Below are 922,746 nucleotides of genomic sequence, written 5' to 3' on the forward strand. Positions count from 1 at the left end.
ATGGATGACAGCCGTGCTGCAAAACAGGATATCCGACCGTTGAATATATTGATTTTGAATCTGATGCCCGAAAAAGAAAAAACAGAGAGACAGCTGCTGCGGCTGCTTGGCAATACGCCACTCCAGGTGAACATAACTTTTTTAAAGACCGCTACCTATGATTCAAAAAATACATCAAAATATCATCTGGATGAGTTTTATCAAACCTTCGATCAAGTAAAAGAAAAGAAATACGACGGCATGATCATAACCGGTGCACCAATCGAACTGATGGAATTTGAGGAAGTAAACTACTGGGATGAACTGAAGGAAATCCTTGACTGGACTGAACGGAATGTCACGTCCACCTTGCATATATGCTGGGGAGCACAGGCTGCTTTATATCATCACTATGGCATAAATAAATTCGTCCTTGCCAGGAAGTGCTCAGGCGTATTCACCCACAGAGTCCTTGACCATACCGAAAAGCTTCTAAGAGGGTTCGACGATGAATTCATTGCTCCTCATTCAAGGAATACTGATATTTCCAAAGAGGCATTGCAAAACCATCCACAACTTAAGCTATTGGCCTCATCAGATGAAGCAGGCGCCTTGATAATTTCCAGCAAAGACAGCAGAAGAATCATGATTACCGGCCACCTTGAATACGAAGCCACAACACTTGCGGAAGAATACTTAAGAGATAAGGAAAAAGGCATAGAAATTGTCATGCCAGAAAACTATTTCCCACAGGATAATCCTGATATAAAACCGACAAACCGCTGGAGGTCACATGCCCATCTGTTCTTTTCCAATTGGCTGAATTATTATGTATATCAGGAAACTCCATATGAGTGGGATTAGAAAAGGCATCGACAGCTCGATGCCTTTTCCTTATGTTCTATCATAATTAAAATAGGTGTAATGATGATTTTCCCAAATGATCGGCGTTTCTTTTTCAAGATACACACCTTCAAATTTAGTTCCATTTAGACAATCCAGGTTATCTTCTTTCGTAAAGAATACCATTGAGGCTTCATCAAAAAAGCATGTAAATACAAATTGCTCTTGTTCGTCCATAAGGAGAGTAGGGCCTGAGCAGAGGTATAGTTTTTGTTTCAGATCGATTTCACTGAGCAATAACTCACCATCGCCATCTAATTTATTGTATAAGACTTTTTCAGCTCCTCTTGAACCTAAAACAGCCAACATATCATCAATTAAAAGTATTGGCAATTGGTCTGGATGCGGAAAAAACATACCAGGATCAAACTTGTCATTTATTTTTTCAACTAATTCTCTCTTTTGATATAATTCTCTAACCAATCCACCATTGACATAATTTTTTACTGCCTTTGATACTTCTGAGATGCTCCTCAAGTTGCTTATAGTTTCAATTTCCTTCCAGCTCATCCTATCAGCAAACTGGTAAACTTCCTCATCGCTAGGTCCATCCGGTGAATCCCAGCCTTCAGGCATTTTAAAAAAAGGAGAAAAAATGACTGCAGCCGACTTGTATCCATCGGGCAACAGATCGATGACTGGATCCTTTTCGGGTTCTTTTCCAATAGGGTAAAAAAAATTCAAAGACATGTTCTCGCCTCCTAACTTTGAGGAGCATAATAGACTTCTTCAAAAGGCTGGACGACGACGAAGCCTTCTCCGCTGAATTTCATCTGTATGGACTCGCCGCTTCCACGGCCGAGGAATGTTTTGAATGAAATATCTGTTACGAATTCCGGCTGGAGATTACCAGACCAGGCTACGGTTGCGTTTGGGTCAGTGTATACAGGGTTATCTGGGCTTACAATCAGGGTCAGTGGCTCATAATGAGATGTGATTGCCACCATACCAGCACCCTCGAGACGGACATTGAACAACCCTCCCGAAAGCATTCCGGCAACCCGGCGCATCAACTTGATATCCCAGCTGATGGAAGACTCAAAGGCCAGCAGGTCATTTCCGTTTACAAAAATAGCTTCATTTTGCAAATGCAAGATTGATATTTTCTTTCCCTGGTCAGCCAGATAAAGCTTTCCATTGCCGTTTGCTTTCATGAGTGAAGTACCTTCACCTGTCAGTGCCTTCTTGAACATCTTGCCGATCCCGTGTTCAAGCACGCCCTCGCGTTCAAATTTGATCTGGCCGCGATAGGAAACCATCGCTCCAGCTTTCGACCATACCTGGCCATTCAAATTGATTTCCAGCATTCTCGGTGTTTCCAACTCAAATAGCCCTTCCCCTTTATCCTGCTGCTTTGTGTTGCTCACAAACTCCTCGATAGAATAACGACTCATGATTATGCCTCCTTATTTTATAACCTGGAACATGAAAACCCACATAAATGACAATGCCTGCTGAAGTTCTACTGGCAATGAACCAAGCGGAAGCTGCTCAGCCGCTTTTTTATACACTCCGAATTCACCCGCTTTTTTCCAGCCACTTTCCAGCGCCAGCCTCTCAAACTCCCATGGCATGATCGTATTACAGATTACCTCTTCTCCATAAAGTCTCCTGAAACTGTTCGCCCTTGGGCCTGCGGTTGGTCCAAGGATGCCTATGCAAACATAACCATTTGGCTTAAGGATTCTGGCGGTTTCTTTTAAAGAATCATAGGGTTTGTCCGTCCACTCTATTGAATTGATTGCCATAACGGCATCAAAATGGTTATCAGGACTTCCGCAATCTGATAGGTTAGCTTTACAGAAAGTACTTTGCTCATTCCGTGGATTCTGTCTGGCTCTCTCCAGCATCTCCTCAGACACATCAATTCCGGTCACATCATAGCCTGCTTCAACCAACTTTTCCGAACCTGTTCCATCTCCACAGCCTAAATCACAAACCATGGAACCTGTTGGCACAAACCGCTTGATGAACGGCACTATATCCTTCCTGCTTCCAGATTCCCACATTGCCCTGCTCCTGGAATTCCAAGATGCAGCCATACTGTCCCATTGCTTTTCAGATTCCACTTTCCAATCAAATGTATCCATCAGCTCACCTGCCTAGTTTTTTATTCTTATAATAGTTATTTCGTTATAAAAAAGGGAATTCCTCTTAAGTTTATTTTTACGGAAAAAGTGCAAGACTAGGTGGGTGAAAGGAGAGTTCAAATTTGGAACAAGAACAATTAGTTGCTATACATAAAAATACCGCTGGTGAGATCATCAGTTTCCAGACATCGAGCGGAAGGATAATTTCCTATCGCAAAGCCTTGCTGGAAGCCAACACAGGTACGATTTCCGGAGTCAATATCTTTGAAGGTGCAGATGGTACGACTTCTTTAATTTCAACAGATGGATCTGGATTTGAGCAATATCCAGATATATATTAAGGATTGAAAAAAGTACGAACAAAAAGCGCAAGCGCCTCGTTCAGCCCCGACAAGCGCTGGAGGGCCGCCCAATGAAGTCGTTCTTTGACTTCAATGGGCGGATCGAAGCGACTCGAGGGGCTAGGCGCTGGAGCTGGATTAAGAAAACCACATGCAGTTATCTACACCTAAATAATTTTATAATTTCTTTAACATTGAAAAAACACCTGACAGCAGTCAGGTGTTTTGATTTATTCTTCGTCATTCTGTTTTTGGATTGCTCTTAATTCTTGAACCCGTGATTTATCTTCTTCAAAGAACTGGACAAGGTCTCCAATCCTATCGATAGCATCCCAGCTTAGATGATGTTCAATACCTTCTACATCATTATAGATATTTTCATCTTTTACGCCGATCACCTTCAGTAATTGCTCAAGCAATTCATGACGGTCTACCAGCCTCTTGCCAGTTTTGTATCCTTTTGGAGTCAGTACTAGCCCACGATATTTCTCGTAAACCACGAACTGGTCTTTATCAAGCTTCTGAACCATTTTTGTTACTGAGGAGGGATGGACCGATAATGCCTCTGCGATATCCACTACTCGGGCATATCCTTTTTGTTCTATTAAAATAAATATTTGTTCTATATAATCTTCCATACTAGGTGTTGGCATCCCATGACCTCCAATGCTTAAACAATAGCCATATTAAAGTTTACTATAGAAGGACAGGGGTGACAAGGCGCTATCCACCTTGATTGACTGGCTGTCCAGCTATATCGAACTTCAGCTTATTTTCTTCTCCATCCCAATATAGCTTCGCGTTGAAGGTTTTTTCCTTGCTCTGGAACCCTTCAATCACATCCGTGCTGCCTTCTGCCAGCAGCATCTTGATATTCTTTTGCGTTACTGTCTTGCCAAGGATTTGTTTGGAGAGAGTGAAATTACATTTTGTTTTCTGATAGTTTGAACAACCATAGAATGTTCCTTTGTCTACAACCATGCCATCACACTTTTTACATTTACCAAGGTTTGTACTCCGTCTTGAACGGCCGCCCTTTTTCCCGGGCACGAAGGCGTTTGTAAGTTCTTCGGAAAAAGTCCAGCCTGAGGAGCCTTCAGAAGTTTCAGAAACTAGATGTTTAATCATTTTTGAAGTCTGCTCGATGAACTGCTTGGGCGAAGCCTCTCCCTGCCCTATTTGATGCAGCCTCTGCTCCCATTTCGCTGTCATTTCCGGTGATGCAAGGACTTGTCCACCTACGGCCGTGACGAGTATTTTTGCTTTGGCTGTCGCATATACGAGGTTTTTGCGGACTTCAATATACGCCCTGTCCTTAAGCATCGTAATGATGCCCGCTCTCGTCGCTTCAGTTCCTAGTCCTTCAGCTTTCATCAGAACCTTTTCAAGTTCCTTGTCTTCAATATGCTTTCCTGCCGTCTTCATTAAGGTAATCAACTGGCCTTCTGTCAGCCTTTTTGGCGGCTGTGTCTTGCTTTCCTTTACCTCGGACTTCAAGACAGTTCCGGTTTCACCCTGCTGGACAGCAGGCAGCTCCGGTTCTTTATCTGAGTCTTTTTGCGGGAGCACCTTCTTCCAGCCCTCATCCAGCTGGACTTTCCCCTTCGATATAAACTCAGCTCTTCCCTCCACGACTGTCTTGATCGTTGTATATTCCGCGATGTATGGTCCGTAATGGGCTGCAATCAGTGTCCTTGCCAGCAAGTCATATAATTTCAGCTCATCTCCAGACAGCCTGCTTAGATTTGGAACTTGTTCAGTCGGGATGATTGCGTAGTGATCTGTGACTTTTTTTTCATTCACATAGCGTTTATTATTTTCAATCGATGAATTTGGTAATGGAAAAAGTGGCTGATAATCAGGATTAGCCTGAAGTTTTTTCAAAATCGCAGAAAAGCCCTCTGCTTCTCCTGGCGTTACATACCTCGAGTCAGAACGCGGATAGGATACAATTCCCCTTTGATATAATCCTTGTAAGATGTCCAGCGTCTTTTTTGGCGACATTTTAAAACGGCGATTTGCTTCCGCCTGGATTGCAGAAAGATTATAAAATAGGGGCGGCATGAATTCTTTTTTCTCAGAAGTAACTTCTGCGGCTTCCGCAGTTTTCCCGTCGCAAAAAGCAGCAATTTTCTCAGCCATTTCCTTCGTTTTGATCCGTGAATCACCGTCTTTTTCCCATTTGCCACTGTATTTCTTGCCATTGATATTAAATTTTGCGAGTACTTCCCAAAATGGTACCGATACGAAATTTTCGATTTCTAGCTCTCTTTTCACAATCAAAGCAAGAGTAGGTGTCTGTACCCTTCCGACAGAAAACACATCTGAATAGCCTTTCTTCTGAAGCAGAAGCGTGTACAGTCTGGATGCATTCATGCCGACAACCCAGTCAGCACAAGCGCGGGTATATGCTTCAAAATACAAATTCTTTGTATCTGATTCATTCAAAAGGTTTTGGAAGCCCTCCTTTATCGCTTTCGGCGTCAGCGAAGAGATCCAAAGTCTTTTCATCGGCTTCATACAATTGGCAAGGCGGAGGATGTTCCTGATGATTAGTTCACCTTCACGTCCGGCATCGCCTGCATGAATGATTTCAGAGACCTGCGGATCGGTAGCAAGCTTTTTTATGATTTGGAATTGCTTTGCTTTAGATTTGACGACTTCATACTTAAAATTTTCCGGTATGATCGGCAATGTATCCAGCGACCATTTTTTCCAGCCCGGATTGTATTGCTCGGGTGCTGACAATTCTGTTAAATGGCCGATTGCCCAAGAAACGTAAGCACCTTTAGGGAATATTTCATTGGGAAGGATCTCGATAAATCCATCCCTTTTTTTCATTTTAAATACGGAGGCCAGCGTTCTGCCCTGGTCAGGCTTTTCCGCAACAATCAATTTCATATTTTCCTCCTGAAAATCTTTTATATGAGCGTACTTTTTAAACCTCGCATTCTATTTTATCTTTTTTTCGACAAAAGCGTAAAGGACTTTTATTGCTGCTTCCTGTACATTCAATAAAGGAACGGATATTAGTACCAGCCTTAAAAAAATTAAACAGGCAGCTGAATGATCAGCTGCCTTAAAGATATTAATTCTCGAATGGCTCAACGATGTTGTTGTCATTAATGTACCACCGATTCCTGTTAACGACTGCTGAAACGGTTAAGATCAGCGAAGGAACCTTTTCTATCCGGACCACGATTGCTCCGACCAGCTGCTGGAAAATCACGAAGGATTCCCCATGGCTGAATCCCGCCCACTGGGGACCCATGATGGCAATGGAACGGATAATTTCTTCCTTTTCTGTTTGCTCAAGTGAAAGATGCGGAGAAAAAATGATAATCCAATCCTCATCACCTATTGAAAAGCGGTACATGCCCTCACCCTTTTAATTCATCATCATTGACTATTAAAAGATATGAACGACGTCTGCAGATTATACCCCTACGATTGAATCATTTAGAACTCGAGAGATCCTTAACCCGCGATTCAGCCGCAAATCGACAAGAGTATCCCCGGTTTTAATCAATGCCCTTAACGGCTCGAATGGGTCAACCATCAAGATTGTCCCCTCTTCACCGTCGCTAAGGAGAACACGCCTTCCGACAAGGTTGTCCATGATCCTGTACAGGAAAACGAGTATGATTTTGGGATCAAATTTTCCGAATACATCGTTTTGCATCTGGGATATGACAATATGGAAAGGCTCTGCCTGATGATAAACCCTTGAGGATGACATGGCATGGTATACGTCTGCTATTGCGACGATCTTTGCAAGCTCGTCTATCTTTTCGCTGCGCAGGCTGAACGGATAGCCTCCACCATCCTCACGCTCATGGTGTTGGAGAGCAATCAGTGCGACTCTTTCATTTAGTTCCGGAATATCCTTTAACATCCGGTATCCGTATACTGTGTGGCGTTTCATTTCGATGTATTCTTCATGTGTCAGCCTGCCTGGCTTGTTCAGGATGTTGGCAGGGATACGAGCTTTCCCAATATCATGGAGTGTCGCTCCCAGAGTTAGATCATTTAATTCTGTTTGGTCTAGATTGAGCCATTTCCCTATCAATGTGGAGATGATGCCCACACAGACTGTGTGTCTGTAGGTATACTCATCTTGCGCCTTCAGCTCATAGAAAAGATGATAGATATGGGGAATTTCCGCCGCCTGCCTGATCACAGGCAAGATGTCATTCTTGATTTCACCAACAGGGACAACTCCTGTCTTTGCAACAACATCGAATATCTCTTCCATTTGCCTGGAGGCATCATCGATTTTCTTTGAAATATCAACAAGCTTTTTATTTACTGCTATCTGAGGTGTATGGTCCTGAATGGCATTGCCATTCCTGATTGTATCCAATAATGCATCGATTTGATGATCAGTTAAGGACGTGAACGCGGATGGAGTGGTCTTCTTCATTAGTACCCTCCTCTGAGCTTTAATAGACTTGTAGATTTAATATCTTTTTGCTCTCTATTTACGTTTCAAGCAAAATTAAATAGAGTATTAATAAGAAAATAATAACAAATTTTTCCGGAAATAGGAACAAAAGCGAAATGAATTTCAATTTATTTTAAATTAACAAAATTTTAAGATTATTTAGTTTGTAATACGCTTACATTCTTGACTGATTGAATCCCAATATTGTATATTTAAGACATCATTTAATAGAATATATTTGTCATTTCAAAATTGCAGGTGTATCGATTAGATGATAATATTCAACTTTGGCACATATTTTGTGTCGCGAAAGACATGGGAGGAAAGTTTAACATGCAAAACGGTAAAGTAAAATGGTTCAACAATGAAAAAGGTTTCGGTTTCATCGAAGTAGAAGGCGGAGACGATGTATTCGTTCACTTCTCAGCTATCCAGGGCGACGGCTTTAAGTCACTAGAAGAAGGTCAAGAAGTTTCTTTTGAAATCGTTGAAGGAAACCGTGGACCACAAGCTGCTAACGTAGTAAAACTATAATTAAAAAAAGTTGAAGGCTGGCGCCAGGCGCCAGCCTTTTTTGATTTTATGTTTTTCTCGTAAAACCATCCAGTGTTCATTGAATTGGCTTTTTGGACATTTCATTTTCCCTCATCCTCTGAAATCTCCATTAAAAGTACTTTCTTAGACATTTCGCCAAAATCCTTCCGCTGAAATGTCCATTAAATTCACTTTCTTAGACATTTTGCCTTCATCCTTCCGCTGAAATGTCCATTAAATTACGTTCATGGACTTTTCGGCTTTGAATGTCTTTAACCGTGAATCACACTAAAGTTTTTCTCCGCACTTTTTTATTTTTTCGCCAACGGTGCATTCATTTATGCAGAACCGGTGGGCAGATCTTTTTCCGTGTTCTTGCCGATGATGCTTTTTCAGGAAGCATCCATTGCAATATGTATTTAGCAATGTCTCTACCTCAGCAAGGATTTTAATACGCGTCAAGCTATTCCCGCCTTTCCCTCCTGGTTATAATATCTGCATCTTACTGTTGATCATTTTACCCTGCAATGCCTGTGTGGCCAGTTTATCCGCTTCTTTATTTTCTTTCCTGCCTACAGGATTGTATTTCGGATACAATCCAAGTTCCTTGATCTTATTCTCGATTCTGTCGAGCCAGCGGTTAAGGGTTTCTTCATAGCAAGGCCACTCCCCTTCGAGCTGCTTCAAAACAACCTGGGAATCTCCTTTGATATCGCAGGTCATGTTCCGGACACCCATTTCTTCAAGAATGGTAAGGGCAAAATATAGAGCAGCGTATTCTGCTTCATTATTCGTTTCAAGTTCATCGAAAACTTCATTGGCACGCAGTCTGTACTTCTTCTTTCCTTGTTTGAAGTAGATTATGGTCCCGAGTCCTGCTTTATGATTAAAGTTATCAAAACCACCGTCAAAAAAAACGGTAAGGTCATGAGGTTCTTCTTCTACTTCTTCTAGGAGCTTTCGCATTTCCTTTAATGTCCACGAAGTACCGATTTCATCTATGAAAGAAATTACACCAGCTCTACCCGATTTTTCTAATTCTTCACCAGCCTGCAGCGCATGCTCGCCATCAAGGAAATCAGAGCTGAATAGGATGGGATCAATGCCTTTAGCTTTGTATTCCCACTCCAATTTATATTTCATGACTTCTCCCCCGCTTTCTGATCTGTTTTTTCACTCCGCCAAATGGGTTATTTTTAGTTATCTTACCCATTTTCCGAGCACGTTACAATGAAAAAGGGACGATGATACTGAAATGGTCTTTGTATATTTTTATAAATTTCCAGTGCTATTATGATACACTAACTATTATCTGTACAAACCAACTGGGAGTGATCTTTGTTGTTCGAAGTGTATATTGATGGTGCAAGTGCTGGCAACCCTGGTCCAAGCGGTGCTGGCATTTTTATTAAAGGTGAAGGGGAAGTTTTTAGATATTCCATTCCTCTTGGTGTCATGTCCAATCATGAAGCTGAATATCATGCATTTATAAAAGCATTGGAAATCTGCCTTGCTAAAGATTTTAAAGTTGTCTCCTTCAGAACCGATTCACAGCTTGTCAATGCAGCGGTTGAGAAAGAGTTTGTGAAAAATAAACTATATGCCCACCTTTTGGAAAAAGCACTACTGCTTGCCAGTCAATTCGACCTCTTCTTCATGAAATGGATTCCATCGAGTGAAAATAAGACAGCTGACGATCTGGCAAGAAAAGCGGTAAGGGACAACAACATGAAAGGAACCGAAAACTAACATGAAAGCATCAACCTTCGCGGATTTAAGCTTACTATTCGTAGCCCTCATCTGGGGCGCAACTTTTGTTCTTGTACAAAATGCAATTTCTTTTCTAGAGCCACAAGCCTTCAATGCTGTCCGCTTCACCCTGGCAGCAATCCTATTAGGGCTTTGGCTTATGTTTTTTGAAAAAGATCAGCTAAAAAAGCTGGATCGAAAATTAATTTTATCAGGAATAATGCTGGGCTTTTTTCTGTTCATCGGCTATGCATTCCAAACATTAGGCCTGTTGTATACAACCTCATCCAAGGCAGGCTTTATTACTGGTTTAAGTGTAGTCCTGGTACCATTGCTGATCATCGGGATTTTAAAACAGCGGCCAAGCATCAACTCTATAGCGGGTGTCTCTGCAGCAACTGCAGGTCTTTATCTTTTAACAATGTCAGATGTTTCAAGTCTTAACATTGGAGACGGCTTTGTCCTCATATGCGCAGCCGGTTTTGCTTTGCATATTGTTTTTACCGGAAAATACAGCAGCAGCTATCCAACGCTCCTATTAACGACAGTCCAAATCTCAACTGTTGCTGCCCTATCTGCAGTATCTTCTGTCCTATTCGAGGATTGGAAAAGGGCATTCAACCCTGAGGTCATTTTTTCAGCGAATGTCATGATTGCCCTGTTGGTTACATCAATACTTGCAACTGCACTGGCGTTTTTCATCCAGACCAATTTCCAGAAACATACGACGGCTACTCGAGTTGCCTTAATTTTTGCAATGGAGCCAGTCTTTGCGGCCATTACGGCTTACTTCTGGGCCAATGAACGTCTAACATACAGCGCCCTGGTCGGTTGTGCGCTAATTTTTGCCGGGATGGTTTTCGCGGAATTACCCTCTGGCAAATTCGAAAGTTTTATTCGTAAGGTCTTCCCAAAAAAAGAGGCTGATTTCAAAGCTTAACGCTTTGGAACCAGCCTTTTCTTTTCTTATCTTACACAGCCAAAAGCTCGATTTTTTTAACGTACTGCAATGCTGCTTTGCGGGAATGAATTTTATTAGAAGCGAACGTCTCCAGCAACGAGATATAAAAGCTTCCATCAAAACCTTTTTGGGCCTTAAGGGTAATTTCAATGGCTGTATTGGTAAGTTCATCGGTGGAATTCGTATATTGCTGACCGAAATAAATAAAGCCGATGGCATCCTCTCGCAACTGGAACCCTTTGCTTTTCAAATGAAGCAAGTAATCTTCAACTGTCCGCACTGACTGAATCAATCCTCTCTCTTCAAGGCGTCTCTAGTAAAATTTTACCGCAATATCCGAGCTTTTTCTACCGTTTTTTCGTTAAAAGATATCCAGCAAATCCCATAGCCATGCCAAAAAGGGCTCCGCCAAGTACTTCTTTCGGCTGATGGCCAAGCATTTCCTTCAATGGATCTGGAGACTTTTCTTCAAACTCTACAGGGTCATCCTCGTGGATCTTATCAATTAATTCATCGAGGTCATTTACTTTTAAAGTGAGTTCTCCAGTTTGTCTCCTTATCCCCTGGGCATCGTACATGACAATAATGCCGTATACGAGGGACAATGCGAACTCAACTGATCGTACCCCTTTTGTAAGAGCAACATATGTCGTTAAAGATGACACACCTGCTGAATGGGAGCTGGGCATTCCGCCGCTGGCCAAAAATAGATCTGGTTTCCACTCCTGTGTCTTTGCGTAATGAAACGGTATTTTTAAGGCCTGAGCAAGGCCAATACTTGAAATAGCAATAACTGCGCCTTTATTCATTATCCGTCACCTCCATGTTATTTTGAAGAAAAATGATTGCTTTTATTCTTGCCTGTTCATAATAAGGATTAAGCTGTAATAAGCAGACAACCTATAAAGGTTATTTCTCATTTCTGAACATTTTTAAACAAAAACTTTCTGGAGGGATCACGGATAATGAGCAAAAAAGGAAACAGAGGAACAAAGGCGCCCGGGGTAAATCCGCAAGGCTACGGACAAGATGCTGAATTTGCTGAAGAGCCAAAGTCAAAGCTTGAAAATGCCGCTAAGAAGAAGAATACAAAATAACTAACCAAAGAACAAAAAGCGCAAGCGCCTTGTTCAGCCCCGACAAGCGCTGGAGGGCCTGCCAGTGAAGTCGTTCTTTGACTTCATTGGCAGGACCGAAGCGTCTCGAGGGGCTAGGCGCTGGAGCTAGATTAAGAATACTACATGTATTTATCCACAACTAAATAATTTTTATAATTTCCTACACGATAAAAAATAACGGCTGGTATAAAAACCAGCCGTTTCCTTTAAGCGTGCATCGTTTCGTATTCGAACAAACGGTGCAGCCCTTTAAGTTCAACTTCATTGAACTTATCAAGCAGCTTTTCCCGGTCAATTTTAAATCTAGCGTCGTCCATCTTGCATTCAACAGGTACATCACATTTAATCTCGGCTAGCTGTCTGCTTAAATGAAGCATTTCAAGGTCAGCTTCGATTTTGGCCCGCTGTGATTTTGTCAATAGATGGAGGTTCGCGATGACACCTTCAACATCCCTATGTTCCTGGAGCAGCTTAATAGCGGTCTTTTCACCAATCCCACGGACTCCAGTATAGTTATCACTTGGGTCTCCCATGAAGGCCTTCAAATCAATCATCTGCTCAGGCCAGATACCCTTTTCAGCATACAGGGAATTGCGATCGTGGACTAGATAATTGCCATAGCCCTTCTGTAGCAGGATGACAGAAACCCGGTCATCGATCAGCTGGAGAATATCCTTATCACCTGTCAAAATCGTAACCGAATCCACTTCCTTAACCGTCCTGGCAATCGTGCCGATACAGTCATCCGCTTCATAGCCCCGCAAGCCAATATTTGGTACATCCAGGGCTTCCACTACCTCTTTGACAAGGTCAAACTGTGGCAGCAGCTCAACAGGTGCCTCAGGTCTATTCGCTTTATAATTGTCGAACATTTCCGTACGGAAGGTTTTACTGCCCATATCCCAGCATACAGCAGTATGGGTAGGCTTGAAATTTGCAACTGCAGTCGCAAAGTGTTTGATGAAACCGTGGATCGCATTTGTAGGGACCCCTTTGGAATTTATCATGAACTGTCCGGAAACAGCTGTTGCATAGAATGCTCTGAACAACAAAGCCATCCCGTCAACTAGCATTAGAGAAGTTTTATTATTTTCCAAGTTGGTACCTCCATTTGGTAAAATTTGAGCCATTGCTCTATTTTAAAGGCTTGAAGCCTAATTTAAAAAGTCAACTTTGATATTATAACATAACTCTCGGAGTTCCCTTTTATATTCCGAAAATAACGATTCTTCAATTAGTGAACTAACGCTGTGGAAGTGCATCAAAGAGCCCGCTTTTCTTAAAACTTTATTCACTCCTTGAGACTGGATTGTCTTTGTAGGAAACCCAATCGCTGTAGCTTCCGGCATAAAGCCTGACATTCTTGAATCCAGCTTCTTTTAGAGCGATAAAATTCGGCGTAGCTGTTACTCCAGATCCGCAATAAACAATGATAGGCTGATTAGGATTAAGTTCTGCAAATCTCTTTTTCTGTTCAGCACTAGGCTTAAAAGATCCATTTTCATAGCCTTCCATCCACGGCTTATTGATCGCTGTTGGAATATGGCCTGGAACTCGATCGATTGGCTCCTCGATCCCCAGGTACCTTTTACTTTCTCGCGAATCAATAAGGACCGTACTACCCGCCCCTTTTAGTGCGATATCTTTCACCTCTTCATAGGAAGCCAGCATTTCATGATTTTCTGCAACGGTGTATTTTGCAGTCTCATAATGTGGTACGGAATGGTCAACTGGATAGCCAGACTTCTCCCATGCATCGAAGCCTCCGTTCAGGATATAGACTTTTTCATGCCCAACGTATTTAAGAAGCCACCACAACCTTGAGGCGAACGCTCCTTCCTTTCCGTCGTAAACAATAACTGTTGTATTATTATCAATCCCGGCATCTTGCAGCCTTTCTTTAAACTGAGTTGTTTCCGGGAGCGGATGTCTGCCTCCATGTTCCCTGACTGTACCGGACAGGTCTTTTTCCAGATCGAAATAAACTGCACCAGGAATATGACTGCGTTCATATAGAAGCCTGCCCTCGTCAGGACTCCCAAGCTTGAAACGGCAATCGACAACTCTTGTATTCCCGTCTCCTAGATGGTCATTAAGCCATTCAGAATCTACATGATTTTGCAAGGAAACCACTCCTCAGGTAGTTTTTTTGGACATCAAATTTTTTACGTGTTCTTTAGGGTCCCAGCAGGAAAATTTATAATGGCTCTTCGTTTCATAGCCAAGCCTGCCACAATGGTAGTTCATTTTGCCATTCAGCTTTTCAGCCTGAAAATTAACACAAGTAGCACATGCATGAAATCTATTAATCGTCATCTTTGCACTCAACCTTTATTGAAAGTTTTTAATATTTAACAGTGCCCTTTTAACGGTATCAATAGAGAAGTTATCATCAAGTGCAGACGTAATCCCTTCAAAATACTCTGTGATCTGCTCTGAAAAATCCTCCTGGACTTTTAGAAACTCCCGAACCAATTCAGGCTGATAATGATTTTTCAGCCTAGCATTCTCTTCTTCAAGATACTCACCTGCAGGTCCATGTAAAAGTTTTTCAAGTTCATCCGCCATTAATTTCTTTTCATTCTTCTCAAAGAAGGATTTAGGATTCTTAAACATACCAAGGGTTTTCCTAAACTTGGTACGATCAATGTTTTGATATGCTGTTTCAAATTCTATGCCGGCAAGTGGACCACTATCTGTTGCAGAAATGGAAACCGAAGAGTTAATTTTCAATAGTTCACTTAACAGAGCTTCCTGGAACTCTTTTAATACCCGGATAATAAACGCTTCGGTCCTTAAAGACGTTGCTCTCATCTCCTGAGCCAGGTCATATCCAATGCTTTCAATCAACTCATCGAGCGCTGCTTCAAGGGCCTTCTTCATATTGCGTCCATCATCCTTTAATAGCGCAGGATTGAATGCCTCCCTGAAAAAGTCACCGAAACGGATGAATACACGCTGACGAATGTAATAAGTCAATTCATCGGCCTCGAGGTTCAAGCGTTCCTCAAGTACTGCTGATTTCTTTTGTGATAAAATACGCAGCATTTCTTCCTTTTCAGATAGAAGTTTTCGTCGTCTATCAGCTTTCGCTGCCTTGTCTTCTTCTGCAGAGCTGATCATTTCTTCGAACGTACCCACAGCCTGGCGCCATTTTGCCTCAGCGGCCTCGACAGCCATATTCATCAGGTCATTGGCGATGAATGTATAAAACGCCTTTTCAAATTGATTAAATAGCTGTTCTCCGGCAGACTCATTTTCCAGCTTCCCATTAAGGCCCTTTAAACTGGAAACAGGAAATAGATGCGGATTCCTGATGCCGTATTGGACAAGCTGGCCCTCAACATACTCTAAAACGGCTTCCTGTTCTTCCTCCGAATTCGCTAAATCAACGGCATTGACAATGAAGAACATTTTATCAAGTTCAAAGGTATCCTTGACCCTGCCAAGCTGAATCAGGAACTCGCGATCAGCTTTTGAGAACGCATGGTTATAGTAGGTTACAAATAAAATAGCATCTGAATTCTTGATATAATCAAAAGCTACCCCAGTATGGCGGGCATTGATTGAATCAGCACCTGGTGTATCAACAAGGGTTATCCCCTCTCTCGTAAGATCACAATCATAATAAACCTCAATCCACTCAACAAAACAGGATTTCTCCTCTTCAGCAACATACCCTCGGAATGATTCAAGATCCACCAAAAGCTTTTCCCCGAAACTGTTTTTAAAATCGCTGAATCCCTTGGCAAAGGCCTGCAGGAATGAGTAATGCGTCTTTTCTGCCGCACTGTAACCGCTATCCTCGGATTTGATACTATTGATTTGATCGATCGCTCGCTCGAAATCAGATGTGTTCTTGCCGAATAATCCTAGAGATCGGTCCAGTTCTTTCAGCAATTCGTCGGAACTTTTGATTTTGACAATTACCGTTCCGTGAGGATGCTCAGTTGTGACCGGTTTAATTTTATTAATAGCAGCAGTTGTCGGATTTGGAGATACCGGCAAAATTCTCTCCCCTACCAGAGCATTCGCGAAAGAAGATTTTCCAGCACTGAATGCACCAAACAAGGCAACAGTGAATTCTCTTTCTTTTAACCGTGCAGCTTTATCCTTCAATTCACGGGCGATTTTTTTCAAGCCAGGTATAGCTTCAATCTGTTCAGATGTAAAGTTCATTTTCCCGACCAGCTGCTGTTGTTCTTCGTGAAATTGCTCTATACCATTCCCCACTTGCTCGACAGGAGCTTCTACTGATGGAACGGTTTTTTCTCTGGTGGTGTTAGCAGAAACAGAGTCACTATTTATAATCACTTCCGGCTCATCTTCGGCAACTTTAAAAATAAGGAAGTCTTCCTCTTTATATTCTGCAGGTTCGCCATAGAGAATTTCCGATACAAGTCTACGTTGCTGGGAAAGGTTTTCCTGTATTGAATCCAACGCTTTCCATGCGGACAAAAGCTTCTCGAGGTTTTCTTCTTTTTTGAGAAGTTCATTTACCTCCTCATCATCATGACCTTTTACATGGTCGATGAACTGTCCCTTAATTGGCTCAAGCCTTCTTCTTGCGAGATTCTTCAATGCCTCAGCGACATCATTTGTATAGTTGAGGACATAGTCCCCAGATAGTCTCGCACCAGGTTTAACGGCATCTGAGAGGAGCTCTTTTTGGAACTCAATCTTGAAACCATTTGCTGCTGCCTGCAGCTCTGTCTGGGAAAGATTATGCTTCTTGATCAGCTTTGATAAAAAATCCTTGATATGCCAGTCGAGCTGGGATTGTACTTTATCCTCCAGTTCCCGGTAGAAATTGTCTAATCTAGCTGAGCGTTCCTGTTCTGTTTTTTGTTTTGAAAATAACAAGCCCACTTTAAAGTCTGGCTGCCTTGACTGCAGATAAGCTTCTGCTAACTCCCTGGTCTGGAATGGCATTAGATAGGCGTTTTTTAAGATATCATTGAGTCCATCACGGAATTCCCGTTCTGGGTCCCGTTCAACCTGGATTTTTTCAATATGCTTTCTTATGTCATCAAGATCTACTGACAGCTGTTGTCGCTCACTGTCAGAGATTCCTTCCAGGATCGTCTCAAATTGATCTATTTCTTCAGCAACATTCTGATGAAGACTCGCCAAATGGTCCTCCGACAGCTTTTCTAACGACTTAAAAATTGAAACTGGCAGTATTTCTTTTCTCTTGCCCTTTCGCTCCATGATAAATGATCGAAGCTCTTGAAACTGGTTATGTGGTGATTCAGGGTATTTCAACGACGTATAAAAAATCCCTGCATGCTTTACTCCCCAGTCAGCAAAGGAATCTTCAACACTTTGCTTAAACTGATTAAAAGACAATTCTGCATCCTGATGTTTGTCAACCTGGTTGATAATCAAGTAAAGTTCTTTTCCTGCGTCCGTTAATTCCTTTGTAAAAAGGAAATTAAGTTCTGATTGAACATGGTTATAATCCATCATATAAAAAACGATGTCTGACAGATGGAGAGCAGATTCAGTCGCTATGCGGTGGGCATCATCAGTAGAATCAATTCCCGGTGTATCCATAATGACTGCCTGTTCCAGGAACTCGGCCCCAATATGGCTGATTTCAATAGCCTGGATTTGTTCACCATCCTTACAGTACGTCTTGACGGTTTCATAATCATACGGAGCCGGATACAGACGAGACCCGCCGTCTTTAAAGATGACCTTAGCATATTCAGAGCCTGATTTGATCCTCACCAGATTCGCACTGGTTGGGATTGGGCTTGACGGCAGGATGTTGTCACCGATCAATTTGTTGATCATGCTCGATTTCCCTGCAGAAAAGTGTCCGCAAAAAGCGATTGAAAATTCTTCTTCAACTGCTTTCCTACCCAATTCCTTTGCTTTTTCAACTGTATCTTCGTCGTTATTTGTATTCATTAAATTATATAAAGATAAAATCTTTCCAAGAAGCTTTTGATCTTGCTGTGTAATAGTCTGGCCCATTCCTCTAACCCCTTGTGACAAAATTGTGAATAACTTTATTTTATATGATTTTTCGGTCTTTTCCTATAATTTCATTTTCGTCCCTTAGAAAAAGTAATGAAAAGCACATTAATTGCTCCAGTAAAGCACAAACAGGGACAGAAAGAAAAAGCCCGAACCTAAGCCCGGACTTTCAATCTAAATGAGAATATAGTTTTTTAATGAGGTTTTAGTACATTGCTCAATACATATTTCATAAGTAAGGAATAAGCAGCTATAGTCGAAACAACTAACATGGAAACCATTGGTACGACACCATCCTTAAGGTTCTTTTTTAACTGAGAATTATTTTCATCTTAAGAAAAGTGTAGCACTATTGATTATCATTTTCAATGGAAGGAGATTAATTGTCACACTTATTTAACAAATTCGGGACGAAACGCCCCTGATTGGAGAATTCAGATTCATATTTTGTCAACTCTCTCAATGCCTTCTCCTCTGCAGGAATTCTGATAGATAAAATAAGGATATTCAACAAAGTAAAGACCGCCATTGTGATATAAGCATTGAACATCAATGGAATCACAATCAACTCGATCGCAACAATCAAATAGTTTGGATGCTTGATGATCTTATAAGGACCTCTTTTTACGACATTAGCCCCGGGAAGAATGATGATCTTTGTATTCCAGAACCTACCCAAAGAAGCTAGTGCCCAAATTCTCATTGCCTGTGTAAAAATAAACAGAGCAAGCAAGACAGGCCAATAATCTGAAAGGTTTTTATCCAATAGGATCACTTCCAGAATAAAAGATATGAAAAAAGCTGTATGGATCGACACCATCGCAGGATAATGCCCCTGGCCGAATTCTACGGCTCCCTGATCTTTCATCCAGGCCTCATTTTTTCTCGCGATGACCAGTTCTGTTATCCGCTGAAAGATAATCGATCCGACAAATATGAGGAACACCACGTTACTCCCACCTCATCAATAGCAATTCCGAGCTAAAACCTGGACCAAGTGCAGCACCGAGTCCAAGATCTCCTGCCTTCGCTGTCTCCATGAACCTTCTTAATACATATAGTATGGTCGCAGAAGACATATTCCCGTATTCTTTTAAGACGTCCAGGGAAGTCTCGGTCATTGTTTTAGGAAACTTCATGGCAGAAACGTAGGCTTCCAATACTTTCTTACCTCCTGGGTGCGCAATAAAATGATCAAGATCTGGAACATCAAGACCATTGGTATTTAAAAACCTTAAGACATTTGGCTGAAGCCAGTTTTCGATGATCGTCGGTATATCCTTCGAAAATACGACATACAATCCCTCATTCTTCACTTCCCATCCCATAACATCTTCAGAATCAGGCATCGTTGTGGATTGTGTACCGATAATATTAGGTGCAGCATCTTTTTTCATTATATTTTCATAGCCAGAATCATCACCACAGACCATGGCACAGGCAACCCCGTCTGCAAACAATGAAGTTCCGATCAGATTGCTCTTTGATCGATCGTTCCGCTGGAAGGTTAAACTGCATAATTCAACGGATAGCACAAGTACTTTCGCCTTCGGGTAGGCCAGGCAGTACTCATAAGCACGCGAAAGCCCGCTTGCCCCACCTGCACAGCCGAGGCCCCAAATCGGAATCCTTTTAGTGTATTGTGATGATGGCAATATATTCATTATTCTCGCATCAATGCTAGGAGTCGACACACCTGTGCTGCTGATGGTAAAAATAGCATCGATCTCTTCAAGGGGGACTTCGTCTTTTAAAAATACATCACTCTTCAGGCAATTAGAGATCGCTTTTGCCCCAAGTTCCACAGCTGCCTCGATATAGGCATTATTCTTCTCTTCAAAAGTATGGTCATTTTCGAACCAATCAAGATCTTTGGCAAAATGGCGTTTCTCGATTTGGCCGTTCTGGAAAACGGTGAGCAGCCTATTTATATCCTTAAAGGATTCCTTGAATAGCTTTTCTGCGAAATCCATTACCTTTTCTTGTTCTATTGTAAATGGCGGCAATGCTTCTGCAATGGATATGACTCTTGGCATGTTATACTCTCCTCACATCTATGTACGGTTACTTTTTCCATTTACCCAGAGAGTATACAGTCAAACTAGCTTAGACTAAAACGAAAAAAAAAGCTTTCCCCACAATCGGGGAAAGCCTAACGTTTTGAAGGAGTTGCTGTGCAAGTTCATTATACAATGCTCTCTTGCCTTATACATTATAAAATCTTTACCAGTTGACAATCGATTGATCTTCAACAAAATCATTCATGTCAGTGACCTTTTTCGGTTAAAAATAGATCCTTCCTTTAAACCGTAAAGATGCTATTCGGATTAAGAAGAGCTCCTTTGAGTAATTCTACCTTCTCTTGATCAGAATCCGTGAATCGTCATACCTCCGTCGACGAATAAAGTTTGGCCTGTCACATAGTTTCCTGCGTCAGAACTTAGGAAGACAACTGGTCCTACCAGCTCAGGCAATTCCCCAATTCTCTTCAACGGCGTTACAGCAAGGATGTCTTCAACATACGCTTCATCTGCCAATAGCTTTTCAGTCAGAGGTGTTTTGAAATACCATGGACCAATTGAATTCACATTAATACCGTATTGTCCCCATTCCATCGCGAGCACCTTTGTCATCTGCATTAGGGCTGCCTTAGTTGCCGCATAGACGACACCGGTCCTCAGGGCTACTTGCCCCGCTACAGACGCGATATTGATGATTTTGCCTCCTGATTGCTGTCCCTTCATGACTTTTCCGGCTTCCTGAGACATCATGAAGGCTGATTTTAAATTGGTATCCATGATCGTTTGCCATTCTTCATCCGTCGCCTCTAATGCCTTTGAACGGATATTCATGCCAGCATTATTGACAAGGATATCAATCTTTCCCCATTCAGTGCGTACTGCTGAAATTGATTTATGTACTTGATCCCTATTTGTTACATCTGTTGGGAGCACGAGAGTTTTAATCCCTAATTTTTCAATTACCGATGAAGTTTCCTTAAGATCCTCCTCCGTTCGTGCAAGTAAGGCAACATTTGCTCCAGCTTCAGCAAGTCCGATCGCAATCGCCCTGCCAATCCCTCTTCCCGCACCAGTCACTACTGCCGTTTTACCCTTCAAATCAAAAGATGGCAAAAACATACACATCATCCTCCTGCACTAAGTTGACTTAATTTTAACATAATACGCAGGAAAATTAGGTTTACTCGCCTGGCAAAAGAAAAAGCACCAAACCAGGTGCTCTATTTCTCGTTGGACTGATTTTGCACCTCAATCCAGATTTGTTTTTCTGCTGCTCCGCCACATTTTTTACATAATCGCACTTCATCATATATGAGGCGGCAATGTTCACAATAAAACTTTTGCATATATACCACTTCCTGAAAGATCCATTTTCTATTAGTTTATTAGCTCTGCGCAGAATGGTGATACCTGTTTTTCATAAAACCTAATGATGTTAAAAGAGGTAGCTAATTACCTTTGACCCTAGTTAGATTTGAAGTTTTTTAATTTCTGGATGATTATGGTCGCTAGTTTTAGGACTAAGCATTTAGACGTCAAAAAGAAAATTACTGTTATTTTGACAGGTTTGATGATGAAGTGGACAAAGCTGTCATGATTACTCTGTTTTTTTGACAGCTTTGATGGCGAATTGGACAAAGCTGTCATGATTCCTCTGCTTTTTTTGACAGCTTTGATGCCGAATTGGACAAAGCTGTCAAGATTACTCTGTTATTTTGACAGCTTTGCAGGTGGAGAAACCAAAGCTGTCATAATTCCTCTGCTTTTTTGACAGCTTTGATGGTGAAGTGAACAAAGCTGTCATGATTCCTCTGCTTTTTTGACAGCTTTGATGGCGAATTGGACAAAGCTGTCATGATTACTCTGCTTTTTTGACAGCTTTGCAGGTGGAGAAACCAAAGCTGTCATAATTCCTCTGTTTTTTTGACAGCTTTGATGGCGAATTGGACAAAGCTGTCAAGATTACTCTGTTATTTTGACAGCTTTGCAGGTGAAGAGACCAAAGCTGTCATGATTCCTCTGTTTTTTTGACAGGTTTGCAGATGCAGAGACCAAAGCTGTCAAGATTCCTTTGTTCTCCAATGTCAAGTCGATCTATCACATTCTAATCCGTTAATTTGTGATTTTGCTCACTTTTTCACATGGTGATTTTCACAGATTATTCACAATTACCCCTCGTACCATGTGACTTAAATCACTGTATTGACGCGTTTTCACCATTAACATAGTAAATATATCAGGTATGAACAATTTGTGAACTGTTTGAAACCGTATTTACGTTTCCAAATTGTTTTGTATTATGAGAATGTACTTATCATTTATAAACGAACATTTTATACGAAGGGAGTGGACCGGAATGGCTCAGCCTGGAATCGGGAAGAAAACCCATACGAAGGTGGAAGACCAATCTTCCTTGAAAGGAACACTTGCATCCGTTTTCTTGTTAGGATTCTTTTTAATCGTTACTTGGGTAGGCGTTTATTTCTTATTTGTTGATCGTTTTTAAGAGAGACCAAAAGGGGAGAAAGAAGCTATGCACATTCATAAATTTGAAAAAATCTGGCTGATATTCGGAATTACGACCTTGATCGTATTCCTAAGTGTAATTGGGGTCAGCGCCTTCTATTTAGGCAACCAGCCACCAAGCTGTCTTGCAACAATCAATCCTGAAAAGGTAGATACTACAGCACCTTTCGATGAGCCGGGACTGAAGAAGGTTGAAGGAAAGGAATGGGATTACGAACTTGTTTTTGTAGCATCCGCATTTGCCTACAACCCTGGACAGGTAGAAGTTCCAAAAGGAGCTAAAGTAAAAGTGATCGCGACTACGAAGGATGTCATTCACGGCTTTCAGGTTGCAGGCACTAATATCAACATGATGCTAGAGCCTGGATATATCAGTGAGTACGTTACCACGTTTGACAAAGCCGGTGATTACCTGATTGTTTGTAATGAATATTGTGGTGTCGGCCACCACATGATGTCGTCTAAAATCGAGGTGGTAGAATAATGAATACACAATCAGCAAAGACAGTTGTTGACCGCCGAGACGGCAAATTGGCAATGGCCCACTTTTATGTTGCTTTCATCGCTCTTGCAATCGGTGGTCTTGCAGGTTTGCTCCAGACCCTTGTCCGTTCTGGAAAATTCGAATTACCTTCATGGACAGGATACTACCAGATCCTGACCATCCATGGTGTCGTACTTGGACTCGTGCTTACAACATTTTTCATTATGGGATTCCAGCTCTCTCTTGTGAGCAAAACATCCGGAACATTAACTGATAAACAGCGAAAGACTGGCTGGATTGGTTTCTGGACGATGACCATCGGTACTGTAATGGCTGCTATCATGATCCTGACAAACCAGGCTTCTGTTCTTTATACATTCTATGCACCATTACAAGCACACGCACTCTTTTACTTAGGACTTACTCTTGTTATCGTCGGAAGCTGGATTGACGGTGCTGCAATCATCATGGCTTACTCTTCATGGAGAAAAGCTAATCCTGGAAAGCCTAGCCCGCTGTTGACTTTCATGTCACTCGTCAACACGCTTATGTGGATCGTAGCTACGATTGGTGTCGCTGCTACTGTATTATTCCAGCTGCTTCCTTGGTCACTTGGCCTTGTAGAGCGTGTAGATGTGTTGGTTAGCCGTACATTGTTCTGGTACTTCGGCCACCCGCTAGTATACTTCTGGCTGCTGCCTGCATATATGGCCTGGTACGCAATCGTGCCAAAGATCATTGGCGGAAAGATTTTCTCTGATTCATTGGCAAGGATGTCATTCATTCTGTTCCTGTTGTTCTCGATTCCAGTAGGTTTCCACCACCAGTTGATGGAGCCAGGTATTGATCCAGCATGGAAATTTCTTCAGGTTATTTTGACATTCCTTGTTGTCATCCCATCATTGATGACCGCATTCTCATTGTTTGCGACCTTTGAAATGTTTGGACGTTCAAAAGGATCAACCGGCTTATTTGGATGGGTGAAAAAGCTTCCTTGGGGAGATGCCCGTTTCGCAGTGCCGTTCATCGGCATGCTTGCATTCATTCCTGCTGGTGCTGGCGGACTAATCAACGCTTCCCACCAGTTGAACCAGGTAGTACACAACACCATCTGGGTTACAGGCCATTTCCATTTGACACTTGCGACTTCAGTCGTACTGACATTCTTCGGGATTTCTTATTGGCTGGTCCCTCACCTCACAGGCAGGGTACTGACAAAAGCTATGAATAAACTAGCAATCATTCAAGGTATCGTCTGGGCAATCGGAATGACATTCATGTCTGGCGCAATGCACGCAGCCGGCCTGCTTGGAGCTCCACGCCGTTCATCATTCTCAACCTATGGCGGTTCAGAGCAAGCTGCTGAGTGGATTCCTTACCAGATTGCACAGGCAGTTGGCGGATCGATCCTTTTCCTTGGAATCATCCTGATGCTTTACATTTTCATCAACCTTGCTTTCTTCGCACCTAAAGGGGAAGAAGAATTCCCTGTTGGAGAAGTTGCTGATCAAGCAGAAAAAACTCCGATGGTATTTGAAAACTGGAAACTGTGGCTAGGTATCACGGTTCTTTTAATCCTTTTCGCATACACAATACCGTTCATCGATATGATCGAAAATGCACCGATTGGATCGAAGGGATATAAGTTCTTCTAAAAAACCACTTTACGTGAATCAGTTTTAGAAATAAGTTAACCAAAACAGGGTTTGAAATTGCAAAAGATTTCAAACCCTGTTTTTGATTTATAACAGCATTTACCATAAAAAAATAGGATGCCTCGGCATCCTATTTTTCATTTTTACTACTATTTTATTAAAAGTCTGCATTTCCTGGTGTACGAGGGAATGGAATGACATCGCGGATGTTCTTCATTCCTGTTAGATACATGACAAGTCGTTCGAACCCAATTCCATAGCCAGAATGCTTTGTGCTGCCGTATTTTCTAAGCTCTAGATACCACCAGTAATCTTCTTCTGACATACCAAGTTCTTTAATTCGATTTGCAAGGACTTCTTCTCTTTCCTCACGCTGGCTGCCGCCGATTAACTCGCCAATACCGGGAACCAAAAGGTCTGTCGCGGCAACTGTCTTGCCATCCTCATTCGCGCGCATATAAAATGCCTTAATTTCTTTCGGATAGTCGGTTACGAAGACAGGACGCTTGTAAATTTCCTCGCTAAGGTAACGTTCATGTTCCGTTTGCAAATCCGTACCCCATTCAACAGGGTATTCAAATTCCTTACCTGAGTTCTTTAATAATTCAACAGCTTCGCTATAAGTAACCCTTCCGAAATCGGATTCTAATGCATTCTGCAATCTTTCAATAAGCGTTTTATCAATAAAGCTGTTAAAGAAGGCCATTTCTTCTGGTGCATGCTCAAAGACGTAATCAATGACATACTTGACCATTTCTTCTCCAAGGTCCATGATATCCGGTAATTCTGCAAAGGCAACTTCAGGCTCGACCATCCAGAATTCTGCGGCATGTCGTGCCGTATTTGAATTTTCTGCTCTGAATGTCGGACCAAAGGTATACACATTACGGAAAGCAAGAGCAAAGCTTTCCGCATTCAATTGACCGCTCACGGTTAAGTTGGTTTCTTTCCCGAAGAAATCTGCACCTTCATCCACTTTTCCGTCTTCGTTTTTTGGAAGCTGGTTCAAGTCCATTGATGTCACACGGAACATTTCCCCTGCTCCTTCAGTATCGCTTCCAGTTATAATCGGTGTATGTACATATACAAACCCTTTGTCTTGAAAGAACTTATGAAGGGCATAAGATGCAAGAGATCTTACCCTGAAAACGGCTGAGAATGCATTGGCTCTCGGACGTAAATGAGCGATGGTTCTCAAATATTCAAGGGTATGTCTCTTTTTTTGTATAGGATAATCTGTATCGGACAATCCCTCGACGACAATTTTTGTCGCTTTAATTTCAAAAGGCTGCTTCATTTCAGGAGTTGGAACAAATTCACCTTCAACTAAAACAGAAGAACTGATAGGCAACTTTGTAATTTCTTTAAAGTTATCCAGGGTATCTTCAAAAACAATTTGTACACTCTTAAAGAATGTTCCATCGTTTAACTCCATAAAGCCAATCGTTTTGGAATCACGAAGAGTACGGATCCATCCTGTAATTTGAACAGTTTTGTCTTTAAAATTTTCTTGATTTCTGTATAAATCTTTTACTACGGTCTTAATCATAATTAGCCTCCTTATGGTAATTTTTCGCAATAAAAAAAGCCTTTTATCCCCAAAAAAGGGACGAAAGGCTGAACTTCCGCGGTACCACCCAAATTGTCATAAAATGACCAACTTACTACTGCTACCCAGTCTGTAACGTGCTGGAAACGTCTAAGCCTACTCACGATATCCCTTTCGGTTAGAACTCAAAGGTGTTCTTCATTTATGCTTCATCACCAGGCTTCCACCGTCCCCGGCTCGCTATCGAATATAGCAAAAACTACTTTCCTTTTCATCGATCTAAAATATGTAGTTTTCAAAAGGATTTTTACTGTAATAATTTATCACAAAAGATAATCCTTTGTCTAGTTGCCCCATAATTTATATACATTTATCCTCAAAATATTGTGTACAATCTTAAGTGAAATAATTCACTTAAATTAAGACTCTGTTAAACTCTGCTGTAGATTTTCGTTCCATGCGCTTCTCTTCCTCGGGCTGGCGCTGAGCTTAAACTAATAACTAAAAAGTGCTTTTAGTTCGAACAGTAAAAAGGAGCCGGGGTTTGAGCCAGGCTCCTTTCTCTGAATCATACTGTGAAGTGCTCTTTTTGCTTTCTGATGGGAAATGAGATATTGATAGATATCACAGATATGATAATCAATGCGGATCCGAGCATCTGAAGACCGCCCAGCCTGTCACCATACACCAGTATTCCCAGCATGGTGGCAACGACCGGTTCCAGTGTAGCAACTACTGCAGCAGTACTGCTTTCTGTCCTTTCAAGGCCCCAGGAGTATGCAAAATAGGCGAGTACAGTCGGGAATATCCCTAAGCCTAGGGCATAAAGCCATACATCGCCATTGAAAATAGCTGTTGCCTTGCTAACTATGCCGGTCGTTGGCACAAGAGCTGCAGTTGCGACAATGAATGTATATAATGTGACAGTATAAGGGTGATAACTCCTCAAAGCAACTTTACCAAAAATACTATACAGCGCATAACCAAATCCTGCTCCAAGACCAATCAGGATACTGGTGACAGAAAATGAAGTCCCCCCCTGTCCTGTGATTCCTGCGGCAAGTGTACAACCAACCACCGTCAAGATAATCGCTATCAGTTTTTTCCGGTTAATCTTTTCCTTCAAAAAGAAAAAAGATAAGATAGCCACGAAAGCTGGAGAAGTATACAGCAGGGCGACAGCTATTGGAATGTTCATTAGATTGATGGCCGTGAAATACGCCCAGTTAAAAAAGACGATACTGAATATTCCTGTGCCGACAAAAAGATACAAATCCTTCATTCTGATCTTTAAATGGTTACGGTATGATACGATTCCTATCAGGATCAAGATGATGGCAGCAGTCATCACTCTGATTGCCACGATTTCCATCGCAGTGAATCCGGCATTGGTTAGGCCTTTAACAAAAAAGCCAATCAGCCCCCACATCGCGGCCGCAAATGCAATCATTATATAAGGTAATTTCCTGGACAATAGGTTTCACCACACAGAAAAGATGGCAGAAATACTGCCATCTTATTTTACTAAGGCTCTAAATAGTTAAAAAGATTTTTCTTAGACTAATTGATATACCTTATTGTATTTTTCGTATAGGTAATCTACCAGGTATTGGGCGTTGAGTCCCTCACCTGTTACATCTGTCAAAATTTCAAGGGGCTTTTTCATTTTTCCATGTTTATGGACGTTCTCCGTCATCCATTCTTTAACAGGCTGAAGATTTCCTTGTTCTAGTAATTCCTCATAATTCGGTAAATCTTTCAGCATGGCATTCTTGAACTGAGCGGCATACATGTAGCCTAATGCATAAGAAGGGAAATAGCCAAAGCTGCCTCCTGCCCAATGGACATCCTGCAGGACTCCCTCTGCATCATTTTCAGGCCTGATTCCGAGATACTGCTCGTATTTATCATTCCAGATCCGTGGAAGATCCTTAACTTCTATTTCATCGTTGAACAAGCCTTTTTCAATTTCATATCGCACCATTACATGCAATGGATACGTTAGCTCATCAGCCTCAATCCGGATCAAGCTTGGTTTGGACTCATTGACTGCACGATAGAAATCCTCTACTTCCACTCCGGAAAACTGACCATCTGAATACTCCTGCAGCAAGCTGTAGTTGTGCTTCCAGAAAGAGTAATTGCGCCCAACAAAGTTCTCATAGAAGAGCGACTGTGATTCATGGATTCCCATGGATGTGCCAGAACTCAAAGGAGTGCCGACTAGCTCTTCAGAAATGTTTTGTTCATAAAGAGCGTGTCCGCCTTCATGAATTGTACCGAAAACAGCTGTCCGGAAATCTGATTCATCATATTTTGTCGTAACCCTTACATCTCCAGGGTTAAGCCCCATCGCAAACGGATGGACCGTTTCATCAAGACGTCCAGCATCAAAGTCATAACCCATTTGTTTCAGGATTTCGAGGCTGAATCCACGCTGCTTGTCTTTAGGAAAGTTCTTGAACAAGAATCCTGTTTCAGGTTTAGTTGTTGAGCTGGAAATTTGCTGAACGAGTGGGACAATTTTTTCACGAAGGTCGCCAAATACCTGATCGAGAACCTCGACAGTAACACCGGGCTCATACATATCTAACAGAGTATTGTACTTATTTCCTTCATATCCCCAATAACCAATGAATTTCTTTGTCGTATTAACTAGTTTTTCAAGATAAGGTCTGAACATTTCAAAGTCGGACTCAGCCTTCGCTGCTTCCCAAACTGTTTCTGCCTTTGATTGAAGAATCACATATTCTCGATATTCATCTACAGGGATTTTCTTATTACGGTCATAATCCTTCCTGCACTCGTCCAGTGTCTTATGGGTAATTTCAGATAAACTTTGTTCATTTGAAAGTCGTGCTATGTATGATGCCATTTCTTCTGAAGTTGACATGTTAAACAGCTCGGAAGAAAGTACCCCGATCACTTCTGAACGCTGCTCTGCTCCTTTTTTCGGAGCTCCTGTCCTTAAATCCCAATAAATTAATGATAGCGCCTCACCATAGGCAGCCATTTTTTTGACATAATCCAAAAATTTCTTTTCTGTCTGCTTTACATCACTCATCATTTTCACCTCATTTTTCTCTTTCCTGTTTATCTTATCATACTTTTCTGAAATTTAGGTTTGCGAATATCAAAAAGCGAAAGCGCCTTGGTCAGCCCCGACATGTGCTGGTGTGCCGACCGGTGAAGTCGCTCTTTGACTTCACCTGAGCGGATTGAAGCGACTCGAGGGGCTATGCGCTGGAGCTGGATTAATAAGTCTTCTTGCACTATTCACAACTTAACAACTAAGAAATATTTTAAACAAAGGCTCTTTTCTCAAACTTTGTTGCTATTTGACTACAAAATAGGATTTTATGAGCATTTTTCTTGGTAAAGTTGACTCTTTTGTGAGAAAAGAGCATGCAAACTTTATTCCGAACTGCAAAATGGCCTTGTACTACGTTAAAATCGGCTTTAGGATTTTAACAACAATCTTTACGAAAACAGCCTAAACAAAAATAAAAACAACAGGCGAACCTGTTGTTTTAGAATCAGAGGATGTTTTTTTATTGGTTACTTCGTTTTTCCGATTGCCACACGCCATGTTTCTGGACCTTCTTCAAGGTACTCCCATGAAAATGCTTCTGGACGCTCCATCATGAATTGGTATTGAAGCGGTCTAGGGTCATGATCATTGACGATTTGCATAAATTCTCCCTTTTTCAGAGAATCAAAGTTTTGGAATATTGTAGGGTGTTTTTCCCGTGGTGCATAGTCAGGTACATTGATAATTACGTTAAAAGTCATTTCCCTCTCTCCTTTAATTTCTGTTTTTCTTTACATTTTGATTATAGAACTACCATTATCCATTTGTAGTGAGCGCGGTCACAGTTTGACTATGACTTCTTTCATTCAAGAGGATTAGTTAGATTTAAGTATTCATCAGGAAAAAAAGAGGAACTTACCTGATTAAAGAGAACTCTAAAATGAGGGAGGGGTTTTTTTGAAAGAGTTAGTAGGCAGCTGCGATCGTTGTGGAAAAGAGATTTTTTGCATGGATGGTTTTTTGAATGGTGTACATAAAGATGGGAAAGTACTTTGTTTTGAGTGTGAAAAAGAAGATGAAGACAAAGCATAATAAAAACCGCAAAGCGATGACGCTTTGCGGTTTTCCTATTACTCTTCATCAACAGCCAAATCTTTTACTGGCAGCTGTTCTCCTTCTTTATGTGTCACTTTACGGAGATTGAAGAGTGCTTTTACGCTAAATATTGCCAGCGCTGCAACACCAATCAAGAAAATTGTATCAGGGATTGCTCTCAGTGTCAGCAGCATTTCAACCGTTTCCTGCTGTAAGAACTGAGATGAACGTGATGCTGCATAGCCATTGAAGTATGCTTCTTTTAACTGTAGGTATCCCACTGGCAGCAAGGACAGGAATACCATGCCTGCCAAGCCTACGTTCAGCATGATGACAATGAATTTAACCCACCTGTCGCTCCATTTTTCAGGCTTTACAATATTGCGCAATGAGTAGACCAATACTGCCCCTGCGAACATACCGTACACACCCATCATAGCCGCGTGGCCATGGGCCGGTGTCAGGAACTGACCGTGCTCAAGGAAACTCACTGCAGGCAGGTTGATCAGGAAGCCGAGTACCCCTGCACCAACCAGGTTCCAGATTGCTACAGAAATCAAGAACCAGAAAGTTCCTTTATAAGGGAAATCAACTCCCCCATCTCTCATCATTTTGTACTGCTCATATGCTTCCAGAATCAGCAATGTCAATGGGATGACTTCAAGAGCAGAGAATACAGAACCGAGCGCAATCCAGACTTCGGAAGAACCATTGTAATAATAGTGGTGCCCGATACCGATGACGCCTGCTCCCATCAGCAGGATCAACTGGAAGTATAATGCCTTTATTGTTGATTTTTTCGTGACAAGCTTCATTTGGACCATCAAGAAACCAATGACAACTACTGCGAAAACTTCGAAAATCCCTTCAACCCAGAGATGGATGATCCACCAGCGCCAGTAGTCAGCAAAGGTATAGTGTGTACCTGGATTGATCATGAAAGCAAAGAAGTAAAATGCTGGAACAGCGATTGCTGAGTAGAACAATAGGTGAATCAAGCCGCCTTTATCAGATTCCCTCTTCAAACCACTCTTGATGCCACGGAATACGATGAACAGCCAGATCAGCATTCCGGTCGCAAGAATGAACTGCCATAAGCGTCCTAGTTCAAGGTATTCCCAGCCCTGGTGGCCTAGCAGGAACCAATTGTTTCCTAAGTAACCGTTAGCACCAAGCCATTGGCCAATCATGCTGCCTGCTACAAGGACAACTAATGCCCAGAAAAGAATGTCAACCAGTAATCCCTGGCGCTTTGGTTCATGTCCGCCAACCAGCGGAGCGATGAAGATACCCATCCCAAGCCACGCTGTCGCAATCCAGAAGATAGCGAGCTGCAGGTGGAAGCCTTTTGTAATGTTGAATGGCAGGATATCATGGACCCATTTCATTCCAAAGAAACTATCAGGCTCGATATAATAGTGCGCCAGCAGCGCTCCGAACATTGCCTGGACAAAGAACAGCACAGATACAATTGCAAAATATTTACCTGTCTTTATTTGTGAAGAAGTAAGCGGCAGCTTCCTCAAATCAATTTTAGGGAAGTTACCATTTGTATAAGCCTCTTGCATTCCCAGGTGATAGCGATAGAAGACAAACAGGATCAAGCCTACGAACAAGATCAATATGGTCACACTCGCCCCGCTCCACCAGATTGCCGAGAATGACATTGTGTTTCCTGCGTCCTCATAATATGGCCAGTTATTTGTATAGGTGATATCATCGTCTGGCCTTTCTGTACTTGATAGCCAAGCTGTCCAGAAAAAGAAATCAGCGATTTGTTCAATCTGGTCGCCCTTCGAAACCCAGGCGCGTTCACCGTCCGGCATATGCTTTTCCTGGATTAACCCTGGTTTTAGACCCCACTGGTCACCTTCAGTAAAAATAGTATGATAGAATTCCCTTACCTTTTCATGTCCATATATTTGCGCATCCGTCAGCACCAGCTTATCTGTATCCGGCACATAACGGTTTTCACGCATTTCCTTCATGACATTGTCCCGGATGATTGTTTGTTCATCACCCGATAACTCTTTGAAACCTTTACTATATTTTTCTTGTGCGCTGAAGTCATGCATTCCATCAGTATAAATCTTCAGTGCCTCTGCCGTATAATCAGGCCCCATATAGGATCCATGCCCTAATACAGTTCCATAATCCATCAAACCATATTTCTGGAAGACAGCCTGCCCTCCCATGATACTCTCTTTTGTTAAGATGACCTCTCCCTTTTCGCTTGTGACTTCAAGCGGCCTCGGAGCCATATCTTTAAAGATCCAGTAACCTCCTGTCAGGAGTACTGTAAAGCTAAGTAATAATGTAATGATGAGTACGGATTTCAACAGTGAGTTTCTATTTTTCTTGACCACTGCCTTCGTGGATGTCCCTTGCTGGATTTCCATCGACCATACATCCCCTTCCCTGTTTGATTTACAACCTAAGCATAAAGGGAAACAGATGTTGAGTTTGTGAAGTTCCTCATTTGTCGGGTGTGATTTTTCACACAGTGATGATAATTATTTTCATAAAAACGTCAAAATATGATTCAGGTCACTTTATGCTCCCTGATAGGTTGATAAACTTCATAGTAGATACTTAATCCATAATATTGAGGAGCAGATTGATATGCATATATCCCAAATCAGGCAGCAATTAAAAGAGGTTCCTATTTTCAAAGAATTATCACCAGAGGAGCTGGATCCGATTGTTGAAATCGCCCAGCCAAGATTCTTTAAAAATAAAATGTATGCCTTCATGCAGGGAGATCCGCTTGACCGGGTTTTCTTCATCTATTCAGGTAAGGTGAAGATTTATAAAACAGATTCATCAGGCAGGGAACAAATCGTTTCCGTCCTTGAGACTGGTGAAATGTTCCCTCACGCCGGCTTCTTCAGGAAAGGCCAATATCCAGCACACGCGGAAATAATGGAAGACACACAAATGATCATCGTACCTATCTCAAAATTTGAAGAAATCCTGGTTGCCTACCCCGAACTTTCTATTAAGTTATTCCGTGTCCTTGGCGAGAAAATTGTCGATCTGCAGGCCAGGCTTGAGGAGCAGATTCTTCATAATACGTACGAACAGATCATTATGCTGTTGCTCCGCCTATGCAAGACTAATGGAGAAAAAAGAGAACATGGGTTTAAATTGACTACCCATTTTACCAATAAAGAATTCGCCAACATGATCGGTACCTCCAGAGAGACCGTCAGCAGAACCATCAACCATTTAAAAAAGAAAGATTACTTAAGCTTGGATCCTGACGGCTTCTATTTAATAGACCATGAAAAATTGCATCAGGAATTGTTTTAGCAGGAAGCCACAGTTTCTTGCAGAAAAATTAATTTCCTGCTGTTAAGTGATGCGTATCACGGAAGAAATGAATGAAAATGATTATCATTTAATCATACCAACTATAGTATCGAGGAGCTGAACGATATGGAACACAGAACGATTGAATTGGATGTGCGTGAGGATATCAATAATAAGCTGGAGCCTTTCCAAAAAATCATGGAAGCCATTGGAGATTTGGAATTGAATGACAGACTGGTCCTCCATGCTCCTTTCAAGCCCGTCCCCTTGTATGGTGTTTTAAAAGCAAAGGGATTTGAACACGAAGTCGAAAAAATCGAGGCAAAACATTATAAAATCACTTTTACCAAAAAGGGAGGGAAATAGGATGATACTAGACAATAGAGGTCTAGAACCGCCACAGCCGATGATGAGGACGCTGGCAAAGCTTGAAGAGCTTGAGGCAGGTCAGACGCTTATCATTATCAATGACCGCCGTCCGATGTTTCTGTTCGAGCAGCTGGATGAACTTGGGTTTATATATTTGACCGAACAGCAAGAAGATGGCAGCTATCGCGTGACTATTTCCCGAAAAGCGGGGTGATTGAAGTGTTTCAGCAAAGCAGTGGTAACGAAACAAATATAAAGCTTCCTTTTTCATTCATCGGCTTCAGCATGCTGGCGTTAATACTTTCACAGCTGCTGATCCTGCTGAACGGTGACCTACTTGTTTCCGGCGTGTTCCGATTGCCGGCAATCTGGTCTGCTGCACATCTTTTCGTACTCGGCTGGGCCCTGATGGTCGCTATGGGGGCGATGTACCAGCTGGTGCCTGTCGCATTCCTGACACCGATTTGGAACGAGAAATTCGGCTTTTGGCAATTGGCGGTAACGACTGCCGGTATCGTATCTTTCGCTTCGGCACTGTATCTTCGCCCACAGGATGCCTTGATTCCAGGAATCCTGACATTGATCGGAATTTTGATGTTCATTTTTCAGATGTTCATGACTCTTAAGAGCCAGGCAAAACCAAATATCCTAACTTTGTTCGTCGGTACTGCACTTTTTTCTCTCCTGGCTACAATTACACTCGGGATCACCCTGGTCCTGAGTATGAAGACAGGATTTGCTTCGGAATATTATCAAGCTATTTTTAAGACCCACATCCTGCTGGGTACAGTTGGCTGGTTCTCATTCTTGATCTTTGGCTTTTCTTATAAGATGGTTCCGATGTTCTCACTTTCACATGGCTACTCGATGAAACCTGCACCATATGTATTCGGTGTTTATGTTGTTGGAATGATCATTTTGATCTCTTCCTTCTTAACGGGCAGCCATCTGTTTGAAGTGTTGGGAACTCTCATGCTATTTGCCGGGTTCATGATTTTCACCTGGCATGTCAAAATGATCATTGATAAGCGAGTGAAGAAGAAGCTTGACCGTCCATTCATGTTCGCCTTATTTGCGATTGGCTGCGGGGCTTTAATCCACTTTGCCGCTTTTACAGGAAGTGCCACAAATCTTCTTTCAAAAATGGCAGTGCCGATTATTTTATTATATTTAGTCGCCTGGATTGCATTCAGTATCATTGGTTATCTATATAAGATCGTACCTTTCCTGTGGTGGACTCATAAATACAGCAAGGAAATCGGTAAAAAGAAGGTTCCTGCGTTAAAAGACATGATGGATGAGAAGCTGGCACTGCCGCTTTTCATCATGTTCTCTGCAGGTACGATGCTTCTTTTACTGTCATTCATTGTCAAGCTTATGCCTGTCTTTTACATCGGCCAGGGTTTGATTGTTATCGGGGCTATCCTATTCAGCTATATTATCGCCAAAGTGGTAACTATATAAGGAGGAGTTAGAAATGACTGAATTAAAGGAAAAAATCAGAGAAAATTTAAAAACTGTGATAGATCCAGAATTGAATATTAATGTTGTGGACCTGGGCTTGATTTATGAAATCGACGTTCCAGAACCTCGAACAGCAAGAATTTTAATGACACTCACGACTCCAGGCTGCCCTCTTCATGACAGCATCGCCAGCGGCATTAAGTATTGCGTACAAGGCATGGAAGACATTGACCATGCAGACGTACAATTGACTTGGGAGCCAGCCTGGACTCCAGACCGCATGACGGAGGATGGAAAAAGACTGCTACAGGGATTTTAATTTAGACGTCCAAATGCATCAGAACTTATTAGAGTAATATATGAAGTATTCATAAACAAGGGCAAAAAAAGAAACGCTTGTAATCCAAGCGTTTCTTTGCATGTTTATTTAGCGTTTGAAAGGCCAAATGACAATGCCTGACGAAAGTTGTTTTCCGCTTCCTGCAATTCTGCCAGTTGGAGTTCATCAGCCTGGAATTCATTACGCAAAGCCTCTGTACTAGTTGAAAGAGCTTTTGAGATCCGTTGAAAGTCAATAAAAGAATAATTCATTGCCATCCCTCCATTTCATAAAAAATGCAAGTATAAATGTATTTTATTCCCCTGCATCCTTATTTATTCCAGGAAAATAATTGGTCATTGTTTTTCCAACATGTGCCTACAAACAAAAGCCTCCTGTTCAGCAGGAGGCTTTGTCTTTATTTCTCAACTCTTGGAGGGCGTTTGCCCCAGTACTGATAGTAATCGGTCCGGATGAACCCATTGAATAGCTTGCGTTTCTTAGTTGCCGGTTTTCCGTATACTTGTTCAAAGTCCTCATTGGATGTCAGGATATAGATGGACCATGTGTCAAGTGGAGCAAAGGCTTTGCCCATCTGGCTGTACATTTCTTCAACAGCCTTCTTTTCACCCAATCGCTCACCGTATGGAGGGTTGCCAACCATGACGCCATACTCTTTTTTTGTCGTAAAGTCCTGCACACGCATTTGTTTGAATGAAATCAAATCGCCAAGCCCTGCTTCAAAAGCGTTCTCTTCGGCAATCTTCACCATGCGATGGTCGATATCCATGCCGCTGATATCCAACGGCTGGTCATAATTTGCAAGGTCCTCTGCTTCCATTCTTACCTCGTCCCAAATGGAATCAGGAAAAATGGCCCAGGCTTCTGAAACAAATTCTCTGTTAAAACCCGGCGCAATATTTTGACCGATTAACGCTGCTTCGATTGGAATTGTTCCTGACCCGCAAAACGGATCAACGAATGGTTTGTCTGGATGCCAATTTGTCAGCTGGATCAGGGCAGCTGCAAGTGTCTCCTTCAAAGGAGCCTCCCCCTGGCCAGATCTATATCCGCGCTTATGCAGGCCACTTCCGCTGGTGTCGATTGTCAAAGTCACGACATCCTTTAGCAAGGCAACCTCTATTTTGAACAATGGCCCGTTCTCTTCAAACCATGTAGTCTTTTTATAAGACTTTCTCATTCGTTCAACAATAGCTTTCTTAACGATTGCCTGGCAGTCAGATACACTGAAAAGCTTGGATTTTACTGACTTACCCGAAACAGGAAATTCGGCATTTTCCGGTAAAAATTCTTCCCATGGGAGGGCCTTGGTTTTTTCAAATAATTCGTCAAATGTATAGGCTTTGAATTCGCCAATCTTGATTTTGATTCTGTCTGCCGTACGTAGCCACATATTGCTTCTGGCTATTGTCCTGGCATCACCTTTATAAGTGATCTTCCCATTTTCTACTTGGCATTCATACCCAAGGTCACGGACTTCCTTTGCGACGATTGCTTCAAGCCCCATCGCAGAGGTCGCGATTATATCAAAATTCTTCATCGTTTCACCCTTTATATCCAATATCTTATGTATTTCATTATTAAGTTGCCCAATAACACTTAATATACATAAAAAAAGCTCTCCTGGCAAAAGGAGAGCTTTAGTAAACACTCATACAAATCCATTAATAACGTTCTGTAAGCCATGTTTTGTACCTTTGTACTGCAAACGACCAAAGGTCTCGTACTCCGGTGGTAATCATCTATCTACAGATGAGAACTCATCTGTCCTTCCCTTTGTTCAGTTCCTCCAGGAAGGTGCCCCTACCATCGTTTGGGTTTCTCGCTCGTGGGGTTTACCTCGTTCCACCCTTCCGATTTCTCGGAAGGCTCCGTCACTGTGGCACTTTTATAGGTATTCATGCCATATCGTTGCCGACTTAGGCATTTTCCCGGCCGTCAGCCGCGCGTGAGCCCGACTGCCCTGGCTTATGAATTGGCCAGGCACGAACACTACAAGCATCTCAGCCTGTGCGAGCATGGACTTTCCTCTGCAGCAGAACTGCAGCGATTACCCGAACGTTATTAACAGCTACAAGAAACATTATATGAAATATAGGTTTGAAAAGCAATGGTAATACATTTCAAAAATTAGCAGATACTGGATTAATCGTAAAGTTTATCCCCGAAGACATGCTTTTCTAGATTCGAAAGCCTCTTAAGGATATCGAAGTTTGTTGTACCAGCTGCCTGTGTGCTTGGTCGGCGCGAAGCTTCATCAAGCTGCTTTTTAAGGCGCAGATTGTCCTGTTGAAGCTCTTCAATCTCCTGCTGCATAAATTCATAGTCCTTGATGATCGTATCAAGAAACTTATCAACATCTTCTGGCTTGTAACCACGCATAGCTGTTTTGAACTCTTTTTCTAAAATATCTTTAGCAGTTAACTGTATTTTATCGGATAGCATTCCATTCACCTCAATATACACCAATCGTCACATTTATTTTTTCAAAAACAAGGCGATTTGTCAATTTTTCTTTTATTAAACTTGTTTATGTGGTTCTGCAAGCAATATTCATGGTTAAAAACCCTGCTGCTTCAATTGTTCCTCTTCAACCACCATTTGTAAATCGTACAATGTAATTAATCTTATTTCATATTCGTTTGCTTCTTGATATTTTTTTGCTGTTTCATATATAAATTTTGGACTGCCTTCTTTTTCAGGATCATAAAGCAAGACCAACAGGTCGCTTTTCTCTAAAAAAAATTGATTCTTCAGCCTGAATTGCCACGGTTTTTCGTAAGGTTTTTTAGTGATGGAATCAACATGGTCAGCTCCAGCCATCACTGATTCATACCACTCCTTATTGGCTTCTTTCCAAGTTTCCTCCTGATTCAGGAAAGGAGTGAATACAGAAAGTTTTAATTCAGGATATTCTTCCTGGAGCTCGAAAACCGCCTCACCAGCCCATAATTCGACACCTAGCTGTCCGCTTATCATCACCCATTCCAGACCTTCCTCAATTAAAGGAAGCAAGCTTTTTTTTATCGCTATTTTTATGTATTCTGCTGACGGATGATCATGCTGGAATACGCCAAGTTCAAAAGGTTTATACCCAGATATCGCAGCTACTTTTACCATATAATCTCCTTTGAAACTTTTATTAAGGCTGTTTTCGTAAGGATTGTTGTTAAAATCCTAAAGCCGATTTTAACGTGATAAAAAGCCATTTTGTAGTTCGGTATTAAGTGTGCAAGCTCTTTTTTCATAATAAGTTTTATTTTTTTGAAAAGAAATATAGGTAATTCAATCCTATTTTGTAGTCAATAGCACCAAAGTTTTAGAAAAGAGCCTTTATTAATCAGAACTCCATATTGAAGGTATTCCCTTTAAGCAATAAATATTACACCTGAAATTTTCAAAAAAACAAGGGCTGCAAGAGCCCTTGTTGAAGACATTTTATCGACCAAATCCTGGACCGCCAAATCCTGGTCCACCAAATCCTGGACCGCCAAATCCCGGGCGCGGTCTAGGTCCAACTGGAGCCACTCCGCCTGGTACCGGACCAGGTCCACCATAATGATTCTGGTGTGTCACCTGATTAACTGTGGACTGTGTCTGCGGGAAATAATGGACATGATCGTAATTGATGTGGTTTACGTTTGTAGTGTGTGTTGGATGAACATGCGGAACCACATTATTTGTAAAGTTATGGTTTGTACAGCACTTTGTAGGATGAACTACTGTTGGCAATACATGTGTCGGTTTGCAGTGCATAGTGCATAACTCCTTTCATTTAGACTTATTGTTTACATTATCAGCCTATGAAGAAGTGATGCGTCTTGTACTAATGAAAACACCTATTTTTTCAAGAAAATTGCAGTGCAAGCACCTAGTGATTTGTATAAATCACCTAGTGATTTCTATAAAATCATCTAATGAAATTCTTAGAGGAATGTGTAAAAGTTGTCCTTCAACCCGCTGAAAATAACAGCAATGAGGGTGATCACAACAAAATAGAGAACTAAAACCGCTTTATACATCAAACCCGCCCCGTAAAATTATATTGTTTTTTTAACACCATACAATTTTACATTTTACAACGTCTAAACCATACATACAACAGGATATTACAGGTTTTGAAAGGATAAATGTTAAAATTTTGTTACAATTCAAGGTTACTTGACGAATCCTAGTATAAAACCAGTTTATTTTGGCGAATTTTGCGCTTGCCCGGGAAATTCTTTTCGGGAAATCCTCTGTATCCTTTTTTCGAGCTCCTGGATAAAAATCATGTCTTTTTTTGTTGTACCCTTTTCCTCCTGATGAAGCTCCTGAGCAAGACGGCAATACTCTAGAGCCAATTCAAGCTTTTTTTCACGATGTTCGAAATGCTTGGCCAGCTCGATACATGCTTCTTTACGCTGCATTTTTGTCCCTTTGGCTGCACTTTCTTCCCATAGAGCGACTGCCTTATCCCATTCTTTATTTTTTTTATGCTCAAAAGCAAGTGCATGCTTAGCTGAAACCTCTTCTTCATTTCCACCGTCCAGAAGACCAGTGAATGCTTGCTTCGCTTTATCTGACTCACCTAGGTAGGAAAACCAGCGTCCCACCTCGTAAGTTTCCCGTGGTGTTTGGGTCTTGTCCCTTCCGAGAATCTGGAAGGTTAAATGTGTATAGAGAGTCAATAATGACAGGATATCCGTTTCATTATGCTTAATGACACCCAGCAATCCTTCTGGGTTCTTCCTCTCCAGGAAGTCAAAATAAATCATTGGTGCCAAAAAGCCTGGAATGTCATCCTTCCTTTCAAGACCCAATATCTCCTGTTCCACTATGCTCAATTTCATCCGCTCGATCTTATGCTTCCATAATCTTCTCGCTGCATGATACAAATCAAAATGACCAAATGAAGGCAGCTTTGGCACATGGTCACGGACAAGGGTGTGCCTCGTTTTGACTTGTGGCCAATCGAATGCCTTGCCATTGTATGTAACCAATGTCGTGTAATCGGCATTCATCAAAAAGCTCTGGTAAAGAGCCACTTCTGCTCCCGGATTCGGCAGGATATGCTGTTTCAACTTCACTGTATCCCCTGATATGGACGCATGACCAAGCAGGAAGATGGTGTTGCCAGCCCCTCCCCCAAGACCGGTTGTTTCGGTATCAAAAAACACCAGGTCCAAAGGGGTGTGCCCGGCTGCAGAGAGCGGATGCTTAGTTCCCTCCTTGTTCCAGAGCGAAACAGCCTCGAGCAAATCGCCGAATCGGTAATGCCCATGCTGGTGATCAAGCGGATAACTTACTTCCCTGACTAGACAATATTGTCCATCAAAATAGAAGGGGGAAACCTGTTCCTGCTCCCAGACGTCAAGAAACGGGATTTCTGGAGTTTTTTCAGCTTTGACCGGTTCGGCCTTTGGCTTATCGATCCCGCTTTTTATATGGGGTTTCAACCTGTTCAGTTTATTCTTGAGACTCATATTCCCCCTCCTTTCCTAAACAGCAGCTTTAAGGAATAAATCCAGTAATTTCACAACGTCATTTTTAGAATGGATGGATGTAGTATCCGTTCCGATGCAAGACGGGCACCCATCGGAACACTGGCAATTCTTGACCATTTGTTTTGTTTGGTTCAGAATTTCTTCTATTCCTGAGTAAATTTTTTCGCTTAATCCTATCCCCCCAGGATAGCGATCATAAAAGAAAATGGTTGGCTTTTCGTTATGGGCCGCCTTGACCTGAGGGACTACATGGACGTCAGATGGGTCGCACATCACGAATAATGGCGCAATATGCTTTAGTGCCTGAGAAGTACCGATCAATCCTTCCTCAAGACGGTCATGACCAAATTCGGATAACTCTTTGTTCAGTGATATCCATGCTGAGCTTGTGTGAAGCTCCTCTTCCGGAAGATAAATCGGTCCAGAACCGATATTCTCATGGGTTTCAAACCTGATCTTCTTGAAAATCGTTGCCATTGCCCTTACGCTGACATCTCCGTAGCCGATTTCTGTTTCTTCATTGCCTCTGTGCTTGTCTTCCTCCAGCACACTGAGCTGAACGGCGAGATTGGCATCGGTAAAATAATCAACATCGACTTCACGGACAAACGCCTTCTTTTCCTCCCAATCTAGCTTTTCCACCTGGAATTGAATCCCTTGATGCAGATAAATCGCTTCTTCATGCAGCAGCGTCATGGCTGAAAAAGTATCCATTTCGCCAATCACTCTGACATTAGCTACATCTGACTGGTCGATGATCACTACATTTTCCTGTGATGCTGAACGCAGACTGATATTGTGAGCCGGGAATGCATCATTCATCCAGAACCATTTGTCTCCGTTTTGGTGAAGAATACGCTCCTCAGTCAAATATTCAAGTATCTCCTCAATTTCTGCAGCACCAAAAGTGTCGCCCTTTTTGAATGGCAATTCATAGGAAGCACACTTGATATGGTCGATTAGAATAATCAAATTATCGGGATTGATCCTTGCCGTTTCCGGACTGCGGTTGAAAAAGTAATCAGGATTCTGGATAACGTACTGATCCAGCGGACTGGAGCTGGCCACCATGATGACAACCGACTCCCCGTGGCGGCGTCCTGCCCGTCCTGCCTGCTGCCAGGCACTTGCAATCGTTCCCGGGTAACCGTTCATGATGCATACCTGAAGCTGGCCGATATCGACACCTAGTTCAAGAGCATTCGTGCTTACTACCCCATATATGTCACCTGAACGGAGGCCCTTTTCGATTTCGCGCCTTTCTGTCGGAAGGTAACCGCCCCGGTACCCCCTGATTGCTTTTGGGCCAAGCTTGTGTTTGACCAACTCCTGAAGATAAGTCAGCAGTATTTCGACCCGGACTCTGCTTCTTGCAAACACGATGGTCTGGATCCTATTTTTCAAAAATTCACCTGCGAGCCTCCTGGTTTCAAGTGTTGCACTCCTGCGGACATTAAGCGGAATATTAACAACTGGAGGATTATAAAATAAAAAGTGCTTCCTGCCTGAAGGAGCTCCATTATTATCGATCAGCACCATATCCTTTTCAGTCAGTCCCTCAGCCAGTTCCAAAGGGTTCGCAATCGTCGCTGAAGTACAGATGAAAACAGGATCGCTGCCGTAATAATTGCAGATTCTCTTCAGTCTTCTGATTACATTTGCCACATGGCTGCCGAAGACTCCCCTGTAAATATGTAATTCGTCGATGACGACATACTTCAGATTCTCAAACAGGGAAACCCACTTTGTATGGTGCGGCAGGATCGCAGAATGGAGCATGTCCGGATTTGTAATAACGATATGCCCTGCCCTCCTGACCTTCTGACGGATATTGGAAGGAGTGTCCCCGTCATATGTATAGCTATTGATAGACAGCTCCGCCTCCTGGATCAGCTCGTTGATCTCACTCTTTTGGTCCTGGGCCAGTGCTTTTGTAGGGAACATATACAGCGCTCTAGCATTCGGATCATTTATGATAGATTGAAGTACTGGCAGGTTATAGCACAGTGTCTTTCCCGATGCAGTCGGTGTGACAGCCACAATGCTCTGCCCCTTCATGATTTGATCATAAGAAGACTTTTGATGTGTATATAGGCGGGAAATTCCGCGTCTTTCTAATGCTCTTTTCAGAATCTCGCTTAATTCTTCTGGCATTTCTTCAGACTGTGCTTCTTTCTCATCAATCGTATGCCAGTGGACAATATTTCTCTTTACCGATTCACTAACCTTTAATTCTTGCAAAATCTCTTGCATGCTTTTCCGGACTTTCATAGCGTTCACCTCGTTATTCTTATTTTAGCGAATAAACGTTCGTTGCAAAAGATAAAAGTTCAATAAATCAAATTGCTATTTTTTGGCATACATCTTTTAATATCCGCAATTCAACCACCCTCGAAACAATCAGTTATGTCATTTAATACAACCTTTTGCTAAAATAGAGTGGACAGACAGCTAATTGAGGTGTTTCTTTTGGATAAAAATGAAATTAAAAGTGTCCTAGCCAGGTTTTCACTGTTCAGGGACCTTGATGACCATGAACTTGAAAAGATTGTAGATATATCAATTTCACGAGAATGGAAGAAAAACAGCCATATTTTCATGCAGGGCGACCCGCTTGAAAATGTGTATTTTATTAATGAAGGAAAAGTGAAGGTCTATAAAAGTGATGCCAATGGCCGGGAGCAAATAGTGGCTATTCTTAAAAAAGGAGAAATGTTCCCGCACGTAGGGTTTTTCAGAAAAGGCGGATATCCAGGTTATTCCGAAGTATTGGAGCAGGCAAGTCTTGTTGTCGTACCGATTTCGCAATTTGAGAAAGTTTTGGTTGATAACCCTCACTTAAGCATCAAAGTGTTCAAGGTACTTGGAGAAAAAATCGTTGACCTCCAAGAAAGGCTTGAAGCACAAATCCTGAACAACACATACGAACAGATTATAAAGCTTTTGATCAGGCTAGGTGAACTTCATGGAGAAAAACAGGAAGATGGCACGATTTTGTTAAAGGCTGATTTTACAAACAAAGACCTGGCCAATATGATTGGGACGACCAGGGAAACGGTTAGCAGAACGCTGACCAAAATGAAAAAGGACCAACTGATTACCACTGATTCAAATGGGAACATGATATTAGACCTGGACGTATTGATGGATGAGCTTGTTTAATTTTCATAGACTTTGTAGTTAACTCGAACAATCTCAAGTCATAGGTAAATCCCCCAATAGAAGTTTTTATAATCAATTCGAAAGCAAACAATAAAACGCCCGAAGCTATCTGCTTCGGGCGTTCATATTTTTATTCAGTTTTACTTAATCCCATCATTGTTTCCAAATCTTCCTGTGCAGTTGTGATCAACTTCAGGTTGAAGGTTTCCTGAAGAACTTCCATCACTCCGTCAGAAATGAATTCTGGCGGCTTAGGCCCAATGCGGATATCCTGGATTCCAAGACTGAACAATCCAAGCAGGATCGCTACAGCCTTTTGCTCGAACCAAGAAAGAACGATACTTACAGGCAGCTCATTCACATCACATTCAAACGCATCAGCTAATGCCTTCGCGATTTTTACAGTGGATACAGAGTTATTACACTGTCCAAGATCCAAATATCTAGGGATGTTCGTTCCAGGAACCACACCATAATCCACATCATTGAAACGGAATTTTCCGCATGAAGTTGTCAGGATAACAGCTTCTGGAGGAAGCGATGTTGCAAGCTCCCGGTAGTATTCTCCGCCTTTACCAGGTGCGTCGCAGCCAGCAATGACGAAGAAGCGCTTGATTTTACCAGACTTTACCGCATCAATAACTTCAGGCGCAAGCCCGATCACTGTTTCATGGTGGAAGCCTGTCACTAATGTCTCTTCAGATTCCATATTTGCTTCAGGAAGCTCCAAAGCTTTTTCAATAAGCAGAGTGAAATCATCATTTTCTATTTTTCTTACATTCTCTAGGCCTGTAACCTCATAAGTGAACATACGGTCTGCATATGAACCTTTGATTGGCATTACACAGTTTGTCGTAGCCAGGATTGCCCCTGGGAACTTTTCAAACAGGCGGCGCTGGTCGAACCATGCTTTCCCGATGTTCCCCTTAAGGTGCGGGTACTTCTTCAATGCCGGATAGCCATGGGCAGGTAGCATCTCGGAGTGAGTGTAGATGTTGATGCCTTTTCCTTCTGTTTGTTTAAGCAGCTCTTCAAGCGCGAACAGATTATGTCCTGTTACGACGATACATTTTCCTTCAATCTTATTCTGGCTGACTTTTACCGGCTGAGGGATACCAAGTCGGCTCGTATGCGCTTCATCCAGAAGCTCCATCACGCGAACCGCTGATTTTCCAACCTTCATTGCCATATCGATATGTTCTTGTACATTAAAGTTAGAGTTGGTTAATGTCATATACAATGCTTCGTGGGTTGTTGCATCAACAAATGAATCTGTGAAACCAAGCTGGTTGGCATGGGTTCTATATGCTGCGATCCCCTTTAAAGCAAAAATCATTGTGTCCTGTAGGCTTGCGATTGTTTCATCTTTTCCGCATACACCAACAACTGTACATCCTCCTGTTGGCGTTTGTTCACATTGGTAACAAAACATCTGTGTATTCCCCTCTTCTGCGTTATTTACTGTTTCAGCATACCGAGGATGAAATTCCGGATATGTGACCTAAATCACACTAAAGGCATTTTTCACAAAGTGTTCAAAAAGGTAAGGCGAAGTAATGAAGTGTCATCAAGGTAAAAGCAGCTCAATCTTGAACAGGGACATTCTTCTCAACATAACCTATTATAAGAATTTCTTCAGAGGAGGATGTGCATCGATGGCAACCAACCATCCTGACCGCCCAAAAAGACAAGAAGCCCTTGAACAATGGTTTAAATCCATGAACCAGCTGATGCAGGAAAAGCCAGTAAAAGGCATACTGCAAAGCATTGATGATTTTTTCAGACAGCCCTTTCCACATTCACACTTCAATGTTGGGGTGCATGAAACAGAAAAGGAATATATTGTGACAGCAGAATTGCCCGGAGTTAAAAGAGAACAGATTTCCATAAATATTATTAATAATTCCCTGACAATACTGGTCAATCAGACTGACGCTACTTCGGAAATCAATGATGTCGCAAAGACAGAGAGGCACATGGCTTCGGCTCGGCAATTAAGCAGAACGATTCCCTTTTCGGTTCCGGTCAATGAAAGAAAGACCCGTGCTTCCTATCGAAACGGCCTGCTTGAAGTCAAAATCGCAAAAAAGCAAGGCAAGAAGATTGATATTTTAAGTGATCAAGATTGATGTTGCGATCCCATAAAAATGAACAAAATAAACAAGCAGGCCGATTAAATTGCCTGCTTGTTTTGTTTCCTTTTGGATTCTATTTAATTAGACCTTAAATATTCCACCGAAACCTTTGACGAGCGAAGATACCTGGGTCACGGCATTCATCATCTGTCCTGCAGTATCTACCATTTTATTGACATCCAAATTGCCATCCTGGCTTTTGAAAGAGTTCATGATGGACTGCAGGCCAGAGGGCTGCTTAGGCATGAAAGCATATTGTGGATATGGGTTGAAGTTCTGATAATCTGCTTGTGGGTTATAGTACCCATAGATAGGGTCACCCTCAGGCTCAAGCGGGTTTTGGAAAAGCATCTTAGAATAGTCATTCTTGCTTCCAGCCATCGGGTTAGGCTGATTCCAATAAGGATTCCCTTGTTGCATATTTGGATTCATAGGGTTGCCCTGCTGCATATATGGATTCACCGGGTTCTCCTGCTGCGTATATTGGTTTTGCCAATTTCCTGGCATCGCATTCCAATATGGATTGTTATACTGTTGAGGGAGCGGTTGCTGCCGGTTCAAACCTTGGTTATTCCCATATAAAAAATTCGGATCGTGATTATATTGATATTCCCACCATTGTGGATGATTGGTATTGGTCTTATTCCTGCGGCCAAACATGGCGAACATCCTCCTCCAAGTTTTCATTACGATATTATATGTTATTGCCGCCCAGTTGGTGATAAGGCTGGAAGGTACTTCCGTTTTTGTCTAACGATGAAATATGTTGTCGGAAGTTTCAATTTTTGAAAAATAGAAGACCATTCCAATTTCATGATACGATTATTTCAAATGATGGAGGAGGATGAAAAATGAACGTTCACGAACTAAAAAATCTATTTGCTGAGACAAAAGAATACACTCCGGAACATGTAAATGAATTGCTCGATTTTACTAAAAAATCGTACATTCAGAATGAAATTACCATTATAGAATACCGGAATCTGGTTCGTGAGCTGGAATTGCAAGGAGCTTTCATTCCCGAGGATCAGAAAGAAATATCCATATAAAAAGATTGAAGCACCAGTTCTCTGGCGCTTCTTTACTTTCACTTCCTTGTTTTCTCGACGGCAATGATCATGCTGTTCAATATGAATTCAACTGACTGAATTTGATCAAGGAATCTTTTTTTGCTTGTTTCAGGAAAAAAAGCCTGGACAGAGATGACTTCCAAATAGTCCGCCGCTGTTTCAATTTGATTAGCATGAAGATTCTTTGGTCTATTTTCCATAATCCATTGGCCTGCTGATTCTCTCCACGCATCTGCTGCCAATTTCACCTCATCAGCGAATGGCTTAACTTCTGAATGAAAATCACCCCTTACTCCCTCTTCCTTTGAAAGTTGAAATCGTTTATGAGCCGTTTCCACATCAACCAGCAGTTTTTTGGATAATGTAAGAATGTTATTTTCTATTTCCACTTTAATCACACTTTCTTTATATCTATTTATTTTTTGTTCATGGTTATGCTCTTTCTTAATGACCTTATACAAAAAAGTAGCCTTCGTGTTAAGAAAGCTACTTTAAAGATGAATCCATTCTAATATAAATTAAAAACTCAATTCAAGTTTTAGAGAGGATTGCTCAGATTTTGCTTGTAATTCAGATTTTATCAACTTAGGCAGCTTGCCTTCCATTCTATCTAAAAAAATGCCTGTTTCTCTTAACTGTGATGAATGTGTCAGGCACATCGTTTCCCGGACTTCCATTAAAGATTCATGCAGGTTGATATCCGTCTCTTCAAGGCTATGGGCCATATCAGTCAACATCCCTAAAATCTCTTCTTTTTCAATTCCTGGTCTCATCGGTCAATCTCTCCCAACTATAGTTATTTTAAGGTCTGGCAGTATGCACCCTGCTGAACGACAACGAATCCTCTATAAGGAAATATAGGAACTTAAATTGTAAATTCTACTTCTTGCTGAAACCTCCTTCACCTTTGACAAAACTAGAAGGAATTCGCCAAACAAAGTGCTTTTCAGCATCAATCTTTACAGCCTTCGACATTCAATTGCCGAATGAAAAAACAGCAAATGAACAAACTAATCTCGGGAGGTGTTCACATGAATAAAAAACAACAGAAAACCGCGCAGCAGCCTAATAAAACCGCTGAGAAGAAAACAGGGTATGGCGACAAAAAGCTGGAAGGACCAAACCGTCCGGCAGAGTGAACCATAAAGCGGAAGAGCCTCAATCAGCCGCAGCAAGACGAAGACAAGCGACTCGAGGGGCTTTGCGCAGGAGCTGGATTAAACAAAAAGCAAGGAGATCCCTTGCTTTTTTGTTTGGATCAATTTGAAGTGAATAATTCCTTCACCGATATCATGGCATGTAATTGTTTTTGCTTTTTTTTGTACCATTCCGTCAAGTGAACAGGATGCTTATGGTTGAGTTCCTGGCTAAACCACTTTTTGTGAAAATTTCTCTCCTTATACCAGTCACCTTGTTGATGGAAATGATGCTGAATGATTGGATAGGTACAGCGAAGGAATGGCGTATCTCTTTTTTTATCGAAAGGAAAGTACTGTTCATAATCATGTCTTGAAGCAGTATGTTCTGTTTGGACTGCGAATTCCAGAAATAACGGATAATACCTGTGGTCAAATAATATTGACGCAAGTCGCTTTCCAAGGTTTATTCTTTTGCTGACGGATTTAAATCCATTTACACTCGCCCCGTAGAGTTCTCCCTCACACGTTGGAAACAGGACCGTACTGAAATGCAGATAATCTTCGAAGGAAAACATCATTGTGTTAAATACTCTCTTTTTATATACCGGATGCTTTATAACAGGATTATGGATCACATTTTGTTCATTGATGATCAAAGCTGTCATCAGCCTTTTTTTATCTCCCTGCTCCCAAAATACCTGCCATTCTTTTTCCATAAACGTTGATACATCAAGGAATTTCAGCAAGTGAAACATTGGTGTGCTTTTTTTCGTCGAATAAGAGTATAAAAGGAGCTGCGAAAAGGCATCGCGGAATATCAGCCAATTGGCTCTTTCATATGTGAGGAACAACCGCTGGCGTATAGGGAGATCCAGCATTTTGGGGAACCAATCTCCCTCAAGGTCGCACATATTATAGCCGCCATTCCTTGAAACCATGCTGGCCAGGAACGCCCAAATCATTTCGGGATAATCCAGATAAAAATCAAGATACGCTCTAGTTCTTGATATGTTGTCCAAATTTAGTTCATTAGTTTCCAGCCTTATTTTTTGTATGATCTCGGCTTCATGGTCAGACAGCAGATGAAATTGAGGATTTTGGGTTATTGACACACCTTTTCTCTTCCTTTTCTATAGGTTCTTTATAGGGTGAATTGAAATGAGGCTTTTTATTCAACCAAAAACCGTTGATATTTGGTATGATATAGAGTAGTCTGCGAGGTGGTCAGCTTGATATTCAATTATCCAAATGGTAAGAAATATACGCCAAATACAAATAAAGAGCCGGCAAAAAAAGCCAGGGTGCAAAAAAATGCAGCCTATAGTAATAGAGGAATGACATTGGAGGAGGACTTGAATGAAACAAACTCCTACTATGTTGACCGGGGCATAGCGGTCATCCATAAAAAACCGACACCCGTTCAAATCGTTAATGTGGATTATCCGCGCAGGAGTGCAGCTGTTATAAAAGAGGCATACTTTAAACAAGCTTCTACTACAGACTATAATGGAGTTTACAAGGGAAGGTACATTGATTTTGAAGCTAAAGAGACTAAGTTTTCAACATCGTTCCCATTGAAAAACTTCCATGAACATCAGATTGTCCATATGAAAGCTGTACTTGAGCAAGGAGGTATATGTTTTGTCATCCTCCGTTTCTCTTCGGAAGAAGAGATCTACATGCTGGAAGCGAGCCATTTGCTGACTTTCTGGGAAAGAATGAAGAATGGCGGCAGGAAGTCAATCACAAAGGAAGAAGTCATCGAATTCGGCCATCAGATACCCCTTGGCCTTCACCCAAGGATTGACTATATAAAAGTTATCGATTATCTTTATAAACTTAGTTAGTTTTTTTATTGCGAGAAAGGAATGAACTATAAATGGCACAAAAACCTCAAACTAGAGAGGAGCGCCGAAGACAACAGGCAGCCAAGACTAAGAAGACAAAAGGCAAGAAAGCGAATAAAGGAATGTTCAAGAAAATTTTCCTCACGCTGATTGCTCTTGGCATCATCGGCATGTTGACCGGAATCGCTACCTTCGCATTCATGATACAGGATACACCAAAACTTGATGAGTCCTTGCTCAAAGACCCTATATCTTCTAAGATCTATGATAAAGATAAAGAGCTTGTAACAGAAGTAGGCTCGCAGAACCGGGATTATGTAGCTTATGAGGATATACCAAAACTAGTTGAAAACGCCTTTTTAGCGACAGAGGATGTAAGATTCTATAAACATAATGGTATCGACGTAATCCGTCTTGGAGGAGCCGTTATAGCAAACATAACTGACGGCTTTGGATCCGAAGGTGCTTCCACCATTACGCAGCAAGTTGTCAAAAACTACTTCCTTGGCTTTGAAAAAACGGTTTCTAGAAAGGCACAAGAAGCATGGCTAGCTTACCAGCTTGAACAAAAGTATACAAAGCAGCAAATCTTTGAAATGTATGTAAATAAAATTTATATGTCAGAGAATATGCACGGTGTCCTGACTGCATCAAAGACATACTTTGGTAAAGATGACTTAAGTGAGCTTGAGCTTCATGAAGCCGCACTGCTTGCAGGAATGCCTCAGAGTCCTAATAATTACAATCCTTTTACGAACCCTGAAAAAGCGGAGAAGCGAAGGAACACTGTATTATATCTGATGCATCAGCACGGAATCATTTCACAGGAAGAGAAAGAAAATGCACAAAAGATCCCTGTTGAATCCAGCCTTGTTAAGGAAGAAAACAGAAAGAATAAGAATGAAGAACCATTCGATGCCTTTGTTGATATGGTAATCGAGGAAGTAACAGAAAAAACCGATTTTGATATTTTTTCCGATGGACTTGAAATTTATACAACACTAGATCAAAATGCACAAAAACATGTAGAGACCATCCTTAATACAGATGCTGCAGTGCAATTCCCTAATGATGAAATGCAGGCTGGCATTACGCTGCTTGATACGAAAACCGGGGAAATACGCGCAATTGGCGGCGGCAGGAAGCAGCAGGTAAAGCGAGGCCTCAATTACGCCATTGATGTAACAAGACAGCCAGGATCAACCATCAAGCCAATCCTTGACTATGGACCTGCGATCGAGCATTTGCGTTGGGGTACCTACCATATGCTTGAAGATAAGCCTATGACCTATTCAAACGGCGAACCGATTGGTAACTGGAATGACAAATACAATGGCATCATGACAATGAGATCAGCCCTGGCTAAATCAATCAACATCCCTGCCCTGCAGGCCTTCCAGGCAGTAGGTAAAGAAAAGGCAAGGGAATTCGGGGTCAAGCTTGGTTTAACACTGAATGATCCTTTTTATGAATCAGCTTCGATTGGTGCTAAAGAAATTGCTCCAATTGAAATGGCTGGTGCATATGCAGCCTTTGGTAACAATGGTTTCTTTACGGAGCCATACTCAGTCAAAAAGGTTGTACTCCGTGACAAGACAGAAATTGATCTAACACCTGAGACTGAAGTAGTCATGAAAGATTACACTGCCTTCATGATTTCCGATATGCTCAAGACGGCGATCAAGCAAGGTACAGGAGCAACTTACGCGAATATTTCCAACCTTCATGTTGCCGGAAAAACTGGAACAACGAACTATACGCCAGAAGACATCAAAAAATGGGGTATTAAAAATGGCGGTGTCCCTGATTCCTGGTTTGTAGGCTATACAACAAGATATACAGCATCCGTCTGGACTGGTTATAGCGACAGAAAGACGGCACTGTACGGTAATGAACAAAAAATATCACAGACTCTGTTCAAGAATCTGATGACCTATGTATCTAAAGACGTAGATACACCTGACTTTACTGTTCCAAAGAGTGTTGAAAGAGTTAAAATCGAAAAAGGTACGATGCCTGCAAAGCTTGCAAGTGAGTATACTCCAAAGGATGAAATCCTTTACGAGTGGGCTGTAAAGGGCAATGTTCCTAAGGAAACTTCCAAGAAGTTTGAAAAGCTTGAAACTCCTTCAAACCTTGAAGCAAAATACGATGAATCGAAAAATGAAATCATCCTGAGCTGGGAATTCAATCAGGAGAACAAAGAGGATATCCAATTCGAGGTTACCGCATCCCTTGATGAGGGTTCTGAGCAACCACTGACCACTACCGGAGAGACAGGCTTGAAAATCGCCAATGCAGTTCCAGGCGGAATTTATTCATTCAAAGTCACAGCGATACGTGGTGAACAGCGTTCTGATCCAGCCACCCTTAAAGTCGAAGTTCCAGAACCACTCCTGCCAGAACCAGAAGATGGCGAGAATGAAAATGAAGAAGATGAAAATCAAGAAGGAAATGAAGAAGGAAATGAAGATGGCCAAGGGAATGGTAATGGTAATGGTGACGGTAACGGCGACGGAAATAATAATGGGAACAACAATGGTGATGGGGATGACGATTAATCTCCCTTCCAGAACTCAATAACAACGATAAAAAACAAACGTCCTGACTCAATCAGGACGTTTGTTTTTTGCTCTATTTAAGGCCACTTGTTTAGCGGACTGCTTTTCCTGTTCAGCGAACAATTCTGCAAGTTGTTTATAAGAATGAAAAAGTTTGGGTCTTGATACGATAAAATTAAGCCTTTCCTCTACATTCACCGGCTTAATCTTACAATCTTTAATACAATACTTATCCGGACTCAGTCTATTTGAAATAATAAGAAACTGTTCAAATAATTCTATCGCCCTCATCATCAATGGCAGTGCCCTATCGCTATCTCTGTTCTTGAAGTGGATATCTAGTTCACACTTGCACTGTCCCCATTCACTGAGGACCCTCTCCACTGCTTGTACATAATCCTGAAAGGAAATATCCGTTCTTTCCATTACGATTTGGCTCTCATTCTTTTTTTACCCTCTCTGCATACATCCAGTAAAGGACATGATTCACACTTGGGATTCTGGGCTTTACAATGGTATCGTCCAAAGAAAATCATCCTGTGATGCGTAATGGACCATTCTTCCTCAGGAACCTTTCTCATCAATGTCTTCTCAACCTCAAGAACTGAATCCTTCCAGCGGCAAAAAGCCAGGCGTTTGCTGACCCGCTCCACATGTGTATCAACTGCAATGGCAGGTATCCCGAAAGCGACTGAAACTACGACATTGGCTGTTTTACGCCCAACGCCAGGAAGCTTCGTCAATTCATCCCTGTCCCGCGGAACCTCACCGCCATACTCATCAATAATCATTTGGGAAAGCTTTTGGATGTTTTTCGCTTTATTGCGATATAATCCAATTGACCGGATGTCCTCTTGCAGTTCTTCCAATGAAACACTCAAAAAATCCTCAGGACTTTTGTATTTTTGGAATAAGTTTTTAGTCACCTTATTCACCAGGGCATCAGTGCACTGAGCAGATAGTGCGACTGCAATGACCAGTTCAAAAGGATTTGAGTGAACCAGTTCGCAATGGGCATTAGGAAACATCCTTTCCATTTCATCAAGGCAAAACCGGATTTGCTGTTTATTTAACATATATCTCACCACATTTCTAAATTTACGACTTTCAATACAAATTAAGACATTACACCTCGAAAAGAACCTAAAAAAAGAGAGAATAGATGAATTCTCTCGTTACAATTACTGTTCAAGCCAGTTATAAAAGGGAACAGGATTCGCAGAAACTTTGGGTTCTTCCTTCCCTGTCTTTTGAGCACTCTGGTGCTGCCTGAATTTCCTTCCATAACTTTTGGCTTGTTCGATCGTCTTGATCCCATTCTTCTTCCATTCAAAAAGAATCCGGTCTATGTACCGAAAATTCAATTTGCCAGAAATGACAGCTTCTCTTAATGCAGCTTTAATGATGATAGGGTCATGGTGATCATCATCCATCCACATAGCCAGAGACTCACATTCAAATGGTGATAACGGCCGGCCGAATTCCCTCTCAAATGCTGTATATAAATCCGTTTCTTCCTTCTGGTTGGTCATCTCTTTTTCCTGTTTCCGTTTGAGCATAAACTGATCAAACAGCTTTTCCCATAACGGTTCCAGGGAATATTTTTCATATCTGATTCCGTCCGTAGAATTCCCGTCACTTATCGATATAAACCCTCTTTGAATCAGTGCTCGGAGCAAATCTGTACATTCGAAAGCCGATATCGTCATGCGGGCTGCAAGTTCTGTAGGCGTAGGAAATTCATTTCCTTTTTCAGAAAAATAGAATACATGAAGTAATAATGCTAATTCTTGTTCGTTCAATCTCATTTCTTTGTACTGCGTAAGCAATACAGCAGGAATCGTAACATTCCCCTCTTTCAGCCAATCTAACATATCTGCTTTTTTCATTCCGGACACCTCTTTTCATAGTATAGCATGAACAAGCCCGGCTGGTAATAAAATAGAAAAAGATTAAAAAGGGAAATAAGTCGAAAAATAGCAATAAAGAAAGCTTTACCAACAAAATAAAACAAACTTCCCTAAAATACAACAAGGCCCGCAATGTACGGGCCTTATCCTTTGGTGTGTAATTTCTAAATAATTTCAGAAATCACTCTAACTTCGATAACGGAGAATCAGCCTTGATTCTCCGTCTGATGATTTAAGCCTTGCTTTCAACAAATTGATGAATTCTGCTGATTGCTTCCTCTAGCTGATCAAGAGATGTTGCGTATGACAGGCGCATATAGTCTGGGGCTCCAAAACCAGAGCCAGGAACTACCGCAACATTCGCTTCTGTCAGCAATACTTCTGCAAACTCATCCACATCCTTGCAGCCCGTCATAAGAGCCGCTTCTTTTGCATTTGGGAAGAGGTAAAATGCTCCCTGAGGCTTTATACAGCTGATTCCCGGTATTTCATTCAGCTTGCCATGGATGATTTCAAGTCTTTCCTCAAACGCCGAACGCATTGTTTCTACAGCATCCTGGGACCCTGCGTAAGCTGCAATCGATGCATACTGGGCAGGTGTCGTTGGATTTGACGTGCTATGGCTTGCCAGGTCAGTCATTGCCTTGATAATTTTACTGTTACCAGCTGCATAACCGATTCTCCAGCCTGTCATTGAATGGGACTTGGAAACACCGTTGATGATGATCGTCTGCTTTTTAAGCTCTTCTGAGAGTTCAGCAATTGAGATATGCTCAGCATTTCCATAAATTAATTTTTCATAAATCTCATCAGAGATGATCAGGAGCCCATTCTCAAGACATACATCACCAAGAGCCTTCAATTCCTCTCTGGAATATACCATTCCGGTAGGGTTGCTCGGGGAATTAATGATGACCGCCTTTGTCTTGTCGGTGACCTTTTCCTTTAGTTGTTCAGGAGTGATTTTGAAGTTGTTCTGTTCAAGCCCTTCCACGTAGACAGGATTTCCTCCTGCAAGCTTCACCTGCTCAGGATAGCTGACCCAATAAGGAATCGGAATGATCACTTCGTCACCTTCATCAAGAAGTACTTGGAACAGGGTGTACAAGCCATGCTTAGCGCCACTTGTTACGATGATTTCATTCAACTGATATTCAAGCCCTTGATCACCTTTTAACTTCGCTGCGATTTCTTTTTTCAACTCCGGCAGACCGCCAGATGGTGTGTACTTAGTGAAACCCTCATTCATGGACTTAACAGCAGCATCAATAATATGCTGCGGCGTATTGAAGTCAGGTTCTCCCGCTCCTAGTCCTATCACGTCTTTCCCTTGCGCCTTCAATTCTTTTGCTTTTGCGGTAATTGCCAAAGTTGATGAAGGAGTGAGTGCTCCCACTCTGCTGGCTAATTGGATCTCCATCCCTTTACCTCCTATTATTTGCACGTGGCTATGATTGAATATTTAATAATATCGTATTGTCCAACATTTGATCTTGATTCAAAAATTTGCCGAATGAGAATCACAAATTATCAATGGCCCTCAGTTTTTCACCTGTATCGAAATCGACATAATAATAATTTATTGTGTCGTTGTTGTTTCGGTAAAAAATTTCCCATGCCGGCCTGTCCGTCTTTTGGATTCTGGCCATGCCGAGCCTTACTTCAATAATTTCATTCGGATCTTTTTCCTGATATAGTTTATTTAAAGCTTCTTTTTTCGTGATACCATTTTTCGCATTTCTCGTGATGACTTCGCTGTTTTTTTCATTGATCCAAACATAAACATCTTCCTGTTTGGCATTTTTTCCCGTCATCACATAATAAGTCTCTTCACCACTATACAAACTGAAGTTTGTAAAATCTGAAAGGTTAGTTTCTTCTGACGCAATTTGGACAGCCTCTTTTTCTGCTGCCTTCACTGGCTCAACCGCGTTTAAGTATACATTGACCAGAATCCCCACAATTGTAACAACAATGAGGATACTGAAAAATATCCATTTCTTCACATGTATCCCCTTCTTTATGTATGCTCAATTCACTGCTTTTACATTAATCTAGACAGCATCTTAATTAATCAAGTGCGATAAATGGTGAAAATTGCTTTTTCTTTATCATCCTGATCCAATGCAAGACCGAACATGAGGTCATCACGCTTCAAAGTCCTGTTTAGTGCATCTACAATTTTATACAAATCAGGACTATTCTGGATTTTTACTGTCGATACTACTTCAATTTTGCTTTCCATGCTCGCTTCTTCTCCTCTCACACAATTTTTGTCATCTATATATGAGCGTTCAGCTGGCAACAATACAATTAACACCACTCATTATATCAGGAGATGGTTCTCACTGCTAAGAGTATTGCTGACACACAAAAACTTTTCTAGTCTGGACATCAAAAATGGCTGCGCAAAATATGCGCAGTTTTTCTTTAGTGATTTTCGGTACCTACATCCAATTAATGATTACTCTTCACTCAAGATTGTAATGACATCATAGGTTGAATCGGTAAGCTTAATTGTAACAGTACCATGCTGCTTTGTGAAATAAACATCAATCCAGGCTTCATGCAGCATCTCCACTAAATCCGGATCAGGTTTAACTGAATTTGATTTGAAGATGACTGCTAACTGAGGGTCAAGGTGCTCAATCAGCAAATCTGAAAAAGAACCTTTTGCAGCAAAAAACGGCATTTTGACAATATTGACATTCTTCAATGGTTCTGCAAGAAATGCTTGTTCAGAAGCATGACTAGCTGAACTAACATAAAAAATTTGATGATGAAAAAATTGAAAAGAAATATCTGTGCCTTCATTCTCTTCACTGCCATCGAAAATGACTTCTGCAGTCAAACCTGGCATTAGCTTTAACAAATCTCCCTGCTTCCAGCTTTGAACTTTCACTTCAGTCGGGATTGTGGCTCCTGCCAAAACCTGATTACCAGCTTTCCCTGTAAATATCCTGCGGACATTATATTTCTGGATTATTTGATCGAGGTTTTCCTGCCCAGCATTCGCAGTCAAAATAATCGTCGATAAATCATTTACATGAAAAAGAGCAAGCAGCCGCTCAAGCTCTTTGAATGTGCCAGTGCCACCAGTATTCACTAGTATATTCTCGCCATTAGCATGCTGAATCAGTGCGGCCTCTCCATCGCTTATTGCTAAGAATGTAAAAGCCAATTCGTTTCTTTTCAGATTGACATCTACCCCTTCAACCTCAACGGGAGCAGAAGGAGATTCATAAGGGAAATAATACCAATTCATAAATGCCAGGATTGCTAATAACAGCTTCATGTACACTCCTCCAATTACTTCTAGCTTTAGAGTGCTTCATTTAGCTGAAATTATAAAAAGCTTTTAAAAAAAGGCTGTTTGTAAAGATTGTTGTTAAAATCCTAAAGCCGATTTTAACGTGATATATACCCATTTTGCAGGTCGGTATTAAGCTTGCATGCTCTTTTCTCATAAGAAGCGTCAACTCTACGAGGGAATTTAGGTTATTCACTCCAATTTTGTATTCAATAGCAACAAATTTTGAGAAAAGGGCCTAAAAAAAGAAGTTCAATATTGGTCTTCGCGCAACAGTTCTACAGCCAATCATGAATCATATCGACTATTTCTGTTATAGATCCTTTTTCAACTGGAACGCCAGGCACCGATTGTAAAAAAGCACTTCCGTATGATGTGGTAACAAGCCTTCGATCAAAGATTAGAATCAGGCCTCTATCGTTTGAGGTACGGATTAGTCTTCCAAACCCTTGTTTAAATCTTAGGACGGCTTCAGGGAGGGACAATTCAGAGAAAGGGCTACCACCGTTTTCTTTGATCAAAGCACACTTTGCAGCTGTTATTGGTTCATCTGGTGGTGTAAATGGAAGCCTCACGATTATTAAGCATGATAGATCCTCACCCGGAATATCAACACCCTCCCAGAAACTGCTGGTCCCGAATAAAATCGCTTTATCGAACCGTTTGAAGTTCCTGGTCAGTCTTGTCCTGCTGCCTGCAGTAATCCCCTGGGCAATTAAAATAAACTCTTCAAGCAGGCCGCTCTCCTTGATTAGCTCATAAGCCTTTTTCAGCATCTCATGAGAAGTGAACAAAATCAGCATCCTGCCTTTAGTTGCTTCTGCAATCGAGATGATATGTTCCGTAATGGCCGCGACATAGTCATCATTAGATACAGACTTTATATCCGGCAAGTCATCAGGCACAATGAGCTTGACCTGAGACTCATAGGAAAATGGCGATGGAATTTGCTTTTCCATCAGTGTAGTTCGCAGTCCCAATTCCTTTTTGATAAACGTGAAGGAATTATTAACAGAGAGGGTTGCTGATGTAACAACTACACTTCTTTTTTTCGTGAAAAATTGTTCTGCCAAATAATCAGATACATAAACAGGGCGGGAAAAAATTGTCGTTGAATTTTGCAAAGCCCTCATATCTGCCTCAATCCATCTCACATAACCGCTTTCGTCCATAAAAAGGGTTCTAGCCGTAATACGGATTTTTTCCAAACCTTCTGTAACCGAAACAATCTCTTCAAGGATTGATTGCTGCACGCCTGTATAGCGATGAGGGCTTTTTCCCGCCTCATCCAGCCTTCCTTCCAGAGCGGTGATTAAATCCTTTAAGTGGAAATAAAACCTTTCTGCGGTTGTTTTCAATGCAGTCCAAATCCGGTTATCTCTGTCCGGAACCATGCTTGCATTCAATTTGCTTCCATAAGATTTATTCCTCAACGCTTTTCTTGCATAAGTTCCTGCAAGCTTGAAGAGTTCTTCTGTTTCATATACCAAATCGGATATCAACTGATTGATTTCAAATGTATGAAGCCTGCTGCTTCCCAGATCGCCGTTATTATTGTTCAGCAATGACTCCAACTTATAGAACAACTGGTTTTGGTCATATAAACCAAGCTGATTAAGTACTAGCCTGACAGCCAGATAATCCAGTGACTTGCCAAAATACTTTCCTGCCGCCTTTTCGAATTGATGACCTTCATCAAGTACGGCATAGTCATAATTCGGCAGCGGACCCTTCTCTGAAACAAGGTCGGCCAGCAGCATTGAATGGTTAGTGATCAAAATATCCGCATTATGCGCTTTTTCGATTGCCCTTTTGTAAAAGTCATAATCCTCCCAGTGCTTCGTCTTGAGGAAAAGCGCGCGTTCATTTTTCACTTTACTCCAGAAGAGCATGCCCCCGCTAGACAAATTGAGTTCATCATAGTCTCCAGTTTCTGTTTGCGTAAGCCAAACAAGGATCTGCATTTTAGTAAGGGCTGTATCGTAATTCTCCTCTACCTCCCTCAGGGAGTGCTCAAACCGGGCCATGCTGATATAATTGTTCCTGCCTTTAATCAAAGATGCATTTATGGTTGTTCCCAATACCTGACCCAGTTTTGGAATGTCATTGAATAACAGCTGTTCCTGAAGCTGTGTTGTGTAGGTACTGATTACAACCGGATTATTACTCTCCAATGAAAAAATTGCTGCTGGGATCAAATAACCAAGGGACTTTCCTACACCCGTTCCCGCTTCAACCAAAGCATGGCCATTCTTTGAGAATGCTTCACGAACGCAGTCCATCATCTCGAACTGTCCATGCCTGATCTCATAGCCAGTAAATGCCTTTTGAAGTAAAGACATCTTTTCCTCCACTGATTCTGGATACGCAATAGCACTTTGGTTAACTTTGCGGATCACCGCTCTCTTTTTCAAGGCAATCCCACGGTAAACCTCGATATCTTCAGGTAAAACCTCAAGCCTGCTCTCCTTCACACTCAATACATCATCAAAAATTAAGTGGAGGTCGCTCTTAAGCCCCTCTGAAAGCTTTGCCAGCTCCTTGACTGTGACCAAAGGCAACGCTTTTATATCCTCAAGCATGATCAGAAGCAACTCTGCCGTCACTTGAGCATCACTATCGGCCTGGTGAGGGCGGTCATGGTGCAAACCTTCCCTTGCGGCCAAATCAGTCAGTTTATAACTGTCAGCAGTCGGATACAGGATTCTTGCCATTTCCACGGTATCTATAACAGGACCATAAAAACCTTCCTGTCCTGAATTTAATAATTCTTCTTGTAAAAAGGAAAGATCAAATAAGACATTATGAGCCACAAAATAAGCATCTTCAAGCATATCAGAAACCTGCGGAGCGATTTCCTCAAATAATGGAGCATCCTTCACCATTGAATCAGAAATACCGGTCAACTCTTCAATGAATGCAGGAATCTCCTGCAATGGATTGACAAGCGAGGAAAATCGGCCAGTAATTTTTCCATCCTCAATGATCACTGCTCCAAATTGTATAATACGGTCACCCTTTTTAGGGGAATTGCCCGTTGTTTCTAAATCTACAACCACAAATTTTTGGCTCATTCTTCAATACACCTCTAACATTCAGTCAAACAAAAACGTATCATAAAAAATGCGAAAGTGAAAGCGGGATAGTGTCTGTATCGTCCCATCTATTAGATTCAATACTTATAGTCCTGCTTATATTATTGCCATTTTAATAACTTTTGGATATCTTTTTGTCGTTGTTTATCCTTTTGTATACACATTCTTACACCAAAGAGCGTTCTTGAGATTTGCTCAAGAACTGTATGAAAAAACTCCCGATAGTACGGGAGTTTTCTTGTTTTATAGGAATACCGTTCTTTCAGGTTCAGCATGAAGCATTTCTACAATACGGTTGTTCTCATCCATCAACGCTACTTTTGGCTGGTGAGACGGAACCTTCTCTTCAGAGACAAGCGCATAGGAAATGATGATCACAACGTCACCTTCATGTACTAGACGGGCTGCTGCACCGTTCAGGCACACTACTCCGCTTCCTCTTTCCCCCGGAATAATATAAGTTTCGAAACGGGCGCCATTATTATTATTGACTATTTGAACCTTTTCATTAGCTACCATTCCGACTGCGTCCAGAATATCGCTGTCGATTGTGATGCTGCCGACATAATTCAAATTGGCTTCAGTTACTCTAGCTCGATGTATTTTAGCATTCATCATGGTGCGGAACATGGAATATAATCCCCCTAAAATGAGTTATTTTACCTCTAAATCTATAATGGTATTGTCAATCAGTCTTGCTTTCGAGAACTTCACCGCAAGGGCAATGATCACTTTACCCTTCAATGTTTCTAACTCTTGCAGCTCTGGATAAGAATAAATTTCAACATAATCGACTATACCTGACGTATTCTCATGGATATGATGTTTCATCATTCCAGCAATTTCATCCGGATTTCTTTCGCCTCTCTCAATGGCGAGTCTCGCCATCTCCAGGCTTCTGCTAAGTTCATTTGCCTGCTGTCTTTCTTCTTCGCTTAAATAGACATTTCTCGAACTTTTTGCAAGCCCATCTTCTTCACGTACTGTTTCAACTGGGATCAATTCTATCGGAAAATTGAAATCCTTGATCAGGCCATCGACCACTGCGACCTGCTGGGCATCCTTGAGGCCAAAATATGCCCTCGTTGGCTGGATGATATTAAACAGCTTCATTAAGACAGTTGCTACTCCGTCAAAATGCCCAGGCCTTGATTTGCCGCAAAGGACATCTGTCCGGTCAACAACAGATACTTTTACCGAAGCATTATCTGGATACATTTCTTCAGCAGAAGGATAGAAGATAAAATCTACTCCCTGTTCCTCCGCAATCTTATGGTCGCGTTCAAAATCACGTGGATAGGCATCCAGGTCCTCCGTAGGGCCAAATTGGAGCGGGTTCACGAAAATGCTCAGGACAACAACGTCATTTACCGGACGCGCCCTCTTCATCAATGATATATGGCCTTCATGCAGGAAACCCATAGTTGGCACATATCCAATGGATTTACCTTCAGATTTTAATTTTTGCATCTGTTCCTGCATCTCGGTGATTGTTCTAATGATTTTCATTCTTTTCCCCCGTACAATGCCTTCAATTCTTCTTCTTTCATGGTAAAGCTATGTTTATCTTCTGGGAAAGCCTTATGCCTTACTTCTGAAACATAGGCACTGAGCCCGGAAGAGATCAGTTCATTTACATTGGTATATTGTTTCACGAATTTTGGTACCCTGTCCACACCATAGGTGATTATATCGTGGTATACAAGTACCTGTCCGTCAACCTCCGCTCCAGCCCCGATACCTATCGTCGGGATTGTGAGGGCCTGGCTGACCTGTTCAGCAAGCTGTTTAGGGACGCATTCCAGCACAATAGCAAAGGCACCTGCCTCTTCGCATTTTTTTGCGTCATCAATTAATTTCTTTGCCGCATCAGCGCTTTTCCCCTGGACTTTATATCCACCGAGTACCCCGACAGACTGCGGAGTGAGGCCAAGATGTGCTACTACAGGAACTCCAGCCTTCGTCAGTGCGTTTATATGGTCAATGACCTCATCAGCACCTTCTAATTTCACAGCGTTTGCCCCTGTTTCCTGCATGATTCTCGCACTGTTTATAAGCGTGTCCTTAATCGACAGATGATAACTCATAAATGGCAAATCGACAACAATGAATGTATTGCCTGCTCCTCGCCTGACAGCTTTAGAATGGTGGATCATGTCCTCCATTGTCACTGGTATAGTCGAGTCATAGCCGAGCACGACCATTCCAAGGGAATCGCCTACAAGGATTAAATCAGCTTCAGCCTGTTCGGCATGCTTGGCTGAAGGATAATCATAGGCTGTCACCATAACGATCTTGTTGCCTGTTTGCTTCATTTTCAAGAAATCAGTTGTTTGTTTCATTTTCGTTCCTCCCTTTTTCTGAAGAGGAGATAAAACAATCCATCAATGCCAGACACTAAAAAAGGGCCCATCTATGCCAGAAGGACCCTTTGAAGCCTGTACTTGTTTCATCCCTCTGTCCCAGTCCGCTACCGGATCCAGGCAGAACTATTTTTTTATAAAATACATCAACAAGGTGCAGTTCTCTCGATACCGCCCAGATTGATTATAGCAAAAGACTGCTTTTTTGGCTACATTACTCAATTAACCTTCTATCTGGATATCCGCGGAGTAAATGTTATGAATTTCCCCTGCTGAATCCTCAATCAAAAGTACTCCGTCTTCAGTAATCCCGGTGGCTTTCCCTTTGATTTCCCCAGTTAGGGTCCTTGCAGTGATCTGTTTACCGATGCTTATAGCGTAGCTTTCCCACATCAGCTTTATCGGAAAAAAGCCTTTTTCGAGATAAAGTAAATACAGTTTTTCTAATTTTTCAAGTATCGTCCTGATCAACTTTTCCCTGTCTATGATTTTTTCAGATTCAATGGCGAGCGACGAAGCGATTGTTCGGATATCTTCAGGGAAATCTTCTATGCCTGTATTGACATTGATGCCGATTCCAATAATGATTGAATTAATCCGATCTGATTCAGCCTGAAGCTCGGTAAGGATTCCGGTAATTTTCTTGCCGTTAATGAGAATATCATTCGGCCATTTTATTTCAGGCAGTAAGCCTGTTACTTCCTCTATAGCCTGCACCACACCGACTGCAGTGATCAATGTCAGCTGCGGAGCCTTCGGTATAGGGATTTTCGGCCTGAGGATGATGCTCATCCATATACCTGTATATTTGGGGGAATGCCACTTACGGTCCATCCTCCCTCTGCCAGCAGTTTGCTCTTCGGCAATCACCACAGTTCCCTCTTCAGCATTATCATAAGCCAGTTTATACGCAATTTTTTGAGTGGATTCAACGCTGTCATGATAGTGCAGATTCCTTCCTAGGAATTCAGTGTTTAAACCAAGGGTTATTTTATCTGCAGACATATTGTCAGGGATTGAAATAATTTTGTATCCTTTTCTTCTGACCGCCTCAAATTCAAAGCCTTCCTTGCGAAGCTCCTCGATATGCTTCCACACCGCCGTACGTGTGCAGCCCGCAATGTCAGCCAGATGTTGGCCTGATAGATATTCAGTTTCATTCCTCGTAAAAGCATCGATCAATTTTTTTCTGATCTCAGATTGGACGCGTTCAGCCATTCCCTTATTTTCTCCTTCTCATTTGGCACGATGCCATAGATTACAGAACGTTCGATTTCCTCAAGAAACTCGCGCAGCCAGGGACCAGGCTGTTTATCCAGCCAGCCCATAACATCATTCCCAGTTACGTTCAATTCTTTTCGATGCTTGATCGGAAGCCGCTCATGCAATTCCCTGATTTTTTCGTTGCTGCCAACAATATTTTGCAGGGACGCAAACACTTTTTCAGCGCTAATTGCATCTTCCAATCCTGCGTTATAAACCAATTCCGGATTCCATTCATTTTTAAGGCGATGCAATAACAACGCATGAATATGTTTGATTCGTTTAATTTTTTGAACTGGAAGTTTCCATTCTCTCAGGAATTCTTCAATTTCTTTATCTTTCAAACCTAATTCAAACACCAGCAGGACCCAAGATTCCACCAGTTGGAAATTCTCTCTTAGATGCCTTGAAAAGCGTATTACTTCATCACGATGCCCTTTTAACCCTGGCAAATATTGAATCATGCCACTATTGGCCAGTAATTGGACTGCTTCGCTCCTGCCTGGTCCCTTAAGCAATTTTTCGAATTCAACAGTTTTGCGTTCTACCGCTATGTTCTCCAGTAGATGACAGTGATCTGTAAGCGATTCTAAAGTCTGTTTTCCAATTGAAAAAGATAATTGCGACTGGAATCTAACAGCCCTAAGCATCCTCAATGCATCTTCACCGAAACGTTCATCTGGATTGCCTACTGTCACAATTTCTTTTTTGTTTATCGCTTCTTTGCCAGCAAAAGGATCGATCATGTTCCCTTCTTTGTCCATAGCCATTGCATTCATCGTGAAGTCACGCCGCTGTAGATCCTCATTTAATGACCGAATGAAAGAAACCTTATCAGGCCTGCGGAAATCTGTGTAGTTTTCTTCGGAACGGAATGTCGTTATTTCATAATGTTCGCCTTTATAATGGACGAGAATCGTTCCATGTTCAATTCCCACATCATTGGTTTTAGGAAAAATCCGTTTTAACTCCTCAGGTAACGCAGAGGTTGCGATATCAACATCGGATATTTCGCGACCGAGGATATGATCCCTGACAGAGCCGCCGACAAAATACGCTTCATACCCAGCATTCTCTATTAACTTAAGGACAGGCACTGCCTGTATGAATGGCTGACCTATCATCGTTGATCCTGGCCAACGATATTATAGTAGATGCTTTCGTATTTAGATACGATTTGTTCAGCACTGAAGCTTTTTTCTGCCCTTTCTACCGATTTCTCAGCAAAACGCTTGTGGGTTTCAGGGTTTGAGAGTATATTAACAGCTTTTTCCGTTATTTCTTCAATATTTCCTAATTCGCATATGTAACCCGTCTCTCCGCCCACAATCACTTCCGGAATCCCTCCTACATCCGTACCGATACATGGTACACCGCAAGCCATCGCTTCTAAAGCTACCAATCCGAAGCTTTCCTTTTCTGACAGAAGAAGCATCAAATCACTTAATGAATATAGCTCCTCTACCCTCTCCTGTTTTCCAAGCAGCAGGACTTTGTCGCGAATCCCCAGCTCACTTGCAAGATTGCATACAGTTTTCATTTCTGGTCCATCTCCAACAAGCAAAAGCTTGGCCGGCATTTTTTCTGCGATGCCTGCGAATGCTTTGATCACATCCGGAACTCTTTTAACAGGGCGGAAATTGGATACATGGATGACCACTTTTTCTTCAGGAAGGATTCCATATTCCTTTCTTAGTTCTGAGGAATCTGTCCGTTTGTTGATACGAGTGTCTATGAAGTTGTACACACAGCCAATTTGTTTGTCCGGTTTGATCAAGTCATAAGTCTGCTGGATAAGCGAATTGGACACAGCAGTGACATAATCTGATTTTTCAATTCCGAAACGAATGGCATCAGTTAGAGATGGGTCATATCCAAGTACAGTAATATCCGTACCATGCAGGGTGGTGACAATCTTCAGATCACGTCCGCTCATCTGGCGGGCCAAAATGGCACAGACAGCATGGGGAATCGCATAATGGACGTGAAGAACATCTAAATTCTCCAAAACTGCGACCTCTGCAATCTTGCTGGCCAAAGCAATATCATATGGAGGGTATTGAAAGACAGAATATTGATTGACCTCAACTTCATGCGAATAAATATTTCGGTACATTTTTTTCAGGCGGAAGGGTAGGCTCGAGGAAATAAAATGAATCTCATGACCTTTCTCCGCCAGCAGCTTTCCGAGTTCTGTTGCGACAACACCAGAACCACCTACCGTCGGGTAGCAAGTGATGCCTATTTTAAGTTTCTTCATTTTCCTTCCCCTAACAAATCCTTATGGATTAACAATGGTTTTTTGGACATAAAGCCTTCGGCATAAGCGACGCCAGCTTCCTTGCCAAATAATTTCTCGCGTGCTTCGACTGATTCGATGTAGCCGTTCACAAGCGGGGTGTCAAAAGTTCCTGCCCCTTTCATGAATTGGCTTTCGTAAGCATTTAGTGCATTGATTTTTAAATGGATATAATCCGATACATCAACCAGAAAATCAGGTTTGTGGAACCCATTGATCATATAGAAATATAAAGCTTTTGCCCTGTGTGGCTTCAGCCCGTCCTCTTCATCATATTTTCTTACTGCTGCCGAAAAGACCGCCTCCTCAACAAGGCGGGCACAGCTGCCATGGTCAGGATGACGGTCATCAAAATAAGGTGCAAAAACTATGTCCGGAGTATTTCGCCTGATCACTCTAACAATTTTCCTTATGTATTCTTCCTTTAAAAATAAGCCTCTGTCAGGCAAGTCAAGTGCTTCCCTCATCTTCACTCCAAGAATGCCGGCTGCTTCTTTTGCTTCTCGGCTCCTGATCTCTACCGTTCCGTTTGAAGACATCTCTGCTTTGGTCAAATCACAAATCCCGATAGATTTTCCTTCAGCAGCATATTTTGCGATTGTACCGCCCATCCCGATTTCTACGTCATCAGCATGGGCACCAAACGCCAGTATATCAAGCTTCATTGCTTCCATGTTCATCACCAGTTTCTTCTTTCACTATATTTCGCCAATCAAGGTCTCCTCTTTCAATCCCTTTTACGAGAATCTCAGCTGTTCCCATATTGGTCGCCAACGGAACAGAATATACATCACATAACCGAACGAGGGCAGTCACGTCAGGTTCATGCGGCTGAGCAGTCAATGGATCCCTGAAAAAAAACACTGCATCCATAAGGTTATTGGCAATCCGGGCACCAATTTCCTGGTCACCGCCAAGAGGACCGGATTGAAACCTTGTCACTTCCAAACCCGTTGCTTCAATAAGCCTCAAACCAGTTGTCCCAGTTGCAAATAATGTATGCTCTTCAAAGATCTCCTTATAAGCGACAGCGAAACCCACCAGATCATCTTTCTTTTTATCATGTGCAATTAAGGCAATGTTCATGGTATCTCCCCTATTCTATGATATTCTCTAATCCGTAAACAAAAGCATCCATTTTCATGACTGTATCAACCGCAAGCTTTACTCCAGACATAAAGGAGCTTCGATTGTATGAATCATGGCGGATCGTCAATGTTTGCCCGTCAGCACCGAATAATACCTGCTGGTGGGCAATCAGTCCAGGAAGCCTTACTGAATGTATGTGCATACCTTCATAATCCGCACCGCGGGCACCTTGAATTGTTTCCTTTTCGTCAGTATGTCCCTGTGTTTTCGGTTCGCGTACATCAGCTATCATTTGTGCCGTTTTTACTGCCGTACCCGATGGCGCATCAAGCTTCTGGTCGTGGTGCAGTTCAATGATCTCAACGTCATCGAAATACTTCGCAGCCATTTGCGAGAATTTCATCATCAAAACGGCTCCGACGGCAAAGTTTGGAGCGATGATACAGCCTGTTTCCTGTTCAGCGCACAGCTGTTCAAGTTCATCAAGGTCTTCCTTACTGAACCCTGTAGTCCCTACCACTGGGCGAACTTTATATTTCAATGCGGTCTTTGTATGGAACATGCCTACCTCAGGTGTTGTCAAGTCAATAAGTACATCTGGCTCAACTTCCTGGAGACATTTCTCGAAATCTGTATAAATTAAGGCATCGCTCGCTGGAAAACCCTCGAGCTCACCAACCTTCATTCCTTTATATTTCCTGTCAACTACTCCCACGAGTTCATATGTGTCGGTCCCAAGCACCAGATTGACAGCCTCTTTACCCATTCTTCCTCTTGGTCCTGCAATAACAATCTTTACTTTTTCCATATATTTAGTCTCCTTTAGCTGTCTTTTCTCGTCCAGCGGTCTTTGTCCCTTGTATTGAACTTTTCCATAACCATGTTATGTGCTTCTTCAAGGTCTATATTTAAAGAGTTGGCAAAACAAATCATCACAAAAAGCATATCTCCCAGCTCTTCTTCAATTGTCTTTTCTTTTTCATCGTTTTTCTTTGGCTTTTCGCCATAATAGTGGTTTACCTCACGAGCCAGCTCCCCGAGCTCCTCGGTCATGCGTGCTGTCAAAGCAAGCGGACTGAAGTAGCCTTCTTTAAATTGGCTTATATATGTATCCACTTCCTGCTGGAGTTCTTTCATCGTTTTCTTTCCACTCAAGAAACTCACCCAACCTTTTTATGTATGTTTATCTATATCGATGTTAGCTCAATGGAGGTACTTTGACAAATATTTTTATTTCAAACTAATTATAGGCAATCACTGATAAAGCTTATTTCAACCAAATACTCTCATCAAAATAGAGGATATGGAACATAGAATATTGCGACTCTTTATGCCCCTCCTGTAAAAGATTGCCCTTGTTGGTTATATTTTATATAATATAAGCGCTTTATCAGGTAATTTTAGCGTACTAATTAGGAGGAATTAATCGTGCTTAACGGCTTAAAAATCAAAAACATCTTTTTCATTTTGCTTGGTGCGGCTATTTTCTCATTCGGCCTCGTTCATTTCAATATGCAAAATAACCTCGCAGAAGGTGGTTTCACTGGAATTACCCTTTTGCTTTATTTCGTATTTGGCTGGTCTCCTTCCATTACTAACCTATTATTAAACTTGCCGCTTTTTTTCATAGGCTGGAAGCTGCTTGGCCGGAATGTATTTATTTATACAATCATAGGTACAGTAGGAGTCTCCATTTTTCTGGCTATTTTTCAAAAATATCAAATCGAGATGCCATTATATGAGGACTTGTTTTTAGCGGCCCTGTTTGCGGGAGTGTTCATCGGGATCGGCCTTGGGATCATATTCCGTTATGGAGGAACTACAGGCGGAGTGGACATTATCGCAAGGCTGGCGCAAAAGTATGTTGGCTGGACAATGGGCAGGACAATGTTCATGTTTGACTTTGGTGTCATTACACTTTCTCTTATTACATATTTGAACTACAGGGAAGCCATGTATACTCTTGTGGTCGTCTTTGTAGGGGCCAGGGTGATCGATTTTATGCAGGAAGGTTCATACGCTGCCAGAGGCGCTATGATCATCTCGGAGAAAAACGAGGATATCGCAGCCAAAATCATGAAAGAAATGGATCGCGGAGTGACGAGCCTGAAAGCGGTAGGCTCTTATACTAAATCAGAAAGAGATGTTTTATACTGTGTAGTTGCCAAGAATGAAATCGTCCGATTGAAAAGTGTCATTAATTCAGTAGACCCCCACGCATTTGTATCGGTAACCGTTGTACATGATGTCCTTGGAGAAGGATTTACGCTAGATGAAAATAAACTGCCTCTTGAAAGATAAAAAATCCGGATGATTATCCGGATTTTTTTTATTCTTCACTACTAGTCATTCCTGTGTAAATCATTACTAAACGAACAAGTTCAAGTACTGCAACAGCTGCAGCAGCTACATATGTCAAAGCTGCGGCATTCAATACTTTCTTCGTTTCTCTTTCTTCATCATTCCTGATGATCCCAGCTGAAACGACCTGTTCCATTGCACGGTTCGATGCATTGAATTCAACCGGCAAAGTTACCAGTTGGAACACAACAGCAGCGGCCATGAAAAGGATACCTAGTAAAAGCAAACCGCTTAATTGAGCAAAAATCCCAATCAGAATCAGAATCCAGGAAAAGTTTGAACCTAGGCTTGCCACTGGAACAAGCGCATGGCGGAACCTTAGGAACGAATAATCCTCAGCATCCTGGATCGCATGGCCAACTTCGTGAGCAGCAATTGCAGCTGCTGCGACTGAATGGCCAAAAAAGTTATCTGAAGATAAACGTACAACCTTTGAACGCGGGTCGTAGTGATCACTTAAATAACCTCTGGTTTCTTCGACACCAACATTATATAAACCGTTATCATCGAGAATTTTACGAGCCACCTCTGCACCCGTCATTTGGGACGAAGAAGCCACCTGTGAATATTTCTTGAATGCTCCTTTTACCTTGAATTGAGCCCATAACGGGATCAAAATAATAAGCGCAAAATAGATTATTATAGACATCTAGTACCTCCCCTTACATCTCATGATGTTATCACTATTTTATAAATAGTAGAATAAGATGTCAATTCCTATGTTCTTTTTGGACATTTTTCTTTTTATCATGGTCGCCTTTATATTTTCTCCAGCCTACATAGGACAATGTTAGGATTATGATGCTTCCGGTTGAAATCATTACCCACCACAGTGATGGGTCTGCTTCATCCTCCGTCATATCATCAAAGATATTCTGCAAATCCGATTCAAGCACTTCCAGTTCTTCCTGACTTGAAGCTTCTTGCAATACCTGAGGCCGGTACTGATCGATAAAGCTGACTTTAGCATCAACTTTCTGGATTCTTTCCGGATTGATGTCAATCTTCAGGCTTGGATAAATCACATTGTATAATGACAGGAATGAATTAAGGTTCGCATGAAACTGGTCATTGTCACCCTCATATGCAGCAGTCTTCATATCATTGAAAACCGTCATGATGGGCCCTTCCATCTCTGTCCATAATGGCTGGTGAGTGGAAGCAATTGCGTCAATTACAAGCCTGAATTTTGTAACTCTGTTCATCCTTTCAGCATGTCCCAAATCAGCGTTTGCTACCGCCTCAACCGCTTCATCATGTGCCACAGTAATAATCCGCAGTTCATCCATAGTAAATGGCCGTCCATCTCCTGTTACTAGCAGGAATTCTTCTGAAAAATGATTCAACAATCTGTTAGCATCGTCATAACGGTGCAGTTTCACCATTTGCAGTGCTTGGTCTGATATATTATCCAGTTCTTCAACAGGCGACTGTGGTTCTGCGTATGCTGCAAACGGCGCAATCAATAACAAAAGCACCGAAAGGAATATAAAATATTTTGCTCTCATTCCTGTCCCCCCTCTAAATACTATTAAAATGTATGAGAGGGTGGACAAGGTTAGACCAAAATTCAAGGGTTATCTTGATCTTTTTAGTGAAAGTGTGAATCGATCTGGCCGCAGCGCGAAGTAATACCCAACGGCTATTGAGAAAATACTTAACCAAAATGTAAAGTACCCGATCTGGTCCATATACAAATCTAGTGTATGGTACCTTGGCATCATTTCAAAAACATAATCAATGATTTCATTATGAAGAAGTACAACTGCAGCTACAATCAAATGCCATGGTTTTATTCGATAAAAAGGAGCATATAAGACACCTTCCACTGCCATCGCAAAATGGGATGCCATCAGCATAAGCCCAATCCAATCAAGCTGACCAGAAACGAAGAATACCATTAAATTCATCACTACCGCCCAAAGGCCATACTTGACTAGGCTAACGATAGCCAATGCTTCCATAAGCGGCCAGTTTTTCCCCATCAGGAATGCCCCTAAAACGAAGACAAAGAACAAGCTTGCAGTCGGGCTATCCGGTACGAAAAGAAGAAATTTCGGTGGCGTATCGACAAGCTGCCACTTGTACCAATAGTACCCGTAAGCTGTCCCCAAAACATTCACCCAAAATAACAGCCATAATACAGATCTATTCCCTAGCAAAGGGTATATTTTTTTTATCATTTTGACGATCTCCAATCCAAGTTTTCTATCACTATTATTACAGTTTATAGAAAATAAGCCAAGTTATCCTTGTCTGATTTTACAAAGGTGTTATTCAAAAGTTTTTCACTTAAATGATTTTCATTTCCCTTCCCTGTGGAGTGGTTATCTGTCAAAAACACATTTGCATATGTACGTTTCAGGTCCAGCGTGTAAACTGTCTGGATAAGCATAAAAAAGAACCTGCAAGCTTTCCTTGCAGGTTCTTGGACATATTATTCGCTAAGGCCATCGATGAATTCAGCAAGCGTCTGAAGTTCTTCGTCCGATCCTTTGAAGACTGCAGGCATGCTTCCTTTACCATTCTTGGCAACATCAGCAATTTCTTCTGCACTCATTTTTGAATCTAACAGACTAGGCGCTGCAGCACCACCGGCAAGTTCTCCGCCATGGCAGGAAGTACATGTCTGAGCCTGTGCAATTTTGTATCCATCTGAGTTCTTGTCAATTTCGACATCCACAATCTGCCCCTGCTTCTTTGCCGCTTCCCAATCATGGTGATCAACTGATTCCCAAGTGAGATAGAAAACAGCAGCGATTGACAACAGCATAAAGCCTGTCGCAAGCGGACGCTTTGACGGGCGGCGCTCAGGTCCGAGGTCAATAAATGGAGCCAGCAATAGCGCTCCAAATGCAAGACCCGGGATAACTAAAGCCCCAATTACAGTATATGGGCCAGAAGCGTAAGAATACTTAAGCAATTGATATAAGAATAAGAAATACCAGTCTGGCAGCGGGATATATGCTGTATCCGTAGGATCGGCAATCCTCTCAAGCGGAGGCTGATGAGCAATTGTCAGGCTCAAGAATCCGATTAGGAAAACAGCACCAACCATCCATTCCTTTAATAGGAAGTTAGGCCAAAACGCTTCCGTTTTGCCAGGGTATTCCGAGTAATCTTTCGGAATATTAGGCTTGCGTTCTGCAGGGACACGAGAGTCTCCTACGAACTTCATACCTTTACCACGATGCATCGAGCAATCCCCTCCTTTTTCCGTATCATTGGCGAATCTCTATTCGCACAACTATTTCATTCGAATTTTACAATGGACCAGAAATACCTTGCTTACGAATCATCAAGAAGTGCGCTCCCATTAAGCCTAATAATGCAGCAGGCAGGAAGAATACGTGGATCGCGAAGAAACGAGTCAAGGTTTGTGCACCAACGATCGTTGAATGTCCGGAAAGTAATGTTTTAATATATGGCCCAATCAATGGGACAGCTTCTGCAATCTGCAATGTAACTTTTGTTGCGAATAATGCTTTCATATCCCATGGAAGCAAGTATCCTGTCAAGCCAAGAGCTAACATTACGAAGAAAATTAAAACTCCGACAACCCAGTTCAATTCACGAGGTTTCTTATAAGCGCCCTGGAAGAACACGCGAAGCGTATGTAAGAACATCATAACGATGACAAGGCTCGCTCCCCAGTGATGCATACCACGGACAATTTGTCCAAACGCTACCTGGTTTTGAAGATAATAAACAGATTCCCATGCATTCTTGATGTCCGGTACATAGTACATTGTCAGGAACATTCCGGAAAGAATCTGAATGACAGTGATGAAAAACGTCAGACCGCCAAAGCAATACACGAACGCAGAAAAGTGGTGCGCCGGGTTAACGTGCTCAGGAACCTCATGGTCTGCAATATCGCGCCACAAAGGCGTAATATCCAAACGCTCATCTACCCAATCGTAAATTTTGTTTAACAAAGATTACGCCCCCTTTCGTGGTTCGGCTTTTCCTACATAAAGGAACCCGTCTTTTTCTTTGGTTGGATATACATCCAATGGTGCCAACGGTGGTGTGCCCGGCACGTTTGTACCGTCCTTTTCATAAAGACCGTAGTGGCAAGGACAGAAGAACATATTCGGATTTTTCTTATCCGTATTCCAGTCAACAACACATCCAAGGTGTTTACATACTGGTGACAGGGCGATAATCTCTCCGCCTTCGTTCTTGAAAACCCAAGCAGTTCCAGTTTCTTCTGATTCATACCACGCATCTTTTTGTGTGAAGCTAAAGTTTACTTTTTGCGGTTCATTTGTAATATCTGCGATCTTCAATGGAGTCGCGATAAAATCTCCCGCATCTTCACCCTTAAGTACAGGATCAACGGCAAAACGAACCATTGGCATCAGCATCCCTGCAGCCATGAAACCGCCTACACCTGTTAGAGTATAGTTTAAGAATTGACGTCTTGAAACACGATGCTTACTCACGCTATTCCCCCCTCTATTCCCAAGTTAAGTCCCCAACGGACATAATTTAAACACATTTTAAAACTAGGACATAACCATGATATATCAATCTCATTACAAAATCAATATAATACTATGTTGAAAACATTTTTTGCAGTGATAAAAATAACATCAAGATTAATCCTCTTGCCATTTCTCAGTGAACAAAGATAATAGCTGATTCACCTGGTCTTCCACGATGGACACCTTTTGCTGTTCCTGCATATGCTCCAAAGACAATGACGGCAGCCACAACAGGTTACCAGTTAACTCCTTCTCTTGCTGCCTCCAGCTGCTGTCGGAGGTTACATAAAACACATGCTTGAACTGCTTGTCCAACAAAGTGTTCTCCCATTCCTTCAGGGCTTTTACGCTAGCTTCATGTCCTTTTATGTATACAAAATCAGGAAATAGGAAGATACGTCCCTTAAACTGCTTTTCCAGCTGTGTAGTAAGGATTCCTATGAACTCTGCCATCGAGGCATTTTGTTTCATGTCATCCCCGAATGAAACTGGCAATAGCGGCACGATCGCCGTGTCAACATATTCCGCCGCTTTCTGGTACATCTCAACATCTGCTGCCACCCATCTCATAAAACCAACTCCATCATTCTATTAGGCCCATGTCGTTTCTTCTTAAATGAGTTACATAAGATACTCTACGACGAAAAGCCTGCTATTCAATCCATACCTATAATATCACGATTAAAAGTCGTTTTCGAATGGTTTGTCAGGTTAGGACTTTTCCGAGGCTCGTCCATTGCGTTTTGTTTGAAGTGAGGTTTGGTTCGGACATTTCGATGGTCACTCCCTTGTGATTTTGTCCGAAGTTAGGGCAAGTTCAGACACTTCCTCGATTCTTCCTTGTAACTTTGTCCGAAGTAGGACCGGGTTCGGACATTTCAACCGCTCATTCCTTGAGTTTTGTCTGAAGTGAGGGTCGGTTCGGACATTCCAACCGCTCATTCCTTGTGTTTTGTCCGAAGTAGGATCAGGTTCGGATATTTCAATAGCGTCTCCCTTGAGTTTTGTCTGAAGTTGGATGAGGTTCAGACATTTCAACCGCTCCCACCTTGAGTTTTGTCTGAAGTTGGATCAGGTTCGGACATTTCAACTGTCTCTTCCTTAAGTTTTGTCCGAAGTAGGATCAGATTCGGACATTTCAACAGCCTCTCCCTTGAGTTTTGTCTGAAGTAGGATCAGGTTCGGACATTTCAACAGCGTCTCCCTTGAGTTTTGTCTGAAGTAGGATCAGGTTTGGACATTTCAACAGCGTCTCCCTTGAGTTTTGTCTGAAGTAGGGTCAAGTTCGGACATTTCAACTGTCTCTTCCTTGAGTTTTGTCCGAAGTAGGATCAGGTTCGGACATTTCAACAGCCTCTCCCTTGAGTTTTGTCTGAAGTAGGATCAGATTCGGACATTTCAACAGCCTCTCCCTTGAGTTTTGTCCGAAGTAGGATCAGGTTCGGACATTTCAACGGACCTTTCCTTGAGTTTTGTCTGAAGTAGGGTCAAGTTCGGACATTTCAACTGTCTCTTCCTTGTGTTTTGTCCGAAGTAGGATTAAGTTCGGACATTTCAACAGCCTCTCCCTTGAGTTTTGTCTGAAGTTGGACATGTTCGGACATTTCAACAGCGTCTCCCTTAAGTTTTGTCTGAAGTTGGATCAGGTTCGGACATTTTAACAGCCTCTCCCTTGAGTTTTGTCCGAAGTAGGGTCATGTTCGCACATTTCAACAGCCTCTCCCTTAAGTTTTGTCTGAAGTTGGACATGTTCGGACATTTCAACAGCCTCTCCCTTAAGTTTTGTCTGAAGTAGGGTCAAGTTCGGACATTTCAACTGTCTCTTCCTTGAGTTTTGTCCGAAGTTGGATCAGGTTCGGACATTTCAACAGCCTCTCCCTTAAGTTTTGTCTGAAGTAGGATCAGGTTCGGACATTTCAACAGCCTCTCCCTTAAGTTTTGTCTGAAGTAGGATCAGGTTCGGACATTTCAACAGCGTCTCCCTTGAGTTTTGTCTGAAGTAGGATCAGGTTTGGACATTTCAACAGCCTCTCCCTTGAATTTTGTCCGAAGTAGGATCAGGTTCAGACATTTCAACTGTCTCTTCCTTGAGTTTTATCCTAAGTAGGATCAGGTTTGGACATTTTCACACCAGCCCGTTCAGTTCTTGTCCAAAAGAAAATGGTTTTGGCACAGACCAGCGGCTCAATCCACAAAAACAGACAAAATAAAAAGCCTGCTATCAAAAGCAAGCTATAACGAATTGACTGCGCCCAATCTTTTTAATTGTTCTGTGAGATGTTCGAAGGCTTCCTGGTCCTGGCTGTCCAGCGCTTCATCGATCAAGGTAAGCAGTTTGTCTTTTTGGAATTTTTGAATACTCTCCTCAAGAAATCTCTCTGCTACCATCTTGTCACTTTCACTGATTTGGAGCTGGCCTGGAACATAAGGGTTTTCTTCCAGCACGGCCGCAAACTGGTGGGCTTTGTTTGAAGCGTGGAAATTCAATTGGATGTAAATTTCTTCTTCCCTGTTCAAACGAATGTCGTGAAAAGACTTTTCAGCATCTGTCGTCATCACGTTTTCTTTGAAGAAGCGGAATGGTACTTCTTCCACGCAATGGGTCGACATCACTAATCCCCTTGGACAATATTGTGCATTTTCCACAAAGTGCACCTTTTCCATCAGCTGGTCATGGCTCATCAAGTAGTTAAGGATCCAAACGCATTCCCGCCTTTTAAGCTGGTAATGGTTTAAAAACCAGCGGATAAAATCCTTTTTCTCGTTGACAGATACAGGGGTTGTCATTTTTGAATCCCTCCTCTGCATAACTCAAATTTTTTGTTAAGGTTACTGATTCTCCGTCATGCGTTCCAACAATTCACGGAATTCTTCATTGCCAGGTTCTTTTTCAACTAACTTACTAAAAATTTCGGCGGCGTCGGCCATTTTTCCTTCTTCAATTAAAAAATAACCGTAGTCTGTCAAAAATTCTTTGTTGTCTTTAAAGAAAGTATATGCGAGTTGGTATTTGTTTAATGACTGTGAAAAATCTTCAATTTGCTGGTAAGCAACCGCTTCATCCCAAAGAATTTGTGGTTCCTCTTCTTCTTCGTGGATGTCAGCTGCCCGCACAAGCTCAAGTACATCTTCATAGCGTTCCTGCTTGATCAGCAGTTTGTTCAGGACAAGGACGCCTTCCATGAATCCTGGATCAAGAGCGATTGCTTCACGAAGCAATTTTTCTGCAGCTTCTTCATCAGGAATTTTGAGTGCTAATTTGCCACCATAAAAGTATAAATCCTTATTGAACTCATCCTGCTCGATTCCCTGCTTCACTGCATTGAATGCCTCTTCGACCATTTCTTCTCGCTCATAAGCTTTGGCAAGATAGAGGTAAAGGGAATGGTATTCAGGATCAAGAGCTTTTAGTTCCTCAAACTTATCGATTGCTGTTTTATTATAGCCTGCCTGCAAGGCTGTAAAAGCAAAGCCGAACAATGTATTAATTTCCAGTTTTTGCTCAAGCGCTTTTTCATAAAAATGGAGTGCTTCCTCAAACGATCCGCCCGCACTTAACGCTTCGGCCATTCGCTGGTTGATGTTCACTCCGCCAATCTCTTCATGTGACTTAAGCACCGTTTCGTAATACTGGATGGCTTCAACCAGTTTACCCTGGGAAGCGTACAGCTCACCAAGAGCAAAATCAATGACCGGCTCATCCGGTAAAAGCCTTTTAGCTTGAAGCAGCTTCTTTTCACTCACTTCAAACAGACCTTCCATCTGGTACAGGTCAGCCAATAAAAGCAGCGCTTGAGGAAAAGAAGGGTCCTCTTCGTCAACTTTTTCAAGCGAAAGCATTGCCTCTTCCTCTTTGCCCATTTCGATCCGGGTTTCAGCGAGCAAAACATGGAGTTCGCCCTCATCCGGATAACTCTTTAATAGACTCTCGATTAAGGCCTCCGTTTCTTCCATGAAACCAAAGCGGAATAACTCCTCTGATAGGAGGAATTTTTCTTCGTCGCTGCCATTCTCGAGAATTCTTTGATAAGCAGCCATTGCTTTTTCAAGCTGTCCATTTTCGATATAATTTGTAATTTCTTCTACTGCGACCATCTCTATCATCCTATCCTTACTTTAGGCTAATCTATATTTGCCAGTTTGCATACAGCTGTCTAACCAGCAATGCCTGAAGAGTTTTTTAGTAATTGTCTGTAAAAAATCCTGGTGTCTTAATTATAACATTCTCTCCCTTTCCTGGCCGATAATAAACCTCGGAACCCGCGCGAATGACTTTTCCCTTGTCCACAGTCACCGCAAGATGCTTCGATTGAAAAAACAACCCATGCTCATCACGGTATTTTGTTTCGGGGCATCGAGTATAGAGATTATAGCTGAGTTCTCCCCCACTATGCAGATTTGATTTTTCAGGGAAGATTCCGGTCTTCTTTAAAATCGACCTTGACACAGGGCCTGGATTCGCTAAGTCTTCATAAACAGCGGGAACCTTCTCTTTTTTCATCAAATCGCTCCAGACATTGAGCTGCATCTGTCTCCCTTTTTTATGCTTACTTTCAGGAAAGATTGGAATGATTGGGCAGTTATAAGGAAACAGCGCTTCCTTGATCCATCCCCATGGCATCGTATTCAGAGTGGTCATCTCGTCGATCTCCAGAAAAATCGCTGGAACTTTCATCTTCTTACACTTCCGGATAAATCCGGGATTCAGTAACCGCGGCGGAATGCTGACCCCCAGAACAAAATCGATAGGGCTGTCTAACAAATCACATTTCGTCTGCTTAAGCTTTTCTTCGAGCTGCCGTTCAAATTGGATCTTTACTGTCGTGAATACAACAGTGCTGCCCTTTAGAATGAAATTATTCAGGTAATATTCTTTTCTCTCTTTAAAAGATTCTTTTATAGGGAGATTCGTATCAAAGAGGACATGGGTTGGGGTCATTATATAGTTGTCAGCATCCATCCTCATGTAGTTATAACGTTCAAATTTGGATGTTGTCGATATAATTCGCTGGTCCTCCACCAGCATACTTGTATCTGTGAAAGCTTGTCCCTTCAAGAGATGGACATTATCTATAATGTAAGCCATAAAACCACTCCTTTATCGGTCTTATGACAAACTATGCAGAAATTCCGAGAATATAACGACAGCAATCTTTTTTATAGTGAAGGCAACCCTTTTTAAAGACTCTTTTCTCAAACTTTGTTGCTATTGAATATAAACAGCCTTTTTAAAAGACAGAAGGCCATCCATTTATCATGATTGGCCTTCAAGACATATATTGTTTATTTTCGCACCAGTGAATACAAGTCATTAAAAAAACCAGGATAAGAAACGGCGACCGCTTCACTTTGTTCAAGTGTGACATCCCTTTTGCAGAGCAGGGCAGCGATGGACAGCATCATCCCGATCCGGTGGTCCCCATGTGCTGATACAGTCCCGCCATCAAGGCTTTGTTTCCCCTGTATAATCATGCCATCATCTGTAGCCTCAATGTTTGCTCCAAGCTTCTTGAGTTCATTCACAACAGTATCAATTCGATTTGTTTCTTTAACCTTTAATTCCCCTGCATCCTTAATGATCGTCTTTCCCTCTGCCTGCGTTGCCAGCAAAGCAATGACCGGGATTTCGTCGATTAATCGGGGAATCAAATCACCTTCGACTATTGTTCCCTTGAGTGTAGAATGCTTAATTCTTATATCCCCAGCAAGTTCAGCTGCTTCACTTTCGTATGGTTCGATAATGAAATCTGCTCCCATTGCTCTAAGGACATCGATTATTCCCGTTCTTGTCGGGTTCAAACCAACATTCCGGAGTATGATATCACTCCCAGGCACAATTGCGGCCGCCACCAGAAAAAAGGCGGCAGATGAAATGTCACCAGGTACATTTATATGTGTACCCTTTAGCATTTGTCCGCCAGTTACCTTTACAGCATCACCATCACGCTCTACTTTGCCGCCAAACTGATTGATCATGCGCTCAGTATGATCCCTTGTTTTCACTGGCTCAATAACGATTGTCTCACCTTCAGCCTGCAACCCGGCAAGAAGGATCGCCGACTTCACCTGCGCGCTTGCTACTGGCAGTTCATATGTAATTCCTTGTAATTTTTGGCCTTCCACGGTCAGCGGAGTGAATTCGCCATTATTCCTTCCCGTAATTCTTGCACCCATTTTGCCAAGAGGAAGAGTCACTCTAGTCATCGGCCTTCTGGCAATCGAATCATCACCTTCAAGGGTTGATGTAAAAGGCAATCCCGAAAGGATTCCCATCATCAGCCTGATGGTTGTTCCAGAATTCCCGACATACAGCGTATCCTCAGGCTGACTCAACCCGTCCGTACCATTTCCGGTAACTGTAACATCGCTCCCATTCTGGACAATATCGACACCAAGCTGACGGAAGCAGGAAATCGTGCTTAAACAGTCTTCTCCGGGCAGGAAGTTTTCGATACGGGTAATTCCATTGGCAATGGAGCCGAACATGACTGCTCTATGCGAAATTGATTTATCGCCAGGTACTTTAACCTGACCTTCCAAAGTGTTACTATTTGTCAAAAGTGTTTTTACGGACATATTTCTGCTCCTTCAGTCTACTTTCCAAGAGACATATCATAGTCAGTATTTTTTCCAATACATTCCTTGGCCCTGGCACGGTCTTCAGGTGTCTGGAAGCTGATCACCAGGACGCCGTATATATCTTCACGAGTTTCTATGATTCTTATATTGGTTATACTGATATTTTCAACTGCCAAGTATCCCGTGATTTCAGAAATCACCCCTGGATAGTCGGGAACATCTACGAACAGGTCATAAAAACTAGGAATAGCTCCTTTATCGCTTACAGGAAGACCATCCCGGTATTTTTTTGCCGAATCAAAGAAATCATAGATGCTGTCTCTATCATTAGTAACCAATAATTCTTTTACCCGTCCCATTTCATCCTGCCAGTCAGTTAACAGAGAAATGAGAACCTCCCGGTTTTGAAGAGAGATATCCCTCCACATCCGTGGACTACTTGAAGCGATTCGTGTGATATCCCTGAAACCGCCAGCAGCCAGGCGGTTGACAAGAGGATTTCCTTCCTCCGCCCTTGACGCCTGATGGACAAGGGAAGCAGCTATGATATGCGGAAAATGGCTGACCACCCCTGTAAGATAATCATGCTCTTCGGGTGAAACATCGAGGAACTTGGCCCTCGTGCCAGAAAGCCATGCTTTTAGTCGCTCCACCATATCATTTCTGACCATTGTATCAGGTGTGAGAAGATAAAATGCATTTTCAAAAAGAATCTTCTTCGCTGCAGCTACACCACTTTTATGAGAACCAGCCATTGGATGGCCGCCAATGAATGCAACTCCTTTTTCTCTCAAGGTGGATGCCTTCATTGAAATGTACCCCTTCGTACTGCCTGTGTCGGTAACAATGACTCCCTCTTTCAGTTGCAATGAAGCTAAGGATTCAATAATGCTTCCGGTGGTCAATACCGGAGTCGCTATAATGATTAAATCCGCCTTCGGAGCTTCCATTTCAATACTTCCAGCTGCCCGGTCAATGACACCCAGCATTATGGCCAGGTCCATTTGATCTCCGTCCGCATCATATCCGATGAGCTCTGCCCCCGGATGCTGAGATTTAATACACATCGCCAGAGAGCCGCCAATCAAACCAAGACCAATGATCAATACGCGGCCTTCCATAAGTTCCACACCCTTATTTAGATATTACAGTATCAACATTCAAATATTCTTTTATAATCTCAATTACACCTAGATTTTGTTCCTTTGAGCCAATTGTAATCCTTACACATGTAGGGAATCCGAGCGCTGTACCGGAACGAACGATATATCCTCTTTCAAGCAGGAATTGAAATACCTCCTGACCGTCCCTTTTAAAGTCAATCAAGATGAAATTCCCCTGTGACGGATAATAACTCAATGCAGCGCTATCACAAAATTGGTAAAATTGCTCTAAACCAGCTTGGTTTTCTCTTTTGCATTCTTCAACAAAATCCTGGTCATCAAGTGCTGCAATGGCCGCAGCTTGTGCCAATGAGTTTACATTGAATGGCTCCCTGACAGGCTCAAGTGCTGAAATTGTGTCCTCATGGGCAATTCCATAACCAACCCTAAAGCTGGCAAGACCATATATTTTTGAAAAAGTTCTTAGGATAATTAGGTTTTGGTATTGCTTAAGCAATCTCAAAGAATCATGAAAATCTTCCGCGGTCACATATTCGAAATAGGCTTCATCCAGCACGACAAGCACATGACTTGGCACACGTGCCATAAAAGCTGTCAATTCTTCTTCGGTTATATAAACCCCCGTTGGATTATTCGGAGAGCATAACCAGACAACTGTGGTCCGCTCATCAATAGAAGCAGCCATCCCATCCAAATCATGTGCACCATTTACCAATGGGATTTCTGTTATTTCACAGCCCTCGATAACACCATTGTGTTTATACTGAGGAAATGTTGGTGCAGCCATCACAGTTTTCGTCTCAGGTGTGAGCAGACCCCGGGCAATCATCTGGATAATTTCATCTGATCCGTTGCCAAGAATGATCTCTCCTTCTTTTACACCCAGATGGTCTGCTAGATGTGTACGAAGTTCGGTAGCATACCCATCGGGATAAACTGAAAATTTACCAGCATAGTCCACGATTTCGTTTTTTACTTTTTCTGAAGATCCAAACGGATTCTCATTTGAAGCCAATTTCACAATCTCTGATAATCCATACTGCCTTTTTACTTCGGAAATCGATTTACCAGGCTGATATGGTTTTAGCTTTAAAAGCTGCTCTTTCCATCTCATCTTATCCACCTCGACTATTCTACTCTTTAATACGCTATCTAATTAAAGCGATAAAGAACATGTATTTATCATACACTGTTTGGCGCTCAGGAAAAAGTATAAATTTATAGATCAGGTCTAAGTCCAGAAGCTCCCTCAAGATAAATGTGCTTGACCTCTTCCTGTGTTTTTTCAGTGTTGTAATGAATCATGACTCTGATACACTTCTGTAGCGAGCCGGGGACGGCTAATTCTTGCATGCACATAACTGGAACATACGTCCAGCCAGCCAAATTCCTTAATGCCCTTGCCGGAAAGGCTGCATCAACATCATCAGTTGCTGAAATGAAAATTGAAGCAACTTGATCCGGAGCGATATTATTAGAAACGATAGCTTCTTTTAAAAGCCTTTCAGTCGCAGAAATGATTTCCTGCTCATCATTCTCGTTTACTGTAATAGCTCCTCTTACTCCCCTAATCATCGTACTCCCCCTCTTCTACAAACTTCTTCAGGTTCATCATCAATACTTTTTCCTCTATTTCAATGAGTGCAGGAACTCCAATCTTCTCTAGTAAAACGAAACGAATCGTATTGTTTACAGTTTTTTTATCCTGTTTCATTCTTTCGATCAGCTGCTCATTAGCAAGTCCGGCTGGGATTGAAGTTTCGTACCCAAGATTCTTAAGCCAGATTTTGAATGCTTCTCTATTAAAATCAAGCCCAAGCAATTGTGTGCTCAACTGAAGGGAAAATAGCATACCAATGGCTACTGCTTCCCCGTGTGTCACTTTTCCATAACCTGCTTCAGCTTCAATTGCGTGGCCTAGTGTGTGCCCAAAATTCAGGAATGCACGGATTCCGGTTTCTCTTTCATCCTCTGCGATAACAGAACCTTTAACTTGGATGCCTTTTGTCAAAAACTCAAGCAACTGTGAGTCATTCATTTTATCCAAAGACTGAATTTCTTCCCTAAGCCAGTAATAGAAGTTTTCATCGCTTATCAACGAGTGCTTGATTACTTCAGCAAAGCCGGATCGTACTTCATGTTCAGGGAGGGTCTTCAGGTAATCGAGATCGTAAACAACAGCATCGGGTTGATGGAATGCTCCAATCATGTTCTTGCCTAATGGATGGTTGACCGCTACTTTTCCTCCCACCGCACTGTCATGTGCAAGAATAGTGGTCGGGACTTGTATGAAGCGAATTCCCCTCATATAAGTAGCGGCGACAAATCCTGCTAGATCTCCTACGGCCCCTCCGCCAAAAGAGATGATCAGCGATTTCCTGTCAAGTTTATTTTCAAGCGCTGTTGAAAGGCAATCTTTATATACATCGAAAGTTTTCGCCTGTTCTCCTGATGGAACGATTTTCTCAATAATCCCTTCCAGAGCAGTATGTTCGTGGAATGAATCAAGATGATGCTGTGCCACTGTTTCATCAGTAATGACCATGATAGATGTGTAACTGTCTTCAGCACCATGAATAATATCGCGTAATTGCTGAATTGCACCTTTTCCGATGTGTACTGGATAGGATTTTGTGCTTGTATGGATATTCACTTGCAGCATCTTTAAAAATCCCTCGCAGTCCTTCTTTGCTCTTCGATTGATGCCCTCAGTGTGTCAAATCGATCTGCATAAAATTGGTCGAGGATTGCAGAAGCAAGCTCCCAGGCAATAACGCTTTCCGCAACCACTGCTGCTGCAGGGACAGCACATGCATCAGAGCGTTCAATGCTCGCGGCAAAAGGTTCCTTTGACTCGATATCGACACTCATCAATGGCTTGTAAAGAGTTGGGATTGGTTTCATTACCCCACGGACAACAATTGGCATGCCCGTTGTCATCCCGCCTTCAAGCCCTCCAAGCCGGTTCGTTTTCCGGTAGTAACCCCGTCCGTCTTCCCAGGCTATCTCATCATGGACCTGGCTGCCAGGCCTGCTGGCAGCTTCAAAACCGATCCCAATCTCAACTCCTTTGAAAGCATTGATGCTCATAATGGCCGCAGCAAGCTTTCCATCAAGCTTGCGGTCATAATGAACATAACTGCCCACTCCAGCGGGCATTCCCTCTGCAATCACCTCAACAACACCGCCAATAGAGTCTCCATTTTGCTTAGCGTCATCAATTGCTGCCATCATCTTCGTTCCTGCATCTGAATCGAAGCATCTGACGGGAGAAGCTTCTGTTATTTCTTTAAGCTGTTCCAGTGATGTGAAGTCTTGCTTTTCAGCTTTAACTCCACCGATTTCAACAACATGGGCAACTAACTCGATACCCAGCAGTGACAGTAGTTTCTTTGCGGCAGCACCCGCTGCGACCCTGACAGTCGTTTCTCGGGCAGATGAACGTTCAAGAACATTTCTCATATCTCGATGTCCATATTTAATCGCGCCGTTTAAGTCTGCGTGACCGGGACGGGGACGGGAAATTATCCTTTTCACTTCATCAGCGGATTGTTCATCGAGCGGTTCCTGGCCCATAATCCCGGTCCAATGCTTCCAATCATTATTTTCAACAACCAAGGCTATCGGCGAACCTAATGTCATTCCATGCCGAATTCCTGAAGTGATCTGCACCTGATCCTTTTCGATTTGCATTCTTCTTCCGCGGCCGTAGCCTTTCTGCCGGCGCGCAAGCTCTTTGTTTATATCTTCTGCTACTAGCGGCATGCCTGCTGGCATCCCCTCTATAATGGTTGTTAGCTGCGGTCCATGTGATTCTCCCGCTGTTAAATATCTCATGCACTTTCCCCCTTCAACTCGCTAAAGGATTTGTTTTACTATATCATACAGTTCAACAGAAATAAATTAAAAATTTCGAAATATGTATTATTCCTTTTCAAGAATGAAGTCATTTTATCATGAAGCATGTTGAGTCGCAAAAAACAATCTTCCTCTTAACACTTCACATGCAGAAATTGAATCCCATTCATTCGAAAAAAAGCAAGGAGGAGCACGGAATCCCGGCTCCTCCATTTATTTTTTTCTGTAAAAAAAAGTATCTGCAGTTTCAAAATCATATGTACCAGGGTTGAAGATCTGTTCAGTGCTTCCAACAAAGAGAATTCCCCCCGGCCTTAATGCCGCGCTGAATTTATGGTAAATGCTTTCCTTGGCCTCCTCGGTAAAATAAATGAGGACATTACGGCAGACAATCAGGTCAAACGGACCTCCGAACCGATCGGCAAGCAAATTTTGCTTTTTCAACGTAACAGTCTTCTTAATGTCATCTTCCACCGTATAATAGGAACCATCCTGCCGGAAAAACTTTTTAACCATCTCCCTAGGGGCTTCATTCAATGATCTTTCTGCATAAACTCCGCGCCTCGCTTTGGCCAGGACGTTGTCATCGATATCAGTTGCCAGGACCTGGATTCTCGATAATGGCATATGTTTTGACAGCACCATCGCCAATGTATAAGGCTCTTCTCCAGTGGAGCAAGCTGCACTCCAGATTTTCGGGTTCGGGTTTCTGCTTAATAACTCAGGAATTATTGATTTATCGAGGACTTCCCACCTTTTGGCGTTTCTATAAAACTCGGATACATTGATTGTCATCCGATCCAGAAATTCGTTCATGAGCTGCTGGTCATTATCAAGGACTTGAAAGAATTCCTTGAAAGATGAGTAGCCTTTCTTTTGATAGAGTGAAGTCAACCTTCTTTTCATCTGTGCTTCTTTGTATAGAGCAAGGTTTATACCTGTCTTTTGGTGGATTCTCGAGATAAAGTGTTCATAGTCTTGCGTCATCATTTTGCTCCTTATTTTTACTAGAAAAAGTTGGACATTTTCATTATATCGAAAAATAGGATTTTGGGTGATATATTTTTTTCATATATCCGGAGAGCTATAAAAATGTCCCGAAAAAGAAAAAGGACACTTGCTTTTCACAAGTGTCCGGAGTTTATTTAATAGATTAGCCGCTTACGCTTTTCTTAGTAAACCCACTCGTTGATTAATTTGCTGTATTCAGCTAGTTCTTCTTGTTTGAAGAATAGTCCGATTTCACGCTCAGCGCTTTCTGGTGAGTCAGATCCGTGAATTACGTTCTTGCCTACAGTCACACCGAATTCTCCACGGATAGTTCCAGGAGCTGCATCCTTAGGGTTTGTAGCACCCATCATCTGGCGTGCAGTTGCAATTACATTCTCGCCCTGCCATACCATAGCGAATACTGGTCCTGAAGTGATGAAGTCTACTAATTCGCCGAAGAATGGACGCTCTTTATGTTCGCCATAATGCTCTTCAGCAAGTTCTCTTGGGATGTTCATAAGTTTTGCGCCAACTAGCTGGAAGCCTTTCTTTTCGAAACGAGCTACAACTTCACCGATCAGGTTGCGTTGTACTCCGTCAGGCTTGACCATCAAATAAGTCTTTTCCATGAGTTCCACTCCTATTTCTTATATGTATGTGAACCGCTTACAAAAGCAATCCTTAGAAATAGTATCATTTTTTTGAAAAATTCGCAACTTGCTAATACTTGCGTTTTCCAATGAATTTCGCGATATCACGCAATGACTTCTTTGCCTTATTGGACGGAAGTTCATCAAGGATTGCCAGGGCTTTATCCAGATAACGATCACTGATCTCCAGTGATTTTTCAATCGCACCTGAATCCTGTACAAGCTTCAGGATTTCATTCAGTTCTTCTCCTGGCATGCCTTCATGGACAGTCCTAATCTGGCTCTTGATGTAGTCATCCTGCATTGCGTACAGTACAGGGAGAGTGATATTACCCTGGAGAAGGTCACCGCCAGCCGGCTTACCAAGTTCCTTTTCTGTACCCGTAAAATCTAGCACATCATCAGTAATCTGGAAGGACATACCGACATAGTAGCCAAACTTATACAATTTACGATGATCCTGCTCCGGAACACCTGCCACCACTGCACCCAGCTGGCAGCTTGCGGCAATAAGAAGTGCTGTCTTCCGCTTGATTCGCAACAAGTAATTACGCAGGTTTTGATCAAAATTATATTTATCTTTTATTTGTTCAATCTCGCCAACGCTTAGTTCGACGATAGTATCTGAGAGAATCTGGTGGGCTGTTGGATTTTCAATGTCAGTCATAAGCTCCAGTGCCCTGGCAAAAATATAATCCCCTGTATACATCGCAATCCTGTTATCCCATTTCGCTTTGATTGTCGCCTGCCCTCTACGCAATTCAGCATCGTCGATGACGTCATCGTGCACAAGAGAGGCCATATGGATGAGCTCCAGGGAGACAGCGACATCCTTGATGATTTCAATATCATAATCACCGAATTTACCACCAAGGAGCACAAAAACGGGTCTGATCCGTTTCCCGCCAGCCTTAAGCAAATGAAGGCTTGCCTGTCTGAGCAGCTGGGAATCCGCCTGGATTGCTTCTTCCAGCTCTCTTTCAATCAATGTCAAATCAGAATTCAAATATGTATATAATAGCTTCATCTTCATATTTATCCACCCAGCTTTTACATCCTAGATATCCATTGATGCAACTGCAGCATTTTCCTTTCCGCAGCCTCAATGCAATCAGGAGATTTCTTATATGCTCGGAGCTTTCCATACAGCCCAGCTAATAGGTTACTTTCTTTTGGAACCAATCTATATACAGGTCACTCCGTTAATCCGGAACAAAGCGACAACACTAAATAAAACAGGCTGACCTTCCTTGCCGAGCGAAAAAGAAAAGGACAGCCATTGTTTATTGAATATAGTATCAGAATGTATATTCATCTGAAAGAATGGTCCAGCTCCAGCGCATTGCCGGCCCTCGACCTAGAAAACGGCTTCAATTATCGAGAGAAGCCACTCAAGGTGTAGTCTTTTACCAGTACGCTTGCGCTTCTCTTATTTGCGGCCGATATGTACGGCAGCTACTCCACCGCTATATGGTTTATATTCAACGCTCACGAATCCTGCTTCAGAGAACATTTTCGCTAGCTCTTTCATACCTGGGAAATCCTTTGCGGATTCCTGGAGCCAGGAATACTCATCATAGCTCTTCGCGAACAGTTTGCCGAACATCGGCATGATAAACCTGAAGTACAATCTGTAAGCCTGCTTAAAACCTGGCATTGTAGGCTGGGAAGTTTCCAGGCATACTGCCATACCGCCCGGCTTTAGGACTCTGTACATTTCACGAAGCACCTGATTGTAATCAGGGACATTCCTCAAACCAAAACCAATAGTGACATAGTCAAAGCTATTATCCTCAAATGGGAGTTCCATTGCGTTCCCATGGATTAGTGCTGCCTGATCCAAATTGCGGGCCTGCAATTTCTCCTCGCCAATCTTCAGCATATTTTTGCTGAAATCAAGTCCGACCACTTCGCCATCTCTGCCTGCTGCTTCTGCAAGCGCAATTGTCCAATCAGCGGTACCACAGCACACATCAAGTGCTTTGGCTCCTTTTGGAACATTCATCTTTTTCATTGTGTCATTACGCCATTTAATATGCTGCTGAAAACTGATGACAGAATTCATCTGGTCATAATTTTCATAGATTTTTTCAAAGACTCCATGAACACGTTGTTCTTTCGATTGCTGCATTGCATTACCCTTCTTCCGCGAAATTTTTAGACATGGTCTGGTGCTGCCCGGAGATCAGGTCTAACCGTTCTATCAGCAAGCTGTTCATCCCTGGCAGCTTCTTTAACGCTGAATTAATCTTCGTCATTGAAAATTCAATATATCGTGTGCAAATTGTTAAAAGGTATTTTTGCTGTTCAGAAGAAATTTCAGTTGTACTCTGGTCCACTTTTGGCAAAGCAATTTTTTTCAGTGCATTGAAAACCAGCGAACTACCGTTTTTAATGAACTTCGTTTCTTCAGATAGCATCCTCTTGACAAAAAGCCAGTTAGAAGCGAATTCAAACCATTCAGCCGCATCAAAATGATCAGCGACCTTGCCTAAAAGAGACGACTCGATTAATTTTACACTTTCCATTAATTTATCGATCGCTTCAGTTTCTTTTTGATACAGCGAAATTTTGTGCTCATTGACTTCTTTTACACCTGAAGCCAATCGCTTGATCATTTCTATATCATCCATATCAGCCAGCAGCTTGTAGTATAGTCCGCTGAAATAAATTCCAGCTAGAACTGTCAACTGGCGGCGCTTATGGGTTTCATCCTCTTCACCTGGTTGTGAATTATGGACATGCTCATGGGTATCAAGGGCAATTTGCAGGAGCATTGCAGTCACAGTGTAATTCTTTGCTCTATCCTGATCTACCTCCTGCTGTTCCAGCAAGGAAGTAAGCAACAAGAGCCGGTCATCATCTATAAATGGAGATTTTACATGCTCCCGCAAATAAGGATGTGAAAGTTTTTCGAGAAGAAGCTCTCTGGTGCCGTCTAATTTGTTTTGTAAATCTAGCAAATAAATCACCCTTGTTCCCCTTATTTATGTTGGATTGCCGGCGACATTGTTCAATCAGGAAAGCCAGCAATATGCAGATAGCTGGTTGTCTCTAAAACAGACATAAAAAAAGCGCCTAAATAACTAGTTTGCAGTTGTACCGAACATTCCAAGGCAGTGACAATTATATCACAAATAGTGAAAACATGAACGAGATATTATAAATTAAACCCTATTTGAGATGAATTTGAGCTTGATTTTGTAACAAAATAGTTGGTTTTTGAATTTATTACTTCTTCTCACTCACTATTTCACCAAATGGTGTGACAATTTTTGCATGTCCCCTGATTTTAATGGCTGATGTATGTTCTGTGAACTGGGCTATCATAACTTCTCCCTGATCAAGCTTCTCTGAGTGATGGAATCGAGTGTCTGTTCCTCTAGTAAGACCAATCACGTTCACACCATCCTCGATGGCCTTAATCACTACATAGTCCGTGTTAACACCTTGTTTCTTATCCATTATTATCCCCCTTACAGGAAAGAATATGTCGAGTCCGGGACGGACCCGTTAAGTCGCAGTTATGTTTGTTTATGTATAGCAAAAGGCTAAAAGAATTCCTTTCAGCCTTTTAAAACTTGAATGTTACTTTACGAAAGATTCCATTGCTAAAGGTCTTTAGCCTTTTATCAATGAGAGAATTTCAGCCCTTGCGTTTACATCCTCTGCTAGAGTTCCTCTTACAGCAGATGTAACTGTTTTCGAGCCGGGTTTCTTGACTCCTCTCATTGTCATGCACATATGTTCCGCTTCTACCACTACCATGACACCATGGGGATCCAGCTTTTCCATTATGGAATTCGCAATAGTAGAAGTGATCCTTTCCTGTAACTGAGGTCTTTTCGCTACTGCTTCCACAGCTCTTGCAAGCTTGCTGAGTCCTGTAACCTTGCCTCCACGTGGAATGTATGCGACATGTGCCTTGCCGAAGAAAGGAACCAGGTGATGTTCACACATTGAATAGAAAGGGATATCCTTGACCAAAACAAGTTCCTCATGGTCCTCACCAAAAATGGTTTCAAAATATTCTTTAGGATCCTGGTTCAACCCCGAGAAAACTTCCTCATACATCTTCGCGACCCGCTTGGGAGTATCAAGCAAACCTTCCCTGTTTGGGTCTTCACCGACTGCCTCTAATATTAAACGCACCGCATCTTCGATTTGGGCACGATTGACGTTTGACATCTGCGTTTCCTCCTATGATCCGACAATCTCATTATAATCTTGCATAGTTAAGCAACTAATTGATTATAATATTTTCATCTTAGCATAACCAATTCTCAGCAGGCAAAACTTAATATTCCATAAGAACAAAAAGCGCAAGCGCCTTGTTCAGCTCCGACAAGCGCTAGAGGGCCAGACAGTGAAGTCGCTCTTTGACTTCATTGACAGGACCGAAGCGTCTCGAGGGGCTAGGCGCTGGAGCTGGATTAAGAAAACTTCATGGAGTTATCTACAACTCAATAAGAAAAAGGCCGCGAACGGGTCGCGGCCTTTAGGGTTTAGCATACGCTCAGTGCGTCGTATGTAATTATTTCACTGCATCCTTAAGCGCTTTGCCAGGTTTGAAAGCAGGCACCTTGCTTGCAGAGATTTCGATTTCATCACCAGTTTGTGGGTTGCGTCCTTTACGGGCAGCGCGCTCACGAACTTCGAAGTTACCAAAACCGATTAATTGTACTTTGTCCCCATCTTTTAATGCATTTAAGATTGAATCAAAAACAGCGTCAACTGCTTTTGTTGCATCTTTCTTAGAAAGCTCACTAGCTTCTGCAACTGCATTGATAAGTTCTGTTTTGTTCATGCCATTCACCTCCTCCCAAAGAGATCCCATTGCTCAGAAATTAAGCATCTTACTACATTTCTAAACAAAACATATGAATTCTATACGTTGCTGGAAGATTTTATTATCATAGTTTTAAAAAAACTATGATAAAGAAACCTTAAATCGCTTGAAACCCTGTTATATAAGGCTTTGTAAGCTACAACGCTAATTCTGTTAAAAGATTATCATAATGTTTTACTCTTATCAAGATAATTTCAAGAAATAATGGGAATCTTTTCTTCTTTGAAACATAATTGTAATATGTTGACCCTAATTTATTACCCGTAACAAGCAGTATCAAACATACAATAATGAATTTTATGCCTTTTCTCCTGATTACGCAAGCAGTCAACAAGGTCTTTAATCATAATTTACTGAAAGTAAGTTATTTTAGAAGATTAATTTTGGTCCGAAGTTACTTGTAAATCAACTAGATAGAGTGAAAATCAATCTCTTCTGGCAGACAAAACAAAATGCTGTTCACGTAAAGATTGTTGTTAAAATCCTAAAGCCGATTTTAACGTAATATATACCCATTTTGCAGGTCGGTATTAAGTTTGCATGCTCTATTCTCATAAGAAGCGTCAACTTCACGAAGAAATATTGGTGATTCAATCCATTTTGTATTCAATAGCAACAAAGTTTGAGAAAAGAGCCAAACAAAAAGACTCCCAAAAGGAGTCCAAATTATAATATGATTGCTATTAATCCACCGGAACCTTCGTTGATGATTCTTTCCAGCGTCTCTTTTAATTTATAACGTGCATTTTCTGGCATCAGGCTCAATTTTGCTGAAATTCCTTCTCTGACGATTGAGCTTAAGCTTCTTCCAAAGATATCAGAATTCCAGATTGACAGCGGATCATCTTCAAAATCCTGCATCAAGTAGCGAACGAGCTCTTCACTTTGTTTCTCGGTCCCAATAATTGGCGAGAATTCAGATTCTACGTCCACCTTGATCATATGGATTGAAGGGGCTACTGCTCTTAAGCGAACACCGAAACGCGCCCCCTGGCGGATGATTTCTGGCTCTTCCAGGCTCATGTCCGTCAGTGAAGGTGAAGCGATGCCATAACCTGTCTGCTTAACCATTTTCAGCGCATCAGAAATCTGGTCAAACTCTGTTTTTGCATAGGCAAACTCCTGCATCAACTCAAGCAAGTGATCCTTGCCGCGGATCTCTACTCCTACGATTTCTTTAAGAATTTCGTCATAAAGGTCATCCGGAGCAAACAGGTCTATTTCTGCTATACCCTGGCCCATTTCAATACCCGCCAGTCCAGCCCTGTCGATGTACTCAAAATCGCTGAATTGATGTACGACCCTGTCTACATCACGCAGCCTCTTAATGTCCTTCACAGTCTCCTTGACAGCTTCCTGATAGCTCTCACGCAACCAGTGGTTTTCGCGGAGCACCATTACCCAGCTTGGCAGATTGACGTTCACTTCCAGGACAGGGAATTCGTACAGAGCTTCCCTCATCACACTGAGAACATCTGATTCCCGCATGCTTTCAACACTCATTGCAAGCACAGGAATATCATATTTATCAGCCAATTGGGAGCGAAGTGTTTCCGTATTAGGGTGATACGGCTGGGCGCTGTTGATCACCATAATGAACGGCTTGCCGACTTCCTTTAGTTCCTCAATTACTCTTTCCTCTGCCTCAATATAATCTTGTCTTGGGATTTCCCCAATTGTCCCATCCGTCGTAATTACGACACCAAGTGTAGAGTGTTCCTGAATAACCTTCCTTGTTCCAATTTCTGCTGCTTCATGGAAAGGGATTGGCTCTTCATACCAAGGCGTATTGATCATCCTCGGCCCATTCTCGTCCTCATAACCCTTTGCTCCCGGAACTGTATACCCTACGCAATCTACGAGCCTGATATTTACATCCAGACCATCATCAACGTGCACGGATGCCGCCTGGTTAGGCACGAATTTCGGTTCAGTGGTCATGATTGTTTTACCTGCTGCGCTCTGTGGCAGCTCATCAAGCGCTCTGGCCCTTTCAGCCTCGTTATTGATATTAGGTAAAACCACCAGTTCCATGAATTTTTTGATAAAAGTGGATTTTCCAGTGCGGACCGCACCTACAACCCCCAGGTAAATATCGCCGCCAGTCCTCTCGGCAATATCCTTAAAAATATCTACCTTTTCCAAGTGATCCCCTCCCGATCATAGAGTTAGTGGGAATAAATTCATCCAAATTAGTAATCTGGGACAGTATATATTTATGATGTTGTCCTATACCAATATGACAATTTTTTATTTTTTTACCCCCTTAATTTTAATTTCAAAAAAGACTCCTTCAATTCCCATTTATGAGAACAATCGTTATCTTTTTAAAGACAAAAAAACCCTACTTCTACAATATATTTTGCAGAAACAGGGTTATGACTAATTTATTAGAAATGCAGAAGCTCATTGTTCGCCCATACAAGCATCGACTTGTGAACTTCCTATTTTACCTTTACTAAAAAGACCGGTTCATTGGTCTCATTATCGATGGTATATGGCAAAGAATATGCTGGTACGAACATGGAATTATCTACGAGAATGTCTCGAATATCCTCACCCTCTGCAAACTCTTTCTTTGACGATTTAATAGCCTGGTAGAGGTCACTCCGGTAATCAACATAAATTTCGCCATCAGTTGAAATGATAAAATGCAGGTTCTGGTTTGTGAATGGGCTTATGACGACAGGCTCTTCTTTATAGCCAATCTTTTTAAAATCAAGAGTATACACATTTTCTGCGATCCGTTCCTTAAAAGGTGGATATCCAGATGCATTGATTCTCATTTTTATCTCACGGATTGTCTCTGCCATTCTTAAATCGAGCAGCTTCACAGTTGGATCTGTTTCAGCATCTACAAGGACATATTGAAACAGGCCTCCATTTTCATATGCATTTCCTGGTGCCTCAGCAATAAATCTTGGAACTATTTTTTTAAAATCTATTGGATACTTTTGATAAATCGGTGTCTCTAAATCCTTTGTCTTGATTGGCAGCAAGCCGCTATTTGCCTCCTTGTACTGGTCAACAGCAGACTGGACACTATCAAGCTGGTCCTTATAGGGAACCTGATTCTGTACAAGTTTTTCTTCCGGATACATACAGCCTGTCAATGTGAGTAATACCAGGATGACTGGCATAAAAATACGGATTTTGTTCATTGATCCCAACCCTTTAATCCTATGTATTTTATTCGCTCGTCGGACCGCTGAAAACAACAAAAAAGATTATCAGCCCTGCTAAGATCATCAGCACATAGGCTATGATCGCCGTTGCAATTTTGAAGAAGCCTTTTAACTTATAACGGCTTAAATAGATGGCAAACAAAGACAGAATCATACTGCCCATGCCAACAAAAGAAATGTACATTTTCAATAATGCGGGTGACAAAATAAACCCCTCCCTTTTCCGAGAAGTATTATATCATATACAGCAATTATGCAAGCAAAAAAGTCCCTTATGTAAGCAAAAAAAAGCTGAAGTAAAGAAGGGGCGGACAACTTTACCTCAGCCTACATGACTAAATACCCTAACACCCAGTTCAAACCACCAGTTTGCTTCGTTGCATCTTATGCAAGCGGTGCAGAAATCGCATCCTCGAATGCCTATATTGGCAATATTATTCATTAGAAAATTTTTCTAACTCAGATTTTACCTCCGAGGACGTCAGCCAGGTCTTCCATTTCGTGGGTTTTCTCTCGGGACATCAACCCATCAACAGCGTCCTTAGGATTGACGTCATTGAAAAGGATATTATATAGCGCATTTGTTATCGGCATATTGACACCATATTTTTCAGCAAGCTGATATGCCGCCTTCGTCGTCCTTACACCTTCTACGACCATCCCCATGTTCTCAAGGACCTCGTCAAGGTTCTGGCCCTTGCCAAGCAGATTTCCAGCCCGCCAGTTCCTGGAATGGACGCTCGTACAAGTGACAATCAAATCCCCTATCCCTGTCAATCCTGAAAAAGTCAACGGGCTTGCGCCTATTTTGACACCAAGACGGGCTATTTCAGCAAGCCCCCTGGTGATCAAAGCAGCCTTGGCATTATCTCCGTAGCCTAATCCATCTGAAATCCCAGCAGCAAGAGCAATAATATTCTTAAGTGCCCCGCCAATTTCCACACCGATTAAATCCGGATTTGTGTATACTCTAAAGTTATTATTGATAAACAAATCCTGGATTTTTTCAGCCGCTCCCATATTTTTCGAGGATACAGTAACCGTCGTCGGATGGCGCAGGCTCACCTCTTCGGCATGGCTTGGACCGGATAAGACTACAACGCTTTCTAATAAGCCCTCTGGCATTTCTTCTTCAATCATTTCAGAAATACGAAGTAAGGAGTCCGGTTCGATTCCCTTGCTGACGTGGACAATTACCAAGGGTTCAGAAGTAACCTCAGTCATCTTTCGGATTACTTCACGGATTGCTTTTGTAGGGACAGCCATAACCACTGTTTTGATCCCCGCCAGTGCCTCCTGAAGAGATGAATACCCAATGATGGTTGAAGGCAGAGTAATTTCAGGAAGATATTTCTTGTTGGTATGGTGATGATTGATTTCATCAATTTGCACTGGATTGTGACCCCAAAGACGAACCTCATGACCATTGTCAGCGAGGACCATAGCCAAAGCCGTTCCCCAGCTTCCAGCCCCAAGAACAGCTATTTTCTCACTCTTCCTTTCCATTTAAACCACAACCTTTATATTATTTTCTTTGTCTCGCAAAAATCTTGATTGGTGTGCCTGTGAAATCAAAGGCATCCCTGATCCTGTTCTCAAGGAATCGTTCATAAGAAAAATGCAATAATTCGGGTTCATTGACAAAGACAACAAAAGTAGGCGGCTTTACGGATACCTGTGTCGCGTAATAAACCTTTAGTCTCTTCCCTTTGTCTGTTGGAGTCGGATTCATCGCAATAGCGTCCATGATGACTTCATTCAAGATGTTGGTCTGCACCCTCATCGCATGATTTTCACTTGCCATATCAATCATCGGCATCAAAGTGTGGATCCGTTTCTTTGTTTTTGCCGACAAGAAGACAATTGGTGCATAGCTCAGGAATTGGAAGTGAGCACGGATTTTATCCTCATACTCCTTCATTGTCTTTTCGTCTTTTTCAATTGCATCCCATTTGTTCACAACAATGATAACTGCGCGGCCTGCTTCTTCGGCATAGCCGGCAATATGCTTATCCTGTTCGATAATACCTTCCTCGGCATTGATCACAACAAGGACAACATCGGAGCGCTCGATAGCCCTTAACGCCCTTAAAACACTGTATTTTTCAGTCGTTTCATACACTTTTCCTTTTTTGCGCATACCCGCGGTATCAATAATGACATACTTTTGCCCATCGTAGGTTACTTGCGAGTCAATCGCGTCTCTAGTTGTACCCGCGATATCACTGACAATTACACGGTCTTCTCCAAGAATCGCATTGACCAAAGAAGACTTCCCGACATTTGGCCGGCCAATCAATGAAAATTTGATCGCATCTTTATCATATTCGTCTTCCTTATCCTTTGGAAAATGCTTTGCCGCTTCATCAAGCAAATCACCCAAACCCAGCCCATGGGAGCCAGAAATCGGGAAAGGTTCTCCAAATCCCAGAGCATAAAAGTCGTATATCATGTCTCTCATGTCTGGGTTATCAATTTTATTGACCGCGAGGACAACTGGCTTGTTGGAGCGATAAAGGATTTTTGCTACTTCCTCATCAGCTGATGTTACTCCCTCTCTGCCGTTTACAAGAAAAATGATAACATCTGCCTCATCAATGGCAATTTCAGCCTGCTGGCGGATTTGATCCAAAAACGGCTCGTCCCCTAAATCTATCCCGCCAGTATCAATAATATTAAAATCATGTGTCAGCCATTCAGCTGAACTGTATATACGATCCCTCGTTACTCCAGGAATATCTTCAACGATCGAAATACGTTCACCAACGATTCGGTTAAAAATCGTAGACTTGCCGACATTCGGACGCCCAACGATAGCTATCACTGGTTTCGTCATGAACATCACCCTTTCAAAATTCTATTTGTGCAGGTCATGGACCCGGGCCATAACAATTTCAAACTCAAAATTATATAGTTCTCATTATTAATTTAATGCCTTGACGACACTTATAAAATAAACCCTTCTTGATATACAGAAGGGTCTGGCTTAATCAGTTTATCAAAAGATGCCTTAAACAGGCAATGAAAACATTTCTTGTCAGTGTTTTACAATAATATATAGGTCTTCCGTCAGGGAATGGGCGATTCCATCCAGGATTGCTTCGAGGTTTGCAGCGACCTTCTCCATTTCTTCCTTTGAATCACAATGAAAAACAGCGGTTCCGGATGGTATTTTTTTAGGGTTTGTTGTGATGGCGGCAAGGACGAATTTCTCAAGCATCATTGAGCCCCACTCCCTTCATTGCACTTTTTTTCAGAAGGCATCCTGATTGCGTTCTCCAGTGTTGGCACATCACCAATCACCGTTATCGCACGCTCGATATCCCTCTCCTGTGGCAGCACGAACACTCCTACTCTGCCATCGTCCAGATCCCTTTTAGCCAGCGGCACGAGTGCAGGTGTTCCTGAATCACGATAAACTCCAAGCGCAGTGGACAAATCGTGCAGCACCGCCTGTCTCTGTCCAAGGTTCGCAATTGTGGAACGAGCATTCATGTTTTTGGGCTTTAAAATAAAACCCATACCATAACGAAGTACTTCTTTCTGCCTTTCAGGAAGACCGATATTCATAATATAAATATTATCAACATAAAGGCCGGCGCCATCAAACCGTGGTTCCATGTATTCGATTTCAACGATATCCTTTAGCTTTCCGCCTGACATCAGCTTATGGGAGATAAGCACCGCAATAATCGCGGCAATGATTCCAGCCCAAATGTTAAAAATCAGATATGCGAGTGTGCTGACAAGCGAGGTGAAAATCACCAGGTAATTGCGGCTCTCAAAAGCAATCGCAATTCCCTCGATATAGGTCTTTCCCCGGGAAACGAGTTCATAGCTATCGAGTTCGGTAAGCGTATTTCGCTCCATATTCCTGACTTCCCTGAATTGTGACGCTGCCAGGGTCAAGAAGGTAATCGCCGTGAATTCCTCCTCCATGATTGCAGGACCTGCAACCGTGCCAAGTCCCGCTGCAATGAATCCGAGAGCTACATGAATGATTTTCCCATGCAAATATGTTGGATACTGACGATAATCGGTCCTTAGCATAAAAAGTCTCGATAACGTCCCTATAGCAATTCCGAATACGATTGGTAACGTGTATTCATTCATGAAGTCTTTTGTTCCTCCCCTTCAACTTGGTTTATTGTACTTCCCGACATGACCGCAATTATTGATTCAATAGCTGACCAGGCAAGAAGCAATCCTAGAGATATGAACAATATGTCCATAAAAACCATGGATGCAGCAGCATATGGAAAATTAAATTTCCACAGAATCGCAGAAAATAATATATCACCCTGCAAAAAGCCTGAAATCAAAGCTAATATACGATCATGTCGATCTTTATGTAACAGGACTGCCAGATAAAAACCTGCTGCTCCAAGCATAATTTTTCGATCGAATAACACCCAGACCGGGTCAAATAATTCGAACATTAAAAAACTCGTATAGGCAAGCATGATAATAAATGAAGTTAAGAATAAATATAAAAATGAGCCTGTCTTTTTTCGCCTGGTTTCCAAAAAAATAAAAAAGGCAATCGCAAAAGCAGATAGGTGAAGCTCAAATATAAGGACATCAACTGTAAATGGTGCCGCAAAAATGACGGCAAGCAACATAACAGTCCATTTCAACCGAAGCGGATTATCTTTATTCATGAAGAAAGTAGTCCAAATCCAACCTATCCATGCCAGCCAATAAAAGTACAACCCTTCCATTCAACCCCTCCTATCATTTCCATTATGGTAATCACTTATGTAATTTAATCTTTTTTGCATAAAGTTTTTCACCTGTTCCATGTTAAGAAAAGCAGTATATTTATTACAGCTGGAAAACTGTTCTAGATTAATGGACAAATGGACAAATCACAGGAATAGGTCTGTTTATCCGGACAAATCTCTGTAAGGCTTTTATTTTAATGACCAGGAGGTAATGATATGGGCAAAGACAGACAGGAAAAGAAACTTAAGAAGAGCGGACGAGTGGAGTCTGACCGTGACCAGGCACTGCACTACCCAGGAGCAGCCAAAATGCAGAGCCCTGAAGAAGCTCGTTCCTTAAATGACGGCAAGTATAGCTAAAAACGCGACCGATGGACAGGTTATGACCTGCTGACCATTATGTTACGTTATAATCAACCAACACGCAGAAGGGCCCCCTGCAAAAGCAAGGGGCCCTTCTGTATTTATTCTTAGATTAATTTTTTTTCCTTCTTGCAAAAGCCTTCGTATCAATACCTCTTTGTTCAAGCCAGTGATGCGTATCTCCTGATATGACCATAGGCACGTTTTTTAGTTCCTCAATCGTATGTACACCTAGTGCTGTCATAATGACAATAATTTCATCTTTTAACAGATGGATTTCCTTGATTAGATCTTCTGTTCCATTTTCCATCAAGGTCTTTAGCAAGTAGCCAGCCATTGCGGCACCATCAGCACCTAATGCAAGCGCTTTAACAATATCAAGGCTAGTCTGTATTCCTCCTGAAGCGATAACGGAAAGTTCTGGTGATGTGGATTTTGTTTCAATTATGGAGGCCGCAGTCGGAATTCCCCAATCCTCGAAAAACGTCAACAAACGGTTCCTCCGCTTATTTTCAATTTCCGCAAAATTGGTACCTCCAAATCCCCCAACATCAACATAGCGTATTCCTGAAGAAAAAAGTCTAGCTGCTGTCTCGGCACTTATGCCAAAACCAACTTCTTTCACGATTACTGGAATTCCCACACTCTGTTGGATTTCAATAATCCTCGTTAACGCACCGTCAAAGTTTCTGTCTCCCTCAGGCATGGTCAATTCCTGTACTACATTCAAATGAATTTGCAGTGCATCTGCCTGGAGCATATCGATTGCGGCTTTTGCCTGCCCGACAGTTGCCTCACTGCCCAGATTGGCAAGGATAATACCGTCAGGGTGCATTTCCCTGACTACTTCATAACTTCTTCGTTCGTCCGGATCCTTCAGTGCAGCCATTTGCGATCCAACTGCAATCGCAGATCCTGTCTCTCTTGCCGCTACAGCCAATTCACGGTTGATGCGGTAAGTTCTCTCCCCGCCGCCGCCTGTCATTGCATTTATAAAAATTGGCGAACTTAAAGAAAGTTCGCCAATTTTAGTTTCAAATTTTACTGAATCAAGATTTGATCCAGGCAAGCTTTGGTTTACAAACTTAATATCGTCAAAACCGGTTATCCGCTTCTGTCCTGTTTCGAGGGCATATTGTATATGGTCCCATTTACGTTTTGATCTTGACACTATTTATCACCATTACTGTTTAAGATTCTTTAGCTTGTCTCCGATCATATCACCTAAGCTGAAACCTTTTGTTTCTTCAGGAAGTTCATAGTCAAAAGCTTCATTACCTTCTCTTTCCTCGAACTCCTTCATGCTAAGTGATAGTCTTTGGTCTTGCTTGTTTACGTCAAGCACCTTTACTTTTACAGTCTGCCCTTCTTGAAGGACTTCATGCGGTGTGCCGATATGCTTATGAGAAATTTGCGAAATATGGACAAGTCCTTCAACCCCAGGGAATACTTCGACAAATGCACCATAAGAAACTAGACGTTTCACAGTGCCTTCTAGAGTGCTGCCCTTAGGAGCTTTCTCATCAATGTCTGCCCATGGTCCAGGCAGTGTTTCTTTGATTGAAAGCGATATACGCTCATTGTCACGATCAACGCTCAATACTTTAACTTGAACCTGCTGGCCTTCCTGAACAACATCAGATGGCTTTTCAACATGCTCATGAGACAGCTGTGAAATATGGACAAGACCATCAACTCCACCGATATCCACAAACGCACCAAAGTCGGTGATTCTTTGTACTGTACCCTCAATAACCTGTCCCGACTGGATGGCCGCAAGCAAGTCCTGTTTCTTCTTGCCTTGCTCTTCTTCCACGACAGCTCGGTGTGAAAGGATCAGGCGGTTCTTCTCCTGGTCAAGCTCTACGATTTTGAAGCTGAGCGTTTTCCCTTTGTAATCAGAGAAATCTTCCACAAAGTGGGATTCCACAAGAGATGCCGGAACAAAGCCGCGTACGCCAAGGTCAACTACCAGACCGCCCTTAACGACATCTTTTACTTCTGCCTCGAAAACTTCTTCACTTTCAAACTTGCCTTTAAGTTCTTCCCAGGCTTTCTCAGCATCTACTTTTCTCTTTGAGAGAATTAAAGCTTCTTCCTCAACTTTTTGAACTTCGAGCTCCAACTCATCCCCGACAGATACTGCATCTTCAGCTTTTTCAACATGAAGGCTTGAGAGTTCACTAATCGGGATGATGCCATCGAGCTTGCTTCCTTCGATATCTACTAAAACTTGCTTTTCTTCCACTTTCGTTACCTGGCCTTTGACACGGTCGCCAGCCTCAAAGTTTTTTACCTCGATTTGATTCATATCTTCTGACATATGTACTCCTCCTTAATCCATGACTGCTGCAAATATATGCTTTATGGCGAAAAGCCACTTAAAAAACACATTAATTAGTCACTAAGTGAAAATTCTAAAAATATCTCTTCTTAATAACTTCTTACAAACAGACATTTTTGTCAAGCAAGAAACATTACTTATATTTGTTAATAAGTTCTTGGATTTCACTCATGATCAAGTCAGTTGCCTGTTCTGCATTTAACTTTTTTTCCTTGATTGATACCATATCGATAGGCTTTCCATATACCACCTTCAATTTCTTGAATGCTTTGTATGGACCGATGATTGCGCATGGAACGACATGAGCATCAGAGCGGAGCGCAAAGAAGCCTGCTCCTGCAAGTCCCTTACCCATTTCACCTGTCTTGCTTCTTGTTCCCTCTGGAAACAATCCTAAAACCTTTCCATCCTTTAAAATTCCGAGGCCTTTCCTTAAAGCTTCCCTGTCACTCATACCTCTTTTGACAGGGAAAGCATTTAGGTGTGGAACAATTTTCCCAAGTAAAGGGACAGCGAAAAGCTCTTCCTTCGCCATGAAATGGACGGGACGGGGTGCAGTAATCCCGACTACCGGGGGATCTAGATTATCAATATGATTGGCACATAACAACACGCCGCCATCAGCAGGCATATTTTCTCTGCCAATCACCTCAATCCGATAAATTGGTTTTAATACTGTATTTACTAAAGACCTTGCAAACGAATAAACCGTCAATTTCACCCGATCCTTTCAAGCGCCAAACCCATGATTTTGTCTACCACATCTGTAATCGACAAAGATGTTGTATCAATTTCAATTGCATCATCTGCCTTTTTCAAAGGGGCTACTTCCCGCTCCGAATCAATCTTGTCACGCGCGGCAATTTCTTCTTTCAGCTTTTCCAGATCAGATGGGAATCCTTTCTGGATATTTTCTGCATGTCGGCGCTGTGCCCTTTCCTCAACACTTGCAAGTAAAAATACCTTCACCTCGGCATTCGGCAATACATGAGTGCCGATATCCCTTCCATCCATCACCACGCCGCCATCAACTGCAAACTGCTGCTGGCGTTTGACCATCTCTTTTCTGACAAGTTCATGCACAGCTACATATGATACTTGATTGGTAACTCCCGCACTCCTAATCTCATTGGTGACCTCGATCCCATCAAGCAAAACCTTTTGGCCTGATTCTCCAGGCATTAGCTCGATTGATGTATTGTTTAAGATCTCAATCAACTCTGCTTCGTTGTCCAGGCTGGCTCCTTTGTTCAAGGCCTTGTATGTAAGTGCTCTGTACATCGCACCTGTATCGATGTAAATATAAGTCAGTTTTTCGGCTGCAATTTTGGCAACCGTACTTTTTCCTGCTGCTGCAGGACCGTCTATGGCAATTGAAATTCGTCTACTCATATTTCCTCCTGGTACACTCCTTGTTGTTACTAGATATACTCTTATATTTTAACACAAAAATCTTTTAATCCTCGTCATTCAACACTTTTTTTAAGGCACTTTTCAAAACTTGTCTTGTACCCCTATCAAGAGGAATATTCCAGGCTTTTGATATTTTAAAAACTCCTTTTTTAAAAAGGCTGTTTTTCGTAAAAATTGTTGTTAAAATCCAAAAGCCGATTTTAACGTGATAAAAGGCTATTTTGTAGGTCGATATTAAGTGTGCAAGCTCTTTTCTCATAATAACTTTTAATTTTGTGAAGAAAACATAGGTCATTCAATCCTATTTTGTAGTCAATAGCAACAAAGTTTGCTAAAAGAGCCTAAAAAAAGCCTTAACATAAAAAGTAAGCAGGCTTAGCACCTGCTTACTCTTTGCTCCTGAATGAATTCAGGACTTCTGAATGATTATTGTCCGTAACACCCTCGTATTGAGTAATTTGTTTAAGTTCAGGAAAAGCATTGAATTCATGGAAAAATACTTGGGCAATAACCAAGAAAATAAATTGAATGATAGCGATCTTGATTAAGATTCTTTCAAGTGTTTTCATCTTTAATGCTCCTGTAAAAACTTTTATTCTAGTATTGGAGCATTTCCAGGTTTTTATTCCTTTTAGACAGGAAGCCCTTTTTTCTTCATTTCAAGTTGTCTTTCGAAGCAGAACCTTAGAAGCACCTGCCTGTCGGTGCCCGATGATTCAAAAAATTGAACAGAAGCTTTGTTCATATGTCCTTGTCCATCGATGATCCGGACAACCTTACCACGGAACTTCCTGTATTCAAATTCTCCATTTTGCATTGGAAGGACAAACCAGCAATCAATCTCCATCCCCTGCTTCAAACTGCTGTTTTTATCAATCAGCAATGCAGCCCCTCCTGCACTGACATCATCAGTAACTGTTGTAAACGGCGCAAATTCTCCCTTGCCAGAGTAAACAGCAACATCTACAGAGGTTTCCACCCGGACAAATTGCCTTCTCTGAATCTTGATAAGGCGCTCCCTTCCCGGATATGAAAGAATCACCATCGGAATGTTAAGTTTGATTCTTCCTTTAACCTCAGTGTCAAAATAATAATGAGAACCTGATTCGGTTACAAAATTAGCTTTCAAAGGTGTACCCTCAAGCAAGAACACTGTTCTGTTAGTATTCAAATTTACAGGATAATCAATATACAGATCGTTTCCTTTACGCTCAACCAGTTTACACTTATATTGTTCAAAACTGTCGGAATACTTATGTTCAAGGATTATGTTATCACCGATTTTTATCATAGCTAATCCACTTCCCCACTTCTGTCTATGCTGTTTTTAATTTTTGTTTTATTTGTAAACTGTTCTCTATATATAATTTCATATTTATTATGACACGTCGGGCTAAGCTGGTGCAATAGTCCTTTAATGGATTATTTTTACAAAAACCATATTAACAAATGTGTTTTTGCCTTTATATAAAAAAAAGGGAAAGCGCTTGGCTTCCCCTTAAACGACGTCTTCATATACTTGTTCAGCGTTATGAAGTTTTTCTACTTTTTCTTCTGTACCGTCTTCCGCATTGATATAAATCCTGAAGGTATCATTGCCGAGAACTCCGGTGAATTCATAGCATAACACCTCTTCATTAAGATCGTTCAGGATTATTGCTTTTTTCTCATCCATTACTTTGAGGTTTGGATTGACTTTCTTTTTTGCTTCTTCTATTTCAATACCTGCTTGCGGGATTTCTCTTGCTTTATGGGATTTCAAATAATCCTCAGCTGAGAAGCCGATCACATCACCGTTATCCAATGCAACCTTCATGTTGATTGCATCTGGATAAACCCTTACGCCGTCCTGGTTCCCTACGAATGTAAAAACTCCAATGTTGTCATATTGAGCGCTTTCGAAGAGATCAAGGTTTTCAAAATTGTGATCCTTTAAAAAGGCAATTGCCTTATTAGAAGCGTCATTGAGACTAAGCTTTTGATTCTTCACATCCCGATCCAGCAGAAACCAGATTGGATAGCCGCCCTTTTTGGTTATATCCATACTCGCTTCCAGATTTGTTTCAGGATTTTGGATCGATACACTGAAAAAACCATAATCCGACCCTTTGCCGCTTTCGGTTACTTTTACTTTTCCCCCTTTTTTGACCGGGGTATATTCTTTGGTAATCTGGACCGCTTTTTCTTTTGATATCTTTTCGCCAGGCAGCTTTTTAAAGTTTTCATCCTTTTTCTGAAGATTGATTTGTGCTGGCCCGAAATCTGTTTCCGTATAGCCTTCTACTGTTTTTTCAACAGTCTTGAACCCATCAATGATGGTATTGTCAGTTTGTCCCTTTTCAGTCGCAAGGGCTAGCTCTACATCCATCCAGCGAAGATTATTTTCCAGTACCATATGCTGGACTTGCCTTAAATCCTGCTGAATTTCACCTGATTGCTCATAAAGGGTCTTTAGCGTCGAATATTCTTTTTCTGTTAATGGTTCTTTATCCAGATCACGAATCGCTGCTTTATAACTAAAATTCCCTATATTCGCTAAAAACTCTTCCGTTTTATTGAAAGGCAAAAGTGTCAATGGAAGCTGACCGACATCATTATGGGCCTGTGAAGTGATCTTCCATACTTCCGCAAGTTGAGGCGATAATGAACTTCTTGAGTTCATCGCAAGTGTTGTACCAATTTTATCGTTCAGTAAATCAATTTGATATGTCAAGTCATGAAAGGCCCTTTGATAATTGTTTTCCGCATTGATCAGTACTGCTGTTTTTTCCCTGTGCTCTTGATAACCCCAGAATGCTGTTCCGGCAATTCCTACAACCAGGACTGCTATGGCTATTCCTCTTAGCAATTCAACTCACCCCTATTTACAAAAAATATGTTTTCCAATCTTTTTGATTTGCGGTCGTGACCAAATCCAGGCGCTGGTTGCTGTATCGGGATTAAAATAGTACATAGCATTGCCAGTAGGATCCCAGCCATTGATGGCATCAAGGACAGCTTTTTTTGCAGTCTCATTTGGCGTTAGCCAGATTTGGCCATCAGCCACTGCTGTAAATGCCCTCGGTTCGAATATTACCCCTGATATTGTATTCGGGAATGTGGCACTGTCTAGACGGTTCAAGATTACCGCCGCAACTGCTACCTGTCCGGTATACGGTTCACCCCTGGCTTCTCCATAGACCGCATTAGCCATAAGCTGAATATCATTCTGCGAGAACCCATTTGGTGTATTTGTTGCAGCTGCTGGTTTTGGTGCGGACTGGGTTTGAGTGCCACCACCTGCTGTGCCCCCGCCTGTTTTTTCGCCGCCCCAGGCAATTTTCGCATTTGGCGTCGCCTTCGCAAGCTTAAGTTTTGTTTTCCATCCTGCAACTCCATCGATTTCCAGACCGAACTCGTATTGGAAATTTCTTAGAGCCCAATAGGTTCCCCATCCGAATACTCCGTCGATTTTGCCATTATAAAAACCAATGTGCTTAAGACGTGACTGGAGTTCAATTACATCCTCTCCTGTCGAACCCTGCTGCAGCACCTGGCTCGTAAAGGCCTCAGCCCTTTGATCCACCTCGCTAAATTGTACAAAAGAGATGATCAAAGCCAACGCGGCCATCACCTTCAAGATAGACCGATAATTCTTCATTGAATGCAACCCCCAAAGATGTGAACTTAAAAGATTGCTTTTATTTTTTGTTAAGAGTTGACTTTTATTCCACAAAACAAAAAAACCCTCCATTTTTTAAGAATGAAGAGTTTTTCAGATTGGAAATTGCTTCTCAATATGCTGCAGAGTCAATGTTCTCGCTTTTTTAACTTTTCGCAGACCAAGCCACCAAAGGAATATCATAAATGGAACTATCAACACGAGCCAGTCTTCCCTGGTCATCAGGATGAAATCATACATCCCGTGCAGAAGGACAGGCACTGTTAACGAAAGCATGATCCACTTCTTTTGCACCACCGGTGAAAACTTCGCCTTACCTATATAGTAACCCATTATGACTCCAAAGAGAGCATGGCTCGAAACAGGCAACAGCGCCCTGCCAAGTGCGTCCTGAAGACCATTGGCGAGCAGATAAAAAATATTTTCAGCCGATGCGAAGCCCAGGGACACAGCCACACTGTAGATGACTCCATCATAAGGTTCATCAAAGGAAATATGCTGAAAAATCGTGTAATAAAGGATAAACCATTTAAAGAATTCTTCTAAAAGGCCAACCGTCCCGAATGCTTTTATGAAGTCATCCTGGAACAATCCCTCGGCAGAGAGTACATATTGAATGAACATAAGCGGAAATACAAGCAATGCACCGAATATAAACATTTTAAACACCAGGGATAGCGGCTCTGACCCATATTGGTCCCTTAAATAAAAATAACTTAACAGCGCAAGACCCGGAGCTACCCCGGCAGTAACTATTCCCAGCATATGCTGTCCTCTTTTCAATTTGTTTTTTTAATCGTATCATGTAATTAGAAGAAAGAAAATGGATTATTATTCTTTCTCACTGGTCTTTCGGAGGTAATAGTTTTGAAGAAGAATATTTTATTGATTCATACTGGCGGTACCATTTCCATGAGCGAGGATACAAGTGGAGCAGTAAAACCAGGGACGAATAACCCTTTGACACAGGGAACCGATCATTTATCCAGTTTGGCTGACCTTGTTGTTGAAGAGCCCTTCAATTTGCCCTCTCCACATATTACACCCAAAGAGATGATGGAGTTAAAATACATCCTGGAGGATTATGATAAAAAGGGCAACATTGACGGAGCCGTAATCACCCATGGAACAGATACACTTGAAGAGACAGCATATTTCCTGGACCTCACCTGCCTGGCCAGCTTCCCGGTCGTCGTTACTGGCGCCATGCGGTCAAGCAATGAAATCGGATCTGATGGACTCTATAATTTAATTTCGTCCATAAGCGTTGCTTCCAGCCCAGATGCAAAGGGTAAGGGTGTCCTTGTTGTCCTTAATGACGAGATCCATACGGCAGTGAACGTCACCAAAACTCATACTAGCAATATCTCAACCTTTCAAAGCCCGCAATACGGCCCGATTGGCATTGTGACAAAAAGGGGTGTTCTTTTCCACCACACTCCAACTAAACATGAAAACTATCCTGTTCAGGACATCAAAAAGAAAGTGTCACTGATAAAAGCGCACGCGGGAATGGACTCATCCCTACTCAAAGCGTTACTCGAATTAAAAGTTGACGGAGTGGTGATCGAAGCTCTTGGACAAGGCAATCTCCCACCCGCAGCGCTTGAGGGTGTAAAAGACTTCATTAAAAACAATATTCCTGTCGTCATTGTTTCCAGGAGCTTTGCCGGCATTGTCCAGGATGTTTATGGCTATGAAGGCGGAGGCAAGCACCTGAAGGAATTGGGCGTCATCTTCTCAAACGGCCTGAATGGACAGAAAGCAAGGATCAAACTCCTAGTTGCCATTGCTAAAACGGACAAAATTGATGAAATTGCTGAGATGTTCATGTTTTAAAATGAAGCAACCAAGATAAGATATGAAAAACGAGGTGCATGTATGCAGCATCGCTTATTCTTTTGATCAGGTAATGTTCCCTTATGAAAAGGAGTAATGCTGCATAAGGGTGTGATTAGATCCTAAATGTACCCTTATGTGAAGTCTAAACGCTGCATAAGGGTACGATTTGACACTAAATGTACCCTTATGTGAAGTCTAAACGCTGGATAAGGGTACGATTTGACACTAAATGTACCCTTATGTGAAGCCTAAACGCTGCATAAGGGTATGATTTGACACTAAATGCACCCTTATGTGAAACCAAAACGCTGCATAAGGGTACGATTTGACACTAAATGTATCCTTATGTGAAACCAAAACGCTGCATAAGGGTACGATTAGCTTCCAGTAGTGCCATCTATATAAACAAAACGGTGCCATATTGAATTCAGGCACCGTTTTTTTTGTTCATTCCACCTTTTTTATTCATTCTAAAGTCTTCTTGATATTGCTTCTGCAATTTGTCCGCCATGGAAGCGTCCATTTTCGATGAATATTTCGTTTGCATTATTCCCGGCAGCAATGACTCCTGCAATAAATATTCCTGATACATTCGTTTCCATTGTCTCAGGGTTAAAATACGGCCGACCTGTATCTGCCTCAATTTTCACACCCATTTTCTCAAGAAAGGCGTGGTCCGGCCGGTATCCAGTCATCGCGAATACATGGTCATTTTTCAATTTCACTATTTTCCCTTCATGTTCATAAACAATGAAGTCTTCAGTGATTTCTTTGACATCTGCACTAAATACCATATCAACAACGCCCGATTTAACTAGTGCCTCGAATTCTGGCAGCACCCACGGTTTGATGCTTGGCGAATATTCTGCTCCACGATATAGAACTGTCACTCGCGCCCCCGCCTTCTCTAGCTCTATCGCAGCATCCACGCTTGAGTTTTTTCCGCCAATGACTGCAACATCCATGTCAAAGAAAGGATGTGCCTCCTTGAAGTAGTGTGAGACCTTTTCAAGCTCTTCGCCCGGGATACCCATGAAATTAGGATTATCATAATAACCGGTGGCGATGACGATATTTTCCGAGGTGTATACCTGTTTATCGGTTTTCACCTCGAAGACGGACTCTTGTCTTTTTATTATTTCTTTTACCCTTTCATATTTGTTGATTCTAAGCTTTTCCCGCTTGACGACTTCCCGGTAATAAACCAGCGCCTGATTACGCTTTGGTTTAAGGTTCTCGGTTATGAAGGGTACATCGCCAATGGCAAGCTTTTCACTGCTGCTAAAAAAAGTCTGGTGGGTTGGATAATTATAAATCGCATTCACTATATTTCCTTTTTCGATGATAAGCGGATTCAAGCCCTTATTCTTCAAAGCAATTGCGGCAGCAAGACCACATGGGCCTCCCCCGACAATAATGACATCTTCCTTATTCATGTAGCAAAATCACTCCTTATGGATCTATATAAACCTGATTAAGGATATAAAAAAATCTCCCATCATTAAATGATAGGAGATTTCATCATAAGATTCAATGAAGAACCCTTTTCTAACGTTAAATCCAGCCTCTGAAACGGCTCGCTTCAGCCATTTTGCGGACACCGACCATATAAGCAGCAAGTCGCATGTCTACTCTGCGTGTCTGGGCTGTATCATAGATGCTGTCAAAGGATTTCACCATGACCTTTTCAAGCTTGTCTTCGACTTCTTCTTCCGTCCAATAATACCCCTGGTTGTTCTGTACCCATTCAAAGTAAGAAACGGTTACTCCACCAGCGGAGGCAAGGACGTCCGGCACAAGCAGGATGCCGCGCTCGGTAAGGATTTCTGTTGCTTCCAGCGTTGTTGGCCCGTTTGCAGCCTCAACGACGATACTAGCCCTGATATTGTGGGCATTTTCTTCGGTAATCTGATTTTCTATCGCAGCTGGAACAAGAATATCACAATCAAGTTCCAACAATTCTTTATTTGTAATTGTATTATTGAATAGTTTAGTTACTGTCCCAAAGCTGTCACGACGATCTAGCAGGTAATCGACGTCGAGTCCGTCTGGGTCATGCAGCGCCCCGTATGCATCTGAAATACCGATGATCTTCGCACCAGCATCATGCATGAACTTGGCCAAGTAGCTTCCGGCATTTCCAAATCCTTGGACAACCACTCTTGCGCCTTCAAGTTCGATTCCCTTTTTCTTTGCAGCTTCGCGGATACAAATCGTAACCCCTTTTGCTGTTGCTGATTCACGACCATGTGAACCACCGAGTACCAGCGGCTTGCCTGTAATGAATCCTGGAGAGTTAAATTCATCTATACGGCTATATTCATCCATCATCCAAGCCATAATCTGCGAGTTCGTGAAAACATCAGGTGCCGGGATGTCTTTTGTTGGTCCTACGATCTGGCTGATCGCACGGACATATCCTCGGCTCAATCTTTCCAGTTCCCTGAACGACATGTCGCGAGGATCACAAACTATCCCGCCTTTTCCGCCGCCGTACGGCAGATCGACAATGCCACATTTCAAGCTCATCCAGATTGATAAGGCTTTTACCTCTTTCTCCGTTACGTTTGGATGGAAACGTATTCCTCCCTTTGTTGGACCCACTGCATCATTGTGCTGCGCCCGGTAGCCAGTAAAGACTTTAACAGATCCGTCATCCATTCTGACAGGAATTTTCACTGTCATCATCCTGAGCGGCTCCTTTAAAAGCTCAAAAACCTCATCAGGGTATCCGAGTTTTTCCAAAGCCTTGTGAATAACAGTTTGTGTAGATCGTAAGACGTCATGTTTGTCTTCTTTATTTGGATTTTCATTACCGTTTGCGGCTACCATTGATAAACCTCCTAAATCACTTTTGCGGATGTTGTCTGCTTTCATGGATTAGTATACACCTTTGGTTATTTTATGCAAGAAGAAAAAAACAGTTTTCCGCATTTTTTGATTATTAAATGAAAACGCTACCATTCAAGCCCTTATTATTATTGACTTGATAATAAATTGACTGAATAATAAGACATTCTTAGGTGACAAGACTGTATTCTAAGGGTCAGATTCGAAGATAACTCAATAAAATTTCTCTAAAAATCCTACCTTAGCAATCAGGCATATTTTTGCCTAAAAGACCTAATTCCAATAGCCCCCGTACAACACAATATCTTCCATAAAAAAAAGCCGAAGCCCATCCATTATTTCATAAAATAATGGACAAGGCTTTCGACTGCACGTTCTTCCATAATCTCGTTCCCATATTCGAGCAGTCTGTGGATGCTCAATATTGATGGAACTCCGTATTCTGCCATTAATGACACTGTCTTATTGGTCTCATCAGGCAATATTCCATTCATGAGCAAATAATAATGGTCATTCATAAAATGCAGGCTGCCTCCGGCAATTCCGGAGTCCAAGAGTCTTTTTGCCAGCTGGATCACGTCCTCGACACTTTCGAATTCAAACAAAATGTCTTCGCTTCCATCGACCGTGACCTGCATTTCTATAATCCCATCATCAAACTGCTCCTCATCTTCATCCTGTTCGATCATTGTGACGATCATGACCATCCCCTGGGCATGCAATGAAAAAATTTCCACTGCAACTGAACCGATGATATCCAAATCGAATTCTTCGCTGGCTTCCTCGAGCATATCGTGAAAAAGCTGATGCCACTTTAACGAATCCTTCCATATATCCTCTTTGGTCAATCCCCGGTCGGATAAATCATCTATCGTAATGAATATCTTAATTTTATTGTTGGTTAATCGTTCCAAGCGCATATTCATGCCCCCTGCCATCAACAAAGCTCTTATTTTAGTTTATGAAAATATCGCAGGTTGGTGAGTTATTTAAATTGATCAATGCGCTTTTTTAACCATTTTTCCCATTCCGCTCTTGTCATGCCTACAATGTTCTCTTGATATTCTTCCTGCTGCTCTAACGGCATGGAGTCAATCGCTATACCACCGAGCCCAATGATAAGATCTGGAAAGCTTTTATTAATCTTCTCGGCAAGCTTCAAAGTTGCCTCTCTATTTTCATCAAGAGTGCAGGACAAGAAGAGGAACTTGGGTTTCACCTTTTCCACCACTACCTCAAGATCATTCTCAGCAAGGCTTGTGCCCAGGAAGACTACCTCAAATCCTTTTCGCCTTAGGTACAATGTATAGATTAATAAACCCAGTTCATGTCTTTCTCCAGGCCCGCATACAGCAATTGACTTTGGCAGAAAGGAATTGTGCGGAAATGAATTTGATAATCCATCAATTCTCGAACGTATAAATGACGAAGCAAAATGCTCATGTGCAGTCGTTATACTTCCCTCTTCCCATAAATCGCCCACCTTAATCAAAATCGGGCCCAATAAATCAATAACAGTTTTGTCAATTGTAAATATACTGAAGGCCTGGTTAATCAATTCATGAGCCTTGGAACTATTGAACTCAAGAAGTGCACTCAACAGCTTGTCTCCAATCTCATCTACCATGTCCCTTCTAGGCACTTCAGCCTTTTCTATTGATAAAGCTGAGTTTTCAAGCAAAGACACAGCCTGGCTGATGGTAAAGCCTTGATTTATTTTCGAGATCAGCCACCGCAAAATTTCTACATGCTCATCGGTATATAATCGATGACCGGATTCATTTCTGACAGGGGCAATCATCTGATATCTTCTCTCCCAAGCCCTAAGTGTCCCGGGCTGAATACCAAGCATTTTGGATACTGCTTTAATATTATATTTTCCTGCGCCGTTCCCCATCCTAAAACCTCCGTTATTACCTGTACTACCGATTATAGCCGTGCTGCTGCACCTGTGTAAAACTTCAATCTGCTGTTCTTGAATCCGCAACCAATGTAAGTAGATGGGTCTCAGCTCTGGCCCCAAGTCTAAGAGGCACAGCCGTAGTGCCATATCCATTGCTGGTAAGCAACGTTGCACCATTCTTCATTTTAATACCGCCTAATTCATAAGGACCGAACCCGAATATCCTGATCTGCCCCCCATGTGTATGCCCGCTTAAAACGAGGCTAATATTGTGTTCTGGCTTGAGACTGTTGACGATGGCGGGGTTATGGCTTACAAGAATCCGGAATCCTTCTTCATCCGCATCACGCATTGCCAGATCCAGCCTGCTTTTACCAAGACTTAAATCATCAATGCCTAAAATATACAATACATCCCCAGTACTCGATTCAAATTTCACTGCTGTGTTGTCTAGTACTTTAACACCCAAGTGATACAGAAGTGAGTCCAGTTCATGTGAGTTGAATTCATAATCATTGTTTCCCCAGACGAAGAATACTGGGGCAATCGTTTTTAATTTTTCTATGTTGGCAGACACCCTCTCCAAAGGAACGCCTTTTTCCGCGAGATCGCCTCCAATAACCACAAGGTCGGCCTTTCCTTTCACCTCGTTGATTATTGAATCTTGAATAATCCGCTTATGGATATCTGATATAAAAAAGATTTTGACAGACCCAAAGCTCTCCGGAAATTCCTTCAATCGGATTTCCTGATTCAGCACTCGGTCTGTAAAGGCCTGGCGATACATATATAGTAGAAGGAAGCTGCCGATTAGCAGCATTCCAAGTATAAAATAAATCAAATCCATTTCTGCCTCCCGCAATACTTTATCTAGCTTTCTTTTCTGCCCTCTGGTGAGCTAAATGACATCATACCATAAAGCAAGCAGAAAACGAAAAAAACTGCTGTCTGCCAAGCTCCTAAGGGTGATAGCAGAAAAAATGAGCCTAGACAGGTAATTGCTATGATAATATCAGGTACTAAGTTTTTGTTTCCCTTATATGCACTTATGACAGCAACTCCCCCATCCCTGATTAATCCTCCGATTGCATACATTCCAAATACAAGAGCCACTGCCCCGGCAAGGAACTCAAATGGATTTAAAATAAACTCGCCCAGGAACTCCTCAGATTGAAACGGAAATATAGCTGACAGCGAAAAGACAAACAGGTAACCGCAAAGCAGTCCAATGACCAGCCTAAAAACTTTCCAAAGCATACAAAAACCTCCCATACACAATGTATGAAAGGCCCTTGTCTTTATTTCCGTATAGAAAAATCAAACTTCATGAATATCAAGAATGCGGAATCCTGACTCTTCCAGCTTCTTAACAAACCTGTCAATGTTGTCTTTCTTTTCGACTTTCATGACAATCCTGCGGACGAGCTTATCTGTCTCATCAAAAGTGACCAACGAGATAATATGTTCATGGAACTGGTGAGCAATATCAGCCAGCCTTGCGATACGGCCTTCCGTTTCTACAGAAGTAAACGCAATCCTGACACCCTCTCTATGGACACCAAAAGCACTCTGGAACTGGTCCAGAGCGTCTGAACGGGTTACAGCTCCCTGGAATTTTCCATTCTCATCTATTACCGCCATTAACGGAATATCTTTCAATTTTACTAATGTTGTTTCGAAAACCTCAATGCCATGCAGGATTTGATCCTGTAGAGTCAAAATGTCCTTCGCATATTTGCTTTGCAGAAATTCATCCTTCTGTCCACCGGTATTGAAGAATTCCTGATAAATTCCATGTCTCGTGACGACGCCTACATATTTGTCACCATCCAATACTGGAACTCCATCAATCTCATTACCATCCAACTTTTCTAACACACTTTGCAATGTCTCATCCTGTTGCACAGTAATGCATTTGTACTTCGGTATCATAATACTTTTAACAAACATTCAACTCACCTCAAATTTAAAGTACTGCCATATATATATAATTCTACAGATTTATAAAAATCCCTGCCTGCCAGATAAATTTAACATGAAATGAAATTTTGCTCATAAAATGAAATGAAGTTCATTTAGAGGAGGGCTTAGTTTGTCTACACATAGAAGAGTATGGTATCCGTACGCCAGTCCCTTCGACCCTTGTCCGCCTATTAAGGCAAAAACGTACTCTACACCGCCAAATTTATTCCTGGGCTTCCAGCCGCCCAATCTAGAACAGTTCACTCCAATGCAAGCATTAAGGACAGGGACACTGTGGAAGGTTTTTTATGATCCTTGGTATTCGCCTTATGAAGCTCCAAGGGAGGATGATCACTCATGAAGCAATTGCCAAAGGAATTTTATGCTGCCATGGAAGAACTCCAGGCTGTAGATTTTGTGCTCGTGGAACTTACGCTATACTTAGACACCCATCCTGATGATTATGAAGCTATTAACCAATTCAATCAGTTCGCTAAAGAAAGGCGCCGGCTAAAAAAGGTCGTTGAAAGCATGTATGGACCTCTTCAGCAGTATGGTAACAGCTATTCGGGATATCCGTGGAATTGGAACGATGGCCCTTGGCCATGGCAGCTCTAATCTGAAATAAGGAGGGGTAAGGAACATGTGGCTTTATGAAAAAAAATTGCAATATCCCGTAAAGGTTAGCACCTGTAACCCCATGCTCGCTAAATTCCTGGTGGAGCAGTATGGGGGGGCAGACGGAGAACTAGCAGCCGCACTGCGTTATTTAAACCAGCGCTATACGATTCCTGATAAGGTAATTGGACTGCTTACTGATATCGGAACAGAGGAATTCGCCCATTTGGAAATGATTGCCACGATGATTTACAAATTAACTAAGGACGCGACACCTGAGCAAATGAAGCAGGCAGGACTAGACGCGCACTATGCGAACCATGATAGCGCCCTATTCTATCATAATGCCGCAGGTGTTCCGTGGACCGCTTCCTATATCGCTGCTAAAGGTGACCCGATAGCAGATCTATATGAAGATATCGCTGCGGAGGAAAAAGCAAGAGCCACTTATCAATGGATCATCAATATGAGCGATGACACTGACCTGAATGATGGATTGCGATATCTTAGAGAACGGGAGATCATCCACTCCCAGCGCTTTCGGGAAGCAGTGGAGATTCTCAAAGATGAACAAGGAAAGAAGAGAATATTCTAGAGTAAACTGAAGCATCCGTTTTGGATGCTTCTATTTATTTTCGTGAAACAAGTTGATATCAAACTTTTTCTTCATCATATCAAACACTATATGGCGGTTCTTCCACTCTTCTTCTTTTTTCCATAAATCCTTACTTCGGTCTACTATTTCACAACGAAGCGCCTGGTATTCTTTCTCTGCCTTTTCACGCTTCTCCTTAAACAGGATCATCAACCCGTATGTCCCGACCGTCATGATGAGGAAATATAAATTCGCGGAATTCTGGACATACACAGAAAAAATCTCAGCGAAAGAATAAGAATACGGCTTTAACACCGTAATATAAAGATAGTAGAAATAGACAGATATCAACCCAATCGTCACCCATACCGACATAAGATGCCGGGATTTATACCGGTCAAACTTTTTCTTTCGGTCAATTACATTCTGAAGCATCCTTTTAGTTGCTGGATCCGTTCGATCATCCAGGTTCTCGATTTCCAGTTCCATGGCAAGCCCTCCCCCTTTTTATAAAGCTCTTTTCTCAAACTTTGTTGCTATTGACAACAAAACAGGCTTGAATGACCTATGTTTCTTCACAAAAAATTGAAGCTTATTATGAGAAAAGAGCTTGCACACTTAATACCGTACTATCTTTTTATCACGTTAAAATCGGCTTTAGGATTTTAACAACAATCTTTTCGAAAACAGCCTTTTATAATTTTTATGAACTTGTCCATGGAGTTATGATATTGATCCAAAAATAAGACTGAAAACAAGAAAAAACCGGACCAATTCCATAAATATGGACTGAATCCAGTTTTTTCGCTTAGGTCCTCAAGAAAATCTAAAAGACAGCAAATATTAATAAGCAAGCCTCTTTTTCACTCTGGCTAATTTTTGATGGGTATTTTTAATACTTGTCCTGCCTGAATTTCATTTCCCTGAATGTTGTTTGCTTTTTTGATGATTGGGATGCCTTCCTGGGATTTATAATATGTCATCGCTACTCTGAATAATGTTTCATTCGGTTTGACTGTATGATAAACGATCTTTTCACCGCTTGCGGATTCGGCTTCACCTGTTGGTTGGGTGACTTCTGTGTCTGCTGGCTCATTCTCAGTCTCGGCAGAAGCTGGAACTGTGATTTTTCCACTTTCTTTATCTTCACTGTTACCAGGAGCTTCGGCAGTGTTTTTGTCCCCGCTGCTTGATGGAGCAGGCCCGGCTGCCACAACATCGATTTCCTCTGGATCAGCAATTTCTTCGTAGGATGGGGCCTCTTGGTCTTCTACCTGGTCCACCCCTTTTCCATCATCCCGACTTTCAACATTGATCATTTCCACTCCGGCACGTTCCAGCGACTTATTCAAAGGCATCTTTGCGCCATCCAGGTAAGAGATGATACTGAAAAAAGAGATAGGCAGCAAGATGAAAAACAGAGCCATCAACCTGATGACAGGGTATTTTACTTTGACTTTAGTTTTTTTCTGTTTTTGCCTGTGCATCTCGCTTCTTGGTGGAAGGGATTCCTTTTTTTCAACAGTATGCTCAGATTTGCGTTCTACCCTTTTTCTCAGCCGCTCCGCCTGATCCCTGATAGGTTTTTCCTTATTCACTGTCTGTACCCCCAATTGTTGCTTGAGTCCTGAATTTAATGATCAAACCTAAAATAAAATCAATGATAAAATGCATCACGATGGTTACAACAAGATTATTTGTCATCATATAAATATAGCCAATCAAGAAACTCAATAAAATAATATTAGTAAACAAAAACCAATTAAACAGATAGCGGTAATGAACGACTGCGAAAATCAGGCTAGATATGATTAACCCAGTGTTTGTCTGAATGACTCCCCTAAAAAGGATTTCCTCACTGATTGCTACCATCGCGGCAATCAGCATGATTTGGAATACACTTCTATTTCTAAATATTCTTTCGTTCAAGCCGCCATCGTCGTAGTACGACTTTGGCAGATATTTCATAAGGGTGAAGTCCAAAGCCACGACTGCCAGACCAGCAACTAACCCGATCGATAAAATGTTCCAATCGGCCCAAATAAATAATCCTTTGAATTCAGTCAAGCTATCAAACAATATCATACCTAATATAGTTGAAATCGTTAATAGTAAAATTTGCGTAGCAACTAAGTGGAAAAGCAGTTCTTTTTCAGTAAGTCCTGCCACTGTTTCCCTATATTCATCTTTCATTATATCCGCTCTCTCATCAATAAGATTGAAGCCAATTCCTGCTTCCAGTCCACCACAGTTAGCGATTGTTCACTGAATGGTTCGGTTTCTTTATAATGGTCCATATCTATTCCACAGCTGCTGCAGCAATTCCGTGGCCGTTCCTGCAATTCTTCGCCGAACATTTCCAAAATAACTTTCCTCTTACATTCCTTTGTATGAACCCAACCAAGCATCTTCTTAATTTTCGTATTTTTTACCTTCAAGCGGTTTTCAATCAATTGGAGGAGGCTTTGTTTATCTATCTTATAATCCAACGCTTCTATATTAGACAGGTAATCTTCGACAATCCTCCATTGAATCTCGGTGAAGCCGCATATCATTGATAGATCTTCGGCGCGGTCGGCAAGATCTTTATAAATAATATGGTTATCGATTAAAAATGCAAACAGTCTTTCAATCTGATATTGATCAGGGAGCTCACCTTCAGCGAGCTGATAGGCCAGTTGTTCGTCCCCTAGCGAATATATCAGGATGGCAATTGAATCGCGGCCATCTCTTGCTGCTCTTCCTATTTCCTGAAGGTAGGACTCAATTTGCATAGGCATGTGGAAATGAATCACATATCGGACATTTTCTTTATTAATTCCCATACCAAAAGCGCTGGTAGCACATACAACGTCAAGTTGACCATTGATGAATTGCTGCTGGATGAGGACCCGGCTTTCCGAATCCAGTCCCCCATGATATGCCATGGCATTCTTGATTCCTTTTTCTCTCATATGCGCTGCAGTTTGCTCAGCGACTTTTTTGCTGGAAAAATAGATGATCCCGGGTCCCTTCAAATACTTCACCAACTCAACTGTCCGGTCCAGCTTATCCTGAAAGGTAGATGCAAATTCCAAAGCTAGTGAAATAGCAGGGCGGTCTACAGAATAGACGACCTCAATCCTATCTCTTAAATGGAGCTTTTCGGCAATATCCTTTCGAACTTCCTTTGACGCTGTGGCTGTCAGCGCAAGCGTCAATGGTTGTCCAAGCTTCTCCCTGAATTCTCCAAGCTTGAGGTAGTCCGGCCTAAAATCGTATCCCCATTGAGAGATACAGTGTGCCTCATCTACAACGAACAGGGATACAGACAATTTCTTGATCCGATTCAATACAGATTCAATCCCGAGCATTTCTGGAGATATGAAAATAAACCGAAACCTTTCGAGTTCTTCCAGGGCTTTAGCCTTTTGCTGTGGTGACAAAAAGGAATTCAAGGCAATTACTCTCTTTTCACCCATTGCCATCATTTGCTCTACCTGATCCTGCATTAGTGACAGCAGCGGTGAAACAATCAAGACCGGCCCGTCCACTAGATAGCCCGGAAGTTGGTAGCACAGGGACTTTCCCGTTCCAGTTGGCAACATAGAGATCGTATGTTGCCCTTTTAAAACGGATTCAATCGTTTCTTCCTGACCTGGACGGAACTCCTCGAACTTAAAATACTTTTTTAAATATCTTTTTAACTCCATTCCACATCACCATATTTAGCCAAAACAAGCCTGATTTCAAAATAAGAAGCATCAGCCACTTGTTCCTTGATTTGCTTTAACTTTTTAGCGGAATTCCGCTGTGCTGCTTGAAGAATGCTTTCCCTTTTATTCAGAGAAACATAGTGGTCAATATTGAATTCCTTGATAGAAAGAGCAATTTCCACAACATGATCTTCAATAGTGCTTTGTTTTAGATTGCGGACAGCCGCGATCTCTTCCAAGGTATAACCCTTCTGCATTAATTTATATGTCTTATCTGTCGAAATTGTCAAAGGAACGTTACGCTCTGCCTTCTTGATCAATCCATTAAGTAATGGATAGGCATGTGAATTCTCCAGGACCTTATCAAACATTGCATGCAAGCAATTCAGGAATTCGAAATGATAGTGAGCAGGTTCCAGTCCAATCCATTCGGCAGCCTGCATAGTCGTCAATCCAATTTTCCTGTGCCCTGTCAACCTTATAACAACAAGCTCGGGCTTCGTCTTTTCATTATCCAGTGCAGATGTAAGCTCACCATACAGCCTTTCTGCCAGCTTCCATCGATCTTCATTTTGTTGCTTAATGTATTGTTTTACCCAGGTAAGGGTTTCTCGCTTATTCCTGACAGGTATAAAGGAGCGTTCATGGTTAATCAGATTTGAACTCACCTGTATAAGCAGCGTTAGCCTCTCCCAAAAAGAATCAGTCACCTGGTGATATTTCCAGCCATTTAGATAGTCAGGAAGCCTGTATTCAGATAACTTCTGTTCCAGGGCGGCTTCGCCCTTTCCTGTTAATTTTACCTTCGTATCTGCTATTTCCTCTACCAGCCCTCTATGCTGCAACCGGTTAATCATTTTTTCTAGTCCCTCTCGAGTAACTGAGGGATATGTATGAAAATATGGGGTGATCTTATATAGATGAGCGTCCTGAATCGTCTGAGAGGAACGCTTTCCCTGTAAAAGATGAAATAACGAATAGATGGTTCTTTCACCATTGATTCTTTTCAATATTGACAAAACAACTGTCTCTAAATACGTTATCCCCATAACATCACCTATGAATGAAAAATTAATCAAAGGGCACGATAATATTCGGCGCCCACTATAGCAGAAAAATAATATAACATTATTTTAACATGAAAATATCTAGTAAAATGTTTATTTTCAACGAAAAAACCATTCAATACCTTGTGTGATAAGCATTCTCAATACTTTTTTTATTGAAATGTTGGCGATACAGTTTTACAATAGATATGAGGAATACGTTTTCACTATTTTGGTGAAAACAGCATATTATTGTTAAACACTTGGGAGGAATTATATCATGGCTAAGTACACAATTGTTGACAAAGAAACTTGTATTGCATGCGGAGCTTGCGGTGCTGCTGCTCCAGATATCTACGATTACGACGATGAAGGCATCGCATTCGTAACACTTGATGAAAATGAAGGTATCGTTGAGATTCCTGATGTATTAATTGACGACATGATGGACGCATTCGAAGGCTGCCCAACTGACTCAATCAAAGTTGCAGATGAGCCATTTAACGGAGATGCTACTAAGTTCGAATAAAGAAATACATAATTCCCGCTTATAAGCGGGAATTTTTTTTGTTTATTACAGACTTTTTTATTACATAGTGTGGTGCCACGAACTACAACACTTTCTTAGGTAGCAGCAGTATTCACACGAGGAACCCATAGTTTTTAATCACCTATAAATTCAAAAAAGCAACGGTGCAGGCCGTTGCTTTTGTATAAGATCTCATAAGAGTTTATGCACTTTTGAATGTTTGCTGTCTCTCAATCCATGTTTTCATCCTTGTGAACATCAGCATGAATATGACAGACATCAGTATTCCTTTAACGAAATTGAATGGTAGAATCCCTGCAACAACCATGGCCCGCGCTTCCGGTCCAGACATTGCTGGCATGTTCAAGAACAATGTGTAGGCAGGAAGGAAAACGTAGTAGTTAAGGACACTCATCAGGATAGCCATACTTGCTGTCCCAGCCACTAATGCAAATGTCATTCCTCTATTGGATTTCATCCGTTGATAAATATAGTAAGTTGGCAGAATGAATAATACTCCTGCAACAAAGTTGGCAGCATGGCCTACTGGCACACCCGTATCACTGCCTGTCATGAAATAATCAAGCGTATTCTTTAAGAATTCTACTAAAATACCAGCTACCGGACCAAAAATCAACGCAGCAATCAATGCAGGAATATCGCTGAAATCGACCATTAAAAATTTTGGAAACGGCGGCAGCGGAAAATTCAGCAGCATCAATACATAAGAGATACTGCTCAGCATACCAATTGAAACCATTGCTTTGACACTAATTTTTTTCATATTTCCTCTCTCCTTATAGAGATCCATCTCACATAAAGAAGAAAGGTTCAGCAATCACATACCGTAACAAATAAAACCCTCAAGTTCTATGCTTGAGGGAGTTTTGTGAAGGGCATGCTTAATAAACGTTCAAAACCTGCATTTTTTGAACGTCTGCAGAACCTCCATCTTCTCCCATCCAGACTATACTGTCGGCTTTGGAATCGCACCAAATCCTGCCCATACAGGCTCGCGGGCTTAAAGAATTAATCTCATTACCGCCGATCGGGAATTTCACCCTGCCCCGAAGATAGACCATATTTAATTTAACAAGTTCATTATACTGAAAAAAAGATAATTTGTGAAGGTGTCTGCTTGTGACGATTTTTTGACAGAGATGAGTTAGATCCATTCTGTTCCTGACACATTTATGATTTTAATACTAAACTTCTGCTAAATTCGGAATAACAGAATATATTTAGTATTAATCAATAGATTTTGATTGCGCTTTCATTCTATTTATGAACAATTATACAGTTTGACAAAAGAATATTCGTCTTGTAAAATAATCAGAAAATTACTACTTTAATAAAGGGAGTGAGAATGGATGTTCCAGGTTCTAGCGGCAGATTCAATAAAGGAAGAAGGCTTACAGCCATTATTAGAACAGGATGGTATCCAGGTACATATCGGGAGTGTTGATTCTGCAAGTATAGATCTACAAAAAATCGATGCCCTTATCGTCAGGAGCGCGACGAAAGTCACCTCAGAACTGCTCGATAGAATGCCATCGTTAAAGATCGTCGGCCGGGCAGGAGTCGGAGTCGATAATATCGATATTGCTGAAGCGACAAAAAGAGGAATTATCATCGTCAATGCCCCAGATGGAAATACCATTTCAACCGCAGAACATACCTTTGCGATGATGTCCGCATTAATGAGAAACATCCCCCAGGCACACGCCTCTGTAAAAAATGGAGAATGGAAAAGAAATCAATATATTGGTAATGAGCTATACGGAAAAACATTAGGAATCGTTGGTTTGGGAAGGATTGGTTCTGAGCTCGCAAAAAGGGCCAGGGCTTTTGGGATGTCAGTTAAGGTGTACGACCCGTTTCTGACGATGGAGCGAGCAGAGGTTTTAGGCGTCCAATTATCCACCTTCGACGAGGTCCTCGCCGAAACGGATATCATCTCGGTCCACACACCTTTGACGAAAGAAACGAAAGGACTTCTTAATGAAAAGACATTGAGTCAAACTAAAAAAGGAGTTTACCTCCTCAATTGTGCGAGAGGTGGAATAATCGATGAGATCGCTCTTGCCCATTACATTGAAAAGGGCCATGTCGCCGGTGCTGCACTGGATGTATTTGAAGTTGAACCACCAGGGGACCACCCTTTGCTGAAACTTGATTCTGTCATCACCACCCCACACCTAGGAGCCTCAACAAAAGAAGCGCAATTGAATGTTGCCACCCAGGTCGCCAGAGAAATCAGTACTTTTTTTGAAAATAAACCCGTTGCTAATTCAATCAATCTCCCAGCAATGTCTAAAGAAATCTATGAGAAAATCCAGCCTTATCACCAGCTTGCGAAAGAAATGGGCAAGATTGTCTCAGAATGTCACAATAAAGGAATCAGTGAATTGACCGCCACCTATTCAGGTACTGCGGCGGAACTCGAAACGTCCTTTTTAACAAAGGCACTTCTGGCAGGATTTTTCGAAAACCGCATTGATGTGAAAGTAAACGAAGTGAATGCCATCCACATTGCAAAAGAACGCGGTATTATGGTTGGGGAAAAAGTGACTGGGAATTCATTTGGTTACGCAAATACCATTACTGTAAAAGCCAGCGGGGACGGAGAAACTTTTACAGCAAGAGGAACCTACATTGAGCATTACGGACCAAGAATTGTCAGCCTGGACGGCTTTAACATTGATTTCCATCCATCAGGGAACCTTCTGTATATCCAGCATATGGACCGTCCCGGTGTAATCGGGCATGTAGGAAAGGTCCTGGGTGACCACGGAGTGAACATCGCGACAATGCAGGTCGGCAGAAAAGAGGCTGGCGGCGAGGCCATCATGGTCCTCTCTTTTGACAGACCACTGCCAGATGAAATGGTCGATAAGCTGAAATCGCTGCAGGACATCGTTACGATCAACAGTATTATACTCTGAACAAACAGGCCTCCTTATAGTGAGGCCTGTTATTTTTTAACCCAAAGGATATGATTTTCGTTCCCCTTTGGAGAAAGTGATAATTTCTTCGTAACCCACCTGCCGGGCAAGGGTCAGAGCCTGATCAAAATCGGCACCGACATGCTCAGGTACATGTGCATCGGATGACAAGACAATCGGTATATGCTTATCAAAGCACATCTGCAATAGCCTTTTATCAGGATATAATGTCTGAGTAGGCTTCCTCAAGCCTGCAGTGCTTATTTCCACACAGGTCTTGGATTGTGCCAACGCTGTTGTTGCCCTATCATACTGTTCCAATAGGAAACTTTCATCCTCAGGGACATATTTAAAAATCTTTACAAGATCAATATGCCCGATTATATCAAACAGATCTGATTGCGCCAGCGTTACTACCTGGTCAAAATAATTTCGATAAACTTCATAAACATCTCTTCTGTCCCATTCTTTGCGATACTCGGCAAGGTCAATCCCAAAATCACCAATCCAATGGATCGATCCAATTACATAATCAAAGTCATAGCTTTTTATGAACTGTTCCATCTCCTGATGCTTGCCAGGAGTGTAGTCCATCTCGATCGACATTTTTACATCAATTTCGTTTTTCCAGGCTTCCTCAAAAAGATGGACATAATCAGCCATATCATAGTATCTTCGTTCATCCACCCAGCTGTTGCGTAAAATATCTGCAGTCTGATAGAAGTGATATGCATGCTCAGAAATCCCGAAATGCTGGATTCCCTTTTCATTGGCTGTATCAGTAAACTGTTTCAAATAATCCAGCGTCAATGTGCCTCTTTCCAGATGGTTGTGGTAATCCGTCAGCATAGTACCCATCCCCTTTGTGACCGTTTTACCTATTATACTTTCAGATAATAACCGGTACAAGGATAGATTATCGGGTAATTAATATTTGCTGAGGTCGTATCGTGTCAGATGTCAGATTGTTCAAAGCTTTTAATTTTTCAATAGAGGTGTTTGTCTTTCTTGCGATTGAATGCAGTGTATCCCCTGATGCAACGACATAACTCTTATCATCTGATTTCTCGATTATTAATATATCACCATGAGAGATATGGCTATTATTTATGTTATTTTTTTGCTTAATCGCTTCTGCCGAAGTGTTATATTGTCGTGCTATTGACCAAAGAGTCTCTCCCCTTTTGACGGTATGCTTTACCTGCTTTTCTTTTGACGGGGGGACGGCAGCCGCTGATTCTATTTTCACACTTTCAGCACTTACATTCTCACCTTGATTATTAATAAAGGTATCCTCGGTCAGACGTAGCTTCGCGATTGTTTCCAGCGACACTTCATTACTTTTTTGCTCCATAGCTACTACAGGCTGTCCCACAGCTGCTTCTCCCAAAGCCAATACAGGATCTAAGGCATTTTCTTTTTCATATGTCCATTTTTCTTCATGGATTTCAAAATGGAGATGAACTCCAGAAGAATCCCCTGTGTTTCCCATCAGGCCGATAATATCACCTTGCTTAACGACCTGTCCTTCCTTTACATTCCTTTTGTTCAAATGGGCGTATACAGTTTCCAGATTGTTATCATGCTTAATGAAAACAACATGTCCATATGAGCCCGAATAATATGACTTTGTTACAACTCCTTTATCAACACTATGTATAGGTGTTTTGAATTCACCTGCAATATCAATCCCCTTGTGGTGGCCATGGCGCGTTCCATATAAATCCGTAACGACCCCCTCAGCTGGCCAAACCCAATTTGAAGTCAATTCCTTTATATCGAGCATTTCTGCCTCAGAGTGCTTTCCGCCAAGAAATAGCAAGCTGATACAGAGTGCCATTAACCCAGCAATGAGTAAACGCTTTATGTAATCCTGCATTTTCTTCCTCCTTAACTTTTTACTCCCTTTCCATCCCTATGACAGCCTGTACGAAATTAGAACTGTATGGCCGGAAAAGCAGCAGCTAAAAAAGCACATTCGTTATAATTGGTGGGAAACTGCTTTTTTATGCAAAAGAAGGAAAATTTGTTTATGTTCCGGTATCGAGGGATCCATTTGAATCCACAAAAAAAGAAAGACCAGATGGCCTTTCTTTTAGTTAATATTTTTCTTGTTTGGAGCGAGTGGCAGCGGGAGGACTTCGTTCAGATTGAAAGGTCCAAGCTGATCGATGTTTGCATTTGTGAACTTGACACCAGAGTAATCAAATTCACGCGCTGTCATTAAGATTGCCTCAAGATTTGGCAGGAAACTTTCGTCCAGGGTTGTATTCTTGTCTAATGTAATCTCTAATATATCATCTTCAGTTTTCTTGGTTTGTGCCAGGCTGAAATCTTCTGGAAGTGATGCTGAGAGGTATCCTATTTCATCACCTTTCCACATCTGTGCGAAGGCATCTTCTATTGTTTTATGCTGTTCTTTTGTCGGTACAAGGTACGGATTTGGCATACCTTCAACTGTCAAGAACAAGTAAGCCCTTCTATTTTTTGTCTCTGCGTTGATTGGGAGCTCCTCCATTGGACCAAAGTGGCTTAATTCAATCCCAGGTTCGCCCTCTGTAGTCAGTACCATTTTGTCAATCCCTACTCCAGAGAAGTTATTTGTCATCGAATCGACAAATATAACGTTGGCAGCACTTCCATCTCGGTAAGGGTGATTTGGTTTTACATCCATGGTCAAAGTCTTAGTGGCTTCATCGAAGTTCCAGGTTGCATCCATAGGATAGTAATCGGTCAATCCCCATTCCTTTTCCATTAGCTTCGGCATCGTTTCCGTATAGCTGTCAATCCAGGACTTTCCTTCTTCTTTCGATGTTGTTACGGTAACTGGAACGATCGCCATCACCTGCTCGTCAGGAACTGCATAGGTAAGGATTTCGGATGTCTCGGTGTCTACCTCTTCTGCATATAAAGAAATCAGGCCGTCATATGGATTTGCTTTATCCATTGTTGCGAACTCTTTGCTCTTTTCTTCAACCTCACCATCTGCTGCATCCATCATGAGAGTGCTCTCCTCCTGGCTTGCACTTTCATTTGCCGTATCATCCCTTGTGGCTGTATTCATATCCATGGCTGATTTTTCTCCCGCAGCGCTGCTGTCCATGCTTTTTTCTTCTGAATAGTTGGTTCCCATCAATCCTGGTGAAAGGATGAAGGCGAGGAAGAGTACGGCTGCCAGCGCAGCACCCGGAATGACCCAGGTCGGCATTTTCTTTCTTTTTTCAACACGATGGGCGATATTTTGATAAATGTCACGAGAGTCGCGATGATCTTTTACCTTAGGCATTTGGCCGAGGATTTCTTCTAGCTGCTTATCGCTTAGCTGTGACTTTTTCACTAGTCATCCCTTCCTTTTCAATCATTTCTTCCATCAGCTTTTTCAGTGTCTTTAGAGCACGGTGCTGAGTCGTCTTTACCTTACTTTCCGTCCATGATAAAGCTTCTGCTGTTTCGCTGATCGTTAATTCATGTATATAGCGCATGATGATGACCATTCGCTGGTCAACCGTGCATTGGTCAAGGCACTTGTACATCATTTGGATCTCTTCACTTTGGAGTGCCATTTCTTCAGGAAGGGGCTGATCGTCCCTTACCTGGCGTGCAGACATATCAAAGGATTCAAGCAATCGCTGCTTCCAGCCCTTCTGTTTGCGGAAGTGATCAATCGCGACATTCTTGGCAATCGAAAACAGCCATGTCTTTTCACTGCTCTTTCCTTCAAACCGGTCGTATGCCTTCAAAACACGAATGTATACTTCCTGTACAAGGTCTTCAGCCAGCTCCCTGCTTTTAACCATATAAAATAAAAATTGAAAAACGTCATGATGATATTTTTGATACAATTCATCAAAAACGGAGTTCATAGCTCTATTCGCCTCCGTATTCATTAGATTAGTCGTAAAGTATTAATAAAAGTTTCATATTAACTATATTATTTTTAGAATGGAAATGGAAGGAATTTTCGAGGACAAAATATTTGATGAAGTTACTTAAAATTAAAGATATTTTCCAATATGAGGTAGCATATGGAGTAAATAAGTCTGAGGGAGGCGTTCTAAAGGACACTTTTCTCCTGATTCTCTTTGCGTTTGTCCGATAGAGGCGTAATGAGCACATTCAAAGTAGTCATGAATGGCAGCGAAGTCTTTTCAAAATCACTTTATCATCCTTTACTTATCAAAACACAAAAAAGTCCATCCCCAAAAATGAGATGGACTTATTAATTGTTCCTCGTGAATCAAGAATAGTCGGCAAGTTATTCAATATTTCGAGGGATGAAAAAGGAAAATGTCGTACCTTGTCCGAGTTTGCTTTTTACCGAAATATTCCCTCGATGTGCGTCGATAATATTCTTGGCAATTGCTAGTCCAAGGCCGGTACCAGATACACCGCGAGTCCTGGATTTATCGCCTTTATAAAACCTCTCGAACAAGAATGGCAAGTCTTCCTCAGGGATACCAGGCCCTTGGTCGCTCACCTCAAAATATAATCCTTTTTCATCGGTTCTTCCGCTAATGACGACGGATGCCGAATCTGGGACGTGCCTTATTGCATTATCGATCAGGTTGGTTAGGACCTGTTCGATGCGGTCTGGATCAAAACGGAAATCTCGTTCTTCTGAATCAAACTGGACAGATAACTCAATCCCCTTTTCCTTCGCCAAACCATGGAATTTACGGATAATCCGATTTACATATGGATTAATTTCGACGGATTCAACGTTCAGAAGAATATGACCTGCTTCCATACGGGCCAAGTCAAGAAGTTCATTAACAAGGCGGCCCATTCGCAGTGATTCATCGTAAATGACTTTAGCCATTTCCTTCTTTTCTTCATCCGTTTGAGCGATGTCATCGACGATTGCTTCACTATACCCTTGCATCATCGAAATAGGCGTCCTTAATTCGTGTGAAACATTGGCGATGAAATCTTCCCTCATTTTGTCGAGCTTTCGTTCCTCCGTCATATCCCGGACTACAGCAACAGCCCCCCGGATGAATCTTTTATTATACAGTGGGCTGACAATGATTACCCAGGTTCTTCCCTGGGCAGTGATCTCACCAACCTGCTCTTTCTCCGTATTGACTGCAAGCTGGAATAACTCCATGACTTCTGAAGGGACGGCATCTGTATTCCCGGAAGCAAGGCCCTGCTCATAATACCAGTATCTCAGGAATACTTCAGCAGGCGGATTCGTAATCAGGATTGTACCATCACGATTGAATGTGATAACTCCATCTGCCATGCTGCTAAGGATGCTTGTTAGTTGTTCTTTTTCCTGACTCAATGCATTCATATTAAATTTCAGCTGTCTGCCCATCTGGTTGAAGGCAGTTGCTAATTCCCCTATTTCATCATGAGTGAGGATTGGTACCTTTGTGTCAAACTTGCCTCTGGCGACTTCAAAGGCTGCCTCCCTCATTTTCCGCAATGGAGCAGTGATCCTGGTGGACAGGAAGAAGGCAAAGATTGTCGTAAGGACTATTGCGACTCCCGCTGCAAGCAAGATGAACTTGGTCGTCAGCCTGGTTGTCTCTTCCATCACTTCAAGCGACTGAAAAATGAAGACGGCTCCGTTCCCTTGTTCAAACTGGTTAAGCGGAACACCGATCATTAAATATTGAGTATCATCAACCTCGTTTGAAATGCCAGGCAGGGGAGTGATGATATCAACTATTTTGTCCTTGCTAAAAACCGCAGAAAGATCCCGATCATTCATGAAAAAAGAAATCGGTACATGTGTCGCGGCTTCTCCACCTGGTGAATAAAAATAAGTATCCTTATCTTTAATGACAGTCACTCTGGAGTCATCATCAACCATTTCCCATGCAATCTCAAGACCTAATTGTTCCTCCTGGCCAGGATGGTCTTCCAGTACCCTGGCTATTTTTTCTGCAGTATTGGTCATTCCTTTTCTGGTTTCATTAATGTGATAGTTTTCAAAGAATTCCATCAGCATGACTGTCAGGATGAACAACACAAATGAAACCAGCAAAAGGATGGTAATCCAAAGTTTACCTACTACACTGCGCCAAAACATCATTCATTGACTACCTCGAACTTGTAGCCAACCCCCCAGACTGTCACGATCATTTTCGCAGCCTGTTCAGATACTTTGTTCAGCTTCTCGCGCAATCTTTTAACATGTGTATCGACGGTTCGTAAATCACCGAAGAATTCATAGTGCCAAACTTCTTTCAATAATTGCTCACGGTCAAAAACTTTATCTGGAGCTTTCGCAAGGAAGTAAAGCAGTTCATATTCCTTAGGCGTCAGGCTGACTTCTTTGCCATCTGCCAAAACCCTATGGGCATCATTATCAATGGTTAAATGAGGGAAAACAATCACATCTTTAGCAGTCGTCTCTGTCTGCAAGTAGCTTGTGCTCGATGAACGGCGCAGCATTGCTTTGACTCTCAGGACAACTTCACGAGGGCTGAACGGTTTAACGATATAATCATCAGTACCTACCTCGAAGCCTTGTACCCTGTTCACTTCCTCGCCTTTTGCGGTTAGCATGATAACAGGTGTTGACTTCTTTTCACGAAGGTCACGGCAAACCTCGATTCCGTCCTTCCCAGGCATCATCAAATCAAGAAGGATTACGTCATAATCGTTGGCAAGCGATTTTGCCAGCGCTTCATTTCCATCTTCTGCTTCATCAATTATATAGTTCTCTCTTTCAAGATACATCTTCAATAATCGTCTAATTCTTTCTTCATCGTCCACTACTAAAATCTTCACGTCTTTTTCCATAAGGTATATCCCTCCCTGCGATTATTTTACATAAACATGCGTCTACTTGCTACGATTTTTTAAAAAAGGCCTTCACTTAAGACAGTGAAGGCAGTCATAAAATTGACACAAATTAGGAACCTGCATAAGAATGCAGACCTGCAATTACAAGGTTAACTGCTACCAGGTTGAACATAATAATGATAAAACCAATGACCGCGAGCCATGCGGATTTTTCGCCATGCCATCCTTTTGAAAGGCGCAGATGAAGGAAAGCCGCATAGAAAAGCCAGGTAATCAATGCCCATACTTCCTTAGGATCCCAGCCCCAGAAACGCGTCCAGGCAATTTGGGCCCAAATCATTGCAAAAATCAGACCGCCAAGCGTGAAGACCGGGAAGCCGATTAAAACGGAACGATAGCCAATCTCATCAACGAGATCCATATTGATATTCTTCGTCCACGGTTGTAATGCAGCAGCAACGCGCTTGCGCAGGATAGCTCTTAATAATACATATAATACTATACCCGCTGCGAGCGACCAAATAACAGTATTCAATTTCTTTGCACTGATAATGGCAGGTGTCTCGAACAATGGTTCAAAACGATCATTGTCTGTCAACTCAAACTGATGGGGCCCAACAAGAGCTGGAATTGTATATTCTTCAGTAGCAGGCTGGCCATCCTTGTTGATATAGTTAAAATTCGCTGAATAATCTGTTGCTGCGAAGAAACTTGAAACAAATACGAAGCCAAGCGTGCTAATCAAGCCAAACAAGACAACTTCAAGCCATAATGTACTTTTGGTTTTCTTCGTCTGATCAACACTTCTAACGAGATAAATCAGACCAGCAGCAAAACTGATTGCCAGGATTGCTTGTCCGATCGCTGTGGTCGTGACGTGAATATGAAGCCAGTAACTTTGAAGTGCCGGAATCAATGGTGTTACTTCTCTTGGGAACATGCTTCCATAGGCGATGATTAAAGCAGCCACAGGCAATGTGAACAGTCCCAGCAATGGAGTTTTATACATAAAATAAATGACGATAAATGCTCCTACCAACGACATGCCGAAGAATGTCGTGAATTCGAACAGGTTGCTGACCGGAGCGTGTCCGGAAGCAATCCATCTTAAAATGAAAAATATCAACTGCGAAAGAAAACCAGCAATTGTTACAACAAGCCCAATTTTCGCCCATTTGTTAGGGGTATTTTTTTTGTCAGCATGCCTTTTATCCTTAATAGCTCCCCCGAAAAACAAAATACCGACTAGATAGAGGATAAATGCTGCAAAAAGAAAGTTAGAACTCAACTCAACCATTATATTCCCTCCTTACTCCTTCTTTTCTTCTGCCACTTGGTCTTCTGGAGCAGCTATTCCTGAATTTAAAAAGACATCATCAAGCTCCCTTTTTAAGCCATGCCAGTTTTTGTTTGTATGTGCGGCAGTCCATACCTGGTTATTTACTCTTCTCAACCATACACGTCGATGGTTCCAATATGCCCCCTGGATTACACCGATCATGAATATTAATCCACCAAGCCCGATGATCCATAGGGTATGATCTTTTCTGACAGTCAGCGCGGTTACGTTTTTCGTCTCAATCCCTGCGAACGTCATCTTGTAATCATTTTCACCTAATGGCTCGAGGTTCTGCCTGATGGCTACGAAACTGACTTCACCTTCTGTATTCTCAGGAGAGAACATTTTGAAAATAAATGCAGGATTATTGGGTATTCGTGACTTCGTTGCTGGTTCCCCATCTTCATTGAACTCAAAATCCGGGAAATAGCTCATCACTTCGACTTTGTACCCATTTCCTAGGTCGTACTTCATTTTTGGGTCATATAAGTCTACAGTCACATCACCAAACTGATCCCCTGTTTCTTTATTTTCTAGTTTAAAAGCCATTTTGCTCATTTCATCAAGCTTATAATCGACCTGATACAAGGCAAAACCATCGATTTTCAGAGGCTTATTTACCTGGATAGCCTGGTCGCGAATCTTTTCAAGCTCAGGTTTTTCACCCGGGACAATTTCTCCCTGTCTCTGATATAAAGTAGCGTCAGTCTGATAGTTTTTAACTACCGTTCCTACTTTGTTAATCGCATCCTGGAAGACTTCCTCATCTTTATCTTTATCATATACTTCAAAGATAAATTGATTGTTTTCAAGATAATAGCGGCCTTCTGTGCCAGGAATTGCTTTTGTCTCGCCTTCCCTTAGCCACAGAATTTCATCGACATACATTCCAGGTACGAACCTGAGCATGCCGCCAATCAAAAAAATGATTAATCCCAGATGGTTCACATATGGGCCCCATCGTGAAAAACGATTTTTCTCCGCAAGAATATCACCATTTTCCTCACGCAGCTTATACCGTTTTTTCGTTAGATTTTCTTTGATTTTTCCTACTGCTTCATCTGTTAGTACAGCATCTGAAGTGCTGAACATTCTCTGGCGCTTCAAAAAGCTTTCATGTCTCGATACTCGCTGGTTTTTCAGGGATCTGTATAATGGAACGACCCTGTCGAGACTTGCGATAACAAGTGATATCCCAAGCGCAGCGATTAAAAGCAAGTACCACCAGGAACTGTAAAGGTTATGGAACCCGAGATCATAATAAAGTTTTCCTAACCAGCCGTATTGCTCTTCATAATATTCCCATGCGGGCATGACTGGCGGAATGTACATTTCCTGTGGGAAAATCGTTCCTAAAGAGGATGCAATCAAGAGGATGACGATCAGCCACACCCCAACTTTTACCGACGAAAAGAAATTCCAGATTTTATCGATAATTGTCTTGTTATAAGTTTGTGAACGGCGCGCGCTTCCTTCATAGCGCATATCAACTAGCTGCTTCTCTTTCTCTTTGTCTTCCAGCACTCTTCCGCAAGATTCACATAGGATCGTTCCCTGCGGATTTATATGGCCGCACTCACATTTTACTTCGTTCATAGTAAAAACTCCCTGTTCCCCTTACTTTTTTTAAGGTTTTATCTGTTCCATGAAATCACGGACTGTTTTTTCATCTAATTCCCCGGTATGACTCTTTACGACATTACCTTCTTTGTCAATCAAAAAAGTGATTGGCAGTGGGTTAATACCGTAAGCGGCCTGGACTGGTCCATCGTCAATCATGACCGGAAAAGTCATCCCTTTTCGCTCAATAAACCTATTAACAGCAAGTTCTGATTCACCGGAGTCAATTGCCAGGACCTTGACTCCCTGGTCCTTGAACTGCTGATACTGATTTTCGATATAAGGCATTTCTCGCTCACATGGCTTGCACCATGTTGCCCAAAAATTAAGGAAAACTCCTTGCCCTTTATACTCAGAAAGCCTGTGTTTATTGCCTTCCATATCAACAAGGACAAAATCAGGAGCAGGTTTTCCAATCACAATCTTCTGGTTTTTATCCTTATTCATGTTGGCGTACAAAGTATAGCCAACAGCCAGGGCCATAACCGCGAGAATAATAGTTCTAGTGATTAGACGTTTCTTTTTCATTCCTAAACCTCCCACCGTATTTCTCCCCCATTATAACATTTCAACTACGCCCATGTTAGTAAGCCTAAGACTTTTTCATTGCCAGGACACGAAGCTGCTTTACTTCATGATGTGTAAGCTCCCTGATTTCCCCAGTCCTTAAGCCATTCAGCGTCAGGAATCCGTATTTTTCTCTTTTCAGTTTCAAAACAGGGTGTCCGATCGCATCGAACATTCTCCTGACCTGTCTATTCCGTCCCTCATGGATCGTGATTTCGACAATTGCTGTATCCTTCTTTTTATCAACACTCAGCAATTTGGTCCTTGCCGGCGCTGTTTTTCCATCTTCGAGCATGACGCCTCGAGCCAGGCTAGTCAGCTTTTCCTTTGAAGGAATACCTTTTACCTTTGCCACATACATCTTATCAATTTCATTGCTTGGATGCATGAGCAAGTTTGCGAATTCTCCATCGTTCGTCAGCAAAAGCAGACCCGATGTATCGTAATCAAGGCGCCCAACTGGATAAATCCTTTGTTCGATTGTTTGGAAAAAGTCGGTAACAACCTTCCGGCCTTTATCATCATGTACACTTGAAATAACACCGCGGGGTTTATAGAACAAGAAATAGACAGGTTCTTCCCCTTCAATCTGGACTCCATCCACTTCAACTCTGTCAGATGGGGTTACCTTTCGGCCAAGTTCTTTGACAACACTTCCGTTTACCTTGACTCTTCCTTCGAGGATCATTTCCTCGGCTTTTCTTCTCGATGCTATTCCTGCATGAGCAATAACTTTTTGCAGTCTTTCCATAAGGTCACTCCTAATTAATATCAATTAACTATGGTTAATATTAATATCTAATCCATCCTTATGAATTATGACATAACTCTCGCTGTTTTCAAAGTAAGCAATGGTGTAAAAAGTGAAAAATAAATAGGGAAAGTTAATTGTTCTTTAACAAAGGCTCTTTTCGTCAACTATTTTGCTTTCACAGTCAAAAGTAAAAATCGGCTTCTGGATTTTTACGATTTCTCATGCATTGCCCGTTAAGGAGCTGCAAGAAAAGAGCCCCGAAACTGTTCAAAATGCGGATGGTAGATTATAGACGAAAAGCAAAAAACGAGGCGAGAACAGCCTCTACAAAAGTTCGTTTTGTAAACATTCTGCAATATTATTTTATACTAATAATTGATTCGTTTTCGAATACTGAGTTAATCGGTTTTTAAGATGTGTTTTCCAAAAGTTAGGACTCTGTTATCTTAACATGTTGATTTTTATTTTAAAAAAACAAAAAAATACCTCCCGATGAAATCGAGTTTGTCTACAGTTTTTTCAGTTTGGATGAGAAACGAAGCTGTTGATTTTCGTTCCAGGCGCTTCGCTTTCCGCTGGAAGAATATGAAAAAGATCAACTACCGTCTTTTTCATAAGCAATTCTTCCTCGGGGCTGGCGGTGAGCCTCCTCGGAGCAAGCTCCTGTGGGGTCTCACCTGTCTAGCTGATCCCGCAGGACATTGATTGAGCTTCCTCGAACCTGCCCACGCACGATGGAAATGCGTTAGCATTTTCGGAGGAGTCTTCGCGCCTTCCACTACAATCAACAGGGTTTAATAACAATATTGAGCTTTAACAGAGACAAAAGTTTAAAATCAGCATTCTTAAAAACGCTTGTGTTTTTTTATTAATATGTTTTCATGCCTGCCGCTTCGGATTTCACTTCGTTTTAACTGAACACTTTGATCTACAAAAAGAAGATACCTGGATGAGGTATCTTCTCAGACTACAGGCAAATTCGATGAAGACCAGCTTGCCCACATTCTTTATTTTATTTGGATGGAGGATCAAACTATTGATCAGTATGAGTGAGTCGATTCCTGGTTTGTCAGAACATGAAAGTAACGACGATTATAGCTGTTATAATTGCGACTGCGTCTGCAAGTAGTCCAACTTTGAGTGCGTCTCCCATTTTTTTAATGCCGACAGCTCCGAAATAAACGGTGAGGACATAGAACGTAGTGTCCGTACTTCCCTGAAGGGTGGCTGCAAGAGTACCGATAAAAGAGTCCGGACCATGGACACCAATCAGGTCGCTGGTAATTCCAAGTGCAGCTGTACCGGAGATTGGCCTTATTAAGGCAAGCGGAACTATTTCTGCCGGTATCCCCACCATCTCAAGTCCAGGACGGATCCAGTTCACCATGACATCAAGTGCGCCCGAGGCCCTGAATACCGCAATGGCCACCATCATCCCTACCAGGAATGGCATGATGGAAACGGCCATTTTGATACCTTCCTTACCGCCTTCTACAAAACTTTCATAAGTGGGGACTTTTTTATAGGTTCCATAAATCAGGATAAAGGCAATCATGACAGGGATGAACCATAGTGATATGGCAGATACAATTTCCATTTGGATTTACCCCTTTTTGCTTCTTCTGTAATAAAAGAAACGGTCAATTAATATTGCTGCAACTGCAGAGACAGCAGTCGCAACAAGAGTTGGTCCAACGATATCTGTTGGATTGGCTGAGTCATAATTCATCCTTATCGCGATAACCGTCGTTGGAATGAGGGTGATACTCGCTGTATTGATCGCAAGGAAAGTGATCATCGATCGGCTCGCTTCGTTCTTCCCACCATTCAGCTCTTTCAGTTCTTCCATTGCTTTGATCCCAAGAGGTGTAGCGGCGTTCCCAAGGCCGAACATGTTCGCAATCATGTTTGACAGTATATAGCCCATCGCCGGATGATTGGAAGGTACTTCAGGGAACAACTTTGAAATTAACGGTTTAAACAATGTTGAAAGCTTTGATAATAGGCCAGAATCCTCCGCGATCCTCATCATGCCAAGCCAAAATACAAGGATGCTAATTAGACCGATACTCAGGGTGATAGCTTCCTTTGCACCGCTAAAAACTGCTTCGTTCACCTCAGCCATTGTGCCATTCACCATTGCAAAGCCAAAGCCAATTAAAATCATAACCACCCAGATATAATTAACCATGATCCTTGATCCCTGCTATTGAGGTGAAGATATTCTTAAAAAGATTGAAGAAGGACTTTTTCTCTTTTGCCTCCACTTTGTAATAAACAGGCAAACTTGCAATCTGCTTATCATCCAAGTAGACATTTGCCCGACCTGCAATCGAATTTCGCATATCCTCTTCGTTTGGTGCAGCCTTTTTCAATCTATATTCTACTTTGACCATGTCTTCTTCATCTGAAGTTAGCGGGTAAACAAATGAATGGTCCAGGTAAACTTTATTCTTATAATGCGAATCCTTTATCCCTTTCACTTTACCTTCGGAAAGAATCTCTGTGACATCATAAATTGAAAATGCTTTTTCAAACATCTGGATATGGTCATTCCAATCATCAGGTGCATTAAGTGTAACTGCGACCAACTCAAAATCGTCCTTTTTAGCTGTGGAGACTAAAGTTCTCTTCGCCCGCTTTGTATAACCGGTTTTTCCACCAGTGCTATACTTATATTTCTCTGTCAGGAGCCTGTTTTTATTTTTCCATACCCTGTCCCATGTTTCTGTTGGATTAGGAGCCCTGTGTATTTTTGTACCGGAAATTTCCTTGTAAATCTCATTTTCCATTGCATAGCGTGTCAGAATTGCCATGTCATACGCTGTGGACACATGGTCTTCGTGGTCATCTAACCCGTGCGGATTTGCAAAATGAGTATTTTCCATGCCGATTTGCTGCGCTTTTTCGTTCATTAAGTAAGCAAATCCATCCAGACTGCCGCCTACATGTTCCGCGATCGCGACAGCAGCATCATTACCCGACCTCAGCATTAATCCATACACCAGATCTTCGAGCCTGATCTTTTCTCCGGGCTTCAAGTAAATTGAAGATCCTTCAGCTCGGACAGCATTGTCGCTCACTTTCACCTTTTCATCCAATTTGCCAGATTCTATCGCAAGGACGGCCGTCATGATTTTAGTAATACTGGCAATCCTGCTTACTCTGTGAGCATCTTTTTCAAATAACACCCTGCCAGATTCCTGTTCTATCAAAACAGCGCTTCTGGCACTTACCGAAACAGAAGCCTGCGCTGTTTGAGGAATGCAGTATATCAACAGAGTGGCGATTAAAAATAATTTCATCCAATTCCTTTTCATTGACAGACCCTCGTCTCCTTTGGCAGTTTGTACAAGTTTATGCAGGACAAGGAGTGTTATGACACAAAAACGTGAATGCTGCCAAGGGTGGACTTACAGAGTTCCTAAGTTACGACCATGAAAAAAGGAACAGCTGTAAATAGCTGTTCCCTGGTTTACGTTATCTTGATTGGAGCATTTTTGTACGGTAATCTGTCTCGTAATATTCCAGCTCTTCCCGGATTCTTTGAAACCCGCTTTCGAGGCTGACCATCAGTTCGTTTATTCCAGTTGACACTGGTTGTCTGAATTTGATGGCATTTTTTCCTGTATAAGCAGCCCTGCTGTCTTCATACCATGCATCACTTTTAGGAGAGAAGAATTCTTCAATGCATTGATAGTAGATTCGGTATAATGTTTTTTCAGCTGCTGGTTTGGAAAATACCTCTGCCTGAAGGATCACCTTGCAGGCATCAAATCCTTCCTCACAGTAAACAGCCAGCTTGCGGAGGCTTGAAAGAATCGTTTTATAGTATTCTTCGTCTGCCTGCTGCCCTTGTTTTAGCACTTCAAGAGTTGTTTCATTCAGGTAGTTCTCCAGCTTCACTACTGTGTCTGCAAGAAATTCCCTTACTTCCTCGATTTGTGTTTTAACTATTGTATTCCCCAAAATTGACACCCCCAATGGATTTTTACCATAACTTTTTCGATTGTTGTTGCTTTCCCATGAATTCTAGCTTACGATCCTATCCTGAAATTGGGTCTCTTGTGGGGAATTTCCCACCACCAAGAATCCAATGAAGCTGAGAAAAAGGCAACAAAGTTCACGAAAAGAGCCTTGCTCTATACCGGCTGGACAATATAATCCAGGGGAGAGCGCACTTCAAAGCTGCCTTTTTGCTCGATACCTTCAAATACTCCAGGAATCTTGCTATAATCCAGTCCCTTGAAAATATCCGCGAACTCTCTTTGTTCATTTATATATACCCTTTTACGATGGCGATATCCCGGATTTTTCAATAATGCAGCAAGTGCTACCAAATCCCTCATATATACATCCTTCGTTCCAGCCTTGAAGATTGGATCCTGTTCAAATGGAGTGATACTTCCAGCCAACTCATCAAAATACCTTACATAAAGGACATGCAGGGTCTTCTCCTTGCCATCTTCCACAAAAGTCACTTCGCTTCGGTTGAAAAAATCCTCCGAGGTGTTTGATTTTTCTTTTTCAAGTTCATAACCAATACATTGCTTTATAAGCATGGTATTCCTCCCGTTGGACATTCATTCTTAAAGACTTGTTTTCGTAAAGATTGTAGTTAAAATCCTAAAGCCGATTTTAACGTGATAAAACGCTATTTTTAGGTCGGTATTAAGTGTGCAAGCTCTTTTCTCATAATGAGCTTTAATTTTGTGAAAAAACAGAGGTCGTTCCATCCTATTTTATAGTCAATAGCAACAAAGTTTGAGAAAAGAGCCTTCTTAAATCATTATGTAGAAAGAAATGCTTTTCCAGAATATGCCAGCAGTTCGGCATCCAAATAAAAGCATTTCCCAAATAATTATTTTGATTTTATCATAAATTCCAAACTTTGTGCACAAAAGCTATTGATCTGTTTCCATTGTTTCCTGGAATTTCTCAAAGAAAAGATCCGCATCATCATGCAATTCGTCATCCTCAATATGATCCGGTAAAGGAGGCAGTTCTTTAATATTTTTCAAGCCAAAATAATCAAGAAATTCTTTTGTCGTTCCATATAAAATGGCCCGGCCCGTTCCTTCTGCTCTTCCAACTTCTTTAATCAAAGCCCTGGAAGACAGCGTATGGAGAGGCCTTTCCGTTTTCACTCCACGGATTTCTTCGACCTCTGCTCTTGTAATTGGCTGCTTATAAGCTACAATCGCCAAAGTCTCAAGTGCTGCTTGTGACAGATGCGCCGTTCCTGGTGATTCAACAAGCTTCTTTAAGTAATCAGCATGCTCTTTTTTTGTAGCCAGCTGGTATACTCCTGCCAGTTGGACGATTTTTATACCGCGGTTTTCGTCACTTTCATAATCCTGCTGAAGTTCAGTAACAATTTCATTTGCCTGAATTTCATCAACTTCAAGCACAGAGGTAATCTGCTTCAAGCTCAACCCTTCATCACCAGCTGCGAAAAGAAGGCTCTCCAATATCCCTTTCCACTTCACTATTCCCACGCTCTTACTCCTTTCTGGCTGTCATATATATTTCAGCAAAGTTTTGTTCCTGTTCGACGTCGATTTCTTTCCGTTTGATAAGCTCAAGAATTGCCAAGAAAGTAACGACAATATGCTCACGGTCAGATTCTGGAAACAAGTCATAGAATTTTTTCCTTGTGCCGCTTTTTTTCAGGAAGCTTAAGACTTCGTCCATCCTTTTTTCTATGGAAATTTCTTGACGGGCGATTTTGGTCGATATTGGTCTTTGCAACTTTTTTCTTCTTAAAAGCTTTTGAAATGCACCAAGCATGTCATACAAAGATATATCAAGATTAGTATTGTCACCTTTAATTTCATCGGCATACTCCGTGAGGTCACTTGGGGGTTTGGTATACATCAATCCCCGTTCCTCCTCAAGGGATTTCAGGTCACTGGCTGCCTCTTTGAATTTCTTATATTCAATCAACCTTTCCACGAGTTCATTTCGCGGATCTTCTTCATGATCAAACTCAAAGTCATCTTCCAGTTCTTCTTCATGCTTAGGAAGGAGCATCTTGCTTTTGATTGCTAACAGCGTCGCTGCCATTACGAGATATTCACTTGCGACATCGAGCTGTAATTCCTTCATCGCATGGATATACATTAAATATTGTTCAGTTATTTCTGCAACCGGTATATCATAAATATCAATTTCCAAAGTATTGATCAAGTGCAGAAGTAAATCCAATGGGCCCTCAAAGGCCTCGATCTTCACGTTATATTGCATTATTTCCCACCAAAATTCCTATAATGAACTGCATCATTATATAAGTATAGTAGATAAACTTCATGTTATCCATTACTAATTTATAAGTACAAATATCTAGTTCTTCCTTAAAAATACAAGCTTGCGCCCAAACCCTTCTCTTCGTTCCTGCATATGCTGAAATTGTATATTAGGCTATTTCACTAATAGGAGGTAATGTTAAATGTCAGATGGAAAAGGTTATGGACACGGAGCGGGATTCGCTTTAATCGTCGTGCTTTTCATTTTGCTCATCATCGTTGGTGCAGCCTGGTTATAAGGTATGGCAATTTATCAAGCATGACTGAATGCCCGGCACAAGCCGGGCGTTTTTAGGTTTGCTGTTTCGCATTCTCTTCTTGTTTCATCATTTTATTGAATATATGCTAAGCTAGTGGTACTTGATTGGGGGTTATTCCATGACAAAATATCCGACATCCTATATACAATATCTCGTTCATTTCCACGGAGACAGGGATTACTTTGAATGCCATGAAATTTTGGAAGAGTATTGGAAAGCAACAGATACTGGCAATAAAAAATCGATCTGGGTAGCATTAATCCTTTTGGCGGTGTCAAATTACCACCATCGCCGCAATAATTTTCCTGGAGCAATAAGGACCTTAACTAAAGCAGCGGAAATCTTTACAGATACAAAAGAAGCAACTGCCCGGTTAGGAATCGATCCTGATCTTTTAACAGAAACACTGGCTAAAAGAAAAAACAACTTACTTAACAAGGATCCATACACTAGCTATAATTTGCCTCTAAGCGATACCGAGCTCAAAAGACTTTGCTATGATGAGTGCAAACATAATGGGTTCACATGGGGAACAAGCAGTAATCTGCAAAACCCTGACTTGGTCCATCGGCACTCAACAAGGGATCGAAGCGATGTCATTTCAGACCGGCGGATGGCCCTTGAGGAAAGGAAAAGCAGGGAAAAATAAAAAGGCAGTTGGATTTAACATCCACTGCCTTCTACGCTATTGTCTTCCTCGCTGCACTTTTCAAAAAAGGAAGCCGTCTCAGCATTTGCAACTGCTGTCCATTCTGGAAACATCTCCTGCAGGGAATTGACCATCCGCCTTCCAATACCCTGATGGCGGTGTGATGGATTCACTGAGATGTGAAGAAGCTGCATCATTTTATCCTCAGTGAAGTTAACACCCAGTAGCCCGATGATATCTTCACCTTCCTTCCATAAAAACAGCTGCCAGGAATCATCTGTTTCATAATTCCTCATCGTCTGCTGAAGTTTTTTCAGATCCTTCTCATTTGGCATAAAAGATAGCAATCCCATCGCAATCTTTTCAAATGCCTTTTTATATCGAATTAACATAGATATCCCTCATTGTGGTTTGACAGTAATAATGGAATGATAACAAAACCATTTTTTCCATTTTTCATCCAACTTAAACCTTAGCTTCCCGTAAATAGAGAGCTACAAAAAATAAAATGTTAAAACATCATTTTGATAATATATGTTTTTCCGTCATTTATGGTTCTTCATTTTAATTGAATTGATAATATCATACATAATCTGTACGGATACTTCAAATCTTTTTCTGCGAGCTATTGTCCTGGTACGATAAAAAACCAGTAGTAGGCTCCCCATCCAACAGACATCAACAATAATAACACAAATAACAGCCAGTTGTTCTTTTTCAAACCGGAATCCCTCCCAATCTGTAATTCTACAATAAGACCGGGTATTTAGCCAATTTTACAAAGAAAAGCGCAAGCGCCTTGGTCAGCCCCGACAAGCGCTGGAGGACCGACCAGTGAAGTCGTTCTTTGACTTCACTGGTCGGTCCGAAATAGAAAAGCGGAGGCGACTGTTCAACTCCGACAAGCGCTGGAGGGCCTGACAGTGAAGTCGTTCTTTGACTTCATTGGCAGGAACGAAGCGTCTCGAGGAGTTAGGAGCCGCAGCTGGACAAGCGACTCGAGCTGCTCAAAGCTAACGCTTTTCGCAAGATACTCGAGGAAGCAATCTCTAGGATGGAAACTGGCTGTGCGCTGGAGCTGGACATTTCTCGAAGTGAAAAATTCACCCTCGGACACTATAAAAAAAGCTGCGGGAGAGCAGCAGCTTTAATTTTTCACCTTTTCTTTAAAAGGAAGATCCAATTTCACCATGTCTTCAAATGTTTCACGACGGACCACCAGTGTGTCCTTGGAATCCTCCAGGAAAACGACCGCAGGCCTTGGAAGGCGATTATAGTTATTGGCCATTGAATACCCGTAGGCACCCGTACAAAAAACAGCGAGAAGATCCTGGTCACCAGACTTTGGAAGCGGAAGGTCCCAAATTAGCATATCTCCCGATTCACAACACTTCCCGGCAATCGATACGGTCTCTTCAGGTTTGTCCATTACCCTGTTTGCAAGGATTGCTTCGTATTTAGCCTGGTACAATGCCGGGCGAATATTATCGCTCATTCCGCCATCGACAGCTACGTACTGGCGGACATTCGGAACATCCTTTCTCGAACCGATGCGGTAAAGGGTGGTTCCGGCATCCCCAACAAGGGAACGTCCTGGCTCGATCCAGATTTCCGGCATTTTCATCGAATAGTGAGAAGCTTGCTTTTTCACCTCAGCAATAATCTCTTCTACATACTGTGCTGCTGGAATAGGGTCATCTTCGTCTGTATAGCGAATCCCAAAACCGCCGCCAAGATTGAGGACTGCGGAGTCGAAAGACAGATCCTTTTTCCACTGATGCAGTTTTTCAAAAATTTTCTGTGCAGCGAGGATGAATCCTGTTGTTTCGAAAATCTGTGAACCTATATGGCAATGCAGTCCGAGAACATCGATATTCTTGTCATCAAGGCAAATTTTCATAGCCTCATCAGCCTGTCCATTCTGTAAATCAAATCCAAACTTCGAATCTTCCTGGCCTGTTAAAATATAATCATGTGTATGTGCTTCAATACCTGGTGTAACTCGTAATAAAACCTTGATTACCGTATTCTTCTCTTTGCAGATATCCTTCAGCATGTCGAGTTCATAAAAGTTATCGACTACGATACAACCGACATTGTTCTCAATAGCCATTACTAGTTCTTCCCGGCTTTTATTGTTGCCATGAAAATGGATTCTTTCTGTAGGGAAGCCAGCAGCTAGCGCCGTATAAAGCTCTCCGCCAGAAACGACATCAAGCGAAAGATTTTCCTCCGCAGCCAATTGCACCATCGCCACGGTCGAAAAAGCCTTACTCGCATACGCTACTTGAGCGGTAATCCCGGCATTCTCGAAAGTTCTTTTAAACGCTCTTGCTCGTTCCCTGATCAAGGCAACGTCATAAACATACAGCGGGGTTCCATATTTTTCAGCTAATTCGATTGTATCGACACCGCCAATTTCCAAATGCCCTAGTCGGTTAACCTTTGCAGTTCCATGAAATTCCATGTTGTCCCCTCATCCCTTGCCTATCATTTGATTTAAACTTGTTTTCTTATTGTTCTGTTATTTCATCATAAACTTTTACCTGCTAAACAGGACGCTTAGCAGGTAATAATAAATAAATAGACAGTTCACTTGATGAACTGTCTATTTATTTTTCGCTTTAAGTCTTTAGTAAATTAAAAACACTTTATCATAATTTGAGGGAACGCGCAATTGTAACATGGTCAGGACTTTGATGGCTGCTTGTAGCGGTTCCTTGCATGAACGATGCTTGGCCGGATTTTCGATCCTGGTACAGCCCTCCTGATCAATATCTGCATAAAAGCGACAGGCTGAAAAGGAATGAATGGCCAAAGGTAAGGAGTGTTCAGGGATTTAATATTTGCCAATAACAGCAGCCAAACGGTGGTACCTGCTACAAACCCAGGTACATGGAATATGGCTGTCGAGATTAGCAGGAATATCCTGCCTATTTTGTTCGCTATACTAAGTTCATAACTCGGTGTCGCATAAGTTCCTATTGCTGCCACAGCCACATAAAGAATGACTTCTGGCACGAACATTCCCACATCGATTGCGATTTGCCCGATCAGGACCGCAGCGATTAAACCCATTGCTGTTGAAAGCGGCGTAGGCGTATGGATGGCAGCCATTCTCAGGAACTCAATGCCCCCGTCTGCAAGGATGATTTGCAGGAAAATTGGAATATTGGAATCTTCATTTGGCCCGATGAATGAAATTTTATCAGGCAGCAGGTCTGGATTCTGCACAAATAAGTACCATAACGGCAAAAGTAATAGTGATGCAAGGACCCCAAGGAATCGCACCCACCGAACCATTGTACCGACACCAGGTGATTGCCTGTACTCTTCTGCATGCTGAAGGTGGTGGAAATAGGTCGTTGGCGTAATGATTACGCTCGGAGATGTATCCACATAAATTAGGACGTGTCCTTCAAGCAAATGGGTCGCGGCTACATCTGCCCGTTCCGTATACCTTACGAGCGGGTAAGGATTATACCCCTGTTTTACAAGGAATTCCTCAATTGTCTTATCTGCCATCGTAATACCATCTATTTTGATTGATTTGAGTTCCTTTTTGATGACCTCGATCAAGCCAGGATTCGCAATATCTTTTATATATGCAATTGCAACATCTGATTTTGACCTTTCACCTACCTTCATCATTTCGAACCGCAGGTTTTCATCCCTGATCCGCCTTCTAGTTAACGCAGTATTGACAATGATATTTTCTACAAAGCCATCACGAGATCCGCGCACAACCTTTTCGGTATCAGGCTCCTGGGGTTGTCTTCCGGGATAACTTCTTACATCGACTACCAGCCCGATTGATTCACCTTCAACCAATATGACAATAAGTCCAGAAAGAACCTGGTCGACAAGTTCATCCATCGTTTTGATCTTCTCGACGGATTGGTGGGTAATCCTATTCTCAACAATCTCCTGCAGATGGGTTGAAAGTTTTTCGTTATCATTTATATCCACTAGTTCTTCGACGATATGTACGATGAAGCTTGTATCGCACAACCCATTCACATAATAAAAATGGACATTTTTCTTCAGGATTTTCAGCTTCCTGACCCCAAGGTCAAAACTGGCTTCCAGGCCAACGTGTTCTTTCATATACTTTTCAGCTTCGTCCAATGATCGCGGGATTGGCAGCTTGTCATTCTTCTGTGGCATAGAATCCGCTCCTTTCAAGGATGATTTCCACTGCTTTCTTCGTTATTGGTGAACCTAATTTATAGTGGTCACGCCTTGCCATCTTCCCGATATCCCCGATCCCGATTATTAAGGGGATCTTAAGCGTATCCAAACAGTACACCGTATCTCCATTGATTCTCCCCATTTCAAGTTCAGGCAGTCCGTGTTTATCAACACCATAGGGGGTGAGCTCACCATCCCGGTCGATACAAAAATCAACCCGGCTCCATTCCGCCATATGTGTTTTTGAAGCCACCGCAATCGCTCCTAAAACCTCAATGTCTCCATGTTCTGCTACGTATTTAAGTGCCTTCTCTCCAGCGCCCTCTCCAAGAAAACCACTGTCATCGAACATGACCAACACCGGATCCCTGGCAGCTTTCTTGATTAACTTAACAAGATGCGGCCCAGAAAGGACAGAAGGATTGCCATGTGAAAGAGAGATACACCGCCCGCCAACATCAGCAGCAACACTCTCAACCGCGCGCCGGGCGTAATCATCACCATCTGTAATTAAGATTACCTTCCTTTTATCGGCCATTCTTTGCCGTCCTTTCTGCAGCTCATTTCTTTACTAAACCAAGTTGGTTGCTGGAATTTTTGAAGCACTCTCAAAGGCTTTTAACGTCCTACAAAGTAAATCCAATGAAATAATGATCCGAATACTTTTCCCAGCACTATTGCCATTAGCAAAGTCTCAAGTTTGTCATCCACCCTGACTCTTTTAGCGAGGATCGGAAGTACATTCAGTACCTCTGTCAACGCTGCAGCAAGCATACCCACAAATATGCCACCCGCCAACCCAAGCGGAATGGTAACCAGCGGAGAAAAACTGAGAAGTGGATCCCTTAAGCTACCGACAGTTCCCAATAGAGCCCCCAGGACAACAGACCATTCATACCAGGAAATCAATTTCATTGTCTTCGTGAGCTGTGTAAGTCTGGGTATCACTCCTAGAACGGATAAAAACGCAACAAATCCAGATCCTACCGCAAGCCCACTCGCCAGTCCCACAAGAATTATGAATAAGATACTAATCGTCATCAATATGCTTCACGCTTTCCTTGTTTTCATGCAAGATTACATATTGGTCAAGCGATTGCTGGTAGTTGAACATTTCAACTTCGAGAGGACTGGGCTCTTCATTTAATCTCTTTTTAAATACATGGTTAAAAAATAAGATCATGCCAACCCCTATTCCGATTGAATAAGGAATTTGGAATAACAGCGGCTTCTCAACTTCTTCTCCTGTCATGATGTAGTAAAGACGCTCATGGACCATTTGCATACTGACATCCTCATGAAAATTCATAATGGTCAAAGCTGCACCGAAAAATAACAGGAACCAGACGAGGATAAAAAATGGAATCGACATTCCTTTTTTCTTGTAAATCACCTCGATAATCGTCTGCGGCGGCCCAACAGCCTGAACCTCATGATCCCGGTAAATCCCGGTTATAAATTCAATGACCTTCATGACATCAACAATGTGGATATGATCCTTAGGCGTAACTTTAAGGACCTGAAGTGCTGCCAATTCTTCATAAATATCCTCATTGGCAATGATTTGCGCTATATCCTTTAACAAAAGTGATTCCTCAGGCTTGACCTGGACGCGATTTCGCATGCGGATATAAATCGTTTTTTCCATCAGATTCACTTCCAACACATTGTTTTCCTCGTATAATTAGTATGGATTCCTACAGTTTTTTCATGAAGTCCAATAATTGGTTAAGATGGGATGTGCATGAAGGGAAAACTGCTGATGAATGACTAATTTGGGTTTATTGGTGACCTCTTTTTCCAAAATCCAAGCATTCCGGGCGCCAATATCCTGAAACGAGTAGAAAAACATAAAAAAAGCCATATGGATTCATAGATCCATACGGCCTTTCATTTGCTGCAGTATTTTCTTTTCGAGGCGTGAGACCTGAACCTGGGAGATTCCCAGTCGGACCGCCACCTCGGATTGGGTTTGATCCTTATAATATCTCAAATATACGATCAGTCTTTCCCGTTCGTCCAGTTCGTTTATTGCTTCTTTTAACGCGATTTTATCGAACCAGCGGCCTTCTTCCCCGTTGTCAATTTGATCAAGAAGAGTAATTGGGTCGCCGTCGTTTTCGTACACCGTTTCATGGATTGATGCAGGACTGCGGCTTGCTTCCTGCGCCATGACCACATCTTCAGGCGAAATTTCCAGAAACTCGGCTATTTCATTGACAGTCGGGACCCTGCCCAATGTTTTGGAAAGCTCATCCTTCGCTTTCCTGATTTTATTGCCAGTTTCTTTTAGTGACCTGCTTACTTTCACGGTACCGTCATCCCTGATGAAACGCTGAATTTCACCAATGATCATTGGAACTGCATACGTCGAAAACTTCACGTCATACGAGAGGTCAAATTTATCAACTGACTTCAAGAGGCCGATGCTGCCAATCTGGAACAGGTCGTCAGGCTCATATCCCCTGTTGAGGAAGCGCTGGACGACAGACCATACGAGTCGCATGTTTTTCTGGACGATTAGGTCCCTTGCGGCCTGGTCCCCTTGCTGGCTTCTCAAAATCAGTTCTTTGACTTCATGGTCCTTAAGATACGTTTGGCTATTATCCTTTTTTACCTCCACATCCATAGGCAGAACTCCCTTAATTGCACAGCGCTTTGCTCTTTGACAGGTGCTTTTTCAAACGAATCTCTGTCCCAAAGCCGGGCTCTGATCTCACTTGTACTTCGTCCATGAAATTTTCCATAATCGTAAAGCCCATACCGGACCTTTCAAGTTCAGGCTTGGATGTATAAAGTGGCTGCATGGCTTCATCGATATCTGGAATCCCAATTCCTTCGTCTTTAATCAGCATTTCCACCGTTCCATCCTGAATCATCACAGAAATAAAGACTTTTCCATCCGGATTACTTTCGTATCCATGAATGATAGCATTCGTTACCGCTTCCGATACTACCGTCTTTATTTCGGTCAGTTCATCCATCGTTGGGTCCAGCTGTGCAATGAATGCAGCGACCGTCACGCGGGCAAAAGATTCATTTTGGCTTAATGCGCTAAAATGAAGATTCATTTCATTCTTCATGTATCAAGCAACCCCCAATCTCTCTAATGCATATTCTTCTGACGGTTCAAGACGGATAATCTTGAATAAACCCGACATGTCAAATAACCTCTTGATTGGCGGAGAAATTGCGCAAACTACCATCTCTCCATGAAGCTGCTTGATTTGTTTATACCTTCCTAAAACTACCCCTAGACCCGAACTATCCATAAAGGTGAGGTGTTCGAGGTTCAAGACAATGTGGCGGACTTCTTCGTTTTCAAGGGCTTTTGTTGCCTGCTCGCGAAGCTGGTCTGCAGTATGGTGATCTAATTCACCACTAACTCGAATCAATAAGACGTCATGCTTCACTTCAATATCAATGTTAAGACTCACTATCCAAAGCCTCCTTAATCTGGTATAGTGAGTCAAATTCTCCATTGATTCAGCCAAATCCTTCTAAAGAACAAAACTAGTGTCTATTCGCTAAAACTAGATGGAATGGCAGTGTTTTCGACAATAAAATGGGGAATTTTTCATTATTGCTGGTTTCCAGCCCTCGTAAACATCCCGAATGAGCGTTTATATAGGACCCACCAGCTCGCTTTTTCCACCTTTGCATCTGCAACAAGAGGCGTTTCCGCAAGGGTCTTGCCGTCTTTTACCAACTTCAAAGTGCCTACTCTGTCTCCTTTTTCAACTGGTGCTTTAAGACTTTTATTCAAAGTGATTTTCTGCTTTACGTCCTTGACGTCTGCTCCTTTTTTAGTTAGGAGGGAGACACTTTCAGATGTAACGGCATTTATTGTCTTCTTGTCACCTTTGCTGATCGCTGCCTTTCCTAGTGGATGACCTTTCTTGAACATAGGATGGGTCTGGTATTGACTGAACGCATAGTCCAGCATCTTCGTTACCTGTGCATTCCTGGCCTTGGAGGTAGGAGCTCCAAACACAACAGCAATCGCACGCATGCCATCCTTTTCTGCAGTAGCAGTAAGACAATATTTCGCTTCATTCGTAAAGCCTGTTTTCAGGCCATCTACTCCAGGGTAAAAACGAACGAGCTTATTCGTATTGACTAGCCAGAATTTCTTATCAGAATCCTCACGGAGATAATCTTCATATGATCCAGTAAACTTGGTTATTTTTTCGTATTTCAATAATTCTTTTGCCATCATAGCCATATCATATGCCGAGCTGTAATGGCCATCGACAGGCAATCCGGTGGTATTCTTGAATACTGTATTTTTCAGGCCAAGTTCCTTTAATTTATCATTCATCATTTTTACGAATGCTTCTTCTGAGCCGCCAATCCGTTCAGCCATTGCAACTGACGCATCGTTTCCAGATCCAATTGCTATTCCTTTCAGCAACTGTTCAACTGTCATTTCTTCTCCTGGCTCAAGGAAGATTTGAGAACCACCCATTGATGCGGCATATTCACTGGCACGGACCTTTTCGTCCATTTTTAGCCTTCCTTCATCGAGCGCTTCCATGATCAAAAGCATCGTCATGATTTTAGTCATGCTGGCTGGCGGCAGCTTTTCATGACTGTTTTTATCAAATAGTACCTGACCTGTGTCACGTTCAATCAAAATAGCTGAACTGGCATCATTGGCCAATCCTGGGTCTCCTTCATTTGCATACCCTTTTGGGGAGATAATTGCAGCGCCCATCATAAAAACAAGCAGTAAACTCGTTAACTTTTTCAGATTCATGGCCATAACCCTCCTATCTTTATAGGGTCTATTTTTTCCAATGAATCCATTTTTATACAAACGGGGTATATAAAACCGATATTTTTGTACACAAAAAAGCGAAGAGTCCCCTCTTCGCTTTTGTCTACTCTATTTATTCTGTAATTTCTTCATGAACCAAAATCGGTGCATCAACATGTTCGCTTGAAACCTTAATATTTTCATACAGCATTTCTTTCACTTCGTTTACATCCTCGAAGTTGCTGTAAATGGTTAAAAGAGAGTCGCCTTTTTCGACTTTGTCGCCGATTTTCTTGCGCAATACCAAACCTACTGCCAAATCGATTTCTGATTCCTTTGTCGCTCTTCCTGCACCAAGAAGCATTGCGGCAGTTCCCACTTCGTCAGCAACGATTTCAGCAACATAGCCTGCTTCTTTTGCTTCAAGTTCGAAGGTGTATTTTGCCTGAGGAAGCCTGCTTGGATCATCAACAACAGAAGCATCGCCACCCTGAGATTCAAGGAATACCTTGAACGTTTCAAGAGCGGAACCGTTCTTGATCACTTCTTCTAATTTGCTGCGTGCTTCTCCAAGTGACTCAGCTTTCCCAGCCAGGAATACCATGTGGCTTCCCAGCGTCAAGCAAAGTTCTGTCAGGTCTTCTGGACCTTCACCCTTCAATGTATCGATTGCTTCCTTAACCTCTAAAGCATTGCCGATTGCATATCCCAATGGTTGGCTCATGTCTGAAATAACAGCCATTGTCCTGCGACCGACATTATTTCCGATGCGCACCATTGCCTTTGCCAGTTCACGGGAATCATCGAGTGTCTTCATGAATGCACCTGCACCTGTTTTAACATCCAGGACAATCGCGTCAGCACCTGCAGCAATCTTCTTGCTCATAATTGAGCTGGCGATCAGCGGGATACTGTCAACAGTTGCGGTTACATCACGCAATGAATAAAGCTTTTTATCAGCCGGAGTTAAGTTTCCGCTTTGGCCAATTACCGCAATTTTATTTTTATTTACGAGATTGATGAATTCGTCATTGTCTATTTCGACATGGAAGCCTTCAACGGATTCCAGCTTGTCGATAGTCCCTCCCGTATGACCAAGGCCGCGCCCAGACATTTTCGCGACTGGAACACCGACAGCAGCAACTAATGGTCCTAAAACAAGAGTTGTTGTATCGCCTACACCGCCGGTAGAGTGCTTGTCGACTTTTACTCCTTCAATGGCAGAAAGGTCGATCTGGTCACCAGACTTCACCATCGCCATCGTAAGGTCAGCACGTTCTTTTTCCGTCATTCCCCGGAAGAAAATCGCCATTGTCAGCGCACTTACCTGGTAATCAGGAATTGAGCCATCTGTATATCCATCAACAAAAAATTGAATTTCTTCAGTTGATAATTCATGCCCGTCACGTTTCTTTTCAATAACGTCAACCATTCTCATCATTATCACCACTTATCATTATTTAGCCAAGAAGCTATTGATTACTTATTTCCTAACGTTTTTACAATTTCATTTACTAATAACAGGAAGCTTGATTTCACCTTTTCAGTCGTTTCGATTACCTCATCATGGCTTAATGGCTGGTCCAGGATCCCGGCTGCCATATTTGAGATGCAAGAAATGCCGAGCACTTCAAGACCTGAATGCTGCGCAACGGTAACTTCCGGTACTGTAGACATTCCGACTGCATCGCCGCCCATTATACGGATCATTCTTACTTCTGCAGGTGTTTCGTATACTGGACCCGGGTTTCCGACATATACTCCCTCTTTGATTGTGAGGTTGTTCTTGTCAGCAACTTCTTTCGCGATTCCTCTTAAATTCTTTGAATAGGCTTCACTCATATCCGGGAATCGCACACCGAAGCGTGAATCGTTTGGCCCGATAAGCGGATTTGTTCCCATATTGTTGATATGGTCTGTGATGATCATCAAGTCGCCTGGCTCAAAGCTTTCATTCACACCGCCGGCTGCGTTCGTAACGATTAGTTTATCAATTCCAAGTTCTTTCATAACACGAACCGGGAAGGTGACTTTATCCATACTGTAGCCTTCGTAATAATGGAAACGCCCTTGCATTGCAATGACTTCGACACCGCTAAGCTGTCCGCAAACCAACTGACCTGCGTGGCCTTCTACAGTGGAAACCGGGAATCCCGGGATTTCGTTATAAGGAATCTTAACCGGGTTCTCGATATCTTCAGCAAGAACACCAAGCCCAGACCCGAGAATCAATCCGATTTTCGGTTGCTGATTAAGCTTGTCATTAATAAAAGATGCTGCATTTTGAATTTGAGTGTAATCCATAAAATCCTCTCCTTATTTCAATTCCTTCAGGAAGCTTGTTCCGTGTTCAGGCATTTTCACATTAAAGTTTTCCGCAACAGTAGCACCAATGTCAGCAAATGTTTTACGGACAGGCAGTTCTTTTCCTTCATTCATTCCCTTTGAGTAAACGAGGAGCGGCACGTATTCACGTGTATGGTCTGTTCCGTAATGAACTGGATCATTTCCGTGGTCAGCCGTAATGATGAGAAGGTCATCTTCTTTCAATTTCTCGAATACTTCAGGAAGGCGGGCATCATATTCCTCGAGTGCCTTACCATAGCCTTCCGGATCGCGGCGATGTCCGAATAGAGCATCAAAATCAACAAGGTTCAGGAAGCTTAACCCTGTAAAATCCTGATCCAACGTTTGGAGCAATTTATCCATTCCGTCCATATTTGACACTGTGCGCAGAGATTCGGTCACACCTTCACCGTCATAGATATCTGAGATTTTACCGATAGCCAGTACGTCAAGGTCAGAGTCTTTCAATTCATTCATAACTGTTCTGCCAAATGGCTTCAGCGCGTAGTCATGGCGGTTGGATGTACGTTTGAAGTCACCTGATTCACCGGTAAATGGTCTTGCGATGACTCTTCCGACCATGTATTTTTCATCAAGTGTCAATTCCCTGGCAATTTTACAAATATCATAAAGCTCTTCAATTGGAACGATCTCTTCATGCGCAGCGATTTGAAGAACCGAGTCAGCAGATGTATAGACGATTAACGCCCCTGTCTTCATGTGCTCTTCGCCAAGCTCAACAAGGATTTCTGTTCCGCTTGCCGGTTTGTTGCCGATGACCTTCCTGCCAGTACGTGATTCAAGCTCAGATATCAACTCATCCGGGAATCCATCAGGGAACACCTGGAATGGCGTCTGGATATTCAAGCCCATGATCTCCCAGTGGCCCGTCATTGTATCTTTGCCATTAGAAGCTTCTTCCATCTTTGTATAAAAGGCCATTGGCTTTTCTGCAGGTGCGATTCCTTTGATTTCCTCAATATTGCTGAGGCCGAGCTTGCCCATATTAGGCATGTTCAATCCGTTCATTTTTTCTCCGATATGGCCTAATGTATGAGAACCTTTATCCCCAAACTTTTCCGCGTCTGGTGCTTCTCCAATCCCGACTGAATCCATAACGACTAAAAATACTCTTTTATATGTATTCGACATTCCTTCTCCTCCTTAAAAGTGTGAATGCGTTACAACCTTTTTTACAATTTTATGATACCCTTTTTTATTTCAGTTAATCGAATGCTTGCGTTTTCATTTGTCAGAAGTCTGACATCTCCATTGTACTAAATAAAATTAAAAACACAAGAAAAAAAGCCGACTTTTAGCCGGCCTTTTATGACAATTCTATGAAACTATTAATCTATTGCCCCAGGTGCGTAGATGCAATCAGTCGAGCTGTTATGCACGAGGATGGAACTTTGTATAAACGTCCTTTAACCTCGTCTTTGTCACATGCGTATAAATTTGGGTCGTCGAGATGTCCGCATGGCCGAGCATTTCTTGCACAGCGCGAAGGTCGGCCCCATTTTCAAGCAGATGGGTGGCAAATGAATGGCGCATTGTGTGCGGAGTCAATTCTTTCTCAATTCCCGCTTCTGTCGCAAGGCGTTTGAGAATCTTCCAAAAGCCCTGTCGTGAAAGACCTTTCCCATGGTGATTCAAAAATAAAGAGTCATCCTTATGTTTTTTGGATACCAGCTTTGGCCTGCCCTTTTCCAGGTATTGCTCGATCGCGTCAGAAGCTGTCTTGCCAATCGGGATGATCCTTTCCTTGCTGCCTTTTCCCATGCAGCGGACAAACCCCATTGTCAGATGGACATCAGATAGCGTTAGCCCAATCAGCTCGCTCACACGGATACCAGTAGCATACATCATTTCCAGCATCGCCTTATCACGATAGCCAAAATGGTCTGTCAGCTTCGGGCTGTCGAGAAGTGTCTCGACCTCTTCCATGCTCAATACCTTTGGCAAGGATCGTTCATGCTGTGGACTCTCGATGTGTACAGTTGGATCATGGTCAACTGCCTTTTCTCGAAGCAGGAAATGATGAAAAGCCCTGATCGAGGCAATATGTCTTGCCAATGTTTTTGATGATTTGCCTGTGTCTTTTAAATGACCCAGAAAATGAACAATCTGCGGACGCTGCACACCATTTAAGTCTCCAAGCTGTTCAACATTCTTCAGATATGTGATATAACTTTTCAAATCTCGTTTATAGGACACAATTGTGTTCTTTGAAAGTCCCTTTTCAACAACTAAAAAGTGGATAAAGTCGTCGAGCCTATCTTCCATGTTTATTACTCCCCATTCAGATAAAACAGTATCAGCCTTTCAAGCATACTTCCTTTTTCTTCGTCAAAAGCACCTGACACCTTTATGGCTGCTCCCTCTGGTGCGTCATATCGATGATAGCTTTCATACTCTTCGTTAATCCACATGATACCATAATAAAATAAGATTGTGCATCCAGTGAATAATATAAACACCTTAAAGGTGTGCATGACCAAACCGAACCAAGATTTCATTTTTCTTGCCTCCAACTCGACACGTAGAACAATCGATTCCGTCTTTTTTAAAGGCTCTATTAATAAACAAGGCTGTTGATTTTTAAATTAGACATTTATTAACAGCTCCATAATCAAAGTCGTCTCATGTTCTATTCGCCTTTACTTAATTACTAATCTGTATGCCAATTTGGACAAGAATTATACCTCCTACTGGAGCAATTTTAATAGAAAAATAAAAAACCCTTTCTCCATTGGAAAAAGGGTTTTGGGATCATTCAGTTTCAGCCGGTTCTTTTTCCTGGCATCTGTGGCAAATACCGTGGAAAGTCAGCCGGTGGTCCTTGATTTTAAATTTCCAGTCTCTTTCAACGATTTCTTCAACATCTTCAAGAAGGTCGTCCTGGATTTCATCCACTGCTCCGCATTCAATGCAGACCAGGTGATGGTGGAAATGGGCAGCGCCTTCCTGGCGGAGATCGTAACGGGATACACCGTCCCCGAAGTTGATTTTATCAACAATTTTCAGTTCAGTCAGCAGTTCAAGTGTCCGGTATACTGTTGCCAAACCGATCTCAGGAGATTTCTCTTTGACAAGCAAATAGACATCTTCTGCACTCAAGTGGTCTTCTTCATGTTCAAGCAACACGCGAACAGTAGCTTCACGCTGCGGCGTTAATTTATAGCTGGACGAATGCAGCTGTTTCTTGATTCTCTCAATTCTGTTTTCCATTTCGATAACTCTCACTCCCCCGCCACTATTCTTACATTATATCAGAAGGGGAATGAGATTCAAAATAAAATTATTACAAATAAGAAACAATAGTTGTTATTATTTAAAACTAATTCTAATTAATTGAATTAATGACTGCTTTCAATAGTGCAGGTGATAAATATGCCTCTACCCCTGCCGCCACAGCCAGGAAAACAAGCGCAGCGATAAATGAAAAGATATATCTAAAAAACTGCGGCATAATTGGCTGGTTGATTTTCTTCATGAATTGGTTCCTGATCATTTTCATTGAAAAAGTCACCGCCATTGCTGCTGTAATAATGAATACTGGAATAATGATGAAGTTTTGCGGCAGGATGGAAACAAAGGATAGCAGAAATCCGTCCCATTGCATTTGGTTGACAAGAAAGCCTACTGTAAAGCCAACAACCATCCCTTTCATGAAAAGCAGGATCAGTATTACGGGAAGTCCTATGATGGAAACTCCGAGAATCCAGATTAGCCCGATGAATTTTCCATTGTGTAAAAAGCTCTGCAAAAACAAATCCTTTCCATCTGCTACTTTTCCGGAAGCAGCCTGGCCAAAAAACTGCGATAAATAATAGAATAAATCCTCTTTTTGAGTGAAGCTGAGGCTGTTCACGATTACTGCCCCAAAGATGACCCCCATCAAAAACAGGACAATGACAAAAAGATAGATAGAGGAATATTCTCTTAAATGGGTTACTGCGACGTCCTGGTACCTTCGTTTCTTCATCTCTCTTCCTCCTGCATATTGGTTACTATCATCATATGCAGGGACAAGGAGTCTATGACTGCAAACCTTCTATTTCTAACTTAATAGGAGGCTGTTTTCGTAAAGATTGTTGTTAAAATCCTAAAGCCGATTTTAACGTAATATATATCCATTTTGCAGGTCGGTATTAAGTTTGCATGCTCTTTTCTCATAAGAATCGTCAACTTTACGAAGGAATATAGGTAATTCAATCCAATTGTGCATTCAATAGCAATACAGTTTGAGAAAAGAGCCTAATAGACACAAAAATCCGGCCGCATGGACCGGATTAACTTAATCTGATATTTTACCGTATTTGCCGCCCCCGCCTGCGTAAAAGGAGAGTTGGCCTTTTCTTGCTCTATCTATAGTTATAGCTGTTTTTTCAGGAATGACCTGTTTCAAAGAATCGAGAGGCACGGAATGAAGGACGGCCATTTCTGTACCGAAATGATCCATCAGCTTTTCTAGCATTTTCGGTCCAAGGCCAGGAATGAATTCGAGCGGCACCTGGTGGATATAGGGTGGCCTCCCATTTTGATTTCCATCTGAGGTTTTCAATTCCTGTATTCTGTCGGCTACACCTTTTACCTTTTTAACGGATCCGCATTCAGAACACGCTTCATCATATGTTGGATTGTAAGCCAGGCATTCTGCACAGACTGTACGATGATACTTTCCAAGCTGCGGGTCCAGACCGTAATTTGCTTTGATACCCCTGCCTTCTGATTGATTTAAAGCAAGTCCCAGTTCATGGAAAGATGGCTCAAGCATTTCAATTTTCTGGTATTCTCTCGCAATTTTTGCAAGAGAGTGGGCATCGGAATTCGTTACAAACGGAAAACAGTGAAGCTCTGCTAGCTGGTCTGCCATGTCCGTATCCGAGCTTAAGCCTAATTCAATCCCATCAATCAGGTCTGCATCAAAAACCTCTGCAAGTGAACTCTTGACTCCTTTTCCGTATAAGCTTTTGAAGGGTGTAAATACATGAGCTGGAATGAAGATACCTCCAAGTTCTTTAACCTTCTTTTGCAAAACACGTCCAGATATATAGACTCTCTGGCTGCTTAGATGAATATTTTTCAAGTGGTTCTCCAGCCAGTTTGAAAAAGTCCTCATCGTTTGCAAACTGGGAAGATAGCATAGCACATGGATGGGACCCTGGGTGCTTTCATCATTGATCTCAAGCTCTGAACCAAGAATGACACTCATCCCGCCATAATTCAAACCACCTTCAGGATGTTCCACCAACTCACCCGCATTAAGCAAATCTTCCATTTCATCAAGAACTTCAGGTGAATGGCTGTCAATGACCCCGATCATATTCAACCCTTTATAGTCCCTTGCGTGGCGAATGACATTGCTGAATGTCAGAGATTTTGCTCCGGTGATTTTTACAGCTCGGCCCGATTTCGTCCTGCCAATATGAATGTGAAGATCAACGAAGTATTCCTGCATTTACTTTTCCAATACCTCCTGCAATTGCAGATGCTGTACTGCATATGCTGTTTTTGCGTCAAAGATCTTTTGTTCTTTCACAAGCTGGATCGCCTCTTCTAGAGTAATCTCCATCAGGTTAACAAATTCGTCCTCATCCGCTGCTGCCGGGTTAGCTTTTTTAGTTAATCCTGTTGCTTTATATACATGAATGATTTCATCTGCGAAACCTGGAGACGTGTAGAAGGAAATCAGCCATTCCAAATTAGCGCATTCATAGCCTGTCTCTTCCTCAAGTTCACGGGCAGCACAAATTTCCGGCTTCTCGCCCGCCTCAAGCTTTCCTGCCGGGATTTCGACAATCGTCCTTTCTAGAGCCTTCCGATATTGTTCAACCATGATGATTTTATGATCAGCTGTGACCGGAATGACCGCGACCGCCCCTGGGTGCTTGACGATCTCCCTTTTTGACGTTTTTCCATTCGGCAATTCTACATCGTCTACCTGCAGGCTAATGACCTTACCTGTAAAAATTTTCTCCGACTTCAATGTTTTTTCTTCAAGAGATTTCATACATGTCCACTCCTGTTCTAATTACATATCAAATCCTCATACATTTTATCATACTTACCTGAAAGGAGTAGACGCATGAAAATATACGTTCATGGCCGTGGATTCACTCTTGCCGGCAAGGCGTGGGAAGTCAAGCGTATTTTAAAGGAGTATGGCAAAAAGCATGACCTTGTAAAAGATTGGGTTGAGACAGTCAATCAGCCGGTCCGCCGTCCAGAATAGTTGAATACACTTCTTTTTTTCCGTTAAGATGGAATCAACATTGGAACGGAGTGATTTTAATGAAAAGACGGAAACTGGGTACATCTGATTTGTTTGTCAGTGAAATCGGCCTTGGCTGCATGTCGCTTGGAACAGATTATTCAAAGGCACAGGCTGTGGTCGAAGCTGCCCTCGAAGAAGGGATCAACTACTTTGATACCGCTGATTTATATGACTTCGGCGAGAATGAAAAGATAGTCGGACAAGTCCTGAAGAATGTCAGGGAGGATGTCGTCATCGCTACAAAGGCTGGCAACCGTTGGACAACTGCCAAAGAAAGCTGGACATGGGATCCCTCAAAGGCTTATATCAAAGAAGCTGTCAAGCAAAGCTTGAAAAGGCTGAATACCGATTACCTTGACCTTTATCAGCTGCACGGCGGCACAATCGAAGATAATATTGATGAAACAATCGAGGCCTTTGAAGAATTAAAAAATGAAGGCTATATCAAATATTATGGAATCTCGTCCATCAGACCGAATGTCATTCGTGAATATGCGCAAAAATCAAGCATCATCTCTGTCATGATGCAATACAGCATACTTGACCGCCGTCCTGAGGAAGAAGTGCTGCCGCTCCTGCATGATAAAAATATCAGTGTAGTGACGAGAGGCACGGTCGCTAAAGGCATGCTTAGTGACCGAATGCTCGAGAAAGCAACTTCTAAAGGGTATCTAGATTACAGCTATGAAGATTTGGAAGAGGTCCTTCCTTTATTGAAAGAGAAGCTTGCTTTAACTAGATCCCTTGCAGAAGTTGCTATCCAGTTTAATTTAGCACACCCTGCAGTAGCTTCTGTTGTAGCAGGGGCAAGCACACCTGAACAAATCAGGGAAAATGCCAGAGCTGCGAGTTCCGCTTCCCTGTCTCCTGAGGAAATCGATTTAATTAAAGCAATTACGGAAGCAAATAAATACGACCAGCACAGATAAGAACAAAAGCGCAAGCGCCTCGTTCAGCCCCGACAAGCGCTGCCCGCCTAAAACGCCACGTCCTGTGGCTGGCGAGTCTAGCACATCGTGTGCCTCGGAGGGCCGACCGGTGAAGTCGTTCTTTGACTTCATTGGGCGGACCGAAATCGAAAAGCGGAGACGACTGCCCAACTCCGACAAGCGTTGGAGGGCCTGACAGTGAAGTCGCTCTTTGACTTCATTGGCAGGACAGAAACGTCTCGAGGAGTTAGGAGCCGCAGCTAGACAAGCGACTCGAGGGGCTAGGCGCTGAAGCTGGACAATTCTCAAAGTGGAATTTTACACTTTCGTATCAAGGAACGAAAAAAGGAACCCGTTCAGCATAACGGGTTCCTTTTTTCTCTTTATACTATTTACTTTATGCCAGCATCAACAAGAGTGTATAGCCTGCAAGTCCAGCGGCAAAGGCCCAAAAGTTACTCTCCCTTTCCTCCGGGAGCTCTTCTTTCATTACATTTAAAATGACGCCTCCTGCTAGCAAGGCAAAGAGCACGGCAATAATGTTTTCATTCACTTTCCAGGTGATGCCGATTGCCCATCCTTCCAATATTGCGGCTGCGAGAAGCCATCTCCCTACACGATCATACATTTCCTTATGCGCCTCCCTTAGCGCATGGTCACTGGTGATGAAGTGGACGGCCAGTGCTATAAAATAAAAGACCAGCCCCGTTACCGTTTCCTGTTCTCCATGAAGCAGCAAATATCCTATCAAACTGTTATAAAGGAAAAATGAGAAGATATGGATCCAAAACACACCCTTGGAAGCCCGATCCAGGTTATTTTCCTCTTGCTGTTTTTTCTTTGAGGTTTTTACCATCCTTTCTAGCCCATAAAAAATAGCCAAACCAATCATAGCTACAATATATGTATGGTTTTCAAAGAACTCTAGGGCACCAGATTGGATATTCCTGTCGAGGACCTCGTTATGTTTATTCAGCTCAGGGAGCAAGTGGATGAATACATATGCTACAGAAATGCCTCCTGCAGCTGAAAGCAGTCTGCTTCGAGGTAAGTTATCGAGGAAGGGTAAATATCTTGAAAATAAATGAATTGAAACGAATCCGGCAGCCAATATGAAGGTAATAAGTAACAATGCTTTGCTCCTTTGCTTTTCTTACCTAATTGCCCTTTCGCACAGGAAGCAAAACATTAGTTATTTAGGCTCTTTTCGTAAACATTGTTAATTTCTCAATGAAAAGAAAAAACCGGCTACTGGGTTTTCGAGTTTTTATACAATCTTTGTTCAGAAGTCCCTCGAAAAGAGCCCCGATACCTTTATTAATGCGGATACAAGTACATACACGATTAGCAACAATCAATGAGGAAACCTTTATTTAGCAGGCCTCCATTGCATCGCTTTTTGCTCAATCTCTTTCACAGTCGGAGATTTTTCAGCTATGTAGGAATCGATGTCGAATTCATATTTTCGGGCAGCTTTTTCTTTTACATTAGCGTATTTGCTGGCATCCTGAGGATGAGACCTTAAGTAATCACGGAATACAAGATGCCTGTATAATTGGTGGCTGTCTTTTTCAAAAGAGTGCAAATGAACTTTTCGTATCCCGTTTTCGTCATGTTTTTGAAAATAGCGCCGCCCAGGGATGCCATTCTCCCCCTTCGCCTCATAACCAGCAGCCTCTATGGCAGGTGTTGCCTTTTCAACTTGCTCAAGTCTGTCACCTGCTAACATGATGTCTATGATCGGTTTGGCGCTAAGGCCGGGGACAGATGTACTGCCGATATGGTAGACTTCAACTTCTGCCGGTAAAAAGATGGATTCAAGAAGCTGCTTCTCATATTCAAAAAGCGTTTTCCACTCAGGATTGTATGGAACTACTTCCACTCTTCTACGGGTCATTTGAATTTCTTCCAATCCATGTCGCTTTCGGTAAGTAATTCTTCAAACGATTTGTTCTTCTCCTTCAAACGCTTCTCTTCCTTCTTGCGCTCCAATTCAGCCTGCCTTTTCTTCTCTTCTTCTTCCTTTAATTGTTGTTGCTGATCTTTTAGCTTTTGCATGATATCCTGGTTCAGGAGATCGCCCAGTGTTGCTGGCTTTTCCTCCTTCTTTACTTGTTGCTGCTGGCGTTTTTGTTTCTTTTTCATTGTTGATCCCTCATTTTTACTTAGCCTTTTTTTATAAGATTATATCACGAAATCTCAGAAGTTAAATAAGTAGAGATTTAAAGAAGAAGGAACGCCCTATACCAGGCGTTCCAGTTTTATCAATATGCGTCTAAGACAACTGAGTCGTCTACCTGGAGTTCAGGTTCTGTTGATTTGATGACATCGTCGACTGTGTAGCCGGAAGCAACTTCTACAAGCTTCAGCCCGAAAGGTGTTACGTCAATGACTGCCATATCTGTGATGATGCGGTTGACAACACCTTTCCCTGTCAGTGGCAGGCTGCATTCCTTAAGGATTTTCGCATCACCGCTCTTGTTAACATGCTCCATGATGACGATGATTTTTTGTGCTCCGTGGACAAGGTCCATTGCACCGCCCATGCCTTTGATCATCTTTCCTGGAATCATCCAGTTAGCAAGATCGCCAGCTTCCGAGACTTCCATTCCGCCAAGGATGGCGATATTGATGTGTCCTCCGCGGATCATTGCAAAAGACTCAGCAGAATCAAAATACGCAGCACCTGGAATCGCCGTAACTGTTTCTTTGCCTGCGTTGATCAAATCTGGATCGACGCTGTCCTCGGCTGGATAAGGTCCAATCCCAAGCAAGCCGTTTTCAGACTGAAGGACAACCTGCTTATCGTCGGAAATGAAATTTGCAACCAATGTCGGCATCCCGATGCCAAGGTTTACGTAAAAACCGTTTTCGATTTCTTTTTCAGCCCGGCGCGCGATTTTCTCCCGGACATTCCCTTTGTTTTTAATCATATGCCTTCTCCTTTCATGATCAGCCAGAGTTAACTTCTCACTGTCAGCCTTTCAATCCGTTTTTCCTGATTGCCCTCAATCAGTGTCTGGACATAAATGCTTGGAGTATGGATACTGTTCGGATCTAATTCTCCTACTTCATATAAATTCTCGACTTCGGCAATCGTGACCCTGCCGGCCGCTGCAATCATCGGATTGAAGTTCCTTGCCGTTTTATGATAGACAAGGTTCCCCATTTTATCGCCCTTCCAGGCACGGACGATGCTAAAATCCGCAGTCAGCGACTCTTCAAGGAGATACTCTTTGCCATTGAACATGCGGGTTTCTTTTCCTTCCGCGATCGGTGTTCCCACTCCTGCTGGTGTGTAGAAAGCCGGAATTCCTGCGCCGCCTGCCCTGATTTTTTCAGCCAGGGTTCCCTGTGGAATCAATTCGACTTCGATTTCACCGGATAATACCTGTCTTTCGAACTCTTTATTTTCCCCAACATAGGAACCTACCATTTTCTTAATCTGCTTGTTCTTTAGCAGCAGTCCAAGTCCCCAATCGTCGACACCACAGTTATTTGAAATGACTGTCAGGTCTTTTACCCCTTTTTCAACAAGTGCCAGTATGGCATTTTCCGGGATCCCGCAGAGGCCAAAGCCTCCAACCATCAAGGTTGCGCCATCATGGATTTCCGCTACGGCATCTTGAAACGATGTGCAAATTGTTTTCATCATTTATCCCCCTTTGACTATAGATAGCACGAGCAAATGCCAGTGCCAGATTTCAAATAAGTTAAAAGATTACTAGGCTTAAGCGAGCTCCACAACTGTCGCGACACCCTGCCCTCCGCCTATGCATAGGGTAGCAAGGCCGGTCTTCGCGTTTCGGCGCTTCATTTCGTGGATCAGTGTAACAAGGATCCTGGCTCCGCTTGCCCCGATTGGATGACCCAGCGCAATCGCACCGCCATTCACATTGAGGATGTCCTTGTTAAAATTAAGCTCACGATCGACGGCCAGTGACTGAGCGGCAAACGCTTCATTCGCCTCGATCAGCTCCATATTTTCCATCGTCATGCCCGCTTTGTTCAATGCTTTCTTAACTGCGTCAACCGGTCCGATGCCCATGATGCTCGGATCAACACCCGCGCTCGCATTCCCTTTGATGACAACGAGCGGGTTTAGGCCAAGCTCTTCAGCCTTCGCTCGGCTCATGACAACCAATGCAGCAGCTCCATCATTGATTCCAGACGCGTTTCCCGCTGTTACGCTGCCATCCTTTTTGAATGCCGGACGAAGGCCGCCAAGCTTCTCCGCTGTTGTCCCTTTTTTCGGATACTCATCCGTATCAAAAACGACCGGATCACCTTTTCGCTGCGGAATTTCGATTGGCACGATTTCATCCTTGAACTTTCCTTCCTCAATCGCCTTTGCCGCCTTTTCCTGGCTAGCTGCTGAGAACTCGTCCTGCTCGCTACGGCCGATTTCATATTTTGAGCACAGGTTTTCAGCCGTGACACCCATGTGGTAGTCATTGAATGCACACCAAAGACCGTCTGAGATCATGCTGTCCACGAGCTTCTGGTCACCCATCTTGAATCCGTCCCGTGCATTTTTCAATAAATATGGTGCCTGGCTCATATTCTCCATTCCACCGGCAACGACGACTTCCGCATCACCTGCTATGATGGCCTGCGCTGCCAGATGTACAGCCTTCAAACCTGAGCCGCATACTTTATTGATCGTCATAGAGGAAGCGCTTTCAGGAATACCCGCCTTAATCGCTGCCTGTCTTGCAGGGTTTTGCCCCAATCCAGCCTGAAGGACATTGCCCATGATGATTTCATCCACTTGACCAGGCTCGACACCCGCCTGCTTCAATGCATCTTTAATTACCGCGGCACCTAGATCTGGTGCGGAAATATTCTTCAAACTACCATTAAAGCTGCCAATTGCTGTCCTTACAGCAGCTACGATTACTGCTTCAGTCTTGCTCAAACTGCTCACCCTTTCTCTAGTTCTCACATCTTATATTACTTCTATTGCTTTTAATAAAATTCCTTTTATTTTATCAAAATTTTATTTATTCTTGCATTTTTAAAAATATTCTATTTACAATTAAGATATCTTAAGAGGAGGGTTATATCAAATGCTGCAACTTCCCGAGAAGGTTGAAATAATTGAAGTTGGCCCGAGAGACGGGCTTCAAAATGAAAAGAATTTTGTTCCTACGGATGTTAAAAAAGCTTTTATCAGTTCCTTGAAGGATGCCGGAGTCAAAGAGATGGAACTCACTTCCTTCGTATCCCCAAAATGGGTGCCACAGATGGGCGATGCCGCAGAGATCGTTGCTGACTGCCTTGACAGCAACACAAGGAATATCGTCCTCGCTCCCAATAAAAAGGGGATTGAACGCGTCTATATGACTGACTGCAAAGCGGTCGCTGTGTTCGTCGGTGTCAGCAATACCTTTAACCAAAAAAATATCAACAAAACGACTGCCGAGAGCCTGGCGGAGGTTCTGCCATTGATCACAGAGCTTAAGTCAAAAGACTATTTTGTGCGCGCATGCATCTCAACAGCTTTTTATTGTCCATATGAAGGCAAGGTTGAAGAAGATGAGGTCCTTGCATTATGCGGTGAATTCGTTGAGGCTGGTGTCGATGAATTGAGCGTCGCCGATACAATTGGCATGGCTGCACCTCATGAGTCCTACTCTTTATTTTCCAAATTGAAGGATGCCTACCCGGATGTGCTGCTGACTGCGCACTTCCATGATACAAGAAAGCTGGCATTGTCGAATATTTTGGCCGCTCTACAGGCAGGAGTCACCCGGTTCGACACTTCTGCCGGCGGTCTTGGCGGATGCCCGTTCGCCCCAGGTGCTGCAGGCAATGCTGCTACTGAGGATGTCGTCTATATGCTTCACAGGATGGGAATCGAAACCGGCGTCGATCTTGATAAGATGCTCAAGGCCATCGAGCTGATCCAGCCTCATATCTCAAGGCCGATTGAGAGCACCTATTTCAAGCTAAATTCTGTTACAGTTTAAGTTTTTGCATAAGCTCCCGCTCTTGAATCCATCTTATTAGATGAGGTTATTTTGAAGAAGGGAGCATATTACATGAGCCAAAAACGTGACAAAGGCTACAGCCAGCAAGGCAAGCCAAACGCAGATAATGTAAAACAGCAGATTGCCGCCGAGGATCTTGAAAAAGCGATTCACCCAACAAAGCGCCAAAATTCACAGCAATAAGGAAAGCATTCTTTAATTCGTAGGTGGACCGCCTGATTCGGCGGTCTTTTTTATGTTTGTATTATCGTGGTGAATGGTAAAATAGAGAAAATGAATGAGACGGAGGGTTCAGCTTGAGAAAGGCATTCCGCGTGTTGTTTTCTTTCTTGCTTGTCCTGGCCTCGCTGGGAGTTTATATATCCAATAAAGTCATGTTCCTGAAAAAGAAAGAGGATGATGAAATCTTCAACCGGGAAAAAGATGCTGGCCACCTGGTTCCAGATGAATATGATGCACTGCCAAAAAGGGAAGTGAGCATTCCCTCATCGCTTGGGTATCCACTGAAAGCAGTCCTTGTCGAACCGCACAAGACAAATCGGTATATCATCATTGCTCATGGGGTTACCCAGAGCAAGACCAATTCGGTAAAATATATGAACCTATTCTTGAACCGGGGTTTTAATGCTGTAATCTACGACCATCGGCGCCACGGTGAATCTGGTGGAAAAACTACAAGCTATGGGTACTATGAGAAGTTCGACCTTAAATCGGTGGTGAATTGGCTAAGAGAAGAAATAGGTCCGGATTTACTTCTTGGAATCCACGGGGAGTCAATGGGAGCGGCTACCTTGCTTCTTTATGCTGGCATGATTGAAGACGGAGCTGACTTCTATGTCGCTGATTGCCCGTTCTCCGACTTCAGCGAACAGCTTGCTTACCGCATCAAGGAAGAGGTTAAGTTTTTGCCGCCAAAACTATTGCTGCCAGTCGCCAGTATGTTCGTCCGCATTCGTGATAAATATTCTTTGAGTCAGGTATCTCCGATTGCAGTTATCGAAAATATTAAAAACCCGATCCTTTTCATCCATAGCCGCAAGGACGACTTCATTTTACCATCGATGACTGAAGCTTTGTTCGAACAAAAAAAAGGAGCAAAAAAATTATTCATGGCCGAAAATGGCCTCCACGCCCAATCCTACAGCGAAAACCGGGAACAATATGAAAAGGTGCTCGATGAATTTCTTGAGGAATACGGATTCTCCCAGCAAGGGAATGCAGTTGACGATACTGTTGTTGTTGATCAGTAACGATATGTCACCAATAGACTATTGGTGACTGTTTTTATGATTCTATCGGACACTTTTTTTCTTTCCGGGCTTCGGATTGTCCATTAGAGCCCTTCTATCGGACATTTTTCTCTTTTACGGGTTCCGGTTTGTCCTATAGAGATGCTGTCACTATTCCATTTAGGCTCAATAAAAAAGAAGATTGGCTCATCCCCTGAGCCAATCCTCTTTACTGTTTTTCTCCCTGGCGATCCATTTCTTTGCCTGCGGCGTCCAGTGCCCTGACTTCTTTGTAATCGCCTATTGCGTAATAATAGCGTTCGTTTTCTTTTTCAAAGATTTCTATTTTGGTAAACTTGCCATCTGGTCCTGCAGCTTCAATGGTTTTGATATCAGGATTCACGACTTTCCCAAAAATCACGGGAATCTTCGTATCCAATGTTCCGTCTTCTTTAAAGGTTGTGAAAGTGTCGGCATACAGGATCATGAAATCATTTTTATAATAAGTCCAGTGGTTATGCCCCGCATTTTCCCAGCCTTCTTTTTCGCTGCCTTTGATATAGGCTGCTGCCAGAGCTTCGAATGTGTTTGAGCCTTCTTTTTGCTCTGTTGTGTAAAAGATGAGCCATCCATCCTCCGCCTTTTCCTTGTGGACGATTTGTTTGATGTTGAACGGAATATCGTTTTGGATTGCTTCTCCCGCAGTCTTATAGGCGCACGCTGACAGCACAAGCATGCACAAAATCAATATGGCTGACCTCCACAATTTTCCCATCTTTCTCCCCTGCCTTCGCGTCAAACTTCTATGTATTTCTACACCCCTCTCTCTTATTTAACCTTTTTTTCAATTTTTTGTAAACTTATAACTTCCTTTTATCATGGAAGCTCATTCTTGGATTCAGATATTCGTTCGGGCTCTTTAATTGGAAGCACCCTGCTGTATCCTTATAGTCAATCGTCATTTCTTCAGCAAAAAAGACTTCCTTGGCTTTTTCCATATAGATTGGAATCCCGCCTGTCTCTATCTTGTTTTCTTCCTCATAATGTTCGCTTTCAAACCAAAGGGCAGCTACCCCACTTACTGCACAGCCGCATCCATCTATATCATATTTCAATTTTACATACCCTTGCTTTCCCGAAACTTTTTCTTGCAGTTTGTTTAAAGCTGCTTCGGTGATTTTTATTTTCATGACTTCACTCCCTTTCCGATTTTTTATTTTATCATACGAAGATCATTATTTCGTTTTATAGCCATTGGAAAATTTCAAAATAGTCTTGCAATTTTCTCGTTTAGCTTTTACTATCAAAGATAATTGTGACATTTGAAAGGGGTGCTTATTTTGTCAAAAGTAACGATAAAGGTGAATGATAATGGTTCATTAAGGATTTCCGGCGATGTTGAGCTGCTGGATGGTGCCGGCAATAAATATGAAACGAAGCCTGCTTTTTCGCTTTGCCGTTGCGGCATGAGCAAAAACATGCCGTTCTGTGATGCTTCCCATAAAGGGAAATTCGAATCAGTGGTGCGCGCACCGCAAGCTGATGAAACGGAATAATTTTTTGAGGGCAATGGGCAATCCATTGCTCTTTTTTTGAGGATTTTTCCAGCGATCTTTTTTACGCAGGGTGGCTGGGATTTTTCCAGTGAATCAACTACCATTCATCCGCAAGCCTGACATCAGCAATATGTGAAATCCCGATACGATGGATTTCTTCGAATCTGTCGACAATATGGAGCTTCTGCCCAAGTTCATTCCAATAATGGATTTTCCCGATCACCAATTCATATTTTCTTTGCCTGAAATAGGTGATGCTGAGCGGGCGGTTATACTCCATCGCTTCGAGAATCGTCTCATTCAACTGCTCAAGCTGCTGTTCATCCAGTTGCTTTTCCTTTTCATATTCGTCCTCCTGTGCCCAGTCTCGCAGCATCTTGACATGCTCAGGAAGCATCATTGACGTCCATTTAATTCTTCCTCGGTCGCGAATCATCTTGCTCTCCTCCTTTTATCAACCCTTATGCCCGCCAACAAGTGCGGCGCGATGCCTTGCTGTTCCGGCTGCCGTATACGATACCGCCCTTAAGAGCGCTGACGAGCCGTAGCGGCTGCGAATCCGGTCCATTGCGTAGCCAAGCTCTTTCTTTTTCCAGCCGTTTTTTTCAAATAGATTCAATTGGAATTCGCTGTCGGTGACGAGATTCCCTAGTGAAATTGAAATGCTTCGCACCGTCTTTCCCGTGTAGTTTTCGGCAAAAAGCTCGAGGCAGACACGATACAGGTCCATCGTGATATTTGTTGGCTCCTCAATTGTCCTTGAGCGGTGGAAGCCTCCGCCGAATTCATCCTGGCTGTAGCCGATCCCGAAGCTGATGGTCCGGCCTGCTTTCCCATGGCTTCTTGCCCTGCGCGCGACTTCCTCGCTCATTTCGAGGATGACATGCTTGATTTCCTCTTCTTCCTTGTAATCGCGAAGCAGAATCTGGCTCTTCCCAAAGCTGACCTGCCCTTCCATGATCGGAGCACCGATATCCGAAAAATCGATTCCCCATGCATGCCAGTATAGCTGATTGCCCATAATGCCGAATTTTTTCTCCAGTTTCTCAAGGTCATAGCGGGCCAGCTGGCCGACGGTAAAAATCCCCATGCTGTTCAGTGTTTTCTCGACGCGTCGGCCGATTCCCCACATTTCCCTGAGCGGCGAGACGTTCCATAGCTTCGTCTGGACATCGTCATAGGTCCATTCAGCAATGCCCTTCTTTTTGGCATCAAGGTCAAGGCAGAGCTTCGACATCAGCATGTTCGGCCCAATTCCAATCGCGCATGGAAGTTGGAACTCGCGCTCAATATCATCTTTGATTTTTTTAGCGATTGAAGCAGCGTCACCCCAAAGCTTCGAAGCTCCGTCCACCTTTATAAAGCTTTCGTCGACACTGTAGGTATGGATTGCTTCCTTTGGAACGTAGCGATTGAATACACGGGAGATTTCCGTGGAGATTCGCAGGTATGTTGACATTTGCGGATCAACGACTATAATTCGCGGATCATCAGGAATTTCAAATTTTCTTGACCCAGTTTTGATGCCGAATTCTTTTTTCAAACGGGGTGAAGCTGCGAGGACGACACTCCCGGGACGATCCAGATTCCCGACGACAGCCAGATAACAGTCAAGCGGATCAAGGCCAAGCATCACGGCGGCACAGCTTGCATAAAAGCTCTTCATATCCACACATAAAATTTTATTTTGCGGCATTTCGCTGTAATCGACCATGTTTCCTTTCTCCTTTCCGCATGAGTATCAACTGATAATAAGAACATCTGTTCCGTTTCATTATACCCACTATATTAAGCGAATATGCGTTCGGTTTCAATGGTAATTTTCCGGGTGACTGACTTAATTAAGGTGTAAATGGTGAGTCATGCCAGGACTGGAGATTTTTATGGATGGGTGTTTTCAAGAAGAATTCCAAGTATAATCAAGAGTGGAGAGGTGCTTTTTTATGGATATAAAACTCATTCGCAAAATGGTCCAGAAATGCTTCGTGCAGTACCGGCATGATGATTCACTGCCATTCGGCGAGGCGGAGTTCGAAGAGATATATGAAAAGATTGTGGAACTGAAAAGTGATGAGCCTGAGGCGGATTTGCACGACATCATCAATGATGCGGTTTATGAATTTTTAGCTACATAGGTAAAGGCTGCCCTACAGGACAGCCTTTTGATTATTTTAATCTGATATTTGCTTCGCCTTTGATTGTTGCGGGATAATCATTCAACTTCAGGGTAATCGGTCCGGGTGCTGCCCCTTCTCCGAAGTAAGGAATCAAGATTTCAACCAATCCTGATTCGCCGCTCCATCTAATTGCTGATGAACCATCACCGATTTCTTTTCCATTCTGATCAACAGCCTGGTCAAATGAAACATGGTTAGGCCCTTCTTTTGAATTTCTTTCGAAAGCGAACAGCAACTGATTCTCCTCCCTGCCCATCTTCAGCAATCCCCCATTACTAGGAGCCTTCAGCACTTCCATCTCCTTGGGATCGACAATGATTTCCAGCTCTTTTTTATCAAGTGCACGCAGAGTATTGAAGCGGAGATAAAGCTCCTCTGGTTTTTTAAAAAAGTTACTTTGCAGGAAAAATTCCTTTGTAAACTCATCCATATGGCGGGCAGTAGTTCCATTATTGATAGCGGCCCATTCTTCGCCAGTTTTATCGACGAGCCTCAAATCGTTGAAAGCGAAGATTTGCTTAGAATTTTCCTTATCAAAATGGACTGTCACTCCTATTCTCGTTGGATAAATCGACACTTTCTCTACAGTAACCTTCTGCCCTTCAATTTCGACTGTTTCATTGACATCAATGATTTCCTTTTTATCCTTGAAAGCATCCTTGTCAACCGAGAATGGAAGCACCCATGTGTCAGCGAACTTATGCACAGGCTCGCCCTCTTCCGTTCTGCCCTCACTAAGCTCCATGTTCAGTTTAAGATTTTCAGGGCGGTTATTGCCATAGAATTCAAAGGTAGCTTGAAGTATCTTATCTTTATCCTGAGGATTGATTGACCACCCGTCATAAGAAAATGCTATTTCTTCGATACCTTTTCCCTCGTGATCGGTCAGCCAAAATTTATCAATCGAAACTTCTTTATGCTCCCCGGAAGTTTCCACCTTGTAAAACAGCACCATCATTTGTTCATCGACAATCGCCGAGTCCAGAGTAATCTTGATGCCGTCATGTTCATCAGATACTCCGATTTTCTGAGCGAAATCATTTTCAACGGCTGCAGTCAGCCCTTTATCATACCGGACAAGATCCACAATCTTCTCCAACCCCGGAATCGAAGTGACATACGAAGCAAATGTCTCCGAGGTCCTCAGCAACGCGGTAAAAGCAAAGATCAGGATTGCCGCTGATGCGAATGTCTTTATGAAGAAAAGGTTTTTCTTCCGCTTCCTTTTCCCTTTACTGATCCCGGCAGCAATCGCCTGATCCAGCTGGAGTTCAGGAACTTCGATATTCTCCAGTGCCGCCTGAGCCTTTGTCAGCTTATTTTCCTCGGCATTAAGCATAGCCCAATCCCCCCTTATCTTCGAGCTGTCCGCGAAGCTCTTTCAGCCCTTTGTTTAGCCAGGTCTTCACGGTACCTTCAGGGCATTCCAGTATCTCGGCAATTTCTTTAATTTTAAAATCATGCACGTATTTCAGTTCGATGACCTGCCTCGTTTTGGAATCAAGCTTGTCAATGACTTCCTCGACCTCAAGCCAGCTGGACTGGTGCTCAGCTCCCATCAGGCTGATGAGATTATCGCTGACGAGAATTTTCTTCCTCTTCTTTAATTCATCATTGCAGTAGTTTATCAGGATCCTTGTCAGCCAAGTCGTAAAATACTGCGGCTCCTTCATCTTTCGGATCGACCGAAACGCCCTGTAGGTAACCTCCTGCAGCGCTTCGACTGCATCCTCGCTATTTTTCAGATAGCTGAGGGCAATCCGGTATAGGCGTACTTTATGAAGTTGCATCAATTCGTAAAAAGCCGCTTCATCGCCTTTCTTAGCTCTCTGTACGAGTTCTTGAAGCTCCAAAATTTCTCCCCCTGACTTTGTATCTATCTATTAGACCTTAAAGCTGGAAAAAAGTTTTACTAAATTGAAAAAAACCGCCAAAAATTTACAAGGCGGTCTACGAAGGTATTCTCAGGATGTTTCTAGAGTAGATACTAAAAAATTGAATTTAATTCTAAAGGTTATTTCTGATTAAAAACTCTTTTGCCAAAAAGTTCGAATGTGCGAGGAAACAGTGTATAGATAATGCTTCCTGGACTCATCCAGCGAGGCAGATTGATTTCACGTGTTCTCGTCATCATGCGATTGACTACTTGTTCTGCCACGTATTCAGGCTGCAGCATAAAACGTTTTACATTTTTCACATAAGTTCCCTGTTTATCTGCGACCTCAAAAAAGTTGGTAGCGATTGGACCGGGATTGACTGAGGTGACTAGGATATTGTCATCAGCAACCTCCAACCGCAGGCTGTTCGTGTACCCAAGCACCGCATGCTTTGTTGCTGAATATACACTTGATTTCGGCGTGGCAATCTTGCCTGCCTGGGAAGCAATGTTGATGATGTGGCCGCTTCTTCTCTGCTTCATAGCAGGCAGTACCATCGAGGTGCATGCCATCAAGCCGACGACATTGACATCGAACATCGTTTTGATATCTTCAATTTTCGCTTCATGTGCATAATCAAAAATACCAAAGCCGGCATTGTTGACCAATATATCAACGTAGCGGATGTCAGTAAGCACTTCTGAGAAAACCCGCTTGATTGCTTCAGGGTCAGACACATCCAGCTGCTGGGCATGGACATTGATGGCATACTTTGATTGTAATTCCTTTTTTAAACTCTCAAGTTTATCGATACTCCGGGCCAGAATGACAAGGTTCGCGCCGCGTGCCGCACAAAGCTTGGCAATCTCGACTCCGATTCCCCCAGAGGCACCGGTAATAATAATATTTTTCCCTTTTAAGGATGGCATCGTCTTTCACCTCATTTTGCTGTATAAACGAAGGATGTTCCTTCTTCCCTGACCGACACTGCGTCAAGGGAATACAAATAATCCAGTTGTCCGACTGTTTCCGAGATGGTTAAGTTCAATTCACGCTCATAGACTGTCGGGAAGAGCATTTTACAAACCTCAAATACGGTCAGTTCCCTGCCCTCAAGCATTCCCCTTACCTGCATGGCCCGATCATGCTGACGTGCAAGCCTTTTTTCAATCAGGCTTTGCAATTCTGTTATCTCCGTTCCATGTCCGGTGTATACTAGTCCAACCGGGTACTGCTGCAGTTTTTTAAGTGACGAGTTATATTGAACCAATGGCTTCGGCCTGTCAGTTTCGCCTGGAAGCGGCGGCTCAAGTAATGGATTGGGCGAGATCCCAGCAAGAATAGTATCTCCGGCAATCATTGTACCGTCTTTTTCACGCAATAGCACGATATGGCTCTGGGCATGTCCCGGTGTCTCGATCACTCTCCACCCTGGCAGTGCCGGCGGAATAACATTTTCCAGAATAGTACCAGTCAATGAGCGATTACAAGAAAATACTAATGTCTTCTTCATTACTTTCATCGATGGCACAAAATATTGCTCTGGTATTGCTAGTTGTAAAAAGAATTTCTCATAAAATTCTTTATGCTCCTTCTCGAATTCCGGAGTTCTGTTGATCCACCTTTCATTCAGGTGATGGCCATATACGTCAAGACCTGGTGAAAAGTAGTCCAGCATTCCCACGTGATCAGGATGATCATGGGTCAGGATCACCTGCTCAATGTCCTCCGGCTTCAGGTTTAAATCGGCCAGCTGCGCTTTGAACGACTCCCAGGACTCCTCTGTTTTCGTTCCGGCATCAACAAGCGTCAAGCTGTCTCCTTTAATCAAATAGGCATTCACATCACCGACCGGGAAAGGCGTCGGCAAAGTCAGTTTAGCAATTCCATCTTTCCATTCAGCCATATTATCTATACACCCCAAAACATTATTTTTCTATAAGATAAACGGATTGTTAATTCTAGAAATCATTCAACTTTATAGTCCCTGGTATTTTTTCAATATAAAATTAAGTTTACCTTTAAAGCGGGCAAATGTCATTATTTTCACATTGTATTATCAGAAAAAACTAAAAATTTATCGATTTCCTCTTGACATAAGGGTTGTCTTTCTTGCATAATCACTATTAAAATTTCGTAAACTTTTTAAAAGCATTTGAGCAAGGCGAGTAGACAGGAATGGTGTCAGAGAGTGGAGTCCACCGGCTGAAAGGCTCCGCCACCCTCTTCATGTTGAACCCTACCTTGCGAGCTGCCAGGCAAACCTGGACGTATACCGGCGTTAACGGATGTTGAGCTGCACTTTTTTCGGCACTGGCTGAAGAAGTGAATGAAGGTGGTACCACGGAAGCATGGCCTTTCGTCCTTTTATGGATGAAGGGCCTTTTTGTTTTTCCGTTGACAATCGCGTAGCCAAGTACGCAATACAAATTTTATGGAGGCGAAGTTGATGAAGAAGCTTGTTTTTGTTGGCGCAGGGTCAATGGCAGAAGCGATGATTTCCGGTATAGAGGCAAGCGGGCTTCTTCCGGGAGAGCAAATTTGGGTGACAAATAAACAGGAAACTGCCAGATTGAAATCTCTGGAACAGAGATATGGAATCAATACGACATATGATTCAGGAATGCTTTTTAAAGACGCGGATGCAGTTGTCCTGGCGATGAAACCAAGAGATGCAGCATCTGCGATCGAGGAGATCAAATCTTATTTACCTGAAGGAACGCTTGTCATTTCCGTCCTCGCTGGGGTTTCGATTGAGACAATTGAGTCAGCAGCAGGAAAATCGCTGGCAGTGGCAAGGGCAATGCCAAATACCTCGGCTGCGATTGGCAAATCAGCAACTGCCCTAGCAGTCAACTCCCTGGTGAATGAAGCGCAAAAAACGCTAGTGCAGGAGCTTTTTAACACGATCGGCCTGACAACAAACGTTGAAGAATATCAGCTTGACGCAGTCACAGGCCTATCAGGAAGCGGACCAGCCTATATTTATTACCTTGTCGAAGCGATGGAGAAAAGCGCCGCTGAAATCGGTCTTGAAAAGCAAACCGCGAAACAGCTGATTATCCAGACGCTCCTGGGTGCAGCGGAAATGCTGTCGAAGTCGGATAAGGAGCCTGCCCAGCTCCGCTTTGAGGTGACCAGCCCGGGCGGGACGACTGAAGCAGGCATCAGCATTCTTGAGCAGCATGGCGTCCAAACTGCTTTCGTGTCCTGCATAAAAGAAGCCACAGCCCAATCAAAAAGGCTTGGCCAACTGCTTGGAAATGAACTTGCAGCCGCAAATCGCCCACTCTAAAATTGCATTTTGGCCTTAGGTTTCTCTACAATGGAGAAAAACAGCAGGGACGTGTGCAAGGTGCTAATCATTTTACTTTCTTTAACTTTGGTCATCTGGATTGCAGCGACGATTGACGCTTTGATTGGTTTCAGGAAATTGGACTCCCTCGAAACGGCAGAGGCTGCTGGCCAGGAACCACTCATCAGCGTGATTGTAGCCGCCAGAAATGAGGAAGAACATATCTTACAAAGCATTCGCACCCAGCTGAACCAAACCTACAAAAATACCGAGTGGATCCTTGTTAATGACCGATCCGAGGATGGGACCGGTAAAGTGATGGAGAGCTTAAAAAGGTTGGATTCAAGAATCAAAGTGATTCATATCGATAGCTTGCCAGAAGGCTGGCTCGGCAAGAACCATGCTCTCCATAAAGGCTACCAGCTCGCGTCAGGCAACCTGATCTTATTTACAGACGCTGATGTTTTGTATCATCCCGAGACTTTTTCAAAAGCGGTGGGCTATTTTCAGAAACACAGCCTTGATCATTTGACCGCGGCTCCTAACCTTAGTGCAAAGCCATTCTGGCTGAAGGCCTTCGTTGCGTTCTTCTTGTTTGGCTTTTCCTATTATAAAAGACCGTGGCTCAGCAATAATCCGCGTTCGAAGACTGGGGTCGGCATTGGTGCATTTAATATGGTCACCAGGTCGGCCTATGAAAAAGTTGGCACTCATGAATATATAAAGATGCGCCCTGATGATGATTTGCAGTTGGGAATGCTGGTAAAGCGCATGGGTCTCAAACAGCGGATGGTTACAGCGATGACGCTCATTGAAGTGGAATGGTACCAAAGCTTGAGTGATGCTTTAGCTGGCCTTGAGAAAAACACCTTCGCCGGCCTTCACTATCGGATCAGCATGGTGCTATTTTCGGTGTTCGGTGTCTTTGTGTCCCAGGTCGTGCCATTCTTCACTATATTTTCAAATAATTTTTCAGTAGCAATTCTGAGTGCTGTTAATCTCGTATTCCTGGCTTTTCTTTATGTGATGGTCACAAAGAAAATGACCCGCTTTTCACCATGGCTGTTCCTGGTTCTGCCCTTCACGGCCCTTCTGTTCATCTTCTCCATACTGAGAGCCAGCTACCTGACTTTCAAAAGAGGCGGCATCATCTGGCGCGGAACGAAGTATACACTTGCGGAATTAAGAAAAAACACGTTGCGGTGAGTACAATTTTTCCTTTCCACAGAAAGCCCTGTTATACTTGAATTATATTTTGGTAAACGAAATAAAAGGAGGCTTCTGGATTGGAAAAGAAACTATTTTCCCCTTATAAAGTTAAAGATCTTACACTAAAAAACAGGATCGTCATGGCTCCGATGTGTATGTACTCATGCGAAAATGAAGATGGGTTTGTCACGGACTTTCATATGACACACTATGTAAGCCGGGCTGTCGGGCAAGTGGGATTGGTCATTCTCGAGGCAACTTCGGTTACTCCGCAAGGACGAATCTCCCATCAGGACCTGGGAATCTGGAGCGATGAGCATGTACCCGGCCTGACAAAATTGACTCAACAAATCAAGCAAAGCGGTGCCGCAGCTGGAATCCAGCTGGCACATGCCGGCCGGAAAGCAGCGTTGCGTGATGAAATCATCGCCCCTTCTGCTATTGCTTTTGATGAAAAGTATAAAGAACCAAAGGCTATGACGGTTGAAGAAATCAAGGAAACCGTCGAGGCGTTCAGGCTGGCTGCAGAAAGATCAAAGCGTGCAGGCTTCGATGTGATCGAAATTCACGCTGCACATGGATATTTGATCAATCAGTTCCTCTCCCCTCTTACGAATAAACGTGAGGACGAATACGGCGGCACTGCCGAGAAGCGCTTCCGCTTCCTCCGTGAAGTGCTTGAAGAGGTAAAAACAGTGTGGGATGGACCTCTGTTTGTCCGGGTTTCTGCATATGACTACCATGAAGAGGGTTTGACTGTCGATGATTATGTAACGATTGGCGCATCGCTAAAAGAACTGGGAGTTGACTTGATTGATGTCAGCTCAGGTGCGGTCGTACCAGCAAGAATCCATGCATATCCAGGCTACCAGGTTAAATTTGCTGAAAAAATCAAGCATGAAGCCGATGTGGCGACTGGCGCGGTTGGATTGATCACGACAGGAATCCAGGCAGAAGAAATCCTGCAGAATGATCGCGCCGATCTAATTTTCATCGCCCGCGAACTGCTGCGAGATCCATACTGGCCAAGGACAGCAGCTAAGGAGCTTGGAACAAGCATCGAATCTCCAAAGCAATATGAACGAGGATGGATATTTTAAGCAAAAACAATCATTATTGGTAAAGAGGCTTTTCCAAAGTATAGCTTTGGAAGGCCTCTTTTTGCTTTGTACCCTTTTAACCATATTTAATATGCATGACGGACACTTTTTTGCGATTTTCATGAATTTCTGTCCGTCATAGCCTTGATGACGGACACTTTCTTGTGCTTTTCATGAATTTCTGTCCTTCATGACTTTGATGACGGACACTTTCTTGCGTTTTTCATGAATTTCTGTCCGTCATAGCCTTGATGACGGACACTTCCTTGTGCTTTTCATGAATTTCTGTCCGTCATGACCTTGATGACGGACACTTCCTTGCGTTTTTCATGAATTTCTGTCCGTCATGGCCTTGATGACGGACACTTTCTTGCGTTTTTTATGAATTTTTGTCCGTCATAGCCTTGATGACGGACACTTTCTTGCGTTTTTCATGAATTTCTGTCCGTCATGACCTTGATGACGGACACTTCCTTGCGCTTTTCATGAATTTCTGTCCGTTATGGCCTTGATGACGGACACTTCCTTGCGTTCTTCATGTGTTTCTGTCCGTAATAACCCTTAAGTTCATTTCACTAATGTATTAACACCATAGAAAAAGAGGCTGCATTCAAACAGCCTCTTCACCATATGGGTTAATCACTTTATTAGAACTTTTTTCAGCAAAATCCTGCGGTACATATTCCCGAACATGACTCCTTCATCAGAAATCAGCCTAACATTTGTCTTTTGCGTTTCGGAGATTTTCTCAAAAGATACACCGATATCCGTTCCAAGGACCTTGATCACATGCCTAATGGCCTTTTTAAAAATGGATAAACTTTTCCCCGCCTCAGCAAATTTATCGAAGACCAACACCAAGCCATCCTTGCGGCACACTCTTACCATCTCGCCAAATGCCTTTTTGCTGTCAGGAACTACTGACAATATTAAACTTCCAATAACATAATCAAAGGCACCATCAGTGAAATCGAGCTGTTGGGCATCCATTTGCAAAAAAGTAATCTTCGAGTTTCGATATTTATCCTTCGCTTTCTGAAGCATATCTTCTGAGTAATCGATCGCGGTGATTTCCAAGTTTTCATGGGGCAATCTATCGATGTCTGCACCTGTTCCGACACCAACGAACAGCACCTTATCTCCGGGCTGGAAGTGGATACCTTTAAATAGTTCATCTCTCGCCTTCGAAAAAGGGCCAGCATTGAAAATAGCATCATAAATTGGCGCCCAGCCTTTGTAGATGACCTTATTCCAAGAGTTTTTCATATTATCCACTCCAGCCCAAATAATTTTAAGTTTTTAATAAAGTTAAACCTACTTTGCTTTTGTCCTTGCTTTTTGAGGGAATGAATATCCCAATCATGGGGTAATCCTATTTATCCTTTACTCTCAAAAGCCTCAAGCCGTTTAGAGTAACAATCAGGGTTGCGCCCATGTCGGCGAAAATCGCGATCCACAGAGTGAGCCAGCCTGGAATGACCAATAGCAGTGCCAGCAATTTCACGCCAATTGAGAATGCAATGTTTTGTTTGATGATTGCGAGTGTTTTTCGGCTCAACTTAATCGTGAACGGCAGCTTTTTCAAGTCATCTGCCATCAGGGCGATATCCGCCGTTTCAAGTGCCGTATCGGTACCTGCTCCGCCCATCGCGACTCCAACTGTCGCCGCGGCCAGTGCAGGTGCATCATTAATGCCATCTCCGACCATCGCGACTTTTCCATGGTTTTTCTGCAAGTCTTTTATAAAATTAAGCTTATCTTCAGGAAGTAAATCGGATTCTATATCCGACACACCAGCCTGGCTGCCAATTGCATCTGCAGTTCCTTTATTGTCCCCTGTCAGCATGATGGTTTTTTCAATACCAAGCTCATGCAGACGGGAAACGACTCCCCTGCTCGACTCTCTTACTTCGTCGGCAACCGCGATTAAAGCAAGTACCCTAGAATCAACTCCTGCAACCATCACTGTTTTGCCATCAGACTGCAGGCGTGAAATTTCATCAGCTACCGCACCTGGAATTCCGTCTTCAACAATTTCTCCAAGGTATTTAGGACTGCCGATATAATAAACAATTCCGTCGACAGTTCCTTTTAATCCTTTACCGGTTACCGATGTGAAATCTTCTATTACAGTATCCCTGTACGGTACTGAGTCTGCTTCTGCCTTACGGACAATTGCAGAAGCAAGTGGATGCTGTGATTTATTTTCAAGGGCGGCAATTACTGCAAAAAGGACGCTTGAATTTTCGCCAGATACCATTTTGAAATTCGTAACAGCCGGCACCCCTTTTGTGAGCGTCCCAGTCTTATCAAAGGCGATTGCTTTCAGTGCACCCATTTCCTCAAGGTGGAGGCCACCCTTTACAAGCACACCATGTTTAGCGGCATTGCCAATCGCTGTCACGATTGAAACTGGCGTTGATATGACAAGTGCGCACGGACAGCCGACAACGAGGACGGCCAAGCCTTGATAAATCCACTCACTCCAACCTGCACCGAAGTAAAGTGGAGGTACAATAGCGACCATGATTGCGACAAGGATAATGATTGGTGTGTAATACTTGGCGAAGCGGTCAACGAATGCCTGCGAAGGAGCCTTTTCCGCCTGTGCCTCTTCGACAAGATGAATGATTTTCGCGATTGTGGTATCATCGACCAATTTAGTGATTTTAACCTCAATAAGACCCTCTCCATTGAGAGTACCGGCAAACACCTCATCGCCCACGTTCTTATCTGCTGGGACAGATTCGCCTGTAATCGCCGCCTGGTTGACAGCCGAGAATCCAGAGATCACTTCCCCATCCATGGCAATTTTCTCGCCCGGTTTTACAATCATGATGTCGCCGACTTCTATTTCATTTACATTTATGCTGTATTCCCTGCCTTTACGGCGGACGAGCGCTTCTTTTGGTGCAATATCCATTAACGAACGAATCGAAGCTCTTGCCTTATCCATTGAATATCTCTCAAGCACTTCACTAATCGCAAACAAAATGACAACGACGGCACCTTCGCTCCACTCGCCAATGATTGCAGCACCGATGATGGCAACAGTCATCAGTGCCCTCATGTCAAAATCGAGCTTGAGAAGATTCTTTATCCCACTATTAAATAGGGAGAAGCCACCTACAATAATTGCTCCTAAAAATAATAGAATGGCGAGCAAACTTTCTTCGCCAAAATTAAACTGGAAAAAATACGCGGCAATGATCATCACAAGGCTGATCAATACCGTAAAGTTTTCCTGCCAGAACGGTTTCTTTTTCTCAGGGATAATTTCTGCTTTATCCGGGTAAAGCCGCAGGTTCTCAAATGCACCAGCTTGCTCCAGTTCTTCAATGGAGGCTTTACCGAATACAGTCAGCTTAGAAGCGCCAAAATTAACTTTTGCATCAAAAACACCATCCAGGTGCTTTACGTTCTCTTCGAACTTTCCGGCACAGCTTGCTCAGGTGAAGCCCTGTACCCGATATATTGTTTTCTCGCCAGATTGCGCTGCCTCAGTCATTCAACTCCATCTCCTTTTGGTGTTCAAACGCCAGGTGAATCAATTGCTTTACATGGTCATCGACCAGTGAATAATAAACAAGCTTACCTTCCTTGCGGTATTTAGCGAGCCCAAGATTTTTCAACAGCCTCAAATGGTGTGAAGCAGTTGCAGTGGACGAGTTGACGACTGCAGCTACATCACAAACACAAAGCTCATTCCCTACATATAGTGAGTATGCGATTTTAATCCTAGTTTCATCTGATAAAGCTTTGAAAATTTTTGCTGCTGCAGAGGTATTTTGTTCTTTCAGTTCTGCAGACACCTGCTCCACTTTATCGTCATGGACGCAATTGACCTGGCAGACATCCTGCTCCTTCAATTTGCTCACCCCATTCATTCAAATGATCTTTTGATTATATCTTATTCAAATGACTGTTTGATTGTCAAACAAAATAAAAAAAACCAGGAGATTTCCTGGTTTTAACGGTTAGGCTATTTTCTCACCCTGGCGGTCGGCAACTTTCTTGAAGTAAAACCCTAATTTGACGAGGCCAACTGCGGTCAAGGATAGAATCATATTGAAGAAAACTGCGAATATCGCAAGATTCATTACTTCAAAGATGATGGCATATAAAAAACCAGCTGCTCCAAATAATGAAATCGTGATAAGGAAATGCATCCTTGGAAAAAGAAATGTGATGATGCCACTAAACAATAGAACAAGTGAACCCATGATAAATAGATGAAGACCGAATAATAGCAAAAACTCCAAAATAATTCCCCCAGTATTCGCGTTGTTGGTTTGATGGAAATGGTTCCACCCCTTTCCAATTCCCTCTGGGTTCCTATTTAAACTTAAAAGCCTCTATATTCGGTCATCCCATATTCGATTTAGCATCGTTTTTTCACTGGAAACGACAAGTTCGAATACATCCGGATTCGTCATTTCCATCAGGCAGTCGTATCCGAAACTTTCATTGAAATACCGCATGAGCAATGTAGTCATGTTACCATGGCTGACTAGTAAAATGTGGTCATGTTCCGAACATAATAAATCCTCAATCAGTGATTTCGCACGATTCATCGCAGCAGAATGGGATTCTCCTCCTTCAAAAACAAGCTCAAAATCCTCAAAGGTTTGCTTTAGCTTATCACGCCAGTCCTCAAAATTGACCGTACTCAGCACTCTTTCTCCGAGTCTGTCATCTTCGAGAACTCTTATCCTCCTTGAATCAGATAGAGGTTTAATTGTATCGACGGCTCTTTTAAAAGGGCTACAATAGATGATATCTATTTCTTTTCGTTTGAAAAAGTCAACTAGTGCCAGCGCCTGTTTCCTGCCCTGTTCAGTCAGTGGAGAGTCTATAGGCTGGCCAGCCGCACTTGCATGACGTACAAGATAGATTGTTTTCAATCAAAACACCCCTTTATTCAGTCATGTTCATAAGGTACGGAAATCTCCATAAAATCTTCTGAAACAACAGTGTTGGCAAACACTGTTCGTGCTTCCGCTTCAAGTCCCTTCCAGTCATTGCGGTCATACCTGGAGCTAATATGGGTCAGGCACAGTTTTTTTACACCAGCATTCAAGGCTGTTTCTGCGGCCTGCAGAGTGGTCGAATGGAAATACTCATAGGCAAGGGTACCTTCATCTGCTGAAAAAGTCGCTTCATGGACGAGAAGATCTGCATTTTGGGCAAGAAGTTGAGCACTTTTACAAACCCTTGTGTCACCCAAAACCGTGACAACCCTTCCTTTCTGCGGGGGACCGACAAATTCAGCAGGATTGATGACCGTTCCATCGTCCAATATCACTTCTTCTCCATTCTTGATTTTCCTGTAGTCAGGACCAGGGTTAACTCCTGCGGCTTGAAGCTTATTGGCGAGAAGCGTTCCTGGACGGTCCTTTTCCTTTACTCTGTACCCATATGAGGGAATTCCATGCTCCAAAAGCTTTGCTTCAACGATAAACTGCTCATCTTCGAAAATGACGCCTTCCTCTAGCTCGATGATTTCAATTGGATATTTCAAGTAGGATTTACTAATTCTCAAAGATACCTCGATATACTCTTTAATTCCGGGAGGCCCATAAACCGTAACCATCGACTCTCCTCCCTGGAAGGAACGGCTCGACAGCAACCCAGGCAGACCATATATATGGTCTCCGTGCAGGTGTGTAATGAAGATTTTTTCAATCCTCCTCGGCTTGATACTTGTATGTAAAATTTGATGCTGGGTTGCTTCTCCACAGTCAAACAGCCAGACACTTCCCCGCTCCTCAAGCAATTTCAGTGCGATTGAGGTCACATTCCTCAGCTTGGCTGGGACGCCCGCCCCTGTTCCAAGAAAAAAAACATCCATATTCCTGACATCCTCCCGTACAAAATGCCTGCAATCCTTACAGGCAGGTATTATTCCTTTCAATATATCACAACAGTCATTATTCATCTAAATCAAACGCTGGATTTAACTCATGCGGGGATAGTTCCATGCAATTGGAAGAAAACTAAGTACAGTTTAAACAGTTGCTAATTGTTCTCGAAAGGGATAAAATTTTGTATTTGTAGAGTGTTTTTTATACATACTTTTAAATTCACATAAAAGAGAGGTTCTATATTGTGGCACAAACCGAAAAACCAACAGCTTTAATCATGATCTTCGGGGCTACGGGAGACCTGGCAAACCGTAAATTGTTTCCTTCCCTCTATAATTTGTTTGAAAAAGGAAAACTGGACAAATTCGCGGTCGTCGGCGTTGCCCGCCGTTCACTTTCAAATGAAGAATTCCAGCTGAGGGTAAAAGAATCTGTGAAGGAAAATGGGGAGACAGAAGCTGACATCGACGAATTCGTGTCCAAGTTCTATTATCATTCCCATGACGTTACTGATTCAAGTTCTTATCTCGCTCTTGGAAAGCTTGCGGAAGAGTTGGACAGCCACTATGGACTTAATGGCAATAGAATTTTCTACCTGGCGATGGCACCAGAATTCTTTGGAACGATTGCTGAACATTTAAAGAAGGATAAGCTTACTGATGTATCAGGGTTCAAACGTCTTGTCATCGAAAAGCCATTCGGGCATGACCTTGAGTCTGCAAAAGTGTTGAACAAGCAAATTCGGAAAGCTTTTTCTGAAGATGAAATCTATCGGATTGACCATTATCTCGGCAAGGAAATGGTTCAAAACATTGAGGTAATCCGTTTCGCGAATGCGATGTTCGAACCACTCTGGAATAACCGGTACATTTCCAACATCCAGGTAACATCTAGCGAAACGCTTGGAGTCGAAGAACGCGGACGATATTACGAGAAAAGCGGCGCTCTAAGGGATATGGTCCAGAACCATATGCTGCAGATGGTTTCCTTGCTTGCGATGGAACCGCCGATCAAGCTGACGACTGATGAAATCCGTTCAGAAAAAGTAAGAGTGTTCCGTGCACTCCGCCCTGTAAAAGGCGAGGAAGTCAATGAATATTTTGTTCGCGGCCAATATGATAAAGGCAGCATGAATGAAACAGACGTCCCTGCATACCGCCAGGAGGAAATGGTCAATCCTGAATCCAATACGGAGACATTTGTCGCTGGTAAGCTGATGATCGATAATTTCCGCTGGGCTGGAGTTCCTTTCTATATCCGTACAGGAAAAAGAATGAAGGCTAAGTCAACTAAAATTGTAATCCAATTCAAAGATATCCCGATGGATCTGTATTATCAGCCAGAAAAAACGGTGAATCCAAATCTTCTTGTCATTCATATCCAGCCTGAAGAAGGAATCACGCTTCACTTGAACGCCAAGAAATCTGGCCAGGGTACAGACGCTACACCTGTAAAATTGAATTATGCCAATAAAGGCATTGACGGGCTGAACACACCAGAAGCATATGAAAAACTCCTATTTGATTCATTGCGCGGCGACGCCACAAACTTCACGCATTGGGATGAAGTCGCATTATCGTGGAGCTTTGTTGATAATATTTCAGCAGTCTGGGAAAACACAAAGGAACCGTCATTCCCGAACTATGCATCTGGCTCCATGGGCCCTGACGCTGCAGACAAGCTGCTAGAGCAAGATGGATTCTTCTGGTGGCCAATCACTGAAATCGATGTAGAAAAATGCTAATAGAACATGAAATCCCGTCCTGGCAACAGGCGGGATTTTTTTAGTTCATCCGAAAAACAAATCAAGGATATTAGAACCTGCAGATGCATCTTTATTGTAAAACTCCGAGTATCCGCAATTCTTGCAGTAAACGACGGTAAACTGGTTATTCTGGATATCAAACATCTTGGACAAGCCCGTTCCCGTCATTGCAACATCCTTCTGTCCTGCATCTGTGCTTCCGCATTTAATACAACCATTTCCGTTCATGTATTCCATCTCCCTTTTTCAAGCTATGTTACATTTACGATTCAGGTAAAAATTGGTTTCACTTTTCTGCTGATTTGAGGGGTTTTAGATTTGAATGTATAAAAACTTGTCTTCCTTCAATTTGTGCAAGCAGCAAAGTTTACGAAAAGAGCCTACATAAAAGAAACCTAAAAGGGATAACTTATGTTTGTTCTATTTTCAGACTAGAGGTGAAAACATGGAGTGGTTTGGTCACAGTAATCAAGACTTCAATTTCGATATGTTTTCTGCGAGTCATTATACGATATTGGTTATCTGTGTTTTGGTTAATACTTTCATTTTCGCTAACCGAAAAAAATTAAGTGATGAAAGATGGAGGAAAGCGGAGCTGGTAACAGCATTGTCCTTAATCTTGATTGAGATCACCAATCATCTTTGGATGTACAAGCATGCTGTCTGGAAATTAGGCCGGTCAATGCCCCTGGAATTATGCAATATAGGTCTTCTGCTTGCGATTGGATTATTATTGACCAGGAAGAAGATATATTTCGAGCTTTTATTTTTCATTGCTTTATTAGGGGCAACACAAGCCATCATCACACCTGCATTAACTTATGATTTTCCCCATTTCCGCTTTTTTCACTTTTTTTATGCACATCTGATGATTGTGTGGGTAACGCTTTATTTCCTATGGGCAAAAGGTTATTACCCCACATTCAGTTCTGTAATAAAAGTTGTTCTATTTATCAATCTGCTGTTGCCAGCGATCCTGTTTCTTAATAAGGTTGCTGACGGAAACTATTGGTTTTTACGCCATAAACCAAAAAGTCCTAGCTTCATGGATTTACTCGGGCCATATCCATGGTACATTTTATCTTTGGAAAGCTTATTGGTCTTTTTAAGTTTAATTGTATGGCTCTGTTTGCGAAGCTGGCTAAAAGGAGATAAAAGAACTTCTATTTCAGAGTCCTGAAACTTCTTTTTGTGACCCGTTTTTTCCTGTGACCCCTTGACCGGGCACATATCACTCAATTAAATTAATTAAACATATATCCTCGGGAACACCCAAATGCACTTTTCAAAGAACCTGAAGTATTTACGACCTTTTTAAAAAAAAGCTCGTGGAAGAAAACTTCTCCACAAGCTGTTAGACATTCACATATATTAAAGTTGTTTTTTTATGAATTCAAGCGTTTTATCAATGATCATTTGCTGGTCGTTGTCCAGGGTAGCCACGTGGTAGCTTTCTTTCATATGATAAATCTCTTTTGTTTCTGAGTTGATTAGATTGTAAATGGTTTGTGAATTATCAGGCGGGACAACATGGTCTTCGTCTGAGACAAAAATTAAGGCTGGACAAGTAACCTTCGGAAGATCTTCTTTTACTGATTTCATAAATGGCAATATTTCTTTAATGGATTGAACCGGGGTTTTTTCGTATGCAAGCTCTGTTACTCCCGGCTTCTTGATGTCAGAACCGATAGCATCAAGGAATCTTGTTCCTTCTAGCTGGAGAACTGGCTCCATTGCTGGTATTTCAATAGCCGCATTAATCAGAACTATTCCTCTGATCTCCTGATGTTTTTCAGCCATATACAAGGTCAGCGTTCCGCCCATTGACAGACCAGTCACAAAAATCGTATCACAACGCTCTTTTAACCACTGAAACCCTTCTTCTATCGATGCGACCCAATCTTGATATGTTGTTTGTTCCATGTCTTCATGATGTGTACCATGACCTTTCAATCGCGGTCCGCAAACGGTATAACCCGCAGCAGCATATGCCTCACCCAGGGGCCGCATACTCTGTGTAGAACCGGTAAAACCATGGGATACTAATACACCTACAGAATTTCCCTCAAAATAAAACGGTTCTGCTCCTTCAAGAACTGGATAACTTTCTGCCATACTCTTTCCCTCCAATCTTAAATACCACATTAAAAGGTTTCGACTGGGCCTTTTGAAAACCCTCCCTGCATGAATAAACTTTTATAATAAGAAAAGCGCAAGCGCCTTGTTCAGCCCCTACAAGCGCTGGAGGGCCGACCAGTGAAGTCGTTCTTTGACTTCATTGGGCGGACCGAAATCGAAAAGTATAGCCGACTGTCCAGAAACGCAGAAACTGGAGACTCCGACCAAAGAAGCGTTTTTTGCTTCTGCCGACGGAGTTGAAGTTTCGGAGTTTCTAGGAGGCGACACTAGACAAGCGACTCGAGGGGCTAGGCGCTGAAGCTAGACAATTCTCGAAGTGGAAATTTATTCTTTCTTATCTGGTAAAAAAACACAGCGAACGTTGAATTCGCTGTGCTGCTTTCTTATTCCATCCATTCAGTGTGGAAGATTCCTTCTTTATCGATGCGCTGATAAGTATGGGCACCGAAATAATCGCGCTGGGCCTGAATCAGGTTTGCCGGCAATGTTTCTGTTCTATAGCTGTCAAAGTATGAAAGTGCAGCAGAGAAACTCGGTACTGGAATTCCATTCATGACAGCAGCTGAGATAATTTCACGTAACGACTGCTGGTAGCTATCTGCAATTTCCTTGAAATATGGATCGAGCAGAAGGTTTTTCAGGTTCGGATCGCGGTCATATGCTTCCTTGATTTTTTGAAGGAACTGCGCTCTGATAATGCAGCCTCCACGGAAGATCATCGCGATATCGCCATAACTCAAATCCCATCCATACTCTTCGGACGCTGCTCTCATTTGCGCGAAACCCTGTGCGTAAGAACAAATTTTGCTCAAGTAAAGAGCCTTGCGGATTGATTCAATGAAGGCCTCACGGTCACCATTGAATGGCTTTGATTCTGGTCCAGAGAGTACTTTACTCGCTTCCACTCGCTCTTGCTTCATTGCAGAGATAAAGCGGGCGAAAACAGATTCTGTGATGATTGGCAGCGGCACTCCAAGATCAAGCGCACTCTGGCTTGTCCATTTTCCAGTACCCTTTTGCCCAGCAGTATCAAGAATCATGTCAACAAGTGGCTTGCCTGTCTCATCATCTTTCTTTGTAAAAATATCAGCCGTTATTTCGATCAAATAGCTGTCAAGCTCACCTTTATTCCATTCGGCAAACACTTCGTGCAGCTCGTCAGCTCTTAATCCAAGAACATGCTTCAACATGAAATAGGATTCAGAAATCAGCTGCATGTCGCCGTATTCGATTCCGTTGTGAACCATTTTCACATAATGTCCTGCTCCATCCGGACCAATGTACGTCGTGCATGCTTCACCATTAACTTTTGCAGATATATCCTGGAAAATCGGCGCAACCAGGTCATATGCATCTTTTTGTCCGCCAGGCATGATGGATGGTCCGTGAAGTGCGCCTTCCTCCCCGCCTGATACACCGGTACCGATGAAGTGAAACCCAAGCTCGCTCAATTCCTTGTTTCGGCGCTGAGTATCAGCAAAATATGTATTACCACCGTCAATGATGATATCGCCCTTTTCCAGATGAGGCTTCAATTGCTCGATTGTCGCGTCCGTCGCTGCGCCAGCTTTGACCATCAAAAGGATCTTCCGTGGTTTTTCTAGCGATTGAACAAACTCCTCAATCGTATAAGTTCCGACGATATTCTTGCCTTTCGTTTCCTCAAGCATCTCATCCGTCTTTTCCCTCGATCGATTATATACAGATACAGAATAACCTCTACTTTCGATATTCATCGCCAGGTTTTTCCCCATGACAGCGAGACCAATGACACCGATTTGCTGTTTTGACATAGTTCTGCTTCCTCCTTTATGAAACTGTTTTTTTAATCATACACATTAATTTAACAAGGTACATATGAGGTTGCAAACAATCTGGTTTGTTCCTCATTATTTTGACTTAAGCTCTTTTCTCAAACTTTGTTGCTATTGACTACAAAATTGGAGTGAATTGCCTATATTCCCTCGTAGAGTTGACGCTTCTTATGAGAAAAGAGCATGCAAACTTAATACCGACCTGCAAAATGGGTATATATTACATTAAAATCGGCTTTAGGATTTTAATAACAATCTTTACGAAAACAGCCTCGACTTAAGCTGAAGCTGATAAACCTCCATTAAAAATCCTTTTTCTCACTTTCATTACTTCTTCTGCGGTCCTGGAGGAAATCCTTATTAAAACTCGTCCCTGCCCCTGTATTCTCCTTAGTCGGAGGCTTTTTCACCTGTGAGCCAGCACTCTCAATGATATTTTTGCCGTATTTCTCACGTAACTGGCTCATCGTATTGATTAGAGGTTCCTTTTTCGCATCCTGCTCATAAGAGAATAGGTCGAGCTGCTTGACTGCTTTGTCCGCTTCAAGCAAGTCGGTGCCCGTAATCCCTAGCAGCCGGATAGGGTCTCCATTCCAGTGCTTCAGAAAAAGCGTTTTGGCTGCCGCGGCTATTTCGTCCTGCTTCGATACAGGATTCTGCAGTTTCTGGCTTCGGGTGATTGTCTTCCTGTCCTTGAATCGGATCATTACATTGATGCTGGTGGCGACCGCCTCTTTCCTCTTCATCCTTGCAGCTACTTGCTCCGACAGTCTATCCAGAACTTTCAGGAGCTCATGCTGATTCGAAATATCACGTGGCAGCGTAGTCGAATTGCCGATGCTTTTAAAATCGTACACAGAATCCGGATCCACCTGGCGGTTGTCCTGGCCATTAGCTCTTTCTTTCAATCTTAATCCGTTGATGCCTAGCAGTCCTTTAAGCTGAATTTCATTCGCTGCCGCCAATCCCCCAATTGTATCAATTCCAATACTTTTTAGTTTGTCCGCTGTTTTTGTTCCTACTCCATGCATTTCCCCAACCTCGAGCGGCCAGAGAATCTTTGGAATATCACGCTTTCTTAAAACCGTAATCCCCATTGGCTTCTTCATATCCGAAGCCGTTTTAGCCAGAAATTTATTTGGGGCAACACCTATGCTGCACGGCAAGTCCAACTGTTCAAGGATTCTTTTTTGGATGCTTTCAGCTATCTCCAGAGGCGCTCCGAGGTCGGAGCATTCCGTTATATCCATATATCCTTCATCAATGGAAACAGGTTCGACGACATCAGTGTACTGGCGCAAGAGGTCGAACATGGCGGCGGATGCTGTACGGTATCTGTCAAAATTCGGTTTTTTTATGATTAAGTCAGGGCATAGTTTTTTTGCTTCCCATAAAGGCATTGTCGTCTTAACGCCGAACTTCCTTGCTTCATAGCTGCAAGTGACAATGATTCCACGTCTTTCTTCTGGATTGCCGGCAATCGCCAGTGGCTTGCCCTTCAAATCAGAATCGTAAGCCATTTCTACTGAAGCATAGAAGCTGTTCATATCAACATGCAAAATGACTCTGCCCTTTTTTGGATACATTTCTTTCATGATCCCACTTCCCAAATATACGTTCCCTTCTAGTTTATCAAAAAAACGATCTCATTACTTATATTGAGATTCTTTTAGGGTAGAGTCGAGTTTTGAACATTATGTGAAGAAAAGCGGCAAAACGTTAAATATTTTGATTGAACACCCGATAAATAATCATAAGGATATAGAAAAGATGGGGGAATTTTTATGCAGCATTGGTCCATTGGCAGAAAGTATGCAACCGTTTTCGCGTTTATAATGGTTATTTTTCTAGGGAGCTTCATTTATTTGACGACTGTTTTATCTAACCTGCAAAATGCAATCAACCTTGCCGAGGAAAAAAGTGATTATGCCATAATGATAAGTGAAATGGGATCTTCTTTCCGCCAAAAATATATTATTATTACAGACTACATAACAGAACCAAAACCGGAGCTACTTACGGCGTATGAAAAAGAGGCTGAGCAATTTAGTGCTTCATCAAAAAAACTGCAAAAATATGTAAAATCAGAAGAAGCAAAAACTTTACTTAATGCGATTATGAAAATAGACCAGCATATGGATAAAGTGTGGGAAGAAGATATCTTGATGACTGTCTCAGAATTCCAACAGAACTTTGAACAGGTTGATATTTATACCCAGATCAGCTTGACGAACAAAGCAGAAACAATTCGTGATATGAACATCGAAAAGTTAAGTGCCATCAGGCTAACGATCCTTGATGACAGAACAAAAATCATGAAGGAAACCCATACTTCAATAGCTTCGATGATCAGAAACACTTTTATCCTTATCATATTTGCATTCATTATTTCATCTGTATCTATGTACTTTGTGTCACGCAACATCAGCAAGAACCTCAAAAATGTGGTCGCTTATTGCAAAAGACTCGCTAATGGTGAATTAAATGTTAAAGCGTTGGAAGCAAAGAGTAAGGATGAAGTTGGACAAATTATCATCGCCATGAACCAGCTATCAGGAAACCTGAAAACTTCAATTTCAAATATCCTGTCCTCATCCGACCAGGTAAATGAGATGTCCCGGAACCTAAAACTCAATGCAGAAGCTACGACTGAGGCCAACAATGAAATTACTACATCGATCATGCAGGTGGCATCTTCCTCTGACGAACAAGTTAAGATATCAGAACGAACAAATGAAGCGGTAGAAAATGTCTCTTCACAATTAATCGAAGTTACCGGATCCTTAAAAGAGACGCTTTATACAACCTCTAGCACAAAGGATAAAATTGAGGAAGGCAAACAGTATGCGTTTAACGTGACTGAACAAATGGATCAGATCAATGGAAAAGTATCCGAGTTAGCGAATGTGATCCACTCTCTGAAAAACAATTCTCAGGAAATCCATAGAATTATTGAAATCATTACCGATATTTCAAATCAAACTAACTTACTCGCTTTGAATGCAGCGATTGAAGCAGCCAGGGCCGGTGAGCACGGAAAAGGGTTTGGTGTCGTCGCCCAAGAGGTTCGCAAACTCGCTGAACAGTCAGCTGGTGCAGCAGACAGTATCCGTACCATCCTTGAGCAAACTGGCAAAGAAACAAACCAGGCTGTAAGCGTCATGGATGAAAGCCAGGCTGTAAGCGTCATGGATGAAAGCCAGGCAACCGTACTAAAAGGCAATGAGCTTGTGGAGAAAGTAGCCACAATTTTCGCGGAGATTGCCGAATCAATTGAGGAAGTAAGCCTAAAGGGCAACACGGTAAGTGATGCAGTCATCAATGCTAATGAAAAGATGGAGTCAATGGCACAGTCTGCTAATGAAGTGATTACCGCATCCTCAAGATCCGCGCTTTTCCTCGAGCAGGTAGCAGCAACAACAGAAGAACAGAATGCAACGATGCAGGAGCTTTTGGAATCATCCAGCAAACTATCAAGCATGGCCGAAGACCTGAGAAAGTCATTCTCCAGTTTTAAGTTATAGACAAAAACAAGCTGACCTAATGAGGTCAGCTTGTTTTTTAATTGGTTCCGGAAGTATTGCTCTAATTATGTAACTCTTGCTTTTGATTTTGCATATATTCCTTTATTTCTTTGATGCCTTCAAGTGATTGGATCAATGTTTCAGGGTCGATCAACATGATCATCCGTTTATCAAAATTAGCTACACCCGTAATGAAACTTGTCTTCTGATATGCGAGAAGGCCGGGCTGCTTTAGATTCTCCGCCGGAATTTCAAGAATTTCCTTCGCATCTCTCACAAGGGCACCGATTGAAATTTCCGCTGTCTCTATCACGATTAGCCTGGTTTTGTCTTCAACTTGAATATCCCGGTTGTACAGCACCTTTTCCAGGTCAATGACCGGAATCAACTCTCCCCTTACCTTTGTGATGCCTGTTACATAATCAGGCATATGTGGGATCGCTGTCATCCCTTCCATTTTTTCAATGGAAACAACATAAAGAATCGGAAATGCATATTCTTCATTCCCCGCTTGAAAAACTACCGTCTTATTGCTCTCAGCCATGTGAGTCCACATCCTTTATAAATTTCTGTCTATCACTCTATGTATGTAGATTAAATGGTTCACTGATGATTGATGTAATTGATATGCAGGTCATTCTAAGTATTATATCGGTTTCAACAAGTCCACCTTTAGGATTTTTGATTCATGAGCATGTTTTAATGGACATTTTGATTTCATGTTTCTTCCAAAATGTCTATTAAATCTCGTTTATTGGACATTTCAAGGACTCACTCTTATCAAAATGTCTATTAAACCCTGTTTATTGGACATTTCGAGGGCTCACTCTTCTTAAAATGTCTATTAAATCTCGTTTATTGGACATTTCAAGGGTTCACTCTTTTCAAAATGTCTATTAAACCCTGTTTATTGGACATTTCGAGGGCTCACTCTTCTTAAAATGTCTATTAAACCTTGTTTATTAGACATTTCGAGGCCTCACTCTTTTCAAAATGTCTATTAAACCTTGTATATTGGACATTTCGAGGGCTTCCCTTTCCGAAATGTCTATAATATCTCTTCTCTAGGATATATACATAGTACCTGTTCCAATAAACAAAGGGCTCCCCGTCAAGGAAGCCCTTCAATTCTTATTGTGCTGCTACTTCTTCAATCAACGCGATGACCATCTCGGCAAGCTTGTTGAGCTCTTCGATTGGCATTCTTTCATTCGTTGTGTGGATTTCTTCATATCCTACAGCAAGGTTGACTGTTGGTACGCCAAAGCCTGCAATGACATTTGCGTCGCTTCCGCCGCCGCTGTGCAGTAATTCTGAGCTTCTGCCGATTTTTGCGGCTGCTTTTTTAGCAAGCTCAACGACAAGGTCGCCTTCTCCGAATTTGAAGCCAGGGTACATTACCTGGACATCAACATCTGCCTTGCCGCCCATTTCCTGTGCAGCTGATTCGAATGCTTCTTTCATTTTCGCCACTTGCGCTTCCATCTTTTCAGGAATAAGAGAACGTGCTTCTGCAAGGATCTCTACATGGTCGCAAACGATATTTGTCTGTGTACCGCCCTGGAAGCGTCCGATATTCGCAGTAGTTTCCTCATCAATACGGCCAAGCGGCATTCTTGCGACAGCCTTAGCAGCAATCGTGATAGCAGAAACACCTTTTTCTGGAGCCACACCTGCGTGAGCAGTTTTACCATGGATGACAGCTGCAACTTTTGCTTGCGTTGGAGCTGCAACAATAATGTTTCCAACCTTGCCGTCACTATCAAGTGCATATCCATACTTCGCTTTTACCAAAGAAGAATCTAATGCTTTTGCGCCAACGAGACCTGATTCTTCTCCTACCGTAATAATGAATTGGATCGTTCCATGCGGAATTGATTGTTCCTTCAGGACGCGGATTGTCTCAAGCATTACCGCTAGTCCAGTCTTATCATCAGCTCCAAGGATTGTCGTTCCATCAGTGACGACATAACCATCTTTAATGGATGGCTTAACTCCTTTGGCAGGAATGACAGTATCCATATGAGAAGTAAAGTAGATTGTATCTACACCTTCTTTTGTACCTTGTAAAGTACAGATCAGGTTTCCTGCTCCGTGACCAGTTTGTGCCGTTGTATCGTCCTCGAAAACCTCTACTCCGAGGTCCTCGAATTTTTTCTTAAGGACGCGTGCGATTTCAGTTTCATACTTTGTTTCAGAGTCAATTTGGACAAGCTCTAAAAACTCATTCAATAAACGTTCGTTGTTAATCATCCTAGCCGACCTCCAATTATGTATATACTACTAGAGTATAACGCTTATTGAATCTCAACACCAAACACAATATCCTATAGCGGGATGTTGCCGTGTTTTTTGCCTGGTCTGTCTTCCTTCTTTGTCCGGAGCATTTCAAGCGACTGAATCAATTTGATTCGAGTTTCGCGCGGATCGATGACATCATCGACCATTCCCTGGCTTGCAGCGACATATGGATTCGCAAATTTCTCACGATACTCATCGATCTTCTGCTGCCTTGTCTGTTCAGGATTGTCGCTGTTCTGGATTTCCTTCGCAAAAATAATATTGGCAGCTCCCTGAGGCCCCATTACAGCAATCTCAGCATTCGGCCATGCAAAAACAAGATCGGCACCAATGGACTTGCTGTTCAAGGCAACATAGGCTCCTCCGTATGCTTTACGTAAAATAACGGTAAGCTTTGGTACAGTTGCTTCTGAATAAGCGTAAAGGATCTTCGCTCCGTGACGGATGATGCCGCCATGTTCTTGTTTAATACCAGGGAAGAACCCAGTCACGTCTTCAAATGTAATAATCGGTATATTAAATGAATCACAGAATCTAATGAAGCGTGACGCTTTATCGGAAGAATCGATATCAAGTCCCCCCGCCATTACCTTTGGCTGGTTGCAGACAAGGCCAACGACCTCTCCTTTGATCCTTGCAAGACCGATGACGATATTTTTCGCGAAATCCTTTTGTATTTCAAGGAATGAATCGGCGTCGACCACTTGCTCAATTACCTTGCGCACATCGTACGGACGGACCGCGTCGAATGGAATGGTATCCGTCAGGTCTGGACGATAGTCATCCTTATCATCCGCTTCAAGGCGCGGCGGCTTTTCTTCATAGTTTTGCGGCAGATAGCTTAATAGCAGCCTTACCTGTTCCAGAGTTTCTTCTTCTGACTGGCCATGGAAATGAGCATTGCCGCTGATCGTATTATGTACAATTGCACCGCCTAGATCTTCTGCAGAAATTTTCTCCCCGGTAACCGTTTCAATTACCTTTGGGCCGGTGATGAACATCTGGCTTGTCTTCTCAACCATGAACACAAAATCGGTAATCGCCGGTGAATAAACGGCACCGCCTGCGCATGGGCCCATGATTACGGAAATCTGCGGGATTACTCCGGAGTAAATTGAGTTGCGGTAAAAAATATGGCCGTAGCCATCGAGCGAAACAACACCTTCCTGAATCCTTGCTCCACCGGAATCATTCAACCCTACAAATGGCGCACCATTTTTGGCTGCCAGATCCATGACATTGGCGATTTTCTTTGCATGCATTTCACCTAAAGCTCCCCCGAACACGGTGAAATCCTGTGAAAACAAATAAATTGGCCTGCCGTTCACCTTACCGTAACCGGTTACAACTCCATCCCCAGGCCCCTTCTGGTTCTCTAGTCCAAAGTCTGTGCTGCGATGCTGAATGAAAGGATTCAATTCCACAAAGCTTCCAGGATCAACAAGCAACTCAATTCTTTCACGAGCAGTCAGCTTTCCTTTTTCATGTTGCTTTTCAATCCGCTCATCGCCACCGCCTAGTTCGATTTCCCTGCGGCGGTCATATAGTTCATTAATTTTTTCATAGATGTCTGGCATTCTATTCAGCCTCCCCGTTTTTCTCGCAAAGTTCGTAAAGAACGCTTCCTGTCGATTTCGGATGCATGAATGCGACAAGCGCTCCCCCGGCACCTTTCTTAGGAACATCCTGTATCATTTTGATGCCATTTTCCTTCATATCATTGATTCTTTCCTGGATTGACTCTACGCCGAGCGCGACATGGTGAATTCCTTCCCCACGCTTTTTAATAAAGGATGCGATAGCGCTTTCATCAGATAAAGGTTCCAGCAGCTCTAGCTTTGTTTCTCCGGCTTTAATGAAGGCCACTTTGACCTTCTCGCTTTCCACTTCCTCTATACCAAGCAGTGGCAGTTTCAGCACATCTGTATAAAATGGGAGGGCATGCTCAATAGATTTGACAGCAATGCCGATATGGTCGACCTTTTTAATCATGTAATTCCCTCCAAATATTATTTAAATATATTTAACTGTTTTAATATTCGACAAAAATGTCACAATTCCTTCTTATTCAATGTAGATTTAGGATTGATTTCGATATATGGATTGACATAATAACCAGAGTCAGTTTTATACTACACTAACATATTAATCGTGGATTATTGTCAAAAATGAATCTCTTAAAAGGGTTGTTGAATTCATGAAGTGGTTGTAAAATAATAGTGATAGATAGCGTAAGCTTTGGAAGGGGGATTTCTTTTATGCGTAAGCCAAATATCAGGAAGGTCGTAGTATACATCATGCTTTTTACTATGCTTGCTTCAACCCTTCTTATGGGATTATCAACTTTCCTATAATAACTATAAAATAATCAAAGGGCTGTCAATTTAATTGACAGCCCTTTTTTATTTCCTGATTGCTCCATATTCTTTGCCTAGCTCTGTAAAGTCTTTAGAAGTAGAAGTAACCAGGATTTTTGTTCCTAATGGTATGTAATCGTACAATGATTCGACCGCCTCATTTTGAAGGCGGACGCAGCCCTGGGATATTTTTTTTCCGATGCTCGAGGGGTCATTTGTGCCATGGATTCCGTATGTACGGCCATCCGTATCCTCGGCGTCGAATCCTATCCACCTGCTGCCAAGAGGATTGTTGGGGTCACCGCCCGGAATATCCTTTTTACGGTAATATGGGTCAGGAGCTTTGACAGTGACGGTAAATAAACCTTCGGGTGTCAGCTCCTCTGATTTACCAGTTGCTGCGCTGACTACCGTCTGGACTCTGTTCTCATTGATCAGTGCTACCTCATTCGTCTGTTTATTCACAATCACAAATGGATCTCCAGGCAGCGGGTTGGTTCCCAGCGGCCAAATAGGCGAAAAAATGAACGCTGCTAGAAGCATAGAAATAAACACTGGCATGTTAATCCCTCCGTGGTCTATTTCCGCTAGTTTGTCACGGCAGCTTCACTTTTATCCTCCCTTGTCTTCAATCCTTTAAATGACCGTTTCAACAAAAGGAATTGTTCCATTTCATTAACAAAATGAAGCAGTGCGGCCCTCGCTTCGAACTCTTCCCTTGTTTTAGGAAGCTCCATATTCTCAAACTCCGTTTTCATCCTCATTAATTTTTCCAGGTAAATAAGAACGGTATTACCAGGATGAATCCCTTTCGACAGCGACTCGATAAACTCAGCGACAATATTAGCCTGTTCCACATGCTTTGGAATAGAAGTGATGGAAGGAAGAACTCTTTCAATGATTTCAAATTGCTTTTCCCTGATTTTAAAATATTGATAATATAAATTTTCATCTCTTAAAAAATGATTTTCTACATCCTGGATGGCAAGTGCCTTTGCCTTCTCAATCAGCCTTGCAGTTTCGGTCAGCTCCCGGCCATCCCAGCTAGAATTCTGATTTTTAAGGTATAGGGCGATTTCACTGAAAATCTTTTTAAAATGAGCTTCAATTCCTCTCTGGTACTCTTCCAGCTTATTATCGACACTAGGCATATACAAATTCATGATCAATGCGACACCAATCCCAATCGTAATGATCCCCAGCTCGTTCAATAAAAGTTCTCCAGTAAACTTTTCAGCAGAGTAGATATGCATGATGATGACACTGCTAGAAACCACGCCTTCCTTTGCCTTAAACATGACAACGGTCGGAATGAAAAATAACAATAACAGTCCGATGACAATCGGATGGTAAGCAATCCCCTCAAAAAATACCGCCGAGAAGGCCATCGCTATTATACAGGCCAGGAACCGATGCCATGAAGCCTGCAGTGAGCGTTTCTTTGTCACCTGGATACAAAGAATCGTCAAGATACCCGCAGACACATAATTTTCAAAGCCAAGGTACTGGGCAATGATGATTGAAATCGCCGTCCCCAGCGCTGTTTTCAACGTCCGATAACCAATTCTGAATTTCACATTCTATTCTCCTATCAAAAAACTTTATATCCCAGCATATCTACAGCGAGACACTTTTGAATCTATCCATTTAGACGATTCGCAAACAAATAAAAAGATGATCATACCTTCAAGATATGATCACCCATTAGTTTATCAGATACGTCATGCTTTATAAAAGCTGCGCGTGTGTCTTATAACATTTTTTCTAAGAACTCTTTTGCCCTGCTGCTTTTTGGGCTGCTGAAGAACTCTGCTGGAGGAGCATCTTCAACAAGTACTCCTCCGTCAAGGAACAGCACGCGATCCGCAACTTCACGGGCAAAACCCATTTCGTGGGTAACGATGGCCATCGTCATGCCTGTATGTGCCAGCGACTTCATTACTTCAAGAACTTCTTTGACCATTTCAGGATCAAGGGCGGAGGTTGGCTCATCAAATAGCATGACTTCCGGGTCCATCGCAAGCGCTCTGGCAATTGCTACACGCTGTTTTTGACCGCCTGACAGTCTGTTTGGATATTCATGTGCTTTTTCGGAAAGACCGACCTTTTTAAGAAGCTCTATTCCGTGGCTTTCAGCTTCTGCCTTCGACAATCCTTTAACCTTGATTGGCGCGTATGTGATGTTTTGCAATACGGTCATATGCGGAAAGAGGTGAAAGTGCTGGAACACCATCCCGACATTTTCACGTACTTTCATGATATTGGTTTTCTTATCAGTAATCTCATCCTCATCAATCAAGACTCGCCCGCTTGTTGGCTGCTCAAGTAGATTCAAACAGCGGAGGAAAGTCGATTTCCCTGAACCGGATGGGCCGATGATGGCAACTACCTCACCAGATTCTATAGTAGTAGATATGCCTTTTAGCACCTCAAGCTTGCCAAAAGATTTGTGTAGGCCGTGTACTTTAATCACTTTGTCTCAATCTCCTTTCCACTACCTTGCCAATCATTGTCAAGGAGATGACCAATACGTAATAAATGAGTCCAGCAAAAATCAGCGGTTCAAAAAACCTGTATTGATCTCCGCCGACAATATATGACCTGCGCATAATATCATCCACCGCAATGACGGTCACAATCGCCGATTCCTTTGTAAGTGTAATAAATTCATTCATCAATGCCGGCAGGATGTTTTTCATCGCCTGAGGCAAGATGATGTCACGCATCATTCTCTCTCCAGGAACGCCCAGTGCCATTGCCGCTTCTTTTTGCCCTTTATCGACAGCTAAAATTCCTGCCCTGATGATTTCTGAAATATAGGCTGCCGAGTTTAAAGAGAATGATGCTACAGCAGCTGTATACGAAGCAATCTCGAATCCAATAAGCTGCGGCAGCCCATAATAGATGATCATCAATTGGAGGATTAACGGGGTTCCACGGAAAATCGATGTATAGGCATCCGCAAACCAATTAAGTGCTTTGGATTTACTGATTTTGAAGATTGCCAGAACAATTCCGAATGCAAAGCCTAACAGCCCTGCTACAAGTACTATTTTCAAAGTGACGCCGATTCCCTTCAGTATATATGGCAATGAAGGAAGGATGGCGGTAAAATCAAGATTCATAGTCTTAACAGCCCTCTCTATCTATTTCATGAAGGAGAAAGGCGCCCAGAAGACATAAGCATTCTGAACGCCTGTTTTACACCTTACTTTTCTCCGCCAAACCACTTAACAATCAACTTATCTACTTCTCCATTTTCCATTTTTTCTTTAAGAACCTTGTTAAACTCTTCCGTCAACTTGCTTCCTTTAGGAAAGGCGATCGCTGAACCAGCTTCTTCTTCGTTTCCTTCTTCAATCGTAAAGCCAGCAAGATCAGCATTATTCTTGAAATATCCCTCAGCTACTGTATCTTCGATAATTGCTGCATCAATACGTCCAGCTTTGATTTCCTGAACCAGTTCAGGAATTCTTGTACGTTTCTCAATCTTGATTTCCATTGTTTCAGCGATTTTTTCAGCTTCTTCTTCCTGAATAGAAGAAAGCTGGACACCAATAGTCTTTCCATTTAGATCTTCGATTGATTTAATGTTGCTGTCTTTTGCCGAAACAATCATATGATTCGCAGTATAGTAAACATCGGTGAAGTCAACGTTCTCTTTACGCTCAGGCGTTGGAGTCATGCCTGCCATGACAAAGTCAACGCGCTCAGCCTGAAGTGCACCAATAAGTCCGCTAAAATCCATATCCTTGATTTCTACTTCATAGCCTAATTCATTTGCAATCAGATTTGCTAAGTCTACGTCAAAACCAATGATTTCATCACTTGTAGCTGTTTCTACGTATTCAAATGGCGGATAATCAGCTGAAGTACCCATCTTAAGAACTTTCTTTTCCTCTCCGCCGGCGCCTGAGGTTTTTTCAGTGCTTGTCCCACATGCAGCGAGAACTCCCATTAATAAAATGCCCATCATTAAAACTGAAATTGCCTTTTTCATTTGTTGTTTTCCCCCTATAATGTCCATTCTGTAGTTTTATACAACATTATTAATATATTAGCTATAAACCTATTGAATATCTGTATATTAACTAATATTTATTAACTAAATTGTATTTTAACACATATTAATAAATATGCAATAATATTTTTAAATATAAATAACCTGAATTTTTCCCATAAAAAAAGAACCCCGGCAAACCAGGATTCTTCAGTACTTACAATTCTTCGCAATATTCTTCGAATGCATTTTGCAGTTTGTTTACGACTTGCATAGGATCGTGCCCTTCGATTTCATGGCGTTCGACCATTGTGCAAAGTTTCCCGTCCTTCAGCAATGCGAAAGATGGGGATGATGGCGGATAGCCAGTGAAATAGCTTCGTGCTTTTTCTGTCGCTTCCTTATCCTGGCCGGCGAAAACCGTCACAAGATGATCTGGACGCTTATCATAGTGAACAGCATGTGCTGCTGCAGGACGGGCAATACCTCCGGCGCAACCGCAAACTGAGTTTACCATAACAAGTGTTGTGCCTTCTTTAGCCAATGCTTGCTCTACTTCCTCACTCGTTGTTAATTCTGTATATCCAGCTGCCCCAATTTCCTGGCGAGCCTGACGGACTACATCATTCATGAAAAAATTGAAATCCATGCTCATCGATACATCTCTCCTCTGCTGTATAGTAACTAGTACATAAATATATGATACCAATTAAAATAAATTTTTCAAAGTATGTTTAACTCTTATGAATTTCGGGAAAGGTAACAATACAGCTAGATCCATACCCCTAAACTCCCTAGATGAAGGACAACGGAACATTCCGTTGTCCGCTTTTTTTGTAGAGTTTTCCAGTTCAGGAACACATCTGGAAGATTCCAAAAGGACCTTAGAATAGGAATGAAGAAAAGCTGTCCATTGCCGGACAGCTTAATTTTTATCTCCAAAAAAAGCTCTAAATAACTCCTCGACACCTGAAGCTACTGGCTTGTTTCCCGAAATGACTTCATTTTCCACCTTAGGAAGCAGGTTCTTTATTGCTGCGTGATGAAAGAAATTTGCCTGAAGCTGATCGATGATCATATCATTCAGCCACTCTTTTGTCTGAAATCTCCTTCTCTCAGAAAAGATTCCACTTTGTTTCGTAAAACTTTCAAAGTCAGAAATAGTATTCCAGATTTCATCAATTCCTTTGTTCTGTAATGCTGAACTTGTCATGGCAGCCGTCTGCCAGCCTTTTGTTGCAGGCTGCAGAAAATGGAGGATCCGATTGTACTCTTCTTTGGTCTTTTTGGCTGTTTGCTCATTTGGACCATCTGCCTTATTCACTATGACCGCATCTGCAAGCTCCATGATTCCTTTCTTCATCCCCTGAAGTTCATCGCCAGCACCTGTCAGGACAAGGAGCATGAAGAAATCGACCATATCCCTGACGATGACCTCACTCTGCCCAACACCAACCGTTTCAACCAGGATGACATCGAACCCTGCTGCTTCACATAATAGCATCGTTTCGCGTGTTTTACGGTGGACACCGCCAAGTTTTCCTCCAGAAGGTGATGGACGGATGAATGCCCTCGGATTACGCGCAAGCTTTTCCATCCTCGTCTTATCGCCAAGAATACTGCCTCCAGTCAAGCTGGAGGTAGGGTCCACCGCCAGAACTGCAACCTTATGACCCAGGTCACATAAATAGGTGCCAAAGCTCTCGATAAAAGTACTCTTGCCAGCTCCCGGCACACCAGTGATGCCAATTCTGATGGAGTGCCCAGAGTCAGTCAAAAGCCGCTGTAAAAGGGATTGGGCCGATTGAAAGTCATGCTCCGCATTGCTTTCAATCAATGTGATTCCTTTTGCCAGCGCTGTCCTGTCCCCTGCTTTGATGTCTTTAGCAAGCGAAGCTGGATCCAGTTTGCGTAAATTCTTTTTTTTAACGAAACGCCCGGCTTTTGCAGCCGGCTTTTCGGCATTTCCGCTCGACACTCCAGGCTTCACTACACTTGAAAACGAATCAGCCTTTTCGGGATCGAACCATTCCGGCTTTTTCTCATCAGCCATTAGCTAGACACTTCCTCATAGCCCAGACGCTCATAAATAGTCCGTAAAACCTTCTGTGCCGCAACAGGAATGACCGTTCCAGGCCCAAAAATCGCACTTGCTCCATTATCATACAAGAATTGATAATCCTGAGCCGGGATGACCCCGCCGACAATCACGACAATATCTTCGCGACCTAATTTTTTCAGCTCTTTCACTAGCTGTGGCAGCAATGTTTTATGCCCTGCTGCCAAAGAGCTGATCCCGATGGCATGGACATCATTTTCAACTGCCTGAATCGCTGTTTCTTCAGGCGTTTGGAAAAGTGGACCAATATCCACATCAAATCCTAAATCAGCGAAAGCGGTTGAAATGACCTTTGCTCCGCGGTCATGTCCATCCTGTCCCATTTTCGCAATCATGATGCGCGGCCTGCGTCCTTCATTTTCAAGAAACTCCTGTGTCATTTGTTGGACTTCGGCAATTTCCTCACCATTTGTGAAGGCTGTGCTGTATACTCCGCTGACTGACCGGATGACCGCTTTGTGCCTTCCAGCCGCTTTTTCGATTGCATCTGAAATTTCCCCAAGTGTCGCCCTTGCGCGAGCGGCCCTAACTGCATATTCCAGAAGGTTGCCTTCGCCTGTTTCTGCCACCCTGGCTAAATCATTTAAAGCTTCTTCAGCTTTTTCATCATCACGCTTTTCTTTCAGCTGCTTTAACCTTTCAAGCTGTTTCGCACGAACGGCTGTATTATCAATATCGAGGATTTCCAGAGGATCTTCCTGATCCAGCTTATATTTATTCACGCCGATGATCGTTTCTTTTCCAGAGTCAATCTGAGCCTGTCTCCTTGCCGCAGCTTCTTCGATGCGCATTTTTGGAAGACCGGTTTCAATTGCTTTCGCCATCCCGCCAAGACCTTCAATTTCTTCGATATGCTCCCAGGCACGCTCGATGAGTGAATTGGTCAGGCTTTCAACATAGTAACTCCCTGCCCACGGATCGATTACCTTTGTAATCCCGGTTTCTTCCTGAAGAAATAGTTGTGTATTACGGGCGATGCGCGCTGAAAAATCAGTTGGCAGCGCAATCGCTTCATCAAGTGCATTCGTGTGCAATGATTGGGTATGTCCCATGGCTGCTGCATGTGCTTCAATTAATGTGCGGATGACATTATTGTATGGATCCTGCTCAGTAAGACTCCAACCTGAGGTTTGCGAATGAGTCCTCAAGGCCATCGACTTTTCATTTTTCGGATTGAATGTTTTAATCATTTTTGCCCAGATAAAGCGGGCAGCCCTCATTTTGGCTACTTCCATGAAATAGTTCATGCCGATCGCCCAGAAGAAGCTTAAGCGTGGTGCGAATGAATCAATATCGATGCCAGCCTTTAGGCCGGTTCTCACATATTCAAGACCATCCGCGAGCGTGTACGCCAATTCGATATCCGCGGGTGCACCAGCTTCCTGCATATGATAGCCTGATATACTGATGGAGTTGAATTTTGGCATATATTTGGAAGTGTACTCAAAAATATCGGCAATGATTTTCATCGACATTTCCGGCGGGTAAATGTACGTATTCCTGACCATATACTCCTTCAGGATGTCATTTTGAATCGTCCCCGATAATTGATCCTGTGTCACACCCTGTTCCTCAGCCGTCACGATGAAAAAAGCCATGATCGGCAGGACAGCACCATTCATTGTCATGGATACAGACATTTGGTCGAGCGGGATCCCGTCGAATAAAATTTTCATATCTAAAATAGAATCAATTGCAACTCCTGCTTTCCCGACGTCTCCCTCGACGCGAGGATGATCGGAATCATAGCCCCGGTGTGTTGCCAGGTCAAAGGCAACAGACAAACCTTTTTGCCCCATTGCAAGATTTCGCCTGTAGAATGCGTTGCTTTCTTCCGCAGTAGAAAACCCTGCATATTGCCTTACCGTCCAAGGCCTGTTCACATACATCGCTGGATACGGTCCCCTTGTAAAAGGAGGGAGGCCAGGCATTCCTTCCATATGTTCCGAAGCGGTTACATCTTCTTTTGTGTACACTGGTTTAACTTTGATTTGCTCATTCGTTTCAAATAACAGATCATCGATGTTTTGCTGAATATCGTGATCCACTTTTTCCTTGCTGACTTCCTTTTCCTCAGCAAACAAACGTACTTTTGTAAAGTCAGGCTTTTGCATTTGCGCCAACCTCCATTTCCTGAAGCATAGCTGTTAGAGTCTGTATTGCATTGCTTCTTACATGCAGGAACTCAATAATTCCGGAAGTTTTCCATTCGCTTTGTTTCTCGTCTGGGAAACCTGCCAGGTAAAGCTTGAAATTGTGCTCCCTTGTAATCTCCTGCGCCAGCTCTGGCCCAAAAGAATTGTAGGCAGACTGATCGCCGCAAATAACAAACTGACGTGCTTTCGACGAGTTAATAAACTGAATCGCTGCTGAAATGGTGTCCAACTCGCCGCTTCTTTCAGCATGAATCCCACCCGCTGACAACAAGCCGGATATGAAATCTGCTCTTGCCTTATGCTTCTTCAGCTCCCCCAGGCAAATTAGGCCGACAATAGGGTCCACACCCTTTTTCTCAAGTTTCATAGCTTTGAACCTCATTTCTTCATAAGGCTCAGCTAATCTTTTTAATTTTAACGGTGTAAAGCTTGGTTTCACCTCTTTAAAATTATCTTTGAGAGAGCTCTCAGACGCAATTTTACCTATGACGGCATCAAGGGAGTCGATCATATAATCTCTTTGTATCTCTTGGATAACAGGTTCACTGATATCATCCGATAGGTTTGCATAAACGTTTGTTCCTATCATGCTCTTTTTACGTGTAGCAATCTCTTGTTCGCGATTTTCAGCAGTCTGCGCAATCTGCTCCTGAAGCCAGCCTGATTTCAGCACTTCATAAATCCCGCCCTTGCGATCCACCTCGAGGAATAGCTCCCAGGCTTTCTCTGCCAGTTCCTTTGTCAATGACTCGACATACCAGGAACCTCCTGCAGGGTCGGCTACTTTTTCAAGATGCGCTTCAGATTTAAGCACCAGTTGCGTATTTCGAGCAACCCTTTCGGAAAAAAGATTCGCAGATCCTGCTGGCTCGTCAAAGCTTCCCGTATGAAGGTACTGAATTCCACCTAAAACGGCAGCAAATGCCTCGTTTCCGGCTCTGAGCATATTCACATATGGATCAAAAATCGTTTTTGTGAACTTTGAGGTTTCAGCGGATAGGACCATTTTCCGGTCTTCCTTTTCTGCGCCGAAAGCTTCTGCAGTTCTACTCCACAAAAGCCTGGCAGCTCTAAGCTTGGCCGTTTCCATGAAGAAGTTTGATCCAATCGCAAAATGGAATACGATCTTTGATAACGCTTTCTTTAATTCCCATCCGTTGTCAAGCAACTTTTGGAGAAGATAAACTCCGGTAGAAACAGCAATAGCCAATTCCTTCACTGCATTAGCGCCGCTGTTATGGTATGGGACGGTATTGACCAGTACTGTCTTTACTTCTGGTAATTGCTGTGCTGCCTCTTCAAGTACCTTTGACCATTCTGTAAAAAATTCATTTTCCTCCATTGGGAGTCCACCAATCAAACTTGCTTCCGCAACAGGATCTGCTGCAGCAAAACCTGATAGTTCTTCAGCGCCGCCCGCTTCCTTTTTGGCGATTGCCAAAGCTGCGAGCAATGGTGTCTGGAGCAATCCAGCGTCCAAGCTTAATGGATACTTATTTTTATAGGAAGAGATGAAAGACACCAATGCACGATTATCCGAAAATAACTCCGGCTTTACATCAAAGGAAATGGCTGTTTGTCCCTTTGACAGTGCGTTATCGAGTTTCCCTTTCAGCTCTTCAACATTGCAGTAAAAGACGCGGTTTGCTATATGCCAGGACTCCGACTGATATCCAAGAGAATGGATGCCTCTTCTATAATCCGGCTGACCAGGCAGTTCTCCGGCCAGTCCATCTGGAAGATCCCCTTTTGTATAAAGTGGTTTAAGCGTTATATCCTCATATGTATTCGTATAAAGTGAATCAATTGGCTTGCCTTTTAAAGAAGCAGCAGCTTTTTCCTGCCAACCTTCAAAAGTTGCATCTTTGAACGAGGTAGCTTTCATATTTTCAATCGTCATAAACCTTACTGTCCATAGTTCAGACAGCTTTCCCCCCTTCACCAAAAATTGTAGTAAAATTCTAATTTTTATACTCTTCTATATTTTAGTATACGATTCCTTTTCTAGCAACGAAGGACGTTTTCATAAGATGGCAGATTAAAAACGAAAACGCCCAGAGATTTTCTGGACGTTTTACAGTTATTAATAAATAGATGTTGTCTCTTTTGACGTATTCTCAAGGATCTCTTTAACCCTTGCAAGGAAACGGCCACAAACCAGGCCATCCAGTACACGGTGATCAAGAGAAAGACAGAGGTTCACCATATCACGAACAGCGATCATGCCGTTGTTCATCACTACAGGGCGCTTAACGATCGATTCTACCTGGAGAATCGCTGCCTGTGGGTAATTGATGATTCCCATTGATTGAACGGAACCGAAAGAACCTGTGTTGTTGACAGTGAAGGTTCCGCCCTGCATCTCCTCGGAGCGAAGCTTGCCTGTGCGCACCTTTTGAGCAAGTTCATTGATTTCACGGCCAATGCCTTTGATTGTTTTTTCATCTGCATTCTTGATGACAGGTACGAAAAGTGCATCATCAGTCGCGACTGCTATGGAAATATTGATATCTTTTTTCTGGATGATCTTATCGCCAGCCCACATGGAATTGATTTGCGGGAATTCCTTCAATGCCTGGGCAACTGCCTTCACGAAGAAAGCAAAGAAAGTAAGATTGAAACCTTCTTTTTTCTTGAAATCATCCTTTAGTCCATTCCTGTACTCTACAAGACTCGTAACATCCACCTCTACCATCGTCCATGCGTGCGGAGCCTCATGCTTGCTGCGCAGCATGTTCGCGGCAATCGCTTTGCGAACGCCAGTCACTGGGATTTCAATGTCACCAGCAGCAACTGGGACAGACGGAGCAGGTGCTGCTGGCTTTGTTTGTGCTGCAGGCTGTGCAGGTGCAGATTGAACCTGCGCTGATTCTTTAGGTGCTTCGGTCTGTGAAGAAGCTTGAGGAATATTACCGGATTCAATCATTTGCTTAAGATCCTTACGTGTAATCCTTCCGCCAGCTCCACTTCCCTTGACCAGGGTTAAGTCGATATTATTTTCCTGAGCCAGCTTCAATACTGCAGGTGAATATCTAGCCTTGCTGCCTTCATCCGCTGAAGGTGCTTGTGCTGGAGTTGCACTTGCACTTGCATTTGATGGAGATGAAGAAGCTGCATCAGCTGCTGGTGCTTCTTCAGAAGCTCCGCCTTCGATTTCAATTGTGCAGATAATTTCCCCAACTGCCAATGTATCCCCTTCACCTGCAATCAATTCTTTGATTGTACCCGAAAATGAAGATGGTACTTCAGCATTTACTTTGTCGGTCATGACTTCTGCGAGTGGATCATACTTATTTACTTTGTCCCCAACGGAAACCAGCCACTTGCTGATTGTCCCCTCAGTTACACTCTCACCTAATTGAGGCATTTTGATTTGTTCGATTGCCACAGATTGACCCTCCTTCTCCATCATTCTATATCCAATGTGACTATGTTAAAATTCGGCAAGTTCTCTCATTGCTTTTTCAACTTTATCAGGATTGATCATGAAATATTTCTCCATTGTTGGAGCATAAGGCATTGCTGGCACATCCGGTCCTGCCAGTCTCTTGATTGGTGCGTCCAATTCAAACAGGCAATGTTCTGCGATGATTGCAGATACCTCACTCATGATGCTGCCTTCTTTGTTGTCTTCAGTCACAAGAAGGACCTTACCTGTTTTAGAAGCAGCCTCGATAATTGCTTCCTTATCCAATGGATAGACAGTACGAAGATCAAGGATATGAGCAGAAATTCCGTCTTTTGCAAGCCTTTCAGCTGCCTGCAGTGCAAAGTGGACCGCAAGACCGTAAGTGATGACGGTGATATCCTCGCCTTCACGCTTTACGTCAGCTTTGCCGATTGGAAGAACATAATCATCTTCAGGAACTTCGCCTTTGATCAATCGGTAGGCACGCTTGTGCTCAAAGAACAACACCGGATCTTCATCTCTGATTGCTGCTTTCAATAATCCTTTTACATCATAAGGAGTTGAAGGCATGACAATTTTCAAGCCGGGCTGATTCGCAAACACAGCCTCAACAGACTGGGAATGATAAAGGGCACCGTGTACACCGCCGCCATAAGGAGCGCGGATGACCATCGGACAGCTCCAGTCATTGTTTGAACGGTAACGGATTCTTGCTGCCTCAGAAATGATCTGGTTTACAGCCGGCATTATGAAATCTGCGAATTGCATTTCGGCGATTGGACGCATGCCGTACATTGCAGCACCAATTCCAACCCCTGCGATCGCTGATTCTGCAAGCGGAGCATCAATAACGCGATCTTCTCCAAACTTCTCAAACAAACCTTGTGTCGCTTTAAATACCCCGCCTTTTTTTCCAACATCTTCACCGAGGACAAAAACTCTCGGATCTCTTTCCATCTCTTCTTTGATTGCCAATGTCACTGCATCTATATAAGAAATTACCGCCATTTTCGTTCCCCCTTACTCTTCAGCATATACGTATTTCAGAGCATGTTCAGGCTCCGCATACGGTGCATTTTCAGCATAATCAGTTGCTTCATTAACCAGCTTCATGATTCGATCGTTGATTTCCTTTTCACTTTCATCATTCATGATGCCATTTTCCTTCAAATAAGCGCCGAAGGTAATGATAGGGTCCTTCGTTTTTGCCTGTGCAACTTCATCTGGCGCACGGTAGCTTCTGTCGTCATCATCTGATGAGTGTGGAGTCAGGCGGTAGGATACAGCCTCGACAAGAGTCGGCCCTTCACCACGGCGTCCTCGCTCAGCCGCTTCCTTGACCACTTTATAAACTTCTAATGGATCATTTCCATCAACAGTGACTCCTGGCATGCCATAACCGATAGCACGGTCGGAAACCTTCTCGGCTGCAACTTGCCTCTCGTAAGGAATGGAAATCGCATATTTATTGTTCTCAACCATGAAAATGACAGGAAGCTTATGGACTCCCGCAAAGTTTGCACCCTCATGAAAATCACCCTGGTTGGATGAACCTTCTCCAAACGTAACGAATGTTACTAAGTCCTTCTTCTCCATTTTACCTGCAAGAGCGATTCCAACAGCATGAGGTACCTGTGTTGTTACTGGTGAAGAACCTGTAACAATCCTATTCTTCTTTTGACCGAAGTGTCCAGGCATCTGGCGCCCACCAGAGTTCGGGTCTTCCGCTTTGGCAAAACCGGAAAGCATCAGGTCTTTTGCAGTCATGCCAAAAGTTAAGACCACTCCCATGTCACGGTAGTATGGAAGTACATAATCCTTTTCACGATCCAGAGCAAAAGCAGCTCCTACCTGTGCCGCTTCCTGTCCCTGACAGGAAATGACAAACGGAATTTTCCCGGCACGGTTCAATAGCCACATCCGCTCATCCAGCCGGCGGGCCAACAGCATTGTTTCATACATTTCCAAAACCTTTTCATCACTTAAGCCAAGTGCAGCGTGACGATTTTCTGCCATCTTTATACCTCCCAATTGTTCGTACTAGGCTCTTTTCCAGGGAAAAGAGCTCTTGTGTATAAAATAGAAATTAAGAATGGATTGCTTTGCCATCCACTGCCAGGGCAGCTTCACCAATTGCCTCGGACAAAGTCGGGTGAGGATGGATGGTATGGGCAATTTCCCATGGTGTAGCATCTAAAACCTTTGCAAGTCCCGCTTCTGAAATCATATCCGTGACATGCGGGCCGATCATATGGACACCAAGTATATCATTGGTTTCCTTGTCAGCTACGATTTTCACAAAACCATCGGATTCACCATATACAAGCGCTTTTCCGATTGCCTTGAAGGAGAATTTGCCTATCTTCACATCGTGACCTTTTTCTTTTGCTTCATCTTCAGTCAGTCCAACGCTGGCCGCCTCTGGCGAGCTGTAAATACATTTTGAGACGAGCGTATAGTCGATTGGATGTGGATTTTGATTGTCAATGTGCTCAACTGCGACAATTCCTTCATGTGATGCCACGTGCGCTAGCTGTAAACCGCCAATCACATCGCCAATTGCATAGATGTGAGATTCTTTTGTCTGGAAAAACTCGTTTGTCTTGATGAAACCTCTTTCCAGCTGAATTTCTGTATTCTCAAGGCCAATTCCTTCTACATTTGCCTGGCGCCCAACAGAGACAAGCAATTTTTCAGCAGTGAATTCTTTCGTTTCGCCTTTAACCTCTGCGCTGATCGTGACACCATTGCCTTTTTGCAGGGTCTCTGATAAGACTTTTGCGTTCGTTACGATCTTCACGCCTTTTTTCTTCATTGCGCGCTGCATTTCTCTTGAAACTTCCTTGTCCTCGGTTGGAACAATACGGTCTGCATACTCAATTACAGTGACAGCAGATCCAAAGTCAGCAAGCATGGAAGCCCATTCGATGCCAATTACACCACCGCCGACGATAATGATTGACTTAGGAAGATCCTCCATCACAAGTGCTTCATCTGACGTCATCACATATTGGCCATCTGCTTCAAGACCAGGCAATGTCCTTGGTCTTGATCCTGTTGCAACGATGACATTCTTAGGAATCAGCATTTCATTTTCCTCGCCATTGTTCATTTCAACAGAAATGGTTCCTGGCATAGGTGAGAAGATGGATGGACCCAGGATTCTTCCCAGACCTTCATAAACATCGATTTTCCCTTGTTTCATCAGGTGCTGTACACCGCGGTGCAGCTGCTCGACGATTTTTTCTTTTCTTTCCTGAACCTTTACAAAATTGACGCCAACTTCACCTGTCGTCACGCCAAATTCTTCGCTTTTCTTTGCGGTAGCATATACCTCAGCACTGCGAAGCAACGCCTTGCTTGGGATACAGCCTTTATGCAGACATGTTCCGCCAAGCTTTCCTTTTTCAACAATGGCAGTTTTCAAGCCAAGCTGAGAAGCTTTGATTGCTGCTACGTATCCGCCTGTACCGCCTCCAAGAATGACCAAATCATATTCTTGAGCCATCTGGATCCCTCCTCTATATATGGTTTAACATTATTTATTTGATTGCTGAATTCCGCACCAGCCTCTGGCTGGTCCTATTAGCACAGCCATTCTTATCTGCCCGGATATTCTTTTACTTTTTCTTCATCGCGCAGGATGCGGAGGGCGCCTTCAGCAAGAGCCTGCAGTTCGTTTTCCCCCGGATGGACAATAACGTCCGCGATCCAATTAATTCGTTCAGAGATTTCCTGGACGAACTCTTTGCCGTAAGCAAGCCCGCCAGTCAGTACAATCGCGTCCACTTTCCCAGCAAGGACCGCACTAGCTGAACCGATTTCCTTTGCTACCTGGTAAGCCATCGCTTCGTATATAAGCTTTGCCTTAGCATTTCCTTGCTTGATCATTTTTTCGACCTTAACTGCATCATTCGTCCCAAGGTATCCTACAAGGCCGCCCTGGCCGACTAGTTTTTTCATTATTTCTTCGCGGAAATAATCACCGGAAAAACATAGCTGAACTAGGTCACCCGCTGGTACAGTACCTGCACGTTCTGGACTGAATGGGCCATCGCCATGCAGACCGTTATTCACATCAACAACTCTTCCCATTTTATGGGCACCAACAGTGATACCGCCGCCAAGATGGGTAATAATCAAGTTCAGCTCTTCATACTTTTTACCCAACTCTTTCGAAACCCTGCGGGCGACTGCCTTTTGGTTCAATGCATGAAAAATGCTTTTTCGTTCAATGAGCGAGAATCCCGATACACGCGCAACCGGATCAAGTTCATCGACCACGACCGGGTCGACGATAAAGGAGGGGATATTCAAACCTGATGCAATTTCATATGCTAGAATACCTCCCAGATTTGAAGCATGCTGGCCTGAATAACCTGCTCGCAGGTCATCAAGCATCTTATTATTCACTGCATATGTTCCGCCTTCGATTGGCCGTAAAAGCCCGCCGCGCCCACAAACAGCACTCAATTTTGAAATGTTGATCCCTTCAGTATCAAGCGTTTCAAGTATCGTATTCTTCCTGAATTCGTATTGGTCGATGATGGTTTCATAGGAGTTGATGACAGCTGAATCATGACGGATCGTTTTTTCAAAAACGGAAACCTCATTGTCAAATACTCCAATTTTCGTTGATGTAGATCCTGGATTGATAACTAGAATCCGATGTTCTGTTTGTTGCACAGTTAAACCTCCAATTTGCTCGCGGAATGCAAAAATCCGCAATACGTCAGTAGCATTTAGGAAACAGCAGAGGCGCCGAAACAAATATTCAGCGCTCTCTGCGGAACCTTTTAAAGGCTGTTTTCGTATTCATTGTTGCAATTTGTATAACTCAACCCCATTATTATTGACTTCGAGGCTTTGCCCTACCCTTGATAAACATTTCTTACCATGTTTAACACCAACAATTATCTCGATATGAGCCTAAATTAACGGCGGCTAAGGATATGATGGCCGTTTTGCAGGAACTGGCTGCGGGAATTGCGCATTCTTTCAATCCGCTCTTCTGCCATACGGTCAGCCGCTTTATAAGTAGGAATTCCATCCCTTTTAGCAATTTCAATTACTTTTTCGATATTGTTGTAAATAGTTTCAACCTTTTTCATTGCTCTTTCAGCGTTATAGCCGTAAAGCTCATCAGCAACATTGATTACACCGCCAGCATTGATGACATAGTCTGGTGCGTACACAATACCCATTTCATGGATGATATCTCCATGTTTTGTATCCTTAAGCTGGTTGTTCGCTGCTCCGGCAATAACCTTCGCTTTGATCTGAGGAATTGTTTCGTCGTTGATTACAGCACCTAATGCACATGGTGCGTAAATGTCACAGTCTACGCTGTAGATTTCATCCGGCTCAACCGCTTTAGCACCGAATTCCTCAACAGCTCTTTGTACTGCTTCCTTGTTAATATCAGTAACGATCAGCTGTGCGCCTTCTTCATGGAGGTGACGGCAAAGATTATATGCCACATTGCCCACACCTTGAACTGCGATTGTTTTTCCTTCTAGAGAATCAGTGCCAAAAGCTTCCTTAGCAGCTGCCTTCATCCCTCTGTATACGCCGTAAGCCGTTACCGGGGAAGGATTTCCAGATGAACCGAATGCTGGTGAGATCCCAGTTACATAATCAGTTTCCTCATGGATTAAGTCCATATCTGCCACAGTAGTACCCACATCTTCTGCAGTGATATATCGTCCATTCAAGCCCTGGATATAGCGTCCGAAAGCACGGAACATTTCTTCATTCTTATCCTTGCGCGGGTCGCCGATAATAACTGTCTTTCCGCCGCCAAGATTCAGGCCAGCAGCAGCATTCTTGTATGTCATACCTTTAGCAAGGCGAAGTGCATCCTCGATTGCCGCTTCTTCAGATGCATAAGTCCACATACGAGTTCCGCCCAAAGCTGGTCCAAGAGTTGTATCATGAATTGCAATGATTGCTTTCAATCCTGACTGTTTATCCTGGCAAAATACAACCTGCTCATAATCGTACTGTTCTAGATACTTGAAAATTTCCATTTCTAATTCCTCCCCTGGTTTATGTAACTTATTTAGAAGCAGAGCATAACGCCAATGCAAGTGAGTATAACTTGCTCTCAGCAGTGTCCGCCCTGGATGTTAACACGATTGGTGCTTTTGCCCCGGCAATGACTGCCCCAACCTTTGCGTTGGCAAAGTAAATTAATGATTTATAAAGGACATTTCCTACCTCGATCGCTGGGACTAACAGGATATCAGCCCTGCCGGCGACCTCACTTTTTATCCCCTTATGCTCTGCGGCAAGCTGTGAAACCGCATTATCGAGGGCTAGCGGGCCATCAACGATACATCCGGGAATTTGTCCTCTTTTGTTCATCATCGTTAATGAAGCTGCATCTACCGTGGCCTGCATAGTCGGATTGATCACTTCAACCGCTGCGAGTGGCGCCACTTTTGGCAGTTCAATCCCTATAGAATGAGCTACCTTGACAGCATTCTTGATAATTTGGGCTTTTTGATCAAGATCTGGTGCAATATTCATAGCTGCATCGGTAACGATGGTAAATCGATCGTAGCCCGGCACTTCAAATACAGCCACGTGGGAAAGCACTGCGCCGGTCCTCAGACCATATTCTTTATTTAGGACAGCCTTCAAAATAGCAGCAGTCGGGATATTCCCTTTCATCACGACATTTGCTTCTTTCGCTTTGACTGCTTTTACGGCCATTTCTGCGGCAGTATTATTATTAGGCGCGGAAATGATCATAACCCCTTTGCTGTCTCTAAGTTCTGGATGCTTAGCTGCAATCATTCTTTCGATTTCTTCCTTGTTTCCGTATAGAAGAAAATCGGCAAGCTCCCGGTTTACAGCCTGAGCAACCGCCTCTAATACCTCAGCATCTTCAGCCGCAGCGACAGCAACTGTTTTCCTGTCATTTTGGGATGCCATGCTGATAAGTGAGTCTAATTTCATGACTGATTCAACCCTTTCTGTTCTTCTCGCATCACCGCTAATTATTAATGCAAGAACTGTGCCAACTTAAAACGTTGAAAACGCTTTACTTTCGCCCAAAAATATTATGCAAAAAATTGCAGAGTGTGAAAATTATTGCATGCTATCTGCTTCAATATTATATTTTTCGAGCTTATAATATAAATTTCTGACTGAAACACCTAAAACTTTGGCTGCAGCTGTTTTATTCCCTTTTACAGCCTTAAGAGTTGAGTTAATTACCTTCGCTTCGTACTTGTCCAACTGGAGCGCAAGGGGTTCAGTCGGAATTGACTGACCTATCGTATCATCACTATCCTTTAGTTGGCTGTTCTGCAATTCAGGCAAATGCTCAATACGGATGATCGTTTCACTATAGCTCAAGAAGATAATTGCGCGACCAAGGACATTTTCAAGCTCCCTTACATTTCCGGGCCAATCATAATCTATCAACTTTTTAATGGCATCCTCAGAAACACCTTCAACGTTACGTCCATAGTCTTGATTAATTTTTCGGATCAACCTTTCACATAGGAGAGGAATATCTTCTTTCCTTCTTCTGAGAGGCGGTATATGAATCGGCATTCTGTTCAAACGATAATATAAGTCTTCTCTAAAACTGCCGTTCGCAATCGCTTTTTCAAGGTTCATATTTGTGGCGGCTATAACCCTGACATTGATTGGTACGGGTTTCGTTCCACCCACCCGGACAATTTCTCTCTCCTGTAAAACCCGGAGTAATTTGGCTTGCGTATTGGCAGGCAATTCACCGATTTCATCAAGAAAAATACTGCCGTTATTGGCTTCTTCAAAAAACCCGCGTTTACCGCCCCGTTTGGCACCTGAAAACGCTCCTTCTTCGTAGCCGAAAAGTTCGCTTTCCAGCAGCGATTCAGAAATTGCCGCGCAATTGACACGTATAAACTTGTTGAACCTGCGGTCGCTGGCATTGTGAATCGCATGTGCAAATAATTCTTTCCCTGTTCCTGATTCCCCGCGAAGGAGGACAGTTGCAGGCGTTTTCGCCCCGAGCTTCGCTTGTTCAATCGGAATCGTCATTTCTTCTGATTGGCCGATAATATCCTCAAACGAGTATTTCGCTTCAAGGGTCCTGATAATCTGCCTTGCGCGTGTCAGCTCCCGATTCAAGCTCTGGATCTCCGACATATCATGGATAACCCCGACACTTCCCTTAAGCTTTCCATCTACTATGATCGGGGCTACGTTGACAACAACTTCTTTTTTATAGGGGCCGACCCTCATCGCTGTTCCCCGGACTGGCCTTCTAGTCTTAAGTACCTTCATATGCATGCTCTCGCCTTCGGATATATCAGCGGTAGCTGGCTGCCCGATTACTTCCTCTTCTTTAAGTCCGGTTATCCTGGTATAAGCAGGATTAATTAAAATTCCCCGGCCATCCTCATCTACTACAGAAATCGCTTCATCGCTGGAGTTTATGATTGCCTGAAGCATTGTTTGAATCTCTTTTAAATTTGTTATCTCTTCCGCAAGATTCACAACTTCTGTAATATCCTTAAAAACAGAGAACGCTCCGATCAGTTGGTCATTTTCATCAATGATCGGAATTCTTGTAGTGATGATTTTCGATCCATTTGGAAGCAATAATTCCTGGTTGGACTCTGTCTTCCTCGTGTTCAAAATTCTCGGAAGCTTGCTTGTTGGTATAATTTCTAAAACATGTTGTCCTTCTGCCTGTTCTCTTGTTGTTCCGATAATTTTTTCTGCACTTTTGTTAAACAAAGTTATGGTTCCTTCTGTATTAATGACAACCATGCCATCTCCAGAAGAGTTAAAAATCAAGTCATGCTCATATGTAATTTTTCTGAGAGTTTTTATTAACTCTTCCTTTTCCTCTAAAAGGGTCGCCAATAGAAATGCGACACTGCCGGGAATCAGTACAGTGTTTTTACCGCGGGCTTCCCTTAATTCCTTGAAGACTTCCTCTTCACCGGTCACTTCAATGATGATATCCAGATGATCTGACATATATTGATGCCAATCTGTTCCGGTTTGGATGCCAGCATTTTGCGCCGCGAGTATTCCGGGGGCGTCAGGATTAAGGTCAACCACAGCTATCACATCTGCAGTCTGTTTGAAAATGTTCAGGATGGCCGTTCCACCCTTACCCGCTCCTACAATCATTACTTTCTGCATAATATCCACCACATATCCGGAAAAATATTTCATAGGTCCAATTTTCTAGTCTGCAAAATCTTTCACTATTATTGTAATTCTTTTTGTATGCGCTGACAAATTTCTTTGTTTTCTAACTCTTCTGTAAGTAATGCTCTTTGAATAACTTATATTGCGGAAAAACACGGGGTTAAGTATACTTTTTAACAGAGGACAAATAACGAGGGGAAACCAAATGGTCAGGATCATAGCATTAATCATTATGTTGATACCAGGCGTCATTGCTGCTTTAGGGGTAAAACTTATGCGAGACATGGTGTTTGGAATCTTGCAGGCGCCATTTCCTTATTTGTGGGTTCAATTCCTTGCGGGACTTCTTTTTTTCCTGGCTGGACTGGGGTTCATCGCTGGTTTTATCCTGCATCGTGATCGTAAAAGAAATAAAGTTCAGGCATTTTTTCGAATACCTGATAGCAATAAAAAGCAAAACAGGCCTTGATTTATTCAGGCCTGTTTATTTTTCCCCTTATTCTTTTCGCCTTTGCAGGATCATCTGTTATGATCGCACTGCAATCAACCTTGAACAATCTTTCCAGTTCTGTCTCTTTATTTACAGTATATGGTCTCACTTCAATCCCGCTCTTCAGGGAGGCTCTGACGATTTGATCCGGTGCAGCCCGCCAGTGAGGATGAAAGCCTTTAGCTTTTATCGACTGTGCGTAAATCCAGGGCATATATAAGCCTTCGGAAAGCAAAGGTGCGATTTCAATCTCTGGCGCAAGCAAATAGCTGTGGACAATACTGTAATGATTGAAGGATGAAATGATGATCCTGTCTGATAAGTCATAAGCCCTGACCATATTTATGACCTTTTCTTCCATGCCTTCATAAGGGATGATACTATTTTTTAATTCAATATTGCAGACCATTTTGGTTGCTGATAGCCATTCCAGTACTTCATCTAAAGTAGGAATCGTTTCTTTTTTTGGTAAAGCCTCGAATTTGAAACGGGCATCCAATTTTCTTAAATCCTTTAAATTGAAGTCCTTTACCAGTCCAGAGCCATCGGTTGTTCGATCAACCTTTTCATCATGAATCACAACCAGCTCACCGTCTCTTGTCATCTGGACATCAAGCTCCAGCCCCTCAGCACCCGCTTTTTCGGCTTCTTTAAAAGCGAGCAAAGTGTTTTCAGGATATTCGGCTGCATAGCCGCGATGTGCTAAAATAAGAGTCATAAACCATCACACCCATCTTTTCAATTTGGAGGTAAATAAATAATGAGACCATTACATATTTCCGCTGAGACCGCTGTTAAGCTTTCCGAGAAACTCGGAGTGCCTATTGAACAAATCATGCACATGCCCCAACATATCCTTATTCAAAAATTAACGGAACTTGAAAATGAAAAAGAAAAATAAATCTTAACTCCTAAAGGGTGATTCAGACTGTGGACAAACTCGATGGAAATCGAGCTTGTCTACAGTCTTTTTTGTTTGGTGGAAAAACGGGGCTGTTGATTTCTAAACTTAGCGTGGAACTAAACATAAGTCTATAACGCCTAAAGGGTTTTTTTATGAAATGATTCGCTATATATACATGATAATATGCATACTCATGGTTTACCAATTTTCAGGCATATAAAAACATCTTACTTTAGTACGGTAAGACCGTGATAAAGTAAGATGTTCCATATAATATTAAGAATAAATAGCTAAATTTGTCCTAACTCTTTCAAGAAGCTTTATGCTCAAGGCGCAGCTTGTCAGCGACCATCGCGATGAATTCGGAATTTGTCGGCTTTGCCTTTGACATCGAAACAGTATAACCAAACAGCGAAGAAATGGAATCGATATTCCCTCTGCTCCACGCCACTTCAATCGCATGGCGGATAGCACGTTCTACACGGCTTGCCGTTGTATTGAATTTCTTGGCGATATCTGGATAGAGGACTTTTGTGATCGAGCCAAGTAGTTCAATATCGTTATAAACCATTGAAATGGCCTCACGCAAGTACATATACCCTTTAATATGTGCAGGGACGCCAATTTCATGAATGATGCTCGTAATGCTTGCATCAAGGTTTTTAGGCTTTTGCTCCGCATTCAATCTGCCATAATTGATTGATGACGATGGTTTTCGCGCTACTGATTTTGCCTTGCCGCTCACCTGACGAATATGGCCTGCCAGTTGCTCCATATCGAACGGCTTGAGAATGAAATATGATGCCCCAAGGTCTACTGCTTTCTTTGTTACATCTTCCTGGCCAAACGCAGTCAGCATGATTACATTTGGAATGATTCCCTTCTTCATTTCACGAAGTCTCTCCAGGACCGCCAAACCATCAAGGTGAGGCATAATAATATCTAAGAGCAAGACATCAGGATCTGTATCTTCGAGCATTTCTAAACATTCCTGGCCATTATGGGCAACTCCAACAATCTCCATATCATCCTGAGAGGAAATATATTCCTCAAGAAGACCTACTAATTCTCTGTTGTCATCAACTACGCATACTTTTATTTTGTTCACTACTTGGTTCCTCCTCAATCCAATTATGATCACAAACATTATCTTCTCTAAATTCTATTCTAAATGACTAATTCGACAATGCAACAGAAATTCCTCTTATTTTTAATTTTTTCTTAAAAAAGTAATATTTTCTTATTAATGCTTCATTTTCCTTTGTTTTTCGACTAATTTCGATAGTTGACAAAAAAGCTTCTGGTAATTTGTCGAATAATCCTGATGCGGACATAGAAGGAGTAATAAAGATCACCCTAATATGAACAGAATTAATGAGTGGATAAAGCAGGAGTACCAAGGGTTATCGTCACATAAACGGAATTATTTTCCGGATAAATTTAAGGTTGCGATGATTATCGTCACATAAATCGTATTAATGTGCGGATAAGGCTCTTTCCTTAAAATTAAACAACTCAGCACTATTTTTTTATTCCAAGAAAATCATTACATATGTTAAACGCAAAGAAAGGGCGGCTATTTGCCGCCGCCGAATTCCTGTATTAGCTTGCCTGCTCTCTTGGTTTTTCGTAAATATCGATACCTGCTTCGTTCAGCATCCATTCTATATGAACACCATAGCCACTTGTTGGGTCATTTACAAAGACGTGGGTGACTGCTCCCACTAGCTTATCTCCCTGGATGATCGGACTGCCGCTCATTCCCTGGACGATTCCACCTGTTTTTTCCAACAGTTCCGGGTCGGTTACCTTAATGACCATCCCTTTCGTTGCTGGAAATTTCTGTGGGATGGTGCTGACAATCTCTATATCGAAAAGGTTTACTTCGTCATTATTCACGACCGTCAGGATTTTCGCCGGACCTTCTTTCACTTGGTGTGAAAGTGCAATTGGCAAGGGTTTATCAAATACGCCATTTGAAATATCTTTGTTCAGTTCGCCAAAGATTCCAAAAGGACTGTTCCTTCGGATATTCCCGATTACTTCCCGGTCAGATGAAAAGCGAGCCAGCTTTTCCCCCGGATTTCCTTTACCGCCTTTTTCAATCGAAGTAACTGTAGATCTTACGATTTGCCCATCACCAACGACGATTGGCTTCTTCGTATCCATGTCGGAAATGACATGCCCCAGTGCTCCATATTTTTTTGTCTGAGGATGATAAAAAGTCATCGTCCCAATTCCTGCAGCTGAATCGCGTATATACAACCCAAGCTTATAGGTGTTTTCATTAATATCCTTTTCTGGCTGTAGTTGAGTTTTGATTTTTTCATTTTCCCTTTTTATTACAACATTCAACGGCTTGCCATCTTCACCAGCTTGCTTTACAAACGGGCCGACGTCGGCCATTTTTTCAATTTGCTGTCCATTGATTTCTGTGATGATATCGCCTTTTTTTATGCCTGCTTTTTCACCTGGTGAAACCCTTCCTTCATCAGCCTGAACCTGGTGATGCCCGACCACAAGGACACCAACCGTGTTCAGCTTTACTCCTATTGATTGACCGCCTGGCCTGACCTTGAAATCCTTTAGGACATTGACATCGACTTTTTTAACCGGAAATCCGGCTAGTTCAAGGACCATTTCATCCTTCCCATGTCTTTTCGCCTCTAGAGACAAGGTTTCACCTTTTTGGTCCACTGCGATATTTGAGTCTTTTACGGGAGCTGTAACTTGGACTGCATTCGCCTGGAAATCAAGCTTTTGCCCCTCGAATAATGTTATATCTCCTGGAATAGATAAATATTCATGTACTGGTTTTGCAAATCCTAAAGCAATTAATGAAACAAGGAGAATTCCACCAATAAATTTTCTGAGAAAATCCTTTTTCAAATCCATTCACTCTCCTCGCTTCTAGTCCAAACACATCGAAAATGGCTACATCTTTAATTTTGCCTCGACTCCCCGCATTTATAACCTGTATAAAAATAAAAAAGCTACCCATTATGGATAGCTTTTCATGTAACTGCCTTCATATTCTGGGCAAGCTTCAGCAATTCTTCAGCATGCTGTTTCGTGAGGTCCGTAACTTCAACCCCTGATATCATTCTGACGATTTCCTTTACCTTCTCAGAGGAAGAAAGTGGAGTGACGGATGTTTTTGTCCTGCCATTCTTTATGACTTTTGCGATATACAGGTGAGTATCAGCCATCGCTGCGACTTGAGGTAGATGCGAAATGCACAGAACCTGTGATCCAGTCGACACACTATAGATTTTTTCGGCAATCGATTGTGCAACCCGGCCGCTGACTCCTGTGTCCACTTCATCGAAAATGATCGAAGTAACACCCTGATGTTTTGAGAAGATACTTTTCAGTGCGAGCATGATCCGCGAAAGTTCTCCTCCTGATGCAATTTTTGACAAAGGCTTCAGTGGTTCGCCTGGATTCGTCGAGATATAAAATTCAACCTTATCTCCACCGTTTTTATGAAAATGGTCAGAATCCGCGTCGATTCTTAGGTCGAATACCGTCTTTTCCATATACAGTTCTTTAAGTTCTTTATGGATTAATTTTGTGAGTTTTTTCGCCCATTTCCTGCGAGTTTGAGTCAGGTTATTGGCCTCTATACGCAAATCCTTCTTAAGGGATGCAAGCTCCTTTTCCATCTGGCCAATATGGACTTCTTTATTTTGCAGTGTCTCAATTTCTTCTTCGATTTTCGAGGAATACTCAAGGATTTCTTCTATCGTTTTCCCATATTTACGCTTCAATTGATTGATTTCATTTAGTCTGTCCTCGATTTCAATCAAGCGCTGCGGGTCGTATTCAAGGGAATCAAGTTCATTCCTGATCGTCCTCGCTGCGTCTTCCAGCATATAGAAACTGTTCGCTACAGTGTCAGCAACATTTTTATAGTCTGGATCCAGATCAGCTGCATTCTGAAGATTATCCATTACTAAACCAATCCAGTCAAGGCCCTTTTGCTCTCCCTGCAAAGCCGAATAACTGGTCTGAATGCTCTCGTAAATCTTTTCGAAGTTGCCAAGCTTACGCTTCTCTTCAAGAAGCTCCTCATCCTCGTTCATCTTTAGGTCCGCTGAGAGGATTTCATCATGTTGGAACTGGATCAAATCAAGTCTATGGGCCATTTGCTGTTCATTTTCACTTAAGCTTTTCAGCTTTTTCTGCGTTTGTTCAAATGAACGGAAAACCTGCTGGTATTCATGAAGGGCAGGCAGGATTTCATCTGCACCAAATTGGTCAAGCAGATTAATATGCTTTGTCTCATCCATCAATTCCTGGTGCTCATGCTGACCATGAATATCAATCAAGGTCGAACCTACTTCACGCAGGGTTGCGATTGTGACAAGTTTGCCATTAATTCGGCAGACGCTTTTTCCACTCGCCGAAATATCTCTTCTTAAGACAATCATGGCATCTTCAATCTCGATGCCAAACTCAGCTGCTTTTCCATAGCTCGGATGATTTTCGCCTTCCAAATGGAACAAACCTTCAATTTCAGCTTTGTCTTCGCCGTGTCGGACGAATTCTGCTGAGCCCCGTCCGCCAACGAGCAGGTGGATGGCATCAATGATGATGGATTTCCCAGCCCCTGTTTCACCTGTGAGTACGGTAAGGCCTTTATTAAAAGAAACGGATAATGATTCAATTATTGCGAAGTTTCGTATCGATAATTCATTTAACAAGCAAACGTCACCTCATTTACAGCATATCGAGAAAACGATTTGTGACTTGCTCAGTATCCTCTGGAGTACGGCAAATAATCAAGATGGTATCGTCTCCACAAATCGTGCCAAGAATATCTTCCCAATCAAGATTATCAATCAGTGCGCCGATCGCATTGGCATTTCCCGGCAGTGTTTTCATTACTAAAAGATGGCCTGCCTGGTCAATCCGGATAAAAGCATCCATTAACGACCTTTTTAATTTTTGCAATGGATTGAAACGCTGATCTGCAGGAAGACTGTATTTGTATCTGCCATCAATCAAAGGAACCTTTACAAGATGTAGCTCCTTGATGTCACGTGAAACTGTCGCCTGTGTAACGTTAAAACCGGCAGCTTTCAATCGATCGACGAGTTCATCTTGCGTCTCGATATCTTTACTCGCGATTAATTCACGGATTTTTATATGTCGCTGTCCTTTATTCATAAATATCACCCCTGGATATATCCGAAACATTCATATACTCATATGTTAGCCGATTTCAACAGAATGTACAATCATTCGTGGACTTTCGGCAAAAGTTATCGTTGGAATTGACGAAGTGGTGAACTTCCTGCAAAGAGAAGTGGTTACGGAAATATCAAGTTGAAAATTTGGCCTCTTTTAAAATCACACAAAAAAGAACAGGCTAATTCAGCCTATTCTTCTTCGCTAGTTTGCTTTGATTTTAGTTCATTATGCGCTTCAGTTACGACTGATTCAGGCTCGGTCTTCAGCAACAGCCTGCCTTTTTCTTCTGCGGTGTTGTTCCACTGAAGATGTAGCAGGAATTCGATATTGCCATCACCGCCTGTGATCGGTGAGAAGCTTAGATCCATAACATCATAGCCCTCTTCTATCGAAAAAGAAATGATTCTGTCCAAAACTTGTTTGTGGACCTTCCTGTCACGTACGATACCTTTTTTGCCTACTTGTTCTCTTCCAGCCTCAAATTGCGGCTTGACGAGAGCGACGACATCGCCGCCTGTTACCAGCAAGGTTTTTAACACAGGCAATATCAGCCGAAGTGATATGAAAGATACATCTATGCTTGCGAAATTCGGCATCCCTTTAATAAGATCCTCCGGTTTCACATATCGGAAGTTTGTCCGCTCCATCACGACGACACGATCATCCTGACGCAGCTTCCAGGCAAGCTGGTTGTAGCCGACATCCAAGGCATAAGACATCTCAGCACCATTTTGAAGGGCGCAGTCGGTAAAACCACCAGTAGAAGCTCCAATATCCAACAGTGTTTTTCCTTGAACATCTAGGTCAAAAACCTTCAATGCCTTTTCAAGCTTCAGTCCTCCACGGCTCACATATGGCAGGACATTTCCCTTTACAGTCAGGGGAATGTCACTGCTAACCTTTTCACCAGGCTTGTCCAGTCGGTTTTCATTGGAGTAGACGAGCCCCGCCATGATTGTCCGTTTGGCCTTTTCCCTCGTTTCGGCAAGACCGCGTTCAACAAGCAGTACATCTAATCGTTCTTTTTTGATTTTCATTTGCTACGCCCTTTTTTGTTTCTGTCTCGCAAGCTTCTGCATTCGCAAGACGACATCTTCTGTTGTCATTCCAATTTCCTCAAGAAGCTTATCAACACTGCCATGCTCAATGAATTGATCTGGGATTCCCATCCTGTCGATTTCTACATGCTGATATCCCAGGTCATGCGATGTTTCGAGCACGAAGCTGCCGAATCCACCCTGAAGGACAGCCTCCTCAATCGTAAGGATCGGCATGTTATCATTCAGGATGCCTGCCAGCATCTCTTCATCCAGAGGCTTGATAAAACGGGTATTGACTACTTTTACTGATATACCCTGCTTAGCAAGAATCTCCGCTGCCTCCATAGCCATAGGTATCGTCGTTCCGAATGTCAGGATGGCTGCGTCTTCACCTTCACGAAGCACTTCCCAGGTTCCGATTGGGATTTCTTTCAACTCTTCATCCATTGGTACACCCAATCCATTGCCTCGTGGATAACGCATCGCAATCGGACCTTCATCATACTTTAAGGCCGTGTATACCATATGTTGTCCTTCATTTTCATCTTTCGGCATCATCAATACCATATTAGGCAAATGCCTTAAAAAGGCGATATCAAATACGCCCTGGTGCGTTTCTCCATCAGCGCCAACGAGTCCGGCACGGTCAATGCCAATAAAGACATTTAAGTTCTGGCGGCAAATATCATGGACCACCTGATCATAAGCCCGCTGCAAGAAGGTTGAATAGATCGCCAGGAATGGCTTCATATTTTGTGTTGCCAGTCCGGCTGCAAAAGTAGCCGCATGCTGCTCAGCAATCCCGACGTCAATCATTCTGTCAGGGAATTCGCTGGCAAAGCCCTCAAGCTTTGAACCAACAGGCATAGCAGGCGTTACAGCAACGATACGTTCGTCCGTCCTCGCGATTTTCCTTACTGTCTCACTAACCAGCTTACTCCAGGCTGGAGGTGAGAATTCTGGCTTCACAAAATCACCGGTTTCCATTTTATAAGGTCCGGTTCCATGCCAAGTGCCAATTTTATCGTTTTCAGCAGGATTATATCCCTTGCCTTTTTTCGTGATCACATGCAACAGTACAGGCCCTTCCTGCTTTTTTGCATATGCAAGGTTTTCAAACAGGTCGTCGTAATCATGACCATCTACTGGTCCAAGATAGGTGAATCCTAATTCCTCGAAAAAGATCCCTGAGACAAACAGATATTTTAAGCTGTCCTTTATCCTTTCGGCAGTCGCTGCGAGCTGACCGCCAATAGCAGGCACCTTTTTTAACAAGTATTCAAGTTCATCTTTAACCCAATGGTACTTACCTGCGGTCCGAAGGCGGCCAAGTACACTATGCAAAGCTCCCACATTAGGTGCAATCGACATTTCGTTATCATTCAAAATGACAATCAGCTTCTTCTTTTCATGCCCGATGTGATTCAAGGCCTCTAAAGCCATTCCACCTGTTAGGGCACCATCACCGATAATCGGAACGATGTGGGAATCTTCCCCCTTCAGGTCCCGGGCAATCGCCATCCCCATAGCAGCTGATAGTGAAGTTGAACTATGACCTGTTTCCCAGACATCATGCTCACTTTCAATCATCTTTGGAAAACCGCACAGTCCTTTATGCTGCCTTAACGTATCAAATTGACATCCTCTTCCGGTCAGGATTTTATGTACGTATGATTGATGGCCAACATCCCAAAGAAATTTATCCTTCGGGCTGTCAAAACACTTATGAAGGGCAATCGTTAATTCGACAACACCAAGATTAGGTCCTATGTGTCCGCCTGTAACTGATAGTTTTTCAATTAAAAACTGCCGAATCTCCCTGCTTACCTCTTCCAATTCCTTATTCGAAAGATTTTTTAAGAAGGAAGGGTCTTTTATTGATAAAAGATCCATTTCGGACCACTCACTTTCATTTCTGACTTATTATTCCGCATTGTTTATTCATATTCTGAAAAAGTTGTTAGTAATAACATATATTAAGTAATGAAAGGTTTTCAAGCACTACCTGAAAATACAGCGTCTATTTTTCTAAATTATGTAAAAAAAACTGCCAACACTACCGTGCTAACAGCCAATTATAGCACACTATTTCACTGTTCTCAACGATTGCTTTAATGGTTACGCAGTCCAATCAAATCGGTGATCTGGTCAAGAATCCCAACCTCAAGTCCGCTTTTGGCAAGTGAATCTTTCGCGCTTCGCAAATGATAATCAAGCGCTTCTTTGGCTCCTGCTAGCCCAAGCAAAGCAGGATAAGTGCTTTTTTCGTTAGCTGTATCGCTGCCAACCGGCTTGCCGATCATTTCTTCAGTACCCTCAAGGTCGAGGATATCATCACGTATCTGGAATGCAAGGCCAATATGATAAGCAAACTTGGACATTATTTCCTTTTGCTCCGCAGTTGCCCCGGCAATTTCTGCGCCAGCAATGATACTGTACTCGAGCAATTTTCCTGTTTTATTAATATGGATATATTCAAGCTGCTCAAGAGTCAGCTCTTTATTTTCCCCTTCCATATCTGCTACCTGGCCGCCCACCATACCAGGAGCACCAGCGGCAGCTGATAATCCCTTGATCAAGGCAAGCTTAACAGTTGCAGGTGCGGCATTCTCAGGAATATTTGCCAGCATGTTGAAACTCAATGTCAATAAAGCGTCACCTGCAAGGATCGCAGTCGCTTCACCGAATACTTTATGGTTCGTCGGCTTTCCTCTTCTCAAATCATCATCATCCATACTCGGCAGATCATCGTGAATAAGTGAATAGGTATGGACCATTTCGATTGCCGCGGCAGCATCAAGACCATCTTGCGGATCTTTCCCGAATGCGTCCATTACAGCGAAAACGAGTAGCGGACGGATCCTTTTCCCGCCTGCTTGCAATGAATAAAGCATTGCCTTAGCGAGATTCTCCGGTGTCTCTAGGGCACCAACAACCTCTTGTAGCCGTTCCTCTACAAGTGTCTTATATTTTTGTGTAAAAGAATCAAGTGAAACAGGATGCAATACTATTCCTCCTCATTTATGGAGAAACCTTCAGTCCGTCCATCTTCAGTAATGATCTGGGCCAATTGTTCTTCCACATTCTTTAGCTTATCATGGCAAAGCTTGGATAATTCCATTCCTTCTTTATAAAAAGAGATCGCTTCTTCCAAAGGCACGTCGCCTTCTTCAAGTTTTTCAACTATAGTTTCCAGTTGCTCCATCGCCTGTTCAAAACTTAGCTTTTTTTCATCTGCCATCATTTTCACTCTCCTTGATATCTGTCACGACACATTGAATGCTTCCATCAGAAAGCTTCACCTTTATTTTCCGTTCAGGTTTTACCTGGGTGACTGTTTTGATCAGTTCTCCATCATCTGTGTATGCAAGGCTATAGCCTCGGTCCATGATCTTTAACGGGCTTAAGGCTTCAAGCGTAGACACGATTCCATCGAACTCTTTTCGCTTTTCAGATAAGACGGCCGTCATTGCCCTATTTAAAGCCCTCGTAGTCCTTACATGCCTTTCAGCAGACACTTTCCTCAGTTCTTCTGGGTGACTTCGTTCTAATCTTCTTTTCAGTTGCAGAAGTGCATCATTTTTTGCAAAATAAAGCTTTTCAGCTCCACGAGTCAGCGATTCCGTCAGCTTGTCCACTTGTTCAAGTTTTTGTTCATAAAGCTTCCTTGGATAACGGAAGGCATATGACCTGATCAGCCGCTGATAGCGCTCCTGCTGGAAGAACACTTTCTCCCTCATCGCCCTCATCAGTCTTGTTTCCCTGTTCATTACCCTCTCAATAAGCTCCTGGATATGAGGGACAGCCAGCTCCGCAGCTCCAGTTGGAGTCGGCGCTCTCATGTCTGCGACAAAGTCAGCGATCGTGAAGTCTGTTTCATGGCCGACTGCTGAAATAATAGGAATTTTCGAGGCAAAAATTGCCCTGGCAACTGATTCCTCATTAAAATTCCATAATTCCTCTATCGATCCGCCCCCGCGGCCGATGATCAGAACATCAATATCTGTCCTTGCATTCGCCTTCTCGATTGCCCTCACTATCGATGGGCCTCCCTGGTCACCCTGAACAAGGGCTGGGAAAATCATCACCTTCGTAATAGGATATCTTCTTTTAATCGTTGTTAATATATCCCGGATTGCTGCCCCAGTTGGGGAAGTGACAATGCCCACTGCTTTTGGATATTTCGGAATAGGCTGCTTGTATTTTGGAGAAAAAAGGCCTTCTTGCTCAAGCTTCTTCTTCAGCTGCTCATAAGCAACAAATAAATCGCCAACTCCATCCGTTTTCATTTCTTTTATGTATACCTGGTACTGGCCACTGCCTTCGTACACAGAGATATCTCCTCTGACCAGAACCTTCATGCCATTCTCAGGCTTGAACTTCATGGACCTGGCGGCACCCGCGAACATGACAGCAAGTATTCGGGCTTTCTCATCCTTGAGGGTAAAATACATATGCCCGCTCGAATGCCTTTTAAAGTTGGAAATTTCCCCTTTGATATAAACGCCCTGAAGATGCGGATCGGCATCGAATTTTCGTTTTATGTATTTGGTTAACGCGTTGACGGTTAGATAACGCTGATTATCCATTGGTAAACTCCTTTTGTGGTACATATATGTATCATAAAAAACTGCCCATACCCATTATAAATTTAGAATCCCGATTCGTCACTTAACATAAGTGGATTTTCAGTTTCTAACTTATAACAGATATGGACAGAATCACGCCTTATAGATTTGAATTTTGAAGTCTATTCAAATGGTTCTTTGCGGACTTCATTGTATTGAACATCAACATGGCGATGGTCATTGGACCAACACCCCCAGGCACAGGAGTGATATATCCGGCTTTTTCTTTGACTTCATCATAAGCTACATCACCGCATAGCTTGCCTTGATCATCGCGGTTCATGCCCACATCGATGACCACAGCCCCTGGCTTGATATGGTCAGCGGTAATCAAGCCTGCTTTTCCGACTGCTGCTATGACTACATCTGCCTGTTTCGTATGTTCCTTTAAGTCTTTTGTCCTCGAATGGCAATATGTAACTGTTGCATTTTCATTCAAGAAAAGTTGGCCAGCCGGCTTTCCGACAATATTGCTCCTGCCGACCACAACTACATGCTTCCCGGCAAGATCCATCTCTATTTCCTTCATCATTACCATTACACCATATGGCGTGCACGGTAAAAAAGCATCCTGGCCCGTCATCATCCGACCAATATTGATTGGATGAAAGCCATCAACATCTTTTTCAGGGGAAATAGCTTCTATCAGATTTTTTTCATTGATGTGATCTGGAAGCGGCAGCTGAACCAAAATGCCATGAATGTCTTCATCACGATTGAGTTCGTCTATTTTAGCCAATAGTTCCTGTTCCGTAATGGAGACAGGATATTCAATCAGGACATTATGCATACCAAGTTCTCTTGCAGTTTTTTGCTTGCTGTTGACATAGGTTCTTGATGCCTGGTTATCACCGACAAGTATCACAGCCAGGCCCGGAGTTACTCCCTGGTTCTTCAACTCCTGAACCTGATCGGCGATTTCAAGTTTCTTCTTTTTAGCAATTTCTTTTCCATCAATAATACTAGCAGCCATACTTTCTCCCCCTATGTGATCAGGGAAGGTCCAACCTGCCTGCTTCCAATGGTTTTTAGGAAATGCTCTGCTTTACTTTTGACAGAACACCATTAATAAATCGGCTTGATTGGTCATCCCCATATAATTTAGCAATTTCGATCGCTTCATCAAGAACGACATTCATCGGTACATCTTCGTTGCAATACTTCAATTCGTATACGGCAAGGCGCAGAAGATTCCGGTCTACAGCTGCAAGCCTGTCGAGAGACCACTTTTCTAAGTACACCTTGATCTCCTCATCGATTTCCTGCTGATGCTGAACCGTACCGTTCACAAGCTTGTTCAGATAATCATCCCCAGCTTCTTCTTCAAGCACATGTTCAATCGCGTCTGAAACCTCTACCTTGCTTATATCAATCTGGAATAAGGCTTGTAATGCCTTTTCTCGTGCTGTTCTTCTTTTCATTGAATTCCTTAGCTCCTTTATGGCTTGTCTGATTCTAACAAAATAATAGCATATCATATCTCTTTACGCATGGTTTCCTATTATTTTTCACTTTTTAGAAAAAAGTTAATCAAAACAAGCGGAAATATCTCTTGGTGGCTAAGAATTTTATGAATTCAGCATAGAGACTAACGCCTTGAGCCAGCCCCCGTGGCAGTGTAGTGTTGTCCTTCAACAGGCTTTAGCTTATTAGTGTGGTGATTTGTCCGAACATGGGTGCACTTCGGACAAATTCTCTTCTTCATCACGTGGTTTTGTCCGAACATGGGTCTACTTCGGACAAATTTCCCTCTTCTTCACGTGATTTTGTCCGAACACGGGTGCACTTCGGACAAATTTCCCTCTTCTTCACGTGATTTTGTCCGAACATGGGTCTACTTCGGACAAATTTTCCTCTTCTTCACGTGACTTTGTCCGAACATGGGTACACTTCGGACAAATCTTCTTCTTCATCACGTGGTTTTGTCCGAACATGGGTCTACTTCGGACAAATTTTCCTCTTCATCACGTGATTTTGTCCGAACATGGGTCTACTTCGGACAAATTTTCTTCATCACGGGGTTTTGTCCGAACACGGGTGCACTTCGGACAAATTCCCCTCTTCTTCACGTGATTTTGTCCGAACATGGGTACACTTCGGACAAATTTTCTTCTTCATCACGTGGTTTTGTCCGAACATGGGTGCACTTCGGACAAATTTCCCTCTTCATCACGTGGTTTTGTCCGAACATGGGTCTACTTCGGACAAATTTTCCTCTTCATCACGTGACTTTGTCTGAACTCTAGCTAACTTCGGATTACTAAAACCTAAACATTGGAGAAAAATTTCCCGAACTACAAAAAAAACCAAAGGCATGCATAATTATGCCTTTGGTTCGGTGGTTAAACTTCTTGTTCGACTTCAGGTTCTACTTTTTGGTTTTCGAACTGGACGCCAACTACATGGATATTTACTTCAGTTGCATCGAGTGCAGTCATGTTCAATAGTGCCTGGCGGATGTTATCCTGGATTTTTTGAGCAACCACAGGAATGGAAACGCCAAACTTCATGACACAATAAACATCAACCTTGATTCCTTCTTCGGCAAGCTCGACCTTTACACCTTTGCCGTGATTTTTCTTGCCTAGTCTTTCAACCACTCCAGCCGCGAAGCTGCCGCGCATTTGCGTGACACCTTCTACTTCGGATGCAGCGATGCTTGCAATGACTTCAATTACTTCAGGTGCAATTTCCACTTTCCCTAAGCCGTTCTCATCATGGCTCATTTCAAGTAAATGTTGCTGTTCACTCATGGCTAGAACCTCCTGTTATTCTTCTTTCATAACATCATACATTTCCAAAAACTTCGTATTGAACTGCCCTTCCACGAATTTCTCATGATTCAGCAGCTTGAGATGGAACGGGATGGTTGTGTGGATGCCTTCAACCACAAACTCACCAAGCGCTCTCTTCATGCGGTCAATCGCCTCTTCCCGGCTGCTTCCATAAGTAATGACCTTCGCAATCATTGAATCATAGTAAGGCGGGATCGTATAACCAGGATATGCCGCTGAGTCTATTCTAACACCAAATCCGCCTGGAGGGAGATACATTTTGATTTTACCCGCTGATGGCATGAAGTTTTTCGCAGGATTTTCTGCGTTGATGCGGCATTCAATCGCCCATCCATTGAACTCTACGTCTTCCTGCTTAAGGTTCAGCCTTTCACCTGAGGCAATCTTGATCTGTTCTTTGATCAAGTCGACGCCTGTTACCATTTCAGTTACAGGATGTTCAACCTGTATCCGCGTATTCATCTCCATGAAATAAAATTTACGATTGCGATAATCATAAATAAATTCTACCGTGCCGGCGCCAGTATAATCAACTGCTTTTGCCGCTTTGACTGCAGCTGCGCCCATTTCAGCCCTTATCTCACCGTCAAGTGCAGGTGATGGTGTTTCTTCAAGAAGCTTTTGAAGACGCCTCTGGATTGAGCAATCACGCTCGCCGAGATGAATGGTATGGCCATAGCTGTCTGCAAGCACCTGGATTTCAACGTGGCGGAAGTCTTCGATATATTTTTCAATATAAACACCCGGGTTCCCGAATGCTGTCATCGCTTCCTGCTGGGTGATATTGATCCCTTTGATCATCTCCTGCTCCGTCCTGGCAACGCGGATTCCCTTGCCTCCGCCTCCAGCAGTCGCTTTGATGATGACAGGATATCCGATGTCGTTAGCAAGGCTGACAGCATCTTCCGTGCTCTCAATGATCCCCTGTGATCCGGGAACGATTGGAACATTCGCCTGCTTCATTGTTTCCCTTGCGACATCTTTAGTCCCCATTTTTTGAATTGCTTCAGGAGATGGTCCGACGAAAATGATGTTGCACTCTCTGCAAAGCTCAGCGAAATCTGCATTTTCAGCAAGGAAACCATATCCAGGATGGATGGCGTCACAACCAGTCAATTTCGCTACGCTGATAATATTCGTGAAATTCAAATAGCTGTCTTTTGATGCTTTCGGACCAATACAATATGCTTCATCAGCAAGCTGTACATGGAGTGATTCTTTGTCAGCCTCAGAGTATACGGCTACAGATTCGACTCCCAATTCCCTGCAGGCACGGATGACCCGGACTGCGATTTCTCCTCTATTGGCTATCAGTAATTTTTTTATCATCAATATCGCTCCTTATTCGGGCTTGACCAGGAATAAAGCTTGGCCGTATTCAACCAGCTGGCCGTCTTTAACAAGAACTTCAACAATTTCCCCATTCACTTCTGCTTCGATTTCGTTGAAGAGCTTCATTGCTTCTACTATGCATACAATTGAATCTTTGCTGACCTTTGAGCCTGCTTTTACATATGCATCTGCTTCAGGAGAAGAAGATTGATAGAAAGTCCCAACCATTGGTGAAACGATCTTATGTAAATTGGAAGTATCTTGGGTTTCTTCCTGCTTCACTTCCTGCACAGCTGCCGCTTCGACCTTAGGCTCAGTGCGTGGCGCTTCCTGAACTGCCGGTACTGGCTGTGGAGCAGGTGCTGGTGCAGCTGGCTGAACGTGCTCAACTACAGATTTGACTGCTCCATGCTTCTTCATCTTGATTTTTGATCCTTCATATTCATATGAAAATTCGTCAATGCTTGATTGGTCCACTAATTTGATTAACTCTCTGATTTCCTGTACTTTTAACATCTTTAGGCACCCCTTGTCCATTTCATAATTAAGACTAGATACTAACACTATACGATAATACCATGTAAAAATTCAATATGTAACGCTGTTTCTTGTCTTCCTTCTCTATTTTAATATTTTCTGAAAAAAAAGTGAATTCATACGACAGGAATCCCGAAATTTCTAGCGAATATAACATTAGTTTGAAATTTAGAGGAGACTACAATTGATGAAAAGTATTGAAGAAATTAAGAGAAGATGATTTGGAAAGAAAAAATTCTTTAATCGTCAAAGCCACTTTGGTGTCTGTTATTTTGGCGACAGTTGTTGATATTGCAATGCAGAAGGAACTTGCAGTAATTCTTTCCATCATAGTTGGTGGTGGAGCCGGAGTCGGAGTTGTCGCAATGCTCCACTATACCAAAAAGCTGACGAATTTCATCCCTTATCTTTCCGTTATCATAGTTTCCGCTGTACTGTTTTTAATTATGGAAACTAGCGTTTCACCTACTGCCTACACCCTTCTTTACTTTATCCTTGCTGCTGCAGCAATCTACATGGACAGGAAATTACTGATCTTAGCTTCCGGTCTCGGGTTTGTAATTATTACGGCATTCACATTGATGCATAACCACGAGCTGCCTTTGGAAACGAAAAACTATGTAACCATTTATCTATTGTATATGCTGGTCACAGTCATGCTTGGCTTCCAGTTTTCCATCTCCAAAAAGCTCGCTCAAACGATTGAGTCAGCACAGCAGGAAACAGAGAGTCTGTTGATGAAAGATTTAGAGACACGCAAAGTAATCGAAAGCAATACAAGGAGCATTGCAACGCTTATAGATGATGTCAGATTCAAGAGCAAGGAAAATTATCAATCTTCCATTGAAATGACCCAGTCCGTGACAGAAATATCTGCAGGAATCAATATTCAATCTGATTCAGTTGTCGACATTACTCAATCCCTTGAAAAAACAAATCAGGTCATCTCCAGGACATCTGAGCTTGTCAAAAAACTGCATCAGGACTCAATGGCGGCAGAAAAGGTCTCAGATAAAGGCGATGAGCTGATGTCCAGCCTTATTTCAGAATTGACAGCTTCCTATGAAAATATGCAGAATGTCAACACACACATCTTGTCTCTTTCCGCGTTGATCAAGGAAACAACCAGCTTTGCAGCGGATATCCAGGGAATTGCTTCCCAAACTAATTTGCTGGCACTGAACGCATCGATCGAGGCTGCCCGTGCAGGAGACAGCGGAAAAGGATTCGCCGTTGTTGCCGAAGAAGTAAGGAAACTCGCTGACATCACAAGTAATACAGCGACCCAAATTACCGAAAACTTAAAAAGCGTAATGAGTGATACTTCTAAAACAAAAGAAGGAGTTAACCTGACAGCTGAAAAACTTACACAAAACCTCGAATTAGCAGCAGAGACAATGGAAGCATTTGAAACAATACACCAGACTTTCAAAGTTTTGAAGAGTGATATCTCTGAGCAGGAGGGATTGACAAAAACTATCTTGGATTCATCGATGGCAATCGAAAGTTCCATTACAGGTTTCAGCTCCGTCATTCAGCAGGCAAGCGCTGCGTTGGAGGAAATTTCATCATCAGCTATTTCGCAGAGTGAACATCATGAACATTTATTTAAATCCGTTGAAGCAGCACATCAATCTTTGGGTAACCTAATTAAGCTGCAGCAAAAATAAAGGGAAGGCCATCGCCTTCCCTTTTACTTATTGTTCTTTTATTTTGGCTCTTTTCTCAAACTTTGTTGCTATTGAATACAAGATTGGATTGAATTATCTATATTCCTTCGTAAAGTTGACACTTCATAGAGAAAAGAGCATGCAAACTTCATACCGACCTGCAAAATGGGTATATATTACGTTAAAATCGGCTTTTGGATTTTAACAACAATCGTACCGCAAACAGCCTTTATTTTACAGGCTCAAATTGTACAGCGACCGGCTGTAATGACCCAAGCTCCGTGCGCACCATCTGGATGATTTCATTGGCTGCAGATGCTGAATGTTCCTGAGCTTTTACTGTAATTCTGACATTTTCTCCGTCAGCACGGACAAGGGCATCTTCATAGCCCATTGATGTAATTAATGTTTCGAGAATCTGTTCTTTTTGTGAAATAGCATCAAGTTGATTCATTTTATCAATTGCTGCGCTTCTTTCTTCCGCCGGCAAGTCAGTTGTTGCTGCTACTGTCTGCAGCTCTTCTTTTTGTTTTGTACGCTGTTCTTCAAGCTTCATGCGAAGGGCCTCAAACTTTTCATCGCTTGCAACGCCAGAGATGACTGTTTTGCCATCCTTGGATTCTGTTGCTGCCGTCTCTTTTTCTTCAGCCTTTTGCTCTTCGACACCAGCCAGGTCTGCTTTTTGCTGTTCAGGTGAAGTAATATAATACACCGACAGCACCACTACAAGACTTAACATTGTCAATAACCAAACTGTTTGCTTTTTCAATAACATCTATTATTCCCCCTTAGATTTTTTAGGCATGACTGCCACACGATGGTTCGGTACATCCAAAGCCCTTGTAACGGCCTCGATAATCCATTTTTTTACTTGTATATTTTCGGCACCCTTGGCTACGACGACGACACCTCTGATTTCCGGCTTCTTTGTCTCCAGAACGATAGGAACCTCCTTTTCACCATTGCGGATGATGACCAGCTGCTCATCCTGTGAAGCGTCCTGAACCTTGCGTTTGCCGCCTTCACGATCGGTTTCATCCGTCGTCTGTGACTGGATCACCGTGTTCTTCTCCAGAACCTTTTTCTCAGTGGCATCTACATTTACGAAGACTGTGACATCCCCAACGCCATTTATTCCTTCAAGTACTTCTGTCAGCTGAGCTTCATAAGCCTCTTCATACTCGGAAATGACGTCATTTCCTGCCGATTTCTTTTGCCCGAATACGGCCGTATCCTCTTCAGTCTCTGTATCCTTAGTGGCTTTAACTGCCATATCAGGCTTTTGATCTCCAAGAATATTGCTTATGAGCATGATTGCTGCCCCGAACAGAACGACAATCATTAAGTATTGGTATTTGCCAGATTTCTTATCTGGCGGCCCGTCCTTGCCGCTCAATTGTTTCTTAAGCCAGCTTATTGGGCCTTTCTCATTGTCCATGCTCGTCACTCCCCCCTTCTATCATTATTTGAATAGACTTTTCAGGAACATTCCATTTCTCTGACAGAAGAGAAGATATTTGATCTGTGTTCTGAGAGGTTTGTTTTGATGGAAGGGGTGCGTTCGTATCAATTTCTACTTCTCTTACTACTGCCACAGTCTCTCCCTCATCTTCGGCTTTCTTCACATGCACGATGACATACTCCAGGTTTTCAGGGAAAGGCCGCTGATCCTGATCATTTACTTCAAGCTCGATATTAGCAATCTCCATTCCTTGCTGGTCCATCAACTCCTCCTCTGCGGCTGTTTTCAATTGGACAGCCATTGTTTCTAAAATATATGCATGCTGGGATGCTTGTATTTCTTTTTTCTGAAATTCTATTGAATTTTTTATATTTTCATCCTCCACACTATTAAATTGGCCGATTGAAGCAATCGCTGATTCAAAGTCAGAAGTAAACAGTTTCATGACCGGGGACAGGATGATGGCGATTAATATCAAGCCAGTGACGATTTTCGTATATTTCTGAAAGCTGGAATTAGGCAGCAGCATGTCAAGGACAGTCGCCAGGAGGATGAAGATAATAATATTGGTAATCCACTCTTTTATAAAATCCATTTCTTCTCCCCCTTTACCTCACCATCATCGTTAGATTTCCAGCGGCAATAATGACCGTGATCGTCAGGAAAAACATCAAGGAAACAATCCCAAGCGCAGCAAATACATAGATGATACTTTTGCTGATGATATCCAGACAGGTAATGACTGGTCCGGCTCCCAATGGCTGCAGGATAGCGGCTGCGAATTTATAAATAAACGCGACCATTAGAATTTTCACTGCTGGAAAAGCAGCTATAATCAGCAAAATAGCCACACCGGCCAAACCGACCGTATTTTTAAGCAGCATCGATGCGCTGATGACAGTGTCCGTGGCATCAGTGAACACACGTCCAATAACGGGAACAAAATTGCCGGTAATGAATTTAGCCGTTTTTACAGTGACTCCATCTGTAACTGCTGAGGATGCCCCCTGGACGGAAATGACACCCAGAAATACGGTCAGTAAAATCCCCAGCAGCCCGACACTCCAGTTACGGAGCATACTGGCCAACTGTGTGACCTTGTAATGGTCAGAAAGGATGCTGACGATACTGAGCAGTGTCGAAAGAAATAAGAGCGGCAGGACGACATACTGGATGAACATGCCGCTGGTGTTCATCATAAAAAGAATGACTGGATGGAAAAAAGCTGCCGATATCAGACCGCCGGATGTTGCCATCAGGGCCAGGAGCAGCGGAATCAAAGCCAGAATGAATTGAATCATTGTACTTATCGTGTCATTTGTGTAATCAACGACAACATGGAAACTGTTGAGCGCAATTATGATGAGAACCATGAACACAATTGAATAGGCAACCTTGCTGATTGTGCTTTTTTCAAAGGAATTTTGCAGGGCTTGAAGAAACATGCTGAATACGGTGAGCAATATCAGCGAACCTAACAATTTCCCATTGACGATAAACTCATGGAATGCAAAGTTCAGTATGCCTTTGAACCATTCTTTCAGTGAAAACTTTTTTTCACCGCTGATGAAATCATATAGACTGCCTTTCTGGCTTTCTGGTAAATAGCCATCATATTTATTGATGATATCCTCCCAGAATCCTTTCAGTTCATCGATATTCAAGTCCTCAAGCTGGGCTCCGGCGATTTTATCCGGATTGATCAATGTGTTGGTTTTCTCTTCGTCACCAGCAGCTTGTACAACCGGTATGAAAAAAATTAACTGGATCAATACAATGCCAAGTATGAACTGCAATCGCTGCTTCAACTATAGTCACCTCTTCCAAGAAAAGCGTAAGCGCCTCGTTCAGCCCCGACAGGCATAAGACGGACGGCGAGGAGGCAGTTTCCCAGCCAGGCAGCTGCCCCGAAAATACTTCCTGCAGCCTTGCGACGCGGCGTAAGCCGTGGGAGCAACTAGCTTCAACGAATTTACATCAATCGCCGGCTTATGACCCGAGGGGCTAGGCGCTGGAGCTGGACAATTCTCAAATATTTAGTTTGGATCCTGCTTTATTAAAAGGCTCGCGATCAGCCCGGAATCAAGCGAATGATTGTTTCGATCATTACAGTGAGAATCGGAATGGCCATGGCAAGAATGAGAATTTTTCCGCCTAATTCTATTTTTGAAGCAATAGCGCCCTGACCTGCATCCTTTGTGATTTGGGCCGCGAATTCGGCAATATAGGCGATTCCGATGATTTTCAGGATTGTTTCGACATAAACGAGATTTACCTTTGCATTAGCCGCCAGCTTCTGGATCATAGAGATGATCTGATAGATTTGATCAACAAGAAAAAGGAAGATAGCTGAGCCTGTGAACACGATTAGCAAGAATGCAAAGTTTGGCTTTTGTTCCTTGACAATTAGGGCCAGGAAAGTCGCGATCAGTGCTACACCTGTTATTTGAAGGATTTCAATGGCAAAGCCCTCCCCTACCCTTGAAATAGGAATACTGATTTAATTTTTTGAAAAAGATCATCGACAATGGAGGCAACCATGAAAAGGATGTAAATGAACCCAAACAATGTTACCCACTGGGCATATTCCTTTTTTCCCACCTGATCGAGAATAGTGTGCAAAAATGCAACGACGATGCCTACACCTGCGATTTTAAAAATAATATCCACTTCAAGACCCATCTTGTCCTCCTCCTAAACGCTATATCAGTAAGATGATTAATAGTAAGCCAGATAAAAAGCCGATACTTTTCACCATTTTTTCGTATTTCATTTGTTTTTCGCAGGCATCTGCTTCTTCTCTTTCCAGATGGGAGATCGTCAGCAGGATTTGTTTTTGCTGTGAATGCCGGTCATGCCTGCCGAGCGTCTCGCCAAATTGCTTCATGATTTCAAACTCTCCCTGTTTAAAGGCTGTCATTTTCCAGACTTCTTTCAGGCTTTCTTCCCATGCGGCTTTCACCGTTGTATCGGATTCTGTCAGCTTTTTTGAAAAAGATTCAAAGAACCAGGATAAAGGCTTAGACATCTGGGCAGCAAGCTTTCTAGAGGCATCATGCAGCGGCGTGTGACCATACATGATCTCTGCTTCCAAAGATTGCAATGCCGACTTCAGGAGCCGAAGCTGTCTTGGGCGCTCGCTAAGGTGTCTTGATGCCTCGAAACCTGTCCAAGTCGTGGCCAGGATAATTAAAATAGCGCCAATTATTTTTATCATTTATGTCACTCTCACTTTTTGGCGAATTTCTTTGCCACTTGCTTCCCTGATCGAGGTGATTGTTCCTGGGCCAGAAATTCTTCCAAGCTCCACAAATCTATCAAAAATCCCCATCTCCAAAATCGGCTTCAAAGTTGGCCTTTTTTGGATATCCTCTAGCGAATCTCCATGTGTTGTCATGATTAATTTAATTCCCGCATTAACGGCTTCAAGAATTGCTTCTCCGTCTTCTTTGCGGCCAATCTCATCAACAATCAGAACATCAGGGCTCATTGAGCGGATCATCATCATCATCCCCTCGGCCTTAGGGCAAGAATCCAGGATATCTACTCTTGGTCCAAATGTAAGTTGGGGAACCCCTTTTACACATCCTGCTATTTCCGATCTCTCATCTACAATGCCAGCTTTTAGGGGAGGCAATTTTTTATCAGGGACCCCGCTGGAAATCATTCTCGCTATATCCCTGAGCAATGTGGTCTTTCCCGTCTGGGGCGGACCAATTATCATTGTATGCTTCCAGCCATTCTGGTAAATGTATGGAAGCAACGGCTCCGCGATCCCGATTTTTTCTCTTGCTATCCTCAGATTAAAGGAGGAGATATCCCTGATTGCTTTAACAAAGCCATTTTCAAGGATTACCTTTCCTGCGAGACCGACACGATGACCTCCAGCAATGGTGATATAGCCACGCTTTAATTCTTCCTCCAGGGTATACATAGAAAAATGCCCTAGCTTGTTCAATAGCTGGACAGCATCCTCAGGCGGAATGATATACGGCAGGAATTGAGGCTTTCCTCTTACCGTTATTTCAAGCGGCCGGTTAATCCGTATCCGCACTTCTTCCATTCCATCTTTGTCATTAGGAGGCACTGCATCCAGCAATTCCGCAATTCGTTTCGGCAAAAAAGATAAGATATCGTCCATCATCGATCCTCCTGACATACGCTTACTTAATATGTATGCCTGCTTGGCCACTTTATGACCGGCAGATTCGCGAATGGTCGATAGGGAGATTTGGTTGGGTTTTTGATTAAAGACGATAATCAGCTATTTTTAGGAAAAAGCTTTGTGCTGCATCGCCTAAAACGAAATAATATGGCTTTTAATCGAAAAGAATAGTAATGAAAGGAGTTGATAAATATGAATGAGGATCACCAGAAGTTCCAGAAAGTCCAAAGAGAAGACCGTGCTTCATACCTTGGAGGCGGCAGAAGTCCAAAGGAATCACCGATGACAGATACTAAATATAACAACAAGAATGACACTGACAAAGCGCCTGGAGCTGGCGAGTAAAACATTCAGTTCCTTTTATCCATTCCATGCTTTTTTCTATGACCGTTATTTGTTTTTCAATAACAACATAGAAATAGGTAATAGAAAAGTAGTGTGGAGGGATGATGGATGGGTAATGGAATGTATACTGGCTACCGTAGCAACAGTACTGGAAATGGAAAGAAGATCACTGTTAGCGGAGAAGGTTCTGTGTTCGCTGCGCCAAACAGGGCGACAGCTACGGTTGGCGTGCGGACAGAAAATCAAAACCTGCAAAATGCCCAGTCTGAAAATGCCGAAAAATCTAATGCAATGTTAGCAGCCTTGCAAAAGCTTGGGATTTCAAAAGATGATATTAAAACGGCCGATTTCCGGATCGATCCGATTTACACCTATGAGGACGGTAAGCAATTCTTTCAGGGATATCGTGTCACACATCTTTACAGTATCACGATAAGGAATATCGCCCAGGCAGGATTGATCATCGATACCGCTGTGGAAAATGGTGCAAACGAGATCATGAACATACAATTTTCAGTTGCAGAGCCTCAGGAATTGTACAATCGGGCACTTTCAATGGCAGTGGTTGATTCATACAACAAAGCCCAAACTGTAGCTAGGACTTTAGGAATCCAAAACGCCATTTCCCCTGTCTCTATTACCGAAGAAACACAGAAAGGTTCACCAGGTCCCTTCCTGGTTGCTTCATTAGATACAAGCAGCGGGAGCGGGACGCCGATTGAACCAGGACAACTGGAAATCAAAGCCACAGTTACAGGAACATATATTGGTTAATGGCTCTTTTCTCCAAACTTTGTTGCTATTAACTACAAAATAGGATTGAATGACCTATGTTTCTTCAAAAAAATTATTATGAGAAAAGAGCTTGCACACTTAATACCGAACGAACTACAAAGTAGCTTTTTATCACGTTAAAATCGGCTTTAGGATTTTAACAACAATCTTTACGAAACCAGCCTAGTTAATAACTCTACAAAAGTCAGGCGTATTGCCTGGCTTTTTTTGTGGTATAAAGGTATAAACTGAACATGCAAACCTCAGCTGACACAATTTGTCTATATCCACTTGAATATTTTTAAGTTAAAATACCTCTATATGTATTTATTAAGGAGAGATCATCATGAAGAAATTATTTGCGGCATTTATGTTACTATTGTTGATTACCGGCTGTTCGAGCGACGGTTCCTATACTGATGTTTCAGTCGATGAGGCAAAAGAATTGATAGATAGTGGAGAAGTTCAGGTTTTGGATGTACGTACTCCTGAGGAATTCGCAGCAGGACATATTCCAGGAGCGAAATTAGTTCCATTGCAAGTCATTGAGAGCATGCTTTCGGAGCTGGATAAAGACCAAAAATATTTAGTCGTCTGCCGCAGCGGCAACCGCTCTACGCAGGCAAGCGGAATCCTCGTGGAAAATGGCTTCAAGAATATTTACAATATGACCGGCGGTATGAATGAATGGAAATTTGAGATTGAAAAATAAGAAAAAGTAAATGCACCTTGTCAGCCGAGACAAGCGACGCATATCAATTAGCATCTCGCCAAGCATGAGATGCTTTTTTCTATATAAAAAAACCTGCTTTTCAGCAGGTTTTTTTGAGTTGGGTTTAAGCACGAGATACATAAGATGCATCTGTTGTGTTGATAATGAGTTTGTCACCCTCGTTGATGAAGAAAGGAACCTGAACTGTAAGTCCGGTTTCCAATGTCGCAGACTTAGTACCGCCAGAAGAAGTGTCACCTTTGATACCTGGCTCTGTTTCTGTCACTTCAAGTTCAACAGAGTTTGGAAGCTCGACACCAAGAGTTTCGTGGCCGAATTGCATGATGTATACTTCCATGTTTTCCTTAAGGAATTTCAGCTCATACTCAATATAAGTGGCTGGCAATTCAATTTGCTCGTAAGACTCATTGTCCATGAATACGTGCTGGTCGCCGCTCGCATACAGGTACTGCATTTTACGGTTCTCGATTTGTGCTTTCGCTACTTTCTCACCGGCGCGGAAAGTTTTTTCCTGGATCGCTCCTGTACGAAGGTTGCGAAGCTTTGAGCGTACAAAAGCCGCTCCTTTTCCTGGCTTTACGTGTTGGAAATCAAGGACACGCCAAATGCCATTGTCCACTTCGATTGTTAATCCTGTACGGAAATCGTTAACTGAAATCATTATTTGTCCTCCTAATGTGTCTTATAATATGATGAGTTCCTTAGTAGAATGTGTCAGTGACTCATTATGGTCTTTCGTAATAACAGTATCATCCTCTATCCTTACTCCGCCAAGTCCGGCAATATAGATTCCTGGCTCAACTGTCACAACCATACCAGTTTCAAGGACGGTATCGGATCTGAAAGAAAGACCAGGTCCTTCATGTACTTCTAGTCCGATTCCATGGCCTGTAGAATGGCCAAAATACTCTCCATATCCTTTTTCCGTGATAAAGTTGCGTGTAAGGGCATCAGCTTCCTTGCCTGTCATTCCAGGTTTGATGCCTGCCATACCCCGAAGCTGTGCTTCAAGTACAATATCATAGATTTCCTTTAGCTTGTCTGAAGGGCTGCCTACTGCTAATGTACGGGTAATATCAGATACATATCCATTAAAATATGCACCATAATCCAGGGTTACAAAGTCCCCTGCTTCAATCACTTTGTCACTTGCTACTCCGTGTGGAAGTGCTGAACGGTAGCCTGAAGCTACAATAATATCGAATGAAGAGGATGTTGCTCCTTGTTTTCTCATGAAGAATTCCAGTTCATTTGATACTTCCAGCTCTGTCCTGCCCGGACGAATAAACTCAAGTATATGTGTAAACGCAGCATCTGCGATGGCTGCTGCTTCCTTTAATATCTTAATCTCTGAATCAGTCTTAATCAAGCGTAACTTTTCGATTTCCCCTGATACGGGCACTAATTCAGCTTCCACGCCCTTATCGAAAGTTTTATAAGCTGAATATGTAACATGGTTTTCTTCGAAGCCGAGTTTTTTGATCCCCAGGTTTTTCGCTTGTGCCGCCACTTCATCCTGAATCAGTCCTTTATGCAGGACCACCTCGTAACCTTCGCATTGTTTTGCAGCCTGCTCGGTGTATCTGAAATCCGTAATGAATAATGCTTTATCTGCACTGATCAGCACCATACCGGCAGAACCAGTGAATCCAGTCATATATCTGCGGTTGTAATCACTTGTGACCAGCATTCCATCGATGCCGAGCCTTTGAAAGCTTTCACGCAATTTTTGAATTTTTTCCATAACCTATTCCTCCCCTTTTGCTTCTCTTTTGAATGCTTCAAGCGCCAATTCATAGCCAAGAAAGCCAAGACCAGCAATCTGCCCCTTTGATACTGGAGCAATCACCGATTTGTGCCTGAATTCCTCTCTTTGATAAACATTGGAAATATGTACTTCGATAACTGGACAATTAATCCCTGCAATCGCATCCCTGATGGCATAGCTATAATGCGTGAAGGCTCCTGGGTTAAAAATAATGCCATCCACACCAGTGTCTTCAGCCTCATGGAGTTTGTCAATCAGTTCTCCTTCATGATTCGATTGGAAGCATATAACTTCAACCTGGCTTTCCACTCCAAGCTGGACCATCCGTTTTTCCAAATCCTCCAAAGTCCTGACACCGTATATTCCAGGTTCTCTTTTTCCCAAACGGTTCAAGTTTGGGCCATTGAGCATAAGTATTTTTTTCATGACAGGCTCCCGTAAAAAAAGAATGTTCAATAAGAACATTCTATCACAATTGATTTCGTTAAAACTACCAAGAGACGCTCAGGAGGTCACTTCCTGCTGATTATTCTCACTGTTGCGATTTTCATTTTCTTCATATGATATGGAATAACCAACAAAAACACCGTAAAGGACATAAAAGCAAATCGATGTGATCAACGTGTTCTTTGACAAGTCCCAGAATGGTTTAATACCAGGAAACAGCGGATTCAGCACATAGAAAACAAGGAAAAACAGTGCCAACCCGAATGCTGCACCAGCCCATATGGACTTAAGCTTTCTCATTGCTGCATAGTACAGAAGAGCCGCGCCGGTTGAAAAAAGGCCAATCGCAACAATGGATATAACCGTACCAAGCCATTGCTCCTTCCATTCTCCCAGAGCCCAGGGCTCGAGAATGACATTCGGACGGATTTCAGTAAAGTGAAAGATATAGGCTAAATATGCAAGCGCACTCCAAAAAATCCCTCCAAACAATCCGGTGATAATGCTCATCGCGATGAAAGACATTGGTTTTTCCCTTTGATTCTGTTCAAGGTTTTCTTGATTTTCTGCCATTAGTTGCACCTCCATACTTAGTATGTCCCGGACAGACCAATCAATTGCACATCTGGAAAAATTGTTGCATAGCCTGTTCTCTATATAGAGGTTTGTGCTAATTTTTAGTAAAATAAGATTAACAGAACAAGTGGCTGCAATAATAAGAAATGTGAATCTCTCGTTTAAAGCACTTTTAAAAAGGAAAAAGTAGCAGGAGAAGAGTATAAAATCGGAGAATCTGTATAAAGTAATCGTTGGCAAGTTTAAAAGCTGGGAAAATTGCTCATGATGCTAGTAGGGAGGTGGCTTTCATTGAAGAATCGTGCTTCTACGTATATTGTTTCAGGACTGATCGTTCTTGCAATCTTTGGTTTCGCCTTTAAGTTATTTACCGATCCATTAAGTATCCTTATCATGCTTGCAACAATCGCCCTGGTTGGTGCGTTAATTTATTTCCTTGTTACCCGCCTGACAAGTTCGGGTGCGGGACGGCAGCAGCAACGTGCATTCCAAAAAGCAGCAAAGCGTTCTAAAAAGCGGTTCCAGACAAAAGACGCAAATACTTCCTCTAAACGATCAAAAATAAAGTCGCTCGCATCCGCGCGCAACAAAAAGAAGGATACGTCCCACTTAACGGTCATAGACGGTAAAAAGAGCAGAAAAAAAAATCGGGCTTCGTTCTAAGCTCGATTTTTTGTGTATTATAGAGCTAATAACACCAGGATTTAAAAAACTTCTCTGCGTTCTTTTTGCCAAGATCAATCAATTCCAGCTTCTTTTCATCTGAAAGCTGGAATTCAGTAGTCAAGTTGCCTTCTGTCGGAATGAAAATGATATTCTTTTCATGTTTCCTGGAAATATATCTGGAGTCATGTGCATCCTTCATCGTCTCAAACAAAGCTTCGAACATGTTCAGGGCGTTCTTGATTTTGTTGGTAGGCTGCTGGATCAGGTTTTGGCTCAGTTTGACTCCAAGTACCGGCCTGACTTTTTTTACATTCTCCTTATCAAATAACCACATCGGAAAATTGCTTAACACTCCGCCATCAACAACGATATTCATGCCAACCCGGTCACGCAGCTTTACCGGCTCGAAGAAGAATGGAAGGCTGCAACTCATTCTGATGGCCCGTGCTACAGGAAAGTTTCTCGGGTCAACACCATATTTCGGCAGATCATCAGGGAGGATTAGCAGCCGGCCATTCGTAAGGTCAGACGCGATGATCCTTAATGCATCCGGAGCAAGATCCCCAAAAGTGCGCAGCCCTCTGGCAGCCAATATATCTCCTATCCAGCACTCCAATTCATCACCTTTATAGAGTCCCAGCCGCCAGTAAACAAACAGCCACTTAGTCAACGCAGATGGGATGACCGTTTTTCTCGAATCGAGAAATTTCTTCAGGTCGAGTTCATCCAAAAGATTGGCCATCTCTGTGCTAGTGTAGCCAGCAGCGATCAAGCCAGCTATCAATGAACCCGCACTAGTTCCGGCAACCCTTTTAAAACGGAATCCCCGTTCTTCGATTGCGGCACAGGCACCCACCAATGCTAATCCTTTAATTCCTCCGCCGGAAAAAACGCCGTCAATATACATATGAGCCACTCCCGTCGATGTAATCCCATCTTTACATCTTTAAGCGCTCTATTTATAAAATAGTACGGCGTACAAGTTATAAATTTCAGCTTTATGTGAAATATTGAATCTCGGCTTCAGGGAAAAAAGAATGGATATAACCCCGGATTGTTGACTCAAGGTCCTTTGCTTCATCGGTCTGGTACACGTACTTCCCTATCCCGTAACGTCCCCATTTATATTTTCGTTTCTCTTCATCCATTTCAAGCTTAGATTTCGGATATCGCTTTTGAATCACATTTTTTGCTGGCTTAGTGAAACGATGCTGGATAAGTTCAAAGCTTAGGCCAGTCAGATCAATTCCTTCAAGGGAATGGCTAAGTCTTTCAAATAATTCGTGATAACCCTCTCTCCAGCCTTCATGGATATAAATTGGCGCAACGATGAAGCCAAGCGGGTAACCTGCTTTTGCTACCTTTCTGGCCGCCTCCAGTCTTTCATCAAAGGATGATGTCCCAGGTTCAAAGTTTTTGATCACGTAACGGGCATTGACGCTGAAACGAAATCTTGTTTTGCCATTATGTTTTGCATCGAGCAGGTGATCGACATGATGATATTTCGTCACAAACCTTAATTGCCCATATTCCGACTCCCCGAAAAATTCGATTGTTTTCTTTAATGCGTGAGTTAAATGGTCAATTCCGACGATATCTGATGTACAAGCCGCTTCAAACCTTGTGATTTCCGGTTTTCTTTCGTCCATGTACTTTTGCGCCTGATCAAAAATTTCATCAAGGTTCACATATGTACGGATATACGGTTTGCTTCCAAGTGTCGTCTGCAGATAACAGTAATGGCAATGGCCCATGCACCCGGTAGCAAGCGGGATCGCATATTCTGCTGACGGCTTTGAGGTATCGAATTTCAATGTTTTTCTGACACCGACAACCAGAGTTGATTTCGCATTCCGGTATTGCTGCAGTTCATTCTCTCCAGGAATTCCGCGAACCTGGTTATGTGAAGTAGTCTCCCTGATCTCAAGTCCCATCTTTTCGAACTTTTCCTTCAGCTCCCGCCCAAGCGGGTACTCCAAAGCCCTTGGCTCAATGTATACAAGCTGTGGTTCAAAAGCTTTCATTTCAATTTCCTCATTTCATTCCATATAGTCAGTATTGTTAGTATGGGCAGAAATGAAAAAAGAGGATGGAAAAAATATTTCCATCCTCTTTGGGTCATATTATAAACCACATTTTAGCTGTGCGTTACAGTTAGTGCATGTATTGCAGCCGCCGATTTCTTTTACCTCACCCTTGCGGCAAACCGGGCATGTATTACCGACTTCAGAGCCAATCGTTACGTTGGTCGAACGCAATTCATTGATCGTATCAACAAGAACAACATGCTGCTTTTGTCTTTCTTTCTTGTCGATTTCCTCTTCCATCGTGTTTTCTTCGGCTTTGAGCGTCAGTACCTGTGAATCGCGGGAGCCGTCAACATAAACGGTACCGCCCTTCGCTCCGCCTTTATACAGGCGCTCATATACCTTTTCAACCTGCTCTACGCTGTAGCCCTTCGGCGCGTTGACCGTCTTGCTGATCGAGCTGTCAATCCAGCGCTGGATGACACATTGTACATCAGCATGAGCTTCAGGCGCCAATTCCATCGCTGACACGAACCAGCTCGGCAGGTTCTCAGAATCAGCATTCGGATTGCGGTCAAGATATTCTTGAACGATATCAGCCTTCACTTCGATAAACTTGCCAAGACGGCCGCTACGGAAGTAGGAGAAGCTGAAGTAAGGCTCAAGGCCTGTTGATACGCCAACCATTGTACCAGTTGATCCCGTTGGAGCAACAGTCAGCAAGTGTGAGTTACGAATTCCGTTTTCAAGGATTGACTCACGAATATCTTCAGGCATTTTCTTCATGAAACCAGTGTTCGTGAATGCCTTACGAAGTCTGTTTGTTTCTTCTTCTGTACCACCCTGAAGGAATGGGAAGCTGCCTTTTTCCTTCCCAAGTTCAACAGATGCACGGTAAGCAGATGTCGCGATTGTTTCAAATACTTTGTCAACAAGCTGGTTTCCTTCTTCTGAACCGTATTCTGTTTCACAGTAGATCAGAAGATCGTGCAAGCCCATGACACCAAGACCGACACGGCGTTCACCCAATGCTTGTTTCTTATTATCTTCAAGGAAGTAAGGAGTCGCATCGATGACATTGTCCTGCATGCGAACACCGACTTCCACAGTACGCTTCAATTTTTCAAAGTTCACTGTCTTTGTATCCTTGTCCGCCATTTCTGCAAGGTTCACAGCAGCTAGGTTGCAGACAGAATTTGGTGCGAGAGGCTGTTCCATTTTGTTATCCTAAAGGCTTTTTATCCCTTAGTTCTAACGGTTCGTTTCCCGTTAGTTCAGCATATCTTTTCAATGCTCCATCAGCATTGTTGCGGCCTCGTGGATGGATTATATTCTGCTATCGCAGGTTCACCATCTATGCGTTGCCCCTGACCTTGTTTTTACCCAAGGCCTTCGGTTCGGATTCCCATCTCAGGGTTCCCGCTTTATTCCGCAATTTTTAACGTGAGGCAAACTAAGCTGCTCTACCACACGGGTTTGTCGCTACAACCTTCTGTCCATAAGCCTGTGCGTTTGTCATGTCGTTGGCATTGTCGATGAAGAAGATGCCTGGTTCTGCTGAGTATGTCGCACAGATGTTAATCAAGTTCCATAGTTCTTTTGCTTTAATTTTTCTATAGGTTCGGACTTTATAACCGAGCTTTTCCCACTCGCGAACATCACCGATTTTATGCCATTCTTCGTTATAAACCTTCATTGTCTCAGCATCATAGCTTTCGACATCTGGGAAGCGAAGTTCATAATCTGCATCGTTATCGACTGCGTCCATGAAATCCTTTGTCAGAGTTACTGAAATATTTGCACCTGTAAGGAATTCTGAGTTATGGACGGTATAGGTTCCGCCTGTAGCAAGCTTTTCTTCAGCCGCTTTGATAATATCTGCGCTGAATCCACCGTAACCTGGGATGCTCTTATAGTTCACGATTCCCTGGTACATTGCTTCTTCCTGCAACGTCAGTGGTGTGAATTTCAACTTTTCCTTCGCCATTTTCTTGATTGATTCATCATTTGTGCTTTCAATCAGGAAGCGAAGGATTCTTGGGTTTTGCATTTTGGAAATGATGAATTCTACAATGTCAGGATGCCAGTCACTAAGCATGATCATCTGTGCGCCGCGTCTTGAACCACCCTGCTCAACTAAATGCGTCAGCTTGGCAATGTCATCTAGCCATGAGACTGATCCGGATGATTTTCCGTTTACGCCCTTGGCTAGTGTGTTGCGCGGCCTTAGTGTGGAACCGTTCGTTCCTACTCCGCCGCCACGGCTCATGATTTCCATAACCTGCTTGCGGTGCTCAGAGATGCCTTCACGTGAATCTTTTACGAAAGGCATTACATAGCAGTTGAAGTAGGTAACGTCTGTTTCCGCGCCTGCCCCATAAAGAACACGACCTGCAGGGATGAAGTTCATTGATACAAGCTCCTGATAGAACTTTTCGAACCATTCCTGGCGCTTTTCCTCTGTCTTTTCAACAGCTGCAAGCCCTGTCGCATTACGTTTTGCAATTTGCTCGTAGAATACTTCCAGCGGCTTTTCGATGACGTCCAGTGACTTTGTGATCACGCCGGTTGCTGCTTCTTCCGGGTCATCCAGCACACCGCGGAATTCTTCGTCTACAAGCACTTTGGCTGCTTTGTTCTCCCAATCAATATCCAGTATGAACCCAAGTCCCCGTGCCGGGAACTTTGGATCCTCTTTGATGGTGAGGACAACAAAATCACCATTTGATAGAGTAATTTTTTCTGTGTCTTTAAAAGTATAGCGGTCCAGCATGACTAAACGGGAGACGCCTTTGTGGGTAAGTTTCATGTCAGAGGTAATCGGGTGAACCTGCGGGAACAGCTTAATATCCTTGTTCAGGCTTTCTACATCCAGGCTCTTTTTTTGTCCAATAGTTACAGACATTTCTACAACTCCTTCTACGGTTTTAAATCTTTTCTCTAATGTATTACTAGAAGTATGTAATTCTAGCTGCATTTTTGAATTACCCTTACGTTATCATATCGAAACACCAAAAATCAATATATAGTGTATTTTTTATTTACGACAATACTATATATGGTGTTCAGGTCAAAGGATAGTGTTTTTGTCAAACATGAAAACTATTAAAAAATAGAGATATAAAGAGAGAAAGATAGAATATCTCCAGTAAATGATAAAAAACAACAAATTTTGAGGGTTGCACTTTTTTATAAATCCTCAGAGCCTAGAAAATACTGGATACAAACAAAAAAAGCGGAAAATCCGCTTTTAAATATTTTTATCTTTTAAAATTCCACTCATCAGATTCGTACTTATTTTTGGCCAGTGTATTTACATAATCCAATTCATCTTCACTTAATGTGTATGGCTCCAAAATAATTCCCAAGCCATCTTCAAAACCTTCCTTGAATGCTTTCTTCGCTTCTTCAAGATTAATCTTGCGGTTGCTGATCTCATTAATGGCAACAGCTTTTGTTTTAAAGGCCTTCTGCATTCTCTCCTTAACTCGGTCATTCGGATACTTGAATAAACTAAAAAGCTTATCCTCATCTAAATCAAGCAAAATAGAACCATGCTGAAGGATAACCCCTTTTTGCCGGGTCTGTGCGCTGCCTGCCACTTTTCGTCCCTCAACAACAAGCTCATACCAGCTTGGTGCATCGAAACAAACTGCCGACCGCGGGTTTTTTAATGCTTCTTTTTCAGAAGAAGTTTTCGGTACAGCAAAATAAGCTTCCAGCCCTAACTTCTGGAACCCTTGTAAAATCCCTTCTGATATCACCCGGTATGCTTCTGTTACCGTTTTTGGCATTTCTGGGTGTTCTTCAGTTACGATTACGCTGTATGTAAGTTCATGTTCATGCAGAACGCCCCTGCCTCCAGTAGGTCTTCTTACAAAACCAAGACCGTGCTGCTTCACAGCCTCCATATCAATTTCTCTTTCGATCTTTTGAAAATAACCCACTGAGAGTGTCGCCGGACTCCAACCATAAAAACGGACCACTGGAGGAATTTTTCCTGCACCATGCCAATCAAGCAAGGCCTCATCCAACGCCATGTTAAAAGAAGGTGAACAGTCTCCTGAATCAATAAATCCCCATACCTCTTTATTCATACAATTTTTACCCCATTTAAAATAGTTTAAAGCTAAGATTTTTTTAGTCTAACAAAATAAATTTCAAAAGCAAAGCAAGTTGATTTAAAGAAATTTAGTAATTTCCTTTGCTCTCTGACATGAAGGCTTATATAATTAAAAGTGGCTCAGCTAAGCTTGAAAGGAGAAATATGTTTTGGATACACTTATCTTTTTAATCGTCCTAACAGTTGCGGTTATTCTTTACTCTGTGTTTATGTATTTCCGCCAGAAGAAAATCCTCAAGACCCTGACAGAGGAAGAATTTATTGCAGGGTATCGTAAAGCCCAGTTAATTGATGTCCGTGAACCGAATGAATTCGCTGGTGGACACATTTTAGGCGCCAGAAATATCCCGCTTACCCAGCTTAAGACACGCCTGAAGGAAATCAGACCGGACAAGCCAGTCTACCTTTACTGCCAAAGCGGATCCCGCAGCGGACGTGCTGCACAGCTGCTTTATAAAAAAGGCTATAAGGACTTGAATCATCTACAAGGCGGATTCAAAAAATGGGGCGGCAAAGTCAAAGCTAAATAAGCAATAATCCCATAAAATTACCCCTCAGCAGGATTGCTGGGGGGTTTAGTGTTTTTTCTTAGAAATCCGTAATATTGAATAGTCCAGAGACAAAATTCATGCTAGGTTCGGACAAAACCTCTGCTTATCCACCTGGTTTTGTCCGAAGTCACATCAGGTTCAGACAAAATCTCTGCTTGTCCTCTAGTTGTTGTCCGAAGTCACAACAGGTTCGGACAAAATCTCAACTCTTCCTCTTAGTTTTGTCCGAAGTCACAACAGGTTCGGACAAAATCTCAGCTCTTCCCCTTAGTTTTGTCCGAAGTCACATCAGGTTCAGACAAAACCTCTGCTTGTCCTCTAGTTGTTGTCCGAAGTCACAACAGGTTCGGACAAAATCACAGCTCTTCCCCTTAGTTTTGTCCGAAGTCACAACAGGTTCGGACAAAATCTCAGCTCTTACTCTTAGTTTTGTCCGAAGTCACAACAGGTTCGGACAAAATCTCAGCTCTTCCTTTTAGTTTTGTCCGAAGTCACAACAGGTTCGGACAAAATCACAGCTCTTACTCTTAGTTTTGTCCGAAGTCACAACAGGTTCGGACAAAATCTCAGCTCTTCCTTTTAGTTTTGTCCGAAGTCACACCAGGTTCGGACAAAATCTCAGCTCTTCCTTTTAGTTTTGTCCGAAGTCACAACAGGTTCGGACAAAATCTCAGCTCTTCCTATTAGTTTTGTCCGAAGTCACAACAGGTTCGGACAAAATCACAGCTCTTCCTCTTAGTTTTGTCCGAAGTCTTCTAGGATACGTACACTAACAGCATCAATACAAAACAAAGCCCTGCCAATAACAAATGGCAGGACTTCTATCGTTTCGTTTCTATTCCGCTTTCTGGTAGCGCAAAATCGGCTTCCTTGCAGCTGTTGTTTCATCCATTCGGCCTACCACTGTGGAGTGTGGGGCTTCCTGTACGATCTCTGGATTCTCTTCTGCTTCCTTGGCGATCTGAATCATCGCGTCGATGAACGCATCAAGAGTTTCCTTGGATTCAGTTTCTGTTGGCTCGATCATGATTGCCTCTTCCACATTCAATGGGAAGTAGATTGTCGGCGGATGATAGCCGAAATCAAGCAGGCGTTTGGCGATATCCAATGTGCGGACGCCAAGCTTCTTCTGGCGTTTGCCGCTTAGGACGAATTCGTGCTTGCAGTGCCTGTTGAATGGCAGGTCATAATACTCTGCAAGCTTTCTCATCATATAGTTCGCATTCAGCACAGCATACTCAGTAACAGCCTTCAAGCCATCTGGACCCATAGTGCGAATGTACGTGTAGGCACGTACGTTGATACCGAAGTTGCCATAGAAAGGCTTAACCCTTCCGATTGACTGCGGGCGGTCGTAATCAAACTTATAAACGCCATCCTGCTTTGTCACGATTGGCTTTGGCAGGAATGGAATCAAGTCTGCTTTTACACCGACTGGACCAGAACCTGGTCCGCCGCCGCCATGTGGTCCTGTGAATGTCTTATGAAGGTTCAAGTGAACCACATCAAAGCCCATATCGCCAGGTCGTGCCTTGGACATAACAGCGTTCAGGTTTGCTCCATCATAGTAAAGCTTTCCACCTGCGCTGTGGACGATTTCAGCCATTTCAAGGATATTTTCTTCGAATAGACCAAGAGTGTTCGGGTTAGTCAGCATTAATGCCGCTGTATCTTCACCGACAACCTTCTTCAAGTCTTCCAAATCAACCAGACCGTTTTCATCTGATTTTACAGTGATCGTTTCAAAACCAGCTACTGTTGCGGATGCTGGGTTTGTTCCGTGAGCGGAGTCAGGAACGATTACCTTCGTACGCTTGTCGTCACCATTTGCTTCGTGATAAGCACGGATCATCATCAAGCCCGTCCACTCGCCGTGTGCACCGGCTGCCGGCTGGAGAGTCGCCTCGTCCATGCCAGTGATTTCAATCAGGTGTTCCTGCAGGTCGTACATCAATTCAAGAGCACCCTGGACTGAACTTTCATCCTGCAATGGATGCAAATGTGCAAAACCATTGAAGCGGGCAACATTTTCATTCATCTTCGGATTGTATTTCATCGTACATGATCCCAGCGGATAGAACCCGGAATCAACGCCGTGATTGCGCTTGGATAGTGCAGTGTAATGGCGCATGATATCAAGCTCGGAAGCCTCAGGAAGTTCTGGTTCTTCTTCACGAAGGAATCCTTCTGGCAAAAGCTCGGTTAAGTCTGCTTCTGGAACATCCATTTCCGGCAGGCTGTAGCCGACACGGCCCGGTGTGCTTAATTCAAAAATGAGTGGCTGATCTTCCTTATGCATTGATATCCCCCATTTCCTTTACAAACGTATCGATTTCTTCTTTTGTTCTTAATTCAGTTATCGCAACAAGCATATGTTTTTCGAGGTTGGAATCATCACGTCCAAGATCATAGCCGCCGATAATGCCTTTTTCAAGAAGCTTTTGGTTCACTTCTTTAACCGGCTTATTCAGCTTGACGACGAACTCATTGAAAGTAGGTCCTTCAAATGCGATTTCGAAGCCATTCTCTTTAAAAGTCTTTTTCGCATAATGAGCTTTTTGGATATTGGCCACAGCCATTTCACGAACGCCTTTTTTGCCAAGAGCGGTCATAGCTACTGAGGCAGCAAGTGCATTCAATGCCTGGTTCGAACAGATGTTGGAAGTCGCTTTGTCACGGCGGATATGCTGTTCTCTCGCCTGAAGCGTCAATACGAATCCGCGGCGTCCCTGGTCATCCTTCGTCTGGCCGACTAGTCTGCCTGGAACCTTTCTCATGAGTTTTCCAGATACAGCGAAGTATCCACAGTGAGGGCCGCCGAATGCTGTCGGGATTCCGAAAGGCTGGGCGTCTCCAGTTACGATATCAGCACCGAACTTCCCTGGAGGCGTCAATGCTCCAAGTGCAAGCGGGTTGCTTGATACAACGAACAATGATTTATTTTCATGTGCGATTGCTTCGATTTCCTTCATTGATTCAATGCTGCCGAAGAAGTTTGGATACTGAACGATGACAGCAGCTACTTCTTCACTTGCCATATCCTTCAGTGCTTCAAGGTCAGTTACTCCATCCTTGTGGGGTACTTCCACAACGTCAATATATTGACCTTTGGCGTATGATTTTACGACATCCTTGTATTCAGGATGGACAGCACTTGAAATCAAGACTTTCTTACGTCTTGTATGGCCTGCACTAAGCATCGCAGCTTCAGCAAGAGCTGTGCCACCGTCATACATGGATGAATTCGCTACTTCCATGCCAGTCAATTCACAGATCATCGTCTGGAATTCAAAGATTGCCTGAAGTTCACCCTGTGAAATCTCAGGCTGATAAGGTGTATAAGCAGTGTAAAACTCTGAGCGTGAAAGAACATGGTCAACAATTACTGGAATGTAATGATCATATACACCAGCACCGATAAATGAAGTATTCATTTTCAAATCGGCATTTTTCGCAGCCATCTTTGTCAGTTCTTTCATAAGAGCTGTTTCAGACTTGGCTGGTTTGATGTTGTATTCTCCGGCAAAACGGACTTTTTCAGGAATATCGCTGAACAATTCATCGATCGATGAAACGCCGATGCTTTCCAACATTGCGTTTTTATCACTTTCAGTCAGCGGTAAATAGCGATGCTTCATAACTTTTTCCCCTCTCCGGCTTTTACTTTTTATCTCTTTTATAAAAAGGTGTAGCTGAAACAGCAGCTTTTAAGCGTTTTCCGCGGATTTCAACTTCCACTTCATTACCTAACTCAGTTTCTTTTGCATCAATTAGTGCAAGACCGATATTTTTCTTGAGCGTCGGGGATTGCGTGCCAGTCGTGACTTCGCCAATCTGAGTATCACCTTTGTAAACGGGATAACCATGGCGCGGGATTCCCCTGTCGATCATTTCTATACCTACAAGCTTCCTAGGCAGACCATTTTCTTTTTGCTGTTTAAGCGCTTCTTTTCCAATGAAATCAGCTTCCTTATTTAGCTTTACAGCAAAGCCTATTCCAGCTTCAAGCGGGCTGATTTCAGATGAAAGCTCCTGGCCGTATAATGCCAGATTTGCTTCAAAACGGAGTGTATCCCTGGCACCAAGACCACATGGGATGACTCCCTCTTCTTTGCCTGCTTCAAGGACTTCATTCCATAGGCTCACAGCATCCTTTGAATCGCAGTAAATTTCGAATCCATCCTCGCCTGTGTATCCAGTGCGTGATACAAGCGCTTTCTTGCCGTTCAAGTCAACTTCCTCACTGAACTTGAAGAACCCGATTGAGCTTAGTTCATGACCTTTCGCAAGCTTTTGAAGGACTCCCTCAGCAAGTGGTCCCTGTAGCGCAAGCTGTGCCATGCCTTCTGACAGGTTCTCGATTTTTACATTGCCTTCAAGATGGTCCTGCAGCCAATCGAAGTCTTTTTCGATATTGGAAGCATTCACAACAAGAAGATAATGCTCATCCTCGAGTTTATAAATTAACAAATCATCGACAGTACCACCGGTCTCGTAACACATTGCTGTATATTGGGCTCCGCCATTTTTAAGTTTTGAAACATCATTCGTCATCATCTTTTGTAGATAGTCCAGACTATCGGGGCCTTTCACCTCGATTTCTCCCATATGGGAAACATCGAATAGACCAGCTTTTGTCCTAACTGCTTCATGCTCTTCCTTGATGCTTGAAAATTGGACCGGAAGCTCCCAGCCTCCAAAATCAACCGTCTTCCCACCGTATTCCTTGTACACTTCAAATAGCGGTGTTCGTTTTAACTCAGTCATTATGTATCCCCCTTCGTCCTATAGCTAAAAAAATCAGTTTACAAAACGCGTTTTAGATTCAGCCAGAATTGGTACTGGTTCCCCCAACGTCAATGAAGCCATAAAAAAGGACAGAGTACCCCCTCTGATTCTGAGAAGGTCTCTGTCCTTTCACCTGAAAGTTTACCTGTTAAGGCTTTCCCCTTTGGTGGCTCCCACTAATAAAGCGCTCTCCAGAGATGCGTCAAACAAGAGTTCTTTTGCCTGAGAGATTCACAAAGTTTGCTTGCTCCTTCGGCGCTACGTAAGTAGTCTCTCCCCTTGTTGTCATCCGCATTTATATTATTTTCACAATTGGGCATGCTAGACGTTATTACACATGTCTGTAAACTGACTATTTAAGACTATAAAATGACAAATTTCAAAACATTCAAAAGCTAACTTCATCCTACCATTAGAGAGCCAATTTCGGCAATATATTTATACTTTAAAAGAGGTGGATAAAATGACCGTTCAAATTAACTTTGATTCTTCTTGGCAGGACGAGATGGCTGAAAGAATTGAGAATGACGGCCCATGGGGAAATTGGGAGCTCTATAAGCTTGCCGTTGAGATAGAAAAGCATACTATTATCCCGGAATTCGAGGGACTTCAGGCACCGGCGCATCTGCCAGAACTCACTCCTTTGCCACATCAGCTGGAGGTAGCGAAGCAGGTCGTTGAGAACATGAACGGAAAAGCAATACTGGCTGATGAAGTTGGTCTGGGAAAAACAATCGAGGCTGGATTGATTTTAAAAGAATACATGATCCGGGGTCTGGTCAAAAAAGTATTGATCCTTGTTCCTGCATCCCTTGTCTCACAGTGGGCCATGGAGCTGAATACAAAATTCCATATCCCCGCCATTGCCCAGAAGAAAAGTTATGTATGGGAGCAGTGTGATGTTGTCGTATCTTCAATCGACACGGCGAAACGGGCGCCACACAAGGATATCATCAACAACTTAAATTATGACCTTATCATTATCGATGAAGCTCACAAGCTAAAAAATAACAAAACAAAAAACTATGAATTTGTCCAAAATCTTAAGAAGAGATTTTGTCTTCTGCTGACAGCGACACCGATACAAAACCGAATTGAAGAAATTTTCAATCTCGTTTCACTCTTAAAACCAGGACATCTGGGCAGTGAATCGGTGTTCTATGATATGTATAAGAAGGATGCCAGATCTGTTAATGATGATGAACACCTTAGGGAACTGGTCAATAAAGTGATGATCCGCAACAGGCGCTCTGATACGGGAATCGAATGGACTAAACGCCATGTAGAGACCATTCCTATCCACTTCTCCGAAGAAGAACGTGCACTGTACGATTCGGTTCAATCATTAAGAGGTTCAGAAGCCGGTCTCAGCTCCAGCCAATTCTCGTTAATGACACTTCAACGGGAAGCTTGCAGCAGCCGGGAAGCCGTTTTCTATACACTCAGAAATATGCTACAAAAGCAGGAAAACCCCTCTGTCGGTTTCCAGAATACTATCGCCCAGCTGATCAAACGAGTAGAGGCCGTAACGAAGAATTCTAAAGCCGAAAAAGCGCTTGAATTAATAAAGCAGATTGATGACAAAGTGATCATTTTTACCGAATACAGGGCCACTCAGCTATACCTTCAATGGTTTTTGAAGCAGCATGGCATCACTTCTGTTCCCTTTCGAGGAGGATTCAAACGCGGCAAAAAAGATTGGATGAGGGAGTTATTCCAGAAGAATGTCCAGGTTCTGATCGCAACAGAAGCTGGCGGTGAAGGAATCAACCTGCAATTCTGCAGCCACATCATCAACTTTGATCTTCCCTGGAATCCGATGAGACTCGAACAAAGAATTGGGAGGATTCATCGCCTTGGGCAGGAGAAAGATGTAAAAATATATAATTTCGCGACAAAAGATACGGTTGAAGAACATGTCTTGAAACTGCTATACGAAAAAATCAACCTGTTTGAAAAAGTCATCGGTGAACTTGATGATATTCTCACGAAAATGGAATTTGGCAATATCGAAGATCATTTGACCGATATTTTCGGAAAATCAACTTCTGAAGGTGAGATTCGGATCAAGATGGAAAACCTGACATCGATGATCCAGTTCGCAGAGGAAATGAAGGAGGGAAATCAGCGTGCAGCAACAGGAAATCCATAATTTTCTCGATAAATATTTTACCGCAAATAACTGTGAATTAATGGAGAATGACAAAGGGTATATGACCGTCCAGTTAACTGTTGATCTAGACAAGGAATTGATGAACCGCCCGTTTTACTGGCATTACCTAGAGAAAACCGGCGGCGTTCCCAATCCAATGAAGCTGACCTTCATTACCAATAAACAGAAGGCACCAGACGATATCAAAGGTGAGGTCATCCACTTTGGGTCACCTCGCCTTCATCAAATCTTTGCATCGACAAAAAATCTTGCCGGATATATACGGTTATATCAAAATAACCAATATCCTACACAGACACCGCTTATACCTTGGATAGGGTTGAATATGAAAATATCGTATCAATGTGACAGGAAGCGGGATGTTTTCCATTCGGTCGGCCTGCAGCTGATCAACGGAATGATGGTAGAAGACTTTCATGACAAAATATTGAAGCTGCCGCTGAATTCAAAAATTCCGGATTATGCTTATACTCTTTCTCCATTAATAAAGCCAAAAAGCGGTGTAAACAGGATTCAGTCTTTTTTGACAACAAGGGTAGAGCAAGAGGATCATACCTGGGCAGAAGAGGCAAGAAAACGCTGGCAGAAGGACCTGGCATTGCTCCATCACTTTTATGAAGACGAGGAAGAAGAGTCTGATAGCTTTAAAACCGAAAAAGCTGCCTTACAGGAGCAATATGAACCGAAGGTAAATATAGAAATCGTCAACGGCGGATTATTTTATTTAACAGAAAATGCTTTATGAGTAATTCCTCTGCAAAGAACAAAAAGCGCAAGCGCCTCGTTCAGCCCCGACAAGCGCTGGAGGGCCTGACAGTGAAGTCGTTCTTTGACTTCATTGGCAGGATCGAAGCGTCTCGAGGGGCTAGGCGCTGGAGCTGGATTAAGACACCCACATGTTGTTATCCACACAACAAAAATGATTTTATATTTTCCTATACAACAAAAACAAACCCGGCTATCGCTTTAGCCGGGCTTTCCAATTATTTGTTCTTTTTCTTTTTTATGCTCGACATCAACATGAACGGCAGGATGCCAAACCACCTGAACAAAAAGGTAGCTTCTGCTTCTTTTTTGGCCTGTTTCATCTTCCTGCGCTCTTCCTTCGGTTGGTCAATATATTTCACAACAGTCTGGGTAAGGTATTTAACATAATCATTTGTTTTCATGGTTACACCATCCTTCATACGTTAACAAGTATAACCATGACTTACTTTTTCATACGCTGGATGATTTCATCTGTGATTATTGAAACTGATTTACCAGATGCATCGACCTCAATATTTGCCGCCTCTCGATATAATGGAAGCCTGAGGTTGTACAGTTTTTCAGCAGCTTCCATATTGTCTTGACTTAATAACGGCCTCGTATCGTCATCTTTCAGCCTCTCCCTAATGGTGCTGAAATCCGCATTCAGGAAGACCACATTCATTTTTCCTTTTAAGAACAATCTGTTCTTTTCCGAGCCAATAATTCCTCCTCCAGTGGAAATAACGGCATCACCTAAAGGCATAGAATGTAAAACTTCAGACTCCAGATGACGGAATTTCTCTTCACCATCAATTGCAAAAATTTCATTTATAGTCTTACCGGCCAACTTGACAATCTCCCGGTCTGTGTCGTATACAGCTATTTCCAGCTTTTCGGCCAATTCCTGTGATACGGTAGTCTTGCCAGACCCCATGAATCCAATTAAATATATAGTTTCCATATCTCTTAATCACCCGTCAGTTCTTTTCTCTCCATCTTACCATCGCACCAGTAACCTTGTCATATTGGCCAATTCCAAGAGCTTTCTCCCCACTGTCAAGCTTTAGATTAAAGGTCACTTCCTCCACACTTCCTGATAGAGCTTGTTTTTGAAATGTAACATTTCCAAACTCATAGTTCATAATTCCTGAAGCTGGAAAAAATCCATACCGCAGCATGGCCTCAGCCTGTTTGACCGAACAAAGCATATAGTATTCTTGCAGCCGTATCGTCTCTGTTTCTTTCGCAAATCTTTTCCCTGCTAGATAATTCTCTGTCAGTATCAGCAAATAAAATGAAATCAGGAGCAAAAAGATCATTGATAGCGGATAAACAAAACCTTTTTGATTTATGGCTCCACACCCCCGGTTTGATAAAATTGGTGGATCCTAACCGAATAATCCTTTCCTTGTACATCCTTAGCTTTTATCTCTACACCATCAGCTATCTTGCCAAAGCTGAAGCTTGATAGATTTTGCACCAAGATTTCATGCCCCTGGTAATTCACCCTTCTCCGCATGCTTGAAGCATATTTTTCATAAAGAATGAATTGTCCATCGACCTTCATCAAAAGCTTGTCAGTTTGGACAGTCAACTGTTGTGCTGATCGGATTTCCTTTTTTACCTGACTGTTGAAGACCTCCCACTCCATCCTCCTCACTACAGTATCAGCAACACGGTGATCAAGGATAATTTTCATACCTAACGGCAGCATCGAGGCGATCAGCAAAAAGAGCAGAACAGATAAAAGCATCTCCACCATGGTGAAGCCTCGTTCACTCAGAGGCAGCACATTTTTCATATTTTTCCCGAGCGATATCATAATGAATACAAACCTCCCATGAAGAATCTTCCTCAATCTTGGTGACCACGACTTCATACTTGTCTCCATTTTGTTCAATGAATCTTCTGCCGGAATCAGTTCCTGTAATTTTTACATACATCAGTTCGTCATATAACAAATTGATGGCTGTTGCCTTTTTTTCAGACTCCACTGTCTGGTTGATGACATGAATGGCAATCGGAAGCAATATTGCACTACCCATTAAAAACGCAGCCAGAGATAGCAGCATTTCACTGAGAAAAAATCCATCATTCCTCCAAAACATAGAACCTGCCCTTTCCAATCTGGATCATCAACTTGTATTTTTTCGAACCTGCAGTGACATATATAGACCCGAAGCTATCAATGTTCCCATCCGGCATGTAGTGAAATAATAGATTCATCGTCCCTTTTTTCACCTTGATTTCGGATGAATAATGTCTCTGGGCCAAATACGGAGCAGCATAATCCGTTCCGCGGATATAGTAATAATTATTTTCCGGCATGATATGGACAGTAATTGTTTCTTGATGGGAAATCGCATATTGCTGGCTGTATAGAAGGTCGGATTTTAATTGTGAAAAGAAAAGATCCTTCTCAAGCATGTCCTTATGCGGTGAAAACACGAAGGCTGATGTGAGGGAAAGCATCAGGAAGGCTGAAAGCACAATCAGCATTTCGACCATTGTAAAACCGCCAGAGTGGTTCATGAGCCAGAGTCGGTGCTAGCCGACTTCTTCTGCACCACACCATCTACAATTTCTATTAGGGTTCCATCTGGACAAGCGGCATCTTTATCCTTTAAGTAACCTCCCGTCTTGAGGAGCTCAATGGTAGGAGTCTCATTTTCATCTATTTTGTACGCCTGTACCTGTGCCTCGACCATCTTCATATAAGCCTCGCAGCCTTTGGTATTGATATTAGAACTATGTGAAGATATATTGGGGACTGTAATAATAAGAAGAACGGAGATAACGAGCAAAACAATCATCATTTCTATTAAAGTAAAACCCTTTTGATTTTTCATCATGTATTCTCCTTTATTATTTCGCATTAAGAAAATGATTAAATCCCTTTCATCATTTGGAACATCGGCAACAAGATGGCTAGATACAGTGCAACGACAAGCAGGCCAATGAAGCTGTACAAAATGGGCTGCACTGTTTTCAGCGCTTTTTCCGTTTTTTCTTCGAGTTCTTTCAGGCAGTGCCTGCTGTAAAAATAAAGCTCCTGGTCCAACTTGCCATTCTTTTGTCCATGCCTGATGATCCTCGACAGCTCAGCTTCAAAAAACGGGTACTCTCCCACAGCTCTGTCAAAATCCTGCCCAGCAGCCAACTTCGAAATCAAGTCCTTTCCTATTTCCCTTGAAAAAGGTTCATGGAGATTCTGCTCGAACACCTTCAATGCGGCAAGCACTGAAAGGCCACCAGAAAACAAATAGCTTAACTGAACCGAGAAATAGTGTGAGTAAAAAAGCCTGATAAATTTGCCAGCAAACGGCAGCTTTACAAGATTCATTTTTTGCTTGAGTGGATGAAGGTTCTTAAAGCTAATGATGTAGTATAAGGCAAGAAATGTAGTGAGACTAAGAAGAAAATAGAGTGTGAAAGGAAGAATATTGGCTGCCGCCGCGATGGTTTCCATAAAGATATTGGGGGCAAGGTTCATGTCTGTAAAAAGTGAATTGAATTTCGGCAGTAAAATTCTATTCACGAAAAAAAATAAAATGAACGTAAGCAATACTAGAAATATTGGATATGCGGCAAGCCTTTTTAATCTCTGGTAGTCAGCTTCCCGCTTAAGGACCATGTCGCTGCCCTCTGTTAAGGTACGAGCCAGTCCACCATGCTGCTCGGCAAAATAAACATAGCTGACCAGGTCCTTTTTAAATTTCAATTCTGCAAGAATCAAATATAAGGGAAATCCCTCACGCAGCTTTTCAAGGCTTCTTTTAACCTCCTCTTTCCGTTTCTTTTCCAAATAAAAAGTCATGGATTCAATCGCTTCCGCCAAAGAATAACCTCGCGACAGCAGTTCCCCGCTCCTTTTGAGGAACCGGGCCTGTTCAGCGACAGGCCACTTACTCTCCATCATTGAGAACCCACCTCTGGTATTCTGATTCCTTGATGAACCCCAGGGCGATGCCTTTACGAATTGCATCTTTGAGAGTTTTATAATGATAGCTCTGGAGCTCCCCTCTTGCTTCCTTAAGTACCGCAGATAAATCCTTCCCCGTAAGGATTTCGAAAACATTTCCCCTTTTACCGCTGCCTGATGAAAAGCAAAATGGCGAGCAAGTCCCCTCGCAGTAAGGGCAAGTCAATTCAACGAGTCTCTGTGCCGTTACTGCAATCAGTGTCTGTTCAATCTCAAGCCAATTAATCCCGAATTCAATCAGCCTGTAAATCGCTCCTCTGGCATCCCTCGTATGCATTGTCGTCAGGACCAAGTGTCCTGTCAGCGAGGCTCTTATAGCCGTTTCAGCCGTCTCTTTATCCCGTATTTCCCCAACCATAATAATATCCGGATCATGCCGCAGGATTGCTTTCAGTCCAGCAGAATATGAAATTCCGGCCCGTTCATTGACCTGGACCTGCAGCACTGTATCACTCGGTTTTTCAATTGGATCTTCTAGCGTAATGACATTACGATTCACCAAATCCGAGGTTTCAGAAAGCATGGAATATAATGTTGTCGTTTTACCGCTTCCAGTTGGACCAGTAAAAATGATCAAGCCGTGTGCGTGTTTTAATAGGGAAATCAGTTTTTTTGATGTGGATGGGAATAATGAAATTTGGTATGAAGGAGTTTGGTTTTGTTCGGGAAGGAGACGAATGACCATACTCTCGCTCTGGTAAGCTGGAAGCGTGGAGATTCTTAAGCCTATCTTCATTTCTTGATACTGATAGGTAAAAGCACCACTTTGAGGCCGTCTTTTTTCACCAATATCCATTGAAGCTGTGAATTTGAAGTGGGAAATGAGTCGCTCACAATCAGCTTGTTCAAGCGTGTACCGGGGAAGCAGCTGATTGCCAAGCCTGAATTTAATCAGTGTGTCTTTCTCGCGAGGGATAATATGAATGTCCGACGCTCCACTTCTTAAAGCATCTTTCAAGACATTATCCGCTAGCTGTTCAATTGATTTAACAATAAGGATGCACCACCTTTTTTGGTTATAAAAAGAGATTTCGCCACAATCCTTTTGTTTCCTGCGGAAAATCCGGCTTAAATGTGTATAAAAAGTGACAATTCTATTCATAATAACTACCGTAACGTCAGCAAGTCATATTATTGGGCTATAGCCAAGCGGTAAGGCAACGGACTTTGACTCCGTCATGCGTTGGTTCGAATCCAGCTAGCCCAGTTACTGAAAAAACGGAAGCAGATGCTTCCGTTTTTTCGTCATTTCGAGATTTTTTTCAAGGCATCTGGGTTAAATCCAACAATCAGCTTTTTGCCATTTGTCAAGATCGGCCGTCTAAGCAGTTTCGGTTCCTCAATGACAAGTTTGATTACTTCTGAAAGTGGCAGATCTTCCATATCTACTCCCAAATTTTTATAAGTTTCTCCCCTCGTTGCAAGCAGTTCATCAAAGCCTTCAGTCGTCAGCGATAAAATCTGCAGCAATTCATTTTTTGATGGAGTATCTTTGAACATGTGACGTTCATTGAATTTCACGCTGTTTGAAATCAGCCACTTTTTTGTTTTACGGCATGAAGTACAGCTTGGATATGAATAAAACGTCAGCTCTTCCATTAAGTTAACCTCCTGGCGATCAAAATTATCTTATATACGCATTGTATAACTTTTGTATAATATTTGTATACTATTTTGTCATCATTTCGCCATTTAGTTGTGAACATTTTCTAAACATATAGTGTAAACAGTGTAAACCTTATTTTCCTCTGTATTATAATGAAAGCAAATTAGTGGTCTGAGGTGAACTAAGGTGGAGCAAACATTAAAAATTACAAGTGTTTTGTCTGACCCAACGCGTTATTATATTTATCAATACATCACAAAAAGACATAAGGATGTTACCGTACAGGAAATCGCCGACAATTTTGATATCCATCCAAATGTGGCAAGGCTGCACTTATCGAAACTTGAAGATGTGAACATGCTGATTTCAGAAACAAAAAAGACTGGCAAAGGGGGACGTCCGAGCAGACTGTACAGACTGTCCGATGAAGTGATCCAGCTTCACTTTCCATTCCGCGATTATCAGCTATTGTCCAAAATCGCGATGACAACAATGATGTCTCTGGGAGAAGCGGGAAAGAAAGCATTGTACTTGACCGGAAAACGTTTCGGGGAAGAACTGATTGAACAAGAAGTATCCCGACACTCACATATGTCAGCTGAAATGACGTTTGAGCATAAACTAAACTCAATCAAGAATGCTGCGACTCTTGCTGGTTTTTATCCTGAATTCGAACCTAACAGCGAAAAGACTAAGATTTACTTCCAGATCTTCAACTGCCCTTTCAAGGAAGTGGCAATGGAGCATACAGAAACAGTGTGCAATATGCATTATGAATTCTTGCGCGGTATGTTCGAATCACTGTTTGGTGAGATCGAACTGATCGAAAAAGAGAACATGTTCACAGGCTGTGACTCTTGTTCATATCAAGCTGTTATTGCACAATAATCAATCCTTGTTTACTTTTTACTCCACTTTACTTTATAATATGATAGTGATGGACTTGTAGGGTAAAGGAGGGATATCTTTGGATCGTATGTACAGAGTTTTAGGATTCTGGACGGGAATCTTTGCTGTCATGTTTTTCTTAGGTGACATGTATACGACGTCCTTGATTTTCTTTGGTCAAACTGGATTTTTCTTGCTTTTAAGTTACTTGAAACTGTCTGAGCGTATGTACATTTACGTCTTCGGCGCATACTTAACGATTTTCTTTGCTGGGTTTACTTACTGGTCAACATTTATGATGCCATTAGGTGGAACTGGACATTGATCAATTGTTACGCTCAAATAAAAAAAGCGATGTTTATACATCGCTTTTTTTATTTTCCACGCGTATATTAAAATAATTTTCCACTAGTGTGATCAAGACCCTTTTCCTGAACAACGACATCAAAGGACTGGCTGATCCCCCCTGGCAAAATCAGACTCCGGATCGCGCGATTCCGCTTACTTGCTTCTGAAAACGGATTGGGGTCATTGTGTTCTGCAAGCTCTTCTAATATGCCAGCAGCCATAAGGAACTCATCCTGCCTCATTTTTTGTACGAAGTTCAGACTGTATTTTTCACCGATTATTTTAAGGGCATCAAAATGCACATGACTGGTAATATCCATCTTTCCCGGATGCTGCAAAACGTCATGATGCATCTGGTGCTGGTAATATCCCCTTAAGCTTCCGCGCCTGCGCGATGGGTGCATCCATTCTTCTTTCGTATATCCGTAATCTACAGTCACCACGAGGCCTTTCGTTAAGGTATCAGAGATAGATTCAATGAACGGTTCAAAGGCAAGCGGGATCTCAATCCTTTGCCCTTCTGCCAGTTCAAGTTCTTGGTCATTTAAAAAATCGGTAATCCGATCATCCATGACCGGAACCATGATTTCGTTTAGTTGTCCATTTTCATGGCCTACGAACACTTCTCTCACAATACCCTCGCTTTTTTCGACGACATGGACAGGGAAAGCGTCAAATAATTCATTCGAAAAAATCAGCCCTTCTTTCATGCCTGTATCTGCAAATGTACTACCGTAAAGTATCTTAACATCTTCTAGACCGTTCAACTCCGCTTTCTGCAGCTTTCGATGATAAGGGCTGGCTTCAACGATACAGTATGTTAGCCTCTCATCATTCAAGTCTTTCCAACCCTGAATAAATGCGCGTGCAAACCGACCATTCCCAGCTCCTATTTCACAAACAGATGGCGGCAGGCCAAGGTTTCTAGAATGTTTCGCAAACCATTTGCCTATCAATCTGCCAAATACATCTGATACATTGCTGGTTGTATAAAAGTCCCCTTCTTTCCCTATTTTTTGGCGTTCCTTTATGTAATAACCTTCCTCCGGGTGATAAAGTGCAAGTTCCATATACTCAGCATATGAGATCATTTTTTCCGGGGAAGCGTCAATAATCTGTCTAATAATTTCTTTCATAATAACTCCTTGAAAAAAAGTTTTCACTATTGACATAGTGTTTTTGTTATTATATTGTTTTAGTAGTAGCTTAACTATATCCCCTCCCATGATATGAATAGAACATCCCCCAGGAAAGCCCTTCTCTTTGAGAAGGGCTTTCCTTGTTCTGCTACCTTTTTAAAATCCGTTTAAAAAAGGATTCGAATCCATTTCTAAACCAATCGAGGTTGCTGGTCCGTGACCAGGGAGGACTTCAGTTTGTTCTGGCAATACAAGGAGCTTGTCATGGATGCTTCTTATTAGTTGATTATGGTTGCCACCCGGCAAGTCCGTCCTTCCGATGCTGCCATTAAACAGGGCGTCTCCTGCAAGGACAAACTCTGCTTCAGGAAAGTAGATCGATATACTCCCTGGAGAATGCCCCGGTGTTTCAAATACTTCGAACTCAAAACTGCCAATTGACATTGCGCCTTCATCTTTGATCAAATGGTCAGCAGGACGCGCTTTGATTGGCTCGTTAAGCATAAAATGCTTTGAACCATTCAAAGAAGGGTCTGTTAGCCAATCCTTTTCTTTTTCATGAATATATACCTTGATTCCGTACTTATCTCTTATTCTATCCACTGCCCCGATATGATCGAAATGAGCATGAGTGAGCACAATTGCTTCCGGCTTCAATTCTAGCTGTTCAAGCACTGTTGCCAGCTTTCTCGGATTATCACCAGGATCCACAATTAGGCATGATTGGTTTTCATCATAGACAACATAACAATTTGTTTGTAAGGGACCTAGGGGAATCTGTTTCCATTTCATCAAAATAGCCTCCAGCTTCTAGTGGTATTATTAATACATTTATTTTACACTATTGTCAGGCAAGTTTTAAGGATTGCGATAGAAAAGCTCATGTACCTTGATGAGCAGACCCAAAGGATGATTTTTTAAAGTCACAATTAATTAGTTTTGTACATCCCGGCACAGAGGAGGCTGCTAAGTGCAAATTTTCATTGGAATTGAAGCCAACCCTTTACTTTCAGAACTGCCTGACTTTGACCAGTTTCTACAAACAACTGCACCTCCGCTTCTAATTCATGAAAATATTTATATTTATCACGATCCACAAATAGCAGATGTGGCTTCGGATTTGCTGTCGGAAGCAGATCTCCTTGAAGAAATGCATCAATTGATAAAAACAGAAGGAAAAGCGGGAGAAGATTTTTACGATTATGGCTTTCAAACCGGTGCCGATGTTTTTCTATTTGCGAACGATTTGTCAGCCTTCAGATTTACAGGTGGCAGCAAAGTTCAGACTGAAATGGCTCTCTTACAGCTGGAAGAACATCTTGTGTTTACGACTGTTGAAGGTATTTATTTTACCATAGACCATTATACTGAACTGGTATTGGGTATAGTAAAGGCATATGAGGTGAAAGTTGAGTTTTTAGACCTCGACAAATGATGTAAAAAAATATAAAATATAAAACGAGTGTATGCTTGTCATTACATAACAGGCTGCCGCCTATATTTCATTCAAACTTTTTTACAAACAGGCTTTATGTCTGCCTAATTTATGAAGGGGGCTTTTTCATGGGTTTTGCGATTATTTGCGCTTTAATTACACTGCTTGCCGGCTATGCAACATTTTCGGCACTTAAAAACAAAAACATTCTTGGTATCGTGTTTGGTGGAGGAACATTCCTGGTTATTGGCTGGTTCACAGTCATGACGATCCTTACCTCTGGATTCCCAACACCTCATTAATACGAAACACAAAAAAGACCACCCTTTGCAGGTGGTCTTTTTCGTTTATATTTTAGAAACTTTTTGTACTAAGATTAGTATCCAGCTCCAGCGCTTGTCGGGGCTGACCGAGGCGCTTGCGCTTTTCTTATTGCTGAAGCAATTCGTTTACTCTGTTTACCTTATCCTGCATCTTTCTTTTCACATCACGCCTGTCATCAATCCGGATATTTGTGGCTACCCGCTGGATGCCAGCATTGAACGGTGCTTCGTGAATCGCCTGGATTACCTCAAACAGAACGGGAAGTTCACCTTCAATCAAGGTATTCATCGGTGTAAGTTGATATTGGATTTTGCCTTGTTCTTCATACTGCTTAAGGATTCTTTGAATATCCGCTACATAGGAACTGACACTTGGTGTCTGTGTTCCGATTGGAATCACTGTTACATCTACAATTGCCATCAAAATCTCTCCTTGAAAATTATTAGTGAACGAGATCAATGATCTCGTTTGTCTCGATATTCAAGACTTTATCAAACTGGAAACCGTACAGGCACATTTCTCCGGAGGGAGAGCAGGAAAGGGGCTCGTTGGCCATTTCGGTGAAAATAACTTCCTCGTTACCTGAATCTAAATGATAACGGAGCAAGTCAAACCCACCATCGTAAAGGTCCGCTTCACCCTGCTCTGTTGCCCGCAGATAAATAAAATTCTTTCCATTATCCATTAAATCATAAAAAGGGACGACCCATCCAGAAAAAGAAGTTAACAACGGAGCCTCGATACTTCCAACCGATTTGTCACCATTCCTGAAGAAGGCATACAGACCCGATTCTTCATTTTCTTCTTCATCCACTTTTACAGTCATTAAGTATGGTCCTTGCGAATCAAATTGATATACATCTTCGAGTAAGGTTTCAGTTTTGTTTTCCTTCAAAGAAAAGGTTCGTAGCGGGGCATCTAGTGAAATCCCGTCTTCATCCCACTTCTGATAAACGAGGACATCCTCAGAAATCCACCTTACAAAAGGCTCTGGCAGTTTGATCTCTTTCAGATTATTATCCCTTAAATCCAATAAATAACTTCTGAAATCCCAATCTTCTGTAAATGCAGAAACAATTAGCAAATTCACATCGAATGGATTCCACTCAAAAGTTAGTTCATATGATTGAATGCTTGTAGAATACAATTCTTTCCCTGTCAAATCGATAACAGTGAGGAGACCCTCCTCTGATGCAGCGCTATGTATCATCACCTTTTTCTTCTCCGGACTTGGTACCGCGGTTATGATTGGCTGCTCACTTCTATACAGCAATGATGCCTTTCCTGTTCCAAGATTGTATGAATATAATAAAGAAGTGCCTTCCCCTTTATTTGAAATGTAGAGAATTTCTGAATCACTTAGCCAGCCCGCAGACTTATAGAATTCTTCCTGTTCCCCCATCTCGATTGGAACAATTTCTGCTCCTAAAAACGAAGGCCCTGGAGATTCCTTTACTCTATTTAAGCTGTGACCAGCTCCCTCATGCAATGAAGCATCAAGCTTCTGGGAACAAGCGGATAGGCCGAGTGCAGAAGTGATGATGATCAGCAACAACCAGCTAACATAAGGTATACGATATGTACTCTCCTTAATTTGTCTCACCTCTACCCCCCCATTTTAAACAATGTATATATCTGTACGTTAGAAACTTGTAAATGTTTCAATAATTTCCAAAAATTCATATATATTTTTAATACAGAATATTACTGACTTCCATCAAACAAAAGTGAAAATCCCACTAAGTAATATCCCATGTATCCAGTCAAATTACCATCCTTATTTTTCTGAAAGAAACAATTTTCACAATAAAAACCTGCACCATTAAGGCACAGGTTTCTCTAAAAATTACTCATTTGATTTCGGATAACTCTTTTCTTTACTGGCATTTTTCTCGTCATAAAATCTCAGCAAGTCCCCGTAAATAATTTTATCGGAAAACTCGAGCTCGTTCTTTGCTTGATCAAAGAAAGGCTCACAAGCTGTTTTGTCAGTCGGCTCACCAGTTGATTTATCATAGCAAGCTTCTCTCGTGAATACATGATCCTTCGTGATGAAGCTGCCATCGCGCAGAACCGCAAAGTCAAGCCGGTCCTTTGAGAATAGGTCTGATCCGAAGTCAATGTTATTCTTAGTATCGATTCCCAACAGGTGGAGAATAGTCGGCTTGAGGTCAATCTGTCCGCCTACAGTTGGAATCGTCTTGCCTTCCTGACCTGGGATATGAACAATCAATGGCACCTGCTGCAGCTGCGTGCTTTCAAAAGGTGTAATCTCCTTGCCGAGATACTCACCCATCGCCTTATTATGGTTCTCGGAGATTCCGTAATGATCACCATATAAAATGATGATTGAGTCCTCATAGAGGCCTTCATCTTTTAATTTTTGGATAAACAGCTTCAAAGCTTCATCCTGATAACGGACAGTCGGGAAGTAATTGTTGACTGTCTTGTCATTTGAAGTATACGGCTCGACAAAGCGGTCTTCCTCGTTCAATTCGAATGGGAAGTGATTCGTCAATGTAATGAACTTTGAATAGAATGGCTTTGGCATAGCCTTCAAATGATCAACAGACTGTTGGAAGAACTCAATATCTTTCATTCCCCAGCCTACAGAATTTTCTTCTTTCACATCATAATCCGGCAACGAATAGAAACGCTCGTATCCCAGTGATTGATACATGATATCACGGTTCCAGAAGCTTTTGTTATTCGCATGCAGAGAAGCAGTGAAATAGCCGTTCTCATTCAAGATTTCAGGTGTGGCTGTATATTCATTACCTGAGTGCGTAAAGAAAACTGCACCTCGGCTTAATGGATACAATGAGTTATCAACAAGGAATTCAGAGTCCGAAGTTTTACCCTGGCCGGTCTGGTGATAAAAATTATTAAAGTAATAGCTTTCTTTAATGAAATCGTTCAGGAAAGGTGTAATTTCCTGGCCATTCACAGTTTGATTTATGACAAAGTTCTGCGTGGATTCCATTGAAACCAGAATCACATTCTTGCCCTTAGCAATACCAAACATGTCCTCGTTCGGCGGCAGATAGTTAGCGCGCACATAGTTGTCGATATCAGCCAGTTCACTGCCATCAGCCATAGCTCTCTGTGCCGAAGACTTTGACTGTAAGAAAGCATCATAAAGGTGATAATTGTATGTCCCAATATTTTTGACCAGCATTTCTCTATCGAATGTTCTTGTCAACAGCTGCGGACGCTCAGTTTCAGCCATTCCCAGGTTGAAAAATGAAATCGCGATCGCCACAAGAAAATACGCTCTGCGGTCCACCTTGGTATATTCCCGATATCCTATTACATTTGGTTTGACTTTTAATAGAAGTGCCAATACGAGGAAATCAGCGAAATATAACAAGTCACTGAAGTTGATCAATTCAGTAACACTGCTTCCCAAGTCGCTCATATTGCTCGTTTGGAAAAGCACAGGTATCGTCAGGAAGTCATTGAAGAAACGGTAGAACACTACATTGGCGAAAAGAATCGCTGAAACTATGAAACTTGTAATCAAAATGTAGCGTTTCTGAGCCTTTTCCTTCATGAACATGCTGATTCCAAAAATGACCATCAGGAAACTTAATGGATTCATGAACAGGATAATCTCCTGTCTCCAGTTCTCAATCTTTATATCAAAGCTAGTTTTATAGGCAATATAAGTCTTTAACCAAAGCAGGACTGTCGCAATCACAACAATGGATGCTTTAGTCCATTTATTATTCTTCATTTGTTTGTTACCTCCCTGTTAAAAATAACAGATATGGGAAATTTAAGGTGATTTTTTCCACCTGCTTAAGAATCAAAGATAATCTTAATACTTTTTTTTCTAAAAAGCAAACAAAATCAAACCTAAAAAAGCATAGACCAATTACTGTCATTTTCCTCTATTTTAGACGAATCAAACCTAAAAAAGTTTCAGGAATGTCCAAATTTCGAAAATTGAAACTTTTAGCACATAAAAAAACAGGGAGTTTTGTCACAAAACTCCCTGAAGCTTATTAGGCTTGTGCTATCTTGTTTTTGACCAGCCACGCAGCACCAATCACACCTGCATCATTTCCCAATGTTGCGATACTGATTTCAGTCGATTGCGCTACTCGAGGAAAAGAATTACGTAAAAATTGTTCTTTTATTGGATCGAGCAAAACATTTCCTGCTTTTGAAACTCCGCCTCCAAGGACGATTTTTTCAGGATTAAGCGTATTAGCGATATTCGCAAGAGCAATTCCCAAATGCAAAGCAACTGAATCAATGACTTTCAACGCTAATTGGTCATTTCTTTTTGCAGAATCAAAAACATCTTTTGCCGTAACATGGCCAGTTTCCTTATACACCGCTGCCAGTTCTCCGGCTGGGGTTCCTTCGTTTAATGCTTTAGTGGCAATTCGGACAATTCCAGTTGCTGAGGCAATCGTTTCCAGGCAGCCAGTCTTGCCACAGTTACACGGAGCCCCACCTTCAGCCATAGAAGTAATATGGCCTATTTCACCAGCAGCACCGCTGACACCGTGTACAATGTCGCCATTCGTGATAACTCCGCCGCCTACACCTGTTCCCAGAGTGACACATACAAGATCTTTTGCACCATTTCCAGCACCTTTCCACATCTCACCAAGTGCTGCGCAGTTAGCGTCATTATCGATTACAGCCGGAAGCGAGGTTTCGACTTCAAGCAAGTCTTTTAATGGGTAAGGCTCTCTCCATCCAAGGTTCACTGCTTCATAAATTACGCCAGTGGCAAGGTCAACTGGACCAGGTGCTCCCATGCCAATCCCGATGATTTCACTTTTTGAATGCCCTAACTCTTCAAGCTTCGCATCAATCGCCTTTGCGATATTGACCGTTATATTTTTCCCTTGTTCTGAAACATCTGTTGGGATCTCCCATTTATGAAGGATTTCTCCATATAAACTTATGAAAGCAAGTTTAGTTGTTGTTCCTCCTAAATCTACACCTACAAGCCACTTTTCAGCCATATTCAGTCACCTTTTCTCATGTACGTTTTTTTTCTTTTTCCATTCGGATTTCTTGTCTTAAAAGTAAAATCGCAGACTGGTAATCTTTTGTCTCAATCAATTGGGAATTATACATTTCCTTCAGTTCTGCTCCCATGAGCTCTAGATCCGCCACTCTGTCACCTATGTAAATAAATGTCCCGGAATTTTTTCAAGAACTGCTGGATATCGTAAATCGTCTTCAACGTAATCCCCTCAATGTTTGTGAAAATAAGAGCATGTTTCCATTACCTAAGTATAAAGGATACTTAATGCCTGCTCAAGTATGCAGAAGAAGATTTTATGACAAATACCAAAGTCTTTCATCACTAAATTGGCTTGTTCATCATGACTACCATAAGACTTCTTACCAATAAAAAAAAGCAGCAAGCGCTGCTTTTTTTGTGTGGAGTGTTATGGGGCTGTTGATTTACGTTCCAGGCGCTTCGCTTTCCGCGGGAAGAATATGAAAAAGACCACTTGCCGTCTTTTTCATAAGCAATTCTTCCTCAGGGCTGGCGCTGAGCCTCCTCGCCGCCGTTGGCGTCTGCGGGGTCTCACCTGTCCAGCGAATCCCGCAGGACTTTGAAGAGCTACCTCGAACCTTCCCACGCACGATGGAAATGCGTTAGCATTTTCGGAGTCTACGCGCCTTCCACTCCAATCAACAGGACTTCCAATCTTTGATAGAGCGCACCTAATCTCTTCTCTAAAAAGACTTAAATAGTGCATGAGAAGATGGATATGTATCGAAAAATACTCCAATGCATAGGAACAATTAAAATATTCAAGATGGTACCCTTTCAAACAACTTGCTCCCTAGTACCTTTTATTACGTAAAAAGGGTTTCGGAACGAGAACATTCCTAGACCCTTTTTTCCACTACTAAAAGCAGCATAGGCTGCTACTTAAATCCTACCTATCGGGATCCTGCGGTTTCAAAATCCGCGGCCTTCTGTTCTTTAATGGGATTGGAGACCGAACGAGCACGTCACGGAATGCCCGCGGGTTGAACGGTATGAATGGCCACAGGTAAGGTACTCCAAAGGAATTCATTCTTGCAAGCAAGATGATGAACAGGACGACCCCAATCAGAAATCCGTATAGCTGGAATGCTGCAGTCAGTACTAACAGGAAGATCCTTATAAGCCGGTTTGCCAGGCTCATTTCATAACTTGGTGTTGCGAAAGTTCCAATTGCCGCAATCGCAAGGTAAAGGATGACTTCATTTGTCAGCAGGCCCACTTCGACTGCCACTTGCCCAATCATCAAGGCGGCGACAAGTCCAAGCGCGGTTGCCAGGGAGGTCGGCGTATGGATTGCAGCCATCCTGAGCACATCGATTCCTATTTCAATCAGGAAGAACTGAAGAAATAACGGAATTTGACCTGGATCATTCGGACCGATAAATGCCAGCTTCTCCGGGAGCAGTTCTGGTTTGACCGCGAATAAATACCATAAAGGAAGCATGAACAAGGATGACCATACAGCCATGAAACGCACCATTCTCAGATAAGCCCCGACAACCGGTTTATTTCGGTACTCCTCTGCATGCTGCAAATGATGCCAGAAGGTTGTCGGCGTTATAAGGACACTTGGCGATCCGTCAACGATGATGCATACATGCCCTTCATATAAATGTGTGGCAGCGGTATCCGGGCGCTCTGTGTATCTTACAGTGGGAAATGGGTTCCAATGCTGGCCTGAGATAAATTCCTCGATCGTTTTCTCTCCCATCGGCAGTCCGTCCGTATCAATTTTACTGATTGAATCCTTTACTTTCTTGACCATCTCAGGATCGGCAATATCTTCTATATAACTGACGACCACATCCGTTTGCGACCTTCTCCCGACCTGCATGTACTCCATTCTCAATGTGCGGTCACGGATTCTCCTTCTTGTAAGCGCAGTATTGAAGACCAATGTTTCCACGAAACCATCTCTCGAACCTCTTACCACCCTTTCAGTATCTGGTTCCTGCGGACCGCGCACTGGATAGGTTCTTGCATCTATCAGGATGATTTCGGCCACTCCATCTACCGCTAGCGCCGTAGGGCCGGCCAGAACCATATCTGCTACCTTATCAAGGTCGTCAGTCGTTTCTACCTCAACATAAGGGATGTATGTCTTGACCAGTTTCTTGAGTGTATCAATGTCCAGGGCGCCAGGCTCAAGTTTCGCAAGCAACTGCATGATATAGAGAAGGATATCGTCCTTTACGAATCCATCTACAAGAAACAAAGCCATTTCCCTGCCGGCGTACTCGACATCCAGCTGGATGACATCAAAACTCTTGCCAATTCCAAGTTCTTCTCTTAAATACTCAATATTTTTTTTTAGATTTTCCTGTACGGGATGCTTCGTTTTTTCTGCCATATTCTATCCTAACACCTTTCATTAAGGGCTCTTTTATAGACTTTGTTGATGCGGCAATGAATCTTACCGTGGTCTTAGACCAGGTTAAAATTGAAAGAGCACTTACCATGTATTACAGGAACAGCTATTAAGCAATAAGCTGACCAATATTTTCCTGTCCGCTTCTTTCACCATCTTAGACAAAAAAACGCAAATACATACTTAATTGCATGTGTTCCGGACAAGTATCATATAGTGGTTATACCGACCTACCAGACAATCTGAAAAGGGTGAGCTTAATGAAAAAGTATGTATTTTTGGGAATTAGCGTTTTTGCCATTGCAGTCTCTGCGTTAATGATTCAACTTCAGAACATCAACAGTTCGGAGGAGACGATCACTTTTTTTCCATTGAATGATTCTGTGCAGTACAAGAGCGCGAGTACTTCATTGACGCTGCAAAAAGATAAGAAGAATGATAAGCACACGATTGATTGGAAGATGCAATCCATGTTGGACCAGGAGGCATACTTAAGACAGGATATGGGGCTATTATTCGTCAACGGCCTTTTAAAAGGAAAAGCTGCCAAATGGGAGCAGGATACAGCAGATGTTTACCAGGAAGACTTCATTTCAAACAGGGAAAGCGCAAGGTATGACGCCATCACTTTTCATTATTCCGAACTGCATGGTGACGGCGAAAGAATCACAAGTGCTCAAAGGATGTCTGATGACATGCTATATGTGATTGATTCTCCTTTCAGCCCACTTCAATCCTTCTCTATCGCCAAAAGTAAACAGGAGAAGGAATGGAAGAATGTCCTGGATCAGAGTGTAAGTAACACACTGAATAAAAGCTTGAACAAGGCTGAAAAGAAGTATGGGTTTAAAGCTTCGAATTATATTGCTGTACCTCTCGATACAATTAGAAAATACGAAGACCAGCCTATAAAAGGTTTTACCCAAAAGGAGACTGCCAATATTGTTGGAAAGCTATGGGAGGGGTTATATAAAAATTATTACCTTGGCATAAAAAAAAGCGATGGCACTGTCGTTGATCCGATTGACAGTACCATGCCTTTGATTTTGGTTTCTAATGATAAGAGCCATCTGCTGGTTGTAACACAAACTGACTCTGGTGAAAGCATCGTACTCAAGCAGCTTCTTCAAGGTAGTAATTAATCTGCTCAAGTGTTTTTCGGTAACTATCCTGCCCGGGATTTAACTCTACCGCCTTTTCAGCATAAGTTTGAGCTTTCTTGAGTTCCTTTTCATCGAAATAAATCAATGCGAGATTGTAATATGCTTCATGGAAATCAGGAGCCATATCAATAACCTTAAGAAGATTACGTTTAGCTTCCTCAAGCTGACCCAACTTTATTTCGGTAAATGAAAGCATGAATAATGATTCCGCTGAAAGTGTCTCCAACTGGCGATAATCCGTAAGTAGCTCATTTGCCTGTTCATACTCTTCGGCTTTTATATGCTGTTGCGCAAGCACCAATATTGAGCTTTCATCTACTAAATTTGCTTTGCCGCTAAAACCATACTGCAAGGTTAAAAAAACTGCAGCAACTGAAACAGCCAGGAATGCTCCTTGAAGCAGTGGGCGTTTCTTTTTAGGAAGGTGGAAAATACCGGCTGATGCAAATCCTCCGACAAGGCCTCCTATATGTCCAGCATTATCGATTCCAGGAATGGTAAAGCCAAAAGCAAGGTTGATTCCAAGCACCACAAGAATATTCAGTCCCAATGTCCGCCAAAACAGTCTTGGTTTGGCGACACCAAAATAAAGTAGAGCTCCAAAGCAGCCAAAGATCGCGCCGCTCGCTCCTGCTGAAAGATTTGGACTAAAAATGAAGCTGGCCAGTACTCCGATGAAACCTGAGAAAATATAAATAAACAAAAAACGCAAATTGCCGTAAAGGCGTTCAACCATCGTCCCTAAGTAGTATAAAGCGAGAGTATTCATGAATAGGTGGAGCAGGCCAATATGAATGATAATCGGTGTGAAAAAACGCCACCATTCACCCTCAAGTATAAGCGGGTTGAATTTTGCACCAAATTTTATCAGCGTTGAAGTATCCGTGCTACCTCCCGCTGCCTCAAGAACCAGAAACATCAGCACCTGTACCGCAATGAATAGATAGGTGAAAAAGGGCTTCCCATAATTAAATATCGATTGTTCTTCCTTAGCGCGACTAACCGCGCTGGAAAGAGCATTTTTCTTAATAGACTCTATGTCATCGACAGAGAATTCCTCTGCTAAATCAATCTCGATGTTGCCATCAATCCTATTTTCTATTTTCCTTAATGCTTCTGACGCATTTGCCCGATCCACTATAATGGACTCAACAGTTACCTTGCTATTTTCAGAAAGGGTCGGTTCGGCGATTCTAAACTCATAATCGTCTACTGGGGGATACGCACTAAAGTAGAGATTAAGAATCTTCAACTCTCCTTTAGCAAGTTTCCTGCGGATTCTGTCTCCATTCTCCGCAGTCATCCCGATATCCCTTTGCAACCAGTTGGTCCAATCAAGATTATAATGCAGCAGGCGAACAACCTGTGTATTCTTGTCTTCTGTCTTTTCCAGCCATAGCTCTCTATGATCCTGCGATAGCTGTAGGATACGATACTCCTTCTTCACAATCAGGAATTCCGTGACCTTCCAAAACAAATACTCTTCCAAAAAAGCCAACATCTCCCCTACTTTCCTGCTCCGGTCCCAGCCGTTAATATGTATTTATTTTTTCCTCTATAAAATTATTATAAACTAAAGTTCCATTAGCAAGATAACAAGAGCCCTTAAAACAGAAAAAGACCCGACAAGGTCTTTTTACTGAGGCTCTTTTCGTAAACTTTGTAGCTTTCTCAACAAGAGTAAAAACCGGCACCTGGGTTTTTACGAGTATGATCGTAAATCCTCTTTAGAATTCTCCTCGAAAAGAGCCCCGATACCTTAATTAATGTGGATACCAGTATAGGTTCGAAAAGCAATAATCAATACGAAAACAGCCTTTACTGAAACTCCGAAGGTCCTGAGAATAATGAATCCATCATTTTGCTTCTAATACCCGGCAGACCCATGATTGAACCTACAGCCACCCGTCGCAAAAACCTGTTGCCAAGAAGCATATTCATGACCCTGTACCTGTTCTCAAAAACAAAATAGCCTGCCAGACCAAGCATGAAAATCGAAATTATTTTCCTTGCCATATAAATCCCTCCCTTTTTATTTTGGGAATAAACCCAATTTTTTATCCACTCATCTTTAAATATTCATTCCAAAAGATGTATATATAATAGAAGAAAACGGTTACAAAAACAGCGAATAAGAAAAAATGGCTGCAACAATCAGAAGCTTGAAAAAAGTTGGTTACAGTTCTCGATTTAATAGCAAGAGGTTGATTGGAGCGGAAGGTGCGAGACTCCTGCGGGATCAGCGGGACAGGTGAGACCCCGCAGGCGCTTTAGCGCTGAGGAGGCTCACCGCACGCCCCGCGGAAAGCGAAGCATCCTGGAGTGGAATTCAACCGGGCAATTTAACAATGGCTATACTTTAAGGACTTTTTCAATGGTCCTTTGATCAACAGCCCATTTTTCTTATCCCTTCAAGACAGGGTCCATTACTTTTCTCAATACTTCTACAGAATGGTCAAATTTCTGTTGTTCTTCTTCATCCAGGGAGAGTTCGACTATTTCTCTGATCCCGTTGCGGTTGACTATAGCTGGAACGCCGATATAGATGTCGTCGTGACCATATTCGCCGTTTAGTTGGGCTGAAACCGTAAGGATAGAATTCTCATTTTGGAGAATCGCTTTAGTCAATCGGACAAGACCCATGGCGATTCCATAATAAGTGGCTCCTTTACGTTGGATGATATGATAGGCAGCATCCCGGACATTTGTGAAAATCTCTTCCAGGTCATCGTGTTTATAATGCTCCTGATCTTTCATCATTTTGGCGATCGGCTTTCCGCCTATGTCCGCATGGCTCCATACAGGCAATTCGGTATCACCATGCTCACCTATAATATAGGCATGTACGTTTCGAGTATCTACATTGAAATAATCTCCAAGCAAGAATCGGAATCTTGCAGTATCAAGAATTGTCCCTGAACCAATGACACGTTCCTTTGGCAATCCAGAGAATTTCCATACAGCATATGTGAGGATATCAACAGGGTTTGTTGCGACAAGGAAAATTCCGTCAAAACCGTTGGCCATAATTTCATCTACAATGCTTTTGAAGATTTTCGTGTTTTTCTCTACAAGATCCAGCCTTGTTTCTCCTGGTTTTTGATTGGCACCAGCACAAAGCACCACCAAATCCGCATCCTTGCAGTCTGCATATGTACCAAACCAGATTTTAGTCTGGGAAGGCGCAAACGCCATTCCGTGATTCAAATCCATAGCGTCCCCTTCTGACTTTTCCTTATTAAGATCAACAAGTACTAATTCTTCAGTTACTCCCTGATTGACCATCGCAAATGCATAACTTGAACCAACGAAGCCTGTTCCAACCAAAACAACACGGTTTACATGATTTTTCATGCGTATACCCCCTTGAATTATTTCTTCTCAATTAGATTGTACTTTTTTTATCGAAATTAATGTATTGCTTTTAATATAAGGAAACGTTATCATTATAAACATTTTGTTACATTTCGATTCGTGTTGTATTCTTTGATTGCTGCCATCCTGTTTACCATTGTTACATCTAATTTGAATTTAAAGGATGTTATATAAAGCCATTCCCATAATAGCTGCTGTCAAACATGAGATAAAGTTTACGACATCGTTGTTAATCCGGGTAAATCCTGAAACCTGTTTGGTTGCCAGGGTGCAATGGGTTAATTTTTCAGTATAAAGATTGCAGCGAACGCATTTAAATCCTGCCTGAATATAGGCTCCTAACAACGTATCCAGCAACGCCCCGGTCACACCGAAGAGAAACACAGACAATATCCAGCCAGTTCCTTCATCGAATAGATAACCACCGGTTAAAGCAATTAACAAGGAGCCTGCTGCTGAAGCGGCTGTTCCAAATCCAGATATTGCTCCCGAGGTTCCACGTGGCACCCTTTTGAAGGATTTGATCGATACCGGCTGCTGTCTGCTTAGCACGCCAAGTTCTGATGCCCAGGTATCTGCATTGGCACTGGCAATGGAAATCGCAAGTACAATGATCCAAACTGGATCAGGAGAAATAAAATGTGCCAGACCCGCAATTGCTGCAGTTCCCCCATTTGCTGCTACCTGGGCCCAATCCCTTGCTGATCCTTTTTCATGTAACTCTCCCAGGTGTTCCTTCACCTTGCTTTTATACCTGGACAGGAGGCTGGAAGTGAGAAAGAAAACTCCCATTAAAAAAAGTCCCTTTAAACCAAAACCTGCCCATATGGACATCCCGGTCAAAAAGGCAGCTATAGCTCCCGATGGTTTCAAAAGCTGAAAATATCCTGAAGCAGCCGCAAACAAGGCAATAAATCCAATTACCAAGAGCTGGTCAATCTCCAATGACGATAACTCCTTCGCTGGTGATTATTTTTCCAACCGGGATATCATGACTTTCAATAGGAATATCAGAAACGAGCTGGTCTTTAAATGCCAAAGAAATCGTTTTTCCATGATAGTTTGCCAGAAAACGATCATAGTATCCTCCTCCAAACCCGAGCCTGTATCCGTTTTTATCAAAAGCGAGTCCAGGAACGACGACTAAATCTATCTCTCCAGCGCTCACAGTATTCGTTTCGGAAACAATTGGCTCTAGCAAACCATAAAAGACGGATTCAAGTTCAGAAAATCGCTTCAGTTCCCTGAAGTCCAGTCTCCGTGTCTTCGGCTCACATTTTGGAACGACTACTCTTTTCCCCTGCTCCCATCCCTTCCTGATAATTTGGAAAGTATCGACCTCTGGAGCTTTTGATACAGTGATCGCGACTGTTGAAGCTTCCATCCATTCGTCAGTTTGGAATAGCTGCTGTGCTACCGTATAAGATTGGTCTTCGTATTGTGGCAGGCTAAGCTCTGATAGTTTTGCTTTAATGGACTTTCTAAGTTTTTTTTTGGCATCCATCCGTCTTTCCCCCAAACATCCTGAGTATTATATGTATTGTTTTACTAACGCCATGAAGTAACTCTCTATGTATAAACAATACCATTACTTCAAGCAAGCGAGAAATGAATTATATGGTTTTTAGACAAACAAAAAAGCAGCTGGGAAAAATCCCGCTGCTTATTTTGTTTCACGATGTAAAGTTGCGCGCTTTTCTCTTGAGCAGTATTTCTTAAGCTCAAGACGATCTGGGTTGTTACGCTTATTTTTTTTAGAAATATAGTTGCGCTCTCCGCATTCTGTGCAAGCTAATGTAATATTTACACGCATGTAATTTCCCTCCAAACTATTCTAGCTAGGTTCGTGCATACGACTTTTCTATAATATCACTTTTTGTCGGGAATTGCTAGTGTGTTTTTTAAAAGCATTTCATTCAGATGAACAACCATGTTTTTTTCATTTCCTTCGATCATCCAGCAGCTGCTTTTTTGTGTTTCACGAGGACCCATTTGCAAATCGAGCGAGAAAAGGCTGGCCGCAGATCCCTTTGCCATTGGCTGATAATTAAGCTTCCCAGATTCCTGGCAATTCCAGAGTCGTTCAGTGCTCACATTCCATAACGGCTGAACTGTACACTGTTTCATCCTGCCATTGCTGTTCAAACCGTTTACAAGGTAGATTCTTTTATCTGCAAAGTGAAAGATGACATCTTCATTCGGTGATACAAAACTGAATTGTTCATTAACACTATCAGCATGACGCTGCATCAGGATTAATTTCGCTTCCTTGCCAACTTTGGAATGGTTCGTCACATAAAGATTGAAAAGTTCTACCCTTGAATGAACATTTGCCTGTTTGATTTTTATCGATAAATCTTCCTGCGGCAAAAGTTTCTCAGTCACATTCCCAAGCCTATACACATTTCCATTGACCCATATGCCAGGACTAAAAATCAATGGTTTCCTGCTGTATTCAAAGTTCTCTTCATTGTCGATTCTGAGATAAGCATTCGTCTTCATTAATACCCTCCTTATGGCAATAGTTTGATATCGCTCTTATATATAGTGTATCTGTTGACTTTGCATTTCGTTCCCAGCTGAATTTCTCAATAACTGAAATCCTACCGTTTCGGCCGATTTCCTCAGCGCGGGCTTCATTTTCAAGAATCCAATTAATGATATGGACAAGGCTTTCTTCATTTCCTGGCTGCATATAGAACCCGGTTTTAAAATCTTCAATTAATGTTTGCAATCCTCCGGTTTTCGCCACTACTGTCGGGACGCCAGCGGAAAGCGCCTCAGCAGCGGCAAGTCCAAAAGGTTCATAGCTGCTGGAAAAAACAGCCACATCTGCTCTTTTCATTAAATTGAAACGGATTTCTTCATTAACGAATCCTATAAAATTGACGAACCCATCCAGTCCCATCTCCACAACCTTTTCCCTATACTCTTCTAATAACGGCCCATTTCCAGCTACTACAAAACATAGATTCGCAGCTTTATGTTTCAGCAGGACCGCAGCTTCAATCAAGGTTTGAAATCCTTTTTCCTTAACAATTCTTCCTATTGAGAAAACCAGTTTCTTGCCGGAAATGAACGGATATAACTCTTCGATATCAAAATCTTGTTCATCCACTTTTTCCGATAGAGCCCCATTAGGGATCACTGTAATCTTGTTGTCGGGAACTTGAAATAAAGAGATGACCTCAACTTTCATAAAGTCGCTGCATACGATGATTTCATCTGCAGAATGGCACAGTTCATTCTCTTTTCTGGAAATAAATTGCTGAAGCTCGGTAAAAATGCCTTTATTACGGCCGAATTCCGTGCCATGAATCGTTGCAATCAATGGGATATCCAATGTTCTACTGATAAAATCTGCCGCTGGTCCTGTCATCCAGTCATGGGTATGAACAGCATCAAATTCAATATGTTTTGCAATATTCAATGCTTCTTCAATGACAGCAAGATTCAATCCCGCCATCCAGGAAAGGAAATTGGGATCCTGATCATTAATGGGATTTACCCGGTGGATATGGACAGTACCTTGTTTTTCATATTCTTGACTATCATAGGGTTTACTCGTTAAAACATGAATTTGCTGATTACTTTTAGCAAGTTCAGTTGACAGTGCATGTACATGTCTCGCAAGCCCGCCTATTATATGAGGTGGGTATTCCCATGAGAGCATCAGGATTGTTTTCTCTTTTTGACTCTGGCTGCCTTTCACTTGAGGATGCTCCCTTCAAGATTCTCATAATATGTGTAGGTGCTCACCTTTCCGGCCCACCCAGGTGAAAGTGGTTTGTCCACTTTCAGCTGGTTTTCGTTATGCTGGATAGCCGAATTTGACTTTAACAATGGAAAAAATGTCTCTGTGCTTCGTTTAATCCCCAGTTCAACATAGTAATTACCGGTTGGTTTAATCCCCTTGAACAGCCAGCTTGACACATCATGACGAAGAACGACTTCATGGATGACTTTCCTGGAGTCATGATCATATAAGCGCAAGGTTTTAGTGAGCTGTTCTTCCGGTATGTAAAAATATTCGCAAATGAACCGCACCTTTTCATCCTGGAGCTGCCAGTAAACAAATAGCTTGCCAGGTGTAATGATTCTCGCAACTAAATGATCCTGGAGCTTGTTAATATAATGAGTCCTCTCCGCCACGTTGCACCCCCAAATTAATCATTATATTAATGGAATTGAAAATATATTCGTTAAATTTATGTTAGCATGTTCGTCTGCCAGCCACAATGAACGCAAATTGTCGTAATTTGCAGCTTGCTGGATACTCTACGAAAAAACGTTTATTTATTTTTCTATAGTCTTTTAGGATTACAAATATGGCGGGGATTCGACAGCCTTTACAGCGACTGGAAATCATAATAAGACAAAACTATCATTTTTTTTCAGGAAAAAAATATAAATCGAATTTTCCTACCTTGAATGGTAAACTAATTCTATGTGTTCTAATAACAGCTCGGGAGGAATAACAGATGGGCTACATAATCATCAGTCTTTTTGTCCTGGCCGCGCTTCTTTTCGCAATTTCTTTCTTTTTGAAAGATCCATATAAAGAATTGCGCGAAGAAATCGACCAGCTGACAATCCAGCAAATCCAGGATCTATACCAGATCAAGAAAAAGCTTAAGGTACTGGAGGAAGAATTGCTCGTAAATGATACAACCCTGGAAAAGCAATCTTCATTCAATACTGGCAAAAACCAAATTCACGATATCATAAAAAATCAGGTGTGGTCGCTTGCCCAGCAAGGGATGGATATAAACCAAATTGCAAAGCAATCATCACTTACAAACCAGGAAGTCCAGGAAATCATTAATGAATTTGTTGATAAAGGACAGATCGTATGAATAAACGAACAGCGCAAGCATTTGCATTAGGACTTATTTTTGCAGCGATTTTCCTCTGGGCAGGCAGCAGCGTAATCGCTGAAAAAGAACCAGAGAAGGAAGTTGCCGTTTCAGATGCCAAGAAGATTCTCGAAGAAAAAGGCTATAAGGTGTTGAGCAGCGGCGAGTTTGCCAAACTTAACGAGAAAAAAGCTGAAGTTGTTAAAGAAGAAAAACCAAAAGAAGAAGCTCCTGCTGAAAAAGCAGAAGAAGTAGAAGAAGTAAAAGAAGAAAAGAAGTTCACACTCATTATCGCCAGCGGTATGTCACCCGGTGATGTCGCAACAATGCTGGAAAGTCAGGGGATCATCGACGACGAAACCAAATTTGAGCGATTCCTGATTGATAAGGGTTACCATACAAAGGTACAAATCGGCAAGTACGAACTGAAAAGCGGCCTGGATTATCACCAAATCGCGAAAATCATTACGAAAAATAGATAACGAACTAAGACCCTCTAGCTGGAGGGTCTTTTTCTTCGTCTTTTTTAATAATCTTAGAAAAAGGAGCAGGGATCCCCTGCTCCTTAATTGCTTATTGATTTAAATCGTATCTCTTCCCTTTTACAAGGTAAAAGACGTTTTCGGCAATATTTGTTACGTGGTCTGCTGAGCGTTCGAGGTAACGGCTGATAAATGAGAGCTGGGTGATTTGCGCCAGTTGCTCGGGCTTCGTTTGAGCAAGGCTTAAGAGTTCCTTGATTGTCTGTCCATACAGGTCATCAACCTGGTCGTCCATCTGTGCAACCTGTCTTGCTTTACCCAAATCCTCTTCGTTATAGGCTTCTAATGATAATTTAAGCATTTCAAGTGAGATTTGATGCATCTGCTTGATATGCTCAATCGGCTTTACAAGAGGCTCCTTCCCGATCCTGATCGTCGATTTCGCGATGTTCACTGCAAAATCCGCCATTCTCTCAATGTCAGTCGCAATCTTGATCGCTACAATCAGCCTTCTTAAATCCACAGCTACAGGCTGCTGCTTCGCAATCAATAAAATCGCAAAATCATTAATCTCCTCTTCGAGAAGGTTAGCATTCGCGTCATCTGCAAGAATTTTCAAAGCAAGCTCAATATCCTTTTTTTCAAGGGCTTCTAGAGATTGGTTTAGCGCATTGACTGCAAAGTTCCCGAGTTCCAGCAACTTTTCATGCAATGTCTTCAGGTCTTCTTCAAACTTCCCTCTAACTACCATATATCATCATCCTTCCAATGAAATAATTCAATCAACCGAAACGTCCAGTGATATAATCCTCTGTTCTCTTATCAGATGGATTTGAGAAAATCTTATCAGTTTCAGCAAACTCAATGACTTCTCCATTCAGGAAGAATGCAGTCTTGTCAGATATGCGGGCAGCCTGCTGCATATTATGAGTGACAATGATGATGCTGTAATCTTTTTTTAATTCCTGGACCAGTTCCTCTACCTTCAGGGTTGAAATCGGGTCAAGTGCTGATGTTGGTTCGTCCATCAGGATGACATCAGGTTCAATGGCAAGGGCACGGGCGATACAAATACGCTGCTGCTGACCCCCAGACAAGCCGTATGCATTCTGGTTCAATCGGTCTTTTACATCATCCCAGATGGCTGCCCCTCTCAAGCTCTTTTCGACAATTTCATCAAGGATCTTTTTATCGCGGATACCATGAATCTTAGGGCCGTAAGCGATATTATCGTATATGGATTTAGGGAATGGATTCGGCTTTTGGAACACCATTCCGACACTTGTCCTTAAATCTTCAACCTGGTACGATTTTTCAAGGATGTTTCGTCCTCTGTATAAAATTTCACCAGAAATCTTCACAGTCGGGACAAGTTCTACCATTCGGTTCAACGTTTTGATATAAGTGGACTTACCACAGCCGGATGGCCCGATGATAGCTGTAACCTCATTCTCATTGATCGCAAGGTTGATATTTTTTAAAGCATGGCCTTCACCATACCAGAGGTTCAGGTCCTTTGTTTCATATACAACCTTTTTGGCATCTTCTCTTGCTGTATTCTGTGTATCTTTTACAGAAGCATTCGACTTCTCTGTTACTACTGACATAAGTTACCCCTCCCAGACTAATATCTTTTTTGGAATTTATTACGAATCAAGATGGCAATTGAGTTCATCACAAACAAAACGAGTAACAAAATGACGATTGTTGCAGCTGCCAGATTGGCATATTCAGCTACAAGAGCAGAGTCAATTGTCCAGTAATAAATTTGCACTGGCAAAATCGTGAACTTATCAAAAATTCCGTCTGGAATAGGTATCAACAATGCCGGAATACCAATTACAACAAGGGGTGCTGTTTCCCCAATCGCACGTGATAGAGCAAGGATGACACCAGTCAGGATCCCTGGCAATGCAGCAGGCAATACAACATTCTTGATTGTCTGCCATTTTGTAGCGCCCATCCCATAAGAAGCCTCTCGCAAAAATTGAGGTACAGCACGAATCGCTTCCTGACTTGCCACGACGACAACAGGAAGCACGAGCAATGCCATCGTCAAACCGCCGGCCAGGACAACTGATCCTAAATCAAGTGTCCTGGCAAATACAGTCAAACCAAGGATTCCGAATACGACAGATGGAACCCCAGCCAGGTTTGAAATGTTCGTTTTAATAAAGGAAGAAATGCGGCCTTTAGTTGCATATTCTTCGAGATAAATTGCTGTACCGATACCGAGGAGCATTGTTACTGGTGCCACTACGACCATCAGCCATAAAGTCCCGGTGATTGCGCCCCATATACCTGCTCTTTCTGGGTCAGTGGATAGTCTGTTCATCAGGAAATCAATGTCTATCCATGGTAATCCATCTTTTAAAACTCGGTAAATCAGAACGACCAGGACTAACAGTCCAAATAGTGTTGAAAGGAAGAATAATGTTTTTGCAAGGTTGTTCGCCATTAAACGAGAACCCATCTTTTTTTGAACTTGAGTGGAATCTACATATTTCATCTTAATATTCCTCCCTGAACTTGCGAGAGATATATTGTGCGACCATATTCATAATCAGTGTAAAAACAAACAAAGTCATCGCAACTGCATAAAGGCTGTAATACAATGTAGTTCCTGCCGCAGCTTCCCCTCCGGTAACTTCTACAATATAAGCTGTCATTGTCTGCATAGATTGAGTGACATCAAAAGTGAAGTTTTTGGAACTTCCGCTGGCAATCGTTACAATCATGGTTTCGCCTATTGCTCTGGAAATCCCCAGAACAAAAGATGCGATAATACCAGAGATTGCAGCTGGAATAACAACTTTCCAGGTTACTTCAAGCTTGGTTGCACCCAAAGCCAATGCCCCTTCTCTCATCGAATTTGGCACTGAACTCATTGCGTCTTCCGATAGCGATGCAACCATTGGGATAATCATAATACCCATAACAATCCCTGGACTCAATATATTTGTTGGTTCTAGACCAGGAATAAATGATCTTAATAAAGGTGTAACAAAGGTGAATGCAAAGAAACCATACACGATCGTTGGGATGCCTGCAAGAATTTCAAGAAGTGGCTTTAATAGCCTTCGTGTTTTTTCAGAAGCATACTCACTCAGGAATACCGCTGTCATCAGCCCGACCGGAATGGCGACGAGCATGGCAATTGCAGTGGAAATGAGTGTGCCAGTAAGCAGGGGTAATACTCCAAATACAGCATTTTCACCCAATGGCTTCAACTTAGTGCCCGTAAAAAAATCTAAGAAAGGAACGGCCTTAAAAAAGGCGATTGTTTCAGTAAGTAATGTAAGTACAATTCCAATTGTCGTAAAAACTGAGATAGCTGCAATTCCAAATAAAATTTTTGGTATGAATTTTTCAGTATAATTATTGAAACTCTTTGTCCTTTTCTTTTCTTGAATTATTTCGCGTACATTCAAATTTTGGTCTTGGTCATGTACAACACCTTTTGCCACAAAAAAAACCCCTTTCATCCTTCCAAGGAAGAACTTCCCCTTATATTACCCAAGGAAAAACTATACCATTATCATAAGCAAGAAGATGAGAAGGTCAGACTTCTCATCTTCCGCCGTAAGTTTTTACTTCTTCAAGCCATTTAGTGTATCGAGTGATGCTTTTACGTCTTCATCAGATAACGGAGCGAAACCAGTTTCCTTTGCAACGTCCTGAGCATTATTCATTGTGTAAATAGCATAATCCAATACTTGCGGCTTTTCTTTCGCGTTATTCACATTCAAATAAGTGAATACTGGACGAGTGAAGGGAGCATAGTCTCCATCTTCTTTGATCGTATCCAAACTAGGCTCAACCGGACCATTGCCAAAGTCCACTTTTACAGCAGAAAGCTTGTCTTTATTGCTTTCATAGTATCCATAACCGAAGAAGCCAATTGCATTCTTGTCTTTGGACACAAGGTCAACAAGAGTAGAGTAGTCTTGCTGCAGATTGATATCCTCTGGAAGATCTTGTTCTTCCAAGATGGTTTCAAACATGAACTCGTAAGTTCCGTGGTTTTCATTAGGTCCGTAAGTTTTGATTTCTTCGTTCGGGAAATCAGCGCGGACATCAGACCATTTTTTCTTTCCTGCGCTAGCAAGGAAGATATCTTTTACTTCTTGTTCAGTAAGCTCAGTAGCCCAGTCATTATCTTTATTAATGACGATTGTAATACCGTCAAGTGCAACCTTCATTTCTTGTACTTCTATTCCAAGTTCCTCAGCTTTTGCTTTTTCCTCATCCTTAATCTGGCGGGAAGCATCATTGTAGTCAGTTCCGTCTTCAGCAAGGAATTTCTTGAAGCCTGCTGATGTTCCGGAGCGACTTACTTCAACAGAAACATTTTCTTGTTCACCCATATAGTTTTCAGCCATGCGTGCCATGAATGGATATACTGTACCAGAACCGTCAATGACGACGCTGCCTTCAAGTTCTTCTCCATTTCCACCTTCGTTATCTCCGCCACCACAAGCCGCAGCGAATACCATGACAGCTGCCAGCATAGAAAACAGGCCCATCTTTTTAAGACTTTTCATTCCTTAATTCCCCCTACGAGATGTGGTTGTTATGTCCTACAAGACCAAGAATACAGTTCTTCTTTTAAGACTGTTTTAACTGAATGTAAAGGTTTTGTAAATTCGTTGATTCTTGTGTATTCCTGTCGAAAAAAGGTAAAACATTAAGTTGTCCGGTTGGCGTTAGTATACCCATATAAATAGAAAAAAACTGCCTCATAGAGACAGTTTCATCAGGTTTATTGTTCAATATCTTCAGCAATTTCTTCAAGAAGTTCAGTTCCTTCTTCTTTCTTTTCAATTTCCTGGATTGGCTGTTCGGGATTCATATTTCCCTCAAGGCGTTTCTTTTTCAGTTCAAAATACGTATCAAGGACTCTCCGCCCGATGTCATTATTTGCATGGTGTCCCTGATTGCCTTCATATGCCCAAGGAACCATGACAGCCATCGCAATTTCTGGATTTTCATGGGGAGCATAAGCAACCAGGCTCAAGTTCATCACTTCAGGAGGCTTATCATAATTCTTTCTTTTCGGTCCATCATAAAAAGCTTGCGCTGTACCCGTTTTGCCAGCAGGTTTATAATCAGCGGTATAAAAGGCTCCATAGGCCGTACCGCCTCTCTCCTGCATAACCCTCCTAAAACCTTCCTGGACTCTGTCAAACCATTCCGGTTTGCCGTCAACCTTATTCAGGATGACAGGTTCCAATTCATTCAGCACCGGACCAACTTCATTATTTTTCATGACCGGTTCTCTGACCTCTTTGACAATCCTTGGCTGAAGCCTGTTGCCGCCATTTGCGATTGTTGAAACATATTGTGCCAATTGAAGTGTCGTGTACGTATCATACTGGCCAATCGCAAAGTCAAGCAAAAGACCAGGCCTTTTCTCTGTTCCCTTGAATCCGACCATTTCGTTTGGCAAGTCGATGCCTGTCCTTGTGCCAAGGCCAAATTGACTGAAATAGTTTCTCATCGTATCAAAAGCTTGTGGCTCAAGATACAATGGCTGATCATACTTATAATTGCCTTTTCCTATATTTATTGCAGTCCTAAACATGTAGACGTTAGATGACACCTTCAGGGCATTGCGGTCATCAAGAGTACCTAATCCTGCTTTCCAGGACTTTTTCGGATTCGTGCCTTTTATCTTAATCGGTGTATCGTAAAACTGAGTACCAGGACTGATTGCTCCGGTGTTGAATCCTGTTAAAATTGTTGCTCCTTTAACAGCAGACCCGACATTATAAGAAGTTGTAAAGTTCCCGCTCGCAAAATCCTGCATGACCGTTTTTCCTGTTTCTTCATCCTTAACGATCTGCTTCCCGGCTAGCGACAACACTTCTCCTGTGTTAGGATCCATCAACACAACAAATGCTCTGTCGAGTAGTCCTGTCCTTGGCTGCTGCTTCGCCTTCGCCAATTCCTCTTCGATAATTTTCTCAACAGCAAGCTGCAGATCCATGTCGATCGTCAGCACAAGGTCCTTGCCACGCTGTCCATCAGTAATCACCTTTGTGTCCAGAACGTTTCCGCCCTTATCGGTAATGTTTTTCACTTTTGCCTTCTGGCCGTGAAGTACATCTTCATATTGCTGTTCAATGTAACTTAAGCCGACTCTGTCGTTCCGGCTGTAACCGCGAGCAAGATAATACTCAAGCTTTTCTTTCGGAAGTCCCTTTTCGGAATCACTTACTTTTCCTAGAATCGACCTAAGCGTTTTGTCATAAGAATATTTTCGCTCCCAGTCAGTCGTTGTGTCGACACCTGGCAGCATTTCGAGGTTCTCACTGACAATAGCGAACTCCTCCGGTGTTACCTCTTTTTTGACGATTTGAGGCGACAATGCGTATCCGCTCATCATCTCACGTAAAATAGCGAGTATTTCAAGATCCTCGTCCGTTAATTCATTGAGCTCACTTTCAGTAATGCGATCCAGCTGGAGATTATAAAGGGCTTTATCATCCAGCTTTTTTTCATCATACTGTGCCCATTCTTTTTCCAGGATTTTTTCTCTGGCACGCTCTTCATTTGTTAAGATCCAATAATCCTTTTTGTCCCGTTCTCTGACTTTCTTTAAATCCTCTTCAGAATCCTTTGATATCAGTTTTGCAAGTCGTTCTGCGACCATGAGCATCTCTTTCGTCTTAGTGCCCTGGCTCTTTGTATATGTTATAGCCTTACTGGGTGTATTATCGACAATCGTTTTCATGTTCCGGTCGTACATTTTCCCTCTCGGAACAGGATTGTTCACGGTAACGTCTTCAGTTCGTTCTATTTCCCTTTTAAAATCCTCACCGTAAACAATTTGAACAATGCCAAGTCTTAAAATTAGCATTGAAAACAAAACAAAAACGGCAAAAAACAACATATTCAGCCTGAATGGCACATGCGTCTTCTTCTTTTTCTTCTTGTTCAAGCCTCTCCCACCTCTTCAGTCTGTATGTCCATGATTATGCACTATCTTTTATTTTATCGAAAGTGGCCGTTTTTTTCTATCAATAAACTAAGTCAGAAAGATTTTCCAATTATATCGGATTATAGAAAAAGGCTGTTTTCGTAAAGATTGTTGTTAAAATCCTAAAGCCGATTTTAACGTAATATATTACCCATTTTGCAGGTCGGTATTAAGTTTTCATGCTCTTTTCTCATAATAAGCTTTAATTTTATGAAAAAACATAAATCATTCAATCCTATTTTGTAGTCAATACCAACAAAGTCTGAGAAAAGAGCCTTGAGAAAAGAGCCTAGAAAAAAGACCGGGGATCTTCCCGGTCATGCAGGGGCTTTCAGATGAATTTTCCGGATAAAAAAGTAAATCAATGTATGTCCGCTCCCAAGGATGACAAGTAGGATGGGGATAGCCCTTTCTTCATTGAAGATATGGATTGAAGCCAGAAATAATACAATCGAAGCTATACGGCCAAGATTCAAAAATAATTCGCGGACTACTATATATTCGATTCTCATTTCAGCAGCTTTCCAGCCACGTCCAATTACATCATAGGTCATGGATGCATACGGAACGAGAAGCAATGGATAAGCGACTGCAATCAGAGCCGCATATAACAACAAACGGAAATAGGTGACCTGGAAAACGATCAGGAAAATGGCTAGGAAAAGAATCACCCCGCCCACGAGAATCGCTTTTTTCCTGTATTCTTTTTTCAGCATTCTTGAGACAAAATAATAGGCAAGAAATGAAATCCCTGAATTGATCAGTCCATAGGTACCCAACGCCATTTCGCTATCTGTAGCAATAAATACAAACACCGAAACAATGAAAACAAATACTCCCTCCCTCAAGCCTTGAAAAAAATGAGCATTTGTAACCATTCGCCAATTTTTATCATGCTTCCTTTCAGCAATAATGCGCTGAAACCAGTACTTTCCATGGGCTGGCCTTCGTTTCAGGAAAAAACTTAGCAACACTGCGATTGAAAAAAGACCCAATGAAAGTCCAAATACTACCGTATAGCCAGTCAATTTCTCAAGCCTGGAAATAATGAATCCCGCAGCCACAGGTCCAATCATTCCACCGACTGAACCAAGGATGCCCAGAAAACCATTAAAGAAATCACGTGTTTCCGGTTCAGTGATTTCAAAAGTGAGAACATTGTAGGCAAGCCAATAAAAACCGTAGCCTATTCCTAAAAGCACACCTAGTAACAGTAAAAAATCGGAAGCTTTTGTTCCTACAAACAAAACTGTTACATAAAACAAGGCCAGAAAGATTACACCGATACGAAGGACAATGACCCTGTCGACTTTTTTTGCCCATCTCCCCGCAAGAATGAATGTAAGTGGCTGCGCAACGACAATCGATAAATTATACATTGCCAGATCGGCAAGTTCACCAGATTGCTTCCATAAATAAATGTTAACAAAGGTATTCGAAAGGGCAATGCTCAATGAGTACAATCCCCCAATAATCAATAGGAGCGCTAAATCCTTTGTCAATTCAATGTCTCCTAATAATTTGTTTACTTTGCTCATGATCGACTCCCCTTTTCTCTAGGGTAGTTTCTAACAAAGTAAAGGGGGTTATTCAGTTTTTCCCGAGGGTCTTTTATGTATGGAGGAGGATAAATAAAAAAGAGAGGCTGCAATTAAATGCAGCCCCTCAAGTTATCATTCAATTATTTTGCAGAAGTGTAACGCTTGCTAACTTCTTCCCAGTTAACAACGTTCCAGAATGCACCAATGTATTCCGGTCTTCTGTTTTGATAGTTCAGGTAGTATGCATGCTCCCAAACATCAAGTCCAAGAATTGGAGTCTTGCCTTCCATTAATGGAGAGTCCTGGTTTGGAGTGCTAGTAACTTCAAGCTCACCATTGTTAACAACAAGCCAAGCCCAGCCAGAGCCGAAACGAGTAGTTGCTGCCTTAGAGAACTCTTCCTTGAAGCCTTCGAAGCCGCCAAACTTAGAGTTAATTGCTTCTGCTAGTTCGCCAGTAGGTTCACCACCGCCATTTGGAGAAATGACTTGCCAGAATAAAGAGTGGTTCGCATGTCCGCCGCCATTGTTGCGAACTGCAGTGCGTGCTGCTTCTGGCACTGCATCAAGGTTAGCAACAACTTCTTCAACAGTTTTAGAAAGAAGCTCTTCGTTTCCTTCCAAAGCGTTGTTAAGGTTAGTTACATAAGTATTGTGGTGCTTAGTGTGGTGAATATTCATTGTTTCTTTGTCGATGTGTGGCTCAAGTGCATCATATGCATAAGGTAATTGTGGTAATTCAAATGCCATTTTTAACATCCTCCTATGTATCGTGTTTCACTCCCAGAACAAGACCTTTTACATAATTCTGTTATTAGAATTGTTCTAAAAGTGCTTCTTGTTTAGATTACCAAAGAACGGTAATCGTTTCAAATAAAATGCTTTCATATAACGAGTTTAAAATCCCCTATTCTTCGACGTTATATACATTTTATTTTCATTGGCACTATTATTAGTGAAAATTGAAAGAAATTTCTGGTGTGCCAAGTCAGTTTATAAAAAAGAGAAATGGAGTCTATTGATAAAGTTTCAGAAAATCGTCAATATTGCTCAAATGCAGTCCTGTCAACGATAAATGTCGCATCTACAATATAATTGTTCCAATTTCTCCCAATACACCGTTGACACAGTAACAACAATTCTTTTAAATCAAAAGTATAGAAAGGCTTAATAAGGAGACGACCTTGATGGACAAAAATATATCATTATATAGCTTAATTTTGCAAAACTTCATTGATCGGGAAACAATTCAAAAAATCAAGCCTGAAACAATGCTATTCCAGGAAGATGAAAATGTTCAGAATGTTTATGTTATCCTCAGTGGAAGTGTATCTGTTGGCCGAGTCCATATGAAAGGAAAGGAATTCATCCTGAAAATCTTGAATGGCGAAGAAATGATTATTGAATATGAACTGTTCAAGCATAATCCGCGTTATCACTTTTCTGCTAAGACTCTTACAGAATGTGAAATTCTCATGATCAAAAGAGAGCAGTTCGAGGAATTCATTATGAACGATAAAACTGCTATGAACGCGATGGTTAACTGGCTCAGTACCAGATACCTCAAAGCACAGATGAAATGTCAGGACCTGATCATGAACGGGAAGAAAGGCGGCTTGTACTCCATTTTGATCAGGCTGTGCAATAGTTATGGTGTGATGACAGATGAAGGCATCCTGATCGATCTGCCCCTCACCCACCAGGAATTGGCCAATCTAACATACGGAACACGAGAAGTTATCCAGAGAATGCTGAAGGAATTACGCGAGAAAGACGTCATCGCTTATGATCAGCTTAAGTTCACGGTAAAGAACCTGACATATTTAAAGAAAGAAGTCGACTGCCAGAATTGTTCATTTGAAATATGTGGATTGAATTAAAAAATCGTGCTTTAGATAATAAAGTTACCCTTATCACAGGCCGTAACTCGGCATAAGGGTGTGATTAGCTTTTAATTGTTACCTTATGCGTGGCGAAAACGTTGCATAAGGGTACGATTAGCTCTTAATTGTTACCTTATGCGTGCCGAAAACACTGCATAAGGGTACGATTAGCTCTTAATTGTTACCTTATGCGTGGCGAAAACGCTGCATAAGGGTACGATTAGCTCTTAATTGTTACCTTATGCGTGGCGAAAACGCTGCATAAGGGTACGATTAACTCTTAATTGTTACCTTATGCGTGCCGAAAACGCTGCATAAGGGTACTTTTATGAAATTTCTATAATCATCTAATAACAGTAAAATCAATTAAGATCGATAATGCCGGTCATATAAAAAAATCGTGCTGCTTCAGCACGATTTTTTTATATTAAAATGAAGAAATAAACGAGCATGATGGTCATGATGATTCCTTTTGTCACCACACTGCTGACAAAACCAACCACAGAACCGAAGCCAACCTTAATCGCATCATTCAAGTTCTTTTTATTAACCAGCGATTCAGCCAGTGCCGCTCCTAAAAATGGCCCGATCAAGATACCGACGATTGGAATGACAAAAGGTCCGATCAACAAACCGATTGTGCTTCCCCACATCCCAGCCTTGCTCCCGCCATATTTTTTGACACCAATGATGTTGGCAATATAATCAGCCCCAAACAGCAGTGCAACGAACAGCCCCTGGACAGACCAAAATAACCAGTTGAAAGGCTCAAATGAAAAAAACAAGCCGTAAAGGATAAAACCGCCCAACATTAAAAGTACCCCAGGCAAGATTGGCACCACCAAACTTGCATAAGCTCCAACGAATAACACACCAATGATGATCCAATAAACTACTTCCATTCAATCCATCCTTTTAATTGTGAAATAAAAATAAGCAAAGGTTTCCCTTTGCTTATTTTACCACTATTTTTGCTCTCCCAAAACGTACTCAGCGATGTTTACTGCATGGTCGCCGATTCGCTCCAGGTTGCTGATGATGTCAACGAACACGATACCCGCCTGTCCAGTACACTGTCCTTCATTCATGCGAAGGATATGCTGCTTTCTAAGCGTACGTTCCATTCTGTCAATCTCATCTTCTTTTGTGACTACTGCTCTGGCAGCATCAAGATTCTTCTGGTCCAATGCCTGAAGCGCCTCTTCAACTGTACGCACAGTAAGGTTGAACATTACTTCAAGATCTTCCATAGCTGTATCAGTCATCTTCACCTTATTCGCCTGCTGGTACTCGATTAATTCAACAATATTTTCGAAGTGGTCCCCAATTCTCTCAATATCCCGGACTGTATCGATCAGCATGCTATGCTCTTCTGATTCATGTCCTGATAGAGAGCTTTGTGACAAGTCTACCAGATAGTCTGTGATTTTACGGTCAAGATTGTTGATTGCATCTTCAAGCTGATAAGCAGTCGAGGAATGCTTTGTATTCTTAGTCTTTAAGAATTCATTCGTTTCTTCGAGTCCCTTTAATGCAAACTGACCCATGCGCAGGACTTCTTCCTTTGCCTGGCCAAGCGCGATTGACGGTGATTGCTCGATGAATACTGGATCAAGATGTTGAGCCTTGTAATCAACGATAGAATCTTCACCAGGAATCAATTTAGTCACAATCAATGCCAAAATCGCAATGAAAGGCAACTGAATAAGAGTATTGGTTGTATTAAATATTCCGTGAGCGAATGCGATTGTCATCTCCGGATTCAAGCTTAAATTATCTCTAATAATCTCTATTAATTTGGTGAATGGTCCCAAAATAATGACGAATAAAGTTGTTCCAATCAAATTGAATAGTACATGTGTAGCCGCAGCTCTTTTTGCAGCCACTGAAGTACCAATCGCAGCCAAAACAGCTGTAATTGTTGTACCGATATTATCACCGAACAGGATTGGCAATGCTCCCTGTATATTAATCATTGATTCAGCATGTAAACTTTGTAAAATACCAATCGTTGCGCTGGAACTCTGAACAATTACAGTAAACACAGTACCAATGACTACACCGAGTATTGGATTTGAACTCATTTCCACTGTAAGATCTTGGAATGCTTCAAGGCTTCTCAATGGCTTCATACCACCGCTCATAAGTTCAAGGCCAAAGAACAGTGCCCCGAAACCAAATACGATTTGTCCAAAATTATGAACTTTTTTGCTCTTGAAGAAAAATAACATGATGGATCCAACCGCTATAATCGGCAAAGCATACTCGCCGATGTCGATTCCAATGATAAAGGCTGTAACAGTCGTACCGATATTTGCCCCCATGATGACCCCAATTGCCTGCCTTAGCGTCATAAATCCGGCACTTACTAGTCCCACCGTAATAACAGTTGTCCCACTACTTGTTTGTAAAAGGACTGTAACAAAAATACCTGCTAGTACACCCATCAGTGGATTAGTGGTAAAGCGGTCGAGAATATCCCGAAGTCGATCACCTGCTGACTTCTGCAAACCATCACCCATGAATTTAATGCCGTATAAAAAGATACCAAGTCCCCCAAAGAACTCAAACAGCATTTCTTGTAAATTCAATTCCATTTTTTCAACCCCTAGATTTATTTCGACAAACATCTACAAACACAGCTTATTATGAAGGAAATATTAATGAAAAGTAAACTGTTTATACTTCGAATTTACAATACCTTAACATTTCTTCGTTATGTTACAAATATGTTACAAAGCGGAGGTAAAAAGGTTGTTATTTAACTATGTGAAAAGCTAAAATAGTGAGTGTAATTCTTTTAAAGGACGTGTATTCATGAGTATTTTCACACAATTAGCAAAAAGCATGTACTCTCCAAAGATTATTGCTGACACGCGATTCCAGGGTATAGGCAAAACTATCTTATTTGTCTTCATGCTGACCCTAATATCCATTTTGCCTGTAGTCTATTATATGTTTGTTGGGATTTCAGAAGCAGTTGGCTCGGTCAAGCAATCCATCAAAACTGATTTACCTTCTTTTACGATTCGAGAGGGAGTGCTGCAGTCAGAAATTAAAGCACCGTTAACAATCAAAAATGGAAGTTTCACGTTAATCTTTGACCCTACCGGTGCGATCGATGAAAGTGAACTGACTGGCATGGATGCAAACGTGGCAATGCTTCAAAAAGAGATTGTGCTTGCTGCCGGCGGCGAAACCAATGCTGTACCCTACACCCTTTTTACAAGTGAATCTATGACGAAGGATGACATTATTTCTCTCATCAATACGGCTGAATCCTCGCTCCCTGTATTGCTGGGAATACTGTTTATTGTTATTTATGTTTTTTCAACCGGTATGAAATTTATCGAGGTTACTCTATTAGCACTTTTTGGTCTTCTATTGAAAAACCTGGCTGGCAGAAAGCTTCAATACACACATTTATGGAGAATGGCAGCATATAGCACAACACTCCCTACTATATTTTTCACGATCATGGCACTATTAAAAACAACTGTGCCTTACAGTTTTTCGATAAACTGGTTTGTTGCTTCGATGATGCTTTTATTAGCCATTAAAGAACTGCCTGCCAAGAAAGCTGTGGAAAGTTAAGAAATGCGCCTTTGGCGTATTTTTTTTACTTTCATATTAATACATATGGATTTTCTCTCGTTCTGCCCATTCCCCCCTATTTGTCCTCTTAAACAATTCCATTCCCTCAATCCTGATTATTTTATTTTCTTTATAAACTTTCATTTTTTATCTATTAAATTGGTTCTTAACTCTATTTCTTCTGCATAAATAATGATATAAGCATTTAAGGAGGAAGGTCCTATGAAAAAACTGGCAGGATTACTGGTTTTCTTGATAGTAGCTTACGCAGTCTACAATGATTTAAGCATAGGAACACTTCCAGCAGCGAAAATGCAGGAACCTGAAACATCAAAAGTGGAAATGGTAGAGACGGAAAAGACAGAAACACAAACCACACAAGAAATTCCTTTTTTTGAACACGAGGTACTGCCTGGTGATACTGTACTATCAGTAATTGACAGTTATATGGACAAACCATTAAGCGTGCCTGTCTCACAAGCAGTGGAAGACTTTAAAAGGCTGAACGGTGGGACAGATCCCCAAAAAATCAAATTTGGAAACGTTTATAAATTCCCGGACTACAGCAGCCAAAATTAGCAAAGGCTAACAATTGAAGTCTTTCCTTGTCAATTTGAGCAAAAGATTGATAAAATGGGGTTATGCAACTTTAGGAACATATTCATGAATTCCATTTTTCAAAGGAGCGAATCACTGTTGAGTGAAATTATACATCGTACCAAAACCCGTCCAATAAAGGTTGGGAATTTAACCATCGGAGGCAACAATGAAGTTGTCATCCAGAGTATGACAACAACCAAGACGCATGATGTCGAAGCGACTGTCGCTGAAATCATGCGCCTTGAAGAAGCAGGCTGCCAGATTGTCCGTGTTGCTTGTCCGGATGAAAGAGCAGCAAATGCCATATCCGAAATCAAAAAAAGAATAAACATACCACTTGTTGTTGATATCCATTTTGATTACCGTCTTGCGCTTAAGGCGATAGAAGGCGGAGCTGACAAAATCAGGATCAATCCAGGTAATATCGGCAAACGCGAAAAGGTGGAGGCTGTTGTAAAAGCCGCCAAAGAGCGCGGCATTCCTATTCGGATTGGGGTAAATGCTGGTTCTCTTGAGAGACGGATTCTTGAGAAATACGGCTATCCTACAGCAGATGGAATGGTAGAGAGTGCCTTGCACCACATCAAAATCCTCGAGGACCTTGATTTCCATGATATCATCGTTTCGATGAAGGCTTCTGATGTTAACCTGGCGATTGAGGCTTACGAGAAAGCTGCAAAGGCTTTTGATTATCCGCTTCACCTTGGAATTACAGAATCAGGGACTTTATTTGCTGGTACCGTCAAAAGTGCCGCTGGCCTTGGAGCGATCCTCAGCAAGGGAATCGGCAACACGGTCAGGATATCATTGAGTGCAGACCCAGTAGAGGAAGTTAAGGTTGCAAGAGAACTGTTAAAGTCATTTGGCCTAGCAGCTAATGCAGCAACATTAATCTCTTGTCCAACATGCGGACGAATCGAAATCGATTTGATCAGCATTGCCAATGAGGTGGAAGAGTACATCTCAAAAATAAAGGCACCGATCAAGGTAGCTGTGCTTGGATGCGCTGTTAACGGTCCTGGCGAAGCACGTGAAGCTGATATCGGCATTGCAGGTGCAAGAGGAGAAGGTCTTCTTTTCAGAAAAGGAGAGATCGTCCGCAAAGTGCCAGAGGAAACAATGGTAGAGGAACTTAAGAAAGAAATCGATAAAATCGCTGAAGAAAAGATTCGGGAAGCCGCCCTTCAGAAATAAACGATTAAAATGCCCGGGAAACAATTCCCGGGCATTTTTTATTGGCATTCATTTTTAGTACCGTTAGAAGAACGGCAATATAAAGATGCCGACTAGAATTGAGATTGTCCCTATCCCAATTGCCCAGCTTCCGATAGCGGATCCTCTTCTGCGAGCCATGAAGCCAAGGACAATCCCCGCAGCTCCGAAAAGAACAGGTAAAATAAACAGCGACAAGATCGATAGGGCAAGAGCTGATAGAGCAAGCCCTCGTCCTCCAGTTGTACTTTCTTCTTCTGACCTTCTTGTAATTGCAGGTGGTGCAGGAGCAGCAATCTCCGCCGCAGTTTCTTCCTGGTACTGTTCCTTACGTACAGGTCGGGCGATTGCAGTCATCTCCTGGTAGTGCTCATCACGCCCAGGTCCAGCGATTGCAGTCATTTCCTGATAGTGTTCCTCACGTTCAGGTCCGGCGATTGCAGTCATTTCCTGGTAGTGCTCGTCACGTGCAGGAGAGTACAGTTCAGTTGCTGTTTCTTCCTGGTATATTTCATCACGCGCATCCCTGATTGTGATGACATCCTGCTTAGGTTCAGTGATATATTCGGTACCTCTCTGTTTTCGCTCTTGGTCTGCCACTTTAATCCCTCGCTTTCTTAAGTGGAGCATTTATTATTGTTTACGAGTAGTGAGGATTTCAACATGGCAATGTTTGACTAACTTGAGAAAGTAAATCTTTTGCAGGCCTTTCATATTTGGTAAGATTAAAGAAAGATCAATGTTTAAGGAGCAGATTGATGAAAAAACGTTTTGGCATAGACATCGATGGCACAGTCACTTGTCCGACTACATTTGTACCTTATTTAAATGAAGGATTCGATTTAGACATTACTCTTGATGATATTAAGCAATATGATTTTATGCCGCTTGTATCTGTATCTGAAAGAGAGTTCGCTGCCTGGTTCAAAAAAATGGAACCGGAAATTTATTCTAAGTCACCTTTAGCAAAAGGTGCCAAGGATATTTTAAAGAGCTGGGAGAATGAGCACGAATTATATTTTATCAGTGCCAGGGGAACACATTTACTAGATCTGACTAAAGAATGGTTTTCTGTCAATGAACTTAAATATCATGACATCCATCTAATTGGCTCACATGATAAAATCGATGCTGCTCGTAAATACGAAGTGGATATATTTTTCGAGGATAAACACGATAATGCAGTCGACCTGCACGAAGAGCTAAGTATTCCGGTCATCCTTTTCAATACTCCTTACAATCAGGAACCGATTCCTAATGGAGTGATCCGCGTGAATAACTGGCAGGAAGCAAATGAATGGGTAGAAAACTGGTTTAAAAATAGTTAAAAACGGCCACTTGCATGGCCGTTTTTTCTGTTTAGCGGTATTTTTTTATATTTTTGATTTAATGAACACAGTCAGGGCAGCGACCGTATATTTCGAACTTATGCCCGGAAATATCATAGCCTTTGAAGCTTGCTTCAATATTCCTCATTGGACAGGTCTCAATTTCCTTCGTTTTGCCACAGTCAAGGCAAATGAAGTGATGATGGTGCTCTTTATGTGAGCAGGTGAATCGGAAATGTTTTTCACCTGATAACTCTGTCATCTCGAGAATACCTAGATCGGCAAAAACACTTAAGTTCCGATAGATGGTATCGAAGCTCAAGCCAGGATAATTACCCTTCATCTGTTCAAGTACATCGCGAGCAGTCAAATACTTGTCATTATCGGAAAACAGCTGGAGCATATCTTCCCTTTTTTCAGTATGCTTATAGCCCTGTTCTTTCAACAGGTTCATTGCTTCATTCACATTCATTATTTCACCCCGTTAGATGGATCTTGTTGCTGAGCGTTTTTTTAGCCAAATGGCCAGCACAAGGATGAGCACTGCAATCATCACAATCGTTCCGCCTGGAGCAAGGTCCAGATAGTAGGACAGGAACAAACCGCCCAATACTGATACCTCACCGAACAGAATTGAAAAGAAGATGGTTTGCTTGAAACCTTTTGCGAAACGGATGCTTGCTGCAACTGGCAGGGTCATCAAAGATGAGACCAGCAGGATACCGACAATTCTCATCGATGCTGCAATCACTAGTGCCACCATAATGATGAAAATAAAGTGAAGTGTCTTTGCGGCAATACCAGTTGCTCTAGCATATTCTTCGTCAAATGATAAAAGGAAAAGTTCTTTATACAATAATACAACGAGCACTATTACCAGTATGCTGATGATCAGGATCGTCCATAGGTCAGCCCTGCTCACCGCACTCACGCTGCCAAATAAATAACTGAACAAATCTGTATTGAATCCATCAGCAAGCGAAATGAAAATGACCCCGAGGCCTATTCCGCCAGAAAGGATAATCGGGATGGCCAATTCCTGGTAATGTTTATAAACAGTACGCAGCTTTTCGATGAACAATGAGCCGCCAACTGAGAAAGCCATTCCCATGTAAAGTGGATTCAGGCCGCTGAAAATCATAAACTTTTTCTCAAGCAGCAGGCTAGCGGCAATTCCCGCCAATGTAACATGGCTGAGGGCATCAGCTATAAGTGAAAGTCTTCTGACTACGATAAAAACACCGAGAAGCGGAGCGATCACGCCAATGATCATACCGGTCAAAAAAGCATTCTGCAAAAATTCATATTGCAACAGTCCGCTAATCATGAAGGTGCCCTCCTCCGTGATGGTGATGATCGTGTGTCAATACATGGACATCATGACCATAAATCTCCGACACATCGTTTATCTTCAGTTGTTCGAATTCCTCGGCACTTCCATGGAAATGCATGTTTTTGTTCAAGCAGGCCACATTTGTGACTTTTTCCGAAATAGTACCTATATCATGAGTAACCAATAGCAACGTGATGCCTTTCTCCTTATTGAGTGTTTCGAGCATCCCATAAAAGGAATTGACGTTTTGAACGTCTACACCTACCGTTGGTTCATCCAAAATCAGCAATTCAGGCTCACTGACCAGCGCCCTCGCGATGAATACCCTCTGCTGCTGTCCGCCGGATAGTTCACCTATATTCCGGTCGAGGAACTTCCCCATCCCGACTGACTCGATCGCTTGCTTTATTTTTAAATGGTCAGTCTTCTTCAAAAAATTGAAAAGTCCGAGCTTCTTCGTCAGTCCACTTGCCACTACTTCAAAAACGGTAGCAGGGAAGCCTGTGTTGAAAGAGTTTGCCTTTTGGGATACAAAGCCAATTTTATGCTGTTCCTTAAACTTGTTAATATCTTGTCCAAACATACGGATTAAGCCTTGTTGCGGCTTGATCAGTCCAAGCATAAGCTTAAGCAATGTTGACTTGCCGGAACCGTTCGGGCCGACAATTGCTAAAAAGCTACCCTTCTGGATAGACAGATTTATATTCTCAAGAACATTTTCTTTATCATATCGATAATAAAGATCCTGTACCTGGACGATGTAATCATTCGTGTCCATTTTTATCACCCGCCGCAAAATAAGAATCATTCCGATTTACTTTTAGTAGTATATCTCTTACTGACGATAATGTAAATAAAAGAACTCACAATCCAAGAAAATTGTCACGAATCCAGAACTGGGCACATACCCTACTATGAAGGAGTGATGATCTTTTGGCTATTTTCGAAAACATCATTAACCATAAGGTAGGCAACATCACGGCTGATGAACTGCTGAAATACGCCTCTCAATTTAACATTTCCATTACAAAGGGGCAGGCAGAGAAAATCGCCGGATACTTACGCGGTAAAAAAGTAAACATCTTTATTGATTCAGAGAGAACGGCACTGGTCAAGCAAATCGCCAGAATCACCAGCCCTGAAACAGCAAAAGAAGTTAATAAGTTATTTGTTAAATTCACTAAATAATAAGTCTGTGTTCGTCATGCTTTCTATGACGGACACTTTTTTCTTTTTCCTAGCCAGTTCTGTCCGTCATCGCTCTTATGACGGACACTTTTTTCTTTTTCCCGGCCATTTCTGTCCGTCATGCCCCCTATGACGGACACTTTTCCTTTGTTCCCCACCATTTCTGTCCGTCATGACCCCTATGACGGACACTTTTTCCTCGTTTCCGGCCATTTCTGTCCGACATGACCCTTATGACGGACACTTTCTCCTCTTTCCCGGCTATTTCTGTCCGTCATCGCTCTTATGACGGACACTTTTTCCTCGTTCCCAGCCATTTCTGTCCGTCATGTCTGTAACTATCATTCCCTGGGGGCCACTCATAACCGTTCACCTATTTTTATCGCAAAAAAAAGCTGTGGAATGTTCCACAGCTTTTGCTTTGTGATTTAATTTAGCTATTCCTAATGATATCAAGCAAATTCTCTTCGAATTGTTTGCTTTTCAGCATTTCGATTTCATGTTTGTAAGGCGCCTTTTTATTGTTCTTGTCCTCACCGACAAATGGTGTTTCAAGAATTTTAGGAACATGTGTCAATTGCGGGTGGTGGACAATGTAGCTTAATGCGTCAAAGCCGATATGTCCAAATCCTATATTTTCATGACGGTCTTTCCTCATCCCGACCTCATTTTTGCTGTCATTGATGTGAAGTACCTTCAGTCTATCAAGACCGATGATCTTATCGAATTCATTCAGCACACCATCAAAATCTTCAACGATTGGGTATCCTGCATCATGAGTATGGCAAGTATCGAAGCAGATGGAAAGCTTGTCGTTATGGGTTACGCCATCGATGATCATTGCGAGTTCTTCGAAGGATTTTCCGCACTCCGACCCTTTTCCAGCCATCGTTTCAAGAGCGATTTGGACTTTATCTTCGCTGCTTAGAACCTCGTTCAGGCCTTCAATGATTTTTTCAATCCCTTTTTCTGTCCCTGCTCCTACATGTGCACCCGGATGCAGCACGATTTGTCTGGACCCAATTGCTTCAGTCCTATCAATTTCACTCCGTAAAAACCTTACCCCTAAATCAAAGGTATCAGGATTTTGCGTGTTCCCGATATTGATGATATAAGGAGCATGGACGACGATTTCATTGATACCGTTCTGCTCCATATGCAGTCGTCCTGCTTCAATATTCAGGTCCTCGATTTTTTTCCTTCTTGTATTCTGAGGTGCCCCCGTATAGATCATAAAAGTATTTGCACCATATGAGACAGCTTCCTCACTAGCAGAAAGCAGCATTTTTTTTCCGCTCATGGAAACATGTGATCCAATTAACATCTTGATCTCTCCCTAAACATTTACAATTTGATTATTTTTTCTTATTCAAACGATTTTCACGTTTTTTTATTTTGTCCATTTCCCACTGCATCTTTTTCTTGTATCCTGGTTTTACCTTCTTAGGCTTGGAAACGAGCGACTTTGCCTTCGCCTCGCCAGTAGTTTCTTTTTTCTTTCTGTTCTGGCGTCTGTTCCGCTCTTCGATTTCGGTGAATTCACCTTTTTTCAGATCAATGTTTTTAAAAGTGATGCCCATCTTTTCAAGACGGACCAGTGCATCTTCATCACGCTGCTCATAAACCGTCAAGGCAATACCTGAAGAACCAGCACGTGCCGTCCTTCCTACCCTGTGAATATAAAAATCGAGATCGGTAGGCAGCTCATAGTTGATGACATGGCTGATCCCCTGAATATCAATTCCTCTTGCAGCCAGGTCAGTAGCTACAAGATACTGGAACTCAAGATCTTTGATTTGCTTCATGACACGCTTACGTTCGCGTGGACTCAGGTCTCCATGAATACGGCCAACCTTCAGTCCTTTTTGGATTAAACCATCGGCTATTTCGTCAACTTTCTTCTTCGTGTTAGCAAATACAATTCCCAAATATGGGTTGAATGCAACAAGAGCCGAATGAACAAGCCCGATTTTATCGCGGTGCCTTGCCGGTAAAAGGATATGTTCTATTTTTTCTGCCGTAGCCTGTTTAGGATCGATTTGTACATATTTTGGGTTTTCCATGTACTTTTTCAAGAATGGTTTTAATTTTTCAGGAATTGTCGCTGAAAATACAAGCATTTGAAGCTTTTCTGGCATACGGGAAGCAAACTGATCAATGTCCTCGATGAATCCCATATCCAGCATTAAGTCTGCCTCATCGATCACGAGCATGTTCGCTGTATGCACAAATAGCGCGTTTTCCTTGACCAGGTCATTAATCCTACCTGGAGTGCCAATAACGATTTGCGGCTGTGTCTTCAGCTTCTCAATCGTTCTTTGCTTGTCCGTCCCGCCAATATAGCAACGAGCTGTGATCTGCTCTCCATGCGGTGCGTGTTCAGCAATTTTAAGAACTTCATGGTAAATTTGATTGGCAAGCTCACGTGTCGGTGCAGCAATTACTGCCTGCACCTCATTGCGTGATGAATCAAGCTTATCCATAATTGGCAGTACATAGGCATGCGTCTTTCCTGTACCGGTCTGTGATTGCCCGATGGCACTCTCACCCTTCAGGATTGTAGGAATAAGACGTTCCTGGATTTCAGTCGGCTCATAAAACCCTAGTTTATTGATCGCATCTATAATGAACGGTTTCAATTCATAACGATTAAATTTTGTTTCACTCATTGAAAATCTCCTTCTTTCGCCCTGTTCCCTGGATAATCGGGGATTACAGCTCGTTCCGTAAGCTGATCTCTTCAGGTTCATCCTGTAATTATAATAAAGATTGCAGAAAATCTCCAATCAGTACTATCTTAACCTTTCCTTATAAAAAAACAAACCTGTTTCGCAAACATACTTTTTTCTTAAACCAATCCTGATGATATGCATACTCTAGTAGGAGATGAAATATTGGGAAAGGAGGGGTCACGATGCTACAAGGACCCCGTATGAACTCACGCGGGATGCAGAACCGGTTTTATGGTCCTGGCATGATGGGAGGTCCCGGCATGGGACATCGCCAAATGTATTCAAACCCATTCGGTCCTGGACCCAGAATGCCACATGGCCAAATGCCAAGGATGATGGGGAGAAATCAACAATCAAGACAGGGTGGAGGATTGTTATCAAAAATCCTTGGAAAAGGCAGTAGCGGACAGGGAAATGGTATCTCAGGTTTATTAGCAGGAGGAAGCGGGCCGGCGCGTGGAGCCTCAGGCGGAGGAATCCTGAAAACGCTCGCTGATCCATCTGCGTTAAATGGATTTCTCTCCAACACGCAAAAAGTTCTTAACACCGCACAGCAATTCGGACCGATGATCCAGCAATACGGTCCTCTAGTCCGTAATCTCCCTTCAATGTGGAAACTGTACAGAGGATTGAAGGACCTTCCGGATGCTGATGAACCCACAGTAGAACAAGAAAAGAATGATACGAACGAAACAATCGAGAAAAAGAAGAAACCAAATAAAAACAGAAAATCTGGTTCAAGTTCCCCAACACAAAAAAAGCCAGTCAAAAAGCAACGCAATAACGCAGCTACTTCTCCAAAATTGTTCATATAATTTCGATAACAGTTAATTCATTCCTTCTGGAAAGTCGCTTTTGTATTCTTTCTGCAAGTCTTATATAATAAAAGAAAGAATCAGAGGTACTCTGAGGAGGATGACTCAATGAATGTAATTAAAATATCACCACGCGGTTATTGCTATGGTGTTGTCGATGCCATGGTCATTGCACGCAATGCTGCTTTGGATAAAAGCCTGCCGCGTCCAATATATATACTTGGGATGATTGTCCATAATAAGCATGTCACTGATGCATTTGAAGAAGAAGGCATCATTACATTGGATGGAAACAACCGCAAGGATATCCTTGAAAAAGTTGAAGGCGGAACAGTTATTTTCACTGCACACGGAATTTCACCAGAAGTCAGGGAGCTTGCCAAGGAAAAGGGACTTGTCTCGATTGACGCGACATGTCCGGATGTGACAAACACTCATAACCTGATCAAGGAAAAAGAAAACGAAGGTTTTGAGGTTATTTACATCGGCAAAAAAGGGCATCCCGAACCTGAGGGAGCAGTAGGTGTCGCACCAGGGATTGTTCATCTAGTTGAAACGGCAGCGGATGTAGAGGCTTTGAATCTGCAAGCTGAAAAATTAATCGTAACCAACCAGACAACGATGAGCCAGTGGGACGTTGCCGACATCATGAAGAACGTAAAAGAAAAATACCCTCACGCGGAAGTTCATAGAGAAATTTGCATGGCTACACAAGTCCGCCAGGAGGCTGTCGCCGAGCAGGCTAAGGAAGCAGATGTGCTCATTGTGGTTGGCGACCCTAAAAGCAATAACTCAAATCGTCTAGCACAGGTATCCGAGGAAATAGCCGGAACAAAAGCATATCGAATTGCCGATATTACCGAGCTTGATATCGAATGGATAAAAGATGCTGACACAGTCGCAGTCACATCTGGAGCATCGACTCCGACACCAATCACAAAAGAGGTCATTAACTTCCTCGAACAGTTTGACAAGGAAAACGAAGAAACATGGGCAAAAGAGAAAAAAGTACCTCTTCATAAAATCCTGCCTAAGGTTAAGAAGACTGAGGCAAACGTATAAGAACAAAAAGCGCAAGCGCCTTGTTCAGCCCCGACAAGCGCTGGAGGGCCTGACAGTGAAGTCGTTCTTTGACTTCATTGGCAGGACCGAAGCGTCTCGAGGGGCTAGGCGCTGGAGCTGGATTAAGATACCCAAATGGAGTTCTCCACATAAAATTACTTTTATAATTTTCCATACAATAACAAGAAAGCAGCCTGAAATTTAATTCAGGCTGCTTTCTTGTTTTCTTCTAATAAACTTATATCACACTCGGTTTCTTTAAATAAAGGTGAACGGATCTGTCCCTATTTCGGATGGAATGAACTTTACATCGTACCCTTTTTCATTACATAGTCCTTCCATCACCGTGGCGACTCCTTTTTTCATGACCTTCTCGACATTATGTCCTGGATCAATCATATTCAATCCTGCCATCAGCGCGTCGTGTGCTGTGTGATAGTAGATATCCCCGGTAACGTAAACATCTGCTCCACGGAATTTGGCCTGCGAGTAATACTTATTCCCGTCACCGCCAAGGACAGCTACTTTTTTCACCTTCGCGTTTAAGTCTCCGACGACACGGACTTTATCGACTCCCAAAGCTTCCTTTACTACTTTGGCATATTCAGACAGGGTCGTCTCTTCGACTTGCCCGATTCTTCCAAGTCCAAGTTGTTCTCCGGTATTTTCAAGTCGATATATATCATAGGCGACCTCCTCATAAGGATGGGCCTTGATCATAGCCTGGATGACCTTTTTTTCGATACTCTGCGGGAAAACAGTTTCTACACGCACTTCACTGACTGCTTCAAGCTTTCCTTGTTCGCCGATGTGAGGATCCGTATTTTCCCCCGGCAGGAAACGTCCCTCCCCCGCCCCGGAGAACGAACAATGGCTATAATTGCCGATCGCCCCGGCCCCTGCATTGCCTAAGGCATCTCGCAGTCTCTCTGCATCTTCCTCAGGTACGAAAACGACAAGCTTTTTCAACTCGTCCTCAAAAGTTGGCACCAGCACTTGAGGGTTCTTTAAACCGAGTGCAGCAGCCAGCAGGTCATTTACGCCTCCTTTTGCCACATCGAGGTTCGTGTGCGCTGCATAAACTGCGATATCATGCTTGATCAGCCTGGCAATCATTCGTCCGGCAGGAGTGTCAGTTGCGATCTTTTTCAATGGTCGGAATATCGGCGGATGATGCGCAATGATTAATTGAACATTCTTGGCAATTGCCTCCTCCACCACTTCTTCAGTTACATCAAGAGCAACCAGGATGTTCTCGACCGATTGGTTCAATGCACCTATTTGCAGGCCAACCTTATCGCCTTCCATCGCAAATGCCTTAGGCGAAAATTGTTCAAAAAGCTGAATCACTTCATGTCCGTTCACTTTTTTCACCGTAACGCCTCCTCTGCCATCTTTAGTTTCGTTTTCAGTTCCTTTCTCTTGCTTTCTGTATCATCATTCTGCACAGCCTCATCAAGCTGCTTTAGGATACGCTCCCAATTTCGCTTTTCAGCATTCCACTTTTCTTTAAACACCTCTGCCTTTTCCTTCAACAAAAATGGTCCAAACAATATTCCATTTTCAAAATTGATATGCTGATATGGTTTTAATGGGTCGCCCTTCTCAGCAACAAGGATTTCGTAAATTTTCCGATCTTCTTCAAGAATTTCTTCTTTAATCAGTTCCCAGCCATTGTCTATCAGCCATCTGCGCACCGCAAAGCTGCCAACATTAGGCTGAAGGATAAGCCTGCTGACCCCTACTAGTTTCGATTCCCCTTGTTCTAGAATCGTTGAAATCAATGTACCGCCCATACCAGCGATGGTAATGCAATCAACCTCTCCAGGTTGAATTACTTCAAGTCCATCACCTTTCCTGACTGATATTTTATCTATGAGACTTTCCTCCCGAACCTGCTCAAGGGCAGATTGGAATGGTCCTTCAGCGACCTCGCCTGCAATCGCCATTGGAACAGTACCCTTCTTTACAACATTACAAGGAAGGTAGGCATGGTCGGAACCAATATCGGCCAGCCTTGCACCTTCAGGAATATTATTTGCAACGGCTTCAAGCCGGTGTGATAGTTTTTCAGCATTCATACAAGTCACCTACTAAATCTTATTTTGCTTTTATAAGTATATGAAAACACCATGCCCCTTGTCCAATTATGTAAAAAGGCTCTTTGCAAAAGCAAAGAGCCTTTCAATATTACTTCAATTCATTAACGATCCATTCTGCCATTTGATCTTCCTTGCCAGCAGCCAGACCAGGAGGCATAGCTCCTTTACCATTTACCAAAATGTCTTTGATCTCATCCTGTGAGTACTTGCTGCCTACACCTTTCAATGAAGGACCCGATACACCTTCATACTGGTTTCCGTGGCAAGCTGCGCAAGATTGCTGGTAAAAATCCTCTGGGTTCACTTCAGCAGTTTCTTCGGTCTTTTCGCCGCCCTCTTTTTCTTTAGCAAGATCCTTGGAATCCCCAACACCCTTGAAAGAAAGCAGGAACATTAAGCCGATCCCCATTACCATGATCAATACGAACGGGATAATTGGATTACGATTCATCATATACCCTCCTTTATGTACAACATCAAATCTTAAATAATGATTTCACACAGATATTATTTTACTTGAAAAACGTTTACAGGGAAAGTAAAAAAGCAAACTTTGTCACACTTGTTCACAATTTAGACAAAAAACTCCATCGTTTGATGAAGTTTTTTGTAAAGCATATTTAGGATGCCCCGTTAGCAGCCAATTAATCTTGCAATAACCATTCTTTGGACTTCTGATGTGCCTTCACCAATTTCCAGAAGCTTTGCATCCCTCATGTAACGTTCCACTTCATATTCCCTCATATAGCCATATCCGCCGTGTATCTGGACTGCCTGATCAGCTACTTCCATCGCAATTTCAGAGGCATAGAGCTTGCACATTGATGCTTCCTTTGAGAATGGACGTCCTTGATCCTTCAGCCAGGCGGCCTTATAGACCATATTGCGTGCAAGTTCAATCTTCATTGCCATGTCAGCAAGCTTGAACTGCATAGCCTGAAACTGTGATATTGGTCTGCCGAACTGTTGTCTTTCTTTGGCATACTGCAAGGCTTTTTCATAAGCGGCCTGAGCCACTCCTACAGCCATTGCGCCTATGCCGATCCTGCCGCCGTCCAGCGTCACAAGGAATTGCTTGAACCCTTCCCCTTTTTTGCCAAGCAGGTTTTCAACCGGGACATGGACATCCTCCATCACCAGCTGAGTAGTATTCGATGCATTTAATCCCATCTTTTCATAATTATCAATGACAGAAAACCCTCGTGCATCGGTTGGCACGATAATCGCACTGATTTCCTTTTTTCCATCCACATTACCAGTGATCGCCGTCATTGCAAGATGTTTGGCATAGCTTGCATTCGTGATAAAGTTCTTGCTGCCGTTGATGATGTATTCCCCATCAACCTCTTTTGCCGTCGTCTGGGTACCTCCTGCATCAGAGCCTGCATTAGGTTCTGTCAGTCCAAAAGCCCCCAGTGATTCGCCTGTGCAGATTGGAGCCAGGTATTTTTGTTTCTGCTCCTCTGTACCAAATAGATTGATCGGTGCGCCTCCAAGAGATATATGGGCAGAATATGTAATCCCAGTTGAGGCGCATGCCTTGCTCAATTCTTCGGTGACAATCGCAAAACTGACCGTATCAGCTCCTGCTCCGCCATATTCCTCGGGGAACGGCAAGCCCAGCATTCCTAGTTCTCCCAGTTTTTTGAAGATTTCTGTCGGGAATTGTTTTGTTTTATCTCTTTCAATCGCTCCTGGAGCAACTTCTTCCTCCGCAAACTCTCTAATTGTCCTTTTAATCATTGCCTGTTCTGATGTTAAATCAAAATTCATTTCCATCCCCCTTAAAGCATTGAATGCGTTTACATTATTCATTATAAAGGGGAATAAACAATTTTCTCAACATTTAAAAACTTTTAAATTGTTAAAAATTATATAAATATAGTAATTGATAGGACGATTAACCCTATGATTCCTGATAGTTTGAAGCTCACTATCTTCCACCTCGTCCCTGCTGTAATCCACAGTAAGCAGTTCAGGCCCGCTACGATGTAAAGCATGACGGGATGGCCTGGAAATATTATTTCAGCTGCCTGAACAGATATGATTAATAAAAGAAGTGCAGAAGTAAGTAATGGGATCAAATCAAAAAAAGATTTTTTTAACATGAAAAAGGCTACTGAAAGGGTAATTACTCCAAAAAAAATGATAAGGGCAGTTTGCAAAAAGAGCGACAATTCAGTAAAATAAAATAAAAAAACTGAAAGCGATAACAATCCAATTAAAATTAAACTTAATATTCCCTTAGTGCGGCTCGGACTATTTCTTCGAGTCGAGTCAGCTTCAGAGCTACCCTCTGTATACAGGTTCAAGAGGAAATCACAATAGTGCTCAGGCAACAGCCTGTTTTGTTTCCAGTACTTAATCTCATTGGTGATGATTTTCCTGCGATGGTCATCCATATGTAGGCACATCCTGTCTTAATGGTTATCCGAACTAATAGTCGGCGAAAAGGAAGTAAAAAAAGGAATAATTTACTTTTATTTTAAAAAGTAAACTATTCCTTGGCAATCCTATTCTAAAAAGTCTTTCAATCGTTTGCTGCGACTTGGATGTCTCAGCTTGCGAAGTGCCTTAGCTTCAATTTGGCGAATACGTTCGCGCGTAACGCCAAATACTTTGCCCACTTCTTCCAATGTGCGAGTGCGGCCATCATCAAGACCGAAACGGAGTCGAAGGACGTTCTCTTCACGGTCAGTAAGCGTATCAAGGACATCCTCCAGTTGTTCCTTCAAAAGCTCATATGCAGCATGTTCAGAAGGAGAGGTAGCATCCTGATCCTCAATGAAATCACCAAGGTGGGAATCATCTTCTTCCCCTATCGGAGTTTCGAGGGATACTGGCTCTTGCGCAATCTTAAGGATTTCGCGCACTTTCTCAGGTGACAGGTCCATGTCTTCGCCAATCTCTTCAGGCGTTGGTTCGCGGCCTAAGTCCTGAAGGAGCTGTCTTTGTACACGGATCAATTTATTTATGGTTTCAACCATATGGACAGGGATCCTGATCGTCCTTGCCTGGTCAGCGATCGCACGAGTGATGGCCTGACGGATCCACCAAGTAGCATAAGTACTGAATTTAAAACCTTTGCGGTAATCGAACTTTTCAACCGCCTTGATCAAACCCATATTTCCTTCCTGAATCAGGTCAAGGAATAACATACCACGGCCTACATAGCGTTTCGCAATACTTACTACGAGTCGAAGGTTTGCTTCGGCAAGACGTCTTTTGGCTTCTTCATCGCCTTGTTCGATTCTTTCTGCCAGATTGATCTCTTCTTCTGCAGAAAGCAGGTCTACTCGGCCAATTTCTTTTAAGTACATCCTTACCGGGTCATTGATTTTTACTCCCGGCGGGACACTTAAGTCATTCAAGTCGAATTCTTCATCGTCTTTTGCAAGCTGTTTGATGTCAGGGTCTTCAACTTCATCGCTTTCACCTACGAGTTCAATCCCTTGTTCACCGAGGAACTCATAGTATTCATCCATCTGATCGGAATCAAGTTCGAAGCTTGATAGCCTTTCCGCGATATCATCATAGGCAAGGACACCTGTTTTCTTTCCTATTGCCGTTAACTGGTCTTTCACTTGTTCAACTGTCACTTCATTTTCAGTGACTTCTTTAGAACGGGCTGACTTTTCAGCCATATGTCCCCCTCCTTCCAAAAATCAAAAACAATCAGCATAAGCTTTATAAGGTCTTGCGCAATTGGATAATTTCCGTTGCAATAGCCGCTGCGCGCAAGAAGTCGTTTTGTCGTTCTGCCTGTTTTTGTTCTGCCATTTTTTCCTTTATTTTTAACATTTTTTGATAATTCAAGACCTGCTTGATATAATCAGATAATTCCTGGTCACTGATCTCCTCGTTAAGAGGCATCATCTCTATATCAGCAACAACCCTTTTTAGCTTATTATCCTGGAGATAATTTAAGAACGCGCTTGGGTCAGGTTCATGTTCTTTTTCATAGTATGCAAATAAATAAGTGATAATAGCCTGATGTTCATCAATGTTCAGTGTACTTCCTGCAAGCATTTCCTGTACCTTATATGCGACATCGGCGTCTCTCATCATATGAAAGATCATTCGCCTTTCCGCAGTGTGGTATGCAGGTTTCAGTTCTGATTTCCTGGCGTAGTTTACAGGTTTTGATTCCGCTCGCGGTTGATTTTGCCCCCTCTTTTGGCCCGACGCCTGAACAAGCTGATTGAGCTGTTGGGCTAATGCATCTAGGGATAGCGAAAACTCATTCGCAAGCTGCCTCAAGTAAAGGTCTTTTTCTACTGCTTTATCGAGCATGCTGATTTCTTTAAGTACTTCTTCGATATATTGAAGGCGATCTCCTTCATTCTGAAGGTTTTTCCCTCGACGATAATATATTAATTTAAAAGCCATCAAGGTGGCGCTGGAGCCAATAATATCGTTCCTGAATTTCTCCTCGCCATGCACCTTTATGAAATCATCAGGATCCATGCCATCTGGCATTGTTGCAACCCTGACAGCGAATCCCGCTTTTGACAGCATGTTAGATGCCCTGAAAGCCGCTTCAATACCTGCTTTGTCCGAGTCGTAGCAAATCGTTACAGCTTGCACATTTCTTTTCAGCAAGGAGATATGTTCTTCAGTCAACGATGTCCCCATCGTGGCGACACCGTTTTCTACGCCTGCCCGGTTAGCCGAAATGACATCGGCGAATCCTTCGAAAAGTACAGCTTGCTGCTGCTTACGGATCACGCCACGAGCAAGGTGGAAATTATATAGAATTTTACTTTTGTTGAAGATTTGCGTTTCGGGACTATTTAGATATTTGGGTTCTTCGCCCCCTAGTGCCCGCCCAGAAAACGCAATCGTATTTCCCTGATGGTCGAGGATCGGAAACATAATCCTGTTCCTGAACCTGTCAAAGTATGTCCCATCGTTTTCCCGCTGAATGACAAGTCCCGCTTTCGAAATGAGATCCAGCGAAAAGCCCCGCTTTTCAAGCAGTTTCACTGCAAAGTCCCATGAAGGCAGTGAATAGCCAATTTGGAATGTGTCAATGGACTCCTGTGTAAATCCCCTGTTAAGAAGATATTCCAGGGCCTCTTGACCTTCTTTTGTGTTTACAAGCAAATGATGATAAAATTTACGCAATAGTTCATGCGCTTCGATCATTTGCTTGGAGCCTTCAGGCAGTTGTGGGTTTTTGCCCGAAGCCGGTCCTTCCAGCTTCAGTTCGATGTTCGCACTTTCCGCGAGCTTCACTGCAGCTTCTTGAAACGACAGGCCATCAATATCCATCAGGAATGAAAATACATTCCCGCCGGCACCACAACCAAAGCAGTGATAAATCTGCTTATCTGGTGAAACTGAAAATGATGGAGAGTTTTCCCCATGAAATGGACAAAGCCCAAAATAATTCCGGCCTTGTTTTTTCAATTGGACGTAATCACCAATGACATCGACTATTTCAACCGCCTGCCGGATTTCATTTACTTTTTCCTCGGCAATCCTCTCTGCCATAAGCATGACCTCTAATTAGTTGTGATTACTTGAACATATCTTAAAATTCGACAAAAGCATGTTCAATTCCTTTATAAACTTTTCCCTGTCTTTTTCTGTAAAGGGTTTTGGTCCCTTTCCATAGGATCCCTGCCTTCTAGCCCTGGCAGAAAGATACCTTAAGTCAAGGGCAGTCTGAATGTCCTTTTCTTCAAATAAATTTCCCCTTGGAGAGATGGCATAAACCCCTTTCGCAATGAGGGTAGATGCAAGACCGATGTCCTGCGTCACCGCAAAATCACCTTTCTTAACGTGATTCATTAAATAAAGGTCTACAGCCTCCTTATGAGAATCGACAAAAACCCAGTTCTGCCCTTGAAGATCATTCTTCATATGGGCATAAGAAGCCACAAAAACAGCTTCGATGGAAAACTTCGAAGCAATTTCGACAATTTCCTTAATGACCGGGCAAGAGTCTGCATCAACAAAAAGGGTCTGACTGTTGATTTTACTAGTATTAATTCTACATCACTCCGCATATTCCTTCTTAAGGATTGTATTTTTTCAAGGGAATTTTGTCGAATTTTTTCGTGGTCAACATCTTGACAACTGATAGTAAATAGTTTATTCGTAATCTGTCCAGTCTAAACCTAAACAGATACATTTTTATCACAATTTTTTATTATAGTATAAGAAAGCCTATTTTTCCATTATTTTTTCTCGGCTACTGCATTAATTAGCTAAAGAACTGTCAAAAAGAAAAGCACATACAAAATATGTGCTAATTGTCCATTTTCTTGTTTCGGACCATATTCAGAATGACATTTGCGGTTTCTTCCACCGCTTTGTTGGTTACATCGATGACTGGACATCCTATTTTTTCAACAATCCCATCAAAATATTCTATCTCTTCCTTGATTCTTTCGATATTGGCATAGATCGCCTGATCGTTCAATCCAAGTGAAATTAACCTCTCACGGCGTATTTGGTTCAATTTATCAGGAGTTATCCTGAGGCCGAAGCATTTTTCCTTGGGAACAAGGAATAATTCTTCTGGTGGGTCGACTTCAGGCACTAGCGGTACATTCGCAACTTTATATCGCTTGTGGGCGAGGTATTGTGATAATGGTGTCTTGGATGTTCTCGAGACACCCACCAGGACGATGTCCGCTTTAAGTATCCCCCTTGGATCACGGCCATCATCATATTTTACTGCGAATTCAATTGCTTCAACTTTTTTGAAGTAATCTTCGTCCAATTTACGGACAAGGCCAGGTTCGTATAATGGTGTTTCACCACTTAGTTGTTGAACCTGCTGCATGAGCGGCCCGATGATGTCACAGGCATAGATCCCCTCTTTGGTGGCACACTCTTGAAGATAGTTGCTTATATCTGGCTTGACCAATGTGTAGGCGATCATCCCGCCATCATGCTTAGCAAGTGAAATGACTTCATCAATATGTACTTTATCCTCTACGTAAGGAAACCTTTTAAGTGAAACATCCAAATGTTCGAATTGGCTGATGGCAGCCTTCGTAACGAGCTCTGCTGTCTCGCCGACAGAGTCAGAAACCACATAAATAATAGGTGTTTTATTCATCTTTTAACCAACCCCTTCTCTATTTGCTTCTTATTCCTCTGCCAAGGCTACAAAAGCCTTTGTAATGTTTGTCTTGGTCAATCTTCCTACTAACTCGTACCCATCATCTGCATCTTTGATGATTGGAAGGGCATCAATCTGCTTTTCAATTAATTCCTTGGCAGCATCAATGAGCAGGTCATCCCGGCGGCACACGGTTATATTTGGCATCCTTGTCATGATGATATTAACTGGCAAAGTAGTCAGCTCTTGCTTTCCAATGCTTGCTCTCAATAAATCTTTGCGAGAAAGGACACCTACTAGCCTTGATGCTTTATCGACCACAAATAAAGTGCCTACATCTTCAAGGAACATCGTAACGATGGCATCGTAGACAGATACATTTTCAGGAACAACTACAGGAATGGATTGATAATCCCTGACGAGGATTTTTTTAAGATTCTCAGAAAGCAGCTGATTCCCAGATTTACCTGTGTAGAAATAACCTACACGAGGTCTGGCATCCAAATAGCCCGACATCGTCAGGATGGCAAGGTCAGGCCTGAGAGTAGCCCTTGTCAGATTTAATTTTTCAGCAATATGCTCTCCAGTGATCGGTCCGTTATCTTTTACGATTTGCAGAATATGCTCCTGGCGTTTATTCAGTTCGATTGTCCTCACCACCCATCGGGAGATTTTTTTAAAAAAACTGTTCTCGCATTGGATATTAAGTATAAGCTATTTATCCATTTATCCATTTATCCGTTTTAGTATTGGGAACTTATTGCTCATGGTTTGTTTGTACTGATCCATGGAAGCCCATTAGACTGACTGTATAAACAGCCTTTATGTAAAAAAACTAATAAATTTATTATATACTACACGAGGTAATAAATAGGAATAAATATTCTATACTTATTAACATTTCATGAAGATTTATGCGTGCAGCATTTGCACTGGCTTACCTTACTTGCTGAAGTGCCTTCCTGTGGAGGAAGGCACTCAAATCAAACATTTCATGCTAATGGTGCTTACTTTACGACGATATCATTTACTTTCGCAAGCTTCATGATCAAAGCTGCCAGTGCAGCCATCTGATTTAGGCGGTTTTCACGGACATCCTGTTTATCAGACATGACCATTGTATGCTCAAAATAATCATTGATTTCAGGTTTAATGTCAACCAAAAGCTGATAATATGAAGCGGCATCCATGCCGTCCTCGGCCTTCTTTCCGAGTTCAAGATACTTTTCAAACAACCTTTGTTCATACTCGTTTTCGAATCGTTCTGGATCGATATCGCCCTGCACGTCTTTCTTGCTAGCGATATTAAGTACCCGGCTCAATGCTTCCATGCTTTCTTTAAAGCCCTCATCGCTGCTGGCAGCCTGGAGCGCTTCTGCTTTTTCAATCAGTCCGGATACAACACCGATCTCTCCTCCAAGTACAGCATCAATTAAATCGTAACGGATTCCACGTTCCTGTAACAAGTGCTTGACTCTCAATTTAAAGAATTGGATAAGGTCATGGTAAACTTCTTCGTCAGTGCGCTTTGTAATTCCTGCTTCTGATACAAGGTTAAGTGAAAGTCCGACTAGATTTTCAAGTGAGATGTTCCATTTCTTTTCAATCAGGGTCTGCACGATTCCACTCGCCTGTCTTCTCAATGCATATGGATCCTGAGAACCGCTAGGAATGATGCCGAGCGAGAAGAACGCAACAATTGTATCGAGTTTATCGGCAATTGCAACCAACGCTCCCGAGCGTGATCCTGGTATTGAATCGTCTGCATTACGAGGCATATAATGCTCATTGATAGCCACTGCCACTTCTGGGCTTTCACCTTTTTGCAAGGCGTATTTTTCTCCCATTATTCCTTGTAGTTCCGGGAACTCGTATACCATCTGTGAAACTAGATCGAATTTGCTGATTTGGGCCGCCCGATCCGCAAATTTTATAACATCAGACGCGAATTCCAATCTTTCAGCAACCAAGCCCACAAGCTTGCGCACTCGTTCTGATTTTTCAGCAATTGTTCCAATCTCTTCGTGGTATACAACATTCTTCAATTTTTCCAATGCTGTATCTATCTGCATTCTCTGGTCTTCCTTATAGAAAAATGCCGCATCCGCCAGTCGCGCTCTTAAAACTTTTTCGTTTCCGCGGGCAACCTTTTCAATATGGAGATGGTCACCGTTCCTTACTGTGATGAAATGAGGCAACAAGTCTCCGCTCCTGGATTTTACAGGAAAATACCTTTGGTGCTCCTTCATGGAAGTAATCAGGACTTCGCTGGGAATTTCCAGAAACTCTTCTTCGAAACGGCCATATAACGCAGTTGGATATTCAACCAGGTTATTGACTTCTTCCAGCAAATCTTCATCCACCGGAATTACCCAGCCGTTCTCTTCCTCGATTTTTTCAAGCTGAGAAGTAATTGCGTTCTTTCGCTTTTGCGCATCAGCCACAACGTAATGCCCCAACAATGCTTCTTCATATTCCTGAGGATCGGTTAACTGGATTTCACCCTCTCCAAGGAATCGATGGCCTCTTGTTATGTTGCCAGTTTGGACACCAGCAATCTCAAATGGAATGATATCATTTCCGAACATCGCAACAAGCCATTTGATTGGTCGGACATAGCGAAGATCAAGGTCGGCCCAGCGCATGTTTTTCGGGAATGTCAACCCGGAAAGGATTGCTTTCAATTCAACAAGCAGCTCAATGGTTTCCTTGCCTTTGATGAATTTCTTTACGTGAGCATATTCAACGCCGTTGATTTCTTTAAAATAAATATCCTCCACAGTCAGCCCCTGGCCGCGTGTAAAGCCGATCGCTGCTTTGGACCATTCTCCGTCCTCAGCAAGAGCGATTTTTTTGGCAGGACCTTTCGCTTCTTCCTCGCTGTCTTCCTGACGCTCATCAACATTCAGGACTAGCAACGCAAGCCTGCGCGGTGTGGAATAAAGCTTGATATCTTCGAAAACAATATTATTTGTTTTTAGCCAATTCTCCACCTTGGAAGCCAGCTGGTTAATGGAATCAGTAATAAATCTTGCAGGCATTTCTTCCAAACCGATTTCAAGCAATAAATTACGTTTAGTCATTTTCCACCTGCTCCTTCCGTTTAATGATTGGGAAGCCTAACTTTTCTCTTTCTTCGTAAAACGTTTTCGCTACTTTCTTGGCAAGATTACGGATACGGGCAATATATCCTGTCCGTTCGGTTACGGAAATAGCTCCTCGTGCATCGAGAATGTTAAAAGTGTGAGAACACTTCAGGACAAAGTCATATGCAGGGTGGACAAGCCCTTCTTCCATCTGTCGATTTGCTTCTTTTTCATAAATATTGAAAAGGTTGAAAAGCATGTCTTTGTCAGATGTTTCGAAAGTATACTTTGAATGCTCATATTCTGGCTGCCCAAAAATGTCCCTCACGGTAAAACCGTTTGTCCATTCAAGATCAAAGACATTTTCTTTATCCTGAATATAGGACGCCAGTCGTTCGATTCCGTATGTAATTTCAACGGAAACGGGTTTACAGTCGAGTCCGCCTACCTGTTGGAAATAGGTGAATTGCGTGATTTCCATGCCATCCAGCCAGACTTCCCACCCTAGTCCTGCGCAGCCAAGGGATGGATTCTCCCAGTTGTCCTCTACGAAGCGAATGTCGTGCTCAAGTGGGTCAATTCCTAATGCTTTTAAAGAATCCAGATAGAGTTCCTGAATATTGTCACGAGAAGGCTTCATGATTACCTGGAATTGATGGTGTTGATAAAGCCTGTTTGGATTTTCTCCATAGCGTCCGTCAGCCGGGCGGCGTGATGGCTCAACATAAGCGACATTCCACGGTTCAGGGCCAATCGCCCGTAAAAACGTATATGGACTCATTGTTCCTGCACCTTTTTCGGTGTCATAAGCCTGCATGAGAACGCATCCTTGTTCAGACCAGTGTTTTTGCAATGTTAAAATCATGTTTTGGATATTCATTTTTACACCTCCGAAAATTTTAAATCGATTGTTACTAGTGCTTTTCTTGAGTTTTGCCTATATTGCAGATTCGCATATCATTAAACTTAAAATAAAAAACTCCCGCCCCCTATGCATCTTTTCATGCATAGGGACGAGAGTTTACCCGCGGTTCCACCCTATTTGCTGCAAATAGCAGCCTCTTTAAAAGTGATGTCGCTCCGGAACGCCTTCCTTAATTTCTGCAATCCGGCTCACACCATTCCCGGACTCGCTTATACAGAGGGATTTAAGTACTCTTCTCCTTCACCGCAACATATGTAATTTTCATCAACCTTTTCAGCGATGCGAATGCTTTCCGCATATGGGTTGAAAGCTACAAGCTTTTGATTTTGATAATAGCGAAAAGAAGAAGCAATGTCAATAGTTACAGTTGGTCCCTGAATGAATCCATTTGATCAAGAAATTTCCTTGTTTTTAAATACAATCCTGAGTACTCCTCATAATAAGCGGAAATCACTTTTTTCAGCTCAAGCTTTGTCTCTGGCTTCACTGAAATATTGCCAAGACGGCTTAGGTCGAGTAAATAAAATAATCGAAGCAGCCTGACTGTGCCTGGCGAGGTTTTGATCCTGTATGGATCCATTCCGAAGCATCGATGGCAGAGCAGACCGCCCTCTCTGATCGAAAAGTTGAAATCACCCTCTGTACTGCCGCAATTTGCACACTTGTCCAAAACTGGGTACAGTCCCTGGACATTCAGCATTTTCATTTCATAAATAAAAGTGAGGATCTCCATATCGTAGCCTTCATTCATAAATTGTAGCGTCTGGAGAAGCAATTCGAACAAAAAAGGGTTGGACTTCTTGTCCTCTGTCACTTTATCAGTCAAATCAACAATATAACTGGCATGGGCTGTAAGGAAGATATCCTCCCGAATCGACCTCATCGAAGAAATCATATCCCCCTGCTGAAGACCGCCGAGCCCAGAACTTGCCTGGAAAAGGAACTGTCCATAAGTAAAAAGCTGGGTGACAGCAGCAAGCCTGCTATTAGGCTTTTTAGCACCTCTTGCCATCACACCAACTTTTCCGAATTCCCTGGTATATAAGGTAACAATTTTGTTGTTTTCGCCATAATTCGTCGTTCTAATGACAATGCCTTCGCATTTCTGCAGCATCTTCTGTCACCATCCATTACTACAGACAAACCTATGAGATTGGAAAATCAATTTCTGCTAGTTCTTCCGCCTGATAACCGGGTATTTCTTGATCGTCTTTCTCTAATTCCTTAAAGAGAAGATATGTGTCAATGTTACCTGTCTGAGAGAACACCTTCCAGGTAAAATCCAACATCGAAAACCCCACCTTTCAATTTTTCACTAGCAATTTATTTATCCCAAATCCTTATGATTATCATAGCCTGTCAATCAGATTTTCATGTTACATAAAAATTGTTAATCCTATTGATGAATAATATTTGCAACCCATTAATATGTTAATGAGGGAGCATTTGCCAAACAGGCTTAATACTCATCTTCCCTGAAACCAAAATCACGAAGCTGTGTGGCTTTGTTTCTCCAATCCTTCTGAACCTTCACCCATAATTCCAGAAACACTTTTGTACCGAGCAGATTCTCGATATCATGACGGGCCCTCTTGCCAATTTCCTTCAACATACCGCCCTGCTTGCCGATGATGATGCCCTTTTGCGAATCCCTCTCGACAATGATTGTAGCCATGACATGCACCATTTCTTTTTCAGGCTGGCGTTCCATTTTTTCAATTACAACAGCAAGTGAATGTGGAATTTCTTCCCTCGTCAGATGCAGCGCTTTTTCTCTGATCAGTTCGGAAACAATAAAACGTTCTGGATGGTCCGTTACCTGGTCAGCGGGATAAAACTGTGGCCCTTCCGGCATTTTCTCCTTGATTTGCTCCAAAAGCTTTTCGATATTGTTTCCTTCAAGAGCAGATATCGGCACAATTTCAGCGAAATTGAACTTTTCATTGTAGGACTCAATTAGTTTTAGCAACGCATCTGGGTGGATCAGGTCAATTTTATTGATGACAAGGAAAACCGGTGTTTTTACATTTTGAAGTTTCTCAATGATAAATTCTTCCCCGCGTCCATATCCTTCCTGAGCATTGACCATAAACAATACCAGATCGACTTCTTTTAAAGTATTCTGTGCAACCTTCATCATGAAATCGCCAAGACGGTGCTTTGGTTTATGGATCCCTGGAGTGTCTATGAAAATTAGCTGTGAATCATCAAGTGTCAGGACACCCTGAACCTTATTCCGGGTCGTTTGCGGCTTATCACTCATAATCGCAATCTTTTGCCCGATTACCCTGTTAAGAAAGGTTGACTTTCCTACATTAGGCCTTCCAATAATTGAGATGAAGCCAGATTTGTGAGATTCGTTGTTATTGCCTTGATTATTAAAGTTCATACTGTATTTCCCTTCTCCACTTTATTTTAACTTATTTTCAGTGTGATTTCACCGTTTGTAGCAAAAATGAAATATAAAATTTTAAATTTTCTAAAAACATACAAGCACTGTTTTTACACTGTGATGATATTTTACTTAAGTTTTCCCCTGTTTTCAAATTGGTTCAAACATAATCGCCATTTTTGTAAGACCTTCTTGCTGATAAAACGCTCCCTTACCTCACTTATCATGGATGAAAAAACAGACAAACCTGATGGTTCGATTCCAAAAAAAAGTTGCCCTGTATGGACAACTAACTAAACCATGCAAATATTCTTGGCAGAAAAATGATTAATCCAATTATGACACTGGCTATCGCAAACACCAGGACGGCACCGGCCGCGATATCTTTTGCCTGTTTTGCAAGCGGGTGGTAATCTTTCGTGTACAGATCAACCGTTCTTTCGATTGCCGTATTTATCATTTCCATTGAGACCATTCCGCCAATGGATAGGATAATTGCAATCCATTCGTACTTATTAATCGAAAAAATAAACCCTGATAAAATGACGATAACGGAGATAGCCAGGTGGATTTGCACATTTCGTTCCTTTGCTGCCGCTGCCGCAATTCCCTCGAAACCAAATTTGAATGAGGAAGCCAATGGATGCTTCCTCTGTTTATCAGCGTCCAAGCCCATAACCATCCAGAATTTCTTTTTGTCTGTCAAACATCTGTTTTTCATCCTGTTCATTCATATGGTCATAGCCTAATAAATGCAGGAGACCGTGTACAGCAAGGAAACCAAGTTCCCGCATGAAGGAATGGTTATATTCTTCAGCCTGCTCCCTTGCTTTAGGAATGGAAATGATGATATCGCCAAGAACCCTCGGTATGCCATCCCCGACTATTTCAAGCTCCCCTTCGCCCATCTCCTCCAGTGCGAAAGAAATGACGTCTGTTGGACGATCCTTGTCACGATATTCACGGTTTATCTCCTGGATCCTTTCATTCGACACGAAGGTAACGGATAGTTCGCTCCCCTCGTGGACATTTTCTTTCTCTGCCGTATAGTTCAACAGTTTTTCTATTTCATTTATTTCTTCCTGTTTTAGTTCATTTATTTCATCCAAAAAATCGATTTCTATACTCATGCCTGCTTCACCTTCTGCTTATTCATTTCTGGATATTCTATTCTTGAATGGAAGATTCCCTTTAAAGTTTCACAAAGTGTATCAGCGACGGTATCCAACTCTTTCAGCGTAATATCACACTCACTTAGCTGGCCATCCTGAAGTCGATCCCCAATTATATTGTGTACCAAATTTTCAATTTGTTCATGGGTTGGATGTGCCATCGAACGCACAGCAGCTTCAACACTATCCGCAATCCCAATGACCGCAGACTCTTTCGTTTGCGGCTTCGGTCCAGGATAGCGGAAATCTTCCTCTTTAACCTCATGCCCGCTTTGCTTAGCTTTATGATAAAAGAATTTTAGCAACGTAGTTCCATGGTGCTGTTCTGCAATATCAATGATTTCTTTTGGCATCCGATGCTTGCGGAGCATCTCCGCTCCGTCAGTTGCATGGGCGATAATGATATTTTTACTTGTCAACGCCGGCAATTTATCGTGCGGATTATCCATGTTAATCTGATTTTCAATAAAGAATTGCGGACGTTTTGTCTTTCCGATGTCATGGTAATAGCACCCAACCCTGGCAAGAAGCCCGTTAGCCCCTATCGCCTCACATGCCGCTTCTGATAAATTAGCCACCATGACACTATGATGGTAAGTTCCAGGAGCTTCCGTAAGGATCTTCCTTAATAGCGGGTGGTTTGGATTGGATAGCTCGATTAGCCTTAAAGTTGAAAGGATGCCAAACCCTGCTTCAAAAAATGGCAGCAAACCGATCGTCAAGACTGCTGAAACGATCCCTGACACGAACGCTGCGATAAAATAAAAACCGTATTCAAGTCCGGAATATTGGCTGTTCCTTAAAAACAGAATCGAAAGGATAACAATCAGATTTACGACCGACACACTCAGGCCAGCCTGTAAAATCTTAGAACGTCGATTTTGTTTCTGTAAAAATAAAATTGCCGCCAGACCGCTGATTAAAATATAAATCCCTATGGTGACATTCAATGTCCCGGTTATACCTTCATTAAAAATGATTGTTCCGCTAACCGCCAGAATTGCCATTTGAAACAATGCCAATCTTTCATTGATCAAAATCTTAATCAACATCGCTCCCATTGCTGCAGGGAAGATATAGCCGATTTCCGAGTATTCGAATTCGTCAAAAAGACTGACCATCTTCATCAACAATATGGAGGTAATAAAGATGATGCTGAATATCAAAAGGTTCTTCTGCTTTTTATCGGCGTTTTCCATTTCATTGAATATGACAAACAGCGCAAATAGTATTAGCGCCACAAGCATAGCCAGCCCGATAAAAGGTTTAAAGGAATTTTCACTTTCTAACAGTCCGACCAGCTGGAGTTTTTTATAGACGTCCCTACTGATCAACTGACCCTCATCGACCAGAATTTGCCCCTCAAGAATCCTTACAGGTTCAACACTGTCCATAGCCTTTTGGCGCAAGTCTTCAGTAGCTTCTGGGTCATAGAATTCATTCTGAACGACTGCATAACGGCCGATTTCAATGACTGCTTTCTTTAAACTGCTGCTTAAACTTGTATACTTTAATTCTTCCTCTACATTCAGTTTTGCATTCTCTACTTCATCTGCAGGAACACTTCGTTTCATGGTATTGTTGATAGCTGTAACCGTGAGGTCTTTAGCAACCAGCAGCTCTTCCTTCGGAGCTTGAAGTAAAGTAATGAATACTTCGTCAGAAAGACTTTTCGTTTCATTATCAGTCAATTTCGTTTTTAACTGTGCCAGCTTTTCCTCAATTGTAGGCTCTTCAGGGGCGGGTGCATCTTCCACGTCTGCCTCTTCTGCTGTTTTTTTCTTCTGGTCGATCTCTTCCTGCACTTCCGCATTGACTTCTGAAACTGAACCGAATATAGAAGTGACTAAATCAACCCTGTTCTGTGCATATTCACTCTTGACTCTGTATACATCGTTGACTTGCTCGACCGCTTTCCTGCGGTTTGCTTCTGTGCTTTCTTTATCCTCAATAGTAATAGGCGACCGAATGGTTCGCTCTGCCACAGAGAATAACTCCAAATTAAGCTTTTCAGGCTTTACATTACTGTACATCGCAGAATACATCACGACACCAATCAGCAAAAATAATAAAATCCGAAAGATTTTTATATTCAACAAGTTCAAAATGGCAGTTAATTGGACCTGCAGCTTATCCATTTACAACCCTCCTATTTGAAAAGCGCAAGCGCCTTGACCAGCCCCGACAAGCGTTGCCCGCCTATTACGCCACATCGTGTGGCTGGCGGGTCTGGCACATCGTGTGCCTCAGAGTGCCGACCAGTGAAGTCGCTCTTTGACTTCATTGGGCGGACCGAAACGTCTCGAGCTGCTCAAAGCACACGCTTTTCGCAAGATACTCGAGGAAGCATTCTCGGAGATGAAAAACTGGCTAGGCGCTGGAGCTAAACATTGATCTAATTTCAAAAATTTATACTCTTATAAAGTGAAAAGCGCAAGCGCCTTGACATAAATATTTATTAAACTTTGAGAGCCAGTTTGTGAATAACTGGGAAATATACCTAACTTTATGTACCATCATATCAGTTTTTCTCTAAACTTTCACCTCTATTTAAAATTAGTCCCATCTGCTGGGCAAGCCAAGGAAGGAAGCAAAGATTCTAAGCTTCCTTTTATTGCTTTCATACCCCTTCGGAAGCAAAAGTCCGCTCTCGTTTACCAAGAGCGGACTAAGATGTTTATTCATTTTTACCATATGCTTCAATGATCCGGCCGACAAGTGGATGCCGAACAACATCAGCTTGTTCAAGGTGCACAAAGGAGACACCAGAGACATCCTTTAAGACTCTTTCAGCCTCAACCAATCCTGATTTTGCACCCTTTGGCAAATCAATCTGGGACGTGTCTCCAGTAATGATCATTTTAGACCCAAATCCCAGGCGAGTCAGGAACATCTTCATCTGGGCCTGAGTCGTATTCTGCGCCTCGTCCAGGATCACAAAGGCATCATCGAGAGTCCTTCCCCTCATATAGGCAAGAGGTGCAATTTCAATTGTCCCTCTCTCAATCAGGCGCAATGTATGTTCAGTACCAAGGATATCGTGCAGGGCATCATATAATGGGCGGAGATAAGGGTCTACCTTCTCCTTCAAGTCCCCTGGAAGGAAGCCAAGGCTTTCTCCTGCCTCTACTGCTGGTCTGGTTAAGATAATTTTGGACACTGTACCATTCTTAAGTGCCGTGACTGCCATAACGACCGCAAGATACGTCTTACCAGTACCAGCAGGCCCAATGCCAAAAACAAGATCGCGGCTTTTGATGGCATTAACATAGTGTCTTTGGCCAAGAGTCTTGACCCTGATTGATTTACCCTTAACGTTTTTACTGATTTCTTCATCATATAAATCCTTGAAATATTCCAAGGTACCCTTTTCGGCCATTTGGATCGCGTAAACAGCTTCTCTCTGGCTAATGCTGATTCCTTTCCGGATAACGGCAAGCAGATTGTCCAAAACAGCCTGTGCTAACTCAACCTTGTCCTCAGGTCCTGAGATTCCTACTGCCTCTCCCCGGGTCACGATCGAGACACCCAGCTCCTGTTCGATCAGTTTAAGGTTCATATCTGCATTACCAAATAAAGAAACGGCTTCAGTTGGGTTCGCTAGTTGTATTTCCATCGTTTTTAAGTCTTCTGTCATTCTCAGTCTCCTTGATAATTGGTTGTCCTTCTGCTATATCTTCAATGATTGTAAAATGTGTGGTTAGCTTTACTTTATCATTCTCAATTGACTGATGTAAAATTTTTTCCCCTTTAATGATAGCATTTTCAGGAAGGTAGTTTTTTATATCCTTTCTCGCTAATTCTTTTGCACTTTCTATTGCTTCTTTCCTCGAATAGATGCGCGTTACCTGTTCCCGCTCCCTGATGGTCTTTTTTTCAACCTTCACAGGAAGTTCCCATTTGAAAAATCTTATAGGCTGTTCAGTCACTTCGAGTTCATATTCACTGAAATCAGGATTTCCGAATCCCCAGACAGGTAAGGCTTTACCGGCGATCATGAGGGAATATTTCATTTTTTCATTGCCATTGTAGACCTGGAAGGTACTCTTCAAAGGCAACTCCACCTTCGTTGAATACCAAGTCTCACCAAGGATTTCACCTTCAGCCGCCACAACTTTCAGATCATCTTCTTTTCCATACAGACCGGAAACAAGAAGCTGGCCTGGCATAACATAATCATTCACCTCAACAACCGGTTCCCCTTTTTCCACAAAGATTTTGACGATGGCTGCTTTCCTTTTTGCTACCAGGTTCCTCGGCCCAATTACTTCTGCTTTTTCCGGCTCACTCTTTTCAACTGCCTGAAAATGATAGGTCGTCCCTTTCAGCTCCACACCTATCCAGGTCAGGGCTCCTACTTTATCTGTCAGTTCCTTTTGGATACTCTCCACACTATCTATAGAAAATTGCAATTTCCCGACGCCAATCCCCATCCTGTCCAATTCCTTGCGAATCTGGTGTTCGGTCGCCGGGCTCGCCCCTTTTATTTCTATACCCCAAACCATGTTTGAAAGGAGCATCATTAATGCAAAAAATAAAAATGCACCCGCCAAAAATCCACTGTTTGTCCATAATTTCCTTAAAAAGAAAGGGCCACCTACCCTCTCTAAAAACCTGATTTTGCAATTGCTGTCCCTTGCTGGAATTCTCAGCTTTTTTACATCTTGAAGATTAACATAAAAGGTGACGGTCTCGGACCCATGTTTTTTCACGTTCCATATCGAAACACCACTACGTGTCAACTGATTTAAAAATCTTTCAATACCCTTTCCAGTCAATTTCACTTTGACTGTGCCAGAAAAGGTGTGAATCCATTGGTTTTTCATTCGTCTCCCCCTCAATCACTCATTTATATAAATAACCTGATCTATTTTTCCTTCGAGCAAGATTTCTTCAGGCAATATTGTTTTGATCACAAATGCTTTTCCCTTGACAAGAAGCTGCCCCCCTTTAATCATCAATCGCACTTCTCCATCGGAAAAAGCAAGCAGACCTCTGTGATTCTCTATATAAATATGGACATGCCCAATCATCGTGATTCTAGGGAGATCCATCATGACATCTTGAGGAAGATCCATTTTTTGTGTCATCCATTTGCGTACATACTGGCCCCATTTTTTTGCCATAAAAAAAAGAACCCCCTTTCATCTCATATGTATGAGAAAAAAGGAGGTTCTAGCACCATTTTTAACTTTATGGATACGCATTCTTCCAAATCGAGGGCCAATTACCGTGCCTAATATCTTCGGAGCGGGTTGTATGGTCTTTTGGCCCTCGGTTTACCAAGGACTTCAGCCCAAATCAAACCTTCAATTAGGGTGTCCCTGTCTGGCTGGAAAACAACTTCTGTTTCTTTTTGTTCCCTTTTTTGCATTAATCGTCCTGATGATTCACCAGCAGACATTCGCCCTTTACTTGAGCTCTGTTTGTTCATCTGCTCCTCAGACTGAAGCTTTCTTTCCAGATAAACCTTCTGAAGATCATTAATGATTTCAACACCAGTTTCACCCGGGTCGTGCTTCGCTGAACCCCGGCTTCGTTGTGTGTCCCTGCCAGTATCATAACGAGGTACGCGATCTATTTCGATTTCCTGCTGAGGCTCAACCCTGGCCTCCGCTGGCTGCCTCCTGGCAGGAGCAGGACGAGGCTGCCTTGCTGGTCCAGGCTGTTGCTGTTGCATCGGTCCGGGCGGCCTTACCGGACGGCGCTGCGGCTGCTGGCCGTCCGACTTCTTTTTATTGAAAAGACTGGAGATGACCCCGATTAGAATAAACAGGGCTATAGGATTACTGAACAATTCAAATAAAATTTCCATGAGGAGCCCCCCTTTCTTTTAACGGGTTCTCGCATCAGTTATTATTTTTGTCATCTTTTTTATTGTTTGAAAGCTTGCCAATGGACCCTCTCATATCTGTGTCCGCTTCGATATTCTGGATATTCATATAATCCATCACACCAATATTTCCTTCACGCAGCGCTTCCGCCATTGCCAATGGTACAGTTGCTTCGGCCTCGACGACCTTCGCTCTCATTTCCTCGACGCGCGCTTTCATTTCCTGTTCTTGAGCTACGGCCATAGCGCGACGCTCTTCGGCTTTTGCCTGGGCAATTTTCTTGTCCGCTTCCGCCTGCTCTGTCTGAAGCTCGGCACCGATATTCTTGCCGATATCAACGTCCGCAATATCAATCGATAGAATTTCAAAAGCTGTACCTGCATCCAGTCCTTTTGAAAGAACCGTTTGTGAAATCATATCCGGATTCTCTAACACTTTTTTATGATTGCCAGAAGAACCAATTGTCGATACAATCCCTTCACCAACACGGGCAACGATCGTTTCTTCACCAGCACCCCCGACAAGTCTGTCGATGTTTGCTCTTACGGTAATTCTTGCTTTTGCTTTTACTTCGATTCCATCCATGGCCACACCAGCGATGAATGGTGTTTCAATTACCTTTGGATTTACGCTCATTTGTACCGCTTCTAATACATCACGGCCAGCAAGGTCAATCGCTGCCGCTCTTTCGAATGAAAGCTCAATATTCGCACGATGTGCTGCAATCAGGGCATTTACAACCCTGTCTACATTACCTCCAGCTAGATAGTGGCTTTCAAGCTGGTTGGTTGTAACATTCAACCCTGCTTTATGCGCCTTGATCATCGGATTGATGACCCTGCTTGGGATAACCCTTCTTAACCTCATACCAATCAGCGTGAAAATGCTGACCCTAACTCCTGCCGCTAATGCTGAAATCCATAGCATTACCGGTACGAATGTCAGCAAAACACCAAGGAAAATAATCCCAAGTGCAATTGCTACTAAAACAAATGCTGTACTTGCGTCCATATGAACTGCCTCCTAAAAAATATTATTCCATGTTCTTTGAATCTTCTTTATTTTACCAAATAAACTCAAAGACCATTGGTATTTATCTCTACTTGTTACTTCATCGATTCGTCGTGGCAAGAATACCTCAATGAACAATACAATGAAAGAACAAATTAGATCTCTGTAATCTCTCTAACCACAATTCTCGAGCCTTCCGTTTTTACAATTCTAACTTTCTTGTCCTTTGCAATAAATCCACCCTCACTGACTGCATCAATGCGTTCATCCTCAACAACGATTGTTCCTGAAGGTCTGAGGGGAGTCAATGTGATTCCTTCCACGCCAATCAGTTCAAGGCGGTTTTTATTGGATACATAACCCTTTTCAGTGCTTGTTGAATCTGTCAGTATGATTCTTCTGAAAAATTTCATCTTTTTTCCAAACACCCTTATCATTAAAATAGATAATACGATGGACGCAGTCAAGGCGATCAATAACGAAATCCCCATATGCACCACATTATCAGATGCCATAAAAAAGCTTGCAAAGATAGCTAATAAACCGATAGCTCCAGCTATTCCTCCTGGAATGAATAACTCAAGCAATATAAGCCCAACGCCAAGCGCGAACAAGATCAGCGTTTCAAAACCAGCAAGACCAGCAACCATATGTCCGTAGAAGAATAGGAGCAAAGCTGACAAGCCTGCAATTCCTGGCAGACCAAATCCTGGAGAGTACAACTCAAGCACCAACCCTAAGCTTCCAATCGTCATTAAAATCGGGATAACGACTGGATGCGTTATGAATCTCGCTAGCTTTTCAGCGAAAGTTTCATTCACATTCCTGATTTCGGCATTCTCCAAACCGAGTTTTGCCAATAACTCATTAAGGTTTTTTACCGTTCCTTCTGAATAGCCCACTTCAAGTGCCTGATCTGCCGTAAGAGTCAGCAGCTCACCCTTGCCTGCCCCTAGTTCCGGAAGATCAATACTTTCATCAGCCATCGCCTGGGCATAAATCGGATCCCTACCACTCTCAACCGCTGCCGCTTTCATGGCAGCGAACCAGTATGACTCCGCTTTCTTTCCAGCAGTATTGCCCTGCTGGTCTATGATCGCAGCCGACCCCATGGTAGCTCCAGGAACCATATAAATCTCATCTGTATTCAGGGAAATATATGCACCCGCGGATAACGCTTTTTTATTGACAAAGGCAACTGTTTTCAAGTCAGTGCCTGTCAAAAGTTTTCCTATCCCGTCAGCGGCATCAACGACTCCACCGGGTGTATGCACATCAAAAATGATTGCTTCCGCACCAGCCTCTTCCGCCTCCTCCACCGCTCTTCCCAGGAAGGCAAGCAAGCCCTTTTCGACTGTTTCTGCAATCGGTACCACGTAGACAACTTTTTCATCCGCAGCTGCAGTGAACGGATTGATCAGACTGGCCAGTGACAAGAGGATGATGATGCTCGCAATCACTGATTTGATTTTCAATTCGGCACCTCCATTCTATAAAATAAGGCCATAATGGTAATACGCATTCGTACACCAAAAAGTTTCATTGATTTCTTACAGATTTCAAAAAGAATTCTTCTGAAAGTGTAAAAAGTTATGTATTTAATTTCAATGAAACACAAAGTACTATGTGAAGACACTTTTTATTATACGCTAAAAAGGCCGCAAGAATATCCCGCGGCCTTCGAGCTTTTTATGAAAGGTGTTGTTGTACAAGTTTATTAACGAGAGATCCGTCTGCTTTACCTTTTACTTTAGGCATAAGGACAGCCATTACTCTACCCATATCGGCTTTAGATGCCGCACCGGTCTCCGCGATAGCTTCTTTGACAATTGCCGTCACTTCTTCTTCGCTAAGCTGCTGTGGCATGTAAACTTCGACATGCTTTAATTCTGTTTGTATCTTTTCAACGAGGTCTTGTCGACCTGCTTTTTCAAATTCCTGGAGGGAATCTTTGCGTTGCTTCACTTCACGAGAAAGTACAGTTAACTCTTCTTCTTCGGATAATTCCTGCTTGCCGAACTTGATTGCTTCGTTCTGCAGGGATGCTTTGACCATCCGAATCGTCGTGAGTCTGTCCTTTTCTTTGTTCTTCATCGCTTGTTTCATATCATTATTTAAACGCTCGAGTAGGCTCAAGTAGATTCCACCCTCTCTTAGAACTTGCGTTTTCTAGCAGCTTCAGACTTTTTCTTACGCTTTACACTAGGTTTTTCGTAGAATTCGCGCTTTCTAGCTTCTTGGATAGTACCTGATTTAGATACAGTACGTTTGAAGCGTCGAAGAGCATCTTCAAGCGATTCGTTTTTACGAACGACAGTTTTAGACATTCTCTTTCCCTCCCTCCGAGCACAACACACTAACACCAAAACACATGGAAACCATGTACCTTGCAATTATAATATAACACTGGCATGAGGTCAACTGTAATTAGCCCTTGTTTTTACATTATGTACTTTTGCAGGTTAACATACAGGCAACAAATTTTGTTAGCATGTCCTGCCCTCCTTTTCATACATTTAAATGGGAGGGGGAGTCGAATGGTCTATCTATTATTTTTCCTATTATTTCTCGCTGTTTTCATCGGCGGCATGACATTGCTTCGAAAAGGCTTGTTCGAGCTTTCCGCCAGCAGGATGAAGAACTGGCTGGCCGTCATGACAGATACACCAATAAAAGGGTTGATTGCCGGAACGGTAGTGACCGCACTCTTACACAGCAGTTCCGCTGTCATGGTCATCACGATTGGATTGATTTCAGCAGGCCTGCTGAAATTCTCGCAATCAATCGGAATCATTCTTGGATCAAATATAGGGACAACCTTCACTCTTGAGATCATTACTTTCAACATAGACGCTTTTATCGTTCCGTTTGCTGTTATTGGTGCAATTTTAATGGTATCAAGAAACAGAACATGGCAAAACATCGGTGCGATTTCTTTTGGGATGGCTGCTGTTTTTTCTGCAATGCGCGGCTTCACCTTCCTCGCCGACCCTGTGACCAGCCTGCCAATTGTGGAGCTAGCACTTACCAACCTGAACAACAGCCATTTAATCAGCATTTTTACAGGCACAGTTGTGACCGCTATGATCCAATCTAGTACAGCGATGACTGGAATCATCATGGGATTTCTATCGGAAGGAACATTAAGCATGGATTCAGCAATTGCTGCGATGCTTGGTGCCAATATAGGAACTTGCATTACCGCCATGCTAGCATCCATTGGTGCAGGCAAAGAAGCCAGGCTCACAGCGTTTGCTCACGTATGGCTGAATATCGCAGGCGCGGCAGTCTTCTACCCTTTCATCGAGCAAATAGCTGCATTGGCTCCGATGACAGCCGCAAGACCAGAAGTCCAGCTTGCGCATGTCAGTGTTGTTTACAACGTAATCGCTTCGATACTCGTTCTTCCAGTTGCCGAGAAATTCGGAAAAATGATTGAACTCATTCATGGGAAAGGGGAACGTATTTAGTGGTTGAAAATCTCATTTGGACGAAAAAAACCGGAAATGTGGTCGAATTAATTTGAAATGTGGTCGAATTATCTTGAGTTGTGGTCGAATTAATTTGAAATGTGGTTGAATTATCTTGAAATGTGGTTGAATTACATTAATATCCACCGGTCTATAATCTATAGATAGTCCAAATTTACGAATTTGTGGTTAATAAACTAGTCTGGTTACTAAATATCAAAAAAGGAGCTGGCATTTTCGCCAGCTCCTTTCACATTCAACTACATAACAGCTTGTTCAGCTACAATTTCATCCTCAAGTACTCGGACAAATTGCCCTTCATTGTAAGGATAGCCTGATTTTACAATCTTGACCTTCACAATTTTACCGATCATTTCTTCAGTAGCAGGGAAAACAACTTTTAAATAGTTGTCTGTATAACCTACGTAAAGTCCGCTATCTGGCTCTTCCTTGTAGACTTCTTCAGGAATCACTTCAAGCACTTCATTTTCAAACTGGGAAGCATATTCCTTTGCAAGCTGGTTGGAAAGCTCAATCAATCTGTGAACGCGTTCGTTCTTCACGTCTTCGTCCACCTGGTCTTCCATTCTAGCAGCAGGAGTGCCTGTCCGTTTTGAATATGGGAAGACATGCAGCTCTGAGAATTGGTGCTTCTTGATGAAATTATAAGTTTCCATGAACTCATCTTCCGTTTCACCCGGGAAACCAACGATAATATCAGAAGTAACCGCGAGACCCGGCAATACTTCCTTAAGCCGATCAAGACGCTCACCGAAAAACTCCATCGTGTATTTGCGGCGCATGCGCTTCAACACTGTGTCAGAACCAGATTGAAGCGGGATGTGCAAGTGGCGGACGATAATATTGGATTGATCAATTACCTCGATTACTTCGTCCGTAATCTGGCTGGCTTCAATAGAAGAAATGCGCAGACGCTTTATGCCCTTAACTTGTGCCTCTAGATCTCTAAGCAGTGAAGCAAGGTTATAGTCTTTCATATCTTCACCGTAGCCGCCTGTATGGATGCCTGTAAGAACGATTTCCTTATACCCTGCATCGACAAGCTGCTGAGCCTGGCGAATGACTTCCTGTGGGTCACGGGATCGCATCAAACCGCGTGCCCAAGGGATGATACAGAAAGTACAAAAGTTATTGCAGCCTTCCTGTATTTTCAATGAAGCCCTTGTACGGTCTGTAAATGCAGGTACATCTAGCTCTTCATATACACGGTTCTTCATGATGTTGCCAACGGCATTGATTGGCTGGCGCTCTTGCTTGTACTGTTCGATATACTGTAGCATTTTTACGCGGTCCTGTGTTCCGACAACGATATCAACGCCAGGAATCGCCATGATTTCTGCTGGTGACGTTTGTGCGTAGCAGCCGGTAACACAAATAACAGCGTCCGGATTCTTACGGACAGCCCGGCGGATGACCTGGCGGCTCTTCTTGTCCCCTGTATTCGTTACCGTACATGTGTTGATGACATAAACATCTGAAGTAGACTCAAACTCTACTCTCTCGTATCCTTGTTCCTTAAATAACTGCCAAATGGCTTCTGTTTCGTAATGGTTAACCTTGCAACCTAATGTATGAAAAGCAACTGTAGGCATTTTCTTCACCCCAATAATTCAAAATGATAGGAAACAGCAGACAAGGCATATAGCGGTGCTGTTTCTGTACGCAAGATGCGCGGCCCAAGACCACAGGCTGAAAATCCATTTTTATTTAAAAGGTCAACTTCCTCCGAGGTAAGTCCTCCCTCGGGACCAAATACAATCAGGAGGCTGTCGCCTTTCCCCAATTTACCGAGAGTAGAAGAAAGGACGGAAGCTTCACCTTCCCTCGCTTCTTCCTCATAAGCAATTAGCTTATAAGTATACTCATCACTTGCTTTGATCAGTTCTTTAAGACTGACCGGTTCTTTCACTTCTGGCACATAGCTGCGATGGGACTGCTCGGCAGCTTCCTTGGCTATCTTCTGCCAGCGTTCAACCTTTTTGGCAGCTTTTTTGCCGTCCCATTTAACGATTGAGCGGGATGCGGTAAAAGGGACAAATTCATAGGCACCGAGTTCAGTACCCTTCTGAATAATCAATTCGAGCTTATCCCCTTTGGGCAGACCGCTCGCTATCACGACATGGACCGGAAGCTCCGTAGTCCCTTCCTCCCATTTTACAACGTTTGCCACAACGATTTCATCGGTAATTTCTTCAATCTGGCAAACGGCACTTTTGCCCGCAGGGATGACACAGATGATTTCGTCCCCAGCCTTCATCCTCATTACACGTACAATGTGATGATAATCATCGCCGCTAATATTGAATTGTTCCATATTTCCTTGTTCATCAATAAAATAACGCTGCACCACAGCACCCGCTTTCGAATGAAGCTGTTTTTTAATAAGGCTGATTTCGTAAAGATTGTTGTTAAAATCCTAAAGCCGATTTTAACGTGATAAAAAGCCATTTTTGTAGTTCGGTATTAAGTGTGCAAGCTCTTTTCTCATAATAAGCTTTAATTTTTCGTGAAAAAACATAGGTCATTCAATCCTATTTTGTTGTCAATGGCAACAAAGTTTGAGAAAAGAGCTTTTAAAAAAGACAGAAAAAAGGGGTTAAGCTTTTCCCCTTTTTTCCACATTATATCTTTTTACTGATGATCGCAACCCAGTCTTCCATAGAAATCATCTCTTCTATTTCAAAACCTGCATTGATCATCGCATCTTTGACGACTTCTTTCTTCTGCTGGATAATCCCAGATGAAATGAAATATCCGCCATTTTTCACGACCTTGCCTGCATCATCAGCAAAACGCAAGATCACTTCTGCCAGGATATTCGCAACGACAATATCCGCTCCTTCTGTTACACCATCAAGAAGATTGTTTTGTGAAATGGTTGCGACATCATGTACTTTGTTCAGCTTGAGGTTGAGTTTTGCAACCTGCACTGCTACATCATCCAGATCCATCGCTTCTACTTTTCCTGCCCCCAGCTTAGCCGCTGCAATACTGAGTACACCTGAACCTGTTCCAACATCCACGACGCGGTCGCCAGGCTGGACTGTTCTTTCCAGCGCCTGGATACACATGACCGTTGTTGGATGAGTTCCCGTACCGAATGCCATACCAGGGTCAAGCTCAATGATCAATTCATCCGTGTTGACTGGAGTGTAATCCTCCCAGGTTGGCACGATCGTGAATTTCTCAGAAATTTTCACAGGATTATAGTATTTCTTCCAGGCAGTTGCCCACTCTTCCTCATTCACTTCACTGATTGACACTTTATTCAACCCGATATCAATATTGTAGATAATCAGGTTATTGATCGCTTCTTTTATTTCATCTACTGTCTCACCAAGGAAACTATTTACCGGCAGATAAGCTTTTACAATGACTCCTTCTTCCGGATAATCGTCTGGATTAAGCTGGTATATTTCTCCGAATTGGTCCTCTCTCTCCTTTTCAAGCTCCAGCGGATCTTCGATAACAACTCCGCTCGCGCCTGCTTCATGCAGGATATTGGAAATCGGCTCAACCGCTTCATTTGTAGTTAAAATGCTGATTTCAGACCATTTCATTTATACCAACTCCATTCGATTAATCACCTTTAAAGGCACGTTTTACTTTTGAAAAAAAGCTTTCCTCCTGCTCTCCAATAGGAGACTGTCCGCTTACTTCGGCAAACTCGCGCAATAGCTGCTTTTGCTTTTCAGACAGCTTTGTCGGAGTAACGATTCGAACCAGAACATGCTGGTCTCCAGTACCATATCCGCGGACATTCGGAACACCTTTGCCCTTCAGGCGGAATTTTGTACCTGTCTGCGTCCCAGCAGGAACTTTTAATTTTACTTTACCATGCAGTGTAGGGACTTCAACTTCATCACCAATCGCTGCCTGAACAAATGTGATTGGCATTTCACAATAAATATCATCGCCGTCACGCTCAAAGAATTCATGCGACCTTATATGGAAGACAATATAAAGGTCACCTGCAGGTCCGCCATTGATACCGGCTTCCCCTTTTCCTGCTACTCTCAGCTGCTGGCCATCATCGACACCAGCCGGGATTTTAACATGAATCTTATTCCTTCTGGTAACCTTCCCAGTTCCTGAGCATGTTGTACATTTTTCTTTGATCTCTTTACCAGTTCCATTACAGTAATGACACACACGACGGTTCACAATACGTCCAAAAGGTGTGTTTTGTTCAACACTGATTTGACCGCTGCCATGACAATGTTTACATGTATTGACTTTTGTCCCAGGTTTTGCACCAGTTCCGTCACAAGTGTCGCATTCTTCTTCACGAGGGATCTCGATATCTGTTTCCTTGCCGAATACCGCTTCCTCGAACTTCAATGTCATGGTGTACTGAAGGTCGGCACCCTGTCTTGGTGCGTTTGGATCACGGCGTCTGCCGCCCCCGCCGCCGAAGAAGGAATTGAAAATATCTTCAAAACCGCCAAAACCGCCGCCGAAATCGCCGCCGCCGCCAAATCCCTGGTTAGGATCGACATGGCCGAACTGGTCGTAATGAGAGCGCTTTTGATCGTCGCTCAATACCTCATATGCTTCTTTTACTTCTTTGAACTTTTCATCTGCTCCCGGCTCTTTGTTGATGTCCGGATGGAATTGTTTAGAAAGCTTGCGGTAAGCCTTCTTTAATTCATCCTTCGTAGCCGAATTACTGACTCCGAGGACTTCATAGTAATCCCGTTTACTCATGATTACCACTCCCGAATCTTTTCACATAAAGATAATTCTAACATTCCCGTACATTCATACGCAATATTTAAAATATCTGGATATGCGTTATTTTGTCTCTCTTTTTTAATTCATTTGTAAAAATAACTAGTTCTTTTATTGGTTTGAAAAAAACCTTTAAAACTACCCCACTGAAAAGCCAGGCTTTTGATGTCCGTGCAGGCCATACAAACAAAAAGCCAAAGCCAAGTATGACCTGACTTTGACTTTTTGGTGTTATGAGTGTTTATTTATCATCTTTTACTTCTTCGAATTCTGCGTCAACGACATTGTCGTCTTTTGCAGTTCCTTCTTGTCCCTCTGCGCCTTGCTGTGCCTGTTGTTGCTTGGCAGCTTCTTCGTAAAGCTTGACGCTCAGGTTTGTAACGATTTCTTGAAGAGCATCCTTCTTAGTGCGGATTTCTTCAATTTCGCCTTTTTCGATTGCAGACTTCAGCTCATCTTTAGCTTCGTTTGCTTTCTTGATTTCTTCTTCATCTACCTTGCCTTCAAGGTCCTTCAAAGTCTTTTCAGCAGTGAATACTAACTGATCAGCTTCGTTGCGAAGTTCAACTTCTTCTTTGAGTTTTTTGTCGGCTTCAGCGTTCTCTTCCGCTTCTCTTACCATGCGGTCAATTTCATCATCAGACAGGCCTGTAGATGACTTGATTGTGATTTGCTGTTCTTTGTTTGTGCCAAGGTCCTTCGCACGTACGTTTACGATACCGTTTTTATCGATATCGAATGTTACTTCAACCTGAGGGACTCCACGTGGAGCTGGTGGAATATCAGTCAATTGGAAACGTCCCAACGTCTTATTGGCAGATGCCATTGAACGTTCACCTTGAAGCACGTGAATATCAACAGCAGTCTGGTTGTCAGCAGCTGTTGAGAAAACCTGTGACTTTGAAGTAGGGATTGTTGTATTGCGATCGATCAGCTTTGTGAATACGCCGCCCATTGTTTCAATACCAAGTGAAAGCGGAGTAACGTCAAGAAGAACGACATCCTTTACATCACCAGAGATAACGCCGCCCTGGATCGCTGCGCCCATTGCAACAACTTCATCAGGGTTAACACCTTTGTGAGGATCTTTACCCGTTTCCTTTTTGATTGCTTCTTGTACAGCTGGGATACGTGTAGATCCGCCGACAAGGATTACTTTATCCAGTTCTGATGGGCTTAAGCCTGCATCTTTAAGCGCCTGGCGAGTTGGACCCATTGTACGTTCTACCAAACCTGCAGAAAGCTCTTCAAATTTAGCGCGAGTCAGGTTCACTTCAAGGTGAAGTGGTCCAGCTTCTCCAGCAGTGATGAATGGAAGGGAAATCTGTGTAGAAGTTACACCAGAAAGATCCTTCTTTGCTTTTTCAGCAGCATCTTTTAGACGCTGAAGAGCCATCTTATCTTTTGAAAGGTCAATGCCATTTTCTTTCTTGAATTGTTCTACCAAGTAGTCAATGATGACCTGGTCGAAGTCGTCACCGCCAAGACGGTTGTCACCTGCAGTTGATTTAACTTCGAATACGCCATCGCCAAGTTCAAGGATGGAAACGTCGAAAGTACCGCCGCCAAGGTCATAAACAAGGATTGTCTGGTCTTCATCCATTTTATCAAGGCCGTAAGCAAGTGCTGCAGCTGTTGGCTCGTTGATGATACGCTCAACTTCAAGACCTGCGATTCTTCCAGCATCCTTAGTTGCCTGACGTTCTGCATCGTTGAAGTAAGCAGGAACAGTTATAACCGCTTTTGTTACAGGCTCACCCAGATAGTCTTCAGCATAAGACTTCAAGTATTGAAGAATAACTGCTGATAATTCCTGCGGTGAATATTCTTTGCCTTCCGCTTCAACTTTATGGTCTGTACCCATGTGACGCTTAATAGAGATGATTGTGTTAGGGTTAGTGATTGCCTGGCGTTTTGCCACTTCACCTACCTGGCGCTCGCCATTTTTGAACGCGATAACAGAAGGAGTCGTTCTGTTTCCTTCTGGATTTGGGATTACCTTTGGTTCGCCGCCTTCTAGTACGGCAACACAAGAGTTAGTTGTTCCTAAGTCAATACCGATGATTTTACTCATTTTCAAATACCTCCTGGTTCATTTATGTAGGCTCTTTACAGTTATTGATTCACTTTCACCATTGCCGGACGAATGATGCGATCCTTTAGCATATAGCCTTTTTGGAACTCTTCAACAACAATGTTAGGACCGAAATTTTCATCCTCAGCCTGCATAACAGCCTGGTGAAGATGCGGATCAAATTCCTTGCCAACAGCTTCTATTACTTCAACGCCTTCATTTTTAAGGGCATCAAGCAAGCTGCGGTACACCATTTCCACTCCCTGTTTAAGGGATTTAGCCTGTTCATTATCCACATCCATCTTCAAAGCACGCTCGAAGTTGTCGATTGCTGGAAGCAGATCGGAAATAATGTTTTGGGCTCTATATTTAGCGCTCGCTTCAAGTTCAATTCTTGAACGGCGGCGGAAGTTGTCAAAATCAGCCTGAAGGCGCAAGTAACGGTTGTCGGCTTCCTCAAGCTTCCCTTCTAGTTCAGCCACTTTTTGCTCCATTGGATCTTGAGCTGGCATCTCTTCAGTATTTTCAGAAGCTTCATGTTCAGCAAAAACTTCCTCAACCGTTTCTTCTTCCGTCTGGCTGTTCAATTCTTGCTCAGTATTTCTCTCTTCTGTCACGTTAACTCACCTCCCTCAAAGTAACGCGGCAAATAATGCCACACTGTTCCAGAATGCCTGGATTGGTTTTATATTTCAACGAAGCAAACATGCTTCAGTAGAAAACACATAACGATTCAGGATGGAACAGGCTGCTCCACCCTTAATCAATATTTCCATGCCTATTTATTTTGATACAGGTCAGTCAGCACCTTGGACAAATCTGTGCTGATCAATTGCAGCAAGCTGATGACACGTGAATACTCCATACGTGTTGGCCCTAAAACCGCAATTGTTCCCAATTTCTCTTCGCCAATTGCATAGGTTGCAGTAATGAGGCTGCAATTCTCCATCGCTGAATTATCATTTTCCGTGCCAATTCTTACGTTAATCCCTGCCGGATTTTGTTTAATCAGCTGATATAAACCGTCCTCATGTTCAATCATGTTCATAAGGCTGCGGATTTTCGCAACATCGTTGAATTCTGGCTGACTTAGGATGTTGGTCTTGCCGCCAAAAAACACTTTTTCATGCGAAGGCAGGTTGAGCGTATCCGCAATCGAGTTTAGAAGGGTATCGTAGCTGCTTATATGCTGGCGCAACAGCATGGCGATCTCCTTGTAAATCTTTGAGTTAAGACTTGTGAGCGGGACTCCTGCCAAGCGTTCGTTTAGGATGTTGACCATTTTCTCAACATCAGAAGGATCGACACTTGTAGGGAAATTGAACATCCTGTTTTCAACATGCCCAGTGTCTGTCACGATAATGGCTATCGCAGTGTCCTTTGTCAACGGAACGATCTGAAGCTTCTTCAATCTGTTATCCTTAACAGCCGGACCTAACACAATTGAAGTATAATTCGTCATTTCAGACAGGATTTTTGCTGACTTCTGCACGATTTTTTCCAGCTCGTATATCCGTTCGGCAAAAATCGATTTAACCGCCGCCATATCTGAATGATTTACTTTTTGCGGCAGCAGAAGGTTATCCACATAGAAACGATATCCCTTTTCGGACGGAATCCTTCCTGAGGACGTATGGGTTTTTTCAATGAATCCCATATCCTCCAAATCCGCCATTTCATTTCGGATTGTCGCCGAACTGAAACTAATTTCTTCCTTTTTCGACAAGCTCCTTGAACCTATCGGTTGAGCTGAACGAATAAAGTCATCAACAATCACCTGCAAAATGAGCACCTGACGATCTGTTAACAACATCATCACCTCTGTTAGCACTCTATAAGAACGAGTGCTAATTCTAAAAATAATTTATCAATAAACGCTGAGGATGTCAATGATTTGATACCCCGATGAATGATTGAAAAACTTCATTACCGAGAAGGCGCCCTTGTCTTGTTAGTGAGATTTTATCTCCATCACTTTTCAGAAGGCCTTTCGCAGACCAATCCTTGATTTGACCCGCAAATAAATCGAGCGGATTCTGGCCAAATTTTTCCTCAAAGTGTCGAATCGAGACACCTTCAGTCTTTCGTAGGCCGAGGAACATTTCCTCTTCCATTTTTTCCTCAAGGGTCACTTTATGCGCATCCATGATCGGAAGTTTCCCTTTGGATAAAGGCTCCATATATTTTTTTAATGGTCCAAAATTGGACTGCCTGATTCCATCGACATACCCATGAGCCCCAGCACCAAACCCGTAATACTCTTCGTTGTTCCAATAGGTAAGGTTGTGTCTGCTTTCGAACCCTGGGACAGCGAAATTGCTGATTTCATATTGCCTCAGACCGGCGATTTCCATTTGATCCATTAGTGTTTCATACATTTCTGCTTCCGCGTCCTCACCTGGCAATGGGAGCTTGCCTTTTTGAAGTAAATTGTAGAACACTGTCTTGGGTTCAATTATTAGCGAATATCCTGAATAATGAACCAGCCCTAATCCAAGTGCTGTTTGAATTGATTCAATGAAATCCTGCTTTGTCTGACCTGGAAGGCTGTAAATCAAGTCAATGCTGATATTATCAAAACCTGCTGTTTTTGCATTTTCAATTGATTCAAATACATCCTTCGCCCGATGGCTGCGGCCGATTTTTTTCAAAAGTTCATCATTAAAAGTCTGTACTCCAAAACTCAGACGATTCACACCAGCATTCTTCAGGATGGCCAGCTTTTCTTTTGACAGGTCGCCCGGATTTGCTTCAAAAGTATATTCCGTATTTGTATCTATAGTAAGCTGTCTGTTGATGCCTGAAACTAGCTTATCCAATTGTTTTTCATTCAAGGCAGTTGGTGTGCCGCCACCGACAAATACCGTCTCCATTACCTGTTTGTTTAACGGCAGGCTCATTTCCTTTTCTAGCGCATGTAGGTATTCATCAACCGGCTGACCCTTCATGAATACCTTGTTGAAATCACAGTAATGGCAAATATGATGGCAGAAAGGGATATGGATGTATGCTGCTTTCATTTTTGTTCACTTCCTAAAGTGGCTTTTCAGACCAGGATTTAGATCCAGTTATTCTAAAGAAACCATGAATTTATTGAAAAAAGAGGCCAGAATCGCTTGCTTTAAACAAGCACATCCAGCCTCCCCTACTATTTTACTTCTTCGTATTGTTGTCGTCCATTTTCAAGACTGCCATGAAGGCTTCCTGCGGAACTTCTACTGAACCGACTTGCTTCATGCGCTTTTTACCTTCTTTTTGCTTCTCAAGAAGCTTACGTTTACGGGAGATATCTCCACCGTAACATTTTGCCAATACATTTTTACGCATCGCCTTGATTGTGGAACGGGCAACGATTTTCTGTCCGATCGCTGCCTGGATTGGCACCTCGAACTGCTGGCGTGGAATAAGGTCCTTGAGCTTATCTACAATTACCTTTCCGCGCTCATAAGCAAAATCATTATGGACGATGAAGCTCAAAGCATCCACTTTTTCAGCGTTAAGCAAGATATCCATCTTTACAAGCTTGGAAGTCTTGTACCCGATTAGTTCATAATCGAAGGACGCATAGCCTTTCGTGCTTGATTTTAGCTGATCGAAGAAATCATAAACGATTTCTGACAGCGGAATTTCATACACGATGCTGACACGCGTTTCGTCCATATACTGCATATCGATGAAGATGCCGCGCTTTTCCTGGCAAAGCTCCATGATCGCCCCAACATAGTCATTCGGCGCCATCATTGTAGCTTTTACATAAGGCTCTTCAACACGGTCTATTTTTTGAGGATCAGGCATATTAGAAGGGTTATCTACCTTCAATTCAGTACCATCAGTCATGATTACATCATAGATAACACTTGGCGCTGTCGTGATCAAATCGATTTTGAATTCGCGTTCGATACGCTCCTGGATGATTTCCATATGAAGAAGTCCCAGGAATCCACAACGGAAACCGAAGCCTAATGCTTGTGAAGTTTCAGGCTCGAATTGCAGCGCTGAATCGTTAAGCTCCAATTTTTCAAGGGCTTCCCTTAAATCATTGAATTTAGCTGAATCAATTGGATACAGTCCGCAATAAACCATCGGATTCAAGCGGCGGTAACCTGGAAGCGGTTCAGACGCGCCATTTTTCGCATTCGTAATCGTATCACCGACACGTGTGTCGCCAACGTTTTTGATTGCAGCAGTCAAGAAGCCTACATCTCCGACAGTCAGTTCACCTGCAGGAGTTGCTTTTGGAGTGAATACTCCAACTTCCGTTACTTCAAATTCTTTGCCTGTCGCCATCATCTTGACTTTGTCGCCCACTTTTACGGTGCCATCGACGACACGGATATAAGCGACTACGCCGCGGTATGCGTCATACAAAGAGTCGAAGATCAAGGCTTTTAAAGGAGCTTCAGGGTCTCCTTGTGGAGCAGGAACCTTCTCAACGATTTGCTCAAGAATATCCTCAATCCCGATTCCCGCTTTAGCTGAGGCAAGAACAGCTTCAGAAGCATCCAGACCGATCACATCTTCAATTTCATTCCTGACACGCTCAGGATCCGCACTTGGCAAATCGATTTTATTGATGACCGGCACGATTTCCAAGTCATTGTCGATTGCAAGATATACATTCGCCAATGTCTGTGCCTCGATTCCCTGTGCCGCATCGACAACAAGAACCGCTCCCTCACATGCTGCAAGGCTTCGGGAAACCTCGTAGGTGAAATCGACGTGCCCTGGAGTATCAATCAAATGGAAAGTATAAAGCTCTCCATCCTTTGCTTGGTACTTCAATTGTACTGAGTTCAGTTTTATCGTAATTCCACGCTCACGCTCAAGGTCCATCGAATCCAAAAGCTGATCCTTCATCTCACGTGCAGTCAATGCATTCGTCTTTTCAAGGATACGGTCAGCCAGCGTCGACTTACCATGGTCAATATGGGCGATAATCGAAAAATTCCGTATTTTACTTTGTCTATTAAGTCTATCTTCTCTGTTCATTGCGTTCACTCCTACTATACTCGCGCATGTACACTATTGTTGATTATATCAGCAGGAATATCAAGATTCAATAAATAATAGTGGAAGTCAGGCAGTGAAGGGGTGCCGTCCTAGTCTAAAGATACCCTTATGATTGGCTTTCCGGTCGCATAAGGGCACCTTTCCGGGATAATGATACCCTTATGATTGGCTCTTCAGCCGCATAAGGGCACCTTTCCGGGATAATGATACCCTTATGATTGGCTTTCCGGTCGCATAAGGGCACCTTTCCGGGATAATGATACCCTTATGATTGGCTTTTCAGCCACATAAGGGCACCTTTCCGGGATAATGATACCCTTATGATTGGCTTTTCAGCCACATAAGGGCACCTTTCGCAGCTAATTAATCCTGGAATGCAATCCTACATACTCCTAGATTAGATTCCTAAACAAAAAACAGCGGGCCAAAGCCCGCTGCCACTCACTTCCCTGTTATCAATTCCACAGTTTTCTCGACGATAGCGGAGACTCCATCGGCCAGATTTTTTCCTATTGATGAAAAGAGGTTGAATGCTTTCATTTCTTCTAGTTTTTTCCGCTTTTGTTCCAAGTCATGGCTGGAGACGTCATTTCCTAATATGGCTGTTTCGAAGGTCCCGTTTTCCTTTTCTTCTATGCTGAACGCACTTTTGAGTTCAGGGTCTTCGTAGCCTTTCATTTTATGGATGCCTTCATTTGCCTGCTGCATGCCGAACAATACGGATATGAACATTAAAGAAGCTAGCATAAAGCATTTAAGCATGAACATTTTCATCTCAATCACCTAACCGAATTTTTATTGTTTGTCAGGAGGCTGCTGCGCTGGCGCTCCTACTTTTTCCGCCTGCCAGTAGAATTCACTGAATACGTCTGCAAGTGCATCGGCAGACCTGTTCAGTTCTTCAAATGTGTTGTCAACGCCGCCAAACTCTATTAGCAGTGCATTTCCGGACAAGTCCTGATTGAATTTGCCATTCGTCGAGGCACCTTTTTTCTCGATGATTCCCCTGCTTAAACCCTTGCCGTATTTTTTATCGAGGAGATTATGCAGTTCTCGCGCGAGAGCAAGGTTTTTTTCATAATTGGCATTTTCCCCTCCAATGACAAATGCAAGTTTGGCATAAGGCTTGCCATTTATCTGGATCGTCGTTTTATCTTTGCGATATCCATCTCGGTGGATATCAATAAAGTATTGAAGGTTCCGGTCTCCAGCCATCGCGGCTTCCACAACCGGCCGTGATTCCTGATAGGCTTTTCCAAACCCAAGCCCTTTCTTGCTGAGATTGGCCATTACGTCCGTTTTATCTACCGTTGTTCCGACGCCTCGCTGTTCCAGGCTCTTTTTCAGCTGGTCACCTATCTTCGTGACATTCACCTGTGAGTGATAGGCCTTATTCGGATCAGTCACACCCTTAAGATAAGGGAGATAAGATTCTCTTGTGTGTGTAAAATAAATATAGACTGCTTTACGGTCTCCAGTGGATAACGGAGGTGCTGCCGTATCTTCAGGATTACCCGTATCTAAACCTTCCGTGTTTTGCAGCGCCGCTTCCTGCTCTGCTTTCAATACATCGACAGGGGGAGCTGATTCCATTGGCATGTTCGTATAATTTGTTCCTTCACCGGCGACTAGTATCTTCCCGTCAAAAAGCGAGAAACCCGGTAGTTCCCTGCCAAGCAAGCTCCGTGGATCATCCAGATTGATATTGGTAGAAAGCTTGAACATGACATTCGTGAGCTTCGGTGTCTCATATTCCTCTGGGAGCGCCTGAAGAAATTGATGGTTTTCCCAGCCCATTAAACTGAAAAGCAGTTGCCCATTCAGATTGTTTGCGGCCTGATTAACAGAATCCGAGGTGATCCTATATTCAGGCTTTAGCGAAGTCATCACTCCGCTTATGGAAAAAATCCCAATGAGAAAGAACACAAATGCTAATGCGGCTTTTACTACTTGAGTCCCTTGGACGGCTACAATTATTCCAGATCGTTTATTAAATCTCATTGTTCCACCTCTCTAATGCAAGTCTAGTAAATGTTATGACTTTGCTAGAGAAGATAGAACTTCGAATCCTTCCGTAACGAATTTGAAATAAATCTAATAGAATATATCCTAATGTGTATACATGCCTGTATTGTCCTGGTCTACCTTCGTATGCAGCGCTGAATTGAGGCCGCTGGCAATCAGGTTGGCCATATCATCTATGAACACATCGACTTCTTTAGGAGTCACCATAAGGTTATGGCCTAAAGGGGATAAAACCTCATAAATAAGCTTACGTTTCTCTTCGTCTTCGAGTGTTCCAATCATTCCAAGGAATGTTTGACGATGTTCAGCTTCCGGCAGGTCTTCTTCTGTCAGCTTCTTTCTTTTGCCAAAACTCATACCCGCCGGCACTAGTGACCTAGAAGGCTGATCACCTTCTCTCATTTCCTTTCCAAAATGTTTTAAAATGAAATCGATCGTGTCACTTGTAATCGAAACCGCATCCACTACTGTTGGAACTCCAATCGCTATCACTGGAATGCCTAAAGTTTCTTTGCTTATTTCCTTCCTTTTATTACCTACGCCTGATCCAGGATGGATGCCTGTATCTGAAATTTGTATCGTCGAATTGACTCTTTCGATGGAACGTGAAGCAAGGGCATCGATTGCAATGACAAAGTCTGGCTTCGTTTTCTCGACGACGCCAAAAATAATATCAGAAGTCTCTATCCCAGTTAGCCCCATGACTCCCGGAGAAAGCGCGCTAACAGAGCGATATCCTTCTTCGACACTCTCAGGCTGGAGATCGAACAGGTGCTTAGTAACAAGTAAATTTTCACAGACGAGAGGCCCTAAAGCATCAGGTGTGACATTCCAGTTCCCTAGACCAACAACAAGGCAGGATGCATCTTCCTTGATGCCAGATTGTTTGATAAAATGGGCAAATTCGTTTGCGAATACTTTTTCTACTTTCCCCTGCAGCTCGGTATCCTGCTGGCGAATGCCGACCACTTCGATTGTCAAATATTGCCCCTGTTTTTTGCCAAGGCTCTTTTCTCCCTCAGCCGTCACTTCTACTAGTGAAATCTTTATATCATTTTCTTCTTTTTCTTTTATAATGACGCCTTCAATATGTGAGAGATTTTCCTGGGTATGGACGGTTGCTGCCTGGTCTGCCAGCACCATCTCCCTCGCTTCCACAGCCAGGTCAGTCCTGATTGAATACATGCTTAAGTCTACTGGTTCCTTCATTGTTGCATTCCTCCCAATAACAGTTTGGCTGCAATACAGCATACTATTTCCTATCTTTTCCTTTTACATAAAAAAACATTCACGATACACTAGACTTAAGTTAAAGCAGAGTATTGCATTATTAACCCCTGTTTGATAAAATATCATTTGTTCTTAATAAAATAAGAAATGTACTGGAAATGTCGAGTTCCATAAAATCTCGATGCTTTTTTAGGAGGTGAACGGAATGCCAAACATTAAATCTGCAATCAAACGCGTAAAAACTAGTGAAGCGAGCAAAGCTCAAAACATTACTGTGAAATCTACTATGCGTACAGCAGTTAAAAAAGCAGAAGCAGCAATCGTGAACAACGATACTGAAGCAAAAGTTTCTTTCGCTGAAGCAGCTAGCAAGCTTGACAAAGCAGCAGCTAAAGGTCTTATCCACAAAAACGCAGCTTCCCGCAAAAAAGCCCGTTTAATGAAAAAATTAAACGCTAACGGCTAATTTTAAATGCTAAATGCAAATAAAAAAACGACCTTCATAGGTCGTTTTTTTATTTTGCTCTTTTCTCAAACTTTATTGCTATCGAATACAAAATGGAATTGAATCACCTATGTTTCTTCACAAGGTCAACTTTATTTATGATAAAAGAGAGTGCAAACTTAATACCGACCTGCAAAATGGGTATTTATTTCGTTAAGATCGGCTTTAGGATTTTAACAACAAATCTTTACGAAAACAGCCTTATGTAAAATCATTTCCTGCCGTTAATCTGGAATAAGATCATTTCAATCAACATTTCCTTTTTCATGCCGCCAGTTTTCATTTGGTAATCCGCGTCAGCGAGAAGCTTCATGATTCTGGTCAATTCCTCATCAGAAAACGCTCCTGCCTGCCCCGCTGCCAATTTCACCCTGAATGGATGGACTTTCAAGGTCCCGGCAATCTGCTGCTGGCCATACCCTTTTCGAGCAAGCTCCTTCACCTGGTATATCAGCCTAAATTGACCTGTAATTACCGCAAGTATTTTTATTGGTTCCTCGTTTTGTTTTAACAAATCATAATAAATCCTTAAGGCAGCCTCTACATTGCGGTGGACAACCTTGTCGACCAGCGAGAAGATATTCTGCTCCAACGACCTTGAAGTCAGTCGGTCAACAATCTCCCTGCTGATTGGCTCGTTTTCCCCCGCATAAAGCGCAAGTTTATCGATTTCAGAAGTCAGCATGAACAAATTCGTACCCGCAAGCGTCAATAGAAGCTCGATTGCATCATTATCAATTATAGCTCCATTTATCTGCGCGCGTTCTTTTACCCAGGATTTAGTTTCTTGTTCACTCATCTTCTTGGCTTCGATGACCGTAGCTTTCCGCTTTAACTCCTTCGTCACTTTCTTTCGTTCGTCCAATTTCTCGTAAGGTGCAGAAAAAACAACGATTGAGTATGGCGCAGGCTGTGAAAGATATTCCTCCAGTTTCGCTAGGTTATGCTCAACCTTTCCTTTTGACTTTTCCGATGTCAAAAATACAGGATTTTGGAGGATGACTAATCGTTTCTCTCCCATGAACGGGAAAGTTTCAGCATCTTCCAGCGCTGCCTCAATTGGTGTTTCCTCTAAATCGTAAACTGAATAGTTGAAATCTTTCTCTTCGTCATCCAAAACATTGTCCACCAGAAGCTGTCTTGTTTCATTTATTAAAAAGGTTTCTGTTCCAAACATTAAATAAACAGGATCCACCTGTTTTTTGCTTATTTTTTTCCAAATGTCCAATACCACTTTTTTCCGCTCCGTTCAATCCAGTTTTGCCATATATCTATCGTAAAGAAGCTTGGACATTTTGACAAGCATTCTAAGGGAATTGGCCCCCTATCCGGACCAATTCCCCTATTTATATTGAACGCTGAGATATAAGGCCTAGGATACTTATATCTCAACGGTGCATCATGGTAAGATTATTTTAGCCGAAGACGGGAAAAGTATTTGTGACAACTCTTGGTACATTGACACATGTATAGAAAGGCAACAAACCTTGGTTTAATTTTTCAATTGGCTCTTTTCTCAAACTTTGTTGATATTGAATGCAAATTTGGAATGAATTACCTATATTACTTCGTAAAATTGACACTTCATATGATAAAAGAGCGTGCAAACTTCATACCAACCTGCAAAATGGGTATATATTACGTTAAAATCGGCTTTAGGATTTTAACAATAATCGTTACGAAAACAGCCTTTCAATTACAATGCTGCGCAGAGAACACTGGATTTTTTAATTTGAATCGCTTATACTATTATAGAATTATTAGGGGGGATTGACTGTGAATCAATTCGAAGAAAATGTCCAAAGTAATCGCAATGACGCTGTTGACTCAGGTGTTGGATTCATCGTTTCTTTTGGATTCTTTGCAACAATGTTCATTATTGCGACAGTCGTGCAGTTAATCGGGAGTTAATCACGGCTACATAGGATAAACCTTTGGAGACTGCATTTGACAAAATGCAGTCTCTTATCATGTTCATGTGATTTTCGGGGGAGAGAACTATTTGTTCTTGCTATATACTATGGAAGTTGTGTCGTAAACGTTCCTGAATTGTCTTTAAACCTGTAAATGATTGCACCATCTTCATCGGTCCTGAAAATCTGCATGCCACGTTCTTCTATCCTTTTGATGACTTCTTCACCGGGATGGCCATACCGGTTATTCTCTCCTACAGAAATGACTGCAAAATCTGCGTTCGTTCTTTCCAGAAAAAGTTCTGAACTGGAGTATTTGCTGCCATGATGCCCGATCTTTAAAATATCTATGTCAATGTCCTTTATTTTCCTGGCCATTGAATTTTCTCCTTCAATGCCCAGATCCCCTGTAAAAAGCCACTTTTTTCCACCAATAGCTGCAAGCAGCACAATTGACTGGTCGTTTCGCTCCCCAACGGTTTCGCTTGGATTAAGAATCATAAATTCTCCTCCAGCCGTTGTCCATCCAGTGCCTAAACCAGCTACATAAATGTCTGTTCCCTTCTTTCTGGCAATCTCGATAATATCCTCCTCTAATACAGATCTATCTGAAACACGCGGTACTATCAGCTGTTTTACGCGTATTTCCTCCAACAAAGCAACAGCTCCCCCTATATGATCCATGTCCCCGTGGGTCAAAATCAATTTATCCACCGTCCTGACCCCTACACTTTTTAAATATGGAACGACGATTTTCTTGCCGGGATCATACTGACTGCCTTTCTGCTGCCATTTTTCTTTTTCGAAAGGCATGACACCTCCAGTATCTATAAGATAATTGCCCTGATTATACGGCATCCTGATGAAGAAGCTGTCACCCTGCCCGACATCCAGGAAAGTGATTTGCCCGTGTGGATTCAAATACGGCAATGATATTTGCATGAAGAGAGGAAGTAACGGCAAGGTAAAAAGCCATAGAGGAGGTTTTAACTTATTAAAAATAAAACCTTCCCATTTGAAAAAAAATAGTGGAATCAAAATGATTTGCAGAATAAGTAAAAATGGCTCAAGCTTACCAATAATCATGGTTGACATCGGGAGCTCAGACAGTTTTATGGCTAAAAGGTTTACATGGTGTACGAGGTTCTCCAAGAAGTACAAATAAAAGGAAGGCAACACTCCCAGAAGCAACAAAATTACATAGGAAATCAACAAAAGCGGAAGCAATACGAAAGAGAAGAGCGGCACGAACAGGAGATTGGCAAAAATCGATATGGCAGAGACTTCATAGAAAGAAGCAAGGATGACAGGAAGGCTTGACAGCTGAGCTATAAAAGAGGCAGCAGCAGTCTGCTTTACAAACGAATTAAAACCTTTCAGAATAACCGGTGCTGAAATGACCAGAGAGAAGCTGACGGCGAAAGAGAGTTGAAACCCTGTATCAAAGATGATACTCGGCTGGATAAGTGCCATAAGCATAAAGGCTGCTGAAACTGCATCAAGGGGCGTCATGCGGAGCGATATTCGCCGTGAGCCAATCAATATGATCAGCATCGCGGCTGCCCTGACTACCGGAGGAGCTAGCCCGGTAATAACTGCGTAAACAGGCAGGTAGGCCATTAACAAAATTTCAGTTTTTTCCTTAGTCACCCCCATCCTGATGCAAATAAAATAAATCATACCTGTAAACAAGCCAACATGCAGGCCGGAAATAGCAAGTAAATGGACGATCCCTATTTTCTGGTAAGATCGTTCTGTTTCGGGGTTGAAGAAACTTCTTTCTCCAAAAACCAGCGCTGCAGCGAGGGCGGAAGTTTCATCTGGCAAAGTGTCTTTTATCCTGGCAATTTCATTATGTCGAAAGGCTTTTAATGCAGTAAAAATTCCATCGGATTGTTGATAACAGGTTTCCAGAGACAATTTGCCGACATCAAAGATCCAGAAAATATCGTTTAGTTGAAGATAATCTTTGTAATCGAATGCATTGGGATTTCGTGCAGGAGATGGACGATTGAGGACCCCTGACGCTGCACATGCCATTCCAGGAGTAAGAAGTGTTTGGATAATTTGTTGTTCGGTATTTGACTTGATTCTGTATTTGACAACCAGTTTTTCATTAGCAGGCAATACTAATCCGTAAGCAAAAAGCAAGTCACCGTCCAGTTTGATTTCATCGTCAAATAATATCAGGAAGTTTTTTTCATTGCCAGTTAAAATTGATTCAGAATGTGACTCTGAATACCCCGCGACCATAAAAATGAGGTAGCAGCCCGCCATAAGCACAAGTGTGGAAGCAGGGAGTTTCTTCAGTTTTTTTAACAGAATCATGTTAAACAGGAACAATCCCCCGTATATGAACTTGTTTTCAGTAATGGTCAGAAGACCCAGTAAGGAGACAGCTGCAAGGTAAAACAGCTGCCCTTTAATAGGCCAAAATCGATTTGGCAACATATTCTCTTTTCCTTTATTAAGTTATTTAGATAGGTTCTTTTCTCAAACTTTGTTGCTATTGAATACAAAATTGGAGTGAATTACCTATATTCCTTCGTAAAATTGACGCTTCTTATGAGAAATGAGCATGCAAACTTAGTACCGACCTGCAAAATGGGTATATATTACGTTAAAATCGGCTTTAGGATTTTAACAACAATCTTTACGAGAACAGCCTTTAGATAAGTGGACAACCTCTACATCCCTTAAGAAAAGTTCATTATACTTGTTAGGATAGGCGCTGCGGTATACGATTCTTGTAATCCCTGACTGTGCAAGTGTCTTGGAGCATTTTTCACAAGGCTCGTGGGTAACAAAGGCTGTTGCTCCCTTTAAAAGCCCTCTGTCGGCATGGATGACGGCATTCTCTTCAGCGTGAAGGGTCCTTATGCATCTTCCTTGTTCGTTAATCAGGCAGCCGACATCCTCACAATGGTCATGGCCATGTATGGAGCCGTTGTAACCAGTTGATACAATGTGCTTGTCCTTTACAATGACACAGCCTACATGCAGCCTGGGGCAGGTAGAGCGTGTCCCAACTTCTTCAGCGATATCCAAAAAGTATTCATCCCAACTCTTTCGTTCCATGCTGTAATCCCCCTTTAATTGCTCAAAAAATGTACAGGTATTTAAATAAACCCTTCCATGTCTCTAATTTTAATACTTATCATCAAAGAGTCAATTTCAATGCAGCTACTTTACCGAAATCAGGCCCTTCAATTTCTCGAAAGTTTTATCACCAATTCCGCTGATTTCTTTTAAATCCTCGATAGATTTGTACGGACCATTCGTTTCGCGGTATTCAATAATGGCCTCTGCTTTTGCAGGACCTATCCCCGGCATGTCTGGAGCTCACTGGACCCGGCAGAGTTCAAATTCACTGTCCCATTTCCTGCCGTCTCCCCCACCTGTACAGGCAGAGCAGCATTAACATTCTCGCCGATATGCGGCACATATATCGCCATTTCGTCCTGTACATATAACGCGAAATTGATGGCAGCCGGATCGGCGTCCTTTGCAAGCCCTCCTGCCAGTTCAATTAGGTCAACCACCCTTCCTCCCTCATTGATTTCGTAAACGCCAGGGTTTACGACTGCGCCTTTGATGTCAGCCATCATGACCATTATTTTTTTATCGACATTCGATTCATCTTTTTCATCACTGTTAGTTTCGACATCTGCAACCATAGCTAAAGTTCCTTCATTCATTTCAGTCAATTCATTTTCTTTATCAAAGGATGAATAAAGAAAAAATAATACAGCCGTTATTCCTGCAATAACATAGATTTTGTTTTCTCTGATCCAGTCCACAAACGGTCAACACCTTTCTATATGTCATAAACTAAAATTTGAAATCATATGGATATAGGAGAATAAATGTACGAAGGAGGGAAGGGTTATGAAAATAGGGATTATAGGCACAGGGAATATGGGGAGAATTCTCGCCGAAGCTCTCATTGATGGGAATGCCGTTTCCCCTTCTTCAATGATGATCACAAATAGGACGTTATCAAAAGCTTTAGAGATTCAAAAAATATATCCAGGCTTATCAGTTGGCGAGAATGCGGTAGAAGTTGCTGATAACGCTGATGCAATTTTCGTATGCGTTAAACCCCATCATGTTTTAGGAGTCCTCGAGACCATCAATCCTGTGCTCACAAAGGATAAATGTGTAATCTCCATAACAAGCCCAATTAGTGTAGGGCAAATAGAAAGCAAAGTGGATTGTTCTGTCATGAGAATCATTCCAAGCATTACAAACAGAGCGCTTGCAGGTATCTCACTTTTCTCGTTTGGAACTCGATGCACGACCGAATGGAGGGAAGCATTATTTACCCTTTTCAAAAAGGTTTCTGTTCCACTGGAAATCGAGGAGAATATCACAAGAGTGGCATCAGATATTGTCAGCTGCGGCCCAGCTTTCTTCAGTCACCTTGTTCAGAGTTTTATCAATGGGGCGGTCAAGGAAACGGAAATTGATCAGGAAACTGCCACCAAACTATCAAGTGAGATGCTGATTGGTTTAGGAGAATTATTGAGTCAAAATCATTACACTTTACAAACTTTACAGGAAAAGGTTTGCGTTAAAGGCGGCATAACAGGAGAAGGAATCAAGGTACTTGAAAGCGAAACAGGAGATATGTTTGAACAGATATTTCAGGCTACACATAAAAAATTTGCAGAAGAACTGGAAAAAATGAAGGAACAATTCGGTCCCTAAAAGATTTCGCTATTGGCCTTTATAATCCTCCTATATAAATGTGACAAATTTAGTACAAGAAAGAGGGTGTCTTAAAGTAAAAACTTTAGGACACCCTCTTTTTTAGGACGGCTTGTAAAAAATAGTCCGTTGATTTCCGTTCCAGGCGCTTCGCTTTCCGCGGGGCTGGCGGTGAGCCTCCTCACCGCCGTTGGCGTCTGCGGGGTCTCACCTGTCCAGCTGATCCCGCAGGAGTCTTCGCGCCTTCCACTCCAATCAACTCAGAGTTTTATATTACTATGCACTTCTATTGTTTTTACTGAATTGAATTCAATCGAACTTTTGAGTGTGGCTTTTTCCTATTCACAGCTTTTTCATAGCAAAAAACAACCGTTCTGCTGTTTGCTCGGGGGCTTTAAGTGAATAGTCCCCGGTAATCTCAATACTCTCAAAGCCGGCTTGCTCTAACCATTTCACATAGGAATCCTTGGGATATGTACGCTGGTAATGCAATTCATCGACTCGGTCATACTTTCCGGTTTCTTCATCCAGGACGAAAAAGGTGAGCTCATGTTCAACACTGTGAGCGCCTTCTCCCTTGAAGCTATTCCAAATATATGTGATGTCTTCATCATCCCAGGTAAATGTCGCGTCTGCGAAAATCTGTTCCATTTTATAGACAGAATGGACATCAAACAGGAATAAGCCCCCTTTTTTCAAAAGGCGGGACACCCCTTGGAATGTCTGGCGGACTGCCTGTTCATCCTCTAAATAATTCAGCGAATCACAAAAGATGCCAATGATATCAAATTCACCTAAATCATCAAGCTCTGTCATGTCCTGCTGAAAAAATTGTATTGGCAACGATAGCGCCTGAGCTTTCGACTGGGCTACTGAGAGCATATCACTTGATAAATCCGCGCCGGTCACATCAAAGCCTTTTTGCGCAAATCTTACAGATAGCTCCCCGGTTCCGCATGCGAGATCGAGGAGCTTCATTCCGTTCACTTGATATTTCTCTTTGTATGCCTCTACAATCGAAACCCATTCATCATAGGGAACATCCTGCATGAGCTCATCATACAAATAAGCGAACCTTTCGTAAGACATTAATTAAGCTCACTCTGCACGTTTTCGATCGGAGCATCTCCCCATAGGCGCTCAAGGTTATAGTAGCTTCGCTCTTCTTTGTGGAAGACATGGACAACAACATCACCGATATCGATCAGCACCCACCTTGCTTCGTCAAAACCTTCCATTCTCTTAAGATTATATCCCTGCTCTTCTGCTTTTTCCCTGATTTCACGGGCAATAGCCTGTACCTGCTTATCAGAATTCCCGTGGCAGATGACAAAGTAATCGGCAATCAATGAGATGCCTTTCATATTCAGTACCATAATATCTTCTGCTCTTTTATCGTCTGCTGCTTTTACCGCTGTTATTAATAATTCGCGCTCACTCATTAAATCAACCTCCTGAATTTTGTACGATGCTGTTGTATGCATTAAATGTATCTGGAAAGACCGGCTGGTTTTTCTTCATTAAAAATTGAATTGTATTTTTCATGGATTGAATCAATGCTCTGTCCAAATCATTCTCTGCCAGTTCCCTTACTTCATCCACTCCTGGAAAATGGCGGCCTGGCTCAATATAATCAGCCAGATAGATGACTTTATCAAGAAGCGTCATGCCAATCCTTCCTGAAGTATGGTAACGGATGGCATCAAGAATTTCCTTGTCCTCGATTCCGGCTTCCTTTTCTGCGAGGAACGCCCCGACTGGCGCATGCCAGAGTTCACTGTTAAACTCAAGCAAGATTGCAGGCATTTTTTGTTCCTCAATGATTTGTCTCATTTCATTCTTCGGGCGGAATTTAGCATAATCATGAAAAATAGCAGCCAGTTCCGCTTTTTTAAGATCTGCTCCATATTTCCCGGCCAGCTTGAAGGCTGTCTCCATCACGCCAAGAGTATGCTGATAGCGGTGTTCAGTTAGTTGTGGCTTCACAATCTGAAGTGCTTGTTCACGTTCCATATAAACCATGCTCCTCTATATAAACCCTAACCGGATCGGGCAGCAGATAACGTATGCTTCGGCCGTCCATCACTCTTTCTCTAATCATACTTGAAGAGATATCCATTTGCGGTGTCTCAGCATAAAGAATATCATATGGTGTTTCAGTATTGTATGATGGTCTGCTGACACCCACAAACTTGACCATTTTCAATAATTCATCTATTTTATGCCATTTGGGCAGATATTCAACCATATCACTACCAATGATAAAGTGGAAGTCGGTTTCTTTATACATATCTTTTAATATTTTCATCGTTTCATACGTGTAAGATCGGCCGCTTCTCTCAAGTTCTGCCTTTTCAATCCTGAATTGCTCGTTACCTGCGATCGCAAGCTCGAGCATAGCCAGTCTGTCTGAATGGCTGATGGGCTCATCTACAGTTTTGTGCGGCGGCACCTGATTTGGCATGAACCAAACCTCATCAAGTCCATAAGCATGTAACACTTCATTCGCAATTACTAAATGTCCGGTATGCGGCGGGTTGAAAGTTCCGCCTAAAATGCCGACTTTTTTCAAACAGGCACCTCCCAGTATTTATCTTGGAAGAACGATTTGCTTATTTTCACGGGACTCTTTATATAAAACAATGGTATTACCAATTACCTGGACAAGCTCCGCTTTAGCACCACGAGACAGCTGTTCAGCCACAGTATCCCTATCCTCATCACAGTTCTGCAGGATGCTGACCTTAATCAACTCTCTCGCTTCCAGCACATCTGCGATTTGCTTGATCATATTTTCATTTACCCCACCTTTTCCAACTTGAAAAATCGGAGTAAGATGATGGGCTTTCGATCTTAAAAAACGTTTCTGCTTACCTGTTAACATATGTTAACCTCCTAAATTTCTTAAAACATTCATTTCCATTCTATCAACGTCAGGAAAAATCCCTGTCCATATCTCAAAAGCAAGCGCTCCCTGGAACACAAACATTCCTACACCATTCTGGACAGCAGCTCCCCTTCTGGAAGCTTCTTTTAAAAACTTTGTTTGCAATGGATTATAAATTATATCACTAACTATCGTATTTTGGGCTATGTTTTCAGGAGACAGCGGCAAATTTTCTGTATCAGGCACCATACCAATAGAAGTTGTCTGTATGATTAGCTGATATTCAGCAAGTGACTTTTCAGCCGCTTCTCGGCCAATAACATTTGATTCCACTTTGAAAGGGCAAGAGTTGACAAGCTCTTCAGCCTTATCAAGAGTGCGATTATACAGGTCAATTCGCTCAATCCCAGCCTGGGCCATTGAAAAGTAAATGGCTCTTGAAGCACCACCTGCACCAATAATCAAAGCTGATCTTGAACCAAGATCAGCAGCGATATATTCAAGCCCTTTAACAAAGCCAGGACCATCAGTATTATAGCCTACAAGAAGGCCATTTTCGTTTTTGACTGTGTTGACCGCTCCTATCGCTCTTGCCAAAGGATCAACTTTATCCAGGAGAGAGATGATATCTGTTTTATGTGGAATTGTTACATTGAATCCACTCACGCCCAGCGCTTTCAAGCCTTTCACAGCCGTCTCTAGATTCCCCTTGCTCACATGGAAAGGCAAATAAACCGCATCTATTCCATAAAGATCAAATAAATCATTATGCATGGCAGGAGACATCGAATGAGAGATAGGATCTCCGATGACACCGAACAACTTTTTCATTACATCTCCCGCCCTTTCTTTTTGATTTGGTCCTGCTAAACAACGCTCCTAAATAAGTGACCTTCTCAGCATTACATGAACACCTTTAGGAACATGCGCCGCGATTTTTGCGCCCGCATCATTGACCGTTATCCAACCAAGTCCTGAAAATACAACATCGGTTTTGGCTTCCTTAATTGTGAACTCATGTCGGACAAGTTCGGGGAATTCATCCATCTGCTCACGCCGCGGCGGTGTCAGAAGCTCACCAGCATGATTCTTATACAGCTCATCCGCCTTTTCAAGCTTTGTTCGATGAATGTTGATTTCATTCGGCACATAGCATGAAAAGGACCTTCTCCCGCCTGATATATAATCGAAACGTGCCAGACCGCCGAAAAACAGCGTCTGCTCTTCATTCAATTGGTACACCTTCGGCTTGATTTCTTTTTTAGGTGTGATGAACTTTAAATCACGCTTATCCACGTAGTGCGCCATCTGATGATGGTTGATGATACCTGGTGTATCAACAATCGCTTTTCCGTCCTCAAGCGGTATTTCTATCATATCAAGTGTAGTTCCCGGAAAGTGAGAAGTGGTGATCACATCGCCTTCCCCTGTCACTTCCTTAATAATTCTATTGATAAAAGTAGATTTCCCTACATTTGTACAGCCTACAATATAAACATCCTTGCCATTGCGATATTCATCTATTGCCGCAGCAGCTTCCCTGATATTATATCCTTTTGCAGCACTGACGAGGGATACATCAATCGGATTAAGTCCCAATTCCCTGGATTCCTTCTTCATCCAGTCAATCAACTTTCGCTGCTTGACCGATTTAGGAACAAGATCCGCTTTATTGCCGATCAATAATACTGGATTTTTCCCTGCGAAACGCTGGATCCCTGGCAGCCAGCTCCCATTGAAGTCAAAAATATCAACAATCTTGACAATCAGGGCATCCTTGCTGCTAAGTTCATTCAATATTTTTAAAAAGTCGTCATCCGTCAGGCTAACATCCTGGATCTCATTATAATTTTTCAAGCGGAAGCATCTCTGGCATACCACAACCTCTTTTTCTAATGAAGAGGCCGGCGCATACCCTAATTCCTCTGGATTTTCCGTCTGGATTTTGACACCACAGCCTGTACAGTTAAATTGCTCACTCAAATCTTAGTCCTCCCAATTCAGCTTTCCTTTTTTCCTGAACCAATTTAAAATTCTTCTTTCTACTTTCCTGTTGAACCTAGTCACAAACCCATCCGTCTGCGCAACCGGAACAACGAGAATCGTATGGAAGCCGCTTCTGTTGCCGCCGAGTACATCGGTTAAAAGCTGGTCACCAATCACGACCGTTTCTTCTTTTCGCAATCCCATTTGCATTAATGCTTTATTAAATGCACGAGTCATCGGTTTTCTCGCCTGAAATATGAATGGTATTTTTAGTGGATCGGAAAATGACCTGACTCTTTTCTCATTATTATTTGAAACAATTGTTACGAGTATTTCATGTTTCCTCATATTTTCAAACCACTCGATGAGCTTTGGGGTCGCAAGCGGCCGATCCCACTCAACGAGTGTGTTATCAAGATCTGTTATGATGCCCTTCACGCCTTTGTCTTTTAGGCTTTCGGGCGTGATTTCAAATATACTTTTCACATGCTGATCCGGCAAAAAATGCTTTAGCAATTTCATTACACCTCATTAATTAAATTCCTATCATACCGTTAACATCATACCCAATTTTATCCTCGTATTCAAAACAAACATTTAAATGGATAGGAAATAAAGAAAAATACCCGATGAAGGTCGACAAAAACACCATTTATTCGCTTAGCTTCAACTTTTTTTAAAATATTCCAAAAAACTTTTCGACAAAATCCAACGATTTCCAATCCTGTGGATAACCTTATTCACATAACACACATTGATTTTATTAATAATTTCCCATTTATAAACAAATTAATCACAGGTTATCCACTGCCAACTGTGGATAATTAGAACAGTTGTTCTCCGAGTTTCATTCTGCTAGAGTAAGGGTAGAACGAAATAACTTACAATTATATGCAATTAACATCTGTTTTAGAAGATCCTTTTGGGGGTGAATGACTGGAATGCGTAAACTGTCGGACGAGCTGTTGATCGAGTCTTATTTTAAAGCAAGAGAATTGAATTTAAGCTATGAGTTTATTCGTTTGATTGAAACGGAAATCCACCGGCGTTCATTATCTAACCGAATTAAAGCCTCATCCTGACAGCCCCTAAAAGGGCTTTTTTTTTGAGCTAAACGTAATAGAAAAGGATAAAGGCACAGATTCAGCCTGTGCCCCCCGCTTTTCAGCCTTGTCCATTTAATGTGCCGATTTTCTCACCATACTTAATATGGTATGGAGGAGTAATTTGCGGCAGCAGGTTAATAGTGTCTTTTTCGAACAGCAAGACTATAGTCGAGCCGAAGGTGAAGTATGCCATTTGATCACCTTTTTCCAGCTTCGTTCCATCATGTGTTGTTTCAATCGAATTGACAAACATGGCTCCTACTTTAATGACAGCTGCCATACCAGCATTATGCCTGATTTCAGTAATCTTTCGGTAGTTCTTAGACAACGGGTAGTTACCATACTTCAACCCCATTTTATTTACAGGGTATGACTTCAATCCCAAGGTCCATTGATTGGTTACCTCTCCAGTTACCGGGCTGTGAATTTGATGGTAATGGCTTGGGCTCAAGTAAAAGATCATATAAGTACCCTGCTCGTACCTGGCCATTGCTTCGTCACTTCCGAGCATCTCAGAAATAGAATAAACCTTTCCCTTTACCAGGATCGTTTTATCAGCCTCGATTTGTCCAATCTCTTCGATTACTGAATCTACTGGACTAACAATTGACAGAGGATCCTCATCTATTCTCCTTGCGCCTTCTTTAAGGTTCCTGATGAAAAATTGATGGAGACTTTCATATTCCCCAATTGGCTTTTCCATTTCCCCCTGGTTGATGTTATACGTTTTAGCAAACGAAGGAATAATCCTTTTACTGCTTTTGGATTTTGCGAATTTATGCAAAATGGCCGAAGTCCACTTCCCATTTGTCAATTCTATTAGCAAGCGATATATAGATTGGAACAATAGTCTTACCTCCGATTATTATTTAAGTGTTTGCACAGGTTAAGCTTTGTTTTGTGAGAATTAATCTGAAATTTCGAAAACTATTAAAAGAAATCTTTACGAAATAGCATAATCAGCTTAGAATTATATATTATTATATAATAACCCAATGTGCTAGTTCCCTTTTCCGATTATAAGGAGTGAAAATATATGTTTCTGCATGATGTACTCGACTCAACAGTCAAGAAAGTAAAATCCCAGACAGCCAATCTTCTGACATTGGCGAATCTTTCTTTAGGTGGATTTGCGATTATCGTGGCCATTCACGGTAATCTGAACTTAAGCCTCTTATTGATTTTCATTGCCGCCCTTGCAGACCGATTTGACGGCATGGTAGCCAGAAAACTTAATATTGAATCAGAACTTGGAAAGCAGCTGGATTCCATGAGTGATATTATATCATTTGGAGTTGCACCTGCATTATTAATCTATCAGGGAATTTTATCCGATTTCGGTGCTCCAGGAGCCTTTTTCATCGTTTTTTATATAGGCTGCGGCGCCTTCCGCCTTGCACGATTCAATATCACCGAGAATAACGGATATTTCACAGGGTTGCCGATCACAGCAGCAGGAGTGCTGGCAACACTAAGCTTCCTGGCCATTCCCCATGTTCCGCCTCAGACATTCCTGTTCATTATGATCACCCTTAGTCTGCTGATGGTCAGTCCATTCAAACTGAAAAAAGTATAAAAACCCAGCCTGAATGGCTGGGTTTTCTCATGTATATTTGTTCCGCAAGGCTTGCCTTTGGCCCTTAATCGTTCAACGGCAAAGGAATCCTGTTCGTCAGCTTTCTCTACCTTTATAAGCAGCAGTAACTACTCTGTCAATGCCATGAACTCTTCGACATCCTCCACACACATACGGACTGCTTTTTCCCAGAAATCCTTTTTCGTGAGGTCGACGTTCAGGTGCTTTTGTGCCAGCTCCTCGACTGTCATGGAAGCGGAGTCCTTCAACAAAGCGATATATTTTTCTTCATATCCCTTGCCTTCTTCCTGGGCCATTGCATAAATGCCAAGGGAGAATAAGTAACCGAATGTATACGGGAAGTTATAAAACGGCACTCCAGTAATAAAGAAGTGCAGCTTTGAAGCCCAGAATAACGGATGATACTCCTCTAGAGCTCCTCCGTAGGCTTCGGTTTGCGCGTTTTCCATCAATTCACCCAGTCTTTCAGCGTTGACAACTCCCTGCTTGCGCTCTTCATAGAATTTCGTCTCAAACAGGAACCTGGAATGAATATTCATCAATAGTGCGACCGACCGCTGAATTTTATCCTCTAACAGACTGAGCTTCTCTTCTTTCGATTTCGCATTTTTTACAGAAGCATCAGAAACGATCATTTCAGCGAAGGTAGATGCTGTTTCGGCAACGTTCATTGCATAATTACGGTTCAGCAAGTGTAAATCTCTCATCGCATATGTGTGGAATCCATGTCCAAGCTCGTGAGCCAGTGTGGAGACATTGGATGGTGTGCCTGAGTAGGTCATGAATATTCGGGATTGGCTGCTCTCCGGAAAGAAAGTATGGAATCCTCCAGGCGCTTTTCCAGGACGATCTTCCGCTTCAATCCACTTATTTTCAAATGCCAGTTTCGCAAAGTCGGCCATTTCCTTGCCAAATTGCTCGAAATTATCGACGATGAAATCTGCCCCTTCCTGATAGGACATTTTAGATTCCGCACTGCCAATTGGCGCATCCAAATCATACCAGCTCAGCTTATTAACCCCAAGCAGCTTCGCTTTACGATTCAGGAACTGAACAAATGGCTCCTTATTATCGGAAATGACTTCCCACATGGCATCAAGAGTTTCTTTTTTCATCCTATTAATATCAAGCGGCTCTTTCAATACATCTTCCCAGCCGCGGAGCTTATAGACATTCAATCGAAAACCTGCAAGGTGGTTAAGAGTCTTTGCGAAGGCATCCTCATTTTCTCCCCAGGCTTTTTCCCATTGAGCAAATATTTCTTTACGTACAGAGCGATCAGCATCGGAGAGTTTATTGGCTGCCTGGCCGACAGATAAACTTTCCTCTTTATAATTGATTTTCGTGTTGCCAACAAGAAGGTCATACATTTGGCCCCAGCCATGATAGCCATCTACACTCAAGGCATTGATTGCTGATTCCTCTTTTTCGGAAAGCTTTTCCGCAGCCCGTTCGCGGCGCTCTGTCAGTACAAAACGCAGCTCATGCAACAGTCCTTCCTTGACAAGCTCCTCCCACACATTTTCCGAAAAGCTGGATAGCTTCTGGTCAAAGATCGTCAGCGCTGTTTGCAATGATGCACTAAGTTCTGTAACGGCCGATTTTAATTGTCCGGCTTTTTTATCACCAGTATTCTGAGCATGCAAACAGCTTACAAAAGCCCCTGCCTGCCTTACCTTCCTGGCTGCTCCATCAAACATTTCAACAAGACTCGCCAGTCTGCCAGCTTCACTTGCCTGGTCAGCTGGCTGCCAGCCCTCAAGTTCCTTCTTGAATTGTGTGATTTCCTCACCTGCAGCCTTTAGGTGCGCAGCAAATTCGGGTGAATCACTTCCTCCTTCAAAAAACACGTCTAAGTCCCAGACTTCTGAATATGTATTGGACATTGATTGGTTCCCCCTTTTTTTCTATTATATTATTATAATGTTATTTTTCTAAAATTTCTATTTTTTCAAATAATTTTCTGAACGGATGTAACTGAATCTAAGGCTGGGAGAAAAATTTCAGGACTGGAAAAAGGTTTATCCCTGTTTTCAGGATAAACCTTTTTACCTTCTATCCGTAGAAATACCACCAACCGCCAAATATCAGGACGATGACCAGCAGGATGATAAACAGTGCAAACCATGCACCACTTCCTCCGTAATATCCCGGATACCCTCCATAGGGTGCACCGTATGGTGGATAGTAACCGTAAGGCATACTTTCACACTCCTTTTCCGTATCCTATTATTACTTTATGGGATTCTGTCCATTTTGGTTTGGGCTTTTAGCGAACCTTTAAAAAAATCATTGAGCTTAAACAGAGCCCAAATGATATGTGAAATTCATCATTAGTGCACGGTTTTTTCAAACTTTTCGTGTAAGATAAACTCAAGAATATCTTTCAAGGGGTTTTTATATGTCCACGATTTTGTTAGTAGATGATGAAACGCGTATGCTTGATTTGCTTGCGCTGTATTTAACACCAGCAGGATATAAATGCATTAAAAGAACTTCCGGCAATGAGGCCATCAGCTTTCTGGAGGATAACCATGCTGATCTCGTGTTGCTTGATGTCATGATGCCCGAGATGGATGGCTGGGAGACATGCATTGAAATTCGCAGGCATTGGGATATTCCCGTCATCATGCTTACTGCCAGGAGTGAGAAGCCAGACGTTGTCAGAGGCTTGAAAATAGGAGCTGATGACTATATAACCAAGCCTTTTGATGAAGGTGAATTAATTGCAAGAATAGAAGCAGTACTTAGGAGACACTCTGTCAAAAGCACCCTTCTCAATTTCAATGGCTTGAAACTTAACACAGACTCCTATGAAGTACAGTATAATGGCATTTCGATTCCTCTTACGCCCAAGGAATTTGCCTTGCTTAGCCTATTTTTGCAAAACATTAATAAGGTTTTCACAAGGGAACACTTAATCTCAACCATATGGGGATATGGTGTCGAAACAGAAGACCGTACGATCGATTCGCATGTAAGGAACCTAAGGGATAAACTTCGGAAATCTGGTTTTGCGGTGGACGATTATTTATCTACTGTTTGGGGAGTGGGCTATAAATGGATTGAATAAATTCGTATTTTGCTCTATAAGGTTTCATTCATAATCCTTTGGATATAGAGAAATAATAGTGACGTTAACTTAAATAGGAGGATTATAGAATGGAAACTTTATACGATCGTCTGGGTGGACAAGATGCCATTTCAAAAGTAGTCGATGTTTTTTACGAAAAGGTACTAGCAGATGAAACAGTCAATAAGTTTTTCGAGGAAACGGACATGGAAAAACAGCGCAGGCACCAATCATTGTTTATCAGCTGGGCATTGGGCGGACCAAACCAATATTCCGGAAGAAGCATGGAGCTCGCGCATAAAGGCATGAACCTGAATGATGAGCACTTTGGCGCCATCGCCAATCACCTTGCTGCTAGCCTAAGGGAATTCAATGTATCGGAAGAAGACATCAATCAAGTACTGGAGAAACTGACAGGCATGAAGAATGATATTCTTTATAAATAATGAAGAAAAAGCGCAAGCGCCTCGTTCAGCCCTGACAAGCGCTGGAGGGCCGACCAGTGAAGTCGTTCTTTGACTTCATTGGGCGGACCGAAGCGACTCGAGGGGCTAGGCGCTGGAGCTGGATTAAGAAAAACCTATATAAGTATCCACATTGAAATTATTTTATAATTTCCAAGATAATGAAGAAAAGGAGAGGGAATTCCCCTCTCCTTTTATTTATTCAGTTGTTTCGGCAGGTTTTGCAGGAAGGAGATCAATAATGTCATGCCTTCTCTTGTTTCTTTCTGTGTGACAGCCTTCATCAGCTGCATGGATGATAACGGTTCTTTATCCTTTGTTTCCTCTTGAGCATTATGGAACGCAGTAAGCATACCGTCTACCAGATCAATGGCACCAAGCTGAACGAAGGAGTCTGCAAGTTCAACACCTTTAATGGCCTTTTCAGCCATGTCAGTAACCATAGGTCCTGTCATGGCACCCTTCATGGCTGCAGCCATATCGGCGAGCTGCATGAGTGATTTAAGAACACCCGTTTCTTCCATCCGTTTAACTTCCATTAATGTTCTCTCGAGGTTCTCAGCCACTTCAGGCAAAGTCTTCAGTAAAGAAAGTGTTTCTGGCTGAAGGATGTCATCAGCCATCTCAACCATTTTGACACCTGTTTCGGCGATCGTTGAGACCATTTCCCCGGTTACCGCGTTCATGGCTGCATCGGTGAAGCTGACGAGTTTATGTTGTTCTTTTTGTTGAGCTTGAGGTGTTTCTGTAGCCATCTCAACCACCCCTTCTATAAAATCCCTTTGGCATTTAACCAGTAAAGCTCATTGTATACAGCTTTGAACCAGTGCAGCAGGTCAGAAGTTTCTGCAGGCTGCGGAGGATTGTTGTAATCGAATGTAATCATGCTGGCATCTTCAAGGCTGTTCTCAAGGAAGCACGCAACCTTGCCATTGTATACAGCTGTTTCCGGGCGGCCAGTCAATCTGCTGATAATATTCGCAACAAGTGATTCAGATTGGTAGTGAGCTGTTGAACCAGCTTTGCTGATTGGAAGGTTCGTAGCGTCACCAATTACGTACACATCATCCTGACTAATCATCTTCAATGTTGTACGGTTTGTCGGAATGAAGCCAGACTCATCTCCAATACCAGAATCCATTACTGCTTTAGCTCCGGTATGGGCTGGAATCGTAATCAGCATGTCATATTCGTGTTCCGAACCATCCATTGTGATAGCGACTTTGCGCTTTGGATCCACTTCTTCTAGGTTAAAGAATGTTTCGTATTTGATATCACGCTTTTCAAACTGTGGAAGAGCCCATTCTGCTACTGGAACCAAAGAATGGATACGGCCGATAGGATAAGAATATTTGATTTCGATCTCCTTGCGTCTGCCATTCTTGCGGTAATAATCATCAAGCATCAATGCAAGCTCAAGTGGAGCAGCCGGACATTTATGTGGAACATCAATTGTAATCAGGATTCTACCCTTTTCCATTGCAGCAAGATCAGTGCGCAGGCGTTCTGCACCTTCAAGCGTATAGAAGTTATGCGCTCCTTCTCTTAAGCCAGGTACACTGTCGAAGTCAGGATGTGAACCAGTTGCGATCACAAGATAGTCATACTGGTACTGTTTTTTCCCTTTGACTGATTTCTTCTCAACATCAATTTTCTCAACATCATCATAAACCAGGTTTACATGTCTATGAACGAGTGTTTCCTGCTTTCTGATGAAATGCTCAGATGGCTTCTCATTGAAGGCAATGAATAAGTATCCAGGCTGGTAGATATGCTTTTCTGTATTTGAAATCAAAGTGATTTCGACTTCACGCTTCTTAATTTCTTCCCCAAGCTGGCGGGCAAGCTTGTTTGCGACCATAGTACCCGCGCTGCCGGCTCCAAGAACGACGATTTTCTTTGTCATTTGGTCCACACCTCTTTATTGGATTCTTTGATGAAGGCTGCTTAAACAGCAATCCCTTACTTTGCCTTTTTAACCGCGATCTTGAATTCATCGCCTTCATTTTCGAGGTAGGCAATTTCGTGGCCCATTTTGTTAACCCATTCAGGAATATCGACTGCTGAACCTTTATCAGTAGAAAGGACTTCTACAACATCGCCAACTTGCGCTGTCTTGATTCCTTTTACCAATTCCATTAGTGGTCCTGGGCAATATGCTCCTCTTGCATCGATTGATTTAGTTACTTGTACTTCACTCATGATTTTTTCCTCCTATATAGTTAAGTTTTGTGTTAAAATTAGAAAAGATTTTTTATTTTTGCATGAAGGGGAAAGGGTTGAAAGGCCTGCACGCCATATCACTTTTTCCTGCTTCTGCAGCTTACATTGTAATAACTGTTGCACCTTGAGTCATACCAAGGAATTTTGTAACCCCGATTACTCCATCAAATACATCAATCATGTCTTCTTCTTGCCAATCCATGATGTCCATCGCCAGTGCGCATCCGTAAATATTAAGCTCTCCCATATCTTTACCTTCCTGTAAAAGTGAATCGAACAATGGGATCTTCTTAGCCAGCATTTCCTTGCCAATGGTTCCAGTGATGAAATCAGTAGTTTCAAAGCTGTCTTTCCGGAAAGACTTCAATGCGTTCATTGTGACGAATACATTCACAGTCATGCCTGACATTGATGCAACCGAACCTACAAGTGCTCCTGCATGAAGCTTTTCAAGATCTTCCGATAATAAAATGACCGCTAAAGATGGTGCTTGCTGTTCCATAATTTATTTCCTCCTAATAAATTCGAATGATTTACCTTACACTTGAATTATACCTATACCCCTATGTCTATGTCTGTTTCTTTTATGTGAACGTTCTTAGTCTAAAAAGTGACAAAACAAGGTGTTCACAGAATTAACTATTGATTCTTGAAATATTATTCTGGATTAAATTTCCAAAACAAAATATTTAATTGGACAGACACAATCCACCTCTTTAAGACATAGGAATTTATTATAGGCGAAAGCCTAAAAAAGCGGGGGTGGAAACATGTCGGGCATACTAACAGCACTCGGCTACTTAGTTAAAGAAGTGATCCTTCTTGTTTCGTATGTTAAAAACAATGCATTTCCTCAACCGTTATCTGCAGCTGATGAGCGAAAGTACTTAAGGTTGATGGCAAATGGCGACCCACACGCAAGAAATATGCTGATTGAGCACAATCTGAGACTTGTCGCACATATCGTGAAAAAGTTTGAAAACACCGGCGAGGATTCGGAGGATTTGATTTCTATCGGAACAATTGGCCTGATCAAGGCAATCGAAAGCTATTCGGAAGGCAAAGGAACCAAACTGGCAACTTATGCTGCTCGCTGCATTGAGAACGAGATTCTTATGCATTTGCGCGCATTGAAAAAAACTAAAAAGGATGTTTCATTGCATGACCCTATCGGCCAGGACAAAGAAGGAAATGAAATTTCGCTGATCGATGTCCTGAAGTCTGAATCAGAAGATGTTATTGATACCATCCAGCTCAATATGGAGCTTGAAAAAGTAAAAGAATATATCGATGTCCTCGATGAGCGTGAAAAAGAGGTCATTGTTGGCCGCTTTGGCCTTGATTTAAAGAAGGAAAAAACGCAGCGGGAAATTGCCAAAGAACTTGGCATCTCGAGAAGTTATGTATCCAGGATCGAGAAGAGGGCATTAATGAAAATGTTCCATGAGTTTTATCGTGCCGAAAAAGAAAAGAAAAAGAATAAAGGTCAATAAGAAAAGCGCAAGCGCCTTGTTCAGCCCCGACAAGCGCTGGAGGGCCTGACAGTGAAGTCGTTCTTTGACTTCATTGGCAGGACCGAAGCGACTCGAGGGGCTAGGAGCCGCAGCTAGACAAGCGACTCGAGGGGCTAGGCGCTGGAGCTAGACACTAATCTAAGTGGATAAATTTATACTTTCTTATCCAATGACAAAAACCCGGGCATTTGCTCCGGGTTTTCGTTTTTTCAAATATGCGTTTCAGGAAAACAAAAAAGGCATCAACCACAAGGATTGATACCTCTTTAACACTCTATTCCACACTCACTTCTGCAGCAACTACCAAACCGACAGCGCCACAGATCACCAATCCCATGACAATCAAGAACATGCCCATCACCCCTTTAGTATTCACCCGTGTTTACACCAAATTTATCATATAATGATGGTGCTAAAAGGAAGTTAATGTGAACATTTTGTTAACGATGGGATTTCTTTTTCTTGAAAATGAGGGTTAATAGCAATACATGCAGTGACATACAAATTACCTCCCGACTCCGTCGTTAGGTGGTGTCCTTCTCCACCCATAAGCTAGCCAGTCTTCTTTGAATTAAATAAATCATTTTCTTTCCACCTTTCTAAAGTTTATTATTCAAATGAATTAAAACAGGCGCATCATTGTTTGACGGGTTTTGTTATCTTCAATCATTTTTTCTACCATTTCGTTATGGCGAATTTCTTCTAAAGACATTTGGCGTTTGTTGATTGTAATTGTAAAAAACAAGATATTTAAGGTCATTATCGGTTCACCTCCTTTTTAATTCCACCCCAAAAAGCCGCAAAGATTCCTCCCCTGCGGCAAAATGGGCACAAAAAAGCCACAGGGGCACGATTCTCCCTGCGGCCATGGATGTATTAGTAAAAAAACAGCTTAAATAATCCAGTCCGATCCGGTCGAATGCGTATTACAATATGAAGTTTGTGCGTTATTCCAGTATCCAATCATGATCATTTCACTCGACCTCCTTTTGAATTATTTAACCACATTGGTAAGTATATCCACTTCCCTTTGTTTTGTAAACCTTTTATTGGCCGTTTTTTCCAAAAAGCATTCGTCAAAATCCAACAAAAAAAACGCCCTGCACGGACGTTTATTTCTTCATCAATAATTCCTGGCCTTCTTCAGTTTCAATCAGCTGGCTACGGAATTTCTTAGCAATTGAAAAGAATGATACAGATCCAGCAAGGAAACCAACAGATGCACCTGTTGAAATATATATATCTGTCATCACTTTCGTTTCAGACGGAATGATCGTACCGAGGTAAAAAAATACTCCTACAGCAAGAAGTACAGTTCCATATTGTTTAAAATCAACCATTTTATCATAGAGTTGTTTAGCGTCCAAATCTATCACCTTCACTTTCAGACTTAACCACAACCCTACTTTAACATTTTTTAAACACTTTTTCGGTAAGTAAATACTGGAAAATAAGTGCCTATTATTGAAAAGACCTTCAGGCATTTGCCGAGGTTTTCACCTCTGTTTTGGCTGAACCTGGTGCTACTTCGGACATTTGCCGCGGCTTTCACCTCTGTTTTGGCCGAACATGGTGCTACTTCGGACATTTGCCACGGCTTCCTCCTCTGTTTTGGCTGAACCTGGTGCTACTTCGGACATTTGCCGCGGCTTTCACTTCTGTTTTGTCCGAACATGGCCCTACTTCGGACATTTTCCTATGCTTCCACTGCTGTTTTGGCCGAACATGGTGCTACTTCAGACATTTTCCTACCCTTCCACTGCTGTTTTGTCCGAACATGGTGCTACTTCAGACATTTGCCGCGGCTTTCACCTTTGTTTTGTCTGAACATGGCCCTACTTCGGACATTTTGCTATGCTTCCACTGCTGTTTTGTCCGAACATGGTGCTACTTCGGACATTTGCGACGGCTTCCTCCTCTGTTTTGGCCGAACCTGGTGCTACTTCAGACATTTGCCGCGGTTTTCACCTCTGTTTTGGCTGAACCTGCCCCTACTCCAGACATTTGCCGCGGTTTTCACCTCTGTTTTGGCTGAACCAGCCCTTACTTCGGACATTTCCCTATGCTTCCACCGCTGTATTGGCTGAACATGGCCCTACTTCGGACATTTTCCTATGCTTCCACCTCTGTTTTGTCTGAACATGCCCTACTTCGGACATTTGCCTATGCTTCCACTGCTGTTTTGTCCGAACATGGCCCGCTTCAGGCATTTGCATCAACCTCCACCCCTCACTTATCCGAACTGGCATCTGCTTAGAACATAAAAAAAGCGTGAATCCCCAAAGAAGTGATTTCACGCTAAAATTATTCTATGGTTTATAAAACGAAATCCTATCGTAAGCTTGAAAGCCATTTAAAGTTAATTAATTCAGGTTCCAGTTCTTGACCATCTCATTGACGATTTCAAAAGAGTTCTTGGAGGCGAGTTTCGTGAATTCCAGGAAGTTCACGTCTGCGGAGCCATCTGCCTGGTCCGACATTGACCTAATGATCACGAATGGAATACTGTTCATGCTGCATACCTGTCCAACGGCTGCCCCTTCCATTTCTGTACAATAACCGTTAAGCTCATCTTGCAGGAATTTTACCTTCTCGCGGTCGGCGATGAATTGGTCACCAGATAAGATACGACCGCTGACGATTTTCTTATCCTCTACAATTTCTTTGCTCGCCGTGATCGCCAAATCCACCAGTCGCTCATCCGCTTTAAATACAGATACTTCTGTATAAGGGATTTCCCCTAGCTTGAAGCCTAATGCACGTACGTCCATATCGTGCTGTACACAATCAGTCGAAACGACGATATCACCTATTTTCAGATCCGGATTAACAGCACCGGCAACACCCGTAAACACAATATTGGACGCAGCGAATTCATCAATCAAAATTTGTGTACATACGCTTGCGTTAACTTTCCCGACCCCTGACTTACAAAGCACAACGTCATATCCGTTGAAAGTGCCGACATAAAAGGTGATGCCTGCTTTCCTTTTTTCTTCATAGTCTTTCATTGCGTCGAGGATATGCTGAATTTCTTCATCCATTGCTCCTATAATACCAATTCTGCTCATAAATCTAACCTCCGATGTTCTTATTGAAAATTTGTTTTCCAAGGATGCGCCTTCTAGTCTTTTTTTATAACTCTCTATGTAAAAAATTACGAAAGGAGTTTCGACATTCTGTTAGCTTCATAAAGTACTTTTTCTTCATCAATCGTTTTGAACTGCCCATTATCTAGTATTTGTTTTCCCTGGACATAGACATCCTTGACATCCCGTCCAGATCCGGAATAAACAAGATGGGATACTGGATTATGCTTAGGATAAAAGAATGACTGATTGGCGTTCACGACAATAAAATCTGCATCTTTGCCAACTTCCAGCGATCCAATCTCTTTCTCAAGCCAAAGAGATTCTGCTCCCTGGATGGTCGCCATTCTTAAGGCTTGCTGGGCAGTTATTACAGTTGCATCCCTTGCTGCTCCTTTATGGATTGTCGCCGAAGCTTTCAGTTCTTCAAATAAATCCAGATTATTGTTTGAAGCGACGCTATCTGTACCAAGGCTAACTGTAACTCCCTTTTCGAGCATTTTGCCAATCGGGGCAATTCCGCTGCCCAATTTGAGATTACTGATCACATTATGAGATACTTTCACATCTTTTTCGGCAAGGATTTCAATATCCTCGTCGGTCACATGGACAGCATGTGCCACCAATGATGGCCGGTCAAGAAAACCAAGGTTGTTCAGGTGTACGACTGGTGTTGCACCAAAGTCCTCGATATTCTTCTCTACTTCAAATTTCGTTTCAGACATATGCGTATGCAGTGGTACGTTCAGTTCGACTGATTTATCAATGATTTGTGTGATATACTCTGGTGAACAAGTATAAGGAGAATGCGGTGACAGCATAGTCGTAATACGGCCACCTGCGCCATTATTCCAGCTTTTCGCAAAGTCCGCCGCTTCCTTAAGCTTGCTTTGTCGAAGCTCATCCGAACCAAAGCCAATCACACCGCGGCACAGTACTCCACGTATTCCTGCTTCATCAACCGCCTTTGCGATTTCATCCATATTGTCATACATATCAACAAAAGTCGTTGTACCTGTACGGATCATTTCAAGGATAGAAAGCTTGGCGCCCCATTTTGCATGTTCAGCTGTGTATTTTGCTTCAAGCGGCCAAATTTTTTCTACCAGCCAGGTTTGCAAATGCAAATCATCTGCATACCCTCTCAGCAAGGACATTGGTGTATGTCCATGTGTATTGACCAGACCCGGAAGGAGAATATTGCCTTTTAAATCTACTTTTTCATCATAAGAAGCAAAATCTTCAGGTGTTGCTCCCACATAAATGATTTTTTCATCTTCAATGCCAATAGCGCCATTTTCGATCACTTCATTATTTGTGTTACTCGTAACGATGGTGCCGTTATATAATAACTTGCTTCCCATATTAATCTCTCCTATGTAAAAACACTTGAGCATATTTGTACTAACTAGAATTCGGTGTAAAACGTCGAAATATGCCTATCGTTTTAATTTATCAAAAAATGTTTTATTTTTATAGAGAATTTGCTATTTTTATTAAAGCACTACAGAGACTATTTTAACAAAACTACATATAGGGAGCTGAATTAATGAATTTCCAATTCGATTTAATTGAAGATAAGGTTGAATTTTTTGAAGCGATCGATTTGAAAACCTTGGAACAAAAAATAAATAAACAGATTGAAATTAATAAGGCGATTATGCTGGCTGTCCATCATGTATCACATCAAATGCATTTAGATGAAAAAGGACGGCTGTTCTATTCAGCTGTTGTCCATTTCAAAGTAAAAAAATAAAGGGGCTCTCTTCAAGAGCCCCTCAATAAATCACATTATCTCTTCTGATCATTCTCAATCAATTCTTCTACTTTAACTGGCTTCCAGCCCTGGCCGTCCACCCATTGAATCGATACCCTAAACGTCTGGTCACTTCCCTTTTCAGAGATGGTTCCTACCGCGGTATTAGGCGCACCGCCATTTCCATTAAACCATACCGTCATATTATTCTTATCAATTCCGGTAGCATATGAATATGCAAGAATCATTTCCTGCCAATCAACGGCATTTTGGTCAAAAACGGTATTATGTTCTCCAGATTGGGTTGTTCCTACAGGCTTCCATTCAGGATTCTCAATCGTCTGCTTGACATTGGCATCGCTGCCGCCTTCTGTGACGATGGGTTCAGCCAATTCCTCATCCTCTGCAGATTCCTCATCTGCTTCTTCAGATTCGGTAGATTCTGCTGCACTATCGTCTTTTTCATCAGAATCTTTAAGGTCATTCTTTTTGCCTGTATCTTTGCTATCATCTTTGTTTCCTGAAGGGGCTGCGGCATCTTTTTCTGCCGCAACATCGTTCTGGTCGGCTGCCCCTTCATCATTGCTGAAAAAAATGTTAAAAGAGACAATTCCAATCAACAAAATAACGACAACAATCAAGCTATTTAAAATAAGGTTCGTTTTTCTGCGCTTGGATCTTTTTCCTGAACGTGTCCCCTCATTTAGGTTGTCATAATCGTGCTTCAAGATCTTTCCCTCCCTTATAAGGTTGTCAACATTCTACCATGACTTGGGTCAAACTTGAAGGATTTTATATTCATCTAATGCTGTTTCAATCGTTTCTAGGACCTTCCTCCAGGGTTCCATGGTTAATTGCATAGACCTCTTTTACTATATCCGCAAAAAGAGGGTTCACCCCGCCTTCATTCTCCAGAACCCCTAAGTTGACAGTCACTAGTGCATACTTAGGTTTTTCATAAGGAAAATATCCAGCAAACCATTTATTGTGCAATTGCTTGTCTTCTTTGTATATTCCGGTTTCAGCAGTCCCGGATTTTCCTGCCACCGTATATGGCAAGTCCGTGAACCATCTCCCCGTACCTTCTTCATTCAAAACGACCTCTCGTAAAAGCTTTTGCAGTTTCATGGCTGTAAACGGAGAAATCTTTTCTCCTTCAAGCTTCTCTTTGGGAAATTCGGTCATTTTGGCACCATTTTGGTACTGGATGGAGAAAACTGCCCTGACCATGTCTTTTTCTCCTCCTCTGGCGATCGTAGCCATCATGTTCGCAACAGCGAGAGGAGACACCCTCACTTCATGCTGGCCAATACCTGATAAAGCTGCAAAATTTCGATCTTTCCTCGCTTCATCTGATAAAAATACCCGTCCCTTTTCCTCATCTTGCAGCTGTTCGAAATCTTCCAGGTGAAAAATGTCACCCTTCCATCCAGCACCGCCTGTGATGGATAGCATCTCCGCGTATTTTTCAAGCATATTTGGGTCCTTCTCTTGCAGTTCCCGGGCTACCTCCCCAAAAGTCCTGTTGCAGCTTACTGCAAAGCTATCAGCGAAATTGAGTATACCATGCTCATATTTCAAATCTGGATCCCCGCTGATCGTCTTGCTGCAATCGAACTTCCTCGCTGGATCATCGAGCCCATGATCAATTGCTGCCGCAGCAACCACCGTTTTAAAGACAGAACCAGGTATATGCTGCTTGACCATCATATTTTCTGTTCCCTCTCCATTAAAAGGGTTTACACGGTTGATGTCTGGTCTTGAAACCATTGCCAGTATGCTGTTCGTTTCAATATCCAGCAGCACGACGCCGCCTCTGTTGATATTATGCTCGTCAACTTTTTCCTCAAGGATCATCTGCAGATCTTTGTCTATCGATGTCTGCAGATTGATTGGATAAAAGGGATTTGCTGGATCTATGTATTTTACATTGATCCCGAATAGTGGTGCTCCCGCCCCGTCGACATGATAAACTAGCTTGGATTTCCCCTCAGCAACCAGGAATTCGTCAAAGCTTTTTTCCAGCCCTGATATACCGATCAGGGTCCTTGGCAGTAAATCTTTCTCCCCATATCTTGATTTCAGAAGTGATTCATTCTCTCCAGTAATACCCAGAAGCTGGGCAGCCGGTACCTTCGCTAATGGATACTTTCTCTCAACAGCAAATACCCCGGGGATCTCCATCTCATTAATAATGTCCATTTGACTCTTTGTTAAGATTATCGGATTTGGGTCACCAAAGGCGAATGGTTCCTTGGACTTTTCCACTGCAGTTTTCAAAGCGTATATAGATACACCGATAGTCCTTGCAACCTTGTCAGCTTCCCAGTCCATTTTCTTTAAAAATGGAAACAAAACAAGAACAGACGAAGTTTCATAGGATAGAGGTGCTCCTGACCTGTCAAGGAAATTCCCCCTGCCATTGTCAACGACCATTTCCTGCGACCTTTGTTTAACGCTCGCTTCTATTAAATTGATTTCATGCTTGGAAAAGGACTCTGTATCAATTAGCTGCAGCTGTGCCAGCCGTAACATCAGCAGACCAAAGACAGCTATACAAATGGAAATCCAGGCGACCATTCTGTTTTTACGCATAAAAAAACACCTCGTCAAAAGTGTTGACGAGGTGCTGATATTTCAAACATACGGTATTTACTTAATTGTCGTGATGCGAACGTTCATTTCACCGCCAGGAGTCTGGACAGTGACTTCATCTCCAACTTTTTTGCCCATCAAGCTCTTGGCAATCGGAGAGTCGTTTGAAATTTTGCCTTCAAACGGGTCAGCTTCAGCGCTTCCCACGATTGTATAGGATTCTTCATCGCCATCAGGAAGCTCGACAAAAGTTACTGTGCGGCCAAGGCTGACTGCATCTGTGCTTACTTCATCTTCCTGGATGATTTTTGCATTGCGGATCATATTTTCAAGAGTCGTGATACGGCCTTCAACAAAGGCTTGCTCTTCTTTTGCTGAATCATACTCAGAGTTCTCTGAAAGGTCGCCAAAGCTTCGTGCGATCTTGATTCTCTCAACAACTTCTTTACGTTTTACCGTTTTCAATTGTTCCAATTCATGTTCTAGCTTTTCTTTTCCAGCCTGTGTCATAGGAAAAATTTTTTCTGTAGCCAAAATACTTCACTCCTTCTAGTCTTCACAATTCCCCAAAAAATAGATTGTGTAATATTATATTATGTAACCTGAAAAATATACAGGAGCGCGTCCTTCACCAGGGCGCGCGTTTTAAATAGAGCCATTTCAGGCCATTTATTTTTCTCTGGACAAAAGGAAGCACTTTATTCAAGTACTTCCATGTCCACATTATCTATGCTATTGTGTCACAAAAATGATTTTTGTTCAAGAATTGTTTGAATTTTTGTTACCATCAGGTCAATCGCCACATGGTTATGTCCGCCCTCGGGGATAATCACATCTGCATAACGCTTGGTCGGCTCGATGAACTGGTTATGCATCGGCCTGACAACATTCACGTACTGTTCGATGACAGAATCCATTGAACGGCCACGCTCCTTAATGTCACGAAGCAGCCTGCGGATGATCCGCAAATCTGCATCTGTATCAACATAGAGCTTGATATCCATCAAGTTGCGCAGTCTCTCATCCTCAAGGATCAGGATTCCTTCAAGAATGATCACATCTTTGGGCTCGACATGGACAACCTCGCTGGACCTTGTATGGACAGCATAATCATAAACTGGCTTATCAATCGCCTCATAGCGAAGCAGCTTTTGGATATGTTCTATCAAAAGATCATTGTCAAATGCCAGTGGATGGTCATAATTTGTCTTTAAACGCTCTTCCATTGGCAGATGGCTTTGGTCTTTATAATAGTAGTCTTGTTCAATCATCAGGATTGAGTGGCCTTTAAAGCTATCGTAAATCGCTTTAGTTACACTAGTCTTTCCAGAGCCGGAGCCGCCGGCTACACCAATTACAACAGGTTTGCGGTCCATTTAGTTACTTCTCCTTCCGCATCATGTTATTTGGGTAGACAGGCTTGTCCATCTTGAACTTGACGATTTGCAAAGGATGACGGGCTACATCCAGTTCATTGCCATCTTCATCCCAAATCTTCTCAACGACATGAGTGAAGTTCTCGATTTCTGGACCAAAGAATTCAACCTCATCGCCTGGCTTGAAGTAGTTTCTTTGCTGAAGTGTTACCATTTGCGTCTCAGCATCGTAATCAAGCACAAGTCCGGCAAAATCGAAAGTTGTCTTTTTGCTATGGTTTCCAAACATTTGCTCTTTATACCCAGGAACTCCCTCAAAGAAGGCAGTTGCTGTCTCACGATTCGCACATTTGTCCAATTCTTCAAGCCATTCCTGCTTGATGACAAAGTTCTCAGGGTCTGCGCAATAAGCATCAATCACTTTGCGGTATACACTGACTACCGTCGCTATATAGTGGATCGACTTCATGCGGCCTTCGATTTTCAAGCTGTCTATTCCAAGGTCAATCATGCGTGGAATCGATTCGATCAGCTTAAGATCCTTTGGGCTCATCGCAAATGGAGAGTCACCTTCAGCAAACAAGGCGTTTTCTTCATTTCCTTCAAGTGTGTACAAGTCATAGTCCCAGCGGCAAGACTGGCAGCAGCCGCCGCGGTTAGAATCACGTGCTGTCATGTGATTGCTCAATGTACAGCGGCCTGAGTATGCAATACACATTGCTCCATGGATGAAGGTTTCGATTTCGATATCTACTTTTTCCTTCATTTCCTTGATTTCATCAGCACTTGTTTCACGCGCAAGAACAACACGCTCAAGACCTTCTTCCTTCCAGAACTGGACAGCCTTCCAGTTTGAAAGGGATTGCTGTGTGCTTAAGTGTACTTCAATCTCTGGAGCGACCCTGCGGCAAGTTTCGATGATCAGAGGATCAGCGACAATGATGCCGTGCACGCCAGCTCCCTTCAAGCCTAATAGATAGTCTTCAAGACCATCGATGTTTTCATTATGTGCGAAGATGTTTGTTGTGACATAGATTTTGGCGCCATATTCCCTGGCAAACTCTACGCCCTCCTTCATTTCTTCGAATGTAAAATTATCTGCGTTCGAGCGCAAACCATACTCCTGCCCGCCGATGAAGACGGCATCTGCACCATACTGTACGGCAATCTTAAGTTTTTCAAGATTACCGGCTGGCGCAAGCAGTTCTGGTTTCTTCACGATCACACGCTTCCCGTCAACAATTTGCGAGATATTATCTGCTACTGCTGTCATTACGCAACCTCCTCATAGTTCTTACTGTTAATAAACCGTCTCTTTGAAAAAGAATCCTGTATCCAGTGGGCGGTTTGGCGGCTGCAGTTTTTCCGCTGCTTCAAGCAAGCCGTCTTTTTCTTCATCGTATTGGTCTGGGTCTTCAACAGCCAAATCAATGGCTTTGCGATAAAGCTTTGTAACTTCCAGAATATATTCAGGGCTCTTCAGGATGCCGTCAATTTTAAAAGAATCGACTCCAGCTTCCACAAGCTCCGTTAGTTCGTCAATAATGCAAATATCGTTAGGACTCATGATATGAGTGCCATTTTCATCCTCGAAAATAGGGTATTTATTTTCTCGCTCTTTATCATGAAGGAACATATTGCGTTCTTGTTTGCGGTTCTCAACTTCAAGCGCTTTGCCTTGGTATTCAAAGTAATGTCCGAGCAATGGTCGTTTAGACTGGAACATGTTCATCATTCCGTGAATCTGCACCTCGATTTCAACCTCGGCATTTTCCTTAGTCTCAACAATAGCGTCCATATTGATTTCCCTTGCAAGAACGGCACGTTTTGCACCCTTCTTGCCCCAATAGTTGCAAGTATACCAGTTCGTGCCTGTTGTTTCCGTGCTCCAATGAAGCTTTATTTCCGGGGTATTTTCCTTTGCGGCCATCAGTACTGCCGGGTCGCCGAAAGTAACTCCGTCGGCATGGACATCCTTAAGGAAAGTCAGGTATTCACCAAGTAAGTCCACTTTTTCATTGTGGAATAACGCGTTCATAGCGACATACACTTTCTTGCCTTTTGAATGTGCCAGTTCGATTGCCTGCTTTACGTCTTCACGGTTAAATTCACCAGCGAGCCGCAGGCCGAATTTCTGTTCACCAATCAAGAAAGCATCTGCTCCCGCCTCCGCCAGTGGAATAATATCCTCAACACTCTTTGGAGTTACCAATAATTCAGGTTTATTCATTCCGTTCACCTCTTCTTACTAACCGCTATCCCGTCGCCTATCGGCAGTATGACAGTATCATACTCCTGATTGGCAGCAAGCCAGCGGTTGAATTCGTCTATTTTTTTAACCAGGCTGCGAAGTCTTCTGCTATCTGCCTCCTGATTATATACAAGCCCTTTAAAAAGGACATTATCCGTAATGATCATGCCTCCAGGCTTTAAATGCCTTGAGTATATTTCAAAAAAACGCTTATACTGGCCCTTTGCAGCATCAATAAAAATGGCATCAAATGGAGCATGGCCGGCAACTTCCTCTTCAAGCTCAAGCGCATCACCACTGATTTGGATGATCTGCTGCTGCATGTCTGCCCTCTTAATATAATCAACAGCAAGCTTAAACCGTTCCTCATCCCGTTCCAAAGTGACGATCTTTGTTTGCGGCAGGGCGAATGCCATCCTTAGTGCTGAATAGCCAATTGCAGTCCCTACCTCCAAAATCGCTTCCGGCTGCTGTATTCTCAAGAACTGCAGCATGGTTTCAATACCTGCCGGCTCCATGATTGGAACTCCGTTTTGATGGGCATATTCCTCCATCTCTGCAACGAGGCCATTCCGGGATTGTATAAGAGAATCTATATAACTTTGCAGCTCTAGACTAAGCAAGCTGCTTCACCTCTATTCAAAGGCCTAAGATCAGCCAGAGTAGATATATTAAATGACTGTCCAAGCATGAAAAAAATAGCGTTCACAGGTTTAGAGAGAACACCGCCAGGCAGTATGCCATACAGGTCCATAAGCTAAATAAGCTACAACTCCTACTTCTGCAATGCACGCTATCAAATAAATCGGAGCTCCCACTCGGAGCTTACGGTAGACAGTAACATTACTATTGAATCTAGAAAAAAACACTTGAATTATTTTATCACAATAAGAAGGGAAATGCTAACCTTTCTGCATTTCCCCTTTTATTTACTGTTATTTTTTGTTTGTTATATGTTCGTTCACTTTGCGATTATGCTCTGCAAGTGTTTTAGAGAAGAGCACATCTCCTGTAGACGTTGCAAGGAAATACATATCATCTGTGTCGGCAGGTGCCAGAGTGGCTTCAATCGACATAACCCCTGGATTGGCGATTGGGCCTGGCGGCAACCCCTGGATTTTATAGGTATTATAAGGGTCATCAATTTCAAGATCCTTGTAAAACACCCGGTCTTTATGTTCTCCGTGCGCATATAGGACAGTAGGGTCTGTTTGCAGCATCATACCGTCTTCCAGGCGATTATAGAAAACGCTCGCGATTTTATCGCGGTCAACTTTTTCAGTCGCTTCTTCCTCAATGAGCGATGCCATCGTCATCAATTCATGTGTCGTCATTTCTTTTTCTTCCATCTGGCCTCTGAATTCACCGAGAACTTCCTTAGTCTTAGTCAACATGACAGTAACGATTTCCTCGACCGTTGGCTTTTCAGAATAGAAAGGATAAGTTGCCGGGAACAGATAGCCTTCAAGCGGATACTTCACATTTTCTTTTAATATGTCTTCCGTCAGAACGTCTGGATATCTACCCATCATTTTTGTGATGAACTCTTTATCGTTGAGCTGTTTAAAAATCTCTTCTTCATTTTGCTGTGTCTTTTCCGCAATAATTCCAGCGATTTGCTTTAACTGCTTTCCTTCAGGAATGGTAATTTTCATGACCACTTCCTGCATGACTTTACCAGTTTTCAAGCTCAAAATTATTTCTGGAAGTGTCATGGACGGATTCATTTTGTAATCCCCGGCCATAAAACCTGCTTCATTTTTAAATTTCACATAGTATTTGAAAACTCTCGCATCCCGGATTACACCATTTTCCTCCAATATCTTTCCGATTCCTGTAGTAGAGGAGCCAATCGGGATATTGACATCAATCGTCTTCTCGCTGGATGCATCTACCGGCTTAAGGGCTTCTTTAATATAATAATATCCGCCTCCGCCTACTGCCCCGATGAGCAGGATACCGACGATCGCCGTGATGAATACGATCTTCCTAACAATTCTTGCTTCCTTTTGCTGTTCAACCAACCTCTCAGCAATCAACTTCTTTTTATCTAGTTTACTATTTTTTTCGTCAGACATAACTTCCCCCTCCAGTTAACAATGTTAATTTCCTGGATACTCTCTATTTTCACATCTCGAACCATTATACTATATTTTTAATTTCTATTTGCAAATAATTACGAAAAAATACCACTAGCGACAAATAAACCAAAATTTCGACAGCGCTAATAAGGCGTGTGAGAACAGAAGTCAGTGCCTTTTGCGGGGAAGGGTGCTGGCATAATGAAGGTCAATTTAGATTATCTATCGGACACTAACACAAGATTCTTCCCTCTGTTTGTCCGATAGCGCCTTCCTATTGGACACTTTCCTCAGATTCTCCTCGCAGTTTGGCCGATAGAGCCCTTCTATCGGACACTTTCCTCAGATTCTGCACCCTGTTTGTCCGATAGAGCCCTTCTATCGGACACTTACAAAGATTCTTCCCTCTGTTTGTCCGATAGAGCCTTCCTATCGGACACTTTTCAATTAATCTTCACCCCTGTTTGGCCGATAGTTTTACTGTTAAAAAATAAAGGACCAGGCATCATTCGCCTGGTCCAATTGTAGTATTCTATTCTTCGTCTTGCTCTGCAAGGAATGTTTCTAGCATTTCTTCGATCATGTCCCATTCTGCGTCCGTTTCGATTGGCATTAGATCGCCATCTTCGTTGTCTTCTGACGGTGTGAATGCTGATGCGTGGATTTCGATTTCTTCGTCATCGTTATCCTCTGCACCTACTGGATAATAAAGCACATATGACTTGCCAAATTCATCAGAGTCAAATGTGAAAAGTACTTCGCATAGTTGTTCGTTGCCGTTTTCGTCTACTACTGTAATGTTGTTTTCGCCGTGATCCATTGTAGTCACCTCAATTTAATTTTGGCTGTTTAAATAGCCTTGTAGAATCATCATTGCGGCCATTTTATCAATGACCTTTTTCCTTTTTTTGCGACTCAAGTCTGCCTCGAGCAAAACCCGCTCTGCAGCCACTGTCGTCAGACGCTCGTCCCAGAGGATGACAGGGACGCCGAACCTTTCCTCCAATTCACGGGCAAAGAATTGGCTCGCTTCTCCGCGTGGCCCAATTGTGCCGTTCATGTTTTTAGGCAGCCCGACGACAACTTTGCTGACTTCGTACTCTTTTATTATTTTACCTAATTCATCGAAACCAAACACATTTTCTTCTTCGTTGATTTTCAATGTTTCAAGTCCCTGAGCAGTCCATCCCAGTTCATCGCTCAGCGCAATGCCGACTGTTTTTGAGCCGACATCCAGTCCCATCGTACGCATTTATTTCCCCTCTCGGTGGTTCCTTAAATAGGCTTTGACCAGTTCCTCGATAATTTCATCCCGCTCCAGTTTGCGGATGATATTGCGGGCATCCCGATGGCGGGGAATATAGGCCGGGTCGCCAGAGAGCAAATAACCGACAATCTGGTTGATCGGGTTATATCCCTTTTCCTGCAATGCTTCATACACCTGCAGCAGGACTTCATTGACGTCATGCTCAAAAGGCTCTTCGGGAAAATTAAATCTCATCGTCTTGTCAAACGAGCTCATCGAATGCACCTCTCTCTCAAAAAATAGCCGGTAAAATTTTCTTCAAGTTACCTTTCATTTTACACTACTTTACTTTTATATCAAATTGATTTTACCCATTCTTCGGCAAATTGAAGCGCATTGTCGAGTTTTGATGGGTCCTTCCCGCCAGCCTGGGCCATATCCGGACGGCCCCCGCCGCCTCCGCCGCAAATTGCCGCTGCTTCCTTGATCAGTTTTCCAGCCTGGTAACCTTGCTTGATCAGATCATCTGTCACTGCAGCAATCAGATTCACTTTGCTGCCGTCGGTCATGCCTAGAAGGATGACAGCTGAACCTAGCTTTTGCTTCAAGTCATCAGCCATATTACGAAGGCTGTTCATATCTGCAGCCTGAACACGTGCTGCAAGCAGCTGGACACCATTGACTTCTTTGACCTTGGAAGTAAGGCTTCCTGCTTCAATATTACCCAATTTTGCTGATAGAGATTCATTTTCGCGCTGAAGCTGCTTCATTTCAACAAGCATGGAATCAATTCTGTTCGAAACTTCTTTTGGAGACGTCTTCAATTTAGATGCTGCGTCCTTCAGAATACTAATCTGGTCATTAAGCACTGTGTAAGCTGCTTCGCCTGTTACAGCTTCAATCCTTCTTGTTCCAGCACCAATACCGCTCTCGGATACAATTTTAAATAATCCGATGACAGAAGTGTTAGGAACGTGGCAGCCGCCGCAAAGCTCAAGGCTGTAGTCGCCAACTTTTACGACACGGACAATATCGCCGTATTTTTCACCGAACAATGCCATTGCGCCCATTGATTTTGCTTCAGCAATCGGCTTGAAGCTAGTCTCAACCTGGATACTTCTCCAGATTTTTTCGTTGACGATTGATTCTACTTGCTCAAGTTCTTCCGCAGTCACCTGACCAAAGTGAGAGAAGTCGAAACGCAGTCTATCAGGCTCGACTAGAGAACCTGCCTGGTTTACGTGACCGCCAAGCACATCCTTCAATGCCTGGTGGAGCAAGTGTGTTGCAGTATGGTTCTTGATGATTCTCGCACGGTTATCCTGGTCAACTTTAGCTGTCACTTCAAGGCCCTTCGTAACTGCCCCCTCTACTACCACTGCATGGTGAAGGTTTTGGCCGTTAGGAGCTTTCTTTACATCCTTGACTGATAGCTTCACGCCATTTGCTTCGATTGTTCCTTTATCAGCGATCTGGCCGCCGCTTTCTGCATAGAAAGGTGTGTTATCAAGGATGAAATGAACCTCATCGCCTGCCTTCGCTTCCTCAACAAGCTCGCCTTCCTTGACTAATGCAACAATCTTGCTGTTTGTTTCAAAATTATCATAGCCTACGAATTCGCTGCTTTCTTTGATGTCACCAAGAATGCCACCTTGGACCTGCATGGAACCTACATCCTGTCGGGCAGCACGAGCCCTTTCACGCTGCAGCTCCATTTCTTTTTCAAAGCCTACATGGTCGACCTTCAAGCCTTCTTCTTCAGCATACTCTTCTGTTAATTCCACTGGGAATCCGTATGTGTCATAAAGGCGGAATACATCCTCGCCCTGCACCATGCCGCTGCCTTTTTCCTTTTCCTTCTTGATCAGCTCAGATAGAATTGCAAGTCCTTCATGAAGTGTTTCATGGAAGCGGTCTTCTTCGTTCTTGATGACCTTCTGGATAAAATCTGTCTTTTCATTTACCTCTGGATAGAAGTCATGCATGATTTCACCGACAACCGGCACCAGCTCGTACATGAACGGACGGTTGATGTTCAGTTTCTTCGCGTAACGGACAGCGCGTCGCAGCAATCTGCGAAGTACATATCCGCGGCCTTCGTTTGATGGAAGCGCACCGTCACCGACAGCAAATGCAACCGTACGGGTGTGGTCAGCAATTACTTTGAACGCCTCATCCTTCTCCTTGGACTGTCCGTATTTTTCACCAGAAAGTTCTTCAGTCGCATTGATGATCGGCATGAACAGATCTGTTTCAAAGTTTGTAGGAACGTCCTGGACAACAGAAGCCATGCGCTCTAGTCCCATGCCTGTATCAATATTTTTCTTCGGCAGTGGAGTATATGTTCCATCAGGGTTGTGATTGAACTCGGAGAACACTAGGTTCCAAACTTCTAAATAACGGTCATTTTCTCCACCAGGGTATAATTCTGGATCTTCAGGGTCATTGCCGTATTCAGGTCCTCTGTCATAGAAGATTTCCGTGTTCGGACCACTAGGACCTTCACCGATATCCCAGAAGTTCCCTTCAAGGCGGATGATTCGCTCTTCAGGAACACCGACTTTTTCTCTCCAAATATTGAAAGCTTCGTCGTCTTCAGGGTGAATTGTCACGGACAGTTTCTCTGGATCAAAGCCGATCCATTTTTCATCCGTAAGGAATTCCCATGCGAATTCAATTGCTTCTACCTTGAAATAGTCGCCAATCGAGAAGTTCCCGAGCATTTCAAAAAACGTATGGTGGCGTGCTGTCTTGCCGACATTTTCGATATCGTTCGTACGGATTGATTTCTGTGCGTTTGTGATCCGTGGATTTTCCGGTACGACACGGCCGTCAAAATACTTTTTCAGTGTTGCAACACCACTGTTGATCCAAAGCAAGGAAGGATCATCATGCGGTACAAGCGACGCACTCGGTTCGATTGCGTGGCCTTTCTCCTTAAAATAATCAAGATACATTCTTCTGATTTCAGCACCTGTCAGTTTCTTCATAAAACTAACCTCCTAAACCCAAGTGAAATTTAAGCTTTCAGGGATTTTAGGCAACAAAAAAAGCCCTCATCCCTGGACAGGGACGAGAGCTTGCTCGCGGTACCACCCTGATTATGGACACAAATACGTGCGCCCATCTCTCAAAAACGCTTTAACGCAGCTGCTACGGCAGGTTTTGCCTGCACTCCGGAATAGCTTTCTGTTATCCTTCATCGGGAATTCTTGCAGCCTGGGAATCCCTCTCTGGACGATGGTCTATAACATACTCGTTCCTTCTACATTTTTCGAATTATTAATCTATAGCCGAATTATATATAGCTCCTTGCACTTTGTCAAACGACTTGCAAAAAATTATGATGGACGCTCTTTCTTTCTTTCAACTATGATATGGTCTTTTGCGTGAATTAGTGCCGCTCTTAATACCACAAGGACGGGAACGGCAAGAATCAATCCAAGGATGCCGCCAACCTCTTCCCCCGCCAGCAGTGCAAACATGATCATCAGCGGATGCATGTGCAGGCTTTTGCCGACAATCAGTGGGGAAAGGATATTTCCCTCGAGGAACTGAAGCGAGAACACGATCACGAGTGATAAAAGGACCATCTTCACCGACATTGTCGCGGCAATGATTACAGCTGGAATAGCTCCAATGATCGGGCCGAAATAAGGGATCACATTCGTTATCCCGACAATCGCTCCAAGCAGCAGCGAATACTTTATGCCTGCCAGCCAAAAAAACAATGAGGATAGCACTCCAATTATAAGGCATATGAGCAGCTGTCCGCGGATATAGCTGCCCAGGGATTTGTCGACTTCATGCAGGAACTTAGTGCCTGGCTGTCTCCACTGCCGTGGGGTGAGATACCACGCCGCTTTTTTCATGACGTCGAAATCCTTCAGCATATAAAAAGCAATAAACGGGATCACGGCAATCGTAAGGATGGAATTAATGATATCCATCAGGAATGTCATCGTACCTGCGAGCACACCATCAAGCCATTGCTCCATCCGATTAATACCATCCTCGATTCTTTCGTGGATACCTGCCGGCCATGTCGAAGTCTGGTCAACGATATTATTGACCATTTGTTTATACTGCTCAGCGAAATACGGAGCATTTTCCGCAAGGTCGCCCAGCTGGTGGATCAGCGCTGGTATGCCTTTGTAAAAAGCAAAGCCGGCTCCGCCAAAGAACAAAATATAGATGATCAAGATAGAAACTCCGCGATGAAGCCCCTTTTGGTGAAGAGCTTCTACAATAGGATGCAGCAAATATGTAATGAAAGCAGCCACGGAAAAAGGCACAAGCAGCGAAAGCAAGACTTCCAAAAAAGGAACCCAGATGGACTGCAATTTGATGAATACGTACAGTACAATGAATAAAAGGAGAAGAAATCCAAGCCGGTAATACCATTTCATCTGGATATTCATCATCTTCACCCTCCTTCTTGTTTATTCTTGAAAGAAAGGTGGTGGATTATGCATTTTTGGCCATGTGTGGAATTTATTTAAGCTTAGTTTTTTGATTTAACAGCAAAAGTTCATTTTTATAGCGAAATCTTAAAGTTTATAGCCAAAAACAATTTTTTGTAGCGGGTATTTTATTATTATAGCGAAAAACGGATTTTTATAGCGACTTGGAAATTCTCAGCGTTTTTTCCAATTTGACATTAAAAATCCCTTGCGAATACGCAAGGGATTAATCTGATTATCCAAACTTAGAATAAAGCTTTTGTCATTTTTTTGCCTAGCCTTTTCATTTTCCTTCCAGACATCATATTGTTGTTGGAAGCATAGTTGTATGCTGCCATTCCAGCGCCAAGAGCGATTACGGAGGTTAACATTTTATTCATGTGCTTCACCTCTTCGTTTTATTTTACATGCCGTATTGACGTTGATCTTCCTCAAATAAATCATCAAGTGAGCTCAATGTTCCATCTTCTTCGACTTGATGGGTATGGATCAAGCCTTTGTTCAGAGACAGTTCGATGAAGCAATTCCAGCAGTAATATTGGTTAATTCCAATTTTACCGATATCCTTGCTTTTGCAATTGGGACAACTTAACATTAGGACACCTCATCTCGATTTGACAGTGACGACGATGGCATCCTTTCCGATTGCAGGCGGACCAGTGGTCTTTATGACACGCTTTCCATTCGCGATATCCGAAAAAAAGCCATCCGTTAATTCGTACCCTACAATCGTGCCCAATTCTTCCATAAAATATACATCCTCCAGCAAGCCAAGCTGCTCACCTTCTTTTGAAAGAAGCTTTTTCCCAGCAAGGCTCTCATTATGCTCAAATGTATATTCAGGCTCTGTCTCCAATCGCTCCAAGGCTGATTTGTCTTTCACCATGACTCCATCTTCACCAAAGGATGAAACCTGATCCACTTTCACCTGAAACGTTTTCTTGATGAACGCACCCTTTTTTACAAGTAAGCCTACTACGCTTCCATTGCCAGAAATGCTAACATCACAAACTTCGCCCAGTTTTTGTCCACTCGCCAATTCATATACAGGCAGTCCCTTTAAAAGTGAAAATGTCCGCAAAAGTGTGTCCCGCCTTTCCCGAACAATCTTAGTTTCCACCGCTTCGCTAAAATCATGTGGTGTAAGGATTTCCATGGAAAATAAAAAAAGAATCCGCAGTGACTGCAGATTCTTATGCATCCTTTTCCTCCATAAAATCATAAGGAGTCAGTTTGTCCATTCCGATCATTGGATCAGCGTTTTTGATGATTTCAATATAATCCATTTTTTCATCTTTGCCGGTACTATCTTCATTTTGGAGTTTATTTTCCGACTGAGTCCCGCTTTGAGCCTTTGTATTCGTTTCATCTTGCAATTCAGGCAGTAATTGTACAAGCTTCTTAACAAGTGTTGTATTCCTTTCGGTATCTTCACCGCGTTCTATCCCCATTTTCAGTGCTTCTTCTTCGCCAACAAGAATGAGGAATTGCTTACTCCTGGTGATTGCTGTATAAATTAGATTTCTGCGCAGCATTCTGAAGTAGCTTTTTACCACTGGAAGGACGACAATCGGAAATTCACTCCCCTGGGATTTATGCACGGAACAGCAATAAGCGTGGGTGATTTGCGAGAGGTCCGCCCTATTATAGGTAACTTCTATGCCATCGAAGGAGACGATCAGCTGATCCTGCTTTTCCGTGTTTTCCTTTGCGTAAAATATCGCAACAACCTCACCCATGTCACCATTGAACACATTGGCTTCCGGCTGATTGACTAGCTGAAGGACCTTATCCCCGATACGATATTTCACATCACCAAACGCAAGCTCTTTTCTCGTCCCATCAGAATTAGGATTGAAGAGATCCTGCAGCAGCTCGTTCAATCGGTCAATGCCGGCTGGACCACGGTACATCGGTGCCAGCACCTGGATATTCCTCGGGGAATATCCTTTTTTCTTAGCATTGGCGACAACCTTTTCGACTACCTGGGGAATCTGGCTTGTCGTACATTTTATAAAAGAACGGTCAGGCTGTTGGGCTGAAATATCGCCTGGCAGATAGCCTTTTTTGATTTGGTGGGCAAGTTCGATTATTGACGAACCTTCAGCCTGCCTGTAGATATCCGTCAGCCTCACAGTCGGAACCCTGCCAGAATCCAATAGATCCTTCAGTACCTGGCCAGGACCTACTGAAGGGAGCTGGTCTTCATCTCCCACCACGATTACCTGAATATTGTCAGGCAGAGATTTGAATAATTGATGGGCGAGCCATATATCAACCATTGAGGTTTCATCGATAATCAATATCTTTCCCTCAAGCGGCTGGTCTTCATTATGATCAAAACCTTCTGCGCCATTCCAGCGCAACAGCCTATGGATTGTCACAGCAGGCAGACCGGTTGACTCAGTCATCCTCTTTGCCGCACGACCAGTCGGCGCCGCAAGCAAGAATGGATAAGGTTCTTCTTTTTTGTAATCTTTCGGGTCCAGAGAACAGCCATGGAGCTCTGCATAAAGTTCAACAATTCCCTTAATGACCGTCGTTTTACCTGTGCCGGGACCACCGGTCAAAATCATCATCGGTGACATAAGCGCTGTCTGGATCGCTTCCTTCTGGCTTGGCCCATATTGGACACCCAGGCGCTCCTCAAGATTTCCGAGAGCAAGGAGAAACTCCGATTCAGGAAATTGATTTTCGTATTCTGTCTGCTCAAGGATCCTTTTAATGTTCACAACCAGGCCTTTTTCCGAATAATAAAGGGATGGCAAATAGACTCTCTGTTCTTCTGCAACCAGCTTTCCTTCTTCACCTAGCTTGATGATTTCGTTCGAGATATCAGTAAATTCAATCTCAATATGCTGATTATCTTCAAGCAGCTTTTTCACTTCGACTAGGAGCTCTTCCGCATTCATGAAAACATGCCCGCCCTGGATGCTTGAATTTTCAAGGGTATAGAGACAGGCTGCCTTGATCCGGTCCGGATGGTTACCTGTCAGCCCGAGCTGGCTGCCCAGTTCATCCGCCCTTCCGAAACCGATGCCTTCGATATCCTCGACAAGCTTGTAAGGGTTGTTTTGAATAATGTCAATCGCCTGTTCCTTGTATACTTGATAAATTTTCATCGAAAGCTGAGGACCAAAGCCATATTCATTCAATGCGACCATTACTTGTTCAAGGCCCTGATGTTCCATTAATGTGTCATAAAGTTCCTTTGCTTTTTCAGGCGCCAGCTTCGGAATCTCGTCAAGGACAGACGGGTTCTCGATAATCCTCGTGATGGCCTTTTCCCCCAGTGTATCGACAATTTTCTCTGCTGTTTTCTTCCCGATTCCTTTGAAAAGATCACCAGAAAGGTAGCTGATGATCCCCTGCTTTGACTGCGGCAGATCTTTCCGGAAGTGAGTCGCATGGAATTGTGCGCCGAACTTAGGGTGCTCTTTGACCTCACCAAAGAAAATATAAGTCTCCTGCTCATGAATCCGGGGGAAATACCCTGTAATGACTGCTTCTTTATCGTCGTACTGCTCATTTGTTTCCTCAACCCTGATCCTCAGGACTGTGTATAGATTCTGTTCATTATGAAAAATGGTAACAAGATGCTTCCCTTTCATGAACTTGCCTTGTTCTGAAAACAAATCAAGCGAGTCCTGTTTGCCCAAAGTACTTCCCCCTTTCCGTCAATTCAATTTGATGAAGGCTGTTTTCGCATTGAGCAACAAGATTAAGAAAAGAGCCTTAATTAATGGATATCTTGTCCCTCAATCAATTTCTTGCCGTGGCCTGCAAGCAAGTGGTCTGGCTGGATTTCCAATGCACGATTGAACATCTCGAGCGCCTTTTCGCCATTCTCCTTGTAGCCATAAGCTACACCAAGATTATAGAGGGCGTCCGTATGCTCTGGATCCAGCGATATTGCCAGTTCAAACGCATTAATACCTTCGTCGATAAAACCTTCCCTTGCAAGGCAAAGTCCATATTGAAAATGGGCTTCGGCATCATTTTCGAGAAGTTCTGTACTGCGCTGTAAGTATGGCAACGCCAGCTTACTGCTTCCCATCTGCGCGAGGCTCATTCCCAGCATGAAAAAGTTATCGCCAGTATCCAGCCCTTTTTTCAAAGCAAGTTCGAACATGTTTTTTGCTTCCTCGAAATTTTGGCTATCATAATAAACGCCGCCTTTGCTGTAGTATGCTGCGGTTGCATTCTCATCAAGGCTGATCGCTTTCTCGTAAAAGTTCATTGCTCTTTCGGTATCACCCACTGCTGTTAGGACGTTTCCGAAATTTATGTATGCAACAGGATCTTCTGGCTGAGCATCAATCGCTTCCGCGAATGCCTTGGCAGCCTCTTCCCATTTGCCTTCTTTCATAAACTCAATACCTGTCTGGTTTTTATCCATTTCTAACACTCCATTCTCCATGAAAGTATACCATAATACGGGAGGATTTAGACTCTTTTCAAAGCAACAACTGAACTGTAGATTTTTCAATTTTGCAGAAAGAAAACCGAAAAAGAGCCTAAGCCAAAACAATCCCCGGCGAAGCTGGCCCGCCGGGGATTTTAACAGGATTAACCGACATATGTCAGTTTGTTCCCGTTCTTGAAAATTTCATCAATCGTACCTCCGCCAAGACATTCTTCCCCATCGTAGAAAACGACAGCCTGTCCAGGAGTCACGGCACGTATTGGTTCTTTGAACAAAACTTTTGCAGTCCCATCATCCTGCAGCTCGACCGTTACAGCATTATCAGGCTGGCGGTAACGGAATTTTGCTGTACATTCGAAAGTCTTAGGCTTCTCTTTGTCAGATACAAAGCTGACATTAACCGCCGTGATGCTGTCTGAATAAAGCAGTTCGTTGTGGAAGCCTTGTTCAACTAGCAAGACATTGCGCTCGAGGTCTTTCCCGACAACAAACCAAGGTTCACCTGATCCGCCAATGCCTAGACCCTGGCGCTGGCCGATCGTATAATACATCAGCCCATCATGCTTCCCTTTTACCTCGCCGTTCATCGTCTCCATATTTCCCGGCTGGGCCGGAAGATAATTTCCAAGGAACTCCTTGAAATTCCTTTCACCAATGAAGCAGATGCCGGTGCTGTCTTTTTTAGTTGCTGTGGCAAGATTCGCTTCTTTTGCAAGCTCCCTGACGCGTGATTTTTCCAGGTTTCCGATCGGGAACAATACTTTTTCTATCTGGTCCTGACTCAATTGGTTCAAGAAATAGGTCTGATCCTTATTTTCATCAAGACCGCGGAGCATTTTGCGTTCCCCTTCGCGGTCTTCCACTCGTGCATAATGACCTGTCGCCAGGTAGTCTGCGCCCAGGTTCATTGCATGCTCAAGGAATGCCTTGAATTTGATTTCCTTGTTGCACATGACATCCGGGTTAGGCGTCCTGCCTGCTTTATATTCATCAAGGAAATAAGTGAAAACCTTATCCCAATATTGTTTTTCAAAATTAACCGCATAATATGGAATGCCGATCTGGTTGCAGACGCGGATCACATCCTCATAATCCTCGGTAGCCGTGCAGACTCCGTTTTCATCCGTGTCGTCCCAGTTTTTCATGAAGATGCCGATCACATCATATCCCTGTTCCTTCAAAATGAGCGCAGCAACTGATGAATCAACACCGCCGGACATTCCTACCACCACTCTTGTATCCTTAGGTGATTTTTCCATTATGCTTCACCTCTTTTCTCTTCCTATAAAACTTATTCTTCCCTTAAACCTGGCTAGTTTTCGCAATCCTGCGGACAATTTTCGCCGTGTCTTCTGCTGCTTTTTCTATCTGTTCTCTTGTATTGTGCAAACCGAAGCTGAATCGGATCGAATTTGTCAGCTTATCATCTTCTTTTCCGAACATCGCGACAAGAACATGCGATGGATCGATTGAACCCGCAGTACACGCTGAACCGCTTGAAGCAGCTATTCCAGATAGGTCAAGATTCACAAGCATCGCTTCGACATTCGTGCCCGGAAAGCTTAAGTTTAAAATATGAGGGAGTGATTTATCAAGCAATCCGTTCAGCTGGAAAGAGATTCCGCTTATTTGGAGTTTATCGATGAACAAATTCCTTAAATCATTATAGAAGCTGCGTTTGGTATCAAGCTCCTGTTGGGATAGCTGAACTGCTTTGCGGAACCCGGCAATAGCTGCTACATTCTCGGTGCCGGCACGGCGTTTTCTTTCTTGTTCGCCGCCGAAAAGCTGACGCGCCAGCTTGATTCCATCACGGATAAAAAGAAAACCAATCCCCTTGGGGCCATTGATTTTATGGGCTGAAACAGAAAGCAAATCAATCTTAAGTTCATCAACATCCAATTTTTCAATGCCATAAGCCTGGACAGCGTCTGTATGGAAAACAGCTTGATGATCATCAAGGATTTCACCAATCTCTTTGATAGGCTGGATCGTGCCTACCTCATTGTTTCCGTACATGATCGTCACAAGGATCGTATCATCACGTAGTGCCTCTTTGAATGATTCCATGGATATCTGGCCATTCTCATCCACCGGGAGATATGTGACCTCAAACCCTCGTTTCTCCAATTCCTCACAGCTATGCAGGACAGCATGGTGTTCAATCTGAGTCGTGATGATATGCTGCCCCTTAGAGCGATTATTTTCCACATAACCGATAATAGCCAGATTATCTGCTTCAGTGCCGCCGCTTGTAAAAATGATATTGTTTCCCTTCGCTCCTATACTCTTCGCCAGTTCATCACGTGTATCATCGAGGATTTTCCTGGCCTCACGACCGAAATGATGGATGCTCGAAGGGTTGCCAAATTCTGCTTCCATTACTTTGACCATTTCAGCGAGGACGTCGGGATGCATTGGTGTAGTAGCTGCATGGTCCAAATAGATTCTTTCCAAAGTCTTACCCTCTCTTCAGAAGATTTTTTAAAATATTGGCTCGCTTTGCTGCTTATAAAACCCTTTTCCCATCACCTTTTTTATTGATAGGCATTCAGTGGATTATGCAAGCAACTAAGCGACGAAGAAAACCTAAATATAAAACATATAAGCGTCAGACTCGCCAAAGTTGTCTGAATGATTGGCGAGGTCTTCGATTGTCGTATTATCGAGTACGTCCTTGACCGCGTCCCTGATTCGTGTCCAGAGCTCACGCTTGGCAGGTTCCTCGTCCTCTATACCTTCAACAATGCTGATTGGCCCTTCCAGGACACGGATAATGTCCCCCGCCGAGATGGTTGATGGTTCCGAACTTAATATATAGCCGCCGTATGCTCCCCTGATGCTTTTCACCAGGCCGGCATTCCTTAGCGGCGCAACCAATTGCTCCAGGTAATGCTCTGATAAGTCATTTGTTTGCGCAATGGATTTTAGAGAAATCGGGCCCTCTCCATATTTTTTGGCCAGCTCGATCATGATCGTCAATCCATAGCGTCCTTTCGTGGATATTTTCATAAGACACCTCTATTCCTTTTTTCTTAAAAGTTAGCTGTTTTTTCAGATATATTCATAATGCCCCATATGGCATTCTCTCACTATAAATAGTATCAAAATCCTCAGTCAATAGGTAGGCTTTTGCAATTATAGCACAAATTGCGTGGACCATGCGCAAGTCCCTCGTTCGTGTTATTGTATATATACGAAATAAGCGTTATTGGAGCGATGAGCATGAATCTAAAACCTCTTGCTTTCAGGATGCGGCCGCGGACGATTGAGGAAGTGATCGGCCAATCACATCTTGTAGCTGAAGGAAAAATCATAAACAGGATGGTCAAGGCTCGGCAATTATCCTCGATGATCCTTTACGGTCCGCCCGGCATAGGAAAAACTTCTATTGCCAGCGCTATTGCAGGAAGCACGAATTTCGCGTTCAGGACGCTGAATGCTGTTACCAATAATAAAAAAGATATGGAAGTCGTCGCTGCAGAAGCGAAAATGTCAGGGAAGGTCATCCTGCTTCTCGATGAGGTACACCGCCTTGATAAAGCGAAGCAGGACTTCCTGCTTCCTTACCTCGAAAATGGGATGATTGTCTTGATTGGGGCGACCACAAGCAATCCATATCACGCTATTAATCCCGCAATCAGGTCAAGGTGCCAGATTTTCGAACTCAAGCCACTTGAACCTGATGATATAAAAGCTGCTTTACGCAGAGCGATTGAGGATGAAGAACGAGGCCTGGGAAACTTAAATATTGAAATTACAGAGGAAGCACTCACCCATATCGCAACCGCTTCCGGCGGAGATGTGAGAAGCTCATTGAACGCACTTGAACTCGCAATACTGTCCACCGAACCCGATGGGGATGGGATCATCCATATTGATGAATCTGCAGCCGAAGAGTGCATGCAGAAAAAAAGCCTCTCTCATGATAAAGACGGCGACGCTCATTATGATGTGCTGTCAGGTTTCCAAAAATCCATCAGAGGCAGCGACGTGAATGCCGCGCTCCACTATCTTGGCAGATTGATAGAAGCAGGCGACCTAGTCAGCATCAACCGAAGACTCCTTGTCATTGCCTATGAAGATATTGGACTGGCAAGCCCGCAGGCAGGACAACGGACGCTGGCAGCAATAGAAGCAGCAGAACGTATCGGGTTTCCGGAAGCAAGAATTCCGCTGGCGAATGCGGTTATAGAGCTATGTCTGTCTCCAAAGTCCAATTCTGCTTATGTTGCGCTTGATTCCGCACTGGCTGACATCCGTTCCGGTATCAGCGGCGAAGTTCCTGACCATCTAAAGGATGCCCATTATAAAGGTGCGAAAGACCTGGGAAGAGGCGTTGATTATTTATATCCGCATGATTATGAAGGCGGTTGGGTCAAACAGCAGTATCTCCCGGACAGGATTAAAAATAAAGTATATTACAACCCAAAGAAGACCGGAAAATTCGAACAGGCAATTGCGGCGATTTATGAAAAAATTACGGGACATAAGAAATAAGCGGAAGAGCCAATTTTGGCGCTTCCGCTTATTTTTTAGCTATTCACACGTTCAATTTCAATGTCTTTTAACAATTCCCTGACAACATAACTTGCCATAATGAGTCCAGCTACTGACGGAACAAACGCATTTGAAGATGGCGGCATTTTCGCCTTCCGGATTTCGGCATTATCATTGCCGACCTCTTTGCGCACATCTTCACGGATCACAATCGGGCTTTCATCTGAAAAAACAACCGGAATCCCCTTTTTGACTCCTTCTTTGCGTAACCGAGTACGAATGACTTTGGCGAGTGGATCAGTGTGTGTCTTGAAAATGTCAGCAATCTGGAACCGCGTCGGATCCATTTTATTAGCTGCGCCCATGCTCGAAATCATTGGGATGTCACGTTTAATCGCTTCCTTGATCAGATGGATCTTATAAGAGATTGTATCAGAAGCATCCACAATAAAATCCAGATTGTAGCCAAAAATCTCTTCATATGTTTCTTCTGTATAGAACATTTTTAACGCAATGACTTCGCATTCAGGATTAATATCCATAATCCTGTCGCGCATTACTTCTACCTTCTGCTTGCCAACAGTCGAAAGAAGAGCAATCAGCTGGCGGTTAATATTGGTGATATCGACATCATCTTTGTCGATCAGAATCAGTTTACCAACACCCGATCTAGCTAAAGCTTCTGCCGCAAACGAACCGACCCCGCCTATGCCTAAAACAGCGACGGTACTATTTTTCATTATATCAAGGCCTTCCTTGCCGATGGCCAATTCATTACGAGAAAATTGATGAAGCATCCAGACTCACTCCAAATATAAGATTGATGTTACTATCTATACCCGCTTTTGAATATAACATACCCGGCGTTAATTTCAAGTATTTTTATAGGAATTAAAGTGTATGTTTTTGGATAAGGGTTTTGAAGTTGTATTAAGCTTAAGGTTTGGGGGAGTTATCAACTAAATGACGAACAGGATTAACACATTCTCTCGTATTCTGTCCGTCAACGCACCCATGACGGACAAGAATTGCACATTCTCTCGTATTTCTGTCCGTCATCACACCTATGACGGACAAGAATCACACATTTTCTTGTATTTCTGTCCGTCAGCACCCCTATGACGGACAAGAATTGCACATTCTCTCGTATTTCTGTCCGTCATCACACCTATGACGGACAAGAATCACACATTTTCTTGTATTTCTGTCCGTCAGCACACCTGTGTCGGACAAGAATTGCACATTTTCTCGTATTTCTGTCCGTCATCAATCCCGCCGCACAAAACAAAAAAACCATGCATCCGCATGGTTTTTGATTACGTATGTAGGAAGAGTCCCAATCGTGCCGTCGTGTTGGTTGCCTTCGTCTTGAACCCGCTCTCAGCAGGTGGGTGCCCTGTTCCGGGTTTCTGTAAGTCCTCTAGCCAGAGGCATTTACGCGGCCCGAAAACGCGAACTCCCGAAGGATAGATGTTAGGTCAAAACTTCAGGTTAAACAACGAACACATCAGGACTCTTCATCTGTTGTTATTATATTACCATATGCTTAAATGAACTTCAAGGATATGAACGCTGGATATTACTGGTCCTTCTTAACATTTAATGACAAATGCAGTTCATCGAGCTGCGCTTCGCTTACCTCGCCAGGGGCGTCTGTCAGCAGATCGCTTGCGCTTGCTGTTTTCGGGAACGCAATCGTATCGCGCAGGTTTGTTCTGCCAGCAAGAAGCATGACCATTCTGTCAAGGCCCAGGGCGATTCCGCCATGTGGAGGCGTTCCATATTCAAATGCCTCAAGAAGGAATCCAAACTGCTCGACTGCCTGTTCCTTTGTAAAACCAAGCACTGAGAACATTTTTTCCTGTACATCTCTTTCGAATATCCTTAGAGATCCGCCACCTAGCTCATATCCATTAAGGACAAGGTCATATGCCTGTGCCTTAACACTTGCTGGATCGCTCTCCAGCTTAGGAAGGTCTTCGCGCGCTGGCATTGTGAATGGATGGTGTGCCGCGAAATAACGGTCTGCTTCCTCATCGAACTCTAATAGTGGCCAATCTGTAATCCATAGGAAGTTAAATTTGCTCTGGTCAATCAATTCGAGCTCTTTACCAAGCTTTAAGCGCAACGCTCCAAGTGCGTCTGCTACTACAGACTTTTTATCTGCTACGAAAAGCAGAAGGTCCCCAGCCGAAACATCTAGCTTGGACTGAAGTGCTGCCTGTTCTTCTTCTCCAAAGAACTTCGAGATTGGGCCTTTCAAGCCGTCCTCTTCCGCTTTCAGCCACGCAAGACCTTTGGCACCATAAACAGATACAAATTCAGTCAATCCATCTATATCCTTACGTGAGTAGTTTGCCGCCGCACCTTTTACATTTATTGCTTTCACCTGGCCGCCGTTTGCAACTGCAGAAGCAAATACCTTAAAGCCGAAATCTTTAACCGTTTCTGAAAGATCGACAAGTTCCATTCCAAAACGAGTATCCGGCTTGTCAGAACCGAAGCGGCTCATTGCCTCATCATAGCTCATGCGAGGAAATGCATCTGTCACGTCAACGCCTTTTACATCCTTCATAACTTTTTGCATCATTTGTTCAGTCAGGCCCATGATTTCTTCCTGGCTCATGAAGCTTGTTTCAATATCGATTTGCGTGAATTCCGGCTGTCTGTCAGCTCGGAGGTCCTCATCACGGAAGCAGCGGGCAATCTGGTAATAGCGTTCAAATCCACCAACCATCATCAGCTGTTTAAAAATCTGCGGCGACTGAGGAAGAGCGTAGAATTCACCGGGATGGACACGGCTAGGCACTAGATAGTCACGTGCTCCCTCAGGTGTGCTCTTTGTTAAAATCGGTGTTTCAACGTCAAGGAAGCCTTCGCCATCAAGGAAGTCACGAATCGCTTTTGTTACCTGATGTCTCATCTTAAAAGTTTCGAACATTACCGGACGACGCAAGTCGAGATAACGGTACTTCAAACGAACATCTTCTGATACATCTGTTTTATCAGCGATCACGAAAGGTGTCGTCTTCGCTTCATTAATGATTGTCAGCTCTTCAACCTGGACTTCAATTTTTCCAGTTTTAAGATTTCCATTAATACTTCCTTCACTGCGGGCAATGACTGTCCCTTTTACATCAAGAACGTATTCCGTACGGACTTTTTCTGCAAGCGCAAGTGCTTCTGGTGAAACGTCAGGATTGAAAACAATCTGGACAAGGCCTGTCCTGTCGCGCAGGTCAATAAAAATCAGGCCGCCCAGGTCACGACGCTTCTGGACCCAGCCTTTCAGCGTTACCTTTTCACCAATTGCCTCTTCCGTTACCTCACCGCAAAAATATGATCTCCCAAACATCGAAACTCCCCCTCTACTTACAGATCTCTTTGAATTTTTCAATAAAACTCTCAAGCGGCAGTTCGGTTTGTTCCCCGTCCGCCATTGATTTTAGGTTGATTTTATTCGCTTTTAATTCATCCTCACCCAGCACTGCCACATATCTAGCATTCATCCTGTCTGCAGCCTTGAATTGGGCTTTGATTTTGCGATCCTGATAATCTCTTTCCGCAGAGAATCCGGCCATTCTCAGATTGTGGAGCAAGCCAACAGTATAATCTTTGGCTTCATCCCCCAATGAAACGAGGTAGCAATCAATTCCTTCATTGACCGGAAGCTCGACACCCTCTGCTTCCAATGCTGCAAGCAATCTTTCAATGCTTAACGCAAATCCGATACCAGGTGTTTCCGGTCCGCCGATTTCTTCGACAAGGCCATTGTACCTTCCACCGCCGCAAAGAGTCGTGATCGCTCCAAAGCCTTCTGCATCACTCATGATTTCAAAGGCTGTGTGGTTATAATAATCCAGGCCGCGCACTAGATTGGCGTCGACCTCGAATTCAATCCCCAGATCAGTCAAATACTTTGTCACTTTACTAAAATATTGAGCAGAATCATCTGTCAGGTAATCGATGATCGATGGTGCGGACTTCATCAATTCGTGGCCACGGTCTGCTTTGCAATCCAGGATTCGCATTGGATTTTTTTCAAGACGGTTCTGACAATCGCTGCAGAATTCCCCGATCCGAGGCTGGAAATGGCTAACTAAAGCATCCCTGTGAGCTTTTCTGCTTTCCTTATCTCCCAGGCTGTTCACAACAAGCTTGAGCTTTTTCAATCCAAGTTCCTTATAAAGGGACATGGCAAGGGAAATCACTTCAGCGTCAATCGCCGGGTCTGCACTTCCCATCGCCTCAACACCAAACTGCACAAACTGGCGGAAACGACCTGCCTGCGGACGTTCGTAACGGAACATAGGTCCCATATAGTAGAGCTTCACTGGCTGATTAGGACTTCCAAACATCTTATTTTCGACAAATGAGCGAACAGCCGCTGCTGTACCTTCAGGACGGAGCGTCAGGCTGCGGTCACCCCTGTCAGTGAAAGTGTACATTTCTTTTTGGACTATATCCGTTGTATCACCAACGCTTCGTTTAAACAGATCTGTATGCTCGAAAATCGGAGTTCTTAATTCCCGATATTGATATCTTTCACAAAGTTCTCTCGCCTTCGCTTCAATGAGCTGCCATTTCTCTGTCTGGCCTGGCAAAATGTCCTGTGTTCCACGAGGGATATTGATTTGATTAGACACAGTGCATCCTCCTCCATTCATTTCAAATCATTTTATAAGCTCTTACTTATAACTTGCTCTGGAACATCGCGAATCTAGCAACATTCCTATGAAAAACCAGCCTATGTAAAAAAAAGAATACAAAAAAGCCCCCAATCCCTTGCCATAATAACAAGGGACGAGAGCTTTGAATTCCCGTGGTGCCACCCTAATTGAAGCGCATGAATGCACTTCCTCTTTAACAGTTAACGCCTGAATACGTCTTCTCCTAATGATGGAATTACCCATGTTCAGAGAAAATCCTACGGAGTGTTCATTCACCAAGTCATCATGCAGAAATGCTTTCAGCCACGGCATTTCCTCTCTTTTCACCTGTTTCCTGGCTACTATGCTCCATCAACGGTATATTTTCTATATAACATTTTATTTATATTATAATACGGAGTACAAATGGCAATGTCAAGCACTATTCAAGAACGTTCAATCTGTTTTTTCAGTTTTCTTACATCACGGAGAGACAGCCCGAATTCCGAAGCTAATTCTACAGTGTTAGTGCTTTGTTCCTTTTGGATAAAATCGTGGAAATCCACTCCGAATAATTGATTCTCCCCGAATGAAGCAGATCTTCCTTTATCACTGAACCGCATGGTATCACCTTCCATTGTTTATTGCTTACTATTCTTCCCAGCCTCTGTAAAAAGTTTTCATGAAATTGAGATATTCTTTTTATACTTGAATTTATCTCGCTCCATACCGATATAAGAAAAAAGTCCTCGTGATTTTACCGGAAAAATCCGGTAATATATTTTTATAGAGAATAAGAGAGGGAGGGAGATCTTTGCCCAAAAACAGAATGGTTCCTATCATCCTTTGCTTGATGCTCATTTTCGGGAGCCTTCCAGCTTTAGAATCAGCTCGGGCAGATAATGGAAGTGTCTCGATCACTGCAACAAGTTTGAATGTAAGGACTGGGCCGGGACTAAGTTACCCGATATCAAGTTCAGTTAAAAAGGGAGAAAAGTTTTCAATCGTCAAGGAGGAAGGCGATTGGATCCAGATCAGCCTTGGAGGCAGTAAAAAAGGCTGGGTAGCACAATGGTTTACTGCCAAGGAAGCTGCCAAAACAGCTGTTTCACCAGCTGTCTCTTCAAATACCAAAGCTGCAGGCAATGTCACAGTCAATGGTTTGAGGGTAAGAAAAGGGCCGGGCACAAACCACCAGGTATTAGGGTCGTTTAGCAGTGGACAAGCTGTCGAAATCCTTAGCTACAATGGCAATTGGGCAGAAGTTAGCTCTACAGGCTTACGAGGCTGGGTCTCGAAGGAATACATAACTGTAAAAGAGAACAAGAGTAGTGAAGCTCCGCCAGCCAGCACCAAAACAAGCGGAATTGTCACCGCTACTTCCCTGAATGTCAGGGAAAAGCCTTCATTGAACTCTGGCAAAATTGGGCAATTAAGTTATGGTGCTGCAGTTACAGTCCATTCCCAGTCAAATGGCTGGGCGGAGATAACTTACGCAGGGAAAAGTGCCTGGGTAAGCGCTGAGTATCTAAAAATCAGTGGAAAACCAGAGGCTGACAGCGGAAAGGCTCCAGCGCCTGTTGATCAATTCACAGGCACGGTCACCGCTTCCCACCTGAACGTTCGTGACAAGAATTCCCTGGATGGCAAAGTCATCGGTTCTGTATCAAAGGGACAAAGCTTTAAAATCCTTGATGAACAAAACAATTGGGTCAAGATTGAGTTCCAGTCTGGCAAAACAGGCTGGGCAGCAGGGTGGTTTTTCGATAAAAAGAAAAACGGACCCGTCGCTGCACCTAGCCAGTCCGTGAAAAACAGCAGTGTCTCCATGCTTCATAATGGGACAAATATCCGCAAGGGTCCAAGCACCGGCACAGCTGTCATTTTCCGTGCCAATCAGGGGGACAGCTTTGAAATCATCAGCGTCGAAAAAGATTGGTATAAAATCGCGCTTCCAAATGGGGCGAGCGGCTTTGTAGCTGGCTGGATTGTTTCTGTACAGGGAACTGCCCCGCAAATAGAGCGACCGGGAGCGGAAAAGCATACAAAGAATAAAACGATTGTCATCGATCCTGGGCACGGCGGCAGAGATAACGGGACAACTGGTGTTAGAGGAACATTGGAAAAAACGCTCACCCTGAAAACAGCCCAGCTTTTATATGACAAACTAAGAGCTGCCGGCACGAACGTTATCCTGACCAGAAACAATGATCATTACATTTCACTAGGCTCAAGGGTTAGCAGCTCCCACTACCATAATGCCGATGCTTTTATCAGCATTCATTACGACAGCATCAATGATAGGACTGTAAGGGGCATGACGACTTACTATTACAATTCCAAGCAAAAGCCGTTGGGTGAACAAATCCATTCTTCGGCTGTAAGCAAAACAATGTTGAAGGATCGAGGCACCCGGTTTGGGGACTATCACGTCATCAGGGAAAACAAGCAAGCTGCCGTCCTGCTTGAACTTGGTTATTTGAGCAATCCCACGGAAGAGATGCTTGTCAATACAAGTCAATATCAGGAAGCAGTAGCTAACGGGATCTTTGAAGGACTTGCCCGCTATTTTAAGAATAAGTAAGAGTTTCTCAATTCGATACTCGAATCACCTGATATCCAATAGTGAATTACATTTCTAAACCAAAAAGAAGGTATCCCACGGGATACCTTCTTTTTGGTTTATTTACTATCAATAATCAATGTAACCGGACCGTCATTTGTCAATTGAACATCCATCATGGCGCCAAATACACCGGTTTCCACCTTGATTCCTTTTTCAGCAAGGAAGGTGTTGAATGCTTCATAAACAGTTTCTGCATGGTCTGGCTTTGCTGCGTCCATAAAGTTCGGGCGTCGCCCCTTGCGGCAGTCACCATACAGTGTAAACTGCGAAACGGAAAGAATCTCTCCTCCTACATCGAGAAGGGACAAGTTCATCTTTCCTGCTTCATCCTCAAATACCCTGAGATTAGCAGCCTTCTCGGCAAGAAAGGCAGCATCTTTTTCTGAATCATCATGGGTAACGCCCACAAGGATAACAAATCCCTTGTTAATGGAGCCTGTTATCTTTCCATCAACTGTCACTTTAGCTTCTTTGCTTCTCTGTATCACTAAACGCATCGCGAATCTCCTTACACATCGGTCTCCACAATTGGATTATGGTTAAAATCAGACTAACTCATTACCCTTCTGACAGCATAGATGTCTGGAATTTGCTTGATCCGGTCCACGACTTTTTGAAGGTGGCTGACATTATGGATGGCGATCGACATATTGATAGTCGCCATTTTATTTTTGTCAGATTTCCCGGATACTGCGGTAATGTTTGTCTTCGTTTCATTTACGGCTTGCAGTACTTCATTCAGCAATCCCCTACGGTCATAGCCGCTGATTTCAATATCAACGTTATACTCTTTGCGATCATTCAAGGCGGTTTCCCATTCTACCGGGATCAGCCTTGCCTGCGCATCCTCTGTATGGATGTTCGTGCAATCAGAACGGTGAACAGATACTCCTCGGCCTTTTGTGATAAAACCAACAATATCGTCCCCAGGTACAGGGTTGCAGCAACGGGATAGCCTGATCAGCAAATTATCGATACCAGACACCCGGACGCCAGACTCACGTTTCTTGGCAGGAGTAAATGCCTTAAGCTCGGAAACAGCATTTGAAATGTCCTTTTCCTGTTCCATGTCACGCTGCTTGCGCAGTTTTTCTGTCAGTCTGTTCGCCACCTGCAGGGCTGTTATTCCGTTATAGCCGATTGAAGCAAACAGATCTTCTTCATTGGTGAAATTATACTTATCCGCAACCTTTTTCAGGTTTTCAGATGTCAAAATTTCTTTCACATCAAAATCCATATTGCGGATTTCTTTTTCCAGAAGCTCTCGGCCCTTTTCTACATTTTCGTCCTTCTGCTGTTTCTTGAAGAATTGGCGAATTTTGTTTTTGGCCTGTGAGGTCTGGGCAAGCTTCAACCAATCCTTGCTCGGTCCATAAGAGTGTTTAGAAGTGAGGATCTCGATGATATCCCCCGTTTTCAACTGGTAATCAAGAGTCACCATCTTGCCATTGACCTTGGCACCAATCGTCTTATTGCCGATCTCAGAGTGGATCCGATAAGCGAAATCGATTGGAACTGAACCTGAAGGCAATTCGATGACATCGCCTTTCGGGGTGAAAATAAATACCATATCCGAGAAAAGGTCAATTTTTAGAGATTCCATGAACTCTTCTGCATTCGCAGTGTCATTCTGGAATTCAAGGATTTCACGGAACCATGATAGCTTCGTTTCAAAATTGGAAGTTTCAGTTGGTTTGCCCTCTTTATATGCCCAGTGGGCCGCAACCCCGAATTCAGCAATTCTGTGCATTTCATCTGTTCGGATCTGGACTTCCAGCGGATCGCCTTTAGGACCGATTACGGTAGTGTGCAGTGATTGGTACATATTAGGCTTTGGCATCGCGATATAGTCCTTGAAACGGCCAGGCATTGGTTTCCAGCAAGTATGGATGATACCAAGGATTGCGTAGCAGTCCTTGATGCTGTTGACGACAATCCGGACAGCCAGCAAATCATAGATTTCATTGAACTGCTTGTTTTGCAGCACCATTTTACGATAGATGCTGTATATATGCTTCGGCCTTCCGGAAATTTCAGCCTTGATTGAGACTTCATTCAGCCGTTCTTTCACTTCGTCAATGACTTCAACCAGATATTGCTCGCGTTCCGCTCTTTTCTTTTTCATCAGGTTGACAATACGGTAATACTGCTGTGGATTCAGATAGCGTAAAGCTGTATCTTCAAGTTCCCATTTGATTTTTGAAATACCGAGCCTGTGAGCCAGCGGCGCGAAAATCTCCAGCGTTTCATTCGAAATCCTGCGCTGTTTTTCACTCGGCAAATGCTTCAAGGTCCTCATGTTATGAAGGCGGTCAGCCAGCTTGATCAAGATGACACGAATATCCTGCGCCATCGCAACAAACATCTTCCGGTGATTTTCGGCCTGTTGCTCTTCGTGCGACTTGTACTTTATTTTGCCAAGCTTCGTGACACCATCAACAAGCATTGCCACTTCGTCATTGAAGGCCTCACTTATATCATCAAGAGTCACATCCGTATCCTCGACGACATCATGAAGAAAACCAGCTGCAACCGTAGCCGGGTCCATCTCAAGGTCAGCCAAGATTCCTGCTACCTGGATCGGGTGGATAATGTACGGTTCCCCGGATTTCCTGAATTGATCATGATGAGCCTGTCTGGCGAACTCATATGCCTTTTTTACCAATTCAATATGTTCATCATTCAAATATGATTTTGTACAGTCAATGACTTGTTCTGCGGTCATTACCTGGTCATTCGCCATAGGATCACCTAATTTAAATTTCTTTATATTAACCCGCATTTTCTCTCCAGCGGGAACCAAGGAAAGAGTCGACGTAAATACGAAAAGCGCAAGCGCCTTGTCCAGCCCCGACAAGCGCTGGAGGGCCGACCATTGAAGTCGTTCTTTGACTTCATTGGGCGGACCGAAGCGACTCGAGGGGCTAGGCGCTGTAGCTGGACAATTATCAAAGTAAATTTTACATTTTATTCTAAAACAAAACCCTTTATATACAATAATTATTCTTATAAAGGATTGTTACTATTATCAAAGAAAAAATCGAAGATGTAAAGAGAAAGGAAGATATTTTACAGCAGAATTTAAAAAAATTGTCGAAATATATTTTATTCCATTCAATTATAGGGTTATTTTTGCAAATCTGGATGCCTTTGAATGCATTTTTTTGATTATAAGAAAAGGGCACTTCACAATGAAGCGCCCGGTCAATTTAATATTGCATCAAGGTTAAGATATCATAGCCATCCAGCTTTTTGCGGCCATCGAGATACGTAAGTTCAATCAGGAAGGCGATACCTGCCACGATTCCTCCTAGTTCTTCAACTAGCTTGATCGTTGCTTCGATCGTTCCGCCAGTTGCCAGCAAGTCATCGGTGATTAATACTCTTTGTCCTGGCTTGATCGCGTCTTTGTGGATTGTTAAAACGTCACTTCCATATTCAAGTCCGTAATTGACCTTGATTGTTTCGCGCGGGAGCTTTCCTTCCTTCCTTACAGGAGCGAAACCTACACCATGAGCATAGGCAACCGGACAACCGATGATGAAGCCGCGTGCTTCAGGACCCACTACAAGATCAATTTGCTTTTCACGGGCATAGATCACGATTTGGTCTGTTGCATATCTATAAGCCTCGCCATTGTCCATTAAGGTTGTAATGTCCTTAAATTTAATGCCAGGCTTTGGCCAATCGGGAACGATTGTTATAAATTGTTTCAAATCCATTGAATAATTGCCTCCTCATTTTTCACCGACTCTTGAATGAATTGGTCAAACCAATTCTTCAATTGCTCATACGATGAGTAGAGCAATTCATTTTCAAGAGTGAATGCTTGCACCTTGTGCTGATATGTTTTGGATTCAGTTAGATCCCTTTTCGGGACATCTTTTTCAAGTGAAATAAACCCATTGTTTATTTTAACAAAATCTAGTTCAAAAAACACCTGCGACATGAATTCTACCGTTTCTTTTGTCCACCCTCTATGCTTGGCCAATTCGCTGCCATGACGTTTAAGATCAAATGGCCCTTTCTTTGCGAGGAAAGCGTAAAACCATTTGAAATGCTCCCTGGTTGGCATAGTCGTGAAGAAATCGCTGTTCTCTTTGTAAAAGTGGGCATAGACTCTTCCTGGATTTTTCCCGGCAAATAATTTCTCCAGGATATCTTTGGAAGGCGGCAGATCCATCAGCACGACATAAGATTGACCTAACTCGATTTGTTCAGCTTTCTCCTCTGTTGATACTAGGTCCAATGAGTCTCCGATAATAGGAGAAAACTTATTTTTTAAATCGGAGTTGAAGAGAATCCATTTAATATTACTTCCAGGAATCATATCTGGAAGCTTTTCCAATCTTTTAAGCCCACGGAAATCGAATAGCTGCCAGGACTTGACGGCTACGTCCCTGAGAAAAATCTGCGGCTTCTTATTATTGTTCCATTCGTTGATCGACAGTTCGCCAATGACGGACAGTTTCGAGCTCGGCGAAATATGGTCATGGAGATGTCCAAAACCAAATCCTATTCCATCTATCACAGTACCTTCCTCTTCAAGTGCCAGCTTAAGATGTGACTGATCTGCCCCTATCTTTCTCAGGGTTGAAATATTAGCTCCATCAATCAGCACTTTCGGTTTAGGGTTGCTTACGCCGTATGGAGAAAGCATTCCAAGTTCATTTATCGTTTCAATGGTAATCTCTTTCACATCTATTCTGGCATCGATATGAGATACCGGAATTAAATCCTCTTCTTTCAGCTGCTCTTTTGCCAGTGCATTCAACCTTGACCTCAATGCGTCAACATCATTAAGATTCAATGTCATACCCGCAGCCATTGGATGGCCGCCAAAATGCGGAAGAATATCTCTGCAGGTTGATAGATTCTTAAAAAGATCAAAACCGGCGATACTTCGTGCAGAACCCTTCGCAAGCCCCTTCTCTTTATCGAAACTAAGTACGATTGTTGGGCGGTAATATTTTTCAACGAGCTTGGAGGCTACAATGCCAATAACTCCTGCGTTCCAGCCTTCCTTGCCGACGACAAGGACTGAATTATCTTCTATTGGATAATACATTTCCACTTCGGCAACTGCTTCTTCGGCAATTTGTGAAACAATGTTCTGCCGTTCTTTATTGATTGAATCAATCTCTTCCGCAAGCATCATCGCCTCTTCCGGATCATGAGTCATCATCAATTGAACGGCAGGGTCAGCGCTGCCGAGTCGTCCGGCTGCATTAACCCTCGGGCCAATCATAAAACCGATTGTTTCTTCATCAATGGCTGCCCTGTCTGTTTTAGCCAGCTTAAGCAGTGCATTCAAACCAGGTGTCTGGCTCGACTTCAATTTCTCTATTCCCCTCAGAGCAATCAGCCTGTTCTCTCCCAGCAGGGGTACAAGGTCGGCAATTGTCCCAATAGCGGCAAACTCCAACAAATGCTCCGGTACTCTCCCAAGCAAAGCGTGTGCAACCTTAAAAGCGACTCCTACACCAGCTAAATCCTTGAAAGGGTATACACTGTCGTCCAGCTTTGGATGGATGATCGCAAACGCATCCGGCAGAAGTGGGCCTGGTTCATGGTGATCCGTTATGATCAAGTCGACACCTAAGTCTTTGGCAACAGTTGCTTCATGAAGAGCTGAAATGCCCGTATCGACAGTAATGATCAAGCCAACTCCGCTGTCTGCGGCACTGCGGAATGCTTTCTCATTAGGACCGTACCCTTCTGTAAAACGGTTCGGTATGTAAAAGTCGGCATTTGCTCCGAGTTCAGCCAGGGCTTTCATCAGGACCGTCGTACTGCTTACACCATCAGCATCATAATCACCAAATACCAAAATAGGCTCCTGCGTTTCTATTGCCTTATTGATCCGCTCAACTGCCTTATCCATATCTTTAAGCAAAAATGGGTCGTGAAATTCGCTTTTTTGCCCAAATAAAAAATACCGGGCATCTTCCACGGTATCCAGTCCGCGATTGACTAACAGAGAAGCAGTCAGATGATTTATGTTCAGGTCTTTAGCGAGTGAATCTATTATTGTCTGGTCAGATTTTTTAACAATCCACCTTGATTTTGGCTTTAACATACGTTCACCTCTCAGCTTTTTCATTATACAAAAGCGAAGAGTCGGTTTCAATGACAATGAATGCTAATAAGGACTTTTAATTTATGAACAGTTAATGATTTATATTAAAACAGTGGCGAATATATTAAAATGGCAGCATATTTGTATGCTGCCATCTTGCTGGATTAATGAATATCTTCTATTTCGTGCTGAGGTGCTGCTTCCTCCGGCAGAGTTTCCTTTTGGGCCAGCTGAGCTTCTAGTGAATTGTTTCTCTTCTTCAATGTCTTTACTTCCCTTTGAAGGACAAACATCCTGAATAGACCGACAGAGCCAACGATAATTCCGCCCATTAATACAGAGCCTAAGATGACCAAAATCAACGGCCATTTTGATTCCCCAAATAAATAGTTCACTGTTACTGGATCGACATTGATGACTGCAAAAACAGCAACAATCAACGCAAATGCAAGTCCCAGCAGTAATGTCCATTGAAACTTCATGCTATCTCCTCCCCTGAGACTTATTGAATATCTACGCCATCTTCAGAACTTCCACTCTCACTGTATGGGTTTATATGGACCAGAACGTTTTGGACGTTTTTGTTTTCCATCAGTTTTTTCTTCACATTTTTACCAATCCGGTGGCCCTGTTCTACGGTAATATGTGGATCGACAGATATTTTCAAATCAATGATAACATAATGGCCGTGCTCTCTGGCATGCAATTCATCCAAGTTTTTCACTTCTGGTATGGATTGTACAACATTCCTGAATTCTTCTGTATCCTCATCATGAAGAACATGGTCAAGTGTGTTATGGATTGATTCCTTGCCAAGCTTCCATGCCATCCTGATGACCAGCAAGGCTACAAGCAGTCCGGTCACCGGGTCGGCATACTCCAGCCAGCCTATTCCAAAGACGCCGCCCAGCACGGCAGCGCTGATCCCTATAAGTGCTGCTATGGAAGAGTAGACATCTGATCTATGCTCATACGCATTGACAATCAGTGCATCACTTTTCAATTGCTTACCCAATTTGTATTTGTATCTGAACATTCCCTCTTTAACAATAATTGAAACGACAACAGCCACTATCGCGATTGATTTGGGAGGTTCAATGGGATGAAAAAATGCTTCGAACGATGATCTGCCGATTTCGACTCCTACAAGCATCAATAATACTGCAACAATGATGGCAGCAATTGATTCGGCCTTTCCATGGCCGTAAGGATGGTCTTCATCTGGCGGAGCTTTCGCTGCCTTGAGACCTATGTATACAGCTAATGAACCAACTACATCAGATGCAGAATGGACAGCATCCGCTACAAGTGCTTTACTGTTCGCATAAATGCCTACTCCCCACTTTAATCCCGCAAGTAAAATATTTCCGACAACACCAACCATTGCCGCAAATTCAGCTTTCTTAAATCGAACATCTTTTTCCAATAGCAAAATCCCTCCCTGTACAGAGCTTTTTATCCTCGTTCTTCTTTTTCCACCATATTTAGTCTCTCGGCATTCCTTTTATTTTATCCTGAAAAACGGCTTTTCTAACCATGGAGAACAAAAAGCGCAAGCGCCTCGTTCAGCCCCGACAAGCGCTGGAGGACCGACCAGTGAAGTCGTTCTTTGACTTCATTGGGCGGACCGAAGCGACTCGAGGGGCTAGGCGCTGTAGCTGGATTAAGAAAACCCGTATAGTTATCCACATTGAAATTTTTTTTAATTTCCTAGTAAACGAAAAAATACCACGGGGTAACCCCATGGTATTTTGGATTTGCTTTTATGAAATTAAACTTGCGGCTCATCTGAGTAAACTTTCTTTTCCTTGTAAGTCTTAATTGTGCCTTTTTTCTTAAGCTCTTTATTTTTCCATACATACCACAGCTGTGCTGCAATGAAAATGGAAGAATAAGTACCGGCAATCAGACCAATAAGAAGGGCGAAAGAGAAGTTCCAGATGGATGAACTTCCGAATATCAACAGAGCCACGACTGTTATGACAACAGTCAGAATTGTGTTGACCGAACGGCCAAGAGTCTGACGAAGAGAAGAATTCACTACATCCGCAATATCTTCCGGTGTCTTTAATCGTTTCTTCTTCACCATATTCTCACGCATCCTGTCAAAAGTAACAATCGTATCATTGATTGAATAACCGACAATTGTCAGGACCGCCGCAATGAATGTGATATCTACCTCAAGCCTTGTCAGACTGAATAGAACAACAATAAAGAAGGCATCATGAAGCAGTGCCACAATGGCAGCTAACGCCATATAGATTTCAAAGCGGATCGTTACATAAATAATGATCCCAATTGATGCAATCGCAACAGCAATCATCGCATTTTTAGCCAGTTCCTTACCGATTGTTGGTGAAACTGTACCGACGTTTGGTTCAGCTCCGAACTCTTCCTTAAAGTGGGATTTCAGTTCAGAAATTTTGTCCTTTGTTAAAACCGTTTTAAATCTTGCGACGCCAATTTCACCATTATCACCAGAAATAACAATATCGTTTGTTTCCAGTTCAACTTGCTTAAGCTCTTCCTTCAACTGTTCCGCTGTAAGTTTGCTGTCAGACATGACTTCTACCCTTGTCCCAGCCGCAAAATCGATTCCAAGATTCAGGCGGAACACGAGGAGTGCAATCAGTCCAACACCAATAAGAATGGCTGATGCAGTAAAGAACTTGTTTCGGCTCTTGATGAAGTCGAAACGATCGAATTTGGTTTTTAAATCTAGTGAATCTAAGCCTTCAGAGATATCATGAACTTCACTAGGTTTTACGCCGAACAAGCCCGGCTTGTTTTTAAACAATCCGCTGTTCACAAGTAACCCTAGGAACAATCGTGCACCGAAAACTGCTGTGATAAAACTTGCCAGGATACTGATGATCAGCATGGTCGCAAAGCCTTTTACAGAGCTTGTACCATATGCGAATAATACGATAGCAGCAAGCAATGTCGTTAAGTTGGCATCAAAGATAGTAGACAGGGAGCCTTTGCTGCCCGCATCGAATGCAGCTTTGATATTCCGGCCAACCTTTAATTCTTCTTTGATCCGTTCATAAGTGATGATATTTGCATCTACCGCCATGCCGACACCTAGGATCAATGCCGCGATACCAGGAAGTGTGAGTACCCCGTTCATCCAATCAAATACAAGCAGGATGAGGTACACGTAAATAGATAAAGTTATAACTGCGACTATACCAGGGATACGGTATAGGACCAGCATGAATACAAAAACAGCAAGAATACCGATAATCCCCGCAAAAACAGTTTCATTTAAAGCCTGTTCACCGAACTTGGCTCCAACTGAAGTAGAGTACGTCTCCTCCAGGTTAACCGGTAATGATCCGGCATTAAGAAGAGAAGCAAGCTGCTGCGCTTCTTCAATTGTAAAATTACCTGTAATTTCAACATTTTTTTGATTTAAGATCTTATCAACGTTAGGATTGGAAAGGAATTTAGGTTCAGGATTCATCCTTTCTTCCTTATAGGAATCCTTCCCTTCCTCGAAATCAAGCCAGATAATCAGCTGATTTTCCGGATACATATCACGGATTTCCTTTGTGATCTCACCAAATTGGTCCCCATCTTTAAGAGTAATCGAAATGCTTGGCTTGTTTTGCTGGTCGAAGCTTTGCTTCGCGCCGTTTTCTTCCAAGTCACTTCCATCCATCATGACGCGGTCGTTCACGTCACGGAAGGTAAGATTCGCTTCGGTAGAAAGGATTTCACGTGCTTTATTTTGGTCTTTTACGCCAGCGAGCTGAACGCGAATCCGGTCATCTCCTTCAATTTGGATATTCGGTTCACTGACACCAAGGACGTTGACCCTTCGCTCAAGCGCTTCAGCAGTGCTCTTCAAGGTTTCACGGTCAACAGCCTCGCCTTCTTTGCCATTTAGAGGCGTGACTTCATAAAGAACTTCAAAACCACCCTGCAGGTCAAGACCAAGCTTGATATCTTTCAATATATTCTGGGTTGTTGCACCCATGGCACTTCCAATTAAGATCACCAGCAAAAAGAAGGCCAAGATGCGGCTGCGTTTTACCATTATGTATAAATCCTCCTTATTCTTCGCACACAACATGCTGCCAGACAAATAAAACATAAGACTATGAAAATAAACAGTAGCCAATTTATAGCATTCTAATTATGTAACAGTTTAAAAAAACTGTCAATTAAGCATTTCCGTTAACTAAATAAAGAAAGTCTCTCTCAAAAAAAATCCGGTTATAGATTTTATCGGTTATATACAGACAAAAAAGCTATCGCCCCTGCTACTTCAGCAGTTCCTTTCGCTCCTCTTCGTCATCGAGCGTAAAATCCCCCAGTTTGAAGGCTTCAACGGTGGTGAAATTCATTACGTCTCCGATTTTGGCTGATAAAATATCAGCGACGATTTCATACATTTGAATCTCTTCTTTCGGTTTTTTCCATTTTTTCTTAGTGAGATAATCCCATAATTCTTTTTCTCTAACTTGTTCATATCCAAATATTTTGAATTCTCCAATTTTACTTTCCAACGCCGGCTTTACCTGCTTGTAAAACCGTCCGTATTGATGGCTTGGATTCATCCCCTGGCCCCCTCGTCCAATTTTCTAGTCTTAATGTTTTAACCTTGTCATGCTTTGTCCACTTTCTTGCATATAGTTAATTGTATATGAAATATGCATTTTTGAGAAGGCAGGGAGCGGAATGTCGAAGTTTTTAAAAGGAACATTTATTTTGTTAATGGCCGGGCTCGTCACGAGGGTGCTTGGTTTCATAAATCGGATCGTCATTGCCCGTTCCATCGGAGAAGAAGGTGTTGGTCTTTACATGATGGCCTTCCCCACTTTGGTGCTTGTCGTGACGATTACACAGCTGGGTCTTCCAGTTGCGATTTCAAAAAATGTGGCTGAAGCCGAGGCAAGAGGCGACTTCCGAAAAATCAAGAAAATCCTTGTCGTTTCATTGGCAACCACTATTTCCCTATCTATTGTCTTTACACCCGCGCTGATTTTCCTTGCTCCATACTTATCTGAGACATTATTTACTGATCCGAGGACACAATGGCCACTGCTTGCCATCGCACCAATCGTACCAATCGTTGCGGTATCATCGGTGCTCCGCGGCTACTTCCAGGGAAGGCAGAACATGAAGCCGTCTGCCATTTCACAGGTTATTGAACAGCTTGTGCGGATAACCTTGATTGCCGTCCTGACAAAAGCCTTCATGCCGTATGGCATCGAATATGCTGCTGCCGGTGCCATGATTGCATCAGTACTGGGGGAGCTAATTTCTTTAATTTATCTGATGACCACCTTTAAGCTTAAAAAGAAATTCCCACTGCGGAAAAACTTTTTCCAATTCGTCAATTCTGGAAAATCGACATTTAATGATCTGATGAAAATCGCATTGCCAACAACTGGTTCGAGAATGATTGGCTCGGTTTCCTGGTTCTTTGAACCGATTGTTGTTGCGCACAGCCTGGCAATCGCCGGTGTTGCGGCAGTGGCGGCAACAAAACAGTATGGAGCATTGACTGGTTTCGCCATGCCATTATTATTACTGCCATCGTTTATCACCTATTCGCTGTCGACCTCCCTTGTCCCGGCGATTAGCGAAGCAAACTCAAAGAAAAATACAAAAGTAATACAACATCTTTTACAGCAGTCTCTGCGTTTTTCTCTTTTAACAGGCGGCCTTGCTGTCGTCGTCCTTTACGTATTGGCCGAACCGTTAATGACGTTAATGTATGGAACAGCTAATGGGGCACAGTTCATAAAGCTAATGGCACCATTCTTCCTCTTCTATTATTTCCAGGGCCCATTGCAGGCAGCCCTGCAGGCTCTTGATTTAGCAAGGGCCGCAATGATTAACAGTCTGATTGGGAACCTTGCCAAAACAGCTGTCATTTTCCTGTTGGCAAGCCAGCCTGCCTTTGGCATCAATGGTGTAGCCCTTGGGATGGTAATGGGAATTGTTCTGATCACGCTTCTTCACTTCGCTACAATGCTTAAGGCTGTTTCTTTCACCTTCTATATAAAGGATTATATTAAGATGTTTGCTCTGATCATACTTTCGGGATCGCTGGGATTCCTGCTTTGGGACTGGCTGGACGAAAGCATTGGACTTACTGTTAAAGTATTGTCCAGCGCAGTATCAATGGCCGTTCTCTACATCGTTCTCGCTATTGCTTTTGGCTTGATCAGGAAGAATGAACTTCTCCGCATCCGGTCTGTCATATTTTCTTTTTTCAAAAAGTCCATTATGTAAAAGGCTTAAAATTTAAAAATCACCACATAAAAAACGTGGAATTCCGTCCACGTTTTTATGTGTCTTTCACATCGATATAGAATTCACCATTTTGAAAACTGCAAAAAGAAATATCCTTAATTTCTTTATATCCTTTTTCCTCTAACTCCTGAAGCAGCCAGGCTCTTGATTTGTCTATCAAAGAAAGGTTATCTTCCTGGATTTCTCCGTCCACGATTAATGGCAGGGCAAGACTTCCATTGTCCTCCTGTCCATCCTGGTTTCCCTGACCCTTTTGGAAAATGGAAAGTGTCCCTGAAGGCTCTAAAATTGCATATTCAACATCAGCGATATTGCCTACATCCTTTTCACGCAGTTGAAGAAGCAAATCATCAAAGTTATACCTTTGGGATCTCATCGCCTTTTCATCTATTTTTCCTTTATTAATGATAATTGTCGGCTTTCCATCCACAATATCCCTGAATTTTTTGCTTTTAAGCGAAAGCATGGCCAGTGTAATTTGAATGATGACAAATATACTGATTGGAAGAAGAGTATTGACCAAGGGATCTTTCGTATTTTCTATCGCCAGGGATGCCATCTCAGCAATCATGATATAGACAACCAGATCCAGGATACTCAACTCACCAATTTCCCTTTTTCCCATTAAACGAAAAATCAACAGAATCACCAAATAAAGGAGAATTGTCCTAAAAAGGATGATGAAATACTGTTCCACTTTTCCCCCGCCCTTCACGCAGCATTCCTCTTTAGTCTTTTACTCAGAATTAAAATAATACTTATTGTTTCAGTTAATTTTTAAGGTATTTGCTGAATAAAACTGATTCTATTTGTCCTTTGTCATGAATATGCTTGTACTAGGCAATTCCCGTTTAGAGGGAATAGATTAGAGAGGAGAGGGGTTAATGGAATCTAAAAGTTTAGGCAGGGCAGTCCTGTACGGGGTGATTGCAATATTCCTGTTGGCAATCGTAAGCAGCTTTATATTTTCTCTTCTTTTAAAGTTCACCTCCGTCCAAGAATCTTCGCTTCAATACGTCATGACATCTATTTCTTTTTTATCGATTTTCATCGGCGGCTTTATTACTGGCGGAAACGGCAAAGAGAAAGGCTGGATGATCGGGGGAGCTACAGGGCTGGCTTATTCTTTGATTATTTTCCTGTTCCAATACCTGGGTTATGACAGTTTATTCTCGCTCGAACAAGTTATCTACCATATTTGCTATATACTTACGGCGATGATGGGCGGTATCCTCGGGGTAAACATCGTTGGCGGTCCATCAAAGGCATAAAAAAGAAGCGAACAGAGTTCGCTTCTTTTTTATCATTTAACTTATAGTCCTGCTGATTCTTTGACATCGCGAATCGCCGCGCGGTCATATGTAAGACGGCTTCCGTCTCCACATTTGATGACAACAGTGCCTTCATCAAGTGCATCAACAATTCCATGCAAACCGCCGATTGTTACTACTTTATCGCCTTTTTGCAAGTCACTTTGCATTTGCTGAACCGCTTTTTGCCTCTTTTGCTGAGGGCGGATCAGTAAAAAGTAGAACAATACAAACATCAGCAATAGCGGGAATACTGTACCTAATAATCCTTCCATTCATTTCCCCTCCTTTCATAGTCAGGCTTTATCCGCATAGCGAAACAGCCTTGTTAAAAGCAGTTTATTTAGAAGTTTTTGGCATTCGGCTTATTGTAGCCATATTGCTCAAAGAACTCTTCTCTAAAGTCCCCCAGACGGTCTTCACGGATTGCCTGTCTGACCTGCTCCATTAATTTTAGCAGAAAATAGAGATTATGGTAAGAAGTAAGTCGAATTCCAAACGATTCATCCGTTTTAATCAAGTGGCGGATGTAAGCCCTGCTGTAATTTTTGCATGTATAGCAATCACAGTTCGGATCCAATGGTCCAAAGTCACGCGCAAATTTCGCGTTCTTGACGACCAATCTTCCCTCGCTCGTCATCAATGTGCCATTCCTGGCAATACGAGTTGGCAGCACACAATCGAACATATCAATTCCGCGGATGGCACCATCAATCAATGAATCTGGTGAACCTACCCCCATTAGATAGCGCGGCTTGTCCGTTGGCAGCCACGGTGTGGTGAATTCCAGCACTCTGTCCATGACATCCTTCGGTTCGCCGACTGAAAGGCCCCCGACAGCATAACCCGGGAAGTCCATGGAAACAAGGTCCTTCGCGCTCTGCTTTCTCAATTCCTCATATTCTCCGCCCTGGACGATTCCGAATAATCCCTGGTCCTGTGGACGCTGATGCGCTGTCAGGCAGCGTTCTGCCCAGCGGGAGGTCCGTTCTACCGACTTTTTCATGTAATCATATTCTGCAGGGTATGGCGGGCACTCATCGAATGCCATCATGATATCTGACCCGAGAGCATTCTGGATTTCCATCGCTTTTTCCGGTGAAAGGAAAAGCTTGTCCCCATTCAAATGGTTGCGGAAGTGGACGCCTTCCTCTTCGATTTTTCTGAACTCGCTCAAAGAGAATACCTGGAATCCACCTGAGTCTGTAAGGATGGCACGATCCCAATTCATGAATTTATGCAGGCCGCCTGCCTCCTTGATTATTTCATGACCTGGCCTTAACCATAGATGGTAAGTGTTGCTCAGGATAATTCCTGCACCCATTTGAACCAATTCTTCAGGTGACATTGTTTTAACAGTAGCCAGTGTACCTACCGGCATGAAGACAGGAGTTTCAAAGGACCCATGAGGCGTATGTACACGACCAAGCCTTGCTCCTGTTTGCTTACAGGTCTTAATTAATTCGTAACGGATTGCTGACAATGTTTAAGCTCCTTCCAGAAGTACAAATTCATTATTATTTTTCAAGCATGAAAACTATAGGATCAACATTGCATCGCCGAAGCTGAAAAAGCGATACCTTTCCTCTACTGCATGATTATAGGCATTAAGGACATTATCGCGTCCAGCCAAAGCACTCACAAGCATGATGAGCGTCGACTTCGGCAAATGGAAATTGGTAATCATCCCATCGATGGCTTTGAACTCATATCCAGGATATATGAAGATATTGGTCCAGCCATTTTCAGCGACAAATTTACCTTCATTGGCTGCGGCAATGGTTTCGAGCGTCCGCGTTGAGGTTGTTCCCACGGTAATGATACGTCCGCCCTGCTCGCGTACAGAGTTCAACAGCAATGCTGTTCCTTCAGTCACCTGGTAAAACTCAGAATGCATGTCATGCTCTTCGATCGAATCAACACTGACAGGCCTGAATGTTCCCAAACCCACGTGAAGAGTGATAAAAGCAATATGGATGCCCATTTCCTTTATTTCATCGAGCAATTCTTCTGTAAAATGCAAGCCAGCCGTAGGGGCCGCTGCAGAACCTCTTTCCCTTGCGAAAACGGTCTGGTATCTGTCCTTATCTTCCAGCTGCTCCTTGATATAAGGAGGCAGAGGCATTTCACCAAGCTGTTCCAGCACTTCATAGAAAATACCGTCAAATGAAAACTTAAGGTTCCTGCCGCCATGTTCGGCTTCCCCTGTGCATTCTGCGGTCAATAATCCATCGCCAAAGACGATTTTTGTGCCTTCCTTCACTCTTTTCGCTGGTTTGACAAGCGTTTCCCACTCATCACCCTCGAGCTGTTTCAGGAGTAGGACCTCAATTTTTGCTCCCGTGTCTTCTTTCATGCCAAAAAGCCTTGCCGGAAGAACTTTTGTGTCATTCAGGACGAGGCAATCACCCGGATTCAGATAGTTTTTGATGTTCTTGAAAACATCATGTTCTATTTTGCCCGATTCTTTATTTAAGACCATCAGCCTGCTTTCCGCTCTTTGTTCAAGCGGAGTCTGGGCAATTAGTTCCTCTGGCAAATGGAAATCAAACAAGTCTACTTTCATGTTGTCACCCTTACTAAGTTTTCTTTATATTTTGTCAATAGGCCGCTCATCTGAACCGGCCGATAAAATAAAAAATGGCTGATAGAATGATGCTTACCAGAATGGATGTCACGATTGGGAAGTAAAAGGACGTGTTGCCTTTTTTAATGACGATGTCTCCTGGCAGTCTTCCTAAATTGACAAACTGCATGATAAAGCCAATGATGAAAATGACTGCCCCCGCGATCATCACGAACTTAGCTGCACCTGTCATCGTTCAGGCACCTCCATTTCAAAATGTCGGTATACTGCCTCCGTTACAATTCTTCCCCTTGGTGTCCTCTGCAAAAACCCGATCTGCAATAAATATGGTTCATACACATCTTCAATCGTCTGTGATTCTTCGCCAATGGTTGCGGAAATAGTCTCTAAACCAACCGGTCCGCCGCGATATTTTTCAATGATGCCCTTGAGCAATTTATGGTCTATATGGTCAAGTCCCAAGCGGTCTACTTGCATCAGTTCCAATGCCTCCTGGGCAAGAGTTTGCTCTACGGCGCCATTTCCACGTACCTGTGCAAAGTCGCGTACTCGCTTCAATAAGCGGTTGGCGATCCTCGGTGTCCCTCTCGATCTTCTCGCAAGCTCCTGAGCGGCAGACCAGTCAATGTCGGTTTCCAATAGCTCAGCTGTCCTGACGACAATATCAGTAAGCTGTTTCTCATTATAGTATTCCAAACGGCTCAAAACTCCAAACCTGTCTCTTAATGGAGCTGACAACGAACCAGCGCGCGTTGTCGCACCAACAAGCGTGAACGGCGGGAGATCAAGCCTGACGGATCGGGCACTTGGCCCTTTCCCAATGACGATATCAAGGCAAAAGTCTTCCATGGCAGGATAGAGTACTTCCTCAATCGTCCTTGGGAGTCTGTGAATTTCATCAATGAACAAGACATCGCCAGGCTCCAATGCCGTCAGAATAGCTGCAAGATCTCCTGGCCTCTCAATTGCCGGTCCGGAAGTCGTCCTAAGATTGACGCCCATTTCATTGGCGATGATTGCCGCCAGCGTTGTCTTGCCCAAACCAGGCGGTCCATAGAGCAATACATGGTCCAGCGTTTCACGCCTCATTTTGGCCGCTTCAATAAACACTTCAAGATTTGCTTTTACTTTATCCTGGCCGATATATTGCCTGAGTGTCTGCGGACGCAGGCTCTGCTCAAATGAAACATCCTGGTCGCCCGCTTCACTGGAGATGATTCGTTCTTCCATCTGTTTCTCACCTTTCTAATAAGCTGGTTAACAGATCATTTTTAACACAGCGTTACTTTAATAGCTTCTGTAATGCTTTCTTGATATATTGGTCTGTCGTCAAATTTTCTTTCTTCAACTCTGGAGTGATCTTGCGAATTTCCTTTTCTGAGTAGCCCAGTGCCTTCAGTGCCAATACTGCTTCATCAAACTCAGTCGACTGGCTTATGGTTGCTGCAACCTCGTCCGAATTGAAAAGGTTAGGGAAGTAATCTGGCACAAGGTCATGCAGCTTTCCCTTTAAATCAAGGATCATTTGTCTCGCAGTCTTCTTGCCGACTCCAGGGAATTTGACCAAGAACGATTCATCTTCATTTTCAATTGCCTGAACCACTTGACCCGGTTCTCCGGACGCAAGGATGGCCAGTGCCCCTTTCGGACCGATTCCCGAGACATTCAAAAGTCTTGTGAAAAGTGCTTTTTCCTCACGATTCTTAAAACCATAGAGGGCCATCAGATCTTCTCTGACATAATGATATGTAAAAATACAAATCTCTTTACCTGCTTCTTTCGTGAATACAAATGGATTTGGTGTCATGATCTGATATCCAATCCCTCTATTTTCAATGACTATATATTCAGGACCGACGAAATCGACGGTACCTTTTATGAATTCATACAATACTCTCGCCCCTCTGCTTTGCTGTAACTCATTTTAACATACTCTTTTAAAAGGTATGAATAAAAATATACAAAAAGGCGAACGTATGATCATTTTTATAAGAAAAGCGCAAGCGCCTTGGTCAGCCCCGACAAGCGCTGGAGGGCCTGACAGTGAAGTCGCTCTTTGACTTCATTGGCAGGACCGAAATCGAAAAGTATAGCCGACTGTCCAGAAACACAGAAACTGGAGACTTCGACAAAGAAGCGCTTTTTGCTTCTGCCGGCGGAGTTGAAGTTTCGGAGTTTCTAGGAGGCGACACTAGACAAGCGTCTCGAGGGGCTAGGCGCTGGAGCTAGACACTAATCTAAGTGGATAAATTTTTACTTTCCAGTAATAAAATCTCTCCGAAACCTTAGGAAACACAAATAAGAGCCAGTCAGCCCGGCTCTTCACTGTTTTCCCTCACCGTATATGGTTTAAAAGTCTCTAATACCTCTTCATAGCATTGTTTATTACGGATTGGAATCCCTTTTTTCAATTGATCTCGTTTAATACTTTCAAGTCTGCCAAGATCGATTTGAAAAAACGATTGAATGATATTCGAACCATCAGGCCTTCCATTAAAAATAGTAAGTACCCCTTCATCTGACAACCCGAAATACCCATTTGCCTTCAATAGCGGCGATATATCATCATGTTCCTGTCTGAACACAGCCTTTTCCGCTTCGATATCTACTAGCTGCCATTCATCATATTTGGCCCAAAAGTCTTCCATTGACCAAATCGTTTCCTCAATACGTTCCTCACTCATTTCACCATCAAGATAAACTCTTTGCAAAATGATTGTGACCTTAAGAGGTTCATTGATTTCATGGACTGCTTCTTCAGGCTTCTCAGCAAAAACCGGCTTTGTCTGAAGTACTAAACTGTATCCCGATAGACCCATTAGGAGCATAACAGCTGTACTGAACGCTTTTAATAATTGGATTGAAGCCATTGCTGTCCACCTCTCTTATTTGCTAAAATTTGTTCGATTTCTTTTCCAATAATAGTTTAGCCAAAATTATCTTATTTATCCTTTCTAGAAAAGAGCAGAAAAAGAGAAGGCAAGATGTCACTCTGCCTTCTACCTGTGATTATGGGTTGAAGTTAATGCTTTCTCTCGGATTCCCATTCTTCCGGTCATAATCAATATTCCTTGACCTGCTGAAGGTTCCCTCATCCTCGATGATACGCAGCTCTCTGCCTTCAATATATGGAAGGACTGCCTTCCTGATTTTCTTGTTTGTTTGTTTTTTCAATGACTTATCTTTATAAGTCACGGCAACTTCAACTTCCCTGCCAAACAAAACAGATCTCACTTTATCAACATTGTCGACAGACTCTGCAGCAATACCTACTTTCCGAGCCAATTTGTTATCTTGTTCGGTATTATTGTAGATCCTTGCCTGGCCGCTTCCCCTGTGCTCACTTAGATGTCCGTGATAATTCAAATCACCGCGGCTATATTTATTATCTCTTTGGAAAAAGTTATGGTCATGATCGGAACGAGGGACGGTTGGATTCGGAGGGTTGCCATTTTCATCACGCGACTGGAGCATCCTCCGCTTCCGGTTTTCTCCAGCTGTTCCCTCTTTCCCAAAATTATGGTCAAAAATTTCCGTGATTGCACCTTCTCGATCATCCATCACGTCAATTTCATTCCCTTTTTCATTCGAGTAATAGCCAAGTGGCTGCCCACCATCGGCATTCTGGCTTTGAACAGCGGCATCATCATTTCCGTTACAAGCCGTCAATCCTATTGTGAGCAAGGAAGCTAAAGGTACGAGCAACTTTTTGTTCAATCGAAAAACCCCCATCTAGCTAAAATGAGCACTTTTTACATGCTCATTATTAGAGTGCGGATGGGGCTGGATTTTCATTCTGACAGATACGTCCAAAAACCTAATCATTCAATCTTGATTTAACTTCTTCCTGGAATTGTTTCCTTTGCTGAAACTGACCGACAGTCATTTCAACGATTGGTGCCAGGCTATACGGATGTGTCTGGTTTCTGTCCCGTAACAAGCGGTTCCATTCCCTTAAAATATCTGCAGGATACAATAGCCCGTATAAAAAGGCGTCAGAATCCAACCATTTATTCAAATGGTTTATTTTTTCCAGTGATTCAAACTGCCAATCCAAAAAAGGCAGGATACGGTTTGCATACTGCAGCATATCATATGCTCTTGATCCAGAGCTAATTAAATCAAAATCAATTAAGTATAGCTTGCCTTCCTTTGATCGAAGAAAATTGTGATGAGCTACATCTCCATGGAGGATTGCTGGTGGCCCTGTTTCAAGCTCACTTTTCAATTTCACAAAATTCCTCAGTGAAAAATCCGCCCATTCCAGCAGCTCTTCGATTATGGCTTTTTTTACATAGAAATTAACTCCTGAGAGGTTTTTTGTAAATTCAGTCTTTCGATGTCGCCATTTTCGGGCTAAATCTGTTTTCGGCAGCATACCAGCATATGAAGGAACTAGAACAGAAGTATGGTCATGGAAGCTATTCAGAAGTTCAACGCCTTTCTCTCTGTCAGCTTTGACCCCGTAATCAAAGCGCTTTTCATGGTGGTCAATATATTCAATACAACCATAGTATGACCCATGGAAATGAAGAGGATCTTTATTTTGATTATAAAATCGGTAGGAATGGTGAAAACCGGACTTTCGTAGAGATGAAGTAAACGCTTCTTGAATTTTTAACTTCCGCAGATCTTTATAACCCTTTAAGATAAAACGCGTTTTCACCGTTTCAACGAGATAGACATTTCCTCTTAATTGAGTCATCTCTTTGATTTCAACGTCAAGTTCGCTTGTTAAATAAGAGAAGAGACGATTGAAAAAATAATCGTCTCCACCTCTCTTGATGTTAATATTCATTGCTCTCTTCATCTTCGAAACGCGGCATCGGCATACCATAGCCTCCACCCATCGGACCTGCTCCATAAGGATTCATGAATCCCTGAGGACCCATGCCCATCTGGTATCCTTGATGAGGGTTCATATGCATTCCTGGAGCTCCTGGATAGCCTTGGTGCATCATCATATGGTGAGGGTGGTGCATGCCTGCTCCCATCATGCCATAAGGATTACCCATTTGTCCCCCGCAGCCACAATCATAGCCGGCACCCTGCACTGCCTGCTTAGGCATCATTGGCTGCTTCATCATTCCGCCCACCTGCGGCATTTGATTATCCATCATTCCACCGACCTGTGGCATCATCGGCATTTGATTATCCATCATTCCACCAACCTGTGGCATCATCGGCATTTGATTATCCATCATTCCGCCTACCTGTGGCATTTGATGCGGCATCTGACCCTGCATCATTCCGCCTACCTGCGGCATTTGATGCGGCATCTGACCCTGCATCATTCCACCAACTTGTGGCATTTGGTTTTCCATCATTCCACCGACCTGTGGCATCATCGGCATCTGGCCCTGCATCATTCCACCAACTTGTGGCATTTGGTTTTCCATCATTCCACCCACTTGCGGCATCATCGGCATTTGGCCCTGCATCATTCCACCAACTTGTGGCATTTGGTTTTCCATCATTCCACCGACCTGTGGCATCATCGGCATCTGGCCCTGCATCATTCCGCCTACCTGTGGCATTTGGTTATCCATCATTCCTCCAACATGTGGCATCTGAGGCATTGGCATTTCTGATGATTCGTCATCCATCATTCCGCCTACCTGTGGCATTTGCTGATTATCCATCATTCCGCCTACCTGTGGCTGCAATGGCATTTGATCCTCCATCGCTCCCGCTACCTGCGGCATATATGGCATCGGTTGCTGATATCCCTGCTCATACGGCGGGCAATATCCCGGCCCAGGCATTACAGGTGAAATCGGTACACCATGGAAAGTAGGACCTGTCATTTGTGGTGCTCCATAATGAGGCATATTTTCTCCCATACCCGCGCTTAATGGCATTTGCATCTGCGCAAAGGATGACGATTCCATATCTTCGGCTGGCATTGCCATATTTGGCATCATTCCCGGGTACTGGGACATTCCCTGTACCTGAGGGTATGGCATTTGCTGTCCTGGATGGCCATATGCAGGACCTGTCATGGAAGGCGCACCTGGATAACAGTTATAAGGATAAGGGATCATCGGCTGCTGGTAACCTCCTTGAACGAATGGCATCATTGATGGTGATTCATCCATGAAATCATTCTTATCAATTTTTATATCGGGCTTTATTTCTGATTTCACATTTGGTTTCATCTCAGCTTTTGGCAGCTGAGGCTTTACCTCTTGCTTAACCTGTGGTTTGACCTGCTGCTTGACCGGAGCCTTGACTTCAGGCTTTACCTCTGGTTTGATTTCCGGGAAGATATTATCTGGCTTGGGCGGGAGCTGTGGCTTTAGCTCTTGTTTTGGCTGCGGTTTTGGCTGTGGCTTTGGCTGTGGTGGCATCTGCATATTAGCCATATTCATCATATAGTAATTGTTAATATCAATCTCCGGCTTTATTTGTACTGGCATCTTAGGTTTATATGGTTTAACCGGCTCTTCCTTTGGAACAGGTTTAGGCATTTCCTTTTTCGGCTGTTCCTTAACGGGAGCCTCTTTTGGCGCTTCCTTCTTCACTTCTGGCAATGGCATCGGTTTCTCTTTGGCAATCGGCATTTCCTTTTTGCCACCCATATTGATTTTTGCTTGAGGCGTTCCACCTGCGATCGGAGCTTCTTTCTTTACTGTTCCTCCAGCGGTTGGAACTTTTATTTTCATACCGGGCATAATCATATCAGGGTTGCTGAGCTGGGCGTTCATCTTTTTCAGCTCTTCAAAGTTCACGCCGTACTTCTTGGCGATCTTCCAAAGAGTATCCCCTTTCTGTACGATATGGATTTTCACTCTGATTCCCTCCTATGGCATAAGTCCATATATTCTATGTTGGTGTGGGCAAATTGCTAACAATCTTCAGAAAAACTTATGCTTCTATGTAAATAAATATGTTTTTCAGCATGAGATTAAGCTTTTCCCACAAAAAAAATCCTTCCCAATCTGGGAAGGATTCCAATTTACGATTGCTCAAGCATGCGGTTTAGGGCAAGCTTCGCATTAAATGCTGTTTCTTCATCCACTTTTATAAGATTAGTTTCCTGCGCCTGGACAACTGAATCGAGACTCCAGGCAAGATGCTGCAGGTCGATTCTATTCATTGTCAGGCATGGACACATATGTGGGTTCAAAGAAATAATCTGCTTATCCGGGTGTTGTGAAATCAGGCGGTTAACCAGATTCATTTCTGTCCCGACCGCCCATGATGAGCCGGCAGGAGAAGCTTCGATCGCTTCAATAATATAATTTGTTGAGCCTGCCATATCTGACAATGCAACAACTTCACGTGAGCATTCAGGGTGAACAATGATTTTCATGTCCGGATATGCTTCACGGACATGGGCGATATTTTGCACTGTAAAATTCTCATGAACAGAGCAATGTCCCTTCCAAAGTATTACCTTCACTTTTTCAAGCGGGCCATCGTACTCAAGAATATTATCAATCGGGTTGTAAACGGCCATTTCGTCAAGGCCGATTCCAATGTTAAAAGCAGTATTCCTGCCTAAATGCTGATCTGGAAGGAAAAGCAGGCGTTCTTTTTTTGAAAAAGCCCAGCGCACCATCTTCTCGGCGTTGGAAGATGTCACAGTAGCACCTCCATTAGTTCCGACAAATGATTTGATTGCTGCTGTTGAGTTCACATACGTCAACGGCAAAATAGTGTCGCCAAACAGCACCTGCAGGAACTCCCAGGCTCTTTCCGTTTGGTAAATATCCGCCATATCCGCCATCGAGCAGCCAGCCCTCATATCTGGAAGGTAGACCTTCTGGTTTTCGGTTGTTAAAATGTCTGCCGTTTCGGCCATGAAATGAACGCCGCAGAACACAATATGTTCCGCTTCCCTGTTCTCTGCTGACAGCTGGGCTAATTTCAAGGAATCACCTGTCGCATCAGCGAATTGAATCACTTCATCCTTTTGATAATGATGACCAGGGATAAAAAGTTTCTTGCCCATTTTCTCTTTAATACCCTTGATCATGTCCTCCAGTTCCTGGACAGACATATTTTTATACTTCTCAGGAAGCATCTTAGATTTCGCTTCGAGCGCCTCCAATATATTCATATGCTACAGCCCCTTTCGTTTCAGCCATCACTTTTGCGCTAATATCCAATGATTTTACAGAGTGCGTGAGGAAACCGAGAGAAATATAATCCACACCGCAATCCCTATAGCTATGGAGGTTATCGAGGGTAATGCCTCCAGATGCTTCTGTTAAAATCCCTGCTGGGACATTGCCGATCCATTCCTCGATTTGTTCCGGCGGCCTGTTATCAAACATGATGCAGTCAACTTCTGAGTCAATCGCTTCCAGAAGCTGGTCTTTTGTTTCAATCTCAACTTCGACCTTCACCATATGCCCAAGATTTGACCTTACGGCTTCAACGGCATTGCTGATTGATCCCGCGAATGATATGTGGTTATCCTTGATCATCACAGCGTCATACAACCCATAACGATGATTGAAGCCGCCGCCACAACGGACTGCATATTTCTCAAGCATCCTGAGACCCGGCGTAGTTTTGCGCGTATCACAGATTCTCGTTTTTGCGCTGTCCAATACTTTGACAGCCTCATTCGTTTTCGTCGCAATCCCGCTCATCCGCTGTACAAGGTTAAGGACGACTCTTTCTGCTTTAAGCAAAGCGGAAACCCTGCCGTTGATCAAGGCAAGTTCTTGGCCCTTAACAACTTTCTCTCCATCTTTCACGTTCAGGGTAATCTGACTGTTCTCATCAAGCAGCCGGAATCCAGTATGGATTATTTGCTCACCGCAGAAGATTCCTTCATCCTTGGCGATTAAAACGAGACTTCCTCTGTTTTCATTTCCGAAAATCAGTTCACTGGTGACATCACGTTCACCAATATCTTCAATAAAAAATTGTTCAAGTAGCAAGCGCAGTTTGATTGTATTCATGCTTACCATCCTTTACGTTTTTTCGTTGATGGATGATTTGTTTTTTCATCCAATTGGCGTTATCTTCATGCGGGAAATCTTTTCGATAATGCCCGCCCCTGCTTTCTGTCCTTTCCAATGCTGCCTTTGTTATTAAAGATGCGGCGATGTACATGAACAGCCTATCCAACTCGGACGGCTGCAAATGGTCTAGCCGAGCCTCCAGCCATTGGTCCAGGTTGAACTGATCAAGCCACTCATTCTGTAAGGTCAGCAATTCCTTTGTACGGACAATCCCTGTCCGGTCCATCATTGTTTGTTTTAGTGAGGAAATAACAGGGAGCTCAATGCTGGATACAGTTGGATTTTCCAACATGTTGCCTGCTCTTTTAACAGTTTGATTTTGGATTTCCATTATGGTGTCTGCTCTTTTGGCATTTTGATCATGAATACCTCTAATAAATGCATCATCTCTTTTGGCAACTTGATGGCTGTTGAGCCAATCAGCAAGATTCCCGCCAACAAACATACCTTCCAATAAGGAATTGCTTGCCAATCTGTTTGCACCGTGGATTCCTGTACAGGCCGCTTCACCGATCGCATATAGTCCCGGGATGCTTGTTCGGCCCTGCAAATCAGTCTTTATCCCGCCCATGATAAAATGGCTCCCAGGCACAACAGGAATTAAGCCTTTATCAATATCTATCCCATGCTCAGAACAAAGCTTGCTGATCGTTGGGAAACGGCTGTTGAAACCAGGGATGGTTGTGATATCTAGATAGATTTGAATTCCTCTTCGCGAGTAATCATAAATAGTTTGGGAGACAATATGCCGCGGTGCCAGGTCCTTCAGCGGATGAATTCCTTCCATGATCCGCGTGCCTTCAGCAGTCACCAGTACGGCACCTTCACCCCTAACTGCTTCAGATATGAGGCCTCTCGTCTTTCCATTTACATAAAGAAGTGTGGGGTGAAACTGGACAAATTCCATATCGGCCAGCTCAGCACCTGCCCTGTAGGCCAGTGCCATACCATCACCGGTTGCAGTCTCTGCATTAGAGGTGAAGGCAAAGACCTGCCCGCAGCCCCCCGTAGCAAGAACCACATGGGGAGCAAGATATACTTCATTCGTTCCATCAGGGAGTTTCGCTTTCACACCGATACAACGAGTTGCATCGCTGTCTATAAATAGCTCATATACAAATGTGGACTGTTCAATTGAAATATTGTCATCCAAGTTCGAGAGCAAAAAATCGACCATATGCTTACCGGTCGCATCGCCTCCGCTATGGACAATCCTCTTTTCACTATGAGCTCCTTCCATCCCCAGCAGCAATTTTCCATCTGCATCTTCATCAAAACGGCAGCCCGATTGCCATAATCCTTTAATCAACTCCGGTGCTTTTTTGGTGATTTCAAGTACAGCTTCAGAGTTATTATGGTGAGCTCCTGCTTCCATTGTGTCGAGATAATGGAAGTAAGTGTCATCGCCCGGTGCAACCGCCGCTGCAACCCCACCTTGTGCAAGATAAGAATTGCCTGCTGTCAGTTCTTTCTTTGTGAGAATAATCACATTTAAACTCTTTGCTAATTTATTGGCCAATTGTAGTGCGGCAATTCCGCTGCCAACAATGATTACATCTGATTGTTTCATATAATGATAGCCTCCTGGATTAACAGGTGTCTTGACATATATATTTACACACATTTACACTGTTGACAAGAACTTTTATTTTGACAGAGGAGAAAGCAAGCACTGCAGTGAGTTTATGCTTGTGTCCTTAATAGGAGTGAGGGACAGTTTTCGGGCACGAGTTGCTTCTTCTTGTGACCGTGATTCAATAGAAAGACAGTTTTCGGGCACAAGTTGCTTCCTCTTGTGACCGTGATCCGATAGAAAGACAGTTTTCGGGCACAAGTTACTTTTTCTTGTGACCGTGATCCGATGGAAAGACCGATTTGGGTCACAAGTTGCTTCCTCTTGTGACCGTGATCCGTTTGAAAGACAGTTTTCGGGCACATGTTGGAACTTCATGTGACCGTAAACCAAGAACAATCAAATTTTCGGGCACAAGCAAGCTATAAATATTGAATAGGAGCGAACCCATGAAATATTTCGATTACGCGGCAACTTGTCCGCTTGACCAGGACGCGGCAGATATTTTTATACAGGCATCGACAAAGTACTATGGGAATAGTCAGAGCCTTCATGAAGCAGGCAGTGCTTCTGCTAATCTATTGGAGAGCTGCCGACAGGAATTCGCGCGCTTGCTTGGTGTTGAAAAGGCGGGGGTTTATTTTACAAGTGGAGGCTCTGAAGCGAATTATCTTGGGATTATGGCGCTCCTCTCTGCCAAAAGAAAAAACGGCAATCATATTATTACCGGGGCGGCTGAACATTCCTCCGTCTATAATTTGATGAAAAAGCTTGAAAGAGAAGGATGGGCGATCACATACCTCCCATTGAACTCAAATGGCAAAATTGAGCTTGCGAGTTTCATCGAAGCTGTCCGACCCGAAACTGTGCTCGTTTCGATTCAGCATGGCAACCCTGAAGTTGGAACAATCCAGCCGATCATCAATGTGGCTGAATATTGCCGATCTGAAGAAATACTGATTCACACGGACTGTGTACAGACCTTTGGAAAAATTCCAGTTGCCCCACTGGCCGGCTGGGTAGATGCCCTTTCAATTTCAGGCCATAAGTTTTACGGACCTAAAGGAACTGGAGTGGCTTATGTAAATCCGAAGCTTGCCTGGAAGCCTTACATTGATGGTACTGTACATGAAAAAGGCTTCAGGCCTGGCACGGTCAATGTCCCGGGAATCGCTGCAATGACCGCAGCAGCGCAAAAAGCACATTCCCTCATGGATACAGAAACGAAAAGAGTTAATAAATTGAGAGAGGCTCTTAGCGAATCCCTTTCAGGTGTCAGGGATTCAATTGAGATTTTTGGTGCAGAGGGCGATGAACAGCTTCCAGGTATTGTCGGAATGGGGATAAAAGGACTTGAGGGACAATATGTCCTGCTTGAATGCAACCGTAAGGGCTTTGCGATTTCCACCGGAACTGCTTGCCATACAGGCATGCTATCACCTGCGAAGACCATGACCGCAATGGGGATCGAAGGGAAACAGGCCAAGGAATTTTTCAGAATATCCTTCGGGAGGGAAACTCAGCAGGAAGATGCAGTCAATCTTGGGAAAATCCTTGCAGCAATCACCTCACAGGTGTCGGTCGTTTAACTTCAAGCTGTTTTTATGGTAAAATTCTCGAATGAAGAAGTCGAAGGAGAGATCGGATTATGAAGGAACCTACGAAGATTCTCGGAGATGAACGCCGGGCCTATATCCTGAAACGGCTGCAGGAAAGCAGTGAGCCCATCACCGGAGGCGAACTTTCGGCGATAACGAATGTAAGCAGGCAGGTCATTGTTGGCGATATTACCCTGCTTAAAGCCAAAAACGAACCAATCATTGCTACCAGCCAAGGATATCTATATATGCATGCATCCCGTCCTTCAGCAGCAGAAAGGACCATTGCCGTCTCCCACGGCCCTGAAAGGACAGAAGAAGAACTCCTGCTTCTTGTCGATCACGGAGTAACTGTTAAGGACGTGAAAATTGAGCATCCCGTATATGGAGATTTAACAGCTTCCATCATGGTCTCAAATCGAAACGAAGTAAAACAGTTCATGGAAAAAATCAGGGCAACCAATGCTTCCTATTTATCAGAGTTAACAGACGGAATCCATTTGCACACGATCTCGGCTCCGACTGAAAAAGCGCTGGATGAAGCGGAAGAAACGCTAAGAAAAGAAAAGTTATTAATTGATCTAGAATAGTGATATAAAAAAATCCATCAATTGATGGATTTTTTTATATCTTATGGCTCGAATAGCTTCCAAGCAGTTTAACTGTGCAGCCTAATGCCTCTAGTTCAGCAATGGCTCCTGGAATTAATACATCATCCATTTTCAAATTAATATCGATAATGAAAAAGTATTTTCCCAAACCTGTTTTCATTGGGCGTGATTCAATTTTAGACAGATTGAGCTTCCGCCATGAGAAAGCAGATAAGACCTGGTGCAGTGCTCCTGCTCGATCCGAAGGCAGTGTAATCATCAAACTTGTCTTGGACTCTTCAGTTGGAGCCATGTAAATGTCATGATCTTCCTTCGCCAGCACAGCAAATACGGTATGGTTATAGCTATAATCATGGACATTTTGCTCAACAGTGACTAATCCATATTCCTCTGCAGCAAGGCTATTCGCGATTGCCGCGATGTTTCGTTCCGGATGGTTTTGTACATACTTAGCCGCTGCGGCTGTAGATGACATATGTTCAAGAGGTTTTCCTTTGAATTCTTTATGTAAAAATTTATGGCACTGTGCTAGTGCGTGTGGATGGCTGCAAATCAATTCAGCTTCCCTCCACTTTTCGATATTATCCCGATGAACCAGCAGATGCTGCATGATTGGCACCACCGCTTCACCAACAATCTGAAGGTCCGTTTCATGGACTAAATAATCGATCGTGACATTAACTGAACCCTCGATGGAGTTTTCCAGCGGTACGATTGCTGCATCAATTTCTCCTCCTGAAGCAGCATCCATGCATTCTGGTATACTCACAAACGGAATCCTCTTAGCCTCTTTAAACAATTGCCGGGCAGCATAGTCCGTAAATGTTGCTTCCGGTCCTAGATAACCAATAATCAAGCCCATCTCCCCCTGCAGCAAAGCACTCTCTTTAAGCTCCTGAACCCAGTACTTCAACTTTTTCTACAAATTCCAGTCTTTTCAGCCTTGCGAGCATCTCATCCATTTCGACTCTCATTTCGGTGACATTCAAGCTCAGCGTTACATTCGCCCTGCTTTGCAGAGGAATCGTCTGATGGATGGTCAGAACATTGCAGCCAGTAGCAGCAACCGTACTCAGCAGTTCAGAAAGCGTACCAGACCGATCTTCAAGCTGGAAAAACAGCGTAATAATCCGTTCCTTGACAACTGTATGGAACGGAAAGACCGTATCACGGTATTTGTAAAATGCACTCCGGCTCAGGTCAACCCTTTGAACAGCATCCCAGACCGACTCTGCTTTACCACGTTCGATCATTTCCTTTGCCTCAAGCGTTTTCTTCATCGCCTCAGGCAGGACATCTTCACGAACAAGATAAAACTTCCTATCTTGATTTTGCTTCATCTCCACCACCCCATCAGAATGCAAGCCATTTTTATTTTTGCTTTAAAAATAACCATTTCGGAAAACAACCATTTTTAAAGAGGAAAGCCGATTAACCTGTGCTGGCTAATCGACCTTCTAAAATCATTTAAGCCTATTCCACGAATTCAAATTCATATTCAAGCAGTTTGACTGTATCTCCATCTTTCGCGCCTCTTTCACGAAGTGCATCATCAATGCCCATGCCGCGCATCTGGCGGGCGAACCTTTGGACAGATTCATCCCTTGAGAAATCAGTCATCTTGAACAGCCTTTCAATACTGTCACCCGAAATGACAAATGTTCCATCCGATTCACGGGTAATCTGGAATTCCTGTTCTGCTTTTTCATGCTTGTACATAACGCGGTTTTCATCTTTTTCTAATTCCTCTTCTTCAATGAGAGGGAACTCCGGAGTCTTTTCAATCAGGTCAGCTACCGCGAACAATAATTCACGCAGACCTTCTCTCGTAACAGCTGAGATAGGGAAAACAGGGTGTTCGTCCCCTAGCTTTTCCTTGAACACTTTCAGATTTTCTTCCGCATCTGGCATGTCCATTTTATTGGCTACAATTACTTGTGGTCTCTCTGTCAGCCTCAAGTTATATTCTTTCAATTCATTATTGATTGTCAGATAATCCTCATAAGGATCGCGGTCTTCTGTTGCGGCCATGTCGATTACATGGATGATTACCCGGGTACGTTCGATATGGCGCAGGAATTGATGCCCAAGGCCCACTCCTGAATGTGCTCCTTCAATTAGTCCTGGCAAGTCTGCAAGCACGAAGCTTCTGCTATCTTCTGTTTCGACCATGCCGAGATTCGGAGCAATCGTCGTAAAGTGGTATTCCGCAATTTTCGGTCTAGCTGCTGAAACAACAGACAATAATGTCGATTTCCCTACGCTTGGGAAGCCTACTAGCCCTACATCCGCAAGGAGTTTCAATTCCATGATGATTTCTTTTTCTTGCCCTGGTTCGCCTTTTTCGGAAAGCTCTGGTGCAGGGTTAGCCGGTGTTGCGAAACGCGAGTTACCCCGTCCGCCGCGACCGCCCTTAGCGATAACAGCCTTCTGGCCATGCTCTACCAGGTCAGCAATGATCGCGCCAGTCTCGGCATCGGATACAATTGTCCCTGGTGGAACCTTTACGATCATATCCTTCGAATTCTTACCATGCTGGTTTTTAGACATTCCGTGCTCGCCGCGCGGTGCCTTGAAGTGGCGCTGGTATCTGAAATCCATCAGCGTGCGCAGTCCCTCTTCTACCTGGAAGACTACATTTGCACCGTTACCGCCGTCGCCGCCAGCAGGGCCGCCCTTCGGAACATATTTTTCACGTCGGAACGCGACCATTCCATCGCCGCCGTCCCCGCCTTTTACATAAATCTTAACCTGATCGACAAACATTATGTCATTACCACCTGTCTGAAATTTGTTATCGCTTCTATGTTTCCCTAGAGTGATTCCAAGAAAACTTCTATCGTCAATTCCCCATCGACTACGCCATCCGACATTACTTTCATATTGTAACCCGGCTGCTGGTCAAGGAAACTTTTCAAGCGATTTTTATCATTTATTATTCCGCTAAAATCAAAAAAGAACCCGATTCCTTTCTCTTGCGGTTCAATTGTGACGGAGAGATGATTTTCCTGATATGGTTCAATCGAAGAATTCAATGCATCAAATAGCTGCTCTGTCCAGTGAGTCAACAACTGGTCATCTAATCTGTGGAAGTTCTGGGAGTCCATTACTTCATATTCCAATTGGAAATGATGATTCTCCCAATTGCAGGTTAACAATGTAGAGGCAAACTGAGGAAGATGTAAATTAGATAGCTTTGCATCCTGCCTGGCTTCCATGATAATTTCTTCAATGATCTCTTTAGCCCGGTCCACTTTATTCAATGATAAATTCCCTTTTATTAGTTGAAGCTGATTCATCCAATCATGGCGTGCATGGCGCAAAACCTCGATTGTATCCCACTCTTTTTTCATACACATACTCCTACTCATAAGACTGCTTGGTGTAAGTATAACAAAAAAGCCATTCTGCGTAAGCTAATTATGTATTTAAGTTAGTTGGATTTCTTTTATTCGTGTCCATATGCGCAAAAGCCATATAAAATACAAGAAAACCCTAACCGCAGTGGTTAGGGCTTCTCTTTGGCTTACGCTTCTTGAGCTGCAGGATAAACACTTACTTGCTTGCGGTCACGGCCAAGACGTTCGAATTTAACGACGCCGTCAACCTTAGCGAATAGAGTGTCATCTCCACCTTTACCCACGTTTACACCTGGGTAGATTTTAGTTCCGCGCTGACGATAAAGGATAGAACCACCAGATACGAATTGACCATCTGCACGCTTAGCGCCAAGGCGCTTAGAGATTGAGTCACGTCCGTTCTTAGTTGAACCTACACCCTTCTTAGAAGCGAAGAATTGAAGATCTAATCTTAACATTTTGTTCCACCTCCTACTGTTTGAAGGTTAATTTTATATGCTTTCCGTACTCTTTTTCCATCGATTGCAATGTAATGATCATGCTTTCAAGGAGTAGTTGGATTTTCTCCTGTGTTTTCTCCGGCAAATTGTCGGGGATTTCACAGCGGAGAAAGCCATCGGCACCTTGTTCAATGTCTGGGGTGACTCCTGTCAATCCGATGATGGAATTGACTGTCCCGATTGAGATGGTAGAAACACCTGCACAGACAATGTCACTGCCATGGGCAGCGAATCCAGCGTGGCCGCTAATCGTAAACGATTGGATGCTTCCGGATTTTGTACGATTAATCGTTGCACGAATCATGGTAATCCGCCCTAATTAAGCGTTGATCTTGTCGATAACAACTTTAGTGTAAGGCTGACGATGACCTTGCTTCTTACGATTGTTCTTTTTCGCTTTGTACTTGAAAACGATGATTTTCTTTTGACGGCCGTTCTTTTCAACTTTAGCTGTTACAGTTGCGCCTTCAACTACAGGGCTTCCAACTTTAACGTTTTCGCCACCAACAAAAAGAACCTTGTCAAAAGTTACAGTTTCGCCTTCAGCAGCGTTTAGCTTTTCAATGTAGATTGCTTGTCCTTCTTCTACCTTTACTTGCTTGCCGCCAGTTTCGATAATTGCGTACATACCAGTGCACCTCCTCATTAGACTCAGACTCGCCATCAGCAGGCGTTTGCGAAAAGCAAATCTTAAATACCTGATGCGTGCGGTTGTAGCACGGGTGCTACAAACAATAACATTAAAATATTACCATATGTTTAGCGAAAGTGTCAACATAATAATCGGTGTTCTTTTAATGGCCAGCTTTGGTTCAACCGAATTCTGTCGAAGCACCAACCTTAAGGATTTCATAAAAAGGTTTCGCCGCGTCTGACACCGAGAATTTTATCTTAAAGCCGAGTGCTTTTTCAAGCCTCAATTTATGGATATCAGCTTCCCCGGAAAAAGTGTGTATGACCTCCTTCGTCGCGGCTACATGAATTTCTTCATAATCGGAGTTTTTGTACTCCCACATCGCGCGCTCTAGTGTGTATGCGACGGATTCCGTGCTCAGAACCTGTCCTGTACCTCCGCATGTCCAGCATTTTTCAGTCAGAGTCTCGGCCAGCGACTGCTTCGTCTTTTTTCTTGTCAACTGGAGTATGCCAAGTTCTGTAAAGCCGATGATCCGTGTCCTGCGCTCATCCTTGTGCAGCTCTTTTTGAATGAGTTTCAGCACCTTGTTCCGTTCCGAATCAGTCTTCATATCAATAAAATCGATCAGAATGATGCCGGCAAGATCCCTGAGCCTGATTTGCCTTGCCGCTTCGACTGCCGCATTCACGTTCGTTTTCATGACAGTGTCACGCAAATCGGTTTTGCCGGAAAACTTGCCTGTATTCACATCAATCATCGTAAGTGCCTCTCCCTGGTCGATGACCATATAGGATCCTTTTTCCAGCCAAACGATCCTTTTAAGCAGCCGATCGATTTCCTGTTCGATTTTATAAAATGAAAAGATATGATCTTTCCCATTATAAAACTCTATTTCTATACCTTCTGTGATATGGTGCTCCATTCTTTTCTTAAAATCGAGGCAATCCGTAATCACTTCTCCATTTGTTAAAGAAAGAAGGGCTGCCACAGCCTGCTCAAAAAAATAATCGCGGCTGTGAACGATTCCAGGCTTCTTCATTGCCGACATTGTCTTTTTCAATTGATCGTATTGAACGCGCTGCTGCTCAAGCTCACGCATGATTGCTTCCTCGGTCTGGTTCAGGCTTTCGGTTCTGAAAATGAGGCCTTCCTCGGGCGTTTTGACCTGGCTGGCGAACTCTCTCCATTTATTCCTGGTGTCAGTTGATTCTGCCTTTTTAGATACTGCTATGTACTTCCCCTGGGGCATATAGACAAGGTTCTCGCCCTGTAATTCAATAATTCCCGTCAGCCTAGCCCCTTTTGTCCCGGCTGCATCTTTTTCAACCTGGACTAGCAGCTTTTCACCTTGATGGACATATGAAGAGATCGAACGATTTGCTTTATTTTCGTCATCTGACTGTACGTAGGATGCCAGCTTATCCTTTTGGAGAAAACCGCTTAATTCTTCGCCGAAATTGATGAATGCTGCGTTCATCCCTGGTATCACTTTTTCAACGATGCCAAGATAAATATTCCCGACCAATGATTGCTGACCTGGCTGTTCAATATATATTTTTTCGACTTCGCCATTTTTGACCAAAGCAAAGCGATTCTCTCTCGAATTTGCATTGATAATTAACTGGTTCATTATTTCTCCTTAACCGCAAAAAAGTGCAGCGCAAAAGAGTGTCTGCGCTGCTTTTATTATCCTATTTTAGAAGGTGTAAAGCAAATCTCCTATTTTCGCCGATAATAACTTCTCACTGAAAAAAGCATGGAGCAATTCATTCTCATCCATAACCATTTCCATGCCGTTCTGCTGCTTGACGATGATTGGATGCTTGCAGCCACGCTGGAACTTTTCAAGGACCTGGCCGACCATTTCATTCTCAGCTGCATTGATCGGCTTGAGCTCTCGCAGATCAACCTGTTTCCCATAATGCCTTTCCATCAAAAAGCGCATAAAGATAAACCGACGCTGCTTCCATTCATAGTAAAGTGAAAACGCCAGGAAACCGATGATGACCCAGACATTCAATGTTAACGGGGCGATGATGATAATGACCGCCGAAAATATTATCAATGTTCCGGCTGAAACATATATCGTCCGCAAGTGCGCTTCCTGAAATGATTTGTTCATTGATAACAAAATGAACACCAGCTTGCCTCCATCCAAAGGCCATATCGGGATAAGATTGAACAGGAGGATCATCATATTATATTGCATGAACAGCAGATGCCACTTTTCCGGAAAAACCCCTGTAATAAACAGGATATAGGACAGTGCCATCATCCAAACATGCTGCAGGGGTCCTGCTAGAACAACAATCAGCTCTTCTTTTAACGGCCTGTTCCCGTGCTCATCCATTTCAGCTACCCCGCCAAAAGGAAGCATGGCGATTTTCTTGATTCTCCACGAAAAAAAAGAAGCTGCAGCACCATGTCCCATTTCATGAACAAAAATAATCAGCAGCACCATCATCAGCTCTATAAAATGCGCGGTCGCAACAGCAAGGGCGATGATCACCCACAATAAAGGATGGATGTGTATTTTTCGCAATAACGCAATGGCTTTATTCAAACTTGATCACCTGGACGGGATCTACGAAGTCATCCCCTTTTTTAATGGCAAAATAAAATGAACCTTTAATTCCATCCGTACTATCCATTGCCGTACCTACCTTCGCTCCTTTAGAAATATACTCATAGAGGCTCACATCGATATTATCGAGGTTTCCGTACCATGTTTCACTCTTGTCCGCATGCTGCACAATAACCGTTTTACCGAACCCCTCTTTCATGCCGACAAAGTGGACAAGCCCTTCATCCATGGCTTCCACACCGGCACCTTTGCCAGTTTCAATCTGAATTCTCTGGCCATTGTCGCCAAAATCTTCAAGGATCTTTCCGGAAGCAGGGAGTGCATACTGGTTGTCTGGAGTTAAATCCTGTTTGTTTTCTTCATCACCACTTTTTTTGGCAGGAAGCAAGGCCAGCGGTTTGCCAAATTGGTCTTCATACCAGTCTGAAACGGCAGCAAACTGGAATTCCTGGTCCATCGTTTGCTTCACATATTGCTGGATTGTTTCTGCTTTTTCAGATGGACTCCGAAAAATAATTGCCACAATCAAAACAAGGCAAGCGGAAGCAAGTACCTTGAAGAGAAACACTTCCTTCTTGAATAGAGGATGTCCGCCTTCACCTGGACCCGTGTCATAAGATGGAATCCTGTCAAAACCATGCCGTTCTTCCTCCGTCGAGAAAAAGCGGTTATGGCTCATTTTCTCCATTCTTTCCCGCTCTCTTTTCCTTTTCATCATCCTTCTGCGTATATCATCAGCTCTCGAGTTCATCCAATCCCCACCATTCCCCTTGTACTCTAAGTTAGTACAAGTCTATGACCTGTCCAACAAGAGTATGACAATTTCACTTATTAGAAAGTGAGGATTAAATAGAAAAGGCATCTGTCCTCGTATAAACGAGAAGCAGATGCCTTGTAATCAGCGAACTCCGAAGAACTTCTTAATCTTTGAAAATACGCCTTTATGATCGTTGTCTAATTGCTGCAATGGAACGGACTCACCGAGAATCCTCCTGGCAATGTTCCTGTATGCAATTGATGCTTTGCTATTTGGATTCAGTGCGATTGGCTCACCGTGGTTTGATGCTTTGATGACTTCATCATCATCGGCAACAATCCCGATTAAGTCGATGGAAAGATGTGTCGTGATTTCGTCCACATCAAGCATGTCGCCATTTTTCATCATATGGCTTCGGATCCTGTTGATGACAAGTTTTGGTGACTCAACATTTTCTTCTTTTTCAAGCAAGCCGATAATCCTGTCAGCATCCCTGACCGCGGATACTTCTGGTGTTGTCACGACAATCGCCTTGTCAGCACCGGCAACGGCGTTTTTATAGCCCTGCTCGATTCCAGCCGGGCAATCGATGACGATATAATCATAATCCTGCTTTAGTTCATTCACCAATTTTCTCATTTGTTCAGGCTGGACCGCAGTTTTATCGCTTGTCTGGGCAGCTGGGAGCAAATAAAGGTGGTCATCGAAGCGCTTATCTTTTACAAGTGCCTGATGGATCTTGCATCTTCCTTCGATTACATCGACAAGATCATATATGATGCGATTTTCAAGCCCCATGACAACGTCCAGGTTACGCAAGCCGATATCTGTATCGACCAAACAGACTCTTTTGCCTTGAAGGGCCAAAGCTGTACCAATATTAGCAGAAGTTGTCGTTTTGCCAACTCCGCCTTTTCCGGATGTAATTACTATCGCTTCTCCCACTTTAGAGGCCTCCTTCAAATCTAGTTAAACTAGGTCTTTTCTTCATTAAAACTTGCAATCTATCAACAACAATCTGTTGACTGTCAGATATGTAAGCACATTCCATCACCCGGTTGTCGTCTTCAGGGACATGGTCTGGAGCCCGGTTGATGCAATCACTGATCCTGAGCTGTGAGGGCTTCATGACAGAAGCAGCAATGACCGCTTCGTTATTCCCTTCCGTACCAGCATGTGCAACCCCTTTCAAGGCACCCATGATAAAAATATTCCCTGTTGCCTTCACCGTTCCTCCAGGGTTGACATCTCCAATGAGCAGCAAATCCCCTGTTATCTCAAGAACCTGGCCTGAACGGATCACTTTGGCAACGGGTACGATTTCTGTTTCCTGACGAAGCCGCTCAGCTTCCTGCCTGGTGATCACATTCGTCTCAAGGTCCTCAACGATTAAGTTTCTCTTCTGACGGATCAGGTCTTTCAGCTCTTCCTCTTGCGCCTTCGTAAGGTACCTATTTCCTACCTTCACCTTAACCGAAAGCAGCTGCTGCTCCTCCTGAACACGAGTTGAATTCGAAAGCTTCCGATCGAGTTCCTTCTTCAATTCATCATAGGAGCAAGTATCGTCCAAATGGAGCGTAAGTCCATCCTTTGTTCCTTTTATTGTCACATTTTGTGATTTCTTCATACTGGATGTTCACCTCATAAGAAAAGCGCTAGCGCCTTGGTCAGCCTCGACAGGCATGAAACGTCCTGTGAGGAAGCAATTCCACAGCCTGTCAAGTCCCCCGAATAAACTCCCCTTGTTGCAAAGCGACCAGGCCTAATCCCTGGGTGCAGCCTACCTCCTCGAAAGGTCTTCTTTAGAAGTCCCATGACCAGAGGAGCAGGAACGGGGGGCTGTAAAGTCTGTTTTATTTCACCTAAAAGGAATTCGACAAGCTTCCCTCAGATTCCTTTATTTGAATAGGCGTGATCAATAATTCCCATACTTCGCTGCTTCATTGGAATCAAAAAATAATATCTGTTTTTTCGAGGTGCCCTTCAAAACAAAACAGACAATGATTATTAATCGTTTCTAAGTCTGTCTGCAGCATTCTCGAACTGTTTTTTTAATGGATAGGCAGCCAAGATGATAAAAGCAAGATTCAAAATCAGAGTCGGGACTAGTCTTATTTTAACATAGGTCGAAAAGTCCAAGTCAGTAATTTTTATCAACAACATCAACTCGTAGACTCCTACCTCCAAAAGCGCGATGCCAAGAAGAGATAGGATTGAAACGATCAAAATATTGGTCTGAAGGATCCTCATCATATTTGCGAACAAATAGGCGATGAACGGGAACATGAATAGATAAATCCCGATGATTTCTGTGTAGATGACATCAAAAAGCAGTCCAAAGATAATGCCAAATAGAATTCCATGTTTTGGGCTCAGGTAAGCCGTCAAAAATAAAATTCCTGCCATGAGGAAATGCGGAACAAGAATCCGGTCACTGTTGAATAATTCTGCAGGCAGAAGTTCGACAAACAAACTTTCCAGGATGAATAACAAAGCGAAAAGTGCCGGGAGCAGGAAACGGATCAATTGCCTTCCTCCTCACCTTCACTATCTTCCAAGCTTTCTTCAAGGTCCACTGAGACCATTGATTTCTTGACAACCATGACATGTTCCAAATCATAAAGATTGGCTTCTGGCTTAATATATGCCGTTTGATTCAGGCCAAATTGATCCGGGACAACTTTGACAACCTTGCCGATGGGAAGGTCCTTCGGGAAGATTCCACCCATACCAGTCGTGACGACATTCTGTCCTTTTTCAATTTCCGCATCATACGGCAGACCTTTTAACAAAAGAAGCTCTTTCTTCTTGTCATACCCTTCGATTGTGCCGTAAAGCGGCTTTTCTGCCTGGAGAATTGCAGAAATTCTGTTTGTTGGGTCAATGGAACTGATCAGCTGCACGGTTGCCGAAAATGGTGTTGTGCTCTTAACCTTGCCGATTAACCCTTTTGCAGTGATAACGGCCATGTTTTTTTCAACGCCGTTAGAAGCACCTTTATTGATGATGATCAATTCATTCCAGCGTTCAGGACTTCTTGCAATCCTGACTGCCTGGATTGGTTCATAGTCTGCTAGCGATTCTTTCTTATCTAAAATTTCCTGAAGCTCCTCGTTTTCTTTTTCAAGGGAGTATACTTTCGCTTCAAGGCGGGCCATATCATCAACGCGTTTCTTCAACTCTTTGTTTTCCTGATATGTATTTTGCAAGTCTTGAAGGTTTTCGATTAAACCGGCAATATAATTCGCAGGCCTTGAGACAACGGATTGCACCCAGCTTGTAGAGTCTTTGACAAACTGCTCGGGCCATGTCAATTCTTCTCTTTCCCTTAAAGAAAATCCAATCAATGCCACGAGGACTATAATGCTCACAAGCAGCATTATCAGGCGTTTATTAAAGAAGAACTGTGGCATGATTTACACCTCTAATCTAAAAAAATGGATTACAGAAGAGGAGGGAAGTGGATTTCCCCCGCTTCCCTTCTTCCTATTTGTTAAGAAAATTATAAAATTATTTAGGTGTGGATAACTGCATGTGGTTTTCTTAATCCAGCTCCAGCGCCTAGCCCCTCGAGTCGCTTCGAGCCGCCCAACGAAGTCAAAGAACGACTTCACCGGTCGGCCCTCCAGCGCTTGTCGGGGCTGAACGAGGCGCTTGCGCTTTTGTTCTTACCTGGATTCTTTTGCTTTGTTCTTGAATAAATCGATATGATCCAATGCCTTGCCTGTACCAATTGCAACACAGTCAAGCGGGTCTTCGGCAATCAAGACCGGCATCTTTGTTTCTTCACTGATGACCTTGTCCAAATTACGAAGCAACGCACCTCCGCCTGTAAGGACAATTCCACGGTCCATGATATCTGAAGCAAGTTCTGGCGGCGTTTTTTCAAGCGTCAGCTTAACAGCATCAACAATAGCGTATACTGTGTCACGCAGCGCTTTAGCAATTTCTTCAGCCGTAATTTCAATTGTCTTAGGCAATCCTGTCAACAAGTCACGACCGCGGATTTCCATATTTTCAATCCCATCGGCGTCTCCTGCTGAACCAACTTCCATTTTAATCGCTTCAGCTGTTCTCTCACCGATCATTAGGTTGTAAGTTTTACGGATATAATTGATGATTGCGCCATCCATTTCATCACCAGCAATGCGGACAGATTGAGATGTCACGATTCCACCAAGAGAAATGATCGCGACTTCTGTCGTACCGCCGCCAATGTCGACAACCATGCTGCCAGTTGGCTCCCATACAGGAAGGTTTGCTCCGATTGCTGCTGCAAACGGTTCCTCAATCGTAAAGGCATCTCTTGCGCCTGCCTGGCGAGTTGCGTCAATAACCGCACGTTCCTCTACAGCTGTTATTCCAGAAGGAACACATACCATTACATACGGCTTACCGGCAAACCAGCCTTTATTCTTCGTTGCCTGTTTGATATAGTATTTCATCATTGACGCTGTTGTCTCATAATCAGCAATGACGCCATCCTTCATTGGCCTTAATGCTACCACATTACCTGGTGTACGCCCGATCATATTTTTCGCATCATTACCGACAGCAACGATATTTTTTGTATCCGTCTGAAGCGCCACAACGGACGGCTCTCTTAAAACAATTCCTTTTCCTTTTACATAAACAAGTGTATTAGCAGTACCAAGGTCGATTCCTAGGTCTCTTGTTCCAATCCCAAACATATTTGTATCTCCCTTTCTTAACAAAAAATGCAATAAAAGAACAGGCAATCTATAACAAAATTAGTTGAATGTTCATAGGCAGATTTCCTGACAAAATTTTAACTTTGTCCGCAAAAATCATAAATTATATTATATCGCAACGTCAATCAAAATCCTAGTATCATACATACCCTTTTTCCTTCAAACTAACATATTTATTTTCCCCAATGATTAAATGATCTAACAATTCGATTCCGACAATTTTCCCAGACTCAGCAAGTCTTTTCGTCACTTCTATATCCTCCCTGCTAGGGGTAGGATCACCGGATGGATGATTGTGGACGCAGATGACAGACGCTGCCGACCGGCGTACCGCTTCTTTATATACCTCTCTCGGGTGGACAATCGAAGCGTTAAGACTGCCGATAAAAATCGTCTGCCTGTGGATCACCTGATTTTTCGTATTCAAGTATAGGCAGACAAAATGCTCCTGTGTCAGGAAGCGCATATCATTCATTAAATATTTCGCACCGTCTTCCGGTGAGCGGATAACATAACGTTCATCAAGGGTATGGTTGGCGATGCGCCTGCCGATTTCTACTGCCGCGAGGACATGGATCGCTTTTGCTTTTCCGATTCCTTTTATTTGTGTTAGCTCTTCGAGTGTAGCATCTTTTAGAAGGCGAAGGCCCTCAAACTGGGCAAGCATTCGGTTTGCAAGCTGAAGGACTGATTCCTCCCGTGAGCCTGTACCAAGCAACAAGGCAAGCAATTCATGATTGGAGAGGCTTTGGGGGCCATTCTGGACAAATCGCTCCCGCGGCCGCTCATTTTGCGGATAATCTCTAATCATTAATGAATTTGTAGACAATAGATTTTCCTCCCAGTCATTGATTATGACGAGGGAAGTGTAGAAGAAGTTTCTGTGGCATTCTTTTAATAAGGAAGGTTGTAACCGATTTTTCTTAACTCCCTGATCAACTTGGATACAGGCAGTCCAACAACTGTGTAATAATCCCCACTGATTTCTTTGACGAGCATGCTGCCGAATCCCTGGATTCCATAGCCGCCTGCCTTATCGAATGGTTCACCGCTCTTTATATAGGTGTCGATTTCTTCATCTGACAAATCCCAGAACGTCACATCTGTTTTTTCATAGAAACACGTTTCCTTCTCAGGGGAGATGATCGATACTCCTGTGTAAACTGAATGGGTGTTCCCAGACAGCTTTTTGAGCATCTGTAAGGCTTCTTGTCCGCTCTCAGGCTTCCCAAGGATTGTTCCATCGTGGACCACGACAGTATCTGAGCCAATCACGAAACAATCAGGATAATCTTGAGCAACAGTTCCTGATTTTCTGGACGCAAGCTCCATAACCACTTCAGCAGGGCTGAGGGACTCACTGAAACTTTCGTCTGCATCACTGCTCGAGATTTCGAATTTCAAGCGGAGGTTTTCAAGAAGTTCTTTTCGCCGTGGAGAAGAAGAGGCTAAAATGAGGCGTTGCATAAAATCACCTTTCTTTTCTTTTTGCATCAAAGGGAGATACAAGCTAATACTATCAAAGTTCACCATTTCAAACAATCTAAAGTCCTTATTCTCGCAAAAAAAATCAGAGCCTGGCGCATTTTGCCGAAGGCTCTGTTAATTTGTACAATTTTCCGGGAAATATTCTTTCTCCATCCCGCCAAGAAATGATTGCCGGCAGAGATTACTTGCCAATGGATTGATAGGCTGACAGGAATGTCAGGAGGCTTTTCTCCATTTCCGTCAGCTGATTGGCATCCTTGCTTTTTTGGTAGCTTATAAAAGCAGCACCTGCCCTCTCCATGCTCGCCTTAGCCTTCAGGACAGTTGGATCCTTTATACTCTTATCTTCAATCTTGCTTATCATGTTCTGGTAACTTTCTGCTTTTTCCACTTCCTCTGGCGCAGCTGCAGATCCGCTCATCAGGATTGGATAGATTTCCGCTGCCTGCTTGAGGAATTCCGATTCAGCTGCTGTTAAGCCGGCTGCCGTTCCACCTGAAATTTCAAATGGTTTTGCGAACACCTCAACTCCTTTTGATTTGAGTGCCTCTGCCTGTTGCTTGGCAGCCTCAATGCTTCCAGCAGTTCCTAAATAGACGGCGAACTGGCCATTTACAGGAAATAACTCAGCTGTGATCCCCTGGCCAGCCAGAAGATTCACCCTTTCCTTGGCAGCAGCCTCTGTTGTGAAGACACCATTCTGGACTACAAAGGTCGGAATCGATGTTAACTCAATCGACTCCTTCCCGGCTGCAGGGCTTTCTGCTGCTTGGCCGGCTTTCGGCGTGGTGACGGCTGGTGTAGCCGTATCAGGTTCTGATGGCAAGAATTTAAGGAATGTCACTCCAAATGCTGTCCCGAGCAAAACGGCAAAAACGACATTCATAATAATAGTCGTATAATGACGATTGTTCTTTTTAGACTTAGTATTCCAAACCGAAATGCCAATACCTTTCTTTTTTGGCTTTTTTTCTTGCTTCGGAGCAATTTTGTATTCCTTGATAATTTCCTTTTCGACAGGATCAGGCAAGATCCAATCAAAGCTCTCTTCGGCTTGTTCCTGGGCGGCCGCTGTTTCATTCAACGCTGCATCATTGTCCAGCGGATACACCTTGCTGCGGTCTCCATGGCTCTCATTGATCTGGTAACTGCTGCTTTTTTCTTTATTATATTTTGGCTTTTCAAAGGATTCTTCTTGTTTAGGTTTCTTTTTGCTGCCATTATCCTGCATTTTTTTGTCTGCGTGTACCGGACGGTCCTTGCCATTAATCTTGATAGTGATCGTCTTTCCTTGCTTGTCCAATGCTTGTACCTCCCCCTGCCCGTTCCTATTTTGCTCCATCCTATCATAGTGGCAAAAAAAAATAACAAGACTTTTGTCGTCTTGTTATAGAATGCTTTCGTCAATTTTTTTACTAGATTTAGTTTCCGTCCGTTCCTTCTGTTCCATCCACATCGGGTTGCTCATTTTCTGTCAGGTTATCTTCTGAGTAATCTCCGAAAGTTGGGAAAGGGTTGCGTTTGTTGGCAGGTTCAGGTGTTTCGATTTTTGGGTTGTAGTCTTTTAATTCTGCTAGTTCTGGAAAATAAAAGGCATTGATTGTTAACACCATTTCTATCGGCGCTTCTTCGTCTGATAGAGTGAAGATTTCTAGAGGGCCGCTAAAAGAGATAGATTCTACCACTACTATTCTCCTAAGAGATTCTAACGCAGAAATGAATTTCTCGAGGCTAAAGTAGTTATCTGCTTTAACATTGATTTGTGCTGTTGTTTTCACTAGGCCGTCCGGCATCTCTGGTTGTGGATTCGTTACTTCCACCTTAGGATCGGAAGTATCAACCTGGTTCTCAGACTCAGCAGTAACCTGTTCTGAAGATGAAGTTTCCGGTTGTATTGTAGTGACAGCCTGCTGGCTAGCATGGAAGTTCATTGATGTAACAAAACTATTTGAAATGACCTCTGCTTTTTCAATGTCAAGGACTAACTGCTCAACCATCGGGTCCACTGGAAGCCTTTTTTGCAACTCAGCTGTGCTGCTAAAATCCGTTTCATTCACTGAAGCAAGCCTTGCTTCCAATGTTGAATTAAGCTGCTGCTCCATCTTTAATTGACTTTCCTTTAATGACAAACTAGTATTCATAGGAGCTAAATAAAGATAAAAACCAGCGATATAAATTAAAACAGACAATAAAGCTGCAGACAGAAGGATTAAGTAATGCTTTTTTTCTAATCGGAGGTTCATGATTCATCTCCTCCTTCAACAGCTGCCGGTTTAAATAAATCAGGATGGAACACAATCTTATAGGCTGCACTATATCGCGGCAGTGTTTTCCCTTCAGAATCATTGCTCGATCCAGGCTCCTCCTCAATCTCAGCGGCTACAACATTCATCAATTCAGCTTCTCTGACCCATTCCGATTGTTTAAGTGAGCTTAAGTAAAACGCAGCGTCCCTTGCAGCATCGTATTGAATCGTCACAAGAATAGAATCCATGTTGCTATATTCAAAGCTCTGGATAAATCCGCGTTCAGGCAGCAAGGAGATGATGTTTTGCATAATCGGTACTGTTTGCACCGGGTACTTTTCTATCCATTGAACAGCTTCCTGCAGCTTGATTACGGAATTCCCAGCGTTTTCTTCAGCCAATTTTTCCTGCTGTGCATTATTTAATTCTTGCAGGGCCGAGATTTTTTTATCGACTAGTTCCATTTCATTTTCATAGCTTCTGCCCTGCAAATATATAACGGAAATAATAATCGCAATTAAGATGAAGATTATAGCGGCGATAATAAGCTGTGATGACTTTCCATGTTCTTTTTTTGGTAAAAGATTAATTTCAACCAGCATTATTACACCTCTTTCAAGCCAAGCCCAAGAGCAAGGTTAAACGCAACTGGCAATCCTTCCGAGTTGGAGCCCATTGCTTTCATATTAATAGTCGATACAGTCATACCGAACCGATCTTTCATATCGACAATCGCCCGGTCCAGCATTGGATGGTCACCATTTACTAATATTCGCGTAACCTCTTTTTTTCCTTGAGTCAGGGAAAATCGATAAAAATCCATTAGTTTTGCAATATCCCGATAGATTTCCTCAAGCTGGAATATAATATCTGAAACTTCACCATCATAAACGAGTTCTGGACTTGAATGATCCTCTCTGCGACGGGAAAGCTTCCAGTTATCCTTTAGATCACCAGGAATATGGCGCATAAAAACAGGGATTTGCTCTTCAAAAATGCACAAACTGACAACATCAAGGTCAAATTGGACAGTCAGCAATACTTCGTTTTTCACAGCCATGTCTTGATGGTGATAGAGTCGATAGATTGCAAGTGGTGAAATATCAGCAGCAACCGGCTTAAGTCGAACACTTTTAAATAAATCCTCAAACTCAAGTATGTACTTTTCCGGTGCTGCAAATAACAGAATCTCTTTCTTGTTATTCTCAGTCCCCAACGTAATCGTGTCGAATACTGGATCTTCAAAAGGCAAATGGATGGTTGAACCCAGCTCCAAATATAAAAATCCCTCGATTTCATCCTCGTTGATATCAGCAGGAATAATTACCTTTCTGATAATGACAAAGGAATCTGGTACGATGAAGCGGATTTCCCTTTTGGCTATTTTCCACTCAGCAATGCACTCATCCAGTATATTCGATAATGTGGCAAAATCGAGGATTTTACCATCTGAAATGATTCCTGACGGTAAATATCTCTCTCCATAATGATTCACTGTGATCGGGTTCTTCTGCTTTAACTCCACAAAACGAATTGAATGGTCATTGAGCACGATATTGACGATTTTGTTACTGCTGGAAAATAAGGAAAATGCCATAATTGAAACTCCTTAATGTGTGACTGTACTAAAAAATTGTTGTATTTTAATTTGTCGTTTATAAATAAGTTAGAATCCAACCATGAAAAATTGAAGATACCATCCTAAGATTTCTTCACCGAAGAAATAGGCTGTTAGAGTACCAAGGGCAATGAAAGGACCGAATGGAATAGCTTGCTTTCTTTTCACAAATCCAAGGAGCATGGCAGCAATACCGAAGAAAGCGCCATAAAAGGTAGCAAAAAAGAAGGATAGAAGCATTGTCTTAAAACCAACTACGAAGCCAATCAACGCAAAAAGCTTGATATCGCCGCCGCCCATCCCCCCCTTGCTGATGAGGGCAATAAATAAGAGGATCATGAATCCTGCAACTGCCCCAGCGACTGAATCCCACCAGGGAGAGAGAGGAAGAAATATACGCTCTACAATAAAAATACCCGCAAAAACAAGAAGCACCTTATCGGGAATAATCATGTAAGCAAGATCGGAAACCGTAATGATGATGAACAATGAAATCAAAGTCAGGGCGATGACCAATTCACCGCTCCACCCAATTAAAAGATAAGCTGCCGCAAACAGACTGCCCGTTAAAAGCTCAAAAAAAGGATAAACGGGCGAAATGCCGACCTTGCACTGGCGGCACTTCCCCCTTTGAATAAAATATGAAACTACCGGAATCAATTCAATTGCCTTCAGCTGATGCCCACACTTCGGACATGAGGACCGCGGCGCGACGATTGATTTTCCTTCTGGGACCCGGAGACCTACTACGTTGTAGAAGGAACCTAGGACTAGGCCGTAGATGAACAGGAATCCATTCAAAATAAGAAAACCTCACTATGAAATATTATTAATTACTAGAGGCAGGTCCAATGATAACTCTATCATTTTTATTTGGAGTCCAATCTTCATTTTCTAACATCTTAAGTGTCGCGTCAGTTATTATTACGTCTATGTCTCCAGCCTTACCTTTAGCAGTTACTGTTAATTCATCATTAACGACCTTAACAGAATAGGAAGTTAAATCTTCATTTTCTAGATAGGGTGCAAGTTGGGCCTGAGTTAAAGTAGTACTATCATCTGATGTAAGATGTAACTTACCTGCATTTAAAACCTGAATAGCCTCAGCTTTTACTGCATCAATTTTTGCCTTTTGGATAATTCCGCCAATACTCGGCACGGCAATCGCACTAATAATCCCCAAAATAACAACTACAGCCAAAAGTTCAACTAGCGTCAAACCTCTCTGGTCTTTCATTTTTTTCTTAATAGCTTTTAACATAATTATCTCTCCTTTAGTAAATTTTACCTATGACTATTTGCGTATCTATCTAATCATATTATAGATGATAGATTATAAATTTCATATAAAGAATGTGTAGAGAATTGTCTCTTTTTGGTCAAAATCAATTTACGTGATTGAATATGTCGAACATTGGAATCATGATGGAGGTAACGATGGTTCCGACAAGTCCTGCGAGTATGACGATCATGATTGGTTCAATCAAGGATTTTAATTGATCTGTACTGGTCTCTACTTCTTTTTCGTAGAAGTCGGCTACTTTTCCAAGCATTGCGTCCAGTGAACCTGTCTCTTCTCCAATCGCAATCATCTGTGTGACTAGCGGCGGGAATGCCCAGTGTTTCTTCATAGGTCCTGTCATTGATTGTCCAATCTCGAGCGCATCACGAGATTCACGAACGACTCTTCCTACCACTTCATTTTCTACAACATTTTCAACAATTGACAACGCCTGTAGAATGGGAACTGAACTCGAAAAGAGCGAGCTTAGCGTTCTTGTCATTCGGGCGAGTACTGCTTTTTGCATCATTTTTCCGAAAATCGGCATCCGCAGAATAGCGAAATCCAGATAATATTTTGTCTGTTTATTTTTCTTCATCGCTGATAGACCCGCAACGACTCCGACCATCAATAGCAGAATCAGCCACCAAAAGGATTGCATGAACTCACTTGCACCCAGGACAAACTTCGTGATCGCTGGCAGTTCCCCGCCAAAATCCTCGAACATGCCAACAAAGGTAGGTACAATCGAAACTAATAAAAAGATGACCACCAGTATCGCAAGTACCGCAATCACAGCTGGATAACTGATTGCGGCGATGACTTTCTGTCGGGTGTTATGCTGCTTCTCATAGTGTTCAGCAAGCCGCTCCAGCGTCTCATCCATATTTCCGCCTGCTTCTCCTGCTTTCACCATATTAATATACATGGATGAAAAGATTTTACTGTGCTTGGCGGTTGCCGCTGACAGCTGGATCCCTTCCCGCAGCTCTGCTTCGATGTCAAGCAGTGCCTTCTTCAATGCTTTACTATCCGTTTGCTTCGCTAAGATTTTAGTGGATTCCACAACCGAAACTCCGGCTTTTAACAAGGTAGCAAACTGTCGTAAATAAATGACCAGATGCTGCAGCTTAACAGGATTCCCGATGGTAATATCTTTTGTAAGCCAAGTTTCAGGCACTTCAATGATCTCTGTTGTCCTGATTCCTTCCTCACGAAGCTTTTCCAGTGCTTCACGCTTGGAACCGGCCGTGATCGTGCCTGAGCGTTTTTTTGTCCGGTCGCGTCCGGAATATTTAAATCGAGACATCTTATATCAACTTCTCCAGCATGTAGGGTTCAGCGATTTCCTTAGAGATGATACCCCTCTGGACAAGCTCCTTGATGTCCATCTCAAGTGTATGCATTCCATGAATCCTGGAGGTCTGCATGATACTAATAATTTGATGGATTTTTTCGTTCCTAATTAGGTTCGCTACAGCTGCATTGTTTATCAAAATCTCCGTTGCGTTTCTACGTCCCTTTTTATCCACAGTAGGAAATAGGCGCTGGGAAATGACTGAAACAAGGACCGAAGCAAGCTGTATTCGAATCTGCGCCTGCTGCCCCGGCGGGAAAACATCTAGTATTCTATTGATTGTAGCCGGGGCGCTTGATGTATGGAGTGTGCCCAGTACAAGATGCCCGGTTTCAGCAGCAGTAATCGCCGTCTGTATCGTATCAAGGTCACGCATTTCCCCCACCAGGATGACATCGGGATCCTGTCGGAGGGCCGCTCGTAATCCATTAGCGAAATTATTCGTATCCAGACCAATTTCACGCTGGTCAATAATGCTATTTCCATGCTTATGCAAATACTCAATCGGGTCCTCTAAAGTGACAATATGCTTACGCATCGTCGTGTTCATATACTGGATTAATGACGCCAGAGTTGTAGACTTTCCGCTTCCGGTCGGTCCTGTCACGAGAACAAGTCCCTGCGGTTTCTCGGCAATTCTTTTAAGTATTTCCGGCAGTTCCAGTTCCTCTAATGTAGGGATTCTAGTAGGAACGATCCTGACTGCAAGGGAAACGCAGCCCCTTTGATGGTAGGCGTTTACCCTGAACCTGGAAATGCCTGCTATTCCATATGAAAAATCCAACTCACCTTTTGACTTGAACAGATCCCAGGAATTTTCGGGAACGATAGCTTTTGCCATTGCTTCTATTTCATCTGGTGTAATTGTATCTGTCCCGTATCTTCTTAAGTCCCCATTGATTCTCATTACTGGGGGAATACCAACAGTTATGTGTATATCTGAAGCCTTTAGTTCAAAGCCTGACCTCAGTAAATGCTCTATTTTTTCTTTCATGTTAACTCCCCGCTTATTCTGTTATCGCTACCCTTAAAACTTCTTCAGTAGTGGTGAGTCCCTGTTTAATCTTCAGCAGTCCGTCGTCAATCAGGAAAATCGTTTTATTTCTGACAGCAATTTCCCTTAATACTGTAACAGGCTCTTCATTCATGATCGCTCTGCGAAGTTCATTGTCCACCGCCAGCACTTCATGGATCGCCAATCGGCCGCGATAACCTGTCATATTACAGGAAGAACAGCCTCTTCCCTTCCACACAGTCTCAATTGAAATTCCTCTTTTAGAAAAAATATCTATTTCGCGTTTTGTCGGCTCATGAGCCTCCGCACAGTCCCGGCACACCCTTCTGACCAGCCGCTGGGCGACAACTCCGCTTAACGAAGATGCGACAAGGAAAGGTTCGACACCCATGTCCAGCATTCTTGTCACAGAGCTCAGTGCGTCATTCGTGTGCATCGTGCTGAGTACCAGATGTCCGGTTAAAGAAGCTCTCACTGCCACTTCCACTGTCTCTTTATCCCGTATTTCACCAACCATGATGATGTTTGGATCCTGTCTAAGGATGGACCTTAGTCCTGCCGCGAATGTCATCCCAACATTCGGATTGACCTGGATTTGATTAATCCCCTCGATCTGGTATTCTACCGGATCCTCAATCGTAATGATGTTAACCTCTTCACTATTCAGCTTGTTCAACGCGGCATATAGAGTAGAAGACTTCCCGGAACCGGTAGGACCGGTAATTAAAACGATCCCATTAGGTTTTGAGATCATGTTCGTAAATCGATTGAGATTATGCTTGTTGAAACCGAGCTTTTCGATGTCATTCAATGTACTGCCCATATCGAGTAATCGCATGACGACCTTTTCACCAAAAACGGTTGGCAAAGTAGAAACACGAAGGTCAATAGGATGAAAATCAAGGTTCACTTTGATTCTTCCATCCTGGGGAGTCCTGTTTTCCGTAATATCAAGATTCGCCATAATTTTAATCCTTGCGATCAGCACGTTTTGCATGTGCTTCGGCAGAACCCGTTCCACCCTCAGGATTCCGTCAATACGGTAGCGGATAACTACCTTCGTTTCCTGTGGGTCGATATGAATATCACTCGCCTTGTTGGCAGAAGCATTTGACAGCAACTGATTCACCAGCCTGATGACAGGAGAATCCGCCTCTGTCAAACTCTCTTCCTGAACAGTTTCCATTACTGGGGTGCTAATGCCAATTAAATCATCAAGCCCATCATTATTATCGTAATATTTATTAATCGCACGAATGATATCGTCCTTGGTCGCTATCGCTGTCTCAATATGAAAGCCCGTCGACAACCTGAGATCATCCACCGTGAAAAAGTCCATCGGATCCGCCATAGCCACAAATAGCTTTTCCCCTTCTTTTTTCAGAGGAATAACTAAATTACGTTTCGCCATTTCTTTTGGTATAAGTGTAAAAAGCTTCGTATCGAATGGATAGCGATACAAACTGATATGCGGGATTCCCAACTGGAACTCGAGAACTTCAATCAGCTGCTGCTCTGTTATAAGCCCTCTTTGCAGGAGTGCATCTCCAAGCTTTTGGCCGGCAGCTTTCTCAGCTAATGTGGCTTGCAGCTGATCTTCTGAAAGCAGCCCTGTTTCGACTAACAGGTCGCCAAGCCGTCTTCTCATTTGTCTCATATTACTCACTCCTGAACTTTGGCTTACTTTGGTTCTTCATTCGGCTTGCCGAATAGACCGTCCTCTTCAATGTCAGCTTCTTCATTTGTTTCGTCTTCACTTTCATCATCTCCAGGTGAAGTTTCTCCTATGGACTGGTCTGGCTGTGCGTCCGAATCTCCAACTCCAGGTAAAACAACTGTATCCTCCCCGTTAGCAGTGCCAGATGCAGGTTCAGTGGCAACTGTTTTTACGGGATGTACTTCTATTCGATGGACGGGAGGATAAAAGTCTTCTGACAATACCTCAGTTTTCAATAATTCTCCCTTTTCAGTATGGGTTTCACGAACAACCTTCACTATGACACCCGGACTTCCTCCTACTTTTACAGATTTTTGTCCAGCATTTAATAGTGGAGAGAATTGCTTGATCGTCCTTGGTTTAAATTCCTGCTTGTCCAAAGTTTGAATACTGTATTTGTATAAGAAGGGCTCTCCTTTAACCGAAACTTCCAGGTCTGGGCCATTCCAGTTGAAAATAATTGTATATGCGGAAGCATTTGGATTATAAACACTAAAATCCATTCTCTTATTAAATTGAACCTTTGCTTCAAAACCCGGTTCAATATTCTCTGTAAGCTCCCTGCTTATATGCCTCTCCGATATAAGAAAGTTCGTGGGCAGAATGGCCTGATAAATTGCAGTGGCTATTTGGCTGTAAGTATGGTCCGATAGCTCAGGTAATTCACTTTCCTTTACGAGAGATGCCAGTGAGAACTGTGACTCAGCTTCCAGCTCGATTGTCGGGAAGGATTTTATAAAACTCAAAAACTCTTCATTATTATCATCCAATTTTATAGATATAGATGAAACTTCTATTGATTCTTCTTGAGGGAGATACTTGCCTAACCCAATGACAATATTCTCATTGAAACCTTGAATAGCTTCCGCCAAATCGTTTTCCAGCACTTCCAGGTTCAAACGGTTATTGATTGTGTCAGGCAAAACTCCATTTAATGATTTCATTTCAACAAAGAGTTCATTCTTCTGTCCGTCACTTGCAGAACTAATTGTCTGATCTGTTAAAAGGGTGAAATTTTCTGTCTTAACCGAATAGCTTTGTTCTTTATGCATTAATGCTACTTTCGCATCGGAAGACCATTCGTTCCAGCGTGCTTCCAACAAAGCTCTGGCTTCTTCTTTTGTTTTGTTTGATACATCGATCGTCCCGATGAAAGTATGATCCGAAAATATAGATTCCACACCTTTTTGCGAGCTCAAGGCTGAAGCGCCAAAATAAGTGAAACTGTATGTAAATAATGAAAAAACAATGACAATCAATGAGACTTTTACTTTTTGGCGTTTTTTCACATATATTCCCCTTAAAAAAAATTGTATTGTACTAAGAAGGCTGGGTTTCGTATGCTGCATCGTCAACTTCTTCTTTTGAAGCTTCAAAGTTCAGAACAGGGATTGCCTCTAATTTCTCTAATCCGAACTCACGATCGTTTCTTGCTTCCAAGAATGAGATATCCTCTATCATTCTTATTTCTTCCTCTTTTGAGGAAACAGCCTTTTCGAGATGTCTCTCATTCAAAGCTGGATCGAAGTTTTCATCTTTATCAATCGATTTTGGCAGATCAGGATGAACTTCCAATTTGGTTGAACCACCTGTATCCATCACCCTTGTAATTGCCCCTACGGATTCGAGATTTGCTTTAGTCCTGCTGGTTATTACGTATCCTGTGGAAACAGCCAATAATACCATAACCAGTAGTGACTGCCAGGGCGAGACAATCAAGCTAAAAGCCAATCCTAAAGAGCCAACTGCAGGAGCGATGACAGCAATTAACTTTTTCTGCCTTTTTTCCAGGCCAAATGGAATGATGTAAATGAGTACAGCGCTCAAAACTGTCGATAGAAATAGAAGTAAAAGGCTTATCATTGTCTTACTCCAATCTTCGTTGTATTCATTACTTTTTTATACATAAATCAGCAATATATCAAACTATTATCAGTAAATACGACAAAATTCTCTCTCTTCTATTGTATAATAATATTAATAGATTTAATAGACGGAGGAGCAATGACTTGGGCAAAAAGTTGGATGACCAAAAAGGAATCACTTTGCTGGAAGTGTTGCTGTCAATCGTACTTCTTGTTATAGTTCTTACATCTTTTGCTGGTTTTTTCACACAATCAGCACTGTTTGTGAAGAAAAATGAAGACAAGATCAGTACAACCCAGACCGCTCAGCAAATTGTGAATTTAATAGAAGTGGAGCTTACCAAGGAAGTGCTGAACACCAGCACAGAATGTCCAAGCCTTCCATGTAACCTTAACGAGGATAACTTGACGGGACTATTGGACCGTTCATTTGATGACAAACAAAAGATTTCTGTTAATTTTATTAATGGGGAAGTAGGATTAATACGTGTGGAAGTGTCTGTGGAAGACCGAAGCAACCCAGCAAGTAATTCAAGGACTTTTACATATATAAGAAGGTGATATATTGAAAGATGAACGTGGATTTACACTATATGAACTGATTGCCGCGATTTCGATTCTTATGGTCGCCTCTGCTCTCATATATGGAGTTTTCTTTGGTTTCAATAAAAACTATAACCAAATCTCTGCTAAAAATAATATGGACCAGGAAGCGAACGTGATCATAGCAACAATAAAGCAATATCATTTAAAACACGATGAATATATCATCGACTACAATACCACGACTCAATCTGCGCAAATTGGAGTAAAGACCAGCCAACAAATACTTGGTGATGCCAGATATTCACTACAAATCAAGGCTGGTATAACAGAACCAGAGTCATTTACGGGGGAAAAAGTAATCAATTCGAATAGTCCTATTTCAATTCATCTAATCCTCAAGGATGAAACAGGACAAACCTATGAGATGGAAACTATGATCAAAAGATATTAGGAGGGGCTCGTGATGAAAAATGAAAAAGGCTATGCGCTCGTCCTGGTTTTGCTGATTATCACGCTTACCTTCACCTTCGCCATATCATTGAGCGGAATGGCCCTTTCAGCTCGCAAGCAGTTCAACAAGACAGACGAGATCAATCGAGCCATCGACCTTGCTGAGATGGGAGTCGCTCATTATGAGGCTATATTATCTAAATTAGTTAAAAACGCAAATGATGAAGCAAGACAAACAGTTCAAACAGCTGTCGAAGCAGCCAGTATTAACCCGAATATTCGGATACCCAACTATGATGATGTTTTCTATACTACTTTATCAAGTCAATTAACAGAAAATCCCTTTGTGTCATTATCTATAGATGAAGGTAATTCTTACGAAGTAATAAATCCTATTATCACTAAACAGGTACAGAACATCTCAATTTCTTTCAACAGCAAGGGAAAAACAGCTAATGAGGAGAAGAAGCTGGTAGGCAAGCTAACAATTAATAAAAGTACAGATTCTCGCGACGGAGAATTTTTTCCTGATAAGAACACATTTGAAAATATTGAATTGGATGATTTTGAAATCAAGGGTGGAAAACAGGTGGAAAACTATACAGCATCCACTTTCTTTCAGAAAACAGTAACCCTCAAAGGGAATACCACCTTAATTGTTAAAGGCGACACCTTTTTTAATTCAGATGTTACATTAAAGGGCAGGGATACCATTTTCATCTTCGGCGATGCGTTCTTCTATAAGCCTTTGTCTCCGATTATAAAAGGAGAAAAATCCAAGATTTGTATTTTGGGTACACCTTACCTTATTGAAAATCAAAAACTTGAAAAATACTCCTCCTTTGATGGCGGAGATACCGAAAGCTGCCCGCGACCAATACTAAACGATGAGTGGTCGATCGACCCTGAAAATGGTATGAAAGTTGAATATTAGACAAAAAGGCTGACCCCGGGGTCAGCCTTTTCACTTAACATATTCCGCAACCCGGTTCCGACCGGATCGTTTTGCTCCTACATATAATGCTCTGTCTGCATGTCTGATCAATGAGAGTGAATCTTCGGCGTCCTGCGGGGCAGTGGCTACGCCGATTGACGCGGTGATATTGACCATAAGCTGCTTTCCTTCGTCATCCATCGATTGCATTAGTGTGAACGGATTATCGGCAATCAACAGCCTGATTTGTTCCGCTAGTTTAAGGGCATCGCCTTTCATCATGTCTGGCAGCAGGATTACAAACTCTTCCCCGCCATAACGGGCAACCGTTCCGATATTTCCGATTCTTTTCCTAAGCCGTTCACCAAGCTCGATTAAAATTTCATTTCCACTTTGGTGTCCGTATGTATCATTGACGGATTTGAAGTGGTCGATGTCGAGCAGGATGAGGGATAAGCGATTTCTATGACCGAATTGCAGCTTTTCATATTCCAGGGTCAGCATGTTTTCAAAATAGCGATAATTGTATAGCCCGGTCAATGCACATCGTTCACTATTTTCCTTCGTTTTCTCATGGTGCCTTGCATTTTCCACCGCAACCGCAAAATGCGAACATAGGATGTCGATAATCATCAGCTGCGATTTTTCGAATGCTCTTTTTTTGTTTGCGGCCAGGACAAGTACACCAATGACCTGGTTGTTTCGGACGATCGGTACACCGAGGATACTTTCTGCACCTGCCGGAATATAGCCTGAATTAATATGCTTCCATTGTTTTTTCGAATGGAAAAGAACAGGCTTTTTCTCTGCCCATACAAGCCCGCTTATTCCTCTACCTTTTTCAAGAGGCTCGGCAATCGGTTCAAGAACTTCCCCGAATTCCACCTTATGGATGAGTTTTAATTCTCTTTCTTCTACATCCAAAATGTAGGCATAGTCAACCGGCAGCATCTCAATCACTTTTTTAACAAAGAGGTCAAGAACATCATCCGACTTCAGCCTTTCAGCCAGCTGGTGGCCAATCTCAGCGGCACTCTGTAAATAATGGTTCACCTTGCCGCTCGAATAGTAGAGACTTAGAATAATAGACAGACTCGCGAAGGGAATCCCGACAAACAGTAAGGAATAAAGCCCCATCTCACTCTGGTATAGTTCATAAAGTATGAAGCCGATAGGGAATGTAATCAATGTCGTAACGGTTTCCCAGATGAAATCCTTTCCGAAATAAGGTCCCTTCAGTTTTAGGACGACTGCTTGCAGTAATACCAGGAATAATGTATTAACTCCGTAATTACTAATGCCATATACCGTTCCAAGGATGTACGTATATGGATCGTCCGTCAAATGAGCGCCATGTGTTCCTCCCAGTGCGTAAAATATCAATCCACTCACTATTGATACGATGAAGAACATTAATGAGTTCAGAGGGAATCTGTATAAATCAGACTTTTGTACACGAAGCCGCATTAAAAGGATTAGTACGGAAATTTGCATCAAAACCATTTCTACGAAAATCCCGTATGACAGGAATACAGCGAGCGACACCCACTGGATCAGGAAAATCGGCGTATTATTGACGACCATAGGCATGGCAGCCACTACAGCCATTAAGATCAGAAAGGTGAATACTTCCCATATAGAAATATCATTAGGAGGCGGATAGACCTGATAGGTAAGCCAGAGCCCAACCGGAACGATCAAGATCCAGCTAAACCAGATTGATTTTTTTAAAATTGAAGTCATCTAATCTACCCACCTCCTTTCTAGGTAAAAAGTCACACTATTATAATAGTTTAGCAAACTTTTTATACAATGTCATAATTTTCTTATTTATTTTTCAACACATTCACGATATAAGGCTTTGCTTCTGATAAAAAGTAGAGAGACCCTGTGATAATGAAAATTTCATCTTTGTTCAATTCATTTATTTTCTTATTGAGATAGCTTCTATAATCAACTGCGATGCTTTTATTCCCGCTGTTGCTTCCAACTTCCATTAGTTCTTCCGCAGAAGCGGCACGCGGAAAGTCGAATGTTGTGAAAGTCAGTTTGTCGGCAGCTTCTTCAAGAGTCGCGATCATCTTGTCTAACTTTTTATCTTTTAGAGCCGCAAAAAGGATGCTAATCTTTTTATCGGCATATCGAGAATTTATTTCACGTGCCAGCGCATTTATTCCTTCTTCATTATGCGCGCCATCGATCAGGACTAAAGGATTTTCACTTAAAATCTCAAGCCGGCCAGGCCAGTATGCTTGAGTCAGGCCTTCCCTTATATGCTCTTCCTCAATCATAAAGGAATAGTAGTTTGCAAGGACCTGGCTAGCCATTACAGCACAGGCAGCATTGTCTACCTGATGAGAACCGATCATCGATGTTTCAAGCTTCTGAATCTGGCCGAACATGCTGGAAAATGAAAATTGTTCTCCCCGCTCTAAAGACTCTCTTGAACTTGTTGAAAACTCATCTCCAAGATGGTACAGCGGAGACTTCCCTTCAATCGCTTTTTTTCTAATGACATCCAGTGCTTCAGGCTGCTTCACTCCCGTAATGACACTTACACCATTCTTGATGATACCTGCTTTTTCAAAAGCTATTTGTTCATATGTATCACCAAGGATCGCCGTGTGATCTAGACCAATGCTGGTGATGATTGATAGCAGCGGGTGTATGACGTTAGTCGAATCGAATCGCCCGCCAAGACCTACCTCGTAAATAGCAACATCCACAGGAGACATTTTCGCAAAGTAGTATAGAGACATTGCCGTGATGACTTCGAATTCAGTAGGCCCGCCCAGTTCAGTTTGGTCCAATTCATCTGCCAGAGGCTTGATCACATTTGTCAGCTCAATCAGTTCCAGATCATTGATAGGCTGGCCATTGATGCTGATTCTTTCATTGAATTGCTCAAAGTATGGTGATGTAAAAGTTCCAACTCTATATCCTGCACCTTGCAAAATCGAGCGAAGAAAGGTGACGGTGGAGCCTTTTCCATTCGTACCGCCGATGTGAATGGTTTTAATTCTTCTTTCAAGATGGCCCAGCCTTTCTAGCATCCATTCCATTCTTGTAAGTCCTGGTTTGATTCCAAGTCTCAGTCTTGCATGGATCCAATCAATTGCCTGTTCATATGTATCAAACATGTAACACACCTCAATTCAAGATGAAGACGAACCAATACTGGTTCGCCTTCAAATTTATGATCTTTAATTAGTTTCTCAATTCGTTTATGCGTGCTTCGACTGCTGCACGTTTTTCCAGGTAGTCTTTTTCCTTTGCGCGTTCTTCGTCAATGACTTTTTCAGGAGCTTTCTTGACAAAGCCTTCGTTTGCCAGCTTCTTCTGGACGCGTTCTACCTCTTTATCAAGCTTCTCTTTTTCCTTTTGAAGACGGGCGATTTCCTCGTCGATGTTGATCAGGCCTTCAAGCGGCATGATGATTTCGAGTCCTGTAGCGACTGCTGTCATTGCTTTTTCAGGAGCGTTGACTTCAAGCCCAATTTCAAGGTTCTCTGGATTACAGAATCGAACGATGTAGCCGCGGTTATTTTCAAGCATGCTTAATGTCTTTTCATCCTTCGCCTTCAGGAACATATCAACCTTCTTGCTAAGTGGCGTGTTCACTTCGGAGCGTATGTTTCGTACAGAACGGATGACTTCAACAAGAAGCTTCATATCGTCTGCTGCCTCTTTATCAGTCAGAGCCGGGTCAACCTTCGGCCAGCTTGCAACTGTAATGGACTCCCCTTCATGAGGAAGGTTCTGCCAGATTTCTTCCGTAATGAATGGCATGAATGGGTGAAGCAGGCGCATCGTGTTGTCAAGAACGTATGCAAGGATGGATCTTGTCGTCTTCTTAGCTGCTTCATCTTCGCCGTAGAGCGGAAGTTTTGCCATTTCAATATACCAGTCACAGAAATCATCCCAGATGAAGTTGTATAGCGCTCGGCCAACCTCACCAAACTCATAACGGTCTGAAAGTCTTGTTACAGTTTCGATCGTTTCATTCAGCCTTGTCAAAATCCACTTATCCGCAACAGATTTTTCACCGCTCAAATCGATTTCTTCGTACTTCAAGTCGTTCATGTTCATCAAGGCAAAACGTGATGCATTCCAAATTTTATTGGCAAAATTCCAGGTCGCTTCTACCTTTTCCGTGCTATAGCGAAGGTCCTGGCCCGGTGAGCTTCCAGTTGTCAGGAAGTAGCGGAGTGAGTCAGCACCGTACTGGTCGATGACATCCATCGGATCAACACCATTGCCTAGTGACTTACTCATCTTACGGCCATCTTCTGCACGAACGAGTCCGTGGATCAGTACATCCTTGAATGGTCTCTGGCCAGTGAACTCAAGGCCCTGGAAGATCATCCTTGATACCCAGAAGAAGATGATGTCATAACCTGTAACGAGTGCATCGGTTGGGTAGTGTCGCTTATAGTCAGCTGCTTCCTCATTCGGCCAGCCCATTGTTGAGAAAGGCCATAACGCTGAGCTGAACCAGGTATCAAGAACGTCGTTATCCTGTTCCCAATTTTCAACGTCTGCCGGCGGCTCGTGGTCAACGTATACCTCGCCTGTTTCTTTATGGTACCAGGCAGGAATTCGGTGGCCCCACCATAGCTGACGGGAAATACACCAGTCACGGATGTTTTCCATCCAGCGCATATAGGTGTTTTCGAAGCGCTCAGGTACGAAATTAACCTTCTCTTCTTTGCTCTGAAAGGCGATTGCTTCATCAGCTAGCGGCTGCATTTTAACGAACCATTGAGTTGAAAGATATGGCTCGACTACTGCTCCGCTTCGCTCAGAGTGCCCTACTGAGTGCATGTGCTCTTCAATCTTGAACAGTACGCCAGCATCCTGAAGATCTTTGACGATTTGCTTGCGGCACTCGAAACGGTCCATACTCTGGTACTTGCCAGCTTTGGCGTTCATATAGCCATCTTCGTTCATCACAAGTACTCTTTCAAGATTATGGCGGTTTCCGATTTCAAAGTCGTTAGGGTCATGTGCAGGAGTGATTTTAACCGCTCCAGATCCGAATTCCATATCAACATAATCGTCGCCGACAATCGGAATCTCACGGCCGACAATTGGCAAGGTTACCGTTTTGCCGATTAAATGCTTGTAGCGGTCATCTTCTGGATGAACAGCAACCGCAGTATCCCCGAGCATCGTTTCCGGTCTTGTTGTTGCGATTTCGATGTGACCGCTGCCGTCTGCCAGAGGATATCTCATGTGGTAGAAAGCACCCTGGACATCTTTATGGATTACCTCAATGTCAGATAAAGCTGTTTTTGCTGCAGGGTCCCAGTTGATGATATATTCACCGCGGTAAATCAATCCTTTACGGTAAAGAGAAACGAAAACTTCTTTTACTGCCGTGGATAAGCCTTCATCCAATGTGAAGCGCTCGCGGCTGTAGTCAAGTCCCAGTCCAAGCTTTGACCATTGCTTGCGGATATGCTGTGCATATTCCTCTTTCCATTTCCATGATTCCTCAAGGAACTTTTCGCGGCCCAGTTCATAGCGATTGATACCCTGGCTGCGAAGTTTTTCGTCAACCTTTGCCTGTGTCGCGATGCCAGCATGGTCCATTCCCGGAAGCCATAGAACATCGTATCCCTGCATCCTCTTCATTCGTGTAAGGATATCCTGAAGCGCTGTATCCCACGCATGGCCCAGGTGAAGCTTCCCAGTTACGTTTGGCGGCGGAATCACGATTGTATAAGGCTTTTTCGTTTCGTCATCCTTCGCTTCGAAAAACTTCCCTTTGATCCACCATTCATAACGTCCTTGCTCGATTGAAGACGGATCGTATTTAGTCGGCATAGACAAATTCTCTTCCATCAGTTTTTCCTCCATTCAAATGCATTTCCTTGAATTAGAAAAGCGCAAGCGCCTTGTTCAGCCCCGACAAGCGCTGGAGTGCCGACCAGTGAAGTCGTTCTTTGACTTCATTGGGCGGACCGAAGCGACTCGAGGGGCTAGGCGCTGAAACTAGACAATTCTCGAAGTGAAAATTTATACTTTCTTACCTTAAAATAAAAAACTCCATTCGCCTTAAAAGGACGAATGGAGTTTGTTCGCGGTACCACCTTTTTTCCCAGCAACGGTAAAAACAGTTTTGTTGCTGGCTCAAATATGGATAACGGTTCTTCACCGTCGCCTGTTACTGGGAGTTTACCCGTTCCCAGGCGATGCTCAAGGGCGACCTTCCATGGTTCCTGCTTAGAAGTCCTCTCAGCTACTGGACTCCCTCTCTTCAAGCTGGCTGCTCATGTACTCTTCCCTGTCAAAGCTTTGCTTTATAGTGTTTTTGTATATTAGTTATACTACCCAAAAAAGGGGATTGACGTCAATCATCATTTCCTATTTTTTATTATTTTATACTTTTTGCTCCTTGATGTGCGAACAATAAGCACTTTTTGGGCCTTTCATACATAGAATGAAAAAAGGGATACCTGATTGTTTGGAGGGATGGCGATGAAGAGACGAAGGTATAATCCTTATACACTCCCGCGGTGGGCGAGGACGGCACGTGCAGTATGTGCTCAGCTCATTATTCCTTTTTGCGTGTTCCAGGGAATCCGCACACTTTTCTTTCCTACGACATTTGATGTCTTCCTGTTATCAATATTCATTATGATTGCACTGGCAATCAAATTCGAAATTATTTAAGGAGCCAAAGAGCATGATTCAGCTCTGGGCTCCTTCTTGTTTTGCCTGTTCCTTTTGCTTCTCCAGTTCGTCTATCTTGGTTACTACATAACCCGTGTTACTCAAGAGCCAGTACTGGCGCTGCAGCTTTTGGACAAACTTCCTCTCATCCACTTTAGCCTTACGCTGATGGTATAGTTCGGCGACACGGATAATCCCCGATGGAAAAGCAAGATAGCTCATGAATAACTGCATTTCATCCTCACGGAACGGGAAATACTTCAGATAGACATACATCCAGTCGATGATTTCGTCTCCATATTTGGGCTGTGTCTTCAGCGACCTTGCTAAAAAAGGCAGCAAATCCTGAATCGGCGACCCCTGCCGCGCCTTCTCGAAGTTGATGAAATATCCGTATCCTCTTTCATCGAATAGGAAATGTTCAGGAGAAACTTTACCGTGCAGAGTAACAGTCCTCGTTTTCTTTTGCTCCTTCGTTTTTTCATTCCAACTTTCAAGTTTTTGCTTCGCGAACTGGATTGCCTGGCTAATTTGGATATAATACAGGCAGAATGTCAGTTCAAACGGTGACATATATACTCTGTTCTCACAGCTTTCAAGGAATCCATTTATGAATTCTTCTTCCTTTTCCCATTCTTTTATCGTTTTTTCGTAATGCTCTTGCTTAACTTCCGTACTGATTTCCATTTCCTTTACTGACAAGGTATGCATCCTCGCCAGTTCCCTGAACAACTGCTGGTGTCTTTGTGATTGGTCCTCCCTTGTCTCATTCGGCATCCAAGGCATTAAATAATACAGAGACTTATTATGCAACACTGCATATCTTCCGTCATTTGCCGGATAGACTGGAACAATCCTGTTATAGCCTTTTTGATAAAGATGCTGGATATGCTTGATAAAATCCGTCCCCTCATATGGGTGGATTTTTTTCAAAGCGAAGGTCCCTGACTTCGTATAGACTTTTTTCACTTTGCCAAAATCCTCTGCAAAATACGGATCTATAGGATATTGCTTTAACACTGCAGATTCTTCTTTTAAAAAATTGCGATCATCCATCGAATCTCGCCTACTTTCACGACATTATATCGATAAATAGAGCAGGGCAGGTGTTAGACACCTGCCCATACTAAAAGCTATAGCAATCCCAGCCAGCAGCCAAGCCAGCCCTGACAACCAGCCTCCTTTTGGACAAGGCGCTACATGAATAATGTTAAGAATTGTGAACCGCTACTCCAGGAACATACAGCACCTGGCCTTCATGGACCTCATGGTCGATGCTCAGATGGTTCACGCGCAGAAGCTGCTGCACTGGCACATCATAGCGTTCAGAGATTGACTGAAGTGAGTCTCCTTGCTGGACAATGCACACTCTGATTTTGGCAACTTCTGTTTCTTCTTCCTTCCTCGCCAAAAATTCGGCGATAGAAATGCCTTGCTTCATGTTCGGCTTTTTCTTTTTCAATACTGGAGAAGATGAGCTTTCCGGGGATTCCTCCACTTCTGCAGGTATATTTTCTACCTCAGGCTGGTCTTCTACTTCCAGCTCGACTTCAACTTCCTCCTGCTCTACTTCGATCTCTGCAACAGGCTCCGGCTCGCCTCTGAAGTCACTTAAAGCATATTCAGGAACTGGTTGGTGTTCTCTTTGCTCCTGCAGTTCAGGTTCAGATCCTTCTTCTGCATTTGCCTCTTTTTTCGCTTCTGCCCTGAAAGGCGCATACAATTCTTCTTCATAGGAATCTTGCTCTTCTTGATTTAATGTTTCATTTTGCTGGACAAATGAATAGGCAGGAGCTTCCGGGAAGTCTTCCGTGCTATGGCTTCCTGTTTCTGCGTTTGCATCTGCTGCTTCAACCTCTGCATCAACTTCCGCAGTAGCCTCCTGACGGTAACTGACTTCCAGTTCCTCCACTTCTTCACTGTCAGTCTCCTGATCAGCTTCATGCTGTTGTTCGCCGTATAAGCCCGTGATGGCAAGATCAGCGTTCAGCTTCAGGCGGTCTTTTTCCGGAAAAACATAATCGAATCCTTCTACTTGAATATCAATGTCATAAATACTTTCAATCCGGTTTTTAGGGATTGTGATATCCACTGGGAAACGGTGAAGGAATTCATTGACACCTTCCTCCCTCTCCATGACAGAATGGACGTACTTAAGAGCAGAGAGTTGTTCCTCATCATTCTCTTGCTGTTGTTCGTGGCATGTATATTCCCCAGTCAACTCCAGCGATCCGCGAATGGATACGTATTGTTCATTTTCCTGGATGGTTATATTCGGATCGAGTGAAATCGAGACAAGCTCCGCGACTTCCTGTCCTCTTTGAAACCACACTGACTCTTCTAATGAAAATCGCAGGCACGATTGATTCCCCTGAGACAAAGCGACTCCTCCTTTCATTCCTTAAACGTAAAATCACTATGTCATTAACACTTTATGAGTCTATATTTACTTTTATGATAATTTAGAACATAAAAAGGAGCGGTATATAGATGCACAGATTGATAAAAGACATCTTTATGAAGGAATTCCTTTAGAAAACAAATCTAGAGTGACTTCCGACCAATCTGCTTGTAAAGGACGGGAATTTGGCTGAACTTGGGGTTACTTCGGACATTTCCTCGTGACTATGACGGTGTTTTGGCTGAACTTGGGGTTACTTCGGACAAATCTTCTTGTAATTGACAGGCATTTGGACGAACCTGGGGTTCCTTCGAGCAATTCCTCGTGACTGTGACGGTGTTTCGGCTGAACTTGGGGGTACTTCGGACATTTCCTTGTGACTATGACGGTGTTTTGGCCGAACTTAGGGCTACTTCAGACATTTCTTCTTGTAAATGACAGGCATTTGGTCGAACTTGGGGCTACTTCGGACATTTCCTCGTGTCTATGACGGTATTTTGTCTGAACCTGGGGCTTCTTCAGACAAATCTCTCGTAATTGACAGGCATTTGGCCGAACCTGGGGCTACTTCAGACATTTCCTCCTGACTATGACGATGTTTTGGCTGAACCTGGGGGTACTTCGGACATTTCCTCGTGTGTATGACGGTATTTTGTCTGAACCTGGGGTTACTTCAGACAATTCTTCTTGTAAATGACAGGCATTTGGTCGAACTTGGGGCTACTTCGGACATTTCCTCGTGACTATGACGGTGTTTCGGCTGAACTTGGGGCTACTTCAGACATTTCCTCGTGACTATGACGATGTTTTGGCTGAACCTGGGGTACTTCGGACATTTCCTTGTGACTATGACGGTGTTTTGGCCGAACTTGGGGCTACTTCAGACATTTCCTCGTGACTATGACGGTGTTTCGGCTGAACTTGGGGCTACTTCGGACATTTCCTCGTGATTATTACGATATTTTGGCTGAACCTGGGGGTACTTCGGACATTTCCTCGTGTGTATGACGGTATTTTGTCTGAACCTGGGGCTACTTCAGACAAATCTTCTTGTAATTGACAGGCATTTGGTCGAACCTGGGGTTACTTCGGACATTTCCTCGTGACTGTGACGATGTTTTGGCTGAACCTGGGGTACTTCGGACATTTCCTTGTGACTATGACGGTGTTTTGGCCGAACTTGGGGCTACTTCAGACATTTCCTCGTGACTATGACGGTGTTTTGGCCGAACCTGGGGCTACTTCAGACATTTCCTCCTGACTATGACGGTGTTTTGGCTGAACTTGGGGCTACTTCGGACATTTCTTCGTGTCTATGACGATATTTTGTCTGAACCCAAAGCTACTTGTGACAAATCTGTTGAAGGCATCTGGGTCTTGTCCGAACGTAAGGCACTTCACACAAGTACCAATACACGCAATAACTTGTCCTGTTTCCGCAACCAGTAATCTTAGTTACAAAAACAAAAAAACACTCCCCAAAACGGAGAGTGTGACACCAATTATTAATTCTGCAGCTTTGCAAATGCTTTCTCAGCTGCTTCAATTGTTTTTTGCAGGTCTTCGTCTGTGTGTGCTGTTGACAGGAATAATCCTTCGAACTGCGATGGTGGGAGGAATACTCCTTCGTTCGCCATTTCACGGTAGTAGGCTGCAAAGAATTCAAGATTTGATTGTTTTGCTACTTCATAGTTGATGACATTTTCGTTTGTGAAGAAGATGCCGATCATCGATCCTGCACGGTTGATTGTATGCGGAATCCCGTATTTCTCAGCCGCTGCCTTCAAGCCTTTTTCAAGGATATCGGCTTTGCGTTCGAATTCTTTGTATGATTCCGGCGTTAGCTGCTTCAATGTTTCCAGGCCAGCTGTCATCGCCAGCGGGTTTCCGGATAGCGTTCCCGCCTGGTAAATCGGACCGCTTGGAGCGATTTGCTCCATGATCTCTCTCTTACCGCCGTATGCTCCTACTGGAAGTCCTCCGCCTATTACCTTGCCTAGGCAAGTAAGGTCAGGAGTTACATTGTAATATCCCTGGGCACAGTTATAGCCAACGCGGAAGCCTGTCATGACCTCGTCAAAAATAAGGACAGTGCCATACTTTCTTGTGATTTCGCGAAGACCCTCTAGGAATCCTTCTACTGGTGGAACGACACCCATATTCCCGGCTACTGGTTCAACGATCACGCCGGCGATATCATCACCATATTGCTCGAAAGCGTAACGGACGCTCTCAAGATCGTTGTAAGGTACTGTGATTGTGTTTTTGGCAACTCCCTCAGGAACACCCGGGCTGTCAGGCAAACCAAGCGTAGCGACGCCTGAGCCAGCTTTTATAAGCAATGAGTCACCATGTCCATGGTAGCAGCCTTCAAACTTAAGGATTTTGTTTCTGCCTGTATATCCACGAGCAAGGCGCAAGGCACTCATCGTCGCCTCAGTACCCGAAGATACCATTCTTACCATCTCAATCGATGGAACACGGTCAATGACCAACTGCGCAAGCTCGTTCTCAACAGTTGTCGGTGCACCAAAGCTTGTACCAAGCTCAGCCACTTTCTTGATTCCCTCAACGACCTTTTTGTTCGTATGGCCAAGGATCAGCGGTCCCCATGATAATACATAGTCAATATATTCATTGCCATCGATGTCATAAATCTTTGAACCCTTCCCTTTTTCCATGAAGATCGGATCCATATTGACAGACTTGAATGCGCGGACGGGGCTGTTTACTCCTCCAGGCAATAGTTCTTTCGCTTCTTTAAAAGCTGCAATCGATTTATCATATGAGCGCATACTATCCCTCATTTCTATTTAATTGGCTCTGTAGAAATGCAGAGCCTATTTCTAAACTTACTGTTCCTTCAGCCAGCGTGCTGCATCCTTCGCATGGTAGGTGATGATCAGGTCTGACCCAGCGCGCTTCATTCCTGTCAGCATTTCCATGACGATGCTCTTTTCGTCAACCCAGCCGTTTTGGGCTGCTGCTTTGACCATTGAATACTCTCCGCTGACATTATAGATGACAACAGGCAGGTTGAAGTTGTTTTTTACATCGCGGACGATGTCCAGGTATGGCATGCCCGGTTTTACGATCAGGAAGTCTGCGCCTTCCATGACATCTGACTCTGCTTCTCGCATAGCTTCGATGCGGTTTGCTGGATCCATCTGGTAGGATTTACGGTCACCGAACTGCGGCGTGCTTTCTGCTGCTTCGCGGAATGGACCGTAAAATGCAGATGAATATTTAACGGCATAGGACATGATTGGTACATCATGGAACCCTGCTTCATCCAAAGCAAAACGAATCGCTGTAACAAATCCGTCCATCATGTTTGATGGAGCAATGATATCAGCGCCAGCTTGTGCCTGGCTGACAGCCGTCTTTCCTAATAGTTCAAGAGAAGGGTCGTTAAGTACTTTGCCATCCTCAATTACGCCGCAGTGGCCATGGCTTGTGTATTCACAAAGGCAAGTATCGGCGATGACAACCATATCAGGAAAATCCTTTTTGATGACTCGGATTGCTTCCTGCAAAATTCCGTGGTCATGATACGCCTGACAGCCTACTTCATCTTTTTCGTTCGGAACGCCGAAAAGCAGCACAGATTTAATGCCCAGAGATTCCACTTCAGTGATTTCTTCTTTTAGATTATCAAGGGATAATTGATGGACTCCCGGCATTGAAGAAACTTCGTTTTTTACATTTTCTCCTTCAACGACAAAAAGCGGGTAGATCAAGTCTTCAGTGCGAAGATAGTTTTCACGGACAAGCGCGCGCATATTCGCTGTCTGACGAAGACGGCGGTGGCGGCTGAATTCAAGGTGTTTCATGGATTACCCTCCAATATTTATATACTTGGCAATGCTGTTCAGCATCTCTTCAACGGTGTATTTTTCCGGCATGGCATGGACCTTCAGTCCCCACTGCTCTGCCTTCCTTTTTGACACAGGACCGATGCAGGCAACGATGCAATGCTCAAGCTTGCCTCTTAAATTTTGTTCTTTTACGATTTTCATAAAATGATCAATCGTAGATGGGCTTGTAAATGTAAGTATATCAAGACTTTCTTCGGTTAGCATCTTAACGAGCTTGTCCCTGCTTTCTTCAGGCAGGAATGTCTCATAGATAATGATTTCATCAACGATGGCTCCCTTTTCCTTCAGTGCATTTGAAATATAATCCCTGGCCAGGTTCCCTTTTGGAATCAGGATTCTTTCCCGCTGATTAACATGAGGTAAGAACTCATCGATGAATCCTTCGGCAACATATTCTGCTGGTACGAAGTCTACCTTTTGTCCCATGTCTTCAAGGATTTCTTTCGTTTTTTCGCCAATCACGGCTATTTTAGGCAGAAGAACAGGACTTTTTTTGATAAAAGAATAAAAGGTTTCCACCGTCACATTGCTCGTAAAAATGATCCAATCGTAGTTATGTAAATTTGCAAGTGTATTATGTAGTTTTTTTGAAGCTGTAACCGGCTGAAAGGCAATAAGAGGGATTTCCACGGGAATCCCTCCATTTCTTTTAACCAAATCGGAGAAAGACTTCGCGTGAGCCTTCCCCCTTGGAATCATGACTGTTTTATTTTGCAGCGAATACGCTGGAATCATTCACTTTCAAGCTCCTGTTTTACCTTGTCGATCAAGTCTTTCGCTCCCTGACTGATCAGCTTGTCAGCAGCTAGCTCTCCCAGCTCCTCAGGATTTTTGCCTGTAACCTGTTCCTTGAAGATTATCTTTCCATCCGGTGAGCCGACTAGGGCTGTGAGCACTATTTCTTCTTTGTCATTAAGATATGCATACCCTGCAATCGGCACCTGGCAGCCGCCTTCCATCTTGTGAAGGAAAGCTCTTTCGGCTCTTACTGTAGCACTTGTTTCAGTGCAAGTGAATTTTTCAAGCAGTTGTAGAAGCTCTTCGTCATCGCCGCGGCACTCGATCGAAAGTGCTCCCTGGCCGACAGCAGGTACACAAATATCCTCATCGATGAACTCGGTTACTGTATCACTAGCCCATCTCATGCGCTTCAAACCGGCAGCAGCAAGGATAATACCATCATAGTCTTCCGTTTCAAGTTTAGCGATCCGTGTATCAATGTTTCCGCGAATCCACTTCATTTCAAGATCAGGGCGCTGAGCCAATAGCTGCGCGCTCCTGCGAAGGCTGCTTGTTCCGATTACTGAACCAGGTTTCAAATCCTTAAAAGCAACATGATCGTTGGAAATAAGCACATCACGGTGATCTTCCCTCTCCGGGATAGCCCCGATGACAAGACCATCCGGAAGTACTGCAGGCATATCCTTCATGCTATGGACAGCCATATCAATTTCTTTGTCGAGCATCGCCTGTTCGATTTCTTTTACGAAAAGACCTTTTCCTCCGACCTTTGAAAGAGTCACATCAAGAATTTTGTCTCCTTTTGTAACAATTTCCTTTACTTCAAACTCAAAAGGTGCACCTAATTTCTTCAGCTGCTCAATTACCCAATTTGTTTGTGTCAATGCTAGCTTACTCCGTCTGGAGCCAACGATAATTTTTCTCATGACAGCCTCCTAATTATTGATACCAAAAATGGAAAGATGATAATTTTCCGAAAAGGAAAAAGTTGATTAAGACAATCAGGAACGATGCAACATTCCATAAGGCAAGCGATTTTCCGTACATCTCTTTGCCAACTCTCAAATATAGATAAATGCTATATACTGCAAGAACAATGAATGAACCGATCAGCTTGGCATCATACCATGCAAGGTCAGGAACTTTGATCCATGCCCACTGAAGCCCAAGGATCAAGCTCAGAATCAGCATCGGTACACCAATGACATTCAATATGTATGACCAATAATCAAGTTTCGTTAAATCGGTGATCCTCCATAACAGCTTACCCCACTTTTTCCGCTTTAAAAGGTCATATTGAATGAGATATAGCAGCGAAAAAACCACTGAAATCGAGAATGCCCCATATGAAAGGATCGCCATGGTGATATGGATGAGCAAAAGCTCTGATATGAGCTGCTCGGACATAACATTGGAGTCATACTGAACGGGTGCAAAAGTATGGATCGCCATGATGATGAATCCAAGAATATTTGTAAAAAAGACAATAAAATCTACTTTTAATAGCTTATTAATAGCCAGCGACAGCGTTACCAGCACCCACGCATAAAAGTAAAGCCCTTCAAAGAGGGTCAGAACTGGAAAACGGCCTTTGTCGACCATGTAATATAACAGGAAAATTGTCTGGAATCCCCAAACAAATGCAAGTAACCAGAAAGCAACTTTGTTTGCCCTCCGGTTACTGTTAAGAAAATCGATAAAGTATAAGAGCACGCTTGCCGCATAAATCACAATGGTTATTTCATGGAGACGTGTAATATAAAGATCACCCATGGACACTACCTCTCTTACGGCTGAAAAGAAGCCTGAGGCGAAGGAACTTTTACCTGCTTGGTTTCAGCCGTTTTCATTCCTTCTTGTTCAGCGACGAGCTGTTCAATATTGAAAATCTTCACGAATAGATCGAGTGCTTCATCTGCATCAGGACCAGCCGCAAGCTCTTTCGCCTGCAAAATTGGATCCTTCAGGAGCTGGTTGATGATGCTCTTTGTATGCTTGTTAAGGACTTTGATATCACGATCAGATAGATGTGACAGTTTCCGTTCGATACTGTTCATCGTTTCTTGCTGGATTGATAGGGCTTTGACCCTCAAAGCAGAAATGACCGGTACAACACCAAGGGTATTCAGCCACTGTTTGAATTGGACAATCTCACTTTCAATCATGATAAGAATCTTCTCTGCTGCCTTCTGTCGTTCCTGCAGATTAGCTTCAACAATGCCCTCTAGATCATCGATATCATAAAGGAATACATTTTCCAGAGTCGCAATTTCCGGATCAAGATCACGCGGAACAGCGATATCCACCATGAATAATGGTTTTCCTTTTCGCTTTTGCTCGACCTTTGCCATCATATCCTTCGTGACAACAAACTCCTTCGCACCTGTAGAACTAATAAGGATATCTGCATCCACCAGTGCAGTCTGAAGCTCATCCAGTGTTTTAGCCTTGCCCGAGAAACGGTTCGCCAAATCCTCAGCTTTCTGGTAAGTACGATTGATGACCGTTACCTTCCTCGCTCCATTTGCATGAAGGTTCTGGATCGCCAGCTCACCCATCTTGCCTGCACCAAGAATCAGCACATGCTTTTGATCAAGAGAGCCGAAAATCTTCTTGGCAAGTTCAACAGCTGCGTAGCTGACAGAAACAGCGTTCGCACCGATATCTGTTTCGGAATGGCCACGCTTGGCAATAGTGACTGCCTGCTTGAATAGCTGGTTGAAGACCGTTCCAGTAGTGTTCTTTTCAAGGCCAAGCATGAAGCTTGAACGCACTTGCCCAAGGATTTGAGTTTCACCCAGCACCATGGAGTTCAAGCCGCAAGAAACCTTGAATAAATGTTCAATTGCCCCATCTTGTTCGTAAATGAACAGGAACGGCGTAAATTCTGCCTGAGGGATCCCGAACCATTCAGATAAAAACTCTTTGATATAATATCTGCCTGTGTGAAGCTGGTCCACAACAGCATATATTTCTGTACGGTTGCAAGTTGATACGATGACATTCTCAAGGATGCTCTTCTTTTCCTGAAGGGCACTCATCGCTTCACCAAGGTTCCCCTCGTTGAATGTCAATCTTTCGCGGATTTCGACAGGGGCAGTTTTATAGTTTAGACCGACAACGATAATATGCATTATTAATTGACACCCCCACATAGAAATTGCATAATTGGCTAAGGCAATTATACACGACGTTTTTTACCTTTTAATGTTGTAAATGTGAACAACTGTTGAAAAAACATATATATAATAGCATTGATTAAATTGAACTATTTCGTCTGTCTGTTTGTTATACTTTTATACTATATCAAAAGCAAATAAACATACTCCCTAATGTACCTTATCAAAGTTTGTCCCTTAATTCAAGTGAGCCTTTCTGGAAGTGGTGAAAGAATGAAAAATCAGAGAATTATACCAGGAATGATATTAATCGGATTTGGAATCTATTTTTATCTTCAGCAGGAAAATGTTTCGTTGTTCAATGAATTTTATACGTGGCCGACACTCTTGATCATTGTCGGAGCTGCCTTTTTAGTTCAAGGATACTGGGGCAAGGATTATGAAGCCATCTTTCCAGGTGTGATCCTCGTTGGCTTCGGTGTCCACTTTCATGTGGTCAATAAATTCGACCTCTGGCCCGATCACCTTGGTGCTTTCATTTTAATCATTGCTCTCGGCTTCTTGCTCCGCTATCAAAAAACAGGCAATGGCTTGTTTCACGGAGTCCTCTTTCTCATTTTAGCAGGGTTGCTTCTGTTTTATGACAGAATCACTGGATGGCTTGGTTTATTGGAAAATGGAGTCGCGACAGCATGGAGATTTTGGCCGGCAGCATTGATCCTTATTGGCGTTTACCTTTTATTTATAAAAAAGAAATAATAGAACTGGCTAGGGGGCAGGAGTGAGACACTAATCTTCGTGCAAAAAGTAAATACTTAATAAAGTAATAAAAACCCGCACCGTGTTCACATCAACGGTGCGGGTTTCTTATTTCAAACGATTATTTCATGAAGCTTCCTAATACTGACCAGGCCTTGTCTTTCCCTTCTCCTGTTTCTGATGAGAAAAGAATGATCGTGTCGTTCGGGTCTAAATCAAGGGTTTCTTTTGTAATCTTCAAATGCTTTTGCCACTTTGACTTTGGAATTTTATCCGCTTTTGTCGCGATAATGATGACCGGAATCTCGTAATGTTTGAGGAAATCATACATCATCACATCGTCTTTAGAAGGCGGATGCCTCAGGTCAACGATCAGCAGCATCGCCTTCAATTGTTCGCGTGAGGTAATATAAGTTTCAATCATCTTGCCCCAGGCTTCACGTTCGGATTTTGATACTTTAGCGTAGCCGTAACCCGGAACATCTACAAAATGAAGCATTTCATTGATCAGGTAAAAATTCAAGGTCTGAGTCTTTCCTGGCTTCGACGATGTCCTGGCAAGGCTTTTCCGGTTAAGCATTTTATTGATAAAAGAAGATTTACCAACATTCGATCGGCCAGCAAGGGCGAATTCCGGCAGATTACTTTCCGGATATTGATTCGGCCTTACGGCACTGATCACGATTTCTGCACTATTTACTTTCATTGAGAATCACCGCTGGCGAGAGCGTGCTTCAATACTTCATCTAAATGAGAAACTAACACAAATTCAAGCTCCTTACGTACACTTTCTGGAATATCATCAATATCTTTTTCATTATCCTTTGGACAAATAACCTTTGTTAGACCTGCTCTGTGAGCGCTCAGCGATTTTTCCTTGAGACCGCCAATTGGCAATACGCGTCCTCTAAGCGTTATTTCTCCGGTCATTCCGACTTCCCTGCGGATCGGTTTTCCTGACAAAGCAGATACAAGTGCAGTAGCAATCGTAATACCCGCTGAAGGACCATCTTTCGGAACAGCACCCTCAGGAACATGGATATGGATATCATTCTTCTCATGGAAGTCCGGATCAATGTCAAGATCCTTAGCCTTAGATCGCACATAGCTGAAGGCAGCCTGGGCAGATTCCTTCATGACATCCCCAAGCTTACCAGTAAGGACGAGCTTGCCTTTTCCTGGTGACAGGGAAACTTCAATTTGGAGGGTATCGCCACCGACTGTTGTATAAGCGAGACCAGTAGCAACGCCTATCTGGTCTTCCAACTCAGCCTGCCCATACCTGAACTTAGTCTTTCCGAGGAAGTCCTCGACGTTCTTCTCGCTAACGATCACACGTTTTCTCTCTCCAGAAACAACGATTTTCGCTGTTTTTCTGCATATGGATGCGAGTTGCCTTTCAAGGGAGCGCACACCAGATTCCCGTGTATAATAACGAATTACCTTCGTAATTGCTTCATCCTTCATCTGAAGCTGTGATTTTGACAGACCATGGTCTTTGATTTGTCTTGGAAGGAGATGATCCTTGGCAATGTGCAGCTTCTCCTGCTCTGTATAGCCTGCAATATTGATGATCTCCATTCTGTCGAGCAACGGGCCAGGTACAGTTGAAAGATTATTGGCAGTAGCGATGAACATTACTTTTGAAAGGTCATATGGCTCTTCAATGTAATGATCGCTGAAATTATGGTTTTGTTCGGGATCGAGCACCTCTAGCATCGCTGAAGAAGGATCGCCGCGGAAATCATTGGACATTTTATCGATCTCATCAAGAAGGAAAACAGGGTTAATCGTTCCTGCCTTTTTCATCCCCTGGATGACCCTTCCCGGCATAGCACCGACATAAGTCCTTCTGTGTCCGCGAATTTCTGACTCATCACGGACACCGCCTAAAGACACCCTTACAAAATTACGGTTCAGGGATTTAGCGATTGACCTGGCCAAGCTCGTTTTACCGACTCCCGGAGGTCCAGCCAGACACAGGATTGGTCCTTTTAAAGAGTTCGTCAGCTTCTGCACCGCAAGATACTCAAGAACCCTTTCCTTTACTTTTTCCAGTCCGTAATGGTCCTTATCAAGGATCTTTTCAGCTTTGCTGATATCAAGATCATCCTCCGTCGACTTTGACCAAGGCAAAGCAACAAGCCATTCAATATAATTCCGGATTACTGCGCTTTCTGCAGAAGTCGTCGGAACCTTTTCGTAACGGTCAAGTTCCTTCAAAGCAGTTTCCTTCACATTTTCAGGCATTCCGGCAAGCTCGATTTTTTCGGTAAGCTCAGCAATTTCTCCTGTCTTTCCTTCCTTTTCACCAAGCTCCTTCTGGATAGCCTTCATCTGTTCACGCAAATAATATTCCTTCTGAGTTCGCTCCATGGAACGCTTTACGCGCTGGCCGATCTTTTTCTCGAGGCCCAGCACTTCTTTTTCATTATGAATGATTTCAATGACACGATTCATCCTGTCCTTGATGTCAATCGTCTCGAGAATTTCCTGTTTCTCTTTAAGCTTTAGCGGAAGATGGGAAGCGATGATATCAGCCATCCTGCCCGGCTCTTCAATATCAGAAACAGATGCATACGTTTCCGCAGAAATTTTCTTGGACATTTTTATGTATTGTTCGAAATACTCAAGCATTGTCCTCATTAATGCTTCATCTTCGACATCCTTTGATTCATCATCTTCAAAGGTTTTTACTTTACAGGAATAATGGTCATTCTCATCAAAAAGTTCAATGATTTCAGCTCTGGACAATCCTTCAACCAACACGCGGATCGTCCCGTTCGGGAGCTTCAGCATTTGTTTGACGCGAGTCAATGTACCCATCTGGTACAAATCCTCCTCGCCTGGTTCATCTATGGATATATCCTTTTGGGTTGTGAGATAGATTAAATGGTCATCCACCATTGCCTTCTCCAATGCCTGTACCGATTTTTCTCGTCCTACATCCAAATGCAGAACCATCGTCGGGTACACAAGCAAACCGCGCAGCGGCAGAAGTGGGACAGTGTGCTCATTCTTATTCGCCATGACATTGCACCTCCAACATGCATTGTATCAAACCATAAGTATAATAATACTTTGTTGTTCAATTCTATCGTATTTATTTTCAAGTGTCTAATAACAAGAGCAGTTAGCACCCATTGCCTCATTGATTAGTATCCTGATATTCATGTAAAAATATGTCCACATCTGAAGTTACTTTCAAAACCAAACATAAGCTTATTTTTTTGAAAATAGCAATTTCAGCCCGGTTACCTTCATTACACCCTCTTTCCTTTTTCAGGGAAAAATAAACCCGTTTTTACTGTTTGGTTAACTTTAGGCGAAACAGCAGCAAAACAGCGTAAAAAAAGAACGCCGGTAAGCGTTCTTTTTATCATCCTAGCTCGTCTCTTTTGCCGTTAAGTCACTGGCAGCCTTGATGATTTGCTCCCTCGGATGGTCTTTTTCAAGAGCAATTTCAAACACTTCATTCAGGTGTGTGACTGGAATGATTTCTATATCTGTGATTTCATTAAGGATGGTCTGCACATTTTCCTGCGGAATGATTACCTTTTTGGCACCTGCTTTTTTCGCTGCCTTCACTTTTGGATAGACACCGCCTATCGGCTTTACATTCCCGTGGATGCTGATTTCTCCTGTCATTGCGACTGTATGGTCCATCGGGATTTTATAGATTGCTGAATAAATTCCCGTTGCCATTGCGATCCCGGCAGATGGACCATCGATTGGGGTACCGCCTGGGAAGTTGACATGGATGTCGAATTCATCAGCTGGAACACCCATCGATCTAAGAACAGTGATGACATTTTCAATCGAACCTCTCGCCATACTCTTTCTGCGGATTGATTTTCCCTGTCCGCCGATGCTCTCTTCCTCGACAATGCCAGTGATATTGATTGAGCCTTTATCCTTCGCTTTAATTACAGTAACTTCGATTTCAAGAAGCGCACCGGTATTGGGCCCATACACAGCTAATCCATTGACAAGACCGATTGCTGACTTATCATTAATCCTTCTTTCCATCCTTGGTGTGAGCTGGCTCGAATGGACGACCCATTCAATTTCCTCTTCTTTAATGTAGGTTCGTTCGTCGGTAATGGCCAATCCTGCAGCAATCTGCACCATATTAACAGCTTCTCGGCCATTTCTTGCATAATTTGACAAGATTTCAATCGCTTTTTCACTCATATTCAGTTCTACTTTTTCAGCTGCATTCCTTGCTACTTCTGAAATTTCCTCCTGTGATAGCTCACGGAAAAACACTTCCATGCATCTCGATCTGATTGCCGGAGGGATTTCGCTTGGAGTTCTCGTCGTCGCGCCTACAAGGCGGAAGTCTGCCGGGAGCCCATTTTTGAAGATGTCGTGGATATGGCTTGGGATTTGCGTATTTTCCTCATTATAATACGCACTCTCTAAAAATACTTTCCTGTCTTCCAGTACTTTTAAAAGCTTGTTCATCTGGATTGGGTGCAGCTCACCAATTTCATCAATGAATAAAACTCCTCCATGTGCATTGGTCACAGCACCCTGTTTCGGCTGGGGAATGCCGGCCTGTCCCATCGCACCGGCCCCTTGATAAATCGGATCATGAACGGAACCGATCAATGGGTCAGCAATTCCTCTCTCATCAAACCTGGCCGTTGTAGCATCCAGCTCAACAAATACTGAAGATTTCTTGAATGGGGATTTTTGGTTTTGCTTTGCTTCTTCTAAAACGAGCCTGGCCGCGGCAGTTTTTCCTACTCCCGGTGGCCCATAAATGATGACATGCTGCGGATTGGGTCCACATAACGCTGCTTTAAGTGCCTTGATTCCATCTTCCTGTCCGACAATATCCTTGAAGCTGGATGGCCTGACTTTTTCGGCAAGCGGTTCACTCAGGGAGACCGATCTCATCTTTCTTAACTGTTCCATTTCCTTTCGGGATTCCCGATCAATTGATACTTTTTGCGTCCGCTGATTCCTGAGTAAATTCCAGAAATACAGCCCGATGATGATTCCGAAAAACAGCTGTATAAACAAGGCGATTCCGGTCCAACTCAATTTACATTCCCTCCCGTAAGTTGATACTATTGGCTTTAACCTAGTATCTCCCTGAGAGTGTTGGAATAAACAATATTTTCAAGTGAATTTTTCCACCCGGAGAGACCTTAGTATGGCAAGATTAAAGAGTGTTTCGTCAAATGAATAGTGCATTTTTTGGTTCTGACAGGTTTTCCTCTTTCAACACTAAATATGTCTGAAGTTGCCCTTACTTCTGACAGCTTTTCCTCTTCCACCACCAAACCTGTCTGAAGTTGCCCTTACTTCTGACAACTTTTCCTCTTTCAACACCAAACCTGTCTGAAGTTGCCCTTACTTCTGACAGCTTTTCCTCTTTCACCACCAAACCTGTCTGAAGTTGGCCTTAGTTCTGACAGCTTTTCCTCTTCCACCACTAAACCTGTCCGAAGTTGGCCTTAGTTCTGACAGCTTTTCCTCTTCCACCACCAAACCTGTCTGAAGTTGGCCCTAGTTCTGACAGCTTTTCCTCTTCCACCAGTAAACCTGTCTGAAGTTGGACTTAGTTATGACATCTTTTCCTCTTCCACCACCAAACCTGTCCGAAGTTGGCCTTAGTTCTGACAGCTTTTCTTCTTTTCACACAAACTTGTCTGAAGTTTGCTCTGGCTCTACTAGAATTCATTATTTCAGAGAGGGGGCTTAAAAACAAAATAAATCCCGGTGAATAACCACCGGGATTTTGTGTATTATGCTGAATTTCTTTCGTCTTTAAGGACTGTTCCGTCCTCTAGCACTAGCTTTGGCGGCATGTTGTTTTCGACTGTTTCCTTTGTGATGACACACTTTACGATATCTTCACGGGATGGAAGGTCGAACATGACATCCAACATGATGCCTTCGATGATTGAACGAAGTCCGCGGGCACCTGTCTTGCGTTCAATTGCCTTTTTGGCAATTTCAACGAGTGCATCGTCTTCAAATTCAAGCTCGACATCATCTAGGTTTAGCATTTTTTGATACTGTTTTACAAGAGCGTTCTTTGGTTTTGTCAGGATTTCGACTAGCGCTTCTTCATCAAGCGGAGTCAGGCTGGCAATTACCGGAAGACGGCCGATGAATTCAGGGATTAACCCGAATTTAAGTAAATCTTCAGGTAGGACTTTTGACAACAATTCCTTCTTGTCTAAGTCTTCCTCTTTCTTTTCAGAGCCAAAGCCGATTACTTTCTGACCGAGGCGACGCTTAATGATTTGCTCGATCCCGTCGAATGCTCCGCCGCAAATGAACAGGATATTCGTCGTATCGATCTGGATGAATTCTTGGTGCGGATGCTTTCGTCCACCTTGTGGCGGTACACTTGCAACTGTTCCTTCAAGAATTTTCAGGAGCGCCTGCTGCACACCTTCACCGGAAACATCTCTAGTAATAGAAGGGTTTTCGGATTTTCTAGCGATCTTATCGATTTCATCGATATAAATGATTCCTTTTTCAGCCTTTTCTACATCGTAATCAGCTGATTGGATCAATTTCAAAAGGATGTTTTCAACATCTTCACCAACATAACCTGCTTCTGTCAGTGATGTTGCATCCGCGATTGCGAATGGAACATTGAGAATGCGAGCTAATGTTTGAGCAAGCAAAGTTTTACCGCTTCCTGTAGGCCCGATCATCGCAATATTACTTTTTGATAGTTCAACATCATCAATCTTGCTGTTTGAGTTGATACGCTTATAGTGATTGTAAACGGCTACAGATAAGTTCTTCTTAGCCTGGTCCTGACCAATTACATACTCATTAAGAATATCGCGGATTTCCAGTGGTTTCGGAACATCCTTAAACTCAACTTCTTCTTCAGTGCCAAGTTCTTCTTCAACGATTTCTGTGCATAATTCAATACACTCGTCACAGATATAGACGCCTGGCCCTGCTACCAATTTGCGGACTTGATCCTGCGTCTTGCCGCAGAAAGAACATTTAAGCTGTCCTTTTTCATCATTAAATTTGAACAATGCCTTCACCCCTTGAGAACTTCTAAACATATATAAAGCTGCGATTCATAAGCAAACGATAAGTTAAGTAACAGTTTTTTCTGCTGCTTTCGAGCAGGTATGTATTGCATTGTATCACATTTTGCCAGGGGACAGGAAATGATAACCCTCGGCCATTTCAGTTTCGCGCTTATGAATCGAAAAAAATATGTACTAATTCATCTTTTCCATAAATCAAGCCGTTAAATCGACTTATATGAAATTGCTAAAAAAATTATGTATGTATATTGGTGTTAATTGTAGAAAACAAGGCACGATTTACTCGCGCCTTGTTTTTATCTTATATAGTAAGTATAAAATTCACTTTGAGAAATGTCTAGCTTCAGCGCCTAGCCCCTCGAGTCACTTCGGTCCGCCCAATGAAGTCAAAGGACGACTTCACCGGTCGGCCCTCCAGTGCTTGTCGGGGCTGACCAAGGCGCTTACGCTTTTCTAATATTATGCAACAGTTTTGCTGTTTTCTACAAGGAAATCAACTGCTTTTTTCAATTGAAGGTCGCCTTTGATTCCGTCAAGGCTTCCGCCTAGTGCTGCTTGGATTTGATCAGCAGTCATATTGTACATTTCAGACATCTTTTGAAGCTCTGCATTTACTTCTTCATCAGTAACTTCGATGTTTTCAGCTTTTGCGATTGCTTCAAGAGTCAGGTTCACACGTACGCGTGTAGCAGCTTCTTCCTTCATTTGTTCGCGAAGAGCAGCTTCGTCTTGACCTGAGAACTGGTAGTATAGGTCAAGGTTCATGCCTTGCATTTGCAAGCGTTGTTCGAACTCATTTACCATGCGGTCGATTTCAGTGTCGATCATGGATTCAGGAACTTCGATTTCAGCGTTAGCTGCTGCTTTTTCTACAACAGTGTCACGTTCGAAGTGTTCTTTTTGGTGTGCTTTGTCATGAGCAAGACGATCTTTAATCTTTGTCTTAAGCTCTTCTAAAGTTTCAACTTCTTCATCAGCATCTTTAGCGAACTCATCATCTAGAGCTGGAAGTTCTTTTCCTTTGATTTCGTGAAGTTTCACTTTGAAAGTTGCAGGCTTACCAGCAAGTTCAGCTGCATGGTACTCTTCAGGGAAAGTAACCTCTACATCTTTTTCTTCGCCAGTAGCTAATCCAACTAGCTGTTCTTCGAAGCCTGGGATGAACGAACCTGAACCAAGTTCAAGTGCGTAGTTTTCAGCTTTGCCGCCTTCGAAAGCTTCGCCATCAACGAATCCTTCGAAATCGATGACAACACTGTCGCCATTTTCAGCAGTGCCTTCTTCTTTAACAACAAGCTCAGCCTGCTTTTCCTGCATTGCTTTCAATTCGTTTTCTACTTCTTCATCTGTTACGTTTGTGTCGAATGCTTCTACTTCAAGTCCTTTGTACTCGCCAAGCTTCACTTCAGGCTTAACTGTTACAGTTGCCTTGATGATTAAGCTCTTGCCCTTTTCGATTTGTTCAACATCGATTTCCGGGCGGTCAACTGGCTCGATTCCAGTTTCATCGATTGCATTTGCATATGCTTCTGGAAGAAGGATATCAATTGCATCCTGATATAAAGACTCTACGCCGAAACGCTTTTCGAACATTTGGCGAGGCATTTTTCCTTTACGGAATCCTGGTACGTTAATTTGCTTAACGACTTTCTTGAATGCAGCGTCAAGACCTTGGTTGACCTTTTCTGCATCTACTTCAATTGTTAGAACCGTTTGGTTCCCTTCTCTTTTTTCTACCTTTGCAGACATACAGTTCCCTCCAACAATTATCTATTGTCATTTTCATTCGACGATGAATACCCTTGTTTACCAAGCAATATTCCAGATTAAATGTAAAATAGAATGATTTTTACATAATACAACCACTACATTATAACACAGGTTTATTTCGTTTCAACAGCTTGGACTATATTATCGGGTAAGAAATTTCTTCTAGCTTCCGGATAAAGTCCAGAACCTGTTCTGTCTCCTCAATCTGGCTGTTGTATATTCCAGCAAATGACTCTAGTGGATCTTCAAATCCATAATACTCATTAGCGATGAAATGGCAGGCAGCAGCCCAGGCCGAAACCTGCCCGATTGGCAGTTTAAATGGGTAGATCAGAAAGAAATAACGCTCGACCAACCTTTGGACGTTTTCGAATAAGACAGGATCATCACTTTCAATCTCATCGCTTAATAGTTTGATCACACCACTGTTCTCAATAAAATCCCTCAGCTCCGGTAAGTTTGCAGGATTGAACGATTCTGTCCAGCCGAATTTATGTATTTGTGTTTCTTCTGCATACTCTTGTTCTTTCAAAATATTAAGCAGCATTGTTTTTAAGAAAGGATGGCCATCTTCTGTCGCGACATACTCCCTTATTTTTTTTATATAAGGTCTTATGTTTACCTTAGCGAGGCCCGCAGCAATCATCACCTGGTCATTGGGATTCTTATAGTCAAACAGATTAAGCTCATCCTCTTCAGGTTCCTCTTCAAACCCCTCAATGGGCTCCACTTCTGTTTCGCCATTAAGCATCCGCCTGCCAAATTCAAGCATGGTGATGAAATGCTCATGCTTGTCTGCAGGAATTTCCCGTTCTTCCAGAAGAGCTTCGATAGTCGTGACCACTTCACTGTATTCATTCAACTGGACAAGGATCATTAAATACATGTCAATCACTTGTATGTAATCACCCAGCCCACTCCGCAGCATCTCTGCAACGAGTTCCTTCGCCTGATGGGTATTGCCTGCTTCATAATTAGCGAGAACAAGGCCGACGTATACTTCACTATTCTCAGGGTCATGTTCCAATGCCTGCTCGAGAAATTGAATCGCATCCCTGTACTTTTGCTGTTTCAAATAATCCAGACCCTTTTCCAACAGACGCTTTTCCAGACCGGGAAACAGGATCACTTTATCCTTTTTTGATTCCCGTTTATTCATACACATACCGCCTTACTTTTAATAGTTAAACTCTTTTGATTTCCTCTTTTTGCTTCATGAGTTCAGCTTTTTTAGAAAGTTTAGCACGAATCCCTGAAAAAACAAAAAGATTCACAAGCAGGGCCTGTGAATCAATCGTAATTTTTTCGAATTAGATTATTTTTTCTATATGCTTTTCTTCAAATACTTTGATACTTCCTTCGAGCTGAAGGGTTAGTTCGATTTCATCCCAGCCATTGAGGAGCATATTATACCAATATGGAGTGATGTCAAATTTGGCTTCGAATCCCTGGTTGTCATAAACTCTCTTCTGTTCTAGTGAAACCATCAGTTCATATGCCTGCCCGCTTGCATTCTTAAGCAAATAGGAAACGTCTTTTTCTGGCAGTACAACAGGAAGGATTCCGTTTTTCAGGCAATTCTGTTTAAAAATATCAGCAAATGACGGGGCGATCAAAACCTTGAATCCGTAATCCAGCAAAGCCCATGGCGCATGCTCCCTGGATGAACCGCAGCCGAAATTTTCATTCGCTATTAAAATACTTGCTCCCTCGTTAACCGGGTCGTTGAGTTCAAATTCGTCATTCAGCTCTCCAGTTGGTTTATAGCGCCAGTCGTAAAACAAGTACTGCCCAAAACCTGTTTTTTCGATTCTTTTCAGGAATTGCTTTGGAATGATTTGATCTGTGTCCACATTTGTCCGGTCCATCGCTGCGACTTTTCCCTTCATTTCTGTAAAACTAGACATTTCAGGCTCCCTTCCACGGAAAATATATTTTTGTAGAACTAAATTCAGCAAAATGGTAGTGATATAAATTTTTCCCAAAGCAAACTTTGCAAATAGGTAGTGAAATGACCCGAAATATACCGGTTTCGGGTCATTTTTGCAGCTATATTTCTTGCTGGAAATTTATTCTCTTACTCAACGAGGATATTTGCACGTAAAAACGGATAATTGCACCATTCAAGCGATTAATTGAGCCGAAAACTTAATTAATTGCACCGTTAAGCCGACTAATTGCACCTTCGTCCTTAATTTGGAAAATAAGAAAGCTAAACGGTAATACTAACGATCGACCTGACATCTACAAAATGCCCATGAAGTGCGGCAGCTGCTGCCATTGCAGGGCTGACTAAATGGGTACGCGCTCCGGCTCCCTGTCTGCCCTCAAAGTTGCGGTTTGAAGTGGAAGCACAATGTTCCCCGGCGGGCACAATGTCTGCATTCATACTCAGGCACATGCTGCAGCCGGATTCTCTCCATTCAAATCCCGCTTCTATAAACACCTGGGCAATGCCTTCTGCTTCGGCAGTCTTCTTGACCTGTTGAGAACCAGGCACAACAATTGCTTCGACTCCAGGAGCGACTTTTTTCCCTTTGATCACATCGGAGGCTGCCCTGAGATCCTCAATTCTTGAATTCGTACAGGAGCCAATGAAGACCTTAGTTACATTAATATCTGTGATTGGCTGACCTTCCTCCAGCCCCATGTATGATAAGGCCCTTTCTAGTGACTTCTTTTCTGTATCAGTATCACATTCATTTAGGTAAGGCACTCTGTCCGTGACCGGAGCAGTCATCGATGGGTTCGTGCCCCAGCTGACCATCGGCGATATGGCATCGCCTTCAATCTCGATAGAATGGTCATACACTGCATCTTCATCAGAAGAGAGCTGCTGCCATTCCAGTATTTTATCGAGGAAGGCGTCTCCCTGCGCAATATATTTTCTTCCATTCAGGTAGGCAAAGGTTATATCATCAGGAGCAACGATTGATGCTTTCGCCCCGCCTTCAATTGACATATTGCAAATTGTCATTCTTTCCTCCATCGACATTTTCCTGATGGCATCACCGCAAAATTCGATGACGTAACCAGTACCGAAATTAACTCCGTATTTACTGATAATGAACAAAATGAAATCCTTTGCGCTCACGCCTGGTGCCAGAGAGCCAGACACCTCGACTTTCAGAGTTTTTGGTTTTGTCTGCCAGAGTGTTTGAGTGGCAAGGACATGCTCAACCTCACTCGTACCGATACCGAATGCCAGGGCTCCGAATGCACCGTGCGTCGAAGTGTGACTGTCTCCGCACACAATGGTCTTTCCTGGCTGTGTCAAGCCTAGCTCAGGTCCGATGACATGGACAATGCCCTGTTCAGGACTGTCCAGATCAGCCAATGGAATGCCGAATTCAAGGCAATTATCCCTTAAAGTATCCATCTGGTTTTTCGCAACAGGATCATTAATTTCATTCCGGTTAATCGTAGGGACATTGTGGTCCATCGTCGCAAATGTCAAATCCGGTCTCCGTACAGACCTTTTTTTCATCCTAAGTCCCGAAAAAGCCTGCGGCGAGGTTACCTCATGGACAAGATGAAGGTCGATATATACCAGGTCTGGTTTACCTTCTTCCCGATGCACAACATGCTTCTCCCAAATTTTTTCGATGATTGTTTTCCCCAATGGTACCCTCCCCTTTTTTATAAACACTTCTATCTCGCCTGCCTGGCTTAGTGTTCGTTTTTGAGATTTTCAAAATGTCCGATGAAATAGATTCAGGCCTTATGCGTAAGCACTCATGATATTCAGGATCGCTTCATTGTCCAGCAGAGCGGCTTTGATTTCCTCAACCATTCCCTCAGTTGTTAAGAACGGTGTGCCAAACAAGGCAATGTCGCGGGTTCTGCTGCCAGCGTCCAGCACCTGCTCTACTGCATTCTCGATTGCCTCAGCTTCTTCTTCAAGGCCAAAGGACAGTCGGAGCATCATCGCAGCTGAAAGGATCATCGCGATTGGATTAGCCGCGTTCATTCCAGCAATATCCGGTGCAGATCCATGAATAGGCTCATACAGATATGGTCCTGCAGCCGAAACGCTGGCTGATGGCAGCATGCCAAGCGAGCCGGTCAGCACGGATGCTTCATCACTTAAAATATCACCAAACATATTCTCTGTGACGAGCACATCGAACTGGCGCGGGTTCTTGATCAGCTGCATCGCCGCATTATCGACCAGCATATGATTAAGTTGAACATCAGGATAGTCCTTCGCCACCTCCTCTGCTGTTTCGCGCCACATTCGGCTCGATTCCAGAACATTTGCTTTATCCACAGAAGTGACCTTGCCTTTTCTCATGGCAGCCAACTCAAATGCATAGCGGATGACTCTCTCAATCTCGTTTTTCTGGTAAAACAATGTATCTACTACTGAAGCTTCGCCTTTTTGGACACTTCTTTCACTCGGTTTCCCAAAGTAAAGCCCGCCGGTCAATTCCCTGACCACTACCATGTCAACACCTTCAACGATTTCCTTGCGAAGCGGTGAAATCCCGGAAATACTGGAGTAGTATTGAACCGGCCGGACATTCGCATATAACCCGAGCTCTTTCCGGATTTTCAACAAGCCTTTTTCGGGGCGAATATGTCCAGGCATCTGATCCCACTTAGGACCGCCAACAGCCCCTAACAGGACAGCATCACTAGCTTTACAGAGATCGAGTGTGCGATCCGGGAGCGGGGTTCCAAATTCATCGATTGCTGCCCCGCCGATTTCTCCATAAGTAAAATGGAACTTATGGTTAAAAAGCTCAGCTACTGCCTGGAGGATTGTAACCGCCCCCCTGCTTACTTCTTTGCCTACGCCATCTCCTGGCAGGATTGCGATCCTTTTTTCCATTACATTCGCCTCCGATTTCTTAATGATATTTTTTAACCATTAACTGCGACTTTCTTTGTTTCTTCCATATATAAAACTCTATTGACTGCATTTAGATAGGCTTTTGCTGAAGCCTCAAGGACATCCTGTGCAAGGCCTCTTCCACTCGTCTCGACGCCGCCAAAATCCAGCTTTACATATACCTGGGCCAGGGCATCCCTGCCGGCTCCAACAGATTGAATCCTGTAATCTAGCAAACTTGCTTTTTCTTTCATGCAATTTTCAAGCGTATTATATAAAGCTTCAATACTGCCAGAACCTGTGGACGCTTCCTGAATCTTTTCATTTTGGCAGCCATACAGGGTAACCGTCGCGGTAGGAACCTGGTTGGTCCCATATTGAACCTGAATGGAATTAAGACGATAATATTGCTGATCTTTTGACAGCTTCTCTTCCAGGATGATCGCCACGAGGTCATCATCCGTCATTTCCTTTTTCCTGTCTGCCAATTCCTTGAAAACGGCGAATAACTTATTAATGTCCTGATCCGGCACGGTCAACCCAATTTCACTCAGCCTGTTGCGGAATGCGTGGCGACCAGAGTGCTTTCCGAGAACCATCGAGTTATTCTGCAGTCCAACAAGTTCCGGTGAAATGATTTCGTAGGTAGTTTTTTCTTTCAAAACGCCATCCTGGTGGATTCCCGATTCATGGGCAAAAGCATTCCTTCCGACCACTGCTTTATTGGCCGGCACCGCCATACCAGTCAGCTTGCTGACAAGGCTGCTCGTTCTGCTAATCTCCTTAAGGTTCAATCCCGTTTCCGCCTGGTAAAAATCTTTGCGAATATGAAGCGCAACAGCAAATTCCTCAAGCGCCGCGTTTCCTGCCCGCTCACCTATCCCATTGATCGTTCCTTCTACCTGTGTGGCGCCTGCAGATACTGCTGCAAGTGAATTAGCGATGGACATTCCAAGGTCATCATGACAATGTGCTGAAAGGTCGACCTTACTAATAGAAGAAACATGCTCTCTCAAGTAAGTGAATATTTGGCCATACTCCTGCGGCGAAATATAACCGACAGTGTCAGGAATATTGATGACCTTTGCACCGGCTTTAATAACCTCTTCTACGATTTCAGCAAGGAAATCAAGCTCGGTCCGGCAGGCATCCTCTGCAGACCATTGAATGACAGGGAACTTGGCTGCCGCATATTTCACGGTTTTTACCGCCGTCTCAATAACTTCTTCTTTTGTCTGCTTCAACTTGTGGACCCTGTGGATTGGTGAGGTGGCGATGAACAGGTGAAGCCTCGGCTCTGCGCCATGTCTCAATGCCTCCCATGCTGCATCGATATCTGTTAAAACCGATCTCGCCAGCCCTGTAACCGAACACCCTTTAATCTGTCGCGCAATTTCGGCTACTGATGCAAAGTCGCCTTTAGATGCGGCTGGGAACCCAGCTTCAATAATGTCAACATTCAGCCTCTCTAATTGCCTGGCAATCTCCAGCTTTTCGGAAAAATTAAGATTGACTCCGGCCGACTGTTCCCCATCTCTCAAAGTCGTATCAAAAATGTTAATTCTTCGCACTGGCAGCCACTTCTCTCTGCTTTTGTTTATTGACAAACGGCATCATCTTTCTCAGTTCTCTCCCCACCTCTTCAATCTGATGGGTATTTTCTTTTTCATTGATGCTATTAAAGACCGGTCTGTTGTTTTCATTTTCCGCAATCCAGCCTTTGGCGAAAGTACCCTCCTGGATGTCGGTCAGGACTCTTTTCATTTCCTCTTTAACCTGGTCATTCACCACTCTTGGCCCGCTGACAAAGTCGCCCCATTGAGCAGTGTCAGAAATCGAATAGCGCATTCCTTCGAGTCCTCCTTCATACATCAGGTCCACGATCAGCTTCAGCTCATGCATCGTTTCGAAATAAGCTAGTTCCGGCTGATAGCCAGCCTCGACGAGTGTTTCGAAACCCGCTTTCACGAGCGAGGTCAGCCCGCCACATAACACTGCCTGTTCTCCGAATAGATCCGTTTCCGTTTCTTCTTTGAAGGTTGTTTCAAGTGCTCCCGCTCTCAACGCACCAATCGCTTTCGCGTATGCCAGCGCAAGTTCCCTTGCACTACCCGATACATCCTGATGGATTGCGAACAGTGCTGGCACTCCTGCTCCTTCTTGATAAGTCCTTCTGACCAAATGGCCCGGCCCCTTTGGCGCAACAAGCAAGACGTCACAGCTTTCTGGCGGGACAATCTGGTTAAAATGAACGTTAAAGCCGTGGGCGAACATGATCGCCTGGCCTGTCAGTTGTGGTTCAATCTCATTTTTGTACACTGCGGTCTGTCTCTCATCAGGCAAAAGAATCATGACTACATCGGATGCAGCTACAGCTTCTGCAACTGTTTTAACCTCAAAGCCATCCTGTTCCGCTTTCTCCCATGACTTCCCTTGCCTTAAACCAACGACAACCTCAACCCCGCTGTCCCGGAGATTCTGCGCGTGCGCATGGCCCTGTGAGCCGTACCCCACAACTGCCACTCTCTTTCCGTTAAAATAAGCCTCATTTGCATCTCCGTTATAGTACATTTTCGCCATATTTTCTCTCCCTTTCTGAATGGAAATTTAGTTTAACTTACACAAATGAAAACGATTTTTGCTGGCCGGTACGCTGGTTCCCCCTTGGGAATGCTGTCGTTCCGGTACGAGCCAATTCTCTGATTCCATATGGTTTAATCAAATCAATAAACGCCTCAATTTTTTCCGTTTCGCCTGTCAATTGGATGATGATGCTATCCTTGCTGACGTCAATCACCGATGCCCGGAATGGCTCAATGATCGAATAAATCTCTGCCCTATTGTGGGGAAGGACGGGCACTTTCATGAGAATGAGCTCCCGGGCGACAATCGCCTGGTCACTGATATCCGCCACCTTAAGGACATCAATCTGCTTATTGAGCTGTTTCGTGATTTGTTCGACCATCCCGTCATTCTCCACATGGACAACGCATGTAATCCGCGAAACTCCCTCTTGCTCGGTCAGGCCTACCGAAATGCTTTCAATATTATAATTTCTCTTTGAAAATAGATTCGTGATCCTGTTAAGTACTCCCGGCCGGTTCAAGACCGTCATCGTTATGATTCTTTTCATTTCTTCACTCCCACCATTTCGTGGATTCCTTTCCCAGGCGCGATCATCGGGTAGACATTTTCGGCACCATCGACCCTGAAATCGAGCAGCACTGGCTCCTTATCATGCAGGACCTCATTCAGGACCACATGCGCTTCTGCTTCGGAGTTGATTTCAAACCCTTTGATACCATAGGCCTCGGCCAGTTTTACAAAAGATGGCTGGACCGGATTTTTACTGTGGGAATATCTTTCTTTGTAAAAAATCTCCTGCCATTGTCTGACCATTCCAAGCGCTTTGTTATTGAGAATCGCTATTTTGATCGGCAGCTTAAACTCTGCGATGACCGCTAGCTCCTGCGTTGACATCTGGAAGCCTCCATCTCCGAGAACGGCCACAACGCATGCTGCCGGATCTGCCAGCTGTGCTCCAATGCTTGCAGGAAGTCCAAATCCCATTGTTCCGAGTCCTCCTGAGGTCACCCATCGATCAGCCTGCTGGAGTTGATAATATTGTGCCGCCCACATTTGATGCTGGCCGACATCGGTCACGACAATTGCTTCACCCGCCGTTTTTTCATATAGGAGCTCCATTACCTTTTGTGGTTTTAGCACCTCGCTGTTTTCGTAATGATAAGGAAAGTCCTTCTTCCAGGCTGCGAGTGTTTCTTTCCATTCTTCCTGTTGAGGTGGACTTGCTCCCAGCCTGAGCAATTGTCTTAACGCCTCTCCAGCATCTCCGACGACCGGAATTTGAGTTGGCACATTTTTACCGATTTCAGCCGGGTCGATATCTATATGGGCAACAGTTGCTTTTGGGGCGAAATGTTTTAAGTTTCCAGTCAGCCGGTCATCAAATCGTGCTCCTATATTGATCAGCAGGTCACAATTATAAAGCGCCATGTTCGCTGCATAGCAGCCATGCATCCCAGCCATTCCAAGGAACAGTTCATGATTGGCCGGAAAGCCTCCCAATCCCAATAATGTGTGGACAACATGAAGGTTCTGCTGTTCTGCGTATTCTTTTAACAGGCTCGACGCCTTCGCGTGGAGGACACCTGCCCCAGCAAGAATGACCGGCCTTTTTGCCCTGCTTATTGCTTCGGAGAGTTTTCTTACCTGAAGGAAATTCGGCTCCATAGTTGGCTGGTAACCAGGAAGGTGGATTTCCTCCTCAGCTGGTTCTGCCGATATACCCGCTGCCAGGTCTTTTGGGAAATCGATGACGACTGGACCAGGCCTACCGCTTGTCGCAATATAAAATGCTTCCTTGATAATTCGCGGGATGTCTTTTATGTCCCTGATCTGATAGTTGTACTTCGTTATAGGAGTAGTGATGCCAAGAATGTCGGCTTCCTGGAAGGCATCTGTACCGATCACCCCTGTCGCGACTTGGCCTGTGAAGACAACCAGCGGCAAAGAGTCCATCATTGCATCGGCAATGCCGGTGATGATATTGGTCGCTCCCGGTCCAGATGTAGCGATTACCACGCCTGGTTTCCCGCTGATCCTCGCATACCCTTCCGCTGCATGGATTCCTCCCTGTTCATGCCTTGGCAACACATGAAGAATTTTAGAATCATAGAGTTTGTCGTAAATCGGAAGGACAGCTCCTCCTGGGTAGCCAAAAATGACTTCGACATTTTCCTTTTCCAGCGCCTTAAGCAGTAAATCCGCGCCGCTTACTTCACTCGTTTTAGCCTTTGTTTCCTTCAAGGCAGCTTCCATTTATCGAACCTCCCATTATGAACTCACTTCTATTTTTTCAAAATAAAAAAGCCCATCCATCTCCATATGCCTAAGGTTGCCCAGGCAAAGGGATGGAATAGGCTTTATCTCCTTTTCCACGGTACCACCCTTATTCACGCATGATGCGTGCACTCGTGACAGCTTCTGCTGCCGGTTTTGATAACAAGTGCCGTGCACTCGACCAGTTTTACTAGGATCCTTTCAAACTGGCGCTCCAGGGTGAGTTCATTTTATGCGGCATCACCGGTTTCCAGCTACCCCGGCTCTCTGTGCATGCTGATCGCATTAAATTACTTGTCCCTGTCCTCGCTTTTACCTTATTCAATTTTGGTATTGAAAGTGACAATATAAGAGCCTTGTTAACTTACTTGATGAGCTTTTTCTGAATAGACCTGAACCCCATCTGCAACGACTTTCGCCCTGAATTCACGCAGGATATTTTGTGTATGCTGTCCCGGTACTCCATCGCCGATGACTCTTCCATCCACTTTAACAACCGCGATTACTTCTGCTGCTGTCCCGGTAAGGAATACTTCATCAGCTGTGTATACATCATGGCGGGTAAATGGTTCCTCCTTGACCTCATACCCAAGATTTTTCGCGATTTCAATTACCGCATTCCTGGTGATTCCTTCAAGTGCTCCAACATACCCTGGCGGTGTGAGGAATTCATTTCCCCTTACGATAAAAATATTATCTGCTGACCCTTCGGCAACATAGCCCTGGTCATTAAGCATGAGCGCCTCACTAACATTTGCCAGATGTGCTTCAATTTTTACAAGGACATTATTTAAATAATTTAGTGATTTTACTTTTGGACTTAATACATCCGGACGATTTCTTCTGGTCGCAACAGTGACAATTTCCAGTCCGCGTTCATACAATTCTCTTGGAAAGATAGAGAGCGGTTCAACAATGATGACGACATTCACTTTCGGGCACTTATAGGGATCCAGCCCCAAGTCCCCGACACCTCTGGAAACGACAATGCGGATATAAGCATCTCTGAGTTGATTCCGTTCCACTGTTTCAACAACCAGGCCGGTGAACTCCTCCTTAGAGTGTGGCATGTTCAGCATGATGGACTTAGCTGACCGGTAAAGTCGGTCCATATGTTCTTCCATCCTGAAAATATTGCCGCTGTATACCCGTATCCCTTCAAAAATACCGTCTCCGTATAGAAATCCATGATCATATACCGAAACCTTAGCATTTTCCTTGGTGACAAATTCACCGTTTAAGTAGATCCACTGATCGGGCACAATAAACACTCCTTTAACAAATAGACGCTTTAAATTATTAAATTAACAGGTTAAAAAAATACAGTTTTACATTATCAAAAAATTAATATAAAACCCTGGTTCACTTTAGATGCATTCAACTTGTTTTTTTTATTTGAGGATTATCTTACGCCCAATTTTCACACTCGTCAACACCCTTTTTCTAAATTATTTGATAATTTAGATTAGTTAGTTAATTTGTATCCGCTTACATTGTTGATATATTCACATTTGTAAAAAATAAAATTTTTTTATTGGACTTCAGCTTCCTAGCGGTTAGGAACGAGAGGACATAAAAAAAACTCACCTTTCAAAAAGGTGAGTTAAAGTATGTAGTTTAAATGGCGTCCCAGGAGAGATTCGAACTCCCGACCGTACGCTTAGAAGGCGTATGCTCTATCCAACTGAGCTACTGGGACTTGGTTGTTTTTTAAAGACAAGATTTATTATATTAGCCAAACAACTAAATGTCAATAACAAAATCATAACTTTTTTTCTGAGGGAAACCTGCTGATTCCCCTCAGAAAATCATTATAGTAGTTTCAACTCGTTTTGTGAAGTGAAAACTCCTGCCTTAACTCAGGCAACTCTCCATTGCCATAGTCATAGATCCGCAATATAGCTTTGTCGTTTTCCAGCTCAAGGATGGCATAGCTCTTTTCAGTCCTGCCCCGTGGCAGCCTGATGCTTCCCGGATTGATGAACAGTACATCATCGACCATTTCTGCTCCTAGCAAATGTGAATGTCCAAAGCATACGATGTCAGCTTGCAGTTCTTTCGCCTTATAGTATAAATTTACGAGAGTGGACTTTACTGAGTAGAGATGCCCATGCGTCACAAAGATTTTCACACCATCTACGTCATGGGTTTCATCATCAGGAAAATTGCCATAAAAGTCGCAATTCCCTTTAACCGAACTGAAATTCACAATAGCAGCATCGCTTTCAGAAAGCTCTGAATCACCACAGTGGATCATCAAGTCCACATCATTCCCATGCAGCTTCTCAATTCCCTCAAGTACCTCTGTTGATCCGTGGCTGTCACTGACAATCAGCACCTTACTCATGGCTATCTTCACGCTTTTTCAGGAGGTCATCCAGTTTTCTGATCGCATTGGCCCGGTGGCTGATTTTATTTTTTTCGTCTGAGGCCAATTCTGCCATAGCTTTCCCTTCTGTTTCTACGAAGAAAATCGGATCATAGCCAAAACCATTGCTACCGCGGCGTTCATTCAGTATTCTTCCTTCACATGTCCCGAATACCGTCACCGTTTCCTTGCCTGGCTCTGCCATTGCGAGCGCACAGCAAAATCTTGCGGTGCGCTCACTTTCTGGCACACCTTGAAGTTCCTCAAGAACTTTGTCGATGTTGTTTTCATCGTTTTTTTCAGAACCTGCGTAACGTGCCGAATAAACACCTGGTCGGCCTTCCAATGCGTCAATTTCGAGTCCTGAATCATCTGCAATTACTCTGACTCCAAGATTATTAGCGATTGTTTCAGCTTTTAAGATAGCGTTCTCCTCAAAAGTTGTCCCTGTTTCTTCTACATCTTCAATTTCTGGATAATCGAGCAATGTTTTTACCGCTAACCCTTTTGGCAAAAAAAGATTCTCGAATTCCTTAGCTTTTCCTATGTTTTTTGTCGCGATTATGACTGATTCCATTTTGAGATCTCCCCTATCTCTTTTTTCCGCCCTCAATTTTGGCAGTCAATTCTTCCCCTAGTGCTTCCTTCTGTTTTTCGAAGAGTTCCGTAATTCCATCTTGTGCTGCCTTTAAAAGCTCCTGCAGCTGGCTGTATGAAAAAGTAGCTTCTTCTCCGGTACCTTGCAGTTCAACGAATTCTCCATTGCCTGTCATGACAACATTCATGTCGACATTGGCTGCAGAATCCTCGACATAGTTCAAATCAACAACAGCCTCGCCATTCTTCAAGATCCCGACACTCGTCGCAGCAAGAAAGTCTGTCACTGGAAATCCAGACAGTTTCTTTTGCTTGCTCAGCTTCTCAAGAGCCATAGCCATCGCAACATAAGCTCCGGTGATTGAAGCAGTACGTGTGCCGCCATCTGCCTGGATGACATCACAATCGACCCAAACAGTACGCTCACCTATAGCCTCAAGATTAACAACTGCGCGCAGCGCTCTGCCGATCAAACGCTGGATTTCCATCGTCCTCCCGGTAATCTTGCCTTTTGCCGCCTCACGAATATTCCGCTGTTCAGTAGCGCGTGGCAGCATAGAGTATTCTGCCGTAATCCATCCTTTTCCTACGCCCCTCATGAATGGAGGAACGCGGTCCTCGATGCTGGCAGTACAAATCACTTTCGTATCTCCCACTGAGATCAGCACAGAGCCTTCTGGATGTTTCAGGTAATCAGTTTCAATATGTATTGGTCTTAATTGCAAGGGTTCACGCCCATCAAATCGCATTTAAAAGCCCTCCTTAGCATGATAAAAGGCAGACGGCCTGCCTGGAAAACACAATAAATAAGAGGCAGGGAATACGCCTGCCTCTTTGAATGTCTTTATTTAGTATATCAAAATCTGGCTATTAAAAACTACCTGTGTTTACTTTTTCAGGCCTTGTAACCGGCTCAGCCAGTTTTTCTCCCGTTTCTGTCAGCACATCTGCCTTCCCATTCACAGTAAGGGCCACACTCTCAACACCATGCTGTTCTGTCAGGGACAGTACAAGTGAATTTAACAGGTGTTCAGATACCATTTTTTCTTCAAAGCTTCCGTAGATGGATTCATTGAAGTTCAATGTTACCTTTCCTTCCTCAAACTTAGGCGCATCAAGCAGCTTTACACCCGACTGGAAATCCGACAGAAGATTGGATGCATATGCTGGCCCTTCAACGAGCTCGTTCACGATTGCGGTAATGTTATCCTTCACATCATTGCTGACGCGTTTTGTTACAGGAACATAATAATATGCGCCTTCCGCACCGCCAATATAATAAACAGTGACTGCTTTAGTATTTGTGATATCAACGACATCGGAGTTGTCGACGTTGATGCCATCCGCACGGCTTAACTCTCCTCCAATAGGAGTACCGCCTACAGGCATTGCCTCAAGAGGAGTGCCATTCATCTGAAGCTTAACTTCATCAACTGTGTCAAATTGTGTAAGCGTCCATGTCACAGCCTGAAGAATCTTTTTCTCATCCTCTTTTTTATAGGTTGCAAATTCTTTTGAAAAGTCTACTGTTGCTGTTCCGTCCTTGATGTTCACTGTCATTTGTGTATCCGCTGGAAGGACGGCCCTGAAGCCATTTGGAAGCATTTGCTCAACAGGCCCATTCGCAACAAGGTATTCCAGCGCCTGCTGGGCTACACCCTCTTTTTTCGGTAGACCCATCGTCTGTGAAACGACATATCCATTTTTATCGATCAAATAAAGTTCTGTCTGAATGGACGTCTCAACTGCTTCTTTTCCATCCTCATTTGTTTCTGTAGAAACATTTTCATCAAGCGCCTCCCCATCTTCCATGAAAGTAACATCCTGGGGAGGATCGATCTTCTTCTTTTCCTCGCCCCCGAACAGTCCACAGCCAGATAGGAATACCGTAGTTGCCAATGTAGCAGCTGTTACGACCACAGCCTTTTTATTTTTTGACATATAAATCCCTCCAAAGACAGTTTGTACTACTATGTATACGAGCCTTTGGATATTTTAGACCGCCTTTGAGAAGATTTTTGATCAAATAAAATAGAAAACAAAATAAGAAAAGCGCAAGCGCCTTGGTCAGCCCCGACAAGTGCTGGAGGGCCTGACAGTGAAGTCGTTCTTTGACTTCATTGGCAGGACCGAAGCGACTCGAGGGGCTAGGCGCTGGAGCTGGACAATTCTCGAAGTGAAAATTTTATACTTTCTTATCCAATCAAAAAAGACCTCCGTCTCCGGAAGCCATATTTAACCTAATTTAATTTTCTCAACATTTTCTATCGGCCTTTCCAGCCACTGGGATGCTATGGAGGAAAATATCGTTCTTGAGCCTGTCATGTAATAGGAATGCTCCGGAAGCTCTTCCCTGGCAGCAAACATGTCGTTATGGCCGAGGATCGTGCTTACCTCTCTGGCTGTTTCTTCGCCTGAACTGATCACCTTGACCTCAGGACCAAGCACTTCCTTAATGAGCGGCTCGAGCAAAGGATAGTGGGTGCAGCCCAGGATCAATGTATCAAGTCCCTTCCCCTGTAATGGTTGCAGGGTTTCAGTGACCACTTTTTTTGCGACCCGTCCATCGTATTCACCACTTTCTACAAGCGGCACGAATTTAGGGCAAGCGAGTGCTTCAATAGCAGTCTTACGGTTGATGGATTTCAGCGCATGCTCGTACGCTCGGCTTTTTACAGTGCCTTCAGTTCCGATAATGCCAATTTTATAATTGTCCGTAACCTTGATTGCTGTCCTCGCACCAGGCTGAATGACGCCTAACACAGGAATCGATAGTTCATTCCTTATTTCGTCAAGGACCACCGCGGTCGCTGTATTGCACGCGATGACAAGCATTTTAATATTCTTTTCCAGCAGGAAACGGGTCATTTGCCAGGTAAATCTTTTCACTTCCTCAACAGGGCGAGGCCCGTATGGACAACGGGCCGTATCACCGACATAGATGATCTGTTCATATGGAAGCTGTCTCATGACTTCCTTGGCAACGGTTAGCCCGCCTACTCCTGAATCAATGATTCCGATTGGTCGATCCAAAAAACTCGCCTCATTCTCCACGCATTTCTTGATGTAATTTCGTTAAGCCCACTTTAAGGGATAATATTTCCTCACCTGAAAAATCCTTCAATACCTCTTGAAGGTACAATTGGCGTTTCTTGATCACTTCATCGATGATCCTTTCACCTTCGTCCAGCAGATGGATGCGAACAACACGCCTGTCATTAGGATCCTTTACTCTTACAACAAGTTCATTTTTCTCCATCCTGTCAACAAGATCCGTGGTGGTGCTGCATGCCAGGAACATTTTATTCGACAGTTCCCCGATCGTCATATCCCCATCCTCGAATAGCCATTGCAGTGCAATGAACTGGGGAGGAGTGATTGTGTAATTGCTGAGGAGTTCGCGTCCCTTCTGCTTTATGATCCCAGATATGTACCGTAGATCCTTTTCGATATCAGCAACCGTCTCGAGTCCCTGATTTTTTTCTACCCCTTCAAGTTTCATCCGTAACAACTCCTAAAAATCTATTTCCTTTATCCATAAAACTTGTTATCCAAGCAGAGATGATTTTTACTATTGTCCTTATTTTCTACTTTTTTCGAGCAAATTTCAAGACAGAATTCCGATTACAGACTGTTTTACCCCTATAAACATCTTAACCGGCCTCCCATCAAGGTTGGCCGGTCTTGATTAAAGTTCTAGCTCTCCCATACGCAGGAGCTCTACAACAGCTTGGGAACGCCCCTTTACACCAAGCTTTTGCATGGCGTTTGAAATATGGTTCCGAACCGTTTTTTCGCTGATAAATAATTCACTAGCGATCTCTTTTGTTGTTTTGTCTTGTACTAACAGTTCGAAAACTTCTCTTTCGCGTTTAGTGAGTAATGGCTTGTGAGTATATTCATTTTCCTTCAAGTATTGTAACCCTCCTTGCCTTCGCCAGCTGTGAACTGCGGGGTGGGTATAAATTTAGTCAAAATATCATATGTGAAGGAAAGAATTGTAGTGACAATATTTAAGGGACTTCATGCCAATTTTTATTAATGGCTGTTTTCGTAAAGATTGTTGTTAAATCCTAAAGCCGATTTTAACGTATTATATACCCATTTTGCAGGTCGGTATTAAGTTTGCATGCTCTTTTCTCATAAGAAGCGTCAACTTTACGAAGGAATGTGGTGATTCACTCCAATTTTGTATTCAATAGCAACAAAGTTTGAGAAAAGAGTCTTATTAATTAACACAAAACTTATTTAACAGCGGATTTCTTGCTTTCTGAAAACAAGTGCCTCATATCCTCTGTCCAGGATACACCCTTGCCTGTCCTCTTGGAGATTTGAACGATCGTTCCCCTTCCAGTAAGGCATATCGAGCCATCTGCTTTTTTGACCATGTAGTGAAGATCAACCGAAGAATTTCCAATTGAATTAGCTTTGACATAAATTTTCAGGTCCTCATCAAAAAAGATCTGGCTTAAATAATCACATTGCAGATCGGCAACGACCGGAATCGTCTCATTCTCTGGTTTGACCCAATCCTGCATGAACCCCTGGCTCTTAAAATATTCAATCCTCGCCTGTTCGAAATATGTAAACGGGACAGTGTTATTTAAGTGCCCAAACATATCTGTTTCCGAAAACCGAACCTTCACATGGTAAAAAAATTCAAACTCCTCTTCCCAGCTTACAATCTCATTAATGTATTCCATCTTCTTCATGTTGAAACCTCCCGTAAACTGAATGAACATTCATTCTTTTCTTTATTATAAATATTTTTAGTCTCTTTGGAAACAAAAAAGAAGGATTGGAAATTTCCAATCCCTCCTTTTGATTCAGCTAGCCTTGTCATAGCCACAAGCTTTACCTTTTTTATCGTGCCCTAGATGCTTTCCGTTATCTTCATTCTGCTTTTCTGGTCCGTTGCCACTTGAATCCGGACACTGTCTTTGCCCATTATTCAAATGAATTTGCACCATTACAGGATCATGGTCGCTTGCTCGTCCATGCTCTTCCATATACAAGGAGTTGATATTGATAATATCAGCCTCTGTTTGATCAGCGAGATGATTAGATACAAGGATATGATCCAACACCTGTGAATTCCCCTGGTAGTTGTAAGTGAACCTCTCGCCTTCTGGCAAAGTCTCAACCATATTAGTCAATTGGCCGTTTTCCAGAACCTCAATTGGCTTGGAAAATTCGAAGTCATTCAAATCGCCAAGAACAACAACATTTGCCTTTGGATCTTCTGCATGTATGCCTGCAATAAATTCATTGAGCAATTTTGCAATCTCAATTCTTTGCACTTCGCTATCGAGTACTGGTGGCTGGGTAACCCCGAATAAAGGATCATCTCCACCCTTTGAGTTAAAATGATTGGCAATGACAATTACTTCCTGTCCTTTGAACACAAACTCTGCCGCCAATGGCTTTCTAGTATCTTCGAAAATAGGATTCTGCGGATCAATTCTTCCTGGATTCAAGGTTAGGTCGCCGTTTTCATAGGCAACAGCGTCTGTAGCTGTTCCTTTCGGAGCTTCTTTAAGCTGCACTCGTTCAGGATTATATAAATACCCAACCCGGATATTACCTCCAGGCGCACCACCATCCTGATTGTACTCAGGAGCGATGTCGGTCCAGCTGTATGCAGGTCCGCCTTGTGCAATAATTTCATCAATCAAAGCCTGGTAGCTTTGTGATGCATCTGCAGAGCCGCTGGCAGTCTGGCCATCATTATCCTGTACCTCTACTAGACCAACAATATCAGGGGTCTTCAAGTTATTGATGATTGAACCTGCAATTCTAGCAGTCTTGGATTGATCAGTTTCAGCAGAAAAATTTTCAATATTATAATTGGCAATCGTCAGTTTATTCTCTTTTTGTTCAAAAGTGACATAATCCTCGATCAACTCACTCTCAACCAACTCAGGAAGAGTTTCCTGGTCAACGAGGATTTTATAGTTGGAGAAGCCGTAGCTAACAACACCAGTAACCAGGCCGTTAAAATGGTCGCCTGCTTTTGCTACAAAATCACGATCAATAAGCAGGAACATTCTTTCAGGGTTAGAGCTTTCCTCAGTCAGCAGGATTCCGCCTTGCGGGCTGTATACTTTCCCTTCCACCTTATTGGCGATAACCGGTACTTCGCCATACTTTTGAGGTCCAATTACCTGTGGGCTTTCTACTCCGATTCTCATTCCTTCTAGGCTTTCATAAAAATCGATGCCATCCTCTCCAGGATCAAATACACCAAATTGGTCATTGTCTATTACCTGGCTTGGAGCAATACGGTCCTGACCAATGACAACCGGTTCAGGAAGCTCGACGCCTGAAGCAAGTTTTGTCACTTCAGTAGCATTGATTTCAGTCATTGCAAGGTCGGTTTCCAACTTTTCTCTATAACCATCCAATACCCACTCTTTCACAAGGCCATCGACTTCGACTTGATCACCTTCAGCAAGGCCGTGAGCTTTTTTATATACATAGATAGCTTCAGATGTATTGGGATTGCCATCATCTTCAGGGTCCTGCATGAAGAAAGCATTGTTTCCTTCAACTTTTGTTACAATACCTGCAACTTGAGCTACCAGCTGATCCTTGTATGGAGAAGCATGGCCTTCACCCTGGATGTCATGGATCTTCAGTCCAGTTACTGCTGGCGGCTCTGGTTCACCAGGTTCTCCTGGCTCTTCGCCGCTGCCGTCAGCGAACACCATAGCCGATGGGGATTTTAAGGCTGGTACCGAGAAATAGTCCTCCAATGACCCTGTAACCTTTATCTTTTTTCCAACTATGTCAGGATTGGTTTGTAAGCCAAATGCGCTTCTGAATGATGAAGAAACCTGTACTGGTAGAATCTTTGCCGGATCTCTTTCATCAGGATTATCTGCCAGCGCAAAGTTATAATCATTTCCAAAGGGTGCTTCATAGTCATATGAATTGGTCGCTTTTGTATGTCCAACTATGTATCCTTCAACGGTACCTGTACCACTGTTATTTTCTATTGCCTGCTGGACAGTCATAACGGTTTCAGCAGATGCTTGTCCAGAAAATGGCATCACATAGCTTACTAGTAAAATAACTGCTGTCAGCCAGGAAAAAGTTTTACGCTTTATATTCCCCATATATATTCCTCCTAAAATTTTGTCGGAATTTATAGTATTCCGCCAAGTGAAATATACCATGGATAATTACGCCTTTTCATGAAGTGAATGTAAGTTTTTTGTTAAATACTGAAAAATGAATCTATAGTATGAAAACGTTTTCTCGAGAGACGAACTTATTTACTAGATAAAAAGAAAACAAGCCAGGACTATTGGTCCTGGCTTGTTTTACATAATATTTTTGATTCAATGATCATCCGATGTCCTTTTCGCATAAATAATATAACGATCGGGCGCATCACCTACATAGCTGAATGGATAGCATGTTGTCAAAACGAGCTCTTCTTCGGAATTCTGGAGGGTAATGATACTGGTATCATCTGCACTGACAATTTTTGTGCCGGTAATCTCATATGTATAATCTCCATAAGGCATTTTCATCGTCAATTGATCGCCTATTACCAAATCCCCTGCCTTGCGAAAGACTGTATCACGATGGCCAGAAAGGACGATTTGTCCATTCTCCTCAGGATAATATGAGCCTTTATAGTGGCCAACTCCTTTTTCAAGGTCGTCAGCATCCGTTCCTTCTACTATTGCCAATTCCGCATTGATTTTTGGAATCAAAAGCAATCCAGAAGCCTCTCCTGTCTCAGGCTTGAATTCTTCCTTTTTGGCCTTCGGTTTATTTTCCTCGACCAATTCTTTTGCTGCCTCAAGCGAAATCTGCTCCTGGCGTTTAATGTCCCATAACTGAAACAATCCAATCCCCAGGATAACTACACCACTAACAACAATCCCAATCGCCAATATCTTTGTAAGTTTCATATACCGCTCCCATTTATGCCTTTAGTAAAGTATACCAAGGGAACCACCTTCTAAAAAGTACTATTATAGCCGTATAAGAAAAAACCTCCCTTTCGAAAAGAAAAGGAGGCTGCACGTTATACTTGATCGCTTCCGAAGAAGTTCTTGAATGACTGGAATGTTGTATCACGGTTCAAGGCTGCGATTGAAGTTGTCAATGGAATGCCTTTAGGGCAAGACTGGACGCAGTTCTGTGAGTTACCGCAGTTTGCGAGTCCGCCGTCTCCCATGATTGTTTCAAGACGCTCGCCTTTGTTCAAAGCACCTGTTGGGTGGGCGTTGAAGAGACGAACCTGTGATAACGGCTGCGGCCCGATGAAATCTGACTTGTCGTTTACGTTAGGGCAAGCCTCCAGGCAGACACCGCAAGTCATACATTTGGAAAGTTCATATGCCCACTGACGCTTTTTCTCTGGCATACGTGGTCCAGGACCAAGATCGTAAGTACCATCGATTGGCACCCATGCTTTAACACGCTTCAAAGAATCGAACATGCGGCTGCGGTCAACCTGAAGGTCACGGACAACCGGGAATGTTCTCATCGGCTCAAGCCTGATTGGCTGCTCCAGCTGGTCAACGAGCGCTGAGCATGACTGGCGCGGGCGGCCATTGATGACCATTGAACATGCACCACAAACCTCTTCAAGACAGTTCATATCCCAAGCAATAGGAGTAGTGGCTTCGCCTTTTGTATTTACAGGATTACGGCGAATTTCCATTAGCGCCGAAATGACATTCATATTTGGACGGTAATCTAGTTCAAACTCTTCCTGATAAGGGGCTGAATCAGGAGTATCCTGACGACTGATGATAAAACGGACAGTTTTTTTATCTGACATACCTTATTACTCCCCCTTCTTCTTAGAGTAATCGCGCTTACGCGGTTGGATTAATGAAGTATCAACTTCTTCATAGTGGAAAGCTGGCGCAGAGTTTGCATCAACAAACTTCGCCATTGTTGTTTTCAAGAAGTCCTCATCATTACGATCTGGGAATTCTGGTTTATAGTGAGCCCCACGGCTTTCATTACGGTTATATGCACCAATTGTGATAACACGTGCAAGCTGAAGCATGTTTTGAAGCTGGCGTGTGAACACAGCACCCTGGTTGCTCCATTTCGCTGTATCGTTGATGTTGATATTCTTGTAACGGTCCATCAGTTCCACAATTTTCTCATCGGTTTTTTGCAATCTGTCATTGTAGCGAACTACTGTGACATTGTCTGTCATCCACTCGCCGAGCTCTTTATGAAGAACATAGGCATTTTCAGTACCATCCAATGACATTACATTGTTCCACTTCTCCTGTTCCATCTTGACAGCATCATCAAATAGCACGGAAGAAACAGCATCTGAGCTCTTTTCAAGGCCGTTGATGTAACGGATCGCGTTTGGACCTGCTACCATTCCGCCGTAGATTGCAGACAATAGTGAGTTAGCTCCAAGACGGTTGGCACCGTGCTGTGAATAATCAACCTCACCTGCAGCAAACAGGCCTGGAATGTTTGTCATTTGATCATAGTCAACCCATAGTCCGCCCATAGAATAGTGAACGGCAGGGAATATTTTCATAGGAACTTTTCTTGGGTCATCGCCCATGAATTTCTCATAGATTTCGATGATACCGCCAAGCTTGATATCAAGCTCTTTAGGGTCCTTATGTGAAAGATCAAGATAAACCATGTTCTCGCCGTTGATGCCAAGCTTTTGGCTTACGCACACATCGAAGATTTCACGTGTAGCGATGTCACGAGGAACAAGATTTCCATATGCAGGATACTTCTCTTCAAGGAAGTACCATGGCTTGCCATCCTTATAAGTCCAAACTCGTCCACCTTCTCCGCGGGCAGATTCACTCATCAGGCGGAGTTTGTCATCTCCTGGGATTGCTGTTGGGTGAATTTGGATGAATTCACCGTTAGCGTAATATCCTCCCTGCTGGTATACGATCGCAGCAGCTGAACCTGTATTGATAACTGAGTTCGTTGTTTTACCGAAAATGATACCAGGGCCACCCGTTGCCATGATGACGGCATCAGCAGCAAACGATTTGATTTCCATTGAAGTCAGGTTCTGTGCTACGACTCCGCGGCACACACCTTCTTCGTCTTTGACTATACCAAGGAATTCCCATCCTTCGTACTTTGTGACCAATCCAGCCACTTCATGACGGCGTACCTGCTCATCCAAAGCGTATAGAAGCTGCTGACCAGTTGTCGCACCAGCAAATGCTGTACGGTGGTGCTGAGTACCACCAAAGCGGCGGAAATCTAGCAAACCTTCCGGCGTACGGTTGAACATAACTCCCATACGGTCAAGAAGGTGGATGATGCCAGGCGCTGCTTCAGCCATAGCCTTAACCGGTGGCTGGTTCGCAAGGAAGTCACCGCCGTATACTGTATCATCAAAGTGCTCCCATGGAGAGTCACCTTCACCTTTAGTATTTACTGCACCGTTGATTCCGCCCTGTGCACATACAGAGTGGGAACGTTTTACCGGCACAAGAGAAAACAGTTCAACAGGAGTTCCTGTTTCTGCAACTTTTATTGTAGCCATTAAGCCAGCCAAACCGCCGCCGACTACGATCACCTTACCTTTACTCATCGTGACTCACTCCCTTAAATCCATGTCTGTCTTTCATATCCGATCAAAAGTAAATCTTTTTCAGCATATAGTCCTAGAAAAGGTTTTATACGAATGCCAGGATTGCGCGTACACCTACAATGGAAAGCGCAATGAAAACTCCGATAGTGACATAAGTGGAAATCACTTGTGAACGTGGTGTTACAGTGATTCCCCAGCTTACGAAGAATGACCATAATCCGTTCGCAAAGTGGAAAGTTGTCGAGATGACACCAATTAAATAGAACCAAAGCATGAATGGAGATGAAAGAATTGTCTCCATCATCTGGAAGTTAACTTCTGCACCAAATGCTGCTGCAATACGTGTTTCCCATACATGCCAAGCTACGAAAATCAAAGTGATTACACCAGACACACGCTGAAGCATGAACATCCAGTTTCTGAAATGGCTGTATTGGCCTATATTGTTTTTAGCCGTAAAAGCAATATAAAGACCGTAAATTGCATGGAATAATAATGGTAAGAAGATAATGAAAATTTCTAAAAAGTACCTGAAAGGCAACTGCTCCATAAAATGTGCTGCGTTATTGAATGATTCTTCTCCCCCAGTAGCGAAATGGTTGACTACAAGGTGCTGCATAAGGAAAAGACCTACTGGAATGACACCCAGCAAAGAATGCAGCCTCCGCCAATAAAACTCTTGTCTACCTGCCATATGTATACCCCCCTTGAAATTTGACCGTGATGTTCAGGCTTCTCTCCCCATCTCTATTAACCTAACAGATTGATTAAACCCAACATCAAAAAAATAAGCATTTCTTACAATTATGTGACATGTTCATTTTACTCCCATCATAATAGAGCGTCAAGAAAACGGATACATAAAAATGCTTATATAAATAAAATTTTTAAAATATATTGATATTGTAAAAACACCACTTTCTAATTATTCCAACGCGTTAAAGAGTATATTAAAATAATACTATTGCCTATAGGACACAGCTGATTAAAATTTCCCGGAACAATAATTTTTGGATACCAAAGTTTCGGGTATGGTATAAACATGGAAAAAATTTATAGTATTACTTATGCCAAGCAAAATTTAACAACTTTTATATTTTAGATCTCAGGTTGTTTTCGAGGCAAATTGTTTATAATAGAGTGATAGAAAGAGGGGAGAACATGAGTGACATAACTACTTCTGAGCAAAAAACTGAAAGCGAGCCAATGGCTGTCCCTGCGTTTGGATATGAATTGATCAGGGAAGTCCTTCTGCCGGAATTGCTCGGCAAAGATACGCCAGAAATTCTGTATTGGGCCGGCAAACGCCTTGCCCGAAAGTTTCCATTAGCAACCCATGACGAAACCATCCGCTTTTTCCTGGATGCCGGCTGGGGCACACTAACCATCAAAGAACAATCCCGAAGAGAAATGGTGCTTGAACTTGGCAGCGAGCTAATTTCCTCCCGACTGAAAAATAACCCAAATTCCACATTCCAGCTAGAAGCAGGCTTCATTGCCCAGCAAATTGAACAACAGAAAGAAGTAACAGCCGAAGCCTTCGAACACCCCAACAAAAAATCATCGAAAATCCTGTTCACGATCAAATGGGATAAGAATGATCATATTGATGAGTAAACCATCGAGTAATTAACCAAGCCTGGGCTGTCATTCGCTATTTAAATCGAACGCATATCACCTAATAAAGTTAACCAGGCACAGTGAATACCCTTCGCTGTGCCCTTTGGTATGCTTAAGCCCCTTTTCTGGCCGTTTTTAATGACGAATTTTCCTCAGGAGCATGTTTTATGTGACCTTTACCTCCCGCTTTTCTCTTTAAAAGGCACATTATCCCCTTTTATGTGACCTTTACCTCCCGCTTTTCTCTTTAAAGGGCACATTATCCCCTTTTATGGGACCTTTACCTCCCGCTTTTCTCTTTAAAGGGCACATTATCCCCTTTTATGGGACCTTTACCTCCCGCTTTTCTCTTTAAAGGGCACATTATCCCCTTTTATGGGACCTTTACCTCTTGGTTCTCACTTTAAAGGGCACATTTCCCTTTATGTGACCTTTACCTCTGGCTTCCCACTTTAAAGGGCACATTATTCCCTTTTATGTGACCTTTACCTTTGGCTTTTCACTTTAAAGGGCACATTATTCCCTTTTATGTGACCTTTACCTCTGGCTTCCCACTTTAAAGGGCACATTATTCCCTTTTTACTAAACAGGGAACATATTTATCTTTTATGTGACCGGTTTCTCTCCCTTTTCCCAAAAGGGAGGACATATTTACCTTTTATATGCCCGGTTTCTCTCGCTTTTGCTAAACAGGGAACATATACACAAATAGCCTTCCCAATAACGTGCACCGGGAAAGCTATTTTTCTCCTGATTAATTCGTCTTAACAGCTTCGGAGTAAAGTTCAAATGCTTCATGCAATGATTCCACCGCGTTTACCATTTTTTTCTCATCAACTACGGTGGAGACTTTGATTTCAGATGTGCTTACCATCTTCACCTGGATACCGTGTCCTTCAAGGACTTCAAACATTTTGGCAGCTACACCTGGATTTGAAACCATTCCTGAACCTACAATCGACACCTTTGCCAGACCGGTTTCGGATTCGACCGCCTGATAGTTCAAAGCTTCTTTATTGCGTTCCAATACGTCCAGTGCCTCTGGGAGGTCGTTACTCTTAATGGAGAACGAAATATTGGCTAACCCTGCTTCTGTACGGCTCTGGACGATGATATCGACATTGATGTGGTTCTGTGCAAGTGTTGTGAATATAGTTGAAAGTCCTTTTAATGAAGTGCTTACTCCAAGGACTGATACTCTCGTAATTTGGTCTTCAAACGCTACTCCGCGTACGATTAGATTCTGTTCCATTTCATTCTCCTCCTCGATGATCGTGCCTCTTTCTTTTTCCATGCTGGATCTTACTTCAAGTGGCAATCCATAGTTTTTCGCAAATTCAACCGCTCGCGGATGGAGCACTCCTGCCCCGAGATTTGCCAACTCTAGCATTTCATCATATGAAACGCTCAGCAATTTTCTCGCGCTTTTCACATATCTTGGGTCAGTCGTAAAAACGCCGGTCACATCAGTATAGATATCGCATTTATCAGCCTTCAGTGCCGCCGCAAGGGCTACTGCCGTTGTATCTGACCCGCCGCGTCCAAGTGTCGTGATATCACCGTCATCCGTAACACCCTGGAATCCCGCGACAATGACCACCTTGCCAGTCTCTAAGTCCCTGGCAACCCTGTCTGTGTCAATATCGACAATCCTGGCGTTGCCGTGGACAGCTTCTGTTTTGATTCCAGCCTGCCAGCCTGTATAGGAAACGGCATCGATGCCATTTTGCGCCAATGCCATGGAAAAAAGTGCGATGGTAATTTGCTCTCCTGTTGTCAAAAGCATATCCATTTCTCTTTTTGATGGCGCGCTGGAAATATCATTCGCCATTTCGACAAGATGGTCCGTCGTCTTCCCCATTGCTGAAACGACTACGACCACATTGTTGCCGTTCTGCAGTTCCTCCGCTGTCCTGCTTGCTGCGTTCCTGATCCTTTCGACGCTTCCCACTGATGTTCCACCGAATTTCTGTACAATCAATCCCATACGTTTCCCCTGCCTCTTCATTCTTATTTTGCCTCTAATAGAGAGTTTCATGGCTACGCCGCATATGTATTTTCCCCGGTCCTCTTTTAAAAAAGGTCCATAAAAACAGAAAAAGCAATGGAAGTGGCTCCCATTGCTTGATAAACGTGTATATACGCTGCAACATGAGATAGCACTCCAAGATGGCAATCTTGACAATCCAGCGTTTATTCAACGAAGGACCAGCGAGAAAATCGATAGGCATTTCCCCACTTCGGCGAACATCCCCTTTCAAAGTCCATCCTCGAATCCTACAATTCTCCTGACTTTTACTCTTGAAGTTCGCACCTCTATCTTCACTTTAATGCTCTAAAGTGATAGCTATATGAAATTTTTATCATTATAGCACACCTAAAAATAGAATGCTACATTAATTCTGTAATTTCTGATATAGTTCCTCCGCAACATTAGCTGGAAGTCCGGCAGCATTCAGCTCTTCCAAAGAGGCTTCTCTCATTTTTTTCACCGAGCCGAAATGCTTCAACAGAGCTTTCTTGCGCTTTTCGCCTATGCCCGGGATATCATCAAGCAGTGATTGAAAGGCACTTTTGCCCCTTAACTGGCGGTGGAAGGTAATCGCGAACCGGTGGACTTCATCCTGGATTCTTTGCAACAGGTAAAACTCCTGGCTGTTTCGCGGTAGTTCTATTACCTGCAGCGGGTTACCATAGAGGAGCTGCGAAGTCCTGTGCTTGTCATCCTTGGCCAGGCCGGCAATCGGAATATCCAGCCCAAGTTCATTCTCAAGCACATCACGCGCTGATTCAATATGTCCTTTTCCGCCATCGATGATAATCAAATCCGGAAGCGGCAATCCCTCTTTCAGGACACGAGTATACCTGCGCCTTACGACTTCCCTCATCGATTCATAGTCATCCGGACCTTTTACTGACTTAATCTTATATTTGCGGTATTCCCTTTTTTCGGGCTTGCCGTCGATAAAAACAATCATCGCTGATACCGGATCGGTTCCCTGAATGTTGGAGTTATCGAAGGACTCAATCCGATGAGGGGTGTAGATGCCCATTTGCTTGCCAAGGTTTTCAACAGCCTTGATGGTCCGTTCCTCATCACGGTCAATTAACGAAAACTTCTCTTTCAGGGCGATACCGGCATTCTTGGACGCTAGATGGACGAGCTCCTTTTTCTTTCCGCGCTGCGGTTTTAGCACTTTGACTTCAAGCAGACCCTCTGCTAGTTCAAGGTCCACGCCCTCAGGAACCAATACTTCCTTTGGCTTGAAATGCTCATTTTTTGAGTAAAATTGGCCCAGGTATGTGAGAATATCTTCTTCAGGTTCATTGTAGATTGGAAACATCGAAACCTCTCGTTCAATCAATTTTCCCTGACGGATAAAGAAGACCTGTACACACATCCAGCCCTTGTCGACAGCATAGCCAAACACATCCCGGTCGGTAAAATCAGTCGTGGTCATCTTCTGCTTTTCCATCGTTGCCTCAATATGGACGATCTTGTCGCGAAATTCCTTGGCACGTTCAAAATCAAGTTCTTCGGCAGCCGCAGCCATTTTCACCGTCAAATCTTCCTTGATTTCTTTATATCCCCCGTTGAGGAAACGTGTAATCTCATCTGTAATCTGCTTATACTCTTCCTTGGCTACGTCCTTGACACAGGGAGCAAGGCACTGCCCCATATGATAATAAAGGCAGACACGATCAGGCAGCGTAGAACACTTCCGGAGCGGATAAATCCTGTCCAGCAGTTTTTTCGTCTCATTCGCCGCCTGTACATTGGGATACGGCCCAAAATATTTGCCGCTGTCCTTTTTTACCTTTCTCGTAATAATCAGCTTTGGATGCCGTTCGGCAGTCAGCTTGATGAACGGATATGATTTATCATCCTTGAGCATGATGTTATATTTTGGATCATATTTCTTGATCAGGTTGATTTCAAGAAGCAGCGCTTCCATATCCGAGGAGGTGACGATATACTCAAAATCCTCAATTTCATTAACAAGACGGAGAGTTTTTCCGTCATGCGATCCTGTAAAATAAGAGCGCACCCTATTCTTCAATACCTTCGCTTTCCCAACGTAAATAATGGTCCCCTGCCTGTCCTTCATTAAATAACAACCTGGCTGGGCAGGGAGAAGAGCAAGCTTATTCCTGATCTGTTCATTCATGCCGTTCACCTCCTGTTACGGTGTCCATTTATATAGAATAATCTTATGATAGACTGGGTCAAAAATTTTTCCTGAAGTAAATGTTTCTACCTTTTCTAGCTTCCCTCCAGAATCAAAGCCCTGGGAATGGAAGCCGTCCACAACACTGTTCGTTAAATAAATCGTCTTGCCTTTATATAACCCCTGATCGTGAAGGAAATTCCTATAGGTATAGATTCGTTTATGCGGAAAAGGCATTTCAAGATACTGAAGCACCCTCGTTTCTTCCCATGTATACAGAACGAAGGCCTCTGGCTGCTCCTCCAGATAGTGGGCAAGCTGATAGACCGCTGGTTCGATTGCAGCCTGTTTTTGAATATAGCTTGAAGAAATCATTGCCTGGGCAATGATAACGGTGACTACCAAAAAACTGACATACACCCCTGCCCTTTTTTTAAAAAAGACAGTCAGACCAACAAACACGAGCAATAGCGCGATTGGCAGTATATGCCTCGGCTTTTCAATATTCTGGGCAAAAAGTGCCCAAGCACCGTATGCGAACAGCAGCAGTGCACCCAATAAAAAGCTGCCTTCCTTATAAACTTTACTTTTCGATACTGGCAAAAAAATTAATATGCCGATAACTATATATAATACCATCAAAACAGTTGTTCGTGAAAAGATTCCCCACCACAAAATGTTGGTAAACAAGAATGCTTTCATCCGTGCCCACATGGACAGTTCATTGGATACCGAAGTGCCTCCCCACTCCTGAAAATGCCCTCCAGTAAATCCAAACGCAAGCTCAAGGAAGTTAACGAGTCCACCTTCAGAAATGACTAGCCCTCCAACCCAGATTAACTGGAACAATCCTGCGATGACTACATATTTGATAACACCGCCCAGTCCAATCTCCCTTTTTGCCCATTTTCTATATAAAAGATATACCAGACCGATTCCCATCGGAATGTAGCTTAGCCTGATCCCCAATAGGACACTGAATAAAAACAGTGGAAGCAGCATCCATTTGCCAGCTGGTCTCGACTCTGCTGCCGCGATACTCCAGAAGTACCACCAAAAGGCAGCAAGTGCAGCACCCTCTGACATTGGCTGGTTCACAATAATCAGCGGATAACTGGCAGTATATATGACAGCCGCGACAAGAAAAGCACTCACACCGGAAACATATCTTTTAGCCAGGAAATACACAGGCAAAATCGAGCTAGCGTATACCAAAACATTAAATAAAACCAATGCCTGATTTGGGGTATCTGCCAAAAAATTGACAAGCATGCCGCCAAAAATAAAGTATGGATACCCCGGAAAATGCGGCTGCATCGCTCGTAGGTCAAACCTGTCCATTGCCAGGGTAAAGTCAACTTGGTCCCAGGAAGATACGAATGGATTAAGCGAGCTCAACTGTATTGTGAAAATGTAAAGAACCGCAAGCGAACTCAGTCCAAGAATGATTACTCTGTTCATTTTTTCTAAATTCATCATTTTACACCAACTAACTTCCATGGAAATCATTTTTTTCGTATGAAAAAAGTACAAGGAAATTCCCTGTACTTTTTTGGAGAGAGGATCGTAAAGCCTCGAATCTAATTGATTATTTAACTTGTGGGTTCAATACTACTTGCTTATTCTCTGCAGCATTGTTCTCAACAGCCTTCACTTTCTTAGGGCTGCGTGATGAAGTCAGCAGGTAGATCGCCGCAAAGTATCCGATATACGCAATGACTTCTTCAATCGAAGGCATCGATGAGTATCCAAACAGAGCCTTCAGGAAGATGCCCACATCACCAGAGATAAGCGGAGCAACACCAGTATCACGGAGATAATGTGCATAATCAATCGGGTGTTCAGGCAATAGCCACGTTATATCGTAAACATGGTACATAACGCTGCCGATTATGTTCACATCCTGCATCATTGAAATTGCCTGAACAAGCAATCCAGCAGAAATCAGGATGATGAATGCACCAGTGATTTGGAAGAACGTTTTTAGCTTAACCTTCATCGTACCTTTGAAGAACATGTAAGAGACGCCAACGGCAAGCAATGTACCAGTAATTGCTCCCCATCCCTGCATGGCAGCACCGATGTTACCACCTGTGATTGCCGCAAAGAAGAAGACCGTTTCAATACCTTCACGCAGGACGACAAGGAAAGAATGGATGACCATGCCGACAATGTTTCCTGTCGAGATGAACTTATTCATTTTCCCTTCCATGTTACCTTTAAGATCCTTACTATGGCTTGCCATCCAGAATACCATCTGGGTCAAGAGTAAAGTAGACACGATCATAATTCCGATTTTTAAATATATCTCACTGCCCATTGCCGCGAAACCTGTAAATACGACCTGGAACAGGATCGCAACCCCGATACTAGCCAGAACAGCAAGTCCGGCACCCAGCCAGACATACTTTGTATATTTGGGATTACCGGTTCTTTTTAAGTATGTTGTGATGATTCCGATGATTAATAACGCTTCCAATACTTCACGAAAAGTAATCAATAATGCTTGAACTTCCATTGCTGATTCTCCCCTCTCCAAGGTGTCATCAAAATTTATTATCTTCTTCTCTTAATACCAATAACGACAATCGCACCAATGACCGCGACAATCAGAATCAAAGGAATCCAGTTACGGATATTCGAACGATCTGTCCAGTCCTTTTTGCCAGGGCCCTCTTCTTCTTCTGTATCTGTAAAATGGCCCACTTCCAGGCTTGGAAGATCGAATTCGTCTTGCAATGCATTCAGGATTTCCTCTTTCTTCTCTTTAAAGACTTCTATGTCTGAAGGTTTCTTCCCTACTCCAAAAAGTCCGGGATTTCCTAGTGCTACCAGTGCAGCATCAAAGTCGGCTTTTATTTCTTTGTCTGTTTCAGGGTTACTTGCTTCTACCTTTGGCGAAAGCGCCTGATATGTAGCATAACCTTTTGCCAGCAGCTTTTTTGAAGTATCATACTCCTCAAAGCTCTTTTCAATGCTTTCAAGTCTTCTTGCAACATTTAAAACAAGGAGTTTTTCCATATTTTCAAGCGTTGCTTCTTTATCTTCTTCTTGCAGGCTTTGCATGATCACTTCACCTGGCTCGGTTCCCATATGCATATCGATTTCTTCTTTCACCGTTTCAAACAGGGATGTTGCAGCCGAGAAATTCGGAGGGTCCTCATCCAGCTTCAACTGCATTTCCTTATAGACTTCCGCTACTTTTTCTTCATTAGGATCACCGTATGAATAAGCACTAGCAGTCTGAGGAATGCCGTTAATGAGAATTAATATCATTGATAAACAAAAAAATATAGCTTTTTTCATTTGTTGTTTCCCTCCTACAATGATAATGATAATGATTATCAATTTGAATGTCAATCATATTTGACAACCGTCACTTTTTTGTCACTATTTTTACTGTTTTTGGATTGGGATTGATTTACCCCAACCACCTTGGAGACAGGCCTGGACATTTCACGGTACACAGCCGGCACGACATTCGTCATATATTTCTTGAATGAAATGAACGATGTTCCAGTGGTCCTGACCCTGTATTTGATCGGCACTTCAAGCACCCTGAATCCTTTTCTGACCAGATTGAGTGTCAATACCTGCGCATAATTGTAATCATGGATAATTTCAGCATGCTGTAGCACTTTTCGTGAAAAAGCCCTCATCCCGGATTGGCCATCGTATAACCACTTTCTTAACAACAATGTTTGCAGGAAGGTGAAAAAATAATTCCCCATCCTGCGATGAAATTTCATTCCTTTTATTGTGCCCATAAAACGGGAACCCATTGTATAATCGGTTTCTCCATTTAGTATTGGCTTAACTATGTCTGGGATTTGCCATGCGGGATATTCACCATCAGCATCAATCATAACGCCGACATCAGCCCCCATGCTAAAACATCCCTCAATCCCTTTCCTTACCGCGGCTCCCAGGCCGCGGTTTTTCTCAAAACTTATGATATGGTCGGCGCCTGCTTTTTTCGCTTCAGCAACCGTGGCATCCGTTGACCCATCATCAATGACCAACACTTCCACTTGATCAGCACCGGCGAAACTGCGTGGAATGTTTTCAATTACTTCACCAATTGATTCTTCTTCGTTGAAAGCCGGCAAAAATACGATAACTTTACTCAATTTAACTCTCATCCTTCTCTGCTTTTATTGCATCCATTAAAACTTTCCCCCTGCTGCTGGATGGATATGGCGCACCCATGAGATAGGAGATTGTCGGCGCCAGTGAAACCAGACTATGTTTTTCCTGGACTTTAACCCCCTTGGCAATATGCGGACCATGCATGAAAAATGGAACAAACCGTTCTCCTTCATCCAGATGCCCGTGCCCGCCGATGCCATCAGCTTGTCCGTGGTCAGCACAGACAACAAGTGTGGTGTTCTCCATTTTCCCTTCAGCTTCAAGCCAGTGTACAAACTCTTTAATCAAGGCGTCTGCTTCTTCGATTTTTTCAATATAATCATCATAGAGGACGCCGCGGCTATGACCAACCTGGTCCGTCCCGATCATCTGGACGATGAATAAATCTGGATCCTGTTCACCCATGATCTTTCTTGCCCTCGCAAGCATATTTGTGTCTGCTTTGTCCTTATGCATGACAGCGGTAACTGTCTCGACATCACTGCCCATCGCATCAACGAGATGTGCTATGCCAAGGAGTCTCCCTCTTTTGCCCACTTTGCGAAGCGAGTCAAAAATTGTTTCTGTATTAACCCCAAGCTTATAGACCATATTTGATTTAATGCCATGCTCAAACGGATAGGTTCCGGTGAACATGGAACTAAAACAAACCACGGTCCTTGCAGGGTACACTGTTTCCATATTCAAATATTCTGTACCATTTTCTTTTAACTGATCAAGAAATGGCGTATTTGCCTCATAAAAGCGTTCTTTGCGCATTCCATCGATGACGATGACAATGACCTTATCTGACAGGCCACTGTCAGGTACTTTTGGTCCCTCATCCTTCGTAAAGCTCTCGTACGCTTTTGGCTTCCAGTCAAACAAATACCTGTGCAGAATGAACGCAAAAAGCAGTACAAAGCCATAAAACAAGACAAGATCTAATAATGGCACACTTGCATCATTCGTTAATGCAGTGAATGACAGTTCCCAAACAGAGAGCAGCAGGAATACTTTTGGAAGCTGCTCCTGGGCATTGCCGCTGGTAGAGTCACTATTCTTCAAAACAAGCTTCCAAAATCTCGTGAAGTTAAGCCATGAAGTACCAATCCTGAGGTGATAATAAAATGTTCCCCAGAAAAACACTGTAAAGAAAAAGTATAATCCAGCAGCGAAAAGCAGCAGATTTATATTAAGTTCAGGCCAAGCGATAATAAAAACGACAAGTGGAATCCACAGATAGTTTCTCAAAAAAAGTGGAAAATCATAAACAAAATACATGATGAATAAAGGCAGCACAGTCAAGAGCGCGAGTAAAAACCCTGTGATCCCAGCGGTATTGCCCAAATCTCCGAGATGAAATAATACCATTGTGCCAACTGTAAAAATTGGCGTGAAAGGCTTCCCTTCATTAAGTAAATTCCAGCTTCGGGCCGCGAATTTTTCAAACTTTGAAGCACTTTTCATGATTCCGTGCCCCTTTCTCTAGTCCATTTTATCAATAAATCCGTCGGTACAGGATAAGCAGCCAAGGCAATCCCTCCAACGATGAATGAAAATAAATATTTTAGTCCATGGGTAATCAGCGCAGCTGTATACGCATTTTCTGCGGCTATCCCATTAGCTCCCAATGCGAAAACCATAATGGCCTCATAGCTTGCAATTCCTCCAGGTGTAATTTGAAAAATCTGCCCCGCAACCGTGATACTGTTTACCCAAACAGCCTGTACGAAACTGATTATGCCACCACCATTTAATACAACCCCATAAATCACTGCAGCTTCCAGCATCCAGCTAATTAAGGTCAACCCAATGATCCAGATTCCCCGCCAGCCAGAGAAGGCAGTTTTCATTATAGATATTTGTCTGTCAAAAAAAGCTCGGAATTTAATGTAAAGAATGATAGTGAATACGAACCCTATTACTCCGATCCATACAAGCACCGCGCCATTCAGGGGCAGTTCAAGAAAAGTGAGACCAGCCGATGCCATAGCAAAGAGGATTGCCGTATCCATCACCCGCAGGATAACCACTGAATTTAATGCTTCATGCCCAGTAATACCAGGCTCCCTTGCTTTCATCACACCGATCCGCGCAAAATCACCTGCTTTGACGGGCAGGAGGTGGTTCAGCAACAAGCTGTAAAACAGGCCGTACATGCAGGTTGTAAGGCGTACTCTATGGTTCAAATAAAGCTTCCAGGCAAATCCTCTTGCCAAAAAAGCGAGGAAATAACTGCTAAAAATGAACAATAGCACTCCAGGTTTCGTTAGGATGGCTTTTATTTCAGCGAGGATCCTTCCTGCATCAAGATAGAAAAACGTCATGATCAGAAATGCCGAGATCAGCAGGATGGCGGTTAGTTTCTTAAATGAAGTCTTCATACTGCTCAGCCCATGCCACAGTTTCTGCAATTCCTTTTCTAAAGTCCGTCTCTGGTTCATAGCCAAGCAATTCACGTGCCAGTGATATATCTGCCCATGTCCTATCCACGTCTCCGGCACGATTTTCTTCACGCCTTAGCTTCATATCAGGATAGTAATGCTTGAGCTCGTCCAATAGCTGATCCATCGATATTGGCCTGCCAGACCCGATATTGATAATTGCGCTTTGCTGCAAATTTTGCAGTGCAAGGCCAATGCCATTCACAATGTCGCTCACATATGTATAATCACGAGTACCACCCTGGCCAAAAACCGTAATCTCTTCCCTGTTCTTCAATTTCTTTATGAAATTGGCGATCGCCATATCAGGCCTTCCCCATGGACCGTATACGGTAAAGAACCTGAGGATTTTAACATCCATTCCATAAAGGTGGCCATAAACATGGCAAAAGGATTCAGCAGCGTATTTTGAGGCCGCGTATGGAGAAATAGTTTTGCCAGAAGCCATCTCCTCTTTAAATGGTGTATTTTTCATCATTCCATAAACCGATGATGAAGAAGCAAAAATGACCTGCTTCACACCGGCCTGCCCCGCTCCTTCAAGTACGTTAACGGTTGCCTTTACATCATAATCTATGTATTCAAGAGGACGAAGAATTGAGTATGCCACACCGGGCAATGCAGCGAGGTGCACAATCGCATCCGGGGAGATTTTTTTGATAATGTTTATGGTATCATCGCGGTTGAGAAGATCCGTTGGATAGAATTGATAATCCCCTGCTTCTTTAATTACATAAAGATGCTGCCTTTTTCTCTCAACAGAATAATAGGGATGCAAATTATCGATGATCGCCACCTCATGATGCTCCTTGAGCATTTTGAGTGCAAAATGGCTTCCGATAAAACCCGCTCCCCCAGTGATCAATATTTTCACGATTACACCTCTTTCTTAGCACAAGCCAATTTTACCATAGTATTTACTTCTATATGAAAAGCGCAAGCGCCTTGGTCAGCCCTGACAAGCGCTGCCCGCCTTAAAGCGCCACGTCCTGTGGCTGGCGGGTCTAGCACATCGTGTGCCTCGGAGGGCCGACTGATGAAGTCGCTCTTTGACTTCATTGGGCGGACCGAAGCGACCTCGAGGGGCTAGGCGCTGGAGCTGGACAATTCTCGAAGTGAAAACTTATACTTTCTTATCTCGAAAGTAAAAACAGAGCCGCATCGCTGCGGCTCTCCCTTTTTAAAGCAAACCATTTACTGCATTCATTACTGCTTCGCCTTTTGCTTTTGCATCTTCCGGCTTATTTTCCGCTATGGCTTTATACCATGCCTCTGCATCAGCAAAGACAGCTTGTGTTTTTTCTTCACCTAATTTTTCGGTCATTTGGCCCTGAAGCATTTTCAAGAACATGTTTCCTTCCATTGCGCCTACTTTTGCTTCTACCGCATTATCTTCAGCAAGCAGCTTCGGAGATTTTTCATAGTAACCTTTGATTTTACCAGCAATTGTTTTAGCGAATAATGCATTTGTTTCTGCAGCTTTAATAGTGGCAGGATCAGTCGTGTTAAGCGTGAAAAGTTTGTCTAACTGGGCAGCTGCTGCTTCATCTCCACCGCCAATTGATCCTTTGATCGCCTGATAGAAGCCCCATGCCTCAGCCTGCATGATAGATAACTCTTTCGAATCTTTTCCTTCCTTTACTCCTGCTTCAATTTTCTCAGCATAAGATTTTGCTGCTAGATAGTAGCTTCTGTAAATGGATTTATCTGTTACTTGAAGATAAACCTGGAAGTCTTCTGCGTTTCCTGAGTTCAGTGCTTCTTCCTGTGCGGATAAACCTGAGTTGATATTCTCAACAAGGCTTGAATCTCCGCTAAGCTCGTAGTAGTTGTCGCGCTTTTCAGCTGTTGGGATTAAAACTTTTTCAGCCAGATGCTTGATTTGTGCGAATGCAAGATTTGCATCTTCCTTTTTATCATCATTCAAAGCAGCAACTGCTTCTTTTTGAAGCGCTTTTTGATTTTGATAGAAATAAGATTGAGTTGTCTTATCGATTAATTGTACAGCGATAATCGGTTCCATTTCGCCATTTTTACCTGCCGCAATCGCAGCCTGGATCGCTTGATCGAATTCTGGAGTAAGTTCAGCTACGTCTTGTTGAAGGCCAGCATCATATTTCTCCTGGACCGTGTCCCAATTGACTTCCTGGTCTTCTTTTGCTTTTACAAGCTCTGTCATCATATCAGCGTAAGCAGCAGCCTGCTTGGCAGCATCCGTATCTTCTACGTTCACTTCTTTCGGTTCTTCCGTTTTTGTATCTTCTGTTTCTTTATCTGTTTCTGCCTGCTTGTTCTCTTCAGGCTTCTCAGCGGTTTCGTCTCCTCCACATGCAGCTAGTACTGAACTTGCCATTAAGAAACTTGCAAAGATCACTTTAAGGTGCTTTTTGTCCATCGTTGAAATCCCCCTATGTAATGTTTTGTTCATATATAATTGATAATGATTTTCATTGACATTTGTTATTATAGGCGAGAATGATTATCACTGTCAACGAACTTTGTAAGAAAACTTTGACAAACTTGTGAAAAGTTATTTTTCCATTACTTATACCATTCATACACCTAATTTAAGATCCCCCTAGTTTAAGGGTATGGATTCTAGGATTTTTACTTGTTAAGTGTTTGTTGATAGGCCACCCGGGATTTCTGCAGCACTCCTAAAAGCAGGAACGATACCAAGACTGGCTTTCTAAATGAACCCTTATAAGCACCGATAACCCAACATAAGGTTCTGTTTAACTGCTAAACGCACCCTTATGAGCACCGATAACCCAACATAAGGGCCTGTTTAACTGCTAAATGCACCCTTATGAGCACCGATAACCCAACATAAGGGTCTGTTTAACTGCTAAACGCACCCTTATGAGCACCGATAACCCAACATAAGGGCCTGTTTAACTGCTAAATGCACCCTTATGAGCACCGGCATCGCGACATAAAGGCCTGTTTACTATGGAACAAAACGACGACATAAGTGCGTGTTTAATAAAAAAATCCCCGCCTTCGATGGAAGACGGGGATTCTAGCATATAATAGCTTAGATATGCTGTTGCAGGCGTCCTGCAAGTGCTTCTTTTGGTTGGAAACCGACTACTTTGTCAACAGGTTGACCATCTTTAAGTACAAGTAGTGTCGGGATGCTCATGATGCCGTATTGTGCAGCAGTTTGCTGATTGTCGTCAACATCAAGCTTCACGATTTTCACTTTGTCGCCCATTTCTGAATCTAGTTCTTCAAGCACAGGAGCGATCATCTTACAAGGTCCGCACCAAGGTGCCCAAAAGTCAACAAGCACTAGGCCTGATCCTGTTTCGTTAGCAAAAGTTGCGTCAGTAGCATGTGTAATAGCCATTTAAATGCCTCCTAAAAAAATCTGAATACTAACGTCAGTATATCATCGTTTACCAATTGATGCTATTCATCTGCTCTTGTTGTAATTTACCCTTTTTGCATGTGGATATTCCATGTACAGACAAAAAAAAACAGACGAGAGTATCGTCTGTTTTTTTAAAACTCAAGTATATAATTAAGCGTTGACTTTAAGCTTCTTGAATTCTTCCGTAAGCATTGGAATAACTTCAAATAGATCGCCCACGATACCGTAGTCTGCGACTTTAAAGATATTCGCTTCTGGATCTTTGTTAATCGCTACGATGACCTTGGAGTTGGACATACCTGCAAGGTGCTGGATTGCTCCGGAAATACCGGCAGCGATATATAAGTCTGGAGTTACGACTTTACCTGTCTGGCCGATTTGCAATGAGTAGTCACAGTAGTCAGCGTCACATGCGCCACGTGAAGCTCCTACAGCTCCACCTAGAACGTCAGCAAGTTCCTTAAGCGGCTCAAAGCCTTCTTCACTCTTTACTCCGCGTCCGCCTGCAACAACAACTTTGGCTTCAGAAAGGTCTACACCTTCAGTTGCCTTACGGACAACATCCTTGATGATTGTTCTCAGGTCTTTGATTTCTGCAGAAACAGTAGAAACCTCTCCGGATTTCCCTGCATCCTTTTCAAGTGGAGCGATGTTGTTTGGACGGATTGTTGCAAACACTAGTCCATCGGTAACAATCTTCTTTTCGAAGGCTTTACCAGAATAGATTGGACGAGTGAAAACAAGATTTCCGCCTGCTTCCTCAACCGCTACAGCATCAGAAATCAGGCCTGAACCTAATTTGCTTGCGATTTTAGGAGCAAGGTCTTTTCCAAGTGATGTATGTCCAAAAATGATACCTTTAGGATTTTCCTTTTCAATAACAGCCATCAAAGCCTGTGAATACCCATCTGGTGTATATTGTGAAAGCTTGGCATCTTCTACTGCTACAACTTTGTCAGCACCATACTGGTATAGGTCGTGTCCTAATGAATTTACAGACTCTCCGATCAATACTCCTACTACTTCTCCGCCCTCAGCAACTGTTTTTGCAGCTGCAATCGCTTCGAAAGAAACGTTTCTAAGTTGTCCGTCACGTGCTTCTCCCAATACTAATACTTTTCTCGCCATTTGATTTACCTCCTGCGTATTTATTCTTCCTATATGTCTTAAACGACTTTTGCTTCAGTATGAAGCAGGTTGACAAGTTCCTTAACCTGATCGGCTAGTTCGCCTTGAAGGACTTTTCCTGCCTCTTTTTGCGGAGGAAGATAAATTTCAATTGTCTTTGTCTTAGCTTCTACATCGTCCTCATCCAGATCAAGATCATCAAGTTCAAGCTCATCAAGAGGCTTTTTCTTTGCTTTCATGATTCCTGGAAGAGATGGATAGCGAGGCTCATTCAGACCTTGCTGTGCAGTTACAAGAACAGGAAGGCTTGTCTCAATGACTTCTGAATCCCCTTCTACGTCTCTAGTAATAGTAGCAGTCGTTCCATTGATTTCTAGTTTAGTAATCGTTGTTACATAAGGCATTCCAAGCTGTTCGGCAACGCGAGGTCCTACCTGGCCTGATCCGCCATCGATTGCGACATTTCCGCCAAGAATCAGGTCAGCTTCCTTATCCTTCAGGTATTCAGCAAGGATTTTCGCAGTTGTGAACTGGTCGCCATCTTCAACGTCATCCTCGATATTGATCAATACAGCTTTGTCTGCTCCCATAGCCAAAGCAGTGCGCAGTTGCTTTTCTGTTTCTTCATTGCCAACAGAGACAACAGTAATTTCGCCGCCCTGAGCGTCCCTCACCTGGATTGCTTCCTCAATCGCATATTCATCATAAGGATTTATGATGAATTCAGCGCCATCTTCATTGATCTTGCCGTTTGCGATCGTGATTTTTTCTTCTGTATCGAATGTCCTTTTCATTAGAACGTAGATATTCATTTGTTCCCCTCCTAAGTATTCAAACATTTTAGCTGTTCTAAAGATTAGAAAAATTTATGATAAAAAAATTTGATGCTAAAAGGTTTGCTTATCTGCCTTTAAAATCCGGTGACCTTTTTTCCAGGAATGCCTTGATTCCCTCCTGCCCATCCTCTGACAGGAAGACATCGCCGAAAAGCTTGGCTTCTTCCTTAACTCCTTTGTAGAAAGATTCGTGCTTGGAATAGTTCAAGAGTTTAATAGCCGCACCAATGGAAACTGGACTCTTTTTCGCAATTTTTCCAGCAAGCTTGTATGCGTTTTCAAGCAACTGCTCTTCAGGATAAGCGTGGTTGGCCAATCCATATTGGACTGCTTCCACACCTGTGATTGGGTCGCTCGTAAACAGCATCTCTGCCGCTCTAGCAACACCCACAAAACGCGGAAGACGCTGGCTGCCTGCAAATCCTGGAATCAGTCCAAGCTGCAGCTCTGGCAATCCCAATTTCGCGTTTTCAGCTACAAGGCGGAAGTGGCACGCCATCGCAAGTTCAAGTCCTCCGCCCAATGCCGCGCCATGGATGGCAGCGATAATAGGCTTTGGAAAATGCTCCATGCGTTCGAACAAGTCCTGACCGTACTCAGCAAGCTGAGCAAAATCTTCGCCTGTTTTGATCGTAGTGAATTCCTTGATATCTGCTCCTGCTGAGAAGAACCTTCCTTCACCATGAATTAAAACAACCCTGATTTCTTCATTCCCTTCGATTTCATCCAATACTCCTGAAATCTCTTTCAGCAGCCCGGATGCAAGGGCATTTGCCGGCGGACGAGCAATCGTGATTGTTGCGATCCTGTCCTCCGAAGACCATTTGAGATACTCCACATTTTCCCCTCCTTTTACATGAAGGCATATTTCGCATTCAAATATAACACCTTTTAGCGAAATATGCCTTTTAAGCGCCTTTTCCTATATCCTTGCAGATCAAGCAGCCAGAATACTGGAAAGGCCAGATTAAAGGACCGGTTTGGCACCATGGTATCCGCAGCCGTTGATCAGCAGCTGGTGTACCGCTTTAGCCAGGTCAGTAAGATTGTATTTCTGTTCATTCATGACCCATGAAGTCGCAGTTTCATCTACTGTACCAAAAATCATCTGCCTTGCAAGACGCAAATCCAGGGAGCTTGAAAACTCTCCATTCTCTATGCCTTCCAAAATGATTTTGTCGATCAGCATTAAGTAGCCCTTAAGCACCTCGTTGATTTTATGCCGGAGATCCTTATTTGACTGCCTTAGCTCCAGCTGGGTTACAATTGCAAGATGCCGGTCATCTGAAAGAATCTTGAAATGCGTTTCGACCAACATATATAATTTCTCTGTTGCTGTTTGTTTTCCTGCAATTTTTTCTTCAATACTTCCCACGAAGTAACCCATTTTCTCCTGGAACAGAGAAATCAGTATGTCTTCCTTATTCTTGAAATACAAATAAATGGTCCCATCAGCCACTCCAGCCTGCTTTGCTATTTTAGACACCTGCGCCTGGTGGTAGCCGTTTTCTGCGATAATGACCACTGCTGCGTCAATTATTTGCATATATTTCGGCTTGTTTTTCTTCATTTCTTTCACTCCCGCTCCAGGAAAAGCACAAGCATTAAATGCTACAGTGGCACACTCCCGTTTACGAATTTTTGTCTGCAATACTTTCACTGAATGAATCATCATTCATATTTTTATAATAGTATTCACTCACATTTCTGTCAAGGAAATGTGTTTCATTTGGACAACCCTTCTTTATCAAAAAGAAAGAGCCGATATTGAGAGCCGGCTTCTAAGTTAAGCGCGCTTCTGCTGGTCTTCCTGATTCTTTGCTTTTTCTTCATCAACTAATGCTCTTCTGAGAATTTTACCTACCGCGGTTTTAGGAAGTTCTTTCCTGAATTCAAATAGTCTCGGCACCTTATATGCAGCAAGATGTTTGCGGCAATATTCATTCAGTTCTTCTTCTGTCGCTTGGGCACCCTCTTTAAGAACGATATATACTTTTACCGTTTCACCTCGATAAGGATCCGGTATTCCTGCTGCCACTACTTCCTGAACAGCTGGATGCTCATAAAGAACTTCTTCTATTTCACGCGGATAAATATTAAATCCTCCGGCAATGATCATGTCCTTCTTCCGATCGACAATGTAGAAATATCCTTCCTCGTCCATATATCCAAGGTCGCCAGTCAGCAGCCAGCCATCTTTAAGTGTTTGCTCTGTTTCTTCGGGCCTGTTCCAATATCCCTTCATTACCTGTGGCCCTTTGACTGCTATTTCTCCAACTTCTCCAGGAGGCAGCGGTTCACCGGTTTCCATTGATAGGACAACAGAATCAGTATCTGGCCAAGGTACACCAATGCTCCCTTTCACACGTTTTTTATCCCAAAGGAAATTCGCATGAGTGACTGGGGATGATTCAGTTAGACCATACCCTTCAACAAGCTTCCCTCCAGTGATCTGTTCGAATTTCTCCTGTACCTCGACCGGCAGTGGAGCTGAACCGCTAATACAGGAATCAATTGACGATAGGTCATATTTTTTCAGGTCGGGATGATTCAGCAGACCGATATAGATGGTAGGTGCTCCCGGAAACAGTGTAGGCTTCTGCTTCTGAATTGTCTTTAATGTAGTTTCAGGATCGAACTTCGGCAATAGGACCATTTTCGACCCTTGCATCACCGATAGAATCAGGACGGCTGTCATACCGTACACATGGAAAAACGGCAGGATTCCCAGGACTGTTTCTTCGCCCTCTTTGCATTTATACAGCCAGGCATTGCTCATCGCCGCATTCGCAATCAGGTTTTTATGAGTCAGCATAACCCCTTTCGGAAATCCTGTTGTTCCGCCAGTATATTGTAATAAAGCCAAGTCTTCTTCAAAATCATAATCGTATTCTTTAATTTTACCGGCAGGCTGTTTCATAATTTCAGTGAAAAGATGATTCTGTCCTTCATGCTTCACATTTACGATGATGCCATACTGTTTTTTCTGGATGAATGGATAGACAAGATTTTTAGGGAAAGGAAGATAGTCCTTGATAGCGGTTACAATTACATTCTCTAAATCCGTGTTTGCAATGACCTTGGAGACCCTTGGGAATAAAATGTCGAGTGTGATGATTGCCTTCGCACCAGAGTCCTTCATCTGGTATTCTAGCTCCCGTTCCATATACAGAGGGTTGGTTTGGACGACAATTCCCCCCGCCATCAGGATTGCATAGTAACTGATGATAGACTGAGGAGTGTTCGGCAGCATGATCGCAACCCTGTCCCCTTTTTCAATTCCCAGGTCTTGCAAATAGGCAGCCAGTTTTTTCGCATAGTTGTAGACTTGCTTATACGTCAACTCTTTCCCCATAAAGTGGATTCCCACCTTATCTGGGTATTTCTCAGCAGTCTGCTTCAAATAGTCCTGCACCGTTGCTTGTTGAAGATCCAAATGAGCAGGAATTTCCGGAGGGTATTGCGACAGCCATGGCTTTTCTACTTCCATCTTGTTGCCTCCTTATTTAAAATTTTTTGAAAATTCTATCTCCCATTATAATATAATGGTCTTTTTATGACAATTAGAATAGTTTTTTGGAGGTTTATAGGGACAAACTCCCTACTTTATCTGAATCTAACCTTTCTATTTCTTCTAAAATGCATAAAAAATAAAAATTGAGTTTTCTACAATTTGATTTTGATTGGAGGTAAAATGGGGCTTTAACAGGGCAAAATAAAAAACCGCCAAGTAGGCGGCTTTAACGATTATGCAAAAAACATCATATAGACAATGCCGACTAACAGGAATACTCCACATAGAATCAGCAATATTTTAGCCAGTTTTTCCAATCTTTTAGATCCCCCTGTTAAATTCCTGCTCCGATGATATAAGACAGGCCGATAGAAATGACCATGGATATCAGGCCGACTGCGCGGTTGTCGTTTTCTATTTCTTTATCGATATTGAACTTGGGTGTCAGGAATTCAAAAATAAAGTACCCAATCAAAAGCAAGACGAAACCGAAAACTCCCCAGCTGATCATCGTGAGCAGCGAATCATGCTGATTGATGGAATAGCGGAATATATTGGCTACACCGAAGATTTTCCCGCCGGTGGCCATCGCAACGGAAATATTCCCTTTTTTGATTTCTTCCCAGTTGCGGTATTTTGTCACCAGTTCAAAAACAGCCAGAAATACGACGATGCAGAGAATCGATACACTATAATAACCAGCTGTAACTATATATTCATTTTCCCAAAAATGATCCATATCCATTCTCCCTGAAAAGATTTTACCCCACTGCCTATTATAAAGTGTTGTGACGGGGATTGCATTATTTTGCATGCGTTACTACTTGAATTCTACTACAGTCACGCCTGTTCCGCCTTCACCTGCATCTCCGAATCTTATTTTCTTGACTGACCGGTGGTTGCGGAGGTATTCCTGGACTCCCTGCCTCAATGCCCCGGTTCCTTTTCCGTGAATGATATTGACTCTTGGGTAGCCGGCAAGCAAGGCATCATCAATATATTTTTCTACTCTCATGAGGGCATCTTCATAACGCTCTCCCCTGAGGTCAAGCTCCAGTCCAACGTGGAAGTCCTTGCCTTTCACTATGGCTAATGGTTTTGTTTCTACCGGCTTAGGAGAGTTAATATATTCCATATCCGTTTCTTTCACTTTCATCTTGAGAATGCCAATCTGTACTTGCCATTCTTTAGCACTAACGCGTTCAACAAGATGTCCTTTTTGATCAAAGGTCAGAACCTTGACCTCATCCCCTGGCTTGAACTCATGTTTAGCAGGGTTCGCTTTTCCTCCGCCTTTTTTCACCTGGTTGAGCTCAGGTGTCGCCTCGCTCAGGCGCCTTTTGGCGTCGATCAATTCATGCTCTTTGATCTCGGCACCTTTATCAAGACGCAGCTTCCGAAGGTCACGGATGATTTCTTCCGCCTCTTCTTTTGCTTTTTCCAAGATTGAAGCAGCTTTTCCTTTTGCCTTTTCGGCCAGATCTTCTTTTTTCTGATAATACTCTGCCATCTGCTTTTGCAAATCCTTATGCAGGTGTTCTGCATCTTTCATCAGCTGGTGTGCTTCTTCACGGTCTCTCTCCGCTTGCTTACGGCTGGACTCAAGGGAAGCAATCATGTTTTCGACCTCATTGCTGTCCGCGCTGATATAGGATCTTGCTGTAGTAATGACAGATTCTTTCAATCCTAACCTCTTGGAAATTTCAAAGGCATTGCTTCGGCCTGGTACGCCAATCAATAGTTTGTAAGTCGGGCTCAATGTTTCCACGTCGAATTCTACGCTGGCATTAGTGACGCCTTCCCGATTGTATCCATAGGCCTTTAGCTCTGGATAGTGGGTTGTCGCAATCACTCTTGCTCCAAGCTGATACACTTCGTCCAGTATTGAGATTGCCAGTGCTGCTCCTTCCTGAGGATCAGTGCCGGCACCAAGCTCATCAAATAGCACAAGGCTATTGTGGTCAACCTTTTCAAGGATTTCCACGATATTGACCATATGGGATGAAAAAGTACTCAAACTTTGCTCGATCGACTGTTCGTCACCAATATCGGCATAAACTGATCCAAAAACAGCCACTTCTGATCCGTCAAGTGCGGGAATCTGCAATCCTGCCTGGGCCATAAGCGTACAAAGTCCGACTGTCTTCAAAGTAACGGTTTTACCCCCGGTATTCGGCCCCGTGATGACAATCGTCGTATAATCACTCCCTAAAGTGACACTGTTAGGAACAACTTCATCTATCGGGATCAGCGGGTGTCTTGCCTGGAAAAGATTGATCCGGCCCTCATCATTGACAATCGGTTTTGACCCCTTGATTTTACTTCCATATCGCGCCTTCGCAAACATGAAATCAAGCTCGCCCATAATGCTGACGATTTGCAATAGCTCATCATGATGGTCGGCGGTAAGTGCTGAAAGCTCTGAAAGGATTCTTTCGATTTCCTGCTGCTCTTTTACCCGGATGCTCTGAAGTTCATTATTCAACTGGACAACAGATTGCGGCTCAATGAACAGAGTCTGCCCGGAAGAACTTTGATCATGGATGATCCCGCCATAATGCGAGCGATATTCCTGTTTTACAGGAATGACAAATCGATCGTTCCTGATGGTGATGATGGCATCCGAGAGCATTTTTGAGGCGTTGGATGAGCGAATCATGCTTTCCAATTTTTCACGTACTCTTGCTTCTCGCGTGCGCATCTGCTGTCGAAGTGACCTTAGTGCTTCACTTGCACCATCAAGAACCTCGCCGCCTTCATCGATCGCGTTTCTGATCGATTCTTCCAAATTCGCAAGGACGATGATTCCCTCTGTATAGCTCAGTAAGATAGGAACCTCGGTAACTTCCTGCAAATCATCGACAAATCGCTTCATCTGTCTGCTGGCATGGACAGTGCTTGCCACCTGAACTAGTTCACTTGGACTGAGCATGCCGCCGATTTGCGCCCTTTTTACATGCGGCCTTATATCATGAATACCGCCTAATGGTACATTTCCTTTAAGTCTTAGAACCTTGGCTGCTTCATCTGTCTCTTCCTGTAAACGGGATACTTCCGAAAAATCAACGGAAGGCATCAACGCAATTGCTTTTTCCCGTCCTAATGAAGATGATGCGTGTTCAATCAACTGGTTCCTGATTTTATCAAATTCAAGTGTTTTCAAAACTCGCTGCTGCACAAAAATTTCCTCCTTCTCTAGAAAAGCGGAAGCGCCTTGATCAGCCCCGACAAGCGCTGGAGAGCCGATCAGTGAAGTCGTTCTTTGACTTCATTGGGCGAACCGAAGCGACTCGAGGGGCTAGGCGCTGGAGCTAGACATTTCTCCAAGAGAATTCTTTATCATCTTTTTTAAAAAGACCCTTTATTAATTACGGCCATGCAGGAAATCTAGCAATCCGTTCAAATCCATAGCATTCAGGACGGATGATTCCTTGATCCAGCCTTGTCTGGCGGCTGTTACGCCTATATCCATATGCTCTAGCGTATCCACTTTATGCGCGTCTGTATTGATGACAAGCTTAACGCCTTTATCCTGTGCTTTCCTTAAATATTCTGATGCCAGATCAAGTCTGTTGGGATTGGCGTTCAATTCAAGAGCTGTATTCGTTTCTTTGGCCAGCTCGATCAGCATATCGATATCAACTGAATATCCCTCACGACGGCCGATCAGCCTGCCAGTTGGATGTGCGATGATATCAACATGAGCATTTACCAGAGCAGTCTTCAAACGATTCATGATTTTTTCGGTTGGCTGGGAGAAAGAAGAATGGATCGATGCAATGACCAAGTCGAGGTCTGCAAGAAAATCATCGTCAAAATCCAATGTACCATCCGGTAAAATATCCATTTCAATTCCTGTCAAAATCGTGAAATCATCGAATTTCTTGTTCAGTTCCTTCACTTCTTCCATTTGCTTCCGCAGGCGTTCCGGCGTCAGACCGTTCGCTACCTTCAAATACTGGGAATGGTCTGTGATCGCCATGTATTTATAGCCTCTCGCGATACATTCCCTTGCCATCTCCTCGATTGAATGGCCGCCATCGCTCCACGTTGAATGCATATGAAGATCGCCTTTAATGGCTTCCAGAGTGATGAGTTTCAAGTCTTCTTTATATAATTCGACTTCAGAGCCGTCTTCCCTTAACTCAGGCGGAATGAAAGGAAGGCCGAAATACTGATAAAATTCTTCTTCCGATTTGAATGTGGTGACTTCACCTGTTTCTACATTCTCTACACCGTATTCGCTGATCTTTTCTCCTTTTTCCTTCGCGAGCTGCCGCATTCTTACATTATGGTCTTTTGAACCAGTGAAGTGATGGAGCGCAGTTGCAAATTCTTCAGGATCAACAAGGCGGAAGTCCACGTTCACATCATAATCGAGACCAAGTGTGACAGAAACCTTCGTATCTCCTGCTGCAATTATTTCTTTTATGTTCGGCAGTTTGACCAGCTCGTCCTTCACCGCCGCCGGATTTTTTGAAGCAATGATAAAATCCAGATCCTTGATCGTCTCTCTCATCCTGCGCAAGCTTCCTGCTTTTGAAAATTGTTCGATTTCCTCTATCTTTTGAAGATATGATTCAATTAATTCTGCAACCGGGAGCATGTATGCTAGCGGCAGTCTATCTGGCCTTGTGCCAAAGTTTTCAATTGCCGCAAGAATCTTTTCTTCGCTCTTTTTGCCAAAGCCTGCAAGATCACGAATTTTCCCTGACTTCGCAGCTTCCTCCAGGTCGTGGATACTTTCTACTCCCAGCTCCTTGTAAAGCTTGGCAATCTTTTTCCCGCCCATTCCCGGCAGCTGCAAGAGTGGGATCAGCCCGCTCGGTACTTCTTCCTGCAATTCTTTCAGCTCAGTTGATTGCCCTGTCTCCATGAATTCCTGGATGACTCCGGCTGTGCCTTTGCCGATTCCTTTGAGTTCAGTCAACTCGCCCATTTCTGACATGCTGCGCTCATCTCCCTCAAGAGCCGCTGCAGCCTTTCGGAACGCAGAGACCTTGAATGGATTTTCACCTTTTAATTCCATATATATAGCGATCGTTTCAAGTAATTGTACGATATCTTTTTTATTAACAGACATGATGTCCACCTGCCTTTAAAATTCTCGACCGTCTTAGCCGGACGTAGTCATTGTCTTCTATTTTATAGAAAACAAGTCCCACTGTGAAATTAAATGAAAAAATATTATGATGATGAGTTATAAACAGCCTGAATAAGTGCTGTGTTTATAGTTTTGAGTGTTGCTGCTTTTCCAGCCTTACACTCGATAGAATCATGAGATATCGTTAAAAAAAGAAAAAACTTCTCCGCAACAGAGAAGTTATGCAGCCACGTATTCAATCCAAAGTTGTTTAATTTGCTGGGAAAATACTGGGGTATTTTTTATGATATTTTCGGCTAGAATTGAATCGTTCAGTGGTCCCTGGATCGCCTGGATTGGCAGTAAAGCAGCAATGTAGAGAACAATAAATAAAAGCAGGTAAACTTCAACAAAGCCAAGGAACCCTCCTGCCCAAACGTTCAACTGCTTCAGGATTGGAAGGTGAGCTACAAAATCGAGCATCGAACCGATGATTTGAAGCAGGATTTTTACTGCGAAGAAGATAGCTGCAAATGCAATCGCCCGATAATATGCATCTTCTAAATTGGCATTCTCAAATAGAAGATTCAACGTCGCATTGCTGCCAAGATTCGGATATGGAATCCATAGAGTCAGCTTTGGCGCCAACTGGTCATAATATATGTACGCAACGATGAAGGCTGCGATGAATCCAGCCAAATGAATGGTTTGCAGGATGAACCCCCTCTTCAATCCTACAATGAAGCCAATAAGCAAAATAGCTAATACAGCAAGATCAAGCATGCATTTTTCAGTCCTTTAACCTTTTAATTTCCGCTTCGAGCGATTCAACACGATCTTTCATTTTTATGTAATCATTAACGGCATTCACAGCAGTTAATACAGCTAATTTACTAGTATCAAGTGAAGGATTCGCTGAGCCGATCTCACGCATTTTATCGTCTACCATCGAGGCAATGAGCCGGATATGGCTGGTGCTTTCTGTGCCGACGATCGTATATTGCTGTCCGTATATATCGACAGTCGACTTATTTTTTTTTGTGTCTGACAACATTTATGCCCCCATTCATAAGAATCCTATTTTATACTATAACATGAACGTAAAAGGCTGGGAAGTATTTGCCTGTCAGATCTGTATGATTTTTGGAAGAAAATGTCTAACTGTGAAAATGTAAAACAGGGAGTGTAGAGCAATGGGAAATAGTGTCCTTCAGAAAAGTCCGGAAGAAGTCAAAAAGATGAAAGAGTATTACAGTAAGTTTCTTATTGATAAGCTTCCGCCTGGCAGCGTTTTTGCCGCCAAAACACCTTCCTGTGCAATCACTGCTTATAAATCAGGAAAAGTATTGTTCCAGGGAAAAGATGGGGAGGCCGAGGCAGCCAGGTGGGGAACGGCACTGATGCCATCTGCTAAAAAAGCGGCTGCACCAACTCCTGGCTCCCATCTGCCAAAGAATATTGGCGAGATTTCCATCATCGGTTCTGATGAAGTGGGAACTGGCGACTATTTCGGCCCGATCACAGTCGTCGCAGCCTATGTCAGGCGGCAGGATATACCCGTATTGAAGGAGCTCGGTGTCCAGGATTCAAAGAATCTCAAGGATGATAAAATCATCGAAATCGCCAAGCAGCTCGTAACCTTTTTGCCGCACAGCCTGCTGACACTGCATAATGAAAAGTACAACCAAATGCAAATGAAAGGCATGTCGCAGGGAAAGCTGAAAGCTCTGCTGCATAACCAGGCGATCCATCATGTTCTTGAAAAAATCGCACCTGAAAAACCTGAAGCTATTTTGATCGATGAATTTGCAAAAGAGCAGATTTATTACGCCCATTTGAAAGGTCAAAAGAAGATTATCAGGGAAAACGTTCTGTTCAGCACAAAAGCAGAAGGAATTCACCTGGGAGTGGCTGCAGCGTCGATGATTGCGCGGTACGCCTTTGTCCGCCATATCGAGAACCTCAGCAAACGAGCAGGATTCACGATTCCAAAAGGTGCTGGTGCGGCTGTTGATAAAGCGGCTGCAAGGCTGATCCTCGATAAAGGTATAGATGTATTGCCAGAATTCGTTAAGCTGCATTTTGCCAATACTGAAAAAGCGAAGAAGATCGCGAGGGTTTAGGGCGATTTTCCTGGAAAAAACGAGCTGTTTTTTCCAGTTCGCGGAATTGTAGCAACTTTTCGCGGAATTATATGTGTTTTTCGCGGGATTCTCAGAGAATTTCGCGGGAATGTCCGCCATTATCGCGGAATTCATCGGATTTGCCACGTGTCAACGCTATTTCTGCCGGATTCCTTCTTGATTTCACGGCGTATGCACAATAATTCGCTCGGTTTTCTCACAGGTCTTCACATTTTTAGCGAAATTCACATGAAAAAGGCAGCCTGCGGGCTGCCTTTTTAAAATTTATCCTCTTAATACCGCTCCAGCTTTCTCTTCAAGAGCTGCAAGGACTTTATTGTGTGCTTTTGAAATGTCTTCGTCTGTAAGTGTTTTTTCTGGATCGAAGTATTTCAGTGAGAACGCAAGGGATTTCTTGCCTTCCTCCATTTTTTCACCTTCGTAAAGGTCAAAAACATTTACTTCTTTTAATAATGATCCACCAGTTTCCGTGATGATCTTCTCCAGGTCGCCGGCAGCAGTTGCTTTGTCAACAACAAGGGCAATATCCCTTGTGATGGACGGGAAGCGCGGGATTGCTGTGTACTGAAGAGGTGCTGTTTCTGCTTCCAATAATGCTTTTAGCGATAACTCGAAAGCATAAGTTTCTTTCAGGTCGAGTGATTTTTGCATAGTTGGGTGAACCTGGCCGATGAAGCCGATGACATTGCCATTCAGCAAAATTTCAGCCGTACGTCCAGGGTGCAAACCATCAAGCTCAGCCTTCACGAAACCTAACTGGCTTTCAAGTCCCCGCTTTGCAAATAATCCTTCAACGATACCTTTAAGAACGAAGAAGTCAACAGGCTTCTTCTCACCCTGCCAAGGATGGCTTTCCCATAGGCCAGTAATGGCTGCGGCAAGGTGTTCGCGTTCTTCAGGAAGGTCTTCATTGCTGTTTTTCAGGAAGACTGCCCCAGTTTCATAAACAGCGAAACTCTCGGTCTGGCGAGCGATATTGTATTTCAATACTTCAAGCAGCTGAGGCACGATGCTTAAGCGCAAAAGGCTGCGGTCTTCGCTCATTGGCATTGCCAGTTCAACAGGCTCACGTTTATCCAATGCGTACTGTGTTGCTTTCTCTGCGCTTGTAAGGGAATACGTGACTGCCTGGTAAAGACCTGCGCCTTCCATGTAACGGCGGACAATACGTCGCTTTTTCTGGTAGTCAGAAAGGTGTCCTGGTGTTGACTCTCCTACAGGTAGAGTTGTTGGCAGGTTGTCATAGCCATAAAGACGGCCGACTTCTTCAATCAAATCTTCTTCAATTGTGATGTCCCCACGGCGAGTAGGTACTGTTACTGTGATTGTGTCATTATCAACAGCTGTTTCGAACTTCAGGCGGGCAAAAATGTCCTCAACCTGATTCATTTCAAGGTCTGTTCCCAGAACTTTATTGATTTTTCCGAGTGTAGTTGAAACAACAGCTGGCTTAACATCCAAAGCATCAGCTTCCGCTTCACCGCCAAGAACTTCTCCACCGGCAAGCTCAATCATCAATTCAGCCGCACGTTCTGCAGCAGGGCGAACTCTTTCAGGGTCGACACCTTTTTCATAACGTGAGCTAGCTTCACTGCGCAATCCATGGTCCTTCGAAGCCTTGCGGATAACTCCACCTGTAAAATAAGCTGACTCCAGCAGGACTGTTGTTGTATCGCTGCCAACCTCTGAATTCGCTCCGCCCATTACACCTGCAAGCGCAACCGGTTCTGTTCCGTTTGTGATGACTAGGTGATCAGGAGTCAATGTGCGTTTCACATCATCAAGCGTTTCAATCACTTCGCCATCCTTCGCGCGGCGGACAAGGATTTCTTTTGAGCCAAGTTTATCGTAATCGAATGCGTGAAGCGGCTGGCCGTACTCCAATAAGATAAAGTTCGTGATATCAACTACGTTATTGTGAGGGCGGATGCCTGCAGCCATCAATCTTGTTTGCAGCCAAACTGGTGATGGACCGACTTTTACATTCTTGATTACCTTTGCAACGTATAGAGGGTTATCTTCTTTTGCCTCAACTGTTACGTTGATATAATCACTGGCTTGCTCTGAAGATGTTTCAGGCTGTGGATTCGGCAGTTTGATGTCCTTGCCAAGAATCGCTCCAACCTCGTAAGCGACACCAAGCATGCTCATTGCATCTGCACGGTTTGGCGTCAAGCCAAGCTCAAGGATCTCGTCATCCCTGTTTAAAGCTTCTAAAGCGTCCTGGCCGATTTCTGTGTCCGGAGTGAAATTGTAAATTCCCTCAGCATATTCCTTTGGTGCAAGCTTCCCTTCGATTCCAAGCTCCTGCAGCGAGCAAATCATCCCGTGGGATTCTTCACCGCGAAGCTTTGCTTTCTTAATCTTGAAGTTCCCTGGAAGAACTGCTCCAACTGTCGCAACGGCAACCTTTTGGCCTTTGCCGACATTAGGCGCGCCACAGATGATTTGAACCTGTTCACCATTGCCAAGATCAACTAGTGTTTTGTTCAGTTTTTCTGCATTCGGATGCTTTTCGCACTCAAGGACATGGCCGACAACTACGCCCTTCAAACCTTCATTTAATTTTTCTACGCCTTCTACCTCGATGCCGCTTTTGGTGATTTTTTCGGCAAGCTCTTCAGCAGATACGCCATCCAAATCGATATATTCCTGCAGCCATTTATATGATACCAACATGGTTTTACCCTCCTAATCCTTATTCTTCAACTGAAAATTGCTTCAAGAAACGGACATCGTTTGTATAGAAATGACGGATGTCATCGACTCCATACTTGAGCATCGCGATACGCTCAGGGCCCATTCCGAATGCAAAACCAGTGTATTTCTTCGAATCATAGCCTGCCATTTCAAGAACATTCGGGTGGACCATCCCTGCACCAAGGATTTCAATCCAACCTGTTCCCTTACATACGCTGCAGCCTGATCCGCCGCAGATTTTACAAGAAATATCCATTTCGACTGATGGCTCAGTGAAAGGGAAGAAGCTAGGACGCAGACGGATTTCACGGTCTTCGCCGAACATTTTCTTTGCAAAAACTTCAAGTGTTCCCTTCAGGTCGCTCATTCTTACATTCTCATCGACGACAAGCCCTTCAATCTGCATGAACTGGTGGGAGTGAGTCGCATCGTCATTATCACGGCGATACACCTTTCCCGGACAGATGATTCTAACAGGACCCTTGCCCTGGTGTTTTTCCATCGTCCTTGCCTGGACAGGAGATGTGTGTGTACGCATCAATGTTTCTTCTGTGATGTAGAATGAATCCTGCATATCGCGTGCCGGATGTCCCTTCGGAAGGTTCAATGCTTCAAAGTTATAGTAGTCTTTCTCGACTTCCGGGCCTTCCTCTACTGTGTAGCCCATGCCGATGAAAAGATCCTCGATTTCTTCGATGATGCTCGTAAGCGGATGATGACTGCCAGTTCTAACAGGCCTTCCAGGAAGAGTCACGTCGATTTGCTCAGCTGCCAATTGTTTTTGGACCGCTGCTTCCTCAAGTTCCTTCTGCTTTTCCTCAATCTGGCCGGAAATAGCATCGCGGACTTCATTTGCCAGGGCACCCATTTTTGGTCTTTCTTCAGCTGATAACTTACCCATTCCTTTTAAAACTTCTGTGATTGGACCTTTTTTCCCAAGATAGGAAACACGAACATCATTCAATTCTTTAAGGTCAGCTGCTGCGGCGACTTTTTCAAGTGCCTCAGCCTGCAGTTCTTTTAAACGTTCCTGCATTGGTAAATCCTCCTTCATATTCTTCTTTTTTGAACACAAAAAGACCTCATCCCTGATAAAGGGACGAGGTCTTGGTTATCGCGGTACCACCCTTTTTAACAGGCAATACAGTTATGTATTGCGTGTTCGCTTCATTGAGATAACGGCTTTGCGCCGATGCATCTTTACGCTTATAAAAGCGGTCCCGATGCCAACTCAGGAGGTGAACTTCGCTTGTCTGTTCCATAAAAATGCTCCCAGTCACCGGCATTTTCTCCCTGGATGGCCATCTTCAAGCTACTTTTCTCCGTCATCATTTTTGAAATATTATTTTTGCTGTTTATTATATTATAATCTTGGCGCAGTATCAAATGGTTTTAGCGCCTATTTTGCTGTTTTTAAATAATATAGCAAAATACCTGCAGCGACAGCGACATTCAGTGATTCGCTTTTGCCGTAAATCGGGATATAGAGATTTTGTGTTGTTTTTGCCAGAAGCTCTTTATTTACACCGCTTCCTTCATTTCCTACGAGCAGGGCGAAGGCTTCCCCTTTTTCAGCCTCTGTAAAAACGACTCCATTTTCCAGAGCAGTTCCATAAACCGGGATGTTCTCAACTTGAAGTTTAGTGACCCACTCGGAAAGGTCGCCACTTAAAACTGGCATATGGAAGTGGCTTCCCTGCGCAGAGCGCAAAACCTTAGGATTATACATGTCGACACTGCCCTTCCCAACAATGACAGCATCAATCCCGGCAGCATCAGCTGTCCGAATCATCGTGCCAAGGTTACCCGGGTCCTGGACAGAATCAATCAACAAAAAGGTTTTTCCATTTGTTTGAGTCTGCTTGGACTGCCGGCATACGGCAAATACGCCCTGAGTTGTCTCCGTATCAGCAAGCTGCTTGCTGATTTCATCCGTTACAACCGTAACAGGAATCTCACCGTAATCCAGACCAGGCGGCAATTCGGTTTTTTCGCTTAAAATGATTTCTTCTACATCTTCTTTTTTCGTGAGTGCTTCTTCAACTAAATGGAAGCCCTCGACAAGGAACATACCTGATTTGTCGCGTTCCTTGCGCGTCAATAATTTCTTCCACTGCTTCACTTGCGGATTTTTATCAGATTGAATGTACTTCAACTCTGGCTCTCCTTTGTTATGGCTTGTTCAATTTTACTATTATAGCTCAAAACTGATACATAATAAAACCAAAATTGTTCATCCTATAACCATCTTGGTAATTTGAAAGGAGTTTGAGCAGAGGATGAACTTAAACCTTAGGAATGCAGTTATTACAAATGTAGCAGGAAATTCACAGGACGAGCTTAAAGATACGATCGTCGACGCAATCCAAAACGGCGAGGAAAAAATGCTTCCAGGACTTGGAGTTTTGTTTGAAGTGATCTGGCAGAACGCCTCTGAGGACGAAAAGCAGGAAATGCTGAACGCATTGGAAGATGGATTGAAAGGGATGCAATAAATTTGGAAGAACTCCTCCATTTTGAGGAGTTCTTTTATTTTGGTGCTGGTTTGCCCCCTTTTTTTCCGTCAATTGGATAAAGTAGTGATTAAGCTCGATTTCGTGGTGATAATGGTTAATTTCGTAGTGATCAAGGCTGTTTTCGGAGTGATTAATGGTGATTTTGTAGTGATTATGTTCAAAAGCGTAGTGATTATCTAATAAGCGGTAAACAAAACGTTTAATAAAAACAAAAAAATTGTCCAGAAAACCAGTTTTTACTGATTTCTGGACAACCACATACTAAATCTTATTCAAAAGTAATCTTTTCAACTGTTTCTTTATCAAGACGCTTGATGACTTCTACGATCAGCTTTACAGCGTTTTCGTAGTCGTCACGGTGAAGCATTGCTGCGTGTGAATGGATGTAGCGTGTCGCAATCGTGATGGACAACGCTGGTACACCGCGGTGTGTCAGGTGGATAGCTCCAGAGTCTGTTCCTCCGCCTGCTACTGCATCGAACTGGTATGGAATGCTCAATTCATCAGCCAGGTCTGTCACAAAGTCACGAAGTCCCTTGTGGGATACCATTGATGCATCATAGATGATGATCTGTGGTCCATCACCCATTTTGCTAAGGGCTTCTTTTTCGGTAACGCCTGGAGTGTCTCCGGCAATTCCTACATCAACGCCAAAAGCGATGTCAGGTTGAATCATCTGGGCAGAAGTTTTAGCGCCGCGAAGGCCGACTTCTTCCTGAACTGTTCCAACGCCATACACAACGTTTGGATGTTCTGCATCTTTAAGCCCCTTAAGCACATCGATGGCAATTGCACAGCCGATGCGGTTATCCCATGCTTTGGCAAGAAGCATTTTCTCATTGTTCATAACAGTGAATTCGAAGTAAGGAACAACCATGTCCCCAGGAGTGACTCCCCATTCCTTCGCTTCGTCACGGCTTGAAGCACCGATATCAATGAACATATCCTTAATATCAACTGGCTTTTTGCGCGCTTCCGCAGGAAGGATGTGAGGCGGTTTAGAACCGATTACTCCAGTGATTTCACCTTTGCGTGTAACGATTGTCACGCGTTGTGCAAGCATAACCTGGCTCCACCAGCCGCCAACTGTCTGGAAGCGGATGAATCCTTTGTCATCGATGCTTGTAACCATGAAACCTACTTCATCAAGATGGCCGGCAACCATGATCTTCGGTCCATTCTCATTGCCAACTTTCTTGGCAACCAGGCTGCCAAGGCCGTCAGTCGATACTTCATCAGCAAATGGAGTTATGTATTTCTTCATTACTTCTCTTGGCTCACGCTCGTTGCCGGGAATGCCTTTGGCATCGGTTAAATCTTTTAGCATTGTTAACGTTTCATCTAATTTCGCCATTATTTCGACTCCCTTAATATGTAGTTTCGAAACCTATTATACTAGACATGCGGGGTATTGTACAAAAAATTCTGCCTAATAACCGTTACGCTGCCTATCATAATTTACTTCATTTTTCTTAATATATGCCTGTTCAATTTGATCGTCATTCATTCCAAGCAGCAGCGCAAGCTCCATATAGCTTTCAAATAAATGAACGTAATCATCTTTGCTCCGGCTGTTCCTGAATTTTTGCACGCTCTCGTATATTGCGAGGAACTGATTGCTGATGTCGATTTCGTCGGTTTTATTTTGGGTGATCGACTCAAGATCTTCATATCCACATTCAATACCCAGCGACAGGATAAAATGGACTCCATCCACAAACTCCTCGAGAATGACATCTTTTTCGGAGGATGGCTTCACACTCCAAAACTTGAAACACCTCGTCTCATTAGCAAGCTCGCCGATTTCAACAAGCAACGCGAGGACCTTTCGATCAAATAAATCTTCATTCCCGAGACCATGTTGAGATTCAATATGACTATCAAGTGCTTTTTGCATTTTAAAAAGGGTATTAGTATTCATTTTTCAGCTCCATCTGTAATTTTAGGCTTAATCAGCTTCGGATTTTGACAGCTCTCCGTGGTCTTTCTTAAAAGCTGTCTTAATACCCCGGGGATTTTGACAGCTTTTCTTGTATTCCCTTTAAACCTGTCATAATTCCAGCCTTTTCTTGACAGCTTTTCTCGGATTCCATTCCAACCTGTCTTAATTCCAGCCTTTTCTTGACAGCTTTTCTCGTATTCCATTCCAACCTGTCTTAATTCCAGCCTTTTCTTGACAGCTTTTCTCGTATTCCATTCCAACCTGTCTTAATTCCAGCCTTTTCTTGACAGCTTTTCTCGTGTTCCCATCAAACCTGTCATAATTCCAGCCTTTTCTTGACAGCTTTTCTCGGATTCCATTCCAACCTGTCTTAATTCCAGCCTTTTCTTGACAGCTTTTCTCGTATTCCATTCCAACCTGTCTTAATTCCAGCCTTTTCTTGACAGCTTTTCTCGTGTTCCCATCAAACCTGTCATAATTCCAGCCTTTTCTTGACAGCTTTTCTTGTGTTCACTTCCAACCTGTCACAATTCCAGCCTTTTCTTGACAGCTTTTCTTGCATTCCCTTCAAACCTGTCACAACTCCGGTCCTTTTTTGACAACTTTACTCTCTCTCTCCTAACAAACCTGTCATAATTCCGTATCTATTCAGCTATTGATGGAATTCGGTCGGGTTTTAAATAAAAAGCGCTGTTAAACTCGGCTGTTGATTTTGTTCCATGCGCTTCCCTTCCATTAAAGTTAGAATCATGCCTTAAAAAAAGTATAAATCAATTATAAATTTGTTGAAACTATTTGGAATCTCATCCGTAAATAAGGAAAGTTCGCATTGGAGGGGCAGTCATGATCCTGCTTTTACGTCTTATTTTATTACTTTTATTCATTTTTCTAATATACAGCGCGGTGAAATATTTATTCCATCCGAAACGGAAGCTGGAGCTTGCTCATGAGCAGAAGCGCTTTTTCTTATTGGATGATCCAGACAATGTCCGCAAGAATTTCTTATTAACATATAAGGGTGTTTTATTTGAGGGTGAAAAGTATTTAGGCACAACTCCGTCTGCTTTTGAGGTTGTTTCCATTTTCATTTGGCCTAAAAAAACGTCGGCCTTGAAAGGGCTTGTCCTAGAGGATTTCCAATTCATTGAACGGAAAATCCGTGAGAGCTATCCGGTGGCCAAAATCGACTGGAAAAGCCCAATTAAGGAATTCATGGCAAATCATGACCAGGATGATGAGATATAAAATGTAAAAGCGTCCGAGATATTCCGGACGCTTTTTCTTATGTTGTTCTATCAAAAAATTCACGCCATTTAATGAAGGTAATTTTCTCACGCAACAAATAGGCTAACAACAAAAATACAATCATCAGAAAGAGTCCTGTAAATGAGTCAAATTCTCCGACATACTCCCCGAATATCGTATAAAAGATGACGAATGGAATATTCGCGAGAAATGAAGCAAACATAAAGTCTTTTAAACTACTTTTCCGCTCGTAAAGGCAAAAGCTTAGCAGCTGGTAATGAATTACCGGCACAAGCCTCAATAGCGCGACCTGGGCAACGGTCAGATCTCTGAAGCGCCCTACCAGCCTTTTTTTCAGCCTGCTTAGCTTGTTCATCATTTCTGGTATCTGTCTCATTAAAAAGTAGAATAATATACTTGCTCCTGACAAACCGAGCAGCGAATATACGATTCCCGGTACGACTCCAAACATTAATCCTCCAGCGATACAGACAACCGCAGGAGGGATGAATACAAATTGGCGGAAAACATGAAACAATATGAACAATACTGGTGCATACCAGCCTCCAGATTCCACAATGATCAGCAGCATTGACCACGCATCATCCATTCTTGTCACCTGCCTGCTTAGTCTTTGTTGCTACTAGCTTATAGAATCATACAAGCTGTTATGCCAAAAGCTTAAATAAATATGTAAATATGCCAATCTCAATAATAGCAAGGACCGGCAATCCATACTTAAACTGGGCATGCTTCGTCTTATGCCTGTAATGCTTCATACCAGCTGTTACCCCGATTGCACCTCCAAAAAAAGCAACATTCCATAGTGTTTTTTCGCTTATTCGATAATGATTGTTTCTTGCCCGCTTTTTATCCATTCCCATGATAAAAAAGCCCGCAAGATTCATGACTGCAATCAAGCCAGCCAAACTCCAAATCCCCACATCTCCACGTCCTCTTTAAGTGTTATGAAATCATTATATCTTTATTAATGGCTGTTTTCGTAAAGATTGTTGTTAAAATCCTAAAGCCGATTTTAACGTAATATAAAGCCATTTTGCAGGTCGTTATTAAGTTTGCATACTCTTTTCTCATAAGAAGCGTCAACTTTACGAAGGAATATAGGTAATTCACTCCAATTTTGTATTCAATAGCAACAAAGTTTGAGAAAAGAGCCTTATAAAAAGAAAAAACCACTCTCATTGTGAGAATGGTCCATCTTTTAGGTTAATTACTTGTTGAATTGTTGCTTAGCTGTTTCAGCCAATTGAGCGAATGCTGCTGCATCGCTTACTGCAAGTTCAGCAAGCATCTTGCGGTTTACTTCGATACCAGCAAGCTTTAGGCCGTGCATCATACGGCTGTATGAAAGACCGTTCATGCGAGCTGCTGCGTTGATACGAGCAATCCAAAGTTTGCGGAAGTCGCGCTTCTTCTGGCGACGGTCGCGGAATGCATACATTAGGGATTTCATAACCTGCTGGTTAGCAACTTTATATAATGTATGTTTTGAACCGTAATAACCTTTAGCTAATTTAATGACTTTTTTACGACGCTTGCGCGTAACTGTACCGCCTTTTACACGTGGCATTTAATTACCCTCCTATATAAATCGAGATCGCTCGATTTTTACTTAATGTTGTCAAGCATGTGACGAATGCGTTTGAAATCGCCTTTTGAAACAATTGCAGATTTGCGAAGCTTACGCTTAGCCTTTGTAGACTTATTAGCAAATAAGTGGCTTGTGTAAGCGTGTGAACGCTTAAGCTTGCCAGTTCCAGTTTTCTTGAAACGCTTGGCAGTGCCGCGGTGAGTTTTCATTTTTGGCATAGGGACTTCCTCCTCGTTACTTTTCAGTTTTAGGTGCTAGAACTAGGAACATGCTTCGGCCATCCATTTTTGGATGTGATTCGATTGTCGCTACTTCTTTGCAAGCTTCAGAGAAGCGATCAAGAACACGCTGACCGATTTCCTTATGGGTTATAGCACGGCCCTTAAAACGGATTGATGCTTTAACCTTATCGCCTTTTTCCAGGAACTTGATAGCATTGCGCAACTTAGTGTTAAAGTCATGCTCATCAATTGACGGACTAAGACGGACTTCTTTAGTTGTGATGATTTTTTGGTTCTTACGTGCTTCTTTTTCTTTCTTTTGCTGTTCGAACTTGAATTTTCCGTAGTCCATAATTCGGCCTACAGGAGGTTTCGCGTTCGGAGCAACAAGCACAAGATCAAGATTTACACGCGTTGCGATCTCAAGAGCCTCAGCTTTGGATTTGATTCCTAATTGCTCGCCATTTTGATCGATCAGACGAATTTCGCGAGCACGAATTCCCTCGTTTAGTAACATCGCATCTTTGCTAATAATTAGCCACCTCCAGGGTATTGTCGAATACATTGTCAAGGAGAAGAAGTACATTGCCAGGCCGAAGCCGCATCTTGCTCACACAATGACATACGATATAGTCCATTTTTATTTTGCAATAAAAAAAGTGCAGGCGACAACACCCACACTTACGAAAACAAAATAATTAGACGTTTACGTATTACCTGCCAACAGCACAATTGCGTCAACCAGGTGAGAAGCGGGTGCTTCTTCTTTCCTAAAACTTGTATTCAGTTCACTCTTGCTAATATAGCATAAAGAAATTGATGTGTCAAACGAATCACTTTCGTTAACTGCAACAAAAAGTATTGTATCAGATAGAAATACAGGCTGCAATACTTTTTTTAAAAGGTACATATTAAATTCATCTTCAAAAGTTATGACCAAACGCTGTAAAATACTATCTTCATGATTAAATTGTCACAGCTAGATTCCTTATTTCTTGCTATAATTCATGGTAGAAATAGACAAGAAAGCTGGTGTACATATGTTGATCGCGATCATCATCACAGGTGTGATCACCGGATTACTCGCGGGCACTGCATTGAAGTATTTCAGGACTGGCTATGGTTTTTCAAATGACATTGATAATAAACCTGTTAACATGAAATCATGCCGGAACTGCGGCCAGAGAATTCAGCGCAGCTATACAAAAAACCTTTGTCCAACCTGTTCCAAACCCATTGAATAATAGCTATAAAATAAGAGGAGCCAGCGGCCCCTCTTATTTTTATGTCCAGCGACTAGCCCATTGAGACACTTGCGCTTTTCTTTGTCCAGCTCCAGCGCCTAGCCCCTCGAGTCGCTTCGGTCCTGCCAATGAAGTCAAAGAACGACTTCACTGTCAGGCCCTCCACCGCTTGTCGGGGCTGACCAAGGCGCTTGCGCTTTTCTTATTTCTTCGCTTCTTTCCTGAATGACTCCAGGAATTCATCAAATGAAATTGTCTCGGATTTCTGTTCGCCGTATTTACGGACGTTGACTGCTTTGTCTGCTACTTCATTGTCACCGACTACGAGCATATAAGGAACCTTTTGCATTTGTGCTTCACGGATCTTATAGCCGATTTTTTCGTCGCGGCCATCGATTTCAACGCGGAAGCCTTCTGCCTTAAGCTTTTCCTTGATTTCTCTTGCATAGTCAAAGTGGACCGATGGAGATACCGGGATGATCTGTGCCTGTACTGGAGCCAGCCAAGTCGGGAATGCCCCTTTGTACTCTTCGATCAGGAAGGCAACAAAGCGTTCCATAGTCGATACGACACCACGGTGGATAACGACAGGACGATGGTGTTTGCCGTCTTCGCCGATATAAGTCAGGTCAAAGCGCTCAGGAAGCAAGAAGTCAAGCTGGACTGTTGAAAGAGTCTCCTCTTTGCCAAGAGCAGTTTTGACCTGGACATCAAGCTTCGGTCCGTAGAATGCTGCTTCGCCATCTGCCTCGAAATATTCCAGTCCCATCTCATCCATTGCTTCTTTTAGCATGGATTGAGCCTTTTCCCACATCTGGTCATCATCGAAATATTTCTCTTTATCCTCAGGATCTCTGTAGGATAGACGGAACGAGTAATCATTCATATCGAAATCCTTGTAGACTTCAAGCACAAGCTCTACTACACGCTTGAACTCTTCCTTGATCTGGTCAGGGCGGACAAAGAGGTGAGCATCGTTCAGAGTCATGCCGCGCACACGCTGCAACCCAGCCAACGCGCCGGACATTTCATAACGGTGCATTGTTCCAAGCTCGGCAATCCTGATTGGAAGTTCCCTGTAGCTGTGGATGCTGTTTTTGTACACCATCATATGGTGCGGGCAGTTCATCGGTCTTAAAACAAGCTGTTCATTTTCCATTTCCATGACCGGGAACATGTTTTCCTGATAGTGGTCCCAGTGTCCGGAAGTTTTATAAAGGTCGACACTTCCCATTACCGGAGTGTAGACATGGTCATATCCAAGGCTGACTTCTTTATCAACAATATAGCGTTCGATGATGCGGCGGATCGTCGCACCTTTTGGAAGCCAAAGCGGAAGTCCCTGTCCAACCTTCTGGGAGTTTGTAAATAAGTTAAGTTCCTTGCCAAGCTTGCGATGATCACGTTCTTTCGCTTCTTCAAGCAGCCTCAAGTGCTCTTTCAAATCTTCCTTCTTGAAGAAAGCTGTACCGTAAATTCGTTGGAGCATCTTGTTGTCGCTGTCGCCGCGCCAGTATGCACCAGCAATGCTCAGCAATTTGAATTCCTTCAGTTTGCCAGTTGATGGGACGTGTACCCCGCGGCAAAGGTCGACAAAGTCTCCCTGTTCATAAAGAGTGACCTTCTCATCCGCCGGGATCGCTTCAATCAATTCAAGCTTATAAGGGTCACCAAGCTCCTTAAAAAACTTGACTGCATCCTCACGGCTTACTTCTTTACGGACAATCTCAATGTTCTCATTGATGATTTTCTTCATTTCCTTTTCAATCTCCGGCAAATCTTCTGGAGATAAAGAATGCTCCATATCGATATCATAGTAGAAGCCGCCTTCAATTACTGGCCCTACTCCGAGGTTAACATCTTTATATAGACGCTTGATTGCCTGTGCCATCAAGTGAGCTGAGCTGTGGCGCAGGATTTCTAGTGCTTCTGGATGGTCAGGAGTGACGATTTCGATCGCTGCGTCCTCCTCGATCGCTCTCTTGAGATCATACGGCTGTCCATTGACCATACCGGCAATGGCTTTCTTCTTTAGGCCCGGGCTGATCGAACTGGCGATATCTTCAGTCGTTGTGCCTGCCGGAAACTCCTTCACTGCTCCATCTGGAAACGATATTTTTAACATGTCTGCCATTGGCTTTTCCTCCTTTTAAAATGTGGCGCAATTTTTGCGCAAAAAATAAAAAAACCCGTCCCTGAAACAGGGACGAGTTTGATCACACGTGGTTCCACCCAATTCCCACTCTTGCACAAAAATAACGCAGGAATGGCTCTGGTTGCGGTAACGGCTTCTGCCGCCAGCCAATACTTGCCCTATGGGCGTTCACAGCTGGAGTTCAGAGGTGGTAAGCGTTTCTTTAGTGTTAGGAAGTTTTCAGCCAAGCCTTCCCTCTCTGGAAACCTTTCAAGAATGCCCATGTCCTCATCATTACATTCGCTATTGATTTAGTATGTACGTAATTATAGTTTGTAATGTTTTGAAAATCAAGTGGGCTATTGTATATTTTCACGATCCTCTTTAAAAAAGTTTACTTTTTCGTCATGAAAAGCGGAAACTGGACTGACTTTCACACGTTCTTCAAAAAGATTGATGATCGTCCTCACTAATGGCTGGTGAGGATCATCCGTGTACAAGTAAATGGTCTCAGGCGCAATTGACAGCAACGGCGCAATCGTCCCGGAGTCCACATAGACAGGATGGTTGACAAGCAGCTTGCGGTCAATCGTTTTAAACAGATCACTCCGTTTCATTTCTGTGAATTGCTGATTATAAAAGACCATATTCTCGTCAATCACCAGATATAAATGGGACATCTGCGGTTTCCTGTCCTCTAGAAAATCCCTCAGGGTATGCAGGAAAACCTGGTACTCCTGTTCCATTTTATACTCGTCTATCGCAATCTCTACCCATTGGGAGAGCTGCTCAGTATAGACCTTCAGCCTGAACATGACAAAGGAATCAAAAGAGAATGAAACCCTTTCATTAAAAATTTCATTAATAGAATTCTGGATCACGCCTTGTTCCCCGACACCTTCCATGAAAGGAGCCAGATCTTTACGGTTGCCTTCTATGACGGAGTAGATGATATCAAGGATTTGATCCTGTTCCTCACTGTCATTATAAAAATACGATTCTGCTAGGATGGCTCTTAGCCAGTCATCACGTTTCACCTTTAAAATAAAATCATAAACACTTTTCTTGAGTACATGCACCTTTTCATTTCTGTAAAATTCTTCTGGAATAAGCACTCTATTTCGATCTTCATTAAGAAGAATTGAATTCGTTTCCTGCCACGAAGCAAGCCTGGCGACTAAATGTTGATACAAATTCCAGGCATCCTGCTTTTTTTGGAAGATGATTTCAATCAACCATATCCCCCCTCTTAAATAATCCCTGATTATATATATGGGGGACTTGGACAATTTAGAAGTGTCCATATGGTCGATAACTGGTTAAAAGTGCAAAAAAATGTGCCGCAGCTTGATTAGCTGCGGCACATTTTTTATATTCTGCGATTCTTGCCTTCTACTTTTACCGGCTCGGCTAGATATTTAATCCGTTCCATGATTCTTGCTGCCTTCAATTGTTCTTCTTCTCCCCGCTGGCTGTGCGTCAAATGATGCTCCAGTCCTTTTAGGTCGAAGTTCGAGGTAAAGAAGGTCGGAAGGTTCTCAAGCATACGGAATTGCAGGATCGTCCCGAGGATTTCATCCCTCGCCCAGCTGCTCATCGTTTCTGCTCCGATGTCATCGAGCATGAGTACATTCGCCTTTTTGATTGCTTCCAGCTTGTCATTGACGGTATGGTCACCGATCGCATTTTTCATTTCCCTGAAAAATTCGGGTACATATACAATCAATGAACTAATCTGTTTCTGTGCAAGTTCATTCGCAATCGCGCCAAGCAAATATGATTTGCCTGTCCCGAACGGTCCATGAAGGAATAAACCCTTTTGCTTTCGGCCCAGCTCATAATTCTCAACAAAGTCTTTTGCCATCTTGATTGCCTTGAACCTTCCGGAGTCATCCAGCTCGATATCACCGAAAGATGCCTTCAAGATTTCTTTAGGCACAAAAATACTATTGATCAGGCCTGCATTCTTTTGCTGTTCATCATGCATGACCTTCTTCTTGCAACGGTCATATTTTATGTCAATGAAGTTCCCTTTTATGAAAAGCTCTGGCTCATAACCCTTGATCATGTTCTTGCAGCCTGCGAGACTCTCGCAATCTTCACAGCCTTTGCTCTGGTTGGAGAACTCATACAGCTTTGACATACTGCCGTCGAGCATTTCCCTGGTGATATACTCTGCATTCTCATCGAGGAATTCCTTGATATGCTGATCCTGCATGACCTGCCTCTTAATAGCTTCATAGCGCTCCTGGAAATTCTGGTTATTCGCCAGCTTCTTCAATGTTTCATTAATGTTTTGCAACTGAATCACCTCCCAGATTTGAATTTCTTCAATTCTTCTTCAAGCTTTTTCTTTTCTATTTCAAAATCAGGATCCACATCTGCAGCATTTTTTTGCTGCTGAGACTCGCCATCGGTCTTTTTGCCAAACCAATCCGGCAGAACTTCTTTACGAACAGGCTTTCTTTTTCCAGATGATGAAGAAGGTGCTTTTTTCCCTTCTGCCCATTCAAGATACTGTCTGTGCTCGCTTTTAGCCAGCTGCATTGCATCTCTGACGTTCGATATTTTTTTCCTGGACCAGTGGCCGGCAATCTTTTCAATATAACCCTTTGCCAGCTTCATATCCGTTTTGAGCATAACATATTGAACTAAAACATTCACGACTCCCGGCAGCAGCTTTTGCTTGAACATTACCTCTTCGATGATCTGCAAGTCTGCCTTCGATGGTTCCGCCCCGCCAGACAGATCAATCAAAAGCTGGCGCGGGGATGTTTTTTCAAAATAAACCACTAATTCCTCTTCCTGCGTTTTCGGCTTCTCAATACCAGCTTTATGCTGGAGTGGCTGGGTCCGGTCCAGCAGCGCCGGGAGCTGGTCCTGGTGTTCAAACTGATACCAGTCACGAGCGGCCTTTCGAAGTTCCTCTATATCTATTTCGTTTTCCGCATTTACCGCACTCAAGACGATGTTCTTCATCTTCAGGGCATCAATCCCATATAGGAAGGCAAGATTGCTGATTGCTTCCTTAACCTTAGATGTAAATGCTTTTTTAGGTATGAGTGATTCCTGTAGCCCTCCCAAAAGCAAATCGAAGTTGAACTCCTTAGTGTCAATCTGTATTTTGGAAGTTTCTTCTCTGCCGATAAAGGAATTCCCTTCCTCCACCTCAAGGTCAGCAGCTGAATCTTCATTATGCATGAGCGCCTGAGTCGGTACAGACAAGAACACATCCTGGAATGCCTTCGTAATCTCCTCATATCCGGTCTCTGATTCAGCAGATTTATCGCTGAAAAATCGTTTAAGCCGCAAAAATTGGTTCTTGCCGACTTTTCGATACAAATAGACATTCAACATGCCATCAAGGAAAAATTGTTCAGGAGTCAAAGGCGGCTGCAGTTCATAAATAAATGAACGGCCTTCCTCGCTGTTTTTCACATAGGTCTTCAACAACCCCATGCCTTCGAGCTTTTGGCGGGCCAGGTAAATATCCTTCAGGTTCATGTCCATGATTGTCATCAAGTTATGGTGTGTCCCAGACTGTGACCAAAGCCGGTTCTCTTCAAGTTCAGCCCATAAGGTCATATAAAGGCTTAAGCAAGCTGGCCCAATCAAAGGCTGGTACAAGAAAGTGAGCACCTTGCGATCGTAGTCATGCAATAACCCACCGGATGCAACAATATATTGGTCTACAGGCAAAGTCTCTTGCCAATGCTGAGCCATCCTTTTCCCTCCATTCTGAATCGTTAAAAAGAACTGCTTTTGCATAATTAACCGCTATTTGAGCTCTTTTTTATAAGAAGAGCTTAAAAAGAGCTGAAGTTCCCTTCAGCTCCTTAAGGATTTTACTGTAACCCACAAGACCCCAGGTGTTATGATTGCTCTTTTTTCAACAACTCTTTCAATTCATCAATAAAGACATTGATATCCTTAAACTGACGGTAAACAGACGCGAACCGGACATAGGCGACTTCGTCAATCTTCGCCAGCCTGTCCATCACCATTTCCCCAACGGCTTCGCTCTTAACTTCAGAAACTCCATGGCTTCGAAGTTCTTTTTCTACTTCGGAAACCAAATCCTCGAGCTCTTTCAAAGCAACAGGGCGCTTTTCACAAGCTTTTATTAAACCGCGAAGGAGTTTTTCACGATTGAACTCTTCACGAGTACCTTCTTTTTTTACGACAATCAAAGGAATTTCTTCAACCTTCTCGAAGGTGGTAAAGCGAAATCCGCAAGCTTCGCATTCGCGTCTGCGTCGAATTGATCGGCTATCGTCAACCGGTCTTGAATCAAGAACCCGGGTAGAGTTATTTTGGCAAGTTGGACATTTCATTTCGATCAGCTCCGAATATTTTGAAATATAGTATGAGCGAAGGACCATTCGCTTGTTCCACCAATACGTCCATAAGCATTATCATAGTATTATCTTATAAAAAAGATGGGGACGGGACAAGAGGAACTATTGATTTCCATACTTGCCTGAACCAATAAACGAGTGTACGGAGTCCAGTTTCTCATAAATCTTCACCAACTCCTGCTTTAAAGCCGGGTTGATGCCTGCTAATGAAAACTTTTCCGTAGAGATATGTAAGTCGACTGCGGTCTCAAATGCTTTAGTAGTTATAACTGTCGCTGTTAAAAAGGCAGGCAGCTTCCCCTTCAATTCGGCTGATATTTCTCCATGTTCTTTGGAAACACTCGTTATCTTAAGCGAAGGGTCAGCCTTCAGCAAGTCTTCGACCGTCTGGAACATCTGGTTAAAGTTCGTTTTATAATAACGAGTCTTCAGCTGCTCATCCCTATTGTTTTCACTTGTTCCACTGAATTTTTCGTATCGTCCTGTTATGGATTTTAATAAAGACATCAAAAATCCTCCTGCAAGTTATTTCTATTATCATTCTACCGTATTTTACGGCAAAATAAAAAGAGGTGTATCGCTACACCTCTTGTGAATTTTCATATTTTCAATTATAGAGCTTTAGCTTGTGCTTGCTTCACATGCACAGGACCCATGCCGCGCGGAATTTCGATATTCTCACGAGTTTGAGCGCCAAGAGCTTCTGCAATATAGTCAGCTGCAATGTTAGGATCCAGATCACCGCAAGTGTAAACATCGATGCTGGCGTATCCGTGTTCCGGGAAGCTATGAATAGTTAAATGAGATTCAGAAATAATGACAACTCCGCTAACGCCTTGTGGCGCAAATTTGTGGAAAGCCACTTCACGGATTTCAGCACCTGATTTCAATGCTGCTCCAACAAAAGTTTGTTCAATAAAATCCATATCATTTAATTTTTCAAAATCGCAACCCCAAAGTTCAGAAATTACATGACGACCCATTGTTTCCATATTCAATTTCCCCCTCTAACAATATTAGAATGAATTCCTTAGCTTCAATGGTATCTTAACTACCACGGGGGAAAGTTAGTCCAGAGAGGTCCTAACCCTTTAAGTAGCCAATTGGTACCGTTATTAAGAAGTTCACGATGACTAGTATACTTTGTTTATATTTTTTTTGCAACACATGAAATCAAATTTTTTTATGATTTTTATGCTTCGATTTTTGTAGTTTGGGAGATAGCTATTCCATATGCTTTTAGGGGGGTTCTAGCTATAAAAACTGTTGGGATTTTTACATGGGGATCTCAACTAATTTGAAAAAGGCTCTGGTAAACAAGGCTGTTGATTTTCGTTCCAGGCGCTTCGCTTTCCGCGGGGCTGGCGGTGAGCCTCCTCGCCGCCGTTGGCGCCTGTGGGGTCTCACCTGTCCAGCTAATCCCGCAGGAGTCTGCGCGCCTTCCACTTCAATCAACGGAGCTTTAAAAATATATAAGCCTTTAAGAAAAATTAAAAAATGTGAATTTCAATTCCTATCACAACCAGAAATAAAAAAAGCTTGCCGGTAAGCAAGCTTTTTGCGTTATGAAAATTACCCTACTCTTACCGTTGCTGAATTGGAATTGGACATTGCGTGGGCAACATGCTTTGTCAGGTCTACAACCCTGCTTGAATAACCCCATTCATTGTCATACCATGCAAGAACCTTTACTTTGTTAGCACCGATGACCATTGTAGACAGGCCGTCAATGATCGCCGAATGTTCATTGGTATTAAAGTCGATTGAAACAAGCGGATCTGTCGTGATATCAAGGACGCCCTTGAGCCTTCCTTTAGATGCTGAATAGAATGCATCATTGATTTCGTCCACTGTTACCTCACGCTTCAGGTCGACAACTAGGTCAACAAGCGATACGTTTGGAGTCGGTACCCTTAGCGCCATACCATGCAGCTTTCCTTTAAGCTGAGGAAGCACAAGAGAAAGTGCCTTTGCTGCCCCAGTTGAAGTTGGAATGATGGATTGGCCGCAAGAACGCGCCCTGCGTAAATCCTTGTGCGGGTTATCGATATTATTCTGATCATTTGTATAAGCATGAACAGTTGTCATCAAACCATTTTCAATTCCGAAAGTATCATCCAGCACTTTCGCAACCGGTGCAAGGCAGTTTGTTGTGCATGATGCATTCGAAATGATATCATGCTCTTCAATATTTAATACGCTTTCATTTACTCCCATCACAATAGTGATATCCTCATTCGTACCAGGTGCTGTCAAAATGACCTTCTTTGCACCAGCATCAAGATGAGGTGCAGACTTTTCACGGGAATTAAACTTTCCTGTAGCTTCTATAACAATATCAATCTTCATTTCCTTCCATGGAAGCTCAGCAGGATTTCGATTGCTTAATAGCTTAACTGTCTTTCCGTTTACAATAAGATGATCATCAGCTGGAATGACTTCGCCAGCAAATTGTCCATGAGTAGAATCATATTTTATTAAATGCGCCAGTGTTTCAGCTGGGTAGCTCGCATTAATCGCTACAACCTCAAGATTCTCTTCAAGAATGGCTCTTCTGAACACCATTCTTCCAATTCTCCCAAAACCGTTAATCGCAATTCTCGCCTTCATTGTACGGCCCCTTCCGAATTAGTGTTATACTTAATAACCCCTTTGTATGGTATTAGTATAACATATTAAATTTTATTTGTGATAAATAAATGCACACATTTAAAATATAAAATAATTCTGATAATAATAATCATTTAGCGGTAAATTTAAAGACGCTAACAATCTTAGTCTGACCAGGATTATATCTTATGAAACTTGGATTAAAACTTAAGAAACCGGGATTAAAACATAAGAAACCAGGATTAAATCGAGTAAAACCAGGAATAAATCGTCCGAAACCGGAATTACGACATGCTTAATCAGAAATGAGTCGGTTCAAGCCGCAAAAAAAAGAGCCTACTCGGCTCTTAAGATTTCCCATTTATTTAATATATCCTTCAGTTGCTGCCTTGATTGCTCGATGCTGCCGCTGTTATCAATTACTGCGTCTGCCAAACTGACTTTATCCTTCAGCGGCATTTGTGATTTGATCCTGGAATATGCTTCTTCTTCCGAAAAGCCGTTTCGCTTCATAAGTCTTTCCAACTGGGTTTTCTCATCCACATATACCACGATGATTTTTTCGACGAGACCTGTCAGCTTGCTTTCAAACAGAAGCGGAATATCCAGGACAACGGCTTTTTCATTCGCCTCTTCAGCTTTCGCTCTCTTCTGTGCCATCCGTTCCCTTACTGCTGGATGGACAATCGAATTAAGCAGCAAGCGCTTTTCTTCATTGTTAAAAATGATCTCACCCAACCTAGGGCGGTTTATCGTTCGGTCATCTGCTAAAATTTCAGTGCCAAAATGGCTGACAATATCATTGTATGCCTTTTCTCCTGGCTCCACAGCAAGCCTGGCTTCGATATCTGCGTCAATCACTGTGATGCCCAAGTCAGTGAACATTGCTGATATCGTGCTTTTTCCGCTTGCTATACCTCCTGTCAATCCGATAACTAATGACATCCCATTTTATCCTTTCAAGGGCCTGTTAAATTTTCATCAACCCAATTATGATCAATAATATTCCCGGTACAAAAGAAAATTTTTGCATCCAGCCGCTCTCCGAAAAATAACTTCCCATCCTCATCCCTGCATACACAAATAATGAACTCATGCAGGCAACTGTCAAGGCCAGGTATCCTGGAGAAAATCCTAAAAACGCCGCCCCTACCCCTGCACCAAATGCATCAAGCGACAGGGCAAGCCCGAGCATGACAGCTTCAATTCCATTGATTGTACCCGATCGGTCAAAATCCGCTGTCATTGGTTTTTTCAAAATATTAATGACGATACCAAGTGATTTGATTTCAAGATTAAGGATTATTTTTTCGTGACAGAGCAATTCTGTTTTGTCTTCGCGGAAAAACTGGAATAGTACCCATCCGCCTAAAACGATCAAGACAGCGCCACCCAGTGTCTCTGCCATTCCTGGTGAAAAAAAGCTCTCAAGAAAATGCCCGATCATCATGGCTGCCATCAGGACGACAGCCGAACAAACGGCTATTACAGAAATAGATTTAATCGGGATCTTCATTTTCCGCAATCCATACGTTAACCCTACACTGAAACTGTCAAGGCTGACAGCGAATGCAAGTAAAAGCAGCGAGATTGTTTGTGCCATAAACTGAGCTCCTTCCTGTCAATCGCTACGTTAGTATATGGAAGGAGCCCAGTTATGGTGAGAAAATCAACAAGCCAATATACAAGAAAAGCGCAAGCGCCTTGGTAAGCCCCGACAAAGCGTTGGAGGGCTGACCAGTGAAGTCGTTCTTTGACTTCATTGGGCGGACCGAAACGTCTCGAGGGGCTAGGCGCTGGAGCTGGACAATTCTCGAAGTTGAAATGATATAAATTCTGATATTATTATTTAAGTTTCTGGCACGACGGGCAATAATGAGTACCACGTCCGCCTACAACGGTTTTCTCCAGTGGAGTGCTGCAAACCTTGCATGGTTCACCCTTGCGTCCGTATGCATAAAGCTGAAGCTGGAACATGCCAATCTGTCCTTGGGAGTTCACATAGGAACGGATCGTGCTGCCACCTTTCTCAACAGCTTCAGACAGAGTACTGACTATTTCCTTATAAAGCACTGCCTCCTCATCTGGAGTCAGGGAATTAGCAATCCTTTCGGGATGGATCTTCGCCCGGAAAAGTGCCTCATCAACATAGATATTCCCCAGGCCAACTAGGATTTTTTGATCAAGCAGTGCCGGCTTTATTTTTCTATTGGTTTTTTTTAGTTTTTCAGACAGCCATTCCACTGAAAAATCTTCTGAAAAAGGTTCCGGACCTAAATCGGCAAGAGGCTGCGTTTCAAACTCTTTCCCTTTTTCATAAAGGTGCATCGTGCCGAATTTCCTGACATCCTTGTAGCGCAATTCTGTTCCATCGGTAAAATGGAAAATGACATGCGTGTGCTTATCCACAGGTTCATCAGTATTGAATACTCCATATTTCCCTTCCATCCGTAAGTGGGAAACAAGCGCGAAAAATTCCGTGTAAAGGATCAGGAATTTCCCCCTCCGGCCAACATCCTTTATCGTCTGACCTTTCAGAGCATCATTGAACTGCTCGACCTCATTCGGACGCTTAATCATCTTTGGCCAAAAAACAGAGACTTCCTTAATTTTTTTGCCTATCGTCAGAACTTCTAATGTCCGTCTGACGGTTTCGACCTCTGGTAGTTCAGGCATTTTATCCCGCCTTTCTCTGTAAAAATCCTGTTGCAAATGCTACTTTGCGTCATACCAAGTCGGGCCATATGAGAAGTCCACCTTTAACGGCACCTTCAATTCAATGGCATTTTCCATGACTTCTGGCACGATCTTCTTCAATATCTCAATTTCATCCTCAGGTGCTTCAAAAATCAATTCATCATGTACCTGAAGCAGCAGTCTTGTCTTTATGCCCTCTTCGCGGAGTCTCTCTGCCATATCAATCATTGCCTTCTTGATAATATCTGCGGCACTTCCCTGGATCGGAGTATTCATAGCCGTCCGTTCCGCAAAACTCCTTAGGTTGAAGTTTCGTGCTGTAATTTCAGGGATATATCTGCGGCGATGTAATAATGTTTGGACATAGCCCTTCGCTTTTGCATCCTTAACGATTTCATCCATATATTCTTTTACACCAGGATAGCTTTCAAGGTAGCGCTCAATGAATTCGCCCGCTTCCTTCCTTGTAATATTCAGGCTCTGGGATAATCCATAATCGCTGATTCCGTAAACAATCCCGAAGTTGACTGCTTTTGCATGTCGGCGCATATTGGAGGTGACTTCATCTTTCCCTACATTAAATACTTCCATTGCCGTCTTGGTATGGATATCCATGTCATTCTGGAAAGCATCAATCAGTTTCTCATCGCCCGCAATATGGGCGAGGACACGAAGTTCAATTTGCGAATAGTCCGCTGCAAAGATGACCCAGCCTTTTACGGATGGAACAAATGCCTGCCTGATCTTCCTGCCTTCTTCAAGCCTGATTGGGATGTTCTGCAGGTTCGGATCCGTCGAGCTCAATCTTCCTGTCGCTGTTAGCGCCTGGTTGAATCTTGTATGCACTTTTTCTGTCTCTTTATTGACGACCTTTTGCAAGCCTTCAATATATGTTGATTGCAATTTTCCTAGTTGGCGATAGTTAAGAATTTCTTCAATGATTTTATGTTTCGGCGCCAATTTTTCAAGGACATCCGCTGATGTAGAATAGCCTGTTTTCGTCTTTTTCACGGCAGGCAGTCCCAGTTTTTCAAAAAGGATGACACCTAATTGTTTAGGAGAATTGATATTGAACTGTTCTCCTGCCATTTCAAAAATCCTTGTTTCGATATCGGCTAGACGGCCTTTGATTTCTTCGCCCATATTATCCAGGCGATTCATATCAAGCTTAACGCCCTGATATTCCATATCAGCAAGCACCAATGATAGCGGCATTTCAAGACTTCTGAACAGATCATGTTGGTCATTATCCCATAGCTCCTGCTCAAGCTTTTCTTTTAATGACAAAAGCACATCTGCCTTGCGGACTAGATGCTCTCCAAGGATACTATCATCAGGTATTTTCCGTTTAGCTCCTTTTCCATAGACAGCTGCGTCAGCCTGCACGCTCGTAAATCCATGCTGTCTTGCAATGGCAGACAGGTCATCTGGTGACTCCGAAGGATTGATGATATAGGATGCAAGTGACACATCGAAGTCGGCACCCTTCAGATGTATACCGTGATGGCGCAATGAAACCTCGGAACGTTTCGCATCATAGACTGTTTTTTTGCTGGACTCATCCTCGGCCCATTTCTTGAACTCTTCAGATTCCAGCGCTATTTTTATAGGCAGGTAGAAGCTGCCATTTTCATTTACAACAGCAAAGCCGATAATATCGGCATAATGGTAGTTATCTTCTAGCACCTCGACATAAAAGCCATTGTCTTTGGCAAAAATATCTTTCTCAATCTGATTCAGCTGCTTGTACTCAATGTCTTCAAGCTCTACATTTTCTGCTTCCGTAACTAATCCCAGCTTGTCCAGCAGGGAATTGAACCCAAGTTCCTTGAACATTTTCACGAGCTTTTCGTTCTCTGCTCCTTCATACTCAAGCTCACTCAACTCTACTCCCACAGGTGCTTCCCGCGTGATGGTTGCGAGTTCCTTGCTCATGACGGCCTGGTCTTTGAATTCATCTAGCTTTTCCTTAAGCTTGTTCCCGCTGACTTGATCAATCGAATCCAAAAGATTCTCAAGTGTGCCATATTCCTTCAACAGCTTGATTGCTGTTTTTTCCCCTACACCGGGAACCCCTGGAATATTATCGGACGCATCACCCATGAGACCTTTCATATCAATGATTTGTTCTGCTGTGAGACCATATTTCTCCTTGATGTGCTCAGGAGTATATTCCTCAATATCGGTGATTCCTTTTCTTGTGATATTGACTGTCGTTTTGTCAGAACTCAATTGGGTTAAGTCCTTATCCCCTGAAATGACCTTTGTTTCGAAGCCTTCTTTTTCAGCCAGCAAGCTTAATGTACCGATAATGTCATCGGCTTCATAGTTCTCCAGCTCGTATTGCGAGATACCATAAGCCGTCAGCAGTTCACGGATAAACGGAAACTGCTCAGAAAGTTCAGGCGGCGTTTTTTGCCTTCCACCCTTGTACTCACTGAAGGTTTTATGCCTGAAGGTCGTTTTCCCGGCATCAAACGCAACAAGAATATGGGTAGGCTTTTCATCCTCGAGAATTTTCATCAGCATCATCGTAAAACCATAAACGGCATTGGTATGTATTCCTTTTTCATTATTCAACAGCGGCAGTGCAAAAAACGCACGGTATGCAATACTGTTTCCATCTATCAAAACAAGCTTTTTAGACATGTTATTCCTCCTCTTTTTTAGAAAAGCGCAAGCCCCTTGGTCTGCCCAATTTTAAAAAATATTGTATAACTCTATAAAGAAAAAAAGACCGTTAGATTCCTTCCTATTTTATCATGAGAGATGATAGAAAGAAAAATAACGGCCTTAGGCTGCTTTTGTTTTGTATTTAATTATAAAATGATTGGTTTTGATAAATTGTTACTCTAATCCAGCTCCAGCGCCTAGCCCCTCGAGTCGCTTATCCAGCCATGAAGTCAAAGAACGACTTCACTGGCAGGCTCTCCAGCGCTTGTCGGGGCTGAACAAGGCGCTTGCGCTTTCTGTTTTTAATTTGTGTAACCCATCAGCATTCTTGCGTACGGTGAATCAGATGGGAGGACAATGACGGTTTCGCCGTTGATTGTCTTTTTATAAGATTCCAGTGTGCGGAACATTGAATAGAATTCTGGGTCTTTGGAGAATGTTTGGTTGTATACTTTAGCAGCTTCCCCTTCCCCTTCGCCTCGGATGGTCTCAGCGTCTGCTGATGCCTTTGCGAGAAGCTCTTTCACTTCCCTGTCCGTCTGGGCAATGACTCTGTTTTTCTCTGCATCACCCATGGAAAGGTATTCCTGGGCCTTTGATTCACGTTCGGAAATCATTCTCGTAAATACCGACATTTCGTTTTCTGCCGGTAGATCGGTTCTCTTCATGCGAACATCTGTCACAACGACTCCATAATTTCCACCATCGAGCAGTTCATTGACTTTTTCCGTCACCCTGTCATTCAATGAACCGCGGGAGGATTTTTCATCATTAATGATTTCGTCATAATCCAGCTTACCAAGCTCAGAACGGACAACGGAATAGATGAATTCCTCCATCCTTGATTCCGCACCTTCCAGCGTTCTCGCATTGGAAATCATCTTTTTGGGATCTTCAATTCGCCAGATGGCATAATTGTCGATCAACATTCTCTTTTTGTCCTTCGTATTGATTTCAGCCTGGGATACATCATAAGTCAGCTGGTATTTAGGCAGTGTGGTGACACTCTGGATAAACGGAACTTTGTAATTTAAACCAGGTTCTTTGATAATCCTTACAACCTCTCCAAATTGCCTAACCACCTTATACTCACCTTGCTTAACGATAAAAACATTAGTGAAAATAAAGGCAAGCAGCGCAATAAGGATGACCAGAAAAATCCCGAATTTGGTATATTTCCGCCATGACCCGCCACTGCGTTCATTTATATCAATCACGTTTTGATCAGCCATTATTCTTTTCACTGCCTTCCTTCTCTGACTTCGGTTTATCTGCTTCAAGCGGACGAATCGGGAAATACTTCATTGTATTGCCATCATCATTCATGATGTAAATTTCTGTTCCCGGCAGAACTTGCTCAAGCGTTTCCAGAATTAAACGCTGTCTTGTGATGTCCGGATTGGTTTTGTATTCAACAAGCAGTTTATTGAATACCGCCACGTCACCTCTAGCCCGTTCAATCCTCGCAGCTTTTTCCCCTTCCGCTCTTGAGATCAGCGCATCCTTTTCCCCCTGGGCTTCGTTCAACTTCTGGTTGCGGTATTTCTTTGCCTCATTGATTTTCGTGTTCATTGTTTCACGCGCATCCGTAACATCGGTAAAAGCCTTGCGCACTTCTTCATTTGGCAATTCAACATCCTGTAGCTTTACACCTAGGACGGATACACCCATATCATACTTTTCAATCAATGAGGACAATAAGTCACGGACCTCTGCTTCGATTTCAGCTTTACCTGAAGTCAATGCGTCATCGATTAGAGAACTTCCGATAATGCTTCTTACTGACGCTGAAGTAGCGTCATACAAGATTTCCCTCGGATTATCGGCGTTATATAAATACTTTTCCGGGTCGGTTATTTTCCATTGTACAACCAGGTCGGCAAGCACGATGTTTTCGTCGCCGGTAATCATCTTTGTTTCATCAGGGAACTCCTGGATTTTCCCATTCTTTTCCTCATAACCAAACTGGAGGCTGAAAGTTTCTTTCGATAATTTCTCGACACTCTGGATTGGCCAAGGCAGCTTAAAGTGCAACCCCGGTTCGCTAATCCCTTCCTCCACTTTTCCAAACGTCAAAATCACAGCCTGTTCAGATTCATCGACCGTATACCATGTAGTGAACGCCGAAACACCTAAAATAATGGCCAGGACGACAATTCCGCCCGTCACGTAAATTTGCTTTAAGCTTACCATCTCATTCCCCTCTTCCTGTGTTTCTGTCTATGTTTGTTTTTACGTTTATAAACAGTAAAAGTTTCAAAAGAATGATAAATGAAATACAGTTTTGTTATAATGGTGGTTTTTGTATACATGACATATGAAAAAAGCACAAGCGGGGTCAGCTTGTGCTTTTCTCTAGCTCCTTGGATGAAGGGGTTTTCACTAATGATTGTAGCAAGGTAGTGTTAAGGAAAAATAAACCTTTTGTTAAGTGAATGTAAATTTGGGGCTTTTTAATCTGAATGTTGTTTTTAGTTCCAGCAGCTTCGCATTCCGCCGGAACAAGAAAGAAGCCCAATTCAGTTACGAATTGGACTTGCTAATTAGCTATTGTACTCATATGACCCTCAATTGATCTCCCCTATTGAGGCAACTTTTTAAAGAGCTTGATCGTAAACGTTGTACCTTTGCCAATCTGGCTGTCAACTTCGATATGTCCTTTATGTGCTTCAACAATGTGTTTGACGATGGCGAGGCCTAACCCTGTTCCGCCGGAGTTCCGGCTTCTTGCCTTGTCCACCCGATAAAATCGTTCAAAGATCCTCGTTATTTCGCTCTTTTCGATCCCTATACCTGAATCCTTGACTACAATTGAAACGGAATCTTCCTGGTCAGTTAAAGAAATCTCTACACTTCCGCCATTTGGAGTGTAGGTAATTGCATTGCTGACAAGGTTGATCAGCACCTGCTTGAGCCTGTCTGGATCTCCTTCAATAACTGCCTCTGCAGTGTGCTGACTGAGCTTCAGCATAATATCCTTTTGTGCTGCTTTTCCTTTTAAAATCTCAATAACTTCATTGGCTTCTTTTATGAGATCAACTGTCCCTATAGTCAGCCGGAAACCATGTTGCTCAATCTTCGAAAGGTCCAGCAATTCCTGGATCAATACCTGAAGACGGTCACTTTCCTTTAAAATGATTTCGAGGAATGCTTCAAGTGTTGCCTTATCATGCATCGCACCATCCAGCAGCGTTTCCGAAAAACCTTTAATCGAGGTAATTGGTGTCTTAAGTTCATGCGAGACATTTGCCACAAAGTCCTTCCTCATCTGTTCCAGTTTTTTGAGTTCCGTAATATCATGGAAAACGAGAAGGATTCCCTTCCAGACATTGTTTGTCCCGATAATCGGCACTCCATAAACTTCGAAATGGCGTCGTTCGATTTCCAATGGCAAAACAACTTGCTTCCGTACTTTTTGCTCTGTCATGAAAATCTCTTCGACCATCTGGGTGATTTCTTCATGGTCAATTACTTCATAGTAAAGTTTGTAGAGGTATTCAGAAGCCTCCACATTAAAAATTTCCTTGTAAGGCTTATTAATCAAGTTGATAAAGCCCCTGCTGTCGATCAGAATCAAACCGCTGCCCATATTTTCAATCAGTGTGGTCAATCTGTCTTGCTGGGATTCTTTCAGCTTCATCAGTTCCTGAAGATTTCTGGCAAGAATATTGATAGACGAACTCAGCATGCCTGTTTCATCAATATGATCCTCATATGTCCTGGCCCGATAATTTCCTTTTGCCAGCTCGATCGCGACGTTTGTCGCAGACTCGATCGGTTTCGTATAGCGGTTGGTGATCCTTGTGCCAAGAAGGATGATGACCATTAATGCCATGCCAAGGCTAACGGTAAGAATCCACCAGATTTGACGATAAGCTTTCTGCAGTTCATCAATCTTTGTTGTTAAAAAAACATAGCCTTCTTTTTCGCCGTCATGAATGAGCGGTTTCCAATAATAATGCAGATCATAACCTCCGCCTACTTCCAGGTCACTCTGCTCTTCAGGAGTCCCTTCAACGATGTCGCCAATAATATCCCTGTGCCTATTGATTTTCGTGCTTGATAGTTCACCCGTGTCATAATGGATATCACCCTCAAGATCAACGATGGTGATCCTTGCGTTAAGCAGGCCGCTCATCCGCGAAATTTCTTCGTTGTCCAGCGATGTGAGTCCTCCATTTTGTTCGATATTGGAGGTTAAAAGGTTCATTTCGATCTTCAGCCGTTCATTGAATGAATTAATGTAGTAATTCTTGAATAATTGCCCTAAAAGCAGGCCCAAGCCCACCAAGACGATGATGATCAGGGTAATGAGGGCAAACAAGAGACGTGTCCGGTACTTTGTCATTCTCCCTTTGGTTCCTCCAGCTTATATCCCAGGCCTCGTATTGTTTTGATATAGGATGGCTTTTTCGTATTCTGTTCGATTTTTTCCCGTAAGTGGCTTATATGTACATCTACAATTCTTGTATCTCCCGCAAAGTCATAATTCCACACAGCGCTGAGCAGCTGGTCACGAGTCAGCACTCTGCCTTTATTCTTTGCCAGGTAAAGGAGCAACTCGAATTCTTTTGGAGTCAATTCAAGCAAGTTTTCCATAAAATAAGCTTCATAGAAATCCGGAATGATTTTAACATCACCTATCTTGATTTGCCCCTCATCCTCAGGCTTTTCCTCAACTATTTCTGGCTGTGTCTGCGTCCTTCTGAGAATGGCTTTTACCCTTGCTACAACCTCACGCGGACTGAACGGCTTAGTCATGTAATCATCAGCGCCCAGCTCCAGACCAAGCACTTTGTCAAATTCGTCATCTTTTGCCGTCAGCATCAGAATCGGCACATTGATTTTCTGCTGCCTGAGCTGCTTGCATACTTCCATGCCATCGAGCTTCGGAAGCATCAAATCCAAAATCATCAAATCTGGTTTTTCATCAGCTGCAAGGCGGATTCCTTCCTCGCCGTCCATACCGGTTACCACTGAATAACCAGCCTGTTCGAGATTATACTTCAGCAGTGTCACAATAGATTGTTCATCATCCACAACCAAGACCTTCTTGTTCATATAAGCCTCCAAAAAAAGTTATTACCCCTGTTTCATCCAAGCTCTTTTCTCAAACTTTGTTGCTAGTGACTACAAAATTTGAGACTTTAGGATTTTAACAACAATCTTACGAAAACAGCCTTCATCCAATAGCTCTATTTACATTATAATATCAACCCAACCGATAAAATCAAATGATAAACAAAAAGGGATGCACAATTATTGTACATCCCGAAAAAATTTAAAAGTTTTCTAATGCTTTGCCTTCCATACGCTGGACAGGATATGGAGGACAGACGAGCAGCAGCCCCTTTACAACTGTCTCATCTTCTTCATTTTTTCCTGTAACCGAAATTTCAATATTATGCTTACTCCTGATCACTTCGGTTACTTCAAAAAGGAATTGGACTGTACCATAATGGTATACAGGCTTCACATACTCAATATCCTGCTTCAGAATATGGCTCCCTGGTCCTGGGAGATATTTTGAAACAGCTGAAGTGATGATCCCATTCAGCATGATTGCCGGCACAATCGGTTTTTCATAAGGCGTCTGTGACGCGTAATCATGCTGAATATACAAAGGATTGGCATCATTCGTCAATCCCAAATATAAGAGAAGGTCTTTATCTTCGATTTTTTCTGTTAATGTTAATTTTTCTCCGACAGTGATTTCTTCTATTTTCCTGCCAAGCTTACGTTTTCTTCCAAGCAGCATAGCATTTACCCCTTTGTAATAGAAGTTCAGGAATGTTCATTCCCATCTCTTGTCCCAAATTCATATACTTTATAATTTTTGTAAAAAAATCGGGGAATATTCCCCGATTTTTTTTATTTACTAGTGATATGCTAACGATTAAGCAAGTACAGCCATAACGTTGCGGACTGCTTCTGCAGACTTATCAAGTGCTGCTTTTTCTTCTGAAGTCAATTCAAGCTCGATTACTTTCTCGATTCCGCCAGCGCCAAGGATTGTTGGAACTCCAAGGTAAATTCCTTCGTAACCATACTCTCCTTCTAGATATGCAATGGATGGCAATACGCGTCGCTGATCCTTCAAGATCGCTTCACACATTTCAACTAGGGAAGCTGCCGGCGCATAGTAAGCGCTGCCATTCCCAAGTAGGTTGACGATTTCGCCGCCGCCTTTGCGAGTGCGTTCTACGATAGCATCAAGGCGTTCTTTTGGAATAAGTGTTTCAAGAGGAATGCCCCCTGCATATGAATAACGCACAAGTGGAACCATGTCATCGCCGTGGCCTCCAAGAACGAAACCTGTAACGTCTTTAACAGACAGGTTTAATTCCTGAGCTACGAATGTACGGAAACGAGCAGTGTCCAATACGCCCGATTGGCCGATTACGCGATTTTTAGGAAAGCCGGACTCTTTGAAAATAGTATAAGTCATCGCATCAACTGGATTAGTCAATACAACGATGAAACTATCAGGGGAGTGCTTGGCGATTTCCTGGGCTACACTTTTCATGATTTTTTGGTTCGTCTGGACAAGGTCATCACGGCTCATGCCAGGTTTGCGCGCAATACCAGCTGTAACAACAACGATATCTGAGTCTTTCGTATCTTCATAGCTCGAAGTACCGGTAATGTTCGCGTCAAAGCCTTGGACTGGGCTCGCTTCAAGCATATCAAGCGCCTTACCCTTTGTAGGGTTTTCCATTTGCGGGATATCGACTAATACTACATCCCCAAGTTCCTTCTGTGCTAGCAAGAATGCTGTTGTTGCTCCTGTGAATCCTCCACCAATGACTGAAATCTTTTTGCGTTTCAATGACATAAGGCTTCCTCCTCAGAACGAATATATTTTTAAAAATATATGTTATTTATGTAAAGGCTATCCTTAAAAAGGATAGCCTTCCGCACATTTTTAGCCCATGTTCTTGATCAGTTCATCACCGAACTCAGAGGTCTTGACTTCTGTAGCTCCATCCATCAAACGAGCAAAGTCATATGTTACAACCTTAGATGCGATTGATTTTTCCATTGACTTGACGATCAAGTTAGCTGCTTCAGTCCAACCAAGGTGCTCAAGCATAAGAACGCCTGAAAGGATAACAGAAGATGGGTTAACTTTATCCAAACCAGCATATTTCGGAGCAGTACCATGTGTCGCTTCGAAAATAGCGTGGCCAGTTTCATAGTTGATGTTTGCTCCAGGAGCGATACCGATACCGCCTACCTGTGCTGCAAGTGCATCAGAAATGTAATCTCCGTTAAGGTTCATTGTTGCAACAACATCGAACTCTTTCGGACGTGTAAGAATTTGCTGAAGGAAGATATCAGCAATCGCATCTTTAACGATGATCTTGCCAGCAGCCTCTGCGTCAGACTGAGCTTTGTTTGCTGCATCAGTACCTTGTTCTTCCTTAATCTTGTCATATTGAGCCCAAGTGAATACCTTATCACCGAATTCCTTTTCAGCAAGTTCATAACCCCAGTTTTTGAACGCGCCTTCTGTGAATTTCATGATATTGCCTTTATGTACAAGCGTTAATGATTTACGGCCTTCTGTGATGGCGTAATTGATCGCTGAACGTACAAGGCGCTCTGTTCCTTCTTTGGAAACAGGCTTGATACCGATACCTGAAGTTTCAGGGAAACGGATTTTATTTACACCCATTTCGTTTTGCAGGAATCCAATAAGCTTTTTGACTTCGTCAGATCCGCTTGCATACTCGATACCAGCATAGATATCTTCAGTGTTTTCACGGAAAATAACCATGTCAGTGTCTTGAGGACGCTTTACAGGAGAAGGAACACCTTCAAACCAGCGAACAGGGCGCAGGCAGACAAATAGGTCAAGTTCCTGGCGCAATGCAACGTTAAGAGAGCGGATTCCGCCACCGATTGGTGTTGTTAAAGGTCCCTTAATCGCGATTAAGTATTCATTGATTAATTCTAAAGTTTCGCTTGGAAGCCACTCACCAGTCTGGTTGAATGCCTTTTCTCCAGCAAGAACTTCTTTCCAGACAATCTTTTTCTCACCCTTGTATGCTTTTTCAACTGCTGCATCAAGAACGCGGACAGAAGCTGCCCAGATGTCCGGACCTGTACCGTCACCTTCGATAAAAGGAACGATTGGATTGTTTGGTACGTTTAAAACTCCATCTTTAACTGTAATTTTTTCACCTTGCATATTATTCTCTCCCTCCAAAATCCTAATTCATTAACAGAATCAAAGGTTAGCAGGCGAGATTGCCACTAACCTTCTTTTGGGAAGCCGTGTATCCATCGATTTATAAAAAATTGTTTGGATAACCAGCTTCCTTCACTCTCCTATTAGAACAATTTTTCACTAAAAAGTAAAATATTGCTCCTTTATCTCTAATAATTATCTCATTTCGATGGCAACATATTCTTGCTTGCCAGGACCTGTATAGTCTGCACGAGGGCGGATCAGGCGGTTGTTGTCATACTGTTCAAGGATATGTGCAAGCCAACCGGAAACACGGCTTACAGCAAAGATCGGCGTGAACAGGTCATGATCGATGCCAAGGCTGTGGTATACAGATGCTGAGTAGAAGTCCACATTTGGCGGAAGGTTCTTTTCGCCTGTAACGATTTCTTCAATCTTAGTGGACATTTCGTACCAATGAGGTTCTCCAGTCAGCCCAGTAAGCCTCTTGGACATTTCTCTCAAATGTTTCGCACGAGGATCTCCCAGGCGGTATACGCGGTGTCCAAAGCCCATGATCTTTTCTTTGTTCGCAAGCTTTCCGCGGATTGCCGGCTCAACATTTTCAAGAGTGCCGATTTCAGTCAGCATTTTCATAACTGCTTCATTTGCTCCTCCATGAAGTGGGCCTTTCAATGCACCAATCGCAGCTGTAACACCGGAATACACATCAGATAGTGTTGCAACGCAGACACGCGCAGTGAATGTTGAAGCGTTAAGCTCATGGTCAGCATGAAGCACTAGCGCCTTGTTCATTGCTTCTACTGCTATTTCATCTGGCTCTTCCCCAGTCAGCATGTAAAGGAAGTTTGCCGCGAAGTTAAGGTCTTCTCTTGGCGCGATTGGCTCAAGACCTTTCCTTACTCTTGCGAAAGCCGTAACGATAGCTGGCATCTTTGCCTGGAGGCGGATCGCTTTGCGGTAATTCGCTTCTTTTTCCATTACATCTGATTCATCATCATATAATCCTAAAAGAGATACAGCCGAGCGAACTGCAGCCATCGGATGGACTTTATCAATAGGGTACATCTTGAAATGCTCAAGAACTTCTTTCGGCAAAGCCGCATTCTCTGCAAGCTGCTTTTTCAATTCGTCCAATTCTGCTGCTGTAGGAAGCTTGCGGTGCCATAATAAGTAAATCACTTCTTCGAAACTAGCATTTTCAGCTAGATCGTCAATGTCATAGCCTACATAAGTAAGCGTGTCATCAATAATAGAGCTGATAGAAGATGTTGTTGCCACTACCCCTTCAAGACCACGTGTTACTGTCATACTCAATCTCTCCTTTGTAGTTAATTTCCCCATATCCCATTTTGTCTGTATGTTGAATTGCTGTTAAAAACAGCGATATCAGAAAAAAAGAAATTTCTGACACTTTATGCGAAAAGCCGGACCATACGCCGGCGACAGACCGATTCCAGCCGAAATGCCCTAAATACGATGGGTATCGAGCGCTTGCTCAGGCAACCGGCAAAAAAAGAAAATGCTTACATTTTGTTAAATTAAAAAACCGTGGATACTCTTCTAATCCCCAGGCCTATACAGGGGAATGGAAGCAGTTACAAGTCCTATTATAAACAATTATCTGACATTTGTGAATGAAAACAACTTAAATCAATATAAAATATTATTTTACAAAAAAGCTATTTAAAAAATTCAAAGATTTTCATAGCCGCAAATGCAATGCCGGCACCAATCAAAGGACCAACTGCTACTCCTTTGAATAATGATACGGCCAAAATTGTTCCCAGGACAAGAGCGGTCGTTATATGGGGATCTTCGGCCAGCAAGGTAACTCCGCCTTTCGCAAGCAGAGCAACTGCCATCCCGGATATCAGGGCAATCCATGCATAGGGTGACTTGAAAGCACCACCTAAATCTTTGAAGCCAATATCACCGCTGGCAATGGGCGCCAGGACAGCAATAGTGATAACCGTTACTCCCCAGTTTATACCTTTACCCTGGAGCAGCGAAAATGTTTTGGCTTCAACACCAGCAATCTTCATCACAAGCAGGACCAGGACCGCAATAATTAACGATTGGTTTTTCGCCAGAAAAGCAATCGCCAATAAAGTTAGTAAAAAAAGCATAGGCTCAAGCATAAATTTGTCATCCTTCCACGGTTAAAACTATTGTAACATAATTAAAAATATTACACCAAATAGGTAGGATTAAAGGTTGTTGCACGTACTGATTATACGCTTTAGATGATTGTTTAAATGCACAATTTCACTTTTGAATAAACTGCTTTGAGCAGAATTCATTATTATATTTTGACACCCTTTTTACGAATTCCATTTCAAAAGTCACTCCGGGCGTTAATAATATAATTTTGTTTTCATATCAGCATATCAAAGAAGTCTTTCTCTGAGATATTTTATATTTTAAAGGATTTTTAAAAATTAAATCGAATCTTTTAAAATTATAAGCCGTATATTTTAGGAAACTTTCAGGACTGGCATCAAGCTTTTAAGATATACAAACAGTATTGGCATCCAGTTGGCCATTCCAAAAGGAGGAACCTGTTTGAATCTAGTATATCTACATAGGACATTACGTTTTATTTTCGTCATTGGTATCGTTGTGGCCGGCGCACTTGCACTTTTTTTCGTTTCCAAAGTAACTTACCCATTCATCATCGGCTTCCTGATTGCTTTTATGATGAATCCGCTCGTCAACTTTTTCCAGAAGCGGGCAAAAATGCCCAGGTCTCTGGCGGTACTCATTTCCCTTGTGTTGATCATGTTGGTGTTCGCAGGGCTGATTACATTGCTTGTTGTCGAGATCGCTTCCGGAGCTGAATACCTTGCGAAAGTTGTTCCTGAACATCTGGTTACTTTGATTGATTATATTGAACATTTATTTGCTGCTCAACTAATTCCTCTTTACAATCAGCTAACAGGCATGTTCCAAAGCCTTGAATCGGGGCAACAGGATACGATAATGGATAATATCCAAAACGTCGGCGCGACCATAGGGACAACGACAGGGAATTTCATCAAAGACTTTTTTGAGAAAATCCCCAACATTCTGTCCTGGTTTCCGAATGCAGCAACTGTCCTCATTTTCTCATTATTAGGGACCTTCTTCATAAGTAAAGACTGGTATAGATTATCGGCAATGGGTACCAGGTTTTTGCCTAATCGCGCAAGGACGAGCAGCAAGACTGTTTTTGACGATTTAAAAAAGGCATTATTCGGTTTTGTCAGGGCCCAGGCTACACTGGTTTCGATCACTACCGTCATTATCCTGATTGGTTTGCTGATCCTACGTATTGATTATGCCATCACGATTGCCCTGGTTACCGGTATAGTTGACATCATTCCATATCTCGGTACGGGGGCTGTATTTGTCCCGTGGATCATCTATGAGGCGATTGCCGGTGAAATGAGTACTGCAATCGGTTTAGGCGTCTTGTATGTTGTTGTATTGGTCCAAAGGCAGATCATGGAGCCAAAAATACTCTCATCAAGCATTGGGCTTGACCCGCTCGCAACCTTAATTGCTCTGTTCGTCGGCTTCAAGACCATCGGCTTCCTCGGGCTGATTGTCGGTCCAGTCATCCTGGTGATTTTCAATACACTGCAACGCGCGAATGTGTTCCGGGATATTTGGACATTCATTAAAGGCAAAGATGAAGTGATTATAAAATAAGGCTGTCGCCAGGCTGTAAGGCGCTACCTGTAAACAATCGGAAACAGATTTTACAAAAAAACGCCAACTCCAATGAGTTGGCGTTTTCTATGTTAACGAATTACTTTGATCGTACCTTTATCAATCCAGTTACGGAATAATCTGAGCATTAATGCTTTGAAAAACTTCCTGGTCGGTGGTGCCAGAAGTAAAAATCCCAGAGTGTCAGTAATGAAACCCGGTGTCAGGAGAAGAGTACCGCCAACTAGGATGCTGATTCCATCCAGGATGACATCTCCTGGCATCATGCCTCTGCCTAACTGGTCCTGAGTTCTTCTTAACGTTTCCAACCCTTGCTGCTTTGCCAAAAAAGCCCCAAGGAAGCCTGTAAGGATGATAATCAGGATCGTCGGCCAAATGCCAATCGTCTGACCAGAAAGAAGCAGGACACCAATCTCAGCAGCCGGAACAATAACTAAAAACAAAAAAATATATTTCATTCTCCACCTCAATATTTTGAAATAGCGTGTCCTTCTATTATACGTGGCGAGGTGACGAGAATACAATAATTTGATTGCTGGGATGGATTGAAAAGAATCGTAATAGATATTGCTATAGGGGTACACCTTTAGTGAGTGCGGACATTTCCGGCAAGATCACTCGGTGTTTTGTCCGAACATGGGGTGACTTCGGACATTTCCAGCAAAATCACTCGGTGTTTTGTCCGAACATGGGGTGACTTCGGACATTTCCAACAAAATCACTCGATGTTTTGTCCGAACATGGGGTGACTTCGGACATTTTCAGCAAAATCACTCGGTGTTTTGTCCGAACATGGGTTGACTTCGGACATTTTTAGCAAGACCATATACTGTTTTGTCCGAACATGAGGTGACTTCGGACATTTTCAGCAAGATCACTCGGTGTTTTGTCCGAACATGGGGTGACTTCGGACATTTCCAGCAAGACCACTTGGTGTTTTGTCCGAACATGGGGTGACTTCGGACATTTTCAGCAAAATCACTCGGTGTTTTGTCTGAACATGGGGTGACTTCGGACATTTTCAGCAAAATCACTCGATGTTTTGTCCGAACATGGGGTGACTTCGGACAATTTTTAGCAAGATCACTCGGTGTTTTGTCCGAACATGGGGTGACTTCGGACATTTTCAGCAAAATCACTCGATGTTTTGTCCGAACATGGGGTGACTTCGGACATTTCCAGCAAAATCACTCGGTGTTTTGTCCGAACATGGGGTGACTTCGGACATTTTCAGCAAAATCACTCGGTGTTTTGTCCGAACATGGGATGACTTCGGACATTTCCAGCAAGACAACTCGATGTTTTGTCCGAACACGGGGTGACTTCGGACATTTTCAGCAAAATCACTCGATGTTTTGTCCGAACATGGGGTGACTTCGGACATTTCCAGCAAGATCACTTGCTGTTTTGTCCGAAGTGAAATTTGTTCTGACACTCCCAAGCGGGCAACCAGAGGCTCAAAAATAAAAGCGTGAAATCGGTAAGATTTCACGCTTTATTTGATGATGATTATAAAACGCTGGCATGTCCTTTGTAGATGACGCCTCTTGCTGAGTCTACCGTAATTTCCTGGCCATCTTCAAATAGCTTCATTGCGTTTTCAACGCCAACGATAACAGGGATTCCAAGGTTCAAACCAACTACTGCCGCATGGCTTGTCAAACCGCCTTCTTCTGTGATCAAGGCGCTACACTTCTCAAGCGCCGGGACCATTTCGCGGTCAGAGCCGATTGTTACAAGGATGCTGCCTTGTTTTACCTTACTGATTGCTTCTTGTGCATCCTTTGCAACGACTACTCTTCCGTATGCAGACTTGCGTCCGATACCTTGAGCTTTTGCAAGGATATCGCCTACTACATGGATCTTCATCAGGTTAGTTGTGCCTGCTTCTCCAACCGGTACGCCAGCTGTGATGACGACAAGGTCACCGTGCGAAACAAGGCCACTGTTTACACTTTCTTCTACTGCAATTGCGAGCATTTCGTCTGTTGTTTCAGCTTTCTGGCCAAGCTGTGGATATACTCCCCATACTAGAGCCAGGCGGCGAAGAACATGGTCATTCGATGTTGCTGCAATGATTGGAGCCTTCGGGCGGTATTTTGAGATCATACGAGCTGTATGGCCGCTTTCAGTCGGTGTGATGATTGCGTTCACTTCAAGATTCAACGCTGTATGTGCAACCGATTGTCCGATAGCATCTGTAATATTGTGCTCTGTATCTTTACTGCGAGCTGATAAAAGTTCTTTATGATCAAGTGCTTGTTCTGCACGTGATGCAATATTATGCATTGTCTGTACAGCTTCTACAGGATATTGTCCTGCAGCTGTTTCACCAGAAAGCATGATTGCATCTGTACCATCAAAAATCGCATTTGCTACGTCACTTGCTTCTGCGCGTGTCGGACGCGGATTGCGCTGCATGGAGTCAAGCATTTGTGTTGCAGTAATGACAGGCTTGCCAAGTGTGTTGCACTTTTTAATCAAATCCTTTTGCACAAGCGGCACTTCTTCTGCCGGGATTTCGACACCAAGGTCTCCACGTGCAACCATCAGGCCATCAGAAACTTCAAGAATTTCATTGATATTGTCGACGCCTTCCTGGTTTTCGATCTTAGGGATGATCTGGATATGGGAACCGTTGTTTTCTTCAAGAAGCTGGCGGATTTCCAACACATCTGTCGCGCGGCGCACAAAAGATGCTGCGATAAAATCTACACCTTGCTCAACACCGAATAGGATATCTTTTGCGTCTTTTTCTGTGATTCCTGGCAGGTTAACAGAAACACCTGGTACGTTCACACCTTTTTTATTCTTAAGCGTTCCGCTGTTCAGGACCCTAGTTTTAATCTCATTGTTAGACTTGTCAATGCTGATAACTTCCAGACCGATCAATCCGTCATCAAGAAGGATTTTCGCTCCTGGATGTACATCATCAATCAATTGGTCATAAGTAACAGAGAACTTTTCAGCTGTGCCTAGAACCTCTGTCATGGAAACGATGCATTCCTGGCCTGTCGTAAGCTCGATCGCTCCGTCTTCCATATCATTCGTGCGGATTTCAGGGCCTTTTGTATCAAGAAGGATACCTACCTTCTTCCCTGTTTTCTCAGCAGCTTCTCTGATATTCTTGATACGTGCTGCGTGTTCCTCGTGATTTCCGTGTGAGAAATTAAGACGGGAAACATTCATACCTGCTTCAATCAATTGAACTAATTTTTCTACACTTTCACTTGCGGGACCAATTGTACAAACAATTTTTGTTTTGCGCATAGCTTGCAACCTCCTGGTTTACTGTAAAGAGATTAAATAGAAAGCTCTTTCGATAATTTATATAAGTTCAAGTCAACAGTATGCTCTTTTGCCAAAGCTTCGATGATATCGTAATCAACTAATTGATTCTTTTCCATTCCAACCGCACGTCCACCTTTGCCTTCCAATAAAAGCTCTACCGCCCGTGCTCCCAGCCTGCTTGCAAGAACGCGGTCGAATGCTGTAGGCGTTCCTCCGCGCTGAACATGGCCAAGGACCGTAACACGTGTATCAAAATCAGTCTCTTCCTGCAATTGCTTCGCGAAATCATAACCGTTCATGACACCTTCTGCTACAACAATAATACTGTGTTTTTTTCCACGTTCATGGCCTTTTTTAAGGCGGCCAGCTATGTCCTTCATGTCATGTGGATCCTCAGGAATCAGGATCGTTTCCGCACCGCCTGCCAGACCAGCCCATAATGCCAGATCTCCAGCGTTGCGTCCCATTACTTCGACAACAAATGTCCTTTCATGTGAAGAAGCAGTATCACGGATTTTATCGATTGCATCGATGACAGTATTAAGCGCTGTATCAAATCCGATTGTGAACTCAGTTCCTGGGATATCATTGTCAATCGTTCCAGGTACACCGACACAAGGGAATCCTTGTTCAGTCAATGCTTTTGCTCCCCTGTAAGAACCATCTCCTCCAATGACAACGAGACCGTCAATCCCAAGCTTATTCAATTGCTCAATTCCTTTTTGCTGGCCTTCCTTTGTCTTAAATTCTTCGCTGCGCGCAGAATAAAGGAACGTTCCACCTCGGTGGATGATATCACCAACTGAACCAAGCTCAAGCTTTTTAATATTTCCGCTCATCAAACCTGCGTATCCGCCAAATACACCATAAACCTCTACATCATGATAGATTGCTTTTCTAACAACCGCACGTACTGCGGCATTCATGCCGGGCGAATCCCCGCCGCTCGTCAAAACACCAATTCTTTTCATCTTTTCACCTCATTCAATATGTACTGTACCAAAAACAAAACGTAGTATTCTGATATTAGCTTGTCTTATTATAAACAGAATACCCGGGAATATTTCTAAAATACCACGTAGAATACCGTATCTCAACTGAATCCTCAATATTGACAATAAGACGGAATTATCACGTAATTGCAAGCGCTTCAATAGGATTTTCAGCACAGCTGCCTTCGCATTAATGACTGCTTTTAGGTGTATGTCCGATTTGTCAAGATATATTTTTATAAAATAAAAATAAAACGTGCTGTTTCGCACGTTTTATTTTACCCCTATAAATTCAGTTGGAAACGAAAACTCTCCAATTCGTTTATATTTTTCGTAGCGCTGGCTTAGCAGTGTCTCTTCATCCAGAACAAGCAGTTCGGACATCGAGTCTTTTAAAACTTTATCCATATACTTTGCCTGCTGTTTTAGATCTTTATGCGCCCCGCCTTTTACTTCCGGAATGATTTCATCTATGATTCCAAGCCCTTTAAGGTCTGGTGCCGTAATCTTCATTGTTTCGGCTGCTTTTTTCGCCAAAGTAGAATCTTTCCAGAGAATGGCCGCTGCTCCTTCAGGCGAGATCACAGAGTACGTGGAGTTCTCAAGCATATGAATGTAATTGCCGACTCCAAGCGCCAATGCTCCACCGCTTCCGCCTTCACCAATGACCACACAGATTACCGGAACCGTGAGTCCTGCCATCTCGAATAGATTTCGGGCAATAGCCTCACTCTGGCCACGCTCTTCTGCTGCTTTTCCAGGGTAAGCCCCCTTGGTATCGATAAAACAAATAATCGGACGCTTAAACTTCTCAGCCTGCTTCATCAAACGCAAAGCCTTCCGGTAACCTTCGGGATGTGGCATGCCAAAATTCCTGCGGATATTTTCCTTTGTATCTTTTCCGCGCTGATGGCCGATAACGGTCACGGGATAGCCGTGGAACTTAGCGATGCCGCCAACAATTGCTTCATCGTCCCCATATGACCTGTCACCATGACATTCGAAGAAGTCAGTAAACAGCAAAGAGATATATTCAAGCGTTGTCGGGCGATTAGGATGTCGGGCAATCTGCACTCTGTCCCACGGTTTCATGTTCTCGTAAATTTCAGATTCAAGCTTTTGCAGCCTTGTTTCTAATTTATCAATTTCAGCCGTAAGATCTACATCCGTACTCTGTGTGAATTCCTTGAGCTCACTGATTTTTTTCCTGAGCTCCATTACTGGTTTCTCAAATTCTAGTTCTCCTGCCATTCGAAAGTCCCTCCTGGCTGATGGATTTCAAGTATTCCTGAGATTTTTTCTTTTAATTCCGTTCTCGAGATCACAGCATCAAGCTGTCCATGCTTAAGCAAGAATTCAGATGTCTGGAAGTCTTCAGGCAGCTCTTCGCGGATTGTCTGTTCAATGATCCTTCTTCCTGCGAAGCCGATCAAAGCTCCAGGTTCTGCTAGATTGTAGTCGCCAAGCGAGGCAAAACTCGCGGAAACTCCACCTGTTGTCGGGTGAGTCATAATGGAGATGATCAACCCGCCATTATCACTGAATCTTTTCAATGCGACGCTTGTTTTCGCCATTTGCATCAAACTCAGGACACCTTCCTGCATCCTGGCTCCGCCCGAAGCGGTAAAAATGATAAATGGTATCGATAATTCATCGGCTTTTTCAATCGCCCTGGTAATCTTTTCACCTACGACGGAACCCATGCTTCCCATCCGGAAAGTCGCATCCATGATCGCTATAGCGATATCAAGTCCATTCACACTGCCTAATCCGGTAACTACAGCTTCATTTAATCCTGTTTTTCCCCGGTCCTTTTCGAGCTTTTCCTCATATCCTGGAAATCCTAATGGATTGCCTGAAACCATCTCGCGGTCCAACTCACGGAAACTTCCCGTATCGAGAAAGCTGTCGATTCGCTCTGCTGAATTCATTTGATGGTGGTAACCACACTGGAAACACACCTTGCAATTTTTATTCAGTTCTTTCGTATACATGATTTTCTTGCAGTTCGGGCATTTCGTCATGATTCCTTCAGGAACATCCTGCTTCGCTGCTTCAGAAGGAATTGTCGCGTACTTTTTCTTTTTCGTTTTCGTAAAAAGTTCCTTAAGCAAGTTATAACCCCCTCCGAATAATGCTAGTTATTTTGTAATATCCTAAATTTAGTCAAAAAGAACTAAGTGGCCAGACCACTATTTCAAAAAAGAAAGAGAGGCTGCCCTCCAGGCATCATAGGCATGTCCACAAGTATATAACATCCTATTTACAAAAGATGTTACTTCATGTCGTCATTCTGTCGACATTTTCCGCAGCATGCGATACCTTTCGAGGATCAAGTCTCCTCTTTTTGTTTCAAGTGAGTCTACCAGTTTGTGATAATCGGCTTTTTCAGCCGGCGATACTTTTAGCTGAAGTGCATTATAATAATCATTCAGAATATACCAGATACGATAAAAAAGATGATTGTCAGCAAGTTCGGCAATTTTCCTGAAAAATTCCTCGTCCTCAAAATTATGGTCATCTATCCAGACCTTTAATCTTTTGATTTCGTCTTCCTTAAACTTTTCAGCCGCAAGATAAAGACAATCGACCTCAATCATATTTTTTGTTTCTACCACATCATCTTTAGCTTTTTCATCCTGCAGGATAAAGGTGCTTAATAATTGGACAAGCTGGTTGCCGCGGAAGTCCCTCATAAACGTTCCTTCTCCCCTTCTCGTCTCGATCAAACCGAGAAGCTCGAGGGCACGCAATGCCTCGCGAACGGAGGAGCGCCCGGCGTTCAGGCGCTCTGAAAGTTCACGTTCGGATGGGATTTTATCTCCTGGCTTTAAGCCGTCTTTATTAATCATTTCTCTAAGCTGCCTGACGATTTCCACATATACTTTTGTGTTTTTTTCAGGCTGTGCCACTAAGAGATCACTCACCTTTTCCAATCAATGCTAGACGCTTGGTGCGCTCTTTGACTTCTTCTGGATCCACTTTAATGCGCGCGACTCCCGTTTCCATCGCTGCATTCGCTACAGCCGCCGCAACAGCAGGAGCTACACGCGGGTCAAATGGGCCTGGGATGACGTAATCACTCGAAAGCTCGGACTCCTGGATCAGGCTAGCGATTGCGTCTACAGCAGCCACCTTCATCTTTTCATTGATATGGGTAGCCCTGGCATCTAATGCACCGCGGAAAATTCCAGGGAATGCAAGTACATTGTTCACCTGGTTAGGGAAGTCGGACCGGCCTGTACCAATTACTGCCGCTCCTGCTGCCTTTGCTTCCTCTGGCATGATTTCCGGCACCGGATTTGCCATCGCAAAAATAATTGGATCGTTATTCATCGATTGGACCATTTCAGAAGTCAACGCTCCAGCGACGGATACTCCGATAAATACATCCGCGCCTCTGATAGCATCTGCAAGGGATCCTTCAACGTTGTCACGGTTGGTGAATTTAGCAACTTCGTCCTTAATCGCATTCATGCCGTTAGGGCGTCCTTCATAAATCGCACCCTTTGTATCGCACATGATGATGTCACGGACTCCGTATGAATATAGAAGCTTAATGATTGCAATTCCCGCAGCTCCAGCTCCGTTTGCGACCACTTTAATTTCGTTCATTTTTTTGCCGACAATTTTCAGCGCGTTCACGAGACCAGCCACTGTTACAATTGCAGTTCCGTGCTGATCATCATGGAATACCGGGATATTCGTTTCCTTTTTCAAACGTTCTTCCACAGCGAAGCAGTTTGGCGCAGCGATGTCTTCCAGGTTGACTCCACCGAATGTCGGCTCAAGCAGTTTTACAGTCTCGACAATTTTATCTACATCCGTTGTATTCAAACAGATCGGAAAGGCATCGACGCCAGCAAAGCTCTTGAAAAGAACAGCTTTTCCTTCCATTACTGGAAGCGCGGCTTCGGGACCGATATTTCCAAGGCCCAAAACTGCTGTGCCATCAGAGACAACCGCTACCATATTGCCTTTCATTGTATAATCATAAACGGTTTCGGGCTTATCATATATTTCCTTGCAAGGCTCCGCCACACCCGGAGAATAAGCAAGACTCAAATCTCTTGCATTCCTTACAGGTACTTTTGATTTTGACTCTAATTTACCTTTGTTTACACGGTGCATGTGCAAAGCTTCTTCACGTAAAGTCAACTCAGGTCCACTCCTTAGTTATAGGCTTTCTTCGCCAAAGATTGGCGCTTTCGTCTTGCTCATTTCCGGCTATGAAACAGCTTGATAAACGGCGAGAATGATGAAGACAGCATTCTTCCAGAAACGACAATTATTTGCGAAAAAATACCTGATTATAAAAAAAGTTTGCCTACTACAGTGGTCTGACCACACATATCCTTTTCCAATATAACACATCTATTATACTTGTAAAGAACTAATTCTTCAGGACGACATTATTGTCACCCAATACCTTCTTCAATTCTCCCATACTTCCAAGTTCTGCCTTAACGCTGAACTCTCCTGGCAGCAGAAGTGATTTCTCGGTTTCTTCGTTATACACTATTACCGGTACAGCTCCATGATGTTTTTTCAATAAAGCTTTGAGTTCATTCATCTTGCCAGCACTGTCCGTTCCTTTAGCAATCCGCAAATATAGAACTGGTTTTTGTTCTGCTTCTTTTTCAAGGTCGAGCACTTGTTGCACGATAAATTGGCTCTTCCCGTCACGTTCATCGAACTTTCCTTCCAGCAGCGCCATTTTTCCCTGACCCAATACATGTCCATACTGCTTATATACAGATGGGAATACGACAGCATCTGTTTCCCCGCTTGCATCGCTAATAGTGAGGAAAGACATTGCTTCACCTTTTTTCGTCCGTATTTTCTTTTCCTCAGTAATATAGACACCAAGCCTAACTTTGCTTCCCGGGGATTTAGAGGCGATCTTTTTAACACCTGCTGCCTTGAATTCCTGTTCGTAAATAGAAGCGGGATGCTTGGATAAGTAGACTCCGAGCACATCCTTTTCGAGGCTGAGCTTATCCTCAATCCGCATCGGGTCGACCTGGGTATACTTTGGCTTCAGTGAAAACTCTGCTTCAGCGAACATATCAATCTGTCCGGAGTCATCGGGAGCCACCAACTGTGCGTGTTCAATCGCGACATCAATCGTCGCTAAAAGAACTGCGCGGTCCTGCCCGAATTCATCGAAAGCACCTGAATAAATCAACGCTTCGAGCACTTTCCTTGTGGCTGCTTTTTGAGGCACCCGGATACAAAAATCGAATATATCCTTAAATGGCTGGTTTCTTCTCGCCTGGAATATTTCCTTGAGAGAGGCGATGCCTACTCCTTTAATTCCTGCAAGGCTGTACCGGACTGCGTCCCCTTCTGGCTGGAAGCTAAAAGCACTTCTGTTGATCGAGGGAGGAAGAAGTTTGATTTCCATTTGCTGCAGCTCTCTTGCATACTGCGCGATTTTCACATCATTTCCGATTGCCGAAGTAAGCAGCGCAGCCATAAAGTAGAGCGGATAATGAGCTTTAAGGTACGCCAGCTGGTAAGCAATCATGCTGTATGCGACTGCATGGCTCCGGTTAAAGCCATAGTTAGCGAAGCGGACAATCAGATCATAGATAAGATTCGCTGTTTGGGTGTCATATCCTTTCTTTAAAGCACCATTCACAAAGTGTTCACGTTCCTGGTCAAGGACTTCCTTTTTCTTCTTCGAAACGGCTCTCCTCAGCAAGTCGGCTTCACCCAGGGAAAATCCGGCCATCTGCGATGCAATCTGCATGATTTGCTCCTGGTAGACGATGACCCCATATGTATCCCCAAGGATCGGTTCGAGGTCCTTATGGTAATAATCTATAGGCTGCCTTCCGTGCTTGCGGTCTATGAACAGCGGGATATTTTCCATCGGGCCTGGACGATAAAGCGCATTGACTGCGACAATATCTTCAAACCTTGTTGGTCCCAGCTTCATCAGTACTTTTCTCATCCCATCGGATTCCAGCTGGAAGATACCAGTCGTCTCTCCCCTTCCAAGCATCTCAAATGTTTCTTTATCTTCCACCGGGATATCATGAATGTCCAGCTTGCGCCTGTTTTTTTGCTGGATGGAGTGAAGGATTGAATCTATTAATGTCAGATTCCGTAATCCTAGGAAATCCATCTTCAACAGACCTATTTCTTCAAGGTGATCCATTGAATATTGGGTAAGGAACACTTTTGACTGACCAGATTGAATCGGCACGACATTTGTAAGTGGCTGTTCGCTGATCACGACTCCCGCAGCGTGTGTCGAGGTATGCCGCGGCAGACCTTCAAGCTTGATTGCCGTTTCAAGGATTCTCTTATTCTTGGAGGATTCTTCTATAAAATCCCTTAACCCGGCAGATTCCTGGATGGCATCTTTCAGGGTGATGCCAAGTCTCGATGGCACAAGCCTAGACAGCCGGTCGAGCTCCTTCGCGTTCAAGCCGAAAACGCGGCCAACATCCCTTACTGCTGCCTTCGCTGCGAGTGTTCCAAAAGTGGCAATCTGTGCTACATGAAGCTCGCCATATTTGGAGGCGACATATTCGATCACCTCATCCCTGCGATTATCAGGGAAGTCGATGTCGATATCAGGCATCGAAATTCGTTCTGGATTCAAGAACCTTTCAAAGAGAAGATTATGTTCAATCGGGTCGGCATCGGTAATGTACAATACATAGGACACGATCGAACCAGCTGCCGAACCACGTCCCGGTCCGATGAGGATTCCTCTTTCCCTCGAGTATTTTATGAAATCCCAAACAATCAGGAAGTAATCGCTGAAGTTCATTTTTTTAATGACTGACAGCTCATATTTCAGCCTGTCGATATGCTTTTGGGACGGATTTCCGTACCGCTCTTTAAGCCCCTGAAAGCACAGTTCTTCGAGCATTCCATCTGCATTTTTCCCAGGGTCGACAGGATACTTTGGCAGATGCCTTGTATCAAAGTCAAGCATGACATTACAGTTCTCCGCTATCTTCAGCGTATTCTCCAATGCTTCAGGATACTCTGAGAACAGCTCACCCATTTCTATTGCTGGCTTTAAGTAAAATTCGCTGCTGCCCAGTTTTTCACGGGCATCATCCTGGAGTTTCTCACCATTCCTGATCGCCAGCAGGCACTCCTGAGCAAATGAATCTTCTTTTTCCAGATAATGCACCTGGTTGGAAGCTGCCAGTGGAGTGCTGGTTTCACTGCCTAACCTTGCCAGCTGACCGACTAATTCCTTTTGCCCCGGTAGGCCCTGGTCCTGTATTGATAAGTAAAAGTTATCACTGCCAAAGATCTGCTTGTATAGATCCACAGTCTTTAGGGCTTGCTCTCTTTCACCGTTTGTTAAATAATATTCTATTTCTCCCTGGGTTCCTGGAGTTATCGCAAATAGGCCTGAAGCGTAATGTTTCAGCCATTTCACCGGTATTCCCTCAGGTGATTTCGTCTGTACAGCACTGGAAATCTTGATCAGGTTCTGGAATCCTTCATTGTTTTTCGCGAGCAGCACAAGCGGGAAGGATTCATGTTCCAGAGTGGGACTGACTACGTCAACAGTCAGGCCGAGCAGTGGTTTGACCGAGTTTCTCAGGCATTCTTTATAAAATGCGACACTTCCGTACATTACATTGCGGTCCGTCAGTGCGAGTGCGGAAAATCCTTTTGCCCTGGCATCGCGGACTAGCTGCTCTATTGTTGCCGTACTCGTGAGCAGGCTGTATGCACTATAGACATGAAGGTGAATAAATGGCATTTCTCTCACACCCTTAAAGGTTAGGTTCATCTTCTTTCATTATAGGCTTTTAAGGTAAAAAAAGAAAATATGTTCTCATTTGTTCAAGGAAGTTTAAACATATTAAATGCAGATTGTCCATATGATGAACTACGAGGAAAAAATCTACCATTTACTGAGGGTGTTTTATGTGAATCAGCCATTTGCTTCCCATCTATTCGAAGCCTATTTTATCGCGCTTGGTGTATTGCTTGGCGGTTCGCTGATTGGCGGATTGGCCGCATTTTTGACAGGGCAGCCTTTAATGACGGAAATTGCCCGGTTCTCAAGTTCCATCCGGATATGGGCCATCATTGCTGCGATCGGCGGTACCTTTGATACCGTCTACAGCTTTGAACGGGGGCTTTTAAACGGTGAAACAAAGGATATTTTTAAGCAATTCTTGTTGATACTCACAGCCATGGGCGGTGCGCAGACTGGTGCACTTCTGATCAACTGGCTGACGCAGGAGCATATATAAATGAGAATCCCCCCTTATTACCGCAGGCCTGAATGGCAGAGATTTTTTTCAGGTATGGCTATAGGCGCTGTCTTGAGCTGGTGTGTGTTCCTATATATCAATGGTGTATCCCTTGAAAAAAATGCGAAGACCATACATGAACAAAAAGATGAGATTGCTGAATTAAAAAGTGATATTCAAATCTGGATGGAGGATTATGAAGAACTAAACAAAAAAAATCAGGAGAACTTGACTGTCCAGGAGATTAAGGTGAAGATCGTCAACGATAAAAAATATAAGCAACTTGATACGCTAAGCATCTACGAAATAGAAGAGGAGACAAAGGGGCAGCTGAACATGCTTCTTGCCAAGGATCTCGATTCAGTTTTTAAAAGCAGGGATTTGATCACCAGAGTGATTGAAAACAAATCCATTAAAGTGAATGACAAGCGCTATAAACTGAAAATCAAGTCAATGGTCATCTATACTTCCGTCAGCATTCAGGTGGAGATTAGTCTTGATTGATTTGACTGTTGGTGTTGGTGCAAAAATTTGGGGATAACCTCGGAAAGCTGTCTTGATTCCAGCTTTATTTTGACAGCTTTGGAGATTTCACAATAAAGCTGTCTTGATTCCAGCTTTATTTTGACAGCTTTGATGGGTTTCGCATGAAAGCTGTCACGATTCTGGCTTTATTTTGACAGCTTTGATGGGTTCTATACGAAAGCTGTCACGATTCTGGCTTTATTTTGACAGCTTTGATGGGTTCTGTACGAAAGCTGTCACGTTTCCAGCTTTATTTTGACAGCTTTGATGGGTTCTGTATGAAAGCTGTCACGTTTCCAGCTTTATTTTGACAGCTTTGATGGGTTCCGGGTGAAAGCTGTCTTGATTCCGGCTTTATTTTGACAGCTTTGATGGGTTCCGGGTGAAAGCTGTCATGATTCCAGCTTTTTTTTGACAGCTTTGATGGGTTCTGTACGAAAGCTGTCACGATTCCAGCTTTATTTTGACAGCTTTGATGAGTATCACACGAAAGCTGTCACGATTCTGGCTTTATTTTGACAGCTTTGATGGGTTCCGCATGAAAGCTGTCACGATTCCAGCTTTATTTTGACAGCTTTGGAGGCTTTCACAATAAAGCTGTCTTGATTTTATTTATACAGCTATAGAGTTAATCTCAATGGAGCTGTCTCAATCCGGCCAGTAAATAAAGGTAATTCCCTCCAGTTGTGATCAGTTTGTGTGACGCCTGATAAAACCGGGAAATATAAAAGAAATTGGAAGATATCGACTGGAGGGATTCAGATGAGTTTTAACAACGGAGCAGGCAATAGCGGCAGCGGAGTTGGCGGAGGTTTATTCCCTGCGTACGCCATGAACAATCTTAACAGAGAAAACGAAGTGAAGTTAAATGAGGACCAGTTTGATGTATACGTGAATGATGATTTTGTTGGTAAAAAAAGCCTTAAAAATCAAGGTGAGAATCTTTCTGACATTGATGACTTCTTAAAACAGCAAGGGATCAGTGATTTTACAGCTTCCCTTGACGGTGACCACTATAAGATCAAGACAGATGGCTCGAATAAGGATATAGCAGGTGCATTAAATGTTTATTTTAATAATAGATAAATGATAGTAGCAAGGTGCGGTTCAGTATTGAAACGCACCTTGCTTTTTTGCTAATGGAGTTGTTATTCTTTGCAGGCTTGAATGAGGTCAGCAAGAACTTTGTCGACATCATCCCATGAATAGATGGATGCACCTGCAGCCAGTGGATGGCCTCCGCCATTGTAATTCCTGGCGATCGTGTTGATCACAGGTCCTTTGGAACGGAGGCGTACCCTGATTTGATCTTCTTCTTCAATGAAAAACACCCAGGCCTTGATCCCTCTTACATTCCCCAATTCACTCACAAGCAATGATGCTTCAGATGGCTTGACTGAATACTGATCAAGCAGTTCCCTTTTCATGACCACCTTGGCCGCACCATTTTCCAGCAGCTCGAAGTTCTGGAGGATGTATCCATTCAACTTCACCACATTCGGTGCCAGTTCATACATTTTGTCATAAAGCTCGGTGCGCGAGAAGTTATAGTGGATTAATTCTCCCGCGTAGGCAAAGGCTTTATTGGTCGTGCTTGGATACAGGAATCGGCCAGTATCGCCAACAATTCCGGCATACAGCAATCTGGCTGCCTCGTCAGACATCTTCAGGCCCTTATCCTTGAAAGTAAGGTAAAACTCATAAATCATCTCACTGGTAGAACTTGCGGAAGTTTCCACCCATTGCAGGTCTCCATACGGATCTTCATTTGGATGATGATCAATCTTTACAAGCTGCTCCCCTAAACGATAACGCTCGTCACAAATCCGCTCAGCGTTCGCTGTGTCACATACAATGACCAGCGCTCCTTTAAAAGTATCGTCAGAGATAGAATCAAGCCTTCTCAGATAATTAAGCGATGGCTCCTCTGCCCCAACGGTGTAAATATTCTTTTCAGGATACGAAGCCTTCAGGATTTCAGCCAGGCCTCCCTGTGATCCGTAGGCATCAGGATCCGGTCTCACATGGCGATGGATAATAATCGTTTCATAATTTTCAATAGCTTCCAGTATTTGCTCTTTCATAAAAATGCTCCTTCACGTTTTTCATATCTTAATTATGAACATATTTTTTGGAAAAGAAAAGCAGGAAGACATTATGTGGGGAGTGTTTAGCTGGAAAAAAAACGCGTTTTTTTCCAGTTTGCGAATAAACAGGTGGTTTTTGCGAATAAAACCAATCGTTTTGCGAATAAATCCATTTTTTTGCGATTAAATCTATTTTTTTGCGAATAAAATTATTAATAATTTTCAAAATCAATCTATTTTTTCACGATTAACCCATGGGTGATTGCGAATAAACTCTATCCCACATTTCCCATCATAGCAATTCAACCTATGTATTGAGCCATTGAAACGCAAACTGTATGGCATTCTGCTTAAATTAACGGTAAAATAAGAGTGATTCTGAATGTGGAGGAAATGCAATGCCTATTTTTGTACTACTAATCGTTCTTTCATTCGTCTTTTATATCTTTTACAAGATCAAATATGTTCGCAGCAAACGGCCTGCTGAGCGAAAATGGCTATCAGCCAAGTCCAGCATCGCCCTGGGATTGTTCGTCACACTATTTGGTATCAATCAACTGTTCCTTTTCCAGACTACTGTCACATACATCGTAGGTGCTATATTCATTGTCATTGGTTCATTAAGCATCTGGGCCGGATTTAAAGCATATAAATTCTACCTACCGCACGCTGTAAAGGAAGCTCAGGAAAATTAAGCACAATAAAGCCGATCCCGTTAAGGATCGGCTTTATTTATTTTAGTGCCTGTCAATCAGCTGGCACATCATCATCGCTTTCCCGACGAGAACTCCATCATTGAAGGCTTCGATATCGACCTTACCGAACTTCCTTCCTACCTCGAGCACCTTTGGATAAATTTCTATGACACTGTCAATCTGCACAGGTTTCATAAAATAGATCGTCATATTTTCAACAACTAGATCACCTTTTTTATACCCACGCAGCACACGGTTTGCGGCTTCTGTGACGATTGTCGTAAACACGCCATATGAAATCGTCCCAAGATGGTTCGTCATCTGCGGAGTCACCTGGCAGCGGAAAATGTCTTCATCCTTTGTTTTCCCTTTTGCCAGAACCAGCTGGTTTGTAACCGTATCATCCAGAGTCTCTCCTACCTGCGGCTGGCGCTGGATCATTTGAAGTGCCTTCAATACATCCTGCCTGCTGACAATGCCCTGAAGCCTGTTGGCGTCATCCACAACCGGCAGTACCTCAATGCCTTCCCATACCATCATGTGGGCAGCTGAAGCGACACTCGTCGATCCGCTTACAGTCATCGGATTCTTTGTCATGATTTTCTCGATCAATATATCCTGTTCATGGCCCATAGCGTCCTTCGATGTGATCATCCCGATTACTTTCATATTCTGGTCCACTACCGGGAAGCGGCTGTGCATTGTTTCATCCTTATGACGGTACCAATCAGATACACGGTCATCCGCTTTGAGAAAAATGGTCTCAGAAACCGTCGTCAAGATATCCTCGACAAGGATGATTTCCTTTTTGATCAATTGGTCGTATATCGCACGGTTGATCATGGTCGCTACTGTAAAAGTATCATAACTACTTGAAATGATCGGCAGCTGCAGTTCATCTGCAAGCTTTTTTACATGGTCTTCGGTATCGAAGCCACCAGTCACTAAAACAGCTGCCCCTGCCCTAAGCGCTTGCTCATGGGCTTTGTCGCGGTTCCCGACGATTAACAGGTTGCCCGCTCCTGTATAACGCATCATCGCTTCAAGCTTCATGGCCCCGATGACGAATTTATTCAATGTTTTATGAAGTCCGGCGCGGCCCCCCAGTACTTGTCCATCGACGATATTGACAACTTCGGCAAAAGTGAGCTTCTCAATGTTCTCTTTCTTTTTCCGTTCAATCCTGATGGTGCCGACACGTTCAATCGTGCTCACATATCCTTTATTTTCAGCATCCTTAATTGCTCTGTATGCAGTTCCTTCGCTTACGTTAAGCGCCTTGGCGATTTGGCGTACCGATATCTTTTCTCCTATTGGCAATTCATCTATATATTGAAGTATTTGTTCATGCTTAGTTGCCAAGACTTTCACCCTTTTTAATAATTTTCCGTACAAAGTAGTTCTATCCATTATTATTATAAGGTTTATAAGGGTTGGATTCAATTTAATTAGGGTGTGAGAGCTTTTTATCGCAAAAGGAAAAACTGGCTGATCCACTCAGCCAGTATAAACGCGTGATTTTCTTTTCAGGTTGGATTCCATTTTTCTGCTGGCTGTCCGAACGCGCTTTTTTGGAGTGTATAAAAAGGCTGCCAGATTCCCTGCAAAGACGAGCAAAGCGAGGAATAGCCATGAACCGGCGAACAAAGCTTCTTTCCCTCCAAGCTGGAAGTTTAGCTCCGGCATTCCTATGTAAAGCATCACGCCGCATAACAACAAGTATAACAAGTAGCGGTTTTTCTTCATGTTTCCCCTCCTATAGGTTGTCTTATTTTATATCTATGCTTCCAGAGCTAAAAAAAGCATGGTTAATAGAAAAAGCTGCACAACTTTTTGTGCAGCTCGGTCACGGTTACAGCTCGATAGCCTCTCCAGCTTCAAGGACGGTGCCCTTGTTTTTCTTAAGCATTTTTACAAAAGCATACGGGTCCTGCTTGATTGGCGGGAATGTATTGAAGTGGATCGGCACGACTTCCTTTGCATTCAGGAATTCAGCCGCTAATGCAGCATCTTCCGGTCCCATCGTAAAATTATCACCGATCGGCAGGAATGCCAGATCAATCGGATGCCTTTCACCAATCAGCTTCATATCAGAAAATAAGCCTGTATCACCCGCATGGAAAACGGTCTTGCCTTCCGCCATGAACAGGATACCTGCAGGCATTCCGCCATAAATAATTTCATTGTTTTCAGTCATCATGCCTGTACCATGGAATGCCTGAGTCATTTTCACTTTTCCAAAATCAAATTCATAAGCACCGCCAATGGACATGCCGTGAGTGTTCAAGCCTTTCCAGCTTAAATATGTAGCAACTTCGAAGTTGGCGATTACAAGTGAGTCATGTTCTTTAGCAAGCTCCACCGTATCTCCCAAATGATCCCCGTGCGCATGGGTCAGGATGATGACATCCGGCTTCACATCCTCCACCTTCAGATCAGTAAGGTCATTGCCGGTGATGAATGGGTCAATCAGGATGGTCTTCCCTTTTGTTTCGATTTTAACAACAGAATGGCCGTGATAAGATACTTTCATATTATCGCTCCTTTCAATCATTCATTAGATACTTCAACGTTCCTTCCCTATCTCCTGCTTTCTTTTTCTGTATACCCACTAAGTCTCTACTATAAAAGTTTTACTTTTCAACTGTGAATTGCTACTCTCATAGTGTGATGTACATATCAGAGGAGGAATTTTTATGACTGAAAGATTGGCTGCATTATCAGGTTGGATGAAGGACAATAATGTCGACGTCACGTTCGTTACATCCCCTGACAATGTCTTTTACCTGAGCGGATTTTTAAGCGATCCACACGAAAGATTGCTGGCTGTTGCAGTTTTCCAGGATGCCGAGCCATTCATGATTTGCCCGGCGATGGATAAGGAAAATGCGAAGAACGCAGGCTGGGAACTTGAAATCATCGGTTACAGTGACACGGATGATTCAATGGAGCTTGCTTACAATGGTATTAAAAAGCGTGTTTCTTCCATTAAAAAAACTGCCATCGAGAAGGAACAATTAAATGTTGAACGCTATGAAAAAATGACTGGCCTTTTTGGTGGTTCTGAATTTGTTTCGGCTGAAGAAAAACTGCGCCTCATGCGCATGGTAAAAACCGAAGAGGAATTGCAGAAATTGAGAAAAGCGTGTGAGCTAGCTGATTTTGCCATCCAGACAGGAGTGAATGAAATCCAGGAAGGCAAAACCGAGCTTGATGTACTAGCAGCGATTGAATATGAGCTGAAGAAAAAAGGCGTAACGGAGATGTCGTTTTCAACGATGGTCCTTACTGGTAAGAATGCAGCAGCTCCACATGGTACACCAGGGCTGACAAAGATTAAAAAGGGCGACCTCGTCTTGTTCGACCTTGGCGTTGTGTGGGATGGCTACTGCTCAGACATCACAAGGACCGTTGCTTACGGTGAAATCAACAAAAAGCAGGAAGAAATTTATAACACCGTTTTGAAATCACAGTTGAAAGCCCTGGATACTGCACGAGCTGGTGTTGCATGTTCAGAGGTCGACCTTGCAGCACGCAATGTGATTGAAGAAGCCGGATACGGTGACTACTTCCCTCACCGCCTCGGACACGGGCTCGGAGTCAGCGTTCACGAGTATCCTTCATTAACAAGCACAAATCCTTTATTAATGGAAAAAGGAATGGTGTTCACTGCTGAACCGGGAATTTATGTACCGGGCGTAGCCGGCGTAAGAATTGAAGACGATGTTGTCATTACAGAGGACGGAATCGAAATTTTAACGAAATTCCCTAAAGAATTGGTTTTTGTATCGTAAAATGAACCCAAAACCGCCTGAGATCCCAGATCCAGGCGGTTTGTTTTGGTGAAAAGGCTATTTTCCATTAAAAAAGAGCAGCAGGTGCAGCTGCTCTTTTCATATTTAGCGATTATCCACTTTTTCAGGATACATATCGTGATTCATCATTCGATAATCAGCCATTTCTTCGTACTTGGTACCAGGCTTGCCGTAGTTGGTGTATGGATCGATTGAGATTCCGCCTCTTGGAGTGAATTTGCCCCAAACCTCAATATATCTAGGTTCCATCAGCTTGATTAAATCGTTCATGATGATGTTCATGCAATCTTCATGGAAATCACCGTGATTCCTGAAGCTGAAAAGATAAAGCTTCAGCGATTTGCTTTCAACCATCAGCTTGTCCGGAATGTAGCTGATATAAATCGACGCAAAGTCCGGTTGTCCTGTGATCGGGCAAAGACTTGTAAATTCCGGTGTATTGAATTTCACGAAGTAGTCCCGGTACGGATGCTTATTTTCAAAAGTTTCAAGGATGTCAGGGCTGTATTCAAACAAGTATTTTGTCCCCTGATTGCCAAGCAATGTTATATCTTTCAATTCCTCATCTTTTCTTCCAGCCATTTTAAGTGCCCCCTATTATATCTGCAAACGCTTTTTGAGGCCCAGGAACCCTGCTTATCAAATAAAAAACCATATCCTCTGGGATATGGTTGAATTAATCAAAGCCATAGTTTTTTATAGAGGGTGTCCGCTATGAACCTCTCCCGCGAATGCAGGATGATTTATTCATTTTATATAGCAACTATAATGAAATACCATTTCAAAGTCAAAAGAAAATTTTGATAAGAAATATGACAAATTCATGTATTTCCATATTTTATTTTTACATATGTTCATGAGGTTATTTACATATGTTCACCTACCTGATATATTATTCATGTAAGTAACACATAATATATTTGGGTTATATATTTTTCTTCTTTATGAAAGCGTTTCAACATATTTTTTTATACGGAAAGGGTTTGATACAATGTCTAAAGATTTAGCAGGAATGATCGATCACACATTACTTAAAGCAAATGCAACCGAAGCGGAGATTGTTAAGCTAGCTGAGGAAGCAAAAGAATATAAATTTGCTTCTGTTTGCGTTAACCCAACATGGGTCAAAAAAGCTGCTGAAGTTCTTAAGGATGCTGAAGGAGTAGAAGTATGTACAGTAATCGGCTTCCCTCTTGGAGCTACAACTTCAGAAACAAAAGCATTCGAAACAAAGAATGCAATTGAAAATGGCGCGACAGAAGTCGATATGGTTATCAACATCGGCGCTTTGAAAGACAAGCAATACGATTTGGTTGAAAAGGATATCAAAGCGGTAGTGGACGCAGCAAAAGGCAAAGCATTGACTAAGGTTATCATTGAAACTTGCCTTCTTACTGATGAGGAAAAAGAAATGGCATGCAAGCTTTCTGTTAATGCTGGAGCAGATTTCGTCAAGACTTCAACTGGTTTCTCAACAGGCGGAGCAACTGTGGAAGATATCGCCCTAATGAGAAAAACTGTTGGACCTGATCTTGGCGTTAAAGCTTCCGGCGGAGTAAGAAGCCTTGAAGATGCACAAAACATGATCGAAGCAGGAGCAACAAGAATCGGAGCAAGCTCTGGGGTGGCAATCGTAAACGGCCTGACTTCTGAGTCTTCTTACTAAACTGAAAAAAATCAAACGGGAATGGGGAATGGACGATGGATAAAAAAACGCTTGTTGAAAAAGCAATTGAAGCAAGAAGCACAGCATACGTTCCATATTCTAAGTTTCAGGTTGGCGCAGCAATCATCACGAGCAATGACCAAGTTTACCTTGGCTGCAATATCGAAAACGCCTCTTATGGTCTGACGAACTGTGCTGAAAGAACAGCTATTTTCAAGGCTGTATCTGAAGGCGATACTGAGATTAAGGCTATTGCAGTAGTCGCAGACACTGAAGGTCCCGTTTCTCCTTGCGGTGCCTGCCGCCAGGTAATTGCAGAATTTGCAACTGACGATACAAAAATTTACCTTGCCAATCTGAATGGCGATGTAAAGGAAACGACAATCAGCGAAATCCTTCCTGGATATTTCACATCCAAGGATATGGATAAGGTTGATATGTCAAAGAAAATGGTATAGATTGATTATTTTAAGTTAACAAGGGGCAACTCCTCTATCCTATTGGATATAAGAGTTGCTCTTTCTTATTTGCTAGTAAAAGGAGGAAAGAGCCGGCCCTCAATTGGGACGGCATACATCATGGGAGACGCAGGTTTATTATTATCAGGTGCAGCACTCTTCCTAAACAGCTTAATGCTTCTGGGAAAGGCTAATGCGAAAAGCGTGGCAGTATTCAACTTATTCATCGGGGCGCTGCAGGTGATTGTTCCGTTTTACTTGATTGCTGTATCTGACCAGAACAACTGGACGGTTTACAGCCTGGCAAGCATCTTTCTTTTTGGTTTTACCTATTTATATGTCGGTTTGACATTATGGAAAGACCTTGATGGTAGCGGGCTTGGCTGGTATTCCCTCTGGGTTGCAGTACTTGCAGTCATTTATGCAGCTGTAGCATATGTACATTTTGAAGATATCGTGAGCGCTTTGACATGGCTTTTGTGGGCCTATCTATGGTTCCTGTTCTTCCTTTCAATGGGTATGAACAAGAAAATCGACGTCTATATAGGCAAGGTGGCGATGGTCCAATCATGGCTGACACTAACCTTCCCGGCCTTGCTCTCGATGACTGGCTTATGGAAAACTGACCAGGTTGCCAACGCCTGGATCTACTTCTCAATTGCTGCTTTCGTCTATTTTGCTTATATTACATTAAAGCTGAAAAAAACTTCTGCTCGAACTGAGAAATTCGCTTAAGAACAAAAAGCGCAAGCGCCTTGTTCAGCCCCGACAAGCGCTGCCCGCCTAAAACGCCACATCGTGTGGCTGGCGGGTCTAGCACGTCCTGTGCCTCGGAGGGCCGACCAGTGAAGTCGTTCTTTGACTTCATTGGGCGGACCGAAGCGACTCGAGGGGCTAGGCGCTGCAACTGGATTAAGTAAAAAAACCGTCCTGCCAAATTAAATTGGCCAGGACGGTTTTTTATTAGGATTTACTTCGCAAGTACATTTGTCAGTACAGGAACGACCTGCTTCTTGCGTGAAACGACGCCTTTAAGTGTCGCAGTATTATTTTCAAGAGTAACATTGAATGCTTCTTCAACAGCAGCAGCCTTTTCACCAATCGCAAGCGCTGCGGAATCATTCGTCAAGATATCAGTAATCACCAATAAGAATAGGCCAAGATTCTTTTCTGTCACTTTATTGTTCAATGCTTCCTCAAGCTCTACCTTGCGCAAAAGGACATCATTGACATCAACAGTGTTTACCTGTGCGATTTCAACCTTGAAATCTCCCATCTGGAATTCCTTGGCGTCAAGGGAAATAAGCTCTTCGATTGTTTTGGTGCTAAGATCCGCACCAGCCTTCAGCATTTCAAGACCATATTCCTCAGCATCCACACCTGCGATTTCAGCCAACTCACGTGCCGCGGTAACGTCCTGGTCAGTACAAGTAGGAGATTTGAACAATAATGAATCAGAGATGATTGCAGAAAGCATTAGTCCTGCGATGTTTTTATCGATTTCAACATTGTTTTCCTTGTACATCTTATTTAGGATTGTCGCAGTGCAGCCAACAGGCTCAACGCGGAAATATAGTGGATCGCTCGTTTCAAAATTCGCCACACGGTGGTGGTCAATGACTTCAACGATTTGAACTTCTGTAATATCATCAGCACTCTGCTGGCGTTCGTTGTGGTCAACGAGGATGACCTTGTCCACTTCTGCAGAAACCTTTCCAGCAAGGCGAGGCGCTTCAGCCTTGAAAAAATCAAGCGCATATTGTGTTTCTCCATTTACCTGGCCCAAACGCACTGCTTCCGCATCGACACCAAGCTTTTGCTTTAAGTTAGCATAGGCAATGGCAGAGCAGATTGTATCCGTATCAGGATTTTTATGTCCAAAAACAAGTACTTTTTCCATCATGACACTCCTCAATAACAAATTAACACGGGCATTCTAGCAACTAGAACCCGTATATCCCATAAATAATATACGCTAAAATTGAAAGATTTTAAACAGCTTTGTGCTAAATACATCGCTTTTCACTGCTATTATAACGGAAGGAGAGTAAATAAAAGATCCGGAATATTTCATCCGGATCTCCCTGCAATTAGATTTGCTCCAACAATGTTTTTGTTTCAGAGTATACAAGGTTATGCGCTTCAGCTACTGCCTGGTATGTCACGTAGCCATTAAGCGTGTTGATTCCTTTTAATAATGCTTCGTTGTCCAGGCTAGCCTGCTTGTAGCCTTTGTTCGCGATTTGGACAGCATATGGAACTGTCACGTTAGTCAGTGCGATAGTTGATGTTCTAGGAACTGCTCCTGGCATGTTTGCAACTGCGTAGTGTACAACGCCATGCTTTTCATAGGTAGGATTGTCATGTGTTGTGATTCTGTCAGTTGTTTCGAAAATTCCGCCCTGGTCGATTGCGATATCGACAACAACTGAACCTGGGTTCATTGATTGGATCATTTCTTCTGTTACAAGCTTAGGAGCCTTCGCGCCTGGAATCAGAACGGCACCGATTACAAGGTCAGATGCTTTGACTGCTTCAGCAATGTTCAAAGGATTAGACATTAATGTTGTAATATCAGATCCGAAGATATCATCCAATTGACGAAGACGATCTGGATTCAAATCGATCATTGTAACCTGTGCACCAAGGCCGACAGCCATTTTCGCTGCGTTTGTGCCTGCAACACCGCCACCGATGATTGTTACTTTTCCTCTTTGGACACCTGGAACGCCTCCAAGCAGGATTCCTTTGCCGCCGTGGACCTTTTCAAGGAATTGCGCACCGATTTGTGTAGACATACGGCCAGCAACCTCACTCATAGGTGTAAGCAATGGAAGAGAGCCGTTAGCCAGTTGTACCGTTTCATAAGCGATACCGACAACCTTGTTCTCGATCAAAGCCTTTGTCAGCTCTGGTTCTGGAGCAAGGTGCAAATATGTAAATAGAATCAAACCTTCACGGAAATAACCATATTCTTCTGCCAAAGGTTCTTTAACCTTCATGACCATATCCTGTGCCCATGCTTCTTGTGCACTTTCAACGATTAAAGCGCCAGCCGCTTTGTAGTCCTCGTCTGTAAAACTAGAGCCAATTCCAGCTCCTGTTTCGATATAAACTTCATGACCGAAGTTTACAAGGTTTACTACTCCCGCAGGCGTCATAGCCACACGATTCTCATTGTTTTTTATCTCTTTAGGTACACCGATACGCATTATTGCATACCTCCTATAATAATAATTGCCCTACCATTTCTACCCTGCCACCACTATATCATTTTTTCAAATTATGAAATAGGAAAAATAGTTTAAGTAGGCTAGGATGAAAACACTTTCATTTTAGTAGAAAAAAATGCTTTTGGCAAAACAATTCGTACAAAATTCCCTAAAATATACTATTCTGTATATTTTTAATTTTGGAGAAAGTATCAAAGTAACTTAAAAGGCCTGCTGAGAGCAGTGAATCTCAGCAAGCCTACTCATTCATTTTGTGTTAAATTCTAAGAGAATATGGATTGAAAGTACTCATGCTAAAAGCTTCTACCTAGGTTCCTCGTTGTTTTCTACTGCTGCTTTCATCTGTTCCTGCGGGACTACCCCGCTGTTGTATGAATCCATGATTTGCTGGCTTACCTGCATGACACCTTGATCATCGTAATCATAAAATGACCGGCCTTGCTGTTCCTTTTTATCCATGTGAAATCCTCCTTCAATATGATGCTTGCATCTATAGTTTTCGTTGGATTGTCACAGCTATACTAATGAAACTGTTGTATAATATAGGTAAAGGAGGCGAGAACTATGGCACTTTATTATAAGAACATTTTAGTTGCCGTTGATGGTTCTAAACAAGCAGCATGGGCTTTTAAAAAAGCCATTGAAATCGCAAAAAGAAACGACGCGAGTCTGGTCATGACCCACATAATCGATTTGCGCACCTTTGCTACTGTTGAGGCATATGACCGCACTATCTCAGAGCGTGCGACACAATTTGCTACAGAGTTGATGGAAAGCTACAAACAGCAGGCACTCGAAGCTGGTATCAAAGACGTGGATTATGACATCGATTATGGCTCACCAAAGGTCAAGATCGCGAAAGATGTTGCAAAGAAATACAACGCCGACCTGATTATCTGCGGAGCAACAGGAATGAACGCAGTGGAACGCTTCTTCATTGGAAGTGTCTCCGAGCATATCACCCGCTATGCATCATGTGATGTCCTGGTTGTCCGGACTGACAAAGAAAATTAACCTTAATAACGATACAAAAAGCACGCAGCTTTTCGAGACTGCGTGCTTTTTCCATTTATAGTGATGTTTTTGCTTTTTCGATTTGGATTTTCACCTGTGAAAAACCTGTCCCTCCAGCGCTGTTTCGTCTTTCCACCGCATTATAAGGGTTCAATGCTTGATAAATATTTTCCTCAAACAATGGGTTCATGGATTTGTATGCTTCCAGTGGCAGGTCTGCAAGATAGCATCCTTTTTGGATACACTCAAGGACAAGCTTGCCGACGATTTCATGCGCCTCACGGAAAGGTACTCCTTTGGCTGCCAGATAGTCAGCCAGCTCCGTGGCATTTGAAAAATCATTCTTGACCGATTTGGCCATTTTCTCCTCTTTCACCTTCATCGTACTGATCATGCCAGCGAAGATTTTCAGGGAACCCTTCACTGTTTTGACAGTATCAAACATGCCCTCTTTATCTTCTTGCATATCTTTGTTATAGGCTAAAGGCAATCCTTTCAATACCGTCAAGAGTCCCATCAGGCTGCCATAGACACGGCCTGTTTTACCGCGAATCAGTTCAGCCATATCCGGATTCTTCTTTTGCGGCATGATGCTGCTGCCGGTCGTAAAGGCATCTGATAGCTCGATGAACTGGAACTCCTGGCTCGACCACAGTATGATTTCCTCACACAATCGAGACAGATGCATCATTAAAATAGAGCTGCCTGACAGGAACTCTAGAATAAAATCACGGTCACTTACAGCATCCAGGCTGTTTTCATAAATGCCCTCAAACCCCAGTATTTCTGCAGTCATATGGCGGTCAATTGGAAAGGTAGTTCCCGCAAGCGCCCCGGCACCAAGAGGTGAAAGATTGATTCTTTTCATGCTATCTATATAACGCTGTTTATCCCGTTCAAGCATCCAAAAGTAAGCCATCAGATGATGAGCAAAAGAGATAGGCTGGGCTCTTTGCAAATGAGTATAGCCAGGCATCAGCGTCTCAATATTCTGTTCCGCCTGAATGACCAAAAATTTTTGGAACTCTGTGATCAGTTCGATGATTTCGGATACCTGCTCTTTAAGGTATAAATGCATATCCGTTGCCACCTGGTCATTTCTGCTTCTTGCTGTGTGGAGCTTGCCGCCGGTTGGACCGATCAATTCAGTCAGGTGGTGTTCAATATTCAAATGGATATCCTCAAGCTTAGCGGAGTATTCCAATTCGCCTTTGGACGCCTTTTGCTTTAATTCTTTCAATCCTTGGATAATTACATCAGCTTCGTCCTCTGTAATAACGCCGCACTTTGCAAGCATTGTGGCGTGGGCGATACTGCCCTCAATATCCTGGTCTGCTAGGTCCTGGTCAAAGCCAATCGATGCCCCGAACTCATCGACCCATTCCTCCGCGGACCCGGTGAATCTGCCTCCCCAAAGTTTCTTCACACTGTCACCTTCTTGCCCTGGACCATGCTGTGAACAACTGTTGGCAGTCCCCACAGATTGATGAATCCAACAGCAGCATTATGGTCGAACTCATCGTCCGCCGTGTAAGTGGCCAGCTTTTCATTGTATAGAGAATATGGAGATTTTCTGCCTTCAATGATTGCATGCCCTTTGAAAAGCTTGACACGGACAGTACCTGTGACATGCTTCTGGGTTGATTTCAGGAAAGCGGCCAATGCTTCTTGAAGCGGAGAGAACCAAAGGCCTTCATAAATCAATTCTGTCATTTTTTTCTCAATTACCGGTTTAAAATGGGCTACTTCTTTTACAAGCGTGATATCCTCAAGTTCCTTATGTGCTTTAATCAAGGTGATCGCAGCAGGAGCTTCATATACTTCACGTGACTTGATGCCGACAAGACGGTTTTCCACATGATCAATCCTTCCAACACCATGCTTGCCTGCAACAGCGTTCAGCTCAAGGATCAATTCTGAAAGAGGATAAGCTTTTCCATCAATCGCTGTTGGAACACCCTCGACAAATTCAATCTCGATGATATCAGGTGTATCCGGCGCGTCTTCAAGCTCTGCCGTCAATTCATAAGCTTCAACTGGAGGTGCCTGCCATGGGTCCTCAAGAATGCCACATTCATTGCTTCTTCCCCAAAGGTTCTGGTCGATGGAAAACGGGCTGTCAAGATTAATCGGAATCGGGATGCCATTTTTAGCTGCATAAGCAATTTCTTCTTCACGTGACCATTTCCACTCTCGGACCGGAGCAACCACCTTTAGATCCGGGTTCAAGGCTTTGATTGATACCTCGAATCGCACCTGGTCATTTCCTTTCCCTGTACAGCCATGCGCAACAGCTGTTGCACCTTCCATTTCGGCTATTTCTACTAGTTTCTTAGAAATCAATGGACGTGATAGTGCAGATACGAGCGGATATTTCCCTTCGTATAATGCATGCGCCTGTAGGGCGAAAAGTGCATATTCTTTGGCGAATTCTTCTTTGACATCCAAGACGTATGACTGGATCGCACCGACCTTCAGAGCTTTTTGTTTAATGAAATCAAGGTCCTTTCCTTCACCAACATCAAGGCAGCAAGCAATTACAGCGTAGCCCTGGTCCTTCAGCCATTTGATTGCAACAGATGTATCAAGCCCGCCAGAATAGGCAAGCACCACTTTATTATTAGTCATTTTTGACGCTCCTTTTTTTCGGATATTTATTCATATCGATTGATTTTTATTCATGTTTATAAAGTTAACAGGTTTTTGGGCACATTTCAAGATAAAATATGTTTTTTTATTGATCTAGTGACTGGCACTTGAATTAGACTAGTGTGGAAGCAGGTTTGAAAGTATAGTAGAATGTAAGCAAGAATTAGCGGAATGGGGGCAACATTAGATATGGAACAATATTTTCTTTTTAACAGCCGACTAGGCATTCCCCTGCCAGACTTAAAAGAAAACTGGGAAGAATATGACCTTGATACACGGCACGGAATTCTCCTCCACTGGGAAAAAATTCGCGGCAGCATTCCTGACCGGATCGCTGAGCTTGAAAAAACAATCAACCTGAAGCAATCCCAGCTTTCCGATGAAAGCAACTTCATACGCTCATGCGAACTGAACAGTGAAATTTCCGAGCTGGCGTCCATCATCAATGACCTCTGGCTCTGGTATCGCACTCAACAGAATATTTCATCAGAGAAAATGCATCGATAACACTTATATTTGCATAAAAAATAGCCCGGATTTGCTCCAGGCTATTTTTTGTTTTTACCCTTGTTAAAAGAATATACGGCACCTATTATCAAAGCAGCCCCTGTTAATCTCAACACACCATTCCCGATTGCACTGAGCTGATGAATGGTTGAACCAACCAGAATACTGCCAATAAACACAAAAATAATCGTGATTAATAACCTCATGTATGCTCCTTTTGAAGTTTTTTTCCCATAATGACATATGATTCTTCATCACCATTTGGGTAAAAGGCATCATTCAAAACGATCCATCCCAGGCTTTCATATAGGCTGCGGGCAGGAGCATTATTATGCTGAGTTGTTAATACCGCTGTCTTATGTTCTACACCGTCTATCAACTGGGTTACCAGCTGTTTAGCCAGACCTTGATTCCTAAATGAAGGATGCACCCCCAATTCAACGAACTCAAAACAATCCTCTAACCAGTCTTGATATTCTTCTGGGTTGAACGCATTCGACAGCAACTCATGATAATACTGACCCGGTTGAGAAAAGTAACCGTAAGCATAACCAGCCACTTCCCCCTGCTCAGAAATTGCCACATAACCTCTATAGCCATCATAGCCTGCATGCCTTAACACTCGATCTCTAATGGAACCATCTTCTTGATTCCATACTTGTTGGTATAATTCCGATACCTGGTTCATTAGCTCTTCATTTCTACTAATTTCTTTATACTCGAACAACTTTTAGGCCTCCCTTGACAGCTTTTCTTGTATTTGCCTCAAACCTGTCATAATTCTTCTGTTATTTTGACAGCTTTGCTTGTGTTCTCCCCGAACCTGTCACGATTCCAAGATTTTCTTGACAGCTTTGCTTGTGTTCTCCCCGAACCTGTCACGATTCCAAGGTTTTCTTGACAGCTTTGCTTATGTTCTCCCCAAACCTGTCACGATTCCGAGGTTTTCTTGACAGCTTTGCTTATGTTCTCCCCAAACCTGTCACGATTCCGAGGTTTTCTTGACAGCTTTGCTTGTGTTCTCCCCAAACCTGTCACGATTCCGAGGTTCTCTTGACAGCTTTGCTTATGTTCTCCCCAAACCTGTCACGATTCCGGGGTTTTTTTGACAGCATTCCTTGTTTTTCTCTCAAACCTGTCTGAACTTACCCTTGCTACTGACCGATTCTCGAGATTGTCCTTTAATAAACACAGCCATCTTCCTTTTATCTGGAAACTCCATACAGTTATTCGACCATATTTTCCAAAATTCCTTTTTATCCACAAAAAAAAATGAAACCCGTATAGGTTCCATCTCTGTCATGAATTATAAATCTTTCGTCAGCTCTCTTACAACGTGTCCGATTTCGGGAATGATCAGCTTTTCCATAGCCAGGCGGACAGCACCTGTTGATCCTGGTGTCGAAAAGACGGCGCGGTCATTCACGACTCCGGCTGCGGCACGCGATAGCAGGGCAGCCGAACCGATATCGTCGGTATAGCTGAGCATTCGGAAAATTTCACCGAAACCAGGAATTTCTTTTTCAAAGATGCTTTGGACTGTTTCGATTGTGACGTCTCGTTTAGCAATCCCTGTGCCTCCGTTCGTTAGCACGACATCAACTTCGGAGTTGCTGCAGCCTTTTATCACTTCAGATTTGATCGGTTCAGCTTCGTCTTTGACAATCACGTAATCGACGATCTTATGTCCTGCAGCCTCGAGCATTTCCATCATCAGCTTGCCGCTTTTATCTGTATCTGGCGTTCTTGTATCGCTTACTGTTATGACTTTGCAGCGCACCTGGCTTGGTGCAGCTTGTTTATGTTCCTGTGTACTCATAACTCTAAAGTGCTCCTTTTTCTTTGAAATATCTCATTTGGTAAAATTTATGCGCGAAGTCAGTGACCCTTCTAGTCAGTTGATAGTTTGCCCCGGCACCGATCGCCATGCTGATCACCGGCATGCCCTGGACATGCTTTTTGCGGAACATCAGGATCGCCATACCCTTGAATATCTGTTTGATCGGCTGTTCTAGCCATGTTACGTCTGTCAGGTCATCATTGCCTTCATAGAAATAATAGTCCTCTGCCTGTTCGAGGTCATTTTTCAACTCTTCCCAGCCAGCGCTCTGCATCCTCGAAGGCATTGTCGCAGTATGGAAAACCTTCAATGCGACCATCATTTCAAATGGAGTATTCACTTCGAATCCATAGGTCATCGCAACCAGTTGGACAATCCGCAAATTAATGACTGCCATAGCCGGCATATCTGCTCCTAGCACAAGGTTTCCGCCGCTGCCTGACATTCCTCCCTGGACGAAGGAATAGAGCCTGTGGCGGGCAATTTGCTGCCTGGCAATGAATTCAAGTTGTTCAATCGGCAACTCCCTTAAATCCTGTATGGTTTCAAGGTCCGGCTGGAAAACCCGCCCCGCAGAAAGAATCCGTTCCTTGGCATCCATCTGCAGCTGTGAACCCTGGATTAAGGAGTGAAGATGGAAAAGCCAGCCGTCGAATAAAGTGAAAAAGCGTTCCTGCACCTCTTCAGGCAAAAGAGAAAAAGATCGTTCAAGATATCGATCATACGCTAATTCAAAATCATTCGGTTCATAATCGTAGAGATTGTTTTCCCAAGCACTTAATTCATCCAGTACCTTTTGTTCCCGTTGAGTCAAAGGCATTGAAAAACCTCCAGCATTTCTGAATTTTCTTCCAGTATAGCATATATTTCCCCACTACATAAAAAGGCAGAAGCTTGTGCGCTTCTGCCTGAAAGTGATTTATTTTGCCAAACGCACGACATCACGAGCGATCATGACTTCCTCGTCTGTCGGGATGACCATTACTTTTACTGGAGAATGCGGGTAGCTGATGAATGCTTCTTCGCCGCGCACTTTGTTCAAAGCTGGATCCCAGTAGATGCCCATGAACTCAAGGCCCTGCAGGACACGAGCACGGATTGCCGAACTGTTTTCTCCGATACCTGCAGTAAAGATGATTGCGTCAACACCGCACATGCGTGCTGCATATGAACCAATGTACTTATGGATTCTGTCCGCGAAAACTTTCAGTGCAAGTTCTGCACGTTCATTTCCTTTTTCTGCTTCGTCTTCGATGTCACGAAGGTCACTCGAGAATCCTGATACACCAAGCATTCCGCTCTCTTTGTTCAGGACATCCAATACTTCGTCCGCATTTTTATCGGTTTTTTCCATGATATATGGAATGAGGGCTGGGTCGATGTTACCTGAACGAGTTCCCATTGTCACACCTGCAAGCGGAGTGAATCCCATGGATGTATCAATAGATTTACCGCCTTCGATTGCTGCGATACTTGCACCATTTCCAAGGTGGCAGGAAATCAGGCGCAGATGCTCAACAGGACGGCCAAGCATTTCAGCTGCACGCTGGGAAACATACTTGTGTGATGTACCATGGAAACCGTATTTACGGATTCCGTACTTTTTATAGTAGTCGTATGGAAGACTGTAAAGGAAAGAGTTTTCAGGCATTGTCTGATGGAAAGCCGTATCAAACACAGCAATCGCAGGAACATTCGGGAGCACCTGCTGGAATGCACGAATACCAGTCAAGTTAGCTGGATTGTGCAGTGGCGCAAGCTCTGAAAGCTCTTCAATTTTTTGTAAAACCTCTTCGGTGATCAATACAGAATCACTGAATTCTTCACCGCCGTGAACGACACGGTGGCCGATTCCTTCGATTTCATCAAGTGACTGGATGATTCCCAAAGACGTTAGTTTATCAAGAAGGATTTTTACCGCAACCTCATGATTCGGTATATCAGTAACTTCCTTATTCTTTTCTCCATTTACAGAGATCGTAAAAATCGAATCTTTAAGACCGATTCTTTCAACGATACCTTTAGTGATAACTTCTTCGCTTGGCATTTCGAATAATTGGAACTTAAGTGACGAACTGCCTGCATTGATTGCAATTATTTTAGACATTTGTACCGCTCCTTTTATATAACAACCTGATTAAAAATACAGTGAAATAGTACACCATTATTGTGTGCCACAGGCCGCAATTATATCTCTCATTTCCCCATTTAAACACTGTCTTTTTCACATTTCAAGCAAAGCTTTTCCAAATAGGAAATGAGTTTTTATTCAGATACTTCTAATGATTAGAAAAAAATATTGCCATGTTCTATATACCCGAAACAAACGAAAAGAACCGGTATTGACTCCGGTTCTATTGCTGTGCTGTTTTATTTTCGTTGAACCATTGATCGATTTTATTCAGCATGCTGTTTACAGCTGCTCCGTCCGATAGTTTTGGAAGCTCGGCAAGGAGTGCCTGTTTTGGTGCTTTCACTTCTTCACCGTTTTTCTGTACTATAAGGATACTTTTAGCTGCCTGCTTGTTTTTAAACAATGAAGCTGGAAGCTGTAAAACACCCTGGATAATCAAATGGTCTTTAATGAACTCATGAAGCATCGGGGCTTGTTCACTTTCAAAAAGACCATTAGGAATCATGAAGAACAAATACCCGCCTTCTTTCACATGCTTCGTACTTTGCTCGATAAACATGTGATGAGAGTACGTATGGCCTTCTTTTGCTTTTACTTCATATTGTTCCGCTCTGAGGTCATTAGGATAGTAGCCCACTGGAAGGTCACAAATGACCGCATCCGCCGGATCGACAAACAATGGTTCAAGACTGTCCTGATTGAAAAACTCGACCGGATGCTTCTGAAGGTTGGCATTCACGAAAGCCAGACGGATCAGCAGGTCATCAATCTCAACACCTACGGATTCGATTTCCTTGTCAGTCTGCTGGTTCAATACCGTAGCGAGAAGGTTTCCAGTTCCGACCGCAGGGTCAAGGAGCCTGAATGACTTCTTGGCGACAAACTTATTGACTAAGTAGCCAATGAACATGCCGACAGAATCAGGTGTCATTTGATGGTTCGGCTGAGTATGCTCCTTCATCCCCTTTAAAATCGCAAGCTGGAAGCCTTTGCGGATTTCTTCTTTGCTAAAAGAATCAAGATTGATCTCCTTGTATACTTTTTCAAGCCGTTTCGTTGTGACTTCATTCAGTTCGTCCTGGAGCACTGTGCCCTGAAACATGTTTTCCCCGCTTTCAGCCAGCGCTTCCAAATATGTACATGATAACTCTTCTTTTAAAATATCTGCAGTTGTATTGAATGCAGTAAATAATTGTTCGACCGGAGTCATACTCACTTTTCTTCCTCCTGATTTGAATAGATATTAATATATTTTAGACCTGTTTTGCTCTGTGTACAAGGTATATGGTCGGAAATGGGGCGGACTGTACTTCTATCGGACACTTTGCCCTGGTCCCTGCTTCACATTTGTCCAATAAGGCATAATGAATTCGTTAAAACTCACACTTTCCTATTCTCAAAGCAAAACAAGCCGCAGGTTTTTTCTGCGGCTTGTTCCCTGGTTGTATATTAGTTTGCTTGCTTTGCAGCCTCTACTGCCGCTTCGTAGTTAGGGTGGTCTGTTGCTTCGCTTACATATTCAACATATGTTACTTTGTCGTTTGAATCAACAACAAATACAGCGCGAGCGAGCAGGCGAAGTTCCTTGATTGCTACTCCGTAAGCTTCTCCGAATGAAAGACCTCGGTGGTCAGACAATGTCTGGACATTTTCGATTCCAGCCGCACCACACCAGCGCTTTTGTGCGAAAGGAAGGTCCACGCTGACTGTCAAAATCTTAACGTTATCAAGGTTTGCAGCTTCTTCATTGAAACGACGAGTCTGTGCATCACAAACTCCTGTGTCAAGTGAAGGAACAACGCTGATCAAACGTACTTGTCCTTTTGAATCCTGAAGTGACACTTCAGAAAGATCGTTTGCAAGCACTTTGAAATCAGGTGCCTGGTCTCCAACCTTTACTTCATTTCCTAACAATGTAACTGGGTTCCCCTTAAATGTAACAGATGCCATACCTGCTCATCCTCCTTGTCCATTATATGTACAGTGTTAATATATCTTTTAAAGAATTTTTTTGCAATTATTTTACTATAAGGAGACCAAGTACATAGCTAAGCTGCCTTCCCGCTGGAAAAGGCAGCTTCTTGCTAAATAGTTATTTTTCTCAGTGCTCCGTGAATTCACCTGCTTAAAATTCCAGGTCTGTTTTCGGACCGTTGTAATCAGCCTGAGACTGGCCTTGGTTCTTGTTCTGGCTGCCATCCTGGCTGTTCTGGTCTTTCTTTGACATCATTTGCTGAATTTTTTCAACGGCCTGTGGAGCCAGATCGAGTATTTTCTCGTACAAATGTGTATTTTCATCAAGGTGAAGCATTTTTACACCCTTAGAGTTGACGATCAAGAAAGCAATTGGCGTGATTGACACACCGCCACCACTACCTCCTCCGAATGGGTGCTGGGAACCGCCAGACTGTCCTCCTGAGCCACCAGAACCGCCAGAGCCACCGGATCCTCCTTTAGAGCTTTCCAAAACAAATTCGCTCCCACCAGCGGCAAAACCGAAACCTACCTTTGAAACTGTCAGGATTACACTTCCATCCGGTGTTTCTACGGGGTCTCCTATGATTGTGTTTACATCAATCATTTCTTTCAAGCTTTCCATGGCAGTTGTCATTAATCCTTGAATTGGATGGTCGGACATTCCTGTTTCCTCCTTATTTTAGACAGAATTAGTATTATCACCAGAAAGAGCGGATAATGGCTTTGATTTAAATTCTGGCCAGCCGCCTTTCCAATATTTAACCAGCTTTATTCCTGCTAAAATAGCATGCCCGACTCTGACTTGAATCATACATTTAAAACTAGTAATCGAAACAGTTTGCTGGAAGCTTGGTGTAATCGTCATGACAGGCATTTCTTTCATTTTCATATAGTTGCTTAGGAGTCCGATCACTCCGCCTTTGACTGCCCAAAAGGCACCCGTAATCACTCCTGTCGCCGCTGCATCCGATACGCCAACCATGGTGTGCCATTCAATATTCCGTATTGTAACCTTTTTTAAAAAATTCCGGATGATTTTATGAAAACCGGCGATGTGGGTGATCAGCTGCTTGAAATCATGAAGGCTGCTAAGTAAATCTTTTTTATCCACCTGAGTTGTTTTTTGTTGTTTCATATTTTCATCGGGCCCTGTTTTAACTTTTTGCTCTGCGATGATTGTGGGAGAATTATCATCGATTTTGACTACAGGAACTTCTATTTTAAACTTGAGTAATCCGCCCCAAGCTTTAATCGTTACCTTAAAATGATCATTATCATTGCCGTGGAAATAATCTAAAAAAATCTTAACTTTTGTAAAAAGGATTATAAGTACAAGCACCGTGAGAAGCAGTATGGCTAGCAGCACCCATTTCATCGTCCTCCACAACCTTTCAGCTTATTATTATCAACAAAAAGGCAAAAAAATAAACCTGCCGCAGCAGGTTCATTCTAACGTGGTTCATATATAACGGTTGTATCGGCAAACAGGTCATGCAACCCCTGTTTCTTTTTTGTAAAAGCAACGACCAAATACAAAACAATGATGGTCGCTGAAATGAAGCGGCCGATCCACTCGCGGAAAATAACGGTTCCCCAGGTTAGGCCCTTGCCGTCCATCTCCACCACTTTCAAGCCAAAGACCATTTTTCCGAGGGTCTGGCCGAAGTACTTTGTCATTAACACAAAATATAAATAGAAAACGACAGCTGTCGCGATGGCCATCGGTGAAAGGATCCCATCCTCAAATAACGGTACATCCAGTGCCCGAAACACAGGATTGATGATCATTCGGTTGATGCTCCCAATTACAATCAAGTCAAGCAAATACGCCCAGAAACGTGTCCAGAAACCTGCATAGAGGCCGGCGTATAGACGATTCTCGGGATCGGCACTGCTATGTTCATAAACCTCAGGTTGTGGGTTTCCTTGTAATTGTATAGTGCTAGATTCAGACTGATGTACTGGATGTTCCGTTTCAGTCTGAAAATGCGACTTGTCATCAGAGATTCCGGACCCATCCATGACTTCTTTTGGTTCAGATTGAGAGGGTACATTGTCCCGATCTTTAAAATCATCCGAATTCATATTTTATCCCTCCTTATTCCGCATATAAATACATCAGGCGTGGAGAATTAGGCTGGGATAATAATTTCATTAAGCCTGCCATTTCTGCGTCTTTCCCCATGATCTTTTGTGCTCCCATGCTGAAGAACGAGCCAAACCCCATGCTTTCTGTGTACTTTACGACAGTAGCATCGCCGAGCTTTTCGTCCTTCCTGACATTCTCGATGACATCCTCAAGATAACCAAATCCATCGATTAACTTCAGCTGCTTTGCCTGACGTCCATCATAGATCCGACCATCGGCAATTTCCTTGACCCGTTCAACAGACATACCGCGTCCTTCTGAAATAACTTTTACGAATCCCTCATATGAGTTGTCGATCATCGATTGGAGGATTTCGCGCTCATCCTCTGTCATCGGTCTTGAAGGGCTCATGATATCCTTGTATGGCCCACTTTTAATTGTCGTGAATTCAACGCCATACTTTTCGGCAAGACCGGCATAATTTACTCCCTGCATGATGACACCAAGCGACCCGGTAAGCGTTTCAGGGCTGGCAAAAATTTTATCAGCAGGCGCAGACACATAATAACCTCCAGAAGCGGCCATCGACCCCATCGAAACATAAATCGGCTTTTTCGTTTCCTTCTGGATTTCCTTGATCTTGTCATGAATTTGCGCACTTTCCACGACACCGCCACCAGGCGAGTTCACTTGCAGGATGATCGCCTTAACATCCTTTGCTTCTTTAACATAATCAAGCTGTTCCATGAACGCTTTATGATTATAGAGCGGACTTTCAAAGAATGATTCAGCATCCCCTGTATCCTGGATTACCCCATTGATGGACAATACCGCTATCTTGCTCAGCATGTCACCTTCTTCGATTATTTCTTCAGCGAACATTTCTTCCGTTACGGCAAACATATCCGTAAAAGCATTTTCCGCGTCACTAAATGCCACTGTAGACAGAAGATTTATAACTGTTGACGCAATGAATAATCCGACGGCTATCCCTAATGCCGCCCACCTTTTACCATTCATCTTGAAGCCCCCTTGTAAGTTTCTCGTACTTTCAAAACCTTATGAAAAAATGATAAACTGATGTCAATAACATTTATTTTAGCAAAAGATTTCAAAAGTGGGTAAAATTATGGAAGAAATACGAAATGTTTGGAGGAATTTATATGCCAGATCGCCGTAATATTTATTTTCACCATACACCCGACACAACTATGTTGGAAAAAGTTGAGCCTCTTTATGAGCTGGCTCGCCGTTATGATTTCAATATCGTGTCCGACTATCGCACCGCAAATATTATAGTTAGCGTTGGTGATGACGGGACCTTCCTGCAGGCTGTCAGAAAGACCGGCTTCCGGGATGATTGCCTATATGCCGGTATTTCAGTTACTGGCTCCCTGAATATGTATTGCGATTTCCATCTCGAGGATACGGATAAAATGATTGAAGCAATCACAAATGCACAAATCGAAGTCAGACGCTATCCGACGATCGAGGTAACAATCGATGGTGATACGACATTTGGCTGCTTGAATGAATTCAGCGTCCGTTCAGCGATCATTAAAGCTTTTGTCATGGATGTATATATCGACGACAAGCATTTTGAGACCTTCCGTGGAGACGGTATGATCGTTGCTACTCCTACGGGAAGCACAGCGTATAACAAGTCTGTAAACGGCGCAGTTGTCGACCCGCTGCTGCCTTGCATGCAGGTGAGCGAACTTGCTTCAGTGAACAACAATGATTACCGTACACTCGGCTCATCCTTCATCCTGAGTGGAGACCGTAAACTTACCTTCAAGGTTGCCCAGGATGGCAATGATTATCCTATCATGGGAATGGATAACGAAGCTCTGAGCATCCAGCATGTTGAAAAATTCGATATACAATTGAGTAACAAAATCATCAAGACTGTCAAACTGAAGGACAACTCTTTCTGGGAAAAAGTGAAGAGGACATTCTTATAATTGAAAAGAGCTGCGGAAAATCCGCAGCTCTCTTCTTTTACATCGGCATTCCTTTTTCTTTTTTCCACTTAACTGTCAACGCTGATGCCAGCTTTGTCCTTGATAAAGAGTAAAGGATCAATGCTGACCAGATAAAGGTGAAGGCAAGCAGGTGGATTGTCGAGAATGTTTCGTGATAGACGAAAACTCCAAGGATCAGTGTCAATGTCGGTGCAATATATTGCAGGATCCCAAGTGTTGCCAGCGGAATTCTTTGAGCTCCCTTAGCAAAAAAGAGCAGTGGAACTGCCGTAGCTGCCCCTGCGCCTGCCAGCAGCAGCGTAGTCGACAATGAACCAGCAAACAGTGAGTTCGTTCCCTGGTTTAGGAGGTAGCCAATGTAGATGGCTGCGAGCGGCATAACGACCAGTGTTTCGAGCGCAAGGCCGACAGCAGAATCTACCTTGATCAATTTCTTCGCCAATCCGTACAGGCCAAAGGAAATTGCGAGTGATAGAGCAATCCACGGAAATTGTCCGTAGGAAATCGTCATGATTAATACACCGATTGCTGCGAGCGCAAACGACACATATTGCAGCATGGAAAGACGTTCCTTCAGGAATACCATCCCAAGAAGGACACTTACGAGCGGATTGATATAATAGCCAAGGCTTGCTTCGATCATCTGGTCTGAATTCACAGCCCAGATATACATGAACCAGTTAATACTGATTAGCATTGATGCCACAGCCAGGGCGGCTAATTGCTTTTTGTTTTGGGCCAGCCCGAGCAATGTCCCTGTGAAAAGTCCCCATTTCTTATTAATGACCAGAATAAGGGCGATGAAGAAAAATGACCAGAATACACGATTAGCCAGGATTTCATCAGCATTTACATGATCTAAAAGCTTCCAATAAACAGGAAGGAATCCCCACAATATATAAGAAAAAGCTGCGTATAGGACACCAGCTTGTTGTTCGGTCCTTTTATCCATCCGAACAGCCCCCTAATCTTTCTAGACTCGAAATAATATCATTATAAAGGGGAACGCTGGGGACTGACAATCTTTTTTTAAGACTAATAACAAACAATTTATGCACACTGTTTAATGTAATAATGAAAAATAACCCTGACCGGGTTATTTTTCATTTCGTGGTTTTAACTTGAAGTTATAGCCAAATGTCTCTTCGGCAGAAGATATTTTATAGCCGAAACCTGGCTTAAAATCCAAGAATATTTTACTTGGAAGGGATTCCAGCGATTTTTCTGGTACGAAAAAGTTAACACCGCTTTCTGTAATCACTTCATCATCTGCCTGCTTTTCTTCAATTTGCAGTTGAATGTCCGTTGCGATCGAACATGTCCCAACAAACTCTGCTAAAATTCTGATTCCTTCACTTTCGCCGAATTGGACCTTACTTAACTCCTCCAATGCAGCCTCTCTAATTTCGATTTTCATAAATAATCACCCCTTCTAATTTAAATATACCCAAGTTTTCAACCTCAACGCATCCACTGCTTTTTGCTGTGATCAAATATTACTTCACTGAATAATTAGAGCTTAAACTAAATACAAAAAGCAGACCCAGCGGCCTGCCTCTTGTTAAACTTTTATTTTGCCCCTTCCAATTCCTTTTTCCTTAGTTCGATGCGGCGGATTTTACCAGATGTTGTTTTTGGAAGTTCTTCAAGGAACTCAATCTTTCTTGGATACTTATATGGAGCCGTTAATTCCTTCACATGCTGCTGCAGCTCAGCCACAAGGTTTTCCTGTTCAGGGCTTACGCCATCACGCAGGACAACAAATGCTTTGACGATATGGCCGCGGATTTCATCCGGTGATGCGACTACAGCACATTCACTTACATAAGGATGTTTTACCAGTGCATCCTCAACTTCAAAAGGCCCGATTGTATAGCCGGAGCTGATGATGATGTCATCGCCGCGCCCCTCAAACCAGAAGTAGCCTTCTTCATCTTTGCTCGCTTTGTCCCCTGTTACGTAATAATCGCCACGGAACTGCATCGCTGTCCGCTCTGGATCCTTGTAATAATTTTTGAACAACGCAGGTGTTTCAACATGGACAGCAATGTCTCCAACTTCTCCTGGAGCACAGGGCTCACCATTTTCATTGATGATCTCGACCCTGTTTCCAGGCGTTGGCTTGCCCATCGATCCCGGTCTCAATTCCATGCCTTTTGTCACGCCGACAAGCAATGTGTTTTCTGTCTGTCCATAACCGTCGCGCACCTCGACATTGAAATGCTTTTTAAATGTATCAATTACTTCACGATTAAGCGGTTCTCCAGCAGAAACCGCACTGTGAAGCCCTGGCAGGTTAAAATCATTTAAGTTTTCTACCTTCGCCATCAGACGGTATTCCGTAGGTGTGCAGCAAAGGACGTTCACATTGTATTTTTGTAAAAGTGATAAATACTTTTGCGGCTCGAATTTACCCTGGTAAACCAGGCCGGTTGCGCCGGTTCCCATAACGGATAAAAACGGGCTCCAGATCCACTTTTGCCAGCCAGGACCTGCAGTGGCCCAGACAGTGTCACCGTCCTCGATGCCAAGCCAGTTCGTCGCTGCTGTGCGAAGGTGGGCATATGCCCATCCATGTGTATGGACGACCCCTTTTGGATTGCCAGTCGTTCCGGAGGTGTAGCTAAGGAATGCCATGTCATCGCGTTCTGTATCAGCCAGCGGAAGGTCGTCCGAAGCAGATTCCATTTCGGAATCCAGATGGATCCATCCTTCCTTTTCGTCTCCAATAACGAATTTAGGCAGGGCATTCGCTTCCTCGATCCCCGTGAATTCATTGGTAAAAGGAGCATAGCTGACAATCGCTTTTACGTCGCCATGGTTGATTCGGTATTGAAAATCTTTCGTTCTTAGCATTTCTGAACTAGGGATGACAACTAACCCCATTTTCAAGGATGCAATATAAACCTGATAGGCCTCAATCAATCTCGGTACGACGACCAATACGACATCCCCCTGCTGCAAGCCATGTTCCGAGAAAACGTTTCCAATCCTATTCGCATTCTTTAGTAGTTCACGGTATGTAATCTCATTTGTGCTGCCTGCTTCATTTTCCCAGATTATTGCTTTTCTTTCCTGATCCTGAGCGAAACGCTCCATTTCAGTTACAAGATTATACTTTTGTGGCGCAATCAATTGTTCTCTGTTCATACTCTTCCCCCTCAATATTTTGTTAAGGCCAGTTTCGCTTATGCGACTACTTGCCTTCTTTATCCCCAATTCCTATTATACAAAATTATTTAAAAATTTAAAATTATATGATAACACTTTTTTGATATAATAATTTTTCCTGCAAAAAAAGAGCGAGGCATCTGCCCCGCTCCTTGTAGCCATATTATTAATTTTTAATTAGCGAGAGAATCCGCCACCAAGTTGTTGTTCAGCCATTTGAACCAAACGCTTAGTGATCTCTCCACCTACAGAACCGTTAGCGCGAGAAGTAGTTTCTCCGCCTAGCTGTACACCAAATTCAGAAGCGATTTCGTACTTCATTTGGTCAAGAGCTTGTGATACTCCAGGTACTAGAAGTTGATTTGAGCTGTTGTTGTTTGCCATGTGTTTCACCTCCTTGTGAGTATAGAGTGTGTAAAAACACATGGCTTAATTCAAATCTTTAATTGGTAATTGTTCACAAATTCATCATAAATCATAAATTAAAATAGGTCATCCATTGAATCATCTTTTCGTTCTGAAGCCGGTTTGAGAACCATACGCTCCGTTGCTTCAACGGCTTTTTGGATCAATTCCTCGAAGTCAAAGTAGCTTTCAAAGTTTTGAACCTTATCGAGCTTTGGTTTTGTTTTCGGTGATGAAGGAACAAAAACCGTGCAGCAATCCTCATATGGGCGGATCGATATGTCATGGGTATCGATATCTTGAGCAATATCCATGATTTGAAGTTTGTCCATTGTAATCAAAGGTCTGATGATTGGTGTAGTAGTCACTTCATTGATCGCATACATACTTTCAAGCGTCTGGCTCGCTACCTGCCCAAGACTTTCACCAGTGATGATCGCAAGGCCGCCCTGTTTTTCCCTGATGGCGTCCGTTATGCGGAGCATCATTCTCCTTGTTGTTGTCATCGTATAGTTTTCCGGTATTTGCTTGTGAATTGCCTGCTGGATTTCAGTGAAAGGCACAATGTGAAGTGCGAAGTGGCCGTTTACCTCTGCCAATTTTTCCGAAAGATCGATAACCTTTTGTTTTGCTCGCTCACTTGTAAATGGAGGACTGAAGAAATGGACGCCTTCAACCTCGAGACCTCTCTTCATTGAAAGGTAACCTGCTACAGGACTGTCAATTCCCCCGGAAAGCATCAGCATCCCTTTGCCCGCAGAGGCAGCAGGGAGTCCGCCAGCACCTTTTATCGTTTCAGCCGAAATATAAGCGGCTTCTTTCCTGATTTCAATCTGAAGATTAATATCAGGGTTGCGGACGTCTACTTTCAAGTCATCAACATTCCTTAAGATGTGGCCACCGAATTCCGAGTTGATTCCGTTTGTATCCAATTCAAATGTCTTGTCCGAACGTTTAGCAGTGATTTTAAAAGTCTGGCCTGACTTATGAATCTTCCTGAAAAGTTCGAGTGCAGCATCTTTCATTTTATCGAGATCTTTTTCAACTTTTACAGCCGGACTGAAGGATTGAATCCCGAAAATCTCTTTCAGCTTCTCTCCAATTCCGTCGCTATCCTCGCCATTAAGAAGGATGAACATGCGGTCGCGTTCTGCCTTGATGGCTACATTCGGATAGTTGCTTAAAGCTCTTTTAATATTTTTTCTCAGTCGATCAATGAATTTATTCCTGTTTCTTCCTTTTGTCGATATTTCTCCATACCGAACTAAAATACGGTCATACATCATTTCTTTACTACCTCGCTTAAATGTTTTACTGTTTCAGCAATTGCCTTTGTTGCTATCTCTGCTTCTTCTACTGTATTGCTGTATGTCAGGCTGACTCTAATCGCGCTTTCTGCTTCATCTTGTGGCACTCCCATTTCCAGCAAGGTCTTGCTTGCAGCTTTCTTTTTGGAGGAGCAGGCGCTTGTGGTTGATACATATATATTTCTTTCTTCCAGCGCATGTACAAATGTTTCTGCCTTCAACCCCTTGATTGAAAAGTTCAAGATGTGGGGGGCACGATTCTCCATTGGCGTGTGAATGGTGATTTCCTTGATTTGGCTGATACCACTTCTTAATCTTTCCATCGCTGCTTCCATTTGATTCAGCTTTTCTTTACTCTGTTCAAATGTCATTCTCAGTGCCTTTGCCATTGCAACCATGCCTGCTACATTTTCCGTTCCGCTTCGCTGCTTCCATTCCTGATTTCCGCCGGAGAATAATGGAGACAAACGGACGCCTTCTTTTATAAACAAGGCACCTGTCCCTTTCAACCCATGGAATTTATGCCCCGATATGGTGGACAAATGGATTCCGGCTTCATAAAAGTTCAATGGCACCTTCCCAACTCCCTGAACGAAATCAACATGGAAAAACGCTTTTGGATATTTTTTAAGCAAGGTTCCAATATCCTTTATAGGCTGAATGGTGCCAATTTCATTATTGACATGGATCACAGACACCAGGATAGTATCATCTCGCATTTCTTTCTGAATTGACTCCACGCTGATAAAGCCGTTACCATCTGGTTTTACATATGTTATTTCATAGCCGAGCGATTCAAGCTGCACCATAGCATTGTGGATGGATGCATGTTCAATGCTTGTGGTTATGATATGCCTGCCTCTTTCCCGGTGAGCCATCGCGATTCCTTTAACCGCAAGATTATTGCTTTCCGTTCCTCCGGATGTGAACAGGATTTCCGTTTCTTTTACATTCAGCAGCTTGCCAACCTGGGAACGCGCCTGCTGTAGCAACTTCTCTGCCTGCCCGCCGATTTTATGAAGTGATGAAGGATTTCCGAAAAAATCCTCTGAGACCTTTACAAATGAGTCCAATACTTCCTTATAGGGTTTAGTTGTTGCGCTGTTGTCTAAGTAAATCACCGTATCCCCCCTTGTTCAATACGTTTATGCTAACTAGAAATCTTATCATACGAAGTAATCAATTGAAAAATAATCGGAATTGACATTATATAGTATGCCCGGAAGCCTGTATCTCCCAAAAAAACAGGTCTCCATGACGGAGACCCACGTTTTTCATCACTCTTTTTCAGCTAACATTTGCTCGATTCTCTTCAGGGCACCAGGTTCTACTTCCTCAATGGAAGTAGCCGCCTGTTCAAGTGCATCACGATAATCGTAATTCCGGAAATACTCTTCTGCTTCTCGGAGTCCCCGGTCAACCGAAGGATATCGGCTGCGGTACCTGTTGCCATATTGAATGACTCGCTCAGCCAGCATGACGGTCTCGACGATTTCTTCAGTCGATGCTTCAAGCTTTTCAACCGTCAGCACAGCGATTTCTAAATACTGTTGGACAACAGGAATATCCAGCGGCTTCTCCTCAAGCTTTTCATTGACTTGTTTGATGCTTTCATTGGCATCTTCAAGAAGGTATTTGTATTCCTGTGACAAACCAGGCATATTGCTTTTAGAAACGGTCCGGATTAGTTCGGAAATCTTTTTCGACAGATCCCATACCTTATCCCTAGCCGCCATTTCATCCTTCCTTAGGGCGCTCAACTTTTCCATCAATACTTTTTGCTCTTCAACAAGCTCATCAAGCTGATGCTTCGCTTCTTCAAGCTCCACCTTTATCAGGCTTTGCGCTGTGTCGTTTTCAGTAATTCTGTGATCGATTAACTCGAAGCGCTTAAGCAGGCCTTTGAGCTGTTGTTCTACATTCGTTTGTGCCGACAACTCTTTATCATTCAGGTGATAGCTCTCCTGGATATGCTTTGTCTCTTCTTTCAACGTCTTGCTTTCTGTTATTGCTTTTACGAGGGTTTCTTTTGCCTCGTGTTCTGTCTTCGTAATGTATTGTTTAGCCAGGACCTCAGCTTCAAGGAGATCAAATAACTTCTCAACACGTTCCTTTAACCCTTGAATGCCCTGATCAGCGATTTCAACATCGCCCTTTTCAAGGGAAGCCCGATATTCAGTCAGTTCCTTTCCGATTTCCTCAACCTCTTTTTCTGCGTTCAGATGGTCAAGTACATATCCCTGTGCAGCCATCTCCCTGACTCCGTCCTTCAGGTCGCTGACTTGGGCAGGAATGACCGACTGACAATCATGCAGCAGCGCTGGAATGGATTCCATCTTGCTGGATACCTGTTCAAGCAGGGCCTGGATGGACAACACAGTTTCCCTTGCTTCAAGGTAATTGCCATTATCCGTTTTTTCATCAAAATCGATGAATTTTGCCTGGATGTTTTCAAGCATAGCTTCGAGACTGGCCTCAGCGCTTCCAAAGCTGTGGCGGTGTGATAGAAGGTTTTTCTTATTATCCCTGTATTGCTCCTTCAGACCATCGATTTCTTCTCGATTTTTCTCCTCGCTACCGACAAGCTCATTCAACTCACCGAGGATTTTTTTAATCTTATCCTCTGTTTCCGTAAGCTTACGATCAATGACGGCAAGAGATTCCTTCGCCTTTTTGAATCTGTATTTATCAATGTACTCTTCAGCATCGAACAAATAATCTTCGATGCCTGGCAGCTTGGACGTAACAAGTTCATCCCATTCCTGGCGCCAGCGCTCGAAAAGCTCCTCTGTCTGGCCAGTCATGTTCAGCTGTTTTACCTTTGACATTTCATCCAGCACCGGCCGGTTCATGATATCGATTTTCCATGACTCATACCGGTCGACCTCACTGTAATACTTCCGTTTCATAAAATATCCGATTAAAAAAAGAATTATCAATATAGCTATTCCGCCGATTATGTACTCCATTGTTATCCCCCTGGCCTCACAAATTCCAAGTTCTGAATCCTTCTATATAAAATGAATTTATAAATGCGTGTATAATGTATTTATATTACCATGTAAACGACAATTTTTGACTATTAAATTCATATTTTTTGTTGAAATTATCCGAATTAAGCCGATTTAACTTGAAATCTCGCATAATATATTACTTTAGGAGGCCTGAAATCATGAAAGATGGGCACGTACACACATCTTTTTGCCCGCATGGCACTAAAGATTCGATAGATGATTACATCGAGAGAGCGCTGAAGCTCGGCTATACAGAAATCACGTTCGCTGAGCACGCCCCTTTGCCGGAAGGATTCATAGATCCTACACCAATGAAGGATAGCGCAATGCGTTATGAGGATTTGGAGCCTTATTTTCAAGCTATAGAAGAAGCGAAGGTAAAGTACCGCGGGAAAATTAAAATCAATACTGGATTTGAGATTGATTTTATCGAAGGATACGAACTTCAGACTGCCAATTTCCTCAACGAGTTCGGTCCTCGTCTCGATGATGCCGTTCTATCCGTTCATTTTTTGAAAAACCTCTCAGGAAAATATGATTGTCTTGATTACAGCCCGGACAACTTTGGAGAAATGGTGAAAGAATATGGATCTGTGGAAACTATCCATCGCCATTACTATCAAACTGTACTGAAATCCATTCTTGCTGACCTGGGTCCATATAAGCCAAAAAGAATCGGACATATGACCCTGGCGAATAAATTCCGTTTAAAATATCCAATTGCGCAGGAATGTATGGTGGAGATCATTCAAATTCTGGAGACTGTTGCGAAGCAGGGCTATGAGCTCGATTATAACGGAGCGGGAACAGCAAAACCTTTATGCCGTGAGCCATATCCTCCAGACTGGGTAATAAGCGAAGCCAAAAAGCGTGGAATCCAACTCGTTTACGGATCAGATGCGCACCAGGCGAAGGAGCTCGGACAGGGCCTTGAGCGAATGCACATAAAAAAATAAGGAAACCGGCAGCTTTACCGGTTTCCTATATATTGATCAACATTTTCTCCGGCACTTTATGATCTGCACAAAGGGTTCCTTTGATCCATTGTGAAATCTCATAGCTGAGCATATCAGCAAAGTATTTTTCATGAGGCTGCACATGCAGAACCTCCGTCACATAATGGGTATTCAAAAACGGCATCGACAGCAGCCCTTTTAATTGTAAAATGCTGAACTGAATGGAATGCTTTTTAAATTCTCCGTTCCCCATTCCAGCTTCAAGCACCTTTTTAAACATATAGCGTTCTTTCACATGATAGGTGGACATAATTTCCCGGACAACCTGCGAGTCTATTGTCATCTCTCTTAAAATAAACCTTGTCAATTGACTGTTTTGGCACTGGTATCTCAATACATTGTCAACCATTGCGTTCAGGCATAATTCCGCACCGTATTCCAGTAATGAAAAGCCTTTTTCCAATTCTTCCATATAGCTTTCGAAGAAAACAGTAAAACAATTTTCGAGGAGTCCATTTTTATTCCGGAAGTAGTATGAGATATTCGCTGCATTCACGTCTGCCTTTGCCGCAATATCCCTTACTGATGTCCCATTGAACCCCTTCGTATTGAATAAGTAAATGGCCGCATCAATAATCGCAGCTTTTGAATTTTTTCTCATTGCCCCACCCCTCACTTTCCGCAATTAACCTTACTGTTTACCTTTCTGGAAATCATTTAAAATTCCTTTATAAAAAGCTCGACAAAGTCTCCATTGTTTCGCCGATTTTTGATACAATGTAGATTAAAACTTCAAGAATGAGGGGGAAAAACTGTGTTTAAAGTCGAAACATACAGCGACAGCCGTGAAAAAAATTACGATTTATTGATAAAGCAACTCAAAGCATTGGTGGAAGATGAAAAGAATGCGATTGCGAATTTTAGCAACGCTTCTGCTTTATTGAACCAATTTCTCGATCGCGTCAACTGGGTCGGCTTTTACCTGATGGAAGATGGCGAGCTTGTCCTCGGACCATTCCAGGGCCTTCCAGCCTGTGTAAGGATCCCGTTCGGTAAAGGAGTTTGTGGTACAGCCGCATCCAAGCAGGAAACAGTAAGAGTAGAAGATGTCCATGCCTTCCCGGGCCACATCGCATGTGATGCCGCGTCACAATCGGAAATCGTCGTTCCAATCGTCAAGGACGGAAACCTACTTGGCGTTCTTGATATCGATTCACCAGAAAAAAATCGTTTTGACGAATTAGACCAGCAAAAGCTTGAGGAATTCGTTGCAGTGTTGGTGCAGTACATCAGCTAGTTTTAAATAGAAAACGTAAAGAAACCCTCCCGAATTCCGGGAGGGTTTCTAACTGAAATTAGGATTCTCTTAAATCGAGCCAGTCTCCATAGTGCTTTCTTTCCTTACAGCTTCGAATGCTGCTTCAAGGTCATCCCTTAAATCTTCCCATGCTTCCAATCCAACTGACAGTCGGAGCATGTTGTCTTTGATCCCCATTTTTTCTCTTGCTTCTTTTGGAACTACAGCATGTGTCATTGTCGCAGGGTGCTGAATCAGTGTTTCTGCATCACCAAGACTTACAGCAATTTTAATGAGCTTTAGCTTATTGATGAATGCCTGCGCTTCTTTTTGGCCTCCTTTGATGTTAAAGGAAATAAGGCCGCCTGGCTTGCGCATTTGCTTTTTCGCAATTGCATAATCAGGATGCTTAGGGTCGCCAGGGAAAATGACTTCTTCGACTGCAGGATGATCAGAAAGATACGCTGCCAATTTTTCCGCATTGTCACAATGGCGATCCATCCTTACCGGCAATGTTTTCAAACCACGAAGCAATAACCATGCATCGAATGGTGAAATAACGCCGCCAATGTCCTTTTGCGTTGTCATCGATATTTTAGTCATGATCTCCTTTGGCCCGACCGCTACACCGGCAATGACATCACCATGTCCGCAAATATACTTCGTTGCGCTGTGGATGACGAAATCACATCCAAGCTCGAGCGGATTCTGGAGATATGGCGAACTGAATGTATTATCAACAACTACTGGAATCCCTTTTTCCTTCGCAACGTCCGCGACCATTTCCAGGTCAACCAGTCTCATTGTTGGGTTGATCGGCGTTTCAATATAGATGACTCTTGTCTCTGGGGTAATGGCAGCCAATACTTCTTCTCTCGTCGACATCATCGAAAAATCATGGTTGATCTCATATTTTTCTTTCATGAGCTGCAGAAGTCCGAACGTACAGCCATACACGCCCTGTGAGCAAAGGATATGGTCGCCTGTGCGTGTCAGCGCTACTAATATCGCAGAGACAGCAGCCATCCCTGATCCAAACGCAAGGCCTTTTTCCCCTTTTTCAATCGTTGCCATCCGCTCCTCAAGCATAGCAACTGTAGGGTTTCCAAGACGTGAATAAATGAATCCTTCCTCTTCTCCGGCAAAGCGTCTTTCACCCTGTTCAGCAGTATCGAAAGTGAACGTACTAGTTTGAAATAACGGAGGCGCAAGGCTTCCCCTGAATTCGTCAGACTTATATCCAGAATGGATAACTTTTGTTTCGAATCTTTTCTCTCCCATTACGATTCCTCCTATATGTTCTGTAAACGCTTACAATTTACCCCCATAATCAGGATATGACATTTACCCTGATATGGAAAGTGATTTCACTCACACTAATATAAAAAGTCCTGTTGTCCATTAAACGAAAAAAGCACTCATTCCTGAGTGCTGATTAGAAAAGCGCAAGCGCCTTGGTCAGCCCCGACAAGCGCTGGAGTGCCTGACAGTGAAGTCGTTCTTTGACTTCATTGGCAGGAACGAAGCGACTCGAGGGGCTAGGCGCTGGAGCTGGACAATTCTCAAAGTGAAATTTATAACTTACTACCAAAGCAAGATTGATTTTCATTCTGTACGACTACTTTATTTTTCCCTGAGCCCTTTGCTATATAAAGAGCCTGGTCTGCCCTTTTGAACACGGTCTTGGTCGTGTCTTCCTGTCCCCTGATCCATGTGGATACCCCACATGAAACCGTGACATTCGGGTTCGTATGTTTTTCTACTTTAGCTACTAGCCTATTCGCAATCATGACACCAGTATCGAGAGGTGCTCCTGGAAGATAAATCGCCAGTTCCTCCCCACCCCATCTGGCACCAATGTCAGTCCCGCGGATATTCTTCGCAATCTGGCGGGCCAGCTGGATGAGAACCTCGTCTCCCACCTGATGGCCATACTGGTCATTAACGCTTTTAAAATTATCAATATCAATCAAAATAAAGGTTCCCTGCTGATCTTCAAGCATGGAAAGATTCATTTTGTCATCCAAATACCCACGAGAATACAGCTTCGTCAAATGATCCGTCACAACCATTTTTTCCAGCTCTTCACGCAGCATTGAATTGGTAAAAGCTAAAGTTGAATGGTGGATAAGAGATTGGAGCAGTTTGAATGTATCAAACGCAAAGTGATACGGCTCCTCATGCATGACAAGCGCAAAACCCTTTAATTCCCCGCTCTGGATCATCGGGACACCCATAATCGAGTGGAAGTGTAAAGAGGCGTCTTCTCTATCAGAGGAGATATCTCCGATGAATAATGGTTCCATTTCCTGCTTGATTCGTTTGGCGATCCTCAATATATAACTGGAAGCATCTTTTGAAAAGAAAAAGCTTGTGCTGCCTTGCAGGACTGAGTAATCATCACGGTCTTCATCAAGCAAGATGAAACCGACTTCCTGAGCATTAAAAGATTTGATGATTTGTCCGCAGATAAACTTCATCGTATCTGTCAGTCGCAAGCTAGTGTTCAACTGATGCGAGGTTTCATTGATTAACTGCAAATCGGCAATCAATTTCCTGGATTGCTCATATAGCTTGGCGTTTTCCAGCGCACTGCCGGCGGTATTGGCGAGCAGCTTAATGAACTCAACTTCATTTTGCGGGAAAACAAGTGAGTTCGGGGCAATCACCTGCAAAACTCCGTAAACACCCTGTTTGCCTTTTAGAGGTGCATACATGATTGAATTTTTTTCTGTGACTGAGTCCTCGAACTGGATCTGCCCGCTTACATATGATTGCATCGCAGTCAGGTTATCGCTATCGTATTCAAGGTCTTTAACCGGCAATCCACCATACCCCTTATGGTCATGGGACAACAGCAGATAATAGGTGAAAGAAGGATATACTTCCCTTAGTGTGGAAATGATTTCACCGAGCACGGCATCCATATCCATCGTCGAATGGAATTTTTTCGTCACCCTGAATAATTGCTTATATCTTTTTTCTTCTTCCATTGTATCCGCCAGGCTACGCGCCTTCTCAATAAATACATTGCACTCAAAAGAAAGCTTATTAAAGAACCGGTCTGATAACCGGGTTAGTGATACACCGGTGAATTGAAAGCCAAACAGACCCTTTGGTTTTTCATTAGCGGCCAAGACAAGCAACAGTTCGTACTGAGGCATAGATTCTGGATATTTAATGAAAGAATAGGGTTTCTCAGCCAATTCACTTACCAGACAATCAGGAAAAGTACCAATCACTTCGTCATTTATCGATGAACGTGTTGTAGCCTCCAGGAGCATTCCCTGTTTCCATTCCTGGCAGCCATAAAAATCGATTTCTTCAACTTTCAGGAGTTCTTTTAAAATAGCCATCATTTGCGAGAGAACTTCTGAGAAAGAAAAAGATAATCCGCCAGTGCTGATCAAATCAAAAAATCGGCTTTTCAGTTCTAATATAATCTCGCGCTCTATTAATTCTTCCATATATATCACCTGTTTTAAAATCACTTAACAGCGATTTGTAAGTAGCTGTTTTGACAGGCAGCAGCCTGAATAAACTAAAATGATTCATCACGTGGCAAGGTAATATCCAAATATTTGAAAAATATAACAATTACTAATCATTATACCATAGACCTAGTAAAATAGTATGATATAAAAGACAAACTTTTCAGGTGAAAAACTAGCTGAACATTTCTTGATTTTTAAATATGCCCTTGACTTTATAGCAACAGAAATTATATAATACTCTTTGTGTAAAATATCGCAGCCTATGTGGTCTAGATTATGTATGTATTTTGTTCCTCGAACGTTGTTTGATGGTGTATCTCGTAACCCGCTGCTGCTAGGGCGAAGGTACATGAAAACAAAATACCCATAAGTGCTTAATCACAATCTGTTTTTATTTTACAAAATAAAAACTAAGGAGGAGTCATTCATGGCTCGTTATACCGGCCCAAGCTGGAAACTATCCCGCCGTCTTGGAATTTCACTAAGCGGTACAGGTAAAGAATTAGAAAAACGCCCTTACGCACCAGGTCCTCATGGTCCTAACCAGCGTAAAAAATTATCCGAATACGGATTACAATTACAAGAGAAGCAAAAGCTTCGCCACATGTACGGAGTTACTGAGCGCCAGTTCCGTAACTTGTTCGACAAGGCAAGCAAAATGCCTGGTAAGCACGGCGAAAACTTCATGATTCTTCTTGAAGCTCGTCTGGACAACGTTGTTTACCGTCTTGGTCTTGCTCGCACTCGTCGTGCAGCTCGCCAGTTAGTAAACCACGGTCACATCATGGTTGATGGCGCACGCGTAGATATCCCATCTTACCGCGTAGCTCCAGGACAAACAATCACACTTCGTGAAAAGTCACGCAACCTTGATGTTGTTAAAGAAGCAATCGAAGTTAACAACTTCGTACCTGACTTCTTGACTTTCGATGCAGACAAGCTAGAAGGAACTTTCACTCGTATGCCTGAGCGTTCTGAACTTCCAGCTGAAATCAACGAAGCTCTTATCGTTGAATTCTACTCTCGTTAAGCGAGATGCAATTTAAATAGTAACTCAAAAAACCCTAGAAAACCTGTTAAATCAACGGTTCTAGGGTTTTTTATTTATATTCAGCTTTGTAAAACAAAGTATTCTCCACCAACTATTCGGGGGAGGTTTTGGGGGGACTTTGGGAGCACCAATCAAAATTAATTGGACAGACGCTTTATATTAAACACTCCACTTCCAATCAATGTAGCTAGGAAGTAGCCGTTTTGCCCGCATATTACCAATTCCCTATGATTTGTAGTATATTAGATTCTGGTAAGGGAGGGACATATATGAGGTTTTTAAAAATAGTTTTTTTAACACTAATTATTTCGGTCGCTTTAGGATATGGCGTTTATTATTTCGGAACAAATTTAGCTTCAGAAAAGTTAATGGATGCTGTTTCAACTGAATTAATTAATACCGGAGAAATGGAAACCATCAAACATACAATTGAAAGTGATCCAGAGCTCAAATCTCTATTAGAGAATACTGAAACAGTTGATGAGAGTAAATTACCATTTAAAACAAAAGAAGAAGCAACTAAAGTTTTGATCCAAAAGGTAGGAATAAACGAACTTCAAGCAATACAATCACAGGTTCAAGAAGGAACAATTTCAAAAGAAGAACTTTTACAAGAATTCCAAGAAAAATTGTCGGAAGAGGAAATAACAGCATTAAAGGTAATTGCATACAAAGAACTTTATAATAAGTAAAGTTTATGGACAACTGAGTAATTAAAATTTTTGCTGTGTTGGGACGGTTTTTTCACCGTCCTTTTTCTTTATCCGATTTTAATTTTCACTTCACTATTTACTTTCGTTTTTTCTTCCACTAGAGAGTTTACAAAATCAGTAAAGCTTTGTGTCTGGAATACTTTAAATGGATATTCACCGTCAATTGCATAACGCTGATCAGAGAGAATCAGTACATGAGGGAATGGATTCTTGCTGACAACATCGCCATTGTATAAGTCAACATAACGCTCCATTTTTTCATCCATCAACTTATCAGAGTAAATAGTCCGCTGAACTTCTATAAAGAACCCAGTGCCTCGGAATCTACAATAAATATCTGGCTCATCTCCCCCTTTCTTTCCGTATTTAGGCTCAACCCAAAAACTCTCCAGTTTACCTAGATTCCTCATTTCCTTATAGACTTCCAATATAGCTAGGAAGTGCCCTATTTTCGCGCTGTTGTGCTTCATGGATACATCTATCTGGACCAAATTAGACATATGGCACAAACGCTGTACTTCTCTGTATCTGTCCATCGCGCATAAGCCGAAGTAGAACATTGTTCGCAGCATACTTAGGATTTTTCAAACCTGCAAAGTGCAATTCGGCTATGCTGTCACGATCCATTACCCTGAATCGATTCAAGTCTTTTATGATGGCTTTATCCCTATAAGTTAGCATCGATAAACACATCCTTTTCTGTCATTTTTTTAGGTTCTTTCTTTTGTTCCTGTGGCGTTATATCCTTCACAGGTTGCTTTTATATACAGAAAGCATTTAGTAGCTTCTTAGCCTCTTCAAGTTCCAAATATGGTGCTTGTAAGTCATACAGCTTATCGGCATTCATGATGAAGTGACCGCTCTTCTCGATTTCCTCCGCTTCAGGCGTATTCACTATCCTGGCTTCGATCTTATCCCTCAGTTTAAAACCCATAGAAACGGTCAAATTGGCTCTGATTGTCGTATCGGCAGCTGAGAAGTTTTCCTTGATCGAGAAAACCATCAGAATTCATCAGTTAAAGAAAGCTGTTTCCTACCTATGTGAATTGGCAGGTGTCAGCCGAAGTGGGTACTATGATTGGTTGAAGGCTGCACCATTACGGGCACAACGTGACGAGCAGGATGAACTTGATATAGAGTTAATCCGAGAAATTTTCATAAGCAAAAGAGAAAAAGTAGGTGCCCTCCAGATTAAAATGATCATGGAGAATGATTATTTAGCTGTAATGAACCACAAGAAGATTAGGCGTTTAATGGCAAAATATAATCTTGTAACTAAGATATGGAAAGCCAATCCATATCGTAAGATGGCCAAGGCAACCCAGGAACATAGAACCTGCACTAACCTTCTTAATCGTGAATTCAATCAGGAAGTACCAGGAAAAGTCCTGCTTACAGACATTACTTATCTCTATTATGGAAAGGGCCAAAAAGCATATTAATCCTGCGTAAAGGACGGCGCGACAACAGAAATTCTTGCCTACTACCTTTCCACGTCTTTAGAGATGGATATCGTCTATAAGGCGTTAAAAAAGTTAAAGGCAGCTGTTGGCAATAACTTTCATCCAGAAGCCATGTTGCATTCTGACCAAGGAATGCACTACACGCATCCTCTATTCCAAAGCAAAGTGAAAAAGCTCGGCTTAACTCAATCAATGTCCCGAAAGGGAAACTGTTGGGATAACGCACCAATGGAAAGTTTCTTTGGACATTTTAAAGACTTAGCAGAGTATAAAACACTTGATAATATAAAGGATGTAAAGAAAGAAGTAGATCGTGTAATCGAAGAATACAATCATCATCGTTATCAATGGGGCTTAAATAAAATGACCCCGGTACAATACCGGGGCCACTTATTAGCTGCATAGGCGCTTTTTTAAAATTGTCCGTAAACGGGGGCACAGTTCAATGCCTTAAACTTTTTTATATTTACTTGTTTGCACTTCGTTTTCAAATGATAATAACATTTGTTCTAAATTTATTTTTTGGTTTGTTGAGTATATAATTCTATTGCTCTTCCGTTGACAAAAACTTGATTACTTCAAGGACAGGATCAACAATATCATCAAGTGATCCTATTACTGAGTAACCACTGACACCGAAATGCGAGTATGTATTCCTATAATGATTTAATCTTAAGATAGCAGCTGCCTGTTTCTCAGTTAGAATTAAAGCTTTTCCATTAATACTTTGTATAAATTCTTCCTTTTTACACACCTCTAATAATTCCATAATACTTAATAAACGCCATTTACTCGTATCTTTTTCTGTGAACTTGAAAATTGTATTTAGAGGATTTCCCAACTTTACATTTGCAACTGCAAAACCATAAAGAGCACCATGTAAACTTATACAAACCCATTTAAACCTATGTTTGTAACTAAAGTTTCTATAATAAGAATGTGCTTTTTATAAAAAATCAATAGCATTCTCTAACGGATCAGACTCAAATTTTTCTAACAATTTTTATACCACCTCTTGTTTCAAATAATAATTCGACAAAAGTATTATAATCCTGCATTAAAATTAAAAAGCACTCCCAATGAAATATTCCAAAAAAAGCACCCTTGGTAGGATGCTTCTTTTATCGTCTCATTTTATCAAGAAGGTCGTTATAACGTTGCCTTTCCTCAGTAGACATTTGTTCTAAATAGTTATCATGTCCTTCCTGCATTATCTTTTTCTCCATCTTTTTTCTGTTCTTAATACTAAATATATTAGAAATAATTTCATTCCACTTTGTTAATTCTTTTTCTGCCAACACAAGATATTGTGGACTTTTTAACAACTCAATCTTTTCTATAGTTTGTTGAATAAAGTTTGCTGGAAATGCCGCATCAGTATCTTCTAGTTTTTTAGCTGTTTTAATAAGATTCTCATTACTATAGATGAATTCATCGCGCTTACTAATCTGCTCTTCAAAATAATTACTAAACGTATTAATTAACCCATCTACTATGAATTCCTCATATATTCCTTCCTTCGATTGAAGGTAAGAAATTCTATTTTTTAAAGTTTGATATGGATTATTTTTGTAATCACCTTTAAAATCATTACTACCTAATAAAACAAGACCTCCAGATATTAACCCTCCAATATCCGTGAGTTTTGTTTCTGGAAACGATTCATCCCATTCTTTTAAAGCTTTAATTAGTGAGTCTGCAAACATTATTATCCAGCTCCTTTCATTGTTTTTCCTGGTTATTTCATTTGGTGGTTTTTCTCTTTTGGATCGTAATCGATTGAGCTGCTGCATCTGGTCCTTGGTTAAACATTCAGCTATCTTCATATCCATCATCCTTTCTCCAATAAAAAAAGCACCCCGTAGGATGCTCCACCATTAATTAAACTTTTTAAAAATAGCTTGAATCAATTCAATATAGTTATCGTTCCATGCACTGTTTGAATCGTCCACACTGTTAAATAACATTTGTTCACCATTTTCAAATTTAAGAGTCAGCAGTACGCCTTCATGAGTAAGTTCTGGAACCACTAATGACGTTTCTTTAACTATAGAGTCAAAACTTCTAATAAAATAAGTCTGTTCTCTCTCAAAATGAACAACAACAACTTTATTTTTCAGAAAAAAAACAAATTCCTTATGTTCATTAGAATTAAAAATATTTTTCGGGTAGAAAATCTTTATCTCTTCTGGGTTGATAAAGTCTTCAACTACTTCTAACATTCTTATATAAAATCTGCTCGTTCCTTCAAATGCTCTTCTTCTCAAATTTTCTTGGAAATTACTATAGGAATATGACATTTTCACACCTCCTTCCGTCTTTCATTTCGACAAAAGGAGATATTTTCCTGCAAGTTCCATTAAAAAAGCACCCTCGAAAGAATGCTTTATTGAACCGTATAGAAAATTAACTGCGGATTTTTCTATTCAAAGCCTCTCCAAATGAGAATAATGCACCAAGAAAAACAAGTGGGCTAGCAAAAATATATCCTGCAACGCTTGAACCTACAAATAAAGCAGTATAGTAAAGTAAAGTCTCATTCCCAAATAGGTCAAAAATATTGAAAACAATGAAAGTAATTATTCCAATAATTACTAAGACCCAAAATGTAAAGGATAAATCTAAAAACGTTAACAAAAAGAAAAAAACAAGAAGGACACCTGCAATAATACAGGGTATTAGTCCAAAATAGTCCAAAGCCAAATTAACTTCTTCCACTAAGCTGTTCACCTCCAATTTTGTAGTACATAAATTATATCGGCAAAGGTTCGACACTAATTTAATGGTTGGGTATTAAAAAAGCACCCTTGAAAGGATGCTTAATATCTATTTCCATATTTAAATATCAAATCAACTAATTCTTGCTGAGAGTAATCGCCTACTTGATGTGAATCGTATGAGTATCCGTCTTCTCTTGCTTTCTGCATGTAAGGTCTTGCTTCCTCATACAAATCAACATGAAGCCTTCTAATAATCGTATTAAGCTCAGTTGAATTTACTTTGTTTCTTTCATACAAATCTAACAGATCAGATAAGCCTCCAGGACCTGTATACCAATGTAGATGACCATCTGATAAGTTTCTGCGGTTATGTCGTGGAGTCTGACAATCAAGACCTGTTGTAATGTGATGAACTATCCTGAAATTCTTGGCAGTTCTTCCTTCTTCATCAGGTTCAATGAAACTATCCCATTCCAACATTCCATCTTGATCTGACTGAATGATTTCTCCACACCTATCGCAATACCATTGTTCTTTTTGTTTTAGTATTAAATTTAAGTGTTCTAGTGATACATCCATTTGTGCTACCTCCTTTGCTTTTATTTATTAATTATCAAACAAATGGAAGTATATGGACAATCCCTATCGTTCGTCAAATAATGACATAATAAAGCTGCCACTTACTTCGGCTGGCAGCAAACCGTCCCGATCCATTCCTTAAGTAGCTGGGATTACCACTGGCCCAACAAGGAGGTGTTGAATAAAAGGGTATGAGCGATGGCCTGACTTCGATATGTGAGTCAGCTAGCAACATCACCAGGAATGGCATGATCAATATTAATAGTAAGCAATAAAAAAGGAATCGAATGAGTGTCCCTCAATCAATTCCCGATGATATAAATTTATCAGGTAAATATGCAAATGGGTTAAAAATTCCTCCGATTTTTTTATAATATTTTCCTATTTATTTCTATGTTAATGTAATATTAACTAGATAATATTTGGAAAGGATGTAAAAAATGTTTAAATGGATAGAAAAAAAGGATCTTATTTATTGGTTATTATTTGTTCTAATGATTTGGTTACTTACATCAAATTATGATGTTACCCTTAGTAAATGGAGTTTTGCGGGTACAATCATATCTATCATTCTAGCTGTTATTGCTATTATTTATTCTTTTGACCAAAGTTCAACAACTTTATATTCAACCAGAAAATTAGAAGAATCCTCCAATAAAATCGAAAAAGTTACGAAATTATTAGAAACTACTAGTATAAATGATTTATTTTCTAACTTAGAAGCAAGAATAGAGTCACTAAATCAATCATTTGACGAAAACATAAAAACCAATCTATCTATTTATCAAAAAAATATAGAGGATATATTTGAAAAAAATCTCACTCATAATATAGGAAATGATATACAAATTTTATCTGAAGTTGAATGGAAAAACTTTATTAAAGACTCTTTGAAAGATAAATTTAATAATACAGGGTTGACAACACTTATTTTAATTTATAGTTATTTAGTTTTTAAAAAAAATAAAAACTTAAACTTTAAAGCTTTGGCTAATCTCGTCAATTCTAGTCTTTCACATCAAAGTGATATAATAGGAGAGAAATTCATCAAGAATTTAGAAGGACTGTTTGATGGATGCTTTCTGACTTTTGCAGGTTTGAACGTTTTCTCGGTTGAAGCCTCGGATTTAAAAAGGATTACAGCAACATCCTCTACTTTTACTGCAGCAATGGAATCAATTTTAAGTGAAGTGCCAGAAAACAATCTTATAAAAGCCCTTAGTGAATTTATAGAGAAAAGCCACTAATGTGGCTTTTTCACTTTTTTTTAGTTATAGCGATGTTTAAATTTAAGGCTAGCCTATAGAATGCTTTCCAACGTATTTTCGCATAAGTCATTGAACTTATTGGTGGTTGAAATTTATGACAATACACATTGAAATCAGTTATATATTCACTATCATTAACCAAATATCGCTCTTCAATTAAAAACCTTTCCATCTTTGGAAGTCTACTTACAGCTCGCTCAATATGTTCACAGAATTGCTTCCTTCTTGCCTGTGCGTCTACATTATAAATAGCAATCGTCCCAGTTTGATCTCCAGTTTGATTAGTTGGTCCATGATATCGTGGCGAACTACTGGCAGTTATACTTGCCTCACTCTCTTCAAATGTTAAGTATTTAATCAACCGGTATTTCTCCAAATATTCCTCTACTCTTGCCTGTGTGGCCTTTCTATCTAACTCAGGCAACTCAAAGCTCATTCTATCTACCCCCTAAGGGCCCAGGAAAGAACCCGCAGTTAATAAATCAAAGAATTTCTAACGTCGTTTTAAAGATTGTGTAAAATACAACTCTTACCGTGATTTCAAAAGCATTTTTAGCCTCCTCCTTGGTAATTGTAATATCACCACCATGGGCAATTTTATTTCTTATACGGAATAGGTCTCTAATTTCTCTATAGAATTCGGTGTCTTGGGTCAAATCAATAGAGTCTATTTCTATCAAGTGTATTTCTAACTTTTCAGGGATATTTGCTTCTTCAACCACTTTACGTATTTTAGTTTTACTTGCACCTTTTTTGATTAATAATACCCTCAATAAGTGATCAATAAAGCTCTCAAGTGAAATTACTGCTGTCAATAAGGACAAATTATATTGTTCTCTAATATATTGTTCTCTGGCTTGAATTAATACCTTACGCCAAATAGGTAATGTATCGTTTTCCTCTTGTCCGTAAATCATGACATTAATTTTTAACGGTTGTCCCACTCGTGCTGAATAAGGATTTTTACTTTGACTTGAAAATATTGTTAATGTATCATTCTCACCTGTTATTTTACCTTCAACGTCTGCAAATCCATCTTGACATGTTAGAAACACTTTATTTATTTTAGGTAACCTTTTCTCAAGTTTTAATCGTGTTGTGTACCCTATCCGAATAGTGCCTTGAGCACTTAATATTGCATCACTTATAAAATCATGTTGGCTAAAAATATTCTCTGAAAGGATACTATTAACAATGCCATCGATGTAAGTGAAACTGTTTCCACATGAACAGTTAATTAAGTGTTGTTTCCCATTAGTTTTAGCAAGTTCCATCTCACTAGGTGTTAGGGACCAGCCCCTTTTACAATTATTACATTCAACCGATAAAAATGTATTAAATCCAATCACTCATTTCTCTCCCTACTGATCTTTTAAATACAATTCTATTTCAGACCAAAGATTTCCTCAACGCCAAGGTAGTCTCCCATTAACTGCTCCTGGAGTACCAGTTCCCATACGCTCTCTGATGGATGGCGATATCCGAAGATAATCCGGTTGCCATTTCGATTCCTGTGGAGGCGCCTCCACCTGCAAAAATATCTACTATATTTCTCTGAATAAATTTAACTGCACTAAATGCCCTCCTTTTATAAGTTTTGGGATATTTTCTCATTACAACTTCTGGTAGAATAAGAGAAATAAGATTATAGGAGATGAAATTAATTATGTTAGATATTCTTCAGAATAAAATCGTTGCACCAATCCTAGGACTAGCTGCCGGGGCAATCTTTTTTTATTTTGTAGTAAAATATGGTGACCAACTTTCTAAAATTATTTTCAGCTAAGATCATCCTTAAGATGATCTTTTTTTGTTGTTTGTTAATATTCCAGCTTTCACAAAAATATTTCTCCAGGCGATATCCAACGATTCTTTACGACGGCGGGCAAGCCCTTTTGGTCGGGGTTTTTGTTTTTGGCTAAAACAGTTTTATCCGAAAAACTGAATATGTGCAAGAAACAATGCTGACAACAAAATCATTTATCGAGTTACTAAATACTCTTTTTGAGTAAAATTATACATATCGCGGAATTATCATTGTTTTTCGCGGAATTCGGTTCTAGTTTCGCGGAATTATGCCGTAGTTTCGCGGAATAGTTTAGTTGGCAGGGTTAAACTGAAGTCAAAAACAATTCCAGCAATATATTTTTATCGCCAAGTTAAGTAAAAACAGCCTTCCCGGACGGGAAAGGCTGTTTTTTCATTAGTATTTAATCATAAAGTACTTCTTTTTTCCGCGGCGGACGATGGTAAACTGTCCGTCGATCTTGTCTGCATCGCTAAGGACATAGGCAGTGTCGGTGACGCGCTCTCCGTTCAGGGAGACTGCACCGTTCGTTACATCTTCACGCGCCTGGCGCTTGGATGGCGAGATTTTCGCTGCCACCAGCAAGTCGACTAAGCCTTGCTCTTCTTCCCCTTCCACTGTAAAAGAAGGAACATCTTTGAAGCCTTGCTTGATTTCATTAGCGCTCAGGTTTTTAATGTCGCCGCTAAAAAGTGCTGCTGAAATCCTGATTGCCTGCTGAAGTGATTCTTCGCCATGGATCATTCGTGTCATTTCTTCTGCAAGGGCTTTTTGAGCCTTGCGAAGATGTGGCTCTTCCTCAACCGCTTTTTCCAGCGCTTCGATCTCTTCTTTTTCTAAGAAAGTGAAGAATTTCAAGTACTTCACGACATCAGCATCAGCTGTGTTGATCCAGAACTGGTAGAACTCGTATGGTGACGTTTTTTCTGGATCAAGCCATACAGCTCCGCTTTCTGACTTTCCGAATTTTGTTCCGTCTGCCTTTGTGACAAGTGGAATAGTCAATCCGAAAGCTTTTGAGCCTTCAGCAGACATTTTGCGGATCAATTCAAGACCGGTCGTAATATTACCCCATTGGTCGCTGCCGCCAATCTGCAATTTGCAGTCATGTTTTTCGTATAAGTGGTAGAAATCCATCGCCTGCAGGATCGTGTAAGTGAATTCCGTAAATGAAATACCCGTTTCGAGCCTTGAAGCAATTGTGTCCTTTGCGAGCATGTAATTGACGCCAACATGCTTTCCGAAGTCACGCAGGAATGTAACGACATCCATGGACCCTGCCCAATCGTAGTTATTGACCATCAAAGCGCCATTGGCACCTTCAATATCAAAAATTTGGCCAAGCTGTTTCTTGATGCCTTCTACATTTAGCTGAACTTGCTCAAGTGTCTGCAGTTTACGTTCCTCACTCTTTCCGCTTGGATCGCCAATCAATCCAGTCGCTCCTCCGACTAGAACAATCGGACGATGCCCAGCATTCTGGAAACGGCGCAGAGTCAGGAACGGAAGAAGGTGACCGATATGCATGCTGTCCGCTGTTGGATCGACACCACAGTATAGAGAGATCTTTTCCTTCGAAAGTAAATCCTTCATTCCCTCTTCATCTGTTTGCTGGTAAATAATCCCGCGCCATTCGAGATCTTTTAGTAATTCCATCTTTTCTTCCTCCATTCGAATATATATTTCGTAACCGGATTTTCGCCCAATAAAAAACGCCCCTGCAATAAATGCAGGGGCGCTGTATGCGCGGTACCACCCGGCTTGAAAACAAAATAAACACTGTCTTCCACTCAATAAAATAACGGTTAAACCGTCCGCGGCTACTGATGAATATGTTCACTGCGGCGCTCGGGGAGGTAATTCATCCTTCTGTTTGTACCGGCTCACAGCGGCCGCCGGCTTTCTGGAACATTGACAGAAGCACTACTAATTCCCTTCAAAGCTTTTCACTATAAAGTTAATAAAGCATTTTTACCATAAAGCAATACTTGTTGTCAAATTCGACATAAATTTTCAGAAAAATTCACATTAACATCTATTCGACAGCCTGTTTATGCTATAATGTATGTGATTTTAGGGGGAATGATATGAATGCATGAGGGAAAACAGGCTTGGAAAGAGAAGCTTAAATCCTTTGGTGCTTTTTTTACGAATAAAAAGACCGTAAAAGGAGCCCGGATTACTTATTCAGTTGTCTGGAACATGCTGTTGTTATTGATCATTGTATTGGTTCTCGGTGGTGGATTCGCCGCTGGTACAGGTGCCGGGTACTTCGCATCCCTTGTCAAAGATGAACAAATCCGACCTTATGAGAATATGAGGAAAGATATCTACAACTATGAAGAAACATCGGATTTATATTTTGATAACGATGTTTATCTTGGCAAGCTCCGAACGGATTTATACCGTGAGGAAGTAAAGCTTGAAGATATGTCGAAGCATTTGGTAAATGCAGTAGTCGCAACAGAAGATGAGTACTTTTATGAGCATGATGGCGTCGTTCCAAAAGCAATCATGCGCGCACTTTTCCAGGAGGTAACAAACTCAGCGACATCCTCCGGAGGTAGTACACTCACACAGCAGCTCATTAAGAACCAGATCCTGACGAATGAAATTTCCTTCGAGCGTAAAGCGAAAGAAATTCTGCTCGCCCTTCGTCTCGAGAAATTTTTTGATAAAAAAGAAATCCTTGAAGCCTATTTGAATGTCGCCACGTTCGGACGAAACGCGAATGGCAGCAACATTGCCGGTGTCCAGGCCGCAGCTCAAGGAATCTTCGGAAAAGAAGCGAAGGATCTGACATTGCCTCAGGCTGCCTTTATTGCCGGTCTTCCGCAGAGCCCGTTCGGTTACACACCGTTCAGCAGTGACCATGGCAAGCTGAAGGATCCAAAAGGACTTGAGCCTGGCCTTTCCAGATACAAGACAGTCGTTACAAGGATGCATGGAGCTGGCTTCATTTCCGATGAAGAGTTCAAGGAAGCGATCAACTACGATATCACAAAGGACTTTGTAAAAGAAGTACCTAGTGATAATACCGTTGAGGAATATCCTTTCTTGACGTTTGAAATCGAGAAGCGATCCGTTACAATCCTCGCAGAGATTCTTGCTGAACGTGATGGCTATGAACTAGAAGACTTGAAAAAAGACGATAAATTGATGGCAGAATACCAAGCACTTGCGGACCGTGACCTCCGTCAGAATGGCTATAAAATTTACACGACCATCAATAAAGAAATTTATGAAAAACACCAGGAAACAGCAAACAAATATCCGTATTATGGAAGCAACAAACCGCAGGAAGTTCCTGATCCAGATGACCCAAACAAGACGATTGTCATTGATGAACAGGTTGAAATTGGCGCCGTGCTGATTGAAAACAAGACTGGTAAAATGATTAGTTTTGTCGGCGGGCGTGACTTTGACATACAGCAAAGAAATCATGCCACTGACTCACCTAGACAAAACGGTTCTACTATGAAACCGCTGCTCGTTTATGCTCCTGCAATGGAGCTAGGGAAATTGCATCCTGGTTCTGTTCTTCCAGATGTCCAAGTGTTTTTGAATGGATCTGGCAAAGCGTGGCCTAATAACTATGATATGAGATACAGCGGCTTGACTTCAGCGAGACATGCATTGACAAAGTCTTATAACGTCCCTGCTGTTCTTGCCTACAAGAGTATCATCAACCAAAGGCCCGCAACCTTCCTGGATAAAATGGGATTCTCTAATCTGCATAAGGATGATTATGAAAACCTATCAACATCGATCGGATCATTGTCCGGTGGTGTCACTGTAGAAGAGAATACCAATGCATTTGGAACATTTGCAAATGGCGGAAAATTCATTGATGCTTATATGATTGAAAAGATTGTTGATAAGAGTGGAAACGTAGTTTTCCAGCATAAATCAGAACCGGTAGATGTTTTCAGTCCGCAGACATCATATCTTACAATCGATATGATGCGTGATGTTATTAATCGCGGAACTGCAACTGCTGTAAAAAGCAGACTGAAGTTTGGATCTGACTGGGCAGGTAAAACAGGTACTGGACACGATTTTTATGATTCCTGGTTTGTAGCTACAAATCCAAATGTATCCTTCGGGGTATGGCTTGGGTATGATCACAACAAACCATTGGAAAGGCGATATAAAGGGCTTTCATACGGCCAACGTACCCAATACATCTGGGCAGACTTAATGAACGACGCTTATGAAGTTGCTCCTCAGCTAGTCGACCCTGAAGAGCGCTTTAAGATGCCTGGCGGTATCGTCAAACGATCCTATTGTGGAGTATCTGGTTTGCTTCCATCGAGTGCTTGCTCCAAAGCAGGACTTGTTGAATCAGATTACTTTATTGCAAAGTATGCTCCATCAAAGGTTGATGACAGCCTTGTCGAGAACAAATTCGTAACCGTAGGCGATAAGCGCTATATCGCTCTTGATTCAACACCATCTGAATTCACGGATACTGGAGTGATCCTGAATCCAGAATATATGGAAAGCATCATTGGCCATAAAATCAGAGATCCGCAGCAGCTTATCCCTAAAAAGGATGCATGGAACAAGATTCTAGTTGCAGATGATAAGCTCAGTGAAAATGGCAAGACCCCGGCAGCGCTGGGAATCAAGCTTTCAGGCAAGACCATCACCTGGGGCAAGCACCCTGAAAATGATATTGTCGGCTATCGAATCTATAACAACAAGAAAAAAGTCGGCAGCATTAAAGCAGGGGCAGATTTAGTTTTCAATGCTGGAGACGGTTCATTCTATGTCACTGCTGTAGATATAGGCGGAAAAGAATCAGCACCATCCAATCTAATTGAAATTGGCCAAAAGCCAGAGCCTAAGGATCCGCCAAAGGAAGACAAACCGAAGGATCCAAAGCCAAAAGACCCGCCTCCAACTGACCCTAAACCGAAGGATCCTCCTAAGCCACCTCCACCACCACCTCCTGGAGATGGAGACGGCGACGGTGATGGTGACGGAAACGGGAACGGCGATGGGAATGGAAATGGTAACGGAAACTAGCAATAGGATATAAGTAGAAACACCGCATCTTGTTGGATGCGGTGTTTCTTTTTCCTGAAAATATATAAGAGCGTGAAGTCCGACTTCACGCTCTTCTGTACGATTCTATTAATCTTCCATTGTAGAAAGGTCTCCAGTTGGAAGGTCAAGTTCCCAGGCCTTCAATACACGGCGCATGATTTTACCGCTTCGTGTTTTCGGCAGCTTATCGCGGAACTCGATTTCACGTGGAGCAGCATGTGCAGCAAGGCCTCTTTTAACAAATTGACGAATCTCTTCAATCAATTCGTCGGACTGCTCGTAACCGTCACGCAAAGCAATGAACGCCTTGATGATTTCGCCGCGGACTGGGTCTGGCTTGCCGATGACACCAGCTTCAGCAACTGCAGGGTGTTCAACCAGCTTGCTTTCCACTTCAAACGGTCCGACACGCTCACCTGAAGTCATGATGACATCATCAATCCGTCCCTGGAACCAGAAGTAGCCATCTTCATCCATATAAGCTGAGTCACCGGAAACGTACCAGTCACCTGGCATGAAGTAAGACTCATACTTCTGAGGGTTGTTCCAGATTGTATGCATCATCGATGGCCAGCCCTTTTGGATTGCTAAATTGCCCATTCTGTATGGTGGCAATTCGTTGCCCTGGTCATCAACAATCGCAGCCTTCACGCCTGGGATTGGTTTACCCATTGATCCAGGCTTGATTTCCATGCTTGGATAGTTACAGATTAATTGTGCACCCGTCTCTGTCATCCACCAGGTATCATGGATACGCAGATTGAACACTTTCATTCCCCATCTGACTACTTCTGGATTCAGCGGCTCACCGACACTAAGGATATGGCGAAGACAGCTAAGATCGAACTTCTTCACTACCTCATCGCCCGCTCCCATCAGCATCCTGAAGGCTGTAGGGGCACTGTACCAAACAGTCACTCCGTATTCTTCAATCATCTTATACCATGTTTCCGGATTGAAACGTCCGCCGATGATTACATTGGACGTTCCTGCAAGCCATGGACCGAAAATTCCGTATGAAGTTCCTGTTACCCAGCCTGGATCCGCTGTGCACCAGTACACATCTTCTTCTTTAAGGTCAAGTACCCATTTGGCTGTCTGATAATGCTGGATCATCGCATTATGGACATGGAGAACGCCTTTAGGTTTTCCAGTTGACCCGGAAGTGTAATGTAAAATCAGGCCATCTGTACGGTCAACCCATTCGATATCAAGCTTCTTGCTCGCTTCAGATAGCTTTTGCTTGAAATCAACATACTTGTCGTTTCCCTCAATATTGTCGCCAACAAGAAGAATATGCTTCAAATCAGGAAGCTCATCGACAGGAACACGTTCAAGAAGCTCAGGTGTCGTCACCAATACCTTTGCCCCACTGTCCTCCAGTCTGTCACGGACAGCACCTTCCATGAATGCTTCAAATAATGGACCTACAATCGCGCCTAGCTTGACCGCCCCGAGAACAGCAAAATACAGTTCTGGAGAACGAGGCATGAAGATAAACACGCGGTCCCCTTTTTCCACATCAGCATAAGTTTTAAAGACATTCCCAGCTTTATTTGAATACTCCTTCATCTCTTTAAAAGTATATTTTTCCTTGCGCACCCCATCCTGATAATAAAGCGCAATTTTATTTTTCCTGAATCCTTCTGCATGGCGATCAATTGCCTCATATGCCATATTGACCCTGCCTGTTTCAGACCAGGAAAACTCTTTCTCCGCTTCGCTCCAATCAAATTGGCCATGAAGCTCTTGATAATTTTTTAAGTTATGATCCCCTTGTGTAACTGGTAGCGCTTCCACTTTCATGTATCCATCCCCCTTGGCTTTATATTTAAAATACATTATAGTATAAAAATTCGATTTTCTCAATTTTTAAAATATTAGTAGAAAATAAAGTATTGATTAAAATTTTCATTGGAGTATGTAAGTATTGAAAGTACGCACCGCTTTACGGCGGAGTATACCAATAATATTGAGGATTTTCTTTCAAAAATATTAATATTTAAATACAGAAAATTTTGTGAAAGCGCTTTTATCTGTTAGATTTTATGTATAATAGAATTATCGTTTGAATTGTTGACGGGTGGTGACTGAATGGAACATAAAAAGACTTATAACGCAAAAGAATTGAAAACTCCTCATGGCCGTTTAATCATTGAAGGCCCGATTTCTCCTGAAAAACTTGCAAGCTATGAATTCCATGAAGATTTAGTGGCGTTCCGTCCCCCTGCCCAGCAGCACAAGGCATTGGTTGAGATTGCCGGTCTGCCGGAGGGACGTATCATCGTAGCCCGCTCAGGCCATATGATTGTCGGTTATGTTACTTACCTTTATCCAGACCCGCTTGAAAGATGGTCAGAAGGAAAAATGGAAGATTTAATAGAACTTGGTGCAATCGAGGTCATTCCTGAATTCCGCGGCAGCCGAGTCGGCAAGAATTTGCTGATGGTTTCCATGATGGATGACGCGATGGAAGATTATATCATTATCACGACTGAATACTACTGGCATTGGGACCTAAAAGGAACCGGCTTGAATGTTTGGGAATACCGCAAAGTCATGGAAAAAATGATGAATGCCGGCGGCCTGACCTGGTACGCGACAGATGATCCTGAAATCAGCTCCCATCCAGCAAACTGCTTGATGGCGCGAATCGGCAAAAGAATTAAACCGGAATCAATCCAGCAGTTTGACCAACTTCGTTTTATGAACCGTTTTATGTATTGATGATACCTCATCATTCAAGGAGGATGGAACCATGATCGTCGAGGAAATTATGAAAAAGGATGTCACGACACTTTTTCCTGAAAATTCAATTGCGGATGCAATCAAGCTAATGGCAGATAAGAAGATTCGCCATATCCCAATAGTGAATAAGGACAATAGTGTGATCGGACTGGTATCTGACAGGGACATCAAGGATGCTGCCCCTTCTGTGTTCCATTGGGATGAGCATAAGGGTGAACTCGATAACCCAGTTAAATCGATTATGACAACTAATGTGATCACTGGGCACCCTCTAGATTTTGTCGAGGAAATTTCGGCCATTTTTTATGAACATAATATCAGCTGCCTGCCAATCACCAAGGATAAAAAGCTGGTAGGTATCGTCACTGAAACAGACCTTCTCCACACACTCGTTGAGCTTACAGGCGCACATCAGCCTGGCTCGCAAATTGAAGTTAAGGTACCAAACAAAGCAGGGATGCTTTGTGAAATTGCATCTGTTATCAGTATGAGGAAAGCCAATATCCAGAGTGTGCTCGTATACCCTGACCAAAAGGATGATCGTTATAAAATCCTCGTTGTAAGAATCCAGACGATGAATCCAATCGCTGTGATCGAGGACTTGAAAAAGGCCGGACATCATGTACTTTGGCCGAACCTCCCGGGAGTTTCATCATGAGCGATCGCTCTGTATTTGTCTTTTCCGAAGAGCTGCTGAATTATCGTTTCAGCAGCCATCATCCTTTCAACCAGATGAGGTTGAAACTTACGCTGGATTTGCTGCGTAAAATTGGCGCAATTGATGAGGAACATATTGTAGCGCCTCGGATGGCAACGGATGAGGAACTCCACCTCGTTCATGACCCCAATTTTGTAAATGCTGTTAAGCTTGCTGGCCAGGGAAAGCTTAAGAGTGAATCTGCGGATGGATATGGATTGGGAACGGAAGATACACCGATTTTTGCAAATATGCATGAAGCAAGCGCTTTGCTTGTCGGGGGCACCCTGACAGCAGTGGATTATGTCATGACCGGTAAAGCCAACCACGCACTTCATCTGGGCGGAGGCCTGCATCACGGCTTCCGGGGAAAAGCGTCGGGCTTCTGTATTTACAATGACAGTTCTGTAGCGATCAAATACCTGCAGGAAAAATACAATGCCCGGGTACTATATGTCGATACCGATGCCCACCATGGGGATGGCGTACAATGGTCATTTTATGATGACCCTAATGTATGCACTCTATCGATTCACGAAACCGGACGTTACCTTTTCCCGGGTACAGGAAATGTGAATGAGCGCGGCCAGGGCAAGGGCTATGGATATTCTTTCAATATCCCTGTCGACGCCTTCACAGAGGATGAATCATGGCTAGATGCCTATAGGAGTTCCCTTATGGAAGTTGCTGAGTTCTTTAAGCCAGACGTAATTCTTACGCAAAATGGAGCAGATGCTCATTATCTTGATCCATTGACCCATTTATCGTCTACGATGAGAATTTATCGGGAAATCCCAAAGCTGGCACATGAAGTCGCCCATAAATATAGCGGCGGCAAATGGATTGCTGTTGGCGGCGGAGGCTATGATATTTGGCGCGTTGTGCCAAGAGCCTGGTCACTGATCTGGCTTGAAATGATTGAAAACTCAAACTGTTATGGCAGCTTGCCGCAGGAGTGGATAGAAGAGTGGAAGGATGAAGCGCCTGTAGAATTGCCACAGGAGTGGGACGATCCTGAAGATTTATATCCGCCCATCCCGCGCAAACCGGAAATTACCGAAAAGAATGCCCAGACAGTGGAGAAAGCCTTGTATCCAATCCGTTCAAATAAGAAATCTGAAACTGTGTGAGTTAGAAACCGGGATTATTTAACCCGGTTTTTTTATGTTTTTTTAATGTATAGGATGACAGGAAAAGATAGTCCGAAGCGATATTTATGGAGTTGGTCGAATTAATTAGGGATTTGGTCGAATTAATTAGGGATTTGGTCGAAATAATTGAAAAAGTGGTCGAATTAATTCAAAATGTGGTCGAATTAATTCAAAATGTGGTCGAATTAATTGAAAAGTGGTCGAATCAATTGAAAACATTGCTAAAATAAAATAAATTCGTGGTCATTTTCACTGAAAAAGTGGCTGCTATTGTATTAGATGCTGATATATCTAAGTCTTTGGCCGGTAATTTTCTATTTTGCCACTTTTCTCATTGATACCTGCCTTCATTTTCACTGAAAAAGCCCCTTGCATCATTACACAGCAAGGGGCTTCTCAATTATTTCGTTGATTTCCTGTTTTCGATCCGGTGTGGCAGGACGACGATATTCTCATCTACGTTTTCTTTGTTCATATATTTCGTCAATAAGCGCATGGCAACTGCACCGATATCGTATAATGGCTGGACAATTGTTGTAAGCTGCGGACGTACCATAAGAGTAAGTCTTGTGTTGTCAGAAGCAATTACCTCAAAATCTTCAGGCACGCTGTAGCCGCGGTCAAAAGCACCATGAATTACTCCCAATGCCATCTCATCCGATCCGACAAGGATTGCTGTTGGCTTCGTATCAAGCTCAAGGATTCTTTCAATAGCCTCAAGACCTGAATCATACGTATAATCCCCTTCAACAACAAGCTCTTCGTTATATTCGATTCCGGCATCTTTTAATGCGCGCTTATAACCTTCAAGCTTTTTATCCTTGTTGATTGGCTCCAGCTGTGGTCCAATAACGAATGCGATTTGCTTGTGTCCTTTTTCTACAAATGTAGAAACAGCATCGAATGTTGCCTGCTCATAATCAATATTGACTGATGGAATTTCACCAGATTCCTCAATCGAGCCTGCAAGGACGATTGGTACCGGTGACTTCTTGAATTCCTCAACATGCTCGGCTTTAATATTGCCGCCCATGAAAACAATTCCGTCTACTTGTTTGCCAAGCATAGTATTTAACAGGTGCAGTTCTTTTTCAATATTTTGGTCTGAGTTGCTCAGGATAATATTGTATTTGTACATCGTGGCAATATCTTCAATTCCCCTTGCCAGCTCAGCAAAGAACGGACTAGCGATATCGGGAATGATGACTCCGACAGTCGTCGTCTTTTTGCTTGCCAGCCCTCGGGCAACAGCATTTGGACGGTATCCAAGACGGTCAATAACCTCCATGACCTTCTTCCTTGTAGCTGGCTTTACATTCGGATTTCCGTTAACAACACGTGAAACCGTTGCCATTGAAACGTTTGCTTCCCGTGCCACATCATATATTGTAATATTCATCTATTTCACTCCTTCAGGTAATAAACGGCGCTTTTCAGTTAGTTTACAGCAAAAATTGCCACAATAATCATTTTTTAAGTTTGTGATTATATGTACAAGCATAATTATGTTATTAATCATACGACATCCTTATCAATCCCGCAATCTGAACAACTTAATTTATTTATTTTTATCAATATTTCTGTTAAAATTACTTCTTTTTAAGTTACCCTTAAATGCTCCATAAAAAAACCTTCCTGATAAAAGGAAGGTTTCAGTTCTTTATACTCTCACAAATGGAGTGTTTTTCAATCCCTCTAAAAACTCATCAAACTGTTTCAAATCCATCTGCTGGGCATTGTCAGATAAAGCTATTGCTGGATCTGGATGAACCTCTGCCATGACTCCATCTGCTCCAATTGCAAGTGCAGCTTTGGCTGCTGGCAGCAACAGGTCTCTTCTGCCAGTAGAGTGGGTAACATCAACCATGACTGGGAGATGTGTTTCTTTTTTCAAGATTGGCACTGCAGAGATATCAAGTGTATTCCTTGTAGCTCTTTCGTACGTCCGGATTCCACGCTCACACAGAATGATTTGGCCATTGCCCTGTGACATGATATATTCAGCCGCATTGATAAACTCTTCGATTGTAGCGGCAAGTCCACGTTTTAGTAAAATAGGTTTATTCACAGCTCCTGCAGCTTTAAGAAGCTCGAAGTTTTGCATGTTGCGGGCGCCGATTTGGATCACATCAAGGTAGTCGACAGCGATTTCGATATCGGCAGGTGTGACAATTTCACTAATGACAGCGAGATCGTATTCATCTGCTACTCTCTTCAAAATCTTAAGTCCTTCTATCCCTAGTCCCTGGAAGTCATAAGGTGAAGTCCGTGGCTTGAAAGCTCCGCCGCGCAGCAACTTGAAGCCCTTCGCTTTAACTGCTTCAGCCACAGTCGCCACTTGTTCATATGACTCAACCGAACATGGACCGAAAACGAAGTCTGGTGTACCATCGCCGATTTTTAAACCCTTAATATCAATGATTGTATCTTCGGGCTTTTTCTTCCTGGAGACGAGAAGAGCTTTGCGGTGGTCATCCGATTGAAGCTCAAGGCCTGCCTTGAAAACTTCCTTGAAAATATGTTCTATTGTTGAATTCTCAAAAGGACCGTTATTTTTTTCCTTGATCAAATCAAGCATTTCTCTCTCGCGCACAGGGTCATAACGGTAGACACCCTGAGTTTCTTTTGCACGGCCAATTTCCTGGACGAGCAGGGCTCTTTCATTAATTAATGATAGAAGCTCTAAATTCAATTCATCCACACGATTTCTAAGCTGGTCAAGATTTTTACTCATTTTCTGTCCCGTCCTTTCGGAATTCATTTTAGTCCTAACCCTAAGACTTTTCAAACAAAGAGACACCCATTACTTCACTGCACGCTGGAAATGCGTATAATCTGATCTTTTTTAAAGCACCAGAATTTCTGATGGTGCAATTTTTATAAAATCAGCTTTCTGCAGCTCCGAACCTAAAGCAATGTCACTTCAAAGCCGATAATAGAATAGAAGCCAGATGTAATAAAATGCAGCAAATGTGCTATGAATCAAGCTCTATAATATGATAAAGGTAATTATATCTGAAAAAATATTGATTGTCACGTAAAAATTCTTTAATAATTAAACGCTTTTAAGTGATAAAGCATCGTATGAGATCTTAAGTTAGAGGGTGCATGAATTGCATGTGAATAATAAACTGTTTGCGTTAGATATAGGAACCAGATCTGTTGTGGGAATCATCCTGGAAGAATCTGATGGACATTATGAAGCCGTCGACATCATTGTCCGTGAACACAAGGAAAGGTCGATGCTGGATGGCCAAATCCATGATGTTTTGTCAGTATCCGAAATTATCACTGAAATAAAAGAGGCACTGGAAGTTTCACATGGCCCCTTAACAAAGGTCTGTGTTGCTGCAGCTGGCCGTGCTCTGAAAACTGAACAATCAAAAGCTGTAGTCGATATTTCCGGCAAGCCGATGTTTTCAAAGCAGGACATCCTCCACCTTGAATTAAGTGCAGTCCAGCTGGCACAAGCTGCTGTTGCTGGTGAAAAACACAATGATCATCACTATTATTGTGTCGGATACTCAGTACTTTATTACCAGCTTGATGGAGAAGAAATAGGAAGTCTTATTGACCAGCGAGGAAATGAAGCATCTGTGGAAATCATAGCGACCTTCCTGCCAAAAGTTGTCGTTGAATCACTGCTATCTGCTTTAGACCGGGCTGGTCTTGAGATGGACGCTCTTACTCTTGAACCGATTGCTGCAATCAATGTGTTGATTCCTGCGTCTATGAGAAGATTGAATGTTGCTCTTGTTGATATAGGCGCAGGGACATCCGATATCGCTCTCACTGATTCCGGAACGGTAATTGCCTATGGAATGGTCCCAGTAGCGGGGGATGAAATCACTGAAGCGGTTAGTGATGAATTTTTGCTGGACTTCCCTCTTGCTGAAAAAGCAAAGCGGGACCTGCATGAAAATCAGTCAATCTCAATCACAGACATACTTGGCTTTGAAACAGTGGTCAGCAAGGATGAAGCTGTACAACGTATCGCCCCTGCAATTGACCGTTTGGCAGAAACAATCGGTGAAGAAATCCTGAAGCACAATGGCAATAAATCCCCTAAAGCAGTGATGCTTGTTGGAGGCGGAAGCCTTACACCTGATCTGCCCAGGAGGATTGCTACCAAGTTGAACCTGCCGGAAAACAGGGTCGCCATCCGCGGACTAGACGCAATCAATTCCGTTTCATTTGCAGATCATATAACGAAAGGTCCTGAACTTGTGACGCCAATCGGTATTGCCATTGCAGCGAAGCAATCTCCTGTCCAATATCATACAGTTCATGTGAACGGACAGCCGGTAAGGCTATTCGAGGTCAACAAATTGACCGTTGGAGACTGTCTGCTGGCTGCCGGGATTAAAATGAACAAGCTTTACGGCAGGCCGGGGCTCGCCATGATTGTCAGCCTGAATGGCAAAAACGTGACCATACCCGGTAAGCATGGACAGCAACCCGTATTATTGAAAAATGGTTTACCTTGCTCATTCGATGATCAGGTAGATGGAGGAGATAAATTAACTGTCCAAAAGGGAGAGGATGGAGTCAGACCAGAGCTAACACTTGGCGACTTGATCGGTGAGCTTCCTTCCAAGACCGTCATTATCAACGGTAAAAGATATGAAGTTAGCGCAGGTTTAACCTGCAATAGTCTTCCTGCTTCGATGTCCCAACCTGTCGCAGACAGAGACGAGATCGTTTTTGACATGGCCGCCACTGTTGAAGGCGTTCTAAAGGAGCTTAAACTCGCAGAGCTCCTTAATGACACTCGCCCATTTTTTATAAAGATTGACGATATAGAACACAAAATCACAGAGTTCATGGGAAAAATTTATGTAAACGGCCTGGCAGCAAAATTGCAAAATAAAATTGACCATCTTGATGACATCCGTTTTGAAAAAGGTACGGAATCTACCCTTAGAAGACTGGTAGAAATACTGGGGATACCTGTTTCTGAATCAATGCCGATCTTTTTCAACGGCCAGCAAATCCAGCTTCAACAGGAATTAATTCAATTCACCCGTGATGGCAGTAAGCTTGGGATGGACGAACCCATACATAGCGGGGACCATCTATCCACAAAGCAAAAGGATGTCCAGCCGTTTATCTTTCAGGACTTATTCAACTTTGCACAGGTTGATATCCCTAAAGACAGCCGCGGATTCACCCTGTTGAAAAACGGAGAAAAAGCAGCGTTTGACGATCTTCTTGCACCTGGTGATGAGTTAAATATAATCTTCGAAAGCCCAATAAGTGTAAAGTAAAGGCTTTTTTCTCAAACTTTGTTGCTATTGACTACAATATAGAAGTGAATGAACTATGCTTCTTCGCTAAGTAGACTCTTGTTATGAGAAAAGAGCATGCCAACTTATACCGACCTACAAAATAGCTTTATATTACGTTAAAATCGGCTTTAGGATTTTAACAACAATCATTATGAAAACAGCCAAAGTAAAAAAACATCCTGTTTGGATGTTTTTTTACTTTACATTTTCTTCTTTAGCTCCCGCCAATGATTTTGCGGTGATTTTAAAATGAGAAGCATGCCATGCTACATCTGAATTCACAAATAAAATTGCCTGAGGCGATTCATGTTTAACATGGAACTTCTCAGCAATATGGTTTGATAGATCACGTGAATCCTGGACTGTTAGATAATATAGATTATCGTTGCCGGCGTTTTCGAACTTCGCGAATTCATCATATCCTGCAGCGCTGATTGGGCAGGTCGTGCTGTGCTTCAGCATGAAGAATGTTTCACCAGAATCGACAAGTGTGTCAAACTGTTCGATTGAATCAATCTTTTTCATACTACTCTCTCCTTTTATAAGCCTCTATGTTGCTTTCACTACTAAAAGCAACAATCCCTCTTGATTTAATAATCAAGGCGAAAACAGGCTTTTATAAAAAATAAACGGTGAAGTTATCTTACCACTTCACCGTTTCATTGACAAACTTACTGATTCAGCTTGTTTTCAGTATCATCGAAAGCTTTTTGCGTTTCTTCAAGCTTCTTTTGGATTTCTTCTCCAGTAGCAGTATGTGTGTTTTCCATAGTGCTTGTCTCTGCCATGGAAGTTGGTACTTCTTGAAGTTCGCCTTCGTCAACATCCGTGTTCTCTGAAGTATTACCGTTCTTGTTCTTCATGTCCTTCACCTTGTTGGCAATCGTAGAAGACTGCTGTGAAACAGTTTCTTTCAAGCCGCTTGCTTTCTCCTTCGCTACCGATGCAAGGTCAGCACTCTTGTTCTTTAGTGTAGAAGTTTGCTCATTAAGCGACCCTCTTAACTCTTTGCCTGACTTAGGAGCAAGCAATAGTGCAGCCAGTGCTCCGGCAAGCCCGCCAACAATTGCTCCAGCGACAAAATCTCTGGAATTATTGTTGTCCTCTCTCATCTGTCCGTTTACATCATATTGGCTTTGTTCTCTGTTCATAACTCTATCTCCACCTTTCATTAATACCGAACACGTTCACGCTGCCTCGTTACCATCTCTTCGCCTTCTAGCTGATGGTCAATCTTGGCTGTTTTTTTTGATTGCCACTTATCCCTCAACTCAAGGAATACGTTACTCCATTGAACAACCTGAGAAATCTTGTCCTTATTTTTGTCAATCTGAAGGTCCACCATTGTTTGGACATTATGAATAGATTGATTGAATCTCTGAACAGAATTTCCTACATCCTTCACAGCATTAACGACACCGTTCAAGCTCTCAGATTTTCTGGAAATATCGTCGGCCAAATTATTTGTTTTGTGCAGAAGCTCCGTCGTTTCACGAGTCACTCCATCCAACTGCTTTTCCAGGCCATCAAGTGTGCCTGATACACTGTCTAAAGTTGTTTGTAAGGATTTTAGAGTTTTGGATAACGAAACGACCAAAACCAAGAATGCAATTGCTATTACAGCAACACTTAAATACAAAATAATTTCCACTGTTGAACACCTCCGTTAGCATATGTACATTTTACCCCGCAGTTAGCGACGTAAACCACCTTGTCTAATATGTATTTCAATATAATCATACCCTTTTCCTTCCTGAATAAGAATATCTTTCTACAATTTAAAGTTCAAGATGTTTGTAATTGGAGAGAGAGTTAGTCTAGCAAAGCAGGTAAATCTTCGGGACTAGCGGATGTCTTTATTCAACCAGTGCCTCCTAGTATTGGTTACCGCATTTTCCAGAAAATCACGTTTTTGGGCGCCAATACGCTCTATTGGTGACCCATTTTTTCATATAATCACTTTTCCGGGCGCCAATACGCTTTATTGGTGACCCATTTTTCCAGAAAATCACGTTTTCGGGCGCCAATACGCTTTATTGGTGACCCATTTTTCCATATAATCACTTTTCCGGGCGCCAATACGCTCTATTGGTGACCCATTTTTCCATATAATCACTTTTCCGGGCGCCAATCGACTTCGGCGATTGTAACTGCTTCTAATTTTCACAGCTTTAGCCTTTCCAAGTTCCTGCAATGAAAAGAGTACAAACTGCGGCGTTTCGGTTACAATATGGTTATGTGCTTTATTTTAATACATAGGAGTGATTTCGGTGAAAGATCCACGGATTCAAACACTGGCGAAAAACTTGATCAACTACTCGGTCAAGCTTCAAAAAGGAGAAAAAGTCCTGATTGAAAACTTCGGCCTTCAGCGTGAGCTTGTTACGGCTCTAGTTAAAGAGGCATACGAAGCTGGTGGCTATCCATTCGTATCATTAAAGGACCACCAGGTAGACCGTTCTTTGCTTATGGGTGCCCAGCAAGAACAATTCGACATGATTGCTGAATTTGAAGCAAATGTGATGAGTAAAATGGATGCTTACATTGGCCTCCGTTCTGGAGATAACATCAACGAACACGCTGATGTTCCGGCAGATAAAATGAAGATCCATGGCAATACGGTTGGCAAGAAGGTACATAGGGACATTCGCGTTCCAAAAACGAAATGGGTTGTCCTGCGTTACCCTAATTCAGCAATGGCACAGCTTGCGAAGATGAGCACTGAAGCCTTCGAAGATTTCTACTTCAACGTTTGCAACCTTGATTACGGAAAAATGGACAAAGCAATGGACAGCCTGGCAGATTTGATGAACCGTACAGATAAGGTAAGGATTACCGGACCAGGAACTGACCTGACCTTCTCAATCAAAGATATCCCGGCTGTAAAATGTGCCGGTGAGCTGAATATCCCTGATGGCGAAGTTTACACAGCACCTGTTCGTGATTCAGTCAATGGCGTAATCACCTACAATACACCATCTCCTTACCAGGGATTCACTTTTGAAAATGTGAAGCTTACTTTCAAGGATGGAAAAATCGTTGAGGCTACCGCAAATGATTCAGAGCGTATTAACAGGATTTTTGATACAGATGAAGGTGCTCGTTATGTCGGAGAATTTGCGATTGGCGTAAATCCATATATCTTGCATCCAATGCAGGACATCCTGTTTGATGAAAAAATCGATGGAAGCTTCCACTTTACACCTGGACAGTGCTATGACGATGCATTCAATGGAAACCACTCGAATATCCACTGGGATATGGTCAACATCCAGCGCCCTGAATACGGCGGCGGCGAGATTTATTTCGATGACGTACTGATTCGCAAAGATGGACGTTTTGTCATTCCTGAGCTTGAGGTCTTGAACCCTGAGAATCTTAAATAAGTGAAAGTTTGAGGACATACAAAAGGATGCGGACCAATTGGCCGCATCCTTTTCATTTACACTTGCAATTGATTTTCATATGCTTGCTGGAACTTCTGGATATCACCTGCACCCATGAATAGGATGACACCATTTCCATGTTCTTTCAGACGTGATGTATCTTCCTCAGTGATGATTTCTGCGTCGTCGATTTTATCTTTTAGATCGGTAATCGACAATTTCCCATGAATCTCACGGGCTGAACCAAAGATTTCGCACAAGTAAACCTTGTCTGCTTTATTTAAGCTTTCTGCAAACTCATTCAGGAAAGCTTGTGTCCTGGTAAAGGTATGCGGCTGGAAAACCGCGACGATTTCACGATCAGGATACTTCTGCTTCGCAGCTTCGATTGTAACTTTAATTTCTGTAGGATGGTGAGCGTAGTCATCAATGATCACCTGGTCTGCAACCTTCTTTTCAGAGAATCTCCTCTTCACGCCCTCAAACGTTTCAAGCTGAGCCTGGATCACTTTTGATTCAATGTTTTCGTAATGGCACAAAGCAATGACAGCAAGCGAGTTCAGGACATTATGGTCTCCATATGCCGGAATCGAGAACGTGTCATAGAAATTATTCCTGACAAAAACATCAAATGTAGTGCCTTCAGTTGACTTGACGATATTGCGAGCCTGGAAGTCATTTTCTTCGCCAAAACCATAAAATACAACTGGCACCTTAGCCTGGATTTTTTGCAGCTGCTCATCATCACCGCATGCAAAGATCCCCTTTTTAACTTGCCATGACATCTCCTGGAAAGCGGAGAAAACGTCTTCGATATTGGCAAAGTAATCCGGGTGATCAAAGTCGATATTCGTCATGATTGCGTAATCAGGGAAATACGAAAGGAAATGGCGGCGGTACTCACATGCTTCGAATACAAAGTATTGAGCATCTTTGTCACCTTTCCCAGTGCCATCGCCAATAAGGAATGATGTAGGCTTGGCGCCTCTCATCACATGCGCAAGCAATCCTGTAGTCGATGTTTTTCCATGAGCCCCAGTAACCGCAACACTTGTAAAGTTTTGCATGAAATCACCAAGGAATCGATGATATCTGATGATTGGAAGGCCCAGCTTCATTGCCTCCTGAATTTCTTCATGTGTATCCGGATAGGCATTGCCTGCAATAACCGTCATCCCAGGCTGTATATTTTCCTTATCAAACGGAAGGATCTTTATTCCAGATTTCTCAAGGGCCACCTGGGTAAAAAAGTGCTTATCATAATCGGAGCCCTGTACCTGATAATCCATATCATGGAGAACTTGAGCTAACGCACTCATTCCAGACCCCTTTATACCTACAAAATGGTAAATAGTCATATAAAGAACCTCCAACAACGTCTGTATGTAACACAGTATATGACAGATATCCTGAATTGCTCATTTCGCCTATTCCCGTTATAAAACAGCGCAAAATACAATGCGGATCGTATCTGTCTCTCATGTATTGAATCATTATAACATCATTACGGTAAATAACACAGTTTCATTAATGCTGTTTTCATAAGGTGCAGCTATTTTCACAGCCCTCATAAGTATGGGCTGTTCAAAAACTACATCACCTAAGCAAAATGTCTCCATTATGACCGTAATCATCAATAAAAGTACATATTCCCTTTATTAGTTGCTTTCAAACTTGTTAAAATTCTACTTTTTCAAGACGGGGATTCGGCCTGTACTTTCTGCCTGACTTCGCCTGATGTTTCCCGTTCAACATGACATTGTCACCAGTAAAACCAACTTTCAATTTTAAAAGGCTGCCGCCTACTCCATACATGTCGACTGGTACATTTTGCTTTTCAAACTCCAGGATTCTTCTTTCACTGAAACCGCCGCTCACGACAATTTTTACATGGTCAAAGCCTTCGTCATCAAGCGCTTTTCTTAGTGCAAAGATTAATTCTGCATTCACTCCGCGAGGATCAAATGTCCCAAGCAAGTGCTGGTTGCGAAGGAAATACTGGTCAATGAGGGTACGGGAAGTATCAACCCTGACGCCCTTCAGCTTTTTCCCAAATTTCCTTGCGACTTTCAATGAGTCAGTAATCGCATCATTATTATAATCAACAAGAGCGATCAAATCATCATTTGGGAAGGTTTCATGATAAGCCTGGGTTGCTGCGACGATATCGCCGTTGAACATCTGGATCAATGCATGCGGCATCGTCCCCATCCCATGCTTGCCCCACCACTCATTCATCGCATGGGTGGCCTGGGCAGTAGCGCCTCCTATATAGGCAGCATAACCATCCCCAGCCTGTGTTGTATAATGGTCGTCACGGTCTCCCATGAAAATGACCGGCTTTTGCTGGCCTGAATAGCTTGCTGCCTTTACGACATTATAAACATTCGTTGAGACAGAAGTTCTTCTTGCCAGGATGCCGTCAATGATTCCCTCTAGGTAACCAAAACTTTGGTATGGTCCTGTAATGGTCAGGACTGTTTCAAACGGGGAGATTTTATCTCCATCCTTAAGTGAATAAATCTCTAGTTCCTCAGGACGGTCAGCAAATGTTTTTACCAGTGCGATCACTTCATCTGTGCCGCACAAAACAGCTTCGTCCTTCTGGAAAAACTGCATCGTAATAGTATTGTCTTCATGATATTTCTTTACAAGCTCTCGAGTTTTTAGAAAATACACAGCTGAAAACCAGCCATCACGAATCCTTTCATCAAACTTAAATGTATGATTGGTCAGACGGCTGATTTTCCCCTGCATTTTCAATTCGATTTCTTTCATCCAAAAAGCTCCTTCAATAACAACCCAACATCTATAGTCATTTATCCTTATTATAAGTACATGCTAATAAAGAATACCATTTATTAATTGAATGTACTAGTTTCCTGGAGGGCCTCAAGATCCGCAGCAGTAATCAGGACATCCCTCGGCTTGCTGCCCTTGCCCTCTGAAATGAATCCTTGATGCTCCATCATTTCAATCAGTCTGGCCGCCCGGTTATAGCCAATTTTAAAACGGCGCTGGACGCTTGAGGTTGAAGCGCCACCCTGGTCGATGACAAATTCACATGCTTCGTAGAAAAGTTCATCTTCGTCTTCCGTCACCTGGGCCTTCTTGAGCAGTTCATCCTGTTCAAACAAGTATTGTGGATCCCGTTGCTCCCTGACAAATGCCACAATGTCATCAATCTCATTGTCGGTCACGTAGGTTCCCTGAAGACGGAAGGGCTTTGATGATCCATTTTCCAGGAACAGCATATCACCGCGGCCAAGAAGCTTTTCTGCCCCACTGATATCAATGATCGTCCTTGAATCCACCTGTGAGGAAACAGAGAAGGCAATCCTTGTAGGAACATTCGCTTTAATCAGGCCTGTAATGACATCAACGGATGGACGCTGTGTCGCGATGATCAAATGGATGCCGCAAGCCCGTGCCTTTTGGGCAATGCGACAAATAGCCTCTTCCACATCGCCTGGAGCCATCATCATCAGATCTGCCAACTCATCAATCACAATTACGATATACGGGAGCTTATCAGAAAACCTGCGATGCTTCTCGGCAAGTTCATTAAACCTGCCTATATCACGGACACCTGTATGTGCGAACAATTCATAACGGCGTTCCATTTCCTCAACTGCCCACTTCAGCGAGGCTGTCGCTGCTTTTACATCAGTGATGACCGGGCTGACAAGATGAGGAATTCGGTTATAAGGTGCTAATTCAACCATTTTCGGATCAATCAGCAGCAGCTTCACCTCATCTGGATGTGCTTTATAAAGCAGGCTGACAAGCATCGTATTGATACAGACACTCTTTCCAGATCCAGTGGCACCGGCAATCAATCCGTGAGGCATCTTTTTCAGATCAGTGACGATTGGATTTCCGGCAATATCCAGTCCCAGGGCCACTGATAACGGAGATTCAAGATCCATAAAACCTGCAGACTGTAAAATTTCACTTAACAATACCGGCCTGCTCGAATGGTTCGGCACTTCAATCCCGATTGTATGCTTTCCTGGTATTGGAGCTTCAATTCGGATATCTTTAGCAGCTAAGCTCAACTTTATATCATCTGATAGATTAGTAACTTTATTAACTTTAACGCCCGGTTCCGGCTGTACCTCAAAACGGGTAACCGATGGTCCCTGTGTCACATTGACCACCCTGGCGCCTACATTAAAATTCCTCAACGTCTCATTGAGCATATGCTCCTGCTCCGAAAGCCATTCAGGATCAGGCGCTTTGAAAACAGGCGGGCTCAAAAGTTCCAGAGGCGGGAAGTCGTATACCGCTGCCGGGTGGACTTCTGGCTGTATAGCCGCTTCTCGATCATTCGATTGGATTTCTTCTCGTTCGAACTGAGGGTTCATTTGTGCAGAAGAGGAATTCGCCACAGCCGGTTCGGCTTGGGTTTGCTCTTCGCTTTTTGATGGAACCGTTACCGGACTAACTTCAACTGATAAAGTTTCCTCCTGGTTTTCGGCACCCGACGCATCTTCTGCTACTATTAAGGTTTCCTGCTGGGCAGCTGATGGTTGTTCCTGCTGAACTGGCAGAACATCTGATGAAGTGCTGCCTGCCGACAACTCGTCTTCTAGCTCTTGATTTTTCTGGCCACTAACATCTGAAGAAGGTGCATCAACATCAGGATGAGTTTGGCGTGCACTTGTCTTTCTTCCTTCAGTCATAAAAGAAGGATATTTAGACGTGTTCCGCTCTTCCCACTTCCTCTTATCCTGCTTAAGCATAAGCACATTGAATGGAAGCTGCCTTTTTGGTTCTGCAGGCTTATCCTCTATTTTCGGTTCAGGGTCAGGACTGTGTTCTGGCTCTGATTCCTTAAAAGATTCTTCCGTTTTCGTGTTTTGGACCTTAGCAATATCAACAGGCTGAACATTTAGCTCATCCTCAATTTGTTGATAGCCGTTTACTTCGTCCTCTTCAGGGCTACTTTGAATGGCCATTGCTTCTGCCACTTCAGGGCTATTTTGAATGGCCATTGCTTCTTCCGGTCTACTTTGCATACCGGATGCTTCTGTCTCTTCCTGGTCATGTTGAAAACCGACCAATTCTGTCTTTTCGGCACCCTGCTCAAGCTCGACTTCAGTGATCGTTTCAATTCGGGAATCCACACTACTATACTCTGGTCCAGGCTCGCTATTAAAAATTCTATCGAGCGCCTCTGTTTCCAACTCTGATTGTTCTACTTGTTCATCTACTTCAGTGACCTCAAGATCCTGAGTTTCAGCAAGATTATCTTCTATGTATATATCTTGCGTTACTGCCTCATCATGACCTTCTGTTGAAACAGGAGCTTCCTTTAGATCAATAGCGTGCGACATGATATTTATGTCCGCATGCTTTATTTGTTCAACTGCACTGCTCTGACCCTTTTCAAAACCAGCCAGTTCATATTCAACATCCTCCAGGTCCGCTTGGGCCTTACTTTTTCTAGGAGGTCTGTTAAATGCATAAATCGGGGACGGAATTTCGGTTGGTTTAAAAGGCTGCCGAAATTTCGGTCCGCTGTCTTTCCGAGTTTCATAATGGAATTTCGGTGCAGATTCCACAGTTTTTTTAGGCTTGTATGGTTCAATTGGTTCTCTCGCAGAATCACGTTTGACTGTGCTCCGGGAATCCACGGTTGGCTCACGGCGTTGATTGTGGTAGGTATCACTTTCAGCTTGCCGCTCATTCTTAATCCTCAATGAACCTTGCTCTTTAATGAACGGTTTGATCTCCTTATCCTGGATGACCCTTTCTGCACGCCCTTTTGTCGGCTTGGATTTTTCAGGAACTGAATCCTCATCCGGGATCAATGGAAAACGAAACTGACCTTTTGGATATTGGTATAGTACCTTTGCTTCTATATCCCTTTTTTCATTCTGTTCTTTCTTTAATGGCTTTGAAGCAGGATGTTTTTGTTCAATATCATTAAATTCATCATCGTTTTGGAACATGGTAAAAATCTTTTTAATCCAACTCAATATAAATCACTCTTTCTTTCGCATTTCATTATTATTTTAACAGTAAATCAATATTTTTCGAGATAAAAAGAAAGAATGAGCATTTTTTACGAGAAGAAATCTTCAATAACAATCAACTTTAGGCTCAGTTATTTACAAAACATGACATCATATGTACATAAAGGAAAAAAGCCCGTTAATTCCGGGCTTTCGCTTCTTCCGCTACTATTCCTTTTTTGTTTTACCTAAAATAAAGATTGGCTCCAATTCTCCATCTTCATATAGGAAGCTTAGGGCAGTAATTGGCACTCTTCCACTCGCAAAAAAGCTCATCGTCATCTGGGCCAATATATCATAACCTGTGTTATTTTCCACATCGGCGATGATCAAAACATCTTGATGGGGAACGGCCACAGTCATGGTTCCCTTCATCTTTTTCTTCATTTCATTCAAGAAACTTGTATTCAAAATCCTGCTGGCATCATAGCCGTCATTCGAATTGAGGAAATAAAATGTGTTATCAGCCACACGGTCCTCTTTTAATTTTACGGAGAGTGAACGGACATTGAACAAAGCCGTCTCACGGACCTGGCCCGCTGACCATCCTTCTTTTTCCAAAAACTTCGAATCAATCAGCCTGTATGTAGTGCCTAAATCCAAAGCGTAATAAATCCGTGTTTCCGCGGTATGATTGTCAAAAAGGAATGGAATCCCTTCCTCGGCTTCAGATGGAAATGACGTTGAACGGATGACAGGAAAGATATTTTTTTCCTTTCCTGAAAGCTCGACCTGGCTCTCCATTGCATTCAGGCCTTCTGATACATAATAGACAACCTCATCAATCGCTTTTTCCTTTTGTTCCTGCCACTTGGCGACAATCCCAGGCAGAGCAATGGTGATTCCGCGACCCGTATTTTTATTTTCAATTCTCAACTGATCCTTTTCCCGGTCATAAGAAAAAGTCCGGTCAGGATGTTGAAGACGATTCTCAAGCTCTTTCCGCATTTTTCTGCTATCCATTGTCTTATCCCTCCATTTCTTCGGGAGTTTCTGCAACTCATTTTACATGAAATTTCCCTCCACCTCAAAAGATGGAGGGAAATGATTAATTAGGCAAGACCTTCAATAAAGTTTTCGATTTCAGCCTGTGTCTTTCTGTTCTTGCTGACAAAACGGCCAAGCTCCGTGCCGTTATCAAAAGCGACAAAACTAGGAATGCCATATACATCGAGCTGGATGCAAAGATCGATGAAATCATCACGATCCACAGAAATGAATTCGTATTCGCTGTATTTGCTTTCAATTTCAGGCAATACCGGCTCGATTACACGGCAGTCAGGGCACCAGCCAGCAGTAAATAAAAATATATGTTTACCATCGTTTTTCAACGCTTCGAACTGTTCCATTGTTTCTAAATTTTTCATAAGAAAACCTCCCGGGAAAATCTCATTGTACTTCACTTATTTTACCCATGCATTGAAAAAAAAGAAACTAATCTGATTAAAGCTTTTTGGCCACCACAAGCACTGGATAAAAAAAACGCCATCATTGAATGGCGTCATTTAATATTCACAGAGTTGGCAATTTGCATCATCGCTTCTGCGTCTTCTCTCACATTCTCAGTTTCTGTAGTCAGCTTGACGCCGCCAATCCCGACAATCAGTTGAAAATGGTTTTCTTTCAGCTCTTTTACAAGCATATAGCCAAATTTGCCATCTTTACTGAAGGTTTCATTAGCGTCCCATTCCTTCTGTTGCTTCACAGTGGAATCATAGACGACTTTACTATCTTCTTTTTCATGCTGATTATAAAAAAGAATATAGGTTTTTGAGCCATCTTTGAGCAATACATTATTAGGTGTTTCTTTTTCCACCTTCACATCCGACGGCAAGTAATAATCTATATCTTTAGTACTATTGTTTGTTTTTTCTGGTTGGCTTTCAAAAGTAGACGCAACTTCCTTTTTTATTTCAGCCTTCTGTTCGGAAAAAGAGGCAGAACAAGCGCTTAGCAGGAATAACCCCACTATAATAAGCCCAAATGCCCTTCTGAACTTTATCATACTTTTTTCCCCCTTGGTAAGGACTTAACCACTTCTTTTCTATCATACCTTTCTTGTTTGACGGGTGACAAGGCTTGTCGGGCATTTTTTGTTGGAATTTATGATATTTTTCAGAAATTTGTCGAGAAATCTTTGGTTATGGACTATTCCTGTCCTCTTTTTCCAATTTCTCACTTTTCCAGGCACCAATCGGCTGTATTAATGATAACTTTATCCACTTTTTTACTTTCTTTTGCGCCAATCGACTTTATTGGTTTACCTTCCTTCCAATTTCTTGCTTTTTCAGCCACCAACGCTCTTCATAGATTGCCCTTAAATCTAGAATCAGAGTGAACAAATAAAAAGACAGCCATTAGACTGTCTTCTTACCTTGCTCTATTTGATATTCATATTGTCCAACTAGCAATTTCATGACATGTGTGAACATTTCGCTTCTGTTGATTTGTCCATTCGTGAAGATTCCGACTGCGCCTTCGTTTTTGCGGACGTTTTGCTTTTTTGCGTATTCATCCATTACTGGACCAAGTTCTGCACCCATTAGTAACTGTTGGGCAATTTCGTCAGGGAGTGGAATCCTTGCGCCACCGGAAATGATTGGATCCATTCCTTTGGCAGCCAGAGCTCCCCAATTGCAAAGCATCAGCCCATATGGTGTTTGCTGAACGCCACCTTCGAGTCCGATGCCAATTTCAGCTTCACCCAGTTCAGCCGCTTGTATGGCCCTGTTGACTGCCCCTTTGATAGTTTCCTCATCAGACATCGGCTGTTCGCTTACACCTGATTGGGCATCGACAGAAATGATCTCGTACTCATACTCTTTAAATGCTTCTTTGACTGCATTAATTTTAGCTGGATTTTTTGAACCAACTGCAACTTGCATAACTTGTGCCACCTTTCATGCCATGAAAAAGGAGCAGTTTTACCTGCCCCTAATATCTCTTTTCATTAGCTATTATTCTTGATTGTTTCCACAGTTGTCTTATCCGCTGCTTTTACAAGATTGACGAGTAGTTCCTTGGCTGCCGCATAATCATCAACATGGATCATTGATGCTGCAGTATGGATATAGCGTGAGCAGATACCGATTACTGCGCTTGGAACGCCTTGATTGGAAGTGTGTACTCTTCCTGCATCCGTGCCACCCTGGGAAACGAAGTACTGGTAAGGAATATCATGAGTTTCAGCCATATCAAGAATGAACTCTCTCATGCCTCGGTGCGTGACCATTGAACGGTCAAGGATTCTCAACAGCGTACCCTTGCCTAACTGGCCGAATTCGTTCTTATCACCTGACATGTCATTAGCCGGACTTGCATCCAATGCGAAGAAGATGTCCGGGTCGATCATGTTCGCTGCAGTCTGCGCGCCTCTTAAGCCGACCTCTTCCTGGACGGTAGCACCTGAGTACAGCATGTTTGGCAACTGGATGTCCTTCGTTTCTTTTAAAAGCTCGATTGCCAGGCCGCAGCCATAGCGGTTATCCCAAGCTTTAGCAAGGATTTTCTTCTCATTTGCCATCGGAGTGAATGGACAGATCGGTACGATTTGCTGTCCTGGTTTGATGCCGATCTTGATGGCATCTTCTTTATCATCTGCACCGATATCAATCAGCATATTCTTAATTTCCATCGGCTTATTGCGTTTTGACTCATCCAGTAGATGAGGCGGAATTGAACCGATTACACCTGTTACCGGTCCATTGTTCGTGATGATCTGGACGCGCTGTGCCAAAAGCACCTGGCTCCACCAGCCGCCTAGTGTCTGGAATCTGATCATCCCGTTTTTCGTGATGGATGTAACCATAAAGCCAACTTCATCCATATGGCCGGCAACCATGATTTTTGGTCCGTTCGGGTCACCTTTTTTAACGCCGAACACACTGCCTAAATTATCCTGGATCAGTTCATCAGAATACTGTTCTAATTGCTCGCGCATGAATTTTCGTACTGCGTGCTCGTTTCCCGGTGCTCCAGGCAATTCTGTCAACGTTTTAAACAGGCTCAATGTTTGCTCGTTCATTTAATTTCTCCTTCTCACCAAAAATTTAGATTTACTAAAGATTATGTATTTATAGATTCCATTTTACAGAACATTCATTATCCTTGCCAGTCTTAATCCTGTCATGCACATTTTTTGTAGTATTATTTCTTTGCTACACCTGAGCGATTTGTTATGATGAAGGTAACTTGAAATTCCATATTTAACCTTGGAGGTCCTTGACTATGAACTGGAAAGCCTTTTTCATTGGCGTTGGCGCCGGCCTGGCAGGTGCGTATGCTGTAAAGGAACTTGCTTCACAAAAAGAAACCGTGTCAGCTGATAAAGTACTGAATCATGCGAAGGCAGCGTTTAAGAAATCAGGGCCAATCAGCGGCTCATGGATCAATATGACTGCCGAGCCTTATTCAATAGCCCCCCTTGATTACCAGGTATATAAAGGCGGCATCTCCCGCAATAACGATGGCAAGGTGGAACAATATGAATTCATCGCTGACGCTTCCACTGGAGCGATACTCGATGCTTATCCGTTAGATTAATATTGATTGGAATCTAGACCTGCTTAGCGCAGGTCTATTTTTTTCTCGCAATCGTATCTGTAATTTTACCGTCCTGATCGAATTTGACTGCACGATAGACCGCATCATGATAAAAAGTGAACCAAGCTTCCTTGCTGATTCCAAATTCCAGCCATTTCTGCTTGGCGAAAATCGAATCCATTGGGTAATCATCGTACGCCATCACCCAGAGAGGATTCTGGTGAGCATGAGTGGGCATGATATCAGCCATGTGAACGACTGTCATCTCTTCATCTTCAATAATTAGGATTGAATGTCCATCACTATGGCCACCAGTGTGGAGCATTTTGATTGGGCCAAATGACCATTCCTTCTCAAATGTCTCAACCTGCTGTTCAATCCCCTGCCAGTTTTCTTTCCAGTATGTACTCTTTGACCTGATATTCGGATTGCGCATCTCATCCCACTCTACCTGGGAAGTGATGATTCGCGCGTTCGGGAATACTGAAACAAGTTCCCCGTCTGAATCCTTCGTCAACCCGCAGGCATGGTCAAAATGCATGTGTGTCATCAATACGTAATCGATATCTTCTGGCTTCAAATCCAGCTTTTCCAGCTCTGAATCCAGACTTGATTCCTCGAGGACTCCAAAATTGCGTTTTTGCTTCTCATTCAATTTTCCATTACCCATGCCGCTTTCAACAAGGAAACTTTTCCCGGCGGCCTGGATTAAAATCGGATCTGTCCGCAACTCAATCTGGTTTTTGTCATTCACAGCATATTTGCGTGACCATAACGGTTTCGGGACAACCCCAAACATCGCACCGCCATCAAGATGAGTGACTCCACCGTTCAGCCACTCCAGTTTAACATTACGAAGCTCAAGCTTTTCCATCTTGCATCCCCCTTTTTTTACTTGATTGTAACACTCGGATTTTAAATTTTTAAATAATTCATCTTATTATTGCTAAAAATACAGCCATTTGTGGTGCAATTTTGCGATTTTTTGCTCCAACCTCGTAAACATGAAGCCTTAATTACAATTTTCCACCTACTCATTCGATCATTATGTTTATTTCCTAGCCTTTTTTATCCAAGACAAAATTTTATTGGCGAAGTTCACAATTTTATTGGCGATATTCACAAGTTTATTGGCGAAAATTTGATTTTATTGGCGGTTTTCACAATTTTATTGGCGAACTGGAAATTATCGTGCTTTTTTTCCAATTTAGCTGATCTTTCTTCCATGCAAAAAGCCGATCGACAAAAGCGACCGGCCACATTACTTATTTTGATTGAAATTGTACCTCACAGCGATAAATGCGGCTGCCGCGTGAGGAGAATTTCTCTTCGTATTCAGTCATAACATTGCCTTCGAAGTCACTGTTGTGAAGATCGAGGCTGACATAGTTAAGCTTCATGCCATAATGCGAGAAGCTGACAAGGGAGTACTCGAACAATCCCTGGTTGTCTGTCTTGAAGTGGATCTCTCCATTTTTGACAAGAATCGATTCGTAGACTTCAAGGAAAGACTTGAATGTCAGTCTTCTTTTTTCGTGGCGTGTCTTTGGCCATGGATCAGAGAAGTTCAAGTAAACGCGGCTGACATCTCCGCTTTCAAAGTACTTTGCAAGCTCTGCACCATTTACGTTCATCAGTTTGCAGTTTGGCAAATCTTCTTCAATCAGCTTGTCCAGTGCGCTGACGATGACGCTTTCCTGCAATTCAATGCCAATATAGTTAATGTCCGGGTTGGCTTTTGCCATTCCAGTGATAAACTGGCCTTTTCCGGTCCCAATCTCAATGTGGAGGGGCTGATCCTTCTCAAAAACTTGACCCCATTTTCCACGGTGCTGTTCCGGTTCGTGGATAACAAAATTTGAATACTCACGTAATTTATCTTTAGCCCATGGCTTGTTTCTTAGTCTCATACTGACACCTCTGTACTATTTTCATTCGTTTCAAACAATATCATGCAACCCATATGTTTTCAAGATGAAATTTATCCTGGCTGGCAGCTCGATGCATAAACACAAAAAGGAATCCACAATCTATATGTGAATTCCTTTAAAACGAAAGGGTGATCATCGTGCCTTTAAGCCACCATGACCAGGTAAATTTATTAAAGGATATATTAAGCAACCAGCAAACTGACTGCTGCGGTTCGGTTGCGGAGTATCAACAGTTGGAACGCCTGATCAAATCGCTGATGGTCAACACAAATGTTGACGGCAACATCAAATCGATTCTTCAGGATGTTTATCAGTATAGCCAAAATGGCGTAAATGCCTCTGACTTGGAACAGCATATCCAGACAAACCAGGGTCAGCTGTCGCAATGGGTAAATGATATCGGTCAGTTCTCATAAAAATTTAAATAAGTGCTTTTAAAAAATCAATCCATTTGTCCATTTCGGGAATGCGATTCTGGTTTTTATGCCATTGGATTGCTGAAAGTGATTGTGCAAGTGCATACCATTTCATTCGGTGCTTAAGATTTTCGGTCAGGATGATGCCGTATTTATCCAGCCATTCCTCCCATTCCTCTTCCGGTATATAAGAATACAGAAGAAGTCCAAGGTCGATGGCAGGGTCGGCAATCATTGCTCCATCCCAGTCAATTAAATACAACTGGTTGTCTTCAGTAAGCAGCCAGTTGTTATGATTTACATCACAATGGCAGACGACCTTCTCGTCCACATCAATATTGCCAACGTTTACAGTTAAAAACTTCAATGAATCTATGACAGCTTGCTTCGTGCGAAGCTCCTCATCCAATTCCTCATTCAGCGCTGAAAGGAACATCTCGGGTTTCAGCGGGCTTTTTCCCAGCCTGGTAAGCATCCCAAGAAGCGGTTCAGAAGCATGGATTTTCTTCAACAGCTTGGCCACACGGTCGTTGTTCATATCCCCGGGCTTTAGCTCTCGTCCATTCATCCATTGCTGTGCCGTAATGACATCTCCGTTTTCTAACCTTTTCGTCCAAACAAGCTTGGGTACAATTCCTTCTGCGGAGAGAACAGCAAGAAAAGGGGATGAATTACGTTTTAGAAACAGCCTTTGTTCTTCATGCTGCGCAAAATAAGCGGCACCGGTTGCACCACCTGCAGGAACGATCTCCCAATCCTGTCCAAATAAATGTTCCAAAGTTAGTCACCTTCATTTATCACTATTTCCCTTATGTTAAAAACCGGAAATGGATTCTAATCTTAATTCGCTGTTGTTATTATTATCGGAAATAAAAAGACAGCTATTGATAGAAAAATTCACACACAATAGCTATCCTATAAATTTTATCCCCTAGAGGCTTCGTACGTCAACCCCATGGAACCTAAATTAATATTGTGAAAAAGTTATCAAAAGAAAAGCAGAAGCCCTTTGATGAGTATCTATCAGGGTAAAACACTGGACCATTCAGTGTCTAACTATTTTGCCAGCACAAACAGCGAGCATGGCTCGAGGAGCACCTTATCTCCTTCTATATGGCGAAATGGCTGTGCTGAAGCCTTTTCATGGTCAGCAAGGACACTCCATCTCGCATCTTCTGTTAGTTCCACAAGCTGCTGATCCATTGATGGGTTTATGAATACGAGAATTTTTTCCCAATGTCCACTTTGTTTTATTTCTTTCAGCGAAAATCCGATCAACGGTGCTGGTAATGAGAAAAATTCCATTTGCCTGCGGATTTGTTCACTGTCAGGAAGCCGGAAAGCTTCGTTTGATTTTCGTATATCGATGATTCCTTTGATGTATTGGACATTTTCCATGTTGGCATCACGAAGGTCCCAATCCAGCCAGTTTATTTCATCGGGAGAGCGGTAGCTGTTGCCAATTCCTTTTTTCGACCTGAAAAATTCCTGGCCGCTGTGCAGAAATGGTATTCCCTGGGCCAGTAATACCATCGAAGTAGCCAGCCTGTGCTGCTTTTTTAAAATAGCTTCATCCTGGTCAGGGTCACTTATTTTCAGCTTATCCCACAATGTATGGTTATCATGCGATTCAATGTAATTCACGGATTGTCCCGGCTGCAAAAACAGGCCATGTTTCCGCTTACCAATTCCAATGCTGCCAGCCATCACCTGTTTTGCAGCTTCCAGGTAGCGATCATTCCCTAATGCGTAGCCTTTATCATAAATGTTAAAAGTGCTGCCTTTAATGGAATCGCGGAACCAATCATTGAACTGGCCTATTCCTTGCAGCTTTGCCTGGTTTGAAATATTGCCCTTCCGATCAGGCGGCAGAGGTGTATTCAAATCCCAGCCTTCCCCTATGATCAAAATGTCAGGACTCACGCTATTCACCGAATTCCTGATAGCAGCCATTGTCTCGATATCCAAAATACCCATCAAATCGAAGCGGAAGCCATCGACATGATATTCTTTCAGCCAATACATGACAGAGTCAACGATGTACTTTCTTGCCATCAGCCTTTCGGAGGCGATATCGTTCCCCACTCCGGTACCATTTGAAGGAAGGCCATGTGCATCGTGGCGAAAAAAGTAACCTGGAACAATTTTTTCAAAAGAAGAGTCCTCACGAATGTAGACATGATTATAGACCACATCCATAATGACACCCAGTCCCTGGCTATGGATCGCAGAAATCAACTGTTTAAGCTCGATGATCCGATTATAAGGATCCCCGGGTTCAGAAGCATAGCTCCCATCAGGGACATTATAGTGAACGGGATTATACCCCCAGTTATAGTCCCTGGCCCGATCCAGTTCGTCTACTCCTTCGAAATCGTGAACTGGCAGGAGTTCTATATGTGTGACACCGAGATTTTTAATGTAGGAAAGCCCGGTCTCCATTCCGATTGCGCTTTTTGTTCCCGTTTCCGCTGCACCCAGGTATGTTCCCTTCCTTACAGCTCCACTGTTCGGGTGCATCGTCAGGTCCCTGATATGAGCTTCATAGATGATAGCATCAACCGGCCATTTTAATTTCGGGGCATCAATTTCGGCTGCCTTTGTTTTTGCCGGATCGATCACGACGCCATATTCACCATTGACCGTTAATGCCGTTGCATAAGGATCAACAGCTTCTCTCCACTCAAGATTGATACATACCAGGAACGAATAGCGGTAAAGCTGCAAATTCCGGGCTACCTCTATGCTCCATACGCCCTTATCAATCCTAGTCATATCGATCAGCTCGGGGTTTTGGTCACCTTCCTTGAAAAGCCTGAGCTTTATTTTTGTAGCGGTAGGAGCCCATAACTTGAAAAGAGCTTTTTCAGGTGTGTAGCTGACACCAAGATCATCGCCACCGTAAAAAAATAATGAGTCAAATTCTTCTGTTCGGATGACTGCTCCGATTTGCAGATCCGTTTGACCGCCATGATCATCCAAAATTTCGTATGTTTTGCCGATCTCAGGCCTGATACTCGAAAAGCAAATGTATTTTACTACATCCTCCAGCAATACCTTCTCCTGGATTGCCAATGGCAAATCAACGCCTTCTCCTTTTAGGCGGAACTCATTTGAGGTTCCTTCAAAATATGCATAAGGAAGCAATACAGTAATAACATTCACTTGATCAAGATAGGCGTTAAATTCCCTTTCAATGGCAATCATTCATTTTCAACTCCTCGGTATGCCCTGGATTGTTTTTACCAGATAGAATTTTCAAGACTTTTGGACACGCCTGGACTTTCAGCGGTGTATGTCCGATCGCTTCACCATCTGCATGGGCTAGAACTTCATCGGTTGATTCAATGGTGATCGATTTGCCGGTAAACTGCTCAACCTCCTGGAACATTGTATGCTTTCCCCAGAAGACGCTGACGAAAACCAATAACAGCTTCAATCTCGAGATCCGGTGCACGACAGTGATATCGAGAATTCCGTCATCCGGGAGAGCAGCAGGGGCAATCTTCATGCCACCTCCGTAGTATGGCTGGTTCGAAATCGTGACAAACCAGGCGTTGCTGTATTTGTACACTATGCCATCAATCGTCACATCTATTGGAATCGTTCTGAATGTAAGCAGTTTTTTGACAAGAATATATACATAGACCAGCCTGCCCAGTGAAAAACGGTTCAGTAACTGTTTCATCCTGGACTCATTTGAATCCTTCGCGACAGCAGCATCAAAGCCTACTCCCATATTATTCATAAAATAGGTTTCCTGTAATTCTTTGTGCTGAATTTTTCCGATATCGATTTCGGTAGTGTGGCATTTGCTTTTATCAACAATCAAACTTAAAGCATCTACTGACTTTTTCGGTATTGCAAAGCCTCTTGAAAAATCATTCCCTGACCCGCCGGGAATGAACCCGACAATTACGTTTGAATAGGATGCGACGCCGTTTACCACTTCATGCAGTGTACCGTCCCCTCCGACTGCCGCAATAACTGCGGGTGTGCCGTCAGCCTTACGGGAAATTGCCTCCGCAAGCTCTTGCGCATGCCCGGGGTACTCTGTAAAAAATGCAAGATACGGTATTTCAAGACTCCCCAGCTCTATCTCTATGTTTCTCCAAATCTCCCGGCAGCTCCCGTTTTTCGCATTGGGGTTGACGATAAAATAGATCTTCTCCATATGATCAACCTTTATCTATTTATTAGGTTTTTAAATTTTTCATTCGCTCTTAGGGTTGTTTTCCCACTCGAGCCTTCTGACGGATGTTGTCTGGCAGTATTGCAGAAGAACCTGTGCTGCTTTTAATTGCATATGCTTCAATGGAGATTTCATGCCTCTCAGGGACATGAACCATTCCTCAAAATTACGTTTTTCAATGAATTGCACGCCATAAGGCTGGAGTGGATAGTCAAAGAATCCATTCCTGCTGATCAGCAGCTTTCGCACAGGAAGATCGACACCGTACATGTCAAATAGAGTCTTGACGATTTTCTCTGTCCGATTTAGAGCAATCAACGGATTAAGGATTTTCTTTTCCTTATTTCTCGTTTTCTTGATCCAGAAGCGGTCTTTTGACCCGACATAAGCAGCATCCTCTTCGGCTTCGATGAACGAAATGCACATGGCTGCAGCAGGAGTGATGATGATTAGCTCCGCCTCGACCGGCGCTTTTTTTAATAAAAATATAGGTTTATATAAAATGAGGAAGGTATCAGGAAATCGTTGCAGCAAAAATTTTAATGTCGGATCACTGTTGTATTCTTTTTCGATAAATGATCTTTCCGTCAATGTCGAGCTGGCCCATTTCAGCTGGAATGGCAGCAGTCCGTCGAGGAAATGTTGTTTTAGTTCTTCGATTGTTTTTATGTTAGTGATTGAATTCAAAGAACCAGCGTCCATCAAGTTGTCCTGGTCTTCCTGGTTCTCAGGAACACTCTCCTCATACACTGGCTCAGGCTGTCGCACGATGCCTTTGAGCTTATGAAGGATATTATTGGGCTGCTCTGCCTGTTGTGGATTAATGAAGCCTTCAATATTTTGGTCAGGACCGTTTTCCCATTTATCCTTAATGCCCTCCCATTGCTTTTTCTTCAGGCGGACATATCTTGAGGGGTAAAGGTAAATGTCCTGGGCATAGCGTGATACATAGTCTTGAAGCTTGATTAATTGTGCCATAGATTGACCTGCCTTAATTCCTGCTTAGCAAGCGGGAATAGTGTAATTGGTTCATATTTTGGACTTTTCCCCAAATGAGTCTTGTACAAAACGACCCTCTCGGCATGAAAAGTTAATTCTTTTTTAAATGGGTTCATTGCCTCAAGCTGGTCAGCGGTGAAAGCTTCCTCGCCGACCCATTTCCTGGCGATGGTGATATGAGGACTGAACGGGCGTGTTTCAAGGGTAAAACCTGAGTCTACGCATGCAGTAAACACAGCATCTCTAACATCATTCAATTCTGCGGATTCTTCTAGCCCCGCCCAAAAAATCCTTGGAGAGTCCTTTCGGCCGAAAATGCCTAAATGATCGATTTCCATTTTAAATGATGCTTCGTTATTTAGTGATGCCTTAATCACTTCATTGGCAGCCTGTATTTTAGCTTCAGGTGCATTTCCAAGGAATGCGAGCGTAATATGTAAATCCTGTGGATGTACCCAGGTTTTGAAAGGCAATTCACCTTGCAGGCTGTGGATTTTGCCTTTCAGGATTTCTTTTGTCTCCCCAGGAAGCTCGAGAGCATAGAAATATTGTGTTTGCTGACCCGTCAATCAAATACACCCTTTCTTGTCCACTTGAATTTATTGTAGCAAATGGTTTGTAATATTGGCAGAATTTCCTTATGAACATTTCTAATCCCCACAAGTTGATAGGAATAGTCTTTTTTTATATGATAAGAAGAAGCTAACATTATTTTTCAGTTGCTTATCATCAATTATTCACTTAAATGGAAATACTAAAGCAGGTCGATATCGATCAAGGAGGCTATCACATGAGAGTCGTTAACAATATTGCTTCATTAATTGGAGAAACACCGCTTGTAAAATTGAACAGGCTGGCACCTGAGAACGGGGCAGCGGTTTACTTAAAGCTTGAATACTTCAACCCTAGCAAAAGTGTAAAAGACAGGGCAGCATTCAATATGATTGTTTCAGCCGAAAATGAAGGAAAGCTGAAACCTGGTGCTACAATCATTGAGCCCACAAGCGGCAATACCGGCATTGGCCTGGCCATGAACGCTGCGGCAAGAGGCTATAAAGCGATTCTTGTCATGCCAGACACGATGACAGAAGAGAGAATCAATCTGTTAAAAGCGTATGGAGCAGAAGTCGTGCTGACACCTGGCGACGAAAAAATGCCTGGTGCGATCAAAAAGGCGGAAGAGTTGGTAAAGGAGATTCCTAACAGCTTTATGCCGATGCAGTTTGAAAATGGAGCGAACCCTGACGCACACAGGCAAACAACAGCAAGAGAGATCATCGAGGCGATGGAGGAACTGAAAAAGCCGCTCAGCGCGTTCGTGGCAACAGCAGGGACTGGCGGGACAATCACCGGTACAGGCGAAGCTCTTAAAGAAGCGTATTCTGACCTGGCAGTACACGTTGTTGAGCCCGCCGGATCGCCAGTGCTCTCCGGCGGCAAGCCCGGGAAGCATAAACTGGTCGGCACAAGTCCAGGCTTCATCCCTAAAATCCTCAATCAGGATGTATATGAAAAGATCCATAAAATTGAGGATGAAGATGCATATGTAACGGCACGAAGACTGGCCAAAGAAGAAGGCATCCTAGTCGGTCCGTCATCTGGAGCCGCCTGCTTCGCCGCCATCAATGTCGCCAAGGACCTAAAGCCGGATGAAGTCGTCATCTGCATTGCCTGTGACACAGGTGAAAGATACCTCTCAAGCGATTTATTCAGGTTTGAGGATTAGTCATGAAAAGGACTCGCCATGTATTTGGCGAGTTTTTTTATATAGGAGGAGAATCGAACCTTCACGGCGTTTTGGGTACCCTTATGGGCTGGAGTTCTCTTGCATAAGGGTACCTTTCTAGCTTAATAGTACCCTTATGGGACGAGATTCTCTTGCATAAGGGTACCTTTCTGGCTTAATAGTACCCTTATGTAACGGAGTTCTCTTGCATAAGGGTACCTTTCTGGCTTAATAGTACCCTTATGGGACGGGCTTCTCTTGCATAAGGGTATCTTTCGGGAGCTTGCCATTCTTTCTGTTGCAACAAAAAACTGCAGACAAACGGTAGTTTATCTGCAGTCTGAAACATGTGTCAGCCACACGCCTTTTTTACTCGCTATTTTTCCATCTCTTCTTCTTCATCCTCAAATATCGTTCCCGAATGGAGCGTCACCCCTGATACGATTTCTTCCATCTCAGCCTGAAGTCTTTCGGTGATCTCTTCTCGTTCTTCAGGAGATAGAGATTCCTTCGTATAACCGAAAAGATAATTATCCAAATCAAATTCCCTAAGCTTACACTTGGTGTGGTAGATATTTTCCTGATAAACATTGACATCGACCATGTCGAATTGATTTTTAATATTTTCTGGGATATAGTTTTGTATCGAACTAATATCATGGTCGATGAAAAGTTTGTTGCCATCCTTATCTCGTGTAAATCCCCTTACCCTATAATCGATTGTCATGACATCGGTTTCGAATGAATGGATCAAATAATGCAGTGCCTTCAGCGGCGAGATTTCTCCGCATGTGGATACATCTATATCTGCCCTGAACGTACTGATTCCTTCGTCCGGGTGGAATTCTGGATACGTATGGACCGTGATATGGCTTTTATCCAGCTGTAAGACGACATTGTCAGGCAGCGGGCCTGGCGACTCGTCATACGCTTCATCAGGCACCTCGACGACCGGTCCTTCAGAAACAAGAATGGTCACACTTGCACCCTGCGGTACATAGTCCTGCTTGGCCACATTCAATACATGGGCACCAATAATATCTGAAACGTGAGTAAGGATCTTAGTAAGCCTGTCGGCGTTATACTGTTCATCAATATAATCAAGATAAGCTTCTCGCTCTTCTTTTGTCTTTGTATAACAAATGTCATACATATTAAAACTTAATGATTTCGTCAGATTATTGAATCCATGCAATTCAATATGCTGTTCAGAAGTAATCTTCATTTCTGTTCCCCCTGTTCGGTATTCTGCTGTAGTTTGTCTAAGTATGAACAAAAGCAGGTATCCTGATGATTTAAATATTTTTATGATACCCATTCCTGCCAGGAAAAAACAAAGCAAGCGTTAAAACCTTAAGGTGGAATTATCAGCAGTCTCTTTTTTTAAAAAAAATAACCCGCAGCTGTATAGCCGCAGGTTAGAATTTATAAATTGCCGCACTGGCGTTCAATTTTCGCTTTAAAAAGGTTTTGCAGGTTCCTGGTGACAGGACCTGGCCCCCCATTTCCTACAGGCTTCCCGTCGACTTCAACAATCGGCATGACTTCGACTGTTGTTCCAGATGAAAACACTTCATCAGCCGATGACAATTCATCAAGAGTGAATGCACGTTCTTCAAAATCAATACTCTCATTGCTGCAAATCTCCAGCACCTTTTGTCTGGTGATTCCATTGAGGATGAAATTGTCTGCCTGGTGTGTGATGATTACGCCGTCCTTTACAATCGAGATGTTGGAATGGCTTCCCTCAGTTACAGTTTCTCCTCGATGAAGGATTGCTTCAAAACAACCTGCCTCTGCTGCCTTTTGCTTTGATAACAGATTACCAAGCAAATTCAAGCTTTTAATGTCACAGCGAAGCCAGCGGATGTCTTCATCAAGGATCGTCCTGACTCCTTTTTCCATGGATTCCACAGGGCGTGCCACCTTGCGCGTGTACGCGACAAAGGTTGGCGCCACATCATCGGCAGGGAAAACATGGTTGCGAGGTGAAGTCCCTCTTGTAAATTGCATATAAACAATACCAGTGTCTAATTCATTTTTCGCAATCAGCTCTTCCATTTTGGACTCAAGCTCCTCAGGACTGTAAGGAAGCTTCATCCTGATTTTTTCTGCGCTTTCCACCAGTCGCTGAAGATGCTCTTTTCCGGTGAACATCTTTCCGTTATATACCCGGATGACTTCATATACACCATCGCCAAATTGATAGCCTCTGTCCTCAATGTCTACCTTGGCGACCGTCCGGTCAAGAACTTCGCCATCTACAATTACATATTCCATGCTCTTCCCCCTCCTTGATTTCCGGTAATGACTTTTTATTTTGCCAATTCATAGATAGCCTGCGCGTAGATCGCAGTTGCTCTAAGAAGATCTTCAATAATCATATATTCATCCTTCTGGTGGGCGATATCAGGTCTTCCTGGGAAAAGTGGACCAAAGGCCACCCCTGACTTCAACGACCTTGCATATGTTCCGCCGCCAATTGAAATAAGTTCCGCTTTTTCACCAACCTGCTCCTCGTATACCTTTTTCAAGGTCTGGACGAGGAAGTCACTTTCATCAACATGATGCGGATTAGAGTTTGAGAAATTCTCGATAGAAAGTCCTTCAGTTTCTAATACCCCATTTAATATTTCTTTTGTCTTTTCAAGATTGGTTGTCACCGGGTAGCGCATATTCAAGCCAGCGCGGCCACCGTTTTCCCGTGAGTAAGATAGCTTTCCAACATTGATCGTCAAATCTCCGGTAATGTCATCGGCATAAGCGACGCCCAATTCCCTGCCGCGTGAATCTTTGCCCAGGTACTTGGCGACAAATTGAAAGAACTTTTCACTGTTTCCATCAAGATTCAATTCAGACAGGAATCCTGCCATATACAGGCCTGCGTTTTTCCCATTGTCCGGCTCCATGCCGTGAGCTGAAACACCTTCAAGCTCAAGGATCAGTTTGCCGCTTTCAACGATTGCCTTGCCATCCAATTCATTGTTCCTTTTGAATTCATCAAAGCGCTGGACAACATCCGTTTGTCCTTGCTGTACAACCAGAGCAACCTTTGCAAAATCCGGTACCATATTGTAGCGGCGGCCCGATGAAAATTCGATAACTTCAGCATCGTAGTCTTCTTTTTCGATCCCAGCAGCTTTTGATACCAAATCATAATCTGCGATTCCTTTTTCAGCGTAGATAATCGGGAAGTCAGCATCTGGCGCAAAGCCCATTGCTGGCATTTCTTCATGCTCAAAATAATGGTCAACACAGCGCCATTCACTTTCCTCATCCGTACCTATTATCATTCTGACCCGCTTGTTCAGAGGCAATCCTAAATCTTTAACTATTTTCATTGCATAATATGCTGCCATAGTTGGCCCTTTGTCATCGATCGCGCCGCGGGCGTAGATTTTCCCATCGCGAATTTCCGCACCGTATGGATCACTTGTCCAGCCATCCCCTTCAGGTACAACATCGACATGACAAAGAACACCGACAATTTCGTCTCCTTGCCCAAACTCCAGATGGCCGGCAAGATTGCCAACATTCTTTGGAGTGAAGCCATCCTTTTCACCTAACTGAAGCATAAAGTCCAATGCTTCCTTTACCCCTTCACCAAGCGGTGCCTCCGGAGACGTATTTTCTTCGTCAAGAACACTTTTGATTCTCAGAAGTTCCTGAGCGTCTTTAATTAAATCACTCTGTCTTTTTTCTACTTCCTGTGTCCAATTGATTGAAGTCATCCATTCAAACCTCCCAATTTACTTTTATATGTATAAAGGTGGTATTCCCTTTTCAGGAACACTTAAGCGAGAAGATGTTCTTATTGTACTCTAAATCCCACTTGAAAACATGAATATTATTTTACTCCTTATAACCTCTTTTCGTAAACTCTGGGTAAAAGTTAAGTTACAGCAAACGTATTTTTTAAATTTTCTAATAACTGTCATATTTAGCCTGTTTAACACCATATTGTTAAGTATATAAACCATTATGAAGGGGGTACGTTCTGAGTAAATTATTAATTTTTCATAAAAAACAGTAAATTATCTGGAATTATATTTTATTAAAGTGTAAAATAGTCCAAAAGGTAAGACATCTTAGGACTGCCTTTAAAATGGACGCAAAAGGAGCTGTCTGGAAAGAAGAAAACTACATACTTGAGGATTCGTCTTCAATCAATTGTCGGTTGCAGGAAAATGACAAAGGGGTTTAAAAAAGGATAGGGAGTGGTTGTTTGAAACCTTCGACTAACCGGATGATAAACCGCATCAAATCCATCTACATGTATATATGTCAGAATGGTACTGTCACAACTCAAGATCTTGTAGAGGAATTCGGAATTACTCCTCGAACCATCCAGAGGGATTTGAATGTCCTGGCTTATAACGACTTAGTGAAAAGTCCGAGCCGAGGTAAATGGACAACGACCCAGAAAAAGGTAAAGATGTCATCGTAGTACAAAAAGCGTAAGCGCCTTGGTCAGCCCCGACAAGCGCTGGAGGGCCTGACAGTGAAGTCGTTCTTTGACTTCATTGGCAGGACCGAAGCGACTCGAGGGGCTAGGCGCTGGAGCTGGACACTTATCAAATTAATAAATCGTTATATAAAAAAATCGCCAAAGCAATTTTGGCGATTTTTTTATACTTCATAGGTTTGCAGCATTTCCACTTCTTCGTCGGTAAGCTCTCTGTATTCCCCGAGCTCAAGCGTTTCATCGAGCTTCAGTGGCCCCATCGATAATCTTTTCAGGTAAATGACCCTTTTTCCGACTGCCTCGAACATCCGCTTCACCTGATGGAATTTCCCTTCTGTGATTGTCAGTTCTATATCAGACGTCAACCCCGATTTTAAAATAACGAGGTCCCCTGGCTTTGTTTCATAACCATCATCAAGAGTGACACCTTGTTTGAATGCTTCAATATCCTCTTCCGTCACTTCTCCCTCAATTACCGCGAAATACGTTTTTGGTACATGTTTTTTTGGCGATAAAAGCTTGTGGGAAAGCTGGCCATCATTCGTGATCAGCAACAGGCCCTCCGTATCCTTATCCAGCCTGCCTACCGGGAATGGCTCAAACACCTGGTCTTCAATCTCAAGTAAGTCAATTACTGTCTCATCACGGTTGTCCTCCGTCGCTGATATGACACCAGGCGGCTTGTTCATCATTAAATAAATAAATTCTCTATAATGAATTTCTTCACCATTTAAAGTTATTGAATCATTCTCAGGATCCACATGGTGCTTTGCATCCTTGACGATTCCATTATTAACTTTTACAGCGCCATCTTTTAAAAGTTTCTTCACGTCTTTCCTGCTTCCATATCCAAGGTTGGAAAGCACTTTATCGATTCGCATTACTGTACCTCCTTTATTCATATGGGCAGATGCCCATTCCATTTCTAGCTAGCTTACATAGACTAATATCATAGTTTACTACAGATGATGAGGAGATGACCAAAATGAACCATCGACAACAAGGACAAGGCTTGTACATCCCGATTCCCGGCCTGCCAGGTGGAGGCGGCGGATTCCCCGGTGGAGGATACCCTGGCGGCGGATATCCGGGCGGAGGCGGCCAATTCGACCAGAGACTCGATCGCCTTGAACGGCAAGTTCAAAGACTGAGCAATCAAATCGATCGCCTGGACCGCAGGGTCGACAGAATTGAGCGTCGTTTGAATATCCGTGATAACGACCAGCAGTTTTACTATTAGATTTTAGCAAAAATGGCCTTCATAGCAGAAGGCCATTTTCTTATTATACAGGCAGCCTCAATTTACGCTTGATCTTGGAAACCCGGTCCCCGAAAAGCCTGTCCACCAGCTTTGTCCGGAGGCCCAGGTAAAAGTACACCGCAGCGCCTACCAGGGCAGAAATTCCAATAATCAAGATAGACTGGAACTTGGCAGCTGGCGAAAGGAATTCGACAAGTACCTCATAGAATGCCATCGTAACGCCAGCCATCAAACCTGAGAAAATCAAAATCAGGAATATCCTTCTTGTCACAAAGCCCATTGGATATTTGGCAAATTTTTTAATAACAATCATGTTAATGATAATTGCCGCGATATAGCCTAATGCTGTTGACATCACAGCCCCCTGTGTTTCAAACAGCTTTATCAACGGGATATTAAAGGTTAGCTTCACCAATAATCCCGTCAGCAAACTCAAAATCGTGAATCGCTGCTCGTTGATCCCCTGAAGGATGGCAGCTGTAACCGAGAAGAGTGCGAATAGAATGGCTACTGGGGCGTAAGTAGTCAGTACATCTGTGCCCAGGTCATTATGTGCATAGAAAACGGTATACATCGGCTCAGCAAGTATCGCAATCCCAATCGCGGCAGGGACAGTTAAGTACATCAACACCTGGAATGTCTGGTCAAGCTGCCGTCTCATACCCTTGCGGTCGTTTTCGGTAAATGCCTTGGTGATGCTTGGTACCAGTGTCAATGAAAATGCCGTTGCTAGAGAAACTGGAATGATGACAAGCTTATGTGATTGGAAGTTCAAAACTGAAAATGCCGAACTCGCCTCATTTTGGCTGAAACCAACTGACATCATCGCTCTGTTGAAGGTCATCATATCAACAAACTGGAACAGAGGATTGGCAATACCGACAAAAACAAAAGGTGCCGCATATAGCAAGATTTCCTTATAAATATCCTTTAAGGAAATATCCATCGTCTTCTTGTCATTTTCAAGCAGTTTATCTAAATGCGGTTTCCTTTTCATCCAGTACCAGCCAAGGACTCCAAGACTGCCAAGCGCACCGATGAAGGCAGCGAATGTGGCTACACTAACAGCTGTAACCATGTCTCCTTCAAGTACTTTCAGGACAAAAAAAGCACCGGCCAGCACGAATACGATCCTGACGATTTGCTCAACAACCTGTGAAACTGCTGATGGCCCCATTGACTGATGTCCCTGGAAGAAACCGCGAATCAAGCTCATGAACGGAACAACAATCAAGGCAAAGCTGACTGCACGAATAACCGTGGTCACATCTGCAGCGGTTATTTTCACATTTTCATCATTACTTGTATCCATGACAAGTTCAGCAAGCCCAGGAGCTGTCACATACATAATCAAGAAAGATAGAATTCCGGTCGCCAGCATAACTGCCACACCAGATTTAAACAACTTCCTTCCGACCGCATATTCTTCAAGGGCATTGTATTTCGCTATGAATTTAGAAACAGCAAGCGGTACACCAGCTGTTGCTATACTGATGAATATTGTATATGGAATGTAAGAGAAGGAGTATAATGCTGTCCCATACTCTCCTACTATCGCAAAAAAAGGAATAACGTAAAAAAGCCCAAGCACTTTAGACAATATCGTGCCAAGCGTCAATATGAACGTCCCTCTCAAAAGCTTAGATGACATAAAATCCCTACTTTTGTTTATAAAATAAAATCAGATTACAAACTTGTATTTTACCATAAACACAATCAGACACTATGATATTTATCAATGAATGCAGAAATTTCCTGCATCCCCGTATAAAGTAACTTCCTGAATCCCGGATGCACATTTTCCTGCATTCCCTAGTTTACTCTTTCTCTAGCCTGACTACCAGTTTTCCGGGCTGCAATTCATTAACTGCCGTTTGAAGAACATCATTCAAGGCAATGTTTTTAATGAAGAGATGGATTATAATAATAAAAGTGCTTAATGCATCTAAAAAGTGAAACGAAAAGTTGGTGAAGCAATGAAATACGATGTAATCGTCCTTGGCGGCGGTCCGTCTGGCTTGATGGCCGCGATTGCTGCTGGTGAGCAGGGCGCAAAGGTGCTGCTGATCGACAAAGGAGACAAGCTAGGCCGAAAGCTGGCAATCTCCGGCGGCGGCCGCTGCAATGTGACCAATCGGCTGCCAGTGGATGAAATCATTAAACATATACCCGGAAATGGACGGTTCTTATACAGCGCACTGTCGATTTTCAGTAATGAAGATATCATTTCATTTTTCGAAGGACTCGGAATCAAGCTTAAAGAAGAGGATCATGGCCGGATGTTCCCGGTCACGGATAAAGCCCAGTCCGTTGTTGACGCTCTTTTATCAAAGCTTAAGGATTTAAAAGTGGAAATCAAGACGAACACCCCTGTTGCCGATGTCCACTTCAAAGATAGCAAGGCTGAATCTGTAGAATTGAAAAATGGTGAATTGTTTTATGCGGACAGTGTCATCATTGCTGTCGGCGGAAAATCAGTACCTCATACAGGTTCCACCGGAGATGGGTATGCCTGGGCTGAAAAAGCAGGCCACACAATCACAACACTGTTCCCGACTGAAGTTCCATTGACGTCCTCTGAACCTTTTATAAAAGAAAAAGTTCTGCAGGGACTTTCGTTAAGGGGAATTGGGCTCAGCGTACTTAACCCAAAAGGGAAAGCGCTGATCACTCATAAAATGGATATGATCTTCACACACTTTGGCATCAGCGGCCCAGCTGTCCTGCGCTGCAGCCAGTTCGTCGTCAAAGCGATGCAAAAGTGGAACCTAAAAGAAGTCGTCATGTCCCTTGATGCGCTTCCTGACATGAAAGAAGAAGAATTGTTCCAGGAAATCAATAAACTGATTAAAGCCGAGCCAAAAAAAGCGGTGAAGAATTTGTTGAAGGGTCTTCTGCCAGAACGGTATCTACTGTTCCTGCTTGAGCTGAATGAGATTGACCCAGCGATGCAGGGCGGACAGCTGGGCCATGAAAAAATAAGAAGCTTCGCCAAATCAGCAAAGCAATTCGAGTTCAAAGTGAACGGTACCCTGCCGCTTGATAAAGCATTTGTCACCGGAGGCGGCGTATCAGTCAAAGAAGTCGAGCCGCAAACAATGGCATCCAAGAAAGCAGAAGGACTTTACTTCTGCGGTGAAATCCTCGACATCCATGGATATACAGGAGGCTACAATATCACCTCCGCACTTGTTACCGGTCGGCTTGCGGGCAGCAATGCTGCTGGATATGCGTTACAGAAATAGTAATTGAACATTTGATTTAGTTGATACGGGTAGCTTTCCTGTTTTCTCTAAAATTCGTGTCCGTCATGACCTTAATGACGGACACTTTTCTGTTTTCACCGGCAATTTCTGTCCGTCATAGCCTTGATGACGGACACTTTTCCGTTTTCATCACCAAATTCTGTCCGTCATGACCTCGATGACGGACACTTTTTCTCGTTTCCCGCCTATTTCTGTCCGTCATGACCTTGATGACGGACACTTTTTCTCGTTTCCTGTCTATCTCTGTCCGTCATGACTTTGATGACGGACACTTTTATCGGTTTCCCGACTTTTTCTGTCCGTCATATCAAATAGAAACAGAGCCTGAGTGAATTCACTCAGGCTCTGTACACGACCATTGCTGAAAAACAGTATATCTGTTCTTCGTCCTCTTCTTCTGGTAGGACCGCGACATTGTACTTTATGTCCAAAAGCTTTTTTTCATCGAGCTTTTCAAGAAATCGGTTCATTTCCTGCTCAAGATCTTTTTCATGTTCGTGATCAAACACTCTGACCTGGATCAAGGGAAGTCATCCTTCCTTTTTTACATCCATTCTGGCCAGATTTTCAGAATTTTATAATTACGGGCGTTTTGTTTCTCCGCCCCAGCTTATCATGCCGCCAACCATGTTGCGTACTTTGAAACCTTGCTCGTTCATGTAGTGGCAGACGTTGCCGCTGCGCGCGCTTGAACGGCAAATGAAGATGTATTCCTTGTCCTTGTCGAATTCGTTCAGTCTTTCAGGAATTTCGCCCATTGGCACATGCTTAGCTCCAGGAACCATACCAGATTCAACTTCATCATGTTCACGAACGTCAACCATTTCTGGCTTTTCTCCAGCTTCCAGCTTCTTTTGAAGTTCTTCAGGTGTGATTGTTTCAACTTTATTCATTAGTCATTTCCTCCATTATTTAGTAAATTTAGTCCCATTTAAAGGATACAATACCTTACTGTATTTTCCCCTATTTATTATATAAAAACCAATTTTAAATTACAAAGAATAAACCTTATGGGGTATTTTATTTTAGAAAATAAAAGGGTCGCCATTACACGACCCTTTTAGGAAAAAATCTTAATTTGCGACTATGTTAACTAGCTTTCCTGGTACTGCAATGACTTTGCGGACTGTCTTTCCGTCAATTTGTTCTTTGACAGCATCATCGCCCATTGCAATCTGCTCAAGCGTTTCTCTGTTTGCATCTGCTGGTACCATCATTTTTGCTTTGATTTTACCGTTTACCTGGACAACGATTTCGACTTCGTCGTCGACTAGCTTGGCTTCATCATAAGCTGGCCATGCTGCATATGTGATTGACTCACTGTGGCCTAGCTTTGCCCAAAGCTCTTCCGCAATATGCGGGGTAATCGGCGCGATCATTTTTACAAAGCCCTCAACGTATGCTTTTGGAAGCTCTTCCGCTTTATAGGCTTCATTGATGAAGACCATCATTTGCGAAATAGCTGTATTGAAACGAAGCCCTTCGTAATCTTCCGTCACCTTTTTAACAGTCTGATGATAGACCTTCTCAAGGTTCGTGTTTTCAACATCCTTGATTTTCTCACTCAAGCTGCCGTTTTCATTGACAAACAGGCGCCAGAAGCGGTCAAGAAAGCGTCGTGATCCGTCCAGCCCATTTGTAGACCATGCAATGGATGCTTCAAGCGGCCCCATGAACATTTCATAAAGACGAAGTGTATCAGCACCATGACTTTCAACGATTTCATCCGGGTTGACGACATTGCCTTTTGACTTGCTCATCTTTTCATTATTTTCACCAAGAATCATTCCCTGGTTGAAAAGCTTCTGGAATGGCTCTTTCGTGTGGACGACGCCTACATCATAAAGGACCTTGTGCCAGAAACGAGCGTAAAGCAAGTGAAGTACTGCGTGCTCTGCGCCTCCGATATAAATATCAACAGGCAGCCATTGCTTTAATTTTTCCTTATCTGCAAGTGCCTGATCATTCTTCGGATCAATATAGCGCAAATAGTACCAGCAGCTGCCACCCCATTGTGGCATTGTGTTCGTTTCCCTGCGGCCTTTTTTGCCTGTTTCAGGATCCACGACATTCACCCAGTCATGAATATTGGCAAGTGGAGACTCGCCTGTACCAGAAGGCTTGATATCCGTCGTTTTAGGAAGAACTAAAGGTAACTGGTCTTCAGGAACAGCGGACATCGTTCCATCTTCCCAGTGAATGATTGGGATTGGCTCACCCCAGTAGCGCTGGCGGCTGAACAGCCAGTCACGAAGGCGGTAAGTGACCTTCTTCGTACCAATGCCTTTTTCCTCAAGCCATGCAATCATCTTATTGATTGCCTCTTCCTTGCCCATGCCGTTAAGAAATTCAGAATTGATGTGCTCCCCGTCGCCAGTGTACGCTTCTTTTTCAATGTCTCCGCCGGCAACGACTTCCTTGATTTCTAAATCGAATTTCTTGGCAAACTCGTAGTCACGCACGTCATGGCCAGGTACTGCCATGATTGCCCCTGTACCATATGAAGCTAGAACATAGTCAGCAATCCAGATTGGCATTTTTTCGCCATTTGCCGGATTGATCGCGTATGCGCCAGTGAAGACGCCTGTTTTGTCCTTCGCAAGGTCTGTACGCTCAAGGTCGCTCTTGCTCTTGATTTCGTCGATATATTTTTCGATTGCTGCGCGCTGTTCAGCTGTAGTGATTTTATCAACCAATTGATGCTCAGGTGCAAGCACTGCATAAGTTGCGCCGAACAAAGTATCCGGACGAGTCGTGAACACGGTGAACGTCCCGTCATGTCCTTCGATGTTGAATGTGATCTCAGCACCTTCTGAACGGCCGATCCAGTTGCGCTGCATATCCTTCAGGCTTTCCGGCCAATCAAGTAAATCAAGATCCTCAAGAAGTCGATCTGCGTAGGCAGTGATCTTAAGCATCCACTGTCTCATTGGACGGCGTTCAACCGGGTGTCCGCCGCGCTCACTTTTTCCGTCGATTACTTCTTCATTGGCTAAAACAGTTCCAAGTGCCGGGCACCAGTTAACCGCAACTTCATCAATGTATGCCAGACCTTTTTCATATAACTTAAGGAAAATCCATTGCGTCCACTTGTAGTATTCTGGGTCGGTTGTGTTGACTTCACGGTCCCAGTCGTATGAAAAACCTAATGCCTTGATCTGGCGGCGGAACGTGTTGATGTTCTGCTCCGTGAACTCTGCAGGATCATTGCCTGTATCCAATGCATACTGCTCAGCAGGAAGTCCGAACGCATCCCAGCCCATCGGGTGAAGAACGTTGAAGCCCTGCATCCTTTTCATCCGTGAAAGGATATCAGTCGCTGTATAACCTTCCGGGTGTCCAACGTGAAGGCCGGCACCAGATGGATACGGGAACATATCAAGCGCATAGAACTTCTCTTTCCCTTTATCTTCAGTCGTTTTGAACGTTTTGTTCTGTTCCCAATGCGATTGCCATTTTTTCTCGATTTCCTGATGGTTAAAACTCATCGTTTTTGTCCTCCTGTTTGGTTTCGATTTATTTTTTAGCGGATGAAGTTTACTAATTGAAAGCCAGCGACATTGTTGGACTTGCTGCCCAGTCAACGACTCCAGAAAAATAAAAAACTCCCGTCCCTGTAAAAGGGACGAGAGGTTATGTATGATCTCCCGCGGTACCACCCAAATTAGTGTGTAACACTCGCTTCATTCATCCTTAACGCGGAAAACGGCAAACGCTACTTGTGTTCACGTCTGCGACTCAAAGGCGAGTTCATGATGGTCCTGTCTGGCTTGCACCAACCGCCAGCTCTCTACATCAGGTTTTGCACCACTACTACTCCTTGTCGAAGTCTTTCGTTATGAATATAGAGATATTGTAATAAAATTCCGTCCCATATGCAAGCAGAGATAAAATAAATGATTATGGAGAGTAGTTTATGTCTGTATCTTTTGTTTGGTGTGGGATTTTAAAGGTAGATTGGACACAAAATTGGAAAAAAACGCGGTGAATTTCCAGTTCGCGGAATTAAGGTGGATTTTCGCGGAATCAACCCGTATTTTCGCGGGATTATATCGCAATTTCGCGGGATTCGAAGCGTATTTCGCGGAATTAAATAAATTCGTGATCAATAAAGGATTTTTTTCATGGATAACGAATGTAATGGGTATCAAATTTATATGGAGTGATGCAAGTGATAGCTAAATATCGTACGATCCCCACTGAAATCCTCATTTTTGACGCAATTATCCGCCGTTTACCTGACAATCATCCTCGGAAATCTGAATTCCTTTCCAAACTAATCCGCTGGAAAGCAGGGTACAAGGGAGAAATAGAAGTGGACTATTATCTTTCCCTGTTTCCGGATGATGACTTAACGATATTCCAATACCTCAGACTCCCACATAAAAATGGTTATTATCAAATCGATACCCTGATTATTAGTCCGTGGTTCATGGTCATTATTGAATCAAAGAATCTTGCCGGTACAATTGAAATTGATCATGAATTGGACCAGCTACTTCAAACCTATGATGGCACGGAGAAAGGATATAATAATCCAATATTACAAGCAGAAATCCAAAGTGCTCACCTCAAAAAATGGCTGACCAAGCATCAACTCCCTTTGCCTCCCCTTGAGACTTTTGTAACAATAAGCAACCCCCAAACGATAATCAAAAACCCTACTAATAATAAGGTAGTATCATACAGAACATGCCGTGCTGCGAGGATTCCTTTTAAAATTGCAACTTTAAAAACACAATTCAATAAAGAAATTTTCACAAAGAAAGATATTAAAAGAGTCACTCGTTTGCTGCTCAAACAACATGTACCATTCGTTCCTGATCCCAAGTCCATGGATATCCCCAACGATATCTTAACTGGAGTCCAGTGCCCATACTGCAGCCTTTTTAGTATGGAACGCATGCATGGCACATGGTTTTGTGAAAATTGCGGGAAGACATCAAAGGATGCACACATACAAGCAGTTAAAGACTATTTCCTCTTGAATGGCCCTGCACTAACGAATAAAAAATTGCGGGAATTCCTCCATATAAATTCAGAAGATACAATTACTCGAATCCTTCATTCACTGAATCTTGTTTTTACAGGTACAACAAGAAACAGAATCTATTCCCCGCCAGAAGATTTTTTCAACGGACTATAATGTAAAAAGCCGGCTACCAAAAAGGTAATCCGGCTTTAAACTTATTGAATCGTATACCCTCCATCAATGACAGCCGCCTGGCCTGTGATTCCTTTGGCCGCATCACTGGCGAGGAACATAACATAACTTGCGATTTCCTCTACAGCCAGGAGGCGTTTTTGCGGAACGAGCGGAAAAATTACTTCCTCGAGCACTTTTTCAAGTGGTACATTCCTTGTCTCCGCCAGGCTGGAAAGCTGGTTGCGCACAAGCGGTGTATCGACATAACCAGGGCAGACTGCGTTCACTGTGATGCCATGCTCCGCGGTTTCGAGTGCGGCAACCTTTGTAAGCCCAATAACTCCATGCTTGGCACTGTTGTATGCTGCTTTTCCGGCAAAACCGACAAGCCCATTGATGGAGGCCATGTTGATCACCCGGCCAGAACCTTGTTTTTTCATGACTGGCAGCACATGCTTCAAGGCTATAAATGGTGCTGTGAGCATCACCTTTATCAACAGTTCGAATTTTTCCGTCGGGAAGTCTTCGATCATGGAGACATATTGCAAGCCAGCATTGTTGATGAGAACATCGACAGTACCAAAGTGCTCAATGCATTTTGCCACTGCCTCCTCAATGTCTTTTTCGCTGGTAACGTCACATTTAAAACCCGAAGCATCATACCCCTGCTCACGCAGACTGGCTGCCGCTTTTTCCACAGTGTCTTCCTGTAAATCTGTTAAAAACACCTTCGCGCCCTGCTCAGCAAAACTTTTTCCAATCTCATAGCCGATTCCCTGGGCGGCACCGGTAATCATCACGATCTTATCTTTTACCATTGGGAATCTCCTTTCTTTAAATGCCTAATCCTACAGAGAATAGAACAATCGCTATTGCCACACCAATCAACGGAACAATGACAGTCACAGCAGCTACTGGATTGTACGCATCCTGATGGGACTCACCACAGATTGCCCGAACGGTCGTGACGACGTAACCATTATGCGGCAGTGAATCGAGCGCACCGGAGGAAATTGCCGCTACCCTGTGGAGCGCTTCCGGATTGACGCCCATATCCATGTAATGCGGAGCGAGCAATGGAAGCGCGATTGCCTGACCACCGGATGCCGAGCCAGTCATACCGGCAATGACACTGACGGCGATTGCTGCACCGATCAATGGGCTTCCTGGAATATTCGTCATCGCATCAACAGCAGTCTGGAAAGCCGGCACTGCTTTTGCGACACCGCCGAATCCTACGACTGCAGCTGTGTTACCAATCGCAATCAATGCGCCCATCGTTCCTTCTGAAAGTGCTTCCCAGAAGTTTTTGAAATACTTGCGATTTAATAGATAGGCAGATACAACCCCACCAAGCAGGGCAATGATCAGTGCTGACTGTTTTAATGAATCATGGAAAATGAATGAGATCACCAATACCACTACCAAAGGAATCAGGCCCATAAGAGGATGAGGAAGCTCTCGCTTTTCCATCATTGGATCGGTCTTCCTGGCTTCAAATTTTTCTCCTTTTGCAACGGCATTAGTAATCATTCGTTTCAGCCACCAGTAACCAAAGATCATCATGAAGACGGCAACAATGGCACTGACCTCCCAGCCTGCCAGCGGTGATGTATTGAGGAACTCAATCGGAATCCAGTTCTGGATTTCCGGAGACCCGGCAGAAGTCATCGTAAAGGTAACGGAGCCGAAAGCCAGTGCTGCCGGAATAAAACGCCTTGGCAGATTCGCCTGCCTGAACAAGCTTAATGCCATTGGATAAACCGAAAATGCTACAACAAACAAGCTTACGCCGCCATAAGTCAGCACGGCACAGGCTGCAACGATCGCAAGCACGGCGAATTTCATCCCCAATTTGTCAACGATGAACTCCGACACACTGTCAGCCGCGCCGCTATCCTCCATCACCTTTCCAAAAATCGCCCCAAGCAGGAACATCATGTACCATGCAGTAACGAATCCAGAAAATCCAGACATATAATTCCCGACAAAGTTGGCAGCTCCTTCTTCTACAAGCTGCGGAAACAATGGCATCCCGCTGAACACAGCAACAAACAACGCAGAAATCGGCCCGACAATCAGCAGATTCATGCCCCTCATCGTCAAATAAATCAATAAAGCCAGACCGCCAATCAATCCAATCATACTCAGCATTCTTTTTCCCCCTTGTAATTTTAAAATGAAAACGACCGAAACTGCCCTCCTTGCTAAATAAGATGACAACGCTTACAAAATATTGAATAAAATTGCTGTATTATCTTATTGCAACTATCGTGCCAACTTTTTGTAGTATAAGAATCAGTGTTTATTCTCAATTTTCAGTCATTTAATTCCGGAATTCCGGACTCCATCAATCTTCCATTACCATTACTTAATAGATTTTACCTGTCCAATTCCCTCTGATTAATTACCATTCATACAGTGAAAACATATTAAAATATTGCTAGAAAAAAGAAAGTCCGAAAACTCGGACAGCATTCCGAATTCCCGGACTACAAGAGGCCGTATTTATTAAGCTTTTCATAAAGTGTTGACCTGCTAACCCCCAGCTCTCTGCCCACCAGGGTTTTGTCGTCATTATGCCTTTCAAGGCTTTGCTTCAGTACCCATTTTTCTGTTTCTTCAACGATATCCTTAAGCTTCTTGTTATTGAACCGATACATGGCTGTCTGTGTTTGCAGGTAATCTGGCAAGGAATCCAGTGTAATCTGTTCTCCTTTTGTCAGATGGACCGCGGCTTCGATGACATTTTCCAATTCGCGGATATTCCCCGGCCAGCTGTATGATTTCAGAATTTCCATTACATTGCTTTCGATTCCTGCAATCCGCTTGCCTAACCGATTCGTGACTTTGTCGATAAAATGGGCAATTAGCAGTGTTAAGTCCTCAGCACGTTCCCTTAATGGGGGAACACTGAAAGGAACCACATTGATCCGGTAAAATAAATCCTCCCGGAATCGCTTCTCTTCAATCATGTTTTCAAGCGGCCGGTTAGTGGCAGCGATGATCCGGACATCAACCGAAAGGGATTTCGTCGAACCAATCGGTTCTATTTCCCCATCCTGGAGGGCACGCAAAAGTTTCACCTGCATGCTTAGCGGCATGTCCCCGATTTCATCAAGGAAAAGGGTACCGCCATTAGCCAGCTGGAACTTCCCCTTTTTCCCTCCTTTTTTCGCACCTGTAAAAGCTCCTTCTTCATAGCCAAACAACTCGGATTCGAGCAGGTTTTCAGGGATTGCACCACAGTTCACCCTGATGAACGGCTTCTGGCTCCGGCTGCTTAGCTGGTGGATGCTGTGAGCAAACAATTCCTTCCCTGTTCCGCTCTCTCCCCTGACCAGAATCGAAATATCACTGTTGGATACCATTTTTACTTTTTCTTTTAAACTGATAATCTGCTGCGACTCGCCAAGGATGTCATCAAGCGTATATTTCACGCCTGAATCAATTTTCTGGATGTATGGCTGCATTCTGGTCAGCAGGCTTTTTACATGGCTGTCCATCTTCATCCATTCCTGAGTATCCCTGAAAAACACCGTTCCAAAGGCGGCAATTACTTCGCCATTTTTAATGATTGGCACCCGGTTGGCGATCATGTAATTGCCCTTGATAAATTGCAAGTCAGCCAGTTCCTCTTTTCCAGTCTGGGCCACAATATGCATCCTGGTATTTTCGATTACTTCGGTCACATGCCTGCCAATCGTTTCTTCACGATTGATTTCAAGGAATTCACAATAATTATGATTGATATAGATAATCCTTCCTTCTCGATCAACAACAACAAGCCATTCGAACGCATTCTCTACAATGGTTTCAATAATATCTGCGGGTATATGTAAAAGCTTCGCATTCATAATCCGTCACCTGGTTTTTCTTTTGATTTTATCACACTTTTCTGAAAACAATGCAAAGGCAGAAAAAAAACACCTAAAAAAAGGTGCTTTAGTCTACATTAGCTGCATTGTTGTAATGCAAGTGGCGTCATTCTCAAAAGTGGATATTTCTGATTCAACAGTTTTACCGTTATATCCAATCTTGGTTTTGAATTTTTTATCACGAGGGAGCCACAAATCGATAAAACCATTCTGATAGGATGTCATTTTCTCATCAACGATCACGTTTCCATCCTCATCCTCAATATATACATCAAACTCTTTTTCAACTAGTTCACCTTGACAACCTGTCAAGCTATGATTCGTTCAAGGATGGGTTTGATTTTCGTAAGGTGCGATTGAGACGAAGAAGTCTTCTTCCGAGATATCATAGACTTGCTTGTCCCCTTCACTGTCAGCAACTGTCAGCTCTTGTGAGGTGATGGAAGCATTGTGGCCCTTAATTTTGCCCGTGCTGTAATCACTCACCAATTCCTTGATGTTTTCTTGTTGTTTTTCAGGTTCAGCAGATTGTTCCCCGCCATTACAGGCAGTTAATAAACCCGCAGCCAAAAACGCAATTCCGAGGATTTTAAATTTCAACCCATTCACCCCCTTGTCTTTCAAAGTATGATTATATCATAATCTCACAGTCCTATATTAGATGTAAAATATGCATTTTTTATCGAGAAAAAATGCATAAATTGTGACTGATTAGATAGGAGCAGGCGCCTTCTTCAGTCCAGACAAACTCTGGTGCCGCACATCCCCAAATTTTTAAAAGAGCCGGGCATCCGGGCCCAGCTCTTTACTGATTCTTTATGCTTGTGCAGCAACGTTATGTGATTCCTTTAGTTTCCGATCGTAAATGACAGTAGTAAAAATCCCCACAAACATAAGGGCAATCAGAATCGCGAATAGCATTGGCATGCCGTACAGGTCGACAAGGATTCCACCCATCAGAGGGCCAATCATCCTTCCGCCAGTTGCGGTACTGTTGACGATTCCCTGGTAAAAGCCTTCACGGCCTTTTGGCGCCAGGTCATTTGCGATTGTCGGAACGGCCGGCCAGATCAGCATTTCACCAATCGTCAGGATTACCATAGCAACCACGAAGCCCGCGAATGCTTGAGCTCCTGCAGCAACTGCATAGGAAACCATGAAGATGACCATTCCGATGATGATTTGCAATTTCAGTTTATTCTGGAACGGCTTGATCAGCCTGTTTACAACTGGCTGGCCAAGAACGATCAATGCGCCGTTGATTGTCCAGAGGATACTATATTGGTTCAGAGAGATGTTCAATTCCTGAGTATAAGCTGCGATCGTTGTTTGCCACTGTACGTAACCAACCCAGCAAAGCAAGTAGCCAACAGCAAGGATAAGAAGCGCATACAGCTTGGTATGGCTTTTGATCGCTCCGTTTTCCTGTAGGACGTTCGTCTGCTTTGCTGTTCGGGTGTCAATGCTGCGATAGCCAAAAATAGCGATCATCATAAAGATCAGGTACATGGCGGCGTTCGCCATGAAAATCAGCTGGAATGAATAAGATGCGACAAGTCCGCCAAGCGCAGCTCCAACCGCAACTCCAAGGTTCTGGGCCACATAGATGGCGTTGAACGCTTTACGGCCGCCTTCCTTCCAGACCGAGCCTGCCATTGCGTACATTGCCGGAAAGACGATTCCAGAACCAAAACCAACCAGTGTTAAAAAGAAAATATACTGGGGCCAGCCAGGCCATAAGGTCAAGCCAAGCAGCGCTATGATGGTAATGCTGATTCCTAGAATAATAGACTTATAACCGCCAATTTTATCAAAAAGACTGCCGCCGAAAAGATTGCCAATGACGCTGGCAGCAGAGTTTAACATCAGTACAATTCCGGCAACAGACAACGATTTGCCGAGGTGCTCATGTATATAGATGGTGTTCAGAGGCCATAAAAACGAAGATCCAGTAACATTGACTGCCATCCCGATAATTAAAAGCCACAAGGCTCGCGGCATCGTATAACGCCTTCTTTCACTAAATTAATTTCGAATACCAAAGTAATTTTAGTGGTTTTCACAATTGGTTGCAATAGGAATTTATACGGGGATATGAAGTTGAAATTTTCTATTTTTTTGAAGTTGAATTGGAAAAAATACTCGATAATTTCCAGTTCGCGGAATTATTATGTATTTTCGCGGGATTGTGAGCATATTTCGCGGAATCAAGCACCTTTTTCGCGGGAATATGATGGCTTTTCGCGGAATAAGAAGCTTTTGCCCGAAATGGAATGATAATTGCACCTAATACCAAGCTCATTTTCTATGTTAAAGTGTACTTTGTTCGAGAATTATGCATTTTTACATAGGTTGAAGTGATTTTACGTGGGAATCATGCTCTTTTCCGGGGTTGAAGTGATTTTCACGCAGACATCATGCTCGTTTTCCAGGATTGAAGTGTAGGATTATTGACACTCAACCCATTTTCTGCAAAACTAAAGAAAACACCGTACAAACTACCATTTGCACAGTGTTTTCGTATTTATCTTTTCTCTAAATTTACTATTCTCTATTTTTTCGGAGCTGGCTGTTGTGCTGGGAAGTAACTATTGACTGCTTTTTCTTTCTTCTTGAAGTTATCTTTTTCGTCGTAAACAGCCTTCTTCACTTTTTCAATCTCTTCTTTGACTTCTTCCAGGTTTACGCCTTTCTTGGTCAATTCCTCGATGGCAAGATTGATTGCCTCATTCGACTCTTCAATCGATACCCTCAATGAATCCATTGCTCCCTGCGGATTATGGAATCCTGCCGCACTTTCAGCTGCAACAATATCCCAGAACCATTGTCCTTTTCTGATATGCTCCTGAGCTTGCTTGATTTTCTCTTCGCTAACTCCAGAAGTAATCATCTTATTCACATAATAGTGTGAGGTAATTGAAATATCCTCGGCCTTATGAAGTGCTTCCATATGTTTATCCTGGATACCGATTACACGCTCTTTCAGTTCATCCATATCCCTGTTGGTATGGCAGGTTGCGCATGACTGGTCCATTGTCTTAAGCGGTGACGTCCACCAGTGTGAGCTGATTTTCTTTTTGCCATCCACCCTGTCATATGGCATGTGACAGTCTGAACATGTAACTCCTGCTTCACCATGCGGGCCTTCGATATGTGTCTCAAAGTCAGGATGCTGTGCTTTTAGCATAGGTGTTCCTGAAACGTTGTGGACCCAGTCTTTTTCAAAGCCTTGTTCCTTTGCGGTTGTCTCATAATACTCGTACATATCTTCAGGCTCGAAGCCGTTTGCCCAAGGATAAGTTACTTCTCCGTTATCTGCAGCAAAATAGTACTCTACGTGGCACTGGCCGCAAACATAGTTCCTCATATCATTCTTCGTTGGGTTGGACATGTCGATTCCCTGTGATTCCATTCCCTTGATAAAGCTTGGGCGGGTAACCCTCAAGTCCATTGTCTGTGGATCGTGGCAGTCTGAGCAGCCGATTGGTGAATGACCCATCGCTTCTGCTTTTGGCCAGATATCTTCGTTAAAATTGCCTCCCCAGTAATCGTCTCCCATTTCCTCAATCATGTGAGGAACAGCAGTCGACTTACAGGTTAAGCATGATCCGATTGATTTGTCAGTGATACGCGCAATCGCCCGTACATCCTCATTTGCATAGATATGGCCGCGATCCTCATTGTACTCAGTCGCAAAGCCATAGCCGTTAAAAAGGACTGGCAGATACGGTTCCTTATCGTGGTCGAATTTGCTTCGTTTGACGGAACCGCTGTACTTCGTATCCTCCATTTTTTCATTTTGCTTGTAGCTGTCATATTGCAGTGGGAAAAGGTCCTTGAAGGCCTCATTGCTGATTTCGTCTTTGCTCAGCCCCGTTTTCAGCTCGCTTGCGGAAGTTGCTTCTTCTTCCGAACCGGAGCAGCCTGTTATGATGAGCATGACAGCCGCAAGGAGCAAGAATGCCCAGCGGAAATTTCTAGCCATTGTTCATCGTACCTCCTTTATTTTCTAAAAGCTCGCCTGGTTTCGGCGGTTTAAAATAGTCTTCTGTTTTAAAGCCTTTGCCGTGCGGCACTGCCTGGTGGCAGCTTGAACAGCTGTCTTTCGCATCATGTGAAACGTTGTCCAGCGTATTCTCATGGCAACTGATGCAGTTCTCATTTATGACTTCTTCGGAACCTTCTGTTGCGTGCAGCACCTTCGGGATTTTTGCCTCGCCCAGTGTATTGAAATACACATGCGTCATTCCGGCCTTTGCCTTATAGGTATATTTATTCACCATGGTATCATGCGGCAAATGGCAGTCGCCGCAGGACAGACCGGCGTGGTTGGAATCAGTGAACGAGTCATGGACCTCTGTCATGATATGGCAGCTCGAGCAAAATTCAGGTGAATCCGTATAAGCAAGCGTTTTGACAGTGACGACAGAAACAATGATTCCAGCAAATACGCCAATGAATAACAGCATCTTTTTGTCTATTCCCAGTAGCTTTTTCAGCATCATTTTCACCTCCCTTAAAGCGGATTCTCACAATCTACTAAAAGCTGTTTTCGCATGATTTTACCTTGAAAACTTACTCCTGTTTTTACATTAGTCGATGAGCAGCTTTCTGCGAAAACAGCTTTATTAAAACACTGATGTGCTTTAACCAAGGTTATGGTGAAACTTTTTCCTGGATCATTTTGATTAAATCGTCTTTCGTTGTCGGGCCGGAAAAACGTTCAACAATGACGCCGTTCCCATCGATGATGATGGTTTCAGGCTGGCCGATGACGTTGTAATCTTTTGAAATGTCTTCTTTTGTATCTAAAAGATACGTAAGCTCAGAGCCGCTTTCCGAGATGTATTTTTCCATCCGTTTTTTCGTTTCGCCTTTAGCGAGGATCAGCAGCTTTGCATCCTTATACTCCTTGCCGAACGCTTCCAGTTCAGGAGCTTCGTCAATGCACGGTGCGCACCAGGTTGCGAAAAAGTTAAGGACCACTGGCTGGCCTTTAAAATCCGATAATTTATAAGTGTTGCCTTCGATATCCTGCAGCTCAAAATCGATGGACTGGTCACCAGGCTGGGCTGATGCTTTTCCTTCCAGTCCACTGACCAAAAAGCCGAGAACTCCGATGACGGCAGCGATGACAATGACCGGAACAATCTTTTTGCCCATTCTATTCACCCGCTTTTTAAAAATCTGAGTTCCATTCTTCAAGTAGTTCAAGCTCTTTTTTCAGCTGCTTCTGCCGGCGGCCAAGCACTACTACATAACCCGCGATCAACGTCCAGATAACTGAGTAAGCCATGAATAAGTAAGTCATTTTAAATTCCTCCTTAGTAATTAGCCTGCAAGCTTTTCAATTGCTTTTGACTTTGCCTTTTTGACGATGTGCCTCATTTTTTCAATTTCTATCCCTTTGCGCATCAGGAACGCGTAAAGCACGGTAATCGTAAAAATCGAGAACAGCAGTGCGACGAGCATATCGGATTCGATACCGCCGCCTGACTGGTTTTTGCCTTCACCGAACACAACTGGATGCAGCTTTGTGTTCCACCAGCGGATGGCCATGAATACGATCGGGACATTGATGGCGCCAATGATGCCAAAAACAGCTGATAGTCTTGCGATTTTTTCCGTTGAACCATCCATCTTGCGGACGAAAAGATAAGCTACATAGATGAACCATAGTATCAGTGTTGTCGCCAGACGCGGCTCCCATGTCCACCACGTATTCCAGCTTGATTTCCCCCAGATCATCCCGGTAATCAGTGTGATGGTCGTGAAAAGTACACCAATTTCAGCTGAGATTCCCGCATTGATATGATGCTGCAGCCTAGGCTTGATCAGCACCCTCACGCTGTAATAGCCAACGACTCCGAAGGCCAAAAAGGCTACCCAGGCACTGCCCACATGAAAGTAGAAAATTTTCTGTGAAGCGCCCATTATCCTTTCAACAGGCGACCATATAAAAATCAGATAAAGTGCGATAAAAACTGTCGGAATCAACGTAAACAGCAACAGCCGGTCGATAATGCCAGTATTCTTTTTCATCAAGATCCCTCCATAATAAATTCGAATAAGAAAAAGCACGCAGCCAGGAACAATAAATCGTAAGCACCCATCAGCCTGATCCATGAAGCAGCATCTGCAATCATTTCATTTTCAAGAATAATCCTTGTTGCCTGGACCCCGGCGATTAGCAACGGACTTAGCAGCGGCAGGAGCAGAACCGGCAAAAGCATCTCACTGTTCTTGGCGTTTGCCGATAGCGCAGCCAGGAATGTCCCGACGATGATGAAGCCAAGCGTACCGATGATGACCACAAGAATGAACCAGCTTACTTTTCCAAAAAAGCGGTAGTCGAACAGCAGGAACAAGACTGGAATGCTGACCAGCTGTACTGCCGTTACGAGGATGAAGTTCGCCAAAACCTTGCCAAGATAGATGCTGGAAGGGTCGATTGGTGCCGAACGCAATCCTGTCAGAGCATCGTTTTCGTGCTCAGAAAGAAAGGAACGGTTCAGCCCCAGAATTCCGGAAAACACGGTAATCAGCCAGACAAGCCCTGGAATGACGGCCTTTACCATATTGTTTGTCGGATCGAAAGCAAAGCTGAAGGTCAGGACGACGAGACTCGAGAAGATGACCATCATGCCGATCGTCTGCTTTGTTTTGATCTCATTGCTCAGGTCTTTACTGGCGATAGTCCACGCATCTTTAAGGATCGAAATCATGAGCTCTTCACCTCTGCTTCGTACCAGGTTTTCATCTCTGCCAGGCTTACTTCTTCTCCAAGGTGCCTTGTTGAGACGATTTTCCCTTTCTTCAGCACGGCCGCCCTGTCAGCAAGTGCATGAACCTGCTCAAAATCATGCGAGATGATCAGGATTGACGTCCCGCTGTTCCGTTTGCTTTTAATGATGCCATTAAGCAGGGCCACAGCCTCCTGATCGAGGCCTGTGTGCGGCTCATCGAGCATCAGGATATCAGGATCCGGGAGCAGCACTCTCGCGATGGCCAGTCTTTGCATCATCCCTCTTGAAAAAGAACGAATGGGCATATCGCGAAAAAGATAGAGCCCCACTTCTTTCAAAAGCTCATTGGCCTTCATGTCGAGATCCTTTACCTTGTAAAGCTTCCCGTAAAATTTGAGATTCTCAAGCGGGGACAAATTATTATAAAGAAATGATTCATGACCCAGAAACCCAATCCGCTGTTTTACCTGTGGTGAATTTTTCTTAACCAGGTTACCGTCCAGGAAAATTTCCCCGCTCGTTGGCTGGAGAAGTCCAACCGTGCATTTAAAGAATGTACTCTTTCCTGCTCCGTTCGGGCCAATCACAGCTAAGATCTCCCCTTTTTGCAATGAAAGGGTGATATTCCTTAAAACGAGTTTGTCTCCCAGCATTTTGGTCATTTTCTTCAGTTCCAGCATGGTCCCCAACTCTTTCGTTAAGTGTATTGTTTCAGTTCTTTGTCTACCTCGGCGAGATGGCTTTGGTAATCAAGTTTCAGTTTTTCAAAGTTATCTTCAGTGATTTCCGCTGCTGACAGCCTTGCTTCAAGGCCGGCCAGCTCCCCTTCAATCACTTTTTTCCTATGGAGAAGGTGTCTAAATAACTGGTCTTCCTCACTGACGATGTCCTCGGCAGGGTTCCTCTGCTTTCGCAAAAACCAGACAACAATAATGACAGCAGTTAAAAATATCAGCAAATAGTGTGGATTCACCATGTTCAACCCCGGAGTACTGAGCCAGAATTTCACAAGCCATTCAGGATGGTAGGCTGGCGCCATTCTGATCACCCCTTCTGCTGGCGAAGCTTTTGCAGTTCTCTAAGAATTTCTGCCTCTGCTTCGGCATCCTTTAGCTTCTTTTTGCTCTCTGGAAGATGTATTGCCTTGCGTCCTTGCGTTTCTTCTTTTAACATTTCGGCCGCGAGCAATTGGTAATCCTCTTTCAATTTCTCAAAATCCTCACGAGTGATTTTCTTCATTAAGAAGTCCATCTCCATCTCATTCACAGCGCTATAGACTTGCTCAAGCGTCAGCTTTTCGCCATCCGCCTCCATTCCCTCAGCTGGCATCTCGCCTGATGAGAAAAAAGGAGATATGATGAAGTAAAAGCAAGTAATGATTACGAGTGAACCAATTATTAAAAATAGATAATCCATTTTGATCAGCTCCTAGAAAAGCTTCCGGCGCTCTTCGTCAAATGTTTTTGCCACAATTTCTTTTTCCATTTCTGAATTCCATTCAGCCTTCATCTCAAGCTTTGTTTCTGCCTTCTTGACAGTCAATTTCCTGAGCCAGACACCGACAATCACGCTGCCGATTCCCACTCCCGCAGCTGGCATTCCCCAGGCAATCCAGCCACTTGTGCCGCCGCCAGGAGTTCTTAAAGCTGCCTGCCCGTATTCATTAACATAGGATTGGATGATTTCCGGTTCTGATTTGCCGCCGTTCAGCATCTCAACCACTTCATCGTAGTAGATTTTTTTTACTGAACAGGTGGATAACTCATGGTCAGCATGGCCCTGCATATCAAGCTGGCCGATGATTTGCTTGAATTCCTTTGAATTATACGTAAAAGCTGTCGTCATACCAGGGATCAAGATGAGCAAAAGGAGTGTTGTTATGAAAATTTTCTTGTTCACCTTCTTCACCCTCCCACTCTCGAAATGCCTTTATTGATCTGGTAGCGGGATGTTGTCGGCCTGCCGCCTATAAGGGCGAATGCTGTTCCGATCACCATGATGATGCCGCCCATCCAGATCCAGCTTACGAATGGATTTACTTTTACCATGAACGTCACTTTGTCTTTGTTCTCCCAGGAACTGAGCACGACGTATAAATCCTGGCTCCAATTTGTCTTGATTGCTACCTCTGTTGATGGTTCAGGCCATGTTTCATAGAAGATCTTTTCAGGCTTGATTTTGCCAATATCCTTGCCCTTATACGTAACATCGATATCGGCCACCACTATTCCATTGCCGTTTTTCGTATGTTCGGTAAGTTCGTTGAATTTCAAGCTATAATCCCCGGTCTTAATGCTGTTGCCGGCATCTACCGTTTTCAGCACTTCTGTTGAGTAAGTGTGCGAAGATATGACACCCACCGCGATGACTGCAATACCGATATGGACGATATAGCCACCGTAGCGGCGCTGGTTTTTTACCGTCAGCTTGAACGCAGCCTTCAGGACATTTTCCTTTGTAGCTTTTCGTCTGGCGCTGATGCCTCTGGCGAATTCAAGCAAGTGCGTTCCGAACATAAAGCTCGTTGCCGATAAGCCGATAATCGCGTAAATTCCCTTGACGCCAAAAGCGAACAGGAGGATTGCTGTGGCCACACCCATTGCCAGCGGCCAAAGCGTATTTTTCATGAACTTTTCAAACACCGCTTTTTGCCATGCAATCAGTGGGCAGATTCCCATCAGTACAATCAGCACCAGCAGGATCGGAGCCATTACTTTATTAAAATATGGCGCTCCAACATTGACCTTTGTGCCTGTAAAAGTTTCTGATATCAGCGGGTACATTGTTCCCCAGAAAACAGCGAAAGCAGCAGCAACAAGAATCAGGTTGTTCAGCAGGAAGCTGCTTTCTTTTGAAAAATAAGCTTCAATCGGGCTGCTGTCTTTTTTTAACAGTCCGTATCTTGTCATCACGATATAAAGAGAAAACAGCATCATGAAGGCCATGAAAACAAGGAAATAAGTACCCAGATTGCTGTCGCCGAACGCGTGGACACTGGTCAAGATTCCGCTTCTGACAAGGAAGGTTCCAAACAGTGTCAGGATGTAAGAAAGAATGATCAAGCTTACGTTCCATGTTTTCAGCATGTTTTTCCGTTCCTGAATCATGACTGAGTGAAGGAATGCCGACACGGTTAGCCATGGCAGGAATGAGGCATTCTCAACCGGGTCCCATGCCCAGTAGCCGCCCCAGCCTAGCTCAAGGTATGCCCACCAGCCGCCAATCACATTGCCGAGCGTCAGGAACAGCCAAGCAAGCAAGGTCCATCTTCTCGTCAGCCTGATCCACTCTGAATCCATCCTTTTCAGGATCAGTGCCGCAATCCCAAAAGCGAATGGAACGGCCAATCCAACATAGCCCATATAGAGCGTTACAGGGTGCAGGATCATTCCCGGATTTTGCAGCATTGGATTAAGCCCTTTTCCATCTGCCGGAATTTTATTGGTCATTTCAAATGGGTTTGCATTAAGTGCCATTACTGTGAAAAAGAACAGGATGTTCACCATCAGGATGCTCGATACATACGGCATCATCGGGTTTTTCTTTTCTTTTGAAAAAACGACCATTGCTGTGTATAGTGCTAAAAGGACTGCCCATAACAGCAGGGATCCAGCGTTGCCCGCCCAAAATGCTGTCAATTTATAAGCAATCGGCAGGCTCTCATTCGTATACGAAGCCACATATTTATATTGGAACTGGCTTGTTCCCAGAAGATAAAGCAACAGGAAGGATGCGATGCTTGCCACAAAAGCCAGCGAAAGTACTGCGCCTCTTGCGCTTTCAATCCACTTGCTGCTTTTCTTCTTAATCCCGATGATATTGGCAATGATTCCGTAAAGCGAAATCACGATCCCAAGGTAAATTGAGATATTTCCAATTAGATACATACAGATAACCACCCATCTGTTTTATTCCTGCTTGTCATTTTTGTACATTTCCTTATGCATTTCGGTATCATAGTTCTCCATGTCTTCGCCTTCATATTTAGTCGGGCATTTTGTCTGGACTTTTTCCGCTTCGAACACTCCGTTTTCCTGGATAAAACCTTCCACGAGGACGATGACATCCTCTGAGAAGTTATCCGGCTTAATGCCTTTATGGAATACCTGCAGCGTTCCCTGGCCTTCCTCGTAAAGCTCAAAACGGAGTTCCAGTTTGTCAGCGTCCCATTTAACAGATTCCTTATTGAGCAGGCCTTGCGTCATAATATAATCGCCTTCATATTTCGAACCATTTTTGCTGAGGTCGGCAATCGTGATTTCCTTGCTCCCTGCGCTTGGCATTGTCGAAAACATCATAATCACGAACGCTACTGATGCAAGGGCCAACCCCATTACAATTTTTTTATTTTTGGACATCAATTCCTACCTCCCAGCTTTTTGATTAATTCGTTGTATTCCGCTTCGGTAATGCTTCCTTCCACCAACATGGCACGGAGCTTTGACTTTTTGGCTTCATAATCATTTGAAGTATCATCTTTAACCGGCTTTACTTTCTTTTTCTTCATGATGAAAATTAATAGTAATGCCGCAAAAATTGTCACACTGCCAACGACTGTGATGACAAGCCACAGAGGCATTTTTTCATCATTTTGTTTTACGGTGCCGGCCTTCTTTGCATCCCCGGCCATAGCCTCCATGATTTCCGCTGTAGTCCTATCGTCAGCTCGTTTGTATTCAAGTGAGATCTTCTTTTCATCACCAGGCTTCATTCCCTGGCTTTGATACAGGAACATGTTCATGTTGTAAGAGTTTTTCTGGTGCTGCTCTGAAGCAGGCTCCAGCTTAAAGCTTTCCGAATTAAGCGGCTCAACGAAAATCAAGTTCAACAACCCAATATCAGCGAAGTTTTTAAAATCGTAAGTCAGTGTTTTAGTGCCGTCTTTTTCCTTGATATTGTCGGTATAATATTCAATCACAAACTTGTAGATCTCCTGTGGCTGTATTTCCTCGCTCGTTTCCCAGGAAATCGTTCCGTTTTCCTTATCAAGTTCATATTGAATTTCATTCATTTCAATCAGGTCACGAGAGTAATCAGCAACAAAACCAATTCTGAAATTCTTCTCATCCATTGGCAGCGGGATGACTACCTGGCCTTTTTGTGCTTCTTCTGCATTGTTCTTCAATGCTCCATGATAGCCGACCAAAAGTGGGGCATTCTTCTTCTTATCTTTTGGGTGATACGAATATTCTGGCATCACCTGGATTGTCAGCTCCTCCATATTCAGGACATTGGATTTTGTCTCAGCATTACCCTTATCAGGCAGCTGGAATATGAATAATAAAATGATGGCCGATAATAACTTCATAACTTTCATTTGATTGGCTCCTTTCTATATGTGACAAATTCGTGAATGTTTTCACAAGACAACTTACATTGAAAATGACAATTTATTTTGGCTAGGGATTTTTCCAAAATGAAACTTTATTTTCCTTAAGAACCCTTTTTGGTCTACCTTATTTAAACCATTTCTAAAAGCCCTCAATCTGTGATTTAAATCACGGAATTTTCGTCAGTTTTATCCGATTTGTGAACGGGGGGTATTATTAGAAAAGCGAAAGCGCCTTGGTCAGCCCCGACAAGCGCTGGAGGGCCGACCGGTGAAGTCGTTCTTTGACTTCATTGGGCGGACCGAAGCGACTCGAGGGGCTAGGCGCTGGAGCTGGACAATTCTCGAGAGAAAATCAAAAAAACCTCACTTCCTTTTTGGAAGTGAGGGTGTTACAAATTTATGAAGATTGCTCTGGTTCAGGATGGAATTTTGATTTTACGGGCTGCCCGCCGCTTTGTTCATATTTTTTCTTCGCTTCTTTTACCGGATCATGGTCTATTCCGAGCTCAAGATCCTGGTTATTGATGCCATTCCTTGTTTTTTGTTCAGGATTGTTCTGCTTTGAGCGCTTTTTCAAGATTTTCCCCTCCTGTTTAATGATCAAGCAAAATCATATTGTTTTGGACTTGCTGCAATTGAAGCCTCATTCTGTGCAGTTGTTCGCGCTGCTGGGAGTTTGCGCTAAAGGAAAGCTTGGCAAGATCATTATAAGCGTCCTCAAGCGACTGCAGTGCATTGGTAAAATTCCCATCATTATAATGCTGCTGAGTAGCCGCATCCTTGTATTGCTCCTGGGCCAGATTGATTGCATCCTCACATTGCTGAAGTAACTGGTCAACCGATTGACGTGTAGCCAATTGTAGCCCCTCCTTTATTTGATGCTGAAGCAAAGTCTGCTTCTTCTTTATTTTGTTCACAAAACATTTTCCTATCACGATTTTGCCAATGTTTAATGATGCCAATTATATTGGGTACATATTGTAATCTTTTTGCAATTGGATTCACGTTTTCTAAATGGTACAATTTTTATTATTAATTTTTTTTGACAGACAGGCTTTAGGAGGTTTCTGGCATGAAACAGACCAACCCTTTTCACTATGCTACTGACGATAAACGGTACCATACTTGGAATTACCATTTGCGCAACCATTTCGGCCATAAGGTTTTCAAGGTTGCACTTGATGGCGGATTCGATTGCCCGAACCGCGATGGCACAGTAGCCCATGGCGGCTGTACGTTTTGCAGTGCATCTGGTTCAGGAGATTTCGCCGGTGACAGAGTAGAAGATCTGGGCACACAGTTCGCAAAGATAAAAGAAAAAATGCATTCTAAATGGAAAGATGGCAAATACATGGCCTATTTCCAGGCTTTCACCAATACACACGCACCAGTCGAGGTGCTGCGGGAGAAGTACGAAACTGTATTGAACGAAGAAGGAGTTGTCGGGATTTCGATCGCAACTAGACCGGACTGCCTTCCTGATGATGTCGTGGAATATTTGGCTGAGCTGAACGAGCAAACGTATTTATGGGTTGAACTAGGACTTCAGACAGTCCATGAAAAAACCGCCAATTTAATCAATCGCGCCCATGATTATGAAACATACAAAGAAGGCGTGGACAAGCTTCGTAAGCATGGCATCAGAGTTTGCTCCCATATCATCAACGGATTGCCGATGGAAACTCCGGAAATGATGATGGAAACAGCACGTGAAGTCGCGAAGCTTGATGTTCAGGGGATCAAAATCCATCTTCTTCATTTGTTGAAGGGAACCCCGATGGTTAAACAATATGAAAAAGGATTGCTTGAATTCCTTAGCTTTGAGGACTATGTAAAATTAGTCTGTGACCAGCTGGAAATCCTGCCTCCTGAAATGGTCATCCACCGAATTACCGGGGATGGACCGATCGAGCTGATGGTCGGGCCAATGTGGAGCGTCAATAAATGGGAAGTACTGAATGCGATTGATAAAGAATTGAAGCGTCGCGACAGCTGGCAGGGGAAATTTTATACTGGGAACAAAGTGGTGATTGAAAATGAAGCTTAAACGGATTCTTCCATTTGCCAGGAACCTTCTTGAATTAGCCGTGAAGCCAGGTGATATCGCTGTCGATGCGACAGTCGGCAACGGGCATGACACCTTATTTTTAGCCAACCTGGTCGGACCTGCCGGCAGGATTTACGGCTTCGATATTCAGGATGAAGCGCTCATGTCCTGCAAAACGAAGCTTCGCGAACATGATTTGCAGGATCAGGTCACACTGTTCCATACCGGACATGAAAACATCACAGAATGCATCCCGCCGCTGCATTTCGGAAAAATAACCGGCGCCGTTTTCAACCTAGGTTATCTTCCCGGTGGTGATAAGGACATCGTTACTGTCCCCGAGACAACCATCTCGGCCATCGACCAGCTGCTGGAAATCATGGCCCCAGAAGGCATCATCGTAATTGTGATCTACCACGGACACCCAGAAGGCAAGGTTGAACGTGAGTATCTATTGCGTTATGTAAAATCACTGGATCAAAATATCGCACATGTATTGGAATATAAATTTCTTAACCAGAAAAACAATCCTCCATTTATTATTGCGATTGAGAAGAGATAAGAGAGGTTCCCAGAATTGGGAGCTTTTTTTATGCTGGAAGTGTAATGTGCTTTTTCGTTCAAAGCAGCTTGGCCTGAATGATTGTAGGATTTCACTATAAAACAAAAACCAGATTGTCGCCTTTTTTATGTGACGATAAATCACGTAATCCTCCTTTTATCCGCACATTAACTCCTTTTATGTGACGATAATTCACGCAATCCTCCTTTTATCCGCACATTAACGCCTTTAATGTTACGATAATTCACGCAATCCTCCTTTTATCCGCACATTAACGCCTTTAATGTTACGATAATTCACGCAATCCTCCTTTTATCCGCACATTAACTCCTTTTATGTGACGATAATTCACGCAATCCTCCTTTTATCCGCACATTAACGCCTTTAATGTGACGATAATTCACGCAATCCTCCTTTTATCCGCACATTAACTCCTTTTATGTGACGATAAATCAGAAAACCTTCCTTTTATGCGAACATCACAATCACTTTTCCATCCATCATTATTTCAAGCAAGGATTTTAACATGCAAAAAAACAGCCAGGGTATCAAATTCCTGGCTGCATCCCTATTTTATAAACGCCCTCACGACTCCGGAAGGAACCCACCTTTGCAATGATCGATAAGCTCGTCCATTGATATAAAAGAAGTAGCTGACGGGGCCGGCTGTTTTGATCATTTCCCTGGCCAGTTTTCTGATTTTCTCCTGGCGTCTTACTTTTTCATCGGACAGGTAAACGCCTAAGAGGCCGCGGTTGATCAGTTTATGGAATCTTTGATGCGGAAGCTTGGCCGTATGATGATCAGCATGCTGTACAAAGTGGCGCAAACGCTCAAACAAAGCTTCTTCATTTTCATAATAAAAACAGAAGTTCAAATCGCCGCCTTCACGGTCTTCTTCCTGATCGATGAAATAATCGAGCAGGATGTGGAGGCCTTGTATGTAAGGAAAATATCCGTTGCGAATACTATCGGCATATTCTGGTTTAAAATCATCGCGTAGCGCATAGGATACGAGGCAAAAGATTCCGAGCGTCGAGCCGGTGCACGCTGAGAATTCATACCACTCCATCTCGGGGATGTTGTCACGGTGGCCGTCAAACCATGTTTGCAGCCTTGGGACACGGTCTTTTACCTCGACATGCTTGTGGATTTGCAAGTCGCAATAATAATCACAAAGCTCGCTCAAATGCTGTTGGATATCCTGGTAGTGATCTAGCTCCGACAGGATTTCCCGGCAGACAGTCACCAGCTCAATGAGATATCCCCCGTCATTCTGGTCTTCCCGCTCCCGATAATAATTTTTCAATTGGCGGTCCGAATTCAAAGCGTCTGCCATTGATTCATGCAGCGCAGCGAAATCGGCTGGATCCAATGATGTACTGCGGTCACAAAGATTATCGAGGTAATCGCTGATCGTCTGGTAAGCAACTATGAAACGGATCGCTTTTTTGTAATTCTTTTTCGCAGTCAGGCTCAAAATCGAGCCTCCTTCGCAATGGAAGGTTTTATGCTCAATACTGGCCAGGGCCTGTTTCCTTAACTCTGGGTTCGGAATCTCCTCTGCTCTGCTTTTCCAGTATGACAGCTCCCTGTGTACTTGAGGCAGAACTTGTTTGTATACACGATACATTAAAGTGATTGGCATTGATGGGATTAACATGTATACACCTTCATCCTTTCCATGTAAAACAACACCTTCTAGTAAACATAACCGATTGCCTTCAGCTGGCTGATGACAAAATCATGCGCATAATCAAAAACCTCTTCGCGTTCAGGTTCGTTGAACACCTCATGATAGCACTTCGGCCATTCTTTATATCTTTTTTCGGAGAGCGGAGCATTGTTGAACCATTCCTTGACAGAACGTTTATCTACAATCCGATCATCGCCGCCCTGCAGCAGGAGCGTTGGAACGTCCTGGACCTTCCCCATGTTTTCAAAGGCTTGCTCCATTGCCGCTGCCAGCTCGCGGTACCAGCGAACCGAAACCTTCGTAATGTATAGTGAGTCATTCGCGTCGACCGCCCTCACATCTTCATTCCTGGTTGCCATCTCGACTGACAGACCTGAAGCGATTCGGAAAGACGGAACAATGACATTCAAGCCGTGTGAAAGCATATCCAGCATTTTCGAAGGATAATTGACCAAACCAAGACATGGCGATGACAAAATGAGTCCGGCAATTTCGACACGTTCCTCCTGCAGCATGCGAATTGCCACTAGACCACCCATACTATGGCCGAGCAAAAATACTGGCAAGTCAAATTCATAGGCTGCCTCAACCCATTCTTTCACTTCCAGAATGTATTCATCAAATGAATCAATATGGCCACGGTTTGCTCTTGTTGTTAATCCCTGTCCAGGCAAATCACCCATTATGACATGAAATCCGGATGAGCGCCAAGCTTCAATTAGCCACCCGTATCGCCTGTGATGCTCGAGTGCACCATGAATCATCACGATTACAGCCTTAGCATCCCCGTCAGCTTCCCATTTCCACATGACCATTCCCCCACTCAAATACTTTTTCTTTCTTTAAAAGAACTATAATATATAATTAGTGAAAAATAAAAATGAAAGCACTGATAAAAACTATTTTATTTAGGAGTGTAGTAAATGATTTATCCTTACAAAGGCAAGACACCTAAAATAGCAGATTCCGCTTTTATTGCAGATTATGTAACAATTAGCGGGGATGTCGAAATCGGCGAGGAATCGAGCGTCTGGTTCAATACCTCGATCCGTGGCGACGTCGCTCCCACCATTATCGGCAATAAAGTGAATATACAGGATAACTCTGTCCTCCATCAGAGCCCCAATAACCCTTTGATTCTTGAAGATGAAGTGACTGTTGGCCACCAGGTCGTCCTCCACAGCTGCATCATCCGAAAAAAAGCCTTGATTGGGATGGGCTCTATCATCCTCGACCAGGCTGAAATCGGAGAAGGTGCTTTCATTGGCGCCGGCAGCCTTGTCCCTCAAGGCAAAAAAATTCCGCCGAACACACTGGCATTCGGACGTCCAGCAAAGGTCATCCGCGAGCTGAATGAAGACGACATCCAAGACATGGAGCGAATCTCAAGGGAGTATGCGGAGAAAGGCCAGTATTATAAAAATCTACAAAACAATGAACAATGATTGATTAAACAAATCCCGCATCAGTCCGATATTAATTTATATATTATACCCTGCAATTTTTAAAATATGCGGACGGGCAGGTGATCGATGTGGATATGTTATATATATCAATTGCGGCTATTGTACCGTTGCTAGTCTTGTTTTTTCTGTTAATCCGAAATCAAAATAGCATGATGAAATCAATCTTGATGTTCCTGTTTGTTTTTACATCGGTAGCCGGTGCTTTCCTGCTCGAGAACCTGCAGGCTTCACATGTCGCCAAGGCTGTCCAGTCGGTCAAGGAATGGCTTGATGAGCCTGAACCAAGTGCGCCACGACAGGTAGCTGCTATCATAGAAGAATACAAACCTGAAATCATCCCAATAAAAAACCAGGTTCTCCTGGATGCTCCGGTCATCTGGCAGATGCCTGAGCTCCCAAGAGGATGTGAAGTCACAAGTCTCGCCATGCTCCTGCAGTACCGGGGTGTTCAAGTGGACAAGCTGACACTTGCCAGGATCGTTAAGAAAAACCCGGCTGAATATCGGCTTCATAATGGCAAAATCTATTTTGGCGATCCAAACGAAGGCTTTGTCGGGAATATGTACACATACACTCAACCAGGTCTTGGTGTCTATCACAAACCGATTGCTGAACTCGCACAACAATATCTTCCTGGGAAAATAAAGGACCTTACAGGCGCGGAATTCCAGGAACTTAAAATCCACTTATCAGATAACCGGCCAGTATGGATCATCACGAACACTGAATATAAAAGATTGGACGATAGCTTTTTCCAAACATGGTATACCCCTAATGGAGAAGTCAAAGTTACCACAAAAGAGCATTCTGTATTGGTTACCGGCTATGATGAAAATTCCGTTTATTTCAACGACCCGTTAACAGGTGAGAAAAATAAAAAAGCACCCATGAAAGACTTCGTGGAAGCCTGGGTGCAGATGGGAAGGCAAGCAGTTACCTACCTTCCCTGATTTTTAAGATTGTAAAACTTTCTGAGCCTCATACTCCTTCTGGAAGGAGTATTTTTTTTCGACATAAACATCATGCCACATCATGAACATCAGCACTGTCCAGATTTTGCGGCTGTTGTCGGCCTTGTTCTGGCAGTGGTCATCTAATAGCTTCAATAAGTAAGACTTATTGATAAGATGCTCTGTGTTGCTTTCCTTGATGATGTTCTTTGCCCAGTCATTCATTTCATTCTTCAGCCAGTGTCTGATTGGCACCGGGAAGCCAAGCTTTTTGCGTGTAAGAACGTGATCAGGTACAACGCCTTCAGCCGCTTTACGCAAAATGTACTTGGTTGTGTTGTTAGCTGTTTTCAAGCTTGTAGGAATCTTTGAAGCTGTTTCGAAAACAATCTTATCAAGGAATGGTACGCGAAGCTCCAAAGAATGAGCCATCGTCATTTTATCAGCCTTCAATAAAATGTCCCCGCGCATCCAAGTGTGGATATCAATATATTGCATTGTATCAACCGGATCATAGCCTCTGCTCTCACGATAAAGAGGCTTTGTGATATCCCTGTAATCGTACTGTCCATTATAAACGTGGAGCAGCTCGCTCTTCTCTTTTTCAGTGAACATCTTCGCGTTTCCAATGTAACGCTCTTCCATTGGCGTCACGCCGCGTTCGATGAAGCTCTTGCCCTTCATGCCCTCTGGCATCATTTTCGAAATGCCCTTCAGCATCGACTTCCCTACCTGGGGAATCTTGTTGAACATTTCAAGGTCCTGCGGCTCACGGTAAATGTTATAGCCTCCGAACAATTCATCCGCACCTTCACCGGAAAGCACAACCGTTACATGCTTCCTTGCTTCACGGGCAACGAAATACAAAGGTATAGCAGCCGGGTCAGCAAGCGGGTCATCCATATGCCACATGATTTTCGGAAGTTCATCCATATATTCCTGCGGACTGATCACATAGCTGATGTTTTCAACTCCGAGTTTATCAGCCGTTTCCTTCGCGACATCAATCTCGCTGAAGCCATTTTGTTCAAACCCAACAGAGAATGTCTTGATTGAAGGATGATACTGCTTCGCAATCGATGCGATGATCGAAGAATCAATTCCGCCAGAAAGGAAAGAACCAACTGGTACATCACTGCGCATGTGGATTTTCACCGATTCGAACAGGACATCCCTGATCTCCTTCGTGAATTCATCCTCAGATTTATGGATCGGCGAGAAGCTCGCTTTCCAGTAACGCTTGATTTCCATCGGCGAACCGATTTTCTTTGTAAAATAATGCCCTGGCTCAAGCTTGTAAATGCCTTCGGACATTGTATTAGGTTCTGGCACAAATTGATAAGTCAAATAGTGCTGTAATGCCTTGTAATCGAGGACATCATTCTCAAGCGCAAGCAAAATGCTCTTCTTTTCAGACCCGAAGAATGTACGGTTCTCATCTTCAAAGTAGAAAAATGGCTTGATGCCGAAATGGTCACGCGCTCCGTAAAGAATCTGCTCCTGTTTATCCCAGATGACAAACCCGAACATCCCGCGAAGCTTGTCAACAGCCTGCTCTTTATAGTGGCTGTATAGGGCAATGATGACTTCAGTGTCCGAATGAGTTTCGAAGGTCAGCCCTTCTTCAATCAACTCTTCACGAAGCTCAAGATAGTTGTAGATTTCTCCGTTGAAAATGATCCAGTAGCGCTCATTTTCATACGTCAATGGCTGATGGCCAGCCTCAAGGTCGATGATGCTCAGACGGCGGAAGCCGAACTGGATATGCTCATCATAGAAATACCCATCATCATCGGGACCACGGTGGGTAATGATGTCATTCATATTTTTAAACAGCTGCTTGTCATCGCTGCTGAATTCCTGTGCATTTTCATGTACACAACCGATAAAGCCACACATTATGTACTTCACCTTCTCCATTTCAGATAAAAATTTATTGTTATTTTCCAATGATTTTACTTCCTAAAAACATACCATCTAATACTATCATTAAACGCAAAGTTTTTGCAGTATAATCTGTGGGAAATTTAAGGTAATACTCTATTTTACACCTTTTGGACCATTCGCAAACCTTAGGGATTTTTGCGTCTTCCCTGGATTAGACGGCAAATAATAAAGGGAGTTACATATTTCTATGCAACTCCCTTTGTGATTTTATTTTCCTTGAGCTTGAGTGCGAAGTACCTCAGCCTTGTCTGTACGCTCCCATGGAAGGTCAACGTCTGAACGGCCGAAGTGTCCATAAGCAGCTGTCTGCTTGTAGATTGGCTTGCGCAGGTCAAGCATGTTGATGATACCAGCCGGGCGAAGGTCGAAGTTGTTTTCAACAACGTCGATCAAGACATCTTCGCTCACTTTGCCTGTGCCAAATGTATCGATGGAAATCGATACCGGACGAGCAACGCCGATTGCGTAAGCAAGCTGAACTTCAACTTTTTCAGCAAGGCCAGCAGCTACGATGTTCTTCGCAACGTAACGTGCAGCGTATGCAGCTGAGCGGTCAACTTTTGTAGGATCCTTACCAGAGAATGCACCGCCGCCGTGGCGAGCATATCCGCCGTAAGTATCAACGATGATCTTGCGGCCAGTAAGACCTGCATCACCCTGTGGTCCGCCGATGACGAAACGGCCAGTTGGGTTGATGAAGTATTTTGTGTTCTCGTCGATCAATTCTGCTGGTACAACAGGATTGATGACATGTTCTTTAAGATTGCGCTGGATTTGCTCGAGCGAAACTTCCGGGTGGTGCTGAGTTGAAATAACGATTGTATCGATACGGACAGGCTTGTCGTTCTCATCGTATTCAACTGTTACTTGAGTTTTTCCGTCAGGACGAAGGTATGGAAGGATCTCTTCCTTGCGCACTTCAGTCAGGCGGCGTGAAATCTTGTGTGCCAATGAAATCGGGAGAGGCATAAGCTCCTTCGTTTCGTTGCAGGCAAAACCGAACATCAAGCCCTGGTCTCCCGCTCCGATTGCTTCGATTTCCTCATCTGACATTTGGCCTTCACGCGCTTCAAGAGCCTGGTCAACACCCATTGCGATGTCAGCAGACTGCTCGTCGATTGAAGTCAAAACTGCACAAGTTTCAGAGTCGAAACCGTACTTAGCGCGAGTGTAGCCAATTTCCTTGATTGTTTCACGAACGATTTTCGGAATATCTACGTATGTAGATGTAGTGATTTCGCCTGCAACTAGTACAAGGCCTGTCGTAACTGATGTTTCAGCAGCAACACGTGCGTTAGCATCTTTTGCAAGGATCGCATCCAAAATCGCGTCAGAAATCTGATCGCAAATTTTATCCGGATGGCCTTCTGTTACTGATTCAGAAGTGAACAAACGGCGTTTGTTTGACATCTGAGTTCCTCCCTCATTTATAAAAATTGATCGAGGCTGTCCCAATACAGACCTCGGTTGATACGGTACTCATTCCCTATGTAGTATGAAATAAACGCTGAGTTTTTATTAGAAAAATTTGTTTTTGATTCATGGTGAATTTCTTTTTTTCCTAATTTTCACCCACGGGAGCAATGACACCAAAGAAGGCAGTCCGGTTGCATTTTCATGCAATTGGACAGAGAAAAGCAATATAAAAAACCTCTCCAATTTCGAGGAAAGGTTTATGCTTAAATCCGCGCCTTTCGCTCTTATCGTTCAAGGGCAGTTCCCTTGCGTCAGGTTAGCACCTTTGCCCGGAAATAGCAGCATTCCAAAAGCTGTTTTTTCACGTCTGCAGGTTGCTGGGTTTCATTGGGCCTGTCCCTCCACCAGCTCGGGATAAGAGAGTATCCGTTCAAGACCAAATCATAACGAAACTACAATTGCATGTCAATGATTTTCTCGGTAAAATTGTCGATTGTTGTTGAAAGTTTTTTTGTATAATGAAATGGCCTCACATCGCTTCTTTTTGCTTGACTATATAAAGAAAGAATTATATAACGCAAGTTAGGTACAAGGTAATTTTTCGAGTCATTAGTATAGATTAATTAAACCAATGTGTTATACTAATACCGAGATGTAAACACTTACAAAATATTAAACTTTCAAGAAATGCAAAAGCGCCTTGTTCAGTCCCGACAAGCGCTGGAGGGCCGACCGGTGAAGTCGTTCTTTGACTTCATTGGGCGGACCGAAGCGACTCGAGGGGCTAGGCGCTGGCGCTGGACATTTCTCGAGGTTAATATTTAATTTTGAATCTATAAAAAAGGAAGGTATTCTCCGATGAATGTTGTAGGAATATCAAATGAACTTTCAGCATTATTAAAAGGAAGCAATGTAAAGGTACAGTTATCAGTTCCCCAGCTTGTTGAAAAAATCCTTAACCGAAACGAAGGGCTCCTGACTTCCACTGGTGCTGTAAGAGCAACCACTGGTAAGTATACTGGCCGTTCACCTAAAGATAAATTCATTGTCGAGGAAGAATCCGTGAAGGACAAAATTGACTGGGGCTCCGTCAACCAGCCGATTTCCGAGGAATCTTTCACAAAACTATATAATAAGGTATTGAATTTCCTTAAAGAAAAAGAGGAAGTTTTTGTATTCAAAGGATTTGCAGGTGCTGATAAGAAATACCAGCTTCCGATCCAGGTAATCAATGAATACGCGTGGCACAACCTTTTCGCCCACCAATTGTTCATCCGACCAACTGAGGAAGAGCTTGTTGGTCATGAATCTGAATTTACGGTCATCTCTGCCCCAACTTTCAAAGCGGACCCTGAAGTTGATGGAACGAATTCCGAGACATTCATCATTGTTTCTTTTGAACAGCGCGTCGTGTTGATCGGCGGAACAGAATATGCGGGTGAAATGAAGAAATCGATATTCTCCGTGATGAACTATTTGCTGCCTGAAAACGACATCCTGTCCATGCACTGCTCCGCAAATGTGGGACGCGAGGGCGATGTTGCATTGTTCTTCGGTCTTTCCGGAACAGGAAAGACAACTTTATCAGCTGATAACAATCGCCGCCTGATTGGTGATGATGAGCACGGCTGGTCAGCTAACGGTGTTTTCAACATCGAGGGCGGATGCTACGCTAAGTGCATTAACTTATCCAAGGAAAAAGAACCGCAAATTTATGATGCAATCCGTTTCGGTTCTGTACTTGAAAATGTCGTTGTCGATGAAGAAACCCGTATTGCGGACTATGATGACGGAAGCCTGACTGAAAATACACGTGCAGCTTATCCAATCCAGGCAATCGAAAACATCGTGGACCCTAGCATTGCCGGACATCCAAACGCGATCGTATTCCTTACGGCCGATGCCTTCGGAGTTCTGCCTCCAATCGCCAAGCTTACAAAGGAACAGGCAATGTACCATTTCTTGAGCGGATATACTTCAAAGCTGGCAGGTACGGAGCGCGGCATCACTTCACCGCAAGCAACGTTCTCGACTTGCTTCGGCTCACCTTTCCTTCCGCTGGCAGCAACAAGATACGCGGAAATGCTCGGTGAAAAAATCGACGAACACAACGCGAAGGTATTCCTTGTGAACACAGGATGGACAGGCGGAGAGTATGGCACCGGAAGCCGCATGAAGCTTGCATACACTCGCGCAATGGTCCAGGCAGCACTTGAAGGCGAACTGAACAACGTCGAGACTGTCAAAGACAAAATTTTCGGCTTGGATATCCCATCACACGTACCAGGTGTACCTGACGACGTCCTTCAGCCAGTCAAGACATGGAGCGACAAAGAAGCCTACTACGCAAAAGCGAATGAACTTGCAGGCAAGTTCCGCGAAAACTTTAAGAAGTTCTCAAACGTACCATCCGTGATCGAAGAAAAAGGCGGTCCGACAGCTAAATAAGGAAATTGATGAAGGCCATCTCCGGTGAGGAGATGGCCTTTTGTTTGGATTGGTTGGGATCAATCATCCACTTACTGCTTACTTCTTTTGAACAGGCCGTGGATTAGGATAAAATTTCCGCTTCCGCCCTGGGATTTTGTCTGAAGTTGCACTGGGTTCGGACAAGTTTCCGCTTCCGGCCTGAGATTTTGTCTGAAGTTGCACCGGGTTCGGACATATTTTCGCTTTCGCCCTGGGATTTTGTCTGAAGTTGCACCGGGTTCGGACATATTTCCGCTTCCGGCCTGAGATTTTGTCCGAAGTTGCACCGGGTTCGGACAAGTTTCAGCTTCCGGCCTGTGATTTTGTCCGAAGTTGACCAGTGTTCGGACATATTTCCGCTTTAGACCAGTGATTTTGTCCGAAGTTGACCGGGGTTCGGACAAATTTCCGCTTCGGCCCTGGGATTTTGTCCGAAGTTGCACTGGGTTCGGACATATTTTCGCTTCCGGCCTGAGATTTTGTCTGAAGGTGCACCAGGTTCGGACAAAAATACACTTTGAGGTCGTGATTTTGGCTGAAGTTGACCGGAGTTCGGACATATTTTCGCTTTTGACCAGTGATTTTGTCCGAAGTTGACCAGGGTTCGGACAAATTTCCGCTTCGGCCCTGGGATTTTGTCCGAAGTTGCACTGGGTTCGGACATATTTTCGCTTCCGGCCTGTGATTTTGGCTGAAGTTGCACCGGGTTCGGACATATTTTCGCTTCCGGCCTGAGATTTTGTCCGAAGTTGCACCAGGTTTGGACATATTTTCGCTTCCGCCCTGGGATTTTGTCTGAAGTTGCACCGGGTTCGGACATATTTCCGCTTCCGCCCTGGGATTTTGTCTGAAGTTGCACAGGGTTCGGACATATTTTCCCTTCCGGCCTGAGATTTTGTCTGAAGTTGCACCAGGTTCGGACATATTTTCGCTTCCGCCCTGGGATTTTGTCTGAAGTTGATCAGGGTTCGGACATATTTTCGCTTCCGGCCTGAGATTTTGTCTGAAGTTGCACCGGGTTCGGACATATTTCCGCTTCCGGCCTGAGATTTTGTCCGAAGTTGCACCGGGTTCGGACAAGTTTCCGCTTCCGGCCTGAGATTTTGTCCGAAGTTGACTGGAGTTCGGACAAGTTTCAGCTTCCGGCCTGTGATTTTGTCCGAAGTTGACCAGTGTTCGGACATATTTCCGCTTTAGACCAGTGATTTTGTCCGAAGTTGACCGGAGTTCGGACAAATTTTCGCTTCCAACCTGTGATTTTGTCTGAATTTGCACCGGGTTCGGACATATTTTCGCTTCCGCCCTGGGATTTTGTCTGAAGTTGAAGTTTAAAATAAAAAACAGAGCACAATATGTGCCCTGCTTAGTTGGTTGAGTTCAAGGAAATTAACTGATACGTAAGTGTTGTTGTGTTTTCTGTCCATTCTACTTTTTTGATGACACCTGTTCCAGTAAGGTCACCTTCAATTGTCTTTTTGACTTCAAGTGGAATGTCAACTGGATAAAGCCTGTAGCCTTCCTTTGTCAAAGAGAAGAAGTTGTCTTCGAGCCTCTTTTCCCGGCCCTTCGTCACGATCATTGTATTCAACTCTAATGGCATCCCCATTGTACTCGCTCCTCTATTGTTCATCATTAATATCTCTTTCATTTTATCATTGTTGCTATTGTGATTTCATCCAATTCGTTAAGTCGGACACAACTTTCCGGTTCATTACTGGTGGAAAGTAATGCGTGTATTCATCAAAATACCAGCTTTCGACAGGCTTGTCCAACTCTTTTAACCGCTTCTCGATCCTATAGGAGTGTTCAACCGACACATTGCGGTCGTTCCGGCCGTGGATCAGCAGCACCGGTGCTTTCAGGTTTTCGATATCGTATAAAGGCGTGCGGAACTTATAGCGGTTTGGCACCTTTTTAGGCGACCCGCCAATCACCCTTTTCATCATCCTGCGCAAGTCCTTTCTCTCTACATACGTTAAAAACATATCCGTTACCCCTCCCCAGGTAACGACCGACGCCGTCTCCTGGAATTTTATCGCAGTCAGCAAAGCCATCAACCCGCCGCGTGAAAATCCAAAGACATGCGTCCTTTCAACCCATGGCAATGTTTGCAGCAGCGTGAATCCTGCAAATGCATCGACTCGGTCATCGCCGCCGAAGTCCTCATCTCCTTCCCCTCCCTGATTCCCACGGTAAAAAGGAGCGAAAACAGTGAAGCCTTCAGACGCAAATTGCGCAATACGTGCAGGCCTTACCTTACCTACATTTTTGATCCCACCGCGAAGATACAGGAATCCTTCAGTCCCGCTTTCATCAATCGGCCTGGCCAGAAGTCCCTTGACCCGCAGTCCGCCTGCATAGTAGGTCACCATTTGCAGTTCGACTGCCGGGTTGGGGGAAGGAAATTTGTTAGCTGAGATTATTCGTCCGTCTTTTTCCAAAGTAAACACTCCTCTCTTATATGAAATTCTTTAAATTTGGTTCCTGGGCATTCACACATTTTTAGGGAATTCATACGATACTGTAAGCCCAATTTAATACAGATTTTTAGGAGGCATCATGATGAAAAAATGGTTCAAAGCCGGTTTTGCTTTATTTATGGTGGCTGTACTTATTATACCTCTTGCAGCCTGCGGTCAAGACAAGGTACAGACTGTCAAAGTTGCAGAGGTAACGCGTTCAATCTTCTATGCTCCTCAATATGTTGCCCTTGAAAAAGGTTTTTTTGAGGAGGAAGGGTTGAAAGTTGAATTAACGACAACCTGGGGCGGCGACAAGACCATGACAGCCGTACTCTCGAACGCAGCAGATATCGGCCTAGTCGGTTCTGAGACGTCCATCTATGTTTATGCCCAGGGATCAAATGACCCGGTCATCAACTTTGCCCAGCTTACGCAAACAGATGGCACCTTCCTTGTATCCAGAGAAAAAATTGATGATTTTTCATGGGATCAGTTAAAAGGAGCGACCTATCTCGGCCAGCGTACGGGCGGGATGCCGCAAATGGTCGGTGAATTCGTCCTCAAGAAGCACGGCATCGATCCAAAGGCAGATTTAGAGATGATCCAAAATATTGATTACGCGAATATTCCCAACGCCTTCGCTTCCGGAACTGGTGACTACGTCCAGCTATTCGAGCCGCAGGCCAGCATGTTTGAATTGGAAGGCATAGGCCATATCGTCGCTTCTTTCGGAACTGAGTCTGGTCATGTACCATATACCACATTTATGGCCAAACAAAGCTACATGAAGAAAAATCCGGAGACAATCGAAAAATTCACCCGCGCAGTCCATAAGGCACAGAAGTGGGTGGAATCACACAGTGCCAAAGAAACAGCGGAAGTTATCCAGCCATTCTTTAAAGATACAGATTTATCGCTGATCGAAACGGTTGTTGATCGATACAAGAGCCAGGGATCATTCGCAACTGACCCGATTCTAGATGAAGAGGAATGGAAAAACCTGCAGGACATCATGGATGAAGCAGGAGAACTTCCTGAGGAAGTCAGCCATGACACCTTAGTCAACACAGAGGTGGCAGAAGAAATCATGAAATAACAGGAGGTTGCAGCCAATGGACTTTTTGACATTAACAGGGATCCAGCACACTTATTTCACACAAACAACTGCTGTCAATGCTTTGAACAATATTTCACTTCATGTCCAGGAAGGTGAATTTGTATCCTTCCTGGGTCCGAGCGGCTGCGGCAAAACAACGCTGCTTTCGATCATCGCCGGGCTGATTGAGCCTACCGATGGGCAGGTAAAACTGGAGGGGAAATCAGTCAAGGAAGCTACGAATCAAACCGGATATATGCTGCAGCAGGATTATTTATTTCCTTGGAAAACAATTGAGGAAAATATCTTTCTTGGCTTGAAGATTAGCGGAACTTTGAAAGATACCAAGAAGGCTGAGGTTTTATCGCTGCTAAAGCAAATGGGTTTGGAAAATGTAGAAAAGCATTATCCAAAACAGCTCTCCGGCGGAATGCGCCAGCGTGTGGCACTGGTAAGGACACTGGCAACTGAACCTAAGCTGCTCATGCTCGACGAACCTTTTTCCGCATTGGACTATCAAACGAAATTAAAACTAGAGGACCTGGTTTCAAATACCTTTAAGACTTTTGGAAAAACAGCGATTCTTGTCACACATGATATCGGAGAGGCGATAGCAATGAGCGACCGCATCTTCCTGTTTTCACCAAGACCAGGACGCCTGCACAGAACCTTTATCATTCCCGATGAGCTAAGGAACTTAAGTCCTTTCGAGGCCAGGAACCACCCTTTATACACTGAACTGTTCCAAACAGTATGGAAGGAGTTGGAGTCAATTGAGCCAGAAGAAAACTGAACTCCTCCATCAAGAGTATCTTAAAAAGTTAAGCCACGAGAGAAAAATCGTCCGTATCTATCAATTGCTGATCTTCATTGCCTTTTTTGCCCTATGGGAAATCTCTAGCCAGCAAAGATGGATTGACCCGCTCCTATTCAGTTCACCGTCAAAAATTTGGAACATGCTAATCGAGAAGACGATGGATGGTTCCCTAGCTGTAAATCTTGGAGTGACATTGGCTGAAACCGTTCTTGGTTTTATCCTCGGTACACTCACAGGTACAATACTCGCAGCAATATTATGGTGGTCTCCGCTTCTTTCCAGGATTTTGGATCCATACCTTGTAATATTGAATTCCATGCCAAAGGTTGCGCTTGGCCCGATATTGATTGTTGCGCTAGGCACCAATATGACTTCGATTATTGCAATGGGTGCAATTATCTCAGTAATCATCACGACAATCGTTGTATATACCGCTTTTAAAGAGGTGGACCCTAATTATCTGAAGGTGCTGCAGACATTCGGAGCAACAAGGACACAGTGCTTTCGGGAGGCAATCTTGCCAGCATCTTTTCCTACCATCATTTCCACTTTGAAAGTGAATGTCGGCCTGAGCTGGGTAGGAGTCATTGTCGGGGAATTTCTCGTTTCGGCCCGGGGTCTCGGATATATGATTATCTACGGTTTCCAGGTTTTCAATTTCACGCTCGTGTTTCTGTCACTGCTGGTCATCGCCGTATTCGCAACCGTAATGTACCAGCTGGTCGAACTGCTTGAGAAGAAACTGATTAAAAGCAATCAATAACGAAGCCGGGATTATAATCCGGCTTCTTTACTGTCTAAAAATATCCGGCAAAAGTGAACTTGGTCGAAAAAAATTGATTTTCGCCAATAAAGTTGTGAACTCCGCCAATAAAATCAGATTTTCGCCAATAAAGTTGTGAACTCCGCCATTAAAATCAGATTTTCGCCAATATATCAGAATCAGGGTTAAAAACAACAGTTAATTACTATGCAATTTACCCACATAAACAAAAAAAAGCGGCAATCAGCCACTTTTACAACTTTTCTTGCAAAAATTCAAGACTATGCTTGATCACATCGTCCTTCATGATAAAACTGTACTCGTCACTCATTCTTTCCACAAGTATATCGCCACTTACTAGCAATGGGCCGCCTGTTTCCAGATAATCGTCCTGCGGCAGTATTTTTTCTGCTTCACCGAAAAAGATTCTTTTTACAAATGAACCCTCTTGATCACTCACCTGATACTCTCCGATGCTCTCAAGCCTGCTTAGGAAAGCGCCGGTCTCCTCCATGACCTCACGACGGGCGGCATCTTCCAAGGTTTCGCCTTTCTCCACTTTGCCGCCAGGAAATTCAAGACCTCTAGCTTTATGTTGAGTCAAAAGCCATTTTCCTTGATATTTACAGATGACCAGCACATGGCGCGCACTTTTTTCAAAGGCATTTTCCCGAAAGGATAAGGTCACCTCTCCGCCGTTTATATCTTTAAACTTTTCCATAAAAGTTCTCCCCCGCTACTAAACATGATCTAATTATATAGAAAATTAGACAATGAATAAACCGCAGACATCTGTCTGCGGCTGTTCTATTTTTCAGGGAGGATCCCCATGCTTTCAATATGGTTCCTGGCTTCTTCATCGCCTAGTTTATAAATCATTTCATAGGTTTGGATCAGTTGTCTGTCGAGCGCATCATTTTCACGGTCATAATGGTATTGCACATATGGAACGTGCGCCCTCATGAAATTCTGCCAGCCTGTGGAATGGCTCTGATCGAATATTTCCCTCAACGCGGTGATTTCCTCGTCATTTGCCTCAATTTTAAAATTCCATGGAGATGCAGTTGAAACGCTTTGAATCTCGCCATCACTGATGTTGATGTAGTATGTTTTTTTGCCTTCTGGCATATGCCTCACCTCATGGATATCGTTCCCTGCGTCTATAATCGTTTATACTGAATATCTTTAAAATAAATAATTTTTTCTGCCCTCCAAATTACTCTTCAAGTTGTCTGTATGTTAAAATTAGACCAAATATAGATATAGATAAATCAACAAACCCAACAGGAAAATACTTCAATCCCAAGGCATATTTTTTCCGATGGAGGGTATTAAATAAGTATAAGGAATTATGGACGATTAAGAAGGAGAGGTGAAATCTAATGAAACTGATTGATGAGCTATACGAACTGTACCGCAATAAATTGACCGGTGATGAAGAGGATATCGATATGCTCGCTTTTGCCTTCCTTGAAGAAATGAGCCGTGAGGACTTGTTGAAAATTATCCAGGACCTTGATAAGCAGGAGCTTTATGATTTGATGGGCCTTTACTTGATCGAGAGCTTGAAGGGAAAGTTTGCCCAGGATGATTTCGGTGCACGGTCTGTCAATTCATATTCTTCCCGCAATGTGCACTAATCCTTGTAAATAACCATACATACAAACCGGCTGCAGGCCGGTTTTTCTTTTTGTCTTGTTCGTATAACACTGAAAAAAACTGGCCGATTTCCCGGCCAGTTTCCTTTGTAGAGAATTAGATAAGCAAATATTTTCCGCTTCAAGAAATGTCCAGCTCCAGCGCCTAGCCCCTCGAGACGCTTCGATCCTGCCAATGAAGTCAAAGAACGACTTCACTGTCAGGCCCTCCAGCGCTTGTCGGGGCTGACCAAGGCGCTTCCGCTTTTTTTATCCTAGATAAGCCTTGAACATCCACATATGCTTGCGAAGGCTCATTTTTACCTCTGTCATCATATCCGCTGTAGCTGTATCTTCTGCCTTTTCTGCGAGTTCAATTGCTTCCTGGAGCTCGTCCACGATTGTGGCAAAGTCATCATGCAGTTGTTTGACCATGTCCTCTTCTTTTTCTGAACCTGATGCTTCTTCGATTGAGGATAATTCAAGATATTCTTTAAGCGTTGCAACAGGTTTTCCTTCTAATGCGAGAATTCTTTCTGCGAATTCATCAATGATTGTTGCTGCTTCGTTATAAAGCTCTTCAAATTTCACATGCAATGTAAAGAAGTGACGCCCTTTTACATACCAATGATAATTATGAAGCTTCGTGTAAAGTACCGTCCAGTTTGCAACTTGCTTGTTAACTGCTTGGATTAAATCTGTTTGTGCCATTGTTATTTCATCCTCCCTTTTAGTCATAGTTTATATTCCCCTTCCAGCTATATAAAAAACATGCTGACAGCAACTTTTTACCTATCGCCGAAGAGAACATGCTACAATAATTTTGAAGCAAAGGAGGCCGTTTTATGTATACCGTTTTGATTATCTCAGTCATTATCGTTATCATTGTTTTAATATTAAGCGTAGTCACTACTTCGAAGGCTTATCAGTATAAACATACTGTCGATCCGGTTGACAACAATAACAGCCATGCAGATTCTAAAGAACCAAAATCTCACGGTGAAAATAAATAAAAGGAGCTGCGACTCAGCTCCTTTTTAGAGTTTAAAGAAGGGATGAACACCATGTTAAAAAAAGCATTCATCGGCATCATTCGTTTTTATCAGGTTGTGATTTCGCCATTAAAGCCCCCTACATGCCGTTTTTACCCTACATGCTCCCATTACGGGCTTGAAGCGATTAAAAGATTCGGTCCCTTCAAAGGCGGTTGGCTGACGATTGTACGCATCCTTAAGTGCCAGCCTTTCCATCCAGGAGGCATGGACCCGGTACCTGAAGAGTGGCCATCAAAGAAAAACGCTAAAGCCCATAACCATTAAATTTACTTTTCATAGCCATCGATTACTTGATCAAGCCTTCCCGTTGAAGGATCAATCACTAGTCCATGGACCGGAACATCCTTAGGCATCAAGGGATGGTTTTTAACGATTTCAACACTGTGGGCAACGCTGTCCTTGACATTGTCGAAACCGTGAAGCCATTCCTCTACGTTTATTCCCGAATAATTCAATGTTCCCAACATATCATCTGTAACACCGCGTTTTTTCATCTCATCAATCATGATGTCGGGCTTCATCCCGCTCATTCCGCAGTCATAATGGCCAATGATTGCCACTTCCTCCGCCTGCAGCTGGTAAACAGCTACAAGCAGACTTCTCATGATACTTCCGAATGGGTGCATGATTAGGGCACCGGCATTCTTTACAATTTTCACATCACCATTGCGGATATTTAAAGCTCTTGGCAAAAGTTCAACAAGCCTTGTATCCATGCAAGTTAAAATGACCATCTTTTTATTCGGGAACTTGGTAGTCGTGAATTCTTCATATTTCTTTTCCGCTACAAATTTCTCATTAAAATCAAGGATTTCATCAAGCATTCTCATCGTTTCATTCTCCTTTTAAAAATTCTCTTTCTAATAGAATACCGTAAACTGAACACGAACCAAAATGTTTTACTTGATTTTGCCGCCATCCTTTTGTATGATACAGAAGGTAAATCGTAACCATTACGAATTAATATATATTGCTTATGACAAGAAAACTAATAAAAAATATAATTTATTTTATAAATCGTAATGAGTCCGTTTTGACTAACAGGAGGCACATATGAAAAAAAACGCATTTATTTTATCCTTATTTATGGTCATTGCCGCTTTTCTCAGCGGCTGTGGGCAAGATGGTGCTGATCAAAAAAAGAATGATAATCTGCTTCAAGTCTATACCACTGTGTATCCACTCCAGTTTTTCGCACAGCAAATTGGCGGTGATTATGTAAATGCTGAAACCGTTTATCCACCGGGAGCAGATGAGCATACATTCGAGCCCTCCCAAAAAGATATGATGGCACTGGCAGACGCAGACTTATTTTTCTATATCGGCCTGGGCCTTGAAGGTTTTGTTGATAAAGCCCGCAAGACACTTAAAAATGAAGATGTAAAAATGGTACCAGTTGGTGAGTCTTTACATCTTGATGAGAATGACGAACATCAAGATGAGGCTCACAACGAGGACGGCTCGGCTGAAGAAGGTCATGACGAAGAAGGTCATGACGAAGAAGGTCATGACGAGGGAGAACATGCTGATGAAGAGCATGCAGATGAAGATGGGCATGATCACGGAGATTTCGACCCTCACGTCTGGCTTGATCCGATTTACGCAAACGAGTTGGCACTTGCAATCAAAGAACAATTAGCAGAACAGATGCCTGAGCATAAAGATACTTTCGAACAGAATTACACAGAGCTGACTGCGCAATTGAAGGACCTTGACAAGGAATTCTCAAAGGTTATTGGTTCAGCCAAGCGCAAGGAAATCCTTGTATCACATTCTGCCTTCAGTTATTGGGAAGAGCGTTACGGAATCCAGCAGATCAGTATTTCTGGCCAATCAACGACAAATGAGCCATCTCAAAAAGAGCTTCAAAATTTGATTTCACATACGAAAGAAGAAAAGATTAAATATGTATTGAACGAACAAAACTTTAATTCCAAGCTGGCAAAAATGGTCCAGGAAGAAATCGGAGCAAAATCGCTGACACTCCACAATCTTTCCGTATTGACCGACGATGATATTAAAATTAACGAAACCTATTTCACGTTAATGGAAAAAAATATTGCTACCCTTGGAAAAGCGTTGAATGAATAAATACTTTTGCCTCTCTTTTTGGGAGGCATTTTGTTTAAAATTCTGCTTCCTGAATTTAGCGGGAATTGCCTACGCCAGTATGCTGCATCCTAAGGTTGTATCAAACCAAAAAGGAGTGGTACACCGATGGCAAAAGATGTATTATGTGAAGTGAATAACTGCCAGTACTGGAAAGATGGCAATCTTTGCAGTGCCGATAAAATCTATGTTGTCAGCCATGTCGGCGAGACAGCCGATAACAGCCGTGAAACAGACTGCAAAACATTTGAAGCGTTGAGTTAATGAGAAAGCGCAAGCACCTTGTTCAGCCCCGACAAGCGCTGGAGCTGACCATTCTCGATGTGAAGATTTTTACATTTCTTATCTTATGATTAAGACCGGGTTAATCCCGGTCTTTTATGATTATCTGATGATAAACCAATACACACAGATGATTCCCATGTCACTCAGTACATGTCCGATTATTGCGGCTGTTATCGTCCCTGTTTTCTCTCTGATATACCCCCAAAATAAGCCCGCAATGAAAACAGGCACAGCAGCAATAATGCCGTAAAAGCCTTCGAAAATTGGAATCACCGAGAGCAAATGGTACAGAGTATAAAAAGCTGCTGTCATTAAAATTGCATACTTCGCTGACCCTTCCATTCTCAGCTGCTCATAGATATGCCCTCTCCAATAGACTTCTTCCAGAATCGGATTAGCCACCAGCAGGACTAGCATGAGCCATATCTCACCTCGTCCGGAAAAACCCCACTCCCAAAGCAGCACTCTCAGTTGATCAATATCCAACAGATAAATATTCAGCAAGCTTAACCCTCCATAAATGAACAGGAAAAAAAGCAGCCCGGTCCCGACACCCAACATCACAGCCTTGCTTGTCACTTTGAATCTTTCTCTTTGAATTCCACGGCCAAGCAACGGGACTGCAAGAAGCCAGCTATAAAAAAGTACAAAGGTAGCTATGACGCTCTCCAGCACTTGAAGTCCAATAAAAATCATAAGTGTTGGTCCAACCAACAGAAAATATTTCATCATATCCACCTACCCCAGTCCCGCTTCCTTCTTTTGGTGATCATTGAGTGCCCGTAAAAAAGTGTCGATAATTGCATTGAATTCCTGATAAGACCTGGGCGGCAGCTGATGGGTTCCGTTCTTTATATACACCACTTGTGTCTGCGGAGCTTTTTTCAAAAAAGGAATGCGGTAACGATGCATCGGCTTTTCTAATGAACCGTAAATCAGGAGGATGGGCATATCCAGCTTTTGAAGCTGGCTGCTGGAATCATAATGAAGTCCTGCTTGGCAATACTCATACGAACGTTCGGCATCAGAGCGCTGCGCTAACTCAAATATCTCTTTTTCATCTTCGTAATCACATTTATGAAACTTCGCCTGCCACTTTGCAGCAAGAGACACCTGACCGAATTTGACCATGAATGTCACTAACTTAATAATAAGCTTCGGGATAATAGTATCAATTTTTGAAAAACCGCCAGACAAGATTAACCCTTCTGACCGTTCAGGATACTTCAGTGCAAATTCCTGGGCAACCAATCCGCCATATGAATAACCGCAGAGCACTGCTTTCCTAATACCTAGCCCATCTAGCAATACCTTTAAATCTTCTGCAAGTCCCTCAATACTTAAAGGCTTGTTTCCCCTCGAGCTCCGGCCATGCCCGGGCAGGTCAAAAAAGATCGTCCTGTAGCGATTGGAGAGCGCTTCCTGATGCTTAAAAACATTGTGCCCCATCACAAAAGGATGAATAAACACAACAGGTAATCCGTTACCTTTTATATGATAGTAAAGTGAGAGAGAGTCATCAATTTTGGCATATGGCATAAAAAGTTTCCCCCCTTTATGCTGAGTTTACCCGGATCTTAGATAAGCAAAAAGTTCACAATAATTTTGATTCAGAACACTTCCCGACAAGCAGATTCAATTAAATTCTTTCACACCTCTTCAACTCTTCCAGTTCTTGTGTGATTCTATCAGGGTCAATCCTTTCAAATAATGGGTCAATATTAGTTAATATATGAGGCTTTACTAATAACGGATTCCAACTATGCTCCTTTATTTGCAGCATCCCTTTAACCTTTTCACTTGAAAAGGGAAGGAATGGCACCAGGATATTAGCCAGATTTCCGATGATATATACACAGTCAGCGAGAGTCTGTTTGCATGCTTCAACATCTTCGTGTATCTGCTTCCATGGTTGTTGGTCATCAAAATATTTATTTGAATATCTTACTAGTTCAAACACTTTTTCCATTGCTTTTTTAAAACTGGTGTCTTCAATATTTCTTCCTGTTTCTTTGTATAGAAGATTAACTCTATCTACTATTTCTTTGTTAATCTCTTTTTCTGGAAGAACGCCACCAAATGATTTTTGTATGAATTTCAAAGTCCGATTCACAAAGTTCCCATATGCTCCCAGCAGTTCACTATTGTGACTGTAGATGAACTCCTTCCATGAAAAATCGGCATCCCGGTTTTCCGGTGCATTGATAATCAGGAAATAGCGGATTGAATCTGGGTTGTACCTTTCTATGATATCCGGGATCCAAACTGCCCAATTTCTGCTCGTGGACAGTTTTTTCTTTTCCAATGTGAGATATTCATTAGAGACGATGTGGGTTGGTGGTGCTCCTATGCCAAGTCCTTCAAGGATACCTGGCCAAATAATCGAATGGAATGGGATGTTATCTTTCCCGTGAACGTAATAAGACTTGGCAGCGGGATCCCAAAATGCCGCGTCATCCTGGTTGGCTTGTTCAGCCCAGAGCTTGCTTGCTGAGTAGTAACCCGAAACCGCCTCAATCCAAACATAAATTTTCTTCTCTTCATAACCCTTTACCGGCACGCTTACTCCATTAGGCAGATCCCTTGAAACAGCCCGATCCTGCAAACCTTCATGCAAGTATCTCTTCGTCAATGAAATGGCGTTCTCTCTCCATAGCTGATTCTCTTCGGCTTTCTGTGTATAAATCTCCAGGTCATTTTGAAAAGAGCTTAACGCAAAGTAAAAATGCTCTGTTGTCCTCGTTGTTGGCGGATTGCCACAAATTTTGCACTTTCTCTCCAGTAAATCCAGCGGCTCCAGCACGCTTGAGCAATAATCACATTGATCACCTCGAGCGTTCGCCCCGCATTTCGGACAATTTCCTTCAACATATCGGTCAGGCAAAAATTGCTGGTCCTGTTCACAATACGTTTGTTCAATTTCCTTTTTATAAATTAACCCTTTATCAAGCAGCTTCAGAAAGATATCCTGGACGACTTTATGGTGATGTGCTGTATCCGTTCTTGTGTAGATGTCATAAGAGAACCCAAGTCTCGAAAAACTATTTGTGAACTCGTGGTGGTATCTGTCTGCGATTTCCTTTGGTGACACGCCTTCTTGCTTCGCTCTTATTGTAATCGGCGTTCCATTGCAATCGCTGCCTGATACATACAAAACTGTTTCGCCTTTCATTCGATAATACCTCGCTAAAATATCCCCCGGCAGCAGGCTCGAAATATGCCCTAGATGCAAAGATCCATTAGCATAAGCCCATGCTCCTCCGATTAAAATACTCATTTTAATGACCTCCTTATGGAATCTGAAACTTTTGAACGTGAAATGCACCAAAGTTTGCGAAAAGAGCCTAAAAGAATAAAAAAACCCCGCCCTTAACTGCATTAGTTAAGGACGAGGTCTGGATTCCCACGTGATACCACCTTATTTCGCAAATAGTTCACACTATCTGCCTCATCAAGTACGTAGCAAAAAAGCATGCTATTATACTGTGACATTGATAACGAGTGCCAAATCTCGCCGTATCCTACTAATGCACAAAGCATGTTCAGTACGAAGCTCAGAGACCATTTTTCAAATGCCTGTTTTTGCTTCTTTTCAGCTGCCGAAGCTCTCTGTAAAAAACATGGACAATTTACTTTTTCTCATCATCGCTTTTAAAAAGATATTAATCAGTATTTTATTCAGAATTTTCCAGGAAGTCAATATCATTTTTGATAATAAAGTAAAAAGCCCCCTCCAATAAGAAGGGAGCTTAGCAGTATTAAACTTCAAGGCTTGCCATTGGTCCGAAGAATTCGAAGTGAATTCTGTCTTCTGTGACGCCAAGGTCTTTTAACGCTGCGTTGATTGCTTTCATGAAAGGTACTGGGCCGCAGAAATAGAAGTCAGATTGAGCAATATCCACGTTTTCTTTTAGCCATTCTTTCGTAATATAACCTTCTACATCGAAGCTGCTGTTCTCGCGGTCTTCTTCAGTTGGCTGATCGTAGAATACCACTGAATTCACCTTTGCTTTTGCCGCTGTGGAAGCTACTTCATTTTTAAGTGCATGGACTTTACCGTTTTGGGCTGCATGGATGAAGGTCACTTCTTTTTCCGGCTGAAGGTCTGCTACTGTGTTCAGCATGCTAACCATTGGAGTCAGCCCAACACCACCGCTTATCAATACAACTGGCGTGTCCTTTTCTGTATCCAGGAAGAAGTCGCCTGCTGGTGCGCTGATCTGCAGGACTTCTCCTTCTTCTACACTGCTGTGCAGATAGTTGGATACCTTGCCATCAGGAGTCTCCATGCCAGCTTCCTTTTTAACACTGATCCGGTAGTAGTCTTTACCAGGTGCATCTGACAAACTGTACTGGCGGATATGAGTGAAATCTTCTCCTTCGATTTCAAGCTTGATGCTGATATACTGTCCTGGCTTGAAAATAGCGATTTCTTTTCCATCAACTGGCTTCAGGTAAAAAGAAGTGATGACTTCACTTTCCTCGACTTTGTTCGCAACAATAAATGGACGGAAGCCATCCCAGCCGCCTTTTTGGTTCGCTGCTGCATCATACATTTCTTCTTCAACCGAAATGAATGCGTCCGCAATCACACCGTACGCATCTGCCCAGGCATTGATGATTTCATCTGTAGCCGCATCGCCAAGGACTTCCTTAATCGCGATCAGCAAGTGCTTCCCAACGATCGGATAATGCTCAGGCAAGATGCCAAGACTGCGGTGCTTATGAGCGATCTGGTTTACAACCGGCAGGATTGCTTCAAGATTGTCGATGTATTTTGCAGCTGCATATACAGTTCCAGCCAACGCTCTCTGCTGTCTGCCTTGCTTCTGGTTCGCATGGTTAAAAATATTCAAAAGCTCTGGATGATTTTCAAACATAGTTTTATAGAATACTGTCGTGATTTGTTCACCGTGAACTTCAAGAACCGGCACTGTAGATTTGATGATCTCAATTGTTTTTTGATCTAGCATAATATACACTCCCCTATGTCTATATCTTCTCGTTGAGGTTTGTTTACCTCATTCCCATAGTGATTATAATAAATTACACCAACAAACTAAGTGATTCAAATCACACTATTGTAAAATAGTTCTTTTGGATCATCATTTTCATTAGAATTTGGCTCATTTCAAAACGAAATTCTAACTAATAATTCACCTAACCACGAAGTATGCCTATTTAGATCAATCACATTCTTACGAAAAAGACCTCGAATACTTTTTATAGCGAAAACTTCATTTTTATAGCGGAAATCTACTTTTTATAGCGGAAATTTCTTTTTTATAGCGACTTTTTAATTTTTATAGCGAAGATCTACTTTTTATAGCGAACTGGAAATTATCGCTGATTTTTTCCAGTTTTAAGACAAACAAAAGCACGGCCTTAGCAGTGCTCCTCTACTCTAAAAATCAAAACGTTCTTCAAAAATAGTAACTTCCTTCATGCGCTTTTTATTCAATTCAAAGCCGATTCCTGGGCGTTCTGGTATTTTGATCATACCATTTTGAACCGAAATTTCCGGCTGGATTATGTCTTCTTCCCAATAGCGGTTAGACCCGGAGATATCGCCTGGTATTGTGAATCCCTGAAGCGATGCGAGAGCGATATTGTGTGCTCTTGAGATCCCAAATTCAATCATCCCGCCAGCCCAGACTGGGATTCCTTTAGAAACACAAAAGTCGTGTATTCGCTTTGCTTCGCCTATGCCGCCCACTCGTCCAATTTTAATATTGATTACTTTGCAGCTGCCGAGCTCGATTGCTTTCCTTGCGTCTTCAAAAGTGACGATGCTTTCATCAAGGCATATAGGCGTCTCTATTTGAGATTGCAGTTTGGCATGGTCAATGATGTCATCATATCCGAGAGGCTGCTCGATCATCAACAGGCCGAATTGATCTAGTGCTTTTAATCGACCCACATCGTCCAAAGAGTATGCCGAGTTGGCATCCGCCATTAACGGAAGGTCAGGGAAATGCTTACGAATTTCAGAGATATAATGTAAATCATCTTCCGGACTGATTTTTACTTTTACTCGCTTGAATCCCTGCTCAAGATAGCTCTCAATTTGTTTGAGTGCCTCCGCTAAATTCGGGTTACCTACCACCACACCTGCAGGGATGGCTTCCGTGGTTCCGCCTATCAGCTTGGATAACGGGACACCCTCTTTCTTCGCCTGCAAATCCCAAAGTGCTGTTTCGAGCGCAGCCTTTGCCATATGGTTTCTGCGCACGGAACTGAACAAGTCGAAAGCTTGATCAGGGCGGCTAATTCCCTTCTTTTTCAAAAGAGGAATCAAATATTCCTTAAGCATATGGTATGAAGTCTTAACAGTTTCCTCTGTGTACCATGGAGATGAAAAGGCGACACCTTCACCGTAGCCAATAAAACCATTACGGTCCTCAACCTCAACTATAATCGCTTCTCTCTCTGTCACTGAACCTAAATGGGTGGTGAACGGGTTTTTCAATGGCATTTTGACGATTGATAGTTTAACACCTTTAATGTCCAATGCCATCCCCCTCCGCTTCAAGCCACTCGCGCAGTTTGCGTCTTAATAATTTCTTCGCGGCATTCCTTGGCAGGCTGTCAACAAAGTATATTCTTTTCGGAATCTTGTATTTTGCGAGTTTCTCTTCGCAAAGAGCCAGCAACGCGCCTTTTGATACGCCAGGATCGCTTTTTACAATAAAAGCCACTGGCACCTGTTGCCACTTTTCATCTGGTGCGCCAATCACTCCTGCATCGGAAACCGCGGGATGGGAAAGCAGCACGCCTTCGATTTCCGCAGGATAGATATTTTCACCGCCTGAAATGATTAAATCAGAACGGCGGTCAAGGACAAAAAGAAACCCATCGCGGTCCATATAGCCAATATCACCTGTATGAAGCCATTTTTCACGAATTTTATCAGCAGTTTCACCAGGGCGGTTCAAATACCCGATGGTCACGTTCGGCCCTTTGACTACAATCTCTCCCTCAGCACCTGAAGGAACATCCTGGCCATAACTATCAACAATCCGGATCTGGTTGGGGAATAATGCTTTTCCAGCTGAACCGAGTCGTTCAATGCTGTATTCCGGTGACAAGGTCGCAAATTGTGATGATGTTTCCGTCATTCCATATGTCTGGAACACAGGTATTTCTTTATCGATGCAGGATTCCAACAAAGGCAGCGGAGCAGGCCCGCCGCCTAGCAGCATGCAGCGGAAAGAATCCGGCAATCTTTCCGTACCTAGCTCATCTAGGAGCCGTCGCAACATTGTGCTGACAACTGACATGATGGTTATTTTGTATCGCTGAATATCCTCAATTACCTTTTTTTCTTCAAAAGATGAATGGAGAATAACTGGCATTCCGTATATTTGACTCCTCATCAAAATAGAGTAGCCGCTAATATGGAAAATAGGCACAGTGCAAAGCCATTTATCGTGTTCATATAATCCAAGATTGAGTGCTGAAGCGTTTGCGCTCCACCAATGGTTGCCATATGTTTGCATGACACCCTTCGGATTGCCGGTCGTGCCTGATGTATACATGATCGTCGTTATTTCGTCCAAATTGTACTCTTCGAGAATAAAGACAGTCTTTTCCTGCATCTGGTTCCATTCATCTGTACTAATTTTTCTTATGTCAGAATTAATCTCTGACACTTTATCATTAAAGCAGGTCTCATATAAAAGTACTTTTGCTTCACTGTCACCAAGCTGCCATGACAGCTCTTCGGATGTAAGGCGATTGTTCAAAATAACCGTCCTAATTCCAGCCATTTGCAAGGCGTATAAAATAAACACAGGTTCAGCCTGATTCGAAAACAGCACCGCTGCTGTTTCCCCTCTATTCAGACCGAGTGCGCCAAGCTTCGCTGCATAGGATTTTGCCTTTTCAAAAACTTGTTTAAACGTATATGTATTCCCTTTGAAAATCAGTGCTTCGCGGTCAGGAGACAGTTCTGCTCGCTTTTTCAGCCAGTTTGGCATGGTTTCAGTCATGGATGTCACCTCTTCTCTACATACTAAAACAGCTTGATGGATGTCCATCAAGCTGTTTGTAAACTATAAAATCAAGGGAATCTTGGGAACTGTCCAAAGTCCGGCTTGCGCTTTTCCTTGAACGCATCGCGGCCTTCTTTCGCTTCTTCGGTTGTGTAGTACAGCAAAGTTGCGTCCCCAGCCATCTGCTGAAGTCCAGCAAGTCCATCAGTGTCTGCATTCATTGCAGCTTTCAAGAAACGAAGTGCTGTTGGGCTCTTCTCAAGGATTTCCTCACACCACTTGAGTGTTTCCTCTTCAACCTGATCAAGAGGCACAACTGTGTTGACAAGGCCCATGTCCAAGGCTTCCTGGGCATTGTACTGACGGCATAAGAACCAGATTTCGCGAGCCTTTTTGTGGCCGACGATTCTAGCAAGGTAGCCTGAACCGTAACCAGCATCAAAGCTTCCGACTTTCGGTCCAGTCTGGCCGAAGATTGCATTATCAGCCGCGATTGTCAGGTCACAAACGACATGAAGCACATGGCCTCCGCCGATTGCATAACCTTTTACCTGAGCGATAACTGGTTTAGGAATTACACGGATCAAACGCTGAAGGTCAAGGACATTCAAGCGAGGGATCTCATCCTCACCAACGTAACCGCCATGTCCGCGGACTCTCTGGTCTCCACCGGAGCAGAATGCATCGTCTCCAGCACCAGTAAGCACGATTACGCCAACGCTTGAATCATCACGTGCATAAGCGAAAGCATCGATCATTTCCATAACCGTTTTTGGACGGAAAGCATTACGCACTTCCGGGCGGTTGATGGTAATTCTGGCAATGCCATTATATGTTTCATACAAAATATCTTCATACTTGCGTTCTGAAACCCATTCAACTGTCATTTAGACAACCTCCTATTATGTATTCGACAAAAACTCACTTACTATTGTACCAAATTTTTCACGTTCTTCCACATGAATTGCATGTCCGCAATCAATTATCGACAAATGTGTCGCATTTGGAAGCTTTGAAGCCATGTCAGCAGCTATTTTACAGAACTTATCATCGAGATCTCCTGTAATCAAGAGAGTCTCGAAATCGAAAGTCGTTAGTTTGTCCCACCATGAAGGCTGCGCACCTGTCCCCATCCCCCTCAGGCTGTTGGCAAGTCCGACAGGGTTGTTCCTGAGTCTTTGACTCCTTATTTGTTCCCTTATTTCTTTCGGAAGATTCAACTGTGATTGAAAAAGCGGAATTGATTCCCAAAAATCAATGAATTTTTCAAGTCCTTCTGATTCAATCTTCATAGACAGCTTGTGATCCAGCTGGACTCGAGCTTCCCGGTCTGCAGGATTCTCGAGGCCGGGTGTAGTGCTCTCAAGGACCAGTTTCCTAATTCTCTCGGGATACATACTTGCAAATGTGATAGCTGTACGGCCACCCATAGAATACCCAAGCATATCGGTTTTCTCAATCCCCAGCTGGTCTAAAAGAACCTTCAAGTCATATGCTGCTTTCTTGATGTCATATCGCGCCATATCGCCTGGCGATTCGGTCTCTCCGTGCCCAATCAGGTCGACCATCAAGAGCGTTGAATGTTTTCCCCAGATAGGACAAAACGGCTTCCAAGTAGAAGCCGCCCCTGTAAAACCATGAAGCAACAAAAGAGGAAAACCATTGCCGCATTGCTCGACATTATATCGTACGCCATTGATCAGGTTCTTCATTTTGTGTCACCTTTTAGCATTGTAGTTATTTCCCGGGAAACAGAATTCCACAAATCTCGATGTTCCTTCAGGTTGGAATCCCTTGTTGTCCTGATTTCCATCACTTTTAAGCCACCAACCTCTTGGTTTTTGGCAAAAGTCTCTGAAAATTGCTCCCAATCTTTGATTAAATCATATTTCCCGTTGTACATTTCGACAACATGGCTGAAATCCAGGTCCAAAGGTGTACCGAAAAGCTTTTCAAAATGCTTTGGTTCCTTTGCCTGAGGCAGGAACGAGAAGATTCCGCCGCCATTATTGTTGATCAGCAAAATATTGATATCGATATTATATAATTTTGAAGCCAGTAAGCCGTTCAGATCATGATAGAATGTCAGATCGCCCAATACAAGGTAGCATGGCTGCGATACACTGGCTACACCAAGTGCGGTAGAAACGATACCGTCTATACCGTTTGCTCCTCTGTTTGCCATTACCTTGATATTCTTTTTATTTAATAGGAAGAACGAATCAAGATCCCTGATTGGCATGCTGTTGCCGACAAACAATGTCGAGCTTTCCGGAAGCATTTCAGTAAGCTGTTGGAATAGCTTCCCTTCACTTAAGTCCTCAACTTGAGAAATAGCAGATAACTGTTCTTTTGCCAATTCATTTGTAGTAAGCCATTTTTGCAGATAGTCAGACTTGCCTGCTGGTGCAGCAGGCTCGCCAATTTTTTTACAGAACAAAGCTTCATCGCAATATAACATTTCAGAAGCTGACATCGTAGGTTCGCGCCAACCTGCACCGCTGTCGACAACGAATTGTCGGGCAGTCCGATTTTCTTTTATAAAAATAGTCAGGGCCTTTGAAATCGGCATTGCTCCAAACCTGATGATGACATCCGGCTTCAACGCTTCCTTCGCATCTTCATTCCTTAAAAATGCATCATATGCATCAATAATGTGATGATCATCATGATTCCCACTTCGCAACTGTGACAGTGGATCAGCAATGATCGGGAATTGTAATTTATCAGCAAGGGCAATGACTTCATCTGTAAATTCACTATTGTCGAGCTGTCCGCAGACAATAATGCCCTTTGTATATGAAGCGATATCCTCACTGATTGCTGCAAACGTTTGATCAGATAAACTGAGGTGACCTGTCTCGATTTCCACATAACCGCCAACGCGCTCAGGCAGCTCGAACATATTTTCATCCATAATCGGAATTAACGGTTCCCTGAATGGAAAGTTCAAATGGACAGGTCCCTGTGGATAGCTTGCAGCAGTAGCCGCTGCCCTTCCACAAACTGTCCGGGCATAGCGAATCATATCCTCCGTATTTTCCGGCGGTGCCATTTCGACAAACCATTTTACATTCTTGCCGTATAGGTGGATCTGGTCAATCGCCTGCGGTGCACCGACATCACGCAATTCATGCGGCCGGTCTGCTGTCAGGACAATCAATGGAATCCTGGAAATACTGGCCTCAATCACTGCTGGATAATAGTTCGCCGCAGCTGTTCCCGAGGTACAAAGCAAAGCGACAGGCTTTCGAGTCGCCTTCGCAATACCAAGGGCGAAGAATGAAGCAGATCGTTCATCGACCTGGATATGGATGCGCAGGTCTGGGTGCTCAGCCATAACGAGTGCCATGGGCGTTGACCTCGAACCAGGACTGATGACAACATCCTTCACTCCTGTTTTGGATAATTCCGCAACGAATGCTGCGATATAAGCTGTTAAATCTTCCTGGTGGCTCATGTATTCTTTCCTCCAAGTGCATTAAGCATCGGCCGGAACTTGATGCTAGTCTCTTTATATTCGCTTTCGGCATTTGAATCTGCCACAATGCCGCAGCCTGCAAATAGCGATGCCTCATTTCCCTGAATCAGTCCTGAGCGAATCGCTACGGCAAATTCACCATTTCCCTGATAATCCATCCAGCCAACAGGTGCTGCATAAAGGCCTCTATCAAGTTGTTCAATTTCCCTGATTTTCACGATTGCTGCCTGCTTCGGCAATCCGCCCAGTGCAGGAGTCGGGTGAAGTCTGTCCACTAAATGAAGCAGTGATGTACCTTCCCGGTTCTTCCCGATTACAGGTGTATACAAATGCTGAATATATTTCATTTTCATTAATACAGGCTCTTCAGGAAGAATCACCTCATCACAGGTTTCTTCCATTGCTCCCTTGATCATATCCACCACATATTGATGCTCAATCAAGTTTTTCTCGTCTGTTAAAAGCTCCTCGCCGAGACTTTCATCTTCTTCAGGAGTGCTGCCCCTGGCGATCGAACCGGCTAGACAGGCTGAAAACAGACTTGCTCCATCCTTCTTGACCAACCGTTCAGGAGAAGCTCCGATAAAGCAATCACCATTTGATTCGAAGGCAAATGTAAAGCTTTTTTGCTGATTCTCAAGTAGATTCGCCAGGACACTTTCTGACTGAACTTCATCTGTAAAGTGAAGACGCAACTCCCTCGCAAGCACGACTTTCTTCAGTTCGCTATTTTCAAAACCGGCTACAACATCAGTTACTGTCCGCTTCCATGCCTCAGGATCAATTTCAATAATATCCTTAAGATCAAGCCTGGCTAGCGCTGGTTTCTGTCCAGCCTTCGAAAGAATCTCTTCCCTCTCCCTTGTGACTTTATCAAATAGTGACATATCGTCGTGCTGGGTGCAGACTACATTGGTTGTAAAGTATGCCTCTCCCTTGACAATAGTCAGCATATATTTCGGAATGTGGAAAAGAGCTTCCGAAAATTTGGACCATAAGCCTGTTTTCTTCTTCAGTGGATCAAAGGCAAATCCGCCAAACATAGATGGCCCTGTCCCATTTACATTGTATTTATTAAACACCAGTGCTGTATCCATGAAGCGCTTCCACTCTTTTTCAACATGAAAAAAGCGGTCAGCTCCCTGATCCGACTGTATTTGTCCACATATACCCAATCCAGCTAGGAAGTGTTCCCCTTCAGGATCCTTCCAGAAAAAGCGTTCTCCAAAAAACTTTTCCCTGCCTGAAGCAAAAAAATAAAAAGGATCTATACGATCTATTTTATGGACCTCGCTGACCAAAACCGACTGAGATTGTCCTTTGGCCCGCTCAATCGCATCAAGAATTCCCTGTCTAAGTTCCGTTTCCTGAATGGCAACCAAAAATATCCCCCCAATAACAGCCTCTCATCTGTTATTACACGTTTTAAAGCTTATTTTAAGATACACCTCATACATCACGATGTCAATAATGGCGGGCTTTCCTCACCTGTTATCATCCTTATTATATATTACACGCAAACAGCTGAGACAATCTGGAAAATCCATCCTCATTATACGTGAAAATACTAATTGACAGTGTATATGTGAATATCTACACTATTAATTGTAAGGTAATTTAGCCTAGATATGAAAGGTCTTTTTGACAATTTTGGTTCTTTTAGATAAAATATAAAGGTTTGATAGATTGATATATAAGGGAGAGAATTAGTTATGCAACCACAGCTACAGCCTAGTTCTTCACCAGCAGTCAATGGCGCAGACTGGAGAGTCTGGTGGCAGCTTACACGGCCGCACACTTTGACTGCCGCATTTGCCCCTGTCCTTTTGGGGACTGCTTTAGCGATAGAATACAGCGGTGGAATCCATTGGGGAATGTTCCTCGCGATGTTAATAGCAAGCCTGCTAATCCAGGCAGCAACGAATATGTTCAATGAGTATTATGATTTTAAACGTGGGCTTGATAATGAAAATTCCGTTGGGATCGGCGGAGCGATCGTCCGCCATGGCATTAAGCCTAAAACGGTCTTGAATCTGGCGTTTGGCCTTTATGGAATTTCAGTCCTTCTTGGCGTTTATATTTGCATGAGTACCAGCTGGTGGGTCGCTGCTGTCGGTGTCGTTTCCCTGGCTGCTGGTTATCTTTATACAGGCGGTCCATTGCCGATTGCCTACACTCCTTTCGGGGAGCTTGTCGCAGGATTTTTCATGGGCGTGTTGATCATCCTGATTTCCTTTTACATCCAGACTGGAACGGTAACTCCTACTAGTGTACTTGTTTCTTTTCCTAGCTTTTTGCTTGTCGGCGCGATTTTGCTTGCGAATAATATTCGTGACCTTGATGGCGACAAGGAATTTGGCCGGAAAACACTGGCGATCCTGCTTGGACGAAAAGGTGCCATCAGGCTGCTCGCAGGAATGTTCATTGTATCCTACGTGTGGGTAATCGGCTTAATCATTGCTGGTGTCGTTTCACCTTGGCTGGCGATTGTCGCTCTTAGCATTCCTAAGGCTGTAAAAGCAACGAAAGGCTTCATTGGGAAATCAAATCCGTTACAAATGATGCCGGCCATGGCAGCAACAGCGAAGACAAACACCATTTTCGGCTTACTTTTATCTGTAGGAATTTTCATCAGTTTAATATAGTTACAATTGAGAAGCTTCTGCCTTTGGCGGAAGCTTTTTCTATGTTTCTTAAAATCACGAGCGGGTATTTAGTACGTATGACCACGAATCAAAACTAAGGATGTGTAAATATGCTGACAAATGACCAGCTTAACCAACTAAAGCAAACGCTTATAGATGAAAAAGAAACGCTGATTTCACAAATAGATAACAATGAAGAGGAAGGTTATCTGCATGGCAGCCAGCGTGAAGCGACAGGAGAACTGTCTTCCTACGATAACCATCCGGCTGACAGCGGAACAGAACTGTTTGAGCGCAGCAAAAATTTAGCGATGGACGAGCATCATGATGAACAGATTGAAAAAGTCGACAGCGCCCTGAAGGCAATCGAGGATGGCACATACGGAAAATGTGCGGAATGCGGGAAAGAGATTCCTTTTGAGCGACTTGAAGCAGTACCTTATACTTTATATTGCGTCGAGCACTCTGCCGAACAAACTCTTTCAAATGACCGTCCAGCTGAAGAAGATGTTCTTGAATATACCCATGAAGCCGACTTCGATCGCAGGCAAAACGAAGAAATGACCGACAACAGGAACAGCTTCAATGATGTAGCCGAGTTCGGTACATCTGAAACACCTTCTGATCTTACTGGAGATCATGAAGACTACAATAAGCTCTACATTGATAATGAAAAAGAAAAAGGGTTCACGGAAGACTATGAATCCTTCAGCGCAACTGACATTGAAGGTGATGACCGACAAGTATTCCAAAGTGACACCGAAGAGGATTACGAGGAAATGCTGGACGAAGCCGGCATCGAGTCCGAGCTTGGAGATATCCCTTATAAAGAGGGAGACAGTTATATTGATGATAATAAAAAGAAGAATAAGGAATAGTAAGCAGCCTCAGTTCACTGTTTCGAACTGAGGCTGTTGTTTTTTGGAGGGATTATATAGAGCAAACAAAAACTAGATTGTATTGGTGAACATAAATCCTAAATTAAGGAAGATAAGTTCATTAATAAAGCCTTTAGGTGACAAAAATTGTCATATTGTGTAAAAAAAAGGTGCTAATAAAGCTGATTGGAGACGATAATAGCAAGTTTTTGGAAAATGTGTACACCAATAAAGTCGATTGGTTACCTAAATATCAACATTTCCGAAAATCAGGGCACCAATAAGGCCGATTGGTTACCTAAATACCAATATTTCCGAAAATAAGGTCACCAATACGCTCGGCCAGCGACATAATTGGTGCGCGATGCTTGTTAAACCATTCCATTCACTTTCCGTTTTCCACAACTACATTACTAATGATTGGCTTCCCTCTATAAGCCAATATCCCGTGATTATTGGAATTGAGTGTAACCATTATTTCATTCTTCCCCTTCTTCAAGTCACCAAGGTTGTAGTATTCTCCATACAGCCGATTGATCTTTTTCCCATTGATGTATAAGTGGGCATGTCCTTCATTATAGCTTGGCGTTTCTTCCCCTACCTTCTCAGGAGTGAACATGAAGTTCTCTGCCTTTACCTTCAATAGCCACGTACCGGATGGATCTTGCGTCACGCTCACATCAACAGTAGGAATTTGATATTCTTCTGGAACCTCTACAAGACCATGCCCCATATGATTTTTTGATGCATTGGCACTTGAAGGATTGTGTTCATTATTACTCGTAAAATAAAAAAAGAACAAAATGAACGGTATGAAAAAGACTAAAAAACTGCTCAACCTTTTCAATTTCTACACCTCGCCTTTACGCATTCTGTTCCAGCCGCTTGATCATAAACCCAATAACCACTAACAAAGCACCAATCGCCAAAAATGCCAGATCGTACATTAAAGGATTTTCTGCCAATGGTTTGACCCGATGCACTTGCAGGATATGATGATCTACAATTCCTTCAACGAGATTAAACGCCCCGCCGCCAATGAATATCCCTCCAAGGAAGATTCTCCAGCTGGATCCGAGCTGGTTCTTTCGCGCATCCTGAAAGATTTTCACGCCGCCCCAGAGGAGCTTTGCAGAAAACAATGCGGTGAATAAGCCGTCTGTAAAAATCTCCAACTGAATATTATCGCTAAGAACCATATGATGCCACTGCAGCAGCTGGTGGAACACTATCCCATCTATCGCGCCCAACAACCCTAATCCCAGGATCAATCCTGCGATAAACAAATTCTTATTTTCTTTTTTCAACTAAAAACACCCTCTTAGAAGAATACATACTATCACGATTAGTGCCCAGAAAATCTCCGTATTATACGTCAAAACAAAAAAAGATTGGAGATAATTTCTCCAATCTCATTATCACTATTTACTCCGCTTCCATCGCATCTGCTTTTGTTTCGTGGACAGTTCCGAATGGATGCTCAGGTGGTGCATAAATAACATATACCTTAAGCTTTGTATCGCCTATATTGGTTACATTATGCCATTTTCCTTCAGGAATTAAAATGGCAAAGTCATCAGAAACTCTAGACTCAAAATCCAGATTATCTTTGCTATCTCCCATTTGTACGAGCGCTTCTCCCTCTTCTACTCGGATGAATTGATCCCCGGTTTCGTGAACTTCAAGGCCGATGTCATCACCAACATCGATGCTCATTACAGTCACCTGAAGGTTCTTCCCCGTCCATAAAGCAGTACGGAATGTCTCGTTTTGCGTAGTTGCCTCTTCAATATTAATGGTAAACGGTTCTTTACCATAATCCTGCAATCGACTTCCTGTCTCTTGCCGCAGACATTCTAACCTTGTTGCATGCTCTAATTCATCAGCGAATGCCCGGAAAAACACATTGCCCACTGGCAGGTTTTGGGTAAGCAAATAGCTGTTTCGGTATTCATGATAATCTTCTACCTCTGTTTCATAAGCCTTTTGCAAACCTTCTCGATATGAATGGAAGTTCACCTGGTCAAAATGGTACTGCGGCCTTTGGCCAGTAAGAGTGACATACAGATCTGTAAATTGCCTTAAGTGGATATGTTTATCCTCCAACGCCTTCAGTATCGCTTTCTTATGTCTCTGGTTTGGCGCAGATTCCGCGAGACGGCTGTAAAAATCAACTGCTGAAGCTTCCCCTTTTATTCCAGCAAGCAGCGCTTCAAGTACTTGCTGATGACTATTTTGGCTCGATCTTTGGTTATATGCTGAAGAATCAACATAATATGGATAGGAATAGGATGGAACGTTATACAATTAGCTCATTCCCTTCACAGGTTTTATCAACCTATCCTATGCCCAGTACCCAGGAAATGTACATTGTTCGATTTTTGGACAAGAATATTCCTGCAGCAGATTCCCAAACTAAGAGTACCTTATTAGAAATGGAGATAAACGATGAGTATCATTTTAGCCTTACTGGCCGCGCTTTTTGCTTCCTTTACTGCTATTCTCGCTAAAATCGGAATCGAGGATGTCGATTCAAACCTGGCAACTGCCGTCAGGACGATAGTCGTTGTAATCATGGCCTACCTGATGGTTGTGATCACTGGGCAAACCGGAAACATAACCACAGTGTCAACGAAATCATTCATTTTCCTGGTCCTTTCCGGATTGACGACCGGCCTTTCCTGGCTTGCCTTTTTTAAAGCGATCCAAATTGGGGATGTATCCAAAGTAGTCCCGATTGATAAGGCCAGTGTCGTATTGACGATTGTGTTATCTTTCATAGTACTAAGGGAGCCTGCAACCATGCCTGTTGTCGCTGGTGGTGTCATTATATCTATTGGAACTTTTTTGCTGATCGGAAAAGGCAAAAAGAAGAAAAAGCAGAGGAAAAAGGTTTTCAACACCAAATCATATATTTTTCTCGCTATCATGTCAGCAATATTTGCAGCCCTGACCAATATCCTCGCAAAAATCGGGATTGAAGATGTTGATTCAAATGTAGCCACATTTATCAGAACAGTCGTAATCATTATTTTTGCGTGGGGAATCGTGTTTTTCCAGGGAACTGTGAAGGAGCTTAAGAAAATCTCAAGGAAATCTTACATATTCCTAATCCTATCAGGTGCCGCAACAGGCTTCTCATGGTTATGTTATTTTGCAGCACTGGCAATCGGCAAAGTGAGCATCGTCAATCCGATTGATAAATTCAGCGTAGTGTTAACGATGATCTTAAGCTTCATCATTTTAAAAGAAAAACCAACAAAATCAACAGTTGCAGGTGCAATACTGATTACAATTGGGACAGCTTTGTTGATCTTATAGAGAGAGTGGCCATGCCAACACCCACACCTATTGAGGCATTGAAATGCTTTCTGTTTACCTTTTTGGTTCCACGGCCTCGTTTGGGCTTTCTATAGGACCTTTTCACATCTTCAGCCGCTTTTTGGGCTTATAGAACTTTTCTATAGGACCTTTTCACATCTTCAGCCATTTTTTGGGCTTATAGAATCTTTCTAACTGGTCATTTATATTCCGCGTCCTCTTTATGCTAATAAAACCTCTCTAGGGTCCCTTTGTTAGGATCGCAACACCACCTCGGCCAACTAGATCCGCCTTCATGCTCATCTCGCGTTCAGCTTTTCATCCACCGACATAGCAAAAAGGCCAAATCGTCTTAGATTTGGCCTGAAGCTTCTTAAACTTTCAAAGCAGATTGTATCTTCCAGATTTGGTCCGCATATTCCATAATGGTCCTGTCACTGGAGAAATAACCTGACTTTGCGATATTAACCAGGCTCTTTTGCAGCCATGCGTTTCGATCCAAATAACTCCGGCTGACATCCTGGTGTGCCTCTGCATAGGAAGCAAAGTCCCTCAATACGAAGTACTGGTCGTTATGGCCAAGCAAGGTATCATAGATTTCGTTAAAATGGTTTTCTGTATCCGGGAAGAATCCATTGACCAGCTGGTCGACCACTCCCCGGATCCTTTCATCATGGTGATAATATTCAAGAGAATGGTAGCCGCCATTATTCTGGTAATCAAGCACTTCTTCTGCCGTCAACCCGAACAGGAAGATATTTTCCCTGCCGACCAAATCGGTGATTTCGACATTGGCGCCATCGAGTGTTCCAAGTGTCATAGCTCCGTTCATCATGAACTTCATATTACCTGTGCCTGATGCTTCTTTGCTGGCGGTTGAGATTTGTTCACTGATATCCGCTGCCGGGAAAATTTCTTCAGCAAGCGATACTCGGTAATTCTCAAGGAAAACAACCTTCAGCTTGCCATTCGTTTCCGGGTCATTATTCACCTTGTCTGCTACGCTGTTAATCAGCTTAATGACCTTTTTGGCAAAATAGTAACCTGGAGATGCCTTTGCCCCGAAAATAAATGTACGCGGATATAACAATGCTTCAGGATCCTTTTTCAAAGCATTATACAGATGCATGATGTGCAGGACATTCAGCAATTGCCGCTTATAAGCGTGAAGCCTTTTTACCTGGACGTCAAAAATCGATTCCGTATCAACCTGTATCCCCGTTTTATCCAAAATCCGCTTTGCCAAACGCTCCTTGTTTCCCTGCTTTATTTCATGCAGTTTTTCAAGGAAACCGGAGTCATCCTTAAACCGCATTAACGCCTCTAACTTTTGTGGAGAAGAAACCCAGTCAGGACCAATGGCATCCGTAATCAATCCTGACAGTCCAGGATTCGCCTTCAGCAGCCAGCGGCGGTGGGTGATCCCATTTGTCTTGTTGTTAAACCGTTCAGGATAAAACTGATAAAAAAGGTTCATCTCGCGGTTTTTCAGGATCTCAGTGTGAAGCTGTGCAACTCCATTGACACTGTGGCTTCCAATAATGGCAAGCGGCGCCATGCGCACTTCGTCATGGGCGATGATCGCCATGCTTTCAACCCTGCCCCAGTCGCCAGGATACTGCTCCCAAACCTGCTTACAGAAACGCTCATTGATTTCCTCGACAATCATGAAAATGCGTGGCAGCAATGGCTTGAAGATTCGAATCGGCCATCTCTCCAGTGCCTCAGCCAGCGTCGTATGGTTCGTATAGGAAAGCGTCTGGACGGTGATATTCCAAGCATCCTCCCAGCCCAGGCCTTCCTCATCCATCAATATTCTCATCAGTTCAGGAACGGCAATCGCAGGGTGCGTGTCATTAATATGGATGCTCACATAGTCATGAAACTCTAGCAAACTCTTATTCTTCTTTTTAAAAGAATTCACAATCGCCTTCAAACTGGACGCGACCAGGAAGTACTGCTGCTTAAGACGAAGGATCTTCCCATCATCATGCGTGTCATCCGGATATAGAAATTCAGAAACTGATTCGGTATCCTTCTTGTATTTAAAAATATCTGCATTTGCTGGGAACCTGGATGGCTCGGCATTCCACAGCCTCAAGGTGTTGACTGTCTGAGTCTCGTAGCCGATGACAGGCAAATCGTAAGGCACAGCCATAATTGTCTCGGCGTTCAAATGCCTGAAAACAAGCCGACCATTTTCCATCCTGCTTTCGATTTCGCCCCAGAACGGAACCTCCACCGCATCATCCGCCTTGCGCACCTCCCAAACATGGCCATGTCTCAGCCATTGCTCAGGAAGCTCCACCTGATAGCCATCGACTATTTTTTGCTCGAATAGACCGTGTTTATAGCGAATCCCACAGCCATGTCCAGGAAGATCAAGGGAAGCGAGGGAATCTAGGAAGCAGGCTGCAAGGCGGCCGAGACCGCCATTGCCAAGCCCGGCATCCGCCTCGATTTCCTCCAGCTGATCCAGCTCGATGCCCAGGTCCCTGAGCCCTTCACAGACCACTTTTTCGACGCCTAAATTAATCAAATTATGCCTAAGCAGCCGGCCCAGCAGGAACTCGATCGACAAGTAATAAACCTGCTTTTTCGCGCCAGCACGATATAATTCGTTTGTTTTGATCCAATCAGAACTCACATGCTCCCTGATCATATGCCCGAGAGTCTGGAACTGCTCCCGGCTCGTGCTTTCTTCAAAGCTGGTTCCAAACATCATCTCGAGTTTTTTCAAGAAAGCATTTTTGAACTTGGGAACACTAGAAAACATGCGATTCACTCCTTGAGATGAGATCGGAATACAATTCTTTGTATTGTCTGGCAGACTGTGCCCAACTGTAGTCTGTCTCCATAGCATTTTTCGTCAGCTTAAGCCATTTTTCGCGCTCATGGTAAAAAGACAGCGCCCGTTCAAGTGTAAATAACATGTCATGGGCGTTAAAGTTTGCAAAGGAAAATCCATTGCCTTCACCGTTAAATTCATTGTAAGGCTGTACAGTATCGTTCAGGCCGCCTGTTTCTCTTACAACAGGAATGGATCCATAGCGCATCGCGATCATCTGGCTGAGCCCGCATGGCTCGAACTGGGATGGCATCAGGAACAGATCGGAGCCAGCGTAGACTTGATGGGCCAAATTCTCATCAAAGCCAATGTATACACCACACTGTTCAGGGTAACTCGCTGACATTTCCCTGAAAAATTGTTCAAACTCAGGGTCGCCTGTTCCCAGCACGACAAGCTGCATTCCGGTCGCCATGATTTCATGGAAAACTCCCCTGACCAAATCGAGACCCTTCTGCTTCGTCAGCCTCGTAATCATTGCTCCAACAGGGATATTTTCGTTTTCCGGCAAACCGAAATCACGCTGTACCTGAAGCTTGTTTTCTACTCTTCTTTCAAGTGAGTCCAATTCGAAATTGGCAGCCAATCCAGGATACTTTTCAGGGTCATATAAATCGTGATCAATCCCATTCAGGATTCCCGATAGATTCTCGCTTCTTTTCCGCAGGATGCCATCCAGCTTTTCACCATAAAAGTCTGTCTGGATTTCCTCCATGTAAGTGGGGCTGACGGTAGTGATATGGTCTGCAGCAATCAAAGCCGCTTTCATGAAATTGGCATTCCCGAAAAACTCCAGCTGCTCTTCATTGAAGTAACGATTGTCAATATGAAGCAGGTCACCAAGCACTTCTGGAGGGAAGATTCCCTGGAACTGCAGATTATGAATCGTGAACACGGACCGGATCAATCCGTATCCTGGCCGCTTATAGTATTCTGTCCTGAGTAAAAATGGAATCATACCTGTATGCCAGTCATGGCAATGAATGACATCAGGGTAAAACTCAATTTCTGCGATGAACTCAAGAACAGTCCTGTTGAAGAAAGCGAACCGTTCTCCATCATCATAATGCCCGTATAGGCTATCGCGCTTGAAGTAATACTCATTATCAACAAAATAGAAAGTCACGCCGTCATTCTCAAGAGTTTCAATGCCACAATATTGCGAGCGCCAGCCTAATTGCACATTATACTCTTTCACTTTCTTCATTTCAGAGCGGAATTTCTCAGGTATTAATCCGTACTTCGGTAAAATGACTCTGACATCCGCTCCAAGCTTATTCAATTCCTTTGGAAGCGAGCCCGCTACATCCGCCAGTCCGCCTGACTTGATGAACGGGACGCATTCCGATACGGCAAATAACACCTTCACGACTGGCTCCCCACTCCCTGGACCGATCCCTTGCGGATAACAGCCGGTGAGTCTGCTGGCGCTGTAATCACTGTTCCTGCTTCAATTCTTGCATCCTTATCGACAATCACGGAATCCAATAGACAATTCTCCTTAATCTGTGTCTTCTGCATGATGATGCAGTTGCGGATGACGGTACCTTTGCCGATTTTCACACCGCGGGCAATGATGCTGTTCTCGACCGTGCCTTCAATCATTCCGCCATTGGCAACCATCGAGTTTCTTACGGACGCATCAACGTCATATCGGGTAGGCGGCTCATCTTTCACCTTAGTCAGAATCGGCCTATCCTTCGGAAACAGCTCCTTCCAGACTTCGGGCTTCATCAGGTCCATACTGGTCCTGAAATAGTTTCCAATTGTATCAACCATAGAAGCATACCCTTCAAAATTGTAATAACAGAGATGGAACTGGCTATCCAGGTCAGTCGCGACATCCCTCATATTCGAGTAGCCAGTTTCATTGCGCGTCGTAATCAAATCCATTAATAATGTCTTTTTAACAAGATATATGCCTAATGATTTACCTTCCTTCTGGACCTCCGTGATATCACAGCCTGACTTGATATGCCAATCTAGCAGCGGCTGGAAATCCATATTGAATACCGTATAGGAATTAGCAATCAACGCATACTCCTGGGTGCTTCTTTCAAAAAAGTCAATGTTGTCAGCAAAGTGGTCGAGCGTCCCGATTCCTGTATAATGTTTATCCAGGTTAGGCGCAGGGAAGAAAAATAGTCCATCCCTTTTCCGATTAAGGTCCCAGTTCCTGCCTGACCCTAAATGGTCCATCAGCGACCTATATTGGAATTTAGGAAAAATCGCCACGCTCTGGATACCAGAGTTGACCATATTGGAAAGGATAAAATCAATCATCCTGTATCTTCCGCCAAAAGGGATTGCTGCCACCGACCGGTGAATGGACAGTTCATGCAGATCATCGTGAACCGTTGTCGCATCTATTACTCCTAATAATTGTTTGTTCATTTCTTTTTCCTCCTGAATCGGTTCAATTGGATTGCAATTCTCCGATTGTTTCTTCAGATACTAGTGTAATCTCATTCGCGCTCCCGCCCGGCTTTATGATTGTTCCATCCGGAACATAGACTCCTGGGGATACAATCGCCCTTTCAATCACACAGTTGTGTCCGATGACAGCATCCGGCATGATAACCGTTTCCTTTACAACAGCTCCCTTTTTCACGGTCACTCCCTGGAACACAACCGTTCTGGAAACCTTTCCTTCGATCTTGCAGCCCTCATTGACCAGCGACTCTGATACTTCCCCTTCAGGGCAAATATACTGCGGCGGCTGATTTGGATTGACAGAGTAGATTCGCCACGAATGATCAAACAGGTTCAATTCACATTCTTTATCCAATAAATCCATATTCGCTTCCCAAAGACTTTGTACTGTACCAACATCTTTCCAATAGCCTTTAAAAGGATAGGCAAATAAGTTCATATTTTCTTGTATTAGCAGAGGAATGATATCCTTTCCAAAATCGTGGCTGGAATCAGGATTATGGTCATCTCTTATCAGATATTCCCTTAAAACGCTCCATTTAAAAATATAAATCCCCATCGAAGCGAGATTATTTTTCGCTACATCCGGTTTTTCTTCAAATTCAGTGATTCTTAGGTCAGCATCCGTGTTCATGATGCCAAAGCGATTTGTCTCTTCCCATGGAACCTCAATGACCGAGATCGTCACATCAGCTCCTTTTTCGATATGGTAATTGAGCATCAACTCATAATTCATTTTATAAATATGGTCACCCGAGAGAATCAACACGTACTCAGGGTTATACTGATCAAGATAGTTCAAATTCTGAAAAATGGCGCTTGCCGTACCAGAATACCATTTCACTTCAGAGCTCTCGGCATAAGGCGGCAGCACAGTCACTCCACCATCCTTCCTGTCGAGGTCCCAGGCGCTGCCGATGCCAATATAAGAATTAAGCAGGAGCGGCTGGTACTGGGTCAATACACCCACTGTATGGATTCCTGAGTTCGTGCAGTTGCTTAACGGGAAATCGATAATTCGATATTTGCCGCCAAAAGGGACAGCTGGTTTAGCGAGATTCTTCGTCAGTGAGTGCAGCCGGCTTCCTTTTCCTCCTGCCAACAGCATTGCTACGCATTTCTTCTTTTGCATGATTGTTTCTCCCCTTTCTTTTTATAACAGGACGTAAAACTGAGATTCCGAATGGAGAAATGCTCATCTCTATAGAATATGGCCTTCCATGGAAGGCTATTTCTTCAGCTTTCAAAACTTTTTTGTTTATAACGCCTGAACCTCCAAAGACTGTAGCATCGCTGTTCAAAATTTCCCGATATTCGCCAGGCTTCGGTACACCGATTCGATAATCGCTATATACTTTCTCTGTGAAATTGCAAACTATGACCAGGAGTTCTTCAGGATTCTTTCCTTTCCTGATAAAAGAAAAAATCGACTGGTCCCGGTTATCAGCATCGATCCACTCAAAGCCTTCATAGCTTTGATCGATCTCATACAGCGGCTTTGACCGCTTATACAATTTGATAAGTTCCCTATTATATTGGTTCATCTTTTCATGCATTTCATAATCGAGGAGATTCCAGTCCAACTGTTCTTTGTCCTTCCATTCCGAAAAATGTCCAAATTCTGTCCCCATGAAGGTCAGCTTCTTGCCGGGGTGCGCTGCCATGAACCCAAGCAATAGCCGGAGTTGTGCGAACTTTTGCCAGTAATCGCCCGGCATCTTATCAAGAAGCGATTTCTTCCCGTGAACAACCTCATCATGTGAAAAAGGCAGGACAAAATTCTCTGAAAATGCATAAAGCAGCGAAAAGGTAACTTTATCATGTATATGCTTCCTGTTATGGGATTCTTCCTCCATATACTTCAAAGTGTCATTCATCCATCCCATATTCCACTTGTATGTAAAACCAAGACCGCCATACTCCACAGGAGCCGTCACCTGCGGCCAGTCAGTCGAATCCTCTGCAATCATCAGCGCTCCCGGCTCATACTCTTTGACCGCTTTGTTCAGCTTCTTTAAAAAGTCCACTCCATACTGGTTCGCAGCCTGAATTGAATTCGGCCAGTAGATAATATTGGCCACTGCATCAACCCTGAAGCCGTCGATATGATATTTTTCCAGCCAGAAAAGCGCACTCGAGATCAGGAAGCTCTGGACCTCTGTTTTTCCCAGATCGAAATTGGCTGTTCCCCATACCTGGTTCTCACGATCATTCTCACGCTGATATTCAAACACATAGCTGCCATCAAATTTGTACAGCCCATGCGCATCCTTGCAAAAATGCCCCGGAATCCAATCAAGGATGACCCCGATGCCGTTTTGATGGCACATATCAACGAAATACATGAAATCATGAGGCGTTCCATATCGGCTCGTAACTGAAAAATAACCAGTAGATTGATAGCCCCAGGAGATGTCGAGCGGATGCTCAGTTAGAGGCAATAATTCAATATGTGTGTATCCATGCGCAACAATATATGGGATCAATTCATCAACAAGCTCACGGTATGTAAGAAAGGAACCATTATCATGCTTTTTCCAGGAACCTACATGAAGTTCATAGATGAACATCGGCTCGCCAAGTGTGCTCCTCTTTTCACGCTTTTGCAGCCATTTCTGGTCATTCCATTTATAGCCGTCCATTGGGTAGACGATTGAAACCGTATTTGGCCTTACTTCCGAGAAAAAAGCATAAGGGTCAGATTTGAGCAATCGCTCACCCGACTCCGTTACAATCTCATATTTATAAATGGTACCGGTCAGATCCCCCTCAAGAGCGAGCTGCCAGACCCCCTCCTGATTGACTTTATGAAACTCATAGCCATTCCCATCCCAATTATTAAAATCACCTGTAAGCCTTACCTGAGTCGCATTTGGAGCCCACACACAAAATCGAGTATATGTTTCAGTTCCACTTTTAATGACATGTGCTCCAAATAAATTGTAGCTTTGGAACAGATTCCCTTCATGGAACAAATGCAATTCAAACTCTGTAGGATTTATCACCAATGCATTCCACCTGCCTTTGTAAAACTAATAAAACGCCCTATTTCACTAGTATTCTAGTTTCCAGAAGGAATTCCTTGTAAACATTTTCTTAATCTTTCGACAATAATTCTTATCAAAATCCGAATTTCGACAAAAGCCCTCAAATGGTAGCGCTTTAATGTACTAAATCTTCCAATTACGCGAAATTTGGAGAACGAAAAATGAAATTGAATAATGATTCATTAAAAGGATTAGTTGAATTTATTAGGTTTAATAGAGGAAATAGGTGAGAAAATATTTTTGGCTGATAACGTTTTCATCGTATCAAGGAAGTGATCAGATAGTGATGAGATAGTGATTAGATATTGATTAGATATTGATTTGGGGTGAAATTACTAGGTTAGGGTTGCTACAGATGTGAAACCAGGGGTACAGATTGGGGCATTGATTATCTAGGCAAGGATCATTTAATTGAATGTTAAGCTTCGCTAATTTATGGCTTGATTCTCGTTTCTTCGGCCATTAGACGAATTACTTTCACTCCTTTACGTTACACGTTTTTCCCTTTGCCCCTTACAACAGGGCATATATCTCAATTTTTAAGTAACCCTTTTTTCTTTACTAATTAGACAATTGTATCTTACTCATTTATGAACATCTTACCTTCTTCTAAGTGTATGCTGCTTGCTGAAATGATTTAATAGCAAGCAGATAAATATTAATGAAAAATTTCTTAATGGTCTCTCTGGAATCCAAATTTTTTTTGAAAACATAAAAAAAAGCCGTTAGCATAATTGCTAACAGCTTTCCTTATGACCCCTACGGGATTCGAACCCGTGTTACCGCCGTGAAAGGGCGGTGTCTTAACCGCTTGACCAAGGGGCCTTATGGCGGAGAAGGAGGGATTTGAACCCTCGCGCCGGTTACCCGACCTACACCCTTAGCAGGGGCGCCTCTTCAGCCTCTTGAGTACTTCCCCATAAAAATGGCTCCGCAGGTAGGATTCGAACCTACGACCGCTCGGTTAACAGCCGAGTGCTCTACCACTGAGCTACTGCGGAATAATACAAAAAATGGGCCTAAGTGGACTCGAACCACCGACCTCACGCTTATCAGGCGTGCGCTCTAACCAGCTGAGCTATAGGCCCTTATGGAGCGGGTGAAGAGAATCGAACTCTCATCATCAGCTTGGAAGGCTGAGGTTTTACCACTAAACTACACCCGCAAAAAATGGGGCGACTGATGGGAATCGAACCCACGAATGCCTGAACCACAATCAGGTGCGTTAACCACTTCGCCACAACCGCCATATTATTATTAAATATTCATTTAAATTAAATAAGGTGGCTCAGGACGGAATCGAACCGCCGACACAAGGATTTTCAGTCCTTTGCTCTACCGACTGAGCTACTGAGCCACTATAAATATTGCTATTGGTAATTATTAAAAATGGCGGTCCCGACCGGGATCGAACCGGCGATCTCCTGCGTGACAGGCAGGCATGTTAACCGCTACACCACGGGACCAGATTGCGGGGGCAGGATTTGAACCTGCGACCTTCGGGTTATGAGCCCGACGAGCTACCGGACTGCTCCACCCCGCGACGATATTAATGATATTAAAATTATGGAGGAGGTAGAGGGATTCGAACCCCCGCGCGGTGTTACCCGCCTGTCGGTTTTCAAGACCGATCCCTTCAGCCAGACTTGGGTATACCTCCGTGTTAAAAATAAGCAATGGTGGACCTTGTAGGACTCGAACCTACGACCGGACGGTTATGAGCCGTCTGCTCTAACCAGCTGAGCTAAAGGTCCATGTTTAGCTGGATTGATCTAGGTTGTGAAAATATCCTAGTGGGTCTGTCCCCATCTCAGAAAGTCTATTCAAGCAGCAGCTCGATGGGTACAACTCGAAGCAAGCTCATAGATGCCTTGCTCGTTGCTCTAATCAGCTGAGCTAAAGGTCCAGGATATCCTAGATTGAATAGGTTCAACCAGATTGAAATTGGTAGCGGCGGAGGGGATCGAACCCCCGACCTTACGGGTATGAACCGTACGCTCTAGCCAGCTGAGCTACACCGCCAAATTATTATTTAAAGTGAATATGGTGGAGCCTAGCGGGATCGAACCGCTGACCTCCTGCGTGCAAGGCAGGCGCTCTCCCAGCTGAGCTAAGGCCCCATATAAAATAAGTAGCATGGTCGGGAAGACAGGATTCGAACCTGCGACCCCTTGGTCCCAAACCAAGTGCTCTACCAAGCTGAGCTACTCCCCGATAAAGAGAAAATATAATGGCGCGCCCGAAAGGAGTCGAACCCATAACCTTCTGATCCGTAGTCAGACGCTCTATCCAATTGAGCTACGGGCGCAAATATAAATGTTTATTAGCTAACTTGGTGGTGCCGAGGACCGGAATCGAACCGGTACGGTAGTCACCTACCGCAGGATTTTAAGTCCTGTGCGTCTGCCAGTTCCGCCACCCCGGCTTAAGAACTATGGAGCGGAAGACGGGATTCGAACCCGCGACCCCAACCTTGGCAAGGTTGTATTCTACCACTGAACTACTTCCGCATTTATGGAAAGTTATTTTGCTAGCGCAAAAAACTTTGGTGCGGGTGAAGGGAGTCGAACCCCCACGCCTTGCGGCGCCAGATCCTAAGTCTGGTGCGTCTGCCAATTCCGCCACACCCGCATATAAGATAATAAGTTTTCGCTGTCGCGAAGATAAGGAAGTTTATTTTCGCTGGCGCGAAAAAAACTTGGTGAGCCATGAAGGACTCGAACCTTCGACCCTCTGATTAAAAGTCAGATGCTCTACCGACTGAGCTAATGGCTCGTACAAGTGGTGCCGGCAAGAGGACTTGAACCCCCAACCTACTGATTACAAGTCAGTTGCTCTACCAATTGAGCTACACCGGCATGGTAAATGTAGATTATTTCACTGTGTGAAGTTAAGGATGTTTATTCGCTTTCGCGAATAAAAATTGGTGGAGGATGACGGGATCGAACCGCCGACCCTCTGCTTGTAAGGCAGATGCTCTCCCAGCTGAGCTAATCCTCCATTTGAAACTGCCCGGCGACGTCCTACTCTCACAGGGGGAAACCCCCAACTACCATCGGCGCTGAGAAGCTTAACTTCCGTGTTCGGTATGGGAACGGGTGTGACCTTCTCGCCATCGTCACCAGACATTTTTTTAAAGACAATATCTATTATACTGACTTTAAGTTATTTTGCAAGAGAAATTTTAAAGAAATTTTACTTTGAAAATATCTTTATTCCCTCAAAACTAGATAATGTGTAAGAAGAATTCAAGAAGAACGAATAATCTATTTTGGTTAAGTCCTCGAACGATTAGTATCAGTCAGCTCCACACGTCACCGCGCTTCCACCTCTGACCTATCAACCTGATCATCTTTCAGGGTTCTTACTAGCTTGCGCTATGGGAAATCTCATCTTGAGGGGGGCTTCATGCTTAGATGCTTTCAGCACTTATCCCGTCCGCACATAGCTACCCAGCGATGCCTTTGGCAAGACAACTGGTACACCAGCGGTGCGTCCATCCCGGTCCTCTCGTACTAAGGACAGCTCCTCTCAAATTTCCTGCGCCCACGACGGATAGGGACCGAACTGTCTCACGACGTTCTGAACCCAGCTCGCGTACCGCTTTAATGGGCGAACAGCCCAACCCTTGGGACCGACTACAGCCCCAGGATGCGATGAGCCGACATCGAGGTGCCAAACCTCCCCGTCGATGTGGACTCTTGGGGGAGATAAGCCTGTTATCCCCGGGGTAGCTTTTATCCGTTGAGCGATGGCCCTTCCATGCGGAACCACCGGATCACTAAGCCCGACTTTCGTCCCTGCTCGACTTGTAGGTCTCGCAGTCAAGCTCCCTTGTGCCTTTACACTCTGCGAATGATTTCCAACCATTCTGAGGGAACCTTTGGGCGCCTCCGTTACTCTTTAGGAGGCGACCGCCCCAGTCAAACTGCCCACCTGACACTGTCTCCCGCCCCGATCAGGGGCGTGGGTTAGAATTTCAATACAGCCAGGGTAGTATCCCACCGACGCCTCCACCGAAGCTGGCGCTCCGGTTTCTCAGGCTCCTACCTATCCTGTACAAGCTGTACCAAAATTCAATATCAGGCTACAGTAAAGCTCCACGGGGTCTTTCCGTCCTGTCGCGGGTAACCTGCATCTTCACAGGTACTATAATTTCACCGAGTCTCTCGTTGAGACAGTGCCCAGATCGTTACGCCTTTCGTGCGGGTCGGAACTTACCCGACAAGGAATTTCGCTACCTTAGGACCGTTATAGTTACGGCCGCCGTTTACTGGGGCTTCGATTCAGAGCTTCGCGTGAGCTAACCCCTCCTCTTAACCTTCCAGCACCGGGCAGGCGTCAGCCCCTATACTTCGCCTTGCGGCTTCGCAGAGACCTGTGTTTTTGCTAAACAGTCGCCTGGGCCTATTCACTGCGGCTCATCTAGGCTATTCACCCAAATGAGCACCCCTTCTCCCGAAGTTACGGGGTCATTTTGCCGAGTTCCTTAACGAGAGTTCTCTCGCTCACCTTAGGATTCTCTCCTCGCCTACCTGTGTCGGTTTGCGGTACGGGCACCTTTTATCTCGCTAGAGGCTTTTCTTGGCAGTGTGGAATCAGGAACTTCGGTACTATATTTCCCTCGCTGTCACAGCTCAGCCTTCACGCAAGTGGGATTTGCCTCACTTGCAGCCTAACTGCTTAGACGCGCATATCCAACAGCGCGCTTACCCTATCCTACTGCGTCCCCCCATTGCTCAAACGATAAAGAGGTGGTACAGGAATATCAACCTGTTGTCCATCGCCTACGCCTTTCGGCCTCGGCTTAGGTCCCGACTAACCCTGAGAGGACGAGCCTTCCTCAGGAAACCTTGGGCATTCGGTGGATGGGATTCTCACCCATCTTTCGCTACTCATACCGGCATTCTCACTTCTAAGCGCTCCACCAGTCCTTACGGTCTGACTTCAACGCCCTTAGAACGCTCTCCTACCACTGACATCTAAGATGTCAATCCACAGCTTCGGTGATACGTTTAGCCCCGGTACATTTTCGGCGCAGAGTCACTCGACCAGTGAGCTATTACGCACTCTTTAAATGGTGGCTGCTTCTAAGCCAACATCCTGGTTGTCTAAGCAACTCCACATCCTTTTCCACTTAACGTATACTTTGGGACCTTAGCTGGTGGTCTGGGCTGTTTCCCTTTTGACTACGGATCTTATCACTCGCAGTCTGACTCCCACGGATAAGTCTTTGGCATTCGGAGTTTGTCTGAATTCGGTAACCCGATGAGGGCCCCTAGTCCAAACAGTGCTCTACCTCCAAGACTCTTACAACGTGAGGCTAGCCCTAAAGCTATTTCGGAGAGAACCAGCTATCTCCAAGTTCGATTGGAATTTCTCCGCTACCCACACCTCATCCCCGCACTTTTCAACGTGCGTGGGTTCGGGCCTCCAGTTGGTGTTACCCAACCTTCACCCTGGACATGGGTAGATCACCTGGTTTCGGGTCTACGACCACATACTCATTCGCCCTATTCAGACTCGCTTTCGCTGCGGCTCCGTCTTCTCAACTTAACCTTGCATGTAATCGTAACTCGCCGGTTCATTCTACAAAAGGCACGCCATCACCCATTAACGGGCTCTGACTACTTGTAGGCACACGGTTTCAGGATCTATTTCACTCCCCTTCCGGGGTGCTTTTCACCTTTCCCTCACGGTACTGGTTCACTATCGGTCACTAGGGAGTATTTAGCCTTGGGAGATGGTCCTCCCAGCTTCCGACGGGATTTCTCGTGTCCCGCCGTACTCAGGATCCACTCAGGAGGGAACGAAGTTTCAACTACAGGGTTTTTACCTTCTCTGACGGGCCTTTCCAGACCACTTCATCTACCCCGTTCCTTTGTAACTCCATGTTGAGTGTCCTACAACCCCAAGAGGCAAGCCTCTTGGTTTGGGCTATGTCCCGTTTCGCTCGCCGCTACTCAGGGAATCGCGTTTGCTTTCTCTTCCTCCGGGTACTTAGATGTTTCAGTTCCCCGGGTCTGCCTTCAATGCCCTATGTATTCAGGCAAAGATACTGTTCCATTACGAACAGTGGGTTTCCCCATTCGGAAATCTCCGGATCAAAGCTTACTTACAGCTCCCCGAAGCATATCGGTGTTAGTCCCGTCCTTCATCGGCTCCTAGTGCCAAGGCATCCACCGTGCGCCCTTTCTAACTTAACCTAAAAGGTCATTTCTCTATTAATATAGAGAGAAAACTAAAATGGCGATTACTCGGTTTTTCTTGGTTCTTCTTACTTACGATTATCTAGTTTTCAAGGAACAAAAAAGCCTTGAGGCAATTACTCCCTCAAAACTAAACAAACAAGCGTACAACTATGCGGATTGTTAAATCCGCAGTACGAATCGAAAGATTCGCATTCCGATTGCCATTACGGCAATATCCTTAGAAAGGAGGTGATCCAGCCGCACCTTCCGATACGGCTACCTTGTTACGACTTCACCCCAATCATCTGTCCCACCTTAGGCGGCTGGCTCCATAAAGGTTACCCCACCGACTTCGGGTGTTACAAACTCTCGTGGTGTGACGGGCGGTGTGTACAAGGCCCGGGAACGTATTCACCGCGGCATGCTGATCCGCGATTACTAGCGATTCCGGCTTCATGCAGGCGAGTTGCAGCCTGCAATCCGAACTGAGAATGGATTTATGGGATTGGCTCGACCTCGCGGCTTCGCGACCCTTTGTTCCATCCATTGTAGCACGTGTGTAGCCCAGGTCATAAGGGGCATGATGATTTGACGTCATCCCCACCTTCCTCCGGTTTGTCACCGGCAGTCACCTTAGAGTGCCCAACTGAATGCTGGCAACTAAGATCAAGGGTTGCGCTCGTTGCGGGACTTAACCCAACATCTCACGACACGAGCTGACGACAACCATGCACCACCTGTCACTCTGTCCCCCGAAGGGGAACGCCCTATCTCTAGGGTTGTCAGAGGATGTCAAGACCTGGTAAGGTTCTTCGCGTTGCTTCGAATTAAACCACATGCTCCACCGCTTGTGCGGGCCCCCGTCAATTCCTTTGAGTTTCAGCCTTGCGGCCGTACTCCCCAGGCGGAGTGCTTAATGCGTTTGCTGCAGCACTAAAGGGCGGAAACCCTCTAACACTTAGCACTCATCGTTTACGGCGTGGACTACCAGGGTATCTAATCCTGTTCGCTCCCCACGCTTTCGCGCCTCAGCGTCAGTTACAGACCAGAGAGCCGCCTTCGCCACTGGTGTTCCTCCACATCTCTACGCATTTCACCGCTACACGTGGAATTCCGCTCTCCTCTTCTGCACTCAAGTTCCCCAGTTTCCAATGACCCTCCCCGGTTGAGCCGGGGGCTTTCACATCAGACTTAAGGAACCGCCTGCGCGCGCTTTACGCCCAATAATTCCGGACAACGCTTGCCACCTACGTATTACCGCGGCTGCTGGCACGTAGTTAGCCGTGGCTTTCTGGTCAGGTACCGTCAAGGTACCGGCAGTTACTCCGATACTTGTTCTTCCCTGACAACAGAACTTTACGACCCGAAGGCCTTCATCGTTCACGCGGCGTTGCTCCGTCAGACTTTCGTCCATTGCGGAAGATTCCCTACTGCTGCCTCCCGTAGGAGTCTGGGCCGTGTCTCAGTCCCAGTGTGGCCGATCACCCTCTCAGGTCGGCTACGCATCGTTGCCTTGGTGAGCCGTTACCTCACCAACTAGCTAATGCGCCGCGGGCCCATCTGTAAGTGACAGCCGAAACCGTCTTTCAGCTTTCCCTCATGTGAGGGAAAGGATTATCCGGTATTAGCTCCGGTTTCCCGAAGTTATCCCAGTCTTACAGGCAGGTTGCCCACGTGTTACTCACCCGTCCGCCGCTAATCTTCAAAAGCAAGCTAATGAAGATTCGCTCGACTTGCATGTATTAGGCACGCCGCCAGCGTTCGTCCTGAGCCAGGATCAAACTCTCCAAGAAAGAGTTATGAGTTAGCTCATAAAGTTAAAACGTTGGCTCATGTTCTTATAGAAGAAACATGATCATTTATTGTTTGTTGACGCTTGTTTGTTTAGTTTTCAAAGAGCAAGTTGTTCAGTTCGTCGCCCAGAAGCGACTTTATTAATATAACACGCTGATTTGTTATTGTCAACATCATTATTGTTTTTCTTTTTCGTGAAAACTGATGTTTATTTTTTCAATTCAACGTTGTTTTCCTGAAGCGAGATTAAATATACCATGGATAAAATATGTTTGCAATATAATTTTAAGAGAATTTTTCACAATGAGAGAGTTCTTTTTGGTTTTCCGAGTTTCTTCTTATTAAATGCTTTTATTAATAATTTCTCGCTTGTACTCATATAATGCTTTGGACAAACTAATTTACTGAGGTGAATCTATTTGCTGCAATCAATTGCACTTTATCTCTCACTAATCATGGCGATACTATTATTCAGTATTGCCTACATTGAAGCCATTAAAATCGCAAACGCTGAAGGAAAGGTTCACGGAGGAACTTTAATTTTATCCACCGTCTGTGCATTATTGTTTTCAAGGTTCACTTACCTATTCATTTAAAAAAATCCCCTCTTTAAAGGGGATTTTTTGTTTGTACCTTACAGATTTGCAACTATACTCTTACAGTTTTTCTATAGTAGTCTGGTGCAGCAACTTTAAATCTCTCCATATATAAGCCACTTCGATATATTCCTTGCCTGCAATTTTCACAACTTCTTCTCCAGCTTTTTGTGGCTGAAGGCTTTCATAAAATTTTCGGCTTTCATTATCAGCTAACACCCAAACGAGCATGGATTCATAATCTTGCTTTAGCAAATCATCTAAACCCGCTAAAAGCAGCATCAGGCCCAGTTTTCCTCTTTGGTACTCTTTAAGGATATAAATCGCGTACAATTCTCCGTCGGCATTAAACTTCCCTGATCTTTCTTTACCAAAAGATGCAAAGCCAACTATCTCTCCCTCTGGATTAACTGCGACAAAAACTGGAGATGTATCAGCACTTTCTGATAAGCTTTTTTCCCATAAAGGTTTCCTGTCCTCTACCTTTAAAGAATCCAAGTAATCCTGGCTTATCATTCCCTGGTAAGTTTCTTGCCAGCTTCTAACGTGAACCTTGGCAATACCGCTCGCGTCATCTTTCGTAGCTTTTCTAATTTGCACTTTCATCCCCTACCCCGAGATTGATTTGATTTCGGCTTGATTTTTTAGCTTCATCTTTCTTTCATCTACTAAAAACAATGTTATCCCCGCAATAACAACTAATCCTCCGATCACCTGTGTCAAAATTACTTTTTCACCGAGCAGGTAGAAGGCCAATACGGTTGCGCCAACCGGTTCGAAAAGTATGGCCATAGAAATGACTGAGGCGCTGATCCATTTTATAGACCAGTTAAACAATGTATGGCCAAGCAAAGTTGGGATCAACGCAAGCAGGATGAAGTAAACCCAATCACTTGTGGGATATGGGTAAAACGAATCACCCACTGCAATTACATAGAAGAACAAAGTAATTGAACTGATGCTATAGACGATAAAAGTATAGGTTATTAAAGACATTCTCTTTCTGACGGTTTGGCCAAATAAAAGGTAGACGGTTACCAAGGCGCATGCAACAATCGCCAAAAAGTCTCCAAATAGTGCGCTTCCACTTATTTTAAAATCACCCCAGCTGATGATGACGCTGCCGCCGATCGCAATTACTCCGCTTAAAATCGCTTTAACGGATACACGTTCCTTAAAAAACAGATAGGCCCCAACAAATGCAAATAGCGGTTGAAGAGTGACCAGCACAGTTGAACTTGCTACTGAGGTATAGTTTAGCGATTCAAACCAGAGGATAAAATGAAAAGCCAGAAAGATCCCGGCTATTCCAGTGAATACCCAATCCCGTTTCGTAATAAGACGAAGTTCTGAAACATACTTTATAAGAAACACCGGCAGCATTAACAGTACAGAAAAGAATAATCGGTAAAAGGCTATGACTCCGGACGGCGCGGATGAGACTTTGACCAGGATCGCAGAAGTTGAGACTGCCACGACACCGATTGCTACCGCCATATAAGGATTTACTTTAGGTGATTCCATTTCCATTCTCCTTTAAGTAACACAATGTGAATAATATGTATTTTACAATGAAATCGAATTTTTATCTTGAATAAAATTTTATTTTATCAATGAGAAGTTTAGTCCGTCATTTTTAGGGAAAGTAAATACATCTTATCAGGGGCAGGAGAAACGACATGTTATATTCAATTGATATGGAAATTTTACTTAAGTTGGGGATATCCGCTTTCTTGGGCCTGGTCATTGGGCTTGAAAGAGAAATTAAAAGAAAACCGGTTGGCCTTAAAACAAGTCTGGTTATATCGATCGTCAGCTGTCTTTTGACGATTGTCTCAAGTGAATCAGCTTATATGTTCCCAGGGGATGAAGACGTTAATATCACGATGGACCCTCTCCGTTTGGCGGCCCAGATCGTATCGGGTATCGGCTTCCTTGGTGCCGGGGTTATTTTACGAAGAGGAAATGACACAATTTCAGGCCTAACCACGGCAGCGATGATTTGGGGTGCCGCTGGTATTGGAATCACAGTTGGCGCGGGATTTTACTGGGAAGCCATCGCAGGCGTTGCTCTGCTTATCGTAAGTGTAGAATTCATACCGTTTCTGATGAAGTTCATCGGACCAAGACAATTAAGGGAAAAAGAGATCAGGCTCCAGTTTAATGTCAATAGCAGGGAAAGCATTGCCGATATTATTACCAGGATTAAAGGAGAAAAAATCGCTTTGAAAAACGTCCGTATTAAGGATCTTGCAGAGGGAAACCAGCTGGTACAATTGATTGTAACCGTGGACTTCCGCAGAAAGACTACTGATGTGTATGAAGCGGTATCTGAAATGGAAGGCATTAACCGGGTTGAAATTGAAGGGTTGTAGGAAAGCCGCTGAATTGCGGCTTTTAGTTTGCTTATAAAATTTTGTCTTGCATGTCCAGCAAGATGGTTATATAATCTTTCTTGTACCTTATCTATTTAGATACGGGGGATTAGCTCAGCTGGGAGAGCGCAACGCTGGCAGCGTTGAGGTCAGGGGTTCGAGCCCCCTATTCTCCATCCGAAAAAGCCTTGTATATCAAGGCTTTTTTCTTTTTTATTAAGTTTTTCATCAGGAAGATTTTGATTTTGTCGCCGAACTGTCGCCGAAATGGATTTTTTATTAGTTTTATGGCCCATTTTTAGAAAATCACAGACAGGATTATCATTAAACAAGAAATTATTATTATATCTACTTCCCCCTCTGTGAGTATCTTAGTTTTTACAATATAGGTACCATAACTCCCTTTTACTTTCTTCAACTTAATAAATCTAACCGATTCGTATTTGGATTTCTCCTGACGTCTTGATTCTTTCTGGAACCGGCCCTGCTGATCTCTGGACCTGGTACTGACGTCCCTGGATACTTGAGATGCTTGCTTCTGGTTCAACAACTCTGCTATTATCCTCAATTTCTCCCTTTCGGTCATCATGATAATTGACGTCCTTCCCCTCTCCTGTTGTTTTAGGCGACTGTTCCCTCCATAACTCGGTGTGATCCATCTGCCATAAAGGGGAGGGAAGAGGGACGTCACCTTTTTGGTTTTGGCTCATCAGCTTTAAAAATTCCTCCGAATATGCAGCGGTGAATAATGCTGCCCTGATGATTTGGTTCCGATCTAAGGTTGTGGATTGAAACATCTTATCCACATATTGTTGATAACAATCTGCATAACGTACAGTTGGTCTATACATATAACTTTCTTCCCTCAAATAGTGAAAAATCCAGCTAAATGAATAAGCATCAGACCTGCCAGAATCCACTCCATATCAGATTGTTCCTTGGCGTTACAGATTAGTCTTTCTCGTTTTTCCTGTTCTGTTTCTCTCATGTAAAGCCCTCCTTTTTGACGTCTTATGACGTCCTTGAAAAATGATATGAGATTAATTGCTTGTCCTATAACAAAATTATTTAGAGGACAAACATTTTTTTTGAAGAATTTATAACTGAGGTGATTGGATTGGAGACCAAGCTAAAACAGATACTGGTGGAACGGGGATTAAAACAAGGATTTATTGCTGAGAAGGCCGGATTAACTCCTGGGGCTTTCAGTCTTATTGTTAGGGGAAAGTCACTTCCGACTCTTCCTGTAGCTATAAGGATTGCTCGTTCGCTGGATGAAACTGTAGAAAGTTTATGGGGTTATATGGTTGAATAAAGAATATGAATTTCCAAGCGCTTGATAAAATGGTGTATGGAGTGACAATCTTGAATGTGACAATTGCAATAACTTTTCTATCTAGAGGTATAAGAGTACAACGGAGAGGATCCTTTCAAAAAAGAGACAGGACACCCGAAAAGGTTGCAGTTGACTGGATCCAGGAGATAAAAAAGGGAATGGATGTTGAAGGGTTACTTTCTGTCATTGTGGATGGAAAAGAGGATATAACCGAGAAAGTCATTAAACTGTTAAAAGCCCATCTTATTGATTAGGGCTTCTTTTTTGCTTTAAAAGTTATTGGTGATCAATCCGATATAAATTAAGAAATAACTTTAGACAAATGGAAAGGAGTTGTAGTTTTAATATGCACCCTGAAAGTTTAGGAGAGATATTGAGAATGGAAAGGTTTAAAAGAAACCTTACCCAGGAACAAGTATGTGAAGCGCTTCAAATGAATATAAAAACACTAAGTAGGATTGAAAACAATAAAAGTGTACATGGAAAGACGATCAAAAGGTTAATTGATTTTTACAAATTAGAGAATGAAAAATCCCTTCCCGATTGAGTAAGAAATTATTTATTAGCACATCGAACTTTTTACATACCACTACTTAAGTTACCTTGGAGGTAATAACATGTTAGGATCAAACGAAGTTATTTCAGACGCGTTTTTTGAGGCTTTTATACCTGTGATGGAGTCAGTTTTTGTTCCAATATTATTATGGATTATGTTACCTGGATTAGTCACCCAAGTACTACTTAAGATAAAAGGAGCCTACACAATTGGGGCATTTATAGGATTGATTGGGATGTTTACGATAGGGCCGTATTCTAATAGCAGTTTTTTATAATGGTATTCAATTCAAAAAACCCTTCTCGAATGAGATGGGTTTAATTTTTTTTATTGGAGGGATATAATCTTTTGTATACTAACCGGGAGGTTAACAGATGAATAATGAAAGCATAGGTACTCGATTAAGATTAGAACGCTTCAAAAGAAATTTGTCTCAAGAGCAAGTTTGCGAAGAACTTAATATGACAACCAGGACTCTCAGCAATATAGAAAATGACAAAGGAAAACATCGTCAATCAACATTAAAAAAATTAACAGATTTTTATGAGATAGATCATGAAGAAATGGAATAACTCCCTCTTTAAGGCAGCATCTAATTATAAAGCCTAAAATTAAATGTTTTTATTCCGATATATCAGTGTAGCCCACACCAAGGAGATGGATAGATTGAGCTTAGATGCACTGACAGCAAAGATTAACAGATATGTAGAAGACATGGAACTCGCAACCGCTAGGGTTTATATTGAAGAAAATACTGAAATCTTAAAAGAGCATAAAAATATGTTAAATAAGAATGCAAGGGAGTTACTGGATTTCCTGTTAGAAATGCAAGCTGACGGAGGAAAGCCGATAACAAGAAAAGATATGGCAGTCATTAATGCAATTAATACATACGCTAATAAATTCGATGTTAGAGGGATTAAGATGCTTGTTAAGGATAATCCGAACTTGCTCTTACGAAAAGATACACCCGCATACTTGAACACTGATGCGAAAATTATTCTACAAGGCATGGGAGCAATTTAAGGGAATTTCACAAACAGTTAAAAGCCCCACTCAATGAGTGAGGCTTTTTTTATTGAACAAGATACAACTTTTTGTATTTCTTGTTGGCCATAACGATTTCCTCGAACTTCCCGATTTCTTTGATTTCACTTTTTTCTAAGTTGTAGCAAGTAAAATGTGTAAAATGGTCGAACAGTTTGTCTACCTGGACCATGTCATCCTTTCGCATTGGCTGCCGGCAGACTACACAAATCGGTTGAATTTTTTCTCGCGCTCTTTGCATTTCACTCCCCCTCTTATATTTAAATTCAACACTTAAGAGGAGTTAACCTTGTTGTTCACAATATTGATTAATTTATATAAGAGAAAAGCCCCTATCGATTGAAAAAGGCTTTCTTTATTTAAGCAGTAACACCTTTTTGAATCTTTGGTTATCCTTAACAACTTCACCAAATTCACATATTAATGGATAACTCTGATTTTCTTCACGAAATTTGATGAGAAAATACTAAATTTGTAATATTATTGAAATTATAACCAGAAAAGGAGGTCGTTTAAATGGAAGGTAATACAAAAGTAGAAGAAAAAGAAAAAACTGAAGAAGAAATCGAGGAGGAAGACTATCAAAGTTTCCGGACCTTTACTGAAATCTTAGGAAAATCCACTGAAAAAACAGTTAAAGCATTAAATCAAAAAAACTTGCTAGAAAATGTTGCGATTTTTGTTGATTATGACAATGTTTATTGGACGTTAAAAAAACATTATAACCATGATCCAGACCATACAGAACCTGAAAAAAATCTCTTCAATTGTCTTTGGACCAGGTATGGTCAAGACCACGTCCGGAATTTCAGAGTCTACGCTGATTTTCAACAAATTAGGACTAGCCTTACAAACTTGCAGAAAAATAGAGTTCAAATTAGACATGTTTATTCTAACGGAAAAGATGGCGACAACAGAAAGAACTCCTCTGACATTGAACTTTGTATTGACGCAATTGAAAGTACCTATAAGGATCCAAGTATTACTTGTTATGTATTTGTAACTGCCGATAGTGACATGATACCTATCCTTAGCAGAATGATGTATAAAGGGAAAAGAGTAGAGCTTTACTATTTAGCAGATGCAGCTCCCAAGCACGTGGATATGAGTAACTATGTTCATTATAGCCAGGATTTAATGGGCTTCTTAAAAGTTGAAAAGAAAGAATACGATCTAAACGTTCTAGTAATCTCAGCCCTCCAAATAATTGTTGAATGGGGCCGTAAATATGAAACAAGCGATTTATTCCTAGGAACAACATGGTTACGTGGCGAATTATCAAGAAGATTAGGAGTCCCTGAAAACCTTGCGAGTGATCTTATCGAAAAGCTCCAAATGGAAAGTCTCATAGAAGAACATAAGAAGAATTTAAAAGGTGGACAGGTGAAACCAAGCATAAAAGTCTCTGATAAGGGTAATAAATTGTTAGAAGGAAGTGCAACAAAGGAAGTTGCAGCTGCTCAAGAAAAATAAGTAAATTTTTTACATGTTCGCCTTGACGTTCGGTTAGTAAGTAATTTAATATAGGATTACGCTAAATATTCGTTAGCTTATATTCGTTAGTTTATATTCGTTAAAAACTATTCGCTAGATCTATTCGTTAGAAAAAAGACAGGATAATACCTGTCTTTTTTCATATCCTCAGTCACATTTATAAGCCTGATCCATTACATAGTATTGAAAATAAGCCCCTCTTGATTGAGAGGGCTTATTTTTCACTTCAGCAACTTACCTACTGCATCCCAAGTCTGGAACCTGTTATCTCCAGATAGAACGATCACCTTATCTCCCTGGATGTTTTCCTTAGTGCCGCCCACGACATAAACCGTTTTGCCCACTTTCTGACCAACAGCTGTTCCTCTCATGTAAATAGGAGCTCCCATTTTTAATGCAAGTTGGCTTGCAGCTGGGAAGTCCGCCTCACTTAAGATGACAATCGCTTTATCCAACATTTCCTCTTCCTCCTTTGATTTATCCGCAATATTAGCTGGCTTATTAAACGAAATGCCATACCAACGACAAGCAGACCGTGCTTTGACTAGGGCACATCTTTTACGGTAGTCATCAGATTTCAAAAGTTTCAATGATTCAGGATTGGTCATGAATTCCCATTCAACTAAAACAAATACTCCATCTGTTTCCCGGCACATGTGGAGGTCTGTCCAAGTTCCTGGAACGGACGGGAACAACCCATCACCCCAAATCGGATACTTCTCGCGATCAGGGAATTCCTTCTTGTACTCATCAAGGATTATTTGGGCCAGCTTCTTTGCTTCTGAACTTGAGTGCCAATAGAAAACTCCAAAGCCGCGAACGGACCTCTTTCCATTTGCATTCGCATGACTTGAAATACCAATTGCTTTTTTATTCTTGGCATACCGATCGTTGTAAAGGTTGGTCCTGGTTCTTAGAGGAACGTCATTTCCATCAAAGGGCTGAGCTTCATATGTTGGCATTATGCCAGCAAGTAACCTCTTTGTTTCTGCCCCCACTGCACTGTTAAATTCGAACTCAGGAAGACCCAGAACACCCTTGCTTGGTGGATAAGTATTTTTCCCATGTCCAAAATCATTATGGAGCTCTTCTTTCATGTGAATCCTCTCCTTTCAAAGTAAAAAGCCGTCCATTAGGGCAGCTTATAAAATGCATAATATTTAATTTAAAACGGGATACTTATCTTAATTCAGTAAGGAGACGAGACCATTGAAAATCATGCCACTAATAATTGTTCTCATAATCGATCTAATAAGCGACATTATACTATTTCAAACAAATCAATTAAGAAACAGTAAAAGGGTTCTTAGGAGTGGAATTATATTAACTATTGCTGGATTGGTGTATTCCACTATTCAAACCCAATACATAATATATAAATTAAAAAACAGACAATAAATTTATTTCTTAATCAACCCTTGTGCCTTCAAAGCCTTCTTCTGCAGCTGTGCCTTGTGGCTGACGTAGGTGTTCTTCCACACTCCCCAGGCTGATAAAGCTATGAAAATAGACAGTAATACAAAATTCACGATATCCCCAACGTATTGAGTGATATCCACATTAAAAATGGCCTTCAGTCCTAGTGCTAGGATTGAAAGCCATGCTGTAAGGAGAATTCCCCAGTCTTTCCACGTTTTCGGTTGTTCGTACATTTTAATGACTCCTTTCATAATTTGCAGGATTTTCCTCTTTCCTGTCGAAATTAGACGGTTGGAAGGAGGTGATAATATGCAGCTTCAACATCCAATCAAGTGCCCTAACTGCGATTCAGACAACTTGGAATTAATTACGCCTAACGATGCAACAGACTTTGTTTTAACAACAATTGACCGTTCTAAAAACCCACCACTTTTTAATAGTTCAAGTGGTATTCCTGTTGCTGTTTTCGGGTGCTTAAACTGTAAGGTAGCAACTCTCACTATTACTTCTCACAGATAATTTCATTCTCAAAGAGTAAAGGTATTTTTTATCTTTGCTCTTTTTGTTCCGTCACACCATCAACAACAATGAAATATTTTTTTATGCATTGTATCCCGCTTACAACCTGAAAAAAATTACTTTCAGTACAGTTAGCTAATGACATCAATCTCACCTCCTCATCCTTTAAAAACTTCAAATACAATTGATATTGCACCCCCTACAACCGCCACAATCGTCGCCGTGATAAGGGCTGTGGTTATGGTGCGTTTAAGCCACTTGGTGTCATCTTTGATTTCTTTTAGTGTATCCTTGATGCCTTGGATGGTCTGGTCCTGCAGAAGTGTTTTATCCTGGAGACGTCGGATGTCGCCTTTCATGTCTTCGATGTCTTTTTGTATGGACTGTTTCCAAATATCCACGTTGTTCTCCTCCAATGCTCACCTCCCCCCTTCAAGAATCAATCTGTCTTTATATCTGATTCCGAGTTCTTATTATCTTCCAGTTGCTTTTCTAGCTCTTGTATTTTCGCGTCTTTCTCTGCAAGTAAGTCCTGGGTAACAATAAAGTTTGCTTTTGCGCTTGAAAGGTCAATGTTCAACCTTTTAACTTCCTCTGCTAAAAGGTGTATTTGGTACTGGATTGGTTCTACTTTTGTCATTAATAAAACTCCTTCCAAATGAAAAGGCAGCCTGTTTAGGCCGCCCTACTTATTTTTTGGTTCTTTTTTCTTTTTGACTTCTTCTTTCTCATCATAGTAGACAACCAGGAGCTTTCCCTCTTTCTTAGTATTCCTGGTCCTTTTTTTGAGTCTGGGCATTAAGCAGCAACCTCCTCATTTGCAGCGTCGATATCATCAAAGAATACATCTGAATACCCAATCCGTTCCCCGATGATTCGAACATCAGCTGAACCTTCTCCAGTCAACACGAAGTAATCTGGTCCCTTTTCAATTTCTTTTCCGTTGTTAGGAAACACAGCAAAGTTCTCAACTGCTTTTCGGAACCTGGATTCCAAATATACCTTTGTTCCTGCACTAGTCAATGGGATATCGAATTCCACATATTCCAAAAGAACTTGAGGACTATCTATTGGTGACATACCTAAGTTTTCACCATCGATGACAATAGATCCACCGGACTTAGTACCTCCTGCATAAAAGGTGTGCTTTGTGCTTCCATTTACGACAATGAAGAAAGCTCCATCAGACTTCATCTTAGCATACGTCCCTGTCGAACCAGCATATAAATATATACCGTCCTTATACGATGAGGAGCTAATCTTATTAGTGAACCCAGGGAGTATAATCTCGCCTCCTAAAAATTCAGTACCGTTAACCGCAACTGATTTATTAGAGTTTATATTGAACGTTTCAGAACCAATGTTGTATATTTCCGAATTATTTATTCTTGTGTAATATTGAAAAGAGTCAAAGGTGGAGCCGTAAATGGTTCCCATCTGTATTTCGTTTTTAGATATCTTAGTCCTTTCTCCTGATAGGATTGACCCCCCAGAACCAAAGTCGACATCGGAAGTGCTGACTCCGCCATTATCAAATGTTGTTTGTTGTCCAAATGAAGATATATTACCAGCAACAGCACCAGTCATAGTTCCGTTAAAAGATACATTGCCGTAAGAATCCACTACGAATTGGTTGTTGATGTTTAAACCAAGCAGGGACTTAATATGTTTTGCTTCTACATAACCATCAAGTGCTATTTTAGCAGCTTGTAATTTAATAGTTGTGGCTGTCTGATTAATCAAGGAAGCGATCGTATTCCCAGTGTAATCTGTCTTACTAACTTTCAACGCTATATTGTTAGCATTTTGAGTTATAGACGATTCAGCTGTAGATACTCTTCCAGCAAGAGCACTGCCTTCTGATGCAGAGTAAGCCCCTACTTCAGCAGCAGTAGTTGGCGTAGCCTTAACCCAAGCTGAACCAGTAGACCTGTAAAGAATATTTGGCGTTACTGAAGTGTTCAACCATAAACGTCCATTAGAATGAGCAGGTGCTGAAGTTTGTTTATACACGCTATTCTCTTTCGACGCCATACCAGAGTTATAGGTAGTGGTTGATACTTTAGACGCTATCTCACCAGCTTGTTGAGTAATACTACTTTCTGCGCTATCCATTCTTCCTTCTAGACTATTGAAGTCAGTCTGTGACACTTTACTAGCAATTTGACTTGCATGTTGCGTAATTGTTGATTCTGCTGTTGAGAGTCTACCAGATATGCCAGAAATGGCGTTGTCCACATCTTCTGGAGCAGGAGTCCAGTCAGTTGGTTTGTTTCCTCTTTCGATTTTCCACGCTTTAATAACAAATGTTCCGGCACTTCCACTCCAACCTAAGTGTGGGCTAACTGAGTTCGCATCTTTCCACGTACCTGAGTAGTATAGCGTGCTAAAATTCGTCCCGATACTACCCTTTAACCCGAAGTACCCCATACCTGCTTTGATGTAAATTGTAGGTTGACCGGTTCCTGATACACGCTTTATCAGGAATGAAACGGTAAATTCGTCACCTTCCGAAAGATTTTCTTCGATATTACTAAGGTACTTAGCCCATCCAGTGTGCCAATTACCATTTCCAGAGGTCGTGACAACTTGTAAATGACCCTCCGAAGTTAAACTAGGTGTTACACCAGTGGCAGGATTTCCCGGAGCGTTGAACTCATTCGATCTCAATACTAAGTTCCGACCGCCAATCTGCAGTCCTTCAAACTCAGTCTTTGTCACCCTCGCAGCAATCTCTCCAGCCTGTACAGTTAACTGACTCTCAGCAGTAGATACTCTGTTAGTCAATGCCGACACAGTTGAATTATCCGCTTTTCCAGACAAACCGTTCGTCAATTCTGTTTTGGTTGCTCTTAAAGCTATTGCACTGGCATTTTGCGAAATTGAGGTTTCAGCTGCAGATATCTTTGCTTTCAATCCGGTGCCCGCTGCATTGATGTCTGCATCGTACGTCGTCTGGCTTACCCTGCTGGTAATATCACTCTCAGTCTGTGTAATCCTCGACTCCGCGCTGTTTAACCGGCTGATAACCCCTGACTGGTCCGTATCATAGTCGGTTTTGGACACCTTACTTGCTATTTGTCCTGCCTGAACTGTGAGTTCCGACTCAGCCTCATCCACACGACCTGTTAAAGCGTTTAAGTCTGTCTGACTTGCTTTAAGTGCGATTTGTCCAGCTTGTTGAGAGATTGACGTTTCAGCTGTGGATACCCTGCCCGCAAGTGATGATCCGTCCGCTGCTGAGTAAGCGCCCACCTCACTAGCAGTAGTCGGAGTTACTTTGACCCAAGCCGTACCTGTAGAGCGATTTAGCACATTTGGAGTCTTACTTGTATCCAGCCACAGCCTACCTAACTTATGGGCCGGTGCTGTCGTTTGCTTGTATACAGTGTCTTCTTTAGCTGCCATGCCAGAATTATACGTGGTCGTAGTGATGCGCTGAGTGATGTCAGTCTCTGTCTGTGTGATTCTACTTTCAGCACTGTCAAGACGACTAACGATGCCGTTTTGGTCGGTCGTGTAAGTAATCGTGCTCACTTTACTGTTTAAAGCATTATCTACTTCTGTCTTTGTGTATGTGTTGGACTTATCAGCTTTGCTGACTAGTTGGCCGTTGACGTACTCCAAACCTGCTTTTTCTGTTAAATCATTAGTAATCTGCTGAATCTTTGTATCATAAGCTGACTTATCAACCTTACTAACTAATTGACCATTAACCCATTCCGCATCAGCTTTTGTTGCAATATCCGTTTCAAGTTCTGTCTTTACCGCGCTGGCCTTATCCTGTGCATCCAATGCAGCTTCTTGTATGGCTGCTAACCGAGCCTTTTCAGCTTCGGACAATGCATAGCTCTTGGCGTTCTGCTCGGCTTGTCCTGCAGCAGTATCCGCATGTCCCTTTGCATTCCCTTCTGCTATATTAGCCTTTTCCTGCGCCCCTTCTGGTGTTTCAGCACCAACCTCAATGGCTTCTGTTGGGGTAACCTTAACCCATCCTGAGACATCCCAGGTATGCATAACCTCTGGAACAACACCGGTTTGGACCCAAATGATATTGGGCTTTCTAGGAGGTGCAACAGGAGACTTGATCACTTTTGTCGCATAGAGTGCCTGTAACTCGCGCCAAGTCTTCATGACATCTTCTTTCTTGTATTCGATGACTTCGCCTAGTTTGTATTTCTTTTTACTTTTGATAAAGATGGAACGTTCAATATATATGATCCTCGATTCCAAATACATCGGAGGATTAAAATGTTCATCCTTCACTTTTGCTGTATCACCCAACCTGGTGATTTCATGCTCATATCCCAAGATGTGTTCAAGTGCTGCAGCTTCGACTTCATATTCAACGGCTGCATCAATCCGTTTTTTTAACTCTGTCTGCCCCAACTGGGTCAACCGTTCCAATGTCATATCCTGATCGGAAGATTCAGGCTCATAAGTCTCAATCAGATGCTTTCCTTTCCGGTTCCAGTTCTGGAATGCTGTATCATCAGTAACGATCGTTGTCAGCCTTGTACCGTCCGCTCTTTCCGGCCCAATGCAATAAAGCGCAGTGACGATCCTGTCTGCCTTTACCCTCCTGGTAATGCCAAGGAGGTCCTTCCCGAATACGATTTCTTTTCCACGGTTAAGCCCCTGTTTCTTTATAAAATCCACATACCGTCCAGTAACCATTGAACCGTTTACTGTTACACGGAAACGCAGCTCACAGTCGAACAAGGACGCCAGGGCTTTCAACGCTGAATAAGCATCCAGATGTTTATCAATCGTCCACTTTCTTATACCGCTGTATTCGGCAATGCCCAGCTGCCACTCCAAACCTTCAAGAACGAAAGAAGTTGCACTGATTACGGTCTGGCCATCTTTAATTTGTGGTTCAATGACCTTCATTTTCTTTAAGTCGTTAAAAGAACCGATTGAATAAACTTCTTTTGTTTTAGAGGCTGTAAAATCCATGATGACGTCCACAACAAATTCCCGATAATCACCATCCTCGGAAGGTATTAGGATCCTGCTCCTCTTTTCCAACGTTTCAGCACCAGGTTCGTCACTGGGTAGGCGAAAATCGAATTTCTCATCATTCTCAAGCGAATGTTGATGGTTGTCCTCGATTGCATATGAAATCCATGAGACGATTTCATCTTTTTGGGGATGCAATACATGAATCATCGATATCTAGTCCTCCATTCCACGTCCACACTTTGAATGACATTCGATGGATTGAAAACCAGTGCATTATCACCTTTTTTCAAATCAAAAAAACAGGCCCCGAAGTCTTTCTTTGTGAAAGGGTCACCGTTCTTTAATATCTTTGAAGTTTTGTGATCTAATGTGAATACATCTCCGGCATCTCCAATATAAGGGACACCTTGAGGCTGGTCATTCACCCTTTGGACATCAATTCTGCTAATCCTTGCCTGAGTTGGCGTTGGGTATGTTCCGTAAGAACCAAAATGCATACCAACAGCAGCAAATGTCTTTTGAAATTCATTATTAATGTCGTCATACTTGAATGTTCTTTTATATAACGTTGAATTTCTGTCACTTGATTGTTGGGCAGCTGAAGCTGTAATCTCACTGCCTTCCCGAATGATATCTAAGTAACCAAAGAAGTCCCTGTACTTCCATTTCTCAGATACAAGGAAATGGTTTTTTGCCCCGTTACGAATATTCATCTCGATGTCCACTTCGCCAGTAGATCGTCTCACGACGACGGATAATTTTCCGATTATGGCTCCTGCTTGGTCCAGCAGATAAATTTCGTTTCTGGGCCTCTGATTGTTGATGGATTTCACGTCCATATAGACACGCAACAGGAAGTCATTTTCAACACTTCCGATAGACTGTGCCACTGCAGGACCATGCCACGTGCTTCCGGTCCCATAGTCAGCAGCAATGAAGTTTCCATTTAATACTCCAATGCTTCCTGATTTTGTCCCTCCGTCCGGAACGTAGCCTGCGCTTGCCCATCCAGTAGTCGTGGTCCCTTTTGCACTCCATATCGGCTCATATTTCACAAAAGCCGTTTCATCGACAGTTACAGGTTGCCCAATCCTCATATAATCCTCATCGCCAATGATATCAAGGAATGTTGTTGGTCCTTTGAGAGTGATATTAAATAACGGTGGCGTTGGAACTTTGCCACCGTTATTCAAGACAACGGGCGCAGAAACATCAGAAAAGTTCATTGGAACAACCGGACCGTATTTATATGGATCAGGACAGATAAAATTGATGACGCCCTGCCCACGGTCAACAAATTCATCTAAATCCAAGCTTCCGTCCACCATTGCGTAGTAGACGCGATCTGGTTCGTCATCAAAGATTAATTCTTCTTCTTTTTCGGTAAATAACCAGTCAGCTAGATCCTCTTTCACTTTTTGAAGGTCTTTATAATCCAACCCTTGGATTTCGACTGGTACACTTTCAATTCTGGGTTCGATTTCTGTATCTTGTAACAATCCACCTGGTCTGCCGACTACGGAAAATAAATTCCTTTTAATCGGAGCCCAGGGAGGTCTTTTGATTCCTCGTAGGACAGAAAGATAATCTTTTCTAATGCCTCTGAATTTCATTCCGGACATTTTATCACCTTCCTAGCTTCAGTTGTTGGAATTCTGTAATGGGTTCAACTAACCATCTAGCAACTTCCCGGTAATCAGGAGTCACAATTTGGATAACCTGTGGATTGCTTTGAGAGGTTTGAGTCCCAACAACATCTGAAACAGCGCCCGTTACAATTTTTCTTAAATCTTCAAGAGCACCAACAAATTCAGGCCGCTTTTCACCAACGCCAATAATTTGTGGTCCATAGAAAACTCCCCCTTTGTCATACCAATCAACTGACAATTTAGGAAGTCCGTTTTTCACCCAGTCTTTTGGATTGAGTGAGAAGTTACTTACTGTAAAGTGTGGCAATGGAATTTTTGTTCCCATATTGGCGAAAGCACTTTTGATTTTTCCGATAAAACCAAGTATCAAATCCTTGGCTGTCTTGATTGGATTGGTAATGGCCTTCCCGATGTTGCTGAAAATGCCTTTGGCTGTATTGAACAATCCTTGGAAAACGAATTTTGCTCCAGTGTACATACTTTGGAAACGTCCGATGACAATTTGAACAAATGTACTAACTACTGTACGTATGGCAGAACCGAGTGCCTGGAAAATTGATACGCCAAAGGTTCGGAGGGTTCCGAAGATTTGGGTTCCTTGGGTATACAAACCTCTAAGGAATCCCACTACACGCCCTACGAGTCCATTCACGATATTCACTACATGGACATCGAGGTTTTTGAACACCTCCACTGTCTTGGTCCAGAAACCAGTGAAGGATGATACTCCTTTTGTGACAAAGGCTTTAATCCCTCCAAGGATCCTGCCAAACATCATCAAGTTAATCAGGTTCCAGAGGAATTCAACGGCTCCAAAGAAGAGCTGCTTGATGCCCTCCCACATTTTAGAGAAATCCCCAGTGAAAATACCAGCAAAAATCTTGATTAATCCAATAATGATGTTTAGGGCCCCGCTAATTACGCCCTTGATATTTTCCCATACCATCTGGATGATGAAGAGGACTGCCGGCATGATAAACTGTATTACTTTAAGCAAAAATTCAAAGGCATTTTTCGCTGCTAAAACTATTTGAGCTCCGTTTTCATCCCAGAATTGCTTAATTAAATCCAGTTTTTCCTTAACGAATGAAACAATCGCTGTTAGTGCAGGTATGATTAACGGAAGTAAGAAATTCCACAAGGCCACCGCAGCTGCCATCAATCCTGTAAAAACCATCTTCCAGTAAGCTAGTAATCCAGTAATGTATGTCTTTATCGTTTCAACAGCAGACAGAACCAGTTGAACTTGGTCTGAAGAAAGTCCTACTCGGTGTAGCATGGAAACTGCTGCTCCTTCATTACCGGAAAAGGCAGCGAATAAACCTTTTATTGCTTCTTTTCCTATATCTACATATCCTTTGAACTGATTAATGGCATCCCTTGCTCCCAAAAAGAACTTAATAATCTTCAATCCTTGTTCCTGTCCGAAAGCTTGGGTAATAATCTCAATGAACTTAATGGAGTTCCCTTTTATTAATTCCATGAAGCCATTCAGCAACGGAATAGCACCTTGCATACTGCTTTTGAAGTTTTCGAAGAGTCCTTTAGACATTTCAGCAGCAATCATTTTCAAGTTGTCTTTTATGGTCGATAACATGCCATTAAATGTAGTGGACTGCTTTTCCATTGCTCCACCAAACCGTTTACCTAGTTGCTCAGTCAACTGTGGCAAAACATCTTTGGCAAATAATTCACCATTCTGGGACATTTCCATCATTTGTTGAACGCTCTTACCTTGAGCATCCGCAATCATTTTCCAAGCCGGTATCCCCCGTTCTGCTAACTGGTTCATTTCTTCCGCAGAAATTTTCCCTTTAGAGGCCATCTGAAATATCGCCATGGAAATACCTTGTAATTCATCTTGACCGCCACCTACTGCAGAGACAGCATCGCCTACGGCAGTCAGTGTTTTAAATAGATTGTCACCTTCATAGCCTGCCATGTTTAATAGTTTGGCAGCCTTGTCCAATCCTTCAAATTCGAAAGGAGTCTTGGCACCCATGATTTCAAGTTCTTTAAGGGTTCTCTTTGCTTCTTCCTGGCTACCCAATATAGTTTCCCATGCTATGGCTGATTGCTCCATCATGGCATTGTAGCCAACACCGACTTTACTTATGGCACCAGTTAAAGTGACCATTGCTGCAGTTGCGACCATAGCGCCATTTTTAATAGTGGACATTGCAGCTGATGCAGAAGATTGAACAGACCCCATTGCAGCTCTTACCGCTTTGCTTGCCTGGTCTCTAGCAGAGAGAATGATTTCAACCGTATTTTTACCTGCCATGTTTGCCCTCCTTTCGACTCGATTGGTATCTATTAATCATTTGTTGGATGATTTCGAAGGCTTGAACATAAATTGCTGGTTGGTCTAAATATCCGCCCTCGTAGGGCAGACAATGAAACTCCTTGCACATAAAAAAGATTTTTAGGTAATCATTAGAAAAGTCGCCGTTCCCCATTGATCGGGAAACGGCGACTTCTAGTTTTTTACTTCTTCTTTTGATAGTTCATTCATTTTATTGATTTCATCAGATATTAGATTGAACACTTCATCGTCCAAATCCTGAACCGATTCTTCCGTTATAGCTATCTCACCAGCACTCCAAGCCTTAATAGCTTTAGAAAGCTTATAGTATTCGACCTGTTGCACCTTGCTAACCATGCCGATAGCGCCTACCGGCACTTCGTCGCTGTTTTTGTCCAATTTCTTTAGAGCTTCTGCATCCATTCCTTCTAATGACGAAGAGAGCCTGCTTGTAATCTGGTCTTTCACGCCTTTGGAAAGATGCTGAAGGTCAACCCATCCACCTTCGAATTCAATTCGTTTTGTTGGTTTATCTTTCGAAAACATAGCCAATTTAAATTCCTCCTTAATACGAAGCCGTACTGTTGATCAAAGTTATTTTCATTGCATGTAACACTGCTGGATCATACTTTGCTGACCCGTCTACTTGCGTAGCAATTGCTCCTGCTCCATCCACGTTGATTGGAAAAGCAGCAAACCTGAATTTCGGCACGTCAATCGTCATTTTGAAGTTGTTGCCACCGCTGATCACGTCACCAACCAATTCAATCTTCAATGGAACTTCATTCTGGGCACGGAACTTGTTATACTCCGAAATATCCTTTAAGTCCAAAGAAAATTTAACAGGAAAAGTACGGACTCCACCTCTAAGGACACGCGAAATGGCTTTTGTTCCGTCGAGGGAAGCGCGACCCTCTAAATTGTTTTGGATACCGAATTCAACTGTGGAAATATCTTTATTCAATGTCCCATCTAACGTCACTTTTGCCTGGAACCAGCGAAAAGGATTGGTCGCTTCAAAACTTGGTGCTGTTTTCGCGATAAGGGCCAATGCTTTTGCGATTATCGCTGCAGAACCCTGCATCAGTTTATTGTCAGTACCGAAACTGAATGTAAGATCGTTTACAACAGCTCCTGAGTATTGGAATGCCTGCTCCATGTCCCTATGTACTTCCAAGGTATAGGGAGGTAAAGCGCAAACGTTTGAGAAGCTCGCCTGTACAGGTGTGAATACATGCTGATAAACGCCAGCAACCACTTCAGTCGAAACGGGTGCACCAAAAGCAGCTCTCAGCATATGTCCAACTACATTTGGATAAACATCAAATGAAATATCGCCTGAAATATTGCGCATTCCTTCATAAGAAGCACCTTCGTCAAAAACTCCGCTAAAGTTTTCAGAGATAATCTGTTCAATTTCCTCATTCAATCCTTCGGATGCAAACCTTAAATAGTCAGTGGCAGCCACTGGTGTACCGTATGTTGCTTCCTTACCTAAACCAATATGTGCTAAAGCTCCGTATGGCATTAATCTTCACCATCTTTCTTTTCTTTTGGATTTTTTACACGAAAAAGCCCGGTGCGCAGTAGGGTTTTGTCATGATCCACTTCGTCACCAGGCTTAAATTGTCCGAATCCCGGAATAATCCGTTCACCGTTGCCTATATATTCGATTTTCTTCTTATTGGTCATTAAGGACTCAACTCCTTAAAAGTCTTCTTCTGTCGATGCCAGCAATGAGAGTTCAGCAACCATCATTGCAGTAGGTTGATCTAAATTTACAAATACATCTCCATCTGAAACTGTATGATATAAGCAAGAACCTCCTAAAGAAGGATCCGTACGTAACTGTTTTATGGTATTAACAAGCAGGTTCCGAATATCCATTTGTGGCTTTGTAACATCACTGGAATTCAAGGGGATATAAAGCCTGATGACCCAACGCCAATTTACTGATTTTCGCCTGGTCGCTGAATCAGACTGTGAAAATCCATCAAAATACAATGTAGCTGCAGGCAACTGAGTCATACTTTGTGGTTCATGATCATAGGCAGCTGCGACACCTTCAACAGTTGCTATGACGTCCTTTATTTTTGTGGCCATAATATTTAAATCGGTCATCCTGAAGACAACTCCTTAATTGCTTGCTGAACACCCTGTGAGAATAAACTTTGAATTTCTCCAGAAGATTGCGCTTGTTCGACTGTATCCTCAAGAAATTTGTATGCTTTATTACCAGGATGTCGAACTTGCTTAATAAAAAGTGATCTGCCACCAATAGGAATTCTTAAATACTTTCCTTTCTTGGCTTTGATAATATGAGGTTTTGCTCCACCCTCAAGAATGTGGCCAACAAAGTGTTGTGAACCAATGACAGACTTATCTTTTCCTGTTTTACCTCTAATCGATTTAACCAATCTTCCTGTCTTAATCAATCCAAGGGAACGCACTTTCTTTCGTACCTGCTTGGGTACGTGCCTTGTGATCATTTTCATGCCAAATTTAATTGCTTTTGGTGCAATCTCGTCATTTTGGTCTATTAGACGCTGTAAATCCGGGCTAATTTCTACTCTGGCGTTGATTTCCTGCGCCATTACATCACCTTCTTATAAGGTGCTAGCAATATCTTCACCTGGGCACTTAACGCTTCGGGCCTAAATACAAATCCATCCTGAAAAGTAGTTGAAAAGTTTGCTATATCTGACTTGAAATATGACATAATCAGGTGTTTACATGCCAATTCCAAATCTGAAGGGATTTCTGCATAACCAGCCGTATAAGATACTGTTACGTTTATCTCTCCCCTTGGCCATATGCCTCCGTTATATAGAAGAACTCCATTTCTTTTCTTCACCTTATAATGTCCCGGTAATAAAGAACTTCCATCGATGGAAACCGACTCGATGGACTTCACTGGATACTGATCAAGCAACAAATGACTTTTTCCAGTCCCGTCGTATTCTTCCTCTAGATAAGATTGTTCTTTAAACTGCCGTTTGCAATAATTCTCGATTGCAGAGGATGATGCATTGATAAGGTCCTCGACAATTGAATCATCAACACCTGCTTGGAGTTTTAAATACGCTTTAGCAGCTGCAAGGGAAGTTAATGCGTTGGATTTAAGAGGCATAATCAAACCCCCTTCCTAAAAATCATAAAAGGAGAGGCTAACTAGTGCCTCTCCTTTCTTTCCTACTCTTCAGCCAAAAGAGCCTCAATATGCTCTTTCACTGTCTTTCGGTCTTTACCCTTCGATTCTTCCTCTAGCAATGCCTGGAGTTTTTCAGGGCCAATGTCTTTTGTCAAAGCTGAAATAACATCTTGCACATTTCCATTTAAAAAAGAATCCTGATTTGAGTCTGGATCCTGGTTCTCGTCCACTGTGATATATCCATTCCGGCTTAACTCAGCGACTCTTTCTTTGCTTTCATGCTCGTAAGTTGCTCCGACTTCAAATGCCTTATCAGATTCCTTGTCACGAAACCTCTGGATTACTGTACCTTTCATCATTTTTCACCCCTTACACTACTGGCGTGATATCGAATTGCGCGTAGACGACAGCTTCATCATCCCAAAGTGTCACATCTTCTCGCTCGATAGCACGGAATTCAGTGGTATTTGTTCTCCAAGAGTTACCGCCTTCCTTGGTCATATCAATCAATAATTGCTGACGATCCCAAAGAACGACTGCTTCTTTCAAGTCACCCACAATGAATGGTGCCATTGCAGTTCCGGCCACTCCATCAACAACAGTTGCGATTGTTTTATTTGACAAGACAACCACCTGGCGACCAGAAATAGCTTTACCTGAAGGGCTAGTGATATCATCCTCTAGCAGGTACTTGCCATCAGAAGTTTTCAGGGTATCAAGTTTGTTAAATCCATCTTGGTTTGTATAGATTTTACCGCCAACTGAGAATGCTGGATCAAGAGTAACATTCAGGATTTTTTTGATTCCATCAACAAGATTTCCGGCAATTGTAGTTTTTGCTAAGGAATTTAATGCTGCAAGGATCAGGCTGTTCCGAGTAGCTTTTGATTTCTTTGCGATCCACTTTTTCAAATAAGCTTCAAGCGCCTGGTCACTGTCATTCAACAGATTGTTTGGTACAGGAAGGAAGCCTGCATAGTCCTCGATTTCATAAGAAAGACGGTCAAATTGAGGAGAATCCATTTCAGACATTGCATTAGGATTGCCGTATTCTGATAGCAATGTAAACGGCGTTGAATCAGCACGTTTTTCCAGTGTGCGAGCACCTTTGTCAGTTGTAACCGGCTCGACAGTTACGTATTGTTCAAGGTTGTCCACTGTTTTCTTTAGTTCATTGATATCTGTCGTGATATCTTCAGGGATTACATAACCACCATCTGGACCACTCGCAGATGATAGTTTATTTTCAGGACGTATATAATTTGCTGCAAGTAAATCCCTTTCTTCTCCGGACATGTGATATCCACGGATAGCCTTCATGAACACATCTTTATAGGTCGGTGCATCGTTGGTGACCACTTGAACCGGAGCCAGGTTTTGAGCGCTGTTTTTCTCATCAACATATAGATCCTTGGCGATATCGAACTTGTTCTGCAGCTCCTGGGCTTCATCACGTGCAGCTTTCGCTTCTTCAATTTTGTTTTCAGCAAGAAGGCGCTTTGCTTCTGCTTTCTTGTTGCTGATTTTCTCCAACATTTCGCGTAATTCTTTGTTCATTGAGTGAACACTCCTTCGTTTTTAGGTATAAAAAAAGAATTAGATCAATTCTAATTCCATAAGCAGCATTTCTTTTTCGGTTTCTAGATTTTCATTGACTGGATCTGGTTTATCAAAAAGTTTGATAGCATCCTTGATTGATTGATTTGCACCATTCAACACTTCCAGACGGTTAAAAGAGAATTCCTTCATGTTTTGGACGTCGAATGGCTCATCCTGGTATAAAACGCTATCCGCGAATCCATTTTTCACGGCCACATTGGCAGACATCCACGTTTCATCATCCATCATGGAGGAAATCTCCTCTGCGGTCTTACCAGTCTTGGTAACATAAGCATTGATAATGGAATCCTTAATCGTATCAAGAATGTCCGCCACCCTTCGTAATTCGTGCATATCTCCATATGTTCCAATAAGAGGGTTGTGAATCATCATGACGGCGACAGGAGACATATGTATCTCATCCCCAGCCATTGCAATCACCGAAGCAGCACTCATTGCTTTGCTGTCTACTTTAACAATGACCTTCCCTTTATGCTCTTTCAGGGCATTGTAAATACTTGCACCAGCAAAGACGCTTCCGCCGTAGCTGTCAATCCAGACCGTTAGATCCTGACCGGAAAATTCCTTCAACTCTTCCTTGAATGCATTAGGAGCAGTGGCAGGTTCTCCAAACCACTCATAGATCCATAAATCACCGTCATCGATGATATCGCCTTCTATTCGAAGTTCCACACTTTCCGGAATACCGGCTGTGGCTTGATTCTTAATAAATTTCCAAAACGGCACTAGCTGTCACCTCCTTTCTGGTATTGCGATCCAACTAGGTTAATTGGGATGTAGTTTCCGTTTGTCATCAGAATATCGCCACCTTCTTCAGCCGGCAGATCCAGATATCCCCTGGCTTCATTTGGAGTGTAGATTGCATTATTTACCCCTTTAGACAAGGCTTCGATTTGACTCTTGATATCTGCACGTAAGATCACATTTACATTGAACTTGAAAAAGTAGCCTGCATTTATTAGCTGGCTACTTAAACTTTTAAACGTAATTTCCTCTTCATATTGCTTCAATGGGTATAACAAGGTATCAACGTAAAAAGAAAGGTTCTGCGCTTCAGCACTCGCATAACTCGATTTTTCATAATCATTGATTTGATTCGGTTTAATCCCAAAGGCAGCTGCGATTTGCAAGGCTGTATATTTTTTTAGCTCAAAAAATTGGCTGTCTGTCAGCTTTATGTCTAACGGTACCAACTTCATCCCTAATGGAACCGGAATAATCTTTCCAGCATTCTTTGAACCATTAGCAAAATCCTCGAATCCCTTAACTAAACGGTCCTTGGCATCCTTATCTAAATCGCCGGTGTATTCAAGTACAGCCTTTCCCGTCAATCCCGTCTTATATAAATTGTTCATGAACTTTTGACTTTCAAGGCTTCCTTCGACCGTGCTCTTAAGGATATCCTTTACTGCCATTCCTGTTATGCCATTGAAAGTGATGGAAGTTTTAAAATGTAAAACCTCTTCATTTCCGAAAATATAGGTTTTCTTGGCTTGTTTATCCTGGTATTTGTACCACATCTTATCTTTCGTCGCCAAAATACCAGCGTCGTCAATAATGACGGATACATCCTCGCTAGGCATAATCCATAAATCTTTTAGTTTTGGGCCATCGAATCGCTGCCAAACAAAGGCATTGCCATGATGATTCCTATTCATTTCGACTGTTGACCAAAAAACGGTGGATGTCATATAAGGATTTGGACGTAATTTAAAGACCTGATAAAGGTCACTTTTATCACTTTTTTCGATTCCTTTATCCGTTGTTTGGTACATTTTCAAAGGTAATTTACCAATACTTTCAGCAAGGATTTTCATACATGCAAAGTAGGTTGCTTCAGAAAGTTTTTCCTTCGGTGTACCAGGATCAATGCCTAGCCATGTCAATAGAGTTGGACTATTTAAATCAACAGTTTGGTTTTTAAATCCGGAGTTTAGCAAGTTTTTAAAAATCACATAGTCACCTCCCTTCACCCCAGTTCATCACTTTTTAGCTAATACGAAACCCATAACCACTAAAACGAATCCAAGTGAATAGTTTCCGATATTCACCCCGAACCTCTGATATGTTGTAAATAAAACAATTGCAATTCCTAAGAATATAAAAAAATCTTCCAACCAAGTGGTCAAAAGACTTTTCAATAATGCAGCTATATTTCTTTTTAATAATTTAGCCAAAATCTCTCACCATCCCATCATTGTTAGGTAATCATCAGTTAGTTCATTGATATCTGGCTTAAAGTCACCATGCATAGCCCTGGCATGGGAGTTTATGGTGGCAGCTGCCGGGTCAATGCGTTCTGTTGATTTTGATTTATCTAGCATAATGTTGTCGTTCGAATCACTTTTTGTCACAGCGTTTGCCATAGCAAATGCCAGTACTGGGCTATTGTCATGCACCACATTTCCTTGATAAACTTGCTCACGGAAATCTTTCGTTGCTTCACCCAATGTTTTTATACCCTGCCTCATTTCGACCACAGTATATCCTTCGCTCTCCATATCTTGCGTGAATTGAGTAGCATTCCAAGGATCCGCTGGAATCTCTTTAATAATTAAACCGTATTTTTCTTCCTTATCCTTGATGTACCGCTTGATAAAACTATAATCCACAACAGCGCCTGGGGTTGGGGTAATCCATCCATCCTTTGCCCATAATTGGTAATGAGCGCGGTCTGTCTTAGCCCGTAACGCTATTGTCTCTTCGGGCATGAAACTATGATTCTTAATTAGATATTTTTTATCTTTCTTTGCTTCGAAATTTACGCTAGTTAAGTCAATTTTGGCTGATAAGTCGATTCCTACAACAACTTCGCAACCGCGTAACTCTTCCCAATCAAGTTCCCTGCCACAAGCATTCCATCTGGCCATATCCATATAGCCATTCTCTTTTTGATCCACCCATATGTTCATCCTTTTAGTTAAAAATGTACGCATTTTTTCCGGGTTGTCCAAAGCAAGTTTTAAGTCACTACGAAGTTTTTTTATACCTGCTTCGTAGGTCGCAACAATTGGATTTGCTTTGATCCAGTTTCTCTCGTCCTTTATGTCATCATCCTTATCAAGTTCACAAATGATAATAAAATATTCATCGTTTTCAACTGGATTTTCAGGGTCTATGACCTGAACACAATATTTATACTCTTTAAAGCAAGGTCCGTTCAAATTGTTACCCGCTGTTGTGATGATAAACATTAAGGTGTTTTCCCTGGCACCCATACCAGAATCAATAACATCGTGAATCTCGGAAGTTTCATGGTCCTTATATTCATCAACTATTCCCAAACTCGGGTTCGTACCTTCACCTGTTTTTTTCGCTTCTTTGGATAAAGGAACGATTATCGATCCGCTTCTTAAATGAGTGATTTTCCCATAGGCTTCCTTGTACTTTCCCTGAAGGATTTCACATGATCCAAGCTGTTTAACTATATCGCTGTATACCAGGCTTGATTGTTGACGATTCCACCCGGCAATATAACATTCTTCCAGCTGTTCGGAAAGAAACGTAATGTAGGAAGCAACAATAGCTAAAAATTGAGACTTTGCATTTTTTCGCGCAAGCTCAATGAACGCTCTTAAGAAACGTCTTTTATGGGTTTTCTTATTGAGGAAACCGAAGATATTGGCAGCAACAAACAATTGAAAATCAGTGAGCTCGATGTACTGGCCAGCTAGAATACCTTTGAAATGCTTGAACTGTTTAGCCCACTCATAAAAATCATACAGTTGGTCAATGTCAAAATAAAACCAACAATCATCCTCTTGTGTTCGTTCTAAATCATCTAAGAATCGCTGGCAGGCCCAAATATGTTTTTGACCAGCTGGAATCGTTCCATCCAAAATAGCATTTACATAGTTAAGGACCCTTTCGCCCAGGTTCATACACGATCACCGAACCGCTTTTCCGCCTCAGTCTTTTCTTGCTTTTCTTCAGGTTCCGGAATTACAAGTTTCAGGCGAGATGTAATCGTTAAACCTAAATCACTGGCTGCAGATCGGCATTCGCCAAACAGATAATTTTTACTTCTCTGCATTTGAGCATATTTTTTAAAATCATCAGTAGCTTTTACTTTCCGTATAAGTTTTACCAGATTAATATATTGGTCCCTTGAATCGATGTACCTCGCCAAGCTATCAACATCCAAATTAGAGAAAATTTTAAGTCTCACTAATTCAGATGAAATGCGATCAAATTCTTTTTTCTGTGCTGCTGTTAAATAAGTAGGAGCAACGATGTTATCAGTAAAACCTTTTACTTTTTCCTCTTGTTCTTGACGTTTTGCAATTACATCTTTCGTTAGATGATTTGACCTACCTTTGCCCAATATTACAGACAAAGGCTGCTTATTCCGTCCTGCCATTTTGGATTACACCTCCCCTGCCCCAAAAAAATATTTCAAAAACGGATTTTTTTCTACGGAAAGCTGGGGGGCGGTCTATAGGATTTAGGGGCAAACTTTTCAGGTCCCCCCTACCTTGGCTGTATTATCTGCCAAACCCTCCATCTTCTGTCGCTGTCTTACGATCATGGCATGTCTTACATAATGATTGCCAATTGCTCACATCCCAGAACAAGGTCATGTTTCCTTTATGAGGTTTGATATGGTCAACAACATTAGCAACATCTCCACATCTTACACAGATAGAAAATTGAGCGAGATATCCAGCTCTTGCTTTCCTCCATTGATTACCGTAACCACGCTTAGCTGCATTGCTTCTATTCTGGTCATAGTTAGTTGTTAATTGTTTATGACCCTCACAATACCTTTCTCTTGTTAACCTGGGACATCCCATTTTACTACAGGGTTTAAATGCTTTTTGGGGCAATTACTTTCACCTCTCTTTGTTCTTGAAAAAATCCGATAAATACTTACATAATTTTCAATATCACTTATAAACATATGTTAAAATTCAAATAAGTTACCATAAAACGGGGGTCATTATATGAGATTAAGAGAGATAAGATCATTACTAGGAAAATATAAGAATGAACTTACATACAAAGAACAAAAAGTTGAAAATGGCAATATTGAGGTTATTGGGTTACAAAAGGTTATTAATTCAATAAATGAGCTGTCACTTTTAGGGTTTTTAACACACGATATCGATAGACTTAAAAAGTATAAAACAGTCTATTATTCAAAATCACCAGATGATGTAATGATAATTCATCCCACACATTACGAAGAGATCAAAAGAATTATTACAACTGTTAAAGAAAAGGTGGAAGGTTTTCAAAACCTTATAGACAACTCCATACCAAAACAGCAAGAAAATATTGTGAGTGTAAAATTACCTAATTATAAAGACTTAAATGACTTGAGTGAGTTTTTTGACACCCTGAATAAAGCACTAAGAAGTGGTATAAAGAACCCTGAGATAAACGGTGATTACAAATTGCAAAATTTTGACACAGGATCCATTTGGGTTGACCTAGCGATTGCCTCAACCGCTATAACATTTTTGGGACAACTAATTAATACAGCACAAAATATACAGCGAAGATCTCAGGAAACTCAAATGTTAAAAATCCATATTAAGAAAATGGAATTAGAACAAAATGTTATGGAAACTATGTCTGCTTCTATTGAAAGGCAGATAGATGCCGTTGTAAACGAAGAAATAAACAATCTTACAAATGATAAAATTACAAATCATGAAGCTATCAATGATATTAAATTTTCAATAAAACTATTCGCAGAATTACTACACCAGGGAACTGAATTTCATCCACCATTAAGTGCTCCTCAAGAAGTAACTCAAGCTTTTCCTGAAGTTCCGAAAACAGAGCAATTAAACGGTCCTTCCGGACTATTAGAACAGCTTTCTTCTAATTTAGATAATCAACAACAAAAAAAATAAAATTAACCTTACAAGTATTAGCCCTAAGGCTGATGCTTTTTTTTAGGCCATTAGAAAACTTTCTTCTCCAGAAAGAAACTTAATAGATGGACCGTGCATTCAAACTCTTCACTTATATTGGTTTACTTAACCTAAAATGAGGAAGTATCTTCGCCACTGGCTCCATATCCAAATAAAAAAGAGCAGCTGCAATCGTACAACCACTCTTTAAAAAAATTCCTTATTAACATAATAACTTGTTTAGAACCTAGTGCTCTAGCAACTTTATGCCAAAAGTCTGCCATAATACTAGCAGTCATCGTTAATTGTACTTAAAAACATAATAACCTCTAATGCTAGAAACGTTGCGTTATATGTCTTATACAATAAGCTTCCAAATTCAATTAAATATAAATCCCATTGCTTATTTCTATCTTTAAAACTTATTAATTGTTGATCTGGAATATATGTATAGGAATGATGACCAATACTATTCCTAATTGAGTTATCCAGGATAAAGGGAATATTAAAAATATCGCTGAATACATTCTCATCTTCAAAGAATTTCACTTTATTTCCTTTGTTTATTACTTTCTTATGATAATCTTGAATGGTTTTTATTTGTGGGAATTTGCTTTGAGTTTCTTCGTTAAACTTATCCATATCCCCTCTATTCAAAATGTTTTGCAATCCCATGAAGATTGGCAGGAGAGAAGACAGGATTTCAAAAGCTTCAACATAATAATTTTTCAGCATTTCAAAATTGGTTGTTAATATCCCTTTTACTTCTTTTATATCATCAATATTATGAGTCTGATAAACTTCAGATAGGATTACTGGCCATATAAAACGATAATAGTCGTAAAAATTTCTTAATAAATGAATAATACTTTCATCCGAATTTTGTAACAGATCCTGTAAGTCATTACATAATTCCCTGACTTCAGCAGGGTATAATTTATTTATTTTCACTAACATTCTTCTTAATGATCTAATATCCTGACTACGTCCACTTTCCGTTAAGAAAAATATGAATGGCTTGTATAATACATCCATTATTTTCTTAGGATAATCAATTTTTAATATAGCACCTATAACGACAGGTTCTACAAAATTATGTATTAAAAGTTGTCTATCCAAATATTTGTAATTTTTATTTTTATAAAGCTCCCATAACCTTAAGGTAACTGTAAATTGTTCCTCAAACTCTTCAGTTACATATCTTACAAAATCTATTTTCCTTTGTTTTAGCTCGAAGCTTGATGTATCCATCATAAATGGAGAAAGAATCATTGTAGGGTCGGAAATATCAAATTTTTTTATCTTATCTGTAAAAAACTCAGTTGCTATTTGAAGCAAATGACTTTCTTTACCTTTATCTTCTGTAACATTAGCGTTATTGCATTTAAACTCTTTTATTAAGCCATGTTCTAAGTTCTCATTCCAAATTAAATGACCTTGAATTGTTATTTTACATTGAGGGCAGCTAAATGCAAATGGATTTTCAAGTTCATATCCTCCATATATCTTTAAACGGACAACATTGTCGCAAACCTCACATTTTAAGTTAATATTATGGTTCATTTTATCTGCTCTTTCCCTCCGTTTTTTTATTTTCTCTTAGAAAACATTTCTATTATTTTTTAAATTACCCATATCTTATAATTTGTTGAATTCCACAAAAGACTGGAAGCCTTGTTATATATATCATTGTATAACTTACCGGAATTGAATTACACATCTATTTTTTATGGGTAATCATAACGTCTTAAAACTTTTTGTCGAAAAAACAATAGTATGTTTATGGCATTGAAACATTGTTGGGAGCCGTAATTATAAATCTGGTAAAACTCATAGCCACGATAATTCAAATAAGTGTTAAGTAGGGATATCCGGATAGCGACATGGTGTTAATGTTATAATCGTGTGGCATTGGTAAAATGATTCACAATTTATCTTTAGATTAGTTAAACTAGTTAAATATAGTAAAGGGCCGATGAGAATTCCCCGGCCCTTTTACTAATTAAAACTAAATCTATTATATTTTCGTATGAATTTCTATATCTTCTGTACATGGATGATACAGAGTCTATTAAACTTCAAGTTAAAATAGAAGTTCTAATAGTATGATTTACCAAAATTTTGCCTTGGGTTAACTACTGGATTTCCTTTATGATAAAGATTAGATGACGAAGGTTCTAACCATGACTTATAACCAGGAGTTAATCCCGACCAAGGCTTTATGGGCGCAATATAACCGTCAGTATTACCATCTGCAAACCTGCACCATGGGTCTGTATAAGATCCTCCTACACACATACCACCAACAGAGTTTGTATTTAAATGTCTGTGTGTTCTTGAGACTTGCACTTTAAAATCATCATAATCTACAACTTTAAAGGTAGATGTGCTTGTATTTTTTCCCATTGCCCATGAATAATAATAACCAGCATTTGCTATAGCCCAATATCCTGACCCAATTCCAATAGATGGCTCTTGTGGATTGTCACTTGCAGTAGTATCAATATAAGCATACGGCATATCTGATCCCCAGTAGGTACCTACACTTGATTGGGAAGTCGACTTAGGTCCATATGAGAAAACATAGTGTGTATAACCACCATAGGATGGTAATGATGTTTTATCATAACCATAAAAAGCAGTATCAATTTCCATTCCTGCAGGCCCTCCGTAAGGTCCAGTTGGAACTCCATTCCAAAAGGAAAGAGTTCCCGTATCTGCAGTCTGATATGCATTTAAGGACCTTTGTGCTCCTGACCAATAAAAATTGTGTTGAACCCCTCTTACACCATTATCATAATCTATTATTGTCTCAGTATCACCGAATGCAGGTGCAATATGAGCATCAGGAGTGCCAAGAGGCAAACTCCCATCGTGAGCTAGCGTAATTTCAGGCTTATTCATAACTAAAGTTAATAATACTATTAATCCTATTCTTTTCCACATTCTACTTCACCTTCCCCTTCCAATTTTCAGGAATCTCTCTTAGTAAAGGAGTGGAATGGCTATGTATATCGCTTTTAGAAATTGCATGAATAGCCTTGTTGTTTTGTAATTCTTTTAGCTTAACCTTTTTCCCTTTAACTTTAAGTCCATATACTATTTTGTTTTCAACACCATTATTTTCTATAAAATGTTTAACAGCTGACAGTTTCTGTTGTGCCTTGAGTTTTGACTCTTCTGATTTATTTGCCTCTTCATATTTTTTCAATGCTTTTAAATGATCGTTTAGTCGTTCTTTAGTAATTTTTTTAGCCATTTTAATAGAGTTTTCTATTGATTCACCTTCTTCTAAGCTATAACCACCGGTAAAAGTGCTGTCCCCGATATCATATAAAAAATTAATCTGTTGTACTTTTAGCTTGTTTTTATTCTCAAATTCCCCCAATTCATTTAATGCAATACTTTCGTTTAATGTAATAAGTGCATAAACTTCCTCATCTTGACCTGAAGTTTCATTAACCCACTTTTTTCCTTTCTCTTTTGCTAAGTTAAGCTCGTTTAGCATTTGTTCATCAAACGAATTGAGATTTTTCTTTATTTCTTCTTCTTGCTTTATAGTTAGCTTAGGATTTGGGATTTCTATTGATGTTTTTTCGGCATTACTCGAATTTGTATTTATCAATATAAAAGCAGATGTAATGACCAAAAATGGCATTATTATTTTTTTCAATAAAATTACCTCTTTTCCAATTTGTTACAACCGGTTGTAATAGCAGTATACTATAATTAGAAAATATATGTAAATAAATTTCCAAAAAAAAAAAAAAAACAAAACCACAAAGAGTTTTGTTATAAAATTTATATTCTTTTTTTTAGTAGTTTTAAGATGTTATAAACAATTATAAGAATGATAAAAATAATAATTACCGATAGTAAGTAATTTCCCCATAATATTTTCCCTCCATAACAGCAATTAATTGAATAATTATAAGGTAGGGGAGGATCGATTTTTGGTGTATAGAATTCTAAAAAGGGTATAGGAAATCCTAGTGTGATTGGAAAAGAATGCGCTAACTCTTCTTCATTACGTATTTTAACACTATCAAAAAAAATGGATACGTAACAGAAAACATTTGATAATATAAATCCAAAAATCCATAATTTAGTCTTTCTGAAAATCATTTATTAGCCAGCCCCTTTACATAAGACTTCTAAATATATCGATATAAAAGTGTACACTAATTAAAAAAAGACAATATTTTCATATAATTCTTTATGTACATATATTACCATAATTATGATTATACACTTAAAATCCCTCTTTTTTTATAATGTTTTTTGTTTTTTGTAATTAAAACCTAAGCTACACTGCAACTCTCACTCGTGGCTAATATAAGTATTATAATTATATTAGCCAGGTTTATTCAAAACTTACCATTAAGCAAGTGAGCCTAGATTTTAAACTTACTCATAGCTTTATCCATACTATCTTGGTTAACTCCAATATAGCGCAACGTTATTTGGGGTGAACTATGGTTGAAGATTTCCTGCAGCATGGCCACATCCTTGGTTTGGCTGTAGAAATGATATCCGAAGGTTTTCCTAAGTGTATGAGTCCCGATTTCCTCCAGTCCGAACTGCTCAGCTGCCTTTCTTAATATTTTATAGGCCATACTGCGTCCAATTGGCTTGTTCCTGCCTTCCCTGCTCTTGAAAAGATATTCCTCGTCATCTTTTCCTTCCAAGTAGTGCTTTAGTTCTCTCCTCAAAGCAGGTGTGATCTGTATGCGTTTCTGTTTTCCAGTCTTGGTCTCCCTTAGACTAATATGACTCTTCTTAGCGTCCTTGACCTTTAAGGGCAAAATGTCCGAAATTCTCAATCCCGAGTTTATCCCTGTGACAAACAACATATAGTTCCGTTCGCTTTCCTCCCTTAAGTACTTTTTTATTAATCCTATGATCTCAGGATCTCGAATTGGCTGTACAAAGTTCATGCTGTCACACCCTGCTCTTCATATACTTCAATCTTTAGTAGAAACGCCAGCTTATAAAATGCCCGTGCCTTTACCCGGTAATATTTTCTCTCACTCATACCAATATCATTGTAGATTTCGTAATCAAAAACATCCTCATCATCCATGTACCTTTTAATGATGATTGCTCTTTCCCAGTGAGTAAGTCGATTAACAGCATGTATCATTCGGTTAAGGTATTGCTGCATTTCCCTTTCTAAGTCAGCATTCTTTATAGCAGCATCTTCTGTTGATGAATGGAACTTATTTGTATTAGATGGTGGAATTATCGAATAAGTTTGTGTAATTTTGGGTTGGCTATCGAATTGTCTTAGCAAAAGAATTCTGTACTTCTCTAATGCTGATTCTACGGCCTTTCTGGTGGCGTTTCGATCAATGGACGGTAAGTTAAAATCTGAAAGATTCCCCATTTACTCTACCCCAATCTTTTTTTATTTTTGTCTAATGGCTCCACCTTTTGTGCGACGATAAGTGGGCTTATAAACGCCCATTAATTCCTGAACTTCCCTCGTGGTCATAGCCATTGGCTTAGCTTTGACTTTTTTATCTCTTTGTTTCTTTAAAGGCACCTTATTCTTGCTTGCCCATTTAGTAAGCTCTCCCTGAATGGTCCTCACAACAAACCCTCCTTAATGAAAAAAGAGGACACCGATTAAACTAGAAATACTCTAGTTAATCAGTGCCCTCACGCTTTATTCTCGATCTCGGACATTATTAAGCTGATTTTCGCATCAATAACCTGAAGGTTTCCTTCCCTTTTGGCGTAATCAATGGTTGGATACCTGCTTTTCCGTTCCGTTCAAATTCTTTAAGCTTAAACAGTTCAGGAACATACTTGCCATAAGGCTTTAATTTGCCGGTCTGGTCCCTATAAATGAACCCTTTTTCCAGCAACCAATTAATGAATGTCCTCTGGCCAATTTCAAGTTCTTTTGCTGTATCTCTAAAGTTTGTAAGCAAGTTCCTATCCACCAATGCATCGACATAATCTGCCTTTGGCTGCATAATCGCAATGCTTTCATTTTGCTTCCTAACCGTTTCAAGGGTTGCTCTAAACATTAGCTGTGTTTGCTGGTCAGCATGAGGAAGATACGTTTTAATGAACATATCTTCATTCGACACATAACCACCAGTCTTTCTGTCAATGGAAGGACCTCATGAGTAACCCAACGTTTAAATTGTTTTGCTTCTGGCTTTTTGCTCCCCATTACTAAAGAGTAAAGTCCTGGCTCGTTAACAATATTAGCTTCACCTTGACGACCTAGATTGAATCTAGCCCGTTCATCTTCATCTAACCTCTTTAGTGCATCCGAAGGATTTGCGATTTCTAACACATCACACACATCTTTTGCTACAAACCAAACCTCATTGTCCTTAATTATCGTCCGGACTTGATGATGTTCGTAATCAAAGATTTTTTGCAGTTGTCTCACTTGTTTCCCCTCCTTCAAATAAAAAGAGGGCACCAATTAATAGCATTTTAGATTGCTAATTAATCAGTGCCCTCACGTTCTATTCCCGATCTCGGACTTATTCAGTTACTCATAAGTCCATTATATGGCAATTTTTATTAATTTGCTAGACCTTACCAACCTTTATGGAATCCTTTTGTCTGAACCTTTAAAAACGACTCAGTTTTTTTCCCTAATTTCTTAATTGCTTTGTTTTTCTTTCGGCTTTTTTTCAATAACTTTATCATTTTTTATTCCTCCATAATTTCATTTCGTGTTCATCATGGAACACTTAGTCACTAAGTAGGACATTCATCTTCCTTCGTCGAATTGTAATTATTAGGAAGGAGGTGAATCATGTGACAGTTACTAATAAAGTTGCAATTGGATTAACACAATTTATTGACTTTACTGTTAAAGGTAGTGCAGCTAAAACCAGTATGGTTCGAAAAATCAAGTATCAGGATAACTATCACCCTTCTTTTGATTACTGGAAACAACTAAGAGACGGAATCATCAAATATCATGAAAATGGGCTTGAGTTAGATTTTTTTGATACTTTAATTGAAGAATTGGATCATAAAAAGAAACCTAATTACATTGAAGCTCTAAAGCAATATAAAAAGTTTCTTCGTAATAAAGATGTTGTTTGGTTCGATCCAGGTAAAGCAACTTGGGTTGGCGCTGAATTAAATGTTCGTGCATCTTCCGAGTTAGGTTTAATCATTAATGGACAGCCACATTTGCTAAAACTTTACTTCAAAGGAAAAAATGAAAAAGTGGATAACCGAAATATAAAAACTGCTTTAACTCTTTTAAATTCAGCTTTCTATGAAAAGAGTTATAATTTTGATATCAATTATTCAGTGCTAAATATACAAAAGAACAAATTCTATACGGATAATAATATAAATGCTGATAAATTGATTGCTCTTGAATCTGAGGCTAGTCAATTTATGTACATTTGGAATAAAATTTAAAAAAGTTATTTATCACCATACAAATCGTTGGCATATTGCGCGCAATCTTGGCAAATCCATTTATTATCGTTAATTTGAAGTGAAGCTTGGTAAGATCCACAACTAACACATTTATTTTTAACCACCTTTTTTCGGGTGGCTTTTTTTGTGTTTTTGTTCATCTATTTTTTCACCTCTACCCCTTAGTTATTTTTTCATTAACAAAAAAGTTTCTCCAGGATTCGGCCTATATCTCTTCATGACGGTAGCAAAAAAATTTGTTCAACGTTGTTTCTGTTATCAATACATCTTAGATACTCAAAAACAGGTTTTTGTCTAAAATCATTCATTCACTGAAATCATTTTGATATGTGTACCAAAGGAGTAATTCCTTTGGTACGTTTTATTAGGTTACTATAGGGGTATAAATCACTTGGTTGAAACTTTAGCAGAGTTCACTTTCCTCAAAAGTGACTCTTTTGGATTTACCGCTTGTTGTTTCAACAATGGTTAGGCCATGTGAGACCGCCTCGCATTTGAAGGCTTTTCCCTTGTTACCATCCAGTACAAGGACAATCACCTTGCCTGGTTCTATTTGTTGATTGATGGACATATTTTGATTATTAATCTCTATTTCTATTAATCTTTTTTGCATCTTGACACCCCTGCCCTATGGTATAATTAAGGTGTCGATTAGATTTATTGCCAGACCGCCCGTCTGGCAGTTTTTTTATTTTCGGGAACTTTTCCTCCCACCGTCTCTCCCATTCTTCTAAAGCTGCCTTATTACCAGCAAGACACTCTTTGTTTAGGTCGAACAGCGACATAGTTTGATAGTTTTCGTTCTTCATTCGCACTCCTATCTTTCTGGCTTTTAAATAGATCATGCTGCCTTTCACATGAACCCGAGCAATAAAGAACCTGCTCAGAATGGACAGTAAAAGTTGTGCCGCAATTTGAACACTGGCTGTATAACCCGGGCATTCTCCTACTCTCCTTTTCTGACGATTTCTCCTTCTCCAATATCCCGTAATAGAGTATCTTGACAGCATGCCGGACATTGGAGCAGATACTGGTCTTCAAAGGCTTGCTCGACTGTAAAGGTAAGCACGCAGCCTCCACACTCGTAAATGTGAACTAAGGTATTCACGGCTACACACTCCTCGCCTGCTGGCATCTATGGCTTATGTATAGACGCTCCAGTTCGGATAAAGGCAGTTGGTTAAGGTTTTCTTTTGTCATTCCTGATTTCCAGAGTTGGTACTCAAGAAACCTTCTCCTCGTTTGTACTGCGTCGAGCAGGACACCCATCTCAATCCCTCACTTTTTAAATTTTTTCAATTCTTCTTCGAGAGCCTTTCTCTCAGCTTCCAAATCAATGTCATCAGATGTATGTGGTTCAGATTGGTTGGTGGCTGATTGTTGCTGATGAGCTGCAAGCCATTCAGGAGTCTGCTCTTTCCTAAGGGCTTGCCTGCTGTTCTTTGGCCGATTCCGTTGCTTTGCCATTCTCTCCCTGAAAGCCTCTTGATCTGCCCTGGCTTCCTCAACCGTTTTCACCTGTTTATCAGCCCACGACCGAAGAATCGTTTCGGCATAACGCCAAGTTTTTTTTCCATTCTCGACTGCAAGCTTTAAGGCTTCTAGAACAACCTCGTCATTAAGATCCGCACACCATCCGGCAATCTTGCCATGCATATATCCACTAATCGTTCCAAATCCGTTTTCCTGGAAAAATTGAAAGGGATTTTCTTTTTTCTTTTGTGCCCGCACTTCTTCTTCAACTTCTTTTAAATTCTCTGAAGTACTCTCTGTAGTAATCTCTGGTATTGGTCTGTTCAAATTGAACACATGGTCTGTCCATTTTGAACACATGGTCTGCTCATTTTGAACATATGCGCCGTTATGCATTTCTTCATTTTGAACAAAAGCGTCATCTTGCATATCGTCAGCTTGAACAACCGCGTCACTATGCATTTGTTCATTTTGAACAGATGGTGTGCTCAACCCATCCAATTCCTCGTAGTTGATTGTGTACCATTTGGTTCTGTCAAAGTTCTTTTTGTTGAAATTTCCAATGATTAATAAACCGAAGTTTTCCAATTTAGAAATGGTTCTCCTGATCGTGCTTATGGACCAGAAAGGGAACTGCTCCTGCCAATCCTCTTGGGTGTTGTAGATCCACTTCTTCTCCTCATAGCAATGCTTGCTTTCTTGCAGCCAGTAATTCAACTGCTGCAGGAATATGGCTTCATTAAGTCCTACTTTTTCTGCGAGAGAAGGCAGCACAATGATGGGTTTGTCATCTAGTAACAGTTTGCTCAAGCCTTTCTCCTCCTCTTTTTCGTTTTGGTTTCTACTAAGAATGAACATACCGCGAAATCATCCTGGACATATTCCAACCGATAATCTAAATAACGAGTCAAATAATTCCGCACAAGGGCTAAAAAATTTTGCTCCGATAATTCTGATTGCTGGTTTAGCAGCCATCTGGGGAGCAATACATTAGATGTCTTTGAAGTTAACAAGGCGTTATGCCTCTATGAAGATATGAATCTGATTATTCTTATTTACAGGGAGCTGTTCTTTTTCTTCTTCTGCCTGGTACAAACAATCAGAAACATTTTCGGCATCAATGAAAGCCTTATGGGCGGTTTGGAAGCAGTGGTTAATCTTTATTGCAAAATCAACTTCAAATACCATAAGTTGTCCTCCTTCTGAATAAAGTTTACCGTGCCGATTCTTTTTTCTGTTTCCTAATTAGTGTGTTATATCTGTGCTTCACAGCAACCGGGGTACGGTCAAATTTCTTTGAAAGGTGCTCACATGAAACAAGATGAAAGTGATTCAGCAGATAAAAGTCTTCTTCAACTGTCCAGGGTTTTCTGGTATAACCTTCAAGCACTAATGATTCGTTAAACATTGAAGGCTGCTTTTCATTGTTTTGGAAAAGAACTTCAGACAAGGATCTCATTTTTGCACCAACTGGACATTGAGTGTTGCAAATACCATTTTGGTTTTTACCATTGAACTCACAACCTTTGCATTCAGTATCTAATAGGTTGTGTATCTTTTGTCTTATCCTTCGCTTTTCAGTGCGATTCATATCTTCCCTCCTCTCTATTTCAACGCGCACCGTAATGACCAGGAGATTGTAAAGGGGAACATCTAAAGGGGTCATTTAGATGCACTCCTGGCCATTACGGCAAGAATTGAAGCTTCTTGCCCTAGAATGGTTTCTAGTGATATAGTGAATGTGGATTTCTTGAACATATATTCAAGCAGTGAGTGTAGGAGCACTTGCTGCTTGCTTTTTTATGTGGACCTTTGGACCGTTTGTCTGCTGGAACCAGATACGGATCTGCTCAATCTCCATAGCAAGCATTCTATAATGCTGTGAATCTGTGATTTTCCCTGCGTTACTTAATTTTTTTGCATATGAATTAAGAGATTGCGAGATATAGATCATCTCCATGCCATCGAGCTCCACTGTCCGATTCATTCCCTCGATGTTTGAATAGACGATGTCAAACAGCCTTTTCCCCATTCCATCCAACGATTTGCGTTGATTCCTCATAGCATTTTTTAACATTTCCCTTTGCACTGTTAACAGATATAGACGTTGTTTCATCGTTATTCCTCCTCTGAATTTGTTTGCAACTCATTGAATCTACCGTTCACTATTTGGACAAACTTTACTCTTTATTCCAAATTTGACTTTTGTTAAAATTAAGAAGTCTTATGTCTAATTTTGTAAAACGAGGTCATGTAATGGAAATAACAAAGGAAGTATTGTTGTTAAAAATTAATTACTTTAGAGAAGAGCTCATCAAGACCGGTAATTCAAAAGGTTTTAATGATCCTGAAACCATAAGATTAAGCCAAACCTTAGATAGATTAATAATCAAGTATCAAAAGTTGTCACATTAATATCAAGAAATTTTTTCTAGAATTCGAATCAATACCAACTACCATCTACTGAATAGTGCCACCAGTTTTCATTTTTAAAATATACTTCCAAGCAGTTTTGCCTGGTGTTTCTGACTACCTCGTCTATGTCGGAAAGTGTATGACCCTTGCGTTCCTCTATTCCCATGCTTCGATTGTGGTTTGCATATACTTGCAAAAGTAATTTGTATTCCCCGTCTGATAAATGAGCTGCAACCGGTAGCTTTTTCATTTTAAATGCCCCTTTATTTATTCAATTTCCGAAGCTTCAAGCTAAGCTTCCAGGCTTTAAAAATATCCTTCATTGAGAATCTGTATTCCCGGCAAAGCACCCCGACCAAGTTGATTATGCTTGCAGCTGCATCCAGTAGCTCACCTACAACTCGTTTCATATCTTCTCTTTCAGCTTCTGTTCTTGTATGTATTGGTTTCGCCCATGAAACCAGGTCTAGTTGTTGAAGTGCTTCAGCCGTTTCGTTTTTAACCAGGAATACCATGCTTGCCGGATGCTGATCCACATAGTCACCATTAAAGTAAGGTATGGCTACTTCGCCTGCAGCATCCTGCCAGGTATTAAAATAAAATTCCACATCATCCAATGCTTCTGCAATAGGGCGCCTCATATCATTAGGTAACCGCCTGGATCCTGTTTCATACTTTGCTAAGCTCTCCCGTGAAATTGGAAGGTCTGTTGATAGTTCTTCTTGTGAGTATCCCTGCCTTTTTCTCGCACTGGCCAGCATCTCTCCGATGGCCATTAACTGATTCCTCCTTTTGTACCTAAACTATTGTGTATTTGTGACTGAAAAAGGTTTTATAATTTATATAAGTTATGAGATGGCTTCAATGCTTTTTTGCTCTTGATCACGCATCCAAGCATTAATGGTTTCTTTTGAAAAAATAATTCTACGCCTTATCCGAACATGGGGAATTTGTTTTTCGCGAACCATGTTGTAGATAGTGTCAAGATGGACACCAATGTATTGTGCTGCCTCCTGGGCAGTTAAAGTATGTCTTTCCACCTAAATTCCTCCTTATGAAATTTTAATGATTTGTTGTTGGTATAGTTCGCTTAGTTCAAACTGTACTTCCTAGATGACTTCTGTAACCACAGCATAGCTGATGTTGTTTTCGATGAACTGAGATGATTTGATTTACAATTTGTTCTTTTTGTTTTGGACTCATGATTAGCCTCCTAAGGCTGCGTTTGATTTTTTACGCGTTTCGTGACATTTATCTTCAAAAAAAATGGTCCAATTAAAATTTAGTACATTTGCAATTCTTTTAGCGTTTACTACGGCAGGATTTCTTTCTCCCGACTCTATCATCGCATAAGTAGATCTTGCCATCTTGGCTGACTCTGCTACTTGTGCCTGGGTCAAACCCATTTTAGAACGTTCTGATAAAAGCCATTCTCTCATTTACATCACCTCACTAATTGTCACATATCGTGTAATTAGAGTATATGTCACTTATTGTGTAATGTCAACGATTTAATACACTTATTGTGTAATTTATTTTTTGTCACGTTTTGTGACTGTATAATAAAGGAATAAATAGTTTTTTAACAGCAAAGAGGGGATTTAATTGTTTGGAGATAGATTGGCTTCTTTAAGAAGGAAAGAAAAATGGAGACAAGAAGATGTTGCAAAGAAACTGGGGATAGCAAGAACTACATATGCCATGTACGAACAGGGAAATAGACAGCCAGACTACGAAACATTAAAACAGATTTCTGACTTGTTTTCTGTGTCAATCGATTACCTTTTAACTGGTGAAGATCAACAAGGGTCTAGTAATGAAATGTGGAAAGAACTTCTTGATCCGGAGAAACAAGTTTTCTTTAAAGACCTGATGGACGCACCAGAAGAGAAGATAGCCGAGTTAATTCGGTTCTGGGAATTTATTAAGGAAAGGGATAAAGAAAAGTAAATTAAAGTACCTTAAGGAGAGAATGTTAATGAAGAAATACGGCATTTTATTATTGTTTATTCTGCTTATGGTTTCTGGTTGTAGTAAAGAGTCTTCTGGAAGTTCAGAGAGTGTTACTGTGGATTCTTTAATTACCGCTTTCAATGATGCTGGTTTGGAAGCAGAAGATCCATCGGATTTAGCCCAAAAAGAATTTGGTAATACACGTAAAGAAGGCAAAAGAATTTTAGTTCCTGCTCTTGGCGATGATGCCGGTGGTAGACTATACGAATTTGAAAACACAGAAGACTTAGGAAAAGCAAAAGCGTATTACGATGAGCTTGGTGAACAAGGTCCACTATTCTTCTCTCATACATATAACAAAGGAAATTTCTTGTTGCAAATGAATGGTGATATGGAAGATTCAGAGTTTGATAAATATAAGAAAGTCATGGATGAAACAATCAAGTAAACTATACCAGTTCAGGGAGGAAGCCAAGTGGAAAATTTCATTGAACAAGTTAAAACATTATCGGTAAGAGCAAACAAAATTAAGAATTCAATTGAAACCGAAGAGGCAACAAAAACTTCATTAGTAATGCCATTCTTTCAAGTGCTAGGTTATGACATTTTCAATCCAGAAGAGTTTACACCAGAGTTTACCGCAGATGTTGGGATTAAAAAGGGCGAAAAAGTAGATTACGCGATAATGGCAGATGGAAAACCAGTTATTTTAATTGAAGCGAAATCGGTTAGCGAGAAATTACAACGTCACGATTCACAGTTGTTTAGATACTTTGGAACGACTACTGCAAAATTTGCAATATTGACTAACGGTCTCACATATAGGTTCTATACTGATTTAGAAGAACAAAATAAAATGGATGCCTCTCCGTTCTTCGAGTTTAATATTTTAGATCTCAAAGAGACCAATTTAATTGAACTAGCGAAATTTAAAAAGGATAGTTTTGATTTAGAAAGCATCTTTACAACTGCTTCTGAATTAAAGTATCTAAATAAACTTAAAACGTTTCTTAATGAGCAGCGTGAAAATCCTTCAGAAGATTACGTTAGATTTTTGATTTCCCAAATTTATGACGGAATTAAAACTAAAAACACCATAGAAAAATTCGAACCTCTTATCAAAAAAGGGTATAAGCAGTTTATCAATGAGCTTGTAAACGATAAGTTGAACGCTGCATTGAAAAACACCAATAATGATGAAGAAGTACCACCACAAAACCCAGCTACTGTAGAAGCAATTGAAGCTATAGAATCAAAAAATGAACCGAAGATCATAACTACTGAAGAAGAGATAGAAGGGTTTGTCACCGTTAGGTTTTTACTGCAAGAAACACTTCCGGTTGATCGTGTAAGTTATAGAGATAATTTGAGTTATTTTAATATTATCGTAGACAATAGTATTCGCAAATGGATCTGCAGATTGGGTCTAAACAATACAAATAAATATATTCAATTTAACGATGACTCCCGTTCATCAGTTAATATTGAAAAAGTCTCAGATATTGTTTTCCATAAAGAAAAGATTATTGAGGTAGCGAAAAAGTTCTTATAAAAACCACTTAAGGCCCATGCCGGGCTTTTCTTTTCAACACAAACACGAACATACATTCCCTTTTTGGAGGAACTTATGAAATACCAAACAACTTTGCTCGAGGACTGGATTCAAATTTTTTATTCCAGAATCGGCATTCATCACCCTCGGCAATTGGATTTACACACTATTGCAAACCGACTGGGCTATTCAGTCCTTTATAGGGATATTTCTAGCCGTTTCTATAACCATTCAGTCATCATTGACGAAAGATTGTCACCTCAAGAACAATGGCAGGAATTTGCTCATGAGGTCTGTCATTTAGAACGACACGCAGGCAATCAACTGGTCATGCCGCAGCCATTTGTGGAATTGCAGGAATATCAGGCGAACCTATTTGCCTATCATTTCTGTGTCCCTAGTTTTATGCTTTTGAAGCTTGCAATTCCTGATTCTAATAAACAGGCAATCTACTTTCTGGGGAATACTTTTAACGTAACCTTGGATTTCGCCGAATATCGACTGGAATTATTCAGGAATCGAATTAACAGCGCAACCATGGTCGCAGAAAGGACTGAATCTTGAATAACAAACTAATCTTAATCAAATTGAACACTGCTATTGAGGCCGGAACAGATAAAAATGGAAATGTAAGAATTCCTATCTTTGATAGCATCACAGAGATTGACGGAGAACTGTACGGCATGCTGATTGGATACCAGAATCCCGAAAAGGATGAGGTGAAGGAATCCTAAACTAAGGAGGTTTTTAGAATGGCGAACATCCGAAAAAGGGGAGAAAATTCTTTTATACTTACAGTTGAAACAGGATACGACTCTAAAGGTAGAAGAAAGCGTCGGTATAAGACGATAAAAGTTGAAGACAAGTCGCTCTTGAAAACGAGTAAAAAACTCCGAGATTATTTGGAAGTTGAGTTTCATAAATTCAAAACGGAGGTTCAGGCTGGTGAATATATTGCACCAGAGAAATTAACGCTTGAGACTTTCGTTGTGGACTGGGAAGAGAAATATGCCTCCAGGGAATTAGCCGAAACAACATTGGCCAATTACCTTTCTCATATTAAAAACCATATCCTCCCCGCCATTGGACATATGCGACTTGATCAAGTAAAGCCGCTACATATAATCAATATGCTGAATGATATGAAAAGGAAGGACGCTGACGATAAACCATTGTCTGAAAGGACAAAACAGGATTCGTATTTAACCATCCGAAATATATTTGAACGTGCAGTGGAATGGCAAATAATTAAAGACAACCCCGTCAAGAATGTCAAAAAGCCCAGGATTACCGAAGAAAAGGATCTTATTGTTTATGACGAAGAAGAGGTTGAATCCCTTTTTACCTCTGTTGAAAACGAACCTTTTCACTGGAGAATGTTCTTGACTCTTATCCTTGCAGCAGGGCTAAGAAGGAGTGAATGTTTAGGGCTGGAATGGTCTAAAGTGGATTTGGATAAAGGAACTGTCGACATCACCCAGGTTATTACAAAGGGTAGAAATGGAGCTGTCATTAAAGGGCCAAAGTCAAAGAAATCGAAAAGGTTACTTTCATTGCCTGAATCAGTTGTCGAAGAATTAACGTCATTTCAGGTGCAGTGGAAAAAAGAGAAGATGAGGATGCGTGACAGATGGGTTGAGAAAGACCGGCAATGGGTGTTTTGCAATGAGGACGGCACCCACTTCCATCCAGACACGCCTACTACCTGGTGGACCCGTTTTACAAAAAGGTCTGGTGTCAGGTATATCAAGCTCCACGATCTTCGCCACACCTCTGCTACACTGCTGATCAACCAGGGTGTTCATGCAAAGATAATATCGGAACGCTTGGGCCATTCGGATATTAGGGTCACAATGAACACATATGGCCATGTTCTTAGAAAAGCAGATCAAGAAGCCGCGAATAAATTGAACGGACTTTTCTTAAAGAAACAGTCGGCAACTAGTACATAATTTGTCGCCGAGTTGTCGCCGAACACGGGCGACAACCTTCCTAAACGATCAGGTTTAAACTGGTAGCCAACCTGAAAAACCCTAACTACAAAGGGATTAAGATGAGAACGTTTGTTTCGTTCCGGAGGTATCGTGTGCACTGGCAGCGTTGAGGTCAGGGGTTCGAGCCCCCTATTCTCCACTCTCAAAAAAGCAGTAAAACCATTTGGTTTTACTGCTTTTTTCATTATTTATAGTCTTTTTGACAATAGACCACGTTTCATCTGCCACAAAATTGCTTAGGTTTACTTCTTTAAAATTCGGTACGATAATTCTGCTTGAGCAATTTCAGATAGTAAAGTCTCTTCCTCAATTAATTTCATCGTTGCTAAAATCTTCACCCTGTTAAATATAAGGGGTCCTCTGCATCAAAGGAACAATTTTTAATGCTTTTGAAATGCTCCTTCTTATTCTTTCTTCTGTTTCACTTACCAGACAATATGCATTTTTTTTAATAAAGTAAGAAAAAATATTCATTGAGTCCTTGAGTGACCTTTGTAAGGCGGCCCTTCCTGATCAGTCAAATTCGTTAAAGAATTTAATATTAAAAGGGAATTGAGGTGACAAGTAAATGCCGATGCTGAATATGAAAAATGCCAGCCTGTATTATACTGTAAAAGGAAGCGGAACTCCGATCGTCTTTATCCACCCGCCTGTATTGACTTCAGTAAACTTCAAATATCAATTAGAAGAACTCTCAAAAAGTTTTCAGATCATTACTTTTGATATTAGGGGACACGGAAAAAGTCCATACTCTCCAGAACCAATAACCTATCCACTGATTATCAATGATATCATTCGGCTGTTGGACCACCTTAATATAAATAAAGCGTTTTTATGCGGATATTCCACGGGAGGTTCTATTGTTTTAGAATTCATGCTGACGTTTCCTGAGAGAGCTTTGGGGGGAATTTCGGTTGGGGCAATGCCAGATGTAAATGACGATTACCTGAGAAAGAAGATTTCTCTAGGAATTAAGCTATCAAGCAAAGGGGCTATAAACTTATTAGCCTGGTCCATCTCCTGGAGTAATTCAAATAATATAAAGCTGTTTAAAAATATGTTTTCAGAAGCAAAAAAAGGGGATTACCGCAACATTGAGCAATATTACCGGTATAGTTTAAAATATAATTGTGTTAATCAGCTAGATGAGATTATTCAGCCTATCTTACTGGTTTATGGCAAAAAGGATAAGCCCTTTCATTCTTACGCAAGGCAATTGCATGAAAAATTGCCCCAAAATGAATTGCATTATATCGAGAATGTTGACCACCGTATTCCAACTAAGGGTGCGAAAGAATTGAACCAGCTAATTTTTCAATTTGTAAAACATGACAGGTATCTATAGGTACCTGTCTCCATTCTCGAGTTTTTGTTATGTCATAATGATCTTTCAATATTCTACGACATTCCTTTTTCATTTCTGGAAATAGCGCAATATACAATGTCTCTCCTTCTTCTTTAAATGAAATAACTTCCTGTGGTTGTTTCACTCGTTAGTTTCTACAATCTTTTATTTTTAATGAAATAAAAAGGCGGAGTAAGCCCCCACCTAATCTATGACTAATGAATTTACATATTTCTTAACTACCTCTTCTTTACTCTTTTCATCTAACTCATGAAAATCCTTTTCGATCGGTAAAATAATATAGCTTAGGAATATGCCGCTTAATTGTCTAGCTAGAAATTCCGTATCCACATTCTTATTTAAAGTTTCAAAATGCAGATCTAATCCGTTTTTCAAGTTTAAAAAAATAATCGTTGGAAGATTTATCTCTTCTGCTAAATTCCCCATTAAACTTTCAGAAAGCAGCATTTTGACTAATCCCGCGTTTTTCGAAAGAACCTCTAATCGATTATAAATAATTTTACTTAGAAACCCTTCTGTATCCTCTTCCTTTGCCAGTTTTTTTACATGGGAAGTAAATTGTTTCTCAATAACCGTTTTAACTACGGTAATAAATAGGTTTTGTTTCGTTGAAAATTTACGAAAAAGGGTAATCTCAGCTACTTGTGCTTCCTTGGCAATCTCATGAGTAGTTGCTGTCTGAAATCCCTTCTTTGCAAATACATCTAACGCCGCTTTAATAATTTGCTCTGTTTTATCTCTCAAAAAACATCACTCCACGTCTTGTCTCTTTACCCTATAGGTTTTATTTTCACAAAACGATCCAAAATAATCAAGATAGCTGGCATTACAACGATACTACTAAATAAAGCTAACAATATATTAATTAATGTCATTAACCCAAAATTACTTAAAATCACAAAGTCCGAAATCAGCAATGCACTAAACCCGCCAACAGTGGTAATCGCTGACGCAAAAATGGCTTTTCCTAATTTTTTATTGGTAATGCGAATCGCCTCAATAGACGCATGCCCATTCCTTCTTTCTTCGTAAAAACGTTCCATCATCAGGATTGTAAACTCGGTTCCAATACCTATAACCAGTGCACCTAGTGTGGCAGTTAATGGAGTATATTTAATACCTAATAAATACATAGCCGCCCCTGACCAGCCTACAATAAAGATAATCGGTAATAACGGGATAAAAGCTTTTACAGGATGACGATAGATAGCTAATAATCCTAAGAAAACGAGCGCCATACCTAGCAGTGTCATTTTATATCGTCCTGTTGTTAGAGCGGATATCATTTCTACATCCAATACCGCTTTACCCGTAATGGTTGTTTCTAACGTGGACAAACTTTCTTCTGAAAGATATTCGTTTAACAAATCAATAAAGTCTTCTAACGGTTCAGCCTCTAAATGCTTAATACCTACAGTAATGACACCTTTTGTTTCCTCATCATTAATTAACAATTTGCGTTGTTTATCTAATAGATCATTTATCTGTTCCTCCAAATCAGATCCAGAAGGAAGCTCATCCTCATTCATCTGTTTTAGTACACTCGTAATTGATTTTGTATCCACAACTACCTCTTCAAATTCAATGTCTAAGGATTCTGTTATCGAATCAACCCACTCCAACGTAGCTTGATCCAAAATATTTTCTCCTTCGTATACAATTGAAACCTGGTCCGTTGTCCCAAGAATATCTCTAAGTTTATGAATATCTTTTAATTCTTGCGTATCCTGTGGCATAAACGTTTCGACATCGGTTTCTACTCCTGCACCTAAATCAACCCATATCCCTAGTCCCGCCGTGATCAGAGCGATTAAAAGAATTACCCATCTAAAAAAGACTAATTTTTTCGTAAAAAAATCCAGGAACCTTTCAAATATAGATACTTCGGTGGAAGCCTTCTTCTGTCTAACTCTTGTATCTTTCATAAAAAAATAATCTCTTGTAAATAAGATAGGAATTAAAATCAATACTCCAACAAAGAAACTAACGATCATTCCTACAGTCAGCATTTTCCCAAAGTCCTGAATCATCGGTACAGGGGAAGTATATAAGGCGATAAATCCAAGGGATGTTGCAACCAATGCAGTTAAAACCGCTGGCAACATTTTGACAACCGTTTGATTTAAGCTTTTCTTTGCTCGATCTTCTAGGGGTTTATTCATTGTTTGTGTCTCCTTCCATCATTTCCTCCGTGTATCGACTTTGGAACTGGATGGCATAATCAATGCCAAGTCCGATCAAAATAGGGAAAACAGCCATCGACACCATTGTGATTGGTATCCCCGTCCAGCCCATTAAGCCGACTGTACCAACTAATGCTACTAAAATAATGACAAGAGGAAGGATTCGCCATTTTACTTTAAAGACGAGAGATAACACAACAATCATGAAAAGGATCGAGAGCATCATCATCTTTTGCATGCTTTCCTTCATGGACGTCCGAATCGAATCATCAAGTACGGGTTTACCTGAGACCATTGTTTCTGTCTTATCTAAAGACTCGCTTTCCAGATAGGATTGAATCGAAGCAACAATTTCACTTTTCGCTTCATCACTAACTCCACCTTCAAATTTGATCACCATGGTCATGTATCGATCATCGATAATAAGTTCACTAAACATATCTCTGAGCTTCCCATCTTCATAGACCATGTACTCTAGTGTATCTTGACTTTGAGGTAGGCCTGGTTTCATTGTATCGGAATAGGTAAGCATCGTATTTAGGTTTTCACTTATCGAGGTTAGATTTTCACCCATTTCCTTCAAACCATCACCAAGCTCCTGCATATCTGATAATTGTTCAGCCTGTTTATCTTTTAAACCTGAAATCTTATCTTTTTGCTGGTTTAATCCTGCTTCCATTCCTTGAAGACCATTGATCGTTTGAGTAGTTACGTTTGGAAGGGCTGATGACTTTTCGGACGTTTCGACCATTTTTGCTGAAAGCTGGTTCAGGTTAATCCCTATTTGTTTTAACTGCATCCCTTGTTGTTTTTGTTGTGGGTCGGAAGCATTAAATTGCCCGGCCACTTGTTCAAGTTTTATGGAAATATCATTTATTTGTTTTCCAAACTTCCTGTACCCATTCACTAAATTCGTTGTACCTTTTTTTAATTTTTCCTGACCTTTAACCATTTTTGAAAGCCCTTGATTAAGCTCTGTCATCTTTGTATCTATATCTGGAACAGAATTATCACCCTCACTGCTTGCTAAAGTATCCCCTATTTCGATCAGCTTCGAACCCATCTCATCTAATCCATCTATAACTTCTATAATCCCTTCTTGATAGTTTTCAGACTGCTTCTCAGCCATTTGATCCACAATTGCTGCTGGACTGATGATACTGAAAATTTCATCCTTGGATTGAAGGCGATTCTCTAAATCTTTCATATGATTCAAATTGGATACTGTCATTAACTCATCTAGACGATCCGCTTCATACAGAACAATAATGGACTCCCCGCCAAACTCTTCCTCAAGCATTACATTATCTTTGTAAACTTTTGTATCACGGCTCACGAGGGTATCATTCCCTGTTGCCATTCTGACTTGCTGAGCACCTACCGCCAAAAGAAGGATGAGTAAAAATGTAATAAAAATAATCTTGATCGGCATCTTTGATAAAATATTTGAAATTCGTTGAAGAATCTTCATGCTTTTCCTCCTTATAGTGTTTGTTAGTGATAACTAACAACTATAGCAAAAAAACTCGTTATTAACTTACCCTGCCTTTTTCTCCAGATTTACAGGGAAGAAAAACTTTTTCATAAGGATGTTGACTAGCGGTGTTTTGGACATAAACTGTACGAGATATGGACGCAATTGGGACACAATAGGATTTGTAGTAAAAATCAATGATTCCACCTTAATTTGTAACCTTTGAAGTTCATCGGCTTCAGGCTTGCGCTTCTTTTCTATCTCTGACAACTTATTAACCGAATAATCACCTTCGTTAAGGGCTTCATGAATTACTTCTGCAGCCACTATAGAATCAGCTAAAGCCACATTAATTCCTATCACACCAATCGGAGTCATCACATGCGCAGCATCACCAACCAAAACTAATCCATCTGTCGCCCAATGTTCTAATGTCAAGGAAATGACTTGAAGCTTGACAAATTGCTTTGAGTTTTCCACTAGTTCTTTTAATTCCCGAATTTGTTCAATTACAAGGTCTTTAATTTCTCTATAGTTATCTTCCTTTACCCTAGCTTGTTGTTCTTTTGTAAATGTATATCCTATTTGCATTTTATCTGGGTACTTGGGAATCATAAATAAATTATTTTTTCCGGTGAACATATACATTAACTCATGGGGTAAATGAGATGGCCAATCTATTGTGAACCATATTAAATTACTGCGATGATGCTCATTCGTTTCTTTAAATGATGTTTCTTTTCTAATTGTAGATTGTCTTCCATCACTGCCTACCGTCACTTTAGCCAAAATTTCTGCTGGCTCCTTTTCTATGATACCTTTCACTCCAATCACTTGACCGGTTTCATCTTTTAAAAGTGTTTTAATATTAGAGTTGAAATGCATTTTAAAGTTCGGAAATTTTTCTGCCTCTTTTAGTAATGCTTGAATGAATGTTGATTGTGCCATTTGAATGGCATAAGGGTATTCTTTAGAAATGTCATTCATTTTAAATTCCATTATTCTTTTTCCTTTATAATGGATTCCACCTTGTGCTATTTTCTTATGAGGCTGTTCCAGTATATATTCAAGCAGGTCAATCTGATCCAACAGTTGCAGGGTAGATGGCTGAAGAATTTCACCTCGGTAATCTCGTTCAAGATTAGCGAACCTCTCTAAAAGCAATACTTCATGTCCTTGTTTTGCTAATAACAAACCGAGTAAAGCGCCCGATGGCCCTGTGCCTACAATACATACATCTGTTTTAATATTTTTCATATTTATTCCTCCAATCACCAAAAGTAAGTTAGCGTTAACTAACATTAATTGCAAAGAGATTCTTTTATTAACCTTATATACCTAACAATAGAGCTACTCTGTAGCAAATTCCCAGAAATGATAGTGGTTACTAATGTCGATTAAATAAATGTTCGTAATCACTAATACAAAGTAAATGTTAGTGGTTACTAACATTGATTATAAATGAATATTAGTGAGATGTAAACACTACTTTGTTATATATGGACTAATTCATTTTCTTTTTCCTGGCCTTTAAAAAAAGAAAAGATCCAGTTATAGTCATTAAAATTCTAACAAAAAGCAGTAAAACCATTTGGTTTTACTGCTTTTTGTTAGCCCATCCTCTAACTACAGATTCTTCACATTTCCTGGAGCACGTTTACCGTGGTAAATTTATATCCTTCTTTACTTAATGTCTGCAATATTCCCTCAAGTGTTTTAAGCTCTTCACCTGTCTGATCGTACATCGGGTGCAATAGGATGATGGATCCCGGATTTATATTGTTCTTGATGTAATTTATTTTGTCGGTTGAATTGGTGTAATAGGAATCGGGTTCCAGATTCCAGGTGATTGTGTCGATATTTTGCTTGTCCAGATAATAAGGAAGGGTGAGCAGTTTTTTTCCATTAGGCGGCCGAAAGTCCACTTCTCCCTTATAGCCGGCTTTTAGAATTAGGTTATTGGTTTTCTCGATTTCTTCTTTGATAAAGGAAGGAGACTTCAATACCATCCTATTGTGAGAGTATGTGTGATTCCCAATTTGATGACCTGCACGGACGATCATCTGTGCCTCTTCTGGATTTTTTTCGATTTCGTTACCAATCAAGAAGAATGTTGCCTTAGCATCGTACTTCTCTAGTATTGGCAAGATATCTTCTACTTTATTTGTTGGGCCATCATCAAAGGTTATAGCGACAACTTTTTCGTCGGTATCCACTTGGGCTGTCAGTCCGCCGAACAACTGAAATGTTCTTGAATTCATTAATTTATAAGTCCCTAGCAAAAGGAGGAATACGATTATAGTTAGAGTTCCAAAATAGATGATTCTTTTTTTCATAAGTTACCTCTTAATATATTGATTTTTCTCCACGATATCTTCCTCATTCAGCTTGATATTCAAAGCTTCTCCTTAAACAATCCGATCCGCTTTATTTCTTCAAGATGAATCTCAGATAGACCCTCAAGGATATCCATTCCTTTAGCGGTTACATCTACAAAGACACTTCGGCCGTCTTCCGGGTTTTTCCTGCGTGAAACAAGTCCTGATTTTTCACTACGGTCAATCAGGCCAACACATGAATGATGGGTGATTTGCAATCGTTCTGCCAGCTCGCTCGGTGTAGCATAATCCCTTTCCGGGTACCCTTTTATCGCTAGCATCAATTGGTGCTGCTGAGCTGTGATGCCCATATTTTCAGCTGCTGATTCACTGAACTTCTGGAACTTCCTCAATTGGTACCGAAACTCACCAAGGTACTCATATACGTCTTTACTAAGCAAAAATTCCACCTTACTTTCTTATTGATAAATATATCTTAACACGATATAATTAAAATACAAAATATCGTAATACGATATTTCCATCTAAATAAAGGGGTGCTTTTTATGGATCTTTTACATTATCTTTCTCCAAACTCAATTTCTGGCGTCATTTTTTTCATTGCTGGAAGTTTGTTTACTATTTATTTGCACTTAAAAGTATATAAACTTTAATACGGGATTAAATCTATATACAAGAATCTATCTTTTTGAGTAAAATAGTCTTTTGTCACTTTTTCCTCGCCTAATCTATAATGGATGGGGAATGTAAAGTTAGGTCCATCGAACACAAATGAATGGAATTCTCCATTCTCTCCGCAAATATCATGGTCTTTCGGATATTCCATGATAAATTTTCTATCATATACTTTGCCTGCATAGGACGGCTCCAGACTTTCTAAATCAACACATGTTAAAACCGTTTTGAATCCAAGGCCAACAAACTCACGACTTACTTCCTCAACAGGTAAACCCCAGAGAGGAAATATTGGGATTATTCCCGATGCTGATAACATTTTTTCTCGATATTCCCGAACATCCTGAAGATGTATATCGCCAAAAGCGATATGGGTAACTCCATCTTCTCTCATACCAGCAACAGTTTTCCCCATTATTTCTTGATACTTTTCGTCCGGACAGTCCTGAGGAAGCCAGACCTCTCTTAATGGAATGCCTAATGACTCAGACTGGCGCTTCAACAGCTCGTAGCGGACTCCATGAATCGATACGCGATCGAATCCTTCAGTCAGGGTCACGAGCAGTGAATCAACCTCAAACTCAGGATTGTTTTGAATTTTGTATAATGCTAGCGTAGAGTCCTTCCCGCCACTGAATGAGATTGCTATTTTCATTTTAGTCCTCCTATTCCCTGATTCGCCTTTACCCGCCGATGTCATATGCGATAATTACCGCTTCTAATAAAATACCTTCGACTTAATTATACCTGATTACGTACCTTCTGTTACATGCTGGCAAAATGGTCACAAGGGTTCAACATTCTTATTCATATAGTGAAGGATCCACGACAGCCGTATAGATTAAGTAAATGACCATACAGATGGCCATTGTGATGAATCCCCACCCGAGGATCATCTGGTCAACTACTAAATAATTGTTGCATAGCTGATCATCTGCTTGAATATATAACCAGCCCATACCCAGGAATATCACTGTAAAAAATCCAATGGTGTAATTTTTCCGGTTCTTGCTGAGTTTCTTCCAGGAATCTCTTAGAGGTACTCCCGCGAGGAATGGCAAACTGATAAACTTGAATAATTCCACACTATTTACAGTCAACGCTTCATCCATTGTGCGCGGCAGCATCCAATAACCCATTATAATGATAAAAAGAAGGATTCCTGGGATACCCTCTTGATTATATTTTGAAAAGAAATGAGGAAAGCGCTGCTGGAAAAACTGTCCCATGAAAAAGCCGGCAATCACTAGCATAGGCATCTGCATATGCATGTGAATGATCATGACTGATTCCATTAAGTTTGCAACAGGAGGAAGCATTAAACCGATTAAAAGGACAAGCCCGATAAGAAACTGATTCATCATTATTTCCCCCTGTCTGCATCTAGAGTCTCTATCAACTCATCTGCCGCCTCATTTACCTTTGTAAAATCCATTACATCCACTAGCGCTCCTTGCCGGTCCACTAAATAAAACGCTGAATTATGAGCAAAGTTCCCATTTCCATCTGGAATTACAATGACGCCAAACTTCTTCAGTAAGGTATCTAATTGATCCTGGTCCGGAATCCTTGCCATTCTCCAGGTCTCTCCGTCACTTCCGAATAAATCCTTATACTTGTTTAAAGTAGCAGGATCATCTTTGCCTGGATCAAAGCTTATGCTTAAAAAGACAATATCCTTGCCTATATACTCACTGGGAAGCAGATTGTACACCTGCGACATATTTTCCTCTAGTTTTATGCATATAGTGGTGCAGCCTGTATAAATAAAAGTGATAAATACATACTTACCTTCGAATTCAGATATTGAATAGGTCCGACCCTCACTATCCTCAAAGGTTAATTCCGGAAACTGGGGCTGTTCCTCAACCAGCTTTGTCACTCTTGCTGTCTCTGCTGTATAAGCAGTGAATCCGTCTGTTCCTGTATAAAATAAAAACAGTCCAAACACCAATACAACTATACAAGAAACGGTCGTTTGCCGATTTTTGATCAAATTGATCACATCCCATTTTTTCAGTGATGATTCCTCTATAGATCCCGATTTCACATAGCTGATTTGAAAGAGATAGCCCTGAATCAGGAGCTATCTCTTTGTTTACTTTTAAAAAGGTAAGAAAGTTATTGAACCAACATTAGTGTCCAGCTCCAGCGCCTAGCCCCTCGATCGTTTCGGACCGCCCAATGAAGTCAAAGAACGACTTCACCGGTCGGCCCTCCGTGGCACACGATGTGCTAGACCCGCCAGCCACAGGACGTCGCTTTCTTAGGCGGGCAACGCTTGTCGGGGCTGAACAAGGCGCTTGCGCTTTTCTTTTTACCAAGTTCTAAATGGCGGCGAGCCAGGAGGTGCATTCATAATCATGTCTGCGATTGGCAGGACATATGCCATTGAAACAACCAATAGCATGAGCACCACCCAGATTCCCCAGCGCTCTGTCCAGTATGGAGTTTTCGCTGCTCCTGCTTCCTCTTCTGCAATTGGAAACTCTGTTACTCCCTTTGGAGCAAAAAACATGAGATTGAAAACCGCATAAACTTGCATGATGACGGCGACTAGCAATAAACTTGCTCCAATGCCTACTGCAACCATATATGGATTCCATCCAAGCGTTTCTGCAAAATTTCCATAGGTTGTGAATGAAGTTCTTCGCGGAGAACCGAAAAGACCCACGATATGCATGGAAATCGCCATGATCACCATCCCTAAAGTCCATATGGCGGTTTGAATCACTCCCAATCTATTCATGCCGGGAGTCAACACCCGTTTTGAAAGGTATGGAACCAGCCAGTAACTGATGCCGAAGAAGGTCATGATGACAGACATACCAAGCGTTATGTGGAAATGACCTACGACCCACATCGTATTGTGTACAACCTGGTCTAATTGGTTCGTACTTTGTGCAATTCCGCCAGCTCCAGCGGGAATGAATGCTACCATGGCGATAAACGGTGACAGGAATCGCACATCGCCCCATGGCATCTTTTTATACCAGCCAACTAAACCTTTTCCGCCTTTCGCTCTTGCCGTACGTTCAAAAACCCTGAACATCGCGTACGCGGTCATTAAAGAAGGAAATCCGATTGCAAGGCTCATGAAAACGTGCATATATTTGATGGACTCGGAAATACCCGGGTCAATGATCTGATGGTGAAATCCGCCGGTAATGTTCATGATCACTAACGGAATGACAACCATACGAGTTAAAAGATCATTCCAGCGGTTTCCGCCGATTATTTTTGGAACGATTACATACCATGCTGATACAGCTGTCAGATACCAAATGTTAACGGCAGTATGGCCAAATGCCCAGAAAAGTGTACGCGCCAGCAATACGTTTATGCCGTCAGTCCAGCCAAGTGTCCATGGAATGATCATGAAAAGGACTTCTACTGCAACAAAAGCTGTTGCGCCGACTAACAGGACAAAGACACCAGTTGCAAAGAAGGCGAGTATCGGGAGATGTTGCCCCTTGTGGTTCCTTCTCCAGTTCGCTACCTGTGTAAATGCTCCCAAGGAAAGCATCCAGATGCCCAATACAATGAACACTAAGCCAAAGTAAAACATTGGCGATGCAGCCATTGGCGGGTAGAAGGTATACATGACGGATGCTTCATTCTTTAAAATCGGAATGACGACCAAAACAAATCCGAAAATCTTCATCCAAAAGCCGATCCATGCCATTTTCCTTACTTTAGGCAGCAACCCTCCCAGTGTGTGTGAGAGTCCGGCATAAAAATATCCGATCGTGAAAAACGCGGACAATACAACAACTAACAGGATTCCATGGGCCGTCAGCACCTGATAATAATTAAGCCATGGAGGCAATTGCAGGACACCTGCACGATTCAGCCCTTGAAGCAATCCAAGAAAGCCGCCGAGCAGCAAGGCGATAAATGCGACAGATAAGTATGATTTCGAAATCCTGGCATCTTCCTGACTGATTCCTAATATTTGATTGGTTTTTTGGTTAAATGAAGTTGCTTTTACTGCAGACTGCACATTCTTTCCCCCTTTTTATTTTACGATGATTTTGGTGCTCATGGCCTGGTGCCCGGCACCGCAATACTCATTGCATAACACCAAATATTCCCCTGGTTCATCAAACTTTTGAGATATTTTTTGGATATGTCCCGGCATGACCATTGCGTTCAAATTCGTATTTGCAACCTGGAAACCATGAACAACGTCTTTTGACGTTAACGTGAAATGGACGGTTGAACCAGCAGGTACTTCGATTTCCATCGGTGTAAAACTAAATACCTGAAGCGTCATGACGACTTCATACTCATTTTCACCGATTTGTTTTATTCCCGGCTCATCAAACGGAGCTGTTTCATCGACCTTTTGCGGATCAATCGTTTCTTTATGGCTTGGGGGCCCCATTCCCAATGCCACTGCCTGGTACCCAGTAAAAATCATGAAACCCATGATCATTCCAAAACTTAAAAACAGCCAGATTTTTTCATCTAAATGCATCTTTTTCGCTCCCCCTTCTATACTCTTGCCATATAGAGTCCAAATAGAATAAAGTACGTAGCAAGAATAACTGCTCCTACTACTCCAACTGATATCCAGGTTCCTACCTTCGATTTGTCGTCACTGGTAACCTCTACGATTTCATCCTGAATTTCTGCCCTTGCCTTTCCGTCTGTCACTTTCAACCAAATCCCCTCCTTTGATTTCTTACCTTCATCTTAATTGCGAATGATTATCAATGTAGTGAGTCATATCACATATAAAACCCCTGGGAGTACTAGAAATTTATCTTTTTTTTGAAGTGCTTTTTTTCCAAAACAACAAAAAACCCTCGCTTTCATGCCACGAGGGTTTTCCATCATTTTCAGTATCATGCGTTGACATTCTATTAGTCAGTTTTAAGAATTAATCAATTAATCCCGCTTCCAAAAGGTACTCCCGAGCAGTCTCCTCAGCCGACTTCCCTTCTACATTCACCTGGTAATTCATTTTCCGCATTTCATCATCTGTGATTTTACCGGCTAGCTTGTTGAGTGCCTTAACGATTTCCGGATATTTCTTTGCTGTTTCTGCTCTCATAAGCGGGGCTCCCTGATATGGAGGGAATAAGTTTTTATCATCTTCAAGCACGACGAGTTTGTATCGCTGGAGTTCACTGTCGGTTGAGTAGGCATCTACAAGGTTTATTTCGCCATTTTTGACCGCTCGATATCTTAGTTTTGGCTCCATTGTGATCAGGCTTGGAAGCTTTAGTCCGTAGAGCTTTTTGATTCCTTTGTAACCATCTTCTCTATCTGAAAATTCTAGTGTGAAACCTGCCTTTAGCGAGGATTCAATCGCTTTTAAATCGGAAATGGTTTTCAAGCCATTTTCAATTGCCAGCTGTTTTGGAACAGCTAAAGCATAGGTGTTGTTATAGTCCATAGGCTGAAGCATTTCCATCTCGAACTCTTTTTTCATCCCTTCTTTTGCCTGCTGGTATACTTCTTCCCGGCTTGTGCTACTGGCCGTTTCTTTTAAAAATTCCGAAATGGCCGTGCCGGTAAATTCGGGATAGATGTCAATATTGCCGTTTTCCAATGCTGTAAAAACAAATGAAGTCTTCCCCAGCCCTGGTTTCAACTGAACAGAATGATCTGTTTCTTCTTCAATCAGAAGTTTATACATATTGATTAAAATTTCTGGTTCGGAACCCAGCTTTCCTCCAATGACGATTTCTTCTTCATTTTTTCCGCCTAAAAATGGAATGACCATTATTAAAAGGACGGCTAAAGATATGGCACCAATCGTGATAAGAGATTTTTTAAAGGACACCGTTTCGAACCTTCTAAGCACCAGGTCGAACAGGATGGCAAGCAAGGCCGCGGGTATTGCGCCAAGTACAATTAAAGCCGTGTTATTCCTGTCGATTCCGAGAAGGATCAGGTCTCCCAACCCTCCTGCTCCTATCAGCGCAGCAATCGTCGCTGTTCCGACAATCAAGACCATAGCTGTCCTGATTCCAGCCATAATGACAGGCATTGCCAAAGGGAGTTCGACTTTCATCAGGCGTCGCTTGCTGTTCATTCCCATTGCACGGGAAGCTTCAATCAGCGAAGGATCCACCTCATTGATTCCTGTATATGTATTTCTTAATATCGGCAGCAGCGCATATACCACGAGGGCGATGATGGCAGGGACTTTCCCTATTCCGAATAGCGGTATCAATAGACCAAGTAATGCAAGCGAAGGGATCGTTTGCAGAACAGCTGTTACCCCAATGATTCCCTCCGATATTTGCTTCTTTCTGGTAAGATAGATTCCCAAAGGTATGGCAATTAGGACAGCGAAAAACAGTGCTATAAATGAAATTTGGATATGTTCCAGAAGAGAACTTAAAAGATCGTCCTTTCTTTCTATAAACGTGGAAGTCCAGCTATTCATTTCATCCCCTCCATCTGCCTGGATAAAATTCGAATCATTCCACGCCTGTCTATGGTCCCGATTATTTCATCCATGTCTTCAACCACCAGCTGTTCATGCTCACTCAGTAACGAGAGAATTTCATTTATAGATACTGTCGAGGGAATTACAGGCAGATTGTTCAGTTCATCAGCGGCTAACGGTTGGATCGCTTCCCGCACATCTACCGTTGTTCTGTTTCCCTGATCTATCCCTACAAATTCACGGACAAAATCATTTACAGGTTGTTGGATCAGCTCTTCCGGAGTTCCTGTCTGCAAAACTTCTCCATTCTTCATCAGGCAAATCCGTTCTCCGAGCTTTAGTGCTTCACTCATATCATGGGTCACGAATACGATGGTTTTCTTTATGTTCTTTTGTAGTTCGATAAGATCATCCTGAAGCTTCTCCCTGCTCAGGGGATCCAAAGCGCTGAATGGCTCGTCCATTAAAATAATCGGCGGGTTGGCCGCCAGTGCGCGAGCTACACCAATTCGTTGCTGCTGTCCTCCCGATAATTCATGAGGAAGCCTTTTACGGTACGTCTTTGGTTCAAGTCCAACCATATTCAGTAATTCATCTATACGGTGATCAATCTTTTGCTGCTCCCATTTCTTCATTTCCGGGACAACCGCAATATTCTCTTCAATCGTCATATGCGGAAATAGCGCAATTTGCTGAAGGACATATCCAATGTCCCAGCGAAGCTCATGAATATCATAGTCACTGATCATCTTATCCCTGATTTTAATGTAGCCTTCTGTAAGAGGAATCAATCGATTGATCATTTTTAATGTGGTCGTTTTTCCCGAGCCGCTTGGACCGATCAGGACAAGAAATTCCCCTTCATTGATATGTAAATTAAAATTTTTTACCGCATAGGTCCCATCGTCATATTTCTTTGATACATTTTCAAAGCTGATCACTATTTTCACCCCAAAGTCTCTTTTCATCTTTTCTTATAAGATATTTCGAACTCTATGAAGATTTCTTAATATTAGTTAGGCTTTCACGAGAATATAAACTAAATACTATCAAAAGAACAGTCCTATTGAAAAAAAGAAGGGCTATTGAGCAGGTACTTAGATAGGTGAAACACTAACTCCTTTACCCTAACCGGGCTAAATCACTTCTTTATGTGACCCGTTTCCGCTTTACTTCCCTTAACCGGTCACATCCCCTTCCTTAATGTGACCGCTTTTCCTCTACCTTTACCCATGCTCAAGAAAAACATTCCAATAAAAAAAGCGCAAGCGCCTCGTTCAGCCCCGACAAGCGCTGGAGGGCCGCCCAATGAAGTCGTTCTTTGACTTCAATGGGCGGATCGAAATCGAAATGTATAGCCGACTGTCCAGAAACGCAGAAACTGGAGACTCCGACAAAGAAGCGCTTTTTGCTTCTGCCGGCGGAGTTGAAGTTTCGGAGTTTCTAGGAGGTGACACTAGACAAGCGACTCGAGGGGCTAGGCGCTGGAGCTGGATTAAGAAAACCACATGCAGTTATCCACACCTAAATAATTTTATAATTTCCTTAACAGTAAAAAAAGCCGTAAAACCATTTGGCTTTACAGCTTTGTTTGAATTTCTTATTTTAAGATTTCATCAATCATATTTAATTCGTTTTTACTGAAATCAAGACGATTCAAAGCAGAGACGTTTTCTTCAATTTGGCTGACCTTGCTCGCGCCAATAAGCGCTGAGGTGATTTTCTGTTCCCTGAGCACCCAGGCAAGTGCCATCTGGGCAAGTGACTGGCCCCGTTCCTGGGCAATCTCATTTAAACTTCTAACCTTTCTCAGGACTTCTTCAGATACATCCCCTTCATTTAGGAAGCTGTTTGGCTTCAGAGCTCTGGAGTCTTGTGGAATTCCATTGATATACCTGTTGGTCAGCAATCCCTGAGCAAGTGGAACAAATGCGATCGATCCGACTCCTTCTTCTTGAAGCAAATCGGTCAGGCCGTCTTCTACCCAGCGGTTAAACATCGAATAAGCAGGCTGGTGGATCAGCAATGGAGTACCCAGCTCTTTTAAAATTCCAATAGCTTGTTTCGTTTCCTCTACTCCATAATTGGACAATCCTACATACAACGCTTTTCCTTGTCTGACGACATGATCTAGCGCCATCATTGTTTCCTCTAATGGAGTTTCCGGGTCCGGTCTGTGATGGTAAAAAATATCGACATAATCAAGTCCCATCCTTTTCAGACTCTGATCCAAGCTGGATACGAGGTATTTCCTTGAACCCCAATCACCATATGGCCCCGCCCACATGCCATAACCAGCTTTCGTAGAAATCACCATTTCATCACGGTATCCTGAAAAATCCTTCTTAAGAATTGCACCAAAGTTCTCTTCTGCTGATCCTGGTGGGGGACCATAGTTATTCGCAAGGTCAAAATGAGTGATGCCAAGATCAAAAGCTCTTCTGATTAACGAACGGCCATTTTCAAAAGTATCCTGACCACCGAAATTGTGCCAAAGGCCAAGTGAAATTGCCGGCAATTTAAGGCCTGATTTTCCACACCTGTTATAAGTCATCGTTTCATAGCGATTGCTGTCTGGTTGATATGCCATTATAAAAAACCTCCAAAAACTCTATTTGTTTTTCTACCAACCCAACGGGTCAGCTTGCAGCTTTTCTTCCCAAATCTCCTCTATCTTCTCAGCTTTTTCAACAGAGATCCTTTTACCTGAAGCAGATAAATTCTCAATCAGCTGCTCGAGATTCTTGTTTCCAGGAATGACGGTAGTGACCTCCTGATAATAAAGAATATACCTTAAAGCCAACTGGACCAGGGATTCACCAGGTTCCAGCATTTCTTTCAGAACAGGCAGGAGCTCTGCTCTTTTTTCAAGCTGATCCCGGTCCCAACGACTCCGGATGTCTGTAAAAATACTGTTTTCATCATATTTGCCTGATAGCCACCCAGAATCAAGCGGAACTTTAACGATCAGTCCTACATTCTTTTCTGCAGCCAGCTTGAATGCTCTCCTCGGCTCTTGATGAAAAATATTGAACATGACCTCAATAACCTGGCTTCCAGTATTCCGAAGCAGCTCGTCCATTTCTCTCGCAGAGTCCACTGAAGCTCCATAAGCCCGGATCTTGCCCTCCTGCTTGAGTGACTCCAATACTTCAAAATGATCTGTGCTCCCAGTCAAGATTTCAAACGGAGGGTTATGCAATAAAATAGAATCCAGATAATCTGTTTTAAGACGACGTAAGCTATCTTCAACCGAACTGCGGATTTTCTGCGAATCAAAATTGAGGGTGTTATCTGGATGATGCCCAAACTTGCTATTAATCACAGCCTCGCTCCTTCTTCCAGAAAGAGCTTTCCCAAGCAATGACTCACTATTACCTCTGCCATAATTAGGAGCTGTATCAAAGAAATTACAGCCATGATCAAGCGCTTCATGCACCAGCCTGATTGCAAGATTGTCCTCCATGCCTTCCCAGTCCCTGGCGTTCCCGAGCTGCCATGCACCAAACCCAACTTCCGACACCTTTATCCCTGTGCTTCCAAGCTGTCTGTATTTCACCTTCTTGCCCTCCTCTCAAAAATCAACGATCATGCTGTTTGTACCCTTTCATCAACCAGTACCTTCTTCTCCCATACACGGCTTCTCCATCTGATATACATGATGATTCCTCTAAACCATTCATCAACGATAAAGGCCATCCAAATCCCAGAAAGACCAAAACCCATTTTAATCCCCAGTAAATACGCGAGTGGAACACTGATTCCCCACATCGAGACAAAGGCCATTTTCACTGGGAATACTGCATCTCCAGCCGCTCTGAGAGAACTGATCACGACTATATTGAAGGTTCGGCCAGGTTCAAGGATTAAGCAAAGAAGCAGAACCATGCTTCCTTCCCTGATGATTTCCTTATTATCGGTAAAGACCCCTAGTATAGGTTCTCTGATTGCAACGATAACCACGGTGATCGCCATTGTGATAATGATACTTAGTTTCAAGCTTTTTAATAGCTGATGATAGGCTTTATCAAATTCTCTCGCCCCTACTTTGTATCCAATCAGTATTTGCGTGCCCTGCCCTATCGCTATTCCGAAAAGCATCATGAATGACATGATGTTAAAGGTGTATACCCTCGTTGTCAGTGCCATAGCACCAAGCAACCCAATAATAACGGTGATTGCCATCTGGCTGGTGTTATACACAACATTTTCGCCAGCGGAAGGAACACCTATTTTAAGGATTTTTTTAATAAAAACCTTATTAAAATTCAGATAGTCTTCCAAAGCAATTCTCATAGGGAGCCTGCGGTATAGTAAGCGGAATATCAGAATCACTGCGATTGCACGAGAGATGGCTGTCGAGATCGCTACACCCTGGACGCCCATTTCCGGGACGCCGAATAGTCCATATATAAATAGACTGTTCCCGACAAGATGAATGACATTCATTATAATTGAAATGAACATCGCCTCTTTCGTTAACCCATTTGCCCGCAGTATGGCTGATGCGGTAACAAGGAGCGCCTGTGTAAAAAGTGTTCCCCCAACAATCGTCAGATACTGTTGAGCCAACCGGTGTATTTCTGGAGTGAGGTTGAACATTTGTAAAAATAAATCATTGAAACCGACAACAATGACACTGACCAATACTCCAAATATAAGATTAAGAGATAGCGAGAGACCAGATATCTTCCTTGCATCCGCTTGAAGTCCAGCCCCAAGATTTTGCGATACCAGAACCGCAGTCCCTGTCGCAACGAAACCAAATACGAGGATCATGAAAAATACGAGCTGATTGGCCACTCCTACAGCCGCAACGGCCTCATCCGAAATATGGGACAGCATGAAAGTATCCGTGCTGCCCATTAACATGTGCAAGAACATTTCTATAAAAATAGGCCAGGTAAGTGCTAATAAGCCAATCTGTTTAGGTAGACTGTTGTTCTTCTGTAAATTCATATTGCATTTCCACCTTTAAAAGTTCCCTTTGATTTTAAAAAGGGGTTATATTACGCTGGCCTCAGTTCATTCAACTTTGATTGTTAAATTTTATAGCAACGCAATGGAATAGAAGGATAAGAGGCAGAAAAGAGTTACTGTTCTGCCTCTTAATTCCGACCATTTTTGAATTTTATTGGAGAATTTTAAAATAATTCGACCGGATTTTGAGTTGTATTAGCGAACTTTAAAATTATTCGACCACTTTTTGAGTTTTATTGGCGAATTTCAAAATAATTCGACCACTTTTTGAGTTTTATTGGCGGATTTTAAGATTATTCGACCACATTCCCAATTATTTCGACCAAGTCGGTCCATCCGCTAATTTTTTGTGATTCGTACATTGTCGAGATAGACAGTTGTTGCCGCATTGCCATCTAAAATATCGCCAAGTTCGAATACGATCTTGCCATCGGCATAGGTTTCTTCAGTCATGGCAAAGGTGAAGCTGTGACTAGTCATTTCAGTTGTTAAATTAATTGTTCGCGTTGGCATATAGCCAATAAACCAAGGGTCACTTGTAAGCTCTTTACCGATATTGACATTCATTTTCCTCGGCACGTCTGCCCTGGCATCAAACTCGACTGTATAGCTGGCACCATTTTCAAAAAGCAAGTCCTTTTGATATACCTGTGGAGCATACGATTCACCGCCAACCTTCGAAATAGCAACCTTCAGTTCTCCGGTTTCAGCAGATATACTCCCTTCTGCGATACCGTTCCACTGGTCTCCCCACCATGCGGTCCAACCTTCTGTTCCATCTGAAAAGGTTCCATTATCAATACCAGGTGTGGAAACGGGCTCGGGCTCCTGACCAGGTTCCTGCTGGGACGGTGCATCTTTAACCTTTAACACCACATCGTCTATGAATACATCATGTGCGCCAACTGGCGAGAGAGCATTTTTGCCAAGCAGCATCTTGAAGGCAGCAATGTCATCGACAGGCATCGTGAATTCATATGTGTATTGCTGCACTTGGTCACTAAGTGTTATGGACTCACTTAAGAATCTTGTGTAAGCAACGTTTTCAACCGTAACCTCAGCCTTTCTTTCCACTGTAGAACGAGCGGCAAAGCTAAGCTCATATAAGACTCCTTTAGCAAGACTTAAATTCCCCTGTTCCAAAAGGACACTCCATGTTTCATTGCCTTCATGGCCGATCGCCACTTTTGCTTCGCCATTTGCCGGCGTGATTTGTGCACCAGCATCATAGTGTACATAACTTCCCCATGATAACAATCCCTCTGAAAAATCACCATTTTTCAATGGATATAAATCGATATTTCCATAATCCGGGATGTTCGAAGTTTTCAGCATGATGACATCATCCATGTAAACATCGCCATTTCCGTCACCAAAATTAAAGACAAGTTGAGCCTCTGAATCAGAAACATCCTCTGGCATTGTAAATTCAACTATTTTCTCTTCCATATTGGAAGTGAGGTCAATTGTTTTAATTCCTGAGTAATCAACTCCACCGTCCTTACTCAAAAGGCTGGCTTGAATCGTTCTTGGTTCGTCTGCTCTTGCTTTCAAAGTAACCTTATAATCATTTCCCTTAACTAGATACATCCCTTGTTGGTTAAGCTGGACTGCTTCAGGGTGGCTGCCTCCATCTTCAATCGCCACATGGAGCTCTCGAGCGTTTTCAGAAACAGATGCATTTGCAGCAGCTGCCTCGCCGACTGAGAAATTCCAGAACATCAGCCGATCCATGCCACCCTGATCGAATGTGCCATTATACACATGGTTCCCATTCGGCAACGGCTGTTTGACCGCATCTTCGTCTACAGCAGCCCCGGTGATATCTTCGACTCTTACATTACCAATCCAGACAGGATTCGTCCCGTTCCCGCCAAGATTGAATTCAAGCCTCGACGCGATATCTGTTTCATTGAGCATGTCAAAAGTAAATTCATAGCGTTGAAACTCGTCTGAGAGTATAAACGACTCTTCATTCGAATATTTCACCCAGCCTCGAGAAGGTCCAGCCCCAGCTTTGACCATGATATTCCTAGATTCCGTTGATTTAGCATCAAAGCTGACTTTATATTTCCCGCCATTGCCAAGAGAAAGGTTCTGGATCATTTGCAAGGAGTAGAGCTGAGAACCTGGAATCTCAATATCTGTTCTCGCAAAATTCTTGCCATTAATCTCTTCCACTTCTAAGCTTCCAGCGCCTCCAAACTCCGGTAACTTCACAAAGTTCCAATACACTGGATCTAGTTCTACTCCAGACTGATCTACAACAGTAATCGGCTTTTCATAGTTTTGGTCATAAATAAAGTTCCCGTCTTCCAAAGGCTGCTTTGCATCTTCAGGAAGCACAACAGGCCCTGCCACTGGCTCAACTGGCTCACGGTAATCACGTTTTTTCAAATCGTAAACCCTGACATAATCTACTTCCATTTGACTAGGGAATTTCGTCGTTTCATCAGGGTCCCCGTCAAACCATCCGCCAACTGCAAGGTTCATAACTAAATAGAATTCCTGGTCGAAAGGTGCTGGATAAGAGAAGTTTGCAGCATTATCCGTTCCTTTTGAATACCATTTGTTCTGAGTTTGATAGAGTTCTCCATCAACATACCAGCGCAGCTCTCCTGGTTCCCACTCAAGCGCATATGTATGCCACTTGTCGATTCCTCTGTTTTCAGGAAGCTCGAATTCCTTGCCGGTATACTTGTTATTTGGCCAGCCTTCGCCGTAATGGATTGTTCCTGATACTGTATTCGGTCTGCTTCCCCACGCCTCCATAATATCAATCTCGCCTGAAGCTGCCCAGGACCCGTATTTATCTTCCTCAGGAAGCATCCAGATCGCCGGCCATAGACCCTTTCCTATAGGCAGCTTCGCCTTAATTTCATAGCGTCCGTATTTCTTGCTGAACAGGCCTTTTGTCTTTAACTTTGCAGAAGTATAATCATAGGTGCCGAATTGATCTGTAACCTGCTCTTTTTTCGCTTTTATCACAAGCTTGCCATCATCAATGAAGGCGTTTTCACTAGAATCCGTATAATACTCTTTTTCATTGTTTCCCCAGCCATTGGTGATTCCATTCCCATCTTCGTCAACGATCCAGTTCCCAATATCATAGGTCCATTTGCTGCGGTCGATTTCCGGGCCGCTGAACTCATCTGACCAGACGAGGGACCATTCGGATTTGTTCTGTTTGATTTTCAGCTCTTCATTCCTCAGTTGATCTTTAGGAGCTGCGATACTGGCTGCAGGCAAAATCATCATGGCACTTAATAAAAGAGCCAAGGACTTCTTCATACCAATTCCTCCTTCATTATTTTACAAACATTAAAAGACTTCTTAAAAAACCACCTCCTTAACATGTTAATCACTTAGCGTAAATCACATTTTGTCATGACAAGGAGGTGGCAGAGCTTAACTTTCTATAATGAATGTTGTAATTGAGTGACCAAGCAGCTCGGCTTTGGCAGTCTTGCCTCCGACCGATAATGAGAAGGACTCAGTTGTGTCTGCGTCATTCATGACAACAGCAACAATCGAGCCATCTTCGTTTTGGAATGATACTGCTTTTAAAGATTCATGGTTTAGTTCATGTCCGATTCTAACTGCGTTCGGCTTAATGTATTTGCTGAAGTGTCCAATATAGTAAAATGAACTGTTATAGTGAACCTCTCCAGTTTTAGTATCGACGATGACCGGTGCATCACAATAATTGCCTACATGGTTCGGTCCGCCCTGTTCATTCAGGACGATATTCCAGTCAATCCAGCCTTCAAGCCAGTTGTTGATATCGCCCATGATGTTCCTTGCGTAACGTTCTCCTGTATGCCAAGCGCCTAGCTGAACTCCGCCTTCGATACATCCTTCGGTAAAAATCAGATGCTTATCAGGAAAATCTTCATGGATCTTGCTTAAGTTCTCGAACTCCTCAGAAACATACCAGTGCAGCCCAGTACCCCAAATATATTTTGAAGCCTCAGCGTCTGATAAAATTGTCTTTGCCCGCTCATAAGCAATATCCCGATTGTGGTCCCAGATGATGATTTCCTTATCACCCAGGCCTTCCTGCTCCATGACAGGTCCCAAATGATTTTTCACAAAGTCACGTTCTTCTTCCGCTGTATATCTGCAGGAATCCCAGACCTGGGTTGCTTCCGGCTCATTCTGGACAGTGATTCCCCAAATCGGGATTCCTTCTGATCCCATCGCCTTGATGTATTTCGTGTAATACAAAGCCCATGTGCTATAAAACTCAGGCTTCAGCTTTCCGCCGTTATTCATTTCATTATTTGTTTTCATCCATGCCGGAGGGCTCCATGGAGAAGAAAGAATCGTCAATTCTTCTCCTCTTGCCTTCACAGCATCCTTGATAAGCGGCAATACGTATTTCTGTTCGCGTTCGATTGAAAAAGTTTTTAATTCAACGTCATTCTCTTCCACATAGGTGTAGTTCTCTAATGCAAAATCGCAGCTATGAATATGGGTCCTGCCAAGGCTGTAACCAAGACCTGTCTCCTGGTTAAAATAGCTGTCGATTATTTTTGCGCGTTCTTCCTCGGGAATTTGTGCCAGTGTGTATGCAGCTGCTTCTGTAAAAGCTCCGCCAAATCCCATGAAGGTTTGATATTTCTTTTCTGGATCAAGCTTCATCACAAGATCTTGGCCTGTCTCATCTGTAAAAGAAATATTGCCCTTGTCAGCAAAACGTTCTCCGGTATTCTTAGCCGTCTGAATCATTTTTAATTCCATGTGTCAGCACCTCATCTATTAATCTAGGTAAACATCTATCTTTGAAACTTTTCCTTCCCTAACAGCTTCTGCATAGGATTCTTGCAGCTGGTCGCCATGAACCTCAACCTCTTCTCCATTCATATGGAGTAAGTACTTTACTGTCTTTGCACCTTCTTCACCGAAAGTATTTTTCAATGATGGATTGTGATAGGTTACTTGAATCTTGCCCAACATTGTAAATTGCACCTTGCCCTCTGAATCGAAAAGCCATGAAGGAAGGATCGGCTTAAGCTTCAACGTCAAACCTTCTTCGTTTACGTCAAAAAGCTTTTTCCCCATCATCATCATTTGCCAGATGCTTAAGAATTCAGCTGTTGTTCCACTCAGCCTCGCAACAAATCCTTGTCCATGGAGACTGGAATCAGGGTTCACACTGCTTGCGATAAAGGATGAATTTTCAAGAACGCTTCTTCCGTAAACTTCTGCATCCATAAATGGAGGCAGCGCATAGTTGATATCTTCATAGAACTCATCATATAATCCGGACTTCAAGACACTGAGCAGATATTTGAATTCCATATGCATGAAGATGGATTCGCGCTCAAGCCAGCCCGGGGTGAATGCCCTCGCGCGGCCGATATCAAAGGTTTGGTCTTCAAGAGAACCAGAAGTTTTGTACATTTTGAGCTTGCTGTCGTAAATTTCAGAGTTTCTAACATGCTGATATGTCGACAAGGCTGTTTGATGGTCTGCAGTCTTCAGCGCCCTTGCAGGACCTTCCAGGAAATGCGGCAGAATAGACACTTCAAAGCTATTGACCTTGACTAACGGCAAGCCCTTTTTATTCAGTTTTTCATTTCCGTAGTCATCGACGATTTTTTCCCAGTCAACTGCTTCGAAAGAGAAATAAGTAGGAATCAGCCCATTGCCAAGCTCCGTTGCCTTGTCAATTCCTGCTTTAGTCTTAAGAAGCATTTGATTAGCATAAGCAGTAAGCTTTTGTAACTCAATGTTCTTTTCCGTACCTTCGAAGCCGTTTTTCACTAACTCGCGATATTTTTCACGGGCAGCGGCTGTTTGATTCCAGTAGCTGTAATCATCCAGCTCGCCACTTTCAAATTGATTCAGTACTTCTACAACTGACTCAGCCAGATCGACTACTTCTGCAGGAAGTGTAATCTCCAGCTCACCAGCCTCTCCAGAAGATATGACAAATTCGAGCAGGCGTTTCAGCTCTAATGTCTCACTCATTGCTGAACCGAAAATTCCTGGCAGGCCATTCATGGAGTCATTCCAGCCTGGCTTATTCGCTTCCATTTCCACACCCATTCCATAAGGGTCCAATGTGGAGAATTTCAGCAATGCCAGTGAGAACAGTTTGCTGTAAAGGTTGGATGTAAAAAATTCACCGTCAGGCTTTCTCACCCAATTTGATCCTTGCTGATGACCAAATTCAGTGATGGCATCGTATTGGCGGACCTTGCCATTAGCCAGTACATATTTTTCAGAACGCGGATTCACAAATACAGGACTGTGGAAGTATTTGTAGCTATAATCATCGAACAATAACTGCGCTTTATTTTCCGGATAAACCTTCAAATAATTTTCAACCAGATCAAGATTGTACGTCCAGTGGTCCATCCAGTAGCCTTCTCCAAACTCCGCTTCAATGTTCTGGGAGCTCCTTGAAAGGACTTTTTTCAGGAAATCCGGAAGTGAGGATGTAAGCTGAATATCGCTGTCCGAAATCGTTTGTAGTAAATCGCCTGGTGTATAGGTTCCGCTCAGCTTCTTTTTAATGAATTCAGTGTCATTCTTCAGAGGAGCCAGTTCATCCAGCCATCCCCAATCAGACTGATCTCTTAGTTCAAAGCTTGCTCCTTTTACAACGAGCGGGTTATAGCCATCCGCCTGGATCAGGCTCATGAACAGCTTGATATTGTAGCCTCCCGTCTCAGGATGGAAAAACACATCATTCCTGCGGTTCTGGTTCACATCACGGAAGTTACCGTTTCCCTGCGAGAAGTATTCAGGCGCAAGCGAGAAAAAGTTATAATCCCGCTCCAGATCTCCGTGTTTACGGGAAAAAACATAATAAGTAAAGGCTGAATCATCCGTCTCCAATTCAATTGGAAAACCGCCGCGCAGCACATTGTCAAGGTAGCTTTGGTTTACATAGGCATCAAATAGCGGGGACGCTGTCTTTGTTTCAACATCCCTCGTAATCTCCGTAACAAGACTTTGCGCTTCTTCGTATTTTCTTTCCATATATCCGGCAGCTCTAATGTCAGCTGCTTTTTCATTGATAATTTCAATGTCCTTCACATGGCCGATCAGTGTATGGAAACTCAGCTTCCCACCTTGCTCAAGCACTCTGCCCAAACCAGAGAAACCGCAAGGAACTTTATTGGAGGTTACCGGCTCAGCTGCTGATACCTCTTTAACGGATACTTTCTCAAACTCGTCAGGATAAGACAGCGAACTGTTCGAACCAAAAATCAAATCCGCGTCCACAATTGGTTTGATCAGTTGGCCTTCATCATCAAAGCTTAAATAAAAGTGCCCCTTTGACACCTCTTCAACTTCCGCCGAATCATTCGTTGATGACCGGACTCGGTAGTACGGAATGCCATTTTCAAGATTGAATACATCCATCCAGCTTTTCAGCGTATTTCCCACTGCTTTATAGGCAGCATCATCAATTCCGAACGGGATGATTGCAGGAAGCCCATCAATGACCTCGAGTTCAAGCGGACCATCAGAAAGATTCTCGACTTCCACCTTTCTCGCAAGAGCTCCAAAGTTCTCATTCGGAAGCGTGAAATACGTTACTACTGTTTTCACGCCATATTGATAGTTGATTTCTTCCAGCTTCATTTCATTTTCTTTTATAGACATCGTTCTCTTTCGGTCTTTTTTGCTGCCGTATGAAGAGAATGGCTCGAAAACGGTACTTCCATTAAGCTTGATAAATGTGCGGAAACCATTGGTTCCTACTCGCTGATATGCCTGGTTCGCAGGGAAAAATTCAGTTATAGCATGATTTTTATCCTGCACACCAAAGCTGACGATTCCCTGCCCTCTGTTGACATAGAACGCCCAGATTGGTATTCCATATAAACCTGCCAGACCAGGAAGGAAGCTTGAGAATGTTTTTGCCTGGTCAAATTCCTCGATTACAAGATATTGATTATCATCAAAGCGGTATCTTTCCATAATTGATCACTCCGAAGTCATTGGATTTAGATTGAACGGTTCCTAATTATTTCTGCATAACGGTAACCGCTTTCTTTAAGGATTCTTTCCTGAGTTTCAAAATCAACATACGTGATCCCAAAACGTTTGTCGTAGCCAAATGCCCATTCAAAATTGTCGAGCAATGACCATAAATAATATCCAGCGATGTTCATGCCCTCTTCATTAAGCTCGGCAACCGCCCGAATATGCTTTTCAACATAATCCTGCCTCTCAGAATCATGGACACGATGGTCATCAGATACGTGATCATCGAACGCCGAGCCATTTTCGGTTATATAGATTGGCAGATTCGTATACTCCTTGCGCAAGCGATGTATCAGCTCTTTAAATTCAGCCGGCGAAATATCCCATCCCATTCCTGTCTTCGAATAATCTGAGTATGCACTCTTGAACAGGAAGTCCGATGCTGCATTGAATTCAACAAGACTGCGATTATAATAGTTGATTCCAAAGAAATCACACTCAATCGAAATCTTTTCCAAATCACCCTCCTGGATAAAATCAAAGGAGTGGACGTATTTGGAGAACAGGTTCATCATGTCGACAGGGTAAGACCCTTTTAATACAGGATCAAGGAACCAGCGGTTTGTATAGCCATCAGCATTATTAGCCGCCAGCTGATCATTTGCAGAATGGCTTGCCGGATACGTCGGTGACAGGTTCAGTGTAATCCCGATCGGAGTTGCTGAAGCAAACTTGCCTTTCAGCAGGGAAACCGCCTCACCATGGGACAGAAGTATATGGTGGACAGCTTTAAGTGCTTCTTCCATATTTGTATGTCCCGGAGCATGTACACCCTGGTGATAACCGAGGAAACCTGCGCACCACGGTTCATTATGGGTAATCCACATTTCCACATGCTCATCAAGTTCCTCGAAGCATTTCTCAGCGTACTCGATGAACCAATTCACGGATTCTCGGTTTGTCCAGCCGCCCTGTTCATGGGCCCACATTGGCAAATCCCAATGGTATAGAGTAACAGCAGGCTTGATTCCACTTTCAATCAGGCGTGCTATAAGCCTTTTATAAAAGTTCATTCCAGCATCGTTATATTTCCCCTGCTCTGGGAAAATCCTTGGCCAGGCAATCGAAAACCGATAGGAGTCCACACCAAGCGTTTTTAAAATCTCAATATCCTTTTCATATAAATGGTAATGGTCACATGCAATATCCCCGTTATCCATATTGAAGACCTTTCCGGGAGTCCGGGAGAACGTATCCCATATAGAAAGACTTCTGCCATCTTCCTGATAGGCCCCTTCAATTTGATAGGACGATGTTGCTGTGCCGAAAATAAAATCTCTTGAAAATCTAGTCATCCATTTCTCACCTCAAATGTTATTGATCTTCTCTCTTGTAAACTTTGATGTAATCAACTGTCATTCGCTGTGGGAACTGTGTTGTTTCATCAGGATATCCCGGCCATTTTCCCCCGACAGCAAGATTCAGCTGGAGGTAAAACTCACGGTCGAATGGTGCAAACCCAGCTTGCTGTTCCTCTGATTCCGGAGCCTTACTGAACCATTCAGTCTGCCTTGCGTACAGGAGATCATCTACATACCATCTGAATTCGCCTGGTTCCCAATCGAGGGTGAAGACATGGAAATCATCAGAGAACTTCTTACCTTCTGGAAGAGTGAAGTTGTCTCCTGTGTAGGTGTGAGGCATGCCATAATGGAGCGTTCCATAAACTGTACCAGGTTGATGGCCGATACTCTCCATGATGTCGATTTCCCCGCAGGCTGGCCATCCAGTATACTTTTCCATATCCTCTGGCATCATCCAGATTGCCGGCCAGATTCCCTGGCCTTCAGGCAATTTAGCCCGAAATGAGAATCGTCCGTATGTCCAGGCTGCCTTGCCTCTGGTCGTCAATTTCGCGGATGTGTAATCCATCCCTTTATACTCCTCATTCCTGGCCTCAAGCACCAGCATGCCATTCTCGATTCGAGCGTTTTCATTCCGTCTTGTATAGTACTGGGATTCATCATTCCCGAAGCCAGTGCCGGCCTCAACAAAATTCCATTTGTTTTCATCTATCTCAGAAAGATTAAAATTCTCTTCCCAAACTAACTTCCACTCCGCTTCAGAATTTGAAAGCGTCACCATTTCTTTGCTTATATTGCCCTGATTTTTTAACTCCACCTAAACCGCCCCTTTCTGAAAAAACTCGTTGCTGCGAACAAAATATATCTCAATACCTATTCTACCTGTGCCAGTCCTGCATCTTGAGATAGAGAATTTTGTTTAGGGTGTCAATATTTTAGAAGAGCGTAATTCTGCGTGAAAGCACTTCCAGAAACTCCTAAAAAGGTGGGTAATTTTATGTGAGGCCGGCCAAAATAGAGCCATTTCGTTGAGTTGTCCGAACTTGTGGTTACTTCGGACAAATTGTTATCGCGATTACGAGTTTTTGTCCGAACTTGGGGCAACTTCAGACAAATTGGAGCTGCTCCGGTGACCTTTTGACCGAACATGGGGTGACTTCAGACAAATTGAAGCCGCATCGTCAATCTTTTGTCCGAACCTGGGGTGACTTCAGACAAATTGATAGCGCACAGCCGAGCTTTTGTCCGAACTTGGGGTGACTTCAGACAAATTGAAGCTCCTCCCGCGAGCTTTTGTCCGAACCTGGGGTGACTTCGGACAAAATGAAGCATCATCGTCAATCTTTTGTCCGAACCTGAGGTGTCTTCAGACAAATTGATAACTCTCCAGCGAGCTTCTGTCCGAACCCGGGGTGACTCCGGACAGATTGAAGCCTTATAAAAGAATGAGCAATCAGTATTGTTCTTGGAATTTGTTTTATACGGGCCCAAATGTAGTAATACCTTTAAAAACAGAAAAAAGAGAGCCAATTCAGCCCTCTTCATCCATTCATTTCCCGATATTCTTTTGGAGAAATCCCTTCAACATCCCGGAACACCCTCGCAAATTGCTTAGGGTTTTTGTAGCCTACCATCTCACTTATTTCCAGTATCTTAAAATCCGTTTCTTTCAGCAGCCGCTTGGCACTTTCTACTCTGACCATTTTCAAGTAGTCAACGAAGTTTTGGCCAATATACTCCTTGAACATATGGCTGAAATAGGAATAGTTCAATGAAATGTAATTAGCGACTACAGCTAAATTCAAATCCTTATGATAATTTTCCCTAATATACGCAATTGCCCGATCCATGTACTTTTGCTCTGAATACACTGCTTTTACCTGTTTATTATATTCATGGATTCTCATTAGCAAATCCTCGAGGGCATGGAAGTATTCATGGAAGTTTTCAAAGTTATAGATGTTATCTATCTTATTTAAAAGCTCGAACGTTACAAGAGATTCTTCCCCCAACCGCTTGAAAAAACCTTTAAAGATCGTCTCATTGATTTCCTTGTTAAGGTTTTCAAGATAGTTGATGCTGCTGTGAGCAATGACATCGAAGTCCATAACCTGTCTCAGAATTGCTTTAATTTCCATTTCACGTTCAGTTCCTAGCATATTGGAAATTTTATTGATCAGGTCAGCCGGGAGAGAGTTTACGTCCGGTTTCTCTTTAATATTTTCATATAAAATGATCTGACGACGCGGATAAAGGAAATGATACTTGATCGCTGTGGCTGCCTGGCCATAAGTTTTTTTGAATTCCCTTATATCCTGCTCCTTTTCGCTAATTCCAATGGTAAAAATCGAATGCCTGTCCCTGCCAAGCTGTTCTTTCAGAATGGAAAATTGCTCAAAGTTTGCTGTAATAATTGTCACTCGGCCGTCTTTATCAAGAAATGGAATACTGTCAATGCTTGAATGGAGCAGCTGATTGATCTTATTAAGGAAGTCCTCTCCATCTATATCTCCATCCAGCTGAATAATTCCCACATAGTATCCGTCCGGATAAGATTCTATTTTCATTTTCCTATAAAGATCTTCTACAACTTCCTGTTGAATATTAGGATTAAGCAAAATGTAATTCAGTTGACTCGCACGATAATCATCCAGGTGCTGGAAGGTCATTTTCTGGCTGTTTTCCAGTTCTTCTATGATGGTATTCAAAGTTTTGAATAACTCCGCCCGGTTTACCGGCTTCAATAAGTAATCCTTTACCTTATGTTTGATTGCTTCCTTGGCATACGTGAAATCATCATATCCGCTGAGGATCACAATCGATGTTTCTATTTCTTCTTGCTGTTGGAGCTCTTTGATTAATTGAATACCATCCATCCTTGGCATTTTAATATCTGTGATCACGATATCAGGCTTATTTTCCAATATACGATCAAGAGCTTCCTGTCCATCTGAAGCAATGAATGTTTCAAAATCTGGAAATTCCCGCTTGATCATTGCCTGTATACCCAATCGGATATTTTTCTCATCATCTGCTATAAGAACTTTATACACTTTGGCTTCCTCCTTTCATGATTTTACAAGGCATTTTTACAGTCACCATTGTGAATTCGCCTTTCTCACTTGTAACAAACACTCCATACTCCGTTCCATAGTAAAGCTGGATTCTCTCATTCACATTGTGAATCCCTATGCCATTTCCACCTTTAGAACCGGAATTTTGATTTTTTACCCCTGTTTGAATGGATAAGTTGAGCGATTCACACTCCTCTTTTGTCATCCCTACACCATTATCTAAGATCTCAATGATGATATAGTCCTCTGAACATCTCGCATTCACTTGCAGGATGCCTTCGTTTTTCTGATCGTTTGGAATGATTCCATGTTTAATGGCATTCTCAATAATCGGCTGCAATGACATCTTCAGAACTTCCTGGTCATGCAGTTCATGGGGAACATCAATATTCAAGGTTAGTGATCCATCCAAACGCAAATTCATAATGTCTACATAGTTCTTTATATAATTCAACTCTTCATCAAGCACTACAAAGTCATTCTTCCATTTAAGATTGTAGCGCATCATTTCACCAAGAGAAGTCACGGCATCAGAAATAGGGTACTGCCCTTCTATTTCTGCCATCATCTTGATGTTTTCCAATGTATTGTATAGGAAGTGCGAATCAATTTGGGTTTTCAACGCCTTTAATTCTGTTTCTTTTGCTGTTGCCTGCTTATTGACAGCTTCGGCGATCAATCCATTCATCTTACCAAGAAGACTTTTAAAATGAAATGCCAGCTCTGAAATCTCATCTTGTCCATCAATTTCAACATCTACAGAAAAGTCGCCTTGTTCTACCTGCTTCATTGAATCTTTCAATTTGTACATTTTTTTCAGGAGCAATAATACCAATACATAGGTGACAAAAGAAAGAATAATAACAAGGAAGATGATGCCGCTGAAAATAACATTCCTAGTCTTTGCCGTTTCAGCATAAAGGCCTTCCAGTGAAATAACATTCAGCAGGTAGGCATCCAAATCATCAATATAGGCAGTAATGACAAGATACGGAGTTTCTTTGTTTTCAAATTGAAAACTGCCAGTACCTTCATGTTTTGATTCGTTGAATTTAAGTTTCAGATCTTCAGTGTCAATTCCCTCATCTTCAAAATAGGTGTGTTGGAAATTCCTGATCATGTTGTTATCCTTATCAATGACCACATAGACCGAATCAGGGTCCTGTACCGTTCCGAACATCTTGGGGAAAAAGTTTTTAAGGAACATATTGATTTCAATGATGCCTAAATGTTCATCCTTTGGGTAATCCAATTCCCGTAACAATGAAATTTTTGCTGTGTTTTGCGATGGAAGTCTTTCAAGGACATCATCGGTCTGCTGGTCGAACCACCATACCTCCATCCCATTCCTGTTGATGACCTCTTCTCTCCATGGCTTTTCCATGATTCGATCCTCTTTAAAGAGAATCGGCCACATCTCGGTTATATATGGGTTTGTTGTATACAGGCGGATATTTTCAATCGCTGGGTTGTTAGCCTGCAGCCTTGTCACATTCGACAACTCGTTCATTCTGAAATCAATTAATTGATCAATATTTGCTTCGTTCCTGCTTTTAACAAAGTCTATGAATTCTATATCAGACACGACCATTTGAGCCGTTCGTCTCATGGATTCAATATTGTTTTTAATATGGATTTTCTCGATTTCAAGAGCATTTTCACTTTTAATCCTGATTTCATTGATTGCCCTGTCATACACATTGCTGGAATAAATAGAAATGAAAATGATAATAGGAATAATGATAATAAGGATATATAAGACAATAAGCTTTTGTTGCAGGGAAAGTCGGTCTACAGCTTTGTTCATTGTTTTTTGAAAATCCATATTTTTCACATCCATCATTTGTCCGCTTAAAAAAATTATAAATGATATTCAATATTAATATTGTGATAAAGTGTTTCAATTTGATGAAGTTATTTTGTATTCTCAAACGCCGTGATTCTTGCCTGTATGCAAAAAGAGGAATAGACTGCCCCCTCATGAAATTTAATTCAAGAAGGAACAGTCTTTCCATAGTTATTTATTTTGCTGCATCAAGTTTCGTCTTGTTCTTTTCATATACTTCCTGCTGATACTTTTCAACTTTTTCAAAACCGAATGAATCACGTTTTTTCAGGAATCCTTCAAAGATACTATCGAACTCTTTATCAGATTTAGCTAAAAGAAGCTTAGGAAGTGTCTTGCCCCATTCCTGTGCAATCTTGCTTGCTGCTACACCTTCTGCAGAAGTTCCAGTTGGGCTGATACCATCAAATTCTGCATAGCTGACTGTCTTTCCTTTTGTCCAGTCTTCCATTTGCTTGAATGGCTCAGAAGCAGGCGGTGCCCACGCAAGGCTCATGTTTGTATCCATAAGCATCCAGTATTTGAATGAAGCTCCATACTGCTGGTCAAATGCTGCGCGATCCTTATTTAATAGGTCCAATACCTCTGGCTTGAATTCAGGCTTGCCGTTTACCATGTCATACGTTTCGCCTTCTTTACCCATGTAAAGGTCCATTTGTCCTTCTTCACTGATCATGTAAGTCAGGAATTGAATTGCTCTTTCTTTGTCTTTAACGTCTTTAGAAATCAAAGTAACTGTCCAGCCTGAGATGCTGTCACCCGCTAATGCTGGTCCGTCTCCCTTTGAGTTCGCTGGTCCGTCTACTGCGATATATACGGAATTAGGATCTTTTGCATACAATGCGTGCTGTTGTGCTGCAAGGTCACTGCGCTGGTAAAGCATCGCGAAGTAACGGCCTTGTGAAATTTTCTCTTCCATTTGTGGACGCTTATCGATAAAGATATCCTTCGCAAGAAGTCCTTTGTCGTTTGCTTCTCTGAAAGTCTTTAACCATGCAAGATATTCAGGATCCTGGCTGCGGTCGTAAACTTTTCCGTCTTTTTCCATTGGAATAGAAAGGAAGTTCTGTAAGTATCCTTCTAATGAAGTGTTTCCTACATCAGTAAACTCATTCAAACCGAACGGAATCAATGGCGCACCGTTCACTTCAGGGAATTTTTCTTTAGCAGCTTCAAGTGCCTTCAAGAATCCTTCTGGAGTGCTCATATCCGGGCTGCCAATAGCCTCGTACATATCTTTTCTAACAAGGAAAGTCTGGTTAGAAGGCTTAAGGTCTTTATATTTGTCAAAATCCTTTGGTGATGAAGAAGCATTCGGATATCCATAAGTGTTGCCATCTTCTTGTTTGTACCATTCAATCTTGGCTCCGTCTGCTACTTTATAAAAATATGGATCGTATTGATCTGCAAGTTCATTCAATGGAAGGACAAGTTCGCCCTCGATCATCTTCTTAACAGCATCTTCCCACCAGCCGATTGTGATGAAATCAGGCAGTTTGCCAGAAGCGATCATCGTGTTCATTTTCTCTGCTTCGTTTCCTGCTGGTGAGATAAAGTTAACTGACACACCAGTTTTATCCGTTACGTATTTGGAAACAGCATCGTCGCCCCATTTATGCGCGAACCATGAAAAGTTAACGTACCAGTCAAACGTAATTGGATCCTTATTATCTTGCCAGCCAGGTGCATCAGCACTTGCCTTCGGTTTATCTGCTTCTTTTTCATCGGAAGCGTTTTCATTTGTCTTGCTGGAACAGCCTGAAAATAGTGCTAAAACCAATGATAGAACAAGCAATAATGAAAAGCCTTTGGAAAAGAATTTTCTCCTCATTTTTTGACCCTCTCTCTTTTGTGTTATTTTGGGCCACATTACTAAATGTACACTGCTTTGAAAAAGCGGGAAAGGCTTTTTTCTTAAGTACCAGCCTTTCCCAAGGTCAGAAGGGGGTATCCTTCATGAATAAAGCAAGACATATCAATAATGAAGCCTGGATTATTTAAATTTCTTCAGTGAAGAAAAATTTAAATCGAAGTTTAGTAGATCAACCTTTTACTGATCCAATCAGCATTCCTTTTACAAAGTACTTTTGCAGGAATGGATAGACTAACATGATCGGAAGTGTTGTAACAACCATCGTTGCCAGTTTGATAGACTGGGATGTTACCGTCTTCGTGGCAATCGACCCCGCTGCATTCGTCATCATCTGATTTGAGCTGGACTCAGCAACAACCTTGTATAAATACGTCTGGATTGGCTGCAGGTCTGGATTATTTACAAAGATGACTCCGGCAAAGTAGTCGTTCCACTGGTATACTCCCTGGAACAATGCGATTGTTGCAATAACAGGCATTGACAGAGGAATGATTACTTTTATAAAAATCATAAAGTCATTTGCTCCATCTATCTTTGCTGCTTCCTCCAGAGAAGTTGGCAATTCCCTAAAGAAAGATACAAAGATGATTAGATGGAAGAAGTTAAACATTGTTGGAATGATATATACAAGGAAGTTATCAAACAATCCAAGATCCCTGATTAATAGGAAGTAAGGAATCAATCCACCGCTGAAAAACATTGTGATGACACCGACCAGCATGTAGAAGTTCCTGCCGTAAAGGTCTCGTCTCGAAATGGCATAAGCAACCATTGCTGTAAAGAATACGTGTGTGATTGTTCCGATAACCGTTTTGGCAATTGTTACGCCAAATGATGTGACAATACCCGGTGTTTCAAACACAGCCTTGTAGTTTTCTAATGTAAACTCTCGAGGCCACCAGTAAATCCCGCCTCTCATAGCATCAACACCATCATTCAGTGAATTGACGAGAACATACCAGATTGGGTAGATCGTAATGGCACATATAAAGAGCATGATGAGAATGTTAATGTTGTCAAAGATGTATTCGCTTGTTGTTCGCCGGTTCCGTTTAAAAAGTTTAAACACAACCTCACCCCCTTAGAATAAAGATGTTCCATTCAGTTTCTTGACAATCTTGTTAGCAGACAGGAGCAGGATAAAGGCAATGATTGCTTTCAATAAACCGACTGCTGTTGCATATGAGTAGCGGGCATTTTGCAGACCCATCTGATAGACATAAATATCAATTACATTACTAGCGCTTTCATTCAACGAGTTACGCAGAATCAAGATCTGGTCGAAGTTTGAATTTAAGACACCGCTTACAGCAAGGATGAAAAGAATTGTGATTGTTGGGCGAATTGACGGCAATGTGACATGCCACATCTTTTGGAAACGATTTGCTCCGTCAATCGTTGATGACTCGTATAGCTCTGGTGAAACACCAGCAATAGCTGCAAGATAAATGATTGCTGACCATCCAAGTTCTTTCCATATATCCGAGAGAATGACGATTGCCCAGAAGTTATCAGGTGAAGCAAGGAAATTCGTACGTTCACTGATCAACCCTAAACCTAGCAAAATATCGTTTAAGACACCGATATCTGCGAGCCATGTTGTCAAAATCCCTCCAAGTACAACCCATGAAATGAAGTGCGGCAAGTAAGAAATTGTTTGAACCGCTTTCTTAAGCTTCATTGATGTGAGTTCATTGAGCAAAAGAGCAAATATGATTGGAAGCGGGAACCCGATGATTAATTTAATCAAGCTGATTCCGAGAGTGTTTTTCAGGACGATCCAGAAATTCTCATCCTGCAGGAATTCCTTAAACTGCATCAATCCTACCCATGGAGCTTCTGAGATTGTCTTGATGATGCTGTATTCCTTAAAAGCAATGATCAATCCATACATCGGGATATAGTTGAAGATGAACATCCACACTACACCGAGGAGGGCCATCACCTGCAAATACTTTTGAGAAATGATTGTCTTTTTAATTTTTTTGTATTTTTCTTTTTTTGTTGGCTCTACCATTATGGTGTCACTGACTTGTTGTTCGACTGGCTGTTGAATCTTGACTTCCATTTCTTCACCACCTTAGTTGCTGTTGTCTTTCTTGTACCTTTATCATAAAAAAAAGGGCTTACATTTATAAGCCATCGAATTTTGCTTATGGTACCAATTTTTTAGTTTTAGGTTTATAGAACAAAATATTGATACCATCATGTTGTTATCGTTTTCATAGAAGTGGATAAAAGTTTGAGTTGGGAAACTGCAGGATTTACAAAAAAAACGGCCCGCAGTCCTTTTAAATGGACCACAAACCTCAAGGTTGGATTTTCGTACTCAAAAAGGATACTCTAATCGTAGGCTTTTTAAATCGATGTTATGGGAAAGGAATATATCATGATTGCGAAAACAGAAGAAGATTTTAACGGATTAAAAGAAATTGGCAGAATTGTCGGCTTGATACGGGAAGAATTAGTTGGGAAGACTGCACCAGGTATCACCACGAAGGAGCTTGATGAAATTGCGGGCAGGCTGTTTGAAGAGCACGGGGCGATTTCAGCACCGAAGGGAGAATACAATTTCCCCAGCTATACATGTATAAGTGTGAACGAAGAGGTGGCACATGGCATACCAGGCAGCCGTGTGATCAAAGAAGGCGATATTGTTAATATCGATGTTTCCGGCTCTAAGAATGGTTATTTCGCCGACACTGGTATCTCATTTGTCGTTGGCGAAGGTGACCCTATCTTAACCAAAATATGCGAAACAGCCGTCGAGGCCTTTGAAGCAGGATTGAAAAAAGCGAAACCTGGTTCGAAGAAAAGCGGACTAGGCAAGGCAGTTATGGCAACTGCGAGAAAGAATGGACTAAGGGTTATCAAAAACCTTACAGGACATGGAATCGGCCGTACAATCCATGAAGCACCCGATCATATTTATAATTACCATGAGCCATGGGATGACGAGCTTTTAAAAGAAGGAATGGTCATCGCTTTTGAACCGTTCATCTCAACTCGTGAGGAAGAAGTCTTCCAAAACGATAATGACGAATGGACATATGTAACAGAAAACAGCTTCGTCGCTCAATGTGAGCATACCATCATTCTTACTAAAAACGGGCCGCTAGTGATTACCCGATAGGCTCATTTCTCGATTGAAACCCTTGCTGCTGCAGGGGTTTCTATTTTTTGCCTGACCCCTTTCATTTCATACTATATTCCTATTTTTCGTATTACTAAAAAAAAATCCAACAAATTGATTGACACTTTTTCTATGACGCAGTAAAGTAATAAACAAGATTTACAACTCAATATTCGTTACTTCTTATCAAGAGAGGTTGAGGGACTGGCCCTATGACACCTCGGCAGCGGACTCCTTTGGAGGACTGTGCCAAATCCAGCAAGCATGAGCTTGACAGATAAGAAGAGGCCGACTTTTAATTTGATGTCCTCTTCTTTCTGAAGGGGACTTTTTGTTTTTACAAATATCTCCACCCATAATTTCATATTCGATACTTTCTTATCAAGAGAGGCGGAGGGACTGGCCCTATGAAGCCTCGGCAGCGGACTCACATTGAGGACTGTGCCAAATCCAGCAAGCATGAGCTTGGAAGATAAGAAGAGGTATTGTCCAGCAATCGTTGCGGCATGCCCTCTTCCTGTTTCCAGGAGGAGGGTTTTTTTATGATTTACAAAGGAGGAAGACAGATGATCACTTTTGAGCAAGTGGAAAAAGTTTATGAAAGTCGCGGGAATAAGGTAGCGGCACTTAATGGAATCGATCTGGAAATCAAAGAAGGAGAGATATTCGGAGTCATTGGTTTTAGCGGTGCAGGAAAAAGCTCCCTGATCCGCTGCGTAAATTTACTGGAACGGCCAACATCCGGCCGGGTGATTGTGAATGGCTGCGACATGACTTCACTTTCAGTAAAAGAAGTCAGGGAGATAAAAAAGAATATCGGCATGGTATTCCAGCATTTTAATCTTTTAAATTCGAAAACCGTTTTTGATAATGTTGCGATGCCTCTCATTCTCGCAAAACTTCCCAAAGCCAAAAAAAAAGAGCGAGTCCTTCAGCTCCTCGACTTTGTCGGCCTGGCTGATAAAGCAAACAATTATCCAGACCAGCTTTCGGGAGGCCAGAAGCAGCGAATCGGTATTGCCCGGGCGCTGGCAACCCAGCCGAAAATCCTGCTTTGCGATGAAGCAACATCTGCCCTTGACCCGCAGACAACCAGTTCAATCCTGCAGCTATTGAAAAAAATCAACAAGGAGTACAACATTACGATTTTAATCATTACCCATGAAATGTCCGTCATCAGGGAAATTTGTGACAAGGTGGCTGTCATCGAGGAAGGAAAAATCATTGAGGAAGGCACTGTCTTCGATGTATTCTCCAGCCCGAAAACAGTTACAGCAAGAAATTTCGTCAGCACGATCATGAATGACAGCATTCCTGATTCCGTGTACAGGATTATTGAAGGACATTCAGGACTTCATAAGGTATTCCGGATCAACTTTGTCGGTGAGTCAGCCGGTCAGCCGCTTTTTTCCCAGCTTTCAAAGAAATTCGATATCAACGTCAATGTTCTTTTTGGCAATATCACAGAGCTTCAGGGTATACCATTCGGAAACTTGATTGTCGAGTTCCAGGGCAGTGATAAAGAAATTTTGAGGGCTCTTAATTTTATCGATCAACAAAAAGTAAGCATTAAGGAAGTGACAGCACATGCTAGTTAATTCAGAGCAAATTATTCAGGCATTAATTGAAACACTGCAAATGGTTGCGTTCTCGCTCCTGTTTTCGGCAGTCCTCGGAGTGCCGCTGGGAATCGCGCTTGTGGTCACCAGGAAAGGCCATTTACTTGAAAATGCCCCTGTTTTCAATGTACTCAACAGCGTCATCAACGTCTTTCGCTCTGTGCCATTCATCATCCTGCTGGTCGCAATCATCCCGCTGACCCGGCTGATTGTTGGCACATCGATTGGTACAGCCGCGGCTGTCGTTCCACTAGTCTTCTATGCTGGTCCGTATATTGCCAGATTGGTAGAGAATTCTCTGCTCGAAGTGGATCCGGGCGTCATCGAGGCAGCCGAATCAATGGGTGCCACGCCCTGGCAGATTGTTTTCAAATTCATTCTTCCCGAAGCGATGAGCTCGCTGATCCTTGCTTTTACGATTGCGACCGTTGGATTGATCGGTGCATCAGCAATGGCCGGGGCAATCGGTGGCGGCGGTCTGGGCGACCTGGCAATTACATATGGTTATCAGCGTTTTGATACCCAGACAATGTTCATCACAGTTGGCATCTTGATTGTAATGGTGCAGGGGCTTCAATCCCTTGGAAATATATCAGCTAAAAAAATCAGAAGAAGATAATCAGGAGGAAATCAAAATGAAAAAACTTTTATTAGCATTGATTGTACTTAGTCTAGCAGTAATCAGCAGCGCATGCTCCAGCTCTTCATCATCCGCGAAAGGCGGAGAAACCGTCAAAGTGAAACTTGGCGTCAGCGGCACGGATCACAGGGTCTGGGATTTTGTCGCTAAAAAGGCTGAAAAAGAAGGTATTGAAGTTGAAATTGTTACTTTCTCTGATTATGTACAGCCGAACCTGGCCCTTGCAGAAGGTGAATTGGATGCAAACTCATTCCAGACCGTTTCCTATTTTGATGCTTTTATCAAGGAGCATAATCTTGACCTTGTACCAATCGCAACCACACAGATTGCACCAATGGGTATTTACTCAGATAAATACAAAGACGTGAAAGACATCCCTAAAGGAGGGAAAATAGCCCTTGCAAATGAAGCTACGAATATGGGAAGAGGCCTTCTTTTACTCCAGGAAGCTGGGTTGATCAAGCTTGAGGACGGCTTCGATGGCATTGGTTCCCTCGATAAAATCGTTGAGAATCCGAAGAATCTTGAACTTGTAACACTTGTTGCCGGCCAGACTCCAAGGGTAATGCCGGATGTAGCAGCATCCATTATCAACAACGGAATTGCAGTCGATGCAGGACTTACACCAAAGAAGGATGCGATCTTCCTTGAGAGTGCAACTGCCACTCCATATATCAACATCATCGCTGTCCGCGAAGAAGATAAAGACAATGAAACTTTGAAAAGATTAGCTGAACTTTACCAGGAGGATGACACAAAGAAGTTCATCGAAAAAGAATACAAAGGAAATACGCTTCCTACCTTTGTGCCGCTTAGTGAGATTGGGTGGTAAGCCATAATGTTGAATTGCTATTTATAAAACGGAAGGTTTTGCAGGCAGGCTCTGCCCCTTCCGTCTCGCTCAAAAAATTAGAGGAGGATTAAGGATGACAACACCAGTAAAAACACTTAATCAATTAAAAGAAACCATTACGGGAAACGTTGAGCTCAATAAGGAGCTGTACCTATCAACTAGCCATGAAATCCATGAAAGGCCGGAAATCGGCAATGAAGAATTTTTCGCATCCGCACGTCTTATCAAGATTTTAGAGGATGAAGGTTTTGAGGTTGAAAAAGCAGTAGCTGGACATGAAACCTCTTTTGTAGCACGGAAAAAGTCTGAAAAAGATAGACCATCGATCGCCTTTCTGGCAGAATATGATGCCCTTCCGGGGTTAGGCCATGCTTGCGGCCATAACATCATTGGCACGACAAGTGTCGCAGCTGCGATTGCTTTAAGCAAAGTGCTGGATGAAACAGGAGGTGAAGCAATTGTTTTTGGTACTCCTGCAGAAGAAGGAGGCCCAAATGGAAGTGCGAAAGGAAGCTTTGTAAAGCATGGCCTTGTTGAGGGGATCGATGCCGCATTGATGCTGCACCCTTCCGGACAAACAAGGTTGACGTCGTCTTCCCTTGCTGTTGATCCGCTTGATTTTGAATATATCGGCAAGCCAGCTCATGCAGCCGCATCCCCTCATGAAGGAATAAATGCTTTGGATGCAGTGATCCAGCTTTTCAATGGTATCAATGCATTGAGACAGCAGTTGACTGATGACATACGAATCCACGGAATCATCACCCATGGAGGTGATGCACCGAACATCATTCCGGAATACGCAAAAGCAAGGTTCTTCATTCGTGCTGCAACACGGAGCGGATTAAATGATGTCACCCGGCGCGTAAAGGCAGTTGCTGAGGGAGCAGCCCTTGCAACAGGTGCTAAGCTGAATATTATTGCCTTCCAAAATGAAGTTGATAATCTTCTGTTGAATGATCGATATAATGAAGTTTTTAAAAATGTTATCGAAGTTCTAGGAGAAACAGTTGCAACTAATGAAAGGGACGGAATTGGCTCAACCGATGCCGGCAATATCAGCCAGGTCGTACCGACGATACATCCTTATATTAAGATCGGTCCTGATGACCTCGTTGCCCATACTGTCCCTTTCCGGGAAGCAGCCGCTTCTCCACAGGGGGATGAGGCCTTACTTAAAGGGGCGAAAGCACTTGCTTTGACAGCTTTTCAATTGATTACAGATCAAGATTTATTAAAAGATATAAAGGAAGAATTCGAGATTAGAAAAGCTGCGGAAAATAATTAATTTCCATTTACTTCATATAAGACCCCTTGCACAATCGCAAGGGGTCTTTTTAATGTTCGAAGTCAGCTTTCCTTTATTGATAGCCAGTATTGCCATTTAAAATAACTGACTCAAACAAAAGAACAGAAGCACGCCTACTTCTGTTCTTTTGAACATGCCACACTAATTAGGAAATCAATTGCTTCCATTTCTTCTCTGGTCAAATACTGTCCAATTTCTGGATTCTTCAAAATGGCTTCTGCTTGTTCAATCGTCATCAGATTCTCTCCTGAACTCAATATCATACTTTTTTACTATCGGAGAAAAAAATTCTTTAAGCAACAAATTAAAGTACGGGATGTCGTTTTAAAACCGCTTTTCTTCTATTCAAAAAATACTAAAAATTTCATTGACTTGTTAAGAGTTAGTATATATAGTAGTGTGTATTATTCTTCTTTTGGGTTGATTGAGAAGATAGGCTACATTCTCTTGTGATAGATTGAACAAGTCTTAACTTTAGAAAACCCTTCCCGGCTTTTGAGGGTTTTTAGAAATTTCTCCCGATCCAACTAAAGAATCAGTATTCACAACATCAAGAAGAGGAGACAAGTGTATATGCAGCAAAAAATATCGTTTTCAACCTATGCCCTGATTGGGACTATGCTATTTGGAATGTACTTCGGAGCTGGGAATTTGATTTTCCCTATTCAACTAGGACAGCTGGCAGGCACAAACTTCTGGCCAGCCTTGATTGGCTTCCTGGTAACAGCCATCGGCCTACCTTTTTTAGGCATATTGGCGATTGGACTTTCAGGAAGCACTGGCTTGCGAGATTTAGCCAGCAGAGTGCACCCTATTTTCGGCATTGCCTTTGCCACGGTTCTTTACCTGACAATTGGACCCTTTTTCGCGATTCCAAGAACAGCCACTGTTCCGTTCGTTGTTGGTTTTGAACCTTACGTTGCTCCAGGTCAAGCTGGTTTGTGGCTTGGGATTTTCAGTTTCGTTTTCTTTGCCATCGTTTTCTTTTTCTCACTGCATCCTGCAAAGGTGATGGACTACATTGGAAAATACCTTACACCCGCTTTTCTCGTATTTTTATTTTTATTAATTGGCATCTCCGTCATGAAGCCAATGGGCAGCTTTGGGGAACCGAGTGGTGCTTATGCAAACTTAGCTTTTATCACAGGATTCAAAGAAGGGTATAATACGATGGATGCCCTTGCATCCCTGGCATTTGGTATTGTTGTCATCAATGCCATTAAAGGCCAAGGAATAACCAGCACAAAGGATATTGCCAGGGCTACCTTGAAATCAGGTATCTTCGCAATGACTTTGATGATGCTGATATACGGACTTATTACGTATATGGGGGCATCTAGCGTATTGGCTATCGGAACATTCGAGAATGGCGGACAGATTTTTTCTGCAGTCGCCGAACACTATTTTGGTCCTTTCGGTGCAATCCTGCTGGCTATCATTATTGTTCTGGCATGTTTAAAAACAAGCATTGGGCTAATCACGGCCTGCAGCGAGTTTTTTCATGATCTATTGCCAAAGGTTTCATATCAAAGGTTTGTGCTTCTTCTTTGCATCGTTTCTTTCACAATCGCAAATTTTGGTTTGAACAATATCATCCAATTTGCTGTACCGGTCTTAATGTTCCTGTACCCATTAGCGATCATCCTTATCTTATTAACTCTGATATCACCGCTTTTCGGAAATAAGCAAAGCGTATACGCCGCTTCAATAGCGATGACATTCTTCGTGAGTTTTTTTGATGGCTATAGCGCATTAGTCGCTAATCTGCCAAATACAAATATTTCTTTATTCAATTCTGTTACGTCAATATATGTAGAGCATCTTCCACTATACGCAATAGGTCTTGGCTGGGTCCTGCCCGCATTCCTAGGTGCAGTCATCGGTTATATTTTGCCTAAAGCTCATTTACCCGTGAAAAAATACCAAAAAGAACTGTAGATTTCTCTGCAGTTCTTTTTCTTTTCTTTGTCTTTCGATTTTAAGTGGATAACTTATAAAATTCAGAAGCAAATCATTTATTTAGTTTCCTTTGAGCTTTTAATGCTACCTTTTCAAAACCATTTCCTCTTTCCTCCGCAAATTCAATATCCGCTTTCGGAAGAGCTTTATCATGCTTTGGTTTCTTTTTCGCCATATGATCACCCCCTTTGTATAGTTCAGGCTTTGCGGTATAGAAACTCTCTATAGGACTTTTTCGCGGATTCTTTCTCATTTTGGACTTATAGAATCTCTCTATGCGACCTTTTCTTGGCTTCCGCCTCGTTTTGGGCTTATAGAATCTTTCTATGGGACCTTTTTGCGGATTCCGCCTCATTTTGGGCTTATAGAATCTTTCTATGGGACCTTTTTGCGGATTCCACCTCGTTTTGGGCTTATAGAATCTTTCTATGGGACCTTTTTGCGGTTTCCGCCTTGTTTTGGTCTCATGGAATACTTCTATGGCTTTATTTTTTGTTCTTTCCTTTCAGCTATGCGTTATTTTTCGCGAAAATGATTTAACGTTTATAAGGATTATGACCGGGTATGTTTCAGATAATAATACTAATAAGCCTACCCAAGCAGGAGTTGTTTGGAAGAAAGGGGTATTGTTGTGAAAAAGAAGCTTTTTTATGGAGTCCCATTAGCGCTTGCTATCTTTATTAGTGGTTGTTCTGCGGAGACGGATCAGGAAAATGAACCGCCTGTCGAGGATACTGAGAATGATGTGGAAGATGAAGATTTCAAACTGGATGATGATAAATCAGATAGTGATGGGAAGTAAGACATCATGACCATTCAGGCTACTAAAAAGCTGTTTCTTCTATAATGAAGAAACAGCTTTTTTCCATTTTTATGGTTTGTAAGTGATTGCCTGTTTCCCGAACTGCTCCCAGCCTGCAACGAATTCTTCTTTTGAGAGCTTATCGTTTTTATCACCTAGTGGATCGTTAACATATACATTATTGTCGTTAAAACCTGTCACTAAAACGGAATGCCATTTGTAAGTGATTTTTTCTTTTCCTTTTTTGGTATTCCATGTTTCCCAGTGTTTGTCTGGTACGACGGCGAACGTACTGGGTACCAGCACCCAGACGGGCCGGCCATCTTTAACATGCTTCTCCACTTCGTTAAATTCTTCTCCGGTCAGGTCCAGTATTTTTCCTGGAAGGTAAGCTTCTCCCAATTTTGCAACAGGGCCATGGTAGACTCCAAGACCAGGCTTGTCCATTGTTTTCATATTGCCGACAAATCCCTCACCCGGATGTCCCCTCAATCCGTCATTTTCAAATGGAACACGATCGATTTCCTTTGATAACTCCACCTTGCCAACATCCTTGCCCGCATGCTGTAAAAGCATAGCAAGTGTTGTGACTTCGCAGCCTCGCTCTAATTCAGGCAATTGAGATATATGTGGAGCATCAAGTTTCACTTTTGCCTCATTATTTTCATTTGAGTTCTGCGCCTCAGTTTGCTGTTTAGCTTTAGAGGCCGGCTCTGATTCCGGAGGAGGACTTTCTGTACCAGAGCACCCGGCAAGCATGATGATCAACGGTATAATAGCTTTTCTCAACCTTCTTCTCTCCTTGTAGCATTTATTTGTTTTTGGCTTTAAAACCTTCTAATTGTAAAAAAACCTTAGTACCGAAACGGTTCTAAGGTTTTTACCTTGCGTTATTCTTCAACAGACTCTTCGATGATCTGTCGTTCTTCTTCGGTTAATTCCTCGTCATTCTCGGTTGTACCTTCTCTTGGTTCGTCAGGTAATTCATGTGTACCATCTGGTGCCGGAGGAGCTTGTTCATCCTGTTCCATCACCGGATCTTCTTCCGGCGGGGGCTCTTCAGTGGCTCCGCAACCGGCAAGCAATAGGCCTGTCCCCAATGTGAATGAAAGCATTAAGTTTCTTTTCTCCATGTTGCCACTCCTTCCTCTTACACTCTAATATACTTATAGCCTAACTGGACGCTCGTAAACATCCTCCCAGAAGATACGTAAGGTAAATATTAGGGGACAGCTACTCGTTAGAAAGAAAAACTGCAAGCCACAAGCCTGCAGTTTTTTCGTCATTATAAAGGTTTCCCAGCATCGTTTTTCGCATTTAGTTTTTTTCGGCCTGTAAACATCGGAATTAGAATTGTCAGCACGCTTACAATGATCAGTGTCAGCGCGATCGGCTTATCCATAAAGATAGCCAGACTTCCGTTTGAAATTGTCAGCGTTTGCCTGAAGGCTTGTTCCATCATCCCACCGAGAATAAAGGCGAGGATAAATGGTGCCGCCGGAAACGAGAACATCCTCATCAGGAATCCTATGATCCCAAATGCGACTAACATGTATAAATCGAATGTGTTGAAGCTTATGGCATAGACTCCAATCAAACTGAAAATGATCACGAGTGAGATTAAAAGTGGTCTTGGAATCCTGAGTACCCTGGCGATGTAAGGAATCAACGGAAGGTTCAAGATTAGCAGAAAAATATTCCCGACATACATACTCGCAATAATTCCCCAGAATACTTCAGGACGGTCCTGTATCAACAGGGGGCCCGGCTGAACTCCTAAAACTAAAAATGCCCCCAAAAGAACAGCCGTGGTACCCGATCCTGGGATTCCGAGGCTTAGCAGCGGCACGAATGCTCCGCCAGTGGCGGCATTATTCGCTGTTTCGGGCGCTGCCAATCCTTTGATTGAACCCTTTCCGAATTCTTCTGGATTTTTCGCCAGCTTTTTTTCGGTAATATAAGCAATGAAGGAAGCGATCGTTGCTCCCGCTCCTGGCAAGACACCGATGAGAAAGCCTAGAAAGGATTGCCTTGCCATCGGTCCGCTCATTTCCTTTACATCTTCTTTCGACAGACGCAGGCTGCCAATCTCCTTATTGTCACTCATTGAATTGTCTTTTCGGTTCAAGACGAGTGTGCTGACCTCAGCCAAAGCGAATAACCCCAGCGCGATGACCAGGAAGTCGATTCCCTCGAGGAGATTCGGGTTCCCGAATGTGAACCTGCTTGTACCTGTCTGACTGTCGATCCCGATTGTCACTACGATAAACCCTAGGGTTGCCGAGACAAATGCCTTGATGGTTGAGCCTTCAGACAAACTTGAAATGGCTGTCAGCCCCAGGAACATTAGGGCAAAATATTCAGCTGGTCCGAACGATACCGCTACAGCCGATAGAATTGGCGTGAATAACATAAGCAGAATGACACTGACTGTTCCGCCTGTAAAAGAGGCAATTGCCGCAATTGCCAGCGCCTTTCCTGCTTTACCCTGCTGCGCCATCGGATATCCGTCAAACGCTGTTGCAACAGTCCCAGCAACACCCGGTGCGTTCAGGAGGATCGAAGAACTTGAGCCTCCGAAGATGGCACCATAATAAACCCCGGCCATCATAACCAATGCTACCGTGGGATCCATGCTATAAGTAATCGGGATCATGATGGCGATTGCACTGATTGGTCCCAATCCTGGCATCATTCCGATGAATGTCCCCACAAAAACACCGATAAATACAAACATGATTCCTTCTATACTAAAAGCCACTTGAAACCCTGACATTAAACCTTGAAATGCATCCATGCTCTACCCTCCTTTTACAACGGGATAATTCCTGCTGGTAGATTAATTTTCAAAAGATAGTTGAATAGTCCATAAATAACTAAGGAAAATGTAATCGAAACTATTGCATTCGCTACATGCTTTTTATATCCAAGGAATAATGAACATCCAAATATAAATAAAGCAGTCATGAGTAAAAATCCAATGATTTCTAGTAGAAAAATATAGATTAATATAAAAACAAGAACCGCTAATAACAATAGAACATTCTCTTTAGTGATTGTACGCTTTAGCTTTTCAGCTTCAGTCTCTTCATTTTTATCAAAATATAGAAGGACAGCGAAAAACAGCAATAGTAAGCCTAAACCCTTCGGCACAACATCCGCATCGATGATGGCATTTGGGTATTTCGGCAGGTTATAGCTTAATAGCAAATAGAAGCCTGATAGAATCGCCAGGATGACTGCAATTTTTTGGTTGATCCTGCTAAGCAATGGTGGTCACCTCTTTTAATAGAATGAAAGATAGAACAGGCCTGACTGCTCTATCTTCCGATACGTTTCCTTTTATTCAGACTAGAAGTTAGCGTGACAATCCTAACTCTTCAAGAAGTGTCTTCATGTCTTCCGCTTCTTTTTTCAAGAACTCGCTGTACTCTTTGCTATCCATGTAAAGTTCTCCCCATCCATACTTCTTGCGGATTTCATCCCACGCAGGCGAGTCGCTTAGCTCTTTGAATTTTTCTTCATAGTACTTAACGGCTGCAGGGTCCATTCCCGGAGGTCCGAAGAAGCCTCTCCAGTTTACAAACGTTTCATCGATTCCCTGTTCCTTGGCTGTTTGGAAGTCAGATAAGACCTCTCCTTCCAATCTCTCCTCAGAAGTGATACCAAGTACTTTGATTTTTCCTGCTTTTACTTGTTCAATCGTTTCTGCTACACCTGTTGTATAAACATCCACGCTTCCATTCAATACAGCCGTTAAACCACCCGCATCCGGGTCAGAAATATACTTGATTTTCGTTACATCAACGCCAGCGGCCTTAGCAATCTTCACAAACTGCATATGGTCCATACTGCCCGGTGATGAAGTTCCAATAACGCTGACGCTTGCAGGATCCTTTTTCATATCTTCAAACAGATCATTCAGGTTATTCCACTTCGCATCCGCTTTAACAACGAATGCACCGTAGTCTGCAATTACGTTCGCAAGCGGGGTGAAGTCTTCGTACCCATATTCAGATTGCCCATTTAAAGGCACTAAAATTAATGGCGGTGATGCAACGAACATATTGTGCTCGCTGTCTTTTTTACCGGCGATATAAGCCCATCCAATGGCTCCCCCTCCACCAGCTTTATTGACAACCGGTAAACGCTTGTCAATGATTTTCTCCTGTTCGAAAACCTGTGAAGCCATACGTGCTGTTGTATCCCAGCCACCGCCTGGTCCCGCTGGAGCTGTAATTTCAATCGGTTGAGTCGGTTTCCATTCCCCGTTTTCCCCTGTTGCATTGCCGTCGCCAGAAGACTGGTTCGAACATCCTGCTGCCAACAGCATCGTGAATGCCGCAGCCGTCGCTAAAAACTTTTTCATTTTATTTCCCCCTTTGTGAAGATTAATCTTCCATCCTAAACGCTATGTTAATTCAGAATAATTAAAATGTAACCGTTTACAATTTTACTTGCATAAAAATCTTTTTGGGTATTTTGTTCATTTTGTTCACGTGTCTTTCCAAATTGGTTTGCGAGTATGGAAATGCATATAAAAAAACATCTCCATTAAAGGAGATGCATCAAATCAAATAATATTTTCGCTCGGGCCTTCCAACAATTCCGTATTCTAGTTCAGCCCTTGCCTTGCCTACAGAAATTAAATATTCCAAATATCTTCTGGCTGTTGTTCTTGAGGCGCCTAAATGTTCACTTAAATCCTCCGCGTTAATGCCACTTTTTAGCGAACTCAACGTTTCCTCTACTTTTCCAAGAGTTAACGGATCGATTCCTTTTGGCAGAAATTCGGTTTCTCCGACAGCTTGCCCTCCGGTAAATACCTGGTCGATTACTGCCTGGTTAAACTCCTCGTTTGATTCCATTAGTTCCCTGCGTCTAACCACTTTCTCCAGAGCTTCCTTGAATCGTTCAAAAGTAACTGGCTTTACTATATAATCAACTACTCCATTGCGGATCGAAGGTTCCACTACTTTCCGTTCTGTAGAAGCAGTAATCAAGATAATATCCAGATTCTCGAACCTTTTTCTTAAAATTGGCAGGATCGATACACCGTTTCGGTCTGGAAGATAGTTATCCAGCAATAATACATCTACTTCTTTATTTTCCAAAAGCTCAACGGCTTCCTTTGCATTCAATGCTTTACCAACGACCACAATACCCTCAATTTTCTCTAAAAACTGTTCATGAATTGACGCAACCCTGAAATCATCTTCAGCAATAGCTGCCTTGATCATCCCCATCACCCCTTCTCCCTGTGTTCTCAATCTTCCTGTAGTCCCTAATTTGCAGCATTGAGCCTTTTTTTCGGCAGGTAAACGGTCAATATCGACCCTTTGCCTGGTTTAGAATCCACCTCAATGTTTCCATGAAGTTTGTCAATTGCCTGCTTTACAATGGCCAGGCCGTAGCCACGATTTTTTTCACCTTTCGTAGAAAAGCCTGTTTCGAATATTTTATCTGTTTCCTTGACCGGAATCCCTGGTCCATTATCATATACTTCAATGATCAAGTCCTCACCTAGGTCAATCGCGAAAAATGTCACCTCACCCGTTTTGTTCCCTTCTACAGCATCGAAAGCATTATCAATCAGGTTGCCGATGATCGATATTAGATCTGTATAGGGAATATGTGCGGGCAGCGGACCCATACTGCTATTCTCATCAATGATGAACTGAACTTTTTTCTCAGAAGCTTTTCCGAGTTTACCTAACAATAGTGCCTGTATTTTCGTATCAAAGATTTGGTCGAAAATAATCTTGTTCTGACTTTCATGAACTTGTGATTCTTCCTGGATCATTTCAATTGCCTCATCATGCTTGCCCAATTGGAGCAAACCTGATAGTACATAAAGCTTATTGGAAAATTCATGAGTTTGGGCCCGTAAATCCTCTGAATACCTTTGCACTTCAATCAAAGTCTCGAGCATTTTATTGATTTCTGTTTTATCCCGAAATGTTGATACTACCCCGATCACTTTACCGTTTTCAAAAATTGGAGTTCGATTGATGATCATATCTCTATTTCTCAAAGTGATTTCATGATCACGGTCAGGCTTTCCGGATTCCAGCACACGATAGACGCCGGTATTGGGAATGATACTTTCAATTTTATGGTTTATGCTGTCCTCTTGTATATCCAATAGTTCTTTAGCTGATTGGTTAATCATTGTAATATAACCATCTTTATCGACTGAGATAATACCCTCTTTTATCGAATAAAGGATTGCATTCCGCTCAAGGTACAATGAGGTCATTTCATGAGGCTCCAATCCGAGAGTTGTCCTCCGGATGTTTTTAGCCAAAAGATAGCTTGCGAGAATTCCAATCATCACGACGATTAATGAAATGAACCCAATTTCCTTGCCCCTCTGAAAAGCGTCCTCTTTCAGGTCAGCAATCATATAGCCAACTGAAACGATACCGACGATCTCCCCTTGCTGATTTCTGATTGGCCCCTTACCCCTGATTGACTGGCCAAGCGACCCCTTCGCTTTTGATATATAAAACTCACCTTTTAATGCAGGGCTGTTATCTCCTCCAACCATTGACAAGCCAAGTTTCTTCTCATCTGGATGGGCATATCTTAAACCGTCTTTATTTCCCACAACGATGAATTGCGCTCCAGTTTCCCGTCTGATTTGATTCATGAGTGGCTGAAGTGTTTTAGAGGGATCATCATGCTCAAAAGCCATAACAACGGTAGGCATTGAAGCAACTGTCTTGGCCAATTGAAGTGCCTGGTTTCCTCTCTGCTTTTCAACCTGCTTATATTCAATCACCAATGATATGACAAGGAAAGTGAAGATGATAAATACCGTATTAACAATATTCGAGCCTATGATTTTCGTTTGCAGGGACATTGGAAGTTTTTTTCGTTTCATGACTCCCCCGGTAAAAAATTATTATAAATCTATTAATATTCTAATTATTTTTACCATTATTGTCACCCTTATCTATCAAATTGAAGACCTTGGCCATTTTTAACATTGATGATCGATTAGAATTAATGCTGCTAAAAGTGTTGATACTCCAGGTGGCTATCCTTGCTGGGACTAGTTTGTCTGTATGAGACCGGGGAATACTGTTAAAAGGCTCTATTGGACAATCCGGTCAGCCTATTCGCGTTTGTGTCCATTAGACGGGCTCTATCGGACAAAACCATCGGCTTTTTCACAATTTGTGTCCATTAGAAGGGCTCTATTGGACAAAACCATCGACCTTTTTGCAATTTGTGTCCCTTAGACAGGCTCTATCGGACACAACCATCGGCCTTTTCGCAATTTCTGTCCGTTAGAAGGGCTCTATCGGACAAAATCATCGGCCTTTTTAACATTTGTGTCCGTTAGACGGGCTCTATCGGACAAAACCATTGGCCTTCTCGCAATTTTTGTCCGTTAGACAGGCTCTATCGGACAAAAACATCGGCCTTCTCGCAATTTTTGTCCATTAGAAGGGCTCTATCGGACAAAAACATCGGCCTTCTCACAATTTGTGTCCATTAGAAAGGCTCTAGCGTTCTTTTTATAATTAGTGGCCATTAAAACTGAAGGCCTGATCTTTTCACAATTTGTTTCGATAGCGGCTGAAGCAACCATTTAGCGAGGTGTTAAAATGAAATTAAGTGTTCTTGACCAATCTGTCATCAGCAAAGGGGATTCAGCTGGCCAGGCTTTAAGAAACACGGTGGATCTGGCACAAATTACTGAGGATCTTGGGTACACCAGGTTCTGGGTGGCAGAACATCATAATACTAATGGCATCGCTGGTTCCTCTCCAGAAGTGCTGATTTCCCATATAGCATCCAGGACTCGTAAAATCAGAGTAGGTTCTGGAGGTGTTCTGCTTCCGCAATACAGCCCTTATAAAGTCGCGGAAAATTTCAAAGTTCTGGAGGCGCTGTTTCCGAACCGTATTGATGCGGGATTAGGACGTTCTCCGGGAGGATCAGCCATGACAAGGCTCGCATTGACTGATGGGCTGCGCAAAAGCCTAAATGAATTCCCTAGACAGGTTAAAGACTTGCAGGGATTTTTAAGAAATGATTTACCCGGAGACCACCCATACCAACAGGTAAAAGCCTACCCAGAGGTGTCCGGTTCTCCTGAATTATGGCTATTAGGGATTACACATCGAGGTGCAAGACTTGCAGCAGAAAATGGAACAGCTTTTACATATGGCCACTTCATTACGCCGGTTAATGGGAAACGAGCTCTGGAACAATATTATCGGGAATTTCAACCTTCCCAAATACTCGATAAGCCTAAAGCAAATGTTTGTGTATTCGTCGTTTGCGCGGAAACCCAGGATAAGGCTGAAGAACTGGCTTTGGGCCAGGATTTGTGGCTTTTGCGAGTAGAAAAGGGGATGGATACGCGTATTCCGTCGCTGGAGGAGGCGAGGAATACTCCATTAACAGTTAGTGATCGATCTAAGATCATCGAAAATCGTAAACGGATGATCATTGGAACACCAGAAAAAGTAAGAGATGAAATTCTGAAACTTAGCGAAGTATACAGAACTGAAGAGTTTATGATTATCAATAATTTGTACAGCTTCGAGGATAAGGTAAATACATACGCTTTATTGGCTGACGCCATTCTTTAAGAAGGGGGAAATCCCCCTTCCTGTTATTCCTTCATATCCCTTTTGGTCATTTCGCTTCGGATATTCACATCTTTGGATATATTTTTCTCTTTATTGTTAGGATATTTGTTTTTACGTTCACGATTATCATTACGGTTTGTCATGGTCATCCCTCTTTCTTATTTTTTACGGTTTTTGGCAGAATTGATGTCCTGGTCATTGCCTAACTCACCGTTCGTGCGGCCTTTTTCCTTAGCGATCTTTCCGCCCAACCTTACATTAGGCTGGCTGATTTCTTTGTCATTCATGTTTGTCACCCCCAGTTTTAAGATGCTCAATTTTTAAAAATAAAATATCAGAATTTAAATCTTTGTCATTGCACATCGATTCTGTTATGTAATATAATTTATTTAAATAATCTGTTATATAACACTAATTGAGAGAGAGGTAGAACGAATGACTAAAACAGATGCAATTGCACGGAGGATTTTGGGCTGGAAGCTTAACAGATGGGATCGATGGTTCGACTATGAAAAGGGCGTCTTCATCAATGACTCTGAATTCAAGCCTGAACAGAACCTTGTCCATGCGATGCTGGTTGTCGAGAGACTGGAGAAGTTAGGCTACAGCTTTTCATCTAATGGAGTTTCAGAGGCGGCTTTTAACCAATTCAAAGGTATGGGGGAACATTTACCTGAAGCAATTACAAATGCTGCCTATGCCATCATTGAAAATGACTCAGTAGTATCTAGTTCGTCATTATGGCGCAAGCTGTCATAAGCCATACAAAAGAGCTGTCACCCATTCCATGGATGACAGCTCTTTTGAATTTATTCTACTTTTTCGTCCTTCCCTGCCAGCCAAAATGACGTGGCGATCGATGCAATAATGACAATGAAAGGAGCATAAAACATCGTGAATTCAGCCATTTTCCAACCTCCTATGCGTGGTCGTTCCTTTTCCCCTGGACATAGTCTTTATTAAATAAAAACAATCTCAGCAGTAAGTACAATGATGGAAGCAGAAGTCCCAGCCCTGCTATGAATGCGATGATGAGTGCAATCGCCATCGCTTCATTTGTAAAGCTGTCGTAAATGCTGAGAAACGGATATAGCAGATACGGGTAATGCGAAATACCATAGGCAAAGAAGGCAACAAAGAATTGGCCGGTTAAAAGCCCGAATGCCACTCCGTATGCCTTGCGTTTCCCGATCAGGTACACTGTTCCTAAAAACAGGATGAAGGAGAGGGCGAACAGCCACCATAAATCAACCAGCCTGCTGTAATGCTCTGGGTTGTGGTCCTTGAGTTCCACGATGATACCTGTTGCCGTCACAATCGCAGGCACAGACCAATTCAAGGCATATTTCCGCAGCAGCTCTGTTGCAGGTTCATCCTGTGCCTTATTCGCATACCAGGTTAAAAAGACGGCAGATATATATAGAACTGCCGCCAGACTCAAGACGACAATACTCCATGTCAATGGGCTGGTGAACAGGGCCCAGTAGTCCAATTCCACACCCGATGCAGCCTCTTCCACGAAGCCTCCCTCTGAAATCGTCAGTACAATCGATAAGGAGGCCGGAATGAACAAGCCGGTAAGTCCGTATAAATACGTATATCTCTTGTGCTTTAATCCACCGTAAGTGGTGAAAGCATAATAAGCCCCGCGAATGGCGAGCAACACAACTCCAATGCTCGCCGGGACTAGCAGGATGGTTCCGTAGTAATAAGCTGTTTTAGGAAAGAACCCAACAATTCCCACGAAGAAAAACACAAGAAATACATTCGTGACTTCCCAAACAGGCGATAAATAACGCTGGATAATCCCTGTCAGTATATGCTGCTTTCCTCTGAACAGGCTGTATGCATTGAAAAAACCTGCTCCGAAATCGATGGAGGCGACGATGACATACCCAAAGAGAAAAAGCCAAAGAACCGAAATCCCAATAATTTCAAGTGTCATCGAAACTCACCTTCCTTCTCCAGTTCCCTGTCTGCCAGTTCTTGTTCAATTGTATTTTTCCGGAACATCCTTGTTAGTACAACGGTGCTGCCAATGGCAAGAATCAAGTATAAACCTGCAAACAGAAGCAGCATCAAATCGACCTGGCCGCTTGTGGTTGCCGCATCCTCAACCTTCATGATTCCTCGAAGGATCCATGGCTGCCTTCCTACTTCAGCGAACCACCAGCCAAGTTCAATCGCAAGTATGGACAACGGTCCACCGAAGACGATCAGCCAGCGGTACCACCTTGTTCTGATGAAACTCCATTTCATCCACACACCCACAACATAGACAAGTGAAAGGGCCGACATCCACATCCCAATCGTCACCATTCCATCAAATAAATAATGAATATACAATGGCGGGATCTCGTCTTCAGGGAATTCATTAAGGCCAATCACTTCAGCGTTAGGATTGCTGTGAGCTAGAATACTTAGTGCATAAGGAATTTCAAGCGCATATTTTACTTCTCCATCATCAAGAACACCATACAACACCAGCGGTGCTCCCTCATGTGTCTCGAAGTGCCATTCGGCTGCTGCCAGCTTTTCCGGCTGGTATTCTGCGAGGTATTTACCAGAGAAATCACCTATGACAGCAGTGGCAATTGAAAAGATAAGTCCAATTTTCATCGTTAAAAATACAGCTTTTTTATGGTAGATATGATCCGATCCTTTTAAGAGCCGGTATGCGCCAATCGAAGCAAGGACAAATGCTGAGGTCATATAAGCTGTCGACAATACATGGGCAACCTTCGTCGGCATCGCCGGATTGAACATGGCCAGAACCGGATTGATATTGACCAGCTGTCCGTTGACAAGATCGAAGCCTTGCGGCGCATTCATGAACGCATTGACGATTGTGATGAACACGGCTGAAAAGGATGCTCCCACCGCAACCGGAATCAATAGCAGCAAATGTTTCTTCTGATTCTCAAACCGGTCCCACGTATATAGATAAATGCCGAGAAAAATCGCTTCAAAGAAAAATGCGAATGTTTCCATGAACAGCGGGAGAGCGATCACATTGCCCGCCAGTTCCATAAAATTAGGCCATAACAATGATAGCTGCAAGCCAATTGCCGTCCCGGTCACAACTCCGACCGCAACGGTGATGACAAAGCCACGAGTCCATCTTCTTGCGAGCAGAATATAATGCTCATCCTGTTTCTTGATTCCCAGCCACTGAGCGATCATGATCATCAGCGGAATTCCCACTCCGATGGTGGCATAAATAATATGGAAGGATAATGTAAGCTCTGTTAAAACACGACTAAAAAAAACTGATTCTTCATTCCCCATTCTTCAATACCCCTTTTCTATCCAGCAAAAATTCGTCCGATAAAAGACAGACCCATGATTGCAGCCACAATAAAGGCCAGCCACATAAGCACTCTTTCTTGTTTTTTATACATAAAGTCACCTCGAAAGTTTGTTCAATAAATCACATTATTGAACAGTCCCAGTTCTAATCTTTTATATAATAAAAATGTGAGAGAAATATGATATGTAATCCATTTCAGCATCTTTCATTTTATTCCCATTCTCAGGATGGTTAAAACGAAAAAACTACGATATGATCAATGCGACCGTTCCGGTATTTCCAGCTTTTCTTTATATCTTTGAAAAAACCAGATAACAGCCGCGACCCATAGGCCGCTGGCAAGAAAGCCTCCGATAATATCACTTGGATAATGGACGCCTAAATAAACCCTGCTCAATCCAATCGCTAGAATCATAAAGGTGCTGAGGAGGATGACAGCGGTTCTCCCTATCACGGTTGGGACATGGCGCCAGAGCAGGAAAGCAAAGATGCTGTAAAAAGAAAAAGCATTCATCGCATGGCCGCTCGGAAAACTGTATCCCCCTATTTCAATCAGCCGGTTAAAGTCAGGACGGGCACGATGAAAATACATTTTCAACAACCTGTTCAGAATCGGTGTAATATAAACAACAGACAGAAAAACAAGGATCTCCAGCCTATGTTTTAACACGTAAAAAAGAAATAGGAAAATTGGAATGGTCAGGATGACGCTAAATTTTAAGGAGCCAATATAGGTAAAGAATTTCATGGCCGCTGTCAGGCCCTCTGCTTCGAGTCCCTGTACCTTATCAATAACAATCTGATCGAATACAACCAAATGTTCAGCCTGTACCAGAAAGGAAATAATGATAAAGCCAAATAACGAACCAAAAAAGGCGATGAACAGCTGCAGATTAAAATTCACGAATCTTGTTCCCTCCTGTTGCTTTGTAAATCACCCTTACTATTCCCAAATCTCCTATTTTAAAAAGTCCTTTCATGATTACCTCATTAGCAAGTTAGTAACATTCCCAAACCAAACAAAAGAAGGAATGAACTTAATCATTCCCCCTTAAAATAACCGCCGGCCTCCCGACTGGATAATATTCAACTGGCCCGCACGCTTTGAGATCCGTTTCATCTAAACAGTTCCTGCCGTCAAAGATGATTCTCTGTTTCATGACATCCAATAGTGATTTGAATTCTAGTTGTTTGAACTCCTCCCACTCTGTGACAATAAACAAGGCATCTGCATCTTTTGAAGCTTCCAATGCTGAGTCAACATAGGTGATGACATCACCTATGACTTTCCTTGCGTTGCCGGCTGCAACTGGGTCGCAGGCTGCAACCTCAGCGCCTGCAGCAGTTAATGATCGTGCAATTTTTATCGACGGTGCTTCCCTCATGTCATCCGTTTCCGGCTTGAATGACAGGCCGAGCATAGCGATTTTCTTTCCTCTCAGCTCCCCGAAACGCTTCATGGCCTTATCTACAAGCAGCTCTTGCTGATGTTCATTGATTGCAATCGTCTCTTCCAATAATGAAAATGGAATTCCACGCTCCCTGGATGTATGCAGCAGCGCTTTCACATCCTTAGGAAAACAAGAGCCGCCATACCCTATTCCTGCTTTTAAAAAAGCGGCTCCAATCCGCTTATCGTACCCCATCCCTTTCGCTACATCTTCCACGTCTGCTCCTACGGCTTCACAAAGATTGGCGATTCCATTGATAAAACTAATCTTCGTTGCCAAAAAAGCATTCGAGGCGTATTTAATCATTTCTGCGCTTCTCACATCCGTCAATAAAAATGGAACATTCAGCGACCGGTACATCTCCTGGATTTTTTCAGAAGCACCTGCATCGTCAGTGCCTATAATTATCCTGTCCGCTTTCAAGGTATCCTGGATGGCTGACCCTTGCCGCAGAAACTCTGGGTTGGAGACCATCTTAATCTCAACGTTATTTTTCAACTGCTTAAGTAACAGTTGCTTCAAATATTCATTCGTGCCCACCGGCACCGTACTTTTCATTACGACAATACAATCCTGGACGATATGTTCAGCTAGGTCCCTTGCGGCCTGCTCGAGAAAGCTCAGGTCCGCCTGCCCGTCGGTACTTTGCGGTGTACCGACGGCAATGATGATGATTTCCGCTTCGCTTAATCCTTGCTGATGAGAGGTAGTGAAAGCAAGTCTTCCTTCGGAGGAGTTTTTAATGAGCAGTTCATCAAGTCCTGGTTCATAAATTGGGGACTTTCCTTGTTTGAGGGTATCTATTTTCCTTTCATCAACGTCTATGCAAACGACTTTGTGGCCGATTTCTGCGAGACAAACTCCAGTCGATAATCCAACATAACCTGTTCCAAGTACAGCGACCTTCATGTCAGTCATCCACTCTCTTCATGCCCATCATCTCGTATACATCTTTTAAATACTCGATGACATCATTCCTGGTATCTTCCCTTTGCAGGGCAAAGTCCATCGTTGCCTTAATGAAACCGATTTTATCCCCGATATCATATCGCTTGCCCTCGAAATTATATGCCAGGACTGCCTGCCGTTTATTAAGTTCATTGATGGCGTCCGTTAACTGCAGCTCTCCACCAAAGTCCGCTGGAAGATTAGCCAGCACATCAAAGATTTCCGGTCTCAGTACATAACGGCCCATAATCGCATAGTTAGAAGGTGCCTCATCTTTCGACGGCTTTTCTACCAGCGAATCGATATAGAACAGATTCGGCTCCAGGTTCGCGCCCTTTGGCTTGATGATCCCATATTTGCTGACATCGTGATCAGCAACGCTTTGAATGGCTACGACCGAGCTATTGCAGTATTCAAATACATTGATGATTTGCTTCAAGCATGGGGTTTCGGACATCACGATGTCATCGCCAAGCAAAACGGCGAACGGCTCATTGCCGATGAAGCTTCGGGCGCAAAGGATGGCGTGTCCCAGGCCCAGCGCTTCCTTTTGCCTGACATAATAGATATTTGCCAGGCTTGAAATATTCTGGACCTCTTCTAAAATATCAAGCTTATTCTTTTTTAATAACGCATCCTCGAGTTCATAGGATTTATCAAAATGATCCTCTATCGATCGCTTTCCCCTGCCGATGATGATAATGATTTCCTCGATCCCTGAGGCGACTGCTTCCTCTACTATATATTGGATTGTCGGCTTATCAACGATCGGCAGCATTTCCTTAGGCTGCGCTTTTGTTGCCGGCAAAAATCTTGTCCCGAGACCGGCTGCCGGGATAATAGCTTTTCGGATTTTCATATGCTGCCTCCCTTTTGAATTCCATAGTCTTTTATATTCAAAGGGCCAAGCTCCCGACACGTTAAAGGCCTACCAATTCGCAAATAGACTATTAACCGGTAAAATTTAATAGGTTCCTGACTATCCATGAAGAGGCCTGTAAACTTTTTTTATAAAACGGGGCAGCAGCTTTGGAAGGACCTTCTTGCGCCGCTTCAACAGCATCGTCACCATCGCTTTTTTCTCTTCCTTCGTAACCATCCAGTCGTCAGGGATGGTAGAGACTATTTCCTCTATCAAAAAAATCGGGATCGTCTGGATCAACTCGAGGTGTTCAAAGAATTCCTCCTCATTTTCTATGAAAGCTGCCATCAATTGCTGGGCTGCACTTTTCCTTAATCCCGTTGGCAAATTTTCAAGGCTAGATATCTCCCAATTATATGATCCGAGAATCTCGGCTTGATCGATGATCCATAAGTGATAGATATCCTTCGCATCTTCCTCCAATAGAATATTTTTTCGAGTGCGATCCCTGTTGCCAAGCCAATAATCAAGCAAAATGATACCAGCCAGCGTCTCTGCATTCACAATCCCGGAAACATCTTTTACCTGGTGACCGTCCAAGCAGTTTGGTACATAAAGAGAGGCAAATTGGAACTGTGAAGGTACAAATTGATTGTAATCAGGAATCATTGCGGTAAATTCTTCGGGGATTTCGACCAGCATGGCAAACGGAACAGGCAAACCGAGGTATCTTGCCAGGCAATAGGCCACCCATTCATTCGACAAAGTTTTTTCAAACCCTTCCTGTAAAAATTTCACCACATAATCTCTGCCATCATCGAAGGCAATGAGATGAGCATTCGATTTCCCTTCTAATTTCCTTCGGTATGCGACAGGTTTAATCATGGCTGATCCCTCCGTTCCCGCGTTCATGGACGATTTCATACAATAGATCGATATACTGGTCAGCTACGACTTCGATCGCAAAATACTGTTGGACATGCTGAATGGATGTTTTTGACATCTGCTGCTGAACTTGGGGAGCGTCAATAATGGAGTAGATCTTCTTAACAGCATCATCGACATTTTGTCCGTAGTAGAGCATCCCGGTCTTCTCCTGGAGGACCAGCTCTGTGACCGGCATCATGTTCGATGCTACTACTGGTACACCACATGCCATCGACTCAATAAAGGTGTTGCCGAAGGATTCAGACTTGGTTGTCGCTAGCGTGCAGCCTCCCGATTTTCGAATTTTCGCGTAGACGTGCGGCATTTGCTGATAGGGAATGACCGGATGCCATTTGACGATATCCGTCAGGTTTTCCTCCTGCCATTTCGCTGCGAATTCTTCCCGCTGGACGCTTTGCGCACCGCCGATCACCCAGAATTCAATATCTTTTCGTTCAGCCTTGATTCTTTTGGCTACTTCCAGGAGCATCGGCCAGTTTTTCCGTTTATCCACTCGGCCAATCCAGCCGATGATTTTCTTGTCTTCCGGCAGCACCGGAGCTTGTTGATAATCGATCTCCCTTTCTCTCAAAGGGCAAAAGAAAGATGTATCCACTCCGTTATAAATCACCTCGACTGGTTTCGTTTCAGTTAATATGGAAACGACTCGTTTTTGATAATTGGATGGGACAATGATGGTTTCAGGTTTAATTCCCTTGAAGGATTTTAAATGAGGCTGAAGCTTGATAATTTCCGGGGTACGGGCTTCGATAATCACTGGACCTGTATAATTCGCCTTCCGGATCCATTTATAGGCATCCTTCGTATCGACAACGATAATCGCATCATAATGATTGGCTTGGATAATCCCTACTATTTCGTTTTCATCTTTCGTCAGGTAGACTGGAGCAATATCCTCCATGATATGAAGACCGCCATGGTCAGTCGTATACAAAAATTCGGTATCAATTCCATGCTTTTTAAAATAGATCGAACGATTCCTCCACCCAGCGTTCACTCCGCCAACAGTCAGCAGGCGCCAGATTACTAGTACTTTCATTCTGGTATCTCCTCTCTATAGATTGGGCATCCTCCTGGACTTCGTTACTTTTTCCGTTTCTTTTTCTTCTTTTTCTTATCCAGACTCTTCATGATCTTATCCCATGATGGATCTCCAGCAAGGCTGTTCGTTTTTTCAGTATTTTTATTGAAAAAAGAAGATAAATCTACTTGTCGCCGCTTCTTGTTTTTACCTTTAAGCTTTCTGGCTTTTTTAGGTTCCAATCCCATTTCTCTTCCCTCCCAGTATTCATCGATTTTATCCATGACCGCTTCAGGGTCTTCCCCGCGGGCAAGCATTGTTTTCACCCATTCCTCCTTGAAAACCTTGTGCATCATGTTTTCAAGCTGACGCAGATGGATCTTTTTATCAGAAGTGGTGAACAGCTTTTCGCTCAACTCGCTCAATTTTTCCTTATCATGCTCTTCTTCAAGTAACAGACAATAGATTTCACGGGAGATGTCCTCCATCTCGATATAGTACTTCCATTCTTCATACAGCTCCGGCTTCAGAGATTGCACATGTTCCAGGAAAATATTCTTATTCTTTTCACCAAGTGAAGTCATCAGTTTGCGGGGGTAAGGATATACCCTGTCACGCCAAACGGCCCTGGCAACGTCAATCACCTTCAGGCTGCCATCAGGCTGAAGATAGATTTGCCTCTTATGGTGATCAATCCGGTCATAACCAATCTCCTTGAAAGTGACCAGCATATGGATCAATTTCAGCGACAGCTCCTCACTCAAAGGCTGAGACTGCAAATACTCCCTAACGTCCACACCCTTGATGATTTCCATAGCGATGTACAGTTCGCCCTTCGCAAACAGGCGTGGAAAAAGATCCGTTTGCTGGCCGAGAGAAAGAGCGTAATATTCACGCTCACAATCTTCTTCATTGCCGAACACCTTTACACAAATATCATCACTCAATTTAAAAACAGCCCCCTGGCGGCCTTTGCCGATCATCTCCAAAGGGGAATCATTCACAACATCAACATCCTCACTCTCAAGATTCGTAACCTTGATTGCCTTCATGCATTTTTTCAAATACTTCGTATCCATGATGCTCCTCCTTGCTATCCTCAAGTTCCACTTCTTATTTAATTAATTCGAGGTTGGCCAAAAACGTAAGGGCATGAATCTAGTAAAAGGAAAATGTGTGCAGGTAGAGATATGGGCGGCGATGGATGGCGGGCAATAATCGGGCTCTTCTCTCCCTTTCTGTCCGTCATGACCTTGATGACGGACAATAATCGGGCTCTTCTCTCCCTTTCTGTCCGTCATGACCTTGATGACGGACAAGAATCGGGTTCTTCCCTTCATTTCTGTCCGTCATAGCCTTGATGACGGACAAGAATCGGGTTCTTCCCTTCATTTCTGTCCGTCATAGCCTTGATGACGGACAAGAATCGGGTTCTTCCCTTCATTCCTGTCCGTCATAGCCTTGATGACGGACAAGAATCGGGTTCTTCCCTTCATTTCTGTCCGTCATAGCCTTGATGACGGACAAGAATCGGGTTCTTCCCTTCATTTCTGTCCGTCATGACCTAGCGCTTTTTTTCTTTGTCCTGTAAAGGTAAAATAAGTGTGAAAGGAAGTGGACAGATGGCAAATTCAGTTGCAGGCACTAATCAGTCGCATTTGACTCAATATATCCCGCCGAAAGGCATGTACGAAGAATTTGAGAATGACGCTCATTATCTTGAGAAGGTTAAAGAATGGGGTTTGAGCACGAAGAAAGAATTTTGGTACAAAGACAGATATCAGCATTGTCTTGTTAGAATCAAGGGTTATGAGGTGTTCGGTGAAACCGAAGAATACAATACGCTGGTTATCGAATTCGCAGATGGGAACGTGACATGTATCCATCCTGCGTACCTGAAGGAGATGCAGTCTTCCAGCTTTGGGAAGGAAATCATTCCGCAAGCTTCCGGTGATGAACCTGCAGCTGTTGAGGTAAAGAAAGAGAAGCCTAAAGCAGTGGCTCCTTCAGAAACAACAGTGAAGGCAGAAAAACCTGCAAAAAAGGAAAAAGCGAAAAAAGAAAAGGCTCCTAAATTAGTGCTACCAGAAGAAAAGGTTCATTTTACCGCGACGGTGAAGCAGTTTGCGCTCAGCTGGAACCATTTCAATGAGGATAATGACGAAGTAGTCGTGTTCGAGAATGTCCGGATTGAACAGGAGGAACCAATCGAGGTTGGCCTCGCATGGGGCTCACACAGCAAAACGCTGAAGAAGCACGAACTGGAGCCTGGACAACAGCTCGAGTTCGACGGCAAGATTGTCAAAAAGAGCCTTCCAAAGGGCAAGGACGTCGAAGATGAATCGATGCTTCTCGATGTTTCTGTGGCTTATAAGATCAATAACCCTTCGAAAATCCTAAAAAAATAAGGATGGACTGGCCTCAAACAAGCCAGTCCGTTCTTTTACTTTATAATAGATAAATTGGATCAGTTCCGGTCCAAGCAAATTATTGAGTAAGCTCGTTCCAGGTAATATCCCATGTTTAGTAATGTATTGAATGAATAATAATATAATATAAGTTTGCATTTTTCCCTAAAAACCGTCATGCTAAAAAGGGTAAAGAACAACAAAGTAATAGAGCGAGCAGGTGAAAAAATGATTGAAATAAAAACTTCTGAAATTAGCGATGGAGAATTCAACAGAGGGGTCTTCGCAACTCGTGATATCGCAAAAGGCGAACTTATCCATGAGGCTCCCGTTCTTTCTTATCCGAACGACCAGCATGTCCACATCGAAAAGACGGCGCTTGCTGACTATGCCTTCGAATATGGCATTAACCATTCTGCACTCCTTCTCGGTTATGGGATGTTATTCAACCACTCATATGAGCCTAATACAACCTATGAAATCAATTTCGATAATCACACATTTGATTTCTATGCCTACCGTGACATCAGCGCTGGGGAAGAACTTGTCATTAACTATAATGGTGAAGAGGATAATAACGATCCACTCTGGTTTAACAAAGAGGAATAACAACGAAAGCGGCTTCCGTTTAGGAAGCCGCTCTTTTTATTAGAAGGATGTCTCAAGACAATCCAATTCAACAATCACTGTGGTCCCTTGGCCTTTTTCACTGACAATCTTCATTGTGCCATTATGCTCCTGGATGATTTTATTGCTGACGGTCAGTCCAAGCCCGATTCCTTTATCTTTTGTGGTATAAAAAGGCGTTCCAAGGTATCGCAGCCGGTCCGATTCGATGCCTGCTCCTTCGTCGACAATGCTGACCAGTACTTTACCCGGTTCATTCATCTGAAGGTCGATATAGATATTTCCGCCTTCAGCCATCGATTCAATCGCATTTTTTAAGAAGTTTAGAAATACTTGCTTTAGCTGGTGCGAATTGCATGACAGCTTGCAATTTTCTTCTGGATAATTAGTGATGATTTGGACATTATGCATTAGCGCCTGCGGATGAATGATGTTAATTGTGCTGTCCAGGATTGACTTCAGATCTTCTTTTACATATTGCACCGCCTGAGGCTTTGCCAGTGACATGAACTCATTGACAATCGTATCGATCCTATCGAGTTCATTCATCATGATGGCAAGGTAATCACCTTGCTTCTTCTTATCGAGGCATGTCTGCAATAACTTCGAAAATCCCTTCAACGAAGTCAGCGGGTTGCGGATTTCATGAGCCACTCCCGCTGCCAGCTGGCCGGTGACAGAAAGCCTGTCCAGATTCCGGATGGTAGCATCCTGCTTGACCCGGTCCGTAATATTTCTGCCGACACTCACAAAGGACTCTATCTCTTTTTTCTCATTATATATCGGTGAAAAATTGTACTCTGTGTAAACGATATTTTGATCACAAGTCGTAAACTTCTTCCGTACAATCTGCGGCTCGCCTGTTTCGATAATTTCCGCCAGTTTTTTATCAAGAATGGCATCTTCCTCAGCCGACAAAAATTCACTCAGACTTCTGCCTACAATTTGTTCCGGCTTCAGACTGATTACTTTTTCATGTGAGGGTGAAGCGTACACAATCATCTTATCCTTATTAATCACCTTGATCATGTCACTCGTATTTTCGGTGATCAATTCATACAATTCCCGGGTTCTATTTAGTTCACTCTCCATGCTCACTATTTTGGTGATATCACGGTATATCGCAATGATCGCTATGATTTTCCCATGCTTATTCCGGAAAGGAGAATAAGAGACTGCAATATCCAGCATGGAACCATCTTTATGGAATCTCTTCGTTATCATATTGGTAAACGCTTTTCCGTTTTTCACTTGAGAAATGATTCCTGGGACGAAATCGGGATTTGAAAACTCATAAAAAGTCCTCCCGATCAAGTCTTCTTCTGAATAACCGAAAATTTCCGTATACTTATGGTTGATCCTTAAAAAACGATTCTCCATATCGACAATAGCAAATCCGTCAGCCGTGCAATCCAAAAATAAACTCAGCAGTTCATCAGGATTATAGATCGTTTCATCATCTGTCCCAAATATTGGGAAACTATTTCGCATAGAGATCTCTCCAGACTTTTTTATCCTTATAGTTCTATTTTACAGAAGATTTCGATATTAAAAAAGAAGAATTTGGTTATCTCTCTATTAAAAGTAAAAACCGCTATCTTTAAAAGATAGCGGCAGGAATTGCTATAAGGACAGATGTGTGATTACTTTATCCACCGCAGCCTCCGCCTGATCGATACAACCAGGTATGCCTACACCCTCGAATGACCCTCCGGCAAGGAAGACACCAGGGAGTTCCTCGTCAAGTTGCTTTTTAACATGGGCAATCTTTTCTAGATGCCCAACCGTATATTGCGGCATCGCTTTTCTCCATCTCGTTACGACATGGAAGATTGGCTTTTCAGTGATATTCATCGTCTTGTTCAAATCTTTTAGAACCAGTTCGACGATTTCTTCATCTGATAGTTCGACTGCTTCCTGGTCATCCGGTTTGCCGACATAGCAGCGGAGCAATGCCATATTTTCAGGAGATGTGCCAGGCCACTTCTTGTGTGTCCACGTACATGCGGTAATCCGGAAATCACTGTTTCTCGAAACAAGGAAGCCTGTTCCTTCAATATCTTTTTCAATCGCGGATTTCGGGAATGCCATCGCGACATTTGCCACCGAATTGGATGGCATACCTTTGAATTGTTCCATGAATGCATACTCCGAAAGCATGCGTTGCGCATGGAAATGGTCAGTCGTGATAATGACACTGGCGGCTATTTCAACCTCTCCAGTTTCAAAGTGGACTTGATAGGTACTGCCTGTTTTCACTACCTTTTTTACAGGCGTTCCTTTCACGACCGTTCCTTCTTCCAAACGGCTTTCAACCTGGTGAATCAGCTCCTCAAGGCCCGTTGACAATGAGATGAACATTCCTTTTTTAGAACCAGGCTTTTTAGCTGATTTTGGCGGCTTTGGCATCGATTTATTCAATCCAATCATAAGGCTCCGATGCTTCTGTTCGATTTCATAGAAGTTCGGGAACAACGCCATCAAGCTGAGTTCATCAATATCGCCAGCATAGATACCTGACAATAGTGGATCAATTAGGTTGTCGACCACCTCGTCGCCAAGCCGATGGCGGAAAAAGGCTCCAAGCGACTGGTCTGCTTTCGGCTGGCCTTTTGGTAAAATAAAATCCCCCGCCGCACGTAATTTCCCAAGCGGTGAAAATAACCCCGATAACGCAAATGGCGTCACCTTTGTTGGGATGCCCATGAAAGAGCCCTCAGGCATCGTGTGAAGCTTGCCTCTCGCGTAAATATAAGATCTCCCGGCAGTATTGGATATAATTTTATCTTTAAGGCCAACTTCCTCTATCAATCTCATCGCACTCTTTTTTCTTGCTATGATAGAATCCGGTCCTCTTTCAATGACGAACCCGTCCCGCTTTTCCGTACTGATGACACCGCCAAGACGATCGCTTGCCTCAACCAATTTCACTTTGATGGGCAGTTGCTTCTCCCTGGCTTCCTTTTGGAGATAATATGCTGTCGTGAGTCCAGTAATCCCGCCGCCAACAACAATGACCTTCTTTTCGTCCATTCCGCTCACCTATTCTTTAGTAATGTATTGATTATCCTATAGTTGAATTAACTAGGTATGTGCAGTATTTAACATATTTAAAGTATATCACCGGAAATTCAAAGGAAGATGGGAGTTTTTTTACTAAAATGTGAACGAGGTTGCTGGAAAAAATCCTGGATAATTTCCAGTTCGCGGAATTATCATTGATTTTCGCGGAATTAAGGGTCTTTTTCGCGGAATCAGGTGGGTATTTCGCGGGATTAAGCTTCATGCTCCTGGAGTTAAGTCGGAGTTTCTTAAAATTAAATGCTTATTCCCGTAATCAGCTAAGGAATTCACAAAATACCCAATATAAATCTCCATCTCCATTAAAAAAATCCCGGATTCCCGGGATTCTCAAACATTCATATCTCTTTTTCGATAAAATACGTAGGTCACGATTGTCAACCCGAACAGCAGCAGAGCTGACAGTGCCAGATAAAGCGGTTCGAACCCGCCTTCCTCCAAAACAAGCTTCGCGTCATAATATTTAAATGGAGTCAGGAACTTCAATCCATCCAGCTCTTCATTCATATCAATTGCTATTGATAAAATGAAAAGGATAAGCAAGATTCCTGTTGCCAGCGATGTGGCTTTTTTCGCATTTTTATAGATAGCAGCGATTGCGGTTCCGATAACCAGGAAGATCAGCTGTAGGATGAACATCCCGGCCATCAATAAGGAAATATCCCCGATCACACTCTCGCCTTCCGCATATTTCTGAACCATTGCCACAGAGGAAGCGAAGGTCACAATATTAAAAATCAGAATGTTGACCAAAGCGGCTATTAGTTTGGATGTTATCATTCTCGTTCTTGAAACTGGTTTGACCAGCAGAAACTCGACTGTCTTGTCACGCTCTTCCTTGGCAATGATATTCGAGCCGAGCATCGCGGCATGAATGGCTGCCATCACAGCCAGGTATAAGAATAAGACTCCGTAATAACCAACCGGTGTGGACAGATCGAGTGACCCCGTTCCCATGATGGCCTGCAGCGATTTAGGCATATCGGCCATCAACGCATTCATCGATTGCCCCGTCCCTTCAAGGCTTGAGTACTTGCCCATGCCCGCGGCGACCATGAAGACAACTCCGATGCTCCAGATAATTAAGGACTTTCGGTTTGCTTTCATTTCCCTTTTAAATAGATTCATGACTTTCCCTCCTCCCTAAACGGAATGGACATCTTTTTTTGCGTAAAAATAATAGCTGGCCGAGACCGCAGCGATGATAAAAATTACCCCCGCTATGACAAATGAAGTTTCATAGCTTGAGTGTTGTGTAATGTAGGTTGAATCAAAGTAATTGAACGGCGTCAAATAACGCAGGGCTTCATCTTCTGTCGTCGAACTTATCATCCCGAGCATGAAAAATCCAAAAACAGTACCTAGTGAAACGGATATCACCGATTTAATTCTTGGGGCGATCACAGAAACGATGATTCCCAGTGCCATGAACATAAGCTGGATGAAAAAAAGGGAAATAGTAATCAGGAACAAAGCTTCCTTGTTAAAATCGCCACCTTCTACAATAGAAGCCATCACGAAAGTCGCTCCGATAAAAACGATGTTAGTGATTACCAGCGAAACCAGCGCTGCCAACAGCTTAGAAGTGACTACCTGAGTCCTTGTCACCGGCTTAGTAAGCAGGAAGTCGGCTGTCTTTTCCCGTGTTTCCTTTGATAGGATCGAGGTTCCAAGATTCATAGCCTGGATGGCGCCCGCTAGCTTCAAGTACAAAAATGCATAGGAGAAAAAACCAATCAATGTCGCGATGCTGTCCACTGACAATCCAATTGCTTTCCTTAATTCAACCGGGAAGCCTTCAAGCAGCTTCTTAAACTCTTCCGCATCCTTTGAAAAGGAAGGAAACATTGATAAAAACAAGACAACCATCGCCACCAACGACAAGGTCCATATAATAGTCGACTTTCGATATGCCTTCAGTTCATGAAGGAATATATTCATGTTCTATTCCTCCTTTTCATAGTAATGCATGAAGATCTCTTCCAAGTCAGGCTCCTCGACCCACAGGTTCGCAATCTCGATTTCCGCAATTTTTTTCATGATGGAATTGATGTTGCCTCTGAAAAGGAAGCTGACCGATCCACCATCCTGCTCAAGCTGGTTCACACCGTCAATATTAAAAAGGTTTTTATCGATTACGGAATTGGTATCGATTTTAAATTTCTTGTAGGTGTTTTCTTTTAAGGTGCTGATTTTCTCGACCGTGACAATCCGGCCGTCCTTGATAATTGCAACCCTGTCGCACAGTCTCTGCACCTCGCTGAGAATATGAGAAGAAAAGAGAATCGTCGCGCCTTTCTTGTTTTCTTTTTCAAGAAGGTCAAAGAACTTCTGCTGCATGAGCGGATCCAGCCCGCTCGTCGGTTCATCAAGGATAATTAGCTTCGGTTCATGAAGCAGTCCCTGAACGATGCCAACCTTCTTTTTGTTGCCAAGCGAAAGGTCATCGATTTTCTTCGTAAGGTCGAGCTCCATGATGTCAGCAAGCTCTTTAATCCGCTTTGTCCAGTCCTTTTTGTAAAAGCTTGCGGAATACTTAAGCAGATCCATAACCTTCATATTGTCATAGTAAAATACCTCAGATGGCAGGTACCCGATATCCTTTTTGATTTCCGGAGCAGCGGTGATGATATCCTTTCCAAATATCGTCGCGCTGCCGCTCGTTGGATAAATCAATGATAGTAACGTCCTGATCGTCGTTGATTTCCCTGCGCCATTCGGGCCAATGAACCCGAAAATCTCTCCTTCCTTCACACTGAAACTAACATCCTCAATTCCCCTGGCCTTGCCGTACATTTTAGTCAGATTTTTAATCTCAATCACGTTCATGCCAGACCCTCCCAGATACTTTTTCTTTTTAGCTCTTCATTCTCTTTTTCTTAGACATTCTTGTAAAAAGCCTTCTTCATCATCTCGATATACACTTCGACTTCTTTGAATGCTTCATCAAAGTCGTGATGTGCTTTGTTCAGCTTTTTGGCTTTTTCTAATTCCTGGTTGCTGAAGCCCTGGAGTGTCCACATGATGATGTTGATGGCTCGTTGGATGTCGACTCCGTCCCTGAACCTAGTGATGTCAATATTCTCGAATAGCCTGCTGTAACTTGCCTGGATCAGCTCTGTATTTGTGTTATTCAATATTTCCTTTACTTCTTCCGCGGCTTCCATGGAGGCTGCCACCATAAAGTCGAATACTTCCGGATGCCTTGCCATCAGTTTGTTTTTCAGGATCATCAGCGTTTTCATCCGTTCGAAAATGTCGCGTTCGCTCAGGTCCAATTCATTAAAGAACTCTTCTACCATCACATCGGCAAAGTGGTTATAAAGGAACAGATAAAGTTCTTTCTTGTTATTAAAATAGTGGAATAGCAGTCCTTTTGAGATGCCTGCTGATTTGACGATTTCATTCGTGGATGCTTTTTCGTATCCTTTCAGGGCAAACTCCTTTAGAGCGGCGTTCAGGATTCGTTCTTGCTTTTCAGGATTCAAGCTTAAAAATTTTGAAGACATAACGCCCTCCTTAAATTCTTATTGACCACATCGGTCAATTACATCTTACTCCTCATTGACCACATCGGTCAACAATGTTTATGGCAAAATTTTCGACAAAAAGAGACTGCCCCAAATGGCAGCCTCCCTCATTCTAACTTTATTTAATTTCACGGATCACGGCTCTGACAGGACTGCCGTCACCCTGTTCCAGCGGTAGAGGCAGAGCAGCGAGCTCGTATTCTCCCGGATCAATTTTATCAAGTACCAATCCTTCAAGGATATGAATGCCCTGGCTGTTCAATTCATGATGGGCCCTCAGTTCCTTGCTGTCCAATGGATCGACCGATGGCAAATCAAGACCAAGCAATTGTACTCCTTGCTCAGCAAGATAAGCAGCCAATTCAGGCTCGATATGCGGAATGTATTCAGGGAACACAGTCTTATCCTGCCACGCGTCCGTACGGATCAACAAACGCTTGACCCCCTGCAAATCGAAAGATTCTACTTCCTTAACTCCGATACTGGCTGGATTTTGCAAATGGATGACCTTTGCAGGGCCGATATAAAGGTTAAAATCGAGATCGATCACTTTTCTTCCATCGTTTTCGAAATGGAAAGGCGCATCGATATGCGTACCGGTATGCGTGCTCATCGTCACCTGTCCGACATTCACGGAGCCGCTAGCTTCCATTCCCCAGCTCACTTCATAATGAAATGGAGTGTCGCCTGGCCAAACAGGAATTTTATCATGTAAAACCTGCGAAATATCAATCCAATTTCCCATACTGTTTCCTTCTTTCTTTTAAGCTCTTTTCTCAAACTATTGACTACAAAATAGGATTGAATGACACCTTTTCTTTGCATCCTTGACTCCTTTATAAAGAGAAAAGAGCATGCAAACTTAATACCGACCAGCAAAATAACTTTATATACGTTAAAATCGGCTTTAGGATTTTAACAACAATCTCTAGTAATCAGCCCTTATTTTATAGCTTCGTCCTCAGGCTCCATAGCTCAGGGAAAAATCGGTGGTCTACGACCTTTTTCAAATAGGATACACCGGCGGAACCGCCTGTTCCAGTTTTGTGACCGATAATCCGTTCAACAGTACTCATATGGTTAAAACGCCAAAGCTGCTGCTGGCTGCCGATATCGACTAGCTTCTCCGCTAGTTCATATAAATCCCAATATTGATCAACGTTACGGTACACCGTCAGCCACGCTTCCTCGACACTGGCATTTGGTTCGTACGGAGCAGACCAATCACGATTTAAGGCTGCATCATCTATCGGCAGGCCGCGCATCGCCATCGCACTGATCGCCGCATCATAAATCGATCGTTCATGCAGCGCATCCTCCATCTTTTTATACAGGTCGACATCGTGCTTGTAAACAGATAGAACATGAAATTGTTTTTGCCCCAAAGCAAATTCGATCAAACGGTTCTGGTAGGATTGGAATCCTGATGAATGGCCAAGCTTGTCGCGGAATTCCATATACTCAGCCGGAGTCAGCGTCGATAGTACACTCCACGACTGGATCAGCTGCTGCTGGATCCTCGACACTCTGGAGAGCATCTTGAAGGATGGCTCCAGGTCATTTTTACGGATGCAGTCAATCGCCGCGCTCACTTCATGTAAAATCAGCTTCATCCACAGCTCGCTAGCCTGGTGGATGATGATGAACAGCATTTCATCATGGTGATCAGACAAGCGGTGCTGGCTCGATAAGATGTTATCCAATTGCAGATAACTTCCGTAAGACAGCTCTTTTGAAAAATCGGTATGAATTTCATGTGAAGTTTTTTGTTCTTCCTTCATTGCCAGACTCCCCCCTACGCTACAACTCCGCGCTCATTGCTGAATTTCTCGTATAATTTATGATCCATGATTTCTTTTAACATCTGGACAGCATTCCAGACGTCACTGTAAGAAGTGTATAGAGCCACAGGTGCCAGTCGAACGATGTTCGGAGCGCGGAAATCAGGGATGATTCCTTTTTCCTTCAACGCCTTGCAAATCCTTGCCGCTTCTTTGTGCTCAAGACTGACATGGCCGCCACGTTTAAAATCTTCAACAGGACTGCCGATTTTAAAACCGACGTCACCAAGTACATGTTCAATCAGGTCCATTAAATAACGGTTGATCTTTAATGATTTTTCACGGATATTCGGAATTCCAGCCTCCGCGAACATTTCCAATGAGCCAAGTAAAGGAGCAAGGCTCAGCACATGCGGTGTACCAATCTGGTAGGCACCCGCAGTCTCAGCAGGTGTCAGAACATGCTCCATATCAAACTGTTTATCTTTCCTTGAACCGAACCAGCCGGCAAGACCTGGCTTCGTGCCAAAATGCTTTGAGTTCACATAAAGACCTGCTACAGCTCCTGGCCCGCCATTCAAATGCTTATAATTGCACCAGTAGGCAAAGTCGACTCCCCAATCAGAGAAAGCATGAGGAATCGCGCCAATTGAATGGCAGCCATCGAAGCCAATAAGGATTCCACGCTGGTGAGCCGCCCTTGTCAACCGCTCCATATCGAGGATTTGCCCACTGCGGTACAGCACAGTCGGCAGCACAACAAGAGCAATTTCTTCGGTCATTGCCTCAATGATATCGTCCTCAGCCAAGAACCTGCCATCCCTGCTTTTCACTCTGATCAGGTGCGTATCCGGATCATAGCCATGGATTCGCAGCTGGCTTTGAAGCGCATAGATATCGGACGGGAAATTCAATTCATCAGCAAGAATTTTTGTCCTCTTCCCCTCAGGCTTATAAAAAGTAGCCACCAGCTGATGCAGGTTGACTGTTGTAGAGCCGCTTACAATAACCTCTTCAGGAGCAGCACCAACAAGCGGAGCAGTCAATTCTCCTAGTTTTTCAGATAAATAGAACCATGGATGGTTGCCTTCCATCCAGCCATCAATGCCAAGCTCGCGCCAGTCGGCCAATGATTCAAGCAAAGTTTGCTCAGCCCGCTTTGAAAGAAGACCAAGCGAGTTTCCATCAAGATAGATTGAATCAGGGTTCAGGTAAAATTCATCCCGGTAACGGGCTAATAGATCTTCGCGGTCAAGCTGTGCGGCAAATTCCGCATCAGGTTGAAAAGAATAAGGCTTCATCATCATCTCTCCCATTCCATTTGCAACTAGAGAAATCGTAACAAGAACAGAAGCAAGCGTCAACAAAAGGTCTGATAATTCTAAAAAGAAAAAACAGCCCCATTGAGGCTGCTTAGGCAAATCGATAATAAATCAACACAAAGGTCGATAAGACGAAAATGAAGTTCAAAAATATAAAGATGAATTGGTCCACTCTTGTTTTGTGCATTTTAATTGGCGGATTATAGAAGGATACGCCTTCGATGATGAAAATGATCAGGACAATATGAATCATGAAGTGGCCGATTATTTCTGTAAATCCGAATAGCATCGTTGTTAAAATAAAGATGGTGGTGACGACAAATCCCAGCACTCGATTCAAGATACCGACTACCAGCAAATAGCCGACCACAAATTCAACAAAAGCGGCCATGACGATAAAAGCTGCTGGTTCAAAGCCGAAGGTAGGTACCTGGTGGTTTGCGACGATATCCAGCGACATAGTTGGGTATACCCATTTTTCAACGGCGACCCAGCATAATGAAAGTCCTGTCCCCAAATATAAGAATGGGAAGCCAACGTTTTCAAGCTTAGTGCTGCCGACAAGCAGCACGCCGATGATAGCCACATAAAAACCGTAATCAAGCATATAAAAAATACCATGCTTTACAGTGACCATGATGAATAGGATCAATAAAATGGATGCCCCTAATTTTGTTGCGATATGGTGCGGAACAAGGAGGAGGCCAATCGTGATCCACGCTAAAACCGTCATCAAGGTGCTGTCCAACTGGAACTCCGGTGCAAACAAGGTACCGTTTGTGACCTGGATAATCAAGGCGACTGCCGTTCCGTACTTCAATAAATATCTAGAATATTTCCGGAAGCCTGAAAGGTAATCATCCCACTTTTTGATTAGCGGCATTTGAGCCATTTTTGGAATAATTATAGTCAATGAAGCGAGAACAATCGCCGCCAGTAAGGCAAGACCCATAAATAACGGCGATAATATATTTTCAATACTTTCTTTCTTTGGCGCAACTTTGGTAAACCACTTTACGTGAGCATTTGTATAAAAAGGGGTCAGAATAAGTCCTAATCCAATGATGATTTGCAACAGTTTTTTCACTATAAAACCTCCTGGCAATATAAACACTATCTAGGTAGTAATAATACTACTGAATCATAAGATATTAGCAGCAGAGTTTTGAACATTATGTGAATGGTTTCACAAAAACTGACTTTGGATAGTTTTACTATACAAAGTTTGCCCTGTCACCAAGCTAGTATGCTTTTTTAATCAAGTATTAATGGGTATATTGGTGATAAGGAACGAAGGATGGTGAGAAAACTCTTGAGACGTTTATTTTCCCTCTTGATTTTAGGGGCTTTGCTTTACTTTGCATGGCCATTTTTAACGAATGAAAAAGATCTTCAAAATTTAAATACTGAAATAGATAAGTTAAAAGAAAATCCCGAACTCAGCAAAGCATTGGAAACGGTGAACAGCGGGATTAATCAGCTGATCTGGCAACTTAATGAGAAAAAGGAAGAATTGACGCAGGATGAGCAAAACCTTTTGCCCAAAGTGGCTAAGCCCGAGCTGGAAACACCTTCTGAAAAAACATTCACCTTCCATAATGTTGGTATTGGTGATGCGAAACCTGAAGTAGAAGCTCAGCTTGGTGCCCCTAAACGGGTTTCCGTGAACGAGTATGGAACAGAGTGGCATGCTTATCATGAAAATTTCCAAAACTTCATCATGGTTTCCTACAGCAAAGATGGGGTTGTGAATGCTTTGTATACAAACCAAGATTTGATTGCGGCAAAAAACGGAATCAAGTATGGCACTGCAAAGGAAACAGTCCGTCAGACACTTGGGGAGCCGCTTAGCGAAATAAGGAAAGGACTTGTCTATTACCAGTTTCAAAAGGACCAGGACTATGACGTCTATAATTTGGATGACAGCTATGTGACGGTTTTTTATGATAAACATAAAAACAACACCGTAACCGCAATCCAGATGGTCAGCGAAAAATTGGAACAAAGCAAGGCAGGCTTTTATACGGAGGCAAGTGAGGCATTGAAGGAAGGGTTAGAATACCAGCTGTTTGACCTGACCAATGCTTCAAGGTTGGCGCACGGTCTTAGCATTCTTACCTGGGATGATGAGGTGAGAGTGACTGCCAGAAAGCACAGTGCCGACATGGCGGAAAACTCGTATTTCAGCCACACAAACCCTGAAGGACAATCGCCTTTTGACAGGATGGAAGAGGATAATATTGCGTTTTCGGTAGCTGGGGAGAATCTCGCATATGGACAGTTCAGCAGCATCTTTGCCCACGAAGGCTTGATGAACTCGCTAGGGCACCGTGAAAACATCCTGAAGTCTGACTTTAAACTGCTAGGTGTCGGCGTCGCATTCGGGCCGAAGCATGAGCCTTATTTTACCGAGAATTTTTATAGTAAGAGGAAGTTTTAAAACCGAGTCAGATTGGCTCGGTTTTTTTAGTAGAAAAGCTGGAAAAAATCGTGGATAATTTCCAATTCGCTATAAAACCGAAAAAGTCGCTATAGAAAATGTATTTGCGCTATAAAAAATCAGAAAGTCGCTATAAAATTAAAATTTTCGCTATAATATCTTTTGTTTGATGTGAATAGGCATGTTCAAGTCTAGTTTTTAAACCAAGTTACTACCCCTTTTCATACTTAAATCATTTTATTGGCGGTTTTCACAATTTTATTGGCGATTTTTAATTTTTATTGGCGAAAAAATAAATTTATTGGCGATTTCCACTTACTTATTGGCGAAAATCAAATTATATTGGCGAACTGGAAATTCCGGGCGTTTTTTTCCAGTTCGCGCTCCTCAGTTTACATACAAGATCAAGTACCCGTTTCCAACAAAAAAACCGCTTAATCAGCTCGATTAAGCGGTTTTTCATACAATATTTACTTCACACGCGGGAATCCAAATCCTGAAGCATAGTCATCACCAGATGCAGCTCCTGATCCGCCAAGGATGTCGTTAGCTTTTGCACGGTTCTGAAGCTCAGCACGAAGTTGTGTATGGCTCATGCTTGGATTTGCAGCCCAGATTTTCGCTGCCAATCCGGAAACGTGCGGTGTTGCCATTGATGTTCCGCTAATTGTGTTGTACGAACCGTCATACCAGGTTGATTCGATTGCTCTTCCTGGCGCGGAAAGTTCCACGTCAAGTTCCTGGATGACATAGTCACCATCTGTCTGCGGGTTTCCGCGGGATGAGAAGTCAGCGACACGGTATGTACCGTTTTCCTGGACATCTTCTAAAGCGGCAACTGCTACAGCATTAGTAAGGGCACCTGGATAACCAATTGTATTGGCATTAGGTCCGCTGTTACCAGCTGCTGCAACGACGAGGACACCTTTTCCATATGCATAATCAACAGCATCAGCAATCAGCGTGCTCTTGCTGCTTGATCCAAGTGACATTGAAATGACGACATTCGAGCCTGTACGAACTGCTTCATCTGCTGCATGCTGGATCGCACCAGCGATGTCATCCGAATAGCCTGATCCCTGGTCATTCAAAACCTTATATGCCCACAGTTCCGCTTCAGGAGCTACTCCATAAATTCCATTTCCAGATCCTCCGTGTGCCAAAACGGTGCCGGCAACGTGAGTACCGTGACCATTCTTATCTGTACACGATCCCTCTACTAATGGTGTCCGGCGATTAGTAAAGTCCTTACATTGTTCATCGCTGCCAGCTAAATCGGTATGAGCAACATTTACTCCTGTATCAAGGACCGCTACCTTAACACCGTTACCGCCGGATGTTGCCTGAAGGCTGCTGTCATTATAGATTGCTTCCATCCCCCATGGTGTACGGTCAGATGGCGCAGCTTGAGCGCCTGAACCTGGCTTTGCTTCCAGCTTCACCTGAGAAACTGTTTCCACATTTAAATTCTTATTATGAAGTAGTGCCTGATATTGCTTCCCATTAACCGTTGTAGTAAAACCATTTGTTCCAAAATCCCATCTTGTACCGTATTGATCCTTAGCCTTAGCTTGTTCAGCTTTCGGACCCTGAATTAATACCCGGTAAGAATCCTGAGCCTCTGGTGCCTGGCCAAATGCCCCAGCCGTAAACATAGATAAACCCATTGTCATGCTTAATAGTGCGGCTCCTAGTACTTTCTTCTTTTTCATTCAACCACTCCTCTGCATTTTATGGTGTTGCACGTTTTACAGACTCTATTATATTTAAAATTTTCTGATAATATCAATATGCTAAACTAATCATTTTTGAGTCTTTAGAATCAGGAGTATATGCGCATTTACATAAATTTCACATGTATAAAGTACCATTTTAAAAATTTCCCAATATCAATGGAACTAAAAAGAGTGACCATTTTTTGACAGGTCACTCTTTTTCATTGGGAAATAATAGGATATTACGCACTTGTCTTTTAAATAAACAGCAGCAAGCTGACGGCCATGACTGCCATCCCGGCAATTAAACCGTAAATAGCTAGATGTGATTCATCATATTTTTTTGCCGCTGGCAGTAATTCATCAAGTGAGATGAATACCATGATGCCAGCTACTGCAGCGAAAATGACGCCAAACATAATGTCATTCAGGAATGGCATTAAGAATAGGTATGCTACAAGTGCGCCGATCGGTTCGGAAAGACCTGACAGAAATGATAGTTTAAAGGCTTTCTTCTTATCGCCAGTCGCAAAATAGACCGGTACGGAAACGGCAATTCCCTCAGGAACGTTGTGGATGGCAATCGCAATGGCAATTGCCACACCCAAAGCCGGGTCCTGGATGGCCGAGGTGAAGGTTGCGATTCCTTCAGGGAAATTGTGTATCCCTATCGCGAGAGCTGTGAATGTTCCCATTTTCAGCAGGGCAGCATCTGTGGCAGGTTTTGAAGGAGCATTCATATCCTCGACTTTTTTCAGTTCATGAGGATTTCCCTGCTTTGGTATGAACTTATCAATCAAGGCAATTAGCAGAATTCCCCCGAAAAATCCTCCGACTGTTACCCAGTTTCCTAACTGTGCGCCCATCGCGGAAACGAGGGAATCCTTCGCTTTGACGAAGATTTCAATCATCGACACATAAATCATCACACCTGCTGAAAACCCAAGTGCTATTGAAAGAAATTTTGTATTGGTCCGCGATGTGAAAAAGGCAAGAATGCTGCCGATCCCAGTGGCTAGACCTGCAAACAGTGTCAAACCAAATGCGAATAAAATTTCCTCTGTCATTTTTTATTCTCCTTTGAATATCAATTTTGAGCCTGCCCAAAGAATTTTTCAAAAAGAAACAATAATCTTTAATTTATGCCAGAACACGAAATTTGTTTCATGAACGAAACCTTTGGTCATTTATATGACCAAATGATGGTCTAACACTAAAATGTTTCCTTCAGCCAACTTTCGGGGTGCAGAACTCCATTTGTAAAAATAATATATGCATTAGGATTAAAAAGTTTCCTTTGGTAAACATTTTATCGCAAAGGAAACTTGACCTGCAACTAAATAATTTTAGAATTTTTATAATTCGCGCCATTTTTCATTAAAAAAACCCCTGCTAAACGTTGCAGAGGCTCAATAACTAACTATAGATAACTTTTAATTTCATATTCTGCTTTTTTCTGCTCCAACCAGTTTGGGTACTCGGCCTGGATCTTCTGGTCGAATAACAAATCCTTAATTTCTTCCTTATGATCATCAAAATTTGCAGCCTTCGCTGCTTTTTTATCAACAAGCTTGATGATATGGTAACCAAACTCTGTTTTTACCGGCTCACTAATTGAATCGACTTCCAATGCGAATGCAGCCTTCTCGAATTCTTCAGCCATTTCTCCTTTTCCGAAATACCCGAGGTCTCCGCCGTTAGCCGCATTGGATGAATCTGTTGAATATTCTTTTGCCAATTCAGCAAAGTCTTTTCCATTATCAAGCTCTTCCTTAAGCTTCTTGGCCGCTTCCTCATCTTCTACCAATATATGGCTCGCCTTCACCTGTTCCTGTTGGTCAAAAGATTCCTTATTTTCCTCGAAATAGGTCTTCATTTCTTCTTCAGTCACTTCAATGGAAGTTCCAATCATTTTTTCTGCTAGCAGGTAAGTTTCGATATCCTCCCGGATTTTGTCCATTGAAACCTGGTTTTGCTCAAGTGCCGAAGCGAATGCTTCTTCGCCGCCATATGATTCCTGCAATTTTGTAAGTTCTTCATCTATCTCATTCCCGGTCACCTTTACCTTTTCTTTTGAAGCTTCCATTCCAATCACTTTGTTTGTGATTAAGGAGTCCAATATATCTGCACCATACATTTCTGTCAATTTCGTATTCAGTTCTTCCTTGGTGATTTTCTCCCCATCAATGCTCGCTGCAGTTTCTGTTTTGGTAAAAGCTGTTGCAAAAATTAAGAGAAGTCCTAAGAAAACCGTTGTAAATACCATTAAGAGTTTATTATTTTTCATAAAAGAAATCATTATTTTCCTCCATTTATTCTGCATTAGCAGCAGACAATGCTACCTTTAAAGTTTGCTGCTTGCCGTCACGATATATTTTCAATTCGACATTGTCGCCAGTTTCAAGTTTCGTATACATGTATCTTCTTAGATCACTTGCATTCCTTACTTTTTCATCATTGATCCCCACGATGACATCTTGTTCCTGGAGTCCTGCAGCAGCAGCCGCAGAATTAGGGTCAACATAGGTAACCATCGTCCCAGAGTCCACGTTCTCTGGCAGATTGTCGAGATACATATCTGGAATTTGCGCCAAATCAGCAAGGCTAACACCTAAATATGGACGCTCTACTTTTCCTTTTTCAATCAGCTGGTTGACGATTGGCAAAGCTTCATTGCTTGGGATTGCAAACCCGAGGCCTTCCACGCCATTTTGCGAGATTTTCAAGCTGTTGATGCCAATCACTTTTCCATTCGTATTGATTAATGCGCCGCCGCTGTTGCCTGGATTGATTGCTGCGTCCGTTTGGATAACGTTCATTTCCCATTCCCCTGCAGAGGTCGGAACTGAAATCGAACGGTCTACCGCACTGACGATTCCCTGAGTCACTGTCCGCGATAAGTCGAGCCCAAGCGGGTTGCCGATCGCCAGCACCTGATCGCCAGCTCTTAATACAGATGAATCTCCAAATTCGATGACATCCGCTGCTTTGGCTGCATCAATTTTGACAACAGCTAAATCAGTCAATGCGTCTGTACCGACAACTTCTGCATCAACTTTCTCACCATTGTACAGGGAGACCTCAACCTTTGAAGCACCTTCAATCACGTGGTTGTTTGTGACGATGAAAGCACTGCTTCCTTCTTTCTTAAAAATAACGCCAGAACCAGATCCACTCTCAACATTGCCCTTGCTTTGGGAAAATGGATTGCTTTGCGATTGGATATTCGTGATGCCGACAATTGATTTCGAAGAAGTTTCAATGATATCAGCAATCGATCCAGAGCTTTTAGTCGAAGTTGGTGTCGTGACGATATTTGAATTACTATCTGTAGCTGATTCAGTTTGAGGCTGCAGCTGAGTTCCTGCATCTGTTTCTGTAAAATTCACAGCCGCTAGTGTAATCGCCGAACCGACTACCCCAGCCATAACAGTGGACATTATGCTTTTGAATTTATTTGATTTTTTGACCGGCACCGGTTCCTGGTACCGGGAATGCTGTTCAAATTCGTTCATGGTTTTTCCTCCTCGCTTCTAACTTGTCTTCATCTTAACCAGAAATTATGAACAAATTATTAACAAACTGCGGCGAGGTTTTTAAAATATGGGGAAGATTTTTGTTGTGTTAAAGGTGGGATTACTCCAGGGGCTACCAAACGAAGTATTTTCCATCGAAGAACAAAAAGCGCAAGCGCCTCGTTCAGCCCCGACAAGCGCTGGAGGGCCGACCAGTGAAGTCGTTCTTTGACTTCATTGGGCGGACCGAAGCGCCTCGAGGGGCTAGGCGCTGGAGCTGGATTAAGAAGACTACACGTAGTTATCCACAAACAGAAATTTTCATAATTACTTAAAAAATAAAACTGCAGACAATTTTGCCTGCAGCTTCATAGAAGGATTACATTTCAATATTCTTCATCAAATTAGCCATTTCAATGGCGGACATTGCAGCGTCCCAGCCTTTGTTGCCCGCTTTTGTGCCTGCGCGTTCAATTGCTTGCTCGATTGTATCGGTAGTCAGGACTCCGAAGATTACAGGGACTCCTGAATTCATCGCTGCAGCTGATACACCTTTTGCTGTTTCATTAGATACGTAATCGAAGTGTGGAGTGGATCCGCGGATGACTGTACCTAATGTGATGACCGCGTCATATTTATTGCTTTTAGCCATTTTTTGTGCAACCAATGGAATCTCGAACGCACCTGGGACCCACGCTACATCAACATTGCTTTCCTCAATCCCGTGTCTTTTCAACGCGTCCTGAGCGCCGCCCAAGAGCTTGCTTGTGATGAATTCATTGAAACGCCCTACAACGATACCGATTTTAAGACCTGTTCCTACTAAATTACCTTCGAAAGTTCTGTTCATGTCCTATTCCTCCAATTATATTGTTTAATTTTCATTAAAAATTAAGTAAATGGCCTAATTTGCTATGTTTTGTTTTTAAATAATTTTCGTTTTCTTCCCTTGTAGGCATTTGGATTGGTACCCGGTCGACTACTTCCAGGTCATATCCCTTAAGCCCTTTGATTTTCCTTGGGTTGTTGGTCAGCAATTTAATTTGCTTGATGCCAAGGTCTTTTAAAATTTGGGCACCAATTCCGTATTCACGCAGGTCTGCACCGAAGCCGAGCTTTTCATTAGCTTCTACGGTGTCATAGCCTTCTTCCTGAAGTTTATACGCACGAAGCTTGTTCATCAGGCCGATGCCTCTGCCTTCCTGGCGCATGTACAGAAGGACACCTCGCCCTTCCTTGTTAATCTGGTTTAATGCCGCATGCAGCTGCGGGCCGCAATCACAACGGAAGGAGCCGAACACATCTCCTGTCAAACATTCAGAGTGTACTCTTACCAATACTGGTTCATCAGGGTCGATTTCACCTTTTACCAGGGCAATATGTTCTTTGTCATCTACTACGTTTGTATAACCGACTGCCTTGAAGATTCCAAACTCAGTAGGAAGATTGATCTCAACTTCTCTGTTAATCAGCTGGTCCTTCCGGTTGCGATATTGAATAAGATCTTTGATCGTGATCATTTTCAACTCGAACTGATCGGCAATTTTTCGGAGTTCCGGGACTCGAGCCATTGTGCCGTCTTCATTCATGATTTCACAGATGACGCCTGCAGGCTTGGCACCGCTTAATTTAGCCAGGTCCACAGCCGCCTCTGTATGGCCGGCTCTCCTTAGTACTCCGCCCTTCTTGGCAACGAGCGGAAAGATGTGTCCTGGTCTTTTAAAATCAGCGGCCTTTGATTCTGGGTCAAGCATGCTCAATACAGTTGCCGAGCGTTCAAAAGCAGAAATGCCGGTTGTTGAATACTTATGGTCGATGCTGACGGTAAAAGCCGTGCCGTGTGGATCCGTATTCCGTGATACCATCGGCAGTAAATCCAGCTTCTGGGCCAAATCCTGTTCAATTGGCACACAGATCAATCCCCTGCCATGCGTCGCCATGAAATTAATCACATCAGGTGTCGCCTTCTCCGCCAGAGCGATGAAATCTCCTTCATTCTCCCGGTCTTCATCGTCACAAACGATGACGACATTTCCTTGCATCAGTTCGTAAATGGCCTCTTCAATTGGATCAAACATTTTTCATCACCCTCACATAAACCCGTTATCCTCTAAGAACTGGGCTGTAATATTGTTCCCTCGTTTTGGAGCTGCTGGTGCCTGGTTACTTAAAAAGTGCCCTACATACTTGCCGATCATGTCACATTCAATGTTGACGATATCACCTGTACCCTTGAATCCTAAGACTGTATCTTTTAAAGTGAGCGGGATGAGCGATAAGGTCAAACTGTCTTCCGATATTCCGAAAACAGTCAGGCTTGTACCATCAACAGCGACGGAGCCTTTCATGATGACATACCTCAGCAATTCAGGATCCACTTGAATTTCATAGTAAACTGCGTTCTCAATTTGCTTTTTCCCTTTGATCGTTCCGACGCCATCCACATGGCCGGCGACAAAGTGGCCGCCGAATCGGCCGCCCGCTGCCATCGCTCTTTCCAGGTTTACCTTCGATCCTCTTTTTACCGTTTTCAGACTGGATGCTTTGACCGTTTCCGGCATGACATCCACAGTAAATCTGCTCTCAGTGAAGGAGGTGACGGTCAGGCATACTCCGTTAACAGCAATGCTGTCTCCAAGATGGACATCTGTCAGCACTTTTTTCGCATCAATTGTCAGGACGAATGATTCACCGCTATGCTGGATGTTCGCGACTGTCCCAATTTCTTCTATAATCCCAGTAAACATACAAACCTCCTTCTATACCGGCTCAGCAATGATCCGGATATCCTGGCCAATTTGTTTGACATCCTTAATTTCCAAAGGAACTGTATCCTCGAGTCGGGCAATGCCCGCGCCTCCGTATGCAGCAGGAGCATTTTTCCCGCCGATCAGCTTTGGAGCGATATAGGTGATTACTTGCTGAAAGGCTTTTTCTTTTAAAAAGCTGCCATGGACCTCTGCTCCGCCTTCTACGTAGACAGAAGTGATGCCCCGGTCTCCCAGTTTTTTCAGCATGTCATGAATCCCAATTTTCTCAGTTTCCAGCTTGATAACCTCAATGCCTAGCTCAGTAAATTGCTTTATCTTATCCGGATTTACTCTTGCTCCGGTCACAATAATCGTATCGGCAGCTCTATCATTTGCGATCCTTGAATCCAGCGGGGTGCGAAGGGTGCTGTCCAGCACGACCCTTACCGGATTTTCCCCTCCAGCTTCAAGTCTGGTCGTCAGGCTCGGGTTGTCTTTTATAACGGTATTGACGCCTACTAAAATCGCGTCATGTGTATGACGGAATTGATGAACGTCCTTTCTTGCTTCTTCTCCTGTAATCCACTGGCTCTCTCCCGTTACTGTAGCAATTTTCCCATCAAGGCTAGTGGCTGACTTCAGCGTTACATAGGGCAAGCCAGTGTTTATGTAATGAAAAAACACTTTATTCAGCGCTTTCGCTTCTTCCTCCATTAACCCAACCTGGACATCTATGCCTGCATCGAGCATCTTTTTCACCCCTGCTCCGCCGACAAGCGGATTCGGATCGACCGAGGCGACAAAAACTTTCTTAATGCCTGATTCGATAACCAAATTCGAACATGGCGGCGTCTTTCCGAAATGATTGCATGGCTCGAGTGTCACATACAATGTAGCTCCTTCAGCCTTTTCACCCGCCATTGTGATCGCGTGCACCTCAGCATGGTGTTCTCCCGCCTTCAAGTGGGCACCCATGCCAATGATCTTGCCGTCTTTTACAAGAACAGCACCAACCTGGGGATTCGGGGAGGTTTGTCCTTCAGTCGCACTGGCGAGATTGATGGCTAGTGCCATATAATCCTGGTCATTCACCTGACTACCTCCTTTCTAATTTTTCCTTGGGGCAATTAAAAAATAAAAAGACCCCGAAACAAAATTGCTTCGGGGTCCTAAAAAAGGCAATGGCAAACTAGAGAGTTAAAAAAGGGCATACTGATCCCGTTCTTTTAATCCTCGTTTTTTTCCTTCTCCCATCCAGACTTTAACTGTCGGCCCTGGAGTTTCACCAGATCCACCGTTTAACAAATGTTAACCGGGTCACGGACTAAGAAGCGAAAGCTTCATCACCGCCGGTTGGGAATTTCACCCGACCCCGAAGGAATGTATTAAGTTAAAGTTGATTATACAGAACTTTAAGTTAAATGAAAAACAAAACAACCTTTTATTTTTTCATCAACTTCTCAATCGTAGTCAACAGCTCATCAACCACTTCATTGTCGCCTTCCTGGATCCGTTCGACAATGCATGATTTCATATGGCCTTCGAGCAAAAGTTTGGCCACACTGTTCAAAGCAGCCTGTGTTGCCGAAATCTGCGTGATGACATCGTCACAATACGTATCTCTCTCAATCAGGCCTTTAATGCCACGAATTTGTCCTTCTATCCGATTCAATCTCGTCACGAGATTCTTTTTCGTTTTTTCAGAGTGATGGCTCTTTCGTTCTGATGAGCAACAGCTGTCACCACATTCAGATGGGTTCACTTCGGGCTCTAAAATGTCCATCTAAAAACCCCCTTATATCTTTTAATCTTATTTTATCATACCCCCATGATTTACTTAATCGCAAATGCCAGATGGCCCTTGCTTCGCCCCGTCATCTCCCTTACTTTGTATATTTTGGCAAATCAATTGGAATAACTACTTCTAACAATTAAAGCTTACTTACCTCAATAAAAAGTGGTGTAGTTATGAAAAAATTTAGGCTACCGAAGAGCTTCCATCAGGATACGAAAGACCAAGCTATTTACAATAGCATCTACCAAAGTGTGAAATCTGTGTTCGAACATACAGCAGATTTTAAAGAATTGAAATTTTCTAAAGGTGACATATCCTTTATATTTTGCTTTCTTGAAACCTTAGTCTCAAAAGAACATTTCAATGAATATTTATTGGTACCATTGTTCGAACATGGGTCTAGTGTCAGCAGGGAAAATTTACAATCTTTAAATGGCGTGGAAAATCCCGATTACAAAGAACTTATAGAAGGTATCCTTGACGGTGGATATGTGTTGTTTCTATGTGGCCGTAATGAATCCTGGCTATTCAAATTTCCTAAAAGTAATCAAAGGGCGATACAAGAGCCTCAGAACGAAAATGTTGTCCGTGGCTCTCACGATGGTTTCATAGAAAATCTCGAGGTAAATATCAGTCTCTTAAGACAAAAAATCAAAGATCCTGATTTTACTGTTAAATATCACGTGTTAGGTGAAAAAACTAGAACAAAGCTTGCAGTTGTGTTTATTAGAGGAATCGCTGACGAGGAGGTTGTCGCTGAAGTAGAAAGAAGATTATCCTACATCTCAACTGATATGGTAATAAGCCCAGGATACATTGAAGAATTCATTGAAGACGATCCCTTCTCTTTGTTCCCACAAATCATTAACACCGAACGGCCTGACAGGACTATGGCAAATTTAATGGAAGGGAGGATAGCTTTGATTGGTGAGGGTAGTCCTACTGCATTAATTCTTCCAGTGACGTTTTTTTCATTTTACCAATCATCCGATGATTACAACAGCAGGTGGATATCGGCGACCTTCATCAGGATGCTAAGATATGTAAGCTTTATTATTGCGATTACTTTTCCGGCATTTTATATCTCAATAATTGCATATCACCTAGAAGTCATTCCACATGAATTGATTTTGTCATTGAAAGGATCAGTGGAAGGAATACCTTATCCCCCATTGTTGGAGGCCTTCTTAATGGAGATTACGATTGAACTGATCCGGGAAGCAGGAATCAGGCTTCCAAAGCCTGTTGGTCAGACAATTGGCATCGTTGGTGGTCTTGTTATCGGAGATGCTGTAGTCAGTGCCGGGCTCATCTCTAACATAATGATAGTCATTGTGGCTGTAACGGCTATTTCTGCCTTCGTCGTTCCCTCAAATGAAATGAGCACGACAGTTCGCTTGATCAGGTTTCCACTTATGGTTGCTGCATCATTCATGGGGTTTGTCGGTTTGATTTTTGGGTTGATCATAATTTTCATCAAGCTTTGTAAATTAGAGTCATTTGGTGTTCCTTTCTTTTCTCCGCTGGCTCCATTGCACCTAAAGGACTTAAAAGATACATTCCTCAGGCTGCCGCTTTGGAAAATGAATGATCGACCAAAAAACTCCCGTGCTATAAACACTAAAAGACAGCGGGATACAAGAGGATGGAAGATAGATGGACAATAATAAAGATATGATCACATATCAGCAATATTTCTTCTTGCTCATCCATACCCAATCAGGGGTTGGCGTACTTTCGCTACCATATGATATGCATAATTCTGTCCATTCAGATGGATGGATTTCCATTCTCATTGCCGGAGTGCTGGTACAGGGTTTATTAATTGCTTATTTGCTCCTATTCAAGAGATTTGACTCACAAAACCTTCTTGAAATATCTAATTTGCTACTTGGCAAAAAGATAGGTAAAGTAATCTCTCTATTTTACTCCCTATATTTCATAAGTGTCGGAAGCTTAATTTTAGTTCTTTATATTGGGATTATCGACCGATGGATACTTCCCTATACACCTAACTGGATTATTGGGGCGTTATTGGTTCTGACTGGGATTTATTTATGCATAGACGGTTTGAATGTATTAGCTCGTTTTTTTACGTTGGTTACACCCCTAATGGTTATTCTCTTTTTGCTAGTTTCCTACACATTGAAAGATGCAAACATATACTACATCCTACCGATCGGCCAGAGTGGCATAAAAGATATATTTTTTGGTAGCAAAGATGCCTTCCTGTCCATGCTCGGATTTGAAGCAGTCCTAATGATTTTCCCGTTAGTAATGGGGTCAAACAGAAAAAAGTTCAAGGCAATGACTTTTGCAAATTTGTTTATTACGCTTTTATATGCCTATCTGCTACTCGTCAGTTTCATGTATTTCAGTCCAGATGAATTGAAGATTATACCAGAACCTCTGTTATATATGCTAAAGTCTTATACCTTTAAGGTCATTGAGCGAACGGACTTGTTATTCCTCTCAATATGGATAATCATGGTTTTCACATCTTTTAGTAGCTATCTGTTTTTGGCAGCAAAGTGTGGCAAGAGTTTATTTAAAAAGGCACAACATAAAAAGCTGATTTATTTTGTTGCTTTAATTTGTTTTGGATTATCGTTATTTGCAGAGTCCAATATTCTTTTCGCTAAATCTATGAGTGGATATATAACAAAAGCCAGCTTCGCCTTTCTTCTTTTCCCTATTCTCTTACTGCTTGTCTCATACCTGTTTAAAAAAACAGCGAAAGGAAAGATCCACTATGATCAGGCCAAGTAATTTCTTATGCATCGCATTCATGACAATCTTTTTAAGCGCATGCTGGGATCAAAATTTATTGAAGGATGTAAGGTTATACTTGGCTGCCAGTTTTGACTTGGATACGGATGGAAGAATAATCGATACAGTTTCTTCCCCGATTATAAAAAAGGCAGACCAAGGAGAGGGATCAGCAGAAACCTACCAGATTATCACTGGGATTGGAGATACACCTAGAAAAGCAAGAGGAGATATAGACAAAAGAGTTTCAAAAACATTTGATGCCTCAAAACTCAGAGTACTCATTATTGGAAATAAACTAGCAAAAGAAGATATATATCCAGTTCTTGATTTATTTTATCGAGACCCAAAAAGCTCCCTTAGCGCTAAAGTTGTTATTGCGGAAGGTATGGGGAAGGGAATTCTCGAGCTTAATATTAAGGACCAAAAAATAAGTGAATACCTATTTGAGCTATTAGAAAGCCAGGAGGATTCATTACTTATACCAGAGGAAAATATCCAATCGATTTGCGCTGAAATGTTTGATCCAGGTGAAGATTTGAGTCTCCCTTATATAAGCCAGGAAGAAGGTGGGACTTTGGCAAATGTAGAAGGAATAGCATTATTTAATGAACGTAAATTTACAGGACATATTTTATCAGGTGATGAGGCGGAAATATTTCTATTGATGGACGGCCACACTGGGAAGACAGTTTCCTTCACAAAGAAAATTGCAAATCACGATGATTCTGATCTTCGTGAATTTGTTTCTCTCAATGTGAAAAAAGCAAAGAAAAGGTTGGAAGTAACGATTGAAAATGAAGAAGTAAAAGTTAACATCAATCTAAAATTAAAAATTTCACTTACTGAGTATGCCAGAAATCAATTGTATAATAAACAAGAAATCAAGTTTCTGAATGAAGAGCTTTCTGAGATACTCACAAAAGACGCAGAAACTGCCATAAAGAAACTTCAAGAAGCGAACAGCGACAGCTTCGGCATTGGCCGGCGACTTATTTCGCTCCACAATGATTATTGGCAGCGCGTGGATTGGAAAAGTGTATATCCAAATATTTCAATCACCCCAAAAGTGAATGTAGAAATTATTGGACATGGAATAATAGAATAGGCGATCCAATCCCGGATATTCTCCTGCCTCGATTTTCCAGTGACCCGATATTAATTCAAAGATACTCCCATTGAACTTCCCATAATTAAAGGATGTTCAATGGGAGCATTTTTATTTCCAAGTTAAATCTCTGTATTTTCTCTCCTTGAATATACAATGAACAGAAGCTCTCTTGACATCCCTGCCGCAAACAGGCAGCCTGCGAGAAGCGCCAATGTTCCGTACAATGGGTCTGTCACCTTTGAAAAAATCAGTTGGACATAGAAGTAAAATCCTGCTCCGATGGCTAGAATGAGTAAGGTATTCAAAAAGTATCGGTACATTTTTTTGCCTCCTGAACCTTATATTATTTAAAACAATATCATAGACTCTACTAGTTGGTTATTGGGAAATTTACTGTCGAATACAGTTGAGAAATGAAAGGAGTGTCCAAAAAAATTGAAACAAAAATCTACAGCAATCATCATATTTTCACTCGTTATCATCTTAGCCATCATTCCGTTTTTTCATACTGAAGAACCGCCGGCCAGGGCTGTTGAGCAAAGTGGTGAGTTGTCCACAGAAATAGGTAAGCTGTTAACAAATGAGCCGGTACTAGATGGAGCTTTGGCTGGTGTCAGCATCAGGTCTGCCGAAGAGGGAAAGCTTTTGTACGAGCATATTGGGGAAACTCGGTTGCAGCCTGCTTCGGTGCTGAAAATGTTTACAGCTGCAGCGGCGTTTTCAGTCTTAGGGGAAGAATACCGCTTTACAACCGAAGTACTGGCAGATGGAAAAATTGACGGCGGGACTCTTGCGGGTGACCTTGTTCTAAAAGGAATGGGTGATCCGACCCTGCTTCCAGCAGACTTTGATAAAATGACACTAAAACTTAAGCATAAGGGAATCAAGAAGGTCTCTGGCGATTTAGTGGTTGATGACAGCTGGTATGATGATGTCCGTTATTCTAAAGACCTTACCTGGAATGACGAACATCAATATTATGGAGCCCAGGTTTCTGCCCTTACTGCTTCGCCAAACCAGGATTATGATGCAGGCACTGTTATTGTCAATATTTTACCAGGCAAGAAAGGAAAAGCAGCAAACATTTCACTTGAACCTGAAACCGATTATGTAAAAATCTTAAATGAAACGGTAACAGTAGATTCCGAGGGAGAACATGACATAATAATTGAACGAGAGCATGGGTCGAATAGTATTTTAGTAAGGGGAACGATCCCGGCTGGCGCTCATAAAGCAAGAGAATGGGTTGCCGTCTGGGAGCCTTCCTTGTATGCAGGAAGTCTCTTTAAAAAGTCATTAGAAGAACATGGGATAAAAGTAGTTGGGAAAATTATAACGGGACGTGCGACAGAGACAATGACCAGGTTAATTTCTCATAAATCAATGCCGCTTGCAGACCTGATGATACCATTCATGAAATTAAGCAATAACGGACATGCTGAAGTGCTTGTTAAGGAAATGGGCAAGGTCGTTCATGGTGAAGGCAGCTGGGAAAAAGGACTTGAGGTTATGGCTGCTGAGCTTTCCCGTATCGGGATTGACACCAGCCGGCTTGTTTTGCGGGACGGATCCGGAATCTCTCACTCTAATCTCATTCCAGCCAATGAAATCACAAAACTGCTATACCTTGCACAAAAGGAGAAATGGTTCCCTGCTTTCCAACATTCACTTCCAGTTGCCGGAGTTGAGCTCAGAATGGTCGGAGGAACAATGCGTAATAGGCTGAAAGAAGAGCACCTTAAGGATCGTGTATCCGCTAAAACAGGGACACTGACAGGTGTAAGTACGCTAGCCGGATATGTAAAAACAAACAGTGGGGATACTCTTATTTTTTCTGTTTTGCTGAATAACCTGCTGGATGATCGAGATGGCAAGAAGGTTGAGGATCAAATCGTCACGATACTCTCGAGGCAATCTTTCTAGAAATTACTATACCCTATGTGGATGAACTGGACTTCATAAGGGTATCTTTCGCCTGGAATGGTACCCTTATGTGGATGAACCGGACTGCATAAGGGTGTCTTTTGCCTGGAATGGTACCCTTATGTGGATGGATTGACCTGCATAAGGGTATCTTTCGCCTGGAATGATACCCTTATGTGGATGGATTGGCCTGCATAAGGCTATCTTTCGCCTTCAATGGTACCCTTATGTGGATGAACCGGACTGCATAAGGGGATCTTTTGCCTGGAATGGTACCCTTATGTGGATGAACCGGACTGCATAAGGGGATCTTTTGCCTGGAATGGTACCCTTATGTGGATGGATTGACCTGCATAAGGGTATCTTTCGCCTGGAATGATACCCTTATGTGGATGGATTGGCCTGCATAAGGGGGTCTTTTGCCTGGAATGGTACCCTTATGTGGATGAACCGGACTGCATAAGGGGATCTTTTGCCTGGAATGGTACCCTTATGTGGATGAACTGGACTGCATAAGGGTATCTTTTGCCTTCAATGGTACCCTTATGTGGATGAACCGGACTGCATAAGGGTATCTTTCGCCTGGAATGATACCCTTATGTGGATGGATTGGCCTGCATAAGGGTATCTTTCGCCTTCAATGGTACCCTTATGTGGATGAACCGGACTGCATAAGGGTATCTTTTTTCTGGAATCGTACCCTTATGTGGATAGATTGGCCTGCATAAGGGTATCTTTTTTCTGGAATCGTACCCTTATGTGGATGAACGGTCTTCAGAAACGATATCTAATCTAGAATACTCCTTTATTTTGCTTTAGTTATATAGCGAGAAGACGGTCCATACCCGTCCAATGTATAGTTTTCTAAAAGAATGTTCCTTATGGCTTTCTTCGTTTTAATAGAATCACACCATTCATGAACCATATTGACTGTTAATGCTTCTTCTGGAAAAAGTAATAGGATATCCCTAACGCTTCTCAATACTGCTTCATGAATATTTTCCCGCTTCCCGCAATTATTGCATATTAATGTTTTTCTCGTGACTATTGTATTCAATGTATGACAATGAGAACAGGCTATTCCCTTCTTCAATTTCTCGAAGTTATATTCAGGGAGTCTCTTATACGGTGAATCGTGGGAATGCAGGGAAAGCAGCCTATCTGATAGATTTGTATGAGTATTTTTTATTGGGGTAAGTTGTTTTTGCAGATTATGAAGTAGTCTTGGAATCTGGTTAGGAAAGATAATTGGTAAATTACGCGGAGCTTGATAGAGGTAAAAGTTCGGGTTCACGAAGACTAGAGTTGATTCGATATTAATGTTGAATCCAAGGTCTCGTACCAGCCTTCGCAGAAGAGACTCTGCTCTTTCCATTTGTTGTAAAGGATTCTTGATTTCTACTCCATTGTTTGTATACCACCTATCCCCTTCAGTATAATAATCGCCTTCGAAATACTTTACTTCAAACAAGTGGATGATCTTGGAGATGAATAGGGAATCGATTTGAAATTTGGTATTCCCATGTTCAAGGAGCAGGTCATTCATTACCAAGAAGCCTTTTTCAATCTCCTTCATCCTGCGATCAAAAATTACTTCTCCTTCATAACCTTTTTCCAGGTAGAGATAGTTACTGTATTCTTTCGGAGACAAGTTCATTCGGGCATTCAGTATCCTCAGAATCTGCAGTTCAAGGGATTCAACACGTGATTTAACTATCAAAAAACATTCCTCCATTCGCTATGTATTGCAATTAAATAGTATGTTTTATTTGAATATTTAACAAGTTTTTTTACTTTGAATGTCATGCAAAAAGTTTCCGCATAACCAATTGAGAAAAAGCCGTACAGATTGAGAATCTGCACGGCTTTATCCGGCCTAATTCATGAAAATTTGGTTACCCTTTGGTAAGATTACTTAGCAAATCTATGATTTCCAATTGTTACGGTCACTTCTCTTGAAAACACCCATTTACTTACTGCTGTTTTAGGGTTGAAGAAGAACAATGAGCCACTTCCTTGCCCTCTGAATGCTAGCGCTTCTTTTACAGCTTTCTTTGCTTCTGCATCTGCCGGCTTATTGATCGCGCCATTTTTTACAGGAGTGAAAGCATAGTAGCCGTTTGCCTTTTCATAGACAACTCCCTTTACTGTGTTAGGGAAATCTGGGCTTGCTACTCTATTCAAGACAACAGTTGCTACTGCTACTTTCCCTGCATATGGCTCGCCTTTTGCTTCAGCGTGGACCAGCCTTGCAAGCAAGTCCTGATCTGCTGCAGATACGGCTGAAGCCGGGATGGTCAACTTTTGTCCTGGATATAGTAGATTGCTAGTTCTATTGTTCGCTTTCTTCAATTCTGTCAGTTGCACACCATATTTGCTGGCGATTCCCCACATCGTATCTCCTGTTTTCACCTGGTAAGTTGCCGCTTCAGCAGCTGCACCCGTTGAAAATAATGATAAGGATACCACCGCTGTCAGCGCTGCCAATGTCTTTTTCATTTTTCTCATTTTCCATACCTCCCAGTAATGTTGCTCTCTTTCTCTACTAATAAGGCTAGCAGTTGTAACATAGTTATTCATTGCCCAATAAGTACCAGAAAGGATAAATGGAGGCCACCCATTGAAAACGCTTGATTATTTTTAAACATAGAAATTTATTCCACTTTCACGAACCTTCCTTGAATAACCATACTTGTAAGTTTACGGCTCAAATTTTACATAGTGTTACAGGTTTGTAACCTAGTAAATTGCTACCTTATATAAATTAAACCATCACGATATCTACTAACAGGATCATCACCTATTAAAGCGTAAGATTTATATTTATTGGCGAAAAACAAATTATTTCGACCACATTTAGCAATATATCAGGGATTTTTAGTTTTATCGACCACATTTGAAGATATATCGACAACTTTCCCCAATATATCGACCACTCCACAGAATAATCGACCAAAATCAAAATGAGAGTTTTACATTATATTAATTTCTTAATTAAAATAATTATAATTAAGTATTGATTTTTAATTGAAAGATGTTATCATTTAGTTATAAATTAAATTCACTATAAAGGCGGGATCATGATGAGCAATAATCAAAATAAACATCTTACTACAAGCTGGGGAGCGCCGGTTGGGGACAACCAGAACTCCATGACTGCGGGACAAAGGGGTCCTACTCTACTACAAGACGTACACTTGCTGGAAAAATTGGCCCACTTTAACCGTGAGCGTGTGCCGGAGCGTGTTGTGCATGCAAAAGGTGCTGGAGCACATGGCTATTTTGAAGTAACAAATGATGTGTCAAAATATACAAAAGCTGCTTTCCTATCAGAGGTTGGCAAAAAGACACCTCTATTCGTCCGTTTTTCAACGGTTGCTGGTGAACTTGGATCAGCAGACACTGTCCGTGACCCGCGCGGTTTCGCGGTGAAGTTTTATACAGAGGAAGGAAACTATGATATCGTCGGGAACAATACTCCAGTATTTTTCATCCGTGACGCGATCAAGTTCCCTGATTTTATCCATACACAAAAGAGAAACCCGCAAACACACTTGAAGGATCCAAATGCAGTTTGGGATTTCTGGTCACTATCTCCTGAAGCATTGCACCAGGTAACCATCCTGATGTCCGATCGCGGCATCCCGGCTACCCTACGCCATATGCACGGTTTCGGCAGCCATACGTTCAAGTGGACAAATGCCGAGGGCGATGGCGTCTGGATCAAGTACCACTTCAAGACAGAACAAGGCGTGAAAAACCTTACAGCAGATGTAGCCGCTAAAATTGCAGGCGAAAATCCTGACTATCATACAGAAGATTTGTTCAATGCGATTGAAGCTGGGGACTTCCCTGCATGGAAGCTATATGTGCAGATCATGCCACTTGAGGATGCAAACACATATCGTTTCGATCCATTTGATGTCACAAAGGTATGGTCACAGAAAGACTATCCATTGATTGAAGTCGGCCGCATGGTATTGGATCGCAATCCTGAAAATTATTTCGCGGAAGTTGAGCAGGCTACATTCTCTCCTGGAACGCTTGTACCGGGTGTCGATGTATCACCTGATAAAATGCTTCAGGGCCGCCTATTTGCATATGCTGATGCACACCGTTACCGTGTTGGTGCAAACCATAATCACCTGCCAATCAACAGGGCAAAATCAGAAGTGAACTCCTACCAGCGTGACGGACAAATGCGCTTTGACGGCAATGGTGGTAAAACAGTAAACTACGAACCTAATAGTTTCGGAGGACCTACTGAAGTGAGCGAACACAAGCAGGCAGCCTTCCCTGTCAGCGGCGTTGCCGAAAACGTGGGCTATGACCACCATGACCATTACACACAGGCCGGTGACCTGTACCGCTTGATGAACGAAGAAGAACGAGAGCGCCTAGTTGCGAATATTGTCGCTGCGATGAAGCCAGTTCAGCGCGATGATATCAAACTGCGCCAGATCGGCCACTTCTACAAGGCAGATCCTGAGTATGGAACACGCATTGCTCAAGGATTGGGCCTGCAGGTTCCGCAGGAAGTTTAATATTACGAGAAACGGATACCCCTAAATTGGGCATCCGTTATTTTTTTCTAATATAGGCTGATGAGTTTTAGAAAGTTCTATTGGAAAAACTCAGGAGAATTTCTCGAAAAAATGTCCGTTAGACGCACTCTATTGGACAAACTCACGACGATTTCCTGAAAATGCGTCCATTAGAAGCACTCTATCGGACAAACCCCGGACGGTTTCCTCGAAAAAGTGGCCGTTAGAACACCTCTATCGGACAAACCAGGCCGGTTTACTGGAAAAGTGGCCGTTAGAATGCCTTAACAAATAAAGCAGGCCGATATATACCGGCCTGCTTCCGTCTATTATTCATTAAAACGTATGTGCCAAATCCTTAGCACGCGCGATTCCGTTTTCTTTGATTTCCTGTGCTTTTTCTGGGTTTGCATTGTGGCCTTCCAGGTATAGGCCTTCAATTGAAGGTACACCGAAGAAGTTCATGATCGTTTCGATATAGCGGTGTCCCATCTCCATGCTGGCCGCCGGTCCTTCTGAGTAGTAGCCGCCACGAGCCTGGATATGAAGAGCTTTTTTGTCTGTCATTAATCCGACAGGTCCTTCCTGTGTATATCTGAATGTTTTGCCTGCTACTGCTACCGCGTCCAGGTATGCCTTCATGACTGGCGGGAATGAGAAGTTCCAAAGCGGTGTCACGAAAACAAATTTGTCTGCTGCTGTGAACTGGTCAACCAGTTCAGCCAGACGGCCTACTTTTGATTGTTCAGCTGCTGTTAGCGCCGAGAACTCAGTTCCTTTTTGCAGTTTGCCCCATCCGCCTAATACGTCGGCATCGATGTGGGGAATGTTTTCTTTAAATAGATCCAAATGAATGATTTCATCATTCTGGTTTTGTTCTTTGTACGTATCAATGAACGCTTTTCCTGCTGCAAGACTGAAAGATTGTTCTTCAGTAAGCGGGTGTGCTGTGATGTATAAAACTTTAGCCATGTTGTAATTCCACCTATCCTTTTAATTTAACGCTATTTCGTGAAATATAAATCTCGAATTTAAAATAGCTTACTTCGAGATATTAATCCGTTTTTAATGAAAGGTCAAAAGAAATGCTTGTCTTCTTATCTTAAAGATCTTAGTGCACCGCTCCATGCCTCAACCTCATCAAGCATCGCATTGACATTATCTAGGTGCAGTGCTTGTGGCTT

The 922,746-nt window shown here is 42.7% G+C and carries 905 protein-coding genes, 24 tRNA genes, 3 rRNA genes, 2 other RNA genes, 8 pseudogenes, 7 riboswitches and 12 other annotated features (2 of these 961 running past the window's edge); of the genes and pseudogenes, 183 read left to right on the top strand and 759 right to left on the bottom strand.

The annotated features are described in order from the left end of the window. Window positions 1-843, top strand: the 3' portion of a protein-coding gene (metA, locus tag AC0VX7_RS15270) for a homoserine O-acetyltransferase MetA (protein ID WP_475424927.1). It extends 66 nt beyond the left edge of the window; the window shows 843 of its 909 coding nt (coding positions 67-909); its start codon lies beyond the left edge, outside the window; the stop codon is at window positions 841-843. Between the two features lie 30 nt (window positions 844-873). Here the strand turns inward: metA and AC0VX7_RS15275 are convergent, their stop codons facing one another. From AC0VX7_RS15275 to AC0VX7_RS15285, 3 genes are read right to left on the bottom strand one after another with little or no spacing between them, the layout of a single operon-like run. Next, entirely contained in the window at window positions 874-1,572 is a 699-nt protein-coding gene (locus AC0VX7_RS15275) for a DUF2711 family protein (protein ID WP_475424928.1), read from the bottom strand. An 11-nt stretch (window positions 1,573-1,583) separates the two neighbouring features. Then, window positions 1,584-2,276 carry an AIM24 family protein gene (locus AC0VX7_RS15280; RefSeq protein ID WP_475424929.1) on the bottom strand — a complete coding sequence of 231 codons (693 nt, stop codon included), beginning with the start codon at window positions 2,274-2,276 and terminating at the stop codon, window positions 1,584-1,586. Window positions 2,277-2,288: 12 nt separating this feature from the next. Then, window positions 2,289-2,972, bottom strand: coding sequence for a class I SAM-dependent methyltransferase (locus tag AC0VX7_RS15285; protein ID WP_475424930.1), 684 nt, complete (start codon window positions 2,970-2,972; stop codon window positions 2,289-2,291). Window positions 2,973-3,094: 122 nt separating this feature from the next. Here AC0VX7_RS15285 and AC0VX7_RS15290 point away from each other — a divergent pair, with 122 nt between their 5' ends. Continuing rightward, a complete protein-coding gene (locus AC0VX7_RS15290) occupies window positions 3,095-3,313 on the top strand; it encodes a DUF3892 domain-containing protein (protein WP_475424931.1) in 219 nt (72 codons plus the stop codon). Between the two features lie 230 nt (window positions 3,314-3,543). Here AC0VX7_RS15290 and mntR read toward each other — a convergent pair whose 3' ends face one another. The 4 genes from mntR to AC0VX7_RS15310 form a co-directional block, all read right to left on the bottom strand. Then, window positions 3,544-3,966, bottom strand: a complete 423-nt coding sequence (gene mntR, locus AC0VX7_RS15295) for a transcriptional regulator MntR (protein WP_215036587.1) — start codon at window positions 3,964-3,966, stop codon at window positions 3,544-3,546. A gap of 70 nt (window positions 3,967-4,036) precedes the next feature. Beyond that, window positions 4,037-6,214, bottom strand: a complete 2,178-nt coding sequence (locus tag AC0VX7_RS15300; protein ID WP_475424932.1) for a DNA topoisomerase III — start codon at window positions 6,212-6,214, stop codon at window positions 4,037-4,039. Window positions 6,215-6,401: 187 nt separating this feature from the next. Further along, on the bottom strand, window positions 6,402-6,689 hold the full coding sequence (locus AC0VX7_RS15305) for a hypothetical protein (RefSeq protein WP_215036589.1): 288 nt from the start codon (window positions 6,687-6,689) through the stop codon (window positions 6,402-6,404). A gap of 60 nt (window positions 6,690-6,749) precedes the next feature. Next, window positions 6,750-7,736 (bottom strand): HD-GYP domain-containing protein, encoded by a 987-nt coding sequence (locus AC0VX7_RS15310; RefSeq protein ID WP_475424933.1) that lies wholly within the window; start codon window positions 7,734-7,736, stop codon window positions 6,750-6,752. 354 nt (window positions 7,737-8,090) lie between these two features. Here AC0VX7_RS15310 and cspD point away from each other — a divergent pair, with 354 nt between their 5' ends. Continuing rightward, window positions 8,091-8,291, top strand: coding sequence for a cold-shock protein CspD (gene cspD, locus AC0VX7_RS15315; RefSeq protein ID WP_071459908.1), 201 nt, complete (start codon window positions 8,091-8,093; stop codon window positions 8,289-8,291). 288 nt (window positions 8,292-8,579) lie between these two features. On the opposite strand, the gene AC0VX7_RS15320 is transcribed toward cspD, so the two are convergent. Together AC0VX7_RS15320 and AC0VX7_RS15325 are read right to left on the bottom strand one after the other, a co-directional pair. Then, the gene (locus AC0VX7_RS15320; protein WP_475424934.1) at window positions 8,580-8,753 is read right to left on the bottom strand and encodes a zinc-finger domain-containing protein; all 174 of its coding nucleotides are present in this window, start codon (window positions 8,751-8,753) and stop codon (window positions 8,580-8,582) included. Window positions 8,754-8,777: 24 nt separating this feature from the next. Continuing rightward, window positions 8,778-9,434: a reverse transcriptase-like protein gene (locus AC0VX7_RS15325; RefSeq protein WP_475424935.1), complete on the bottom strand. Its 657-nt coding sequence runs from the start codon at window positions 9,432-9,434 to the stop codon at window positions 8,778-8,780. A 198-nt stretch (window positions 9,435-9,632) separates the two neighbouring features. Between AC0VX7_RS15325 and AC0VX7_RS15330 the strand changes: the two genes are divergently transcribed. Next, window positions 9,633-10,040 (top strand): reverse transcriptase-like protein, encoded by a 408-nt coding sequence (locus tag AC0VX7_RS15330; RefSeq protein WP_475424936.1) that lies wholly within the window; start codon window positions 9,633-9,635, stop codon window positions 10,038-10,040. A gap of 1 nt (window position 10,041) precedes the next feature. Beyond that, window positions 10,042-10,980, top strand: coding sequence for a DMT family transporter (locus tag AC0VX7_RS15335; RefSeq protein WP_475424937.1), 939 nt, complete (start codon window positions 10,042-10,044; stop codon window positions 10,978-10,980). Window positions 10,981-11,011: 31 nt separating this feature from the next. Here the strand turns inward: AC0VX7_RS15335 and AC0VX7_RS15340 are convergent, their stop codons facing one another. Then, entirely contained in the window at window positions 11,012-11,293 is a 282-nt protein-coding gene (locus AC0VX7_RS15340) for a DUF6123 family protein (protein WP_180321302.1), read from the bottom strand. 55 nt (window positions 11,294-11,348) lie between these two features. Continuing rightward, a complete protein-coding gene (locus AC0VX7_RS15345; protein WP_475424938.1) occupies window positions 11,349-11,810 on the bottom strand; it encodes a divergent PAP2 family protein in 462 nt (153 codons plus the stop codon). Between the two features lie 156 nt (window positions 11,811-11,966). On the opposite strand from AC0VX7_RS15345, the gene sspL reads away from it, so the two are divergent. Beyond that, entirely contained in the window at window positions 11,967-12,098 is a 132-nt protein-coding gene (gene sspL / locus AC0VX7_RS15350; RefSeq protein WP_023627620.1) for a small, acid-soluble spore protein L, read from the top strand. A gap of 227 nt (window positions 12,099-12,325) precedes the next feature. On the opposite strand, the gene AC0VX7_RS15355 is transcribed toward sspL, so the two are convergent. From AC0VX7_RS15355 to AC0VX7_RS15380, 6 genes are all read right to left on the bottom strand, one after another. Next, complete coding sequence (locus AC0VX7_RS15355) at window positions 12,326-13,192, bottom strand: 5'-3' exonuclease (protein WP_475428170.1); 867 nt, start codon at window positions 13,190-13,192, stop codon at window positions 12,326-12,328. Between the two features lie 214 nt (window positions 13,193-13,406). Next, complete coding sequence (locus AC0VX7_RS15360) at window positions 13,407-14,252, bottom strand: sulfurtransferase (RefSeq protein ID WP_475424939.1); 846 nt, start codon at window positions 14,250-14,252, stop codon at window positions 13,407-13,409. 198 nt (window positions 14,253-14,450) lie between these two features. Then, window positions 14,451-18,101, bottom strand: a complete 3,651-nt coding sequence (locus tag AC0VX7_RS15365) for a dynamin family protein (protein WP_475424940.1) — start codon at window positions 18,099-18,101, stop codon at window positions 14,451-14,453. 382 nt (window positions 18,102-18,483) lie between these two features. Continuing rightward, window positions 18,484-19,053 carry an isoprenylcysteine carboxyl methyltransferase family protein gene (locus AC0VX7_RS15370; RefSeq protein ID WP_475424941.1) on the bottom strand — a complete coding sequence of 190 codons (570 nt, stop codon included), beginning with the start codon at window positions 19,051-19,053 and terminating at the stop codon, window positions 18,484-18,486. A gap of 1 nt (window position 19,054) precedes the next feature. Beyond that, window positions 19,055-20,140 (bottom strand): type III polyketide synthase, encoded by a 1,086-nt coding sequence (locus AC0VX7_RS15375; RefSeq protein ID WP_475424942.1) that lies wholly within the window; start codon window positions 20,138-20,140, stop codon window positions 19,055-19,057. A 330-nt stretch (window positions 20,141-20,470) separates the two neighbouring features. After that, a complete protein-coding gene (locus AC0VX7_RS15380; RefSeq protein ID WP_475424943.1) occupies window positions 20,471-21,244 on the bottom strand; it encodes an SDR family NAD(P)-dependent oxidoreductase in 774 nt (257 codons plus the stop codon). A gap of 1,237 nt (window positions 21,245-22,481) precedes the next feature. On the opposite strand from AC0VX7_RS15380, the gene AC0VX7_RS15385 reads away from it, so the two are divergent. Genes AC0VX7_RS15385 through AC0VX7_RS15395 form a run of 3 tightly spaced genes read left to right on the top strand, consistent with a single transcriptional unit; the run spans window position 22,482 to window position 24,790 of the window. After that, window positions 22,482-22,631, top strand: coding sequence for a hypothetical protein (locus AC0VX7_RS15385; protein WP_023627611.1), 150 nt, complete (start codon window positions 22,482-22,484; stop codon window positions 22,629-22,631). Window positions 22,632-22,658: 27 nt separating this feature from the next. Next, entirely contained in the window at window positions 22,659-23,135 is a 477-nt protein-coding gene (locus tag AC0VX7_RS15390) for a cytochrome c oxidase subunit II (RefSeq protein WP_215036601.1), read from the top strand. Next, entirely contained in the window at window positions 23,135-24,790 is a 1,656-nt protein-coding gene (locus tag AC0VX7_RS15395) for a b(o/a)3-type cytochrome-c oxidase subunit 1 (protein WP_475424944.1), read from the top strand. Before AC0VX7_RS15390 ends, AC0VX7_RS15395 begins: the two co-directional genes overlap by 1 nt. 157 nt (window positions 24,791-24,947) lie before the next feature. Here the strand turns inward: AC0VX7_RS15395 and asnS are convergent, their stop codons facing one another. From asnS to AC0VX7_RS15415, 4 genes are all read right to left on the bottom strand, one after another. Then, complete coding sequence (gene asnS, locus AC0VX7_RS15400) at window positions 24,948-26,339, bottom strand: asparagine--tRNA ligase (RefSeq protein WP_475424945.1); 1,392 nt, start codon at window positions 26,337-26,339, stop codon at window positions 24,948-24,950. A gap of 53 nt (window positions 26,340-26,392) precedes the next feature. Beyond that, window positions 26,393-26,623 (bottom strand) — a binding site (T-box leader). A 284-nt stretch (window positions 26,624-26,907) separates the two neighbouring features. Next, a complete protein-coding gene (locus tag AC0VX7_RS15405) occupies window positions 26,908-27,813 on the bottom strand; it encodes a DMT family transporter (RefSeq protein ID WP_475424946.1) in 906 nt (301 codons plus the stop codon). A gap of 81 nt (window positions 27,814-27,894) precedes the next feature. Then, window positions 27,895-29,406 carry a carboxypeptidase M32 gene (locus tag AC0VX7_RS15410; RefSeq protein WP_475424947.1) on the bottom strand — a complete coding sequence of 504 codons (1,512 nt, stop codon included), beginning with the start codon at window positions 29,404-29,406 and terminating at the stop codon, window positions 27,895-27,897. Between the two features lie 491 nt (window positions 29,407-29,897). Then, window positions 29,898-30,131 (bottom strand): DUF2249 domain-containing protein, encoded by a 234-nt coding sequence (locus tag AC0VX7_RS15415; RefSeq protein WP_023627605.1) that lies wholly within the window; start codon window positions 30,129-30,131, stop codon window positions 29,898-29,900. A 196-nt stretch (window positions 30,132-30,327) separates the two neighbouring features. On the opposite strand from AC0VX7_RS15415, the gene AC0VX7_RS15420 reads away from it, so the two are divergent. Then, entirely contained in the window at window positions 30,328-30,462 is a 135-nt protein-coding gene (locus tag AC0VX7_RS15420) for a hypothetical protein (protein ID WP_286181314.1), read from the top strand. 38 nt (window positions 30,463-30,500) lie between these two features. Here AC0VX7_RS15420 and AC0VX7_RS15425 read toward each other — a convergent pair whose 3' ends face one another. Continuing rightward, window positions 30,501-32,864, bottom strand: a complete 2,364-nt coding sequence (locus AC0VX7_RS15425) for a nitric-oxide reductase large subunit (protein WP_475424948.1) — start codon at window positions 32,862-32,864, stop codon at window positions 30,501-30,503. 223 nt (window positions 32,865-33,087) lie between these two features. Between AC0VX7_RS15425 and AC0VX7_RS15430 the strand changes: the two genes are divergently transcribed. From AC0VX7_RS15430 to AC0VX7_RS15450, 5 genes are all read left to right on the top strand, one after another. After that, window positions 33,088-33,777 (top strand): Crp/Fnr family transcriptional regulator, encoded by a 690-nt coding sequence (locus AC0VX7_RS15430; RefSeq protein ID WP_215037180.1) that lies wholly within the window; start codon window positions 33,088-33,090, stop codon window positions 33,775-33,777. A gap of 126 nt (window positions 33,778-33,903) precedes the next feature. Beyond that, window positions 33,904-34,143 (top strand): DUF2249 domain-containing protein, encoded by a 240-nt coding sequence (locus AC0VX7_RS15435; RefSeq protein WP_102263359.1) that lies wholly within the window; start codon window positions 33,904-33,906, stop codon window positions 34,141-34,143. 1 nt (window position 34,144) lies between these two features. Continuing rightward, window positions 34,145-34,360, top strand: coding sequence for a DUF2249 domain-containing protein (locus AC0VX7_RS15440; RefSeq protein ID WP_215037179.1), 216 nt, complete (start codon window positions 34,145-34,147; stop codon window positions 34,358-34,360). 5 nt (window positions 34,361-34,365) lie between these two features. Further along, entirely contained in the window at window positions 34,366-35,610 is a 1,245-nt protein-coding gene (locus tag AC0VX7_RS15445) for a hypothetical protein (RefSeq protein WP_475424949.1), read from the top strand. A gap of 13 nt (window positions 35,611-35,623) precedes the next feature. Then, on the top strand, window positions 35,624-35,929 hold the full coding sequence (locus AC0VX7_RS15450) for a metal-sulfur cluster assembly factor (RefSeq protein ID WP_215037177.1): 306 nt from the start codon (window positions 35,624-35,626) through the stop codon (window positions 35,927-35,929). Between the two features lie 104 nt (window positions 35,930-36,033). Here the strand turns inward: AC0VX7_RS15450 and AC0VX7_RS15455 are convergent, their stop codons facing one another. The 8 genes from AC0VX7_RS15455 to AC0VX7_RS15490 all read right to left on the bottom strand — a co-directional run bounded on the left by AC0VX7_RS15455 (window position 36,034) and on the right by AC0VX7_RS15490 (window position 43,707). Beyond that, window positions 36,034-36,201, bottom strand: coding sequence for a hypothetical protein (locus AC0VX7_RS15455; RefSeq protein ID WP_158651564.1), 168 nt, complete (start codon window positions 36,199-36,201; stop codon window positions 36,034-36,036). Between the two features lie 146 nt (window positions 36,202-36,347). Next, complete coding sequence (locus tag AC0VX7_RS15460; RefSeq protein ID WP_475424950.1) at window positions 36,348-37,490, bottom strand: THUMP domain-containing class I SAM-dependent RNA methyltransferase; 1,143 nt, start codon at window positions 37,488-37,490, stop codon at window positions 36,348-36,350. Between the two features lie 133 nt (window positions 37,491-37,623). Next, an RNA gene (rnpB, locus tag AC0VX7_RS15465) (RNase P RNA component class B) lies at window positions 37,624-38,012 on the bottom strand. An 83-nt stretch (window positions 38,013-38,095) separates the two neighbouring features. Continuing rightward, the gene (gene gpsB, locus AC0VX7_RS15470) at window positions 38,096-38,395 is read right to left on the bottom strand and encodes a cell division regulator GpsB (RefSeq protein WP_215037175.1); all 300 of its coding nucleotides are present in this window, start codon (window positions 38,393-38,395) and stop codon (window positions 38,096-38,098) included. 114 nt (window positions 38,396-38,509) lie between these two features. Next, on the bottom strand, window positions 38,510-39,070 hold the full coding sequence (locus tag AC0VX7_RS15475) for an SLOG family protein (RefSeq protein WP_475424951.1): 561 nt from the start codon (window positions 39,068-39,070) through the stop codon (window positions 38,510-38,512). A 318-nt stretch (window positions 39,071-39,388) separates the two neighbouring features. After that, on the bottom strand, window positions 39,389-39,706 hold the full coding sequence (locus tag AC0VX7_RS15480; protein ID WP_084135366.1) for a CotD family spore coat protein: 318 nt from the start codon (window positions 39,704-39,706) through the stop codon (window positions 39,389-39,391). 431 nt (window positions 39,707-40,137) lie between these two features. Beyond that, window positions 40,138-41,415, bottom strand: a complete 1,278-nt coding sequence (locus tag AC0VX7_RS15485; RefSeq protein WP_475424952.1) for a ribonuclease H-like domain-containing protein — start codon at window positions 41,413-41,415, stop codon at window positions 40,138-40,140. Window positions 41,416-41,430: 15 nt separating this feature from the next. Continuing rightward, entirely contained in the window at window positions 41,431-43,707 is a 2,277-nt protein-coding gene (locus AC0VX7_RS15490; RefSeq protein WP_215037171.1) for a DEAD/DEAH box helicase, read from the bottom strand. A 198-nt stretch (window positions 43,708-43,905) separates the two neighbouring features. Here AC0VX7_RS15490 and AC0VX7_RS15495 point away from each other — a divergent pair, with 198 nt between their 5' ends. Beyond that, complete coding sequence (locus AC0VX7_RS15495; protein ID WP_475424953.1) at window positions 43,906-44,598, top strand: Crp/Fnr family transcriptional regulator; 693 nt, start codon at window positions 43,906-43,908, stop codon at window positions 44,596-44,598. A gap of 130 nt (window positions 44,599-44,728) precedes the next feature. Here AC0VX7_RS15495 and hcp read toward each other — a convergent pair whose 3' ends face one another. After that, window positions 44,729-46,030: a hydroxylamine reductase gene (gene hcp, locus AC0VX7_RS15500; protein ID WP_475424954.1), complete on the bottom strand. Its 1,302-nt coding sequence runs from the start codon at window positions 46,028-46,030 to the stop codon at window positions 44,729-44,731. A gap of 223 nt (window positions 46,031-46,253) precedes the next feature. On the opposite strand from hcp, the gene AC0VX7_RS15505 reads away from it, so the two are divergent. Further along, a complete protein-coding gene (locus AC0VX7_RS15505; protein ID WP_475424955.1) occupies window positions 46,254-46,727 on the top strand; it encodes an Hsp20/alpha crystallin family protein in 474 nt (157 codons plus the stop codon). Between the two features lie 87 nt (window positions 46,728-46,814). On the opposite strand, the gene AC0VX7_RS15510 is transcribed toward AC0VX7_RS15505, so the two are convergent. After that, entirely contained in the window at window positions 46,815-47,393 is a 579-nt protein-coding gene (locus AC0VX7_RS15510) for a YppG family protein (RefSeq protein WP_475424956.1), read from the bottom strand. Window positions 47,394-47,584: 191 nt separating this feature from the next. On the opposite strand from AC0VX7_RS15510, the gene AC0VX7_RS15515 reads away from it, so the two are divergent. Beyond that, window positions 47,585-47,782 (top strand): YppF family protein, encoded by a 198-nt coding sequence (locus tag AC0VX7_RS15515; RefSeq protein WP_102263371.1) that lies wholly within the window; start codon window positions 47,585-47,587, stop codon window positions 47,780-47,782. A gap of 38 nt (window positions 47,783-47,820) precedes the next feature. Here the strand turns inward: AC0VX7_RS15515 and AC0VX7_RS15520 are convergent, their stop codons facing one another. From AC0VX7_RS15520 to AC0VX7_RS15530, 3 genes are all read right to left on the bottom strand, one after another. Continuing rightward, a complete protein-coding gene (locus AC0VX7_RS15520) occupies window positions 47,821-48,264 on the bottom strand; it encodes a YppE family protein (RefSeq protein ID WP_475424957.1) in 444 nt (147 codons plus the stop codon). 57 nt (window positions 48,265-48,321) lie between these two features. Further along, the gene (locus AC0VX7_RS15525; RefSeq protein WP_215028675.1) at window positions 48,322-48,576 is read right to left on the bottom strand and encodes a hypothetical protein; all 255 of its coding nucleotides are present in this window, start codon (window positions 48,574-48,576) and stop codon (window positions 48,322-48,324) included. 485 nt (window positions 48,577-49,061) lie between these two features. Beyond that, entirely contained in the window at window positions 49,062-50,048 is a 987-nt protein-coding gene (locus AC0VX7_RS15530) for a DUF2515 domain-containing protein (RefSeq protein ID WP_475428171.1), read from the bottom strand. A 123-nt stretch (window positions 50,049-50,171) separates the two neighbouring features. On the opposite strand from AC0VX7_RS15530, the gene recU reads away from it, so the two are divergent. Continuing rightward, a complete protein-coding gene (gene recU / locus AC0VX7_RS15535; protein WP_475424958.1) occupies window positions 50,172-50,789 on the top strand; it encodes a Holliday junction resolvase RecU in 618 nt (205 codons plus the stop codon). A 32-nt stretch (window positions 50,790-50,821) separates the two neighbouring features. Next, the gene (locus tag AC0VX7_RS15540; protein ID WP_475424959.1) at window positions 50,822-53,350 is read left to right on the top strand and encodes a PBP1A family penicillin-binding protein; all 2,529 of its coding nucleotides are present in this window, start codon (window positions 50,822-50,824) and stop codon (window positions 53,348-53,350) included. A gap of 48 nt (window positions 53,351-53,398) precedes the next feature. On the opposite strand, the gene AC0VX7_RS15545 is transcribed toward AC0VX7_RS15540, so the two are convergent. From AC0VX7_RS15545 to AC0VX7_RS15630, 18 genes are all read right to left on the bottom strand, one after another. Further along, window positions 53,399-53,776: a YpoC family protein gene (locus tag AC0VX7_RS15545; protein ID WP_475424960.1), complete on the bottom strand. Its 378-nt coding sequence runs from the start codon at window positions 53,774-53,776 to the stop codon at window positions 53,399-53,401. Then, window positions 53,776-54,426: an endonuclease III gene (gene nth / locus AC0VX7_RS15550; protein ID WP_475424961.1), complete on the bottom strand. Its 651-nt coding sequence runs from the start codon at window positions 54,424-54,426 to the stop codon at window positions 53,776-53,778. The genes AC0VX7_RS15545 and nth overlap by 1 nt, the downstream gene beginning before the upstream one ends. Before the next feature lie 105 nt (window positions 54,427-54,531). Then, entirely contained in the window at window positions 54,532-55,239 is a 708-nt protein-coding gene (locus tag AC0VX7_RS15555; protein ID WP_102263378.1) for a DnaD domain-containing protein, read from the bottom strand. Window positions 55,240-55,492: 253 nt separating this feature from the next. Further along, entirely contained in the window at window positions 55,493-56,674 is a 1,182-nt protein-coding gene (locus AC0VX7_RS15560; RefSeq protein WP_475428172.1) for a pyridoxal phosphate-dependent aminotransferase, read from the bottom strand. Between the two features lie 106 nt (window positions 56,675-56,780). Further along, complete coding sequence (locus AC0VX7_RS15565) at window positions 56,781-57,266, bottom strand: cell wall elongation regulator TseB-like domain-containing protein (protein ID WP_475424962.1); 486 nt, start codon at window positions 57,264-57,266, stop codon at window positions 56,781-56,783. A gap of 68 nt (window positions 57,267-57,334) precedes the next feature. Continuing rightward, the gene (locus AC0VX7_RS15570) at window positions 57,335-57,505 is read right to left on the bottom strand and encodes a YpmA family protein (protein WP_215028724.1); all 171 of its coding nucleotides are present in this window, start codon (window positions 57,503-57,505) and stop codon (window positions 57,335-57,337) included. 219 nt (window positions 57,506-57,724) lie between these two features. Next, the gene (locus AC0VX7_RS15575) at window positions 57,725-58,555 is read right to left on the bottom strand and encodes a ComEC/Rec2 family competence protein (protein WP_475424963.1); all 831 of its coding nucleotides are present in this window, start codon (window positions 58,553-58,555) and stop codon (window positions 57,725-57,727) included. Between the two features lie 293 nt (window positions 58,556-58,848). Then, window positions 58,849-61,644 carry an ATP-dependent DNA helicase DinG gene (gene dinG, locus AC0VX7_RS15580; RefSeq protein ID WP_475424964.1) on the bottom strand — a complete coding sequence of 932 codons (2,796 nt, stop codon included), beginning with the start codon at window positions 61,642-61,644 and terminating at the stop codon, window positions 58,849-58,851. Window positions 61,645-61,908: 264 nt separating this feature from the next. Then, on the bottom strand, window positions 61,909-62,295 hold the full coding sequence (gene panD, locus AC0VX7_RS15585; protein ID WP_475424965.1) for an aspartate 1-decarboxylase: 387 nt from the start codon (window positions 62,293-62,295) through the stop codon (window positions 61,909-61,911). Window positions 62,296-62,319: 24 nt separating this feature from the next. Beyond that, on the bottom strand, window positions 62,320-63,174 hold the full coding sequence (panC, locus tag AC0VX7_RS15590; RefSeq protein WP_475424966.1) for a pantoate--beta-alanine ligase: 855 nt from the start codon (window positions 63,172-63,174) through the stop codon (window positions 62,320-62,322). After that, the gene (panB, locus tag AC0VX7_RS15595) at window positions 63,171-64,007 is read right to left on the bottom strand and encodes a 3-methyl-2-oxobutanoate hydroxymethyltransferase (protein ID WP_475424967.1); all 837 of its coding nucleotides are present in this window, start codon (window positions 64,005-64,007) and stop codon (window positions 63,171-63,173) included. The genes panC and panB overlap by 4 nt, the downstream gene beginning before the upstream one ends. Window positions 64,008-64,250: 243 nt before the next feature. Next, on the bottom strand, window positions 64,251-65,246 hold the full coding sequence (locus AC0VX7_RS15600) for a biotin--[acetyl-CoA-carboxylase] ligase (protein WP_475424968.1): 996 nt from the start codon (window positions 65,244-65,246) through the stop codon (window positions 64,251-64,253). After that, window positions 65,207-66,415, bottom strand: coding sequence for a CCA tRNA nucleotidyltransferase (locus AC0VX7_RS15605; protein ID WP_475424969.1), 1,209 nt, complete (start codon window positions 66,413-66,415; stop codon window positions 65,207-65,209). Before AC0VX7_RS15605 ends, AC0VX7_RS15600 begins: the two co-directional genes overlap by 40 nt. Then, on the bottom strand, window positions 66,412-67,551 hold the full coding sequence (bshA, locus tag AC0VX7_RS15610; protein ID WP_475424970.1) for an N-acetyl-alpha-D-glucosaminyl L-malate synthase BshA: 1,140 nt from the start codon (window positions 67,549-67,551) through the stop codon (window positions 66,412-66,414). Before bshA ends, AC0VX7_RS15605 begins: the two co-directional genes overlap by 4 nt. Continuing rightward, window positions 67,548-68,264 carry a bacillithiol biosynthesis deacetylase BshB1 gene (gene bshB1, locus AC0VX7_RS15615; RefSeq protein ID WP_475428173.1) on the bottom strand — a complete coding sequence of 239 codons (717 nt, stop codon included), beginning with the start codon at window positions 68,262-68,264 and terminating at the stop codon, window positions 67,548-67,550. The genes bshA and bshB1 overlap by 4 nt, the downstream gene beginning before the upstream one ends. Continuing rightward, window positions 68,245-68,676, bottom strand: a complete 432-nt coding sequence (gene mgsA, locus AC0VX7_RS15620) for a methylglyoxal synthase (RefSeq protein WP_475424971.1) — start codon at window positions 68,674-68,676, stop codon at window positions 68,245-68,247. The genes bshB1 and mgsA overlap by 20 nt, the downstream gene beginning before the upstream one ends. A gap of 10 nt (window positions 68,677-68,686) precedes the next feature. Further along, window positions 68,687-69,487, bottom strand: a complete 801-nt coding sequence (dapB, locus tag AC0VX7_RS15625) for a 4-hydroxy-tetrahydrodipicolinate reductase (protein ID WP_475424972.1) — start codon at window positions 69,485-69,487, stop codon at window positions 68,687-68,689. 14 nt (window positions 69,488-69,501) lie between these two features. After that, a complete protein-coding gene (locus AC0VX7_RS15630; protein ID WP_041964555.1) occupies window positions 69,502-69,816 on the bottom strand; it encodes a nucleotide pyrophosphohydrolase in 315 nt (104 codons plus the stop codon). A gap of 291 nt (window positions 69,817-70,107) precedes the next feature. Here AC0VX7_RS15630 and AC0VX7_RS15635 point away from each other — a divergent pair, with 291 nt between their 5' ends. Next, a complete protein-coding gene (locus tag AC0VX7_RS15635) occupies window positions 70,108-70,980 on the top strand; it encodes a YitT family protein (RefSeq protein WP_041964546.1) in 873 nt (290 codons plus the stop codon). A gap of 28 nt (window positions 70,981-71,008) precedes the next feature. Here the strand turns inward: AC0VX7_RS15635 and AC0VX7_RS15640 are convergent, their stop codons facing one another. The 32 genes from AC0VX7_RS15640 to AC0VX7_RS15795 all read right to left on the bottom strand — a co-directional run bounded on the left by AC0VX7_RS15640 (window position 71,009) and on the right by AC0VX7_RS15795 (window position 101,486). Next, window positions 71,009-71,689: a zinc metallopeptidase gene (locus AC0VX7_RS15640; RefSeq protein ID WP_475424973.1), complete on the bottom strand. Its 681-nt coding sequence runs from the start codon at window positions 71,687-71,689 to the stop codon at window positions 71,009-71,011. Window positions 71,690-71,750: 61 nt separating this feature from the next. Then, the gene (gene ypjB / locus AC0VX7_RS15645; RefSeq protein ID WP_475424974.1) at window positions 71,751-72,548 is read right to left on the bottom strand and encodes a sporulation protein YpjB; all 798 of its coding nucleotides are present in this window, start codon (window positions 72,546-72,548) and stop codon (window positions 71,751-71,753) included. 69 nt (window positions 72,549-72,617) lie between these two features. Beyond that, window positions 72,618-73,220, bottom strand: a complete 603-nt coding sequence (gene lhaT, locus AC0VX7_RS15650; protein ID WP_475428174.1) for a lipoprotein heptaprenylglyceryl N-acetyltransferase LhaT — start codon at window positions 73,218-73,220, stop codon at window positions 72,618-72,620. 257 nt (window positions 73,221-73,477) lie between these two features. Beyond that, window positions 73,478-74,236 carry a c-type cytochrome gene (locus AC0VX7_RS15655; RefSeq protein WP_475424975.1) on the bottom strand — a complete coding sequence of 253 codons (759 nt, stop codon included), beginning with the start codon at window positions 74,234-74,236 and terminating at the stop codon, window positions 73,478-73,480. A 67-nt stretch (window positions 74,237-74,303) separates the two neighbouring features. Next, window positions 74,304-74,978, bottom strand: a complete 675-nt coding sequence (qcrB, locus tag AC0VX7_RS15660) for a menaquinol-cytochrome c reductase cytochrome b subunit (RefSeq protein ID WP_023627553.1) — start codon at window positions 74,976-74,978, stop codon at window positions 74,304-74,306. 3 nt (window positions 74,979-74,981) lie between these two features. Continuing rightward, a complete protein-coding gene (locus tag AC0VX7_RS15665) occupies window positions 74,982-75,488 on the bottom strand; it encodes a QcrA and Rieske domain-containing protein (RefSeq protein WP_102263396.1) in 507 nt (168 codons plus the stop codon). A gap of 156 nt (window positions 75,489-75,644) precedes the next feature. Beyond that, entirely contained in the window at window positions 75,645-76,100 is a 456-nt protein-coding gene (locus AC0VX7_RS15670) for a YpiF family protein (protein WP_475424976.1), read from the bottom strand. A 1,662-nt stretch (window positions 76,101-77,762) separates the two neighbouring features. Next, window positions 77,763-78,317 carry a ReoY family proteolytic degradation factor gene (locus tag AC0VX7_RS15675; RefSeq protein WP_215028767.1) on the bottom strand — a complete coding sequence of 185 codons (555 nt, stop codon included), beginning with the start codon at window positions 78,315-78,317 and terminating at the stop codon, window positions 77,763-77,765. A 42-nt stretch (window positions 78,318-78,359) separates the two neighbouring features. Continuing rightward, entirely contained in the window at window positions 78,360-79,625 is a 1,266-nt protein-coding gene (locus tag AC0VX7_RS15680; protein WP_475424977.1) for a tetratricopeptide repeat protein, read from the bottom strand. Between the two features lie 85 nt (window positions 79,626-79,710). Continuing rightward, window positions 79,711-80,616, bottom strand: a complete 906-nt coding sequence (locus AC0VX7_RS15685) for a hypothetical protein (protein WP_475424978.1) — start codon at window positions 80,614-80,616, stop codon at window positions 79,711-79,713. A 197-nt stretch (window positions 80,617-80,813) separates the two neighbouring features. Then, complete coding sequence (gene aroA, locus AC0VX7_RS15690; protein ID WP_475424979.1) at window positions 80,814-82,106, bottom strand: 3-phosphoshikimate 1-carboxyvinyltransferase; 1,293 nt, start codon at window positions 82,104-82,106, stop codon at window positions 80,814-80,816. Between the two features lie 17 nt (window positions 82,107-82,123). Continuing rightward, the gene (locus AC0VX7_RS15695; protein ID WP_475424980.1) at window positions 82,124-83,230 is read right to left on the bottom strand and encodes a prephenate dehydrogenase; all 1,107 of its coding nucleotides are present in this window, start codon (window positions 83,228-83,230) and stop codon (window positions 82,124-82,126) included. Window positions 83,231-83,243: 13 nt separating this feature from the next. Continuing rightward, window positions 83,244-84,347 (bottom strand): histidinol-phosphate transaminase, encoded by a 1,104-nt coding sequence (hisC, locus tag AC0VX7_RS15700; RefSeq protein ID WP_475424981.1) that lies wholly within the window; start codon window positions 84,345-84,347, stop codon window positions 83,244-83,246. A gap of 104 nt (window positions 84,348-84,451) precedes the next feature. Further along, window positions 84,452-84,808 (bottom strand): chorismate mutase, encoded by a 357-nt coding sequence (aroH, locus tag AC0VX7_RS15705; RefSeq protein WP_475424982.1) that lies wholly within the window; start codon window positions 84,806-84,808, stop codon window positions 84,452-84,454. After that, window positions 84,801-85,895, bottom strand: coding sequence for a 3-dehydroquinate synthase (gene aroB, locus AC0VX7_RS15710; RefSeq protein WP_475424983.1), 1,095 nt, complete (start codon window positions 85,893-85,895; stop codon window positions 84,801-84,803). The genes aroH and aroB overlap by 8 nt, the downstream gene beginning before the upstream one ends. A 2-nt stretch (window positions 85,896-85,897) precedes the next feature. Next, on the bottom strand, window positions 85,898-87,070 hold the full coding sequence (gene aroC, locus AC0VX7_RS15715) for a chorismate synthase (protein WP_475424984.1): 1,173 nt from the start codon (window positions 87,068-87,070) through the stop codon (window positions 85,898-85,900). Between the two features lie 234 nt (window positions 87,071-87,304). Next, entirely contained in the window at window positions 87,305-88,078 is a 774-nt protein-coding gene (locus AC0VX7_RS15720) for a CheR family methyltransferase (protein WP_475428175.1), read from the bottom strand. Between the two features lie 185 nt (window positions 88,079-88,263). Beyond that, window positions 88,264-88,710: a nucleoside-diphosphate kinase gene (gene ndk / locus AC0VX7_RS15725; RefSeq protein ID WP_041965667.1), complete on the bottom strand. Its 447-nt coding sequence runs from the start codon at window positions 88,708-88,710 to the stop codon at window positions 88,264-88,266. A 91-nt stretch (window positions 88,711-88,801) separates the two neighbouring features. Beyond that, entirely contained in the window at window positions 88,802-89,764 is a 963-nt protein-coding gene (gene hepT, locus AC0VX7_RS15730) for a heptaprenyl diphosphate synthase component II (protein WP_475424985.1), read from the bottom strand. A gap of 396 nt (window positions 89,765-90,160) precedes the next feature. After that, window positions 90,161-90,862: a demethylmenaquinone methyltransferase gene (locus AC0VX7_RS15735; RefSeq protein ID WP_475424986.1), complete on the bottom strand. Its 702-nt coding sequence runs from the start codon at window positions 90,860-90,862 to the stop codon at window positions 90,161-90,163. Window positions 90,863-90,866: 4 nt separating this feature from the next. Then, entirely contained in the window at window positions 90,867-91,703 is an 837-nt protein-coding gene (locus tag AC0VX7_RS15740) for a heptaprenyl diphosphate synthase component 1 (protein ID WP_353618621.1), read from the bottom strand. Window positions 91,704-91,962: 259 nt separating this feature from the next. Beyond that, window positions 91,963-92,196, bottom strand: coding sequence for a trp RNA-binding attenuation protein MtrB (gene mtrB / locus AC0VX7_RS15745; RefSeq protein WP_023627535.1), 234 nt, complete (start codon window positions 92,194-92,196; stop codon window positions 91,963-91,965). A gap of 156 nt (window positions 92,197-92,352) precedes the next feature. Continuing rightward, entirely contained in the window at window positions 92,353-92,919 is a 567-nt protein-coding gene (gene folE / locus AC0VX7_RS15750) for a GTP cyclohydrolase I FolE (RefSeq protein WP_215028807.1), read from the bottom strand. A gap of 346 nt (window positions 92,920-93,265) precedes the next feature. Further along, the gene (locus tag AC0VX7_RS15755) at window positions 93,266-93,538 is read right to left on the bottom strand and encodes an HU family DNA-binding protein (protein ID WP_023627533.1); all 273 of its coding nucleotides are present in this window, start codon (window positions 93,536-93,538) and stop codon (window positions 93,266-93,268) included. Between the two features lie 708 nt (window positions 93,539-94,246). Then, a complete protein-coding gene (gene spoIVA / locus AC0VX7_RS15760) occupies window positions 94,247-95,725 on the bottom strand; it encodes a stage IV sporulation protein A (RefSeq protein ID WP_041965674.1) in 1,479 nt (492 codons plus the stop codon). 299 nt (window positions 95,726-96,024) lie between these two features. Continuing rightward, window positions 96,025-96,741, bottom strand: coding sequence for a hypothetical protein (locus AC0VX7_RS15765; protein ID WP_475424987.1), 717 nt, complete (start codon window positions 96,739-96,741; stop codon window positions 96,025-96,027). Between the two features lie 28 nt (window positions 96,742-96,769). Further along, window positions 96,770-96,970 carry a DUF2768 domain-containing protein gene (locus AC0VX7_RS15770; RefSeq protein ID WP_023627530.1) on the bottom strand — a complete coding sequence of 67 codons (201 nt, stop codon included), beginning with the start codon at window positions 96,968-96,970 and terminating at the stop codon, window positions 96,770-96,772. Between the two features lie 254 nt (window positions 96,971-97,224). Continuing rightward, window positions 97,225-98,271 (bottom strand): NAD(P)H-dependent glycerol-3-phosphate dehydrogenase, encoded by a 1,047-nt coding sequence (locus tag AC0VX7_RS15775; RefSeq protein WP_475424988.1) that lies wholly within the window; start codon window positions 98,269-98,271, stop codon window positions 97,225-97,227. A gap of 19 nt (window positions 98,272-98,290) precedes the next feature. Further along, complete coding sequence (gene der, locus AC0VX7_RS15780) at window positions 98,291-99,601, bottom strand: ribosome biogenesis GTPase Der (protein ID WP_475424989.1); 1,311 nt, start codon at window positions 99,599-99,601, stop codon at window positions 98,291-98,293. 201 nt (window positions 99,602-99,802) lie between these two features. Beyond that, complete coding sequence (locus AC0VX7_RS15785) at window positions 99,803-99,988, bottom strand: capping complex subunit for YIEGIA (RefSeq protein ID WP_215028824.1); 186 nt, start codon at window positions 99,986-99,988, stop codon at window positions 99,803-99,805. Next, complete coding sequence (locus tag AC0VX7_RS15790; protein ID WP_475424990.1) at window positions 99,985-100,878, bottom strand: YIEGIA family protein; 894 nt, start codon at window positions 100,876-100,878, stop codon at window positions 99,985-99,987. Before AC0VX7_RS15790 ends, AC0VX7_RS15785 begins: the two co-directional genes overlap by 4 nt. After that, entirely contained in the window at window positions 100,875-101,486 is a 612-nt protein-coding gene (locus tag AC0VX7_RS15795) for a YphA family membrane protein (protein ID WP_475424991.1), read from the bottom strand. The genes AC0VX7_RS15790 and AC0VX7_RS15795 overlap by 4 nt, the downstream gene beginning before the upstream one ends. A 219-nt stretch (window positions 101,487-101,705) precedes the next feature. Here AC0VX7_RS15795 and AC0VX7_RS15800 point away from each other — a divergent pair, with 219 nt between their 5' ends. Further along, complete coding sequence (locus AC0VX7_RS15800) at window positions 101,706-101,849, top strand: YpzI family protein (RefSeq protein ID WP_084135440.1); 144 nt, start codon at window positions 101,706-101,708, stop codon at window positions 101,847-101,849. A 115-nt stretch (window positions 101,850-101,964) separates the two neighbouring features. Here the strand turns inward: AC0VX7_RS15800 and fni are convergent, their stop codons facing one another. From fni to prsW, 9 genes and pseudogenes are all read right to left on the bottom strand, one after another. Next, window positions 101,965-103,023, bottom strand: coding sequence for a type 2 isopentenyl-diphosphate Delta-isomerase (gene fni / locus AC0VX7_RS15805; RefSeq protein ID WP_475424992.1), 1,059 nt, complete (start codon window positions 103,021-103,023; stop codon window positions 101,965-101,967). A gap of 12 nt (window positions 103,024-103,035) precedes the next feature. Further along, window positions 103,036-104,175 carry a 30S ribosomal protein S1 gene (rpsA, locus tag AC0VX7_RS15810; RefSeq protein ID WP_475424993.1) on the bottom strand — a complete coding sequence of 380 codons (1,140 nt, stop codon included), beginning with the start codon at window positions 104,173-104,175 and terminating at the stop codon, window positions 103,036-103,038. A gap of 154 nt (window positions 104,176-104,329) precedes the next feature. Continuing rightward, a complete protein-coding gene (locus tag AC0VX7_RS15815; RefSeq protein WP_475424994.1) occupies window positions 104,330-104,911 on the bottom strand; it encodes a lysophospholipid acyltransferase family protein in 582 nt (193 codons plus the stop codon). Window positions 104,912-104,913: 2 nt separating this feature from the next. Next, window positions 104,914-105,588, bottom strand: a complete 675-nt coding sequence (gene cmk / locus AC0VX7_RS15820; protein ID WP_475424995.1) for a (d)CMP kinase — start codon at window positions 105,586-105,588, stop codon at window positions 104,914-104,916. A gap of 407 nt (window positions 105,589-105,995) precedes the next feature. Continuing rightward, window positions 105,996-106,178, bottom strand: a complete 183-nt coding sequence (locus AC0VX7_RS15825) for a YpfB family protein (protein ID WP_475424996.1) — start codon at window positions 106,176-106,178, stop codon at window positions 105,996-105,998. Window positions 106,179-106,240: 62 nt separating this feature from the next. Further along, window positions 106,241-106,900, bottom strand: coding sequence for a flagellar brake protein (locus AC0VX7_RS15830; protein WP_475424997.1), 660 nt, complete (start codon window positions 106,898-106,900; stop codon window positions 106,241-106,243). A 207-nt stretch (window positions 106,901-107,107) separates the two neighbouring features. Next, entirely contained in the window at window positions 107,108-108,457 is a 1,350-nt protein-coding gene (ypeB, locus tag AC0VX7_RS15835) for a germination protein YpeB (protein WP_475424998.1), read from the bottom strand. Window positions 108,458-108,469: 12 nt separating this feature from the next. After that, window positions 108,470-109,159 (bottom strand): annotated as a pseudogene (sleB, locus tag AC0VX7_RS15840) (spore cortex-lytic enzyme); the annotation flags it as partial. Window positions 109,160-109,363: 204 nt separating this feature from the next. Beyond that, window positions 109,364-110,035, bottom strand: a complete 672-nt coding sequence (prsW, locus tag AC0VX7_RS15845) for a glutamic-type intramembrane protease PrsW (RefSeq protein ID WP_475424999.1) — start codon at window positions 110,033-110,035, stop codon at window positions 109,364-109,366. A gap of 102 nt (window positions 110,036-110,137) precedes the next feature. Here prsW and AC0VX7_RS15850 point away from each other — a divergent pair, with 102 nt between their 5' ends. Continuing rightward, entirely contained in the window at window positions 110,138-111,109 is a 972-nt protein-coding gene (locus AC0VX7_RS15850) for an asparaginase (RefSeq protein ID WP_475425000.1), read from the top strand. Between the two features lie 473 nt (window positions 111,110-111,582). On the opposite strand, the gene AC0VX7_RS15855 is transcribed toward AC0VX7_RS15850, so the two are convergent. From AC0VX7_RS15855 to AC0VX7_RS15885, 7 genes are all read right to left on the bottom strand, one after another. Further along, window positions 111,583-112,548 (bottom strand): YpdA family putative bacillithiol disulfide reductase, encoded by a 966-nt coding sequence (locus AC0VX7_RS15855; protein WP_475425001.1) that lies wholly within the window; start codon window positions 112,546-112,548, stop codon window positions 111,583-111,585. Between the two features lie 118 nt (window positions 112,549-112,666). Continuing rightward, window positions 112,667-113,944, bottom strand: coding sequence for a Glu/Leu/Phe/Val family dehydrogenase (locus tag AC0VX7_RS15860; RefSeq protein ID WP_214906772.1), 1,278 nt, complete (start codon window positions 113,942-113,944; stop codon window positions 112,667-112,669). Window positions 113,945-114,297: 353 nt separating this feature from the next. Further along, entirely contained in the window at window positions 114,298-114,882 is a 585-nt protein-coding gene (locus AC0VX7_RS15865) for a genetic competence negative regulator (RefSeq protein ID WP_475425002.1), read from the bottom strand. Window positions 114,883-114,947: 65 nt separating this feature from the next. After that, window positions 114,948-115,859: a MerR family transcriptional regulator gene (locus AC0VX7_RS15870; protein ID WP_475425003.1), complete on the bottom strand. Its 912-nt coding sequence runs from the start codon at window positions 115,857-115,859 to the stop codon at window positions 114,948-114,950. Window positions 115,860-115,923: 64 nt separating this feature from the next. Continuing rightward, window positions 115,924-116,706 (bottom strand): metallophosphoesterase, encoded by a 783-nt coding sequence (locus tag AC0VX7_RS15875; RefSeq protein WP_475428176.1) that lies wholly within the window; start codon window positions 116,704-116,706, stop codon window positions 115,924-115,926. Between the two features lie 29 nt (window positions 116,707-116,735). Beyond that, entirely contained in the window at window positions 116,736-117,122 is a 387-nt protein-coding gene (locus tag AC0VX7_RS15880) for a hypothetical protein (RefSeq protein ID WP_475425004.1), read from the bottom strand. A 60-nt stretch (window positions 117,123-117,182) separates the two neighbouring features. Continuing rightward, window positions 117,183-117,815, bottom strand: coding sequence for a CBS domain-containing protein (locus AC0VX7_RS15885; RefSeq protein WP_475425005.1), 633 nt, complete (start codon window positions 117,813-117,815; stop codon window positions 117,183-117,185). 142 nt (window positions 117,816-117,957) lie between these two features. On the opposite strand from AC0VX7_RS15885, the gene AC0VX7_RS15890 reads away from it, so the two are divergent. From AC0VX7_RS15890 to AC0VX7_RS15900, 3 genes are read left to right on the top strand one after another with little or no spacing between them, the layout of a single operon-like run. Next, on the top strand, window positions 117,958-118,188 hold the full coding sequence (locus tag AC0VX7_RS15890; protein WP_023627506.1) for a spore coat associated protein CotJA: 231 nt from the start codon (window positions 117,958-117,960) through the stop codon (window positions 118,186-118,188). Next, window positions 118,185-118,445 (top strand): spore coat protein CotJB, encoded by a 261-nt coding sequence (locus AC0VX7_RS15895; RefSeq protein ID WP_215028878.1) that lies wholly within the window; start codon window positions 118,185-118,187, stop codon window positions 118,443-118,445. The genes AC0VX7_RS15890 and AC0VX7_RS15895 overlap by 4 nt, the downstream gene beginning before the upstream one ends. Before the next feature lie 25 nt (window positions 118,446-118,470). Continuing rightward, the gene (locus AC0VX7_RS15900) at window positions 118,471-119,040 is read left to right on the top strand and encodes a manganese catalase family protein (protein ID WP_215028881.1); all 570 of its coding nucleotides are present in this window, start codon (window positions 118,471-118,473) and stop codon (window positions 119,038-119,040) included. Window positions 119,041-119,070: 30 nt separating this feature from the next. Here the strand turns inward: AC0VX7_RS15900 and AC0VX7_RS15905 are convergent, their stop codons facing one another. The 5 genes from AC0VX7_RS15905 to AC0VX7_RS15925 form a co-directional block, all read right to left on the bottom strand. Beyond that, a complete protein-coding gene (locus AC0VX7_RS15905) occupies window positions 119,071-119,529 on the bottom strand; it encodes a YpbF family protein (protein ID WP_215028883.1) in 459 nt (152 codons plus the stop codon). Between the two features lie 383 nt (window positions 119,530-119,912). After that, window positions 119,913-120,638: a LysM peptidoglycan-binding domain-containing protein gene (locus tag AC0VX7_RS15910; protein WP_475425006.1), complete on the bottom strand. Its 726-nt coding sequence runs from the start codon at window positions 120,636-120,638 to the stop codon at window positions 119,913-119,915. Beyond that, complete coding sequence (locus AC0VX7_RS15915; RefSeq protein WP_475425007.1) at window positions 120,631-121,233, bottom strand: lysostaphin resistance A-like protein; 603 nt, start codon at window positions 121,231-121,233, stop codon at window positions 120,631-120,633. The genes AC0VX7_RS15910 and AC0VX7_RS15915 overlap by 8 nt, the downstream gene beginning before the upstream one ends. Then, window positions 121,233-122,732 (bottom strand): RecQ family ATP-dependent DNA helicase, encoded by a 1,500-nt coding sequence (locus tag AC0VX7_RS15920; RefSeq protein WP_475425008.1) that lies wholly within the window; start codon window positions 122,730-122,732, stop codon window positions 121,233-121,235. The genes AC0VX7_RS15915 and AC0VX7_RS15920 overlap by 1 nt, the downstream gene beginning before the upstream one ends. Further along, the gene (locus AC0VX7_RS15925) at window positions 122,723-123,784 is read right to left on the bottom strand and encodes a YpbB family protein (RefSeq protein ID WP_475425009.1); all 1,062 of its coding nucleotides are present in this window, start codon (window positions 123,782-123,784) and stop codon (window positions 122,723-122,725) included. Before AC0VX7_RS15925 ends, AC0VX7_RS15920 begins: the two co-directional genes overlap by 10 nt. 277 nt (window positions 123,785-124,061) lie before the next feature. On the opposite strand from AC0VX7_RS15925, the gene AC0VX7_RS15930 reads away from it, so the two are divergent. After that, window positions 124,062-124,310 (top strand): ferredoxin, encoded by a 249-nt coding sequence (locus AC0VX7_RS15930; protein WP_023627496.1) that lies wholly within the window; start codon window positions 124,062-124,064, stop codon window positions 124,308-124,310. 202 nt (window positions 124,311-124,512) lie between these two features. On the opposite strand, the gene AC0VX7_RS15935 is transcribed toward AC0VX7_RS15930, so the two are convergent. Further along, on the bottom strand, window positions 124,513-125,094 hold the full coding sequence (locus tag AC0VX7_RS15935; protein WP_475425010.1) for an ECF transporter S component: 582 nt from the start codon (window positions 125,092-125,094) through the stop codon (window positions 124,513-124,515). Between the two features lie 162 nt (window positions 125,095-125,256). Beyond that, a riboswitch (FMN riboswitch) is annotated at window positions 125,257-125,389 on the bottom strand. A gap of 291 nt (window positions 125,390-125,680) precedes the next feature. Between AC0VX7_RS15935 and serA the strand changes: the two genes are divergently transcribed. Next, entirely contained in the window at window positions 125,681-127,255 is a 1,575-nt protein-coding gene (gene serA / locus AC0VX7_RS15940) for a phosphoglycerate dehydrogenase (RefSeq protein ID WP_475425011.1), read from the top strand. A 36-nt stretch (window positions 127,256-127,291) separates the two neighbouring features. Here the strand turns inward: serA and AC0VX7_RS15945 are convergent, their stop codons facing one another. The 17 genes from AC0VX7_RS15945 to AC0VX7_RS16025 form a co-directional block, all read right to left on the bottom strand. Further along, a complete protein-coding gene (locus AC0VX7_RS15945) occupies window positions 127,292-128,104 on the bottom strand; it encodes a histidinol-phosphatase (protein WP_475425012.1) in 813 nt (270 codons plus the stop codon). A gap of 67 nt (window positions 128,105-128,171) precedes the next feature. After that, complete coding sequence (locus AC0VX7_RS15950; RefSeq protein ID WP_475425013.1) at window positions 128,172-129,134, bottom strand: peptidoglycan DD-metalloendopeptidase family protein; 963 nt, start codon at window positions 129,132-129,134, stop codon at window positions 128,172-128,174. A 216-nt stretch (window positions 129,135-129,350) separates the two neighbouring features. Further along, a complete protein-coding gene (locus AC0VX7_RS15955; protein WP_475425014.1) occupies window positions 129,351-130,592 on the bottom strand; it encodes a hypothetical protein in 1,242 nt (413 codons plus the stop codon). Further along, window positions 130,567-131,118: an RNA polymerase sigma factor SigX gene (sigX, locus tag AC0VX7_RS15960; protein ID WP_041965708.1), complete on the bottom strand. Its 552-nt coding sequence runs from the start codon at window positions 131,116-131,118 to the stop codon at window positions 130,567-130,569. The genes AC0VX7_RS15955 and sigX overlap by 26 nt, the downstream gene beginning before the upstream one ends. A 392-nt stretch (window positions 131,119-131,510) precedes the next feature. Then, complete coding sequence (locus AC0VX7_RS15965) at window positions 131,511-133,298, bottom strand: ATP-binding protein (RefSeq protein WP_475425015.1); 1,788 nt, start codon at window positions 133,296-133,298, stop codon at window positions 131,511-131,513. After that, window positions 133,295-134,011, bottom strand: a complete 717-nt coding sequence (locus AC0VX7_RS15970; RefSeq protein WP_041965633.1) for a response regulator transcription factor — start codon at window positions 134,009-134,011, stop codon at window positions 133,295-133,297. The genes AC0VX7_RS15965 and AC0VX7_RS15970 overlap by 4 nt, the downstream gene beginning before the upstream one ends. 112 nt (window positions 134,012-134,123) lie before the next feature. Further along, entirely contained in the window at window positions 134,124-135,311 is a 1,188-nt protein-coding gene (ccsB, locus tag AC0VX7_RS15975; RefSeq protein WP_475425016.1) for a c-type cytochrome biogenesis protein CcsB, read from the bottom strand. Window positions 135,312-135,323: 12 nt separating this feature from the next. After that, the gene (resB, locus tag AC0VX7_RS15980) at window positions 135,324-136,949 is read right to left on the bottom strand and encodes a cytochrome c biogenesis protein ResB (RefSeq protein ID WP_475425017.1); all 1,626 of its coding nucleotides are present in this window, start codon (window positions 136,947-136,949) and stop codon (window positions 135,324-135,326) included. Between the two features lie 30 nt (window positions 136,950-136,979). Continuing rightward, on the bottom strand, window positions 136,980-137,501 hold the full coding sequence (gene resA, locus AC0VX7_RS15985) for a thiol-disulfide oxidoreductase ResA (RefSeq protein WP_475425018.1): 522 nt from the start codon (window positions 137,499-137,501) through the stop codon (window positions 136,980-136,982). A gap of 64 nt (window positions 137,502-137,565) precedes the next feature. After that, the gene (gene rluB, locus AC0VX7_RS15990) at window positions 137,566-138,291 is read right to left on the bottom strand and encodes a 23S rRNA pseudouridine(2605) synthase RluB (RefSeq protein ID WP_041965637.1); all 726 of its coding nucleotides are present in this window, start codon (window positions 138,289-138,291) and stop codon (window positions 137,566-137,568) included. Between the two features lie 1,072 nt (window positions 138,292-139,363). Further along, on the bottom strand, window positions 139,364-139,891 hold the full coding sequence (locus AC0VX7_RS15995; RefSeq protein ID WP_102263454.1) for a spore maturation protein: 528 nt from the start codon (window positions 139,889-139,891) through the stop codon (window positions 139,364-139,366). A gap of 6 nt (window positions 139,892-139,897) precedes the next feature. Further along, complete coding sequence (locus AC0VX7_RS16000) at window positions 139,898-140,485, bottom strand: nucleoside recognition domain-containing protein (protein ID WP_475425019.1); 588 nt, start codon at window positions 140,483-140,485, stop codon at window positions 139,898-139,900. Then, window positions 140,478-141,614: a D-alanyl-D-alanine carboxypeptidase family protein gene (locus AC0VX7_RS16005; RefSeq protein ID WP_475425020.1), complete on the bottom strand. Its 1,137-nt coding sequence runs from the start codon at window positions 141,612-141,614 to the stop codon at window positions 140,478-140,480. The genes AC0VX7_RS16000 and AC0VX7_RS16005 overlap by 8 nt, the downstream gene beginning before the upstream one ends. A 160-nt stretch (window positions 141,615-141,774) precedes the next feature. After that, window positions 141,775-142,263, bottom strand: coding sequence for a YpuI family protein (locus AC0VX7_RS16010; protein WP_475425021.1), 489 nt, complete (start codon window positions 142,261-142,263; stop codon window positions 141,775-141,777). A gap of 173 nt (window positions 142,264-142,436) precedes the next feature. Beyond that, on the bottom strand, window positions 142,437-142,856 hold the full coding sequence (locus AC0VX7_RS16015) for a hypothetical protein (protein ID WP_226602179.1): 420 nt from the start codon (window positions 142,854-142,856) through the stop codon (window positions 142,437-142,439). A 342-nt stretch (window positions 142,857-143,198) separates the two neighbouring features. Continuing rightward, entirely contained in the window at window positions 143,199-143,792 is a 594-nt protein-coding gene (gene scpB, locus AC0VX7_RS16020; protein WP_215028933.1) for an SMC-Scp complex subunit ScpB, read from the bottom strand. Between the two features lie 4 nt (window positions 143,793-143,796). Then, entirely contained in the window at window positions 143,797-144,540 is a 744-nt protein-coding gene (locus tag AC0VX7_RS16025) for a segregation/condensation protein A (RefSeq protein ID WP_041965643.1), read from the bottom strand. Window positions 144,541-144,742: 202 nt separating this feature from the next. On the opposite strand from AC0VX7_RS16025, the gene AC0VX7_RS16030 reads away from it, so the two are divergent. Beyond that, window positions 144,743-144,838, top strand: a complete 96-nt coding sequence (locus AC0VX7_RS16030; RefSeq protein ID WP_215028935.1) for a YjcZ family sporulation protein — start codon at window positions 144,743-144,745, stop codon at window positions 144,836-144,838. A 139-nt stretch (window positions 144,839-144,977) separates the two neighbouring features. Next, on the top strand, window positions 144,978-145,508 hold the full coding sequence (locus AC0VX7_RS16035; RefSeq protein WP_475425022.1) for a DUF309 domain-containing protein: 531 nt from the start codon (window positions 144,978-144,980) through the stop codon (window positions 145,506-145,508). Between the two features lie 14 nt (window positions 145,509-145,522). Here the strand turns inward: AC0VX7_RS16035 and AC0VX7_RS16040 are convergent, their stop codons facing one another. The 19 genes from AC0VX7_RS16040 to AC0VX7_RS16130 all read right to left on the bottom strand — a co-directional run bounded on the left by AC0VX7_RS16040 (window position 145,523) and on the right by AC0VX7_RS16130 (window position 162,820). After that, on the bottom strand, window positions 145,523-145,900 hold the full coding sequence (locus AC0VX7_RS16040; protein ID WP_041965645.1) for a GNAT family N-acetyltransferase: 378 nt from the start codon (window positions 145,898-145,900) through the stop codon (window positions 145,523-145,525). A gap of 755 nt (window positions 145,901-146,655) precedes the next feature. Beyond that, the gene (gene lysA, locus AC0VX7_RS16045) at window positions 146,656-147,975 is read right to left on the bottom strand and encodes a diaminopimelate decarboxylase (protein ID WP_475425023.1); all 1,320 of its coding nucleotides are present in this window, start codon (window positions 147,973-147,975) and stop codon (window positions 146,656-146,658) included. A 221-nt stretch (window positions 147,976-148,196) separates the two neighbouring features. After that, window positions 148,197-149,675 carry a spore germination protein gene (locus tag AC0VX7_RS16050; protein ID WP_475425024.1) on the bottom strand — a complete coding sequence of 493 codons (1,479 nt, stop codon included), beginning with the start codon at window positions 149,673-149,675 and terminating at the stop codon, window positions 148,197-148,199. Next, window positions 149,659-150,237, bottom strand: a complete 579-nt coding sequence (gene spoVAEA, locus AC0VX7_RS16055; protein ID WP_475425025.1) for a stage V sporulation protein SpoVABEA — start codon at window positions 150,235-150,237, stop codon at window positions 149,659-149,661. Before spoVAEA ends, AC0VX7_RS16050 begins: the two co-directional genes overlap by 17 nt. A gap of 80 nt (window positions 150,238-150,317) precedes the next feature. Beyond that, the gene (locus AC0VX7_RS16060) at window positions 150,318-150,740 is read right to left on the bottom strand and encodes a stage V sporulation protein AB (protein ID WP_215028949.1); all 423 of its coding nucleotides are present in this window, start codon (window positions 150,738-150,740) and stop codon (window positions 150,318-150,320) included. Further along, window positions 150,730-151,347, bottom strand: coding sequence for a stage V sporulation protein AA (locus tag AC0VX7_RS16065; RefSeq protein WP_475428177.1), 618 nt, complete (start codon window positions 151,345-151,347; stop codon window positions 150,730-150,732). Before AC0VX7_RS16065 ends, AC0VX7_RS16060 begins: the two co-directional genes overlap by 11 nt. A gap of 222 nt (window positions 151,348-151,569) precedes the next feature. After that, entirely contained in the window at window positions 151,570-152,328 is a 759-nt protein-coding gene (gene sigF, locus AC0VX7_RS16070; protein WP_215028951.1) for an RNA polymerase sporulation sigma factor SigF, read from the bottom strand. Between the two features lie 13 nt (window positions 152,329-152,341). Next, a complete protein-coding gene (spoIIAB, locus tag AC0VX7_RS16075) occupies window positions 152,342-152,782 on the bottom strand; it encodes an anti-sigma F factor (RefSeq protein ID WP_041965295.1) in 441 nt (146 codons plus the stop codon). A 3-nt stretch (window positions 152,783-152,785) separates the two neighbouring features. Beyond that, window positions 152,786-153,136 (bottom strand): anti-sigma F factor antagonist, encoded by a 351-nt coding sequence (gene spoIIAA, locus AC0VX7_RS16080; RefSeq protein ID WP_041965294.1) that lies wholly within the window; start codon window positions 153,134-153,136, stop codon window positions 152,786-152,788. A 143-nt stretch (window positions 153,137-153,279) separates the two neighbouring features. Then, a complete protein-coding gene (locus AC0VX7_RS16085) occupies window positions 153,280-154,452 on the bottom strand; it encodes a D-alanyl-D-alanine carboxypeptidase family protein (protein ID WP_475428178.1) in 1,173 nt (390 codons plus the stop codon). Window positions 154,453-154,591: 139 nt separating this feature from the next. Then, on the bottom strand, window positions 154,592-155,896 hold the full coding sequence (locus tag AC0VX7_RS16090) for a pyrimidine-nucleoside phosphorylase (protein WP_475428179.1): 1,305 nt from the start codon (window positions 155,894-155,896) through the stop codon (window positions 154,592-154,594). A 41-nt stretch (window positions 155,897-155,937) separates the two neighbouring features. Further along, window positions 155,938-156,762 (bottom strand): purine-nucleoside phosphorylase, encoded by an 825-nt coding sequence (locus AC0VX7_RS16095; protein ID WP_475425026.1) that lies wholly within the window; start codon window positions 156,760-156,762, stop codon window positions 155,938-155,940. Between the two features lie 12 nt (window positions 156,763-156,774). Further along, window positions 156,775-157,956: a phosphopentomutase gene (deoB, locus tag AC0VX7_RS16100; RefSeq protein ID WP_475425027.1), complete on the bottom strand. Its 1,182-nt coding sequence runs from the start codon at window positions 157,954-157,956 to the stop codon at window positions 156,775-156,777. A gap of 240 nt (window positions 157,957-158,196) precedes the next feature. Next, entirely contained in the window at window positions 158,197-159,090 is an 894-nt protein-coding gene (gene xerD / locus AC0VX7_RS16105; RefSeq protein WP_475425028.1) for a site-specific tyrosine recombinase XerD, read from the bottom strand. Between the two features lie 5 nt (window positions 159,091-159,095). Beyond that, the gene (locus AC0VX7_RS16110) at window positions 159,096-159,323 is read right to left on the bottom strand and encodes a YqzK family protein (RefSeq protein WP_215028968.1); all 228 of its coding nucleotides are present in this window, start codon (window positions 159,321-159,323) and stop codon (window positions 159,096-159,098) included. Between the two features lie 253 nt (window positions 159,324-159,576). Continuing rightward, window positions 159,577-160,035 (bottom strand): ferric iron uptake transcriptional regulator, encoded by a 459-nt coding sequence (gene fur, locus AC0VX7_RS16115; RefSeq protein ID WP_041965288.1) that lies wholly within the window; start codon window positions 160,033-160,035, stop codon window positions 159,577-159,579. A 115-nt stretch (window positions 160,036-160,150) separates the two neighbouring features. Then, the gene (spoIIM, locus tag AC0VX7_RS16120; protein WP_215028971.1) at window positions 160,151-160,792 is read right to left on the bottom strand and encodes a stage II sporulation protein M; all 642 of its coding nucleotides are present in this window, start codon (window positions 160,790-160,792) and stop codon (window positions 160,151-160,153) included. Between the two features lie 312 nt (window positions 160,793-161,104). After that, window positions 161,105-162,268 (bottom strand): endonuclease Q family protein, encoded by a 1,164-nt coding sequence (locus AC0VX7_RS16125; RefSeq protein WP_475425029.1) that lies wholly within the window; start codon window positions 162,266-162,268, stop codon window positions 161,105-161,107. Next, on the bottom strand, window positions 162,269-162,820 hold the full coding sequence (locus AC0VX7_RS16130) for an NUDIX hydrolase (RefSeq protein WP_215028977.1): 552 nt from the start codon (window positions 162,818-162,820) through the stop codon (window positions 162,269-162,271). Between the two features lie 75 nt (window positions 162,821-162,895). Between AC0VX7_RS16130 and mciZ the strand changes: the two genes are divergently transcribed. Continuing rightward, complete coding sequence (mciZ, locus tag AC0VX7_RS16135; RefSeq protein ID WP_475425030.1) at window positions 162,896-163,042, top strand: Z-ring formation inhibitor MciZ; 147 nt, start codon at window positions 162,896-162,898, stop codon at window positions 163,040-163,042. A gap of 59 nt (window positions 163,043-163,101) precedes the next feature. Then, window positions 163,102-164,013, top strand: a complete 912-nt coding sequence (locus tag AC0VX7_RS16140; protein WP_475425031.1) for an aldo/keto reductase — start codon at window positions 163,102-163,104, stop codon at window positions 164,011-164,013. Between the two features lie 397 nt (window positions 164,014-164,410). Here the strand turns inward: AC0VX7_RS16140 and AC0VX7_RS16145 are convergent, their stop codons facing one another. From AC0VX7_RS16145 to AC0VX7_RS16170, 6 genes are all read right to left on the bottom strand, one after another. Next, entirely contained in the window at window positions 164,411-165,145 is a 735-nt protein-coding gene (locus AC0VX7_RS16145; RefSeq protein WP_475425032.1) for a hypothetical protein, read from the bottom strand. A 237-nt stretch (window positions 165,146-165,382) separates the two neighbouring features. Further along, on the bottom strand, window positions 165,383-165,910 hold the full coding sequence (locus tag AC0VX7_RS16150) for a GrpB family protein (RefSeq protein WP_475425033.1): 528 nt from the start codon (window positions 165,908-165,910) through the stop codon (window positions 165,383-165,385). Continuing rightward, complete coding sequence (locus AC0VX7_RS16155; protein ID WP_475425034.1) at window positions 165,907-166,158, bottom strand: YqkE family protein; 252 nt, start codon at window positions 166,156-166,158, stop codon at window positions 165,907-165,909. Before AC0VX7_RS16155 ends, AC0VX7_RS16150 begins: the two co-directional genes overlap by 4 nt. 119 nt (window positions 166,159-166,277) lie before the next feature. Next, window positions 166,278-166,946: a 3-oxoacid CoA-transferase subunit B gene (locus AC0VX7_RS16160; protein WP_214906867.1), complete on the bottom strand. Its 669-nt coding sequence runs from the start codon at window positions 166,944-166,946 to the stop codon at window positions 166,278-166,280. Between the two features lie 29 nt (window positions 166,947-166,975). Continuing rightward, window positions 166,976-167,665 (bottom strand): CoA transferase subunit A, encoded by a 690-nt coding sequence (locus tag AC0VX7_RS16165; RefSeq protein WP_475428180.1) that lies wholly within the window; start codon window positions 167,663-167,665, stop codon window positions 166,976-166,978. A 78-nt stretch (window positions 167,666-167,743) separates the two neighbouring features. Continuing rightward, a complete protein-coding gene (locus AC0VX7_RS16170) occupies window positions 167,744-168,931 on the bottom strand; it encodes an acetyl-CoA C-acetyltransferase (protein ID WP_475425035.1) in 1,188 nt (395 codons plus the stop codon). A 151-nt stretch (window positions 168,932-169,082) separates the two neighbouring features. On the opposite strand from AC0VX7_RS16170, the gene AC0VX7_RS16175 reads away from it, so the two are divergent. From AC0VX7_RS16175 to AC0VX7_RS16185, 3 genes are all read left to right on the top strand, one after another. After that, window positions 169,083-169,985: a hydroxymethylglutaryl-CoA lyase gene (locus AC0VX7_RS16175; protein WP_475425036.1), complete on the top strand. Its 903-nt coding sequence runs from the start codon at window positions 169,083-169,085 to the stop codon at window positions 169,983-169,985. A 72-nt stretch (window positions 169,986-170,057) separates the two neighbouring features. After that, window positions 170,058-170,189 carry a hypothetical protein gene (locus tag AC0VX7_RS16180; RefSeq protein ID WP_264188393.1) on the top strand — a complete coding sequence of 44 codons (132 nt, stop codon included), beginning with the start codon at window positions 170,058-170,060 and terminating at the stop codon, window positions 170,187-170,189. Between the two features lie 113 nt (window positions 170,190-170,302). Beyond that, window positions 170,303-171,256: an alpha/beta hydrolase gene (locus tag AC0VX7_RS16185; protein WP_475425037.1), complete on the top strand. Its 954-nt coding sequence runs from the start codon at window positions 170,303-170,305 to the stop codon at window positions 171,254-171,256. Window positions 171,257-171,464: 208 nt separating this feature from the next. Here the strand turns inward: AC0VX7_RS16185 and AC0VX7_RS16190 are convergent, their stop codons facing one another. Next, complete coding sequence (locus tag AC0VX7_RS16190) at window positions 171,465-172,010, bottom strand: hypothetical protein (protein ID WP_475425038.1); 546 nt, start codon at window positions 172,008-172,010, stop codon at window positions 171,465-171,467. A gap of 85 nt (window positions 172,011-172,095) precedes the next feature. Beyond that, window positions 172,096-172,425: an iron-sulfur cluster biosynthesis family protein gene (locus AC0VX7_RS16195; RefSeq protein WP_215034851.1), complete on the bottom strand. Its 330-nt coding sequence runs from the start codon at window positions 172,423-172,425 to the stop codon at window positions 172,096-172,098. Between the two features lie 141 nt (window positions 172,426-172,566). Here AC0VX7_RS16195 and AC0VX7_RS16200 point away from each other — a divergent pair, with 141 nt between their 5' ends. Next, entirely contained in the window at window positions 172,567-172,791 is a 225-nt protein-coding gene (locus AC0VX7_RS16200) for a CDGSH iron-sulfur domain-containing protein (RefSeq protein ID WP_404809850.1), read from the top strand. 97 nt (window positions 172,792-172,888) lie between these two features. Here AC0VX7_RS16200 and AC0VX7_RS16205 read toward each other — a convergent pair whose 3' ends face one another. Further along, window positions 172,889-173,227 (bottom strand): YolD-like family protein, encoded by a 339-nt coding sequence (locus AC0VX7_RS16205; protein ID WP_215034849.1) that lies wholly within the window; start codon window positions 173,225-173,227, stop codon window positions 172,889-172,891. 18 nt (window positions 173,228-173,245) lie between these two features. Then, entirely contained in the window at window positions 173,246-174,505 is a 1,260-nt protein-coding gene (locus AC0VX7_RS16210) for a Y-family DNA polymerase (RefSeq protein WP_475425039.1), read from the bottom strand. 229 nt (window positions 174,506-174,734) lie between these two features. Between AC0VX7_RS16210 and AC0VX7_RS16215 the strand changes: the two genes are divergently transcribed. Further along, window positions 174,735-174,926, top strand: a complete 192-nt coding sequence (locus AC0VX7_RS16215; RefSeq protein WP_475425040.1) for a YqzH family protein — start codon at window positions 174,735-174,737, stop codon at window positions 174,924-174,926. Between the two features lie 31 nt (window positions 174,927-174,957). On the opposite strand, the gene AC0VX7_RS16220 is transcribed toward AC0VX7_RS16215, so the two are convergent. The 4 genes from AC0VX7_RS16220 to AC0VX7_RS16235 form a co-directional block, all read right to left on the bottom strand. Further along, on the bottom strand, window positions 174,958-176,307 hold the full coding sequence (locus tag AC0VX7_RS16220) for a DUF4179 domain-containing protein (protein ID WP_475425041.1): 1,350 nt from the start codon (window positions 176,305-176,307) through the stop codon (window positions 174,958-174,960). After that, window positions 176,300-176,821, bottom strand: a complete 522-nt coding sequence (locus tag AC0VX7_RS16225) for a sigma-70 family RNA polymerase sigma factor (protein ID WP_475425042.1) — start codon at window positions 176,819-176,821, stop codon at window positions 176,300-176,302. Before AC0VX7_RS16225 ends, AC0VX7_RS16220 begins: the two co-directional genes overlap by 8 nt. Before the next feature lie 161 nt (window positions 176,822-176,982). Beyond that, on the bottom strand, window positions 176,983-177,774 hold the full coding sequence (locus AC0VX7_RS16230) for an SDR family NAD(P)-dependent oxidoreductase (protein WP_475425043.1): 792 nt from the start codon (window positions 177,772-177,774) through the stop codon (window positions 176,983-176,985). 11 nt (window positions 177,775-177,785) lie between these two features. Further along, window positions 177,786-178,751: an MBL fold metallo-hydrolase gene (locus tag AC0VX7_RS16235; protein ID WP_215034837.1), complete on the bottom strand. Its 966-nt coding sequence runs from the start codon at window positions 178,749-178,751 to the stop codon at window positions 177,786-177,788. 543 nt (window positions 178,752-179,294) lie between these two features. Here AC0VX7_RS16235 and proC point away from each other — a divergent pair. From proC to namA, 3 genes are all read left to right on the top strand, one after another. After that, on the top strand, window positions 179,295-180,140 hold the full coding sequence (proC, locus tag AC0VX7_RS16240) for a pyrroline-5-carboxylate reductase (protein ID WP_475425044.1): 846 nt from the start codon (window positions 179,295-179,297) through the stop codon (window positions 180,138-180,140). 30 nt (window positions 180,141-180,170) lie between these two features. Next, window positions 180,171-181,346, top strand: coding sequence for a glycosyltransferase family 2 protein (locus AC0VX7_RS16245; RefSeq protein ID WP_475425045.1), 1,176 nt, complete (start codon window positions 180,171-180,173; stop codon window positions 181,344-181,346). Window positions 181,347-181,426: 80 nt separating this feature from the next. Then, entirely contained in the window at window positions 181,427-182,449 is a 1,023-nt protein-coding gene (gene namA / locus AC0VX7_RS16250) for an NADPH dehydrogenase NamA (RefSeq protein WP_475425046.1), read from the top strand. A 639-nt stretch (window positions 182,450-183,088) separates the two neighbouring features. Here namA and AC0VX7_RS16255 read toward each other — a convergent pair. The 6 genes from AC0VX7_RS16255 to rnz all read right to left on the bottom strand — a co-directional run bounded on the left by AC0VX7_RS16255 (window position 183,089) and on the right by rnz (window position 188,300). Next, window positions 183,089-183,715, bottom strand: a complete 627-nt coding sequence (locus AC0VX7_RS16255; RefSeq protein ID WP_475425047.1) for a class I SAM-dependent methyltransferase — start codon at window positions 183,713-183,715, stop codon at window positions 183,089-183,091. A gap of 106 nt (window positions 183,716-183,821) precedes the next feature. Beyond that, window positions 183,822-185,957: a heavy metal translocating P-type ATPase gene (locus AC0VX7_RS16260; RefSeq protein ID WP_475425048.1), complete on the bottom strand. Its 2,136-nt coding sequence runs from the start codon at window positions 185,955-185,957 to the stop codon at window positions 183,822-183,824. After that, window positions 185,950-186,318 carry an ArsR/SmtB family transcription factor gene (locus AC0VX7_RS16265; RefSeq protein ID WP_475425049.1) on the bottom strand — a complete coding sequence of 123 codons (369 nt, stop codon included), beginning with the start codon at window positions 186,316-186,318 and terminating at the stop codon, window positions 185,950-185,952. The genes AC0VX7_RS16260 and AC0VX7_RS16265 overlap by 8 nt, the downstream gene beginning before the upstream one ends. A gap of 108 nt (window positions 186,319-186,426) precedes the next feature. Continuing rightward, complete coding sequence (locus AC0VX7_RS16270) at window positions 186,427-186,711, bottom strand: hypothetical protein (RefSeq protein ID WP_215034824.1); 285 nt, start codon at window positions 186,709-186,711, stop codon at window positions 186,427-186,429. A gap of 93 nt (window positions 186,712-186,804) precedes the next feature. After that, a complete protein-coding gene (locus AC0VX7_RS16275) occupies window positions 186,805-187,353 on the bottom strand; it encodes a histidine phosphatase family protein (protein WP_475425050.1) in 549 nt (182 codons plus the stop codon). Between the two features lie 17 nt (window positions 187,354-187,370). Beyond that, complete coding sequence (gene rnz / locus AC0VX7_RS16280; protein WP_475425051.1) at window positions 187,371-188,300, bottom strand: ribonuclease Z; 930 nt, start codon at window positions 188,298-188,300, stop codon at window positions 187,371-187,373. A gap of 290 nt (window positions 188,301-188,590) precedes the next feature. On the opposite strand from rnz, the gene zwf reads away from it, so the two are divergent. Beyond that, complete coding sequence (zwf, locus tag AC0VX7_RS16285) at window positions 188,591-190,057, top strand: glucose-6-phosphate dehydrogenase (RefSeq protein WP_475428181.1); 1,467 nt, start codon at window positions 188,591-188,593, stop codon at window positions 190,055-190,057. A 45-nt stretch (window positions 190,058-190,102) separates the two neighbouring features. Here the strand turns inward: zwf and AC0VX7_RS16290 are convergent, their stop codons facing one another. Beyond that, a complete protein-coding gene (locus tag AC0VX7_RS16290; RefSeq protein WP_102263505.1) occupies window positions 190,103-190,306 on the bottom strand; it encodes a zinc ribbon domain-containing protein in 204 nt (67 codons plus the stop codon). Between the two features lie 217 nt (window positions 190,307-190,523). Between AC0VX7_RS16290 and AC0VX7_RS16295 the strand changes: the two genes are divergently transcribed. After that, on the top strand, window positions 190,524-191,258 hold the full coding sequence (locus AC0VX7_RS16295; protein ID WP_475425052.1) for a YwaF family protein: 735 nt from the start codon (window positions 190,524-190,526) through the stop codon (window positions 191,256-191,258). Window positions 191,259-191,449: 191 nt separating this feature from the next. Here the strand turns inward: AC0VX7_RS16295 and AC0VX7_RS16300 are convergent, their stop codons facing one another. The 3 genes from AC0VX7_RS16300 to AC0VX7_RS16310 all read right to left on the bottom strand — a co-directional run bounded on the left by AC0VX7_RS16300 (window position 191,450) and on the right by AC0VX7_RS16310 (window position 195,626). Continuing rightward, window positions 191,450-192,193 (bottom strand): alpha/beta hydrolase, encoded by a 744-nt coding sequence (locus tag AC0VX7_RS16300; RefSeq protein ID WP_475425053.1) that lies wholly within the window; start codon window positions 192,191-192,193, stop codon window positions 191,450-191,452. Window positions 192,194-192,600: 407 nt separating this feature from the next. Next, window positions 192,601-194,010, bottom strand: coding sequence for an NADP-dependent phosphogluconate dehydrogenase (gene gndA / locus AC0VX7_RS16305; RefSeq protein ID WP_475425054.1), 1,410 nt, complete (start codon window positions 194,008-194,010; stop codon window positions 192,601-192,603). Window positions 194,011-194,333: 323 nt separating this feature from the next. Further along, window positions 194,334-195,626, bottom strand: a complete 1,293-nt coding sequence (locus AC0VX7_RS16310) for a DNA polymerase IV (protein ID WP_475425055.1) — start codon at window positions 195,624-195,626, stop codon at window positions 194,334-194,336. 189 nt (window positions 195,627-195,815) lie between these two features. On the opposite strand from AC0VX7_RS16310, the gene AC0VX7_RS16315 reads away from it, so the two are divergent. Then, entirely contained in the window at window positions 195,816-197,555 is a 1,740-nt protein-coding gene (locus tag AC0VX7_RS16315) for a methyl-accepting chemotaxis protein (protein WP_475425056.1), read from the top strand. 61 nt (window positions 197,556-197,616) lie between these two features. On the opposite strand, the gene AC0VX7_RS16320 is transcribed toward AC0VX7_RS16315, so the two are convergent. The 4 genes from AC0VX7_RS16320 to mce form a co-directional block, all read right to left on the bottom strand. Further along, window positions 197,617-198,099: a chemotaxis protein CheW gene (locus AC0VX7_RS16320; RefSeq protein WP_475425057.1), complete on the bottom strand. Its 483-nt coding sequence runs from the start codon at window positions 198,097-198,099 to the stop codon at window positions 197,617-197,619. A gap of 587 nt (window positions 198,100-198,686) precedes the next feature. Then, a complete protein-coding gene (locus tag AC0VX7_RS16325) occupies window positions 198,687-199,808 on the bottom strand; it encodes a tripeptidase T (protein WP_475425058.1) in 1,122 nt (373 codons plus the stop codon). A gap of 74 nt (window positions 199,809-199,882) precedes the next feature. Continuing rightward, window positions 199,883-201,433 carry an acyl-CoA carboxylase subunit beta gene (locus AC0VX7_RS16330; protein WP_475425059.1) on the bottom strand — a complete coding sequence of 517 codons (1,551 nt, stop codon included), beginning with the start codon at window positions 201,431-201,433 and terminating at the stop codon, window positions 199,883-199,885. A gap of 1 nt (window position 201,434) precedes the next feature. Continuing rightward, window positions 201,435-201,848: a methylmalonyl-CoA epimerase gene (mce, locus tag AC0VX7_RS16335; RefSeq protein WP_475425060.1), complete on the bottom strand. Its 414-nt coding sequence runs from the start codon at window positions 201,846-201,848 to the stop codon at window positions 201,435-201,437. A 266-nt stretch (window positions 201,849-202,114) separates the two neighbouring features. On the opposite strand from mce, the gene prli42 reads away from it, so the two are divergent. Then, complete coding sequence (gene prli42 / locus AC0VX7_RS16340) at window positions 202,115-202,210, top strand: stressosome-associated protein Prli42 (protein WP_023627413.1); 96 nt, start codon at window positions 202,115-202,117, stop codon at window positions 202,208-202,210. 48 nt (window positions 202,211-202,258) lie between these two features. Here prli42 and AC0VX7_RS16345 read toward each other — a convergent pair whose 3' ends face one another. The 17 genes from AC0VX7_RS16345 to AC0VX7_RS16425 form a co-directional block, all read right to left on the bottom strand. Further along, window positions 202,259-202,774 (bottom strand): L,D-transpeptidase, encoded by a 516-nt coding sequence (locus AC0VX7_RS16345; RefSeq protein WP_475425061.1) that lies wholly within the window; start codon window positions 202,772-202,774, stop codon window positions 202,259-202,261. Between the two features lie 26 nt (window positions 202,775-202,800). Beyond that, a complete protein-coding gene (locus tag AC0VX7_RS16350) occupies window positions 202,801-203,790 on the bottom strand; it encodes an aromatic acid exporter family protein (protein ID WP_475425062.1) in 990 nt (329 codons plus the stop codon). 173 nt (window positions 203,791-203,963) lie between these two features. After that, complete coding sequence (locus AC0VX7_RS16355; protein WP_475425063.1) at window positions 203,964-204,686, bottom strand: amino acid ABC transporter ATP-binding protein; 723 nt, start codon at window positions 204,684-204,686, stop codon at window positions 203,964-203,966. After that, window positions 204,679-205,338: an amino acid ABC transporter permease gene (locus tag AC0VX7_RS16360; RefSeq protein ID WP_475425064.1), complete on the bottom strand. Its 660-nt coding sequence runs from the start codon at window positions 205,336-205,338 to the stop codon at window positions 204,679-204,681. The genes AC0VX7_RS16355 and AC0VX7_RS16360 overlap by 8 nt, the downstream gene beginning before the upstream one ends. Window positions 205,339-205,421: 83 nt before the next feature. Next, window positions 205,422-206,213: a transporter substrate-binding domain-containing protein gene (locus tag AC0VX7_RS16365; protein WP_475425065.1), complete on the bottom strand. Its 792-nt coding sequence runs from the start codon at window positions 206,211-206,213 to the stop codon at window positions 205,422-205,424. A gap of 217 nt (window positions 206,214-206,430) precedes the next feature. Next, on the bottom strand, window positions 206,431-206,868 hold the full coding sequence (locus AC0VX7_RS16370; RefSeq protein ID WP_475425066.1) for a BrxA/BrxB family bacilliredoxin: 438 nt from the start codon (window positions 206,866-206,868) through the stop codon (window positions 206,431-206,433). A gap of 270 nt (window positions 206,869-207,138) precedes the next feature. Beyond that, window positions 207,139-208,266 (bottom strand): methylmalonyl Co-A mutase-associated GTPase MeaB, encoded by a 1,128-nt coding sequence (meaB, locus tag AC0VX7_RS16375; protein ID WP_475425067.1) that lies wholly within the window; start codon window positions 208,264-208,266, stop codon window positions 207,139-207,141. After that, entirely contained in the window at window positions 208,266-210,446 is a 2,181-nt protein-coding gene (gene scpA / locus AC0VX7_RS16380) for a methylmalonyl-CoA mutase (protein ID WP_475425068.1), read from the bottom strand. Before scpA ends, meaB begins: the two co-directional genes overlap by 1 nt. After that, window positions 210,433-212,388, bottom strand: a complete 1,956-nt coding sequence (locus AC0VX7_RS16385; RefSeq protein WP_475425069.1) for a methylmalonyl-CoA mutase subunit beta — start codon at window positions 212,386-212,388, stop codon at window positions 210,433-210,435. The genes scpA and AC0VX7_RS16385 overlap by 14 nt, the downstream gene beginning before the upstream one ends. 183 nt (window positions 212,389-212,571) lie before the next feature. Further along, window positions 212,572-213,876, bottom strand: coding sequence for a dihydrolipoamide acetyltransferase family protein (locus AC0VX7_RS16390; protein ID WP_475425070.1), 1,305 nt, complete (start codon window positions 213,874-213,876; stop codon window positions 212,572-212,574). 45 nt (window positions 213,877-213,921) lie between these two features. Beyond that, window positions 213,922-214,905 carry an alpha-ketoacid dehydrogenase subunit beta gene (locus AC0VX7_RS16395; protein ID WP_214906953.1) on the bottom strand — a complete coding sequence of 328 codons (984 nt, stop codon included), beginning with the start codon at window positions 214,903-214,905 and terminating at the stop codon, window positions 213,922-213,924. Between the two features lie 12 nt (window positions 214,906-214,917). Next, window positions 214,918-215,913 carry a thiamine pyrophosphate-dependent dehydrogenase E1 component subunit alpha gene (locus AC0VX7_RS16400; protein ID WP_214906955.1) on the bottom strand — a complete coding sequence of 332 codons (996 nt, stop codon included), beginning with the start codon at window positions 215,911-215,913 and terminating at the stop codon, window positions 214,918-214,920. Window positions 215,914-215,983: 70 nt separating this feature from the next. Further along, window positions 215,984-217,405 (bottom strand): dihydrolipoyl dehydrogenase, encoded by a 1,422-nt coding sequence (gene lpdA, locus AC0VX7_RS16405; protein ID WP_475425071.1) that lies wholly within the window; start codon window positions 217,403-217,405, stop codon window positions 215,984-215,986. Between the two features lie 92 nt (window positions 217,406-217,497). Next, a complete protein-coding gene (gene buk, locus AC0VX7_RS16410; RefSeq protein ID WP_475425072.1) occupies window positions 217,498-218,583 on the bottom strand; it encodes a butyrate kinase in 1,086 nt (361 codons plus the stop codon). A gap of 248 nt (window positions 218,584-218,831) precedes the next feature. Beyond that, window positions 218,832-219,926 (bottom strand): branched-chain amino acid dehydrogenase, encoded by a 1,095-nt coding sequence (gene bcd / locus AC0VX7_RS16415; protein WP_041967922.1) that lies wholly within the window; start codon window positions 219,924-219,926, stop codon window positions 218,832-218,834. 28 nt (window positions 219,927-219,954) lie between these two features. Beyond that, the gene (gene yqiS / locus AC0VX7_RS16420) at window positions 219,955-220,860 is read right to left on the bottom strand and encodes a phosphate butyryltransferase (protein WP_475425073.1); all 906 of its coding nucleotides are present in this window, start codon (window positions 220,858-220,860) and stop codon (window positions 219,955-219,957) included. Between the two features lie 132 nt (window positions 220,861-220,992). Next, the gene (locus AC0VX7_RS16425) at window positions 220,993-223,053 is read right to left on the bottom strand and encodes a sigma-54 interaction domain-containing protein (protein WP_475425074.1); all 2,061 of its coding nucleotides are present in this window, start codon (window positions 223,051-223,053) and stop codon (window positions 220,993-220,995) included. Window positions 223,054-223,267: 214 nt separating this feature from the next. On the opposite strand from AC0VX7_RS16425, the gene AC0VX7_RS16430 reads away from it, so the two are divergent. Then, entirely contained in the window at window positions 223,268-223,531 is a 264-nt protein-coding gene (locus AC0VX7_RS16430) for a DUF2627 domain-containing protein (protein WP_475425075.1), read from the top strand. A 1-nt stretch (window position 223,532) separates the two neighbouring features. On the opposite strand, the gene AC0VX7_RS16435 is transcribed toward AC0VX7_RS16430, so the two are convergent. Then, complete coding sequence (locus AC0VX7_RS16435; protein ID WP_475425076.1) at window positions 223,533-224,270, bottom strand: glycerophosphodiester phosphodiesterase; 738 nt, start codon at window positions 224,268-224,270, stop codon at window positions 223,533-223,535. A gap of 42 nt (window positions 224,271-224,312) precedes the next feature. Between AC0VX7_RS16435 and AC0VX7_RS16440 the strand changes: the two genes are divergently transcribed. After that, window positions 224,313-224,453: a YycC family protein gene (locus AC0VX7_RS16440; protein WP_475425077.1), complete on the top strand. Its 141-nt coding sequence runs from the start codon at window positions 224,313-224,315 to the stop codon at window positions 224,451-224,453. A 313-nt stretch (window positions 224,454-224,766) separates the two neighbouring features. On the opposite strand, the gene spo0A is transcribed toward AC0VX7_RS16440, so the two are convergent. The 14 genes from spo0A to accB form a co-directional block, all read right to left on the bottom strand. Beyond that, window positions 224,767-225,564: a sporulation transcription factor Spo0A gene (gene spo0A, locus AC0VX7_RS16445; RefSeq protein ID WP_041967927.1), complete on the bottom strand. Its 798-nt coding sequence runs from the start codon at window positions 225,562-225,564 to the stop codon at window positions 224,767-224,769. Between the two features lie 494 nt (window positions 225,565-226,058). Beyond that, entirely contained in the window at window positions 226,059-227,345 is a 1,287-nt protein-coding gene (gene spoIVB, locus AC0VX7_RS16450) for a SpoIVB peptidase (RefSeq protein ID WP_475428182.1), read from the bottom strand. A gap of 125 nt (window positions 227,346-227,470) precedes the next feature. Continuing rightward, window positions 227,471-229,162 carry a DNA repair protein RecN gene (gene recN / locus AC0VX7_RS16455; protein WP_475425078.1) on the bottom strand — a complete coding sequence of 564 codons (1,692 nt, stop codon included), beginning with the start codon at window positions 229,160-229,162 and terminating at the stop codon, window positions 227,471-227,473. A gap of 16 nt (window positions 229,163-229,178) precedes the next feature. Beyond that, entirely contained in the window at window positions 229,179-229,628 is a 450-nt protein-coding gene (ahrC, locus tag AC0VX7_RS16460) for a transcriptional regulator AhrC/ArgR (protein WP_215026605.1), read from the bottom strand. Between the two features lie 212 nt (window positions 229,629-229,840). Further along, window positions 229,841-230,689, bottom strand: a complete 849-nt coding sequence (locus AC0VX7_RS16465) for a TlyA family RNA methyltransferase (protein ID WP_475425079.1) — start codon at window positions 230,687-230,689, stop codon at window positions 229,841-229,843. A 3-nt stretch (window positions 230,690-230,692) separates the two neighbouring features. Continuing rightward, entirely contained in the window at window positions 230,693-232,585 is a 1,893-nt protein-coding gene (gene dxs, locus AC0VX7_RS16470; protein WP_475425080.1) for a 1-deoxy-D-xylulose-5-phosphate synthase, read from the bottom strand. A 218-nt stretch (window positions 232,586-232,803) separates the two neighbouring features. After that, window positions 232,804-233,697, bottom strand: a complete 894-nt coding sequence (locus AC0VX7_RS16475) for a polyprenyl synthetase family protein (protein ID WP_475425081.1) — start codon at window positions 233,695-233,697, stop codon at window positions 232,804-232,806. Window positions 233,698-233,699: 2 nt separating this feature from the next. Further along, entirely contained in the window at window positions 233,700-233,933 is a 234-nt protein-coding gene (locus AC0VX7_RS16480) for an exodeoxyribonuclease VII small subunit (protein ID WP_041967937.1), read from the bottom strand. Beyond that, window positions 233,923-235,281, bottom strand: coding sequence for an exodeoxyribonuclease VII large subunit (gene xseA, locus AC0VX7_RS16485; protein WP_215034741.1), 1,359 nt, complete (start codon window positions 235,279-235,281; stop codon window positions 233,923-233,925). The genes AC0VX7_RS16480 and xseA overlap by 11 nt, the downstream gene beginning before the upstream one ends. Window positions 235,282-235,420: 139 nt before the next feature. Further along, window positions 235,421-236,293, bottom strand: a complete 873-nt coding sequence (folD, locus tag AC0VX7_RS16490) for a bifunctional methylenetetrahydrofolate dehydrogenase/methenyltetrahydrofolate cyclohydrolase FolD (protein WP_475425082.1) — start codon at window positions 236,291-236,293, stop codon at window positions 235,421-235,423. A gap of 55 nt (window positions 236,294-236,348) precedes the next feature. Continuing rightward, complete coding sequence (nusB, locus tag AC0VX7_RS16495) at window positions 236,349-236,741, bottom strand: transcription antitermination factor NusB (RefSeq protein WP_041967936.1); 393 nt, start codon at window positions 236,739-236,741, stop codon at window positions 236,349-236,351. A gap of 921 nt (window positions 236,742-237,662) precedes the next feature. Beyond that, entirely contained in the window at window positions 237,663-238,073 is a 411-nt protein-coding gene (locus tag AC0VX7_RS16500; protein ID WP_023627378.1) for an Asp23/Gls24 family envelope stress response protein, read from the bottom strand. Between the two features lie 15 nt (window positions 238,074-238,088). After that, window positions 238,089-239,444 (bottom strand): acetyl-CoA carboxylase biotin carboxylase subunit, encoded by a 1,356-nt coding sequence (accC, locus tag AC0VX7_RS16505; RefSeq protein WP_475425083.1) that lies wholly within the window; start codon window positions 239,442-239,444, stop codon window positions 238,089-238,091. A 12-nt stretch (window positions 239,445-239,456) separates the two neighbouring features. Beyond that, the gene (accB, locus tag AC0VX7_RS16510) at window positions 239,457-239,963 is read right to left on the bottom strand and encodes an acetyl-CoA carboxylase biotin carboxyl carrier protein (RefSeq protein WP_475425084.1); all 507 of its coding nucleotides are present in this window, start codon (window positions 239,961-239,963) and stop codon (window positions 239,457-239,459) included. Window positions 239,964-240,205: 242 nt separating this feature from the next. Here accB and AC0VX7_RS16515 point away from each other — a divergent pair, with 242 nt between their 5' ends. Continuing rightward, complete coding sequence (locus AC0VX7_RS16515; protein ID WP_475425085.1) at window positions 240,206-241,654, top strand: methyl-accepting chemotaxis protein; 1,449 nt, start codon at window positions 240,206-240,208, stop codon at window positions 241,652-241,654. 229 nt (window positions 241,655-241,883) lie between these two features. Here AC0VX7_RS16515 and AC0VX7_RS16520 read toward each other — a convergent pair whose 3' ends face one another. From AC0VX7_RS16520 to spoIIIAA, 8 genes are all read right to left on the bottom strand, one after another. Then, window positions 241,884-242,429: a SpoIIIAH-like family protein gene (locus AC0VX7_RS16520; protein ID WP_215036972.1), complete on the bottom strand. Its 546-nt coding sequence runs from the start codon at window positions 242,427-242,429 to the stop codon at window positions 241,884-241,886. A gap of 3 nt (window positions 242,430-242,432) precedes the next feature. Next, entirely contained in the window at window positions 242,433-243,092 is a 660-nt protein-coding gene (gene spoIIIAG, locus AC0VX7_RS16525) for a stage III sporulation protein AG (RefSeq protein ID WP_475425086.1), read from the bottom strand. Further along, window positions 243,082-243,711 (bottom strand): stage III sporulation protein AF, encoded by a 630-nt coding sequence (spoIIIAF, locus tag AC0VX7_RS16530; RefSeq protein WP_475425087.1) that lies wholly within the window; start codon window positions 243,709-243,711, stop codon window positions 243,082-243,084. The genes spoIIIAG and spoIIIAF overlap by 11 nt, the downstream gene beginning before the upstream one ends. A gap of 13 nt (window positions 243,712-243,724) precedes the next feature. Next, on the bottom strand, window positions 243,725-244,924 hold the full coding sequence (spoIIIAE, locus tag AC0VX7_RS16535; protein WP_475425088.1) for a stage III sporulation protein AE: 1,200 nt from the start codon (window positions 244,922-244,924) through the stop codon (window positions 243,725-243,727). Between the two features lie 263 nt (window positions 244,925-245,187). Next, window positions 245,188-245,577 carry a stage III sporulation protein AD gene (gene spoIIIAD / locus AC0VX7_RS16540; RefSeq protein ID WP_173401223.1) on the bottom strand — a complete coding sequence of 130 codons (390 nt, stop codon included), beginning with the start codon at window positions 245,575-245,577 and terminating at the stop codon, window positions 245,188-245,190. Between the two features lie 14 nt (window positions 245,578-245,591). Then, a complete protein-coding gene (spoIIIAC, locus tag AC0VX7_RS16545; protein ID WP_009794945.1) occupies window positions 245,592-245,798 on the bottom strand; it encodes a stage III sporulation protein AC in 207 nt (68 codons plus the stop codon). 19 nt (window positions 245,799-245,817) lie between these two features. Further along, window positions 245,818-246,333, bottom strand: a complete 516-nt coding sequence (spoIIIAB, locus tag AC0VX7_RS16550; RefSeq protein ID WP_215036970.1) for a stage III sporulation protein SpoIIIAB — start codon at window positions 246,331-246,333, stop codon at window positions 245,818-245,820. Next, complete coding sequence (spoIIIAA, locus tag AC0VX7_RS16555; RefSeq protein WP_215036969.1) at window positions 246,334-247,257, bottom strand: stage III sporulation protein AA; 924 nt, start codon at window positions 247,255-247,257, stop codon at window positions 246,334-246,336. Window positions 247,258-247,473: 216 nt separating this feature from the next. Here spoIIIAA and AC0VX7_RS16560 point away from each other — a divergent pair, with 216 nt between their 5' ends. The 3 genes from AC0VX7_RS16560 to AC0VX7_RS16570 all read left to right on the top strand — a co-directional run bounded on the left by AC0VX7_RS16560 (window position 247,474) and on the right by AC0VX7_RS16570 (window position 249,112). Further along, window positions 247,474-247,626: a hypothetical protein gene (locus tag AC0VX7_RS16560; protein ID WP_215036968.1), complete on the top strand. Its 153-nt coding sequence runs from the start codon at window positions 247,474-247,476 to the stop codon at window positions 247,624-247,626. Window positions 247,627-247,734: 108 nt separating this feature from the next. After that, window positions 247,735-248,400 (top strand): SIMPL domain-containing protein, encoded by a 666-nt coding sequence (locus AC0VX7_RS16565; protein WP_475425089.1) that lies wholly within the window; start codon window positions 247,735-247,737, stop codon window positions 248,398-248,400. Window positions 248,401-248,746: 346 nt separating this feature from the next. Beyond that, complete coding sequence (locus AC0VX7_RS16570; protein ID WP_475425090.1) at window positions 248,747-249,112, top strand: rhodanese-like domain-containing protein; 366 nt, start codon at window positions 248,747-248,749, stop codon at window positions 249,110-249,112. A 124-nt stretch (window positions 249,113-249,236) separates the two neighbouring features. Here AC0VX7_RS16570 and efp read toward each other — a convergent pair whose 3' ends face one another. The 4 genes from efp to AC0VX7_RS16590 all read right to left on the bottom strand — a co-directional run bounded on the left by efp (window position 249,237) and on the right by AC0VX7_RS16590 (window position 251,921). Next, on the bottom strand, window positions 249,237-249,794 hold the full coding sequence (efp, locus tag AC0VX7_RS16575; protein WP_215036965.1) for an elongation factor P: 558 nt from the start codon (window positions 249,792-249,794) through the stop codon (window positions 249,237-249,239). Between the two features lie 21 nt (window positions 249,795-249,815). Next, a complete protein-coding gene (locus AC0VX7_RS16580) occupies window positions 249,816-250,877 on the bottom strand; it encodes a M24 family metallopeptidase (RefSeq protein WP_475425091.1) in 1,062 nt (353 codons plus the stop codon). Between the two features lie 3 nt (window positions 250,878-250,880). Beyond that, window positions 250,881-251,327, bottom strand: a complete 447-nt coding sequence (aroQ, locus tag AC0VX7_RS16585) for a type II 3-dehydroquinate dehydratase (RefSeq protein ID WP_475425092.1) — start codon at window positions 251,325-251,327, stop codon at window positions 250,881-250,883. A gap of 78 nt (window positions 251,328-251,405) precedes the next feature. Then, window positions 251,406-251,921 carry a YqhR family membrane protein gene (locus AC0VX7_RS16590; protein WP_215036962.1) on the bottom strand — a complete coding sequence of 172 codons (516 nt, stop codon included), beginning with the start codon at window positions 251,919-251,921 and terminating at the stop codon, window positions 251,406-251,408. A gap of 294 nt (window positions 251,922-252,215) precedes the next feature. Between AC0VX7_RS16590 and AC0VX7_RS16595 the strand changes: the two genes are divergently transcribed. Then, window positions 252,216-252,587, top strand: a complete 372-nt coding sequence (locus AC0VX7_RS16595; RefSeq protein WP_215036961.1) for an SA1362 family protein — start codon at window positions 252,216-252,218, stop codon at window positions 252,585-252,587. A gap of 25 nt (window positions 252,588-252,612) precedes the next feature. Here the strand turns inward: AC0VX7_RS16595 and AC0VX7_RS16600 are convergent, their stop codons facing one another. The 5 genes and pseudogenes from AC0VX7_RS16600 to AC0VX7_RS16620 all read right to left on the bottom strand — a co-directional run bounded on the left by AC0VX7_RS16600 (window position 252,613) and on the right by AC0VX7_RS16620 (window position 258,714). Beyond that, window positions 252,613-253,497 (bottom strand): patatin-like phospholipase family protein, encoded by an 885-nt coding sequence (locus AC0VX7_RS16600; RefSeq protein WP_475425093.1) that lies wholly within the window; start codon window positions 253,495-253,497, stop codon window positions 252,613-252,615. Window positions 253,498-253,588: 91 nt separating this feature from the next. Then, a complete protein-coding gene (gene splB, locus AC0VX7_RS16605) occupies window positions 253,589-254,614 on the bottom strand; it encodes a spore photoproduct lyase (protein WP_475425094.1) in 1,026 nt (341 codons plus the stop codon). A gap of 99 nt (window positions 254,615-254,713) precedes the next feature. Further along, window positions 254,714-255,832 (bottom strand): annotated as a pseudogene (locus AC0VX7_RS16610) (vitamin B12-dependent ribonucleotide reductase); the annotation flags it as partial. A gap of 253 nt (window positions 255,833-256,085) precedes the next feature. After that, window positions 256,086-257,522, bottom strand: a pseudogene (locus AC0VX7_RS16615) (vitamin B12-dependent ribonucleotide reductase); the annotation flags it as partial. Between the two features lie 355 nt (window positions 257,523-257,877). Continuing rightward, window positions 257,878-258,714, bottom strand: coding sequence for a lipoate--protein ligase family protein (locus tag AC0VX7_RS16620; protein WP_475425095.1), 837 nt, complete (start codon window positions 258,712-258,714; stop codon window positions 257,878-257,880). A gap of 235 nt (window positions 258,715-258,949) precedes the next feature. On the opposite strand from AC0VX7_RS16620, the gene AC0VX7_RS16625 reads away from it, so the two are divergent. Continuing rightward, window positions 258,950-259,270 carry a rhodanese-like domain-containing protein gene (locus AC0VX7_RS16625; protein WP_180321303.1) on the top strand — a complete coding sequence of 107 codons (321 nt, stop codon included), beginning with the start codon at window positions 258,950-258,952 and terminating at the stop codon, window positions 259,268-259,270. A gap of 856 nt (window positions 259,271-260,126) precedes the next feature. On the opposite strand, the gene gcvPB is transcribed toward AC0VX7_RS16625, so the two are convergent. From gcvPB to gcvT, 3 genes are read right to left on the bottom strand one after another with little or no spacing between them, the layout of a single operon-like run. Next, window positions 260,127-261,590, bottom strand: a complete 1,464-nt coding sequence (gcvPB, locus tag AC0VX7_RS16630) for an aminomethyl-transferring glycine dehydrogenase subunit GcvPB (protein WP_475425096.1) — start codon at window positions 261,588-261,590, stop codon at window positions 260,127-260,129. Beyond that, window positions 261,583-262,929, bottom strand: a complete 1,347-nt coding sequence (gene gcvPA / locus AC0VX7_RS16635; protein WP_475425097.1) for an aminomethyl-transferring glycine dehydrogenase subunit GcvPA — start codon at window positions 262,927-262,929, stop codon at window positions 261,583-261,585. The genes gcvPB and gcvPA overlap by 8 nt, the downstream gene beginning before the upstream one ends. Before the next feature lie 22 nt (window positions 262,930-262,951). Further along, window positions 262,952-264,058 carry a glycine cleavage system aminomethyltransferase GcvT gene (gene gcvT, locus AC0VX7_RS16640; protein WP_475425098.1) on the bottom strand — a complete coding sequence of 369 codons (1,107 nt, stop codon included), beginning with the start codon at window positions 264,056-264,058 and terminating at the stop codon, window positions 262,952-262,954. 221 nt (window positions 264,059-264,279) lie between these two features. After that, window positions 264,280-264,368: riboswitch (glycine riboswitch) on the bottom strand. 174 nt (window positions 264,369-264,542) lie between these two features. On the opposite strand from gcvT, the gene AC0VX7_RS16645 reads away from it, so the two are divergent. Beyond that, complete coding sequence (locus tag AC0VX7_RS16645) at window positions 264,543-266,231, top strand: DEAD/DEAH box helicase (protein WP_475425099.1); 1,689 nt, start codon at window positions 264,543-264,545, stop codon at window positions 266,229-266,231. Continuing rightward, entirely contained in the window at window positions 266,209-266,997 is a 789-nt protein-coding gene (locus AC0VX7_RS16650; protein ID WP_475425100.1) for a YqhG family protein, read from the top strand. Before AC0VX7_RS16645 ends, AC0VX7_RS16650 begins: the two co-directional genes overlap by 23 nt. Before the next feature lie 238 nt (window positions 266,998-267,235). Here AC0VX7_RS16650 and AC0VX7_RS16655 read toward each other — a convergent pair whose 3' ends face one another. The 9 genes from AC0VX7_RS16655 to comGA are packed head-to-tail and all read right to left on the bottom strand — an operon-like array spanning window position 267,236 to window position 272,086. Further along, window positions 267,236-267,421 carry a YqzE family protein gene (locus tag AC0VX7_RS16655; protein ID WP_023627343.1) on the bottom strand — a complete coding sequence of 62 codons (186 nt, stop codon included), beginning with the start codon at window positions 267,419-267,421 and terminating at the stop codon, window positions 267,236-267,238. A 41-nt stretch (window positions 267,422-267,462) separates the two neighbouring features. Then, window positions 267,463-267,963 carry a shikimate kinase gene (locus tag AC0VX7_RS16660; RefSeq protein ID WP_475425101.1) on the bottom strand — a complete coding sequence of 167 codons (501 nt, stop codon included), beginning with the start codon at window positions 267,961-267,963 and terminating at the stop codon, window positions 267,463-267,465. Between the two features lie 16 nt (window positions 267,964-267,979). After that, on the bottom strand, window positions 267,980-268,291 hold the full coding sequence (comGG, locus tag AC0VX7_RS16665; RefSeq protein ID WP_475425102.1) for a competence type IV pilus minor pilin ComGG: 312 nt from the start codon (window positions 268,289-268,291) through the stop codon (window positions 267,980-267,982). A 59-nt stretch (window positions 268,292-268,350) separates the two neighbouring features. Continuing rightward, entirely contained in the window at window positions 268,351-268,893 is a 543-nt protein-coding gene (comGF, locus tag AC0VX7_RS16670; protein WP_475428183.1) for a competence type IV pilus minor pilin ComGF, read from the bottom strand. Beyond that, complete coding sequence (locus AC0VX7_RS16675) at window positions 268,778-269,110, bottom strand: hypothetical protein (protein WP_475425103.1); 333 nt, start codon at window positions 269,108-269,110, stop codon at window positions 268,778-268,780. The genes comGF and AC0VX7_RS16675 overlap by 116 nt, the downstream gene beginning before the upstream one ends. Further along, the gene (gene comGD, locus AC0VX7_RS16680; protein ID WP_475425104.1) at window positions 269,094-269,534 is read right to left on the bottom strand and encodes a competence type IV pilus minor pilin ComGD; all 441 of its coding nucleotides are present in this window, start codon (window positions 269,532-269,534) and stop codon (window positions 269,094-269,096) included. Before comGD ends, AC0VX7_RS16675 begins: the two co-directional genes overlap by 17 nt. Further along, window positions 269,531-269,851 (bottom strand): competence type IV pilus major pilin ComGC, encoded by a 321-nt coding sequence (gene comGC / locus AC0VX7_RS16685; RefSeq protein ID WP_475428184.1) that lies wholly within the window; start codon window positions 269,849-269,851, stop codon window positions 269,531-269,533. Before comGC ends, comGD begins: the two co-directional genes overlap by 4 nt. A 38-nt stretch (window positions 269,852-269,889) precedes the next feature. Beyond that, a complete protein-coding gene (gene comGB / locus AC0VX7_RS16690; RefSeq protein WP_475425105.1) occupies window positions 269,890-270,921 on the bottom strand; it encodes a competence type IV pilus assembly protein ComGB in 1,032 nt (343 codons plus the stop codon). Further along, window positions 270,908-272,086 (bottom strand): competence type IV pilus ATPase ComGA, encoded by a 1,179-nt coding sequence (comGA, locus tag AC0VX7_RS16695; RefSeq protein ID WP_475425106.1) that lies wholly within the window; start codon window positions 272,084-272,086, stop codon window positions 270,908-270,910. Before comGA ends, comGB begins: the two co-directional genes overlap by 14 nt. A gap of 33 nt (window positions 272,087-272,119) precedes the next feature. Here comGA and AC0VX7_RS16700 point away from each other — a divergent pair. After that, window positions 272,120-272,191, top strand: a tRNA-Gln gene (locus tag AC0VX7_RS16700). A gap of 38 nt (window positions 272,192-272,229) precedes the next feature. Here AC0VX7_RS16700 and AC0VX7_RS16705 read toward each other — a convergent pair. Further along, window positions 272,230-272,583, bottom strand: coding sequence for a Spx/MgsR family RNA polymerase-binding regulatory protein (locus AC0VX7_RS16705; protein WP_475425107.1), 354 nt, complete (start codon window positions 272,581-272,583; stop codon window positions 272,230-272,232). A 193-nt stretch (window positions 272,584-272,776) separates the two neighbouring features. Here AC0VX7_RS16705 and AC0VX7_RS16710 point away from each other — a divergent pair, with 193 nt between their 5' ends. Continuing rightward, window positions 272,777-273,478: a helix-turn-helix transcriptional regulator gene (locus AC0VX7_RS16710; protein ID WP_215036417.1), complete on the top strand. Its 702-nt coding sequence runs from the start codon at window positions 272,777-272,779 to the stop codon at window positions 273,476-273,478. Window positions 273,479-273,557: 79 nt separating this feature from the next. Further along, window positions 273,558-273,803: a DUF2626 domain-containing protein gene (locus AC0VX7_RS16715; protein ID WP_023627332.1), complete on the top strand. Its 246-nt coding sequence runs from the start codon at window positions 273,558-273,560 to the stop codon at window positions 273,801-273,803. Window positions 273,804-273,870: 67 nt separating this feature from the next. Here AC0VX7_RS16715 and AC0VX7_RS16720 read toward each other — a convergent pair whose 3' ends face one another. Beyond that, entirely contained in the window at window positions 273,871-274,962 is a 1,092-nt protein-coding gene (locus tag AC0VX7_RS16720; protein ID WP_475425108.1) for a class I SAM-dependent methyltransferase, read from the bottom strand. A 159-nt stretch (window positions 274,963-275,121) separates the two neighbouring features. Further along, window positions 275,122-275,757, bottom strand: coding sequence for an MBL fold metallo-hydrolase (locus AC0VX7_RS16725; RefSeq protein ID WP_475425109.1), 636 nt, complete (start codon window positions 275,755-275,757; stop codon window positions 275,122-275,124). A 178-nt stretch (window positions 275,758-275,935) separates the two neighbouring features. Between AC0VX7_RS16725 and AC0VX7_RS16730 the strand changes: the two genes are divergently transcribed. Further along, window positions 275,936-276,400: a hypothetical protein gene (locus AC0VX7_RS16730; protein ID WP_475425110.1), complete on the top strand. Its 465-nt coding sequence runs from the start codon at window positions 275,936-275,938 to the stop codon at window positions 276,398-276,400. A 128-nt stretch (window positions 276,401-276,528) separates the two neighbouring features. Next, complete coding sequence (locus AC0VX7_RS16735) at window positions 276,529-276,702, top strand: DUF2759 domain-containing protein (protein WP_475425111.1); 174 nt, start codon at window positions 276,529-276,531, stop codon at window positions 276,700-276,702. A gap of 127 nt (window positions 276,703-276,829) precedes the next feature. Here the strand turns inward: AC0VX7_RS16735 and AC0VX7_RS16740 are convergent, their stop codons facing one another. The 6 genes and pseudogenes from AC0VX7_RS16740 to AC0VX7_RS16765 form a co-directional block, all read right to left on the bottom strand. Continuing rightward, window positions 276,830-277,144 (bottom strand): MTH1187 family thiamine-binding protein, encoded by a 315-nt coding sequence (locus AC0VX7_RS16740; RefSeq protein WP_214907052.1) that lies wholly within the window; start codon window positions 277,142-277,144, stop codon window positions 276,830-276,832. A gap of 22 nt (window positions 277,145-277,166) precedes the next feature. Continuing rightward, window positions 277,167-278,327, bottom strand: a complete 1,161-nt coding sequence (locus tag AC0VX7_RS16745) for a YqgU-like beta propeller domain-containing protein (protein ID WP_475425112.1) — start codon at window positions 278,325-278,327, stop codon at window positions 277,167-277,169. Window positions 278,328-278,570: 243 nt separating this feature from the next. Further along, entirely contained in the window at window positions 278,571-280,460 is a 1,890-nt protein-coding gene (locus AC0VX7_RS16750; protein WP_475425113.1) for an LTA synthase family protein, read from the bottom strand. 271 nt (window positions 280,461-280,731) lie between these two features. Further along, window positions 280,732-281,709, bottom strand: coding sequence for an ROK family glucokinase (locus AC0VX7_RS16755; RefSeq protein WP_475425114.1), 978 nt, complete (start codon window positions 281,707-281,709; stop codon window positions 280,732-280,734). Between the two features lie 16 nt (window positions 281,710-281,725). Then, a pseudogene (locus AC0VX7_RS16760) lies at window positions 281,726-281,933 on the bottom strand (YqgQ family protein). 709 nt (window positions 281,934-282,642) lie between these two features. Beyond that, complete coding sequence (locus AC0VX7_RS16765; RefSeq protein WP_475425115.1) at window positions 282,643-284,103, bottom strand: spore germination protein; 1,461 nt, start codon at window positions 284,101-284,103, stop codon at window positions 282,643-282,645. Between the two features lie 278 nt (window positions 284,104-284,381). Between AC0VX7_RS16765 and AC0VX7_RS16770 the strand changes: the two genes are divergently transcribed. Continuing rightward, window positions 284,382-285,263, top strand: a complete 882-nt coding sequence (locus tag AC0VX7_RS16770) for a hypothetical protein (protein ID WP_475425116.1) — start codon at window positions 284,382-284,384, stop codon at window positions 285,261-285,263. On the opposite strand, the gene AC0VX7_RS16775 is transcribed toward AC0VX7_RS16770, so the two are convergent. From AC0VX7_RS16775 to AC0VX7_RS16815, 9 genes are all read right to left on the bottom strand, one after another. Further along, window positions 285,235-286,773 carry a rhomboid family intramembrane serine protease gene (locus AC0VX7_RS16775; protein ID WP_475425117.1) on the bottom strand — a complete coding sequence of 513 codons (1,539 nt, stop codon included), beginning with the start codon at window positions 286,771-286,773 and terminating at the stop codon, window positions 285,235-285,237. The genes AC0VX7_RS16770 and AC0VX7_RS16775 overlap by 29 nt on opposite strands. 329 nt (window positions 286,774-287,102) lie before the next feature. After that, a complete protein-coding gene (locus AC0VX7_RS16780) occupies window positions 287,103-287,300 on the bottom strand; it encodes a hypothetical protein (protein ID WP_041965489.1) in 198 nt (65 codons plus the stop codon). 387 nt (window positions 287,301-287,687) lie between these two features. Further along, window positions 287,688-288,638, bottom strand: a complete 951-nt coding sequence (locus AC0VX7_RS16785; RefSeq protein WP_041965490.1) for an L-lactate dehydrogenase — start codon at window positions 288,636-288,638, stop codon at window positions 287,688-287,690. Between the two features lie 177 nt (window positions 288,639-288,815). Beyond that, window positions 288,816-289,604: a DUF92 domain-containing protein gene (locus tag AC0VX7_RS16790; RefSeq protein ID WP_475425118.1), complete on the bottom strand. Its 789-nt coding sequence runs from the start codon at window positions 289,602-289,604 to the stop codon at window positions 288,816-288,818. Continuing rightward, window positions 289,594-290,163, bottom strand: coding sequence for a 5-formyltetrahydrofolate cyclo-ligase (locus AC0VX7_RS16795; RefSeq protein WP_475425119.1), 570 nt, complete (start codon window positions 290,161-290,163; stop codon window positions 289,594-289,596). Before AC0VX7_RS16795 ends, AC0VX7_RS16790 begins: the two co-directional genes overlap by 11 nt. 159 nt (window positions 290,164-290,322) lie before the next feature. Then, entirely contained in the window at window positions 290,323-290,472 is a 150-nt protein-coding gene (rpmG, locus tag AC0VX7_RS16800; protein WP_023627313.1) for a 50S ribosomal protein L33, read from the bottom strand. 56 nt (window positions 290,473-290,528) lie between these two features. Beyond that, window positions 290,529-291,161, bottom strand: coding sequence for a hypothetical protein (locus AC0VX7_RS16805; protein WP_475425120.1), 633 nt, complete (start codon window positions 291,159-291,161; stop codon window positions 290,529-290,531). Further along, the gene (locus AC0VX7_RS16810) at window positions 291,127-292,371 is read right to left on the bottom strand and encodes a glycosyltransferase family 4 protein (RefSeq protein WP_475425121.1); all 1,245 of its coding nucleotides are present in this window, start codon (window positions 292,369-292,371) and stop codon (window positions 291,127-291,129) included. The genes AC0VX7_RS16805 and AC0VX7_RS16810 overlap by 35 nt, the downstream gene beginning before the upstream one ends. Then, window positions 292,368-292,811 (bottom strand): DUF4912 domain-containing protein, encoded by a 444-nt coding sequence (locus AC0VX7_RS16815; RefSeq protein WP_475425122.1) that lies wholly within the window; start codon window positions 292,809-292,811, stop codon window positions 292,368-292,370. Before AC0VX7_RS16815 ends, AC0VX7_RS16810 begins: the two co-directional genes overlap by 4 nt. Before the next feature lie 329 nt (window positions 292,812-293,140). On the opposite strand from AC0VX7_RS16815, the gene AC0VX7_RS16820 reads away from it, so the two are divergent. Next, window positions 293,141-293,515 carry a hypothetical protein gene (locus AC0VX7_RS16820; RefSeq protein WP_215036436.1) on the top strand — a complete coding sequence of 125 codons (375 nt, stop codon included), beginning with the start codon at window positions 293,141-293,143 and terminating at the stop codon, window positions 293,513-293,515. Then, window positions 293,512-293,997: a hypothetical protein gene (locus AC0VX7_RS16825; RefSeq protein WP_475425123.1), complete on the top strand. Its 486-nt coding sequence runs from the start codon at window positions 293,512-293,514 to the stop codon at window positions 293,995-293,997. The genes AC0VX7_RS16820 and AC0VX7_RS16825 overlap by 4 nt, the downstream gene beginning before the upstream one ends. 91 nt (window positions 293,998-294,088) lie before the next feature. Here the strand turns inward: AC0VX7_RS16825 and phoU are convergent, their stop codons facing one another. The 8 genes from phoU to AC0VX7_RS16865 all read right to left on the bottom strand — a co-directional run bounded on the left by phoU (window position 294,089) and on the right by AC0VX7_RS16865 (window position 303,269). Next, a complete protein-coding gene (phoU, locus tag AC0VX7_RS16830; protein ID WP_475425124.1) occupies window positions 294,089-294,748 on the bottom strand; it encodes a phosphate signaling complex protein PhoU in 660 nt (219 codons plus the stop codon). Between the two features lie 31 nt (window positions 294,749-294,779). Beyond that, window positions 294,780-295,604 (bottom strand): phosphate ABC transporter ATP-binding protein PstB, encoded by an 825-nt coding sequence (pstB, locus tag AC0VX7_RS16835; RefSeq protein WP_475425125.1) that lies wholly within the window; start codon window positions 295,602-295,604, stop codon window positions 294,780-294,782. 17 nt (window positions 295,605-295,621) lie between these two features. Then, entirely contained in the window at window positions 295,622-296,506 is an 885-nt protein-coding gene (gene pstA / locus AC0VX7_RS16840; RefSeq protein WP_041965495.1) for a phosphate ABC transporter permease PstA, read from the bottom strand. A 1-nt stretch (window position 296,507) separates the two neighbouring features. Next, window positions 296,508-297,482 (bottom strand): phosphate ABC transporter permease subunit PstC, encoded by a 975-nt coding sequence (gene pstC, locus AC0VX7_RS16845; protein WP_475425126.1) that lies wholly within the window; start codon window positions 297,480-297,482, stop codon window positions 296,508-296,510. A 105-nt stretch (window positions 297,483-297,587) separates the two neighbouring features. Continuing rightward, the gene (locus AC0VX7_RS16850; RefSeq protein WP_475425127.1) at window positions 297,588-298,541 is read right to left on the bottom strand and encodes a PstS family phosphate ABC transporter substrate-binding protein; all 954 of its coding nucleotides are present in this window, start codon (window positions 298,539-298,541) and stop codon (window positions 297,588-297,590) included. 218 nt (window positions 298,542-298,759) lie between these two features. Continuing rightward, entirely contained in the window at window positions 298,760-300,892 is a 2,133-nt protein-coding gene (locus tag AC0VX7_RS16855) for a peptidoglycan D,D-transpeptidase FtsI family protein (RefSeq protein WP_475428185.1), read from the bottom strand. Window positions 300,893-301,296: 404 nt separating this feature from the next. Then, window positions 301,297-302,517, bottom strand: coding sequence for an MFS transporter (locus tag AC0VX7_RS16860; protein WP_475425128.1), 1,221 nt, complete (start codon window positions 302,515-302,517; stop codon window positions 301,297-301,299). Between the two features lie 143 nt (window positions 302,518-302,660). Then, window positions 302,661-303,269 (bottom strand): superoxide dismutase, encoded by a 609-nt coding sequence (locus AC0VX7_RS16865; protein ID WP_215036444.1) that lies wholly within the window; start codon window positions 303,267-303,269, stop codon window positions 302,661-302,663. A gap of 437 nt (window positions 303,270-303,706) precedes the next feature. Between AC0VX7_RS16865 and AC0VX7_RS16870 the strand changes: the two genes are divergently transcribed. After that, complete coding sequence (locus AC0VX7_RS16870; RefSeq protein ID WP_475425129.1) at window positions 303,707-304,399, top strand: Crp/Fnr family transcriptional regulator; 693 nt, start codon at window positions 303,707-303,709, stop codon at window positions 304,397-304,399. A gap of 425 nt (window positions 304,400-304,824) precedes the next feature. On the opposite strand, the gene AC0VX7_RS16875 is transcribed toward AC0VX7_RS16870, so the two are convergent. Then, window positions 304,825-305,304 (bottom strand): DUF456 domain-containing protein, encoded by a 480-nt coding sequence (locus AC0VX7_RS16875; protein WP_475425130.1) that lies wholly within the window; start codon window positions 305,302-305,304, stop codon window positions 304,825-304,827. Window positions 305,305-305,367: 63 nt separating this feature from the next. Continuing rightward, window positions 305,368-306,999, bottom strand: a complete 1,632-nt coding sequence (locus AC0VX7_RS16880) for a Na/Pi cotransporter family protein (RefSeq protein ID WP_475425131.1) — start codon at window positions 306,997-306,999, stop codon at window positions 305,368-305,370. 220 nt (window positions 307,000-307,219) lie between these two features. Here AC0VX7_RS16880 and AC0VX7_RS16885 point away from each other — a divergent pair, with 220 nt between their 5' ends. The 3 genes from AC0VX7_RS16885 to ispG all read left to right on the top strand — a co-directional run bounded on the left by AC0VX7_RS16885 (window position 307,220) and on the right by ispG (window position 309,790). Continuing rightward, on the top strand, window positions 307,220-307,996 hold the full coding sequence (locus AC0VX7_RS16885) for a DUF1189 domain-containing protein (RefSeq protein WP_475425132.1): 777 nt from the start codon (window positions 307,220-307,222) through the stop codon (window positions 307,994-307,996). A gap of 222 nt (window positions 307,997-308,218) precedes the next feature. After that, window positions 308,219-308,575, top strand: a complete 357-nt coding sequence (locus AC0VX7_RS16890) for a hypothetical protein (RefSeq protein WP_475425133.1) — start codon at window positions 308,219-308,221, stop codon at window positions 308,573-308,575. Between the two features lie 126 nt (window positions 308,576-308,701). Further along, window positions 308,702-309,790: a flavodoxin-dependent (E)-4-hydroxy-3-methylbut-2-enyl-diphosphate synthase gene (gene ispG, locus AC0VX7_RS16895; RefSeq protein WP_475428186.1), complete on the top strand. Its 1,089-nt coding sequence runs from the start codon at window positions 308,702-308,704 to the stop codon at window positions 309,788-309,790. 63 nt (window positions 309,791-309,853) lie between these two features. Here the strand turns inward: ispG and AC0VX7_RS16900 are convergent, their stop codons facing one another. Then, on the bottom strand, window positions 309,854-310,408 hold the full coding sequence (locus tag AC0VX7_RS16900; protein ID WP_475425134.1) for a DUF4190 domain-containing protein: 555 nt from the start codon (window positions 310,406-310,408) through the stop codon (window positions 309,854-309,856). 158 nt (window positions 310,409-310,566) lie between these two features. Here AC0VX7_RS16900 and AC0VX7_RS16905 point away from each other — a divergent pair, with 158 nt between their 5' ends. Next, entirely contained in the window at window positions 310,567-311,136 is a 570-nt protein-coding gene (locus AC0VX7_RS16905) for a 5' nucleotidase, NT5C type (RefSeq protein WP_215036451.1), read from the top strand. Window positions 311,137-311,194: 58 nt separating this feature from the next. Here AC0VX7_RS16905 and zur read toward each other — a convergent pair whose 3' ends face one another. The 3 genes from zur to AC0VX7_RS16920 are packed head-to-tail and all read right to left on the bottom strand — an operon-like array spanning window position 311,195 to window position 313,247. Next, window positions 311,195-311,608: a zinc uptake transcriptional repressor Zur gene (zur, locus tag AC0VX7_RS16910; protein ID WP_475425135.1), complete on the bottom strand. Its 414-nt coding sequence runs from the start codon at window positions 311,606-311,608 to the stop codon at window positions 311,195-311,197. A 12-nt stretch (window positions 311,609-311,620) separates the two neighbouring features. Continuing rightward, complete coding sequence (locus AC0VX7_RS16915) at window positions 311,621-312,463, bottom strand: metal ABC transporter permease (protein WP_475425136.1); 843 nt, start codon at window positions 312,461-312,463, stop codon at window positions 311,621-311,623. After that, window positions 312,456-313,247: a metal ABC transporter ATP-binding protein gene (locus AC0VX7_RS16920; RefSeq protein WP_475425137.1), complete on the bottom strand. Its 792-nt coding sequence runs from the start codon at window positions 313,245-313,247 to the stop codon at window positions 312,456-312,458. The genes AC0VX7_RS16915 and AC0VX7_RS16920 overlap by 8 nt, the downstream gene beginning before the upstream one ends. Before the next feature lie 155 nt (window positions 313,248-313,402). Between AC0VX7_RS16920 and AC0VX7_RS16925 the strand changes: the two genes are divergently transcribed. Further along, window positions 313,403-313,657 carry a DUF2624 domain-containing protein gene (locus AC0VX7_RS16925; protein WP_215036455.1) on the top strand — a complete coding sequence of 85 codons (255 nt, stop codon included), beginning with the start codon at window positions 313,403-313,405 and terminating at the stop codon, window positions 313,655-313,657. Window positions 313,658-314,090: 433 nt separating this feature from the next. Here AC0VX7_RS16925 and AC0VX7_RS16930 read toward each other — a convergent pair whose 3' ends face one another. Then, complete coding sequence (locus tag AC0VX7_RS16930) at window positions 314,091-314,981, bottom strand: deoxyribonuclease IV (protein ID WP_475425138.1); 891 nt, start codon at window positions 314,979-314,981, stop codon at window positions 314,091-314,093. 31 nt (window positions 314,982-315,012) lie between these two features. Continuing rightward, entirely contained in the window at window positions 315,013-316,326 is a 1,314-nt protein-coding gene (locus AC0VX7_RS16935; protein WP_475425139.1) for a DEAD/DEAH box helicase, read from the bottom strand. 245 nt (window positions 316,327-316,571) lie between these two features. On the opposite strand from AC0VX7_RS16935, the gene vrrA reads away from it, so the two are divergent. Together vrrA and AC0VX7_RS16945 are read left to right on the top strand one after the other, a co-directional pair. Continuing rightward, a complete protein-coding gene (gene vrrA / locus AC0VX7_RS16940) occupies window positions 316,572-317,204 on the top strand; it encodes a VrrA/YqfQ family protein (RefSeq protein ID WP_475425140.1) in 633 nt (210 codons plus the stop codon). A 108-nt stretch (window positions 317,205-317,312) separates the two neighbouring features. Beyond that, window positions 317,313-318,266, top strand: coding sequence for a 4-hydroxy-3-methylbut-2-enyl diphosphate reductase (locus tag AC0VX7_RS16945; RefSeq protein ID WP_475425141.1), 954 nt, complete (start codon window positions 317,313-317,315; stop codon window positions 318,264-318,266). A gap of 258 nt (window positions 318,267-318,524) precedes the next feature. Here AC0VX7_RS16945 and AC0VX7_RS16950 read toward each other — a convergent pair whose 3' ends face one another. The 25 genes from AC0VX7_RS16950 to rpsU all read right to left on the bottom strand — a co-directional run bounded on the left by AC0VX7_RS16950 (window position 318,525) and on the right by rpsU (window position 344,193). Further along, entirely contained in the window at window positions 318,525-319,640 is a 1,116-nt protein-coding gene (locus AC0VX7_RS16950) for a Nif3-like dinuclear metal center hexameric protein (RefSeq protein ID WP_475425142.1), read from the bottom strand. Then, the gene (locus tag AC0VX7_RS16955; RefSeq protein WP_475425143.1) at window positions 319,637-320,347 is read right to left on the bottom strand and encodes a tRNA (adenine(22)-N(1))-methyltransferase; all 711 of its coding nucleotides are present in this window, start codon (window positions 320,345-320,347) and stop codon (window positions 319,637-319,639) included. The genes AC0VX7_RS16950 and AC0VX7_RS16955 overlap by 4 nt, the downstream gene beginning before the upstream one ends. 109 nt (window positions 320,348-320,456) lie before the next feature. Continuing rightward, the gene (gene cccA, locus AC0VX7_RS16960; RefSeq protein ID WP_475428187.1) at window positions 320,457-320,819 is read right to left on the bottom strand and encodes a cytochrome c550; all 363 of its coding nucleotides are present in this window, start codon (window positions 320,817-320,819) and stop codon (window positions 320,457-320,459) included. A gap of 182 nt (window positions 320,820-321,001) precedes the next feature. Continuing rightward, window positions 321,002-322,141, bottom strand: coding sequence for an acyl-CoA dehydrogenase family protein (locus AC0VX7_RS16965; RefSeq protein ID WP_475425144.1), 1,140 nt, complete (start codon window positions 322,139-322,141; stop codon window positions 321,002-321,004). Between the two features lie 740 nt (window positions 322,142-322,881). Then, window positions 322,882-324,012 (bottom strand): RNA polymerase sigma factor RpoD, encoded by a 1,131-nt coding sequence (rpoD, locus tag AC0VX7_RS16970; RefSeq protein WP_041966882.1) that lies wholly within the window; start codon window positions 324,010-324,012, stop codon window positions 322,882-322,884. A 43-nt stretch (window positions 324,013-324,055) separates the two neighbouring features. Continuing rightward, window positions 324,056-325,864 (bottom strand): DNA primase, encoded by a 1,809-nt coding sequence (gene dnaG, locus AC0VX7_RS16975; protein ID WP_475425145.1) that lies wholly within the window; start codon window positions 325,862-325,864, stop codon window positions 324,056-324,058. Window positions 325,865-325,879: 15 nt separating this feature from the next. Continuing rightward, window positions 325,880-326,350: a YaiI/YqxD family protein gene (locus tag AC0VX7_RS16980; protein ID WP_102263624.1), complete on the bottom strand. Its 471-nt coding sequence runs from the start codon at window positions 326,348-326,350 to the stop codon at window positions 325,880-325,882. Window positions 326,351-326,624: 274 nt separating this feature from the next. Next, window positions 326,625-327,443: a pyruvate, water dikinase regulatory protein gene (locus tag AC0VX7_RS16985; protein ID WP_215036463.1), complete on the bottom strand. Its 819-nt coding sequence runs from the start codon at window positions 327,441-327,443 to the stop codon at window positions 326,625-326,627. A 30-nt stretch (window positions 327,444-327,473) separates the two neighbouring features. Then, window positions 327,474-328,103 (bottom strand): transcriptional regulator CcpN, encoded by a 630-nt coding sequence (gene ccpN / locus AC0VX7_RS16990; RefSeq protein ID WP_102263626.1) that lies wholly within the window; start codon window positions 328,101-328,103, stop codon window positions 327,474-327,476. A 350-nt stretch (window positions 328,104-328,453) separates the two neighbouring features. After that, entirely contained in the window at window positions 328,454-330,529 is a 2,076-nt protein-coding gene (gene glyS, locus AC0VX7_RS16995) for a glycine--tRNA ligase subunit beta (protein ID WP_475425146.1), read from the bottom strand. Further along, the gene (gene glyQ, locus AC0VX7_RS17000) at window positions 330,522-331,412 is read right to left on the bottom strand and encodes a glycine--tRNA ligase subunit alpha (protein ID WP_475425147.1); all 891 of its coding nucleotides are present in this window, start codon (window positions 331,410-331,412) and stop codon (window positions 330,522-330,524) included. Before glyQ ends, glyS begins: the two co-directional genes overlap by 8 nt. A gap of 126 nt (window positions 331,413-331,538) precedes the next feature. Next, window positions 331,539-331,710 (bottom strand) — a binding site (T-box leader). A gap of 108 nt (window positions 331,711-331,818) precedes the next feature. Beyond that, window positions 331,819-332,571 carry a DNA repair protein RecO gene (gene recO / locus AC0VX7_RS17005; RefSeq protein ID WP_475425148.1) on the bottom strand — a complete coding sequence of 251 codons (753 nt, stop codon included), beginning with the start codon at window positions 332,569-332,571 and terminating at the stop codon, window positions 331,819-331,821. Between the two features lie 31 nt (window positions 332,572-332,602). Then, a complete protein-coding gene (locus AC0VX7_RS17010; RefSeq protein ID WP_475425149.1) occupies window positions 332,603-332,746 on the bottom strand; it encodes a YqzL family protein in 144 nt (47 codons plus the stop codon). Between the two features lie 170 nt (window positions 332,747-332,916). After that, window positions 332,917-333,846 carry a GTPase Era gene (era, locus tag AC0VX7_RS17015; protein ID WP_215036468.1) on the bottom strand — a complete coding sequence of 310 codons (930 nt, stop codon included), beginning with the start codon at window positions 333,844-333,846 and terminating at the stop codon, window positions 332,917-332,919. A gap of 292 nt (window positions 333,847-334,138) precedes the next feature. Then, complete coding sequence (locus tag AC0VX7_RS17020) at window positions 334,139-334,525, bottom strand: diacylglycerol kinase family protein (protein ID WP_475428188.1); 387 nt, start codon at window positions 334,523-334,525, stop codon at window positions 334,139-334,141. Continuing rightward, the gene (gene ybeY, locus AC0VX7_RS17025) at window positions 334,509-334,979 is read right to left on the bottom strand and encodes an rRNA maturation RNase YbeY (RefSeq protein ID WP_475425150.1); all 471 of its coding nucleotides are present in this window, start codon (window positions 334,977-334,979) and stop codon (window positions 334,509-334,511) included. Before ybeY ends, AC0VX7_RS17020 begins: the two co-directional genes overlap by 17 nt. Beyond that, window positions 334,976-337,159, bottom strand: a complete 2,184-nt coding sequence (locus tag AC0VX7_RS17030) for an HD family phosphohydrolase (protein ID WP_475425151.1) — start codon at window positions 337,157-337,159, stop codon at window positions 334,976-334,978. The genes ybeY and AC0VX7_RS17030 overlap by 4 nt, the downstream gene beginning before the upstream one ends. Window positions 337,160-337,698: 539 nt before the next feature. Continuing rightward, window positions 337,699-338,658 carry a PhoH family protein gene (locus AC0VX7_RS17035; protein WP_475425152.1) on the bottom strand — a complete coding sequence of 320 codons (960 nt, stop codon included), beginning with the start codon at window positions 338,656-338,658 and terminating at the stop codon, window positions 337,699-337,701. Beyond that, entirely contained in the window at window positions 338,609-339,847 is a 1,239-nt protein-coding gene (gene yqfD / locus AC0VX7_RS17040; RefSeq protein ID WP_475425153.1) for a sporulation protein YqfD, read from the bottom strand. Before yqfD ends, AC0VX7_RS17035 begins: the two co-directional genes overlap by 50 nt. Window positions 339,848-339,862: 15 nt before the next feature. Then, the gene (gene yqfC, locus AC0VX7_RS17045; RefSeq protein WP_041966896.1) at window positions 339,863-340,147 is read right to left on the bottom strand and encodes a sporulation protein YqfC; all 285 of its coding nucleotides are present in this window, start codon (window positions 340,145-340,147) and stop codon (window positions 339,863-339,865) included. Window positions 340,148-340,257: 110 nt separating this feature from the next. Further along, window positions 340,258-340,836 (bottom strand): hypothetical protein, encoded by a 579-nt coding sequence (locus tag AC0VX7_RS17050; protein WP_475425154.1) that lies wholly within the window; start codon window positions 340,834-340,836, stop codon window positions 340,258-340,260. Between the two features lie 34 nt (window positions 340,837-340,870). Then, complete coding sequence (gene floA, locus AC0VX7_RS17055; RefSeq protein WP_023627260.1) at window positions 340,871-341,866, bottom strand: flotillin-like protein FloA; 996 nt, start codon at window positions 341,864-341,866, stop codon at window positions 340,871-340,873. A 155-nt stretch (window positions 341,867-342,021) separates the two neighbouring features. Further along, on the bottom strand, window positions 342,022-343,314 hold the full coding sequence (locus tag AC0VX7_RS17060; protein WP_475428189.1) for an NfeD family protein: 1,293 nt from the start codon (window positions 343,312-343,314) through the stop codon (window positions 342,022-342,024). A 241-nt stretch (window positions 343,315-343,555) separates the two neighbouring features. Beyond that, window positions 343,556-344,002, bottom strand: a complete 447-nt coding sequence (locus tag AC0VX7_RS17065; protein ID WP_215036350.1) for a GatB/YqeY domain-containing protein — start codon at window positions 344,000-344,002, stop codon at window positions 343,556-343,558. Between the two features lie 17 nt (window positions 344,003-344,019). Beyond that, complete coding sequence (rpsU, locus tag AC0VX7_RS17070) at window positions 344,020-344,193, bottom strand: 30S ribosomal protein S21 (RefSeq protein WP_015595024.1); 174 nt, start codon at window positions 344,191-344,193, stop codon at window positions 344,020-344,022. 210 nt (window positions 344,194-344,403) lie between these two features. Here rpsU and AC0VX7_RS17075 point away from each other — a divergent pair, with 210 nt between their 5' ends. Next, window positions 344,404-345,336, top strand: coding sequence for a Na/Pi symporter (locus tag AC0VX7_RS17075; RefSeq protein ID WP_475425155.1), 933 nt, complete (start codon window positions 344,404-344,406; stop codon window positions 345,334-345,336). A 260-nt stretch (window positions 345,337-345,596) separates the two neighbouring features. Here the strand turns inward: AC0VX7_RS17075 and mtaB are convergent, their stop codons facing one another. From mtaB to gpr, 12 genes are all read right to left on the bottom strand, one after another. After that, window positions 345,597-346,949 carry a tRNA (N(6)-L-threonylcarbamoyladenosine(37)-C(2))-methylthiotransferase MtaB gene (gene mtaB / locus AC0VX7_RS17080; protein WP_475425156.1) on the bottom strand — a complete coding sequence of 451 codons (1,353 nt, stop codon included), beginning with the start codon at window positions 346,947-346,949 and terminating at the stop codon, window positions 345,597-345,599. 5 nt (window positions 346,950-346,954) lie between these two features. Beyond that, the gene (locus tag AC0VX7_RS17085; RefSeq protein ID WP_475425157.1) at window positions 346,955-347,704 is read right to left on the bottom strand and encodes a 16S rRNA (uracil(1498)-N(3))-methyltransferase; all 750 of its coding nucleotides are present in this window, start codon (window positions 347,702-347,704) and stop codon (window positions 346,955-346,957) included. A gap of 274 nt (window positions 347,705-347,978) precedes the next feature. Continuing rightward, window positions 347,979-348,917, bottom strand: a complete 939-nt coding sequence (gene prmA, locus AC0VX7_RS17090; RefSeq protein ID WP_475425158.1) for a 50S ribosomal protein L11 methyltransferase — start codon at window positions 348,915-348,917, stop codon at window positions 347,979-347,981. Window positions 348,918-348,936: 19 nt separating this feature from the next. After that, the gene (gene dnaJ, locus AC0VX7_RS17095) at window positions 348,937-350,064 is read right to left on the bottom strand and encodes a molecular chaperone DnaJ (RefSeq protein WP_475425159.1); all 1,128 of its coding nucleotides are present in this window, start codon (window positions 350,062-350,064) and stop codon (window positions 348,937-348,939) included. Window positions 350,065-350,329: 265 nt separating this feature from the next. Further along, complete coding sequence (dnaK, locus tag AC0VX7_RS17100; RefSeq protein WP_475425160.1) at window positions 350,330-352,162, bottom strand: molecular chaperone DnaK; 1,833 nt, start codon at window positions 352,160-352,162, stop codon at window positions 350,330-350,332. Window positions 352,163-352,203: 41 nt separating this feature from the next. After that, window positions 352,204-352,779: a nucleotide exchange factor GrpE gene (gene grpE / locus AC0VX7_RS17105; protein ID WP_475425161.1), complete on the bottom strand. Its 576-nt coding sequence runs from the start codon at window positions 352,777-352,779 to the stop codon at window positions 352,204-352,206. A 161-nt stretch (window positions 352,780-352,940) separates the two neighbouring features. Continuing rightward, window positions 352,941-353,972 (bottom strand): heat-inducible transcriptional repressor HrcA, encoded by a 1,032-nt coding sequence (gene hrcA, locus AC0VX7_RS17110; protein WP_475428190.1) that lies wholly within the window; start codon window positions 353,970-353,972, stop codon window positions 352,941-352,943. A 76-nt stretch (window positions 353,973-354,048) separates the two neighbouring features. Then, the gene (gene hemW, locus AC0VX7_RS17115; RefSeq protein ID WP_475425162.1) at window positions 354,049-355,182 is read right to left on the bottom strand and encodes a radical SAM family heme chaperone HemW; all 1,134 of its coding nucleotides are present in this window, start codon (window positions 355,180-355,182) and stop codon (window positions 354,049-354,051) included. A gap of 133 nt (window positions 355,183-355,315) precedes the next feature. Next, window positions 355,316-357,151, bottom strand: a complete 1,836-nt coding sequence (gene lepA / locus AC0VX7_RS17120; protein ID WP_475425163.1) for a translation elongation factor 4 — start codon at window positions 357,149-357,151, stop codon at window positions 355,316-355,318. Window positions 357,152-357,613: 462 nt separating this feature from the next. After that, window positions 357,614-357,946: a YqxA family protein gene (locus AC0VX7_RS17125; RefSeq protein ID WP_475425164.1), complete on the bottom strand. Its 333-nt coding sequence runs from the start codon at window positions 357,944-357,946 to the stop codon at window positions 357,614-357,616. A gap of 21 nt (window positions 357,947-357,967) precedes the next feature. Beyond that, window positions 357,968-359,173, bottom strand: coding sequence for a stage II sporulation protein P (gene spoIIP, locus AC0VX7_RS17130; protein ID WP_215036339.1), 1,206 nt, complete (start codon window positions 359,171-359,173; stop codon window positions 357,968-357,970). Window positions 359,174-359,281: 108 nt separating this feature from the next. After that, complete coding sequence (gpr, locus tag AC0VX7_RS17135; RefSeq protein ID WP_475425165.1) at window positions 359,282-360,406, bottom strand: GPR endopeptidase; 1,125 nt, start codon at window positions 360,404-360,406, stop codon at window positions 359,282-359,284. A gap of 226 nt (window positions 360,407-360,632) precedes the next feature. Here gpr and rpsT point away from each other — a divergent pair, with 226 nt between their 5' ends. Further along, on the top strand, window positions 360,633-360,893 hold the full coding sequence (gene rpsT / locus AC0VX7_RS17140; protein ID WP_215036337.1) for a 30S ribosomal protein S20: 261 nt from the start codon (window positions 360,633-360,635) through the stop codon (window positions 360,891-360,893). 250 nt (window positions 360,894-361,143) lie between these two features. Here rpsT and holA read toward each other — a convergent pair whose 3' ends face one another. Continuing rightward, a complete protein-coding gene (holA, locus tag AC0VX7_RS17145) occupies window positions 361,144-362,166 on the bottom strand; it encodes a DNA polymerase III subunit delta (RefSeq protein ID WP_475425166.1) in 1,023 nt (340 codons plus the stop codon). Window positions 362,167-362,708: 542 nt separating this feature from the next. Between holA and AC0VX7_RS17150 the strand changes: the two genes are divergently transcribed. Then, complete coding sequence (locus AC0VX7_RS17150) at window positions 362,709-362,843, top strand: YqzM family protein (protein WP_023627242.1); 135 nt, start codon at window positions 362,709-362,711, stop codon at window positions 362,841-362,843. A 107-nt stretch (window positions 362,844-362,950) separates the two neighbouring features. On the opposite strand, the gene AC0VX7_RS17155 is transcribed toward AC0VX7_RS17150, so the two are convergent. The 4 genes from AC0VX7_RS17155 to AC0VX7_RS17170 all read right to left on the bottom strand — a co-directional run bounded on the left by AC0VX7_RS17155 (window position 362,951) and on the right by AC0VX7_RS17170 (window position 366,645). Then, window positions 362,951-365,296 (bottom strand): DNA internalization-related competence protein ComEC/Rec2, encoded by a 2,346-nt coding sequence (locus AC0VX7_RS17155; protein WP_475425167.1) that lies wholly within the window; start codon window positions 365,294-365,296, stop codon window positions 362,951-362,953. A gap of 189 nt (window positions 365,297-365,485) precedes the next feature. After that, window positions 365,486-365,923 carry a deoxycytidylate deaminase gene (locus tag AC0VX7_RS17160; RefSeq protein ID WP_475425168.1) on the bottom strand — a complete coding sequence of 146 codons (438 nt, stop codon included), beginning with the start codon at window positions 365,921-365,923 and terminating at the stop codon, window positions 365,486-365,488. A 105-nt stretch (window positions 365,924-366,028) separates the two neighbouring features. Then, window positions 366,029-366,178, bottom strand: a complete 150-nt coding sequence (locus AC0VX7_RS17165; RefSeq protein WP_475425169.1) for a ComEA family DNA-binding protein — start codon at window positions 366,176-366,178, stop codon at window positions 366,029-366,031. Then, on the bottom strand, window positions 366,166-366,645 hold the full coding sequence (locus AC0VX7_RS17170; protein ID WP_475425170.1) for an SLBB domain-containing protein: 480 nt from the start codon (window positions 366,643-366,645) through the stop codon (window positions 366,166-366,168). Before AC0VX7_RS17170 ends, AC0VX7_RS17165 begins: the two co-directional genes overlap by 13 nt. Window positions 366,646-366,733: 88 nt before the next feature. Between AC0VX7_RS17170 and comER the strand changes: the two genes are divergently transcribed. After that, the gene (gene comER, locus AC0VX7_RS17175; RefSeq protein ID WP_475425171.1) at window positions 366,734-367,555 is read left to right on the top strand and encodes a late competence protein ComER; all 822 of its coding nucleotides are present in this window, start codon (window positions 366,734-366,736) and stop codon (window positions 367,553-367,555) included. A gap of 342 nt (window positions 367,556-367,897) precedes the next feature. Here the strand turns inward: comER and AC0VX7_RS17180 are convergent, their stop codons facing one another. The 8 genes and pseudogenes from AC0VX7_RS17180 to AC0VX7_RS17215 all read right to left on the bottom strand — a co-directional run bounded on the left by AC0VX7_RS17180 (window position 367,898) and on the right by AC0VX7_RS17215 (window position 372,944). Next, a complete protein-coding gene (locus tag AC0VX7_RS17180) occupies window positions 367,898-368,644 on the bottom strand; it encodes a class I SAM-dependent DNA methyltransferase (RefSeq protein ID WP_475425172.1) in 747 nt (248 codons plus the stop codon). Beyond that, window positions 368,644-368,997 carry a ribosome silencing factor gene (gene rsfS / locus AC0VX7_RS17185; RefSeq protein WP_041965185.1) on the bottom strand — a complete coding sequence of 118 codons (354 nt, stop codon included), beginning with the start codon at window positions 368,995-368,997 and terminating at the stop codon, window positions 368,644-368,646. The genes AC0VX7_RS17180 and rsfS overlap by 1 nt, the downstream gene beginning before the upstream one ends. Window positions 368,998-369,001: 4 nt before the next feature. Further along, entirely contained in the window at window positions 369,002-369,541 is a 540-nt protein-coding gene (gene yqeK, locus AC0VX7_RS17190) for a bis(5'-nucleosyl)-tetraphosphatase (symmetrical) YqeK (protein ID WP_475428191.1), read from the bottom strand. After that, window positions 369,522-370,127, bottom strand: a pseudogene (locus AC0VX7_RS17195) (nicotinate-nucleotide adenylyltransferase). Before AC0VX7_RS17195 ends, yqeK begins: the two are co-directional and overlap by 20 nt. 18 nt (window positions 370,128-370,145) lie before the next feature. Beyond that, window positions 370,146-370,439, bottom strand: coding sequence for a ribosome assembly RNA-binding protein YhbY (gene yhbY / locus AC0VX7_RS17200; protein ID WP_041965182.1), 294 nt, complete (start codon window positions 370,437-370,439; stop codon window positions 370,146-370,148). Between the two features lie 3 nt (window positions 370,440-370,442). Continuing rightward, window positions 370,443-371,273 carry a shikimate dehydrogenase gene (gene aroE, locus AC0VX7_RS17205; protein ID WP_475425173.1) on the bottom strand — a complete coding sequence of 277 codons (831 nt, stop codon included), beginning with the start codon at window positions 371,271-371,273 and terminating at the stop codon, window positions 370,443-370,445. Between the two features lie 48 nt (window positions 371,274-371,321). Continuing rightward, complete coding sequence (gene yqeH / locus AC0VX7_RS17210) at window positions 371,322-372,425, bottom strand: ribosome biogenesis GTPase YqeH (protein ID WP_475425174.1); 1,104 nt, start codon at window positions 372,423-372,425, stop codon at window positions 371,322-371,324. 3 nt (window positions 372,426-372,428) lie between these two features. After that, window positions 372,429-372,944, bottom strand: a complete 516-nt coding sequence (locus AC0VX7_RS17215; RefSeq protein WP_475425175.1) for a YqeG family HAD IIIA-type phosphatase — start codon at window positions 372,942-372,944, stop codon at window positions 372,429-372,431. A 425-nt stretch (window positions 372,945-373,369) separates the two neighbouring features. On the opposite strand from AC0VX7_RS17215, the gene sda reads away from it, so the two are divergent. Beyond that, window positions 373,370-373,510, top strand: coding sequence for a sporulation histidine kinase inhibitor Sda (gene sda / locus AC0VX7_RS17220; RefSeq protein WP_102265137.1), 141 nt, complete (start codon window positions 373,370-373,372; stop codon window positions 373,508-373,510). 82 nt (window positions 373,511-373,592) lie between these two features. Here the strand turns inward: sda and AC0VX7_RS17225 are convergent, their stop codons facing one another. After that, on the bottom strand, window positions 373,593-374,381 hold the full coding sequence (locus AC0VX7_RS17225) for a phosphatidylserine decarboxylase (RefSeq protein WP_475425176.1): 789 nt from the start codon (window positions 374,379-374,381) through the stop codon (window positions 373,593-373,595). A 189-nt stretch (window positions 374,382-374,570) separates the two neighbouring features. Here AC0VX7_RS17225 and pssA point away from each other — a divergent pair, with 189 nt between their 5' ends. Further along, entirely contained in the window at window positions 374,571-375,110 is a 540-nt protein-coding gene (pssA, locus tag AC0VX7_RS17230; RefSeq protein ID WP_215037045.1) for a CDP-diacylglycerol--serine O-phosphatidyltransferase, read from the top strand. A 128-nt stretch (window positions 375,111-375,238) separates the two neighbouring features. Here pssA and AC0VX7_RS17235 read toward each other — a convergent pair whose 3' ends face one another. Together AC0VX7_RS17235 and AC0VX7_RS17240 are read right to left on the bottom strand one after the other, a co-directional pair. Further along, window positions 375,239-377,017, bottom strand: coding sequence for a M3 family oligoendopeptidase (locus AC0VX7_RS17235; RefSeq protein ID WP_475425177.1), 1,779 nt, complete (start codon window positions 377,015-377,017; stop codon window positions 375,239-375,241). A 169-nt stretch (window positions 377,018-377,186) separates the two neighbouring features. Continuing rightward, a complete protein-coding gene (locus AC0VX7_RS17240) occupies window positions 377,187-377,333 on the bottom strand; it encodes a hypothetical protein (RefSeq protein ID WP_215037043.1) in 147 nt (48 codons plus the stop codon). 199 nt (window positions 377,334-377,532) lie between these two features. Between AC0VX7_RS17240 and AC0VX7_RS17245 the strand changes: the two genes are divergently transcribed. Together AC0VX7_RS17245 and AC0VX7_RS17250 are read left to right on the top strand one after the other, a co-directional pair. Further along, window positions 377,533-378,204 carry a response regulator transcription factor gene (locus AC0VX7_RS17245; protein WP_475425178.1) on the top strand — a complete coding sequence of 224 codons (672 nt, stop codon included), beginning with the start codon at window positions 377,533-377,535 and terminating at the stop codon, window positions 378,202-378,204. Window positions 378,205-378,293: 89 nt separating this feature from the next. Beyond that, the gene (locus AC0VX7_RS17250) at window positions 378,294-378,650 is read left to right on the top strand and encodes a group I truncated hemoglobin (protein WP_041965174.1); all 357 of its coding nucleotides are present in this window, start codon (window positions 378,294-378,296) and stop codon (window positions 378,648-378,650) included. Window positions 378,651-378,862: 212 nt separating this feature from the next. Here the strand turns inward: AC0VX7_RS17250 and AC0VX7_RS17255 are convergent, their stop codons facing one another. From AC0VX7_RS17255 to AC0VX7_RS17270, 4 genes are all read right to left on the bottom strand, one after another. Next, the gene (locus tag AC0VX7_RS17255; protein WP_475425179.1) at window positions 378,863-379,423 is read right to left on the bottom strand and encodes a helical membrane plugin domain-containing protein; all 561 of its coding nucleotides are present in this window, start codon (window positions 379,421-379,423) and stop codon (window positions 378,863-378,865) included. Window positions 379,424-379,437: 14 nt separating this feature from the next. Next, window positions 379,438-380,574, bottom strand: a complete 1,137-nt coding sequence (locus AC0VX7_RS17260; protein ID WP_475425180.1) for an NAD(P)/FAD-dependent oxidoreductase — start codon at window positions 380,572-380,574, stop codon at window positions 379,438-379,440. A 56-nt stretch (window positions 380,575-380,630) separates the two neighbouring features. Beyond that, complete coding sequence (locus AC0VX7_RS17265; RefSeq protein ID WP_226606969.1) at window positions 380,631-380,870, bottom strand: sulfurtransferase TusA family protein; 240 nt, start codon at window positions 380,868-380,870, stop codon at window positions 380,631-380,633. Between the two features lie 121 nt (window positions 380,871-380,991). Then, complete coding sequence (locus AC0VX7_RS17270; RefSeq protein WP_041965171.1) at window positions 380,992-381,393, bottom strand: DsrE/DsrF/DrsH-like family protein; 402 nt, start codon at window positions 381,391-381,393, stop codon at window positions 380,992-380,994. A gap of 268 nt (window positions 381,394-381,661) precedes the next feature. Between AC0VX7_RS17270 and sigK the strand changes: the two genes are divergently transcribed. Then, window positions 381,662-382,384, top strand: a complete 723-nt coding sequence (sigK, locus tag AC0VX7_RS17275; RefSeq protein ID WP_023627218.1) for an RNA polymerase sporulation sigma factor SigK — start codon at window positions 381,662-381,664, stop codon at window positions 382,382-382,384. A gap of 643 nt (window positions 382,385-383,027) precedes the next feature. Here the strand turns inward: sigK and AC0VX7_RS17280 are convergent. From AC0VX7_RS17280 to AC0VX7_RS17300, 5 genes are all read right to left on the bottom strand, one after another. After that, complete coding sequence (locus AC0VX7_RS17280; RefSeq protein ID WP_215036793.1) at window positions 383,028-383,165, bottom strand: YrzI family small protein; 138 nt, start codon at window positions 383,163-383,165, stop codon at window positions 383,028-383,030. Between the two features lie 352 nt (window positions 383,166-383,517). Continuing rightward, window positions 383,518-383,781: a YrhC family protein gene (locus AC0VX7_RS17285; RefSeq protein ID WP_475428192.1), complete on the bottom strand. Its 264-nt coding sequence runs from the start codon at window positions 383,779-383,781 to the stop codon at window positions 383,518-383,520. A 684-nt stretch (window positions 383,782-384,465) separates the two neighbouring features. Continuing rightward, a complete protein-coding gene (locus tag AC0VX7_RS17290) occupies window positions 384,466-384,621 on the bottom strand; it encodes a hypothetical protein (RefSeq protein ID WP_475425181.1) in 156 nt (51 codons plus the stop codon). A 147-nt stretch (window positions 384,622-384,768) separates the two neighbouring features. Further along, window positions 384,769-385,476 (bottom strand): 5'-methylthioadenosine/adenosylhomocysteine nucleosidase, encoded by a 708-nt coding sequence (locus AC0VX7_RS17295; protein ID WP_475425182.1) that lies wholly within the window; start codon window positions 385,474-385,476, stop codon window positions 384,769-384,771. Window positions 385,477-385,562: 86 nt separating this feature from the next. Then, a complete protein-coding gene (locus tag AC0VX7_RS17300) occupies window positions 385,563-386,858 on the bottom strand; it encodes an amidohydrolase family protein (protein ID WP_475425183.1) in 1,296 nt (431 codons plus the stop codon). 185 nt (window positions 386,859-387,043) lie between these two features. Here AC0VX7_RS17300 and AC0VX7_RS17305 point away from each other — a divergent pair, with 185 nt between their 5' ends. Beyond that, window positions 387,044-387,250: a YrzA family protein gene (locus tag AC0VX7_RS17305; protein ID WP_215036790.1), complete on the top strand. Its 207-nt coding sequence runs from the start codon at window positions 387,044-387,046 to the stop codon at window positions 387,248-387,250. 35 nt (window positions 387,251-387,285) lie between these two features. On the opposite strand, the gene AC0VX7_RS17310 is transcribed toward AC0VX7_RS17305, so the two are convergent. From AC0VX7_RS17310 to cymR, 21 genes are all read right to left on the bottom strand, one after another. Continuing rightward, on the bottom strand, window positions 387,286-387,978 hold the full coding sequence (locus AC0VX7_RS17310) for a DUF1510 family protein (protein WP_475425184.1): 693 nt from the start codon (window positions 387,976-387,978) through the stop codon (window positions 387,286-387,288). 85 nt (window positions 387,979-388,063) lie between these two features. Further along, the gene (locus tag AC0VX7_RS17315; RefSeq protein ID WP_475425185.1) at window positions 388,064-389,845 is read right to left on the bottom strand and encodes a peptidoglycan D,D-transpeptidase FtsI family protein; all 1,782 of its coding nucleotides are present in this window, start codon (window positions 389,843-389,845) and stop codon (window positions 388,064-388,066) included. Window positions 389,846-389,902: 57 nt separating this feature from the next. Next, on the bottom strand, window positions 389,903-390,379 hold the full coding sequence (gene greA, locus AC0VX7_RS17320; RefSeq protein ID WP_475425186.1) for a transcription elongation factor GreA: 477 nt from the start codon (window positions 390,377-390,379) through the stop codon (window positions 389,903-389,905). A 206-nt stretch (window positions 390,380-390,585) separates the two neighbouring features. Next, window positions 390,586-391,221, bottom strand: a complete 636-nt coding sequence (gene udk / locus AC0VX7_RS17325) for a uridine kinase (protein ID WP_102263678.1) — start codon at window positions 391,219-391,221, stop codon at window positions 390,586-390,588. A 4-nt stretch (window positions 391,222-391,225) separates the two neighbouring features. After that, entirely contained in the window at window positions 391,226-392,494 is a 1,269-nt protein-coding gene (locus tag AC0VX7_RS17330) for a peptidase U32 family protein (protein WP_475425187.1), read from the bottom strand. A gap of 27 nt (window positions 392,495-392,521) precedes the next feature. Continuing rightward, window positions 392,522-393,451 (bottom strand): peptidase U32 family protein, encoded by a 930-nt coding sequence (locus AC0VX7_RS17335; protein ID WP_475425188.1) that lies wholly within the window; start codon window positions 393,449-393,451, stop codon window positions 392,522-392,524. Between the two features lie 5 nt (window positions 393,452-393,456). After that, window positions 393,457-394,095: an O-methyltransferase gene (locus AC0VX7_RS17340; RefSeq protein ID WP_475425189.1), complete on the bottom strand. Its 639-nt coding sequence runs from the start codon at window positions 394,093-394,095 to the stop codon at window positions 393,457-393,459. A 312-nt stretch (window positions 394,096-394,407) separates the two neighbouring features. Continuing rightward, window positions 394,408-395,550: an endolytic transglycosylase MltG gene (gene mltG / locus AC0VX7_RS17345; protein ID WP_475425190.1), complete on the bottom strand. Its 1,143-nt coding sequence runs from the start codon at window positions 395,548-395,550 to the stop codon at window positions 394,408-394,410. 535 nt (window positions 395,551-396,085) lie between these two features. Next, on the bottom strand, window positions 396,086-396,373 hold the full coding sequence (locus AC0VX7_RS17350; RefSeq protein WP_215036782.1) for a DUF1292 domain-containing protein: 288 nt from the start codon (window positions 396,371-396,373) through the stop codon (window positions 396,086-396,088). A 15-nt stretch (window positions 396,374-396,388) separates the two neighbouring features. Beyond that, entirely contained in the window at window positions 396,389-396,805 is a 417-nt protein-coding gene (gene ruvX, locus AC0VX7_RS17355; RefSeq protein ID WP_215036781.1) for a Holliday junction resolvase RuvX, read from the bottom strand. After that, window positions 396,806-397,075, bottom strand: coding sequence for an IreB family regulatory phosphoprotein (locus AC0VX7_RS17360; protein WP_475425191.1), 270 nt, complete (start codon window positions 397,073-397,075; stop codon window positions 396,806-396,808). It lies immediately after the preceding gene. Window positions 397,076-397,155: 80 nt separating this feature from the next. After that, window positions 397,156-399,789 carry an alanine--tRNA ligase gene (gene alaS / locus AC0VX7_RS17365; RefSeq protein WP_475425192.1) on the bottom strand — a complete coding sequence of 878 codons (2,634 nt, stop codon included), beginning with the start codon at window positions 399,787-399,789 and terminating at the stop codon, window positions 397,156-397,158. Window positions 399,790-399,864: 75 nt separating this feature from the next. Further along, window positions 399,865-400,076 (bottom strand) — a binding site (T-box leader). 64 nt (window positions 400,077-400,140) lie between these two features. Beyond that, entirely contained in the window at window positions 400,141-401,220 is a 1,080-nt protein-coding gene (locus AC0VX7_RS17370; RefSeq protein ID WP_475428193.1) for an AI-2E family transporter, read from the bottom strand. Between the two features lie 287 nt (window positions 401,221-401,507). Continuing rightward, window positions 401,508-401,642, bottom strand: coding sequence for a YrzQ family protein (locus AC0VX7_RS17375; RefSeq protein WP_475425193.1), 135 nt, complete (start codon window positions 401,640-401,642; stop codon window positions 401,508-401,510). A gap of 23 nt (window positions 401,643-401,665) precedes the next feature. Continuing rightward, window positions 401,666-401,857: a hypothetical protein gene (locus AC0VX7_RS17380; RefSeq protein WP_214908358.1), complete on the bottom strand. Its 192-nt coding sequence runs from the start codon at window positions 401,855-401,857 to the stop codon at window positions 401,666-401,668. Window positions 401,858-401,866: 9 nt separating this feature from the next. Beyond that, the gene (locus AC0VX7_RS17385) at window positions 401,867-402,463 is read right to left on the bottom strand and encodes a PRC-barrel domain-containing protein (RefSeq protein WP_475425194.1); all 597 of its coding nucleotides are present in this window, start codon (window positions 402,461-402,463) and stop codon (window positions 401,867-401,869) included. Further along, window positions 402,456-404,921, bottom strand: coding sequence for an SF1B family DNA helicase RecD2 (recD2, locus tag AC0VX7_RS17390; RefSeq protein ID WP_475425195.1), 2,466 nt, complete (start codon window positions 404,919-404,921; stop codon window positions 402,456-402,458). The genes AC0VX7_RS17385 and recD2 overlap by 8 nt, the downstream gene beginning before the upstream one ends. A gap of 80 nt (window positions 404,922-405,001) precedes the next feature. Next, on the bottom strand, window positions 405,002-405,661 hold the full coding sequence (locus AC0VX7_RS17395) for a tetratricopeptide repeat protein (protein ID WP_475425196.1): 660 nt from the start codon (window positions 405,659-405,661) through the stop codon (window positions 405,002-405,004). Between the two features lie 170 nt (window positions 405,662-405,831). Beyond that, window positions 405,832-406,947 carry a tRNA 2-thiouridine(34) synthase MnmA gene (gene mnmA / locus AC0VX7_RS17400; RefSeq protein ID WP_475425197.1) on the bottom strand — a complete coding sequence of 372 codons (1,116 nt, stop codon included), beginning with the start codon at window positions 406,945-406,947 and terminating at the stop codon, window positions 405,832-405,834. A gap of 43 nt (window positions 406,948-406,990) precedes the next feature. Beyond that, window positions 406,991-408,145: a cysteine desulfurase family protein gene (locus AC0VX7_RS17405; RefSeq protein ID WP_475425198.1), complete on the bottom strand. Its 1,155-nt coding sequence runs from the start codon at window positions 408,143-408,145 to the stop codon at window positions 406,991-406,993. A 132-nt stretch (window positions 408,146-408,277) separates the two neighbouring features. Then, window positions 408,278-408,700 carry a cysteine metabolism transcriptional regulator CymR gene (gene cymR, locus AC0VX7_RS17410; RefSeq protein WP_041967745.1) on the bottom strand — a complete coding sequence of 141 codons (423 nt, stop codon included), beginning with the start codon at window positions 408,698-408,700 and terminating at the stop codon, window positions 408,278-408,280. A gap of 213 nt (window positions 408,701-408,913) precedes the next feature. On the opposite strand from cymR, the gene AC0VX7_RS17415 reads away from it, so the two are divergent. Beyond that, window positions 408,914-410,188 (top strand): replication-associated recombination protein A, encoded by a 1,275-nt coding sequence (locus AC0VX7_RS17415; RefSeq protein ID WP_475425199.1) that lies wholly within the window; start codon window positions 408,914-408,916, stop codon window positions 410,186-410,188. A gap of 35 nt (window positions 410,189-410,223) precedes the next feature. Here AC0VX7_RS17415 and AC0VX7_RS17420 read toward each other — a convergent pair whose 3' ends face one another. The 5 genes from AC0VX7_RS17420 to AC0VX7_RS17440 all read right to left on the bottom strand — a co-directional run bounded on the left by AC0VX7_RS17420 (window position 410,224) and on the right by AC0VX7_RS17440 (window position 415,460). Then, window positions 410,224-410,985, bottom strand: coding sequence for a tRNA threonylcarbamoyladenosine dehydratase (locus tag AC0VX7_RS17420; RefSeq protein WP_475425200.1), 762 nt, complete (start codon window positions 410,983-410,985; stop codon window positions 410,224-410,226). Window positions 410,986-411,517: 532 nt separating this feature from the next. Next, window positions 411,518-411,705: non-coding RNA, 6S RNA (ssrS, locus tag AC0VX7_RS17425), on the bottom strand. Between the two features lie 62 nt (window positions 411,706-411,767). Then, a complete protein-coding gene (gene aspS, locus AC0VX7_RS17430; RefSeq protein WP_475425201.1) occupies window positions 411,768-413,543 on the bottom strand; it encodes an aspartate--tRNA ligase in 1,776 nt (591 codons plus the stop codon). 13 nt (window positions 413,544-413,556) lie between these two features. Beyond that, on the bottom strand, window positions 413,557-414,834 hold the full coding sequence (hisS, locus tag AC0VX7_RS17435) for a histidine--tRNA ligase (RefSeq protein WP_475425202.1): 1,278 nt from the start codon (window positions 414,832-414,834) through the stop codon (window positions 413,557-413,559). 150 nt (window positions 414,835-414,984) lie between these two features. Then, window positions 414,985-415,222, bottom strand: a binding site (T-box leader). A gap of 61 nt (window positions 415,223-415,283) precedes the next feature. Further along, window positions 415,284-415,460 (bottom strand): hypothetical protein, encoded by a 177-nt coding sequence (locus tag AC0VX7_RS17440; protein ID WP_023627182.1) that lies wholly within the window; start codon window positions 415,458-415,460, stop codon window positions 415,284-415,286. A gap of 191 nt (window positions 415,461-415,651) precedes the next feature. On the opposite strand from AC0VX7_RS17440, the gene AC0VX7_RS17445 reads away from it, so the two are divergent. Beyond that, window positions 415,652-417,421, top strand: coding sequence for an SH3 domain-containing protein (locus AC0VX7_RS17445; RefSeq protein ID WP_475425203.1), 1,770 nt, complete (start codon window positions 415,652-415,654; stop codon window positions 417,419-417,421). Window positions 417,422-417,519: 98 nt separating this feature from the next. Here the strand turns inward: AC0VX7_RS17445 and dtd are convergent, their stop codons facing one another. From dtd to AC0VX7_RS17485, 8 genes are all read right to left on the bottom strand, one after another. Continuing rightward, entirely contained in the window at window positions 417,520-417,960 is a 441-nt protein-coding gene (gene dtd / locus AC0VX7_RS17450) for a D-aminoacyl-tRNA deacylase (RefSeq protein WP_475425204.1), read from the bottom strand. A gap of 53 nt (window positions 417,961-418,013) precedes the next feature. Further along, window positions 418,014-420,206: a RelA/SpoT family protein gene (locus AC0VX7_RS17455; RefSeq protein ID WP_475428194.1), complete on the bottom strand. Its 2,193-nt coding sequence runs from the start codon at window positions 420,204-420,206 to the stop codon at window positions 418,014-418,016. Window positions 420,207-420,672: 466 nt separating this feature from the next. Then, entirely contained in the window at window positions 420,673-421,185 is a 513-nt protein-coding gene (locus tag AC0VX7_RS17460) for an adenine phosphoribosyltransferase (RefSeq protein ID WP_215029065.1), read from the bottom strand. Beyond that, window positions 421,176-423,542: a single-stranded-DNA-specific exonuclease RecJ gene (recJ, locus tag AC0VX7_RS17465; protein WP_475425205.1), complete on the bottom strand. Its 2,367-nt coding sequence runs from the start codon at window positions 423,540-423,542 to the stop codon at window positions 421,176-421,178. The genes AC0VX7_RS17460 and recJ overlap by 10 nt, the downstream gene beginning before the upstream one ends. Before the next feature lie 164 nt (window positions 423,543-423,706). Continuing rightward, a complete protein-coding gene (locus AC0VX7_RS17470; protein WP_475425206.1) occupies window positions 423,707-424,024 on the bottom strand; it encodes a LapA family protein in 318 nt (105 codons plus the stop codon). 20 nt (window positions 424,025-424,044) lie between these two features. Then, window positions 424,045-424,968, bottom strand: a complete 924-nt coding sequence (locus AC0VX7_RS17475) for a cation diffusion facilitator family transporter (RefSeq protein WP_475425207.1) — start codon at window positions 424,966-424,968, stop codon at window positions 424,045-424,047. A 345-nt stretch (window positions 424,969-425,313) separates the two neighbouring features. Next, window positions 425,314-427,584 carry a protein translocase subunit SecDF gene (gene secDF / locus AC0VX7_RS17480; RefSeq protein ID WP_475425208.1) on the bottom strand — a complete coding sequence of 757 codons (2,271 nt, stop codon included), beginning with the start codon at window positions 427,582-427,584 and terminating at the stop codon, window positions 425,314-425,316. A gap of 226 nt (window positions 427,585-427,810) precedes the next feature. Then, entirely contained in the window at window positions 427,811-428,107 is a 297-nt protein-coding gene (locus AC0VX7_RS17485) for a post-transcriptional regulator (protein ID WP_475425209.1), read from the bottom strand. Between the two features lie 121 nt (window positions 428,108-428,228). On the opposite strand from AC0VX7_RS17485, the gene spoVB reads away from it, so the two are divergent. Further along, window positions 428,229-429,791 carry a stage V sporulation protein B gene (gene spoVB / locus AC0VX7_RS17490; protein WP_475425210.1) on the top strand — a complete coding sequence of 521 codons (1,563 nt, stop codon included), beginning with the start codon at window positions 428,229-428,231 and terminating at the stop codon, window positions 429,789-429,791. 55 nt (window positions 429,792-429,846) lie between these two features. Here the strand turns inward: spoVB and AC0VX7_RS17495 are convergent, their stop codons facing one another. Then, a complete protein-coding gene (locus AC0VX7_RS17495; RefSeq protein ID WP_475425211.1) occupies window positions 429,847-430,509 on the bottom strand; it encodes a DUF421 domain-containing protein in 663 nt (220 codons plus the stop codon). Between the two features lie 187 nt (window positions 430,510-430,696). Between AC0VX7_RS17495 and AC0VX7_RS17500 the strand changes: the two genes are divergently transcribed. Further along, complete coding sequence (locus AC0VX7_RS17500; RefSeq protein WP_215029042.1) at window positions 430,697-431,083, top strand: TIGR04086 family membrane protein; 387 nt, start codon at window positions 430,697-430,699, stop codon at window positions 431,081-431,083. A gap of 41 nt (window positions 431,084-431,124) precedes the next feature. On the opposite strand, the gene yajC is transcribed toward AC0VX7_RS17500, so the two are convergent. From yajC to nadB, 13 genes and pseudogenes are all read right to left on the bottom strand, one after another. Next, window positions 431,125-431,397: a preprotein translocase subunit YajC gene (gene yajC / locus AC0VX7_RS17505; protein ID WP_102263708.1), complete on the bottom strand. Its 273-nt coding sequence runs from the start codon at window positions 431,395-431,397 to the stop codon at window positions 431,125-431,127. 68 nt (window positions 431,398-431,465) lie between these two features. Beyond that, window positions 431,466-432,605 carry a tRNA guanosine(34) transglycosylase Tgt gene (gene tgt / locus AC0VX7_RS17510; RefSeq protein ID WP_041967763.1) on the bottom strand — a complete coding sequence of 380 codons (1,140 nt, stop codon included), beginning with the start codon at window positions 432,603-432,605 and terminating at the stop codon, window positions 431,466-431,468. A 54-nt stretch (window positions 432,606-432,659) separates the two neighbouring features. Beyond that, window positions 432,660-433,688 carry a tRNA preQ1(34) S-adenosylmethionine ribosyltransferase-isomerase QueA gene (queA, locus tag AC0VX7_RS17515; RefSeq protein WP_475425212.1) on the bottom strand — a complete coding sequence of 343 codons (1,029 nt, stop codon included), beginning with the start codon at window positions 433,686-433,688 and terminating at the stop codon, window positions 432,660-432,662. Between the two features lie 46 nt (window positions 433,689-433,734). Next, complete coding sequence (locus tag AC0VX7_RS17520; protein ID WP_475425213.1) at window positions 433,735-433,941, bottom strand: DUF2905 domain-containing protein; 207 nt, start codon at window positions 433,939-433,941, stop codon at window positions 433,735-433,737. After that, a complete protein-coding gene (ruvB, locus tag AC0VX7_RS17525) occupies window positions 433,938-434,939 on the bottom strand; it encodes a Holliday junction branch migration DNA helicase RuvB (RefSeq protein ID WP_215029034.1) in 1,002 nt (333 codons plus the stop codon). The genes AC0VX7_RS17520 and ruvB overlap by 4 nt, the downstream gene beginning before the upstream one ends. Window positions 434,940-434,991: 52 nt before the next feature. Next, on the bottom strand, window positions 434,992-435,600 hold the full coding sequence (gene ruvA, locus AC0VX7_RS17530; RefSeq protein ID WP_215029031.1) for a Holliday junction branch migration protein RuvA: 609 nt from the start codon (window positions 435,598-435,600) through the stop codon (window positions 434,992-434,994). Window positions 435,601-436,018: 418 nt separating this feature from the next. Beyond that, window positions 436,019-436,579, bottom strand: a complete 561-nt coding sequence (locus AC0VX7_RS17535; protein ID WP_475425214.1) for a BofC C-terminal domain-containing protein — start codon at window positions 436,577-436,579, stop codon at window positions 436,019-436,021. Between the two features lie 139 nt (window positions 436,580-436,718). Continuing rightward, window positions 436,719-437,426 carry a YhcN/YlaJ family sporulation lipoprotein gene (locus tag AC0VX7_RS17540; RefSeq protein ID WP_475425215.1) on the bottom strand — a complete coding sequence of 236 codons (708 nt, stop codon included), beginning with the start codon at window positions 437,424-437,426 and terminating at the stop codon, window positions 436,719-436,721. Between the two features lie 100 nt (window positions 437,427-437,526). Then, on the bottom strand, window positions 437,527-438,507 hold the full coding sequence (locus tag AC0VX7_RS17545; protein WP_475425216.1) for a phosphotransferase: 981 nt from the start codon (window positions 438,505-438,507) through the stop codon (window positions 437,527-437,529). 1,845 nt (window positions 438,508-440,352) lie between these two features. Further along, window positions 440,353-440,500, bottom strand: a pseudogene (gene safA / locus AC0VX7_RS17550) (SafA/ExsA family spore coat assembly protein); the annotation flags it as partial. 167 nt (window positions 440,501-440,667) lie between these two features. After that, on the bottom strand, window positions 440,668-441,774 hold the full coding sequence (nadA, locus tag AC0VX7_RS17555; protein WP_475425217.1) for a quinolinate synthase NadA: 1,107 nt from the start codon (window positions 441,772-441,774) through the stop codon (window positions 440,668-440,670). Then, window positions 441,740-442,627, bottom strand: a complete 888-nt coding sequence (gene nadC / locus AC0VX7_RS17560; protein ID WP_475425218.1) for a carboxylating nicotinate-nucleotide diphosphorylase — start codon at window positions 442,625-442,627, stop codon at window positions 441,740-441,742. The genes nadA and nadC overlap by 35 nt, the downstream gene beginning before the upstream one ends. Then, the gene (nadB, locus tag AC0VX7_RS17565; RefSeq protein WP_475425219.1) at window positions 442,596-444,260 is read right to left on the bottom strand and encodes an L-aspartate oxidase; all 1,665 of its coding nucleotides are present in this window, start codon (window positions 444,258-444,260) and stop codon (window positions 442,596-442,598) included. Before nadB ends, nadC begins: the two co-directional genes overlap by 32 nt. Window positions 444,261-444,712: 452 nt before the next feature. Between nadB and AC0VX7_RS17570 the strand changes: the two genes are divergently transcribed. Both AC0VX7_RS17570 and AC0VX7_RS17575 read left to right on the top strand, forming a co-directional pair. Beyond that, window positions 444,713-445,852 carry an IscS subfamily cysteine desulfurase gene (locus AC0VX7_RS17570; RefSeq protein ID WP_475425220.1) on the top strand — a complete coding sequence of 380 codons (1,140 nt, stop codon included), beginning with the start codon at window positions 444,713-444,715 and terminating at the stop codon, window positions 445,850-445,852. 59 nt (window positions 445,853-445,911) lie between these two features. Continuing rightward, window positions 445,912-446,451: a 3H domain-containing protein gene (locus AC0VX7_RS17575; protein ID WP_475425221.1), complete on the top strand. Its 540-nt coding sequence runs from the start codon at window positions 445,912-445,914 to the stop codon at window positions 446,449-446,451. Between the two features lie 34 nt (window positions 446,452-446,485). Here the strand turns inward: AC0VX7_RS17575 and pheA are convergent, their stop codons facing one another. The 28 genes from pheA to AC0VX7_RS17715 form a co-directional block, all read right to left on the bottom strand. Further along, entirely contained in the window at window positions 446,486-447,328 is an 843-nt protein-coding gene (pheA, locus tag AC0VX7_RS17580; protein WP_475425222.1) for a prephenate dehydratase, read from the bottom strand. 31 nt (window positions 447,329-447,359) lie between these two features. Further along, a complete protein-coding gene (locus AC0VX7_RS17585) occupies window positions 447,360-447,812 on the bottom strand; it encodes an ACT domain-containing protein (protein WP_023627152.1) in 453 nt (150 codons plus the stop codon). A 133-nt stretch (window positions 447,813-447,945) separates the two neighbouring features. Then, window positions 447,946-449,238, bottom strand: coding sequence for a GTPase ObgE (obgE, locus tag AC0VX7_RS17590; protein ID WP_475425223.1), 1,293 nt, complete (start codon window positions 449,236-449,238; stop codon window positions 447,946-447,948). A gap of 47 nt (window positions 449,239-449,285) precedes the next feature. Continuing rightward, the gene (locus tag AC0VX7_RS17595; protein ID WP_475425224.1) at window positions 449,286-449,825 is read right to left on the bottom strand and encodes a Spo0B C-terminal domain-containing protein; all 540 of its coding nucleotides are present in this window, start codon (window positions 449,823-449,825) and stop codon (window positions 449,286-449,288) included. A gap of 173 nt (window positions 449,826-449,998) precedes the next feature. After that, complete coding sequence (gene rpmA / locus AC0VX7_RS17600; RefSeq protein ID WP_041964011.1) at window positions 449,999-450,289, bottom strand: 50S ribosomal protein L27; 291 nt, start codon at window positions 450,287-450,289, stop codon at window positions 449,999-450,001. Between the two features lie 13 nt (window positions 450,290-450,302). After that, on the bottom strand, window positions 450,303-450,635 hold the full coding sequence (locus AC0VX7_RS17605; protein ID WP_475425225.1) for a ribosomal-processing cysteine protease Prp: 333 nt from the start codon (window positions 450,633-450,635) through the stop codon (window positions 450,303-450,305). Window positions 450,636-450,650: 15 nt separating this feature from the next. After that, on the bottom strand, window positions 450,651-450,959 hold the full coding sequence (gene rplU, locus AC0VX7_RS17610; RefSeq protein WP_475425226.1) for a 50S ribosomal protein L21: 309 nt from the start codon (window positions 450,957-450,959) through the stop codon (window positions 450,651-450,653). Between the two features lie 15 nt (window positions 450,960-450,974). Beyond that, window positions 450,975-451,054: a sequence feature (ribosomal protein L21 leader region), on the bottom strand. 89 nt (window positions 451,055-451,143) lie between these two features. Continuing rightward, the gene (locus tag AC0VX7_RS17615; protein WP_475425227.1) at window positions 451,144-452,598 is read right to left on the bottom strand and encodes an Rne/Rng family ribonuclease; all 1,455 of its coding nucleotides are present in this window, start codon (window positions 452,596-452,598) and stop codon (window positions 451,144-451,146) included. A 66-nt stretch (window positions 452,599-452,664) separates the two neighbouring features. Next, complete coding sequence (locus AC0VX7_RS17620; RefSeq protein WP_475425228.1) at window positions 452,665-453,531, bottom strand: M50 family metallopeptidase; 867 nt, start codon at window positions 453,529-453,531, stop codon at window positions 452,665-452,667. Further along, complete coding sequence (locus AC0VX7_RS17625; RefSeq protein WP_475425229.1) at window positions 453,524-454,303, bottom strand: peptidoglycan DD-metalloendopeptidase family protein; 780 nt, start codon at window positions 454,301-454,303, stop codon at window positions 453,524-453,526. The genes AC0VX7_RS17620 and AC0VX7_RS17625 overlap by 8 nt, the downstream gene beginning before the upstream one ends. Before the next feature lie 147 nt (window positions 454,304-454,450). Continuing rightward, entirely contained in the window at window positions 454,451-455,254 is an 804-nt protein-coding gene (gene minD, locus AC0VX7_RS17630) for a septum site-determining protein MinD (RefSeq protein ID WP_475425230.1), read from the bottom strand. 1 nt (window position 455,255) lies between these two features. Further along, complete coding sequence (minC, locus tag AC0VX7_RS17635; protein WP_215034994.1) at window positions 455,256-455,936, bottom strand: septum site-determining protein MinC; 681 nt, start codon at window positions 455,934-455,936, stop codon at window positions 455,256-455,258. Between the two features lie 380 nt (window positions 455,937-456,316). Beyond that, window positions 456,317-456,835: a rod shape-determining protein MreD gene (gene mreD, locus AC0VX7_RS17640; RefSeq protein WP_475425231.1), complete on the bottom strand. Its 519-nt coding sequence runs from the start codon at window positions 456,833-456,835 to the stop codon at window positions 456,317-456,319. Further along, complete coding sequence (mreC, locus tag AC0VX7_RS17645) at window positions 456,832-457,722, bottom strand: rod shape-determining protein MreC (protein ID WP_041964020.1); 891 nt, start codon at window positions 457,720-457,722, stop codon at window positions 456,832-456,834. The genes mreD and mreC overlap by 4 nt, the downstream gene beginning before the upstream one ends. A 255-nt stretch (window positions 457,723-457,977) precedes the next feature. Continuing rightward, window positions 457,978-459,000: a rod shape-determining protein gene (locus AC0VX7_RS17650; protein ID WP_041964021.1), complete on the bottom strand. Its 1,023-nt coding sequence runs from the start codon at window positions 458,998-459,000 to the stop codon at window positions 457,978-457,980. 160 nt (window positions 459,001-459,160) lie between these two features. Next, window positions 459,161-459,850, bottom strand: a complete 690-nt coding sequence (gene radC / locus AC0VX7_RS17655) for a RadC family protein (protein ID WP_023627138.1) — start codon at window positions 459,848-459,850, stop codon at window positions 459,161-459,163. Window positions 459,851-459,915: 65 nt separating this feature from the next. Further along, the gene (locus tag AC0VX7_RS17660) at window positions 459,916-460,488 is read right to left on the bottom strand and encodes a Maf family protein (RefSeq protein ID WP_475425232.1); all 573 of its coding nucleotides are present in this window, start codon (window positions 460,486-460,488) and stop codon (window positions 459,916-459,918) included. A 202-nt stretch (window positions 460,489-460,690) separates the two neighbouring features. After that, window positions 460,691-461,812: an SPOR domain-containing protein gene (locus tag AC0VX7_RS17665; RefSeq protein ID WP_475425233.1), complete on the bottom strand. Its 1,122-nt coding sequence runs from the start codon at window positions 461,810-461,812 to the stop codon at window positions 460,691-460,693. A gap of 118 nt (window positions 461,813-461,930) precedes the next feature. Continuing rightward, a complete protein-coding gene (locus tag AC0VX7_RS17670; protein ID WP_475425234.1) occupies window positions 461,931-462,752 on the bottom strand; it encodes a hypothetical protein in 822 nt (273 codons plus the stop codon). Beyond that, a complete protein-coding gene (locus tag AC0VX7_RS17675) occupies window positions 462,749-463,357 on the bottom strand; it encodes a hypothetical protein (RefSeq protein ID WP_475425235.1) in 609 nt (202 codons plus the stop codon). The genes AC0VX7_RS17670 and AC0VX7_RS17675 overlap by 4 nt, the downstream gene beginning before the upstream one ends. Before the next feature lie 2 nt (window positions 463,358-463,359). Continuing rightward, window positions 463,360-464,352 (bottom strand): type IV pilus biogenesis protein PilM, encoded by a 993-nt coding sequence (pilM, locus tag AC0VX7_RS17680; protein ID WP_475425236.1) that lies wholly within the window; start codon window positions 464,350-464,352, stop codon window positions 463,360-463,362. 69 nt (window positions 464,353-464,421) lie between these two features. Then, window positions 464,422-465,174, bottom strand: coding sequence for a prepilin peptidase (locus tag AC0VX7_RS17685; RefSeq protein WP_475425237.1), 753 nt, complete (start codon window positions 465,172-465,174; stop codon window positions 464,422-464,424). Window positions 465,175-465,202: 28 nt separating this feature from the next. After that, window positions 465,203-465,634, bottom strand: coding sequence for a type IV pilin protein (locus AC0VX7_RS17690; RefSeq protein WP_475425238.1), 432 nt, complete (start codon window positions 465,632-465,634; stop codon window positions 465,203-465,205). Window positions 465,635-465,758: 124 nt separating this feature from the next. Continuing rightward, window positions 465,759-466,964, bottom strand: a complete 1,206-nt coding sequence (locus tag AC0VX7_RS17695) for a type II secretion system F family protein (protein ID WP_475425239.1) — start codon at window positions 466,962-466,964, stop codon at window positions 465,759-465,761. 1 nt (window position 466,965) lies between these two features. Continuing rightward, the gene (locus tag AC0VX7_RS17700) at window positions 466,966-468,006 is read right to left on the bottom strand and encodes a type IV pilus twitching motility protein PilT (RefSeq protein ID WP_475425240.1); all 1,041 of its coding nucleotides are present in this window, start codon (window positions 468,004-468,006) and stop codon (window positions 466,966-466,968) included. Between the two features lie 13 nt (window positions 468,007-468,019). Beyond that, the gene (locus AC0VX7_RS17705; protein WP_475425241.1) at window positions 468,020-469,684 is read right to left on the bottom strand and encodes a GspE/PulE family protein; all 1,665 of its coding nucleotides are present in this window, start codon (window positions 469,682-469,684) and stop codon (window positions 468,020-468,022) included. 23 nt (window positions 469,685-469,707) lie between these two features. After that, entirely contained in the window at window positions 469,708-471,033 is a 1,326-nt protein-coding gene (locus tag AC0VX7_RS17710) for a G5 domain-containing protein (protein ID WP_475425242.1), read from the bottom strand. A 31-nt stretch (window positions 471,034-471,064) separates the two neighbouring features. Beyond that, the gene (locus AC0VX7_RS17715; protein ID WP_475425243.1) at window positions 471,065-471,607 is read right to left on the bottom strand and encodes a hypothetical protein; all 543 of its coding nucleotides are present in this window, start codon (window positions 471,605-471,607) and stop codon (window positions 471,065-471,067) included. A gap of 146 nt (window positions 471,608-471,753) precedes the next feature. Here AC0VX7_RS17715 and AC0VX7_RS17720 point away from each other — a divergent pair, with 146 nt between their 5' ends. The 3 genes from AC0VX7_RS17720 to AC0VX7_RS17730 are packed head-to-tail and all read left to right on the top strand — an operon-like array spanning window position 471,754 to window position 473,539. Then, window positions 471,754-472,170, top strand: coding sequence for a type IV pilus modification PilV family protein (locus AC0VX7_RS17720; RefSeq protein WP_475425244.1), 417 nt, complete (start codon window positions 471,754-471,756; stop codon window positions 472,168-472,170). A gap of 4 nt (window positions 472,171-472,174) precedes the next feature. Then, window positions 472,175-472,606, top strand: coding sequence for a type II secretion system protein (locus tag AC0VX7_RS17725; RefSeq protein ID WP_475425245.1), 432 nt, complete (start codon window positions 472,175-472,177; stop codon window positions 472,604-472,606). A gap of 12 nt (window positions 472,607-472,618) precedes the next feature. Beyond that, window positions 472,619-473,539, top strand: a complete 921-nt coding sequence (locus AC0VX7_RS17730) for a hypothetical protein (protein ID WP_475425246.1) — start codon at window positions 472,619-472,621, stop codon at window positions 473,537-473,539. A gap of 30 nt (window positions 473,540-473,569) precedes the next feature. On the opposite strand, the gene AC0VX7_RS17735 is transcribed toward AC0VX7_RS17730, so the two are convergent. The 3 genes from AC0VX7_RS17735 to AC0VX7_RS17745 all read right to left on the bottom strand — a co-directional run bounded on the left by AC0VX7_RS17735 (window position 473,570) and on the right by AC0VX7_RS17745 (window position 479,386). Next, window positions 473,570-475,282 carry a sensor domain-containing diguanylate cyclase gene (locus AC0VX7_RS17735; RefSeq protein WP_475425247.1) on the bottom strand — a complete coding sequence of 571 codons (1,713 nt, stop codon included), beginning with the start codon at window positions 475,280-475,282 and terminating at the stop codon, window positions 473,570-473,572. Between the two features lie 83 nt (window positions 475,283-475,365). After that, window positions 475,366-476,679 (bottom strand): bifunctional folylpolyglutamate synthase/dihydrofolate synthase, encoded by a 1,314-nt coding sequence (locus tag AC0VX7_RS17740; RefSeq protein WP_475425248.1) that lies wholly within the window; start codon window positions 476,677-476,679, stop codon window positions 475,366-475,368. 67 nt (window positions 476,680-476,746) lie between these two features. After that, window positions 476,747-479,386: a valine--tRNA ligase gene (locus AC0VX7_RS17745; RefSeq protein ID WP_475425249.1), complete on the bottom strand. Its 2,640-nt coding sequence runs from the start codon at window positions 479,384-479,386 to the stop codon at window positions 476,747-476,749. 214 nt (window positions 479,387-479,600) lie between these two features. Continuing rightward, window positions 479,601-479,844: a binding site (T-box leader), on the bottom strand. 178 nt (window positions 479,845-480,022) lie between these two features. Here AC0VX7_RS17745 and AC0VX7_RS17750 point away from each other — a divergent pair. Next, the gene (locus tag AC0VX7_RS17750; RefSeq protein WP_041964040.1) at window positions 480,023-480,217 is read left to right on the top strand and encodes a hypothetical protein; all 195 of its coding nucleotides are present in this window, start codon (window positions 480,023-480,025) and stop codon (window positions 480,215-480,217) included. 18 nt (window positions 480,218-480,235) lie between these two features. On the opposite strand, the gene ysxE is transcribed toward AC0VX7_RS17750, so the two are convergent. From ysxE to hemA, 8 genes are all read right to left on the bottom strand, one after another. Further along, the gene (gene ysxE, locus AC0VX7_RS17755) at window positions 480,236-481,273 is read right to left on the bottom strand and encodes a spore coat protein YsxE (protein ID WP_475425250.1); all 1,038 of its coding nucleotides are present in this window, start codon (window positions 481,271-481,273) and stop codon (window positions 480,236-480,238) included. Window positions 481,274-481,427: 154 nt separating this feature from the next. Next, window positions 481,428-482,597 (bottom strand): stage VI sporulation protein D, encoded by a 1,170-nt coding sequence (spoVID, locus tag AC0VX7_RS17760; protein WP_475425251.1) that lies wholly within the window; start codon window positions 482,595-482,597, stop codon window positions 481,428-481,430. A gap of 1,526 nt (window positions 482,598-484,123) precedes the next feature. Next, the gene (gene hemL / locus AC0VX7_RS17765; RefSeq protein WP_475425252.1) at window positions 484,124-485,413 is read right to left on the bottom strand and encodes a glutamate-1-semialdehyde 2,1-aminomutase; all 1,290 of its coding nucleotides are present in this window, start codon (window positions 485,411-485,413) and stop codon (window positions 484,124-484,126) included. Window positions 485,414-485,470: 57 nt separating this feature from the next. Continuing rightward, window positions 485,471-486,451, bottom strand: coding sequence for a porphobilinogen synthase (hemB, locus tag AC0VX7_RS17770; RefSeq protein ID WP_475425253.1), 981 nt, complete (start codon window positions 486,449-486,451; stop codon window positions 485,471-485,473). 3 nt (window positions 486,452-486,454) lie between these two features. Then, window positions 486,455-487,231, bottom strand: a complete 777-nt coding sequence (locus tag AC0VX7_RS17775; protein ID WP_475425254.1) for a uroporphyrinogen-III synthase — start codon at window positions 487,229-487,231, stop codon at window positions 486,455-486,457. Then, window positions 487,228-488,163, bottom strand: coding sequence for a hydroxymethylbilane synthase (hemC, locus tag AC0VX7_RS17780; protein WP_475425255.1), 936 nt, complete (start codon window positions 488,161-488,163; stop codon window positions 487,228-487,230). The genes AC0VX7_RS17775 and hemC overlap by 4 nt, the downstream gene beginning before the upstream one ends. Before the next feature lie 13 nt (window positions 488,164-488,176). Next, the gene (locus AC0VX7_RS17785; RefSeq protein ID WP_475425256.1) at window positions 488,177-489,010 is read right to left on the bottom strand and encodes a cytochrome C assembly family protein; all 834 of its coding nucleotides are present in this window, start codon (window positions 489,008-489,010) and stop codon (window positions 488,177-488,179) included. A 14-nt stretch (window positions 489,011-489,024) separates the two neighbouring features. After that, entirely contained in the window at window positions 489,025-490,371 is a 1,347-nt protein-coding gene (gene hemA, locus AC0VX7_RS17790) for a glutamyl-tRNA reductase (RefSeq protein ID WP_475425257.1), read from the bottom strand. A 258-nt stretch (window positions 490,372-490,629) separates the two neighbouring features. Here hemA and AC0VX7_RS17795 point away from each other — a divergent pair, with 258 nt between their 5' ends. After that, window positions 490,630-491,115, top strand: a complete 486-nt coding sequence (locus AC0VX7_RS17795) for a LiaI-LiaF-like domain-containing protein (protein WP_215035052.1) — start codon at window positions 490,630-490,632, stop codon at window positions 491,113-491,115. A 121-nt stretch (window positions 491,116-491,236) separates the two neighbouring features. Here the strand turns inward: AC0VX7_RS17795 and yihA are convergent, their stop codons facing one another. The 28 genes from yihA to AC0VX7_RS17935 form a co-directional block, all read right to left on the bottom strand. Then, window positions 491,237-491,821 (bottom strand): ribosome biogenesis GTP-binding protein YihA/YsxC, encoded by a 585-nt coding sequence (gene yihA / locus AC0VX7_RS17800; RefSeq protein ID WP_041964050.1) that lies wholly within the window; start codon window positions 491,819-491,821, stop codon window positions 491,237-491,239. Next, window positions 491,818-494,145, bottom strand: coding sequence for an endopeptidase La (lon, locus tag AC0VX7_RS17805; protein WP_475425258.1), 2,328 nt, complete (start codon window positions 494,143-494,145; stop codon window positions 491,818-491,820). The genes yihA and lon overlap by 4 nt, the downstream gene beginning before the upstream one ends. A 354-nt stretch (window positions 494,146-494,499) precedes the next feature. Next, on the bottom strand, window positions 494,500-496,167 hold the full coding sequence (gene lonB, locus AC0VX7_RS17810) for an ATP-dependent protease LonB (RefSeq protein WP_475425259.1): 1,668 nt from the start codon (window positions 496,165-496,167) through the stop codon (window positions 494,500-494,502). Between the two features lie 707 nt (window positions 496,168-496,874). Beyond that, on the bottom strand, window positions 496,875-498,137 hold the full coding sequence (gene clpX, locus AC0VX7_RS17815; protein WP_475425260.1) for an ATP-dependent protease ATP-binding subunit ClpX: 1,263 nt from the start codon (window positions 498,135-498,137) through the stop codon (window positions 496,875-496,877). Window positions 498,138-498,614: 477 nt separating this feature from the next. After that, window positions 498,615-499,904 carry a trigger factor gene (gene tig / locus AC0VX7_RS17820; protein ID WP_475425261.1) on the bottom strand — a complete coding sequence of 430 codons (1,290 nt, stop codon included), beginning with the start codon at window positions 499,902-499,904 and terminating at the stop codon, window positions 498,615-498,617. A gap of 157 nt (window positions 499,905-500,061) precedes the next feature. Then, entirely contained in the window at window positions 500,062-501,084 is a 1,023-nt protein-coding gene (locus AC0VX7_RS17825; protein WP_475425262.1) for a tetratricopeptide repeat protein, read from the bottom strand. 151 nt (window positions 501,085-501,235) lie between these two features. Beyond that, window positions 501,236-501,832: a 3-isopropylmalate dehydratase small subunit gene (gene leuD, locus AC0VX7_RS17830; RefSeq protein WP_475425263.1), complete on the bottom strand. Its 597-nt coding sequence runs from the start codon at window positions 501,830-501,832 to the stop codon at window positions 501,236-501,238. Between the two features lie 305 nt (window positions 501,833-502,137). Then, entirely contained in the window at window positions 502,138-503,547 is a 1,410-nt protein-coding gene (leuC, locus tag AC0VX7_RS17835; RefSeq protein WP_475425264.1) for a 3-isopropylmalate dehydratase large subunit, read from the bottom strand. 99 nt (window positions 503,548-503,646) lie between these two features. Then, window positions 503,647-504,759 carry a 3-isopropylmalate dehydrogenase gene (leuB, locus tag AC0VX7_RS17840; RefSeq protein ID WP_475425265.1) on the bottom strand — a complete coding sequence of 371 codons (1,113 nt, stop codon included), beginning with the start codon at window positions 504,757-504,759 and terminating at the stop codon, window positions 503,647-503,649. Between the two features lie 32 nt (window positions 504,760-504,791). Further along, window positions 504,792-506,330, bottom strand: a complete 1,539-nt coding sequence (locus AC0VX7_RS17845; RefSeq protein ID WP_475425266.1) for a 2-isopropylmalate synthase — start codon at window positions 506,328-506,330, stop codon at window positions 504,792-504,794. Further along, a complete protein-coding gene (gene ilvC / locus AC0VX7_RS17850) occupies window positions 506,317-507,339 on the bottom strand; it encodes a ketol-acid reductoisomerase (protein WP_475425267.1) in 1,023 nt (340 codons plus the stop codon). The genes AC0VX7_RS17845 and ilvC overlap by 14 nt, the downstream gene beginning before the upstream one ends. 37 nt (window positions 507,340-507,376) lie before the next feature. Beyond that, complete coding sequence (gene ilvN / locus AC0VX7_RS17855) at window positions 507,377-507,892, bottom strand: acetolactate synthase small subunit (protein ID WP_041964063.1); 516 nt, start codon at window positions 507,890-507,892, stop codon at window positions 507,377-507,379. Further along, a complete protein-coding gene (gene ilvB / locus AC0VX7_RS17860; protein ID WP_475425268.1) occupies window positions 507,889-509,598 on the bottom strand; it encodes an acetolactate synthase large subunit in 1,710 nt (569 codons plus the stop codon). The genes ilvN and ilvB overlap by 4 nt, the downstream gene beginning before the upstream one ends. An 85-nt stretch (window positions 509,599-509,683) precedes the next feature. Then, window positions 509,684-509,935: a binding site (T-box leader), on the bottom strand. A 43-nt stretch (window positions 509,936-509,978) separates the two neighbouring features. Beyond that, on the bottom strand, window positions 509,979-510,881 hold the full coding sequence (gene ilvE, locus AC0VX7_RS17865) for a branched-chain-amino-acid transaminase (RefSeq protein ID WP_215036523.1): 903 nt from the start codon (window positions 510,879-510,881) through the stop codon (window positions 509,979-509,981). 360 nt (window positions 510,882-511,241) lie between these two features. Then, window positions 511,242-511,318 (bottom strand) — tRNA-Arg (locus AC0VX7_RS17870). A 123-nt stretch (window positions 511,319-511,441) separates the two neighbouring features. After that, the gene (locus AC0VX7_RS17875; protein WP_475425269.1) at window positions 511,442-511,966 is read right to left on the bottom strand and encodes a metallophosphoesterase; all 525 of its coding nucleotides are present in this window, start codon (window positions 511,964-511,966) and stop codon (window positions 511,442-511,444) included. Further along, window positions 511,959-512,564 carry an XTP/dITP diphosphatase gene (locus AC0VX7_RS17880; protein ID WP_475425270.1) on the bottom strand — a complete coding sequence of 202 codons (606 nt, stop codon included), beginning with the start codon at window positions 512,562-512,564 and terminating at the stop codon, window positions 511,959-511,961. The genes AC0VX7_RS17875 and AC0VX7_RS17880 overlap by 8 nt, the downstream gene beginning before the upstream one ends. A gap of 13 nt (window positions 512,565-512,577) precedes the next feature. After that, entirely contained in the window at window positions 512,578-513,333 is a 756-nt protein-coding gene (rph, locus tag AC0VX7_RS17885; RefSeq protein ID WP_475425271.1) for a ribonuclease PH, read from the bottom strand. Between the two features lie 121 nt (window positions 513,334-513,454). Further along, the gene (locus AC0VX7_RS17890; RefSeq protein WP_475425272.1) at window positions 513,455-514,525 is read right to left on the bottom strand and encodes a GerMN domain-containing protein; all 1,071 of its coding nucleotides are present in this window, start codon (window positions 514,523-514,525) and stop codon (window positions 513,455-513,457) included. Window positions 514,526-514,819: 294 nt separating this feature from the next. Next, window positions 514,820-515,617 carry a glutamate racemase gene (racE, locus tag AC0VX7_RS17895; protein ID WP_475425273.1) on the bottom strand — a complete coding sequence of 266 codons (798 nt, stop codon included), beginning with the start codon at window positions 515,615-515,617 and terminating at the stop codon, window positions 514,820-514,822. A gap of 10 nt (window positions 515,618-515,627) precedes the next feature. Further along, on the bottom strand, window positions 515,628-516,086 hold the full coding sequence (locus AC0VX7_RS17900) for a MarR family winged helix-turn-helix transcriptional regulator (protein WP_475425274.1): 459 nt from the start codon (window positions 516,084-516,086) through the stop codon (window positions 515,628-515,630). A 186-nt stretch (window positions 516,087-516,272) separates the two neighbouring features. After that, window positions 516,273-516,497 carry a spore germination transcription factor GerE gene (gene gerE, locus AC0VX7_RS17905; protein ID WP_019154738.1) on the bottom strand — a complete coding sequence of 75 codons (225 nt, stop codon included), beginning with the start codon at window positions 516,495-516,497 and terminating at the stop codon, window positions 516,273-516,275. A 331-nt stretch (window positions 516,498-516,828) separates the two neighbouring features. Continuing rightward, window positions 516,829-517,296: an acyl-CoA thioesterase gene (locus tag AC0VX7_RS17910; protein ID WP_475425275.1), complete on the bottom strand. Its 468-nt coding sequence runs from the start codon at window positions 517,294-517,296 to the stop codon at window positions 516,829-516,831. Between the two features lie 114 nt (window positions 517,297-517,410). Then, window positions 517,411-519,702, bottom strand: coding sequence for a DUF6359 domain-containing protein (locus AC0VX7_RS17915; RefSeq protein ID WP_475425276.1), 2,292 nt, complete (start codon window positions 519,700-519,702; stop codon window positions 517,411-517,413). A 225-nt stretch (window positions 519,703-519,927) separates the two neighbouring features. Then, entirely contained in the window at window positions 519,928-520,509 is a 582-nt protein-coding gene (locus AC0VX7_RS17920) for a class D sortase (RefSeq protein ID WP_475425277.1), read from the bottom strand. Window positions 520,510-520,625: 116 nt separating this feature from the next. Then, window positions 520,626-521,387 (bottom strand): succinate dehydrogenase iron-sulfur subunit, encoded by a 762-nt coding sequence (sdhB, locus tag AC0VX7_RS17925; protein ID WP_475425278.1) that lies wholly within the window; start codon window positions 521,385-521,387, stop codon window positions 520,626-520,628. A 6-nt stretch (window positions 521,388-521,393) separates the two neighbouring features. Continuing rightward, window positions 521,394-523,151: a succinate dehydrogenase flavoprotein subunit gene (gene sdhA, locus AC0VX7_RS17930; RefSeq protein WP_475425279.1), complete on the bottom strand. Its 1,758-nt coding sequence runs from the start codon at window positions 523,149-523,151 to the stop codon at window positions 521,394-521,396. Window positions 523,152-523,236: 85 nt separating this feature from the next. Beyond that, on the bottom strand, window positions 523,237-523,845 hold the full coding sequence (locus AC0VX7_RS17935; RefSeq protein WP_215036512.1) for a succinate dehydrogenase cytochrome b558 subunit: 609 nt from the start codon (window positions 523,843-523,845) through the stop codon (window positions 523,237-523,239). Between the two features lie 467 nt (window positions 523,846-524,312). Between AC0VX7_RS17935 and AC0VX7_RS17940 the strand changes: the two genes are divergently transcribed. Next, window positions 524,313-524,768 (top strand): YslB family protein, encoded by a 456-nt coding sequence (locus AC0VX7_RS17940; RefSeq protein ID WP_475425280.1) that lies wholly within the window; start codon window positions 524,313-524,315, stop codon window positions 524,766-524,768. Window positions 524,769-525,525: 757 nt separating this feature from the next. On the opposite strand, the gene AC0VX7_RS17945 is transcribed toward AC0VX7_RS17940, so the two are convergent. The 21 genes from AC0VX7_RS17945 to zapA all read right to left on the bottom strand — a co-directional run bounded on the left by AC0VX7_RS17945 (window position 525,526) and on the right by zapA (window position 550,506). Beyond that, on the bottom strand, window positions 525,526-526,758 hold the full coding sequence (locus AC0VX7_RS17945) for an aspartate kinase (RefSeq protein WP_475425281.1): 1,233 nt from the start codon (window positions 526,756-526,758) through the stop codon (window positions 525,526-525,528). 162 nt (window positions 526,759-526,920) lie between these two features. Beyond that, a riboswitch (Lysine riboswitch) is annotated at window positions 526,921-527,098 on the bottom strand. Window positions 527,099-527,167: 69 nt separating this feature from the next. Continuing rightward, window positions 527,168-528,940, bottom strand: a complete 1,773-nt coding sequence (gene uvrC, locus AC0VX7_RS17950; RefSeq protein ID WP_475425282.1) for an excinuclease ABC subunit UvrC — start codon at window positions 528,938-528,940, stop codon at window positions 527,168-527,170. A 15-nt stretch (window positions 528,941-528,955) separates the two neighbouring features. Next, on the bottom strand, window positions 528,956-530,419 hold the full coding sequence (locus tag AC0VX7_RS17955; protein ID WP_475425283.1) for a glycosyltransferase family protein: 1,464 nt from the start codon (window positions 530,417-530,419) through the stop codon (window positions 528,956-528,958). A gap of 109 nt (window positions 530,420-530,528) precedes the next feature. After that, window positions 530,529-531,458 carry an FTR1 family iron permease gene (locus AC0VX7_RS17960; RefSeq protein WP_475425284.1) on the bottom strand — a complete coding sequence of 310 codons (930 nt, stop codon included), beginning with the start codon at window positions 531,456-531,458 and terminating at the stop codon, window positions 530,529-530,531. Between the two features lie 38 nt (window positions 531,459-531,496). Beyond that, a complete protein-coding gene (locus tag AC0VX7_RS17965; protein ID WP_475425285.1) occupies window positions 531,497-532,246 on the bottom strand; it encodes a hypothetical protein in 750 nt (249 codons plus the stop codon). 50 nt (window positions 532,247-532,296) lie between these two features. Then, window positions 532,297-533,082 (bottom strand): glycosyltransferase family 2 protein, encoded by a 786-nt coding sequence (locus AC0VX7_RS17970; RefSeq protein WP_475425286.1) that lies wholly within the window; start codon window positions 533,080-533,082, stop codon window positions 532,297-532,299. Further along, complete coding sequence (locus AC0VX7_RS17975; protein WP_475425287.1) at window positions 533,072-534,538, bottom strand: alkaline phosphatase family protein; 1,467 nt, start codon at window positions 534,536-534,538, stop codon at window positions 533,072-533,074. Before AC0VX7_RS17975 ends, AC0VX7_RS17970 begins: the two co-directional genes overlap by 11 nt. Further along, window positions 534,535-535,455 carry a lysylphosphatidylglycerol synthase transmembrane domain-containing protein gene (locus AC0VX7_RS17980; RefSeq protein WP_475425288.1) on the bottom strand — a complete coding sequence of 307 codons (921 nt, stop codon included), beginning with the start codon at window positions 535,453-535,455 and terminating at the stop codon, window positions 534,535-534,537. The genes AC0VX7_RS17975 and AC0VX7_RS17980 overlap by 4 nt, the downstream gene beginning before the upstream one ends. Next, window positions 535,439-536,389, bottom strand: coding sequence for an NAD-dependent epimerase/dehydratase family protein (locus tag AC0VX7_RS17985; RefSeq protein ID WP_475425289.1), 951 nt, complete (start codon window positions 536,387-536,389; stop codon window positions 535,439-535,441). The genes AC0VX7_RS17980 and AC0VX7_RS17985 overlap by 17 nt, the downstream gene beginning before the upstream one ends. Before the next feature lie 306 nt (window positions 536,390-536,695). After that, complete coding sequence (locus tag AC0VX7_RS17990) at window positions 536,696-537,910, bottom strand: hypothetical protein (protein ID WP_475425290.1); 1,215 nt, start codon at window positions 537,908-537,910, stop codon at window positions 536,696-536,698. A gap of 642 nt (window positions 537,911-538,552) precedes the next feature. Then, window positions 538,553-538,867 carry a thioredoxin gene (gene trxA, locus AC0VX7_RS17995; RefSeq protein ID WP_023627075.1) on the bottom strand — a complete coding sequence of 105 codons (315 nt, stop codon included), beginning with the start codon at window positions 538,865-538,867 and terminating at the stop codon, window positions 538,553-538,555. A 174-nt stretch (window positions 538,868-539,041) separates the two neighbouring features. After that, complete coding sequence (locus AC0VX7_RS18000) at window positions 539,042-540,019, bottom strand: electron transfer flavoprotein subunit alpha/FixB family protein (protein WP_475425291.1); 978 nt, start codon at window positions 540,017-540,019, stop codon at window positions 539,042-539,044. Between the two features lie 38 nt (window positions 540,020-540,057). Continuing rightward, on the bottom strand, window positions 540,058-540,831 hold the full coding sequence (locus AC0VX7_RS18005; protein ID WP_475425292.1) for an electron transfer flavoprotein subunit beta/FixA family protein: 774 nt from the start codon (window positions 540,829-540,831) through the stop codon (window positions 540,058-540,060). Between the two features lie 88 nt (window positions 540,832-540,919). Next, window positions 540,920-541,693: an enoyl-CoA hydratase gene (locus AC0VX7_RS18010; RefSeq protein ID WP_215037166.1), complete on the bottom strand. Its 774-nt coding sequence runs from the start codon at window positions 541,691-541,693 to the stop codon at window positions 540,920-540,922. Window positions 541,694-541,822: 129 nt separating this feature from the next. Next, entirely contained in the window at window positions 541,823-542,425 is a 603-nt protein-coding gene (locus AC0VX7_RS18015; RefSeq protein WP_041967571.1) for a TetR/AcrR family transcriptional regulator, read from the bottom strand. Between the two features lie 216 nt (window positions 542,426-542,641). Further along, complete coding sequence (locus AC0VX7_RS18020; protein WP_475425293.1) at window positions 542,642-544,345, bottom strand: long-chain-fatty-acid--CoA ligase; 1,704 nt, start codon at window positions 544,343-544,345, stop codon at window positions 542,642-542,644. Between the two features lie 358 nt (window positions 544,346-544,703). Further along, on the bottom strand, window positions 544,704-545,108 hold the full coding sequence (locus AC0VX7_RS18025; protein WP_102263806.1) for a DUF350 domain-containing protein: 405 nt from the start codon (window positions 545,106-545,108) through the stop codon (window positions 544,704-544,706). An 81-nt stretch (window positions 545,109-545,189) separates the two neighbouring features. Then, window positions 545,190-547,547, bottom strand: a complete 2,358-nt coding sequence (locus AC0VX7_RS18030; protein WP_475425294.1) for an endonuclease MutS2 — start codon at window positions 547,545-547,547, stop codon at window positions 545,190-545,192. A 186-nt stretch (window positions 547,548-547,733) separates the two neighbouring features. Continuing rightward, the gene (polX, locus tag AC0VX7_RS18035; RefSeq protein WP_475425295.1) at window positions 547,734-549,452 is read right to left on the bottom strand and encodes a DNA polymerase/3'-5' exonuclease PolX; all 1,719 of its coding nucleotides are present in this window, start codon (window positions 549,450-549,452) and stop codon (window positions 547,734-547,736) included. A 240-nt stretch (window positions 549,453-549,692) separates the two neighbouring features. Further along, on the bottom strand, window positions 549,693-550,235 hold the full coding sequence (locus tag AC0VX7_RS18040) for a CvpA family protein (RefSeq protein WP_475425296.1): 543 nt from the start codon (window positions 550,233-550,235) through the stop codon (window positions 549,693-549,695). A gap of 7 nt (window positions 550,236-550,242) precedes the next feature. Further along, window positions 550,243-550,506, bottom strand: a complete 264-nt coding sequence (zapA, locus tag AC0VX7_RS18045; protein WP_371931994.1) for a cell division protein ZapA — start codon at window positions 550,504-550,506, stop codon at window positions 550,243-550,245. 139 nt (window positions 550,507-550,645) lie between these two features. On the opposite strand from zapA, the gene rnhC reads away from it, so the two are divergent. After that, window positions 550,646-551,575 carry a ribonuclease HIII gene (rnhC, locus tag AC0VX7_RS18050; protein WP_475425297.1) on the top strand — a complete coding sequence of 310 codons (930 nt, stop codon included), beginning with the start codon at window positions 550,646-550,648 and terminating at the stop codon, window positions 551,573-551,575. Between the two features lie 285 nt (window positions 551,576-551,860). Here rnhC and pheT read toward each other — a convergent pair whose 3' ends face one another. The 3 genes from pheT to AC0VX7_RS18065 all read right to left on the bottom strand — a co-directional run bounded on the left by pheT (window position 551,861) and on the right by AC0VX7_RS18065 (window position 556,451). After that, the gene (gene pheT, locus AC0VX7_RS18055; protein ID WP_475425298.1) at window positions 551,861-554,275 is read right to left on the bottom strand and encodes a phenylalanine--tRNA ligase subunit beta; all 2,415 of its coding nucleotides are present in this window, start codon (window positions 554,273-554,275) and stop codon (window positions 551,861-551,863) included. Between the two features lie 19 nt (window positions 554,276-554,294). Continuing rightward, window positions 554,295-555,332: a phenylalanine--tRNA ligase subunit alpha gene (gene pheS / locus AC0VX7_RS18060; RefSeq protein WP_475425299.1), complete on the bottom strand. Its 1,038-nt coding sequence runs from the start codon at window positions 555,330-555,332 to the stop codon at window positions 554,295-554,297. Between the two features lie 56 nt (window positions 555,333-555,388). Further along, window positions 555,389-555,634: a binding site (T-box leader), on the bottom strand. Between the two features lie 61 nt (window positions 555,635-555,695). Further along, entirely contained in the window at window positions 555,696-556,451 is a 756-nt protein-coding gene (locus tag AC0VX7_RS18065; protein ID WP_475425300.1) for a TrmH family RNA methyltransferase, read from the bottom strand. A 124-nt stretch (window positions 556,452-556,575) separates the two neighbouring features. Here AC0VX7_RS18065 and sspI point away from each other — a divergent pair, with 124 nt between their 5' ends. After that, the gene (sspI, locus tag AC0VX7_RS18070; protein ID WP_215037156.1) at window positions 556,576-556,791 is read left to right on the top strand and encodes a small acid-soluble spore protein SspI; all 216 of its coding nucleotides are present in this window, start codon (window positions 556,576-556,578) and stop codon (window positions 556,789-556,791) included. A 289-nt stretch (window positions 556,792-557,080) separates the two neighbouring features. On the opposite strand, the gene AC0VX7_RS18075 is transcribed toward sspI, so the two are convergent. The 3 genes from AC0VX7_RS18075 to AC0VX7_RS18085 form a co-directional block, all read right to left on the bottom strand. Then, entirely contained in the window at window positions 557,081-558,166 is a 1,086-nt protein-coding gene (locus AC0VX7_RS18075; RefSeq protein ID WP_475425301.1) for a M42 family metallopeptidase, read from the bottom strand. 75 nt (window positions 558,167-558,241) lie between these two features. Next, window positions 558,242-558,733, bottom strand: coding sequence for a dUTP diphosphatase (locus AC0VX7_RS18080; protein ID WP_475425302.1), 492 nt, complete (start codon window positions 558,731-558,733; stop codon window positions 558,242-558,244). Between the two features lie 183 nt (window positions 558,734-558,916). Beyond that, on the bottom strand, window positions 558,917-559,165 hold the full coding sequence (locus AC0VX7_RS18085) for a hypothetical protein (RefSeq protein ID WP_475425303.1): 249 nt from the start codon (window positions 559,163-559,165) through the stop codon (window positions 558,917-558,919). A 432-nt stretch (window positions 559,166-559,597) separates the two neighbouring features. On the opposite strand from AC0VX7_RS18085, the gene AC0VX7_RS18090 reads away from it, so the two are divergent. Beyond that, window positions 559,598-559,999 (top strand): sigma-w pathway protein ysdB, encoded by a 402-nt coding sequence (locus tag AC0VX7_RS18090; protein ID WP_475425304.1) that lies wholly within the window; start codon window positions 559,598-559,600, stop codon window positions 559,997-559,999. A 37-nt stretch (window positions 560,000-560,036) separates the two neighbouring features. Here the strand turns inward: AC0VX7_RS18090 and AC0VX7_RS18095 are convergent, their stop codons facing one another. The 5 genes from AC0VX7_RS18095 to infC all read right to left on the bottom strand — a co-directional run bounded on the left by AC0VX7_RS18095 (window position 560,037) and on the right by infC (window position 562,349). Beyond that, entirely contained in the window at window positions 560,037-560,609 is a 573-nt protein-coding gene (locus AC0VX7_RS18095) for a TVP38/TMEM64 family protein (protein ID WP_475425305.1), read from the bottom strand. A 58-nt stretch (window positions 560,610-560,667) separates the two neighbouring features. Next, complete coding sequence (locus AC0VX7_RS18100; protein WP_353618737.1) at window positions 560,668-560,943, bottom strand: DUF1294 domain-containing protein; 276 nt, start codon at window positions 560,941-560,943, stop codon at window positions 560,668-560,670. A 287-nt stretch (window positions 560,944-561,230) separates the two neighbouring features. Beyond that, complete coding sequence (gene rplT, locus AC0VX7_RS18105) at window positions 561,231-561,590, bottom strand: 50S ribosomal protein L20 (RefSeq protein ID WP_041967619.1); 360 nt, start codon at window positions 561,588-561,590, stop codon at window positions 561,231-561,233. Window positions 561,591-561,628: 38 nt separating this feature from the next. Further along, window positions 561,629-561,829 carry a 50S ribosomal protein L35 gene (gene rpmI / locus AC0VX7_RS18110; RefSeq protein WP_023627047.1) on the bottom strand — a complete coding sequence of 67 codons (201 nt, stop codon included), beginning with the start codon at window positions 561,827-561,829 and terminating at the stop codon, window positions 561,629-561,631. A 16-nt stretch (window positions 561,830-561,845) separates the two neighbouring features. Continuing rightward, on the bottom strand, window positions 561,846-562,349 hold the full coding sequence (infC, locus tag AC0VX7_RS18115) for a translation initiation factor IF-3 (RefSeq protein ID WP_023627046.1): 504 nt from the start codon (window positions 562,347-562,349) through the stop codon (window positions 561,846-561,848). Between the two features lie 130 nt (window positions 562,350-562,479). Beyond that, window positions 562,480-562,606, bottom strand: a sequence feature (ribosomal protein L20 leader region). Window positions 562,607-562,872: 266 nt separating this feature from the next. On the opposite strand from infC, the gene AC0VX7_RS18120 reads away from it, so the two are divergent. Then, window positions 562,873-563,076 carry a hypothetical protein gene (locus tag AC0VX7_RS18120; RefSeq protein ID WP_041967620.1) on the top strand — a complete coding sequence of 68 codons (204 nt, stop codon included), beginning with the start codon at window positions 562,873-562,875 and terminating at the stop codon, window positions 563,074-563,076. 202 nt (window positions 563,077-563,278) lie between these two features. Here AC0VX7_RS18120 and thrS read toward each other — a convergent pair whose 3' ends face one another. The 21 genes from thrS to AC0VX7_RS18225 all read right to left on the bottom strand — a co-directional run bounded on the left by thrS (window position 563,279) and on the right by AC0VX7_RS18225 (window position 587,883). Beyond that, a complete protein-coding gene (thrS, locus tag AC0VX7_RS18125; RefSeq protein ID WP_475425306.1) occupies window positions 563,279-565,210 on the bottom strand; it encodes a threonine--tRNA ligase in 1,932 nt (643 codons plus the stop codon). A 359-nt stretch (window positions 565,211-565,569) separates the two neighbouring features. Next, window positions 565,570-566,445: a putative sporulation protein YtxC gene (gene ytxC / locus AC0VX7_RS18130; protein ID WP_475425307.1), complete on the bottom strand. Its 876-nt coding sequence runs from the start codon at window positions 566,443-566,445 to the stop codon at window positions 565,570-565,572. 134 nt (window positions 566,446-566,579) lie between these two features. Next, window positions 566,580-567,512: a primosomal protein DnaI gene (gene dnaI, locus AC0VX7_RS18135; RefSeq protein WP_475425308.1), complete on the bottom strand. Its 933-nt coding sequence runs from the start codon at window positions 567,510-567,512 to the stop codon at window positions 566,580-566,582. A 5-nt stretch (window positions 567,513-567,517) separates the two neighbouring features. Continuing rightward, window positions 567,518-568,933 carry a replication initiation and membrane attachment family protein gene (locus AC0VX7_RS18140; RefSeq protein ID WP_475425309.1) on the bottom strand — a complete coding sequence of 472 codons (1,416 nt, stop codon included), beginning with the start codon at window positions 568,931-568,933 and terminating at the stop codon, window positions 567,518-567,520. A gap of 149 nt (window positions 568,934-569,082) precedes the next feature. Further along, window positions 569,083-569,544 (bottom strand): transcriptional regulator NrdR, encoded by a 462-nt coding sequence (gene nrdR, locus AC0VX7_RS18145; protein ID WP_102265147.1) that lies wholly within the window; start codon window positions 569,542-569,544, stop codon window positions 569,083-569,085. 126 nt (window positions 569,545-569,670) lie between these two features. Next, the gene (locus tag AC0VX7_RS18150) at window positions 569,671-570,075 is read right to left on the bottom strand and encodes a hypothetical protein (RefSeq protein WP_475425310.1); all 405 of its coding nucleotides are present in this window, start codon (window positions 570,073-570,075) and stop codon (window positions 569,671-569,673) included. A 104-nt stretch (window positions 570,076-570,179) separates the two neighbouring features. Beyond that, a complete protein-coding gene (gene speD / locus AC0VX7_RS18155) occupies window positions 570,180-570,560 on the bottom strand; it encodes an adenosylmethionine decarboxylase (protein ID WP_041967626.1) in 381 nt (126 codons plus the stop codon). A gap of 580 nt (window positions 570,561-571,140) precedes the next feature. Further along, window positions 571,141-572,178, bottom strand: coding sequence for a glyceraldehyde-3-phosphate dehydrogenase (locus tag AC0VX7_RS18160; RefSeq protein WP_475425311.1), 1,038 nt, complete (start codon window positions 572,176-572,178; stop codon window positions 571,141-571,143). Between the two features lie 336 nt (window positions 572,179-572,514). Further along, window positions 572,515-573,123 carry a dephospho-CoA kinase gene (gene coaE / locus AC0VX7_RS18165; protein ID WP_475425312.1) on the bottom strand — a complete coding sequence of 203 codons (609 nt, stop codon included), beginning with the start codon at window positions 573,121-573,123 and terminating at the stop codon, window positions 572,515-572,517. A gap of 25 nt (window positions 573,124-573,148) precedes the next feature. Beyond that, entirely contained in the window at window positions 573,149-573,781 is a 633-nt protein-coding gene (gene ytaF, locus AC0VX7_RS18170; protein ID WP_041967630.1) for a sporulation membrane protein YtaF, read from the bottom strand. Window positions 573,782-574,023: 242 nt separating this feature from the next. Further along, the gene (gene mutM, locus AC0VX7_RS18175; protein ID WP_475425313.1) at window positions 574,024-574,854 is read right to left on the bottom strand and encodes a DNA-formamidopyrimidine glycosylase; all 831 of its coding nucleotides are present in this window, start codon (window positions 574,852-574,854) and stop codon (window positions 574,024-574,026) included. 39 nt (window positions 574,855-574,893) lie between these two features. After that, window positions 574,894-577,524 (bottom strand): DNA polymerase I, encoded by a 2,631-nt coding sequence (polA, locus tag AC0VX7_RS18180; RefSeq protein WP_475425314.1) that lies wholly within the window; start codon window positions 577,522-577,524, stop codon window positions 574,894-574,896. Window positions 577,525-577,850: 326 nt separating this feature from the next. After that, window positions 577,851-578,780, bottom strand: coding sequence for a protease modulator HflC (hflC, locus tag AC0VX7_RS18185; protein WP_475428195.1), 930 nt, complete (start codon window positions 578,778-578,780; stop codon window positions 577,851-577,853). Further along, the gene (gene hflK, locus AC0VX7_RS18190) at window positions 578,773-579,741 is read right to left on the bottom strand and encodes an FtsH protease activity modulator HflK (RefSeq protein ID WP_215037116.1); all 969 of its coding nucleotides are present in this window, start codon (window positions 579,739-579,741) and stop codon (window positions 578,773-578,775) included. The genes hflC and hflK overlap by 8 nt, the downstream gene beginning before the upstream one ends. Before the next feature lie 388 nt (window positions 579,742-580,129). After that, entirely contained in the window at window positions 580,130-581,896 is a 1,767-nt protein-coding gene (pnpS, locus tag AC0VX7_RS18195) for a two-component system histidine kinase PnpS (RefSeq protein WP_475425315.1), read from the bottom strand. Then, complete coding sequence (locus AC0VX7_RS18200) at window positions 581,893-582,609, bottom strand: response regulator (protein ID WP_475425316.1); 717 nt, start codon at window positions 582,607-582,609, stop codon at window positions 581,893-581,895. Before AC0VX7_RS18200 ends, pnpS begins: the two co-directional genes overlap by 4 nt. Window positions 582,610-582,829: 220 nt before the next feature. Next, window positions 582,830-583,306 (bottom strand): MaoC/PaaZ C-terminal domain-containing protein, encoded by a 477-nt coding sequence (locus AC0VX7_RS18205; protein WP_475425317.1) that lies wholly within the window; start codon window positions 583,304-583,306, stop codon window positions 582,830-582,832. A 138-nt stretch (window positions 583,307-583,444) separates the two neighbouring features. After that, window positions 583,445-584,383 carry a malate dehydrogenase gene (mdh, locus tag AC0VX7_RS18210; protein ID WP_214905881.1) on the bottom strand — a complete coding sequence of 313 codons (939 nt, stop codon included), beginning with the start codon at window positions 584,381-584,383 and terminating at the stop codon, window positions 583,445-583,447. 90 nt (window positions 584,384-584,473) lie between these two features. Continuing rightward, the gene (icd, locus tag AC0VX7_RS18215) at window positions 584,474-585,742 is read right to left on the bottom strand and encodes an NADP-dependent isocitrate dehydrogenase (RefSeq protein WP_215037112.1); all 1,269 of its coding nucleotides are present in this window, start codon (window positions 585,740-585,742) and stop codon (window positions 584,474-584,476) included. 195 nt (window positions 585,743-585,937) lie between these two features. Next, complete coding sequence (citZ, locus tag AC0VX7_RS18220) at window positions 585,938-587,053, bottom strand: citrate synthase (RefSeq protein ID WP_041966467.1); 1,116 nt, start codon at window positions 587,051-587,053, stop codon at window positions 585,938-585,940. A 371-nt stretch (window positions 587,054-587,424) separates the two neighbouring features. Continuing rightward, a complete protein-coding gene (locus tag AC0VX7_RS18225) occupies window positions 587,425-587,883 on the bottom strand; it encodes a DUF441 domain-containing protein (protein WP_226603646.1) in 459 nt (152 codons plus the stop codon). Window positions 587,884-588,307: 424 nt separating this feature from the next. Here AC0VX7_RS18225 and ytvI point away from each other — a divergent pair, with 424 nt between their 5' ends. Further along, a complete protein-coding gene (gene ytvI, locus AC0VX7_RS18230; protein ID WP_475425318.1) occupies window positions 588,308-589,435 on the top strand; it encodes a sporulation integral membrane protein YtvI in 1,128 nt (375 codons plus the stop codon). A gap of 92 nt (window positions 589,436-589,527) precedes the next feature. On the opposite strand, the gene AC0VX7_RS18235 is transcribed toward ytvI, so the two are convergent. The 8 genes from AC0VX7_RS18235 to dnaE form a co-directional block, all read right to left on the bottom strand. After that, window positions 589,528-589,914: an FxsA family protein gene (locus AC0VX7_RS18235; RefSeq protein WP_475425319.1), complete on the bottom strand. Its 387-nt coding sequence runs from the start codon at window positions 589,912-589,914 to the stop codon at window positions 589,528-589,530. 1,051 nt (window positions 589,915-590,965) lie between these two features. Next, a complete protein-coding gene (pyk, locus tag AC0VX7_RS18240; protein ID WP_475425320.1) occupies window positions 590,966-592,726 on the bottom strand; it encodes a pyruvate kinase in 1,761 nt (586 codons plus the stop codon). 32 nt (window positions 592,727-592,758) lie between these two features. After that, window positions 592,759-593,718, bottom strand: coding sequence for a 6-phosphofructokinase (gene pfkA / locus AC0VX7_RS18245; protein ID WP_041968054.1), 960 nt, complete (start codon window positions 593,716-593,718; stop codon window positions 592,759-592,761). 294 nt (window positions 593,719-594,012) lie between these two features. Then, window positions 594,013-594,990, bottom strand: a complete 978-nt coding sequence (gene accA / locus AC0VX7_RS18250; RefSeq protein ID WP_475425321.1) for an acetyl-CoA carboxylase carboxyl transferase subunit alpha — start codon at window positions 594,988-594,990, stop codon at window positions 594,013-594,015. Further along, window positions 594,975-595,853, bottom strand: coding sequence for an acetyl-CoA carboxylase, carboxyltransferase subunit beta (gene accD, locus AC0VX7_RS18255; RefSeq protein ID WP_475425322.1), 879 nt, complete (start codon window positions 595,851-595,853; stop codon window positions 594,975-594,977). The genes accA and accD overlap by 16 nt, the downstream gene beginning before the upstream one ends. Before the next feature lie 174 nt (window positions 595,854-596,027). Next, on the bottom strand, window positions 596,028-596,591 hold the full coding sequence (locus AC0VX7_RS18260; RefSeq protein ID WP_475428196.1) for a FadR/GntR family transcriptional regulator: 564 nt from the start codon (window positions 596,589-596,591) through the stop codon (window positions 596,028-596,030). 67 nt (window positions 596,592-596,658) lie between these two features. After that, a complete protein-coding gene (gene ystJ, locus AC0VX7_RS18265; RefSeq protein WP_475425323.1) occupies window positions 596,659-597,897 on the bottom strand; it encodes an NADP-dependent malic enzyme in 1,239 nt (412 codons plus the stop codon). 235 nt (window positions 597,898-598,132) lie between these two features. Continuing rightward, window positions 598,133-601,483, bottom strand: a complete 3,351-nt coding sequence (gene dnaE, locus AC0VX7_RS18270; protein ID WP_475425324.1) for a DNA polymerase III subunit alpha — start codon at window positions 601,481-601,483, stop codon at window positions 598,133-598,135. A 121-nt stretch (window positions 601,484-601,604) separates the two neighbouring features. Between dnaE and ytrH the strand changes: the two genes are divergently transcribed. The 3 genes from ytrH to AC0VX7_RS18285 all read left to right on the top strand — a co-directional run bounded on the left by ytrH (window position 601,605) and on the right by AC0VX7_RS18285 (window position 603,593). After that, on the top strand, window positions 601,605-601,982 hold the full coding sequence (ytrH, locus tag AC0VX7_RS18275) for a sporulation membrane protein YtrH (RefSeq protein ID WP_475425325.1): 378 nt from the start codon (window positions 601,605-601,607) through the stop codon (window positions 601,980-601,982). Next, window positions 601,983-602,486 carry a sporulation membrane protein YtrI gene (gene ytrI / locus AC0VX7_RS18280; RefSeq protein ID WP_475425326.1) on the top strand — a complete coding sequence of 168 codons (504 nt, stop codon included), beginning with the start codon at window positions 601,983-601,985 and terminating at the stop codon, window positions 602,484-602,486. Between the two features lie 783 nt (window positions 602,487-603,269). Further along, window positions 603,270-603,593 (top strand): hypothetical protein, encoded by a 324-nt coding sequence (locus AC0VX7_RS18285; protein ID WP_475425327.1) that lies wholly within the window; start codon window positions 603,270-603,272, stop codon window positions 603,591-603,593. Between the two features lie 62 nt (window positions 603,594-603,655). Here the strand turns inward: AC0VX7_RS18285 and AC0VX7_RS18290 are convergent, their stop codons facing one another. Continuing rightward, entirely contained in the window at window positions 603,656-604,591 is a 936-nt protein-coding gene (locus AC0VX7_RS18290; RefSeq protein WP_475425328.1) for a DHH family phosphoesterase, read from the bottom strand. A 401-nt stretch (window positions 604,592-604,992) separates the two neighbouring features. Here AC0VX7_RS18290 and AC0VX7_RS18295 point away from each other — a divergent pair, with 401 nt between their 5' ends. Beyond that, entirely contained in the window at window positions 604,993-605,289 is a 297-nt protein-coding gene (locus AC0VX7_RS18295; protein WP_215036065.1) for a YtpI family protein, read from the top strand. 42 nt (window positions 605,290-605,331) lie between these two features. Here AC0VX7_RS18295 and AC0VX7_RS18300 read toward each other — a convergent pair whose 3' ends face one another. From AC0VX7_RS18300 to AC0VX7_RS18310, 3 genes are all read right to left on the bottom strand, one after another. Continuing rightward, window positions 605,332-606,651, bottom strand: coding sequence for a DRTGG domain-containing protein (locus tag AC0VX7_RS18300; RefSeq protein WP_475425329.1), 1,320 nt, complete (start codon window positions 606,649-606,651; stop codon window positions 605,332-605,334). Between the two features lie 135 nt (window positions 606,652-606,786). Next, on the bottom strand, window positions 606,787-607,035 hold the full coding sequence (locus AC0VX7_RS18305; RefSeq protein WP_215036066.1) for a hypothetical protein: 249 nt from the start codon (window positions 607,033-607,035) through the stop codon (window positions 606,787-606,789). 106 nt (window positions 607,036-607,141) lie between these two features. Continuing rightward, window positions 607,142-607,822 (bottom strand): metal-dependent hydrolase, encoded by a 681-nt coding sequence (locus tag AC0VX7_RS18310; RefSeq protein WP_475425330.1) that lies wholly within the window; start codon window positions 607,820-607,822, stop codon window positions 607,142-607,144. Window positions 607,823-607,985: 163 nt separating this feature from the next. On the opposite strand from AC0VX7_RS18310, the gene AC0VX7_RS18315 reads away from it, so the two are divergent. Next, complete coding sequence (locus AC0VX7_RS18315; RefSeq protein ID WP_475425331.1) at window positions 607,986-609,083, top strand: M24 family metallopeptidase; 1,098 nt, start codon at window positions 607,986-607,988, stop codon at window positions 609,081-609,083. 105 nt (window positions 609,084-609,188) lie between these two features. Here AC0VX7_RS18315 and queF read toward each other — a convergent pair whose 3' ends face one another. Then, window positions 609,189-609,686 carry a preQ(1) synthase gene (gene queF, locus AC0VX7_RS18320; protein ID WP_215036069.1) on the bottom strand — a complete coding sequence of 166 codons (498 nt, stop codon included), beginning with the start codon at window positions 609,684-609,686 and terminating at the stop codon, window positions 609,189-609,191. Window positions 609,687-610,095: 409 nt separating this feature from the next. Here queF and deoC point away from each other — a divergent pair, with 409 nt between their 5' ends. From deoC to AC0VX7_RS18335, 3 genes are all read left to right on the top strand, one after another. Continuing rightward, window positions 610,096-610,770 carry a deoxyribose-phosphate aldolase gene (deoC, locus tag AC0VX7_RS18325; RefSeq protein ID WP_475425332.1) on the top strand — a complete coding sequence of 225 codons (675 nt, stop codon included), beginning with the start codon at window positions 610,096-610,098 and terminating at the stop codon, window positions 610,768-610,770. A 35-nt stretch (window positions 610,771-610,805) separates the two neighbouring features. Beyond that, on the top strand, window positions 610,806-611,228 hold the full coding sequence (locus AC0VX7_RS18330) for a cytidine deaminase (protein WP_041968067.1): 423 nt from the start codon (window positions 610,806-610,808) through the stop codon (window positions 611,226-611,228). A 120-nt stretch (window positions 611,229-611,348) separates the two neighbouring features. Then, window positions 611,349-611,963: an AmiS/UreI family transporter gene (locus tag AC0VX7_RS18335; RefSeq protein WP_475425333.1), complete on the top strand. Its 615-nt coding sequence runs from the start codon at window positions 611,349-611,351 to the stop codon at window positions 611,961-611,963. Between the two features lie 235 nt (window positions 611,964-612,198). Here AC0VX7_RS18335 and AC0VX7_RS18340 read toward each other — a convergent pair whose 3' ends face one another. The 3 genes from AC0VX7_RS18340 to AC0VX7_RS18350 all read right to left on the bottom strand — a co-directional run bounded on the left by AC0VX7_RS18340 (window position 612,199) and on the right by AC0VX7_RS18350 (window position 614,920). Further along, the gene (locus AC0VX7_RS18340) at window positions 612,199-613,128 is read right to left on the bottom strand and encodes a manganese-dependent inorganic pyrophosphatase (RefSeq protein WP_475428197.1); all 930 of its coding nucleotides are present in this window, start codon (window positions 613,126-613,128) and stop codon (window positions 612,199-612,201) included. A gap of 190 nt (window positions 613,129-613,318) precedes the next feature. After that, the gene (ald, locus tag AC0VX7_RS18345; RefSeq protein ID WP_475425334.1) at window positions 613,319-614,440 is read right to left on the bottom strand and encodes an alanine dehydrogenase; all 1,122 of its coding nucleotides are present in this window, start codon (window positions 614,438-614,440) and stop codon (window positions 613,319-613,321) included. A 324-nt stretch (window positions 614,441-614,764) separates the two neighbouring features. Next, window positions 614,765-614,920, bottom strand: coding sequence for a hypothetical protein (locus tag AC0VX7_RS18350; protein WP_475425335.1), 156 nt, complete (start codon window positions 614,918-614,920; stop codon window positions 614,765-614,767). Between the two features lie 105 nt (window positions 614,921-615,025). Between AC0VX7_RS18350 and AC0VX7_RS18355 the strand changes: the two genes are divergently transcribed. Beyond that, a complete protein-coding gene (locus AC0VX7_RS18355) occupies window positions 615,026-615,475 on the top strand; it encodes a universal stress protein (protein WP_041968071.1) in 450 nt (149 codons plus the stop codon). A 55-nt stretch (window positions 615,476-615,530) separates the two neighbouring features. Here the strand turns inward: AC0VX7_RS18355 and argH are convergent, their stop codons facing one another. Beyond that, window positions 615,531-616,901, bottom strand: a complete 1,371-nt coding sequence (argH, locus tag AC0VX7_RS18360; RefSeq protein WP_475425336.1) for an argininosuccinate lyase — start codon at window positions 616,899-616,901, stop codon at window positions 615,531-615,533. Continuing rightward, window positions 616,898-618,103, bottom strand: coding sequence for an argininosuccinate synthase (locus AC0VX7_RS18365; RefSeq protein WP_475425337.1), 1,206 nt, complete (start codon window positions 618,101-618,103; stop codon window positions 616,898-616,900). Before AC0VX7_RS18365 ends, argH begins: the two co-directional genes overlap by 4 nt. Window positions 618,104-618,313: 210 nt before the next feature. On the opposite strand from AC0VX7_RS18365, the gene AC0VX7_RS18370 reads away from it, so the two are divergent. Continuing rightward, window positions 618,314-618,631, top strand: a complete 318-nt coding sequence (locus AC0VX7_RS18370) for a hypothetical protein (RefSeq protein WP_215036075.1) — start codon at window positions 618,314-618,316, stop codon at window positions 618,629-618,631. Window positions 618,632-618,672: 41 nt separating this feature from the next. On the opposite strand, the gene AC0VX7_RS18375 is transcribed toward AC0VX7_RS18370, so the two are convergent. From AC0VX7_RS18375 to sppA, 11 genes are all read right to left on the bottom strand, one after another. Then, entirely contained in the window at window positions 618,673-618,837 is a 165-nt protein-coding gene (locus AC0VX7_RS18375) for a hypothetical protein (protein ID WP_475425338.1), read from the bottom strand. Beyond that, window positions 618,834-619,358, bottom strand: coding sequence for an N-acetyltransferase family protein (locus AC0VX7_RS18380; protein WP_475425339.1), 525 nt, complete (start codon window positions 619,356-619,358; stop codon window positions 618,834-618,836). Before AC0VX7_RS18380 ends, AC0VX7_RS18375 begins: the two co-directional genes overlap by 4 nt. 579 nt (window positions 619,359-619,937) lie before the next feature. Then, a complete protein-coding gene (locus AC0VX7_RS18385) occupies window positions 619,938-620,450 on the bottom strand; it encodes a MogA/MoaB family molybdenum cofactor biosynthesis protein (protein ID WP_475425340.1) in 513 nt (170 codons plus the stop codon). Window positions 620,451-620,454: 4 nt separating this feature from the next. Further along, window positions 620,455-621,291, bottom strand: a complete 837-nt coding sequence (locus tag AC0VX7_RS18390; protein WP_415802043.1) for an EcsC family protein — start codon at window positions 621,289-621,291, stop codon at window positions 620,455-620,457. A gap of 99 nt (window positions 621,292-621,390) precedes the next feature. Continuing rightward, window positions 621,391-622,578 carry an acetate kinase gene (locus AC0VX7_RS18395; protein WP_475425341.1) on the bottom strand — a complete coding sequence of 396 codons (1,188 nt, stop codon included), beginning with the start codon at window positions 622,576-622,578 and terminating at the stop codon, window positions 621,391-621,393. Window positions 622,579-622,825: 247 nt separating this feature from the next. Continuing rightward, the gene (locus tag AC0VX7_RS18400) at window positions 622,826-623,815 is read right to left on the bottom strand and encodes a class I SAM-dependent methyltransferase (protein WP_475428198.1); all 990 of its coding nucleotides are present in this window, start codon (window positions 623,813-623,815) and stop codon (window positions 622,826-622,828) included. Between the two features lie 239 nt (window positions 623,816-624,054). Continuing rightward, window positions 624,055-624,555 (bottom strand): thiol peroxidase, encoded by a 501-nt coding sequence (gene tpx, locus AC0VX7_RS18405; protein ID WP_475425342.1) that lies wholly within the window; start codon window positions 624,553-624,555, stop codon window positions 624,055-624,057. Window positions 624,556-624,730: 175 nt separating this feature from the next. Beyond that, window positions 624,731-625,243 carry a GerW family sporulation protein gene (gene ytfJ / locus AC0VX7_RS18410; protein ID WP_041965435.1) on the bottom strand — a complete coding sequence of 171 codons (513 nt, stop codon included), beginning with the start codon at window positions 625,241-625,243 and terminating at the stop codon, window positions 624,731-624,733. A gap of 18 nt (window positions 625,244-625,261) precedes the next feature. Continuing rightward, on the bottom strand, window positions 625,262-625,957 hold the full coding sequence (locus AC0VX7_RS18415; protein WP_475425343.1) for a DUF2953 domain-containing protein: 696 nt from the start codon (window positions 625,955-625,957) through the stop codon (window positions 625,262-625,264). A 74-nt stretch (window positions 625,958-626,031) separates the two neighbouring features. Further along, on the bottom strand, window positions 626,032-626,520 hold the full coding sequence (locus AC0VX7_RS18420) for an RDD family protein (RefSeq protein ID WP_475428199.1): 489 nt from the start codon (window positions 626,518-626,520) through the stop codon (window positions 626,032-626,034). A 160-nt stretch (window positions 626,521-626,680) separates the two neighbouring features. After that, window positions 626,681-627,691, bottom strand: coding sequence for a signal peptide peptidase SppA (sppA, locus tag AC0VX7_RS18425; protein WP_475425344.1), 1,011 nt, complete (start codon window positions 627,689-627,691; stop codon window positions 626,681-626,683). 143 nt (window positions 627,692-627,834) lie between these two features. Here sppA and AC0VX7_RS18430 point away from each other — a divergent pair, with 143 nt between their 5' ends. Further along, window positions 627,835-628,635 carry an NAD kinase gene (locus AC0VX7_RS18430; RefSeq protein WP_475425345.1) on the top strand — a complete coding sequence of 267 codons (801 nt, stop codon included), beginning with the start codon at window positions 627,835-627,837 and terminating at the stop codon, window positions 628,633-628,635. A 37-nt stretch (window positions 628,636-628,672) separates the two neighbouring features. On the opposite strand, the gene rarD is transcribed toward AC0VX7_RS18430, so the two are convergent. The 7 genes from rarD to ezrA all read right to left on the bottom strand — a co-directional run bounded on the left by rarD (window position 628,673) and on the right by ezrA (window position 636,508). Next, window positions 628,673-629,608: an EamA family transporter RarD gene (rarD, locus tag AC0VX7_RS18435; protein ID WP_475425346.1), complete on the bottom strand. Its 936-nt coding sequence runs from the start codon at window positions 629,606-629,608 to the stop codon at window positions 628,673-628,675. A gap of 144 nt (window positions 629,609-629,752) precedes the next feature. Next, complete coding sequence (locus tag AC0VX7_RS18440; RefSeq protein ID WP_475425347.1) at window positions 629,753-630,073, bottom strand: iron-sulfur cluster biosynthesis family protein; 321 nt, start codon at window positions 630,071-630,073, stop codon at window positions 629,753-629,755. Between the two features lie 152 nt (window positions 630,074-630,225). Continuing rightward, entirely contained in the window at window positions 630,226-631,806 is a 1,581-nt protein-coding gene (gene mbcS / locus AC0VX7_RS18445) for an acyl-CoA synthetase MbcS (RefSeq protein ID WP_475425348.1), read from the bottom strand. Window positions 631,807-632,004: 198 nt separating this feature from the next. Further along, window positions 632,005-632,211: an alpha/beta-type small acid-soluble spore protein gene (locus tag AC0VX7_RS18450; RefSeq protein WP_023626976.1), complete on the bottom strand. Its 207-nt coding sequence runs from the start codon at window positions 632,209-632,211 to the stop codon at window positions 632,005-632,007. Window positions 632,212-632,309: 98 nt separating this feature from the next. Further along, a complete protein-coding gene (thiI, locus tag AC0VX7_RS18455; RefSeq protein WP_475425349.1) occupies window positions 632,310-633,518 on the bottom strand; it encodes a tRNA uracil 4-sulfurtransferase ThiI in 1,209 nt (402 codons plus the stop codon). Continuing rightward, window positions 633,515-634,660, bottom strand: coding sequence for a cysteine desulfurase family protein (locus AC0VX7_RS18460; protein WP_475425350.1), 1,146 nt, complete (start codon window positions 634,658-634,660; stop codon window positions 633,515-633,517). The genes thiI and AC0VX7_RS18460 overlap by 4 nt, the downstream gene beginning before the upstream one ends. Window positions 634,661-634,816: 156 nt before the next feature. Further along, a complete protein-coding gene (ezrA, locus tag AC0VX7_RS18465; RefSeq protein ID WP_475425351.1) occupies window positions 634,817-636,508 on the bottom strand; it encodes a septation ring formation regulator EzrA in 1,692 nt (563 codons plus the stop codon). A 203-nt stretch (window positions 636,509-636,711) separates the two neighbouring features. On the opposite strand from ezrA, the gene hisJ reads away from it, so the two are divergent. Then, window positions 636,712-637,509, top strand: coding sequence for a histidinol-phosphatase HisJ (hisJ, locus tag AC0VX7_RS18470; protein WP_475425352.1), 798 nt, complete (start codon window positions 636,712-636,714; stop codon window positions 637,507-637,509). 25 nt (window positions 637,510-637,534) lie between these two features. On the opposite strand, the gene refZ is transcribed toward hisJ, so the two are convergent. After that, complete coding sequence (gene refZ, locus AC0VX7_RS18475) at window positions 637,535-638,170, bottom strand: forespore capture DNA-binding protein RefZ (protein ID WP_475425353.1); 636 nt, start codon at window positions 638,168-638,170, stop codon at window positions 637,535-637,537. Between the two features lie 153 nt (window positions 638,171-638,323). Between refZ and AC0VX7_RS18480 the strand changes: the two genes are divergently transcribed. Further along, window positions 638,324-638,806, top strand: a complete 483-nt coding sequence (locus AC0VX7_RS18480) for a GAF domain-containing protein (protein ID WP_475425354.1) — start codon at window positions 638,324-638,326, stop codon at window positions 638,804-638,806. Window positions 638,807-638,875: 69 nt separating this feature from the next. On the opposite strand, the gene megL is transcribed toward AC0VX7_RS18480, so the two are convergent. Then, window positions 638,876-640,087 carry a methionine gamma-lyase gene (gene megL / locus AC0VX7_RS18485; protein WP_215033953.1) on the bottom strand — a complete coding sequence of 404 codons (1,212 nt, stop codon included), beginning with the start codon at window positions 640,085-640,087 and terminating at the stop codon, window positions 638,876-638,878. Between the two features lie 293 nt (window positions 640,088-640,380). Then, window positions 640,381-642,273 (bottom strand): sensor domain-containing diguanylate cyclase, encoded by a 1,893-nt coding sequence (locus tag AC0VX7_RS18490; RefSeq protein WP_475425355.1) that lies wholly within the window; start codon window positions 642,271-642,273, stop codon window positions 640,381-640,383. Window positions 642,274-642,727: 454 nt separating this feature from the next. On the opposite strand from AC0VX7_RS18490, the gene rpsD reads away from it, so the two are divergent. Both rpsD and AC0VX7_RS18500 read left to right on the top strand, forming a co-directional pair. Beyond that, window positions 642,728-643,330, top strand: a complete 603-nt coding sequence (gene rpsD, locus AC0VX7_RS18495) for a 30S ribosomal protein S4 (RefSeq protein ID WP_041965450.1) — start codon at window positions 642,728-642,730, stop codon at window positions 643,328-643,330. Between the two features lie 290 nt (window positions 643,331-643,620). Further along, window positions 643,621-644,043: a hypothetical protein gene (locus tag AC0VX7_RS18500; RefSeq protein ID WP_475425356.1), complete on the top strand. Its 423-nt coding sequence runs from the start codon at window positions 643,621-643,623 to the stop codon at window positions 644,041-644,043. Window positions 644,044-644,111: 68 nt separating this feature from the next. Here the strand turns inward: AC0VX7_RS18500 and AC0VX7_RS18505 are convergent, their stop codons facing one another. From AC0VX7_RS18505 to AC0VX7_RS18515, 3 genes are all read right to left on the bottom strand, one after another. Then, window positions 644,112-644,564 carry a hypothetical protein gene (locus AC0VX7_RS18505; RefSeq protein ID WP_475425357.1) on the bottom strand — a complete coding sequence of 151 codons (453 nt, stop codon included), beginning with the start codon at window positions 644,562-644,564 and terminating at the stop codon, window positions 644,112-644,114. Continuing rightward, window positions 644,557-644,745, bottom strand: a complete 189-nt coding sequence (locus AC0VX7_RS18510) for a hypothetical protein (RefSeq protein WP_475425358.1) — start codon at window positions 644,743-644,745, stop codon at window positions 644,557-644,559. Before AC0VX7_RS18510 ends, AC0VX7_RS18505 begins: the two co-directional genes overlap by 8 nt. 79 nt (window positions 644,746-644,824) lie before the next feature. Continuing rightward, window positions 644,825-645,067 carry a hypothetical protein gene (locus tag AC0VX7_RS18515; protein WP_475425359.1) on the bottom strand — a complete coding sequence of 81 codons (243 nt, stop codon included), beginning with the start codon at window positions 645,065-645,067 and terminating at the stop codon, window positions 644,825-644,827. Between AC0VX7_RS18515 and AC0VX7_RS18520 the strand changes: the two genes are divergently transcribed. Together AC0VX7_RS18520 and AC0VX7_RS18525 are read left to right on the top strand one after the other, a co-directional pair. Beyond that, window positions 645,051-645,506 carry an IS3 family transposase gene (locus tag AC0VX7_RS18520; RefSeq protein ID WP_475425360.1) on the top strand — a complete coding sequence of 152 codons (456 nt, stop codon included), beginning with the start codon at window positions 645,051-645,053 and terminating at the stop codon, window positions 645,504-645,506. The two genes, AC0VX7_RS18515 and AC0VX7_RS18520, sit on opposite strands and share 17 nt — an antisense overlap. Before the next feature lie 21 nt (window positions 645,507-645,527). Further along, a pseudogene (locus AC0VX7_RS18525) lies at window positions 645,528-645,932 on the top strand (integrase core domain-containing protein); the annotation flags it as partial. 716 nt (window positions 645,933-646,648) lie between these two features. Here the strand turns inward: AC0VX7_RS18525 and AC0VX7_RS18530 are convergent. From AC0VX7_RS18530 to AC0VX7_RS18545, 4 genes are all read right to left on the bottom strand, one after another. Then, window positions 646,649-647,353 carry a hypothetical protein gene (locus AC0VX7_RS18530; RefSeq protein WP_475425361.1) on the bottom strand — a complete coding sequence of 235 codons (705 nt, stop codon included), beginning with the start codon at window positions 647,351-647,353 and terminating at the stop codon, window positions 646,649-646,651. 51 nt (window positions 647,354-647,404) lie between these two features. Further along, a complete protein-coding gene (locus AC0VX7_RS18535) occupies window positions 647,405-647,827 on the bottom strand; it encodes a DUF3908 family protein (RefSeq protein ID WP_475425362.1) in 423 nt (140 codons plus the stop codon). Between the two features lie 106 nt (window positions 647,828-647,933). Then, a complete protein-coding gene (locus AC0VX7_RS18540) occupies window positions 647,934-648,245 on the bottom strand; it encodes a hypothetical protein (RefSeq protein WP_475425363.1) in 312 nt (103 codons plus the stop codon). A 101-nt stretch (window positions 648,246-648,346) separates the two neighbouring features. Continuing rightward, on the bottom strand, window positions 648,347-648,826 hold the full coding sequence (locus AC0VX7_RS18545; RefSeq protein ID WP_475425364.1) for a hypothetical protein: 480 nt from the start codon (window positions 648,824-648,826) through the stop codon (window positions 648,347-648,349). Between the two features lie 440 nt (window positions 648,827-649,266). Between AC0VX7_RS18545 and AC0VX7_RS18550 the strand changes: the two genes are divergently transcribed. After that, window positions 649,267-650,073 carry a hypothetical protein gene (locus AC0VX7_RS18550; protein WP_475425365.1) on the top strand — a complete coding sequence of 269 codons (807 nt, stop codon included), beginning with the start codon at window positions 649,267-649,269 and terminating at the stop codon, window positions 650,071-650,073. Window positions 650,074-650,083: 10 nt separating this feature from the next. Here AC0VX7_RS18550 and AC0VX7_RS18555 read toward each other — a convergent pair whose 3' ends face one another. The 3 genes from AC0VX7_RS18555 to tyrS all read right to left on the bottom strand — a co-directional run bounded on the left by AC0VX7_RS18555 (window position 650,084) and on the right by tyrS (window position 653,557). After that, window positions 650,084-650,530: an ArpU family phage packaging/lysis transcriptional regulator gene (locus AC0VX7_RS18555; protein WP_475425366.1), complete on the bottom strand. Its 447-nt coding sequence runs from the start codon at window positions 650,528-650,530 to the stop codon at window positions 650,084-650,086. Window positions 650,531-650,576: 46 nt separating this feature from the next. Further along, a complete protein-coding gene (locus AC0VX7_RS18560) occupies window positions 650,577-651,443 on the bottom strand; it encodes a HEPN domain-containing protein (protein ID WP_475425367.1) in 867 nt (288 codons plus the stop codon). An 854-nt stretch (window positions 651,444-652,297) separates the two neighbouring features. After that, complete coding sequence (tyrS, locus tag AC0VX7_RS18565; RefSeq protein WP_475425368.1) at window positions 652,298-653,557, bottom strand: tyrosine--tRNA ligase; 1,260 nt, start codon at window positions 653,555-653,557, stop codon at window positions 652,298-652,300. A 72-nt stretch (window positions 653,558-653,629) separates the two neighbouring features. Beyond that, window positions 653,630-653,850, bottom strand: a binding site (T-box leader). Between the two features lie 142 nt (window positions 653,851-653,992). Here tyrS and AC0VX7_RS18570 point away from each other — a divergent pair. Continuing rightward, entirely contained in the window at window positions 653,993-656,932 is a 2,940-nt protein-coding gene (locus AC0VX7_RS18570) for a transglycosylase domain-containing protein (protein ID WP_475425369.1), read from the top strand. A gap of 108 nt (window positions 656,933-657,040) precedes the next feature. Here AC0VX7_RS18570 and acsA read toward each other — a convergent pair whose 3' ends face one another. Further along, window positions 657,041-658,759 (bottom strand): acetate--CoA ligase, encoded by a 1,719-nt coding sequence (gene acsA / locus AC0VX7_RS18575; protein ID WP_475425370.1) that lies wholly within the window; start codon window positions 658,757-658,759, stop codon window positions 657,041-657,043. Between the two features lie 288 nt (window positions 658,760-659,047). Between acsA and AC0VX7_RS18580 the strand changes: the two genes are divergently transcribed. Genes AC0VX7_RS18580 through AC0VX7_RS18590 form a run of 3 tightly spaced genes read left to right on the top strand, consistent with a single transcriptional unit; the run spans window position 659,048 to window position 661,528 of the window. Continuing rightward, window positions 659,048-659,680, top strand: coding sequence for a GNAT family N-acetyltransferase (locus tag AC0VX7_RS18580; protein ID WP_475425371.1), 633 nt, complete (start codon window positions 659,048-659,050; stop codon window positions 659,678-659,680). 31 nt (window positions 659,681-659,711) lie between these two features. After that, window positions 659,712-660,359 carry an acetoin utilization AcuB family protein gene (locus AC0VX7_RS18585; protein ID WP_475425372.1) on the top strand — a complete coding sequence of 216 codons (648 nt, stop codon included), beginning with the start codon at window positions 659,712-659,714 and terminating at the stop codon, window positions 660,357-660,359. Further along, window positions 660,356-661,528 carry an acetoin utilization protein AcuC gene (locus AC0VX7_RS18590; protein ID WP_475425373.1) on the top strand — a complete coding sequence of 391 codons (1,173 nt, stop codon included), beginning with the start codon at window positions 660,356-660,358 and terminating at the stop codon, window positions 661,526-661,528. The genes AC0VX7_RS18585 and AC0VX7_RS18590 overlap by 4 nt, the downstream gene beginning before the upstream one ends. Before the next feature lie 421 nt (window positions 661,529-661,949). Here AC0VX7_RS18590 and ccpA read toward each other — a convergent pair whose 3' ends face one another. Next, the gene (gene ccpA / locus AC0VX7_RS18595) at window positions 661,950-662,948 is read right to left on the bottom strand and encodes a catabolite control protein A (protein ID WP_475425374.1); all 999 of its coding nucleotides are present in this window, start codon (window positions 662,946-662,948) and stop codon (window positions 661,950-661,952) included. 261 nt (window positions 662,949-663,209) lie between these two features. Then, window positions 663,210-664,283 carry a bifunctional 3-deoxy-7-phosphoheptulonate synthase/chorismate mutase gene (locus AC0VX7_RS18600; protein ID WP_041965459.1) on the bottom strand — a complete coding sequence of 358 codons (1,074 nt, stop codon included), beginning with the start codon at window positions 664,281-664,283 and terminating at the stop codon, window positions 663,210-663,212. Window positions 664,284-664,662: 379 nt separating this feature from the next. Between AC0VX7_RS18600 and pilM (AC0VX7_RS18605) the strand changes: the two genes are divergently transcribed. Then, window positions 664,663-666,816 (top strand): pilus assembly protein PilM, encoded by a 2,154-nt coding sequence (gene pilM / locus AC0VX7_RS18605; protein ID WP_475425375.1) that lies wholly within the window; start codon window positions 664,663-664,665, stop codon window positions 666,814-666,816. A gap of 216 nt (window positions 666,817-667,032) precedes the next feature. On the opposite strand, the gene ytxJ is transcribed toward pilM (AC0VX7_RS18605), so the two are convergent. From ytxJ to AC0VX7_RS18620, 3 genes are all read right to left on the bottom strand, one after another. Further along, window positions 667,033-667,362, bottom strand: coding sequence for a bacillithiol system redox-active protein YtxJ (ytxJ, locus tag AC0VX7_RS18610; protein ID WP_215033935.1), 330 nt, complete (start codon window positions 667,360-667,362; stop codon window positions 667,033-667,035). 146 nt (window positions 667,363-667,508) lie between these two features. Then, entirely contained in the window at window positions 667,509-667,988 is a 480-nt protein-coding gene (locus AC0VX7_RS18615) for a YtxH domain-containing protein (protein WP_215033933.1), read from the bottom strand. 20 nt (window positions 667,989-668,008) lie between these two features. Continuing rightward, the gene (locus tag AC0VX7_RS18620) at window positions 668,009-668,488 is read right to left on the bottom strand and encodes a DUF948 domain-containing protein (RefSeq protein ID WP_023626954.1); all 480 of its coding nucleotides are present in this window, start codon (window positions 668,486-668,488) and stop codon (window positions 668,009-668,011) included. Between the two features lie 619 nt (window positions 668,489-669,107). Here AC0VX7_RS18620 and AC0VX7_RS18625 point away from each other — a divergent pair. Beyond that, entirely contained in the window at window positions 669,108-670,223 is a 1,116-nt protein-coding gene (locus AC0VX7_RS18625; RefSeq protein WP_475425376.1) for an aminopeptidase, read from the top strand. Between the two features lie 56 nt (window positions 670,224-670,279). Here AC0VX7_RS18625 and murC read toward each other — a convergent pair whose 3' ends face one another. The 8 genes from murC to AC0VX7_RS18665 form a co-directional block, all read right to left on the bottom strand. Then, on the bottom strand, window positions 670,280-671,581 hold the full coding sequence (murC, locus tag AC0VX7_RS18630) for a UDP-N-acetylmuramate--L-alanine ligase (RefSeq protein ID WP_475425377.1): 1,302 nt from the start codon (window positions 671,579-671,581) through the stop codon (window positions 670,280-670,282). 319 nt (window positions 671,582-671,900) lie between these two features. Continuing rightward, window positions 671,901-673,001: a nicotinate phosphoribosyltransferase gene (locus AC0VX7_RS18635; protein WP_475425378.1), complete on the bottom strand. Its 1,101-nt coding sequence runs from the start codon at window positions 672,999-673,001 to the stop codon at window positions 671,901-671,903. Between the two features lie 83 nt (window positions 673,002-673,084). Beyond that, a complete protein-coding gene (locus tag AC0VX7_RS18640) occupies window positions 673,085-676,207 on the bottom strand; it encodes a DNA translocase FtsK (protein ID WP_475425379.1) in 3,123 nt (1,040 codons plus the stop codon). Window positions 676,208-676,411: 204 nt separating this feature from the next. Further along, the gene (locus AC0VX7_RS18645) at window positions 676,412-677,206 is read right to left on the bottom strand and encodes a DUF1444 domain-containing protein (RefSeq protein WP_475425380.1); all 795 of its coding nucleotides are present in this window, start codon (window positions 677,204-677,206) and stop codon (window positions 676,412-676,414) included. 89 nt (window positions 677,207-677,295) lie between these two features. Further along, window positions 677,296-677,610 (bottom strand): thioredoxin family protein, encoded by a 315-nt coding sequence (locus tag AC0VX7_RS18650; RefSeq protein ID WP_475425381.1) that lies wholly within the window; start codon window positions 677,608-677,610, stop codon window positions 677,296-677,298. 134 nt (window positions 677,611-677,744) lie between these two features. Continuing rightward, window positions 677,745-678,248 (bottom strand): hypothetical protein, encoded by a 504-nt coding sequence (locus tag AC0VX7_RS18655; protein WP_475425382.1) that lies wholly within the window; start codon window positions 678,246-678,248, stop codon window positions 677,745-677,747. A gap of 352 nt (window positions 678,249-678,600) precedes the next feature. Further along, on the bottom strand, window positions 678,601-679,128 hold the full coding sequence (locus tag AC0VX7_RS18660) for a DUF84 family protein (RefSeq protein WP_475425383.1): 528 nt from the start codon (window positions 679,126-679,128) through the stop codon (window positions 678,601-678,603). A gap of 65 nt (window positions 679,129-679,193) precedes the next feature. Further along, a complete protein-coding gene (locus AC0VX7_RS18665) occupies window positions 679,194-680,267 on the bottom strand; it encodes a M42 family metallopeptidase (RefSeq protein ID WP_475425384.1) in 1,074 nt (357 codons plus the stop codon). Between the two features lie 203 nt (window positions 680,268-680,470). Between AC0VX7_RS18665 and AC0VX7_RS18670 the strand changes: the two genes are divergently transcribed. Further along, window positions 680,471-680,785: a PepSY domain-containing protein gene (locus AC0VX7_RS18670; protein ID WP_041964689.1), complete on the top strand. Its 315-nt coding sequence runs from the start codon at window positions 680,471-680,473 to the stop codon at window positions 680,783-680,785. Between the two features lie 34 nt (window positions 680,786-680,819). Here AC0VX7_RS18670 and AC0VX7_RS18675 read toward each other — a convergent pair whose 3' ends face one another. Next, window positions 680,820-681,659, bottom strand: coding sequence for a YtnP family quorum-quenching lactonase (locus AC0VX7_RS18675; protein WP_475425385.1), 840 nt, complete (start codon window positions 681,657-681,659; stop codon window positions 680,820-680,822). 391 nt (window positions 681,660-682,050) lie between these two features. After that, window positions 682,051-682,695, bottom strand: a complete 645-nt coding sequence (gene trmB, locus AC0VX7_RS18680) for a tRNA (guanosine(46)-N7)-methyltransferase TrmB (protein ID WP_215033913.1) — start codon at window positions 682,693-682,695, stop codon at window positions 682,051-682,053. A 158-nt stretch (window positions 682,696-682,853) separates the two neighbouring features. On the opposite strand from trmB, the gene AC0VX7_RS18685 reads away from it, so the two are divergent. Continuing rightward, the gene (locus AC0VX7_RS18685; RefSeq protein ID WP_041964692.1) at window positions 682,854-683,132 is read left to right on the top strand and encodes a YtzH-like family protein; all 279 of its coding nucleotides are present in this window, start codon (window positions 682,854-682,856) and stop codon (window positions 683,130-683,132) included. Between the two features lie 4 nt (window positions 683,133-683,136). On the opposite strand, the gene AC0VX7_RS18690 is transcribed toward AC0VX7_RS18685, so the two are convergent. The 5 genes from AC0VX7_RS18690 to thpR form a co-directional block, all read right to left on the bottom strand. Beyond that, window positions 683,137-683,910 carry a phosphotransferase family protein gene (locus tag AC0VX7_RS18690; RefSeq protein ID WP_215033911.1) on the bottom strand — a complete coding sequence of 258 codons (774 nt, stop codon included), beginning with the start codon at window positions 683,908-683,910 and terminating at the stop codon, window positions 683,137-683,139. Between the two features lie 278 nt (window positions 683,911-684,188). Further along, window positions 684,189-686,339, bottom strand: coding sequence for a type I pullulanase (gene pulA / locus AC0VX7_RS18695; protein WP_475425386.1), 2,151 nt, complete (start codon window positions 686,337-686,339; stop codon window positions 684,189-684,191). After that, window positions 686,326-687,306: a diacylglycerol/lipid kinase family protein gene (locus AC0VX7_RS18700; protein ID WP_475425387.1), complete on the bottom strand. Its 981-nt coding sequence runs from the start codon at window positions 687,304-687,306 to the stop codon at window positions 686,326-686,328. Before AC0VX7_RS18700 ends, pulA begins: the two co-directional genes overlap by 14 nt. A gap of 39 nt (window positions 687,307-687,345) precedes the next feature. Next, window positions 687,346-688,302 carry an NERD domain-containing protein gene (locus AC0VX7_RS18705; RefSeq protein WP_475425388.1) on the bottom strand — a complete coding sequence of 319 codons (957 nt, stop codon included), beginning with the start codon at window positions 688,300-688,302 and terminating at the stop codon, window positions 687,346-687,348. Then, window positions 688,290-688,892, bottom strand: a complete 603-nt coding sequence (thpR, locus tag AC0VX7_RS18710) for an RNA 2',3'-cyclic phosphodiesterase (protein WP_475425389.1) — start codon at window positions 688,890-688,892, stop codon at window positions 688,290-688,292. Before thpR ends, AC0VX7_RS18705 begins: the two co-directional genes overlap by 13 nt. Before the next feature lie 221 nt (window positions 688,893-689,113). Between thpR and cysK the strand changes: the two genes are divergently transcribed. Then, entirely contained in the window at window positions 689,114-690,049 is a 936-nt protein-coding gene (cysK, locus tag AC0VX7_RS18715; RefSeq protein WP_475425390.1) for a cysteine synthase A, read from the top strand. 376 nt (window positions 690,050-690,425) lie between these two features. Here the strand turns inward: cysK and speD (AC0VX7_RS18720) are convergent, their stop codons facing one another. From speD (AC0VX7_RS18720) to pepV, 3 genes are all read right to left on the bottom strand, one after another. Beyond that, on the bottom strand, window positions 690,426-691,274 hold the full coding sequence (speD, locus tag AC0VX7_RS18720; protein WP_475425391.1) for an adenosylmethionine decarboxylase: 849 nt from the start codon (window positions 691,272-691,274) through the stop codon (window positions 690,426-690,428). Between the two features lie 200 nt (window positions 691,275-691,474). Continuing rightward, window positions 691,475-692,329 (bottom strand): D-amino-acid transaminase, encoded by an 855-nt coding sequence (gene dat, locus AC0VX7_RS18725; RefSeq protein WP_475425392.1) that lies wholly within the window; start codon window positions 692,327-692,329, stop codon window positions 691,475-691,477. Window positions 692,330-692,364: 35 nt separating this feature from the next. Further along, on the bottom strand, window positions 692,365-693,780 hold the full coding sequence (pepV, locus tag AC0VX7_RS18730) for a dipeptidase PepV (RefSeq protein WP_475425393.1): 1,416 nt from the start codon (window positions 693,778-693,780) through the stop codon (window positions 692,365-692,367). A 494-nt stretch (window positions 693,781-694,274) separates the two neighbouring features. Here pepV and AC0VX7_RS18735 point away from each other — a divergent pair, with 494 nt between their 5' ends. Next, a complete protein-coding gene (locus AC0VX7_RS18735) occupies window positions 694,275-694,496 on the top strand; it encodes a DeoR family transcriptional regulator (RefSeq protein ID WP_023626930.1) in 222 nt (73 codons plus the stop codon). 182 nt (window positions 694,497-694,678) lie between these two features. Here AC0VX7_RS18735 and AC0VX7_RS18740 read toward each other — a convergent pair whose 3' ends face one another. Continuing rightward, entirely contained in the window at window positions 694,679-695,395 is a 717-nt protein-coding gene (locus AC0VX7_RS18740) for a pseudouridine synthase (protein WP_475425394.1), read from the bottom strand. Between the two features lie 104 nt (window positions 695,396-695,499). On the opposite strand from AC0VX7_RS18740, the gene AC0VX7_RS18745 reads away from it, so the two are divergent. Beyond that, window positions 695,500-695,754 (top strand): hypothetical protein, encoded by a 255-nt coding sequence (locus AC0VX7_RS18745; protein WP_475425395.1) that lies wholly within the window; start codon window positions 695,500-695,502, stop codon window positions 695,752-695,754. 43 nt (window positions 695,755-695,797) lie between these two features. Here AC0VX7_RS18745 and AC0VX7_RS18750 read toward each other — a convergent pair whose 3' ends face one another. After that, window positions 695,798-697,426, bottom strand: a complete 1,629-nt coding sequence (locus AC0VX7_RS18750) for a putative polysaccharide biosynthesis protein (RefSeq protein WP_475425396.1) — start codon at window positions 697,424-697,426, stop codon at window positions 695,798-695,800. 325 nt (window positions 697,427-697,751) lie between these two features. On the opposite strand from AC0VX7_RS18750, the gene AC0VX7_RS18755 reads away from it, so the two are divergent. Then, complete coding sequence (locus AC0VX7_RS18755; RefSeq protein WP_475425397.1) at window positions 697,752-699,020, top strand: BaiN/RdsA family NAD(P)/FAD-dependent oxidoreductase; 1,269 nt, start codon at window positions 697,752-697,754, stop codon at window positions 699,018-699,020. A 359-nt stretch (window positions 699,021-699,379) separates the two neighbouring features. Here AC0VX7_RS18755 and AC0VX7_RS18760 read toward each other — a convergent pair whose 3' ends face one another. The 3 genes from AC0VX7_RS18760 to leuS form a co-directional block, all read right to left on the bottom strand. Then, window positions 699,380-699,565, bottom strand: coding sequence for a sporulation protein Cse60 (locus tag AC0VX7_RS18760; RefSeq protein WP_475425398.1), 186 nt, complete (start codon window positions 699,563-699,565; stop codon window positions 699,380-699,382). Between the two features lie 57 nt (window positions 699,566-699,622). Next, complete coding sequence (locus AC0VX7_RS18765) at window positions 699,623-699,934, bottom strand: rhodanese-like domain-containing protein (protein WP_475425399.1); 312 nt, start codon at window positions 699,932-699,934, stop codon at window positions 699,623-699,625. Window positions 699,935-700,114: 180 nt separating this feature from the next. Beyond that, window positions 700,115-702,529, bottom strand: coding sequence for a leucine--tRNA ligase (gene leuS / locus AC0VX7_RS18770; protein ID WP_475425400.1), 2,415 nt, complete (start codon window positions 702,527-702,529; stop codon window positions 700,115-700,117). Between the two features lie 130 nt (window positions 702,530-702,659). After that, window positions 702,660-702,877, bottom strand: a binding site (T-box leader). Between the two features lie 335 nt (window positions 702,878-703,212). Here leuS and AC0VX7_RS18775 point away from each other — a divergent pair. Then, complete coding sequence (locus tag AC0VX7_RS18775) at window positions 703,213-704,187, top strand: nuclease-related domain-containing protein (RefSeq protein WP_475425401.1); 975 nt, start codon at window positions 703,213-703,215, stop codon at window positions 704,185-704,187. Window positions 704,188-704,228: 41 nt separating this feature from the next. Here the strand turns inward: AC0VX7_RS18775 and AC0VX7_RS18780 are convergent, their stop codons facing one another. The 20 genes from AC0VX7_RS18780 to AC0VX7_RS18875 form a co-directional block, all read right to left on the bottom strand. Further along, the gene (locus tag AC0VX7_RS18780) at window positions 704,229-705,005 is read right to left on the bottom strand and encodes a 3-hydroxybutyrate dehydrogenase (RefSeq protein WP_475425402.1); all 777 of its coding nucleotides are present in this window, start codon (window positions 705,003-705,005) and stop codon (window positions 704,229-704,231) included. Between the two features lie 16 nt (window positions 705,006-705,021). After that, window positions 705,022-706,341: a GntP family permease gene (locus tag AC0VX7_RS18785; protein ID WP_475425403.1), complete on the bottom strand. Its 1,320-nt coding sequence runs from the start codon at window positions 706,339-706,341 to the stop codon at window positions 705,022-705,024. A 338-nt stretch (window positions 706,342-706,679) separates the two neighbouring features. Next, window positions 706,680-708,044, bottom strand: coding sequence for a sigma-54 interaction domain-containing protein (locus tag AC0VX7_RS18790; RefSeq protein ID WP_475425404.1), 1,365 nt, complete (start codon window positions 708,042-708,044; stop codon window positions 706,680-706,682). Window positions 708,045-708,137: 93 nt separating this feature from the next. Further along, entirely contained in the window at window positions 708,138-708,665 is a 528-nt protein-coding gene (locus tag AC0VX7_RS18795; protein WP_475425405.1) for a CueP family metal-binding protein, read from the bottom strand. Window positions 708,666-708,881: 216 nt separating this feature from the next. Beyond that, on the bottom strand, window positions 708,882-710,066 hold the full coding sequence (locus AC0VX7_RS18800) for an MDR family MFS transporter (protein WP_475425406.1): 1,185 nt from the start codon (window positions 710,064-710,066) through the stop codon (window positions 708,882-708,884). 550 nt (window positions 710,067-710,616) lie between these two features. Then, complete coding sequence (locus AC0VX7_RS18805; protein ID WP_475425407.1) at window positions 710,617-712,050, bottom strand: ammonia-forming cytochrome c nitrite reductase subunit c552; 1,434 nt, start codon at window positions 712,048-712,050, stop codon at window positions 710,617-710,619. Further along, the gene (locus AC0VX7_RS18810) at window positions 712,043-712,570 is read right to left on the bottom strand and encodes a cytochrome c3 family protein (RefSeq protein WP_475425408.1); all 528 of its coding nucleotides are present in this window, start codon (window positions 712,568-712,570) and stop codon (window positions 712,043-712,045) included. Before AC0VX7_RS18810 ends, AC0VX7_RS18805 begins: the two co-directional genes overlap by 8 nt. A 151-nt stretch (window positions 712,571-712,721) precedes the next feature. After that, window positions 712,722-713,228 carry a TlpA family protein disulfide reductase gene (locus tag AC0VX7_RS18815; protein ID WP_475425409.1) on the bottom strand — a complete coding sequence of 169 codons (507 nt, stop codon included), beginning with the start codon at window positions 713,226-713,228 and terminating at the stop codon, window positions 712,722-712,724. 16 nt (window positions 713,229-713,244) lie between these two features. Beyond that, on the bottom strand, window positions 713,245-713,376 hold the full coding sequence (locus AC0VX7_RS18820; protein ID WP_023626909.1) for a CcmD family protein: 132 nt from the start codon (window positions 713,374-713,376) through the stop codon (window positions 713,245-713,247). 20 nt (window positions 713,377-713,396) lie between these two features. Then, window positions 713,397-714,107, bottom strand: coding sequence for a cytochrome c biogenesis protein (locus AC0VX7_RS18825; RefSeq protein WP_475425410.1), 711 nt, complete (start codon window positions 714,105-714,107; stop codon window positions 713,397-713,399). Then, window positions 714,107-714,790, bottom strand: coding sequence for a heme exporter protein CcmB (locus AC0VX7_RS18830; RefSeq protein ID WP_475425411.1), 684 nt, complete (start codon window positions 714,788-714,790; stop codon window positions 714,107-714,109). Before AC0VX7_RS18830 ends, AC0VX7_RS18825 begins: the two co-directional genes overlap by 1 nt. Further along, window positions 714,787-715,491: a heme ABC exporter ATP-binding protein CcmA gene (gene ccmA, locus AC0VX7_RS18835; RefSeq protein ID WP_475425412.1), complete on the bottom strand. Its 705-nt coding sequence runs from the start codon at window positions 715,489-715,491 to the stop codon at window positions 714,787-714,789. The genes AC0VX7_RS18830 and ccmA overlap by 4 nt, the downstream gene beginning before the upstream one ends. Before the next feature lie 17 nt (window positions 715,492-715,508). Then, complete coding sequence (locus AC0VX7_RS18840) at window positions 715,509-715,850, bottom strand: hypothetical protein (RefSeq protein ID WP_475425413.1); 342 nt, start codon at window positions 715,848-715,850, stop codon at window positions 715,509-715,511. Between the two features lie 5 nt (window positions 715,851-715,855). Next, window positions 715,856-716,227 (bottom strand): hypothetical protein, encoded by a 372-nt coding sequence (locus AC0VX7_RS18845; protein WP_475425414.1) that lies wholly within the window; start codon window positions 716,225-716,227, stop codon window positions 715,856-715,858. A 12-nt stretch (window positions 716,228-716,239) separates the two neighbouring features. Then, window positions 716,240-716,710 (bottom strand): cytochrome c-type biogenesis protein CcmH, encoded by a 471-nt coding sequence (locus AC0VX7_RS18850; RefSeq protein ID WP_475425415.1) that lies wholly within the window; start codon window positions 716,708-716,710, stop codon window positions 716,240-716,242. A 5-nt stretch (window positions 716,711-716,715) separates the two neighbouring features. Continuing rightward, on the bottom strand, window positions 716,716-718,698 hold the full coding sequence (locus AC0VX7_RS18855) for a heme lyase CcmF/NrfE family subunit (protein ID WP_475425416.1): 1,983 nt from the start codon (window positions 718,696-718,698) through the stop codon (window positions 716,716-716,718). Between the two features lie 21 nt (window positions 718,699-718,719). After that, complete coding sequence (locus AC0VX7_RS18860; protein WP_475425417.1) at window positions 718,720-719,169, bottom strand: cytochrome c maturation protein CcmE; 450 nt, start codon at window positions 719,167-719,169, stop codon at window positions 718,720-718,722. Beyond that, a complete protein-coding gene (locus AC0VX7_RS18865) occupies window positions 719,169-720,128 on the bottom strand; it encodes a hypothetical protein (RefSeq protein WP_475425418.1) in 960 nt (319 codons plus the stop codon). The genes AC0VX7_RS18860 and AC0VX7_RS18865 overlap by 1 nt, the downstream gene beginning before the upstream one ends. A 412-nt stretch (window positions 720,129-720,540) precedes the next feature. Then, window positions 720,541-720,720: a glycogen biosynthesis protein GlgD gene (locus AC0VX7_RS18870; RefSeq protein WP_475425419.1), complete on the bottom strand. Its 180-nt coding sequence runs from the start codon at window positions 720,718-720,720 to the stop codon at window positions 720,541-720,543. Between the two features lie 16 nt (window positions 720,721-720,736). Beyond that, on the bottom strand, window positions 720,737-721,000 hold the full coding sequence (locus AC0VX7_RS18875) for a YtzC family protein (protein WP_475425420.1): 264 nt from the start codon (window positions 720,998-721,000) through the stop codon (window positions 720,737-720,739). A 215-nt stretch (window positions 721,001-721,215) separates the two neighbouring features. Here AC0VX7_RS18875 and mnmL point away from each other — a divergent pair, with 215 nt between their 5' ends. Both mnmL and mnmM read left to right on the top strand, forming a co-directional pair. Further along, window positions 721,216-722,190: a tRNA modification radical SAM protein MnmL/YtqA gene (mnmL, locus tag AC0VX7_RS18880; protein ID WP_475425421.1), complete on the top strand. Its 975-nt coding sequence runs from the start codon at window positions 721,216-721,218 to the stop codon at window positions 722,188-722,190. Then, a complete protein-coding gene (mnmM, locus tag AC0VX7_RS18885) occupies window positions 722,180-722,752 on the top strand; it encodes a tRNA 5-(aminomethyl)-2-thiouridylate-methyltransferase MnmM (RefSeq protein ID WP_475425422.1) in 573 nt (190 codons plus the stop codon). The genes mnmL and mnmM overlap by 11 nt, the downstream gene beginning before the upstream one ends. Before the next feature lie 568 nt (window positions 722,753-723,320). On the opposite strand, the gene AC0VX7_RS18890 is transcribed toward mnmM, so the two are convergent. Both AC0VX7_RS18890 and AC0VX7_RS18895 read right to left on the bottom strand, forming a co-directional pair. After that, entirely contained in the window at window positions 723,321-724,415 is a 1,095-nt protein-coding gene (locus AC0VX7_RS18890; protein WP_475425423.1) for a tetraprenyl-beta-curcumene synthase family protein, read from the bottom strand. A gap of 38 nt (window positions 724,416-724,453) precedes the next feature. Further along, the gene (locus AC0VX7_RS18895) at window positions 724,454-725,257 is read right to left on the bottom strand and encodes a lysophospholipase (RefSeq protein ID WP_475425424.1); all 804 of its coding nucleotides are present in this window, start codon (window positions 725,255-725,257) and stop codon (window positions 724,454-724,456) included. A 114-nt stretch (window positions 725,258-725,371) separates the two neighbouring features. Between AC0VX7_RS18895 and AC0VX7_RS18900 the strand changes: the two genes are divergently transcribed. Next, window positions 725,372-725,893 (top strand): gamma carbonic anhydrase, encoded by a 522-nt coding sequence (locus tag AC0VX7_RS18900; RefSeq protein ID WP_475425425.1) that lies wholly within the window; start codon window positions 725,372-725,374, stop codon window positions 725,891-725,893. Window positions 725,894-725,988: 95 nt separating this feature from the next. Next, window positions 725,989-726,864, top strand: a complete 876-nt coding sequence (locus AC0VX7_RS18905; RefSeq protein WP_475428200.1) for a C39 family peptidase — start codon at window positions 725,989-725,991, stop codon at window positions 726,862-726,864. 3 nt (window positions 726,865-726,867) lie between these two features. On the opposite strand, the gene asnB is transcribed toward AC0VX7_RS18905, so the two are convergent. Both asnB and metK read right to left on the bottom strand, forming a co-directional pair. Then, window positions 726,868-728,763, bottom strand: coding sequence for an asparagine synthase (glutamine-hydrolyzing) (gene asnB, locus AC0VX7_RS18910; protein ID WP_475428201.1), 1,896 nt, complete (start codon window positions 728,761-728,763; stop codon window positions 726,868-726,870). Between the two features lie 255 nt (window positions 728,764-729,018). Next, a complete protein-coding gene (gene metK, locus AC0VX7_RS18915; protein WP_475425426.1) occupies window positions 729,019-730,221 on the bottom strand; it encodes a methionine adenosyltransferase in 1,203 nt (400 codons plus the stop codon). Window positions 730,222-730,508: 287 nt separating this feature from the next. Next, window positions 730,509-730,648: riboswitch (SAM riboswitch) on the bottom strand. A gap of 437 nt (window positions 730,649-731,085) precedes the next feature. Here metK and pckA point away from each other — a divergent pair. Further along, window positions 731,086-732,675: a phosphoenolpyruvate carboxykinase (ATP) gene (pckA, locus tag AC0VX7_RS18920; RefSeq protein WP_475425427.1), complete on the top strand. Its 1,590-nt coding sequence runs from the start codon at window positions 731,086-731,088 to the stop codon at window positions 732,673-732,675. A 1,384-nt stretch (window positions 732,676-734,059) separates the two neighbouring features. On the opposite strand, the gene AC0VX7_RS18925 is transcribed toward pckA, so the two are convergent. Both AC0VX7_RS18925 and AC0VX7_RS18930 read right to left on the bottom strand, forming a co-directional pair. Next, a complete protein-coding gene (locus AC0VX7_RS18925) occupies window positions 734,060-734,302 on the bottom strand; it encodes a DUF2584 domain-containing protein (RefSeq protein ID WP_023626888.1) in 243 nt (80 codons plus the stop codon). Window positions 734,303-734,357: 55 nt separating this feature from the next. Continuing rightward, window positions 734,358-735,137, bottom strand: coding sequence for an alpha/beta hydrolase family protein (locus tag AC0VX7_RS18930; RefSeq protein ID WP_475425428.1), 780 nt, complete (start codon window positions 735,135-735,137; stop codon window positions 734,358-734,360). Window positions 735,138-735,258: 121 nt separating this feature from the next. Here AC0VX7_RS18930 and AC0VX7_RS18935 point away from each other — a divergent pair, with 121 nt between their 5' ends. Genes AC0VX7_RS18935 through AC0VX7_RS18945 form a run of 3 tightly spaced genes read left to right on the top strand, consistent with a single transcriptional unit; the run spans window position 735,259 to window position 737,834 of the window. Beyond that, entirely contained in the window at window positions 735,259-736,254 is a 996-nt protein-coding gene (locus tag AC0VX7_RS18935) for an ABC transporter substrate-binding protein (RefSeq protein WP_475428202.1), read from the top strand. Window positions 736,255-736,270: 16 nt separating this feature from the next. Next, window positions 736,271-737,047, top strand: a complete 777-nt coding sequence (locus AC0VX7_RS18940) for an ABC transporter ATP-binding protein (RefSeq protein WP_475425429.1) — start codon at window positions 736,271-736,273, stop codon at window positions 737,045-737,047. Continuing rightward, window positions 737,028-737,834 carry an ABC transporter permease gene (locus AC0VX7_RS18945; protein ID WP_475425430.1) on the top strand — a complete coding sequence of 269 codons (807 nt, stop codon included), beginning with the start codon at window positions 737,028-737,030 and terminating at the stop codon, window positions 737,832-737,834. The genes AC0VX7_RS18940 and AC0VX7_RS18945 overlap by 20 nt, the downstream gene beginning before the upstream one ends. A 253-nt stretch (window positions 737,835-738,087) precedes the next feature. Here AC0VX7_RS18945 and ytkD read toward each other — a convergent pair whose 3' ends face one another. Continuing rightward, window positions 738,088-738,555, bottom strand: a complete 468-nt coding sequence (ytkD, locus tag AC0VX7_RS18950) for an RNA deprotection pyrophosphohydrolase (RefSeq protein WP_475425431.1) — start codon at window positions 738,553-738,555, stop codon at window positions 738,088-738,090. A gap of 86 nt (window positions 738,556-738,641) precedes the next feature. Then, window positions 738,642-738,962 (bottom strand): hypothetical protein, encoded by a 321-nt coding sequence (locus AC0VX7_RS18955; protein ID WP_023626882.1) that lies wholly within the window; start codon window positions 738,960-738,962, stop codon window positions 738,642-738,644. A gap of 254 nt (window positions 738,963-739,216) precedes the next feature. Between AC0VX7_RS18955 and AC0VX7_RS18960 the strand changes: the two genes are divergently transcribed. Next, window positions 739,217-739,474 carry a DUF6154 family protein gene (locus AC0VX7_RS18960; RefSeq protein WP_041968035.1) on the top strand — a complete coding sequence of 86 codons (258 nt, stop codon included), beginning with the start codon at window positions 739,217-739,219 and terminating at the stop codon, window positions 739,472-739,474. A gap of 267 nt (window positions 739,475-739,741) precedes the next feature. On the opposite strand, the gene AC0VX7_RS18965 is transcribed toward AC0VX7_RS18960, so the two are convergent. Continuing rightward, the gene (locus AC0VX7_RS18965) at window positions 739,742-740,209 is read right to left on the bottom strand and encodes a Dps family protein (protein WP_475425432.1); all 468 of its coding nucleotides are present in this window, start codon (window positions 740,207-740,209) and stop codon (window positions 739,742-739,744) included. Window positions 740,210-740,316: 107 nt separating this feature from the next. Here AC0VX7_RS18965 and ytzI point away from each other — a divergent pair, with 107 nt between their 5' ends. Both ytzI and yidD read left to right on the top strand, forming a co-directional pair. Then, on the top strand, window positions 740,317-740,484 hold the full coding sequence (gene ytzI / locus AC0VX7_RS18970) for a YtzI protein (protein ID WP_475425433.1): 168 nt from the start codon (window positions 740,317-740,319) through the stop codon (window positions 740,482-740,484). Between the two features lie 51 nt (window positions 740,485-740,535). Next, on the top strand, window positions 740,536-740,790 hold the full coding sequence (gene yidD / locus AC0VX7_RS18975) for a membrane protein insertion efficiency factor YidD (protein WP_041968034.1): 255 nt from the start codon (window positions 740,536-740,538) through the stop codon (window positions 740,788-740,790). A 2-nt stretch (window positions 740,791-740,792) separates the two neighbouring features. On the opposite strand, the gene AC0VX7_RS18980 is transcribed toward yidD, so the two are convergent. Continuing rightward, a complete protein-coding gene (locus AC0VX7_RS18980; protein ID WP_041968033.1) occupies window positions 740,793-741,356 on the bottom strand; it encodes a beta-class carbonic anhydrase in 564 nt (187 codons plus the stop codon). A gap of 223 nt (window positions 741,357-741,579) precedes the next feature. On the opposite strand from AC0VX7_RS18980, the gene AC0VX7_RS18985 reads away from it, so the two are divergent. Beyond that, window positions 741,580-742,617, top strand: coding sequence for a metal ABC transporter solute-binding protein, Zn/Mn family (locus tag AC0VX7_RS18985; protein ID WP_475425434.1), 1,038 nt, complete (start codon window positions 741,580-741,582; stop codon window positions 742,615-742,617). Window positions 742,618-742,743: 126 nt separating this feature from the next. Next, window positions 742,744-742,899 (top strand): DUF1540 domain-containing protein, encoded by a 156-nt coding sequence (locus AC0VX7_RS18990; RefSeq protein WP_475425435.1) that lies wholly within the window; start codon window positions 742,744-742,746, stop codon window positions 742,897-742,899. A gap of 120 nt (window positions 742,900-743,019) precedes the next feature. Here the strand turns inward: AC0VX7_RS18990 and AC0VX7_RS18995 are convergent, their stop codons facing one another. From AC0VX7_RS18995 to AC0VX7_RS19040, 10 genes are all read right to left on the bottom strand, one after another. Beyond that, window positions 743,020-743,652, bottom strand: a complete 633-nt coding sequence (locus AC0VX7_RS18995; RefSeq protein ID WP_475425436.1) for a CPBP family intramembrane glutamic endopeptidase — start codon at window positions 743,650-743,652, stop codon at window positions 743,020-743,022. A 6-nt stretch (window positions 743,653-743,658) separates the two neighbouring features. Further along, a complete protein-coding gene (locus tag AC0VX7_RS19000; RefSeq protein ID WP_475425437.1) occupies window positions 743,659-744,459 on the bottom strand; it encodes an alpha/beta fold hydrolase in 801 nt (266 codons plus the stop codon). 100 nt (window positions 744,460-744,559) lie between these two features. Then, window positions 744,560-746,197, bottom strand: a complete 1,638-nt coding sequence (gene metG / locus AC0VX7_RS19005) for a methionine--tRNA ligase (RefSeq protein WP_475425438.1) — start codon at window positions 746,195-746,197, stop codon at window positions 744,560-744,562. Window positions 746,198-746,301: 104 nt separating this feature from the next. Then, window positions 746,302-746,575 (bottom strand) — a binding site (T-box leader). A gap of 103 nt (window positions 746,576-746,678) precedes the next feature. Next, entirely contained in the window at window positions 746,679-747,893 is a 1,215-nt protein-coding gene (gene hmpA, locus AC0VX7_RS19010) for an NO-inducible flavohemoprotein (protein WP_475425439.1), read from the bottom strand. A 431-nt stretch (window positions 747,894-748,324) separates the two neighbouring features. Continuing rightward, window positions 748,325-749,437 (bottom strand): o-succinylbenzoate synthase, encoded by a 1,113-nt coding sequence (gene menC, locus AC0VX7_RS19015; protein ID WP_475425440.1) that lies wholly within the window; start codon window positions 749,435-749,437, stop codon window positions 748,325-748,327. After that, window positions 749,421-750,911, bottom strand: a complete 1,491-nt coding sequence (locus AC0VX7_RS19020) for an o-succinylbenzoate--CoA ligase (protein ID WP_475425441.1) — start codon at window positions 750,909-750,911, stop codon at window positions 749,421-749,423. Before AC0VX7_RS19020 ends, menC begins: the two co-directional genes overlap by 17 nt. A 71-nt stretch (window positions 750,912-750,982) precedes the next feature. Further along, entirely contained in the window at window positions 750,983-751,801 is an 819-nt protein-coding gene (gene menB / locus AC0VX7_RS19025) for a 1,4-dihydroxy-2-naphthoyl-CoA synthase (RefSeq protein ID WP_167834362.1), read from the bottom strand. A 15-nt stretch (window positions 751,802-751,816) separates the two neighbouring features. Then, window positions 751,817-752,626, bottom strand: a complete 810-nt coding sequence (menH, locus tag AC0VX7_RS19030; RefSeq protein ID WP_475425442.1) for a 2-succinyl-6-hydroxy-2,4-cyclohexadiene-1-carboxylate synthase — start codon at window positions 752,624-752,626, stop codon at window positions 751,817-751,819. After that, on the bottom strand, window positions 752,623-754,374 hold the full coding sequence (menD, locus tag AC0VX7_RS19035) for a 2-succinyl-5-enolpyruvyl-6-hydroxy-3-cyclohexene-1-carboxylic-acid synthase (protein ID WP_475425443.1): 1,752 nt from the start codon (window positions 754,372-754,374) through the stop codon (window positions 752,623-752,625). Before menD ends, menH begins: the two co-directional genes overlap by 4 nt. Further along, window positions 754,371-755,777: an isochorismate synthase gene (locus tag AC0VX7_RS19040; RefSeq protein WP_475425444.1), complete on the bottom strand. Its 1,407-nt coding sequence runs from the start codon at window positions 755,775-755,777 to the stop codon at window positions 754,371-754,373. The genes menD and AC0VX7_RS19040 overlap by 4 nt, the downstream gene beginning before the upstream one ends. A gap of 330 nt (window positions 755,778-756,107) precedes the next feature. On the opposite strand from AC0VX7_RS19040, the gene AC0VX7_RS19045 reads away from it, so the two are divergent. Then, a complete protein-coding gene (locus tag AC0VX7_RS19045; RefSeq protein WP_475425445.1) occupies window positions 756,108-757,040 on the top strand; it encodes a 1,4-dihydroxy-2-naphthoate polyprenyltransferase in 933 nt (310 codons plus the stop codon). A gap of 110 nt (window positions 757,041-757,150) precedes the next feature. Next, window positions 757,151-757,918, top strand: coding sequence for a TraR/DksA C4-type zinc finger protein (locus AC0VX7_RS19050; protein ID WP_475425446.1), 768 nt, complete (start codon window positions 757,151-757,153; stop codon window positions 757,916-757,918). A gap of 385 nt (window positions 757,919-758,303) precedes the next feature. Here the strand turns inward: AC0VX7_RS19050 and AC0VX7_RS19055 are convergent, their stop codons facing one another. From AC0VX7_RS19055 to AC0VX7_RS19065, 3 genes are all read right to left on the bottom strand, one after another. Continuing rightward, window positions 758,304-758,765, bottom strand: a complete 462-nt coding sequence (locus tag AC0VX7_RS19055; protein ID WP_475425447.1) for a hypothetical protein — start codon at window positions 758,763-758,765, stop codon at window positions 758,304-758,306. A 16-nt stretch (window positions 758,766-758,781) separates the two neighbouring features. Then, window positions 758,782-759,225: a DUF2243 domain-containing protein gene (locus AC0VX7_RS19060; RefSeq protein WP_475425448.1), complete on the bottom strand. Its 444-nt coding sequence runs from the start codon at window positions 759,223-759,225 to the stop codon at window positions 758,782-758,784. Between the two features lie 118 nt (window positions 759,226-759,343). Beyond that, window positions 759,344-760,225: a cupin domain-containing protein gene (locus AC0VX7_RS19065; protein WP_475425449.1), complete on the bottom strand. Its 882-nt coding sequence runs from the start codon at window positions 760,223-760,225 to the stop codon at window positions 759,344-759,346. 141 nt (window positions 760,226-760,366) lie between these two features. Here AC0VX7_RS19065 and AC0VX7_RS19070 point away from each other — a divergent pair, with 141 nt between their 5' ends. Beyond that, on the top strand, window positions 760,367-761,239 hold the full coding sequence (locus AC0VX7_RS19070; RefSeq protein ID WP_475425450.1) for an EamA family transporter: 873 nt from the start codon (window positions 760,367-760,369) through the stop codon (window positions 761,237-761,239). Between the two features lie 373 nt (window positions 761,240-761,612). Here the strand turns inward: AC0VX7_RS19070 and AC0VX7_RS19075 are convergent, their stop codons facing one another. The 29 genes from AC0VX7_RS19075 to AC0VX7_RS19215 form a co-directional block, all read right to left on the bottom strand. Further along, a complete protein-coding gene (locus tag AC0VX7_RS19075; RefSeq protein ID WP_475425451.1) occupies window positions 761,613-764,015 on the bottom strand; it encodes a glycogen/starch/alpha-glucan phosphorylase in 2,403 nt (800 codons plus the stop codon). Next, a complete protein-coding gene (gene glgA / locus AC0VX7_RS19080; RefSeq protein ID WP_475425452.1) occupies window positions 764,005-765,456 on the bottom strand; it encodes a glycogen synthase GlgA in 1,452 nt (483 codons plus the stop codon). Before glgA ends, AC0VX7_RS19075 begins: the two co-directional genes overlap by 11 nt. Continuing rightward, entirely contained in the window at window positions 765,453-766,481 is a 1,029-nt protein-coding gene (locus AC0VX7_RS19085; protein WP_475425453.1) for a GlgC family sugar phosphate nucleotidyltransferase, read from the bottom strand. Before AC0VX7_RS19085 ends, glgA begins: the two co-directional genes overlap by 4 nt. A gap of 22 nt (window positions 766,482-766,503) precedes the next feature. After that, complete coding sequence (locus AC0VX7_RS19090) at window positions 766,504-767,652, bottom strand: glucose-1-phosphate adenylyltransferase (RefSeq protein ID WP_286181283.1); 1,149 nt, start codon at window positions 767,650-767,652, stop codon at window positions 766,504-766,506. Next, on the bottom strand, window positions 767,570-769,528 hold the full coding sequence (gene glgB, locus AC0VX7_RS19095) for a 1,4-alpha-glucan branching protein GlgB (RefSeq protein ID WP_475425454.1): 1,959 nt from the start codon (window positions 769,526-769,528) through the stop codon (window positions 767,570-767,572). Before glgB ends, AC0VX7_RS19090 begins: the two co-directional genes overlap by 83 nt. 792 nt (window positions 769,529-770,320) lie before the next feature. Continuing rightward, window positions 770,321-770,392 (bottom strand) — tRNA-Glu (locus tag AC0VX7_RS19100). Between the two features lie 3 nt (window positions 770,393-770,395). Continuing rightward, window positions 770,396-770,486: transfer RNA gene (locus tag AC0VX7_RS19105), tRNA-Ser, on the bottom strand. Between the two features lie 7 nt (window positions 770,487-770,493). Beyond that, window positions 770,494-770,568 (bottom strand) — tRNA-Asn (locus tag AC0VX7_RS19110). Window positions 770,569-770,581: 13 nt separating this feature from the next. Further along, window positions 770,582-770,655, bottom strand: a tRNA-Ile gene (locus AC0VX7_RS19115). A 3-nt stretch (window positions 770,656-770,658) separates the two neighbouring features. Continuing rightward, a tRNA-Gly gene (locus AC0VX7_RS19120) sits at window positions 770,659-770,732 on the bottom strand. A gap of 6 nt (window positions 770,733-770,738) precedes the next feature. Continuing rightward, a tRNA-His gene (locus AC0VX7_RS19125) sits at window positions 770,739-770,814 on the bottom strand. Window positions 770,815-770,851: 37 nt separating this feature from the next. Continuing rightward, window positions 770,852-770,924: transfer RNA gene (locus AC0VX7_RS19130), tRNA-Phe, on the bottom strand. A 33-nt stretch (window positions 770,925-770,957) separates the two neighbouring features. Next, window positions 770,958-771,033: transfer RNA gene (locus AC0VX7_RS19135), tRNA-Asp, on the bottom strand. Window positions 771,034-771,036: 3 nt separating this feature from the next. Then, window positions 771,037-771,110 (bottom strand) — tRNA-Met (locus AC0VX7_RS19140). 24 nt (window positions 771,111-771,134) lie between these two features. Next, window positions 771,135-771,227, bottom strand: a tRNA-Ser gene (locus AC0VX7_RS19145). 17 nt (window positions 771,228-771,244) lie between these two features. Next, a tRNA-Ile gene (locus AC0VX7_RS19150) sits at window positions 771,245-771,321 on the bottom strand. A 191-nt stretch (window positions 771,322-771,512) separates the two neighbouring features. Beyond that, window positions 771,513-771,589: transfer RNA gene (locus AC0VX7_RS19155), tRNA-Met, on the bottom strand. A 22-nt stretch (window positions 771,590-771,611) separates the two neighbouring features. Beyond that, a tRNA-Ala gene (locus AC0VX7_RS19160) sits at window positions 771,612-771,687 on the bottom strand. Between the two features lie 17 nt (window positions 771,688-771,704). Further along, window positions 771,705-771,781: transfer RNA gene (locus AC0VX7_RS19165), tRNA-Pro, on the bottom strand. Between the two features lie 17 nt (window positions 771,782-771,798). Then, window positions 771,799-771,875 (bottom strand) — tRNA-Arg (locus AC0VX7_RS19170). 28 nt (window positions 771,876-771,903) lie between these two features. Then, a tRNA-Leu gene (locus AC0VX7_RS19175) sits at window positions 771,904-771,992 on the bottom strand. Between the two features lie 10 nt (window positions 771,993-772,002). Next, window positions 772,003-772,077, bottom strand: a tRNA-Gly gene (locus AC0VX7_RS19180). 36 nt (window positions 772,078-772,113) lie between these two features. Then, window positions 772,114-772,198 (bottom strand) — tRNA-Leu (locus tag AC0VX7_RS19185). 68 nt (window positions 772,199-772,266) lie between these two features. Then, window positions 772,267-772,342, bottom strand: a tRNA-Lys gene (locus AC0VX7_RS19190). A 7-nt stretch (window positions 772,343-772,349) separates the two neighbouring features. After that, window positions 772,350-772,425: transfer RNA gene (locus tag AC0VX7_RS19195), tRNA-Thr, on the bottom strand. Between the two features lie 66 nt (window positions 772,426-772,491). Then, window positions 772,492-772,567 (bottom strand) — tRNA-Val (locus AC0VX7_RS19200). A gap of 10 nt (window positions 772,568-772,577) precedes the next feature. After that, window positions 772,578-772,693: ribosomal RNA gene (rrf, locus tag AC0VX7_RS19205) — 5S ribosomal RNA — on the bottom strand. A gap of 145 nt (window positions 772,694-772,838) precedes the next feature. Next, window positions 772,839-775,773, bottom strand: a 23S ribosomal RNA gene (locus AC0VX7_RS19210). Between the two features lie 227 nt (window positions 775,774-776,000). Further along, window positions 776,001-777,551: ribosomal RNA gene (locus AC0VX7_RS19215) — 16S ribosomal RNA — on the bottom strand. Together the 16S, 23S and 5S rRNA genes with 21 tRNA genes alongside form the textbook arrangement of a ribosomal RNA operon. Window positions 777,552-777,971: 420 nt before the next feature. On the opposite strand from AC0VX7_RS19215, the gene AC0VX7_RS19220 reads away from it, so the two are divergent. Further along, on the top strand, window positions 777,972-778,148 hold the full coding sequence (locus tag AC0VX7_RS19220; protein WP_475425455.1) for a hypothetical protein: 177 nt from the start codon (window positions 777,972-777,974) through the stop codon (window positions 778,146-778,148). A 60-nt stretch (window positions 778,149-778,208) separates the two neighbouring features. On the opposite strand, the gene AC0VX7_RS19225 is transcribed toward AC0VX7_RS19220, so the two are convergent. Together AC0VX7_RS19225 and AC0VX7_RS19230 are read right to left on the bottom strand one after the other, a co-directional pair. Further along, window positions 778,209-778,748: an N-acetyltransferase family protein gene (locus tag AC0VX7_RS19225; RefSeq protein WP_475425456.1), complete on the bottom strand. Its 540-nt coding sequence runs from the start codon at window positions 778,746-778,748 to the stop codon at window positions 778,209-778,211. Between the two features lie 9 nt (window positions 778,749-778,757). Further along, a complete protein-coding gene (locus AC0VX7_RS19230) occupies window positions 778,758-779,672 on the bottom strand; it encodes a DMT family transporter (RefSeq protein ID WP_475425457.1) in 915 nt (304 codons plus the stop codon). Window positions 779,673-779,827: 155 nt separating this feature from the next. On the opposite strand from AC0VX7_RS19230, the gene AC0VX7_RS19235 reads away from it, so the two are divergent. Both AC0VX7_RS19235 and AC0VX7_RS19240 read left to right on the top strand, forming a co-directional pair. After that, on the top strand, window positions 779,828-780,523 hold the full coding sequence (locus tag AC0VX7_RS19235; protein ID WP_475425458.1) for an MgtC/SapB family protein: 696 nt from the start codon (window positions 779,828-779,830) through the stop codon (window positions 780,521-780,523). A 103-nt stretch (window positions 780,524-780,626) separates the two neighbouring features. Then, window positions 780,627-780,699 (top strand) — tRNA-Ala (locus AC0VX7_RS19240). A gap of 252 nt (window positions 780,700-780,951) precedes the next feature. Here the strand turns inward: AC0VX7_RS19240 and AC0VX7_RS19245 are convergent. Next, window positions 780,952-781,374, bottom strand: coding sequence for a hypothetical protein (locus AC0VX7_RS19245; RefSeq protein ID WP_475425459.1), 423 nt, complete (start codon window positions 781,372-781,374; stop codon window positions 780,952-780,954). A gap of 14 nt (window positions 781,375-781,388) precedes the next feature. Then, a complete protein-coding gene (locus tag AC0VX7_RS19250) occupies window positions 781,389-781,511 on the bottom strand; it encodes a hypothetical protein (RefSeq protein WP_475425460.1) in 123 nt (40 codons plus the stop codon). 120 nt (window positions 781,512-781,631) lie between these two features. On the opposite strand from AC0VX7_RS19250, the gene AC0VX7_RS19255 reads away from it, so the two are divergent. The 6 genes from AC0VX7_RS19255 (at window position 781,632) to AC0VX7_RS19280 (ending at window position 783,441) form a co-directional block, all read left to right on the top strand. Further along, a complete protein-coding gene (locus AC0VX7_RS19255; protein ID WP_475425461.1) occupies window positions 781,632-781,838 on the top strand; it encodes a helix-turn-helix transcriptional regulator in 207 nt (68 codons plus the stop codon). A gap of 50 nt (window positions 781,839-781,888) precedes the next feature. Further along, window positions 781,889-782,113, top strand: a complete 225-nt coding sequence (locus AC0VX7_RS19260) for a hypothetical protein (RefSeq protein WP_475425462.1) — start codon at window positions 781,889-781,891, stop codon at window positions 782,111-782,113. Window positions 782,114-782,205: 92 nt separating this feature from the next. Then, entirely contained in the window at window positions 782,206-782,406 is a 201-nt protein-coding gene (locus AC0VX7_RS19265; RefSeq protein WP_475425463.1) for a helix-turn-helix domain-containing protein, read from the top strand. Between the two features lie 70 nt (window positions 782,407-782,476). Continuing rightward, complete coding sequence (locus AC0VX7_RS19270) at window positions 782,477-782,692, top strand: hypothetical protein (RefSeq protein ID WP_475425464.1); 216 nt, start codon at window positions 782,477-782,479, stop codon at window positions 782,690-782,692. 97 nt (window positions 782,693-782,789) lie between these two features. Next, a complete protein-coding gene (locus tag AC0VX7_RS19275) occupies window positions 782,790-782,987 on the top strand; it encodes a helix-turn-helix domain-containing protein (RefSeq protein WP_475425465.1) in 198 nt (65 codons plus the stop codon). Between the two features lie 94 nt (window positions 782,988-783,081). Further along, window positions 783,082-783,441, top strand: coding sequence for a hypothetical protein (locus AC0VX7_RS19280; RefSeq protein WP_475425466.1), 360 nt, complete (start codon window positions 783,082-783,084; stop codon window positions 783,439-783,441). 49 nt (window positions 783,442-783,490) lie between these two features. On the opposite strand, the gene AC0VX7_RS19285 is transcribed toward AC0VX7_RS19280, so the two are convergent. Further along, window positions 783,491-783,703 (bottom strand): PLC family EF-hand domain-containing protein, encoded by a 213-nt coding sequence (locus tag AC0VX7_RS19285; RefSeq protein ID WP_475425467.1) that lies wholly within the window; start codon window positions 783,701-783,703, stop codon window positions 783,491-783,493. Window positions 783,704-783,978: 275 nt separating this feature from the next. On the opposite strand from AC0VX7_RS19285, the gene AC0VX7_RS19290 reads away from it, so the two are divergent. Next, complete coding sequence (locus AC0VX7_RS19290) at window positions 783,979-784,935, top strand: NYN domain-containing protein (RefSeq protein ID WP_475425468.1); 957 nt, start codon at window positions 783,979-783,981, stop codon at window positions 784,933-784,935. Between the two features lie 242 nt (window positions 784,936-785,177). On the opposite strand, the gene AC0VX7_RS19295 is transcribed toward AC0VX7_RS19290, so the two are convergent. After that, the gene (locus AC0VX7_RS19295) at window positions 785,178-786,053 is read right to left on the bottom strand and encodes an N-acetylmuramoyl-L-alanine amidase family protein (RefSeq protein ID WP_475425469.1); all 876 of its coding nucleotides are present in this window, start codon (window positions 786,051-786,053) and stop codon (window positions 785,178-785,180) included. A gap of 303 nt (window positions 786,054-786,356) precedes the next feature. Beyond that, window positions 786,357-786,608, bottom strand: coding sequence for a phage holin (locus AC0VX7_RS19300; protein ID WP_475425470.1), 252 nt, complete (start codon window positions 786,606-786,608; stop codon window positions 786,357-786,359). 76 nt (window positions 786,609-786,684) lie between these two features. Between AC0VX7_RS19300 and AC0VX7_RS19305 the strand changes: the two genes are divergently transcribed. After that, the gene (locus AC0VX7_RS19305) at window positions 786,685-786,894 is read left to right on the top strand and encodes a hypothetical protein (RefSeq protein ID WP_475425471.1); all 210 of its coding nucleotides are present in this window, start codon (window positions 786,685-786,687) and stop codon (window positions 786,892-786,894) included. A gap of 158 nt (window positions 786,895-787,052) precedes the next feature. Here AC0VX7_RS19305 and AC0VX7_RS19310 read toward each other — a convergent pair whose 3' ends face one another. The 19 genes from AC0VX7_RS19310 to AC0VX7_RS19400 all read right to left on the bottom strand — a co-directional run bounded on the left by AC0VX7_RS19310 (window position 787,053) and on the right by AC0VX7_RS19400 (window position 805,377). Then, on the bottom strand, window positions 787,053-787,310 hold the full coding sequence (locus AC0VX7_RS19310) for a hemolysin XhlA family protein (RefSeq protein ID WP_475425472.1): 258 nt from the start codon (window positions 787,308-787,310) through the stop codon (window positions 787,053-787,055). A 23-nt stretch (window positions 787,311-787,333) separates the two neighbouring features. Next, entirely contained in the window at window positions 787,334-787,534 is a 201-nt protein-coding gene (locus tag AC0VX7_RS19315; protein WP_475425473.1) for a hypothetical protein, read from the bottom strand. Window positions 787,535-787,692: 158 nt separating this feature from the next. Next, a complete protein-coding gene (locus AC0VX7_RS19320; RefSeq protein ID WP_475425474.1) occupies window positions 787,693-792,066 on the bottom strand; it encodes a phage tail spike protein in 4,374 nt (1,457 codons plus the stop codon). Further along, window positions 792,063-793,481 (bottom strand): distal tail protein Dit, encoded by a 1,419-nt coding sequence (locus AC0VX7_RS19325; protein ID WP_475425475.1) that lies wholly within the window; start codon window positions 793,479-793,481, stop codon window positions 792,063-792,065. Before AC0VX7_RS19325 ends, AC0VX7_RS19320 begins: the two co-directional genes overlap by 4 nt. Window positions 793,482-793,485: 4 nt before the next feature. Further along, window positions 793,486-795,792: a tape measure protein gene (locus tag AC0VX7_RS19330; protein WP_475425476.1), complete on the bottom strand. Its 2,307-nt coding sequence runs from the start codon at window positions 795,790-795,792 to the stop codon at window positions 793,486-793,488. A 195-nt stretch (window positions 795,793-795,987) separates the two neighbouring features. Then, entirely contained in the window at window positions 795,988-796,365 is a 378-nt protein-coding gene (locus tag AC0VX7_RS19335; protein ID WP_475425477.1) for a hypothetical protein, read from the bottom strand. A gap of 13 nt (window positions 796,366-796,378) precedes the next feature. Then, the gene (locus AC0VX7_RS19340) at window positions 796,379-797,341 is read right to left on the bottom strand and encodes a phage tail tube protein (RefSeq protein ID WP_475425478.1); all 963 of its coding nucleotides are present in this window, start codon (window positions 797,339-797,341) and stop codon (window positions 796,379-796,381) included. Beyond that, entirely contained in the window at window positions 797,341-797,505 is a 165-nt protein-coding gene (locus tag AC0VX7_RS19345; protein ID WP_475425479.1) for a hypothetical protein, read from the bottom strand. Before AC0VX7_RS19345 ends, AC0VX7_RS19340 begins: the two co-directional genes overlap by 1 nt. A 15-nt stretch (window positions 797,506-797,520) precedes the next feature. Next, a complete protein-coding gene (locus AC0VX7_RS19350) occupies window positions 797,521-797,934 on the bottom strand; it encodes a hypothetical protein (protein ID WP_475425480.1) in 414 nt (137 codons plus the stop codon). Beyond that, complete coding sequence (locus AC0VX7_RS19355; RefSeq protein ID WP_475425481.1) at window positions 797,931-798,407, bottom strand: hypothetical protein; 477 nt, start codon at window positions 798,405-798,407, stop codon at window positions 797,931-797,933. Before AC0VX7_RS19355 ends, AC0VX7_RS19350 begins: the two co-directional genes overlap by 4 nt. Further along, window positions 798,407-798,943, bottom strand: coding sequence for a head-tail connector protein (locus AC0VX7_RS19360; protein WP_475425482.1), 537 nt, complete (start codon window positions 798,941-798,943; stop codon window positions 798,407-798,409). Before AC0VX7_RS19360 ends, AC0VX7_RS19355 begins: the two co-directional genes overlap by 1 nt. Before the next feature lie 62 nt (window positions 798,944-799,005). Further along, window positions 799,006-799,323, bottom strand: a complete 318-nt coding sequence (locus AC0VX7_RS19365; RefSeq protein ID WP_475425483.1) for a hypothetical protein — start codon at window positions 799,321-799,323, stop codon at window positions 799,006-799,008. A 10-nt stretch (window positions 799,324-799,333) separates the two neighbouring features. Continuing rightward, window positions 799,334-800,521 carry a phage major capsid protein gene (locus AC0VX7_RS19370; RefSeq protein ID WP_475425484.1) on the bottom strand — a complete coding sequence of 396 codons (1,188 nt, stop codon included), beginning with the start codon at window positions 800,519-800,521 and terminating at the stop codon, window positions 799,334-799,336. A 39-nt stretch (window positions 800,522-800,560) separates the two neighbouring features. Then, window positions 800,561-801,310: a head maturation protease, ClpP-related gene (locus AC0VX7_RS19375; protein ID WP_475425485.1), complete on the bottom strand. Its 750-nt coding sequence runs from the start codon at window positions 801,308-801,310 to the stop codon at window positions 800,561-800,563. Beyond that, window positions 801,310-802,539 (bottom strand): phage portal protein, encoded by a 1,230-nt coding sequence (locus AC0VX7_RS19380; protein WP_475425486.1) that lies wholly within the window; start codon window positions 802,537-802,539, stop codon window positions 801,310-801,312. Before AC0VX7_RS19380 ends, AC0VX7_RS19375 begins: the two co-directional genes overlap by 1 nt. Window positions 802,540-802,566: 27 nt before the next feature. Next, window positions 802,567-802,761, bottom strand: coding sequence for a hypothetical protein (locus AC0VX7_RS19385; protein WP_475425487.1), 195 nt, complete (start codon window positions 802,759-802,761; stop codon window positions 802,567-802,569). A 6-nt stretch (window positions 802,762-802,767) separates the two neighbouring features. Next, a complete protein-coding gene (locus tag AC0VX7_RS19390; RefSeq protein ID WP_475425488.1) occupies window positions 802,768-804,465 on the bottom strand; it encodes a terminase large subunit in 1,698 nt (565 codons plus the stop codon). Continuing rightward, window positions 804,462-804,944, bottom strand: coding sequence for a phage terminase small subunit P27 family (locus AC0VX7_RS19395; protein WP_475425489.1), 483 nt, complete (start codon window positions 804,942-804,944; stop codon window positions 804,462-804,464). The genes AC0VX7_RS19390 and AC0VX7_RS19395 overlap by 4 nt, the downstream gene beginning before the upstream one ends. 124 nt (window positions 804,945-805,068) lie before the next feature. Continuing rightward, window positions 805,069-805,377, bottom strand: coding sequence for an HNH endonuclease (locus AC0VX7_RS19400; protein WP_475428203.1), 309 nt, complete (start codon window positions 805,375-805,377; stop codon window positions 805,069-805,071). 150 nt (window positions 805,378-805,527) lie between these two features. Between AC0VX7_RS19400 and AC0VX7_RS19405 the strand changes: the two genes are divergently transcribed. Then, complete coding sequence (locus tag AC0VX7_RS19405) at window positions 805,528-806,445, top strand: hypothetical protein (RefSeq protein WP_475425490.1); 918 nt, start codon at window positions 805,528-805,530, stop codon at window positions 806,443-806,445. A 288-nt stretch (window positions 806,446-806,733) separates the two neighbouring features. On the opposite strand, the gene AC0VX7_RS19410 is transcribed toward AC0VX7_RS19405, so the two are convergent. From AC0VX7_RS19410 to AC0VX7_RS19440, 7 genes and pseudogenes are all read right to left on the bottom strand, one after another. Beyond that, the gene (locus AC0VX7_RS19410) at window positions 806,734-808,008 is read right to left on the bottom strand and encodes a hypothetical protein (protein ID WP_475425491.1); all 1,275 of its coding nucleotides are present in this window, start codon (window positions 808,006-808,008) and stop codon (window positions 806,734-806,736) included. 534 nt (window positions 808,009-808,542) lie between these two features. Further along, complete coding sequence (locus AC0VX7_RS19415; RefSeq protein WP_475425492.1) at window positions 808,543-809,391, bottom strand: hypothetical protein; 849 nt, start codon at window positions 809,389-809,391, stop codon at window positions 808,543-808,545. A 1-nt stretch (window position 809,392) separates the two neighbouring features. After that, window positions 809,393-810,118, bottom strand: a complete 726-nt coding sequence (locus AC0VX7_RS19420; protein ID WP_475425493.1) for a hypothetical protein — start codon at window positions 810,116-810,118, stop codon at window positions 809,393-809,395. A gap of 721 nt (window positions 810,119-810,839) precedes the next feature. After that, on the bottom strand, window positions 810,840-811,382 hold the full coding sequence (locus AC0VX7_RS19425) for a site-specific integrase (protein ID WP_475425494.1): 543 nt from the start codon (window positions 811,380-811,382) through the stop codon (window positions 810,840-810,842). Continuing rightward, entirely contained in the window at window positions 811,379-811,831 is a 453-nt protein-coding gene (locus AC0VX7_RS19430) for an ArpU family phage packaging/lysis transcriptional regulator (RefSeq protein WP_475425495.1), read from the bottom strand. Before AC0VX7_RS19430 ends, AC0VX7_RS19425 begins: the two co-directional genes overlap by 4 nt. A 21-nt stretch (window positions 811,832-811,852) precedes the next feature. Beyond that, window positions 811,853-812,038 (bottom strand): hypothetical protein, encoded by a 186-nt coding sequence (locus AC0VX7_RS19435; protein WP_475425496.1) that lies wholly within the window; start codon window positions 812,036-812,038, stop codon window positions 811,853-811,855. A 97-nt stretch (window positions 812,039-812,135) separates the two neighbouring features. Then, window positions 812,136-812,854 (bottom strand): annotated as a pseudogene (locus AC0VX7_RS19440) (BRO family protein). Between the two features lie 377 nt (window positions 812,855-813,231). On the opposite strand from AC0VX7_RS19440, the gene AC0VX7_RS19445 reads away from it, so the two are divergent. Further along, a complete protein-coding gene (locus tag AC0VX7_RS19445; RefSeq protein ID WP_475425497.1) occupies window positions 813,232-813,852 on the top strand; it encodes a hypothetical protein in 621 nt (206 codons plus the stop codon). Between the two features lie 424 nt (window positions 813,853-814,276). Here AC0VX7_RS19445 and AC0VX7_RS19450 read toward each other — a convergent pair whose 3' ends face one another. The 6 genes from AC0VX7_RS19450 to AC0VX7_RS19475 all read right to left on the bottom strand — a co-directional run bounded on the left by AC0VX7_RS19450 (window position 814,277) and on the right by AC0VX7_RS19475 (window position 817,462). Continuing rightward, the gene (locus AC0VX7_RS19450; protein WP_475425498.1) at window positions 814,277-814,486 is read right to left on the bottom strand and encodes an XtrA/YqaO family protein; all 210 of its coding nucleotides are present in this window, start codon (window positions 814,484-814,486) and stop codon (window positions 814,277-814,279) included. 333 nt (window positions 814,487-814,819) lie between these two features. Then, a complete protein-coding gene (locus AC0VX7_RS19455; protein ID WP_475425499.1) occupies window positions 814,820-814,981 on the bottom strand; it encodes an FmdB family zinc ribbon protein in 162 nt (53 codons plus the stop codon). Between the two features lie 170 nt (window positions 814,982-815,151). Beyond that, complete coding sequence (locus AC0VX7_RS19460; RefSeq protein ID WP_475425500.1) at window positions 815,152-816,156, bottom strand: DnaD domain-containing protein; 1,005 nt, start codon at window positions 816,154-816,156, stop codon at window positions 815,152-815,154. Between the two features lie 207 nt (window positions 816,157-816,363). Next, a complete protein-coding gene (locus tag AC0VX7_RS19465; protein WP_475425501.1) occupies window positions 816,364-816,534 on the bottom strand; it encodes a hypothetical protein in 171 nt (56 codons plus the stop codon). Window positions 816,535-816,559: 25 nt separating this feature from the next. Beyond that, entirely contained in the window at window positions 816,560-816,937 is a 378-nt protein-coding gene (locus tag AC0VX7_RS19470) for a zinc-finger domain-containing protein (protein WP_475425502.1), read from the bottom strand. Window positions 816,938-817,108: 171 nt separating this feature from the next. After that, entirely contained in the window at window positions 817,109-817,462 is a 354-nt protein-coding gene (locus AC0VX7_RS19475) for a hypothetical protein (RefSeq protein ID WP_475425503.1), read from the bottom strand. Window positions 817,463-817,602: 140 nt separating this feature from the next. Here AC0VX7_RS19475 and AC0VX7_RS19480 point away from each other — a divergent pair, with 140 nt between their 5' ends. Further along, entirely contained in the window at window positions 817,603-817,761 is a 159-nt protein-coding gene (locus AC0VX7_RS19480) for a Spo0E family sporulation regulatory protein-aspartic acid phosphatase (RefSeq protein WP_475425504.1), read from the top strand. Between the two features lie 28 nt (window positions 817,762-817,789). Here the strand turns inward: AC0VX7_RS19480 and AC0VX7_RS19485 are convergent, their stop codons facing one another. The 4 genes from AC0VX7_RS19485 to AC0VX7_RS19500 form a co-directional block, all read right to left on the bottom strand. Then, window positions 817,790-818,011 (bottom strand): hypothetical protein, encoded by a 222-nt coding sequence (locus AC0VX7_RS19485; protein ID WP_475425505.1) that lies wholly within the window; start codon window positions 818,009-818,011, stop codon window positions 817,790-817,792. A 13-nt stretch (window positions 818,012-818,024) separates the two neighbouring features. Beyond that, window positions 818,025-818,537 carry a helix-turn-helix domain-containing protein gene (locus AC0VX7_RS19490; RefSeq protein WP_475425506.1) on the bottom strand — a complete coding sequence of 171 codons (513 nt, stop codon included), beginning with the start codon at window positions 818,535-818,537 and terminating at the stop codon, window positions 818,025-818,027. Between the two features lie 72 nt (window positions 818,538-818,609). Then, window positions 818,610-818,801: a helix-turn-helix domain-containing protein gene (locus AC0VX7_RS19495; RefSeq protein WP_475425507.1), complete on the bottom strand. Its 192-nt coding sequence runs from the start codon at window positions 818,799-818,801 to the stop codon at window positions 818,610-818,612. Window positions 818,802-818,966: 165 nt separating this feature from the next. Next, the gene (locus AC0VX7_RS19500) at window positions 818,967-819,200 is read right to left on the bottom strand and encodes a helix-turn-helix transcriptional regulator (RefSeq protein ID WP_475425508.1); all 234 of its coding nucleotides are present in this window, start codon (window positions 819,198-819,200) and stop codon (window positions 818,967-818,969) included. 166 nt (window positions 819,201-819,366) lie between these two features. Here AC0VX7_RS19500 and AC0VX7_RS19505 point away from each other — a divergent pair, with 166 nt between their 5' ends. The 7 genes from AC0VX7_RS19505 (at window position 819,367) to AC0VX7_RS19535 (ending at window position 824,605) form a co-directional block, all read left to right on the top strand. Then, complete coding sequence (locus AC0VX7_RS19505; protein WP_475425509.1) at window positions 819,367-819,711, top strand: helix-turn-helix domain-containing protein; 345 nt, start codon at window positions 819,367-819,369, stop codon at window positions 819,709-819,711. A gap of 28 nt (window positions 819,712-819,739) precedes the next feature. Beyond that, window positions 819,740-820,162: a lipoprotein gene (locus tag AC0VX7_RS19510; RefSeq protein ID WP_475425510.1), complete on the top strand. Its 423-nt coding sequence runs from the start codon at window positions 819,740-819,742 to the stop codon at window positions 820,160-820,162. Between the two features lie 27 nt (window positions 820,163-820,189). Next, window positions 820,190-821,266, top strand: coding sequence for a type I restriction endonuclease (locus AC0VX7_RS19515; protein WP_475425511.1), 1,077 nt, complete (start codon window positions 820,190-820,192; stop codon window positions 821,264-821,266). 75 nt (window positions 821,267-821,341) lie between these two features. After that, a complete protein-coding gene (locus AC0VX7_RS19520) occupies window positions 821,342-821,830 on the top strand; it encodes an ImmA/IrrE family metallo-endopeptidase (RefSeq protein WP_475425512.1) in 489 nt (162 codons plus the stop codon). Next, window positions 821,827-822,000 (top strand): hypothetical protein, encoded by a 174-nt coding sequence (locus AC0VX7_RS19525; RefSeq protein ID WP_475425513.1) that lies wholly within the window; start codon window positions 821,827-821,829, stop codon window positions 821,998-822,000. Before AC0VX7_RS19520 ends, AC0VX7_RS19525 begins: the two co-directional genes overlap by 4 nt. Window positions 822,001-822,018: 18 nt before the next feature. Further along, the gene (locus AC0VX7_RS19530) at window positions 822,019-823,218 is read left to right on the top strand and encodes a tyrosine-type recombinase/integrase (protein ID WP_475425514.1); all 1,200 of its coding nucleotides are present in this window, start codon (window positions 822,019-822,021) and stop codon (window positions 823,216-823,218) included. Window positions 823,219-823,828: 610 nt separating this feature from the next. After that, window positions 823,829-824,605, top strand: coding sequence for an alpha/beta fold hydrolase (locus AC0VX7_RS19535; protein WP_475425515.1), 777 nt, complete (start codon window positions 823,829-823,831; stop codon window positions 824,603-824,605). Window positions 824,606-824,809: 204 nt separating this feature from the next. Here the strand turns inward: AC0VX7_RS19535 and AC0VX7_RS19540 are convergent, their stop codons facing one another. The 14 genes from AC0VX7_RS19540 to AC0VX7_RS19605 all read right to left on the bottom strand — a co-directional run bounded on the left by AC0VX7_RS19540 (window position 824,810) and on the right by AC0VX7_RS19605 (window position 838,644). Then, a complete protein-coding gene (locus AC0VX7_RS19540) occupies window positions 824,810-825,370 on the bottom strand; it encodes a TetR/AcrR family transcriptional regulator (RefSeq protein WP_475425516.1) in 561 nt (186 codons plus the stop codon). A 26-nt stretch (window positions 825,371-825,396) separates the two neighbouring features. Next, window positions 825,397-826,788 carry an efflux RND transporter permease subunit gene (locus AC0VX7_RS19545; RefSeq protein ID WP_475425517.1) on the bottom strand — a complete coding sequence of 464 codons (1,392 nt, stop codon included), beginning with the start codon at window positions 826,786-826,788 and terminating at the stop codon, window positions 825,397-825,399. After that, window positions 826,781-828,280, bottom strand: a complete 1,500-nt coding sequence (locus tag AC0VX7_RS19550) for an MMPL family transporter (RefSeq protein ID WP_475425518.1) — start codon at window positions 828,278-828,280, stop codon at window positions 826,781-826,783. Before AC0VX7_RS19550 ends, AC0VX7_RS19545 begins: the two co-directional genes overlap by 8 nt. 66 nt (window positions 828,281-828,346) lie before the next feature. Then, window positions 828,347-829,540, bottom strand: coding sequence for an FAD-dependent monooxygenase (locus tag AC0VX7_RS19555; RefSeq protein WP_475425519.1), 1,194 nt, complete (start codon window positions 829,538-829,540; stop codon window positions 828,347-828,349). A 380-nt stretch (window positions 829,541-829,920) separates the two neighbouring features. Next, a complete protein-coding gene (locus AC0VX7_RS19560) occupies window positions 829,921-830,619 on the bottom strand; it encodes a polysaccharide deacetylase family protein (protein ID WP_475425520.1) in 699 nt (232 codons plus the stop codon). Between the two features lie 59 nt (window positions 830,620-830,678). Beyond that, a complete protein-coding gene (locus AC0VX7_RS19565; protein WP_475425521.1) occupies window positions 830,679-831,071 on the bottom strand; it encodes a MarR family winged helix-turn-helix transcriptional regulator in 393 nt (130 codons plus the stop codon). Window positions 831,072-831,271: 200 nt separating this feature from the next. Then, window positions 831,272-831,952, bottom strand: coding sequence for a Dph6-related ATP pyrophosphatase (locus AC0VX7_RS19570; RefSeq protein WP_475425522.1), 681 nt, complete (start codon window positions 831,950-831,952; stop codon window positions 831,272-831,274). 148 nt (window positions 831,953-832,100) lie between these two features. Continuing rightward, window positions 832,101-832,661 carry a hypothetical protein gene (locus tag AC0VX7_RS19575; protein WP_475425523.1) on the bottom strand — a complete coding sequence of 187 codons (561 nt, stop codon included), beginning with the start codon at window positions 832,659-832,661 and terminating at the stop codon, window positions 832,101-832,103. Then, window positions 832,661-833,293 carry an SCO family protein gene (locus tag AC0VX7_RS19580; RefSeq protein WP_475425524.1) on the bottom strand — a complete coding sequence of 211 codons (633 nt, stop codon included), beginning with the start codon at window positions 833,291-833,293 and terminating at the stop codon, window positions 832,661-832,663. The genes AC0VX7_RS19575 and AC0VX7_RS19580 overlap by 1 nt, the downstream gene beginning before the upstream one ends. Window positions 833,294-833,614: 321 nt before the next feature. Next, window positions 833,615-835,300, bottom strand: coding sequence for a cbb3-type cytochrome c oxidase subunit I (locus AC0VX7_RS19585; protein ID WP_475425525.1), 1,686 nt, complete (start codon window positions 835,298-835,300; stop codon window positions 833,615-833,617). Window positions 835,301-835,315: 15 nt separating this feature from the next. Beyond that, complete coding sequence (locus AC0VX7_RS19590; RefSeq protein ID WP_023626815.1) at window positions 835,316-835,777, bottom strand: cytochrome c oxidase subunit II; 462 nt, start codon at window positions 835,775-835,777, stop codon at window positions 835,316-835,318. A gap of 17 nt (window positions 835,778-835,794) precedes the next feature. Then, window positions 835,795-835,962, bottom strand: coding sequence for a hypothetical protein (locus AC0VX7_RS19595; protein WP_475425526.1), 168 nt, complete (start codon window positions 835,960-835,962; stop codon window positions 835,795-835,797). 220 nt (window positions 835,963-836,182) lie between these two features. After that, window positions 836,183-837,700, bottom strand: coding sequence for an osmoprotectant update ABC transporter permease/substrate-binding subunit OpuFB (opuFB, locus tag AC0VX7_RS19600; protein WP_475425527.1), 1,518 nt, complete (start codon window positions 837,698-837,700; stop codon window positions 836,183-836,185). Continuing rightward, window positions 837,697-838,644, bottom strand: a complete 948-nt coding sequence (locus tag AC0VX7_RS19605; protein WP_475428204.1) for an ABC transporter ATP-binding protein — start codon at window positions 838,642-838,644, stop codon at window positions 837,697-837,699. The genes opuFB and AC0VX7_RS19605 overlap by 4 nt, the downstream gene beginning before the upstream one ends. Before the next feature lie 367 nt (window positions 838,645-839,011). Here AC0VX7_RS19605 and AC0VX7_RS19610 point away from each other — a divergent pair, with 367 nt between their 5' ends. Continuing rightward, window positions 839,012-839,347, top strand: a complete 336-nt coding sequence (locus tag AC0VX7_RS19610; protein WP_475425528.1) for a hypothetical protein — start codon at window positions 839,012-839,014, stop codon at window positions 839,345-839,347. On the opposite strand, the gene mgrA is transcribed toward AC0VX7_RS19610, so the two are convergent. From mgrA to AC0VX7_RS19675, 13 genes are all read right to left on the bottom strand, one after another. Continuing rightward, window positions 839,304-840,293: an L-glyceraldehyde 3-phosphate reductase gene (gene mgrA / locus AC0VX7_RS19615; RefSeq protein WP_475425529.1), complete on the bottom strand. Its 990-nt coding sequence runs from the start codon at window positions 840,291-840,293 to the stop codon at window positions 839,304-839,306. The two genes, AC0VX7_RS19610 and mgrA, sit on opposite strands and share 44 nt — an antisense overlap. 33 nt (window positions 840,294-840,326) lie before the next feature. Then, a complete protein-coding gene (locus AC0VX7_RS19620; RefSeq protein WP_475425530.1) occupies window positions 840,327-841,262 on the bottom strand; it encodes an aldo/keto reductase in 936 nt (311 codons plus the stop codon). Between the two features lie 29 nt (window positions 841,263-841,291). Continuing rightward, window positions 841,292-842,662, bottom strand: coding sequence for an MATE family efflux transporter (locus AC0VX7_RS19625; protein WP_475425531.1), 1,371 nt, complete (start codon window positions 842,660-842,662; stop codon window positions 841,292-841,294). A 360-nt stretch (window positions 842,663-843,022) separates the two neighbouring features. Then, window positions 843,023-845,974 carry a carbohydrate binding domain-containing protein gene (locus AC0VX7_RS19630; RefSeq protein ID WP_475425532.1) on the bottom strand — a complete coding sequence of 984 codons (2,952 nt, stop codon included), beginning with the start codon at window positions 845,972-845,974 and terminating at the stop codon, window positions 843,023-843,025. Between the two features lie 117 nt (window positions 845,975-846,091). After that, window positions 846,092-847,426, bottom strand: a complete 1,335-nt coding sequence (locus tag AC0VX7_RS19635) for a glycoside hydrolase family 30 protein (protein WP_475425533.1) — start codon at window positions 847,424-847,426, stop codon at window positions 846,092-846,094. A gap of 18 nt (window positions 847,427-847,444) precedes the next feature. Further along, window positions 847,445-850,624 carry a cellobiose phosphorylase gene (locus AC0VX7_RS19640; RefSeq protein ID WP_475425534.1) on the bottom strand — a complete coding sequence of 1,060 codons (3,180 nt, stop codon included), beginning with the start codon at window positions 850,622-850,624 and terminating at the stop codon, window positions 847,445-847,447. Between the two features lie 26 nt (window positions 850,625-850,650). Next, on the bottom strand, window positions 850,651-851,985 hold the full coding sequence (locus AC0VX7_RS19645; RefSeq protein ID WP_475425535.1) for a GH1 family beta-glucosidase: 1,335 nt from the start codon (window positions 851,983-851,985) through the stop codon (window positions 850,651-850,653). Window positions 851,986-852,004: 19 nt separating this feature from the next. Next, entirely contained in the window at window positions 852,005-852,811 is an 807-nt protein-coding gene (locus tag AC0VX7_RS19650; protein ID WP_475425536.1) for a glycoside hydrolase family 16 protein, read from the bottom strand. Window positions 852,812-853,535: 724 nt separating this feature from the next. Further along, on the bottom strand, window positions 853,536-855,047 hold the full coding sequence (locus AC0VX7_RS19655) for a response regulator transcription factor (protein WP_475425537.1): 1,512 nt from the start codon (window positions 855,045-855,047) through the stop codon (window positions 853,536-853,538). Then, a complete protein-coding gene (locus tag AC0VX7_RS19660; protein WP_475425538.1) occupies window positions 855,040-856,893 on the bottom strand; it encodes a sensor histidine kinase in 1,854 nt (617 codons plus the stop codon). The genes AC0VX7_RS19655 and AC0VX7_RS19660 overlap by 8 nt, the downstream gene beginning before the upstream one ends. 196 nt (window positions 856,894-857,089) lie before the next feature. Next, entirely contained in the window at window positions 857,090-858,745 is a 1,656-nt protein-coding gene (locus AC0VX7_RS19665; RefSeq protein ID WP_475425539.1) for a type 2 periplasmic-binding domain-containing protein, read from the bottom strand. Between the two features lie 211 nt (window positions 858,746-858,956). Continuing rightward, complete coding sequence (locus AC0VX7_RS19670; protein ID WP_102265158.1) at window positions 858,957-859,784, bottom strand: carbohydrate ABC transporter permease; 828 nt, start codon at window positions 859,782-859,784, stop codon at window positions 858,957-858,959. Window positions 859,785-859,868: 84 nt separating this feature from the next. After that, a complete protein-coding gene (locus AC0VX7_RS19675) occupies window positions 859,869-860,804 on the bottom strand; it encodes an ABC transporter permease (RefSeq protein ID WP_041967310.1) in 936 nt (311 codons plus the stop codon). Between the two features lie 372 nt (window positions 860,805-861,176). On the opposite strand from AC0VX7_RS19675, the gene map reads away from it, so the two are divergent. The 5 genes from map to AC0VX7_RS19700 all read left to right on the top strand — a co-directional run bounded on the left by map (window position 861,177) and on the right by AC0VX7_RS19700 (window position 866,320). Beyond that, on the top strand, window positions 861,177-861,920 hold the full coding sequence (gene map, locus AC0VX7_RS19680; RefSeq protein WP_475425540.1) for a type I methionyl aminopeptidase: 744 nt from the start codon (window positions 861,177-861,179) through the stop codon (window positions 861,918-861,920). Between the two features lie 180 nt (window positions 861,921-862,100). After that, a riboswitch (SAM riboswitch) is annotated at window positions 862,101-862,204 on the top strand. A gap of 91 nt (window positions 862,205-862,295) precedes the next feature. Further along, window positions 862,296-862,399: riboswitch (SAM riboswitch) on the top strand. 87 nt (window positions 862,400-862,486) lie between these two features. After that, the gene (locus AC0VX7_RS19685; RefSeq protein WP_475428205.1) at window positions 862,487-863,518 is read left to right on the top strand and encodes a methionine ABC transporter ATP-binding protein; all 1,032 of its coding nucleotides are present in this window, start codon (window positions 862,487-862,489) and stop codon (window positions 863,516-863,518) included. Then, entirely contained in the window at window positions 863,508-864,158 is a 651-nt protein-coding gene (locus AC0VX7_RS19690; protein ID WP_144478840.1) for a methionine ABC transporter permease, read from the top strand. Before AC0VX7_RS19685 ends, AC0VX7_RS19690 begins: the two co-directional genes overlap by 11 nt. A gap of 16 nt (window positions 864,159-864,174) precedes the next feature. Further along, the gene (locus tag AC0VX7_RS19695; RefSeq protein WP_475425541.1) at window positions 864,175-865,011 is read left to right on the top strand and encodes a MetQ/NlpA family ABC transporter substrate-binding protein; all 837 of its coding nucleotides are present in this window, start codon (window positions 864,175-864,177) and stop codon (window positions 865,009-865,011) included. A 94-nt stretch (window positions 865,012-865,105) separates the two neighbouring features. After that, window positions 865,106-866,320 carry a M20 family metallopeptidase gene (locus AC0VX7_RS19700; RefSeq protein WP_475425542.1) on the top strand — a complete coding sequence of 405 codons (1,215 nt, stop codon included), beginning with the start codon at window positions 865,106-865,108 and terminating at the stop codon, window positions 866,318-866,320. 134 nt (window positions 866,321-866,454) lie between these two features. On the opposite strand, the gene AC0VX7_RS19705 is transcribed toward AC0VX7_RS19700, so the two are convergent. Further along, complete coding sequence (locus tag AC0VX7_RS19705; protein WP_475425543.1) at window positions 866,455-866,577, bottom strand: hypothetical protein; 123 nt, start codon at window positions 866,575-866,577, stop codon at window positions 866,455-866,457. 337 nt (window positions 866,578-866,914) lie between these two features. Between AC0VX7_RS19705 and brnQ the strand changes: the two genes are divergently transcribed. Continuing rightward, entirely contained in the window at window positions 866,915-868,279 is a 1,365-nt protein-coding gene (gene brnQ / locus AC0VX7_RS19710) for a branched-chain amino acid transport system II carrier protein (RefSeq protein ID WP_475425544.1), read from the top strand. A 73-nt stretch (window positions 868,280-868,352) separates the two neighbouring features. Here the strand turns inward: brnQ and AC0VX7_RS19715 are convergent, their stop codons facing one another. Continuing rightward, window positions 868,353-868,475 (bottom strand): hypothetical protein, encoded by a 123-nt coding sequence (locus tag AC0VX7_RS19715; RefSeq protein WP_475425545.1) that lies wholly within the window; start codon window positions 868,473-868,475, stop codon window positions 868,353-868,355. A 456-nt stretch (window positions 868,476-868,931) separates the two neighbouring features. Between AC0VX7_RS19715 and AC0VX7_RS19720 the strand changes: the two genes are divergently transcribed. Then, a complete protein-coding gene (locus AC0VX7_RS19720; RefSeq protein ID WP_475425546.1) occupies window positions 868,932-869,102 on the top strand; it encodes a hypothetical protein in 171 nt (56 codons plus the stop codon). 69 nt (window positions 869,103-869,171) lie between these two features. On the opposite strand, the gene AC0VX7_RS19725 is transcribed toward AC0VX7_RS19720, so the two are convergent. The 7 genes from AC0VX7_RS19725 to AC0VX7_RS19755 all read right to left on the bottom strand — a co-directional run bounded on the left by AC0VX7_RS19725 (window position 869,172) and on the right by AC0VX7_RS19755 (window position 875,988). Beyond that, complete coding sequence (locus AC0VX7_RS19725; protein ID WP_475425547.1) at window positions 869,172-869,891, bottom strand: C39 family peptidase; 720 nt, start codon at window positions 869,889-869,891, stop codon at window positions 869,172-869,174. Between the two features lie 101 nt (window positions 869,892-869,992). Next, on the bottom strand, window positions 869,993-870,235 hold the full coding sequence (locus AC0VX7_RS19730; RefSeq protein WP_475425548.1) for a hypothetical protein: 243 nt from the start codon (window positions 870,233-870,235) through the stop codon (window positions 869,993-869,995). A gap of 152 nt (window positions 870,236-870,387) precedes the next feature. Next, the gene (locus tag AC0VX7_RS19735; RefSeq protein ID WP_475425549.1) at window positions 870,388-871,899 is read right to left on the bottom strand and encodes a tripartite tricarboxylate transporter permease; all 1,512 of its coding nucleotides are present in this window, start codon (window positions 871,897-871,899) and stop codon (window positions 870,388-870,390) included. A gap of 14 nt (window positions 871,900-871,913) precedes the next feature. Then, window positions 871,914-872,372: a tripartite tricarboxylate transporter TctB family protein gene (locus AC0VX7_RS19740; protein WP_475425550.1), complete on the bottom strand. Its 459-nt coding sequence runs from the start codon at window positions 872,370-872,372 to the stop codon at window positions 871,914-871,916. An 88-nt stretch (window positions 872,373-872,460) separates the two neighbouring features. Next, window positions 872,461-873,471: a tripartite tricarboxylate transporter substrate binding protein gene (locus AC0VX7_RS19745; protein ID WP_475425551.1), complete on the bottom strand. Its 1,011-nt coding sequence runs from the start codon at window positions 873,469-873,471 to the stop codon at window positions 872,461-872,463. 199 nt (window positions 873,472-873,670) lie between these two features. Beyond that, window positions 873,671-874,342, bottom strand: coding sequence for a response regulator (locus tag AC0VX7_RS19750; RefSeq protein WP_475428206.1), 672 nt, complete (start codon window positions 874,340-874,342; stop codon window positions 873,671-873,673). A gap of 44 nt (window positions 874,343-874,386) precedes the next feature. Continuing rightward, a complete protein-coding gene (locus AC0VX7_RS19755) occupies window positions 874,387-875,988 on the bottom strand; it encodes an ATP-binding protein (protein WP_475425552.1) in 1,602 nt (533 codons plus the stop codon). A 730-nt stretch (window positions 875,989-876,718) separates the two neighbouring features. Here AC0VX7_RS19755 and AC0VX7_RS19760 point away from each other — a divergent pair. Then, window positions 876,719-877,711: an LLM class flavin-dependent oxidoreductase gene (locus AC0VX7_RS19760; protein WP_475425553.1), complete on the top strand. Its 993-nt coding sequence runs from the start codon at window positions 876,719-876,721 to the stop codon at window positions 877,709-877,711. A 158-nt stretch (window positions 877,712-877,869) separates the two neighbouring features. Here the strand turns inward: AC0VX7_RS19760 and AC0VX7_RS19765 are convergent, their stop codons facing one another. Beyond that, the gene (locus tag AC0VX7_RS19765; protein ID WP_475425554.1) at window positions 877,870-877,998 is read right to left on the bottom strand and encodes a hypothetical protein; all 129 of its coding nucleotides are present in this window, start codon (window positions 877,996-877,998) and stop codon (window positions 877,870-877,872) included. A 148-nt stretch (window positions 877,999-878,146) separates the two neighbouring features. Here AC0VX7_RS19765 and AC0VX7_RS19770 point away from each other — a divergent pair, with 148 nt between their 5' ends. Beyond that, window positions 878,147-878,470, top strand: coding sequence for a BC1872 family protein (locus AC0VX7_RS19770; protein WP_475425555.1), 324 nt, complete (start codon window positions 878,147-878,149; stop codon window positions 878,468-878,470). A 50-nt stretch (window positions 878,471-878,520) separates the two neighbouring features. Here AC0VX7_RS19770 and cydS read toward each other — a convergent pair whose 3' ends face one another. The 9 genes from cydS to AC0VX7_RS19815 all read right to left on the bottom strand — a co-directional run bounded on the left by cydS (window position 878,521) and on the right by AC0VX7_RS19815 (window position 887,330). Next, a complete protein-coding gene (cydS, locus tag AC0VX7_RS19775) occupies window positions 878,521-878,619 on the bottom strand; it encodes a cytochrome bd oxidase small subunit CydS family protein (protein WP_475425556.1) in 99 nt (32 codons plus the stop codon). 11 nt (window positions 878,620-878,630) lie between these two features. Continuing rightward, window positions 878,631-879,656, bottom strand: a complete 1,026-nt coding sequence (locus AC0VX7_RS19780) for a cytochrome d ubiquinol oxidase subunit II (protein WP_475425557.1) — start codon at window positions 879,654-879,656, stop codon at window positions 878,631-878,633. Continuing rightward, window positions 879,653-880,999, bottom strand: a complete 1,347-nt coding sequence (locus AC0VX7_RS19785) for a cytochrome ubiquinol oxidase subunit I (RefSeq protein WP_475425558.1) — start codon at window positions 880,997-880,999, stop codon at window positions 879,653-879,655. The genes AC0VX7_RS19780 and AC0VX7_RS19785 overlap by 4 nt, the downstream gene beginning before the upstream one ends. A 278-nt stretch (window positions 881,000-881,277) precedes the next feature. Beyond that, a complete protein-coding gene (locus tag AC0VX7_RS19790) occupies window positions 881,278-881,925 on the bottom strand; it encodes a phosphatase PAP2 family protein (RefSeq protein ID WP_475425559.1) in 648 nt (215 codons plus the stop codon). Between the two features lie 133 nt (window positions 881,926-882,058). After that, window positions 882,059-883,381 carry a UDP-glucose dehydrogenase family protein gene (locus AC0VX7_RS19795; RefSeq protein WP_475428207.1) on the bottom strand — a complete coding sequence of 441 codons (1,323 nt, stop codon included), beginning with the start codon at window positions 883,379-883,381 and terminating at the stop codon, window positions 882,059-882,061. A gap of 1 nt (window position 883,382) precedes the next feature. Beyond that, window positions 883,383-884,279, bottom strand: coding sequence for a UTP--glucose-1-phosphate uridylyltransferase GalU (galU, locus tag AC0VX7_RS19800; protein ID WP_475425560.1), 897 nt, complete (start codon window positions 884,277-884,279; stop codon window positions 883,383-883,385). Window positions 884,280-884,399: 120 nt separating this feature from the next. Further along, window positions 884,400-885,167, bottom strand: coding sequence for a HipA family kinase (locus tag AC0VX7_RS19805; RefSeq protein ID WP_475425561.1), 768 nt, complete (start codon window positions 885,165-885,167; stop codon window positions 884,400-884,402). Then, the gene (locus AC0VX7_RS19810; RefSeq protein ID WP_475425562.1) at window positions 885,160-886,269 is read right to left on the bottom strand and encodes a glycosyltransferase family 4 protein; all 1,110 of its coding nucleotides are present in this window, start codon (window positions 886,267-886,269) and stop codon (window positions 885,160-885,162) included. The genes AC0VX7_RS19805 and AC0VX7_RS19810 overlap by 8 nt, the downstream gene beginning before the upstream one ends. Before the next feature lie 44 nt (window positions 886,270-886,313). Beyond that, complete coding sequence (locus tag AC0VX7_RS19815) at window positions 886,314-887,330, bottom strand: hypothetical protein (protein ID WP_475425563.1); 1,017 nt, start codon at window positions 887,328-887,330, stop codon at window positions 886,314-886,316. 543 nt (window positions 887,331-887,873) lie between these two features. On the opposite strand from AC0VX7_RS19815, the gene AC0VX7_RS19820 reads away from it, so the two are divergent. Further along, window positions 887,874-888,659 (top strand): hypothetical protein, encoded by a 786-nt coding sequence (locus AC0VX7_RS19820; RefSeq protein WP_475425564.1) that lies wholly within the window; start codon window positions 887,874-887,876, stop codon window positions 888,657-888,659. A gap of 228 nt (window positions 888,660-888,887) precedes the next feature. Continuing rightward, complete coding sequence (locus AC0VX7_RS19825; protein ID WP_475425565.1) at window positions 888,888-889,268, top strand: SET domain-containing protein; 381 nt, start codon at window positions 888,888-888,890, stop codon at window positions 889,266-889,268. A 39-nt stretch (window positions 889,269-889,307) separates the two neighbouring features. Here AC0VX7_RS19825 and AC0VX7_RS19830 read toward each other — a convergent pair whose 3' ends face one another. The 10 genes from AC0VX7_RS19830 to AC0VX7_RS19875 form a co-directional block, all read right to left on the bottom strand. Beyond that, on the bottom strand, window positions 889,308-890,777 hold the full coding sequence (locus AC0VX7_RS19830) for a PAS domain-containing sensor histidine kinase (protein ID WP_475425566.1): 1,470 nt from the start codon (window positions 890,775-890,777) through the stop codon (window positions 889,308-889,310). Between the two features lie 132 nt (window positions 890,778-890,909). Continuing rightward, on the bottom strand, window positions 890,910-892,319 hold the full coding sequence (gene hemY / locus AC0VX7_RS19835; protein WP_475425567.1) for a protoporphyrinogen oxidase: 1,410 nt from the start codon (window positions 892,317-892,319) through the stop codon (window positions 890,910-890,912). 378 nt (window positions 892,320-892,697) lie between these two features. Further along, window positions 892,698-893,495: an ABC transporter permease subunit gene (locus AC0VX7_RS19840; protein ID WP_475425568.1), complete on the bottom strand. Its 798-nt coding sequence runs from the start codon at window positions 893,493-893,495 to the stop codon at window positions 892,698-892,700. 15 nt (window positions 893,496-893,510) lie between these two features. After that, entirely contained in the window at window positions 893,511-894,308 is a 798-nt protein-coding gene (locus tag AC0VX7_RS19845) for an ABC transporter permease subunit (protein ID WP_475425569.1), read from the bottom strand. Between the two features lie 3 nt (window positions 894,309-894,311). Further along, a complete protein-coding gene (locus AC0VX7_RS19850) occupies window positions 894,312-895,196 on the bottom strand; it encodes an ABC transporter ATP-binding protein (protein ID WP_475425570.1) in 885 nt (294 codons plus the stop codon). Between the two features lie 50 nt (window positions 895,197-895,246). Beyond that, window positions 895,247-895,876: a TetR/AcrR family transcriptional regulator gene (locus AC0VX7_RS19855; RefSeq protein WP_475425571.1), complete on the bottom strand. Its 630-nt coding sequence runs from the start codon at window positions 895,874-895,876 to the stop codon at window positions 895,247-895,249. Between the two features lie 139 nt (window positions 895,877-896,015). Further along, window positions 896,016-896,642, bottom strand: coding sequence for an arylformamidase (kynB, locus tag AC0VX7_RS19860; protein ID WP_475425572.1), 627 nt, complete (start codon window positions 896,640-896,642; stop codon window positions 896,016-896,018). Between the two features lie 202 nt (window positions 896,643-896,844). Next, window positions 896,845-897,678, bottom strand: a complete 834-nt coding sequence (kynA, locus tag AC0VX7_RS19865) for a tryptophan 2,3-dioxygenase (protein ID WP_475425573.1) — start codon at window positions 897,676-897,678, stop codon at window positions 896,845-896,847. A gap of 14 nt (window positions 897,679-897,692) precedes the next feature. After that, a complete protein-coding gene (kynU, locus tag AC0VX7_RS19870; RefSeq protein WP_475428208.1) occupies window positions 897,693-898,979 on the bottom strand; it encodes a kynureninase in 1,287 nt (428 codons plus the stop codon). 112 nt (window positions 898,980-899,091) lie between these two features. Next, a complete protein-coding gene (locus tag AC0VX7_RS19875; RefSeq protein WP_475425574.1) occupies window positions 899,092-900,087 on the bottom strand; it encodes a hypothetical protein in 996 nt (331 codons plus the stop codon). 225 nt (window positions 900,088-900,312) lie between these two features. Between AC0VX7_RS19875 and AC0VX7_RS19880 the strand changes: the two genes are divergently transcribed. Then, window positions 900,313-901,440 carry a CAP domain-containing protein gene (locus AC0VX7_RS19880; RefSeq protein ID WP_475425575.1) on the top strand — a complete coding sequence of 376 codons (1,128 nt, stop codon included), beginning with the start codon at window positions 900,313-900,315 and terminating at the stop codon, window positions 901,438-901,440. A gap of 470 nt (window positions 901,441-901,910) precedes the next feature. On the opposite strand, the gene AC0VX7_RS19885 is transcribed toward AC0VX7_RS19880, so the two are convergent. The 9 genes from AC0VX7_RS19885 to AC0VX7_RS19925 all read right to left on the bottom strand — a co-directional run bounded on the left by AC0VX7_RS19885 (window position 901,911) and on the right by AC0VX7_RS19925 (window position 911,203). Next, window positions 901,911-903,152: a S8 family peptidase gene (locus AC0VX7_RS19885; RefSeq protein ID WP_475425576.1), complete on the bottom strand. Its 1,242-nt coding sequence runs from the start codon at window positions 903,150-903,152 to the stop codon at window positions 901,911-901,913. Between the two features lie 260 nt (window positions 903,153-903,412). Beyond that, window positions 903,413-904,222 carry a zinc transporter ZupT gene (gene zupT, locus AC0VX7_RS19890; RefSeq protein WP_475425577.1) on the bottom strand — a complete coding sequence of 270 codons (810 nt, stop codon included), beginning with the start codon at window positions 904,220-904,222 and terminating at the stop codon, window positions 903,413-903,415. Window positions 904,223-904,575: 353 nt separating this feature from the next. After that, entirely contained in the window at window positions 904,576-905,454 is an 879-nt protein-coding gene (locus AC0VX7_RS19895) for a peptidylprolyl isomerase (RefSeq protein ID WP_475425578.1), read from the bottom strand. A gap of 13 nt (window positions 905,455-905,467) precedes the next feature. Further along, complete coding sequence (locus AC0VX7_RS19900; RefSeq protein ID WP_475425579.1) at window positions 905,468-906,670, bottom strand: S1C family serine protease; 1,203 nt, start codon at window positions 906,668-906,670, stop codon at window positions 905,468-905,470. Between the two features lie 379 nt (window positions 906,671-907,049). Beyond that, a complete protein-coding gene (gene ribH, locus AC0VX7_RS19905; protein ID WP_475425580.1) occupies window positions 907,050-907,520 on the bottom strand; it encodes a 6,7-dimethyl-8-ribityllumazine synthase in 471 nt (156 codons plus the stop codon). 34 nt (window positions 907,521-907,554) lie between these two features. Next, on the bottom strand, window positions 907,555-908,748 hold the full coding sequence (locus AC0VX7_RS19910) for a bifunctional 3,4-dihydroxy-2-butanone-4-phosphate synthase/GTP cyclohydrolase II (protein ID WP_475425581.1): 1,194 nt from the start codon (window positions 908,746-908,748) through the stop codon (window positions 907,555-907,557). Window positions 908,749-908,760: 12 nt separating this feature from the next. Continuing rightward, window positions 908,761-909,417 (bottom strand): riboflavin synthase, encoded by a 657-nt coding sequence (gene ribE / locus AC0VX7_RS19915; protein ID WP_475425582.1) that lies wholly within the window; start codon window positions 909,415-909,417, stop codon window positions 908,761-908,763. A gap of 12 nt (window positions 909,418-909,429) precedes the next feature. Beyond that, a complete protein-coding gene (gene ribD, locus AC0VX7_RS19920) occupies window positions 909,430-910,512 on the bottom strand; it encodes a bifunctional diaminohydroxyphosphoribosylaminopyrimidine deaminase/5-amino-6-(5-phosphoribosylamino)uracil reductase RibD (protein ID WP_475425583.1) in 1,083 nt (360 codons plus the stop codon). 146 nt (window positions 910,513-910,658) lie between these two features. Then, window positions 910,659-910,804, bottom strand: a riboswitch (FMN riboswitch). Window positions 910,805-910,861: 57 nt separating this feature from the next. After that, window positions 910,862-911,203 (bottom strand): metal-sensitive transcriptional regulator, encoded by a 342-nt coding sequence (locus AC0VX7_RS19925; protein ID WP_041968086.1) that lies wholly within the window; start codon window positions 911,201-911,203, stop codon window positions 910,862-910,864. 185 nt (window positions 911,204-911,388) lie between these two features. Between AC0VX7_RS19925 and AC0VX7_RS19930 the strand changes: the two genes are divergently transcribed. The 3 genes from AC0VX7_RS19930 to AC0VX7_RS19940 are packed head-to-tail and all read left to right on the top strand — an operon-like array spanning window position 911,389 to window position 915,092. After that, window positions 911,389-912,882, top strand: coding sequence for a spore germination protein (locus AC0VX7_RS19930; protein WP_475425584.1), 1,494 nt, complete (start codon window positions 911,389-911,391; stop codon window positions 912,880-912,882). Beyond that, complete coding sequence (locus AC0VX7_RS19935) at window positions 912,872-913,984, top strand: GerAB/ArcD/ProY family transporter (RefSeq protein ID WP_215033779.1); 1,113 nt, start codon at window positions 912,872-912,874, stop codon at window positions 913,982-913,984. The genes AC0VX7_RS19930 and AC0VX7_RS19935 overlap by 11 nt, the downstream gene beginning before the upstream one ends. Further along, a complete protein-coding gene (locus tag AC0VX7_RS19940; RefSeq protein ID WP_286180944.1) occupies window positions 913,968-915,092 on the top strand; it encodes a Ger(x)C family spore germination protein in 1,125 nt (374 codons plus the stop codon). The genes AC0VX7_RS19935 and AC0VX7_RS19940 overlap by 17 nt, the downstream gene beginning before the upstream one ends. A 122-nt stretch (window positions 915,093-915,214) precedes the next feature. Here the strand turns inward: AC0VX7_RS19940 and AC0VX7_RS19945 are convergent, their stop codons facing one another. Continuing rightward, a complete protein-coding gene (locus AC0VX7_RS19945) occupies window positions 915,215-915,415 on the bottom strand; it encodes a hypothetical protein (RefSeq protein ID WP_475425585.1) in 201 nt (66 codons plus the stop codon). Window positions 915,416-915,530: 115 nt separating this feature from the next. On the opposite strand from AC0VX7_RS19945, the gene dacB reads away from it, so the two are divergent. Beyond that, complete coding sequence (gene dacB / locus AC0VX7_RS19950; protein ID WP_475425586.1) at window positions 915,531-917,018, top strand: D-alanyl-D-alanine carboxypeptidase/D-alanyl-D-alanine endopeptidase; 1,488 nt, start codon at window positions 915,531-915,533, stop codon at window positions 917,016-917,018. An 805-nt stretch (window positions 917,019-917,823) separates the two neighbouring features. Here the strand turns inward: dacB and AC0VX7_RS19955 are convergent. Further along, the gene (locus AC0VX7_RS19955; protein WP_475425587.1) at window positions 917,824-918,738 is read right to left on the bottom strand and encodes an NERD domain-containing protein; all 915 of its coding nucleotides are present in this window, start codon (window positions 918,736-918,738) and stop codon (window positions 917,824-917,826) included. 191 nt (window positions 918,739-918,929) lie between these two features. Beyond that, window positions 918,930-919,517, bottom strand: coding sequence for a cell wall hydrolase (locus AC0VX7_RS19960; protein WP_215033827.1), 588 nt, complete (start codon window positions 919,515-919,517; stop codon window positions 918,930-918,932). A 584-nt stretch (window positions 919,518-920,101) separates the two neighbouring features. On the opposite strand from AC0VX7_RS19960, the gene katA reads away from it, so the two are divergent. Beyond that, the gene (gene katA, locus AC0VX7_RS19965; protein WP_475428209.1) at window positions 920,102-921,562 is read left to right on the top strand and encodes a catalase KatA; all 1,461 of its coding nucleotides are present in this window, start codon (window positions 920,102-920,104) and stop codon (window positions 921,560-921,562) included. A 336-nt stretch (window positions 921,563-921,898) separates the two neighbouring features. On the opposite strand, the gene AC0VX7_RS19970 is transcribed toward katA, so the two are convergent. Both AC0VX7_RS19970 and AC0VX7_RS19975 read right to left on the bottom strand, forming a co-directional pair. Continuing rightward, on the bottom strand, window positions 921,899-922,534 hold the full coding sequence (locus tag AC0VX7_RS19970; protein WP_475425588.1) for an FMN-dependent NADH-azoreductase: 636 nt from the start codon (window positions 922,532-922,534) through the stop codon (window positions 921,899-921,901). A gap of 125 nt (window positions 922,535-922,659) precedes the next feature. Then, window positions 922,660-922,746, bottom strand: partial view of an NADPH-dependent FMN reductase gene (locus tag AC0VX7_RS19975; protein ID WP_475425589.1) — the end only. The gene runs 510 nt beyond the window's last position; the window shows 87 of its 597 coding nt (coding positions 511-597); its start codon lies off the right edge, out of view; the stop codon is at window positions 922,660-922,662.

The sequence above is a fragment of the Mesobacillus sp. QJM3NY_10 genome, from assembly GCF_056173465.1.

What these genes read in the sequence shown, in the direction of transcription:
- AC0VX7_RS15275 (WP_475424928.1), bottom strand. Translation starts at nt 1,572, where the DNA reads ATGTCTTTGAATTTTTTTTACCCTATTGGAAAAGAACCCGAAAAGGAT.
- AC0VX7_RS15280 (WP_475424929.1), bottom strand. Translation starts at nt 2,276, where the DNA reads ATGAGTCGTTATTCTATCGAGGAGTTTGTGAGCAACACAAAGCAGCAG.
- AC0VX7_RS15285 (WP_475424930.1), bottom strand. Translation starts at nt 2,972, where the DNA reads ATGGATACATTTGATTGGAAAGTGGAATCTGAAAAGCAATGGGACAGT.
- mntR (WP_215036587.1), bottom strand. Translation starts at nt 3,966, where the DNA reads ATGCCAACACCTAGTATGGAAGATTATATAGAACAAATATTTATTTTA.
- AC0VX7_RS15300 (WP_475424932.1), bottom strand. Translation starts at nt 6,214, where the DNA reads ATGAAATTGATTGTTGCGGAAAAGCCTGACCAGGGCAGAACGCTGGCC.
- AC0VX7_RS15305 (WP_215036589.1), bottom strand. Translation starts at nt 6,689, where the DNA reads ATGTACCGCTTTTCAATAGGTGATGAGGATTGGATTATCATTTTTTCT.
- AC0VX7_RS15310 (WP_475424933.1), bottom strand. Translation starts at nt 7,736, where the DNA reads ATGAAGAAGACCACTCCATCCGCGTTCACGTCCTTAACTGATCATCAA.
- cspD (WP_071459908.1), top strand. Translation starts at nt 8,091, where the DNA reads ATGCAAAACGGTAAAGTAAAATGGTTCAACAATGAAAAAGGTTTCGGT.
- AC0VX7_RS15325 (WP_475424935.1), bottom strand. Translation starts at nt 9,434, where the DNA reads ATGAAATATAAATTGGAGTGGGAATACAAAGCTAAAGGCATTGATCCC.
- AC0VX7_RS15335 (WP_475424937.1), top strand. Translation starts at nt 10,042, where the DNA reads ATGAAAGCATCAACCTTCGCGGATTTAAGCTTACTATTCGTAGCCCTC.
- AC0VX7_RS15345 (WP_475424938.1), bottom strand. Translation starts at nt 11,810, where the DNA reads ATGAATAAAGGCGCAGTTATTGCTATTTCAAGTATTGGCCTTGCTCAG.
- sspL (WP_023627620.1), top strand. Translation starts at nt 11,967, where the DNA reads ATGAGCAAAAAAGGAAACAGAGGAACAAAGGCGCCCGGGGTAAATCCG.
- AC0VX7_RS15355 (WP_475428170.1), bottom strand. Translation starts at nt 13,192, where the DNA reads ATGCTAGTTGACGGGATGGCTTTGTTGTTCAGAGCATTCTATGCAACA.
- AC0VX7_RS15365 (WP_475424940.1), bottom strand. Translation starts at nt 18,101, where the DNA reads ATGGGCCAGACTATTACACAGCAAGATCAAAAGCTTCTTGGAAAGATT.
- AC0VX7_RS15375 (WP_475424942.1), bottom strand. Translation starts at nt 20,140, where the DNA reads ATGCCAAGAGTCATATCCATTGCAGAAGCATTGCCGCCATTTACAATA.
- AC0VX7_RS15380 (WP_475424943.1), bottom strand. Translation starts at nt 21,244, where the DNA reads ATGTTTTTGCCATCTTTTGATTTGAAGGGTAAAACGGCAGTAGTGACT.
- AC0VX7_RS15385 (WP_023627611.1), top strand. Translation starts at nt 22,482, where the DNA reads ATGGCTCAGCCTGGAATCGGGAAGAAAACCCATACGAAGGTGGAAGAC.
- AC0VX7_RS15390 (WP_215036601.1), top strand. Translation starts at nt 22,659, where the DNA reads ATGCACATTCATAAATTTGAAAAAATCTGGCTGATATTCGGAATTACG.
- AC0VX7_RS15395 (WP_475424944.1), top strand. Translation starts at nt 23,135, where the DNA reads ATGAATACACAATCAGCAAAGACAGTTGTTGACCGCCGAGACGGCAAA.
- asnS (WP_475424945.1), bottom strand. Translation starts at nt 26,339, where the DNA reads ATGATTAAGACCGTAGTAAAAGATTTATACAGAAATCAAGAAAATTTT.
- AC0VX7_RS15410 (WP_475424947.1), bottom strand. Translation starts at nt 29,406, where the DNA reads ATGATGAGTGATGTAAAGCAGACAGAAAAGAAATTTTTGGATTATGTC.
- AC0VX7_RS15415 (WP_023627605.1), bottom strand. Translation starts at nt 30,131, where the DNA reads ATGACTTTTAACGTAATTATCAATGTACCTGACTATGCACCACGGGAA.
- AC0VX7_RS15425 (WP_475424948.1), bottom strand. Translation starts at nt 32,864, where the DNA reads ATGGAAATCCAGCAAGGGACATCCACGAAGGCAGTGGTCAAGAAAAAT.
- AC0VX7_RS15430 (WP_215037180.1), top strand. Translation starts at nt 33,088, where the DNA reads ATGCATATATCCCAAATCAGGCAGCAATTAAAAGAGGTTCCTATTTTC.
- AC0VX7_RS15435 (WP_102263359.1), top strand. Translation starts at nt 33,904, where the DNA reads ATGGAACACAGAACGATTGAATTGGATGTGCGTGAGGATATCAATAAT.
- AC0VX7_RS15440 (WP_215037179.1), top strand. Translation starts at nt 34,145, where the DNA reads ATGATACTAGACAATAGAGGTCTAGAACCGCCACAGCCGATGATGAGG.
- AC0VX7_RS15450 (WP_215037177.1), top strand. Translation starts at nt 35,624, where the DNA reads ATGACTGAATTAAAGGAAAAAATCAGAGAAAATTTAAAAACTGTGATA.
- AC0VX7_RS15455 (WP_158651564.1), bottom strand. Translation starts at nt 36,201, where the DNA reads ATGAATTATTCTTTTATTGACTTTCAACGGATCTCAAAAGCTCTTTCA.
- AC0VX7_RS15460 (WP_475424950.1), bottom strand. Translation starts at nt 37,490, where the DNA reads ATGAAGAATTTTGATATAATCGCGACCTCTGCGATGGGGCTTGAAGCA.
- gpsB (WP_215037175.1), bottom strand. Translation starts at nt 38,395, where the DNA reads ATGCTATCCGATAAAATACAGTTAACTGCTAAAGATATTTTAGAAAAA.
- AC0VX7_RS15475 (WP_475424951.1), bottom strand. Translation starts at nt 39,070, where the DNA reads ATGGTAAAAGTAGCTGCGATATCTGGGTATAAACCTTTTGAACTTGGC.
- AC0VX7_RS15480 (WP_084135366.1), bottom strand. Translation starts at nt 39,706, where the DNA reads ATGCACTGCAAACCGACACATGTATTGCCAACAGTAGTTCATCCTACA.
- AC0VX7_RS15485 (WP_475424952.1), bottom strand. Translation starts at nt 41,415, where the DNA reads ATGAGTCTCAAGAATAAACTGAACAGGTTGAAACCCCATATAAAAAGC.
- AC0VX7_RS15490 (WP_215037171.1), bottom strand. Translation starts at nt 43,707, where the DNA reads ATGAAAGTCCGGAAAAGCATGCAAGAGATTTTGCAAGAATTAAAGGTT.
- hcp (WP_475424954.1), bottom strand. Translation starts at nt 46,030, where the DNA reads ATGTTTTGTTACCAATGTGAACAAACGCCAACAGGAGGATGTACAGTT.
- AC0VX7_RS15505 (WP_475424955.1), top strand. Translation starts at nt 46,254, where the DNA reads ATGGCAACCAACCATCCTGACCGCCCAAAAAGACAAGAAGCCCTTGAA.
- AC0VX7_RS15510 (WP_475424956.1), bottom strand. Translation starts at nt 47,393, where the DNA reads ATGTTTGGCCGCAGGAATAAGACCAATACCAATCATCCACAATGGTGG.
- AC0VX7_RS15515 (WP_102263371.1), top strand. Translation starts at nt 47,585, where the DNA reads ATGAACGTTCACGAACTAAAAAATCTATTTGCTGAGACAAAAGAATAC.
- AC0VX7_RS15525 (WP_215028675.1), bottom strand. Translation starts at nt 48,576, where the DNA reads ATGAGACCAGGAATTGAAAAAGAAGAGATTTTAGGGATGTTGACTGAT.
- AC0VX7_RS15540 (WP_475424959.1), top strand. Translation starts at nt 50,822, where the DNA reads ATGGCACAAAAACCTCAAACTAGAGAGGAGCGCCGAAGACAACAGGCA.
- AC0VX7_RS15545 (WP_475424960.1), bottom strand. Translation starts at nt 53,776, where the DNA reads ATGGAAAGAACGGATATTTCCTTTCAGGATTATGTACAAGCAGTGGAG.
- nth (WP_475424961.1), bottom strand. Translation starts at nt 54,426, where the DNA reads ATGTTAAATAAACAGCAAATCCGGTTTTGCCTTGATGAAATGGAAAGG.
- AC0VX7_RS15555 (WP_102263378.1), bottom strand. Translation starts at nt 55,239, where the DNA reads ATGAAAAAAGCAGATATGTTAGATTGGCTGAAAGAGGGGAATGTTACG.
- AC0VX7_RS15570 (WP_215028724.1), bottom strand. Translation starts at nt 57,505, where the DNA reads ATGGAAAGCAAAATTGAAGTAGTATCGACAGTAAAAATCCAGAATAGT.
- AC0VX7_RS15575 (WP_475424963.1), bottom strand. Translation starts at nt 58,555, where the DNA reads ATGAAGCTGTTATTAGCAATCCTGGCATTTATGAATTGGTATTATTTC.
- dinG (WP_475424964.1), bottom strand. Translation starts at nt 61,644, where the DNA reads ATGAGCCAAAAATTTGTGGTTGTAGATTTAGAAACAACGGGCAATTCC.
- panD (WP_475424965.1), bottom strand. Translation starts at nt 62,295, where the DNA reads ATGTTCCGCACCATGATGAATGCTAAAATACATCGAGCTAGAGTAACT.
- panC (WP_475424966.1), bottom strand. Translation starts at nt 63,174, where the DNA reads ATGAAAATCATTAGAACAATCACCGAGATGCAGGAACAGATGCAAAAA.
- panB (WP_475424967.1), bottom strand. Translation starts at nt 64,007, where the DNA reads ATGAAACAAACAACTGATTTCTTGAAAATGAAGCAAACAGGCAACAAG.
- AC0VX7_RS15600 (WP_475424968.1), bottom strand. Translation starts at nt 65,246, where the DNA reads ATGGCTGAACGCGTCCAATCTGAGATCAGAAAAAAATTGATCGATGCT.
- AC0VX7_RS15605 (WP_475424969.1), bottom strand. Translation starts at nt 66,415, where the DNA reads ATGATAGGTCAGCCATTCATACAGGCAGTGCCTGTCCTTAAGTTAATA.
- bshA (WP_475424970.1), bottom strand. Translation starts at nt 67,551, where the DNA reads ATGAAGAAACTTAAAATAGGCATCACTTGCTACCCGACGGTAGGTGGT.
- bshB1 (WP_475428173.1), bottom strand. Translation starts at nt 68,264, where the DNA reads ATGGAAGCAATGAAGCTTGATATACTGGCGTTTGGTGCCCATGCTGAT.
- mgsA (WP_475424971.1), bottom strand. Translation starts at nt 68,676, where the DNA reads ATGAACATTGCCTTAATTGCACATGATAAAAAGAAAGATGATCTGGTG.
- dapB (WP_475424972.1), bottom strand. Translation starts at nt 69,487, where the DNA reads ATGGAAAAAGTAAAGATTGTTATTGCAGGACCAAGAGGAAGAATGGGT.
- AC0VX7_RS15630 (WP_041964555.1), bottom strand. Translation starts at nt 69,816, where the DNA reads ATGAAAGAACTCCAGCAGGAAGTGGATACATATATAAGCCAATTTAAA.
- AC0VX7_RS15640 (WP_475424973.1), bottom strand. Translation starts at nt 71,689, where the DNA reads ATGTCTATAATAATCTATTTTGCGCTTATTATTTTGATCCCGTTATGG.
- ypjB (WP_475424974.1), bottom strand. Translation starts at nt 72,548, where the DNA reads ATGAGAGCAAAATATTTTATATTCCTTTCGGTGCTTTTGTTATTGATT.
- AC0VX7_RS15655 (WP_475424975.1), bottom strand. Translation starts at nt 74,236, where the DNA reads ATGCATCGTGGTAAAGGTATGAAGTTCGTAGGAGACTCTCGTGTCCCT.
- AC0VX7_RS15670 (WP_475424976.1), bottom strand. Translation starts at nt 76,100, where the DNA reads ATGAGATGGGTGGCAGCAGATGTTGAGATGTACCAGAAAGCGGCGGAA.
- AC0VX7_RS15675 (WP_215028767.1), bottom strand. Translation starts at nt 78,317, where the DNA reads ATGACAACCCCTGTATCTGTCAACGAGAAAAAGGATTTTATCCGCTGG.
- AC0VX7_RS15680 (WP_475424977.1), bottom strand. Translation starts at nt 79,625, where the DNA reads ATGGTCGCAGTAGAAGAAATTACAAATTATATCGAAAATGGACAGCTT.
- AC0VX7_RS15685 (WP_475424978.1), bottom strand. Translation starts at nt 80,616, where the DNA reads ATGGCTTACATTATAGATAATGTCCATCTCTTGAAGGGACAAGCTTTC.
- aroA (WP_475424979.1), bottom strand. Translation starts at nt 82,106, where the DNA reads ATGTCCGTAAAAACACTTTTGACAAATAGTAACACTTTGGAAGGTCAG.
- AC0VX7_RS15695 (WP_475424980.1), bottom strand. Translation starts at nt 83,230, where the DNA reads ATGGAAGGCCGCGTATTGATCATTGGTCTTGGTTTGATTGGCGGCTCT.
- hisC (WP_475424981.1), bottom strand. Translation starts at nt 84,347, where the DNA reads ATGAGATGGAAAGAGCAGCTTTTAAAGCTAAAACCATATCAGCCTGGT.
- aroH (WP_475424982.1), bottom strand. Translation starts at nt 84,808, where the DNA reads ATGATTAGGGGAGTAAGAGGAGCTATTACAGTAAACGAGAATGATGAG.
- aroB (WP_475424983.1), bottom strand. Translation starts at nt 85,895, where the DNA reads ATGCTGCAAGTGAATATCCATACAAGCACAAAATCCTATCCAGTACAC.
- aroC (WP_475424984.1), bottom strand. Translation starts at nt 87,070, where the DNA reads ATGAGATATTTAACAGCGGGAGAATCACATGGACCGCAGCTAACAACC.
- AC0VX7_RS15720 (WP_475428175.1), bottom strand. Translation starts at nt 88,078, where the DNA reads ATGACGCAAGACTATGAACACTTTATCTCGAGAATCCACCAAAAGACA.
- ndk (WP_041965667.1), bottom strand. Translation starts at nt 88,710, where the DNA reads ATGGAAAAGACTTATTTGATGGTCAAGCCTGACGGAGTACAACGCAAC.
- hepT (WP_475424985.1), bottom strand. Translation starts at nt 89,764, where the DNA reads ATGAAGATGAAGCTATTATATACATATTTGAATTCTGATTTGACATTG.
- AC0VX7_RS15735 (WP_475424986.1), bottom strand. Translation starts at nt 90,862, where the DNA reads ATGCAGCAATCGAAAGAACAACGTGTTCATGGAGTCTTTGAAAAAATC.
- mtrB (WP_023627535.1), bottom strand. Translation starts at nt 92,196, where the DNA reads ATGGATAAGAAACAAGGTGTTAACACGGACTATGTAGTGATTAAGGCC.
- folE (WP_215028807.1), bottom strand. Translation starts at nt 92,919, where the DNA reads ATGTCAAACGTCAATCGTGCCCAAATCGAAGATGCGGTGCGTTTAATA.
- AC0VX7_RS15755 (WP_023627533.1), bottom strand. Translation starts at nt 93,538, where the DNA reads ATGAACAAAACAGAACTTATCAATGCAGTTGCAGAAGCTAGTGAGCTT.
- AC0VX7_RS15765 (WP_475424987.1), bottom strand. Translation starts at nt 96,741, where the DNA reads ATGAACAAAATCCGTATTTTTATGCCAGTCATCCTGGTATTACTCACA.
- AC0VX7_RS15775 (WP_475424988.1), bottom strand. Translation starts at nt 98,271, where the DNA reads ATGGAAAGGAAGAGTGAGAAAATAGCTGTTCTTGGGGCTGGAAGCTGG.
- der (WP_475424989.1), bottom strand. Translation starts at nt 99,601, where the DNA reads ATGACGAAACCAGTGATAGCTATCGTTGGGCGTCCGAATGTCGGCAAG.
- AC0VX7_RS15785 (WP_215028824.1), bottom strand. Translation starts at nt 99,988, where the DNA reads ATGATGCTTGAGAAATTCGTCCTTGCCGCCATCACAACAAACCCTAAA.
- AC0VX7_RS15790 (WP_475424990.1), bottom strand. Translation starts at nt 100,878, where the DNA reads ATGAATGAATACACGTTACCAATCGTATTCGGAATTGCTATAGGGACG.
- AC0VX7_RS15795 (WP_475424991.1), bottom strand. Translation starts at nt 101,486, where the DNA reads ATGGAAGGGTTGTACTTTTATTGGCTGGCATGGATAGGTTGGATTTGG.
- AC0VX7_RS15800 (WP_084135440.1), top strand. Translation starts at nt 101,706, where the DNA reads ATGGGCAAAGACAGACAGGAAAAGAAACTTAAGAAGAGCGGACGAGTG.
- rpsA (WP_475424993.1), bottom strand. Translation starts at nt 104,175, where the DNA reads ATGTCAGAAGATATGAATCAAATCGAGGTAAAAAACTTTGAGGCTGGC.
- cmk (WP_475424995.1), bottom strand. Translation starts at nt 105,588, where the DNA reads ATGAGTAGACGAATTTCAATTGCCATAGACGGTCCTGCAGCAGCAGGA.
- AC0VX7_RS15825 (WP_475424996.1), bottom strand. Translation starts at nt 106,178, where the DNA reads ATGAAAACACTTGAAAGAATCTTAATCAAGATCGCTATCATTCAATTT.
- AC0VX7_RS15830 (WP_475424997.1), bottom strand. Translation starts at nt 106,900, where the DNA reads ATGATAAAAATCGGTGATAACATAATCCTTGAACATAAGTATTCCGAC.
- prsW (WP_475424999.1), bottom strand. Translation starts at nt 110,035, where the DNA reads ATGCTGGGAATAGTTACTGCCGGGGTAGCTCCGGGTCTTGCGCTGTTA.
- AC0VX7_RS15855 (WP_475425001.1), bottom strand. Translation starts at nt 112,548, where the DNA reads ATGAATAAGGAAGATGTCATTATTGTCGGGGGAGGCCCATGTGGTCTT.
- AC0VX7_RS15860 (WP_214906772.1), bottom strand. Translation starts at nt 113,944, where the DNA reads ATGGTAGCCGCAAACGGTAATGAAAATCCAAATAAAGAAGACAAACAT.
- AC0VX7_RS15865 (WP_475425002.1), bottom strand. Translation starts at nt 114,882, where the DNA reads ATGCGCTTGGAACGATTAACCAACAATAAAATTAAGATATTCATTACG.
- AC0VX7_RS15870 (WP_475425003.1), bottom strand. Translation starts at nt 115,859, where the DNA reads ATGGGGAACGGCGCAGGAAAATATAATATTAAAGCAGTATCCAAAATG.
- AC0VX7_RS15880 (WP_475425004.1), bottom strand. Translation starts at nt 117,122, where the DNA reads ATGCTTTGGAAAGTTTTTAGGCTGGTCATTGGACTGCTTTGCGGTTAC.
- AC0VX7_RS15885 (WP_475425005.1), bottom strand. Translation starts at nt 117,815, where the DNA reads ATGTTTGTTAAAAGTATTATGATACCGAAGTACAAATGCATTACTGTG.
- AC0VX7_RS15895 (WP_215028878.1), top strand. Translation starts at nt 118,185, where the DNA reads ATGAAGCAATTGCCAAAGGAATTTTATGCTGCCATGGAAGAACTCCAG.
- AC0VX7_RS15900 (WP_215028881.1), top strand. Translation starts at nt 118,471, where the DNA reads ATGTGGCTTTATGAAAAAAAATTGCAATATCCCGTAAAGGTTAGCACC.
- AC0VX7_RS15905 (WP_215028883.1), bottom strand. Translation starts at nt 119,529, where the DNA reads ATGGAACTGGAAATCGAGAACCTGGATGATCGAACGGATCCAGCAACT.
- AC0VX7_RS15915 (WP_475425007.1), bottom strand. Translation starts at nt 121,233, where the DNA reads ATGAAAGATGAATATAGGGAAACAGTGGCAGGACTTACTGAAAAAGAA.
- AC0VX7_RS15920 (WP_475425008.1), bottom strand. Translation starts at nt 122,732, where the DNA reads ATGGAGTTAAAAAGATATTTAAAAAAGTATTTTAAGTTCGAGGAGTTC.
- AC0VX7_RS15925 (WP_475425009.1), bottom strand. Translation starts at nt 123,784, where the DNA reads ATGGGGATAACGTATTTAGAGACAGTTGTTTTGTCAATATTGAAAAGA.
- AC0VX7_RS15930 (WP_023627496.1), top strand. Translation starts at nt 124,062, where the DNA reads ATGGCTAAGTACACAATTGTTGACAAAGAAACTTGTATTGCATGCGGA.
- AC0VX7_RS15935 (WP_475425010.1), bottom strand. Translation starts at nt 125,094, where the DNA reads ATGAAAAAAATTAGTGTCAAAGCAATGGTTTCAATTGGTATGCTGAGC.
- serA (WP_475425011.1), top strand. Translation starts at nt 125,681, where the DNA reads ATGTTCCAGGTTCTAGCGGCAGATTCAATAAAGGAAGAAGGCTTACAG.
- AC0VX7_RS15945 (WP_475425012.1), bottom strand. Translation starts at nt 128,104, where the DNA reads ATGCTGACGGATTACCACAACCATCTGGAAAGAGGCACATTGACGCTG.
- AC0VX7_RS15950 (WP_475425013.1), bottom strand. Translation starts at nt 129,134, where the DNA reads ATGCAGGATTACATAAAGCGTTTACTCATTGCTGGGTTAATGGCACTC.
- sigX (WP_041965708.1), bottom strand. Translation starts at nt 131,118, where the DNA reads ATGAACTCCGTTTTTGATGAATTGTATCAAAAATATCATCATGACGTT.
- AC0VX7_RS15965 (WP_475425015.1), bottom strand. Translation starts at nt 133,298, where the DNA reads ATGATGTTTTGGCGCAGTGTAGTAGGTAAACTTTGGATTACCATCCTT.
- AC0VX7_RS15970 (WP_041965633.1), bottom strand. Translation starts at nt 134,011, where the DNA reads ATGGAAAAAGACGTGAAGATTTTAGTAGTGGACGATGAAGAAAGAATT.
- ccsB (WP_475425016.1), bottom strand. Translation starts at nt 135,311, where the DNA reads ATGGTTGAGTTGAGTTCTAACTTTCTTTTTGCAGCATTTATCCTCTAT.
- resB (WP_475425017.1), bottom strand. Translation starts at nt 136,949, where the DNA reads ATGAACGAAGTAAAATGTGAGTGCGGCCATATAAATCCGCAGGGAACG.
- resA (WP_475425018.1), bottom strand. Translation starts at nt 137,501, where the DNA reads ATGAAAAAGAAACGTCTAATCACTAGAACTATTATTCTCGCGGTTATG.
- rluB (WP_041965637.1), bottom strand. Translation starts at nt 138,291, where the DNA reads ATGGAAAGACTGCAAAAAGTTATTGCTCATGCAGGAATAGCATCGAGA.
- AC0VX7_RS15995 (WP_102263454.1), bottom strand. Translation starts at nt 139,891, where the DNA reads ATGGAAATTGTATCTGCCATATCACTATGGTTCATCCCTGTCATGATT.
- AC0VX7_RS16000 (WP_475425019.1), bottom strand. Translation starts at nt 140,485, where the DNA reads ATGGTTAATTATATCTGGGTGGTTATGATTTTAATTGGCTTTGGCTTT.
- AC0VX7_RS16005 (WP_475425020.1), bottom strand. Translation starts at nt 141,614, where the DNA reads ATGAAAAGGAATTGGATGAAATTATTTTTAATCGCCACTCTGTTGATA.
- AC0VX7_RS16015 (WP_226602179.1), bottom strand. Translation starts at nt 142,856, where the DNA reads ATGCTTATAAAGCAATGTATTGGTTATGAACTTGAAAAAGAAAAATCA.
- AC0VX7_RS16025 (WP_041965643.1), bottom strand. Translation starts at nt 144,540, where the DNA reads ATGCAATATAACGTGAAGATCGAGGCCTTTGAGGGCCCATTGGATTTA.
- AC0VX7_RS16030 (WP_215028935.1), top strand. Translation starts at nt 144,743, where the DNA reads ATGTCAGATGGAAAAGGTTATGGACACGGAGCGGGATTCGCTTTAATC.
- AC0VX7_RS16035 (WP_475425022.1), top strand. Translation starts at nt 144,978, where the DNA reads ATGACAAAATATCCGACATCCTATATACAATATCTCGTTCATTTCCAC.
- AC0VX7_RS16040 (WP_041965645.1), bottom strand. Translation starts at nt 145,900, where the DNA reads ATGTTAATTCGATATAAAAAGGCATTTGAAAAGATTGCGATGGGATTG.
- lysA (WP_475425023.1), bottom strand. Translation starts at nt 147,975, where the DNA reads ATGGAATTTCATGGAACTGCAAAGGTTAACCGACTAGGGCATTTGGAA.
- AC0VX7_RS16050 (WP_475425024.1), bottom strand. Translation starts at nt 149,675, where the DNA reads ATGCCACAGAAGAATGACAAGCTGCCAATCCCGCGATCATTGGACGAA.
- spoVAEA (WP_475425025.1), bottom strand. Translation starts at nt 150,237, where the DNA reads ATGGCCGATAAAAGGAAGGTAATCTTAATTACAGATGGTGATGATTAC.
- AC0VX7_RS16060 (WP_215028949.1), bottom strand. Translation starts at nt 150,740, where the DNA reads ATGACGATTAGTATCTTATTCATAATTCTTGTGGGACTGGCGAGTGGG.
- AC0VX7_RS16065 (WP_475428177.1), bottom strand. Translation starts at nt 151,347, where the DNA reads ATGGAAAAAACGATTTATATCCGCATGCGAAATCGCGTCCAGGTCAAG.
- sigF (WP_215028951.1), bottom strand. Translation starts at nt 152,328, where the DNA reads ATGGATGTGGAGGTAAAAAAGGATAATAGCCAAACGTATCTTAAGGAC.
- spoIIAB (WP_041965295.1), bottom strand. Translation starts at nt 152,782, where the DNA reads ATGAAGAATGAAATGAATCTTCATTTTAGCGCATTAAGCCAAAATGAA.
- AC0VX7_RS16090 (WP_475428179.1), bottom strand. Translation starts at nt 155,896, where the DNA reads ATGAGAATGGTTGACGTTATTGAAAAGAAACGTGACGGGCATGAATTA.
- AC0VX7_RS16095 (WP_475425026.1), bottom strand. Translation starts at nt 156,762, where the DNA reads ATGGATTACACTCAAATTCAAAATGCAGCATCTTTTATTAATGACAAG.
- deoB (WP_475425027.1), bottom strand. Translation starts at nt 157,956, where the DNA reads ATGTCGAATACATATAAAAGAGTATTTTTAGTCGTTATGGATTCAGTC.
- xerD (WP_475425028.1), bottom strand. Translation starts at nt 159,090, where the DNA reads ATGGAAGATAGGCTCGACGACTTTATCCACTTTTTAGTTGTTGAAAAG.
- AC0VX7_RS16110 (WP_215028968.1), bottom strand. Translation starts at nt 159,323, where the DNA reads ATGAAATCTTGGTTCGGTTTGGTCATGCACACCTTTAAGGTGTTTATA.
- fur (WP_041965288.1), bottom strand. Translation starts at nt 160,035, where the DNA reads ATGGAAAACAGAATTGAGAGAATCAAGAAACAGCTGCATTCGTCCAGC.
- spoIIM (WP_215028971.1), bottom strand. Translation starts at nt 160,792, where the DNA reads ATGAAGAAACGAAGGTACCAGGACGTCGCAGTAACCCATTTAAGAGAA.
- AC0VX7_RS16125 (WP_475425029.1), bottom strand. Translation starts at nt 162,268, where the DNA reads ATGCAGGAATACTTCGTTGATCTTCACATTCATATTGGCAGGACGAAA.
- AC0VX7_RS16130 (WP_215028977.1), bottom strand. Translation starts at nt 162,820, where the DNA reads ATGAAATCTCTTGAAGAAAAAACATTGAAGTCGGAGAAAATTTTTACA.
- mciZ (WP_475425030.1), top strand. Translation starts at nt 162,896, where the DNA reads ATGAAAATATACGTTCATGGCCGTGGATTCACTCTTGCCGGCAAGGCG.
- AC0VX7_RS16140 (WP_475425031.1), top strand. Translation starts at nt 163,102, where the DNA reads ATGAAAAGACGGAAACTGGGTACATCTGATTTGTTTGTCAGTGAAATC.
- AC0VX7_RS16150 (WP_475425033.1), bottom strand. Translation starts at nt 165,910, where the DNA reads ATGACCCGTAGAAGAGTGGAAGTAGTTCCATACAATCCTGAGTGGAAA.
- AC0VX7_RS16155 (WP_475425034.1), bottom strand. Translation starts at nt 166,158, where the DNA reads ATGAAAAAGAAACAAAAACGCCAGCAGCAACAAGTAAAGAAGGAGGAA.
- AC0VX7_RS16160 (WP_214906867.1), bottom strand. Translation starts at nt 166,946, where the DNA reads ATGATTAAAAACAAAGGGAATGTCCGGGAGAAAATCGCGCGCCGGGCT.
- AC0VX7_RS16165 (WP_475428180.1), bottom strand. Translation starts at nt 167,665, where the DNA reads ATGAAAACAATTTGCACATCGTTTCAAGATGCCGTAGCGGAAATCCAT.
- AC0VX7_RS16175 (WP_475425036.1), top strand. Translation starts at nt 169,083, where the DNA reads ATGCTGCAACTTCCCGAGAAGGTTGAAATAATTGAAGTTGGCCCGAGA.
- AC0VX7_RS16180 (WP_264188393.1), top strand. Translation starts at nt 170,058, where the DNA reads ATGAGCCAAAAACGTGACAAAGGCTACAGCCAGCAAGGCAAGCCAAAC.
- AC0VX7_RS16190 (WP_475425038.1), bottom strand. Translation starts at nt 172,010, where the DNA reads ATGGGAAAATTGTGGAGGTCAGCCATATTGATTTTGTGCATGCTTGTG.
- AC0VX7_RS16195 (WP_215034851.1), bottom strand. Translation starts at nt 172,425, where the DNA reads ATGAAAATAAAAATCACCGAAGCAGCTTTAAACAAACTGCAAGAAAAA.
- AC0VX7_RS16205 (WP_215034849.1), bottom strand. Translation starts at nt 173,227, where the DNA reads ATGATTCGCGACCGAGGAAGAATTAAATGGACGTCAATGATGCTTCCT.
- AC0VX7_RS16210 (WP_475425039.1), bottom strand. Translation starts at nt 174,505, where the DNA reads ATGGTCGATTACAGCGAAATGCCGCAAAATAAAATTTTATGTGTGGAT.
- AC0VX7_RS16215 (WP_475425040.1), top strand. Translation starts at nt 174,735, where the DNA reads ATGGATATAAAACTCATTCGCAAAATGGTCCAGAAATGCTTCGTGCAG.
- AC0VX7_RS16220 (WP_475425041.1), bottom strand. Translation starts at nt 176,307, where the DNA reads ATGCTTAATGCCGAGGAAAATAAGCTGACAAAGGCTCAGGCGGCACTG.
- AC0VX7_RS16230 (WP_475425043.1), bottom strand. Translation starts at nt 177,774, where the DNA reads ATGCCATCCTTAAAAGGGAAAAATATTATTATTACCGGTGCCTCTGGG.
- AC0VX7_RS16235 (WP_215034837.1), bottom strand. Translation starts at nt 178,751, where the DNA reads ATGGCTGAATGGAAAGATGGAATTGCTAAACTGACTTTGCCGACGCCT.
- proC (WP_475425044.1), top strand. Translation starts at nt 179,295, where the DNA reads ATGAAGAAGCTTGTTTTTGTTGGCGCAGGGTCAATGGCAGAAGCGATG.
- AC0VX7_RS16245 (WP_475425045.1), top strand. Translation starts at nt 180,171, where the DNA reads ATGGAGAAAAACAGCAGGGACGTGTGCAAGGTGCTAATCATTTTACTT.
- AC0VX7_RS16255 (WP_475425047.1), bottom strand. Translation starts at nt 183,715, where the DNA reads ATGAAAAACTCTTGGAATAAGGTCATCTACAAAGGCTGGGCGCCAATT.
- rnz (WP_475425051.1), bottom strand. Translation starts at nt 188,300, where the DNA reads ATGGATGTTTTTTTTCTTGGAACAGGGGCGGGCGTCCCAGCCAAGCTG.
- zwf (WP_475428181.1), top strand. Translation starts at nt 188,591, where the DNA reads ATGATCTTCGGGGCTACGGGAGACCTGGCAAACCGTAAATTGTTTCCT.
- AC0VX7_RS16290 (WP_102263505.1), bottom strand. Translation starts at nt 190,306, where the DNA reads ATGAACGGAAATGGTTGTATTAAATGCGGAAGCACAGATGCAGGACAG.
- AC0VX7_RS16295 (WP_475425052.1), top strand. Translation starts at nt 190,524, where the DNA reads ATGGAGTGGTTTGGTCACAGTAATCAAGACTTCAATTTCGATATGTTT.
- AC0VX7_RS16300 (WP_475425053.1), bottom strand. Translation starts at nt 192,193, where the DNA reads ATGGCAGAAAGTTATCCAGTTCTTGAAGGAGCAGAACCGTTTTATTTT.
- gndA (WP_475425054.1), bottom strand. Translation starts at nt 194,010, where the DNA reads ATGTCAAAACAGCAAATCGGTGTCATTGGTCTCGCTGTCATGGGGAAA.
- AC0VX7_RS16310 (WP_475425055.1), bottom strand. Translation starts at nt 195,626, where the DNA reads ATGAAAGAAATGTATCCAAAAAAGGGCAGAGTCATTTTGCATGTTGAT.
- AC0VX7_RS16315 (WP_475425056.1), top strand. Translation starts at nt 195,816, where the DNA reads ATGCAGCATTGGTCCATTGGCAGAAAGTATGCAACCGTTTTCGCGTTT.
- AC0VX7_RS16320 (WP_475425057.1), bottom strand. Translation starts at nt 198,099, where the DNA reads ATGGCTGAGAGCAATAAGACGGTAGTTTTTCAAGCGGGGAATGAAGAA.
- AC0VX7_RS16325 (WP_475425058.1), bottom strand. Translation starts at nt 199,808, where the DNA reads ATGATTAACAACGAACGTTTATTGAATGAGTTTTTAGAGCTTGTCCAA.
- AC0VX7_RS16330 (WP_475425059.1), bottom strand. Translation starts at nt 201,433, where the DNA reads ATGCCAGACATCTATGAAAAAATTAATGAACTATATGACCGCCGCAGG.
- mce (WP_475425060.1), bottom strand. Translation starts at nt 201,848, where the DNA reads ATGATTAAAAAGGTCGACCATATCGGCATTGCTGTCAAATCTATTGAG.
- prli42 (WP_023627413.1), top strand. Translation starts at nt 202,115, where the DNA reads ATGCGTAAGCCAAATATCAGGAAGGTCGTAGTATACATCATGCTTTTT.
- AC0VX7_RS16345 (WP_475425061.1), bottom strand. Translation starts at nt 202,774, where the DNA reads ATGCCAGTGTTTATTTCTATGCTTCTAGCAGCGTTCATTTTTTCGCCT.
- AC0VX7_RS16360 (WP_475425064.1), bottom strand. Translation starts at nt 205,338, where the DNA reads ATGAATCTTGATTTTACCGCCATCCTTCCTTCATTGCCATATATACTG.
- AC0VX7_RS16365 (WP_475425065.1), bottom strand. Translation starts at nt 206,213, where the DNA reads ATGAAAAAGGCAATTTCAGTTTTAATGATGGGCATTTTATTAATGGGA.
- AC0VX7_RS16370 (WP_475425066.1), bottom strand. Translation starts at nt 206,868, where the DNA reads ATGAGCATGGATTTCAATTTTTTCATGAATGATGTAGTCCGTCAGGCT.
- meaB (WP_475425067.1), bottom strand. Translation starts at nt 208,266, where the DNA reads ATGGCTGATGAGAAAAAGCCGGAATGGTTCGATCCCGAAAAGGCTGAT.
- scpA (WP_475425068.1), bottom strand. Translation starts at nt 210,446, where the DNA reads ATGCAAAAGCCTGACTTTACAAAAGTACGTTTGTTTGCTGAGGAAAAG.
- AC0VX7_RS16385 (WP_475425069.1), bottom strand. Translation starts at nt 212,388, where the DNA reads ATGACGATTGAAAATATGAAAGCTACCTCGTTCAAAGATGCAACTTTT.
- AC0VX7_RS16395 (WP_214906953.1), bottom strand. Translation starts at nt 214,905, where the DNA reads ATGGCGGTAATTTCTTATATAGATGCAGTGACATTGGCAATCAAAGAA.
- AC0VX7_RS16400 (WP_214906955.1), bottom strand. Translation starts at nt 215,913, where the DNA reads ATGGCAGAAAATCGTCACGCTGCACTTGGCTTAAGTGATGAAAAGGTT.
- lpdA (WP_475425071.1), bottom strand. Translation starts at nt 217,405, where the DNA reads ATGGCTCAAGAATATGATTTGGTCATTCTTGGAGGCGGTACAGGCGGA.
- bcd (WP_041967922.1), bottom strand. Translation starts at nt 219,926, where the DNA reads ATGGAAATTTTCAAGTATCTAGAACAGTACGATTATGAGCAGGTTGTA.
- yqiS (WP_475425073.1), bottom strand. Translation starts at nt 220,860, where the DNA reads ATGAAATTAGACTCACTTATCAGCATGGCATCCCAAAATGACAGGAAA.
- AC0VX7_RS16425 (WP_475425074.1), bottom strand. Translation starts at nt 223,053, where the DNA reads ATGCAGAAAGTAATGATTGTAGGAGCGGGTAAGGGTGGAACGGCCATC.
- AC0VX7_RS16430 (WP_475425075.1), top strand. Translation starts at nt 223,268, where the DNA reads ATGGTCAGGATCATAGCATTAATCATTATGTTGATACCAGGCGTCATT.
- AC0VX7_RS16435 (WP_475425076.1), bottom strand. Translation starts at nt 224,270, where the DNA reads ATGACTCTTATTTTAGCACATCGCGGCTATGCAGCCGAATATCCTGAA.
- AC0VX7_RS16440 (WP_475425077.1), top strand. Translation starts at nt 224,313, where the DNA reads ATGAGACCATTACATATTTCCGCTGAGACCGCTGTTAAGCTTTCCGAG.
- ahrC (WP_215026605.1), bottom strand. Translation starts at nt 229,628, where the DNA reads ATGAATAAAGGACAGCGACATATAAAAATCCGTGAATTAATCGCGAGT.
- AC0VX7_RS16465 (WP_475425079.1), bottom strand. Translation starts at nt 230,689, where the DNA reads ATGAAAATCAAAAAAGAACGATTAGATGTACTGCTTGTTGAACGCGGT.
- dxs (WP_475425080.1), bottom strand. Translation starts at nt 232,585, where the DNA reads ATGGATCTTTTATCAATAAAAGACCCTTCCTTCTTAAAAAATCTTTCG.
- AC0VX7_RS16480 (WP_041967937.1), bottom strand. Translation starts at nt 233,933, where the DNA reads ATGGCAGATGAAAAAAAGCTAAGTTTTGAACAGGCGATGGAGCAACTG.
- xseA (WP_215034741.1), bottom strand. Translation starts at nt 235,281, where the DNA reads ATGGATAATCAGCGTTATCTAACCGTCAACGCGTTAACCAAATACATA.
- folD (WP_475425082.1), bottom strand. Translation starts at nt 236,293, where the DNA reads ATGGCTGCTAGTATTATTGATGGAAAAGAAATTGCTAAAAAGAAGAAA.
- nusB (WP_041967936.1), bottom strand. Translation starts at nt 236,741, where the DNA reads ATGAAAAGAAGAACAGCACGAGAAAAGGCATTACAAGCCTTATTCCAG.
- AC0VX7_RS16500 (WP_023627378.1), bottom strand. Translation starts at nt 238,073, where the DNA reads ATGAGTGAACAGCAACATTTACTTGAAATGAGCCATGATGAGAACGGC.
- accC (WP_475425083.1), bottom strand. Translation starts at nt 239,444, where the DNA reads ATGATAAAAAAATTACTGATAGCCAATAGAGGAGAAATCGCAGTCCGG.
- accB (WP_475425084.1), bottom strand. Translation starts at nt 239,963, where the DNA reads ATGTTAAAAGTACAGGAAATCAGAGAGTTAATCAAATTAGTGGACCAA.
- AC0VX7_RS16520 (WP_215036972.1), bottom strand. Translation starts at nt 242,429, where the DNA reads ATGTTATTGAAAAAGCAAACAGTTTGGTTATTGACAATGTTAAGTCTT.
- spoIIIAG (WP_475425086.1), bottom strand. Translation starts at nt 243,092, where the DNA reads ATGGACAATGAGAAAGGCCCAATAAGCTGGCTTAAGAAACAATTGAGC.
- spoIIIAF (WP_475425087.1), bottom strand. Translation starts at nt 243,711, where the DNA reads ATGGATTTTATAAAAGAGTGGATTACCAATATTATTATCTTCATCCTC.
- spoIIIAC (WP_009794945.1), bottom strand. Translation starts at nt 245,798, where the DNA reads ATGGGTCTTGAAGTGGATATTATTTTTAAAATCGCAGGTGTAGGCATC.
- spoIIIAB (WP_215036970.1), bottom strand. Translation starts at nt 246,333, where the DNA reads ATGATAAAAATAATTGGCGCTATTTTAATTATCCTGGCCACGACTTGG.
- spoIIIAA (WP_215036969.1), bottom strand. Translation starts at nt 247,257, where the DNA reads ATGGACGATATCTTATCTTTTTTGCCGAAACGAATTGCGGAATTGCTG.
- AC0VX7_RS16560 (WP_215036968.1), top strand. Translation starts at nt 247,474, where the DNA reads ATGAATGAGGATCACCAGAAGTTCCAGAAAGTCCAAAGAGAAGACCGT.
- AC0VX7_RS16565 (WP_475425089.1), top strand. Translation starts at nt 247,735, where the DNA reads ATGGGTAATGGAATGTATACTGGCTACCGTAGCAACAGTACTGGAAAT.
- AC0VX7_RS16570 (WP_475425090.1), top strand. Translation starts at nt 248,747, where the DNA reads ATGAAGAAATTATTTGCGGCATTTATGTTACTATTGTTGATTACCGGC.
- efp (WP_215036965.1), bottom strand. Translation starts at nt 249,794, where the DNA reads ATGATTTCAGTTAACGATTTCCGTACAGGATTAACAATCGAAGTGGAC.
- AC0VX7_RS16580 (WP_475425091.1), bottom strand. Translation starts at nt 250,877, where the DNA reads ATGGAAAAAATTCAAAAATTGCGTGAAAGCTTTCAAAGGCTCGGCATC.
- aroQ (WP_475425092.1), bottom strand. Translation starts at nt 251,327, where the DNA reads ATGAAAAAAATACTTATGCTCAATGGCCCAAACTTGAACCGTTTGGGA.
- AC0VX7_RS16590 (WP_215036962.1), bottom strand. Translation starts at nt 251,921, where the DNA reads ATGGCAGAAAATCAAGAAAACCTTGAACAGAATCAAAGGGAAAAACCA.
- AC0VX7_RS16600 (WP_475425093.1), bottom strand. Translation starts at nt 253,497, where the DNA reads ATGTATATTGACGGCGTTTTTTCCGGCGGAGGAATTAAAGGATTAGCA.
- splB (WP_475425094.1), bottom strand. Translation starts at nt 254,614, where the DNA reads ATGAAAGCTTTTGAACCACAGCTTGTATACATTGAGCCAAGGGCTTTG.
- AC0VX7_RS16620 (WP_475425095.1), bottom strand. Translation starts at nt 258,714, where the DNA reads ATGAATAAAGAGGTATGGGGATTTATTGATTCAGGAGACTGTTCACCT.
- AC0VX7_RS16625 (WP_180321303.1), top strand. Translation starts at nt 258,950, where the DNA reads ATGTATTTCCGCCAGAAGAAAATCCTCAAGACCCTGACAGAGGAAGAA.
- gcvPB (WP_475425096.1), bottom strand. Translation starts at nt 261,590, where the DNA reads ATGCATAAGGAAGATCAGCCACTCATTTTTGAATTAAGCACACCGGGC.
- gcvPA (WP_475425097.1), bottom strand. Translation starts at nt 262,929, where the DNA reads ATGAAGCATCGCTATTTACCGCTGACTGAAAGTGATAAAAACGCAATG.
- gcvT (WP_475425098.1), bottom strand. Translation starts at nt 264,058, where the DNA reads ATGACTGAGTTAAAACGAACACCGCTATTTGAAGTGTACAAGGAATAC.
- AC0VX7_RS16645 (WP_475425099.1), top strand. Translation starts at nt 264,543, where the DNA reads ATGACCGTTCAAATTAACTTTGATTCTTCTTGGCAGGACGAGATGGCT.
- AC0VX7_RS16655 (WP_023627343.1), bottom strand. Translation starts at nt 267,421, where the DNA reads ATGAAAACAAATGATTATGTTAAATACCTTACCCAGACTGTTGTGAAA.
- AC0VX7_RS16660 (WP_475425101.1), bottom strand. Translation starts at nt 267,963, where the DNA reads ATGGAAACTATATATTTAATTGGATTCATGGGGTCTGGCAAGACTACC.
- comGF (WP_475428183.1), bottom strand. Translation starts at nt 268,893, where the DNA reads ATGGAGACAAGTATGAAGTCGTGGTCACCAAGATTGAGGAAGATTCTT.
- AC0VX7_RS16675 (WP_475425103.1), bottom strand. Translation starts at nt 269,110, where the DNA reads ATGTTTTGGAGGAATGATGGATTTTTTCTCAGTGAAATGCTGCTATCT.
- comGD (WP_475425104.1), bottom strand. Translation starts at nt 269,534, where the DNA reads ATGAACCACTCTGGCGGTTTTACAATGGTCGAAATGCTGATTGTGCTT.
- comGC (WP_475428184.1), bottom strand. Translation starts at nt 269,851, where the DNA reads ATGAAAAATCAAAAGGGTTTTACTTTAATAGAAATGATGATTGTTTTG.
- comGB (WP_475425105.1), bottom strand. Translation starts at nt 270,921, where the DNA reads ATGATGGAGAGTAAGTGGCCTGTCGCTGAACAGGCCCGGTTCCTCAAA.
- comGA (WP_475425106.1), bottom strand. Translation starts at nt 272,086, where the DNA reads ATGAATAGAATTGTCACTTTTTATACACATTTAAGCCGGATTTTCCGC.
- AC0VX7_RS16705 (WP_475425107.1), bottom strand. Translation starts at nt 272,583, where the DNA reads ATGGAAGAGCTGACGTTTTATTCATATCCAAGCTGTACTTCATGCCGT.
- AC0VX7_RS16720 (WP_475425108.1), bottom strand. Translation starts at nt 274,962, where the DNA reads ATGAAAGAAATTATTAGACAGATTATTGACGCTTCCCCGGAAAAAATG.
- AC0VX7_RS16725 (WP_475425109.1), bottom strand. Translation starts at nt 275,757, where the DNA reads ATGAAATGGAAACAGATTCCCCTAGGTCCCTTACAAACAAATTGTTAT.
- AC0VX7_RS16735 (WP_475425111.1), top strand. Translation starts at nt 276,529, where the DNA reads ATGGGTTTTGCGATTATTTGCGCTTTAATTACACTGCTTGCCGGCTAT.
- AC0VX7_RS16740 (WP_214907052.1), bottom strand. Translation starts at nt 277,144, where the DNA reads ATGGCAATTGTAGATGTAACAGTGATTCCAATCGGAACACAGACACCA.
- AC0VX7_RS16750 (WP_475425113.1), bottom strand. Translation starts at nt 280,460, where the DNA reads ATGAAGAATAATAAATGGACTAAAGCATCCATTGTTGTGATTGCGACA.
- AC0VX7_RS16755 (WP_475425114.1), bottom strand. Translation starts at nt 281,709, where the DNA reads ATGGCTGAAAAGTGGCTTGTAGGTGTAGATTTAGGAGGAACAACAACT.
- AC0VX7_RS16765 (WP_475425115.1), bottom strand. Translation starts at nt 284,103, where the DNA reads ATGGCAGAAAAAACGAAGCATCCCGTACAGGAAAATCTAAAAAAAAAT.
- AC0VX7_RS16770 (WP_475425116.1), top strand. Translation starts at nt 284,382, where the DNA reads ATGAAAAAGTATGTATTTTTGGGAATTAGCGTTTTTGCCATTGCAGTC.
- AC0VX7_RS16780 (WP_041965489.1), bottom strand. Translation starts at nt 287,300, where the DNA reads ATGGCAAGGAAAATAATTTCGATTTTCATGCTTGGTCTGGCAGGCTAT.
- AC0VX7_RS16785 (WP_041965490.1), bottom strand. Translation starts at nt 288,638, where the DNA reads ATGAAAAATCATGTAAACCGTGTTGTTTTGGTTGGAACAGGCTTCGTT.
- AC0VX7_RS16795 (WP_475425119.1), bottom strand. Translation starts at nt 290,163, where the DNA reads ATGGATGCCAAAAAAAAACTTAGAAAGTCCATTAAAGCAAAACTATCA.
- rpmG (WP_023627313.1), bottom strand. Translation starts at nt 290,472, where the DNA reads ATGCGTGTAAATATTACATTAGCTTGCACAGAATGCGGAGAGCGCAAC.
- AC0VX7_RS16805 (WP_475425120.1), bottom strand. Translation starts at nt 291,161, where the DNA reads ATGAAGACGAATGCTTATCTCAGAATCGACAATGAAGAGAACTTTGAA.
- AC0VX7_RS16820 (WP_215036436.1), top strand. Translation starts at nt 293,141, where the DNA reads ATGGGCTACATAATCATCAGTCTTTTTGTCCTGGCCGCGCTTCTTTTC.
- AC0VX7_RS16825 (WP_475425123.1), top strand. Translation starts at nt 293,512, where the DNA reads ATGAATAAACGAACAGCGCAAGCATTTGCATTAGGACTTATTTTTGCA.
- phoU (WP_475425124.1), bottom strand. Translation starts at nt 294,748, where the DNA reads ATGGTAGTTAGAGGGAAGTTTGAAGAAGACCTGAAGACATTGCATGAA.
- pstB (WP_475425125.1), bottom strand. Translation starts at nt 295,604, where the DNA reads ATGTCAGTAGTAACAGAGAAGTCGAATGCTTCTGTAAAAGATACACAG.
- pstA (WP_041965495.1), bottom strand. Translation starts at nt 296,506, where the DNA reads ATGAAATATGTAGATTCCACTCAAGTTCAAAAAAAGATGGGTTCTCGT.
- pstC (WP_475425126.1), bottom strand. Translation starts at nt 297,482, where the DNA reads ATGAAAGGGGTTTTTTTTGTGGCAAAAGGTGTTGTACATGACCAAGAC.
- AC0VX7_RS16850 (WP_475425127.1), bottom strand. Translation starts at nt 298,541, where the DNA reads ATGAAAAGTCTTAAAAAGATGGGCCTGTTTTCTATGCTGGCAGCTGTC.
- AC0VX7_RS16855 (WP_475428185.1), bottom strand. Translation starts at nt 300,892, where the DNA reads ATGTTGTTTTTTGCCGTTTTTGTTTTGTTTTCAATGCTAATTTTAAGA.
- AC0VX7_RS16860 (WP_475425128.1), bottom strand. Translation starts at nt 302,517, where the DNA reads ATGAGCAAAGTAAACAAATTATTAGGAGACATTGAATTGACAAAGGAT.
- AC0VX7_RS16865 (WP_215036444.1), bottom strand. Translation starts at nt 303,269, where the DNA reads ATGGCATTTGAATTACCACAATTACCTTATGCATATGATGCACTTGAG.
- AC0VX7_RS16870 (WP_475425129.1), top strand. Translation starts at nt 303,707, where the DNA reads ATGGACAAAAATATATCATTATATAGCTTAATTTTGCAAAACTTCATT.
- AC0VX7_RS16875 (WP_475425130.1), bottom strand. Translation starts at nt 305,304, where the DNA reads ATGGAAGTAGTTTATTGGATCATCATTGGTGTGTTATTCGTTGGAGCT.
- AC0VX7_RS16880 (WP_475425131.1), bottom strand. Translation starts at nt 306,999, where the DNA reads ATGGAATTGAATTTACAAGAAATGCTGTTTGAGTTCTTTGGGGGACTT.
- AC0VX7_RS16885 (WP_475425132.1), top strand. Translation starts at nt 307,220, where the DNA reads ATGAGTATTTTCACACAATTAGCAAAAAGCATGTACTCTCCAAAGATT.
- AC0VX7_RS16890 (WP_475425133.1), top strand. Translation starts at nt 308,219, where the DNA reads ATGAAAAAACTGGCAGGATTACTGGTTTTCTTGATAGTAGCTTACGCA.
- AC0VX7_RS16905 (WP_215036451.1), top strand. Translation starts at nt 310,567, where the DNA reads ATGAAAAAACGTTTTGGCATAGACATCGATGGCACAGTCACTTGTCCG.
- zur (WP_475425135.1), bottom strand. Translation starts at nt 311,608, where the DNA reads ATGAATGTGAATGAAGCAATGAACCTGTTGAAAGAACAGGGCTATAAG.
- AC0VX7_RS16915 (WP_475425136.1), bottom strand. Translation starts at nt 312,463, where the DNA reads ATGATTAGCGGACTGTTGCAATATGAATTTTTGCAGAATGCTTTTTTG.
- AC0VX7_RS16920 (WP_475425137.1), bottom strand. Translation starts at nt 313,247, where the DNA reads ATGGACACGAATGATTACATCGTCCAGGTACAGGATCTTTATTATCGA.
- AC0VX7_RS16930 (WP_475425138.1), bottom strand. Translation starts at nt 314,981, where the DNA reads ATGTTAATTGGATCACATGTTTCCATGAGCGGAAAAAAAATGCTGCTT.
- AC0VX7_RS16935 (WP_475425139.1), bottom strand. Translation starts at nt 316,326, where the DNA reads ATGAGTGAAACAAAATTTAATCGTTATGAATTGAAACCGTTCATTATA.
- vrrA (WP_475425140.1), top strand. Translation starts at nt 316,572, where the DNA reads ATGCTACAAGGACCCCGTATGAACTCACGCGGGATGCAGAACCGGTTT.
- AC0VX7_RS16945 (WP_475425141.1), top strand. Translation starts at nt 317,313, where the DNA reads ATGAATGTAATTAAAATATCACCACGCGGTTATTGCTATGGTGTTGTC.
- AC0VX7_RS16955 (WP_475425143.1), bottom strand. Translation starts at nt 320,347, where the DNA reads ATGAATGCTGAAAAACTATCACACCGGCTTGAAGCCGTTGCAAATAAT.
- cccA (WP_475428187.1), bottom strand. Translation starts at nt 320,819, where the DNA reads ATGAATCGTAATCCAATTATCCCGTTCGTATTGATCATGGTAATGGGG.
- AC0VX7_RS16965 (WP_475425144.1), bottom strand. Translation starts at nt 322,141, where the DNA reads ATGAATTTTGATTTAACATCAGAACAGGCAATGATTAAAAGGACAATT.
- rpoD (WP_041966882.1), bottom strand. Translation starts at nt 324,012, where the DNA reads ATGGCTGAAAAGTCAGCCCGTTCTAAAGAAGTCACTGAAAATGAAGTG.
- dnaG (WP_475425145.1), bottom strand. Translation starts at nt 325,864, where the DNA reads ATGGCAGAGAGGATTGCCGAGGAAAAAGTAAATGAAATCCGGCAGGCG.
- AC0VX7_RS16985 (WP_215036463.1), bottom strand. Translation starts at nt 327,443, where the DNA reads ATGAATAAAACACCTATTATTTATGTGGTTTCTGACTCTGTCGGCGAG.
- glyS (WP_475425146.1), bottom strand. Translation starts at nt 330,529, where the DNA reads ATGACTAAACGTAATTTATTGCTTGAAATCGGTTTGGAAGAAATGCCT.
- glyQ (WP_475425147.1), bottom strand. Translation starts at nt 331,412, where the DNA reads ATGAATATCCAAAACATGATTTTAACATTGCAAAAACACTGGTCTGAA.
- recO (WP_475425148.1), bottom strand. Translation starts at nt 332,571, where the DNA reads ATGCTGCAGAAATGCGAAGGCATTGTCATTAGAACGACGAATTATGGC.
- AC0VX7_RS17010 (WP_475425149.1), bottom strand. Translation starts at nt 332,746, where the DNA reads ATGTTGGATTTTACCTGGAAGGTGTTCTCTCAGACAGGTAACATTGAC.
- era (WP_215036468.1), bottom strand. Translation starts at nt 333,846, where the DNA reads ATGAACTTTAATAATCAAGGCAATAACAACGAATCTCACAAATCTGGC.
- AC0VX7_RS17020 (WP_475428188.1), bottom strand. Translation starts at nt 334,525, where the DNA reads ATGGGCTTGGACGCTGATAAACAGAGGAAGCATCCATTGGCTTCCTCA.
- ybeY (WP_475425150.1), bottom strand. Translation starts at nt 334,979, where the DNA reads ATGAGTATAGAAATCGATTTTTTGGATGAAATAAATGAACTAAAACAG.
- AC0VX7_RS17030 (WP_475425151.1), bottom strand. Translation starts at nt 337,159, where the DNA reads ATGGATAAGCTGCAGGTCCAATTAACTGCCATTTTGAACTTGTTGAAT.
- AC0VX7_RS17035 (WP_475425152.1), bottom strand. Translation starts at nt 338,658, where the DNA reads ATGACAGAAGACTTAAAAACGATGGAAATACAACTAGCGAACCCAACT.
- yqfD (WP_475425153.1), bottom strand. Translation starts at nt 339,847, where the DNA reads ATGAAAAACCAATGGATTCACACCTTTTCTGGCACAGTCAAAGTGAAA.
- yqfC (WP_041966896.1), bottom strand. Translation starts at nt 340,147, where the DNA reads ATGGCAAAAAAATGGGGCCAGTATGTACGCAAATGGATGACACAAAAA.
- AC0VX7_RS17050 (WP_475425154.1), bottom strand. Translation starts at nt 340,836, where the DNA reads ATGGAAATTTTATTTGAATTGTTCAGTAATCCTATAGCCCTGTTTATT.
- floA (WP_023627260.1), bottom strand. Translation starts at nt 341,866, where the DNA reads ATGGACGCAAGTACAGCATTTGTTTTAGTAGCAATTGCACTTGGGATT.
- rpsU (WP_015595024.1), bottom strand. Translation starts at nt 344,193, where the DNA reads ATGTCTAAAACTGTCGTTCGTAAAAACGAATCGCTTGAAGATGCTCTT.
- AC0VX7_RS17075 (WP_475425155.1), top strand. Translation starts at nt 344,404, where the DNA reads ATGGTCTATCTATTATTTTTCCTATTATTTCTCGCTGTTTTCATCGGC.
- mtaB (WP_475425156.1), bottom strand. Translation starts at nt 346,949, where the DNA reads ATGCCTACAGTTGCTTTTCATACATTAGGTTGCAAGGTTAACCATTAC.
- prmA (WP_475425158.1), bottom strand. Translation starts at nt 348,917, where the DNA reads ATGAAATGGTCTGAAATCAGCATTTTAACTACAAATGAAGCGGTTGAG.
- dnaJ (WP_475425159.1), bottom strand. Translation starts at nt 350,064, where the DNA reads ATGAGTAAACGGGATTACTATGAAGTCCTCGGAGTCAGTAATTCGGCT.
- dnaK (WP_475425160.1), bottom strand. Translation starts at nt 352,162, where the DNA reads ATGAGTAAAATCATCGGTATTGACTTAGGAACAACTAACTCTTGTGTT.
- hemW (WP_475425162.1), bottom strand. Translation starts at nt 355,182, where the DNA reads ATGAAAGCAGCATACATCCATATCCCTTTCTGCCATCATATTTGCCAT.
- lepA (WP_475425163.1), bottom strand. Translation starts at nt 357,151, where the DNA reads ATGAACAGAGAAGATAGACTTAATAGACAAAGTAAAATACGGAATTTT.
- AC0VX7_RS17125 (WP_475425164.1), bottom strand. Translation starts at nt 357,946, where the DNA reads ATGAAAATGTTCATGCTTAAATGCTTTATGCTAGCTTCTTTAATGTTC.
- spoIIP (WP_215036339.1), bottom strand. Translation starts at nt 359,173, where the DNA reads ATGAGATTTAATAAACGATCTGGAATAATTGTAGCCGTCCAAGGGACT.
- gpr (WP_475425165.1), bottom strand. Translation starts at nt 360,406, where the DNA reads ATGAAGGAACCAGTAGACTTAAGCATGTATTCAATCAGGACTGACCTG.
- rpsT (WP_215036337.1), top strand. Translation starts at nt 360,633, where the DNA reads ATGCCAAACATTAAATCTGCAATCAAACGCGTAAAAACTAGTGAAGCG.
- AC0VX7_RS17155 (WP_475425167.1), bottom strand. Translation starts at nt 365,296, where the DNA reads ATGTTGCCAAATCGATTTTGGCCTATTAAAGGGCAGCTGTTTTACCTT.
- AC0VX7_RS17160 (WP_475425168.1), bottom strand. Translation starts at nt 365,923, where the DNA reads ATGGAACGAAAGAGTTGGGATGAATACTTTTTGGATATCGCTGAAGAA.
- AC0VX7_RS17165 (WP_475425169.1), bottom strand. Translation starts at nt 366,178, where the DNA reads ATGCCGGGGATAGGTCCTGCAAAAGCAGAGGCCATTATTGAATACCGC.
- comER (WP_475425171.1), top strand. Translation starts at nt 366,734, where the DNA reads ATGAAAATAGGGATTATAGGCACAGGGAATATGGGGAGAATTCTCGCC.
- AC0VX7_RS17180 (WP_475425172.1), bottom strand. Translation starts at nt 368,644, where the DNA reads ATGTCTTACGAAAGGTTCGCTTATTTGTATGATGAGCTCATGCAGGAT.
- rsfS (WP_041965185.1), bottom strand. Translation starts at nt 368,997, where the DNA reads ATGAGTGAGCGCGAATTATTAATAACAGCGGTAAAAGCAGCAGACGAT.
- yhbY (WP_041965182.1), bottom strand. Translation starts at nt 370,439, where the DNA reads ATGTTAACAGGTAAGCAGAAACGTTTTTTAAGATCGAAAGCCCATCAT.
- aroE (WP_475425173.1), bottom strand. Translation starts at nt 371,273, where the DNA reads ATGAAAAAGTTGTTCGGTGTCATCGGAGATCCTATCTCTCATTCGATG.
- sda (WP_102265137.1), top strand. Translation starts at nt 373,370, where the DNA reads ATGCGTAAACTGTCGGACGAGCTGTTGATCGAGTCTTATTTTAAAGCA.
- pssA (WP_215037045.1), top strand. Translation starts at nt 374,571, where the DNA reads ATGTTTCTGCATGATGTACTCGACTCAACAGTCAAGAAAGTAAAATCC.
- AC0VX7_RS17235 (WP_475425177.1), bottom strand. Translation starts at nt 377,017, where the DNA reads ATGTCCAATACATATTCAGAAGTCTGGGACTTAGACGTGTTTTTTGAA.
- AC0VX7_RS17240 (WP_215037043.1), bottom strand. Translation starts at nt 377,333, where the DNA reads ATGCCTTACGGTTACTATCCACCATACGGTGCACCCTATGGAGGGTAT.
- AC0VX7_RS17245 (WP_475425178.1), top strand. Translation starts at nt 377,533, where the DNA reads ATGTCCACGATTTTGTTAGTAGATGATGAAACGCGTATGCTTGATTTG.
- AC0VX7_RS17250 (WP_041965174.1), top strand. Translation starts at nt 378,294, where the DNA reads ATGGAAACTTTATACGATCGTCTGGGTGGACAAGATGCCATTTCAAAA.
- AC0VX7_RS17255 (WP_475425179.1), bottom strand. Translation starts at nt 379,423, where the DNA reads ATGGCTACAGAAACACCTCAAGCTCAACAAAAAGAACAACATAAACTC.
- AC0VX7_RS17260 (WP_475425180.1), bottom strand. Translation starts at nt 380,574, where the DNA reads ATGACAAAGAAAATCGTCGTTCTTGGAGCCGGCAGCGCGGGTACTATG.
- AC0VX7_RS17265 (WP_226606969.1), bottom strand. Translation starts at nt 380,870, where the DNA reads ATGAGTGAAGTACAAGTAACTAAATCAATCGATGCAAGAGGAGCATAT.
- AC0VX7_RS17270 (WP_041965171.1), bottom strand. Translation starts at nt 381,393, where the DNA reads ATGGAACAGCAAGCACCATCTTTAGCGGTCATTTTATTATCGGAAGAT.
- sigK (WP_023627218.1), top strand. Translation starts at nt 381,662, where the DNA reads ATGTCGGGCATACTAACAGCACTCGGCTACTTAGTTAAAGAAGTGATC.
- AC0VX7_RS17280 (WP_215036793.1), bottom strand. Translation starts at nt 383,165, where the DNA reads ATGACCTTAAATATCTTGTTTTTTACAATTACAATCAACAAACGCCAA.
- AC0VX7_RS17290 (WP_475425181.1), bottom strand. Translation starts at nt 384,621, where the DNA reads ATGCAAATGCCTGAAGCGGGCCATGTTCGGACAAAACAGCAGTGGAAG.
- AC0VX7_RS17295 (WP_475425182.1), bottom strand. Translation starts at nt 385,476, where the DNA reads ATGAGCAGAATTGGTATTATAGGAGCAATGGATGAAGAAATTCAGCAT.
- AC0VX7_RS17300 (WP_475425183.1), bottom strand. Translation starts at nt 386,858, where the DNA reads ATGGGAAGCAAGTTATTATATAACGGCACCATCGTTACGAGTAACACA.
- AC0VX7_RS17305 (WP_215036790.1), top strand. Translation starts at nt 387,044, where the DNA reads ATGAATTTCCAATTCGATTTAATTGAAGATAAGGTTGAATTTTTTGAA.
- AC0VX7_RS17315 (WP_475425185.1), bottom strand. Translation starts at nt 389,845, where the DNA reads ATGCGTAAAAACAGAATGGTCGCCTGGATTTCCATTTGTATAGCTGTC.
- udk (WP_102263678.1), bottom strand. Translation starts at nt 391,221, where the DNA reads ATGGACCGCAAACCTGTTGTAATTGGTGTAGCCGGCGGCTCCGGCTCT.
- AC0VX7_RS17330 (WP_475425187.1), bottom strand. Translation starts at nt 392,494, where the DNA reads ATGACAGCAGTAGCAGATAATATCTCGCAAATTGTTGACGGGAAGCGT.
- AC0VX7_RS17335 (WP_475425188.1), bottom strand. Translation starts at nt 393,451, where the DNA reads ATGAATAAACCTGAATTATTGGTAACTCCAAAGAGTGTTGAGGATATT.
- mltG (WP_475425190.1), bottom strand. Translation starts at nt 395,550, where the DNA reads ATGTCTGACGAAAAAAATAGTAAACTAGATAAAAAGAAGTTGATTGCT.
- AC0VX7_RS17350 (WP_215036782.1), bottom strand. Translation starts at nt 396,373, where the DNA reads ATGGATCACGGCGAAAACAACATTACAGTAGTAGACGAAAACGGCAAC.
- ruvX (WP_215036781.1), bottom strand. Translation starts at nt 396,805, where the DNA reads ATGCGTACGATGGGACTGGATGTCGGCTCAAAAACAGTCGGCATTGCG.
- AC0VX7_RS17360 (WP_475425191.1), bottom strand. Translation starts at nt 397,075, where the DNA reads ATGAGCTCGTTTGACAAGACGATGAGATTTAATTTTCCCGAAGAGCCT.
- alaS (WP_475425192.1), bottom strand. Translation starts at nt 399,789, where the DNA reads ATGAAGAAACTGACAGGTGCTGAAATCAGAAGAATGTATCTTGATTAT.
- AC0VX7_RS17370 (WP_475428193.1), bottom strand. Translation starts at nt 401,220, where the DNA reads ATGAATATCCAGATGAAATGGTATTACCGGCTTGGATTTCTTCTCCTT.
- AC0VX7_RS17375 (WP_475425193.1), bottom strand. Translation starts at nt 401,642, where the DNA reads ATGAATAAAATGTTAACCTCCGTAATCGCTCTTGGCGCTGGAATGGCA.
- AC0VX7_RS17380 (WP_214908358.1), bottom strand. Translation starts at nt 401,857, where the DNA reads ATGTTAAGTTGTCCCAATTGCAAAAGCAAGGATATCGGTAAAATTGGA.
- AC0VX7_RS17385 (WP_475425194.1), bottom strand. Translation starts at nt 402,463, where the DNA reads ATGCATAAGAATCTGCAGTCACTGCGGATTCTTTTTTTATTTTCCATG.
- AC0VX7_RS17395 (WP_475425196.1), bottom strand. Translation starts at nt 405,661, where the DNA reads ATGGATAAAAACCAGACAGGTATTGAGTTTATGAAAGAAGGCAAATGG.
- mnmA (WP_475425197.1), bottom strand. Translation starts at nt 406,947, where the DNA reads ATGGAAAAATCACCTAAGGATACAAGAGTGGTGGTAGGAATGTCCGGC.
- cymR (WP_041967745.1), bottom strand. Translation starts at nt 408,700, where the DNA reads ATGAAAATATCCACGAAAGGACGCTATGGATTGACGATCATGATCGAG.
- AC0VX7_RS17415 (WP_475425199.1), top strand. Translation starts at nt 408,914, where the DNA reads ATGAATCTAAAACCTCTTGCTTTCAGGATGCGGCCGCGGACGATTGAG.
- AC0VX7_RS17420 (WP_475425200.1), bottom strand. Translation starts at nt 410,985, where the DNA reads ATGCTTCATCAATTTTCTCGTAATGAATTGGCCATCGGCAAGGAAGGC.
- aspS (WP_475425201.1), bottom strand. Translation starts at nt 413,543, where the DNA reads ATGTTTGGGAGATCATATTTTTGCGGTGAGGTAACGGAAGAGGCAATT.
- AC0VX7_RS17440 (WP_023627182.1), bottom strand. Translation starts at nt 415,460, where the DNA reads ATGCGGTTCAGTGATAAAGGAAGATCTGCTTCATTCGGGGAGAATCAA.
- dtd (WP_475425204.1), bottom strand. Translation starts at nt 417,960, where the DNA reads ATGCGTTTAGTGATACAGAGAAGCAAAGAAGCTAAAGTGACAGTTGAT.
- AC0VX7_RS17455 (WP_475428194.1), bottom strand. Translation starts at nt 420,206, where the DNA reads ATGGCGAATGACCAGGTAATGACCGCAGAACAAGTCATTGACTGTACA.
- AC0VX7_RS17460 (WP_215029065.1), bottom strand. Translation starts at nt 421,185, where the DNA reads ATGGATTTGAAACAATTTATAACAATCGTTCCCGATTGGCCAAAGCCT.
- recJ (WP_475425205.1), bottom strand. Translation starts at nt 423,542, where the DNA reads ATGTTAAAGCCAAAATCAAGGTGGATTGTTAAAAAATCTGACCAGACA.
- AC0VX7_RS17470 (WP_475425206.1), bottom strand. Translation starts at nt 424,024, where the DNA reads ATGAAGTTTCAATGGACATTACTGCTGGGACTTGCATTTGCGTTGATT.
- secDF (WP_475425208.1), bottom strand. Translation starts at nt 427,584, where the DNA reads ATGGTAAAACGCAGCCGCATCTTGGCCTTCTTTTTGCTGGTGATCTTA.
- AC0VX7_RS17485 (WP_475425209.1), bottom strand. Translation starts at nt 428,107, where the DNA reads ATGAATCCAAGCCATCAATACGGACGGTTTTACAAGCAGGTAAAGCCG.
- spoVB (WP_475425210.1), top strand. Translation starts at nt 428,229, where the DNA reads ATGTCGAAGTTTTTAAAAGGAACATTTATTTTGTTAATGGCCGGGCTC.
- AC0VX7_RS17500 (WP_215029042.1), top strand. Translation starts at nt 430,697, where the DNA reads ATGGAATCTAAAAGTTTAGGCAGGGCAGTCCTGTACGGGGTGATTGCA.
- yajC (WP_102263708.1), bottom strand. Translation starts at nt 431,397, where the DNA reads ATGGAAGGATTATTAGGTACAGTATTCCCGCTATTGCTGATGTTTGTA.
- queA (WP_475425212.1), bottom strand. Translation starts at nt 433,688, where the DNA reads ATGAAAGTAGACTTGTTTGATTTCCATTTGCCAGAGGAACTAATTGCC.
- AC0VX7_RS17520 (WP_475425213.1), bottom strand. Translation starts at nt 433,941, where the DNA reads ATGACAGGTGCAGCTAAGTTCGTGATGATCGCGGGGGCAGTCATTTTC.
- ruvB (WP_215029034.1), bottom strand. Translation starts at nt 434,939, where the DNA reads ATGGAAGAACGAATCATCTCCAGTGAAGCGGGCGACCAGGATGTTTCA.
- AC0VX7_RS17535 (WP_475425214.1), bottom strand. Translation starts at nt 436,579, where the DNA reads ATGGCTTCAATCCAATTATTAAAAGCGTTCAGTACAGCTGTTATGCTC.
- AC0VX7_RS17545 (WP_475425216.1), bottom strand. Translation starts at nt 438,507, where the DNA reads ATGAATATTAACATCAAGAGAGGTGGAGACGATTATTTTTTCAATCGT.
- nadA (WP_475425217.1), bottom strand. Translation starts at nt 441,774, where the DNA reads ATGAATATATTGGAGGCGCTCGAAGCGAAATCTAAGATGCTTCCTGAG.
- nadC (WP_475425218.1), bottom strand. Translation starts at nt 442,627, where the DNA reads ATGAATACAATCAAACTGCGCTTGCTACTTGAACAATTTTTTATTGAA.
- nadB (WP_475425219.1), bottom strand. Translation starts at nt 444,260, where the DNA reads ATGAAACAATCAGATGTAATCATTGTTGGCAGCGGAATTGCCGCACTA.
- AC0VX7_RS17570 (WP_475425220.1), top strand. Translation starts at nt 444,713, where the DNA reads ATGAAATATTTCGATTACGCGGCAACTTGTCCGCTTGACCAGGACGCG.
- AC0VX7_RS17575 (WP_475425221.1), top strand. Translation starts at nt 445,912, where the DNA reads ATGAAGGAACCTACGAAGATTCTCGGAGATGAACGCCGGGCCTATATC.
- AC0VX7_RS17585 (WP_023627152.1), bottom strand. Translation starts at nt 447,812, where the DNA reads ATGAAGCAAAATCAAGATAGGAAGTTTTATCTTGTTCGTGAAGATGTC.
- obgE (WP_475425223.1), bottom strand. Translation starts at nt 449,238, where the DNA reads ATGTTTGTCGATCAGGTTAAGATTTATGTAAAAGGCGGGGACGGCGGC.
- AC0VX7_RS17595 (WP_475425224.1), bottom strand. Translation starts at nt 449,825, where the DNA reads ATGAAAAAAGAGTGGGATACAATCGAGGTTTTGCGCCATGCACGCCAT.
- rpmA (WP_041964011.1), bottom strand. Translation starts at nt 450,289, where the DNA reads ATGTTAAGATTAGATCTTCAATTCTTCGCTTCTAAGAAGGGTGTAGGT.
- AC0VX7_RS17605 (WP_475425225.1), bottom strand. Translation starts at nt 450,635, where the DNA reads ATGATTCGTGCAACGATTAATCGTACAAAATCCGGAAGCATCCAATCG.
- rplU (WP_475425226.1), bottom strand. Translation starts at nt 450,959, where the DNA reads ATGTACGCAATTATCGAAACTGGCGGCAAGCAAGTAAAGGTAGAAGAA.
- AC0VX7_RS17615 (WP_475425227.1), bottom strand. Translation starts at nt 452,598, where the DNA reads ATGAACCAGTTAATTATCAATGCAAATTCGAGAGAGAATCGCTTTGCT.
- AC0VX7_RS17625 (WP_475425229.1), bottom strand. Translation starts at nt 454,303, where the DNA reads ATGAACTCGAGAGCTGATGATATACGCAGAAGGATGATGAAAAGGAAA.
- minC (WP_215034994.1), bottom strand. Translation starts at nt 455,936, where the DNA reads ATGAAGAAATCACAAAATGTGACAATAAAAGGAACAAAGGATGGACTT.
- mreC (WP_041964020.1), bottom strand. Translation starts at nt 457,722, where the DNA reads ATGCCACAGTTCTTCTTTAATAAACGCCTGATAATGCTGCTTGTGAGC.
- AC0VX7_RS17650 (WP_041964021.1), bottom strand. Translation starts at nt 459,000, where the DNA reads ATGTTTGGGATTGGAACAAGAGACCTAGGAATCGACCTTGGTACTGCT.
- AC0VX7_RS17660 (WP_475425232.1), bottom strand. Translation starts at nt 460,488, where the DNA reads ATGCAACGCCTCATTTTAGCCTCTTCTTCTCCACGGCGAAAAGAACTT.
- AC0VX7_RS17670 (WP_475425234.1), bottom strand. Translation starts at nt 462,752, where the DNA reads ATGAACCTCCGATTAGAAAAAAAGCATTACTTAATCCTTCTGTCTGCA.
- AC0VX7_RS17675 (WP_475425235.1), bottom strand. Translation starts at nt 463,357, where the DNA reads ATGCTGGTTGAAATTAATCTTTTACCAAAAAAAGAACATGGAAAGTCA.
- pilM (WP_475425236.1), bottom strand. Translation starts at nt 464,352, where the DNA reads ATGGCATTTTCCTTATTTTCCAGCAGTAACAAAATCGTCAATATCGTG.
- AC0VX7_RS17690 (WP_475425238.1), bottom strand. Translation starts at nt 465,634, where the DNA reads ATGTTAAAAGCTATTAAGAAAAAAATGAAAGACCAGAGAGGTTTGACG.
- AC0VX7_RS17695 (WP_475425239.1), bottom strand. Translation starts at nt 466,964, where the DNA reads ATGTCTCGATTTAAATATTCCGGACGCGACCGGACAAAAAAACGCTCA.
- AC0VX7_RS17700 (WP_475425240.1), bottom strand. Translation starts at nt 468,006, where the DNA reads ATGAAAGAAAAAATAGAGCATTTACTGAGGTCAGGCTTTGAACTAAAG.
- AC0VX7_RS17705 (WP_475425241.1), bottom strand. Translation starts at nt 469,684, where the DNA reads ATGAGACAAATGAGAAGACGGCTTGGCGACCTGTTAGTCGAAACAGGG.
- AC0VX7_RS17715 (WP_475425243.1), bottom strand. Translation starts at nt 471,607, where the DNA reads ATGATAAGCCTTTTACTTCTATTTCTATCGACAGTTTTGAGCGCTGTA.
- AC0VX7_RS17730 (WP_475425246.1), top strand. Translation starts at nt 472,619, where the DNA reads ATGAAAAATGAAAAAGGCTATGCGCTCGTCCTGGTTTTGCTGATTATC.
- AC0VX7_RS17735 (WP_475425247.1), bottom strand. Translation starts at nt 475,282, where the DNA reads ATGACTTCAATTTTAAAAAAATCAATCTGGTTTAGCTGGATCTTGATC.
- AC0VX7_RS17740 (WP_475425248.1), bottom strand. Translation starts at nt 476,679, where the DNA reads ATGTTTGATACATATGAACAGGCAATTGATTGGATCCATGCAAGACTG.
- AC0VX7_RS17745 (WP_475425249.1), bottom strand. Translation starts at nt 479,386, where the DNA reads ATGGAAGAGAATTTGTCTATGCCGACTAAATACGATCCGTCTTCAATC.
- AC0VX7_RS17750 (WP_041964040.1), top strand. Translation starts at nt 480,023, where the DNA reads ATGAAGAGACGAAGGTATAATCCTTATACACTCCCGCGGTGGGCGAGG.
- ysxE (WP_475425250.1), bottom strand. Translation starts at nt 481,273, where the DNA reads ATGGATGATCGCAATTTTTTAAAAGAAGAATCTGCAGTGTTAAAGCAA.
- hemL (WP_475425252.1), bottom strand. Translation starts at nt 485,413, where the DNA reads ATGCGCTCATATGATAAATCGATTGCAGCTTTTAAAGAAGCGAAAGAA.
- hemB (WP_475425253.1), bottom strand. Translation starts at nt 486,451, where the DNA reads ATGAAACACCTTGAATTCAGCCGCCACCGCCGTCTTCGTCAGACAGCG.
- AC0VX7_RS17775 (WP_475425254.1), bottom strand. Translation starts at nt 487,231, where the DNA reads ATGATTCCAGCGTATTCGCTGCAAAATAAAACAGTCATGATTCCAAGG.
- hemC (WP_475425255.1), bottom strand. Translation starts at nt 488,163, where the DNA reads ATGAGAAAAATTATCGTTGGCTCCAGACGGAGTAAGCTAGCATTGACA.
- AC0VX7_RS17785 (WP_475425256.1), bottom strand. Translation starts at nt 489,010, where the DNA reads ATGGGTGATCTTTATATTACACGTCTCCATGAAATAACCATTGTGATT.
- hemA (WP_475425257.1), bottom strand. Translation starts at nt 490,371, where the DNA reads ATGCATATTATCGTTGTCGGTCTAAACTATAAAACTGCCCCTGTCGAA.
- AC0VX7_RS17795 (WP_215035052.1), top strand. Translation starts at nt 490,630, where the DNA reads ATGAAAAATCAGAGAATTATACCAGGAATGATATTAATCGGATTTGGA.
- yihA (WP_041964050.1), bottom strand. Translation starts at nt 491,821, where the DNA reads ATGAAAGTAAATAGTGCAGAAATCGTGATCAGTGCCGTAAGGCCGAAT.
- lon (WP_475425258.1), bottom strand. Translation starts at nt 494,145, where the DNA reads ATGGCGAATAAGAATGAGCACACTGTCCCACTTCTGCCGCTGCGCGGT.
- tig (WP_475425261.1), bottom strand. Translation starts at nt 499,904, where the DNA reads ATGTCTGCAAAGGTAGAAAAAAGAGAAGGGAACCAAACGGTTCTAACA.
- AC0VX7_RS17825 (WP_475425262.1), bottom strand. Translation starts at nt 501,084, where the DNA reads ATGAATAAACGGGAATCAAAAAAGGATAAAGTGATCCTGTTTCCCGGT.
- leuD (WP_475425263.1), bottom strand. Translation starts at nt 501,832, where the DNA reads ATGTCTAGTTTTACAGAAATGAAGGGAAAAGTCGCAGCGATGGACCGG.
- leuB (WP_475425265.1), bottom strand. Translation starts at nt 504,759, where the DNA reads ATGGAAAAAAGGATCGCAATCCTGCCAGGAGATGGCGTAGGCAAAGAA.
- ilvC (WP_475425267.1), bottom strand. Translation starts at nt 507,339, where the DNA reads ATGGCGAAAATGTACTATAACGGAGATGCAAATGAGGCTTATTTTAAC.
- ilvN (WP_041964063.1), bottom strand. Translation starts at nt 507,892, where the DNA reads ATGAAAAGAATCATAACGATGACGGTCTTGAACCGGCCGGGAGTACTT.
- ilvB (WP_475425268.1), bottom strand. Translation starts at nt 509,598, where the DNA reads ATGGAAGCTGCCTTGAAGGAAACAAAGGCTAAAACGAGTGAAGTAAGC.
- AC0VX7_RS17875 (WP_475425269.1), bottom strand. Translation starts at nt 511,966, where the DNA reads ATGAGTAAGGTGCTGATTGTCAGTGACAGCCACGGATCAACAGAGGTA.
- AC0VX7_RS17880 (WP_475425270.1), bottom strand. Translation starts at nt 512,564, where the DNA reads ATGGAATCAGTCATAATCGCGACAAAAAACATAGGAAAAGCTAAGGAA.
- rph (WP_475425271.1), bottom strand. Translation starts at nt 513,333, where the DNA reads ATGCGATTTGATGGGCGTGAACCCTTGCAATTAAGACCAATACATATT.
- AC0VX7_RS17890 (WP_475425272.1), bottom strand. Translation starts at nt 514,525, where the DNA reads ATGTCAAAAAATAAAAAGGCTGTGGTCGTAACAGCTGCTACATTGGCA.
- AC0VX7_RS17900 (WP_475425274.1), bottom strand. Translation starts at nt 516,086, where the DNA reads ATGAAACTTGAAGGGGTAGAAAAAAATCAGGGACTCGAGACGGTTGCT.
- AC0VX7_RS17910 (WP_475425275.1), bottom strand. Translation starts at nt 517,296, where the DNA reads ATGAAGAAGATGGAATACATTAATGAGATTGTAAGCTGGGAAGAGGAG.
- AC0VX7_RS17915 (WP_475425276.1), bottom strand. Translation starts at nt 519,702, where the DNA reads ATGGGGAATATAAAGCGTAAAACTTTTTCCTGGCTGACAGCAGTTATT.
- AC0VX7_RS17920 (WP_475425277.1), bottom strand. Translation starts at nt 520,509, where the DNA reads ATGAAACTTACAAAGATATTGGCGATTGGGATTGTTGTTAGTGGTGTA.
- sdhB (WP_475425278.1), bottom strand. Translation starts at nt 521,387, where the DNA reads ATGTCAGATAAAAAAACTGTCCGTTTTATCATCAGTCGTCAGGATACT.
- sdhA (WP_475425279.1), bottom strand. Translation starts at nt 523,151, where the DNA reads ATGAGTAAAGGTAAGGTGATCGTAGTCGGCGGCGGTTTGGCTGGCTTA.
- AC0VX7_RS17935 (WP_215036512.1), bottom strand. Translation starts at nt 523,845, where the DNA reads ATGGCAGGTAGACAAGAGTTTTATTGGCGGAGGCTGCATTCTTTGCTG.
- AC0VX7_RS17940 (WP_475425280.1), top strand. Translation starts at nt 524,313, where the DNA reads ATGAGTGACATAACTACTTCTGAGCAAAAAACTGAAAGCGAGCCAATG.
- AC0VX7_RS17945 (WP_475425281.1), bottom strand. Translation starts at nt 526,758, where the DNA reads ATGGGATTGATTGTACAGAAATTCGGTGGAACATCAGTGGGAAGCGTC.
- uvrC (WP_475425282.1), bottom strand. Translation starts at nt 528,940, where the DNA reads ATGAATGAACAGATCAGGAATAAGCTTGCTCTTCTCCCTGCCCAGCCA.
- AC0VX7_RS17955 (WP_475425283.1), bottom strand. Translation starts at nt 530,419, where the DNA reads ATGATGAATTTAGAAAAAATGAACAGAGTAATCATTCTTGGACTGAGT.
- AC0VX7_RS17960 (WP_475425284.1), bottom strand. Translation starts at nt 531,458, where the DNA reads ATGGAAGTTCAAGCATTATTGATTACTTTTCGTGAAGTATTGGAAGCG.
- AC0VX7_RS17965 (WP_475425285.1), bottom strand. Translation starts at nt 532,246, where the DNA reads ATGAAAAAAGCTATATTTTTTTGTTTATCAATGATATTAATTCTCATT.
- AC0VX7_RS17970 (WP_475425286.1), bottom strand. Translation starts at nt 533,082, where the DNA reads ATGAGAGTTAAATTGAGTAAAGTTATCGTATTTTTGCCGGCTTTCAAC.
- AC0VX7_RS17975 (WP_475425287.1), bottom strand. Translation starts at nt 534,538, where the DNA reads ATGAAAAGTGCTTCAAAGTTTGAAAAATTCGCGGCCCGAAGCTGGAAT.
- AC0VX7_RS17980 (WP_475425288.1), bottom strand. Translation starts at nt 535,455, where the DNA reads ATGAAGACTTCATTTAAGAAACTAACCGCCATCCTGCTGATCTCGGCA.
- AC0VX7_RS17990 (WP_475425290.1), bottom strand. Translation starts at nt 537,910, where the DNA reads ATGGACAAAAAGCACCTTAAAGTGATCTTTGCAAGTTTCTTAATGGCA.
- trxA (WP_023627075.1), bottom strand. Translation starts at nt 538,867, where the DNA reads ATGGCTATTACACATGCTACTGACGCAACTTTTGCTAACGAAACAGGA.
- AC0VX7_RS18000 (WP_475425291.1), bottom strand. Translation starts at nt 540,019, where the DNA reads ATGGCGAGAAAAGTATTAGTATTGGGAGAAGCACGTGACGGACAACTT.
- AC0VX7_RS18005 (WP_475425292.1), bottom strand. Translation starts at nt 540,831, where the DNA reads ATGAATATCTACGTTCTAATGAAAAGGACATTCGATACAGAAGAAAAA.
- AC0VX7_RS18015 (WP_041967571.1), bottom strand. Translation starts at nt 542,425, where the DNA reads ATGAAGAAAAACAAGCCGAAATATATGCAAATAATTGACGCAGCAGTG.
- AC0VX7_RS18020 (WP_475425293.1), bottom strand. Translation starts at nt 544,345, where the DNA reads ATGGAAGTAGAAAAGCCATGGCTGTCGCAATACCCTCCGGAAATTCCT.
- AC0VX7_RS18025 (WP_102263806.1), bottom strand. Translation starts at nt 545,108, where the DNA reads ATGGATCATTTTTGGGAAAATGAATATATAGTTACAGCTGGTTATTAT.
- polX (WP_475425295.1), bottom strand. Translation starts at nt 549,452, where the DNA reads ATGTCTGTTAATAAAAAAGATATCGTACAATTACTTGAAACGATCGCT.
- AC0VX7_RS18040 (WP_475425296.1), bottom strand. Translation starts at nt 550,235, where the DNA reads ATGCTTGATCTTGCTGTATTAGCTATTTTGCTTATTGGCTTCATTGTA.
- zapA (WP_371931994.1), bottom strand. Translation starts at nt 550,506, where the DNA reads ATGTTGTCAGACACAAAAAAAAATAAGTCGACTGTCGATATATACGGA.
- rnhC (WP_475425297.1), top strand. Translation starts at nt 550,646, where the DNA reads ATGGGAAATAGTGTCCTTCAGAAAAGTCCGGAAGAAGTCAAAAAGATG.
- pheT (WP_475425298.1), bottom strand. Translation starts at nt 554,275, where the DNA reads ATGTTGGTATCATATAAATGGCTGCAGGAATATATCGATTTGGATGGC.
- pheS (WP_475425299.1), bottom strand. Translation starts at nt 555,332, where the DNA reads ATGCAGGAACGTTTAAAAGAACTGCAGGCTGAGGCACTTGAAAAAGTC.
- sspI (WP_215037156.1), top strand. Translation starts at nt 556,576, where the DNA reads ATGAACTTAAACCTTAGGAATGCAGTTATTACAAATGTAGCAGGAAAT.
- AC0VX7_RS18075 (WP_475425301.1), bottom strand. Translation starts at nt 558,166, where the DNA reads ATGGCGAAATTAGATGAAACGTTAACAATGCTAAAAGATTTAACCGAT.
- AC0VX7_RS18080 (WP_475425302.1), bottom strand. Translation starts at nt 558,733, where the DNA reads ATGAATACTAATACCCTTTTTAAAATGCAAAAAGCACTTGATAGTCAT.
- AC0VX7_RS18085 (WP_475425303.1), bottom strand. Translation starts at nt 559,165, where the DNA reads ATGGAATACGAGAAAAGCTGTCAAGAAAAGGCTGGAATTAAGACAGGT.
- AC0VX7_RS18090 (WP_475425304.1), top strand. Translation starts at nt 559,598, where the DNA reads ATGATCCTGCTTTTACGTCTTATTTTATTACTTTTATTCATTTTTCTA.
- AC0VX7_RS18095 (WP_475425305.1), bottom strand. Translation starts at nt 560,609, where the DNA reads ATGGATGATGCGTGGTCAATGCTGCTGATCATTGTGGAATCTGGAGGC.
- rplT (WP_041967619.1), bottom strand. Translation starts at nt 561,590, where the DNA reads ATGCCACGTGTAAAAGGCGGTACAGTTACGCGCAAGCGTCGTAAAAAA.
- rpmI (WP_023627047.1), bottom strand. Translation starts at nt 561,829, where the DNA reads ATGCCAAAAATGAAAACTCACCGCGGCACTGCCAAGCGTTTCAAGAAA.
- infC (WP_023627046.1), bottom strand. Translation starts at nt 562,349, where the DNA reads ATGTTACTAAACGAGGGAATTCGTGCTCGCGAAATTCGTCTGATCGAT.
- AC0VX7_RS18120 (WP_041967620.1), top strand. Translation starts at nt 562,873, where the DNA reads ATGTTGATCGCGATCATCATCACAGGTGTGATCACCGGATTACTCGCG.
- thrS (WP_475425306.1), bottom strand. Translation starts at nt 565,210, where the DNA reads ATGGCAGACATGTTAAAAATATCGTTTCCAGATGGAGCAGTGAAGGAG.
- AC0VX7_RS18140 (WP_475425309.1), bottom strand. Translation starts at nt 568,933, where the DNA reads ATGGCTCAGCATTGGCAAGAGACTTTGCCTGTAGACCAATATATTGTT.
- nrdR (WP_102265147.1), bottom strand. Translation starts at nt 569,544, where the DNA reads ATGAAATGTCCAACTTGCCAAAATAACTCTACCCGGGTTCTTGATTCA.
- AC0VX7_RS18150 (WP_475425310.1), bottom strand. Translation starts at nt 570,075, where the DNA reads ATGTCTTTATTAAAATCCATAACAGGACGATACGAAAAATTCAGTGGA.
- speD (WP_041967626.1), bottom strand. Translation starts at nt 570,560, where the DNA reads ATGGAAACAATGGGTCGTCATGTAATTTCTGAACTTTGGGGTTGCGAT.
- AC0VX7_RS18160 (WP_475425311.1), bottom strand. Translation starts at nt 572,178, where the DNA reads ATGAAGGCGAGAATTGCGATTAACGGTTTTGGGAGAATTGGAAGAATG.
- coaE (WP_475425312.1), bottom strand. Translation starts at nt 573,123, where the DNA reads ATGTCATTAGTTATCGGATTGACAGGAGGTATAGCAAGCGGAAAAAGC.
- ytaF (WP_041967630.1), bottom strand. Translation starts at nt 573,781, where the DNA reads ATGGCACAAACAATCTCGCTGCTTTTACTTGCATTCGCTGTCAGCCTT.
- mutM (WP_475425313.1), bottom strand. Translation starts at nt 574,854, where the DNA reads ATGCCTGAACTACCAGAGGTCGAAACCGTCAGACGGACATTAGAAGTT.
- polA (WP_475425314.1), bottom strand. Translation starts at nt 577,524, where the DNA reads ATGTCTAAAAAGCTTGTTTTGATAGATGGAAACAGTATTGCATACCGT.
- hflC (WP_475428195.1), bottom strand. Translation starts at nt 578,780, where the DNA reads ATGGCTGATCAAAACGTGATTGATATAAATGAACGCAGTGGCGGGTCA.
- hflK (WP_215037116.1), bottom strand. Translation starts at nt 579,741, where the DNA reads ATGGTAAGCTTAAAGCAAATTTACGTGACGGGCGGAATTGTCGTCCTG.
- pnpS (WP_475425315.1), bottom strand. Translation starts at nt 581,896, where the DNA reads ATGACAAAGTACCGGACACGTCTCTTGTTTGCCCTCATTACCCTGATC.
- AC0VX7_RS18200 (WP_475425316.1), bottom strand. Translation starts at nt 582,609, where the DNA reads ATGAACAAGAAGGTCTTGGTTGTGGATGATGAACAATCTATTGTGACA.
- AC0VX7_RS18205 (WP_475425317.1), bottom strand. Translation starts at nt 583,306, where the DNA reads ATGCTGCTTGGAAGAAAACGTAAGCTTGGCAGGAAAATAGAAGAAATC.
- mdh (WP_214905881.1), bottom strand. Translation starts at nt 584,383, where the DNA reads ATGTCATTGAAACGCAAAAAGATTTCAGTCATTGGTGGAGGATTCACA.
- icd (WP_215037112.1), bottom strand. Translation starts at nt 585,742, where the DNA reads ATGCAAGGTGAAAAAATTACAGTTAAAGATGGAGTTTTAAACGTACCA.
- citZ (WP_041966467.1), bottom strand. Translation starts at nt 587,053, where the DNA reads ATGACAGTAACACGTGGTCTTGAAGGGGTAGTGGCAACAACATCTTCT.
- AC0VX7_RS18225 (WP_226603646.1), bottom strand. Translation starts at nt 587,883, where the DNA reads ATGCTTGAGCCTATGCTTTTTTTACTAACTTTATTGGCGATTGCTTTT.
- AC0VX7_RS18235 (WP_475425319.1), bottom strand. Translation starts at nt 589,914, where the DNA reads ATGAAATATATTTTTTTGTTTTTAGTTATTGTTCCGGCTGCTGAGATT.
- pyk (WP_475425320.1), bottom strand. Translation starts at nt 592,726, where the DNA reads ATGCGCAAAACAAAAATTGTTTGTACAATTGGTCCCGCAAGTGAAAGT.
- pfkA (WP_041968054.1), bottom strand. Translation starts at nt 593,718, where the DNA reads ATGAAAAGAATTGGTGTTTTGACGAGCGGCGGGGATTCGCCCGGCATG.
- accA (WP_475425321.1), bottom strand. Translation starts at nt 594,990, where the DNA reads ATGGCAGGAGAACTAGAATTTGAGAAACCAGTAATGGAGCTCAGGAAA.
- AC0VX7_RS18260 (WP_475428196.1), bottom strand. Translation starts at nt 596,591, where the DNA reads ATGATTAATAAAGACGGCTTAAAGCCAGGAGATAAAATCCCATCCGAA.
- dnaE (WP_475425324.1), bottom strand. Translation starts at nt 601,483, where the DNA reads ATGCCATTTATTCACCTTCATGTCTATAGTGCATACAGCCTGCTCACG.
- ytrH (WP_475425325.1), top strand. Translation starts at nt 601,605, where the DNA reads ATGATGAACTACGAGGAAAAAATCTACCATTTACTGAGGGTGTTTTAT.
- ytrI (WP_475425326.1), top strand. Translation starts at nt 601,983, where the DNA reads ATGAGAATCCCCCCTTATTACCGCAGGCCTGAATGGCAGAGATTTTTT.
- AC0VX7_RS18285 (WP_475425327.1), top strand. Translation starts at nt 603,270, where the DNA reads ATGAGTTTTAACAACGGAGCAGGCAATAGCGGCAGCGGAGTTGGCGGA.
- AC0VX7_RS18290 (WP_475425328.1), bottom strand. Translation starts at nt 604,591, where the DNA reads ATGAAAGAGCAAATACTGGAAGCTATTGAAAATTATGAAACGATTATT.
- AC0VX7_RS18295 (WP_215036065.1), top strand. Translation starts at nt 604,993, where the DNA reads ATGCCTATTTTTGTACTACTAATCGTTCTTTCATTCGTCTTTTATATC.
- AC0VX7_RS18305 (WP_215036066.1), bottom strand. Translation starts at nt 607,035, where the DNA reads ATGAAGAAAAACCGCTACTTGTTATACTTGTTGTTATGCGGCGTGATG.
- AC0VX7_RS18310 (WP_475425330.1), bottom strand. Translation starts at nt 607,822, where the DNA reads ATGAAAGTATCTTATCACGGCCATTCTGTTGTTAAAATCGAAACAAAA.
- AC0VX7_RS18315 (WP_475425331.1), top strand. Translation starts at nt 607,986, where the DNA reads ATGACTGAAAGATTGGCTGCATTATCAGGTTGGATGAAGGACAATAAT.
- queF (WP_215036069.1), bottom strand. Translation starts at nt 609,686, where the DNA reads ATGGCTGGAAGAAAAGATGAGGAATTGAAAGATATAACATTGCTTGGC.
- deoC (WP_475425332.1), top strand. Translation starts at nt 610,096, where the DNA reads ATGTCTAAAGATTTAGCAGGAATGATCGATCACACATTACTTAAAGCA.
- AC0VX7_RS18330 (WP_041968067.1), top strand. Translation starts at nt 610,806, where the DNA reads ATGGATAAAAAAACGCTTGTTGAAAAAGCAATTGAAGCAAGAAGCACA.
- AC0VX7_RS18335 (WP_475425333.1), top strand. Translation starts at nt 611,349, where the DNA reads ATGGGAGACGCAGGTTTATTATTATCAGGTGCAGCACTCTTCCTAAAC.
- AC0VX7_RS18340 (WP_475428197.1), bottom strand. Translation starts at nt 613,128, where the DNA reads ATGGAAAAAGTACTTGTTTTTGGACATAAAAATCCTGATACGGATACA.
- ald (WP_475425334.1), bottom strand. Translation starts at nt 614,440, where the DNA reads ATGCGTATCGGTGTACCTAAAGAGATAAAAAACAATGAGAATCGTGTG.
- AC0VX7_RS18350 (WP_475425335.1), bottom strand. Translation starts at nt 614,920, where the DNA reads ATGGATAAAAAGGAACAGCAAGGCCGGTCATTTTATGATTACGATGAT.
- AC0VX7_RS18355 (WP_041968071.1), top strand. Translation starts at nt 615,026, where the DNA reads ATGGCACTTTATTATAAGAACATTTTAGTTGCCGTTGATGGTTCTAAA.
- AC0VX7_RS18365 (WP_475425337.1), bottom strand. Translation starts at nt 618,103, where the DNA reads ATGACTAATAATAAAGTGGTGCTTGCCTATTCTGGCGGGCTTGATACA.
- AC0VX7_RS18370 (WP_215036075.1), top strand. Translation starts at nt 618,314, where the DNA reads ATGGAACAATATTTTCTTTTTAACAGCCGACTAGGCATTCCCCTGCCA.
- AC0VX7_RS18375 (WP_475425338.1), bottom strand. Translation starts at nt 618,837, where the DNA reads ATGAGGTTATTAATCACGATTATTTTTGTGTTTATTGGCAGTATTCTG.
- AC0VX7_RS18385 (WP_475425340.1), bottom strand. Translation starts at nt 620,450, where the DNA reads ATGAGTACACAGGAACATAAACAAGCTGCACCAAGCCAGGTGCGCTGC.
- AC0VX7_RS18390 (WP_415802043.1), bottom strand. Translation starts at nt 621,291, where the DNA reads ATGCCTTTGACTCAACGGGAACAAAAGGTACTGGATGAATTAAGTGCT.
- AC0VX7_RS18395 (WP_475425341.1), bottom strand. Translation starts at nt 622,578, where the DNA reads ATGTCTAAAATAATTGCAATCAATGCAGGCAGTTCGTCACTTAAGTTC.
- AC0VX7_RS18400 (WP_475428198.1), bottom strand. Translation starts at nt 623,815, where the DNA reads ATGACTCCGGTCGAACAATTATTTACTGCATTCAATACAACTGCAGAT.
- tpx (WP_475425342.1), bottom strand. Translation starts at nt 624,555, where the DNA reads ATGGCATCTGTTACATTTAAGGGGAACCCAGTTACATTGTTAGGAAAT.
- ytfJ (WP_041965435.1), bottom strand. Translation starts at nt 625,243, where the DNA reads ATGTCCGACCATCCAATTCAAGGATTAATGACAACTGCCATGGAAAGC.
- AC0VX7_RS18415 (WP_475425343.1), bottom strand. Translation starts at nt 625,957, where the DNA reads ATGAAATGGGTGCTGCTAGCCATACTGCTTCTCACGGTGCTTGTACTT.
- sppA (WP_475425344.1), bottom strand. Translation starts at nt 627,691, where the DNA reads ATGAATGGTAAAAGGTGGGCGGCATTAGGGATAGCCGTCGGATTATTC.
- AC0VX7_RS18430 (WP_475425345.1), top strand. Translation starts at nt 627,835, where the DNA reads ATGCCAGATCGCCGTAATATTTATTTTCACCATACACCCGACACAACT.
- rarD (WP_475425346.1), bottom strand. Translation starts at nt 629,608, where the DNA reads ATGGATAAAAGGACCGAACAACAAGCTGGTGTCCTATACGCAGCTTTT.
- AC0VX7_RS18440 (WP_475425347.1), bottom strand. Translation starts at nt 630,073, where the DNA reads ATGAAAATCGAAATTAGAGAGGCTGCATTGGAGGAGTTAAGTAAGGTC.
- mbcS (WP_475425348.1), bottom strand. Translation starts at nt 631,806, where the DNA reads ATGAACAGAGAACAATTGATTGCGCCACAAAAGTATAATCTTGTAACT.
- AC0VX7_RS18450 (WP_023626976.1), bottom strand. Translation starts at nt 632,211, where the DNA reads ATGGCAAACAACAACAGCTCAAATCAACTTCTAGTACCTGGAGTATCA.
- thiI (WP_475425349.1), bottom strand. Translation starts at nt 633,518, where the DNA reads ATGATGTATGACCGTATTTTAGTTCGGTATGGAGAAATATCGACAAAA.
- ezrA (WP_475425351.1), bottom strand. Translation starts at nt 636,508, where the DNA reads ATGGAGTACATAATCGGCGGAATAGCTATATTGATAATTCTTTTTTTA.
- hisJ (WP_475425352.1), top strand. Translation starts at nt 636,712, where the DNA reads ATGAAAGATGGGCACGTACACACATCTTTTTGCCCGCATGGCACTAAA.
- refZ (WP_475425353.1), bottom strand. Translation starts at nt 638,170, where the DNA reads ATGAGAAAAAATTCAAAAGCTGCGATTATTGATGCGGCCATTTACTTA.
- megL (WP_215033953.1), bottom strand. Translation starts at nt 640,087, where the DNA reads ATGGGAGAGAAAAGATTCGAAACAAAAGTTATCCATTCTGGATATAAG.
- AC0VX7_RS18490 (WP_475425355.1), bottom strand. Translation starts at nt 642,273, where the DNA reads ATGGAAGAATTAATAGAGCGCGAGATTATATTAGAACTGAAAAGCCGA.
- rpsD (WP_041965450.1), top strand. Translation starts at nt 642,728, where the DNA reads ATGGCTCGTTATACCGGCCCAAGCTGGAAACTATCCCGCCGTCTTGGA.
- AC0VX7_RS18500 (WP_475425356.1), top strand. Translation starts at nt 643,621, where the DNA reads ATGAGGTTTTTAAAAATAGTTTTTTTAACACTAATTATTTCGGTCGCT.
- AC0VX7_RS18505 (WP_475425357.1), bottom strand. Translation starts at nt 644,564, where the DNA reads ATGTCTAATTTGGTCCAGATAGATGTATCCATGAAGCACAACAGCGCG.
- AC0VX7_RS18510 (WP_475425358.1), bottom strand. Translation starts at nt 644,745, where the DNA reads ATGCTAACTTATAGGGATAAAGCCATCATAAAAGACTTGAATCGATTC.
- AC0VX7_RS18515 (WP_475425359.1), bottom strand. Translation starts at nt 645,067, where the DNA reads ATGGTTTTCTCGATCAAGGAAAACTTCTCAGCTGCCGATACGACAATC.
- AC0VX7_RS18530 (WP_475425361.1), bottom strand. Translation starts at nt 647,353, where the DNA reads ATGAAGATAGCTGAATGTTTAACCAAGGACCAGATGCAGCAGCTCAAT.
- AC0VX7_RS18535 (WP_475425362.1), bottom strand. Translation starts at nt 647,827, where the DNA reads ATGTCATATTCCTATAGTAATTTCCAAGAAAATTTGAGAAGAAGAGCA.
- AC0VX7_RS18545 (WP_475425364.1), bottom strand. Translation starts at nt 648,826, where the DNA reads ATGGATGTATCACTAGAACACTTAAATTTAATACTAAAACAAAAAGAA.
- AC0VX7_RS18550 (WP_475425365.1), top strand. Translation starts at nt 649,267, where the DNA reads ATGTTTAAATGGATAGAAAAAAAGGATCTTATTTATTGGTTATTATTT.
- AC0VX7_RS18555 (WP_475425366.1), bottom strand. Translation starts at nt 650,530, where the DNA reads ATGAGCTTTGAGTTGCCTGAGTTAGATAGAAAGGCCACACAGGCAAGA.
- tyrS (WP_475425368.1), bottom strand. Translation starts at nt 653,557, where the DNA reads ATGGAATTACTAAAAGATCTCGAATGGCGCGGGATTATTTACCAGCAA.
- AC0VX7_RS18570 (WP_475425369.1), top strand. Translation starts at nt 653,993, where the DNA reads ATGCATGAGGGAAAACAGGCTTGGAAAGAGAAGCTTAAATCCTTTGGT.
- acsA (WP_475425370.1), bottom strand. Translation starts at nt 658,759, where the DNA reads ATGAAAGTGGAAGCGCTACCAGTTACACAAGGGGATCATAACTTAAAA.
- AC0VX7_RS18580 (WP_475425371.1), top strand. Translation starts at nt 659,048, where the DNA reads ATGGAACATAAAAAGACTTATAACGCAAAAGAATTGAAAACTCCTCAT.
- AC0VX7_RS18585 (WP_475425372.1), top strand. Translation starts at nt 659,712, where the DNA reads ATGATCGTCGAGGAAATTATGAAAAAGGATGTCACGACACTTTTTCCT.
- AC0VX7_RS18590 (WP_475425373.1), top strand. Translation starts at nt 660,356, where the DNA reads ATGAGCGATCGCTCTGTATTTGTCTTTTCCGAAGAGCTGCTGAATTAT.
- ccpA (WP_475425374.1), bottom strand. Translation starts at nt 662,948, where the DNA reads ATGAATATTACAATATATGATGTGGCACGGGAAGCAAACGTTTCAATG.
- AC0VX7_RS18600 (WP_041965459.1), bottom strand. Translation starts at nt 664,283, where the DNA reads ATGAGTAAAAATCTTGACCAGCTTAGAAATCGTGTGGATGAATTGAAT.
- ytxJ (WP_215033935.1), bottom strand. Translation starts at nt 667,362, where the DNA reads ATGAAAAAGATTGATTCAATCGAACAGTTTGACACACTTGTCGATTCT.
- AC0VX7_RS18615 (WP_215033933.1), bottom strand. Translation starts at nt 667,988, where the DNA reads ATGAACAGAGAACAAAGCCAATATGATGTAAACGGACAGATGAGAGAG.
- murC (WP_475425377.1), bottom strand. Translation starts at nt 671,581, where the DNA reads ATGACTATTTACCATTTTGTAGGTATAAAGGGGTCTGGAATGAGTGCG.
- AC0VX7_RS18635 (WP_475425378.1), bottom strand. Translation starts at nt 673,001, where the DNA reads ATGAAAGAAATCGAATTGAAAATGCAGGGGAAAATCAGCCGTCTGACC.
- AC0VX7_RS18645 (WP_475425380.1), bottom strand. Translation starts at nt 677,206, where the DNA reads ATGGATAGCAGAAAAATGCGGAAAGAGCTTGAGAATCGTCTTCAACAT.
- AC0VX7_RS18650 (WP_475425381.1), bottom strand. Translation starts at nt 677,610, where the DNA reads ATGAAAAATTTAGAAACAATGGAACAGTTCGAAGCGTTGAAAAACGAT.
- AC0VX7_RS18655 (WP_475425382.1), bottom strand. Translation starts at nt 678,248, where the DNA reads ATGATAAAGTTCAGAAGGGCATTTGGGCTTATTATAGTGGGGTTATTC.
- AC0VX7_RS18660 (WP_475425383.1), bottom strand. Translation starts at nt 679,128, where the DNA reads ATGCAAGTTGCAGTTGGTTCAAAAAATCCAGCTAAAATTAATGCAGTC.
- AC0VX7_RS18665 (WP_475425384.1), bottom strand. Translation starts at nt 680,267, where the DNA reads ATGAACGAGCAAACATTGAGCCTGTTTAAAACGTTGACAGAATTGCCT.
- AC0VX7_RS18670 (WP_041964689.1), top strand. Translation starts at nt 680,471, where the DNA reads ATGAACTGGAAAGCCTTTTTCATTGGCGTTGGCGCCGGCCTGGCAGGT.
- AC0VX7_RS18675 (WP_475425385.1), bottom strand. Translation starts at nt 681,659, where the DNA reads ATGGAAAAGCTTGAGCTTCGTAATGTTAAACTGGAGTGGCTGAACGGT.
- trmB (WP_215033913.1), bottom strand. Translation starts at nt 682,695, where the DNA reads ATGAGACTAAGAAACAAGCCATGGGCTAAAGATAAATTACGTGAGTAT.
- pulA (WP_475425386.1), bottom strand. Translation starts at nt 686,339, where the DNA reads ATGATTGCCATTGAAAGGGAATTTAACGCCTATCTTGATCAAGTGAAT.
- AC0VX7_RS18700 (WP_475425387.1), bottom strand. Translation starts at nt 687,306, where the DNA reads ATGGAGAAGATCTATTTTATCGTCAACCCCAATGCGAAAAACGGGAGC.
- AC0VX7_RS18705 (WP_475425388.1), bottom strand. Translation starts at nt 688,302, where the DNA reads ATGGCACAATTAATCAAGCTTCAAGACTATGTATCACGCTATGCCCAG.
- cysK (WP_475425390.1), top strand. Translation starts at nt 689,114, where the DNA reads ATGAGAGTCGTTAACAATATTGCTTCATTAATTGGAGAAACACCGCTT.
- speD (WP_475425391.1), bottom strand. Translation starts at nt 691,274, where the DNA reads ATGAAGATTACTTCTGAACAGCATATTGAATTGCATGGATTCAATAAT.
- dat (WP_475425392.1), bottom strand. Translation starts at nt 692,329, where the DNA reads ATGGAATATGTAATTGTAGATGGCGAAGTTCTTGACCGGACGGTCGCC.
- pepV (WP_475425393.1), bottom strand. Translation starts at nt 693,780, where the DNA reads ATGACTTCAATCAATTGGACACAGGAAGTAGAAAAAAGACAGAGTGAT.
- AC0VX7_RS18740 (WP_475425394.1), bottom strand. Translation starts at nt 695,395, where the DNA reads ATGCGAATCGATAAAGTGCTTTCCAACCTTGGATATGGAAGCAGGAAA.
- AC0VX7_RS18745 (WP_475425395.1), top strand. Translation starts at nt 695,500, where the DNA reads ATGAACCATCGACAACAAGGACAAGGCTTGTACATCCCGATTCCCGGC.
- AC0VX7_RS18750 (WP_475425396.1), bottom strand. Translation starts at nt 697,426, where the DNA reads ATGTCATCTAAGCTTTTGAGAGGGACGTTCATATTGACGCTTGGCACG.
- AC0VX7_RS18755 (WP_475425397.1), top strand. Translation starts at nt 697,752, where the DNA reads ATGAAATACGATGTAATCGTCCTTGGCGGCGGTCCGTCTGGCTTGATG.
- AC0VX7_RS18765 (WP_475425399.1), bottom strand. Translation starts at nt 699,934, where the DNA reads ATGAATAAAGTTGAAACAATCACACCTGAAGAACTTCAAAAGAAGCTG.
- leuS (WP_475425400.1), bottom strand. Translation starts at nt 702,529, where the DNA reads ATGAGTTTTAACCATCAGGAAATCGAGAAAAAATGGCAATCGCATTGG.
- AC0VX7_RS18780 (WP_475425402.1), bottom strand. Translation starts at nt 705,005, where the DNA reads ATGGTAAAAGATAAGATCGTGATGATTACCGGTGCCGCCCAGGGAATC.
- AC0VX7_RS18785 (WP_475425403.1), bottom strand. Translation starts at nt 706,341, where the DNA reads ATGCTGAGTATGATTGGATTGATTGGCGGTCTGGCTTTATTGATTTAT.
- AC0VX7_RS18790 (WP_475425404.1), bottom strand. Translation starts at nt 708,044, where the DNA reads ATGAATGCGAAGCTTTTACATATACCCGCAGATATTATTGAAACCATT.
- AC0VX7_RS18800 (WP_475425406.1), bottom strand. Translation starts at nt 710,066, where the DNA reads ATGCCGCGAGCCTTGTGGCTTTTAATTATCGGGATGGCAGTCAATGTT.
- AC0VX7_RS18805 (WP_475425407.1), bottom strand. Translation starts at nt 712,050, where the DNA reads ATGGCTAGAAATTTCCGCTGGGCATTCTTGCTCCTTGCGGCTGTCATG.
- AC0VX7_RS18810 (WP_475425408.1), bottom strand. Translation starts at nt 712,570, where the DNA reads ATGATGCTGAAAAAGCTACTGGGAATAGACAAAAAGATGCTGTTATTC.
- AC0VX7_RS18815 (WP_475425409.1), bottom strand. Translation starts at nt 713,228, where the DNA reads ATGGGCAAAAAGATTGTTCCGGTCATTGTCATCGCTGCCGTCATCGGA.
- AC0VX7_RS18820 (WP_023626909.1), bottom strand. Translation starts at nt 713,376, where the DNA reads ATGACTTACTTATTCATGGCTTACTCAGTTATCTGGACGTTGATCGCG.
- AC0VX7_RS18825 (WP_475425410.1), bottom strand. Translation starts at nt 714,107, where the DNA reads ATGAAAAAGAATACTGGCATTATCGACCGGCTGTTGCTGTTTACGTTG.
- AC0VX7_RS18830 (WP_475425411.1), bottom strand. Translation starts at nt 714,790, where the DNA reads ATGATTTCGATCCTTAAAGATGCGTGGACTATCGCCAGTAAAGACCTG.
- ccmA (WP_475425412.1), bottom strand. Translation starts at nt 715,491, where the DNA reads ATGCTGGAACTGAAGAAAATGACCAAAATGCTGGGAGACAAACTCGTT.
- AC0VX7_RS18840 (WP_475425413.1), bottom strand. Translation starts at nt 715,850, where the DNA reads ATGGCGCCAGCCTACCATCCTGAATGGCTTGTGAAATTCTGGCTCAGT.
- AC0VX7_RS18845 (WP_475425414.1), bottom strand. Translation starts at nt 716,227, where the DNA reads ATGGATTATCTATTTTTAATAATTGGTTCACTCGTAATCATTACTTGC.
- AC0VX7_RS18855 (WP_475425416.1), bottom strand. Translation starts at nt 718,698, where the DNA reads ATGTATCTAATTGGAAATATCTCAATTTACCTTGGGATCGTGATTTCG.
- AC0VX7_RS18860 (WP_475425417.1), bottom strand. Translation starts at nt 719,169, where the DNA reads ATGTCCAAAAATAAAAAAATTGTAATGGGGTTGGCCCTTGCATCAGTA.
- AC0VX7_RS18865 (WP_475425418.1), bottom strand. Translation starts at nt 720,128, where the DNA reads ATGAAAGTTATGAAGTTATTATCGGCCATCATTTTATTATTCATATTC.
- mnmL (WP_475425421.1), top strand. Translation starts at nt 721,216, where the DNA reads ATGAAACAGACCAACCCTTTTCACTATGCTACTGACGATAAACGGTAC.
- mnmM (WP_475425422.1), top strand. Translation starts at nt 722,180, where the DNA reads ATGAAGCTTAAACGGATTCTTCCATTTGCCAGGAACCTTCTTGAATTA.
- AC0VX7_RS18890 (WP_475425423.1), bottom strand. Translation starts at nt 724,415, where the DNA reads ATGTTAATCCCATCAATGCCAATCACTTTAATGTATCGTGTATACAAA.
- AC0VX7_RS18895 (WP_475425424.1), bottom strand. Translation starts at nt 725,257, where the DNA reads ATGTGGAAATGGGAAGCTGACGGGGATGCTAAGGCTGTAATCGTGATG.
- AC0VX7_RS18900 (WP_475425425.1), top strand. Translation starts at nt 725,372, where the DNA reads ATGATTTATCCTTACAAAGGCAAGACACCTAAAATAGCAGATTCCGCT.
- AC0VX7_RS18905 (WP_475428200.1), top strand. Translation starts at nt 725,989, where the DNA reads ATGTTATATATATCAATTGCGGCTATTGTACCGTTGCTAGTCTTGTTT.
- asnB (WP_475428201.1), bottom strand. Translation starts at nt 728,763, where the DNA reads ATGTGTGGCTTTATCGGTTGTGTACATGAAAATGCACAGGAATTCAGC.
- metK (WP_475425426.1), bottom strand. Translation starts at nt 730,221, where the DNA reads ATGTCAAACAAACGCCGTTTGTTCACTTCTGAATCAGTAACAGAAGGC.
- pckA (WP_475425427.1), top strand. Translation starts at nt 731,086, where the DNA reads ATGAATGTTGTAGGAATATCAAATGAACTTTCAGCATTATTAAAAGGA.
- AC0VX7_RS18925 (WP_023626888.1), bottom strand. Translation starts at nt 734,302, where the DNA reads ATGGGGATGCCATTAGAGTTGAATACAATGATCGTGACGAAGGGCCGG.
- AC0VX7_RS18935 (WP_475428202.1), top strand. Translation starts at nt 735,259, where the DNA reads ATGAAAAAATGGTTCAAAGCCGGTTTTGCTTTATTTATGGTGGCTGTA.
- AC0VX7_RS18940 (WP_475425429.1), top strand. Translation starts at nt 736,271, where the DNA reads ATGGACTTTTTGACATTAACAGGGATCCAGCACACTTATTTCACACAA.
- ytkD (WP_475425431.1), bottom strand. Translation starts at nt 738,555, where the DNA reads ATGGAAAAGTTTAAAGATATAAACGGCGGAGAGGTGACCTTATCCTTT.
- AC0VX7_RS18955 (WP_023626882.1), bottom strand. Translation starts at nt 738,962, where the DNA reads ATGCCAGAAGGCAAAAAAACATACTACATCAACATCAGTGATGGCGAG.
- AC0VX7_RS18960 (WP_041968035.1), top strand. Translation starts at nt 739,217, where the DNA reads ATGAAACTGATTGATGAGCTATACGAACTGTACCGCAATAAATTGACC.
- AC0VX7_RS18965 (WP_475425432.1), bottom strand. Translation starts at nt 740,209, where the DNA reads ATGACTAAAAGGGAGGATGAAATAACAATGGCACAAACAGATTTAATC.
- ytzI (WP_475425433.1), top strand. Translation starts at nt 740,317, where the DNA reads ATGTATACCGTTTTGATTATCTCAGTCATTATCGTTATCATTGTTTTA.
- yidD (WP_041968034.1), top strand. Translation starts at nt 740,536, where the DNA reads ATGTTAAAAAAAGCATTCATCGGCATCATTCGTTTTTATCAGGTTGTG.
- AC0VX7_RS18980 (WP_041968033.1), bottom strand. Translation starts at nt 741,356, where the DNA reads ATGAGAATGCTTGATGAAATCCTTGATTTTAATGAGAAATTTGTAGCG.
- AC0VX7_RS18985 (WP_475425434.1), top strand. Translation starts at nt 741,580, where the DNA reads ATGAAAAAAAACGCATTTATTTTATCCTTATTTATGGTCATTGCCGCT.
- AC0VX7_RS18990 (WP_475425435.1), top strand. Translation starts at nt 742,744, where the DNA reads ATGGCAAAAGATGTATTATGTGAAGTGAATAACTGCCAGTACTGGAAA.
- AC0VX7_RS18995 (WP_475425436.1), bottom strand. Translation starts at nt 743,652, where the DNA reads ATGATGAAATATTTTCTGTTGGTTGGACCAACACTTATGATTTTTATT.
- AC0VX7_RS19000 (WP_475425437.1), bottom strand. Translation starts at nt 744,459, where the DNA reads ATGCCATATGCCAAAATTGATGACTCTCTCTCACTTTACTATCATATA.
- metG (WP_475425438.1), bottom strand. Translation starts at nt 746,197, where the DNA reads ATGAGTATTTTAATCGGAGGAGCATGGGCTTATGCTAATGGATCTTTG.
- hmpA (WP_475425439.1), bottom strand. Translation starts at nt 747,893, where the DNA reads ATGCTAGATCAAAAAACAATTGAGATCATCAAATCTACAGTGCCGGTT.
- menC (WP_475425440.1), bottom strand. Translation starts at nt 749,437, where the DNA reads ATGGCATTGGACATTAAAGGTGTTAAACTATCAATCGTCAAAATGCCA.
- AC0VX7_RS19020 (WP_475425441.1), bottom strand. Translation starts at nt 750,911, where the DNA reads ATGACTGAAACCATGCCAAACTGGCTGAAAAAGCGAGCAGAACTGTCT.
- menB (WP_167834362.1), bottom strand. Translation starts at nt 751,801, where the DNA reads ATGACAGTTGAATGGGTTTCAGAACGCAAGTATGAAGATATTTTGTAT.
- menH (WP_475425442.1), bottom strand. Translation starts at nt 752,626, where the DNA reads ATGAAGAACCTGATCAATGGCGTACGATATAATGTCGAGCAATGCGGC.
- menD (WP_475425443.1), bottom strand. Translation starts at nt 754,374, where the DNA reads ATGAGCCACCAGGAAGATTTAACAGCTTATATCGCAGCATTCGTTGCG.
- AC0VX7_RS19045 (WP_475425445.1), top strand. Translation starts at nt 756,108, where the DNA reads ATGCAACCACAGCTACAGCCTAGTTCTTCACCAGCAGTCAATGGCGCA.
- AC0VX7_RS19050 (WP_475425446.1), top strand. Translation starts at nt 757,151, where the DNA reads ATGCTGACAAATGACCAGCTTAACCAACTAAAGCAAACGCTTATAGAT.
- AC0VX7_RS19070 (WP_475425450.1), top strand. Translation starts at nt 760,367, where the DNA reads ATGAGTATCATTTTAGCCTTACTGGCCGCGCTTTTTGCTTCCTTTACT.
- AC0VX7_RS19075 (WP_475425451.1), bottom strand. Translation starts at nt 764,015, where the DNA reads ATGTTTTCTAGTGTTCCCAAGTTCAAAAATGCTTTCTTGAAAAAACTC.
- AC0VX7_RS19085 (WP_475425453.1), bottom strand. Translation starts at nt 766,481, where the DNA reads ATGAACAAACAATTATTAGGAGTAATAGATGCGACAACGGTTCACGAT.
- AC0VX7_RS19090 (WP_286181283.1), bottom strand. Translation starts at nt 767,652, where the DNA reads ATGCAAAAGAAGAAATGCGTAGCAATGCTGTTGGCAGGAGGAAAAGGA.
- AC0VX7_RS19230 (WP_475425457.1), bottom strand. Translation starts at nt 779,672, where the DNA reads ATGGAATCACCTAAAGTAAATCCTTATATGGCGGTAGCAATCGGTGTC.
- AC0VX7_RS19235 (WP_475425458.1), top strand. Translation starts at nt 779,828, where the DNA reads ATGTTATATTCAATTGATATGGAAATTTTACTTAAGTTGGGGATATCC.
- AC0VX7_RS19245 (WP_475425459.1), bottom strand. Translation starts at nt 781,374, where the DNA reads ATGTATAGACCAACTGTACGTTATGCAGATTGTTATCAACAATATGTG.
- AC0VX7_RS19250 (WP_475425460.1), bottom strand. Translation starts at nt 781,511, where the DNA reads ATGAGAGAAACAGAACAGGAAAAACGAGAAAGACTAATCTGTAACGCC.
- AC0VX7_RS19265 (WP_475425463.1), top strand. Translation starts at nt 782,206, where the DNA reads ATGCACCCTGAAAGTTTAGGAGAGATATTGAGAATGGAAAGGTTTAAA.
- AC0VX7_RS19270 (WP_475425464.1), top strand. Translation starts at nt 782,477, where the DNA reads ATGTTAGGATCAAACGAAGTTATTTCAGACGCGTTTTTTGAGGCTTTT.
- AC0VX7_RS19275 (WP_475425465.1), top strand. Translation starts at nt 782,790, where the DNA reads ATGAATAATGAAAGCATAGGTACTCGATTAAGATTAGAACGCTTCAAA.
- AC0VX7_RS19285 (WP_475425467.1), bottom strand. Translation starts at nt 783,703, where the DNA reads ATGCAAAGAGCGCGAGAAAAAATTCAACCGATTTGTGTAGTCTGCCGG.
- AC0VX7_RS19290 (WP_475425468.1), top strand. Translation starts at nt 783,979, where the DNA reads ATGGAAGGTAATACAAAAGTAGAAGAAAAAGAAAAAACTGAAGAAGAA.
- AC0VX7_RS19295 (WP_475425469.1), bottom strand. Translation starts at nt 786,053, where the DNA reads ATGAAAGAAGAGCTCCATAATGATTTTGGACATGGGAAAAATACTTAT.
- AC0VX7_RS19300 (WP_475425470.1), bottom strand. Translation starts at nt 786,608, where the DNA reads ATGTACGAACAACCGAAAACGTGGAAAGACTGGGGAATTCTCCTTACA.
- AC0VX7_RS19305 (WP_475425471.1), top strand. Translation starts at nt 786,685, where the DNA reads ATGCAGCTTCAACATCCAATCAAGTGCCCTAACTGCGATTCAGACAAC.
- AC0VX7_RS19315 (WP_475425473.1), bottom strand. Translation starts at nt 787,534, where the DNA reads ATGACAAAAGTAGAACCAATCCAGTACCAAATACACCTTTTAGCAGAG.
- AC0VX7_RS19320 (WP_475425474.1), bottom strand. Translation starts at nt 792,066, where the DNA reads ATGATTCATGTATTGCATCCCCAAAAAGATGAAATCGTCTCATGGATT.
- AC0VX7_RS19325 (WP_475425475.1), bottom strand. Translation starts at nt 793,481, where the DNA reads ATGTCCGGAATGAAATTCAGAGGCATTAGAAAAGATTATCTTTCTGTC.
- AC0VX7_RS19330 (WP_475425476.1), bottom strand. Translation starts at nt 795,792, where the DNA reads ATGGCAGGTAAAAATACGGTTGAAATCATTCTCTCTGCTAGAGACCAG.
- AC0VX7_RS19340 (WP_475425478.1), bottom strand. Translation starts at nt 797,341, where the DNA reads ATGCCATACGGAGCTTTAGCACATATTGGTTTAGGTAAGGAAGCAACA.
- AC0VX7_RS19345 (WP_475425479.1), bottom strand. Translation starts at nt 797,505, where the DNA reads ATGACCAATAAGAAGAAAATCGAATATATAGGCAACGGTGAACGGATT.
- AC0VX7_RS19350 (WP_475425480.1), bottom strand. Translation starts at nt 797,934, where the DNA reads ATGACCGATTTAAATATTATGGCCACAAAAATAAAGGACGTCATAGCA.
- AC0VX7_RS19355 (WP_475425481.1), bottom strand. Translation starts at nt 798,407, where the DNA reads ATGGCGCAGGAAATCAACGCCAGAGTAGAAATTAGCCCGGATTTACAG.
- AC0VX7_RS19360 (WP_475425482.1), bottom strand. Translation starts at nt 798,943, where the DNA reads ATGCCTCTTAAATCCAACGCATTAACTTCCCTTGCAGCTGCTAAAGCG.
- AC0VX7_RS19365 (WP_475425483.1), bottom strand. Translation starts at nt 799,323, where the DNA reads ATGATGAAAGGTACAGTAATCCAGAGGTTTCGTGACAAGGAATCTGAT.
- AC0VX7_RS19370 (WP_475425484.1), bottom strand. Translation starts at nt 800,521, where the DNA reads ATGAACAAAGAATTACGCGAAATGTTGGAGAAAATCAGCAACAAGAAA.
- AC0VX7_RS19390 (WP_475425488.1), bottom strand. Translation starts at nt 804,465, where the DNA reads ATGAACCTGGGCGAAAGGGTCCTTAACTATGTAAATGCTATTTTGGAT.
- AC0VX7_RS19395 (WP_475425489.1), bottom strand. Translation starts at nt 804,944, where the DNA reads ATGGCAGGACGGAATAAGCAGCCTTTGTCTGTAATATTGGGCAAAGGT.
- AC0VX7_RS19400 (WP_475428203.1), bottom strand. Translation starts at nt 805,377, where the DNA reads ATGGGATGTCCCAGGTTAACAAGAGAAAGGTATTGTGAGGGTCATAAA.
- AC0VX7_RS19405 (WP_475425490.1), top strand. Translation starts at nt 805,528, where the DNA reads ATGAGATTAAGAGAGATAAGATCATTACTAGGAAAATATAAGAATGAA.
- AC0VX7_RS19410 (WP_475425491.1), bottom strand. Translation starts at nt 808,008, where the DNA reads ATGAACCATAATATTAACTTAAAATGTGAGGTTTGCGACAATGTTGTC.
- AC0VX7_RS19415 (WP_475425492.1), bottom strand. Translation starts at nt 809,391, where the DNA reads ATGTGGAAAAGAATAGGATTAATAGTATTATTAACTTTAGTTATGAAT.
- AC0VX7_RS19425 (WP_475425494.1), bottom strand. Translation starts at nt 811,382, where the DNA reads ATGAACTTTGTACAGCCAATTCGAGATCCTGAGATCATAGGATTAATA.
- AC0VX7_RS19430 (WP_475425495.1), bottom strand. Translation starts at nt 811,831, where the DNA reads ATGGGGAATCTTTCAGATTTTAACTTACCGTCCATTGATCGAAACGCC.
- AC0VX7_RS19450 (WP_475425498.1), bottom strand. Translation starts at nt 814,486, where the DNA reads ATGCAAAAAAGATTAATAGAAATAGAGATTAATAATCAAAATATGTCC.
- AC0VX7_RS19465 (WP_475425501.1), bottom strand. Translation starts at nt 816,534, where the DNA reads ATGGTATTTGAAGTTGATTTTGCAATAAAGATTAACCACTGCTTCCAA.
- AC0VX7_RS19470 (WP_475425502.1), bottom strand. Translation starts at nt 816,937, where the DNA reads ATGAATCGCACTGAAAAGCGAAGGATAAGACAAAAGATACACAACCTA.
- AC0VX7_RS19475 (WP_475425503.1), bottom strand. Translation starts at nt 817,462, where the DNA reads ATGAAACAACGTCTATATCTGTTAACAGTGCAAAGGGAAATGTTAAAA.
- AC0VX7_RS19480 (WP_475425504.1), top strand. Translation starts at nt 817,603, where the DNA reads ATGGAAATAACAAAGGAAGTATTGTTGTTAAAAATTAATTACTTTAGA.
- AC0VX7_RS19485 (WP_475425505.1), bottom strand. Translation starts at nt 818,011, where the DNA reads ATGAAAAAGCTACCGGTTGCAGCTCATTTATCAGACGGGGAATACAAA.
- AC0VX7_RS19490 (WP_475425506.1), bottom strand. Translation starts at nt 818,537, where the DNA reads ATGGCCATCGGAGAGATGCTGGCCAGTGCGAGAAAAAGGCAGGGATAC.
- AC0VX7_RS19500 (WP_475425508.1), bottom strand. Translation starts at nt 819,200, where the DNA reads ATGAGAGAATGGCTTTTATCAGAACGTTCTAAAATGGGTTTGACCCAG.
- AC0VX7_RS19510 (WP_475425510.1), top strand. Translation starts at nt 819,740, where the DNA reads ATGAAGAAATACGGCATTTTATTATTGTTTATTCTGCTTATGGTTTCT.
- AC0VX7_RS19520 (WP_475425512.1), top strand. Translation starts at nt 821,342, where the DNA reads ATGAAATACCAAACAACTTTGCTCGAGGACTGGATTCAAATTTTTTAT.
- AC0VX7_RS19530 (WP_475425514.1), top strand. Translation starts at nt 822,019, where the DNA reads ATGGCGAACATCCGAAAAAGGGGAGAAAATTCTTTTATACTTACAGTT.
- AC0VX7_RS19535 (WP_475425515.1), top strand. Translation starts at nt 823,829, where the DNA reads ATGCCGATGCTGAATATGAAAAATGCCAGCCTGTATTATACTGTAAAA.
- AC0VX7_RS19545 (WP_475425517.1), bottom strand. Translation starts at nt 826,788, where the DNA reads ATGAATAAACCCCTAGAAGATCGAGCAAAGAAAAGCTTAAATCAAACG.
- AC0VX7_RS19550 (WP_475425518.1), bottom strand. Translation starts at nt 828,280, where the DNA reads ATGAAGATTCTTCAACGAATTTCAAATATTTTATCAAAGATGCCGATC.
- AC0VX7_RS19555 (WP_475425519.1), bottom strand. Translation starts at nt 829,540, where the DNA reads ATGAAAAATATTAAAACAGATGTATGTATTGTAGGCACAGGGCCATCG.
- AC0VX7_RS19560 (WP_475425520.1), bottom strand. Translation starts at nt 830,619, where the DNA reads ATGAAAAAAAGAATCATCTATTTTGGAACTCTAACTATAATCGTATTC.
- AC0VX7_RS19570 (WP_475425522.1), bottom strand. Translation starts at nt 831,952, where the DNA reads ATGAAAATAGCAATCTCATTCAGTGGCGGGAAGGACTCTACGCTAGCA.
- AC0VX7_RS19575 (WP_475425523.1), bottom strand. Translation starts at nt 832,661, where the DNA reads ATGATGAATCAGTTTCTTATCGGGCTTGTCCTTTTAATCGGTTTAATG.
- AC0VX7_RS19590 (WP_023626815.1), bottom strand. Translation starts at nt 835,777, where the DNA reads ATGCATTTAGATGAAAAAATCTGGCTGTTTTTAAGTTTTGGAATGATC.
- opuFB (WP_475425527.1), bottom strand. Translation starts at nt 837,700, where the DNA reads ATGAATAGCTGGACTTCCACGTTTATAGAAAGAAAGGACGATCTTTTA.
- AC0VX7_RS19610 (WP_475425528.1), top strand. Translation starts at nt 839,012, where the DNA reads ATGAAGTCGTTCTTTGACTTCAATGGGCGGATCGAAATCGAAATGTAT.
- mgrA (WP_475425529.1), bottom strand. Translation starts at nt 840,293, where the DNA reads ATGGCATATCAACCAGACAGCAATCGCTATGAAACGATGACTTATAAC.
- AC0VX7_RS19625 (WP_475425531.1), bottom strand. Translation starts at nt 842,662, where the DNA reads ATGAATTTACAGAAGAACAACAGTCTACCTAAACAGATTGGCTTATTA.
- AC0VX7_RS19630 (WP_475425532.1), bottom strand. Translation starts at nt 845,974, where the DNA reads ATGAAGAAGTCCTTGGCTCTTTTATTAAGTGCCATGATGATTTTGCCT.
- AC0VX7_RS19635 (WP_475425533.1), bottom strand. Translation starts at nt 847,426, where the DNA reads ATGGAATTAAAAATGATTCAGACGGCTAAGAATACCGGAGAACGTTTT.
- AC0VX7_RS19640 (WP_475425534.1), bottom strand. Translation starts at nt 850,624, where the DNA reads ATGGAAAGATACCGCTTTGATGATAATCAATATCTTGTAATCGAGGAA.
- AC0VX7_RS19645 (WP_475425535.1), bottom strand. Translation starts at nt 851,985, where the DNA reads ATGACTAGATTTTCAAGAGATTTTATTTTCGGCACAGCAACATCGTCC.
- AC0VX7_RS19660 (WP_475425538.1), bottom strand. Translation starts at nt 856,893, where the DNA reads ATGGATTTTCAAAAAACAATGAACAAAGCTGTAGACCGACTTTCCCTG.
- AC0VX7_RS19665 (WP_475425539.1), bottom strand. Translation starts at nt 858,745, where the DNA reads ATGAGGAGAAAATTCTTTTCCAAAGGCTTTTCATTATTGCTTGTTCTA.
- AC0VX7_RS19670 (WP_102265158.1), bottom strand. Translation starts at nt 859,784, where the DNA reads ATGCTCTTTATATGTGCCATTACGATCTACCCAATCTGGTATGTTCTC.
- AC0VX7_RS19675 (WP_041967310.1), bottom strand. Translation starts at nt 860,804, where the DNA reads ATGGTAGAGCCAACAAAAAAAGAAAAATACAAAAAAATTAAAAAGACA.
- map (WP_475425540.1), top strand. Translation starts at nt 861,177, where the DNA reads ATGATTGCGAAAACAGAAGAAGATTTTAACGGATTAAAAGAAATTGGC.
- AC0VX7_RS19685 (WP_475428205.1), top strand. Translation starts at nt 862,487, where the DNA reads ATGATCACTTTTGAGCAAGTGGAAAAAGTTTATGAAAGTCGCGGGAAT.
- AC0VX7_RS19690 (WP_144478840.1), top strand. Translation starts at nt 863,508, where the DNA reads ATGCTAGTTAATTCAGAGCAAATTATTCAGGCATTAATTGAAACACTG.
- AC0VX7_RS19695 (WP_475425541.1), top strand. Translation starts at nt 864,175, where the DNA reads ATGAAAAAACTTTTATTAGCATTGATTGTACTTAGTCTAGCAGTAATC.
- AC0VX7_RS19700 (WP_475425542.1), top strand. Translation starts at nt 865,106, where the DNA reads ATGACAACACCAGTAAAAACACTTAATCAATTAAAAGAAACCATTACG.
- AC0VX7_RS19705 (WP_475425543.1), bottom strand. Translation starts at nt 866,577, where the DNA reads ATGACGATTGAACAAGCAGAAGCCATTTTGAAGAATCCAGAAATTGGA.
- brnQ (WP_475425544.1), top strand. Translation starts at nt 866,915, where the DNA reads ATGCAGCAAAAAATATCGTTTTCAACCTATGCCCTGATTGGGACTATG.
- AC0VX7_RS19715 (WP_475425545.1), bottom strand. Translation starts at nt 868,475, where the DNA reads ATGGCGAAAAAGAAACCAAAGCATGATAAAGCTCTTCCGAAAGCGGAT.
- AC0VX7_RS19730 (WP_475425548.1), bottom strand. Translation starts at nt 870,235, where the DNA reads ATGGAGAAAAGAAACTTAATGCTTTCATTCACATTGGGGACAGGCCTA.
- AC0VX7_RS19735 (WP_475425549.1), bottom strand. Translation starts at nt 871,899, where the DNA reads ATGGATGCATTTCAAGGTTTAATGTCAGGGTTTCAAGTGGCTTTTAGT.
- AC0VX7_RS19745 (WP_475425551.1), bottom strand. Translation starts at nt 873,471, where the DNA reads ATGAAAAAGTTTTTAGCGACGGCTGCGGCATTCACGATGCTGTTGGCA.
- AC0VX7_RS19750 (WP_475428206.1), bottom strand. Translation starts at nt 874,342, where the DNA reads ATGATCAAGGCAGCTATTGCTGAAGATGATTTCAGGGTTGCGTCAATT.
- AC0VX7_RS19755 (WP_475425552.1), bottom strand. Translation starts at nt 875,988, where the DNA reads ATGAAACGAAAAAAACTTCCAATGTCCCTGCAAACGAAAATCATAGGC.
- AC0VX7_RS19760 (WP_475425553.1), top strand. Translation starts at nt 876,719, where the DNA reads ATGAAATTAAGTGTTCTTGACCAATCTGTCATCAGCAAAGGGGATTCA.
- AC0VX7_RS19765 (WP_475425554.1), bottom strand. Translation starts at nt 877,998, where the DNA reads ATGAATGACAAAGAAATCAGCCAGCCTAATGTAAGGTTGGGCGGAAAG.
- AC0VX7_RS19770 (WP_475425555.1), top strand. Translation starts at nt 878,147, where the DNA reads ATGACTAAAACAGATGCAATTGCACGGAGGATTTTGGGCTGGAAGCTT.
- cydS (WP_475425556.1), bottom strand. Translation starts at nt 878,619, where the DNA reads ATGGCTGAATTCACGATGTTTTATGCTCCTTTCATTGTCATTATTGCA.
- AC0VX7_RS19780 (WP_475425557.1), bottom strand. Translation starts at nt 879,656, where the DNA reads ATGACACTTGAAATTATTGGGATTTCGGTTCTTTGGCTTTTTCTCTTT.
- AC0VX7_RS19785 (WP_475425558.1), bottom strand. Translation starts at nt 880,999, where the DNA reads ATGGGGAATGAAGAATCAGTTTTTTTTAGTCGTGTTTTAACAGAGCTT.
- AC0VX7_RS19795 (WP_475428207.1), bottom strand. Translation starts at nt 883,381, where the DNA reads ATGAAGGTCGCTGTACTTGGAACAGGTTATGTTGGATTATCGACTGGA.
- galU (WP_475425560.1), bottom strand. Translation starts at nt 884,279, where the DNA reads ATGAAAATCCGAAAAGCTATTATCCCGGCAGCCGGTCTCGGGACAAGA.
- AC0VX7_RS19805 (WP_475425561.1), bottom strand. Translation starts at nt 885,167, where the DNA reads ATGATTAAACCTGTCGCATACCGAAGGAAATTAGAAGGGAAATCGAAT.
- AC0VX7_RS19810 (WP_475425562.1), bottom strand. Translation starts at nt 886,269, where the DNA reads ATGAAAGTACTAGTAATCTGGCGCCTGCTGACTGTTGGCGGAGTGAAC.
- AC0VX7_RS19815 (WP_475425563.1), bottom strand. Translation starts at nt 887,330, where the DNA reads ATGGATACGAAGTATTTGAAAAAATGCATGAAGGCAATCAAGGTTACG.
- AC0VX7_RS19820 (WP_475425564.1), top strand. Translation starts at nt 887,874, where the DNA reads ATGGCAAATTCAGTTGCAGGCACTAATCAGTCGCATTTGACTCAATAT.
- AC0VX7_RS19825 (WP_475425565.1), top strand. Translation starts at nt 888,888, where the DNA reads ATGATTGAAATAAAAACTTCTGAAATTAGCGATGGAGAATTCAACAGA.
- AC0VX7_RS19830 (WP_475425566.1), bottom strand. Translation starts at nt 890,777, where the DNA reads ATGCGAAATAGTTTCCCAATATTTGGGACAGATGATGAAACGATCTAT.
- hemY (WP_475425567.1), bottom strand. Translation starts at nt 892,319, where the DNA reads ATGGACGAAAAGAAGGTCATTGTTGTTGGCGGCGGGATTACTGGACTC.
- AC0VX7_RS19840 (WP_475425568.1), bottom strand. Translation starts at nt 893,495, where the DNA reads ATGAATCTATTTAAAAGGGAAATGAAAGCAAACCGAAAGTCCTTAATT.
- AC0VX7_RS19845 (WP_475425569.1), bottom strand. Translation starts at nt 894,308, where the DNA reads ATGAATATATTCCTTCATGAACTGAAGGCATATCGAAAGTCGACTATT.
- AC0VX7_RS19850 (WP_475425570.1), bottom strand. Translation starts at nt 895,196, where the DNA reads ATGAACGTGATTGAGATTAAAAATCTGACTAAAATGTACGGCAAGGCC.
- AC0VX7_RS19855 (WP_475425571.1), bottom strand. Translation starts at nt 895,876, where the DNA reads ATGTCTTCAAAATTTTTAAGCTTGAATCCTGAAAAGCAAGAACGAATC.
- kynB (WP_475425572.1), bottom strand. Translation starts at nt 896,642, where the DNA reads ATGGGAAATTGGATTGATATTTCGCAGGTTTTACATGATAAAATTCCT.
- kynA (WP_475425573.1), bottom strand. Translation starts at nt 897,678, where the DNA reads ATGAAGGAAGAACAAAAAACTTCACATGAAATTCATACCGATTTTTCA.
- kynU (WP_475428208.1), bottom strand. Translation starts at nt 898,979, where the DNA reads ATGAAGCCTTATTCTTTTCAACCTGATGCGGAATTTGCCGCACAGCTT.
- AC0VX7_RS19885 (WP_475425576.1), bottom strand. Translation starts at nt 903,152, where the DNA reads ATGAAAAAGAAGAAAGTACTAGGAGCCGCACTATTAAGCATGACAATG.
- zupT (WP_475425577.1), bottom strand. Translation starts at nt 904,222, where the DNA reads ATGACAGAGGAAATTTTATTCGCATTTGGTTTGACACTGTTTGCAGGT.
- AC0VX7_RS19895 (WP_475425578.1), bottom strand. Translation starts at nt 905,454, where the DNA reads ATGATTTCTTTTATGAAAAATAATAAACTCTTAATGGTATTTACAACG.
- AC0VX7_RS19900 (WP_475425579.1), bottom strand. Translation starts at nt 906,670, where the DNA reads ATGAACGAATTTGAACAGCATTCCCGGTACCAGGAACCGGTGCCGGTC.
- ribH (WP_475425580.1), bottom strand. Translation starts at nt 907,520, where the DNA reads ATGAACAGAACTTTCGAAGGTAATTTAGTAGGAACAGGTCTTAAAATC.
- AC0VX7_RS19910 (WP_475425581.1), bottom strand. Translation starts at nt 908,748, where the DNA reads ATGTTTGATCCAATTGAAGAGGCCATTTACGAACTGATGCAAGGAAAT.
- ribE (WP_475425582.1), bottom strand. Translation starts at nt 909,417, where the DNA reads ATGTTTACTGGGATTATAGAAGAAATTGGGACAGTCGCGAACATCCAG.
- AC0VX7_RS19925 (WP_041968086.1), bottom strand. Translation starts at nt 911,203, where the DNA reads ATGGACATTTTAGAGCCCGAAGTGAACCCATCTGAATGTGGTGACAGC.
- AC0VX7_RS19930 (WP_475425584.1), top strand. Translation starts at nt 911,389, where the DNA reads ATGAAAAAATTTAGGCTACCGAAGAGCTTCCATCAGGATACGAAAGAC.
- AC0VX7_RS19935 (WP_215033779.1), top strand. Translation starts at nt 912,872, where the DNA reads ATGGACAATAATAAAGATATGATCACATATCAGCAATATTTCTTCTTG.
- AC0VX7_RS19940 (WP_286180944.1), top strand. Translation starts at nt 913,968, where the DNA reads ATGATCAGGCCAAGTAATTTCTTATGCATCGCATTCATGACAATCTTT.
- AC0VX7_RS19945 (WP_475425585.1), bottom strand. Translation starts at nt 915,415, where the DNA reads ATGTACCGATACTTTTTGAATACCTTACTCATTCTAGCCATCGGAGCA.
- AC0VX7_RS19960 (WP_215033827.1), bottom strand. Translation starts at nt 919,517, where the DNA reads ATGAAAAAGACATTGGCAGCGCTGACAGCGGTGGTATCCTTATCATTA.
- katA (WP_475428209.1), top strand. Translation starts at nt 920,102, where the DNA reads ATGAGCAATAATCAAAATAAACATCTTACTACAAGCTGGGGAGCGCCG.
- AC0VX7_RS19970 (WP_475425588.1), bottom strand. Translation starts at nt 922,534, where the DNA reads ATGGCTAAAGTTTTATACATCACAGCACACCCGCTTACTGAAGAACAA.